813 protein-coding genes, 20 tRNA genes, 2 rRNA genes, 5 pseudogenes, 4 riboswitches and 2 other annotated features (2 of these 846 running past the window's edge) are annotated in these 884,480 nt (G+C 37.6%); of the genes and pseudogenes, 655 read left to right on the top strand and 185 right to left on the bottom strand.

Annotated elements, in window-relative coordinates:
- The 18 genes from ABC255_RS24555 to ABC255_RS24470 form a co-directional block, all read left to right on the top strand.
- Positions 1-461 (top strand): 23S ribosomal RNA (locus ABC255_RS24555); it begins 2,477 nt to the left of the window's first position.
- Between the two features lie 131 nt (positions 462-592).
- Positions 593-708: ribosomal RNA gene (gene rrf / locus ABC255_RS24550) — 5S ribosomal RNA — on the top strand.
- A gap of 17 nt (positions 709-725) precedes the next feature.
- Positions 726-800, top strand: a tRNA-Asn gene (locus ABC255_RS24545).
- 9 nt (positions 801-809) lie between these two features.
- Positions 810-901, top strand: a tRNA-Ser gene (locus ABC255_RS24540).
- A 20-nt stretch (positions 902-921) separates the two neighbouring features.
- Positions 922-996, top strand: a tRNA-Glu gene (locus ABC255_RS24535).
- Between the two features lie 33 nt (positions 997-1,029).
- Positions 1,030-1,105 (top strand) — tRNA-Val (locus tag ABC255_RS24530).
- A gap of 26 nt (positions 1,106-1,131) precedes the next feature.
- Positions 1,132-1,205 (top strand) — tRNA-Met (locus ABC255_RS24525).
- 2 nt (positions 1,206-1,207) lie between these two features.
- Positions 1,208-1,284, top strand: a tRNA-Asp gene (locus ABC255_RS24520).
- Positions 1,285-1,310: 26 nt separating this feature from the next.
- Positions 1,311-1,386: transfer RNA gene (locus ABC255_RS24515), tRNA-Phe, on the top strand.
- 25 nt (positions 1,387-1,411) lie between these two features.
- Positions 1,412-1,487, top strand: a tRNA-Thr gene (locus tag ABC255_RS24510).
- Positions 1,488-1,511: 24 nt separating this feature from the next.
- Positions 1,512-1,596 (top strand) — tRNA-Tyr (locus tag ABC255_RS24505).
- A gap of 36 nt (positions 1,597-1,632) precedes the next feature.
- Positions 1,633-1,706 (top strand) — tRNA-Trp (locus ABC255_RS24500).
- Between the two features lie 15 nt (positions 1,707-1,721).
- Positions 1,722-1,797: transfer RNA gene (locus ABC255_RS24495), tRNA-His, on the top strand.
- 30 nt (positions 1,798-1,827) lie between these two features.
- Positions 1,828-1,902, top strand: a tRNA-Gln gene (locus ABC255_RS24490).
- Positions 1,903-1,906: 4 nt separating this feature from the next.
- A tRNA-Gly gene (locus ABC255_RS24485) sits at positions 1,907-1,981 on the top strand.
- Between the two features lie 6 nt (positions 1,982-1,987).
- Positions 1,988-2,058 (top strand) — tRNA-Cys (locus ABC255_RS24480).
- A gap of 37 nt (positions 2,059-2,095) precedes the next feature.
- A tRNA-Leu gene (locus tag ABC255_RS24475) sits at positions 2,096-2,181 on the top strand.
- A 22-nt stretch (positions 2,182-2,203) separates the two neighbouring features.
- Positions 2,204-2,284: transfer RNA gene (locus ABC255_RS24470), tRNA-Leu, on the top strand.
- A 314-nt stretch (positions 2,285-2,598) separates the two neighbouring features.
- Here ABC255_RS24470 and ABC255_RS24465 read toward each other — a convergent pair.
- Both ABC255_RS24465 and ABC255_RS24460 read right to left on the bottom strand, forming a co-directional pair.
- Positions 2,599-3,933, bottom strand: a complete 1,335-nt coding sequence (locus ABC255_RS24465) for an MFS transporter (RefSeq protein ID WP_412997578.1) — start codon at positions 3,931-3,933, stop codon at positions 2,599-2,601.
- Positions 3,934-3,997: 64 nt separating this feature from the next.
- The gene (locus ABC255_RS24460; protein ID WP_412998625.1) at positions 3,998-5,008 is read right to left on the bottom strand and encodes a mannonate dehydratase; all 1,011 of its coding nucleotides are present in this window, start codon (positions 5,006-5,008) and stop codon (positions 3,998-4,000) included.
- Positions 5,009-5,201: 193 nt separating this feature from the next.
- Between ABC255_RS24460 and ABC255_RS24455 the strand changes: the two genes are divergently transcribed.
- Together ABC255_RS24455 and ABC255_RS24450 are read left to right on the top strand one after the other, a co-directional pair.
- Complete coding sequence (locus ABC255_RS24455) at positions 5,202-6,065, top strand: LysR family transcriptional regulator (RefSeq protein WP_412997576.1); 864 nt, start codon at positions 5,202-5,204, stop codon at positions 6,063-6,065.
- Between the two features lie 242 nt (positions 6,066-6,307).
- Positions 6,308-6,388: riboswitch (glycine riboswitch) on the top strand.
- Between the two features lie 149 nt (positions 6,389-6,537).
- Positions 6,538-7,902, top strand: a complete 1,365-nt coding sequence (locus ABC255_RS24450) for an amino acid permease (protein WP_412997575.1) — start codon at positions 6,538-6,540, stop codon at positions 7,900-7,902.
- Between the two features lie 114 nt (positions 7,903-8,016).
- On the opposite strand, the gene ABC255_RS24445 is transcribed toward ABC255_RS24450, so the two are convergent.
- Positions 8,017-8,406, bottom strand: a complete 390-nt coding sequence (locus ABC255_RS24445) for a DUF5661 family protein (protein ID WP_412997573.1) — start codon at positions 8,404-8,406, stop codon at positions 8,017-8,019.
- Positions 8,407-8,614: 208 nt separating this feature from the next.
- On the opposite strand from ABC255_RS24445, the gene ABC255_RS24440 reads away from it, so the two are divergent.
- The 4 genes from ABC255_RS24440 (at position 8,615) to ABC255_RS24425 (ending at position 12,765) form a co-directional block, all read left to right on the top strand.
- Positions 8,615-9,046, top strand: coding sequence for a MarR family winged helix-turn-helix transcriptional regulator (locus ABC255_RS24440; protein WP_412997571.1), 432 nt, complete (start codon positions 8,615-8,617; stop codon positions 9,044-9,046).
- Positions 9,027-10,229: an MFS transporter gene (locus ABC255_RS24435; RefSeq protein ID WP_412997569.1), complete on the top strand. Its 1,203-nt coding sequence runs from the start codon at positions 9,027-9,029 to the stop codon at positions 10,227-10,229. Before ABC255_RS24440 ends, ABC255_RS24435 begins: the two co-directional genes overlap by 20 nt.
- Before the next feature lie 176 nt (positions 10,230-10,405).
- Positions 10,406-12,475 carry a DUF4179 domain-containing protein gene (locus ABC255_RS24430; protein ID WP_412997567.1) on the top strand — a complete coding sequence of 690 codons (2,070 nt, stop codon included), beginning with the start codon at positions 10,406-10,408 and terminating at the stop codon, positions 12,473-12,475.
- 216 nt (positions 12,476-12,691) lie between these two features.
- Positions 12,692-12,765: transfer RNA gene (locus ABC255_RS24425), tRNA-Gly, on the top strand.
- Positions 12,766-12,843: 78 nt separating this feature from the next.
- Here the strand turns inward: ABC255_RS24425 and ABC255_RS24420 are convergent.
- Positions 12,844-13,515: a B3/B4 domain-containing protein gene (locus tag ABC255_RS24420; RefSeq protein WP_412997565.1), complete on the bottom strand. Its 672-nt coding sequence runs from the start codon at positions 13,513-13,515 to the stop codon at positions 12,844-12,846.
- 104 nt (positions 13,516-13,619) lie between these two features.
- On the opposite strand from ABC255_RS24420, the gene queG reads away from it, so the two are divergent.
- The 6 genes from queG to yhbH all read left to right on the top strand — a co-directional run bounded on the left by queG (position 13,620) and on the right by yhbH (position 20,933).
- A complete protein-coding gene (gene queG, locus ABC255_RS24415; protein ID WP_412997563.1) occupies positions 13,620-14,753 on the top strand; it encodes a tRNA epoxyqueuosine(34) reductase QueG in 1,134 nt (377 codons plus the stop codon).
- An 88-nt stretch (positions 14,754-14,841) separates the two neighbouring features.
- Entirely contained in the window at positions 14,842-15,708 is an 867-nt protein-coding gene (locus ABC255_RS24410; protein WP_412997561.1) for an amidase domain-containing protein, read from the top strand.
- Between the two features lie 66 nt (positions 15,709-15,774).
- Positions 15,775-16,248: a tRNA (uridine(34)/cytosine(34)/5-carboxymethylaminomethyluridine(34)-2'-O)-methyltransferase TrmL gene (trmL, locus tag ABC255_RS24405; RefSeq protein WP_335536047.1), complete on the top strand. Its 474-nt coding sequence runs from the start codon at positions 15,775-15,777 to the stop codon at positions 16,246-16,248.
- Positions 16,249-16,304: 56 nt separating this feature from the next.
- Positions 16,305-17,054 (top strand): oxygen-insensitive NADPH nitroreductase, encoded by a 750-nt coding sequence (gene nfsA / locus ABC255_RS24400; RefSeq protein ID WP_412997558.1) that lies wholly within the window; start codon positions 16,305-16,307, stop codon positions 17,052-17,054.
- A 391-nt stretch (positions 17,055-17,445) separates the two neighbouring features.
- A complete protein-coding gene (locus tag ABC255_RS24395) occupies positions 17,446-19,341 on the top strand; it encodes a PrkA family serine protein kinase (protein ID WP_335536045.1) in 1,896 nt (631 codons plus the stop codon).
- A gap of 425 nt (positions 19,342-19,766) precedes the next feature.
- Positions 19,767-20,933: a sporulation protein YhbH gene (yhbH, locus tag ABC255_RS24390; protein WP_412997556.1), complete on the top strand. Its 1,167-nt coding sequence runs from the start codon at positions 19,767-19,769 to the stop codon at positions 20,931-20,933.
- A 44-nt stretch (positions 20,934-20,977) separates the two neighbouring features.
- Here yhbH and ABC255_RS24385 read toward each other — a convergent pair whose 3' ends face one another.
- Together ABC255_RS24385 and ABC255_RS24380 are read right to left on the bottom strand one after the other, a co-directional pair.
- The gene (locus tag ABC255_RS24385; RefSeq protein WP_412997554.1) at positions 20,978-22,240 is read right to left on the bottom strand and encodes an ATP-binding protein; all 1,263 of its coding nucleotides are present in this window, start codon (positions 22,238-22,240) and stop codon (positions 20,978-20,980) included.
- Between the two features lie 156 nt (positions 22,241-22,396).
- Complete coding sequence (locus ABC255_RS24380) at positions 22,397-23,545, bottom strand: GGDEF domain-containing protein (protein ID WP_412997552.1); 1,149 nt, start codon at positions 23,543-23,545, stop codon at positions 22,397-22,399.
- A 150-nt stretch (positions 23,546-23,695) separates the two neighbouring features.
- Here ABC255_RS24380 and ABC255_RS24375 point away from each other — a divergent pair, with 150 nt between their 5' ends.
- Positions 23,696-24,697 (top strand): DoxX family membrane protein, encoded by a 1,002-nt coding sequence (locus ABC255_RS24375; RefSeq protein WP_412997550.1) that lies wholly within the window; start codon positions 23,696-23,698, stop codon positions 24,695-24,697.
- Positions 24,698-24,736: 39 nt separating this feature from the next.
- Here ABC255_RS24375 and ABC255_RS24370 read toward each other — a convergent pair whose 3' ends face one another.
- Positions 24,737-25,399 carry an FMN-dependent NADH-azoreductase gene (locus ABC255_RS24370; RefSeq protein WP_412997548.1) on the bottom strand — a complete coding sequence of 221 codons (663 nt, stop codon included), beginning with the start codon at positions 25,397-25,399 and terminating at the stop codon, positions 24,737-24,739.
- Between the two features lie 235 nt (positions 25,400-25,634).
- Between ABC255_RS24370 and ABC255_RS24365 the strand changes: the two genes are divergently transcribed.
- The gene (locus ABC255_RS24365) at positions 25,635-26,660 is read left to right on the top strand and encodes a diguanylate cyclase domain-containing protein (RefSeq protein ID WP_412997546.1); all 1,026 of its coding nucleotides are present in this window, start codon (positions 25,635-25,637) and stop codon (positions 26,658-26,660) included.
- 67 nt (positions 26,661-26,727) lie between these two features.
- Here the strand turns inward: ABC255_RS24365 and ABC255_RS24360 are convergent, their stop codons facing one another.
- Positions 26,728-27,738, bottom strand: coding sequence for a DUF1646 family protein (locus ABC255_RS24360; RefSeq protein ID WP_412997544.1), 1,011 nt, complete (start codon positions 27,736-27,738; stop codon positions 26,728-26,730).
- A gap of 178 nt (positions 27,739-27,916) precedes the next feature.
- Here ABC255_RS24360 and fabF (ABC255_RS24355) point away from each other — a divergent pair, with 178 nt between their 5' ends.
- Positions 27,917-29,158: a beta-ketoacyl-ACP synthase II gene (gene fabF / locus ABC255_RS24355; RefSeq protein ID WP_412997542.1), complete on the top strand. Its 1,242-nt coding sequence runs from the start codon at positions 27,917-27,919 to the stop codon at positions 29,156-29,158.
- A 208-nt stretch (positions 29,159-29,366) separates the two neighbouring features.
- Here the strand turns inward: fabF (ABC255_RS24355) and ABC255_RS24350 are convergent, their stop codons facing one another.
- Positions 29,367-30,488 carry a metallophosphoesterase gene (locus tag ABC255_RS24350; RefSeq protein ID WP_412997541.1) on the bottom strand — a complete coding sequence of 374 codons (1,122 nt, stop codon included), beginning with the start codon at positions 30,486-30,488 and terminating at the stop codon, positions 29,367-29,369.
- A 200-nt stretch (positions 30,489-30,688) separates the two neighbouring features.
- Between ABC255_RS24350 and ABC255_RS24345 the strand changes: the two genes are divergently transcribed.
- Positions 30,689-31,009, top strand: coding sequence for a hypothetical protein (locus tag ABC255_RS24345; RefSeq protein WP_412997539.1), 321 nt, complete (start codon positions 30,689-30,691; stop codon positions 31,007-31,009).
- Positions 31,010-31,457: 448 nt separating this feature from the next.
- The gene (locus tag ABC255_RS24340; RefSeq protein ID WP_412997538.1) at positions 31,458-31,799 is read left to right on the top strand and encodes a cupin domain-containing protein; all 342 of its coding nucleotides are present in this window, start codon (positions 31,458-31,460) and stop codon (positions 31,797-31,799) included.
- A 23-nt stretch (positions 31,800-31,822) separates the two neighbouring features.
- Here ABC255_RS24340 and ABC255_RS24335 read toward each other — a convergent pair whose 3' ends face one another.
- Positions 31,823-33,997 (bottom strand): MMPL family transporter, encoded by a 2,175-nt coding sequence (locus tag ABC255_RS24335; RefSeq protein ID WP_412997536.1) that lies wholly within the window; start codon positions 33,995-33,997, stop codon positions 31,823-31,825.
- Positions 33,998-34,265: 268 nt separating this feature from the next.
- Here ABC255_RS24335 and deoR point away from each other — a divergent pair, with 268 nt between their 5' ends.
- From deoR to proC, 8 genes are all read left to right on the top strand, one after another.
- Positions 34,266-35,210, top strand: a complete 945-nt coding sequence (deoR, locus tag ABC255_RS24330; RefSeq protein WP_412997535.1) for a DNA-binding transcriptional repressor DeoR — start codon at positions 34,266-34,268, stop codon at positions 35,208-35,210.
- Positions 35,211-35,340: 130 nt separating this feature from the next.
- Positions 35,341-36,015 (top strand): deoxyribose-phosphate aldolase, encoded by a 675-nt coding sequence (gene deoC / locus ABC255_RS24325; RefSeq protein WP_412997534.1) that lies wholly within the window; start codon positions 35,341-35,343, stop codon positions 36,013-36,015.
- 22 nt (positions 36,016-36,037) lie between these two features.
- Positions 36,038-36,205 carry a XapX domain-containing protein gene (locus ABC255_RS24320; protein WP_412997532.1) on the top strand — a complete coding sequence of 56 codons (168 nt, stop codon included), beginning with the start codon at positions 36,038-36,040 and terminating at the stop codon, positions 36,203-36,205.
- Between the two features lie 451 nt (positions 36,206-36,656).
- Positions 36,657-37,079 carry a response regulator transcription factor gene (locus ABC255_RS24315; RefSeq protein ID WP_412997530.1) on the top strand — a complete coding sequence of 141 codons (423 nt, stop codon included), beginning with the start codon at positions 36,657-36,659 and terminating at the stop codon, positions 37,077-37,079.
- Positions 37,076-38,107, top strand: coding sequence for a HEAT repeat domain-containing protein (locus tag ABC255_RS24310; protein ID WP_412997528.1), 1,032 nt, complete (start codon positions 37,076-37,078; stop codon positions 38,105-38,107). The genes ABC255_RS24315 and ABC255_RS24310 overlap by 4 nt, the downstream gene beginning before the upstream one ends.
- Before the next feature lie 3 nt (positions 38,108-38,110).
- Positions 38,111-39,523: a glycosyltransferase family 2 protein gene (locus ABC255_RS24305; RefSeq protein WP_412997527.1), complete on the top strand. Its 1,413-nt coding sequence runs from the start codon at positions 38,111-38,113 to the stop codon at positions 39,521-39,523.
- Positions 39,520-42,762 (top strand): hypothetical protein, encoded by a 3,243-nt coding sequence (locus ABC255_RS24300; RefSeq protein WP_412997525.1) that lies wholly within the window; start codon positions 39,520-39,522, stop codon positions 42,760-42,762. Before ABC255_RS24305 ends, ABC255_RS24300 begins: the two co-directional genes overlap by 4 nt.
- 16 nt (positions 42,763-42,778) lie before the next feature.
- On the top strand, positions 42,779-43,582 hold the full coding sequence (gene proC / locus ABC255_RS24295; protein ID WP_412997523.1) for a pyrroline-5-carboxylate reductase: 804 nt from the start codon (positions 42,779-42,781) through the stop codon (positions 43,580-43,582).
- Positions 43,583-43,633: 51 nt separating this feature from the next.
- Here the strand turns inward: proC and ABC255_RS24290 are convergent, their stop codons facing one another.
- From ABC255_RS24290 to ABC255_RS24280, 3 genes are all read right to left on the bottom strand, one after another.
- Positions 43,634-44,188 (bottom strand): YitT family protein, encoded by a 555-nt coding sequence (locus tag ABC255_RS24290; protein WP_412998624.1) that lies wholly within the window; start codon positions 44,186-44,188, stop codon positions 43,634-43,636.
- 148 nt (positions 44,189-44,336) lie between these two features.
- Complete coding sequence (locus tag ABC255_RS24285) at positions 44,337-45,329, bottom strand: inorganic phosphate transporter (protein WP_412997521.1); 993 nt, start codon at positions 45,327-45,329, stop codon at positions 44,337-44,339.
- Between the two features lie 11 nt (positions 45,330-45,340).
- Positions 45,341-45,955, bottom strand: a complete 615-nt coding sequence (locus ABC255_RS24280) for a DUF47 domain-containing protein (protein WP_412997519.1) — start codon at positions 45,953-45,955, stop codon at positions 45,341-45,343.
- 318 nt (positions 45,956-46,273) lie between these two features.
- Between ABC255_RS24280 and ABC255_RS24275 the strand changes: the two genes are divergently transcribed.
- Entirely contained in the window at positions 46,274-46,528 is a 255-nt protein-coding gene (locus tag ABC255_RS24275; RefSeq protein WP_335532661.1) for a GlsB/YeaQ/YmgE family stress response membrane protein, read from the top strand.
- Positions 46,529-46,572: 44 nt separating this feature from the next.
- Here the strand turns inward: ABC255_RS24275 and ABC255_RS24270 are convergent, their stop codons facing one another.
- Positions 46,573-47,490 carry an RluA family pseudouridine synthase gene (locus ABC255_RS24270; protein ID WP_412997517.1) on the bottom strand — a complete coding sequence of 306 codons (918 nt, stop codon included), beginning with the start codon at positions 47,488-47,490 and terminating at the stop codon, positions 46,573-46,575.
- Positions 47,491-47,625: 135 nt separating this feature from the next.
- On the opposite strand from ABC255_RS24270, the gene ABC255_RS24265 reads away from it, so the two are divergent.
- Both ABC255_RS24265 and ABC255_RS24260 read left to right on the top strand, forming a co-directional pair.
- A complete protein-coding gene (locus ABC255_RS24265; RefSeq protein WP_412997515.1) occupies positions 47,626-48,012 on the top strand; it encodes a YhcU family protein in 387 nt (128 codons plus the stop codon).
- Positions 48,013-48,172: 160 nt separating this feature from the next.
- On the top strand, positions 48,173-49,915 hold the full coding sequence (locus tag ABC255_RS24260) for a phospho-sugar mutase (protein ID WP_412997513.1): 1,743 nt from the start codon (positions 48,173-48,175) through the stop codon (positions 49,913-49,915).
- A gap of 154 nt (positions 49,916-50,069) precedes the next feature.
- Here the strand turns inward: ABC255_RS24260 and ABC255_RS24255 are convergent, their stop codons facing one another.
- A complete protein-coding gene (locus ABC255_RS24255) occupies positions 50,070-50,321 on the bottom strand; it encodes a YhdB family protein (protein ID WP_179598007.1) in 252 nt (83 codons plus the stop codon).
- 162 nt (positions 50,322-50,483) lie between these two features.
- On the opposite strand from ABC255_RS24255, the gene ABC255_RS24250 reads away from it, so the two are divergent.
- The 8 genes from ABC255_RS24250 to ABC255_RS24215 all read left to right on the top strand — a co-directional run bounded on the left by ABC255_RS24250 (position 50,484) and on the right by ABC255_RS24215 (position 59,876).
- The gene (locus tag ABC255_RS24250) at positions 50,484-51,479 is read left to right on the top strand and encodes a M14 family zinc carboxypeptidase (RefSeq protein WP_412997511.1); all 996 of its coding nucleotides are present in this window, start codon (positions 50,484-50,486) and stop codon (positions 51,477-51,479) included.
- Between the two features lie 80 nt (positions 51,480-51,559).
- On the top strand, positions 51,560-52,969 hold the full coding sequence (locus ABC255_RS24245) for a SpoVR family protein (RefSeq protein ID WP_412997509.1): 1,410 nt from the start codon (positions 51,560-51,562) through the stop codon (positions 52,967-52,969).
- A gap of 157 nt (positions 52,970-53,126) precedes the next feature.
- Positions 53,127-53,435, top strand: coding sequence for a TIGR04104 family putative zinc finger protein (locus ABC255_RS24240; protein ID WP_412998623.1), 309 nt, complete (start codon positions 53,127-53,129; stop codon positions 53,433-53,435).
- Between the two features lie 301 nt (positions 53,436-53,736).
- Positions 53,737-54,627, top strand: coding sequence for an oxamate carbamoyltransferase subunit AllH family protein (locus ABC255_RS24235; RefSeq protein ID WP_412997508.1), 891 nt, complete (start codon positions 53,737-53,739; stop codon positions 54,625-54,627).
- Positions 54,621-56,168, top strand: a complete 1,548-nt coding sequence (gene fdrA, locus ABC255_RS24230) for an acyl-CoA synthetase FdrA (RefSeq protein ID WP_412997506.1) — start codon at positions 54,621-54,623, stop codon at positions 56,166-56,168. Before ABC255_RS24235 ends, fdrA begins: the two co-directional genes overlap by 7 nt.
- A gap of 2 nt (positions 56,169-56,170) precedes the next feature.
- Positions 56,171-57,598: a YlbE family protein gene (locus ABC255_RS24225; RefSeq protein WP_412997504.1), complete on the top strand. Its 1,428-nt coding sequence runs from the start codon at positions 56,171-56,173 to the stop codon at positions 57,596-57,598.
- Positions 57,599-57,862: 264 nt separating this feature from the next.
- On the top strand, positions 57,863-59,407 hold the full coding sequence (locus ABC255_RS24220) for a xanthine permease (RefSeq protein ID WP_412997501.1): 1,545 nt from the start codon (positions 57,863-57,865) through the stop codon (positions 59,405-59,407).
- 19 nt (positions 59,408-59,426) lie between these two features.
- Positions 59,427-59,876 carry a nucleoside deaminase gene (locus tag ABC255_RS24215; protein WP_412997500.1) on the top strand — a complete coding sequence of 150 codons (450 nt, stop codon included), beginning with the start codon at positions 59,427-59,429 and terminating at the stop codon, positions 59,874-59,876.
- 49 nt (positions 59,877-59,925) lie between these two features.
- Here ABC255_RS24215 and ABC255_RS24210 read toward each other — a convergent pair whose 3' ends face one another.
- Positions 59,926-60,795 carry an alpha/beta hydrolase gene (locus ABC255_RS24210; RefSeq protein WP_412997498.1) on the bottom strand — a complete coding sequence of 290 codons (870 nt, stop codon included), beginning with the start codon at positions 60,793-60,795 and terminating at the stop codon, positions 59,926-59,928.
- A 407-nt stretch (positions 60,796-61,202) separates the two neighbouring features.
- Here ABC255_RS24210 and ABC255_RS24205 point away from each other — a divergent pair, with 407 nt between their 5' ends.
- From ABC255_RS24205 to ABC255_RS24180, 6 genes are all read left to right on the top strand, one after another.
- Positions 61,203-62,750 carry a xanthine permease gene (locus ABC255_RS24205; RefSeq protein ID WP_412997496.1) on the top strand — a complete coding sequence of 516 codons (1,548 nt, stop codon included), beginning with the start codon at positions 61,203-61,205 and terminating at the stop codon, positions 62,748-62,750.
- Positions 62,751-62,852: 102 nt separating this feature from the next.
- Complete coding sequence (locus ABC255_RS24200) at positions 62,853-64,034, top strand: ankyrin repeat domain-containing protein (protein WP_412997494.1); 1,182 nt, start codon at positions 62,853-62,855, stop codon at positions 64,032-64,034.
- The gene (gene arcC / locus ABC255_RS24195) at positions 64,031-65,008 is read left to right on the top strand and encodes a carbamate kinase (protein WP_412997493.1); all 978 of its coding nucleotides are present in this window, start codon (positions 64,031-64,033) and stop codon (positions 65,006-65,008) included. The genes ABC255_RS24200 and arcC overlap by 4 nt, the downstream gene beginning before the upstream one ends.
- Before the next feature lie 359 nt (positions 65,009-65,367).
- Positions 65,368-66,837 (top strand): amidohydrolase family protein, encoded by a 1,470-nt coding sequence (locus ABC255_RS24190; protein ID WP_412997492.1) that lies wholly within the window; start codon positions 65,368-65,370, stop codon positions 66,835-66,837.
- Between the two features lie 124 nt (positions 66,838-66,961).
- Positions 66,962-68,527, top strand: coding sequence for a glutathione ABC transporter substrate-binding protein (locus tag ABC255_RS24185; protein ID WP_412997491.1), 1,566 nt, complete (start codon positions 66,962-66,964; stop codon positions 68,525-68,527).
- Between the two features lie 73 nt (positions 68,528-68,600).
- The gene (locus tag ABC255_RS24180) at positions 68,601-69,824 is read left to right on the top strand and encodes an amidohydrolase (protein ID WP_412997489.1); all 1,224 of its coding nucleotides are present in this window, start codon (positions 68,601-68,603) and stop codon (positions 69,822-69,824) included.
- Positions 69,825-69,936: 112 nt separating this feature from the next.
- Here the strand turns inward: ABC255_RS24180 and ncs1 are convergent, their stop codons facing one another.
- The 8 genes from ncs1 to ABC255_RS24140 form a co-directional block, all read right to left on the bottom strand.
- On the bottom strand, positions 69,937-71,367 hold the full coding sequence (gene ncs1, locus ABC255_RS24175; RefSeq protein WP_412997487.1) for an NCS1 family nucleobase:cation symporter: 1,431 nt from the start codon (positions 71,365-71,367) through the stop codon (positions 69,937-69,939).
- 12 nt (positions 71,368-71,379) lie between these two features.
- Positions 71,380-72,693: a sodium:solute symporter family transporter gene (locus ABC255_RS24170; protein ID WP_412997485.1), complete on the bottom strand. Its 1,314-nt coding sequence runs from the start codon at positions 72,691-72,693 to the stop codon at positions 71,380-71,382.
- On the bottom strand, positions 72,690-73,382 hold the full coding sequence (locus ABC255_RS24165; protein WP_412997484.1) for a response regulator transcription factor: 693 nt from the start codon (positions 73,380-73,382) through the stop codon (positions 72,690-72,692). Before ABC255_RS24165 ends, ABC255_RS24170 begins: the two co-directional genes overlap by 4 nt.
- Before the next feature lie 18 nt (positions 73,383-73,400).
- A complete protein-coding gene (locus ABC255_RS24160) occupies positions 73,401-74,150 on the bottom strand; it encodes a sensor histidine kinase (RefSeq protein ID WP_412997482.1) in 750 nt (249 codons plus the stop codon).
- Positions 74,151-74,249: 99 nt separating this feature from the next.
- Positions 74,250-75,242: an ABC transporter ATP-binding protein gene (locus ABC255_RS24155; protein WP_412997480.1), complete on the bottom strand. Its 993-nt coding sequence runs from the start codon at positions 75,240-75,242 to the stop codon at positions 74,250-74,252.
- Positions 75,242-76,258: an ABC transporter ATP-binding protein gene (locus tag ABC255_RS24150; protein ID WP_412997478.1), complete on the bottom strand. Its 1,017-nt coding sequence runs from the start codon at positions 76,256-76,258 to the stop codon at positions 75,242-75,244. Before ABC255_RS24150 ends, ABC255_RS24155 begins: the two co-directional genes overlap by 1 nt.
- A gap of 16 nt (positions 76,259-76,274) precedes the next feature.
- Complete coding sequence (gene nikB, locus ABC255_RS24145; RefSeq protein ID WP_412997476.1) at positions 76,275-77,195, bottom strand: nickel ABC transporter permease; 921 nt, start codon at positions 77,193-77,195, stop codon at positions 76,275-76,277.
- A gap of 14 nt (positions 77,196-77,209) precedes the next feature.
- Positions 77,210-78,064: an ABC transporter permease gene (locus ABC255_RS24140; protein ID WP_412998622.1), complete on the bottom strand. Its 855-nt coding sequence runs from the start codon at positions 78,062-78,064 to the stop codon at positions 77,210-77,212.
- A 345-nt stretch (positions 78,065-78,409) separates the two neighbouring features.
- Here ABC255_RS24140 and ABC255_RS24135 point away from each other — a divergent pair, with 345 nt between their 5' ends.
- The 3 genes from ABC255_RS24135 to ABC255_RS24125 all read left to right on the top strand — a co-directional run bounded on the left by ABC255_RS24135 (position 78,410) and on the right by ABC255_RS24125 (position 82,531).
- Entirely contained in the window at positions 78,410-79,987 is a 1,578-nt protein-coding gene (locus tag ABC255_RS24135) for a glutathione ABC transporter substrate-binding protein (protein ID WP_412997474.1), read from the top strand.
- Positions 79,988-80,058: 71 nt separating this feature from the next.
- On the top strand, positions 80,059-81,297 hold the full coding sequence (locus ABC255_RS24130; protein WP_412997472.1) for an amidohydrolase family protein: 1,239 nt from the start codon (positions 80,059-80,061) through the stop codon (positions 81,295-81,297).
- A 13-nt stretch (positions 81,298-81,310) separates the two neighbouring features.
- Complete coding sequence (locus ABC255_RS24125; RefSeq protein ID WP_412997471.1) at positions 81,311-82,531, top strand: amidohydrolase; 1,221 nt, start codon at positions 81,311-81,313, stop codon at positions 82,529-82,531.
- A gap of 43 nt (positions 82,532-82,574) precedes the next feature.
- Here ABC255_RS24125 and ABC255_RS24120 read toward each other — a convergent pair whose 3' ends face one another.
- On the bottom strand, positions 82,575-84,284 hold the full coding sequence (locus ABC255_RS24120; RefSeq protein ID WP_412997469.1) for a PucR family transcriptional regulator: 1,710 nt from the start codon (positions 84,282-84,284) through the stop codon (positions 82,575-82,577).
- A 447-nt stretch (positions 84,285-84,731) separates the two neighbouring features.
- Between ABC255_RS24120 and ABC255_RS24115 the strand changes: the two genes are divergently transcribed.
- Positions 84,732-86,018 carry a purine/pyrimidine permease gene (locus ABC255_RS24115; RefSeq protein WP_412997468.1) on the top strand — a complete coding sequence of 429 codons (1,287 nt, stop codon included), beginning with the start codon at positions 84,732-84,734 and terminating at the stop codon, positions 86,016-86,018.
- Positions 86,019-86,089: 71 nt separating this feature from the next.
- Here ABC255_RS24115 and ABC255_RS24110 read toward each other — a convergent pair whose 3' ends face one another.
- The 3 genes from ABC255_RS24110 to ABC255_RS24100 form a co-directional block, all read right to left on the bottom strand.
- Complete coding sequence (locus tag ABC255_RS24110; RefSeq protein ID WP_412997466.1) at positions 86,090-87,346, bottom strand: DUF445 domain-containing protein; 1,257 nt, start codon at positions 87,344-87,346, stop codon at positions 86,090-86,092.
- Between the two features lie 89 nt (positions 87,347-87,435).
- A complete protein-coding gene (locus ABC255_RS24105) occupies positions 87,436-88,035 on the bottom strand; it encodes a DUF3939 domain-containing protein (protein WP_412997465.1) in 600 nt (199 codons plus the stop codon).
- A gap of 194 nt (positions 88,036-88,229) precedes the next feature.
- Complete coding sequence (locus ABC255_RS24100) at positions 88,230-88,526, bottom strand: HesB/YadR/YfhF family protein (protein WP_412997464.1); 297 nt, start codon at positions 88,524-88,526, stop codon at positions 88,230-88,232.
- 304 nt (positions 88,527-88,830) lie between these two features.
- Between ABC255_RS24100 and ABC255_RS24095 the strand changes: the two genes are divergently transcribed.
- On the top strand, positions 88,831-89,166 hold the full coding sequence (locus tag ABC255_RS24095; protein WP_412997462.1) for a hypothetical protein: 336 nt from the start codon (positions 88,831-88,833) through the stop codon (positions 89,164-89,166).
- A 73-nt stretch (positions 89,167-89,239) separates the two neighbouring features.
- Here ABC255_RS24095 and ABC255_RS24090 read toward each other — a convergent pair whose 3' ends face one another.
- The 4 genes from ABC255_RS24090 to ABC255_RS24075 all read right to left on the bottom strand — a co-directional run bounded on the left by ABC255_RS24090 (position 89,240) and on the right by ABC255_RS24075 (position 92,666).
- Entirely contained in the window at positions 89,240-89,419 is a 180-nt protein-coding gene (locus tag ABC255_RS24090) for a hypothetical protein (protein ID WP_412997461.1), read from the bottom strand.
- 112 nt (positions 89,420-89,531) lie between these two features.
- Entirely contained in the window at positions 89,532-90,881 is a 1,350-nt protein-coding gene (locus ABC255_RS24085; protein ID WP_412997459.1) for a hemolysin family protein, read from the bottom strand.
- Positions 90,882-90,942: 61 nt separating this feature from the next.
- Positions 90,943-91,344: a MerR family transcriptional regulator gene (locus ABC255_RS24080; protein ID WP_412998621.1), complete on the bottom strand. Its 402-nt coding sequence runs from the start codon at positions 91,342-91,344 to the stop codon at positions 90,943-90,945.
- Positions 91,345-91,532: 188 nt separating this feature from the next.
- Positions 91,533-92,666, bottom strand: a complete 1,134-nt coding sequence (locus ABC255_RS24075) for a histidine kinase N-terminal domain-containing protein (RefSeq protein ID WP_412997457.1) — start codon at positions 92,664-92,666, stop codon at positions 91,533-91,535.
- Between the two features lie 199 nt (positions 92,667-92,865).
- Positions 92,866-92,972: riboswitch (TPP riboswitch) on the top strand.
- A gap of 129 nt (positions 92,973-93,101) precedes the next feature.
- Here ABC255_RS24075 and thiT point away from each other — a divergent pair.
- The 12 genes from thiT to fumC all read left to right on the top strand — a co-directional run bounded on the left by thiT (position 93,102) and on the right by fumC (position 105,891).
- Complete coding sequence (gene thiT, locus ABC255_RS24070; RefSeq protein WP_412997455.1) at positions 93,102-93,677, top strand: energy-coupled thiamine transporter ThiT; 576 nt, start codon at positions 93,102-93,104, stop codon at positions 93,675-93,677.
- Positions 93,678-93,808: 131 nt separating this feature from the next.
- Positions 93,809-94,039 (top strand): FeoA family protein, encoded by a 231-nt coding sequence (locus ABC255_RS24065; protein WP_412997453.1) that lies wholly within the window; start codon positions 93,809-93,811, stop codon positions 94,037-94,039.
- The gene (feoB, locus tag ABC255_RS24060) at positions 94,040-96,046 is read left to right on the top strand and encodes a ferrous iron transport protein B (protein ID WP_412997451.1); all 2,007 of its coding nucleotides are present in this window, start codon (positions 94,040-94,042) and stop codon (positions 96,044-96,046) included.
- A gap of 18 nt (positions 96,047-96,064) precedes the next feature.
- Positions 96,065-96,220 carry a FeoB-associated Cys-rich membrane protein gene (locus ABC255_RS24055; RefSeq protein ID WP_335536181.1) on the top strand — a complete coding sequence of 52 codons (156 nt, stop codon included), beginning with the start codon at positions 96,065-96,067 and terminating at the stop codon, positions 96,218-96,220.
- 105 nt (positions 96,221-96,325) lie between these two features.
- On the top strand, positions 96,326-96,781 hold the full coding sequence (locus ABC255_RS24050) for a helix-turn-helix transcriptional regulator (RefSeq protein ID WP_335536182.1): 456 nt from the start codon (positions 96,326-96,328) through the stop codon (positions 96,779-96,781).
- Positions 96,782-96,907: 126 nt separating this feature from the next.
- A complete protein-coding gene (locus tag ABC255_RS24045) occupies positions 96,908-98,938 on the top strand; it encodes a transglycosylase domain-containing protein (protein WP_412997448.1) in 2,031 nt (676 codons plus the stop codon).
- A gap of 137 nt (positions 98,939-99,075) precedes the next feature.
- Positions 99,076-99,633, top strand: coding sequence for an RNA polymerase sigma factor SigY (gene sigY / locus ABC255_RS24040; RefSeq protein WP_412997446.1), 558 nt, complete (start codon positions 99,076-99,078; stop codon positions 99,631-99,633).
- Positions 99,587-99,937: a YxlC family protein gene (locus ABC255_RS24035; RefSeq protein ID WP_412997445.1), complete on the top strand. Its 351-nt coding sequence runs from the start codon at positions 99,587-99,589 to the stop codon at positions 99,935-99,937. Before sigY ends, ABC255_RS24035 begins: the two co-directional genes overlap by 47 nt.
- On the top strand, positions 99,930-100,130 hold the full coding sequence (locus ABC255_RS24030; RefSeq protein WP_335536187.1) for a sigma-Y antisigma factor component: 201 nt from the start codon (positions 99,930-99,932) through the stop codon (positions 100,128-100,130). The genes ABC255_RS24035 and ABC255_RS24030 overlap by 8 nt, the downstream gene beginning before the upstream one ends.
- A 318-nt stretch (positions 100,131-100,448) precedes the next feature.
- Positions 100,449-102,206 carry an ABC transporter ATP-binding protein gene (locus tag ABC255_RS24025; protein ID WP_412997443.1) on the top strand — a complete coding sequence of 586 codons (1,758 nt, stop codon included), beginning with the start codon at positions 100,449-100,451 and terminating at the stop codon, positions 102,204-102,206.
- Complete coding sequence (locus ABC255_RS24020; protein WP_412997441.1) at positions 102,203-104,218, top strand: ABC transporter ATP-binding protein; 2,016 nt, start codon at positions 102,203-102,205, stop codon at positions 104,216-104,218. Before ABC255_RS24025 ends, ABC255_RS24020 begins: the two co-directional genes overlap by 4 nt.
- Before the next feature lie 293 nt (positions 104,219-104,511).
- The gene (gene fumC / locus ABC255_RS24015) at positions 104,512-105,891 is read left to right on the top strand and encodes a class II fumarate hydratase (protein WP_412997439.1); all 1,380 of its coding nucleotides are present in this window, start codon (positions 104,512-104,514) and stop codon (positions 105,889-105,891) included.
- An 88-nt stretch (positions 105,892-105,979) separates the two neighbouring features.
- On the opposite strand, the gene ABC255_RS24010 is transcribed toward fumC, so the two are convergent.
- Positions 105,980-106,183, bottom strand: a complete 204-nt coding sequence (locus ABC255_RS24010) for an alpha/beta-type small acid-soluble spore protein (RefSeq protein WP_095248511.1) — start codon at positions 106,181-106,183, stop codon at positions 105,980-105,982.
- A 326-nt stretch (positions 106,184-106,509) separates the two neighbouring features.
- Here ABC255_RS24010 and ABC255_RS24005 point away from each other — a divergent pair, with 326 nt between their 5' ends.
- Positions 106,510-106,752 carry a hypothetical protein gene (locus ABC255_RS24005; RefSeq protein WP_412997437.1) on the top strand — a complete coding sequence of 81 codons (243 nt, stop codon included), beginning with the start codon at positions 106,510-106,512 and terminating at the stop codon, positions 106,750-106,752.
- Positions 106,753-106,797: 45 nt separating this feature from the next.
- Here ABC255_RS24005 and ABC255_RS24000 read toward each other — a convergent pair whose 3' ends face one another.
- The 8 genes from ABC255_RS24000 to ABC255_RS23965 all read right to left on the bottom strand — a co-directional run bounded on the left by ABC255_RS24000 (position 106,798) and on the right by ABC255_RS23965 (position 114,403).
- The gene (locus ABC255_RS24000) at positions 106,798-107,907 is read right to left on the bottom strand and encodes an ABC transporter ATP-binding protein (protein ID WP_412997435.1); all 1,110 of its coding nucleotides are present in this window, start codon (positions 107,905-107,907) and stop codon (positions 106,798-106,800) included.
- Between the two features lie 119 nt (positions 107,908-108,026).
- Positions 108,027-108,914: a PucR family transcriptional regulator gene (locus ABC255_RS23995; protein WP_412997433.1), complete on the bottom strand. Its 888-nt coding sequence runs from the start codon at positions 108,912-108,914 to the stop codon at positions 108,027-108,029.
- Between the two features lie 131 nt (positions 108,915-109,045).
- A complete protein-coding gene (locus ABC255_RS23990) occupies positions 109,046-109,249 on the bottom strand; it encodes a hypothetical protein (RefSeq protein ID WP_412997431.1) in 204 nt (67 codons plus the stop codon).
- 60 nt (positions 109,250-109,309) lie between these two features.
- Entirely contained in the window at positions 109,310-109,519 is a 210-nt protein-coding gene (locus ABC255_RS23985) for a YheE family protein (RefSeq protein WP_412997429.1), read from the bottom strand.
- A 75-nt stretch (positions 109,520-109,594) separates the two neighbouring features.
- Entirely contained in the window at positions 109,595-110,659 is a 1,065-nt protein-coding gene (locus ABC255_RS23980) for a YheC/YheD family endospore coat-associated protein (RefSeq protein WP_412997427.1), read from the bottom strand.
- Positions 110,650-112,020 carry a YheC/YheD family endospore coat-associated protein gene (locus tag ABC255_RS23975; protein ID WP_412997425.1) on the bottom strand — a complete coding sequence of 457 codons (1,371 nt, stop codon included), beginning with the start codon at positions 112,018-112,020 and terminating at the stop codon, positions 110,650-110,652. Before ABC255_RS23975 ends, ABC255_RS23980 begins: the two co-directional genes overlap by 10 nt.
- Positions 111,998-113,101: a YheC/YheD family endospore coat-associated protein gene (locus tag ABC255_RS23970; protein WP_412997423.1), complete on the bottom strand. Its 1,104-nt coding sequence runs from the start codon at positions 113,099-113,101 to the stop codon at positions 111,998-112,000. Before ABC255_RS23970 ends, ABC255_RS23975 begins: the two co-directional genes overlap by 23 nt.
- Complete coding sequence (locus ABC255_RS23965; RefSeq protein WP_412997422.1) at positions 113,102-114,403, bottom strand: YheC/YheD family endospore coat-associated protein; 1,302 nt, start codon at positions 114,401-114,403, stop codon at positions 113,102-113,104. It lies immediately after the preceding gene.
- Positions 114,404-114,638: 235 nt separating this feature from the next.
- On the opposite strand from ABC255_RS23965, the gene ABC255_RS23960 reads away from it, so the two are divergent.
- The 5 genes from ABC255_RS23960 (at position 114,639) to ABC255_RS23940 (ending at position 120,527) form a co-directional block, all read left to right on the top strand.
- A complete protein-coding gene (locus ABC255_RS23960) occupies positions 114,639-114,986 on the top strand; it encodes a YlbF/YmcA family competence regulator (RefSeq protein ID WP_335535823.1) in 348 nt (115 codons plus the stop codon).
- A gap of 127 nt (positions 114,987-115,113) precedes the next feature.
- On the top strand, positions 115,114-115,983 hold the full coding sequence (locus ABC255_RS23955; protein WP_335535824.1) for a Cof-type HAD-IIB family hydrolase: 870 nt from the start codon (positions 115,114-115,116) through the stop codon (positions 115,981-115,983).
- Between the two features lie 138 nt (positions 115,984-116,121).
- Positions 116,122-117,633, top strand: coding sequence for a coproporphyrinogen III oxidase (locus tag ABC255_RS23950; RefSeq protein WP_412997420.1), 1,512 nt, complete (start codon positions 116,122-116,124; stop codon positions 117,631-117,633).
- A gap of 331 nt (positions 117,634-117,964) precedes the next feature.
- Positions 117,965-119,581, top strand: a complete 1,617-nt coding sequence (locus tag ABC255_RS23945) for a long-chain fatty acid--CoA ligase (RefSeq protein WP_412997418.1) — start codon at positions 117,965-117,967, stop codon at positions 119,579-119,581.
- Positions 119,582-119,738: 157 nt separating this feature from the next.
- The gene (locus ABC255_RS23940; RefSeq protein ID WP_412997417.1) at positions 119,739-120,527 is read left to right on the top strand and encodes an enoyl-CoA hydratase; all 789 of its coding nucleotides are present in this window, start codon (positions 119,739-119,741) and stop codon (positions 120,525-120,527) included.
- A 48-nt stretch (positions 120,528-120,575) separates the two neighbouring features.
- On the opposite strand, the gene ABC255_RS23935 is transcribed toward ABC255_RS23940, so the two are convergent.
- Positions 120,576-120,761: a YhzD family protein gene (locus ABC255_RS23935; protein ID WP_412997415.1), complete on the bottom strand. Its 186-nt coding sequence runs from the start codon at positions 120,759-120,761 to the stop codon at positions 120,576-120,578.
- A gap of 116 nt (positions 120,762-120,877) precedes the next feature.
- On the opposite strand from ABC255_RS23935, the gene ABC255_RS23930 reads away from it, so the two are divergent.
- From ABC255_RS23930 to ABC255_RS23900, 7 genes are all read left to right on the top strand, one after another.
- Complete coding sequence (locus ABC255_RS23930; RefSeq protein ID WP_412997413.1) at positions 120,878-121,777, top strand: ABC transporter ATP-binding protein; 900 nt, start codon at positions 120,878-120,880, stop codon at positions 121,775-121,777.
- Positions 121,770-123,023: an ABC transporter permease gene (locus ABC255_RS23925; protein WP_335535830.1), complete on the top strand. Its 1,254-nt coding sequence runs from the start codon at positions 121,770-121,772 to the stop codon at positions 123,021-123,023. The genes ABC255_RS23930 and ABC255_RS23925 overlap by 8 nt, the downstream gene beginning before the upstream one ends.
- 271 nt (positions 123,024-123,294) lie before the next feature.
- Positions 123,295-124,512 carry a metallophosphoesterase family protein gene (locus ABC255_RS23920; RefSeq protein WP_412997412.1) on the top strand — a complete coding sequence of 406 codons (1,218 nt, stop codon included), beginning with the start codon at positions 123,295-123,297 and terminating at the stop codon, positions 124,510-124,512.
- 9 nt (positions 124,513-124,521) lie between these two features.
- Positions 124,522-125,193 (top strand): AAA family ATPase, encoded by a 672-nt coding sequence (locus tag ABC255_RS23915; protein WP_412997410.1) that lies wholly within the window; start codon positions 124,522-124,524, stop codon positions 125,191-125,193.
- The gene (locus ABC255_RS23910; protein ID WP_412997409.1) at positions 125,157-127,532 is read left to right on the top strand and encodes a hypothetical protein; all 2,376 of its coding nucleotides are present in this window, start codon (positions 125,157-125,159) and stop codon (positions 127,530-127,532) included. The genes ABC255_RS23915 and ABC255_RS23910 overlap by 37 nt, the downstream gene beginning before the upstream one ends.
- A 39-nt stretch (positions 127,533-127,571) precedes the next feature.
- Positions 127,572-128,516: a 3'-5' exoribonuclease YhaM gene (yhaM, locus tag ABC255_RS23905; protein WP_412997407.1), complete on the top strand. Its 945-nt coding sequence runs from the start codon at positions 127,572-127,574 to the stop codon at positions 128,514-128,516.
- Between the two features lie 111 nt (positions 128,517-128,627).
- Positions 128,628-128,816, top strand: coding sequence for a sporulation YhaL family protein (locus ABC255_RS23900; protein WP_412997405.1), 189 nt, complete (start codon positions 128,628-128,630; stop codon positions 128,814-128,816).
- A 47-nt stretch (positions 128,817-128,863) separates the two neighbouring features.
- Here ABC255_RS23900 and ABC255_RS23895 read toward each other — a convergent pair whose 3' ends face one another.
- Positions 128,864-129,727: a peptidylprolyl isomerase gene (locus tag ABC255_RS23895; RefSeq protein ID WP_412997403.1), complete on the bottom strand. Its 864-nt coding sequence runs from the start codon at positions 129,725-129,727 to the stop codon at positions 128,864-128,866.
- 331 nt (positions 129,728-130,058) lie between these two features.
- Here ABC255_RS23895 and ABC255_RS23890 point away from each other — a divergent pair, with 331 nt between their 5' ends.
- Both ABC255_RS23890 and ABC255_RS23885 read left to right on the top strand, forming a co-directional pair.
- Complete coding sequence (locus tag ABC255_RS23890; protein WP_179158254.1) at positions 130,059-130,148, top strand: YjcZ family sporulation protein; 90 nt, start codon at positions 130,059-130,061, stop codon at positions 130,146-130,148.
- A 59-nt stretch (positions 130,149-130,207) separates the two neighbouring features.
- Positions 130,208-130,297, top strand: a complete 90-nt coding sequence (locus tag ABC255_RS23885) for a YjcZ family sporulation protein (RefSeq protein ID WP_179158486.1) — start codon at positions 130,208-130,210, stop codon at positions 130,295-130,297.
- An 87-nt stretch (positions 130,298-130,384) separates the two neighbouring features.
- Here ABC255_RS23885 and ABC255_RS23880 read toward each other — a convergent pair whose 3' ends face one another.
- Positions 130,385-130,564 (bottom strand): hypothetical protein, encoded by a 180-nt coding sequence (locus tag ABC255_RS23880; RefSeq protein WP_335535844.1) that lies wholly within the window; start codon positions 130,562-130,564, stop codon positions 130,385-130,387.
- A 218-nt stretch (positions 130,565-130,782) separates the two neighbouring features.
- On the opposite strand from ABC255_RS23880, the gene ABC255_RS23875 reads away from it, so the two are divergent.
- Complete coding sequence (locus ABC255_RS23875; protein ID WP_412997401.1) at positions 130,783-131,121, top strand: DUF1878 family protein; 339 nt, start codon at positions 130,783-130,785, stop codon at positions 131,119-131,121.
- Here the strand turns inward: ABC255_RS23875 and ABC255_RS23870 are convergent.
- Positions 131,118-131,693 (bottom strand): HTH-type transcriptional regulator Hpr, encoded by a 576-nt coding sequence (locus ABC255_RS23870; protein ID WP_412997399.1) that lies wholly within the window; start codon positions 131,691-131,693, stop codon positions 131,118-131,120. The genes ABC255_RS23875 and ABC255_RS23870 overlap by 4 nt on opposite strands.
- A 277-nt stretch (positions 131,694-131,970) precedes the next feature.
- On the opposite strand from ABC255_RS23870, the gene yhzF reads away from it, so the two are divergent.
- Positions 131,971-132,159 carry a membrane protein YhzF gene (gene yhzF, locus ABC255_RS23865; RefSeq protein ID WP_412997397.1) on the top strand — a complete coding sequence of 63 codons (189 nt, stop codon included), beginning with the start codon at positions 131,971-131,973 and terminating at the stop codon, positions 132,157-132,159.
- Positions 132,160-132,217: 58 nt separating this feature from the next.
- On the opposite strand, the gene ABC255_RS23860 is transcribed toward yhzF, so the two are convergent.
- Positions 132,218-132,742: a tryptophan transporter gene (locus ABC255_RS23860; RefSeq protein ID WP_335535838.1), complete on the bottom strand. Its 525-nt coding sequence runs from the start codon at positions 132,740-132,742 to the stop codon at positions 132,218-132,220.
- A gap of 141 nt (positions 132,743-132,883) precedes the next feature.
- Positions 132,884-133,303 (bottom strand): HIT family protein, encoded by a 420-nt coding sequence (locus ABC255_RS23855; protein WP_335535839.1) that lies wholly within the window; start codon positions 133,301-133,303, stop codon positions 132,884-132,886.
- Between the two features lie 592 nt (positions 133,304-133,895).
- Here ABC255_RS23855 and ABC255_RS23850 point away from each other — a divergent pair.
- The 3 genes from ABC255_RS23850 to ABC255_RS23840 are packed head-to-tail and all read left to right on the top strand — an operon-like array spanning position 133,896 to position 136,612.
- Positions 133,896-134,636, top strand: a complete 741-nt coding sequence (locus ABC255_RS23850) for an ABC transporter ATP-binding protein (protein WP_412997394.1) — start codon at positions 133,896-133,898, stop codon at positions 134,634-134,636.
- Complete coding sequence (locus tag ABC255_RS23845; protein WP_412997392.1) at positions 134,629-135,840, top strand: ABC transporter permease; 1,212 nt, start codon at positions 134,629-134,631, stop codon at positions 135,838-135,840. The genes ABC255_RS23850 and ABC255_RS23845 overlap by 8 nt, the downstream gene beginning before the upstream one ends.
- 49 nt (positions 135,841-135,889) lie before the next feature.
- Positions 135,890-136,612, top strand: a complete 723-nt coding sequence (locus ABC255_RS23840) for an EcsC family protein (protein WP_412997391.1) — start codon at positions 135,890-135,892, stop codon at positions 136,610-136,612.
- A 23-nt stretch (positions 136,613-136,635) separates the two neighbouring features.
- Here ABC255_RS23840 and ABC255_RS23835 read toward each other — a convergent pair whose 3' ends face one another.
- Positions 136,636-137,811 (bottom strand): M20 family metallopeptidase, encoded by a 1,176-nt coding sequence (locus ABC255_RS23835; protein WP_412997390.1) that lies wholly within the window; start codon positions 137,809-137,811, stop codon positions 136,636-136,638.
- 125 nt (positions 137,812-137,936) lie between these two features.
- Here ABC255_RS23835 and ABC255_RS23830 point away from each other — a divergent pair, with 125 nt between their 5' ends.
- Positions 137,937-138,569, top strand: coding sequence for a phosphatase PAP2 family protein (locus ABC255_RS23830; protein WP_412997389.1), 633 nt, complete (start codon positions 137,937-137,939; stop codon positions 138,567-138,569).
- A gap of 28 nt (positions 138,570-138,597) precedes the next feature.
- Here the strand turns inward: ABC255_RS23830 and ABC255_RS23825 are convergent, their stop codons facing one another.
- Complete coding sequence (locus ABC255_RS23825) at positions 138,598-139,995, bottom strand: hypothetical protein (protein WP_412997387.1); 1,398 nt, start codon at positions 139,993-139,995, stop codon at positions 138,598-138,600.
- 285 nt (positions 139,996-140,280) lie between these two features.
- On the opposite strand from ABC255_RS23825, the gene hemE reads away from it, so the two are divergent.
- The 6 genes from hemE (at position 140,281) to ABC255_RS23795 (ending at position 146,195) form a co-directional block, all read left to right on the top strand.
- Positions 140,281-141,327, top strand: coding sequence for a uroporphyrinogen decarboxylase (hemE, locus tag ABC255_RS23820; protein ID WP_335532738.1), 1,047 nt, complete (start codon positions 140,281-140,283; stop codon positions 141,325-141,327).
- A gap of 180 nt (positions 141,328-141,507) precedes the next feature.
- On the top strand, positions 141,508-142,440 hold the full coding sequence (gene hemH / locus ABC255_RS23815; protein WP_412997385.1) for a ferrochelatase: 933 nt from the start codon (positions 141,508-141,510) through the stop codon (positions 142,438-142,440).
- A 34-nt stretch (positions 142,441-142,474) separates the two neighbouring features.
- Complete coding sequence (hemY, locus tag ABC255_RS23810) at positions 142,475-143,896, top strand: protoporphyrinogen oxidase (RefSeq protein ID WP_412997383.1); 1,422 nt, start codon at positions 142,475-142,477, stop codon at positions 143,894-143,896.
- A 53-nt stretch (positions 143,897-143,949) separates the two neighbouring features.
- On the top strand, positions 143,950-144,684 hold the full coding sequence (locus tag ABC255_RS23805) for an MBL fold metallo-hydrolase (RefSeq protein ID WP_412997381.1): 735 nt from the start codon (positions 143,950-143,952) through the stop codon (positions 144,682-144,684).
- A gap of 15 nt (positions 144,685-144,699) precedes the next feature.
- Entirely contained in the window at positions 144,700-145,686 is a 987-nt protein-coding gene (gene lplA, locus ABC255_RS23800) for a lipoate--protein ligase (RefSeq protein ID WP_412997379.1), read from the top strand.
- A gap of 128 nt (positions 145,687-145,814) precedes the next feature.
- Positions 145,815-146,195 carry a GNAT family N-acetyltransferase gene (locus ABC255_RS23795; protein WP_412997377.1) on the top strand — a complete coding sequence of 127 codons (381 nt, stop codon included), beginning with the start codon at positions 145,815-145,817 and terminating at the stop codon, positions 146,193-146,195.
- Between the two features lie 39 nt (positions 146,196-146,234).
- Here the strand turns inward: ABC255_RS23795 and ABC255_RS23790 are convergent, their stop codons facing one another.
- The gene (locus ABC255_RS23790) at positions 146,235-147,626 is read right to left on the bottom strand and encodes a C40 family peptidase (RefSeq protein ID WP_412997375.1); all 1,392 of its coding nucleotides are present in this window, start codon (positions 147,624-147,626) and stop codon (positions 146,235-146,237) included.
- Positions 147,627-147,750: 124 nt separating this feature from the next.
- The gene (locus ABC255_RS23785) at positions 147,751-149,127 is read right to left on the bottom strand and encodes a Mur ligase family protein (RefSeq protein WP_412997373.1); all 1,377 of its coding nucleotides are present in this window, start codon (positions 149,125-149,127) and stop codon (positions 147,751-147,753) included.
- 205 nt (positions 149,128-149,332) lie between these two features.
- Between ABC255_RS23785 and ABC255_RS23780 the strand changes: the two genes are divergently transcribed.
- Positions 149,333-150,553 carry an ATP-grasp domain-containing protein gene (locus ABC255_RS23780; protein ID WP_412997371.1) on the top strand — a complete coding sequence of 407 codons (1,221 nt, stop codon included), beginning with the start codon at positions 149,333-149,335 and terminating at the stop codon, positions 150,551-150,553.
- A gap of 65 nt (positions 150,554-150,618) precedes the next feature.
- Here ABC255_RS23780 and ABC255_RS23775 read toward each other — a convergent pair whose 3' ends face one another.
- Together ABC255_RS23775 and ABC255_RS23770 are read right to left on the bottom strand one after the other, a co-directional pair.
- Complete coding sequence (locus ABC255_RS23775; RefSeq protein WP_412997369.1) at positions 150,619-151,716, bottom strand: UDP-N-acetylmuramoyl-tripeptide--D-alanyl-D-alanine ligase; 1,098 nt, start codon at positions 151,714-151,716, stop codon at positions 150,619-150,621.
- A gap of 98 nt (positions 151,717-151,814) precedes the next feature.
- Positions 151,815-152,792, bottom strand: coding sequence for a YheC/YheD family endospore coat-associated protein (locus ABC255_RS23770; protein ID WP_412997368.1), 978 nt, complete (start codon positions 152,790-152,792; stop codon positions 151,815-151,817).
- A 196-nt stretch (positions 152,793-152,988) separates the two neighbouring features.
- Here ABC255_RS23770 and ABC255_RS23765 point away from each other — a divergent pair, with 196 nt between their 5' ends.
- The 4 genes from ABC255_RS23765 (at position 152,989) to ABC255_RS23750 (ending at position 157,176) form a co-directional block, all read left to right on the top strand.
- Positions 152,989-154,545, top strand: a complete 1,557-nt coding sequence (locus ABC255_RS23765) for a fatty acid--CoA ligase family protein (protein WP_412997366.1) — start codon at positions 152,989-152,991, stop codon at positions 154,543-154,545.
- A 243-nt stretch (positions 154,546-154,788) separates the two neighbouring features.
- The gene (locus tag ABC255_RS23760; protein ID WP_412997364.1) at positions 154,789-155,520 is read left to right on the top strand and encodes an AzlC family ABC transporter permease; all 732 of its coding nucleotides are present in this window, start codon (positions 154,789-154,791) and stop codon (positions 155,518-155,520) included.
- Positions 155,510-155,818 (top strand): AzlD domain-containing protein, encoded by a 309-nt coding sequence (locus tag ABC255_RS23755; protein ID WP_412997362.1) that lies wholly within the window; start codon positions 155,510-155,512, stop codon positions 155,816-155,818. Before ABC255_RS23760 ends, ABC255_RS23755 begins: the two co-directional genes overlap by 11 nt.
- Before the next feature lie 89 nt (positions 155,819-155,907).
- Positions 155,908-157,176, top strand: a complete 1,269-nt coding sequence (locus tag ABC255_RS23750) for a M48 family metallopeptidase (protein ID WP_412997360.1) — start codon at positions 155,908-155,910, stop codon at positions 157,174-157,176.
- Between the two features lie 53 nt (positions 157,177-157,229).
- Here ABC255_RS23750 and ABC255_RS23745 read toward each other — a convergent pair whose 3' ends face one another.
- Positions 157,230-157,463, bottom strand: coding sequence for an IDEAL domain-containing protein (locus ABC255_RS23745; protein WP_412997358.1), 234 nt, complete (start codon positions 157,461-157,463; stop codon positions 157,230-157,232).
- Between the two features lie 186 nt (positions 157,464-157,649).
- Here ABC255_RS23745 and ABC255_RS23740 point away from each other — a divergent pair, with 186 nt between their 5' ends.
- Complete coding sequence (locus ABC255_RS23740) at positions 157,650-158,222, top strand: competence protein ComK (RefSeq protein ID WP_412997356.1); 573 nt, start codon at positions 157,650-157,652, stop codon at positions 158,220-158,222.
- Between the two features lie 4 nt (positions 158,223-158,226).
- Here ABC255_RS23740 and ABC255_RS23735 read toward each other — a convergent pair whose 3' ends face one another.
- The gene (locus tag ABC255_RS23735) at positions 158,227-158,592 is read right to left on the bottom strand and encodes a YhjD family protein (RefSeq protein ID WP_412997354.1); all 366 of its coding nucleotides are present in this window, start codon (positions 158,590-158,592) and stop codon (positions 158,227-158,229) included.
- Between the two features lie 226 nt (positions 158,593-158,818).
- Between ABC255_RS23735 and ABC255_RS23730 the strand changes: the two genes are divergently transcribed.
- The 7 genes and pseudogenes from ABC255_RS23730 to addA all read left to right on the top strand — a co-directional run.
- Positions 158,819-159,766, top strand: a complete 948-nt coding sequence (locus ABC255_RS23730; protein ID WP_335535706.1) for an LCP family protein — start codon at positions 158,819-158,821, stop codon at positions 159,764-159,766.
- Between the two features lie 45 nt (positions 159,767-159,811).
- Positions 159,812-160,465 (top strand): TVP38/TMEM64 family protein, encoded by a 654-nt coding sequence (locus ABC255_RS23725; RefSeq protein WP_335535707.1) that lies wholly within the window; start codon positions 159,812-159,814, stop codon positions 160,463-160,465.
- A gap of 2 nt (positions 160,466-160,467) precedes the next feature.
- On the top strand, positions 160,468-161,022 hold the full coding sequence (lepB, locus tag ABC255_RS23720; protein WP_335535708.1) for a signal peptidase I: 555 nt from the start codon (positions 160,468-160,470) through the stop codon (positions 161,020-161,022).
- A 174-nt stretch (positions 161,023-161,196) separates the two neighbouring features.
- Positions 161,197-164,688, top strand: coding sequence for a helicase-exonuclease AddAB subunit AddB (gene addB / locus ABC255_RS23715; protein ID WP_412997352.1), 3,492 nt, complete (start codon positions 161,197-161,199; stop codon positions 164,686-164,688).
- A pseudogene (locus tag ABC255_RS23710) lies at positions 164,681-166,036 on the top strand (UvrD-helicase domain-containing protein); the annotation flags it as partial. The gene addB and the pseudogene ABC255_RS23710, both read left to right, overlap by 8 nt.
- 593 nt (positions 166,037-166,629) lie before the next feature.
- Positions 166,630-168,438 (top strand): group II intron reverse transcriptase/maturase, encoded by a 1,809-nt coding sequence (ltrA, locus tag ABC255_RS23705; RefSeq protein WP_412997351.1) that lies wholly within the window; start codon positions 166,630-166,632, stop codon positions 168,436-168,438.
- Positions 168,439-168,554: 116 nt separating this feature from the next.
- Positions 168,555-170,996, top strand: a pseudogene (gene addA / locus ABC255_RS23700) (helicase-exonuclease AddAB subunit AddA); the annotation flags it as partial.
- Between the two features lie 41 nt (positions 170,997-171,037).
- Here addA and ABC255_RS23695 read toward each other — a convergent pair.
- The 6 genes from ABC255_RS23695 to ABC255_RS23670 are packed head-to-tail and all read right to left on the bottom strand — an operon-like array spanning position 171,038 to position 172,974.
- Positions 171,038-171,256 (bottom strand): spore germination protein, encoded by a 219-nt coding sequence (locus ABC255_RS23695; protein ID WP_412997349.1) that lies wholly within the window; start codon positions 171,254-171,256, stop codon positions 171,038-171,040.
- A 54-nt stretch (positions 171,257-171,310) separates the two neighbouring features.
- A complete protein-coding gene (locus tag ABC255_RS23690) occupies positions 171,311-171,691 on the bottom strand; it encodes a spore germination protein GerPE (protein ID WP_412997347.1) in 381 nt (126 codons plus the stop codon).
- 13 nt (positions 171,692-171,704) lie between these two features.
- Positions 171,705-171,875, bottom strand: coding sequence for a spore gernimation protein GerPD (locus ABC255_RS23685; protein ID WP_335535713.1), 171 nt, complete (start codon positions 171,873-171,875; stop codon positions 171,705-171,707).
- Complete coding sequence (gene gerPC / locus ABC255_RS23680; protein WP_412997345.1) at positions 171,865-172,485, bottom strand: spore germination protein GerPC; 621 nt, start codon at positions 172,483-172,485, stop codon at positions 171,865-171,867. Before gerPC ends, ABC255_RS23685 begins: the two co-directional genes overlap by 11 nt.
- 9 nt (positions 172,486-172,494) lie before the next feature.
- A complete protein-coding gene (locus ABC255_RS23675) occupies positions 172,495-172,731 on the bottom strand; it encodes a spore germination protein GerPB (RefSeq protein WP_335535715.1) in 237 nt (78 codons plus the stop codon).
- Between the two features lie 18 nt (positions 172,732-172,749).
- A complete protein-coding gene (locus tag ABC255_RS23670; protein WP_412997343.1) occupies positions 172,750-172,974 on the bottom strand; it encodes a spore germination protein in 225 nt (74 codons plus the stop codon).
- Positions 172,975-173,203: 229 nt separating this feature from the next.
- Positions 173,204-173,290: riboswitch (cyclic di-GMP riboswitch) on the top strand.
- A 206-nt stretch (positions 173,291-173,496) separates the two neighbouring features.
- Between ABC255_RS23670 and ABC255_RS23665 the strand changes: the two genes are divergently transcribed.
- From ABC255_RS23665 to ABC255_RS23650, 4 genes are all read left to right on the top strand, one after another.
- The gene (locus ABC255_RS23665) at positions 173,497-174,105 is read left to right on the top strand and encodes an ATPase, T2SS/T4P/T4SS family (RefSeq protein ID WP_412997341.1); all 609 of its coding nucleotides are present in this window, start codon (positions 173,497-173,499) and stop codon (positions 174,103-174,105) included.
- Between the two features lie 85 nt (positions 174,106-174,190).
- Complete coding sequence (locus ABC255_RS23660) at positions 174,191-174,550, top strand: YisL family protein (protein WP_412997339.1); 360 nt, start codon at positions 174,191-174,193, stop codon at positions 174,548-174,550.
- 117 nt (positions 174,551-174,667) lie between these two features.
- Positions 174,668-174,940 (top strand): ubiquitin-like small modifier protein 1, encoded by a 273-nt coding sequence (locus ABC255_RS23655; protein ID WP_335532328.1) that lies wholly within the window; start codon positions 174,668-174,670, stop codon positions 174,938-174,940.
- 1 nt (position 174,941) lies between these two features.
- Positions 174,942-175,214, top strand: a complete 273-nt coding sequence (locus tag ABC255_RS23650) for a MoaD-like domain-containing protein (RefSeq protein WP_335532325.1) — start codon at positions 174,942-174,944, stop codon at positions 175,212-175,214.
- Positions 175,215-175,270: 56 nt separating this feature from the next.
- Here ABC255_RS23650 and ABC255_RS23645 read toward each other — a convergent pair whose 3' ends face one another.
- Positions 175,271-177,100 carry an aldehyde ferredoxin oxidoreductase family protein gene (locus ABC255_RS23645; protein WP_412997337.1) on the bottom strand — a complete coding sequence of 610 codons (1,830 nt, stop codon included), beginning with the start codon at positions 177,098-177,100 and terminating at the stop codon, positions 175,271-175,273.
- Between the two features lie 219 nt (positions 177,101-177,319).
- Here ABC255_RS23645 and ABC255_RS23640 point away from each other — a divergent pair, with 219 nt between their 5' ends.
- Complete coding sequence (locus tag ABC255_RS23640; protein ID WP_412997335.1) at positions 177,320-178,348, top strand: ThiF family adenylyltransferase; 1,029 nt, start codon at positions 177,320-177,322, stop codon at positions 178,346-178,348.
- A 54-nt stretch (positions 178,349-178,402) separates the two neighbouring features.
- Here the strand turns inward: ABC255_RS23640 and ABC255_RS23635 are convergent, their stop codons facing one another.
- A complete protein-coding gene (locus ABC255_RS23635) occupies positions 178,403-178,966 on the bottom strand; it encodes a DUF2777 domain-containing protein (RefSeq protein ID WP_335532319.1) in 564 nt (187 codons plus the stop codon).
- Between the two features lie 164 nt (positions 178,967-179,130).
- Between ABC255_RS23635 and asnB the strand changes: the two genes are divergently transcribed.
- Positions 179,131-180,981 carry an asparagine synthase (glutamine-hydrolyzing) gene (asnB, locus tag ABC255_RS23630; RefSeq protein WP_412997333.1) on the top strand — a complete coding sequence of 617 codons (1,851 nt, stop codon included), beginning with the start codon at positions 179,131-179,133 and terminating at the stop codon, positions 180,979-180,981.
- 62 nt (positions 180,982-181,043) lie between these two features.
- Complete coding sequence (locus ABC255_RS23625; protein WP_412997331.1) at positions 181,044-182,555, top strand: alpha-amylase family glycosyl hydrolase; 1,512 nt, start codon at positions 181,044-181,046, stop codon at positions 182,553-182,555.
- A gap of 54 nt (positions 182,556-182,609) precedes the next feature.
- Here the strand turns inward: ABC255_RS23625 and ABC255_RS23620 are convergent, their stop codons facing one another.
- Entirely contained in the window at positions 182,610-183,479 is an 870-nt protein-coding gene (locus tag ABC255_RS23620) for an SDR family oxidoreductase (protein ID WP_412997329.1), read from the bottom strand.
- Positions 183,480-183,596: 117 nt separating this feature from the next.
- Positions 183,597-184,088, bottom strand: a complete 492-nt coding sequence (locus tag ABC255_RS23615; RefSeq protein WP_335532311.1) for a YajQ family cyclic di-GMP-binding protein — start codon at positions 184,086-184,088, stop codon at positions 183,597-183,599.
- A gap of 145 nt (positions 184,089-184,233) precedes the next feature.
- Here ABC255_RS23615 and ABC255_RS23610 point away from each other — a divergent pair, with 145 nt between their 5' ends.
- Positions 184,234-185,097 carry a CvfB family protein gene (locus ABC255_RS23610; RefSeq protein WP_412997327.1) on the top strand — a complete coding sequence of 288 codons (864 nt, stop codon included), beginning with the start codon at positions 184,234-184,236 and terminating at the stop codon, positions 185,095-185,097.
- A 69-nt stretch (positions 185,098-185,166) separates the two neighbouring features.
- Positions 185,167-185,298: a DUF3941 domain-containing protein gene (locus ABC255_RS23605; RefSeq protein ID WP_081810752.1), complete on the top strand. Its 132-nt coding sequence runs from the start codon at positions 185,167-185,169 to the stop codon at positions 185,296-185,298.
- A gap of 176 nt (positions 185,299-185,474) precedes the next feature.
- Here ABC255_RS23605 and ABC255_RS23600 read toward each other — a convergent pair whose 3' ends face one another.
- Positions 185,475-186,332 (bottom strand): DegV family protein, encoded by an 858-nt coding sequence (locus ABC255_RS23600; RefSeq protein WP_412997325.1) that lies wholly within the window; start codon positions 186,330-186,332, stop codon positions 185,475-185,477.
- Positions 186,333-186,436: 104 nt separating this feature from the next.
- On the opposite strand from ABC255_RS23600, the gene ABC255_RS23595 reads away from it, so the two are divergent.
- Together ABC255_RS23595 and ABC255_RS23590 are read left to right on the top strand one after the other, a co-directional pair.
- Entirely contained in the window at positions 186,437-187,288 is an 852-nt protein-coding gene (locus ABC255_RS23595; protein WP_412997323.1) for a YitT family protein, read from the top strand.
- A 13-nt stretch (positions 187,289-187,301) separates the two neighbouring features.
- The gene (locus ABC255_RS23590) at positions 187,302-187,754 is read left to right on the top strand and encodes a BsuPI-related putative proteinase inhibitor (protein ID WP_412997321.1); all 453 of its coding nucleotides are present in this window, start codon (positions 187,302-187,304) and stop codon (positions 187,752-187,754) included.
- A gap of 42 nt (positions 187,755-187,796) precedes the next feature.
- On the opposite strand, the gene ABC255_RS23585 is transcribed toward ABC255_RS23590, so the two are convergent.
- From ABC255_RS23585 to ABC255_RS23575, 3 genes are all read right to left on the bottom strand, one after another.
- Positions 187,797-187,982, bottom strand: a complete 186-nt coding sequence (locus tag ABC255_RS23585) for a DUF3813 domain-containing protein (RefSeq protein ID WP_412997320.1) — start codon at positions 187,980-187,982, stop codon at positions 187,797-187,799.
- A 2-nt stretch (positions 187,983-187,984) separates the two neighbouring features.
- Positions 187,985-188,137: a hypothetical protein gene (locus ABC255_RS23580; RefSeq protein WP_179597737.1), complete on the bottom strand. Its 153-nt coding sequence runs from the start codon at positions 188,135-188,137 to the stop codon at positions 187,985-187,987.
- 114 nt (positions 188,138-188,251) lie between these two features.
- Complete coding sequence (locus ABC255_RS23575; protein ID WP_412997317.1) at positions 188,252-189,064, bottom strand: Cof-type HAD-IIB family hydrolase; 813 nt, start codon at positions 189,062-189,064, stop codon at positions 188,252-188,254.
- Positions 189,065-189,281: 217 nt separating this feature from the next.
- On the opposite strand from ABC255_RS23575, the gene ABC255_RS23570 reads away from it, so the two are divergent.
- From ABC255_RS23570 to ABC255_RS23560, 3 genes are all read left to right on the top strand, one after another.
- Positions 189,282-190,055 carry an alpha/beta fold hydrolase gene (locus ABC255_RS23570; protein WP_412997315.1) on the top strand — a complete coding sequence of 258 codons (774 nt, stop codon included), beginning with the start codon at positions 189,282-189,284 and terminating at the stop codon, positions 190,053-190,055.
- 18 nt (positions 190,056-190,073) lie between these two features.
- Entirely contained in the window at positions 190,074-190,382 is a 309-nt protein-coding gene (locus tag ABC255_RS23565) for a metal-sulfur cluster assembly factor (protein WP_412997313.1), read from the top strand.
- Between the two features lie 170 nt (positions 190,383-190,552).
- On the top strand, positions 190,553-191,677 hold the full coding sequence (locus ABC255_RS23560) for a TIGR04053 family radical SAM/SPASM domain-containing protein (protein ID WP_412997312.1): 1,125 nt from the start codon (positions 190,553-190,555) through the stop codon (positions 191,675-191,677).
- 63 nt (positions 191,678-191,740) lie between these two features.
- Here ABC255_RS23560 and ABC255_RS23555 read toward each other — a convergent pair whose 3' ends face one another.
- Positions 191,741-192,439 carry a Crp/Fnr family transcriptional regulator gene (locus ABC255_RS23555; RefSeq protein ID WP_412997310.1) on the bottom strand — a complete coding sequence of 233 codons (699 nt, stop codon included), beginning with the start codon at positions 192,437-192,439 and terminating at the stop codon, positions 191,741-191,743.
- A gap of 254 nt (positions 192,440-192,693) precedes the next feature.
- On the opposite strand from ABC255_RS23555, the gene moaA reads away from it, so the two are divergent.
- On the top strand, positions 192,694-193,710 hold the full coding sequence (gene moaA, locus ABC255_RS23550) for a GTP 3',8-cyclase MoaA (protein ID WP_412997308.1): 1,017 nt from the start codon (positions 192,694-192,696) through the stop codon (positions 193,708-193,710).
- A gap of 387 nt (positions 193,711-194,097) precedes the next feature.
- Here the strand turns inward: moaA and ric are convergent, their stop codons facing one another.
- Positions 194,098-194,796 carry an iron-sulfur cluster repair di-iron protein gene (gene ric, locus ABC255_RS23545; protein WP_412997306.1) on the bottom strand — a complete coding sequence of 233 codons (699 nt, stop codon included), beginning with the start codon at positions 194,794-194,796 and terminating at the stop codon, positions 194,098-194,100.
- 215 nt (positions 194,797-195,011) lie between these two features.
- Here ric and ABC255_RS23540 point away from each other — a divergent pair, with 215 nt between their 5' ends.
- Positions 195,012-196,277 carry a molybdopterin molybdotransferase MoeA gene (locus tag ABC255_RS23540; RefSeq protein WP_412997304.1) on the top strand — a complete coding sequence of 422 codons (1,266 nt, stop codon included), beginning with the start codon at positions 195,012-195,014 and terminating at the stop codon, positions 196,275-196,277.
- Complete coding sequence (gene mobB, locus ABC255_RS23535) at positions 196,265-196,813, top strand: molybdopterin-guanine dinucleotide biosynthesis protein B (RefSeq protein ID WP_412997302.1); 549 nt, start codon at positions 196,265-196,267, stop codon at positions 196,811-196,813. Before ABC255_RS23540 ends, mobB begins: the two co-directional genes overlap by 13 nt.
- Positions 196,814-196,945: 132 nt before the next feature.
- On the opposite strand, the gene ABC255_RS23530 is transcribed toward mobB, so the two are convergent.
- Complete coding sequence (locus tag ABC255_RS23530) at positions 196,946-197,638, bottom strand: Crp/Fnr family transcriptional regulator (protein WP_412997300.1); 693 nt, start codon at positions 197,636-197,638, stop codon at positions 196,946-196,948.
- A gap of 259 nt (positions 197,639-197,897) precedes the next feature.
- On the opposite strand from ABC255_RS23530, the gene ABC255_RS23525 reads away from it, so the two are divergent.
- Positions 197,898-198,077, top strand: a complete 180-nt coding sequence (locus tag ABC255_RS23525) for a YjzC family protein (protein WP_335532280.1) — start codon at positions 197,898-197,900, stop codon at positions 198,075-198,077.
- Positions 198,078-198,183: 106 nt separating this feature from the next.
- Positions 198,184-200,778 carry an ATP-dependent chaperone ClpB gene (clpB, locus tag ABC255_RS23520; RefSeq protein ID WP_412997298.1) on the top strand — a complete coding sequence of 865 codons (2,595 nt, stop codon included), beginning with the start codon at positions 198,184-198,186 and terminating at the stop codon, positions 200,776-200,778.
- 51 nt (positions 200,779-200,829) lie between these two features.
- On the opposite strand, the gene ABC255_RS23515 is transcribed toward clpB, so the two are convergent.
- Complete coding sequence (locus tag ABC255_RS23515) at positions 200,830-201,015, bottom strand: YjzD family protein (protein WP_412997296.1); 186 nt, start codon at positions 201,013-201,015, stop codon at positions 200,830-200,832.
- Positions 201,016-201,222: 207 nt separating this feature from the next.
- On the opposite strand from ABC255_RS23515, the gene ABC255_RS23510 reads away from it, so the two are divergent.
- Together ABC255_RS23510 and ABC255_RS23505 are read left to right on the top strand one after the other, a co-directional pair.
- Positions 201,223-201,945 carry a lipase family protein gene (locus ABC255_RS23510; protein ID WP_412997294.1) on the top strand — a complete coding sequence of 241 codons (723 nt, stop codon included), beginning with the start codon at positions 201,223-201,225 and terminating at the stop codon, positions 201,943-201,945.
- 83 nt (positions 201,946-202,028) lie between these two features.
- The gene (locus tag ABC255_RS23505; protein WP_412997292.1) at positions 202,029-202,847 is read left to right on the top strand and encodes a hypothetical protein; all 819 of its coding nucleotides are present in this window, start codon (positions 202,029-202,031) and stop codon (positions 202,845-202,847) included.
- 21 nt (positions 202,848-202,868) lie between these two features.
- Here ABC255_RS23505 and ABC255_RS23500 read toward each other — a convergent pair whose 3' ends face one another.
- Positions 202,869-203,096: a hypothetical protein gene (locus tag ABC255_RS23500; protein ID WP_412997290.1), complete on the bottom strand. Its 228-nt coding sequence runs from the start codon at positions 203,094-203,096 to the stop codon at positions 202,869-202,871.
- A 181-nt stretch (positions 203,097-203,277) separates the two neighbouring features.
- Here ABC255_RS23500 and ABC255_RS23495 point away from each other — a divergent pair, with 181 nt between their 5' ends.
- From ABC255_RS23495 to ABC255_RS23480, 4 genes are all read left to right on the top strand, one after another.
- Positions 203,278-204,210, top strand: a complete 933-nt coding sequence (locus ABC255_RS23495) for a beta-ketoacyl-ACP synthase III (RefSeq protein ID WP_335532270.1) — start codon at positions 203,278-203,280, stop codon at positions 204,208-204,210.
- Positions 204,211-204,259: 49 nt separating this feature from the next.
- A complete protein-coding gene (fabF, locus tag ABC255_RS23490) occupies positions 204,260-205,501 on the top strand; it encodes a beta-ketoacyl-ACP synthase II (protein WP_412997288.1) in 1,242 nt (413 codons plus the stop codon).
- Between the two features lie 114 nt (positions 205,502-205,615).
- On the top strand, positions 205,616-206,425 hold the full coding sequence (locus ABC255_RS23485) for a DUF2268 domain-containing putative Zn-dependent protease (RefSeq protein ID WP_412997286.1): 810 nt from the start codon (positions 205,616-205,618) through the stop codon (positions 206,423-206,425).
- Between the two features lie 108 nt (positions 206,426-206,533).
- Positions 206,534-207,280, top strand: coding sequence for a YjbA family protein (locus ABC255_RS23480; protein ID WP_335532263.1), 747 nt, complete (start codon positions 206,534-206,536; stop codon positions 207,278-207,280).
- Between the two features lie 302 nt (positions 207,281-207,582).
- Here ABC255_RS23480 and trpS read toward each other — a convergent pair whose 3' ends face one another.
- Complete coding sequence (trpS, locus tag ABC255_RS23475; protein WP_412997284.1) at positions 207,583-208,572, bottom strand: tryptophan--tRNA ligase; 990 nt, start codon at positions 208,570-208,572, stop codon at positions 207,583-207,585.
- Between the two features lie 55 nt (positions 208,573-208,627).
- Positions 208,628-208,873, bottom strand: a binding site (T-box leader).
- A 60-nt stretch (positions 208,874-208,933) separates the two neighbouring features.
- Positions 208,934-209,119, bottom strand: coding sequence for a hypothetical protein (locus ABC255_RS23470; RefSeq protein ID WP_412997282.1), 186 nt, complete (start codon positions 209,117-209,119; stop codon positions 208,934-208,936).
- Positions 209,120-209,540: 421 nt separating this feature from the next.
- Here ABC255_RS23470 and spxA point away from each other — a divergent pair, with 421 nt between their 5' ends.
- The 5 genes from spxA to pepF all read left to right on the top strand — a co-directional run bounded on the left by spxA (position 209,541) and on the right by pepF (position 215,736).
- Positions 209,541-209,936: a transcriptional regulator SpxA gene (spxA, locus tag ABC255_RS23465; protein ID WP_045519743.1), complete on the top strand. Its 396-nt coding sequence runs from the start codon at positions 209,541-209,543 to the stop codon at positions 209,934-209,936.
- 299 nt (positions 209,937-210,235) lie between these two features.
- Positions 210,236-210,907 (top strand): adaptor protein MecA, encoded by a 672-nt coding sequence (gene mecA / locus ABC255_RS23460; RefSeq protein ID WP_412997280.1) that lies wholly within the window; start codon positions 210,236-210,238, stop codon positions 210,905-210,907.
- 71 nt (positions 210,908-210,978) lie between these two features.
- Positions 210,979-212,490, top strand: a complete 1,512-nt coding sequence (gene cls / locus ABC255_RS23455; protein WP_412998620.1) for a cardiolipin synthase — start codon at positions 210,979-210,981, stop codon at positions 212,488-212,490.
- Positions 212,491-212,588: 98 nt separating this feature from the next.
- Entirely contained in the window at positions 212,589-213,785 is a 1,197-nt protein-coding gene (locus ABC255_RS23450) for a competence protein CoiA (RefSeq protein ID WP_412997278.1), read from the top strand.
- A 133-nt stretch (positions 213,786-213,918) separates the two neighbouring features.
- The gene (pepF, locus tag ABC255_RS23445; protein WP_412997276.1) at positions 213,919-215,736 is read left to right on the top strand and encodes an oligoendopeptidase F; all 1,818 of its coding nucleotides are present in this window, start codon (positions 213,919-213,921) and stop codon (positions 215,734-215,736) included.
- Between the two features lie 479 nt (positions 215,737-216,215).
- Here the strand turns inward: pepF and ABC255_RS23440 are convergent, their stop codons facing one another.
- From ABC255_RS23440 to ABC255_RS23430, 3 genes are all read right to left on the bottom strand, one after another.
- Positions 216,216-217,082 carry a ClpXP adapter SpxH family protein gene (locus ABC255_RS23440; RefSeq protein ID WP_412997274.1) on the bottom strand — a complete coding sequence of 289 codons (867 nt, stop codon included), beginning with the start codon at positions 217,080-217,082 and terminating at the stop codon, positions 216,216-216,218.
- Positions 217,079-217,486 carry a globin domain-containing protein gene (locus ABC255_RS23435; RefSeq protein ID WP_412997272.1) on the bottom strand — a complete coding sequence of 136 codons (408 nt, stop codon included), beginning with the start codon at positions 217,484-217,486 and terminating at the stop codon, positions 217,079-217,081. Before ABC255_RS23435 ends, ABC255_RS23440 begins: the two co-directional genes overlap by 4 nt.
- A gap of 71 nt (positions 217,487-217,557) precedes the next feature.
- A complete protein-coding gene (locus tag ABC255_RS23430; protein ID WP_412997270.1) occupies positions 217,558-218,130 on the bottom strand; it encodes a CYTH domain-containing protein in 573 nt (190 codons plus the stop codon).
- Between the two features lie 122 nt (positions 218,131-218,252).
- Here ABC255_RS23430 and ABC255_RS23425 point away from each other — a divergent pair, with 122 nt between their 5' ends.
- The 4 genes from ABC255_RS23425 to ABC255_RS23410 are packed head-to-tail and all read left to right on the top strand — an operon-like array spanning position 218,253 to position 221,046.
- Positions 218,253-218,612: a UPF0738 family protein gene (locus ABC255_RS23425; protein WP_412997269.1), complete on the top strand. Its 360-nt coding sequence runs from the start codon at positions 218,253-218,255 to the stop codon at positions 218,610-218,612.
- A 31-nt stretch (positions 218,613-218,643) separates the two neighbouring features.
- Entirely contained in the window at positions 218,644-219,282 is a 639-nt protein-coding gene (gene yjbM / locus ABC255_RS23420) for a GTP diphosphokinase (RefSeq protein WP_412997267.1), read from the top strand.
- A gap of 41 nt (positions 219,283-219,323) precedes the next feature.
- Positions 219,324-220,124 (top strand): NAD kinase, encoded by an 801-nt coding sequence (locus tag ABC255_RS23415; protein ID WP_179597683.1) that lies wholly within the window; start codon positions 219,324-219,326, stop codon positions 220,122-220,124.
- A 22-nt stretch (positions 220,125-220,146) separates the two neighbouring features.
- Positions 220,147-221,046 carry an RluA family pseudouridine synthase gene (locus tag ABC255_RS23410; protein ID WP_412997265.1) on the top strand — a complete coding sequence of 300 codons (900 nt, stop codon included), beginning with the start codon at positions 220,147-220,149 and terminating at the stop codon, positions 221,044-221,046.
- Positions 221,047-221,114: 68 nt separating this feature from the next.
- On the opposite strand, the gene prpE is transcribed toward ABC255_RS23410, so the two are convergent.
- The gene (prpE, locus tag ABC255_RS23405; RefSeq protein WP_412997263.1) at positions 221,115-221,861 is read right to left on the bottom strand and encodes a bis(5'-nucleosyl)-tetraphosphatase PrpE; all 747 of its coding nucleotides are present in this window, start codon (positions 221,859-221,861) and stop codon (positions 221,115-221,117) included.
- A gap of 76 nt (positions 221,862-221,937) precedes the next feature.
- Between prpE and ABC255_RS23400 the strand changes: the two genes are divergently transcribed.
- From ABC255_RS23400 to ABC255_RS23390, 3 genes are all read left to right on the top strand, one after another.
- Positions 221,938-223,785 carry a monovalent cation:proton antiporter family protein gene (locus ABC255_RS23400; protein ID WP_412997261.1) on the top strand — a complete coding sequence of 616 codons (1,848 nt, stop codon included), beginning with the start codon at positions 221,938-221,940 and terminating at the stop codon, positions 223,783-223,785.
- Positions 223,786-223,887: 102 nt separating this feature from the next.
- Positions 223,888-224,658 (top strand): enoyl-ACP reductase FabI, encoded by a 771-nt coding sequence (gene fabI / locus ABC255_RS23395; protein WP_412997259.1) that lies wholly within the window; start codon positions 223,888-223,890, stop codon positions 224,656-224,658.
- Between the two features lie 101 nt (positions 224,659-224,759).
- Positions 224,760-225,257 (top strand): CotO family spore coat protein, encoded by a 498-nt coding sequence (locus tag ABC255_RS23390; RefSeq protein WP_412997257.1) that lies wholly within the window; start codon positions 224,760-224,762, stop codon positions 225,255-225,257.
- Positions 225,258-225,308: 51 nt separating this feature from the next.
- Here ABC255_RS23390 and ABC255_RS23385 read toward each other — a convergent pair whose 3' ends face one another.
- Entirely contained in the window at positions 225,309-225,821 is a 513-nt protein-coding gene (locus ABC255_RS23385) for a CotY/CotZ family spore coat protein (protein WP_335533629.1), read from the bottom strand.
- Between the two features lie 128 nt (positions 225,822-225,949).
- On the opposite strand from ABC255_RS23385, the gene ABC255_RS23380 reads away from it, so the two are divergent.
- The 7 genes from ABC255_RS23380 to spoVIF all read left to right on the top strand — a co-directional run bounded on the left by ABC255_RS23380 (position 225,950) and on the right by spoVIF (position 229,592).
- Positions 225,950-226,300 carry a DUF1360 domain-containing protein gene (locus ABC255_RS23380; RefSeq protein WP_412997255.1) on the top strand — a complete coding sequence of 117 codons (351 nt, stop codon included), beginning with the start codon at positions 225,950-225,952 and terminating at the stop codon, positions 226,298-226,300.
- A 337-nt stretch (positions 226,301-226,637) separates the two neighbouring features.
- Positions 226,638-227,105: a YhcN/YlaJ family sporulation lipoprotein gene (locus ABC255_RS23375; protein WP_412997253.1), complete on the top strand. Its 468-nt coding sequence runs from the start codon at positions 226,638-226,640 to the stop codon at positions 227,103-227,105.
- A gap of 19 nt (positions 227,106-227,124) precedes the next feature.
- A complete protein-coding gene (gene spoVAC, locus ABC255_RS23370) occupies positions 227,125-227,601 on the top strand; it encodes a stage V sporulation protein AC (RefSeq protein ID WP_335533634.1) in 477 nt (158 codons plus the stop codon).
- Positions 227,602-228,627, top strand: a complete 1,026-nt coding sequence (gene spoVAD, locus ABC255_RS23365; protein ID WP_412997251.1) for a stage V sporulation protein AD — start codon at positions 227,602-227,604, stop codon at positions 228,625-228,627.
- A 5-nt stretch (positions 228,628-228,632) separates the two neighbouring features.
- Positions 228,633-228,989, top strand: coding sequence for a stage V sporulation protein AE (gene spoVAE, locus ABC255_RS23360; RefSeq protein WP_412997249.1), 357 nt, complete (start codon positions 228,633-228,635; stop codon positions 228,987-228,989).
- 95 nt (positions 228,990-229,084) lie between these two features.
- Positions 229,085-229,201 carry a YjcZ family sporulation protein gene (locus tag ABC255_RS23355; protein ID WP_082799360.1) on the top strand — a complete coding sequence of 39 codons (117 nt, stop codon included), beginning with the start codon at positions 229,085-229,087 and terminating at the stop codon, positions 229,199-229,201.
- Positions 229,202-229,337: 136 nt separating this feature from the next.
- Positions 229,338-229,592, top strand: coding sequence for a sporulation-specific transcription regulator SpoVIF (spoVIF, locus tag ABC255_RS23350; RefSeq protein ID WP_306072344.1), 255 nt, complete (start codon positions 229,338-229,340; stop codon positions 229,590-229,592).
- 40 nt (positions 229,593-229,632) lie between these two features.
- Here spoVIF and ABC255_RS23345 read toward each other — a convergent pair whose 3' ends face one another.
- The 5 genes from ABC255_RS23345 to ABC255_RS23325 all read right to left on the bottom strand — a co-directional run bounded on the left by ABC255_RS23345 (position 229,633) and on the right by ABC255_RS23325 (position 234,239).
- Positions 229,633-231,921 carry a UvrD-helicase domain-containing protein gene (locus ABC255_RS23345; RefSeq protein ID WP_412997247.1) on the bottom strand — a complete coding sequence of 763 codons (2,289 nt, stop codon included), beginning with the start codon at positions 231,919-231,921 and terminating at the stop codon, positions 229,633-229,635.
- A gap of 231 nt (positions 231,922-232,152) precedes the next feature.
- Positions 232,153-232,575, bottom strand: a complete 423-nt coding sequence (locus tag ABC255_RS23340; RefSeq protein ID WP_412997245.1) for a GNAT family N-acetyltransferase — start codon at positions 232,573-232,575, stop codon at positions 232,153-232,155.
- A gap of 6 nt (positions 232,576-232,581) precedes the next feature.
- The gene (locus tag ABC255_RS23335; RefSeq protein WP_412997243.1) at positions 232,582-233,094 is read right to left on the bottom strand and encodes a YjcG family protein; all 513 of its coding nucleotides are present in this window, start codon (positions 233,092-233,094) and stop codon (positions 232,582-232,584) included.
- Between the two features lie 102 nt (positions 233,095-233,196).
- Positions 233,197-233,919 (bottom strand): alpha/beta hydrolase, encoded by a 723-nt coding sequence (locus tag ABC255_RS23330; RefSeq protein WP_412997241.1) that lies wholly within the window; start codon positions 233,917-233,919, stop codon positions 233,197-233,199.
- A gap of 95 nt (positions 233,920-234,014) precedes the next feature.
- A complete protein-coding gene (locus ABC255_RS23325) occupies positions 234,015-234,239 on the bottom strand; it encodes a WYL domain-containing protein (protein ID WP_412997240.1) in 225 nt (74 codons plus the stop codon).
- 146 nt (positions 234,240-234,385) lie between these two features.
- Here ABC255_RS23325 and ABC255_RS23320 point away from each other — a divergent pair.
- Positions 234,386-234,457: transfer RNA gene (locus ABC255_RS23320), tRNA-Val, on the top strand.
- A gap of 50 nt (positions 234,458-234,507) precedes the next feature.
- On the opposite strand, the gene ABC255_RS23315 is transcribed toward ABC255_RS23320, so the two are convergent.
- On the bottom strand, positions 234,508-235,890 hold the full coding sequence (locus ABC255_RS23315; RefSeq protein ID WP_412997238.1) for a sensor histidine kinase: 1,383 nt from the start codon (positions 235,888-235,890) through the stop codon (positions 234,508-234,510).
- 177 nt (positions 235,891-236,067) lie between these two features.
- Here ABC255_RS23315 and ABC255_RS23310 point away from each other — a divergent pair, with 177 nt between their 5' ends.
- On the top strand, positions 236,068-236,220 hold the full coding sequence (locus tag ABC255_RS23310; protein ID WP_412997236.1) for a hypothetical protein: 153 nt from the start codon (positions 236,068-236,070) through the stop codon (positions 236,218-236,220).
- A 31-nt stretch (positions 236,221-236,251) separates the two neighbouring features.
- Here ABC255_RS23310 and ABC255_RS23305 read toward each other — a convergent pair whose 3' ends face one another.
- A complete protein-coding gene (locus ABC255_RS23305; RefSeq protein ID WP_412997234.1) occupies positions 236,252-236,944 on the bottom strand; it encodes a response regulator transcription factor in 693 nt (230 codons plus the stop codon).
- 230 nt (positions 236,945-237,174) lie between these two features.
- Here ABC255_RS23305 and ABC255_RS23300 point away from each other — a divergent pair, with 230 nt between their 5' ends.
- The gene (locus tag ABC255_RS23300; protein WP_412997232.1) at positions 237,175-237,762 is read left to right on the top strand and encodes a YdhK family protein; all 588 of its coding nucleotides are present in this window, start codon (positions 237,175-237,177) and stop codon (positions 237,760-237,762) included.
- A 170-nt stretch (positions 237,763-237,932) separates the two neighbouring features.
- On the opposite strand, the gene ABC255_RS23295 is transcribed toward ABC255_RS23300, so the two are convergent.
- The gene (locus ABC255_RS23295; protein ID WP_412997231.1) at positions 237,933-238,190 is read right to left on the bottom strand and encodes a hypothetical protein; all 258 of its coding nucleotides are present in this window, start codon (positions 238,188-238,190) and stop codon (positions 237,933-237,935) included.
- A gap of 258 nt (positions 238,191-238,448) precedes the next feature.
- Between ABC255_RS23295 and ABC255_RS23290 the strand changes: the two genes are divergently transcribed.
- The 3 genes from ABC255_RS23290 (at position 238,449) to ABC255_RS23280 (ending at position 240,870) form a co-directional block, all read left to right on the top strand.
- Positions 238,449-238,952 (top strand): prolipoprotein diacylglyceryl transferase, encoded by a 504-nt coding sequence (locus tag ABC255_RS23290; RefSeq protein WP_412997229.1) that lies wholly within the window; start codon positions 238,449-238,451, stop codon positions 238,950-238,952.
- The gene (locus ABC255_RS23285; RefSeq protein WP_412997228.1) at positions 238,952-240,316 is read left to right on the top strand and encodes a 4Fe-4S binding protein; all 1,365 of its coding nucleotides are present in this window, start codon (positions 238,952-238,954) and stop codon (positions 240,314-240,316) included. Before ABC255_RS23290 ends, ABC255_RS23285 begins: the two co-directional genes overlap by 1 nt.
- 206 nt (positions 240,317-240,522) lie before the next feature.
- On the top strand, positions 240,523-240,870 hold the full coding sequence (locus ABC255_RS23280; RefSeq protein ID WP_412997227.1) for a lmo0954 family membrane protein: 348 nt from the start codon (positions 240,523-240,525) through the stop codon (positions 240,868-240,870).
- A gap of 347 nt (positions 240,871-241,217) precedes the next feature.
- On the opposite strand, the gene ABC255_RS23275 is transcribed toward ABC255_RS23280, so the two are convergent.
- Positions 241,218-241,760: an NADPH-dependent FMN reductase gene (locus tag ABC255_RS23275; RefSeq protein WP_412997225.1), complete on the bottom strand. Its 543-nt coding sequence runs from the start codon at positions 241,758-241,760 to the stop codon at positions 241,218-241,220.
- Positions 241,761-241,954: 194 nt separating this feature from the next.
- Here ABC255_RS23275 and trpB point away from each other — a divergent pair, with 194 nt between their 5' ends.
- From trpB to ABC255_RS23240, 7 genes are all read left to right on the top strand, one after another.
- Positions 241,955-243,124, top strand: coding sequence for a tryptophan synthase subunit beta (trpB, locus tag ABC255_RS23270; protein WP_412997224.1), 1,170 nt, complete (start codon positions 241,955-241,957; stop codon positions 243,122-243,124).
- Positions 243,125-243,269: 145 nt separating this feature from the next.
- Entirely contained in the window at positions 243,270-244,952 is a 1,683-nt protein-coding gene (locus ABC255_RS23265) for an ABC1 kinase family protein (RefSeq protein ID WP_412997222.1), read from the top strand.
- A gap of 133 nt (positions 244,953-245,085) precedes the next feature.
- Complete coding sequence (locus ABC255_RS23260) at positions 245,086-245,700, top strand: YitT family protein (RefSeq protein WP_412997221.1); 615 nt, start codon at positions 245,086-245,088, stop codon at positions 245,698-245,700.
- A gap of 296 nt (positions 245,701-245,996) precedes the next feature.
- A complete protein-coding gene (locus ABC255_RS23255) occupies positions 245,997-246,437 on the top strand; it encodes a hypothetical protein (RefSeq protein WP_412997219.1) in 441 nt (146 codons plus the stop codon).
- Positions 246,438-246,456: 19 nt separating this feature from the next.
- Positions 246,457-247,059, top strand: a complete 603-nt coding sequence (locus ABC255_RS23250; RefSeq protein ID WP_412997218.1) for a hypothetical protein — start codon at positions 246,457-246,459, stop codon at positions 247,057-247,059.
- Between the two features lie 20 nt (positions 247,060-247,079).
- The gene (locus ABC255_RS23245; RefSeq protein ID WP_412997217.1) at positions 247,080-247,646 is read left to right on the top strand and encodes a polyhydroxyalkanoate biosynthesis repressor PhaR; all 567 of its coding nucleotides are present in this window, start codon (positions 247,080-247,082) and stop codon (positions 247,644-247,646) included.
- A gap of 20 nt (positions 247,647-247,666) precedes the next feature.
- Positions 247,667-248,740, top strand: a complete 1,074-nt coding sequence (locus tag ABC255_RS23240) for an alpha/beta fold hydrolase (protein WP_412997215.1) — start codon at positions 247,667-247,669, stop codon at positions 248,738-248,740.
- 66 nt (positions 248,741-248,806) lie between these two features.
- Here ABC255_RS23240 and ABC255_RS23235 read toward each other — a convergent pair whose 3' ends face one another.
- The 5 genes from ABC255_RS23235 to ABC255_RS23215 all read right to left on the bottom strand — a co-directional run bounded on the left by ABC255_RS23235 (position 248,807) and on the right by ABC255_RS23215 (position 253,345).
- A complete protein-coding gene (locus tag ABC255_RS23235; protein WP_412997213.1) occupies positions 248,807-249,601 on the bottom strand; it encodes an alpha/beta fold hydrolase in 795 nt (264 codons plus the stop codon).
- 187 nt (positions 249,602-249,788) lie between these two features.
- Positions 249,789-250,337 (bottom strand): PepSY domain-containing protein, encoded by a 549-nt coding sequence (locus ABC255_RS23230; RefSeq protein WP_412997212.1) that lies wholly within the window; start codon positions 250,335-250,337, stop codon positions 249,789-249,791.
- Between the two features lie 128 nt (positions 250,338-250,465).
- Positions 250,466-251,203 (bottom strand): PepSY domain-containing protein, encoded by a 738-nt coding sequence (locus ABC255_RS23225; RefSeq protein ID WP_412997211.1) that lies wholly within the window; start codon positions 251,201-251,203, stop codon positions 250,466-250,468.
- Positions 251,204-251,270: 67 nt separating this feature from the next.
- On the bottom strand, positions 251,271-252,635 hold the full coding sequence (locus ABC255_RS23220; RefSeq protein WP_412997210.1) for a sensor histidine kinase: 1,365 nt from the start codon (positions 252,633-252,635) through the stop codon (positions 251,271-251,273).
- Positions 252,632-253,345 (bottom strand): response regulator transcription factor, encoded by a 714-nt coding sequence (locus ABC255_RS23215; RefSeq protein ID WP_412997208.1) that lies wholly within the window; start codon positions 253,343-253,345, stop codon positions 252,632-252,634. Before ABC255_RS23215 ends, ABC255_RS23220 begins: the two co-directional genes overlap by 4 nt.
- A 175-nt stretch (positions 253,346-253,520) precedes the next feature.
- Between ABC255_RS23215 and ABC255_RS23210 the strand changes: the two genes are divergently transcribed.
- Together ABC255_RS23210 and ABC255_RS23205 are read left to right on the top strand one after the other, a co-directional pair.
- Positions 253,521-254,435, top strand: coding sequence for an ABC transporter ATP-binding protein (locus ABC255_RS23210; RefSeq protein ID WP_412997206.1), 915 nt, complete (start codon positions 253,521-253,523; stop codon positions 254,433-254,435).
- Positions 254,428-255,270 carry an ABC transporter permease subunit gene (locus ABC255_RS23205; RefSeq protein ID WP_412997204.1) on the top strand — a complete coding sequence of 281 codons (843 nt, stop codon included), beginning with the start codon at positions 254,428-254,430 and terminating at the stop codon, positions 255,268-255,270. Before ABC255_RS23210 ends, ABC255_RS23205 begins: the two co-directional genes overlap by 8 nt.
- 62 nt (positions 255,271-255,332) lie before the next feature.
- Here the strand turns inward: ABC255_RS23205 and ABC255_RS23200 are convergent, their stop codons facing one another.
- Genes ABC255_RS23200 through ABC255_RS23180 form a run of 5 tightly spaced genes read right to left on the bottom strand, consistent with a single transcriptional unit; the run spans position 255,333 to position 259,827 of the window.
- Positions 255,333-256,019: a response regulator transcription factor gene (locus ABC255_RS23200; protein WP_335530854.1), complete on the bottom strand. Its 687-nt coding sequence runs from the start codon at positions 256,017-256,019 to the stop codon at positions 255,333-255,335.
- A gap of 1 nt (position 256,020) precedes the next feature.
- A complete protein-coding gene (locus tag ABC255_RS23195) occupies positions 256,021-257,490 on the bottom strand; it encodes a sensor histidine kinase (RefSeq protein WP_412997202.1) in 1,470 nt (489 codons plus the stop codon).
- Between the two features lie 16 nt (positions 257,491-257,506).
- Positions 257,507-258,244, bottom strand: coding sequence for an ABC transporter permease subunit (locus ABC255_RS23190; RefSeq protein ID WP_412997200.1), 738 nt, complete (start codon positions 258,242-258,244; stop codon positions 257,507-257,509).
- Positions 258,241-258,945 carry an ABC transporter ATP-binding protein gene (locus ABC255_RS23185; protein ID WP_412997198.1) on the bottom strand — a complete coding sequence of 235 codons (705 nt, stop codon included), beginning with the start codon at positions 258,943-258,945 and terminating at the stop codon, positions 258,241-258,243. The genes ABC255_RS23190 and ABC255_RS23185 overlap by 4 nt, the downstream gene beginning before the upstream one ends.
- Before the next feature lie 36 nt (positions 258,946-258,981).
- Positions 258,982-259,827: a hypothetical protein gene (locus ABC255_RS23180; RefSeq protein WP_412997196.1), complete on the bottom strand. Its 846-nt coding sequence runs from the start codon at positions 259,825-259,827 to the stop codon at positions 258,982-258,984.
- Between the two features lie 369 nt (positions 259,828-260,196).
- Between ABC255_RS23180 and ABC255_RS23175 the strand changes: the two genes are divergently transcribed.
- Together ABC255_RS23175 and pabA are read left to right on the top strand one after the other, a co-directional pair.
- Positions 260,197-260,391 carry an IDEAL domain-containing protein gene (locus ABC255_RS23175; protein ID WP_412997194.1) on the top strand — a complete coding sequence of 65 codons (195 nt, stop codon included), beginning with the start codon at positions 260,197-260,199 and terminating at the stop codon, positions 260,389-260,391.
- 146 nt (positions 260,392-260,537) lie between these two features.
- Complete coding sequence (gene pabA / locus ABC255_RS23170) at positions 260,538-261,122, top strand: aminodeoxychorismate/anthranilate synthase component II (protein WP_412997192.1); 585 nt, start codon at positions 260,538-260,540, stop codon at positions 261,120-261,122.
- Between the two features lie 49 nt (positions 261,123-261,171).
- On the opposite strand, the gene ABC255_RS23165 is transcribed toward pabA, so the two are convergent.
- A complete protein-coding gene (locus ABC255_RS23165) occupies positions 261,172-261,753 on the bottom strand; it encodes a hypothetical protein (RefSeq protein WP_412997190.1) in 582 nt (193 codons plus the stop codon).
- A gap of 295 nt (positions 261,754-262,048) precedes the next feature.
- On the opposite strand from ABC255_RS23165, the gene ABC255_RS23160 reads away from it, so the two are divergent.
- Positions 262,049-262,651 (top strand): hypothetical protein, encoded by a 603-nt coding sequence (locus tag ABC255_RS23160; RefSeq protein WP_412997188.1) that lies wholly within the window; start codon positions 262,049-262,051, stop codon positions 262,649-262,651.
- Positions 262,652-262,672: 21 nt separating this feature from the next.
- On the opposite strand, the gene ABC255_RS23155 is transcribed toward ABC255_RS23160, so the two are convergent.
- The gene (locus tag ABC255_RS23155; protein ID WP_412997186.1) at positions 262,673-263,317 is read right to left on the bottom strand and encodes a YczE/YyaS/YitT family protein; all 645 of its coding nucleotides are present in this window, start codon (positions 263,315-263,317) and stop codon (positions 262,673-262,675) included.
- A 402-nt stretch (positions 263,318-263,719) separates the two neighbouring features.
- Between ABC255_RS23155 and ABC255_RS23150 the strand changes: the two genes are divergently transcribed.
- From ABC255_RS23150 to ABC255_RS23125, 6 genes are all read left to right on the top strand, one after another.
- A complete protein-coding gene (locus ABC255_RS23150) occupies positions 263,720-264,169 on the top strand; it encodes an SRPBCC family protein (protein WP_335530875.1) in 450 nt (149 codons plus the stop codon).
- 142 nt (positions 264,170-264,311) lie between these two features.
- Positions 264,312-267,074 (top strand): phosphoenolpyruvate carboxylase, encoded by a 2,763-nt coding sequence (ppc, locus tag ABC255_RS23145; protein WP_412997184.1) that lies wholly within the window; start codon positions 264,312-264,314, stop codon positions 267,072-267,074.
- Between the two features lie 191 nt (positions 267,075-267,265).
- Positions 267,266-269,866, top strand: coding sequence for a bifunctional acetaldehyde-CoA/alcohol dehydrogenase (gene adhE / locus ABC255_RS23140; RefSeq protein ID WP_412997182.1), 2,601 nt, complete (start codon positions 267,266-267,268; stop codon positions 269,864-269,866).
- 222 nt (positions 269,867-270,088) lie between these two features.
- Positions 270,089-271,720 (top strand): long-chain-fatty-acid--CoA ligase, encoded by a 1,632-nt coding sequence (locus ABC255_RS23135; RefSeq protein ID WP_412997180.1) that lies wholly within the window; start codon positions 270,089-270,091, stop codon positions 271,718-271,720.
- A gap of 127 nt (positions 271,721-271,847) precedes the next feature.
- Entirely contained in the window at positions 271,848-272,531 is a 684-nt protein-coding gene (locus ABC255_RS23130; RefSeq protein WP_412997178.1) for a hypothetical protein, read from the top strand.
- 19 nt (positions 272,532-272,550) lie between these two features.
- Entirely contained in the window at positions 272,551-273,135 is a 585-nt protein-coding gene (locus ABC255_RS23125) for a hypothetical protein (protein ID WP_412997176.1), read from the top strand.
- A gap of 53 nt (positions 273,136-273,188) precedes the next feature.
- Here ABC255_RS23125 and ABC255_RS23120 read toward each other — a convergent pair whose 3' ends face one another.
- The gene (locus ABC255_RS23120) at positions 273,189-273,971 is read right to left on the bottom strand and encodes an alpha/beta fold hydrolase (protein WP_412997174.1); all 783 of its coding nucleotides are present in this window, start codon (positions 273,969-273,971) and stop codon (positions 273,189-273,191) included.
- Between the two features lie 149 nt (positions 273,972-274,120).
- Here ABC255_RS23120 and phaQ point away from each other — a divergent pair, with 149 nt between their 5' ends.
- The 12 genes from phaQ to ABC255_RS23060 all read left to right on the top strand — a co-directional run bounded on the left by phaQ (position 274,121) and on the right by ABC255_RS23060 (position 284,312).
- Positions 274,121-274,561, top strand: a complete 441-nt coding sequence (gene phaQ, locus ABC255_RS23115) for a poly-beta-hydroxybutyrate-responsive repressor (RefSeq protein ID WP_335530929.1) — start codon at positions 274,121-274,123, stop codon at positions 274,559-274,561.
- On the top strand, positions 274,542-275,156 hold the full coding sequence (locus ABC255_RS23110; protein WP_412997172.1) for a hypothetical protein: 615 nt from the start codon (positions 274,542-274,544) through the stop codon (positions 275,154-275,156). Before phaQ ends, ABC255_RS23110 begins: the two co-directional genes overlap by 20 nt.
- 268 nt (positions 275,157-275,424) lie before the next feature.
- The gene (locus tag ABC255_RS23105; protein ID WP_412997170.1) at positions 275,425-276,591 is read left to right on the top strand and encodes a C40 family peptidase; all 1,167 of its coding nucleotides are present in this window, start codon (positions 275,425-275,427) and stop codon (positions 276,589-276,591) included.
- A 325-nt stretch (positions 276,592-276,916) separates the two neighbouring features.
- Positions 276,917-277,750 carry an undecaprenyl-diphosphate phosphatase gene (locus tag ABC255_RS23100; RefSeq protein WP_412997168.1) on the top strand — a complete coding sequence of 278 codons (834 nt, stop codon included), beginning with the start codon at positions 276,917-276,919 and terminating at the stop codon, positions 277,748-277,750.
- A 126-nt stretch (positions 277,751-277,876) separates the two neighbouring features.
- Positions 277,877-278,122, top strand: coding sequence for a hypothetical protein (locus ABC255_RS23095; protein ID WP_412997166.1), 246 nt, complete (start codon positions 277,877-277,879; stop codon positions 278,120-278,122).
- Positions 278,119-279,282 carry a GerAB/ArcD/ProY family transporter gene (locus tag ABC255_RS23090; protein WP_412997164.1) on the top strand — a complete coding sequence of 388 codons (1,164 nt, stop codon included), beginning with the start codon at positions 278,119-278,121 and terminating at the stop codon, positions 279,280-279,282. The genes ABC255_RS23095 and ABC255_RS23090 overlap by 4 nt, the downstream gene beginning before the upstream one ends.
- A complete protein-coding gene (locus ABC255_RS23085) occupies positions 279,230-280,846 on the top strand; it encodes a spore germination protein (RefSeq protein ID WP_412997162.1) in 1,617 nt (538 codons plus the stop codon). Before ABC255_RS23090 ends, ABC255_RS23085 begins: the two co-directional genes overlap by 53 nt.
- Positions 280,843-282,033 (top strand): Ger(x)C family spore germination protein, encoded by a 1,191-nt coding sequence (locus ABC255_RS23080; RefSeq protein WP_412997160.1) that lies wholly within the window; start codon positions 280,843-280,845, stop codon positions 282,031-282,033. Before ABC255_RS23085 ends, ABC255_RS23080 begins: the two co-directional genes overlap by 4 nt.
- A 230-nt stretch (positions 282,034-282,263) precedes the next feature.
- Entirely contained in the window at positions 282,264-283,484 is a 1,221-nt protein-coding gene (locus ABC255_RS23075; protein WP_412997158.1) for an ATP-grasp domain-containing protein, read from the top strand.
- 23 nt (positions 283,485-283,507) lie between these two features.
- Positions 283,508-283,930, top strand: a complete 423-nt coding sequence (locus ABC255_RS23070; protein ID WP_412997156.1) for a CotY/CotZ family spore coat protein — start codon at positions 283,508-283,510, stop codon at positions 283,928-283,930.
- Between the two features lie 126 nt (positions 283,931-284,056).
- Positions 284,057-284,149 carry a YjcZ family sporulation protein gene (locus ABC255_RS23065; protein ID WP_095252056.1) on the top strand — a complete coding sequence of 31 codons (93 nt, stop codon included), beginning with the start codon at positions 284,057-284,059 and terminating at the stop codon, positions 284,147-284,149.
- A 34-nt stretch (positions 284,150-284,183) separates the two neighbouring features.
- Entirely contained in the window at positions 284,184-284,312 is a 129-nt protein-coding gene (locus ABC255_RS23060; protein ID WP_412997154.1) for a YjcZ family sporulation protein, read from the top strand.
- A 30-nt stretch (positions 284,313-284,342) separates the two neighbouring features.
- Here ABC255_RS23060 and ABC255_RS23055 read toward each other — a convergent pair whose 3' ends face one another.
- Together ABC255_RS23055 and ABC255_RS23050 are read right to left on the bottom strand one after the other, a co-directional pair.
- Positions 284,343-284,750 carry a YkvA family protein gene (locus ABC255_RS23055; protein WP_412997152.1) on the bottom strand — a complete coding sequence of 136 codons (408 nt, stop codon included), beginning with the start codon at positions 284,748-284,750 and terminating at the stop codon, positions 284,343-284,345.
- An 84-nt stretch (positions 284,751-284,834) separates the two neighbouring features.
- Complete coding sequence (locus tag ABC255_RS23050; protein WP_412997150.1) at positions 284,835-286,547, bottom strand: AAA family ATPase; 1,713 nt, start codon at positions 286,545-286,547, stop codon at positions 284,835-284,837.
- Between the two features lie 185 nt (positions 286,548-286,732).
- Here ABC255_RS23050 and ABC255_RS23045 point away from each other — a divergent pair, with 185 nt between their 5' ends.
- The 5 genes from ABC255_RS23045 to ABC255_RS23025 all read left to right on the top strand — a co-directional run bounded on the left by ABC255_RS23045 (position 286,733) and on the right by ABC255_RS23025 (position 292,069).
- The gene (locus tag ABC255_RS23045) at positions 286,733-288,313 is read left to right on the top strand and encodes a peptide chain release factor 3 (RefSeq protein ID WP_412997148.1); all 1,581 of its coding nucleotides are present in this window, start codon (positions 286,733-286,735) and stop codon (positions 288,311-288,313) included.
- 133 nt (positions 288,314-288,446) lie between these two features.
- A complete protein-coding gene (locus ABC255_RS23040) occupies positions 288,447-289,544 on the top strand; it encodes an SDR family oxidoreductase (RefSeq protein ID WP_412997146.1) in 1,098 nt (365 codons plus the stop codon).
- 112 nt (positions 289,545-289,656) lie between these two features.
- Positions 289,657-290,130 (top strand): hypothetical protein, encoded by a 474-nt coding sequence (locus ABC255_RS23035; RefSeq protein WP_412997144.1) that lies wholly within the window; start codon positions 289,657-289,659, stop codon positions 290,128-290,130.
- Positions 290,131-290,285: 155 nt separating this feature from the next.
- The gene (sigI, locus tag ABC255_RS23030; RefSeq protein ID WP_412997142.1) at positions 290,286-291,032 is read left to right on the top strand and encodes an RNA polymerase sigma factor SigI; all 747 of its coding nucleotides are present in this window, start codon (positions 290,286-290,288) and stop codon (positions 291,030-291,032) included.
- A 14-nt stretch (positions 291,033-291,046) separates the two neighbouring features.
- Complete coding sequence (locus ABC255_RS23025; protein ID WP_412997140.1) at positions 291,047-292,069, top strand: anti-sigma factor domain-containing protein; 1,023 nt, start codon at positions 291,047-291,049, stop codon at positions 292,067-292,069.
- Positions 292,070-292,113: 44 nt separating this feature from the next.
- On the opposite strand, the gene ABC255_RS23020 is transcribed toward ABC255_RS23025, so the two are convergent.
- Positions 292,114-292,311, bottom strand: coding sequence for an alpha/beta-type small acid-soluble spore protein (locus tag ABC255_RS23020; RefSeq protein ID WP_090763659.1), 198 nt, complete (start codon positions 292,309-292,311; stop codon positions 292,114-292,116).
- A 117-nt stretch (positions 292,312-292,428) separates the two neighbouring features.
- Positions 292,429-292,779 carry a DUF3905 domain-containing protein gene (locus ABC255_RS23015; protein ID WP_412997137.1) on the bottom strand — a complete coding sequence of 117 codons (351 nt, stop codon included), beginning with the start codon at positions 292,777-292,779 and terminating at the stop codon, positions 292,429-292,431.
- Between the two features lie 128 nt (positions 292,780-292,907).
- Here ABC255_RS23015 and ABC255_RS23010 point away from each other — a divergent pair, with 128 nt between their 5' ends.
- Both ABC255_RS23010 and ABC255_RS23005 read left to right on the top strand, forming a co-directional pair.
- The gene (locus ABC255_RS23010) at positions 292,908-293,069 is read left to right on the top strand and encodes a hypothetical protein (protein WP_335530924.1); all 162 of its coding nucleotides are present in this window, start codon (positions 292,908-292,910) and stop codon (positions 293,067-293,069) included.
- A complete protein-coding gene (locus ABC255_RS23005) occupies positions 293,070-293,204 on the top strand; it encodes a hypothetical protein (protein ID WP_412997135.1) in 135 nt (44 codons plus the stop codon).
- Positions 293,205-293,229: 25 nt separating this feature from the next.
- Here the strand turns inward: ABC255_RS23005 and ABC255_RS23000 are convergent, their stop codons facing one another.
- The gene (locus tag ABC255_RS23000; protein WP_412997133.1) at positions 293,230-294,972 is read right to left on the bottom strand and encodes a B12-binding domain-containing radical SAM protein; all 1,743 of its coding nucleotides are present in this window, start codon (positions 294,970-294,972) and stop codon (positions 293,230-293,232) included.
- Positions 294,973-295,274: 302 nt separating this feature from the next.
- Here ABC255_RS23000 and ABC255_RS22995 point away from each other — a divergent pair, with 302 nt between their 5' ends.
- Together ABC255_RS22995 and ABC255_RS22990 are read left to right on the top strand one after the other, a co-directional pair.
- The gene (locus ABC255_RS22995; RefSeq protein WP_412997131.1) at positions 295,275-296,288 is read left to right on the top strand and encodes a 2-oxoacid:acceptor oxidoreductase family protein; all 1,014 of its coding nucleotides are present in this window, start codon (positions 295,275-295,277) and stop codon (positions 296,286-296,288) included.
- Positions 296,289-298,583, top strand: a complete 2,295-nt coding sequence (locus ABC255_RS22990) for a thiamine pyrophosphate-dependent enzyme (RefSeq protein WP_412997129.1) — start codon at positions 296,289-296,291, stop codon at positions 298,581-298,583.
- A gap of 74 nt (positions 298,584-298,657) precedes the next feature.
- On the opposite strand, the gene ABC255_RS22985 is transcribed toward ABC255_RS22990, so the two are convergent.
- Positions 298,658-299,440 (bottom strand): carbon-nitrogen family hydrolase, encoded by a 783-nt coding sequence (locus ABC255_RS22985; protein ID WP_412997127.1) that lies wholly within the window; start codon positions 299,438-299,440, stop codon positions 298,658-298,660.
- A 115-nt stretch (positions 299,441-299,555) separates the two neighbouring features.
- Here ABC255_RS22985 and ABC255_RS22980 point away from each other — a divergent pair, with 115 nt between their 5' ends.
- From ABC255_RS22980 to ABC255_RS22955, 6 genes are all read left to right on the top strand, one after another.
- Positions 299,556-300,734 (top strand): pyridoxal phosphate-dependent aminotransferase, encoded by a 1,179-nt coding sequence (locus ABC255_RS22980; protein ID WP_412997125.1) that lies wholly within the window; start codon positions 299,556-299,558, stop codon positions 300,732-300,734.
- Between the two features lie 77 nt (positions 300,735-300,811).
- A riboswitch (SAM riboswitch) is annotated at positions 300,812-300,919 on the top strand.
- A gap of 74 nt (positions 300,920-300,993) precedes the next feature.
- Positions 300,994-302,196: a 2,3-diketo-5-methylthiopentyl-1-phosphate enolase gene (gene mtnW, locus ABC255_RS22975; RefSeq protein ID WP_412997123.1), complete on the top strand. Its 1,203-nt coding sequence runs from the start codon at positions 300,994-300,996 to the stop codon at positions 302,194-302,196.
- Complete coding sequence (locus ABC255_RS22970; RefSeq protein WP_412998619.1) at positions 302,193-302,864, top strand: 2-hydroxy-3-keto-5-methylthiopentenyl-1-phosphate phosphatase; 672 nt, start codon at positions 302,193-302,195, stop codon at positions 302,862-302,864. Before mtnW ends, ABC255_RS22970 begins: the two co-directional genes overlap by 4 nt.
- On the top strand, positions 302,858-303,487 hold the full coding sequence (locus ABC255_RS22965; RefSeq protein WP_412997121.1) for a methylthioribulose 1-phosphate dehydratase: 630 nt from the start codon (positions 302,858-302,860) through the stop codon (positions 303,485-303,487). Before ABC255_RS22970 ends, ABC255_RS22965 begins: the two co-directional genes overlap by 7 nt.
- A 25-nt stretch (positions 303,488-303,512) precedes the next feature.
- On the top strand, positions 303,513-304,046 hold the full coding sequence (locus ABC255_RS22960) for a 1,2-dihydroxy-3-keto-5-methylthiopentene dioxygenase (protein ID WP_412997119.1): 534 nt from the start codon (positions 303,513-303,515) through the stop codon (positions 304,044-304,046).
- 265 nt (positions 304,047-304,311) lie between these two features.
- Complete coding sequence (locus tag ABC255_RS22955; protein WP_307303567.1) at positions 304,312-304,548, top strand: aspartyl-phosphate phosphatase Spo0E family protein; 237 nt, start codon at positions 304,312-304,314, stop codon at positions 304,546-304,548.
- 9 nt (positions 304,549-304,557) lie between these two features.
- Here ABC255_RS22955 and ABC255_RS22950 read toward each other — a convergent pair whose 3' ends face one another.
- Complete coding sequence (locus ABC255_RS22950) at positions 304,558-305,289, bottom strand: ZIP family metal transporter (protein ID WP_412997117.1); 732 nt, start codon at positions 305,287-305,289, stop codon at positions 304,558-304,560.
- A gap of 344 nt (positions 305,290-305,633) precedes the next feature.
- Between ABC255_RS22950 and ABC255_RS22945 the strand changes: the two genes are divergently transcribed.
- The 4 genes from ABC255_RS22945 to ABC255_RS22930 are packed head-to-tail and all read left to right on the top strand — an operon-like array spanning position 305,634 to position 309,097.
- Positions 305,634-306,461 (top strand): electron transfer flavoprotein subunit beta/FixA family protein, encoded by an 828-nt coding sequence (locus ABC255_RS22945; RefSeq protein WP_335533674.1) that lies wholly within the window; start codon positions 305,634-305,636, stop codon positions 306,459-306,461.
- A 32-nt stretch (positions 306,462-306,493) separates the two neighbouring features.
- Positions 306,494-307,534 (top strand): electron transfer flavoprotein subunit alpha/FixB family protein, encoded by a 1,041-nt coding sequence (locus tag ABC255_RS22940; RefSeq protein WP_412997115.1) that lies wholly within the window; start codon positions 306,494-306,496, stop codon positions 307,532-307,534.
- Positions 307,518-308,813 carry an FAD-dependent oxidoreductase gene (locus ABC255_RS22935; protein WP_335533669.1) on the top strand — a complete coding sequence of 432 codons (1,296 nt, stop codon included), beginning with the start codon at positions 307,518-307,520 and terminating at the stop codon, positions 308,811-308,813. The genes ABC255_RS22940 and ABC255_RS22935 overlap by 17 nt, the downstream gene beginning before the upstream one ends.
- The gene (locus ABC255_RS22930; RefSeq protein ID WP_063251520.1) at positions 308,813-309,097 is read left to right on the top strand and encodes a ferredoxin family protein; all 285 of its coding nucleotides are present in this window, start codon (positions 308,813-308,815) and stop codon (positions 309,095-309,097) included. Before ABC255_RS22935 ends, ABC255_RS22930 begins: the two co-directional genes overlap by 1 nt.
- A gap of 138 nt (positions 309,098-309,235) precedes the next feature.
- On the opposite strand, the gene ABC255_RS22925 is transcribed toward ABC255_RS22930, so the two are convergent.
- Together ABC255_RS22925 and ABC255_RS22920 are read right to left on the bottom strand one after the other, a co-directional pair.
- Positions 309,236-309,583, bottom strand: a complete 348-nt coding sequence (locus ABC255_RS22925; RefSeq protein ID WP_412997112.1) for a hypothetical protein — start codon at positions 309,581-309,583, stop codon at positions 309,236-309,238.
- Positions 309,584-309,725: 142 nt separating this feature from the next.
- The gene (locus ABC255_RS22920; RefSeq protein WP_412997110.1) at positions 309,726-310,964 is read right to left on the bottom strand and encodes an MFS transporter; all 1,239 of its coding nucleotides are present in this window, start codon (positions 310,962-310,964) and stop codon (positions 309,726-309,728) included.
- Positions 310,965-311,076: 112 nt separating this feature from the next.
- Here ABC255_RS22920 and ABC255_RS22915 point away from each other — a divergent pair, with 112 nt between their 5' ends.
- From ABC255_RS22915 to ABC255_RS22905, 3 genes are all read left to right on the top strand, one after another.
- Positions 311,077-312,102, top strand: a complete 1,026-nt coding sequence (locus ABC255_RS22915; RefSeq protein WP_412997108.1) for a phosphotransferase enzyme family protein — start codon at positions 311,077-311,079, stop codon at positions 312,100-312,102.
- A 118-nt stretch (positions 312,103-312,220) separates the two neighbouring features.
- Complete coding sequence (locus ABC255_RS22910) at positions 312,221-312,661, top strand: MarR family winged helix-turn-helix transcriptional regulator (RefSeq protein ID WP_335533658.1); 441 nt, start codon at positions 312,221-312,223, stop codon at positions 312,659-312,661.
- Between the two features lie 98 nt (positions 312,662-312,759).
- Positions 312,760-314,454 (top strand): M3 family oligoendopeptidase, encoded by a 1,695-nt coding sequence (locus ABC255_RS22905; protein ID WP_412997106.1) that lies wholly within the window; start codon positions 312,760-312,762, stop codon positions 314,452-314,454.
- A 42-nt stretch (positions 314,455-314,496) separates the two neighbouring features.
- Here ABC255_RS22905 and ABC255_RS22900 read toward each other — a convergent pair whose 3' ends face one another.
- A complete protein-coding gene (locus ABC255_RS22900) occupies positions 314,497-316,659 on the bottom strand; it encodes an ATP-dependent Clp protease ATP-binding subunit (RefSeq protein ID WP_412997104.1) in 2,163 nt (720 codons plus the stop codon).
- A gap of 205 nt (positions 316,660-316,864) precedes the next feature.
- On the opposite strand from ABC255_RS22900, the gene ABC255_RS22895 reads away from it, so the two are divergent.
- Entirely contained in the window at positions 316,865-317,914 is a 1,050-nt protein-coding gene (locus ABC255_RS22895; RefSeq protein ID WP_412997102.1) for a YkvI family membrane protein, read from the top strand.
- A gap of 45 nt (positions 317,915-317,959) precedes the next feature.
- Here ABC255_RS22895 and ABC255_RS22890 read toward each other — a convergent pair whose 3' ends face one another.
- The gene (locus tag ABC255_RS22890; protein ID WP_412997100.1) at positions 317,960-318,571 is read right to left on the bottom strand and encodes a CPBP family intramembrane glutamic endopeptidase; all 612 of its coding nucleotides are present in this window, start codon (positions 318,569-318,571) and stop codon (positions 317,960-317,962) included.
- Between the two features lie 151 nt (positions 318,572-318,722).
- On the opposite strand from ABC255_RS22890, the gene ABC255_RS22885 reads away from it, so the two are divergent.
- Positions 318,723-318,842 (top strand): DUF6254 family protein, encoded by a 120-nt coding sequence (locus ABC255_RS22885; protein WP_335535942.1) that lies wholly within the window; start codon positions 318,723-318,725, stop codon positions 318,840-318,842.
- 47 nt (positions 318,843-318,889) lie between these two features.
- Here ABC255_RS22885 and ABC255_RS22880 read toward each other — a convergent pair whose 3' ends face one another.
- Entirely contained in the window at positions 318,890-319,078 is a 189-nt protein-coding gene (locus tag ABC255_RS22880) for a YkvS family protein (RefSeq protein WP_063251529.1), read from the bottom strand.
- Between the two features lie 229 nt (positions 319,079-319,307).
- Between ABC255_RS22880 and ABC255_RS22875 the strand changes: the two genes are divergently transcribed.
- The 9 genes from ABC255_RS22875 to ABC255_RS22835 all read left to right on the top strand — a co-directional run bounded on the left by ABC255_RS22875 (position 319,308) and on the right by ABC255_RS22835 (position 327,837).
- On the top strand, positions 319,308-319,502 hold the full coding sequence (locus tag ABC255_RS22875) for a hypothetical protein (protein ID WP_412997097.1): 195 nt from the start codon (positions 319,308-319,310) through the stop codon (positions 319,500-319,502).
- A gap of 64 nt (positions 319,503-319,566) precedes the next feature.
- Positions 319,567-321,057 (top strand): glycerol kinase GlpK, encoded by a 1,491-nt coding sequence (glpK, locus tag ABC255_RS22870; protein ID WP_412997095.1) that lies wholly within the window; start codon positions 319,567-319,569, stop codon positions 321,055-321,057.
- A 53-nt stretch (positions 321,058-321,110) separates the two neighbouring features.
- Positions 321,111-322,763 (top strand): glycerol-3-phosphate dehydrogenase/oxidase, encoded by a 1,653-nt coding sequence (locus ABC255_RS22865; RefSeq protein WP_412997092.1) that lies wholly within the window; start codon positions 321,111-321,113, stop codon positions 322,761-322,763.
- A 354-nt stretch (positions 322,764-323,117) separates the two neighbouring features.
- On the top strand, positions 323,118-323,384 hold the full coding sequence (locus ABC255_RS22860; RefSeq protein ID WP_335534051.1) for a phosphocarrier protein HPr: 267 nt from the start codon (positions 323,118-323,120) through the stop codon (positions 323,382-323,384).
- Positions 323,384-325,096 carry a phosphoenolpyruvate--protein phosphotransferase gene (gene ptsP / locus ABC255_RS22855; protein ID WP_412997090.1) on the top strand — a complete coding sequence of 571 codons (1,713 nt, stop codon included), beginning with the start codon at positions 323,384-323,386 and terminating at the stop codon, positions 325,094-325,096. Before ABC255_RS22860 ends, ptsP begins: the two co-directional genes overlap by 1 nt.
- Before the next feature lie 113 nt (positions 325,097-325,209).
- Entirely contained in the window at positions 325,210-325,995 is a 786-nt protein-coding gene (locus tag ABC255_RS22850) for an SDR family oxidoreductase (RefSeq protein WP_412997088.1), read from the top strand.
- Positions 325,996-326,083: 88 nt separating this feature from the next.
- Positions 326,084-326,557 carry a hypothetical protein gene (locus tag ABC255_RS22845; protein WP_335534045.1) on the top strand — a complete coding sequence of 158 codons (474 nt, stop codon included), beginning with the start codon at positions 326,084-326,086 and terminating at the stop codon, positions 326,555-326,557.
- Between the two features lie 154 nt (positions 326,558-326,711).
- Complete coding sequence (locus tag ABC255_RS22840; protein ID WP_412997085.1) at positions 326,712-327,590, top strand: NAD(P)-dependent oxidoreductase; 879 nt, start codon at positions 326,712-326,714, stop codon at positions 327,588-327,590.
- 67 nt (positions 327,591-327,657) lie between these two features.
- Positions 327,658-327,837: a hypothetical protein gene (locus tag ABC255_RS22835; protein ID WP_215040604.1), complete on the top strand. Its 180-nt coding sequence runs from the start codon at positions 327,658-327,660 to the stop codon at positions 327,835-327,837.
- Between the two features lie 40 nt (positions 327,838-327,877).
- On the opposite strand, the gene ABC255_RS22830 is transcribed toward ABC255_RS22835, so the two are convergent.
- From ABC255_RS22830 to ABC255_RS22815, 4 genes are all read right to left on the bottom strand, one after another.
- A complete protein-coding gene (locus tag ABC255_RS22830) occupies positions 327,878-329,032 on the bottom strand; it encodes an aminotransferase A (RefSeq protein ID WP_412997083.1) in 1,155 nt (384 codons plus the stop codon).
- Positions 329,033-329,179: 147 nt separating this feature from the next.
- Positions 329,180-329,656 (bottom strand): YkyB family protein, encoded by a 477-nt coding sequence (locus ABC255_RS22825; protein WP_412997081.1) that lies wholly within the window; start codon positions 329,654-329,656, stop codon positions 329,180-329,182.
- Between the two features lie 128 nt (positions 329,657-329,784).
- A complete protein-coding gene (locus ABC255_RS22820; protein ID WP_412997079.1) occupies positions 329,785-330,663 on the bottom strand; it encodes a metallophosphoesterase in 879 nt (292 codons plus the stop codon).
- A gap of 232 nt (positions 330,664-330,895) precedes the next feature.
- Positions 330,896-331,684 (bottom strand): C39 family peptidase, encoded by a 789-nt coding sequence (locus ABC255_RS22815; RefSeq protein WP_412997077.1) that lies wholly within the window; start codon positions 331,682-331,684, stop codon positions 330,896-330,898.
- A 156-nt stretch (positions 331,685-331,840) separates the two neighbouring features.
- Here ABC255_RS22815 and ABC255_RS22810 point away from each other — a divergent pair, with 156 nt between their 5' ends.
- From ABC255_RS22810 to ABC255_RS22750, 13 genes are all read left to right on the top strand, one after another.
- Positions 331,841-333,052 carry an EAL domain-containing protein gene (locus tag ABC255_RS22810; protein ID WP_412997075.1) on the top strand — a complete coding sequence of 404 codons (1,212 nt, stop codon included), beginning with the start codon at positions 331,841-331,843 and terminating at the stop codon, positions 333,050-333,052.
- 68 nt (positions 333,053-333,120) lie between these two features.
- Positions 333,121-333,360 carry a hypothetical protein gene (locus ABC255_RS22805; protein WP_335534032.1) on the top strand — a complete coding sequence of 80 codons (240 nt, stop codon included), beginning with the start codon at positions 333,121-333,123 and terminating at the stop codon, positions 333,358-333,360.
- 182 nt (positions 333,361-333,542) lie between these two features.
- A complete protein-coding gene (locus tag ABC255_RS22800) occupies positions 333,543-334,037 on the top strand; it encodes a DUF3993 domain-containing protein (RefSeq protein WP_412997072.1) in 495 nt (164 codons plus the stop codon).
- Between the two features lie 181 nt (positions 334,038-334,218).
- Positions 334,219-334,455: a YkuJ family protein gene (locus ABC255_RS22795; protein WP_045515459.1), complete on the top strand. Its 237-nt coding sequence runs from the start codon at positions 334,219-334,221 to the stop codon at positions 334,453-334,455.
- Positions 334,456-334,567: 112 nt separating this feature from the next.
- Entirely contained in the window at positions 334,568-335,020 is a 453-nt protein-coding gene (gene cbpB, locus ABC255_RS22790) for a cyclic-di-AMP-binding protein CbpB (protein ID WP_335534028.1), read from the top strand.
- 54 nt (positions 335,021-335,074) lie between these two features.
- Positions 335,075-336,583, top strand: coding sequence for an MDR family MFS transporter (locus tag ABC255_RS22785; RefSeq protein ID WP_412997070.1), 1,509 nt, complete (start codon positions 335,075-335,077; stop codon positions 336,581-336,583).
- A 211-nt stretch (positions 336,584-336,794) separates the two neighbouring features.
- A complete protein-coding gene (gene ccpC, locus ABC255_RS22780; protein ID WP_412997069.1) occupies positions 336,795-337,679 on the top strand; it encodes a transcriptional regulator CcpC in 885 nt (294 codons plus the stop codon).
- A gap of 73 nt (positions 337,680-337,752) precedes the next feature.
- On the top strand, positions 337,753-338,463 hold the full coding sequence (gene dapD / locus ABC255_RS22775; RefSeq protein ID WP_335534021.1) for a 2,3,4,5-tetrahydropyridine-2,6-dicarboxylate N-acetyltransferase: 711 nt from the start codon (positions 337,753-337,755) through the stop codon (positions 338,461-338,463).
- Positions 338,464-338,525: 62 nt separating this feature from the next.
- Positions 338,526-339,644: an N-acetyldiaminopimelate deacetylase gene (locus ABC255_RS22770; RefSeq protein ID WP_412997067.1), complete on the top strand. Its 1,119-nt coding sequence runs from the start codon at positions 338,526-338,528 to the stop codon at positions 339,642-339,644.
- Positions 339,645-339,799: 155 nt separating this feature from the next.
- The gene (locus ABC255_RS22765; RefSeq protein WP_411252587.1) at positions 339,800-340,348 is read left to right on the top strand and encodes a peroxiredoxin; all 549 of its coding nucleotides are present in this window, start codon (positions 339,800-339,802) and stop codon (positions 340,346-340,348) included.
- 317 nt (positions 340,349-340,665) lie between these two features.
- On the top strand, positions 340,666-341,121 hold the full coding sequence (locus ABC255_RS22760; protein ID WP_412997064.1) for a TlpA family protein disulfide reductase: 456 nt from the start codon (positions 340,666-340,668) through the stop codon (positions 341,119-341,121).
- 110 nt (positions 341,122-341,231) lie between these two features.
- The gene (locus ABC255_RS22755) at positions 341,232-342,137 is read left to right on the top strand and encodes a DUF4349 domain-containing protein (RefSeq protein ID WP_412997062.1); all 906 of its coding nucleotides are present in this window, start codon (positions 341,232-341,234) and stop codon (positions 342,135-342,137) included.
- Between the two features lie 68 nt (positions 342,138-342,205).
- The gene (locus ABC255_RS22750; RefSeq protein WP_335534011.1) at positions 342,206-342,865 is read left to right on the top strand and encodes a potassium channel family protein; all 660 of its coding nucleotides are present in this window, start codon (positions 342,206-342,208) and stop codon (positions 342,863-342,865) included.
- A 108-nt stretch (positions 342,866-342,973) separates the two neighbouring features.
- Here the strand turns inward: ABC255_RS22750 and rnjA are convergent, their stop codons facing one another.
- From rnjA to def (ABC255_RS22735), 3 genes are all read right to left on the bottom strand, one after another.
- Positions 342,974-344,641, bottom strand: coding sequence for a ribonuclease J1 (rnjA, locus tag ABC255_RS22745; protein ID WP_412997060.1), 1,668 nt, complete (start codon positions 344,639-344,641; stop codon positions 342,974-342,976).
- A gap of 6 nt (positions 344,642-344,647) precedes the next feature.
- Entirely contained in the window at positions 344,648-344,857 is a 210-nt protein-coding gene (locus tag ABC255_RS22740; protein WP_412997058.1) for a DNA-dependent RNA polymerase subunit epsilon, read from the bottom strand.
- A gap of 497 nt (positions 344,858-345,354) precedes the next feature.
- Entirely contained in the window at positions 345,355-345,909 is a 555-nt protein-coding gene (gene def / locus ABC255_RS22735; RefSeq protein WP_412998618.1) for a peptide deformylase, read from the bottom strand.
- Positions 345,910-346,058: 149 nt separating this feature from the next.
- On the opposite strand from def (ABC255_RS22735), the gene ABC255_RS22730 reads away from it, so the two are divergent.
- The 6 genes from ABC255_RS22730 to ABC255_RS22705 all read left to right on the top strand — a co-directional run bounded on the left by ABC255_RS22730 (position 346,059) and on the right by ABC255_RS22705 (position 352,416).
- The gene (locus tag ABC255_RS22730; RefSeq protein WP_412997057.1) at positions 346,059-346,724 is read left to right on the top strand and encodes a YkyA family protein; all 666 of its coding nucleotides are present in this window, start codon (positions 346,059-346,061) and stop codon (positions 346,722-346,724) included.
- A gap of 340 nt (positions 346,725-347,064) precedes the next feature.
- On the top strand, positions 347,065-348,180 hold the full coding sequence (gene pdhA / locus ABC255_RS22725) for a pyruvate dehydrogenase (acetyl-transferring) E1 component subunit alpha (RefSeq protein WP_412997056.1): 1,116 nt from the start codon (positions 347,065-347,067) through the stop codon (positions 348,178-348,180).
- 3 nt (positions 348,181-348,183) lie between these two features.
- Entirely contained in the window at positions 348,184-349,161 is a 978-nt protein-coding gene (locus ABC255_RS22720; RefSeq protein WP_412997054.1) for an alpha-ketoacid dehydrogenase subunit beta, read from the top strand.
- 123 nt (positions 349,162-349,284) lie between these two features.
- Positions 349,285-350,613, top strand: a complete 1,329-nt coding sequence (locus ABC255_RS22715; protein ID WP_412998617.1) for a dihydrolipoamide acetyltransferase family protein — start codon at positions 349,285-349,287, stop codon at positions 350,611-350,613.
- 3 nt (positions 350,614-350,616) lie between these two features.
- Positions 350,617-352,032, top strand: a complete 1,416-nt coding sequence (gene lpdA, locus ABC255_RS22710) for a dihydrolipoyl dehydrogenase (RefSeq protein WP_412997052.1) — start codon at positions 350,617-350,619, stop codon at positions 352,030-352,032.
- A 159-nt stretch (positions 352,033-352,191) separates the two neighbouring features.
- Positions 352,192-352,416, top strand: a complete 225-nt coding sequence (locus ABC255_RS22705) for a hypothetical protein (protein ID WP_412997051.1) — start codon at positions 352,192-352,194, stop codon at positions 352,414-352,416.
- Between the two features lie 29 nt (positions 352,417-352,445).
- On the opposite strand, the gene ABC255_RS22700 is transcribed toward ABC255_RS22705, so the two are convergent.
- Positions 352,446-352,880: a DUF1885 family protein gene (locus ABC255_RS22700; protein ID WP_412997049.1), complete on the bottom strand. Its 435-nt coding sequence runs from the start codon at positions 352,878-352,880 to the stop codon at positions 352,446-352,448.
- Positions 352,881-353,031: 151 nt separating this feature from the next.
- Between ABC255_RS22700 and ABC255_RS22695 the strand changes: the two genes are divergently transcribed.
- On the top strand, positions 353,032-353,331 hold the full coding sequence (locus ABC255_RS22695; protein WP_335534791.1) for a DUF3055 domain-containing protein: 300 nt from the start codon (positions 353,032-353,034) through the stop codon (positions 353,329-353,331).
- A 164-nt stretch (positions 353,332-353,495) separates the two neighbouring features.
- The gene (locus tag ABC255_RS22690; protein WP_335457817.1) at positions 353,496-353,618 is read left to right on the top strand and encodes a GapA-binding peptide SR1P; all 123 of its coding nucleotides are present in this window, start codon (positions 353,496-353,498) and stop codon (positions 353,616-353,618) included.
- 45 nt (positions 353,619-353,663) lie between these two features.
- Here the strand turns inward: ABC255_RS22690 and ABC255_RS22685 are convergent, their stop codons facing one another.
- Positions 353,664-355,136 carry an aminotransferase class I/II-fold pyridoxal phosphate-dependent enzyme gene (locus ABC255_RS22685; RefSeq protein WP_412997048.1) on the bottom strand — a complete coding sequence of 491 codons (1,473 nt, stop codon included), beginning with the start codon at positions 355,134-355,136 and terminating at the stop codon, positions 353,664-353,666.
- Positions 355,137-355,339: 203 nt separating this feature from the next.
- On the opposite strand from ABC255_RS22685, the gene ABC255_RS22680 reads away from it, so the two are divergent.
- On the top strand, positions 355,340-356,299 hold the full coding sequence (locus ABC255_RS22680) for an NAD(P)H-dependent flavin oxidoreductase (RefSeq protein ID WP_412997046.1): 960 nt from the start codon (positions 355,340-355,342) through the stop codon (positions 356,297-356,299).
- Positions 356,300-356,343: 44 nt separating this feature from the next.
- The gene (locus ABC255_RS22675) at positions 356,344-356,616 is read left to right on the top strand and encodes a UPF0223 family protein (RefSeq protein ID WP_412997045.1); all 273 of its coding nucleotides are present in this window, start codon (positions 356,344-356,346) and stop codon (positions 356,614-356,616) included.
- Between the two features lie 35 nt (positions 356,617-356,651).
- Here the strand turns inward: ABC255_RS22675 and ABC255_RS22670 are convergent, their stop codons facing one another.
- Positions 356,652-357,284 carry a YktB family protein gene (locus ABC255_RS22670; RefSeq protein ID WP_412997043.1) on the bottom strand — a complete coding sequence of 211 codons (633 nt, stop codon included), beginning with the start codon at positions 357,282-357,284 and terminating at the stop codon, positions 356,652-356,654.
- A gap of 179 nt (positions 357,285-357,463) precedes the next feature.
- On the opposite strand from ABC255_RS22670, the gene ABC255_RS22665 reads away from it, so the two are divergent.
- Positions 357,464-357,658 (top strand): hypothetical protein, encoded by a 195-nt coding sequence (locus tag ABC255_RS22665; RefSeq protein WP_179597428.1) that lies wholly within the window; start codon positions 357,464-357,466, stop codon positions 357,656-357,658.
- A 204-nt stretch (positions 357,659-357,862) separates the two neighbouring features.
- Positions 357,863-358,660 (top strand): inositol monophosphatase family protein, encoded by a 798-nt coding sequence (locus tag ABC255_RS22660; RefSeq protein WP_412997041.1) that lies wholly within the window; start codon positions 357,863-357,865, stop codon positions 358,658-358,660.
- A 27-nt stretch (positions 358,661-358,687) separates the two neighbouring features.
- Here ABC255_RS22660 and ABC255_RS22655 read toward each other — a convergent pair whose 3' ends face one another.
- Entirely contained in the window at positions 358,688-358,873 is a 186-nt protein-coding gene (locus tag ABC255_RS22655; RefSeq protein WP_335534776.1) for a YlaF family protein, read from the bottom strand.
- A 175-nt stretch (positions 358,874-359,048) separates the two neighbouring features.
- On the opposite strand from ABC255_RS22655, the gene typA reads away from it, so the two are divergent.
- The 3 genes from typA to ABC255_RS22640 are packed head-to-tail and all read left to right on the top strand — an operon-like array spanning position 359,049 to position 361,536.
- Positions 359,049-360,887, top strand: a complete 1,839-nt coding sequence (gene typA, locus ABC255_RS22650) for a translational GTPase TypA (RefSeq protein ID WP_412997039.1) — start codon at positions 359,049-359,051, stop codon at positions 360,885-360,887.
- A gap of 23 nt (positions 360,888-360,910) precedes the next feature.
- Positions 360,911-361,228 (top strand): YlaH-like family protein, encoded by a 318-nt coding sequence (locus ABC255_RS22645; protein WP_412997037.1) that lies wholly within the window; start codon positions 360,911-360,913, stop codon positions 361,226-361,228.
- Positions 361,229-361,242: 14 nt separating this feature from the next.
- A complete protein-coding gene (locus tag ABC255_RS22640) occupies positions 361,243-361,536 on the top strand; it encodes a hypothetical protein (RefSeq protein WP_412997036.1) in 294 nt (97 codons plus the stop codon).
- A 101-nt stretch (positions 361,537-361,637) separates the two neighbouring features.
- Here ABC255_RS22640 and ABC255_RS22635 read toward each other — a convergent pair whose 3' ends face one another.
- Positions 361,638-361,838 carry a YlaI family protein gene (locus tag ABC255_RS22635; protein WP_081954315.1) on the bottom strand — a complete coding sequence of 67 codons (201 nt, stop codon included), beginning with the start codon at positions 361,836-361,838 and terminating at the stop codon, positions 361,638-361,640.
- Between the two features lie 172 nt (positions 361,839-362,010).
- Between ABC255_RS22635 and ABC255_RS22630 the strand changes: the two genes are divergently transcribed.
- The gene (locus ABC255_RS22630; RefSeq protein WP_412997034.1) at positions 362,011-362,466 is read left to right on the top strand and encodes a pyridoxamine 5'-phosphate oxidase family protein; all 456 of its coding nucleotides are present in this window, start codon (positions 362,011-362,013) and stop codon (positions 362,464-362,466) included.
- 18 nt (positions 362,467-362,484) lie between these two features.
- On the opposite strand, the gene ABC255_RS22625 is transcribed toward ABC255_RS22630, so the two are convergent.
- Positions 362,485-363,072 carry a YhcN/YlaJ family sporulation lipoprotein gene (locus ABC255_RS22625; protein WP_412997032.1) on the bottom strand — a complete coding sequence of 196 codons (588 nt, stop codon included), beginning with the start codon at positions 363,070-363,072 and terminating at the stop codon, positions 362,485-362,487.
- 199 nt (positions 363,073-363,271) lie between these two features.
- Here ABC255_RS22625 and ABC255_RS22620 point away from each other — a divergent pair, with 199 nt between their 5' ends.
- Complete coding sequence (locus ABC255_RS22620) at positions 363,272-364,600, top strand: PhoH family protein (RefSeq protein ID WP_335534764.1); 1,329 nt, start codon at positions 363,272-363,274, stop codon at positions 364,598-364,600.
- Positions 364,601-364,663: 63 nt separating this feature from the next.
- Here the strand turns inward: ABC255_RS22620 and ABC255_RS22615 are convergent, their stop codons facing one another.
- A complete protein-coding gene (locus ABC255_RS22615) occupies positions 364,664-365,161 on the bottom strand; it encodes a peptidyl-prolyl cis-trans isomerase (RefSeq protein ID WP_412997030.1) in 498 nt (165 codons plus the stop codon).
- 170 nt (positions 365,162-365,331) lie between these two features.
- On the opposite strand from ABC255_RS22615, the gene ABC255_RS22610 reads away from it, so the two are divergent.
- From ABC255_RS22610 to pyc, 3 genes are all read left to right on the top strand, one after another.
- Positions 365,332-365,613 (top strand): Fpa/YlaN family protein, encoded by a 282-nt coding sequence (locus tag ABC255_RS22610; RefSeq protein ID WP_063251657.1) that lies wholly within the window; start codon positions 365,332-365,334, stop codon positions 365,611-365,613.
- A 173-nt stretch (positions 365,614-365,786) separates the two neighbouring features.
- Positions 365,787-366,986, top strand: a complete 1,200-nt coding sequence (locus ABC255_RS22605; RefSeq protein WP_412997028.1) for an FtsW/RodA/SpoVE family cell cycle protein — start codon at positions 365,787-365,789, stop codon at positions 366,984-366,986.
- Positions 366,987-367,049: 63 nt separating this feature from the next.
- Complete coding sequence (gene pyc, locus ABC255_RS22600; RefSeq protein ID WP_412997027.1) at positions 367,050-370,490, top strand: pyruvate carboxylase; 3,441 nt, start codon at positions 367,050-367,052, stop codon at positions 370,488-370,490.
- A 49-nt stretch (positions 370,491-370,539) separates the two neighbouring features.
- Here pyc and ABC255_RS22595 read toward each other — a convergent pair whose 3' ends face one another.
- Complete coding sequence (locus tag ABC255_RS22595) at positions 370,540-371,445, bottom strand: COX15/CtaA family protein (protein WP_412997025.1); 906 nt, start codon at positions 371,443-371,445, stop codon at positions 370,540-370,542.
- A gap of 586 nt (positions 371,446-372,031) precedes the next feature.
- Here ABC255_RS22595 and cyoE point away from each other — a divergent pair.
- From cyoE to ABC255_RS22555, 8 genes are all read left to right on the top strand, one after another.
- On the top strand, positions 372,032-372,970 hold the full coding sequence (cyoE, locus tag ABC255_RS22590) for a heme o synthase (RefSeq protein WP_412997023.1): 939 nt from the start codon (positions 372,032-372,034) through the stop codon (positions 372,968-372,970).
- A gap of 185 nt (positions 372,971-373,155) precedes the next feature.
- The gene (gene coxB / locus ABC255_RS22585; RefSeq protein WP_412997022.1) at positions 373,156-374,214 is read left to right on the top strand and encodes a cytochrome c oxidase subunit II; all 1,059 of its coding nucleotides are present in this window, start codon (positions 373,156-373,158) and stop codon (positions 374,212-374,214) included.
- A 31-nt stretch (positions 374,215-374,245) separates the two neighbouring features.
- A complete protein-coding gene (gene ctaD / locus ABC255_RS22580) occupies positions 374,246-376,120 on the top strand; it encodes a cytochrome c oxidase subunit I (RefSeq protein ID WP_335534748.1) in 1,875 nt (624 codons plus the stop codon).
- Entirely contained in the window at positions 376,120-376,749 is a 630-nt protein-coding gene (locus ABC255_RS22575) for a cytochrome c oxidase subunit 3 (protein ID WP_412997020.1), read from the top strand. Before ctaD ends, ABC255_RS22575 begins: the two co-directional genes overlap by 1 nt.
- Before the next feature lie 4 nt (positions 376,750-376,753).
- Positions 376,754-377,089: a cytochrome c oxidase subunit IVB gene (gene ctaF, locus ABC255_RS22570; protein ID WP_335534744.1), complete on the top strand. Its 336-nt coding sequence runs from the start codon at positions 376,754-376,756 to the stop codon at positions 377,087-377,089.
- A gap of 126 nt (positions 377,090-377,215) precedes the next feature.
- A complete protein-coding gene (gene ctaG / locus ABC255_RS22565) occupies positions 377,216-378,121 on the top strand; it encodes a cytochrome c oxidase assembly factor CtaG (RefSeq protein WP_412997017.1) in 906 nt (301 codons plus the stop codon).
- A gap of 209 nt (positions 378,122-378,330) precedes the next feature.
- Positions 378,331-378,795 (top strand): DUF420 domain-containing protein, encoded by a 465-nt coding sequence (locus ABC255_RS22560; RefSeq protein WP_412997015.1) that lies wholly within the window; start codon positions 378,331-378,333, stop codon positions 378,793-378,795.
- Between the two features lie 84 nt (positions 378,796-378,879).
- Positions 378,880-380,052 carry a GNAT family N-acetyltransferase gene (locus tag ABC255_RS22555; protein WP_412997013.1) on the top strand — a complete coding sequence of 391 codons (1,173 nt, stop codon included), beginning with the start codon at positions 378,880-378,882 and terminating at the stop codon, positions 380,050-380,052.
- Positions 380,053-380,157: 105 nt separating this feature from the next.
- Here the strand turns inward: ABC255_RS22555 and ABC255_RS22550 are convergent, their stop codons facing one another.
- On the bottom strand, positions 380,158-380,517 hold the full coding sequence (locus tag ABC255_RS22550) for a YugN family protein (RefSeq protein ID WP_412997012.1): 360 nt from the start codon (positions 380,515-380,517) through the stop codon (positions 380,158-380,160).
- Positions 380,518-380,705: 188 nt separating this feature from the next.
- Between ABC255_RS22550 and ABC255_RS22545 the strand changes: the two genes are divergently transcribed.
- Together ABC255_RS22545 and ABC255_RS22540 are read left to right on the top strand one after the other, a co-directional pair.
- Positions 380,706-381,140 (top strand): CBS domain-containing protein, encoded by a 435-nt coding sequence (locus ABC255_RS22545; RefSeq protein WP_412997010.1) that lies wholly within the window; start codon positions 380,706-380,708, stop codon positions 381,138-381,140.
- A 186-nt stretch (positions 381,141-381,326) separates the two neighbouring features.
- The gene (locus ABC255_RS22540) at positions 381,327-382,361 is read left to right on the top strand and encodes a CAP domain-containing protein (protein ID WP_412997009.1); all 1,035 of its coding nucleotides are present in this window, start codon (positions 381,327-381,329) and stop codon (positions 382,359-382,361) included.
- A gap of 42 nt (positions 382,362-382,403) precedes the next feature.
- On the opposite strand, the gene ABC255_RS22535 is transcribed toward ABC255_RS22540, so the two are convergent.
- Positions 382,404-382,766 (bottom strand): hypothetical protein, encoded by a 363-nt coding sequence (locus ABC255_RS22535; protein ID WP_412997008.1) that lies wholly within the window; start codon positions 382,764-382,766, stop codon positions 382,404-382,406.
- A gap of 17 nt (positions 382,767-382,783) precedes the next feature.
- A complete protein-coding gene (locus ABC255_RS22530; RefSeq protein WP_412997006.1) occupies positions 382,784-383,272 on the bottom strand; it encodes a PaaI family thioesterase in 489 nt (162 codons plus the stop codon).
- 137 nt (positions 383,273-383,409) lie between these two features.
- Here ABC255_RS22530 and ABC255_RS22525 point away from each other — a divergent pair, with 137 nt between their 5' ends.
- The 5 genes from ABC255_RS22525 (at position 383,410) to ABC255_RS22505 (ending at position 385,812) form a co-directional block, all read left to right on the top strand.
- The gene (locus ABC255_RS22525; RefSeq protein ID WP_412997005.1) at positions 383,410-383,805 is read left to right on the top strand and encodes a YlbD family protein; all 396 of its coding nucleotides are present in this window, start codon (positions 383,410-383,412) and stop codon (positions 383,803-383,805) included.
- A gap of 18 nt (positions 383,806-383,823) precedes the next feature.
- Positions 383,824-384,063, top strand: coding sequence for a YlbE-like family protein (locus tag ABC255_RS22520; protein WP_335533378.1), 240 nt, complete (start codon positions 383,824-383,826; stop codon positions 384,061-384,063).
- Between the two features lie 100 nt (positions 384,064-384,163).
- Positions 384,164-384,550: a hypothetical protein gene (locus ABC255_RS22515; protein WP_412997003.1), complete on the top strand. Its 387-nt coding sequence runs from the start codon at positions 384,164-384,166 to the stop codon at positions 384,548-384,550.
- Between the two features lie 60 nt (positions 384,551-384,610).
- The gene (locus ABC255_RS22510) at positions 384,611-385,054 is read left to right on the top strand and encodes a YlbF/YmcA family competence regulator (protein ID WP_412997002.1); all 444 of its coding nucleotides are present in this window, start codon (positions 384,611-384,613) and stop codon (positions 385,052-385,054) included.
- A 482-nt stretch (positions 385,055-385,536) separates the two neighbouring features.
- Positions 385,537-385,812: a YlbG family protein gene (locus tag ABC255_RS22505; RefSeq protein ID WP_045515404.1), complete on the top strand. Its 276-nt coding sequence runs from the start codon at positions 385,537-385,539 to the stop codon at positions 385,810-385,812.
- Between the two features lie 38 nt (positions 385,813-385,850).
- On the opposite strand, the gene ABC255_RS22500 is transcribed toward ABC255_RS22505, so the two are convergent.
- Positions 385,851-386,240, bottom strand: a complete 390-nt coding sequence (locus ABC255_RS22500) for a DUF7147 family protein (RefSeq protein WP_335533383.1) — start codon at positions 386,238-386,240, stop codon at positions 385,851-385,853.
- Positions 386,241-386,606: 366 nt separating this feature from the next.
- Here ABC255_RS22500 and rsmD point away from each other — a divergent pair, with 366 nt between their 5' ends.
- A complete protein-coding gene (rsmD, locus tag ABC255_RS22495; RefSeq protein ID WP_412997000.1) occupies positions 386,607-387,167 on the top strand; it encodes a 16S rRNA (guanine(966)-N(2))-methyltransferase RsmD in 561 nt (186 codons plus the stop codon).
- Positions 387,168-387,180: 13 nt separating this feature from the next.
- Entirely contained in the window at positions 387,181-387,663 is a 483-nt protein-coding gene (gene coaD, locus ABC255_RS22490; protein ID WP_179597371.1) for a pantetheine-phosphate adenylyltransferase, read from the top strand.
- A gap of 37 nt (positions 387,664-387,700) precedes the next feature.
- Here coaD and ylbJ read toward each other — a convergent pair whose 3' ends face one another.
- Entirely contained in the window at positions 387,701-388,918 is a 1,218-nt protein-coding gene (gene ylbJ / locus ABC255_RS22485; protein WP_412996998.1) for a sporulation integral membrane protein YlbJ, read from the bottom strand.
- 215 nt (positions 388,919-389,133) lie between these two features.
- Between ylbJ and ABC255_RS22480 the strand changes: the two genes are divergently transcribed.
- Both ABC255_RS22480 and ABC255_RS22475 read left to right on the top strand, forming a co-directional pair.
- The gene (locus tag ABC255_RS22480) at positions 389,134-389,922 is read left to right on the top strand and encodes a patatin-like phospholipase family protein (RefSeq protein ID WP_412996996.1); all 789 of its coding nucleotides are present in this window, start codon (positions 389,134-389,136) and stop codon (positions 389,920-389,922) included.
- Positions 389,919-390,938 carry a SepM family pheromone-processing serine protease gene (locus tag ABC255_RS22475; protein ID WP_412996995.1) on the top strand — a complete coding sequence of 340 codons (1,020 nt, stop codon included), beginning with the start codon at positions 389,919-389,921 and terminating at the stop codon, positions 390,936-390,938. The genes ABC255_RS22480 and ABC255_RS22475 overlap by 4 nt, the downstream gene beginning before the upstream one ends.
- 29 nt (positions 390,939-390,967) lie before the next feature.
- Here ABC255_RS22475 and ABC255_RS22470 read toward each other — a convergent pair whose 3' ends face one another.
- Complete coding sequence (locus ABC255_RS22470; RefSeq protein WP_412996994.1) at positions 390,968-392,185, bottom strand: nucleotidyltransferase; 1,218 nt, start codon at positions 392,183-392,185, stop codon at positions 390,968-390,970.
- Positions 392,186-392,443: 258 nt separating this feature from the next.
- On the opposite strand from ABC255_RS22470, the gene ABC255_RS22465 reads away from it, so the two are divergent.
- From ABC255_RS22465 to ABC255_RS22450, 4 genes are all read left to right on the top strand, one after another.
- Positions 392,444-392,971: a YceD family protein gene (locus ABC255_RS22465; protein WP_335533395.1), complete on the top strand. Its 528-nt coding sequence runs from the start codon at positions 392,444-392,446 to the stop codon at positions 392,969-392,971.
- Between the two features lie 82 nt (positions 392,972-393,053).
- Positions 393,054-393,227, top strand: coding sequence for a 50S ribosomal protein L32 (rpmF, locus tag ABC255_RS22460; RefSeq protein WP_063251584.1), 174 nt, complete (start codon positions 393,054-393,056; stop codon positions 393,225-393,227).
- 105 nt (positions 393,228-393,332) lie between these two features.
- Positions 393,333-394,097, top strand: coding sequence for an enoyl-CoA hydratase/isomerase family protein (locus tag ABC255_RS22455; RefSeq protein WP_412996993.1), 765 nt, complete (start codon positions 393,333-393,335; stop codon positions 394,095-394,097).
- An 81-nt stretch (positions 394,098-394,178) separates the two neighbouring features.
- Complete coding sequence (locus tag ABC255_RS22450) at positions 394,179-394,802, top strand: RsfA family transcriptional regulator (protein ID WP_335533398.1); 624 nt, start codon at positions 394,179-394,181, stop codon at positions 394,800-394,802.
- Between the two features lie 30 nt (positions 394,803-394,832).
- Here the strand turns inward: ABC255_RS22450 and ABC255_RS22445 are convergent, their stop codons facing one another.
- Positions 394,833-395,309 (bottom strand): N-acetyltransferase, encoded by a 477-nt coding sequence (locus ABC255_RS22445; RefSeq protein WP_412996992.1) that lies wholly within the window; start codon positions 395,307-395,309, stop codon positions 394,833-394,835.
- Positions 395,310-395,477: 168 nt separating this feature from the next.
- Here ABC255_RS22445 and ABC255_RS22440 point away from each other — a divergent pair, with 168 nt between their 5' ends.
- The 45 genes from ABC255_RS22440 (at position 395,478) to pyrE (ending at position 442,079) form a co-directional block, all read left to right on the top strand.
- Complete coding sequence (locus ABC255_RS22440) at positions 395,478-396,383, top strand: 2-dehydropantoate 2-reductase (protein WP_412996990.1); 906 nt, start codon at positions 395,478-395,480, stop codon at positions 396,381-396,383.
- Positions 396,380-396,772, top strand: coding sequence for a DUF3397 domain-containing protein (locus ABC255_RS22435; protein ID WP_412996989.1), 393 nt, complete (start codon positions 396,380-396,382; stop codon positions 396,770-396,772). The genes ABC255_RS22440 and ABC255_RS22435 overlap by 4 nt, the downstream gene beginning before the upstream one ends.
- Positions 396,773-396,851: 79 nt before the next feature.
- Complete coding sequence (gene bshC / locus ABC255_RS22430; RefSeq protein ID WP_412996988.1) at positions 396,852-398,486, top strand: bacillithiol biosynthesis cysteine-adding enzyme BshC; 1,635 nt, start codon at positions 396,852-396,854, stop codon at positions 398,484-398,486.
- A 187-nt stretch (positions 398,487-398,673) separates the two neighbouring features.
- Entirely contained in the window at positions 398,674-399,105 is a 432-nt protein-coding gene (mraZ, locus tag ABC255_RS22425) for a division/cell wall cluster transcriptional repressor MraZ (RefSeq protein WP_335532880.1), read from the top strand.
- A gap of 60 nt (positions 399,106-399,165) precedes the next feature.
- Positions 399,166-400,098, top strand: a complete 933-nt coding sequence (gene rsmH, locus ABC255_RS22420) for a 16S rRNA (cytosine(1402)-N(4))-methyltransferase RsmH (RefSeq protein ID WP_412998616.1) — start codon at positions 399,166-399,168, stop codon at positions 400,096-400,098.
- Positions 400,099-400,134: 36 nt separating this feature from the next.
- Positions 400,135-400,494 (top strand): cell division protein FtsL, encoded by a 360-nt coding sequence (ftsL, locus tag ABC255_RS22415; RefSeq protein WP_335532879.1) that lies wholly within the window; start codon positions 400,135-400,137, stop codon positions 400,492-400,494.
- Positions 400,491-402,722 carry a penicillin-binding protein gene (locus ABC255_RS22410; RefSeq protein WP_412996987.1) on the top strand — a complete coding sequence of 744 codons (2,232 nt, stop codon included), beginning with the start codon at positions 400,491-400,493 and terminating at the stop codon, positions 402,720-402,722. The genes ftsL and ABC255_RS22410 overlap by 4 nt, the downstream gene beginning before the upstream one ends.
- A gap of 89 nt (positions 402,723-402,811) precedes the next feature.
- Complete coding sequence (locus ABC255_RS22405; RefSeq protein ID WP_412996986.1) at positions 402,812-404,731, top strand: stage V sporulation protein D; 1,920 nt, start codon at positions 402,812-402,814, stop codon at positions 404,729-404,731.
- 197 nt (positions 404,732-404,928) lie between these two features.
- Positions 404,929-406,389 (top strand): UDP-N-acetylmuramoyl-L-alanyl-D-glutamate--2,6-diaminopimelate ligase, encoded by a 1,461-nt coding sequence (locus tag ABC255_RS22400; protein WP_412996985.1) that lies wholly within the window; start codon positions 404,929-404,931, stop codon positions 406,387-406,389.
- Positions 406,390-406,391: 2 nt separating this feature from the next.
- On the top strand, positions 406,392-406,847 hold the full coding sequence (locus ABC255_RS22395) for a hypothetical protein (RefSeq protein ID WP_412996984.1): 456 nt from the start codon (positions 406,392-406,394) through the stop codon (positions 406,845-406,847).
- 1 nt (position 406,848) lies between these two features.
- Positions 406,849-407,823 (top strand): phospho-N-acetylmuramoyl-pentapeptide-transferase, encoded by a 975-nt coding sequence (gene mraY / locus ABC255_RS22390; RefSeq protein ID WP_412996983.1) that lies wholly within the window; start codon positions 406,849-406,851, stop codon positions 407,821-407,823.
- Complete coding sequence (gene murD, locus ABC255_RS22385) at positions 407,824-409,176, top strand: UDP-N-acetylmuramoyl-L-alanine--D-glutamate ligase (RefSeq protein ID WP_412996982.1); 1,353 nt, start codon at positions 407,824-407,826, stop codon at positions 409,174-409,176.
- Between the two features lie 92 nt (positions 409,177-409,268).
- On the top strand, positions 409,269-410,369 hold the full coding sequence (gene spoVE / locus ABC255_RS22380) for a stage V sporulation protein E (RefSeq protein WP_412996981.1): 1,101 nt from the start codon (positions 409,269-409,271) through the stop codon (positions 410,367-410,369).
- A gap of 154 nt (positions 410,370-410,523) precedes the next feature.
- Positions 410,524-411,627: an undecaprenyldiphospho-muramoylpentapeptide beta-N-acetylglucosaminyltransferase gene (gene murG, locus ABC255_RS22375; protein WP_412996980.1), complete on the top strand. Its 1,104-nt coding sequence runs from the start codon at positions 410,524-410,526 to the stop codon at positions 411,625-411,627.
- A 63-nt stretch (positions 411,628-411,690) separates the two neighbouring features.
- Positions 411,691-412,599: a UDP-N-acetylmuramate dehydrogenase gene (murB, locus tag ABC255_RS22370; protein WP_412996979.1), complete on the top strand. Its 909-nt coding sequence runs from the start codon at positions 411,691-411,693 to the stop codon at positions 412,597-412,599.
- A gap of 196 nt (positions 412,600-412,795) precedes the next feature.
- The gene (locus ABC255_RS22365; protein WP_412996978.1) at positions 412,796-413,596 is read left to right on the top strand and encodes a cell division protein FtsQ/DivIB; all 801 of its coding nucleotides are present in this window, start codon (positions 412,796-412,798) and stop codon (positions 413,594-413,596) included.
- The gene (locus tag ABC255_RS22360) at positions 413,535-414,284 is read left to right on the top strand and encodes a DUF881 domain-containing protein (protein ID WP_412996976.1); all 750 of its coding nucleotides are present in this window, start codon (positions 413,535-413,537) and stop codon (positions 414,282-414,284) included. The genes ABC255_RS22365 and ABC255_RS22360 overlap by 62 nt, the downstream gene beginning before the upstream one ends.
- A gap of 53 nt (positions 414,285-414,337) precedes the next feature.
- Positions 414,338-415,075, top strand: coding sequence for a DUF881 domain-containing protein (locus tag ABC255_RS22355; protein WP_412996974.1), 738 nt, complete (start codon positions 414,338-414,340; stop codon positions 415,073-415,075).
- A complete protein-coding gene (locus ABC255_RS22350) occupies positions 415,075-415,437 on the top strand; it encodes a small basic family protein (RefSeq protein ID WP_412996973.1) in 363 nt (120 codons plus the stop codon). Before ABC255_RS22355 ends, ABC255_RS22350 begins: the two co-directional genes overlap by 1 nt.
- A 126-nt stretch (positions 415,438-415,563) precedes the next feature.
- Positions 415,564-416,856: a cell division protein FtsA gene (gene ftsA / locus ABC255_RS22345; protein WP_335532857.1), complete on the top strand. Its 1,293-nt coding sequence runs from the start codon at positions 415,564-415,566 to the stop codon at positions 416,854-416,856.
- 42 nt (positions 416,857-416,898) lie between these two features.
- Complete coding sequence (gene ftsZ, locus ABC255_RS22340; protein ID WP_335532855.1) at positions 416,899-418,032, top strand: cell division protein FtsZ; 1,134 nt, start codon at positions 416,899-416,901, stop codon at positions 418,030-418,032.
- A 442-nt stretch (positions 418,033-418,474) separates the two neighbouring features.
- Positions 418,475-419,413 (top strand): sigma-E processing peptidase SpoIIGA, encoded by a 939-nt coding sequence (gene spoIIGA / locus ABC255_RS22335; RefSeq protein WP_412996971.1) that lies wholly within the window; start codon positions 418,475-418,477, stop codon positions 419,411-419,413.
- Positions 419,414-419,458: 45 nt separating this feature from the next.
- Positions 419,459-420,178, top strand: coding sequence for an RNA polymerase sporulation sigma factor SigE (gene sigE, locus ABC255_RS22330; RefSeq protein WP_063251599.1), 720 nt, complete (start codon positions 419,459-419,461; stop codon positions 420,176-420,178).
- Positions 420,179-420,339: 161 nt separating this feature from the next.
- On the top strand, positions 420,340-421,119 hold the full coding sequence (gene sigG / locus ABC255_RS22325; RefSeq protein ID WP_179597306.1) for an RNA polymerase sporulation sigma factor SigG: 780 nt from the start codon (positions 420,340-420,342) through the stop codon (positions 421,117-421,119).
- Between the two features lie 99 nt (positions 421,120-421,218).
- Complete coding sequence (locus tag ABC255_RS22320) at positions 421,219-421,488, top strand: YlmC/YmxH family sporulation protein (protein WP_335532848.1); 270 nt, start codon at positions 421,219-421,221, stop codon at positions 421,486-421,488.
- A gap of 72 nt (positions 421,489-421,560) precedes the next feature.
- A complete protein-coding gene (pgeF, locus tag ABC255_RS22315; protein ID WP_412996969.1) occupies positions 421,561-422,385 on the top strand; it encodes a peptidoglycan editing factor PgeF in 825 nt (274 codons plus the stop codon).
- A complete protein-coding gene (locus ABC255_RS22310) occupies positions 422,382-423,068 on the top strand; it encodes a YggS family pyridoxal phosphate-dependent enzyme (RefSeq protein WP_412996967.1) in 687 nt (228 codons plus the stop codon). The genes pgeF and ABC255_RS22310 overlap by 4 nt, the downstream gene beginning before the upstream one ends.
- A gap of 1 nt (position 423,069) precedes the next feature.
- Positions 423,070-423,504 carry a cell division protein SepF gene (locus ABC255_RS22305; RefSeq protein ID WP_412996966.1) on the top strand — a complete coding sequence of 145 codons (435 nt, stop codon included), beginning with the start codon at positions 423,070-423,072 and terminating at the stop codon, positions 423,502-423,504.
- Between the two features lie 6 nt (positions 423,505-423,510).
- A complete protein-coding gene (locus ABC255_RS22300) occupies positions 423,511-423,774 on the top strand; it encodes a YggT family protein (protein ID WP_412996965.1) in 264 nt (87 codons plus the stop codon).
- A 30-nt stretch (positions 423,775-423,804) separates the two neighbouring features.
- Positions 423,805-424,578 (top strand): YlmH family RNA-binding protein, encoded by a 774-nt coding sequence (locus tag ABC255_RS22295; protein ID WP_412996963.1) that lies wholly within the window; start codon positions 423,805-423,807, stop codon positions 424,576-424,578.
- Positions 424,579-424,670: 92 nt separating this feature from the next.
- Entirely contained in the window at positions 424,671-425,186 is a 516-nt protein-coding gene (locus ABC255_RS22290; RefSeq protein WP_179597292.1) for a DivIVA domain-containing protein, read from the top strand.
- Between the two features lie 50 nt (positions 425,187-425,236).
- Positions 425,237-425,477, top strand: a binding site (T-box leader).
- Between the two features lie 75 nt (positions 425,478-425,552).
- Positions 425,553-428,324, top strand: a complete 2,772-nt coding sequence (ileS, locus tag ABC255_RS22285) for an isoleucine--tRNA ligase (protein ID WP_412996961.1) — start codon at positions 425,553-425,555, stop codon at positions 428,322-428,324.
- A gap of 145 nt (positions 428,325-428,469) precedes the next feature.
- A complete protein-coding gene (locus ABC255_RS22280) occupies positions 428,470-428,766 on the top strand; it encodes a TraR/DksA C4-type zinc finger protein (protein WP_412996960.1) in 297 nt (98 codons plus the stop codon).
- A gap of 79 nt (positions 428,767-428,845) precedes the next feature.
- Positions 428,846-429,337, top strand: a complete 492-nt coding sequence (gene lspA / locus ABC255_RS22275; protein WP_335532833.1) for a signal peptidase II — start codon at positions 428,846-428,848, stop codon at positions 429,335-429,337.
- Complete coding sequence (locus tag ABC255_RS22270; protein WP_412996958.1) at positions 429,309-430,220, top strand: RluA family pseudouridine synthase; 912 nt, start codon at positions 429,309-429,311, stop codon at positions 430,218-430,220. Before lspA ends, ABC255_RS22270 begins: the two co-directional genes overlap by 29 nt.
- A 177-nt stretch (positions 430,221-430,397) precedes the next feature.
- Positions 430,398-430,940 carry a bifunctional pyr operon transcriptional regulator/uracil phosphoribosyltransferase PyrR gene (pyrR, locus tag ABC255_RS22265; RefSeq protein WP_335532829.1) on the top strand — a complete coding sequence of 181 codons (543 nt, stop codon included), beginning with the start codon at positions 430,398-430,400 and terminating at the stop codon, positions 430,938-430,940.
- A 159-nt stretch (positions 430,941-431,099) separates the two neighbouring features.
- Positions 431,100-432,410 carry a solute carrier family 23 protein gene (locus tag ABC255_RS22260; protein WP_412996956.1) on the top strand — a complete coding sequence of 437 codons (1,311 nt, stop codon included), beginning with the start codon at positions 431,100-431,102 and terminating at the stop codon, positions 432,408-432,410.
- Between the two features lie 162 nt (positions 432,411-432,572).
- Entirely contained in the window at positions 432,573-433,517 is a 945-nt protein-coding gene (locus ABC255_RS22255; protein ID WP_412996954.1) for an aspartate carbamoyltransferase catalytic subunit, read from the top strand.
- Positions 433,477-434,766, top strand: coding sequence for a dihydroorotase (locus tag ABC255_RS22250; protein WP_412996952.1), 1,290 nt, complete (start codon positions 433,477-433,479; stop codon positions 434,764-434,766). The genes ABC255_RS22255 and ABC255_RS22250 overlap by 41 nt, the downstream gene beginning before the upstream one ends.
- A complete protein-coding gene (locus ABC255_RS22245; protein ID WP_412996950.1) occupies positions 434,763-435,869 on the top strand; it encodes a carbamoyl phosphate synthase small subunit in 1,107 nt (368 codons plus the stop codon). Before ABC255_RS22250 ends, ABC255_RS22245 begins: the two co-directional genes overlap by 4 nt.
- Positions 435,848-439,054 (top strand): carbamoyl-phosphate synthase large subunit, encoded by a 3,207-nt coding sequence (gene carB / locus ABC255_RS22240; protein ID WP_412996948.1) that lies wholly within the window; start codon positions 435,848-435,850, stop codon positions 439,052-439,054. Before ABC255_RS22245 ends, carB begins: the two co-directional genes overlap by 22 nt.
- Positions 439,051-439,824, top strand: a complete 774-nt coding sequence (locus ABC255_RS22235; protein ID WP_335532818.1) for a dihydroorotate dehydrogenase electron transfer subunit — start codon at positions 439,051-439,053, stop codon at positions 439,822-439,824. The genes carB and ABC255_RS22235 overlap by 4 nt, the downstream gene beginning before the upstream one ends.
- Entirely contained in the window at positions 439,821-440,762 is a 942-nt protein-coding gene (locus tag ABC255_RS22230) for a dihydroorotate dehydrogenase (protein ID WP_412996946.1), read from the top strand. The genes ABC255_RS22235 and ABC255_RS22230 overlap by 4 nt, the downstream gene beginning before the upstream one ends.
- On the top strand, positions 440,734-441,450 hold the full coding sequence (gene pyrF, locus ABC255_RS22225; protein ID WP_412996944.1) for an orotidine-5'-phosphate decarboxylase: 717 nt from the start codon (positions 440,734-440,736) through the stop codon (positions 441,448-441,450). Before ABC255_RS22230 ends, pyrF begins: the two co-directional genes overlap by 29 nt.
- Positions 441,447-442,079, top strand: coding sequence for an orotate phosphoribosyltransferase (pyrE, locus tag ABC255_RS22220; protein ID WP_412996943.1), 633 nt, complete (start codon positions 441,447-441,449; stop codon positions 442,077-442,079). The genes pyrF and pyrE overlap by 4 nt, the downstream gene beginning before the upstream one ends.
- A gap of 32 nt (positions 442,080-442,111) precedes the next feature.
- Here the strand turns inward: pyrE and ABC255_RS22215 are convergent, their stop codons facing one another.
- Positions 442,112-443,821 carry an Rqc2 family fibronectin-binding protein gene (locus ABC255_RS22215; RefSeq protein ID WP_412996941.1) on the bottom strand — a complete coding sequence of 570 codons (1,710 nt, stop codon included), beginning with the start codon at positions 443,819-443,821 and terminating at the stop codon, positions 442,112-442,114.
- A gap of 191 nt (positions 443,822-444,012) precedes the next feature.
- Between ABC255_RS22215 and ABC255_RS22210 the strand changes: the two genes are divergently transcribed.
- The 17 genes from ABC255_RS22210 (at position 444,013) to spoVM (ending at position 461,863) form a co-directional block, all read left to right on the top strand.
- Positions 444,013-446,691 carry a calcium-translocating P-type ATPase, SERCA-type gene (locus tag ABC255_RS22210; protein WP_412996939.1) on the top strand — a complete coding sequence of 893 codons (2,679 nt, stop codon included), beginning with the start codon at positions 444,013-444,015 and terminating at the stop codon, positions 446,689-446,691.
- 119 nt (positions 446,692-446,810) lie between these two features.
- On the top strand, positions 446,811-447,686 hold the full coding sequence (locus ABC255_RS22205; RefSeq protein WP_412996937.1) for a YicC/YloC family endoribonuclease: 876 nt from the start codon (positions 446,811-446,813) through the stop codon (positions 447,684-447,686).
- Between the two features lie 59 nt (positions 447,687-447,745).
- Positions 447,746-448,009, top strand: a complete 264-nt coding sequence (gene remA / locus ABC255_RS22200; protein WP_095247706.1) for an extracellular matrix/biofilm regulator RemA — start codon at positions 447,746-447,748, stop codon at positions 448,007-448,009.
- 11 nt (positions 448,010-448,020) lie between these two features.
- Complete coding sequence (gene gmk, locus ABC255_RS22195) at positions 448,021-448,635, top strand: guanylate kinase (RefSeq protein ID WP_335532807.1); 615 nt, start codon at positions 448,021-448,023, stop codon at positions 448,633-448,635.
- Positions 448,636-448,881 (top strand): DNA-directed RNA polymerase subunit omega, encoded by a 246-nt coding sequence (rpoZ, locus tag ABC255_RS22190; RefSeq protein ID WP_335532805.1) that lies wholly within the window; start codon positions 448,636-448,638, stop codon positions 448,879-448,881.
- 134 nt (positions 448,882-449,015) lie between these two features.
- On the top strand, positions 449,016-450,239 hold the full coding sequence (gene coaBC, locus ABC255_RS22185) for a bifunctional phosphopantothenoylcysteine decarboxylase/phosphopantothenate--cysteine ligase CoaBC (protein WP_412996935.1): 1,224 nt from the start codon (positions 449,016-449,018) through the stop codon (positions 450,237-450,239).
- On the top strand, positions 450,226-452,637 hold the full coding sequence (priA, locus tag ABC255_RS22180; RefSeq protein ID WP_412996933.1) for a primosomal protein N': 2,412 nt from the start codon (positions 450,226-450,228) through the stop codon (positions 452,635-452,637). The genes coaBC and priA overlap by 14 nt, the downstream gene beginning before the upstream one ends.
- Before the next feature lie 198 nt (positions 452,638-452,835).
- A complete protein-coding gene (gene def, locus ABC255_RS22175) occupies positions 452,836-453,321 on the top strand; it encodes a peptide deformylase (protein ID WP_412996931.1) in 486 nt (161 codons plus the stop codon).
- Positions 453,318-454,262: a methionyl-tRNA formyltransferase gene (gene fmt / locus ABC255_RS22170; protein ID WP_412996929.1), complete on the top strand. Its 945-nt coding sequence runs from the start codon at positions 453,318-453,320 to the stop codon at positions 454,260-454,262. The genes def (ABC255_RS22175) and fmt overlap by 4 nt, the downstream gene beginning before the upstream one ends.
- Before the next feature lies 1 nt (position 454,263).
- A complete protein-coding gene (gene rsmB / locus ABC255_RS22165) occupies positions 454,264-455,613 on the top strand; it encodes a 16S rRNA (cytosine(967)-C(5))-methyltransferase RsmB (protein ID WP_412996927.1) in 1,350 nt (449 codons plus the stop codon).
- Positions 455,614-455,616: 3 nt separating this feature from the next.
- Positions 455,617-456,708, top strand: a complete 1,092-nt coding sequence (rlmN, locus tag ABC255_RS22160; protein ID WP_412996926.1) for a dual-specificity RNA methyltransferase RlmN — start codon at positions 455,617-455,619, stop codon at positions 456,706-456,708.
- Between the two features lie 5 nt (positions 456,709-456,713).
- Entirely contained in the window at positions 456,714-457,466 is a 753-nt protein-coding gene (locus tag ABC255_RS22155) for a Stp1/IreP family PP2C-type Ser/Thr phosphatase (protein WP_412996925.1), read from the top strand.
- The gene (gene pknB, locus ABC255_RS22150) at positions 457,466-459,433 is read left to right on the top strand and encodes a Stk1 family PASTA domain-containing Ser/Thr kinase (RefSeq protein WP_412996923.1); all 1,968 of its coding nucleotides are present in this window, start codon (positions 457,466-457,468) and stop codon (positions 459,431-459,433) included. Before ABC255_RS22155 ends, pknB begins: the two co-directional genes overlap by 1 nt.
- An 18-nt stretch (positions 459,434-459,451) precedes the next feature.
- Complete coding sequence (gene rsgA / locus ABC255_RS22145; protein WP_412996921.1) at positions 459,452-460,333, top strand: ribosome small subunit-dependent GTPase A; 882 nt, start codon at positions 459,452-459,454, stop codon at positions 460,331-460,333.
- A gap of 1 nt (position 460,334) precedes the next feature.
- Positions 460,335-460,979 carry a ribulose-phosphate 3-epimerase gene (rpe, locus tag ABC255_RS22140; protein WP_412996920.1) on the top strand — a complete coding sequence of 215 codons (645 nt, stop codon included), beginning with the start codon at positions 460,335-460,337 and terminating at the stop codon, positions 460,977-460,979.
- Between the two features lie 58 nt (positions 460,980-461,037).
- A complete protein-coding gene (locus tag ABC255_RS22135; protein WP_412996918.1) occupies positions 461,038-461,685 on the top strand; it encodes a thiamine diphosphokinase in 648 nt (215 codons plus the stop codon).
- A gap of 94 nt (positions 461,686-461,779) precedes the next feature.
- On the top strand, positions 461,780-461,863 hold the full coding sequence (gene spoVM / locus ABC255_RS22130; protein ID WP_035445740.1) for a stage V sporulation protein SpoVM: 84 nt from the start codon (positions 461,780-461,782) through the stop codon (positions 461,861-461,863).
- Positions 461,864-462,154: 291 nt separating this feature from the next.
- On the opposite strand, the gene rpmB is transcribed toward spoVM, so the two are convergent.
- A complete protein-coding gene (gene rpmB / locus ABC255_RS22125) occupies positions 462,155-462,343 on the bottom strand; it encodes a 50S ribosomal protein L28 (protein WP_289340368.1) in 189 nt (62 codons plus the stop codon).
- A 360-nt stretch (positions 462,344-462,703) separates the two neighbouring features.
- Here rpmB and ABC255_RS22120 point away from each other — a divergent pair, with 360 nt between their 5' ends.
- The 87 genes and pseudogenes from ABC255_RS22120 (at position 462,704) to ABC255_RS21690 (ending at position 556,467) form a co-directional block, all read left to right on the top strand.
- Complete coding sequence (locus ABC255_RS22120) at positions 462,704-463,066, top strand: Asp23/Gls24 family envelope stress response protein (protein WP_063251637.1); 363 nt, start codon at positions 462,704-462,706, stop codon at positions 463,064-463,066.
- A gap of 36 nt (positions 463,067-463,102) precedes the next feature.
- Positions 463,103-464,785, top strand: a complete 1,683-nt coding sequence (locus ABC255_RS22115) for a DAK2 domain-containing protein (RefSeq protein WP_412996915.1) — start codon at positions 463,103-463,105, stop codon at positions 464,783-464,785.
- A 95-nt stretch (positions 464,786-464,880) separates the two neighbouring features.
- A complete protein-coding gene (gene sdaAB / locus ABC255_RS22110; RefSeq protein ID WP_412996913.1) occupies positions 464,881-465,543 on the top strand; it encodes an L-serine ammonia-lyase, iron-sulfur-dependent subunit beta in 663 nt (220 codons plus the stop codon).
- A gap of 36 nt (positions 465,544-465,579) precedes the next feature.
- Entirely contained in the window at positions 465,580-466,458 is an 879-nt protein-coding gene (gene sdaAA / locus ABC255_RS22105) for an L-serine ammonia-lyase, iron-sulfur-dependent, subunit alpha (protein ID WP_412996912.1), read from the top strand.
- A gap of 1 nt (position 466,459) precedes the next feature.
- Positions 466,460-468,508 (top strand): ATP-dependent DNA helicase RecG, encoded by a 2,049-nt coding sequence (gene recG / locus ABC255_RS22100; RefSeq protein WP_412998615.1) that lies wholly within the window; start codon positions 466,460-466,462, stop codon positions 468,506-468,508.
- Positions 468,509-468,624: 116 nt separating this feature from the next.
- Entirely contained in the window at positions 468,625-469,209 is a 585-nt protein-coding gene (gene fapR, locus ABC255_RS22095) for a transcription factor FapR (protein ID WP_412996910.1), read from the top strand.
- Complete coding sequence (gene plsX / locus ABC255_RS22090) at positions 469,206-470,210, top strand: phosphate acyltransferase PlsX (protein ID WP_412996909.1); 1,005 nt, start codon at positions 469,206-469,208, stop codon at positions 470,208-470,210. The genes fapR and plsX overlap by 4 nt, the downstream gene beginning before the upstream one ends.
- A 14-nt stretch (positions 470,211-470,224) precedes the next feature.
- Entirely contained in the window at positions 470,225-471,172 is a 948-nt protein-coding gene (gene fabD, locus ABC255_RS22085) for an ACP S-malonyltransferase (protein WP_412996907.1), read from the top strand.
- Positions 471,169-471,912, top strand: a complete 744-nt coding sequence (gene fabG / locus ABC255_RS22080; protein ID WP_335532767.1) for a 3-oxoacyl-[acyl-carrier-protein] reductase — start codon at positions 471,169-471,171, stop codon at positions 471,910-471,912. Before fabD ends, fabG begins: the two co-directional genes overlap by 4 nt.
- Positions 471,913-471,982: 70 nt before the next feature.
- On the top strand, positions 471,983-472,216 hold the full coding sequence (gene acpP, locus ABC255_RS22075; RefSeq protein ID WP_179597216.1) for an acyl carrier protein: 234 nt from the start codon (positions 471,983-471,985) through the stop codon (positions 472,214-472,216).
- A gap of 164 nt (positions 472,217-472,380) precedes the next feature.
- The gene (gene rnc / locus ABC255_RS22070; RefSeq protein ID WP_335532764.1) at positions 472,381-473,121 is read left to right on the top strand and encodes a ribonuclease III; all 741 of its coding nucleotides are present in this window, start codon (positions 472,381-472,383) and stop codon (positions 473,119-473,121) included.
- Positions 473,122-473,169: 48 nt separating this feature from the next.
- A pseudogene (gene smc, locus ABC255_RS22065) lies at positions 473,170-476,735 on the top strand (chromosome segregation protein SMC).
- Between the two features lie 20 nt (positions 476,736-476,755).
- Positions 476,756-477,745 carry a signal recognition particle-docking protein FtsY gene (gene ftsY / locus ABC255_RS22060; protein ID WP_335532762.1) on the top strand — a complete coding sequence of 330 codons (990 nt, stop codon included), beginning with the start codon at positions 476,756-476,758 and terminating at the stop codon, positions 477,743-477,745.
- Between the two features lie 86 nt (positions 477,746-477,831).
- Positions 477,832-478,164 (top strand): putative DNA-binding protein, encoded by a 333-nt coding sequence (locus tag ABC255_RS22055; RefSeq protein ID WP_179597207.1) that lies wholly within the window; start codon positions 477,832-477,834, stop codon positions 478,162-478,164.
- Between the two features lie 12 nt (positions 478,165-478,176).
- Positions 478,177-479,529, top strand: a complete 1,353-nt coding sequence (ffh, locus tag ABC255_RS22050) for a signal recognition particle protein (RefSeq protein ID WP_335532760.1) — start codon at positions 478,177-478,179, stop codon at positions 479,527-479,529.
- 108 nt (positions 479,530-479,637) lie between these two features.
- On the top strand, positions 479,638-479,910 hold the full coding sequence (gene rpsP / locus ABC255_RS22045) for a 30S ribosomal protein S16 (protein ID WP_034675715.1): 273 nt from the start codon (positions 479,638-479,640) through the stop codon (positions 479,908-479,910).
- Between the two features lie 5 nt (positions 479,911-479,915).
- A complete protein-coding gene (locus tag ABC255_RS22040) occupies positions 479,916-480,146 on the top strand; it encodes a KH domain-containing protein (protein WP_412996903.1) in 231 nt (76 codons plus the stop codon).
- A gap of 86 nt (positions 480,147-480,232) precedes the next feature.
- Positions 480,233-480,619 (top strand): YlqD family protein, encoded by a 387-nt coding sequence (locus ABC255_RS22035; protein ID WP_412996901.1) that lies wholly within the window; start codon positions 480,233-480,235, stop codon positions 480,617-480,619.
- A 14-nt stretch (positions 480,620-480,633) separates the two neighbouring features.
- On the top strand, positions 480,634-481,152 hold the full coding sequence (rimM, locus tag ABC255_RS22030; RefSeq protein WP_412996899.1) for a ribosome maturation factor RimM: 519 nt from the start codon (positions 480,634-480,636) through the stop codon (positions 481,150-481,152).
- Positions 481,149-481,892, top strand: coding sequence for a tRNA (guanosine(37)-N1)-methyltransferase TrmD (trmD, locus tag ABC255_RS22025; protein WP_412996897.1), 744 nt, complete (start codon positions 481,149-481,151; stop codon positions 481,890-481,892). Before rimM ends, trmD begins: the two co-directional genes overlap by 4 nt.
- A gap of 147 nt (positions 481,893-482,039) precedes the next feature.
- Entirely contained in the window at positions 482,040-482,384 is a 345-nt protein-coding gene (rplS, locus tag ABC255_RS22020) for a 50S ribosomal protein L19 (RefSeq protein ID WP_034675704.1), read from the top strand.
- A gap of 173 nt (positions 482,385-482,557) precedes the next feature.
- Positions 482,558-483,109, top strand: a complete 552-nt coding sequence (gene lepB, locus ABC255_RS22015; RefSeq protein WP_412996895.1) for a signal peptidase I — start codon at positions 482,558-482,560, stop codon at positions 483,107-483,109.
- Positions 483,110-483,126: 17 nt separating this feature from the next.
- Positions 483,127-484,002 carry a ribosome biogenesis GTPase YlqF gene (gene ylqF / locus ABC255_RS22010; protein WP_335532748.1) on the top strand — a complete coding sequence of 292 codons (876 nt, stop codon included), beginning with the start codon at positions 483,127-483,129 and terminating at the stop codon, positions 484,000-484,002.
- 97 nt (positions 484,003-484,099) lie between these two features.
- On the top strand, positions 484,100-484,876 hold the full coding sequence (locus tag ABC255_RS22005) for a ribonuclease HII (RefSeq protein ID WP_412996893.1): 777 nt from the start codon (positions 484,100-484,102) through the stop codon (positions 484,874-484,876).
- Between the two features lie 220 nt (positions 484,877-485,096).
- Positions 485,097-486,257 (top strand): ADP-forming succinate--CoA ligase subunit beta, encoded by a 1,161-nt coding sequence (gene sucC, locus ABC255_RS22000; protein WP_412996891.1) that lies wholly within the window; start codon positions 485,097-485,099, stop codon positions 486,255-486,257.
- Positions 486,258-486,280: 23 nt separating this feature from the next.
- Entirely contained in the window at positions 486,281-487,183 is a 903-nt protein-coding gene (gene sucD / locus ABC255_RS21995) for a succinate--CoA ligase subunit alpha (RefSeq protein ID WP_412996890.1), read from the top strand.
- Between the two features lie 263 nt (positions 487,184-487,446).
- Positions 487,447-488,334 carry a DNA-processing protein DprA gene (dprA, locus tag ABC255_RS21990; protein ID WP_412996888.1) on the top strand — a complete coding sequence of 296 codons (888 nt, stop codon included), beginning with the start codon at positions 487,447-487,449 and terminating at the stop codon, positions 488,332-488,334.
- A 441-nt stretch (positions 488,335-488,775) separates the two neighbouring features.
- Positions 488,776-490,854: a type I DNA topoisomerase gene (gene topA, locus ABC255_RS21985; protein WP_412996886.1), complete on the top strand. Its 2,079-nt coding sequence runs from the start codon at positions 488,776-488,778 to the stop codon at positions 490,852-490,854.
- A 293-nt stretch (positions 490,855-491,147) separates the two neighbouring features.
- Entirely contained in the window at positions 491,148-492,455 is a 1,308-nt protein-coding gene (gene trmFO, locus ABC255_RS21980) for an FADH(2)-oxidizing methylenetetrahydrofolate--tRNA-(uracil(54)-C(5))-methyltransferase TrmFO (protein WP_412996884.1), read from the top strand.
- 346 nt (positions 492,456-492,801) lie between these two features.
- Positions 492,802-493,344 (top strand): ATP-dependent protease subunit HslV, encoded by a 543-nt coding sequence (hslV, locus tag ABC255_RS21975; protein WP_179597183.1) that lies wholly within the window; start codon positions 492,802-492,804, stop codon positions 493,342-493,344.
- Positions 493,345-493,360: 16 nt separating this feature from the next.
- A complete protein-coding gene (gene hslU, locus ABC255_RS21970) occupies positions 493,361-494,764 on the top strand; it encodes an ATP-dependent protease ATPase subunit HslU (protein WP_412996882.1) in 1,404 nt (467 codons plus the stop codon).
- A 55-nt stretch (positions 494,765-494,819) separates the two neighbouring features.
- Positions 494,820-495,599: a GTP-sensing pleiotropic transcriptional regulator CodY gene (gene codY / locus ABC255_RS21965; protein ID WP_335533581.1), complete on the top strand. Its 780-nt coding sequence runs from the start codon at positions 494,820-494,822 to the stop codon at positions 495,597-495,599.
- Between the two features lie 200 nt (positions 495,600-495,799).
- Positions 495,800-496,504: a 30S ribosomal protein S2 gene (gene rpsB, locus ABC255_RS21960; RefSeq protein WP_034677043.1), complete on the top strand. Its 705-nt coding sequence runs from the start codon at positions 495,800-495,802 to the stop codon at positions 496,502-496,504.
- Positions 496,505-496,629: 125 nt separating this feature from the next.
- Positions 496,630-497,511, top strand: coding sequence for a translation elongation factor Ts (gene tsf / locus ABC255_RS21955; RefSeq protein ID WP_412996879.1), 882 nt, complete (start codon positions 496,630-496,632; stop codon positions 497,509-497,511).
- Between the two features lie 104 nt (positions 497,512-497,615).
- Positions 497,616-498,341 carry a UMP kinase gene (gene pyrH / locus ABC255_RS21950; protein ID WP_335533579.1) on the top strand — a complete coding sequence of 242 codons (726 nt, stop codon included), beginning with the start codon at positions 497,616-497,618 and terminating at the stop codon, positions 498,339-498,341.
- A complete protein-coding gene (frr, locus tag ABC255_RS21945) occupies positions 498,341-498,898 on the top strand; it encodes a ribosome recycling factor (RefSeq protein ID WP_412996877.1) in 558 nt (185 codons plus the stop codon). The genes pyrH and frr overlap by 1 nt, the downstream gene beginning before the upstream one ends.
- 255 nt (positions 498,899-499,153) lie before the next feature.
- Complete coding sequence (gene uppS / locus ABC255_RS21940; protein ID WP_412996875.1) at positions 499,154-499,933, top strand: undecaprenyl pyrophosphate synthase; 780 nt, start codon at positions 499,154-499,156, stop codon at positions 499,931-499,933.
- Positions 499,934-499,973: 40 nt separating this feature from the next.
- Positions 499,974-500,762, top strand: coding sequence for a phosphatidate cytidylyltransferase (locus tag ABC255_RS21935; RefSeq protein ID WP_412996873.1), 789 nt, complete (start codon positions 499,974-499,976; stop codon positions 500,760-500,762).
- A 21-nt stretch (positions 500,763-500,783) separates the two neighbouring features.
- The gene (gene dxr, locus ABC255_RS21930; protein ID WP_412996871.1) at positions 500,784-501,926 is read left to right on the top strand and encodes a 1-deoxy-D-xylulose-5-phosphate reductoisomerase; all 1,143 of its coding nucleotides are present in this window, start codon (positions 500,784-500,786) and stop codon (positions 501,924-501,926) included.
- Between the two features lie 17 nt (positions 501,927-501,943).
- A complete protein-coding gene (gene rseP, locus ABC255_RS21925) occupies positions 501,944-503,203 on the top strand; it encodes an RIP metalloprotease RseP (RefSeq protein WP_412996869.1) in 1,260 nt (419 codons plus the stop codon).
- Positions 503,204-503,358: 155 nt separating this feature from the next.
- A complete protein-coding gene (locus tag ABC255_RS21920; RefSeq protein WP_412996867.1) occupies positions 503,359-507,681 on the top strand; it encodes a PolC-type DNA polymerase III in 4,323 nt (1,440 codons plus the stop codon).
- Between the two features lie 212 nt (positions 507,682-507,893).
- Positions 507,894-508,364 carry a ribosome maturation factor RimP gene (rimP, locus tag ABC255_RS21915; protein ID WP_335533569.1) on the top strand — a complete coding sequence of 157 codons (471 nt, stop codon included), beginning with the start codon at positions 507,894-507,896 and terminating at the stop codon, positions 508,362-508,364.
- 41 nt (positions 508,365-508,405) lie between these two features.
- Positions 508,406-509,527, top strand: coding sequence for a transcription termination factor NusA (nusA, locus tag ABC255_RS21910; RefSeq protein ID WP_335533567.1), 1,122 nt, complete (start codon positions 508,406-508,408; stop codon positions 509,525-509,527).
- An 18-nt stretch (positions 509,528-509,545) separates the two neighbouring features.
- Positions 509,546-509,830, top strand: a complete 285-nt coding sequence (rnpM, locus tag ABC255_RS21905) for an RNase P modulator RnpM (RefSeq protein WP_412996864.1) — start codon at positions 509,546-509,548, stop codon at positions 509,828-509,830.
- Positions 509,827-510,129 carry a YlxQ family RNA-binding protein gene (locus ABC255_RS21900; protein WP_335533564.1) on the top strand — a complete coding sequence of 101 codons (303 nt, stop codon included), beginning with the start codon at positions 509,827-509,829 and terminating at the stop codon, positions 510,127-510,129. The genes rnpM and ABC255_RS21900 overlap by 4 nt, the downstream gene beginning before the upstream one ends.
- Before the next feature lie 19 nt (positions 510,130-510,148).
- Entirely contained in the window at positions 510,149-512,422 is a 2,274-nt protein-coding gene (gene infB / locus ABC255_RS21895; RefSeq protein ID WP_412996862.1) for a translation initiation factor IF-2, read from the top strand.
- Positions 512,419-512,700 (top strand): DUF503 domain-containing protein, encoded by a 282-nt coding sequence (locus tag ABC255_RS21890; protein WP_335533560.1) that lies wholly within the window; start codon positions 512,419-512,421, stop codon positions 512,698-512,700. Before infB ends, ABC255_RS21890 begins: the two co-directional genes overlap by 4 nt.
- Positions 512,701-512,716: 16 nt before the next feature.
- Positions 512,717-513,088, top strand: coding sequence for a 30S ribosome-binding factor RbfA (rbfA, locus tag ABC255_RS21885; RefSeq protein WP_335533558.1), 372 nt, complete (start codon positions 512,717-512,719; stop codon positions 513,086-513,088).
- 58 nt (positions 513,089-513,146) lie between these two features.
- Positions 513,147-514,067: a tRNA pseudouridine(55) synthase TruB gene (gene truB, locus ABC255_RS21880; RefSeq protein ID WP_412996859.1), complete on the top strand. Its 921-nt coding sequence runs from the start codon at positions 513,147-513,149 to the stop codon at positions 514,065-514,067.
- Between the two features lie 31 nt (positions 514,068-514,098).
- A complete protein-coding gene (ribF, locus tag ABC255_RS21875; RefSeq protein WP_412996858.1) occupies positions 514,099-515,046 on the top strand; it encodes a bifunctional riboflavin kinase/FAD synthetase in 948 nt (315 codons plus the stop codon).
- 319 nt (positions 515,047-515,365) lie between these two features.
- Positions 515,366-515,635: a 30S ribosomal protein S15 gene (rpsO, locus tag ABC255_RS21870; protein WP_063254317.1), complete on the top strand. Its 270-nt coding sequence runs from the start codon at positions 515,366-515,368 to the stop codon at positions 515,633-515,635.
- A gap of 227 nt (positions 515,636-515,862) precedes the next feature.
- Complete coding sequence (gene pnp, locus ABC255_RS21865) at positions 515,863-517,989, top strand: polyribonucleotide nucleotidyltransferase (protein WP_412996855.1); 2,127 nt, start codon at positions 515,863-515,865, stop codon at positions 517,987-517,989.
- Positions 517,990-518,108: 119 nt separating this feature from the next.
- Entirely contained in the window at positions 518,109-519,056 is a 948-nt protein-coding gene (locus ABC255_RS21860) for a polysaccharide deacetylase family protein (protein ID WP_335536971.1), read from the top strand.
- A 70-nt stretch (positions 519,057-519,126) separates the two neighbouring features.
- On the top strand, positions 519,127-520,365 hold the full coding sequence (locus tag ABC255_RS21855; RefSeq protein WP_412996853.1) for a M16 family metallopeptidase: 1,239 nt from the start codon (positions 519,127-519,129) through the stop codon (positions 520,363-520,365).
- A 173-nt stretch (positions 520,366-520,538) separates the two neighbouring features.
- Complete coding sequence (locus ABC255_RS21850) at positions 520,539-520,784, top strand: YlmC/YmxH family sporulation protein (protein WP_335536974.1); 246 nt, start codon at positions 520,539-520,541, stop codon at positions 520,782-520,784.
- A 173-nt stretch (positions 520,785-520,957) separates the two neighbouring features.
- Complete coding sequence (gene dpaA, locus ABC255_RS21845) at positions 520,958-521,860, top strand: dipicolinic acid synthetase subunit A (protein WP_412996851.1); 903 nt, start codon at positions 520,958-520,960, stop codon at positions 521,858-521,860.
- A complete protein-coding gene (gene dpaB / locus ABC255_RS21840; RefSeq protein WP_412996849.1) occupies positions 521,857-522,456 on the top strand; it encodes a dipicolinate synthase subunit B in 600 nt (199 codons plus the stop codon). The genes dpaA and dpaB overlap by 4 nt, the downstream gene beginning before the upstream one ends.
- Positions 522,457-522,638: 182 nt before the next feature.
- Positions 522,639-523,697, top strand: coding sequence for an aspartate-semialdehyde dehydrogenase (gene asd, locus ABC255_RS21835; protein WP_412996848.1), 1,059 nt, complete (start codon positions 522,639-522,641; stop codon positions 523,695-523,697).
- Between the two features lie 33 nt (positions 523,698-523,730).
- A complete protein-coding gene (gene dapG, locus ABC255_RS21830; RefSeq protein ID WP_412996846.1) occupies positions 523,731-524,975 on the top strand; it encodes an aspartate kinase in 1,245 nt (414 codons plus the stop codon).
- Positions 524,976-525,059: 84 nt separating this feature from the next.
- On the top strand, positions 525,060-525,929 hold the full coding sequence (gene dapA / locus ABC255_RS21825) for a 4-hydroxy-tetrahydrodipicolinate synthase (RefSeq protein WP_412996844.1): 870 nt from the start codon (positions 525,060-525,062) through the stop codon (positions 525,927-525,929).
- A 235-nt stretch (positions 525,930-526,164) separates the two neighbouring features.
- Entirely contained in the window at positions 526,165-527,832 is a 1,668-nt protein-coding gene (locus ABC255_RS21820) for a ribonuclease J (RefSeq protein WP_412996842.1), read from the top strand.
- Positions 527,833-527,993: 161 nt separating this feature from the next.
- Positions 527,994-528,746 (top strand): ClpP family protease, encoded by a 753-nt coding sequence (locus ABC255_RS21815; RefSeq protein ID WP_335535623.1) that lies wholly within the window; start codon positions 527,994-527,996, stop codon positions 528,744-528,746.
- Positions 528,743-528,979 (top strand): YlzJ-like family protein, encoded by a 237-nt coding sequence (locus ABC255_RS21810; protein ID WP_412996840.1) that lies wholly within the window; start codon positions 528,743-528,745, stop codon positions 528,977-528,979. The genes ABC255_RS21815 and ABC255_RS21810 overlap by 4 nt, the downstream gene beginning before the upstream one ends.
- Positions 528,980-529,137: 158 nt before the next feature.
- Positions 529,138-531,480, top strand: a complete 2,343-nt coding sequence (locus ABC255_RS21805; protein ID WP_412996839.1) for an FtsK/SpoIIIE family DNA translocase — start codon at positions 529,138-529,140, stop codon at positions 531,478-531,480.
- A 249-nt stretch (positions 531,481-531,729) separates the two neighbouring features.
- Entirely contained in the window at positions 531,730-532,455 is a 726-nt protein-coding gene (locus tag ABC255_RS21800) for a GntR family transcriptional regulator (protein ID WP_412996837.1), read from the top strand.
- Positions 532,456-532,539: 84 nt separating this feature from the next.
- Complete coding sequence (locus ABC255_RS21795) at positions 532,540-533,640, top strand: BMP family lipoprotein (protein WP_335535615.1); 1,101 nt, start codon at positions 532,540-532,542, stop codon at positions 533,638-533,640.
- 186 nt (positions 533,641-533,826) lie between these two features.
- Positions 533,827-535,350 (top strand): ABC transporter ATP-binding protein, encoded by a 1,524-nt coding sequence (locus ABC255_RS21790; RefSeq protein ID WP_412996835.1) that lies wholly within the window; start codon positions 533,827-533,829, stop codon positions 535,348-535,350.
- The gene (locus tag ABC255_RS21785; RefSeq protein WP_335537285.1) at positions 535,347-536,423 is read left to right on the top strand and encodes an ABC transporter permease; all 1,077 of its coding nucleotides are present in this window, start codon (positions 535,347-535,349) and stop codon (positions 536,421-536,423) included. Before ABC255_RS21790 ends, ABC255_RS21785 begins: the two co-directional genes overlap by 4 nt.
- Position 536,424: 1 nt before the next feature.
- Entirely contained in the window at positions 536,425-537,375 is a 951-nt protein-coding gene (locus tag ABC255_RS21780) for an ABC transporter permease (protein ID WP_412996833.1), read from the top strand.
- Positions 537,376-537,763: 388 nt separating this feature from the next.
- A complete protein-coding gene (yfmF, locus tag ABC255_RS21775; RefSeq protein WP_412996831.1) occupies positions 537,764-539,044 on the top strand; it encodes an EF-P 5-aminopentanol modification-associated protein YfmF in 1,281 nt (426 codons plus the stop codon).
- On the top strand, positions 539,044-540,333 hold the full coding sequence (gene yfmH, locus ABC255_RS21770; RefSeq protein ID WP_335529660.1) for an EF-P 5-aminopentanol modification-associated protein YfmH: 1,290 nt from the start codon (positions 539,044-539,046) through the stop codon (positions 540,331-540,333). The genes yfmF and yfmH overlap by 1 nt, the downstream gene beginning before the upstream one ends.
- A gap of 74 nt (positions 540,334-540,407) precedes the next feature.
- A complete protein-coding gene (gene ymfI / locus ABC255_RS21765; RefSeq protein ID WP_412996829.1) occupies positions 540,408-541,130 on the top strand; it encodes an elongation factor P 5-aminopentanone reductase in 723 nt (240 codons plus the stop codon).
- Positions 541,131-541,210: 80 nt separating this feature from the next.
- Positions 541,211-541,468, top strand: a complete 258-nt coding sequence (locus ABC255_RS21760) for a DUF3243 domain-containing protein (protein WP_179602315.1) — start codon at positions 541,211-541,213, stop codon at positions 541,466-541,468.
- A 157-nt stretch (positions 541,469-541,625) separates the two neighbouring features.
- Positions 541,626-542,417, top strand: a complete 792-nt coding sequence (locus ABC255_RS21755; RefSeq protein WP_034676716.1) for a DUF3388 domain-containing protein — start codon at positions 541,626-541,628, stop codon at positions 542,415-542,417.
- Positions 542,418-542,438: 21 nt separating this feature from the next.
- Positions 542,439-543,344, top strand: a complete 906-nt coding sequence (locus ABC255_RS21750; protein WP_412996826.1) for a helix-turn-helix domain-containing protein — start codon at positions 542,439-542,441, stop codon at positions 543,342-543,344.
- Positions 543,345-543,395: 51 nt separating this feature from the next.
- A complete protein-coding gene (gene pgsA / locus ABC255_RS21745; RefSeq protein WP_412996825.1) occupies positions 543,396-543,974 on the top strand; it encodes a CDP-diacylglycerol--glycerol-3-phosphate 3-phosphatidyltransferase in 579 nt (192 codons plus the stop codon).
- Positions 543,975-543,992: 18 nt separating this feature from the next.
- Positions 543,993-545,246, top strand: a complete 1,254-nt coding sequence (locus ABC255_RS21740) for a competence/damage-inducible protein A (RefSeq protein WP_412996823.1) — start codon at positions 543,993-543,995, stop codon at positions 545,244-545,246.
- A 631-nt stretch (positions 545,247-545,877) separates the two neighbouring features.
- Positions 545,878-546,918: a recombinase RecA gene (gene recA / locus ABC255_RS21735; protein ID WP_335529646.1), complete on the top strand. Its 1,041-nt coding sequence runs from the start codon at positions 545,878-545,880 to the stop codon at positions 546,916-546,918.
- A 313-nt stretch (positions 546,919-547,231) separates the two neighbouring features.
- Positions 547,232-548,791 carry a ribonuclease Y gene (rny, locus tag ABC255_RS21730; RefSeq protein ID WP_412996821.1) on the top strand — a complete coding sequence of 520 codons (1,560 nt, stop codon included), beginning with the start codon at positions 547,232-547,234 and terminating at the stop codon, positions 548,789-548,791.
- Positions 548,792-548,900: 109 nt separating this feature from the next.
- On the top strand, positions 548,901-549,698 hold the full coding sequence (locus tag ABC255_RS21725; protein ID WP_335529641.1) for a TIGR00282 family metallophosphoesterase: 798 nt from the start codon (positions 548,901-548,903) through the stop codon (positions 549,696-549,698).
- A gap of 170 nt (positions 549,699-549,868) precedes the next feature.
- Positions 549,869-550,129 carry a stage V sporulation protein SpoVS gene (gene spoVS / locus ABC255_RS21720; RefSeq protein WP_003181955.1) on the top strand — a complete coding sequence of 87 codons (261 nt, stop codon included), beginning with the start codon at positions 549,869-549,871 and terminating at the stop codon, positions 550,127-550,129.
- Between the two features lie 467 nt (positions 550,130-550,596).
- The gene (locus tag ABC255_RS21715; protein WP_412996818.1) at positions 550,597-552,333 is read left to right on the top strand and encodes a 2-oxoacid:acceptor oxidoreductase subunit alpha; all 1,737 of its coding nucleotides are present in this window, start codon (positions 550,597-550,599) and stop codon (positions 552,331-552,333) included.
- A gap of 2 nt (positions 552,334-552,335) precedes the next feature.
- On the top strand, positions 552,336-553,202 hold the full coding sequence (locus tag ABC255_RS21710; RefSeq protein ID WP_412996816.1) for a 2-oxoacid:ferredoxin oxidoreductase subunit beta: 867 nt from the start codon (positions 552,336-552,338) through the stop codon (positions 553,200-553,202).
- A gap of 189 nt (positions 553,203-553,391) precedes the next feature.
- Complete coding sequence (gene miaB, locus ABC255_RS21705; protein WP_412996815.1) at positions 553,392-554,936, top strand: tRNA (N6-isopentenyl adenosine(37)-C2)-methylthiotransferase MiaB; 1,545 nt, start codon at positions 553,392-553,394, stop codon at positions 554,934-554,936.
- A 1-nt stretch (position 554,937) separates the two neighbouring features.
- Positions 554,938-555,387, top strand: a complete 450-nt coding sequence (locus ABC255_RS21700; RefSeq protein ID WP_335536794.1) for a YlbF/YmcA family competence regulator — start codon at positions 554,938-554,940, stop codon at positions 555,385-555,387.
- A gap of 217 nt (positions 555,388-555,604) precedes the next feature.
- Positions 555,605-556,150, top strand: a complete 546-nt coding sequence (locus ABC255_RS21695; RefSeq protein ID WP_412996813.1) for an outer spore coat protein CotE — start codon at positions 555,605-555,607, stop codon at positions 556,148-556,150.
- A gap of 116 nt (positions 556,151-556,266) precedes the next feature.
- Positions 556,267-556,467, top strand: a complete 201-nt coding sequence (locus ABC255_RS21690) for a hypothetical protein (protein WP_412996812.1) — start codon at positions 556,267-556,269, stop codon at positions 556,465-556,467.
- 22 nt (positions 556,468-556,489) lie between these two features.
- Here ABC255_RS21690 and ABC255_RS21685 read toward each other — a convergent pair whose 3' ends face one another.
- Positions 556,490-557,065 (bottom strand): GNAT family N-acetyltransferase, encoded by a 576-nt coding sequence (locus ABC255_RS21685; RefSeq protein WP_412996810.1) that lies wholly within the window; start codon positions 557,063-557,065, stop codon positions 556,490-556,492.
- 127 nt (positions 557,066-557,192) lie between these two features.
- Here ABC255_RS21685 and ABC255_RS21680 point away from each other — a divergent pair, with 127 nt between their 5' ends.
- Positions 557,193-557,843: a protein kinase family protein gene (locus tag ABC255_RS21680; RefSeq protein WP_412996809.1), complete on the top strand. Its 651-nt coding sequence runs from the start codon at positions 557,193-557,195 to the stop codon at positions 557,841-557,843.
- Between the two features lie 27 nt (positions 557,844-557,870).
- Here ABC255_RS21680 and serC read toward each other — a convergent pair whose 3' ends face one another.
- Entirely contained in the window at positions 557,871-558,968 is a 1,098-nt protein-coding gene (gene serC, locus ABC255_RS21675) for a 3-phosphoserine/phosphohydroxythreonine transaminase (protein ID WP_412996807.1), read from the bottom strand.
- Between the two features lie 506 nt (positions 558,969-559,474).
- Between serC and ABC255_RS21670 the strand changes: the two genes are divergently transcribed.
- The 26 genes from ABC255_RS21670 to ABC255_RS21545 all read left to right on the top strand — a co-directional run bounded on the left by ABC255_RS21670 (position 559,475) and on the right by ABC255_RS21545 (position 589,088).
- The gene (locus ABC255_RS21670) at positions 559,475-560,665 is read left to right on the top strand and encodes an MFS transporter (protein WP_412996805.1); all 1,191 of its coding nucleotides are present in this window, start codon (positions 559,475-559,477) and stop codon (positions 560,663-560,665) included.
- Between the two features lie 179 nt (positions 560,666-560,844).
- Positions 560,845-563,145: an arylsulfatase gene (locus ABC255_RS21665; protein WP_412996803.1), complete on the top strand. Its 2,301-nt coding sequence runs from the start codon at positions 560,845-560,847 to the stop codon at positions 563,143-563,145.
- An 86-nt stretch (positions 563,146-563,231) separates the two neighbouring features.
- A complete protein-coding gene (locus ABC255_RS21660) occupies positions 563,232-564,485 on the top strand; it encodes an anaerobic sulfatase maturase (RefSeq protein ID WP_412996801.1) in 1,254 nt (417 codons plus the stop codon).
- Positions 564,486-564,695: 210 nt separating this feature from the next.
- Positions 564,696-565,544 (top strand): alpha/beta fold hydrolase, encoded by an 849-nt coding sequence (locus ABC255_RS21655; RefSeq protein ID WP_412996799.1) that lies wholly within the window; start codon positions 564,696-564,698, stop codon positions 565,542-565,544.
- 145 nt (positions 565,545-565,689) lie between these two features.
- Positions 565,690-566,349, top strand: a complete 660-nt coding sequence (locus ABC255_RS21650) for a GntR family transcriptional regulator (protein ID WP_412996797.1) — start codon at positions 565,690-565,692, stop codon at positions 566,347-566,349.
- Between the two features lie 33 nt (positions 566,350-566,382).
- Positions 566,383-567,576 (top strand): acyl-CoA dehydrogenase family protein, encoded by a 1,194-nt coding sequence (locus ABC255_RS21645; protein WP_412996796.1) that lies wholly within the window; start codon positions 566,383-566,385, stop codon positions 567,574-567,576.
- Positions 567,577-567,642: 66 nt separating this feature from the next.
- Entirely contained in the window at positions 567,643-568,596 is a 954-nt protein-coding gene (locus ABC255_RS21640) for a VOC family protein (RefSeq protein ID WP_412996794.1), read from the top strand.
- 42 nt (positions 568,597-568,638) lie between these two features.
- A complete protein-coding gene (locus ABC255_RS21635; RefSeq protein ID WP_412996792.1) occupies positions 568,639-569,118 on the top strand; it encodes a flavin reductase family protein in 480 nt (159 codons plus the stop codon).
- A gap of 31 nt (positions 569,119-569,149) precedes the next feature.
- The gene (locus tag ABC255_RS21630; protein ID WP_412996790.1) at positions 569,150-569,926 is read left to right on the top strand and encodes a 2-keto-4-pentenoate hydratase; all 777 of its coding nucleotides are present in this window, start codon (positions 569,150-569,152) and stop codon (positions 569,924-569,926) included.
- A 116-nt stretch (positions 569,927-570,042) separates the two neighbouring features.
- On the top strand, positions 570,043-571,896 hold the full coding sequence (locus ABC255_RS21625; protein WP_412996788.1) for a V4R domain-containing protein: 1,854 nt from the start codon (positions 570,043-570,045) through the stop codon (positions 571,894-571,896).
- A 196-nt stretch (positions 571,897-572,092) separates the two neighbouring features.
- Positions 572,093-573,415, top strand: a complete 1,323-nt coding sequence (locus ABC255_RS21620; protein ID WP_412996786.1) for an MFS transporter — start codon at positions 572,093-572,095, stop codon at positions 573,413-573,415.
- A gap of 301 nt (positions 573,416-573,716) precedes the next feature.
- The gene (locus tag ABC255_RS21615; RefSeq protein ID WP_412996784.1) at positions 573,717-574,556 is read left to right on the top strand and encodes an alpha/beta fold hydrolase; all 840 of its coding nucleotides are present in this window, start codon (positions 573,717-573,719) and stop codon (positions 574,554-574,556) included.
- Positions 574,557-574,580: 24 nt separating this feature from the next.
- Complete coding sequence (locus tag ABC255_RS21610; RefSeq protein ID WP_412996783.1) at positions 574,581-575,534, top strand: VOC family protein; 954 nt, start codon at positions 574,581-574,583, stop codon at positions 575,532-575,534.
- Positions 575,535-575,610: 76 nt separating this feature from the next.
- Positions 575,611-577,110 carry an FAD-dependent tricarballylate dehydrogenase TcuA gene (gene tcuA / locus ABC255_RS21605; RefSeq protein ID WP_412996782.1) on the top strand — a complete coding sequence of 500 codons (1,500 nt, stop codon included), beginning with the start codon at positions 575,611-575,613 and terminating at the stop codon, positions 577,108-577,110.
- A gap of 189 nt (positions 577,111-577,299) precedes the next feature.
- Positions 577,300-578,496 (top strand): acyl-CoA dehydrogenase family protein, encoded by a 1,197-nt coding sequence (locus ABC255_RS21600; protein ID WP_412996780.1) that lies wholly within the window; start codon positions 577,300-577,302, stop codon positions 578,494-578,496.
- A gap of 50 nt (positions 578,497-578,546) precedes the next feature.
- Positions 578,547-579,383, top strand: coding sequence for an adenylyltransferase/cytidyltransferase family protein (locus ABC255_RS21595; RefSeq protein WP_412996779.1), 837 nt, complete (start codon positions 578,547-578,549; stop codon positions 579,381-579,383).
- Positions 579,380-580,252 (top strand): isocitrate lyase/PEP mutase family protein, encoded by an 873-nt coding sequence (locus tag ABC255_RS21590; protein ID WP_412996777.1) that lies wholly within the window; start codon positions 579,380-579,382, stop codon positions 580,250-580,252. The genes ABC255_RS21595 and ABC255_RS21590 overlap by 4 nt, the downstream gene beginning before the upstream one ends.
- Before the next feature lie 18 nt (positions 580,253-580,270).
- Complete coding sequence (locus ABC255_RS21585; protein ID WP_412996775.1) at positions 580,271-581,692, top strand: FAD-binding protein; 1,422 nt, start codon at positions 580,271-580,273, stop codon at positions 581,690-581,692.
- Between the two features lie 17 nt (positions 581,693-581,709).
- Positions 581,710-582,438: an SDR family NAD(P)-dependent oxidoreductase gene (locus ABC255_RS21580; RefSeq protein WP_335527646.1), complete on the top strand. Its 729-nt coding sequence runs from the start codon at positions 581,710-581,712 to the stop codon at positions 582,436-582,438.
- A gap of 31 nt (positions 582,439-582,469) precedes the next feature.
- Positions 582,470-582,916: a GlcG/HbpS family heme-binding protein gene (locus tag ABC255_RS21575; RefSeq protein ID WP_412996772.1), complete on the top strand. Its 447-nt coding sequence runs from the start codon at positions 582,470-582,472 to the stop codon at positions 582,914-582,916.
- A 6-nt stretch (positions 582,917-582,922) separates the two neighbouring features.
- The gene (locus ABC255_RS21570; protein ID WP_412996771.1) at positions 582,923-584,296 is read left to right on the top strand and encodes an FAD-dependent oxidoreductase; all 1,374 of its coding nucleotides are present in this window, start codon (positions 582,923-582,925) and stop codon (positions 584,294-584,296) included.
- Between the two features lie 85 nt (positions 584,297-584,381).
- Positions 584,382-585,233, top strand: coding sequence for an aspartate/glutamate racemase family protein (locus tag ABC255_RS21565; protein WP_412996770.1), 852 nt, complete (start codon positions 584,382-584,384; stop codon positions 585,231-585,233).
- A 288-nt stretch (positions 585,234-585,521) separates the two neighbouring features.
- Positions 585,522-586,316, top strand: coding sequence for an electron transfer flavoprotein subunit beta/FixA family protein (locus tag ABC255_RS21560; protein WP_412996769.1), 795 nt, complete (start codon positions 585,522-585,524; stop codon positions 586,314-586,316).
- 13 nt (positions 586,317-586,329) lie between these two features.
- On the top strand, positions 586,330-587,310 hold the full coding sequence (locus tag ABC255_RS21555; protein ID WP_412996767.1) for an electron transfer flavoprotein subunit alpha/FixB family protein: 981 nt from the start codon (positions 586,330-586,332) through the stop codon (positions 587,308-587,310).
- A gap of 82 nt (positions 587,311-587,392) precedes the next feature.
- Positions 587,393-588,181 carry an ABC transporter ATP-binding protein gene (locus ABC255_RS21550; protein ID WP_412996765.1) on the top strand — a complete coding sequence of 263 codons (789 nt, stop codon included), beginning with the start codon at positions 587,393-587,395 and terminating at the stop codon, positions 588,179-588,181.
- Between the two features lie 46 nt (positions 588,182-588,227).
- A complete protein-coding gene (locus tag ABC255_RS21545; protein ID WP_412996763.1) occupies positions 588,228-589,088 on the top strand; it encodes a fumarylacetoacetate hydrolase family protein in 861 nt (286 codons plus the stop codon).
- 167 nt (positions 589,089-589,255) lie between these two features.
- Here ABC255_RS21545 and ABC255_RS21540 read toward each other — a convergent pair whose 3' ends face one another.
- Complete coding sequence (locus ABC255_RS21540) at positions 589,256-589,642, bottom strand: DUF1398 family protein (RefSeq protein WP_412996762.1); 387 nt, start codon at positions 589,640-589,642, stop codon at positions 589,256-589,258.
- A gap of 323 nt (positions 589,643-589,965) precedes the next feature.
- The gene (locus ABC255_RS21535) at positions 589,966-592,545 is read right to left on the bottom strand and encodes a rhamnogalacturonan lyase (protein ID WP_412998614.1); all 2,580 of its coding nucleotides are present in this window, start codon (positions 592,543-592,545) and stop codon (positions 589,966-589,968) included.
- Positions 592,546-592,925: 380 nt separating this feature from the next.
- On the opposite strand from ABC255_RS21535, the gene bglB (ABC255_RS21530) reads away from it, so the two are divergent.
- From bglB (ABC255_RS21530) to ABC255_RS21450, 17 genes and pseudogenes are all read left to right on the top strand, one after another.
- Entirely contained in the window at positions 592,926-594,011 is a 1,086-nt protein-coding gene (bglB, locus tag ABC255_RS21530; protein ID WP_412996760.1) for a beta-galactosidase BglB, read from the top strand.
- A gap of 21 nt (positions 594,012-594,032) precedes the next feature.
- Positions 594,033-594,872 (top strand): sugar phosphate isomerase/epimerase family protein, encoded by an 840-nt coding sequence (locus ABC255_RS21525; protein WP_412996759.1) that lies wholly within the window; start codon positions 594,033-594,035, stop codon positions 594,870-594,872.
- A 34-nt stretch (positions 594,873-594,906) separates the two neighbouring features.
- On the top strand, positions 594,907-596,220 hold the full coding sequence (locus ABC255_RS21520) for a Gfo/Idh/MocA family protein (protein WP_412996757.1): 1,314 nt from the start codon (positions 594,907-594,909) through the stop codon (positions 596,218-596,220).
- Positions 596,221-596,406: 186 nt separating this feature from the next.
- On the top strand, positions 596,407-597,438 hold the full coding sequence (locus ABC255_RS21515; protein ID WP_412996755.1) for a glycoside hydrolase family 88/105 protein: 1,032 nt from the start codon (positions 596,407-596,409) through the stop codon (positions 597,436-597,438).
- Positions 597,439-597,505: 67 nt separating this feature from the next.
- On the top strand, positions 597,506-599,593 hold the full coding sequence (locus ABC255_RS21510) for a glycosyl hydrolase 115 family protein (protein ID WP_412996753.1): 2,088 nt from the start codon (positions 597,506-597,508) through the stop codon (positions 599,591-599,593).
- Positions 599,590-600,276, top strand: a complete 687-nt coding sequence (locus ABC255_RS21505) for a rhamnogalacturonan acetylesterase (RefSeq protein ID WP_412996751.1) — start codon at positions 599,590-599,592, stop codon at positions 600,274-600,276. The genes ABC255_RS21510 and ABC255_RS21505 overlap by 4 nt, the downstream gene beginning before the upstream one ends.
- 30 nt (positions 600,277-600,306) lie before the next feature.
- A pseudogene (locus tag ABC255_RS21500) lies at positions 600,307-602,297 on the top strand (beta-galactosidase).
- Between the two features lie 3 nt (positions 602,298-602,300).
- On the top strand, positions 602,301-602,615 hold the full coding sequence (rhaM, locus tag ABC255_RS21495) for an L-rhamnose mutarotase (protein ID WP_412996749.1): 315 nt from the start codon (positions 602,301-602,303) through the stop codon (positions 602,613-602,615).
- 223 nt (positions 602,616-602,838) lie between these two features.
- The gene (locus tag ABC255_RS21490) at positions 602,839-604,623 is read left to right on the top strand and encodes a sensor histidine kinase (RefSeq protein ID WP_412996747.1); all 1,785 of its coding nucleotides are present in this window, start codon (positions 602,839-602,841) and stop codon (positions 604,621-604,623) included.
- Positions 604,616-606,175 carry a response regulator gene (locus ABC255_RS21485; protein WP_412996745.1) on the top strand — a complete coding sequence of 520 codons (1,560 nt, stop codon included), beginning with the start codon at positions 604,616-604,618 and terminating at the stop codon, positions 606,173-606,175. Before ABC255_RS21490 ends, ABC255_RS21485 begins: the two co-directional genes overlap by 8 nt.
- A 23-nt stretch (positions 606,176-606,198) precedes the next feature.
- Positions 606,199-607,494: an ABC transporter substrate-binding protein gene (locus tag ABC255_RS21480; RefSeq protein ID WP_412996743.1), complete on the top strand. Its 1,296-nt coding sequence runs from the start codon at positions 606,199-606,201 to the stop codon at positions 607,492-607,494.
- A gap of 188 nt (positions 607,495-607,682) precedes the next feature.
- Positions 607,683-608,987: an ABC transporter substrate-binding protein gene (locus ABC255_RS21475; protein WP_412996742.1), complete on the top strand. Its 1,305-nt coding sequence runs from the start codon at positions 607,683-607,685 to the stop codon at positions 608,985-608,987.
- Between the two features lie 88 nt (positions 608,988-609,075).
- Positions 609,076-610,035 carry a carbohydrate ABC transporter permease gene (locus ABC255_RS21470; RefSeq protein WP_412996740.1) on the top strand — a complete coding sequence of 320 codons (960 nt, stop codon included), beginning with the start codon at positions 609,076-609,078 and terminating at the stop codon, positions 610,033-610,035.
- A 2-nt stretch (positions 610,036-610,037) separates the two neighbouring features.
- Positions 610,038-610,883 (top strand): carbohydrate ABC transporter permease, encoded by an 846-nt coding sequence (locus ABC255_RS21465; RefSeq protein ID WP_412996739.1) that lies wholly within the window; start codon positions 610,038-610,040, stop codon positions 610,881-610,883.
- Between the two features lie 112 nt (positions 610,884-610,995).
- Positions 610,996-611,634: a YesL family protein gene (locus ABC255_RS21460; RefSeq protein ID WP_412996738.1), complete on the top strand. Its 639-nt coding sequence runs from the start codon at positions 610,996-610,998 to the stop codon at positions 611,632-611,634.
- A gap of 622 nt (positions 611,635-612,256) precedes the next feature.
- Positions 612,257-612,973: a CAP domain-containing protein gene (locus tag ABC255_RS21455; RefSeq protein WP_412998613.1), complete on the top strand. Its 717-nt coding sequence runs from the start codon at positions 612,257-612,259 to the stop codon at positions 612,971-612,973.
- 190 nt (positions 612,974-613,163) lie between these two features.
- Positions 613,164-613,532: a hypothetical protein gene (locus ABC255_RS21450; RefSeq protein WP_412996736.1), complete on the top strand. Its 369-nt coding sequence runs from the start codon at positions 613,164-613,166 to the stop codon at positions 613,530-613,532.
- 50 nt (positions 613,533-613,582) lie between these two features.
- Here the strand turns inward: ABC255_RS21450 and ABC255_RS21445 are convergent, their stop codons facing one another.
- Positions 613,583-613,717, bottom strand: coding sequence for a hypothetical protein (locus ABC255_RS21445; protein ID WP_412996735.1), 135 nt, complete (start codon positions 613,715-613,717; stop codon positions 613,583-613,585).
- A gap of 946 nt (positions 613,718-614,663) precedes the next feature.
- On the opposite strand from ABC255_RS21445, the gene ABC255_RS21440 reads away from it, so the two are divergent.
- From ABC255_RS21440 to ABC255_RS21320, 25 genes are all read left to right on the top strand, one after another.
- Complete coding sequence (locus tag ABC255_RS21440; protein ID WP_412996733.1) at positions 614,664-616,277, top strand: extracellular solute-binding protein; 1,614 nt, start codon at positions 614,664-614,666, stop codon at positions 616,275-616,277.
- A 134-nt stretch (positions 616,278-616,411) separates the two neighbouring features.
- Positions 616,412-617,323, top strand: coding sequence for an ABC transporter permease (locus ABC255_RS21435; protein WP_412998612.1), 912 nt, complete (start codon positions 616,412-616,414; stop codon positions 617,321-617,323).
- A 102-nt stretch (positions 617,324-617,425) separates the two neighbouring features.
- Positions 617,426-618,289 (top strand): carbohydrate ABC transporter permease, encoded by an 864-nt coding sequence (locus tag ABC255_RS21430; RefSeq protein WP_412998611.1) that lies wholly within the window; start codon positions 617,426-617,428, stop codon positions 618,287-618,289.
- A 187-nt stretch (positions 618,290-618,476) separates the two neighbouring features.
- Entirely contained in the window at positions 618,477-620,756 is a 2,280-nt protein-coding gene (locus ABC255_RS21425; protein ID WP_412996731.1) for a beta-L-arabinofuranosidase domain-containing protein, read from the top strand.
- 18 nt (positions 620,757-620,774) lie between these two features.
- Positions 620,775-621,770: a LacI family DNA-binding transcriptional regulator gene (locus tag ABC255_RS21420; RefSeq protein WP_412996730.1), complete on the top strand. Its 996-nt coding sequence runs from the start codon at positions 620,775-620,777 to the stop codon at positions 621,768-621,770.
- Positions 621,771-621,917: 147 nt separating this feature from the next.
- Positions 621,918-622,532, top strand: a complete 615-nt coding sequence (locus tag ABC255_RS21415) for a YesL family protein (protein ID WP_412996728.1) — start codon at positions 621,918-621,920, stop codon at positions 622,530-622,532.
- A gap of 125 nt (positions 622,533-622,657) precedes the next feature.
- Complete coding sequence (locus tag ABC255_RS21410) at positions 622,658-624,631, top strand: glycoside hydrolase family 31 protein (RefSeq protein ID WP_412996726.1); 1,974 nt, start codon at positions 622,658-622,660, stop codon at positions 624,629-624,631.
- Positions 624,632-624,879: 248 nt separating this feature from the next.
- Positions 624,880-626,151: a family 43 glycosylhydrolase gene (locus tag ABC255_RS21405; RefSeq protein WP_412996724.1), complete on the top strand. Its 1,272-nt coding sequence runs from the start codon at positions 624,880-624,882 to the stop codon at positions 626,149-626,151.
- A 290-nt stretch (positions 626,152-626,441) separates the two neighbouring features.
- The gene (locus ABC255_RS21400; RefSeq protein WP_412996722.1) at positions 626,442-628,199 is read left to right on the top strand and encodes a cache domain-containing sensor histidine kinase; all 1,758 of its coding nucleotides are present in this window, start codon (positions 626,442-626,444) and stop codon (positions 628,197-628,199) included.
- Complete coding sequence (locus ABC255_RS21395) at positions 628,200-629,753, top strand: response regulator (RefSeq protein WP_412996720.1); 1,554 nt, start codon at positions 628,200-628,202, stop codon at positions 629,751-629,753.
- A gap of 318 nt (positions 629,754-630,071) precedes the next feature.
- Positions 630,072-631,601: an MFS transporter gene (locus ABC255_RS21390; protein WP_412996718.1), complete on the top strand. Its 1,530-nt coding sequence runs from the start codon at positions 630,072-630,074 to the stop codon at positions 631,599-631,601.
- 38 nt (positions 631,602-631,639) lie between these two features.
- The gene (locus ABC255_RS21385; RefSeq protein ID WP_412996716.1) at positions 631,640-634,048 is read left to right on the top strand and encodes a TIM-barrel domain-containing protein; all 2,409 of its coding nucleotides are present in this window, start codon (positions 631,640-631,642) and stop codon (positions 634,046-634,048) included.
- Positions 634,049-634,200: 152 nt separating this feature from the next.
- Positions 634,201-635,559, top strand: a complete 1,359-nt coding sequence (locus tag ABC255_RS21380) for an ABC transporter substrate-binding protein (protein ID WP_412996715.1) — start codon at positions 634,201-634,203, stop codon at positions 635,557-635,559.
- A 95-nt stretch (positions 635,560-635,654) separates the two neighbouring features.
- Positions 635,655-636,200, top strand: coding sequence for a glycerol-3-phosphate responsive antiterminator (locus ABC255_RS21375; protein WP_335535593.1), 546 nt, complete (start codon positions 635,655-635,657; stop codon positions 636,198-636,200).
- A gap of 193 nt (positions 636,201-636,393) precedes the next feature.
- Positions 636,394-637,884 (top strand): glycerol kinase GlpK, encoded by a 1,491-nt coding sequence (gene glpK / locus ABC255_RS21370; protein WP_412996712.1) that lies wholly within the window; start codon positions 636,394-636,396, stop codon positions 637,882-637,884.
- Between the two features lie 169 nt (positions 637,885-638,053).
- Positions 638,054-639,745 (top strand): glycerol-3-phosphate dehydrogenase/oxidase, encoded by a 1,692-nt coding sequence (locus tag ABC255_RS21365; protein WP_412996710.1) that lies wholly within the window; start codon positions 638,054-638,056, stop codon positions 639,743-639,745.
- Between the two features lie 75 nt (positions 639,746-639,820).
- Complete coding sequence (locus ABC255_RS21360) at positions 639,821-641,008, top strand: ROK family protein (protein WP_412996709.1); 1,188 nt, start codon at positions 639,821-639,823, stop codon at positions 641,006-641,008.
- Between the two features lie 237 nt (positions 641,009-641,245).
- The gene (locus ABC255_RS21355) at positions 641,246-643,756 is read left to right on the top strand and encodes a hypothetical protein (RefSeq protein ID WP_412996708.1); all 2,511 of its coding nucleotides are present in this window, start codon (positions 641,246-641,248) and stop codon (positions 643,754-643,756) included.
- Positions 643,735-644,844: a beta-galactosidase BglB gene (gene bglB / locus ABC255_RS21350; protein WP_412996706.1), complete on the top strand. Its 1,110-nt coding sequence runs from the start codon at positions 643,735-643,737 to the stop codon at positions 644,842-644,844. The genes ABC255_RS21355 and bglB (ABC255_RS21350) overlap by 22 nt, the downstream gene beginning before the upstream one ends.
- Before the next feature lie 329 nt (positions 644,845-645,173).
- Positions 645,174-646,412, top strand: coding sequence for an alpha/beta hydrolase (locus tag ABC255_RS21345; RefSeq protein WP_412996704.1), 1,239 nt, complete (start codon positions 645,174-645,176; stop codon positions 646,410-646,412).
- Between the two features lie 503 nt (positions 646,413-646,915).
- Positions 646,916-647,944 carry a TRAP transporter substrate-binding protein gene (locus ABC255_RS21340; RefSeq protein WP_412996702.1) on the top strand — a complete coding sequence of 343 codons (1,029 nt, stop codon included), beginning with the start codon at positions 646,916-646,918 and terminating at the stop codon, positions 647,942-647,944.
- Positions 647,945-648,084: 140 nt separating this feature from the next.
- Positions 648,085-648,564 carry a TRAP transporter small permease gene (locus ABC255_RS21335; RefSeq protein WP_412996700.1) on the top strand — a complete coding sequence of 160 codons (480 nt, stop codon included), beginning with the start codon at positions 648,085-648,087 and terminating at the stop codon, positions 648,562-648,564.
- A 21-nt stretch (positions 648,565-648,585) separates the two neighbouring features.
- Positions 648,586-649,887, top strand: a complete 1,302-nt coding sequence (locus ABC255_RS21330; RefSeq protein ID WP_412996698.1) for a TRAP transporter large permease — start codon at positions 648,586-648,588, stop codon at positions 649,885-649,887.
- Between the two features lie 211 nt (positions 649,888-650,098).
- Positions 650,099-651,127: a TRAP transporter substrate-binding protein gene (locus ABC255_RS21325; protein WP_412996696.1), complete on the top strand. Its 1,029-nt coding sequence runs from the start codon at positions 650,099-650,101 to the stop codon at positions 651,125-651,127.
- Between the two features lie 167 nt (positions 651,128-651,294).
- Positions 651,295-651,840: a helix-turn-helix domain-containing protein gene (locus ABC255_RS21320; protein WP_412996694.1), complete on the top strand. Its 546-nt coding sequence runs from the start codon at positions 651,295-651,297 to the stop codon at positions 651,838-651,840.
- A 151-nt stretch (positions 651,841-651,991) separates the two neighbouring features.
- Here ABC255_RS21320 and ABC255_RS21315 read toward each other — a convergent pair whose 3' ends face one another.
- The 4 genes from ABC255_RS21315 to ABC255_RS21300 form a co-directional block, all read right to left on the bottom strand.
- The gene (locus ABC255_RS21315; RefSeq protein WP_412996693.1) at positions 651,992-652,357 is read right to left on the bottom strand and encodes a winged helix-turn-helix transcriptional regulator; all 366 of its coding nucleotides are present in this window, start codon (positions 652,355-652,357) and stop codon (positions 651,992-651,994) included.
- 186 nt (positions 652,358-652,543) lie between these two features.
- Positions 652,544-653,101, bottom strand: coding sequence for a 6-phospho-3-hexuloisomerase (hxlB, locus tag ABC255_RS21310; RefSeq protein ID WP_412996691.1), 558 nt, complete (start codon positions 653,099-653,101; stop codon positions 652,544-652,546).
- Positions 653,102-653,109: 8 nt separating this feature from the next.
- On the bottom strand, positions 653,110-653,757 hold the full coding sequence (hxlA, locus tag ABC255_RS21305; RefSeq protein ID WP_412996689.1) for a 3-hexulose-6-phosphate synthase: 648 nt from the start codon (positions 653,755-653,757) through the stop codon (positions 653,110-653,112).
- Between the two features lie 227 nt (positions 653,758-653,984).
- Positions 653,985-654,803 carry a helix-turn-helix domain-containing protein gene (locus tag ABC255_RS21300; protein ID WP_412996687.1) on the bottom strand — a complete coding sequence of 273 codons (819 nt, stop codon included), beginning with the start codon at positions 654,801-654,803 and terminating at the stop codon, positions 653,985-653,987.
- A 272-nt stretch (positions 654,804-655,075) separates the two neighbouring features.
- On the opposite strand from ABC255_RS21300, the gene ABC255_RS21295 reads away from it, so the two are divergent.
- From ABC255_RS21295 to ABC255_RS21270, 6 genes are all read left to right on the top strand, one after another.
- The gene (locus ABC255_RS21295; RefSeq protein WP_412996685.1) at positions 655,076-657,034 is read left to right on the top strand and encodes a primary-amine oxidase; all 1,959 of its coding nucleotides are present in this window, start codon (positions 655,076-655,078) and stop codon (positions 657,032-657,034) included.
- A 61-nt stretch (positions 657,035-657,095) separates the two neighbouring features.
- Positions 657,096-657,671, top strand: a complete 576-nt coding sequence (locus ABC255_RS21290; RefSeq protein ID WP_412996684.1) for a hypothetical protein — start codon at positions 657,096-657,098, stop codon at positions 657,669-657,671.
- Between the two features lie 154 nt (positions 657,672-657,825).
- Positions 657,826-659,064: an ammonium transporter gene (locus tag ABC255_RS21285; RefSeq protein ID WP_412998610.1), complete on the top strand. Its 1,239-nt coding sequence runs from the start codon at positions 657,826-657,828 to the stop codon at positions 659,062-659,064.
- A 240-nt stretch (positions 659,065-659,304) separates the two neighbouring features.
- Positions 659,305-659,751 (top strand): MarR family winged helix-turn-helix transcriptional regulator, encoded by a 447-nt coding sequence (locus ABC255_RS21280; protein WP_412996683.1) that lies wholly within the window; start codon positions 659,305-659,307, stop codon positions 659,749-659,751.
- A gap of 74 nt (positions 659,752-659,825) precedes the next feature.
- On the top strand, positions 659,826-661,580 hold the full coding sequence (locus tag ABC255_RS21275) for an ABC transporter ATP-binding protein (RefSeq protein WP_412996681.1): 1,755 nt from the start codon (positions 659,826-659,828) through the stop codon (positions 661,578-661,580).
- A 25-nt stretch (positions 661,581-661,605) separates the two neighbouring features.
- On the top strand, positions 661,606-663,393 hold the full coding sequence (locus ABC255_RS21270; protein ID WP_412998609.1) for an ABC transporter ATP-binding protein: 1,788 nt from the start codon (positions 661,606-661,608) through the stop codon (positions 663,391-663,393).
- A gap of 340 nt (positions 663,394-663,733) precedes the next feature.
- Here the strand turns inward: ABC255_RS21270 and ABC255_RS21265 are convergent, their stop codons facing one another.
- The 3 genes from ABC255_RS21265 to ABC255_RS21255 are packed head-to-tail and all read right to left on the bottom strand — an operon-like array spanning position 663,734 to position 666,784.
- Positions 663,734-664,825 (bottom strand): Gfo/Idh/MocA family protein, encoded by a 1,092-nt coding sequence (locus tag ABC255_RS21265; RefSeq protein ID WP_412996679.1) that lies wholly within the window; start codon positions 664,823-664,825, stop codon positions 663,734-663,736.
- A 47-nt stretch (positions 664,826-664,872) separates the two neighbouring features.
- Positions 664,873-665,598: a ThuA domain-containing protein gene (locus ABC255_RS21260; RefSeq protein WP_412996677.1), complete on the bottom strand. Its 726-nt coding sequence runs from the start codon at positions 665,596-665,598 to the stop codon at positions 664,873-664,875.
- Between the two features lie 25 nt (positions 665,599-665,623).
- Entirely contained in the window at positions 665,624-666,784 is a 1,161-nt protein-coding gene (locus ABC255_RS21255; RefSeq protein ID WP_412996675.1) for a Gfo/Idh/MocA family protein, read from the bottom strand.
- 131 nt (positions 666,785-666,915) lie between these two features.
- Here ABC255_RS21255 and ABC255_RS21250 point away from each other — a divergent pair, with 131 nt between their 5' ends.
- The 8 genes from ABC255_RS21250 to ABC255_RS21215 all read left to right on the top strand — a co-directional run bounded on the left by ABC255_RS21250 (position 666,916) and on the right by ABC255_RS21215 (position 679,936).
- The gene (locus ABC255_RS21250; RefSeq protein ID WP_412996673.1) at positions 666,916-667,713 is read left to right on the top strand and encodes a helix-turn-helix transcriptional regulator; all 798 of its coding nucleotides are present in this window, start codon (positions 666,916-666,918) and stop codon (positions 667,711-667,713) included.
- 150 nt (positions 667,714-667,863) lie between these two features.
- Positions 667,864-668,901 (top strand): LacI family DNA-binding transcriptional regulator, encoded by a 1,038-nt coding sequence (locus ABC255_RS21245; protein ID WP_412996671.1) that lies wholly within the window; start codon positions 667,864-667,866, stop codon positions 668,899-668,901.
- Positions 668,902-669,083: 182 nt separating this feature from the next.
- Positions 669,084-672,230, top strand: a complete 3,147-nt coding sequence (lacZ, locus tag ABC255_RS21240) for a beta-galactosidase, LacZ type (protein ID WP_412996670.1) — start codon at positions 669,084-669,086, stop codon at positions 672,228-672,230.
- 660 nt (positions 672,231-672,890) lie between these two features.
- Positions 672,891-673,787, top strand: coding sequence for an ABC transporter permease (locus ABC255_RS21235; RefSeq protein WP_412998608.1), 897 nt, complete (start codon positions 672,891-672,893; stop codon positions 673,785-673,787).
- Positions 673,788-673,802: 15 nt separating this feature from the next.
- A complete protein-coding gene (locus tag ABC255_RS21230; RefSeq protein ID WP_412996668.1) occupies positions 673,803-674,705 on the top strand; it encodes a carbohydrate ABC transporter permease in 903 nt (300 codons plus the stop codon).
- A gap of 73 nt (positions 674,706-674,778) precedes the next feature.
- Entirely contained in the window at positions 674,779-676,359 is a 1,581-nt protein-coding gene (locus ABC255_RS21225; protein ID WP_412996666.1) for an extracellular solute-binding protein, read from the top strand.
- A gap of 127 nt (positions 676,360-676,486) precedes the next feature.
- Entirely contained in the window at positions 676,487-678,856 is a 2,370-nt protein-coding gene (locus ABC255_RS21220; protein WP_412996664.1) for a glycoside hydrolase family 2 TIM barrel-domain containing protein, read from the top strand.
- 87 nt (positions 678,857-678,943) lie between these two features.
- A complete protein-coding gene (locus ABC255_RS21215) occupies positions 678,944-679,936 on the top strand; it encodes a glycoside hydrolase family 43 protein (RefSeq protein ID WP_412996663.1) in 993 nt (330 codons plus the stop codon).
- A 95-nt stretch (positions 679,937-680,031) separates the two neighbouring features.
- On the opposite strand, the gene ABC255_RS21210 is transcribed toward ABC255_RS21215, so the two are convergent.
- The gene (locus ABC255_RS21210) at positions 680,032-680,751 is read right to left on the bottom strand and encodes a YesL family protein (RefSeq protein WP_412996661.1); all 720 of its coding nucleotides are present in this window, start codon (positions 680,749-680,751) and stop codon (positions 680,032-680,034) included.
- A 239-nt stretch (positions 680,752-680,990) separates the two neighbouring features.
- On the bottom strand, positions 680,991-682,295 hold the full coding sequence (melA, locus tag ABC255_RS21205; RefSeq protein WP_412996659.1) for an alpha-glucosidase/alpha-galactosidase: 1,305 nt from the start codon (positions 682,293-682,295) through the stop codon (positions 680,991-680,993).
- 206 nt (positions 682,296-682,501) lie between these two features.
- Between melA and ABC255_RS21200 the strand changes: the two genes are divergently transcribed.
- The 4 genes and pseudogenes from ABC255_RS21200 to ABC255_RS21185 form a co-directional block, all read left to right on the top strand.
- On the top strand, positions 682,502-683,380 hold the full coding sequence (locus tag ABC255_RS21200) for an AraC family transcriptional regulator (RefSeq protein ID WP_412996657.1): 879 nt from the start codon (positions 682,502-682,504) through the stop codon (positions 683,378-683,380).
- Positions 683,373-683,582: a hypothetical protein gene (locus tag ABC255_RS21195; RefSeq protein ID WP_412996655.1), complete on the top strand. Its 210-nt coding sequence runs from the start codon at positions 683,373-683,375 to the stop codon at positions 683,580-683,582. Before ABC255_RS21200 ends, ABC255_RS21195 begins: the two co-directional genes overlap by 8 nt.
- 595 nt (positions 683,583-684,177) lie before the next feature.
- Positions 684,178-684,711 carry a hypothetical protein gene (locus ABC255_RS21190; RefSeq protein WP_412996653.1) on the top strand — a complete coding sequence of 178 codons (534 nt, stop codon included), beginning with the start codon at positions 684,178-684,180 and terminating at the stop codon, positions 684,709-684,711.
- A 357-nt stretch (positions 684,712-685,068) separates the two neighbouring features.
- A pseudogene (locus tag ABC255_RS21185) lies at positions 685,069-685,175 on the top strand (oxidoreductase); the annotation flags it as partial.
- A gap of 83 nt (positions 685,176-685,258) precedes the next feature.
- Here ABC255_RS21185 and ABC255_RS21180 read toward each other — a convergent pair.
- Together ABC255_RS21180 and ABC255_RS21175 are read right to left on the bottom strand one after the other, a co-directional pair.
- Complete coding sequence (locus ABC255_RS21180) at positions 685,259-685,855, bottom strand: hypothetical protein (protein ID WP_412996651.1); 597 nt, start codon at positions 685,853-685,855, stop codon at positions 685,259-685,261.
- Positions 685,856-686,151: 296 nt separating this feature from the next.
- Positions 686,152-687,204, bottom strand: coding sequence for a LacI family DNA-binding transcriptional regulator (locus ABC255_RS21175; RefSeq protein WP_412996649.1), 1,053 nt, complete (start codon positions 687,202-687,204; stop codon positions 686,152-686,154).
- Positions 687,205-687,548: 344 nt separating this feature from the next.
- Here ABC255_RS21175 and ABC255_RS21170 point away from each other — a divergent pair, with 344 nt between their 5' ends.
- From ABC255_RS21170 to ABC255_RS21135, 8 genes are all read left to right on the top strand, one after another.
- Positions 687,549-688,985: an L-fucose/L-arabinose isomerase family protein gene (locus ABC255_RS21170; RefSeq protein ID WP_335534832.1), complete on the top strand. Its 1,437-nt coding sequence runs from the start codon at positions 687,549-687,551 to the stop codon at positions 688,983-688,985.
- 18 nt (positions 688,986-689,003) lie between these two features.
- Positions 689,004-689,834, top strand: coding sequence for a transketolase (locus ABC255_RS21165; RefSeq protein ID WP_412996647.1), 831 nt, complete (start codon positions 689,004-689,006; stop codon positions 689,832-689,834).
- Positions 689,831-690,799, top strand: a complete 969-nt coding sequence (locus ABC255_RS21160; protein ID WP_412996645.1) for a transketolase family protein — start codon at positions 689,831-689,833, stop codon at positions 690,797-690,799. Before ABC255_RS21165 ends, ABC255_RS21160 begins: the two co-directional genes overlap by 4 nt.
- 8 nt (positions 690,800-690,807) lie before the next feature.
- Positions 690,808-692,298, top strand: a complete 1,491-nt coding sequence (gene glpK, locus ABC255_RS21155; RefSeq protein ID WP_412996643.1) for a glycerol kinase GlpK — start codon at positions 690,808-690,810, stop codon at positions 692,296-692,298.
- A gap of 90 nt (positions 692,299-692,388) precedes the next feature.
- Entirely contained in the window at positions 692,389-693,873 is a 1,485-nt protein-coding gene (locus ABC255_RS21150) for a glycoside hydrolase family 140 protein (protein WP_412996641.1), read from the top strand.
- A gap of 269 nt (positions 693,874-694,142) precedes the next feature.
- Positions 694,143-696,074 carry a fructose-1,6-bisphosphatase gene (gene fbp / locus ABC255_RS21145; RefSeq protein WP_412996639.1) on the top strand — a complete coding sequence of 644 codons (1,932 nt, stop codon included), beginning with the start codon at positions 694,143-694,145 and terminating at the stop codon, positions 696,072-696,074.
- Positions 696,075-696,598: 524 nt separating this feature from the next.
- Entirely contained in the window at positions 696,599-697,558 is a 960-nt protein-coding gene (locus ABC255_RS21140) for a LacI family DNA-binding transcriptional regulator (protein WP_412996637.1), read from the top strand.
- Positions 697,559-697,606: 48 nt separating this feature from the next.
- On the top strand, positions 697,607-698,386 hold the full coding sequence (locus ABC255_RS21135) for a Cof-type HAD-IIB family hydrolase (RefSeq protein WP_412996635.1): 780 nt from the start codon (positions 697,607-697,609) through the stop codon (positions 698,384-698,386).
- Between the two features lie 97 nt (positions 698,387-698,483).
- On the opposite strand, the gene pdxR is transcribed toward ABC255_RS21135, so the two are convergent.
- The gene (gene pdxR / locus ABC255_RS21130; protein WP_412996633.1) at positions 698,484-699,881 is read right to left on the bottom strand and encodes a MocR-like pyridoxine biosynthesis transcription factor PdxR; all 1,398 of its coding nucleotides are present in this window, start codon (positions 699,879-699,881) and stop codon (positions 698,484-698,486) included.
- 149 nt (positions 699,882-700,030) lie between these two features.
- Here pdxR and ABC255_RS21125 point away from each other — a divergent pair, with 149 nt between their 5' ends.
- From ABC255_RS21125 to sda (ABC255_RS21030), 20 genes are all read left to right on the top strand, one after another.
- A complete protein-coding gene (locus tag ABC255_RS21125) occupies positions 700,031-700,558 on the top strand; it encodes an ECF transporter S component (protein ID WP_412998607.1) in 528 nt (175 codons plus the stop codon).
- A gap of 199 nt (positions 700,559-700,757) precedes the next feature.
- On the top strand, positions 700,758-702,485 hold the full coding sequence (locus ABC255_RS21120) for a sensor histidine kinase (RefSeq protein ID WP_412996631.1): 1,728 nt from the start codon (positions 700,758-700,760) through the stop codon (positions 702,483-702,485).
- An 18-nt stretch (positions 702,486-702,503) separates the two neighbouring features.
- Positions 702,504-704,123: a response regulator transcription factor gene (locus tag ABC255_RS21115; protein ID WP_335534856.1), complete on the top strand. Its 1,620-nt coding sequence runs from the start codon at positions 702,504-702,506 to the stop codon at positions 704,121-704,123.
- 133 nt (positions 704,124-704,256) lie between these two features.
- Positions 704,257-705,738, top strand: a complete 1,482-nt coding sequence (locus tag ABC255_RS21110; protein WP_412996629.1) for an ABC transporter substrate-binding protein — start codon at positions 704,257-704,259, stop codon at positions 705,736-705,738.
- 308 nt (positions 705,739-706,046) lie between these two features.
- Positions 706,047-706,952 carry an ABC transporter permease gene (locus ABC255_RS21105; RefSeq protein WP_335534865.1) on the top strand — a complete coding sequence of 302 codons (906 nt, stop codon included), beginning with the start codon at positions 706,047-706,049 and terminating at the stop codon, positions 706,950-706,952.
- 15 nt (positions 706,953-706,967) lie between these two features.
- Entirely contained in the window at positions 706,968-707,855 is an 888-nt protein-coding gene (locus ABC255_RS21100) for a carbohydrate ABC transporter permease (protein ID WP_412996627.1), read from the top strand.
- Between the two features lie 110 nt (positions 707,856-707,965).
- Positions 707,966-709,123: a serine hydrolase domain-containing protein gene (locus ABC255_RS21095; RefSeq protein ID WP_412996625.1), complete on the top strand. Its 1,158-nt coding sequence runs from the start codon at positions 707,966-707,968 to the stop codon at positions 709,121-709,123.
- 177 nt (positions 709,124-709,300) lie between these two features.
- Positions 709,301-709,936, top strand: a complete 636-nt coding sequence (locus tag ABC255_RS21090; RefSeq protein WP_412996624.1) for a YesL family protein — start codon at positions 709,301-709,303, stop codon at positions 709,934-709,936.
- A gap of 201 nt (positions 709,937-710,137) precedes the next feature.
- Positions 710,138-713,032 carry an alpha-L-rhamnosidase gene (locus tag ABC255_RS21085; RefSeq protein WP_412996622.1) on the top strand — a complete coding sequence of 965 codons (2,895 nt, stop codon included), beginning with the start codon at positions 710,138-710,140 and terminating at the stop codon, positions 713,030-713,032.
- 72 nt (positions 713,033-713,104) lie between these two features.
- Positions 713,105-713,983: a sugar phosphate isomerase/epimerase family protein gene (locus tag ABC255_RS21080; RefSeq protein ID WP_412996620.1), complete on the top strand. Its 879-nt coding sequence runs from the start codon at positions 713,105-713,107 to the stop codon at positions 713,981-713,983.
- Positions 713,984-714,001: 18 nt separating this feature from the next.
- Entirely contained in the window at positions 714,002-715,099 is a 1,098-nt protein-coding gene (locus ABC255_RS21075) for a Gfo/Idh/MocA family protein (protein ID WP_412996618.1), read from the top strand.
- Positions 715,100-715,132: 33 nt separating this feature from the next.
- A complete protein-coding gene (locus tag ABC255_RS21070; RefSeq protein ID WP_412996617.1) occupies positions 715,133-716,908 on the top strand; it encodes a DUF5605 domain-containing protein in 1,776 nt (591 codons plus the stop codon).
- Positions 716,909-717,357: 449 nt separating this feature from the next.
- A complete protein-coding gene (locus ABC255_RS21065; protein ID WP_412996615.1) occupies positions 717,358-718,896 on the top strand; it encodes a DUF5060 domain-containing protein in 1,539 nt (512 codons plus the stop codon).
- Between the two features lie 144 nt (positions 718,897-719,040).
- A complete protein-coding gene (locus ABC255_RS21060) occupies positions 719,041-719,946 on the top strand; it encodes an ROK family protein (RefSeq protein ID WP_412996614.1) in 906 nt (301 codons plus the stop codon).
- A gap of 324 nt (positions 719,947-720,270) precedes the next feature.
- Positions 720,271-722,496: a glycoside hydrolase family 3 protein gene (locus tag ABC255_RS21055; protein WP_412996612.1), complete on the top strand. Its 2,226-nt coding sequence runs from the start codon at positions 720,271-720,273 to the stop codon at positions 722,494-722,496.
- Between the two features lie 480 nt (positions 722,497-722,976).
- On the top strand, positions 722,977-724,350 hold the full coding sequence (locus tag ABC255_RS21050; RefSeq protein WP_412996610.1) for a prolyl oligopeptidase family serine peptidase: 1,374 nt from the start codon (positions 722,977-722,979) through the stop codon (positions 724,348-724,350).
- A gap of 207 nt (positions 724,351-724,557) precedes the next feature.
- Positions 724,558-726,189 carry a glycoside hydrolase family 140 protein gene (locus ABC255_RS21045; RefSeq protein ID WP_412996609.1) on the top strand — a complete coding sequence of 544 codons (1,632 nt, stop codon included), beginning with the start codon at positions 724,558-724,560 and terminating at the stop codon, positions 726,187-726,189.
- A gap of 86 nt (positions 726,190-726,275) precedes the next feature.
- Complete coding sequence (locus ABC255_RS21040) at positions 726,276-727,301, top strand: LacI family DNA-binding transcriptional regulator (RefSeq protein WP_412996607.1); 1,026 nt, start codon at positions 726,276-726,278, stop codon at positions 727,299-727,301.
- A gap of 789 nt (positions 727,302-728,090) precedes the next feature.
- Positions 728,091-728,354 (top strand): HPr family phosphocarrier protein, encoded by a 264-nt coding sequence (locus ABC255_RS21035; protein ID WP_412996605.1) that lies wholly within the window; start codon positions 728,091-728,093, stop codon positions 728,352-728,354.
- A 76-nt stretch (positions 728,355-728,430) separates the two neighbouring features.
- On the top strand, positions 728,431-728,559 hold the full coding sequence (sda, locus tag ABC255_RS21030) for a sporulation histidine kinase inhibitor Sda (protein ID WP_179157388.1): 129 nt from the start codon (positions 728,431-728,433) through the stop codon (positions 728,557-728,559).
- Positions 728,560-728,682: 123 nt separating this feature from the next.
- Here sda (ABC255_RS21030) and ABC255_RS21025 read toward each other — a convergent pair whose 3' ends face one another.
- Positions 728,683-730,356, bottom strand: coding sequence for an FAD-dependent oxidoreductase (locus ABC255_RS21025; RefSeq protein ID WP_412996603.1), 1,674 nt, complete (start codon positions 730,354-730,356; stop codon positions 728,683-728,685).
- A 209-nt stretch (positions 730,357-730,565) separates the two neighbouring features.
- Here ABC255_RS21025 and ABC255_RS21020 point away from each other — a divergent pair, with 209 nt between their 5' ends.
- The 8 genes from ABC255_RS21020 (at position 730,566) to ABC255_RS20985 (ending at position 739,101) form a co-directional block, all read left to right on the top strand.
- A complete protein-coding gene (locus ABC255_RS21020) occupies positions 730,566-731,108 on the top strand; it encodes a TetR family transcriptional regulator (protein ID WP_412996601.1) in 543 nt (180 codons plus the stop codon).
- A 245-nt stretch (positions 731,109-731,353) separates the two neighbouring features.
- Positions 731,354-732,112 carry an SDR family NAD(P)-dependent oxidoreductase gene (locus tag ABC255_RS21015; protein WP_412996599.1) on the top strand — a complete coding sequence of 253 codons (759 nt, stop codon included), beginning with the start codon at positions 731,354-731,356 and terminating at the stop codon, positions 732,110-732,112.
- Positions 732,113-732,309: 197 nt separating this feature from the next.
- Positions 732,310-733,569 (top strand): cytochrome P450 family protein, encoded by a 1,260-nt coding sequence (locus tag ABC255_RS21010; RefSeq protein ID WP_412996597.1) that lies wholly within the window; start codon positions 732,310-732,312, stop codon positions 733,567-733,569.
- 168 nt (positions 733,570-733,737) lie between these two features.
- Positions 733,738-734,496, top strand: coding sequence for an SDR family oxidoreductase (locus tag ABC255_RS21005; RefSeq protein ID WP_412996595.1), 759 nt, complete (start codon positions 733,738-733,740; stop codon positions 734,494-734,496).
- A gap of 60 nt (positions 734,497-734,556) precedes the next feature.
- Positions 734,557-735,219, top strand: coding sequence for an NAD(P)H-dependent oxidoreductase (locus ABC255_RS21000; protein ID WP_412998606.1), 663 nt, complete (start codon positions 734,557-734,559; stop codon positions 735,217-735,219).
- 327 nt (positions 735,220-735,546) lie between these two features.
- Positions 735,547-736,740 (top strand): sensor histidine kinase, encoded by a 1,194-nt coding sequence (locus ABC255_RS20995; RefSeq protein WP_412996593.1) that lies wholly within the window; start codon positions 735,547-735,549, stop codon positions 736,738-736,740.
- Positions 736,741-736,758: 18 nt separating this feature from the next.
- On the top strand, positions 736,759-737,409 hold the full coding sequence (locus ABC255_RS20990) for a response regulator (protein WP_412996591.1): 651 nt from the start codon (positions 736,759-736,761) through the stop codon (positions 737,407-737,409).
- Between the two features lie 252 nt (positions 737,410-737,661).
- Positions 737,662-739,101, top strand: coding sequence for a DHA2 family efflux MFS transporter permease subunit (locus ABC255_RS20985; RefSeq protein ID WP_412996589.1), 1,440 nt, complete (start codon positions 737,662-737,664; stop codon positions 739,099-739,101).
- Between the two features lie 115 nt (positions 739,102-739,216).
- Here ABC255_RS20985 and ABC255_RS20980 read toward each other — a convergent pair whose 3' ends face one another.
- Entirely contained in the window at positions 739,217-740,485 is a 1,269-nt protein-coding gene (locus ABC255_RS20980) for a helix-turn-helix transcriptional regulator (protein ID WP_412996587.1), read from the bottom strand.
- A gap of 252 nt (positions 740,486-740,737) precedes the next feature.
- On the opposite strand from ABC255_RS20980, the gene ABC255_RS20975 reads away from it, so the two are divergent.
- The 12 genes from ABC255_RS20975 to ABC255_RS20920 all read left to right on the top strand — a co-directional run bounded on the left by ABC255_RS20975 (position 740,738) and on the right by ABC255_RS20920 (position 756,931).
- On the top strand, positions 740,738-741,898 hold the full coding sequence (locus ABC255_RS20975; protein ID WP_412998605.1) for a Gfo/Idh/MocA family protein: 1,161 nt from the start codon (positions 740,738-740,740) through the stop codon (positions 741,896-741,898).
- A gap of 42 nt (positions 741,899-741,940) precedes the next feature.
- Entirely contained in the window at positions 741,941-742,804 is an 864-nt protein-coding gene (locus tag ABC255_RS20970) for a sugar phosphate isomerase/epimerase family protein (protein WP_412996586.1), read from the top strand.
- Between the two features lie 238 nt (positions 742,805-743,042).
- Positions 743,043-744,533: an MFS transporter gene (locus ABC255_RS20965; RefSeq protein WP_412996584.1), complete on the top strand. Its 1,491-nt coding sequence runs from the start codon at positions 743,043-743,045 to the stop codon at positions 744,531-744,533.
- A gap of 305 nt (positions 744,534-744,838) precedes the next feature.
- The gene (locus ABC255_RS20960) at positions 744,839-745,483 is read left to right on the top strand and encodes an SDR family oxidoreductase (RefSeq protein ID WP_412998604.1); all 645 of its coding nucleotides are present in this window, start codon (positions 744,839-744,841) and stop codon (positions 745,481-745,483) included.
- Positions 745,484-745,556: 73 nt separating this feature from the next.
- A complete protein-coding gene (locus ABC255_RS20955) occupies positions 745,557-747,815 on the top strand; it encodes a glycoside hydrolase family 2 protein (protein WP_412996582.1) in 2,259 nt (752 codons plus the stop codon).
- Between the two features lie 81 nt (positions 747,816-747,896).
- Positions 747,897-749,057, top strand: a complete 1,161-nt coding sequence (locus tag ABC255_RS20950; protein ID WP_412996580.1) for an ROK family transcriptional regulator — start codon at positions 747,897-747,899, stop codon at positions 749,055-749,057.
- A gap of 299 nt (positions 749,058-749,356) precedes the next feature.
- The gene (locus tag ABC255_RS20945) at positions 749,357-751,039 is read left to right on the top strand and encodes a sensor histidine kinase (RefSeq protein WP_412996578.1); all 1,683 of its coding nucleotides are present in this window, start codon (positions 749,357-749,359) and stop codon (positions 751,037-751,039) included.
- A 58-nt stretch (positions 751,040-751,097) separates the two neighbouring features.
- On the top strand, positions 751,098-752,696 hold the full coding sequence (locus ABC255_RS20940; RefSeq protein ID WP_412996576.1) for a response regulator transcription factor: 1,599 nt from the start codon (positions 751,098-751,100) through the stop codon (positions 752,694-752,696).
- 198 nt (positions 752,697-752,894) lie between these two features.
- The gene (locus ABC255_RS20935; RefSeq protein ID WP_412996574.1) at positions 752,895-753,860 is read left to right on the top strand and encodes an ABC transporter permease; all 966 of its coding nucleotides are present in this window, start codon (positions 752,895-752,897) and stop codon (positions 753,858-753,860) included.
- A 14-nt stretch (positions 753,861-753,874) separates the two neighbouring features.
- Positions 753,875-754,771: a carbohydrate ABC transporter permease gene (locus ABC255_RS20930; protein ID WP_412996572.1), complete on the top strand. Its 897-nt coding sequence runs from the start codon at positions 753,875-753,877 to the stop codon at positions 754,769-754,771.
- Positions 754,772-754,807: 36 nt separating this feature from the next.
- On the top strand, positions 754,808-756,304 hold the full coding sequence (locus ABC255_RS20925; protein ID WP_412996570.1) for an ABC transporter substrate-binding protein: 1,497 nt from the start codon (positions 754,808-754,810) through the stop codon (positions 756,302-756,304).
- Positions 756,305-756,325: 21 nt separating this feature from the next.
- The gene (locus tag ABC255_RS20920; protein ID WP_412996569.1) at positions 756,326-756,931 is read left to right on the top strand and encodes a YesL family protein; all 606 of its coding nucleotides are present in this window, start codon (positions 756,326-756,328) and stop codon (positions 756,929-756,931) included.
- A gap of 95 nt (positions 756,932-757,026) precedes the next feature.
- Here the strand turns inward: ABC255_RS20920 and ABC255_RS20915 are convergent, their stop codons facing one another.
- On the bottom strand, positions 757,027-758,268 hold the full coding sequence (locus ABC255_RS20915; protein ID WP_412996567.1) for a helix-turn-helix domain-containing protein: 1,242 nt from the start codon (positions 758,266-758,268) through the stop codon (positions 757,027-757,029).
- Between the two features lie 135 nt (positions 758,269-758,403).
- Here ABC255_RS20915 and ABC255_RS20910 point away from each other — a divergent pair, with 135 nt between their 5' ends.
- Entirely contained in the window at positions 758,404-760,494 is a 2,091-nt protein-coding gene (locus ABC255_RS20910; protein ID WP_412996565.1) for a hypothetical protein, read from the top strand.
- Positions 760,495-760,542: 48 nt separating this feature from the next.
- A complete protein-coding gene (locus tag ABC255_RS20905; protein ID WP_412996563.1) occupies positions 760,543-761,637 on the top strand; it encodes a mandelate racemase/muconate lactonizing enzyme family protein in 1,095 nt (364 codons plus the stop codon).
- Between the two features lie 70 nt (positions 761,638-761,707).
- Here the strand turns inward: ABC255_RS20905 and ABC255_RS20900 are convergent, their stop codons facing one another.
- Complete coding sequence (locus ABC255_RS20900; protein WP_412996562.1) at positions 761,708-762,595, bottom strand: LysR family transcriptional regulator; 888 nt, start codon at positions 762,593-762,595, stop codon at positions 761,708-761,710.
- A 131-nt stretch (positions 762,596-762,726) separates the two neighbouring features.
- On the opposite strand from ABC255_RS20900, the gene ABC255_RS20895 reads away from it, so the two are divergent.
- The 26 genes from ABC255_RS20895 (at position 762,727) to sda (ABC255_RS20770) (ending at position 796,484) form a co-directional block, all read left to right on the top strand.
- Entirely contained in the window at positions 762,727-763,224 is a 498-nt protein-coding gene (locus ABC255_RS20895) for a CidA/LrgA family protein (protein ID WP_412996560.1), read from the top strand.
- The gene (locus tag ABC255_RS20890) at positions 763,202-763,882 is read left to right on the top strand and encodes an LrgB family protein (RefSeq protein ID WP_412996559.1); all 681 of its coding nucleotides are present in this window, start codon (positions 763,202-763,204) and stop codon (positions 763,880-763,882) included. Before ABC255_RS20895 ends, ABC255_RS20890 begins: the two co-directional genes overlap by 23 nt.
- A gap of 61 nt (positions 763,883-763,943) precedes the next feature.
- A complete protein-coding gene (locus ABC255_RS20885; RefSeq protein ID WP_412996557.1) occupies positions 763,944-765,677 on the top strand; it encodes an ABC transporter ATP-binding protein in 1,734 nt (577 codons plus the stop codon).
- Positions 765,674-767,476: an ABC transporter ATP-binding protein gene (locus tag ABC255_RS20880; protein WP_412996555.1), complete on the top strand. Its 1,803-nt coding sequence runs from the start codon at positions 765,674-765,676 to the stop codon at positions 767,474-767,476. Before ABC255_RS20885 ends, ABC255_RS20880 begins: the two co-directional genes overlap by 4 nt.
- Before the next feature lie 237 nt (positions 767,477-767,713).
- Positions 767,714-769,024, top strand: a complete 1,311-nt coding sequence (locus ABC255_RS20875; RefSeq protein ID WP_412996553.1) for an FAD-binding oxidoreductase — start codon at positions 767,714-767,716, stop codon at positions 769,022-769,024.
- A gap of 2 nt (positions 769,025-769,026) precedes the next feature.
- Positions 769,027-770,379 carry a (Fe-S)-binding protein gene (locus ABC255_RS20870; RefSeq protein ID WP_412996551.1) on the top strand — a complete coding sequence of 451 codons (1,353 nt, stop codon included), beginning with the start codon at positions 769,027-769,029 and terminating at the stop codon, positions 770,377-770,379.
- Complete coding sequence (locus ABC255_RS20865; RefSeq protein WP_412996549.1) at positions 770,380-771,846, top strand: FAD-linked oxidase C-terminal domain-containing protein; 1,467 nt, start codon at positions 770,380-770,382, stop codon at positions 771,844-771,846.
- 63 nt (positions 771,847-771,909) lie between these two features.
- Entirely contained in the window at positions 771,910-774,099 is a 2,190-nt protein-coding gene (locus ABC255_RS20860) for a malate synthase G (protein ID WP_412996547.1), read from the top strand.
- 151 nt (positions 774,100-774,250) lie between these two features.
- Entirely contained in the window at positions 774,251-775,462 is a 1,212-nt protein-coding gene (locus ABC255_RS20855; RefSeq protein ID WP_412996545.1) for an NAD(P)-dependent malic enzyme, read from the top strand.
- 4 nt (positions 775,463-775,466) lie between these two features.
- The gene (locus ABC255_RS20850) at positions 775,467-776,249 is read left to right on the top strand and encodes a fumarylacetoacetate hydrolase family protein (protein ID WP_412996543.1); all 783 of its coding nucleotides are present in this window, start codon (positions 775,467-775,469) and stop codon (positions 776,247-776,249) included.
- Between the two features lie 288 nt (positions 776,250-776,537).
- The gene (locus tag ABC255_RS20845; protein WP_412996541.1) at positions 776,538-777,692 is read left to right on the top strand and encodes a CdaR family transcriptional regulator; all 1,155 of its coding nucleotides are present in this window, start codon (positions 776,538-776,540) and stop codon (positions 777,690-777,692) included.
- 146 nt (positions 777,693-777,838) lie between these two features.
- Positions 777,839-779,011 (top strand): glycerate kinase, encoded by a 1,173-nt coding sequence (locus tag ABC255_RS20840; RefSeq protein WP_412996540.1) that lies wholly within the window; start codon positions 777,839-777,841, stop codon positions 779,009-779,011.
- A gap of 125 nt (positions 779,012-779,136) precedes the next feature.
- Positions 779,137-780,135 carry a D-2-hydroxyacid dehydrogenase gene (locus tag ABC255_RS20835; RefSeq protein WP_412996538.1) on the top strand — a complete coding sequence of 333 codons (999 nt, stop codon included), beginning with the start codon at positions 779,137-779,139 and terminating at the stop codon, positions 780,133-780,135.
- Positions 780,136-780,173: 38 nt separating this feature from the next.
- Complete coding sequence (locus ABC255_RS20830; RefSeq protein ID WP_412996536.1) at positions 780,174-782,156, top strand: alpha-amylase family protein; 1,983 nt, start codon at positions 780,174-780,176, stop codon at positions 782,154-782,156.
- Positions 782,157-782,218: 62 nt separating this feature from the next.
- Complete coding sequence (locus ABC255_RS20825) at positions 782,219-783,775, top strand: MFS transporter (protein ID WP_412996534.1); 1,557 nt, start codon at positions 782,219-782,221, stop codon at positions 783,773-783,775.
- 114 nt (positions 783,776-783,889) lie between these two features.
- Positions 783,890-784,774: a 2-hydroxy-3-oxopropionate reductase gene (gene garR / locus ABC255_RS20820; protein WP_412996532.1), complete on the top strand. Its 885-nt coding sequence runs from the start codon at positions 783,890-783,892 to the stop codon at positions 784,772-784,774.
- Positions 784,775-785,030: 256 nt separating this feature from the next.
- Positions 785,031-785,159, top strand: coding sequence for a sporulation histidine kinase inhibitor Sda (gene sda, locus ABC255_RS20815; RefSeq protein WP_412996530.1), 129 nt, complete (start codon positions 785,031-785,033; stop codon positions 785,157-785,159).
- Positions 785,160-785,315: 156 nt separating this feature from the next.
- A complete protein-coding gene (locus ABC255_RS20810; protein ID WP_412996529.1) occupies positions 785,316-786,026 on the top strand; it encodes a LytR/AlgR family response regulator transcription factor in 711 nt (236 codons plus the stop codon).
- Complete coding sequence (locus ABC255_RS20805) at positions 786,023-787,330, top strand: ATP-binding protein (RefSeq protein ID WP_412996528.1); 1,308 nt, start codon at positions 786,023-786,025, stop codon at positions 787,328-787,330. Before ABC255_RS20810 ends, ABC255_RS20805 begins: the two co-directional genes overlap by 4 nt.
- Positions 787,331-787,591: 261 nt before the next feature.
- Entirely contained in the window at positions 787,592-790,339 is a 2,748-nt protein-coding gene (locus ABC255_RS20800; protein WP_412996526.1) for a beta-glucosidase, read from the top strand.
- Positions 790,340-790,442: 103 nt separating this feature from the next.
- A complete protein-coding gene (locus ABC255_RS20795; RefSeq protein ID WP_412996524.1) occupies positions 790,443-792,890 on the top strand; it encodes a beta-glucosidase in 2,448 nt (815 codons plus the stop codon).
- 6 nt (positions 792,891-792,896) lie between these two features.
- Entirely contained in the window at positions 792,897-793,523 is a 627-nt protein-coding gene (locus ABC255_RS20790) for a hypothetical protein (RefSeq protein WP_412996523.1), read from the top strand.
- Positions 793,524-793,700: 177 nt separating this feature from the next.
- On the top strand, positions 793,701-794,717 hold the full coding sequence (locus ABC255_RS20785) for a glycosyltransferase family 2 protein (RefSeq protein WP_412996522.1): 1,017 nt from the start codon (positions 793,701-793,703) through the stop codon (positions 794,715-794,717).
- A 122-nt stretch (positions 794,718-794,839) separates the two neighbouring features.
- Positions 794,840-795,955 (top strand): UDP-galactopyranose mutase, encoded by a 1,116-nt coding sequence (gene glf / locus ABC255_RS20780; RefSeq protein ID WP_412996520.1) that lies wholly within the window; start codon positions 794,840-794,842, stop codon positions 795,953-795,955.
- Positions 795,956-795,979: 24 nt separating this feature from the next.
- Positions 795,980-796,216: a hypothetical protein gene (locus ABC255_RS20775; RefSeq protein ID WP_412996518.1), complete on the top strand. Its 237-nt coding sequence runs from the start codon at positions 795,980-795,982 to the stop codon at positions 796,214-796,216.
- A gap of 130 nt (positions 796,217-796,346) precedes the next feature.
- Entirely contained in the window at positions 796,347-796,484 is a 138-nt protein-coding gene (sda, locus tag ABC255_RS20770) for a sporulation histidine kinase inhibitor Sda (protein WP_412996517.1), read from the top strand.
- 62 nt (positions 796,485-796,546) lie between these two features.
- Here the strand turns inward: sda (ABC255_RS20770) and ABC255_RS20765 are convergent.
- A tRNA-Arg gene (locus ABC255_RS20765) sits at positions 796,547-796,620 on the bottom strand.
- Positions 796,621-796,688: 68 nt separating this feature from the next.
- Positions 796,689-797,396 (bottom strand): YwaF family protein, encoded by a 708-nt coding sequence (locus ABC255_RS20760; protein WP_412996515.1) that lies wholly within the window; start codon positions 797,394-797,396, stop codon positions 796,689-796,691.
- 161 nt (positions 797,397-797,557) lie between these two features.
- Here ABC255_RS20760 and mutS point away from each other — a divergent pair, with 161 nt between their 5' ends.
- From mutS to ABC255_RS20745, 3 genes are all read left to right on the top strand, one after another.
- On the top strand, positions 797,558-800,152 hold the full coding sequence (mutS, locus tag ABC255_RS20755; protein WP_412996513.1) for a DNA mismatch repair protein MutS: 2,595 nt from the start codon (positions 797,558-797,560) through the stop codon (positions 800,150-800,152).
- Positions 800,153-800,164: 12 nt separating this feature from the next.
- Positions 800,165-802,051, top strand: a complete 1,887-nt coding sequence (mutL, locus tag ABC255_RS20750; RefSeq protein ID WP_412996512.1) for a DNA mismatch repair endonuclease MutL — start codon at positions 800,165-800,167, stop codon at positions 802,049-802,051.
- A 129-nt stretch (positions 802,052-802,180) separates the two neighbouring features.
- Positions 802,181-802,633 carry a hypothetical protein gene (locus tag ABC255_RS20745; RefSeq protein WP_412996510.1) on the top strand — a complete coding sequence of 151 codons (453 nt, stop codon included), beginning with the start codon at positions 802,181-802,183 and terminating at the stop codon, positions 802,631-802,633.
- 249 nt (positions 802,634-802,882) lie between these two features.
- Here the strand turns inward: ABC255_RS20745 and ABC255_RS20740 are convergent, their stop codons facing one another.
- Complete coding sequence (locus ABC255_RS20740; protein ID WP_412996508.1) at positions 802,883-803,170, bottom strand: hypothetical protein; 288 nt, start codon at positions 803,168-803,170, stop codon at positions 802,883-802,885.
- A 257-nt stretch (positions 803,171-803,427) separates the two neighbouring features.
- On the opposite strand from ABC255_RS20740, the gene ABC255_RS20735 reads away from it, so the two are divergent.
- Positions 803,428-803,976, top strand: coding sequence for a YsnF/AvaK domain-containing protein (locus tag ABC255_RS20735; RefSeq protein ID WP_412996506.1), 549 nt, complete (start codon positions 803,428-803,430; stop codon positions 803,974-803,976).
- A 70-nt stretch (positions 803,977-804,046) separates the two neighbouring features.
- On the top strand, positions 804,047-804,454 hold the full coding sequence (locus ABC255_RS20730; protein WP_412996504.1) for a YsnF/AvaK domain-containing protein: 408 nt from the start codon (positions 804,047-804,049) through the stop codon (positions 804,452-804,454).
- Between the two features lie 116 nt (positions 804,455-804,570).
- Here the strand turns inward: ABC255_RS20730 and mreBH are convergent, their stop codons facing one another.
- Positions 804,571-805,578: a rod-share determining protein MreBH gene (gene mreBH / locus ABC255_RS20725; protein WP_412996502.1), complete on the bottom strand. Its 1,008-nt coding sequence runs from the start codon at positions 805,576-805,578 to the stop codon at positions 804,571-804,573.
- Positions 805,579-805,894: 316 nt separating this feature from the next.
- Between mreBH and miaA the strand changes: the two genes are divergently transcribed.
- The 3 genes from miaA to spoVK all read left to right on the top strand — a co-directional run bounded on the left by miaA (position 805,895) and on the right by spoVK (position 808,180).
- Entirely contained in the window at positions 805,895-806,851 is a 957-nt protein-coding gene (miaA, locus tag ABC255_RS20720) for a tRNA (adenosine(37)-N6)-dimethylallyltransferase MiaA (RefSeq protein ID WP_412996500.1), read from the top strand.
- A gap of 26 nt (positions 806,852-806,877) precedes the next feature.
- Positions 806,878-807,108: an RNA chaperone Hfq gene (hfq, locus tag ABC255_RS20715; protein ID WP_034672853.1), complete on the top strand. Its 231-nt coding sequence runs from the start codon at positions 806,878-806,880 to the stop codon at positions 807,106-807,108.
- A 121-nt stretch (positions 807,109-807,229) separates the two neighbouring features.
- Positions 807,230-808,180, top strand: coding sequence for a stage V sporulation protein K (gene spoVK, locus ABC255_RS20710; protein ID WP_412996498.1), 951 nt, complete (start codon positions 807,230-807,232; stop codon positions 808,178-808,180).
- A 36-nt stretch (positions 808,181-808,216) separates the two neighbouring features.
- Here spoVK and ABC255_RS20705 read toward each other — a convergent pair whose 3' ends face one another.
- A complete protein-coding gene (locus ABC255_RS20705) occupies positions 808,217-808,822 on the bottom strand; it encodes a trimeric intracellular cation channel family protein (RefSeq protein WP_335528045.1) in 606 nt (201 codons plus the stop codon).
- A gap of 182 nt (positions 808,823-809,004) precedes the next feature.
- On the opposite strand from ABC255_RS20705, the gene hflX reads away from it, so the two are divergent.
- The 4 genes from hflX (at position 809,005) to glnA (ending at position 813,452) form a co-directional block, all read left to right on the top strand.
- Positions 809,005-810,273 carry a GTPase HflX gene (hflX, locus tag ABC255_RS20700; RefSeq protein WP_412996496.1) on the top strand — a complete coding sequence of 423 codons (1,269 nt, stop codon included), beginning with the start codon at positions 809,005-809,007 and terminating at the stop codon, positions 810,271-810,273.
- A gap of 4 nt (positions 810,274-810,277) precedes the next feature.
- Positions 810,278-811,549 (top strand): methionine gamma-lyase family protein, encoded by a 1,272-nt coding sequence (locus ABC255_RS20695; RefSeq protein ID WP_412996494.1) that lies wholly within the window; start codon positions 810,278-810,280, stop codon positions 811,547-811,549.
- Between the two features lie 144 nt (positions 811,550-811,693).
- Positions 811,694-812,095, top strand: coding sequence for a MerR family transcriptional regulator (locus tag ABC255_RS20690; RefSeq protein ID WP_335528039.1), 402 nt, complete (start codon positions 811,694-811,696; stop codon positions 812,093-812,095).
- A 22-nt stretch (positions 812,096-812,117) separates the two neighbouring features.
- Complete coding sequence (gene glnA, locus ABC255_RS20685; protein WP_412996492.1) at positions 812,118-813,452, top strand: type I glutamate--ammonia ligase; 1,335 nt, start codon at positions 812,118-812,120, stop codon at positions 813,450-813,452.
- Between the two features lie 50 nt (positions 813,453-813,502).
- On the opposite strand, the gene ABC255_RS20680 is transcribed toward glnA, so the two are convergent.
- Together ABC255_RS20680 and lexA are read right to left on the bottom strand one after the other, a co-directional pair.
- The gene (locus tag ABC255_RS20680; protein ID WP_412996490.1) at positions 813,503-813,796 is read right to left on the bottom strand and encodes a DUF4257 domain-containing protein; all 294 of its coding nucleotides are present in this window, start codon (positions 813,794-813,796) and stop codon (positions 813,503-813,505) included.
- 159 nt (positions 813,797-813,955) lie between these two features.
- A complete protein-coding gene (gene lexA, locus ABC255_RS20675; protein WP_412996488.1) occupies positions 813,956-814,579 on the bottom strand; it encodes a transcriptional repressor LexA in 624 nt (207 codons plus the stop codon).
- Positions 814,580-814,749: 170 nt separating this feature from the next.
- On the opposite strand from lexA, the gene yneA reads away from it, so the two are divergent.
- The 9 genes from yneA (at position 814,750) to ABC255_RS20630 (ending at position 823,737) form a co-directional block, all read left to right on the top strand.
- Positions 814,750-815,061, top strand: a complete 312-nt coding sequence (gene yneA, locus ABC255_RS20670; RefSeq protein WP_412996487.1) for a cell division suppressor protein YneA — start codon at positions 814,750-814,752, stop codon at positions 815,059-815,061.
- A gap of 9 nt (positions 815,062-815,070) precedes the next feature.
- The gene (locus ABC255_RS20665) at positions 815,071-815,727 is read left to right on the top strand and encodes a YneB family resolvase-like protein (RefSeq protein ID WP_412998603.1); all 657 of its coding nucleotides are present in this window, start codon (positions 815,071-815,073) and stop codon (positions 815,725-815,727) included.
- Positions 815,728-816,008: 281 nt separating this feature from the next.
- Positions 816,009-816,239, top strand: coding sequence for a DUF896 domain-containing protein (locus ABC255_RS20660; protein ID WP_335528029.1), 231 nt, complete (start codon positions 816,009-816,011; stop codon positions 816,237-816,239).
- A 182-nt stretch (positions 816,240-816,421) separates the two neighbouring features.
- Positions 816,422-818,428: a transketolase gene (gene tkt, locus ABC255_RS20655; protein WP_412996485.1), complete on the top strand. Its 2,007-nt coding sequence runs from the start codon at positions 816,422-816,424 to the stop codon at positions 818,426-818,428.
- Between the two features lie 234 nt (positions 818,429-818,662).
- On the top strand, positions 818,663-819,103 hold the full coding sequence (gene sirA, locus ABC255_RS20650) for a sporulation inhibitor of replication protein SirA (RefSeq protein ID WP_412996483.1): 441 nt from the start codon (positions 818,663-818,665) through the stop codon (positions 819,101-819,103).
- Positions 819,104-819,178: 75 nt separating this feature from the next.
- A complete protein-coding gene (locus ABC255_RS20645) occupies positions 819,179-819,400 on the top strand; it encodes a YneF family protein (protein ID WP_412996481.1) in 222 nt (73 codons plus the stop codon).
- Positions 819,401-819,552: 152 nt separating this feature from the next.
- The gene (locus ABC255_RS20640; RefSeq protein ID WP_412996479.1) at positions 819,553-820,023 is read left to right on the top strand and encodes a hypothetical protein; all 471 of its coding nucleotides are present in this window, start codon (positions 819,553-819,555) and stop codon (positions 820,021-820,023) included.
- A 167-nt stretch (positions 820,024-820,190) separates the two neighbouring features.
- Positions 820,191-821,942 carry an ABC transporter transmembrane domain-containing protein gene (locus ABC255_RS20635; RefSeq protein WP_412996477.1) on the top strand — a complete coding sequence of 584 codons (1,752 nt, stop codon included), beginning with the start codon at positions 820,191-820,193 and terminating at the stop codon, positions 821,940-821,942.
- Complete coding sequence (locus ABC255_RS20630) at positions 821,929-823,737, top strand: ABC transporter ATP-binding protein (protein WP_412996475.1); 1,809 nt, start codon at positions 821,929-821,931, stop codon at positions 823,735-823,737. The genes ABC255_RS20635 and ABC255_RS20630 overlap by 14 nt, the downstream gene beginning before the upstream one ends.
- A gap of 39 nt (positions 823,738-823,776) precedes the next feature.
- Here ABC255_RS20630 and ABC255_RS20625 read toward each other — a convergent pair whose 3' ends face one another.
- Positions 823,777-823,959 carry an aspartyl-phosphate phosphatase Spo0E family protein gene (locus ABC255_RS20625; RefSeq protein WP_179602100.1) on the bottom strand — a complete coding sequence of 61 codons (183 nt, stop codon included), beginning with the start codon at positions 823,957-823,959 and terminating at the stop codon, positions 823,777-823,779.
- A 279-nt stretch (positions 823,960-824,238) separates the two neighbouring features.
- On the opposite strand from ABC255_RS20625, the gene ABC255_RS20620 reads away from it, so the two are divergent.
- Both ABC255_RS20620 and ABC255_RS20615 read left to right on the top strand, forming a co-directional pair.
- Positions 824,239-824,946, top strand: coding sequence for a cytochrome c biogenesis CcdA family protein (locus ABC255_RS20620; RefSeq protein ID WP_335532342.1), 708 nt, complete (start codon positions 824,239-824,241; stop codon positions 824,944-824,946).
- Between the two features lie 49 nt (positions 824,947-824,995).
- On the top strand, positions 824,996-825,469 hold the full coding sequence (locus tag ABC255_RS20615; RefSeq protein ID WP_335532340.1) for a CcdC family protein: 474 nt from the start codon (positions 824,996-824,998) through the stop codon (positions 825,467-825,469).
- A 49-nt stretch (positions 825,470-825,518) separates the two neighbouring features.
- On the opposite strand, the gene ABC255_RS20610 is transcribed toward ABC255_RS20615, so the two are convergent.
- Entirely contained in the window at positions 825,519-826,001 is a 483-nt protein-coding gene (locus ABC255_RS20610; RefSeq protein ID WP_412996472.1) for a hypothetical protein, read from the bottom strand.
- A gap of 79 nt (positions 826,002-826,080) precedes the next feature.
- Positions 826,081-826,509, bottom strand: a complete 429-nt coding sequence (locus ABC255_RS20605) for a DUF2621 domain-containing protein (RefSeq protein ID WP_335532336.1) — start codon at positions 826,507-826,509, stop codon at positions 826,081-826,083.
- A 220-nt stretch (positions 826,510-826,729) separates the two neighbouring features.
- Here ABC255_RS20605 and ABC255_RS20600 point away from each other — a divergent pair.
- The 3 genes from ABC255_RS20600 (at position 826,730) to ABC255_RS20590 (ending at position 828,557) form a co-directional block, all read left to right on the top strand.
- A tRNA-Sec gene (locus ABC255_RS20600) sits at positions 826,730-826,826 on the top strand.
- Between the two features lie 125 nt (positions 826,827-826,951).
- On the top strand, positions 826,952-827,227 hold the full coding sequence (locus tag ABC255_RS20595) for a hypothetical protein (RefSeq protein WP_412996471.1): 276 nt from the start codon (positions 826,952-826,954) through the stop codon (positions 827,225-827,227).
- A 352-nt stretch (positions 827,228-827,579) separates the two neighbouring features.
- On the top strand, positions 827,580-828,557 hold the full coding sequence (locus ABC255_RS20590; protein ID WP_412996469.1) for an aldo/keto reductase: 978 nt from the start codon (positions 827,580-827,582) through the stop codon (positions 828,555-828,557).
- A gap of 109 nt (positions 828,558-828,666) precedes the next feature.
- Here ABC255_RS20590 and ABC255_RS20585 read toward each other — a convergent pair whose 3' ends face one another.
- Entirely contained in the window at positions 828,667-829,638 is a 972-nt protein-coding gene (locus tag ABC255_RS20585; protein WP_412996468.1) for a bile acid:sodium symporter family protein, read from the bottom strand.
- Between the two features lie 423 nt (positions 829,639-830,061).
- On the opposite strand from ABC255_RS20585, the gene ABC255_RS20580 reads away from it, so the two are divergent.
- The 3 genes from ABC255_RS20580 to ABC255_RS20570 all read left to right on the top strand — a co-directional run bounded on the left by ABC255_RS20580 (position 830,062) and on the right by ABC255_RS20570 (position 831,499).
- Entirely contained in the window at positions 830,062-830,349 is a 288-nt protein-coding gene (locus tag ABC255_RS20580; protein ID WP_412996466.1) for a hypothetical protein, read from the top strand.
- Positions 830,315-830,839: a HupE/UreJ family protein gene (locus ABC255_RS20575; protein ID WP_412996464.1), complete on the top strand. Its 525-nt coding sequence runs from the start codon at positions 830,315-830,317 to the stop codon at positions 830,837-830,839. The genes ABC255_RS20580 and ABC255_RS20575 overlap by 35 nt, the downstream gene beginning before the upstream one ends.
- Positions 830,840-831,298: 459 nt before the next feature.
- The gene (locus ABC255_RS20570) at positions 831,299-831,499 is read left to right on the top strand and encodes a hypothetical protein (RefSeq protein ID WP_412996462.1); all 201 of its coding nucleotides are present in this window, start codon (positions 831,299-831,301) and stop codon (positions 831,497-831,499) included.
- A 164-nt stretch (positions 831,500-831,663) separates the two neighbouring features.
- On the opposite strand, the gene ABC255_RS20565 is transcribed toward ABC255_RS20570, so the two are convergent.
- The gene (locus ABC255_RS20565) at positions 831,664-832,827 is read right to left on the bottom strand and encodes a serine hydrolase domain-containing protein (protein ID WP_412996460.1); all 1,164 of its coding nucleotides are present in this window, start codon (positions 832,825-832,827) and stop codon (positions 831,664-831,666) included.
- A 224-nt stretch (positions 832,828-833,051) separates the two neighbouring features.
- Here ABC255_RS20565 and ABC255_RS20560 point away from each other — a divergent pair, with 224 nt between their 5' ends.
- Complete coding sequence (locus ABC255_RS20560; protein WP_412996458.1) at positions 833,052-833,732, top strand: hypothetical protein; 681 nt, start codon at positions 833,052-833,054, stop codon at positions 833,730-833,732.
- Positions 833,733-833,800: 68 nt separating this feature from the next.
- Here the strand turns inward: ABC255_RS20560 and ABC255_RS20555 are convergent, their stop codons facing one another.
- Positions 833,801-834,670 (bottom strand): SDR family oxidoreductase, encoded by an 870-nt coding sequence (locus ABC255_RS20555; RefSeq protein ID WP_412996456.1) that lies wholly within the window; start codon positions 834,668-834,670, stop codon positions 833,801-833,803.
- Positions 834,671-835,175: 505 nt separating this feature from the next.
- Here ABC255_RS20555 and ABC255_RS20550 point away from each other — a divergent pair.
- Both ABC255_RS20550 and ABC255_RS20545 read left to right on the top strand, forming a co-directional pair.
- Positions 835,176-835,364: a hypothetical protein gene (locus ABC255_RS20550; RefSeq protein ID WP_335535575.1), complete on the top strand. Its 189-nt coding sequence runs from the start codon at positions 835,176-835,178 to the stop codon at positions 835,362-835,364.
- A 158-nt stretch (positions 835,365-835,522) separates the two neighbouring features.
- A complete protein-coding gene (locus ABC255_RS20545) occupies positions 835,523-836,296 on the top strand; it encodes an SDR family oxidoreductase (protein ID WP_412996454.1) in 774 nt (257 codons plus the stop codon).
- 217 nt (positions 836,297-836,513) lie between these two features.
- Here the strand turns inward: ABC255_RS20545 and ABC255_RS20540 are convergent, their stop codons facing one another.
- The 3 genes from ABC255_RS20540 to ABC255_RS20530 all read right to left on the bottom strand — a co-directional run bounded on the left by ABC255_RS20540 (position 836,514) and on the right by ABC255_RS20530 (position 838,876).
- The gene (locus ABC255_RS20540) at positions 836,514-837,170 is read right to left on the bottom strand and encodes a tetratricopeptide repeat protein (RefSeq protein WP_412996452.1); all 657 of its coding nucleotides are present in this window, start codon (positions 837,168-837,170) and stop codon (positions 836,514-836,516) included.
- A gap of 139 nt (positions 837,171-837,309) precedes the next feature.
- Positions 837,310-837,513, bottom strand: a complete 204-nt coding sequence (locus ABC255_RS20535; protein WP_412996450.1) for a hypothetical protein — start codon at positions 837,511-837,513, stop codon at positions 837,310-837,312.
- A 175-nt stretch (positions 837,514-837,688) separates the two neighbouring features.
- Positions 837,689-838,876, bottom strand: a complete 1,188-nt coding sequence (locus ABC255_RS20530) for an acetyl-CoA C-acetyltransferase (RefSeq protein ID WP_412996449.1) — start codon at positions 838,874-838,876, stop codon at positions 837,689-837,691.
- Between the two features lie 621 nt (positions 838,877-839,497).
- On the opposite strand from ABC255_RS20530, the gene ABC255_RS20525 reads away from it, so the two are divergent.
- The 6 genes from ABC255_RS20525 (at position 839,498) to ABC255_RS20500 (ending at position 846,238) form a co-directional block, all read left to right on the top strand.
- Entirely contained in the window at positions 839,498-839,680 is a 183-nt protein-coding gene (locus ABC255_RS20525; protein ID WP_412996447.1) for a Fur-regulated basic protein FbpA, read from the top strand.
- Between the two features lie 245 nt (positions 839,681-839,925).
- Complete coding sequence (gene katG / locus ABC255_RS20520) at positions 839,926-842,136, top strand: catalase/peroxidase HPI (protein ID WP_412996445.1); 2,211 nt, start codon at positions 839,926-839,928, stop codon at positions 842,134-842,136.
- 255 nt (positions 842,137-842,391) lie between these two features.
- Complete coding sequence (locus tag ABC255_RS20515; RefSeq protein ID WP_412996443.1) at positions 842,392-844,383, top strand: oxidoreductase; 1,992 nt, start codon at positions 842,392-842,394, stop codon at positions 844,381-844,383.
- Positions 844,384-844,694: 311 nt separating this feature from the next.
- The gene (locus ABC255_RS20510; protein WP_412996442.1) at positions 844,695-845,165 is read left to right on the top strand and encodes a hypothetical protein; all 471 of its coding nucleotides are present in this window, start codon (positions 844,695-844,697) and stop codon (positions 845,163-845,165) included.
- A complete protein-coding gene (locus tag ABC255_RS20505) occupies positions 845,166-845,663 on the top strand; it encodes a hypothetical protein (RefSeq protein ID WP_412996440.1) in 498 nt (165 codons plus the stop codon).
- Between the two features lie 89 nt (positions 845,664-845,752).
- Positions 845,753-846,238, top strand: a complete 486-nt coding sequence (locus tag ABC255_RS20500; protein ID WP_412996439.1) for a hypothetical protein — start codon at positions 845,753-845,755, stop codon at positions 846,236-846,238.
- Positions 846,239-846,342: 104 nt separating this feature from the next.
- On the opposite strand, the gene ABC255_RS20495 is transcribed toward ABC255_RS20500, so the two are convergent.
- On the bottom strand, positions 846,343-848,397 hold the full coding sequence (locus tag ABC255_RS20495) for an nSTAND1 domain-containing NTPase (protein WP_412996437.1): 2,055 nt from the start codon (positions 848,395-848,397) through the stop codon (positions 846,343-846,345).
- A 168-nt stretch (positions 848,398-848,565) separates the two neighbouring features.
- Between ABC255_RS20495 and ABC255_RS20490 the strand changes: the two genes are divergently transcribed.
- From ABC255_RS20490 to ABC255_RS20475, 4 genes are all read left to right on the top strand, one after another.
- Positions 848,566-848,961, top strand: a complete 396-nt coding sequence (locus ABC255_RS20490) for a hypothetical protein (RefSeq protein WP_412996435.1) — start codon at positions 848,566-848,568, stop codon at positions 848,959-848,961.
- A 169-nt stretch (positions 848,962-849,130) separates the two neighbouring features.
- Positions 849,131-850,105: a DMT family transporter gene (locus ABC255_RS20485; RefSeq protein WP_412996433.1), complete on the top strand. Its 975-nt coding sequence runs from the start codon at positions 849,131-849,133 to the stop codon at positions 850,103-850,105.
- 352 nt (positions 850,106-850,457) lie between these two features.
- Positions 850,458-851,900: a glycoside hydrolase family 1 protein gene (locus tag ABC255_RS20480; protein WP_412996431.1), complete on the top strand. Its 1,443-nt coding sequence runs from the start codon at positions 850,458-850,460 to the stop codon at positions 851,898-851,900.
- 137 nt (positions 851,901-852,037) lie between these two features.
- Complete coding sequence (locus ABC255_RS20475; RefSeq protein WP_412996429.1) at positions 852,038-852,376, top strand: hypothetical protein; 339 nt, start codon at positions 852,038-852,040, stop codon at positions 852,374-852,376.
- Between the two features lie 132 nt (positions 852,377-852,508).
- Here the strand turns inward: ABC255_RS20475 and ABC255_RS20470 are convergent, their stop codons facing one another.
- Both ABC255_RS20470 and ABC255_RS20465 read right to left on the bottom strand, forming a co-directional pair.
- The gene (locus tag ABC255_RS20470) at positions 852,509-853,816 is read right to left on the bottom strand and encodes a M14 family zinc carboxypeptidase (RefSeq protein ID WP_412996427.1); all 1,308 of its coding nucleotides are present in this window, start codon (positions 853,814-853,816) and stop codon (positions 852,509-852,511) included.
- A 230-nt stretch (positions 853,817-854,046) separates the two neighbouring features.
- Positions 854,047-855,876, bottom strand: coding sequence for a helix-turn-helix domain-containing protein (locus ABC255_RS20465; protein ID WP_412996425.1), 1,830 nt, complete (start codon positions 855,874-855,876; stop codon positions 854,047-854,049).
- Positions 855,877-856,128: 252 nt separating this feature from the next.
- On the opposite strand from ABC255_RS20465, the gene ABC255_RS20460 reads away from it, so the two are divergent.
- The 7 genes from ABC255_RS20460 (at position 856,129) to ABC255_RS20430 (ending at position 864,352) form a co-directional block, all read left to right on the top strand.
- Complete coding sequence (locus tag ABC255_RS20460; protein WP_412996423.1) at positions 856,129-857,268, top strand: acyl-CoA dehydrogenase; 1,140 nt, start codon at positions 856,129-856,131, stop codon at positions 857,266-857,268.
- A 32-nt stretch (positions 857,269-857,300) separates the two neighbouring features.
- The gene (locus tag ABC255_RS20455; RefSeq protein ID WP_412996421.1) at positions 857,301-859,271 is read left to right on the top strand and encodes an acetate--CoA ligase; all 1,971 of its coding nucleotides are present in this window, start codon (positions 857,301-857,303) and stop codon (positions 859,269-859,271) included.
- 170 nt (positions 859,272-859,441) lie between these two features.
- Positions 859,442-860,803, top strand: a complete 1,362-nt coding sequence (gene accC / locus ABC255_RS20450) for an acetyl-CoA carboxylase biotin carboxylase subunit (RefSeq protein ID WP_412996419.1) — start codon at positions 859,442-859,444, stop codon at positions 860,801-860,803.
- Positions 860,804-860,814: 11 nt separating this feature from the next.
- Positions 860,815-861,027: an acetyl-CoA carboxylase biotin carboxyl carrier protein subunit gene (locus ABC255_RS20445; protein ID WP_283864750.1), complete on the top strand. Its 213-nt coding sequence runs from the start codon at positions 860,815-860,817 to the stop codon at positions 861,025-861,027.
- Positions 861,028-861,057: 30 nt separating this feature from the next.
- Positions 861,058-861,984, top strand: a complete 927-nt coding sequence (locus ABC255_RS20440; RefSeq protein WP_412996417.1) for a hydroxymethylglutaryl-CoA lyase — start codon at positions 861,058-861,060, stop codon at positions 861,982-861,984.
- A 13-nt stretch (positions 861,985-861,997) separates the two neighbouring features.
- On the top strand, positions 861,998-862,780 hold the full coding sequence (locus ABC255_RS20435; RefSeq protein ID WP_412996416.1) for an enoyl-CoA hydratase: 783 nt from the start codon (positions 861,998-862,000) through the stop codon (positions 862,778-862,780).
- Between the two features lie 39 nt (positions 862,781-862,819).
- Positions 862,820-864,352: an acyl-CoA carboxylase subunit beta gene (locus ABC255_RS20430; RefSeq protein WP_412998602.1), complete on the top strand. Its 1,533-nt coding sequence runs from the start codon at positions 862,820-862,822 to the stop codon at positions 864,350-864,352.
- Between the two features lie 89 nt (positions 864,353-864,441).
- Here ABC255_RS20430 and ABC255_RS20425 read toward each other — a convergent pair whose 3' ends face one another.
- From ABC255_RS20425 to gltC, 4 genes are all read right to left on the bottom strand, one after another.
- The gene (locus tag ABC255_RS20425; RefSeq protein ID WP_412996414.1) at positions 864,442-864,645 is read right to left on the bottom strand and encodes a hypothetical protein; all 204 of its coding nucleotides are present in this window, start codon (positions 864,643-864,645) and stop codon (positions 864,442-864,444) included.
- Between the two features lie 63 nt (positions 864,646-864,708).
- A complete protein-coding gene (locus ABC255_RS20420; RefSeq protein ID WP_412996412.1) occupies positions 864,709-865,143 on the bottom strand; it encodes a glycine/sarcosine/betaine reductase selenoprotein B family protein in 435 nt (144 codons plus the stop codon).
- 36 nt (positions 865,144-865,179) lie between these two features.
- Positions 865,180-865,680 carry a redoxin domain-containing protein gene (locus ABC255_RS20415; protein WP_412996411.1) on the bottom strand — a complete coding sequence of 167 codons (501 nt, stop codon included), beginning with the start codon at positions 865,678-865,680 and terminating at the stop codon, positions 865,180-865,182.
- Between the two features lie 89 nt (positions 865,681-865,769).
- Complete coding sequence (gene gltC / locus ABC255_RS20410; protein WP_412996409.1) at positions 865,770-866,672, bottom strand: glutamate biosynthesis transcriptional regulator GltC; 903 nt, start codon at positions 866,670-866,672, stop codon at positions 865,770-865,772.
- A gap of 134 nt (positions 866,673-866,806) precedes the next feature.
- Between gltC and gltB the strand changes: the two genes are divergently transcribed.
- From gltB to ABC255_RS20395, 3 genes are all read left to right on the top strand, one after another.
- The gene (gltB, locus tag ABC255_RS20405; protein WP_412996407.1) at positions 866,807-871,354 is read left to right on the top strand and encodes a glutamate synthase large subunit; all 4,548 of its coding nucleotides are present in this window, start codon (positions 866,807-866,809) and stop codon (positions 871,352-871,354) included.
- 17 nt (positions 871,355-871,371) lie between these two features.
- Positions 871,372-872,838, top strand: coding sequence for a glutamate synthase small subunit (gene gltD, locus ABC255_RS20400; RefSeq protein WP_412996405.1), 1,467 nt, complete (start codon positions 871,372-871,374; stop codon positions 872,836-872,838).
- Between the two features lie 351 nt (positions 872,839-873,189).
- The gene (locus ABC255_RS20395) at positions 873,190-874,437 is read left to right on the top strand and encodes an endo-1,4-beta-xylanase (protein WP_412996403.1); all 1,248 of its coding nucleotides are present in this window, start codon (positions 873,190-873,192) and stop codon (positions 874,435-874,437) included.
- Positions 874,438-874,507: 70 nt separating this feature from the next.
- On the opposite strand, the gene ABC255_RS20390 is transcribed toward ABC255_RS20395, so the two are convergent.
- Positions 874,508-875,086 (bottom strand): M15 family metallopeptidase, encoded by a 579-nt coding sequence (locus ABC255_RS20390; RefSeq protein WP_412996401.1) that lies wholly within the window; start codon positions 875,084-875,086, stop codon positions 874,508-874,510.
- Positions 875,087-875,416: 330 nt separating this feature from the next.
- Between ABC255_RS20390 and ABC255_RS20385 the strand changes: the two genes are divergently transcribed.
- A complete protein-coding gene (locus ABC255_RS20385; RefSeq protein ID WP_412996399.1) occupies positions 875,417-876,232 on the top strand; it encodes a C39 family peptidase in 816 nt (271 codons plus the stop codon).
- Between the two features lie 134 nt (positions 876,233-876,366).
- Here ABC255_RS20385 and ABC255_RS20380 read toward each other — a convergent pair whose 3' ends face one another.
- Positions 876,367-877,566 (bottom strand): nitrate/nitrite transporter, encoded by a 1,200-nt coding sequence (locus ABC255_RS20380; protein WP_412996397.1) that lies wholly within the window; start codon positions 877,564-877,566, stop codon positions 876,367-876,369.
- A 425-nt stretch (positions 877,567-877,991) separates the two neighbouring features.
- Here ABC255_RS20380 and nirB point away from each other — a divergent pair, with 425 nt between their 5' ends.
- From nirB to ABC255_RS20360, 4 genes are all read left to right on the top strand, one after another.
- Positions 877,992-880,358: a nitrite reductase large subunit NirB gene (gene nirB / locus ABC255_RS20375; protein WP_412996395.1), complete on the top strand. Its 2,367-nt coding sequence runs from the start codon at positions 877,992-877,994 to the stop codon at positions 880,356-880,358.
- Positions 880,359-880,398: 40 nt separating this feature from the next.
- Positions 880,399-882,549, top strand: a complete 2,151-nt coding sequence (nasC, locus tag ABC255_RS20370) for an assimilatory nitrate reductase catalytic subunit NasC (protein WP_412996393.1) — start codon at positions 880,399-880,401, stop codon at positions 882,547-882,549.
- Between the two features lie 449 nt (positions 882,550-882,998).
- The gene (locus ABC255_RS20365; RefSeq protein WP_412996391.1) at positions 882,999-884,036 is read left to right on the top strand and encodes a LacI family DNA-binding transcriptional regulator; all 1,038 of its coding nucleotides are present in this window, start codon (positions 882,999-883,001) and stop codon (positions 884,034-884,036) included.
- An 83-nt stretch (positions 884,037-884,119) separates the two neighbouring features.
- Positions 884,120-884,480 carry the start of a carbohydrate ABC transporter permease gene (locus ABC255_RS20360; protein WP_412996389.1) on the top strand. Its footprint extends 599 nt past the window's final position, so 361 of the gene's 960 nt are visible here — the first part of the coding sequence; its start codon is at positions 884,120-884,122; its stop codon lies off the right edge, out of view.

Below are 884,480 nucleotides of genomic sequence, written 5' to 3'. Positions count from 1 at the left end.
CCCCGGGGATAACAGGCTTATCTCCCCCAAGAGTCCACATCGACGGGGAGGTTTGGCACCTCGATGTCGGCTCATCGCATCCTGGGGCTGTAGTCGGTCCCAAGGGTTGGGCTGTTCGCCCATTAAAGCGGTACGCGAGCTGGGTTCAGAACGTCGTGAGACAGTTCGGTCCCTATCCGTCGTGGGCGCAGGAAATTTGAGAGGAGCTGTCCTTAGTACGAGAGGACCGGGATGGACGCACCGCTGGTGTACCAGTTGTCTTGCCAAAGGCATCGCTGGGTAGCTATGTGCGGACGGGATAAGTGCTGAAAGCATCTAAGCATGAAGCCCCCCTCAAGATGAGATTTCCCATAGCGTCAAGCTAGTAAGAACCCTGAAAGATGATCAGGTTGATAGGTCAGAGGTGGAAGCGTGGTAACATGTGGAGCTGACTGATACTAATCGTTCGAGGACTTAACCAATTTTTTATGGTGAACTCGTTTTTACAACTTCTTCTGAAATTATCTAGTTTTGAGGGAATGAATTTTTTTCAAAAACCTCTTGAAAAATCTCAAAAAGACAGTATAATAAAGATTGTCTTTGAGAAAAGTAGTCTGGTAATAATGGCGAGAAGGTCACACCCGTTCCCATACCGAACACGGAAGTTAAGCTTCTCAGCGCCGATGGTAGTTGGGACTTTGTCCCTGTGAGAGTAGGACGTTGCCAGGCTGCAATTCTATTGTTATTCCGCAGTAGCTCAGTGGTAGAGCTATCGGCTGTTAACCGATCGGTCGTAGGTTCGAGTCCTACCTGCGGAGCCATTCTTTTATGGAGAGCTGTCCGAGTGGCCGAAGGAGCACGATTGGAAATCGTGTAGGCGGGTAACCCTGTCTCAAGGGTTCAAATCCCTTGCTCTCCGCCATAAAACATTAACTTTTTATTGGCCCCTTGGTCAAGTGGTTAAGACACCTCCCTTTCACGGAGGTAACACGGGTTCGAATCCCGTAGGGGTCACCATTACAAGGTTAACACAGTTTAGTTTTAAAATATGGAGGATTAGCTCAGCTGGGAGAGCATCTGCCTTACAAGCAGAGGGTCGGCGGTTCGATCCCGTCATCCTCCACCATGATTATTTCATTGAATTTTTATTGTCGCGGGGTGGAGCAGTCCGGTAGCTCGTCGGGCTCATAACCCGAAGGTCGCAGGTTCAAATCCTGTCCCCGCAATTGGTCTGGTAGTTCAGTTGGTTAGAATGCCTGCCTGTCACGCAGGAGGTCGCGGGTTCGAGTCCCGTCCAGACCGCCATTTTTATTAAAAAGGCGTAATATTGTGGCTCAGTAGCTCAGTCGGTAGAGCAAAGGACTGAAAATCCTTGTGTCGGCGGTTCGATTCCGTCCTGAGCCACCATTTTTATTCTATTGATTATTTGCTTGCCGGTTTAGCTCAATTGGTAGAGCAACTGACTTGTAATCAGTAGGTTGGGGGTTCAAGTCCTCTAGCCGGCACCATTAGGTTGAAACTTCATATTATGTGGAGGGGTAGCGAAGTGGCTAAACGCGGCGGACTGTAAATCCGCTCCCTCCGGGTTCGGCGGTTCGAATCCGTCCCCCTCCACCAATTTTACTTACAATAGTAAAAATAAATTTCCATTATAGGGGTATAGTTTAAAGGTAGAACGAAGGTCTCCAAAACCTTTGGTGTGGGTTCAATTCCTACTACCCCTGCCAATTAATTTTATTATGGCGATTGTGGCGAAGTGGTTAACGCACCTGATTGTGGTTCAGGCATTCGTGGGTTCGATTCCCATCAGTCGCCCCATATAACCATCATTAAAGAAAAATTTATCATTGGGCTATAGCCAAGCGGTAAGGCATCGCACTTTGACTGCGACATGCGTTGGTTCAAATCCAGCTAGCCCAGCCAATTCGCGGAAGTAGTTCAGTGGTAGAACACCACCTTGCCAAGGTGGGGGTCGCGGGTTCGAATCCCGTCTTCCGCTCCATCATATGGCGGCATAGCCAAGTGGTAAGGCAGAGGTCTGCAAAACCTTTACCACCGGTTCGAATCCGGTTGCCGCCTTCATTCTTTCTTAAGATTTAATAGCGCATATTATTGCGCCGGGGTGGCGGAACTGGCAGACGCACAGGACTTAAAATCCTGCGGTAGGTGACTACCGTACCGGTTCGATTCCGGTCCTCGGCATTATCTTTACAAATTTTATTTTGCCGGTGTGGCGGAATTGGCAGACGCGCACGACTCAAAATCGTGTTCCTCTGGAGTGTCGGTTCGACCCCGACCACCGGTATCTAAAAACACCCACAAATGTTGTTAAATCAGCATTTGTGGGTGTTTTTTTCTTCAGTAAAATAGTCATCTGGTTCCCTTTGAACCCGAAGAAACATGCAAGAGGGATCAGAAGTCCATCTGGTCTTAGGTAATTGAAATCGACCATTGAATGTTTAGCTGATATGTGTGGACGAAAACAAAAAAAAGTATGTCTTTCTGTGAATTGTTTTGGCTATTTAACAATCTCACAAGAAGAACATACTTTTTCATTTTTATTAAACTCTTTTTACTTATCGCAGAGTGATTTCATTTTTCTTTTGCTCTCCCGTTTTCCTAAACTGCCTGTTTTGTATTGGGCAGGCTTTCTTCGGGAAGTTCAATTCTCCTAGGTTTATTAACGATAAAGATATAGGATAGAGCTCCGACAAGAAGGATACTCGCCACAAAAACTAAAGCACCACTAAAGGACTGCGTCTTGCTTAAGATAATTCCAATGACAATAGGTGTAACAATTCCTGCTATATTTCCAATTGTATTAAATATTCCACCTGTTACTCCTAAAAGCTCTTTAGGTGCCATGTCTCCAACAAGAGTCCAAGTAAGTCCAGCTAGTCCTTTTGCGAAGAACGCAACTGACATTATAACAATAATTGCTACCGTAGACTGTGTATAGTTTGCTAACACAATGGTGCTTGAAAGAAGGAATCCTGTAATAATCGGAGTTTTACGAGCTACTGCTAAGGATTTTCCTTTTTTCAATAATGTGTCAGAAACGAAGCCGCCAATAATCCCTCCAACAAACGCAGCTAAAAATGGAATCGATGCGATAAAACCAACCTTAATTATAGACAAGCCTTTTTCTTGAACCAGATAGGTCGGGAACCAGGTTAGGAAAAACCAAACAATGGTATTTAATGCGTATTGTCCAATGTAAATTCCAATCATTTGTCTGTTTGTTAGTAATAATCGGATATGCGCCCATTTTACTTTTGTCTTCTTTTCTCCAGCATCTGCGAAGCCGCCGCCATCTTTAATATAGTTGATTTCTTGCTGGTTAACGCGTGGATGGTCGGATGGGTCACGGACTAGCTTAAACCAGAAGAAAGACAAAATCATTCCAATTCCACCGGCAAAATAGAAAATATAATTCCAGCCCATTTTCTGCAAAAGCCATGCTAATACTGGTGTAAAAAGAGCTAACCCGAAATATTGTGCTGAGTTATAAATCGCTACTGCTCTGCCTCGTTCATGCTGAGGGAACCACATCGTTGTCATTCTGCTATTTGCAGGAAACGAAGGTGCTTCCGCAATTCCGACGATAAATCTTAAGAGGAATAAGGTAAGAAAACTGCCGACAAATCCTTGAAAAAAGGTGAATAAAGACCAAACAAATAGACCAATACCATATACTTTACGTGCTCCAAACCGATCAAGCAGCCAGCCGCCTGGTATTTGAAAAAACGTATAGGCCCAGTTAAATGCAGAAAAGGCAAGACCTAGTTTTACAGCATCTAAATAGAGATCCTCTTTCATAATCGGTGCAGCAACACTTAAAGCCGAACGGTCAATATAATTAATGACTGTTGTAACAAATAATATGGCAAGAATTAAATAACGTGCATTACTTTTTCCCGCATAGGAATTGGTTGATTTTGCATTTCCACTCATTTATTGTTCCTCCTCTTATTGTTAAATAGATTATCAGAACCTCTTTGGATTTTTATGACTCCAATTAACCTTTGAATTCTACTAATGCAGCGAGGAGAGCTTTTATATATCCGATTGAATACACATAGCCAATATTGTTATAGTTCCATTGAATACAAGTGTTGGGCCAACTTGGGTTGTGTTCAATTTGAACCCCTTCAAGGATTGGAACATGGTCCGGATTCAAGCAGCCGTTATAGCCGACTTTATCTAGTTCAAGTAAAACCTTAAACATGTTCATATCACCGTCATCTAGAAGTGCTTCCTCAAAAGCCTTTGTGGTTGGCAGGCTTCCTCTGACATTACGGAAATGAACGAGAAAAATCTTATCTTTTCTGCCATAGTTGTTAATTTCATTTAATACAAGGGAACTTCCGCCTTCCTCTGCTCTTGTTCCAACACAGTAAATATAGCCGACATTCTTGCTTGGGAATGCATCTATGAGACGGTGATAGCCTAGACCTCCAAATAGAGTCTCAGGATGCGGTGCATCTGAAGGATGCATTCCTAGTAGTACATTACAGTCTTCAGCGACTGGAACCATTTCTGTATAAGCATCACAGAAACGCTGCCACACATGTTCATATTCCTCTACCGTCGGATGAGTAAAGGTTTCCTTTGTAAACCCTAGACTTTCTCCCCGAGCAATCATTCCACCTCTCTGAAAGGAACGGTATTTAGTTGTTAAATGCGGGAATACATCTCCTTCAAATCTTTGTCTAACAAGTGGCACTCTGGCTTCACCAAAAACTTTTATCGCATTTATTGAGTTTTCTAGTTCTTTCTCACTGCCGGGTTCATTATTCATAAATTTCATAGTCATATCAGGCAAAGTTACACGATTGATATCCATTCCATAAGAACGAATTCTTCTTCTTAACTTCAACAATTGGTCTAAATCGGGATAGCCTTGTTCTTTTACACCAGCAAAAGCAGAACCTTTTCCAAAGTCGATGCAGTCTACACCTAACTGACTTAATTGCCGTAAATCTCCATCTGTTAAATCTGTTGTATACGATGTGATTGATATTTTCATCACGGTTACATCATCCCTTCTATATGGAACTATTAAATGGTCAAAATATAGACACTAAAAAATATCTTTTAACTTCATAAAAAACCGGTTCGTTATAGTAAGATTGTAGTATGAATTCGGTTTCAACGAAAATACTCGTTTTTTATAGCAAAAGCATAAGGAATTTTATAGCAAAAAAGGGAGGGTGCTGTAAATGGACTTTCGAGATTTGGCAATTCTACAAGTTATCTATGAAGAAAAGAACATAAAAAAGGCAGCAGACCGATTGTTTATTTCGCAGCCTGCAATTACGTATCGGATTCATCAATTGGAAAAGGAACTTAATATAGACCTGCTTATAAGGGGGAATAAAGGAGTTCAATTCACTTTGCAGGGGGAATTTCTGGTTGAAAGTTCAAAAAATCTATTACATCAAAGAGACAATCTTATCGAACAGGTACAAAATATGGGGAACGAAGTCCAAGGTACGTTGCGACTTGGTGCTGCCAATAATTTTGCTATCTACATGCTGCCTCCTATTCTAGCTAGCTTTACTAAAGCATTTCCTAAGGTGAAAATTCAACTTAAAACTGGTTTAGGAAGAGAGATTATGAAGCTATTAGAGGATGGAGAAATTCATATTGGAATTGAAAGTGCAGGACATAAATGGGGAGAGCAAAAAGTGCTAATCGATCGAAATACTATTTGTTTGATTTCCAAAAATAAAATCTCCATGGAAGACCTTCCAAATCAAAACCTTATTTATATCGCTACTCCTGCTATTAAGAGGGTGTTTACTAGCTGGTGGCAAAAAAACTTCGCAACTGATCCATTGATTACAATGGAAACTGATTATGTAGAAACCTGTAAAAAGATGGTTATAAACGGTTTAGGGGTTGCCTTTGTTCCTTCTTTTTGTCTTGAGCCAAGTGACTCATTACATATAATTGATTTAGAGACAGTTGAAAATGAAGAATTTGTCCTTGAAAGTTGGATGAATTATCGAGAATCAACAAAGGATTTATCAGTGGTTAGAGAATTTATTAATTTCATAACAACTACTTCAGTTTATTCTTAGGTTTCAAACGTTTCTTACATATGGTAAGAGGCGTTTTGCTTTTTGAGATGTGTTTAATTATATTTTTCTAGATACCTTTAAAGAGGTCCATTGAGTGGCAAATATGAAATAAAAGAATGTAATATGGTTTTGTTGTTGACAAATTATTTAACTACTATTAAAATAATAAAATATTGAAAATATTATTTCAGTAAAAAATTTAATAATTAGCAGCTATGAATGCTATGGATCAAACTATAGCAGGAGCAGCTTCTGGAGAGACCGCAGTAATACCGCGGCGCCGAAGGGTTCACAATCTCAGGCAAAAGGACAGAAGAGTACTGAATATTTATTTGTCGTGCAGATAATCTTTAGCATGACAACTATTATTTGTTATTCTTAGACCTAAGAGATTGGAGAACTTCCAATCTCTTTTTTTATTGGGATAATTTATTGATCATCGTTTCACATTATTTTTAAGGAGGAAACAGGTATGGCACAGCAAGAATTAAAGAGGGATTTAAAAAATCGGCATGTTCAATTAATTGCAATTGGCGGTACTATTGGTACTGGATTATTCTTAGGTTCAGGTAAAGCAATTCAACTGGCAGGACCATCCATCATCCTTGCTTATTTAATCGTGGGTATTGCCGTCTTTTTTGTTATGAGGGCGCTGGGAGAACTTCTGCTGTCTAAAGCGGGTTATCAATCTTTTACAGACATTGCGGAAGATTATCTTGGACCTCGGGCAGCGTTTGTAACTGGCTGGACGTATTGGTTTTGTTGGATTATGGTTGCTATGGCTGATGTTATTGCAGTTGGAGTCTATGTACAGTATTGGTTTGATATTCCACAATGGGTACCTGCTATCATCAGTTTAATCATCTTATTAGGACTCAATCTATTAACGGTAAAGCTTTTTGGAGAATTGGAGTTTTGGTTTGCTTTAATAAAAGTAATTACGATTGTCGTATTAATTGGCATTGGGGTTATTTTGCTAGTCATGGGATTCAAGACCGATGCAGGAACGGTATCAGTGCAAAATCTTTGGGAACATGGTGGCCTGTTTCCAAACGGAATTTCAGGTTTCTTGCTTTCATTCCAAATGGTCGTGTTTGCATATGTCGGTGTTGAATTAGTGGGTGTATCCGCAGCGGAAACCTCAAATCCAGAAAAAAACATCCCATCAGCTATTAATAAAATTCCTGCAAGAATTCTTTTTTTCTACGTTGGTGCATTGATTATCCTATTATGTGTGAATCCATGGACAGAGCTAAATGCAGCGGAAAGTCCGTTTGTTAAAACGTTTAGTTTAGTCGGAATTCCAATAGCCGCAGGAATTATTAATTTTGTCGTATTAACTTCAGCCGCTTCTGCTTGTAACAGCGGTTTGTTTTCAACAAGCCGGATTCTTTTCAATTTAAGCAAAAATGATCAGGCGCCATCCAATTTTGCAAAACTGAATAAAAATTATGTACCAAGCAACGCATTATTGACATCCACGCTTGTGGTATCAGTCGGTGCACTTTTAAGTAAACTTATTCCGGCACAAGCTTTTGGAATAGTAACAACCATTAGTGCGATTTGTTTTATTTGGGTCTGGGGAGTCATTCTCCTTTGTCATATAAAATACAAGAAAACACAGCCGCAGTTACAGGCAAAATCAACATTTAAAGCACCATTCACACCATTTATTAATTATGCTGTCCTAACGTTGTTTGCAATAATTCTCATCATTATGATGGTTGCGGAAGAAACACGCCCTGCCTTATTGTTGACACCGCTATGGTTTGTACTGTTATTTATTTTGTATTCTAATAGAAGAAAAAAGGATAAAGATATCAAACTATCAGCATAGAAGCAAATATAAAAGAGCGCTTTTCACATTGAAAGGCGCTCTTTTGTTGGTAATCACTTATTTACACTAAAACTGAGTGACTCAAAGGTTTGTACATTTAAGTTACCCAATTAATTATTTTTTCCAATAGGCCTTTGCTTCTTCCTCAAGTACCTTTAATCTTTTGTAGTAATCAGGAAACTCATTAAGATGAGCCAATGCAATTTTTCCAGTAGCAATTGGATCATCTCCTGTGACATTAGTTTGGCTGGATATTTTTCCATGTTCAAGCTCTATATTTACTCCCATCCAAAACTCATCTAAATCAAACTTGCTTTTATTAAAATCAATTCCTAAAAGTAAAGCAATTGCTGCTGCTTCCTCTTTAGAGAAGGATTTAACCCTCGTTGCAGAACGATTATTTCTATACCGGTAGGGACTTCCATTGATTAGATATTGATATTGCATAGGATTGTAAGAACCGTGATAGAAGTGGTTCAAATATGGACGATAATAGTAGTACAAAGCACATCTCTCCTAAAAAGGTAGTTATCAACAATATACGTTAGGTACCAATTTATGAGCATGTCTTCTTGAGTAAATAGGATCTCATTATGATTCAGTCAAGTGCTGGATAAGCCATACCACTTGACTTTTCTTTATAAAAAACATATGGTTATCTTCGGTAACAGTTATCTATGGTAACTATTTTACGTGTGAGGGGGAGAGAGAATTGGAAGGTTTTTTTCAGCGTTATTTAAGTCTGTATAGACCACTTATAACTAGATTGAATGAACTAATGAGTACTTATGAGCTTTCTTATTCTTTATGGCAAGTAATTTTTTATATAAAAAACAATGGACCTTCGACACTTGTAGATATTGCAAATCAATATAATGTTGAAAAACCAACCGTTACCAGGAGGGTTCAACGTTTGGAAGGTCTACAAATTGTGAAGCAAATTCCTGGTATGGATAGGCGAGAAAAGGTCATTCAGTTAACAGAAGTAGGAGAAGAGGTTTACCAGGCATGTAGAAAAGAAATAACGGATTTAGAAAATAGGGTTATGGATGGTATCGCTAATGAAGAGCAAATGATTACGTTTCAAACTCTTCCTAAAATACAGGGAAATATTATGAAAGGCGATGGAAGAAAAAGTGAGTAAACCTAAATTATGGACAAAGGATTTTATCATTGTATCCAGCGTCAATTTTTTGTTAACGTTAGTCTTTTATTTATTAATCGTGATAATAGGTGTTTATGCGGTAGATGAATATCATGCTTCTGCAAGCCAGGCCGGGCTTGTTACCGGGATTTTCATAGTTGGAACACTAATTGGGCGTCTGTTTATTGGCCGCAGTATCGATTCAATTGGTCGTAAAAGAACGTTGTTTATTGGATTAATTCTTTATATTTTAACAACGTCTTTATATTTTATCCATTTGGGTATTACATTCCTGCTAATTACCCGGTTATTACATGGTATTACTCTGGGGATCGCAAGCACAGCAACAGGAACGATTGTGGCTCAGATTATCCCGAATAGAAGAAAAGGAGAAGGTATTGGCTATTACAGTATGAGTACGACATTGGCTACAGCAATCGGACCTTTCATTGGGCTATATATGAGCCAACATACAAGTACTCAATTAATTTTTGGTCTGTGCTTTGCTTTAGGAATCTTCAGTCTAATTACAGCTTTCTTTGTGTCTGTGCTACCACTAGAAACAGCAAACAAGCCATCAGAAATAAAAGGACTCAAACTCTCTCATTTTATTGAGCCAAAGGCAGTTCCGATTGCATTGATTACATTAGTTATAGCGTTCTGTTATTCAAGTGTTCTCTCTTTTATTAATTTCTATGCAATTGAAATTAACATGGTTCGTGCAGCAAGTTTCTTCTTTCTAGTGTATTCATTAGCAGTATTAGTTTCACGTCCATTCACAGGCCGTTTAATGGACGTCAAAGGGGCAAACTATGTGATGTATCCGGCCTTTGTTCTTTTTGCAGCAGGAATGCTGCTTTTAGGTTTCGCTCACAGCAGCACCTCTTTGTTAGTAGCGGGTATATTTATTGGACTAGGATTTGGTAATATGCAGTCATGCACACAGGCTATTGCTGTTAAGCTGACTCCCCCTCAACGTATGGGTCTTGCCACTTCTACTTTCTTCATATTTCTTGACGCAGGTCTGGGGTTCGGTCCTTATTTGCTTGGATTCGCTCTCCCATACTCAAGCTATAGTACTCTTTATATAATCCTAGGAGCTGTAGTGTTGATTTCTTCTGCTCTTTACTATTTACTGCATGGTAAGAAAGAGAGAGCTAGTACCAATGTTTTAGCTCGATAATAAATTAAGAAGGGACATCTCGTAATAAGAGATGTTCCTTCTTTATTTTAATGGAAAACGGTTTAGAAAAATTCAAGAAAGAGGAAATTTAAGTAAATTGTCGAATAAAGCATAGAGCGGCCTATTGAAGAGATAGAAAATGGTTTATTGAGTATGGTAAAGGGGGGAACACAACTATGATCCCAAAAATAGATTCAAATTTAACCACATCAATTATAGAAAAAGACATGGATTCCATCGTTGATTGGTTCGATGAGCATAGACAATCGTTCTATACGCTTGGTTGGTCCTATCTTAGGAATCAGCACCAAATGGAGGAGCTTTTTTATAATACTATTGTAAAAGTCCATAAAGAATGGCCGCGATTTAAAAGTAAAACATCATTTGAAACGTGGGTTACATCCATTTTCATACAAACCTGTCGAGAGCTTTCTAATGGGAGGAGTTTAAAAGTTCCAAAGGAAAGTGAACCGCAACAGGAGTTGTTTAACGCACTTGATCAATTGAAAGAGAACGAGAGAGAAGCGATGGTCCTTACATATATAAAAGGAATCTCTAAGGAGGAAGGTGCAAAACTACTCCAAGTTTCTGTGGAAAAGATGAAAGAGCTTTTGTTTTCGGGGATTCAGTCATTTCGCAAAGTAATGGGGGATAGAGCAACCTATAATGGCTGTAAGCAGTATCATGAGGGTTACATCGATTACCTAGAAAGAACTCTAGACCGACCAAGAAAGATTGATTTAGAGAAACATCTATATCATTGCGAAGAGTGTCAGGAGGATTTGGCGGCATTTCAGGAAGTCATGGTAACCTTGGTAAATCTTACTGAAAAGATGGAAGAATTACATGTGCCATCTGGTTTCATGGAGAAGGTGAAAGATAGGCTGGCAGAAAACGAGAAGCATAGACAACGGAAGAACAAGAAACGTATAAGAAAAGGTCTTGTTTTTGCAGGTGTATTCGCATTATTAATGAGTATAGAAGTTTTTACAAGGGTGTTTTCCAACCTCTACTATACATGGATAGAAGAAGACCAGGAATTGCGTACATTTCTTCAGAAGGACCTTGGTGAAAGTCTTTACCTTGAAGCGGAGAGCAATGGGGTGAAAATCAAGATTAAAAGTGCAATTGCGGATGATGTTCAGACACTTGTTTTTTATGAAATTGAAGATACAGAAGATAACAATCAATATGTGATGGACAATTTTGAAGGGGTTTTTGTGGAGAACCAAAATAAAATCATGAGTCCTGAAGGATATCTAGGCTACTATCCTCCCGACCTTGAATCGGATCTAAATACCAAAGAAAAGAACGTGTATCAAGGGAAGATTAGTCTGCTTCCACTCACAAAAGAAAACGGGACAATCAAACTGAAGATCACAAAGCTTCAAAAATTGATTCGTGATTCCTCTGCTCCCAATGGTATTAGGGCTTACGAGAACATGGAATATGAAACAGGGGAGTGGAACTTCGAAATTCCTGTAACAAAACAGCCTTCTGTTGATTATGATTTGGATGAAGAAATAGAAGTCGAGGGAATTCCGGTTCGATTTGATAAACTAACCATAGCTCCCACTGCAACAGTTCTGCATTATGCTATTAATAATGAACGGCCAGGGAAGCGAATTGACAATCTTAATTTTGACAATCTAGAAGTGAACAACAAAAAAATGAAAGCTGATATGTATGGCAGATCTTTTGTAGAAACACATCAAGTTGGAAATTGGTTTACTTTTCAAAGACACTTTGATCCTCTTTTTGGAGAAAAGCCAAAGGAGGTCAACATTCAGCTCGAATCTATTAATTTAACTTTTGGAGATCAAAAAACCATCGAACTGGATGGTTCTATAGGATATCCTCAAACCTTTGAATATGCAGGCAGTACTATCTCCATTGACAAGGTGGAAGTTGGACAGCGGACTAAAGTAGTCATAAGCGATTATGCAATTGAGAATCGTGCTTATGAGTCGTTTCAATACCAGGTTGTAACTGAAGATGAAAATGAAGTTAGTTTAATGGAGATGAATTCTGAAGGAGTACTCATTGATAAAAACGGGGTGAAATACGATATGAATGAATCTGTCCCATATGAAGAAATCGAGCAACCCCGTCATTTCATTACAGTTCAAAGCACGGAGTTACAAAGTAACACCGCAGGAGAAAAAATAACTCCTAAAAGGCTAGAGATTTATGGATATAATGCAACAAAGTATTTGGATGATGTTATAAAGATTTCTTTGGAATAACAATTAATGTATTTGTAATTTATCTAAGGAAAAATTTTATTATTGGTATTTATACTTTTACATTGGCATATCATTAAACAACAATGTCCAATCGGACGTTTTTGTTTAATGATTTTTTTCGACAAAAAACGCAAAATTCGCTTGACGATGGGGAAAAAACTTTGTATTATAATAAATGTGTTTAAATTCTTTAACTTTTGTTAATAATTATTTTGTGCGGGTGTAGTTTAATGGTAAAACCTCAGCCTTCCAAGCTGATGTCGTGAGTTCGATTCTCATCACCCGCTCCATACATATTACCAAACGCAGTGTATCGTTACTAGAGAACGATGCATTGCGTTTTTTTATTTTTTTGAAAAATAGACGCCTTATCGGCATCCAAGTATATAAAAGCTTGCATCGCCGCCATGAATTTGTGTAAACATCTTCATCAATGACTCTGTCAGTCTTTCAGCACTTTTCACTTCTGTAGAAGGCTGTAAATAGATGATCTGCAGTGCGTTTTTCGTTGTTTCTGTAACGGGAGCTCTGTTGGAATCTACAAAAGGACTGCCGAATGGTCCAAGCTGGTCGGATGAGACAATCAGGTTTTCTAATGAATTCATCCGTCCATTCAGTCCTAAATATTCGTCTCCTGCGTTACCGACCTCAATCGTAATAGGTCCCTTTAATTGATCGCCATCATAAATACCGATCGGCACTTGATATTGTAGCGAGAAAAAGTTATTGATATCAATTGCACTTTGAACCGTGGTAAGATAATTCTGTTTCTGGACTCTGCGGTATAGAGCTTCTGCTGAATGGCGATAACGATTAGGGTCTTTGCCAAATGTTTTAAAAATACTGCGCCATTCTTTAATTCCTGGCAACTCTGTTAGATTCTTATTTTCTAAATCAAAGTAAATTGATTCTTGAAAAAGCTGAAGTCTTCCTTTAACCATTTGTGGGGAATCGCCTACGGTAATTTCTTTGTATTCAATGACTCCAAGCTTAAAATTAGGAATCTTGCTAATAATTTCTGAGGAAAGCTGAATTTCCAATGATTCCACCTCCAAAATTTTATAAAAATAGTTTATCATAATGAGATGTGAACGAAAAATTAGCGGCTTACTATAGATATTTTAAAAGAAGGGAGGTAACTTGAATGAAAATTGATCAATTGAAGGAAGAAATCATTGCTTATAGTAAAACGATTGGCATTGATAAAATAGGTTTTACCACGGCTGACCCTTTCACTGAGTTGAAAAATAGACTGATTCGGCAGCAGGAACTTGGGTATCAATCAGGTTTTGAAGAGCCCGATATTGAAAAACGTGTGACACCAGCCTTATTACTTCCAGAACCACGTTCGATTATTTCTATAGCTTTGGCATATCCTTCGAAAATGAAAATTCGGGTTGAAGGGAAAAGAGGCGAGCGAAGAGGATTTTTTTCCCGTGCTTCATGGGGATTAGATTATCATCATATTTTGCGCGATCGGTTAAAAAAGCTGGAAGAGTTTATTTTAGCAAAAGTACCGGATGCTCGTCTTAAATCAATGGTCGATACAGGGGAACTATCTGACCGTGCAGTTGCCGTGAGGGCTGGGATTGGCTGGAGCGGTAAAAACTGTGGTGTCATAACGCCTGAGTTTGGCTCCTACGTATATCTGGGTGAAATGATTACCAGCATTCCTTTTGCTCCTGATTCACCGATGGAGGACCAATGCGGTTCCTGTACGGCATGTATCGAAGCCTGCCCGACGGGAGCGTTGGTACAGGGTGGACAAATTAATGCTCAGCGCTGTATAGCCTTTTTAACACAAACTAAATCCGTAATTCCTGAGGAATTTAGAGAAAGAATAGGCAACCGCGTGTATGGGTGTGATTCCTGCCAAACGTCCTGCCCAGTCAATAAAGGGAAGGATTTTCATTTTCATGAGGAAATGGAGGCAGACCCCGAGATAGCAAAGCCATTGTTGAGACCGTTGTTAAAAATGAGCAATCGTGAATTTAAGAACAAATTTGGATCAGTAGCAGGATCGTGGAGAGGCAAAAAGCCGATTCAGCGCAATGCAATCATCGCGCTTGCACATTTCAAGGACGAAAGTGCCATTCCGGATTTACTAGGTGTATTAGAAAATGAAACTAGTACTGTCCTAAAGGAAACCGCGGCATGGGCACTCTGGAAAATTGGCAGTCCGGAAGCGGGTAAGGCACTGGAAAAAGCAGCAGAACAAGAAGACGATTTAGAAGTGAAGAGTGAAATTGAAAAAAATCTACTAAAACTAAAGAACTAAATGAGCTATGGACATTCTGTCTTTGCTCATTTTTTTTGATTAAATTTCCCTTCTGTACATATGTATGAAAAAGAAGGGGGAGATGAAGGTGGATCAATCACTCCAAGAATTGTTTAATGACCGAGTTGAACAATTTGTTTCAAAGAGTAAGAGGCTATCTGGGAATTATGAAAAGGCCGAGCAGAAGCTAGAATCTCTAACGAAACGTTCCGCAGAAATCGTCAAGGTGAAAGCTCGAGGGAACATTATTAATCAATCCGTAGACGGGGACTTTCAAACCACGCTCTACCAGGTTCATTACCAATACCTGATTAGACAAAAAGGAACGCTATATCAGGAGGAAGAAGTAGAAGTACGAATGTGCAAGTTTTTTAAAAATGATTTGATTATGGATAAAGAACTGAATCCTTATGCAAAGCGGCCTGAGTTGGAAATCATGGCAGAGGATGAAAACGAGGAGCGGAATAGTTACCAGTATAATCGTTTAAAAGCTGTTCAATATGCAGAACGCTGGTGGAATAGCCACAATCCCGCCTATAAGGCGTTTGAAAACAACTGTACGAATTATATCTCTCAATGTCTTCACGCAGGCGGAGCGCCGATGAGAGGGTATCCGGGCAAAGGAACAGGATGGTGGTTCCGAAATAACAATTGGAGTTACAGCTGGACAGTGGCTCATTCATTACGGTTGTATTTGGGTAATTCGAAAAGTGGCTTAAGGGCGAGGGAAGTCAGCAGCCCTGACCAATTATTATTGGGGGATGTCATCTGCTATGATTTCGAGGGGGATGGCCGATTTAACCATAACACAATGGTAACAGGTAAGGATGCCTATGGAATGCCGCTTGTTAATGCAAATACGTATAACAGCCGTATGCGGTACTGGGCCTATGAAGATTCTTCGGCGTACACACCCAATATTAAATATAAATTTTTCACGATTGTGGGTGGTTGAGAAAATTTGTTTGGTTAGTCGATAATGGTATAATGGTAAAAGAGTTTTTTTTATGAGGTGAGATTCTTGGCAATACATGTAGTTCTATATCAGCCGCAAATACCTTCAAACACAGGAAACATCGCAAGAACCTGTGCTGGAACTGATACATCCTTACATTTGATTCGTCCATTAGGGTTTTCTACTGATGATAAAATGTTAAAAAGGGCAGGATTGGATTATTGGGAATTCGTAAACATTGTTTATTATGATTCTCTGGATGACTTTTATCAGAAGAATGAAGGCGCAGAGTTTTTTTATATCACGAAATTTGGTGAGAAGGCTTATAGTTCCTTTGACTATAGTAATCGTGATAAAGATTATTTTTTCATTTTTGGCCGTGAAACGACCGGGCTGCCGAAAGATGTGATAGAAAATAATAAGGATGTCAGCCTGAGGATCCCGATGAATGACAATATTCGTTCACTAAATTTATCGAACACCGCTGCGATTCTAATCTATGAAGCGTTGCGCCAGCAAGATTATGGTCATTTAAAATAAAACGTGAGAGGCCGAGCATAAGGCCTCTTTTTGCTAAATAGAAAGGAAGTATATCAATGAATGAAACCATTACTACTATATTAAATCATCGATCTATCCGTGATTTTAAGGACAAGCAGTTAAGTGATGAACAAATCAAAACAATTGTTACTAGTGCCCAAGCTGCCTCTACATCTAGTTTTATTCAGGCCTATTCGATAATTGGCATAAAGGATAAGGAAAAGAAGCGAAAACTTGCTGAGATAGCGGGTAACCAGGAATATGTGGCACAGAATGGTCATCTGTTTGTGTTTTGCGCCGATTTAAACCGCCATGAACGCATTGGAGAAAAGGAAGGGAAGGATATACTAGCTTCCATTGAAAGTACAGAGAAATTTATGGTGGCGCTAATCGATGCGGCGTTGGCAGCTCAAAATGCAGCAATTGCTGCGGAATCGATGGGGCTCGGTATTTGTTACATAGGTGGAATCCGCAATAATCTTGAGGCAGTGAAGGAATTATTAAAAACACCAGAGAGAGTCATTCCTCTTTTCGGTATGACAGTCGGTTATCCGGAACGCACTAATGACCAAAAACCAAGACTGCCGCTAGAGCATGTTTATCATGAAGAAGAGTATCAACAGGACAAAGAAATCTACTTAAGCCAGCTTCAACAATACGACCAAATCATCTCTACCTATTATGAACAGCGCACTGACGGTAAGAGAAAAGATCACTGGACAGAGCAAATGGCAAAAATGCTTGAAAAACAAACGCGGATGTATATGAAAGAATTTGTTCAAAAAAACAAGATGGATTTGAGATAAAAGCGTACAGCTTTTACAAAAACCAAATAGGTTTTTAAAAAAATAAGGGCTGCCAATTAGGCAGCCTATTTTGATGGAAAATATTATTTATTTGAACCTGGCTTATCATTATAACCTGCTGTAAAGATAGCTGCTAGAAAAGCCACCATAACTAAAACAATTAAAAAAGTTCCCATGCTTATGTAAAGCCTCCTTAATTTTAAGATATTTCTTTAATTAGACACATATACATTTATTATAGCCTATCTCGAAAAAATGAAAAGAGCAATATTCCAATCTTTTCTTAAAACAAAAAAGATAGGCATGAATACTTCAACGTTACGCATGTTCAAGTTCATTGGTGCATAGAGTATATTAATCGTCTCTGATAATTCTACAGGGGGAGGGCCTTATGGATATCCTAAAAAAAATTGAGATGTTTCGAGAAGAAGAAGAAAAGCTACGTTGGGAAGGGTCATTTGGAGATTATTTACTGTTGTTAAAAGAGAAGCCATGGGTAGCACAATCTGCACATTCACGAGTATATAATATGATCAAAGACGCTGGAATTGAGGAAGTGAAAGGTACTAAGAATTACAATTTCTTTGGTAATCAATTATTTGGCTTAGAGGAGTCACTTGAAAGATTAGTTGAGGAATACTTCCATCCTGCGGCTAAAAGGCTGGATGTAAGAAAGCGGATATTATTGCTTATGGGTCCAGTAAGCGGTGGTAAATCTACTCTTGTTACTATGCTAAAACGTGGTTTAGAGGCTTATTCTCATACGGATAGAGGCTCAGTATTCGCCATTAAAGGCTGCCCAATGCACGAAGATCCGCTTCATTTAATCCCGCACCATTTACGTCGTGATTTCTATGAAGAGTATGGTATTCGAATTGAAGGAAATCTTTCGCCATTAAATATGATGAGGCTAGAGCAAGAATATGGCGGCAGAATCGAAGATGTATTAGTAGAAAGAATCTTTTTCTCCGAGGATAAGCGAACTGGAATTGGAACGTTCAGCCCATCGGATCCGAAGTCGCAGGATATTGCCGATTTAACAGGTAGTATTGACTTTTCCACTATTGCCGAGTTTGGTTCAGAATCTGATCCACGTGCCTACCGCTTTGATGGTGAACTGAATAAAGCAAATCGCGGAATGATGGAGTTCCAAGAGATGTTGAAGTGCGATGAAAAATTCTTATGGCACCTGCTTTCGTTAACACAGGAAGGAAACTTTAAAGCAGGTAGGTTTGCACTAATTTCGGCTGATGAGCTGATTGTAGCGCACACGAACGAAACGGAATACCGCTCATTTATCTCGAACAAGAAGAATGAGGCCTTGCATTCCAGAATTATTGTTATGCCAATTCCGTATAATTTAAAAGTATCACAGGAAGAAAGAATCTATGAAAAGATGATTAGTGAAAGTGATGTTTCGGATGTGCACATTGCACCGCATACATTACGTGTAGCTGCGATGTTTACGATTCTAACTCGTCTAAAAGAACCTAAAAAAGGCGATATTGACTTAGTAAAGAAAATGCGTCTTTATGATGGAGAAAACGTTGAAGGCTTTAATGCAGTTGACGTAAGTGAACTAAAGAAAGAGTATCCAGATGAAGGAATGAGTGGGATTGATCCGCGTTATGTCATTAACCGAATCTCTTCTACTATTATCCGGAAAGAAGTACCTTCTATTAATGCTTTAGATGTATTACGTTCATTAAAAGACGGATTGGATCAACATCCTTCGATCACAGCTGAACTCCGTGAGCGCTATATGAATTATATTTCGGTTGCTCGTAAAGAGTATGATAATATTGCCAAAAATGAAGTTCAAAAAGCTTTCGTTTATTCCTATGAAGAGTCTGCTAAAACCTTAATGGACAATTATCTTGATAATGTTGAAGCGTATTGCAACAAAGCTAAACTTCGGGATCCGCTCACTGGTGAGGAAATCAATCCAGATGAAAAACTAATGCGTTCAATTGAAGAACAAATTGGTATTTCCGAGAATGCGAAAAAAGCATTTAGAGAAGAAATCTTGATAAGAATTTCTGCTTTTGCTAGGAAAGGTAAACGATTTGATTACAACTCACACGATAGACTTCGTGAAGCAATTCAAAAGAAGTTATTTGCTGACCTTAAAGATGTCGTGAAGATTACCACTTCATCCAAAACTCCTGATGAGCAGCAGTTAAAGAAAATAAACGATGTTGTTGCTAGATTAATTGATGAACACGGCTATAACTCAACATCCGCAAACGAACTCCTACGGTATGTTGGCAGCTTATTAAACCGTTAATTAAGATTTGCCAAGAAAAATAGCATGGACTGGCGGAAAGATCTGCCAGTCTGTTTTTTTCAATAATTGGTTGATTTTTTAAAAAATTTGACAAAGCAGTTATCTCATTGTTGATTTGCGTGGAAGGCACGAGACTCCTGCAGGAGGACGGGACAGGGGAGACCCCGCAGGCGCTTGCGCCGAGGAGGCTCCCCGAACCGCCTGCGGAAAGCGAAGTGCCTGGAGCGCAAATCTACTAACTAACAATGCTCGTCCATTTTTAAAAGCATAAGCCTAATTGTCAAAATAATTTGTAAATTATTTGCGGTTTCTGCATAGGATAAAGTAATCAACATTATATGCATTTTTACACTCGGGTTATTTTATGTCATTTGAAAGAAAATGTGACTCAGGGAAAATAAAATATTCATAAGGAGGGGTTTACATTGTCTGACAATAACCATCAATATGTGATTTCAAGAGAAGATTGGTCCCTCCACCGCAAAGGCCACGATGACCAGCAAAGGCATCAAGAAAAAGTCCAGGAGGCAATTCGAAACAATCTTCCTGACTTAATTACAGAAGAAAGCATCATTATGTCTAATGGACGCGATGTGGTGAAAATTCCAATTCGTTCTTTGGACGAATATAAAATCCGCTACAATTATGACAAAAACAAACACGTGGGCCAAGGTGAAGGTGAGAGCCAAGTAGGTGACGTTATTGCTCGTGACGGATCAAGTCAGCAAAAAGGTCCAGGAAAAGGGCAAGGCGCAGGAGATCAGGCCGGTGAAGATTACTTTGAAGCAGAAGTTTCGTTAATGGAATTAGAGGAAGCTTTATTTAAACAACTAGAGCTGCCAAACCTGAAAAGAAAAGAAGACCAGGAACATTTAGTGGAGAATATTGAATTCAATGATATTCGCAAAACAGGTCTAATGGGCAATATTGACAAGAAGCGTACAATGATGTCGGCATTTAAAAGAAATGCGATGACTGGGAAACCTGCATTTCATCCTATCTATAAGGAAGATTTGAAATTTAAGACTTGGAATGAAGTAATCAAACCGGATTCCAAGGCAGTCGTAATTGCCATGATGGATACGAGTGGATCGATGGGAATATGGGAAAAGTATATGGCTAGAAGTTTCTTCTTCTGGATGACTCGCTTCTTACGTACAAAATATGAAACCGTGGAAATTGAATTCATTGCACACCATACAGAAGCTAAGGTTGTGACGGAGGAGGACTTCTTCTCCAAGGGAGAAAGCGGCGGAACCATCTGTTCTTCTGCATACCGAAAAGCTTTAGAAATCATTGACGCAAAATATAATCCACGAAAGTTCAACATCTATCCATTCCACTTTTCTGATGGTGATAATCTAACATCTGATAATGCTCGCTGCGTTAAGCTGGTTGAAGAACTAATGAAAGTTTCAAACATGTTCGGATATGGTGAGGTAAATCAGTATAATCGTCATTCTACATTAATGTCCGCCTACAAAAATATTAAAGATGAGCAATTCCGCTATTATATTCTCAAACAAAAAGCGGATGTATTCCATGCAATGAAGAGCTTTTTCCAAAAAGAAGAAGACAAAATGTATGCCTAAAAAAATCGACAGGTACAATGCCTGTCGATATCTTCTTTATAAGTTTAATTTTCATTTTTCTTAATTGAGGTAATGGTAGGAAATTCAATATAGAATGTTGAGCCAGCGTCTAGTTCGCTTTCCACCCTGATAAGCCCATGCATAGCACGTACTATACTATAAACCACCATCATCCCAAGCCCAGTTCCGTTCTTACCTTTTGTGGAATAATAGGGTTCACCGAGTCGTTCAAGTTGTTCGGAAGTCATCCCTATTCCTGTATCTTTGATACAAATCGTAACATAATCTTGACTAAAATTAGTTTCAATAAATAGCTGACCTCCATTTGGCATTGCCTCTACAGCATTTTTGAGGATATTAATAAAGCATTGTCGGAAGCGTTGTCTATCACCTTTAATAAATCCAATTACTGAAAAATTAGTGATAATTTCCACGGAATTTTGGTTTGCCATCGGAGTGACGATGTTAATGATTTGCTTTAGTTCATTTTTGACATTAAGTTCTTCGATAGACGCTAAGGATGGCTTGGCAAATGTTAAATAATCTTGAATGACTCGTTCGGCAGAATGAAGTTCATCTTTTACAATCGAGAGATATTCTCTGCGTTTATGTCTTGGAAGATAGTCATCGTTAAGTAATTGGACAAACCCACTTGCAGCGGTCAGTGGATTTCGAATTTCATGAGAAATGGCTGCACCCATTTGTTCAACAGCCTTTAGTTTTTCTACTTTGATTAATTCAGACTTAAGTTCCACACTTTTTTTGATGTATTCAATCGAATAGGCAATAAGACCAATACCTAGCGGGGGAATCACAAAGTAGGCAAGTAAAACATCATACCAAGGGCTGCCTGTAGATCTAATTAATTCTCCTCCAGTGGTAAGAATTCCAAGTATAATCCCTAAACAAATAGCTACAGAGATTCGACGATTAGAAGATTGTTTCCAAAACCAAGGAGTTAGTCGGAAAAAAGTTATCGCAAGTGGAACATAGAGAAGGATGGTTGCCATCAAACCCGTGTCCAAGCCATAAAAACTTCTAATGATTATCATGGCGATAACAACAATAAGACCAATTCCGAGATATAACCCTCCGATGACAATTGGGATGATCCTTAAATCGTATCGAGCGTAGGGAACAGGATTATAGGAGAATTGAATACAGATCCATAAGACAAGGACAGAAATGATAATCATAATTGTTTTTGATAATGCGAATTTTCTGCTTCGATCCAGCCAAATTAAGCAAAAGAGGAGCAATATTATTAAAATGGAAAGATTTAAGAAAAGGTGTTTAGTAATTTCCATCTATTTTCACCGTCCCGAGGGCTTATAAGAAAAATTTTACATTTAACTTCATCCTTTTACAACTAAATTTACTAATTATTTTGAATAAACACATGTAAGGAGAAGGATAATGTAGAAATATGTATAAAACGGAAGGAAGAATCCTTCCGTTTATATTTATGGAGTTGAGATGGTATTTCTTCCTTTTGTTTTCGAGGTATACAAACAAGTATCCGCTAAATGGATTAAATCTTTTGGCTGCGTTTCCAAGCTAGGTATGATTGTGGCAATGCCAATACTGATAGTAACAATATCAGTAATTTCCGAACTACGATGGGCTATTTTAAGTGATTGAATCTTCTTTTGAATCAATTCAGCGATAGCGATGCCCTTATCCAACTTCGTTTTGGTGAAGATAATGGCAAATTCCTCACCACCATATCGACAAAATGTGCTATATGGGTTATTTGTAACAAGGTCTTTAATTGCAGAAGTAATAATTTGCAGGCATTGATCCCCAGCAAGGTGACCGTACGTATCGTTGTACTTCTTAAAGTAATCAATATCAAACATTAAAAGAGTTATTGGTGAATTTGTTGTCAGTAGGTTAGACCATTCCTTGTTAAGAACATCATCAAAGTGCCTTCTATTTCCAATGCCTGTTAGGCCATCTATATAAGAAAGTGTATTTAGAATCTCATTTGCCTTATTTAACTCCTGTTCACTTTCCTGTAATTTTATTAGGCTAATATTTAATTCTCTAACTGCTGCATTAGAGTTAGCAATGTAAATGGATAAGTGATAGGCGAAGAATCCACCGATTAAAGAAATAAGACAATGCATCAACAAAACATTTAAAAGCGTCCTGAAATTTTCAATATAAAGGGCAAAGACAATCGAAATAAAAAATAAACCGATCAGGTTCATATAAAAAGCTTTTAAGGTTGGAGGGATATTTAATTTGGAAAATCCACCACACACTATTCCTGTTAGGAATGCACTGATTGCAGCAACAAAGGCAGTTTCAGTAAAACCAAAAAGAAGTATTCTTCCTATAGCAATTAATCCAGAAGCAATGATTGCAGGTACCCATCCTCCTATAGCAGCTGCAATTATTGCAAGATGTCGCAGATCGGCAATGGTAGTGGGATTAATTTGAAAACTAAATAACATCAAGATATTTCCTAAAATACCATAACAGATACCCCAATAAAGCTTCGTCCTAAATGTAGAGGAATGGTGCAATGGTATGTCTTTAAAAATTTGACCCATTAATGTAAATGAAGCAATCAGTATGGTTACATTTGAAAAAAAGTCTTTTAACATTCATGTTCTCCTAATAATTTTCATCCATCAACTTATTATAGAAGAAAAATATCCTTCTGTGAATGAACGAATGTATATATTTCTTAGTATAGAATATTTGTGGTGTCCTCCGAAAACTATATAGATGAGTACGCTTTTTGGGAGGTTCTAATGAAAAGTAAATATAAGATCTTCATTTTGTTTGTTTTTGTTATCATTTGTGCACCTTTTTTTGTAGAAGCACATGTAAAGTGGTTTACAGAAGTTACACCAGAAAAAGAAGAAGTCGAACACATTTTATCGCCGATGTTTATGACAATTACGATATTAGTTGCCACGTTGCTGGCTGTATTGACGCAGCTATTGCCAGTGCTTGATAAAATCGCAATCACCCAGAAAATTGACAGGGTATTGGATAATTACCGTAAATCTTCTAGATACATTTTAAAATATGGTACGGCGATCGCCTTAATTATTCAGGTTTTGGCAGGTACCATTTTTGCACCCGAATTTGCTATCACTAACCAAATGATACGAATATTATTGTGGCTAACCATTATCCTGTTATTGATCCCTATGCATTATGCGACAAAAGCTGGTGCCCTTATCTTACTGGGCTTGTTTATTTACCAATTAACCCAGTCTGGTTTATTTCATATGCTTGACTATGGCTTTTATCTAGCAATTGTTGGTGTATTATTAGTGGGAAAAACGAAACTAGAAGATTGGGGATTTCCTTTTCTATACTTAGGGACAGGATTGTCACTATGCTGGGTGGCAGTTGAGAAATGGGTCTATCCTGCCATGAGTATGGATATTATTCATCAGCACGGTGTTCCAACTTTTGGTTTTCCTCCGGCTACATTTATAGTACTTGCAGCATTTATCGAATTTGTCGTTGGTTACTTGCTGATCGTAGGTATCCTTAACCGCCTTTTAGCTTTCGTGCTGACACTGATTTTTATTTCAACGACCATGCTGTTTGGTGTAACAGAAATTATCGGTCACCTAATGATTCATATCGTCTTAATTATCTTTATCATTGAGGGAGTATCGTTTTATGATCCGCCAATTAACATTCACAGAACAAAAATTTCTCAAATGGTATTTGTATTTTTGAATTTTGTCTTTACTTTGGCAACCTTCCTTCTGATTTATTATCGTTTTGCTTAGAGAAAAAGCTTCCTTTTTTTAAGGAAGCTTTTCTTCATGCTAGGAAAGTAAAACCGGCGAATTTATCATTTCTTTTGCTGCAATATTGGCTTCTTCTTTCGCCTTTTCAACAATTTCAGGGATTCTTTGAGGATAAAGGTCTAATGCCTCTGCTATGATAGAGTCCATTACTTCAATGCCAAGGAAGTTAAGAGCAATTCTTAAATAACGATCGCCGCATTCTAAATCCTTCATTGGTGTTCCTGTATAAAGACCACCACGGGTATTGATATGAATGGCTTTCTTACCAGTTAAAAGACCTTTCGGACCATTCGCTGTGTGTGCGAATGTTTTACCAGCAATAAACAGGTTATCTAAGTATGCTTTTAACACCGCTGGTGAGCTTAAATTCCAAATTGGAGAAACGAAAACATAGTAGTCATATGAAAGAAATTCATCCGCTAGGGCATGCATTTTTAGAATTTTCTCTCGCTCACCGTCGGTTAATTGATCTATTGTATAACCATATCCCGCTAATTTGCCTCTGGCAGACACTAATTCAGCATCCATATGAGCAATATCTAATGAGAATAAGTCGATTGTTTTTATTTCCGTTTCAGGCGATTCTTCTTTAATGGTATTGATAAATGCTTCACCGATTTTAAGACCTTTTGATTTTTCTAATCCTTTAGGATTCGCTGTAATATATAATAATTTTCTCACGTAAACACATCCAATCCTTTTAATAAACTCATTACTACTATTATAAAAAAAATAACGTTGCCCAATTTTGTAAAATAGGTGAAATTCTTGAACATTAGGTGAAGATTCATATTCGTTTGTAACCAGCTATTTTTTCATTAAATTGTTAGAAATCAATAGGAAAATTAAGCTCGATTGCAATATGATTAAATTAAAACTATTAGAAGATTTAAAAACTTAAAAGGCGGAATTATTCATGAATATAAATTCCCAAAATACAGATGAGAATGAAGTAGAGAAGTTACGAAGAAGAGTAAAAGACTTAGAGGAGAGAGAAGAAAAGCTAATAAAAAGCCTTCGCATGAATAAATCCCTGCATTCGAAGATTCTCGATGCGCTGCCAATAAATATTTTCCTAGAGGATCCTGAAGGTCGAACAATATTTGCAAATCAACAGGCTTGTAATGCACATGGTGTAGGAATGGAAAAACTTGTAGGGAAAACAGTATTTGACTTTTTTCCTAAAACGATAGCTGTAAGACAGCGTGAAATAGACTTAGAAGTATGGGAAAAGCGTATCATTCAAACCAACGAGGTAGCCACAGAATTTCAAGGTGAAAAAGTCCATATGCTTACAGGAAAAACTATTATCCATCTTGAAGAATCTAATCAAGACTATTTACTCGGCTTCGGATTGGATATCACCGATTTAAAAAATGCGGAGGAAAAGATTTCGCATATGGCTTACCATGATGCTTTAACAGGGTTGCCTAATCGCTGGTTTATAAAAACATGTCTAAAAAATTGTCTTTTTAGTCCAGATGAAAAACATATGATGAAGGGCGTTCTCCTGCTAGACTTAGACCATTTCAAAGTGATTAATGATAGTCTGGGTCATGAAGCGGGGGACCAGTTATTACAAGCTGTTGCTAACAGGTTAAGAGGAGTCATTCATACTGATAATGTTTTAGCTAGGTTTGGCGGGGATGAGTTTATAATCCTTATGCCTGAAGTTATTTCCGAGGATGAGCCATTCGAAGTAAGTAAAGAGATAGTAAAAGTGATGAAAGAACCATTTGCTATTTATGGACAAAAGTTTACGATTTCTCCAAGTATCGGCATCAGTTTACACCCTAATCATGGTGAAGATATGGAAGAATTAATTAAAAATGCAGATTTAGCCATGTACCATTCTAAAGAAAAGGGCAGGAACTGCTATTCCTTGTATACGCCATTAATGAGGGAAAAAGCCATTTTACGAATGAATATGCTGGTAAAATAAGAAAGAATCGCAACCACGTCAAGTGGAATCGATTCTTTCTTTACTTCTTTAAAAGTAAGTATACTTATTAAAAAACAAACAAAACAACGAAAAAAACTGCCATGGATATAAGACCAACTGGGACCCCAAAACTTGCCCATTCTCTACTTGTAATGTTTAATTTTCCTGCTGCAATAATATTAGGGATATTTCCAGGAATTAGCATACCACCACTAATAATAAGACCCATTAAAACAGCCTGGATGGTTGCTTGGTCCATTGCTGGACTAATTTCAGCTGCTGCGAGAGTAGCGTTATCTAAAATAGCTGAGATCATATTAATCCAATATAATAGCATTGGGTGAAGACCAAGAATATACTCATTAATTAGTGGCTCAAACCCATGTCCAAGAAAGGTTAGTCCCATAACAAATAAGTAAATTTTCGCGGATCGAATGAGTATATCTTTATAGCTTTCTACTTTTTGGTCAGCCGTTAATCCGTCAGTACTTTCTCGGGGGTTAACTAAAATCATTGTCAATATCCCAAAGATCACAACTGCTGAGATCACTTCTGGACCAATTAAGTTAAGTAAATAGAAAAAGTCTTCATTTACCTTACTAATAGTTATGGTTGCTAAGGGCTCACCAATGGGAGTGAGGGCGGCACCTAGCCCAATTGAAAAACATGCCAAAACAGTAAAGCGAATTTCAGATTTACGGTCAAGCGGAAGGACGTTAATGATAATAACTAGCACAATCGCTGCGATGATCGCCGTAATGATGCTGGAGGCTAGTCCTAAAATAATGACAGTTAATCCGAAGAAAATCCTGGGAGATAGAATTTTATTCATCCACAGGATAGATTTCTCCAATTGAGCCTGCCCCCATTTACAGATTAATCCTGCAATCAAGACAGCTAAAGTAATGGTAATGGGATCAATCAGGGCTTTTTTGATTAGATGGCTATTCATCATCCCGCTAATCAAAGCTGCGGCAATCCCCATTACAAATAAAAAGATTTCTAAATTGTGTTCCACCTTTTTGACCGAAAAAGGCAAAAATAAAACCAAAATTAAAATAACTACTAATCCAATCATACATACCAAATCCCTTATTTTTTTTGTCTTTATACGAAATCTATTATAAACTTTTCTTTAAATACTAGGATATTAATAAATTAAATTAATTTATGTATTTGTCCGGTCACTCTAAATTCGTTAAACTATAGAAAGAGTGTAGAATCATCCAAAAATCTATTTGGGAGTGAGCATTAATATGAATAGAAGAGTAGTGATTACAGGTGTTGGAGCAGTCACTCCTTTGGGAAATGATGCTCATACATCATGGGAACAAATTAAGAGTGGTGTTTCCGGTATTGGCCCTGCAACCCTTTTTGATGTAGAAAAGGTTGACGTCAAAATTGCAGCCGAAGTTAAAGGTTTTGCGCCGGAAGAGTTTATGGATAAAAAAGAATCCAGAAGGATGGGGCGCTATAGCCAGTTTGCTATTGCAGCAAGTCAAATGGCTGTTAAGGATGCAGGGATCAAAATTGGAGAGGGAATACAACCAGAACGGGTCGGTGTCTGGATTGGGTCAGGAATTGGCGGCTTGGCGGAATTCGAGGAACAACATCGGAAGTTTATTGAAAAAGGGCAAAGAAGGGTTAACCCGTTTACGATACCAATGTTTATTCCCGATATGGCGGCAGGACAAGTGAGCATTTCACTTGGTGCAAAAGGAATCAACAATTGCTCTGTTACAGCATGTGCTTCCGGTGCCAATTCCATTGGAGATGCATTCCGCGTGATCCAAAAGGGGGATGTGGATGTGATGATTGCTGGCGGAACGGAAGCAACCATAACGGGTATGACGGTCGCGGGATTTTCAAATATGACCGCACTGTCAAAAAATCCCGACCCGACCACAGCAAGCAGACCATTTGATAAGAATCGTGATGGATTTGTCATTGGGGAAGGCGCAGGTATCGTGGTTTTAGAAGAATTAGAACACGCATTAGCTCGAGGTGCTTCCATTTATGGAGAATTAGCAGGGTACGGAGCTACAGGTGATGCCCATCATATTACGACTCCAGCACCAGAAGGAGAAGGGGCAGGAAGAGCAATGAAATTAGCCTTAGCCGATGCTGGTATTACCCCTGAACAAGTCGACTATATCAATGCGCATGGCACGTCGACCTATTATAACGATTTGTATGAAACGTTAGCCATTAAAGATGTTTTCAAAGAACATGCCTATAAATTATCTGTCAGTTCTACGAAATCAATGACCGGTCACTTGTTGGGAGCAACCGGGGCAATAGAGGCGATTTTTTCTCTTTTTGCTATTAAGGATGGTATTATCCCGCCAACGATTAATTATCAAACACCTGATGAACAACTGGATTTAGATTATGTCCCGAACGTCGCAAAGATAAAGGATGTTCAAGTGGTTTTATCCAACTCATTAGGTTTTGGCGGTCATAATGCCACTTTAATTTTTAAAAAATTTACCGAATAGCAAACATTGTCACTATATGAGCTCTATAATGACCGAAATTTATAAAGAGTAGGAGCTAAGGTCACTATAAGGCCTCTATAATGACCGAAACCCCAAAATTGTAGAAGGTACGGTCACTATAGAAGCTCTATAGTGACCGAAATCCCAAAATTACAGAGGTTTCGGTCACTATAACGGGCTACAGGCTTAATTCCACCTGTAAAAACTGCTATATACCAAGTTTTTTTAAGAAATCAACTGTCTCCTGATGCTCACGTTTAATTAGCTTAAATAGCCTTTTATCAGGTTTTACAAGAGGATTCCCGTTTTCATCTGCAATCGATCTTGTAAACGATATACTTTTTACCACTTTCCATTTCCCATCTTTAACCTCAAGCTGAAGATCAATAATCCCAAGTCGGCTGCCGAAGGCCCCTGCCATCACCACCGGTTTTCTTTTAATTTTACCTTCAACGATGTTTGCCATAGGTATATCTTTAAAAGTGGGACCAGGAAATACGCTATGAGAGTGCCCAGCTAAGATCGCATCAATTTCTGGAATTTCACTAAGGTAATAGACAGCGTTTTCCGTTTCTGGGTGATAGGGTTCACTATCTATTCCCGTATGTGCGAGTGCAATTATAATATCAGCACCCTCAGACTTCATGATAGGTACAAATTCCTTTGCACTTTCAACAATTGGTCGTGCCAGCACTTTTCCCTCTAAATTTGCCTTGTCCCATCTCATAATTTGCGGAGGCATAAATCCAATAACACCAATCTTTAAATCATGCCCAATACCTTGCTTGTCAACAACACGTCTTTTTAAAATAACATAAGGTTTGAAGTATGGTTTATTCGTTTTTACACTATAAACATTAGCATTAACAACAGGCATTTTCACTCCCTTAAGAACACTGTTTAAAAACTTTAGACCATAATTAAATTCATGATTTCCAATTGTTATCGCATCATATTTTAAATAATTAAATGCACGGTAAACAGGATGTACTTTTCCTTTTTGAATCCCTCGAATTCTCACTAAGTACTCACCTAGTGGATTCCCTTTTAAATGGTCACCGTTATCAAACAATAAGGAATTGACTGCTTCGCTTCTAGCCTGATGTATAAGACTTGCTGTTTTTACAAGCCCGATAGTATTGTCGATTTTAGTTTGATAATAATCATAATTCATTAAAGCCGCATGGAGGTCAGTCGTCTCAAGTATTCGCAAATCAATTATTCCATTTTTGTTCACCGTCATGCTGTCTTCAGCAAACCTACTAGATGGCAATTGAGACCAGATGATTGTGCTAATGAAGAGTATAAGGAATAACTTTTTAAAATTCATAAATACCAGCCTCCTCTAAACTTCTAATTATGTGTTATTATTTGACAATTTGAAGCTGTTGATACATTGGTGGGAAATTCTCAAAAGTGACAGAAATTTGTCAAAAACATATGAATAAAAAGTGAAATAAAGGGGTTTCAAAAAATTTATTAAGGGAGATTACTTATAATAAAAGAGACAAAAGGTGGAGGTTTTGATAGATGAATATTACAACAATCATTGAACTTGAAAATATGGAAGTAGAGAAGATTGCCGGAGCAAAATTAGTGTTTGCAGAGGAACAGATTTCTGAAAATATTATTGAAACCTGTGTCGAGTGCTTTCAAGTAGAGGGATCGAACAAAACACTCTCGACAGAAGATGGAATGCAGCTAGTGTTTTCACAATTAAAGCAAGAAGGAATTATTCCTTCAAAGGTGGAGGACTTCTCATTTGAAATGCCATCATGCGGCCGACTAAAAACAAAAAATGAAGATGAGATAGAAGTTCCTCAAAAAGTTATCATTTCCTATATGTCATAAAGAAGTTCATTGAACTCGAGGAATAAGACAAACTTAATTAATCATATTATTAGGAAAAATAATATGGGTGTGATAAGTGAATATGAAAAAACATAATCAAGTTGTTTTCTACACTATAAAAGGATCAACCATTAAAAAATTTTTAATACTAGATTGTATTACTGGAACCGGTATTTTTTATGCATTAAAAATAGTTTCATCAAGCATTTTAGTTGGATTTTTTGGAAGCCTAGTTTGTACCGAAGGCATTAAAAAATTACATAACAAATAGACGCGTTAACCCTTAAGGGTTAACGTCTTTTTTGTTTTAACATAAATAACTTCACTTTCAAATAATTATACGGGTTTTTCATAAAACATTAGAAATAATAAACAGTGATACGCTTCACTTAATTGAAAATGATTTTCAGTTAAGATATAGGTAAGACATCACTAGGAGGAAAATAGGATGGAAAAAAATTCAGTTAAAGCCTACCAAGAATTCAGCGAAGAGCGATTCACAAAAAGAATCATATATAAAAAAGGTGAAACGACAGCATTTGTTTTGAACTTCTTACCTGGACAGCAGCTTCCCGTGCATAAGCACCCCGGAACAGAAGTATATCTCTATGTCGTAACCGGAAGTGGTACATTCATTATCGATGGCCAAGAAACTGTCGTATCTGAAGCAGATTTAGTACATGTAGGCAGTGAAGAAGAACTGGCCTTTCATAATACAGGTAATGAGCCTGTAAGCTTATATGTTACATTAAGTAAAGTACCTACCGAACAATACGCTAAAAATATATAAGATTGGAAAAACCAGCCTGAAAATTAGGCTGGCTTCTTTTTGTGTTTTGTTAACCCTTTATTTTTATATCCAAAGAACCACCAGTTCCAATCACCGAACAACTTCATCAAAGCCGGAACTAAGACCATCCTGACAATAGTGGCGTCAATAAGAATCGCAATGGCAATTCCGACACCTAACTGCTTGATCGGCATGACACCTGTAAAGGCAAAAGCTCCTGTAACAACGATCATGATGGCGGCTGCGGATGTAATAATTTTACTAGTGTACGTCAAGCCAGATATCGTCGCTTCCGTATTATCTCCTGTTTTTAAATAAAACTCCTGAATTCTCGAAATCAAAAACACTTCGTAATCCATTGAAAGACCAAATACGAGGGTGAAAACAAATACAGGTAAAATTAGTGCAATATCTGCAGGCTCGACACCTAAATGCCCCTGTTGAAAAATCCAGACGACAATTCCGAACGTACAGCTTAGACTTAAGATATTCATTAAAATCGCCTTTAGTGGAATTAAGATTGAGCGAAAAGCGCCCATAAGAATGATAAAGGTTGAGACAACAATTAATAATAATCCGTAAGGTGCCTTTTTAAATATCTCATCAAAGATTTCCTGCTCAAACTTTATCGCTCCTCCAAAATGTGCCGACAGTTCCAATTCCCTGCTAGACCAATCTCGAACCCACTCTCTAGCTTCCGCGGAATGATCATCTGAATTTAAATAAACTTCAATCAGCATTTTATTGTCTCTAATAAAATAATCAAGTATGGGCGCAGTCTGTTCTTTTTGTCCAAACTGAAGCAATTGAGATAACATTTCTTCATTCTGAATGCCAGTCGCAGAGAAAGGAGAATCTACCGCATCCACCAGTTTATCCTTCGAAAGCTCATCAAGTATGCTGTTTACTTTCTCAAGGTTACTTGTTTCTAAAACATTTCCTTTTGTTTCAAGCACCACAGATACTTTCTTTTCATTCCGTTTATCTTTCGGAATAAAATTCTCCTCGAAGGCTTCAAATGCTACCCTTGAAGGGTATTTTTCCGGGAGTGATTCGGTGCCAGGGATCGTCATCGTCATCTGTGCCACAGGTATTAGACCGGCTAGGAGTATCGCCAGTGCTGCCGCAGCCATAAGAACAGGGCGCTTCATTACAAACTTTGCAAATCTATGCCAAATGCTCGATTTATTATCGGCTAGCCGAAGGACACTGAATTTGTTGATTTTAGATCCAAGAACAGCTAGTAATGCCGGGAGAAAGGTTAAGGCACAGAAGGCAGAAATAAAAACCACTGCCATACCGCCAAGTGCAACATTTTGAAAAATATCAATTTGAATAAACCATAATGCCGATAAGCCAATAAAAACACAAAGACCAGAAAAGATAATAGAACGTCCAGCGGTTGCGACGCTAATCTTAATGGCTTCTTCAATGGATTTGGTATGTAATTCCTCTTTGTACCGGTTAATTAATAGTAGGGCAAAGTCAATACTTAAAGCGAGACCAATCATCGGGACGATATTCAAAATAAAGATTGTCAAATCTGTACCATAACTAAAAAAGAAAACGACCCCCATCGTGGTTAAAATCGATACAACTCCGATGACAATTGGAATGGAGGCAGCGATAAACCCTCCAAAGGCAAGGACCAATACAATCAATGCAATCGGCAATCCAATCATTTCAGCCTTGGCTAAATCCTCTTGGCTGGCGATATTAAGGTCTTGAACAATGATAGGTTCACCTGTCATCGTAACCTTTAATCCCTTTTTATTCTTTAGAATCTTGTTCAATTGGTGTATTTCATCACTTAATCCTTCTGCACTTTTATCAAAAGATAAAAGACCATAAGCATAATCTCCTTTTATCATTCCATCTCGATCATATGGAGTGGTGATACTTTTAGCACAATCGAATTTTTTTAGATCCTTAAAAGTGGTTTTGATGTATTGATTCCAATCATTGTCATTCACACTGCTTTCTCTTTGGAAAACAAGAATAATCGAAGATTTTGCCTGCCCAAAGTCTTTTTCAAGCAGTTTTCTTGTTTCATTATATTCGCCTTTATATTCAAAGCCATTTCCACTTAATACAGAGGGTAATTTTAAGGCGAAAACCCCTGAGATTCCGATTATCAGTATCCAAAGGGCGAGTACCCATTTGCGATAACGGTATATGATGCCTCCAAGTTTCTCCATTTAAAGACCTCCATTTTGGAAATAATTCCCTTACCTAGGGTAGCAGAACTCATCAAAAGTAGCGGAAGACTATTTCGTGGCAAATGAATTGGATAGATTAAATATGATAAGAATCATTCCCTCAATTTATAACGAAAATACAAAGATAGTAGAGGATTAAGTGTAAAATAATGTTCACCATATATTTTACAAATGTAAAAAAGTTTATGAATTTAACAGCATGTCTTGCTATAATAATAAAAAAAGTCAGGATTGAGGGTGATGAGCAGTGGACCATGAGAAACTAAGTAAAGTGATCGAAGCAGCAAAATTATATTATTTGTTGGATCATAATCAAAACGATATTGCTAAGATATTAGGTGTTTCACGCCCCACAGTGTCCCGTTTATTACAGCAGGCAAAAGAAAAGGGAATCGTCCAAATAAATATCATGGACCCAACTGAAGATGTTGAAAGTTTAACTGCTCAGTTAGAAAAAAAGTTCAATTTAAAAAGAGCTATCGTTGCGCCTATTCCACAATTCGAAAACCATATTATCAAAAATTATCTTGGTGAAAAAGCTGCATTATATCTTGATGAGATTGTAAAAGATCAGGACATTATTGGAGTCACGTGGGGGACGACGCTATACCACATTGCGGTGGAGCTAAGGCAGAAATTTGTCAAGGATGTCAAGGTTGTCCAGTTAAAAGGCGGTGTCAGTCACGCAGAAACCAATAATTACGCTTCAGAAATTTTGTATCTTTTTGGCAAAGCCTACAACACATCTCCTCTCAATCTTCCGTTGCCGGCAATTGTTGACCATATTGTTGTAAAGCAAGCAATGGAGGCAGACCGCCATATAAAAAAAATTCTTGAATTGGGTAAGAAGGCGAATATCGCGCTGTTTACCATCGGTTCAATCAAGACGGATTCGTTATTATTCCAAATGGGGTATTTTACTGAGAGTGACCAAAAAGCATTAAATGAAAAAGCAGTAGGGGATATTTGTTCACGTTTCTTTGATAGCAAGGGTGAAGTATGTGATGAAAGTCTAAATGAAAGAACATTAGGGGTAAAACTGGAGGACTTACGAAAAAAAGAATATTCCATTCTTGTTGCGGGCGGTCCAAATAAAATTGAGGGGATTTATGGGGCATTAAAGGGACATTATGCCAATGTTTTAATAACCGATCAATTCACAGCAAAATTTTTACTTGATAAAAACTCTTAGTTTTTAATTGTTTTTTTTTTTTTACATTTGTTCATTTGTGTATTTACAAATGTTCAATTTGTTTGATATAGTGTCATTGTAAATATAAACAAAGAATATATAGCTTGATAAAATAAGGAGGATGTACAATATGACTCAAAATGTTACTCGAATGATTGATCATACATTATTAAAAGCAAATGCGACCAAGGATGAAATCGTGAAATTAGTTGAAGAAGCAAAGAATTATTCTTTCGCTTCCGTATGTGTTAATCCAACTTGGGTAAAAATATCAGCAGATATGCTTAAAGATACCCCAGAAGTAAAAGTATGTACCGTAATTGGTTTTCCTTTAGGAGCATCTACACCTGAAACGAAAGCATTTGAAACAAGAAATGCGATTGAAAATGGCGCAGATGAAATCGATATGGTGATCAACATCGGCGCACTTAAGGATAAACAAGATGATTTAGTCGAAAGAGACATTAAAGCTGTTGTTGAGGCTGCGAAAGGTAAAGCACTAACAAAGGTTATTATTGAGACATGTCTTTTAACGAATGAAGAAAAAGTAAGAGCATGTGAACTTTCTGTTAAGGCCGGAGCAGATTTTGTAAAAACCTCCACTGGGTTCTCTACAGGCGGGGCTACAGTTGAAGATATCCGTTTAATGCGAGAAACAGTTGGACCTGAGATAGGTGTAAAAGCTTCTGGAGGCGTTCGCAGCCGTGAGGATGCACTAGCCATGATCGAAGCTGGGGCTACTCGTATCGGGGCGAGTTCCGGAGTGTCTATTAGTAAAGGTGAAATTTCTCAAAGCAATTATTAACCAACGATTTGAGGGATAGAAAATGAAAGAAGTAGTATTAGCTTTAATTGCTGGATTAATTGTTGGAATAATATTTAAATTTATGAGGCTGCCATTACCTGCTCCTCCTGTATTTTCCGCAGTCGTTGGCGTCTTTGGTGTATATTTTGGAGGCGTTCTTGCTAGTTGGATGGTTAAACTTTTCCAATAAATATAGATGGCTCCAAAGGATGTTAAATAATAATTAGAGGCGGGATGAGAATCCTGCTTTTTTTATTTGGCTGTGTTAAATTAGTCTGTTGATTTGCGCTCCAGGCGCTACGCTTTCCGCGGGCTCGCCCGTGAGCCTCCTCGGTCGTCCCGACCTGCGGGGTCTCACTCAGCTCGTGCATCTCGCAGGAGTCGAGCGCCTTCCGCTCCAATTAACGAGTTCTTAAAACAACAGTATTCTTTAACACACCCTTTTATTTATTAATAACATGATAATCGACAAAATTCTTCAATCTTCGTCATTTTCTGATTTAATATTATTGTGGCTAAGGTAAATAAAGATTAGAATCTATATATATATCTTTTCATGCTTTTTATGGAAGAGGGCATAATTTAAAAGAATAAAAAGCAGAATTTATAATTTTGGACAAGGAAGAAAGAGGAAGAAGAGAGTGGAAACTAGTAGGAAGCAAAACGAAAAGAAACTGTTTATTTCGATTATCGATAATGATGCGATGATTCAAACGATGCTCGTGAGAATTCTTAAGATGATGAATATTGATCAGTTTGAAATAGATATAAAAGCTTATGAAGATGGTATGCAGTTTTTTGAATCTAAACGCTTAGATGATGAAGGAGAACATTTTTTGATTCTTGATGGTATTATGCCAGTTATGGATGGTATCGAGATTTTGCAAAAAGTGAAAAGTGACTTGAGCAAACAGGTTTATGTCTTAATGCTTTCAGGCAGAAAAAGTCCAATTGAAATTAACAAGGCACTAAAATTAGGTGCTGATGATTATGTGACGAAACCATTTAGTATTAAGGAGCTCCAGACAAGAGTACAACAAATCATTCAAAGGATGAAGCAATGATCAATCAGGATATTTTGTTTCTTTCTATTTTAACTTTATCACTTATGTGCTTATTATTTTTATTATTGCTTTATTTAACAATTCGGAAGGCAAAAGAGATCAAAAAAAGAAGAGAAATTGAAAGCTATAAAAATAAAATTAGCACACAAATTTTTTCCATAATAGCTGAAGGGAAACGTTACAGGGGAATAGGCTGCGAAACAGCAGTAAAACAAAAGGCAATGGAAGAGCTGCTGAGCAGGTATGTGAAAATTCTAGAAGGTGAGGAAGAAAAAAATAGATTATCGGATCTGGCGTCACATTGCTTACAGGGATACTATCGGAAACGTCTCAAAAGTAAAAAATGGAGCCATCGTATGAATGCACTTTATCATATCGAGGACTTTCATATGATAAAACTAATAGACGATGTAGTTATTTTGAGTAAAAAGAAGAACCTTACACATCAAGAATTTATCCATGTTCTGAGAATCCTTGCAACATTTCAATATAATGGTTTAAAGGAAGTACTTCACTATCATGATTTATCTGAGTATGAGTATCGAAGTATTTTAATGAGATTGAATCATGATCTATTTGATCAGTTCGTTTTAAGCTTTCACAAAAGCACTCCCCCGCTGCAATATGCCATTCTGGATGTTATCTCATTGAAAAAAGCATTAGAATACCGGTTTTTTACCGAAAATATTTTTATGTCCTATAAAGGTGAAATAAGGTTGAGGGCTTTGAAGGCTCTAGCAGAAATAGGCTATGTAAGTAATATAGAGCCGTACTTCCAATTGCTATACTCTTCTAGCTGGCAAGAGAGGATGGTAGCCACAAAACTGATAGGTTCGATTAAAGAAGAAAAAGGAATTCCGAGATTAGTTGAGCTGCTGCATGATCAGATTTGGTGGGTGCGTCAGCAGGCTGGCCAATCAATTAGTCAGTTCCCAAATGGGAAGGTAATTTTGCAATCCGTTTTAGAAACATCCAAGGATACTTTTGCTAGAGATATGGCTTGGGATTGGCTGCATAAAGGAGTATAGAACATGCTAAATGTGCAATGGCTGGATATTGTATCTGTTTTCGCTTGGTTTATTGCTGTATACATGGTGATTGTTATTGTTTTCTATTCTGTTATTTTAATGATCTCGATGTTACAGCTCCGAAAAGAATATCAATTAGACCGAATACAGGCATATGAGGATTATATGGATGAATTTTACACAAGACCAGTCTCGATCATTGTACCTGCCTATAATGAGGAAGCAGGAATTATTCAAAGTGTCCGTTCACTATTGAGTGTAAATTATCCCACCTTTGAGATCATCGTTGTCAATGATGGGTCGACAGATCAGACATTGGAAAAAATGATTGATCAATACGAGATGAAAGAAATAAGTAAAGTAGTTCGTAAACAAATTAATACAAAACCGATTAAGACTATCTATCAATCCACTATCCTTTCTAATCTTTTTTTAGTTGATAAGGAGAATGGCGGGAAAGCAGATGCTTTGAATGTTGGCCTTAATTTTTCCCATTATCCCTATTTTTGCTCGCTAGATGGTGATTCTGTATTGGAGCCAGATGCCTTTCTTAAGGTAATGAAGCCCATTATTGATTCAAATGAAGAGGTAATTGCCTCTGGCGGGAGTGTGCGAATTGCAAACGGCTGTGAAATAAAGAATGGACATATCTTGAAAATAGGTCTCTCTAATAATCCTTTAGTCATCATGCAAATTATCGAATATCTTCGTGCATTCCTCATGGGGAGGATAGGATTCAGCAGACATAATCTGCTATTAATTATTTCTGGTGCTTTTGGTGTTTTTTCCAAGCATTGGACCATTGAGGCTGGCGGGTATAAAACAGATACCGTAGGCGAGGACATGGAGTTAGTTGTCAGGATTCACCGTTTGTTAAAAGAAAAGAAGGTAAACAAAAAGATTGTCTATGTTCCCGACCCAGTTTGTTGGACTGAAGTCCCTGAGGATATGACCATCTTAAGAAGACAAAGACGGCGCTGGCATCGTGGCCTTTTTGAAAGCTTATGGACACATCGCGGGCTAACCTTTAACCCTAAATATGGTTCGATTGGGATTATTTCATTCCCCTATTTTTGGGTTGTTGAGTTTTTGGGACCGATTATAGAGTTTCTTGGATACATTTTTATGGTACTCTGTCTGTTTTTAGGCGGTGTTTACATTGAATTTGCAATTATTTTATTTCTCCTATCATGCCTGTATGGGTCACTCTTTTCAATGGCAGCAGTGTTATTAGAAGAGTGGAGTTTAACGAAATACCCAAAAGTTACGGATATTGTAAAGCTCTTTCTATACTCATTAACTGAAACCATCTGGTATCGTCCTATGACGGTATTTTGGAGGTGTGAAGGGGTCTGGCAAATGCTAGTTGGGGATACAAGCTGGGGAGAAATGAAAAGAAAAGGTGTTTCAAAATGACAAGACAAACCTCCTTAATTGTTTATGCAATAATATTTCTCTTAATCCTATTAAGTCCTTTTTGGTCCTGGCTTTTACAGCCTTCAAAAGAATTAAATGTACTTATCTATGATAAAACCGTTCCTGATCAATCATATAGGGAACACAAAGGACTCGTTTGGATATTAAATAATGCTAAATATGTAAAGGAAGATCAAAAGCCGTATGAAATAAATGAGGATTATAAAGGATTTATTCCAAAAGATGGACAACAATATTCCATCACATCTTTACCAAATGATTTAAAAAATTATGATGTTTATTATTTAACGGATCAATATGGAGTGTACGAAGAAGACTTTATTGGTGAAAACGAGACCGGCGAGAGATCTTCCATCATTTACGGAGGCTTAGAATCATCGGATGTAGATCGAATTGAACAAGCTTTGCTCTCCTCTAAAGGGAAAACATTGATTGCAGAATTTAATACATTTGCCAGTCCGACTCCTGCTGACGTTCGTGATAAAATAGCAAATCTCTTAAATCTAGAGTGGACTGGCTGGATTGGCAGGTATTTTCCTGACCTAAACGACAAGGAAGTACCAGTATGGGTAAGAGAACAATACGAAGCAAATGGCGGAAAATGGAGTTATGAGGAAGAAGGCTTTGTTTTTGTAAGCAAAAATAATGAAATTGTAGTGGTAGATCAAAAGGATGTAACGCAAAGCGGCGCCTTATTTAATCTCACAAAACAGGGAGAGAACTTTTTTAATCGGGAACTACAAGGCGAATATCAATATTGGTTTGATATTAATACTGCTGGAAACAAAGATGAAGTACTAGCAGAATATCATCTGCCTATTACAGCAAAGAAGAAGGAAGAGTTGCTAGGCTTGGGAATACCCTCAAATTTTCCTGCAATCATTCATCATCAAAATGCGAGATATAATTCCTATTATTTCGCAGGGGATTATGCCGATGAAGCAGAGGTTCCAGCCATTTATCAAACAAAAGGACTAGACCTTTGGAAGCAGCGTTTTGGAACACAAGATTCCTTTTACTGGGAAGTTTATGTTCCTATGATGAAGGTTTTATTAGATAGCGGTGTAAACAAGACAATCAAACAAGAGCAAGTAGAAGTAGTTGAGGTTAACAAGATTAAGACCAACAGCACTACAGGAGATTCCTTTATACAAATTCAACAGAATGGTGAATGGAACGATTTCTTGATAAAAGGAGTCAATATGGGAATCGGAAAGCCTGGATATTTTCCAGGAGAAACAGCGATTACGAAGGAAGAATATTCTCGCTGGTTTAAAAAAATTGGTGAAATGAACGCGAATGCCATCAGAATATATACCCTGCATCCTCCACAGTTTTACGAAGCTTTCTATGAATATAATCTGGCTGCAGAAAAACCGTTGTTTCTATTTCATGGTTCTTGGGTAAATGAAGAAAAGCTGCTTCAAAATCAAGATGCATTCGCTGCCGAAAATGTCGAGGATGCTCAAACGGAAATTAAATATTTAATTGATATCATTCATGGGCAGGCGGAGCTGCCTGAACGGCCTGGACACGCTTCAGGTGTTTATAAATATGATATATCAAAATATGTGCTTGGGATTATCGTGGGCACAGAGTGGGACCCATATATGGTTAATAACACCAATCTTAAGCATAAAGATATGGAAGCATTTAATGGTAAATATTTTAAAACAACAGATGCCAGTCCATTTGAAATTTGGTTAGCTCAATTGATGGAATATGCAGCTGCCTATGAAACAACACAATACAATTGGCAGCATACGATGAGTTTTACTAACTGGGTAACCACCGACCTGTTAGAACATCCATCAGAGCCACTAGAAAATGAAGATTTAGTTTCAATCAATCCAAACCATATTCTAGACTCTGATCAATTTTATGCCGGATTATTTGCTTCCTATCATATTTATCCTTACTATCCTGATTTTTTAAATTACGAGGAAAAATATCTAAAGTATATGGATTCATCAGGTGAAAAGAATAATTACGCAGGATATTTAAATGAATTGATCGGTTCACATAATATGCCTGTACTAGTTGCCGAATTTGGGGTTCCATCTTCAAGGGGATTAACACACAAAAATGCCTTTGGAATGGATCAGGGTTTTCATTCAGAAAAAGAACAAGGGGAAATTAATCAAAAATTATTTAAATCTATTGTTTCGGAGGGGTATGCAGGAGGGGTCATTTTCTCATGGCAGGATGAGTGGTTTAAACGCACTTGGAATACGATGGATTTTGATAATCCGGACCGGAGACCCTACTGGAATAATCAGCAAACAAACGAACAGCATTTTGGTCTGCTGTCTTTTGAACCAGGAGATAAGGATTCAGCGATTTTAGTAGACGGAAACCGTATTGATTGGATAGAAACCAATAGTAAAAAAATTTATGAGTCGGAAGAAGAGAATGAAGTCATAAATGAGGTTAGAATTTCCTCTGATAGTGGATATCTGTACTTTCTTCTATCCTTAGCAAAGCCCGTCAACTTTGCAAATCAATCTCTCTATTTACTCCTAGATTCCCTTGGTGAACAGGGACAGAACAATATACCCTTATCAAAAGATACTCTGCTGCAAACGGATTTAGGTGTAGACTTCTTAATTAATCTTTCAGGAGAAGAAAATTCTCGTATCATGGTAGACAGTTATTATGATACCTACTACTATCAATATGCACATATGCTTAATATGGTAAAAAGAGAATCTTATGTAAGTCAAAAAAATAGTGGAGTATTTCATCCAATTCGGTTAGCACTTACTAAAGAGTTGACAATCCCGACAACAAAGACTGTAGTTCCGTTTGAGGGATATGAAACAGGTGTATTAAAGTTTGGAAATGGTAACCCCGAACATGAACAGTTTAACTCACTGACAGATGTAAGTATAAGCAATAATAAAAAAATCATCGAAATCAGAATCCCATGGCAGCTTGTAAATGTTAAGGATCCTAGTTTAAAAGAAGTGATAGGGGATATCTGGAAGGCTGGTTTATCAAAAAGTGAAACGATTGAAGGGATTCGGGTTGCAGCAGCTGCAACGGAACAGGGTAAAATTGTTCAAACGATTCCAAGACAAGCAAATAGCGTACTCCAGCAAAAAGATGTATTTCTATATTCATGGAATGAGTGGGAACAGCCTTTATTTTATGAAAGGCTAAAAAAATCATATGATATGATTAAGGATGCATATGGAAAAACAAAGCTAGAAAATTAAAAGAAGGTGCAGTTGTTTGAATAAAAAAATCGGCTTTATCGGTGCAGGAAAAATGGCTCAAGCGATGATAGAAGGAATCCTAAAATCAAAGATGATTCCAAAAGAAAATATTATCGCCAGCGCTAAAACAGAAGGCACCCTTGAAAAAATCGAATCAAACTACCAAATACGAACGACCCAAAATAATCAGGAAGTAGCAAGATTTGCAGATATTTTAATCCTTGCTGTAAAACCTGACCAGCATTCAAACGTCATTCAGGAGATAAGGAATGACATGCAACCTGACTCTATAATTATTACCATAGCAGCTGGAATTACATTGAATGATATTGAAAAGGAATTTGGTTTTAATGTTAAGGGTGTTAGGACAATGCCAAACACTCCTTCATTGGTCGGTGAAGGGATGACTGCTATTTGTTCGAATGAGAGGCTAAGCGAGGAAGAGGTAATGGAGGTGGAACGTCTCTTCCATACGTTTGGAAAAACAGAGAGGCTGGATGAAAGATTAATGGATACTGTCCCGGCGATAAGTGGTTCTTCTCCAGCTTATGTCTATATGATGATAGAAGCGATGGCTGATGGAGGAGTTAAACAGGGAATTCCTAGAGATAAAGCATATCGGCTTGCCGCGCAGGCAGTCCTTGGAGCAGCTAAAATGGTTCTAGAAACAGACAGACACCCAGGAGAACTAAAAGATAATGTTTGTACCCCAGGAGGGGCGACGATAGAAGCCGTAGCTGAACTGGAAAAGAGACAATTTCGCGGTTCCGTAATCGCTGCGATGGAAAGCTGTACAAGAAAGGCAAAGTCATTACATTAACATTTAAACAAAGAGCCTACGACATTTGCGTAGGTTCTTTTCTTTCGTGCATTAATTTGGTTCAGGTTTTCTAATTACTGTCAGAGAAGTCATTAAACCTACAAAAATAATGGTTACTAGCGAATAAAGGAATTTTTCTAAACCTACGACTTGAATCCCGCTAGTAATGACAAGGCCATCAATCAGAAATATAATAATCCCAATATTAACAGAAGTAAATTTAGTAATAATCTGGGCTAGTAAATCAGTTCCACCTGTGCTTGTATCATAACGGAGCATTAAACCAATACCGACTCCTACCAGAATACCTCCAATAATGGTACTAGGAAAAATTCCAATCTGGATTTTTCCATTGATAAATGAAAGTAAATCTATGCAAAAAGAAGAGATAATGAGGCCGTGGAGACTGTAGTAGAAGTATTGCCTTTCAAAAAACCATGCCAAGATATAGAGAGGAAGACTTAGTACAATCATAGTAAGGCCAGTAGGCCATCCGTAAAAATAATGAAAGATTAGCCCTAAACCAATCACCCCGCCATCTAGCAGATGATAAGGAACGAGAAACCCATTTACTCCGAGACTTAATAGTAAGCTGCCAATCAGCATCGCAATAATTTTTTGTTTCAATGAAAATCACCCCAAACAAACTTGTCCCTACATAAAAATATGAATATTAATTTCATTTAGAAGTGTTGAAAATAAAAAAAGAGCAATACAATTCGTCGTGAATGAATTGTATTGCTCTTTTTTTATTTTAAAAGAAAAGATTTAAGATGAAATAACAAATTGCTGCTATACCTGCTGAAATCGGAAGCGTAATAACCCAAGTGATTAGCATTCTTTTAGCCGTATCCCACTTAACTCCTTTTAATCGGTGTGAGGCACCAACCCCTAAGATACCGGAAGAAATAACGTGGGTGGTACTAACTGGAACATGAAACCAAGTAGCTCCGAATATTACTGCTGCGCCGGTCAAATCCGCAGCAACTCCGTTAATAGGACGAATTTTCATGATTTTTCCGCCGACGGTTTTAATGATTTTCCATCCTCCAACAGAAGTACCAAGTCCCATAGCAGTTGCACACGCAAATTGTACCCAGAATGGAACTTCTGCATTCGCACCTAGATAACCGTTTGCAATGAGAGCCATCGTGATGATCCCCATTGCCTTTTGTGCGTCATTCGTTCCATGTGAATAAGATTGTAGGGCTGCAGTGGCTATTTGCATATAACGAAAATTCCGATTGGTCTTTGCTAAATTTGCATTCTTAAACACCACTTTAAAAATACTGTAAACAATATAACCAACAGCAAACGCTAAGATTGGTGAAAGAATAAGGGCTTGAATAATTTTTAAGAATCCAGTGTAGTTAAGTGCACCAAAACCAGCTGATGCAAGTGCCGCACCGGCAATGGACCCAATGATTGCATGTGATGAACTGCTCGGAATTCCGTAATACCATGTTAATAAGTTCCAAAAGATGGCTGATAGTAATGCCGCAAGAATAACCACCGACCCATTTTCAAGTGTAAAAGGATCGACTATATCTTTAGATATGGATTTAGCGACACCCGTGAATGTCATTGCACCTACAAAGTTCATGATTGCAGCTAGAAGAATGGCCTGCCTCGGTCTTAGTGCCTTTGTAGAAACAGAGGTTGCAATTGAGTTAGCTGTGTCATGGAACCCGTTAATAAAGTCAAATGCAAGAGCACCAATGACAACTAAAATTATTAAAATTTCCATTTGTTAGCTCCTTATGCATTTTTCATGATGATGGTTTCAAATGTATTGGCAACGGATTGACAGCTGTCTGCAATATCCTCAAGATTTTCATAAATTTCCTTGTACTGAATAATTCTGATTGGATCTTTTTCAACTGTAAATAAATTCTTAATGGATTGACGCAGGATATTATCACATTTGGATTCATAATCTTTTATTTTGATTGCATGCTCTCTCATTTGAGGAAGTTTCTTATTCGCTAACAATTCCATCGCTTTATCAATTTCATGAACACTTGATTTTAACGCATCAACAAACTGGAGCATAAAATCATCTGCTTGGGTGATGGAATACATTTCAAACAATGCTGCTGTCGCTTCTAGGCCGTCTAGAACGTCATCCATGCTGTTTGCTAGATGAAGAATATCCTCACGTTCAATAGGTGTGATAAATGCATCATTTAATTGTTTGATCACCTCATGAACAAAGGTATCTCCCTTCGTTTCAATTTCTTTCATCTTTTCTGAGAAGATTTTCAAATCACTTATATTTTTTAATTTATAATCAGCAAAGTAATTTGCGCCTTCCTTTAAGTTAGAAGAAATATTACTTAGTAGTGCTGAAAATTTATCAACCTTTTTTGCCATTGTTGAATCCTCCTAAATAGTTTGTAAAAAGTTTTTACACTAACGGACAACATTTTACCGAAAATAGACAAAAAAATCATAAAAAGTTAACCTAATTTACAAAAACTTAACAAAAGAATTTTCCGAAAATTGTTCTAAGGACCAGTATTCATTATTTTTTTAATATCTCCAGAACAAAATAGTATTATGTATTGGCTTATGCTAGGTATCTATTTGCGCATGAAAATCAATAAAATGGGTACTTTAATTGTACACGGCAGCTAGTTTTGTTATAAAACCGTGTTATAAATTGAATAATCACAAAAAGGAGTGTTCAGAATGAGTTTCATATGGGCATTAATTGTCGGTGGAGTGATTGGCTGGTTAGCTGGTCTTATCGTAGGAAGAGATATTCCAGGTGGTATTATTGGTAATATAATTGCTGGGTTTGTTGGAGCATGGCTCGGTACTTTACTATTGGGAGATTGGGGACCCAACGTTGCCGATTTTGCAATTATCCCTGCAGTAATTGGTTCTGTTGCCTTGGTATTCCTATTATCACTCATTATGAGGGGCTTTAGAAAAGCAGACTAATAAAATGAGAAAGGCCTCCGATATAGGAGGCCTCTTAATTTGACTCATATATTATAAATATCAATCCCTTCGAAGATAGGAGGAGTATCAATAAATGGAGCATAACAAATAATGGTTTCACTAGTAATGGGGTGTTTGAATTCCAATTTTGCTGCGTGTAATGCCTGCCTCCTGAATAGCGGCTTCCCGCCGTATAATGTATCGCCTAATAAAGGATGTCCTAAGTGACTTAAATGAACACGTATTTGGTGTGTTCTCCCCGTTTCAAGCCAGCATTTGACATAGGAATGACCTTTTTCTTCTTTAATCACCTGATAATGTGTAGCGGCGGCTTGTCCAGAGGTTGAAACCCGTCTCCTCGTTGCGTGGTGCCTGTCACGTCCAATTGGCTCACTTATCTTCCCTTTCTTCTTTTTTATATGACCATCGACGATAGCGAGGTAGGTTCTCTTTATTTCATGTTTTTCAAGCATTCTGTCTAAGATAGCACCGGATACTGCGTGTTTTGCAAACAGGATAGCACCTGTCGTATCCTTGTCTAGACGATGTACTTGACGTATCGTCACGTTTTCTCCCTTTGACTGTACATAAAATTGTGCAGCATGTAACAGCGTGCTTTTATCACTTTCGTCATTTGGGTGTGTACTCATAAAAGGTGGTTTATTAATAACAATCACATGGTCGTCCTCGTATAGAACCTGTAAATCATAGAAGAAGTCCAGTGTGATTAGAGGTACCACTTCCTCAAACAGTTTCATTAGGACCTTATCTCCATTCTCTAATGGTTTAGTCCAATTGGCCTTATTTCCATTTACGAACACGGTATGTTCCATCCTTAATTGATGGGTAAGCTTTTTAGGCACTTCCCATTCCTCACGGAAAATCTCTTCAATAGTTTTCCCGGCCCAATTATTTGGTGTAATTATTTCCATCCAATTGCCTTTACGCGTTGTTTTTAGCATTTTTACTCCTCTAATCTTGAAATTTCTCCATTATAAAACGTGGTTATAATTACCACCGTAAATTCATCCTCATATATGCTATTCTTATGTATATATATTACGATAGATTATCGCTATCGCAAAGGTGGGTTACAAGTGAAAATTGTTTTTGCCTCGACACCGGGTCAGGAAGAAGAAATTTGTGAACTTGTGAGGTATATCTATTCAACTGTTTTTCCATTCTATTTTACGGATAAGGAAATAAGTGAGTTTGAACAATTAAAGATATTGCATACTCCAGATGACTTTAATACATTAAAGGATGCCTTTCAAGTAATGGCAAGCATGCAAACAGTGATATCAATACTAGAGTCTCCAACTCTCGATGATCAGTATGCAGCGTTATTTAATAAAAATGTAACTACTCTACAAGAGTTTGGTCTATTCTTTCCGTTTGAGTTTGAACAATTCGTTGAAGCAAAAAATATGAAAAACAGTGTATTTAGTATTTATACCAAAGCAGCTAATGAACTACTCATTTAATATCGAGAGAAAAGTGCCTCGCATTAGCGGAGGCATTTTTTTTATTTAATTTGCTAATTACCCTAGGAAATAACAGAGATTCAATATAAAATAAAAAACAGGTGTAAGTTTTATGGAAATTCAAACAATATGAAAATGATACAACAGGGAGGATTTAGTCATGGATTGGAAAGAAAATGCAAACAGATGGATGGAATACTCTGGTTTGAATGAAGAGTTAAAACAACAGCTTGAGATAATAAAGGAAGATGAAAAACAACTTGAGGAAGTTTTTTATAAAAATCTTGAGTTTGGTACTGGCGGAATGCGTGGAGAGATTGGAGTAGGTACCAATCGAATGAATCTATATACAGTTCGCAAGGCTTCTGCTGGATTAGCAGCATACATAGAAGAACAAGGACTTGAAGCAAAACAAAAAGGCGTAGTAATTGCCTATGATTCACGACATAAGTCTCCAGAGTTTTGTATGGAGGCTGCAAGAACACTTGCAACAAAAGGTATTAAAACCTACGTATTTGATGAATTAAGACCAACGCCAGAGTTATCATTTGCCTTAAGGTATCTAAACGCCTTTTCTGGAATTGTGATTACAGCTAGCCATAACCCGCCAGAATACAATGGCTACAAAGTGTATGGTTCTGATGGAGGCCAGCTGCCTCCAGATGCAGCGGACGAGGTAATTGCAAAGGTAAACGACATTGAAAATGAATTGTTAATAGAGGTAGATTCTGAGGAAAATCTTAGAGCCCTCGGGTTAATTAACACTATTGGAGCAGAAATTGACCAAGCTTATATTGAAAAATTAAAAACCATTTCTGAAAATCCTACAATTTCAAATGAAACTGATGTAAAAATTGTGTTTACACCACTACATGGCACAGCAAATAAACCAGTCCGCCAAGCATTGGCTGCGTTAGGCTATGCAAACGTAACGGTAGTGCAGGAACAGGAGCTGCCAGATCCTGAATTTTCAACGGTAAAAAGTCCAAATCCAGAGGAACATGCAGCATTTGAATTAGCCATTAGGGATGGTAAAAAAGTGGGTGCTGATCTGTTAATTGGAACAGACCCGGATGCAGACCGTTTAGGAATTGCTGTTCTTAACCCTGAAGGAGAGTATGTTGTATTAACTGGGAACCAAACAGGAGCACTATTATTAGATTACATCCTTTCACAAAAGCAAAGTAAAGGGAATCTTCCTTCTAATGGAGTCGTGCTAAAAACGATTGTGACATCAGAAATAGGCAGAAAAATTGCTCAAGACTACAAATTAGACACGATTGATGTTCTTACTGGCTTTAAATTTATTGCAGAAAAGATCAAGGAGTATGAGTTTACAGGCGAGCATACTTTCTTATTTGGATACGAAGAGAGCTATGGCTATTTAATCGGAGATTTTGCACGTGACAAGGATGCCGTTCAAGCAGCCCTTTTAGCAGTAGAAGTGTGCGCTTTTTATAAAAAACAGGGTATGTCACTTTATGAAGGATTAATGCAAGTATTTGAAAAGTACGGATACTATCAAGAAGGTCTTAGATCATTAACTTTAAAGGGTAAAGAAGGTGCGGAACAAATTCAGCGCATTTTAGCTTCTTTCCGATCTGAACCAATTAAGCAGCTTGGTAACTTAACCCTTTCTATGTCAGAAGATTATCTAACAGGGATTCGCAAAACATCCAACGGTGATGAGAAAATCGACTTGCCAAAATCGAATGTATTAAAATATACTTTCACAGACGGCTCATGGGTATGTTTAAGACCATCAGGTACTGAACCAAAAGTAAAATTTTATTTTGGGGTAAACAGTAATAGTTTAGAGGAAAGCAGAAGTAAGTTATCTCAAATTGAAAAGAACTTTATGGGACTGGTAGACGAAAAAGTCAAAACGGTAACGGAAAACTAAAAGCCTTCATAACAACTTAGAGTTTTATGGAAATGATGGAGTAAAGAGAAGATTATTACAAAGATAAACGGCTTCCCTAAAAGGGAGGCCGTTTTTTGGTGGAATTCTTTGGTCCGGTATGGTAAATATTTCTCAACAGTATCCACTTGTTATTTCAGGAAAGACTATACATCGGTAACTCATTATCAGGTTCAACCGTTTCGTTTGCATGGTCGATGTAACGAAGCAGTGAATATAATTTGTTTTCTATTACCGAATAGTCACGTTCAAAGTGATAGGCATGCAGGAATTGCTCTATCCGCTTTGATAAAAATTGGTCTTTTGTTCGTACCATGAGTATTAGCAAATTATCCCATTCAGATCGATGTGTATAATACAAGGCTCGATCATAATCCATTTTATTCATTTGTTTTGTCTCCTCCTTACTAGGAGTTGAGTTTATTTTATGACATTTTGCAAATAACTTTCACAGAAAATGTTGGACAAGCGGATATTACGCTGTTTTCAACTTTTACCTGTATAACAAATAAGGTATTGGTATTGGTTTTGTCTTTGATAAGGAGGTTGTATGAAGAGATTATTGTTTATTTTATTATTTTTATTCTTGCAGGATGAAATGGTTTCAATGGCAAAGGTGGTTAAGTCAACCCGACCTTATTCGTACGACATACTGAAACAAGATATTGCGAGTATTCATCATATGTATAATAAAATAGAAGTAAAAAGCATTGGAAAGACCCATTTTGGAAGAACGATCTATGGTATTAAACTTGGAGAAGGGAAGCGAAATATTGTTCTAATAGGGGCACATCATGGTCGTGAATGGATGACCACCATGCTTTTAATGAAGAAGCTTGAAGGGTACGCTAAAGCGTATCAAGATCAGACCAATTTTGGAAGCCTTTCAACCGATATTTTAAACGATGTTTCGATTTGGTTTATCCCTATGCTCAATCCAGATGGAGTTACGATTCAACAAAATTCGCTGGATAAATTCCCGCATGATCACCAAAAACATCTGTTAGCCATGAATGAAGGATTAGACAATTTTGAACGGTGGAAAGCAAACGGGCTGGGGGTCGATTTAAATAGGCAATATCCTTCTGGATGGAAAGCGATAAATCATCAACCTGATTCCCCTTCGTACCAATTTTATAAAGGCAAGAAACCTCTAGAAGCGATAGAAGTAAAGGTATTAACACAATTCATTCGTGAAATTAATCCTGAGATAGCAGTGGCTTACCATTCCTCTGGTGAAGAGGTTTTTTGGAATTACCATAATGGCAAACATCTTCATCGTGATAAACAGATTGCCAAAAAAGTGTCAAAATTGACCGGATATAAGCTTAGTAAGCCACCGAAACATGCCACAGGAGGAGGGTTTACTGATTGGTTTATCACCCACTATCATCGTCCAGCATTTACGATTGAAATTAGTCCGCTTGTTGGAGAGACATCCCCGCCGCTGTCACTCTTTGAGATCGAATGGGAAAGAAATAAATATGTGGGGCTCACCCTTGCAGAAGAAGTAAAGTACTTGAAAAAAGCCAAAATAAGCAGGTAGACTTGTTGTTTTTTACATCTTGTTTCATGATTCCCAGATTTTCTTCATACATTGTGGTAAGAGGAAAAGGGGGAATGGCGATGAATGGGGACGATCGCAAAGCACTTGAATATGCAATTAGTGAGATTACCGAAATTGCACGTGGCTTTGGCTTAGATTTTTATCCGATGCGATATGAAATATGCCCAGCAGAAATCATTTACACATTTGGTGCCTATGGAATGCCTACCAGATTTTCACACTGGAGTTTTGGAAAGCAGTTTCATAAGATGAAGCTTCATTATGATTTAGGTCTAAGTAAAATATATGAACTTGTTATCAATTCAAATCCTTGCTATGCCTTCTTATTAGATTCCAATTCGCTCATCCAAAATAAATTAATCGTTGCTCACGTACTTGCTCATTGTGATTTCTTTAAGAATAATGTCCGTTTCCAAAATACGAAGCGGGATATGGTTGAAAGCATGGCAGCAACAGCAGAGAGAATACGTCGTTATGAAATTCAACATGGTAAAAAGGAAGTTGAGACTTTCCTGGATGCTGTGCTGGCAATTGATGAACATATTGACCCCTCACTAATGAGACCTAAACTTGCTTGGTCACTTGAAGATGATTCTGAAGATGAGATCCAACAAACAGCCTCTCCATATGATGATTTATGGAAGTTAGATGATAAAGACAAAAAGCAGCCGGCTCAGCCTAGAAAAAAACAATTTCCGCCAAGACCTGAAAAGGATTTATTATTATTTATTGAAACTTATAGCAGAGAGTTAACAGATTGGCAGCGGGATATTTTAACGATGATGCGTGAAGAAATGCTTTATTTCTGGCCGCAGCTTGAAACGAAAATCATGAATGAAGGCTGGGCCTCCTATTGGCACCAACGAATTATCAGAGAGATGGATTTAACCAGCGGTGAAGCAATTGAGTTTGCAAAATTAAATGCAGGTGTCGTTCAGCCATCAAAAACAGGAATAAATCCGTACTACCTAGGCATAAAGATATTTGAGGATATTGAGGAGCGATATAATAACCCAACTGAGGATATGATAAGAAGAGGGGTTACGCCTGGTTCTGGCCGGGAAAAGATGTTTGAGGTCCGCGAAGTTGAATCAGATATATCGTTTTTACGTAATTATTTAAACAAAGACCTTGTGATGCGAGAAGATATGTATCTTTTTCAGAAACAGGGAAGGGATTATAAAATTGTTGATAAAGCTTGGGAACATGTACGTGACCAGTTGGTTAATATGCGTGTAAATGGAGGATTCCCCTACATTACTGTCAATGATGGTGACTATTTAAAGAATGGTGAACTTTATTTAAAGCATTGGTATGAAGATATAGAATTAGATGTGAAATATCTTGAAAAAGTATTACCGTATGTCCAGCAATTATGGGGAAGACCAGTTCACATTGAAACGATGATTGAAGATCGAAGAATGTTATTTTCATATGACGGAAAGGGCGTTCATCGAAAATATTTATAAAATGACAATGGTATCCCAAAAATTTTTGGGTACCTTTTTTTGTACACCAAACTTTAAGAAATTATAGCCATATTAGTTTTGTTTTGGTATATTTTTCTTGGCGAATAACGGTAAAGCACATGCTAAATTTCTTAATAGAGAGGTGTTATTATTGGGCATGCAAAGGTGTGAATCATGTCAGCGTCCATTTACCTGGAAAGAGATTCAAAAGACAATCCGCTGGAATTATAAACCACTGGTATGTGGGAAATGTGGAGAGAAACATCACATTACAATTCAGAGCAAGGTATTATTTTCACTTTCAATAGCAATATTATTATTTATTTTTAGTCTAGCAAATCTCGCATTTAATTTAAGAATAGCCGTAATGATCATTGTCTTTTTAACAGTTTTACTTAGCTTCCCTTATTTTGCAAAATATAAAAGGGATGAAAAAATCAAACAGAAAGGAAAAAAAGGTAAATAAAAACCTTTTTCTTTTTTGTACGTGTCCAGCAAGCAAAGTTGATTGAGAGAAGATGCAGTAGAATCCTGCATCTTCTTTTTTATATTTCATTCCTTTGACATAAATTAATCACAATCAATTGTACGATTTGCACAATTGAATGCATTGCTTTTTGGATTCGTTAAACGATGACGATGTTATGCACATTATCTAAAATAAACATATAAGCTATTTAGCTTATTAAACTTTCTTTCATAAAAGGAGGTTCGAGCCGTTAAAAACTTAAAGGCTTACTGATTCTGGACTTTTTGGGGTGTTATTCGTGATTCATGCAATATCTGGTGATTCAGATTTTATAAAGGAAATTAATAACTCATTATTCACTGGTTTTGTGCACAGTACATTCAATCGGACATTAAATATTAAATGTTTTGAAAATGGAGATTTATTTACCATTGCATGCAGAAAACTTGATAACGGTCCCAATACTTTAATCGTTAATGTTGATAATATGAAGTCCACGAAAATTGAAGTAAATGACCGGGTCCGTGTTGTAAAAAACCTCTTGTTTATTGGGGATAAGCTAACTATTGCAATAGATCAGGTCAATGAATGGGAAGGTGTGTTACCATCCTACCCATCTAATGAAGAAATCCTGAAACGAAATGTAAAGAAAATGAAGGAATATATTAACCTCCACGGTGTAGGCGGAGGAATGAAAAAAAAAATAATAACCGAAAATCCTTTTGAAGCAGAAGTTTCAAATATGCTCGAGAAACGAACTTATTTCCTTATGAATGAATTATTAGCGAATCGAATTTCATCTGCCCTGCCACATGCTGTTTCTCTTGTAGGTCTTGGGCAAGGGTTAACCCCTTCAGGGGATGATTTTTTAACTGGGTTATTTACTATTCTTAATATGAAAAACAGTTCTTTTTATCCTTACAAAAAATTAATTTGTGAAGATGTTTTAAAGCAAGCAAAAACCCTAACGAATGAAATTAGTTACATGACTTTAAAAAAAGCAGCCATTGGTAAAGTGAGAGAGTCTTTAATTGCATTACTTAACTCTTTATTAATTGAGGATGATGAAGACTTAATTCTCTCTTTAAATAAATTATTAAACATAGGTTCTTCATCTGGGACAGATATAGCTTTTGGCATTGTTTTCGGAATGGAGGCCACTATTAGAGCGGGAGGTAAAGTATGTTAGTACAAGCTTTGATTAAGCCAAACACATATTTCGATTCAGTATCTTTAATGTCGCTTTCCACTAAAGCGAATCAAATTGAGGAAGTAGAACAGGCCATTATAGCAATGGGTACTGAAATGAATAAAGAGGTAATGAAAAATGTCGGGTTAATGACACCTGAAGTAGAGACAGCGGGGGCAAGTGATTTAATTATTGTTGTAAAAGCAACAACTGACGAATTATGCGAAACCGCTTTCGAAAAAATAAATGAGTTATTTTCAAAAAAGAATTCGGGTAAAAAAGGAAAAAATGATATTAAATATTCAACTATTTCTTCTGCAGCAGGAAGTAACCCAGAAGCAAATTTAGCCATTATTGCCGTTAATGGTGCTTATGCAGCTAGAGAAGCGAAAAAGGCACTTGAAAATGATTTACATGTCATGATGTTTAGTGACAATGTAAGCATTGAAGATGAAATTGAATTAAAGAAATTAGCTCATGAAAAAGGATTATTGATGATGGGGCCTGACTGTGGAACAGCGATTATCGGCAATACAGCCCTTTGTTTCGCAAACGCAGTAAGAAAAGGGAATATTGGTATTGTTGGAGCATCAGGAACTGGCAGCCAAGAGGTAAGCGTCCGCATTCACGAATTTGGCTACGGTATCTCTCAATTGATTGGAACAGGCGGCAGAGATTTAAAAGAAGAAGTTGGCGGGATCATGATGCTTGACGGTATTCAAGCACTTGAAGACGATGAAGAGACAAAAGTCATTGTCGTTGTTTCTAAGCCACCTGCACCAAGTGTGGAAGAAAAAGTATTAGCGAAAATTAAAACATGTAAAAAACCAGTTGTCGTTTGGTTTATTGGCGGAAACGAAGAAAAAATTACTGAAGCTGGCGCACATTTTGCCAAAATGTCTAAAGAGGCTGCATTGAAAGCAGTGCTATTGGCGGGGGCAGATGAAAGCAAGTTAAATAAACGTGCATTAAACATTCCACTTATAGAAGAAGTTCGGACAAAGTTAACTCCTGAACAGAAATATATTCGTGGACTTTTCAGCGGCGGTACACTGGCGGATGAAGCGATGCATGCAGCAATGGAGAAATTCGATAATGTCTACAGCAATATTCAAAGAAATCCAGATTATCGTTTAAAAGACCGTTACACAAGCCAAGACCATACATTCATCGACTTTGGTGATGATGAATACACACAAGGAAAACCACACCCAATGATTGACCCGTCGACACGTCTTGAAAGATTTGTTAAGGAGGCAAAAGATCCATCGGTTGGTGTTATCGTGATGGATTTCGTGATAGGTTATGGAGCACATGAAGATCCAGTTGGGGCTTTCCTTCCTGCAATTATAGAAGCGAAGCAACAGGCAGAGCAAGAAGGAAGACATTTGGAGATAATTGGATATGTACTTGGTACAGAATTAGATCCACAAGATTATGAAGAGCAAATAAATAAATTATTAGCAGCAGATGTAACACATGCAAGCAGCATGCAAAATGCTGGATTATTGGCTAGAGAATTTGTTGTGAAGGGAGAATAGGCATGAGTAGAGTTAGCGATTTATTTAAAAGTAGACCACATGTTATTAACGTAGGAATTGAGTCCTTTAAAGATGATTTATTACAACAAAGCTCTGAAGTCATACATTTAGAATGGACACCGCCGGGCAGAGGAAACCCAGCATTAATTGTAGCACTAGACAAATTTGAAAATCCTGCAATCTTGGGAAAAATTGAAGAAGCTAACAAATTAGCAGTCGAAAGAATTATTAATTCCCAACCAGTGTTAATAGGATATGATCAAGCCATTAATTGCGTACCTGGTATGACTAAAACAACGATTCTCCACGCAGGACCTCCAATTACTTGGGATAAAATGAATGGTCCTATGAAAGGTGCGGTTACAGGAGCAATCGTATTTGAAGGGTTAGCAAAGGATGTTGAAGAGGCTGCTAAACTAGCGGCATCTGGCGAAATCACTTTTTCACCATGTCACGAACACAACTGTGTAGGATCTATGGCAGGTGTTACATCTGCGTCAATGTTCATGCATATAGTTGAAAACAAAACATATGGCAATATTGCTTATACGAACTTAAGTGAACAATTAGCAAAAATCCTTCGCATGGGAGCAAATGACCAAAGTGTTATTGATCGTTTAATTTGGATGCGTGATGTTTTTGGTCCTGTTTTACGTGATGCGATGAAATTAAATCCTAATGGAATTGACTTACGCTTAATGCTTGCACAAGCACTTCATATGGGAGACGAGTGTCATAACCGAAATGTTGCGGGTACAACTTTATTAATTCAAGCTTTAACTCCATATATTTTACAAACTGATTACACAATCGAACAGAAGAAAGAAGTATTTGATTTCGTTGCGAGCAGCGATTACTTCTCTGGTCCTACTTGGATGGCAATGGCGAAATGTGCCCTTGATTCTGCACATGGCATTGAAAACAGTACTGTAGTTACAACCATGGCACGGAACGGTGTTGAATTCGGTATCCGTGTGAGCGGAATGCCTGGAAACACATGGTTTACTGGTCCAGCACAAAAAGTTATTGGTCCAATGTTTGCAGGTTACAAGCCAGAGGACTCTGGACTTGATATTGGGGACAGCGCTATTACTGAAACTTATGGTTTCGGTGGATTTGCGATGGCAACAGCTCCAGCAATCGTTGCGTTAGTTGGTGGAACAGTAGAGGATGCTATTGCTTATTCAACTAGAATGAAGGAAATCACTACAACAGAAAATCCTAACATCACCATTCCATTACTTGATTTCATGGGACTTCCGACAGGAATTGACGTTCGTAAGGTTATCCAAACAGGTATCATGCCGGTTATTAATACCGCGATTGCTCATAAAGACGCTGGTATCGGAATGATAGGTGCAGGAATTACTTATCCTCCAGTTGAAGCCTTTGAAAAAGCAATTTTAGCATTAAGTGAAAGCATTCAATAATATTTAAACTTAAATTAAAAAGCCCAGTTTAACACGCTGGGCTTTTTTTATGCCGGTGGATTTTAAAAGATTAAATTTCAACTCTTATCTAGGACATATTTTAGGCAAAAATTATCGTTTAAACTGCCTAAATGAATACCTTTCTTTTTGGTTTAGTTAGCCAATGACCAACAAGGGATTTAAATATAAAATTCATTGTGTAACCGCTTACTGAAACGTATTACTTTATCCAACAAACTAATTCATATTTAGGGGTGAAATGAAATGGCTCAAAAAATCCAATTTTGGAAAAAAGGGGACTTTGCCGCTTCCTTCGGTTTATTTGTTAATGTTTTGACAGACTTTTTGGTTATGATTTCATTATTAATCGGAGTAGTTGGTATGCCAAAAGAGTTTGTTTTTAAACAAATTGTTCCTGGCTTTGGATTTGCTGTATTGATATCTGGCACTATATTTGCTTATTTTGCTTATAAATTGGCTAAGCAAACAGGTAGAAAGGATGTTACCGCATTACCGTCAGGGTCAAGTTCACCTGGTATTTTTCTTATCGTATTTGTGATTATGCTGCCTCTATATCAACAAACACAGGATGCTGCTTTCACCACCACTGTCGCAGTTATTTGGGGATTTATTGAGGCTGCCATATTATTTTTAGGAGCATTCCTGGGTGAAACGATTAGAAAGATTGTCCCAAGAACGGTATTGCTGGCAGCCTTGGCAGGTTTGGCATTTGTATTCTTGGGTATGAACCCAATGCTGCAATCCTTTGAAATGCCTATAGTGGCATTTGTAGCTTTAATCATCATCTTCATAAACTGGCTAAGTAAACATCCAATATTAAAGAAAATACCTACCGGTTTATTATTGATCGTAGTTGGTACGGCCATTGCTTGGATAGCTGGATATCAAAATCCTGCTGATGTTACGGAAGCTCTAAAATCATTCGGCTTTAATCCTCCAATGTTACATTTAAATGGGTTTGCCGACAGTTTTAACGCGGCTTTGCCATATTTATTAACTGCTGTACCTTTAGGGTTAGCAAACTACATTTTTAACTTGGAAAATGTAGAGGCTGCTGCTGTTAGCGGAGATGAATACAAAACTCGAGATGTTATGCTTGCAAACGGTTTTTCTACTTTAATAGGTGGCCTTTGTGGTAATCCATTCCCGGTAACCGTATATGTAGGACATGCGGGTTGGAAAGAAGTTGGAGCAGGTTTAGGCTATTCCATTGCTAGTTCTGTTGCGATATTCTTATTATCGATTTTCAGTCTTATGGGACTTTTGCTAGCTGTTGTACCAATTGCTGCTATCGTTCCGATGCTCGTGTTTATTGCGATTGTAACAGGGCATCAAGTTGTCAAAGAAAGTCCGAAATTTGAAGCTCCAGCAATCTTTGTATGTTTCTTTCCATGGGTTGCGAACTGGGCACTTGTTGCTGTTAATAATGCACTTTCAGCTGCTGGTATGTCTGTAGGGACAGCTGACAATCAAGTATCTTCACTAGCTCTGCATAATGCTGGACTTTTCTACGATGGCTTGGTTGCTCTAGGTAATGGTGCCCCTATTTCGAGTGTTCTTTGGGGGTGTATAGCTGTATTTACGATCCGTAACACGCCTATTGGAGGCATTATTGCTGCAGTACTAGCATCTGCTTTAACTTTTATTGGTGCAATTCATACAAGCACTATCGGACTTGCACAAGCAACTGCTATGCCTTTCGTTTGGGGATATCTGCTAATTGCTGCATTCTTAGCGTATAAACTCTATGTAAATAAGAAGGATAATATTGGTCCAGTTACAGAGTGAAAATAGGAGGAAATTTGATATGGATTATATGAAATTAGCTGCAGATGCAACACTTGTTGGAATGGCCAATAAAGTTGGGGGGCCATTCGGTGCAACAATCGTACGCGGTGATGAAATTATCGCTGTAGTAAGCAATACAATGATGAGAGATACTGACCCATCTGCTCATGCTGAAATGGTTGCTATTCGTGAAGCTTGTAAAAAGTTAGGAACAATGGATTTATCTGATTGTGTGATCTATGCAACTTGTGAACCTTGTCCAATGTGTGTCTCTGCCATTATTTGGACAGGAATTAAAGAAGTTCAATATTGTAACACGAGCGCAGATGCTGATAAATATGGCTTCTCTGATATGCATTTACGTAAGTATTTATCCGGTGAGGATAAAAGTGTGCTCAAAATGGTTAAAGTAGAGCAAAGAGAAGATTGTGATTATTTGTTTGAGTTTTTCCATAAATCTAATAAATAACAAAAATTAAATTAAAAAGCCCAGCTTAGATTTATAAGCTGGGCTTTTTTTAACTCATATGGGTTTTTAAAAACTCTATGACTTGTTGTAGTGCATTTTGTACAATCGGTTCATGGAAGTTTTTATCAAATACATGGTCACCATTTGGAATCGTAATAAGTCTTGCTTCAACCGATTGTTTAATAAGGGCAGCTCTCATAAATACTGACTGTTCGTATGGTACATCGGTATCCTTCGTTCCGTGTAATAATAAAGTTGGTGGAAATTCCTTTGTAACATTACGATTCGGGCAGAATGGATAAAGATCTTCTTTATTACTTTTAGGATTTACCCCTGAAATTTCTTCAATCCAAACTCCATTCTGTCTCGCATAAACATAAAATAAAAACCGTTCTTCAACCGATGCTTCAGTTACGATACAATCTGTGATCAGCTTATAAGCGAGTTCCTTTGAAACTGAGTCCTTTTGACAATAAAATTTACTGGGACTAGCAGCCCAACTCCCAACAAGATCCCCGTATCCATAAAAAGAAACAATTGCACGAGGTTTAAGAGTAAATGTTCCAGTAGAAAGAGCTAAAAAACCGCCGGCGGAACTTCCTACAACAGCAATTTTCCTCGGGTCTATTGAAAATTGTTTTGGTCCTTCTGATTGAATCCAATGGATAGCATCTTCGATATCCTTAAGAATTTCTGACAATTTTGTTGCAGGAGCAAGCCTATAGTCGATTGAAAATAGTGAGAATCCATTGTCGGTATAAAGATTGATCATTTCTTCACTTATTTCTTCTCTTGTTCCCCAAATTAAACCGCCGCCATGAATATAGATGACAACAGGGGCATTTTTTTTGAAAGTCCCATAAAAATCTGCCTTTATTGAGAAATTTCCATTTTTTTTATAAACAACCGTTTTTTTCACTTTCTTTTACACGTCCTATCTAAATTATTATTTCAGTTAATACTAAAAAAAGTAGTCAAATAATGCAATAAAAAGATTGTGCAACTTAAACAAATAATCCTACTGTTTTCAAGTATTTCTAATTCTCTAGTGAGGACATATTTTGTACAAAGATTATTGTATAACTTGCCTAAATGAATGTCTTTCTTTTTGGTATTGGTAGCCAATGACCAAGAATGGTATTCCAACTAAAATGTAAAGTGTAAGGGGTTACTAAATGTAATTATTTCTCTTCTAGACTTATAAAAATTCAGCAGAGAAAACAAGTTTCTCTGCTGCAAAGGAGGAAAATGAAGTAGAAGAGTATGAAATAATGTTAACAATTTTTTACATCCAACAAACTAATCTTAATTTAGAGGTGAAACATAATGGATCAATCAATTAAATTTTGGAAAAAAGGGGACTTGGCTGCTTACTTCGGCTTACTCGCTAATAACTTAACCAACCTCCTAACCATGATGTCGTTATTAATTTTTGTTGTCGGTATTCCGTCAGAAGTCGTTTATGGAAAAATTGCCCCAGCTTTTGGAATGGGGATATTTATCGCAAGTTGTGCTTATGGACTTTTTGCTTATCGACTAGCTAAAAAAACGGGCAGAACTGATGTAACAGCATTGCCCTCGGGACCAAGTGCGCCGTCTATATTTACGGTAACATTTTTAGTTATTTTACCAGTCTATACTCAAACGAAAGATTATGAATTTGCCATTGGAATTGCACTAGTATGGTGTTTCGTAGAAGCAATGATTCTGGTAGTGGGTTCACTATTAGGTGATACGATCAGAAGAATCATACCTAGAACAGTATTATTATCATGTTTATCTGGTCTTGGCCTTTTATTATTAGCGATGAACCCTATGTTACAAGCGTTTGAAGCACCGATGATCGCTTTTTCCGTATTAATCATTATCTTCATTAACTGGTTTGGTAAATCACCGGTCTTTGCAAAAATTCCAACAGGGTTTTTATTGCTTGCGGTGGGTACAGGGATTGCTTGGGCTTTAGGTGTGATGGAGCCTGGTGCAATTTCACAATCTTTATCATCTTTTGGATTCAATCCTCCATCGTTAAATATTGATGGTTTTATGCAAGGGTTACCACATGCACTTCCATATTTGGCTTCAGCTATACCACTTGGCCTTTCTAACTATGTATTTGACTTAGAGAATATTGAAAGTGCAAGTACAGCAGGAGATGAATATGAAACAAGACAAGTTATGTTAACAAATGGTCTTGCATCATGTCTTGGTGCTGCATTTGGTAATCCATATCCAGTAACTGTATATGTTGGACACCCAGGATGGAAATCAATGGGCGCAGGTATTGGTTATACAGTAGCAACGGGTATATCGATGTTAGTTCTTTCGCTTTTCGGTATAGGTGCATTTTTATTAGCAGTCATTCCTGTCTATGCCATCGCTCCTATCCTTGTTTATATCGGAGTTGTAACAGCAAACCAAGTTGTTCGTGAAACTCCGAAACTCGAAGTACCGGTTATCTTTATTGCATTATTCCCATGGATCGCAAACTGGGCTCTTACTCTTGCGAATAATGTACTTGGTGCAGCTGGAACTGCTGCTGGAACTGTTGGAATTGATAAGCTTGCCAGTAAAGGGGTTTATTATGAAGGATTGACTCATTTAGGAAATGGTGCACCGATTGCCAGTCTTTTATGGGGATGTATAGCGATATTTGCTATAAATGATAAACCGTTACGTGGCGCTGCCGCTGCAGCAGTAGCAGCCGTATTGTCAATCGTAGGATTTATTCACTCTCCGACAGTCGCATTTGCTAAGGGTGCTTCTGTAGAATTTTTCTTTGGCTACCTAATGATTGCAGGTATATTTGTTATCAAATATGTGATGGACCGAAGTAAGACCCAGCCAAAACCTGAAACTGGAAAAAATGCAGCATAATTAAATTGTTCGGAATTCACCTTCGATAGGTAAAGCTCTTCAGGCTCTCGAAGGTGAAATTTATTTATCAACATAGAATGGATAAAGGGGAGAATGTTTATAATGAATCAAAACTTGGAGCTGATTCTTGCAAGTGAACGTGGGGATCTAAACGCTGTTAAGCAATTATTAGAAGATGGGGCTGACGTCGATTTTAAAGACGCAGATGGCCGAACAGCTTTGATGGCTGCTACTCAAAAAAATCACCTTTCAGTCGTTAAATTCCTATTAAAAGCTGGCAGTGATGTTAATACAAGAGATATTACACAATTGACACCATTTATTTGTTCAGGTGCAAATGGTTTTCATGAAATTTTAAGCGAAATGCTTAACTATGGAGCAGATTTAAACAGTATAAACCGATTTGGCGGTACTGCATTATTGCCTTCCAGCGAAAAAGGCTATCTTAAAACCGTACAAAGATGTTTAGATGCTGGTATTCCTGTTAACCATGCCAACAATTTAGGGTGGAGCGGTCTATTAGAGGCAGTCATTTTAGGGAATGGTGGACGCTTATATTCTATGATAATTGAATTACTCGTTAAAGCTGGAGCAGATGTAAATATACCTGACAGGGATGGGAAGTCAGCTCTTCAGCATGCTAAAGATATGAAACAGGAAAAAGTAGTAAAGATTCTTACCAATGACTATGTTGAACAAAATGAAACTATTAATAGAGCAAAAGCTTTTTACTTGGATGATAAGTATGAAGAAGCGATTTCTGAAACGAATCAAGCACTCGAGAAGGATCCAAATAATTTAGATTTTTATTTCTACAAAGGCTATTCACTGCAAGAACTAATGCGTTATGATGAAGCACTCGAAGAATATAAAAAGGCGTTAGCGATTAATCCTAAAGATCTTGATTTTTATTTCTATACTGCTAATTGCTTAAGATTGATGAAGAAAACTGAAGAAGCGCTTGCTGAATACGATAAAGCATGTGAATTAGATCCTGCTGAAACCTTTTACCGTTATCATAAATCAAATTACCTTAGAGAATTAGGTCGGCATGAGGAAGCTGTAATTGAAATGGATAATCTATTAACGCTAAAACCTAATAGATATGATTTTTCATTCCATAAGGCAAACAGTTTGAGGTCACTTGGAAGGCATGAAGCAGCGATTGAGGCAATTGAAAATGCAATTAAAAACGACCCAACCAATCCTTTATATCAATTGCATAAGAACCAATCTCTTGAATTAATAAAAAAACAACTAGAATCACAGGGGGTTAACAAATGAGTAAATTAGTAATTGTTGCGATTGGCGGGAACTCCCTAGTACGGGACAATGGTCGCGATTCTGTTCAAGATCAATATGAAGCAGTACAAGAAACAGCAGTAAATATCGCAGATATGGTTCAAGAAGGTTACAATGTCGTTGTTACACATGGAAATGGACCACAAGTAGGCTTTGGACTTAGGAGGTCTGAAATTGCAAATGAGATTGCAGGTATGCCAGATATACCGCTTGTCAATTGTGTTGCAGATACACAGGGTGGTATTGGGTACCAAATTCAACAAGCATTAACAAACGAATTTACAAAAAGAGGAATAAATAAAAAAGTTGCAACGGTCATCACCCAAGTCGAAGTTGACATTAATGATCCGAATTTCCAAAATCCAACAAAACCAGTTGGTTCATTCTTTACTTTAGAACAAGCGGAGGAGATGAAAAAGGAACATCCAGAGTGGATTTTTGTAGAAGATTCCGGACGTGGTTACCGAAGAGTGGTTCCTTCACCTAAACCCATTGATATCGTTGAAAAAGAAGCGATAAAATCATTGGTAAATGCCGGTTACGTTGTGATTGCAGTTGGCGGCGGCGGCATTCCGGTTATAAAAACAAGAGATAATTCATATTTAGGTGTTGATGCGGTAATTGATAAAGATTTTGCTACCAGTCTTTTAGCGGAACAAGTCAATGCAGAGACATTAATCATTACAACTGGTGTTCCAAGAGTATGTATTAATTTTGGAAAGCCAAATCAACTCGCCCTAGAAAAAATTTCAGTAGAAGAGACAAAACAATATGTTCTTGAAAACCACTTTCCGGCAGGTAGTATGCTGCCAAAAATTGAGGCTAGCCTAAGCTTCTTGGAAAAGGGTGGAAAGAGAGTAGTGATTACCAACCCAGAAAGTTTAAAAGATGCCATTATCGAAAAACAAGGTACTCACATTGTCAAACAGATGAATACAACTCCTTGTAGACAATAATATAATAAATTGAAAGTCCGGCACTTATTAAAACAGTGCCGGACTTTGTTTTTAATATGAGTATTTACTTTTCTCTCTAAATTCCGTTGGCGATATTCCCTCTAATTTTCGAAATAATGTACTAAAATAGTTCATCATCAAGTAATAAAACATTCATTTTCATGTAGCCCCTCTGTAAAGATTCCCATGCAGCTCTATCATTTAATTTAAACAAAAGGATATTTGAAGTAAATGTAATGTAGGCAAGAAGTAGAAAAATTAAAAAAAAGAGTAATAATTCCGAAAATAATTACGGTTATCATTTTCTATAATTAAGTTATTAATCAGATATTACTAGATTGAAAGGAGACTAATAAAAAATGCTTACAAAGCTTAAGGGAAGATATGTAATTGGTTTTGATGGAGATGATCATGTGATTTTAAAAGATTCAGAGGTTGTATATGAAAACGATACAATTATTTATGTTGGAAAGAACTACCCTAAAGAAGTAGATAAAGTCATTGATGCTGGGAATGCGGTCATTAGTCCAGGATTTATCGATTTAAATGCACTGGGTGATATTGATCACGATATTCTTCATTTAGAAGCAAGCAGTGACAAACAGAAAAACCTGCTTTGGTCAGAGCGTTATGTTGAAAACGGACATCATGAAGTTATGACTGCTGAAGAAGAATCATTTAAATCACTTTATGCTTATTCTCAGTTGATTCTTCATGGGATAACAACTGCTATGCCGATTACATCCGTTTTTTATAAAAAGTGGGCGGAAACTTATGAGGAGCTAGCCGCAGCAGCCAATCACGCAGGAAGATTAGGATTAAGAATTTATTTGGGACCTAGTTATCAATCTGGGATCAGAGTCGTGGAACCGGATGGAACAATTAAGCTATATTGGGACGAAGAAGCAGGGAGGGCAGGACTTGAGCGGGCCATAGAGTTTGTTGAAGAATTTGATGGTTCCTATAATGGATTGGTTAAATGCATGCTTGCACCTGAACGGGTTGAGTGTCAAACAGAGGAAAGTTTGAAACAAACTAAATTTTATAGTGAGAAATTAGATGTTCCAATAAAACTTCATGCGGCGCAGGGAAGCTTTGAGTATCACACAATACTTGAGAAACACGGCATAACACCTATTCGATATTTGTATAATATTGGTTTTTTAGGACCAAAAACCGGAATCCCGCATGCTCATTTTATCGCCGGTTATAGTGAAACACTTAGGGGTGAGGGTGATGATCTAGCATTACTAGCAGAAACGAATACAACCGTAATACATTGTCCCTTAATTATTGGAAGACACGCTTCTGCGTTAGAATCATTTGCCAAATATAAAAGGTCAGGAATTAATTTAGCAATGGGGACAGATACGTTTCCTCCAGATATGTTTCAGAACATCCGCACGGGCAGCATGCTGTCACGATTAATCGAAAAAGATGTGAAAGACTCCACCTATGCAGATTTATATCGTGCGGCAACTCTTGGCGGAGCTAACTTCCTTGGAAGGGATGACCTTGGTAGGATTGCTGTTGGAGCGAAAGCCGATATTATTGCTATCGATTTAGACTGCTTCCATATCGGCGTGATTGATGATCCGATTCGTACGATAATCGTAAGTGGATCAGGAAGAGATGTTAAATTATCGATTATTAATGGCAGGCTGGTTATGAAAGATCGAAAAATCCCTGATCTGGATTTAGAAGAAATCAAATCCAAAGGTCAAAAATATTTTAACAAAATGAGAAAAGGATATTTAGAAAGAGATTATCAGCAGCTTCCTGAAAATGAACTGCTTCCTTCGTCGTTTAAAAACGTTGATTTCATCTAATTCCGAAAAGAAGTAAAGATATTGAAAAATAAAGTAAATAATTTCGAAACATAGTAGTCTGAATATTTTTTATAATTAGACAAGTGCACTTGCTTAATAAAACATATTCAGGGGGGTAGTGGGCATGAAAGAGAAATGGAGAATAGGAATATTTTTACTAGTCATGTTTATTGCAATCGTCATTACTGGCTGTTCTACACAAAAGGATGCAAGTACAAAGCAAAATAATAGTGAGACCGCTTCAAATGAAGGAGGTACATTAGTTATTGCTCGTTTGTCAGATGCTGAGAACCTAGATCATCATTTCATGTCGACGATCAACGCCGCAAGTGTTACCCATGGCAAGATTTATGAGGGGCTGGTTGGACGTGATAAAAATGCCGAAATTAAGCCTTTGCTTGCAGAAAACTGGAAACAGCTTGATGATTTAACATGGGAATTTAATCTTAAAAAAGATGTGAAGTTCCATGATGGAACGGTCTTTAATGCTGATACGGTAAAAGAGACATTTGACAGACTCCTAGATCCGAATGTTGGTTCACCAAGAGCGGTTGTATTTAAAATGGTAAAAGAAGTAAAGGTAGTGGATGAATTTACGGTTCAATTTATCTTATCCGAGCCTTTCTCACCATTACTATCTATTTTAGCCAGCCATGAAGGCGGTATTATTAGTCCAAAGGCAATTGATAAGTTCGGTAAAAAAAGTATCAATGAACCGAATGGAACAGGTCCATTTGTTTTTGAATCTTGGACTCCTGGTCAAGAAATTGTCTTTAAGAAGAACAAGGAATACTGGGGAACAAAGGCTAAAGTGGATAAAGTTGTATTCAAGGTAGTTCCGGAGGAAACAACAAGAATCTCCATGCTTGAAACTGGAGAAGCCCATATTGCTGAGCCGCTCTCTGTACCGATGATGTCTTCTGTAGGTGCTTCGTCAGCAGTTGAGGTATACCGAAGTGAAGGATTTGGTACAGAGTATATTGGCTTTAACGTTCAAAAAGAACCCTTTAATGATGTCCGTGTTCGTAAGGCGATCTCTCAAGCGGTTGAAATGGATTCGATTATAAAGGGTGTATACAATAATGTTGGTAAAAAGGCGAATTCATTATTAGGCTCAAAGGTCTTTGGCTACCATGCTGATATGAAAGCCTATGAATATAACCTTAATGAAGCAAAGAAATTACTTGCTGAAGCCGGCTATCCAGATGGATTCGAAACGACACTAAAAACAATGGATAGCAAAGAAAGAATCAATATGGCGGAGGTCCTTCAATCTCAGTTAAAAGGAATCGGTGTTAAAGTAAATATCCAAGTCTTAGAGTATGGAACGTTCGTTGAGCAGGCAAACAACGGGGATTCTGAGATATTTATCCTCAGTTGGAGAAACGCAACCGGTGATGCCGATTATAATCAATACAACCTTTTCCATACCAATTCTCACGGGGCATCTGGGAATACCTTCTTCTATAGTAATAAAGAGGTGGATAGCTTAATTGATGCTGCCCGTAAAGAAAAAGACCCAAATAAACGTATTGAACTATATGCACAGTCACAAGAATTAGAAATGGAAGATGCCGTATATATTCCAGTAAGGGTGATTGAAAATCTCGCTGCTGTAGCCAAAAATATCCAGGGCTTTGCAATCAGTCCATCTGGTTATTTAGAAATCAATGAAGTTTTAATCAAATAGGAAAACTGATTAGAGGGATATCCAAGTGGATCGCCCTTTTATCTTGTAACACTAATAGAAAGGATGTTTTAATATGAGTCGTACTTATTGGTTAACAAATGCCCGCTTAGAAACGGGATATATAAAAGAAAATGATAGAGTGGCAGGAACAAAAACAGAGCTATTTCACTTATTAATAGAGGATGGTAAAATCAAAAAAATAATCAAAGGATCAGTTCCTTTTGGAAATGAACTTCCTGTAGAGGATGCAAAGGGGCTACTCCTGCTTCCCTCATTTATTGAAAAGCATGTTCATCTAGATAAAACTTACATGGGTGGGGACTGGCGGGCTTGTATCCCCGCTTCAGGTGTTATTGAACGATGTGAAATCGAAAAAAATATTCTAGCAGCCATTCCTGCCAGCACACACCAACGTGCCGAGGCTTTGCTGGAAGTATTATTGTCTTATGGATCAACCCATGTAAGAACCCACGTGGATATCTATCCGGAAGCAGGATTGCGGAATTTGGAAGGTGTTGGGCTAGCATTAGAAACATATTCTAATAGGCTAAGTGCAGAGATTGTTGCATTTGCTCAGCATGGGTTACTGCGTCCTGATACTGTTCAACTAGTAAGAGAAGCAGTAAGAAACGGTGCAGGGATTGTAGGGGCGGTTGACCCGGCAACGGTGGATAATAATATCGAAGCATCATTAGTACAGTTGATGGATTTGGCTGTTGAAGGGAATGCGGATATCGACTTGCATTTACATGACCCTGGACACTTAGGAACTTTCACAATGAAACGACTTGCTTATTTAACTAAGCAAGCGGGGTGGGAAGGAAGGGTAGCAGTCAGTCATGCATTCGGATTGGGAGATGTCTCCAAAGAAGAAGCAATAGAAATGGCAGGGATTTTAAGAGAAGCTGGAATATCTATTGTAACCAGCCTTCCAATTGGACGGAATATACCACCCGTAAATCTTTTAAATGAATATGGAGTAGATGTAGCCGTAGGGAACGATAATATCTTTGATTCTTGGTGGCCTACAGGAAATGGTGATGTACTGGAGAGAGCTGGACGTCTGCTTGAACGATTCAGATGGACAGATGAGGTTTCACTTGGCCAAGCTTTAAAGTATATTACAGGTGGAAAAACTCTATTAGATAAGGATGGGAACCAGTTATGGCCAAAAGCAGGTGATGCTGCGAATATCGTCCTTGTTGAAGCAAGCTGTGCGGCTGAAGCAGTTGCTAGACGATCAAAACGTAAAGCTGTTATCTATAAAGGTAACGTAGTTTATGGTACTTTGCATTAAATACGTATTCATATAGCTTTAAAGATATTTCAATTAAATAACCAATAAATAATAGGAGAGGCTGGTTCTTATGGTTGGTATGTGACAATCATTTAGAATCAGCCTCTTCTCCCTATTCCTTTATTGCACTTAATTCAAATTGCTTATTAAAGTAATATAAAGCTAGATATAAAGGAATGGCTAGAAATATTCCTGTAAACCAAGAAATACTAGTTAACGGACCAAGTAGGGGTACAAAATTACCCATTAGGCTTATTATGCCTGCAAAGATGGTTGCTATCATAGCAGGAAGATTAATCCCGTTAGAATATCGATTGTTGTTACTAGAATATAATTCTTGTAAATTAATTTCTTTTTTACAAATTAGGAAATAATTCGTCAGTGTTACACCAATGACGGGACTTAACAATCCTCCTACAATATTTAAAAAGGCGAATATGCTTGTTGGGTTCTCCATTAGCTTCCAAGGCATAATAAGTATACCGAAAATGGTTGCAGCTAGAGCTCCTGTTTTAAAATTCAGTCTCCTCGGAAAAAGAGAAGCAAGTTGATAGCCAGCTGGTATGATATTTCCAACAATATTAACTGATAAAGTTGATAAGCAAATCGTTAACAGTGAAAGGGTAATCGCAAATCTACTATCAAATCGCTCTACCACTTCAAGTACATTCCAAATCGGAACACCAAAAGCAATCTCTGAACCCACAATGATTGAAATGCTGGCTACAGCAAATAATAAATACGTAATAAACAACCCAGAAATCTGGCCCATTGACTGATCTTTATTAGAACGAGAAAACCTAGTAATATCAGAAACACTTAGAATTTGTGCAACCCAGGTTGCCATAATTGCTGAAACACAACTTATGAAAACGAAAATACTATTTCCCTGTACTCCTCTTGAACTATGGTTTAGTATAGGTTCAATTCCACCTGCTAATTTAATGGACCAGATAGCCATTCCGCCAAAAACCACAAAAATTAATGGGGATACCATTTTTGTTAACTTCCCTAATCGATCGATACCGGCAAAAATGAATAAAACATTAATGATCCAAAAGAGTAGAAAGGAAAGGAGACTAGAAAGGGTTAATCCAAAAAAGTTGAAAATTCCGCCTAAAGATAAATAATCTGGCCAAAATTCCCCTATTAAGATACTAATGGCTAGACTGCCTGCGTAGGTTTGAAGACCAAACCACATAATCGCGGCAATAACGCCTCTTAGGACCCCCGGAAAGAGGGCACCCTTTTTTCCATAGCTTGCACGGAGCAAAATAGAGAATGGAATTCCATATTTGCTGCCAGCATGCCCATTTAATACCATCATGACTGATAGTAAAATGGAAGAAATGATAATGATAAAGAATACCTGCCAAATAGATAAGCCTAATGCAAAGAATCCCCCTATTGTTACATAGGAAGGCACGTTATGAACAGAGCCCATCCAGATGGTGAAAAATTGACCTATCTTCCATGTTCTAGCCTCAGATGGGGTGGGTAATAAATCTGGGCTATAATGGGCTTGATTTTCGATATGTCCCAAACAAACCGCCCCCTATAATACCTTACTATTATTTCTTGTAATTCTTTTATAGATTAAGACAAGTAAACAAAGAACGGTTGAAATCGTAAAGCTAAGCCATATTCCTTTAAAGTCTTCCGTTCTTGTTACAAAAATATAGCCTCCAATAGCTCCAATAAAGGATGAAAAGGGGACTATGAAAGGAAGAATACCTTTACTAAGGATGATATATAAAATTGGGCTAATAATCGCCGCATAAATATTCCCAGTGAAAAATAATAGCGTGAGCGGACTGGGAGTTAGTATACTTACGATGACAAGTAAACATACACATACTGCCCCTGAAAAAATATAAGTGTATTTCCATTTCTCATCATTTGTTAAAGTAAAAAACATTTCCATTATATTTTTTACAAAAAGGCTGGTTGTTGCGTGCAATTCTGCACTGAGGGCCGAAGCGATTGAACTAAAAATAAAGACAACAAATAGGACGATTAATATTGAAGATTGGATTCTATTGACTAATTCAGAGAACAAGGCATAAATATTTTCAAAGCTTCTGCCGAAAATTGTAATCATTAACAAGGAGGATAAAGCCAATGGGATGGTTGCCCAAATTAATCCTGTTAAGGTAAAGGTTATTTGAACCTTTTCTTTTTGAATGATAAACATTCTTTGCCATGAAGCACGGTCTATCAAAATTTGACCAAAAAAGACAAATATTGCTGTAAAAATAAACCAAAAGGCATCCGTATTCTTTATATATAATAAATAAGGATGATATAGCTTTATTCCGTCATAAACAGGATAAACTCCTTCTTGAATATAAAAGTAGACGGGGATAATAATGACTGCAGCAAAAATAAGGGTGACATTAACACCTGCAAGTTGGTGAAGGCGCTGCATGCCCCCGGCTCCTCCGATAAAAAAACAAAAAGTTAAAAAAAGCAATAACCCAATAAAATGAGGAATCGGAAAGATCATATGAATAAGAATTCCTGCGCCCATAGCTTGGACATATAAGGAATGAAAACTTGTAAGAATAAGAACTGTTATCATTAACCAATATCCGCTTGGTGTTAATTTTTGTCTTAAAACATCTCCAATGGTGTACTGACCAGGGTGATTCTCGTGGATTTTTTTTGCCAAAAAACCAAATAAAATAGAGGATAACGCCCCCACTAGTGAATATCCAATTCCACCGATAAGACCATATTTGATCAAGGTTTCCGGAGAGGATAGGATTGTATTTCCTGTTACCCATCGAGCCAATAAACTAACAACCCCAAAGCTTACTCCGAGTTTAATCGCACCACTGATATATAACTGATAATCATTCTTTTTCAATGGAATGTCTCCCTTAAGCGAAAGTCCCTTGGTGATTGTCCTGTCATTTTTCGGAAAATTTGGCTGAAATAATGCTGGCTGTTAAAACCGCATCTTTCAGAAACTGTACTAATACTTAAATCAGGATACTCAACGAGCATTCTTTGAGCTTCCTTTAAGCGAAACTCGTTTAAATACTCGGAAAAGCCCATTCCAACTTCCTCATGAAATTTTCTGCTTAAATATGCGGGATTAATATGAATTTTTGAAGCTAAATAATTTAACGTTAATTTTTCACTAAATTCGGCATGGATAATGTTTATTGCATTTACAATTTGCTCTGAGTAACGCCCTAATCTTTCATACTTGCTTAATACGCCCATTAATTCATCTTCAATAATTGGTTTGGTTATGTAATCAATGACCCCAAGTCTTATCGAAGTTTGTGCGTATTCAAAATTTTGAAAAGCAGTAACCATTATAATGTCAATCGTATAAGTTTGTGTTAATTCTTTAGCTAAATCTAATCCATTCTTACCAGGAATCTGAATATCTAGAAATGCAAGAAAGATGTCATGCTGCTTTACGATTTGGAGTGCTATGGAAGCATCTTGAGCTTTGAAAATCTTCCAGTTTGGAAATTTTTTTAGGATTAAATACTCGAGTTGCTCTAATTCTAGCGGTTCATCATCAACTAGCAGGATATTCATTCGTAATGTTCACCTTCCTTATATTTCAGATTTCAGTATAAATGGAAAAATAGCTAAAACACTTGTCCCATTGTCTGAGTAGATTAATTGTACAGATGTTTTACCTTCCGGAAATAATAACTCCAACCTTTTTGTAATGTTTTCTAAACCAAGTCCTCTTTCCGATGCCAGTTCCTCAGGTCCTTCAACCGTATTGTTCCATACTGTGATATGGATGTCTTTTTCCCGTTTTTCAATGGTTGTTTTTAAAAAGGCTTCACCAGCATATTTTTCAAAAGAATGTTTAAAAGCATTTTCTATAAAGGTTTGAATAATAAACGGGATGGTAATGGCTTGGTTTACATTTGGATCAGTTGAAAATTCATAATGAAGCCTGTCCCGAAAACGTATTTTTTGTATTTCTAAATAATAATTGACATAGGTTATTTCCTCATCGATGGTAATAAAAGTGTTAGTTGTTTGATACTTAAATTTAAGCAGCTTTGATAGAGTCTCAATCGCTCGAATTAGTTCTGTTTTTCGATCCAGTCTTGCTAAGCTTAGTATCGAATTTAATGTATTAAAAAAGAAATGAGGCTGAATTTCTTGATTCAATTGGTTGTAAAGGGCCGTTTGCAGCTCTCTTTCTAAAGCAATTTCCCGTGTTTTTTTTTCTAGGAGGTCAATTCGCTTTTCAAAAATAAATAAAAAAAGCAATGTAAATGCCCCTAATAAAGGTGCAAGAGCCGCAATCATAATATTTAGGGAGAAAGCTTCAACTGTTAACATAACCGAAATTCTCCTTTGGATGAAGAAAAAGGGAGGCTTTTGCTTCTCCCTTTTTTAATATAATATTTTACCTTATTTTCTTATTATTAGAAAATAACCTTACATGAATTTTTCTGCGTAATGACAGCTGACCATATGATTTGTATCCAATTCTCTTAAAGCTGGTTCTTCTGTTTTACATTTCTCTGTTACAAATGGACAGCGGGTATGGAATCGGCAGCCTTTTGGCGGATTAATAGGGGATGGGACGTCTCCTTTTAAGATGATCCGCTCCCGTTTTAATTCCGGATTTGGTACAGGAATCGATGATAGCAAAGCCCGTGTATATGGATGCAGTGGTGTATCAAATAAATCTTTTTTATTTGCAATCTCAACGACTTTCCCAAGGTACATAACCATGACCCGATCAGAAATATGTCTGACTACACTCAAATCGTGGGAGATAAATAAAAAGGTAAGGCCAAACTGCTTTTGAAGTTTCTTTAGTAGATTTAAAACTTGTGCCTGAACAGATACGTCCAAGGCCGAAACAGCTTCATCGCAGATTATTAGTTTGGGATTAACAGCAAGAGCTCTGGCAATCCCAATCCGTTGACGCTGACCGCCGCTAAATTCGTGAGGGTAACGGTCAAGTGCCTCTGGGGGAAGCCCGACATAGCCAAGTAGTTCAAGCATTCGATCCATTCTTTTTGATTTTTCAACTACTTCTTGGATGGCCATGGCTTCATTTAAAATTTGCTTAACGGTTTGCCTCGGGTTTAGAGAAGCAAAAGGATCCTGAAATATAACCTGTAAATCCCCTCTAAGCTTTCTCATTTCTTTCTTATTTAGTCCTAAAATGTTTGTCCCTGAATAATAAACCTTTCCATCAGTAGGTTCATCAAGTCTTAAAATCGCACGGCCTGTTGTGGATTTTCCGCAGCCAGATTCACCTACAATACTTAAAGTCTCTCCTTCGTATAGCTTGAAGGAGATGTCGTCAACCGCTTGTACATAGGCTTTAGGCTTAAAAAGGGAGTCTGTTTTAACAGGAAAATATTGCTTTAAATGTTCTACCTCTAATAATACTTTCTTATCTGCTACAGCCTGCATTATTTTACAGCCTCCTCTTTTGCATTTGCCGTCCATTGATCTGTATACATCCAGCAGCGCACCTTTACACCATCATTCTGTTCAATAAGCTCTGGCTGCAGTTGATGACAAATCGGCTGCTGATGAGGGCATCTTGAAGCAAAGCGACAGCCAGCAGGCATATTGTAGGGACTAGGGACACTGCCTTCAATCGTTTGTAATTCTTCCTGATCTTCATGAATTTTAGGCAGTGAATCTAGTAAACCTTGTGTGTATGGATGTCTTGGATTAGCAAAAATTTTTTCTGTTGGTGCATATTCAATAATATTACCTGCATACATGACGGCCACGGTATCACATGTTTCGGCAACTACACCTAAATCATGGGTAATCATAATAACCCCCATGCCTAGCTTATTTTGCAAGTCTTTAATCAACTCTAGGATTTGAGCTTGAATGGTTACATCCAATGCTGTTGTTGGTTCGTCTGCAATTAATACCTCAGGGGTACATGCAAGTGCCATCGCTATCATGACACGTTGACGCATTCCGCCGCTTAATTGGAAAGGCTCTTGTTTTGCCCTTTTTTCCGGTGAAGGGATACCAACAAGCTTTAACATTTCGACTGCCTTTTCCCACGCGGCTTTACGTCCCATTTTTTGGTGCATTCGTAACGCTTCAGCAATTTGTTCTCCAACTGGTAAAACAGGATTCAATGATGTCATCGGTTCTTGAAAAATCATCGAAATCTCATTTCCACGTACTTTTCTCATTTCATCTTCGGACATTGTAACCAAATCTTTTCCTTTAAACAGAACTTGTCCGCCCGCTATTTTCCCAGGAGGGGAGGGGATTAAACGCAGTATGGAAAGAGATGTTATACTTTTTCCACAGCCGGATTCACCGACAATTCCTAAGGTTTCTCCTTTATGCAAACTGAAATCGATGCCATCAACCGCCTTACTTACTCCGCGCTTTGTAAAGAAATGTGTTTTTAATCCTTTAACTTCTAAAATCGGTTTGTTATTCTCCGTCATTATCTTTCACCACCTGTTAATTTAATTCAATCCGTTTATTAAAGAATCGGTATAGTACATCGACAATCAAATTCACTACGACGAAAACGAGAGAGGCAACTAATACCCCGCCTTGAACCATTGGTAAATCCCGCATCCGAATCGAGTCGACAATCATTCTTCCTAGTCCATTAATAGCAAAGATTGATTCCACTAGAACAGTCCCGCCAAGTAAAGCGCCAAATTGTAATCCTACTACTGTAATGACTGGAATTAAAGCATTACGTAATCCGTGCTTATAAATAATCAAACTTTCACGGACCCCTTTAGCACGAGCTGTTCGAATATAATCCTGACGAATAACTTCGAGCATACTTGACCTTGTCATACGGGCTACAATGGCAGCCCCTCCCGCACCTAATGTCAAAGCAGGCAAGATAACATGAAGAATACTATCCCAACCCGCAACTGGGAGGATTTGAAGTTTTACTGAGAAGAAATACATTAACATTAATCCAAACCAAAAGCTCGGTAATGAAATACCTAATAATGCTACGATCATAACCGTTGTATCCTTTAGGGAATAAGGCTTAATCGCAGAAATAATTCCAGCGGCCATTCCTAAAACAATGGTTATAAGTATACTAAAAAAGGCAAGTTCAATTGTAATAGGCAATCTCACTAATATTTCATCTAAGACAGGCTGACTATTCTTAAGGGATACTCCAAAATCTCCACGAAAAACGCTCGTTAAGTAATCGAAATATTGTACCAATAATGGTCTATTTAAACCTAATTGCTCCCGTATGGCATTAATAGTTTCCTTTGAAGCTCCTTCGCCGGCAAGCAAAACTGCTGGATCACCAGGAACTAGCTGCATAATAAAGAATACGACAAAAGTTACCCCTATAATGACCGGAATCGTTTGCATTAACCGGCGTACTATAAACATCAACATCTAATATCCCTCCTCTATTTCTTCATTCTTGGATCAAAAGCATCACGTAATCCATCTCCAAAAATATTAAAACCTAATACTAATATAGAAATAGTCAGCCCTGGAAATATCGCAATATAAGGTGCAGAAAATAAGAAATCCCTGCCGCTGCTTAGCATCGTTCCCCACTCTGGAGATGGTGGCTGGGCACCAAGACCAAGGAACGATAAACCTGCTGCTGATAGAATGACGGTAGCTAGTCTTAGAGTTCCTTGTACAATAATAGGCGAAAGAATATTCGGTAAAATATGTTTAAAAATAATCGTTAAATCATTTGCTCCCAATGAACGGACGGCGTCAATATACTCCAGTCGTTTTACTTCTAAGGTTGATCCGCGGACAATCCTTGCGAATAATGGAATTGAGTACGCACCGACAGCTATGGTTACATTGATTAAACCAGGTCCAAGTGCACTAATGATGGCTAAAGCTAGTAAAATACCAGGGAATGCTAAGAGAATATCCATAATTCTCATAATGGTGGAATCGATCCATTTTCCATAATAGCCTGCTATAAGTCCCAAAATAATTCCAAAAAAGGCACCGAAAATTACAGCGGTAATTCCAATCCCCATCGAAAGTCTAGAACCATATAGGATACGGCTTAAGATGTCTCTCCCTTTATCATCTGTTCCCATCCAGTGATCTGGTGAGGGAGGTATTAATTTATTTTCTAAATTAATTTCGTATGGGTCATAAGGAGCGAGTAATGGTGCGAAGAGTGCGATAAAAACATAGAAAAGAATGATGATTGCACCGACCATTGCCGCTTTATTCATGGTTAATATAGCAATGAAATCTTTTAGTTTAGATTCTTTCGGTTGATTCATAGTTTGCGTAATTACAACTGGTGAATCTGTTTTTGCTTCAAGTGTCACGTAAAACCCTCCTTAAATTTTTTTATTTGAAAGAATGATGTTGATTCCAGCTGTCATAATCCTCCTTTCAGAAACCTATTATTTTTTTTGAGATATGTACAAAATTATCAAAATTAACAGGAAAGTAAATATTTTTTAAATTATTTGTCAAAATAGTTAAAATTATTGTAAATATTCTGTAAATATTCCAGCGAATCTTCTTCTATAATGCAGATAAGGATTTAAAAGGAAATGTGAAAATCATTCTTCCTTTTAAATTCAGAATCTTACAAAAAAACAACGAAGGAGAGACGAAAAATGGGGAGAAAAAAACGATTTATAAGAAATGCGATCCTATTAGTATTAATAGGATTAATGCTAGTGATTACTCAAGCATGTTCAACAAAATCAACTTCTTCTAGTGAAGGAGAAAGTAAAAAAGAAGGAGAAAAACAAGGCGGTACATTAACAGTTGTTCGACTTTCTGATGCAACCAAGCTAGATCCACATTTTATTACAGATATTCCATCAGCAAATATCATTTACCAAAAAGTTTATCAGGGACTTGTTGTACCGGATAAAGATTTTAAAATTCAACCGCTTTTAGCAAAAGAATGGACAGTAGTAAATGATACAACTTGGGAATTTAAATTAAGAGATGATGTAACATTTCATGATGGAGCACCATTTAACGCAGAGGCAGTTAAAGCAACTTTTGATCGTTTATTAGATCCAAATACAGGTTCACCGCAGCGTACGAAATTTGAAATGATTACAGAAGTAAAAGTAATAGATGATTACACAGTACAATTATTGCTTGCCTACCCTTATGCTCCACTTTTATCGATTTTGGCAAGTCAGGAAGGCAGCATCATCAGTCCCAAAGCTTTAGCTGAAAATCCTGAAAAACTGTCTGAGCACCCAGTTGGAACAGGACCATTTGTATTTGAAGCTTGGAAGAGTGGTCAAGAAATATCATTAACGAAAAATGAAAATTACTGGGGTAAAAAGCCAAATATTGATCGAGTAGTATTTAAAGTAGTACCTGAAGATGCAACTCGTCTTGCAATGATTGAAACGGGCGAAGCACATATCAACGACCAAGTACCTGTAACTGAAATTGAGCGAATCGAAGCTTCCGATACAATGGGTCTCTACCGTACAGAAGGACTAGCTGTCGAATATCTTGGATTTAACACAAAGAAAAAGCCATTTGATGATGTAAAGGTCCGTAAAGCAATCAGCCATGCGATTGAAAGAGAAGCTATTATTAAAGGTGTATATAATGATGTAGGAACACTCGCAAACGTAGCGATGAGCCCTAAAGTATTAGGATATAGCGACAAGGTTAAGCCTTATGATTATGATTTAAATGAAGCAAAGCAATTATTAAAAGAAGCCGGATACGAAAATGGTTTAGAAATTAAATTATTAACAAGTGATCGAAAAGAACGAATTAACATGGCAGAAGTAATCCAATCTCAATTAAAAGGAATCGGAGTAAATGTAGAAATCCAAGTAATGGAATATGGAGCTTTTATTGAAATGATCAATAATGGTGAACATGAAATGGTAATCAACGGTTGGGGAAATGCAACTGGTGACGGAGACTATAACCAGTATAATTTATTCCACACTGCGTCACAGGGGCCTGCAGGTAACCATTTCTACTACAGTAATCCAGAGGTAGATGAAAAAATTGAAGCGGCACGTCAAGAAACAGATGAAGCTAAACGTTTAAAGCTATATGAAGAAGTTATGCAAATTGAAATGGACGACGCCGTTTATATTCCAATTCGGAACTACGAGCATTTAGCGGCTCATAGTAAAAACGTCAGCGGTTTTTGGCTGAATGCTGCAAACTATCTCATGATTGATGATGTAGTAATTAAGTAAAGGTAACCAAGAGGAAAAGTACTTTTGTAAAAAAGTACTTTTCCTAATTTTTTTAAATAGGAGGAATAGGATTGACTACTTATTGGCTTACGAATGTCCGTTTAGAAAAAGGCTTCATAAAGGAAAATGAACGTATTTCTGGTACTGAGACAGAAATATGCCACTTAAAAATTGAAGATGAAAAGATTGCCGAGATTACAAATATTTTTCCAAATATTGAAGAGACACAGGTTGACGCTTGCAATCAACTCCTTCTTCCGTCGTTACGAGATATGCATATTCACATTGATAAAACGTACTACGGAGGACCATGGAAGGCTTGTACTCCACTCACAAAAGGCATATTTACCCGGTTAGAAGAGGAAAAAGAACTACTGCCGAAGTTGCTGCCAACCGCCCAAGAACGTGCTGAGAAAATGATTGAATTGTATTTGAAAAATGGTCATACCCATATTCGGACTCATTGTAATGTGGATCCTGTAATTGGCCTTAAAAATTTAGAGGCAACAGTGAACGCATTGAAAAAATACGAGGATGTTCTGACATATGAAATCGTTGCTTTTCCGCAACATGGATTGTTGAAGAGTGACTCTGTCCAATTGATTCGTGATGCAATGAAGAATGGGGCAACATTAGTTGGCGGCGTTGACCCAGCAACCGTAGACCGGAATATCGAAAAATCTTTATATACCATTTTTGATATTGCCGTTGAAAACAATAAAGGTGTCGATCTCCATTTACATGACCCCAACACTTTAGGAGCATTTACATTTGAACGAATGGCACAATATACGAAAGAAGCGGGTCTGAAAGGGAGGGCAACAATCAGCCATGCCAATGCACTAGGTGACTTACATGGGGAGGAGCTCTCAGATATTATTACAATATTAAAAGATCAAGAGATTGATATTACTACAACTGTCCCAGTAAATCGGCCTACAATTCCAATTCCAACTCTAGACAAGTTTGGAATTCAAGTTTCCGTGGGACATGACAGTATTACGGATCACTGGTCCCCATTTGGAACAGGGAATACGATCCAAAAGCTTGGCATTCTAGCGGAACGATTCCGATTGTCTGATGAATATTCTCTTTCAAAAACCTTAAAATTTGGAACTGGAGGAGTTACCCCGTTGAATGAGAAAGGCGAGCGTGTTTGGCCAAAGATTGGCGATGAAGCAACGATGATGCTTGTAAATGCAACCTGTTCTGCCGAAACAGTCGCGAGGAGGGCTTCTGTAGAATCGCTATATTTCAAAGGGAAAAAGGTTGAACGTAAGTTAGAAGAATCAAACCCGGTGCAGGTATAAAGGAGGAAATAGAATGACCACAGCATATTGGTTAAAAAACGTAAAATTAGAAACTGGCTACATACAGGATGAAAAAGGTGCCTACGAAACAAAAACAGAACTTTTTCACCTAAAAATTGAGGATGGAAGAATTATAGAAAAGCAGAGTAATAGCTTTGCTATTCAACCAAGTGAAAAAACGATCGATGGAAAAGAATTTTTAGCATTACCAACTTTTAAAGAAATGCACAATCATTTAGATAAAACTTATCTTTCGCTTGATTGGAAGGCACCTATACCTGCTAAAAACTTAGAAGAACGGCTGCGATTAGAAGCGATGGAGCTTGAGGCTTTAGCGCCAACAACAAAACAGCGTGCAAGTGCTATGATTGAATTGCTTCTTTCTCATGGTTCTACACACATTCGGTCACATGTAAATATTGATCCTTATATTGGTTTGAAAAATCTTGAGGGTGTTAAAGCGGCGCTTGAGGATTATTCTGATAAACTAACTTATGAAATCGTAGCTTTCCCGCAACATGGGTTATTAAAAGAAAATGTGATTCCGTTAATGAAAGAAGCGATGAGATCAGGAGCTAACCTTGTAGGAGGGCTAGACCCAGCAGGAATCGACTGCAACATTGAAAAATCCCTATATGAAGTGATGAATCTTGCGACAGAATTTGGTGCTGATATTGATATTCATTTACATGATAATGGACATGTCGGCTTGTATACGGTTGATAAATTTGTAGAGATGGTAGAAGAAGCAAAATGGCACCATCGGGCTGCAGTTAGTCATGCATTTTGTTTAGGAGAAGTACCACTACCACAACAGGAAGAAATTGCAGACAAATTGAGCAAAGCAGGTATGTCAATCATGTCTACGATACCTATTAATAGGACACTTCCGCCAATCGATTTGTTGGAACAAAAAGGAGTAAATGTTTACTTAGGCTGCGATGGTTTCTATGATTCCTGGGGACCATTTGGCACAGGTGATGTGTTGGAAAAGGTAACGCGCTACGGTGAACTTTTTCGAAAAAGTGATGAACGTTCATTAGCGCAGTCTTTAAAATGGGCAACAGGTGGTACAACATCTCTAAATAAGGATGGTGAAATTGCCTGGCCGCTTCAAGGTGATGAAGCAAGTCTTATTCTAGTCAATGCATCCTGTTCAGCAGAAGCAGTAGCAAGAACACCAAAGCGCGAGGCTGTTATGTTTAAAGGAAAAATATTTTCAGGACAATTGTAAATGAAAAGCCCCGTTGAATATGAATTAACGGGGCTTTGTTGCCTTATGAATCTGTACGAAGTTTCTTATTTAACAATCTAAAGATTTTTAATGCTAATTGGATTTGAAGAAGTTCTTCTGAATTCTTTAAATCAGTATTTAATATTTCTTTGATTTTCTCAATTCTATAAATGAGCGTGTTCCGATGCAAGAACATCGCTTTTGCTGTTTCACTGATATTAAGGTTATTCTGAAAATAATTTTCTAATGTAATAATGTAGCTTGTTCCATGTAACTGATCGTGTTCATAAACTTTTCCGAGCTGCTTCATAAAAAATTCTTCTAATTCCATGGTTTTAATATTGGAATCTAAAAAGTGATAGATAGAATGATCTTCAAAATGGGATACTCCGCCACTGTCTTCAAATTTTTGCATTAATCTTATCGATTCGTTTGCCTCCGAAAAGCTTTTATGTAGAGAACGAATCGTTTCGTATTGTCTGCCAATCCCGATTAAGAAGGTAGAATTGCCAATTTGCTTATTCAAAACACTATATAGGTTATTAGTGTATTGTTTTGCTTCATAAACAGAAACAGCTGGTCGGTTTTCATGCTGTCCAATTAAGATGATGATACGATTGTTTCGATAAAAGCAGGTAACTTCTCCGTCTGCTTTATTAGCAGAATCATAAATTAACTCTACACATTTTCTAGCTTTATTTTCCAAGCTTACCCTTCTAGCCACCATATCCTCATACTTTTCAAACTCCTCTGATTGTATATTAATCACAATACAGTAGTACATATAATTTGAATGAAGTCCGTGCAGTTCACTTAGCGTATGGATGGTTTCACTAGAGGTTATTTTACCAGTAAGTAAATCATCGAAAAAGTCCTGTCGAATTTTTAATTTCACTTCTTCTATTTCTTTGGCTTTTATTCTTTCAAGCGCAATGTTCGTCGATGCCTGTTCCAAAATGATGAAGTCAAATTCAGTTAGTTCACTTACTGTTTGCCATACAATGATATATCCATAAATATAGCTTGCTGCGGCAACAGGCAAGATTCTACAATTTATTTCCATACCGTCTAAATGATAAATTCGTTTAATAGTCTTTTTCATTTCACTAACATTTTTTGGAATTGAGTCGATGAATTCTTTTGGGAACGCAGGTCTATTTTTCACTAAATTAAGACAGTACGAAAGCGGAACTTTATTATGAATATGTTCTGTAAAGTCCACTAGCTTCCAATCTTCATTTACAAAAATAATAGGATTATTAATGGTCTCAGATAACATCGATAAAATTCTATCAATACCTCCGCCTTCAAGTGTAATCCTAAAAAATAAATTATGTATGTCTAGGGTTTTTCTATTTAATAAATCATATCTTCCCGAAGCTTTTTCATTAATAATCGAAATGACTCTTGATAATGTATATTCAAATGGTAACTCTATTAAAGGTAATCCAAGCTTGTTTGCTTGGTTAATCATGTTCTGTGGGAGTTTGTCAAAGTATCTTTTCATTTTGACGACTAATCCTGCACAGTTAATTTGAGCAAGTTCTTGAATGATTCGATTTTGTAATTCTTCATTGTCTTTAAATATATATCCTGTCGATAAAAGCAGTTCATTCGGTGAAAGCCAGTCGAATACTTCAGGATTTTCAATAATATTTACAATCGCGATCTCATTATTAATACCTTTTTCCCCAGCTACTATTTTTAATCCATCAATGGCTTTAATTTCAAAAAGGTCCTTTACGGTCAACAATCTTTACACATCCTAAATAATCATTTCATCCACTTTCATTGTACAACATGCTCAAATGAAATCAAGTCTTTATGGTTCAGGTAAACAATGACTTTGATAGGCATTAGAACAAAAATGTTCTTAGCAACAAGTATGGTTCAAAAAAGGATTTTCAGAGAATAATGGATTAAGAGAGAGTATTTTTGATCCTGATAGCTTATATTAAGCTGTCGTTTAAAGAAGAGTAAGATTGCCCTGAACAAGTATTTGTGACAATTTGAACACAATTGGTTGTGCACTATGCCTAAAAAAATAGGGTAAATTCGGGCAAGGTAACCAATAAAGTTTTAGACTCTTTCATAAGCTTAACAATAAATCATATTTTGTTATAATTGAGAATGTCCGTTGCTGTCACTTATTGGTACGGGACTTTGATATTCTTGAATTTGAAAGGTTACTAAATGAACAATGAATACAAAAAACAAATATTTAAGTGTGTTTCAATGGTTTGTCTACTTACTTGCTAATTCTATTGCGCTTCCAATTGTAATTGGAAATGTATTTCATCTATCTACAACAGAAATATCAGCCTTAATGCAACGAACGTTTTTTGTCGTAGGATTAAGCTCTTTTATTCAAGGGAAATTTGGCCATAGATATCCAATAGTAGATGGACCAGCTGGCTCTTGGGTTAGTATTTTTGTTATCTTTGCGAGCATTGGGACACAGCAAGGGTTGACATTGATGGAGACAATACGGACCCTTGAGGCGGGATTGATCATTGCTGGAGTAATATTATTACTGTTAGGGATAACTAAGTGGGTTCAACATTTATTGATTCTCTTTACACCAATTGTAACTGGCACGTTTCTGTTTATATTAGCTATTCAATTAAGTGGTGTCTTTTTAAAGGGAATGGTGAAAATGGATAGCAACACGGGCCACCTGGATGTAGTGAGCTTTCTCATAGCTATTTTTACTTTTTCTTTTATCATTGTACTTTCCTCTAAAGCTAAGGGATGGTTAAAAAACTATGCAATTCTATTAGGAATCATAGCAGGGTGGGTCGCATTCATAATTTTTGGAAAAGGTCATCCAAGCAATTCAATATTAACAACTGATATTATTAAGCTACCAGAAATTTTTCCATGGGGTTTCCCCGTAATAACTGGAAGTGTATTGGTTACAACGATTTTATTTACTTTTTTACTCATTTCTAATACATTTGCCGCGATTACCGCTGCAGAGGAAGCAATCCCAAAAAATAAAGGACAATTCCGTGTTAAGCTTTATCGGGGAACTTGGATAGGGGGAGTTTCTCATCTTTTTTCTGCTGTATTCTCAACAATTGGTGTGGTACCTTTACCAGCTACAGCTGGCTTTGTCAGATTAACTAAACAATATCAAATCATTCCTTTTCTGTTTGCATGTGGGATTATGGTAATCATTTCAGTGTTTCCGAGTATTGTTGGCTTATTGGCTTCCTTACCATTACCCGTAGCCAGTGCTGCTCTTCTGACCACACTAATCGAGATGCTTGGGATAGCCATTCGCTCACTGACAAAACAGCCATTAAATGACCGGAATAGTACAGTTATTGGGTTATCCTTACTAGTTGGAATTGGAGTTATGTTTTTACCAGATGAAACCTTTAGCGGTCTTCCATACATCATTCAAAACATAGGTAAAAATGGTTTATTAGTGGGTACATTACTAGCAATGATTGTTGAACAACTTTGGAAACCTAAAAAATAGCTGCAGAACACAAATGTTCTGTAGCTATTTTTAATTTTTTTGCTGTCTGACATCCATCTTTAATTAAACTTCTAAAAAATTAATTTTAAACCTACCAAAACGAGCCCGATTAAAAAGCCGCACACAGCACCATTTACACGAATCCATTGCAGGTCTTTTCCAACATTGTTTTCAATCATATGAATAAGAGTTTTATTATCCAATTTCTCTAAGTTTTCTTCCACGAGCTTTCCAACCTTCGAATGATTATTATCGACAAAAATGGAAATTTGCTGCTGAATCCAGGATTCAATGCCTTTTATTTTTTCTTCATCTGTTTTCAAATTTTCAAGTGCTTTTGATAAATGAGGAAGGAGATAATCCTCGTAAAAATTAGGTAATTCAATAAGAGCGATTGCTTTTTCTTTAAGTTGATCAATAAAATCAGTGATTTTATCCTCTAATTGCCATTGTGATAGCATTTGTTCTTTAATATTATTTATTTCCAAAGCTAGGTTTTCATCGGTTTTAATATCTTGTAGTTTTGTGCTGATATGAAAAAGCAATGTTTGTCTATTTTGATTAAATGGATCCCTAAAGCTTTGAACACCCTTTTGAATGAGACCTTGAATAATGTTTCCTAATTTCTCCTCATTGACAATATTCGTAAAGGATTTTAAAGCAAATTGCATAAAACCATCCGCTTTAATATTTTCCAGAGCGTCCACTGCCATTCTTCCAAGTTTTTCTTTTGTACTTTCTTTTTTGGACCATTCATCGATTTCTTTTAGGACAAAATCAAGCGCTTTTTCATCATACTTCCTCTTTAATAGTTGATCAATTACGACAGGAAGATACCTACTTACATCTAAATCTTTCAGCTTTACTTTCAATTCGCTTTCGATGATGGGTGCCAATTTTTTACTATCAACCGAATGAAGTAAATGCCGGATTAGCTTAATCGTAACATTTCTTACATGCTGCTCGGTGATGGCTTGCTCAGCAAACTTAAAGAGCTTTTCGGTAAAAGGAATGCTCGATACTTTCTTTCTAATACTTTCTTTCGTCAGCCAATCATTTTCAAGCATTGAAATAATAGCTGCAATAATTCTCTTACGGTTTTTTGGTAAAAGTGCCGTATGCGGTATAGGTATACCTAGAGGGTGGCGAAATAGCGCGGTAACCGCGAACCAATCTGCAAGACCTCCAACCAAGCCTGCTTCAAATCCTCCCTGAAGGATTGTTCCCCAAAGAGAATCCTGAAAAGGGAACGTTACAATAAAACCTGCTCCCATGACAGCTAGAGAAATCGTCGCTATATGCTTCGATTTATTCTTTTTCTTCGACATCTGTGTATCCCTCATTTTTACTAAAATATGGTTGTTTATTGATATTATCTCAATAACATCAAAAAAAGCAAAAAAAAACTCTTCCAACGTTACTGAGAAGAGTTTTCTACTTTCTTTTTTTTAGGTGCAATATGAGTTATGAGTCCATCCATTTCGGTAATATAGAACTGTATTTCAGGACTGGATTTCAAATAATTTTCTTGAATTAATTGGTAGTAGTTCACTCTTCGCTGTGGGTCAAATCGCAGCATAGGATATTCTTTTCGTTCCTTAACGTATAAATCTACTGCCTTTTGAATCATGTCCATTTCGGCAGGTATTTTCTTTTCGTTTTCCTCAAACAAATCATAGGTTTCTTTAGACATATAAAACTTTTTAGCAGGGACCCCGCCTAAAATATTTGCTAGCTGTTTAAAATCAATACTGTTATCATCTTGTACAATAATCGTTCTATAAACACCCTTTGGCAGATTATCTGAAAATTGCCTTACAGCTTTACGAACCTGGTCAATGGTTACATCAATGATTGGATAGTTTTGTGCTTCTTGCAGATTAATTTGTGAGTCATTTTTAAACTCAGTAGTTTTATTTACAGGTTTTTTATAATATTTTTGTATGATTACGTAACCTGTAAAACCTCCAATCCCAGTCCCGAGGAAAGTGAAAATAATTGTAAACCAATGTTCCATATTGTCCAATCCCTTCTACGTAGGTTAGGAGTCATCCTGCTCACACAATTTATTATATAGGCGCTTACATTATTCCAATACAGATCGCATATTATTCTAATTTTTAATAAATGTAATTTAAGTATACTAATAAAATAGGAAATAGGGCAGCCATTTATGATGGGTGCCCTGAGGAAATAAATATTAGAGAAGTGTTAGTTACTTGCAAATGTGTCTTTAAAACTTATTTGAATTTCTTTTATTTCATCGTTATAGGATAAATAAGTTTCAGTATCCTCGAAAAACCATACATCGTTTCCTTCTACATATAAGTTAATACCATTTATTTCTTTGGTAAAGCCGATATTTGATGGAGACTCTGCAGAAAACGCCAGGCTAAAGCCCTTATGTTTTTCACCGAAGCCATCATATTGCGGATACATTCTCACTGTATTGATCTCAAATTCATTCGTAAACCACTTTACAGCTTTTTCATCAATAGAAATTAACATCAAAAATGCACCAACCTTTTCAAAATGGTAAAAGCTATGATAGGACTGAAAACTGTTAATTTAAAAAGAAATGGTTATCATATCTTTTGTTACTAGATTAAGGCTATTTATTTGATTTGCATGTGATATTTTTCACAAGGAATTCAGTCTTAGAGCTTATTTTTAAAAATGTTCATATTTCCGCAATAAACTTCATGAAAAGTGGATACTAAAAAAACGTTTAGTATTGTTTTGGAATTTGTAACATATTCAGAGTGTTAAAGGTGTTAAAATGGATTTAACTACGAAAAGGGAGATTCTAACAATGGAGCAAAAACTTGATAAATTAACTGAGAACATATCTGATATTAAAACCCTAATAAATACGTTTAATAAAACGCTAGAAAACATCGAAAATAGACTCTCTCGATTGGAGCAAATGGATAGTATTGAGCACCGAGTTGAGGTGAATCAAATTGACTTATCAGATATAAAAGAGTCACTGCAACGCATTGAAGACGTGCAAGGCAATGTAGTAAAACAATTAGAAAAAACACACGGAAATGGCGAGGAAATTAAGCATATTAATCGCCGCCTTGATTCACACCTTATTAAATTAGCCAAAGCAGAGGAAGATATCATCATCTTAAAAAACAGATAAATAAAAAAAAGATCAGATATGATAAACTGATCTTTTTTCATGTGATGAACAAAAGCGGTGAAATCGCTTCCGATTATTTACCAAATAAAGCTTTAAGCGCCTTGTAGATAAATGCTAAAGAAAAGATAACCATTGCTAATGAGCCAACGATATCAAAAATCGGACCTAAAAAGCTTAAATATGATACCATTTCTACACTCATTAAAACAAATCCAGAAAGTATTGCCGCTAAAAATAAGAAAATTAATTCCATCCTAATCTCCCTCCCTTTAGTTATAGAATATGATTACAAGGCTAAAGGTGATTGGATTATCGAAGAAATATTACAATTATATTACAAAAAAACAGACCTTAGTGGTCTGTTTTTAAGAAAGTACTTCTGTTTGAGGCAAAGCTATCTTATTTGTAGTTGCTTCTTCCTTTGTAATCTTAGTTACCTCGATATATTTAATATGGTGATCCTCCATATCAAGTATTTTGAAAGTATAGGATTCGTGATGAATGGAGTCTCCTTCTTTGGCCTCATAATTCTCGGTTAATATCCAGCCGCCAATGGTGTCAATATCATCATCATCGATATCGACGCCCAACAAATCATTCACCTCTGTGACTAAAACCTTAGAATCTATAATATAATGGTTTTCCTTGATTTTACGGATCATCGGAATTTCATCCGAATCGAATTCATCGCGAATTTCCCCAACAATCTCTTCAAGGATATCTTCAACCGTAACCAGGCCAGAGGTACCGCCATATTCATCCATTAAGATAGCCATATGCATTCGATCCTTCTGCATTTTTACAAGCAAATCATGAATTGGTATGGTCTCGATGACTCTAATTATCGGACGAGTATAGTGTTCAAGTGTTTTCGTTGAAAGGGTTTCTTTACTGATTAAATCCGTCACCATTTCCTTAATATTAACTAGACCAATTATATGGTCTTTATCACCATCAATAATTGGATATCTCGTATATTTTTCCTCACGAATCACTTCCAGAAAAGTATCCAGGGTATCATCTTTAGATAAGGAGACAATTTCTGTCCTAGGAACCATAATTTCTTTGGCAATACGGTTATCAAATTCAAAAATTTTATTTACATACTTAAACTCAGATTGGTTAATTTCGCCACTTTTATAGCTTTCTGAGAGGATAATTCGAAGCTCTTCCTCGGTATGTGCCATTTCGCTTTCAGAGACCGGCTTGAGACCAAAAATACTCGTTATAATTCGTGCAGACCCATTTAATAACCATATAAACGGGTACATCACTTTATAAAAGAAGATTAGTGGCCGTGACATGACCAGAGTAATCAATTCAGCTTTCTGAATAGCCAATGTTTTAGGTGCCAGTTCTCCAACGACAACATGTAAAAAAGTAATGGTCGCGAATGCGATCCCGATTGATAATACATGGGAAACACCTTCAGGAATTTCTAGCCCATTGAAAAGGGGAGTGAGTAAATGCTCAATGGTGGATTCCCCAATCCAACCTAAAGCAAGAGCAGTAATTGTAATTCCTAACTGACAAGCTGAAAGATATTCATCTAAGTTTGAAATGACTTTTTTTGCTGGAATAGCACTCGAATTACCTTCCTCAATTAACTGGTCAATTCTTGAACTGCGAATTTTAACAATAGCAAACTCTGAAGTTACAAAAAAAGCAGTTAACGCAATTAAAATGGCTATTAAAACCAAGTTAAATATGTCCAAATAAGTTCCCTTAGCTCGTTATATACGAGTTAAGGAGTCACCTCCTAGTAATTTAAAAAAATTAACTCGTTACATTCAAAAGGGAATTCGACAACACTGATTTTAGCATCAATAAGTTCGATGTGAGTTTTTCTTTCTGAATGTCATCCAATTTTTCAACTATTGGAATTAAATCAAATAAATCATTCTGCAGCTGCTGTATTTGCTGTGCAACTGCATTTACATGTTTTTCCACTTCTGAATCACGAATTGTTTTGTCCTTCTTCATATCTAGTTTTCTTTTAATCTCGTCAAGAGGATAGTGCAAACTCTTACATTCTTCAATAAATTTTAAATCCTGTAAGGATTCATCAGAGTATATTCGGTAATTAGATTTGGATCGTTCTGCACTTAGTAAACCAATTGATGTGTAATAATCAATTGTGCGTTTAGAGACCATTGCAATTTCTGCTAATTCACCGATACGATAAACAGCCCCATCAAATCACCTCGGTAATCTAAATTTTAAAATAATTATAGTAAATTACAACTGTACAGTCAAACGTTCTGGTTTGTATAATTGGTTGGTATAAACATTTTATGAAAAAAGTCTTGTCCTTATGAATCGGAAAATTATAAATTTTCAGAAAAGAAAATAGAAAATAACGTCTCCTATAAAGGAGACGCAGCAAGGGGTAATTTAATTGTAAATACGGTTAGGTCAGGAGTTGAAAGGCAGGTTAATTCACCTTTATGTTTTTCAATAATTTCTTTGCAAACGAATAGGCCAAGACCAGTACCTAGTTTTTTTGTTGTGAAAAAAGGCTCAAAAATGGTCTTTCTCAATTCAGCAGGAATCATTGGTCCATTATTAGAAATAGATAAAACAACATGTGAATTATTTTCTATATTACATTTTATCTCAATCGTTGGGTTCGGTATTCTGTGATGGTTTAACACGTCAATGGCATTGAAAATAATATTAATGAAGACTTGTCTCATTTCATCTGCATATCCATAAAGGGTGATCTCATCGACGATGTCCTTTTTAATTTTCACCTTACCGTCTAAAATACTTGGGTAGAGGAAATTTAAAACTTCATCAATTAATTTATTCTGATTAAATTGTTCCTTTTCCTTTCCAATTAATTCTTTTTTAGACAAAAGAAGAAATTGTGAGATTCGGAAATTAAGTTGATCCAACTCACTTGAGATAATATCGAGATATTTCATTTCTGGGTAGTCTGCCTTAAGAAGCTGAATAAAACCTTGTATCGAAGTCAGTGGGTTTCTAAATTCATGGATAAAACTTGAAGTCATTTGCCCTAGAAGGGTTAAACGGTCTTGATGAGTGGAATCAATAAACATTGTTTTTTCTTCAATAATTTTGTTTTTAGCTTCTGTATAATGAGTTACAGCGTAATATAGAAATTTATCAAAGCAGAAATTTATCTTGTTAATGGATTCTTGAAGATCTGCCCATACTAGACCTGACTTACTTAAGTAACTATATAAAACAGACCTGCCAAGATTAACATTGTAAACAAAGTCGCCAATATTGATATTAGCTAATGCTCTTTCTTCGGAAATTTCTAACGCATACTTTTGAATAGTTTCTAGGAGTTCTTCTTCAGTCATCGTATGCATATTTAATACTATATTAAAAATGGCTATTCCATTAAGACTTATTTTTTCTTTATAGGGATCTCCTTTAGAGATAACAATGGAATTTTCCCATTCATGAAGTAATTCCCCTTTATTCTTATTAAAAAAAGCTATTAAATCCATATGTAATTCAGATAACATCACAGTTTCCTCCTAAGACAATGCCGAACTGATTAAATTAAATTCGTGATAATAGCCGGAAATCCCTTTAAATAAATATAGGTAAATTTTATCAATTTTTATCCGTAATTTGATTGTTTATCTAATTATAACATGAATGGAAGTTTATCCTTGTAAAAGTCCTATAAAAATAGTATATTCGTGTATGAACATAATTAAATATTTCCACAGGGGGAGCTGCTTTTGGTGGCTGAGAGTGAACGTTCGAGTTCTGACCCTATGAACCTGTTAGTTAACACTAGCGTAGGGATGTGGTTTGCCGAATATTAATGTAAAGCAATGCAGACAATCCTTATATGTCCTGCATTGCTTTTTTGTTTATATGGCGCCATATTAAATTTTCAGTATAAACTTTCGAACGTTCTCCAAAATACAAACAAATTAGGGGGAACATGTATGGAGAAAAAGCGTAATAACACATTATTCTTGGTTGAAGTTGCTGTATTTTCGGCACTAGCTTATTTACTGGATTTGGTTTCAGGATTGTTGTCATTGAAAATATGGCCGCAAGGAGGGTCCATTTCTATTGCGATGGTTCCCATTTTCATAATGTCATTTCGCTGGGGAGTAAAAGGTGGAATCTTGTCTGGATTTTTACTAGGATTACTTCAGTTTATCCTTGGTTTTTCACAAATTTATACACTTCTACAAGGAATTATTGATTATGCTATTGCCTTCTCAGTAGTTGGTTTAGCAGGTGTTTTTGCTTCACAACTGAAAGATTCTCTTTCCCATAACAATAGGAAAAAATGGGTCACATTTGTGTTATTGGGAACATTTTTAGGGAGTGCATTAAGATATCTTGCACATGTAATATCAGGAATTGTGTTCTTTGGTGAATACGCACCTGAGGGTCAGCCAGCAGCAGTGTATTCTCTTTTATACAATGGTACGTATATGCTCCCAAGCTTTATCGTGTGTGCGATTATTGTTATCCTTGTCATCACTGCAGCACCAAAAAAAATGATATAAGTTAAAAAATAGAAAAGTCTGTGACTTTTCTATTTTTTTTTCGAACTTTTGTCACAAAATCAGCCATTTTTCAATGGTAAAATAATGATATAAATAAAGATAATCATTCTCAATTAACCTATGTAAGGGTGATGGTGATGTTCGGTTCGTTTAAAGTAGGAGATAAAGGAAAAATCATAGATATATCCAAAGTTGGTCGAATGGTGCAAAGACGGTTGTTGGACCTGGGAATAACAGAAGGTTCTGAGGTTTGTATTAAATGCGTCATGCCATTTGGGGGGCCAGTCATGATCGAATCATGTGGACAATGCGTCGGTCTTCGTCGTAAAGAAGCTCGCTTAATAGAAGTGGAGAGAGTTTAAATGGAAATCGCACTTATTGGAAACCCGAATACTGGAAAAACTTCATTGTTTAATAATCTTACTGGTTCCTATGAGTATGTTGGAAACTGGAGTGGTGTTACAGTTGAAAAGAAGGTTGGAGTTTTCAAGAATAATCTAGGAAGATTAATTGATTTGCCAGGGGTTTATTCACTCAATCCATTATCAAGGGACGAAGGGGTAGTTACTACCTTTTTCTTAGAGGAACCTGTAGACAGGCTGCTTAATATTTTGGATGCCTCTCAATTAGAACGTAATTTGCATTTAACATTACAATTGCTTGAATATGAAAAACCTGCACTAATCGGTTTAAATATGGTGGATGTCGCGGCCAATCGAGGTATACATATTGATACCGAAAAGTTATCACAGATTTTAGGCGTACCTGTTGTTCCTGTCGTGGCGAGAAGTGGTAAAGGCTGCGACCGGTTAATAGAGGTTATTTCAACCAGTTCAAGTCATTCTAAGGTAAAAAAACATGTTTATTATGGAAAAGCAGTCGAAGACGCTATCACTAAAATAAGTATTGAGATGATCGGTAAAACCGATCATTCACCTAGATGGCTTGCTCTTCAATTATTTGAGGGGAATGAATACGTGAAAAAGTTCCTTTCTGACATAATAGAACCTGCGAAACTTGAATCATACCTTTCTCAATTGGAGTCCTTGTTAATTCAAGAAAATGTTTATGTAAAATCGCTGGCAAACTTTATTTACTTGAAGAGAAAAGAGGTTATTGAAAAGATACTTGAAACCTCTGTTCGGAAGGTAAGTACAGTTGTACCAATGTCAGAGAAGATTGATGCCATCGTCACGAATCGCTATTTAGGAATGCCGATCTTCTTAATTTGTATGTATTTGATGTTTATGTTGACCTTTGATTGGCTGGGAACTCCATTGTCAGATATTCTGGATGGAATCTTAACAGGACCTGTAACAACAGGTGCAGAAAAATTCCTTGGAGCTATTCATGCCTCAGATTTCATACATGCATTAATTATTGAAGGATTAATTGCCGGTGTCGGCGGAGTCCTTGTTTTTGTTCCACAGATATTTATTCTTTTCTTTTTTATATCGTTATTAGAGGATTCTGGTTATATGGCGAGGGTAGCTCTTGTTATGGACAGAATTATGGAGTATGTGGGGCTGAATGGCAAGGCGTTTATTCCGATGATGATTGGATTTGGCTGTAATGTACCCGGTATCATGGCTGCTAGAACGATTGAAACACCCCGTGAGCGACTAATGACTATCCTATTAACTCCGTTAATGTCATGCTCTGCGCGATTACCAGTATACGCGTTATTTGTTGGAGCATTTTTTGTGGCACATAAAGCTCTCGTTGTATTAAGTCTGTATGTTCTGGGTATCGTTGTAGCTTTGATATTAGCAAAAATATTTACTAAAACACTATTAAAATCAGAAACATCACTATTTGTCATTGAACTCCCGCCTTATCGTCTTCCTCAAGTTCAATCGCTTTGGAGAAGTACATGGGATAAGGGAAAGGGCTTTGTTCGAAAAGCGGGAACGTTTATTTTTGCAGGTTCGGTTTTCATATGGCTGTTATCATACGCTGGTCCGAATGGATTAAAAGTGGATATGGATGATAGCTTTTTAGCCGCGGTAGGTAACTTATTTTCGCCGATTCTTGAACCAATTGGGTTCGGTACTTGGCAGGCAGCCGCTTCGTTAATAACAGGATTTTTAGCGAAAGAAGCAATTATTTCTACCATGAATATTATTTACTATGTCCCAAATGATGCAAGCTTACAAGGTTTATTGAGCAATTATTACACGCCGCTGGCGGCATATAGCTTTATGGTTTTTATACTATTATATATTCCTTGTTTAGCAACTACTGCTACTATTTATAAAGAAACTGGCTCAAAGAAGTGGACTGCTTTTTCAATCCTTTATGCATTGTTTATTGCATATGTTTTATGCTTGGTCATTTATCAGGGCGGAAAACTGTTTGGATTAGTATAAGAAGAGGATGTGTTTTGTATGATAGCTAATATCGTTATTGGAGCTGCGATATTTGGTTACGCCACTTGGGCATTGGTGAAGTTTATAAATAAATCAAAAAAGGGGAAATGTGCAGCATGTGACCTTGAAAAGTCCTGCTCTAGTCAAAGTCAATGTGGTATTCCGCCAAAATAAAACAGTAAAACTGCTATTCATTTATTGATAGCAGTTTTTTTCTTTTCAATATGAGAGAACTTGTGTAAAATTACACTAATAGGTGTATTGAAGGAAGGGTTTAAATTGAATAGGGATGAAATTATTATGCTAGTTTCAGATAAACTGCGATTAATTCGTACAGAAGCAGGATATACCCAGGATAAAATGGCTGAGATCATTGGTGTTTCAAAGAAAACCTTGGTTCAAATTGAAAAAGGAAGAGTGCTGGCAGGCTGGTCTACGGTAGTCACCATTTGTGCTTTGTTTAGAGAAACAGAAACAGTACAATTTTTATTTGGTAATGAACCGCTAGAAGTCTTGGAAACCGTGGCACGCGAAGGAATAGACTATCGAAAAATGAAAACCTTTGGGGGAAAAATTTGGTGGCGTGTAGTCTCAAGGAAAAACGGATTTATCCTCCAGCAGAATATTCTAAGTAAGCATTTCCGGATATTGGATGACAAACACTATAGGGTATACAGCAGCTTTGATGAAAAACAATCCAAAATCCGCTTTAAAGAATTAACCAAGAACGAATAAAGAAAAGCATTCGATTGCAATTTCGAGTGCTTTTCTTTTTTTTTTACCAAAAAATTGGTTAATATTTCCCCTTTTTGGGAAAAAGAAAATGATGTCCTTCATTTCTTATTTCTTAAAGGAGGAATTATGAAAAAGGTAGTGAATAATTGGAAGCGATGGCATATGAACCAATTAATGGTTCTCTCGTTTTTTCTTTTAGTTTTGGGCTTTCTAGGTATCGTGTACATTTATTCAATGGATGCAGATATTTCTTCCCTGAAAAATGAACTTCCCCAGGCAACCGTATTTTATGATTTTAATGGTGAGGTTGCAAGTAAAGTATCTGCAAATAAAAATGAGGGTATTTCGATTAATCAGGTTCCTGATTCGATGAAAAATGCGGTAATTGCCATAGAGGACCGTAGATTCTATGAGCACCATGGTGTAGATTATATTGGGATTACAAGAGCACTTATTCGGGACATAAAAGCCCGTGGAATGGTAGAAGGCGGCAGTACAATTACTCAGCAATTAACAAAAAACACGTTACTAACCTCTCAGAAGACACTAAAAAGAAAGACAGATGAAGTGTTTTTAGCTATGGAAATCGAGAGACAATTTAGCAAGTCCGAAATCCTTCAAATGTACTTAAATCAGATATATTTTGGTGACGGTGCTTGGGGGATAAAGCATGCAGCAAGCAATTATTTTGCCAAAGAAGTTGAGGACCTTACTATTAGCGAATCAGCCTTACTGGCAGGTCTAATAAAAGCACCTTCTTCTCTAAACCCCTATCAGCATTTGGACAAAGCAACCCAGAGGAGAAATCTTGTACTGTTTCAAATGAAGAAACAAGACTATATTACAACACAGCAATATGAACAAGCGATAAATGAAAAAGTTATCTTAAATAATAGAGGCGGAGATCCATTTCGAGGGAAGTTTCCGCACTATGTTGATCAAGTTTTTGAAGAAGCCATCAATGTCTATCATTTATCACAGGATGAATTATTAACAGGCGGCTATCAAATATACACCGAACTAGATCCTGCCATGCAAAGTGCGATGGAAGAGACATATCAAAGAGATGATTTATTTCCGAGAGGGTCAGATTCTCTGGTACAAAGCGGAGGGATATTGCTTGACCCCAAAACAGGTGGAATCCGTGCACTTGTTGGCGGCCGAGGGGAGCATACCTTTAGAGGTTATAACCGCGCCACACAATTAAAGGCACAGCCCGGTTCTTCTATTAAACCTATTGCCGTATTTACACCGGCTCTCGAAGCGGGCTGGAAAATAACAGATATGTTAAAAGATGAACCAATGAACTTTGGAGAATATGAACCCAAAAATTATAATCATGAATATGCTGGTGAAGTGCCAATGTACGAAGCTGTGAAAGATTCAAAAAATGTTTCGGCAGTCTGGTTATTAAATGAAATAGGAATTGAAAAAGGATTAAATTCAACCAAACGCTTTGGTATACCATTACAAAAAGGTGATCGTAATCTATCACTAGCACTCGGCGGATTAGAACAAGGTGTATCTCCGCTTGTCATGGCTGAGGCATATTCTGTCTTCCCTAATAATGGAGTTAAAATTAAAGCTCATGTCATTAAAAAGATTGTGGATGCAGAGGGGAATATTGTTGCACAGTGGAAGGAAAAAAGGGAAAAAGTCACAAATAAATCCGTAACTGATCGCATTAACACCATGCTTCTTGGAGTTGTTGAGCATGGGTCTGGAAAAAGCGTACAAATTTCGGGAAGAGAAATTGCGGGAAAAACAGGTTCGACGCAAGTACCGATTGAAGGAGTCACTGGGGTCAAGGACCAATGGTTTGTTGGATACACACCACAACTAGTTGGCGCTGTGTGGGTGGGCTACGATAAAACGGATGAAAAACATTACTTGAAAACGACAAGCGGAGCAGGTGCAGCGATTGTATTTCGTGAAGTAATGAAACAAGCATTACAAGGTACACCTTCTAGTAAATTCGGCGTCCCTCACATTGATACTCTAATTGAAAAGAGGCAAGAGGAAGAGGCAGAACAGAACCGAAAATCACTTGAAGAGCACTTTAACGATGGTTCGAGAAAATGGGAAAAAAGGTGGAGGAAACAAAAAGAAAAGTGGGAAAAGCGATGGAAAAAAATTGGTCCAAATATGAATCCTTAAGAAGAAGGCACGAAGAAATTCGTGGCTTTTTTTGATACAATTTAAATTATTCGTGAACGAAATGATTACATTCACGTCTTATACATAAACAAAAAAAGAAAAAGAGGGTTCGATGGGGGAAAGTGAGGACAAGTGTGATGGATCCGTTAATAAAAAGTGCAAAAGAAGGGGATCATCTTGCATTTGCTTGTGTTTTTAAGGAAAATTATCCATTCCTTGTAAAGTATTTAATGAAAATTACAATGAATCCAGATATGGCAGAGGAACTAGCACAAGAAACAATGGCAAAATGCATTCAAAAAATTCATCTCTATAATGGTCAAAGTAAATTTTCGACTTGGCTGATTTCCATTGCCACTAACGCTTATATTGACCAATGTAGAAAGCAAAAGAGAGAAAACAAATGGATAGGACAAGAAGAAGTTTTTCGAAAGCTGAAATGGCATTTTGAAAGCCGGAATGAGGAATGGAACGATGCACTAGAGGCATTAGGTAAATTACCCGTAGACGTTCGGGTTCCCATTGTCCTGAAGCATTATTATGGATACTCATATGATGAGATTGGTACATGGATGAAAATTTCCTCTGGAACGGTGAAATCAAGAGTTCATAATGGAATCTTGGCAGTAAGAAGGGAGCTGAAACTAGGTGAAGAAACAGAAGGTCGTCATACTCGACAACGAACAACAAAATAATCATGACTTGGATGCTATTCACAAACTGCAGGATGGATTAAGCAAGATTGATCAATTCCCTGTCTATACACCTGATCTACAATGGTTTGAAAATATGGTAATAACCGAGAAGGAAAATAGCAGAAAAAAACTAAGGAAAGAATTATCCTTATTTCTCATGATTGCATTAATCATTTTAAGTGGAATCATTGTTTCTTTGTATCAAATGCCCATTGTTTTTCTCTTCATTCAAATTATTACTACGGTTTTTATTGTTTTCTACACAATTACTGGATTTCGTAAGAAGGTGAAAATTAATGAGTAATGAATTATCACCCACTTTGATCATTATTGTTGCAGCTATCCTTTTACTGCAAAGTATATTTCTATTTTTAGATGCCAGAAAACGCAATCATAACTATTGGTTATGGGGAATCGTCGGGCTAATTCAAGCTCCAATGCCAACACTTTTTTACCTTTTATTTGTTCGAAAGATTTTTAGAAAGAGGTCAAATTAATTAGAGTGGAAAATTCTGAAAAATAGGAATTGACATATAAATAAACTGGTGATAATCTAACAAAGGATGTAAAAAAAGGAAAAGGAGGGTTACAAAATGATTGTTTTACACAGAACTTTATCTGCAACTGAATATTCGAATGTAACCTGCTCCCTATTAACCTTTTTTTAGTGAGTCTATTTAATTTCATTGATAATGAGTCACAGGTTGCGTTCTTTTTGATACGTAACGTGTGTTTTTTTGTCTCTTTTTTTAGTTTCGAGGCATACTGCACTCTTTTGCGGTATGTCTTTTTCTTTTTTACAAGGGGGTATGGAGATGTTTTCAGTTTTAAAGAAATTGGGATGGTTTTTTAAAGAATATTGGAAGCGGTATGTAATTGCGATATCGTTATTAATTCTGGTTGGGATTTTTGACGTTGTGCCGCCTAAAATAATAGGGATGGCAATAGATGATATTCATCTTGGCGAAATGACTAATGGAAAAATCATTAAATATTTAGGCTATCTGATCTTGATCATGGTTGTTTCATATGGAATCACCTATGTTTGGATGTATAAATTATTCGGTGGAGCTTTTCTTGTTGAGAGGAAGATAAGATCCCGATTCATGAAACATTTGTTAAAGATGTCGCCAACCTTTTATGAAAAAAATCGAACGGGCGATCTAATGGCAAGAGCCACAAATGATTTAAAGGCAATTTCCATCACCGCAGGGTTTGGAATCTTGACCTTGGTGGATTCAAGTGTTTGGATGCTTACACTAATTATTACAATGGGGATTTTGATTAGCTGGAAATTAACCATTGCGGCGATTCTTCCATTGCCAATTATGGCATATATCATGCAAATTTATGGGAATAGAATCCATAAGCGTTTTATGGAAGCACAGGATGCTTTTGGGGAGTTAAACGATCGGGTATTAGAATCAGTTGCAGGTGTAAGGGTTATTCGTGCCTATGTTCAGGAGGAGGCAGATCGAGGAAGATTCCATCAACTAACAGAAGATGTCTTTCAAAAAAATATTAAAGTAGCAAGGATTGATTCCTTATTTGATCCAACCGTAAAAGTACTGGTTGGCATAAGCTATATGATTGGCCTTGGTTATGGAGCTTATTTAGTTTTTAATCAGGCAATTACCTTAGGTGACCTTGTTTCTTTTAATGTCTATTTAGGAATGTTAATCTGGCCGATGTTTGCAATAGGTGAATTAATTAATATTATGCAAAGAGGAAATGCGTCCCTGGACAGAGTAAATGAAACATTGTCCTATCAGGAAACCGTTGAAAATCCTTCAAAGCCAGTTACAGTTGAAAATGCGGAAAGAATTGATTTTAAAGAGGTTACGTTTCGCTATCCGTCTTCAAAAGAGGATAATTTGACGAATGTTTCAGTTCAATTGCTTCAAGGGCAGACATTAGGGATAGTTGGAAAAACAGGCAGCGGGAAAACCACACTGATTAAACAGTTATTACGGCAATATCCTCTTGGGACAGGTGAACTGTCTATCTCAGGTGTACCTCTCGAAGAGCAATCGTTAAATCAAGTTCGCCAATGGATTGGCTACGTGCCTCAAGATCATATTCTTTTTTCAAAAAGTGTTAAAGAGAATATTCTGTTTGGAAATTCTGAAGCAACAGAGGAAGAATTAGAAAAAGCCATTGATTTAGCTGCATTTCGAAAGGATTTAGAGATGCTCCCTGAAGGATTAGAAACGCTGGTCGGCGAAAAAGGTGTAGCATTGTCTGGCGGTCAAAAACAAAGAATATCGATTGCGCGGGCGTTAATAAAATATCCTGATATCTTGATACTAGACGATTCGTTGTCAGCCGTTGATGCCAAAACGGAAAAGAGAATTATTGATAATATTCGTGAGATTAGAAAAGACAAAACTACGATTATCACAACTCATCGAATGTCAGCTGTTGAGCATGCAGACCAAATCCTCGTTCTCGATGATGGGAAAATAATAGAAGCAGGAACTCATGAACAATTGCTTACTAATGATGGGTGGTATAAAGAACAATTTTTACGTCAACAAGTGGAAAATAATTTAGAAGAAGAGGTGACAGCATGAATACAGGCCGGCGATTAACGCAGTATGCATTAAACTATAAAAAAATCATTTTTGCAGCACTATTTATGCTGACCATTTCCGTTGTTACTGATTTAGCAGGTCCATTTATTGCGAAAAATATTATCGATCAGCATATTTTAGGTATTGAATCTGTTTGGTATGAAACTTCAAGTGGGAAAAACACAGCAGAATATAACGAGCAATTTTATAAAAAAGAAAAGAATTTCCCAAACGGTGAACAAAAGGGTAAAGAAATAAGAGTTCTGCAGGTTGGAGCAAGGTTTGTCATTGTTGAAGGAAATATTGAATTTGATGGTAAAAGAACCTTTAATGATGGAGTTTTAACGATTCAAAAGGGTTCGGAAAAGGCTGAATATGGCGCACAAGTCCTAACCACGAAAGAACTGATGGCATTTTACGAGTTGGAAATTCCGGGGATTATTACACTGCTGGTCATTTATTTTGTCTTATTAGTAATTTCAGCTATTTTCCAATATGGACAGCGCTTTTTACTTCAGAAGTCAGCAAATCGAATCATTCAAAAAATGCGGGAGGATGTATTTGGCCAGATCCAACGGCTTCCTATCCAATACTTTGATAACCTTCCAGCAGGAAAAGTGGTTGCGAGGATTACCAATGACACAGAGGCCATCCGCGAATTATATGTGACAGTGCTCGCGCAATTTTTTACAAGTGCGATTTATATTACTGGCATATATGCGGCACTTTTTATCTTGGATATTAAACTGGCAGCGATTTGCTTAATATTATTGCCAATCCTTTATGTATGGATGATAGTATATCGAAAGTTTGCTTCCAAATACAACCGTGTTATACGTTCACGAATTAGTGATATCAATGCAACCATTAATGAATCGATTGGCGGCATGAGCATCATTCAAGCATTTAGCAGAGAAAAGGAATCAGAAAAAGAATTCGAAAAACTGAATACTGAACATTTTACGTACCAAAATAAATTATTAAGTTTAAATTCTTTAACTTCTCATAATTTAGTGGGGGTTCTAAGAAATCTCGTTTTTGTTGCATTCATATGGTACTTTGGGGGTCAAGCGTTGAATCCTGCTTCGGTTATTTCTCTAGGAGTGCTGTATGCATTTGTCGATTACATTAATCGTCTTTTTCAGCCAATACAGGGGATTGTCAATCAATTAGCCAATTTGGAAACGGCCTTAGTGGCTGGTGAAAGAGTGTTTAAACTCATGGATGAACCTGGTGAGAATGTAAGTTCACAAAGAATAGATCGTTTTCATGGTAATGTTACATTCGATCATGTATCGTTTGGGTACAAAGATGGTGAGTATGTATTGAAAGATATACACTTTGAGGCGAAACAAGGGCAGACAATCGCGCTTGTAGGACACACTGGATCTGGCAAAAGCTCGATTATGAATTTGCTTTTCCGTTTCTACGATTGTCAAAAGGGTAAGATTCTTATTGATGGTCATGATATTGTCAGCATTCCACGGCAAACGATTCGTAATCATATGGGGATTGTTTTGCAGGATCCATATTTGTTTACGGGTACCATTGCGTCGAATGTGAGTCTTAGTGACCCTCAGGTAACAAGAGGAATGGTAGAAAAGGCGTTAAAGGATGTTGGAGCAGATAAAGTCTTTAAAAACCTGGAAAATGGTTATGATGAACCTGTAATTGAAAAAGGAAGTACTTTATCCAGCGGTCAGCGCCAGTTAATCTCCTTTGCTAGAGCCCTAGCCTTTAATCCAGCTATCTTAATCTTAGATGAAGCCACATCCAGTATAGATACTGAAACCGAAGCTGTTATTCAAGAAGCCATGGATGTCTTGAAAAAAGGTAGAACGACGTTTATTATTGCGCACAGGTTATCAACCATCCGGAATGCTGATCTAATACTTGTGTTGGATCGTGGAAAGATTGTCGAAAGTGGTTCACATGAAGAATTGATGGTACTAGGGGGAAAATACTATCAAATGTATGAACTCCAAAAAGGCAGTGCCGGACTTGTGGGCTAATGTTCATAAAATGTTCAAATCTATACTAGTAAAATGTAATTTTTATCACATGTAAAGTCCCCTAATTATGATAATTTATATATGTTTAAGCTCTTTCATAATTAAAAGGGGTGGAATGATATGACAGACTTTTCAATCGTAAATGTAATAGGCAGCTTCTTAATTCTTTCTTATTTTATTGGTTATATGGTCGTGAAACATTAAATGCAGACAATATGTCTGCATTTTTTTTTAGCAAAAGGGAATAAGGATAATGATATAGATACAAAAATGAAGTAGAGAGGCGGGGAACTATGGAAAAGTTTAGATTGGAAAAAGATACTCTTGGTGAGATTCCGGTCCCAATGGAAAAAAATTGGGGTGCACAAACACAACGTAGCTTCGAAAACTTTCAAATTGGCAGTGAAAAGATGCCACTAGAAGTGGTTTATGCTTTAACCTTTATAAAAAAAGCAGCAGCAGAGGTTAATCATTATTTAGGAAAGCTCACGAAGGAAAAAATGAAGGCTATTCTGACCGTTTGTGATCGAACACTTAAAGGGGAGTTTGATGAGCATTTTCCGCTTGTGGTCTGGCAGACTGGAAGTGGAACACAAACCAATATGAATGTGAATGAGGTTATAGCGAATCGAGCGAATGAATTATTAAGCAATCAAGGAAGTGAAGAGCGGGTACATCCAAATGATGATGTGAATATGTCTCAGAGCTCTAATGATACCTTTCCAGCAGCAATGCATGTTGCTGCCTACATAAAACTTACTGATAATTTAATTCCTGCTCTCAATGAATTGAAAAACACCCTTTTATCGAAGGAAAAAGCCTTTATGAATCTCGTTAAGATTGGCAGAACACATCTTCAGGACGCGACGCCAATAACGCTCGGTCAAGAAATAAGTGGTTGGAGGGCTATGCTTGAAAAGAATGAAAGGATGATAAAGGAATCAAGTAAATATGTCCTTGATCTTGCTATTGGTGGGACAGCTGTTGGCACTGGTATAAATGCTCATCCACAATTTGGTGAAAAGGTTGCAGAAAAACTCGCAGCCTATACAGGGTATCCATTTAAGACTTCACAAAATAAATTTCATGCACTAACGAGTCATGATGAAATTGTTTTTTTACATGGTGCTATAAAAGCTTTAGCAGCCGATTTAATGAAAATTGCCAACGATGTGAGGTGGCTCGCCAGTGGACCCAGAAGTGGAATTGGTGAGTTGCTGATTCCGGCAAATGAGCCGGGGAGTTCTATTATGCCTGGTAAAGTAAATCCAACTCAAAGTGAAATGTTAACGATGGTAGCATGCCAAATTTTTGGGAATGATGCGACGATTGGATTTGCCGCGAGCCAAGGAAACTTTGAATTAAACGTTTTTAAGCCAGTGATTATCTATAATTTAATTCAATCGCTTACACTATTAACAGATGGAATTCGTTCCTTTAATGAAAAATGTGCTATGGGAATAGAAGCCAACAATGAAGTTATTAAAAAACATGTGGAACGTTCCTTAATGCTGGTAACGGCATTAAATCCATATATTGGTTATGAAAAAGCGGCTGAAATTGCAAAATTAGCTTTTAAAGAAAATTGTACTTTAAAGGAAGCCGCCGAAAAAACAGGTTATGTCAACCCAGCACAATTTGATGAATGGATTAAGCCTGAAAATATGGTCTAGGATTACTATTCACCCAGATGAAAGCCCCCTCCAATCATGGAGGGGGCTAAAGCCATATTATTTAATTTTTACTGTGTTTGCTTAAAGATTAGCGTTGGAATCCGCCAAGTTGTTGCTCAGCCATTGCTACAAGACGCTTAGTGATTTCTCCTCCGACAGAACCGTTTGCACGAGAAGTAGTGTCAGCACCAAGATTTACACCAAATTCTGTTGCAATTTCATACTTCATTTGTTGAAGTGCTTGCTCCACTCCAGGTACTAAAAGTTGATTAGAGTTGTTGTTACTAGCCATAGTTGAATAACACTCCTCTTAATAATTTTGGGGTCAGTATGGAATTGAACCATTATGGTTAAGCTAACCATTGCCACCATGGCCTAACCCACATTGTAAGTAGTAAGATATTGGAGCAGTTGATGAAAAGAGATTTCCTTTTCACTTGGTAACCCATCGATGTAAGGTGGTTGCTTGCTTTGTTTGTTGTTGCTTGCTTTGTAATATTTATTATGATTAAAATCGGGCAGCTTATTCGATTATTTATCTGGTAATTTATTCCGGTACATAGTGCGGTAATTGTAACGCAAACTAACTTCATATTAAAAACTAAAGGGTGAATGGAAATGTCAATATGCCCAATATGTAATGGTTTACGTGAAATGTATTTAGTGTGTACCCATTGCGGGGAACAAATGATAGATAGCGGAAGACTAATTGATTTTTTTGATGATTACAGTCCGTATATGGAAATTGATTTAATGAAAATGGAGGACGGTTTTCCAGATACCAATTCAGGGCAAAAATGCCCGCATCTTTATACTTGTCCATCTTGTCATAACGACGATGTCATCTTTATTAAAGAATAGCAATACAAAAAAGGTCCCGCGATTTTGCGGGACCTTACTTTCGAATTATTCATTAGCCACGCGAATGCGGGACTCAGTTTCAGCGTCAAAGAAGTGACCTTTATTTAAATCAAATGCTAGTTCTAATGTATCTCCAGGGTGAATATCTGCTCTTGAATCAAGGCGGGCAACGAAGTCCTGGCCATCAATACTAGAGTATACCATTAATTCAGCACCAGTTAATTCTGCTACGTCTACATTTGTGGTAATTTTAGTACCAGCAGATGCTTCGATAAATACAGGCTCATCATGAATATCTTCTGGACGAACACCAAGGATAATTTCCTTACCAACATATCCTTGCTCACGAAGAACTTTCATCTTGCCTTCAGGAACTGCGATAGAAGTTTTGCCAGCTACAAACTTACCATCTTCAAGTCTACCATTGAAGAAGTTCATGGCAGGAGAACCGATAAATCCGCCAACGAATACGTTTTCAGGCTTTTCGTATACTTCTTTTGGTGTACCCACTTGCTGGATAAGTCCATCCTTCATAACTACCAGTCTAGAAGCCATTGTCATTGCTTCTGTTTGGTCATGTGTTACATAAATAGTTGTTGTATTTAAACGACGGTGAAGCTTAGCAATTTCAGCACGCATCGCTACACGAAGCTTTGCATCAAGGTTTGAAAGAGGCTCGTCCATTAAGAATACCTTTGCGTCACGAACAATCGCACGTCCTAATGCAACACGCTGACGCTGACCGCCTGATAATGCTTTAGGCTTTCTTTTTAAATAAGCTTCTAATCCAAGAATCTTTGCAGCTTCATTTACACGACGTTCAATTTCATCCTTTGGAAACTTACGAAGTTTAAGACCGAATGCCATATTATCATAAACTGTCATATGTGGATAGAGGGCATAGTTTTGGAATACCATTGCGATATCACGATCTTTAGGAGCTACATCGTTCACTCTTTTTCCGTCGATATAAAAGTCACCTTTTGAAATTTCTTCAAGACCAGCGACCATACGTAATGTTGTTGATTTACCGCAGCCAGACGGACCTACAAATACGATAAACTCCTTATCTTGGATATGTAGATTAAAGTCTGTAACCGCTGTTACTTTATTGTCATAAATTTTATAAATGTGATCTAATTTTAATTCAGCCATTGTGTAAAACCTCCCTGTTTTGATTAACTTAAGTGTACATGAAAAGGTTTTCAAAAAGTATGGACACAATGCACAAAGTTCCTAAAGTGAAATTTGTGCATTGTGTCCTATCCAAATTTCTATTTCCTTTGTTCAAAAAGCAGGCACGCTAGAAAGACGGTAAATGCTCCGTAAAAGTCTTTTAATTGTACTCCTGTTTTATCAATAAATTTATCAATCCGATACTGTAGTGTATTTCGATGGATATATAATTTTTTAGCCGTTAAACTGGCATTCAGATTATTTTCAAGGAAGACTTTGATTGTCGTATATAACTCAGGATCTTCCGTGAATACAGAGGAAAGCTCCATTTTAATTTTTTCTTTCATGTATTCCGGCAGATTGAATGCCACAAATGCTGGAAAGATTTTTTCAAAGGTAAGGATATTGGTACGTTCAAGATTTTCCTTAGCGAATTCAAAATACTCTTTTTCTTGTAAAAAGTGGGTACGTAAATGATTGGAGAACGGGTAAACTTTCCCGAAATAAAAGGATATTTTTACGTAAAAATCACTTTCTAACGTATCTGCCATGGAAGTTAATTCACTTTCGGTGAGGGACAATTGTCTTCTTTCTTCAATGACGATCCCATTATGGTCATCTTCCCAAATAATTTGTATTTCATCAGAAAAAAAGCCTTTGATTGCGGGCTCAATTTCTGTTGGGTCAACCCCAAGACCTTTAATATGGAACTGAATGAATCGAAAATTACTGTCGGTACTTAGTGAGGGCATTGACCCATTTAATAGTAGAAAATCATGCCATTTTCGCGATAGAGTGGTTAATGGCTTTGAAGGAATTTTCACTTGTTCATATAGAACCTGAAGAAGATTGAGCTCCTTTTCCGTTAAATCTGATTTCGGAATCGCAAGCCAGTTTTTTTGAGATACGTCAAAAAATATGTAAAAATGATCGGATGTATGTTTAGGTTGGTCAGAATATAATATCGAATCTTCGTATAAGGACATAAGTTTTTTAAACAAGGTCAACTTCTCCGTTTTAAATAAATTTTAGAAATAATGAATTAATTATATCATTAATTCTGCTTAAATTATAAAAGGCTGACTCGTTAAGTTGTCAACGTGTCAGCCTTTTACCTTTATTCATTTAAGTTAGATGGGGGTTCTTCTTCTGTGAGATTTCGTGCTTCTTCAATATTGGTGGTGTCGTGGCGCGAATGAACTGATCCACCTGATAATCCTTCATTAATGATTCTGTCAATATCTAAATAGACCTTGTCTTTACCTTCATACTGTAAATCTGTTTTTGCTTGCTGGTTTTTTCCTTCTTCCACAATTACCATTCCCTTTCTGTGTTTTCTAATAGTTTGCAAAAAAGGGCAATATTTCATTCAGGCTAGTCATTATTCGTAAACGTGGTACAGCATTAGCTCATGGATTTGGGTGGTTAATGTTTCAATATCATCCTGTTCAGGAGTATTCACTGTCCATTCAATTTTACCAGTTTGGTGATAGATACCTGAAAATCTTTGTTTTTTATAGTAAAAGGAAAAATTCCAGCCTGGAATATTCTTATTTTCAAATAAAGGCTTAAATTGAAAGTGTGTCAGCAATGGTAACATCTCCCTTAAAGACTAGTGATTACTACTAGCTTACGGGAAAAATTAAATACAATCCAGTGAAAGTTTTCAGTCTTTTTTGGGGGCGGTCAGCTGCAGGAACAGCTGGCATAGATGTTCGATTCTTCTTTCTTCTATATCTGTTTCATCAAAGCTCATCGGTTTTGAGTTCACCTCGTAAATATAGAACTGTCCAGATTGACTAATCCCCATATCAATCGAGAATTCACCGAAAAAGCCAAACGTTTCGGATAGTGACGCACCAATGTGTTCGACAACAGTATCAATAAAAAAATCGTATTCCTCGTTTTGTAATTGTTCATATGGCAAAAGCCTTCCGCCTGAAGGAATATGTGTAGTGATATCCTGCTTTTGGGATTGTCTGATTCCGATTCCCGTAACCTTATAATGATTTTTTTCGGCATGTGCAAGAATACGAAAATCAAATCGTTTTCCTTCATAAAGGATTGACTTTATTTCCTCTTGGGCCAAATAGTTTTTCTCCAAAAGTCTGCTTTCCCAATCTTCCCAAAAAAGATCAAATGTAACGAATTCTTCATTTTCGTTTAATCCTTTTACATGTACTTTACTTTCCGTATCTAGTTCAAGCTTATAAATCCCATTCCCTTTAGCTGACTGAGAAGGTTTTAAGTAAATGGTTTGGTATTGAGATAAAAAGGAAAAAAGCTTTTGTTTATGTTGCGCTGCTATAGTGGCCGGTAAAAATGTATGAAGAAAAGGATGGTTTTTAAAGAGGTGATAAAGCTCAGATTTATCAATAAAGCTTGGATTAAAAAAGGGAATGTTCCTTTCTTTCAAGCAAGCAAAGAACAAACTGCTTTTAAGTTCTTCTTCTGACCTTCGAAAAGGTATTCGATTATAAACGAGATCGGGAAATGGAGAGGTGATTCTTTCCCATCCATTCCTGTCTGGAATAAAGATATAGCCATCAATGGAGTCTTGATGAACTCCATCCAGCGTAAAGATAAAGCTTATTCCATTAAGTGAAATAAGCTTTTTTTGTAGTTCAATAAAAAGTGCGCCATTCCCAGCAATCGAGCCGTCTTTTTTTCGTGCAGTCAAAATACCGATAACGGGGGTTATACCTTTGCTCCACGGATTGGTCACTGCCATTTGATGACTTCCTCGGGATGCAGGATGGATTGTTCCGTCAAAAAAACGGCAAACGCCATTGATAACTTACAGGTAAGTTGATCGAAATTTTTTAGCTCCGGATGACTGAATATCGATCTCCCTGGCTTTGAATTTGCCTCAAATAACCAGACGTCACCACGTTTATCAATCCCTAAATCAAAACCAATCTCAGCAATTATGCCTTCCATGTTGTTTGTTATTGCTTTACTTAACAGGAGTGCAGCATTAACAAGCTTTTCAGTAAAAAGCTTACAGTCTTCCGGTTGGAAGATTTCCGCAAGTGTTTTGATTTCTCCGCCACTTCGGGCATGGGTAGTTACACTGCCAAGCCCAGCTATTTTTGCAGCCAATGCTGTGACATGCCAAATTCCCTCATCATCTTTGTTTGTGTGTATCCGAAAATCAATCGGTCGCTGTTCGTGCCGTAATAAGTGAATGCCTTGTTGAACAATCATTTTGTCTAAGTTACGGTTAGCGAAAACGGACTTAAACAATCCCTCAATGGACGAGAACTTCCGTAGACGATTCACACCCTCACGATCTTGATAACGACAGTAATATTGGTCATTGATTTTATCATATAGGATTTGATGTATACCCAATCCTAAGCTTCCATTAATTGGTTTTAAATAGATATGACCATATTTAGAAAGCATGTCTTCAATCATTGAAAAGGAAGTAAATGGGTGTGTTTCTGGGAGGTAAGCAGCGACAGATTGGTCTTGGTGTAATCTCTCATAAATGTCGAGCTTGCTGAAAAATCCGGGATTATACCATGGGATTAGATAGTCCGATTGCAAAGTTTCTTTCACTTTAGCCAGTTTTGGGCTTCTTTCACTTTTTCTATTCGGCAGCCGATCATAGATAACATGGGGAAAAGGCACCTCCATACTCTGCCAATTATGATCATGATAGAAATACCCACTAATTGTCCCTGTATCCCAATTAATATGCTGTTCTCCAAAAACAAATGGGATCGCCCCGACGTTTGTTTTTACCGATAATAATTTAGAGAAAAAGTTCGTTCTGTCACCTATCGGGCGGAGTGGGAATGGGGTGAAACCGGCTGTAAATATTCCAACAAGCGGTCCTAGATTGAGAACATGATGGTCAACAAATACATGCAATTTTATTGAAAAATCGGGAAAGAGTAATTGTTTTTTTACCTCATTGCTTATCATAATAGAATGGTTTTTCTTAGTATGAGGTCTACAGTCAACATCGAGCGCTTTTGAACCAAATGCTATTTTTTTAATAACCTTATCCTTCAAGAGCTCTTGAGGACAGTATACAACTAATTGGCTGGTATCAGCTATTTCAATGGTATAGCGTTTTCTCATAGTGGCTCTTCCTTTCTTTACTTGCTGATTGAATAAGGTATTTTCCATAAAGAAGGGGTGCAAGGAATAATGTATCTTTTAAGTCAGGCTCGGTACTTAAAACAATTTTTCTTCCTGGCTTTGAATTCACATCAAGAATCCAAATGGCCCCATTTTTCGCGACCCCGATATCAACTCCAATTTCAAATAATGGTGAAATTTCTCTTTCAAGGATATGGGGGAGATTGGTTGTAATAAAATTCAACTCCGAACAAATATATTCTTTGCCAGCTGGTGAAAAGTTGGAGGACCAGGTAGTAAAGTCCATCACTGATCCTCCGGCACTTAAGTTTGAAAGAATGCCTCCTGTATTTCCTATTCGAATTCCCTTTCCACGTTCTACCCAGACCCCTTGTTCATCTTTCTGAAGTAAAATTCTAATATCAAATGGCTTTGACGCAGTGTTAGATAACTCTAGGTAGGGCTGGATAAGATATGGCCGAAAGTTAATCAGGGGCTGCAGCCATTGAAACAGTTTTGTTTCATTTGGGAAAATTCTAGAGATAATTTTCTTATTCTTTTCGGTTTTGACATGAATGGTTTTATCGTTTTTCTTTAAATAATAGATCCCATAACCTTGTGATCCATTAATCGGTTTTATAATAATTTTTTTTTGTTTAGTTAAAGCAGATATTACTTCTGAGCATTCTTTAATAGACTTTGAATGGGGTAAGTAGGGTGCTAATCGAGAGTTGGATAATGTTTCATATAATTCTAGTTTATTAGGTAATCCAAAGCCTAAAAATGTAATGTCATCCCTGCTTTTTAACCAAGATACAATCGGAATACATTGCTTTGAATGTTCATCATCTCCGTAAAAACAGCGATCATAGATGAGGGATGGAATTGGAAATTCGTCATCAATCCAATTCTGTTCCACTGCACAAAAACGTCTCCCTTTGACTTGTTGGGTCAGTGGATTAATAGAAGATGGAAGAAAGTGATAACACTCCATGCCGCAGGAATGACTGCGTGCAGCTATTTCATGAATATACGATGCTTCACTTTCTAATTGTAAGGTCATAATACCAAAGGTTGTCATCTATGAATCCTCCATTTCTGAGGTTGTGTCTAATGCAAGATTTGTACAAAACTGAATAATCGCTTTTGCCGACGGTCTTATTTTCATTTGACCATCTTCAAAGTTTTTCGATGGCTTTGAATTCACTTCAATAATCCAGGGCTTTCCATCCTGGTCAATGCCAATGTCGATTCCGAGTTCTCCGGTGATCCCAGATGTCTTTCTTTCAATAATCAATGCTGTTTCGATGGCTAAATCTTTCATCTGAGCTATGACCCGTTTCGCTTCGCTTATGCTCATGTTCTCTTTTAGAGCGTTTATTGGGGACATAATTTCCCCGCCCCTGGCAATATTTGAAACAAACTCATTTTCTGCCGAAATCCGTGCCACCACTGAGGTTACATCCCAGTTGTTTTGATGGTTTTTATGACATAATACTCGATAATCCATTCCTCTAGATTGATAGGTAAGGAGGGAGATACCCTGTTGGATAATGCAGATTCGATTGCTCACCAAAGGTTTGAGAAGCCGATATGTCTTCTCAAAGGAAAGGATGGTTTGCTTGTTTTCTAACGATGATGTGATGGAAGATTCTAATGAAAAATGGTTTTCTTCTTTTTGAAGTTTAAAAATATTTCTGCCCTGACTTCCATGTACAGGTTTAATAAAAATGGTTTTATACTTTTCTATAAAAGCAGTTAGATTATCTTTTGTAAAAATATTTGTATCTGGTATATAAGAATGAAGATGGTTCTCATGGGCTAAGTGCTCATGAACCTCCCATTTTGAAAGAAAGCGATCATTAAAAATAGGAATACATAACTCCGCAAGAGTTTGGCGAAATAATTGATACTCCCTACCAAATTCCAACCTCCGGGAGTGGATTCGATTATAAATCACATCTGGCAAAGGAAGTCCTGCAGGCTTCCATATCCCATTGTCAAAATAATATCCTTGAACAGAAAAATCTGGGTAGGAAAATACATATAAAAATCCACCATTTTCTGTTATCCCATGATGAAGTTCTTCACAAAAATTATGAATTGAACCAAAATGGGGTTCATCATTTCCTTTATTTTTAAAATCTGTAACTAAACCAATGATTGGGCCCAAAAAAAGTAAATTAAGTTCTTTTTTATATATCACATGAAATTTATATAGCTGAACCGGTAAACAAAAAAGTTGAAATAGATTTTCAGGGAAATGAATTTCGTTAGGTGTCATCTCGACAGGTTGTATATTAACTTTCACCATTTTCTTTCCTATAGAAATCTTGATTTCGTGTTTTTCAAGCTTAAGTTGTTTATACAGTTGTGAGGACATATGAGCAAAAATGTCTGACCTGTTTCCTGATTCTATAGGAACAATTGTGATAGGGGGCATTGTCACTCCTCATTTATTGGCGAATATAGGTTAAAATAGGCATTCGTAGATATGGTATCGTATGTTATCGCCCAATGGTTGGTGATACTTAATTGCGAGCAGTTGAACATCCTCGCATTTACCAACATAGTTTGTTATAGTTATTAGGATTATTTTCTTAAGAGGAGTGGAATGAATGTCCGTTAATTTACACGATGCAGCTTATGCATTAGAAAAAGCAATTCGTCAAAGCGATGAATATAAACAATTACAGCAAATGTATCATGAGGTTAATGCAGACCCAACAGCAAAGAATATGTTTGATCAATTCCGTCAAATCCAAATGAATTTACAACAAAAACAAATGATGGGGCAGGAGATTTCAGAGCAGGAAGTCCAGCAGGCACAATCAACGGTAGCCGTTGTACAACAAAATGAAAAAATCGCCCGACTCATGCAGGCCGAACAGCGGATGAGCATGATTATTGGTGAGCTAAATCAACTAATTATGAAGCCTTTAGAGGAACTATACGGAAATCTATAATCGCGTAACAAAAAGCTTTCGGGTCTTCCGGAAGTTTTTTCTTTTCTATTGCACTTGTTCTATCTGTGGGTGAAAAATCATAAAAGTGTTATAAGGGTATCTTCACCAAGAACAGGGGGCTTACGTAATGATTTATCGTTTGCTTGCATTAAATATTGATGGAACTCTATTACAAAGTAACGGAAAAATTCATAAGTCTACAAAGGAAGCCATTGAGTATGTTCAGCAAAAAGGTATTTATGTAACTCTTATGACATCAAGAAGCTTTCCCTCAGCCAAGAAGGTTGCAAGGGCATTGAAAATAAAAAACCCGCTAATTACACATCAAGGTGCCGTTATTGCAAATATCCAGGATAAACAAAATCTCGTAGAAAGAATTAACGAGAATATAACCTATGATACCGTTCGTTTCCTAGAAGGTTTGCCGTGTCAAATCAGGCTGGTACATGAACAATTTTCTTTAGCCAATAGGTTGAAATTAAATAACAATTTATTAGCCAAAACCGTCTTTACTTCAGGGGATCCTGTTTTTTATTCTCAACAGTTTGTTTCGTCATTAAGTGAATACTTACATGATCAACCAGTCACCCCACCGAAAATTGAGGTATATTTTGAAGATGAGAGTGATCTTCAGGATGCAAAAAAGGCGATTGAAAAGATGTTTACCGAAATTGAAACCATTCAACTAGATCGGTTACGATTAGATATTGTCCCAGCAGGGGTTTCAAAATTAAAGGGTTTAGCTTTCCTTGGCAGCCACCTTGGTATCCAGCTCAAAGAAATGGTCGTCATTGGCGAAGGGTTGGATGATATCCCAGCGATTGAGGCGGCAGGGTTAGGAGTGGCCATGTGGAATGCTGAATTTGAAGTAAAAAGAGCAGCAGACTGGGTGACAAGATCGAAAAATGAGCACGGTGTCGCCTATATGGTTAAAGAACACTTCAGAAAACAACAGCCAATTGAGTTTTTAAGGAAAATGAATATCATTAAAAAGTAAAATTAGCAGACATCATCGTCCTATACGGTGATGTCTTTTACTTTTGTGAATGATTTCCACTGTATTGACCTTATTTTGGTGATTATGTACACTTAAGGAAGTTTACTTAAAGAAGTTTATTTTGAAAGAGTGATTCTAATGAGAATTTCGATTATCGGGTTAGAGGATGCAAGATTCGATCGTCAATTAACGCTTATCGCAAATTTGTTTTTTGAAGAAACAGAGATTGTGAAGGTTTTAGACGATGAGTCAGACTTAACTATAAAATTTATAATAAATGAAGATAACCACATTATGGTTTCGGCTGAATTACTTGATACAGAGGGTAAAACCTTTTCATCAGAGTACCAAAAAGAAGTACAGCCCTTTCAAACAGATAAAGAATATTTTAAGCAGGTAAAAAATGCTGTCGCCCATGTGTATTTGACAGTATTACAGAAATGGACAGGAGTTACCCAAAAGTGGGGTATTCTTACTGGGGTTAGACCGACTAAGCTTTTACATCGGAAAGTGCAGGCGGGCGTGCCTCAAGAAATTGCCCATCAGCAATTGAAGGAAGATTATCTGATTACAGATGAAAAGATTAAGCTAATGCAGCATATAGTAGACAGGCAGCTGGCGATTGTTCCTGATCTCTATGAACTGCAAAAAGAAGTTAGCATTTATATTGGGATTCCGTTTTGTCCAACAAAATGTGCCTACTGTACATTTCCTGCCTATGCAATAAATGGCAGACAAGGATCGGTTGATTCCTTCCTAGGTGGCCTGCACTATGAGATAAAGAAAGTTGGCGAATGGCTAAAGGAAAAAGGTGTAAGAATCACAACTGTTTACTATGGCGGAGGAACCCCAACGAGTATTACAGCTGAAGAAATGGATATGCTGTATGAAGAAATGTATGCTTCATTTCCAGATGTTGAAAATATACGTGAGATTACAGTCGAGGCAGGCCGTCCGGATACGATTACCCCTGAAAAATTAGAGGTATTAAAGAAATGGAAAATAGACAGGATTAGTATAAATCCTCAATCCTATACGCAAGAAACATTAAAGGCAATTGGGCGCCATCACACTGTTAAAGAAACCATTGATAAGTATCATTTAGCGAGAGAAATGGGCATGAACAATATAAACATGGACCTTATCATTGGCCTGCCTGGTGAGGGGATGGCAGAATTTACACATTCACTTGCTGAAACAGAAAAGCTGATGCCGGAATCATTAACAGTTCATACTTTATCGTTTAAACGTGCCTCTGAGATGACCAAGAACAAGGATAAGTATAAAGTGGCAGATCGAATTGAAGTGGAACAAATGATGAATCTAGCAACAGAGTGGACAGAAAATCATGGCTATGTTCCCTATTATCTCTATCGTCAGAAAAATATACTTGGCAATCTTGAGAATGTCGGCTATGCGTTCCCAAATCAAGAAAGTATATATAATATCATGATTATGGAGGAGCAGCAGACAATCATCGGGCTTGGCTGCGGCGCCGCAAGCAAATTCATTGACCCGCATGCGGGGAAAATTACTCAGTTTGCTAATCCGAAAGACCCTAAAACATATAATGAAAGCTTTGAAGCTTATACAGAAGAAAAAATAAAAATATTAAACGAACTTTTCTCTGAAAAAGGATCTCTTGCTTAAATAGGCAGGGGATTTTTTATGGGTGAATGGTGGCGGTGGCGGGGTCCCACTTGCCCGAAAAATGCGAAAGTCGGGATTTCGGTTAAATGGGGTTCTCCCACTTGCCCGAAAAAGCTATAAATCAAAAATTGGGGCAAGTGGAAAGCTCCCACTTGCCCCAAAAATACAAAAGTTAAAAATTAGGTCAAATAGCCCCTCTTAGGCTTACTTTTCATAAAAAAGATCGTTCTTTATAGAGGAAATGTAGTATATATGACGAATATTTTATAGGATCACATTCATAAGATACCACGAAATGGAAACGTTTTCATTAAATGGGGGGGATTTAGCAATGATGCAAACACCTTTAACAATGACACAGATGATTGAGAGAGCAGAAAAGTATTTTCCAAAGAAACAGATTGTTTCTAGAACATCAAGTGGCATTCACCGTTTTACGTATAAACAAATTGGTGAAAGAACGAGAAGACTCGCAGATAGTCTAACAAAACTAGGAGTAGAAAAAGGTGATAGGGTAGGAACACTGGCATGGAACCATCATCGACATCTAGAAGCATATTTTGCGATTCCATGTATTGGTGCTGTTCTTCACACTATTAATATCCGACTTTCTCCACAGCATATTTCCTATATTATTAACCATGCAGAAGATAGTGTCCTCTTAGTAGACCCAGATTTGATTCCATTACTCGAAAAATGTGCACATGAACTAACAAGCGTTAAGGCTTATGTAATTATGACAGATGACAAGGTCCTTCCTGAAACTAGCCTCTCACCAATCTATGATTATGAAACCTTATTAGCAGAAGCGAATCCTAAATTCCAATACCCAGAAGACATAGAAGAAAACGATCCTGCTGGTATGTGCTATACCTCTGCAACTACAGGTAATCCAAAAGGAGTTGTTTACTCTCACAGAGGAATTTTTCTTCATAGTATGGCTTTAGGGCTTGCAGATAGTGCGGCAATAAGTGAGAAAGACATAGCATTGCCTGTAGTCCCAATGTTCCATGCCAATGCATGGGGTATGCCATTTGCGGCGGTATGGTTTGGTACATCGTTAGTGCTGCCAGGACCATATTTTACGCCAAAACTTATAGCAGAGCTCATTGAAAATGAAAAAGTAACGATTACTGCAGGCGTCCCAACCATTTGGCTTGGGTTGTTAAAAGAACTCGATGAGGGCTCTTATGATCTTAGGAGTTTAAGAGGAGTACTTTGCGGTGGTTCAGCAGCTCCAAAAGGAATGATTAAGGCATTTGAACAACGACACAAAGTGCCGTTCTTACATGCATATGGTATGACTGAAACTAGTCCGCTGGTGGTTATTTCCACACTAAAAAGCTACCAAGAGAATTTAGAGTATGAGGAAAGACTGGAAATAAGAGCAAAGCAAGGGGTTTTAGTTCCTGGCCTAAGCATAAAAGTCGAGGGCAAGGATGGAGAAGTGGCTTGGGATGGTAAGGAAATGGGAGAGTTATGCATTAAGGGTCCGTGGATTGCCTCAGAATATTATAAGGATGAGAGAACACAAGATGCATTCCAAGATGGCTGGCTTCACACTGGAGATGTCGTAACGATTGACGAGGAAGGCTTTGTGAAAATTGTCGACCGGACAAAGGATTTAATTAAGAGCGGCGGTGAATGGATTTCCTCCGTTGATTTGGAAAATGCCTTGATGGCCCATGAAGCAGTGTTTGAAGCGGCAGTTGTTGCTGTACCGCATGAACAATGGCAGGAAAGACCGGTTGCTTGTGTTGTGTTAAAAGATTCATATAAAGATAAGGTGAAAAAGGAAGATTTAATTGAATTTTTAGAACCTCAGTTTGCTAAGTGGTGGCTCCCCGATGAAATCTTGTTCTTGGAGGAAATCCCGAAGACTTCGGTTGGGAAGTTTTTAAAGATGACATTAAGGGAGCAGGTACAAAAGGAAGTGTTAAAGAAGTAAGATAACAAGGACAAAGAGACCCCTCTTTGTCCTTGTTGTGCGGGTTAGTTTAATTGAATCATGATAGTAAAAATTCCATATATTATGAAAATTTATTTTTTATCGCTGCAATTCAAGCTATAATGGAAGTGACAAAAGATTACGGGAGGGGTTTGGGGTGACGATTAATTTTGTAACAGATAAGGTGAAGTTGTGGGTAAACGGGCGGGTTGCAACGGTGGAAATGAACAGACCGGAATCATTAAATTCACTCGATGTGGACATGATAAAGGGTCTAGTGAGCAAACTTAAAGAAATAGCTGAATCGGATGATATTGATGTTGTCGTTTTAACCGGGAATGGCAGGGCTTTTTCGGCAGGTGGAGACATTAAAACGATGCTTTCTAACTTGAATGAAAGTGAATTCTTCCCTGTGATGGATTGTATTAGTGAATTAATCATAACTCTTTATAGTATTCCCAAATTAACCATTAGCGCAGTAAATGGTGCTGCAGCAGGGCTTGGATTCAGTCTGGCGTTGGCTACTGACCACATCATAGCAGATAAAACGAGCAAACTAGCGATGAATTTTATTGGAATCGGATTAATACCAGATGGCGGTTCTCACTTCTTTTTAGAAAAGAGACTAGGAGAAATTAAGGCAAAACAGGTTATATGGGACGGAAAAATGATGAGTGCACAAGAGGCGTTGGAAATAGGATTGGTACAAGAAGTTACGGAAGATTTGCAAGAAACGTTAGATGCTAGAATATCCGATTGGCTGCAGCGTCCAGTTCAGGCCATGATTAAAACGAAAAAGATACTAGCAGATATGAATAGACCGCAGTTGATAAAAATTTTAGAACTAGAAAAACACGGTCAGCTAAACATGCGTAGAACACTTGATCACCAAGAAGGAATTCGGGCATTTATAGAAAAAAGACCAGCAAAATTTATCGGTAAATAAGTAAAAGAAAAAAGAAGCATTTGTTGCTTCTTTTTTTCTGTCTCAAGATTAGGAATGGAACAATAAAAGTTTCCCGCTTGGAGATGTAAAACGATGTGTTTTCTCTAGTAAATTCTTTTCTGCTAATAATTTTTCAGCTAATTCTTTTGCCTTAGCATCATGTTCAGCCTGAATGGTTTCATCTACTAATTTTTCCCCGTTTGCTTCAAAGGCTGTTAATTTGTAAGTCTTCATGCCGAAACCTCCTAAATACTATGATATTATAATATTTGCATAATTCTTGATATTTTGCAAAAGTGAAACTTTTCCAGAGGAATTTCGTATAATAATTTTTGAGAGGGGGATTTTGTATGGTTTTAAAACTTGAACATGTAACAAAGCGATTTGGCGATTTCACGGCAGTAAAGGATTTATCCATCATCATACCAGAAAAAGAAATGTTTGGCTTCTTAGGAGCAAACGGTGCAGGGAAGACCACTACATTTCGCATGATCTTAGGGCTGCTGGATTCTAGTGATGGAAGAATTACCTGGGACGGACAGCCAATCAATTATTCCACAAGTCATTTAGTCGGCTACCTTCCTGAAGAGAGAGGTTTATACCCCAAACTGAAGGTTAGCGACCAAATCGTGTATCTTGCAAGATTAAGAGGAATGCCAAAAAGTGAAGCCCTTTCTGAACTCAAAATTTGGCTCGACAGATTTAAAGTCCCTGAATATGAAAATAAAAAGGTAGAAGAGCTTTCAAAAGGAAACCAACAGAAAATTCAATTCATTGCGGCAGTTATACATAAACCTGAATTATTGATTCTTGATGAGCCATTCAGCGGTTTGGATCCTGTAAATGTTGAAATGCTTAAAGAGGCAGTTCTTTCGTTGAAGGAAAACGGTACAACGATTGTTTTTTCTAGCCATCAAATGCACCATGTAGAAGAGATGTGTGAGCACCTATGTATTATGCATAAAGGAACTCCGATTGTCCACGGTGCCTTGAAGGAAATAAAACGTGCATTTGGGAAAAAAAATCTTGTTATCCATGCTGATTTTCCATTAGATAGTCTGAAAGCTTATCCGGGTGTGGTTAAGACTAAGTCCACAACAGAGGGAATTCATCTTCAAATTGATGGGGAATATGTTGCTGAAAAAATCCTTAAAGATATCGTCAACAAAGGATTCATCAGAAAATTTGAACTTGAAGAACCTTCTTTAAATGATATTTTTATTGAAAAAGTAGGTGATACCTATGAATAAGTTTTGGATTATATTATTCCATACCTATTTAAATAAATTAAAAACAAAATCATTTTTGGTCACAACACTGTTGACAGTCGTTATCACTTTAGGGTTAACAAACATGAGTAGTATCATTGAAGTTTTCGATAAAGGCGGCGATAAAGAAAAGGTTGCTGTTTTAGATGAAACAGGACAGCTATATGAACCGCTTAAAGAACAAATAAGTACATTAAATAAAAACCTGCAGCTAAAAGAGTTTGATGGCACCGAAAAAGAGGCAGAAAAGGCAGTAGAAGAAGGCGAATATGTTGGAATTGTCGAGCTTCGTTATGATGCAGAGCAATTACCTGAAGCTACGTATAAAGCAATGAGTGTAGCTGATTCAGCAATATTTACTGATCTTCAGTCTGGGCTTCAGCAAATGAAAACCATGCTTGCAGCTTCAAAAATTAAACTGACACCAGAGCAGCTCCAGCAGCTTTATGAGCCAGTTTCTTTCGAGAAAATTGCTCTTGAAGAGAACGCGAAAACGGAAGAAGAACTGAATCAGGCTAGAGGACTTGTTTATGTTCTGCTGTTTGTCATCTATTTTGCTGTTATTATGTATGCCAGTATGATTGCAATGGAAGTGGCTACTGAAAAGTCTTCAAGAGTGATGGAAATCTTGATTTCCAGCGTATCACCGATAAAGCAGATGTTTGCAAAGATACTTGGGATAGGTCTGTTAAGTTTAACTCAGCTCACCGTACTTCTATCTGTTGGGTATTTCTCAATAAAACGGAATTTGTCTTCACTGGAAGGCGGATTTTTTGACTCATTTGGATTTGGAAACATATCGTTATCAACCATTTCCTATGCTGTTATTTTCTTTATCTTAGGTTATTTCCTCTATGCAACTCTTGCGGCGTTTTTAGGATCGCTGGTCAGCAGGATTGAGGATGTCCAACAAATGATTACGCCAATGACGTTACTTGTTGTAGCAGGATTTATGATTGCAATGTTTGGTCTTGGAAAGCCAGATTCACCATTTATCGTCATAACATCATATATACCATTCTTCACCCCAATGATTATGTTTTTACGGGTAGGAATGCTAAATATTCCAGTTTGGGAAGCTGCATTAGCGATTGCGATTCTGGTGGGAACAATCATCTTCTTAGCAGTATTTGGTGCACGTGTTTACCGCGGGGGAGTTTTAATGTATGGGAAATCGAACTCCTTTAAAGACATAAAAAAGGCATTGCAACTAACCAAAAAAGAATAAAATGTGAAGGGCTTTGTCAAATAAGGCAAAGCCCTTTTAATAATTTCTTCTAGAGTTGTCTAGCTGCAGCGCCTAGGGGCTCGGGTCATAAGCCAATCCGTCAAGAAGGTTAAAGAACAACCTTCTCGCCGGCTCGTCTTTTGCCTATCGCCCCTGGGAAAAATTGAACTTCATTTTTCCTTGGACAAGGCGCTTCCGCATTTCGTTAGAACGTGCATTCGCTTTTTGAAGATGATACAATGAAAGAAAACTCACTGAAAGGAGCTTTTTAATGAAACAGATATCATTTATACACGCTGCTGACCTCCATTTGGACAGTCCTATGGTTGGTTTAAAGCATTTACCTGCGAATATCCTTTCAAGAGTGAGAGAGAGTACATTCACTGCTTTACGAAAGCTTACGGCAGCAGCGATTGATCAAAACGTTGATTTTGTCATTTTAGCCGGGGATTTATATGATGGTGAGGATAGAAGCTTACGTGCACAATCTCGCTTCCGTAATGAAATGCAAAAGCTTTCAAAAAAGGATATTCCTGTTTATGTTATTCATGGAAACCATGATCATTTGAGTGGCTCTTGGGTACACCTTGATATGCCTTCGAACGTTCATTTTTTTGGCAGTGATGTCGAAACGAAGGTACTCCATACAAAACGTGATGAAACAGTTCATCTATATGGCTTTAGTTATTTACAAAGACATATTCTTGATAAAAGAATAGATGACTATCAAAAACAGGATTCTGCAGATTTTCATATCGGTATTCTCCATGGAAATGAAGGGGGCGGAACGGACCATGATAATTACGCTCCTTTTTCTATCAAGGATCTGCTGGAGAAAGAATTTGATTATTGGGCTTTAGGACATATCCATAAACGAACCATATTATCAGAAACACCGCCAATCATTTATCCAGGAAACCTCCAAGGTCGTAATAAGAAGGAAACGGGAGTAAAAGGATGTTATCACATTACGCTGAATGATTTAGAAGCCAAAAAGGAATTTATAGAAACTTCAGACGTGTTATGGGAAGAAGTTACTGTCGATGTTGCTTCGGCGCAAAGTTTTCAAGAAATTTTTCAACTATGTCAGCTAACCATCGAACGGTTGCGTAAAGCTGGACTTGGTACACTGCTTACCTTAAACCTAAAGAATGTTCAAATAGATGATTTCCAAGAGAAAAAAATACTAGATACAGAACTTCTCGAGCTGCTGTTAGACTATGAAAATGATGAGGAATCATTTGTTTGGGTGGTCAATTTAAACCTAGAGGATCACCAGCAGCTTGATAGAAACAAATTAATGAATGAAGCAGACTTTTATACAGAGCTGTTTGCCACCATCGATAACTTGGATAACCCTGAGGATGCCATTGCACCATTATATCAGCACCAATTGGGCAGAAAGTATTTGACAAGTTTAACAGAAGTCGAACAAAAAGAATTATTGGATAAAGCTGAGAAACTATTAATTGGGTTATTGTATCAATAGTGAAGGGAGATGATTGACCTGAAAATCCAGGAGATACATATATACGGCTTTGGTCAACTATCTAATATAGTCATTAACGACCTATCTGATTTTCAAGTGTTTTATGGTGAAAATGAAGCAGGAAAATCAACGATTATGGCATTTATTCATGGAATTTTATTTGGGTTCCCAACGAAACAATCTTCAGAACTTCGCTATGTACCAAAAAACGGCTCAAATTATGGCGGAAAGCTGAGAATATATTTTAAAGAGTTTGGTATTGCTACGATAGAAAGAATTAGAGGCAAGGCTTCTGGTGATGTTACCGTAACACTAGAGGACGGAACAACAGGTGATGAGGAACTGCTTAAGCAGCTGCTCGGAAATATGGACAAAGGGTTATTTCAAGCGATATTTTCCTTCAACCTGCATGGGCTGCAAAATATCAACCAAATGAAAGGAGATGAATTGGGCAAGTTTTTATTTTCTACAGGTACACTCGGAACAGAACGCCTAGCGAAAACAGAGGCAGAACTTCAGAAGGAATTAGAAGCTCGTTATAAACCCAGTGGGAAAAAGCCGGTGGTAAATGAAAAACTTAAAAGCCTTCATGAACTCAGTGGTGAACTAAAAAAGCAGCAGCCAAAATTCAAGGTTACGAGACCTTGGTCTCAGATAAAGAAAGAATTTGTAAGGAAATAGAAGACGTAAGCAATAAACTGCAGGGAGTAAAAAGTGAGGTAGAAAAGTTAAATGAATGGCAAAAAATCCACTCACTCGTCAAAGAAGAAAGATGGATACAAGCAGAAATCAAGTTACTTGGAGAATATCCATTCCCTGCAAGAGGGATTGAACGTATAGAAAAGATCAATCAGCTCATCTATCCATACAATGCTCAGATTTCAAGTTTACTGGAAAGAATCGCTCAATTAAAAAAAGAGATGGCTTCTATACAGCCCGAAAAGCAGTTACTCGCTGATGAATCCCAGATTCTTGCTGCGTTAGACCAAATTCCCATTTATGAGCAGTTGACCCTCGAAAAACAACAATGCGAAGTAAAATTAGCAGATTTAGAAGAAAGAATTTCAATCATAAATGAAAAACTACACTTACCTTTAAGGGAAGACGAAGTTCTAAAGATAAACACAAATATCTATATGAAAAATCAAGTAGAGCATGCCTCGAGGAATAAGCAAAAGCTTTTAGAAGTAAAACAGGACCTTGAGGAGAAATTTCGAGAAGAAAAGAACTCTCTTGAGGAGCTAGAAAGAAAAGTTAGCTTTGCAGAAACTCATATGATTCCAGCTCATGAAAGAGAGCGTCTTGAAAAGTTAGTCAGTGAAGAAAGTGAAAAAAGAAAAGTCGAATATGAATTAAAGGCAGTCCAAGACAAAATAGAGTATTTTCAACATTCTCGTGAACAGGATAAGGAAACATTTGCGGCGATAAAAAAACAAAAACAAAACCAATCCTTAGCCATTGGGGTATTATTGCTGGTTCTTTCACTCTATGGTTTGTATTCCAAGCAATGGATACTGTTAGTTATTGGTGTATTAGGGACCTTACTAATCGGTTTTTTTCTAAGTAATAACAATAGTCGTAAAAACGATACAAAAATTAATCAAGCTCTAAGTCAGTTGTTAGAAGATGAAAAAAGGTTCATTCAACTACTCGAGAGATATAAAAATAGTAATATCCCAGCCCTTCAAGAAAAATTGAAGCAGGATAATTACTGGAAAGAGCAGCAACAGCTATTAAAAATAAAGCTCGAACAGCAGCAAACACAATATGAAAAAGTGATCAGGAAATTTGAGGAGTGGGAGATTGAAGCAGCAGAAAATCAGGAAATGTTAGTGAAATTGAGCAGTGAACTACATATACCTGAATATATTGCACAATCTTTTTTCCTAGAGGCCTTCCAGCTAATTGAACAATATAAGCTAATATGCCGAGAGAAAAAAAATTTACTAGCAAGGTTGGAAAATATTAACCTTGAACAGGCTGCCATTACTGAAAGACTCACTTCTTACGCAAAGCACTATTTAGCAGACCAAAATAATGATTTTTCGAAAATTGGGTATTTATTGCGGAATAAACTTAGGGAAGAACATGGAAAGGTAATAAAAATTCAAGAAAAGCAAGGAAAGCTTGATGATTTTGATGCCGATCTTAATCAAATGAAACTAGAACAAGCACACCTAATCTCGGAAAAGAAGAAGCTCCTTGAAGAAGCAAATGTGGAGGAAGAAGAGGATTTTTATGAGCTTGGTAAAGAAGTCGAAACAAAGTTAAAGTTGATTGAAAGGCTTGAGGATATTAGGAAGCAGGTACAATACTCTTTTCTAAAAAAAGACGCGATGGAAAAATTGTTACAAATTCATAATGTAGAAGAACTATTAATTGTTTATCAAGATGAGATTGAAACGTTATCATCCAGACTAATGGAACTACAGGAAATGCTAGCAGCTGCAAACTACCAGATTCAAATTCTTGAAGAAGGAGGATCTTACTCTGAGTTACTCCACCACTATAAACAGCAAAAATTTGAGTTAGAAGAAGCAGCAAAAGAATGGTCAATTTTCTGTCTGGCTCAAAACATCCTATCAAAGACGGTTGAAAAGTATAAAAACGTTCATTTGCCTAGAATGCTGACAAAAGCAGAGGAATATCTTTCCTTTTTGACAGAGGAACAATATCAGCGTATACACCTGCAACAATCGGGAACTGGTTTTCTCATTGAAAGAAGAGATCATACTCTATTCGAGGCAAATGAATTAAGTCAAGCTACTACTGAGCAAGTATACGTTTCTATAAGATTGGCGCTTGCCACCACCCTTTACGAAAAGTATCGCTTTCCGATTATAATCGATGATAGTTTTGTGAATTTTGATGGTAACCGTACCAAAAAAGTACTGGAGCTATTAAACACGCTCCAAAATAATCAAATTTTATTTTTTACTTGTCACACACACTTGCTGCCATACTTTCACCCAGAAAATGTTATGTATCTTCATAAAGATAATGTCGAGGTAATTTCATAGAGAATGTTATACTTGTACTATTGGGAAGGAGAGAGACAGATGACTAAAGGAATACTAGATTATGATTTCGGAGTACAGGTTGATCTGTATTTACTTATTAAAAGTGCCACAAAAGGGATTGCCAGTAATGGAAAGCCATTCTTAACACTTATTCTTCAAGATCAAAGTGGTGAGATAGAAGCGAAACTCTGGGACGCTAATGAAGAGGATGAAAAGAATTACACCGCGCAAAATATTGTTAAAATTATTGGGGATACCCATAATTATCGTGGTAAAAGCCAGCTGAAAATCCGGCAGATTCGAAGAACAGGACCTAGTGACTCAGTAAAATTGGAAGACTTTTTAGAAACCGCACCATTAAGCCAAGAAGAGATGACTAGTAAGCTGACACAATATATTTTTGATATGAAAAATCCAAATATCCAAAGAATTACCCGCCATTTATTGAAAAAACATCAGAAGGCTTTTTTAGAATATCCTGCAGCTACGAAAAATCATCATGAGTTTGTGTCAGGACTTGTCTATCACGTTGTTAGTATGCTCGACCTAGCGAAATCAATTGCTACACTCTATCCTAGTCTTGATAAGGACTTGCTCTATGCTGGAGTGATATTACATGATATGGGGAAAGTAGTTGAATTATCAGGACCAATTTCCACTGTTTATACTGTGGAAGGAAATTTACTAGGTCATATTACCATTATGGTAAATGAAATTGGCAAAGCTGCTGAAGAACTTGGGATATCTGGTGAGGAAGTGTTAATCCTAAAGCACCTCGTACTAAGTCATCATGGGAAGGCTGAGTGGGGAAGTCCAAAGCCGCCATTAATTAAAGAAGCAGAAATTCTCCATTATATCGATAATCTTGACGCAAAAATGAACATGCTCGATCGTGCATTAGAAAGAGTGAAACCTGGAGAATTTACTGAACGTGTATTTGCCTTAGACAACCGTTCATTCTACAAACCTATATTTCATAAATAAAATAACCCATCAATTGGGTTATTTTTTTTGTACGCAGTATGAATAATTATCGGTAAATCGAATATGTTGTATAAAAAAGTGGACAACCACTAACGAAGGGAGCAATAATTAATGACTATTCCTATTTGGGTATATGCAGTCGTGGTTGGTATCGTAATAAGCGCCTTGATGGCAATCAAAACGGGCAGAGAAGAACGTATGTTAGAAATGGAGAATATTGAAAAAGAGGGAGAAATTTATTTAACTCGGCTTGAACAAGAAAAAGAACGCCGTGAAGGAGAAAGAGTTACTGCCGAATAGATACAAAAAAGAAGGGACTCCACCCGAGTTCCTTCTCTTTGGCTTTCTTATTGTGCTGCAGAAGCTGCAGGATCAAGTGCGCTTTCTAAGTCTTTATCACTTATTTTGACTTTTGCATCTTCAATTTCCTTTTGCATCACTTCGTTAATTTTTTCGTTTGTTAATTTTGAAGATTTTAAATCTTTTTCCATTTGATCTTTCATTTCTTCATAGGACTTCTTTTCCTTTTTGTCCGTTAATTGAATGATATGATAGCCAAATGAGCTCTTTACTGGGCCGCTGATTTCATCCTTTTTGAGGGCATATGCTGCAGCTTCAAAATCTGGATCCATTGCTCCAGCACCAAACCATCCTAAGTCACCGCCAGCTGCTTTAGCCGCTTCATCAGTAGAATAGGTATTGCTTACATCTTCAAACTTTTCGCCAGCGTCAAGCTTTTGCTTAACTTCTAATGCCGTTTTTTCATCCGCAACGAGAATATGACGAGCCTTGATTTCAGGCTTGTAGTTGTCGTAGTATTCCTTAACTTCTTTGTCTGTTACTTTTATAGACTTCATGGCAGCTTTTTCCTGCATCATACCAAGTTTCATCGTTTCTTTAAAATCCTCTTCATCTGCGTAACCGTATTGTGCCAGCGCAGCTTCAAAGTTGTCTCCCAGCTGCTCCTTTAATTCAGCAACCTTTGCATCTAACTCTTTGTCGGTTACTTCGTATTTCTCAGCTAGGACTTTTTCATAGACAAGCTGCTGTAAAGCTTGTGCTCCCACTTTTTCCTTCATTGCTTCATAAAGTTCATCCTTTGTAATATCTCCAGCACTGCTTTCTGCGACTGTAGAACCGCTACTTTGATTACACGCGCTTAAGGCAATAACCCCGCCAGCTAATGTAAGGGCTAACATCCATTTTTTCATGTTGTACCTCTCCTAAACAGTAAATTCTTGTGGGTTTTTGTCCACAAACTATACTATAACATAAATGACAACCACTGCAAAAAATTTCTGTGTATTTGTTTTCAGAATTTTGGGCATTTACCCATTGCGAACCCGAGAATTCGTACATACGATAACATGTAACAAAAAAGAGATCTATTCAAGTGCCCATCAACAAGATGTCATGTTTTCTATGGTTTAATCCCCAATAAGAAAAAGGTGGACTTTTTCCAAAGAAAATAAGGTAAGCGCCTAGACGAAATGAATACAGCTTGAATAGTATATCGTAGTAAATAATAAAGGAGGTATTACGATGAGTGGTGGACACGGATACGGAGCAGGATTTGCATTGATTGTAGTCCTATTCATTCTATTGATTATTGTTGGAGCATCTTGGTTTTAATAAAAAGGTAACACCTGATGCAGACAACAGCTTTACCATTTAAGAAAGGGGAGAATTGTGTGTCTGGAACTGGATTCCATGGTGGAGGATTTGCGTTAATCGTAGTCCTTTTCATCCTGTTAATAATTATTGGAGCTTCTTGGCTATAATCCGAAAACAAAACAAAATAAAAAGCGATGAGAAAATTCTCATCGCTTCTATTTTTTTGTAACATTAAAACATTACATAAAGTAAGCCTATGTATACAAAATTTCAACATAGGATGAAATTAATAATATCGTGACAAGTACATTTATTGTACGAAATACTTTATGCTGACGTTCTTCCGGTATATCTTTTTGTATACAAAGGGAATTGGTCATTTTGTTAATGTAGAATAAAATAAAAATGGCTAAAACAATAAAAGTGGAGATCATCATCGATTCCCTCCCTGATGTTCATTATATGTTAATACATTATCAAAAATTAACAAAAAAAGATAGTTAAAAGGAATGGTAGAAAAGTAGGAAATAAATTGAAATAAAAACGCTGAAAAGATTATTATCTGTTCTAATTCAAGAATAGGTTTACATTAGCTTGTAAACGGTAAATAATGAACGTAGGAATGTAAAGCAGTGACCGGAGGTCGAACTCAATGGATATATACGTTGAATTACAAGCCCGAATGAATCTTCTCGAATACCATCAAAAGTTACTTTTAAAGTTGCTGGGTACCCCCAATCTTGAATTCTATAGATTAGTGATAGAGAATGGGTTAACCGAACATGAAGTAGAGGCATTCAATTTGCTATGTGAGAATCTGAACATAAAAATGGAAGAACAAAAAGCGGAAGGGTTTATAAATTTTCATCCGCTTTTCAGTGAGTTTCTATATTCTTTACCGGAAAAACTTAACGCAAAGGAAGTTGTTCATGCTTGTTTAAAACAACAACTATTCGAACCCCTTTTTACAGAGTTTTCTAAATGTCTTTAAGAGAGTTCTTGTTCTGTTTTTTCTGACTTTTTAAGTTTTCCATCATTTTCGTTAAATTCTGTTTCAATATTATGAAAAGATCGTTCAAAGATTTCCATGAAATCTTCACCATAGATATTTCGAACAATCGCCATCATTTCAATAATATCAGGAAACTTCCCATATAAATCTCTTAATGGCAGGGCACCAACAAATGCAGCATTGCCACTGGGGTGATAGGATTCCATTAAACGAAGAAAGATCTCTTCACCTTTAGGGGTGAGCTGAATGTACGTATTTCGTTTATCATTTTCTTTTTTTGAAAATGTAAGCAAACCTCTTTCTTCTAACTTTTTTGAAAAATTGAACGCTGTTGATACATGCATTACACCAAATTTTGCTACATCCGAAATAGATGCTCCATTTAGATGGTATGCAATCCAAAGGATATGATGTTCATTAATATTTAAATCAAAAGGTTTTAACCATTGCTGCCAATCTTTCTCAATTGATTTCCACAGGGCTTTACTTAATTGTGCAATCCTCTGGCTAAATAGCATCGCTTCTTTCATTGAATACTGTTTCTCCGACATCCCCAATTTCACCTACTTTTTTATTTCTCTATTAACATTATGCCAATAAAATAAAAATTAATAAAGATGTAAATTCACAAAATTTTTAGAAATTACGTTTTTTTCTGCTTGATATTTATATTTTTTTACTTTTTGTACAAATCTGAAAAAATAATTCTTCTTTATTTTACGTTTTTTCTCTAAATAATGCCAACCTTTTGAATATTCTACATAGGAAAGGACAGTAAAACATATTAATGATAGTATCAACTCTTGCGTATTCTATAGGGGGTAGTATATGAAAGCTGTTACTTCGGTCCTTTTTTTGCTAAGTATTTTGCTATTCGCCGGTGCAATTTGGAATGCTCTAGCTTTAAAGAGGCCAGGATTTTATCCACCTAAACAAGTTTTAAAAAAACGAGCGGCAGCGTTAGCAGGCGTCGGCGTAATCATTTTGCTTGTTAGTGTTATTTTATCTAGCTTTTAATCATTAATTTGATGTTATAGAAAGAAAAGAACCTTTCTCCAGGTTCTTTTCCTTTGTGTTATTTTGAGATGACAATAGATGATGTCTTAGTTCTTTTTACTACTGAAAGAGCAACTGGATACAAAATAACCATAATAATTGTGTTCAGTGCAATTGCAGGTAAAACACCAGCAGCAAATAAAGCTGTGAAAGAACTTGGTAAGCCTACAATGTAATATGCTGATCCCAAAAAGACAGATCCTGAAACCAATGTCCCAATTGCAGTTAAGACGGCAACACTAATAATGGAGTTTCGGTAGTGCTTTAACGCCAAAAATAAACCAAAAAAGACTAACGCAGTTATGGGCTTATCAATGATATTTGGAAGTTGACCACCAGGAAAACCGGTTGTGAGTGCGGATAGTCCTCCGGTCACAATAGACAATAACATAACACTTTTAATTTCTGGAATAAGAATAATTCCCAGGAACATCATGGCAAGCATCATATCTGGTTTAATCGTAAGGAAGGCTGGCATTACCGTATGCAAAACTACCCCCATTCCCGCCAAAAGTGATAGGACTACTAGATTCTTTGTATTCATTTCTCATCTCTCCTCTGCTATACTTAGCTATTTGTTCATCCTGCAGTGCGCTCAGGTGCCTGCAGCGAAAAACTTGTTATCATTATATCACAGGAATATAAAAATAATAAAGATATAATTTTCAGATAATTTAATCCGTTGTTAGAAATGCTTATTAATATTCGCTGCCATCTCCTGTAGTGTCTCTTGAGTATAATCACTTGTATTGGTTTTCCAAACAGCGCCAAATCCGTCTCCTTTACCATAGCGTGGAATTAAATGAATATGGAAATGAAAAACGGTTTGCCCTGCATCTTCCCCATTATTATTAACTAGGTTTAGACCGAGCGGGCTAAATTCCTTTTTTAGTGCATTTGCAATTTCAGGTACAGATTCGAAAAGGTTTTTAGCATTTTCTGGAGTCAATTCATACAAATTTTCTTTATGTACTTTAGGAATGACCAATGTATGTCCTTTTGTTACTTGACTAATATCAAGAAAGGCTAAAATATGTTCATTTTCATACACCTTTGCTGCTGGGATATCCCCGTTAATAATTTTACAAAAGATACAATCACTCATTTACTGCACAACCCCTTTATTGGTTTTATACCCGTATTTTACCATATGTTTTAGCTATAAAAAAAGAAAGAGACAGGATCCGCATGGAATCCTGTCCTCTCGAAGGGGACTTGCTTCAATTTATACGTTCATTCAGGAATTACGTTTGATAAACACCTCATTTGACAATTTAGTGTTTTTTATAAACAGTAATTATTGTTCAAGCTGACCATCCCCTATGTTGTTTTTATATGTTTAACCAACTTATAAAAACGGATGATAATCTGCTGTAAACACCTCATTTATTTTTTTGATAAATAGCTGGTGTTATTTGAACTCTAAATGGTTACCAGGCAACTTGTGCAAAACAACCATCCCCTTATTTGAAACGATTAGAAGCTACATGTTTGAAAAGTTAAATGTCTTTGACAGACACCTCATTTCAAATTTTTGATGAATCACTTCATCGAGTAGGTGTTTCCCCTTCGAATATTATGATAACCCGTTTGACTGGAAATATACAAAAAAATATCAAAAAATTGAATTCCTATTTTTATGGTCTGTGATTTGGTAAAATGTAAGGTAATTATCAAGCTATGGAAGGATGGGGTATATGCCTTTATTATCGATTGAAAGCCTTACAGGTGGATATACAAGGAATCCAGTTCTAAAAGATGTAACGTTTGAAGTAAATGAAAAAGAATTGGTTGGATTAATCGGTCTAAATGGTGCCGGGAAAAGTACAAGTATTAAACACATCATCGGTTTAATGGAGCCTCATAGTGGAGCAGTGAAAATAAATGGACGTTCTATTACGGAAGATAAGGAAGCTTATCGTAAGATGTTCACCTTTGTTCCGGAAACACCAGTACTATATGAAGAACTCACCCTTGAAGAACATTTGCGATTAACGGCAATGGCATACGGCTTAGATGAATCTACATATAAAACCAGAATTGGTCAGTTATTAACTGAATTTCGAATGGAAAAAAGACTAAAATGGTTTCCGGCTCATTTTTCTAAAGGAATGAAACAAAAGGTAATGATTATGTGCGCTTTTTTGGTGCAGCCTTCCCTGTATATTGTTGATGAACCATTCGTTGGTCTTGACCCGCTTGGAATTCAATCATTGCTTGACTTAATGAAAAAGATGAAAGAAAACGGGGCAGGCATATTAATGTCGACCCATATTCTTGCCACAGCCGAAAAGTACTGTGACAGATTCGTTATTATCCATGAAGGAAAGGTTCGTGCAAAAGGTACTCTAACTGAATTGAGAGAACAATTCTCGATGCCTGGAGCTTCTTTAGATGATTTGTATATCCAATTAACGAAGGAAGAAAATTATGTTTGATGAGAAAAAGCTATGGAAAGATAGATCTGTCCATCGATTAAAAGAATTTGGTGTTTATCTGCGATATATCCTTAATGGCCACCTAGTCGTGGTCTTGCTGTTTTTAGTTGGAACGGCTGCTTTTTATTATCAAAATTGGATAAGCTCATTGTCTCAGGAGTTTCCTGCAGAGATGATTATTGCTGTTATTTTAGGGATATTTTTAACTCACAGCCCGGTATATACGTTTCTCCTTGAAGCAGATCAAGTGTTTTTAATTCCGCTTGAAACACGATTAAAAGTTTATTTTTTGCGATCTGGGTTGATTAGTTTAATTTTTCAAGGATACATTTTATTAATGATTTTAGCTATCTTGATGCCAATGTATGCACATGTGAGCGCAAACGGTTTTCAATCATTTTTTATTTTCCTAATCATCCTGTTGGCAATAAAAGCATGGAATATTTCCGTCAGCTGGAAGATTCACTACTATGTGCAGCCATCCGTTTATCGCTGGGACATGCTTGTTCGGTATTTCATAAATGTAATATTTACCTTTTTGTTATTTAACGACGCAAATGTTCTTTTCTTATTGATATTTGTATTTATTTTGGCTTTCTACTTTTACTCCTTTAATGTACGAACGAAGAAGATGGGATTAAAATGGGATCTGCTGATTGAGAAAGAAGAGAAACGGATGGCGTCCTTTTATCGGTTAGCTAACTTATTTACTGATGTACCGAAATTAAAAGATGCGGTAAAAAGAAGAAAATGGCTGGACTGGTTGATTAATCAGATTTCCTTCTCACAAGATAAAACCTATAATTATTTATTCGCAAGAACATTCTTGAGATCATCCGATTATTTAGGTCTATTTATTCGATTAACGGTAATAGGTGGACTTGCACTGTATTTTATTTCCTTTGGTGCAGGACAAATCGTGCTTTCTCTCTTATTTATCTATTTAACGGGATTCCAACTGCTGCCATTATGGAATCATCACCAAAATAAGCTTTGGATAGATTTATATCCAGTGAGCCAAGACCACAAAACAACTGCTTTTCATCTTCTTCTTATGAGGATTCTGAGCATTCAATCTTTTATATTTACAGTTATTATTTTGTTTAAAGGGGAGTGGATGTTTTCGTTAATAATCCTCCTATCTGGATTGCTGTTTAGTTTTTTATTTGTAAATGTTTATAGTAAGAAAAGACTAAAAGCATGAATGGATTGGAAACAACCCTAATATCTTGTTGCTAAAGGGGAGTGGGAGCATGAAAGAATATGAGCTGAAGGTATATGGTGAAGTGGTCGAATGGAAAAGAAAATTAACCAGGCGGTCAGGGATGATGAATCGAATATCCAAAAAAGCGCAAGGGAAAATAAATGAAATGATCCCGGAAAAGGTTCACGAGGTGATGACCGAAAGCATAAAGGGAATGGTCAAAACCACCTTATTTGGGTCACAGCTCACGACCAACGCAAACCAAGCCTCTGGGATGACGCTTGAAGAACGAGATGAATTAATGAGAAAAAAGACGGCAACCTTTCAAAAAACGGCCTTGGTTGAAGGAGCGGGGACAGGTGCTGGAGGAATCCTCCTAGGTCTTGCCGATTTTCCGTTACTGCTTTCCATTAAGATGAAGTTTCTATTTGAAGCGGCAGCAATATATGGTTTTAACACGAAGGAATTTGAAGAGCGGCTATTTATCCTTCATATCTTTCAGCTTGCGTTTTCAAGTGATGATATCCGTCGCGAAACATTAGCTGAAATTGAAAACTGGGATGCAAGGAAAGAAGAGCTCGTTGAAATGGATTGGCGTAAATTTCAACAGGAATATAGAGATTATATTGATCTTGTTAAGATGTTCCAGTTAGTGCCTGGAATTGGTGCATTTGTAGGCGCATATGCGAATAATAATCTTCTCAAACACTTGGGAGAAACAGCCATGAACGCATATAGGTTAAGAATCCTAACAAAAGCCCCTGAACTTTAAACGAGTTCAGGGGCTTGGTTTATTTACAACTGGTGGATTTTTATTGCGGCTGTCCCAAGCGTTTTTGCAGCTATTAGCATCGCGTTCTCATCAATATCAAACTTTGGATGGTGGTGAGGATAGCCTCTCGTTCCACCAGGAGGTTTTGCCCCTGTGAAAAAGAAGGTTCCTGGAACTTCCTTTAAGTAATAGGAAAAGTCTTCTCCCCCCATTTGTGGCTCAGATTCCTCAATCGTAATCACCTCATGAACTTCCCTAGCCGCAGAAATCAGATATTCTGTTTCTTTCGCATGGTTGACTACTGCTGGATAACCTCTCTCGTATAAAAACTTATAGGTGCTGCCAGACATGTGGCATGTACCCTGGATAATTCTTTCCATTTCTTCTTCAATGTATTGGCGGACATCATCATTAAAAGTACGGACTGTCCCAACAAGCTTTGCTTTATCTGCGATTACATTAAATGCATTTTCTGACATAAAGGAGCCCACTGTCACAACCGCAGACTCAACTGGATTCACTTTTCGGCTGACAATTTGCTGCAGATTTATAACTAACTGGGAAGCAGTGACAATGGTATCCTTGGTCTTATGCGGCTGTGCACCATGACCGCCCTTGCCCTGAATCTCAATTTCAAAACGATCAGCTGCCGCCATGATTGGACCGGTTCGATATTGGAGGGTACCGGTCGGTTCACTGGCCCATAAATGAGTTCCAAATATCACATCAACACCTTCTAAGCAGCCATCCTCAATCATGGTAATGGCTCCCCCTGGTGCGTATTCTTCAGCATGTTGATGAATAAAGACATAGTTTCCTTCAAGGTTAGCTTTCAATTCATTTAGTACCTTTGCAAGAACAAGAAGAGTGGCAGTGTGTCCATCATGACCACACGCATGCATCACACCTGGAACTAAGGATTTATAAGGTACATCTTTTTCATCATGAATTGGTAAAGCATCGAAGTCTGCCCTTAATGCGACCGTTTTCCCTGGCTTACTACCGTAAACTTTGGCTACAACACCATTTCCTCCAATATTTCCTTTTACTTCTACCCCGAGTTTTTTATAAAATTCCTTTATATATTGGGCGGTATTATATTCTTGAAAGGACAATTCTGGATGCTGGTGCATGAACCTGCGAATTGTTACCATATCTTCATAGTAATCTTCTAATTTTGAAAACAATTCCTTCAACATATGAAATCCTCCATATCCTATTTTCAAACTATTTTAACACTTTTACACTATTATGTAGATTTAAAAGTAAGTTTTCTTTATAATTTTATAGAGTTTAGTTAGAGAAAGGATCATAAAACATAATGGTGAATAAGAGGAACACGTCTATATACTTATCTTTAGGTTTTACTGTTGTAATAGCAATCTATATCTCTATTAAAGTAGCTACAAAACAAACATTTTGGCTGGATGAAAAACTAGCGGACTTATTTGCTTATGTACCAGATATATTTAACCCGTTTTTTCTTATATTAACGGAACTAGGGGATAAGAAGGGGATTGGCATTGTCGCCTTGATTGTTATAGGCTGGTTATTGCTTATTAAGAGAAATCTATTAGGCGCTGCAGCCATAGCTTTATGTGTTGCCTTAGGAAATGAAGTCAATAAACTTCTAAAGGAACTTATTGCACGTCCAAGACCAGAGCTTGACCATCTGGCACATGTGGATAGCTTAAGTTTTCCAAGCGGACATGCAATGGTAGGATTAATCTTCTATTATTTTATTGCCTATCTCGTGCTGGAGGATATGAAATCAGCGAAAGCGAGAAGAATGGTTATCATCCTAGCCGTACTGTTGCTGTTTTTAATTGGAGCAAGTCGAATCATTCTTCAAGTTCATTACCCTACAGATGTCATTGGAGGTTTTGCCTTTGGCTATATATGGGTGCTGGCTTCTATCTACATTTACAATTTCTTTAAAAAGAAACTGAAAAAGTAACCACAAAAAAGAGGCGGTGGCCTCTTTTTTATATTAGAAACATTGCCACGATCGTTGTAACAAAAAGACCAATAGCAACGGGAAGTAGATTTCGCCTTGCTAACTCAAAAGGGTCAACGTTACAAATAGCTGCTGCAGGGATTAACGCCCAAGGTACTAATGTTCCGCCGCCAACCCAGATGGCTGCAATTTGACCAAGTGCAACAAGAGTGGCTACTCCTTTACCAATGGCAGCTGCAAACAAGCCTGCGACTGACCCCGCAAGTGATATTCCCGAAAATCCGGAGCCATCCAGTCCCGTAATCGCTCCGACAGTGGTTAGTGTCACTGCTCCGACCACTTTACTCAATGGAACAATATTCGCTAACGCAATACCAAGGTCATTTACGATACCTTGCGAACCATTTGGTAAAAAGTCGCCGATTATCTTACCAAAACCTGCGTCACCTAAATAGAAGAATGCCGCTATTGGGATGACCGGACCAAAAACTCTAAAACCAAATGTGAACCCTTCAATTAAATAGCTTGTTGTTTTTTCAAGACCTTTGTTTTTATGGCTGACCATGGTTATTAGAAGGAGGATAATAATAGATGTTCCCCCAATCAAAGCGGTTGCGTCGCCGCCAGTCAGGTCAAGGATAAACATACCAGCAACGTCAATGACGAATAAAATCGGAACGAGAATGGCAAAGAATCGCTTTTGACCAATAGTAAGGAGATTTTTTTCGGAAGTTGTTTCTTCCGTTGATTCCGCAGGCACATATGGAGTTGGTTGCAGGACACCATTTTTCATATCTCTTCTTAGAAAATAGAAGGCGGCAATAGTAGTCACAACCCCCATAACTATTACTAATGGAATACTGGCACTGATGACATCACCGATTGGAATTCCAGCTGCATCTGATGTTAATTTCGGTGCAGCCTGAATCACATAATCCCCTGATAAGGCTATACCGTGCCCGAACAAATTCATTGCCATGGCAACACCCAAAGCTGGAAGACCTGCCCGTAAGGCGACAGGAAGTAGCACAGCTCCTAATAGTGCCACAGCTGGGGAAGGCCAGAAAAACCAGGAAATGACCATCATTAAGATACCAATTGTCCAATAGGCGAGTGCAGGGTTACGAATTAATTTTGTAAAAGGTGAAATCATTACATCGTTTATTCCGGTAGAAGTTAAGGTTTTGCTCATTGCTACAATAATGGAAATGACTAAGATAGTTGATAGCAACTCGGTTATCGCATAAATAAAACTGTTGAATATACTACTAACTGAACTGCTTAAAGAGCCCGTCGCAGTTATGGCAATAAGGAATATTCCAAGGATACAAATAAGGGTGGTATCTCTACGTTTGACCATAAATCCAATAATAAGAACAATAAAGACAACATATATCCAATGGAGAGCTGAAAGCTCGACAAGCATACTTGTGACCTCCTTTCATCATCATCAAAGGACAAAATATAGGTAGGTATCCGCCCTTTTGATGTAATACAGAATATGACTTTGTATAAAAGTGGTGAAAGGGATTTGAATAAAATAAATAAATTAAAAACGACTTTTTTTTGACACTTAGTACCGTAACCTATACACCAATAGGAATAATCGATATAGTGAAAACAGTGCTATGTACTCTATAAAGTTTTTAATTTTTGGCTACATATATTAAAATATAACGAGACATGTCTTTTGAAAGGTGGATTTATTTACATGACGAAGCAAATCAACGATACATTTTTAAAAGCAGCAAGAGGAGAAAAGACAGATCACGTGCCAGTCTGGTACATGCGTCAGGCAGGAAGGTCACAGCCAGAGTACAGAGAAATTAAAGAAAAATACTCATTGTTTGAAATTACTCACCAGCCTGAGTTATGTGCGTATGTAACCCGCCTTCCAGTAGAGCAGTACAATGTTGACGCAGCTATTCTCTATAAAGATATTATGACACCGCTGCCAGCGATTGGTATGCAGGTTGAAATAAAATCTGGGATTGGTCCTGTCATTGACAATCCAATCACATCATTAGCAGATGTTGAAAAACTTGGGGAAATTCATCCTGAAGAGGACGTACCTTACGTATTAGATACGATTAAATTATTAACTCAAGAACAATTGTCTGTACCTTTAATTGGGTTCTCTGGGGCTCCCTTTACGCTCGCAAGTTACATGATTGAAGGCGGACCTTCAAAAAACTATAATAAGACAAAAGCTTTTATGTACTCTGAGCCTAAGGCATGGTTTGCATTAATGGATAAACTTGCTGATATGATCATTACATATGTGAAATCACAAATTAAGGCGGGAGCAAAAGCCATTCAAATCTTTGATTCCTGGGTTGGAGCTTTGAATGTTGAGGACTATCGCTACTTTATTAAGCCAGTCATGACTAGAATTTTTACAGAACTTAAAGAAGAGAATGTTCCACTAATTATGTTTGGAGTAGGTGCGAGTCATCTTGCTCTAGAGTGGAATGACCTACCACTTGATGTCGTTGGATTGGACTGGCGTTTGCCGATCCAACAAGCAAGAGAGATGGGGATTCATAAAACCGTTCAGGGGAATCTTGACCCAGCAATCCTGTTATCACCTTGGGAAGTGATTGAAGAAAGAGCTAAAGCTATTTTAGACCAGGGAATGGCAGAGGGCGGCTATATCTTTAACCTTGGTCATGGTGTTTTCCCGTCGGTAAACCCAGCAACGTTAAAAAAATTAACCTCATTTGTCCATGAGTATTCTGCATCTAAACTTAGCAGATAAATACGGTCTTCGAGTGTTAATATTGGTAAGATAAGTGTTTTTTTGGCACAATATAATATGCATGAAAAAAGAGGGCCCTAAACAATTAGAGGCCCTCTAAATCCTGATATGAGCCATTTTTTTGGATAAATACTTATAACTTGGAAAACGGCAGCAAGACTTAAAAATGAGGTGCGGAAGATGACGAAAAAGAAAATGGGATTACTCGTAATGGCATACGGAACCCCATATCACTTAGATGACTTGGAACGTTACTATACACATATTCGGCATGGCAGAAAGCCTACTCCAGAAATGATTGATGAGTTAAGGAATCGCTATGAAGCAATTGGCGGTATATCACCATTAGCTAAAATTACAATCGACCAGGCAAAAAAACTTGAAGAACATTTAAATCAAGTTCAAGATGAAATAGAGTTCAAAATGTATCTGGGCTTAAAGCATATTGAACCTTTTATTGAGGATGCCGTTGAGGAAATGCATTCAGATGGAATTAAAGAGGCTGTAAGTATCGTTTTAGCGCCTCATTATTCAACTTTTAGTATTAAGTCCTATAATAACAGGGCAAAGGAAGAAGCAGATAAACTGGGAGGAATGACTATCACTTCCATTGATAGCTGGTATGATGAACCTAAATTCATTAATTACTGGGCAGATAAAATTAAAGAAATTTATGACCAAATGCCTCAAGAGGAAAAAAACGACGCTATGATGATTGTTTCAGCCCATAGCCTTCCGGAAAAAATTTTACAATTTGGTGATCCATATCCAAATCAGCTTCAGGAAACTGCTGATCTCATTGCAAAAAAGGCTGGAATTAGTAATTATGCAATTGGCTGGCAAAGTGCGGGGAACACACCAGATCCATGGTTAGGACCAGATGTTCAAGATTTGACTCGGGACTTAGCAAAAGAACATCCTTATAAAGCATTTGTTTATGCGCCGGTTGGGTTTGTGTGCGAACACTTAGAAGTCCTCTATGATAACGATTACGAGTGTAGGGTTGTTGCCGAGGAAGTAGGAGCGAGTTACTATCGTCCTGAAATGCCGAACGCACATGCTGATCTAATTGATGCAATGGCTACAGTTATTTTAGAAAAAATAGCCAACTGATAGAATTAAGATTAAAGAAAGAAGGGTGACATCCTTGACGGAAGAAAAAAGGAAGGTAGCCATTATTGGGGGCGGAATTGCGGGCCTTACTGCGGCATTCTACCTTCAAAAAATCATTAATGATAAAAAGCTGCCTCTTGAAATCAAACTGATCGAAGCATCACAACGTCTCGGAGGTAAAATGCAAACCGTTATAAGAGACGGTTTCACCATTGAAAGAGGTCCCGATTCCTTTTTAGCAAGAAAAGTGAGCATGATTAGACTGGCTAAGGAAGTAGGGATGGAGGAGCAACTCGTATCAAATTCGACAGGGACATCCTATGTTCTTGTAAAGGATAAGCTCTATTCGATGCCTGGGGGTTCCATTATGGGAATCCCTACTGAGATAGGACCATTTATTACGACAGGGTTGTTTTCAATACCAGGAAAACTAAGAGCAGCTGCGGATTTTGTTTTACCAAGATCTGAAGGAAATACAGACCAGTCCTTAGGTGTATTTTTTAGAAGAAGGCTGGGCGATGAGGTGGTTGAAAATTTAATTGAACCGTTATTATCGGGTATTTACGCTGGTGATATTGATCAAATGAGCCTAATGTCGACCTTCCCGCAATTCTATGAGGTTGAACAAAAATATCGAAGCCTGATATTAGGGATGAAAAAAAACACACCGTCAAAACCGAAAACACAACAACCGGCTGAGAAGAAAAATGGTGCGTTTTTAACCTTTAAGTCTGGCCTTCAGTCCTTTGCTGAAGCTATAGAAGCGAAACTAGAACCAAATTCTATATTAAAAGGGCACAGAGTCGATAAAATTACCAAGACAAATTCACAATATGAACTTAATCTAAATAACGGTGAAACCTTGATAGCTGATTGTATTGTTGCCGCAACACCGCATAAAATAACACAATCGATGTTCGCGGACTATCGCTTTTTTGACCCTTTCAAGTCTGTACCCTCAACATCTGTTGCAACCGTTGCACTGGCATTTCCTGAAGAAGCGATAAAAAAAGATATTGATGGAACGGGCTTTGTTGTCTCTAGAAATGGAGATTATTCTATAACTGCTTGTACATGGACACACAAAAAATGGGATCATTCTACTCCAAAAGGCAAGGTGCTGCTGCGCTGTTATGTAGGACGAGCAGGAGATGAAACCATCGTTGATCTTTCTGATGATCAAATTATACAGATTGTTCTTGATGATTTAAGCCGGACTATGGATATTGGCATGCAGCCTGAGTTTGCTGTTGTTTCGCGCTGGAAGGATTCAATGCCGCAATACACAGTGGGACATAAACAGCGTCTAGAGACGATTAGAAAGCATATTAAATCGGAATTGCCAGGTGTCTTTTTAGCCAGTGCCTCTTACGGCGGCGTAGGACTTCCTGATTGTATTGACCAAGGTGAAGAAGCTGTTAAAGGTGTATTAGAGTATCTAAATGTCACAGAATAAACTTGAAGCTGTTTTCTAAATAGCTTCTTTTTTTATAATAAGGGGGACTAGTTTTGAAATTGACAATTATCGGTTTTTGGGGTGGATACCCGAAAAAAAACGGGGCAAGTTCAGGATATTTACTGGAGCACGAGGGATTTAATCTGTTAATTGATTGTGGCAGCGGTGTTCTTGCGAAAATGCAAAATATCATTGAGCCAGAAGAGCTTGATGCAGTTTTAATTTCTCACTATCATCCAGACCACATTGCGGATATTGGGGTCCTGCAGCATGCACGTTTAATTCAGGGTTTTTTAGGAAAGAGTTTTCCGACATTACCCATCTATGGACATTCGTTAGATAATGCTGAGTTTGCGAAGCTAACTTACAAAGAAATCACGAAGGGAAATGAGTATTCACCTAATGATGTTCTGACTGTTGGACCCTTCCAGGTTTCCTTTTTAAAAACAGACCATCCAGTGACTTGTTATGCAATGAGGATAGAAGCGAACGGAAAATCAATTGTATACACAGCAGATAGTTCCTTTAAAGAAGAATTTATTGAGTTTAGTAAAGGTGCAGATATTTTATTATGTGAATGTAATTTTTATCAGCATCAAAACGGGAAATCAGCAGGTCATATGAATAGCGTTGATGCAGGGAAATTTGCTGCTAGTGCTGGAGTTAAACAGCTTATACTTACCCATCTGCCGCATTACGGAGATTTATCTAAGCTAATCAGTGAAGCCAGTACGGAATATACTGGTATAATAAAACTAGCAGAAGAATTTCAAACCATAACACTATAAGAGGGGGAAAAAAGGATGTTGTTTATCGATAATAAAGGCATTACGGATCCACGTATAAATCTAGCGATTGAAGAATATGCGTTAAAAAATCTTGATATTAATGAAACGTATTTATTATTTTACATAAATGAACCATCGATAATTATTGGAAAAAACCAGAATTCGGTCGAAGAAATTAACACGGAGTATGTTGAGAGTAATGGTATCCATGTTGTGCGCAGATTATCTGGCGGGGGAGCGGTCTATCATGACCTTGGCAACCTTAATTATAGCTTCATCACAAAAGATGACGGGGAAAGCTTTCACAATTTCCGTAAGTTTACAGAGCCAGTAATTGCTGCACTAGAGCAGATGGGGGTAAATGCAGAATTAAGCGGCAGGAATGATATTTTAGCTGAAGGCAGAAAAATATCCGGAAATGCCCAATTCTCAACAAGAGGTCGGATGTTCACCCATGGTACACTTCTTTTTAATTCGGAAATGGATCATATTGTCTCCGCATTAAGAGTAAAAAAAGATAAAATTGAATCCAAGGGAATCAAGTCTGTCCGCAGCAGGGTGGCGAATATTTCAGAGTTTTTGTCAGAGAAGTTGACCATAAAAGAGTTTCGTTCCGCTTTGCTGAAGTTTATTTTTCAAGAGAAAGAAATTACGGAATATGTGCTTACCAATGAGGATTGGGAGAAAATCCATCAACTCTCCAAGGAACGCTACCAAAATTGGGATTGGAACTACGGCAAATCGCCGAAATTTAACCTTCAGCATTCTCATCGTTTCCCAGTGGGGCAAATTGATGTCCGCTTAGAAGTAGATAAAGGAGTCATTGAGAACTGTAAAATCTATGGCGACTTTTTTGGTGTTGGCGATGTAAGTGATATTGAAAATAAACTAAAACATGTTCGCTACGAAAAGAGCAAGTTAGAAGCTTCACTTAAAGATGTCGACACAACCTTTTATTTTGGAAATGTATCTAAAGAAGAATTTATTAACCTCATTTATTAGAATTGCGTACGGTGAAATATTCACCGTGTGTTTTTTTAGGCTTTCTATCCGGTAGTTATACACAGACATGGCATAAATCCTTTTCATATAGTATGACAGGTACTAAATAACTGCCGGAGTTGAGGATTATGGAAATTACCATTTCTCAGATGACATTTAATGAAATATCTCCAATTGTGCCTTACGTACTTAGGGGGAATATGAGAGTTAGGAATACAGAAAACACCATTTGGTTTGGCGCAAGATATGGAGAAGAGATTGTTGGTATTGTGTCATGTGTTATGAAAGGAACATATGTTTATTACAATACAGATTTTGTAAGGAAAGAATTTAGGGGGAAAGGTATCTATATTCGTTTATTTGAAGAAAGGGACAAGTATGTTGCAACATTAAATATGAATCTTATCAAGGCAAAGTGTACACCTTTTTCTTTGAGACATTACTTGAAAAATGGCTTTGAAGAAACTGGAAAAAGAAAGAGTTTAACATACGTGGAAAAAAGAATATAACATATATCAAAAAGAGGAGCAAAATGCTCCTCTTTTGGTTTATAAGACGCGGCGTGCCGTTTTATAACTTTGCGTTGCCCAATCCGAATTCAAGTTTTCTTTTATGGTTCCTTTACCTTTAATTAGATGGATGAATTGATTATCACCCGCATAAATTCCAACGTTTGTAATCGATGCTCCGCCAAAGAAAATTAGATCACCTTTTTGAAGATTAGCTTTCTCAACAGGCTGTCCTAATGTGGCTTGGTAGCTGGCAAGAGTAGACTTTAAGTTAATACCATGCTGATTATAAACATACTTTGTAAAACCACCAGGCGTAAAGGTTAAAGTACTCTCATTATAATCGTAGCCAAAGTTTGCTTTTCCAATCAGGTTTGCAGCAGTAGTAACGATTGAATGAGCTTTAGTGGGCACTGCCGGTGCTGGTGCTGGTGCCGGTGTTGGTGCCGGTGCCGGTGCCGGTGTAGTTGTTACTGGTGTTTCAGTGATCACGCGTCTTGCAGTAATATAGTGCAAATTATTATAATAAGGCAGGAAAAGAATTCTCGTAACCGTTCCATAGGCAGTTGAGGCTAAAAGTAAGCGATGGTCGCCTCCGTAAATCCCTACTAAAGCTGGTGTCGTTGAACCTGTCGTACTATTAAAGAATACAAGGTCACCTTTTTTTAGATTTTCCTTGGAAACAGGAGTACCTAATTTCATTTGCTCAGTAATGTTTGTTGTACCTAAATTGATACCTGCTTGTTTAAAAATCTGATCAACTAATCCACCATTTGTGAATGTTGAAGTGGCTGCATTATTTGTTGTCGAATTAATTTTCACCTTATCTTTTAAAGCGAAATATCCTGCAACAACTTGATCACCTTTTGTAGCAGGGTTCGCTGATAATAGACTTGGAAGTACCCTTTTTGCTTTTACATAATTGTTTCGGTAATAAGAAGTGCTATCCAAATCAGAAATGGTAACATCTAATTCAGTGTTTGCCATGTGAATAATTTTATTATCGCCAATGTATATTCCTACATGATCGGTTGGATCAGTGTTTGTTGGATTAGCGTCAAAGAATACAAGGTCACCTTTTTGCAACTGATCTCTTGGAACTTCGTAGCCTTGTTCCATCATATATTCTTCAGTTTCAGTTGCTATATCAACACCATTTTGTCCAAACACGTAATTGATAAATGTTGCACATGCAAATTGATAAGGATATGTTGTTTTCTTAGGACCATACTCGGCTTTACCAATTAAATACTTTGCAGTTGAAATTATTTGGTCTGCTTTTGCATCAACTGCAGCCTGGTTGTTGTAAGGGTTAGGAACCGCTGTGGTTGCAGCAGCTGCATGTTTAGTAGTTATATTCAAAGTTGGAATACTCATTCCACTAAAAGTAATCATTAGTGCTGCTGTAGTGGTAATCAATTTCTTTTTCATAAATGTTTCTCCTCGCTTCCTGTTATGGTTGCTCCTTCGTAGTAACAACCCCATCTTAACATAGAATATGGAGGAGAAACCGAGGAAACTTCCTCCTGTGTTACCATGATTTAGGTGATAAAATTTATTTAAAAAAAGAGGCTAATTCAATCATAGACGAGTTATTTCCAAAACTTTTAATAAGTAAAGTTGAATTTTCATTTAAGATTTCACTTAACAGTGAATAGACCTGTTCGTATTCAAAAAATGAATATATATTGCATGTTAACCCAACGTCACGGGAATAATGAGCCATTTCTTTAGCTCGATTTCCGATTGTAATAATGGTATCAACCCCATACTTGTTTACAATTTCACCTGCTTCCTTATGAAGCTGAAGACTGTAATCTCCTAGTGCAGCCATATCAGTAAATAATGCGATTCTATGTTTTCCTCCAGCTGCATAATTTAAAACCTGCATCGCTGCTTCTAATGAAGTAGTATTAAAATTCCAAGTATCATCAATAATAGTAGCTCCATTATACCCCGTGGTTATCTCCAAATGTCTCCCAAGGTTCTTGAATGAGTGTAAACGTTTTGCTGCCTGTCTCATGTCTATGCCCATTTCATTGACAGCTGCTAATGCAGCCAATGCATTTGCCACCTGGTGTTCTCCATACCCTGGAACAAATACGGGTAAACTTTTCTTTTTTACTTTAAGAATAAAATTCATGCCGCCTTTACCGTATTGAATGTCTGTTGCATGGAAGTCAGCATGGTTCTTGATTCCAAAGTATATTACTTTTCCTTTAACGTCAGCTAAAGAGATTGTTTTCGTCTTTTCATCGTCTGCATTTAAAATTAAAACACCACTATCATCTAAGCATGAAGCCATTTCTGCTTTTGTTGCTACATATGCCTCAATGGTTTTGCAGGAATTTAAATGACAGGCTCCAATGTTTGTAATAATTCCAATTGTAGGTTTAAAGAATTTAGAAGCATAGCGAATGTCACCTGGCTTCCCTACAGCTGTTTCAATTACTGCAGCATCAGTATGCTCATCTATCCCAAGGAGGTAATGTAAATGTGCAAGCCTGGAGTTAGCACTGCTTTTAGTGGCTTGGACATTTTTCTGTTCTCTAAGGATGTGTGCAATCATTTCCTTTGTGGTTGTCTTGCCACATGTACCGGTTACGGCTACTACTGGAATCGTAAACAGTCCTCGATAATAATAAACAAAGTTCCAAAACGCACTCCTTACATGCTGTACCTTAACAACAGTTAATCCCTCTATTGCTTTAAGTACATCAAAATCTTGGTCAGTAACAATTGCACAAGGAAGTCTTGTTTTAATATATCTGAGGTCTAATTCAGATTTATTTCTTATAAAAATCAAAACGTTTCTCTTGTTTCTTCTAATTTTTTGATAATAAGGTATATAGTCAATCACAAAATCATCAGAGCCTTGAAGTAATTCACCATTAATGATTTGGCGGATTTCGTAAATAGATAAAGCTTTCATGAAGTCTAATTCACTTCCTATCCTAAAGTACGTTACCAGTTATTTTATGAATTTCTTAACAATGAGATTGTACATATGACTATGAATATGCAGTGTTTGCCCCGACTAAATTTCGCAAAATGTTGAAAAAGTCCATACAAAACTCTTATTCCTTCATAACATATAGGGCGTTCATCTTTGTCAGGGGAAAATAGGAGTGAGGAGAATGAGGACGATTATTTTTATCGGTTTAAATAAATCGGGGTCCAGCAGAGAGGCTGTAAAAGCTGCAAATGAATTAGGTTATTATACAGTTGTTTTTACCGATCAGGAAAAGCAAATCCAGCAAAGAAGTGAATATAAGGATGTTCATCAACTCACTTTAGTGGAACTTAGCAATATGGAGGAAATAAAACAACAAATATATTTATTACAGCAGCGGGGAAATGAAGTGGTTGTCATTACCAGCTTTGTGGATAAATACGTTCATACTGCATCGTTATTAGCTGACGAATTTTGTGAAAATTATGTATCAACGGAAGCCATTGCTATTATGGAAAATAAGGAAAAAACTAGAAATTTTTTCGCTGACCAATCATTTACACCCCGATTTAAAGTAATAACAAAGGATGATCATTTGCCTTTTGTTTTCACTTATAAGAAATTTAAGTTTCCAGTGGTAGTGAAGTGTGCTTCTTCAACTGGCTCAAAGGATGTCCTTTTTGCAACAAACAATGGAGAATTAAAAAAGAATGTAAGTAGGCTACGAGCTAAAAATGTAAATGAAACCATCATCATTGAAGAATATGTGGAGGGTGATCAATATTTAGTGGAAGTTCTTGTCACTAACGGGAATGTTCAAATTGGTGCGATTATCAAGCAAGAAATTACAAAAGGGAAACGATTTATTGTAACGGGTTACGGGGTGTTAGCCGAAGTACCGACAGATTTAGAAGAGAGTTTAATGACTGTCATTGAAACCATTGTATCTACATTAGCTTTAGAAAATGGTGCTTTTCATTTGGAACTAAGATTAACAGAGGACGGTTGGAAACTGATTGAAATTAATCCGAGAATATCGGGTGGAGCAATGAACAAAATGATTAAAGCCGCTTTTGGTTATAGCTTAGTTGAAGAAACGCTAAAAATGTTAATTGGAGAAACTCCATCTTTAGAAAAGACCACAAACCATTATGTTTTTACACAGTATGTAATCCTTGAACATAAAGGCATTTTAGAAAAGGTAACGGGTAAAGGAAGGGCAATGGCAACACCTGGTGTGGTGGAAGTGTACGTCAAGCCGAAGAGTGGAACGTATGTAACACCTCCGCTATCAATGGGCCATCGTTATGCGTATGTTATTGCCAAAGGAGATACCTTTCTTGAAGCACAAAGTATTGCGAAGCAGGCGGCGAATGAGCTTACCTTTCATCTCAGAATAGAGTGAAAAAAATCCCCATACTGGCTTATATGGGGATTTTTTTTATCGTTATTTTTCATGAAGTACTGTGTTTATTCTTTGGCACCAATAACGGAGTTAAGAAATTGAACGGTATTAAACATATTCATTATACTTGCTCCTTTTACAAGAATCGTATCATTTTCTTGCAATACATTTAGGAGGTATTCGTGCATAGCTTCTTCGTCCAAGAAATGTTTGAAATTTTCGGGAGGTAACCCTGCATTGATAGCCTCAAGTCCGATCCCTTTTGCATAACGACCATAGGTAATAACAATATCTATACCCTGTTTAACTAGATATTGACCTATTTTTTGATATTGCTCAACTCTTCTGTCTCCAAGCCCAATCATTCGACCTAATACAGCTATTTTTCTTGATGGGCTAATATTTTTTAGAACGTCAATTGCCGCTACAACCCCTTGAGGTGTTGAATGGACAGAATCATCAATCAAGGTTAACGATTGATTTAAATGATAGACGGTTAATCGACGTGGCGGCTTTTTAAAAAGTAAACCGGATTTTATTTCAGGTGGGGAGAAGCCTAAATAATCTGCGACGGCTATCGCATTTAGAGCATTATAAACATGGTGTTCTCCATAAATAGGAATAAAAAACGACCATTCTTTATTATGGAGCTTTACATTAAACTTCATTCCATTATTAGAATAGGAAATATTATAGGCACGATAATCAGCAGGTTGTTTAATTCCTACTGTGATAATTTTCCCCTTAAACTGATCAATTTCAAGTAATTTTGAGTTCTCATCGTCCTTGTTGATAAATAACATACCGTTTTTCTTTGTTCCATGGATTAATTCTGATTTGGCTTTGGCAATTCCTTTGATATCTCCATCAAAGTTACCTATATGCGCCATTCCAACATTTGTAATGACACTTATATTTGGCTGGATAATTCTGCAATGTTCTGTGATGACCCCAGGGAATCCCATTCCATACTCTAAAACAACCGCTTGATGACTGGTATTAATTAAATCGGCATGTATTTGTGTATGGTCTGTTCTATTCCAATAATCTTTTGATTCAAAAGTATTCCATCTTGTTTTTAGGATCGATGAAATAAACGATTTTGTCGTTGTTTTTCCAGCGCTGCCTGTTACAGCAATAATTGGCACCTTTCTTTTTTCCATATCTCTCTTTTTAAATTGCCGGATATCCTGTTTAACTTTATCGTGATTATTAGCCAAATAGATCGCATATTTAATGGTATTTCGAACAACATCAAGTTCTAAATAAAATGCTGGGGGCAGCTGGGACGCCAGTTTACTTCATAAATCCAAAGTTTTTGATTCTCATCTAGTCCAACATCAATTCCTATTTCATCAATGACCTCTGAAAATTCCAGCATTTGAAGTTGGTCAAGATGCCTTGCCAGTGCAAGTGTAAAGTATTCTAATGTTCTCTTAATATTGATTGCCTCTTCTTCACTGAATTCTTGGTTTAGAAACGGTACTAAATAATTGGTATACCCGCCATTATTGATATTGGTTACAATCGTACAGTCTGATGCGATTCTAGGATAAATGGTGGTAATGACCCATTTTCCCTCGCCATTTTTTTGTGCATGGAGGCGAAAGTCAAAAGCAAGACCGGATTTCGTTTTGCTAATAATATAAGGCTGAACAATATAAGTGTTTTCTTCAAGTAAAGTATAGAAGAACTCTTTCAGCTCATTTTTTGTATAGGTTTTATCCAGACTATCTTTATTAACAATAAATCCTTTGTCGCATGTCTTTATAAAATAAATACCTTGTCCTTTTCTTCCATCCATGGGTTTTACGACAACGTCCGTATATAAGTTGAGAAATTCAGTTAGGTCGTTCCATTCCTTAAGGACTTTAGCCGGTATTAAGTACTTAGAAAATTCCTTTCCTTTTATTAAACGTTCATTTATTACCCATTTATTCCCTAATGAAACGGTCGTAAACGGAATGGTTTCTTTTAGATGATTAATAATATCTTTTGAGACCTCGAGTTTCTCTGGGCTTCCCGTGTTATAAATAACATCTGGGAATGGTGTAATCTTTTCCTGCCAAGAGCCATTTTTATATTCATATCCTTCAATCGTTTGATTATCAAAATTTACACTCTTTGGCGTGAAATATATGAAATCTGCACCTTCTGCCATTGCGACAACAGCATAGGCATAGGACTTAATAACAGTATTAGGATCTTTTCTATGATGCAGCATGCCTATTAAGGTCATACAAATCCCCCTTCTTATTACATACTGATAAAATATGATTAGGAAGGGGATTTTGATATGGATATTTGCGGAAGTGGGGCATTGACTGATTCCTTAAAAATTTTGCTTGAATACTTAAATTTCTTTAAATATAATATATTTAGAAAATTTTTACGATTTAGTGAATGAGTATTCATTCACAAAAGGGAGGGAAATTATGAATTTATCATCTAGACTTCAGGAAACTGCTAAAAACGCAGCGGGCAAAACTGCCTATTTTTTTATGGGACAAGGTACTACCTATGCTGAATTGGATGGGGCGATTACAAGATTCGCTTCTGGACTTGAAAAGTTAGGAGTTAAACGTGGCGATCATGTTGCTTTGTTACTTGGGAATTCACCTCATTTTGTCATAGGCTTATACGGGGCAATGAGGTTGGGAGCCACCGTTATTCCAGTTAATCCAATTTATACAGCAGATGAAATTGGTTATATTTTAAATAACGGTGATGTAAAACTTGTTGTTGCGCTAGATATGGCGATCCCATTAGCTGAAAGAGTCCATGCCTTCTTGCCTAAGGTAGAGAAATTTGTATTCTGTGAAACTAGTGAAAATGGTATCTCTCAACATAATATTGAATCTCTTACACTTTACCCTAAAATGAAATCGTTTACAGAATTAGTGGCTTCGGGAGACCATACCTTTAAAGGACCAGAGCTGCACGATGATGACACTGCGATTATACTTTATACTTCGGGGACCACAGGGAAACCAAAAGGTGCGATGTTAACACACAAAAATTTATATAGCAATGCAAGTGATGTTGGCGATTATTTAAGGATGAATGATCAGGACAGCGTCATCACCACCCTGCCAATGTTCCATGTATTCTGTTTAACTGTGGCTTTAAATGCACCATTATTAAATGGAGCTACCTTGTTGATTGCACCAAAATTTAGTCCTAAGGATATTTTTGAATTAGCACAAGAGTATGAAGCAACCGTTTTTGCCGGGGTTCCAACGATGTATAATTTCTTATACCAATACCCTGAAGGCGACCCTGAAGATTTTAAATCTTTAAGATTGTGTATATCTGGCGGTGCTTCTTTACCAGTTGCCCTGCTTACTAATTTTGAAAAGAAATTCAATGTCCGTGTTTCTGAAGGATACGGTTTATCGGAGGCTTCACCGGTTACCTGCTTCAATCCACTAGACCGCCCGCGTAAGGCTGGTTCAATCGGGACCTCCATTCTTCATGTTGATAATAAAATTGTCAATGAACTTGGAGAGGAGCTTTCTGTTGGAGACGTAGGAGAATTAATTGTTGCTGGTCCGAATGTCATGAAAGGCTATTACAAAATGCCTGAAGAAACAGCTGCAGCCATACGTGATGGCTGGTTATATACAGGTGATTTAGCAAGGAAGGATGAAGATGGATATTTTTACATTGTCGATAGAAAGAAAGATTTGATTATTGTCGGTGGTTTTAATGTCTATCCTCGTGAGGTGGAAGAAGTGTTATATAACCATCCCGATATAATAGAAGCAGCAGTCCTTGGTGTACCAGATTCAAATTTAGGAGAAGCAGTAAAATGCTATGTTGTAAGCAAAAATCCAAATACGTCTGAAGAGCAATTACTTGAGTATTGTAGAGAACATTTAGCCAAGTATAAAGTTCCATCTTCCATTGAATTCTTGGAAGAACTCCCCAAGAATGCAACAGGAAAAATATTAAGAAGAGCATTAAAAACTCAAATTACTCAAACTATTTAATAACATGATGGATATAAGACAAAAACATGGCAGAACACTTGCCATGTTTTTTTATTTCATTATTTTCGAAAATTTGATAAAATTTACTTTTGATTCAAGGGAGAAAGAAGTCTAGCTTCAGGCGCCATCGGCTCGAGGCATAAGCCAATCCGTCAAGAAGGTTAAAGAGCAACCTTCATGCCGGCTCGTCTTATGCTTGCGCCGATAGGCAGGCGCCTTATGCTTTCTATAGGAGGGATAATGTTGTCTGATTTTGTAATAGGAAAAGAATCTACTGAATTTAAAAAGGGATTACAGGCAGGGATCAGCATCGGTATTGGTTATTTTCCGATTGCTTTGACATTTGGATTTCTTGCCAAAACATCAGGCCTTTCTATTTATGAATCAGTATTAATGAGCATGATTGTATTTGCAGGGGCGTCACAATATATCTCGTTAAGCCTGCTGGCCTATGGGACAGGGATAGTTGAAATTGTATTAACTACTTTTATTGTGAACATCCGCCATTTTTTAATGTCAACATCTTTGAATGAAAAGTGTGAGGATGACCATCTTGGCAATAAAATGCTTTATTCATTTGGAATTACCGATGAGACCTTCTCTGTTGTGGCGACGAGAGAAGGGACAGCGACTACTGGTTTTATGTTCGGAGTCAATTTATTGGCCTATTCAAGTTGGGTTATTTTTACCGGGATTGGCCATTTGATAGGTGCCAGTCTTCCACAAACATTACAAGAAAGTATGGTCGTGGCGCTATATGCAATGTTTATTGGACTTTTAGTTCCTTCTCTGAAAAAAAGTGTGAAGGTATTATTTCTAGCCTCCCTTGCGGCTATATTTAATACAATTTTTACTATTGGCGGCATTATGGCGCAAGGTTGGGCGATTGTTACCTCCACTATTTTATCGGCTGTTATGATTGAGCTGATTGAAGTGATAAAGGCAAGGCATTGGGGTGTAAAGCATGAAAAGTGAAATAGTATGGATGATTATTGGAATGGGTTTAGTTACATATATACCAAGAATGCTTCCGTTTGTTTTGTTTAAAGGTATGGAGCTGCCGCCATTTATCCAAGGTGTACTGAAAAATGTTCCATACGCAACCCTTGGAGCATTAATATTCCCTGCGATTATCTTTCTTCAAAAAGAAGATATGTGGTATGGAATTGCAGGTGCTGCTGCGGCATTTGGTGCGGCTTTCTTAGGGGCAAATGTAATTGTTGTTGTTCTCGGTTCCATCACAGTCCTTGCCCTATATTCCTATTTTCTCTAAGTCGGTTTAACCCGGCTTTTTTTAGTTCTAAAAATAAACTTTATATCTAAACTAAGTATAGAGAGGTTGTACAAGAAGGGGGACAAAACATGGTTAGAAAAATGGGAGTCTATGCAGTTTTGGCCTATGTAATATATGGGTTGTTTTTTTATTGGTATTTATTTCACTTTGCAGGCTCAGGCCTTCCCTTTGAATATCAAGGCACGAAAGCGGATCCCGCTACTTTTTTAAATGGCAGGGAATTAATGTTAAGTGAAGAATATTCAAAGATAAGAAATTTGTTGTTTTTCCTATCTACACCGTTTGAATGGCTTTTCTATTTTCTGATTTTATTATTTGGCTTTTCAAAAGCATTTAAATCATGGGCAGAAAGCTCGTCCCAGTATAAGCTGCTGCAAACGGCTATATACCTTATTTGGCTTTCATTTTTTGCCTTTTTGGCTACATTGCCTCTAAGCTATATCAGTTACACCTTGTCAAAAACCTATAACATTTCAACACAAACCTTCGCCTCTTGGATGAAGGAGGAGTTAATTGATTTTTGGATTAATTATGGGACTTTACTGATTATTGTGCCAGTCCTATACTGGCTTATGAAAAAAAGCGTTAAGCGCTGGTGGCTTTATGCTTGGATATTGTCTATACCTTTTACTTTGTTTATGATGTTTTTACAGCCAGTAATCATTGACCCCTTATACAATGATTTTTATCCTTTGAAAAATAAAGAATTGGAAACCAAAATATTAGCATTAGCAGATAAAGCCCAAATTCCCGCCGAACATGTTTTTGAAGTGAATATGTCCAAGGAGACAAATTCCTTAAATGCTTATGTATCAGGGATTGGCTCAAACGCAAGGATTGTACTATGGGATACCACTTTAAACAAATTATCAGATGATCAAATTTTATTTATCATGGCCCATGAAATTTGTCATTATGTTGAAAATCATATTTACATCGGAATCGCTTTATATTTATTGTTCTCGCTTTTTGGTTTGTATTTAACGTATCGAATCATGAATTGGGTGATTGCGCGATATGGAAAAGAATTGAAAATACCAGACGTAAAAGATATTCGTTCTTTGCCGCTCTTTTTTATGATCATATCAATGCTCCTGTTTGCGTCCAGTCCTATATCTAATCTGATTTCCCGTTATGAGGAAACGAGGGCTGACAGATATGCGATTAATATGACTCAGAATCCTGAAGCTGCTATAACATCTTTCCAGGAATTAACCCGCTCGGGATTAACCCAAGTTAACCCGCCTTTACTAGTAAAGATATTCCGTTATAGTCATCCTTCTATGCTTGAGCGTATATCAATGCTTGAAGAATTTGAAGTACAACAACGAAAATAAAAAATGGGAAAGGAGAATTTTTCTCCTTTCCCATTTTTATTTTAAATTAGTGTCTACGTTCCGAATCGTTTGTTTATCTCAACTAATTGTTTTGATAAAAGGTAAAAGTTTTGTTTATCGCGATGGTCAATCGCACAGTCAATTTTTTTCAGCAGTTTTTCTCTTTCGACATTTAATTGAATTTCTGATAGAAGCATATCAATGTATAAATCTTGGACAAAGTTCTCTTTCCCTTGACGTTTCATGGCACCAATTTTCATTAATTCCGTGTATGATTTCTCATTCATCAAAATCACCTCTGATGCTTTTTAATATTATATGGGTTTTTTTTAATAATATCAATAATATTTATAATTTTCAGTTTTATTTTTCTGTAATAACTTTGTGAATAAATTCGCAACAATTTAGAAAAATAAATAAACTATAAAACAAACATGATATGATGGATAAAATTGCTAATGGAGTTGAAAATATTGAAGCTAAAACAAATTGAAGAATATGAGGTAAATCCATTTACGATGTTCATCAAACCCATCGCGTATGGCAGTAAAATTTATTCGGAGATTTTCGAAGTAGAGGATGAATTTTTATCCCCCTTTAAACCGCTCGATATTATAAGAAATAGCTGTGAATATTATGGGAGTGATTATGAAGGTCGGAGGAATGGTACAAAACTGTTAGTTGGTTATGCCCATAAGATTCCAATTGCAATTGATCCTACAAACCGCATTTTTTTCTTCCCTACCACTTCACCAAGCCGTCAAGAATGTATTTGGATTTCCCATGAACATGTAAAAGATTACGAACGAGTGAATCCCCAAGAAACTTTAATCCTTTTTAATAATAATCAATCATTTAAATTCCCTGTTTCATGCAGCTCAATCATTTCTCAACTGGAGAGAACAGCTTACTTAAGAACGAAGTTAATGCAAAGAATTGAATACAATGAAAAAAAGTCTTTCTATTTATTACAACGGCCAAAGTCCATGGAGGCATCAGAAGATTCCTATCAATATGGTAAAAAGAAGATTAAGGATAAACATTAAAATCTTAATGGGACAGGTGCTGTTTAAGAAAATAAAACTCCAATAATTCTTGAACTTTGTTGCGTATTCTTGGATTAAAGTAATTATGAGCTTCTTCATACCCTTTATAAAAGAACATATACATAGTAAAGGCATCGTCCCGCTTTGTTTCTATTACTTTTAGGTTATTCTTCTTCATATATTGTTTTACTTCGGCTAATTCCTTTTGAATGCTTTTCATTGTTTCTTCAATTAGTTGTAAATAGGGTTTTTTTAATTTAAAAGGACTGTTTTCTACAACAGTTAAATCACGATTTAAGACAATTAAAACCATCGGCAAATAGATGGCTTTCTCCATTATATTACGATCCTCCTCTGGAATCCTGGTCATCCCATCATCGGCTCCTTTCCAAATTCACTATAGAACACCTGTTCTTATCATACAAAAGTCTGATGGAAAACGCAATGCTTTAAAGATTGCGGTTTTTTTTATTTGCAAAATTAGGTGCTTGTATGAGAAAGTTTTTGATAGAAGGATATTTTATCGGGGAAAATGAATTATATATAGACAGAAAAAATTTGTCCTAAAAATTTGATATAGATGGGTGAAGAAAGTCATGAGATACGAAAAACACAAAAAAAGGAAAAAAAGAAAATCGACCTCTATAGTATTGGTCCTGTTGGTGCTGTTTGGTGCCACTGCAGGTTACGCATATTATCAGTATAAACAAGGAGTTAATCAATCATTAGAGAAAATTAATAATGAGGAAAATAATGTTAACGAAGAAGTTTACGCTTTTGAAGGGAAAAAGGACCAATATGGAGCCACCAATATTCTTTTATTAGGGAGCGATGCCAGAGAGGGTGAGGAAGCATCGCGAGCCGATACGATTATGATTGCACATTATAATGAGGATAAGGGAACTTATAAACTAACGTCTATCATGAGAGATATTTATGTAAACATCCCTGGTGAAGGCAAGCATAAAATCAATTCTGCTTTTGCGCGCGGCGGTCCTGAACTAATGAGGAAAACAATAAAAGAAAACTTTGATATTGATTTACAGTATTATGCAATCGTTGATTTTGAAGGATTTGTGCAATTAATTGATGAAGCGTTTCCTAAAGGAGTAGAGATTAACGTCGAAAAGAAAATGTCAGCATACATAGAAGTTCCACTGGAACCAGGGCTGCAAAGGTTAAATGGGGAGCAGATGCTTAGCTTTGTACGATTTCGACATGATGCGATAGGTGATTTTGGCCGAGTTCAACGACAGCAGCAGGCACTTCAGGCGATAAGTGATCAGCTTTCAGGTATTCAGACGATTCCAAAACTCCCTAAACTAATAGGCGTGGTCACACCATATATCAACACAAACATGGATACCGGAGATATATTGTTCATGGCCAAGGACTTTTTTGCAAAAGATCGAGGAAATATTCAGACCTTTAGAATTCCTATTGAAAATGGATATGAAGACGCAAGTATAAAAGGGGAAGGTTCTGTTTTGGATTTAGATTTAGAGATGAATAGGGATGCTTTTCACCAATTTTTAACTCAATAATTTAAAGCTTTCAGCTCTCAATGTAATAAGGTAAGGAGCAATCATATGGACTTTGAAGCATTCAAGGCTTGGTTCACACTAGAAAATATAATGGACTTAATTCAAGAGTACCGGTCCTTTGGACCATTACCCGGTGTAGTGCTGCCCTTGATTGAAGCATTTTTACCGTTTCTGCCGTTGGTTATTTTTGTAATGGCTAATGCTAGTGCTTTTGGGCTGTGGCTGGGATTTTTATATTCTTGGCTGGGGTCTTGCCTGGGAGCACTGCTGCTTTTTTTGCTCATCAGGAAGTACGGACAAAAGAGAATTTTTTCTTTCCTATCAAAACACCCAAAGGTTCAAAAGCTGATGGACTGGGTGGATCGACATGGTTTTGGACCGCTCTTTTTGCTCCTTTGTTTCCCATTTACCCCATCTGTTGTTGTAAATGTTGTAGCCGCTTTTTCGAAGATCAGTATGTACCAATACATGCTTGCTGTCGCAATTGGCAAAATGGTGATGATTTTTACTATCAGTTTTGTCGGATATGATCTTCAATCATTGATTACTCGGCCTTACCGTACTGGCATAGTTTTTCTAGTTATTTTTATTCTTTGGTATGTTGGAAAAAGAATTGAAGTAAGATTGAATAAGCGCATGGAAAATGACCATAATGAGGAGATAAATAGGGGTAAAGAGCTGAAGAAAAGGAGGAGTTAAAAGTGAATATTGAATGGAAAAAAGAGGGGATAGAATGGATTAAAGCTTTTGCAATTGGAATTATTATTTTTGCTTTTATACGAACTTTTTTCTTTTCTAACTATGTTGTTGAAGGAGAATCGATGATGCCTACTCTCCAGGATGGGAACAAATTAGTAGTCAATAAGCTGGGCTACCAAATTAGTGATCTGAGCCGTTTTGATGTCATTGTTTTCCATGCAAATGAGAAAGAGGATTTCGTCAAGCGAGTGATTGGTCTTCCAGGCGATAAAATTGAATTTAAAGACGATGAATTATTTATCAATGGACAAAAGTATAAGGAACCGTTTTTGAATGTATATAAGCAAGAAATACCCGGTGTCAAACTGACAGGAGATTTTAGTTTGAAGGAAATCACAGGTGAAAATACTGTACCCGAAGGAAAGTTATTTGTACTAGGAGATAATCGCTTAGGCAGCTGGGACAGCAGGCATTTTGGTTTCATTTCTGTCAGCCAAGTCGTTGGAAAAGTCGACCTCCGGTACTGGCCGCTAAACGAAATGGATGTGCAATTTTAAGTGTGAATAGATTAAAAACCTGAGAGTACGATGAAAGTATCGTCTCTTTTTTTGTTTAAAAATTTCCAATACTGGTTTAAATCTGTATGAAGTGTTCCAAACGTTTGTGCTCATTTTGTGATAAAATGAGAGTATTAGTTTAAAGTAGGGTAATCGGAAAGGCGGGGAAGAAACATGTCTTTAAGAATGGCAACCGGAAGGTCGGGAAGCGGTAAAACACAAATGTGTATGAATGAAATACAAGACCGGCTGCTGGAAAATCCAGAGGGAGCACCGATTATTTATATTGTTCCAGAACAGATGACCTTTTCAACAGAATATCGTTTGGCGACCAATCCGAAACTTGGAGGAATGATTCGTGCGCAAGTTTACAGTTTCTCGCGGTTAGCTTGGAGGATTTTGCAGGAAACCGGCGGTATAAGCAGATATCATCTAAGCAGTGTTGGAATAAGCATGCTTATTAGGAAAATTATTGAAGATAAAAAAGACCAATTAAAATTGTTTCAGCGTGCAGCTGATAAAAACGGCTTTATTCAGCAAGTTGAACAGATGATTACTGAATTTAAGCGATATTGCATTACACCCGAAGAGCTTATACAAAAGACTGAAAAGAGTAACGGAAATAGTGAAAATACTTCTAGAGCCTTGATGGATAAATTAAGTGACTTAGAGATTATATACAGACATTTTGAGGATGAGGTCTTTGGAAAGTATATCGATTCCGAAGACTATTTTCGTTTGCTTTCAGAAAGGGTTTCTGCATCAACCTACTTAAAAGAGGCAGAAATTTATATAGATGGATTTTATAGCTTTACACCACAAGAATACTTGGTCATTAAAGAGTTAATGAGGCATTGTCAGAGAGTAACGATCACTATGACAACGGACAGAACTTCTTTTGAAACGCTGCCAGATGAATTGGATTTATTTCGATTATCTAGTGATGCTTGCTGCACTTTAAACGACATTGCCAAAGCAGAAGGAATTCAAATGGAGCCTCCTATCTATCTGTCACAGCAGCAGAAATGGAATCAGTTGTCTTTACAGCATTTAGAAAATCATTTCGATACTAGACCAGCGGTCCCTTATTATGGACAAACAGACATCCATATTGGTCAAGCAGCTAATCGCAGAGCGGAGATTGAGGGGATAGCGCGCGAAATTCTCCAGTTGGTTCGGACAAAGAATTATCGTTATAAAGACATCGCACTATTGATAAGAAATGGCAGTGATTATCATGAAATCGTGGAGCCCGTTTTCGCTGATTATCAAATTCCATTTTTTATTGACCAAAAGAGAACGATGCTGAATCACCCATTGATTGAATTAATTCGGTCAACATTGGAAGTAATTCAATCATTTTGGCGTTATGAGCCTGTTTTTAGGGTAATTAAAACGGAATTGATATACCCGCTTCAAGAAGATCCAGATCGAATGCGGGAAAAAATGGATAGGCTTGAAAACTATGTACTGGCTTATGGTATTAAAGGCAGTAAATGGACAAGAAAAGACCGCTGGACGTACCGTCGCTTCAAGGGCCTTGAAATGGAAGCAAATGTGCAAACTGATGCTGAAAAAGAAATAGAACAGCAATTGAATGAATTAAAGCTTATGGTAACAGCCCCCATACTACGATTATCAAGAAGGCTTAAAAAGGCAGATACAGGCAGGAAACTTTGTGAGGCAATCTATTTATATTTAGAAGAATTAGATATTCCTTCAAAACTAGAAAATTGGAAAATGGAAGCTGAAAAAAAAGGCAATCTTGTAAAAATGCGTGAGCATGATCAGGTCTGGAATGCGTGTATTGAACTCCTAGATCAATATGTGGAAATATTAGGGGATGAAGCTGTTCCCTTAAAGTCGTTTTCTGCTATCTTAGAAGCAGGATTTGAATCACTCTATTTTTCATTGATTCCCCCAGCTTTAGATCAGGTAATCATCGGGGATTTAGAAAAATCTCGACTGACAGACATAAAGGCAGCCTTTATTGTTGGTGTTAATGAGGGGATATTACCAGCTAAAATTGCGGATGATGGGATATTATCTGATGATGAGCGTGAAATGTTAATAGGCGCAGATTTAATAGTGGCGCCAAGCAGCAGAACACGCCTATTGGATGAGAATTTTATAGCTTATAAAGCCCTAACTACACCATCTGAATCTCTTTATGTAAGCTATCCGCTGGCCAATGATGAAGGAAAGGCTTTAATTGCGTCCTCATATATTAAGAGATTGAAAGATATGTATCCAAATGCAGAAGAACATTTTTATGGTACAGATGCTTCGGAGCTAACAGAAGGAGAACAGTTAAACTTTGTTACTAATTACAAAACAACTCTGTCCTACTTGACCTCACAGCTGCAGTTAAAAAAGCGGAATTATCCTATTTCCGATTTGTGGTGGGATGTGTATAACTTTTATATCAACGGAGAGTGGAAGGGGCGTGCTGAGAAAGTATTCTCCAGTCTCTTCTATACCAATCAGGTGGTACAGCTTTCAAAGGAAACAGCGGACGAATTGTATGGTGATACGATACAGGCGAGTGTTTCACGAATGGAATTATATAATGGCTGTGCATTTTCGCATTTTGCACAACACGGGCTAAAGCTTCGCGAGCGGCAAGTTTTCCGTTTGGAAGCTCCTGACATAGGAGAATTATTTCATGCTGCTTTAAAGCATATCTCTGACTTTGTAAATGAGCAAAGACTTAGCTGGGCTTCTCTTACAAGGAAACAATGTGAAGAACTGGCCAGGGAGGCAGTGAATGCTTTAGCTCCTAAGCTACAGAATGAAATTCTTTTAAGCTCAGAACGTCATCATTATATCAAACGGAAATTAGAACAAATAATTACCCGCGCCTCTCAAGTATTAAGCGAACATGCAAAAGTAAGTGGATTCTCACCAGTCGGTTTAGAATTGAGCTTTGGACGTAATGGAAAACTCCCGCCCTTAACATTTTCTTTAAAAAATGGAAAACGGATGGAATTAGCCGGCCGCATCGATAGGGTTGATCAAGCGAAGCAAAATGATAGTACTTACTTACGAGTGATTGATTATAAATCGAGTGAAAAGGATGTTAATCTTAACGAGGTATACTATGGACTGGCACTGCAAATGTTAACCTACTTAGATATCGTCATTACACATTCTGACGAACTGGTAGAAATGAAAGCAAGCCCTGCCGGAGTCCTTTATTTCCATGTCCATAACCCGATGATAAGCACTACTAAATTATTGACGATTGATGAAATCGAAAAGGAAATCATGAAAAAATTCAAGATGAACGGTTTAATGGTAGGTGACCAAGATGTCCTCAAGCTGATGGACCAAAGTCTTGAATCTGGTGACTCGCAGATTATTTCGGCAGGTATTAAAAAGGATGGCAATCTAACCAAGAAATCGAAAGTAGCGAGCCTAAATGAATTTGATGATTTAAGGAATTATGTTCGAAAGCTCTATCAGACTACTGGAGAGGCTATAGTGGACGGTCAAGTTGATATTGCCCCATATAAACTAAAAGACAAAACACCATGTACATTTTGTGCCTACAAATCAGTTTGTCAATTTGATGAATCGATTGAAAATCATTATCGAATTCTAACACCGCAGCCCAAGGAGACAATATTTGAGTTAATACGAAAGGAGGTTGGTGCAAATGAGTAGTTTTGTAATACCTCCTAAACCTGAGGGGGCAACCTGGACAGAAGATCAATGGAAAGCGATTATGGGGAAAAATAAAGATATCCTTGTTGCAGCAGCAGCAGGCTCTGGAAAAACTGCTGTGTTGGTCGAAAGGATTATCCAAAAAATTCTTTCTGAGATAGATCCTATTGATGTGGATGAGTTATTAGTTGTAACATTTACAAACGCGTCTGCAGCTGAGATGCGTCATCGAATCGGAGAAGCATTAGAAAAAGCAATCAATAAGGACCCAGGTTCAAGGCATTTACGAAAGCAGCTAAGCTTATTAAATAAAGCATCAATCTCAACATTGCATTCCTTTTGCATGGAGGTTATTCGTAAATACTATTACCTAATAGATGTAGACCCTGGATTTAGAATTGCTGATGAAACAGAGGCACAATTAATTCGAGATGAAGTAATGGACGAGCTGTTTGAAGAGGAGTATGGAAAAAAGGATAATGAGCCATTTTTTAGATTAGTAGACTCCTTTACTAGCGACCGAAGTGATAGTGCCTTAATGGATATTGTTCGGGATATTTATGATTTTGCACGGTCGAACCCTGTGCCTAGTCATTATTTACAGTCAATGATTGATATGTATGATGTTTCTGAGATATCAAAACTCGAAGAATTACCGTTTATTCAAGCTCTTGTTTTTGATATTGAACTCCAATTAGAAGGTGCGAAGGAAATGATAGAGCGAGGCTTAGAAGTGACGAAGCTTCCAGGTGGTCCGGCTCCAAGGGCAGAAAATTTTATTGATGATATAAATGTGATTAATACTCTTATCCAAGCGAACCGTGACTCGTGGTCAGCCCTTTATCATGCCATGCAGACATGGTCATTCACACGTGCAAAACCAGTAAAAGGAGATCACTTCGATAAAGAGTTAACGGAAAAAGCACAAAAGCTTCGCGATAAGGCTAAAAAGAAGATTCAAGATATTAAAGATGAACTTTTTCTAAGAAAGCCAGAAGGCTTCTTACGGGATATGGAAGAAATGCGCCCTCTCATTGAAACACTTGTCCAATTAGTCGCTGTTTTTTCTGAGCGCTTTGAGAAAGCAAAAAGAGAAAAAGGGCTTGTGGATTATGCGGATCTGGAACATTATTGCCTAGAAATTTTAACAGGGGAAATTACTGCTGCTGGGGAGTTTCTTCCATCGGAAGCAGCAGTATCCTACCGCCATCATTTCAATGAAGTATTTGTCGATGAGTACCAAGATGTCAATATGGTTCAGGAAACCATATTAAAACAGGTTGCAAAAGAAGAAGAAACGAATGGTAATCTGTTTATGGTTGGTGACGTCAAGCAGTCTATAGTGCGCCCATAAGGGTATTGTATATTTCACCAATTGGCGGTGAATAAACTACAGAAACGGTTTATATATCAGCCGACTTATCTTGGCGGGAAACCAAAGAGGGAGTGTAGCATGTCGGTTAAAGTCATAAGTTAACCTAAACGGAGAGGTTACGACTGAATGGCGAGATATAAAAGATTTGTATAAGGAAGAAGGCTAAACTGCTTGAAGAACAATCCGAGCGGGGCTATGCTAACCGTCTAGGAAACCGTTTGAAACCTAGAATCCATTCTGTTCAGCGTATTAGATACTTACGACTGAACATGGGGAAGTGTACTAGATTGATGCACAAACCTAGTTTCTGAAATAGTAAAGAATGGACGCGTCTCAAGATTGAGAATAAGGATGAGTGTTCCTTCCGACAACAAATCGCAGCCTATATACAATATACTAAATGGGGATTACCTAAGTTGGAACGCCAATTGGCTATGTACAAAGGTACTGAAAATCCAATATGGTAACGGAGCTCCCGTAGTAGTCCGAAATAGGGAAAGCCTATTACATGGCGAAGGGGAGCAGCTTACAACGTATAAACAATGAAGAAGGGAGCGAAATGCTCTATGCAAAGTTCAGATATTGTATTATACAATCTATCGAAGCAGGCAACTAAAGAAAATTATCAATATGACCGCTTATACCGAAATCTTTACAATGAAGATTTCTATCTAAAAGCTTATTCTAAGATATACAAAAATAAAGGCAGTGCAACAAAAGGAATCGATGATGAAACGGCTGATGGATTTGGTGAGGAAAAGATACAAGCAATCATTGCTTTATTAAAAGATGAGAGCTATCAACCGAAGCCAGTCCGTAGAATAAATATCCCAAAGAAAAACGGTAAGACAAGACCATTAGGAATCCCAACATTTACAGATCGAATAGTTCAAGAAGTTTGTCGCATGATTTTAGAAGCTATCTACGAGCCAACATTCTCACAACACTCACATGGGTTTCGGGAAAAAAGAAGTTGTCACACCGCTTTAATCGAAGTTAAAAATACGTTTTCGGGCGTGAACTGGTTCATAGAGGGGGATATTAAAGGATTCTTTGACAATATTAATCATCAAGCGCTTATCAACATTTTGAGAAAGCGAATTAACGATGAGAAATTCATTCGGCTTATGTGGAAATTCCTAAAAGCAGGTTTCGTAGAAAATTGGAGATTCGAAAACACCTATAGTGGAACACCACAAGGCGGGATCATTAGCCCTTTACTAGCGAATATCTATTTGAATGAATTTGATTCGTATATTGAAAAAGAAATGAAACCATCCTTTGATATCGGAACTCCTAAGAAACGTAAACGAAATACAGAATACCGAAAATATGATATGCGTAATCAACGATTAAAGAAGAAAATTAAGGAGACCACCGAAGAAATACTTCGCGAGACTCTAATTAAAGAGTACAAAGAGAACAAAAAGCTTCTTTTAACCTTATCCTATTATGAGCCTAGTAATGAAGGCTATAGGAGCATGAAATACGTGAGATATGCCGATGATTTTATTATCGGTGTCAATGGCAGTAAAGAAGATTGTGAGCAACTAAAAAAATGTGTAGGGAAATTTTTAGAAGACCATCTGCAGCTAGAAATGTCGGATGAAAAAACGCTTATTACACATAGTACCAATCCAGCCAGATTTTTGGGTTATGACATTTTAATTAGCCATGACCTAAGCGCAGCAAAAGATAAAAATGGTGTGGTCAAGCGAAAATATCGAGGCTATGTACAGCTGCGAATTCCAAATGGAACGATTGAAAAAATAATTATCAGTCGAAAAATGGTCAAGGATATAGATTCGAAGCAATGGGATATGCTTCACAGACCAGCATTAATTGGTCTATCAGATTTAGAAATCATCGAAACGTATAACGCTGAACTCCGTGGATTATATAATTTTTATTGTCTAGCGGAAAACGTCAATCAAAAAATGTGGCAATTACGATACGTCATGGAATACAGTTGTTTAAAAACACTTGCGAATAAATACAAATCCACAGTTGGTAAGATGAAAGTGAAATACAGGCAAGGTAAGGACTGGGGAGTAAAGTACGAAACAAAGCATGGTGAAAAAATAGCGTATTTCTATAAAGACGGATTCGATAAAAAAATAGAATGCTACAAATTTGACATTGATGAAAAACCTAACCTTTATGTATATCAAGGAAGAAACGACTTAGAAAAACGGTTGAGTGCAAAACAATGTGAACTATGTGGAGATAATCATCCTGACACGAAATTTGAGATTCATCATATCAACAAAGTGAAGAATCTTAAAGGAAAGAAATACTGGGAATGGGCGATGATTGCAAAACAACGGAAAACATTGGTTGTATGTAAAAAATGTCATATTGAAATTCATAAATAAAGATAGATATTTGTAAGTGGAGAGCCGTATACTCTGAGAGGAGTACGTACGGTTCGGGGGGGAGTTTCTAGAAACCTACTGCAGAGATGTAGCAAGGCGCTGGATTCTTACCCTACTATCGGTTTCGTTTAGCTGAGCCAAATTTATTTTTGGGAAAATATAATCGTTTCAGGCAGGACGGTAATGGTACAGGATTGCGCATTGATCTTGCGCGTAATTTTAGGAGCCGGAAAGAAGTACTTGAAGGGACAAACTATTTATTTAAGCAGATCATGGGTGTCAAGGTTGGAGAAATTGAATATGATGAAGCTGCTGAACTACGGCCAGGTGCACCATATCCTGAAGATGAACCATTTCCAATCGAGCTATTACTAATTAATCAAAATAATGATAGTAAAGAAGTATCTACAGAAGCTTCTGAATCAGAAACGGAGAATGTACCTTCTGAATTTGATGAGGTGGATCTAGAGAAATCCCAGCTCGAAGCTAGAGTGATGGCTTCTAAAATTAAACAATTAATCGCAAATGAAACCAAGGTCTATAATCCAAAAACAAATTCTTACCGTCCGATTATGTATCGAGATATGGTAATCCTGCTTCGTTCCATGACCTGGGCACCACAAATCATGGAGGAGTTTAAACAACAAGGCATTCCGATTTATGCGAACCTTTCCTCTGGTTATTTTGAAGCAACTGAAGTTGCCATCATGATGTCGTTGTTAAGGGTGATAGATAATCCATTTCAAGATATTCCATTGGCATCTGTTTTACGGTCGCCCATTGTCGGTCTGAACGAAGAGGAACTCGCACAAATACGCCTGCACAACAAGGGGACTTTCTGGGAGTCTGTGAAAAAGTTTTGTAAAAGCAGCCCGTCAGAAAAAACGGAACTTTTATATGAAAAAGTCCGCCGTTTTTATGACAATCTTGAACAATGGCGTTCCATGGCGCGCCAGGGGTCACTCTCCGAATTGATCTGGCAGCTTTACCGGGATACACAGTTTTATGACTTTGCAGGTGGTTTGCCTGGTGGTAAGCAGAGACAGGCAAATTTACGTGCTTTGTATGATCGGGCAAGGCAATATGAGCAAACCTCGTTCCGAGGGTTATTCCGCTTTCTACGGTTTGTAGAGAGAATGATTGAAAGAGGAGATGACCTGGGGGCTGCCAGGGCGCTTGGAGAGCAGGAAGATGTTGTGCGGATTATGACCATTCATAGCAGCAAAGGTCTCGAATTTCCTGTCGTTTTTATTGCAGGATTGTCGCGTAACTTTAATATGTCTGATATCCGTAAACCATATATGCTTGATAAAGAGTACGGCTTTGCGGCTAAATATGTAAATGTGGAAAAACGAATTTCCTATCCCTCTTTACCTCAAATTGCGTTTAAGCGCAGAAAGAAGATGGAAATGCTCGCAGAAGAAATGCGAGTCCTTTATGTGGCGCTGACACGAGCCAAGGAAAAGTTATATCTAACAGGAACGTTGAAAGATGCAGATAAAAAAATTGAACAGTGGACTGATGTTTCTACTAATACAAACTGGCTGCTTAAGGATTACGAACGGGCAGCAGCAGGCTGTTACCTGGATTGGGTTGGACCGGCGCTAGTTCGGCACCAGGACAGTATAGAACTAAGGAAAAATGAAATTCAGAATCCGCTCATCCCAGATGAGATTACCTGTCATGAATCTGCTTGGAAGATCACAATCATGCATGCTGAAGAAATTAAAAATCAGGAAGTAATGAAGAGTTTGGAGGAGGACACCTTTTTAGATAAGGTAGAGAATAAGGAAATAATACCCGTAACATCTCCTTATAAAGAGGAAATTGAGTCTCGTCTGACATGGGGGTATTCCTTTACCAACGCCTCGACCCATCGATCGAAGCAATCGGTATCCGAAATGAAGCGTCAACGTGAAATGTCCGATGAGCATAGTGGTACCGAATTGTTAAGCAGCTTTAAAAAATCCATTACTAAACGCCCTAAGTTTATGCAGGAAAAAGCTCTTAGTCCTGCTGAAAGAGGGACAGCCCTGCATATGGTTATGCAGCATGTTGATTTGACAAGACCTGTAACTACAGATTCTGTTAAGACACAAATAGAGTCTATGGTTCATAATGAACTGTTAACCGTCGAACAGGCGGAAGTCATTGATACAAAACTAATTGGGAAATTTTTCGAGTCAGATTTAGGCAAGCGGATCTTAAAGGCAAATGCCGTGAACCGTGAAATTCCATTTACGTTATCCCTGCCTGCATCTGAGGTCTATCCAACATGGAAGGACCAAGATGAATCTGTTTTTGTCCAGGGGATTATCGACTGTGTGTTTGAGGATGAAAATGGACTCGTCCTTATTGATTTTAAATCGGACGGGATAAATGATCGATACAAAGGTGGTTTTGAGGAGGCTAAACCAATACTTGAACAACGTTACCGGCTGCAAATCAATCTTTATACCAAAGCTTTGGAGAAAATTTGGAAGAGAAAAGTAAATGAAAGATATTTATTCTTCTTTGACGGAGCGCATATTTTAAAACTAAATGTAGAAAATGAATAAAAAAATAAACGACATAAACCCATATTGGTTTATGTCGTTTATTAATTATTCCCGCCTATTGGCTGGTCGAGTAAATTAACGTCTAGAACATTGGTACCACTTAATCCGCTGGCTGTAAAAATGATTCCCCCTGTATTAAAACCTCCAGAACCTGCATTAGTCTTTGAGGCACTTTTTGGAGAGATATAGACTGTATCCCCGAAATGAACAATACCACCAGATACATTCACAATCTGAACTGGACCAATTATTGCTGGCATATAAAAACATCCTTTGCATAATTTAATCTTTCATATCATATGCCTAAAATCTTATTATTGTTCATCCTCAGCATGCAGCAGCTGTCTGATATGCTTGACTCTAGCTTCCAGTGAGATGTTTTCACTGTTTCCTACGTGCAGGATGGCAGACGAAGACATTGCGAGGATAGAAATATTATTAACCTTAATAATTGGAAGGAGATTATGAGTGGATATTGTCATTTTCTCAGTAATTGGCAATAAAGGAATTGGTTCCGAAAACACTGAGTAGTTTAAAAAATTTCCTTCTTTTCCATAAAACACATCAGCTTCCCGCTGAACCGCTAAGGCACGTGAAAATCCATTAATAATACGGGAATCACCAAGCTGGATGGTGGAGGCAAAGGAAGCCGAGTTTACTTTAACGGTATTTACCACAGAAGTTCTTTCAAGCATATGTTAAGCCTGCCTAAAAAAGTGGCACAAATGGCCCGATGATGAGTGATTCAGCAGGTGTGTCGAAAGTTGATGCCAATTGAACACTTTGAGTGTCGCCAATCATTACGAGTGAAGAACTTGCAACGCCTAGAATTCTAATCGTATCTACACGAAGGTCCCGATTATATACTTCAAAATTCATTTTGTGTATTCATTCCTTTCACGTTATCCGGCAAATGATTAATAAATATTAAAATGCCTTTTCTGATCTCCTGTTTGAGTAATTCAATAATGATCTCCTCTGTACTTTGTCCGCCTTCACGATTATTTACTGCAGTATTTTGTACATGGTAATCAATCCTTGCTGGAAGCTGCTTCATTATATCTTGTTTGATAAAATCTAAATAGGAATCATCTAACTGAACATTTAATTGAGTTTGTGTGTCCTTAAATACTATTGGGAGTTCAGTTTCTAAATATTGGTATATAGATTCTTCTATTTTCATAGATCTCTGCATTTGTGCCTTAGGTTGGATGGGTGTATTTAAGGATTGATTTTGTACAGCAAAATCTTCAATATTTGCCAAATCTGATGGGTTAAGGCCAATGTTTAATGTTCCATCAAGAGTTTCAACCTTCAATTGATCAAATTTATATTCGATTTTATCAACCTGAATGGTAGGCTTATCCTTTAATTGCTTCAATTGTTCCTGTTGTTTTTGAATGGTCTGTTCCAGAGCAGCAATTCTGTTTTCTTGTATTTGTAGTGTCATTTGGACCCATTGAAGAAGTTGTGAATAATCCTGATACATACCATCACCTCACTGTGTTTCTTCTCCTCGCCCAACGCCCCCCAAAGGTACTGCAACACTAGATTGCCCATTTGTTGTTTGAGTGCCTCCTGCCTTCGGGGCTGGCTTTGAAAAACCTCCTGTATTATGCAAATATGAGGCAGGTTTAATGATTCCGGCACTGCCAATTTGCAGGACAGAAGAATTTGTAATACTGTTAATTTTAATAAAATTTATTTGAATAGATTGCTGAATATAAAAATTCATATAAAGATCACCCATTCCCTAGGCATTTAGGAAGATTCCTTGATCTACACCATCTGAATCGTTTGTGTTTGTATGACTTAAATTGTTATTATGAACCATTAAACTTTCACCCGTATTAAAGGACCCAGCACCGGAAAAAGTTTTTGCAGATGAAAATGGCATGATTTTATAGACATCTCCGATATGAAAAACGGAACTGCTGCCAAGTGAAATGACTTGTGCAACTCCTACAATCGCTGGCATCAACAACACCCTTTACCTTTTATTCTTCTAATATCGTATGTATGGGTTGGTGTAATGTGATTCATTCGCCTAAATAAAGTAAAGCTAATATTAGGTGGTTGGGAAAATTATAGAATTAGGTCATACTACCTATACTTTATTAAAAAATGGTATAATAGTAGGATATGAGATAAAGGCAAAAGGACTTATGATAGATTTAAGAGATCAGTCGGAAATGTAAAACACTGATTCTCGATAAAGGCAAAACTGGTGAAAATCAGTGACGCAAAGCTAAAGGGGCTAAGGTGCTTTCGCACTACGCCAGCCAGTTACCGAAAGAATAGGGTGTTTTTCGTAGATAACAGCATTGCTTACATAGGTCTTTCTATGTGCAATGTTGTACTTCATTTGTTAACCCCCCTTTCGGTAAAGGCGGGGTTATTTTTATTCTGTTTTATCGACCCCTGCCTAACCGTTTTATCTTCTTTATGTTTTGTGAGCAAATTGGTTTTCAAAAAAACAAAAACAAGGCGGGTGGAATGTATGGGGCTATTAAAACAAATCCAACAAAGTGATGGAATACAAGATGTAGATTACAAATTGTACAGATCAGCAAGGCTGGCTAAAAGAAGGAATTCATGGAAACCTTTAGATATGAAGGATTTAATACGTAACGGTACCATGTCAAAGGAAATGGCGCTATTCCTCTGTACATGTGTGAAAGCTAGATTAAATATTCTAGTAAGCGGAGGAACAGGGGCAGGTAAAACCACCCTGGTCAATGCACTTTCCACTTTCATTCCAAAAGAGGAAAGGAATCTTATTGGAGATGTTCGTGGTAATGATGTACGTGAAATACTTCGGAATGAAAATAAAGAACTAAATGGTTTTCTTGCGACAGGACATTCCAGCAGTCCAAGTAATATGATTGACCGGTTGGAAATCATTGCTTATCTTGAAGGGATAAATTTGCCTATCAAAGCGATTAGGGAAAAAATCGCTGGAACAATTGACATCATTGTCCACCTCTCACGTACAAATGATGGGGAAAGGAAAATTACGAAAATCACAGAGATACAGGGAATCGCAGAGGATCAGATTGTGCTAAGAGATATTTTTACGATAAATCCTCTTGAAGGTTCATATTATTAGTATCCCGCTTTTTTTTTAGGATTTTCGGAACGCCTATGGTATGATAGTGTTGCTATAAGCAATGCATACATAGGAGGAAAATGAAATGATTCATGGTCACGTTACAGCTTGGGTTTTAGCTCTAATTTTATTTATTGTCGCTATATTTTTACTGAAAAGCGGAAAAGAAAAGGGCGCTAAAATTGTTCGAATGATTTTACGTGTGCTTTACTTGTTAATTATTGCAACTGGTGTTGGACTAATTTTCATGCTTTCCAATATTGATTTGTTGTATATATTAAAAGCGGTAGTAGGGATATGGGTAATTGGTTTATTTGAAATGATCCTTAGTAAGGTTGCACAAAATAGAAAGACTTCTGTTTTATGGATACAATTTGTTATTGCCTTCTTACTTGTATTGTATTTAGGTTTTGATAAACTGCCAATGTCGATTTTTCACGTATAAGATAGAATGTTAGAAAGAGCTGCCCAAGTTTATCGGCAGCTCTTTTTTAGTTTAAAAATAGATGACAGGAATTGCAAATAGTTTTACTATTTAATTAAGGGGAGAGGAGTGATTGGGATGCTAGTAAGAGTGTTTGCTAATCTCCGGCAAATTTGCGGCGGAGTTGGGGTTGAGGTTAAGCCTGAAGGTCAACGGGTTATTGATGTACTTGAAAGAATGGTTGAAATGTTTCCTGACTTGAAGGATGAAATATTTACTCCTGAAAAGGAGCTGCTTCCATTTGTTCATGTTTTTATTAACGGAAGAAATATTATTCATTTGGATGGTCTTGAGACCATTGTTAAAGAAACCGATCAATTTGCACTATTTCCTCCTGTGGCGGGTGGCTAATATGCTGCAGCAGGAATTAGAGTTCCGTGGAATAAATCGAAAGCACCTAGGAATGTATTTTGAAGAGTTAGGCGGTAAACAAATTACAGATCAGTTTCCTTACATATATAAATCTGACGACTGGTATGGAGAAATAGTAGGGGAAGAGGAGCTTTCAATAACGTCTACTTTTAAAGTGAATCGTGTCTATATTCTTTTTTGTGCTAAAGATGACATGACCCTTAAAGAGCTAATCAAAAATTACCGGGTGAAAACAAGAAGGATAGGCGGATAGTTAATTTTCGAATCAAAAGGCTTCTGCAAAACATGCAGAAGCCTTTGCTTATTTCATTAGACTAATTGATTTTCCGGGTCAATAATTTCTAGCTCACGAAGCTTTGCTTCGGTAACTATTCCAGCCTGCCAACCGCGGACTTGGTAGTACTCTTTTAGCATGATATCCATACGGCTGACCTCACCAGCACTATTACCAGAAGCAGGTTCTTCAGTGAACCGTTTTGGCAGATAGTCATCTTCTTCTTTATCGAAACCAGCGAGGTTATTGTAATAACGCTCAAGATTATAGATTCTTTCTCCAGCCTTCATCACATCATCAGCAGTCATCGGAATACCCGTCATGGTGCTATATTGTTCAGCATAATGCTCGGCGTTTTCAGAGAAGGATGAAAACTTACAAATATTCATAGAATCAGAGAAAGCAAGCATATCTTGGAATACTTTTAATAACTCACCTTTTCCTTCTGGCTTAAGGCGGTCTGTAGGCTCTGGAATACCCGCAATTTCACTTGCAACCGTATAGCCGCGCAGGTGGCAGGCTCCGCGGTTACTAGTTGCATAACCGAGACCAATACCTTGAATGCCACGTGGGTCATATGCGGGAATGGATTGTCCCTTTACAGACATAGAAAGTTCTGGTGCCCCCCAAGAAGCAGTTGCTTTTGCAGGTCCTTCAGCAAGGATTCCGCCAAACCCTTCACGGAATGCAATTTTCTTAGTTAAATCAATCATAGAATCTGCATCGCCCCAGATAAGCTCTTCCGTAATCAAACCTTTTTCATAGGCTTCCATTGTTACGGAGAAGCAGTGACCTAGTTCAATGGTATCAATACCGTACTCATTACAGCGGTCAATCAGATAAGAGATGGCCTCAGCATCGCTTAATAAGCAGTTAGATCCAAGTGACCAAGCAGATTCAAACTCTATACTTTCGACTCTGGTTTTATATTTTCCATCCTTCACTTCAACTTCGATTTTGCAGCCTACAGGGCAGGCGTGACAAGTATTATTTTTAACAAGTAAATGCTCGTTGACATATTCACCACTGTGCTTTTCAGCCTCATCCCAATGAGTGAACTGGGAGTTCTTTGTTGGAAGGGCTCCAACCTCATTGATAATGTTAGTTAATACGTTTGTACCATAAACGGAAAGACCACCTTTATTTGGTGCCGTTAATCCGCCGTCAAGAATAGCCTTTACTGCCTTTTTGTTAGCCTCTTTGTACTCAGTTTCTAACTTAGGCTGCGGCATGTTTCCTTTTTGAGATGCTTTAATTACAACCGCTTTCAATTTTTTATAGCCTGCAACTGCAGCAGTTCCGCCGCGTCCAGCTGCACGGTCATGCTCGTTAATAAAGGAAGCAAACTTAACTGTGTTTTCACCAGCTTGACCAATGGTCATGACACTAAGGTCTTGTTCGCCATACCTTGCTTGCATTGTTTTAACGGTTTCTCTTGTTCCTTTGCCCCATAAATCAGATGCATCACGCAGTTCCGCTGTACCATCTTCGATATAAAGATAAACAGGCTTGTCACTTTTACCTGTAAGGATGATATTATCAACCCCCGCCCACTTTAAACGGGCTGCCGTCCATCCTCCCATATGCGAATCTGTAACAGTTCCTGTTAACGGAGACTTAGTCACAACACAAAGGCGTCCACTCATGGATGAACGTGATCCAGTTACAGGACCAGTCATAATACAAAGCATGTTTTCAGGAGATAACGGCTCTACTTCAGGTCCATTATCGAGTACATATTTAACGCCCAGACCGCGGCCACCAATGTACTTTTTTGCATCCTCTTCGTTAATAGGTCTGTAATTAATTGAACCAGCGGTTAAATCAACTACCACTTCTTTGTTTAAAAACCCACCTAAATTCAAATGCTTTCCCTCTCTTTCATTAATAAATTGAAACTAATCTCCCATTTATATTAAAAAATATTAATAGGATATTCTTCTCAAAATTAATAAATAAACCCATTTCTATTATACAATTAATTTTGTATATTTAATATTTAAACTTTTCTAAAATTCAATTAAAATTAACGTAGATTACGGGACTCGTTAAATGTACTACTAATCTAGGAAAGAGGATTACACATGACTGATTTAGGAAGATACTCAAGGCAGATTCTTTTTTCAGGAATAGGGGAAGAAGGACAGTCTAAATTGCTGCAAGGCAAAGTAGCTATTGTCGGTGTGGGTGCATTGGGAACGGTAAGTGCCAATCATTTGGTCCGATCTGGTGTGGGATACATAAGGTTAATTGATAGAGATGTAGTTGACCTTTCGAATCTGCAGAGACAATCACTTTTTAATGAGGAAGATGTAAATCAAAATCTCCCAAAGGCAGTTGCTGCACAAAAGAGACTGAATTCAATCAACTCCACGGTTACAATTGATGCCGTTATTTCAGATTTAAATCTTGATAATGCGGAGGAATTATTAGCTGGTGTTGATGTTATTATTGATGGTACTGATAATTTTATGACCCGGTACTTAATCAATGATGTTGGCGTTAAGTATGGAATCCCCTGGGTGCATGGAGCTGCAGTCAGCTCTAGAGGAATGTTTGCGGTCATTAAACCTGGAATAACCCCGTGTTATCGCTGTCTATTTCCACAAGTACCAGCTGGCAGGGGGGAAACCTGTGATACAATTGGTGTTCTGTCACCAATTACAGATATTATTGGGTCCTTTCAAGCAATGGAAGCAATTAAACTATTGGTAGGGGCCACGACGAATACCAACCTTGAACAAATAGACATTTGGGATACTTCCTTTTTTTCAATGGATACAAGTGAGGGGAAAAATCCAAAATGTCCTACATGTGTAAACCGTCAGTTTGACTTTCTGGATCGATTGTCCGCCGTTCAGGAAACCTATAATTCTCTATGTGGAAGAGATACCGTGCAAATATACTTTAGAGAAAAGCGGGAACGCGATTTACATAAGCTTGGTGAACAACTAAAACAAAATGGAAAAGTCATTGGAAACCAATTTTTACTTCGTTTTTCTCCCGATGAGGAAACATCCATCGTCGTATTTAAGGATGGTCGAGTACTAGTCCATGGTACAAATGATATCGTAAAAGCAAAATCCCTTTACTCAAAATATATAGGAAACTAAAAAACAGAAAAAAGGTGTGTTTTTTCTCTTATATGAAAAACACACCTTTTCAACTTAAGATATCATCTTTTCAATAACCAATCGTTTTCCTGTATTTAAGGTAAATTCAAAGCGGTCATTTACCTTTTCGAAATAACAAAAATGGTGCTGAACATTACAAATTTGCTCCTGGTTATCGAAGACAATAAAGTTTACCCCATCTCTTTGTTTATCATCGGATAAGAATGACAGGTGATTATAACAGTAGATACAATCGTATATAGAAAAATCTAAAGAATTTAATGTCGTGACAAATTGAAAAAAGGCGTCATCATTCATTCCCTCTAAAAGTCTTTCCAATGAGTAAATTAAATGCTTTCGGATTCTAACCTTGTCATGGTCACGAAGCATAATAATTTCATTTCCGCTTCGTATCTTCCCAGATTCGATTAAGATTCCTTTCCTCCAACGATTCACACGAAATATTTCAATCTCTTGCTGAAGATAGTCATCCAGCATCGCTGCTTCTTCCGTTTCCTCATCAAAAAAGATCCATTGATCACTGATTTGTTCAACTGCTCCTTCGTTATAGGCCCTCAGTTGAAAATCTAATAGTTTAATTCTTTGTTGTCGATTCATGTTTAACCTCCGTGCCTAATGCTTTCTTTTTCTTTGTAGACATCTTTGTGAGATTTTATAACTTGTTTATCTTTAATTTGGACAATTTACCAAATAAATTGGGCTGAATAGAATAAAAGCATGTTATGATATCCAGTCTCAGTTACTGGAGAGAGGAGAGTCTTATGTGCGGAGTTTCAGGATGGGTTGATTATACTAAAGACTTAAGAGCTGAAAAAGATACGATTGAAAAAATGACAAAGACACTGGCAAAAAGAGGACCAGATGAAACGAACCTCTGGGTTCAAACTCATGTCGGGTTTGGTCACAAGCGCCTAATTGTTGTAGATCCTGAAGGCGGAAGACAGCCAATGACAAAACAAAAGGAAGGTAAAGAGTACACCATTTGTTACAATGGTGAACTGTATAATACCGAAGATATCCGCAAAATTCTCCTTACTAAAGGATATTCTTTCAAAGGTCATTCTGATACAGAAGTTCTGTTAACTGCCTATATAGAATGGGCGGAAGAGTGCGTAAATTATTTAAATGGTATCTATGCCTTTGCAATCTGGGATCAAGAGAGAGAAAAATTGTTTATTGGCCGCGACCGAATGGGAGTTAAACCATTGTTTTATACGGAGTTAAATAACGGGATTGTATTTGCTTCGGAAATCAAGGCTATCCTTCGGAATCCAGGAATGAAAACAGAACTGGAACACGAAGGGCTTGCTGAAATTTTTGGTTTAGGACCTTCGAGGACTCCTGGCTCTGGGATTTTTAAAGGGATTAAGGAGTTAAGACCGGCACACGCCATGACTTTTTCAAAAAATGGTTTAAAGATTTGGCGCTATTGGAATGTAAAGAGTGATGTGCACAAAGATAATATAGAAGAAACTGCTGAGAAGGTACGCTATTTGGTAACAGATGCTGTAACAAGGCAGCTTGTATCGGATGTACCGCTTTCCACCTTCTTATCAGGCGGGCTTGATTCAAGTATTATTACAGCCATTGCTGCGCAAGGATTTAAGGACCAAGGAAAAGGTCAGCTCCATACCTATTCGATTGACTATGAAGGTAACGACCAATACTTCAAAGCAAATGAATTTCAGCCAAATGCGGATGAGAAATGGATTAACATTGTAACCAATGAGTTTAAAACAAAGCACCATTTTAAAACTATTTCTCAGCAGCAATTAGTGAAAGACTTAACAGAAGCGGTTCATGTTCGCGACTGTCCTGGTATGGCTGACATTGATTCTTCCTTACTTTGGTTTTGTAAGGAAATAAAAAATGACTTTGTTGTTAGTCTTTCCGGAGAGTGTGCTGATGAGATATTTGGAGGCTATCCATGGTTTCATCGCAAGGAAGATTTAGAGAGACCTAGTTTTCCTTGGATGCGTTCCGTAAATGAAAGAAATAATTTATTAAGGGCCGATTGGCAGCAAAGATTGAACTTAAAGGATTATGTGATAGAAAAGTACAATCAAGCAATCCAGGAAACACCTAGACTGGATGGAGAAAGCCCAGAGGAAGCAAAGCGAAGAGAGCTTTTCTATATTAATATGACACATTTTATGACAACGCTGCTTGACCGAAAAGATCGGATGAGTATGGGAGCCAGTCTTGAGGTCCGAGTCCCATTTGCAGACCACCGTCTTGTTGAGTATGTCTGGAATATCCCATGGGATATAAAAATGGTTCATGGCAGGGAAAAGGGGATTTTAAGAAAAGCGTTTGAAGGAATTCTTCCAGAAGAAGTACTTTATCGAAAGAAAAGTCCTTATCCAAAAACCCATAATCCAGAATATACTTTAGCTGTTCAACAACAACTGAGGGAGATATTAACGGATAGGTCCTCGGTGCTATACGAACTATTCAATCGTGATTTACTCAATCAACTGGTTGAATCTGGTGGTAATTCGTTTAAGGAGCCGTGGTTTGGCCAGTTGATGTCAGGACCGCAGCTATTAGCTTACTTTATACAGCTCGATATTTGGTTTAAAGATTACAATATTAATATAGTAAATGGATAGATGATAATAGTTGGATTCACACCTTTATTAGATTAAAATGAGTGTATGGAAGGGGATTGAACATGAAAAAAACCTTAATTACACTTATTTTAATCTGTTTTTTTGTCATAACTTCACTGCCAGCACATGCAGAAACGGAGAGAGAAGACCGAAAATGGCAGGATGAAACCATTTATTCTATCATGGTTGATCGTTTCCTTAATGGTAATACAAACAATGATCTGGAAGTTAATACACTAGATCCGCTAGCCTATAATGGCGGTGATTTTCAGGGAGTATTGGATAAGTTGGATTACCTAAAAGATATGGGTTTCACTGCCATCCGACTGACATCGATATTTGATAATACTGCGGGTGGATACCATGGTTATTGGGTGAATGACTTTTATAAACCTGACGAGCATTTTGGCTCAATGAAAACATTTAAAAAACTTGTACAAGAAGCACATAAACGAGATATGAAGGTGGTAATTGATTTTGTAACCAATAATGTCTCTGCAGAACACCCATGGGTGTTCGATTCATCCAAGCAAAATTGGTTCCACGAGAAGCAGGAAATTAGCAACTTGGTAGATCAAAATGAAATCGAAAATGGCTGGGTAAACGGTTTGCCTGACCTCAATCAGGACAACCCTGAGGTAAAGGATTACTTATTGGACGCTGCTAAATGGTGGATTGAAAAAACCGATATTGACGGTTATAGCCTTCCAGAAGTAAATCATGTACCGTTGTCCTTTTGGAGTGATTTCTCAAAAGAAGTAAAAGGCGTTAAGGAAAACTTTTTTCTGTTAGGGATAACCTCTACAAACAGTGCAGCAGACCTTGAAAAATATGAAGATGCTGGAATTGACAGCCTTACTAATTACCAACATAGTGAAGATTTAAGAAGTGTTTTCGCTGCAACTAATCAAACCTTTGGTCTTTTAAAAGAAAGTAAGGTACAACAACCAGAATTGCAGCCGCAATTTTTTGATAACGAAAATACAGCTAGATTTACACAAGATATTGTTACAAAAAAACATTTCCCAGGGGCACGCTGGAAAACAGCTTTAACGTATATTTATTCAACTCCGGGCATTCCAGTTGTCTTTTATGGAAGTGAAATTGCATTAAATGGGGGAGAAATTCCAGATAATCGTCAGCCAATGAATTTCCGGACTGAAAAGGAACTCATTGACTATATAACCAAGCTTGGTGAGTTGAGGAATCAACTTCCTTCGTTAACCCGCGGAAATATGGTAATGCTTTTTGAAAAAGATGGAATGGCAGTTTACAAACGAGTCTACCAAGATGAAACAGTGATTATCGCAATTAATAATACAAGTGAATCTCAAAACATTACCTTAAACAACGAGCAAATTGAAGGTGATAAGGAATTACGAGGATTGCTAAACGGAGATTTGGTGCGGAGCAATGATAATCAATACGATCTTATCATTGACCGTGATGAGTCAGAAATATATGTGTTAACAGAAAAAAGTGGCATCAATCTGCCCTTAGTCGGATCCCTAGTTGCGGTTTACATCTTGTTCATGATTTTCATAATAAAGATTAGGAAAAGAAGAAGGGATTAGATAAATAAACGCGATACCTCCATAAACGAAGTATCGCGTTTTCATGTTTAGGGGCTATCCATTAATTATTTCTCCGCCATTGACATGGAGGATTTGTCCGCTTACATAAGAAGAATCATTAGAAGCGAGGTATACATAGCTTGGACCAAGTTCAAATGGTTGACCCGCTCGGCCCATAGGTGTAGTAGAGCCAAAGCTTGCCACTTGGTCTTCATTAAAGGTTGAAGGAATAAGCGGCGTCCAAATGGGACCCGGTGCGACGCCATTTACCCTTATACCTTGAGGTGCCAGCGATTTTGCCAGAGAACGTGTAAAGGTCACTATGGCACCTTTTGTAGCAGAGTAATCTAATAATTGCTCATTGCCGGCATACGCAGTAACAGATGCTGTGTTGATAATTGTTGCACCTTGTTTCATGTGTGGCAGGACCATTTTAGACATATAAAAGTAAGAGAAAATATTTGTTCGAAACGTTTTTTCAAGCTGTGCTGATGTAATATCTAACAGACTTTTTTGTGGGTGCTGTTCTGCAGCATTGTTTACTAAAACATCAATCTTTCCGAATTGATCAACAGTTTTATTAACAGTATCCTTACAAAATTCTTCATTGCCTACGTCACCGGAAAAAAGAAGACATCTGCGTCCTTCTGCTTCAACGAGCCCTTTAGTTTCTTCTGCGTCTTGATGCTCGTCCAAATAAACAATGACTACATCAGCACCTTCTTTAGCAAAATAAATTGCAACAGATTTGCCAATGCCGCTATCCCCGCCGGTAATAATAGCTGTTTTTCCTGCTAATTTACCAGCACTTTTATAGTTTTGACCAACTGAAACCGGACGTGGATTCATTTCACTCTCGATACCAGGCTGGCGATTTTGATGCTGTGGTGGAAAAGTCTTTTTTTGTTGTTGGTTATTGGACATTCATTTTACCTCCAAGTTTATTTACCATGTTAGTTTGAGGAAAATGAACGAAAATATTAGAAAAGAGCCGTAAAAAAGGTGAAAGGAAATTTTTCCTTTCACCTTATAAATGCAATATTAACGATAGTTAATAAATTGAACATCGACACTAAGGTCAGCATCGCGAACCAGCGAAATAATTTTTTGTAAATCATCACGGTTTTTACCGCTAACTCTGACTTGATCGTCTTGAATTTGGCTTTTTACCTTTAGACCGCTATTTTTAATAATCGTGTTAATTTTCTTAGCATTTTCTTTATCGATGCCTTGAACAAGCTTTGCTCGTTGGCGAACAGTCCCGCCAGACGCTTTTTCCATTTTTCCATAATCGAGATTCTTAACAGGAACACCTCTTTTGATTAACCTGCCAAGCAAGACATCTTTTAGTTGGTCCATCTTAAATTCATCATCTGAAACTAGAACAAGCTCTTCTTTATCCAGGGTAACTTCGCTTTTGCTGCCCTTAAAATCATAACGGGTTTTGATTTCCTTCATTGTTGCGGTAATTGCATTTGTGACTTCAGTAAATTCTACTTTGGATACAATATCAAAAGATTCATCTTTGGCCATATTAATAATACCTCCAGTATATTTTTAATAAAGGTATTTAGTATTCAACGCACTGCTAAAGTTTCCCTTTATGGCTACATTATAGTAAAATATAGCAGTTCAAACAACCCTATGGAAAACGATAGGAAAGAAAAGGTGAGTTAACATGTCTCTACAAGAACTAATAGGTCAAACCGTTACCTTAACGGTAGCTCGAAAAGCAGAATTTGGCTATTTTTTAACTGATGGAAATGATGATGTTTTGTTGCATATAAATGAGGCGGACCGAGAATATGAAGTAGATGAATCCGTCGAGGTGTTTCTTTATGTAGATTCCGAAGGCAGAACATCAGCTTCTACAACCATACCTGAAGTAGCAATTGGCAAATATGCTTGGCTTAAAGTGGTAGATTCCAACCCTCATGTTGGGGTATTTTTAGATATTGGGATTAAAAAGGATTTATTATTAGGGATTGATGATCTTCCAGTACATAAGTCCGTTTGGCCTAAGGAAGGTGATATGGTTTATGTTACCTTAAGGGTAAATAACAATTACCTTTTATATGCAAAGCTTGCAACTGACCCGGTCATAGAATCGATTTCAACCAAAGCCACTAGAAAGGATTTTAACAAGAATATCCAGGGACATATCTACCGGACAGCGAAGGTAGGCAGCTGGATCTACACCATAGAGGGCTTTAAAGGATTCATACACGAGACCCAAAGACAAAAAGAGCCGCGTTTAGGACAAGTGGTGGAAGGGCGAATTATTGACGTCAAGGAAGATGGGACTGTAAATGTTTCTTTGCTTGCTAGAAAACAGGAATCACAGGACCTTGAAGCGGAACGGATTTTTGAGTATTTAATGAGTAGAAACGGAGCTATGCCTTTTAATGACAAAAGCATGCCTGAGGATATACAAGAACGTTTCCAGTTAAGTAAGGGTGCTTTTAAGCGGGCACTTGGTAAACTTATGAAAGAAGGCAGGGTTTATCAAGAAGGCAGCTGGACATATCTAAAGAAAGATTAACTTTTTTCTACATACTCTTTTTTAAAATGACAACAATAATGTTGAAAGCATTTTGAAGGGGGTATGATTATGCCGCATACATCAGATAATGATAAAAAAGCTCAAGATAATAATGCACTTAGACACGAAAAAAACATGATGCGTGAGAAGAATCGTCAAGCAGGTAAAAATCAGTATTCTAAGAAAACAGACCACAAATAAGAAAAGCGGAAGCGCCCGTTCAGCGGCGTATGGACTGGAGCTCTTTGACTGAGATAAAGGAAACACGGAGAGCGTAGCGAGCCGATGTTGACTTATCGTAGGGAAAAGGGCGAAGTCCACTAGCCGCTGGGTGCTGGAGCTAGCCATAAAAAAAAGCGGGACTTTCCCGCCTTTTTTTATGGCAATTTATTTAGAAAGAATATGGCAATTGTTCCTGGTCCGGTATGTGCGCCGACTGTTGAACCAATTGAGGTAATTAAGACTTCTTTGGGATGCAGTTCTTCCTCGATCAATGCTTTTACTTCTAACACAGTATCTTCGGTATCCGCATGACTAATCCCCACTACTTGGTTATCAAAGTTTTCACCGCGTTCATTCATCAGTTCAATAATACGTTTATAGACTTTCTTTTTTCCTCGTATTTTTTCAATTGGAACGAGTTTCCCATCCTCTACATTCAAAATAGGTTTAATGTTTAGTAATCCACCTAAAAAGGCTGAGGCTTTGGATACCCGACCGCCTTTAGCAAGATAGTCTAAGTCCTCAACAGTAAATAAATGCTCCATATGCTGACTTCGAAATAACACATCTTTAAGTATATCTTCCTTTGAGACGTTTTCTGCAGCAAGCCTTGCCGCTTCTTTTACGACTAGTCCAAAGCCAAGTGAGGCACACTTAGTATCAACGATGGTTAAATTAAAATTTGGATATTTTTCCTTCACTTGGTTAAAAATCATAACAGATGTCTGATATGTACCAGATAATTCAGAAGAGAACGCAATATATATTCCATCTTCATTATTTTCAGCCATTTTAGTAAAGACTTCCTCAAATAATAAAGGAGAAACTTGAGACGTTTTTGGAACATCACCTGCGCGTATGGCGTCATACACAGTTTTTGGATCAATTGTTTTAACATCCTCAAATTCTTGTCCGTTAACCTGAACCTTTAATGGAAATAATGTGACGTTATGTTCAGAATAAAATTCTTTTGGTAAATCGCATGCGCTGTCAGCTAGTATTTTTACCGGCATGAAGCTCACCTGCTTTCAAACTAATATAGTTAATTTCAGTTTATCGGTTTCACCCCAAAAATACAATTATCTGCTAAGAGATAGTACCCTAAAATTTGAAGGAGATGGTGCTTTTGTTATGGCAACAAACCAAAAAAATAATCATTGTTATGGTAGGTGCATTTCTAAATGCCCTCGCAATAAATTTATTTTTAATTCCGGCAAATGTTTATTCTAGCGGTTTTACTGGAGTAGCACAATTATTATCAAAAGTATTAAGTGAACAAACGCCATTAAATATTTCAATGGGATTCTTTTTGCTGTTGCTAAATATTCCAGTAGCGATCCTAGGTTGGTTGAAGGTAGGAAGGTCATTCACCATTTATAGTTTTTTAAGTGTGGCTTTATCATCACTTTTTTTAGAATTAATTCCAATTACACAAGTGTCAAAAGACATTCTCCTTAATTCAGTATTTGGGGGCGTAATATTAGCCGTGGGTGTCGGAATTACCCTGAAATGGGGGGCTTCAACAGGCGGAGTAGATATTATTGCGATGGTTTTATCGAGGATGAAGGATAAACCGATTGGCAGCTATATGTTTATTATGAATGCGGTGATTATCATTACCGCCGGATTTTTATATGGATGGGAAAAAGCTCTTTATACCATTGTATCTTTGTATGCTTCGACAAGGGTGGTAGACGCAATCCATACTAGGCATGCAAAGCTAACTGCGATGATTATTACTAAAAAAGCTGATGAACTTAAGAAGGCGATTCATTCACAGTTAGTTAGAGGAATTACAATGATTCCTGCAAAAGGTGCTTTTTCAAATGAATCTCGAGACATGCTAATGATTGTTATAACCCGTTATGAGTTGTATGATTTGGAACGAATCCTTGCAGAGGTTGATCCAAATGCATTTACAAATATAATCCAAACAACTGGAATTTATGGGTTTTTTAGGCGAGAATAGGAGGGAGTTAAAGGTGAGAATTGTTTTAAGTTTGATTTTGTTTCTTTTTCCCTTTAGTTTAAGAGGAGAGGCAAGTTTTGGTGAGCAATTTCAGTTTACAGTGTCTCCTAATTTAGGAAATGAGAGAGTGGAATTTGAACTTCGTATTAAGAATAATGAGGAAACTCCACTGTATTTTGAGTTTCCTACCTCACAATATTATGAGATTATTGTGAGTGACCAAACTGGGCAGGAAGTATATCGATATTCAAAAGGACGCTCCTTCTTACAGGCATTGCAAACCATTCGTATTGACCCTCATCAAACCTACCGTAAAGTGGAAAATTGGGATTACAAAGTAAATGGAGTAAGAGTTCCGGCTGGGCAATATACGGTTACTGCCACTCTTTTACCAAGAAAACTAAATGACAAACCGTTAAGCAACAAACAAACCATAGTCAGCAAAAAGAAATTTACTCTTCCGTAAAAGAAAAGCTGGCACGTATCTGTAACGTGCCAGCTTTTCCCATTATTTAAGTTGTTCAAGCTCATTTTGCATTTCTTGGAGCTGACTTTGTTCTGCGAAGGTTGAATTTGCATAGGCTGAACTCAATGCATTTTTTGCCTTCGAAATTACAGAATCGCGATCAGCAGGGCCGGCAGATTTTGCCATCTCAACAAATCTTCGTGCTTCTTGGAATAATTGGTTTCCCATCGTTATATTCCTCCAAGCGAGGATTCACGCACATTGGACATTTTCTGGGCTTCCGCTTCAGCGTAGGTCATGTGGTAAGGAATACGTTCATCATGCTTACTGACAGTATCCACTCCTTGCTGGACAAAGCGTTTTGATTTGTTTCGTTTACCCATTACAATCCCTCCAATTTGGTGAGCTTGGTGTGAAGCAGTGATTACTGCCTTACAAAAATAGTATGCTCATATCAGCGTATTTCATTTAGGTAAACAATGGTGAACCGCGATCCATTATTTCAGATTTAACAAGTCTGACAAATAAACCCCGACCCCGTCTTCCTCATTCGTCAAGGTTACTTCGTTTGCAATCGTTTTGACCTTATCAATCGCATTACCCATCGCAATACCGCGGCCTGCATATTCAAGCATTTCTAAATCATTATCTTCATCACCAAAAGCAATGATTCTTTCAGGTGGAATGTTGAAGTATTCTGAAGCCTTTTTTAATCCAACAGCCTTGCTTAAACCTATTTTGATAATTTCAATTACATGCCATGGTGCTGCCCAACTGCGATGATCTATCACCTCAGCGTGTAGGTCTGACAAATGTTGACGGATTTGCTTTAATTCATCTTCCTCCGTATGGATTAACAAACTAGTCGGGGAGTCTTTTAAATAATTTCGCAAATCACCCGTCGTTATATTTGGATTCCCCATACCGAATATATCTAACAATTTTTCGTCATGATAGTGGAAGTAAACATCATCAATAACTTCGGCAATAATATTGTGGAAGTTAAATGAACGGCATGCTTCTACAATATCTTTAGCTACTTTTAAATCCAGAGGATCATGATAAAATCCCCAGCTTGAATCGAGTGGGTGATGCATAAAGGCACCATTAAAATTCACAATGGGAGTGTCAAGCTTAAGTTCGTGGTAATAGGGTTCGCTCGAACGATAGGGTCTTCCTGTTGCAATCATTACCACGTGACCTTGTTCTCGAGCTTTACTTAAAACGCTTTTCGTTTTCTCGGAAATCGTTTTGTCATCTTTTAATAAGGTACCATCTAAGTCCAATGCAATTAAATGTTTTTCTGCCATATTGACTCCTTTTTGAATCGTTTTCTAAACAATAAGTCTAAGCTTTAGATAAATGTTTAATGAAATGATACACTACAATTATGGATTTTCTTTTTTGTTGGAAAGTCATACCATTATAACTACCATGTTAACAATTTTATACCGTACCTGTAAAAAAATTCACTTTATAATGTTTTGCTTTCAGATATAATTATTTTACCCAGGAGGATTTACCTACGTGATTATCGTTGAAAAAAGTTTGTTGAATAAAAATCCCTTCCTACATATTGTAAAGAAAAGCATACAACAAAAGAAACTTCCGCTTATTATTTTTACCCATGGTTTTACGAGTGCTAAGGAGAATAATCTTCACTATGCCTATTTATTAGCGGAAAAGGGATTTCGAGTGATCCTTCCAGAGGCGATCTACCATGGTGAAAGGGAGCAGGGTTTAACGGAAAAAGATTTATACAGTCATTTTTGGGAAATTGTCATCAAGACTATCCATGAATTAAACGATTATAAGGAATACTATGTAGAAGAAGGATTAGCAGCCCCGGAACAAATTGGACTTGCCGGAGTCTCTATGGGTGGTATTGTGACCTTGGGTGCTTTGACTAAATATAAATGGGTCAAAGCTGCAGTTAGCTTAATGGGGATGCCTGCATATGAAGAATATCTGCATTGGCAATTAGCACAAATGAAAAACCTTGGTGTTAACCTTGATTTTGCCGATGAGCAAATTGCAGAGCAAGTATCAGTCTTACGACAATATGATTTGAGTCCGCAGCCAAATATGCTTGAGGATAGACCATTGTTATTTTGGCATGGAAAAAAAGATCCTATTGTACCATATGAGTTAACATATCGTTTTTATCAATCAGTAAAGGAAAACTATATAAAAAAACCAGAAAATATTCACTTCATTACAGATGAGCATGCTGACCATAAGGTAAGCAGAGAAGGATTAAAAGCAACCGTTGAATGGTTTGAAAAACATTTACTGCAATAAATATAAGGAGTGGTTTCGATGAATGAAGAATTAAAAGAAAATATTATGGGTGCATTAGAGCTTGTTATAGACCCTGAGCTAGGTGTTGATATTGTTAATCTAGGTTTAGTTTATGACACGGAAATGGATGATGAAGGAAATGTAACGATTACCATGACATTAACATCAATGGGCTGCCCCCTTGCCGGAACCATTGTTGACCAGGTGAAAAGAGCATTAGCAGATATTCCTGAGGTAAAAGAGGTCGAGGTTAATATCGTGTTTAACCCGCCATGGAACAAGGAAATGATGTCACGTTATGCAAAAATCGCATTAGGAATTCGATAAGAAAAAAGAAAACAGCAGAGACTCTGCTGTTTTTATTTTGAATTCACAATGTAGACATATTATTTAAACAGAATGTGAGGTAGTTCACTTATCCGTAGTGGAATCCCCTATATAATAACAGGTAATAAGGCTGTTTGGTTTTGAAATGGCCGTTTTAGGAGGCGTTTCATATGGCTTTTGGCCGAGATTTTAATAAAGATCCATTTATCGTTATATGGGAACTCACACGAGCATGTCAGCTTGCCTGTTTACACTGTCGTGCAGAAGCTCAATTAAGAAGAGACCCACGTGAACTATCTTTTGAAGAAGGCAAGAACCTAATTGATCAAATATATGAAATGAACAATCCAATGCTGGTCTTTACTGGCGGAGACCCATTAATGAGACAAGATGTTTTTGATATAGCAAAATATGCAGTAGAAAAAGGCGTTAGAGTTTCCATGACTCCAAGTGCGACACCAAATGTTACAAAAGAGGCGATTGAAAAGGCGAAGGAAGTTGGGCTTTCCCGATGGGCATTTAGTATAGATGGACCAACGGCTGCTGTTCACGATCACTTCCGCGGGACTGCAGGTTCTTTTGATCTTACAATGGAGAGAATTAAATATTTGCACGAACTTGAAATTCCAATTCAGATAAATACAGTTATTTCTAGATACAACATCGAATACCTTAATGAAATGGCAAAAATGGTTGAGGATTTAGGATGCGTACTATGGAGTGTCTTTTTCCTTGTTCCAACAGGCCGAGGTCAAGAATCAGATATGATATCACCTGTGGAGCACGAGAAAGTGTTCAGATGGCTATATGACCTTAGTAAAGCTGTTTCCTTCGACATTAAGACTACAGCGGCACAGCATTATCGCCGTGTTGTTATTCAGCAAAAGATGCGTGAGGCAAAAGATCAAACAGATGAAATAAATTATTTAAGTGCCTTAACAGAACAAGGCTTAACAGGCTCAATCGACGGACTTGGACGAGCACCAAAAGGTGTTAATGATGGAAATGGCTTTGTTTTCATCTCACATATTGGAGATGTGTATCCAAGTGGATTATTACCAGTTAAAGCAGGAAATGTCCGTGAAACACCGCTAGCCGAAATTTACCGTGAATCACCAATATTCCAATCACTTAGAAATCCAGATCTTTATAAAGGGAAATGCGGGGTATGTGAATTCCGTCATGTATGCGGCGGCTCAAGATCTAGAGCCTATGCGATGACAGGTGATTATTTGGAAAGTGAACCATTCTGTGTTTATATTCCAAAGGCAATGCGTGAAAAACAAGTGCAATAAAGGCTTAAGAATAAAGCCTCATAAAAAAAGGGAAGCAATCGGATTTGATTGCTTCCCTTATCACTATTCAATATTGCAATATACGGCTGGGCAATTTTCACAGCCGATTTCATCCTTTAAATATTGCAAATTTAGAATGGAGATTTTTCCTTTTTTAATATTGATGATCTTATCTTTTTTTAATTCACTTAGGATTCGGTTCGTGCTTTCTCTCGAAGTCCCGCAAAAGTTTGCCAGTTCCTGGTTAGTTAATGGTAAATCGATTACTATTTCATTCTCTTTATGAATACCATAGCTATTAGACATTCGGATTAGAGTAGAGAAAAGTGCGCCTCGTTTGCCATTTAGAACAAGATCACGAAATTTTGTTTGTGTTTTCCGGAAATGGTCACTCATCCATTTCATAAACTCGAAAGCAAGCTTGCTATTTTGGAAAATCTCACTTTCAATCACATCTTTTTTGATGGCAACGATTTCTCCTTCCTCCAATACTTTAGCACTTAATAAATATCTCGGATTGTCGGTAAAGAGTGTTAATTCTCCACAAATATCATTTTCTCCACATATTCTTAAGGAAAGTTCACGTCCATCGGATGTAATTTTACTGATTTGTACTTTACCAGAAACAATAATATAAAGTTCTTCAGCAATCATTCCTTCTTGAAATAAGTAGGTGCCTCTTTCACTTTTAATTTTCCGATCAGCAAATTTAAGTAGTTCTTTTATTTCTAATGAATGAGTTGGTTTCACTTTAGTTAACATGTATCTCACCTCAAAGTCATATTTTGACTCATCTTCTAATTTTTCTAATTTTGTTAGTCTTATTTTAACTTACGTTTTGACCTTCGCGCTGAGTAAACAATGACAATATAGTGAAAACTCTTCTAATTACACGAAACAGATTAAAAAATTGTAAAAGAAATGTTATGATAGTGAATAAAGTAACAGTATTTTTTATTAATAGTTGGTACACTTGCATTATATTATTTGCTTTTAAAATAATGGAGTTGATATAAATGGAAAAGACCATTATTAAAGATAAATTCGATCGCCCGTTACGTGACTTAAGAATCTCCGTAATCGATCGTTGTAACTTCCGCTGTCAATATTGCATGCCTGCAGATCAATTTGGTGATGATTTTGAATTTTTGCCGAAAAGTGCGCTGCTGACATATGAGGAAATTGATAGAGTAGCAAAAGCTTTTGTAAGTGTCGGTGTGGAGAAAATCCGTCTAACTGGTGGGGAACCACTGCTGCGAAGAGACCTTCCGATTTTGGTGAAAAAGCTATCAGAAATTGATGGTTTAAAAGACATAGCACTGACGACAAACGGAGTCCTTCTTCCTAAACTGGCTGATAAATTAAAAGAGGCAGGGCTAAAAAGAGTAAACATAAGTCTCGATACGTTAAATGATGAGCTGTTCGGGACAATAAATGGACGTGGTGTCGGCACTAAGCCGGTGTTAGATGGGATTGAAGCGGCCAAGAATGCTGGTCTCAGAGTTAAAATCAATATGGTTGTTAAAAAAGGTCTGAATGATTCAGAAGTCATCCCAATGGCAGATTTTTGCTTAAAAAATGGATTAGAGCTCCGTTTTATTGAGTATATGGATGTAGGTTCATCTAATGGCTGGAAAATGGATGATGTGATTACAAAAAAACAAATTTACAACATGCTTAAAGAGCACTATCAATTAGAGTCTCTTGACCCGGCTTATTTTGGTGAGGTAGCAAAATTATATAATTATTCCAACACTGACGTAAATGTAGGCTTTATTTCCTCTGTCTCAGAATCTTTCTGCAGCAGCTGCACGCGCTCGCGACTTTCTGCAAATGGACAAATTTTCACCTGTTTGTTTAATGGAAATGGTCATGATATCCGAAACTTTATGAGAAACGGTGCTACAGATGAAGAGCTGCGAAACCGAATAACAGACATTTGGAATGGTCGAAATGACAGATATTCAGATGAAAGAACAGAAGAGACAGCGAAAAATCGCAAGAAAATTGAAATGTCCTATATCGGCGGCTAGACCTCTCTTACTATTTGAGAGGTTTTTTTAGTAGAAAGGCTGTGTTAAAGGATACTGTTGATTTAAGAACCTGTTGATTGGAGCGTAAGGCGCTTGACTCCTCGAAAATGCTATCGCATTTTCTTCGTGTGTGGGCAGATTCGAGGATGTAAATCAAAGTCCTGCGGGATGAACGAGCTGAGTGAGACCCCGCAGGTGCGAAGCTGTAAGGAGGCTCACGGGCGAGCCCGCGGAAAGCATAGCGCCTCGTGACAGGCAAAGACCGCCTGTCCCTGCGATGATTATTCCAAGAAGCATTCCTTTGTGAAGCGCAAATCAACAGCCTAGTTTAACACAGCTAATAGAAAAAGAGGCTGTGAAATATACAGCCTCTTTGACTTACCCTTATTAAAAATATCTAGGGAATAGGATATTATTTTCTAAATGCACATGCATAAAAGTTAATCCTTCAAGATCTTCTAGCCGCTTATATACTAAACGGTATGTTCCGCACGCGTCTAAAGGAAGAGTGTAATCAGAAGTTACGGACCGAATCTGTCTCAAGATTTCACCTGCATGATCATGTTCTTTTTCAAGCTCAACAATCATGTTAATCGCTTCTTCACGATTTTCTACTGTTCCATCAGCAAGTTGTTTAATTAACGGAAAGACAACGGCTTCCTCTTTAGCCATATGCTCCATTAGTTCTTTTTTGAATTCATAAAATAATTCATGAACCTTTAAAAGCTCTGGATGACTGTCACCGTGCACACGGGAAACCTTGGTAACATATGGGCTAAGCAGTGATAATTCTTCTTCAGAAGTACGGTGATAATGGTTGATAACATGATCAATAATCGTAGTTGAATCTGATTTCGTCCAAACTTCTAAATCTGTTTGGGCAGAATTATTTTTTTCAAATATTACTCTAAGTTCCTCCATTATTGCTTCTTCATTTATTCCATTTGCGGCAATGGCTTCGGATAGTGGAATATTGCCTCCACAACAAAAGTCGATTCTAAATTTCTTGAACACATCACTCGTTTTTGGCAGTTCATTTACGATATCTCTAACCAATGTATTTGTAGAAAAAGGGAAAGTAATCATAATTTCCTCCTAATGTTTTGTTCGTTTCTAGATTAAGAATAAGGCATTCCCCGAAAAAAATGGGTGACCTGAATCACACAATGGCTATGATTTTATAATTTTTTGTCTTATGTTGTGACGTTTGCTATATTTGTGACTATTCGTTAGGCTTATAATGATATATGAATAAACGATTCTTATTTAATTTGATATGTTTCCTGCAGGAGTTGATGGAGTTGTTAGAGAGAAGAAAACCGATCCCGATTGGGGATGCAGTTAAAAGAATAATGGAATACGAGTTAGATGGAAAAACTGAATATGTATCAATCGATGAAAGTTATGGCCGATTTTTATCAGAAGACTTAATGGCTACGAGCGATGTCCCTCATTTTGATCGAGCACCTTATGACGGTTTCGCGGTCCGGTCTATAGACACTAAGGAAGCTTCATTACAAAATCCAATAGAATTTAAAGTGGTTGACCATCTTGGCGCAGGAATGACGTCTTCTAAAATCATTAGAGAATACGAAGCAGTTCGTATTATGACAGGTGCGATGATGCCAGAGGGAACAGACGCAGTGGTCATGTTTGAAGTGGCAAAAGCGTATGAGAAAAATGGGATGCCTTATATGTCAATAAAAAGAAGCTTTAAAAAGGGTGACAATGTCTCCTATCGAGGCGAAGACGCCAAAAAGGGTGAAGTCCTGGTAAAAAAGGGTTCATTGATCAACCCAGGGATTCAAGCGATGCTGGCTACCTTTGGATATCACCAAGTTCCTGTTGCTAAAAAACCAATTATTGGATTGTTTGCTACTGGAACCGAATTGCTGGAAGTGGATGAAGAATTAGTACCTGGTAAAATTAGAAATAGTAATTCACATATGATTTCGGCACAAATACAGAGAACAGGAGCTATTGTACACTATTATGGTAAGCTTCCTGATGTTTTTGAAACATGTTTTACTGCAGTGAAAACTGCTTTAGATAAAGTAGATATACTCATTACAACGGGTGGCGTTTCTGTGGGTGATTTTGATTATTTGCCTGCTATTTATGAAAAGTTAGGTGCAGAGGTTTTATTTAATAAAGTTGCAATGAGACCTGGAAGTGTTACGACAGTTGCTGAACTCCAAGGGAAATTGTTATTTGGTTTATCTGGTAATCCATCGGCATGCTATGTTGGTTTTGAGTTGTTTACTAGGCCAATCATTCGTAAAATGCTGTTTTCCACAACACCACACCTGCGAAAGGAAAAAGCTATCCTCGAGGTTGATTTTCCAAAAGCTAACCCATTCACAAGATTTGTCCGCAGCGCTTTTTCGATAAAAGAAGGGAAATTATGTGCAACACCCAGCGGTTTGGACAAATCAAATATTATTATGAGTCTTTCTGGAGCAAATTCCCTGATGATTCTTCCTGGAGGAACAAGAAGCTTTAAAGCAGGTGATGAGGTTGATATTTTATTGCTTGAAGACCAAGCAGGAAGTGTATGGCCTTGGTAAAGCCAATAATTTATCAAATCGTAGGATACCAAAATAGCGGTAAAACCACTATCATTTTGAAAATTATTGAAATCCTAAAAAATGAAGGTATTAAAAGTGCTACAATCAAGCATCATGGACACGGAGGCCGACCAGATATTCTTTCCCAAAAGGACTCGGCTAAGCACATAAACGCAGGAGCAGTTGCTTCATTAGTTGAAGGAGATGGCAGAATATGCCTGCAAGCTGATGAAACTGCTTTAACACTTGAAGAACAAATTAGATTTGTGGAGTTTTTTCGCCCGGATATTATCTTAATTGAGGGTCATAAAATGAAATCTTATCCCAAATTACTCATACTCAGAGATGAAAACGATCTTTCCCTCATTTCAGATGTATCTAACATTAAGAACGTCATCGTTTGGCATAAAGATTTGACAAATGCGCTTAGGGAAAAGTTGGCGGTCCCAGTGTTTCATATAACGGAAGAAAAGTCCCTGATGAAGATATCAAAAGATTTGATAAAACTTGTTCATAATATTGATGAAAAAAGTTAATAAATTTGTCAAAAACGTTACTTTTATCACAGTCGAAGATACATATATGCGCTAAAATACAAATTGGGGATTATATGTTTGTTAATATAGGTTAGAGGTATTAAAAAAATCGGTCAAAAGTGACCGATTTTTTTAGTCTATTTTGCAGATTTCTGGAGAACAGTCCTCACAATCAATCTCATTTTTTAGATAATCTAGGTCATGAATCGTAATAGAGCCTTTATCAATGGAGATTATTCCTGCTTTTCTTAAATCACTTAACAGTCGGTTAACTACCTCACGTGATGTACCGCAGAAATTAGCTAGTTCTTGATTTGTTAACGGTAATTCAATGAGAATGCCTTGGTTTGTTTTTATACCGTAGCTATTAGTAATTCGAATGAGGGTAGAATATAATGCACCTTTTTTACCATGAAGAACCAAGTCTCGAAATCTGGTTTGGGTTTTTCGATACTGCTGGCTCATCCATTTCATGAATTCAAGTGACAGTTCATGGTTCTTTGCAAGCTTCTCCTCTAGCACATCCTTCATAATAACTGCTACTTCGCCGCTTTCAGCAACGCGGGCACTTAATAAATATCTAGGTGCAGGAGCAAATAGATCAAGTTCCCCAATAAAGTCTCCTTTTGAGCACATTCTTAGGGTTAGTTCCCGACCGTCTGGAATAATTTTGCTAATTTGAATGATTCCACTTTGGACAATATATAATTCATTTGCAGAAGAACCTTCCTGAAACAGAAAAGAGCCTTTTTCAATCTTCTTCATATGGTGAACCGTATCAAACAGTTGTGTTAATTTTACTTGTATTTCCTTTATTGACTGCATAAGAATAACCACCTTAAAGGGGCGAAATAAATCGCTAATTTGCTTTCCTAAATAAATGACAGTCAAGGTTTCATTTACTAGATAATACTATAATTATATTGTTAACAACGCTTATATATCAATAATTGTGGCATAAGTTCATACAATCGTCAAAATATATTCTCATCATTGAAAGGTTGTTTTATTTCATAATAATTCCTTTAATGTCTCAAGATTAAATGGAAATAATAAAATTGTAAAGGAAAAGGAGGGACAGAAAATGGGCCAAAGTCATCAGTTTAAATCTGGACAAAGAGCACCAAATAATGGTGTATATATAGAAATCGGTGATACAGAGTCAAATGTTAATAATCCAAAAAAGATAAAGCTAAAAGCCGGAGACAGGTTTCCTGAAACCTCAAATGACGAACGTGTTTGGACTTACCAGCGTAAACCTTAAATCATCGAAAAAGTCATCCCCTAGGATGGCTTTTATTTTATATTTCATTACATATTCGTATATAATATAATCAAATAGGTCAAATATGGTCAAAGGGGTGAAAGAGATGGATTTAAATCAAATGACAGAGCGGCTGCAAAAGGGTATTTTAGATGCTCAGTCTTTAGCAATAAAAAGCTTTCATCAAGAGGTAGATGAACCCCATTTATTCTTAATACTACTTCGTCAAGAGAACAGTTTATTAAAAGCAATCTTAGAGAAGGCAGAAATCCGAACAGAAAGCGTGGAAAGAGCATTGCAAACTGTCCTTGATAAAAAACCACAAGTGACAGGAAGTGGTGCTGAGAAAGGGAAGTTATACATTACATCCAAGCTTCAACGACTATTTGTTAGTGCCGATGATTTTGCCGCCAAGTTTACTGATGACTTTATTTCAATTGAACATATATTATTAGCTGCTTGCTATGCAAAAGAATCGGAAATGCAGAAAATAGTAAGTTCAAATGGAAAAACTCCGGAGTATATCTTAGCAGCAATAAAGGAAATAAGGGGGAACCAAAGAGTGACATCACAAAATCCAGAAGCTGTTTACGATGCGCTTAATAAATATGGAAGAGACCTTGTAGCCGAAGTGAAAGCAGGTAAACTAGATCCGGTTATCGGAAGGGATGCGGAAATCCGTCATGTCATAAGAATTCTTTCTAGAAAGACTAAAAATAATCCAGTATTAATTGGTGAACCGGGAGTAGGGAAAACGGCAATTGTGGAGGGGCTGGCCCAGCGGATTGTTAGGAAGGATGTTCCAGAGGGGTTAAAAGATAAAACGATTTTTTCGTTAGATATGAGTGCATTGATTGCAGGGGCGAAGTTCAGAGGTGAATTTGAAGAAAGATTAAAAGCGGTATTGAATGAAGTGAAAAAAAGTGAAGGGCGGATTCTGTTATTTATTGATGAACTTCACACGATTGTTGGGGCAGGAAAAACCGATGGGGCTATGGATGCTGGGAATATGTTAAAACCGATGCTCGCTCGTGGAGAGCTGCACTGTATTGGCGCTACAACCCTCGATGAACATCGTAAATATATTGAAAAGGATCCTGCACTTGAACGAAGATTTCAGCAGGTACTTGTTCAAGAGCCTAATGTTGAGGACACAATTTCCATATTGCGTGGTTTAAAGGAGAGATTTGAGGTTCACCATGGGGTAAAAATCCATGATCATGCTCTTGTGGCTGCAGCAACATTATCTGACCGGTATATCACTGATCGCTTCCTGCCAGACAAGGCAATCGATTTAGTGGATGAAGCATGTGCCCTTATTCGAACTGAAATTGATTCAATGCCAACAGAACTTGATGAAGTAACCCGCAGAGTAATGCAGTTGGAAATTGAAGAAGCTGCATTGAGAAAGGAACAGGATGAGGCGAGTAAAAAAAGGCTTGAATCTCTTTTAAAGGAGCTCGCTGAATTAAAAGACCAAGCAAACAGTATGAAAGCTCAGTGGCTTCATGAAAAACAAGGAATCCAAAAATTGCAGGAGAAAAGGGAACAACTTGAGAAACTTCGAAGAGAATTACAGCAGGCAGAAGATAAATATGATTTAAACCGAGCCGCAGAGCTTCGCCATGGTCAGATTCCATTGGCCGAAAAAGAATTAAAAGAGCTTGAATCACAAACAGCGAAAAATGAACGGTTACTTCGAGAGGAAGTTACAGGAGAAGAGATATCAAATATTGTCTCAAGGTGGACAGGTATTCCACTTTCTAAGCTGGTTGAAGGTGAAAGAGAGAAACTTCTGAGATTAGAAGCACTATTGCATGAACGAGTAATCGGGCAAAATGAAGCAGTACAATTAGTTGCTGATGCGGTATTAAGGGCACGTGCCGGGATCAAGGATCCAAACAGACCGATAGGGTCATTCCTATTTTTAGGACCAACAGGTGTAGGAAAGACAGAACTGGCTAAAGCACTTGCTGAGGCATTGTTTGATAGTGAAGAGCAAATGATTCGAATCGATATGTCGGAATATATGGAGAAACATGCCGTTTCAAGGTTAATTGGTGCACCGCCAGGCTATGTAGGCTATGAAGAAGGCGGGCAGCTAACAGAAGCAGTTAGAAGAAGACCGTATTCCGTTATCCTGATGGATGAAATTGAAAAAGCCCATCCAGAGGTTTTTAATATCCTCCTGCAGGCACTTGATGACGGCAGAATTACAGATTCACAAGGACGAATAGTGGATTTTAAAAATACAGTCATTATTATGACCTCCAATATTGGTTCTCATTTCTTATTGGAACGAAATGAAAATGAAATTGAAATCTCTGATACAACGAGGGATAAGGTTCTAGGACAACTAAGGAGTCATTTCCGACCAGAATTTTTAAATCGAATAGATGAAACCATCCTGTTTAAACCATTATCATTAACAGAAATAAAAGATATTGTAGTAAAAATGATGAAGGAACTTCAAAGCAGGCTGAAGGAACAAGATATTGAAGTAACTATTACGGACAGTGCGAAAGAGTTCATCGCAGTAAATGGCTTCGACCCAATTTATGGTGCAAGACCATTAAAAAGGTTTATCCAACGTAATATCGAGACAAAACTAGCTAGGGCGATTATCGCTGGAAATGTTCACGACCACTCTGTCATTAGCGTTTTAACTGATAATGGAGAATTAACCATTTCTGTTGAGTAACGAAACCAAAAAAGGTCATCCAGTTTAATGGATGACCTTTCTTCACATTATTTAGTGTTTTTCAACAGGATCATTAGGAAGTACTGCCGTTGCAATAACAATCAAAATGAAAACGCCCACAGAAACAATTGCACCAGACTGGAAGCTGAAAACTCCGCCTTCTGTCATCGAACTAACTACATATGAAAGCATTTGCACTAAAACAAACACCCAAAAAAAAGTCCAAAAGTATCGCACTATCTTTCACCTCTACCCTATTATCATCTCTAATAATATTACCATATGCTATTGAAATAATAAAAGCAAAAATTCAAAACACTAGTCCCACCTACTAAGATTAACAATAAAAACTGGTTTATGATTGTCCAATAGGCTATATCCCCTTTCATCTTATGTGAAATTACATACTATATTTTGAGGAAATATGTAAAAGGAGATTTAGCGATGGAGAACCGGAATTTTCAGATGGATACCCAGTGGAATATCATCCATTACCCTGAAAAGCCCACAGGTTTTGGAATTTTAATAATTGGAGATGAAAGGCACTTTGTTGATGAAAGCAAATGCTTTTGGACTCAGAATGAAGGTAAACTGTCCATTATCAACCAGTTAAAAGAATCAGGATATACTATTTTTTCCTCAAATTTGTATGGGCGAAACTGGGGAAGTGACCATGCTGTAGAGCTTGCGCAAAGGCTTTATCAGCAAGTAATAAGAAGTGAAATTCTTAATAGTAAAATTCATCTAATAGCTGAGGGCATGGGGGCTCTAGTGGCTGTTAGATTAATGGAGAAAATGCAGGGGCAATTAAGGTCAGTCGTATTATTAAATCCCATTCTTTCTCTAAAAAAACATATCGAACTTGAAAAAGAACACAAGTTTTTCTATAAAAAGCTAATGAGAGAAATAACAGCTGCCCATAAGATGGACCAAGTCACTCTTGAGCAAGAACTTCAAGGTATGGACGGTGAAATTAAATTAAACGTAGATATTCCAATTAAAATTATCCATGTAATGTCCAGTGGCAAATCTTATAATCAATCAAAACAGCTGCAAAAATTACTGGCTAATACGGATATTAGCCCAACATATATTGTTCCTGAAAAAAAGCAACAGCTTGGAAATATGATGAATAAGTTTTTCAATCAGTTTGAAAAGGTGCTATAACACCATCCTCCCTTAAGATAGAAATAATTTTTCTAGAAGCCGCATAGGATTCATTAATGAAGCTTAGGGAGGAAGGAATAGTAATGGACAAGGTCGTAATGGTTGGAGTATTTGACTTTGTGAATTTTCATGTATGCAAAGCATTACTTGATAAAGGGATTGAGGTCAGAGGAGTACAAATTGAATCAGAAGAAAATGAGGATATTGTCAGAGAGAAACGATTAGAGATTGGTCGAAATGCTAACTTTACTGAAGTTTCATTAGGGGAAATTACAAAATATAAAAACGAAAACGAGACGATTGTACTCTCTGTTTACGACCTTTATATGCGATATAAGGAAGAATACCTACTAAACGAAGATATGTTATTCAATTTAATAAGAAAGATCCAATGGGAACAAATTGTTATTTTAGTTCCAAGCCAATTGTTAAATGAGGTAATTGATTCAAAGCCTGAAGTAATTATTGAAGATTTCATAAAAAGGACCCATGTTCATAATAAAAATATTCATTTACTCTATTTACCAACAATATATGGACCCTGGCAGCCTGATACCTTTATGTTTCAATCCTCTATTTTAACGGAAATGAATAGAGGAAAACCATTTAGAGGACTACGGGAGGAGACTGGCGACGCCCTGTTTGTTCAGGATACTGCCCAATTAATAATAGAAATTATTGAAAACCAAGAGCCTGGAAGATACCTGATCCAAAGCGGGAAGAGCAATCAATGGGAGAAATGTGCAGCATTCCTTCAAATAAACGAACATGGATTGAACCGCAATTTACAAATAAGGGAAGAGGGTTTAACTAAAATAATCGTTAAAAGCACAGTTCCAATATCTGTTGGTTTGACTATGCAAATAGAACATGCGTATCGAATATATAGTGAAAAAAAGTAAAAAAGCTGCCATTTTGGCAGCTTATTTTTTCTTTAAAAAACCTTCTACAAAGGGATAAACCATTTGTAGTAATGGTTTTAGACTCTGGGAAGAATCCCTTAATTTGTTTATGTTGTCTAATATTGATTCAATATCAAGTGAGGATGGATTCGACGGAGTTTGATTATGATGTTTACTGCCTATACTCTCTCTTCTTTCTCCAAACATCATTCTTGTAAAGTGATCATCCTGATGTCTTTCTTTTCCCATCTTTCTGCTCCCTCCTTATAGTATGATTCTCCTTTAAATTATGAAGTTTATGAACAAATGGTATGGACATAAGCAGGGGATCCTTGATTTAAATGTTGCTTAATTATACTTTTATTTGATAAAATTAGTACCAAGTCATAATAATTGATAATAAATTTTATTTATATAAGGGGATGATTCCTTGAACGCTGGAATTGTTGGAATTGGAAGGTATTTGCCAGAAAAGATTGTTACTAATGCAGATTTAGAAAAAATAATGGATACATCAGATGAATGGATTCGTACACGCACTGGGATTGAAGAACGCCGTATTGCAGATGATAACACTAATACTTCTGATATGGGGTTTGAAGCGGCTCAAAAAGCGATCCAAAATGCAGGTATCACTCCTGAGGATATTGATTTAATCTTGGTTGCAACCGTAACGCCAGATCAGCCATTTCCTTCCGTGGCGTGCATGCTTCAAGAACGGTTAGGTGCTAAAAAAGCTGCTGCGATGGACGTTAGTGCAGCCTGTGCAGGTTTTATGTACGGTATTATTACCGGAAAGCAGTTTGTTGAATCAGGAGCTTATAAGCATGTTCTAGTAGTGGGGGTTGAAAAACTTTCAAGGATAACCGACTGGAATGACCGAAACACGGCAGTACTATTTGGAGACGGTGCTGGTGCTGTTATTGTTGGAGAGGTTTCTGAAGGTAGAGGAATTCTTTCGTTTGAACTTGGTGCAGATGGCACTGGTTCTAAGCATCTATATCAAGATGAGTATATTATCATGAATGGACGAGAAGTCTTTAAGTTTGCTGTGCGCCAGATGGGTGAAAGCTGTATTAACGTTCTCGAAAAAGCAGGGCTGACAAAAGAGGATGTAGATTTTCTTATCCCTCATCAAGCAAATATCCGTATTATGGAGGCTTCTAGACAAAGGCTCGAGCTTCCGGTAGAAAAAATGTCAAAGACTGTTCATAAATACGGGAATACTTCTGCTGCTTCTATTCCAATCTCTATTGTTGAGGAAATAGAGGCTGGAAGAATTAAAGACGATGACCTTATTGTTATGGTCGGTTTTGGCGGCGGTTTAACGTGGGGCGCTATTGCGATTAGATGGGGTAAATAAAGGGAATTAGTGAAATATACAATGAAGTGTATTAAAGGAGATGTCATATATGGATAAACGCAGGGTTGTGGTTACAGGTTTAGGAGCGGTTACCCCGCTTGGATTAGATGTGGAAACAACATGGAAAGGGATTATTGAAGGAAAGTCTGGGATTGGCCCTTTAACAAGAGTGAATGCAGAAGAGTATCCTGCAAAAGTTGCTGCACAGATTAATGACTTTAATCCTGAATCCATTATGGACCGAAAAGATGCAAGAAAAATGGACCGTTTTACTCAGTATGCGGTTGCAGCAGCTCTGATGGCTGTAGAAGATGCAAAACTAACCATTACTGACGAGATTGCCCATCGTGTCGGGGTGTGGATTGGTTCCGGTATAGGCGGAATGGAAACTTTTGAAGATCAATATGAAATCTTTCAAAAAAGAGGTTACAAGAGAGTGAGTCCATTCTTTGTACCAATGCTGATTCCCGATATGGCAACTGGTCAAGTCTCGATTAGACTAGGTGCAAAAGGTTTTAATTCTTGTACCGTAACGGCATGTGCAACAGGAACGAATTCAATTGGTGACGCCTTTAAAGTTATTCAGCGTGGCGATGCTGACGCTATGATTACAGGGGGAGCAGAAGCGCCGATTACAAAAATGTCGGTTGCTGGATTCTGTGCGAATACAGCTCTATCGACAAATCCAGATCCTGCGAGTGCGAGCAGACCATTTGATAAAAATCGTGATGGATTTGTTATTGGTGAAGGTGCTGGCATCATTGTTCTTGAAGAATTAGAACATGCATTAGCACGTGGTGCAAAAATATATGCTGAGATCGTTGGCTATGGTGCTACGGGAGACGCGTATCATATAACAGCACCAGCCCCTGGTGGTGAAGGTGGCGCGCGTGCGATGAAAATGGCTATTAACGACGCTGGACTAAATATAGAGGAAATCGATTATATTAATGCCCATGGAACGAGTACTGAGTATAACGATAAATTTGAGACGCTTGCAGTGAAAGAAGTTTTTGGGGTACATGCATACAATCTGGCAATCAGTTCAACAAAATCAATGACTGGCCATCTTCTTGGAGCAGCTGGTGGAGTTGAGGCAATCTTTACGGTACTTGCGATGAAAGACAGCATTCTCCCTCCAACCATTAATTATGTAACGGCAGACCCAGAATGTGATTTAGATTATGTACCAAACAAGGCACGTCAAAAAGAAATTAAAGCAGCAATGAGTAACTCTCTAGGCTTTGGAGGCCACAATGCAACAATCGTCTTCAAAAAATATGAAAAATAGGCAGCCTGACCAGGAAAATACCTGGTCAGCTTTTTTTATCTATAGGACAACCAACCCGAACCACTTTTCAACTCATTCATAATATGTAAAAAATGATATGGTTGGAGTGAGGAAATGGGCATCATTCGAACAGATAAGTGGCTGGAGGAGGAGTTTGACCGTCCAATAAAAATATGCGAAAAACTGCTCCCTGTTTTTAAGGGGCAAAGTGCTTCAAAAGTCTATAATCAATTAACTGATTTCGGGATGTACAGAGCCTCTCGGAGGACCGAGGAAATTTTGAATTGGATGAAGGAAAACATGGTTTGGGAAGAAGTGGAAGGTGTTTTTCATGAATATAAAAGGAAATGGGGAGGACCAGATATACCAATCTACCTGTTTCCAATTGGACAAAATAGAAGCCTTTTTTTTAGACAAGAAGATAAAATAAAGGGTGGGGTTTCCTATCCAGATAAAATGTTTTTGTTTCTTTCCGACAGAATAACTTCACAAGAGTTAGAGGCTCTATTTGTACATGAATACCACCACATTTGCAGGTTAAATAAACAAACTAAAAGATTTAGTGATTATACATTACTGGATTCAATTATTATTGAAGGGCTCGCAGAATACTCTGTTTTAGTTCATTGTGGGAGAAACTATTTAGCCGATTGGTGTACGATGTATTCAGGAGCAGAACTAGATGAATATTGGGAAAAATTTTTACAAGGAAACCTAGACGTAAAAAAGAGTGAACGGAAACATGATGACCTGTTGTATGGAGCAGGAAGGATCCCAAAATTACTTGGATACGCTGCGGGATTTAAAATTGTTGAAGATTATTATCGCCATAATCTTTATGCTACAAAACTATCCTTTACACTTCCTGCAAAGAAATATTTAATAACTGAACATACCAATACTAAAAAGGGCCGAAGAAAGTAGGCTTTTTTTTGTGAACTAAACAAAGAGTATTTGGTTCTTAAGGAATAAATTAACTTATGTCTGCCCATACTGATTGACAAACAGTTTCTTGAAGTGAGGGGTTGTACAATGTTGTATCTTCATGATGTTTGGGTAAATTGGTTTGAAGGTGAAGAAAACGGATATAATGTGTGCCACTTTCATGAATGGCGCAAAGATGACGGTGTAGAGCTGTTAGACCAAGCTCCTTTGTTAAAAGTAGAACCGATTCTCTTTCACTATATTGAGAACGATCTCTCAGAATTACCTCAACAGCTTCTAGATGATATTTTTCAAAAGGCATATTTAAGAAAAAACCACGAAAGAGTTCAACTTGAATACTGCTTTGTGGTTACAGATGGAGTTGGAATATTAGCAGTTGATACAATCGGATATTCAATACCCATTAGAAAGAGCAGACTCATACCGAGGCAAGAGCAGCTTGTCTACGAAATGATTGCCAATCATGATGCAAGAAAATATCATTTTCAACAGAATTCAGTGGATAAGGATTTTCATATTTTATCACCTGAGCCTGAATTAATGACAGGATTAACGCGAAAAGAGCGTCAGCTGAAACAGCTGTTATTTATGGCACTTGATCAATTACATACATCTAAGAACGAAGCGGAAGTGCGCTATTGGTTTACTGAATGGTGTCCAGAGCAATACTCGGCAATTCAGGAATTGAATTTTGAGAAAGCATGGGAGCAATTGTTTGAGGAGACGAGGTACGGTTGGTCTAAAAAGCATGAAACATTTTGTGAGAATTTAATAAAAGGACAGCCATTTTTTGAGAAATTATGGGAAATGGAGCACGGCCCGAAAGTAAACTAAAAAACAGGTCACGCAAAGTTAATAACTTTCGTGACCTGTTTTTTGTTTGTTTGCTGTGTGAAATTTGTCTGTTGATTTGCGCTCCACTAAGGAATGCTTCTTGGAATAATCATCGCAGAGACAGGCGGTCTTTGCCTGTCCCGAGGCACTTCGCTTTCCGCAGGCGTTGCGGCGAGCCTCCTCGGCGCAAGCGCCTGTGGGGTCTCCCCTGCTCCGTACTCCTGCAGGAGTCTTCGTGCCTTCCGCGCAAATCAACAGAGTGCACAAATTAATATTTTCCTTCACACAGCTTTGTCATTTTTTTATCTTCTCTTTCTGCCTAATCCCATTGCGTTTTCCATTTTCTTGAGGGTTTTGCTGGCAACTTGGTTTGCTTTTTCAGCGCCTTCATCCAAGATTCTGTCTAGTTCAGTTGATTCCATTAAGTTATTGTATTTTTCTTGTATTGGTTCAAATACATCGACGACTACTTGTGCGAGATCGCCTTTGAAATCACCATAGCCTTTTCCTTCGTACATTGCTTCTAGCTCAGCGATGGTTTTATTGCCAAGAATGGAATAAATGGAGAGCAAGTTAGAGATCCCTGGCTTGTTGATTTTATCAAATTTAACAATCCCCTCAGAATCTGTAACCGCACTTTTTATTTTCTTAACAATTTGTTTTGGATCATCTAAAGGTGTGATAAAAGCTTTATTATTTGGATCAGATTTGCTCATTTTCTTTGTAGGTTCCTGTAATGACATAATTCGAGCTCCCACCTCAGGAATACGAATATCTGGGATAGTTAAAACATCCCCATATTTATTATTGAATCTTTCCGCTAAATCACGCGTTAATTCCATGTGCTGCTTCTGATCTTCGCCAACAGGAACAAGATCTGTATTGTATAAAAGAATGTCTGCGGCCATTAATGGCGGGTAGGTTAATAAACTTGCGGAAACCGCGTCTTTACCAGCTGACTTATCCTTAAATTGAGTCATTCTTTCTAATTCACCTATATAAGAAATACATTGCATCATCCATCCTGCTTGGGCATGTGCCGGAACTTCCGACTGGATAAACAAGGTTGCTTTCTCTGGATCAATCCCAACAGCAAGGTAAAGTGCCGCTAGGCTGCGGATATTCTTTCGAAGCTCTAAACGATCTTGTGGGACCGTTATCGCATGTTGGTCCACGATGCAAAAGTAGCAATTATAATCATTTTGCAATTCAACAAATTGCATCATTGCTCCAATATAGTTCCCAAGTGTAATGGTACCACTTGGCTGAATGCCTGAAAAAATTGTTTTCATGACCGAAATCCTCCTAATTATATATAAATAAAAAAAACCATTCATCCCCAAAAACGATAGGGACGAATGGTTCGCGGTACCACCCTAAATTACTCAACACGAGTCACTCAACCCAGAACTACCCTAGAATGGATAGTCTGGAATCCTTTTAACGCAAGGTAAACGTCTTTTCCTACTATTCATTAGAAGTTCGGAAAAGAAGCTCAAAAGTCCATTCGGTATTTTTCCGTGTTTGTTCTCACCAGCCACAAACTCTCTGAATCGGTTAAAAATACGTACTACTCTTCGTCATCGCTAAAGTAAATAATTTATTTATTCCTATTATAAATAAATGTATATTGGGAATCAAGTCAACGAAGGATTACTTCTTCTTCCCGCCAACTCTTTTCCAGCGTGTTTGGAATCTTGCGCTTTGGTCAACAAATTCAGAGCGGTTTTTTCCTCCGAACACCTTTTCACCAAAACCATTTGTCACTACACCCATAAATGCAGTAATTCCAATAATAAAAATCGCAACCATCGATAAATCAGCTATGTACCCAGCCATGAAAATCCCTCCATATATTCAATTCAAAAGTTTATATAGAAACTGATTGTACTGTAATTCCCCTCATCTCTATATTTTAAAAGAACTTGGGTGTTATTGAAAGAGGTAAAGCAATAAAAGCATTAAAAGTTACACAAAAATGAAGACGTTTTCACCAAGCGAGGTTTAATTGAGAATATTTCCGGGTATTAAAAGGATGAAACTTTTTCGATAGTTATTCGTCTTATATAATGAAAAGAAAAAAATAGGCTAATAGTTTGACATTCAATAAATTTTGAAAAAGGGATACCTTTTTTAGAAACAGTGGTGTATAATTAATGATATAAATTACTTATTTATAATAATTTTAATCAAGAAACATAAATTTTGATAGATTTTACTATAGAATTGGATAGTAATTAAAAGAGGAGTGTGGAGACGAATGGTAACATTATACACTTCACCAAGTTGTACATCATGCCGGAAAGCAAAATCATGGTTAGAAGAACATGAAATTCCATATACTGAACGAAATATTTTCTCTGAGCCATTATCGATCGAAGAAATTAAAGAAATACTTCGTATGACTGAGGATGGTACAGATGAGATTATCTCTACAAGATCAAAGACTTTTCAAAAATTAGATGTTAATTTAGATACTATGCCGCTTCAGGATTTATTTGAATTAATTAAAGCAAATCCAGGTTTATTACGCCGCCCGATTATTATTGACGAAAAGCGTCTGCAGGTAGGATATAATGAGGACGAAATTCGACGGTTTCTACCGAGAAGAGTACGTACCTTCCAATTAAGAGAAGCACAGCGCATGGTAAATTAAACGAATAAGAGAAAGCCTTCAAACTGAAGGCTTTTTTTGCACCTCTTCTGGTTTGAGATTTCGGTGTCATTTTGTTACAATGTAAGGAATATCTAATTAATAGGCAAATTAATGGTTTTTGCAATTAGGAGTAAATTTATTTCCCAATTTAATACTTTTGTCATAAAATGAAAGTACAAGGATTATATTCTTTTTTGCATTACAATAATTGATCCTTTCTACTTGGGTAATTGCTAAAAAGCATTGTCTGCTGGGGGTATTTTGTCCCTTCAATAAGGAAAAGGAAGGGAGAGGTAACGATGGAAATCGAACGAATTAATGAGAATACAGTAAAGTTTTACATCTCTTATGGTGATATAGAAGAACGAGGCTTTGATCGCGAAGAAATTTGGTACAATCGGGAGCGAAGTGAAGAGCTTTTCTGGGAAATGATGGATGAAGTTCATCAAGAGGAAGAGTTTGTTGTCGAAGGTCCGCTGTGGATTCAAGTGCAGGCGTTAGAGAAAGGGTTAGAAATTCTTGTAACAAAAGCACAGGTATCAAAGGATGGACAAAAGTTTGAGCTGCCAATTCCAAATGATAAGTTAAAGGATCTGCCTGTTGATGGTAATATTGAAGATATCTTGGATCACCATTTTAATCCTGAACATCGCGATGATGATGATCTTTTACTTGAAGAAGAGTCTTTAGAGTTTTTAATTGCTTTCAAAGATTTTGAAGATGTTATTATGTTATCAAATCGGGGCGGACTTGATGATTTAATCACTGTGTTGTACAACTATGATAATAAATATTATTTATTTACTGAGTTTCCTGAAGATTTGTTTGAAGAGGACGAAATTGATGATATCCTAAGTATCCTGCTCGAATATGGTTATGAAACACAATTAACCATCCATCGAATTCAGGAATATGGTAAAAAGATAATTTCTGAGAATGTTTTTGCTGAAATAAGAAAGCATTTTAAATAAACGTACCGATTTCGATTATTGAAATCGGTATTTTTTACATAGGTTTATATTCTTTCCTGAGGGTGATGAGACTGAAAAACACAGTAAGGGTTGTTTTGTTTATATTGGTTCTATCCATACTTATGTTTTTCTTTAGGGGGTATTTACAGGGGGGAATATTTGGTTTTCTGAGCTTATTAATAACGTTATCTGTTATTTTTATTGGATTCGTTATCTTTTTAGAGAATCGACACCCGACACAAACGATAACCTGGTTGGTTGTATTAGGAAGTTTTCCACTAGTTGGTTTCTTTTTTTATTTACTCTTCGGAAGAAATTATCGAAAGGAGAAAATGTATCGGAAGAAATATTTTCTTGATAAACAAGCATTTTTGACAGTGGAAGGTGAAAATGACCCACGAAGTGAAGAAAAACTTGGATTAATGGCCGAGCACCAAGCAAGACTATTTACTTTGGCACAAAAATTGGGTAACAGTCCGATTTCCTTTGATACAGCTACAAAGGTGCTAACAAACGGGGAGGAAACTTTTCATCACATTCTTGAGCAATTGAATAAAGCCAGGCATCATATCCATATTGAATATTATATTGTCCGGGACGATAGGATTGGACAAGAAATTAAAGAGATTTTAATAAATAAGGCTGCACAAGGGGTTAAAGTCCGCTTTTTATATGACGCAGTAGGTTCTTGGAAATTATCCAAAAAGTATATTAATGACCTGAAAAACGCGGGAATAGAAACGGTATGTTTCGGCCCGGTTAAGCTGCCATTTTTAAATAATAAATTTAATTTCAGAAATCATCGAAAAATTATTGTCATTGATGGAATGATTGGGTTTGTAGGCGGGCTAAATATTGGAGATGAATACTTAGGAAGAAATGATACATATGGCTTTTGGCGCGACACTCACTTAATGTTACGAGGAGAAGCTGTAAGGTCGCTACAGTTAATATTTTTACAAGATTGGTATTACATGACTAACCACAGTTTTTTAACAGCCGAATATTTGTCACCGCAGATCGATGAAAAAAATCATGGAGGCGTTCAATTAATCGCCGGCGGTCCGGACAATGAATGGAGTGTTATTAAGAATATCTTTTTCTCGATGATTACGACGGCAAAGGAATCTGTTTGGATCGCCTCACCATACTTTATCCCTGATGAAGATATCTTTTCAGCAATAAAAGTAGCTGCTCTCAGCGGCATTGATGTAAGATTACTTGTTCCTAACCGCCCTGATAAAAGAATTGTCTTTCATGCCTCAAGATCCTATTTCCCTGAGCTTTTGGAAGCTGGGGTAAAGGTCTATGAATATGAACGCGGGTTTATGCATAGTAAAATCGTGATTGTCGACCATGAACTTGCTTCGATTGGAACCTCTAATATGGATATGCGTAGTTTTCATTTAAATTTTGAGGTTAATGCCTTTTTATTTCGAACCAAAAGTACTCAAAAACTAGTAGCGGAGTATATTAATGACCTAGAATATGCAAATCAGCTTGATTTAATCTCTTTTAGGAAAAGACATATTGGCTTACGGTTAATTGAGTCTACAGCAAGGTTACTATCACCGCTTCTTTAAGTTCACAAACTCGTCATATTGGCGGGTTTTTTTTTTATATAAAAAAGGATTTTTTATAAGAAAACACGAATGTAGAAATAAAAGGAGGTAGATAACAATTGCTGACAGCACAAACGAAATCAGGAACAATATTTAGCTTAGGCACGGAACATAAGAAGGAGACACTGCTGAGTATACGAGACAATGAGGAATTTTTTTGTCCAGCTTGTGGGGAGCGAGTCTCTCTTAAATTGGGGAATCAACGAATTTACCATTTTGCCCATCGAAGCGGCACGGTTTGCAGGGATTCCTATGAAGGTGAAACGTTTTATCATATGAAAGGAAAAGTTCAACTTTATCAGTGGCTCGAAAGACAAGGAATTCCTGTCGCATTAGAATATTATGATTCTATAATTAAACAACGCCCTGATATCGTATTCCAATACGATGGAAATAAATTTGCATTGGAGTACCAGTGTTCGCCGATTTCCGAAGAAATCTTTATCAAGCGAACTGCCGCCTATTACGAACACAATTATATTCCTCTCTGGATAATGAGCAGTAAACATTTGAAAGCAAAAAGGAGTAATGTCTTTTCTTTGTCGAACTTTGATTATTTCTTTTTCAGAAAAACAAAGGACAACCATTTGATACTTCCTACTTATTGCCCCGATGAAAAACAATTTAAAATCCTCAGTTCGGTTTATCCTTATTCCATAAAAAATGCAATCGCAAACATCACCCACCATTCTATCCACAAAACTGGAATTGAAGAAATTCTAGCGCCGAATATAATCAATCATTTTAGCTTTGCTAAATGGTCAAAGGAAATGGAGAAATTTAATTTGAACTGGTCACTCCATCCAAGTCCCGACCTAAATCGATTTCTTCGCGAAATCTATAGGCAGAACCTCAACTTATATTTACTTCCTCCAGAAATTGGTCTACCCGTAAATCATTCCCTATTCATTCAAACACCTTCAATTATCTGGCAAACCTATTTGTATATAGATGTTTTGCAGGATAAAATACCTAAAGACCTAATAGACTTAAGGGAAGTTGAAAGACATTACAATAAGAGAATAATCAAAAACGAGATTATCAACAGGAATGTGCCTCAACTTCCAAGTGAAAGATCCTTTAATGCGGTAAAGGAATATTTTCATCAGCTTGAGAGACTCGGAATACTCATGAAAAAAAGCGAAACTGGTTTTCAACTCCAAACTAAAATCTTCATCCCAAAATCTAATCGGGAAAAGGAAGAACGCAGGAATGAATTTTGTCAAAAAAATAAGTTCTTCCTCGCAAAAATATAAATGAAAAATAACTTTAGGGCATAATATAATGGGTAAAACAAAAATATTTAAAGGAAAAACAATAAAAAAAGGAGAATAATTAACAGGGTTAACATTTATCGTAATCCGAATATTTTTTGAATGGAGGATGTTTATGGCAAACGAAGCTGCGGTAAAGGCGTTGCCTTCAAGAAGTGAATTACCTGTTGAAGATACATGGAGATTGGAAGATATCTTTGCTAGCGATAAAGAATGGGAAACCGAATTTCAAGAAGTGAAAAGTCAAATATCAGGAATTAAAGAATTTGAAGGAAAACTTGGTGAGAGTGCCGATACTCTTTATAATGCTCTTCAATTTCAGGATAAGCTGCTTGAAAGAATTGGAAGGCTCTATACATACGCCCATATGCGTTATGACCAGGATACAACGAATTCCTTTTACCAGGGATTAGATGACAGGATGAAAAATCTATATTCACAAGCAGGCAGTCAACTAGCGTTTATTGTTCCTGAAATTCTTTCGCTAGAGGAAAGTAAGGTTAATGGATTTTTAAATGAAAAACCCGAATTAAAGCTTTATAAGCATGCGATTGAGGAAATAAATCTTCAGAGGCCACACGTTTTGTCTGGAGAGATGGAAGCCTTGTTAGCAGAAGCTGGTGAAGTAATGGATGCCTCCAGTAACACCTTCGGGATGTTAAATAATGCAGATTTAAAATTCCCTTCTGTGAAAGATGAAAATGGTGAAGAGGTTGAGATTACTCATGGCCGTTATATCCGTTTTCTCGAAAGCGCCGATCAAAGAGTTCGCCATGATGCCTTTAAAGCGGTTTACGACACGTATGGAAAGTTCCGCAATACCTTCGCCAGCACAATTAGCGGCAATGTAAAAAAGGATAATTTTAATGCAAGAATCAGAAAATATGATTCTGCTAGGCATGCAGCACTATCTGCCAATAATATTCCAGAAAGCGTTTATGATAATTTAGTAAATACGGTAAACGATCATTTACACTTATTGCACCGTTACGTGAAACTCCGTAAAAAAGTATTAGGAGTAGACGAACTGCATATGTACGATCTTTACACTCCTCTGGTCAAGGATGTAAAAATGGCAATCCCTTATAAACAAGCAGAAGAGCTGGTGATAAAAGGGCTGGCTCCATTAGGTGAGGAGTATTCACGAATCCTAAAAGAGGGTTTTGAGAACCGCTGGGTAGATGTACACGAGAATAAAGGAAAGCGAAGCGGGGCTTATTCTTCAGGAGCATATGGAACTAATCCTTATATTCTTATGAATTGGCAGGATAATGTGAATAACTTATTTACCTTGGCTCATGAATTTGGCCATTCCGTCCATAGCTATTATACAAGAAAAAATCAGCCTTACCCTTATGGAAACTATTCTATTTTTGTTGCGGAAGTTGCCTCAACGTGTAACGAAGCACTATTAAATGATTATTTATTAAAAACCATTGACGATGAACAAAAAAGAATCTATTTATTAAATCATTATTTAGAAGGCTTCAGAGGCACTGTATTCCGTCAAACGATGTTTGCTGAATATGAACATTTAATTCACCAAAAAGCTCAAAATAATGATGCCTTAACAGCGGATGCATTAACCAGTGAATATTATGCTCTGAATAAGAAGTATTTTGGTGAAGAGGATATCGTAATCGATGAGGAAATCGGCTTGGAATGGGCTAGAATTCCACATTTCTATTACAATTATTATGTTTATCAATATGCTACGGGCTTTAGTGCAGCAACCGCATTAAGCAAACAGATTCTAGAGGAAGGCGAACCAGCGGTTAAACGCTATATCGATTTCTTAAGCTCTGGAAGCTCTGATTACCCAATTGAAGTACTAAAAAAGGCCGGAGTAGACATGACAAGCGCCGACCCAGTCAAAAACGCATGTAAAGTGTTTGAAGAGAAATTAAATGAATTAGAACAGTTATTATCATAACAAGTTAAAGGGAGCGTATCGAATGGTACCCTCCCTTTTAAAATCCTTTAAATCTTTTCCTATCATTCAGGTAAAAAACAAACATAAAAATTCCAATAAAAAAAAGTGGAATACTAATAATCAAAGGAAAGACCTTCATTAACGCAAGAATATGGAGGGCAAATCCGAAAAAAATAAACAGAATCATGAGAATAACAGGTAAATTGATCATGAAAATTGCCACCTTATTTTTGGAGTTACTATAGTGTATTGTCCAAAATTAAAGAATATGATATTTGACAATTATGTGAAATAACGCACAATCGCATTGTCAACTGGTTCAAACACATGGTATATTTTATACGTGAAGTTAATCACAACAAACATATACCCCTTTGTTTGACCGTGAAAAATTTCTCCCATCCCCTTTGTTCGTATTAATAGAAAAAGACCTTGCAGTTATAGCTGCAAGGTCTTTTCGTATTTAGAGGAGAGATGTGCTAATCTTCAACATACCTCCAAAAAGTCCCATATTTAGCCGGTAGCTGTTCAACCTTTTGAAGTAATAACAATTTTTTCATTTCCCTTTCAACCTGAGAAATAGACATGTTATAAACGACTGCAATTTCCTTTGAGGCCACTAGTTTAAAATATTTCAAAAATGTCTCTAATGGCGGAGGAGGATTTTTTACTGGCTGTTCAGATAGCATTTCTTCAAGAATTTGCACATAAACTTCATACGGGTAAGAACCAGTTATTTTAATTCCCTCTTCTTCTGCATTCTCGTTAAAAAATACAAGGGTGGGAATTTCTTGTACCTCCATTTCAGTAGTGATTTTTAAGTCACACTGAAATGCTTTAGCCGAACTTTCAGAATGGAAATCAGAAATGAATTCCTCGACATCTAATCCTGCACTCTTTGCACAAGATTTTAATACATCAAAATGAGAGATGTTTTGTTTATCAATAAAGAGTTTTTCTTGTACCTTGCGAAGAAACCGTATACCCGCTCGTCTGCCTTGCAGTTCTGCTGCCTTTATTGCAACAGAAGCAATGTAAGGGGATGCTACAGGGTTTTCTAACCAAAGGCTCCCATCACAGGACATTCCTGATCTGCTAGCTGTCTTTTCCCATAATTCTGCAATTACTTCATAATTTTTCTTTTTGCTTACATTTAAATTTGCGATACGCCCACTTAAAACGTGTTTAATGGAAAAATAGCGGCCATATTCAATGTGTAACTTTTTTAAAATTGGCTCGAGTGCCCAGCACTCTGGGCATAAAGGATCGATGAACATATATATTTCAAGTGGCTTCTTGTCATAATTGTAGACTTGCTGCTTTGAAGTGAACCAAGGGTTACTCACGAATTTTCACCTGATATCTCACTGTCATCTGGCTTATTGATCATGTGTTGCGCAGTAAGATAGAGCCTAGAATAAAATTCATCCCTTATTGGACCCTCTAACCCAGTCTTGTCCATCGCTTGTTTCATGCAAGATAGCCATGCTTTTGCACGGATAGGAGTAATGGGAAAAGGTAAATGACGTGCACGCATCATCGGATGACCATGCTCGTCAGTATAAACGTGTGGTCCCCCCAAATATTGTGTTAAAAATTGCTTTTGTTTACGGGCAATTTCGGAAAATTCATTTGGAAAGATTGGTGCAAGATCAGGATGTTGTGCAACTAGACCATAAAAAGTATCCACTAGGCGGTGTAAGGTTTCTTCGCCAATGGCTTCATACGGAGTAGGCTTTTTCTCATTCATGTTGACAACTCCTTTAAATATGTTGGTATTATTATTTTATCAATGCATTTTTCATATCTCAAATAAACCGCTTATATTTTTTGCTGATAAAAACGAGCAATCTTATTTGGGGTTATCCGTGAGGGTATACGATTTTGTTCAATCAGCTCATTGAATGCAAGCTGACCACGTTGGAAATCCTCGACTTCGTATTCAACCTCGTAGTCTTCAGTATTTAGATAAAAGCTATGATCCAATACGAGGAGTCCTTCCTTGTAAGGAAATTCAGCTCTTTTGGTTGTGAGAGAACCGAAATATTCTAAATCGATAAACGATATATTTAAGTGTTCCAATCGCTCATGAATGATTCCCTTAGGAAGTATTCCATTTTTAATCGCAGCCAGGAACTCATCTTTAGATAAAGTTTGTGTGGTTTCTAACAGACCAATTGCAGCTGGCTGCTTTAATGTCATTTCATACTGATTATCTTTTTCCCTGATTCTTAAAGCAGAACCTAATTCCTTTAATGTAAATTCAGGTGTGTCAAAGTAATGATTTATCTGGCTTATGATTTGTTCATCCTTTACTTTAAATACCTTAAGAAGTTTTTCATACTCGACTTTTGTGAGTAGATTTTTAAATTCTATTTCAATTGTCTCTGACATCGTAAGTCCATCCCTTTCTTTTCACCCTTTTATTTTATCTTAGCATTTAGTCGAACTGCAATTCTTGGGAGAAATGGACAGATTATGCTAAAATAGTAGGGTAAATGTTGGAGGTAAAAATAATGAATAAAAGAATACTAATTAGCGCGGCGAACATATCAAATAATAAGTTACGATTACAAGCAAGCGAGCCGATTACCGGGTTAACCCAAACAGACCAAATTCTTGTTGATTCTAAGCAATTTTCTTTTGTTTATTTAATGGAGAATCAAGAGGGTTATACATATATCGTCATACCTGAACCCATTTGGCCATTATTAAAAGAGACAGTAACAAAACAAATTCCAGTATGGATTCACTATGATGAGGAAGAAGTGGAGTTAACTAGCTTTTATGAGGAATTAGTTGAAGTTATCAACAACATAAGAGGAAATAGTAATTATGGTGAAGAGATGGTCACAAAAGTAGAAGGGATATTTTAAAAATATTATAGTTTGTTATTGAGGTGGAATCATGAAGCATTGGGACCAATTCTTAGCTCCATATAAACAAGCAGTATCTGAGCTGAAAATAAAATTAAAGGGCATGAGAGGACAATTTGAGTTAGACTCCAGCCATTCACCGATTGAATTTGTCACCGGTCGAGTCAAGCCGATTGCAAGTATCCTTGATAAGGCAAATCAAAAAGGTATTCCACTAGATAAATTGGAAGAGGAACTGCAGGACATTGCTGGAATGCGTATCATGTGTCAATTCGTTGATGATATACATCATGTTGTCCACTTATTGAGGAGCAGAAATGACCTTGAAATTGTTGAGGAAAGGGATTATATTTCACATAAAAAAACGAGCGGATATCGTTCTTACCATGTGGTGATCCGTTATCCTGTACAAACGATCCATGGGGAAAAGAAAATACTTGCTGAAATTCAAATCAGGACATTGGCAATGAACTTCTGGGCGACAATAGAACACACTTTAAATTATAAATACAAAGGAATTTTCCCATCTGATATAAAAATGAGGCTGCAAAGTGCTGCAGAGGCAGCGTTTCGTCTTGATGAGGAAATGTCCTTAATTCGTGGTGAGATTCAAGAGGCACAAGCATTTTTCACAAGAAACAAGGAGTTCAAGCAAGAGGAGAAAAGCTGATAAAGGCATTGTAAGCATTTCAGTACAAGGAGAAAACATTTATGAAATTTGCGATTACATCCAAAGGAGATCAGAAATCGAATATCTTAATGCATAAAATGCGTACTTATTTACTCGATTTTGATCTTATATACGATGAGGATCAACCGGATATTGTCGTTTCGATTGGCGGAGACGGGACACTTTTATATGCTTTTCACCGATACAGCAGCCGCTTGGATAAAACTGCTTTTGTCGGAATACATACAGGTCATCTGGGCTTTTATGCAGACTGGACACCTGATGAAATCGAAAAACTTGTGATTGCCATTGCCAAAACTCCCTATCAGGTTGTTGAATATCCTTTAATTGAGGTCATCATTCGTTATCAGCATGCTGGAAAAGAATCTCGATATCTGGCGCTTAATGAATCAACCGTCAAAAGTGTCGAGGGAACGTTGGTTATGGATGTTGAAATTCGCGGACAGCACTTTGAACGCTTTCGGGGTGATGGACTATGTGTTTCAACGCCCTCCGGCAGTACGGCATATAATAAAGCGCTTGGCGGGGCGATTATCCATCCATCGATATCGGCATTGCAGGTTGCAGAGATGGCTTCGATTAATAACCGTGTCTTTCGAACAGTCGGCTCGCCGCTTATACTGCCGTCCCATCATACTTGTATGTTAAAACCAGTTAATCGTCTGGATTTTCAGGTAACTGTTGATCATCTTACATTACTTCATAAAGATGTAAAATCGATTCAATTTAGGGTACCTGATGAAAAAATTCGCTTTGCTCGTTTCCGGCCATTTCCTTTTTGGAAGAGGGTTCATGACTCCTTTATATCAGACTCGGACTAATCATCATGCTGGAGGACGCCACATGAAACCAAATTTTGAATTGCATTGGACTATTAATCAACATCATGCCGGTCAAATGATTAAGGAATTCCTAAAAGAAAAGGAAATCTCTCGGATTGCTCTAACGGATATAAAATTCAAAGGCGGTAAAATTCTTGTTAATAACATAGAAGTGAATGTCCGCTATGTCTTAAAAGCAGATGATATTGTTACCGTTATTTTTCCTCCTGAAAATCCAAGTGAAGGTGTTAGCGGAGAAAAAATTAAATTAGAAATCCTTTTTGAAGATCCATTTATCTTGGTTGTAAATAAACCAGCTGGGATGAGTACCATTCCATCCAGGGAGCATCCTAGAGGAAGCCTGGCAAATGCCTTGGTGGGATACTACGAAGAAATTGGTATCAGGGCCACCTCCCATATTGTTACTCGTTTAGACCGCGATACCTCAGGCATAGTTTTAATTGCAAAACATCGTCATGTACATCACTTATTAAGTAAGCAGCAACAAAACGGTTATGTTAAAAGAACGTATGAAGCATTTGCTGAGGGTATTTTAAAGCATGACATGGGCTCGATTGAAGAACACATTGGCAGGAAAACTGACAGTATAATAGAGAGAGAAGTCCGAAATGATGGACAATATGCATGTACCCATTACAATGTGCTAAAAAGGTATACTGAGTTCAGCCATGTTGAGCTGCAGCTTGAGACTGGCAGAACTCATCAAATTCGGGTTCATATGTCTTTTATTGGCCATCCGTTACTGGGAGATGATTTATATGGGGGACATCATTTCTTGATTTCGCGACAAGCCCTGCATTGTAAAAAAATTCATTTTTTACACCCTTTAAGTGGCATGGAAATGAACTTTTCTGCACCACTTCCTTTAGATATGAATGAAATAATTAAGGCTGCCCTTTAAAAGGTCAGCCTTTTGCATTTTTTGAAGATTTCCTAGGAAATTTGTCGATATCCTTAGGATTATTTTCCCTATTTTGATTCAAAGTCTTTAAACTTCTCTTTAATATATGGCATAGTAGAATCTACAGAAACGATTTCCATCTCAGGATATCGAAGCGCAGTTAACTTACCGCCAAAAACAGCTCCAGTATCAATATTATATGTATTATTGATTACTCTTGGTTCTTTGACCGGGGTATGTCCGTATACGATGATCGCTTTACCAGTGTAATGTTTCGCCCAATCTCTTCTAACTGGGGAGCCATCAGGATGTTTTTCACCAGTTATATCTCCATAGAGGACAAACGTCTTAACCATAGCATTTGTTTTGCCGATAAATTCTTCTTTTATTCCAGCGTGAGCGATAACTAACTTATTTTGATCTAATACTAAATGAAGCGGGGATTTTTCATATAGGTCGATAAATTTATTTCGAATCGATTGCTGTTCTTTTTTGGTTAATTTTTTAAATTCTGCTACAGTAGTTTCTAGTCCATGTGTTTCCTGGACCTTATTCCCAAGGAAGTAGCGGTAAAGCTTATTGCAATGGTTCCCTGGTGTATAGAATGCCTGTTTTCGTTCGATTACAAGCCTCCAGACTATTTCAGCAACCTTTAAGGAAGATGGTCCACGGTCTGTTAAATCTCCGACGAAGGCTAAAGTTCTGTTTTCTGGGTGTACTGGGATTCCTTCCTTCCATTGGTAACCGCATTTGCTTGTTAAAGCTTCAAATTCTGGTAAACACCCATGTATATCACCGATTATATCAATTTTCATTGAAATGATTCCCCCTTTTTATATATTTTTTGTTGATTTAATGATTTTTATAAAAAGAAACGAAGGAGGACGACTTATGGAACAGCATGCTTCTGTAATCTCTTTATTAGTTGTCGTGACAGTGGCATTTGTAACGCCAATTTTACTCCACAGGTTAAGGTTAAATTATATACCTGTTGTCGTTGCAGAAATAATCATGGGACTAGTGATTGGCAAAAGCGGTTTTAATGTAGTACACGAAGATATGTGGTTATCAACACTTTCTACACTGGGATTTATTTTTTTGATGTTCCTTAGTGGATTAGAGATTGATTTTACTGCATTTACAGGAAGTAAGAAACCCGTCATACTGCCTAGTGGTAAAAAAGAACCGAATACCTTCATGATTTCAGGAATCATTTTTGCAGGTATCTTTATCTTTTCACTAGGTTTATCCTATCTGTTTGTCATTGCCGGTTTTATTGAAAATGCCTTTTTAATGACACTCATCATATCAACGATTTCTTTAGGGGTCGTCGTTCCAACCTTAAAAGAAGCACACCTAATGAAGACAAATATCGGTCAAATTATTTTATTGGTCGCAGTTGTAGCCGATTTAGTGACCATGATTCTCTTGGCTATCTTTGTGTCCATCTATGATCCAGGACAGGGGAATACATGGCTGTTACTGATTTTGTTTGCAGCCGGAGTTGTCTTGTATTTTGTGGGAAGAGTGTTTAAAAATCGACCTTTACTAGAATCACTGTCAAAAGGGACCGTACAGATTGGGACTCGAGCTGTTTTTATGTTGATTATTGTTTTAGTTGGGCTTTCCGAAACGGTAGGAGCGGAAAATATTCTAGGAGCCTTCCTTGCGGGGGTATTAGTTTCTCTTCTTTCACCAAACCAAGAACTGATCCATAAGCTAGATTCCTTCGGTTATGGTTTCCTAATCCCAATCTTCTTTGTAATGGTTGGTGTGGAACTAGATGTTTGGTCACTTTTTGCAGATAAAAAGCTAATATTATTAATTCCATTATTATTATTAGGACTGTTACTTTCAAAGGTTGTCCCGGTTTATTTATTGAAAATTTGGTACGATACCAAGACTGTATTAGCGTCAGGTTTTTTACTTACATCTACCCTATCCTTAGTGATTGCTGCAGCTACCATTGGGGAACGTATGAAGGTAATTACTCCGGAGATGAGTGGAACACTGATTCTGGTTGCCGTTATAACCTCTATATTTACACCGATTGCTTTTAAAAAATTATTCCCAATTGAAGTGGGTGCATACTCAAAAGTAAGAATTGCCTTTTTAGGGGCAAACCAAGTAACACTTCCTGTTTCACGGGAATTGAAATCGGGTCTATACGAACCGATCTTATATCATACTAAAAATGAAAAATCCGATAAAATGGTTTCAAATTCTTTATTTGATATAGTCGAGATATTTGATTATTCGTTGGAAACAATAGAAAAAAATAAAATTTTTCAAAATGAAATCATTGTTCTTTCTACCGGACATGAACAGACAAACGCAGATTTAGCGATAAAAGCGAAGGAAATGGGTGTATCTAGGGTAATTGCGCGTATTGAAGGTCCCGAACTAGAGCAAAGCCTGAGGGAAATGGAGATTGAGGTTTTCTCATCCTTTATGTCAACCAAAACATTACTCCGGGCCTTAATTGAAACACCTAGTGTTATAAACATCTTAACAAATCAAGAAACCTCACTACATGAAATAAGAATGCAAAATGAACAGTTTGATGGTATGACATTAAGGAAGTTCCCGTTTACAGGAGATGTTATTTTTGTACGAATTTTCCGAGGGAAGGACTCCATAGTTCCTCATGGTGACACTGAGCTGCTCTTAAATGACCGTTTGATTGTTACTGGATCGAAGGAATATGTGGATGAATTGAAAAGGGAGCTCGAATTCTAAATGCTATAAATGCTTTACTTTTCATTTTTTAGTAAATAGTGTAATATTAGTACCAAGTACTAATAACTAATATAAAAGTTTAAGTAGGGGGACTATTTCTATATGAATCTTTCTTTAGCAGGAAAAACATATGTTGTAATGGGTGTTGCAAATAAACGTAGTATTGCATGGGGGATTGCTCGTTCGCTGCATAATGCAGGCGCACGTTTAGTTTTTACTTATGCAGGTGAAAGACTAGAAGGGAATGTCCGAGAATTAGCGGAATCATTAGAAGCCGAAGGGACCTTAGTACTTCCGTGTGATGTAACAAATGATGAAGAAGTGGCTAAATGCTTTACGGCAATTAAAGAAACAGTAGGAAACATACATGGAGTTGCGCACTGTATTGCTTTTGCTAACAAAGAAGAGCTAAAAGGCGAATACCTGAATACTACAAGAGAAGGTTTCTTATTAGCACACAATATCAGTTCTTATTCTTTAACTGCTGTGGCAAAAGAGGCAAGAGGGTTGATGGTTGAGGGCGGCAGTATCGTGACCTTAACATACCTTGGAGGAGAGCGTGCATTACCAAATTATAATGTCATGGGTGTGGCTAAAGCTTCCCTAGATGCCAGCGTTCGCTATCTTGCAGCAGATTTAGGGAAAGATGGCATTCGTGTTAATTCAATCTCAGCTGGTCCAATTCGTACGTTATCTGCAAAAGGGGTAGGCGACTTTAACGAAATTACAAAAGTAGTCGAAGAGAGAGCGCCATTACGGAGAGCAACAACAACAGAAGAAGTTGGTGATACGGCTTTATTCCTTTTCAGTGACCTTTCAAGAGGAATCACAGGAGAAAATATCCACGTTGATTCAGGATTCCATATTTTATAATTGTAATGCCCGTTAATAAATAGCGGGCATTTTTTTATGAACGGGTATAGGCAATTTGCATACATATAGAGTGTAGGGCTAGGTAAATGGAGGTGAATTGGATGGAGAAAAAGACAAAACGTGGACCGTTACTTTACGTCTCACAGACTTTTTTAGATACACCTGTAAAAAACATGCAAGAAATTTTTACAAACCGGCAAGAGGTCCAACTGCCGTTAGAAGAACCAAAGCTAGAGGAGGAAAGCAACAAGAAAGTCTTTGAGGTTTCACTGGCTAAGACTGATTTACCTAAAGAGTCTAAAGTTAAAGAAGTAAAGCAGGAGAAAAAAACTCAAAGTAATCAAGAAAAACAACGTGCATTTAACCGTGTAAAAGGCTTTAAGGAAATGGATCTTAAGGAGCGATTAGAATATCTGGATAATTTCCCTAAAGCATTACCACCTGTTCCATGCGTCTTTTATACCGAGGAAAAGAACTACCAAGGCTATTTAGTGGAATACAACGAACAAGATGTAACCATTCGATTTCCAAATCAAACAACTGAAACTATACCTTTAAAAAATTTAAAAGATGTCTTGATGATTGGAATAAAGCGATAAACAAAAAAAGCCAGCCGGGTTAATCGACTGGCTCATTTTATTTATCAAAAATTAGTCACAAAGACCAAGATCGACATCAGCAATACACTGTATTGCACAGAAACAATTTAAGTCAACTGTGATACAGTCATTGCTTGCTCTGAATCGATTAACCTGACAGACTCTTTCAAGGTTAATACAGCATCTGTCCCCGCCAGCAACGAGATTAACCGGCACAAATCCTCCGTTGTCACTGCGTCCTGGAATGAGAACACGAAGTGTTGCACAACAATTATCAAATACATCTTCCACTCGGAAGAAGATTGATACGCAAGCATTGGTTTCGCCGCTAAAGAACGCGTGGAATGGTGAGCCATCAGCGTTTTTTAATACAAAAACACGAGTATCAGCACGCTCTCTCCTTGCTGGTGACACTAATGAACCAAGCGGTTCCAAGAAACAACTTGGGCAATCTACGCACTCATCATCTAATACAGCATTATCTTGGATATCTTTTATTGCACGTACTACATCGCAGACGCAACCATTATTACTGCGAGAGTCACTATTTCTGCCACAACCCATTAATTACTCCTCCTTAATCCGTGATATTTATCTTACACTACTAACATATTTAAGCAGGACTAATTGGGTAACGGACAAACGCCTTTTTGATGAAAATTAGGCTAATTATACGGAAAAGGACGGTAGAAATGAACATTGATTTTTTAAGTTTTACTATTTTGGCATTGGCCTCATTTAGATTAACCAGGCTCATTGTATTTGATAAAATCACAGAGTTTCTCCGTGATCCGTTCTTTGATGAAATTGAAGAAGAAAATGAAGTCGGGACAATAGAGGTATATTACCTTCCAAAGGCAACGCCGATAAAAAAATTTATTGGGGAGCTGCTTAGCTGTTATTGGTGTACAGGAGTTTGGGTTTCAACGGCACTAGTCGTTGGATACCTGCTAATACCTGTTGTTTTCGTCCCGATTATCCTCATTTTTGCTGTGGCGGGTTTAGCAGCAATCCTAGAATCCATTGTTCAGCTTTGGATTTAATAAGCTAAAATAGTTGTCCGCCCGAGACAAGTTCTTGAGTTCTTTCATATCTTAACAGTAGGACTAAGTATGGGAGTGGTGGAAAGTGAATATAGAAAATAAGAAAACGCAAACAACAAGAAAATCTCAAACAAAAAAAACTACTAAGAAAAAAGGCTGTGGCTGCGGCAAAAAGTCTCAAAGATAATCGGTAAACTGCCAGTTTTTTAACGGCAGTTTTTTTTTGCCCATTATTAACAAATATAAAAGTTGTTCTAACCTTGTCATAATTTCCGGTTATCTCGAAAAAACTACTATGTAGTGATATTTCTAAATTTGGATAAGGGAAGGGAAAGAAATGGTCTACATAATTCGAGTGATTTTTATTGTATGCGTATCATTATTGGTCTCCTGCAGTCAGGGGCAAACTGAAAAGGAAAGCCAATTGGCTCTCATGAAAACGACCAATCCTAACCCGACTGTTACCGAAAATAACAACGACCAGGATAACGTTGAAAGAATTGAGCGGGAAGTGGAGAGTATTGATGAGATTTATGATGTGGCTGTAGTGAAGGGGAAAGAGGCAACACTTATTGTATATAAAGTGAAGCATATGCAGCGTTTTAGAATGAAGCAAATTGAAAAGGACTTAAACAAAAAGCTGGAAGAGAAATACCCAAACGAACAATTCACAGTTTCAAGTGACTATAAGATATTTTTAGAAGCCGTACGGCTTGTTGAAAGAAAGGATAATGGAAACCTTTCGGATAAGCAGGCTGAGAAACGGTTAAACGAAATCGTAAAAATGACATCAGATATGAAGTAAGAAAGGGGATGGACAGCAAATGGCAAGCAAGCAGAAAAAAATGACGCCTCAGCAGCAAAAGTATCAGCAGCTTCAACAAAAGCATGAATTGAAACGACCAGTCTTAAAAAATTGTATCAAAGCATTTTTTGTGGGCGGTTTAATTTGTGTTGTTGGTCAAGCTATAAGTTATTTTTATATTTACTACTTTGACTTCACTGAACAAAGTGTCGGGAATCCCACGGTTGCGACAATGGTATTTTTATCAATGCTGCTAACGGGATTTGGAGTTTATGATCGTCTAGGACAATTTGCCGGTGCAGGTAGTGCCGTTCCTGTAACTGGTTTTGGAAATGCTGTTATATCCGCCGCTATCGAGCACAGAACAGAAGGCTTCGTATTAGGAGTTGGAGGAAATATGTTTAAACTTGCTGGCTCGGTTATTCTATTCGGCGTTTTCTCAGCTTTTGTGGTTGCGCTAATAAAAACGCTACTTGGAATGTGGGGGGTTTTGTAATTGTTAAAAGGGCAACAATCTTGGGTCTTTCAAAACAGACCAATGATCTTGTCAACGGGTGTCTCCGGCGGCCCCTTTGAGGCAAATGGCAACTTAGCAGACGACTTTGATATTTTACACGAAGATTTATGGATGGGGATGGACTCTTACGAGAAAGCACAAAGAGTTTTATTGGAAGAGGCTATAACCACAACATTAAAGAAAGCAAAGATGGAAAAAGAGCAAATTGAATTTTTATTTGCAGGAGATTTGATCAACCAAATCACTCCATCTAGCTTTGCAGCGAGGACTGTACAAATCCCTTATTTCGGACTATTTGGTGCTTGCTCCACATCGATGGAAGGGTTGGCGTTAGCGTCTTTTGTGGTCAATTATCAAGGGGCACGTAACGTGTTAACAGGAGCCTCAAGCCATAATGCAGCAACTGAAAAACAATTCCGCTATCCAACTGAATATGGAGGACAGAAGCCGCCTACAGCACAATGGACAGTTACAGGTGCAGGGGTAGGGCTGGTAACTGAGAATATCCCTGGACAACAGCATCCCGTTACCACATCAGCAACAATTGGCAAAGTTATTGACATGGGATTGTCTGATCCTTTTAATATGGGCGGGGCTATGGCACCTGCAGCTGCCGATACCATAATGGCCCATTTTCGGGATTTAGAATTAGATCCATCCCACTACGATTTAATCATTACCGGTGACCTAGGGAGAATCGGGCATGACACCGCCTTTGAATTAATTAATAAAAGCGGGCTCAAATTAGAACGAAAACAATTTCAAGATTGTGGACTATTACTATATAAGGATGATCAGCCCGTGCAGGCTGGTGCGAGCGGTGCGGGATGTTCGGCAACAGTTTTATATGGTCATTTGATAAATCAGATGAAAAAGGGAGTATATAAGCGAATATTAGTGGTTGCAACGGGTGCATTGTTATCGCCGCTTAGTTTTCAGCAAAAAGAATCGATTCCTTGTATAGCACATGCAGTAAGCATTGAAATGAATGAAGTGGGAGGGTAATTCTTATGTTAGCAATGTTTTTTTGGGCATTTGTGGTTGGTGGAATTATTTGTGTAATCGGACAGCTTTTATTTGATGTTGCTAAGCTAACACCCGGTCATACCTTAAGCTTACTAGTGGTGGCAGGAGCCGTCTTAGATGGTTTTGGTCTGTATGAACCGCTTGTTGACTTTGCAGGTGCAGGAGCAACCATTCCAATCACGAGTTTTGGTAACTCTTTGGTGCACGGTGCCATGCAGGATGCTGAGAAGCATGGAATTATCGGGGTTTTGACTGGTATGTTCCAAGTTACCAGTTCAGGAATTTCAGCGGCGATTATTTTTGGATTTATCGGCGCATTAATCTTTAAACCAAAGGGTTAAAAAATTTCTAAGGTTGTCTGTAGAGTGGCGCCCAGTACACTTTTAAGGTATATCTCATATGTTATAAATGAGAATACAAAGTGAGGTGACACTCTATGTTCTGTGGATATGGCGGCTATGGCTACGGTGGTGGATATGGCGGCGGTTCAACTTTTGTTTTAATCGTCGTATTATTCATTCTTTTAATCATCGTTGGTGCAAGCTTTTATTAAAAAACTGCATAAACGTGCAGGCAAAGAAGAGGTTGGCCATAACAGTTGGCCAGCCTTTTCTTTTTTTTATTTTTTTCACGTTTTTACCCTTCCTTCATACACTATCAGTAGCCTATGAAGGAGCGTGATCTTTGCCATGGATAATGGTTTTTTTAAGAATGTTGAAAAGAAAACTGGCGTTAATATGAAAGATATTTTTGATTTAGCAAATTCCTTACAAAATGCAAACTTTAAAGATGAAAATACCGTTCGTAATGTGATCCGCCGTGTTTCACAAATTGCCAACAAACCGGTAGATAAGGCAACAGAAGATAAAATTGTCCAGTCCATTGTTAACGATGGAAAACAGCTTGATTTTAATACGATTTCAAAAATGATTAATAAGAAATAAGTCAAAAAGACCTCTTTCCTTATGGAAACAGGTCTTTTTGTTACTTTTTCTTTCTTTTCATTAAAGGTGATAAGAAACGCGAAGGGTTAGCTTTTTTGCCTCTGCGATTTTGGGGTACAGACATTAGAAGCTCTTGTTTTGCACGAGTCATAGCTACATAAAAAAGTCTTCTTTCTTCTTCAATTGCTGCAAAGTCACCATTTCTTAAGCCGTCCAAAGCGTAATCATGCGGAAGGCTGCCATCTACTGCTCCTATGATATATACATTTTTATATTCTAATCCCTTTGCACGGTGGATGGTACTTAGACTAATTGCATCGGCAAAATGTTTGCTTAAATTTTTGATTTCCTTGTTCATAGCCGTCATATGTTCGGCATGAGACAAGAAAGATTGAATACTCGTAAAGCTTTTGGCTGCAACCTTTAGATCTTTTAAATCATCAGAACCTTTATCTTGCTGATTCGATTCAGTGCCGCGTTTTTTTAAAAAATCAAGGTAACCCAGGTCTTTTTCAACCGTTTCAATTGACTTTAACGGAGACACGAATTTCAACGAGCGAATGAGTTGAACGGCTTTTTTTAATTTCTTTTCTTGAAAAGAGTGTTTTGTTTTTAAATGGGAAAGGGCTTCTAGATAGGTACAATCCTTCAGTATGCTTTCTGCCTTTAAATCCTTAAGCACGGTTTGACTCAAAAAAAGACTAGGTAAAATATTTGATAATGCCTGATGGTCATCTTCATCCAAGCTTATTTTTAGAAAAGAAAGTACGCTTCTAACAATGTGTCGTTCATAAAAAGCCTCTGAATCTAAATCAATTTTAAAAGGCAGGTTTGAACTGGCCAACCTTTCAAACACAGCACGAGAACCGGCATTTGTCCGATATAAAATGGCAAACTCAGATGGATTTGCTCCCCGTACAATTTTCTCTTGGATATCGGTTACAATCATCGTTGCTTCTTCTTCCTCATCAAAAGGGAAAAAGAGGAAGGGAGAGGTACTTGATTCAAATTGTGCCTTCATTTTCTTTACTCTTCTAACTTTATTCTTTGCAATCATCTCATTTGCCGCAGAGACAATTTCATGGGATGAGCGGTAGTTTTGCTCTAGTGTAACCAATTTTGCATAAGGAAAGTCTTTTTCAAACTCTAAAAGATAACTAGGATCACTGCCTCGGAAGGAATAGATGGCCTGATCGTCATCGCCAACAGCACAAACGTTTTTATGCTTGTCTGACAGCAACTTTATCAATTCATATTGAACCTTGTTGATATCTTGAAATTCATCAATCAGAAAATACTGAAAGCGATTTTGGTAAAGTTCAAGTAAAGACGGGGAACTGCTCAGCAACTGATAGCAGCCTATCAGCATATCGTCAAAATCAAATAGACCTTTTTGGGTTTTATATTCCTCATACTTTTTATAAAGGTAGGCAGCTTTTTCTTCCCAATCAGTAAGCGGCTTCACCTCATGAGGGAAAAGAAGTGAGTTCTTCCAGAAACCAATCTGCTGTAGTGCTAAATCATAAGCAAATTCCTTTTCAGATAAATCGATTTCCCTGCCTGCCTCTTTCAAAATCTTATCGCGCTGCCATTCTTTCTTCAACAGACGATCTGACGACCAATTGCTTCCTTCATGGTACATAAGAATACGGTAAAAAATACTGTGAAAGGTGCCTGTCACCAGGTTGTTTATTTGTTCCTTCTTAATCTGAGGATAGGAAAGTAATCGATTTTTCATTTCTCCAGCGGCTTTTGATGTAAAGGTGACGAGCATAATGGTGCGCGGATCAATTTTTTTTACATCCAACATGTAAGCAGTCCGTGCTGTAAGTACTCTTGTTTTGCCACTCCCCGCGCCAGCAAGGACTAATAATGATCCTTCTGTTTCCACGACAGCTGCCGCTTGACTTTTATCAAGAATAACTCCGTTTGCTGCCAGCTTTCTTAAATAGGAGTCATTTGCAAGATGGCTTACACCTTCAGTTTTTTTAAATGGAACGGAGCAATCTATCGTTTTGGCTGGACGGAATAAGCTTGTATTTCTTGTAGTTTCAATAATCGTTCTTCCTTGGGGGATTACGAAACCATTCCGTTCCACAATCACCGGTTCCAATTCTTCTGTAATTACTGGTTCTGGGCATTTATATTCCGGAGATTTTATGTGATAAAAATAGGGTTCCTCCTGAATGCCGAGAAATAACCGGACTTTTTCATGGCAAACAGGACATGATAACTCTCCATTTTTTCCATGCATATATAGTATTTGATATTGCTCTCTTGCTAATTGGTCAAGAACAATCCTTTGGTTTTGGTGCATAGCAATTTTCATTTTTTAGCCTCTTTTTTTTAAGCTCTTAAAGAGCTTGCAAACTTAATCTCAAGCGCAAAAATAGTTTATTTTACGTTAAAATCGGCTTTAGGATTTTAACAACAATCTTTACAAAATAGCCTATTTAAAATACGACAAACTCTATGATAACAAAACCAGTGGATATCGAAAAGTGCCCTTGTATTCAAGAAATGAAAAAAGCACCGCCGCTAAAAGGGCAAGTGCTTGGAATTAAATTTTTTTGATCATTGTCTTATGGGGGATTCCTGCGTCTAAAAATTCCTCTGAAACTACCTCATATCCAAGGTTAGCGTAGAATGGAATAGCATGTGTCTGTGCATTTAACTTTAACTTATGTAAAGCTTTTTTTAAAGCATAAGCTTCAATCTCTCTCATTATTGCTTTTCCAGCACCGGTGTTTCTAGCTTCTTTTAATACACAGATGCGTTCTACCTTACCGAAACCATCCACAACACGAAAGCGGCCAGCAGCGACCGGTGTGCCTTCCTGGTAAGATACGAAATGTACAGAATCCTCCTCAAACAGATCAATTTCTTCAACTTCAGGGACATTTTGTTCGTCGATAAAAACAGTTCTTCTGACAGAGAAAGCATCTTGTAGTTCTTTTTCATTTTCACAAACTTTTACATTCACAGTTGATTATTCCTTTCCTAGGCGAAATGTTTCATAAACCGTCCAAGAACCATTTTCTAATTGATATAGTAAATGGAAGCGGTCAATAGTCTCTTCATGGTCAAATCTTTTCATCCTTAATGAACCGTAAACATCTGAATGCTCATCATTCGATAGCTTTTGACCAATTGTAATATGTGGAACGAAAGCATATTCTAAATTTTGCTCACTAAACTCTTGATTTATTTCATGATGCAATTGGTTTAACTCTTTAGTTTGTTCTACTTTAAAATAAATCACATTATTTACTGGCTGGAAAGAGCTGATTTTTGTGGTTTTTAAGGTAAAGGCACTGTTATTACTTGCAATTTGCCGTAATTTATCTGCAAAATGGACTACTTCTTGTTCTGTTGCTTCAAAAGCATTCTTCAACGTTAAATGCGGAGTAATTAGTGAATAATGCGGGTCATAACGCTTACGATAGGAATTGGCTAAATCTTGTAGATTTTTTGATGGAAAAATAACAACCCCAAATTTCATATGTCTAACCTCCAGATTAGAAGAATTTTTTCTGTGATTAATGTGTGCAGTCATAGACCTTCTTGATATTATAGCAAATATTCAAAAAATATGAAATTACCTTTAAAACATCCTCTTGAGTGCTCTCTTTAAATCTGGCTGCCAATATGTCCATGTATGGTCGCCATCAAATTCATCGTAGAAGTATGTAAATGACTTGTCTGTAAAGATAGTTGAGAGTCTGCGATTTGGACTAAGGAAGTCACTTGTTTTACCATTAGTGGTTTGAACCTCTGTTTCTAGGTTTCCAACGATGTGATATATTTCTAAAAGTTCTGTTTCTGTGAAGCTGTTAACCATGTCCAATACCTTTTCATTTATGTAAGGTGATTGTAAAAGAACCTTTCCAAAACTGTGCGGGTATTGGAGAGCGATCATTAACGATACGGTTGCAGCTAGTGAGTCGCCAATTAGTGCTCTTGTAGAGCCCATTTGATAGGTTGGAAACTCTTTGTCAAGGTAAGGAACTAATTCATGTGCCAAGAAACGAATGTACTGTTGATGTTGATCACCATCGGGGTGGTATTTCCTGCGGCGATCACCTACATTTTTATAGGGTATCCCAACAATGATTAAATTTTCAATTTCTCGGTTAAAAAGATACTCATCTGCTAATCGGCCAATTTTGCCAAGTTGAAAATAATCGCGACCGTCTTGGGCAATTAACAGAGAGTACTTAAATAATGGTGAGAAATTTGCAGGTAAATAGATGAGAAGAAGAATATCTTCCCCCAGCTCATTGCTCTTAATGGTATGTTCTTTTATCGTGCCTTTTGGTATCTCCATACGACAATCCCCCAATGTTCGATAGATACAACTGAATTTTACCATAACTATGGTGGGAATGCTCAAGGCGAGAGGAGGATATTGCAGTGTTTGGATTAGTGTAGGAAGGTATTATTGGAGCGAGTATTTGGCATTAAGGATAATATATTTTCCCGTCGGAAGGTGCGAACCTGTTTACGGAGCAGACAATAAGCACGAATGTACTCATCATTGACTTCCTTCACAAGTAATTTACGCTGTGAAATCTGCTGGTCGCTAGACAAGTAAATCATCTCTAATGGAATATTTTCCTCTATAGAACGTAACAAAAGCCCATCCATAATGATCCCGCCTTTCTGATAACATATACTATAATTATATCCGAACATTCGTTCTTTATTCGAGGTATTCTGGAAAATGTGTTCTTTTTAAAAACTATTGACTTTTTTTTAGTTTTTACTATAATTATATTTGTAGCTTAATAAGAGATCTGATAGTTCAGCGGGAGAATACATCCTTGACAGGGATGGGGTCGGGGGTTCGAATCCCTCTCAGATCATAAAAAAAATCCTAACATCTAATTGGTGTTAGGATTTTTTTTATTTGCCACTATAATCTCTTTAAAATAATTGTGAAGCAAGTTCCTTCGCCAACCTGACTTTCAACGGTAATCTCTCCTCCATGGGCTTCGACTAGTTGCTTTACTATTGCGAGGCCAAGACCGAATCCGCCAGTGGCCCTTGATCTAGATTTATCTACTCTGTAAAGGCGGTCAAATATGTGTGGAAGGTCCTCAATTGGTATACCAACCCCTTGGTCCTTAATAGTTATCTGTATAATTCCATTGTCTTCAATTGCCTTTACAGTCGTGGTACTTGATTCTTTTGAGTATTTAAGACAATTATCTAACAGGTTTATTAGAACTTGTTCAAATCGAATTGGGTCTAAATAAACAAATATGTTGTCAGAACAATCTAATATCAATTGTATTCCTTTATTTTTAAAGGCAGGCAATACTCGCTCATAGATTGAATGAATATAGTTGCAGAAATTAACTTTTTCTTTATTTATAGAAAACGTATTCTGGTCCAATTTTGCCATATCAAATAATTCTTTTAGTAAGCTGCTTACACGTTGGGATTCTTCCTTAATTATTTCAAGATATTGGACTCTATCCTTTTCGTCAAGTTTCGGTCGTCTAGCTATATCTGCATATCCATTAATATAAGTCAATGGAGTACGAAGTTCGTGAGAAATACTTGCTAAAAATTCATTCCTTTCCTGTTTTAAGTAATTCAAGTCATTGGCAAGTGTTTGAATTGCTTCTGAAAGCTCCCCTAGTTCATCATTAGAGGGTTTTGGCAGAGTAACAGTAAAATCACCTTTGCTTAGTTTTTTGGTTGCCTCTTTCATGGTAATTAAAGGCTTTGTCAAAGCTTTAGATAAAAAGAAAATGAAAATAAGAACAGAGAATAAGATCAATAGTGACGCAACAATCATATGTTTATTTAATTGGGAAATGAGCTTTTGGACATCTGCGGTGTTCTTAAACATATATACATAACCGAATTCTTTACCGTTCTTAGTAAATGCTGTTACGGTGGATATATACTGTTCATTCTTCCAGTCAGACTGTATGATTTTTCCGCTTCTTGGAAGTTTAGAATTGGAAATAGGAATATTTAATATGTCATTAATGCTGTTATTAATCTTAATAGAGGTAAGGACTATCTCTCCCTTAGTATTTTTTACCACAACCTGGGTATCTGAGTGTAATCCTAACAATTTTATATGACTTAGAGTGTGGGAGTCAGAATTAATTTCTAATATATCCCGTTGACTATTTCCTGTTGCTTGAAGATGATCAAATTCCTGGTGAACCCGTGAATGGACTAAATTTCTATGTAAGTATGTCATAGAAACAATCTCTATTAACAATATACATACAGAGAACCATAATCCTAACTTTAAGGAAATTTTCAATGCAAACACCTCATAGTATTAATAAAATTATTTTATTAAAATAATGTGAAGAAAGTATGCAGATTGTCAAATTATTGTTTGAAAAATTGCTACAAAATCTTGTTATTTTCTGCACAATTCTTATATAAACTCAAAATTAATTAAATACCTATTCTTCACACTCTAGGAGATGTTAGGAGGAGTAATATGAATAATTTGCAGCTAATGAAGTTTAGACTTCGACAAATGGAGAAGGAAACAAATTCAACTTTAAAGGAAAAAAATACGATCGTTCTAGCAGTAGAGAAAATGGTCAGTGCCATTAAATATCTATTAAATATCAAAAATCGCTTCCAATAGGAAACGATTTTTTTATTTAAGATTAATACTTTTAATGTGTTACAGGGTCCTCAGTTACCCACTTATATCCAACACCCCAAACTGTAAAAAGATGGCTATCTATAGGAAATCCTGCATTTCGCAATTTCTCTCGTAGATTTCTAATATGGGAATCGATCGTTCGATCATCAATATGTGAGTTTAATCCCCAAATGGTTGATAATAGATGGTCTCGTGAAAATACTTTGTGAGGATTCTTTAAAAATAACCCAATTAATGCAAATTCTTTAGGTGTTACTTGAATAGACTGGCTTTGATATTTTAATTCAACAGAATCTTCTTTCCATTCTAAACCTTTAAAGACCAGTAGTTTTTCTTTTAAATCATTTGTTCTTCTTAATAATGCTTCAATACGTGCTAATAATTCATCTTCGTTGAAAGGCTTCGTGACATAATCATCTGCTCCAAATTTTAATCCTTTAATGACATCCATAGTCTCGCTTCGAGCAGTAAGCATAATAATCGGAACATTGGAAAATTCCCTTATTTTTTTGCAGGTTGTCCAGCCATCCATTTCGGGCATCATAACATCAAGAATCACTATATCAATTTTTTCCTCTTCTAATAAATTCAAGGCATCTTTACCCGATTCCAACTTTATACATTTAAAGCCATGGGGTTCTAAATAAAGACCTAAAAGGTTTAGCATTCGGGTTTCATCATCAACAAGTAAAATAGTTACCATAATTCCACCACCTAAAAAACTGTTTTTATCATAATAATAAAAGAAAAATATGAAGAATGTTTGCAGATTTTAAATTTATCGTTATTATTTTTGAATTGTCTTATTACAAAAAGGGTAAACAAAATGAGTAAAGTGACAATTCAACGGTGTTTTTCAAATTCCATAATTTCTGCATATTTTTATGCTAATCTATAAAAGGTTTAAATAAAGGGTAAAGGAGTAGATATTAGATGTTTAAAAAAAGTTTTAAAAAAGTAGTTTTCCTACTATTGGTAGCTCTTTTCTTAATATTAGGAGCATGTTCAAAAACTAATGATGAATCCGGAGAAAAAAAGGAAGGTACTGAATCCAACGAAAGCACACATGGTGCACACTCTAATATGAACCATTCAGGTTCAAGTGAAGTTCCTGAAGGATTGAAGGTATCTGAAAATCCAAAATATGAAGTAGGTACTAAGGCAATGATTGAATCAGATCACATGGAAGGGATGAAGGGGGCTGAAGCTACGATTGTGGGAGCCTATGACACAACTGTCTATACTATTTCTTACACTCCAACAGATGGTGCAGAAAAAGTGGAAAACCATAAATGGGTAATTCACGAGGAAATTAAAGATGCTGGCGACGAACCATTTAAACCTGGTTCAGAAGTTAAGATAAATGCTGAACATATGGAAGGGATGGATGGAGTAACAGCTGAAATTGATTCAGCAGAAGCAACAACCGTTTATATGGTTGATTTCACTACCACGGACGGAGAAAAAGTAACGAATCATAAATGGGTAACAGAAAGTGAATTATCACCAACTAAACAGTAATTGAAAAATTAAAGCTGTCGAGAAATCGGCAGCTTTATTGTGTATATAGTATTTTTCAAAATATTGTCACTCGAACTCCTAAGAAAAAGCAAAGTTATATAAGAAATGAATTCAAGAAAGGAAATATTAAGCCATTCATAACAACAATCTGAGAAGAATTAATTCACATGTTAAAAACGGTTCAACATCCTATCACTCTTCATTTCTTCTTGATGGTTTCCTTCCATCATCCCCCCATTAGTATGGCAAGCATTATACATTTCTTGTAGATCCTCTTTGGGTGAATCAGGATGCATTTTTTGCATAAAAGGTAGCATTTTTTCAAAACTATTCCCTTCTCCAGAGTCGTTCGTTCCTGCTGCCAATACAGCTGTTCCAGCTCCAAGGATTAAAGCGGAACATAAAATTCCTACTGCCCATTTTTTCATTTCTTACAACTCCTTTCTTTATTACTTTCATTTTAATTCAAAAATTTGCAGAAAAAATGCAAATATCATGTGGATTTTATGAAGTTTTGATTGTAAATATTTTTGTTTATTACAAAAGTATGAACAACTATGAAATAACGAAGTCATGCCATATTATCTCCATTAAAAATGCATAATAACTGCAAATTTACCCATTAAATTATAGTTGTAATCAAAAGAAATGTTTTATTCATAATTAACTTTTTGGAGGTGGAAAAATTGAAAAAGGGTTTTATATCTTTTTTCGTAGTAGCATTTATCTTTTCTTTTAATCTATCAGTATCTGCAGAAGAAGGACATGACGTTAAACAGTCACCAGAAAATTTTACAAATGAATCGGAGCATAGTGAAGAAGCAGATTCACATTCAGAAGAGGTGGATTCGCATTTAGAAGAGGCGGGGGCTCATGATAAAGAGGCTGAAGCTCACCCTGAAGAGGCAAATGTTCATTCAGAAGCTTCAGATGCTCATTCTGATGCTGCAAATGCTCATTCTGAAGCAGCGGATGCACACGGTGAGCAGGAAGACTCTCCCGATAAAGAAGCAAGTACCCATAATGAAGAGGAAGAAGCTCACGGAAAAACAGAAGCTGATGATCATCATGGTCCAGTAGTAGAAGCTCCGCCAAACTATAAAGTGCTAGGGTCATATGGAGCAGTGAATCTATCATTTATCTTAATAGGTATATGGAATAAATGGTTCAGAAGGAAGGGGAATAAATAATGGCAATGCCTGAGAAAAACGTAAAACCAGAAAAGGAACCTTTTGACCTCTTATCTATTCCATTGGTTAAGAAGTTTGTAAAAAGTAAATGGTATCCAGGAATCTTTCAATGGGTTGTCATCACCGTGTTTTCAATCATTGTTTTTGAGTTAGTAATGGGTACGGTGAACCCTAGTAAAAACTTTGGTACAACCATGACTTGGGTGTTATGGTGGCCAATAATACCCATTCTGTTTCTAGTGGCCGGCCGTTTCTGGTGTGCGATTTGTCCGTTCGGTAAGTTAAGTGATATCGTCCGTAAAACGATTGGCGCTAATCGCCCAATGCCTAAGTTTTTAAGAAAGTATGGAATTTGGCTAATTGATTTATTCTTTATTGCGATTACATACAGTGACCACGTATGGGGAATTGTAGAATCGCCGCGAGGATCAGGTTATTTACTTCTATTATTAGTTACAATGGTTGTTGCAACTTCTGTTTTTTATGAAAGAAGAACATTTTGTAAGACACTCTGTTTCCTTGGAGGTCTTGCTGGTAACTATGCCCGGTCTGGAGCAGTAAAAGTACAGGCAACACCTAATATATGTAAAACATGTAAAGTCCAATCATGCTATAAAGGAACTGAAAAAGTAGAAGGATGTCCAATGTTCCAATTCCCAAGAACAATGGAGTCAAGTGCAGAATGTAATATTTGTGCAAACTGCGTTAAGAACTGTCCGAATGATTCCATTAAGATTACAACCAGGATTCCTACTAAAGAATTGTGGGGCTTAAAGAATCCAAAGCTAGAGCATGCTTCCTTAGCTGCGGTTATTATGGGGATTGTGTTTGTACAGAACATTACGATGCTTGAACCATGGCAATCTATTTTAAATGCGATCGGCACTGTTACTAGAACGGATAGCTATGTTGTAAACTTTACAGTAGCTTTTATCATTGCAATGGCAATTCCTATTCTTCTATTGTTAGGTACTGCAAAGATTGCATCATTTTTTGGAATGGAAGGTACAGTGAAGAAGAACTTTACCCGTTTTGGTTATGCGATTATTCCTTTAGATTTAGCAGGTCATTTAGGTCATAATTTATTCCATATCTTTACTGAAGGAAAGGCTATCTGGTATAACTCTATTGGTTTATTTGGGGTAAAATCGAATCCTGCAAGCTTAAGCCTTGCATCCACTCCAACGGTACAAATGATTCAGTATAGCATTATTTTAGTAGGTTTAGTTGGTACAACGTATGTTGTGTACAGAATGGGCAAAAAGGAATCATTCAAAGCTATGCTGCCATATTATATCCTTATGTTTGCACTAGCGGTTGCGAATATTTATTTATTCTCACTTCCAATGAGTCACAGAGTTTAATAAGTAAGCATGAAACACATATGGATGTAAATGTATTTTTTAATTAAACTTGAATAACAACATTTTCCGTTTAAAAAGGGTCAGTCTCATTAGGAGCTGACCCTTTCTACGTCTCTAGCCCTACTTCAAAATCAAGCTCAGGCTCAATTATGTTAAACACTGTAAAAAGGTAAGATTATATCAAGAAGGCAAAGGAGGAAAACAAAATGAAAAAATTTGGATTAGTTTTAGCGGGAGGCATCTCAGCCATCATCTTACTTTCTACACTTGGTCCGATGGTGGGGTTACTGATTAGTCTTGCGATTTTATATTTCATCTACAAACAATTCTTAAAAGTAGAATCAACTGGATGGAAAATTGCGCTAGGTATTTTTGGGGTTATTTTCCTAATGGCTTCAATCTCTAATGCACCTGCCATTATCGGACTTGTGGCTGCTTACATTCTTTATCTTGTCTATAAAAACTGGAATTCCAGTAAACGAAGTGTCATTAAAGAAGAAGCAGATCCATTTGTAAATTTTGAAAAGCAATGGAATGAACTTAAAAATTATTAATCAAGGAGAGAAATAAACATGACAAATCTTTTTATGAGGATTAAGAATTAGCGGAGAGTTTCCGGTTAAATGCAGAATATAGCTAGTTTCGATGGAATTAAGGGGAGGTTTTCCGCCTATGCATAGCAAAATCTCCAATTTTCACGTTTTTTGTTTCAATAGGCGGAATCTCTCCGCCTATTGAAACCTTTTTCTATAATATTTATTTATTAAGCGGAATTTATCCGTCTATTTATAAGCTCAAGAAGGAGCTTAACCTTCCCCCAACCGATAGTGTGAAACCTTGATAAAGAATGCACCTGAAAACGGAACCCTTTATGTAAGGTATCCATGTGTTTTTGTATTTATTAGCTTTGTTTCTGAATCCAATTTATGTAGTTATCCATCACAGTATCAATGAACTGAATGGTTGGCTCATGAACCAGTCTTCCAGATTCGTCCAACTTTTCTTGTATTGCACCAATAAATACTTCATTTCCCGGAAGTGTTAGTGCAGATATTCCAGGAGAATTTAAAATCTGTCGTAAATGCATTTGCGCACGTACTGTTCCTAATACTCCAGGAGAACTGCCTACAATCATAACTGGTTTGTTCACCATGACTTTATCAACACGAGAAAACCAATCAATTGCATTTTTTAAAAAGGCTGGAATAGAGTGGTTATACTCAGGTGTAACAAACAGAACACCATCACTATCAGCTACCTTTTTCTTAATCTCCGTTACGATTTCCGGCGGTGTTAGCTCATCATCTTGATTATACATTGGAAGTTTTTCAATCGGAAGAATTTCAATTTCTGTTTTCGTTTGATAGCGATTTTGCATAAACACCGCTAATTTTTTGTTAAACGATTCCTTACGATTACTACCCACAAGTGCTACGATTTTCACGCAAATCTCTCCTTTCAATCTAAATTAATATTATCACTATGCTGAAAGTAAATCATTTGAAAAGGATTGACGCACCCAAAGAGTTTTATTTATATTACAGAAGACATTATTCGAATATTCTGTTATATTATTTTATAATAGTTAAAACCCAAATTATTAAGTCAAATAATAGTTTAAAAGGAGACGAGCTGAGGATGGAAAAGGTTAGTGTAGAAAGTAGAGGCTATTTTGGTGAGTTCGGTGGAAGTTTTGTTCCTGAAGAGTTGCAATTAGTAATGAACGAGTTGGAAACACAATTTCTAAAGTATAAAGATGACCCAGAATTTATTGAGGAGTTAAACTATTACCTCAAAGAGTATGTTGGACGTGAAAACCCGCTGACATATGCAGAAAATTTAACCAAACAAATGGGCGGAGCAAAAATCTATCTAAAACGAGAAGATTTAAACCATACTGGTGCTCACAAGATAAATAATGCAATCGGTCAAATATTATTGGCCAAAAGAATGGGTGCAAAACGAATTATTGCTGAAACGGGAGCAGGTCAGCATGGTGTAGCAACCGCTACTGCATGTGCAATGTTTGGTATAGAATGTATTATTTACATGGGAAAGCTCGATACCGAGCGTCAGGCGTTAAATGTTTTTAGGATGGAATTATTGGGGGCAAAGGTAATCCCGGTCGAGAAAGGGCAGGGCCGATTAAAGGATGCGGTCGATGAAGCCTTAGCAGACCTAGTTCAAAACTATCAGAATACCTTTTATTTATTAGGATCAGCAGTAGGTCCTCATCCATACCCGACCATGGTTAAATACTTCCAAGCTATTATAAGTGAAGAATCAAAGCGCCAAATTATAGAAAAAGAAGGTAAGCTGCCAACGGCAGTTATTGCCTGTGCAGGTGGCGGCAGTAATGCAATTGGTGCGTTTGCTCATTATATTGATGAAAAATATGTGCGTTTAATCGGCGTGGAGCCAGAAGAAGCACCGACTTTAACAAAAGGAACCCCAGCAGTCATTCATGGTTTTAAATGTTTGACGTTATTAGATGAAAATGGCAATCCCCAGCCTACCTATTCAATAGCAGCAGGATTGGATTATCCGGGTGTTGGACCAGAGCATAGCCATTTAAAAACAAGCGGAAGAGCTGAATACGTTACGGTTTCTGGGCAAGAAGCATTAGAGGCATTTTTGCAGCTAAGTAAAACGGAAGGGATTATCCCAGCATTAGAGAGTTCTCACGCAGTGGCATATGCTATAAAACTAGCAAAAGAACTACCTAAAGGTGATGTCCTGGTCGTAAATCTATCAGGTCGCGGTGACAAAGATGTAGAGCAAGTATACAATATGTTAAAAAAGGAATAGTTGTGACTAGACGTGTCGGATGACGATGCGTCTTTTTGTTATTTAAGCGAACATTTGTTGAATGAACTTGTAAATTCAAAGAAAAAATGAGAATCTTGATTCGAGGAAAATGTTATTAAAAATACTCCCAACAGGAGTGGAGCAGATGATTAAGAAAAAAATTCGTCATATTCAACGCTATCGTGATATTGTATATACTTTTACCAAGTATGGATTTGGTTTTGTAATGAAAGAATTGGGACTCCTAGATTTGTTAGCGGTACCGAAGAGAGTATTTGTCGAAGGAAATAAAACACTGAATACCAGAACAACAGGTGAAAGAATTAGAATGTTTCTCGAGGAACTAGGTCCAACTTTTGTTAAAATCGGCCAAATTGCCAGCACGAGACCGGATATTATACCTGCTGAAATCCTTCACGAGCTGGTCAAGCTTCAGGACCGTGTTTCTCTTTTTCCTTTTGATGAAGTTAAAAGAATACTCGAAGAAGAATTGGCCGATACCCTCGAAGATTCATTTGCAGAGTTTAGCGAAACTCCGTTAGCCGCTGCGTCCATTGGACAAGTTCATTCCGCTGTAATGCTTACTGGAGAACGTGTAGCTGTTAAGATTCAGCGACCTAATATTTTGAGTGTTATTGAAACGGATTTAGAAATCCTGCAGGATCTCGCAAGGTTAGCAGAAAGTAGAATAGACTGGGTTGAAAGGTATCAAATTAGAACGATTGTAGAAGAATTATCAAGATCACTTCGTGAAGAATTAGATTATGAAAATGAGGGCAGAAACGCCGAAAAGATTGCTAAACAATTCCATAATGATCCGAAAGTCCACATACCAAAGGTATATTGGGAATATACGACCAAAAAAATATTGACGATGGAATATATCGATGGAATTAAATTAAATGAAATTGAAAACCTGCACCTAGAAGGATACGATACGAAGGTAATAGGTGAAAAAGTGGTCAATGCCATTTTTCATCAAATATTAATTGATGGCTTTTTTCATGGAGATCCACATCCAGGCAATATCGTAGCACTGCCAGAGCAGGTTATTGCTTTTATGGATTTTGGTATGGTGGGGCGGGTTACTCCTGAAATGAGGGCGCATATTGCTTCCTTTGTCATTGCATTAATGCGAAAAAACACAACAGAAGTAGTGAAGGCAATAACAAGTATGGGGCTTGTACCTGATGATGTGAATGTAAAACAATTACATGCAGATGTAGATAAGCTTCGTGAAAAGTATATCGATGTTCCTTTTAGTCAGATGAGTGTTGGAACTGCTGTGAATGAGCTTTTCTCTGTTGCCTATCGCCATAATATTTTGATCCCAACCGACTTAACGATATTAGGAAAAACGTTGCTCACATTGGAAGGTACAGTCGAAAAGCTAAACCATGAAATTAGTATTTTAGCAGTTGCAGAACCATTTGGAAGACAACTGCTCATGGATCGCTTTAAGCCTAAAAATGTGGCTGAGTTTGCATGGTCAAACTTTACCGAATACGGAGATATCCTTCAAGAATTCCCAAAAACGATTAAAGATTTTACATCAGTTATGAAAAAAGGGAAGATGCAGATTGAAATAACGACACCGGAAATAGAGCCAGTCCTTAAAAGACTTAATAAGATTAGCAACAGGCTATCCTTTAGCATTGTACTGCTCTCCTTTAGTATTATATTGGTAGGTATTATTATCGGTGCTTCATTAACAGGTCAACAATCTCTCCTGTTACAAAGAATGCCAGTCATAGAAATCGGCTTTGGTATTGCCACGGCAATGTTTCTCTTACTTTTATATTCTATTTTTAAATCAGGAAGATTTTGAAATAGATCCTAATATAGACAAAATAATCATATTAAAAAGTTTCCTCTGCCTGACCGAATGGTCGGGCATGTTTCATGTTATGGGGAATATAATGAGTTATAACCTCCCAATTAAATGAACAAAGGGGCTTTACATGTATAAGGAGAGAGTTAAAAATTATGAAATAAACCAAAGAAGAGACTATTTATCAATGCCAAAAAGATTACTATTTATTTTTTGTGGTGCATTGCTTGTAGCTATAGCATTACAGTTATTTTTAATGAAGAATAATGTAATTGACGGTGGAATCGTTGGGATAAGCATTATTCTCTCCCATAGGACGAGCATTGAAGTTGGCTTCTTTCTCTTACTATTAAATACTCCATTTTTCTGTTTAGGCTATTCTTATCTTGGTAAAAGATTTATTTTATTAAGTCTATTTGCGATATTGATTCTATCATTTTGTACCCATCTTCTTGAACCATTTTCTTCTCTAACACAAAATCCCTTGATAGTGATTTTCTTTGGAGGAGGATTACTCGGTTTAGGTGTAGGGACCGTTATTCGCTTTGGGGGATCTTTAGATGGTACAGAAGTCTTAGCAATTTTATTAAGTGGACGGTCATCTTTCACAATTGGCCAAATTGTTATGTTCTTTAATTTTTTTATCTTCAGTAGCGCAATTTTTATATTTGGCTTAAAGGAAGCCGTGTTTTCTTTAGCAACTTTCTTCGTAGCCTATAAAACTATTGATTTTTCAATAAAATAATTTACAGATTTACCTAGCAGCCCATTTTAAATAGGGTTCTTTTTTTTGTTTAGTATTTTTTGATTCTTAACATTTTGTGAATGTTGATAACTATTCGTATTTTAATAAAATGAAATGTATTAAGATTTAATAAGGATATGTTTATGTTGTAATGATGGCGCTTTCATAGAAGAATGATGAAATTTGTCGAACAACGAAGGTTTACAAATGAAACATTTATTATAATAATTTGAATTATAGTAATACTCATATTTGATTAAATTAACATACTAACCGGTTAGATAAAGAGGGAGTTTATGGAATCAAAACAACAAGACCCTGTGAGTTTTTACAAAAACTTGGAAAAAGAGTGGAACAAACAAATCCATTCATCTACCAACTCCCTAACCTTTACAAAAGCTTTTGGAAAAGCAGTCGAAAATCACTTAGACCATGTAGTGATTCAACAAAAGATCATTAACAACTGGTTAACTGTATTGGATATTCCTAATAAAGACGATTTAGCTGAACTTGCCAAAAGAAAAGTAGATTGTGAGGATAAGCTGGACAATCTGGAAGAAACAACGTATATGCTAAACATTGGCATAAAAAATGGTCATTCACAGTTAAACAAACTTAATATAGCTTTACGTGAAATGCTTTGTTTTATTGAGAATGAAGTGAAGGATTTAAAGGCAATCAAAATAAAGTCGTTGAAGAATGAACTCGAAGAATTGAAGAGGTTATTTGACGACTAACCAAATGGAGGAGAAAACAATGGTTAATAGAAATGAAACAACAATTGAAAATCAAGAAAACAAGGAAAATCAGCTTTCAAGCTTTGAATTAATATGGAAAGCTGCTTATGAGGAAGTGGACGAATGGGCAGGGCGTTTAAACCGTAGTGATGAATTATTTTTAAATGCTACTAAAAAATTTGTTGAAAGTATTAAAAGAAATCAGGAAAATAGCCAAGCCATTACAGAGCAGTTTAAGAAAGAGCTTCTTGAATGGGAGAAATATGCTCGTGAAGAATTACTTATGACAACGACTACGGTACAACATTTCTTCCCAGTAAAATCTTATGAAGAGATCAATCAAGTTGTTGATGACATTCAAAATAAAACGACATCTTTATTTACCACACCAATTCGTGCTTTAACCACTGGACAAGCACTAGACAAGTATCTAGACAGTGTAGAACAATATCTCTCTTTTAGAAAGAGAAGTAGAGAGAAGTATATTGAAGGTGTAAAGAGTACAACAAATATTTTATATGAGAATCAAAAAATATTCGTGAATCTTTTTGAAAAACAAGTAAAGTCTACACTTTTACCATTTCAGCAATATATGAAGAATGCTTCGGAGTTAAAATCATAACTTTTCCTGAGGTGAACTAGATGTCAACTAAAAGGCAGTATGACCCATATGATTCATTCAAAAAGTATAGTGAAATTTGGGAAAAACAAATAAATGATTTTCTTTTTCTTTTGTCCAATAACAATGAATTTGTCAAAATGTCAAAAGTAGGGACTGACGTTCACTCCCGTTACCTTGAAGCTTTTAAAAAGAATCAAGAGGCAGTTGCAGGTGTACTCAATCTTCCAACTAAAAATGACTTGGCGAATGTTACTTCATTAACCATTCAAACGGAAGAAAAAATTGATTCCCTTGAAGAACAAATTTGGGATTTACAGGATTCATTGAAATCACAAAGCAAGGACATCGAAAGTGTTGTAGAGGTATCCAAGGAAATTATTAAACTAACTAAACAACTAAAAACAGAGTTAGTTAAAACGAAAAAGGAACTTGCAGATTCAAAGAATTTACAAAGTGAACTACAAGAGATTAAGATTGAGCTGAATAAATTAACTAATCTTAAAGAAGATATAGAGATACTTAAAGATCATATTAAAAATGATCATCAAAAAGAACCGGTCTTAACAGGTGCTGGGTCACCAAAATAATTAGCAAAGGGGGAAAAGTAGTGGCAGTAGATACACCTTTTAAGGATTTAATTCCACCGTTAGAGCTAGATTATGAAAAAGAAGTGAAACGCTGGAATCATCTTTTTCGAGTGCTTAATGAGCCTGAACCGAAAATTGGACATACTCCAAGGACTGAGGTTTGGAGAAAAAATAAATCCGTATTATGGCATTACCCAGCAAAACAAAAAAAATATGGAATCCCATTATTTTTTGTTTATTCCTTATTCAATAAACCATATATTCTTGATATTGCTCCGAAGGCAAGCGTTATTGAAGGGCTTACAAACCGTGGGTATGATGTGTATTTATTAGATTGGGGTACACCAGGTTATGAAGATAAAAATATTGGTCTGGATACTTACATCGAAAAGTATTTAAGAACCGCGGTTAAGCGTGCAATTCGTCATTCTAGTGCCGACGAGATCACAATTGTAGGTTATTGCTTAGGTGGTACTATTGCTTCTATTTATGCCTCCATTGCAGAAGAACCAATTAAAAACTTGATTGTTGCTACAGTACCTATAGATTTTACAGAATTTGCTGGTCCAGATAAGTGGATGGAGGGGTTTAGGAATGGTGATATAAATGTCGATCGCTTAATTGATGTTTATGGAAATCTTCCGTCAACCTATGTGGAAGCAATGTTTCGTGCAGTATCGGCTCCGATTTATTTTAGTAACTATACGACACTGTTGAATCGAGCCCATGATGCTAGATATGTAGATAAATGGCGCCGAATGAATAAATGGACGACTGATCAGGTCCCATTTGCAGGTGAGGCATTTAGACAATTAGCAAATAATCTTTTTAAGGAGAACAAGCTTGCTAAAGGAGAATTGATGATTGGCAAGAAACATGCAGATTTAAAAAATATCAAATCGAATCTGTTCGTTATTTCCTCATCTAATGATAATTTAGTGTTAGAACCACAAAGCCTGCCGATTATGGATTTAGTTTCTAGTGAGGATAAAACTTACAAGCTGGTTGAAGCCGGTCATGTTTCTTTAGCACTAACCGGATTGTTTGCGGTAGTGGTGGATGAATGGGCTTCCACTCGTTCAAATCCACTCTAAATTGTGGAATAAAGATTAGTACAAGATTATATAATGTTAGGGAGGGAAGGGAAGAGTTTCCTTCCCTTAACATGCTTTTTTATGTTTGTTTAAAAAGTTTCTCAGTACCTCATTAAATGCATTTTTAGCCTCGAGCTTTGCAATATGTCCTGTATTTCTAAAGATCACAAATTCGGAATGTCTAATTTGTTTGTGCATTAGTAATTGTATCCAAGCAGGGGTTACCGTATCATACTGACCACCAATGATTAAAGTTGGAACCTTTATCATTGGGAGCAGACATAGATTATTCACCTCAAGGCATGCCTTCATTGAAGGAAGATAATAGTCACGATTAGGTTGATAGAATTTATAGAAATTCTCAATGTTTTCATCAGTCCAGGAATAAAGGCAAACACGTGCAGCAATATTTTTTTGTTCCTCAAGGGAAATTGATTCTGATCTTAACTTACGGAATTTTAAAAAGAGCTGTCCGAATTGTTTTGGTGCAAAATGAAAGGTACTTACAAGCGCAAGGGACCGGCACATGTCTGGTGCTTGACGATAGATTTCTTGTGCAACCATTCCGCCCATTGATAATCCACAAATGTGGGCGCTTTCAATTCCAAGACCTTTTAATAAATTGATAATATCCAAGGCAAAGTTTATAATTGAAATTTTCTCGTCTGTAATATACTCTCCATGTCCACGTAAATCTGGGATAATCAGGTCATACTGTTGTGCAAAATCAAACTGATTGGACCAGCCTTCCTTGATTTCTCCAAGACCATGAATAAAAACCAGAGGTTCTCCAGCACCCATCCGTAAATAGGGAATTCCGAAAAAATTTTTTGAAAATTTTTCAGTTAATAACTTACCCAAATAAACTACCTCCTATGGTTGATAACAGTATTCTTTATATAGCCATAAATCGGATAGTGTAAACAGGGATAATGTTGTAATTAACATATTATATATACATTCTTTATTTATTATTACTAATAGGTGTAATTTACATATATATGGACAAAAAAGAACAATCGATTTAACGATTGTTCTCTACTTATAATTATCCATCAATCCCGCTGTCATCAGAGCCTCTGCCCTTGTCATCATCGCGGTTATCATCATCACCGTCATCATTTCGATCAACCCTGCTGTCATCATCAAACTCAACTCGTGTTATATTTCCTGTTTCAGCATCTACCCGAACGTCAGCTTCACCTTGATCCGACTGTATCTCAAATTTATATTCCAATCTGCCATGTTCCATTTCTTTTTCAACCTCAGTAACAGTTCCATTTACCTCATTGGTAGCAATTTTTGCTGCTTCTTCAACTGATATAGCCGATGTATTCGATTGAGATGTTGAAGAATTACTGCTGTCATCATCGGATTCTATCTTGTAAAATGTTTGACCGTGCTCTGTTTCTAGCTCAATTTCCTGACCTTCTTTGATTTCAGGCAAACTTTGGGTACCAAGATTAATTACTGATGATTTGTCATCTAGATGAGTGGAATCATCTGGACGAGTATCATTCTTTGAAGCCCCAACAGCAAAAGCTCCACCTAAAACGAGTAATGATGACACTACACCTATTAAAACTTTATTTTTCATTATTATTTCCTCCTTTTTTTTATTACCTTTCTACAATTTCAGTATATCCACCGAATATGAGAGTAAAAGGATAGAAACATTAGAATTTCATGAGAAAAGCTTGTTTATGAAAAATCGTTTCTTATGAACTAATCATCATCGTCATTTTTATCACTTTTATGATCATCCCAAGATACGATTACGTCACCTGTGATGGCATGTATCTGGACAGTTGCTTCACGGTCATCACTTGTTTCAATTTTGACAAAGTAAAAGGTTTGGTCACCCTGTGTATCCTGCCAAATATCATCTACCTCACCCTGGACCTGAGAAATAGCAATATTAACTGCCTCATTTTCAGTTAATGTTTTAGGTGGTTGATTGATTTCAGAAGACGATGTGGATAGGATAGCACCTGAAGCGGCGTCCACAATAATCGTTATTTGTTTGTCAGCGTCTTTCACAATCGCTTTATAGGAAGGTTTTTGATTTGTATCAACTTTCTCAAAAGAAACAAGCGATCCTTTTACTGCATTGAGTACAATTTGTTTTAGATCTTCTTCGGGGAGCTCTATATTAGAAGTAGCATCGGACGTTGGTGCTGTTGATTCCGTACTTTCATCAAAAGATAATATTTTTCCACTTTTCGCATCCAGCTTGATGACGTAAAGTTTATTCTGTTTTTGGAGTTCTATTTGATATCGCTGATCAGCTAGCTTTAGCAATGTCACCTCTCCTTGATAACGATCTTTAACAAGTTTCTCTGCTTCCTGTTCTGTTAACATGTCAGCAGATGGAGAAAGTTTACCAAATTGCGGGAAGCTAACAAAAACAATAACAATAATAATTGAGCACATGGTTACCCAAAACCAAGAAAATTTTTTCACTTATCTATCACCACCTTCGTACATTTATTTTCTTATATGAAAATGAGAAAGTGCTGAGAAATTACTATCATTTTTCAAAATTTTTACTCAGAATTGTTACGGTAGTACCAGCACCCAGTACACTATCTAAATGTATACGAACACCAATTGCATCGGCAATTTCCTTTGCAAGTGACAACCCAAGGCCAGAGCCGCCCTGTTTTCTGCTTCTTGCTTTATCTACCCGATAGAACCTGTCAAACACCTTTGGGACGTCGATTTCAGGAATACCAATTCCATGGTCTATGATTTTTATATAAACTTCATCATGGTCATTCCCAAGTTCTACCGAAATGGTTTCATCACTATATTTCCTTGCATTGTCCAGAAAAATAAACAGCAGCTGCTTGAGCTTTTTTTCATCAGTTTCAATGAATAGGGGAGTATCATTCTCCACCACAAATCTAATATCTCGATTATATGCATTTTTAAATCCTTTGATTGTTTGGGTTATTAGCTGTTTAATGTTTAACTGGTTAAGCTCAATATTCCATTGTTCATGGTGCCTGGCTAGCATTAACAGCTGTTCAGTCATTTCTTTCATACGAATTGCCTCTGAGTGAATGGCTTCTATTGATTCAGAGAATAACTTTGGCTCCTTTAAACCTCTTCTTTTTAAGAGACTCGCGTAACTTTCGATGATGGTTAAGGGGGTTTTAAGTTCATGTGAAGCATTGGACACAAATTGTTTCTGTTTATCAAAGTTGATCTCTAATAAATCAATCATATGGTTAAAGGTTTGGCCCATTTGAAAGAGTTCATCTTTTGAGTTTCCCTCAAGCTTAAGGCGCTTAAAAGCTCCGCTTTGCCTTATATCAGTCATTGTTCTGATCATGGATGTGACCGGCTTTGTAATTAGGTTACTAAGAATCCGGCTTGAAATTAATACAGGAATTAACGCAAGCAGTGTTACCATGATTAACACAAGGCGAAGGGTGGATAAATTATTCGTTGCAGTTTCCATACTCTTGGTTATCTGCAGATTGGCAATACTTCCGTCTTGCAATATGATTGGCATAGATTCAAAGCTATATAGCCGATCTTGATATTCTATCGTTTTACTGACTTCATTACTATAGAATACCGATTTCCTCTTACTTAAATCATGTGCTCCTGGGCTAGTAAATGGAGCGGAGTTATCATTGTTATCCTTCGTAACAATTTGAATCATCCCGTTTATAGGCACGTATGACCTTAAAAGGATACCTTCGGATATGGTTACTAGTGATTTTCCAATATTCTCGGATATATTTTGCATTTCATTATGTGCTGTGTTAAGTTCGCTGTCGAGGATTAACTTGCTGAATGAATAATAAACGGTAATATTGATAATCAGAAGTAATATCGCAAATAAAAATGCTGTATAAAGGTTAATCTTATTTCTCAGTTTCATTTGGAATCCTTCATCACATAACCAACACCACGAACCGTATGAATTAACGAGGGTAGATGTGGGAGGTCAATTTTTTTTCTAACATAACGAATATACACGTCAACAACATTTGTATCTCCGAAAAAATCATAACCCCATACACCCTCAAGTATTTGATCCCTGCTCAAGACCTGTCGTTTATTCACCATTAGATAGACTAGTAAGTCATATTCCCTTGGAGTCAAATCTATGGACTCTCCATTTCCTCGAATAACTTCTCTAGATTTTTGATTTATGGATAAGTCAGCAAATCGCAGTAGGTCTCCGTTTTCAATCTGAGGTTCTTGTTCTTCAGCACGTTTGATTCTTAATGCCGCACGAATTCTGGCTAGCAGCTCTTCAATTTGAAAGGGCTTTGTAATATAATCATTTGCACCCAGGTCAAGACCAGAAACTTTGTCTTCAACAGAGCTTTTTGCTGTTAAAAGGATGACAGGAGTATGGAGATCATTTTTTCTAATTCTCCGCAGAATTTCAATCCCGCTTAATCCTGGCAGCATGACATCCAGTAAAATTAAATCCCAATTACCAGTACGATAGGCTTCAAGAGCCTCAAGACCGTCGATTGCTTTCGTTACATCATATCCTTCATACTCCAGTTCAAGTTCCAATACTCGTGCAATCTTTTCTTCATCCTCAACTACCAGAATACTCCCTTTTTTTGTTGACATTTGAATTCTCCTCATTTCTATTTTCTACATTCTATTCGGCAACACAAATACAAAAACCTTTCGAACTATGGTCATTCTTATTAAAAAAGAATGTCATTCAATTTTTAAAATTTATATGAACGATTTCTCATCTTTAAACGTTATAAAGAAGGATGAAGTTTATGGGGGGAGAAATTTGACAAACATTATTGAGGTCGATAAAGTCAGTAAGCAATATAATCAACGTGAAATATTAAAGGATGTTTCTTTTAAAATAAAGACAGGAAGTATTAATGGACTGCTTGGTCCGAACGGGGCAGGGAAAACAACGATTATTCGTTTATTAAATGGAGTCATTGAAGCCAATACTGGTTCGATGAAGGTAATGAGTTTTGATCCAAGAAAACAAGGCGATGAAATTAGAAAAAGGGTTGGGATCGTTACAGAAAGTGCAAGTCTTTATCATGATATGTCGGCCTGGGATAATCTTGTCTTCTTTTCAAAAATATATGGTCATTCTGATGCGAAGCGAATTACACATTTACTTGAGCAGTTTGATATGCTTGGCTTTAAGGACCAATTAGTTGGCAGCTTCTCTACAGGAATGAAGAAAAGAATCGCACTAGCAAAAGCCTTATTGCATAATCCAAACCTTCTATTTCTAGATGAACCAACGAATGGATTAGATCCTGAAGGAATTAATGAGGTAATCCATTATTTACGTAAAGTGAATCAAGAAGAAGGAGTAACAATTTTAATTTGTTCTCATGTTTTACATCAGCTCGAAACTATCTGTGATTCCTATTTGTTTTTAATAGATGGCAGAATCGTAGATAACGGAACGATGACCGAATTAGAAGACAAATACGTAAAAGAAATTCTGTTATTAGTAGAAACAGGTCTTACGCCTCTTAATAGCCAAACCTATAAGGGGTATAGGTACAGTAGAAGAGGGTCAACTCAATTGGAATTTTCGCTGTCCACAAAAGATGAGATTACACCATTATTAGCCAATATTCTTAACGAAACATGGGTTCATAATTGTATGATAACCAACAGAAGTCTTGAGGCGATTTATTTTAATATTAGGGGGGGAAGAGGGCTTGAATAAACAGACGATTTTAACCATTGCACAGAAAGATACGAAAGCTACATTTTCATCCAAAAAGGTTTGGGTACCGATGATCATTGTGGCATTACTGATGTGTATTGTCGTTCCATCCTGTATGGCTTACTTCGGAATTCACTTTGATTTAGTAGGAACCTCTTCAAAAGAAATAGAAAAACCGTTAAATTCATTTATTGAAAATTTTCCTAATGAAGATATGAGAAATACTCTTATCGCTTTGCCAACTCTGGGGTATAAATTTGTTTATTTTTTCTTATCCTTTATGATGATTCCCTTTTTCTTGATGGTAGCCATTATAAACTCAATGGTTACTTCATCAAATAGTTTTGTAGGGGAGAAGGAAAGAAATACGTTAGAAACCTTATTGTTTGCACCTATTTCAATTAAAGACTTGTTCCTTGGTAAAGTATTAGCATCCTTAATTCCAACATTAGGTATTTCGTTTGCTGCATTTATTATTAGTTTTATTATTGTTAATGTAATCACGTATCCGCATTTTAAAGTAATCTTATATTTTAACTCTACCTGGATTATTTTAATGTTTTGGGTAATACCGATATTAGTCCTATTTAATATCATCCTAAATGTCTTAATTTCAGCCAAGGTCAAAACGTTCCAAGAAGCCCAGCAATTTGGCGGAATACTGGTGCTGCCAGTCGTTGGAATCATCATAAGCCAGGCTAGTGGAATGTTCTTTCTAAGCCCATTAACATTATTTCTAATAGGAGCTGTTTTACTAATAGGCAACCTATTTCTAATAAAACTAGTTACTAAATTCAGTAACCGAAACACACTATTCCAAAGCCAAATACACTAACCCACAAAAAGACAGTGTTCACCCGGGGTGGACACTGTCTTTTTGTGGTGCCTGTCACCAATTTAATGAAAACGATAGCCCGATCCCCATACGGTTTCAATGTATTCAGGGTTGGAGGGGTCGTTCTCGATTTTTTCCCTTATTTTACGGATATGGACGGTGACGGTTGAGACGTCCCCGTTGCTGTCATATCCCCAGATTCTTTCAAATAGATGGTCTTTGCTAAAGACCTGGTCTGGGTTTAACGCGAGAAAGGTGAGAACGTCGAATTCCTTTGTTGTTAAGGTGATTTCTTTGTTATTGACAAAGACACGGCGTGAGGAGCGGTCTATGAACAAACCACGAACGTAAATTCCTTGGGATTCTGTAGTTTGTTTCATTGATAATCTCTCATATCGGGATAAATGTGCCTTCACTCTAGCAACCATTTCATTGGGACTGAATGGCTTAACTAAATAATCATCGGCACCTAGCCCAAGACCTCTGATCTTATCGATTTCTTCCTTTTTTGCGGTCACCATTATGATTGGGATATCCTTCATGCTTCTTATTTTCTTGCAAATCTCAAAACCGTCAATGTTTGGCAGCATGACATCAAGCAGAATTAAATCATAATCCTGCGTTAGTGCCTTCTGAAGACCGATATCTCCTGTATGGACCATTTCTGTTTGAAACCCGTTGATCTCTAAGTAATCCTGTTCTAATTCCGCAATGCTTTTTTCATCTTCTATGATTAATATTTTTTTCATGTTAGTATCTCCTCAAGACACATGTATCGTGCGGCAAACAAATGGAAATTTTTGTTCCTACCGTTAAAATACTCTCCAATTTTATCACACCGTTATGTTCTTCAATAATCATTTTTGCGATGGAAAGTCCTAACCCACTGCCGCCGGTTAACTTATTTCTGGATTGCTCGGCCCGATAAAACTGGTTAAAGATAAAGGGAATGGACTCTTCTGGAATACCTGGTCCATTATCTGCAATCGAAATCTCTACATTTTCGTCAGTAGACTGCATGGTTATTATTAATTCCTTTTTAGCCTTATCCATGTACTTCAGGCTATTGTTAATAATATTGGCTAGAACTCGTTTGAACTTTTCTCGATCCGCTAAAACATGATAATGACCTTCAGGGGCAAATTGGAAATGCAAATCTACATTCTGTTTTCTAAGATCGAAGCTCAACTCCTCGAAATAATCCGTTAAATAATCTTTGATATCAATCCGTTCAAATTCAAAGGGGATTTTGCCTAAATCCAGCTTCGAGAATAAGAATAATTCATCAATTAAATGATCCATATCTACAGCCTTTGTATAGATGGTTTGGATATATCGGGTTCTCTTTTCCGGTGTATCTGCTACGCCATCACGGATGCCTTCAATATAGCCTTTAATCGAGGTAATCGGTGTTTTTAAATCATGAGAAATATGGGCAATTAATTCCTTTCGATTATCCTCATATTGTTTTTGAATCTCGTGTGACTCCTTTAATTGAATCCTCATTTCTTCAAACGCTTGTGTTAATTGACCAATCTCGTCATTCCTCACTGCTGTAATGGAATGCTCGAGGTCTCCAGTTTTTATAAAATGAGCGGCCTTTTTTAATTGACTAATTGGTTTGATAATACTTTTTGATACAAAATAGGTTAATAGCCCATTAGTAGCAATTAAAATTAATAAACATAAACCGAATAATATTGGGAAAAAGGTGCGAACAAACTGATTCCATGGGCTAGCGTCTCTCATTAAAAATAGTGAGACTTCACTGCCATCTTGTAAGTAGAAATCATGCTGCTTCATGGCGAAAGTCTGATCACCGATTTCTTCTAAGCTGCGAAAGCTTCTTTCTGTTCCAAATTTCGGCATTTCATCAATAAGGACTGTCTCAAGATCTTCTGTCCTGTAGAATACCTCGTCGTTTTTACGAACCATTAATCCAGAATCGATTTTACTAAGCTTACTATTCAGTGATTCCAAATACTCCTTACTCATCAATTCAACAGGATTAACAGCAGACTTTTCCTTTAGTTCGAGGAAAAATAATGTATCCTCTTGTTTTGTTTTGTGGTAATTGTGGCTTTCTGGTAAGAAATTAGCCATTTCACGGATATCGCCGAGAAATACAATCATTAAAAGAAAAGAGGTAATTATAAACAAAATAATTGGGACCGTGATCATCGCAATATTTGAAAGTATCAGCCGAAGTTTAATAGACATTAAAAACACCCTTCAGTTAGGCTTCTTTTCTATTAAACATATAATAGCCTATTGAAAAAAACAATGAGAAGGAAGAGCACAAATAGGTGACAGTTTGTATTATCCACCGAAATGACACATCGCTAAGCCACTGCATATACCAATCTAAATAGGCAGATGGCAGTAAGTATAAGGAACCGGGCAATACATATGGAACAAACATCATGATTAAGTATAGGACAATCATACAGGAAATGGCGAGTACACTAGAATGAACGAAGAGTGCTAACATAACTGCGAATACTGTTAGAACGATAATGGGAAACCAGGACACAATAAAGGCGCCCAGACTAGAAGGAATAGCAGCTATGTCGAAGGCTTTATCAAAAACAGCACTGCTAATCATCACAGCCAACCATTCCAATAAGAGTATAAATAAGCTTAAAACACTAATTGCGATTACTTTGGACAAGAAAAGTTCTATTCGACTGATTGGTCTTACTTGAAATAATGTTCCACGTTCACCTTCTCCAGTAAATAAATCTGTGGCAGCGATAAAGATAAATAAAGGTATTAAAATGGTAATAAATAAATCTAATAAGGTGAAATTTATATTTTCAGTAGGTAACGCCATCCAATCTGTCAAAAATAGATGATTTACGAGAAGCTTAGTCAGCACGGGAACGAGCATCGCAGAGAGCAGAAAAAGCTTGGTAACCTTTTTTGTCAGCAGCTTTTGTATTTCATTGAAGGTATTTGCTTGGATTGTGTTCATCTCACTGCCACCTCAACCTTTCTGACATAGACATCCTCTAATGACTCGTTACCTGCTTCAAAGAATGAGACTTCCCCATTGATGAGAAAACAAAAACGATTACATAATTTTTCTAGTTCTGATATATGGTGGCTGGAAATCACAAAGGTTACACCTGATTTTCTTGATATTTCCAAGATTGTTTTTCTTAACAAAAGCAAACCATCAATATCTAAGCCGTTCGTCGGTTCATCTAAAACGATCAAGCGTGGCTTGGAAATAAGTGCTGATGCAATCCCAAAACGCTGCTTCATCCCCATAGAAAAGGAGGATATTTTCTCGCCTTTATAAGGAGTTAGACCTGTTTGATGCAATACCATATCAATATCTGTATCGGTAATACCAGAGTACAAACGAGAGGTCATTTTTAGATTTTTATAGGGTGACATTTTTTCATAAGCAACAGCAGGTCCAATTAAGGCACCTACAGGACCTATCGCTTTCTTGTAATTACTTTGAAGGTCGACGCCAAATAACTCCACTTTTCCTCTATCTGGAGAAGTTAGACCGGTCAAGCATTTTAACAAGGTTGTTTTACCGGCTCCATTTGGACCAAGGATCCCTACTATTTCCCCTTGGTTAATGGTTAAATCAATATTTTGTATTCCTCTGCCATTTGAGAATTGTTTAGTCATTCCTGTAATAACCACTGCTATTTCCAAAATTGTCACCCTCTATTGTTTACTAGTTAAAGTCTACTATCTACCATGGTTGAATTCGACTACTTTATCAGCAGGGATTTCAACAGGAGTTACTGTAGTTTGATTGTAGTCAGTTGCATTTAAATTAATATTAAGTACTAATTCATGTCTGGTATCCTGTTTATCTTTGCCTGTTACGATTACCTTGACAGTTTGTTGTTCAATGTAATTTTCCTTATTCACTCGTGCAGTAAGTTTGACTTGCCTAATCGCAATTTCGTGATCCAATTCAGGGAGCTTCGCCTTAATGTGAAAGTCTGAGCTTTCAGTTTCATTATTGTCTTGAAGCATGACAGCATGTTTAATCATTAACGTACTTAGAGCATTTGCAGATAGAGGAATTTCTTTTCCAGTTAAATCAAGCTCAATTACGTGCTTGTCGTCTTTCTTTTCTGCGACTGTAATTTGTTGTTGAAGATTTTTTGTCATAACATCGATAAGATTTTCTACATCATCTTTTAATTCAGCTGTATTACTGTGATGTGGATTATTGGATGTATCCATTTTGTAAACCGTATCAAGTCCATCCTTCATCACATACCAATTTCCATCCTGCTTGTACATGTTCATATTGCTAACTTCGGATTCATTGGCCAAACGCGTAGAGATGGAGTTTAATTGATTGACTGAATCAGATTTAAAAATGGACTGGGATGTTAGTATAGACTTTTTGTTGTCCTCAATGTTAAGGTTAAAATCCAACGTCGCGCTTTCAGCCGTATGAGTTTTCTTTAAGGCTTCCTTGTAAAGGTCGTAACCAGATGTATTTGCTGAAATCGAATAGACACTGCCCAACATAAGCGTTCCACTTATCCCGATAACCGCCAAAAGCTTCTTATTCATAAACATTTCCTCCAATCATTATTTTGTTACATGCTCAGTGTAATCTCGAGTTATAAAAGCAATCTAAATAAACTATTAAATTTTTCTTAAATTAAGGCAGTTTTCTTTATTTTGGCACTCTGTTGATTGGAACGGAAGGCACGAAGACTCCTGCGGGAGGACGGGGCAGGGGAGACCCCGCAGGCGCAAAGCGTCGAGGAGGCTCCCCGAACCGCCCGCGGAAAGCGAAGTGCCTGGAGAGGAAATCAACAGACAAGTTAAATGCAGAAAAAGAGTAGGAAAAAATTTCTTTTGAAAATAACAAACAAAGTGTTTGAATTTTTAGATAATTAACAGTATAATTAAAAAAAGCTCAAGGAGTTGATTTCCATGGAAAAGAGATTATTAAATTCACCACAACAAACTGATGAGAATAACGATTCTGTAATTGCTGAGATGTTTTTAAACCACGCCTTGATTGAATTTAGAAGAGAAGTGCTCCGTAAGGAAATCGACTTCTCCCTAAAAGAAAGAAATAAAGAAACATTCCTCAAGTTATCTGAGGAATTAAAGAAAATCTCATAGCAAAAAGTTATCTAACAGACTTAATTCATATTGGAAGCCCTTTTCATAGTAGAAAGGGCTTCTTTTGTATTTGATATTCATGTATGATGAAAAAAACTGATACTTAAATGAAAATGTATGGTTAGAAGGGAAATAGGTGAGCAACAATGATTTTCATGGTCGATAATTATGATTCTTTTACCTTTAACTTAGTTCAATACCTAAGGGAGCTGGGGGAGGATTTAGTCGTGAAGAGGAACGACCAAACCAGCTTAGATGAGATTAAAAAGTTGGAACCTGACTTCTTAATGATTTCCCCTGGTCCAGGTAATCCTAGTGAGGCTGGAATAAGCCTTGAGGTTATAAAGACATTTTCAGGTGTTATTCCCATTTTAGGAGTTTGTCTTGGGCACCAATCTATTGCTCAAGCATACGAAGCTGATGTTGTTCCTGCTGCACAATTAATGCATGGAAAAACCTCAAACATATACCATGATGGAAAAACAATATTTAAAGGACTGCCAAATCCATTTCCGGCAACGAGGTATCACTCTTTGATCGTCAAAAGGGAGACGCTGCCACCTTGTTTTGAGATATCCGCGTGGACGGAGAATGGGGAAATTATGGCAATTCGGCATTCAGAACTTCCGCTTGAAGGTGTTCAGTTTCACCCTGAATCGATCTTAACCTCAGGTGGAAAAGAGATACTAAAAAACTTTGTTCATTACTATGGAAAAGTCGAAGCGATTTAAGCACAAAAGAGCAAAGCAAAAAAAGGCGCCATTGTTTTATGGCACCGGTCTATTTTTGTTTTTCACCTTTTTTATTGTTCATTAAATAAAATGTTATGGGCTGGTCTGAACCAGTCATTAAATTATAAACATAGGAAGAAGTAATCTTATATCCTTCATCAATTTTTTCTGCAAGATAGTTAGTCCGTTCAAAAAGAATGGAGCGAATATGATTTAATTGCCGAGAAATTTTCTCTGTCAATGCTTCTTGTTGGTCCAGCCGAGTTAATACCCCTGTTTGAAACTCTTCTTGTTTACTGATTTTTTCGGATAATTGTTTTTGCAGTTCCTCTTGTGTTTTCAATAAATGGATAATTAATTCTTCATATTCTGTATGCTTTTGGTGACTTGAGCTGATTTCATTTAATTGATTTGCTATTTTCCCCCAATTATTTGCTTGTATAACCTCTTGGTTAAGAAACTGGTGTTTCATTTCATTGATGGCATTAATTACTGAAACATTTGCTTTGTGCTGCTCGTCTATAACTTCTGAAAGATAATCCCTCCTCACCAGCTTTTGGTTTGGTTCAGGTATTTTCTTCTTGTTTTTATATACTGTAGGATGTTTGCCATTGTTAATATATAATCCCATTTATTGCACCCCTTATATCGAGAATGTATTATTCTATGCTTGAAATGTTAAAAATGGGTAAATTTTATAAAAAAAACAGGAAAAATGTGTTTCTATGAGGAATTTAATTTAGTAAATTATAATATAAGAGCATAAAGAGAGATCCGTTCCAGTGTAAGTCTTAAGTCTTAGTACAAAATAAATCTCGAGATTGTGTGAGCTTGTAAAGATACAGGTTAAAATAAAAGATAGATATTCATTAAGGGATATAATGAGAGAGGTCCCTTCCTATAGAAAATCGAAGGGGGAATATAGGATGAGGAAGATTTACGTACTTCTTACTGATACTGGGACGGTTTTAACTAAAATTATCAAACTATATACGAAGAAGCCGCATAATCATGCTTCCATTGCATTAGATGACCAATTATGGGATGTTTATAGTTTTGGAAGAAAAAGACCTCGAAATCCTTTCCTAGCTGGTTTTGTCAGAGAAAATATCCGTGGCGGCATATTTCGCAATGCTGATTGTGCTATTTATTGTTGTACAATCTCTGAAAAGCAGTACGATGTGATTTGTCGAAAAATTGAAGAAATTGAAAAAAATAAGGGAGATTATCGCTATAATCTTTTAGGCCTATTCGCGGTCATGTTCAATTTGGAGTTGGATCGAAAGAATGCATTTTTTTGTTCCCATTTTGTTGCCGCTCTTCTTGAGGAATCAGGGGTCAAAATCAATAAGCAAAAGCCGCTTTCACTTGTTACTCCAGATGACATAAAAGAATCCAATTCTTTAGAATTAGTCTATGAAGGAAAATTATCATCCTATTTTGAAGAGGCAAATGAACATGATATAAACGATCTATCCCATCAAAAGTTTTATCCCGATTTCAGTACTGATAGAGTAGAAGTTATCTAGTTAAAATTAGAGAAGACGTGTCTATAAATACACGTCTTCTCTAATTTGTTTATTCTTATTTTTAAATACTTCAAGTAAGCTATTAAAAAGGCCCATGGTCCTTTGGAATACTGGACTTTGGATAAATGTATAGAGGAACGTGGCGATAAATACAGGTCCTCCTAATATAAAACCAATGATTAAGACAAAACTTTCAACAAGAATACGTGATTGACTTACCGATAATTTCGTTTTATTTGATATTGAAAGCATAAAACCATCCCGCGGTCCGGCACCTAGACCTGCTGCAACATACATTCCCCCGCCAATACCAGCAATGACAATGGCACTAAATAGTATAAGATAATCTACCCAGGAATGAGTTGGTTCAGGTAAAAAATCTAACCAAAGAAAAAAGTCCATAATGGGTCCAATTAAAAGGGCATTTAGGAAAGTCCCAATTTTAATATACTTTCTTGCTGTAAAATAAGAGATGCTAACCAGTAATAACCCGCAGATTACTCCCCAAGTCCCAATAGTAAGTCCAAAATGTTGATATAAAGCCACATTTAAAACTTCCCAGGGATGTAAACCAACATGCTTAACCTTTACGGCTATCGCATTACCTAATCCAAAGAAGGTCAATCCTAATAAAAAAATTACATACTGAATCACTTTCACCTGCACGTCGTTACCTCCAATTAATAAACTGTCAATTATCCTAAATCTTAAAAGAAGTCGATTTGATAATCAATCCTTTTTAAAATATTTGAGCTGGGTGAATCTTATTGATAGATTTATTTTGCAAAAAAGTGCTACCTTGGATAACCTGTATACGGAGCTAGTGTTATCATTGCCAGCGGTGTTCTGTATACTATTGTCTTATTAGCAGAAAATAACTCTCTGCCTGTTCTAGATCATATTACGTTTCACATTTTAGGGGATTTTAGCAGCATCTGGATACAAGAATTCCTGATCGTTAAACATCAGTAATTTCATTCTTCTATTAAGACGATATAAATCATATAAATTATAAAAAGACCTTCAGCATTGAAGGTCTTTTACATTTAAATGAAAGAGGGATACCAAATGCCTAGCGAAAAACAACAAATAGAATTAGCTATCCCGATAAATGTGATTTGGGACTTCATCAGGGATGCAAATAATTGGGCACCCCTCGTGCCTGGTTATATACAGCATGAGCAAACTAATGACAGTATAATAACATGGGAATTTAAAAGTGACCTGGGTATAATGAAAAAAAAAGTATGCTTAGTTATTGATATTAAAGAGTGGAATGAACCAACCAGGGTAAGCTTTGAATTAAGGCGTACCAATGAAAAATATATTGGTGAGGGTTATTTTGAAGCATATGCAGTTAATCAGAATAAAACATTACTGACTGGATTTCTAGAAATTAATGCTAGTGGTGCATTAGGTTCATTGGCTAATTCACTTTTTAAAAATGCAATTCCAAAATCAACGGAAGAAGTGGCAGCAGCCATCTCCTCTAAACTGGAAGAATTTAAACAAAGGTAAAGGTGAAATCTGACAATCCGGATAAAGATTCGGATTGTTTTTTTTTAAATAATTAAAAAATTTTTTAACATGCAAGCAGAAATTATGTTATATTAATAAATAAAAAATTTAGTAAATTTACTAGTACAGGGAGGGTGAAAGGATGAGTACAGAATTAAAGGTGAATGACAGCAGTCTTCCGCTTCGCCGCGATGTAAAATTACTAGGTCAAATTCTTGGAGAGATCCTAGTCAGCCATGGCGGGACTGAACTATTTGATAAAGTGGAAAAAATCCGTCTGATGTGTAAAACACTTAGAACTCATTTTGATAACGAAATTTATTCCGAACTAAAGGAAGAAATTGCAAATCTCAACAAGCCGATGAGAAGACAGGTTATTCGTGCATTTTCAATGTATTTCCATTTAATAAATATCGCCGAACAAAATCACCGTATTCGAAGGAGACGACAATATCAGCTAGAAGATGATTCAGTCGTTCAGCCAGATTCTATTGAAAGTGCTATTCTTTCTTTAAAGGAGAACAATATCAATGAGGATATGATTCAAGAGGTATTGAACAAACTATCTCTTGAACTGGTCATTACTGCACATCCAACTGAGGCAGCAAAGCGTTCAATCTTAGAAATACAACAACGTATTGCTGTGGTCTTGAAGAAACTCGACCACCCTTTATTAACTAAAAGAGAGCGCAGCAAGCTTGAAGAGAGTTTGTTTAATGAAGTAACGATTCTATGGCAGACAGATGAACTTCGCCATAATAAGCCGTCAGTATTGGATGAGGTCCGGAACGGGCTGTATTATTTTGATCAGACTTTATTTGAAGTTCTTCCAGAAATCCATCGTGAAGTAGAGATTTGTCTAGAAAAGAACTATTCCGCGAAACAATGGGATGTTCCTAATTTTCTTAGATTTGGATCATGGATAGGCGGAGACCGGGATGGGAATCCAAATGTTACTCCGGAGATTACGTGGGAGACATTACATAAGCAGCGAAAGCTTGTTTTAAAGAAATACAAAAATGTCTTAGTTGATCTTATGAAACGTTATAGCCATTCCACTACCCGGGTAGAAGTCAGTGATGAATTAATCCAATCCTTAGAGGTGGAAGAAGACAAGTATCTGACCGATGATATGAAATGGCCTGTTGAAGGGGAAGTATACCGCCGTAAATTTGCTATTATTATCGAACGATTGAAACAAGTGGGTAAATCAGATTTAGGTTATCATTCTGCAGAAGAATTGTTAGAAGATTTATATATTGTGAAAAGAAGCTTAAATAACCATCATCCTGCAGCACATGAATTAAAAACAATCCAAAAGCTAATCCGTCAAGTACAACTCTTCGGTTTCCATTTAGCAACACTTGATATTCGTAATCATAGTGGTGAGCATGAGGCAGCTATGACTGAAATTTTACGAAAAGTGCAAATTTCGGATAATTATGCTCAGCTTTCAGAGGAAGAAAAGGTAAAAATACTAGAAAGCATCTTAATGGACCCACGGCCGCTTCTACTATTAAACGAAGATTATTCACCGGAAACACAGCAAATGATACAGGTGTTTCAGATGATTAGCAATGCCCATAAAGTATTTGGAAAACGTTCCATTTCTGTTTATCTTGTAAGTATGACAAAGTCGGCAAGTGACTTACTTGAAGTACTGGTTATGGCAAAAGAGGCTGGAATTTATAGACTCCATGCAGATGGAACGGTTGAAAGCCAATTAAATGTGGCACCGCTATTAGAAACAATTGATGATTTGACGGCAGGTCCTAAAATTATGGAAACTTTGTTCCAAATGCCTGTATATCGAAATCACTTAAAAGTAATGAATGACCAGCAGGAAATTATGCTTGGATATTCAGACGGCAGTAAAGATGGCGGTACGTTAACGGCTAACTGGAAGCTTTATAAAGCTCAGCTTGAAATTCATGAGATGGCAAACAAATACCACATTGGATTGAAGTTTTTCCATGGTCGTGGCGGTTCACTTGGTCGTGGAGGCGGTCCGTTAAACAAAAGTTTATTGTCTCAACCGGCTGAAACGATTGGTGATGGAGTAAAAATTACTGAGCAGGGTGAAGTCTTATCTTCCCGTTATTTGCTTGAAGACATTGCCTATCGGAGTTTAGAACAGGCAACTTCAACTCTTATGCTCGCAACAGCTCATGTATCAAAAGAGGCAGAGCCTGGTAATTTGCGGGATGAAGGTTGGGAGTCTTCTATTGAAGAGATTTCTAGTGCAGCACTTAAAAAATATCAATCACTTGTTTTTGGTGATTCAGACTTTCTTACCTACTTTAATGAAGCAACCCCATTAAGAGAACTAGGTGACTTAAACATCGGCTCAAGACCAATGAGCAGAAAAAATCGCGGTCGCTTCGAGGATTTAAGAGCAATTCCATGGGTTTTTGCTTGGACACAAAGCAGGCAGCTCCTTCCAGCTTGGTATGCGGCAGGAACTGGTTTAGAAAGTTATGCCTTAAAAAGTGATCAAAATTTACAACAATTACAGCAAATGTATGAAAAATGGCCATTCTTCCGGTCAACCATTGATAATCTTCAAATGGCTTTGATGAAAGCAGATATCACTACTGCTAAAGAATATTTATCATTAGTAGAAGACCAAAAAATTGCTGAACGAATTTTCTCAAATATCCTTGAAGAATATGAAAGAACGAAGGCAATTCTTCTCAAAATAACAGGGGATCGTGAATTACTTGATCATACCCCAAACATTAAAGATTCGGTCTATCGTCGAAATCCTTATGTTGATCCTTTAAACTTCTTACAAGTAGAATTAATTAAGGAATTAAGAAATCAGAACGAACCATCTGAAGAATTATTAACCGAGGTACTACTAACCATTAGTGGAATCTCAGCTGGTTTACGTAATACTGGTTGATCAGTAAAAACGCTTCTCTCCTTTTAAGGTGAGGAGCGTTTTTTATTGTATATGTGAAACTGTTTTTGAACATTCTGTGAAATTTTAAAAAATGAATGAATATTCATTCTTTTTTTAGCGTAATTCGACAAAATTTGCGTGTTTCAACATGATATATTTTAGCCAGAAAAGGTTAATTTGGAGGGATAAATATGGCAGTGGAAGAAAAAGTTGTACAAGAAAAACAAAATATAGTGGAGATGATCGATATTTTGGCTAAAAATGCCACCAAGGCGTTAGCTGAATTTCGCTGCTACAATCAGGAAATGGTGGACGAAATCGTTAAGCAAATTGCCTATACAGCACTCGATCATCACAAGGTCTTGGCAAAGCTAGCAGTGGAAGAAACAAGAAGAGGGGTTTATGAAGATAAAGTTTTCAAAAATATGTTTGCAACGGAGTTTATCTACAACAACATCCGAGAGCTAAAAACAGTGGGGGTCATTAGTGAAAACGAGCATGAAGGCATGGTAGAGATAGCCGAGCCAGTGGGAGTCATAGCTGGGGTTATACCTATTACGAATCCAACATCCACTGTTATCTTTAAATCATTGATATCGCTAAAAACAAGAAATCCAATTATCTTTGCCTTTCCTAAATATGCTCAAAGGTGCTGTGTCGAAACGGCAAAACTTCTAAGGGATGCAGCGGTAAAGGCTGGGGCACCTGAGAATTGTATACAATGGATTGACATTCCCTCTCATGAAGCCTTTCAGCTTTTAATGAAGCATCCAAAAATTTCTCTTATTTTAGCTACCGGGGGGCCAAATCTAGTAAAGGCAGCTTATAGCTCTGGAAAACCAGCACTAGGTGTTGGGGCGGGGAATGTTCCTTGTTATATTGAAAAGAGTGCGAATATTAAACGTGCGGTAAACGACATCATTCTATCTAAAACCTTCGACAACGGGATGATATGTGCCTCAGAGCAGGCACTTATTATTGATCATGAGATTTATGAAGAAGTAAAAAGGGAAATGATCGAAAATCAATGTTATTTCCTAAATAATGAAGAAAAACAATTAATTGAAAAGGCTGTGATAGACGAAAAAAGTGCTTCCTTAAATCCTATGATTGTCGGATTGCCTGCCCATTTGATTGCAAAAATGGCAGGTATCAATGTCCCGCTAAATACGAAAATATTAGTGGCTGAATTAAAAGGAGTCGGTCCGAAATTTCCACTATCCTGTGAAAAATTGAGCCCTATACTAGCCTGCTATAAAGTAAATAGTTTAGCCGAAGGTTTGCTTATTGCTGAAGAAACACTTGAGTATGGAGGGCTTGGACACTCCGCTGCCATTCATACAGCTGACCAGAATGTGGTTGATACCTTTGCCCTTCGCATGAAGGCTGGAAGAATTATGGTTAATACACCATCGACTCATGGTGCAATTGGTGATATCTATAACACATCTTTACCGTCCTTAACGATTGGGTGCGGAACATATGGAGGGAACTCAGTGTCTCAGAATGTAGGAGCAGCTAATTTAATAAATATTAAAAAGGTTGCAAAGAGGAGAAACATGACACAATGGTTTAAAGTTCCATCACAAGTTTTTTTTGAAAGGAACTCGGTTCAGGTGCTCGCTGGCATTCCCGGAATTTCAAAAGTGTTTATTGTAACAAGTGCAAGTCAAATGAAAAATGGCTCCATTGAAAAAGTGCTTTATCAATTAAATAAACATCCAAACAATATACAATATGAAGTTTTATATGATATTGAACCAGAGCCAGATATTGAAAGTGTCAAGAGTGGTGCAGATAGGATGCGGAAATTTCAGCCGGACTGTCTTATTGCACTCGGAGGCGGATCCGTAATGGATGCAGCAAAAGCAATGTGGCTATTCTATGAACATCCAGAAGCAGATTTTAATAGCTTAAAGCAAAAATTCTTTGATCCTAGTAAAAGAGTGGTTAAATTCCCTGCGCTTCGTGGCAAAGCAATCTTTGTTGCCATTCCGACCACATCTGGAACAGGTTCTGAAGTCACTTCCTTTTCAGTGATATCAGATAAAAAGTCAAATATTAAATTTCCGTTAGCTGACTTTCAATTAACACCAGATTTGGCAATTGTCGATCCACAGTTTGTCATGACCGTCCCTAAGCATGTTACCGCAGATACTGGGATGGATGTTTTAACTCATGCGATAGAATCGTATGTTTCAGTTTTGGCAAATGATTTTACCGATGGGTTAGCATTGAAAGCAATCCAGTTAGTTTTTGATTATTTACCAAGGGCTTACCGAGATGGTAATGATGAACTTGCCAGGGAAAAAATGCACAATGCCTCAACGATTGCAGGGATGGCTTTTGCTAATTCATTTTTAGGAATTAATCATAGCTTGGCACATGCACTAGGTGCTGAATTCAATATTGCACATGGTCGTGCCAATGCCCTAATGTTACCTCACGTCATTCGTTATAATGCAGCAAAGCCAAATAAATTCATGACATACCCTAAATATGAACACTTTATTGCTGATCAGCGCTATGCAGAGATTGCTAGAATGTTAGGACTGGATGCTAAAACAACTGAACTAGGTGTAGAGTGCTTAATACAAGCAATCACAAATCTAATGAAGGAATTAGATTTGCCAATGAGCATTCAAGAAACAGGGGTAGGTCAGAATGAATTTGAAAGAAAAATAAATATCCTAGCGGAACACGCCTTTGATGATCAAGATACAATTGCAAATCCAAAACAACCACTTGTAACGGAACTTGCGACTATCTATCGACAGGCCTATAAAGGTTAGGTGAGGTGTAGATTCGAAAATTCTGTGAACAAGAATGAAAATTTCGACAAAAATCTTCAATCTTCTTAATATATCTTACCTCTATCAAGCAAGTGATATTGTAAATAACAGTAAGAAATTTAAAAATGTGGAAATTTGTCGATTTGGCAACGTTTACAAAAAACTTTTTTAAAACAATAATTTAAGTGGATAAAGACTTGAGAGGAAATTGGGGGAGATTGTATGGTTTATTCACAAAAGCCATGGTTAAAGTTTTATGATCCAAGAATTAGTAAGGATGTTTCAGTAGACTATGATTCTTTATACGGTCTTTTGAAACAGGCAGCTATTATCCACGGTGACAAACCAGCGCTTACTTTCTATGCAAGATCTTGGAGTTACAAAGAAACCAGAGCAATTTCGGAATTTCTTGCTGCATCGCTATACCGGACCGGTTTCCAAAAGGGAGATAGACTGGGGATAATGTTGCCTAACTCCCCACATTATATTTTTAGCTTATTTGCCGTCTTCCGTTTGGGAGGTATTGCGGTTCAAGTCAATCCAATGTATGTAGAAAGGGAAATTGAATATGCCCTAAATGATTCTGAAGCAGGCTATATGGTAGTTTTCGAAGCATTCTATCAAAAGGTAAAAGAAGTCCAACCGAGAACCTCTTTAAAAAAAATCATCGTGGTGGGATTTGGCGGAAGTAAGATTAATCTTGCAGAAGGTGATATTTATTTCGATGATTTTCTTACACACGATAACGTAATCCCTGAAATCCCAATTAATATCGAAGAAGATGTAGCTATATTACAATATACAGGTGGAACAACAGGTGTTTCCAAAGGTGTTATGCTAACCCACCAGAACCTGCTGGCTAATATTATTCAAGTTTGTGATTTTACTTATAATGCAGTTGATGAGAAACCAGAAAATTTTAAGATTATCAGTGTTCTCCCAATGTTTCATGTCTATGGATTATCATGTAATGCACTTTCAGCTATCCGAATTGGGTGTAATCAATTAATTCTCCCCCGCTTTGATGTGAGTGAATTACTTGAGTTGATTAATCGGGAGAAGCCGTTCCAGTTTACTGCAGTACCTACCATGATATTTGCACTAAACAATCACCCGCAATTGGAAGATAGCTCAATTAAAGATATTTACTACCTAAGCAGTGGAGGAGCACCACTGCCAGTTGAACAGGTTAAAGCTTTTGAAAAACGTGTGGGCATAAGACTTGCAGATGGCTACGGACTTTCAGAAACAGCACCGTCGGCTATTTCGACACCACCATTTCTTCCACGTAAACTAGGTAGTGTGGGCATTCCTTTGCCAGGAACGGAAGCTAGAATTGTGAAGGAGACAGAAGAGGGTTATATAAATGTTCCGGTTGGCGAAGCAGGAGAATTAATTCTCCGAGGGCCTCAGGTTATGAAGGGCTACTGGAAGCGTCCGAGTGACACACAAATGGTCATAAGAGACGGATGGCTTTTTACTGGAGATATAGCCAAAATGGATGGGGATGGTTATTTCTATATATTAGACCGGAAAAAAGACATGATAATTGCAAGCGGATACAATGTTTACCCTCGCGAAATTGAAGAAATTATCTATCAGCATGAAGCGGTCGAAGAGGCAATTGTCGTTGGAAAACCAGATACCTATAGAGGAGAAACAGTGAAGGCTTTTGTAAAATTAAAAATTGGTGCCACCATTTCACCTGAGCAATTAATAGAATACTCAAGGCAATTTTTAGCCCCTTATAAAGTGCCAAAAGAGATTGAGATTCTGTCCGAACTCCCTAAATCATCTGTCGGAAAGCTGTTAAGGAGAATGCTGCGACAAGAAGATCAAAAGGTTTATTCTTGAGAAATCCGCTACTACTTAAACTTCATAGAACACACCCGAGAATCCTTCTAAGAACACATACGATATTTTCTAACTAATAAATTACCAGATTGAGAGTCTAAAAGATTAAAAAGGAGGAATCAATGAAATGACTGAAAAAAAAGAAGAATCACTAAAAACAACTAAAAAAAGGCGAGATACTGTGGAAAATATTTCAGGTGAAAAAGAAACCACAGAAGTGGAACTACCTGAAGCTACGGAATCCAAGGAACAAGAACAGTTTTCAAGCTTGGACATTCTTTGGAAGCACGCTTTTAGCGAGATAGACCAGTGGGCAAAGCATGCAGATTTTCGAGATGATGTGTTTTTAAAAGAAGCCATGTGTTTTGCTGAAAGTATTCAAAGAAATCAGGATAATATTAAATCTGTCAGGGAACAGTTCAATAAGGAATTTGTAAATTGGGAGAGAACAGCAAGAGAGGAATTTTTAATGTCCACCACAGTCCTTCTACATATCTTTCCGAAAAGATCGTATGAAGATATTAATGAGCAAATTGACCAAATCCAAAAAAGAACTGCTTCCATATTAAGCACACCATTGCAAATGGTTGTAAATAATCAGATGATGGATCAATACTTTGACATGATTGAAAAATATATTGCTGTTAGGAAGAAAGGAAGGAAGCAATATATAAAAACTTTAAAACAAGCTGTAAGCTTAATCTATGAGAGTCAAAAAGGGTTTGTTGGTCTTCTCACCGGTCAATTAAAATCGTTCATGTTTCCTTTAAATAAGTATATGGAAAAAGCGGAAGAGGTCACAAAATCATAACTCCTGAGGATGATGAAGAATGTCAAAAGATAAAATGTATGATCCATACGAAGGCTTTAAACAAATTAGTGAGATGTGGGCCGGCATAATGAATATCCCAACTAAAAAGGATGTCGCAAATGTTGCAAATTTATCGATTCAAGCAGGAGGAAAAATCGATATCCTAGAAGAACAGATTTGGAAATTACAGAACAGCCTTGGTGCATTAAATAAAGAAAACCTTGAATTATTTCAAGAAATGGTTCAGATGGTTAAACAAATTCAGGGTGAGTTCCAAAGAACTGTCCACGAAGTAACAGAAATGAAAAGAGTGAAGGATGATTTCCAGGAATTACGGAAAGACCTTGTCGATATAAAGATTATTCAAGTTAACCTTCGCAATGTAAGAGAAGAGCTTGAAGAAATAAAAGATTCACAGAAGAAAATAATAAAAATGAATAATCTTGATGAGCAGAAAACCATACACTCTGATTTACAGGAAGTTAAACTAGAATTAAATCAATTAGCAGAAATTAAAAATGAAATAACTTCCATAAAGGAGCTAGTGGTTAAAGATAGCCAAAAAGGAAAGACGAAAGAAAAGGATTTAGTTTCAACCGTTTAAGTGAATACATTTAATAAGTGGGAAGGACCCGCATCCTTCCCACTTATATAAAATCAAGCAGCAGCCTTATTCCGGTTTAAGAACTTTCTAAGCAGAAGATTAAACCGGTTTGTTGCTTCCAATTTAGCTAGATGGCCAGAATTTCTCATAATGATAAATTCTGAATGTGGTATGAGCTTGTGCATACAGTATTGAATCCATACTGGTAAAACGGAGTCATACTGACATCCAATGATAAGAGTTGGAACTGTAATCGTAGGTAACAAAGAAATATTATTAACTTGGAAACATGCTTTTAAGGATTTTAAAAAGATGTTCCGCTTCGGTTGGAAATAGCGTTTGAAATGATTTATATTTTCCTCTGACCAAGAATATAGGCTCATATGGGCAGCTGTTTCTTTCACAGCGTCATCTGTTGCTGCGATACCCAGTCTCACTTTCTTAAAATTGAGTAACGGCTTTCTGATTTTTTTAGGGAAAAAGTGGAATGTGCTAATCAACATGAGAGAACAAACAAGATGGGGGGCTTGACGATAAATTTCTTGGGCAACGGCTCCGCCCATTGACAAGCCTAATATGTGGGCGTTTTCAATTTTTAACTCATTTAATAAAGCGATAACATCTGAAGCGAAATTTGGAATTGATATCCCTTCCGTTTTGCTACATTCACCATGACCGCGTAAATCAGGAATAATTAATTCGTACTGATCAGCTAATTCAAATTGTGCCTGCCATCCTTCCTTCACTTCACCTAAACCATGGATAAGAACTAAGTGTTCACCATTGCCAAAATGTAAATAAGGCATCCCCAACTTACTAACTTTTGTTTGTTTCAAATTGACACCACCTTCAATTTTTTAATTACTTTATTACCAAGTTACAAAAATTGTAAACATTGTGATAAATCATATAATAACATGTATTTGTCAAGTTGACAAAATATTACTCATAGGTGTAAAATACATATAGGTGAGGTGATATAGAAATGGTAAATCAAGACAATCAGTCTGTCAATCCTTCAAAAAATTTTGTTCTGCCATTTATTCTATTGCTTCTTAGCAGGATGTCTCTTCACGGATATGAGCTAAGCCAGAAATTACAAGCATTTGGTTTTAAAACGATTGACCAGGGTAATCTCTACAGACTGTTAAGACAGCTCGAAAAGGAAGAACTAGTATCATCTGAGTGGGATACAAACGGCAGTGGTCCTGCCAAAAGAAGATATTCCATAACAAAAGCTGGTATTACATACTTAAAAGGCTATGCCAATCAACTAGAATCGTACCAATCGATGCTAGACCAATTCTTCAAAATGTATTCAAGTTTCCTTGAGCTCTATATTCCTTCATTTCAAAAGAGGGATCCGATAGAGAAAGAAAACAGCAGTAAAAAGAGGAGGAAGGACGATGGCACAGAAAAAGAGTGAAAATGTTCAAGAAGTTGAAGAAAAGATGATTCCTGCAGTAGAAGAACCTAAAAATGAAGGTTTATTTGTAGATACACTCTGGAATCAGTATGAGCAATCACTTGAGCGGGCTAGACAGCTGCGTGAAAACCGTGAGGATGCATATGTAAATGCACTAAGAGAAGTCATCAAGTTTAACAAACAATACAGAAACTCACTAGCTAATCTATTCGAGCAAACTAAAAAAACGAACAAAGAAGTTGTTTCCGGCTTCATGCAACAAATGAGTGCACGCAGGGAACAACTTATGAAAGACGAAGAAAGAATTGAAGCAGAAATGATGAATGAAAGGGAGGAGCTTAAGGAGCAGATTAAAGAGGTGTCTCATCAATTAGAAAACCTTGCTCTTACTCCAATCAAATCTGTTTTCCAAATCATTGACCAGTTAGAGGATAATTTTGAAAAGAGTACAGAAGCCAACATCGGTTATGGCCGTGAACGCCGTAATGCTTGGCAACAGGTTACAAATGAGTATGTTAAAATGGCTAGGAATACACATAATGAAATTGTTAATCGAGGAAAAAATAGCGTTAAAGAACTTCTAAAAGCAAGGTAAAGACTTACCTTAAAGAACAATTGCAGACCAATCCATTTGATTGGCCTGCTTTTTCATGTTAAGCAATGAACATTCTGAAACATAAATTTAACATTACTATTATTAAAATGACAACATTTCATGCTATACTTCTACTTGCAATAGAATAGGATAAAAGTGGGTAAAAAGGATTATTTTTGCTAAGTTAATAAACTGTTAAATTAATAAGTTACATAGAAAGAACCAATTACTATTGCTATTTGCGATGAAGGAAGCAGGGGAATGAAATTTGAAAATAAAGATTATGGCATTTTGTACAATAATCACGTTCGGAAGTCCAACTGTATTACTTCAAGTAGAAGCAGAAGAAAATAATAACCAGCAAATAATTGAGGAGCAGCGTTCAAAAATTCAATTAGAAATATTAAAAGGCAATGTTGAACTTAACCAAGTAAAAGAAGAAATTGCAAAAATTAATGAACAAATCAATCGAGTAGAGCAAGCAATAAATGATAATAATCAAATCATTCTCGAAACTGAGAACAGAATAAAGTCTTCACAATTAGAGATACAGAAACTAGAAGCAGAGATTGTAAAACTAAATGAAAAGGTAAGTAAGCGTAATGAAGTCTTAAAAAAACGCGCACTTACATTTCAAGAAAATGGAGGCAAGGTAAACTATCTTGATGTTTTACTTGGTTCCTCAAGTTTTAAGGACTTTGTAGATCGGATGGGTGCCGTTGCGTCATTTGTCGAGGCAGACCAAAATATTATTAACCAACATGAGGCTGATAAAGAGGAGATTAAAAAGAAGCAAACCCAAGTAAAAGATAAATTAATAGAGCTTCAGAGTATGAAAGTGGAATTAGAAGGAATGCAATCACAAATTTTAGAACAAAAGCAACACAATGAATTGTTAAGAACAGAGGCAAAGAAAAAAGAGCAAGTTACACTATCGGAACAGGCGGGGTTAATGCAACAGGATTCGGCACTTGCTGCTATGTATGATTTAACTAATTTTGATCCAAATGAAATTTTGAATGATTCATTGCTTTTAACGAATGAAACCGTTAAAAGTCTTATTTTTGATGGATTAAAGTATGTAGGGAATTCGGTTTATGTATTTGGCGGCGGTCGAAATGAATATGATATAGCAAATGGAAGATTTGATTGTTCAGCTTTTGTCAGTTGGGCATTTTCTCAGGTTGATATCAAAATAGGTGCCAGTACAGAAGTATTAAAAAATACAGGCACACCTGTTACTGTGGAAGAAATGCAGCCTGGAGACGTTGTTTTTTTTGATACCTATAAAAAAGATGGTCATGTCGGCATTTACCTAGGTGCTGGAAAATTCCTAGGATCACAAAGTTCAACAGGTGTGGCAATAGCTGATATGACAAATGGTTATTGGTTAGAGAAATTCAATGGGCGTGTCAATCGCATGATTTCACAATAGGGAAGCGAGGCTGGCATTAGCCTCGCTTTTATAATGTATAAAAAAACATTTGCTAAAGGTATTGGAAATTGAGTACAATTAATAGGTTATTCCATATCTAAAGGCTGTTTTCGTGAATATTTTTGTTAAAATCTTAAAGCCGATTTTAACGTGGAATAAGCTGTTTTGAGCTTTAGAAATAAGTTTGCAGGCTCTTTTCCCATAAATTTAGGTTATTCTCAATGAAAGTAATTCTAAACATTCGTATTTACTTTTAAATGAAACAACATTTGAGAATAGAGTCTATCTAAAACAGTAGAAGATAAAGTTAGGAGTAGTTAAGTAAATGGAGTTATTATTGATTATTAAAGCAATTATTTTAGGTTTAGTAGAGGGTCTAACTGAATTTGCTCCAGTATCTTCAACTGGGCATATGATCATCGTGGATGATATGTGGCTTCAATCAGAAGAGTTTTTAGGGAAATATGGAGCGAATACTTTTAAAGTAGTGATCCAGCTTGGTTCGATTTTAGCTGTTGTCGTGACATTCAAAGACCGGATTATTGACCTATTAGGAATGGGTCGAATAAAAAGTAAGCTATCCGGACAAGGTGGCAGTCGTTTAAAACTATCTCAAGTATTTGTTGGATTAATTCCGGCTGGAATTTTTGGGGTACTACTTGAAGACTATATAGATGAGTATTTATTTTCGACTGAGACTGTTTTAATAGGTTTAGTGATTGGTGCTGTTTTCATGATTATTGCAGATCGATTTGGTCCAAAAACACCGAAAATCCAAACCGTTGATCAGATTACGTATAAACAAGCACTAACGATTGGTCTCATTCAATGTTTATCATTGTGGCCAGGGTTCTCTCGTTCAGGTTCGACTATTTCAGGTGGAGTACTATTGGGATTGAGTCATAGAGCGGCTGCTGACTTTACATTTATTATGGCAGTACCTATTATGGCTGGAGCCAGCTTTCTTTCCTTACTTAAAAATTGGCAGTATATGACGCTGGACGCACTTCCATTTTTTATTGCCGGATTTATTAGTGCCTTTGTTTTTGCTTTAATTTCTATACGCTTTTTCTTAAAACTTATTGATAAAATAAAACTTGTACCCTTTGCTATCTATCGGATCCTGTTAGCGTTAATTATTTTTCTAGTTTACTTTTAATTTTATAAGGCAGCAATTAGCGTCTACCTGTTTATAAAAACCAACAACGACAAGTTGTTGGTTTTTTGTTGGATAAAAACGGATATTTTTTGGAAACATAAGGTAAAGACAGCGATGGGGTTCTATATGGTAACATTATCCTTTTTTTTACTGATAACATCATTAACAATACTTATTGCACTATTTGATATGAGCCTATTTGAATTCTCCTTTTTTGAAGCGATGATAAATATTTTATTTTCTGAAATTGCTATTGGCAGATATATAGCCTTGTTTGGCGCTGCCTTGGGTTTGATTGCAAGTGTAATGATTGATGTTCGGATCCATCGTACAAAAAAAGATAGCAACGATAATGAGAGGAAACAAGAATGAAAATGGAAAAGGAGAATATATCATTAAGCCAGCTGTTAACATTGTTAATCAATTTTTTACTCGGCAGTGCGATTGTTGTTGGAGTGGGTGGAAGCGCGAAAAATGATGCCTGGTTAGCAATATTACTTGGCGGATTAATAGGAATCGTTATTATTACATTAAATCATTTCTTTATATTACGCTTTCCCGACAAAAATATGTTTCAAGTGATTGAATTTTGTATAGGCAGAAAGATAACGATTGTTTTCACCTTCATGTACATTGTTTATTTTCTATACATATCATGCCGAGTCATTCGAGATTTTGGTGAATTAATGGCTACTGCCATTTTACCGAATACTCCCATTGAAATGATGTCCTTAACTTTTTGTCTTCTAATGGGATACATTATGTATTTGGGAATTGAAGTCCTAGCGAGAACATCTGAAATTTTCACACCCTATCTCTTTGGTTTTCTTTTATTGTTGGCAATCTTTTTATTTGCCAGTGGCAGCGTAGAGTTTGAGCAAGTGCAGCCTATCCTGGGCGAAGGAATTATGCCTGTCATTAAAACAGCCTTTACTGAATTAGTCTTTTTCCCATTTGGAGAAATAATTGCCTTTAGTGTCGTTTATACGAGTTTAACAAATAAAAAATATAGTCTTCGGGTTTCAATTTTGGGTGTCGGACTTGCCACATTCCTACTTTGCGTTTCATCCTTACTGATGATTGTTTCACTAGGTGTTGATTCCGTTTCCCGCTCTAACTTTCCCTTGTTAAGTACGGCAAGAGTAGTCTCTATCGGGAATTTTATTGAGAGAATTGATGCATTTGTTGTATTTATAATCATGTTAGGTGTCTTTATAAAGGGCTCCATGTTTTTTTATGCTGGTTTAAAAGGGTTGGAATATATTTTTAATCTTCCTTATCGGTACTTTGCCTTTCCTGTTTCAATGATCATTTCCTTATTTTCAATTTTAGTGTCCGTTGATTTTGCTGACCACATTCAAGAGGGCATTAAGTTGGTTCCTTATTACCTGCACTTTCCGTTCCAAGTTGTATTTCCTTTTATCCTATTCCTATTGGTGATGTGGAAACAATGGAAAGGCAAGTCGAAAGGAGAAGAGCATGGCTCAAAGAAAACCAATTCGCAGATTATTAAAGAAACCAATAAAACTTGAAGATAAATTAAAGAACACCGATAAACTGTCGGGACATATACAGGAACTAGAAAAGGAATCCGTCGAGTTTTCAATTGATGAACTGCATTCACAAGTGGCTAATGCCTTCGGAAATTCAGCAGACTTAAAGTTTATCGAAGGAAAAAGAAATGAGAGAAACATCATCGTCGTTTTTTTAGAGAGTATGGTCGATGCAACTAATCTAAAGGAAACAACATCAAAATTTTTCTCGTCTATCAGCCCAAAGCTTCAACCGTTGAACAATGTTGATGAATTATCTTCTTATTGTAAAGAAGTTTTTGGGGGGGCAAGCTTTAAAATTGTTAATACAAGGGATGAAACGATCAATGAAATTATTAATGGCAGTATAGTTATTTTTGTTGAGCGTATAGACAAAGCACTAGCCATAAACATGATGAATGGTGAAAAAAGGTCAGTATCAGAACCGACTTCCCAAACAGTAATAAGAGGTCCTAAGGATTCGTTTATTGAATCCATTTCGACGAATGTCAGCCTTATTAGAAGAAGAATTCGTAACAAGAATCTACACTTTGAACAATATACGATTGGAGAAGATACACAGACGAGTGTTTATTTAGGATTTATTAAAGGAATCGCTAATGAAGCAATCGTGCAAGAAGTTCGAAACAGGCTAGAAAAAATTAAGGTTAGTGCTATTTTTGAGAGTGGTAATATCGAAGAGTTAATTGCTGATAAAACATTCACCCTGTTTCCGTTAGCACTAAATACGGAACGTCCAGACAGCGTCGCAGCGAATTTAATTGAAGGAAAAATGGTCATTCTGATTGATGGAACACCATTTGCATTAATTGTTCCTGCTGTTTTTGTAAACTTTTTTGAAAGCCCAGAGGATTATTATCAGTCTTTCTTCTTAGGGAGCTTTTTAAGAATGATCCGGTATCTTTCTTTTATGATTGCACTCTTAACGCCTTCCTTATACGTAGGGGTATTAACCTATCATCATGAATTATTGCCGACTACTTTACTATTAAGTGTTATTGCCCAGCGTGAGGGGATTCCATTCCCAGCAGTGGTTGAGGTATTGGTTATGGAATTAACCTTTGAGATATTAAGAGAAGCCGGGGTTAGGATGCCAAGAGTTGTTGGTCAAATGGTTTCTATTGTTGGGGCTTTGGTAATTGGTCAAGCGGCAGCAGAGGCTGGGATTATTTCTAACATTATGATCATCATTGTTTCTATCACCGCTATTGCTAATTTTGTTTCACCAATCTATAGTTTTGCAACTGCATCTAGATTATTACGATTTTTATTAATCCTATTTGCTGCTATTTTAGGTTTATATGGTGTGTTAATTGTTCTTGTGGCGATGGTGGCACATTTAAGTTCATTACGTTCGTTTGGAGTTCCTTATTTAGCTCCAATAGCCCCTTTTATTATTGAAGATCAAAAGGATGTTTTTGTTAGATTTCCGTTTTGGACAATGAAAAAAAGGCCGAAATATTTACGAGCGGAATCAGGAAAAAAAGTATTTACAAGTTCTCCTCCTTCGCCCCCACCAATGAAAGGCGGGAATACTAGTTGAACTACAAAACCTTAGTCCAAGTTAGCGTTATGGTGCTAATTTTGAGTGGCTGCTGGGATCATCGAGAATTATCAGAAATAACGGTTGTCGTCGGCATGGCTGTGGATAAGGGCGATAATGGTAAATATACTTTAACCATTGAAGGAATAAACGCCAAAGAATTAAGTGATAAAACGTCCACTGGTTTTGCACCTTCTATTTTTTACGCATTAGAGGGAGATACATTAGCAGAATTATCTCAGAAGATGAATGTTGGAATATCAAAGAATTTAATATACTCCCATATGAAGGTCCTTGTCATTAGTGAGGAAGTACTTAGAGATGGTCTGATAGATTTTCTTGATTTCTTGGAAAGAAACCGTGAAATCAGGGACGACTTTAACCTTGTCACAACTAGGAATGTTAAAGCAGCAGACATATTAGGTGTCACATATCTTGTACAGAAGTCTTCATCTCTAAAACTGCATACGCAATTAAACTCATTAGTGGAAAGTTGGGGTGGTGATCCCAATATTCGCTTAAATGATTTTATCCAAGCTTATACCTCTGCTGGAAGAAGGGGAGTTATGGCTGCATTAACCATACAGGGTGACCCTGAAAAAGGGGGAAGTGTTGAGAATATGAAAAAAGTTAAACCAGACGCACTTGTGGTGGTGGATTCATTAGCAATATTTAAACATGATAAACTCGGTGCTTTTTTACCGCTTGAGGATAGCCGAAATTATTTATGGATTATAAATAAATTAGATAAAACGGTATTAACGGTAGCATGCAACAAAGATAAATTTCTTGGAGTTCGTATTTTTAATAACAAGACAAAATCAAAGGTAAGTCTAATAAAAGGGAGGGCTGTGATAAATCTTAGGGTAAATGGAGAGGGCTATCTAGACAGTACTCAGTGTAAGGAAGACCTAACTCAAATTAACACCTTTGTTAAGTATGGTAAGTTAACCGAGAAGGAAATCAAAAAAAATCTTGAAGCAACAATTAAAAAGCTTCAACAAGAATATAAGGCCGATATTTTTGGTTTTGGAGAAATGCTGTACCGTCAAGATTATAAAAATTTCAAACGTATTGAAAAGAATTGGGATGAATATTTCGAAGACGCTATTGTCAATGTGGATGTAAATGTCAAATTAAGAAGATCCGGTGTAAAGACTAAGAGTCTATTGTCTGAAAAAAAATAATGATAAAGCCATATTCTCGCAGGGATAAAACCCAAAGGATATGGTTTTTCTATTTTCTAAACACTTGTCCATTATTTTTTTTGAAGGCATTTGTCACACTTTAAATTTATTGGTCAAATAACTGTTCGTACATAATGAACATGCCTACACCAACTAACGGAAAAAGAATATTTTATTGTAACAGGAAAACTATCACAAAAAGGTGAGGTCATTTTTGGTGGGTGCAATAGATGAAATCAATTGTTTTCTTAGGTTCAAATAAAACAGGATCAAGCTACGAAGGAATTAAAGCAGCAAAAAGACTAGGTTACGAGACAATACTATTAACGAATCGCACCATTTTTGTTGAAGAAAGGGAGGATTATTACGAAATAGATGATGTGCGACTATTAAATATGTCAGATACAGATGAAATACTTTCGACGATAACTGACCTTTATGAAGAGGGGAAAAAGGTTGTTTGTTTTATTAGCTTTTTAGATGAATATGTTTATTTGGCGACCTTACTTACAAATACTCTTTGCAAAACACCTCTCACATATGAACCGTTGCAAATTATGACCGACAAAATTTTAACCAGAAGGTATTTAGCCGGAAAAAATTACACTCCGTTTTTTAAGGTTCTAAGCTCAACCGAATCGATCGAGGATGAGATAAATGAGTTAAAGGACCAATTTCCTCTAATTATCAAATCTCCTCAATCGAATGGTTCAAAAGATGTACTCCTGGTCGAAAATGTTTGGGAATGTAAAAAGGGTGTGAAACAACTTCACCGGAAAAACTCTGAAACTCCTATATTAGTGGAGGAATATTTAGAGGGACCACAATATTTGATCGAAGTCGTTGTCTATCATTCCACCATTACAGTTGCAGCAATTGTTGAGCAGGAAGTAACAAAGGGTGAACGGTTTATTATCACAGGTTATTCTGTTTGTCCTGAGCTGTATTTAGAACAACTGCCAGGGCTAAAAGAAACTGTAGTTTCTATTATAGAGGACTTTCAGTTAAGAAATGGTACTTGCCATTTAGAAATAAAATTAACCAATAAAGGCTGGAAATTAATTGAGATTAATCCGAGGATGGCTGGGGGGGCTATGAACCGAATGATTGAGGAAGCGTTTGGTTATAACCTCGCAGAGCAGACAATAAGATTGTACACAGGGTTAAAACCAGATTTAAGAAAAAAACAAAATAAGGCTATTTATACCCATTATTTAATCGTTGGTTCAGTTGGGAAATTACTTAAAGTATCGGGTTGTGATTTAGCCAAAGAACAAGTTGGTGTTTTAGAGGTGTACACAAAGGCAGAATATGGTCAACTTGTTACACCACCTCGCTCAATGGGACAACGATATGGGTATGTATTAGCTGGAGCTGAGTCAAAGGATCAAGCAAGAGAATGTGCCCTGAATGGCGCACAGCATATTCAATTTTACGTGCAACCTGTTTAGAAACTATGAAAGGAGGTTTGGTTATGGGGGAAGAACATGAGAATGGATGTGTATGTCGGGACCTGCAGCAACTTTTAGAAGAACAAAAAAAGTTATCCTTTGATGAATTTCGCTTTATAAGTGAAGATTTTGGATATGACACGATTCCATTTATACTTTCAACAGGAAAGTGTCAATTTGAGGCTTTTGGTTGGACAAATAACGGTGACTTTTTTACAACAAATGTTTTTAGATTAGAAGCTATAGATGTAAGGAGATGTTGCGCAACAATATCACTACTTGAGCCAGTAGATATAGATGGCTATCCAGTAGATTTATGCGATAATGTTTTTTCATTAAGAACAACTTCGAATTGTGTGGTTGTTGATCTCACCTGTTTTAAATCGTTACAGCCGCTGTCACCTAGATTAGTGGACCGGCTCCTTCCTATAGTGGAACCAAAATGATTGATAAGCCCAATTAGATTGGGCTTATTCTTTTTTTTGAAAAGTGGGTTATTTGGATTTGTATCTATCGCACATTTTTATCGGCATGAATAGGATATATGGAATTATAAAAAGGAGGTAATGTAAATGTCTGGTTCACATGGCGGGCTTGGCGCAGGCTTTGCTCTTATAGTTGTATTGTTCATTTTGTTAATTATTATCGGGGCTTCTTGGTGCTGAGAATACTATTAAATTAAAGAGGGGGGTAATAAATATGACTTATGGATATGGGTATGGTTGTGGTGGTTTTGGATACGGACGCTGTGGATATGGCGGCGGCTTTGCGTTAATCGTCGTTTTATTTATCCTATTAATTATTGTTGGTGCAGCTTGTTTTAGATAATAATAAAAAGTTAAAAGGAAACCCTCTTGACTATTCAAGAGGGTTTCCTTTTGTTGAATGTTTCCACTTTTTAAAATCATTGATTTCAACTGATAATTTTTTAAGCGTAAAACTTATGACGGCGGCATCATCAACTATCCCTAATCCGACGAGAAAGTCAGGGACCACGTCTAAAGGAGAAACGAAATATAGGATTGCACCAATAATGATTAAGATCGTAGTAGGTGCAACGTTTCGATATTCGCCTTTTGAATAGGCATGGACTAAATCAAAAAATAATTGCAGCTTTTCCCATGCATCTCCTAAAGTTCCTTTGTTATTTCTTGCCTTTGTGATTGCCTTCTTCAATAAGCCTTCGGTCTTTTTGGGATTATCGATATACCCTTTAGCACCTTCACGATGTTTTTTTGCTTCAAAATAAATTTGTGGGTCAACCATTTACATACACTTCCTTAAGTGGATATATAAATTAGTGTGCCTCAGGAACATTCATTTCATTTATGCGGAAAACATCATCACTTGTTACAGGGGGGGGCCCCAGACAATTTCTTCGACCTCAGAGCCTTCCAGTGTTTCTTTCTTTAATAAGTTATCAACTAATTGATGATACTGATGTTGATGGCTTTTTATTAGATTCTCTGCTTTTTCTATCCCATTTACAAACAGTTCTTGCATCTTATCTTCTTTGTCCTGTTTGTTAAATGTAAGGGTAAAACCTTCTTGAAGCATACCAGTATCAACCATTTGTTCGATAATTTGCTTTGCTTGCTGCACATCTCCACTGACGCCTATGCTATGTTCGCCAAGCAGGATTCTTTCGGCAACACCACCGGCTAATACCATGGCGACCCTATCTAGTAAATCACTTGTCGTTGATAAATGAAGCTCTTTTGGGATAGGTGCCACGTATCCCAGTGCCTCACCACGTGGGATAATGGTCGCTTTTCTTACAGAACCTGGCTTGGTTAAAGAAGCTACAATTGCATGCCCTGCTTCATGCATGGCCACGCGGCGCTTCGTGTCAAAATCCTGTAAAGAACGTGAAGTACTTCCTAATATTGTCCGGTCAAGAGCATAATCAAGATCACCTTTTGTTAATGAATCCTTCCTGTTACGTACGGCACGTCTGCTGGCTGATTCAAATAATGATTGCAGCTCTGCTCCTGAAAAGCCGGAGGTACTTTCCGCTAAATCATCTAAAGAAGCTAGAACTTCTTCACTAAGTGCTTTCCCTCTTATATGAATATCGATAATTTCTCGTCTTCCTTTTGTATCCGGAAGCGGAACATGGAAAGTGAAGTCAATTCTACCGGGTCTTAGGAATGCTTCATCAAGCATATCTTTTCTGTTTGTTGCGGCAATAAACAAAATTCCATCATTTGAATGCCCCCCATCTAGCTGGACAAGGAGTTCAGTCAAAGTTTTTTCTGCTTCTTCACCGCCATGGGCTTTTCTTCTGCCAGCTAGGGCATCTACTTCATCGATGAAGATTACAGCCGGACCTTTTTTTCTAGCACTCTGAAATAAAGAGCGGACCCTGCTGGCACCGACTCCAACGAATAACTCATTAAAAGCGGACCCGCTGGCAGAAAAGAAAGATGCGTTTAATTCACGGGCAATCGCCTGAGCTAATAATGTTTTTCCTGTGCCTGGCGGTCCGTATAAAAGAATACCTTTTGGTGGCTTAATCCCCATTTTAACCGCTCTTTCCGGTTCTTTCAGTGTAGAGAGTGTCTGAAGGATTTCTTCCTTCATTTCTTCCCCAATCCCACCAACATCGTCTAAACTAATGGTTGGAAGGGGACTAGCTTGAGAAACACTATTCTTCATTGAATTCGAAAGACCAAACCCACCTTTTGTTTTTTGAAGCACGTAAGCAGTTCCAACTAGGGCAAGGATTACACCTGCCATGATCCATTTTCCAAAACGGCTGCCATTAGAAAAGGAGTAATGAATATTATATTTCTCTACAAGTTTGTCAATCATTTGACTGTTCGGAGGAACTTGTGATTCGTATTTGAGACCGTCAATTTCCAGTAGTATGCTGCCGTCAGAGTGCTCGGTCAGTTCTACTTGTTTCCCATTTTGCTTTTGAATGGTTTCTTCAACTAAAGAGAAAGGAATTTCTACTTCATCATTTTTTGTTTGGATAATCCAAGTAATCCCTGCCATTAATATTAGTAACGCTGCAATGAGCGGAATAATCTTTGAAACTAGTTTTTTACTTTGATTCAATTATGGTCATCTCCTTAAACAGAGTCTTACTCTATTATAAAAGGAAAAAGACAAAAGGCTACGTGGGAATGGATGGAAATTAATTGCCAATTGGATTGTATTAAAGGATTGCAAATTTGACCTCAAAACTATAAGATTAAGGGTACGAGAAAAATTTTTGGATTGTCAAAAGAGAGGAATTAGAAATGAGTAACAATTTTAAAGAAGAGGTTTTATCGCGCAGAACTTTTGCGATTATTTCTCACCCGGATGCCGGGAAAACAACACTAACAGAAAAATTATTATTATTTGGCGGTGCGATTCGTGACGCAGGTACGGTAAAAGCTAAAAAAACTGGTAAGTTTGCGACGAGTGACTGGATGGAAATTGAAAAACAACGGGGAATCTCTGTTACGTCAAGTGTTATGCAATTTGATTATAATGATTTTCGTGTCAATATTTTGGACACTCCCGGACACCAGGACTTCAGTGAAGATACGTATCGGACCTTAATGGCTGTTGATAGTGCCGTTATGATCATCGATTCTGCTAAAGGGATTGAGGAACAAACATTAAAACTCTTCAAAGTATGCCGCATGCGCGGAATTCCAATCTTTACTTTTATTAATAAGCTTGATCGTCAAGGGAAAGCGCCATTAGAGCTTCTTGCTGAATTAGAAGAGGTCCTTGGAATTGAGTCTTATCCTATGAACTGGCCGATTGGGATGGGTAAAGAGTTTCTTGGAATTTACGATCGACATTACAATCGAATCGAACAATTTAGAGTAAATGAAGAAGATCGGTTCGTTTCATTAAATGGTGATGGAGAAATCGAAGGTGACCATCCTTTAAAGGCTTCTGGTTTGTATGACCAAACACTCGAAGAGATTATGCTGTTAAACGAAGCTGGTAATGATTTCTCTCCTGAAAAAGTTGCAGATGGAAAAATTACACCGGTTTTCTTTGGCTCTGCGTTGACAACTTTTGGGGTTCAAACCTTCTTAGAGACATATCTGCAATTTGCTCCAGCACCGATGGCGCGAAATTCGTCGATAGGAGAAATCAATCCACTTGCTGAACAGTTTTCAGGATTTATCTTTAAAATTCAGGCAAACATGAACCCGGCCCATCGTGATCGGATTGCTTTCGTCCGTATTTGTTCAGGGAAATTTGAACGAGGAATGACGGTAAATATACCTCGCTTAGGTAAACAAATTAAGCTTTCTCAATCTACTTCTTTTATGGCTGAGGAAAGAAATACGGTTGATGAGGCTGTCAGCGGGGACATTATTGGTCTTTATGATACTGGTACTTACCAAATTGGTGATACCATTACCGCAGGTAAAGACAATTTTCAATTTGAAAGACTGCCTCAATTTACACCGGAGCTTTTTGTTAGGGTCTCTGCAAAGAATGTAATGAAACAAAAATCATTTTATAAAGGAATCCAACAGCTGGTTCAGGAAGGTGCGATTCAACTCTATAAAACAGTCAAAACGGATGATTACCTATTGGGTGCTGTTGGACAACTGCAATTTGAGGTTTTTGAACATCGAATGAGAAATGAATACAATGCTGAGGTATTGATGGAACGTATTGGTTCTAAAATTGGCAGATGGATAGAGGGGGATGTTGTCGATGAAAACCTTTCGAGTTCTAGAAGTCTGCTTGTAAAGGATCGCTTTGGTCATTATGTCTTTTTATTTGAAAATGATTTTGCGCTTCGTTGGTTCCAAGAAAAAAATCCAGACGTGAAGCTATATAACCCAATGGATCAGGATGAGTAGGATTGACGGGATTATTCCCGTCATTTTTTCTGTGTTAAAAATACAGAAAATTCAATTAATAAATTGACTATTATTTTTGGAACAACATACAATTAGTACAAGATTCCACTTAACATTTTTGGGGAGGGATAGAATGGAAAATGGGTATTTTTTTACGGGATTTCCGGGTTTTATTTGTAACCAATTAATTAGAGAAGTTTTGAAAAAGAATGAATGGACTGGGATTGTTTATGTACTTGTTCTTCAAGGTATGATGGATAAAGCAAGGAAAGAACGACATTCTATTATTACAGAACTAGGTCTGCGGGACGACGCATTTATCCTAATAGAAGGTGACATCACGCAGCCATCACTAATGATCTCTGAAGAAACCCAAGAATTTCTAAACAAAAGGGTAACACATGTTTTTCATCTTGCAGCTATCTATGATTTGGCAGTACCCAGGGATATTGCTTTTAGAATTAATGTGAATGGCACCAATAATGTAAATAAGTGGGTACGTGGGATGACTCAATTAAAACGTTACGTCTATTTTAGTACGGCATATGTTGTGGGAAAACGTGAGGGAACCCTTTATGAGACTGAGCTTATTCGTCCTACTAGTTTTAAAAATCATTATGAAGAAACAAAATATGAGGCTGAAGTATTGGTTGAAAAACTAAAAGAAGAAGTCCCAATTACAATTATTCGTCCTGGAATTGTTAAAGGTCATTCACAAACAGGCGAAACGATTAAATTTGATGGACCATACTTTATGATGAATTTTCTGGAAAGATTAAAATTCCTTCCGCTGCTCCCGAAATTAGGAAAAGGAGAAGCGTATGTAAATTTGGTTCCAATTGACTATATCATTCAAGCTACAGCATTTCTCAGCTTTTTCGAAAATGGTGTCGGTAAGACCTATCACTTAACAGATCCTCGTCCCTATCGTGCTTCTGAAATTTACACCTTTATGATGGAGGAATTGCTAAACAAGAAACCAATTGGAACGCTCCCATTGTCAGTTGGCAAAGGGTTTCTTTCCATAAAGCCAATGAGAAAGTTTCTAGGGGTTGAAAAAGAAGCACTGGATTATTTTACTTGGATGGGTCATTTTGATTGTACTCAAGCAGTGAATGATTTAAAGGGATCAGGAATAATGTGTCCTGATTTTAAGGATGGTGTAAAAGCAATGACGGCATTTTACTTAGAACAAAAGGATAATCCAAACTATCAAATACCCATTTTATGAAATTCGACATGATGATACTATTCAAAAATATTTCTAATATACCTCGTTTATTCGGACGTTTACTGGTAAAACTAACTTGGAAGTGACTTACAGTAGAAGTGAGATAGAGAAAATGAAAAAAGTGAGTAAATTAGAAGCGGTTTTATGGAGTATAGCATTTCCAGGTTTCAGTCAGCTATTAAGTGGTCAGTACATCAAAGGTATTTTCTTTGTGATTCTAGAATTTATGATAAATGTGAACAGTCATTTTAATAGTGCGATTATGTACAGTTTCTTAGGTGAAATCAAAGAAGCTGAGTCAATCCTAAATTATCAGTGGCTAATGTTTTACCCTTGTGTTTATATGTTTGCGATGTGGGATGGTTATCGTTCAGCAATGCCAGCTAAGGAAAAATACTCTTATTTACCTTTTGTATTTTCCGCTTATTTTGTAACAGTAGGATTAATGATTTCACCAAAGGTGACAATTTTTAATGTTCATCCAGGTCCTGTGTTTTTACCTATGTCATTTGTAATCCCTGGGGTATTAATTGGTTATTTAATAAAAAGGATATTACAACTTCGCGAAAAGAGGCTTCAAATCTAACATAGATTTGGAGCCTTTTTAATGATATTTTCTTATATGCCCCCACAAAGGATGATTATTATTCGTATTTCTTTATTGGGAGTACCCTTGCCAGAACCTGCAAAATCCAATCTATAATACTTATGGTATAATTGGGTGAATAGAGAGGTGAGGCAATGCTAGGTTTATTGTTTTTAACCAAAAATAAAAAACGTACTTTAGAAGAGTCGGTAAGATTAATTCAACAAGGTGACCACTCTTTACTTAATGAAATTATAGAGGCTTATAAACCATTTATTGCAAAAAACGTGTCATCCGTATGTAAACGATATATATATGAAACCGACGATGAATTTAGTATTGGTCTTATTGCGTTTAATGAAGCAATTGAGAAATATTCAGCTGAGAAGGGCAGTTCCCTGCTTAGTTTTGCCGAAGTGATTATAAAACGAAGAGTCATTGATTATATTCGCAAACAAACGAAAAACCAACATGTTAGCATAGACTTAACTTATTCTTCATTTGAGGAAGAGTCAGCAGGCATGGTAATTGTAAACGAGCTATCACTCGAGGAATATAAGAAAAAGTCTGACGAGGAAATTAGGAAAGAAGAAATTATTCAATTTCAAACTTTATTAACTTCATTTGGTTTGAGCTTCAGCGATCTAATAGAGAATTCACCAAAGCATGCTGATGCAAGGGAGAACGCCATCAAAGTAGCAAAGCTATTAGTTGAAAATAGGGAATTAAGGGATTCATTATATGAGAAAAAGCGTCTTCCTATAAAACAGCTAGAAAAAATGGTGAATGTCAGCAGAAAGACGATTGAACGAAACCGGAAATATATTATCGCAATTGCACTAATATTATCAAGTGATTATGTTTATTTAAACGATTATCTAAAGGGGGTGCTAGAGACATGAGAAGGGGAGTTGTAATGGAAGTTAATGATCCTTATTTGACATTATTAACTTCTGACGGAGAGTTTTTGCGTGCCCGCAAAATGGATAGAATTTATTCTATAGGGGAAGAAATAGATTTTTTTCCTGTAACTGATTATCTCCAAAGCAAAAAGACAAAATCATTTAAAAACTTTTTTACTTTAAAAACAGTTTGGATGACGATGGCTATTCTGATGATATGTTTAGGGTCTATTATCCCGGGTTATCAAAGTAATAAAGCTTATGCTTATATGTCTATTGATGCTGGCACTAGTATGGAGTTGGGTCTAAATAAAGACATGCAGGTAGTTGAATTAAAAGGATTTAATAATGAGGCAGAAAAAATTATTTCCGAGCTGGATGGTTGGAAAAAGATGGACGCTTCTGAGTTAACTTCAATTATATTAACAGAGTTAAAAGAAGAGGGGCATATAACCCAAGCCGAGCCAGTTGTTATTTCAATGGTTAAAACGGATGAGCTCAAAGGGAATGGGACAGCGAAACTTCAGGAAAATATCGAGCAAATCAAACAAAAAGTGGATATAAATCTGCTAAAAGTATCTATGTATACAAGTACTGAGGAAGAAGTAGAAAAGGCCCAAGACTCAGGTATTCCGGTCGGGGTCTATCATAGAAATAAAAATAACGCTGCACAAAAAAAACAGACAAAAGAAAAAGATAAACAAACAAAAATGGAGATAGTGAAACCAACAGATAGTTCTCCATCTGAGTCTCCTTCAACTACAGCGCTGCCACCTGGTCAGCAAAACAAACTAGACAAAGTTAACAAAAATGCAAATAGTAATCAACAGGTGGACCAAAACCAAGATATCCAAACTAGTAATCCGATACCAACAGAGCAAGGAAATGGGGAGCAGACTCCACCTGGATTAAATAAAGATGGCACTGACAAAGGTAATGGAAATCAAGCTAATCTTGGAATGAACAACAAGCAAGAAAAACCGAAAACCAATAATCAAAATAAACCAGCCAAACAAGAGAAAAATAGCAAAAAATAAGTCCGGCAAAAATGCCGGACTTTTTCCATGTTTATTCAGTTGAGTTATTGTTGTTGACCAGCCATTTGAGCTTGTGCTTGTTTTACTAATCTTTTCGTAATTTCGCCACCAACAGAACCATTTGCACGGGACACTGTATCGGACCCTAAGTTAACACCAAATTCTTGGGCAATTTCATATTTAACTTGATCAAGGTATTGCTCTATTCCTGGAACTAATAATTTATTGCTGCTGTTAGCCATTTTTGTCAACTCCTTATAAGTCTATACAGAGATTTATTTCTCTGTAATGGTATTATGATTCAAATAATTATTTTAATAAGTGGTAATGTTTTGCGGATATGGAACGTTATAAACAAATTAATCAGTTCCTTTGCTGACATCGATTGTTGGGTGCATAAAGGGATAGGCTTTGGGTTTCTTTTTGCTTTCCAGAAGCTCCCGATTTTCTGCGGTATTCCAGCCGATATCATTTGTCGGGTGAACCCATTCATCCCCTGCCATAATTTCAGGGTCGGTATTTTCCGTCCAATTCTCCAATGGTGAATTGGGAGAGGAATAGTTGCTGTCGCCAATGACAACACCATGCTCATTGACAAATGGCGGCTGCATTTTGATTCCTGTATCTTCAAAACTAGGGGCATTTATTTGGTGCGGCATGGTTTCGTTAATCGTTAAATTTTCATCTATTTCTTTGTTTTCTTTGGTCATTTTCCTCACTCCTATTTTTCTTTATTTTTCGCTGGATGAACAAATTTATTTATGAAAAATAAGGAAGTGATTGAATTTCACCTTTTGTAAAAACTAATGGTGTAACACAAGAATGGGAGGATGAAAAAATGGCTAAACGTAAAGCAGAACATGATGCTGTAAATAAGTATTCAAAAACTCCGCATAAAAATGTTCAGGAAAGTGAATTTTCCGCAGAATACGCTGGTACAGAAGATGCAATTAGGGTTCAAAACCGCAATTCAAAGCAGGGTAAAAAAGGAAGAAGCTAAATGAAAGAGAAAAAAACGATGCAAATCACACGTGAAGAATTCAGCATTGAATTTGGTGACGTAAATGGAACAAAACTATATGAAATACTACAGGCGAGAAATGGCAATAAAAAACGTTCAAAGAAAGAAAAATAAGCCGGCTGAAACAGCCGGCTATTTTCTAAACCTTAAATGGAAAAATAATCGTTCCTTTGTTTGCTGGATCGAAATAAGCCAATAACAAAGTTGGCATTTTTACAATTTCTCCTGATGTTAAGTAAACGGACAGATCAAAAGACAAATCTTCAATCATGGTATGCTTATATAAATCTTTCTCATCAAGCGCTAAATCCAAATAAGTTTGCCCCAGATATGATGGATTCTCTACTATTAGCTTATATATTTCTGTTCGCGCCTGTTTATTAGAGCTTTGCTCCCACCACGGCTTCCGTGGTTTGTACTTATGATTAATTAAATAATCATATTTCATCAGACCAGCAATGATGTCAAGGTCACTTACGGATTTCCATTCTAAAAAAGAGAACAATCTTCGGAATAGATCTTCTAATTGATGTCCAATTCTCGACCATCCCTGCTCATCCCAGAAACTTCCAAACTCCTGGAAAAAGTCAAATGGTGAAGGAAACACCTTCGTTACTAAATACTCAACAGTATGATTCATTCGATGGTCATTCCAATATTTTTCTAAAACATCTTCCACCTGTTTAATTCTGAGAATATCATTAAATGGCAGGACGTTATTCCCCAAAATTTCATAAGGCGATTGATCCATATAAATATACTCATGGTCAGCGGCACGAAGTCTAAGTCCTGTCCCTCTTAACATTTTTAAAAAACCTAACTGCAGTTCTTCTGGGCGAAGTTCAAAAACATCATTAAACGTTTTCCGGAAAGAGGAATAATCTTCCTCTGGAAGCCCTGCGATTAAATCAAGATGCTGATCAATTTTACCGCCATCTTTCACCATCGTGACCGTTCGCGTCAGTTTGTCAAAATTTTGTTTCCTCATCACAAGCTCATTCGTATAATCGTTAGTTGATTGTACACCGATTTCAAACCGGAAAAGCCCTTTTGGTGCTTCATTATTTAAAAATTCAATAACCTCAGGTCTCATGATGTCTGCAGTAATCTCAAATTGAAATACAGTTCCCGGCAGATGTTCATCTATTAGGAAACGGAACATTTCCATCGCATAGCTTCTGCTTATGTTAAAAGTACGGTCAACAAACTTAATGGTCTTTGCCCCGTTCGCCATTAAATAACGAATATCATCCTTAATTTTCTCTCTGTCAAAATAGCGTACTCCGACTTCAATCGAAGAAAGACAAAATTGACAGTTAAATGGACACCCTCTGCTTGTCTCTATATAAGTGACACGCTTTCCTAAATGAGCTGCATCTTCAGGAAATCTGTATGGAGAAGGAAGTTCTTTTAGGTCGAGTTTGTTCATCTGAGGGGTAACTCTTACTTTTCCATCTTCACGGTAAGCGATTCCGTGGACGTTTTTATACTCCTCTACACCATTCATTTCAGTAAGTAACTGTTTAAATGAATGTTCTCCTTCGCCAATAATAATAAAGTCCACACTTGGAAGTTTTTCCATCCATTCTACTGTATCGTAAGTGACTTCAGGTCCGCCTAAGACAATTTGGATAGAAGGATCAATCTTTTTCAGCATATTGACCACTTTAATCGTTTCTTCAATATTCCAGATGTAACAGCTAAAGCCAATGATCTTTGGTTTTTGCTGATAGAGATCTGATACGATGTTCATGGCAGGATCTTTTATTGTATATTCCTTCAGCTGGATATTGAATTCCGGAGCTGCAAATGCCTTTAGGTAACGAATTGCTAAATTCGTATGTATATATTTAGCATTTAAGGTACTGCAAATAACGTTCATTATATAACCCCTTCAAAAAAATTAGAACAATAGTATATTATACCCCATTTTTAAAAAAAACGATAACCCAAGAAGCATGATATGGCTGTTGTACTACAGTGAATCAACTGTTATATAATTATTTTTACGGCTAAATCCATATAAATTAACGTTTTTTTAAGTTATTTAAAAGTGTTATAGAATTTTTTTTATGATGTTTGATTTTTGTCACAGCGTAAAAAAAACATATGTCCTACAATGAATGAGGGGAATTTATATTATATGTATTTTCAGTCTTTTTGAACAAGAAGGGGAGGGACATTATGTCTATATTACCGAAGAAAAATGAGCTTGGGTTCTTTGAGATTCGCCTTGAATCTATTGGGGGTCTTGGAGCAAACTTAGCTGGAAAAATGCTCGCTGAAGCAGGAGTACTAGGTCTGGGTTTGAATGGATCTAACTTTTCATCATATGGCTCCGAAAAGAAAGGGTCACCGGTTAAAAGCTTTATTCGTTATTGTGAACCAGAAGTTGAAATAAGAGATCACAGTCCCATTGAGCAGCCGCATATTGTCGCAGTTTTTCATGAAGCCCTTTATAAAACAGTGGATGTAGTCAGCGGATTGAATGCTGATGGTATTGCTCTTGTAAACACTGCAAGAGAGTTTGATGAAGTCAGAAGGGATTTAAAATTAGAATATGGAACGCTGGCCATAGTGGACGCCTTAACGATTGCTGTTGAGGAAAAAACGAAAGTGAACACTGCGATGCTGGGTGCGTTGTACCGTATTTGTGATTTTCTAGACCCGAATTCAATGAGAAATGTCATCCGAAAAACATTTGAAAAGAAATACCCACATTTAGTTGAACCAAATATTCGTACATTCGATCGCGGGTTTGATGAAGTTCAATTTAAAACATATGAAGTCCCTGAGAGTGCAGAGGGCAAAAGTTTTACACGTCCAATACCACAATTAGGGTATTTGACACAAGAACTTGGCGGAGTCATGACCGCACAGGCAAATAGTATTTTAAAAGATTTAAGCGGTTCACGGCAAGGATTCCTTCCAGAGTTACAAAAGGATAAATGTATCAATTGTGCTGCTTGTGATAATGTCTGTCCAGACTATTGCTTTGTTTGGGAAGCCGGTGAAGATAAAAAGGGCAGAAAGCAAATGTTCCTCAAGGGGATTGATTATCAATATTGTAAGGGCTGTCTAAAATGCGTAGAGGCGTGTCCAACTGACGCACTTGGAGATCTTCGTGAAATGATTGGATATGCAGAAGCTAATCGCGTAAAACAGAACTTTCCGTATTTAGCAGGGGGGATTTCGTAAATGGCAATGTTAGAGGATAAAATCACTAGTTTAGTTGTGGCTGAGCAGCTTTCAACCTTTGAATCAGGAAATGAAATGGCTGCAATGGCAGCAGCACAAATCAATTATCATATTATGGGTTATTTTCCAATAACACCTTCTACTGAAGTAGCGCAATTTTTAGACCAAATGAAAGCCCGCGGCGAGCATGATATTAAGTTAATCCCAGCAGATGGTGAACATGGTTCAGCTGGTATTTGCTATGGTGCTGCTGCTACTGGTGCCAGGGTTTTTAATGCAACAAGTGCGAATGGGCTTCTTTATATGATTGAACAGCTTCCTGTTCAAGCGGGAACTCGTTTTCCAATGGTAATGAACCTAGTAACGCGTGCAGTCAGTGGACCTCTTGATATAAGAGGTGATCATTCTGACCTCTACTTTGCACTAAATACAGGTTGGGTAATCTTAACAGCAAGAACACCACAGGCAGTTTATGATATGAATATTATGGCGCTTAAAATTGCAGAACACTCTAAAGTGCGCTTGCCTGTTATCGTAGCCTATGATGGATTCTTTACTTCCCATCAGAAGCGTCGAGTACAATACTTTAAAGATAGAAAAGTTGTTCAACAATTTGTAGGTGAGTGTCCAACCGATTATCATTTTGCTAGAGATCCGAAAAAACCAGTTACAATTGGTGCACATATGAATGGTGATGATCTACTCAATAACCATTTCCAACAATCTGAAGCTATTTATGCGGCTGGCGAGGTATTCAGAGAGGTTGCGACAGAATATGCCCGCATTTCTGGCCGTGAATATCCAGTATTAGATTTATATAAAATGGAAGATGCAGAAGTTGCATTATTCTTATTAAACTCTGCTGCTGAATCCGCAAAAGATGTTGTGGACCAATTACGTGCACAAGGAATTAAGGCAGGTGTGATCAGTCCAAATATCATTCGTCCATTCCCGGCTAAAGAAATCCGTGAAGCGCTTAAAAATGTAAAAGCATTATTAGTGGGTGAGCGAGCGGATTCATATGGCGCAAATGGACCGAATTTAACTCATGAAGTAAAATCGGCACTTCAAGAAGACCGAAATAACCAAACTATTGTTCTTAGCCGTGTTTTTGGTCTTGGTGGTAAGGATTTCTACGCAAGTGACGCTGAAAAATTCTTCGGTATGACAATGGAAGCGATGGAAAAAGGTTTTGCTGAAAAACCATTTGATTATTATGGACATGTACCAGGTAATCCGGAAAAAATTCTTAAACCTGTCATTACACCACAGCACGGTGATGTATATAAATCTGGTTTAATCGATGTGAAGATGGACGAAGAAACGAATAAACTAAAGGTGAAAATCCCGCCGCTTCGTGCATTAACTGGAAAGCCTAAGCGAATTGCTTCCGGTCACGGAGCATGTCCAGGGTGTGGTATTTTTGCAGGACTGGAACTATTCTTTAAAGGGATAGAAGGAGATATTGTCACATTATTCCAAACAGGTTGTGCCTATGTAACGACCACTTCTTACCCGCACAGTTCTCATAAACAAACGATGATCCATAACCTATTCCAAAATGGAGCCGCTACGTTATCTGGAACATTAGAAGCATTCCTTGAATTAAAACGCCGTGGTGAAATTGAAGTTTCTGATGATGCGACGTTTGTTATGATTACAGGTGATGGCGGTATGGACATTGGTATGGGTTCTGCTATTGGGACAGCCCTTCGTGGACATAATCTTATTATGCTTGAATATGATAATGAGGGCTATATGAATACAGGCTCGCAAATGTCTTATTCTACACCAATTGGTCATATGACAAGTACATCTGGTGTTGGTAAGGCGCAGAAGGGAAAAGGATTCCATCATAAGGATACCGCGCAAATAATGGCGGCAACCAATATTCCATATGTATTTACAGGTGCTGAGGCGTTCCCGCAAGACTTAATTAAAAAGGGTGCGAAGGCACAATGGTACGCACAAAATGTAGGAACTGTTTATGGGAAAATCCTTATTACTTGTCCGCTTAACTGGAAATCAGAAGACCGCTATGGTGCGACGATATTGGAGCAAGCCGTAAATTCTTGCTTCTTCCCACTGTATGAGGTCGAACAGGGTGTTACAAGCATTACTTACAACCCAGAAGATAAAAACAAACGAGTAGCTATTTCTGAATGGCTTAAATATATGGGTAAAACAAAACATCTACTAAAAGAAGAAAACAAATCAATTTTAGAAGAATTCGAGGCAGAAGTAGAAAAAAGATGGCAGCGCCTAAAAGCAAAGCACGAAAATCTATTCCTTTAAGTGAGAAAAGGTAAAGCGGAAAACTGCGCTTTACCTTTTTTTGCTTTTTCCTAAACTTGGAAGTGGTTTTTTGATTAGTACAAATCTGGTCGTCTATCTTCAAAAATTGGGATTTGTTTACGAATATCTTTTACTAGGTCTAACTCAATTACTGCAGACAATAGTTCCTCATTTGCTCCTGCTTCAGCAATTACTTCTCCCCAAGGGTCAATAAACATGGAGTGACCTGCGAACTTATTATTTGGATCTGATCCGGAGCGGTTGCAAGCAATGATGAAACATTGATTTTCAATCGCTCTTGCAATTAGCAGTGATCTCCAATGCGATAAACGGGGAGCAGGCCATTCTGCAACAACGAATAATGCTTCAACTCCTTTTGCCGTATGTGCACGAATCCATTCTGGGAAACGAATATCATAGCAAATTACTCCGCCAAAAGCCCGATCATCTAATTCGAATAACCCTTTCTCCTCACCTGCCTCGAGGTAAAGATGCTCATCCATCAATTTAAAAAGATGTAGTTTACTATATGATTGAACAAGCTTTCCTTTATTATTAATGATTAGGAGGGTATTTTTAACTCCTTGATCACCTCTATTTGCCACCGAACCTCCGACAAAGTGAACTTGATACTTTTTCGCAGCTTTCATTAAAAAGTCAATCGTTTTTTCTGCATTCTTGTCTGCTATGGTGTCGAGTCTTGTCAAATCATACCCAGTGGTCCATAACTCAGGTAAAACAATGATATCAGGATTTTCTTCCATTGCTGTTTCGATTAGGTTTTCTGCGTGTTGGTAGTTTTTAATTGGATCTCCAAAGGCAATATCCATTTGTAAACAAGTTATTTTAAATTTCACCCTACTTCACCTCATTTGAAATTTCCGAATTTTTTCTTTACAAGCTGTCTTAAAAGTTATATCATTTGTGACTAGAATTCAACTATAAAATGAATGAATTAAAGCAGGTGAAATGATGAAACAATTTCCAACCTCCCAAACTTTAAATAATCTCCCGAAACAGTTTTTTGCTTCATTAGTAAAAAAAGTAGGGAAATACATTGAAGCTGGCTATGATGTTATTAACTTAGGACAGGGTAATCCTGATCAAGCAACCCCACAACATATCGTAAAAAAAATGCAGGAAGCTGTTACCAACCCTGTGAACCATAAGTATTCTCCTTTTCAGGGTTATCGATATTTAAAACAGGCTGCAGCGGATTTTTACAAACGAGAATATGATGTAACCATTGATCCAGATAGTGAAGTGGCTATTTTGTTTGGGGGTAAGGCTGGATTAGTGGAGATTCCACAATGCCTATTAAATCCTGGTGATATAATGTTGGTACCCGATCCAGGATATCCTGATTATCTGTCTGGAGTGGCGCTGGCAAAAGCAGAAATGGTTATGATGCCGCTAAGGGAAACAAATAGTTTTCTGCCAGACTATAGTGAATTACCTTCTGAGGCGATTGAGAGAGCGAAATTAATGTTTCTTAATTATCCAAATAACCCAACCGGTGCTGCAGCAACTAAGGAGTTTTTTGAGGAAACGGTCCAACTAGCCAGCCAAAATGATATCTGTGTTGTCCACGATTTTGCCTATGGGGCAATTGGCTTTGGTGGAGAAAAGCCAGTGAGCTTTTTACAAATTGATGGGGCAAAAGAAGTTGGCATTGAAATCTATACTCTTTCGAAAACCTATAATATGGCAGGCTGGCGTGTTGGATTCGCTGTAGGCAATAGCAGTGTGATCTCTGCGATTGAGCTTTTACAAGACCATTTATATTGCAGTATATTTGGCGGTATTCAGGAGGCAGCAGCAGAAGCTTTAACCGGTCCGCAGGATTGTGTTCGAGAATTGAATCATCTCTATGAGCGTAGAAGAAATGTTTTGATAAATGGGCTACGTTCTCTTGGCTGGAATGTGACGGCGCCAAAGGGATCATTTTTTGCTTGGCTAAAGGTACCTGAAGGGTTTACTTCTACTGAATTTGCAGATATCCTCCTGGAACAAGCACATATTGCTGTGGCGCCTGGGATTGCATTTGGTGAATTGGGTGAAGGTTTTGTCCGGGTTGGTTTGCTCACAAGTGAGGAACGTTTAGGAGAAGCAGTGAGAAGAATTGGTGAGTTAGGAATTTTCGAAAAATAGATTGACAAAAAAATTGATTCTTGGGATAATGCAAAATATAGTTTATCAACATGCTAATAATAAATAATACGATCGTTTTCTTATCAAGAGCAGGCGGAGGGAAAAGCCCGATGAAGCCCGGCAACCGACTTAACACTAAGTTAGGCACGGTGCTAAATCTTGCAGCGCAGGCTGAAAGATGAGAAGATGTTAGTTTGCGATGCTAACCTCTTCTTTTTGGAAGAGGTTTTTTATGTTTCTCTAGAAAGGAAGAGCTAATTTGACTGAATTAATCGCTACATACCTAGTTCATGGTGAAAAAAATCTTGTGAAAAAAGCTGAGGAAATTGCTTTAGGTTTGACTGTCGGTTCATGGACGAACTTACCTGAACTAGAACAGAGTCAATTACGTAAACACAAGGGCAGGGTAGTTTCGACTGAAGGTTTGCAAGAAGATCAGTCGATAATCCGTATAGCCTATCCAACTATCAATTTTTCTAATGATATTCCTGCAATTCTGACCACTGTTTTTGGAAAACTTTCATTAGACGGAAAAATAAAATTAATTGATTTACAATTTGAGGATGAATTAAAAAGCAAATTCCCTGGTCCTAGATTTGGCATTGAAGGATTAAGAGAGAAGCTTGGTGTTTTTAATCGTCCGTTATTAATGAGCATTTTTAAAGGAGTTCTTGGGAAGGATATCCATTTCCTAACAGAGCAGCTAAAGCAGCAGGCTCTTGGCGGTGTTGATTTCGTAAAGGATGACGAAATTCTTTTTGAAAATGAGCTGACTCCGTTTGAAAAAAGAATAATAGAAGGTAAAAAGGTGTTACAAGAAGTATATGATGAAACCGGACATCGTACTTTGTATGCGGTAAATCTTACAGGCAGGACATCGCAGTTGAAGGACAAAGCTAGAAAAGCAAAAGAACTTGGTGCAGACTTGTTACTATTTAATGTTTTTGCCTATGGATTAGACGTTCTTCAAGAGTTGCGAGAGGATGACCAAAATTCTTTGCCATTAATGGCTCATCCTGCTGTAAGTGGGGCTTTAACATCATCTTCCCACTATGGTCTCTCTCATTCATTGTTATTAGGTAAGCTTCTCAGACTTGCTGGTGCTGATTTGTCATTATTCCCATCACCATATGGAACAGTGGCATTAGAGAAATCCTCGGCAATATCAATCGCAGAGGAATTAATCAAAACGGACACTATCAAGCGGTCGTTTCCTGTTCCTTCAGCGGGCATTCATCCTGGGTTGGTGCCACTGTTGATTCGGGATTTCGGAATTGAATCTGTCATTAACGCTGGAGGCGGCGTTCATGGCCATCCAAACGGTGCGCTCGGCGGCGGACTCGCATTCAGGCAAGCGATTGATGTGAAACTTCAGGGGAAGACCTTAGCAGAAGGTGCTGAGCAATATCCGGAGCTTAAGAGTGCATTGCAGTTATGGGGAAATGCAGAGGTGTCAGTATAATGAAGCCGGTCATCTACTGTGATTTTGACGGGACCATTACTGATAGTGATAACATCATTGCAATCATGAAGAAATTTGCACCACCTAATTGGGAGCTAATTAAAGACCAAATTTTAACACAAGAGATCTCTATTAGTGAGGGTGTAGGAAAATTATTTTCAGAACTTCCTAGCAGCCAAAAAGATGAAATTACCAAGTTTGCAATCGAAAACGCCAAAATCCGGGAAGGTTTTTCTGAATTTGTCGAGTTTGCTAGAGCAGAAAATATACCCTTTTATATTGTCAGCGGCGGGATTGATTTCTTTGTTTATCCGATTCTTGAAAAATACGGTCCATTTGAAGGGATTTATTGTAACCACAGTGATTTTTCAGGGGAAAACATAAGAATACTTTGGCCTTACATCTGTGATTCGTTGTGTGAAAATGAATGCGGATGCTGCAAACCTAGTATTATCCGAAGGTTAAACCAAGATGCAGATACCTTTACAATCGTAATTGGTGACTCCGTAACCGATTTAGAGGCAGCGAAACAAGCTGATTTCGTTTTGGCAAGAGATTTGCTAGAGAAAAAATGTTCTGAATGGGGTTTAAATTATAAAGGTTTTACTACCTTTTATGACTGCATAGAAGAAATTAAAAATCAGATTGAGGTGAGGACATCATGTTAAAGGAAAAATGGCAGGAGTTAGCAGACATAAAGGATGAACTGGCTGAGCGTGATTGGTTTATGGGAACAAGCGGCAACCTTGCAATAAAGGTAAGTGATCATCCACTGCAATTTCTGGTGACAGCCAGTGGTAAGGATAAACGCAAACGTACAGAAGAGGACTTTTTGTTAGTAGACGAATTTGGGCATGCAGTAGAAGAAACTCATTTAAAGCCTTCTGCAGAAACACTGCTTCACGTTGAAATTTATCGAAAAACTAATGCTGGCTGCAGTCTCCATGTTCACACCGTAGATAATAACGTGATTTCTGAGGTTTATGGCGGCCAGGGTGAGGTAACTTTTAAGGGGCAAGAGCTGATTAAGGCTTTCAACAAGTGGGAAGAGGACGCAGTACTGACGATTCCGATTATCGAAAACTATGCTCATATCCCAACACTCGCACAGGCTTTTTCTGAGCATATTAAAGAGGATTCAGGTGCTGTGTTAATCCGTAATCACGGAATCACTGTATGGGGAAGAAATGCATTTGAGGCAAAAAAAATCCTCGAGGCATCGGAGTTTTTATTTAAATATCAATTACGCTTACTAGAACATAAACCATACCAATTGTTTAAAGTTGTATAAAAATAGAGGGAGTGTTGATCTGATCATGGCATATATTACATTTCAAAATAGAGAAGAGAAAATTCAAAACCAAGAAGAAGTAGCAAGCTTTCTAGCTTCACAAGAAGTAATCTATGAAAATTGGGATATTTCAAAACTCCCAGATACGCTTGTTGAAAAGTATCTTTTAAGTGATGAAGAAAAGAATGAAATTCTATATGTTTTTTCAACAGAAATCTCAGACATATCTGCTAGAAGAGGATACAAAGCACAGGATATTATTTCTTTATCTGATAACACCCCAAACCTAGATGCCATGCTAACAAACTTCAAAAACGAGCATCACCATTCGGATGATGAAGTTCGTTTTATCGTAAGCGGTCATGGAGTGTTTGTTATCCAGGGAAAAGACGGAGAGTTTTTCGAAGTTCATCTTAACCCTGGAGATTTAATTTCAGTTCCAGAGAACACAAGACATTATTTTACACTAGAAGAAGATCGTAAAGTAGTTGCTATTCGTATTTTCGTTACTACTGAGGGCTGGGTGCCAATTTACGAAAAAGAAGGAATTCATCAATAATTTTTAAAAACTGGCTGCTATAAAGCCAGTTTTTTTATGTATTTTAGTAAATAAATTTACTAAATCATCACTGAAAATAGCATGAAAATTGTCGTAAAAACAAAGAATAGCATGTGAATTTTGTCGAAAGATGTAATAAAATGCTTGTTTTGTCTACTTTTGCGAAAGTATTTACTTTTGTCTAAAATCTTGTCATAATTCATCAAGTAATCAATTTTTTAGCAGTTTAGTGTAAAAGAGTAAGGAGTAGGTGGAGAGATTGGATATGGAAAGTTATAACCCTTCTGAGATGCTTAACGCAATAAAAGTTAAACGTGCAATGATGATAAATTGTGCAAATAAAAAAGGATTCACAAGTGAAGAAACGATAAAATACAGCCAAGAATTAGATGTTTTAATAAATGAGTATCAGAGAGCAGCTCAGCAATTTTCACGGCCAAACGAAGAAGTGAGATTTGCTTTTAATCAGATGGTTATGATTTGGCCGAAAGTGTTTGTATAAGAATCTCACTTAAAAAATGTCTATTAAAAAAACCATTACTAATAGACCAGTAATAAATGCATAAGTTGAAACTCTTTCATTGCCATCTCCGTGGCTTTCTGGGATTAACTCTTTATAAATAATAAACAACATCGCTCCAGCCGCAAAAGAAAGACCATAGGGGACAAGCCCTTGTACAAAGGAAGTTAAATAAAACCCGATAAAAGAGGTGACAATTTCAATTGCACCTGTTAGAGTTGCCAGTAAAAAGGCCTTGAATTTGCTTAATCTTTGATTGAGTAAGTACAGTGCAACAAGAAGGCCTTCTGGTGCATTCTGAAACCCAATCGCAAGTGCAATCAAATTCCCCGTATCCTCAGTTTGCGAAGCATAGCTGACACCGACCGACATACCTTCTGGAATATTGTGCAGAGTAATCGCTGCAATGATTAACAATGCCTTTTCATCAAATTGAATTCCATACTGATTATGTTCAAGGTCAATATGCGGAATTTTTTTTTCGAGAGTGGTTAATGCTAAAACCCCCAAGAATACTCCGATTGAAAGTGAAACAAAACCGCCCAGCTTCATAGCTTCAGGAATAAGCCCGATTGTTGAGGCCGCCATCATAATTCCAGCGCTAAAAGCCAAGAGTATATCCATCCAGCGGTGTGTAAGTGACTGATTGATAAAAAGAATGATTAGAGCACCTGCACCCGTTGATAAAGCAGAAAGAACACTTCCTACAAACACTTCCATCATACCAGCCTCAAACCTTTCATCTATTAAAAATAGTGCTAAATAAAATTTACTACATAATTAGACAGAAACTGTGATTTTTATCATTGTTTATATCTGAATATTACTTATAGTTAAATTAGTCCTATTATTTTTTACTATTCATTCACATCATGAAATCTTCTGCCTTTATACTTCTAGACTTTACCTCATACCTTAAATTTATCAATTTTAACAAAAGAATTCTATCATTGTTTGGTACTATGCTTGTGTTGCGATACATATATCGTAATATGGCATTTTTTATAACCAAGGAAGGCAAACGCTTTCAAAACAAACAAGCAAAAATGGGGGAGGGAAAGTACTACATGCACATTGTCGTATGTGTAAAACAAGTACCAGATACAAAAATCATTAAAATCAATCCTAAAACAAACACACTCGACCGACGAAGCGCACCAGCCATTCTAAATCCTTATGATGCTCATGCTGTACAAGAAGCTGTAAGCATTCGTGAAAAGACCGGTGGTACGATTTCAGTTTTGTCGATGGGACCACCGCAAGCAACCGCAATTATTAAAAAAAGTATTGAGATAGGTGCTGACCGGGGATATTTGATTACGGATCGTGCCTTTGCAGGGGCTGATACACTTGCAACCAGCTATGCCTTATTTAAAGCATTAGAAAAAATCAATAAGGAAATTCCAGTGGATATGATTATTTGCGGCAAGCATGCCATTGATGGAGATACTGGACAGGTAGGACCTGGTATTGCCAGAAGGTTGGATATTCCACCGGTAACCAATGTAATTGAAGTTGCTGAAGTCAATTTAGAAGAAAAAACTGTGTTAATCAAAAGAAAATTATCCAGCGGCTATGAATTAATTCAAGCAGAAATGCCATGCCTTCTGACTGTTGAAAAAGAAATAAACCAGATCGAATATTCTCCTATGCCAAATATGATTAAAGCTGCAAGATATGAACCAGTAATTTGGGCTGTTAGCGATCTTGAAAATGTTGACCGTGTACAGCTTGGACTAAAAGGTTCGCCAACAATTGTTGGGAAAATGTTTACTCCTCCACGTCCTGAAGGCGGGAAAAAAATTGAAGGCTCCCCTGATGATCAAGTTAAACAACTTATGGATATCTTGATGGAGCAAAAAGACGTTTTAACATTACAGTCATCTAAACAATAAAGATCATTCTTTTGAAGCGGGGAGGAGTTTACATGAATTTTGATGATTACCGTGGCGTTTGGGTATTCATTGAACAAAATGCCGGTAAAATTGAAGGAGTTTCACTCGAATTGCTTGGAGCAGGCAGAAAGCTGGCTGATAAATTACAAGTTCCATTGGCCGGTTTTTTACTTGGGAGTGGAATAAAACCATTGGCTAACCAAGTAATTGCATATGGTGCAGATGAAGTATACCTTGTTGACCATCCGGTTTTGAAAGATTATCGGACAGAATCCTACATGAAGGGTGTTATGCAGCTTGTACCAAAATACAAGCCAGAAATTATTCTTTACGGAGCAACACCAAATGGCAAAGATTTAGCCAGTGCTGTGGCAACTGATTTGGTTACAGGTCTGACTGCTGACACAACCATGCTCGATGTTGACGTAGATAACCGTTTGCTTGAAGCTAGTCGTCCTGCATTTGGCGGAAATATTATGGCAACGATTCTCTGTAAAAAGCATAGGCCGCAAATGGCGACTGTAAGACCTAAGGTAATGAAGGCTCTTCCTCCAGATACGGGAAGAACAGGTAAAATTATTGAGGAGAGCATCACACTCAGAGAAGAAGATATGCGCACAAAAGTACTGCAAATTGTGAATGACGTAACAAAAAAGGCAAATTTAGCTGATGCACATGTTATTGTCTGTGGTGGAAAAGGAATGGGGGATGTACAAAACTTCCAAATACTTTACGAACTAGCTGATACGATTGGAGCAACTGTTGGTGGTACAAGAGATGTGGTTGAAGCAGGATGGTTACCGCATGAGCTGCAGATTGGTCAGACTGGTGAAACCGTTACCCCAAAAATATATTTTGCGATTGCTCTATCCGGAGCTATCCAGCATGTAGTTGGTATGAAAAATTCAGATTTAATCATCGCTATCAATAAGGATCCAAATGCACCGATATTTGATGTAGCCACATACGGAATTGTAGGAGACGCAATGGAAATTGTCCCTAAATTAATACAACAATTTAAACAGCTACGAACTGAAAAAGGTGGTGAAATAAGCTATGCCAGAAAAATTTGATGTCATTGTTGTTGGGGCAGGACCAGCAGGAACTTCTTGTGCACTTGTATGTGCTCAAAAAGGATTAAACGTATTGCTTATAGAACGAGGAGAGTATCCTGGAAGTAAAAACGTAATGGGCGGTGTGTTGTATCGGAAGCAAATGGAAGAGTTAATTCCAGAGTTTTGGAAAGAAGCTCCACTTGAAAGACCAGTTATCGAGCAGCGTTTTTGGATGATGGATAAGGAGTCAGTCGTTCAATTTGGTTACAAAGGTCTCGAATGGGGAGTTGAGCCTTATAATAACTTTACCGTATTGCGGGCGCAATTTGACCAGTGGTTTGCAAAAAAGGCGGTTGAAGCAGGGGCATTGTTAATCAATGAAACGGTTGTAACAGAATGTATTGTTGAAAACGGTAAGGTTATTGGTGTGCGTACGGACCGTCCAAATGGAGAAGTCTATGCTGATGTTGTTGTCCTGGCAGATGGGGTTAATTCATTGCTCTCAAAGCAGTTAGGATTCCATAAGGAGTTTCGTCCAGATGAAGTTGCTTTAACCGTAATGGAAGTTATCAATTTACCAAAAGAAAAAATTAATGATCGATTTAACTTAGAAGATAATCAAGGCTGTACGATTGAAATTTTTGGTGATTCAACAAAAGGGAATCTTGGAACAGCATTTTTATATACGAATAAGGATAGTTTGAATATCGGGGTAGGTACCACTCTATCAAGTATGATCAAATCAAAAATGAAGCCTTATGATCTTTTAGACTATCTAAAAACACATCCAATGGTTAAGCCGATGCTGGCAGGCGGAGAATCAGCGGAGTATCTTGCCCACCTCATTCCAGAGGGAGGATATCGTTCAGTACCAAAGGTTGCAGGAAACGGTGTAGTGGTAGTTGGTGACGCTGCACAGCTTGTTAACGCAATTCATCGTGAAGGTTCGAACATGGCGATGCATTCTGGCTTACTGGCTGCAGAAACTGTAATTGAGGCGAAGCATCGCGGAGACTTCTCTCAGTCCAGTTTAAATCTTTACCGTCAGAAGCTTTATGATAGTTTTATAATTAAAGATTTAGAGAAATATAAAGATGCAACACACACATTTGAGAACAATCCACAATATTTTAAAGAATATGTTCCGATGATGAACAAGGCTATGAGTAAATTCTTCACAGTAGATGGAACACCAAAACGTGATAAGCAGAAAGAAATTATGAAGAGTGTAACGGCGGAAAGAGGAACGTTCAAGGTTATACAAGATATTTATCGAGCCTGGAAGGCGGTGAAATAATGTCAACTAAGAATATCGAAGAAAAACAGTACCTTCTTCGTTTTAAAGCTGATACGAAATCCCATCTAACTGTTATGGACAATGATATCTGTATGACAAAATGCCCAGATAAGATTTGCACCATTTTCTGTCCTGCGGAAGTGTACAAATGGGAAGGACTACGGATGCAGGTTGGTTATGAAGGCTGCCACGAATGTGGAAGCTGCAGGATAGGCTGCCCGTACCAAAATATTAAGTGGGAATATCCGAAAGGCGGACATGGTATAGTATTTCGACTGGCTTAAATTAACTACTAGGGTGTTGCTTGCGATTGCGAGCAGCACCAATTTATTTTTTTATGTAGTTTGATTTCACTATTTGTGGGTTCTTTCACAAGTTAGGGTAAAAAGAAGGTGAAGCAAAAGGGGAGTATTTTTTGTGGATTAACTTATTTTCTCTTGTAGGCTTAAGGTGGAGAGTTGATCTAATCTACTTGACGTAACCAATGAGCAGGCAAGTTCGTGCGCGCGGTCCATAGATTCCATAGTTGGAGAACAATAAAAAGGTTTCTTCCAATTAAAATCACCATCACAATCAGCTGGATAGATACTTACTTTCCATAGAAAGTATATATTTGATTGTGGGAGCTGCTCTCCTTCTACAGCAATAAGCCAATGAGTGGAAGGTGAATCAACTTCATAAGATTCGAATTCCTTTAGTGACAACAGGTCATTGAAACCGATTGGTATTAATGCCTTTTGATAAAAGTCATGATAATTAGGTGTTTTCATGATTATAGCCCTCCCTTTAATGTTCTAACTATATTATATGATAGTTTTTAAGATTTTTTGAGTACAAATGTTAAAATTTTTCGAAAACTTAAAAAACAAGAGGAATTACATAAAAATAAGGACGGGCCAAAGCCCATCCTTTCTATTGCTGTTGATTCCATTCTTGGACCATTTGATCACTTGGAAGGAGAAAAGCCAATAATCCAAGCAATGGCAGAAATCCAATCGAAGAAACCATGGCTGACATACTAAATAAATCTGCTAAAAACCCGAGTCCAACTGAACCGATTGCCCCCATACCAAAAGCGAGTCCCACTGTTAGACCAGACATTGTCCCGATTTTCCCAGGTACAAGCTCTTGTGCAAAAACCACTGTCACAGAAAAATTGGTCATTAAAATAAAACCTGTAAGAGTTAGAAAGATAAATGCAATAAAAGGTGGAACAAAAGGAATAAGTATAGAAAATGGTATAGTGAGTAACATTGAAACAGATATTAATTTTTTCTTACCGAATCGGTCAGCCAGCGGACCGCCAAAGAAAGTACCGAATGCACCGGCAATTAAAAAGGCAAAAAGGAAAATCTGTGATTCCTTAATCGTCAAGGAATATTCTTCAATGGCAAAGAAAGCGTAGAAATTTGTCATCCCCGAAATATACCATGACCTTGCAAATATTAGTAACAGAATTAAAAATAGTGAATGTTTAACCTTTTTTGATAGACCAGTATTTTTATCTGCCGTTGAATTTTTCTTTTTTAATAAAGGCAGATTTTCAACTAATCTCTTTTTATACCAATTAGCGATGTAGATTAATAACAATACTGCCAATGCTGCAACAAGTGAAAACCATGAAGCACCTTTTTGTCCTAGTGGAACAAGGATAAGCGCTGTAATTAGCGGAGCCAATGCCTGCCCTGTATTACCGCCAACTTGATAAATCGATTGTGCAAGCCCTCTTCTTCTCCCTGCAGCCATATAGGCTACCCTAGAGCCTTCTGGATGAAATACTGCAGACCCAAAGCCAATGAAAATTACCGACAAAACAATTAAGCCAAATGAAGGTGCAACCGCTAATCCAAGAACACCGCATAGAGTTAAGGTAAGCCCTATTGGTAAAGCGAAAGGCATTGGTTTTTTATCTGTCACGACACCAACTACTGGCTGCAGAACTGACGAAACCATATTTAAGGAAAAGGCAATGATACCAAGCTGGGTAAAGGATAAGCCCATAGATTTTTCTAGAATTGGAAACATCGCAGGAACAACAGCTTGTATGGCATCGTTGAGCAAATGGCAAAGCCCGATAATAAAAAGAATATTAAACATAGTCGTGTCTGAGGCTTTTGCTGTGTTGGCAGACACTGTAGCTGGTTGACTCATTATCCGCACCTCGTTTATGAAATTATCAATCTGTTAATACTCCTATCTTACAGAAATTCTATAGAAATGAGAAATGGAATGTTTCTAAGTTCGGAATATCTAAATATAATGAATGAGAAAACCATTTATGATAGAAGAAGGGGATCATATGGAGAAATCAGTTGAAATTTTGTTTACGGAAGATGTTCTTAATTATTTTCTTGAGTCCTTCGATTTGCAAACGGAGTTAAAAAAACTAGGGGATTTTGAGAATTATGTTTTTGAGGCTTATCGTGGGAACACCCTTGTTATTCTGAGAATCACACATAGTTCCCATCGAGATAAGGATCAAATACTTGCTGAATTGGTATGGATGAATTATTTACATAATCAAAATGTAAAATGCCCTGAAGCGTTCAAATCATCAAAAAATGAACTAATTGAGGCACTGCAAGCTAGTGATGGTTCGTTTTTTTATGCTAGTCTGTTTTCCAAAGTACCAGGCAACCCTGTGAAAATTAAATCACCCGAATTTAATGATCAGTTATTTCATGCGTGGGGCAAAGCGATAGGCCAAATGCATGCTGTCACGAAGGAGTACCAGCCAAGCAAAGAGATAAAGCTTCGCCCTTCATGGGAGGATGAGGAATTGCTTGATATTGAAACCTATGTGCCAAACGAGAAAGAGATTATTAAGAATACTAAACTGTTAATTAACGAATTGCAATCGCTCCTAATAACCAAGGATAATTTTGGGCTTATACACAGCGATATCCATTCAGGTAACTTTTTTTATGATGGTGAATGTGTTCATGTTTTTGACTTTGACGATTGTAGTTATCATTGGTTTGCTTCTGATATTGCAATCCCGCTTTACTATTCCGTACTATATGGATACCAAAGTGCTAGTGAAATGGAGCGCGAGCAGTTTGCAATCAATTTCCTATCACATTTTACCAAAGGGTATGAGGAGTACCACTCATTACCAAAAGACTGGAAACAACAGCTTCCATTATTTTTCATGCTAAGAGATATAACTCTTTACAGTGTTCTGCATAAAAAAATCTCACCAGAAGAAAGAAATGATGGAATAAATCAAATGATAGAGGGATTAAAATCAAGAATCATTAAGAAAGAACCGATTGTAAAACTAGGTTAAATTGACATAAAACCAAAAGTTTTTTATAATAATCTTGAAGTCGAGATAATAAGAAAAGCGGAAGCGCCTTGGCACTGCAGCTAGATAGCTCGAGATTTTATAAAAAGGATGATACTTTATGGAAAATGAATCTGTATCTCAATCATTAAAGCTATACATTGTGCTATCCAGAGCTTATAAAGCAATTAATGAGCATGTTAATAGAGTAATTCAAGCAAGTGGATTAAACCCAACGGAATTTGCCGTATTAGAGCTTTTATATCATAAAGGTGATCAGCCTATGCAGCAAATTGGCGGAAAAATCTTACTGGCAAGCGGAAGCATCACATATGTTGTAGATAAGTTAGAACAAAAAGGATTCTTAGTAAGAATCGCTTGTCCTAACGATAGAAGAGTAACTTTTGCACAAATTACAGAAAAAGGGAAAGAGTTTATTCAAGAAATTTTTCCCGAACACGCGCAGCAAATTCATTCACTAATGTCCAGTTTGACAGATTCCGAAAAACAAGAAGCGATTGAATTGTTGAAAAAACTTGGATTGCCAGCTGGAAAATTTTAATACGGCATTTGCCGTATTTTTTTTTGCTTGAAGGAATATTAATGAATAGTGTCGAAAAATAAATAGTTGGAAAAGTTTGATATAAAGGGGTTGTATCCATGAGATTTGAAGAGTATACATATACCCGTCCAAACCTTGACGAAGTAAAAGTAAGATTTGAGACGGCAATCGAAAAATTTACGAATGCTTCTTCTCTAGAAGAGCAAAGTTTGGCCATGAACGAAGTGAATGAAATTAGAAATGATATTGGGACAATGTTTAATCTTTGCTATATCCGTCATTCTGTTGACACGAATGATGAGTTTTATAAAGCAGAGCAGGATTATATGGATGAAGTTCAGCCTGAAATAGAAGGCCTGGTTACGAAATATTATCAGGCTCTTGTTAATTCTAAATACAGGAATGCTTTAGAGGCAAAATATGGTAAGCAATTATTTGCACTGGCTGAGGGGCAATTAAAGACTTTTAAACCAGAAATTGTACCATTACTTCAAAAAGAAAACCGTTTATCTACTGAGTATACAAAACTAATTGCTTCAGCAAAAATTAATTTTGAAGGGGAAGAAAGAACACTTGCACAATTGGAGCCTTTCACCCAATCAACAGACAGGGAAACGAGAAAGCTTGCCTCTGAAGCAAAGTTTGGTTTTTTAGCCCAGCATGAAAGCGACCTTGATCGGATCTATGATGATCTTGTTAAGGTAAGGACTGAAATTGCCCATACGTTAGGTTATAAAAACTTTGTAGAACTAGGCTACTATAGAATGATGAGAACAGATTATAATTCGGAAATGGTGGCAAACTTTCGTCAGCAGGTGAAGGACTTTATTGTTCCAATTGCTACGAAATTAAAAGCAAGACAACAGGACCGTATCGGTGTGGGACAGTTAAAATACTTCGACGAGGGCTTTAACTATAAAACAGGTAATGCCGTACCAAAAGGCACTCCTGAATGGATTATTGAAAACGGTCAACAGATGTATGAAGCACTATCTAAGGAAACAGGAGAGTTTTTCAAATTCATGCAGGATAACAACTTAATGGATCTTGTGGCCAAAAAAGGTAAAGCAGGCGGTGGGTATTGTACTTTTATCGAAAACTATAAAGCGCCGTTTATTTTTTCTAATTTCAATGGAACCTCAGGGGATATTGATGTATTAACACATGAAGCAGGCCATGCATTCCAGGTTTATTCTAGCAGGAATTTTGAAATTCCTGAATATTATTGGCCAACTTATGAGGCTTGTGAGATTCACTCCATGAGTATGGAATTTTTCACTTGGCCATGGATGGACCTTTTCTTTAAGGAAGATACCGATAAATATAAATTTTCCCACTTAAGTGACGCGTTATTATTTCTTCCATACGGAGTTTCCGTAGATGAATTCCAACATTGGGTTTATGAAAATTGGGAAGCAACCCCAGAGGAGCGTAAGCTGCAGTGGCGTGAAATTGAGAAAAAGTATTTGCCGCATAAAGATTATGATGGAAATGATTATTTAGAGAGCGGTGGTTTCTGGCAGCGACAAGGACATATCTTTAACTCGCCTTTCTATTATATCGATTACACGCTAGCACAGATTTGTGCCTTCCAATTCTGGAAACGTTCGAGAGAAAATCAAGAAGAAGCTTGGGCAGACTATGTAAATCTTTGCAAACTTGGTGGAAGCATGTCCTTTACAAAGCTCGTTAAAGAAGCTAACTTGATATCACCGTTTGAGGATGGCTGCGTAGAATCAGTTGTTGGGGAAATTGAAAACTGGTTAAATTCCGTTGAAGATAAAAAGTTATAATAAAGATTAAAAAAGCGAAGCCTCATGGCTTCGCTTTTGAAATTATTGAACGTTTACACTTTCTGAGGATGTTACCTTCAATTGTTCATCCTCTAAAATTGCCGATAATTTATTTGCCTCAGGCTGGTCTAAAATATAGTCTGCAATTTTATCTTCAATTTGTTCTTGAATGACTCTTCGAAGCGGGCGTGCACCAAATGCTGGATGGTAGCCAAGCTCCGCAAGCTTTTCTTTTGCTTCAAGTGTAATCGTAAATTCAATATTTTGCTCATTTAACGTTTCTTGTAAATCAAGTACCATTAAATCAACGATTTGCATGATATGTTCTTTTTCAAGTGAGTTAAATTCAATAATACTATCAAAACGGTTTAAAAACTCCGGCTTGAAAAAGCTGCCCAAAGAATCTAGGATAGAAGCTTCTTCGATTGCTTCATTTGTTCCAAAGCCAACATGAATGGTTTTGTGTCCCACACCAGCATTGCTTGTCATAATGATAACGGAATCCTTAAAGCTTACTGTTCTTCCTTGACTGTCTGTAAGACGCCCATCTTCGAGAATCTGTAAAAACATATGCTGAACATCTGGATGAGCTTTTTCAATCTCGTCTAATAAAATTATGCTGTATGGATTTCTTCTTACCTTCTCAGTCAGTTGTCCTGCTTCATCATGACCTACATAACCTGGAGGAGAACCAATTAATTTGGAAATACTGTGTTTTTCCATATACTCACTCATGTCGAGACGAATCATCGCTTCAGATGAACCAAATAATTCTTCAGCCAATGTTTTGGTAAGCTCGGTTTTACCCACGCCTGTTGGTCCGACAAAAAGGAAAGAGCCAATTGGACGATTCTTAGATTTTAAGCCGGCACGGCTTCTTCTAATCGCCTTTGAAACCTTCTCTACAGCTTTCTTCTGGCCGATAACTTTAGTATTTAAGTTTTCCTCAAGGTGTTTCAGTTTTTGCTGTTCATCCTCTTGTAATTTACCAACAGGAATACCGGTCTTTTGCTCAATAATTTCTTGAATATGTGAAAGCTCTACAATTGGTCTGCTGATTTCTGAAGTTTCATTTAACGATTTCTCAAGTAAAGCTTCTTCATCACGAAGTGAAGCAGCTAATTCATAGTTTTCTTTTTTGAGAGCTGAATCTTTTTGAACAGCTATTTCTTGTAAACGTTTCTCAAACTGATCCTGGCTTTGACCATCTGAAGTTAGATTTATTTTAGATCCTGCTTCATCAAGTAAGTCAATCGCCTTATCAGGTAAGAATCGATCCTGGATATAACGGTGTGATAATTGAACACATGCCTTTATTGCAGCGTCAGAATAAGTTACTTCATGGTAATCCTCGTATTTATGCTTAATCCCTTTTAAGATTTCAATTGCACCCTCTGGTGTCGGTTCAGCTACTTGAACCGGCTGGAATCGTCGTTCCAGAGCGGAATCTTTTTCTATTTGACGGTACTCTTTCAGTGTTGTTGCACCGACAAGTTGAAGTTCACCGCGTGCAAGAGCTGGTTTTAAAATGTTACCAGCATCCATTGAACCTTCTGCAGAACCTGCTCCTACAAGGAGATGAATCTCGTCAATGAAAAGAATTATATTCTTACGCTCCTGTAATTCTGCGATTAATTGCTTAATTCTTTCCTCAAACTGCCCACGAATACCAGTGTTCGCAACTAAAGAAGCAACATCTAGTAAATAAACTTCTTTATTTCTTAATTTGCCAGGTACCTTTCCGTCGACTATTTTCATTGCTAGACTTTCGGCGATAGCTGTTTTTCCGACACCTGGTTCACCAATTAACACCGGATTGTTTTTATTACGACGATTCAATATTTCAATGACCCTTTTAACTTCATCATCACGACCAATCACGGGGTCTATGAGACCTCCTTTAGCCATATGTGTTAAGTTTCGGGCAAATTGATCAATAAATCCTCCCTTTCCATTTTGACCATTTTGCGGAGTAGGTGTCTGACCATTTAAATGATGATTATTTTCAGAGCCATTCATATTGAAAAATAAATCATCAAATGAAAATCCAGGGAAGGAGTTCATTTTAGGACTCATTCCTGAATTAATAGCATTTTTATTTTTTGTATAACATTCATGACACAGCTTCATATTGCTGTGTTGTCCATTAATGTTTAAATTTAGTTGAACATTGGCTTGGTTTTCTTTACATAATTGACACAGCATAATATAAAACCTCCTATTAATTAAATCTAATATTTATTTGACTTTGACTATATTTGACCTTATGTGATTAGTATACTTTGACCTTTTTTGACTTTCAAGGGATTTGCCTATGGTAATTTTTTCTGCTAATAAATTAGGCTTGTATAAAAAAAGCTCGTCTTTGTTTGTCCTCTTGCTCATATATTGTATTTGAGGGGGAGATGAGGTGAAAAAGAATTGGTCGGCAGCATTTCAAATCGCCGCAGTGTATGTGGGTACAGTCGTGGGGGCGGGATTTGCTACAGGAAGAGAAATCGTTGAGTTTTTCTCTCGGTTTGGCTTCATTGGCTTTCTAGGTATTTTATTGAGCGGCTACCTCCTTATCGTGTTAGGATCAAAGTTAATGAGAATTGCTGCTCGAATTAACGCGGTTTCGTATCAAGAATTTAATGTACACTTGTTTGGGAAATGGGCAGGCAGGGGTATTAACATAATTATGCTTTTTATGCTACTTGGAGTAAGTGCGGTAATGCTTGCTGGTGCAGGAGCGGTGTTTGACGAGCAATTAGGCCTATCAAAGAATTTAGGGGTTTTTATAACGATATTTTTATCGTTTATTGTTATGATGATTGGTACAAAGGGGTTATTCGCAGTCAATTCGTTTGTTGTTCCCATTATGGTTTGTTTCAGTCTTATGTTAATGTCACTTTCTATTAAACAGTCCGATTTTGTCAATCACTTATTATTTGTACCACATACGGAGGATAGCTGGAAAAGTATATTAGCGCCCTTTTCTTATACAGCATTAAACCTTGCATTAGCACAAGCTGTGCTGGTTCCAATTGCAAATGAAATTAAAGATGATTGGACAATAAAGTGGGGAGGTATTTTAGGTGGTGCCGCTTTAACTCTCATCTTAATATCCAGCCACTTTACCTTGATTATGCTTCCAAATTTTGAGGTTTATGAGATACCTATGGCCATCATTATGAAGCAAATAGCGCCTTTTTTTTATTGGATATTTGTCCTTGTTATTTATGGTGAAATTTTCACATCAGTCATCGGAAACGTTTTTGGACTTGATCGTCAGTTAAAGCAGTTTGTTCAAGTTCCTACTTTCATTACGATATCAGCTATTTTCATCGTTTCTTATATGATTAGTCTTATTGACTATAGCAAGCTGTTGTCTAATCTTTATCCATTGTTTGGCTATATTAGCCTAATCTTTTTTATCCTCCTATGGAGAAAGCCTCTGAACGATAAAGTGAATAAATGATAAAAATAGGAAAAGCATTGTCGATAATTTTGACAGGTGCTTTTCCTATTTTAACGGCAAAATAATAAAAATCATGATGTCAAAGACAATATGAGAAACAATCACTAAAGGCATACTTTTCTTCCATAAATATAGCGCACCCCACATTAGACCAGAAAGAAATGCAGCAAGCATTAGGATGTACGTTCCTGAATAAATATGAACAGAAGCATAAAGCAGAGCAGCAATTAAAATACTCTTAAATGGTCCGAAATAGCGAAGTAGTCTTTTTTGTACAAATCCTCGCCAAAAAAGTTCTTCCCCAGGTGCGGCAACCAAAATTAGTGCAAGGTATTGCCAAAACAACGCAGGAGCAAACCAGCGGTAGAGTTTTTTTATACTGTTTTCAAAAGGTAAATTTAGCAGGTCAAATGCTTGTACCCCCAGCCAAAATAATAAATAAAGTAGTAATCCCGAGAGTGCACCAATGGAGATGTATTTGAAAAATGACGCTTCATCTTCGACAGCTTCTTGAAACATCGCATAGGTAATTAATATAAGTAGTGAACCAGTAAAAATGTACCAGAATATGGCTCGGTCATGAAAAGTGAAATACATAAGCGCATGAGCGATAATGAACCCAGAGATTAGCCGAAGATCTAAAAAGCTGTTCTTCATTTATCAATTACCTCCTTTCTAACAATAAAATTTATTTTAACAAAAAAAATTTATGAAAGGAAATGTTTACATCACACTTTTGGGCGAATCCTATAAATAAGAAGAAAGAAATTGCAAAAAATATGAAGGTGAAAGGAAAGGAGGAGTAACAATGAGCAAATCCCAAAGCCAACATGAGCGAGAATGGACGGTCCGCAAACAAGACCAAAATCCACACGGAAAAGTAAAATCAAAAGATGAGCTATTAAAAGAAGCTGGACGAGGTAAATAAAAAGTAAAAAGGCAGCCCATGGCTGCCTAATCTACAAAAATATCAATTTAATAAGCGCTTTCTTTTACTATCTTATAATTTTTATGGTTTACAACAGTCCGCTGATCCAATTCTAAGTCACGATAATTATCCATAAGTGTTAGGTCGACTATTACAGAGTTTTCATTGACCTTTTCTACAATACCTTTTAATCCGCCGCGGAATTCAATGACATTTCCTACTTCTGCTTTTTTCATTAGTCTCTCTCCTTTACCTGACAATCTATATATATTCATTTAAGTAACAGTTTGCACTAATTTGTATGTTTCGTAAAGGCTTTTTTTTGACAATTATGTTAATTTTTAATAAAAAATATGAAAAAATGCAATCGTTTACATTTATAGATTAAATTTTTATAGAATATCGTACAAATATTGACTACGATAATGGTCCTTACTATAAAATGGGAATAAAGGTGGTGCGTTTATGAACGAACAGTTTGTGCAAGAAATCTTGGGAAAATTAAAAAATGGTGAGCTATCCGAGTTCTATGTTAAGAAAGAGGAATTTATGGATTTTCGTCAAGTCCTTGTCAAGAGGGAGGACTTTAAGCATTTTCGTGGCATAGGTCAACGAGGTGGAGATGTACTATATCAATACCTGGAGGAGCCAAGAAGCTAATTAACAATAACTTAATCTAGTATTTTAAATAGTAATTAACCATATAGTGAATAGGGGGATTTTTTTGGAGACGTTTATTCTCTCTATAGACCAAGGAACAACAAGCTCGCGGGCTATTCTATTCAATAAGCAAGGGGAAATTGTTTTTGTTGCACAAAAAGAGTTCACTCAGCATTTCCCTAAACCTGGCTGGGTGGAGCATAATGCAAACGAAATTTGGGGCTCAGTCTTATCAGTTATTACCGAGCTATTGTCTGAATCGGGAATAAAACCAGAGCAGATTGCTGGAATAGGCATCGCGAATCAACGAGAAACTACGGTAATTTGGGATAAGGAGACAGGAGAGCCTATATATAATGCAATCGTATGGCAATCCAGGCAAACTAGTGATATTTGTGAGGAATTGAAAACAAAGGGGTATGATGATCTTTTTCGCTCAAAAACGGGATTATTAATAGACGCCTATTTTTCAGGGACAAAAGTGAAATGGATTTTGGATCATGTTGAGGGAGCGCGCGAAAAAGCAGTACAAGGTAAGCTTTTATTTGGAACTATTGATACATGGATTGTATGGAAACTTTCGGGAGGATGTGCACATGTAACGGATTACTCCAATGCCTCCAGGACATTAATGTTTAATATTTATGACCTAAAGTGGGATGATGAATTACTTAAGATATTGGATATTCCTAAATCTATGCTGCCTGATGTTATGCCCTCATCTGCAATTTATGCAAAGACAGTAGATTATCATTTTTTTGGAAGGGAAACACCCATCGCAGGGATAGCTGGTGATCAGCAAGCTGCACTTTTCGGGCAAAACTGTTTCGAAAAAGGGATGGCTAAGAATACCTACGGTACGGGTTGTTTTATGCTGATGAATACGGGTGATAAAGCAGTTCGGTCTAAAAATGGCTTACTGACGACCATAGCCTGGGGACTTAACGGAAAGGTTGAATATGGCCTTGAAGGAAGTATTTTTGTTGCGGGTTCTGCTATTCAGTGGCTCCGTGACGGATTGAGGATGTTTAAAGAGGCTAAAGATAGTGAGTCCTATGCAATTAAAGTGAATTCCACAGAGGGTGTTTATATTGTACCTGCATTTGTAGGTTTGGGGACGCCTTACTGGGATAGTGATGTAAGAGGAGCTGTTTTTGGTCTAACAAGAGGAACGACAAAGGAACATTTTGTTCGTGCCACACTTGAATCTTTAGCCTATCAAACCAAAGACGTGCTATCGGCTATGGAAGCCGATTCCTTAATAACTTTAAAAACGCTTCGTGTAGACGGTGGTGCAGTAAAAAATAATTTTTTAATGGAATTTCAAAGTGATATTTTAAATGTACCTGTAGAAAGACCGAAAGTTAGTGAAACCACTGCACTAGGAGCAGCATATCTTGCTGGATTGGCAGTAGGTTTCTGGGAAAGCCAAGAAGAAATTTCCAAGCAATGGGCAACAGATCAACAATTCAGTCCGAAAATGTCTGAGAATGAGCGAAGTAACTTATATAACGGATGGAAAAAGGCAGTAGAAGCTGCTATGGTCTTTAAATAAATTTGATAAATTATTTTTCAATTATCGTTTTTTCTCTATTTAGGAGGAAAGCTATGAAATTTTCTAACATAAATAGGAATGAAATAATTGAACACCTGAAAAAGCAGGAGTTTGACGTTTTAGTGATTGGTGGTGGGATTACTGGAGCAGGGATTGCACTAGATGCCACAACTAGAGGGATGAAAACAGCTCTTGTTGAAATGCAGGATTTTGCTGCTGGTACATCAAGCCGTTCAACCAAATTAATTCATGGTGGGCTTCGTTATTTAAAACAATTAGAAGTAAAAATGGTTGCTGAAGTGGGGAAGGAGCGCGCCATTGTTTATGAAAATGGTCCTCATGCGACAAAACCTGAATGGATGTTACTTCCGATTTATCAAGGAGGTACCTTTGGCAGGCTGAGTACTTCCATAGGCTTAAGAGTTTATGATTTTCTTGCAGATGTGAAAAAATCAGAGAGAAGGGTCATGCTTTCAAAAGAGCAGACTTTAGAGAAAGAGCCTTTATTAAAAAAAGAAGGATTAATTGGCAGTGGTTACTATGTCGAGTATCGTACGGATGATGCACGTTTGACGATAGAAGTTTTAAAGAAGGCAAATGAAAATGGCGCTGTTCCAATTAATTATACAAAGGTCATAAAGTTTGTTTATAAAAATAAAACCATAAACGGTGTAGTGGTAGGAGATGAAATAACAGGAACTCAATACGAGATTCGCGCGAAAAAAATTGTTAATGCTGCCGGGCCATGGGTGGAAGAATTGCGTGAACTCGATCATTCTAAGAATGTAAAAACGCTGCAACTGACAAAAGGTGTCCATATAGTTATTGACCAAGGACGATTTCCTTTAAAGCAGTCTATTTATTTTGATACCCCTGATGGAAGAATGATTTTTGCAATACCACGTGAACATAAAACATATGTCGGTACAACAGATACATTTTTTTATGGTGATAAACTTCATCCTTTCATAACAAAAAATGAAAGAGATTACTTAATCAATGCTATTCATTATATTTTTCCTGAAATGAATATTAAAAAAGATGACATTGAGTCAAGCTGGGCGGGTCTGCGTCCGCTTATTTTTGAGGAAGGCAAGAAAGCTTCTGAAATTTCAAGGAAGGATGAAATTTGGGAGTCACAATCTGGGCTGCTAACGATAGCAGGGGGAAAATTAACAGGATATCGAAAAATGGCCGAAGCAATTGTTAATTTGTTAGCAGTAAGTTTGTCCAAGCAAGAAAATACCAGTTACAAAGATTGTAAAACGAAAAAAATGCCTATTTCCGGTGGTGATGTAGGGGGAGCAGCAAATTTTCCTGACTTTATCTCACAAAAAGTTGAAATAGGAGCAGAATCTGGTCTCACTTCAATAGAATCTAGACAATTAGCTTCTATATATGGTTCAAATATTGATGAGGTTTTTCACTTATTCCTAGCAAATAGGTTAGATGCGATAACATATGGCATCCCTGATGTACTCTTTGCAAAGCTTGTTTATGCGATACATTGCGAAATGGCTGCCACACCAACAGATTTTTTTACTCGCAGGACAGGGGATGTCTTATTCAATATTAATTCTGTCCATTTGTTTAAAAAACCAGTTATTGATTATATGGCCAATAAATTTGTGTGGAATGAAACGGCTAAGCTAAAATATACAGAAGAACTAGAAATTGCATTAAAAATTGCTTCAGGTACTGACTAAAGATGGTAGAAAAATTTATTAAATAATCTAGTTGATAAGCTGCCTAATAGGTAAGCTTTTTTTGTTTTATAAACGGTTCATTTTGTGACTAATTTGTGAACTTTTTCAAAAAAACGTTTTGTCGATTTTTTAATGCGCTTACAAAAAGTGATAAATGTTGTCTGTAATGTTTGAACATGTTATCCTAGCAATTGTATGGAATTCTAATAATAAAATGAAGCTCGCAGTTTACATACTTCATTTCCTTTTGGAGAAAATATAACAATTAGCTCAGTTGTCTAATCTGACTAAAAGCTGTTAGATATGTAATAAGCCAGCATCATTTTACATTAATGAGAAGGAGTTTGATTTAACATGGCAGAAAAACAATTTAAAGTAATAGCAGATACAGGGATTCACGCAAGACCAGCAACATTACTTGTACAAACAGCAAGCAAATTTGATTCAGAAGTCAATTTAGAATATAAGGGTAAAAAAGTTAACTTAAAATCAATTATGGGTGTAATGTCTCTTGGAATTGGGCAAGGTGCAGATATTGCTATCAGTGCAGAAGGCAGTGACAGTGAAGAAGCTTTAAGAAGCCTTGATGAACTATTGAAAAAAGAAGGACTGGCTGAATAATGGCATTTTTACAAGGAATTGCTGCTTCAAATGGCATTGCAATTGCAAAAGCGTACCGATTAGTAGAACCAAATTTATCATTTGATAAAAAAACGATTGAAGATACTGCATCAGAGGTATCTCGTTTTCAGGCTGCAATAGAGAAATCTAAAGCAGAACTTGAGGCGATTCGAGATCGTGCCAATATTGAACTTGGTGCAGATAAAGCCGCTATTTTTGAAGCACATTTACTTGTTCTCACGGATCCAGAATTAAATGGACCGATTGAGGATAAGATTAAGTCAGAAAAAGTAAATGCTGAAGCTGCATTAAAAGAAACAGCTGACATGTTTGTTATGATGTTTGAACAAATGGACAATGAGTATATGAAGGAACGGGCTGCGGATATCCGGGATGTTACAAAGCGTGTTCTAGCACATTTACTTGGCGTACAATTAGTGAATCCAAGCATGATCGCTGAAGAAGTAATCATTGTTGCTGAGGATTTAACTCCATCGGATACCGCTCAATTAAACAGACAGTATGTATTAGGATTTACTACTGATATAGGCGGACGCACTTCGCATTCTGCAATTATGGCTCGTTCCATGGAGATTCCAGCGGTAGTAGGTACAAAAACGGCTACAGAAGAAATCAACAATGGTGACTTGGTCATTGTCGATGGTCTGAAAGGTGAAGTACATATTAACCCAACCCCAGAACTTGTGGCAGAATACCGCAATATCCATGAGCAATTTGAAGCTCAAAAGACAGAATGGGCAAAGCTTGTTAATGAGAAAACGGTATCAGCTGACGACCATCATGTTGAATTAGCAGCAAATATTGGTACTCCTAATGACTTAAAGGGTGTCCTTGCAAACGGTGGAGAAGGTGTAGGTCTTTACCGTACGGAATTCCTTTACATGGGCAGAGACCAGCTTCCTACGGAAGAAGAACAATTTGATGCTTATAAAGCAGTTTTAGAAGGTATGAAAGGGAAGCCAGTTGTTGTTCGTACTTTGGACATCGGCGGCGATAAAGAGCTTCCATATCTTCAGCTGCCAAAAGAACTTAACCCGTTTTTGGGATTCCGAGCTATCCGTTTATGTTTAGAGGAGCAGGATATTTTCCGTACCCAGCTTAGAGCGCTTCTACGTGCCAGCAGCTATGGAAACTTAAAAATTATGTTCCCAATGATTGCAACTCTAGATGAATTCCGTGAAGCAAAAGCTATTCTTGAAGATGAAAAACAAAAGCTTATTGCTGCAGGACAAACAGTTTCAGAAAGAATTGAACTGGGAATCATGGTTGAAATTCCATCGACTGCCGTTTTAGCAGATCAATTTGCTAAAGAGGTTGACTTCTTTAGTATTGGAACAAATGACTTAATCCAATATACAATGGCAGCAGACCGAATGAATCAACGTGTGTCCTACCTTTACCAGCCATATAGCCCATCTATTTTACGATTGGTTAAGATGGTTATCGATGCAGCACATGCAGAGGGTAAATGGGCAGGTATGTGCGGTGAAATGGCGGGAGACGAAACAGCCATACCACTTCTTCTTGGTCTCGGTTTAGACGAATTTTCAATGAGTGCAACCTCAATATTAAAGGCACGTTCACAAATTAAAAAGTTGAACAAATCCGAAATGGTGAGCCTTGCTAATCAAGTCTTAAATATGCAGACAACTGCTCAAGTAATTGATGCAGTTAACGCTGCTACTAAATAAAACTGATATTAAAGAGACAGAATGATTCTGTCTCTTTTTTTTGGACATGTTTTAGGAATTAGAGGAAATTTTTAGTATAATGGTGATAGACAGGATCAAGGAGGATGGATCGGATGGATTTGAATTTGAGCGGAAAAACAGCGCTTGTTTTGGCTTCAAGTCAGGGCTTAGGCTTTGCTATCGCAGAACGGCTAGTCAGAGAGGGAACGAATGTAATGATTTCTGGCCGAGATGAGGAAAAACTAAAAAGAAAAGCAGCTGAATTAGAATCTATTGGACTCGGCAATGTTGCTTTCCAAAAGACAGATATAACGGAAACTGGAGATATTAAGAGACTTGTTTCCAAAACCATTGAGGTATTTGGATATCTTCATATACTTATCAATAATGCAGGTGGACCACCAGCTGGGACTTTCGTGGACTTAACCGATGAAGATTGGCAGAACGCATTTGAACTAAATTTATTATCATATATTCGTGCCATACGTGAAGCATTGCCATACTTAAAAAAGCAAGGCGGTAAGGTTCTTAATATTGCATCGTCTTCAATAAAGGAACCCATACCAGGATTAATACTCTCCAATACCTTTCGAACAGGGATTGTAGGACTCTCCAAAACGTTAGCTTCCGAATTGGCTCCGCATAATATCTTAATTAATACGATCGCGCCCGGACGAATTGCTACAGACCGCGTGAGACACTTAGATCAATTTACAGCAGATAAACAGGGAGTGGACGTAGAAACCGTTGAGTTGACTATGAAAGCACAAATCCCTCTAAAAAGGTATGGAACACCTGAGGAATTTGCCAATGTAGCAGTATTTCTCCTTTCAGAAGCCAATACCTATATGACAGGAAGTTCCTTTTTAGTTGATGGGGGTATGATTAAATCTATTTAACTTTCTATACACTTCCAATAACCAACCTCGTTTAACGTTTATTACCAACAATATTTGGCTAAGGTAAAAACATAAAGGAGTGTTTATCATGCGGAGAAGTATAAAAATGGTTTTTGTCATAGTAAGTATGATTCTTTTAGGAACAGCACTTACTGGATGTGGATTACCTTTATCAAAGGAACTAATTGTCAATCGATACGCGGATGCCCTGCTAACAAAGAATAACGAACTCCAATTTCGGTTTAGAATTAATAATGAAATATTAGATAGACATGAATTATATAAAGTGAAAGTTACCATTCATGATGATCGCATGGCTTCGGCAATTGGTAAACGTGAAATTATATATGGTGAAGAACAAGTTCTAAATGGGGAATATTTAGAGGTAAAGGGTACAGGTGAAAAATATATTTTCATGGATCCGCTTCCGTTAAAAGATGACTTACACATTCATGAGCTTCAAACGATGATTGAAAAAAATCATGCCGTATCAATTGAGATATATAACAATCAAGAAGTATTTGGAAGGGTCTACTTAACAAATTTTTCGTCAGAGCTTTGAAAATATGTTTATCATTTTTTATCTGGGAGAAACTAAAAAGGTGCATAAATTTGGAGATTGAGCACGAGAACCGGAAAGTACTTAGTTCCGGTTTTTTTGTGTTATTAATTATATAATTGAGAAGTAAAAATCCATAATCGGAGGATTGATCATTTTGTTTACACCAGAAAATACTGTAATTGGTTTCATCGGAACAGGCGTCATGGGAAAAAGTATGGCCGGACATTTAATGGCAGCTGGCTATCAAGTATTTGTTTATTCAAGGACAAAGGAAAAGGCGGGGGATCTACTTGAACAAGGTGCTGAGTGGGGTGAAACACCACAAGAAGTAGCCTCAAAGGCAAATGTTATTTTTACCATGGTTGGCTATCCCTCAGACGTTGAAGAGATCTATTTAGGAGAAAATGGATTGGTACATCATGCTAAACCAGGCAGTTATCTTATTGATATGACAACCTCGGCTCCATCACTAGCAGTAAAAATATATAAAGCAGCAAAAGAAAGAGACATTCATTCAATTGATGCACCTGTATCTGGCGGGGATGTCGGGGCAAAGGAAGCAAAGCTCTCAATAATGGTTGGTGGCGAGGAAGAGGACGTTGAAGCAGTAAGACCACTCCTAAATCTAATGGGTACCAATATCATCTACCAGGGGAGAGCTGGTGCTGGTCAGCACACCAAAATGTGCAATCAAATTGCGATTGCCTCTAATATGATAGGTGTATGTGAAGCGATTGTATATGCTGAAAAAGCAGGATTAAACCCAGATTCCGTTTTAAAAAGTATTACGACCGGCGCTGCAGGAAGCTGGTCATTAACCAATCTTGCACCAAGAATGCTTAATGGGAATTTTGAACCAGGATTTTACATAAAACATTTTATTAAGGATATGAAAATTGCCTTAGATGAAGCAGAGAATATGGAAATGAAAGTTCCTGGATTAGCTTTAGCCAAAACGCTTTATGACCAGCTTGCTGAAATGGGCGAGGAAAATAGTGGAACACAGGCTCTTTATAAATATTGGAAGTCCTAACAGGATTGTATAAATAGCTCCTCATTTCAGAAACTATCATAGAAGCTGAAATAGGAGGAAACCTTTTATGGCAAAAAGAACAAAAAAGAATGACCCACAGCAAAAAAATAAAAAGGGATTTGATTCTGCAGTTTTAAATGAAGAATTTGCTCATGAGATGGGTTCAGCAGCAACAAATAAAATTCATAAAGATAAAGCTAAAAAAGAAAAAGCTTCTAAAAATAACGGGAAATACAAAGGTCAATAACGATAAAGAATTACCCTCACTTCAGCAGTGAGGGTAATTTTTACTTTTTCATACTTAAAAATGTTTCGATTCGGTTCAATCCGATTTCTAATGTTTCTAGAGAACAGGCGAAAGATAATCTAAAATAACCTTCACCGTATTCAGAGAATGCACTCCCAGGAACGACAGCTACTTTTGCTTGATGAACCATCGCTAGAGCAAAGTCAAAACTATTTAATTGAATGGAGTCAGGAATCTTAACAAAGAAATAAAATGCCCCATCTGGCTTGACTACATGGAGCCCCATAGCGGTAAAACGATTGTATACATATTCGCGTCTTATGCTATATTCCTTTTTCATTGGTATGGCATCATCTATTCCAGTTGTTAAAGCAGCTAAAGCGGCTTTTTGTGCAATTGAAGTCGCACATGAAACATTATATTGGTGCACCTTTAAGATGTGCTTCGTAATGTCTTTAGGTGCATATATGAATCCTATTCTCCACCCCGTCATGGAATGAGATTTTGATAATCCATTAATGACAATCGTTTTCTCCTTTAAAAACGAAGCAATAGAAATATGGGGTTGATCATAAGTCAACTCACTGTATATTTCGTCTGCAAGTACGAATATTTCTCTCTCTTTCAAGTAAACGGCAATTTCTTTTAACTCTGTCTCTGTGAGACTGACACCTGTAGGATTAGAGGGATAAGGCATGACAATACAGCGTGTCTTATCGGTTATATAAGGTTTAATCATTTCTAAGGTAAATCGAAAATTATTATCCCTAATATCGACATGAACGGGTACAGCCCCACACATCCGAATAATGGGTTCATATCCAGGATAAATTGGTCCAGGCAAAATCACTTCGGTACCTTCAGCTAGTATTGTTCTAAATGTGATATCTATGGCTTCACTTGCTCCTACCGTAACAATTACCTCTGAATCTGGCTCATAAGTTAGTCCGTATTTCTTTGCAACAAAATCGCAAGCAACCGTTCGTAATTCGCTGATACCCGCATTATGGGTATAGGAGGTGAAATTCTCCTCAATCGCTTTGATGCCAGCCTGTTTGACATGTTCTGGTGTTGGAAAATCTGGCTGACCAATGGTTAAAGAAATAACATCATCTATGTGTGATACCATATTATAAAATTTTCTGATACCTGAAACCTCTAATTCCTGAACTTTGGTATTAATTAAATGTTCCACCCTTGTTCATCCTTCCATTGCTATAATCAGTACCTTTGATTATAAACAGATTTATAGAAATATTCTACAATAATGGGCAAGTGGCGATTGAGGAAGACTATTCTTAACCATAAAAAAACGTAAAAAAGGCGGATGAGTCCGGCTTTTTTACGTATATCTTTCCCCTAACTTTTTGAAAATAGGTTTTTGATAAGGGCGGTTTTTTTGTGGGTTCGAAGGTGGCTGCTCCACTTCTTTAATTCCGGTATATGTCTGTAAAACCGATTTTGCTTGGCTCAGTGAAAGTGAGGTTTTTGGATTTCTTACACTTCCATCCAATTTACCCAAATGAGGCAGTTCAGCAAAGTCAGACTTGGTAGGAGGAATATGAAAAGTATAATGACCACATTCAACGAGGACGTCGGATTGTTGTTTACTATTACGTGGATTTTGTGAAAAATGAAGACCTATTTTTTTAGCTTTTCCTTCGTCTATTAATTTTTTTAAAGATTCATGCTTTAATCTGTATAAAAATTTGGGGTTTGGAGCTGTTTTCGCATGGCGATTAACTATAAAGAGAGCTTGTGAGAGGTTATCGATTGTTAGCCTTCCTTTTGTATGGAGGTGTTTTCTATCATCAGTCAAAGTGGGTACTCCTTTTATTTTTTATATTGTCTATCTTTATTATTATTAATTGTAAAATAGAAATACAAGAAAGTAAAAACATTATTGTAAAAATAAAAAATCCCTATCCAATTAATGGCAAGGACTTTTTAATCTGTTCCCGATGAGATGAGGGTAAATAAGGTTAATTCAGGTTTTGCCATAAAACGAAAGGGCAGGCGAGTGGTTCCAATTCCTCGATTCACATATAGTGATAAGGGATTGACCCCGCCAAGCGAATATAGACCCTCAGGGTAATTCTGTGCAAAAGGTGGGATTACGAGTGCGCCAACAAAAGGTATTTTAACTTGCCCTCCATGACTATGGCCGCTTAATTGCCAATGTATCCCATAATTCAAGGCTTCATCAGCAACATCTGGAGCATGCGATAAAAGAAGTTTAAATGATTCGTCAGGGACCCGTTTCATGGCTAATTCCAAATCGGGTTTTCCGAGCATACGATCATCTATACCTATAAGAGAAATAGAGCTTCCATCTTTTTGTTTGATAAGCAGAGATTCGTTTAGCATTACAGTAAAGTCAGATAATTCCATAAGGTTCCGATAGATTTCTGAACCATAGCCCCCATGATCATGGTTTCCGTAAATGCAATATTTACCGATAGTGGCATTTAATTGCTGTAAGATTGGAGCGATTTTATTGATCTCACCATATTTATTTGGCTCGTCCAATAAGTCCCCTGTGAAAAAAATTAAGTCGGGCTCCAGTTGATTAATTTTTTTTACTAATTTCTTAAATTGGTTTACATTATAATGAAAACCTAAATGTGTATCACTGAATTGGACTATTTTCGTGCCGTTAAAACTATTGGGAATTAAGGAATGCTTGATTTCGAGTTTATTGATTTCTAGTAGTGAAGGTTCAATTCGATTGGCATAGAAGTAACCGCCTGAACCAAGACCGAGAACTGTGAGAAATGTACCAAAGGTACCTTTTAGGAAAGTTCTTCTTTTCATTTTTTTTGGCATATATATTCTACCAGCCTATCTCCATTTTTTATCTGTTCATTAAAAGAGAGTCATTCGTATTTTCGTTAAAATTCATCCATTTTGCAAGTAATTTGATAATGAAAATTTTAAAATAAAAAAGTATATATTAGTTCATATTCTAAAATGGAGAAAAAATACATAAAAGCAGCCAACTTTTGGCTGCTTTACTAATTACTTGTCTAGCTCCAGCGTCTGGGTATTTTAAGCTTTTCTATTTATAGCTAATGGCCCTGCTCTGTAGCGCTTTCCAGGATTCAATAAATTGATTTTTTCCAACCCTGACTTGTTTTTTACCGGAAAGTGGATCATTCAAATATACATAATTTGTGTCATATCCTACAAGAACTACTGCATGAAGGTCAAGAGGTGTTTTTATCACTTGCTGCCCATGATTCCATGACTCCCAGCGATCAGGCAACCGATAATCACCTGTCGTCCAAACTACTACTGGATAACCAGCAGAAACATGCTCTATAACCCGTTCAAATGGCTGATTGGTTAAATTTATTGCTCTCCCTGGCAGCTTTTGGTTCACGAGTGCTTCCATGGGTTTATCAAAGACGGCATAACCAGCCTGCCTTCCTGTCATATCTCCAACAAAACCATCTGCAGGGTTGCCCCAATGTAATATATCGCCGTTTGCCGCTCTCTTAATAGGGTCTGGATCTTTCTGAATGGACCGATACAAATCCATTTTGTCTATATTGACACCCGCATGATTTAAAACCATTGCTAGGCTTGTTACTTCACACCCATATCTGAGTTCAGGATTTTGTTTTATTAATACAACGTCTAGCATCATTGAATCCTTTTTAGCTGGCTGATTGTTAACTTCTTTAAGAACAGTGTCGGGTTTTTCCGTGTTAGTAATGGATGTACTCGGTACTTGTTCATATATTTCCATGTAGCTTTGTTTCTTTGTTTGTTGTGAAACAGTGTCATCTGTATTGTTACATCCAAAAAGTGGAAGAATCGAGACCATTAAACAAAGTTTTTTCAAAAGGTATCCTCCAATCATAGGACTTGGTTTTATCATTCGATTGTTTCAGATCTACTATGATGGTATCCTTTTGGAAAAGAACAAGAGATGTAAGTTGAGCGTATTGTATAGTAAGGTATGGTATAATGAGGAAAATCTTTTCTGGAGGGTACTTGAATGGATGCATTGGATATCCTAACGGATCTTGAAAATGTCATTCCTTATTTTCAACCAATTTTCAGTGCCGATGAGCAGCGTGTTATAGCATATGAGGTTTTGGGTAGGTATCGATCTGAAGGTAACATCATTAGCTTGGGTCCATTTTTTCTTGATGACCAAATTCCTGATGAATATAAATATGAAGTTGATCTTCTGTTAGTTCAGAAAGCATTAGACCTAGCAATTGAGCTAGAAGATGATGTCAGTATCTATTTGAATCGTGACGCCGATTTACTCATGTATCGACATGGAGAGCCGTTTCTACAGGAACTGTTGGCTTTTGAAAAAAGAGGATTGAGTTTAAGGAGAATAGTCCTTGAAATTTCTGAAGGTAATTATAAGGGTGATTTTGCTCAATTGGATCATTTATTACAATACTATCGTACGTATGGTATTAAGGTTGCGATTGCCGGTATTGATAATGATACCAATTATTTTGAGCGGATTGGTAAATTAAATCCTGAAATTATAAAAATAAATCTACAGGCTTTAAAATCAAACGCAACTGCTTCAAGCTTTACTGATGTCCTATTTTCTCTGTCCTTATTAGCTAGAAAAATTGGTGCCACATTACTTTTTGAAAATATAGAAATGAGTTATCAGCTTCAGTTTGCATGGAAAAATGGGGGGAGATATTACCAAGGTTTTTATCTTCATTCACCTGCACCGGAGTTTATTGAGCGGGAATTATTGAGAGAGCGATTAAAAGGGAAATTTCATGAATTTATTGCCTATGAGAAGAGAAAGCTTGAGGCGATTTACTCAGCCGCTGCGTTTTTCCAAAATAAAGTCCAAGACATTTTAGTAAAGAATAAAAAAGCTAATTATGAGGAGTTATTTACTTCACTCGCAAAAGAAATGGATGGGATTGCATTCCGAATGTATGTATGTGATGAGGATGGTTTTCAAAAATCTTCTAATATCTTTAAAGGAGAAAACGGCTGGTTTACGCAAAAAGAATATATCCTGAAAAATTGGAGCTGGCGACCATATTTTTTAGAAAATATTATCAAAATGAGAAATGAAGGTAAAGGAATTCTCTCTGATTTATATAGTGATATCGAGTCAGGGGAAACGATTCGTACCTTCTCTATTCCTATAAATGGGAATGACTATTTATTTATTGATATTACGTATCAGTATTTATTTGATCATGACCAGTTGCTGTAACTCAGGTTGCATAGAATGATTCACCCAGTGGAACTTTAATTGTAACTTGATTAAAGGAGAAATCGCTCATGAATCTATTTGTTAATGCACTCTCCATCATTATTGTTGGTGTTCTTGCGGTTTCGCTTGTGTTTACATTCGTTGTAGCAAGAAAACAAAAGGCAGCTGAAGGAGACATCGATACGAATATTCCTAAGCCAGTACAAAAACATATTTACCTAAGCAATCCGATATTTTTATCATATGTTATATTTTTTGTCTTGGTTCTTTTTATCATCCTTTTTTGTGCAATTACTTTTCTACGATAGGGCCTCCTTTTGAGGGCCTATTTTTTATAAAGATTTTTCGTGGGATTATCTAGAAATAATCGAAAAATTTGCGGTTAAATGTCTTTTGATGCTGTATTTTTGCGTTTTTTTTATTCGTTTGGATGGAATATTTGTTGATAAAATGAATAATAACATAGGTTGTGAAAGATAGGGGGAAGGAAATGAAGAAAACGTTACTAATACTTCTCATAGTACTATTATTTATACCTTTGTCTCCAAACGCAAAAGATAGTTTAGGCAATAAAAATGATGTTTTAAGCTTCGTACGAGATGCTTTTCAGGCTCAAATCTCTCTTAGTGATCAAACCAGAACGAAACAAGAAATCAGTGATGTATTAAGCCCTTATTTTTCAGATGAATATCAAAAAATGTTCTGGGACGAGAATGTTTTTGAGGAAGAGGGTAAATTTGTTACATATGGATCAGATTTTGCATTTTATTATATTCCGTTTTTCAAATATTCAGAAGAAACAAAAGTAATCATTTCTCCAGAAAGTATTTATGTCCTGCAATTTTTCCCTTCCACCTCCAATGGTCCGGTAAGTTATAAAGACCATTACGAGGGAATTATGTTAAAGAAAATGGATGGCGGCTGGAAAGTAGCTGAATATTTATATGATAATATCCCTAAATCGATCATTGAAAGAGCATATTGAAAAAAAGTTCCCACATTTTTCATTTTTACTTGGACAAATGCTGTCTGTTATTTTATTCTTTTAATATTGGCATATTTGCTACCTGAGATTATTACTGGAAATAATCGATAAGGATAGAAATAGGCTAAAAGAGAAACATAACAGTAGAAAGTTTGCTTGTGTTTGAAAGGAGACGGAGCATATGTCACAGCTTCAAGGTATATTAACCCGGTTAAAAAACCTTCAAGAACAGTCTAATGGGGGTGAACCGGCACAACGCTATTTCGAGGTGAATGGCGAAAGAAAGTGTCAGGTAACATTTCATCCAAAAACAGAAACATTTGAATTGGAAATATATAATGAAAAGGAAAAGCCAAAGCGTTATCAATTTGATAATGTTGACATGATCACAATCGAAATTTTTGATTTAATCCAGTAGGAACCGGTTATCGGTTCCTATCTTTTTCTGTATTTTCATAAAAAAACCCAGTTCTCCGAAAACTATGGTAGAATATACATGTGGTAAAACAAACATTGAGGAGTTTTCGGCGATGATAAGTCTTCACAGTGGCGAATTTTTAGAGATAGATATTCGAAAATTAATGATTCCATCTGAGCGTGTTGCTCATGTGCAGGTTGGTAATAATCTAGAACATGCATTATTAGTATTAACCAAAAGTGGATATACTGCAATTCCTGTACTAGATCCTAATTATAAATTGCACGGTCTAATAAGTACCCCGATAATAATGGATTCCATCCTCGGTCTTGAAAGGATAGAATTTGAACAACTTGAAAAGAAAAAAGTCGAAGAAGTTATGAATGTATCTGTTCCGCGTGTAAAGGTTACTGCATCCATTAAAACCTGTCTTAGGCTCTTAGTAAATCATCCTTTTCTTTGTGTAGACACGGAGGATGGTTATTTTGAAGGCATATTGCCTAGAAGTACGGTGTTAACGCAATTAAATTTAGCTGTTAATAAAATGAATAAAAGTGATAAATAAGGCTCCCAGAAGGGGGCTGTATTATTTTCCTGAGAAAGAAAGTGAGGTGCGAAAATGAGTGCTCCGATTTCCCAGCCTAAAAGAGGGCAGACAAATAGACCACTTGTACTAGCAGCAGTCATGCTTGCGATGTTCATGGGAGCAATTGAGGCAACGATTGTTTCAACGGCTATGCCGGCAATAGTGGCTGACTTAGGTGGCTTTACTCTCTACAGTTGGGTTTTTTCAGCTTATCTATTAATGAATGCGGTAACAGTGCTGATTTATGGTAAATTATCAGATTTATTCGGTAGAAAACCTATACTTTTTATCGGGATCTCTATTTTTTTAATTGGGTCTATTCTTTGTGGTTTTGCCACATCGATGGAGTCATTAATTCTTTTCCGATTAATCCAAGGGTTTGGGGCAGGAGCTGTTACGCCTATTGCCACCACTATTGTGGGCGATATTTATTCAGCTGAAGAAAGAGCAAATGTCCAGGGGTACCTTGCAAGTGTGTGGGGAATATCTGCTGTTACGGGACCAGCAGTGGGTGGATTGCTCGTTCAGTATGTAAGCTGGAATTATGTATTTTGGATAAACATTCCACTAGGGATTCTCTCCTTGGTTGGCATAGGATTCTTTTTGCACGAAAATGTTGAGAAGAAAAAACATGAAATTGATTACATAGGTGCATTTTTATTAACCATTTCTATCTCATCATTAATGTTTTTACTTGTTGAGGGTGGCGCACGATGGTCCTGGGGCTCCTGGCAAATAATGAGTTTGGCAGTCCTATTTATTATCACTCTTGGTATCTTTGTCTATCATGAAGGTCGCGTCAAAGAACCTGTCATGCCATTTAACATTTGGAAGGAACGCTCTATTTTTGTGGCCAATGTAACAAGTTTAACGACAGGAATCATGTTAATTGGGATATCGAGTTTTCTTCCGACGTTTGTTCAGGGGGTAATGGAACAATCACCGATTGTCGCAGGATTTACATTAACAACTATGTCGATTGGCTGGCCGATAGCGTCTACATTTTCTGGGAAAATGTTAAATTCTATGGGATACCGTAAAACCTCCCTTATTGGCGGTGCAGCCTTAATCCTTGGCAGTGTAGTATTTGTCACCATGACTTCCTCTTCAGGACCTCTTTGGGCGGCAGTAGGTTCGTTTATTGTTGGTTTTGGTATGGGAGTAACGTCCACTGCTTTTATAGTTTCTATTCAAAGTACCGTAGGCTGGCAGCAAAGAGGTGTAGCAACTGCTGCTAACATGTTTATGAGGAATCTAGGTAACACAATAGGTGCAGCATTACTTGGAGGAATTCTTAATAATCGGCTTGCAAACTACCTAAGTACAAATGCTGGAAGCGCTAAGGAAAAACTAACAGTGGATTCGGCAAACTTATTATTAAAGGAAAATGAACGGGATAATTTACACGTAACAGTGAAAGAACTGCTTCAGGAGGGCCTAACTCAATCCTTACATTGGGTATATTATGTAGTACTTACCTTTGCTATTATAAGTTTAATCCTGATATCTTACATTCCAAAACAAAACCGTGGCTCTGCATAAAAATATGCAGGGTTTTTTTCGGATTAGCTGTTTGAACACTTAATGTTGATTTTGGCACTCTGTTGATTTGCGCGAAGTGCCAGGAGCGCAAATCAACAGACCCATTTAACACAGCCTTCTAAATAAAAAATTGCAGCTTAATAATGAAAAGTTTTAATTTTCTCTATATAATAAGAAGCGGATGTTTATTAAAATATAAAGGTGGATGGTTTTGTCCTCTATATCTGAGTTTCACTTATTATCTGTTTTAGCTCAAGAGATGAATATGCGTAAAGCTTCAGAGAGACTATTCGTGTCCCAGCCTGCGTTGTCACAACGTCTGCAAAGCATTGAAAAGGAGTGGGGAACGAGAATTTTTATCCGCTCACAAAAAGGACTGGCACTTACCCCAGCAGGTGAGCATGTCATTCAATTTGTAAACGAGGTACTTGATAAAGAAGAAAAGGTGCGCGAAACGATCCACTCCCTTCAATCTGGAGTATCTGGAACATTGAAAATAGCTGTAGCTTCAATCGTCGGTCAGAATTGGCTGCCGCCCGTTTTAAAAAAGTATAGTGATACTTATCCGCAAGCGAAAATTTCACTTATCACTGGGTGGAGCAGTGAAATTTTGAAAAGTTTATATGATGATCAAGTACATATTGGTATCATTCGAGGAATGCCAGATTGGAAAGGTGTGAAAATTAAACTTTTCAGCGATCCGCTTTTTTTGGTTGATCGAGATATTACCAGACCTGAACAATTATTGGAAACAGATAGACCTTTCATCCAATTTAAAAGTGATTCGAATTATTATCAAGAAATACAAGATTGGTGGATGCGCCAATTCAAGACCTCACCCAAAAGAACAATTGTCGTCGACCAAATTGAGACATGTAAGCAATTAACCTTTAATGGCTTAGGATATTCAATCTTACCAGGCATAACGTTGAACAATAGTGAAAAAGAAATTTATAAAATTCCGTTATTAGATGAAAATGGTGATGCTCTTCAACGTGATACATGGTTACTAGCGTATGAGTCTTCCTTTAAACTCAAACAAGTGCAAGCGTTCGTGGATCTCATTAAAGATCATAGCAGTCAAAGCAGTGAATAATTATGTTCATTTTTCTTGTTTTCAACACTTTATTTTGGTAAAGTAAATTTTAATTATATTTGGAGGTAGTAATATGAAAATGATGGATGCAAATGAAATTATTTCTTTTATTCAAAACAGCAAAAAGTCAACACCAGTAAAGGTTTATGTAAAAGGTGATTTAGAAGGTATTGATTTTGGAAGCAATTCAAAAACTTTTATTAATGGTAATACTGGTGTGGTTTTTGGTGAATGGTCTGACATTAACCCAGCTCTAGAATCAAACCAAGCAAAGATCGAAGATTATGTAGTTGAAAATGACCGCCGCAATTCAGCGATTCCATTATTAAATACAAAAAATATAAATGCTCGTATCGAACCTGGAGTGACGATTCGTGACCAGGTTGAAATTGGGGATAATGCAGTAATCATGATGGGTGCTGTTATTAATATTGGAGCAGTTATTGGCGAAAAAACCATGATCGACATGGGTGTGGTTCTTGGTGGAAGAGCTACAGTCGGAAAGAACTGTCATATTGGTGCTGGTACCGTTTTAGCAGGCGTAATTGAACCGCCTTCCGCACAGCCTGTCATCATCGAAGATGATGTACTAATTGGTGCAAATGCAGTGGTTTTAGAAGGAGTTAGAGTTGGACAAGGATCAGTGGTGGCTGCTGGTGCAGTAGTTACTAAGGATGTTCCTCCGTTTACAGTTGTAGCTGGAACTCCTGCTAAAAAAATTAAGGATATCGATGAAAAGACTAAATCTAAAACGGAGATTATGCAAGAACTTCGCCAGCTATAAACTTAAGACAATGTAAAGCGTGGATAATCTCCACGCTTTCTTTCTAGTAAAGGAGTAATAGAATGAACCCTTTTATAAAAATTCGACGTGATCTGCATTTAATTCCTGAATTAGGATTTCAAGAATATAAAACACAAGCTTATTTATTATCGTATATAGAAAAATTTTCACAAGAGAGAATATCAATTAAAAAATGGAAAACTGGACTTTTTGTTAAAGTTTACGGTCTAAATCCAAGAAAAACCATTGGTTATCGAGCCGATATTGATGGTTTGCCAATCGTTGAAGAAACAGGTTTAGAGTTCTCTTCAACCCATGTGGATCAAATGCACGCTTGCGGACATGATTTTCATATGAGTATTGCTCTAGGTGTGTTAACCCACTTTGTAGATAATCCCATTGAAGATAACATTTTATTTATTTTCCAACCTGCAGAAGAGGGACCAGGCGGTGCGGAACCAATGCTAAAATCCGAGATTATGCAGGAATGGAAGCCAGATATTATTTTTGCCTTACATATTGCACCAGAATATCCTGTTGGATCGATTGCCCTTAAAGAAGGGTTACTCTTTGCTAACACATCAGAGTTATTTATCGACCTAAAAGGGAAGGGAGGGCATGCAGCTTATCCACATTTAACAAATGATATGGTAATTGCTGCATGCTCGCTTGTCAGTCAGCTTCAAACAATCATTTCTCGCAATGTTAATCCATTAGATAGTGCAGTCATTACAATTGGCAAAATCACTAGTGGAACCGTTCAAAATATTATTGCTGAAAAGGCAAGACTCGAAGGGACGATTCGTACACTTTCAGATGAATCCATGGATAGGGTTAAGAAACGGATCGACGCAGTGGTAAAAGGGATAGAGACCAGTTTCGAATGTGAAGCTGTGATTGATTACGGCGCAATGTATCACCAGGTATACAATAATAAGGAAATTACGAGAGAGTTCATTCAACATATGAGGTCAAAAACCACTATTGATGTTATTGAATGCCAAGAGGCAATGACAGGCGAAGACTTCGGATACATGTTGAAGGAGATTCCGGGATTAATGTTTTGGCTCGGAGTGGATTCACCTTATGGACTGCACCATGCCAAATTAAATCCTAAGGAAGACGCAATAGAGGTGGCAATCAATATTCTCACCAGCTTTATCAGATTTAAAGGAAATTGATATAACTCAAATCTAAAAGCGTTTTATTTTATTCTAATGTATAATAATGTTAAACTGAAAATTAGAAAAGATTGTTACATATCGTCGTTTATTCTTTATGTAAACAGGGTAAACCAATTAAGGGACTATTTATTAACAAGTTGGAGGGATTAGACATGCCAGAACGTATGGTTGCAAAGCAAGCACCTAGATTTGAAATGGATGCAGTATTACCTAACAAGGAATTTGGAAAAGTAAGCCTTGAAGAGAACATGAAAAACGAAAAATGGACAGTGTTATTCTTCTATCCAATGGATTTTACATTTGTATGTCCAACAGAGATTACTGCTGTTTCAGACCGTTATGAAGAATTTGATGATTTAGATGCAGTTGTTATTGGTGCTTCTACTGATACAATACATACACACCTTGCTTGGATTAATACAGACCGCAAAAACAATGGTCTTGGTGAACTAAACTATCCATTAGCTGCAGACACTAATCACGTTGTTGCACGCGACTATGGCGTTTTGATTGAAGAAGAAGGAATTGCACTTCGCGGCTTATTTATCATCAGCCCTGAAGGTGAATTAATGTACTCAGTCGTTAACCACAATAATATCGGTCGTGATGTAGATGAAACATTACGAGTTCTTCAAGCATTACAAACTGGCGGTCTATGCCCAGCAAACTGGAAACCAGGACAAGCTACACTTAATGCTTAATTCTTACAACTAGGCTGTGTTAAAGAAGACTGTTGATTTTAGAACCTGTTGATTGGAGCGGAAGGCGCTTGACTCCTCGAAAATGCTATCGCATTTTCTTCGTGCGTGGGCAAATTCGAGGATGTAAATCAAAGTCCTGCGGGATGAACGAGCTGAGTGAGACCCCGCAGGTCGGAACGACCGAGGAGGCTCATGGGCGAGCCCGCGGAAAGCATAGCGCCTGGAGCGCAAATCAACAGCCAATTTAACACAGACTAATCTAAAAAAGATAGACCTAACCCATCCGAGTTAGGTCTTTTTTAAAAAGGGGATATATCATGAAACTACGTGAGCCAATGCCAGAATTAACTGGTGCCGTTGAATGGTTAAATGGAGAAGTTACAAGAGAGAATTTAGTGGGCGATAAACCAACACTTATTCATTTCTGGTCGGTCAGCTGTTACTTATGTAAAGAAGCTATGCCTCAAGTAAATCAATTCCGTGATCAATATAAAGATAAATTAAATGTGGTGGCAGTTCATATGCCTAGATCTGAAGAGGACTTAGACCTAGAGCAAATCAAGCAAGTGGCAGCAGAACATGGTATCAATCAGCCGATTTTTGTTGACAGTGAACATAAACTAACAGAAGCCTTTGAGAATCAATATGTCCCTGCCTATTACGTATTCGACAGTGAAGGCAAACTCCGGCACTTCCAAGCAGGTGGAAGCGGTATGAAAATGCTTGAAAAGCGAGTCAACCGAGTACTAGACGAATTAGAAAAAACCGAATAAACAATGACAGGACTGTTCGTTATTTTAGCGAGCAGCCTTTTTTTATTTTATGTAACCATCCCAATTTTTTAACGTCGGTATTTATAAATAAACAAAAGGGGGTTATCGAAATGAAAAAAGTGATTGGATTAATTGTTTTCCTTTCTCTGATTTTTTTTCTGGCAGCTTGTAGTGCAAACAGTAAAAGTGAAGAATCAAAGATGAGCAGTGATAGTAGTGCAGGGGTGGATTCGGGAAAATCTGCTATAGAAGAAAAGTCACAAGTATCATTTGATAACAATGCAAAACAAGAGAAAGCTGCTCAGACGGATATGGTAGTCCCTAACCAAATGGTTATTTATCAAGCCGATTTACAGCTTCGCGTAAAGAAATTTGAAGAAACCTTGCAAAACATAGAAGAACAAGTTAGTAAGTATGGCGGCTATATCTCTGAGTCCAATGTCTCTAAGGACGGTGTAGAACAAGTAAGCGGGCAAATTACTGTTCGCATCCCGCAAAAAAATTTCCAAGCCTTTTTGCATGATGCAGAGGGTCAAGCCGCTGAGGTGCTGCAGAGGAATTTAACTGGTACAGATGTTACCGAAGAGTATGTTGACCTTGACTCAAGACTTAAATCAAAAAGAGTTGTGGAAGAACGGTTAACATCATTTATGCAATCAGCACAAAAGACAGAAGATCTTTTAAAAATTTCTGCAGATCTCGCTGCAGTTCAAGAAGAAATTGAAACAATTCAAGGAAGGATAAAATATTTAGAAAATCAGACTTCATTATCTACCGTTCATATAGTACTTTATGAAAATAAAGTCATCGTCCCTAATCTAGAAGATGAAGATTTAAATACTTGGGATAAAACAAAAAAACAGTTTATGAAAAGCACCAACATGCTGTTAGCAGCCATTTCGGGTTTATTTGTTTTTATTGTAGGTAATATCCCTATAATAGTATTACTAGCGGTGGCATCTGTTTTCATTTACCTATATATCAAGAAGAGTAGGAAAAGAAATGGTAACGGCTAAATAAGTATATTCAACTAATTTGTATGCTAAAATGTAAATGATTAATTGATTTTGCTGGGGGAGTTATAGTGAGAAAAAATTTTGCAGTAATAGGACTAGGTCGTTTCGGTGGCAGCATTTGTCGTACTCTTTCAGATGAAGGGTTTGAGGTACTCGCAATTGATAAAAATGAAGAACGGGTTAATGCTTACGCTATGATAGCCTCTCATGCTGCTGTGGGAGATACCACGGATGAGGCAGTACTAAAAAGTCTTGGCATTCGAAATTTCGACCACGTGATAGTAGCGATTGGTGATGATATTCAATCTAGTATCTTAACTACTTTGATCTTAAAAGAGCTAGGGGTAAATCATATTACTGTTAAAGCACAAAATGATTATCATGAGAAAGTGCTTGTGAAGATAGGCGCTGATAAGGTTGTTCATCCCGAACGAGATATGGGAAGAAGAATCGCTAATAATATGGCGTCCAGCAGTGTGTTGGATTATCTAGAGTTATCGGATGAACATAGCATCGTTGAAATCGTAGCCAACAGTAAAATAAGCGGTCATACTATCATTGATTTAGACATTCGAAAAAAATATGGATTAAATATTGTAGCCATTAAACGAGGTATGGACATCATCGTATCTCCAAAGCCAAATGAAGATATCCGCGCAAACGATGTATTAATTGTTATAGGTACCGATGAAGATATCGATCGTTTTGAACGGAAGGTTATGCAATAAGAAAAGCGGAAGCGCCTTGACCAGGGGCTTATGACCCCGAGCCCCTAGGTGCTGCAGCTAGACAATAGGAAAAAAGGAAGCGCCCCTAACTTGGGCGCTTCCGCTTTTTTATACTTCCATAATGATTGGTAAAATCATTGGTCTGCGTTTTGTTTTTTCGTAAAGGAACGGTGCTAATGTATCCGTAATTTCATTTTTGATTTCTGACCATTGACTTGTTTTTCGTTCCATTACCTTATTTAAGTGCTTTGTAATCAGGTTTTGAGCGTCGTTAATTAAATCACCTGATTCTCTCATATAGACAAACCCTCTAGAAATTAAATCAGGACCGGATGCAATTTTGAAGTCCTTCATATTTATGCTTACTACGACAACGACCAATCCTTCTTCAGAAAGAATCCTTCTATCACGTAAGACAATATTTCCAATGTCACCAATCCCGCTGCCATCAATATAAACGGAGCCAGAAGGGATCTTCCCTGCTACTTGCGCACTGTTATCAGAAAGAGCCAATACTTCACCGTTGTCCATGATAAAACAATTATCTTCTTCAACACCACAGTCAACTGCTAATTTAGCATGCATTCTTTGCATTCTATATTCTCCGTGGATAGGCATAAAGAATTTTGGTTTAATCAAACGGAGCATTAGTTTTTGTTCCTCTTGTCCGCCATGTCCTGAAGTGTGGATGTTACTAAGTTTTCCGTGTATCACTTCGGCACCAGCTCGGAACAACATGTTAATCGTCCTGTTAACACTAATGGTGTTTCCAGGTATCGGTGAAGATGAGAATACAACAGTATCCCCTGGAATAATTTGAATCTGTCTATGCGTGCCATTAGCAATCCTAGATAAAGCAGCCATAGCTTCCCCTTGGCTTCCGGTACATAAAATCGTTACCTTGTCTGCAGGAAGTCTGTTGATTTGATTTGCTTCGATAAAGGTTTCCTTTGGTGCATTTATATAGCCAAGCTCTTGACCGATCGTAATAGCCGATTCCATACTGCGGCCAAAAACTGCAACTTTTCTACCGTTAGCAACTGCAGCTTCAACTACTTGCTGCAATCTGTAAATATTAGACGCAAAGGTAGCGAATATAACGCGGCCCGAAACCTTTCGGAAAATATCATCAATGCTCTCGCCAACAAGACGTTCAGACATCGTAAATTCTGGAATTTCACTATTAGTACTATCTGATAATAAACATAGTACGCCTTCTTTTCCGATTTCAGCCATTTTGGTTAAGTTAGCCGGTTCGCCTACTGGAGTGAAGTCGAATTTGAAGTCACCAGTATGGACGATCTGTCCTGGCGGAGTTTTTACAACGATTCCGTAAGAATCTGGGATGCTATGTGTGGTTCGGAAAAAAGAAACAGACGTCTTGCGGAACTTGATCACATCATCTTCTTGAATGACATTTAACTTTGCCGTCCGTAAAAGCCCATGTTCTTCAAGTTTATTTTTAATCAGTCCTAACGCAAGCTTTCCGCCATAAATGGGAATATTTACTTCACGTAACAAATAAGGAATACCGCCGATATGGTCCTCATGTCCGTGAGTAATAAATAATCCTTTAATTTTATCTTCATTTTTTACTAAATAGGTATAATCGGGAATAACATAATCAATTCCTAATAGCTCATCCTCTGGAAACTTGATTCCTGCATCAATCAGAATGATTTCATCCTGAAATTGTACTGCATATGTGTTTTTTCCGATTTCGCCCAAGCCGCCTAAAGCAAAAACAGCAGTTTGGTCATTTTTTACAAATTTCATAAATTATCAAATCTCCAATACATTATAATCTTCATTTTGTTTTTCATATTCTAAAAATGCTCCGCTTACTGCTTGTACAAGTTCAACATTGTATCCACGATCTGCAATTTTTTTTCGAACATCCCTAACAGATTCTCCTTCAACATAGAGAACCTTTGTTTTCTCTCTTACTGGAACTTCCTTGATGTTTTCTTGAAAATAAACTTTAAATACCATAATAAATCGCTCCTTAATCGATCATAACTTTTTTTATTATATAAAATAATTACATTTTTTTCATTTAAATTCACTTTTCACCTAAAAAGTAAACGCTTAGACCTATTAGAAAAAATATGTAAATAATACACTGATAATCAATTTACAATAAGGAAGGAGCCCTTCGCAAGTTTGAAGGGCTCGAAAAAAGTTGTAGTTAGGCAATTGATTTTTTTCGCAGTAAATCGTTCCACTGTTTTAAGAGCTTCTTTCTTAGCTTCTTTAACATAGTGGATCATCTCCTTACTTCCTATTTTAAACGATCCTTGTCCAATGTAAAGCAAGCCACGATAGATTATTGCAGTTTTTTTTTATTCAATCATTTTTATACTAATATTATATGGTATAAACAGGATTTCTTTCATGGATAAACATGGAAGAATTATGAAAGTTTATTACGTTGAGCACTCATATAGATAAAAAGATGCGCAAGGGCCCAGGAGCTCTTGCGCATCTTTTTATCTTTCAATAGCAATGGCACCTTCTAGTGGTTTGAAGGGATCTTGTTTATTAATATGATCGTAAAACATTATTCCATTTAAATGATCAATTTCATGTTGAAAACAAATCGCTGGAAGCCCCTTTAAACGGAGTTTAACCTCTTCGCCTTCAAGGGTAATTCCTTTTACTGTAATTCGAGCAAATCTTTCTACATAGCCTGGAATCTCCTCGTCTACAGAAAGACAGCCTTCTCCTGAAACCAAATAAGCCTTTTCGACAGAATGACTAACAATTTTGGGATTATACAATCCGTAGCTGTATAAGCTACCTTTATCATCATGAAGATGAACAGCAATCATCCGCTTTGAGATATTGATCTGCGGCGCAGCTAAACCAATGCCAGGTCGTAATCCATATTGGGAAGAAATTTCAGGGTTTTGGCTATTTTTCACATATTCTAAAAGACTTTCAAGTATTTCTTTCTCTTCGTCCGATGGCGGCATTGATACTTCAGTCGCTACTTTTCTTAATGTAGGGTGGCCGTCTCGAATGATATCATCCATCATTAACATGAATTCATTCACTCCTGTATAAATACTAAAGATATTAATATTCAATAGTCTATCAGACTATTCGAGAAAAGTTAATTGTTGCATGTGATATTGTCAAAAATAAGAAGTATAGATATAGTAAGAAATGTAATCATTAAGGGGGTTGCAAAGTGTCTACTGTCAGCTTTAATCGTATTATTTTTTCTATCTTAGCAATCAGTTTTGTATTAACTGGCTGTGTTAGCAAAGAAAAGACAACTGAAAGAATGTACCAAGCCTTAGAAAACATAGTGGAATCAGAAAAAGCATTTGAGGAGCAGCAAGATCCTCTAGTCGAGTTAGAAAAGCAAGAAAAGGAAATTTATAATCAGATAATGGCTCTAGGTATGAAGCAGCATGATGAGATTGTAAAGCTAGCTGATGAGGCACTTTCAATTATTGATAAGAGAAGAGAACACCTGCAAAAGGAAATCGACAGTATCAATGCTTCAAAAACAGAATTTAAGAATGCCGAAGAAATAAAGAATGAAATAGACAATTCTGAGCAAAAGAAAAAAGCCACTGAGCTATTAGAAATAATGAGTAATAGATATAAAGTACATAATAAGCTTGCAAAGGAATATTCAAGTGCATTAGATAATGATAAAGAATTATATCAGATGTTAAAAAATGAGAGTATCTCATACGAAAAACTGGAAGATCACGTTACCATTTTAAATACTATCTATCAAAAGGTATATGACGCTAATGAAGAATTTAATGAATTAACAGCACAATATAATAGGAAAAAGCTTGAATTTTATGAAGAAGCAGGACTTAAACTTGAAAACGAATAAAAAATCGACCGCCATGGTCGATTTTTTTGTTGATAAAGTAAGATATATTAATATAACAGAACCGAAGGGTGGGTGGTACAGAGGTTTTAGATTGATATTAAGTTAATAATATTTCCATGTTGTAAAATTATTAAAACATAGTATTTGACGAGTGAATTGAGTTGATGTAAACTCAATATGGAATTAATTATTGTACTATTAATTTATTGAAAAATTATAGTACAGAACAACAGAAAACGAAAGAAACTAATCGTGATGTTGTTAAAGGTTTTTGGGTAATCTAATATGAGTGAATTTATTTTTTTACATTATTGTAATGAGAGAAAGGAAGATGTGACGAATGGCATCTAAAACCCAAAATGCTCAGCTCGATGCTAAGAAAGTACTCGAAGCTGTAGAAAATCAGTTTACAACGCTTCAAATATTAAACGAAGAAGGCGAAATCGTAAATGAGGCAGCAATGCCCGAATTAAGCGATGAACAGCTTCAAGAATTAATGCGCCGTATGGTTTATACTCGTATCCTTGACCAGCGTTCGATTTCATTAAATCGTCAAGGACGTCTTGGCTTTTATGCACCAACTGCAGGGCAGGAAGCTTCTCAATTAGCTTCTCAATTCGCCTTGGAAAAAGAAGATTTTATATTACCAGGCTATCGTGATGTTCCACCAATCGTATGGCATGGTCTTCCATTATATCAAGCATTTTTATGGTCCAGAGGTCATTTAGCTGGTGGACAAATTCCTGATGGAGTGAATGTTGCGATTCCTCAGATTATTATTGGTGCGCAATATGTTCAAACTGCAGGAGTAGCTTTAGGGTTCAAAAAACGTGGAGTTAAAGCTGTTGCTCTTACATACACAGGTGATGGCGGAACATCTCAAGGTGATTTCTATGAAGGAATGAACTTTGCAGGTGCATACAACGCTCCAGCAATTTTTATTGCTCAAAATAACCGTTTTGCAATCTCAACTCCTGTTGAAAAACAAACTGCAGCGAAAACACTAGCTCAAAAGGCTGTTGCAGCAGGTATCGTTGGTATTCAAGTAGATGGTATGGATCCGTTAGCAGTCTATGCTGCTGTTCGTGACGCACGTGAGCGTGCAATTAACGGAGAAGGACCAACATTTATTGAAACATTAACATACCGATATGGTCCACATACAATGGCCGGTGATGATCCAACACGATACCGTACTGCTGAACTAGATAATGAATGGGAAAAGAAAGACCCATTAGTTCGTTTCCGTAAATTCCTTGAAAAGAAAGGCCTATGGAATGAGGAAAAAGAAAACGAAGTAATCGAGCAGGCGAAAGAAGAAATTAAAGACGCACTTAAACAAGCAGATGCTGCTCCTAAGCAAAAGGTAACGGACTTAATGAATATTACGTATACAGACATGCCTGACAGCTTAAAAGAGCAATATGAAATTTATTCAGCAAAGGAGTCGAAGTAAGTCATGGCTCAAATGACAATGATTCAAGCAATTACAGATGCAATGCGTGTGGAATTAAAAAATGATCCGAACGTATTGGTTTTTGGTGAAGATGTTGGTGTAAACGGCGGTGTTTTCCGTGCAACCGAAGGATTGCAAAATGAATTTGGCGAGGATCGTGTATTTGATACACCATTAGCTGAATCAGGTATCGGCGGTTTAGCTGTTGGTCTAGCATTACAAGGCTTCCGTCCAGTTCCAGAAATCCAATTTTTTGGTTTTGTATATGAAGTTATGGATTCAATTTCTGGACAGGCTGCTCGCCTTCGATTCCGTACTGGCGGAAAATTTAGTGCTCCAATCACTTTCCGTTCACCATTCGGAGGAGGCGTACATACACCAGATATGCACGCTGACAGCTTAGAAGGATTAATGGCACAACAGCCTGGAATAAAGGTTGTTATCCCATCAACACCTTATGATGCAAAAGGTCTTCTTATCTCAGCAATCCGTGATAATGATCCTGTTATTTTCCTTGAGCATATGAAATTATATCGTTCATTCCGTCAAGAAGTTCCTGAAGGGGAATATACCATTCCGCTAGGCAAAGCAGATGTAAAGCGTGAAGGTACGGATCTTTCTATTATTACTTATGGTGCAATGGTACATGAATCTCTAAAAGCTGCAGAAGAGCTAGAGAAGGAAGGATTCTCTGCAGAAGTAATCGATTTGCGTACTGTTAGCCCGATTGATATTGAAACGATTATTGCATCTGTTGAAAAAACAGGCCGTGCAATTGTAGTTCAAGAAGCTCAAAAGCAAGCTGGTGTCGCAGCAAATGTAGTAGCTGAAATTAACGATCGTGCGATTTTAAGCTTAGAAGCACCTGTACTTCGTGTAGCAGCACCAGACACGATTTACCCATTCCCGCAAGCAGAAGCAGCTTGGCTTCCAAACTATAAAGATGTAATTGAAACAGCGAAAAAAGTTTTAACATTCTAATATAAGTTGGGGAGTAGTATTACTGTTTCCCACTTATTTCTTAACATTGAACGGAAGAAATCTATGCAAAAATAGGAGGATGAATCCCAAGTGAGCGCAACCGCAACCACATTCCAATTTAAAATGCCTGACATTGGTGAAGGTATACATGAAGGCGAGATTGTTAAATGGTTCATAAAGCCAGGTGATAAAGTCCAGGAAGATGATGTACTTTGCGAAATACAAAATGATAAAGCAGTTGTAGAGATTCCTTCACCTGTTGAAGGTACTGTACTTGATGTTTTAGTAGCTGAAGGAACTGTTGCAACAGTTGGACAGGTGTTAGTTACATTTGATGCACCTGGTTACGAAAACCTTCAATTCAAAGGCGACGAACATGCTGAAGAAGCACCAAAACAAGAAGCGGCACCAGCGCCTGCTACTGCAGCTGCTCCTGAGGGACAAACAACACCACCGCCAGCTCCACCAGCATATGGTATCGGTGTTACAGAACCACAAGTAAATGTAGAAGTAGACCCTAACCGTAAAATCATTGCGATGCCATCAGTTCGTAAATATGCGCGTGATAAAGGTCTGGAAATCACACAAGTTCCTGGTTCTGGTAAAAACGGACGCATTGTTAAAGCTGATATTGACGCATTCTTAAGCGGCGGTGCGGCTGTTACAGCACCACAAGCGGCAGCAACTCAAGCACCAGCAGCTGCTCAGGCGGAGGAAGCACCAAAAGCTGCTCCAATCCCACAAGGAGAATATCCTGAAACACGTGAGAAGATGAGCGGAATCAGAAAAGCAATTGCAAAAGCAATGGTAAATTCTAAACATACTGCACCGCACGTAACTCTTATGGATGAAATCGACGTAACTAAACTTGTTGCACATCGTAAAAAATTCAAAGAAGTTGCAGCGGCTAAGGGTATCAAGTTAACATTCTTACCTTACATCGTAAAAGCATTAACAAGTGCTTTACGTGAATTCCCTGCTTTAAATACATCACTTGATGACGCAACAAGTGAAATTATCCATAAACATTACTATAATATTGGAATTGCGGCTGATACTGAAAAAGGTTTATTGGTACCAGTTGTAAAAGATGCTGATCGCAAATCAGTATTCTCAATTTCAAATGAAATCAATGAATTAGCTGGGAAAGCACGTGATGGAAAACTAGCTCCAAACGAAATGAAAGGTGCTTCATGTACCATTTCGAATATCGGATCTGCTGGCGGTCAATGGTTTACACCGGTCATTAACCATCCTGAAGTGGCTATCCTTGGTGTAGGCCGCATTGCTGAAAAACCTATCGTACGTGATGGTGAAATTGTGGCAGCTCCAGTATTAGCATTATCATTAAGCTTTGACCACAGAATGATTGATGGAGCAACAGCTCAAAATGCATTAAATCACATTAAGAGATTATTGAACGATCCAGAACTATTGTTAATGGAGGCGTAACAAATGGTAGTAGGAGATTTCCCAATTGATACCGATACTATAGTTATCGGAGCAGGCCCTGGCGGTTATGTTGCTGCTATTCGTGCAGCACAGTTAGGTCAAAAAGTGACAATCGTTGAAAAAGAATATATTGGCGGTGTTTGTTTAAACGTAGGTTGTATCCCGTCAAAAGCAGTAATTGCTGCTGGACACCGTTACGAAGTAGCGAAACACTCTGATACATTCGGAATTAAAGCTGAAAATGTAACAGTTAATTTTTCAAAGGTTCAAGAATTTAAAGCAGGAATCGTGAAAAAGTTAACTGGTGGTGTTGAGGGTTTATTAAAAGGAAATAAAGTTGATATTGTTCGTGGAGAAGCATACTTTGTGGATGGTAATTCATTACGTGTGATTGGCGAAAATTCGGCGCAAACATACAACTTCAAAAATGCGATTATTGCATCAGGTTCTCGTCCAATTGAACTGCCAACATTTAAATATTCAAAACGAATACTTAATTCAACAGGTGCTTTAAATTTACAAGAACTTCCTGAAAAAATCGTAGTCATCGGCGGCGGTGTAATCGGTATTGAACTTGGAGGTGCCTATGCGAATTTTGGCACACAAGTAACGATTCTTGAAGGTGCAGATGACATTTTGGGCCTTGGTGTATTTGAAAAGCAAATGGCGGCACTTGTTAAGAAAACCATGAAGAAAAAAGGTGCTGAATTCTTTACAAAGGCTATGGCCAAAGGTGTAGAAGAAACCGAAAATGGTGTTGTTGTAACGTTTGAAGTTAAAGGCGAAGAAAAGAAAGTTGAAGCAGATTACGTATTTGTTATGGTTGGACGTCGACCAAATACGGATGAAATGGGCCTTGACCAAATCGGAGTGAAGGTAACAGACCGTGGATTGATAGATATTGACAATCAGTGCCGTACAAGCGTTTCAAACATATATGCGATTGGTGATGTTGTGGCAGGCCCACAATTAGCTCACAAAGCTTCATATGAAGGAAAAATCGCTGCTGAGGCAATTGCTGGGCACAATGCTGTAATTGACTACTTAGGTATTCCTGCTGTTGTTTTCTCCGATCCTGAACTAGCTAGCGTAGGTTATACTGAAGAGCAAGCAAAACAAGAAGGAATCGATGCTACTTCAGCTAAATTCCCATTTGCAGCAAATGGTCGTGCTCTATCACTAGACAGTGGGGATGGCTTTGTTAAATTAGTTTCTCGTAAAGAAGACGGCGTCTTAATCGGTGCGCAAATTGCGGGTGCAAGTGCGTCGGATATGATTGCTGAGCTAGGGTTGGCACTTGAAGCAGGAATGACGGTCGAAGATTTAGCATTGACTATTCATGCTCATCCAACATTAGGTGAAATCACAATGGAAGCTGCTGAGGTTGCACTTGGTACTCCAATTCATGTTCTAAAATAGATCATAAGAAAGTCCTTTCCAGTAATGATTTGGAAAGGACTTTCATTTTTTTTATCGAAAAATAAATATATTTGCGTATCAATCATATATTTAAAACACTACCATCTAATATTTTAGAAATATCATGAGTGGTGATAAATGATGCGGATTTACGTTATTATGATAGTACAATTAATGATTTGGAGTGCATTTACGTTCATTGAGTGGCTGTCTAAGCATGATCAACTGCTATACAAGGTTATAATGTTCTTTGTTTTCTTTTACTTAGCTTTTGCACTTTGCAATCGAGTGACACAATCAACGGCAAAAACTCTTTTTATTACATCTCTTAGCCTCGTGATTTATTCTTCGATTCATTATACACTTGCACTAATAACACATTAAAAAACTCCCATAGATGGGAGTTGAGTGGCTTACTTTCTTGGATAATAATACATGATTCGTTCGTTAAAAAGGTGTAATTCTCCTTGTAATTTCTTTGCTAGGAATTTGCAAAATTCATTGGCTTTGCCTTTATCACCGAATGTTGACTGTTCTGGAAGAGTTACTTGTATGTATGTTTGAATTCTTTCCGTACCGTCTTCATCACGAACCATTTCTTTGTCGACACCAAATAAAATTGCGTTATAACGTTCATTCGTTGATTGTAAATAAAACCATTTTCCTTTGCCTTCACTTTTTTCTTTCACTTCGTAAGGGAATGCCGAGTCACCATATTCCCAATCTACTTGATTCCCTGTTTTACTCGTAATATTTTTATAATAAGATAAGAATTCTTTTACTTCCTCTACCGTAATTGTTTGTTGTGCAGATGAAGGCACTAGTTTAATAAATGCATTTTCAGCCATCATCATCCCCCCTAGTCCCATTGATATCTCTTTTATTCTAGCATTGTAAAAAGCTTGATGACAACATTTAGTCACATAAATGTCATTTGTTATTAGTAGAAAAGTAAATTATAATAATATTCTGAATACTAGTTAAAAAAGGAGGACTCATATGGAATTATTTGATAAGCTCTATGATGAGCACGAAAATGTAAAAGTAAGGTTTATAGGATTTACGACAGAACATACTCGTTATGATTTTGGGATTATTTACACCAACATGTTTTTTGGTAAACCTCTTGTTGTCTGCATGCAAACTGGCCGTTCCACTCTCCTCGATCCTAAAGAAATAGAAGATATCGAATACCTGCAAAATGCATTCCGAATACCAGATAAACAGCAAGCTGCAGATTTAGCTGAATTCTTCAGAGAAACACTCCCGCAAATCCCATTTGTTACCCAATATGAATAGTTGGACAGTAAAAGGTCTATTAAAGACCTTTTTTTGTGAAAAAATATTTAAATGTGACATACAATTTGGGCTTGAAAAATCCAATGTGTTATATTATTATTAAATTAACAACAATAAAACGTTTTCAATGTAGCACATTTCATAATGAAAAGGGGATTGAAAAGATGGGTACAATCGTTTGCCAAGCTTGCGACTCAACAATTGATCATTTTGAAGATGAAAAAGTAACAGTTCTCTATTCTAGATGTAATTGTTGCGATGATCACCATTCCGAAGAAGAACGATAAAAGTTTATTAAATAGAAACAGGATTCCAAGTGGAATCCTGTATTTTTATTTTATAGCCTTATATTCTTTAATTACCCGGATGGTTTTAATTTCTTCATCCTCTGGTCCTTGAACAGGCAAACCAGCTTCGAGGTTTTCACGAACATAGTGAAGGTTTTCTTTTGTAATAATTTCACCTGGGATGAAAATTGGAATTCCGGGTGGATAGACCATAATAAATTCAGCAATTATTCTTCCTTCTGATTCCACAAAAGGAATAACTTCCGTATCTGCATAAAAGGCATCTCTTGGAGTCAATGCAAGAACAGGAATATCAGGAAGCAGAACTTGGATAGGTTCGAACTTTTCATTAAGATGTTCTCGTTCCGCAGCGAGTTCTTTTAAAGCATTAACCAAAATGTCGGCTTCCACAGCGGTATCGCCAATTGTTATGATACAAAGGATGTTATAAAGGTCAGACATTTCTACTTCAATTTTATGTTTTTCCCTTAGCCACTTTTCGACCTCATAACCCGTTAATCCTAATTCTTTTACTGAGATAATTAATTTAGTTGGGTCATAATCAAAGGTTGCTTTGGAACCTAAGATTTCTTTCCCAACACAATGTAGATGGTTAATTTCATTAATTCTTTTTCTAATTGATTGTGCAAGATCAATCGTTTTATCAATTAACTCTTTTCCCTTAGTTGCTAATTGTTTTCTAGCAACGTCAAGGGAAGCAAGTAATAAATAGGAAGTTGAAGTCGTTGTTAGCATACTTAGTATAGCTTGAACGTGCTTGGCAGAAACAAGGCCCTCTTTAACGTTTAAAATAGAGCTTTGTGTCATGGACCCGCCAAGTTTATGGACGCTCGTTGCAGCCATATCAGCACCAGCCTGCATGGCAGATAGCGGCAAATCATCGTGAAAATGGATATGAACTCCATGTGCTTCATCAACTAGAACTGGAACATTATGAGAGTGAGCAATTTCGACTATTCTTTTTAAATCTGCTGAGATTCCAAAATACGTCGGGTTAATCACTAGGATAGCTTTTGCATCTGGATGCTGATTTAATGCCTTTTCTACTGATTCGGTCGTAATTCCATGAGATATACCTAAATCCTCATCGATTTCCGGGTGAATAAAAACAGGAATTGCACCGGAAAAGACTATAGCCGACATAATTGATTTATGAACATTCCTTGGGACAATAATCTTATCCTCAGGTCCACAAACCGCCATAATCATCGCAATGATCGCACCACTTGTTCCTTGAACAGAAAAGAAAGTTCTATCTGCGCCGAAGGCTTCTGCAGCCAAATCTTGTGCTTGTTTAATGATTCCTTTTGGCTGATGAAGGTCATCGAGAGGACCAATATTAATTAAGTCTATCGATAGTGCATTATCACCAATGAAATTTCTAAAATCTGGATCGATTCCAACCCCTTTTTTATGCCCGGGAATATGAAATTGAACTGGATTGTTTTTTGCATGTTCTAATAAACCGCTAAATAACGGTGTTTGGTTTTGAGACAATTTATTTCCACACCTCTTTATATACAAAATGCATTAATATCAATACAAAACAAATGAATTATAGCACTAATACTAGTGCTTGCATAGAAAATTGTGTCTTAAAATATACACTTTTTTATGTGTTACCTTAGTTTCTCAATAAAACAGGAAAATTAACCTTTAAAGGAGAAATAGGAAGGTAACATTATTAGGAGGGATTTCGGATGAATTGGCAAACGCGCGTGACGGAATTACTTAATATCAAATACCCTATAATACAGGGAGGGTTAGCTTATCTAGCCTATTCAGAACTAGCTGCAGCCGTTTCGAATGCAGGTGGACTTGGGCAAATTACAGCAATGTCTCTTGAGAGTCCTACTAAGCTTCGGGAGGAAATTAGAAAAGTTAAAAAGCTGACGAATAAACCATTCGGAGTTAATTACGCAATTGGTCAGCATAATCGACCTTTTGAAGAAATGCTTCAAGTGGCTATTGATGAAGATGTCCCTGTTGTATCCATGACGGGCGGCAATCCTGCACCGATATTCGAACAGTTAAAAGGAACATCGATAAAAAGATTGGTTCTTGTTGCGGCTAGAAGGCAGGCAGAAAAAGCTGAAGAATTAGGTGCAGATGCAGTAATGGTAGTGGGGCAGGAAGGCGGAGGCCATTTAGGCAGGGATGATATTGGTACGATGGTATTAATCCCTCAAGTAGTAGATGCAGTTTCTATCCCAGTAATAGCATCTGGCGGTATTGGCGATGGCAGGGGACTTATGGCAGCTCTTAGCTTGGGAGCAGAAGGAATTGAAATGGGGACACGTTTTATTGCCACCAAGGAATGCGTACATGCGAATGACATTTATAAGAAAAGGCTTATTGAAGGAACAGAAGCTAATACCGTTGTGATCAAACGAAGTCTTGGTGCGCCAGCACGTGCAATTTCAAATAATTGGACAAATAAAATACTCGAAATAGAGAAAGAATTTGGCAATTACGAACATTTGAAGAATTATATTAGCGGCCAAGCCAATAAACGATATATATATGATGGAGTAGAAGATGAAGGCTTTGCATGGGCAGGACAGGTAATGGGACTTATCAAAGATATACCAACCATTGCCGAACTATTTAATCGAATAATTACCGACGCAGAACAAATTCGTGAAAAATGGGCAAAATAGAGGTATTATACATATATGTAAATATAGTAAGCAGGTGAAACAACATGGAGTATCAATACCCGATAGATTATCATTGGACAACAGATGAAATTGTTGACGTAATAAATTTTTACGAAGCAATAGAAAGAGCTTATGAAAAAGGCATTGGACGTGATGAATTGATGGATATCTATCGTCGATTCAAGGAAATTGTCCCTGGTAAAGCAGAAGAAAAGACTCTTTGCGGTGAATTTGAGGATATTAGTGGCTATTCTTCCTATAGAACGATAAAAAAAGCCAAAAATGCCTCACCAGGCGAAAAAATTTCAATGAAATAAAAAAGAAAAACTCCGAACGAATGTTCAGGAGTTTTTTATTTAATATTAAGAGCAATCTTATATAATGGTGCAACTTTAGTAAAGACATATTCAACTTCCTTAAGGAACTCCTCAGCACTTAAATGTAGTAAGTTCTCACGTTTAATCTCATATCCGCATAAGATTTCTGCCTTTTTTATATTCTCCAGCCGTTCAAACATACCTCGTAAATCCTCTTTTTTTAATTGTCCATGTGGCACTGATTCAGGTTTCATATGGTCCAAAGACCAAACAAAGTCTTTAGGTATTTCTTTATAGATTTTATTTATTTTTTTTGTGAATCTTGCCGCAAATTCTTGTTTATTAGGTGCTTCATAGATAACAGCGAACCAAATAAATAAATGAGTATTCCACAGGCCAATTTGAAAATGAGGAAGCATTTTGTAACCGCGAGGATTATCTGCAAATGCCACCCATGTATCTTTAGGAGGATTTATCGTCCGTCTTGCGTGTTTGGCAACATGGACATGCATTTCATCGCCGGTCAATGTTGTTAAGGTTGGTGCAAAATAATGTCCTAGACTTTCTAATTTTGGGCGAATCCTTTCTTTTAAAGCTTCCATTCTTGCCTCTAATCCATCTATTTGAAAAACATCGAAATCTTCATTATTAAAACCTTTAAAGTCCATCTGTTAAACCTCCAAGTGATGACATTTGTCATTCATTGTAGCATACTGGCGAAAATTCTTGAAACTTAGTGCTTATATGGGTTAACGCACATATTTGTTGCAACCTTACATGCTGGCTCATATTATATTACTAAAAATAGTCTGAAAAATTAAATAACAATTGAAAGGAGAACGCTAAGATGAAACAATTGATGAATACTTCACTAAAAAAAGTTGGCGAGAAGGAAAGGTTGGCCTATTTACGATTAGAAATGGATTATGAGCTGGCCACATTGTTTGAAGCAATTGAAGAAAAAAATGAAAAAAAGATGAAGGAATGTAAACAGAAATTAGAAAAAATCCGCCAAGAGTTAGTAAAACTTAAAGCTCTTTGATAATTTGTTTTCAAAGGGGATACCATTTAGAATGAAAATAAAGAATTTCATATTGATATTATAAAACGAACTCTGGGTAGGAAAGTGGAGAGTTCGTTTATTGTTTTGCCATTAAAAATATAGGAGTAAAAAGTTGAAGGCATACATAAATTTAATTAAGCTTAGGATATGTACATATAAGGATTGAAAAAGTGGAGGGATAAAATGGACTGGCATTACGTTGATCTTCAGGCTAAGCAATGGGTAATGGAAGCTGGTGATAAAATTAGGGATTCTTTTACTGAAACGTTAAATATCCAAACCAAATCAAATCCTAATGATTTAGTGACCAATATAGATAAAGAAATTGAACAATTCTTTATTAATAAAATCAGAAAAACTTTCCCGAACCATAGAATTTTGGGTGAAGAAGGGTTTGGGGATGAAGTAAGTAAACTTGATGGTGTTGTATGGATTATCGACCCGATTGATGGAACAATGAATTTTATCCATCAACAGCGAAATTTCGCTATTTCTCTAGGTGTGTTTGAAAATGGCATAGGGAAAATTGGAATTATTTATGATGTAGCACACAATGAATTATATCATGCGATTACTGGTAAAGGTGCATTTATGAACAATACTGAGCTTCCTCCATTAAGTAAAGTGACAGTAAAAGAATCGATTATTGCTTTAAATGCAACCTGGGTGATGGAAAATCATCGTATTGACCATAACTTGCTTATACCGTTGGTTAAAGATGCAAGAGGAACGAGATCATACGGAACAGCTGCTCTTGAAATGGTGTTTGTCGCAACAGGGAGAGTGGATGCTTATATTTCAATGAGGTTATCACCTTGGGATGTTGCTGCTGGTTCAGTTATTATTGAGGAATTAGGCGGTGTTGTCTCCAATCTAAGAGGTAATAAGTTGGATTTCCTTTCAAGCGATTCATTGCTGGTGGCAAAACCTGGCTTACACCAAACCATCATTAATGATTATCTAAAAGAAGGAAAATGGTAAAACAAAGAAGCCCCAAAAGGCTTCTTTTTATAATTGACCATTATCACGTAATTTTGCTTTTGTTTTAAATCCGAACCCCATTACAAGAACGAGTGCAAGGATACTGCCAATTACCCCTAAGATACTTTCTTCCCCAATTGCCACGCCTATACCCATTATACTTACTGCTGCCAGTACTGCAAAAACAACAAAAATCCATTTAATTTGCTTCATTTTGCTAGTCCCCTTGTCATATAAAAAATAAAATTTTATTTGTGATAATTGATATAGCTATATTCTACATAAAATGCAGTTAGCTTTCCACCATAAATGTGGTATAATACTTTAGTTGTATATGGGAAACTATAAATAGCTTAAAATTTTTGAAATAGAAGTAGGAGTGAATTACTTGAAAATTAGAGAAGATATTCGCAATATAGCGATCATCGCACACGTTGACCACGGGAAAACGACTTTGGTTGACCAATTATTAAAGCAATCAGGAACATTTCGTACGAACGAGCACGTTGAAGAACGTGCAATGGATTCAAATGATCTTGAAAGGGAACGTGGAATAACGATTCTCGCTAAAAACACAGCGATTCAATATAAAGATACACGAATCAATATTTTGGATACTCCAGGACATGCAGATTTTGGCGGCGAAGTAGAACGTATCATGAAAATGGTTGATGGAGTATTACTTGTTGTTGACGCTTATGAAGGAACAATGCCACAAACACGCTTCGTACTAAAAAAGGCGTTAGAGCAAAATTTGACTCCAATCGTTGTCGTTAATAAAATTGACCGTGATTTTGCCCGCCCAGTAGAAGTAATTGATGAAGTTATTGATTTGTTTATTGAACTAGGTGCTAACGAAGATCAACTGGAGTTCCCAGTCATTTTTGCATCTGCAATAAATGGAACGGCAAGCACAGATCATGAAAAACAAGATGAAAACATGCAATGTTTGTATGATTCCATTGTTGAAAACATTCCAGCACCAATTGATAATCGTGATGAGCCATTACAATTCCAAGTTGCTCTGCTTGATTATAATGATTATGTTGGAAGAATTGGAATTGGCCGTGTTTTCCGCGGTACAATGCATGTTGGTCAACAGGTTTCATTAATGAAAATAGATGGTTCAGTTAAACAATTCCGTGTAAGTAAAATCTTTGGTTTCTTTGGTCTAAAACGTCAGGAAATTCAAGAAGCTGTAGCAGGAGATTTAATTGCTGTTTCCGGTATGGAAGATATCAATGTAGGTGAAACGGTTACTCCAGTGGAGCACCAAGAAGCATTACCTATTCTTAGAATTGATGAACCAACATTGCAAATGACTTTTGTTGTTAATAACAGTCCATTTGCCGGTAGAGAAGGTAAGTACCTAACTTCTAGAAAGATTGAAGAAAGACTACTCGCACAGTTGCAAACCGACGTAAGCTTACGTGTTGAAAATACAGATTCACCAGATGCATGGATCGTATCAGGGCGTGGTGAGCTTCACTTATCTATCTTAATCGAGAACATGCGCCGTGAAGGCTATGAGCTTCAAGTTTCTAAGCCGGAAGTAATTGTTAAAGAAATTGATGGTGTTCGCTGTGAGCCAATTGAACGAGTTCAAATTGATGTACCTGAAGAGCATACAGGTTCTATAATGGAATCAATTGGTGCTCGTAAAGGCGAAATGATTGATATGATTAATAATGGGTCTGGTCAAGTACGATTAATCTTTAATGTCCCAGCACGTGGACTAATTGGCTACACTACAGAATTCTTAACAATGACTCGTGGTTATGGAATAATAAATCACACATTTGACAGCTACCAGCCAATGGTTCAAGGTCAAGTTGGAGGAAGACGTCAAGGTGTGCTAGTATCAATGGAATCAGGAAAAGCTTCTACTTATGGTATTATGAATGTTGAGGACCGTGGAACAATTTTCGTTGAACCTGGTACTGAAATCTACGAAGGTATGATAGTTGGCGAGCACACACGTGAAAATGATATTACGGTTAATATCACAAAAGTGAAACAGGCAACAAATATTCGTTCTGCTAACAAGGATCAAACTTCCGTTATTAAGAAACCGAGAATAATGACACTTGAAGAGTCATTAGAATACCTAAACGAGGATGAATACTGTGAAGTTACACCGGAATCAATTCGTCTTCGTAAAAAAATTCTTGATAAAAACGAACGTGAAAGAATGGCTAAAAAGAAAAAAGTTGCAGAATTAAGCTAAAATCCTTCAGGGGAGGAATTCGTGTGAATGTAGCGGATCGACTTTCTTTTTTTCCAGCGCTCTATAATGTTACCGAAAATCCCAAAATGGGAATGTGGCTGCTGTACATTACGATAGTAGCCCTATCTATTTTGGTCTATAAGCTTGGCTTTGCCCAAAAGCTTCCACTAGGAAAATCGATTATGATTTATATCTTTTTAGCTGCAGGGTGTACGATTCTTACTGCATTAGGGATATTCCTGCCAATAGCAGAGGGTCTTGTGGTTGCTGCATTAATATTAATCATTTACAAAATTCGCTTGCATCAGTCGAAAAAAGCAGCAAAGTTTGAGGCAAAGTAACGGGGGATATTAACATGAGATCGGTACAGGATGCGCTTTATAATTGGCTTTCAATAAAGATTGTATGCGATGCTCGTCCTAAGGATACAGCAGCACGAGAAACGTTAGACCTTTTTGATGAGATTATTAAGGATGAACATCATTTAACAGACATTGAAGTAACAACGGATGAAGTGATGTATTATGTTTCCTTTATCCATGAAGGTGAACCGAAGAAGACTCGATTTCATCGTGACCTCATCGAAGTAATGCTTAACCAGATCAATCAAGAGCCAGATAAATATTGTAATTTTCCATTTGAAGAGTAAAAAAAATTCATGCCGGTTGCGGCATGAATTTTTTTTACTGTCCAGCTCCAGCGCCTAGGGGCTCGGGTCATAAGCCCCTGAGCAAGGAGCTTCCGCTTTTCTTACCAATCATCTTTCTCAGACTGTGCACGATAAAATCTGAAATTACCTGTATCAATTCTTGCTTTTGTTTTTTCCGAAATTCTACTGCTGCAGTCTTGACACATATATGTATGGATTGGTCGATTTCGAAGACGTTTTGCTATAAAGGATTCATCTTCTATCGATTCAATTTTGTCGCAGATCACGCACTTAACTCTCATAATGCACCTCAAGTTCTCTAGTCTCGCTTTGTTTTTACTATAGTATATCATGCAAATATGATGACTAGTAAATCAATCTGGTTAAGTTGCTGAAAAAAACAGATAATAGTACTATGAGAATGTCTGTTTTATTAAAGATACAAGTAAGGAATGAAATGAAGGGGTTGTAAAGATGCCAAATCAAGTGGAACCAAGACTCATTAAGCCTTTATATGATGAGTTGCAAAAAGAAAGGTTTGTAACATTAGCAACAGTGGATTATGAATCAGGTGGTCCCAATGTTAGTGCGATATCATGGATTTTAGCAAAAGATGAGGAAACAATCTATTTTGCTATAGATAATAAATCTAGAATTATCCAAAATATCACACATAATAAAAAAGTGGTGATCAATATAATTGCGAATGAATCTACATATTCCATACAAGGTGAAGCAGCATTGAAAGAAGAGCGGCTGCAGGACGTTCCTTTAAAGTTAGCGTTGATTGAAATAAGAATCCATGAGGTTAGAGATGTTATGTTCTATGGTTCAAAAATTGTCACAGAGCCACAGTATGATAAAACGTACGACAAAAATGCAGCAGCAAGGCTTGATAAGCAGGTAATGGAAGCGATGAAAAAAGCTTAGTCTCACGACTAAGCTTTATCATTTATAGTGCTTTGATTCTTCTTGCTGTTTATCCTCTAAGCTTTTCTTTTCATTTTCCTGCAGCTTTTTCTTCGGTTCCTCTGGAGCGTTTTTAGGATTAGGATCTATCATATCTCCAGGGATCTCAGGCATTAACCTGCCAGCAACGTCAGCGAGTTCTTCCATAATTCCTTGGATGGGTCGTCCTTTTTTAATATCTGCTGAAATTTCTTTCAGACGTTGATTGGTGTCTGCATCAGCGACTACGATAGCACGTGCACCATGAGGGTCTTCTTTTAGACTTTCAGCTACTGAATATTTTATTGTCCCCACTTGTGAACGCTCGATCTTCGAATTTACATCGATACCCACAATCGCATACCTGCCAATAACAACTGCAGTAGCATCATGTACATTTGGAATACTAGTGGCAAGTTCAACTAATCGTTTGGAAATTTCTTGACCGGTTTGCCTGTCTACTTCTTCGATATTGCTGTTCTTTACGTTAACTAATGATTGCTTCTCGTTATTCTGAGCATTGTTAGTATTATTGTTACAAGCAGCTAAAATCAATAATAAACAAGTAAACATCAATAACTTTTTCATTTAAATCTCCACCTCCACACAGAGTTGTATAAATGATTCATGATAGATACTCGAGTTTTGTTATACTCAACTTACATTTATTGTGCGGAAATCCTTCTATCTTTATTCGAACAAACATATATTTTACCAAAGTCCTATCTAGCATTCGGTTTGTTTGAACCATGAACAAGCCACAACTAGAAAAAGTGGAGGCGTCGCTTTGAGTAAAATATACGTGTTAGATACAAACGTCTTATTACAAGACCCGTATTCCATATTCTCATTCGAAGATAATGAAGTAGTCATTCCTGCAGTTGTCCTTGAAGAAGTGGACTCAAAGAAGAGATACATGGATGAAATTGGCAGGAATGCCCGACATGTATCAAGATTAATTGATGAATTGCGAGCAGCGGGGAAACTTCATGAAAAAATACCACTTGAAAATGGTGGAACCATTAGAATTGAACTTAATCATCGTGCCTTTCATGAATTACAGGAAATTTTTGTCGAAAAAACAAATGACAATCGAATTCTTGCGGTAGCAAAAAATTTATCAACGGAAGAACAACAGAAGGAAAATGGAAAGCCTGTGATCCTTGTAAGTAAAGATACATTAGTCAGGGTAAAGGCAGACGCTATCGGGTTAACTGCAGAGGATTTTTTAAGTGACAGGGTGGTCGAAATCGACCATATTTACACTGGCTTTTTAGAGATTTTTTTATCTGGAGAATTAATGGGGACTTTTTATGAAAAAGGGGAACTACCGTTATCAGAGATAGGTAAATATCCGTTTTATCCTAATCAATTCTTAATCATGAAAGATGCTCTAGGTGGATCTGCCTCAGCATTAGGAATGGTTGATAAAACAAAGCTAAAGGTAAAGAAACTCGCGATTAATCAGGAACATGTTTGGGGAATACATCCAAGAAATGTACAGCAAACGATGGCAATTGAGTTACTACTTCGAAAGGATATACCGTTAGTAACATTAATAGGTAAAGCAGGTACTGGTAAAACGCTTTTAGCTCTAGCATCAGGATTGATGCAAACTGAAGATTTTAGAGAGTTTAAAAAGCTATTAGTAGCTAGACCTATTGTACCGGTTGGCAAGGATATAGGGTATTTACCTGGAGAAAAGCAAGAAAAACTTAGACCTTGGATGCAGCCGATATTTGATAATCTAGAATACCTATTTAATACTAAGAAACCTGGCGAATTGGACGCCATCCTTGCTGGGATGGGGTCAATAGAGGTAGAGGCCTTAACCTATATAAGGGGAAGAAGTCTGCCAAAACAATTTATTATCATTGATGAAGCACAAAATTTGACCAAACATGAAGTAAAAACAATCTTAACACGTGTAGGTGAGGGGAGTAAAATTGTCTTAATGGGTGACCCAGAACAAATCGACCATCCCTATCTTGACGCCTACAATAATGGGTTAACCTATGTGGTCGAACGTTTTAAAGATCAAATTATATCTGGACATGTTAAATTATTAAAAGGAGAGCGATCTGGATTAGCAAGGCTGGCGGCAGATTTGCTGTAAACAGCAAGATGAATAATAAGAAAAAATGTACAAAACGGGTACCAAATTGGCACCCGTTGTTTATTATTTAATGAAAAATCCTCTGACATTCTTTATTGGATGTTTTTGGTTAGAACCATCTCCGAAGTAAACATGGACAGGTCCATCTTCTGAAAGAGGCTTTCCAACTTCTGAAAAACCAAGAATAAGCTCTTTTGCAAAATCAAGAGATACCTCATGTTCTGAGACGAGCGTTTTTATGATTAAAGTAGTAGCATTATCTTCTGGTTCCGCATTCTCTAAAAAAGGTTGAAATGGAATACCAAAACTTCCTGTTAATACTTTTTCTTTCTCATATTTCTTTTCAGTTTTTAAGGTTGGCGGGTAGACAGCACCTTCTATGATTTCACGGTCCCAATGCTTAGAAATTGATTTAGTATATTCTTCCAGTTCGTCAGTGTGATCAGAACTTGTAGAGAAGTAGGTAGTCAAATCAACCTTACGATCATCAAATATCCACACAGAGGGATCAAGTGTAATTGAATATTTAACTTTGCCGGTTAGTGCTATTATCTTTTCCATCTTTCATTCCTCCAGTTCATTCTATTAAAGTATACCGTTAAATAAAGTGAATGTCATATAAGTAATATGATTACAAAGGACTCAGGCAGTTATTGTTCTTGCATTTTTCAGTGGTAAAAGGTAAAATTTATAGATAAGTTGGGTTATCGCTCTGAATGGGGGGATCAATGTTGGCGTCTGAAATGATTGTGAATCATCAGGAAAAAGCCTATGCCTTGTTACAGGCAGACGCTGAAAAAATATTAAAGCTTATTAAAGTGCAAATGGAAAATCTCACGATGCCTCAATGCCCGCTTTATGAAGAGGTATTGGATACGCAAATGTTTGGTTTATCTAGAGAGATAGAATTTGCGGTTAGATTAGGCTTAATCGAAGTCAAGGATGGTAAAGCGATACTAGATAAATTAGAAAGAGAATTATCTGCGCTTCATGAAGCATCCATTAGAAAATAGCTAAAAAAACTCAAACAATGATGAAGTGTTGTTTGAGTTTTTTATTAACTACCGCTATATTCAGAATATTTCCATACAAAATATTGGAGTAATGTAACTTTTCCTCAACCCAATTGTTTCATTTTCTATTATAATAGCAATAACGACAATCTTAAAAATGAGGAAGTTATTAGATGTTTAAAAAAATATTGAAATCCTATGATTATTCATTAATCATCGCGATCATTCTTTTATCTTTATTTGGATTAGTGATGGTTTATAGTGCCAGCATGGCATCAGCCGTTCAACGATACCACGTTCCAAGTGATTATTTTTATCAAAAACAAAAGCTGTATTTAATCGTCTCTGGTTTGATCTTTATTTTTATTGCATTATTTCCCTATAAAATTATGAAAAGTACAAAGTTTTTACTCCCAATGGTGGGTTTATCTATCTTAGGTCTTTTAGGTCTATTTGTATTTGGACAAGTTAGAGGAAATGCTCAAAGTTGGTATGACTTTGGCTTTATTAGTATTCAGCCGGCAGAATTTGTAAAAATATCAATTATCATTTATTTGTCAGCCGTTTACGCGAAGAAGCAGGCATACATTAACAAATTTAATCATGGTGTATTACCGCCATTAGCTTACCTAGTAATCGTGCTTGGATTAATTGCCTTTCAACCAGACTTTGGGACAGCACTTATTATTGGACTTATTGCAGGAACAATTATTATCTCATCAGGAATGAATATCAAAACGATTACCAAATTAGTCATGCTTGGGATGATTCTCCTATCTCCTGTTATTTTAGTACTGCAGGATGAAATTTTTTCTGAAAAACGTTTGGAACGTTTTCAAGTTTTAAGTAATCCATTCGAAGATGAATTGGATTCCGGGTTCCATTTAGCAAACTCGTATATTGCAATTGGGTCAGGTGGGGTAAATGGTTTAGGTTTAGGAAAGAGTGTCCAGAAGTTAGGGTATTTACCAGAATCCCATACAGATTTTATAATGGCAGTCATTGCAGAAGAATTAGGTGTTTGGGGAGTCAGTTTCGTCATCCTTACTTTAGGCTATATTGTATTACGGGGAATCTACCTCGGCTTGAGGTGTAAGGATCCATTTGGCAGTTTATTAGCAATTGGAATATCGAGTATGATTGGAATTCAGTCATTTATCAATCTAGCAGGGGTTTCGGGAGTTATTCCTCTTACAGGTGTCACATTACCATTTGTAAGCTATGGCGGTTCTTCACTATTACAATTAGCAATAGCTGCTGGTATTCTAGTTAATGTTTCTATGTTTGTTAAATATGAAAATAAATATAAACAAAAACAACCAGAAAAAACAAGTAACCACCAAGAAGGAAATGTATATCAATTTCGAACATAGCGCGGGGAAAATACATCCCTGCGCTTTTATATAAAAAAAGAGAGAAAGAATGAGGTGCTTAGATTGACTAGACAAATCAACAAAGTGTTAGTCGCAAACAGGGGAGAAATTGCCATTCGTGTTTTTCGGGCTTGTACCGAATTAAATATCCAAACCGTTGCAATTTATTCCAGGGAAGACACAGGTGCGTACCATCGTTATAAAGCGGATGAGGCATATCTAGTTGGTGAAGGAAAGAAACCGATTGATGCCTATTTAGATATTGATGGGATCATTGAAATTGCAAAATTCAGCGGTGCAAACGCCATCCATCCAGGATATGGCTTTTTATCCGAAAACATTCATTTCGCAAGACGCTGTGAAGAAGAAGGAATCATTTTTATCGGTCCAACCTCCACTCACCTTGATATGTTCGGTGATAAAGTTAAGGCAAGAAAACAAGCAGAATTAGCAAATATACCGGTAATACCAGGCAGCGATGGCCCTGTAGAAACAATACAGGAAGTTCTGGATTTTACTGATAATCATGGTTTTCCGATTATTATTAAAGCAGCCCTAGGCGGGGGCGGACGTGGTATGCGTATTGTCAGAAATCGAGAGGAAATGCAAGAAGCATTTGATCGCGCTAGATCAGAAGCAAAAGCAGCTTTTGGCAGTGACGAGGTTTATTTGGAAAAATTAATTGAAAAACCAAAACATATAGAAGTTCAAATATTTGGAGATAAAAATGGTAACATCGTCCATTTGTATGACCGGGATTGTTCTGTGCAGCGACGTCATCAAAAGGTAGTGGAAGTAGCTCCAAGTGTATCAATTTCAGACTCATTACGAGAGAAAATTTGTACTGCCGCGGTTAAGCTAATGAAGAATGTAGCTTACTTAAATGCAGGAACAGTTGAATTTCTTGTTTCGGGTGAGGACTTTTATTTCATAGAAGTAAATCCAAGGATTCAGGTTGAACACACTGTAACTGAAATGGTAACGGGAATTGATATTGTACATACGCAAATCTTAGTGGCTGAAGGTCAAGAGTTACACAGCCCGATTGTCGGAATTCCTCCGCAGGAAGAGATTCGGATAAACGGTTTCGCTATCCAGTCGCGTGTTACAACAGAAGACCCGCTTAATAATTTTATGCCTGATACCGGAAAGATTATGGCTTATCGCTCTGGAGGGGGCTTTGGTGTTCGGCTTGATGCAGGAAATGGATATCAAGGTGCTGTCATCACACCATATTATGATTCTTTGCTTGTGAAGCTTTCTACATGGGCATTAACCTTCGAACAAGCAGCATCTAAAATGGTTCGGAATCTAAGGGAGTTTAGAATTCGCGGAATAAAAACCAATATTCCTTTTCTTGAGAATGTTGTAAGACATGAAAATTTTAGAAGGGGAGAATATGATACTTCATTTATCGATTCAACTCCGGAGTTATTCGTATTTCCTGCTAGTAAAGACCGTGGAACCAAAATGCTATCGTATATTGGAAACGTGACTGTGAATGGTTTCCCAGGAATTGAAAAAAAGAAAAGACCCGTTTTTTCAAAGCCGCGTATACCTAAATTAAAATATGATTTTCCTTACCAGAATGGGACGAAACAAATACTAGATCAAAATGGCGCTGAAGGTCTTGTTCAGTGGCTAAAGGAACAAAAAAATGTACTTTTAACGGACACTACCTTCCGAGATGCACATCAGTCGTTATTAGCAACCAGGGTGAGGTCAACAGACATTTTGCATATTGCTGAACCTACTGCAAAGTTATTACCTAACCTGTTTTCCTTTGAAATGTGGGGAGGAGCTACATTTGATGTAGCCTATCGCTTCTTAAAAGAAGATCCGTGGGAAAGATTACAGATGCTTCGTGAAAAAATTCCGAATGTTCTGTTCCAAATGTTAATCCGTGGTTCTAATGCCGTGGGATATAAAAATTATCCGGACAATCTAATCCGTGAATTTGTAAGAAAGTCTGCGGAGGAGGGCATTGATGTATTCAGAGTTTTTGACAGTTTAAACTGGGTGCCTGGAATGGAAATTGCGATAGAAGCTGTTCGAGATAGTGGAAAGCTCGCAGAAGCAGCAATTTGTTATACTGGTGATATTCTGGACGAAACAAGAGTGAAATATAATTTGAACTATTATAAAACACTTGCAAAAGAACTTGAGAACCAAGGGGCACATATATTAGGGATAAAGGATATGGCTGGTTTGCTAAAACCTGAAGCAGCCTATCGACTAATTTCTGAATTAAAAGAAACGATTGATATTCCGATTCATCTTCATACCCATGATACAAGCGGGAATGGTATCTACACATATGCACGTGCCATTGACGGCGGAGTAGATATCGTGGATACCGCATTAAGTACGATGGCAGGGCTAACTTCTCAGCCAAGTGCAAATTCACTTTATTATGCACTAGAAGGTAAGGATAGGAAACCGAATGTAAATATTGAGGCGCTGGAACAGCTTTCATATTATTGGGAGGATGTAAGGAAATATTATCACGATTTTGAAAGTGGTATGGTTGCACCACATTCTGAGGTGTACCAGCATGAGATGCCAGGTGGACAATATAGTAATCTTCAGCAGCAAGCAAAGGGTGTTGGGCTTGGCGAGCAGTGGGATGAAGTTAAACAAATGTACACTAAGGTCAATCACATGTTTGGGGATATCGTCAAGGTTACACCATCATCTAAGGTTGTCGGGGATATGGCACTCTTTATGGTTCAAAATAATCTATCAGAAGCTGATGTCCTTACTAAAGGGGAGTCGATTGATTTTCCAGATTCGGTAGTTGAAATGTTCCAGGGCTATCTCGGTCAACCGCATCAAGGATTCCCAGAAAGACTTCAAAACGTCATATTAAAGGGGAAAAAGCCTCTGGAGGTCCGTCCGGGCGAGTTACTTCCAGAGATTAATTTTACCGACTTAAAGGAAGAGTTAGGGAAGGAGTTAGGACGAAGCATTTCGGATATTGATTTGATTTCATATGCACTATATCCAAAGGTGTATAAAGAATATTTAAATACGGTTGAGCAATATGGCAATCTGTCTTTTCTAGATACCCCTACATTCCTTTATGGTCTAAGGCTAGGTGAAGAAATTGAAGTAGAAATTGAAACAGGTAAAACTCTTATTGTTAAACTTGTCTCAATTGGTCAGCCACAGGCAGACGGTACTCGAGTAGTTTATTTTGAACTTAATGGTCAACCGCGTGAGGTTAATATTAAAGATGAAAGTATTAAAGCCTCGGTATTGACGAGAGTAAAAGCAGATCCTAAAAATGAAACACATATCTCGGCTACAATGCCTGGTACTGTTGTTAAGGTATTAGTGGAAAAAGGGGAAAGAGTAGAACGAGGCGACCATCTCTTGATTACGGAAGCGATGAAAATGGAGACAACAGTCCAAGCTCCATTTTCAGGAGTAATAAAGGAAATTTATGTGAAAAATGAGGATGCTATTCATACCGGAGATTTGCTTCTCGAACTTGATAAATGATGAAATAAAAAAAAGTTGCCAAAATAAAATTTGGCAACTTTTTTAATATCTATTTTTTCTTTCGAGACCTCGAGAGTAATAAGAGAAAATAACTTAGTACACCAAATAAACAGGTAATAAATAGAGCGTGCATTAATGCGATGTAAAGATTTAACCGGGTAAAAATAATAGAAGCTCCTGATATTACTTGGAGGGATACTAACGTAAATGCACTGATCCAACCCCAATAGATGACTTTTTGCTGACGATACTTTTTGATTGCTAGGTAAGTTACATATGCTATCCAAATGAAAATACCAGCCGCCGCGGTGCGGTGACCCATTTGCACCCACTCATAAAGATTACTTGGCAACGCTGGGCTGTCATTAATACATAATGGCCAATCACGACAAACTAAACTCGATTTGGTATGACGTACTAATGCACCTGTATAAATAACAAAGTAGCTATAAATGGATATAGATATAATATGAAATCCCATTCTTTTATCGATAATGAGTTTATCAGCATCAAACTTTTTATCAATTTCAAAGATTAATAATGTAAGCAAAAATACAGCAGCAAAGGAAATAAGTGAGATACCAAAGTGCAGGGCGAGGATAAAATCAGACTGTTCCCAAATTACAGCAGCTGCACCAACCAATCCTTGTAACAATAAAAAGAAAAACGAAAGAAAAGATAGGAATTTGGTTTCCCTAATGTGCCCAATTACTTTCCAAGACCATATAGATAAAATCAATACCAAAAAACCAACTAAGCCAGAAACGAGTCTGTGAGCAAGTTCTATCACTAATTCGGGAGTTATATCACTTGGCACGAACTCACCATTACATAATGGCCAAGATCTCCCGCACCCCATACCAGACTCCGTTTTTGTTACCAGGGCTCCCCCAAGTAAAACCAATATCATTCCAATAGTAGTTGCCACAGCTAACCACTTTAAAGACCGTTGCAAAAAATCACCTTCTTAACTAAAAGTTTAATCGTTTCTATCAATATTTTGTAAATATAATGATTTGGAATAGGAAGTGATAAAAGTACTTATTTATCATAACGAAAACATAGGAAAAAGAACAGAATTAAAACTGAAATTTTTGCATAACTTTTAAATAAAATATCATTATGGATAACTTTGGGTTTTCACTATTGTTATAGTGAAAACTATTGCTAAATAGAGAAGTGTCTGTTAGTAATATAAAGTAGGTTAAATCGAACTTATATATAACAATCGTTAAAATTGCATTTGTTGTCTATAACACAAAGAATTTATTTAGATTTTGCTTAAATTAGAGTGTATTTTATTATCTAAAGATTCTAAAATATAGTATAATGGGTAGTAAATACAAGCGGACACAATTTAGACAAAAATTATTCAAAAAAAATTCACAAAAATTCACCAAAGTGTGATTTAATATACAGAGAAAGTGTTTCTTAAATAACAATATTATAAAATAATAATAGCTTATAAATAACAATTATAATTTGGTAAAGTTATCTATCGAGTTTATAATAATAATTAGAACATTTTAGGAGGGGGAAAAATGCCAAATTCAAAGGCATACGGTGAAGCAACGATTGAAAATGGCTCTACGGGCCTAAATTCACATTTGGTAAAGACCACAATGTGGAAAGATTTTATGGCACTTATAAAGATTGGAATTGTAAATTCAAATCTTATTACTACTTTTACTGGTATTTGGCTTGCACTGCATTTTAGCGGGCAAAGTTTCCTAAACAACTTAGATATAGTCTTATTTACCGTAATTGGTTCCTCCTTAATAATTGCCGGTTCATGCAGCATTAATAATTACATTGATCGTGATATAGACCCGTTAATGGAAAGAACAAAATCAAGACCAACGGTTACTGGGAAAATAGTTCCTTCAAAGGTACTTGGATTAGGTATCATCTTAATTGCTATAGGTACAATCTTTTTATTGTTTACTACTGTAACTGCAACAGTGATTGGGCTGCTTGGGGTTTTTAGTTATGTTGTCCTCTACTCCATGTGGTCTAAACGACAATTGGTATCAAATACCATTATTGGGAGTATATCTGGAGCTGTACCGCCATTAATCGGCTGGGCTGCAGTAGATGGAAATCTTGATATTATTGCATGGTCATTGTTTATTATTATGTTTATTTGGCAGCCTCCCCATTTTTATGCTCTTGCTATGAGAAGGGTAGAGGAATATCGCGCTGCTGGCATCCCGATGCTTCCAGTAGTGAAGGGTTTTAAAACGACTAAGAAACACATCCTAGTATGGGTAGCAGCATTACTGCCAACACCCTTATTACTTACTTCATTAGGAATCCCATTTCTAATTTTGGCAACTGTATTAAATATCGGTTGGCTTGTATTAGGGATTTATGGATATAAGATCAAAGATGATATTAAGTGGGCAAAACTAATGTTTGTGTACTCATTGCAATATTTAACGATTATTTTTGTTGCAATGGTCATTGTAACATTGATTTAGCCGGGATGTTCTTTCTTAATTAAGGGGAATATAAGTATTCCTATTGAATAAAAAAATATGGAGGCATTAATAACCTTTTTGCCTCCGTGTTTCTTTTAACATTAAGAAGGAATTATACTACATACATTTTTGATCACAGATAATCTTAAAGAAATCATTTAGCGAAAGAGGGGTATGATTTAGCTATGAAAAGGCTTGCAAAATGGCGCTTAATTTCGATATTTGCGATTCTTTCGCTTATCCTATCAGGATGTGGCGAACCGTTCCTATCGACATTAAGACCTGCTGGTGAAGTTGCAGACATTCAATATGATCTGATGAAACTAAGTACATTGATTATGGTTGGGGTTATTTTAGTTGTAATGGTAATCTTCTTTATCGTTTTGATTAAGTTCAGACGTAAAGATGAAAAGATACCAAAACAGGTAGAAGGAAGTCACAAACTAGAAATTATTTGGACAACTATACCTATTTTATTACTTTTACTTTTAGCAGTTCCAACGGTTTCTGCTACATTTAAATTAGCAGATGTATCACCAATGGATAAAAAAGATTCTGATGCACTTGTTATCAATGTACGTTCCAATTTATATTGGTGGGAATTTGAATATCCTGGTCAAGAAATTGTAACCAGTCAAGACTTGGTAGTTCCAACTGATGAAAAGGTATATTTTAATTTGATTTCTTCTGATGTTAAACACTCTTTCTGGGTTCCAGCGGTAGGTGGAAAGCTTGATACGAATACGGAAAATGTGAATAAGTTCTGGTTAGAGTTTGATAGTGCAAAGGCTAAAGAAGCTGGAGATTTATTCTACGGTAAGTGTGCTGAGCTTTGTGGACCATCACATGCTTTAATGGACTTTAAAGTTAAAACGATGGACCGAGATGACTTTGACAACTGGGTAGCAGATATGAAGGATGTAAAAGAACCTGCTAAAGCTGACACAGCACTTGCTCAAGAAGGTCAAGAAATTTTTAATAAAAGCTGTATTAGCTGTCATGCTGTTACACCAACAAATGCAACTCCTCCAGAAGCAAGGTTAGCGCCGAACTTATCCAACTTTGGAGAGCGCTCTCGTATTGCAGGTGTATTAGACCATAACGAGGAAGAATTAAAGAATTGGATACGAACTCCAGAAAAATATAAGCCAGGTAACTTAATGACTGATAAATATCCTCAATTAAGTGAAGACCAGCTTGACGCTTTAACTGAATATTTAATGGGATTAAAAGTCCAGGAATAATAGGGGAATTGGTAGAAAGGGAGGTAAAATTGTGAGTACCTATGCACAAAAAAAGGGATTTGGTGCCACTTTATGGGACTATCTAACAACTGTTGACCATAAAAAGATCGCCATCCTATATCTGATTGCAGGTGGATTCTTCTTTGTAGTAGGCGGACTTGAGGCAGTATTTATCCGCATCCAGCTTGCAGTACCAAATAATGATTTTGTAAGTGCCGGTTTATTTAATGAAATTATAACGATGCATGGAACAACGATGATATTCCTTGCAGCAATGCCGCTTGTTTTTGCTTTTATGAATGCCGTAATGCCATTACAAATTGGTGCCCGAGACGTGGCATTTCCATTCGTAAACGCCTTAGGATTTTGGTTATTCTTCTTTGGAGGAGTATTCTTAAACCTTTCATGGTTCTTTGACGGTGCACCTGATGCTGGTTGGACATCTTATGCATCCCTTGCAATGGCCTCCAAAGGTCATGGGGTTGATTTCTATGTATTGGGATTACAGATTTCAGGTATAGGTACCCTTATTGGTGGTATTAATTTCCTTGTAACCATTATTAATATGCGTGCACCAGGAATGACATATATGAGGATGCCATTATTTACTTGGTCGACTTTTGTTACTTCAGCACTTATTTTATTTGCATTCCCTCCATTAACTGTTGGTCTAGTCCTAATGATGTTTGACCGTATGTTTGGATCGAATTTCTTTGAAACAACAATGGGTGGTAACACGGTTATCTGGGAGCATTTATTCTGGATTTTCGGACACCCAGAAGTATATATTTTAGTACTGCCTGCATTTGGTATTTTCTCTGAAATCTTTGCAATGTTCTCAAGAAAGCGTCTATTCGGATACTCTTCAATGGTATTCGCAACAGTTTTAATCGGTTTCTTAGGATTCATGGTATGGGCTCACCATATGTTTACAACTGGACTTGGACCTGTAGCAAATGCTATTTTTGCTGTTGCAACAATGGCAATTGGTGTACCGACGGGTATTAAAATCTTTAACTGGTTATTAACGATGTGGGGCGGTAGTGTTAAATTTACAACTCCAATGCATTATGCAGTAGCCTTCATTCCTTCCTTTGTTGCCGGTGGGGTGACAGGTGTTATGCTTGCATCAGCAGCAGCAGACTATCAATACCATGATACGTATTTCGTAGTCGCTCACTTCCATTACGTTATCGTTGGTGGTGTAGTATTTGCGGTTCTCGCAGGTACACATTTATACTGGCCGAAAATGTTTGGAACAATGTTAAATGATACATTAGGAAAAATTACTTTCTGGTTATTCTTTATTGGTTTCCATATGACATTCTTTATCCAGCACTTCTTAGGTCTTTGGGGCATGCCGCGTCGTGTATTCACATACCTTCCTGGTCAAGGATTTGAAACATCTAACTTGATTAGTTCTCTTGGAGCAGTATTTATGTCATTAGGTGTACTCGTTCTTCTATACAATATCATTGCGACATCTGTTAAAAATGAAAGAGTTGGAAATGATCCTTGGGGAGATGGAAGAACACTTGAGTGGGCAATTCCTTCACCGCCTCCATTCTATAACTTTAAACAGCTTCCACTTGTACGTGGTTTAGATGCTTACTGGTTAGAGAAGATGGAAGGGAAAAAAGGTATGACTCCTGCTGAGCCGCTAGGTGACATTCACATGCCAAACGCCTCATTCTTACCATTTGTGATGGCTTTCGGATTATTCGTAGCAGCATTTGGTGCATTGTTCAATATGGATGATAAAGCATGGTCTGTACCAGTAATCATTATTGGTTTATTGATTACCTTTGGAGCGATGTTCTTACGTTCTGTGAAGGATGACCATGGTTTCCATATTCATAAAGAAGAATTAATGGAAGATGATAATGAGAAGGGGGTTAAGGCATAATGCACGCAGACGAAAAATTAACATATGAAACATGGCCTGCTGAGCCTGAAAAATCAACCCTTGAAGCAAAAAATAAATTTTTAGGCTTTTGGTTCTTCTTAGGTGGAGAGACTGTGCTATTTGCCTCTCTCTTTGCTACCTATCTTGCTTTAAAGGATAAAGTACCTGATACATCACATCATTTAGCCAAGGATATATTCGAACTGCCGCTTACATTTGTTGCTACAATGCTCCTATTAACAAGTTCATTAACAAGTGTTTATGCGATGTATCATATGAAAAACTTTAATGCTAAAAAAATGAATCTTTGGTTAATCCTAACGTTACTTTTGGGTGCTGCTTTCCTAGTATTAGAGATATATGAGTTTAATCATTATGTTCATGAGTATCATCATACGTTTACTAGTAGTGCGTTTGGTTCTGCATTTTACACATTAGTTGGTTTCCATGGAGGTCACGTTGCATTTGGTCTTTTATGGATCACTACATTAATTGTACGGAATGCAAAACGAGGCTTGGACCTTTACAATGCTCCTAAATTTTACGTAGCCAGCCTTTACTGGCATTTTATTGACGTAGTTTGGGTATTTATCTTTACTGTAGTATATTTAATGGGGATGGTGGGATAAACTGATGGCAAATTCACAATTAAATTCAGGTAACCCAAGAGTTGACATTGAATATCGCCGCAAGAAAAGTGCTGAAGAAATGAGACATCATGTGGTTTCCTTTGCATTGATGATTTTCTTAACATTAATAGCTTTTGCAGCAGTGGCAATTAAAGGGTTTTCGGCCTGGTTTATAGTGCCGTTTATTCTTCTATTGGCTGTAGTACAAGTAATTTTTCAGCTATATTATTTCATGCATATGAGCCATAAAGGTCATGAAGCACCATCATTGTTTCTTTATTCAGGATTGCTTGTTGGCTTAGTTACTGTGTTGGCTTTTTCAACAATTATTTGGTGGTAAATTTTTTGGAAAATCGGCTTATGCCGATTTTCTTTTTATAGGGAAATAATTTATTTCTTTGCTTCTTTAATTTGCTTGGGTTTATAATGAAACTAAGATTTAACTACTATTTAGAGGTGATATGCGGTGCTTACATTAGATATTTTTGGCTTTAAAGCACTTTGGAGCCCGTACTTCCTATTAACTTTACTAGCCGTTATAGCTGTATATTTTTTAATCACAGTGAAATTGCACAGCAAATTTAGTGATAGTGAACCATTGACTAAGAAACAAGCAGGGTTATTTTTACTCTCAATTTCATTGATTTATGCTATTAAAGGGACTCCGTTAGATTTAATGGCACATCTAATGTTTTACGTCCACATGATTCAAATGGCAGTATTAGTACTTGTTATACCGCCAATATTTATTTTTGGTATCCCGGTTTGGATTTGGAGAAAGCTCTTCAAAGTAAGACTATTTAATTCTTTGTTTGCGTTTTTTACAAAACCACTTATTGCATTAATCATTTTTAATGGATTATTTTCTTTTTATCATATACCAATGATCTTTGACCGTGTTATGCAAAACGGTTGGTTTCATGCTGGATATTCAATTCTCTTATTTATCGTTGCGATTTTCATGTGGTGGCCGTTAATAAACCCTGTTCCTGAGCATCAAAGATTAAGTGGATTAAAAAAGGTTGGTTATATCTTTGCGGACGGTATTTTAATTACTCCTGCCTGTGCCTTAATTATTTTTGCCCCAGGTTCAATTTATGCAACCTATTCTGATCCTGCAGTATGGGCTCAGGTGATGAGTCTTTGTGTTGGACCTGCAACATTTGCTGGCTTGGACATTAGTGGTCCAGAATTATTTAGTTCGATGTCATTAATACATGATCAACAGCTTGGTGGTGTACTTATGAAAATCATTCAGGAAATCGTCTATGGCGTTATCTTAGCCCATGTTTTCTTTGAATGGTACCGTAAGGATCAATCAGACAGTGAAAAAGAGCAACAGCAGACTTTAAAGCCCTCTGTTATCGAATAATCTCCCATATCACTGGGAGATTTTCTTTTTGTTAAGCTCTTTTCTTAAAGAAAAGAGCTTGTAAAATTATTTCAAAGACTAAAATAGATTATTTCACGTTAAAATCGGCTTTAGGATTTTAACGACAATTTTTACAAAGCAGCCCATTGAAAAATAGTGGTAACTAAACTAAAATTATTGTAGAAAATATAAAAAGTGAGGCTCATGCCATGAATTCCCTACCAATTTTACCTACGATTAGTACCAGCTTTATCGTTTTAAGTGCCATAACGGTTGCCATTGGCTGGTGGCAAATTAAACAAAGAAAAATAGAAGCACACAAGAAGACTATGTTTATTGCGGCAATATTTGCTCTTATTTTCTTTATCATTTATGCATCAAGGACAATTTTTATTGGAAATACGGCATTTGGCGGTCCGGACCATCTGAAAATTTACTACACTATCTTTTTAGTTTTCCATATCTTCTTAGCAACCACTGGTGCTATTTTGGGTATTGTAACACTCTATACTGGTTATAAAAATAACTTAACCAAACATAGGAAACTAGGTCCAATTACAAGTGTTATTTGGTTTTTTACAGCAATCACAGGTGTTGCAGTATACTTATTGCTATATGTCTTTTTTCACGGTGGAGAAACAACCTCTGTTATAAAAGCTATTCTTGGATTCTAAAGTGTCTTAATAGGCACTTTTTTTATTTTTATAAAGGGAATTTCTATTCATTAATAGAAATAATTTAAAGGGGGAGTGATGGGAATGGAAATTAAAGAACTTACTGAAAAAGATTATACCGAATCAATGAAGCTTTCAATGTATGCATTTCAATATAAAATACCTGAGGAAAGCATTGCTTCAAGGATAGAAATGTTAAAACGCCAAAGAGTAATAGGAGTTTGGGAGGATAATAATCTTGCAGCCAAGCTTCATATTATTCCGTTCGATATATATATGAATGACCAAAAGTGGAAAATGGGCGGAGTTGCGGGGGTAGCAACCTACCCTGAGTTTAGAAGAAATGGATATGTAAAAAAATTAATCATTGAAGCATTAGAAAGAATGTATAAAGAGGAGCAAATTGTTTCACTGTTACATCCCTTTGATATTGGGTTTTATCGGAAATTTGGGTGGGAAGTATTTACCGAGAACAAGCAGCTTTTTATTGAGAAAAAGGAGCTTAAATTTCTAGAAGGTCATCCTGGATCAATAAAACGGTTTCAAAATGAGAGTCATCACCCTGACGTTGAAACTGTTTATGCACAGTTTAGTAAAAATTATATGGGTATGCTTGTACGTGATGTAACCTGGTGGAAGAATAACATATACGATGATGGTCAGATTGCTGTATACTACGATAAAAGTGGTGAAGCGAAGGGTTATATCTTATACGAAGTAAAAGAACGAAAAATGGACGTTCAAGAGTTTACAGCGTTAAACAAAGAAGCAAGAATAGGATTATGGAATTTCATTTGCCAGCACGACTCTATGGTGGATAGCGTTAGTATTTTAACCTCTAATCATGAGTTATTACCTTTTATCCTACAGCAGCCAAAAGTAAAGACAGAGGTCACACCATACTTCATGGCGCGAATTGTCGACGCAGAGCAATGCCTGCAAAAATATCAATTTAATAATGGTACCGAAAAGGTTTTCATACACCTTGAGGATGAATATGCACCTTGGAACAATGGAAGTTATTTAATTGGTAATGGAGAAGTTAAGGTATTTAAAGAAAAGCAAGGTAGTAATTGTGTGCAGCCTCCACAAAGAGGGGTAAGGATGGATGTTAATTCATTAACAGCAATACTATTTGGCTACAAGCGGCCAGCTGAATTGTTTGAATTAGGGTACCTTAAAGGTCCAGAATCAGAAATTGCTGTTTTAGAAAGCCTTCTTCCACGTTACAAGCCATTTTTTTATGATTTCTTTTAAATATATGCTGTGTTAAATTTGGCTGTTGTTTTACGCTCCATGCGCTACGCTTTCCGCGGGCAAATATAAAAAATGACGCATGAAAGTGATCATGCGTCATTTTGCTTATAGAGCAAATTTTTCAACTTCGTTATTTACATCGTCAAGAATTTTCTTGCATTGGTTAACGAGTGATGTTGGGAAGTTTTCCCCATCACCATATTCTACTCCATGAGGATAATAATGTTTTCCTAACAATGGCGTCAATAACTGAATAACTGCCTTATTGGTATCAACATCCCCTTCAACCGCATAGCCGCGAACACGTAAATAAAATACGCCTTCTTTTAACTCGAACTTACGGTCATATGTAACACGCTCGTAATCCCACTGACCTTCACGGACTAAACCGTAATCAAGCATTACATCATCTAAACGGTTTAAATCAGCTTTTAACTTGTCTAAGCCAGTATTCTCGAATTTCATATCGTAGTCCCTCCTAGAAACATGCCTAACCCCTTTGTTATTTACATAGCAGGATAGCAAATTAATTCAATTTAATAATAGTTGAAAATGTTTAAACTTGCAATGAATACATCATCGAATAAATTATTGCCTTCTGGTAAACATAAGTAAATGTTAAGAATAATTTATCTTCAATTGGGGGCGAAGAATTGGAAAAGATTCGTGATATTATGACAGATCAAGTAGAGTGTTGTACCTTATTGGATAATGTTTTTGAAGTTGCCGTAAAAATGAAAGAATTAAATGTTGGAGCCATTCCTATTGTTGATAAGGATAAACTTGTGGGAATGATTACAGACCGTGACATCGTTATAAGAGGGGTTGCTGAAAAACATCCTGGTTCAACTAAAGTTGAGGACATCATGAGTGACAAACTAATAACAATCTCTGCTGATGCGTCAACGAAAGAAGCAGCAAACTTAATGGCAGAACATCAAATCCGCCGACTTCCTGTAGTAGAAGGAGACAAATTAGTTGGAATTGTTTCTTTAGGAGATTTCGCGATAAGAAAATTGACCGATGACCAAGCAAAAGAAGCACTAAGTGAAATATCAGAACAAAATTATAATGGAGTACAACATTAAGGAACGAAGAACAGATGCATCTATTGATGTATCTGTTTTTTTTACATAAATATTATTTTTCTGATAAGTGTAATATTCTCTATTACTAACAAAGATAATGGTGATATAATTAAAAAAGAAAAGTAATAGAGAGGGTGAATACATCTGCGTACTCTCTTCAGAATTCTCATCCTAGCGTCAATTTTCGTGACTATTGGTTTCTATGCAAGTGTAAATGAAAATGACGATAATGAAGCTTTAATAACTGATGATCAGACGTTAGAAATAAATGAATCATTATATCAAAATCAGGAAAACGGTGCCAAAGAGAAAACAACTGCTGAACGTCCAACAAGTGGTATGGGCTTACTTCTTGGTCAAGATCTTGCTTACTTAAAAGGTATATTAGGTGAACCGCAAAGAATAGATGAATCCTTGTATGGTTACCAATGGTATATATATAATATTGACTACTCACAATATGTACAGGTTGGGGTAGAAAATAATAAAGTAGTGACAGTATATGCAATAGGAGAGAGTGTGGATGTTTCTCCCTTTAAAATTGGACAGTCAATTGAGGAAATCTTTAATACACAGTCTATTGATACAAATATAGATATAGAATATAAGGGGAACTCATATCGTTTTGAATTGAATGATACAGATTTAAATCTTCGTCCATTAATTAAATTGGGTGATGTTTTCGTCCAATTATATATTGATAAATTTACTGGAAGTCTCTCCAGTGTCCGATTTTTGAATGATGAAACTTTAATTAAACAACGACCTTATGAATTAGGATATACAGGGGAATTAATTGAAGTAGCAGAGCCAACGGAAGATGTATGGCGATTGATTGAAGAAGGGACAGAGAAGGAAATACTTGATATAACCAATGTTATGCGACTAAGGCATAATGTAAAGTCGCTAGAATGGGATCAAGAAACCTCAGAAGTCGCCTATAGCCACAGTAAGGATATGTCAGATAGCAACGACTTTTCCCATACTTCTAAGAAATTTGGCAGTCTTTCCGATAGATTAGAGGCTGCAAACGTTGCGTATAAATCTGCTGGTGAAAATATTGCCGCTAATTACCCGGATGGACCTGCAGTAGCAGAAGGCTGGTTAAATAGTAAAGGGCACCGTGAGTCCTTATTAAACGATGAATTTACCCATCTAGGTGTTGGAGTCTATCAAAAATATTATACACAAAACTTTATCCGAAAAAATTATGAACAATAGCCAATAAAGGTAAAAAGGTGACAATTTGTCACCTTTTTATCTTTAATCTTTATTTACAATTTCATATTCATTAAAGTGGAAATGGTTTCCTTCCCAGGAGCCATATATTCGTATTACTTCGCCAATTGAAAAGGTGTCGAGTTCAATATTGTTTGTAAGAGGGATTATTTTTTTTGCTTTTATTAATTTCGTTTCTGTATGCAGTGTTAATTCATATACCAGTATATAGCGATGATAATAAAATCGTTGTTTCTCTCGGTTAATACTTCTAATTTCACCAGTTAGGGCAGCTTCTTTTTTTACTTCAGCTGCTGCCAGCCATTTACTATCATTTAATTTCATCTCTTTTCTAGTTATCCAATAGAAATAAAGACAAATTATCGGGACTACAACCGCGGTAACCATTTTGTACCTTCTTCCACCTATTTTTCAATGATAAAAAATGTTCCTGTTGCATGAGCTATTTTCTTACCATCTGTACGGAAAGCCTCTCCTGAAATCACAACTGTCTTGGTTCCATGATGGATGATTTCTGCTTTACAGCGGAGGGTATCTCCTAACCCAGGGGCGATGTAATGAATATTTAATTGATTCGTCACAGCTCCATACCCTTCTGGAAGGATGGCATTTATTGCTGTCCCCATGGCTGTATCAAGTATGGTAGCAGTGATTCCGCCGTGTACAATGCCTAATGAATTATTCCAAAGACTATTTAATGGTACTATGATTTCACACGTTTTCTTTTCGCTGTCTATTTTTCTCTCAAACTGAAGCAGTCCATCAATATACTGCATGTACTTTTTATCAATCGACTTTTCAAAACCCTCTAATAAGTGTGCAAGGGCACCTAAATCCTCTTCTGACCCTTTTTCAATACAAATGCCTAATAATTGCTGTAACCTGTCTTTCATCCGGAATCCCTCTCTCGTTTCTAGTTCTGAAGACATCTTACCACAAAAAAACAATTTTCACAGTAAGTGGATTTTCACCATTTTGGATTTAAAACATATCGTATAATAGGCATTGATTTGGGCAGGAGTGAAGATATATGCAAAAAAATTTACATCCTTCCGTGATAAAATTTAAAGAGTTTGTGAAAAATAACCCGGCTTTAATTATGGAAGTACGAAATGGAAATTCCACCTGGCAGGAATTATATGAGGATTGGTATCTGCTCGGAGAAGAGGATAATCGCTGGGAAACTATTGGAGTTAAACCAAGCCCTAATCCTGAAAAGGATGATGATAAAAAAACAGACTGGATTTCAACAATCCTAGGGACCGTGCAGAAAATGGATCCTAATCAAATTCAGCATTATATCAATAGCTTAAGTCAGGCGTTAGGGGCGATACAAGGGGTAATATCTCAATTTCAAGGCAGTCAGCCAAAGCAGGTCAACCAAAAAATCGAACACAAACATCCGTTTTCATTTCGTAAAGACTAATAGAAGGGAACATTTTTCATGAGAAGAGATGTACTTGAATATTTAAATCGTCAAAAAGACCTAAAGAAATTCATACGCGAACAGCCGCTTTGGTACCGAAAGCTTTCAAGGAATCCCTATGATTTGCAGACATTAGAAATTGCCTCGCTTCATTACTATAAAAAAACAATTCCTCACCAAGTGGAAAAATTCACAAATAATGTACAAATGGCATCGATGATGTTTTATATGCTGCAGTCAATGAAGGACCAGAGTTGAAGATAGACCACATGCAATGTGGTCTTTTTTAATGGAAAAACAGAGTTTAGAGTAAAAAAAATAAAGGAGGCGAACAATACAGTAAAAAGGAGTGATGATTTTGAAAAGGTACATAGAAATAACGCTTCTCTCTATATTTTTTGTAGGTATCCTTTCAGGGTTCCAGGAGTCAACTGTCTTAGCAAAGGTTAGTGAGTATTCAGAAAAAACTCCGTCATTACATGTTCAATCCAGAACCAAAGGTAATAATGTATTTGTAGAGTGTGTCTTATCTGGAATCAGTTTTCGGCAATCCGAGCAAAATGACCGAAAAGTAGGGAAGTTAGTAATTTGGCTGGATGGTAAAAGAACGAAAGAAGTAAACACAGCTGCCTTTATTATTAAGGGTCTACCCCCAGGGGAACATAGTGTTAAGCTTGAAGTTGTTGACTTAAAAAACGTACCGTACGGAGTCACGCAGGAATTCTTGGTAAATATCCCTAAGTGACAGTTTATTTCACTTTCTACATACATTCATGTTAAAATGTGAGTGGAGGTGTGGGCGTACATGCTTGCTACATCAGATAGAATAGAACTTTTAGAATATGCAGAGCAATTAGCACAAATGGTATTAGAATCGGATATTGTTGAACAATATCAAATTTGCCTATATAAAATGCAGAACAATAAGGAAACACAAGAAAAAATACGCCGATTTGTAAATCTTAAAGAGCTTTATGAAGAGGTACAGCGCTTTGGTAAATACCACCCAGACTACAAAAGGGTGATGAGCCAAATTCGCGAAAACAAACGGGATATGGATTTAGATCCACATGTTGCTGAGTTTAAATTAGCGGAAAATGACCTGCAAAGTCTGCTCGATGAAATTAGTATGTTCGTTGGCGGTGCTGTTTCCAAACACATAAAAGTGCCTTCTGGAAATCCATTTTTCGATACAGGTTCTCATGGTTCAGGCTGTGGCGGCGGAGGGAGCTGCAGTTGTTCCGCCTAAGGTAATCGGCTTAATTTACATTAAGCCGATTTTTCTATCTTTTTAACCGTGTACAATCGATACATAGGTTTCCGCAGCAGAACATTTTTTCTTGAGGTACATAAAACCGGTGACGATACACAAAAAGCACACCATCCTGTCGAACAAATATGGTTTCGCTGTGCAATCGGTTACTTTTTATTGCGGCTACAGAACATTTTTTTATGATCGCCTCAAGAGTTAGCTGAGATAATTCGGGGGCAATGCTGATGTATAAAAACGGAATTCCTGCTACTTTTCTCCAATAGGCACTCTTAACACCCTTATTTAGAGTGAGTTTTAGAATAAACAGTTGCCAAATAGGCTCTAAATCCATATGAATCACCATTATCCTTTGGTGTTTTCGTTTATTTTAGACATCGTCAGAAAAGTTTGAATTGAAAAAGAGTGTTTTACTATGCTAGACTTATTAAAATGATGGTTTATTGAAGGGGAAAACAAGTATGTTCGTACAAAGACAAGGATTGGTTATTTGGCTCTATTCCTTAAAGCAAGCTAAGATGTTAAGACGTTTTGGGAATGTTCATTACGTTTCAAAAAAATTAAAATATGTTGTACTTTATTGTAATCAAGATGAACTTGAAGTGATTATGGAAAAAATAAATTCCTTTTCATTTGTTAAGAAAGTAGAACCGTCATATAAACCTTTCTTAAAGATGGAATTTGAAAATGCAGCACCAGATAAAGCAAAAGAATATGATTATAAGATGGGTATATAATAAAAAAGCGGAAGTGCCGATAGGCGCTTCCGCTTTTGTCAATGGAGAGGCTTAATATAATGATTTAATCTTAAAATTGCGATTAGGTGCTGGTAGTATAGTTCTTTTTCATGGAAGATGGAAGAAGGTTTAACAGATAGTTGAATAATCTGCTTGCCAAGTTCCTCTGCAGTCTGTTGAAATAAATCATATCTTTTATTTGGTGTGAAGTTTGGATTCGGGATTCCCTCACGGCAGATATAAAGCGCTTGGAATTTACCAGGATCTGTGAGCTGTAACACGACTGCTAAAGAAGTCACCTGCTTTTCATTCTTTATAGTGTGGAATGCCATCATATGGAGAAGCCGGTGCTGATTGGACTTAGCTAGTTCAAGCAGCTCATATAAATCTGAATAACCCTCACCTAATTCAATAAAGCGTTGTATCACAGATAACTCTCCTTTGTTTAAGAATTCATTCCCATACTTTATCATATTTTTGGATATAATACTTCAACGAAAAGAAAAAAACCCTGCAGATATAAATCTGCAGGGTCCTTCTACATCCTCATAAAGGATAGAAGGCAAAGGGAGAGGAGAAACCGGAGGAAGAACTTATGGGGAAACGTAAGTCTTCTCCGCGGTTGGCAACAACATCCTCGAATTGATGTTGTTAGTTACATTATCTCCACATCTAACTAGCTTATACGTATTTAAAATAATTTTTCTGAAATAATCGAACAAGTTGGCTAGTTTATGCAATTATGTTAGGATATTCTTAAAAATAGAATACTGGGAAAATTGTGGTGATAACTATTGAGAGTTGTTTCAGGTATTTGTAAAGGAAGACCATTAAAAGCTGTTCCCGGAAATACAACGAGACCGACAACGGATAAAGTAAAAGAAGCTTTATTTAATATGATTGGACCCTATTTTGACGGTGGATCAGGTTTGGATCTTTTTGCTGGCAGCGGCGGGTTAGGGCTGGAAGCCTTAAGCAGAGGTTTAGATAAAGTTATTTTTGTCGATCGAGAGGCAAAAGCAATTCAAACGATTCATGAGAATATCCAAAACTGCAAGATGGAGGATAAGGCAGAAGTTTATCGGAATGACGCTGACAGAGCATTAAAAGCCCTAATAAAAAGGGAGATTCATTTTGATTACATATTTTTAGATCCGCCTTATAAAAAGCAGCAGCTGGTCAGTTTAGTAGAAAAAATATCAGAACATAGGCTAGTAACAAACGGCGGTTTCATTATCTGCGAACATAGTCATGATGTTGTACTGCCAGAGAGAGCAGGGGGATTTTCACGGTATAAGCAAGAGAAATATGGAATTATTGCGATTACAATTTATTCGCGATTTAGTGAGGAATAAGGAGGAGTCTTTTGTGGCTAGTATTGCCGTTTGTCCTGGGAGTTTCGATCCAATCACGTATGGACATTTAGATATCATCAGAAGAGGTGCAAAGGTATTTGATAAGGTCTATGTAAGTGTTATGAACAATTCATCAAAGAATCCGCTATTTAGTGTCGAGGAGCGGATAAAACTTATAAAAGAAGTGACAAAGGATCTTCCAAATGTGACGGTGGATGAACATTCTGGACTTCTAGTCGATTATGCGAAGTCAGTTAAGGCAAATGCTATCATTCGCGGCTTACGTGCCGTCTCAGATTTTGAATATGAAATGCAAATAACATCCATGAACAGAGTGCTCAATGACGAGATTGAAACCTTCTTTATCATGACCAACAGTCAATACTCATTCTTAAGCTCTAGTATTGTTAAAGAAGTATCAAAGTACAATGGAAATATTTCAGAGCTCGTACCACCAATTGTAGAAGAAGCATTAAACAAGAAATTTAATCGATGAAAGTAAAAAAGCCTTGCTGCCAAGGCTTTTTTTTATGCTAATAACTTTTACGTAATTGATTATATAGTAACAATACATATATCATCAGTGAAATAATCGTTATCAGTGGACCAGCTTCTGTTAATTTATGAAAAAAAATTTGCGGCCATGTACCTTCACCAAAAACGTTAACAGGGATCGCATTAGATGGTTCTTCTGTTTGATAAAACCGAACATAAATTGGTTTCCATAATAGTAAAGCAAAAAGACTCGCAAATAGCCCCTGGGCGATTCTTGCAAAAAAGAAGGGTTTAAATCGGATGTCAGTCTGTGCCAAAATACTTGCAACCTGGGCTTGAACACTAAACCCGCTAAATCCTAAGATAAAGCTCGTAACAATCGCTTGCTGAAGCAAAGTGGCGTCTCCAACGCGGCTTGTTAAGTCGCTCCCAAGCGTAATTTCAAATAAACCTGAAATAAATGGAATGCTGAGCATATCAGGGAGTGAAAGGGTGGAAAATAGAATATCAAAACCTCTTGCAAGCGCAGCCGTAATATGTAGATGAAACAGCAGCTTGTTGATTACTGAAAATAAAATAATGAATCCTCCAACCATTAACAAAGTTTGAATAGAAGAATTTACAGCGTCACCAAGAAGTTTGCCGATTGGCCGCTTGTCTTCCATTCTAGTTTGATGCAATGCAGAAAAGGCTGACATTAGAATAAATTTATTTTCCTTGTCCTTTTTCTTATCTGGGGTTTCATTCCCATAAAACCGCATCATTAGCCCAACACAAATATTCCCCAAATAATGGGCTAATGCTAAAATGACTCCTAATTGCGGGTTATGGAAAAAACCAACGGCTACAGCACCGAAGATAAATAATGGGTTAGAGGAATTAGTGAAGGAAGCAAGCCTTTCTGCTTCAATTTGTGACAGCTGACCTTCCTGACGGAGTCTTGCGGACAGCTTAGCCCCTGCAGGAAATCCAGAAGCCATTCCCATTGCCCAAACAAATCCTCCAACCCCTGGAACTCGGAAAAGGGGTCTCATGAGCGGCTCTAATAACACTCCAATAAACTTAACTACGCCGAAACCAATTAGCATTTCTGAAACGATAAAAAACGGCAGTAAAGATGGAAAAACTATTTCCCACCACATCGTAAGTCCACGGAGAGATGCTTCAAAAGATTCCTTCGGAAAAGCGATCATGGAACCAGCTAAAATAATCACAGCTATAGATAGAAAGATTGTTTTTAATTTTGAGTTAAACAATGAGTATCCTCCTTTCCGAGGGTTTTGTTATACTGTATAAATAAAAAATGTTAAAATAAGGATTACTAACTCTTTATAAATTCGGCCTTGTCCCCATATAACACAAATATACTCATAGAACGCTAATTTAGACCATAAGATTGAACGAGATTTCTCCTACCAAATTGTATAGCGTCATAAAGCTTTTACAGCTTATGAAAAGGGAGGGAACAGATATGGAGCGTCCTAAAGTAGGATTAGCGCTTGGTTCCGGCGGAGCACGGGGTTTTGCTCATTTAGGGGTTATTAAAGTCTTGAAGGATGCAGGAATTCCCATAGATTTAATTGCAGGAAGCAGTATGGGAGCACTTGTTGGCAGTTTCTATGGGGCAGGGATTGACCTGGATCGTTTATATAAATTATCAACTGCATTTAAACGGAAGTATTTTTTAGATTTTACCGTTCCAAAAATGGGGTTTATTGCCGGGAAACGAGTAAAGGAATTCATTAGAGTGTTTACCCATGGTAAAAATATCGAAGAATTATCTATCCCAATAGGAATCGTTGCAACCGATTTACTTACAGGTGAGAAAGTTGTATTTAAACAAGGACCTGTTGCTGAAGCTGTCAGAGCGAGTATAGCGATACCAGGAATTTTTGTACCTGAAAAATATAATGGGAGAATCTTAGTGGATGGCGGTGTGTCAGATAGGGTTCCAGTATCGGTGGTGAAAGAAATGGGAGCGGATATTGTAATTGCGGTTGACGTATCTAGAGTGAAGAGGAACGCTGAAATCACTTCTATATACGACGTAATTATGCAAAGTATAGATATCATGCAAACTGAAATTATTAGTTATCGTGAGATTGCTTCGGATATCATGATTCGACCGCCTGTTGAGGTATATAGCTCCCGTGCATTTACGAATATTGAAGAAATTATCGCGCTAGGAGAAGAAGAAGGTAAGAAACATTTAGATTTAATAAAAAAGGTTATAAAGGAATGGAAGGGGCAGGGCTTTTGAGAAGCAAAATATTTATAGGGTCTTCCATTGTTATTGCATTGATGATGATTGCAGGGATCTTTTTTTCATTACCTTATTATGTTTCGAAACCAGGTATAGCTAAAGAATTAGCACCCATTATACAAGTTGCAGATGGTACCGAGGGAAAGGGAAGCTTTATGCTGACAACAGTGAGGATGGGAAGAGCAAATATTTATTCTTATGTTGAAGCTAAACTCTTTGATTATGTTGAACTCTACCCAGTGGAAGCTATACTACACGAAACGGAAACACAAGATGAGTATAACGCGAGACAGCTGCATATGATGGCAGGTTCCAAGTTAAATGCCATTGAAGTGGCATATAAAAAAGCAGGATACCCTGTTGAATACCTATACAAAGGGGTATACGTTGTTCAGGTAGTCCCTGACATGCCCGCAAATGGAAAATTACTTTCTGGTGATCGAATCACTCAGGTAGATGGACAAGATTTTCCCTCCTCTGAAAGTTTTATCGAGTATGTGGGTAAAAAAAAGGCAGGCGATCAAGTAGAATTAACCATTACCAGGGAAGATAAAACAAAAACAGTCAAAGTAAGTGTTGAGCCGTTTAAGGATGATCCAAAGAAGATTGGCATCGGGATTTCTTTAGTTGATGATAAGGAAATTATCGTTAATCCTAAAGTTACGGTTAAGACTGATGAAATCGGTGGACCTTCTGCCGGATTAATGTTTTCTCTGGAAATCTATGATCAATTAATGGAGGAGGACTTTACGAAAGGGTACAAAATTGCTGGAACGGGAACAATCGACCCAGAAGGAAGTGTTGGACCAATTGGAGGAATTGATCAAAAAATAGTGGCTGCAGACAAGGCAGGAGCAGAGATTTTCTTTGCCCCGAATGAAAAAGGCAGCAAGGATTCCAATTACAAACTAGCAGTGAAGACAGCCCAGGAGATTGATTCAAAAATGGAGATTGTTCCGGTGGATGTTATAGATGACGCTATTAATTATTTGCAAAAGTTACCAATGAAATAAGAAAATGGTGCCTCCGTGGCACCATTTTCTTATTCTATATAAATAGGTGGTTGTTTATATTCCTGATGTAATAAGTGATCCCTAGTTTGGTTCCCAATCCCGAAGGAATAAACTCTTGAAGCCCTAATATCTAATAAGATTTCATTTTCCTTATATGCAGATAGTTTAGAAACGAGTGGTAGAGAAAATTGAGATTTATACTTATTCAAGTAATCTTTTCCATTCTTTGTCATTCCCAACAGCCGTAAATAAGAAGGTGTCTCTGACATGCTTTTCATATCAGTCTTTTTTGTATTGGTTAAGATATGAACACAAATTCTTTGAAGCCTTGTCCAAGTGTAGCGTTTCGTTTTTATCTTTTGCATAAATCCCTTGAAAGTAGTGGAATCTAGTGCCGCTGTTAATAAACGATGCTCGATTCCTTCTTCAACCTCATAAACTTCTCTTAATTCTTCAGGATTCATATGCAACAAGCGAAAGCGTAAATAGCCCCAGTAATTTTCCCATTCGTGGAATTGTCCGTATACAGCTAAGTATTCTTTCAAAAGGGTGCTCGTGGCATCTGGGACATATTGTTCAATCGAGCTATTTCCTTTTTTACCGGCAAACAATGCTTTCCTTATGCTTGTGGCACTAGCGATGGTCTCTGTGGCAAAATGCTCGTCATGGTAATCCGCATTTTTTCTTTTTACCGTGAGAGGAAGGATTGAATTTTTTTGCTGCATTATAGATTTCACATAATGAAAACCAAGAATATTATTCGGTTTATCTAAATTTAAAATATTTTCAGGGCTTGACAATGATTGAAAAGACAACGATAATGCTTTAGGGTAACTAACACCTGATTTTATATTCATTTTAATCTTTTCATCAAAATGCTCTTTATGTGTATCCAAATAATCAACCGTTTCGACGAAGGATGATATATCGCCGCTTTCGCTGCCAAAGCAAAGTGAATGGCAGCCAATCGCATCTAAAATGGAAACAGCACCATTTGCGAATGTTTCTGCCTTTTGTGTTGCAAAACGATAAGGGAGTTCTAGGACAATATCAACGCCATTTAGCAGAGCCATCTTTGTACGATACCATTTAGAAATAAGAGCAGGCTCACCACGTTGAAGGAAATTCCCACTCATAACGGCTATTGCTAAATCAGCTTGTGCTAAATCCTTTGCAGCCTGAAGATGATAGGCATGACCATTATGAAAAGGGTTATATTCGACAATTACACCAACAGCTTTCATCATTAAAGTTCTCCTTATTAGTTTGAAATCATCGTAATTATTATGGTAATCGTATTATAGCAAAAATTGCCATAATAAGATAATTGGCTACGATATTGAGCAGTTGGGACTGTAATTTGATTTAACTGGGTAAACTAATATGAAGAGGTTATTTTTAGAAAAATAGTAAAATGAAAAATCGCATTTTAGGTGTAAAGAAAAAACATTGACAAAAATTTAATCGAAGGCTATAATTACCTTTGTTGCCTTGGGGTGATTCAATTGAAATGGACATTAAGCCAATTACAAAAATATCGAAACAAGGATTTTCTGATTGATGATACGATTAGAGTTGATGAAATTATTGAAACGGATCCATCGATTCGTGAAGTATCTCCGATGCATATTACAGGTCGGGGTGACATTGATTCAACAAAAGTAACATTTCATTTGAAAATAGAAGGTTATTTAATCCTGCCTTGTTCTCGTACTTTAGTGGATGTAAAACTTCCGATTAATGTCGACACAACTGAAACTTTTCTCTTACAAGGTTCAGAATATGAAACTGAAGAGGAAGTATATCAAGTAAAAGGGGAAGTAATTGATTTAATGCCAGTCATTAGAGAAATCCTTTTACTAGAAGTTCCAATGCAGGTATTCTGTGAGGATGTTAATCATGAAGATGCTGCACCACAATCCGGTAAGGACTGGGAAGTTGTTCATGATCAAGATCAATCCAAGAAGATTGATCCAAGACTAGCAAGTCTTGCAAAGTTTTTTGACAAAAACAATTCTTCTTCCGAATCATAATCTAGAAAACAAGAAGCAAAGTGAAGAACCAGCATTCCTGGCCTTCATTACTTTCTTAATACTCTTTAAGGAGGTGGGAAGAATGGCTGTACCTTTTAGAAGGACTTCTAAAACTGTAAAAAGAAAACGTCGTACACATTTTAAATTAAACGTACCTGGTATGGTAAGCTGCCCAAACTGTGGTGAAATGAAACTTTCACACCGCGTATGTAAAGCTTGCGGAACATACAAGGGAAAAGACGTTGTTAACGACTAATTTCCGTTAGGATAAAAAGCACAAGGAGCAGTATGCCCTTGTGCTTTTGTCGTTTTCAAGTAATATTACATATTCACATCTATTCAGGGTAAGGGGGACACTTGGTTGTCGTTTTCCATTGAGAAACGTGAAAAGGGTTATTTATTATTTACAATCACTAGAAGCGAAAAAAGAAATGCCGTTAATTATGATGTCATGCAGGGGCTAACAGAGGCTATCTCTTTAATGAATGATCCAACTATTAAGGCGCTTGTCATTACCGGGGAAGGTGATCAGGCTTTTTGTTCAGGGGGAGATTTATCTGTTTTTCACCAACTCCAGACAAAGGAAGAAGCATATGGAATGCTTTCAAAAATGTCCCACATTCTTTATTCACTGGCGACACTAACAAAGCCAACGATTGCTCTATTAAATGGTACAGCCGTTGGTGGCGGGTGTGAGCTGGCTGCTGCTTGTGATTTTCGTTTAGCGAGAGAAGGAATAAGAGCTGGATTTGTACAAGGTAAACAAGCTATCACCACTGGTTGGGGCGGGGGAACGATATTATCAGAAAAACTACCAGCGGCACGCAGTATGATGCTTTTAATGGAAGCTGAAATCCAAACTGCTGAATATTTAAAAGAAGCGGGCTTTATCGATCAAGTTTATTCGAATAATTACATTAGTGCGTGCGAGACCTTTATGGAGAAGCTTTTAGCGGTTGATTTAAAGGTCTTAGAATCATATAAAATGATGTGGATTTTAAAATGGGAAGAAAACAAGCTGAGAGAAAGAATAGAAAAAGAAGTAAGAAATTGTAGTGTCCTATGGGAAAGTGAGTCACATCATGAGTATGTCCAAAATTTTATTAGTAAAAAAATGCAGAAATAAGTTTTAAGACAATCTGTTATCAGTCTATCTTTTCTAGTAGATGCATATGTATGAATAAAAACACTAGGAGGGATTTGACTTATGTCACCAACTCGCCAAGATGCATGGTCCCAAGATGAAGATTTATTGCTTGCTGAAGTTGTGTTAAGACATATTCGCGAAGGTGGGACACAGCTTCAAGCATTTGAGGAAGTTGGAAAACAGCTTTCTCGTACTTCTGCTGCATGCGGGTTTCGTTGGAACTCATTTGTTAGGAAGCAGTATAAATCAGGAATTGAACTGGCTAAAAAACAGAGGAAGGAATTAAAAAAACAAAGTATTCCGACGGATAAGGAGATAACAAAAGAGGTTGTAGCTGAAGAAACTCCATCCTCAGGTGAAGCTAGGAGTGAAGGTATAACATTTCAAGCAGTTGTTCACTTCCTAGAAAGTCTACAAAAGCAAGCAGCAGCTGCTTCAAGCATCGAAGAAGCAAAAGAAAAGTCCATCAAAAAAATTAAAGAACTTGAAAAGAAATCTTATTCGCTTGCAGCTGAAAATGAAAGATTAGCAAAAAATTTAAAAGCTATTGAAGAGGACTATCGCTCGTTAATTGAAATTATGGAAAGAGCTAGAAAAATGGTCGTCTTACAAGAAGAAGATCGACAGCAAAAAGTAAAATTCCAGATGGATAAAAACGGAAATCTTGAAAGAGTGGAAAAATAGTAAAAGCGGACATTATGTCCGCTTTTTGCGTTATTCATTATGCTGTGCTTCTACACCTTCAGGATACCATACGAGTGGATTCTCACCACGGTCACGCTCCATATCGTATTCAACATTTGTAAAGCTCATGTGCTCCCAAAAACTTCTTGATTGTACTCTTGGGTTTGTTTTAATTGGTAGGCCGAAGCTTTTAGCGAACTCTACAAGTTGTTTCCCATAGCCCTTACCTTGATAATCAGGTAATACCTCAAGTTTCCATAATTCTAGATAATTTTGTGAAGGATAGAAATACCTGTCAAACTTAGCGTCAATTTGATATAGACTCATTCGAGCTACTAGTTTGTCTCCAAAATAGATTCCATAAAAAGGAGAGTCGATATCATTATCAATCATATTTGCTTCTAAATCTTCAATCATGGAGAGTTCTTGAATGCCATATTCTTTAAATTTTTTAAATTCTTCTAATGTTTTAAAATTAATTTTTAATTTTTCAACTTTCAACACCATTTAAGCTCCCCCTAAGAAATGAATTAATATCATTATATAACAAAGATACAAAAAATTCTTTATATATCCCTTGGAAAGCGTTTTATTTCTTTTTAAGGACAATCATACACACTGGGCGCAGCATCTGATAAAATATAATATAAAAAAGACAATAAATGGGTGGGTATCGTGAAAATTGGCATTATTGGGGCTGGTTCTATTGGATTATTATTTGCAGCAAATTTAAGCAAGGCTTTTTCTGTCACGCTTTATACCAAAACAAGCGAACAGGCAGAAATGATTAATAAAAACGGTATATACCTGCAAGATGGCGCTACACACAGCAGAGTTAGTATCCATGCCCTTCCCGTTTCAAAATGGACTGGTTTAGAAGAATTAACTATCATAGCTGTAAAACAATACCAACTTCATTCTATTATTCATCAGATAACGAGTTTGGAGTGTATACCTCATAACCTATTATTTTTACAAAATGGCATGAGTCATTTGAAATTACTTAAAAATATTCCTGCGACTAATATTTTTGTTGGATCCATTGAGCATGGGGCCAGTAAAATTAATACATACAGTGTTTCTCACAATGGGAAAGGGGCTATTAATGTTGCTCCTTTTAAAGGTGGTATTGAAATAATAAAGGAGTTTGGTGAGCTTTGCGCAGCAATTGATTTCCCAATTACCTTGAAAGATGATTTTTATAATATGTTGATAAATAAATTAATTGCAAATGCAGTCATTAATCCTTTAACTGCCATCCTTCAAATCAAAAATGGTGAATTAATTACCAACACTTTTTATTTTGCTGCTGTGAAAAAACTATTTCTAGAAATCTCTTTTATTCTAAACCTAGAAGACCCTATTAAAAGATTTAGAGATGTCCTCCGAATTTGTAAAAAAACTGGCCATAACCGCTCATCTATGTTGAAAGACCTGGAGGAAGGAAGAAGGACCGAAATTGACGCAATACTAGGCTTTTTAATAGAGGAGGCTCAGGTTCAACGAAAAACCGCAACTAACATTGAAAGCTACTATTATTTAATTAAAGGGAAAGAAAAGGATCGGAGGGGAGTTAATTGAATTCATTTATCTCATCAATTATTACCATTTTCTTAACCGTACCTCTTCTCGGTTTTTTTATCATTTATGTATTGAATAAGCTGATAACAAAAAACACTCGAAGGTCATTTCATAAAGCGTTGGATTACTCAACGATTCTCTTTATAGTGGCTGTCCATTTTTTGTTAATAACCATTTGGGGTAAATCGTTTTTTGGTCTAATTTTGCTAATTTTACTTGTGATTGCAATGATATTTGTCGTAATACATTGGAAGATAAAAGGAGAAATTATATTTACTAAGGTTTTTAAAGGGTTTTGGCGATTTAATTTTCTTATCTTCTTTTTAGCCTATATATCCCTAACTGTATTTGGCATACTGCGAAGTGCATTAACTTTTACATTTTCTTAAGCAAAGATTTTTTTTATTAGGGTGGATAATGCTATACTCATATGGAATGAATATGGTTGATTAGAAAGGAAGTACTTAAATGGAGATTTTAAATCTCTCATTGTCAGCTACGAATCGATTTGCTTCTAATTATCTAGAACAATCCTCTGATATTCTGCCTTTTTTCCATTATCGGTTTAATGACTTTGCCGAAGATCAGAAGAGGTTAGACGAATTAAGCAATCGACACTTTCCTCGCGAAAAAGTAGCTGGTCACATAGAGAAATTTATGGAACGTTTTCCATCATCAGAAGCAGTGGAAAATTCACTTGCAAAACTAAAACAATTGAATAGTGTAGTGGTTATTGGCGGTCAACAAGCAGGTATCCTTACGGGACCTCTTTATTCGATACATAAGATCATCTCCATTATTAAATTAGCAGAGGAAAAAGAGAGGCAACTTGGTGTACCTGTCATTCCTGTATTCTGGATAGCTGGGGAAGACCATGATTTCCATGAAGTAAATCATGTGTTTATGACGGGTAACCATAGAGTAGACAAATGGTCATACCCTGAAAAGGTTAAACAGAAGAAAATGGTCTCAGATATCGCCCTTAACAAAGACGTTTGCAGACAATGGGTCATTAATGTAATTGAAAACTTCGGTGAGACCAATCATACCAAGGAGCTAATCAACTTTGCAGAAAAGGCATTGCGCAATTCCTCAACGTTTGTTGATTTCTTTGCTAACATTGTAATGGAGCTCTTTAAGGATTATGGCTTGTTAATTGTCGATTCAGGTAATCGCAATTTTCGTCTCTTGCAAACAGAGCAATTTGTTCAACAAATTGAGCAACACAGAGAAATTACCAATCATTTACTTGAACAGCAAAGTATTATAGGTAAAATGGAATATCCGATCACAATCGATTCAAATGAAAAAGCGGCAAACTTGTTTTATTACAATCCAAAATCAAATGAACGAATTTTGCTTGAATTTGATTCAGAAAGTAATACTTTTGTGGGGAAAAGTGGAGTTGTTTCCTTTACAAAGGAAGAACTAATCGAAATCGCCTATCAGGACCCAGCAAAACTTAGTAATAATGTGGTGACGCGGCCATTAATGCAAGAGTGGCTATTCCCAACACTGGCATTTATTGCTGGACCTGGAGAAATCTCTTATTGGGCTGAATTAAAGCTTGTTTTTGAGCATTTTAAAATAAAACTGCCTCCTATTGTTCCAAGGTTAAACATAACCTTGGTGGAGAGAGCGGTTGAAAGTGATATCCATGAGCTAAACTTAGAACTATTCCAGGTGTTGAGCAGGGGAACGGGAGAGGAAAAAGACCAATATCTAGAGTCAATTAAGGATATAGAAGTATCTGAGCTATTTTCCACCCTGAAATCCCAGCTATTAAAGCAGTATGAACTGATTGAGATGAAAACCGACCAACTTGATAGAAGTCTGCTGCCGCTTGTAAAGAAAAATGAAACCTATTTATTAAAACAGATTGGATTTATGGAGACGAAGCTGGAGGAATCTGTAAAATCAAAGTTCGATGTAATTATAAGTAAGTTTAATCGTATCGATTTATCATTACGGCCTGATGGATTTCCGCAAGAGCGAGTTTGGAACATTTTCTATTATTTAAATCTGTATGGAACAAGTTTTATTAAAGAAATAATGGAACTTGAGTTTGTATTTGATGGAAAGCACAAAGTAATAAAACTATAAAGAAACTTCACCCCAGGTGAAGTTTCTTTTTTTTTGAGGAACTTCACCGGGGTGAAGGTCTATTTTTTTTTATAGAAATTTACTGATAAAAAAGGATTTAAGGATATAAGAAAAGAATAATTAAAAAATAGGTGGAGGAAAGTGGGGGAATGTGGTACATTTTAAATAGAAAGTGGGGGTACCGGGTATGTTTATGGGTGAATACCATCATAGCATTGATAATAAGGGCCGGATGATTGTGCCTTCTAAATTCCGCGAAGAGCTTGGAGAAATGTTTATCATCACACGCGGTTTGGATCAATGTCTGTTTGGTTACCCATTATCAGAGTGGACGCTTATAGAAGAAAAACTTAAAGGCCTCCCCCTGACAAAAAAAGACGCCCGTGCATTTACCCGATTTTTCTTTTCCGGTGCAACAGAGAGTGAACTCGATAAACAAGGAAGAATAAATATTCCAGCACCATTACTTCAGTATGCAAAACTAGAAAAAGAATGTGTAGTTTTAGGAGTATCCAATCGAATTGAAATTTGGAGCAAACAAATTTGGGAAGACTATTTCTTAGAGTCTGAAGAATCTTTTGCCGAAATTGCAGAAAATATGATTGGTTTTGATATATAATGGACAAGTTATTCTATTATAACTCCGTTTTATATCGTTCGATTGGAAAAGGTGATAATGATGTTTGAACATACAACTGTGTTACTAGATGAAGCTGTTAATGGATTGAATATTAAACCAGACGGCATTTATGTTGATTGTACATTAGGTGGGGCTGGACACAGTTCCCTGATACTGTCAAAACTTACTGATAATGGGAAATTGTTTGCCTTCGATCAAGACGAAGTAGCTATTGCCAATGCAAAAGAGAAATTGTCCGTTTACGGTGAGCAGCTAACAATAATCAAGAGCAATTTCTTATACCTTAAGGAAGAGCTTGAACAGCTTGGGATTGAAAAAGTTGACGGGGTGCTATATGACCTTGGTGTTTCCTCTCCCCAATTAGACACTCCGGAAAGAGGTTTCAGTTATCATCACGACGCACCACTTGACATGAGAATGGACAATGATGCTGATATTTCAGCCTATGATGTTATTAACCATTGGTCTTACGAGGATTTAGTTAGAATCTTTTTTCGCTATGGAGAAGAGAAATTCTCTAAGCAAATTGCCCGAAAAATAGAGGCTAAAAGAGAAATTAAGCCAATTGAAACCACCTTTGAGTTGGTTGAACTTATTAAGGAAGGGATACCTGCCCCTGCACGAAGAAAGGGCGGACATCCAGCTAAGAGGATTTTTCAGGCTGTTAGAATTGCTGTTAATGATGAATTAGCCGTATTCGAAAAGTCGTTGCAAAAAGCAATTGATATCCTGAATCCAGAAGGAAGAATCAGTGTTATTACATTCCATTCTTTAGAAGACCGGATTTGTAAGGCTGCTCTGAAAAAGGCAAGTGAAATACCAGATTTACCGCATGGTCTACCTATAATTCCTGAAGAATTCAAACCAATTTTAAAACTGATTACCAGAAAACCTATTCTTCCTTCTGAAGAAGAATTAGAACATAATAATCGTGCCCGATCTGCAAAATTGCGTATAGCGGAAAAACTCTAAACAGAATTAATAAAATAACGATGTGGAGGGGAAAGAATGAGTAGTCTTGCCAGGAAATTTCAGCAACAACAGCAAGTAGAACGGACAGTACAGGAACAAAGTATTGTAAAAACAAAAAAGCACTGGCTTACACCTGGGGAGAAAATAATCGGAGTGGTATTTACAGGGTTGGTTTGTTTCGGTGCCGTCCATCTCATCTCGAATCAAGCGGAAATTTACCAGGTGAATAAGGAGATTCAGGAGGTCCAAACCTCTGTTAGTGAGCTTGAGAAGGTTAATAGTGATCTGCAGGTACAAGTAAGTGAGTTAAGTACTTACGAGCGGATTTTGGAAAAAGCAACACAAATGGGGCTAGTAAAAAACGAGAATAACGTCAAGGTTGTGCACGATAAATGAACAAGAAACAACCATATATGAATGTGGGGGCAGCCGGATTGTTTGGATTATTCGGTCTGCTCTTTTTTATATTACTTTTTAGATACTTTACCATTCAATTTACTGGAGAGGTCGGATCACAGCCACTTGCTGCAAAAGCTGAGCAAAAATACAGCAGAACGGGTAACTTGGAAGCAGCAAGAGGTGTGATTTATGATCGTAATGAGGTAGTCATTTCCGAGGATACAACTTCTTACACGTTAATTGCGGTTTTGGATAAAAAGATGACAACCAATCCAAAAAAACCTAATCATGTGACTGACCCAGAAAAAACAGCAAGGGAATTAGCTAATATTATTGATATGGAAGAGTCCGAGATTTATAGTATTTTAACCAAAGATCAGTTCCAAGTGGAATTTGGCAAAGCGGGTAGAGATATTTCCCACCAAACAAAAAAAGAAATTGAAGCCTTAAAGCTTCCAGGGATAACCTTTAAACGTGATTCGAAAAGGTTTTATCCAAATGGAATTTTTGCTTCGCACCTGATTGGGTATGCAGACAGAGTTGAAGAAGAGGATGGAACCTATAATTATGTTGGAATGATGGGGATTGAAAAGACTCTGAATGATGAACTGACAGGTAAGGACGGTAAAATTAATTACGAAAGTGATTTATGGGGATATTTGCTTCCAAATGGTGAACAGAAGGTTTCTCCTGCACAGAACGGAAATGATGTCTATTTAACCATCGACCAAAAGATTCAAACCTTTTTGGAAGACGCCATGAACAAAGTAGTAGAGGAATACAATCCCAAAAAAATCATTGCCATTGTAGCTGATCCCAAAACAGGCGATATCTTAGCCATGGGACAGAGGCCCTCTTTTCACCCTAAAACGAAGGAAGGTATAGATCAGAGCTGGCATAATGAAGCAATTGAAACTTCCTTTGAGCCTGGTTCAACGATGAAGATCTTTACGCTTTCTGCGGCAATTGAAGAAAAGAAATTTAACCCGAATGATCTGTTCCAGTCTGGGTCTTATCAAGTAACCTCAAAAGATAAGCCGATACATGATCATAAGAGATCTGGCTGGGGAACAATCACATATCTTGAAGGAGTTCAGCGCTCTTCGAATGTTGCCTTTGCAAAAATAGCAAATGAACTCTTAGGATTTGATAAGTTCAGAGAATATTTGACTAAATTTGGTTTTGATAATCCAACGGGGATTGACTTGCCTGCTGAAACGACAGGAAAAATCCAATATACTTGGCCAGTTGAAAAAGCAACGACCGCATATGGACAGGGGACTGCCATTACACCCATTCAGCAAATTCAAGCGATGACCGCGATTGCTAACAATGGGAAAATGATGAAGCCGCAAGTGATTGATAAAATTGTCAATCACGACACTGGTGAAGTAATCAAAGATGTGACACCTGAGGTTGTTTCCACACCTATTTCCGCTGAAACCGCCAAGGAGGTCCGTGATATTCTTGAAACGGTCGTTACAAATAAAGAAACAGGTACGGGGACTCGATATCAAATTGATGGCTATAGTGTTGCTGGGAAAACAGGAACAGCAAGTATTCCTGATCCAAAGGGCGGTTATTTAGATGGCCAAGAAGATTATATTTTTTCATTCTTAGGTATGGCACCAAAGGATGATCCGAAGTTAATTGTTTATGTCGCTGTCCAACAACCTGAAATCGAACACTATTCTATGGGGTCGATACCTGTATCAATGGTTTTTAATCCTGTTATGAAAAATAGTTTACAGTATTTAAATATTCAGCCTTCACAGCAAGAAAAAGCCTCAACTGCGAAACTAGCCGATTTAGTTGGTCAAAGTGTAACAAAATCAGTTAAACAACTTGAGGAATCAGGTCTACAAGTAGTTGTGTTAGGAAAAGGAGAAAAAGTCACGGGGCAGCTTCCTGCAGCAGATACGGACGTCCTTCCTGGTGAGAAAATAATTATTAAAACGGATGGGAAATTGGCGGCACCGGATATGACAGGATGGTCGCTAAGAGACGTAATGAAGGTCGCGAAGATTTCAGGTATGAAACTAAATTCTACAGGCGGCGGTTATGTGGTTAAGCAAAATATTAAAGAAGGTGCTGCCTTACGCAAGGAAGATTTTCTTATTGTGGATTTAAAAACGACAGAAGAAAAGCTAGAATTGGAAGCAAAAGAAGCTGAAAAAAGTACCAAAGAATCTGAGGAAGAATTAGAGAATCTCCCAAGGGATTAATAGTGATAGAACAGTAATAGTTAACGTTCTATTCAAAATAGTACAAGCATATAAATGAACGAGTAGGATAAAGGAGGCTCGTTCATTTTATGCGTGTTTCAAATGTAACTGTCCGTAAAAGGTTAATGATTGCAATGTTCGTAGGAATTCTAATCTTTTTAATCATTGATGTCCGACTTGGATATGTGCAGTTTGTTCTAGGTGATATGTTGACTGGTCAGGCAAAGGGTTCTTGGAGCAGAAATATTCCTTTTGAACCAGAGCGCGGCGAGATTATAGACCGTAATGGTGTGCCATTAGCAACAAATATTAGTGCTCCAACTGTATATGTGGTACCGAGACAGGTCAAGGACCCTGCAACCACTTCTGAAAAACTAGCAGCAGTATTAAATATTCCAAAAGAAAATACTTACCGGCAGATTACACAGGGCGAATCCATCGTCAGGATTAAAGAAGGAAGAAAGATTTCTCATGAAAAAGCAAAAGAGATCAGGGCCTTGGGTCTTGAAGGGGTATATATAGGAGAAGACTCAAAAAGGCATTATCCATTTGGAAGCTATCTTTCTCATGTTCTAGGATTTTCTGGGGTGGACAACCAAGGTTTAATGGGATTAGAGCTATACTACGATAAAGAGCTAAGTGGTGAAAGAGGCTCTGTTAAGTTTTATGCAAATGCTAAAGGTGAAAGAATGAATGACATGGCTGACGATTATGAGCAGCCAGTAGACGGACTTGATTTAAAGCTTACGATTGATACTAAAATTCAAACCATTATGGAGAGAGAACTGGATATTGCCGAGGCAACCTATAATCCCGATGGAATTATAGCGATTGCGATGGATCCAAATAACGGAAAGATTTTAGGGATGTCAAGTCGTCCTACTTTCGATCCAGCTAACTTTCAAAACGTTTCACAAGAGGTGTATAACAGGAACTTGCCTGTATGGTCAAGCTATGAGCCAGGTTCGACCTTTAAAATTATCACTCTTGCTGCTGCTTTAGAGGAAGGAAAAGTTGATTTAGAAAAGGAACATTTTCATGATTCGGGTTCTGTAGAAGTAGCTGGAGCAAGACTCAAATGCTGGAAAAGAGGCGGTCATGGAAGTCAATCCTTCCTTGAAGTCGTGCAAAATTCTTGTAACCCTGGTTTTGTAGAATTAGGTCAAAGATTAGGTAAAGATACTTTGTTTAAATATATAAAAGATTTTGGATTTGGACAAAAAACAGGGATAGATTTAGCGGGTGAAGGATCAGGGATTTTGTTTAATTTAAACCGAGTGGGTCCGGTTGAATTAGCGACCACTGCGTTTGGTCAAGGGGTATCGGTGACTCCAATCCAACAAGTTGCAGCTGTTGCTGCAGCGGTAAACGGCGGGACTCTTTATAAGCCGTACATTGCACAAGAGCTAATAGATCCTGTGACGAAGGAAGTGGTCATGAGAAATACTCCTGTTGCGAAAAGAAGAGTAATTTCTGAAGAGACATCCAAAGAAATCCGTCATGCACTTGAAACTGTAGTCGCTCAAGGTTCGGGGTTTAGGGCATTCGTTGATTCCTATCGGATTGGCGGTAAAACAGGAACTGCTCAAAAAGCTCAAAACGGAAGATATTTGGAGAATAACTTTATCGTTTCCTTTATGGGCTTTGCTCCTGCAGATGATCCTCAAATCGTTGTTTATGTTGCGGTTGATAATCCGAAAGGCGGACTTATTTTCGGTGGAACAGTAGCCGCTCCAATCGTTGGCAGTATTATGAAGGATGGTCTTATGGCAATGGGGGTAGAACCTCGAAAAGATCAAATTGAAAAGGAAATAAAATGGCCAGATAGACCATTGATTACCCTGCCTGACTTAACGGGTTTAACCAAGTTAGAAATCACAGAACAACTGTTAGATCTTAAAATTGACGCTAGTGGTGAAGGTGATGTTGTTGTAAGACAGTCTCCTGAAGCCGGTTCAAAAGTCAAAGAAGGTTCAACCATTAGACTATATTTTGATAAAGATGAATAAATGAATAGTTAAACGATTTGAGTCAGGCGGCCGGAATGATTTCCGCCGCCTGTTTCTTTGAAAAAATGATATAGGAAATAACAAGGATAAATAGCATTCTATTGTGTTTTGCTGTAAAATAAGGTGAATCTTTTATCAGGTGATTTTTTTTAGGTAAAAAGTGGTAATTTTCTAAAGGCAAGAGAGGATTTGAGAATATGAAACTACATGATTTACTTCAACATTTGCACCTTCTCGTTCCTTATCAAGGAACAAATCCAGAAATCACTTCAATTGAGAACGACAACCGAAAGGTGCAAAAGGGAAGCTTATTTATTTGTATTAAAGGATATACGGTCGACGGTCATGATTTTGCGGAATCAGCGGTGAAGGATGGTGCTGCCGCAGTACTTGCGGAGCGGGCACTTCCACTATCAGTACCGGTAATAATCGTTAATGATACAACTCGGGCAATGGCAGTACTTGCAGATGCTTTTTATCAGCATCCAACCAAAAAACTGCACTTAATCGGAATTACAGGGACAAACGGGAAGACAACCACAAGTCATTTAATTGAAAAAATATTTTCTGATGTAGATCGGAGCACCGGCTTAATCGGAACCATGTATACAAAAATTGGTGACCAGAAGTTTGAGACTAAAAATACAACTCCAGAAAGTCTTGTCCTCCAAAAAGGGTTCAAACAAATGCTTGATGCAGGTGTTGATACAGCGATTATGGAGGTTTCATCGCATGCATTACATATGGGGAGAGTCCATGGCTGTGACTACGATATAGCGGTATTTACAAACCTTACCCAAGATCATTTGGATTATCATAAGACAATGGAAGACTACATGCATGCTAAGAGTTTATTATTTTCCCAGCTGGGAAACACATTTGACGCTAGTAAACCGAAATTTGCAATCTTAAATGCAGATGATTCCGCTTCTGATTTGTACCGTAAATCAACAGCAGCTCATTGTTATACTTATGGAATTGATAATAATGCGGATTTCCATGCAAGAAATATTCATATGACTTCTGCGGGGACTTCCTTTGAAATAGTAATAAAAGAGAAGAGTTATTCCATTAACATACAATTAATCGGGAAGTTTAGTGTTTATAATGTTTTGGCTAGTATTGCAACTGCGTTTGTTTCAGGAATACCGATGGATAAAATTATCGAGTCCATCGAGAGTGTCCAAGGAGTAGACGGCAGATTTGAGTTAGTAAATGCAGGCCAAAACTTTACCGTAATCGTAGATTATGCTCATACGCCTGATAGTTTAGAAAATGTATTGAAAACGATAAAAAGTTTTGCTGACAAGGAGATTTTTGTAATAGTTGGCTGCGGTGGAGACAGGGATAAAACGAAGAGACCATTAATGGCAGAGATTGCCTGTAGATATGCCACAAATCCAATTTTTACCTCAGATAACCCAAGGAGCGAGGATCCTTTAACCATATTAAAAGATATGGAAAAAGGTGTCCTTGGTCAAAGTTACATCACAATTCCTGATAGAAAAGAAGCGATTTTAACGGCAATCAATCAAGCGTCTGCTGGTGATGTGATCTTAATTGCTGGTAAAGGTCACGAAACATACCAGATTATTGGCAGTATTGTTTATGATTTTGATGACCGAATGGTTGCTCGGGAGGCAATCGAGGGGAGATAGAAATGTATTTAGCATTTAATGATTTAGTAAAGTTATTCTCTGATATTAGGGGTATAAAAGAAGCGGATCATCTTTATATAACTGTAACGGACAATGCAAATGCGATGCAGACTAGAGGTTTATTCATACCGTTAAGTGAGGATTCGGGGGAACTTTTAGAGGCAATTGCCAACGGAGCAATTGCAGCCATTTGGGATAAGAAGAAACAGCTGCCCAAATACACCCCCAATCACTTTCCAATCTTTTTTACTGATAACCTAATTGAAACGGTTAGAGAACTTTTAAAATTTTACATTGAAAAAATAGACGGAGATAAAGCAGAGAAAATGAATATGACCAATTTCGTATTTTTGAATAAAAAACTTCTCAAAGAAAATAAAGAAACATATGATATAGCTGTAATGTTGGAAAAGATATCGAAGCTAGACTCAAATGATAATTTCGAAAGGAGGGGATAAAATGCTGGAGCAAGTTATTTTTTTCACAATATTAATGGGATTTCTGATTACAGTGCTGCTTTCTCCAATCTTTATTCCCTTCTTAAGAAGGTTGAAATTTGGACAAAGCATCCGGGAGGAAGGTCCCAAATCCCATCAAGCCAAAACTGGTACACCAACGATGGGCGGAGTTATGATTTTATTCTCTATTATTATTACCACTCTAGTAATGACAGGGAAATTTTCTGAACCAACCGTTAAAACTTACTTACTTATCCTTGTAACTTTTGGTTTTGGATTACTTGGATTTTTAGATGATTTTATCAAAGTGGCACTAAAGCGTAATTTAGGATTAACATCTAGACAAAAACTGTTAGGGCAAATTATCATTTCTGTTATTTTTTATCTTGTTTATAAACAAAATGGGTTCCCTACGGAAATCACCGTTCCAGGAAGTACTTATTCCATTGAACTTGGGTGGTTTTATGTTCTTTTCATCGTCTTTTGGCTGGTAGGTTTCTCAAATGCAGTCAATTTGACAGATGGATTGGACGGTTTAGTATCCGGTACAGCTGCCATTGCATTTGGTGCCTATGCTGTCTTAGCATGGAACCAATCACAGATGGAAGTGGCAATCTTTTCAGTTGCTGTAGCTGGGGCAGTCTTAGGTTTCCTTGTATTTAATGCCCATCCTGCTAAGGTGTTTATGGGTGATACCGGTTCGCTGGCACTTGGCGGTGCAATTGCGACAATTGCAATTCTAACCAAGTTAGAGTTATTGTTAGTCATAATCGGCGGTGTATTTGTCATTGAAACGTTATCGGTTATTTTACAGGTCATCTCTTTTAAAACGACTGGTAAAAGAATCTTTCGAATGAGTCCACTCCATCACCATTACGAGTTAATTGGCTGGTCTGAATGGAAGGTTGTTGTTACTTTTTGGAGTGTTGGTTTAATATTAGCGATACTAGGTATCTATATTGAGGTGTGGTTATAATTGAAGCAGATAAATGCGTATCTCCATAAAAAAATTCTTGTCCTTGGTTTAGCAAAAAGCGGGGTAACAGCAGCAGCGCTCTTACATAAGCTTGGTGCGTTTGTAACCGTAAATGATAAAAAGCCTTTATCAGAGAATCCGGAAGCGCGGGGGTTATTAGAACAAGGTATTAAAGTCATTTGTGGTGAACATCCTGTAGAACTTCTTGATGAGGGATTCGAACTAATTGTAAAAAATCCCGGTATTCCTTATCAAAACCCAATCATTGAAGGGGCGCTGGAGAAAGGGATTCCTGTATTAACAGAGGTTGAACTTGCTTACCGAATATCGGAAGCACCTTTCATCGGGATAACAGGAACAAATGGAAAAACAACCACGACAACGCTTATTTTTGAAATGTTGAACGAAGGTAAGAAGAGACCGTTAATTGCCGGAAATATTGGTACGGTAGCATCTGGTGTTGCAGAAGAAGCAACCGCAGAAAATAATATCGTGATTGAATTATCATCCTTTCAATTAATGGGTATAGAAACCTTTAAACCAAAGATAGCGATAATTACAAATCTTTATGACGCTCATTTGGATTATCATGGAACAAGAGCTGAATATATTAAAGCAAAAGCAAATATTACAAAAAATCAAACTGCAGAAGACTACTTTATTTTTAATGCAGATCAGCAGGAAGTGCGGGAAATCGCTGAACATTCCCAAGCTGCCGGCATTCCTTTTTCAACGAAGCTAGCTCTTAAAGAGGGGGCTTATATAAATGAGGGATGGATTTGTTTTAATGATGAAAAAGTTATGTTGGTTGATGATATTGCCCTGCCGGGAGTCCATAATTTAGAAAATATCTTGTCCGCAATGGCAGCGGCTAAGTTAACAGGTGTGAGTAATGAAGCCATTCAGGAAGTACTTAGAACGTTTACTGGTGTTAAGCACCGTCTTCAGTACGTTACAGAAATTGCTGAGAGAAAGTTTTATAACGACTCAAAAGCAACCAATATACTTGCTACTATACCTGCTTTACAAGCATTTAAAAATCCAATCATCTTGTTAGCTGGCGGTCTTGATCGTGGAAATGAATTTGATGAATTAATCCCATATTTGAAAAATGTGAAAGCATTAATTACTTTTGGGCAAACATCTTCTAAAATTGAGCGGGTCGGAGTAGAAGGAGGAATAAAACAAATTAACATTGTCGATAATGTTGAAAAGGCCGTGCCTGTTGCTTTTCAGTATTCAGAGCCAGGCGACGTTATTTTGTTATCTCCTGCATGTGCGAGCTGGGATCAATATAAAAGTTTTGAAGTCAGGGGAGACATTTTTATCGAAGCGGTGCATAAGCTTAAGTAAGGGCAGCTTGTCCAACGAAAAGCGGAAGCTCCTAGTACGCTTGTGCTGGACAACAATTGATGCCCTAAAACTTGCTACTCGAGGTGTTAGGTGTGCCGACAAAAAGAACAACTCCTGATTTTATATTATTAATTGTTACATTTACGCTATTAGCAGTAGGACTTATTATGGTTTATAGTGCGAGTGCAGTATGGGCGGAATATAAATTTGATGACTCCTTCTTCTTCGCGAAAAGACAAACGCTTTTTGCCGGAGTTGGGATTGCCGCCATGTTTTTTATTATGAATATTAATTATTGGACATGGAGAGAGTGGTCAAAGGTCATATTGATAACCTGCTTTGTGTTGCTCATACTTGTACTCATTCCGGGAGTTGGAAACGTTAGAAATGGTTCGCGAAGCTGGATTGGAGTCGGTGCTTTTTCCATCCAGCCTTCAGAGTTTATGAAGCTCGCAATGATTGCTTTTTTAGCTAAATTTCTCTCTGAAAGGCAGAAATTGATAACCTCTTTCAGGCAAGGGCTAGTTCCTTCGTTAGGTCTTGCTTTTGTAGCCTTTGCTCTTATTATGCTCCAGCCTGATTTAGGTACAGGAACTGTCATGATTGGAACATGTGTGGTTATGATCTTTATTGCAGGAGCTCGGGTAGGGCATTTTGCTTTATTGGGTTTAGTAGGTTTAGCAGGATTTGTTGGTTTAGTTGCTTCAGCGCCATATAGGATGAAAAGGATAACCTCATTCTTAGACCCTTGGCAGGACCCATTAGGCAGTGGATTCCAAATTATTCAATCGCTTTATGCGATTGGTCCTGGTGGACTATTTGGTCTAGGTCTAGGTGAAAGCAGGCAGAAGTTCTTTTACTTACCTGAACCGCAAACGGATTTTATTTTTGCGATTTTGTCTGAAGAATTAGGCTTTATTGGAGGATCCTTTATCATTCTTTTATTCGCTTTATTGTTATGGAGGGGAATACGGATTGCCCTCGGTGCACCTGATTTATATGGCAGCTTTTTGGCGGTTGGTATTATATCAATGGTCGCGATTCAAGTAATGATAAACATTGGTGTTGTCACTGGTTTAATGCCTGTTACCGGAATCACCTTGCCATTCTTAAGTTATGGCGGTTCTTCTCTAACATTGATGTTGATGGCGATAGGTGTTCTTTTGAATATTAGCCGTTATTCTCGATATTAACTTACCCTGTTTTTAGGCAGGGTTCTTTTTATTTCTTTCCTTTCTTACGTTACATTTAGATAACATTCTTTTTTCAATCCTTAACTTCTGTTAATTTTATAGTAAGATAGGATAAGAAATCAGCTTGAAGCATTTATTAATTTGGGGTGGACATATGAAAATAGTTGTAAGCGGCGGAGGGACTGGAGGACATATATATCCAGCTCTTGCTCTCATTAGGGAAATACAAAAAGAAAACAAAAATGCGCAAGTTTTATACATAGGGACAAAGAACGGATTGGAAAGTACAATTGTTCCTCGGGAAAAGATTCCTTTTAAGTCGATTCATATTACTGGATTCAAAAGAAAATTATCCTTAGATAATATCAAAACAGTCTTAAGATTTTTAAAAGGTGCCAGGGACAGTAAACAAATGTTAAAAGAATTCAAACCTGATATTGTTATTGGAACTGGTGGTTATGTTTGTGGGCCAGTTGTATATGCAGCCGCAAAATTAAAAATCCCAACAATTGTCCATGAGCAGAACAGTGTACCAGGGCTGACAAATAAATTTTTAAGCAGATACGTTAATAAGGTGGCAATTTGTTTCGAAGAGGCAAAAGAATACTTTCCAAAGGATAAAGTGGTGTTTACTGGAAATCCTCGAGCATCGGAAGTAATTGGTAATGATGGGATTAGAGGAAGATTATCGGTCGGATTGAGCACGACTATGCCGGCAGTACTCATTTTTGGAGGCAGCCGTGGTGCGAGACCGATAAATGATGCGGTTGTTAAGGCGCTTTCTGAATTTGGAGAAAAGCCTTATCAAGTACTATATGTTACGGGTGATGTTCATTTTAAAGATGTAGAAAACGAAGTAGAGCTTGTAGGGAATCCGAAAAATGTAGTAATTAAGCCTTTTATTCATAACATGCCAGAAGTTTTATCCGGTATTGATTTAGTAGTGTCAAGAGCTGGTGCAACAACACTTGCTGAGATCACTTCATTAGGAATTCCAAGTATTCTTGTCCCAAGTCCATATGTGACAAATAATCATCAAGAAAAAAATGCTCGATCACTGAGTGATCATGGTGCAGCAGAATTACTTCTCGAAAAAGACTTAAATAACAAAAGTCTAGTCCAGCAAATAGACAAAATTTTGTTGGATAATGAGTATTTAAAATCAATGCAAATAAAAGCAAAAAAATTAGGGGTACCTGACTCTGCGGAGAGATTATATAAACTTATGAAACAGCTAATACAAGAAAAACAAAAGTAGCCCAAACGGGATTTTAGCATAAACTAAAACTATACGTTTGTTTTGAAAGATAGGGTGATAGGAATGGACGGATTATTTACAGAAATTCAAGATTTAAATATTGGGAAAGTGAAAAGAAATGAACTGTTATCCCAACATACGACCATGAAAATTGGAGGTCCTGCTGACATTTTTATTGAGCCATCTTCTTTGGAAAATATCCAAAAAGTAATGACTTTTCTAAAGGAGCGGCAAATCCCATGGCGTGCAATTGGGAGAGGGTCTAATTTGCTCGTGTCTGATAAAGGGATTGAGGGAGTAGTCATTAAATTAGGTTCAGGTTTAGACCATCTAACCATAAATGATTCTACGATAACAGTAGGCGGTGGTCATTCTTTAGTAAGCTTATCTACCTTGATATCAAAAAAGGGATTATCAGGACTTGAATTTGCCAGTGGCATCCCAGGGTCTGTCGGTGGAGCAGTATATATGAATGCAGGAGCACATGGTTCTGATATTAGTAAGATTTTAACCAAGGCTCACGTATTGTTTGAAGACGGATCCATTGAATGGCTATCTAACGATGAAATGGAGTTCACTTACAGGACGTCCGTCCTTCAAAAGAAGCGTCCAGGTATCGTTTTAGAAGCAGAATTTCAACTGACAAAAGGTGATAGAACTGCGATTGTTTCACAGATGCAAAAAAACAAAGATTACCGCAAAGAAACTCAGCCATGGAATTTCCCATGTGCGGGAAGTATTTTCCGAAATCCACTGCCTAATTATGCTGGAAAACTTATTGAAGATGCTGGATTAAAAGGTTACCAAATTGGCGGTGCAAAAATATCAGAAATGCACGGAAACTTTATTGTAAATGCCGGTAATGCAACAGCTAAGGATGTTCTTGATTTAATTCAATATATAAAAGATACAATCCTAAATTCAAATGGAATTAAACTGGAAACAGAGGTAGAAATTATTGGGCGTGTGTAGAAAGAAATAGTCGTACCAATTACAAATTTTGTGATATAATTACCTATTATAAATATGGAAAAAAACTGAGAAAATGAATGACGGCATGATTTTTCGTGCCGTTGTTTTCGCTTTTTTAGGCTCTTAAAAAGCGGGTAGTATTTAATAGGTTTTCTTTTTATACATGCTAATCGTTATTCTTAATGGAGGGAAGTGTATGGATAAAGGTAAGATTGTTGCTCTTGAGGATCGAATTCCAAAGCTTAAAGAGCAAAGACGGCGTAAAGCAAACAGAAGACTTATTATTCTTCTATGTTTGTTCTTTACCATGATTGCCGTTGTCGCATATGTACAGTCACCATTGAGTCATGTAAAAAAGATTACGATTAAAGGAAATGAATTGCTGTCAACAAAAGAAATTATTGAAATAACTAAGATATCTAAAGATACAAATATTTGGAGTGTAAAGAAAGATACGATTGCGTTAACTCTCCAGGATATGAATGTTATTAAACAAGCAAAAGTGGCTATAAAGTGGCCAAATACTGTCTTGATCGAGATTGAAGAACGTAATAAAATTGCCTATTTAGAGACAGATGACGCCTATTTCCCTGTAATGGAAAACGGAAAAGTCCTTAAAGATAGGGAAGTGGCTGAAGTACCTGTTAATGCACCAATCCTTTATAAATTTAAAGAGGGTGCAATCCTTAAAGAAATGGTTACTGCACTTGATGAACTTCCAGTTGAGGTTTTGAATGCAATCTCTGAAATACACTATACTCCCAAAAAAACAGACCAGTATCATATATCTTTATTTATGAATGATGGCTTTGAAGTAAGTGCGACACTAAGAACCTTTTCAGAAAAAATGATACATTATCCTTCGATCATAAGCCAATTAGATCCGAGCATTAAGGGTATTATTGATTTAGAGGTAGGTTCCTATTTTAAAGCATATGAATTGGAAGCTGACGAATCGGAGGAACTGGAAATTGAAACTGATAAAGGTGAAGGGTAAGCACGTTGTTTTATCCCTGGTAAGCCTTGTTCTTGGGTTTATGATAGCATTTTCCTATCATTTTACCCAAAAAGAATTAAATAAAAATGAAACAAACTTAACAAGTGAACAATGGGAAAAAACGCTTAATCTTAGAAATCAACTTATTGAATTAGAGGAACTAAATCGTAAGTTACAAAAGGAATTAAACCAGAAGCAGGATAAAGTTCTGGAGAACGAAAAAGACCTTTCAAAAGAAGAGGAAGCCTATTCAACCCTTGCTGAAGACGCAGAAAAATACCGAATGTTCCTGGGTAAGGTTAAGGTTAAGGGACAAGGGGTAAGCGTTCAGCTATCAGATGGTGCGTACGATCCGCACGAAGAAAATATTAATAACTATTTAGTACATGAACACCATGTATTTAAAGTTATTAATGAGCTTTACATCTCAGGTGCAGCAGCCATTGCGATTAATGGTCAGAGATTAACCAGCCATTCCTATATTATTTGTAATGGACCTGTTATTACGGTTGATGGCATTCAACATCCAGCGCCATTTGTAATTACTGCAATTGGTGACCCTGAAGTATTGACTGCGTCATTAAACCTTACCGGTGGTGTGAAAGATCAACTCGTTAACGATAATATTGTATTTACTTTAGAAGAAAAAAATGAAATCATCCTAAATCCAATTTTAGGACAGTCATAAAGTAATTCAAATATGTCCACGTGAAGATCAAATATAAAGGTAAGGTGAAAAAAGTGGACAAGTTAAAAAAAAATTTTAGTTTTATTGCTATATCTGCTGTGATAGGTTTTATGATTGCTATCCAATTTCAAACAATAAAAAAACCTGTTGAACGTGATACACGTGATATATGGCAACTCCGTGAGGCTATACTCCAAGAGAAAGAATTGCAGTCTGAGTTACTCACTGAAATTCGTTCGATTGAAGAAAAATTACTTGCCTATGAATCAAAGCAAAAGCAGAGCAAGGAACAGGCATTACGAGATACCATCCAAGAATTGAAGAATGAGGCAGGAATGACTAAAGTAACAGCACCCGGGCTAATATTAAAAATTGAACCAATAATTGAGGAAATCCAAATTGGGATTGAGATTTCGAAGGCTGTGTCACCTGAACTTTTAAAAAGATTATTAAATGAATTGAATATGTATGACGCTAAATATATATCTGTTGATGGTCAGCGAATTATTAATACAACAGTCATCAGGGATATTAACAATGAAACAAAAATTGATGGTCACGCATTGTCAAGCTTACCACTTGAAATTAGAGTAGGTGTTGATAATGTTGAAACCGCTGAAAAATTATACAATCAAATGAAAGTATCGAAGGCTACGGAGGAATTCTTCATCGAAAACCTAAAATTGACTATTTCGGAGCCAAATCCAGGAATTACTATTCCTGCATATGATAATCCTATCAAGATTCGATATTTAGAGTCAATGAAGGCCAATGAAGGAGGAAATACATAATGTGGCTTCCGTTATTAGGATTAATAGTCGGAATCCTTCTTGGACTATTAACAGATATTAGGATTCCTGAAGAGTATTCTAATTATTTGTCTATTGCCATTTTGGCAGCTCTTGATACTTTATTCGGCGGTATAAGGGCGCACTTGCAAAATATTTATGATGAAAAAGTATTCGTTTCTGGATTCTTTTTTAATATTTTACTTGCTGCAAGTTTAGCTTTTCTAGGCGTTCATCTTGGTGTAGACTTGTATCTAGCAGCTGTTTTTGCCTTTGGTGTCCGCTTATTTCAAAATATTGCAGTAATTAGGCGAATATTATTGACAAAATGGTCAACAAACAAAGAAAAAGTAGAAAAAAATTGATTTTTTTAAAGGGAATTATTTAGTTGTGACGAATAATTTTATAAGATATAGGTATGTACTTTTATATTATATCTTATGAAAAATAATTGTTGTTCGACTGAAGGAATGCTAAGGAGGTGCCAAAGAATGAACAGCAATGAAATATATGTAAGTCTTGACATCGGTACATCCAGTGTAAAAGTAATCATTGGTGAAATTGTCAACGACTCGATAAATATAATTGGTGTAGGAAACGTAAAGTCTGAAGGCCTGCGTAAGGGATCTATCATTGACATCAATGATACCGTTCATTCTATTAAACGTGCTATTGAAGAAGCTGAAAGAATGATAGGAATGGAAATAAGACAAGTGATTGTTGGGATTTCTGGCAATCAGGTTGCTCTTGAACCTTGTCGTGGAATTGTAGGAGTTTCCAGTCAAAATCGGGAAATCACGGATGAAGATGTGAGACGTGTTATAGACGAGGCACAAGTTGTATCGATTTCTCAGGACAGAGAAATTATTGGAGTTATCCGTAAACAATTTATCCTTGATGGTAAGGATGAAATTAATAACCCATGTGGTATGATAGGTGTCCGTTTAGAAGTTGAAGGAACTCTTATTACAGGTTCCAATGCAATCATTACGAATACATTGCGATGTGTCGAGCGTTCCGGATTAGAAATTACCGATATTATCCTGCAGCCGCTTGCAGCTGGAGAGTATGCACTTTCTAAGGATGAGAAAAACCTGGGCGTTGCTTTAATCGACCTAGGCGGCGGTTCAACAACCATTGCGTACTTTGAAGAAGGATTCTTGGCAGCCACAAGTGTAATACCCGTAGGCGGAGATCTCATTACAAATGACCTTTCTAAGGTATTACACACTTCAACCGAGGATGCTGAAAAAATTAAAGTGAAATATGGACATGCCTTTTACGATGATGCCTCAGAAGATGAGTTCTTTAGTGTTCCAATCATCGGAAGCGATCAGCACCAACAATTTAATCAATTATATGTTTCTGAAATTATAGAAGCTCGAATGGAAGAAATTTTTGAATTGATTGCTCATGAACTGAAACGATTAGGTATCAATGATTTACCTGGAGGGTTTGTATTTACAGGTGGTACTGCAAATATGCAAGGCATATTAGAACTAGCTCAAACGATTTTCCAAAGTCCAGTTCGCAAAGCCGTTCCCAACTATATTGGAGTAAGAGAGCCTCAGTATACAACTGCGGTTGGTTTAATTAAATATGCTTACAAGAATGCTAGATTACCAGGTGGAACATTTGTCGCTTCAGCACCTGTTACTGAACCAATCGAGAAGAAAGTTCAAAAACAACAACAACAACAACAGCCAAAAGCAAAACCAGAAAAACATCCGGAAGATAAGATGTCATCAAAAGTAAAAAAATTCCTTGGTCTCTTTTTCGAATAGACAGATACGAAAAGGATTACCGACGAATTAGGAGGATTTGTCATGTTAGAGTTTGATACAAATTTAGATTCTCTTGCTACAATAAAAGTTATTGGGGTTGGCGGCGGAGGTAACAACGCAGTAAATCGAATGATCGAGCATGGTGTTCAAGGAGTAGAATTTATCGCTGTTAATACCGATGCACAAGCACTAAACCTTTCAAAAGCAGAAGTAAAAATGCAAATTGGCTCAAAGTTAACAAGAGGTCTTGGTGCAGGTGCTAATCCTGAAGTAGGTAAGAAAGCAGCCGAAGAAAGTAAAGAACAATTAGAAGATGCATTACGCGGTGCGGATATGGTGTTCGTAACTGCTGGTATGGGTGGCGGAACAGGTACAGGAGCTGCCCCTGTTATTGCACAAATTGCTCGTGATTTAGGTGCCTTAACTGTTGGGGTTGTAACTCGTCCATTTACATTTGAAGGTAAAAAGCGTTCTAACCAAGCTGCAGGTGGTATTGGTGCAATGAAAGAGGCAGTGGATACCTTGATTGTAATCCCGAATGACCGCCTTCTTGAAATCGTAGATAAAAGCACTCCTATGCTCGAAGCGTTCCGTGAAGCAGACAATGTACTTCGACAAGGGGTCCAAGGTATTTCAGACTTAATCGCAGTTCCTGGTCTTATTAACCTGGATTTTGCAGATGTGAAAACGATTATGTCAAACAAAGGTTCCGCCTTGATGGGAATCGGTATGGCAACCGGTGAAAATCGTGCAACTGAAGCTGCTAAAAAAGCGATAAGTTCTCCATTGTTAGAAACGTCTATTGATGGTGCACAAGGAGTTCTGATGAATATTACAGGCGGCAGTAACTTGAGTTTATATGAAGTTCAAGAAGCTGCTGATATTGTGGCAACAGCTTCAGACCAAGAAGTAAATATGATTTTTGGTTCTGTAATCAATGAGAACCACAAGGATGAAATTATTGTTACCGTTATTGCTACTGGCTTTAATGAAGAAGTCATTCAGCCTAAGGCGACTCGTCCAGCATTTGGACAAGCAAAGCCCCAACTAAGTGCTGTAAAGCGAGAACAAAAGCGTGAAGAAGCACCACAAGAACCAGTACGTCAAAACAATGCTCCTCAAGAGGAAACACTAGATATACCAACCTTCCTACGCAATAGAAACCGTAGAAGATAATAACAAAAAAGGCATGGTCCAATAGGGCCATGTTTTTTTGTGGGCTTTGTTAATGGGAAATATTGATTTTGTAACCCTGTTGATTTGTGCGGAAGGCGCGAGACTCCTGCAGGAGGCTCCCCGAACCGCCTGCGGAAAGCGAAGCGCCTCGTGACAGGCAAACACCGCCTGTCCCTGCGGTGAATACTCAAAGAAGCTTTCCTTAGTGGAGCACAAATCAACAGGCCCATTTACGAAGCCTTATGCAAAAATGAAATTAGACAAAATACGTTGTTTATAGTGAAAATTTCTGTTTTTTTGATTACAGAAAGTGACACACTTTAGCCCATAAAGTAGGTTATACTTTTTCCTAAACAGATTAATAGAAAAGATTGATAATACACCCTTATGTATAATCCATAAAGCAAATAAATGCTTTTGACATTAAAAGGGGGAAGGCTTGTTGTCGGTATATTTAGATGTTATTTGGGCCCTTAATCTGTTCTTTGATAGCCTACTCCTGTATCTATCGGCCATTTTTTTAAAAAGACAAATTCGAATATGGAGGATAATTGCAGGCGGTTTTATTGGTTCACTAATCATATTATTGTCGTTTACACCATTACATACCTATTCTAACCACCCAATTTCAAAGCTTTTATTTTCGGTGGTCATGGTTCTAATAGTGTTTGGATATAAACGATTATCCTTTTTTATTAAGGCATTAATGACACTTTATGTAACTACATTTCTCATTGGAGGAGCATTAATTGGAGCCCACTATTTTGTCCAATTTGATTCTGAGATGTCAACAAAAGTTATGATTGCAAGTGTTACTGGGTTTGGTGATCCAATTAGTTGGCTATTTGTTTTGCTAGGTTTTCCAGTTGCTTGGCACTTTTCCAAACGGAATATAGAGAGCATGGAAATGACCAAAATTCAATTTGATCAAATCGTAAATGTCACCTTAAAAATAAATACCGAATCTTTTACTTTTAAGGGTCTAGTCGACAGCGGGAATCAGCTTTATGATCCATTATCAAAACTTCCTGTTATGTTTGTTTCTATTAAGAATATGCTAGAAGGCATGGCCGAACCAATAATAAAAATGGCCGCAGATCCAGAATCTCTAATTCTAGGAGACCAAGAGTTTCCGCTTGATTGGCAAAATAGACTAAGGATTGTCCCATGCCGGGTGGTAGGACAAGAGCACCAGCTCATCGTTGCTGTAAAGCCTGACTCAATTATTATTGATAAAAAAGGAGAGAGTTACTTATGCGAAAAAGGTCTTGTTTCGTTTACTATGCAGCAATTATCTGCCGATGATGCCTTTCAATGCATTGTTCATCCCAAAATGCTCACCGGACCTAAGATGCATGATGATTCGGTGAAAGTAAGCTAATAATACTATACTCGTAAAAAACAGAATTTAGAAGGAGGAACTTGCGTGAAAAAATGGAGACTTCGCTTATCCTATTACTGGTATAAGATACTAATCAAATTAGGAATTAAAAGTGATGAAGTTTATTATATTGGCGGCAGCGAAGCTTTACCGCCTCCTTTAAGCAAGGATGAAGAAGAGCTGCTTTTAAATAAGCTTCCAGGTGGTGATAAGGCAGCCAGATCGATTTTAATTGAACGGAATCTGAGGCTTGTTGTCTATATCGCTAGGAAATTTGAAAATACCGGAATTAATATTGAGGATTTAATAAGTATTGGAACCATTGGATTAATTAAAGCTGTGAATACTTTTAATCCTGAGAAGAAAATTAAACTGGCTACATATGCTTCCAGATGTATTGAAAATGAAATTCTTATGTACTTGCGCAGAAACAATAAAATCAGATCTGAAGTTTCCTTTGATGAACCATTAAATATCGATTGGGATGGTAATGAATTATTATTATCCGATGTTTTAGGCACAGATGATGATATTATTACAAAGGATTTAGAAGCTAATGTAGATAGGAAATTATTAACAAAAGCGTTACACCAATTGTCGGATAGGGAAAAGCAAATTATGGAGCTGCGCTTCGGACTAACCAATGGAGAAGAAAAAACACAGAAGGATGTAGCCGATATGCTGGGGATTTCTCAATCATATATCTCGAGACTAGAAAAAAGAATCATTAAAAGATTACGTAAAGAATTTAATAAAATGGTCTAAAAAAAAGAAAATTTTTCTAACTGAAAGACCAGTAAAAATATAGTTTCTACCGCATTTTTCGACATTCCTCTGTCAATCCATCAAATGTACATGTGCATATTTTTCCTGCTCAAGGAGATACTGTTTTTTGTACAGCAACTCCTATGAGGAGGGAAAAGGGATTGACTCGAAATAAAGTTGAAATTTGTGGCGTAGATACATCAAAACTTCCTGTATTAAAAAATGAAGAAATGAGATTACTCTTCAAGCAAATGCAAGAGGGCGATATTACAGCACGAGAAAAACTCGTCAACGGAAATTTACGACTCGTTTTAAGTGTCATTCAGCGCTTTAACAACCGAGGCGAGTTTGTTGATGATCTGTTTCAGGTTGGCTGTATTGGGCTTATGAAATCGATTGATAACTTTGATTTAAGTCAAAACGTAAAGTTTTCCACTTATGCCGTACCAATGATTATTGGCGAAATACGCAGGTACCTGCGCGATAACAATCCTATTCGCGTTTCAAGGTCCTTAAGAGATATCGCTTATAAGGCATTACAAGTAAGGGAACGATTAATGAGTGAAACTTCACGGGAACCAACTGCTGAGGAGATTGCAAAAGTATTAGAAGTACCACATGAAGAAATAGTATTTGCGCTAGATGCTATCCAAGACCCTGTATCATTGTTTGAGCCAATTTATAACGATGGCGGGGACCCTATCTATGTGGTCGACCAATTAAGCGACGAACGAAGTAAAGATATTCATTGGATTGAAGAAATTGCCTTAAAAGAAGGTATGCGCCGCTTAAATGAGCGGGAAAAGTTAATTTTAAGAAAACGATTCTTCCAGGGTAAAACACAAATGGAAGTAGCAGATGAAATTGGGATTTCACAAGCGCAGGTTTCACGTTTAGAAAAAGCAGCCATTAAACAAATGAATAAAAATATTCAAAGTTAAGCTGTCCAATACGGGCGGCTTTTTTTTCTGTTATTTACAGATATATTGAAGAAACAAATCATATATTTTCATTAGGATAAAATGGCGGGAGTGAGAGATATGGTAAAAATATCAGAATTTCAGATTAAAGATGTAGTGAATGTGGCTGATGGCAAAAAGTTGGGGAATATTGGTGATATCGAAATTAATCTTAGCACAGGGAAAATTGAAGCAGTTATCGTTACCGGAAATGGCAAAGTTTTAGGTTTTTTTGGCAGGGAAGAAGATATCGTTATTCCGTGGAAAAACATTATTAAAATAGGTCAAGATGTAATACTGGTACGATTCAAAGCGATTGAAGAGAGACCAGCAGAAGAAATGGAAGTATAGATCTGTGCATGGTCTACGGTGACCATTTTAAGTATTCATGGTAAACTAGGATAAAAACAAATGAGGTTGAGTATGGAACCTTTTGCATATAATCATCAATCATATTTTTCAATTAAAAATTGGATGGAACAATACCCTGGGCTAGAAGCTGGAATAACAACAAAAAAAGGCGGCAGCAGTACGGGAGTTTATGAGAATTTCAATATGGGTTTTCATGTCGGGGATCAAACGGATACTGTTTGTTCTAACCGGAATCAGTTGGCTAACCTTATTCAATTTCCGTTGAAATCATGGGTAGGTGCTGAGCAGACCCATGATACCGTAATTAGAAAAATTACCAAGACTGACCGTGGTAAAGGTTCAGATTCTTATGACAGTGCATTTAAAGGGACCGATGGATTTTATACGAATGAAGAGGGGATTTTATTAACTCTTTGTTATGCGGATTGTGTCCCTCTTTTTTTTATTTCTCCTAACCACCGGATGATTGGTGCAGCACATGCGGGCTGGAAGGGAACAGTAAATGAGATTGCGCGGAAAATGATAGAGAAATGGGGAGAAGAAGGAATAGCTCCTAATGAAATTTTTGCTGTAATTGGTCCATCTATATGTGAAAAATGTTATATTGTTAATGATTATGTAATTAACTTTGTAGAAAATACTCTAGAAGATGTCGAAAAAAAACCATATAATACAATAAAAGAAGGTCAATTTACATTAGACTTGCGAGAACTAAATAAAATCGTTCTTCTTAAGGCCGGTGTCCCAGAAAAAAATATTCAAATGACTAAACTATGTTCAAGTTGTGACCAATCGAAATTTTTTTCTCATCGCCGTGACCAGGGTAAAACTGGAAGGATGTTAAGTTATATTGGATGGAAGGAGACCTCCGAATGAAGGTTGCAGAAAATCTCATACATATCAGTCAGCAAATAAGCAAAGCGTGCTATAAGGTAAATCGGACTCCTGATGAGGTGAAACTGATTGCTGTTACCAAATATGTCAGTATTGATAGAGCGAATGAAGCCTTGGAAGCTGGTATAATAAATCTAGGTGAAAACCGTGATGAGGGGCTTTTAAAAAAGTGGGAGGTTTTAGGGGACAAGCCCATCTGGCATTTTATCGGATCCCTGCAGACTCGCAAAGTTAAAAATATAATCGACAAGGTAGAATATATTCACTCTTTAGATCGAATTTCATTAGCAGAGGAAATTAATAAACGTGCAGTGAAAAAAATCAAATGCCTACTCCAAGTCAATGTTTCACAGGAAGAATCAAAGCATGGCTTATCTCCTGAGGATGTAGTCGATTTTATAAAAGACCTTCGGGCATATGAGAATATTAGCATTGAAGGTTTAATGACAATGGCCCCGCTGACGGACGATGAAGAACAGCTTCGAACCTGTTTTCGAAAGCTAAAAGAGCTTCGTGATCAAATCAGAGATTATAATTTTGATTATGCCCCTTGTACAGAGCTTTCTATGGGGATGTCAAATGATTTTGAAATCGCGATTGAAGAGGGAGCAACGATGATAAGAATCGGAACTGCACTTGTCGGTGTGGCTGGTGAGGAGGAATAAAATGACGATTAAATCGAAATTAAAAACATTTTTCTTTTTAGATGATGACTATGATGATAATAATCAGGTTGAAGATGAAAAGGTTGAACCCATAAAGCCACAAAAACAGTCTATAAAACCTCAAAATGTTGTTAGTTTGCAAAGTGTCCAAAAGGCTTCTAAAGTAATTCTAGTAGAACCCAGAGTATATGCAGAAGCCCAGGATATCACCGACCATTTAAAAAACCGCCGTGCAGTTGTTGTAAATCTTCAGCGTATTGACCATGAGGAAGGAAGACAAATCGTCGACTTTTTGAGTGGAGCTGTCTATGCATTAGGTGGAGATATTCAAAAAATAGGTTCCAGTATCTTTTTATGTACTCCTGACAATGTGGAGATTTCTGGAAATATTTCTGAATTAGTGAAGGAACAAGAATATCAAGATACAAGGTGGTAAAAAGAAATGGATATTATTTTTAACGTTTTGATCCAATTACTTGGAATATATAAATGGATGCTGATCATCTATATCCTTTTATCTTGGTTCCCAAATATGAGGGACTCTCAGATTGGAGCTATTCTTGGTAAATTATGTGAGCCATTTCTAGAACCTTTTAGAAAAATCATTCCACCTCTTGGCATGATGGATCTTTCTCCTTTAGCAGCTTTCCTTGTTCTATCTTTTGCCCCGAATGGCTTAATAGTTTTACAAAACTTAATTTCTTAATTTAACCTATCTAGTCTCAAGGAGTTAAACATGAATATTTATCAGCATTTTCGCTCGGAGGAACGGGAATTTATTGATCAAGTATTACATTGGAAAGATTATGTTGATTCCAGCTATACAGCAAAGCTGACCGATTTTCTTGATCCAAGAGAGCAGCATATTTTAAAGGTCTTAATAGGTGAGAATGGAAATATAAAGTACCAGCTTTTTGGCGGGATTGCAGCGAGTGAAAGAAAAAGAGCGTTAGTCATGCCGGATTACCTGATACCGGCTGAAGATGAATTTCAAATTAATCTCTTTGAAATCGACTATCCTATTAAATTTGTTACGATCGAACACCCCCAAGTTCTAGGTTCACTCATGTCCCTTGGATTAAAACGTGGGAAATTTGGCGACATATTAATGAAAGATGGACGAGTGCAGTTTTTCGCTTCTGCAGAAATCAGTGATTATATTAAAAATAATTTAGAATCGATTGGCAAAGCTTCTATTCGATTAAAAGAGCTGTCCCTGGATGAGGCCATAACGACTGACGATTTATGGGCGGAGCAGGTCACAACTGTTTCCTCCTTAAGGCTCGATACCATTATTTCTGGTATTCATAATATCTCTAGACAAAAATCACAGCTCTTTATCCAACAAGGGTTAGTAAAAGTAAACTGGACATCTAAAGAAAATGTCTCTTTTGAATGTGCAGAAGGTGATCTATTGTCAGTCAGAGGACACGGCAGAGTAAAAATTTTGTCCATTGAAGGAAGAACAAAAAAAGATAAATGGCGAATAGTTGTCGGAAAGCAAAAATAATTTTATTTTTTTGCAGGATTTTCGAAAACATTGTCGAATAATTGCTTTATACACTAGATACATACATAAGATAGATTCTTGGAGGTGGCATCATGCCGTTAACGCCGTTAGATATTCACAATAAAGAATTTAATAAAGGGTTTCGTGGTTACGATGAGGACGAGGTAAATGAATTTTTGGACCAAGTCATTAAGGATTATGAATTAGTCCTACGTGAAAAGAAAGAAATAGAAGAACGTTTAAATGAAATGAAGGACCGTCTGGGTCATTTTGTTAATATTGAAGAAACTTTAAACAAGTCAATTATTATTGCACAAGAAGCAGGAGAAGACGTAAAACGTAATGCTCAAAAGGAAGCCAAACTCATTATCAAGGAAGCAGAAAAGAATGCTGACCGTATTGTCAACGAGTCGCTTTCAAAAGCTAGAAAAATTGCTCTTGAGATCGAGGATTTGAAGAAGCAATCAAAAGTATTCCGTACACGATTTAAAATGTTGATTGAAGCTCAGTTAGATATGCTTAATACAGACGATTGGGATCATTTATTAGAATATGAAGTAGATGCAACAGAATTAAAAATCCACGAAGAAGAAGATTCCTTAGCTTGACGAACTGGTATTATTTCGCATATAATTTTTTAACAGGTAAATAAAGAATGGTAATGACAATGAGAGGGACAGTACAATTTCTTAAAAACTTTTGATAGCGAACCAGGGAGGGTGGAAGCCTGGGAAAAGTGAGAAATTGGAAGATCACCCTTGAGTCCCAAACTGAAACTCTTATAATTAGAGGAATAAGTTATGGCGGGTTATTCACGTTACGAATCTTAAAGAGGATAGTACACTTTTGTACTATTTATCAGGGTGGTACCGCGGGAATAAAACCTTCTCGTCCCTTTTATGGGATGAGAGGGTTTTTTTATTTGTCTATTGGCAATTCTGTTTATGATGAGTATGTACAGGAGGAATAAGAAAATGGAATATAAAGATACGTTATTAATGCCAAAAACTGAATTTCCTATGCGTGGCAATCTCCCACAAAGAGAACCTGAAATTCAGGCAAAATGGGAAGAAATGAATATTTACAAAAAGGTTCAGGAGCGTACTGCAGGACGTCCAATGTTTGTACTCCATGATGGACCTCCATATGCTAATGGCGATATTCATATGGGTCATGCCTTAAACAAAGTATTAAAAGACATGATTGTTCGCTTTAAATCAATGAATGGCTTTAATGCACCATATGTTCCAGGCTGGGATACACATGGTTTGCCAATCGAGCAGGCACTAACAAATAAGGGAGTAAAACGGAAAGAGATGACGGTAGCAGAATTCCGTCAGCTATGTACAAAATATGCCCTTGAACAAGTAAGCAATCAGCGTGAACAATTTAAACGAATCGGTGTACGTGGTGATTGGGAAAACCCTTATATCACACTAAAGCCGGAATACGAAGCTCAGCAGATTAAAGTCTTTGGAGAGATGGCAAAAAAGGGCTATATTTATAAAGGTCTTAAGCCTGTATATTGGTCCCCTTCAAGTGAATCAGCTCTTGCTGAAGCTGAAATTGAATATCAAGATAAAAAGTCACCTTCAATCTATGTAGGCTTTAAAGTAAAAGATGGAAAAGGTGTTCTTAATTCGGACGTCCAAATTGTCATCTGGACGACTACACCTTGGACGATTCCTGCAAATTTAGGTATTTCAGTTCATCCAGACCTAACCTATGTAGTTGTTGAAACGAATGGAAACAAATACTTAGTGGCGGAAGCACTTCTAGAAGCAGTAACAAAAGAAATAGGCTGGGAAGATGTGACTGTTGTTCAAAAGGTACAAGGAAATGAACTAGAGAATATCCTTTCAGCACATCCATTATATGATCGTGACTCCTTAGTAATGTTAGGTGAACATGTCACAACAGATGCTGGAACAGGATGCGTTCACACAGCTCCAGGACACGGGGAGGATGACTTCCATGTTGGTCAAAAGTATGGACTTGAAGTACTTTGCCCAGTAGATGATAAAGGTGTAATGACGAGTGAAGCACCAGGTTTCGAAGGATTATTTTACGATAGTGCGAATAAGCCAATTGCTCAAGCTTTAGAAGAAGCAGGGGCTCTTCTGAAGCTTTCGTTTATCACACACTCCTATCCCCATGATTGGAGAACTAAAAAGCCTGTAATCTTTAGAGCTACAGCACAATGGTTCGCATCGATAAAAGACTTCCGCGATGACTTGCTTGAAGCAGTTAAAGAAACAAAGTGGGTACCAGCATGGGGTGAAACACGATTATTTAATATGGTCCGTGACCGCGGCGACTGGTGTATTTCACGCCAACGTGTGTGGGGAGTTCCAATCCCAGTGTTTTATGCTGAAAATGGAGAAGAAATCATTACGGATGAAACAATTGAACATGTTTCAGGCTTGTTCCGTGAATTGGGTTCAAATATTTGGTTTGAGCGAGAAGCAAAAGACCTTCTGCCGGAAGGCTTTACACATCCAGGAAGCCCTAATGGATTGTTCACAAAAGAAACAGATATCATGGATGTATGGTTCGATTCAGGTTCATCTCACCAAGCTGTTCTCTTAGAAAGAGAAGACTTAGTACGTCCGGCGGATTTATATCTTGAAGGATCAGATCAATATCGCGGTTGGTTTAACTCTTCACTTTCAACTGCTGTTGCAGTAACAGGGAAAGCTCCTTATAAAGGTGTACTTAGCCATGGATTTGCCCTGGATGGTGAAGGTAGAAAAATGAGTAAATCATTAGGAAATGTTGTTGTTCCGGAGAAGGTAATGAAACAATTAGGAGCAGATATTCTAAGACTTTGGGTGGCTTCTGTTGATTATCAAGCAGATGTTCGTGTATCCGATGCTATTTTAAAGCAGGTTGCAGAGGTTTATCGGAAAATCCGTAACACCTTCCGTTTCTTGCTTGGTAACTTGTCCGACTTTAATCCTGCAAGTGATCGTGTTTCATATGAAAACCTTCGTGAAGTTGATCAATTTATGCTCGTAAAATTAAATAAGCTGATCAAATATTCTTTAAATGCTTATGAGAATTACGAGTTCGCGGGAATTTATCATGCAGTTAATAATTTCTGTACCCTTGATTTAAGTGCATTCTATCTTGATTTTGCTAAAGATGTTCTTTATATTGAGTCAGTTAACAACCCTGAGCGACGTGCGATTCAAACGGTTCTTTATGATTCTTTAGTTGCATTAACAAAGCTTGTTACACCGATTCTTCCTCATACAGCAGATGAAGTTTGGAAATTCATTCCTGCAGTTACAGAGGAAAGTGTTCAGTTAACAGATATGCCAGAATACAAGGAACTAGATAATGCAAAGGCATTAGAAGAAAAGTGGACTTCTTTCATGAAGCTGCGTGATGATGTCTTAAAAGCACTCGAAGAAGCTAGAAATCAAAAGGTTATTGGTAAATCATTAACTGCAAAGGTTTCTTTATATGTGAATGAAAATACGAAATCCTTACTAGACTCTATCCAAGAGAATGTGCAGCAATTATTTATCATCTCTGGTTTTGAAGTTGCAGGAAGCTATGATCAAGCACCTGAAAATGCAATTAAATTGGACACAGCTGCAATTGTTGTCACCAAAGCGGAAGGTGAAACCTGTGAACGATGCTGGGTTGTTACACCTGAAGTTGGTAAGGATACAGAGCACCCTACACTTTGTCCTCGTTGTGCAGAAGTCGTTAAAGGAAACTATACACATTTAGCCTAAAAGAAAATCCCCATGATTATTTCATGGGTTTTTTTCATTATTTAACCTTTTCCGTTAATTGTTGTTGTGGATGTCAAATGTTTTCCCGGGTCAGACCAATTTCTACGGAGATAATATAAGAAATGACTTAACGGAGGTTACAACTATGAATGCAATGCAGGAAGAGCTGTTTTGGGAACTCCGTAAAACACAATTAGAAATAGTTAGATCATTGAGAAATAAGCAGAAAAATGAATGGATTGTCACGGTGTTAGAGGATGAATTAGAGGATATTACAATTGCGATGCAAAAGTTAGAAGAAGGTAATTTTGGACATTGTGAAACTTCAGGGGAACCGATACCCGAATATCTTTTGAAAATAATGCCGACGATTAAAACCTCTAGGGATTCAGAGATTTTAGAGTATTTTTATCGGAAACCAATTAATTCCACGATTTTCTAGCGTTACATTGTCGTTTAGATGAAGATTATGCTAAAATGCTAAGGAGTAAAGTCAACGTGTGAGATGGGGGTATTCCTTAGTGGTTTATTATTTAATCGCAATTTTTATTATACTATTGGACCAAGTGACAAAATGGCTGATTGTCACAAAAATGTATCTTGGTGAAAGTATACCAATTATTGGAGACTTTTTGTATATTACTTCTCACCGAAATCGGGGGGCAGCATGGGGGATATTACAAGGACAAATGTGGTTCTTCTATGTGATTACCGCTATAGTAATAATTGCGATCATTTATTACATTCAAAAAGAAGCAAAAGGTAAGTGGCTGTTAGGTGTTTCCCTGGCATTTATGCTGGGAGGCGCAATCGGTAATTTTATCGACCGCTTACTTCGTAAAGAAGTTGTTGATTTTATTCATACGTATATTTTCAATTATAACTTCCCAGTTTTTAATATTGCGGATTCGGCTTTAGTCATTGGCGTGGTATTATTAATGATTCAAATGCTGCGTGATGAGCGTGAAACAAAGGAGAAATCATATGGAGAAAATGGTACACACCATTCTTGAACAACAAAAGGGAGACCGGATTGATAAAGTTATTTCAACTTTAGATGAAGAATGGTCAAGAACTCAGGTTCAGCAATGGATTAAAGAAGGAAACGTCCTGGTAAATGGACAAACAATTAAAACGAATTACAAATGCAGTATGAATGATGAAATCGAGATTACGATCCCAGATCCAGAATTACTTGATGTAATTCCGGAAGAAATGGATTTAGATATTTATTTTGAAGATAAAGATGTTTTAGTGGTTAATAAACCAAGCGGGATGGTGGTTCATCCAGCACCTGGACATTTAACAGGAACACTTGTTAATGGATTAATGGCTCATTGTAAGGATTTATCAGGAATAAATGGTGTTTTAAGACCCGGTATCGTTCATCGTATTGATAAAGACACTTCTGGTCTATTAATGGTGGCTAAAAATGACATGGCCCATGAAAAGCTTGTAAACCAATTAGTAGAAAAAACCGTTACTCGGAAGTATAGAGCCATCGTTCATGGAGTTATTCCGCACGATTTTGGAACGATCGATGCGCCGCTTGGAAGAGATACAAAAGATCGCCAAAGTATGACCGTGGTCGATAATGGGAAGCATGCTGTTACTCATTTCCATGTGATTGAGCGGTTTAAGGATTTTACGTTTGTGGAGTGCCAGCTGGAGACAGGCAGGACTCACCAAATTCGTGTTCATATGAAATACATTGGCTATCCGCTCGCAGGTGACCCAAAGTATGGTCCAAAGAAAACATTGGATATTAATGGACAAGCATTACATGCAGGAATCCTTGGATTTAACCACCCTAGAACCAACGAATACCTAGAATTCGAAGCGGCGCTGCCTAAAGAATTTGAAGAGTTAGTAGAGCAATTGCGAAATAATCGTTGACATATTTGTCGAATTAAAGTACGATAACAACAGTTGAATATGCCTTTAAATCAGTCCAGTGAGGCTGAGAAGGAACGGATATTTTGGTTGGGATACCTATGCCCTTACCTAAAACTCTTGTACCTCTCACCTCGAAAGCGTGAGAGGTTTTTTTATTATACCAGGCGGGTGAGATGAGTGAATCAAAAAGCAGTAGTATTAGACGCACAAGCAATTGGAAGAGCATTAACAAGAATTGCCCACCAAATCATTGAAAAGAATAAAGGGATTGAAAATTGTGTGCTTGTAGGTATCCGAACTAGGGGAATATTCATTGCAGAAAGACTTGCTGCAAAAATCGAAGAAATTGAAGGAAAACCGATACCTGTTGGTGAATTGGACATTACCCTTTACCGGGATGATTTAACCAAAAAAACAGATGATCAGGAACCTCTCGTGAAGGGGTCAGATATTCCAGTGGAATTGACAGATAAAAAAGTAATTCTCGTTGACGATGTTTTATATACAGGCAGAACCGTAAGAGCAGGACTCGATGCCGTCATGGATCTTGGTCGTCCCTCGTCGATACAACTGGCTGTGTTGGTTGACCGCGGTCACCGCGAGCTGCCGATTCGAGCAGATTATGTTGGAAAAAACATCCCAACTTCGAGCAGTGAAAAGGTAGTCGTTGAATTAGAGGATGTCGATAAGGTTGACCAAGTAAGTATCTTTGAAAACTAAATAGTAACCCTTTAATTGCAGTCCTGTGAGGCTGACAAAGGGGAGTATGCCATCATTAAAGCTGGCATTTCCATACCCTCTTTGTACACTCGTGGACAAAGAGGGTTTTTTATTAGAAAACACAGACATAATAATAGAAAGATTGTGGAGGAGAAGAAAATGAACAACAAACCCATCCTAGACGTAAATCAGAGACCAAATCCTGCGCAATGGCTTACTTTAAGCTTACAACATTTATTCGCAATGTTTGGAGCAACAATTCTTGTTCCATATCTTGTTGGATTAAGTCCAGCCATTGCATTAATATCAAGTGGTTTAGGAACACTCGCTTTCTTAATGATTACAAAATGGCAGGTGCCAGCATATCTTGGTTCCTCCTTTGCTTTTATTGCTCCTGTCATTGCTGCAAAAGCAACAGCCGGACCAGGTGGTGCCATGATCGGTTCCTTCATGGCAGGTCTTGTATACGGTATTGTCGCTTTAGTCATTAGTAAAGCAGGACATCGCTGGATTATGAATCTGCTGCCTCCGATTGTAGTAGGCCCAGTTATTATCGTTATTGGTTTAGCGCTCGCTGGTACTGCTGTTAATATGGCAATGAATAACCCAGCAGGAGAATATAGCTTGATTCATTTCTCCGCTGCTTTAGTAACGCTGGCAGTAACCATTATCTGTACCATTTACATGCGCGGGATATTGAGCATTATCCCAATCCTTGCAGGTATAGTTGTTGGATACCTTTACTCTTTTGCAATCGGAATTGTTGATTTTAAACCTGTATTGGAAGCAAGTTGGTTTGAAATGCCAGAATTTATTATCCCGTTCGTAACCTACGAAGTGAAAGTAACCTGGGATTTAGCCCTTCTAATGGTACCAGTCGCGATTGTAACACTTTCTGAACATATTGGTCACCAGCTTGTACTTAGTAAAGTAGTTGGTCGTGATTACATTAAAGAACCAGGTTTACACCGCTCAATTTTAGGAGATGGAACAGCAACCATCATTTCGGCATTGATTGGCGGACCACCAAAAACAACTTATGGTGAAAATATTGGTGTACTTGCAATAACTCGAGTATATAGTGTCTATGTCATTGCAGGTGCGGCAGTTCTCGCTACTATATTTGGATTTATCGGTAAAATAACTGCATTGATCAGTACCATCCCAACACCTGTTATGGGTGGAGTTTCCATCCTGCTATTTGGAATCATTGCTTCCTCAGGCTTAAGGATGCTCGTTGACAGTAATGTCGATTTTGGTAACAATCGTAACTTGGTGATATCATCGGTCATTCTTGTCATTGGAATTGGTGGAGCATTTATAAAAGTATCAGAATCCTTCCAAATACAAGGAATGGCATTAGCGGCAATTGCAGGTGTCCTTTTACACTTAATCCTTCCTGGTAAAGAACCAGTAAGTGAAGATATGTTTGAACAAACAGTAGAAAAAGATAAACCAAAAACTGCATAAGAATAATCAACCTTTTAAAAGTAGTCCAGAGAGTCTATAAGGGTGTAATACTGAGTGATTGTAATGTGTCAGCACATTCATGAACTTTGTAAGATTTATTGCACCCTGATCTATTTACGGTCAGGGTCTTTTTTTACTAAATTCTAGGGATGGGGGAATAGCATGTTAAATCACTTGCTAACCACGAATGAGCTTAAAGTTGAAGAGATATATCAAGTTTTAACAGAGGCACAGCAATTTGCTGATGGAATGAAGTGGAGCCCAGAAACACAAATGTTTTCTGCTAACTTATTTTTTGAGGCTAGTACAAGGACAAAATCGAGTTTTGAAGTGGCCCAGAGACGGTTAGGGCTAAAGGTCATTCCATTTGAAGTCCAAACTTCAAGTGTTCAAAAGGGAGAAACCCTGTACGATACCGTAAAAACACTTGAATCAATTGGCGTTAATACGGTTGTTATTCGCCATGGGCAAGACCGTTACTTTGATGAACTCGTTGAAAAAGTAAATATCCCAATCATTAATGGAGGCGATGGCTGTGGTCATCATCCTACCCAATCTCTCTTAGACCTCTTAACCATCTATCAGGAATACGGCACTTTTACCGGCTTGAAAATAGCCATCATCGGTGACATTAGACACAGCCGAGTAGCACGTTCAAATGCCGATACCTTGACCAGATTAGGAGCGGAGGTTATTTTCTCAGGACCTATCGAATGGTTTGACCATCATAGTCTAAGTGCTGCGAGATATAGACCTATTGATGAAGCAATAGTAGAGGCTGATGTAGTTATGCTCCTGCGCGTTCAACATGAGCGCCATCAAAAGAAGGGAAGCTACACAGCGGCGGATTACCATAAACAGTTTGGGCTTACACTAGAAAGAGAGAAGATGATGAAGCCTCACAGTATCATTATGCATCCAGCACCAGTAAATCGAAATGTTGAGATATCTGATAGCTTAGTAGAATGCAAACGGTCAAGAATCTTCAAGCAAATGGAAAATGGTGTATTTGTCAGAATGGCTGTTTTAAAGAGGTCACTAGAAAGTTTAAAAGGAGTGTATGGAAATGAAACTACTTATTCAGAACGCCAGTTACATAGCATTTAACGGTGAAAAGGAACTGGCCGATATTTTAATAGAAGATGGAAAAATTGTAAAGATTGATAAAAAGATAGATACAGCGGCAGATCGAAAAATTAATGCGGACGGAAAGCTGGTTTCTCCAGGATTTATCGATTTACACGTCCATCTCCGTGAGCCAGGAGGCGAGAAGAAAGAAACAATTGCAACTGGTACACGTGCAGCAGCTAGAGGTGGTTATACAACACTTGCGGCAATGCCGAATACCAGACCTGTTCCTGATTCAGTGGAACAAATGGAATGGATGCAAAACAGAATTCAAGAAACGGCAAGTGTCCGTGTTTTACCTTATGCTTCAATTACGGTCAGACAGCTTGGCAGGGATTTAACAGATTTTGAGGGGTTAAAAAATGCTGGAGCTTTTGCATTTACCGATGATGGTGTTGGCGTACAATCAGCAGATATGATGTTAAAGGCAATGCAAAAGGCTGCCGCAGCTAACATGGCTATTGTTGCCCATTGTGAAGAAGACACATTGATAAATAAAGGCTGTGTCCATGAGGGTTCTTTTTCTAGAAAGAATGGGTTAAACGGAATTCCATCTGTTTGTGAGTCTGTCCAGATTGCGAGGGATGTACTGCTAGCAGAAGCGGCAGATTGCCATTATCACGTTTGCCATGTCAGCACAAAAGAATCCGTACGTGTGATAAGGGATGCTAAAAGAGCAGGGATTAAAGTGACTGCGGAAGTCACGCCGCACCATTTATTATTAACACAAGATGATATCCCAGATAATCTTGACCCTAATTTTAAAATGAACCCGCCTCTTCGCGATCAAGCTGACCGAGAAGCGCTGCTTGAAGGATTATTAGACGGAACGATCGATTTTATTGCAACCGATCATGCACCACATACAAGCGAAGAAAAAAATGAGGGAATTGAGCTTGCTCCTTTTGGAATTGTCGGGTTAGAAACTGCGTTTCCACTTCTTTATACACATTTAGTGTTAAAGAACATTATGAGTCTTGAACAGTTAATTGGTTTTATGACAAGAAAACCTGCTGAAACATTCTCTCTTCCGTTCGGAACGATTGAAGCAGGAGCTCCTGCAGACATCGTATTATTGAATCTTGATGAAGAAAAAGAGATTGATCCACAAGAATTTCTCTCTAAAGGGAAAAACACTCCATTTACTGGCTGGAATTGTAAGGGCTGGCCAGAAATGACGATTTTTAATGGGCAAGTAGTTTGGGAAAAAGGAAGTGTAACAGTATGAAAGCACAGCTAATTTTAGAAGATGGAACGATTTTTATCGGCGATGGTTTTGGAAGTCATATGGATACAATCGGAGAAGTCGTCTTTAATACAGGAATGACAGGCTATCAAGAAATACTTTCAGACCCATCCTATTGTGGGCAAATTGTTATGCTGACGTACCCACTGATTGGAAACTATGGAATCAACCGAGACGATTTTGAAACCATTAACCCTGCGGTGAAAGGCTTTATTGTCAAGGAAGCTGCAGAATTCCCTTCCAATTGGAGAAGTGAATTTACGATGGATGAGTATTTTAAAATGAAAAATATCCCTGGAATCGCAGGTATTGATACACGTAAATTAACAAGAATTATTCGTCAATATGGAACATTAAAAGGAGCCATCTGCTCGATTGAAAGTGATCCAAGTGAAGTAATTAGTCAACTAAGACAGACAAAGCTGCCGATCGACCAAGTGAGAAGAGTCTCCACAAAAAATTCTTATCCAAGTCCAGGCAGAGGAAAAAGAATCGTGCTTGTTGATTTCGGCATGAAACATGGTATTTTACGAGAATTAAATAAACGTAATTGTGATGTCGTTGTGGTTCCATACCATACAACGGCGGATGAAATTCTGCAATTACGACCAGACGGAATTATGCTTTCCAACGGACCTGGGGATCCAAAGGATGTCCCAGAAGCGATTCATATGATTAAACAATTACTAGGCTTAGTACCGATTTTTGGAATATGCCTTGGACACCAATTATTTGCATTAGCATGTGATGCCAATACAGTAAAAATGAAATTCGGACATCGAGGGTCTAACCATCCTGTTAAAGATTTAACAACAGGGAAAATCGCGATTACAGCACAAAATCATGGTTTTACGGTTGAAGAAAAGTCATTACAGAATACTAGACTGGCAGTTACCCATATTGCCCTAAATGATGGAACAGTCGAAGGTTTAAAGCATTTAGATTATCCTGCCTTTACTGTTCAATACCACCCAGAAGCGTCACCAGGACCTGAAGACGCCAACCATTTATTCGATCAGTTTCTTGCGATGATTGAAGATCAAAAACAGGAGGTTTCCACAACATGCCAAAACGTACTGATATAAACTCCATTTTAGTGATTGGTTCAGGACCGATTGTCATCGGCCAGGCAGCAGAATTTGATTATGCAGGCACTCAGGCTTGTATTGCTCTTAAAGAAGAAGGTTATCGTGTTATTCTTGTAAACTCAAATCCGGCAACCATTATGACAGATACAGAGATTGCGGATGCCGTTTATATTGAACCATTAACGGAGGAATTTGTTAGCAGAATCATTCGTAAAGAACGCCCAGACGCCCTTTTAGCAACTCTTGGCGGTCAAACAGGTCTAAACCTAGCTGTTGAGTTATCAAAATCAGGAGTCTTAGAAGAGTGTGAAGTTGAGATCTTAGGAACAAAGTTATCAGCGATTAAACAAGCGGAGGACCGTGATTTATTCCGTACTCTAATGAATGAACTTAGTGAACCTGTTCCAGATAGTGAAATCATCCATGAATTAGCGGAAGCACATGCATTTGTTGAAAAAATCGGATTTCCTGTCATTGTTCGTCCTGCTTATACACTTGGCGGAACAGGCGGCGGAATCTGCCATAATTCTGAAGAGTTGGATGAAATCGTTACGAGCGGTTTAAAGCATAGTCCCGTAACCCAATGTTTACTTGAGAAAAGCATTGCCGGTTATAAAGAGATTGAATACGAAGTAATGCGCGATGGAAATGACAATGCCATTGTAGTATGTAATATGGAAAACATCGACCCTGTGGGCGTTCACACAGGGGACTCGATTGTCGTAGCGCCAAGCCAAACATTAAGTGACAGAGAATATCAGCTCTTAAGAAATGTTTCTCTGAAAATTATTCGTGCACTGGGAATAGAAGGCGGATGTAATGTTCAGCTGGCACTAGACCCTTATAGCTTTAATTACTATATCATTGAAGTAAATCCAAGGGTAAGCCGTTCTTCAGCACTTGCCTCAAAAGCAACAGGTTATCCGATTGCTAAACTTGCAGCAAAAATTGCAGTAGGCTTAACGCTAGATGAAATGCTTAATCCTGTAACAGGAAAAACATATGCAAGCTTTGAACCGGCCCTAGACTATATCGTTACAAAAATTCCGAGATGGCCATTTGATAAATTTGAATCAGGTAATCGTTCACTTGGAACGCAAATGAAAGCCACAGGCGAAGTAATGGCGATTGGAAGAACCTTTGAGGAGTCTTTATTAAAAGCAATCCGCTCGTTAGAAGCTGGTGTATACCATTTCGAATTAAATGGAGCAGAGGAAATCAATAATGAATTACTAGAAAAACGAATTTGCAAAGCTGGAGATGAGAGGCTCTTTTATATCGCTGAAGCACTTAAGCGGGGGATTACGGTAGAAACCATTCATCAATGGAGTCAGATAGACTTATTTTTCTTAAACAAGTTCCAAGGAATAATCGAATTAGAAACAAAGATTGCTTCGAATCAAATGGATATGGATATCCTTAAGGAAGCTAAACAAAAAGGCTTCTCTGATAAAACGATCGCGGAACTTTGGAATCAAAAGGAACAGGATATATATAACCTACGCAAAGATTTGGGTTTAATCCCAGTGTATAAAATGGTAGATACGTGTGCAGCTGAATTTGAGTCAGAAACACCTTACTACTATGGAACATATGAGGAAGAAAATGAATCGATTGTGACTGACAGACAAAGTGTCATTGTTCTTGGTTCTGGACCAATCCGTATCGGCCAAGGTATTGAGTTTGATTACGCTACTGTTCATTCTGTTCAAGCTATTAAAGAAGCTGGTTATGAAGCCATTATTATTAATAATAATCCAGAAACGGTTTCGACTGATTTCAGTATCTCGGATAAGCTTTACTTTGAACCATTAACGATTGAGGATGTAATGAGTATTATTGATTTGGAAAAACCACTAGGTGTAGTCGTACAATTTGGTGGGCAGACAGCGATTAATCTTGCTGCAAAGTTAGAAGAAAATGGAGTAAAAATTCTCGGAACAAGCCTAGAGGATTTGGATCGTGCAGAAAACAGAGATAAATTCGAGCAAGCTCTGGTCCAGCTCGATATTCCAATGCCGCTTGGAAAAACTGCATTATCCGTTTCTGAAGCAGTTGAAATTGCAAATGAAATTGGCTACCCAGTTCTTGTACGTCCTTCTTATGTACTTGGCGGCAGAGCGATGGAAATTGTCTATCGCCAAGAGGAATTGCTTCATTACATGGAAAATGCGGTTAAAATCAATCCTGAACATCCAGTTTTGATTGATCGCTACTTAACAGGAAAAGAAATCGAAGTGGACGCCATCTGTGACGGAGAAAATGTTTTAATACCTGGAATTATGGAGCATATTGAACGTGCAGGGGTCCATTCTGGGGATTCGATTGCAGTTTATCCGCCACAAACACTTTCAGATAGAATCAAACAGACGCTGATTGAATATACCGAGAAAATGGCGAAAGGTCTAAACATTGTTGGGCTGTTGAATATTCAGTATGTAATTTCTAAGGATCAAGTATATGTCCTTGAAGTCAATCCACGTTCAAGTCGTACTGTTCCATTCTTAAGCAAAATCACAAACGTTCCAATGGCTAAAATTGCAACTAAAGCAATCTTAGGAGTTTCAATTGTGCAACAAGACTACTCACCTGGGATCGTCCCTGAAAAGAGTGGAGTGTATGTAAAAGTTCCAGTTTTCTCCTTTGCAAAATTGAGAAGCGTTGATATCACGCTTGGACCGGAAATGAAATCGACGGGTGAAGTAATGGGAAAAGATAGTACACTTGAAAAAGCTCTTTATAAAGGCTTAGTTGCCTCAGGTATGAACATTCAAAAATTTGGTACGGTATTGTTTACTGTCGCGGACAAAGATAAACAAGAATCATTAAAGCTTGCTAAACGATTTGCTGCAAACGGCTACCGCTTAATGGCAACAGGTGGTACAGCCGCAGTTCTCGAGGCTGCTGGTCTGCCTGTTAAGATCATTGGAAAAATTGGCTCAGAAGGCAAAACACTGCTCGACGTGATTCATAATGGAGAGGCCCAGTTCATCGTCAACACACTTACTAAAGGAAAGCAGCCTGAACGTGATGGCTTTAGAATCCGACGTGAAGCAGTTGAAAATGGAGTTCCATGCCTAACTTCATTAGATACAGCAGACGCCATCCTTAAAGTAATTGAATCAATGAATTTTTCAGCAGAAGCCATGGCAGTAGAGGAAAAGGAGGTTGTTTTTGCTTGATAAAAAAGGAAATATGTAAAATCATCTCCCAAAAAGAAATTGCAAAAGATATTTTTCAACTAAGTGTTGAAGCAGATTTCGTGAATGAGATTAATGCACCTGGACAGTTCGTGCATATTCGGGTTGCAAAAGCACTAGATCCACTGTTGAGAAGACCGATTAGTATCTCTTCTGTTGATAAGCTTAACTCTCAATTTACGATGATTTATCGCAAAGAAGGAAAAGGGACTACACTGCTTGCTGAAAAAGGCCCGGGAATGTTGCTAGATATTCTCGGTCCCTTAGGCAATGGTTTTCCTGTCAATGAAGTGAAAGCAGGGGAAACTGCTTTACTTGTTGGCGGCGGGATTGGTGTTCCACCGTTATATGAACTTTCTAAGCAGTTGACCGCAAAAGGAGTAAAGGTGATCCATGTCCTTGGTTTCCAGACAGAATCTGCTGTATTTTATGAAAATGAGTTTTTAGAAAATGGAGACACTTATATTACAACAGTGGACGGTTCTTACGGGAAAAAAGGTTTTGTTACCGATATTATTAAAGAGTTAGATTTTGACTGTTTATATACTTGCGGCCCAACACCTATGCTGAAAGCAATTGAAAAGCAGTATTCTCATAAGAAAGTGTTTCTATCGTTAGAAGAAAGAATGGGCTGCGGGGTAGGAGCATGCTTTGCGTGTGTATGCAAAACAAGCAATGAGACAGAAGATGTATCCTATAAAAAAGTTTGCAGTGATGGCCCAGTTTTCCGTGCCGGGGAGGTATTAATATGAGCAGATTAAACATACAGTTACCTGGTTTAAACTTAAAAAACCCAATCATGCCAGCTTCCGGCTGCTTTGGATTTGGTAAAGAATATAGCCAATTCTATGACTTAAGTACACTTGGTGCTATTATGATTAAAGCCACGACGGTGGAACCTCGGTTCGGCAATCCTACCCCGAGAGTTGCAGAAACATCATCAGGAATGCTTAACGCAATCGGACTGCAAAATCCGGGTTTGGAAAAAGTATTAAGCAATGAACTTCCTTGGTTATCGCAATTTGATGTACCGATTATTGCCAACGTTGCCGGATCATTGGAAGAAGACTACATCGAGGTGGCAGAACACATTTCTAAAGCTTCTAATGTTCATGCATTAGAATTGAATATTTCCTGTCCGAATGTAAAAACAGGAGGAATCGCTTTTGGAACGATTCCAGAGGTAGCAAAGCAGTTAACTCGGAAAGTAAAAGAAGTTTCTGATGTACCGGTTTATGTCAAGCTTTCACCAAACGTAACCAATATAGTAGAAATGGCAAAAGCCGTAGAAGATGGTGGTGCAGATGGCTTAACGATGATCAACACGCTTGTAGGAATGAGGCTGGACTTAAAGACAGGTAAGCCAATCTTAGCCAATCGTACTGGCGGTCTATCGGGTCCCGCGATTAAACCGGTCGCACTACGGATGATTTATGAAGTGAGTCAGGCAGTAAATATCCCGATTATCGGGATGGGCGGTATCGAGTCTGCTGAGGATGTAATTGAATTCTTCTACGCTGGTGCCATTGCAGTTGCCGTTGGTACAGCAAATTTTGTGGACCCATTTGTTTGTCCAACCATTATTGAAGAACTACCGTCGCTGTTAGATACATTAGGCTATGAACACATCAGTGAATGCAGGGGAAGGAGCTGGAAGGAGCATGGACAACTCGCTTATCATCGCGCTTGATTTTGCCAATCGTAAAGAGGTAGAGCAATTCTTACAGCCATTTAATGGGAAGCAGCTGTTTGTAAAAGTTGGGATGGAACTATTTTATCAGGAAGGTCCTGAAATTGTTCATTATTTAAAAGGAAATGGACATCGTATTTTTCTAGATTTAAAGCTTCATGACATTCCCAATACCGTAAAGAGTGCAATGAAGGGTCTTGCAAGGTTAGAATGTGACCTTGTCAATGTACACGCTGCAGGCGGTAAAGAAATGATGCGTGCCGCTTTAGAAGGATTGGATGAAGGGACTGCAGCTGGCAGTAAGCGTCCAGCATGTATAGCTGTGACCCAGCTCACTAGTACATCTGAAGACCAAATGAATAAAGAACAGCTCATTTCTGTTCCGCTCGAAACATCCGTACTTCATTATGCCTCACTCGCAAAAGAGGCTGGTTTAGATGGAGTTGTTTGCTCAGCGTGGGAGGCGAAACCGATTCGTGAAAAATTGGGTGACAGTTTTTATACAGTTACTCCAGGTATACGAATGGAAGAAGATAATACGGGAGACCAAAAACGAATCGCCACTCCTGAATTTGCAAGGGACGCTGGTGTGTCGTCGATTGTCGTAGGTCGTTCGATCACACGATCAAAAGATCCAGTAAAAAGCTACGAAAAATGGGTAGATGCATGGAGGAGAGTTCAACTATGAAAAAATTAATTGCAGAAAAATTATTAACGATCAATGCGGTAGCTTTGAAACCTAACGAACCATTTACATGGACTTCAGGATTGCGCTCGCCAATCTATTGTGACAACCGCCTAACTCTTTCGTATCCGGAAGTAAGAAAAGCAATCGCACAAGGTCTGCAAGCTATAATTCTTGAGAAATACCCAGCTGCAGAAGTAATCGCTGGGACTGCAACAGCAGGGATTCCACATGCTGCGTGGGTTAGTGATTTATTAAACTTACCAATGTGTTACGTACGTTCGAAAGCAAAAGGTCATGGCAAAGGTAACCAAATTGAAGGCAAAGTAGAAAAAGGTCAGAAGGTTGTTGTCGTTGAAGATTTGATTTCTACAGGAGGCAGTGTCATAACAGCTGTTCAGGCACTTAGAGAAGCTGGCTGTGAAGTGCTTGGAGTAGTTTCCATTTTTACATATGGGCTTGAAAAGGGGAAGGAAGCATTCCAACAAGAAGAGATTCAAAGTGAATCACTAACGGATTTTGCAAACCTAGTTGAGGTGGCAATTGAAATGGGCTACATCAGCAAAAACGATCAAGAAAGTTTACTGTCATGGAGTGATGCCCCATCAGAATGGAGTAAGAGATTTGAATAAAACAATAGCCCCGGAAATCCGGGGCATATTTATTATTTCTTAAGTTTAAGAACCAATTCTTCTTCAGGAGTAACATATACTGTCTGTTGATTATCATAAATAACAAAGCCAGGCTTTGCACCGCTTGGTTTTTTAACATACCGCACCTTTGTATAATCTACTGGTACGGAACTGGAGTTTCGAGCTTTGCTAAAATAGGCAGCCAATTTTGCTGCTTCATGGACAGTTGCTTCGGATGGTTCTTTACTGCGGATGACCACATGGGAGCCAGGAATGTCTTTGGTATGAAGCCAGATCTCATCTCTTGCCGCAAGTTTGTTGGTCAAATAATCATTTTGCTTATTATTTTTACCAACGATCATTTCAGTGCCATCAGAAGAAAGGTAATGATCTAAAACAGGCTTAGCATTGGATATCTTTTTCGCATTTCGTTTTTGCCGGTCGCGGATATATCCCCCTTCTACCAATTCCTCACGAATTTCTTGAATGTCCTTAGGGGACGCTGAATGCACCTGTTGAAGTAAATTCTCAAAATAAAGAACTTCCTCCCGTGCTTTTTCGATTTGTTCGATAACAATGGAAACAGATTTTTTTGCTTTCTGGTATTTAGAAAAATACTTTTGAGCATTTTCTGATGGCGTCTTCCGGGGATCCAAGGCAATCGCCACTGTGCCGCCCATTTCATCGTAATAATCGATTACTTCGATTTCTTTCATCCCTTTTTTTGCAGCATAGAGATTTGCTGTTAACAATTCACCATATCGTTGGAGCTCGTCTGCTTTTTCAGCTTCTCTTAATGTGCTTTCTAACTTTTCAATTTTTTTCTCATTCTTTTCTTTTTCATTGATGATTAACCGCTCAATATCATTTCCTTGCTGCTTTACCCTGTCCCGTTCAGCTTTTCCAAAATAAAAACGGTCAAGCAACTCGCTTAAGGTGGAAAAGGTTTTTACTTCGCCTTTAATATGCTGTAGAGGAAAGAGGTAGAACACTTCCTTATTATCTGTTGACATGATAGAAGGCATAAGCTCTCCACTCTTGATTCTTTGTATCAACTGAAGGAACGCTGTCGGTAAGGTTTCTCGGTTGGCAATGCCGCTTTGGTAAATAACTTCTTTTGCGAATAACGGTGAGGTACCATCAAAATGCTCAACAATTTGCTTATCAAGCTTACCGCTGTTAAAATCAATTTTTCTCAATATATCGTCAGTACCAACCATAAAAGGGTTTTGTTTGTGTTGTTCTGGCGGGTAAATATATGTCTGCCCTGGCAATATCGCTCTGTGACTGTTTACCGCAAAAGACACGTGCTTAACGCTATCAAGTATGATATTCCTAGTTTTATCAACCAGTACAATATTACTGTGTCTTCCCATGATTTCGATAATTAACTGTTTGTAGCTGACATCACCGATTTCATTCCTGCCTTTTATTTCAAAAATAATCATCCGATCATTTTCTACTTGGTATACATCCTCTAATATATAGCCCTCAATATGCTTTCTTAGCAGCATACAGAACATTGGCGGTTCGCTGGGGTTTTCATATACTTCATTCGTTAGCTGTACACGTGCGTAGCTGGGGTGCGCTGAAAATAATAATTTTTGGTTCACTCCATTTGCACGGATTGTTAGAATGACTTCATTTTTATAGGGCTGATGTACTTTGTTAATTCTGCCGCCTTTTAGAGTGCGTGAGAGTTCATCAACCATTGCTTTTGTAAATAAACCATCAAATGACATGGAAAACATCCTTTACTTCAAACATATTTATTCCTTTAGTATAGCTTACTAGGTTAGAGTATGTCTCATTTTATCTTGTTCATGCAGTTATCATAACTCGTCTTAATTATCATAGCATTTTTTGGGACGAGGCTGAATAAGCTTTCTTTAGAGTATGTCTAACAATATTTAGGGGGAAGTGAGATGGTCGGATGAAATTCCATGAGATGGAGATAAATCAAGTAGAAAAGGTCTTAGATACCGACTTTTCTTCTGGGTTATCACCAGAAGCAGTAAAGAAACGAATTGCGGAGCATGGGCTAAATGAATTGCAGGAGGGGGAAAAGCAATCTGCTTTGCTCTTGTTTTTTAGTCAGTTTAAAGATTTTATGGTCTTAGTGCTGCTTGCAGCCACGCTTTTATCAGGATTACTTGGTGAATATATTGATGCAATTGCGATTATTGCAATTGTGATTATTAATGGTTTCCTTGGTTTTTTTCAAGAAAGACGAGCTGAGAGATCATTGCAGGCTCTAAAGGAATTATCTGCCCCACAGGTTTCTGTGTTACGGGAAGGTCAATGGGTGAAAATCCCTTCTAGAGAAATAGTTCCAGGAGATATTATTAAATTTTCAAGTGGAGACCGAATTGGCGCGGATGTAAGGATTATTGAATCCAGAAGTTTGGAAGTTGAAGAGTCAGCACTTACAGGAGAGTCAGTGCCGGTTTCGAAACATATAGATCGCTTAAAAACAGTTAACCCTGGGATTGGTGATATGGAAAACATCGCCTTCATGGGCACGATGATCACTAGGGGAAGTGGTGTAGGAGTCGTAATCGGAACAGGTATGAAAACTGCTATGGGACAAATTGCCGATTTACTCCAAAATGCCCAAACGCAGGAAACTCCCCTGCAGCGTCGCTTAGAGCAGTTGGGGAAAATTTTGATAACTGTTGCTTTATTGCTAACCGTTCTTGTAGTTGCGATTGGAGTCTTACAGGGACACGAACTTTATACGATGTTCTTAGCAGGTGTATCCCTTGCAGTAGCAGCAATTCCTGAGGGATTACCGGCAATTGTAACAGTTGCATTGTCTCTCGGAGTTCAAAAAATGATTAAGAAAAATGCGATAGTCAGAAAACTGCCGGCAGTAGAAACACTTGGCTGTGCGTCGGTTATTTGTTCTGATAAAACGGGAACCATGACACAAAACAAAATGACTGTTACCCATTTATGGAGCGGTGGTAACACTTGGACAGTCGACGGTGTGGGCTATCAGCCTCGTGGTGATTTTTATCGCGGTGATACTCTTGTACATCCAAAAGATGAAAAAGCCCTACAGCAAATGCTCATCTTTGGAATGATCTGCAATCATTCAGAATTAAAAATCAAAGATGAGGATTACATTCTTGACGGAGATCCGACAGAGGGTGCACTGCTTGTTAGTGCTATGAAAGCGGGACTGGATCGTACAAATTTATTAGATGAGTTTACTATCATAAAGGAATTTCCGTTTGACTCTGCAAGAAAAATGATGAGTATGCATGTTAAAGACAAGCAAGGCAGGAATTTTATTGTCACAAAAGGGGCACCCGATGTAATCATAGGTAAGAGCGAATCCATCCTTTGGGATGGTAAGACACAATATCTGGGACAAAGTGTCCAAAATCAAGTCCAGGAAGCAATCAATAACCTTGCTTCAAAAGCTCTAAGGACAATTGCGATTGCCTTTAAATCTATCCCTGCGAATACCGTTATCCTTAGCGAACAGGAAGCAGAAAATAAATTGACCTTTATTGGTGTCCAAGGAATGATTGACCCGCCTAGACCAGAAGTTAAAGACGCGGTGAAAGAGTGTAAGGAAGCAGGAATAAAGACAGTAATGATTACAGGCGATCATGTGATAACAGCTAAAGCGATTGCCGCACAGCTGGGAATTTTATCGAATAAAAGTATGGTTCTAGATGGAAATGCTTTATCAAACATGTCTGTTGAGGAACTAGAGGAAGTAGTAGATGATGTATCTGTATTTGCTCGTGTTTCACCAGAGCATAAATTGAAAATTGTTAAGGCTTTACAAAATAGAGGCCATATTGTAGCAATGACGGGTGATGGTGTAAATGACGCACCAGCCATTAAAGCTGCCGATATTGGTGTGGCTATGGGAATTACCGGAACAGACGTAGCGAAAGAAGCCTCTTCACTTGTACTTTTAGATGATAATTTTGCAACCATCAAGTCTGCAATTGAGGAAGGCAGAAATATCTATGAAAATATAAGAAAGTTTGTTCGATACTTACTGGCTTCAAATGTAGGAGAAATTTTGGTCATGTTGTTTGCCATGATCTTAGCACTGCCGCTGCCATTAGTTCCAATTCAAATTCTTTGGGTTAATTTAGTGACTGATGGACTGCCGGCAATGGCATTAGGATTGGACCGTCCTGAAGAGGATGTAATGAAGCGAAAACCGCGCAGTCCCAATGAAGGGGTATTTTCTCGAGGATTAGGATGGAAAGTAGTTTCAAGGGGTTTTCTGATTGGTATCGTTACCCTATTAGCCTTTATGATTGTCTATAAACAGAATCCTGAAAATCTGCAATATGCACAAACAATTGCATTCGCAACTCTAGTGTTAGCGCAGCTCATCCATGTATTTGATTGTAGAAGTGAAAAGTCCGTTTTATCTAGAAATCCATTTGGGAACCAATATCTTGTTTGGGCGGTTGTCTCTTCTCTTGCTTTGATGATTGCGGTTATCTACTACCCGCCATTCCAGCCAATATTCCACACCTTACCAATATTAGCAAAAGACTGGCTTTTGATTATCGGTCTATCATCGATACCAACTTTTTTACTAGCAGGAACATTTTTGTTAAGAAAAACAAAATAAAGTGTGTTATAATCCAAAAGGTAGTAGAGATGACTCTATTACCTTTTGTTAGTTCTAGCAAAAAAAACAATATACTTTTACATAGTAGGTTAACCGCTCAGAAGATTGGAGTGTCCTTGATGGTTATAAGTATGACGGGCTTTGGGAGAAGCAGAATTTCCTCTGCCTCTTTTTCTGTAAATGTGGAAGTAAAAACAGTCAACCATCGTTTTAGTGAAATAAATGTTCGGATGCCGAGGCAGCTGTTAAAGGTAGAAGATAAGATTAAGAAAAAATTGAATCAGCATATTAGGCGTGGCAGAGCTGAAGTCTATATAATGATAGAAGGGGAAGGTGCAGTTACTCGGAAAATACAGGTTGATTGGAAGCTGCTCGAAGAGTACTACCTGTTTATTAAAGAAGCACGTGATAAATTCAATATCGAAGGAAATGTTTTACTTCAGGATATATTGACACGTAACGAATTTTTACATATCGAAGAAAATGATGCTGGCAACGAAGAATTGGAAAATTTAGTACTAAGCGCAACAGAAGAAGCAGTTTTACTATGTAAGCAAATGCGAGTAACTGAAGGAGAAGAGCTAAAAAAGGATTTGCTCACTTCTTTATTACAATTAGACACAAATATTGATGATCTAAAAGAGTACGCCCCACTAGTTGCCTCCGCCTATAAAGAACGTTTAATGAAAAGAATTGAGGAATTAGTACAAGGTCAAATTGATGAAAGCCGTGTATTAACCGAAGTGGCGATCTTTGCTGATAAAATAGATATTAACGAGGAATTGACAAGGTTAAATAGCCACGTTCAGCAATTTAAACAAACATTAAACGAGATTGATCCTATTGGAAGAAAACTTGATTTTCTTGTGCAGGAGATGAATAGGGAAGCTAATACCATTGGGTCAAAAGCAAATGATTCAAATATTACTAAAAAGGTAGTTGAAATAAAAAGTTTGCTTGAGAAACTGAAAGAACAAGTTCAAAATATTGAATAAATGTGTTTAGAAATTGGTTGACTCGACCAAAATATATTATTGATGATTGGATGATAATCATGTCGATTAAATTGATTAATATTGGATTTGGAAATATCGTATCTGCCAATCGGATAATTTCAATTGTAAGCCCTGAATCTGCTCCGATAAAAAGGATTATCCAAGATGCACGTGATAGGGGTTCTTTGATTGATGCTACATATGGAAGACGTACACGTGCCGTAATTGTCATGGATAGTGATCATGTTATTTTATCAGCGGTACAGCCTGAAACGGTGGCCCATAGATTGGCAGACCGTGATGAAATTATAGATGAAGGGTAGGATTATAGAAAATGCAGGAAAAAGGATTACTTATCGTATTTTCTGGTCCCTCTGGTGTTGGAAAAGGTACCGTTAGAAAAGAAATATTTTCCCATCCGGACACGGCTTTTGAATACTCAATATCCGCAACAACCCGTGCGCCTCGCCCTGGTGAAGTCAATGGGGTGGATTATTTTTTTAAGTCACGTCAAGAATTCGAAGAATTAATTCAGCAAGGTAGACTTTTAGAGTATGCAGAATTCGTTGGCAATTATTATGGCACACCTGTAGATTATGTGCGTGAAACCTTAGATGCCGGGAAAGATGTTTTTTTAGAAATTGAAGTAAAAGGTGCGCGCCAAGTTAGAGAAAAATTTCCAGAAGGTTTATTTATATTCTTAATGCCTCCAAGTCTTTCCGAGTTAAAGAATCGGATTGTTACCAGAGGTACTGAAACAGAAGAGTTGATCAACAATCGGATGTTATCAGCGCGTGAAGAAATTGAAATGATGGAATTATACGATTATGTTGTAGAAAATGATCAGGTAGAACTGGCATGTGAACGGGTAAAAGCAATTGTTGTCGCGGAACATTGCCGCCGGGAACGTGTTGAACATCGATATAAAAAATTACTGGAGGTTGAATAAATGTTATATCCTTCGATTGACTCATTACTTAATAAAATTGACTCAAAATATTCACTAGTTTCTGTTGCAGCAAAACGTGCTCGTTCCATGCAGCAAACACGTGATGAAAGATTATCTAAATATGTTTCCTATAAACATGTAGGAAAAGCATTAGAGGAAATCTACAGCGGGGAGCTGACATATCGAATTCCAAAGAAATCAGAAACAGGTGCTATATACGGAAAAGATAGCAATATAGGCAAGTAATAAAGGAGAAGGTCTGACGGCAGGATGTCAGCCTTTTTTATTTTTTGTCGAAAAACGGTTGAAAAAGATGAAAAAATAAAGTGTTTCTAGCATAATAAAGAATAGATACTTGTGGAATAGAAGTGGGGGATACGATGATGTTGGATAAAAAGATTTTATTGTGTGTGTCAGGTGGAATTGCCGTATATAAAGCAGCAGCCTTAACAAGCAAACTTGTCCAAGCTGGTGCTAAGGTAAGAGTAATACTAAGTGACTCTGCTGCAAAATTTGTTTCCCCTTTAACTTTTCAAGCGTTATCTCGAAATGATGTGTATACCGATACCTTTGATGAAAAAAATCCCAATGTGATTGCACACATTGATTTAGCTGATTGGGCCGATTTAATACTTGTGGCTCCTGCAACAGCCAATACGATAGGTAAGCTGGCAAATGGCATAGCTGATAATATGATTACCACCACCTTACTTGCCGCAACTGCTCCAGTTTGGATTGCCCCGGCGATGAATGTACATATGTATGACCATCCAGCAGTGAAAAAGAACATTTCAAAATTGGCCACCTACGGTTACCACTTTATTGAACCAAGTGAGGGCTATTTAGCTTGTGGCTATGTGGGCAAGGGACGTTTAGAGGAACCCGAGAGGATTGTTGAATTAATCAAACAGCATTTTTTTAAAAATATCTCTTTGAAGCTAAAAGGGAAAACCGTATTAATTACTGCTGGCCCAACAAGGGAAAAGATTGACCCCGTCCGTTTTATTACAAACCATTCTACAGGAAAAATGGGATACGCTCTTGCCGAAGCTGCAAAGAAAGAGGGAGCGAAGGTATTATTAGTTTCAGGACCGGTCCATTTATCTCCTCCGGCTGGTGTGGATATAGTTAAGATTGAGAGTGCAGATGAGATGTATCATGCAGTCATGGATAACTTTGATCACGCGGATATTATTATAAAAACCGCCGCAGTCGCTGATTACACTCCTAAAATTTCCTATGAACATAAAATGAAAAAGCAGCCTGGGGACAAAGTGATTGAACTTGAAAGAACCAAAGATATTTTATTTGAGTTAGGAACAAAAAAAAGAAACCAGATACTAATTGGTTTCGCAGCAGAAACCGAAAATGTCGAAGAATACGCCGTCAAAAAATTAAAGGCCAAAAATGCAGATATGATTGTAGCAAATAATGTAAAGGCAGAAGGTGCTGGTTTTGGCAAGGATACAAACATCGTGACGCTTTTTAAGCGTGACGGAACCAAGATTGAGCTGCCTTTAATGTCAAAGCTTGAGGCTGCACATAAGATTATTGAGGAAATAGTTGTATTACCAAAGGATTTGGAACCTAATGAAAGTTGCTAGTGTTATTGTTGATGTGCCCGCTAAACAAACCGATAGAGCGTTTGATTATTTAATACCAGCACAATGGCTAGATACTATTCAGCCTGGTATGAGGGTAATTGTCCCCTTCGGTCCAAGGAAAATTCAAGGTTTTGTGACCGAGATAAAAGCAGATTCAGAATTTAAGAAACTTCGTGAAATTATCGAACCGATGGATTTAGAGCCTGTTTTAAATCAGGAATTACTTGATCTTGGTAATTGGCTTACAGAAAATACGTTGTGTTTTAAGATATATGCCTTCCAGGCAATGCTACCGGCTGCATTAAAGGCGAAGTACGAAAAGAAGGTAAAGCTTTCTGCAGGTATTAAATTAAATCAACTACCTATACAACTTCAAGAAGCGTTTAATAATGAAGAAGCTATTAATTGGGATGACGCCTTAAACAATGGTCTTGTTCCCATCCTTCAAAGAGAAGCTTCTAAAGGTCTGTTAGAAGTTATTTATGTAGTGAAAGAAAGACTAAAGAAAAAGAAATTAAAGTATATAATCCCGCTGCTTTCCTCAGGAGATCTAGAGGCAGCGTATAATAGCCTGCCTCAAAAAGCTGAAAAACAAAAAGAAGTTTTAAAGTACTTTGTTGAGCGTAGTGATCCGGTAGAGTTGAGGCAATTGTTATCTCTATTAAATATTTCCGCTTCAACAGTAAAAGCGCTCGTGGAAAAGGGATTTCTAACTGAACAAGACATGGAAGTTTATCGTGATCCTTATGAGAATCGGACCTTTACACGAACCGAGCCGCTGCCATTAACAGAGGACCAGCAGCGAGCGATGGTTCCAATTCTAGATAGTATTGAAAATAAACTCCATGAGGTTTTTTTACTTTATGGGGTAACTGGCAGCGGGAAAACCGAAATTTACTTACAAGCCATTCAGGATGTCATTGAAAAAGGCAGGGAAGCAATTGTGCTTGTACCCGAAATTGCTTTAACACCTCAAATGGTTAATCGCTTTAAGGGCCGCTTTGGGAATTTAGTAGCGGTATTGCACAGCGGACTATCTGCTGGTGAAAAATATGATGAATGGCGGAAGATTCAACGCAAAGAGGTAAAAGTGGTTGTAGGTGCAAGGTCAGCGATCTTTGCTCCTTTTGAGAACCTGGGCATTATTATTATTGATGAGGAACATGAAACAAGCTATAAGCAGGAAGAAATGCCACGTTATCATGCGCGCGATGTGGCCATTGAACGAGCCCAAAAAAATAACTGCCCAGTTGTGCTTGGGAGTGCAACTCCAGCACTTGAGTCTTTTGCAAGAGCACAAAAAGGAGTTTACACACTATTATCTCTGCCAAACCGAATGAATAAGAGAGCACTGCCAGCCGTGGAAATTATTGATATGCGTGAAGAACTTAGAGCCGGTAATCGCTCAATGTTCTCGAGAAAGTTGTTTGAATTACTAAAAGAGAGAATTGAAAGAAAAGAGCAGTCTGTACTATTTCTAAACAAACGCGGTCACTCATCATTTGTTATGTGCAGGGATTGCGGGTATGTGATGAATTGTCCTAATTGTGATATCTCCTTGACGTACCACAGGGTTAAGGATCAGATGAAATGCCATTATTGTGGATTTGAGAGCCAAGTACCCAGCCAGTGCCCTGAGTGTGCAAGTGATTACATCCGTTATTTTGGAACAGGAACACAAAAGGTTGAAGAAGAACTAGGGAAAATTCTTCCTGAAGCAAAGGTAATTCGTATGGATGTTGATACAACGGGTCAAAAGGGAGCCCATGAAAGGCTGTTAAAGGAATTCCATGAAGGAAAAGCTGATATTCTTTTAGGTACGCAAATGATTGCAAAAGGATTGGATTTTCCTAATATTACGCTTGTTGGCGTACTCTCTGCAGATACGATGCTCCATTTACCGGATTTCCGCTCTTCTGAAAAAACATTTCAGCTATTAACACAAGTTAGTGGCAGGGCAGGGCGCCATGAATTACCTGGGGAAGTCATTATCCAAACTTATACACCGGAGCACTATAGTGTCGAACTGGCCGGAACACAGGATTATGATCGCTTTTACCACAGGGAAATGATGATGAGAAAAGCTCATCATTACCCGCCCTTTTACTATTTGTCCTTAATTACGATAAGTCATGAAGAGTTAATGACTGTTGTTACTGCGACGGAAAAAATCGCTGCTTTTGTCAGGTCACGCCTATCCAATCATGCAGTCGTTCTAGGTCCTGCTGCGTCACCAATCCCGCGGATCAATAACCGCTACCGCTATCATTGCCTAATAAAATATAAGCGTGAACCGGAGCTAAATAAGACACTAAAAGCAATACTTGACCAATATCAAAACGACCCAAAAAGCGGGTTACTCGTTTCAATTGACGTAAACCCATTTATTTTAATGTAAGATACACAAATATCATTGAGATAAAAGGTTATGTTATAGTAATTTGGGTGAAAATGTATAGTAATAAATATAGATAAGGCTGTGTTAAAGTAGACTGTTGCATTTAGAACCTGTTGATTGTAGCGGAAATCAACAGCCTAGTCTAACACAGCCAAAGATAAAAAATCGGACAACTACGATTGGGATGGAGGAACACCGTTGGCTATACGAAAGATTGTTATGTACCCTGCTGAGGTACTTGAAAAAAAATGCAGGCCTGTTGTCAAGTTTGACAAAAAGCTTGCTAAATTGCTTGATGATATGTATGACACCATGATAGAACACGATGGCGTTGGACTTGCGGCACCACAAATTGGAATAGATGAACGAATTGCAATCGTTGATATTGATGATGAGTCAGGTACGATTGAGATGATTAATCCTCGTATCATCAATACATCAGGAGAGCAAACCGGTCCTGAAGGGTGTTTAAGCTTCCCAGATCTTTTTGGTGAGGTTACAAGGCCAAATTATGTGAAAATCGAGGCATTTGACCGCAAAGGAAGAAAATTCACACTTGAAGCGGAGGAATTTCTCGCAAGGGCGATACAACATGAAATTGATCATTTAGACGGGGTATTATTCACATCAAAGGTTAGCCGATATCTCGAAGAAGATGAGTTAAAAGGAGTAGAAAGTGAATGACGAGAATCGTTTTTATGGGGACCCCAGACTTCTCAGTACCCGTTCTGCGAAGTATTATAGATGACGGATATGAGGTTATAGGTGTTGTTACCCAGCCTGATCGGCCAGTTGGCAGGAAAAAAGTACTAACACCGCCACCTGTTAAAGTCGAAGCATTGAAACATGGAATCCCTGTTTATCAACCTGAAAAAATACGCCAAAAAGAGGAAATGGAAAAGATCATTTCTTTGAATCCCGATTTGATTATTACAGCCGCTTTTGGACAGATATTACCGAAAGAAATATTAGAAACACCAGCACATGGCTGTATTAACGTCCATGCCTCGCTTCTTCCGGAACTGCGCGGTGGAGCACCTATTCATTATGCCCTTATCCAGGGAAAACAGAAAACAGGAATCACCATTATGTATATGGTTGAAAAGCTGGACGCAGGTGACATTTTAACTCAAGTAGAAGTAGAGATTACTGAAGAAGATAATGTGGGCAGCCTTCATACAAAGCTAAGTAAGGCTGGGGCTGAACTTTTATCTGAAACTCTGCCCAATTTATTAAAAGGAAAATTAACGTCTATTCCTCAGGATAATGCGAAAGCAACGTTTGCATCTAATATTAAGCGCGAGCAAGAAAAAATTGATTGGTCCAAGACGGGTGAAGAGATTTATAATCATATTCGCGGCTTAAACCCCTGGCCAGTTGCTTTCACAACCCTGGATGGACAGACGTTAAAAATCTGGCGTTCAGAGAAGGTCACAGGTACAGAGAGTCAGGAGCCTGGGACTATTATAAATAACGACCCTGATGGCCTAACTGTAGCAACGGGTAATGAAACAGCTATTAAGATTAAAGAACTGCAGCCTTCTGGAAAAACGAAAATGACATGTGAAGAATTTTACAGAGGTGCAGGTTCGAAAATCTTAGTTGGCAGCAAACTAGGAGAATAAAATGACCAATAAAAAGAAAAATGTTCGTGAAGCAGCGGTGGAATTACTTGAGAACATTGAAAAAAATCAATCTTACAGTAACTTGCTGTTAAATAGTACCATTGAAAAAAACAAAATTCCCGCTATTGATATCGGTCTACTGACAGAGTTGACATATGGAACATTACAAAGAAAGATGGCGCTCGACTACTTTCTAAAGCCCTTTATAAAAAATAGCAAAAAGTTGGAGAATTGGGTACACCAGCTATTAAGGATAACCCTCTATCAAATGGTATACCTTGATAAAATTCCCGATAGAGCAGCCATATATGAAGCAGTTGAAATTGCTAAAAAGCGAGGTCATAAAGGGATTGCCGGAATGGTAAATGGCGTACTTAGAAGTATTCAACGTGAAGGACTTCCTTCGTTAGAAGGAGTTAGTGATCCCATTGTAAAGCTATCTATTGAAACTAGCCACCCAGAATGGCTGGTTAAGAGGTGGGTTGATCAATTTGGCTATGAAAGAACAAAAGAAATGTGTGAGGTCAACCTAACGGCGCCCCTGCAAACAGTGAGGGTAAACTTAACAAAAACGACAGTCCGTGAAGTGATTGAGGATCTTGATGAAGAAGGCTTCCTAGTTGAAAAAAGTCCCATTATTCCGGAAGCTATTAGGGCATTGAGAGGAAATTTGGCGCTTTCAAGGGCATTTAAAAAAGGCATGATTACCATACAGGACGAAAGTTCAATGCTGGCTGCCTATGCACTAGCTCCCAATGAAAACGAATTGATATTGGATGCCTGTGCCGCTCCTGGCGGGAAAACGACCCATATTGCCGAAACAATGAAACTAACTGGCGGAGTAATCTCACTTGATTTACATGAACATAAAGTAAAATTAATTAATGAAAATGCTAAACGTTTAGGTTTGGGCAATATAAGGACAATTGCAATGGATTCACGCAAGGCAGGAGAACAGTTTCAAGAGGAATATTTTGATAGAATCCTTCTCGATGCCCCGTGTTCAGGGCTGGGTGTAATGAGAAGGAAACCTGACATGAAATATACCAAAAAAGAACAAGATCTTTATCAATTAAGTACCATTCAACAAAATTTATTAAACTCCGTCTCACCTTTAGTGAAAAAAGGTGGAATTCTTGTCTACAGTACGTGTACAGTAGATAAGGAAGAAAATGAAGGTACAGTCTTAAAATTTTTACAAGAGCATCCTGAATTTGAGATAGATACTTCATTAAAAGGAAGAATGCCTGAGGCTATCCAACCCCTGGTAACAGATGGTTTTTTACAAATACTTCCCCAGGATATTGGCTCTGACGGATTCTTTATCGCATGCTTAAGAAAGAAGGTGTAACAGTTGGAACAACTAAATACAACTGAGAACAATACAACATTGGACATAAAAAAAACTTCTATTTATTCCCTGCAGCTTCATGAGCTCAAGGAATGGCTGACTAATAATGGTGAAAAGCCTTTCCGAGCAGAGCAAATTTATGACTGGCTATACAAAAAAAGAATTTCATCGTTTGAAGATATGAATAATTTATCAAAAGGTTTGCGTGACAAGCTTTCTGAGAATTTTCAAATTACTACATTAAAAACGGTTATAAAGCAATCTTCTTCTGACGGTACCATTAAATTTCTGTTTGAACTGCACGATGGATACTCAATTGAAACAGTCTTAATGCGCCATGATTATGGGAATTCTGTGTGTGTAACAACGCAGGTTGGCTGCCGGATTGGGTGTACATTCTGTGCTTCAACACTTGGTGGACTTAAGCGTCATTTAGAAGCTGGTGAAATTGTTGCGCAGGTTGTAACAGTGCAGCAAGCTCTTGACGAAACTGACGAGCGTGTCAGCTCTGTAGTTATTATGGGAATTGGTGAACCCTTTGACAATTATGATAATATGATGTCATTTCTAAAAATCATAAATCATGATAAAGGATTGACGATTGGTGCACGTCATATAACAGTTTCCACAAGCGGAATTGTACCGAAAATTTATCAATTTGCAGATGAAAATATGCAGATTAATTTTGCAATTTCACTTCATGCGCCTAACACTGAATTAAGGTCTCGGTTAATGCCTATTAACAGAGCATATAAACTAGATGACTTAATGAAATCTGTAAGGTATTATATCGATAAGACGGGGCGGAGAATTAGTTTTGAATACGGCCTTTTCGGCGGTGTTAATGATTCTGTTGAACATGCAGAAGAATTAGCATCTTTATTAAAAGGACTTAAATGCCATGTAAACCTAATACCTGTTAATTATGTTCCAGAGAGGGACTATGTACGCACCCCAAAGGATAAAATCTTTGCATTTGAAAAAACACTCAAAAATCGCGGTATTAATGTAACCATTCGCCGGGAGCAAGGTCACGACATTGACGCAGCATGTGGACAACTTCGTGCAAAGGAGCGAAAAGATGAGACGAGGTGACAGCGTTGAAAGCTGTGTATAAGACGGATGTAGGGAGAATTCGAAAGAATAACGAAGATAGTGTTGGTATATTCCTAAATCGAGACGGGCAGCGCCTTGCCATCGTAGCTGATGGTATGGGCGGTCACCGTGCTGGTGACGTTGCAAGCAACATGACATTAACCACTTTAAAAGAGATGTGGGAGGTATCCGAAGGGATTCAAACTGCAGATCAAGCGGAAGAATGGTTGAAATCAAAAATTATTCATGTGAACAGGGTTCTATTTGACCATGCAAACACCCATGATGAATGTGATGGAATGGGTACTACGATTGAAGCTGTTATTACTACAAATCTTTTTGCTACCGTTGCGCATGTTGGAGATAGCCGTTGTTATATACTTAATGAATCTGGATTCCAGCAATTGACTGAAGATCATACTCTGGTCAATGAATTAGTTCGGACTGGGCAAATATCAAAAGAGGACGCAGAACATCATCCTAGAAAAAATGTTATCATGCGGGCTCTTGGGACAGAACTGAATGTCTCTATAGATATTAAAACCATTACGTTTGAAGAAGGGGACATCCTTTTATTATGCTCTGACGGACTTTCAAACAAAGTAAGTGAAGCAGAACTGGCCGAAATTCTAAAGAACGAGGATGACTTAGAAAAAAAATCAAATTTACTAATTTCTACCGCAAATGAGCGTGGCGGCGAGGATAATATTTCACTAGCGATTGTAGAGTTTTCTGATACCGGCGAGGGTGATTTATAATGTTGATTGGAAAACGTTTAAGCGGCCGATATAAGGTGTTAGAAATGATTGGCGGCGGCGGAATGGCAAATGTCTATTTAGCCCACGACATGATTCTTGACCGTGATGTAGCCGTGAAAATGCTTCGCCTTGATTTTGCCAATGATGATGAATTTATTCGCAGGTTTCGTAGGGAAGCACAATCTGCGACAAGTTTAGCTCACCCGAGTATCGTAAGTATTTATGATGTTGGAGAAGAGGATGATCTTTATTTTATTGTAATGGAATATGTTGAAGGTCAAACACTTAAACAATACATACAACAGAATTCACCGTTACAAGTTGAAGAAACAATTGATATTATGAAACAATTGACATCTGCTATTTCTCATGCACATCAAAACCATATTATCCACAGAGATATCAAGCCGCAAAATATTCTTGTTGACCGTTTTGGAAATGTGAAAATAACTGATTTTGGCATTGCGATGGCTCTAAGTGCAACAAGTATTACTCAAACGAATTCTGTCTTGGGTTCGGTACACTATTTGTCACCTGAACAAGCGCGTGGAGGCATGGCAAATAGGAAATCGGATATTTATTCCCTTGGAATTGTCATGTTTGAATTATTAACCGGCAGACTTCCCTTTTCTGGTGAATCTGCAGTCTCGATTGCACTAAAACATTTGCAATCAGAAACTCCTTCCGTCAGAAGGTGGAATCCAAACGTTCCACAAAGTGTTGAAAATATCGTGTTAATGGCGACTGCCAAGGATTCCTTTCATCGGTATAACAGTGTAGATGAAATGGAGGATGATCTAAGAACAGCTCTCGACTCTGAAAGGCTGGATGAGGCAAAATTTGTTATTCCGATTGACGATGAAGCAACGAAAGCAATTCCCATCATAACGAATGACCGGCCCATGAAAAATCTTGATGAAACGTTAGTGCATAGTGATAAAAATTCAGACAATGTCAAGAAAGATACAGTAAAAAAAGCGAAAGACAACAAAAAACGTAAAAAATGGCCTATTATATTAATTTCAACCTTTTTATTGTTACTATTGCTGGGAATATTCACTATTACAGTCTTACCAGACTTATTATCCCCTAAAGATGTAAGGATACCTGATATCAGCGGGATGGAACTTGAAGAAGCAATTGCCAAATTGGAAGCGTCAGGTCTTAAGGCTGGCGAGGAAGAAGAAATACCTGATGATGAAATTGAAGAGGGGAGAGTCATCAAGACAAGTCCTGATGCGGAAAGTACCGTAAAAGAAAATACATCTGTCAAAATATTTGTAAGTACTGGTAAGGAAAAGATAGAACTAGAAGATTATGTTGACAGAAGCTTTGATGATGTAAGTCCTTTATTGGAGGATATAAACTTTAAAGATATTAATACTACTGAAGTTTTTGATGAAAGTGAGGCGGGTACAATTCTTAGCCAAGAGCCTGAAGCTGGTCAAGAAATAATACCTGATGAAACTATATTAATATTTGAAGTAAGTAAAGGTCCCGAACCAATTGTCTTAAGAGACTTAACACAATACAGTACAAAGGGTGCACAGGAATATTTAGATTCTGTTGGACTTACATTTGAAATTTCAGAAGAAAAGTATGATGATTTGATTCCTAAGGGCAGCATTATTTCGCAGTCACCTCTGCCTAATTCGGAAATGAAAATTGGAGACAAGGTTTCTGTTGTTATTTCAAAAGGCAAGGAAGAAAAACCGCCTAAAGATGTAACGAGAGATATCACAATTGAGTACAATCCTTTAGTACCAGGGCAAAAACAGAGAGTCCTTATTTATATTGAGGATATGACTTATAGTATGACCGAGCCTGCGGAAGACTTTGAAATTACTTCTACAACAAGGGTCCCAATCACATTGAAAATTCCATTCAATGGAAAAGGTGGATACAGAGTTCAACTTGATGATCGGGTTATTGCGCAAGAGACGTTGAATTATCAAGAATTAGAATAAACTTCAAGGAGTGTGGCTATGCCTGAAGGAAAAATTGTTAAAGCATTAAGTGGTTTTTATTACGTACTGCATGATGGAGTAATGATTCAATGCCGGGGTAGAGGGGTATTTCGAAAAAACAAGATTACACCACTTGTTGGTGATGAAGTCGTTTTTCAGGCTGAAAATGAACGTGATGGTTATATTATGGAAGTTAAGGAAAGAAAGAATGAACTGATTCGTCCGCCTATAGCAAATGTCGATCAGGCCATTCTCGTCTTTTCCGCTGTCGAACCTGAATTTAGTACCGTTTTATTAGACCGTTTTCTTGTCCTTGTTGAATATAATCATATTAAACCACTTATCTGTATCACAAAGATGGATTTAACAAGTGACAACGAAAAGCACGCCATTAATGAGTATGCTGATCATTACAGAAACATTGGTTATGAAGTATTATTGACTTCATCCGAAACAGAAGTTGGCATTGAAGGTTTAACTCCACATGTCGAAGATAAAATATCCGTTTTTGCTGGTCAATCAGGTGTCGGAAAATCTTCACTTTTAAATGTGTTACGACCCGATCTCGAACTAAAAACCAATGATATTTCCTCACATTTAGGCAGAGGAAAACACACCACCCGGCATGTTGAATTAATTAGGATTGGTAATGGTCTCATTGCAGATACACCTGGATTTAGTTCTTTAGAATTCACAGATATCGAAGCTGAGGAGTTAACATATTGCTTTCCGGAGATGGCACGAGAAGGCGAAAATTGTAAATTTCGAGCCTGTCTACATATTAGTGAGCCTAAATGTGCGGTAAAAGCAGCGGTTGAATCACAAACGATTACTCACTATCGCTATAAACATTATGTTGATTTCCTTCAAGAAATAAAAGAAAGAAAGCCGAGGTATTAAAATGCTGAAAATTGCACCTTCCATCCTTTCTGCGGACTTCGCCAAATTAGGTGAAGAAATACTTGCAGTTGAAAGGGCTGGGGCTGACTACATCCATGTAGATGTGATGGATGGTCATTTTGTTCCAAACATTACGATAGGACCCTTAATTGTGGAGGCAATTCGTCCTGTTACAAAGCTTCCGCTTGATGTACACCTAATGATTGATAATCCTGATCAATATATTGAAGCCTTTGCTAAAGCAGGAGCAGATTATATTACCGTTCATGTTGAAGCCTGCAGACATCTTCATCGGACGATTCATCATATTAAGTCATTTGGAATTAAAGCAGGAGTGGTGTTGAATCCAGCTACTCCTGTTAATACCATTCAGCATATTTTAAAAGATGTTGATATGGTGTTGTTAATGTCTGTTAATCCGGGGTTCGGCGGTCAAAAATTCATACCGGAAGTCCTGCTTAAAATTCGAAAAGTAAAGGAAATGGCAGACGCAATCGGAAAAGAAATTGAAATTGAAATAGATGGCGGAGTAAATTCTGAAACTGCAAAACTATGTGTAGAGGCAGGGGCTAATGTCCTTGTAGCTGGATCTGCTATTTATGATCAAGAAGACTACGCAGCAGCCATCTCGTTAATAAGAGGATAAGAGTACAAAGCCGGCTAAAATGCTGGCTTTTTGCGTACGGGAAAAAGGGGGTTATTGAATGAATATTAATATCTTAGCAGGAGGTCCGGAAGAATTTCTTCCTAATTTACATGAATATTCTAGTAAAAATGACATCTGGGTTGGAGTCGACAGAGGGGTATATACCCTAATCAATAAGAAGATTACACCAGAAATTGCTTTTGGAGACTTTGATTCTGTTTCCAAAGAAGAATTGATTGTCATTGAAAGTTTTGTAAACGAAATGAGAAGGTATAAGCCCGAAAAAAATGAAACTGATATGGAGCTCGCTTTGAATTGGGCTATAAAACAAATGCCTGTTTTAATTCGGATTTTTGGAGCCACTGGCGGTAGGTTAGATCATCTCTTAGCGAATGTACACTTATTGGTCAAACCGGTAGTGGAAGAAAACCATGTAAACATTATTCTAATTGATAACCAAAATATTTTATCATTAAAAGCACCTGGAAGTTATAAAATTGAAAAGAGGGCAGATAAAAAGTATATTTCTTTTGTTCCTCTAACCCTTGACGTAAAGGGAGTCACTCTTCGCGGATTTAAATATCCGTTAAAAAATCGTCATATTTCCATCGGCTCTACATTATGTATTAGTAATGAACTTATTAGTAATTATGGTACTTTTTCATTTTCGGAAGGCATATTATTAGTGATAAGAAGTAATGATTAATACGATTTTTAGAGGTACTGATTTCGTCCGTTTGAATAAAATAGTAAGGGCGTACGAAGGAAGTTAGATGTGTGAGATTGTGAGGAGGGACATAATGAAGTTTTATACAATTAAACTGCCAAAGTTTTTAGGTGGACTTGTCCGAGCGATGATTGGTGCATTTAAAAAGAATGAATAGAGAATGTATTTAAGCACCTATTCTATGGGTGCTTTTTTATTTTGGCTATGTTATAGAAAACTGTTGATTTTAGAACCTGTTGATTGGCGCGAAAGGGGCTCGACTCCTGCGGGATAAACGAGCTGAGTGAGACCCCGCAGGTGCGAAGCTGTAAGGAGGCTCACGGGCGAGCCCGCGGAAAGCGTAGCCCCTGTAGCGCAAATCAACAGTCCGGTTTAACACAGCCTTTATTTTATGTAATTATGGGGAAGATAGTAAGAAAGGGCACCCTTTAAAGGATGCCCTGACATATTATACGCGTTCTACTTTACCAGATCTTAACGCTCTTGTAGAAACCCAAACACGCTTAGGCTTTCCATCAACAAGAATACGTACTTTTTGTAGGTTAGCACCCCATGTACGCTTGTTAGCGTTCATAGCGTGAGAACGTGCGTTACCAGTTGTAGTTTTCTTTCCAGTTACAACACATTTACGTGGCATAATGATTCCCTCCTTAATACCCAAAGCTTTATACAGCATTTACGTTATTGTCTAAAGATACCTTAATAATTTATCACACAACAAGTGTGAATGCAATAGTGATTACGAAACCTTTCAAGAAAAATACCTTGACATGCAAAATTAGTATCTCTGGCAGCCAGTAAGTAAAAAGTATCGCTTTCAAATTTTTCTTGACTATAGTAAAATGTCTTTAGTCAAGGTAGTGTCCTAAATATTGTTGTTAAAATCTTAAAGCCGATTTTAACGCGGAAATATTTATTTTGCGCTTTAGAAATTAGTATGCAAGCTCTTTTTTAAAGAGCCTAGTCAAGGAGCAATTTCCAAAAGGGGGAACGATTCATGTCCATCGAATTAAAAACTAAGTTCGGACAAATTGATATTTCAAATGAAGTAATCGCAACCATCGCTGGAGGTGCCGCTATCGATTGTTATGGAATTGTCGGTATGGCATCAAAGAGCCAAATAAAAGACGGTCTTACAGAAATTTTAAGAAGAGAAAATTTTACTCGTGGAGTTATTGTTCGCCAAGAGAATGAAGAAGTACATATTGATATGTATATAATTGTCAGCTATGGAACAAAGATTTCCGAGGTTGCTCATAACGTGCAATCAAAGGTGAAATACACACTTGATAAGACCGTTGGACTTGCCGTTGACTCGGTAAATATTTACGTTCAGGGAGTTCGTGTGACGAACCCGTAAGTGGTGTAACGAACCGCAAGTAGAGGAGGAAAGTTTGTGTCTATTACAGCTTTAGATGGAAAACGTTTTGCAGAAATGGTGATTCAAGGTGCGAATCATCTAGGTGCCAATGCAAAAATGGTGGATGCATTAAACGTTTTTCCTGTGCCCGATGGTGATACTGGAACGAATATGAATTTATCAATGACCTCAGGGGCAAAGGAAGTTAAAAATAATGTTCAGGAACATATTGGTAAAGTAGGGGCGGCTCTATCCAAGGGTTTACTTATGGGTGCAAGAGGCAACTCCGGGGTTATCCTTTCCCAATTATTTCGTGGATTTTCAAAAGCAATTGAAACCAAAGCAGCCATCACTGGAAAAGAATTCGCAGCTGCGTTAGAATCTGGTGTCGAAACTGCCTATAAAGCGGTAATGAAGCCGGTAGAGGGAACAATTTTAACGGTTGCAAAGGATTCTGCTAAAAGAGGTGTGCAGGCTTCCCAAAAATCGAACGATATCATTGAGATTATGGATGAAGTTTTAAAAGAAGCGAAGGCATCGCTAAAGCGCACACCAGATCTGCTTCCGGTTCTTAAAGAAGTTGGAGTTGTCGATAGCGGTGGACAAGGGCTTGTATTTGTTTATGAAGGATTTCTTGCTGAACTGAAAGGCGAAAAGCTGCCGGATTCACCTGAAGCTTATCCTTCTATGGACGAAATGGTTAGTGCGGAACACCATAAAAGTGTTCAAGGTTATATAAATACAGAAGATATTGTATTTGGGTACTGTACAGAATTTATGGTGAAGTTTGAAGATGAGAAGCTAGCAAAGCATCCATTCGACGAACAGGTTTACCGGAATGATCTTAGTAAACTTGGTGATTCATTACTAGTTATTGCGGATGAAGAGGTTGTTAAGGTTCATATTCATTCTGAACAGCCTGGTGATTGCCTAAGTTACGGACAGAGGTACGGCAGCTTAATCAATATTAAAATTGAAAACATGAGACAGCAGCATTCCAATATTGTTGGAGAGACGCATACACCGTTAGTTGCAGGTACACCTCAAGTTCCTAAAGAACAGCAGGAGTATGGAATTGTTACTGTATCGATGGGGTCTGGGATAGCTGAATTATTTAAAAGTATCGGCGCACATGCGGTAATTGAAGGCGGTCAAACGATGAATCCGAGTACAGAGGATATTGTTAAAGCCGTTAAAGAAGTGAATGCGAAAAAGGTTTTTATTCTCCCGAATAATAAAAATATTATTATGGCTGCGCAGCAAGCGGCTGATGTATCTGATGAAGAAATTTATGTAATTCCGTCTAAAACAGTACCTCAAGGTCTATCTGCACTTTTAGCATTTAATCCAGCAGGAAGTGTAAAGGCAAATGAAGCTGCTATGACAGATGCTATGCAGCATGTTAAGACGGGTCAAATTACTTTTGCCGTTCGCGATACTCAAATCGACGGGTTAGAAATTGAAAAAGATGACTTCATGGGAATTGCAGAAGGCAAAATCGTTGTGAAGAACAAAGATAAAGGGAAAACTGCGGAAGATTTGCTTACTAAGATGGTGGATGAGGATTCGGAAATATTAACCATCATTTATGGTGAAGACGTAACTGAGGACGAGGTAAATGCACTTACAGCGTTTGTAGAAGAGAATTTCGAAGACGTAGAAGTTGAACTTCATAATGGAAAACAACCATTATATTCATTTATCTTTGCAATCGAATAAGTGATAAAATGAGAAGGGGAAACCCTTCTTTTTTCTGTGTTATAAATATAGGTGGATATCCAAAGAGAAACATTTGTCCTAGGGGGAGTAGACGGATGAAATATAGAAGCGTGTTTGACATAATAGGACCTGTTATGATTGGGCCATCGAGCTCTCATACTGCTGGCGCCGCTAGAATTGGCAGAGTTGCAAGAAGTTTATTTGGCAGGGAACCAAAATGGGCAAATATTTCTTTATACGGCTCGTTTGCTAAAACGTATAAAGGGCATGGTACGGATGTTGCGATTATCGGTGGTTTGTTAGATTTTGATACCGATGACGTAAGAATCATAAATGCAATTGATATAGCGAAAGAACGGGGTATTAAACTTCGGTTTATAGAAGAAGAGGCCGTTACGGATCATCCAAACACTGCTAGAGTAATCATTGGTGATGATAAAGGTGAATTAGAGCTAGTCGGAATCTCAATTGGCGGCGGCAAAATTGAAATAACTGAGTTAAATGGCTTTGAATTGAAATTATCCGGAAACCATCCAGCCATTTTAGTCGTTCATAATGATCGTTTTGGTGCTATTGCAAGTGTTTCGAATGTCTTGGCAAAATACGAAATTAATATTGGCCATATGGAAGTTTCAAGAAAAGAAAAAGGAAAGCTTGCTCTTATGACCATTGAAGTGGACCAAAATATAGATGAAAAAGTCCTTCAAGAACTTGAACAATTACCAAACATTCTGAAGGTAACAAAGATTGTGGATTAACTAAAAAAATATCCATAACAATAAGGGGGAAGGCAATTGTTTCGAAATGTTGCAGAGTTAGTTGAGCTTGCTATTAGTAAAAATAAAAAAATCTCAGAAATTATGATCGAGCAAGAAATGGACGTCACCGGACGTTCTCGGGAAGAAGTTCTTGCTTTTATGGACCGTAATTTAAAGGTCATGGAAGAAGCAGTTGAACGGGGTATAAAAGGAGTAAAATCGCATTCTGGTTTAACCGGCGGTGACGCTGTTCTATTACAAAAATATATTGAAAAAGGCAACTTCCTGTCAGGCAAAACTATCCTTGACGCTGTAAGCAAAGCGGTAGCAACAAATGAAGTCAATGCAGCAATGGGAACAATTTGTGCAACGCCGACTGCAGGTTCAGCTGGAGTTGTGCCTGGTACACTATTCGCAGTGAGAGAAAAACTAAATCCGACGAGAGAGGAAATGGTGGCATTTCTTTTTACAGCAGGTGCTTTTGGTTTCGTTGTTGCGAACAATGCGTCGATTTCAGGTGCTGCTGGGGGTTGCCAAGCGGAGGTTGGTTCTGCTTCCGGAATGGCTGCAGCAGCAATCGTTGAAATGGCAGGCGGTACTCCGGAGCAATGTGCGGAAGCAATGGCCATTACATTAAAAAATATGCTTGGTCTCGTTTGTGATCCTGTTGCAGGTCTTGTCGAAGTACCATGTGTAAAAAGAAATGCAATGGGTGCAGCCAATGCAATGGTAGCTGCAGATATGGCTTTAGCGGGGATAACCAGCAGAATACCATGTGATGAAGTCATTGATGCCATGTATAAAATAGGTCAATCAATGCCGACCGCATTAAAAGAAACAGCACAGGGAGGGTTGGCGGCAACTCCGACAGGTCGTGAACTCGAAGCTAAGATCTTCGGTATTCCGCGCGTGTAAAGTGAATCAATATCTAAAACAATCAGTTACAGTGTTAAAGGGAATTGGGGAAGAAACAGCTGAGAGTTTAGCAGAAATGAGAATATTTACAGTCCAAGATTTAATAGAATACTTTCCTTACCGTTATGAAGATTATCGACTTCGTGAACTCTCAGAGGTAAAGCATGATGAGAAGATTACAATAGAAGGGAAGGTTCATAGTGAGCCTTCTCTTACATATTATGGCCGGAAGAAATCTAAGCTGATGATTAGAATGTTCGTTGGCCAATATTTAATTAAGGTTGTGTTTTTTAATCAGCCTTATTTAAAGTCAAAAATCGTTATGAATGAAACCATTACGGTTACAGGTAAATGGGACGCCCATCGGCAAACGATTACTGCTAATGAAATGCAGGTAGGACAAAATGCAAAAACAACAGATTTTGAACCAGTATACTCACTAAAAGGGAAAATTAACACAAAGGGAATGCGCAAATTTATTTCGATTGCATTCCAACAATTTGGTCAATATATCGAGGAAAGTTTACCGCTAACTCTTGTCAAAAAGTATCGCTTGATAGACCGCAATAGTGCTCTAAAGGCGATGCATTTTCCAGTTAATCAGGAGGACGTAAAACAGGCTCGCCGCCGTTTAGTTTATGAGGAATTTCTATTATTCCAGTTAAAAATGCAGGCATTACGGAAATTTGAACGAGAGCATTCACCTGGAATTGAGCAAAACTATCAAGAAACGAAGGTAGAGAAATTTATTCAGTCATTGCCCTTTCCTTTGACCAATGCACAGAGTCGTGTTGTATCAGAAATTCTAAACGACCTAAAATCACCTTTAAGGATGAACCGCTTGCTGCAAGGAGATGTTGGTTCTGGGAAGACGGTGGTTGCCGCGATTGGATTATATGCAAGTGTTACGGCTGGCTACCAAGGGGCATTAATGGTACCGACAGAGATTCTAGCAGAACAGCATGCTGAGTCGCTTAATGGGTTATTAGAACCTTTTGGGCTTAGGTGTGAATTGCTAACAAGTTCTGTAAAAGGGAAAAGAAGAAGAGAAATCCTACAAAATGTAGCTGAGGGAACCGTAGATATATTAATAGGGACACATGCTCTTATACAGGACGAAGTAACCTTTAAAAGATTAGGGTTCGTCATAACCGATGAACAGCATCGATTTGGGGTCGAGCAACGGAGGGTGTTGCGGGAAAAAGGAGACAATCCTGATGTCCTGTTCATGACTGCAACACCGATACCAAGAACGCTTGCTATTACGGTTTTTGGTGAGATGGATGTTTCTATCATTGATGAAATGCCGGCTGGCAGAAAAGCGATCGAAACATACTGGGCAAAGCCGGAAATGTTGGGAAGAGTTCTTTCTTTTGTAGAAAAGGAATTGGTAAAGGGTCATCAAGCCTATGTGATTTGCCCATTGATTGAAGAATCAGACAAGCTGGATGTCCAAAATGCCATTGACGTTCATACTACTCTATCCCACCACTTTCAAAATCGCTATAAGGTTGGACTTATGCATGGGCGGTTAAGCTCAGAAGAAAAAGATACGATTATGAAGGCTTTTAGTACCAATGAGGTACAGGTGTTAGTTTCAACCACAGTAGTTGAAGTAGGTGTGAATGTTCCGAATGCTACGATGATGGTCATCTATGATGCAGAAAGATTTGGACTATCACAGCTCCATCAGCTTCGCGGCAGGGTTGGCAGAGGCAGTGACCAATCATACTGTATTCTTTTAGCTGATCCAAAGTCAGAAGTGGGTCAGGAAAGAATGCGAATAATGGCCGAAACAAATGACGGATTCGTTTTAAGTGAAAAGGACCTCGAATTGCGGGGACCTGGAGACTTCTTTGGAAAAAAACAAAGCGGGATTCCAGAATTTAAGCTTGCAGACATGGTCCATGATTACCGCACACTCGAAACCGCAAGAAATGACGCATCGTTAATGATTCAATCAAAAAACTTCTGGATCGCAAAAGAATACCAATACCTAAGAAACCAGCTAGAAGACACAGGTGTATTAGAAGGGGAAAAACTAGATTAATCTATAAAACCAACCTGGGGCAGACTGCTAGAATAAAAACTTATTCTTGCAATCTGCTTTTTCTAATTTTATACTACTATTAGTACCTAGTCATAATAGCTCGGACGGTGTATGATATGAGAAGAACAAAAAAAGAACGACAACAAATGCTAAAGGAAACCATTAAGGAAAATCCTTTTATAACCGATGAAGACCTCGCAGAAAAATTTCAAGTTAGTGTGCAAACGATTCGCCTTGATCGTCTAGAATTATCAATTCCTGAATTACGGGAAAGGATAAAGTATGTTGCCGAGAAAAGATTTGAAGATGAGGTCCGCTCTTTACCAATTGAAGAAGTGATCGGAGAAATAATCGATATCGAACTTGATCAGAGTGCGATTTCCATATTTGATGTAAGAGAAGAGCATGTTTTTATTAGAAATAAAATTGCGCGGGGGCACCATGTTTTCGCACAGGCAAACTCACTAGCAGTAGCGGTAATTAATGATGAATTGGCATTAACTGCAAAGGCAAACATTCAGTTTAAGCGTTCTGTTAAACAAGGTGAACGAGTGATTGCCAAAGCAAAAGTTTTAAAAATAGACGATGGCCTTGGCAGGACAATTGTTGAGGTAATGAGTTATGCCAATAACGAACTTGTATTTAAAGGCGAATTCGAAATGTACCGTTCAGAAAAATCATTAAAGGATGAGAAAAGATGAAAATAGCGATTGATGCAATGGGTGGCGACCATGCTCCTAAAGAAATCGTAATCGGTGCAATGAAAGCTGTAGAAGCATTTTCAGATATACATATAACCCTGGTCGGGGATGAAACCAAAATTAAAGAATACTTAACGAAGCAAGAGCGAATAAGCATTTTACATACATCCGAGGTGATCCTTGGTACTGACGAACCTGTGAGGGCAGTTCGACGAAAAAAAACTGCCTCGATGGTACTTGCTGCGCAGCAAGTTGCTGATGGACACGCAGACGCGTGTATATCAGCAGGAAATACAGGTGCATTAATGGCTGCTGGATTATTTGTTGTTGGCAGGATTGAGGGCATTGATCGTCCGGCACTTACACCAACTTTACCAACCATTGGCGGAGAGGGTTTCCTATTATTAGATGTTGGGGCAAATGTAGACGCAAGGCCTGAGCATTTGCTGCAATATGCGATAATGGGGTCTATTTATAGTGAAAAGGTAAGAGGGATAGCAAAGCCTCGAGTTGGTCTTCTCAATATCGGAACAGAAGAAAAGAAAGGGACTGACCTAACGAAACATGCCTTTGAACTTTTAAAAAATGCAAACGTTAATTTTGTAGGCAATGTAGAGGCCAGAGATTTGCTTGATGGCGTAGCGGATGTCGTGGTGACGGATGGATTTACTGGCAATATGGTGTTGAAAACAGTTGAGGGAACTGCGCTATCTATGTTTAAAATGCTAAAAACTACCCTAATGAGCAGCCTTAAAAGTAAACTTGCTGCAGCAGTATTAAAGCCTGAATTCAAGGTTTTAAAGAACACATTGGACTATTCAGAATATGGCGGTGCGGGCCTATTTGGCTTAAAGGCGCCTGTAATTAAAGCACATGGATCCTCTAACGGACAAGCTATCTTTAGTGCAATTCGTCAAACGAGGGATATGGTCGAAAAGAATGTAGTCGATCTTATTAAAAAGTCCATTGAAGATGAGAAGACATCTAAAATAGAAGTGTAAGAAGGGGTGCGGAAATGGGAAAGATTGCGTTTGTATTTCCAGGTCAGGGCTCACAAATAGTTGGTATGGGGCAACAGCTTGCACAGCTGTATCCTGAGGTCATGCAATATTTTAAAAAAGCCGATGAAAGACTTTCAGCTGAATTAAGTAAGCTTATCTTTGAGGGACCACAAGAAGAATTGACAAAAACAGTAAATACACAGCCAGCTTTATTAACAACGAGTTTGGCCATTCTAGAAAGATTTCAAAAAGCAGCAATTAAGCCTGATTATGTTGCTGGACATAGTCTTGGTGAATATACAGCCCTTGTAGCAGCTGGTGCATTAACCTTTGAAGATGGTGTCTATGCTGTAAGAAAAAGAGGGGAATTTATGGAGGGAGCTGTTCCGAATGGTGAAGGTACAATGGCAGCTATTTTAGGGCTTGACCGTGAACCTCTTTCTAAAGTAACAGCTGAAGTTAGTGACTCTGGATTCCCAGTTTCCTTAGCGAACTTGAATTGTCCAGGTCAAATTGTTATCTCAGGTTCTCGAAAAGGTGTTGAGCTTGCAAGTGCCAAAGCAAAAGAAGCTGGTGCAAAAAGAGCGATCCCTTTGGAGGTCAGCGGACCATTCCATTCTTCATTAATGAAACCTGCAGCAAGTGAACTGCGTCAGGTTTTAGATGGACTTGATATGAAAGATGCACGTATCCCTGTAATTGCTAATGTTTCAGCAAATCCAATGACTGCGGCAGAAGAAATTAAGGAAAATTTAATTGAACAACTTTATTCACCTGTTTTGTGGGAAGATTCTGTTGTGAAGATGATTGATTTAGGTGTTGATACATTTATTGAAATCGGTCCTGGGAAGGTACTTTCAGGCTTAATTAAAAAAATTAACCGTAGTGTTAAAACATATTCGATCTCGGACGAGGAAAGCTGTCAATCTGTTATCGAGGCATTGAAGGAGGAAAATCTATGACACTAGAAGGCAAAGTGGCACTAGTAACCGGTGCGTCAAGAGGGATAGGCAGAGAAATAGCCCTTGAGCTTGCGAGACAGGGAGCCAATGTCGCCGTGAATTATGCTGGCAGTGAAGGCAAAGCCAATGAAGTGGTAGATGAAATAAAAGCAATGGGTAAAGAAGCATTTGCGATTAAGTGTGACGTATCCAATAATGATGAAGTAGCAGAAATGGTGAAAGAAACAGTAGATCGATTTGGTAAATTGGATATACTTGTTAATAACGCAGGTATAACAAAAGACAATTTACTAATGAGAATGAAGGAAGAAGAATGGGATGATGTTATTAATATTAATCTCAAAGGTGTTTTTCTTTGTACCAAAGCTGTCACCCGCCAAATGATGAAACAGCGTGTCGGCCGTATTATCAATATTACCTCCGTTGTTGGAGTTAGTGGAAATCCAGGGCAGGCAAACTATGTTGCAGCAAAATCGGGTGTTATTGGTTTAACAAAGACGACAGCAAAAGAGCTTGCTTCTCGTAATATTACAGTAAATGCGATTGCACCAGGCTTTATTACAACCGATATGACAGATAAATTATCGGATGAGGTAAAAGGTGAGATGTTAAAACAAATTCCACTAGCCCGTTTAGGAGAGCCTAAAGATATTGCTAAGATGACAGCATTCTTGGCATCCGATGACGCTTCATACATTACAGGGCAGACTCTTCACATTAACGGTGGCATGGTGATGTAAATTTTTTATAAAAGTGTGTGTATTATTTTTTTGATATACTTTATAATAGCTTGAGGGGAGGTGAACTACAATGGCAGAGGTATTAGAGCGTGTAACAAAAATCATCGTTGACCGTTTAGGCGTAGATGAGTCACAAGTTAAACTTGAAGCTTCATTCAAAGATGATCTTGGTGCTGATTCCCTTGACGTAGTTGAACTAGTTATGGAATTAGAAGATGAATTTGATATGGAAATTTCTGACGATGATGCTGAGAAAATCGGCACAGTTGGTGATGCTGTGAATTACATAAATAGCAAGCAATAATTCGTTGGATTTCTTCAAAAGCTCCGTTTTCAAACGGGGCTTTCTTCTATATTATTAGACTTGGCAGTTTTAAAAAAATACTGCCAGGTTTCTTTGCGTTTTGATTTAATATTACTTAAACTATTGATAGGAATGTGTAAAAAATATGCAAGGTGGAGACTTTAATGCGCAGAAAAGGTAAGGAAAATGAAATGAACAATCGCGCAAAAGAAAATCAATTTAAGGATTTTCAGGACAAGATCGGTATTCATTTTGAAAATGAAAAACTATTAAAACAAGCTTTTACTCATTCATCCTATGTGAATGAGCATCGCCGAAAGCCTTATGAAGATAATGAAAGGCTTGAATTTTTAGGGGATGCCGTACTAGAACTAACGGTTTCGAAATTCCTTTTCCTAAAATATCCAATGATGAGTGAAGGAGAGCTGACAAAGCTTCGTGCTGCTATCGTGTGTGAGCCCTCACTTGTAACCTTGGCAAACGAACTTAGCTTTGGCAAGTTGATTTTGTTAGGTAAGGGTGAAGAAATGACAGGGGGCAGGGAGCGCCCCGCGCTTTTAGCGGATGTATTTGAAGCTTTCATTGGTGCGCTATACTTGGATAAAGGACTTGAGGTAGCAAACGAATTTCTAGATAAAGTGGTTTTCCCTAAAATTAATGAGGGTGCTTTTTCTCATGTGATGGATTTTAAGAGCCAGCTTCAAGAATTAATTCAAAGAGATGGGACGGGGTTAATCGAATATAAGGTATTGATTGAAAAAGGTCCTGCCCATAGCAAAGAATTTGTTTCAAGAGTCTCATTAAACGGTGAGGAATTAGGTATCGGTACTGGTAAATCAAAAAAAGAAGCTGAACAGCATGCCGCCCAAATGGCACTCGAGGTCTTAAAGGCTAAAACATCATAGGTAAACAACAGGAAAAGATTCCGGCCAAGATCTAGGGAGGAATAGGATATGTTTTTAAAACGGTTGGACATCATTGGCTTTAAATCTTTTGCAGATCGTATTGGGGTGGATTTTGTTCAAGGAGTCACTGCTGTAGTTGGTCCGAACGGAAGTGGGAAAAGTAATATAACAGATGCGATACGCTGGGTTTTAGGCGAGCAGTCTGCTAAATCACTTAGAGGCTCTAAAATGGAAGATATCATTTTTGCAGGAAGCGATTCAAGAAAGCCGTTAAATTATGCGGAAGTGACCTTAACGCTGGATAATCAGGACGAAGGATTAGCCATTGATTACAATGAAGTAAGTGTAACGAGACGGGTCACCCGTGCAGGAGATAGTGAATATTTAATAAATAAACAGCCCTGCAGACTTAAAGATATTGTTGATTTGTTTATGGACTCGGGTCTTGGCAGAGAAGCGTTCTCCATTATCAGCCAAGGTAAAGTTGAAGAAATTCTCAATAGTAAGGCAGAAGACCGAAGAACGATCTTTGAAGAAGCTGCTGGCGTTTTAAAATATAAAAATCGCAAGAAAAAAGCAGAAGCTAAATTAATAGAAACACAGGATAATTTAAATCGAGTGAATGACATTCTTCATGAACTCGAAGGACAAGTTGAACCGTTAAAGATTCAGGCTTCCATGGCAAAAGATTATTTAGAGAAAAAGGAAGAACTTGAAAAAATCGAAGTAGCCTTAACGGTTTACGACATCGAAGATTTACACCAAAAGTGGACTCGTCTTTCAACCCAGCTTGCAGAACATCAGCAGGAAGAGATAAAGTTTTCGGCACAGCTGCAGGTAAAGGAAGCAAAAATAGAAGAAACAAGGGACCACATTGCTGCACTAGATGAGTCGATTACTGATTTGCAAAATGTTCTCCTTCATGCAAGTGAAGAACTAGAAAAATTAGAAGGCAGGAAAGATGTTTTAAAGGAACGCAAGAAAAACGCCTTTCAAAATAGAGCACAGCTTGAAAAAAGTATTGCTGAACTGACAGATAAAATCTCACAATTAAAACGTAACAAAGAAATTCAAGCTGACCTAGTTGATAAACTGACTGAACAGGTAAATACCCTTCAAACTCAGTTAAAAGAGAAACAGGGGAAATTGGCGTTATTTACTGAAAATATTGAAGAAAAAATTGAAACTTTAAAAAGTGAATATATTGAACTTTTAAATGATCAGGCTGGTGCGAAAAATGAGATTAAGTATATCGATCAGCAGCTAGAACAGCAAGAAACAAAGAGCGCACGCCTAGACACTGAAAATGTTAAGTTCATTGAGGAAAGACAAAAAGTTCAAAATAAAATATTACAGGTTCAAACAGCCTTAGAAGAGGTACAAAAAAGTCTTTCCAATCACGTAACAAGTTATAGAGAGAAGCAGCGCAAGCTCGAGAATGCGCAAAATAACTATCAAAAGCAAGAAAAGACTTTATATCAGGCTTATCAAATTCTTCAACAGGCGAAATCAAGAAAAGAAATGCTCGAGGAAATGGAAGAGGACTACTCTGGTTTTTTCCAAGGCGTAAAAGAAGTTTTGAAAGCACGGGAAAAAAGCTGCATGGCATTGAAGGAGCTATCGCTGAGCTTGTAACGGTGCCGAAGGAGTATGAAACTGCACTTGAAACAGCGTTAGGCGGAGCCTTGCAGCACATAGTCGTGGATACAGAACAAAATGCCCGTATGGCCATTCAATTCTTGAAACAAAATTCATTCGGACGAGCAACCTTTTTACCTTTAAGTGTTATTAAAGGCAGAGTGTTGTCTTCCTCACAACTTACATCTATTCAAAACCATCCTTCATTGGTAGGGAGTGCAGTAGATCTAGTAAGCTTTGATCCCAAATACTCTGAAGTGATAAGCAACCTTCTAGGTAACGTTGTCATCACGAAAGATTTAAAGGGTGCGAACGAACTGGCTAAAATCCTCCAGTATCGTTGTCGAATGGTTACTTTAGATGGAGATATAGTCAATCCAGGCGGGTCAATGACAGGCGGGGCACAAAAGCAAAAGACAAGTTCTTTATTGACTAGAAAAGGCGAGCTTGAAGAGTTGAAAGAAAAACTTATTATTATGAGTGGAAAAGCTACAAGTTTAGAAAGTCATGTAAAAGTATTAAAAGAGGATGTTAAAACACATGAATTAGAGCTAGAAGCAATGCGGAAGTTTGGTGAAGAACAAAGACAACAGGAGCAAACATTAAAAGGTGATTTCCGTGAAGCTGAATTTGAAGCGAAGAATATTAATGACAGGTTGAAAATCTATGACCTTGAAAAAGGTCAATTGATGGAAGAACAGAAAACCATAACAAACCGAAAAGCTGAACTCAATGAAGCAATTACCAGCTTTAAAGAAAAGATAGCTTCGCTTGATACTCAAATTGCTAAACTTACTGAACAAAAAACGAATGACATCTCATCAAAAGAAACACTGACGAAGGATATAACGGATTTAAAAGTCGAGTTTGCGGCAAAGAATGAGCAATTTGTAAATACAAAAGAACGTTTTGCAATGATTGTCGAAGAATTAAATGAGAGTCAAGAGCGATTTACGCTTTATAAAGAGGATCTTATGCTGCTAACATCTGAAATGGAGGGGAGCACTTCCGGCGAAGAACAGTTAGAGATTGCTGCAAGACGCAAGCAGCAGGACAAGGAAGAAACCATTTCGCTTATTTCATCAAGAAGGCAGGAACGGCTCCAAATGCATGCTGCACTTGAAGATGCTGAAATTGAGGCAAAAGAAATAAAGAGACTTCATAAAGGAATGGTTGAAGTTTTAAAGGATGAAGAAGTAAAAATTAACCGCTTAGATGTGGAACTTGAAACAAAACTTGCACATCTTAGAGAGGAATATTTACTTACTTTTGAGGGTGCGAAAGAACAGTATCCACTAGGCTTGCCGGTAGAAGAAGCTAGGAAAAAAGTAAAGTTGATTAAGCTGGCAATCGATGAACTGGGCAGTGTTAATATTGGTGCAATTGAAGAATACGAGAGAGTATCGGAACGTTATGAATTTTTAAATGATCAAAAGAACGACCTCCAAGAGGCGAAGGATACACTCTATCAGGTTATTGACGAAATGGATATTGAAATGAAAAGACGTTTTGAGCAGACGTTTTATGGTATTCGTGAGCAATTTGAACCTGTGTTCCGTGCGTTATTTGGTGGTGGAAGGGCAGATTTAAAACTTACTAATCCAGAGGATTTGTTAAATACGGGTGTAGAAATCGTGGCACAGCCTCCAGGCAAAAAGCTGCAAAACCTTGGCTTATTATCAGGGGGAGAAAGAGCATTAACAGCGATAGCACTGCTATTTTCAATATTAAAAATTCGCCCTGTGCCGTTTTGTATCTTAGATGAGGTAGAAGCAGCATTAGATGAGGCAAATGTTTTTCGTTTTAGTCAATATTTAAAGCGATTTAGTTCTGAAACACAGTTTATCGTTATCACTCATAGAAAAGGTACGATGGAAGAAGCGGATGTTCTATACGGTGTAACTATGCAGGAATCAGGTGTCTCAAAGCTCGTTTCGGTCCGACTCGAGGATACAAAGGAGCTTGTTGAAACTTAAATCTAAGGAAGTGAAGAAGAATGAGTTTTTTTAAAAAATTAAAAGAGAAACTAACGAAACAAACGGAGACAGTAACGGAAAAATTTAAAGACGGTCTCTCGAAGACAAGAAATAATTTCTCTGGTAAGGTAAATGACCTTGTGGCTAGATACCGCAAAGTAGACGAAGATTTCTTCGAGGAATTAGAAGAAATCTTAATACAGGCAGATGTAGGCTTTGATACGGTTATGAAGCTAATCGAAGAGTTAAAAATGGAAGTCAAACGTCGAAATATTCAGGATCCACAGGAAGTTCAAAGTGTTATTTCCGAAAAGTTGGTCGATATTTATAATGCGGGTGAGGAACAATCTTCTAAGTTGAATATACAAGAAGATGGGCTTACTGTTATTTTATTTGTCGGTGTTAATGGCGTGGGGAAAACAACAACCATTGGGAAACTTGGTCATAAGTTTAAAAGTGAAGGGAAATCTGTTTTATTGGCAGCAGGTGACACTTTCCGTGCGGGGGCAATTGAGCAGTTAGAAGTTTGGGGAGAAAGAGTCGGTGTAGACGTGATTAAACAGGCAGAAGGCTCTGATCCAGCAGCTGTTATGTTTGATGCAATTAAGGCCGCTAAATCTCGGAAAGTAGACATATTGATTTGCGATACTGCCGGACGTTTACAAAATAAAGTTAACTTAATGAAAGAGCTTGAAAAGGTAAAACGGGTAATTGAGCGCGAGGTACCAGGTGCACCACATGAAGTACTTCTTGTACTAGATGCGACGACAGGCCAAAATGCACTTATTCAGGCTAAGACATTTAAAGAGGTAACAAATGTGAGCGGAATCGTCCTTTCTAAATTAGATGGTACGGCAAAAGGCGGTATTGTTTTGGCGATTCGAAATGAATTGAAAATCCCAGTAAAATACGTCGGACTTGGTGAAAAAATGGATGATCTTCAAGAATTTAACGCAGAGCAATATGTTTATGGTTTATTTGCGGACCAAGTGGATAATGCTGTAAATTGATGTAAAGATATTTTCTTGACAGACTAGCAATGACTGTGTAAACTACATTTGTAAAGGCTTTTCACTTAACAAGGGGAGGTATACGCATGCTTGAAAAAACAACGCGAATGAATTATCTTTATGATTTCTATTATTCGTTGTTAACACCAAAGCAGCAAAGCTATATGTCTCTCTATTATTTAGATGATTACTCACTTGGAGAAATCGCTGAAGAGTACGATGTAAGCCGTCAGGCTGTATATGATAATATCAAACGTACGGAAGCCATGCTTGAGGAGTATGAAGAAAAGCTATTATTATTTCAGAAATTTCAAGAGCGCAGCAAACTATTAAGGCATGTAAAAGAATTGCTAAATGAAGAACACCCATCAAAGCAGGCAATGCTGGAAGTGGTTGCCGAGCTAGAGAAATTAGATTAGGAGGCGGCATGAATGGCATTTGAAGGATTAGCCGACCGACTGCAGAATACGATCCAAAAAATCCGTGGAAAAGGCAAGGTAACGGAAGCGGATGTAAAAGAAATGATGCGTGAAGTCCGCCTTGCACTACTCGAGGCTGACGTTAATTTTAAGGTTGTTAAAGACTTTGTAAAAAAAGTCAGCGACCGTGCAGTAGGACAAGAAGTACTAAAAAGCCTAACCCCTGGTCAGCAGATCATTAAAATTGTTAATGAAGAACTGACAGAATTAATGGGCGGTGAGCAAAGCAAGATCGCTGCCTCTAATCGTCCTCCTACTGTGATTATGATGGTGGGATTACAGGGTGCTGGTAAAACGACAACCACTGGAAAGCTTGCAAACCTGCTTCGTAAAAAATATAACCGTAAGCCAATGCTTGTAGCAGCTGATATCTATCGTCCTGCTGCGATTAAGCAGCTTGAAACCCTTGGAAAACAGCTGGATATGCCTGTATTTTCCCTTGGTGATCAAGTAAGCCCAGTAGAAATTGCCAAGCAAGCGATTGCGAAAGCGAAAGAAGAACATAATGATTATGTCTTAATTGATACAGCAGGACGTTTACATGTCGATGAAAACCTAATGGGCGAGCTGAAGGATATTAAGGAGCTTGCAAAACCTGATGAAATCTTTCTTGTTGTTGATGCAATGACTGGTCAAGATGCAGTTAATGTGGCCCAAAGCTTTAATGAACAGCTTGGTTTGACTGGGGTTGTCTTAACAAAGCTTGACGGTGACACACGTGGTGGAGCTGCGCTGTCTATTCGTGCTGTAACACAAACACCGATTAAGTTTGTCGGTCTAGGCGAAAAAATGGACGCTATTGAACCTTTCCATCCTGAGCGGATGGCCTCTAGAATTCTTGGGATGGGTGACGTTCTTACGCTTATTGAGAAGGCCCAGGCAAATGTTGACGAGGAAAAGGCAAAAGAGCTTGAGCAGAAAATGCGGACAGCCTCCTTTACCCTCGATGACTTTTTAGAGCAGCTAGGGCAGGTTCGTAATTTAGGTCCACTAGATGAATTATTAAAAATGATGCCAGGTGCTAACAAAATCAAAGGTTTGAATAATATTCAAATTGAAGAGAAACAAATTTCGCATGTTGAAGCCATCATTCGCTCTATGACCATGGAAGAAAAGACTCATCCTGAAATCTTGAATTCAAACCGCAAAAGAAGGATTGCCAAAGGAAGCGGCAGAACTGTTCCAGAGGTTAATCGTTTATTAAAACAGTTTGAAGATATGAAGAAGATGATGAAGCAAATGACAGGAATGCAGCAAAAAGGCAAGAAAAAAGGCGGATTTAAGTTTCCGTTTAAGCCGTTTTAAAGCTGAAAAAATTGGCAATACTACTGTAAAGAAAAAACACTTTACAAATGAATTAATAATTGATAATATACTATCTTGTGTGAAACTATTCGGAGGTGCTTATTTAAAATGGCAGTAAAAATTCGTTTAAAGCGTATGGGAGCTAAAAAGACTCCTTTCTATCGTATCGTAGCAGCAGATTCTCGTTCTCCTCGTGACGGACGTTACATTGAAGTTATCGGAACTTACAATCCAGTAGCTCAACCAGCTGCAATCCAAATCAACGAAGAATTAGCTCTTAAATGGTTACAAGATGGTGCGAAACCATCTGATACAGTTCGTAACCTTTTCTCTAACCAAGGCATCATGGAAAAATTCCATAATGCTAAGTTAAGCAAGTAATTGCTATGAAGCAATTAATTGAAAGTATTGTAAAGCCACTTGTTGATTTTCCAGAAGATGTTCGCGTGAATATCAACGAAGAGGATCAGCGAATCACATATTACCTTACTGTCAATAAGACAGATATGGGAAAGGTGATTGGCAAACAAGGGCGTGTTGCAAAGGCCATTAGGACTGTTGTATACGCAGCAGGATCTTCACAACAAAAGAAAATTTTTCTAGAAATTGGTGAATAGCTTTTTGCATCTAGATGAAAGGGAGGAATCAGATTCCTCCCTTTTTTGCTATCATGAAAACAGAGGATGAAGGAGGAAGCAATTTTATGCAACTTATTCAAACTGTTATCGTAAAGCAAATCTTAACGGAGCAAAGCAAACAAAAGCTGCTTGAAAAATATTTTGCAGGCAAACTGCAAATGCAAAAAGAATATGAGCAGCTTCACTTTGAGTTAAAAAAATTAGAAAAGGCGAAGAAATATCAAGCAAGCGCGCTGAAAACTCATTTTGAAAAAGAACTGAAAAAACGTCATGATAAAGAAAAGCTGTATGAGTTTCAAATCGAACAACTACATATGCTACCATTAGGCAGTGAATTAAAAGAAAAAGAAGTGCAGGCACTTGTTGAAGTAAATGTTGGCGACAATTGGGAAGAAGTAACAGGGCATCGTACGATCATCATTAAAAACGGTATGATTGAGGAAATAAGATAGAGGTGACAAGCATTATGGAAAAATGGTTTAATGTTGGCAAAATCGTCAATACACACGGAATTAGAGGTGAGGTCAGGGTTATTTCTAAAACTGATTTCCCCGAGCAACGCTACAAAGTAGGGAATACATTGTATTTATTTATGCCAGGATCTACTAAGCCGATCGAATTAACGGTAAAAACCCATCGTACTCACAAAAACTTTAATCTTTTAACCTTTGAAGGGTTTGAAAATATCAACGAGGTTGAAAAGTTTAGAGATGGGATCCTAAAGGTTCCAGAAACGCAGCTAGGTAATCTTAAGAAAGATGAGTATTATTACCATGAGATTATTGGCTGCCTCGTTGCTACAACTAGCGGTGAGGAAATTGGTAAGGTTACCGAGATACTCTCCCCAGGGGCAAATGATGTATGGGTAATTAAATCTCCTGGTGGCAGGGAAATATTGATTCCTTATATTGAAGATGTTGTGAAAAAAGTGGATGTGAAGGAAAAGGTAATCTTAATTGAGCCGATGGAAGGGCTGCTTTCATGATGAAAATAGATGTACTTACATTATTTCCTGAGATGTTTTCAGGTGTATTAGGACATTCCATTCTACATAAAGCAGCTGAAAAATCAGCAGTTCAATACAATGTTGTCAATTTCCGGGACTACGCCGATAATAAACATCAGACTGTTGACGATTATCCCTATGGTGGTGGCGCAGGAATGGTATTAAAGGCACAGCCGCTATTCGACGCTGTTGCGGCATTAAAGGAACAAGCGGAAAGTGATCGGACAAGAGTGATCCTGCTTTGCCCTCAAGGAAAAACATATGACCAAAAAACAGCAGAGGAATTGGCGCAGGAAGAGCACCTGATATTTGTTTGCGGTCATTATGAGGGCTATGATGAAAGAATTCGTGAACATGTGGTAACAGATGAAATCTCAATAGGAGATTATGTCTTAACCGGCGGTGAGCTTGGAGCAATGGTAGTGATTGATAGCGTCGTCCGTCTTTTACCTGAAGTCTTAGGAAATCAAGAATCACATATGAAAGATTCATTTAGTACTGGCCTATTGGAGCATCCGCATTATACACGTCCTTCTGATTTTCGAGGCATGAAGGTTCCTGAGGTCCTGCTGCAAGGTAATCATAAATTAATTGAAGAGTGGAGAAACAAAGAAGCTTTAAGACGAACATTACTTAGAAGACCTGACTTATTAGAAAAAATAGAATTAACCAAGGACCAGGAAAATTGGCTGAATGAAATAAAAAAAGAATACGAGTAGTTATTGCATGGAGTTGTCTTTTGTGTTATGATACTTCTTGTGACTTGAGCTGATTAACGTATTCAGTATGGTCTTATAACGATGTTCCGCTGCAATGTAGAAGGATAGTAGATATGCATGAGCGTCTGTTGGAAGGAGTTGAAAACGATGCAAAAATTAATTGAAGAAATCACAAAAGAACAACTTCGTTCTGATCTACCTGCGTTCCGTCCTGGTGACACTGTACGTGTACACGTTAAAGTTGTCGAGGGTACTCGCGAGCGTATTCAGTTATTCGAAGGTGTAGTGATTAAGCGTCGTGGTGGTGGAATTAGCGAAACTTTCACAGTTCGTAAGGTTTCTTACGGAGTAGGCGTTGAGCGTACTTTCCCTGTACACACACCTAAAATTGCGAAGCTTGAAGTATTGCGCCGCGGTAAAGTTCGCCGTGCTAAGCTATACTACTTACGTAAGCTACGTGGTAAAAAAGCTCGTATTAAAGAAATTAGATAATAAAAGAAAGAGCTTGCTCTGCAAGCTCTTTTTTCGTACATACAGGATTATATCCCCATTAAGAAATAATATTAAAGTTTGATTAAAAAGTGCAGCCCCACGTGTTTAATAAATAATTTTTATGTAAAATAAGAAGATAGCAAACATTTTTTTGTGATTGGCGGGGAACAGACATGATAAAAAAGAAAAATGAACTTTGGGAATGGACGAAGGCACTTTTAATTGCTGTTGCACTGGCAGCTGTCATTCGTTACTTTCTTTTTGCACCTATTGTAGTAGACGGGCTATCCATGATGCCGACGCTGCAACATCAAGACCGTATGATAGTAAATAAGCTAAGCTATAATATAGGTGAACCAAAACGATTTGATATTATCGTCTTCCATGCGCCGGAACAGAAGGATTACATAAAAAGAGTAATTGGGCTTCCCGGCGATCGTATTGAATATAAAGATGATACATTATATGTTAATGGAAAAGCATATGAGGAACCTTACTTGGATGAATATAAGAAGAAAGTGGAAGGACCTCTAACCGATCCTTTTACACTTGAAGAAACACCTGTAGGTACTGAGACAGTCCCAGAGGGTGAATTGTTCGTAATGGGCGATAATCGTCGCTTCAGTAAAGATAGCAGACATATCGGTACAATCGCATTGGATAAAATAATTGGTAAAACAAGTATCGTTTACTGGCCAATAAAAGATGCGCACATCTTGAAATAACATAGGAGGTGACTGCTTTGACGATCCAATGGTTTCCAGGCCATATGGCAAAAGCTCGAAGAGAGGTCACGGAAAAATTAAAGCTAGTAGATATAATCTACGAATTAGTGGATGCAAGAATTCCTTATTCATCCCGCAATCCGATGATTGATGAAATTATTCAGCATAAACCGAGGCTGGTTCTCTTAAATAAAGCCGATCTTGCTGATAAAGCAATCACGAAAGAATGGATTGCCTACTTTGCAGCAAAAGGAATAAAAGCAATAGCCATTAATTCTCAAGCTGGAGAAGGTATGAAGGATATTGTAAAGGCATCCCATGAAATCTTAAAGGAAAAGTTTGATCGTCTAAGAGCAAAAGGTGTAGTAAACCCTAGAGCCATTCGTGCCATGATAGTTGGTATTCCTAATGCAGGAAAGTCAACATTAATTAATCGGCTTGCAAAGAAAAACATTGCAAAGACAGGAAATATGCCAGGAGTAACAAAAGCCCAACAGTGGATTAAAGTCGGTAAAGAGTTGGAATTGTTAGATACACCTGGAATACTCTGGCCAAAATTTGAAGACCAGGAGGTTGGAAAAAAATTGGCTGTTACTGGTGCAATCAAGGACACCCTTCTCAATTTGCAGGATCTGGTTGTCTTTTCAATTAAATTTTTAGAAGAACATTATCCAGAGAGATTGAAGGAACGATACCATCTTGAATCAGTCCCAGAAAACGTGGTCGAAATGTTTGACCAAATTGGAGAACTTAGAGGCTGTCTTGGATCCGGTGGGATTGTCGATTACGATAAAGTTTCAGAGCTAGTCATTAGAGAAATAAGGTCTGAAAAATTCGGACCGCTGACATTTGAAAGACCAAGCGATATTATCGATAAAGCTGAAAAAAAGTAAACATTAAAGAAACTCTCTCACATGGAGAGTTTTTTGTTTATTTTTGGTCATTGTATTTAATCCTAGTGCAAGGTATGATTTACAACGGGTGAAGAAAATGAAACTATCTACAATTGCAGAAATAGAACAACAGCTTAATAACATAAAGACTAAGAGTGATCCTTTTTTTAAAAGAATTCAGCAGGATGAGCGTAAAGGAGTTCAACAATTAATACATAGATGGCAAAAGAGGATGGAACAGGAAAGACAGCTTCATGAAAAGTTTAATGAAATGAAGGTTTACGAAAACAAATGGCAGGCGCAAGGATATAAATATATAGCAGGTGTGGATGAAGTTGGCAGGGGCCCGCTGGCAGGACCGGTAGTGGCAGCAGCAGTTATTTTGCCTGAGGATTTTTTCTTAGCAGGTATAGATGATTCAAAAAAGATTTCAGAAAAAAAGCGCAATGAATATGATGAGATCATCAGAAGAGAAGCGATTGCAGTTAGTGTTGCAATGATTGACGCTGATGAAATTGATAGAGTCAATATCTATGAGGCTACAAAAAAGGCGATGATTGCTGCGATTGCATCTTTAGACCCCAATCCTGAAGTTTTGCTGATTGATGCGATGAAGCTTGAAACACCTTTTGTAGTTGAATCTATCATTAAAGGAGATGCAAAGAGTGTGTCTATCGCTGCTGCTTCCATCGTAGCGAAAGTTGCAAGAGACCGCTTAATGGTTGAATTATCAACACAATTTCCTGAATATGGGCTTCAACAAAATATGGGGTATGGCACAAGGGAACATATACAAGCCATTCAGAGGCATGGCATTACACCTTACCATCGAAAGAGCTTTGCGCCAGTAAAAGATTGGGTGTTGGATAAATAACAAAACAAGCAAAACTAGCTTGTTTTGTTATTGTTAGAAAATAATAAGTTGTCATATTTTGGTTTGTATTTTTATGAAAACGCTTTAATTATAGGGTTTAACTATTCATAATATTATGAGGAATATAATTTTTTTGTGCATAACTGTGGACAAGGTTTCAGTCATTCTATAAAATGAAAACGGAGTCAATTTTTTGAAGAGTTTGATAGGAGGATGGGAAATGAATATCCATGAGTATCAGGGGAAAGAAATCCTCAGAAAATACGGGGTAAGTGTTCCTAATGGCAAAGTGGCATTCACGGTTGAAGAAGCTGTAGAAGCTGCAAAGGAATTAGGCACACAAGTTTGTGTAGTAAAGGCACAAATCCATGCTGGCGGTCGAGGTAAAGCCGGCGGAGTTAAAGTTGCTAAAAGCCTTGATGAAGTGCGTACATACGCTAGTGAAATCCTAGGAAAAACATTGGTTACACACCAAACTGGTCCTGAAGGAAAAGAAGTTAAGCGTCTTTTAATTGAAGAAGGCTGCGACATCAAAAAAGAATACTACGTTGGTCTTGTATTAGATCGTGCTACTTCAAGAGTTGTACTTATGGCTTCTGAAGAAGGCGGTACAGAAATTGAAGAAGTAGCTGAAAAAACTCCGGAGAAGATCTTCAAAGAAGAAATTGACCCGGTCGTTGGCTTAATGCCTTATCAGGCGCGTCGAATCGCATTCAATATTAACATTCCAAAAGAGCTTGTTAATCAAGCTGTTAAATTCATGATGGGCTTATACAGTGCTTACATCGAAAAGGATTGCTCGATTGCTGAAATCAACCCATTGGTGGTAACGGGTGATGGAAAAGTAATGGCGTTAGATGCAAAGTTAAACTTTGACTCAAATGCTTTATATCGTCAAAAAGACGTGCTTGCTTACCGTGATCTTGAGGAAGAAGATCCAAAGGAAATCGAAGCTTCTAAATATGATTTAAGCTATATATCTTTAGATGGAAATATTGGCTGTATGGTTAATGGTGCCGGACTTGCTATGGCAACAATGGATATTGTTAAGCATTATGGCGGAGACCCGGCGAACTTCCTTGATGTTGGGGGCGGTGCTACAGCCGAGAAGGTTACAGAAGCATTCAAAATTATCCTTTCTGATCCTAACGTAAAAGGTATTTTTGTAAATATTTTTGGCGGAATTATGAAATGTGATGTCATTGCTGAGGGTGTAGTCGAGGCTGCTAAGCAGGTTCAACTAAGCGTGCCTCTTGTTGTTAGACTTGAGGGAACCAACGTTGATTTAGGTAAGAAAATTCTTGCTGAGTCTGGTTTAGCCATCACTCCTGCAGAATCAATGGCTGACGGTGCACAAAAAATCGTTTCACTTGTGAAATAGGATCGAAAGAAAGGGGAATTAACGTGAGCGTTTTTATTAATAAAGATACGAAGGTAATTGTTCAAGGGATTACAGGTTCAACTGCCCTTTTTCATACAAAACAAATGTTAGAATACGGAACACAAATCGTTGGTGGAACCACTCCTGGTAAAGGCGGCATGGAAGTAGAGGGAGTCCCTGTATTTAATACAGTGAAAGAAGCTGTTACTGCTACAGGCGCTACTGCTTCTGTTATCTACGTTCCAGCACCGTTTGCAGCGGATGCGATTATTGAAGCTGTTGATGCAGAATTAGACTTAGCTATCTGTATTACGGAGCATATCCCAGTATTGGATATGGTAAAGGTAAAACGTTATATGGAAGGCAAGAAGACTCGCTTAGTTGGTCCGAACTGCCCAGGTGTTATTACAGCTGATGAATGTAAAATTGGTATCATGCCTGGTTACATTCATACAAAAGGTCATGTAGGGGTTGTTTCTCGTTCTGGAACACTAACATATGAAGCGGTTCACCAGTTAACACAAGCAGGAATTGGTCAAACTACTGCTGTTGGAATTGGTGGAGACCCTGTTAACGGTACAAACTTCATCGATGTTTTAAAAGCATTTAATGAAGATCCGGAAACATATGCTGTTATCATGATCGGTGAAATCGGCGGTACTGCTGAAGAAGAAGCAGCTGAATGGGTTAAAGCAAATATGACTAAACCAGTTGTTGGATTTATTGGTGGGCGTACTGCTCCTCCTGGAAAGCGCATGGGCCATGCTGGTGCGATTATTTCTGGTGGTAAAGGAACTGCTGATGAAAAAATCCGTGTTATGAATGAGTGCGGAATTAAAGTGGCGGATACACCATCAGTAATGGGTGAAACTTTAATTGAAGTATTAAAAGAACAAGGCATATACGATAAGTGTAAAACACACTAAAATAGTAGAAATAGTCCCTTATCACAGAGGGACTATTTCTTATTTATTCTTTGACTTTGTTAAAGTTAGAGGCTGATTGTTGCAATCTGTTGATTTGCGCGGAAGGCACGAAGACTCCTGCGGGAGGACGGGGTAGGGGAGACCCCACAGGCGCTTCAGCGCCGAGGAGGCTCCCCGCACCGCCCTAAGGTCCGCGAAGTGCCTGGAGCGCAAATCAACAGACAAATTTAATACAGCTTACTTTTTACTAATGGAGGTTTATAATGGATGATTTTAGAGTAAGACTTATAGCTTTGCTTCACCATTCGGGGATGTCCTGGAGTAAAGTTATGCAATTTATGAAAAAGGACCCATCTCTTCAATCGGCTATACATGATGAATCACAATTCTGCCAATATAGTTTATTCCCTTCTTCAACAAACTCCATCTCAAAAAGCATACCTTCCTTAACATCCATTCAATTTGAAAACATTTCCCAACAAATCGAACAATATGAAAAGAACGGCATTAAGGTTATTACGATATTTGATGAAAATTATCCCAGTTTGTTAAAAGAAATATATCAGCCGCCATGGGTATTATTTGTAAAAGGTGATCTATCTTTGCTTGAGATACAGCCGAAGCTCGCTGTGGTAGGTTCGCGGAAAGCAACTCAATATGGCAAGAATGCCATCCGTTTAATGTTCCCTCCATTGGTGGAAAAGGGAGTAGTTATTGTGAGTGGTTTAGCGAATGGTATCGATACACTTGCACATCAGTATGCAATGAAAAATGGAGGTAAAACGATTGCAGTTATTGCAGGAGGAGTGTATCATATCTATCCAAAGGAGAATGCTGAATTAGCAAAGGAAATGATGAAATCACAGCTGGTCATTTCCGAGTATCCCCCAGATACGAAACCATTGCGATGGCATTTCCCAGCACGTAATCGAATCATCAGCGGATTATCAAATGGCACATTTATAATAGAAGCAAAACGAAAAAGTGGATCCCTCATTACAGCTAATTATGCAGTAAATGAGGGGCGTGAGGTTTTTTCACTACCAGGAAGTATATTTAATCAAAACTCACTAGGTACAAATGACCTCATCAAGCAAGGCGCAAAGCTAGTTATGAGCAGCGAGGATATTTTAGAAGAACTTCGGTTATAACTTTAATGTCAAAAAATATATCAATGAATTTTTCGTTTTTTGAAGGTTTTTTCTGTATTCTTAGAGAATGATGGTAAAAAAGCTTGAAATTATTTCTAATATGTTATACATTTTCCAACAGATATTCGAAAAAAAGTATGTGTAAATAGGAATATTTTGGCGTATTATTATCATTAACTAGTTGTAAACGGTTTCGATGTCATTGACATCAATAGTTATTTGTTTAAAAATAAGAGGTATTCATGATGATACACTATCCACTTTTCTTAGGAATAATTATATAAAAGGATAAATTTAGGGATAAGGCATTTTTGTAAAGTATTTTCACAGGACCGAATTTAAAAATTTGGAATTTAGGAAATCTTCTCAAATTGTAAGCGGGTCTGGTCATTTTCAGATTGCTTTCACATTTCTAATATCCCCTTGAGGAGGATTATTTGCATGTCAGAGTTTCTTGTAATTGTAGAATCACCTGCAAAAGCGAAAACAATTGAACGCTATTTAGGAAATAAATATAAAGTAAAAGCATCTATGGGGCACGTACGTGATTTGCCTCGTAGCCAAATGGGAGTCTCCAAAGAAAACAACTTTGAACCCAAATACATTACCATCCGCGGTAAGGGACCAGTGTTAAAGGAATTAAAAACCGCGGCAAAAAAAGCAAAGAAAGTTTATCTCGCGGCTGACCCGGATCGCGAAGGGGAAGCAATTGCATGGCACTTAGCACATAGCTTGAATGTTGATATCCATTCAGACTGCCGGGTTGTATTTAATGAAATAACCAAGGAAGCAATCAAAGAATCTTTCAAACACCCGCGGCCAATCAATATGGATTTAGTTGATGCACAGCAAGCAAGACGGGTATTAGATCGTCTGGTTGGTTATAACATTAGCCCGCTTTTATGGAAAAAGGTCAAAAAAGGATTAAGTGCAGGACGCGTTCAATCGACTGCGGTCCGATTAATTATCGATCGAGAAAACGAAATTAAAGCATTCACTCCTGAAGAGTATTGGACGATTGAAGGAGAGTTAGTCAAGGGGAAAGATCATTTTAGTGCTCTTTATTTCTCCCTAGCTAACAAGGAAAAAACAGAACTAAAATCGGAACAGGATGTTGAAGAAATTCTAAAACAAATGGAAGGCGATAATTTCAAGGTGGTTTCGGTAACGAAAAAGGAGCGTAAACGAAATCCTTCTCCACCATTTATCACCTCTTCACTTCAGCAAGAAGCGGCTAGGAAACTTAATTTCCGTGCTAAGAAAACAATGATGCTGGCACAGCAGTTATACGAGGGAATTGAACTTGGCTCAGTTGGAACAGTTGGTCTTATCACCTATATGAGAACAGACTCAACCAGAATATCTGAAATTGCACAAAAAGAGGCAGCAGATTATATCCGTAATGAATATGGCGAGGAATACTTAAAAGAAGAACAAAGAAAAGAGAAAAAACAGACAAATGCACAAGACGCTCACGAGGCTATCCGCCCGACAAGCACCCTGCGTGATCCAAATAGTTTAAAGCAATTTTTATCTAGAGACCAATTGCGGTTATATAAATTAATTTGGGAGCGATTTTTAGCCAGTCAAATGGCACAAGCTGTTATGGATACAATGAGTGTTGATTTACAAAATGGAAATGTCCTATTCCGTGCTACTGGTTCAAAAATCAAGTTTCCCGGATTTATGAAGCTATATGTGGAAGGTTCAGATGATCAAGTTGAGGAGCGGGACAAAATGCTTCCAAATCTACAAGAAGGCGATGTTGTTTTTAAGAAAGACATTGAACCAAAACAACATTTTACACAGCCGCCTCCTAGATATACGGAAGCGCGTTTAGTGAGAACACTTGAAGAATTGGGCATAGGACGACCATCCACATATGCCCCAACCCTGGACACAATCCAAAAACGAGGGTATGTGGCACTTGATAATAAAAGGTTTGTCCCTACTGAGTTAGGTGAAATCGTGGATGAATTAATTCTAGAATTCTTTCCTGATATTATCAATGTTGATTTTACCGCCAAAATGGAGCAGGATTTAGACAATGTTGAGGATGGTAAAGTACGCTGGGTTGATATCATCGATGGTTTTTATCAGGAATTTGAAAAGCATCTTGTGATAGCTGAAAAAGAAATGCAGTCTGTAGAAATAAAAGATGAACCCGCCGGTGAGGATTGTGAGTTATGCAACAGCCCGATGGTGTTTAAAATGGGCAGATATGGTAAGTTCATGGCGTGCAGCAATTTCCCGGACTGCCGGAATACAAAAGCCATCGTAAAAGAAATTGGCGTTACCTGTCCTAAATGTAAAGAGGGAAATATCATTGAACGTAAAAGTAAGAAGAAAAGGATCTTTTACGGCTGTGACACGTTTCCAGCGTGTGAATTTATTTCATGGGATAAGCCTTTACCAAGAGCTTGTCCGAAATGTGAAGGTACGCTGGTAGAAAAGAAATTAAAAAAAGGTGTCCAAGTACAATGCACAGAATGTGATTACAAAGAAGAACCACAAAGCTAAGGGTGAGCAAAGCTCACTCTTTTCTATTTATTTCAATCCAGCTCCAGCGCCTAGGGGCTCGAGGTCATAAGCCAATCCGTCAAGAAGGTTAAAGAGCGCAACCTTCATGCCGGCTCGTCTTATGCCTGTCGCCCCTGTTCAAGGCGCTTCCGCTTTTTTGTTAAAACATAAAACTTTTTTGTTTTTGATTCGTATAGTACAATGCAAGATGGGCTAAAAAGAGGGAAAAGTAATTAAAGTAAAGATTGAAGCAAGATTCATGGCATCTGCTTTGAAATTCAGGAGGTAAACATATGAACGATGTAACAATAAATGTAATTGGTGCTGGTTTGGCAGGAAGCGAAGCTGCGTGGCAGATTGCTAAACGTGGTGTTAAGGTCCGCCTTTATGAAATGAGACCTGTGAAACAAACACCTGCACATCATACCGATAAGTTTGCAGAGTTGGTATGTAGTAATTCCTTAAGGGCAAATACCCTAACAAATGCAGTCGGTGTGTTAAAAGAGGAAATGCGATTGCTTGATTCTGTTATCATTGCTGCTGCGGATGCGTGCTCTGTCCCTGCAGGTGGTGCCTTGGCAGTAGACCGTCATGAGTTTGCGGCTAAAGTGACAGAAATGGTAAGAAATCATGAAAATGTAACAGTCATTAATGAAGAAGTGACGGAAATTCCTGAGGGAATAACGGTAATAGCAACGGGTCCATTAACAAGTCCTGAATTATCCACCCAACTAAAGGCTTTAACGGGCGAGGATTACCTTTATTTTTATGATGCTGCAGCACCAATTCTTGAAAAAGAAAGTATTAATTTGGATAAGGTTTACCTAAAATCACGATATGATAAAGGTGAAGCGGCATACTTAAACTGTCCAATGACGGAAGAAGAGTTTAACACCTTTTACGAAGCGCTGGTTGCAGCAGAAACCGTTCCATTAAAGGAATTTGAAAAGGAAATCTTCTTTGAAGGCTGTATGCCGATCGAGGTTATGGCACAAAGAGGAAAGAAAACGATGTTATTTGGTCCGCTAAAGCCAGTTGGTTTAGAAGATCCAAAAACAGGGAAAAGACCCTATGCGGTTGTACAACTGCGTCAAGATGATGCTGCAGGTACCCTTTATAATATTGTTGGTTTCCAAACGCATTTAAAATGGGGTCCGCAAAAAGAGGTAATTCAGTTAATTCCAGGACTTGAAAATGCAGAAATTGTTCGATACGGGGTTATGCACCGTAATACTTTTATTAATTCACCAAAGGTACTTAAAGCTTCGTATCAATTTAGGGAACGTGAAAATTTGTTCTTTGCAGGGCAGATGACAGGTGTGGAAGGATATGTTGAATCGGCTGCAAGTGGATTAGCTGCTGGAATAAATGCTGCTAGATTAGCTTTGGGGAATGAGCCTTTAGAGTTTCCTGTTGAAACGGCAATTGGGAGCATGGCAAGATATATTACTACAGCTAACGCAAAGAATTTCCAGCCAATGAATGCTAATTTTGGACTATTTCCAGAACTGCCTGAAAAAATTAAGGGAAAACAGGAACGAAATATGCAGCATGCTAACAGAGCGTTGGAAACAATTCAGAACTTTGTGAAAGTTTTGTAAAATTTATTGCAAGGGATTAAGAAGTGTGTTACGCTTTAGTAGCCTTTGTGAGGTTGACATATTAATAAATGTGACTGTTTTATTAACATTACCTAATAACCATTTACACTTGGTGCAAACTTAATCACAATATACAATTGGACAACCCCGATATGCTTAGCGTAATTACCTTTTGTTCATGGGTGAACAAGTGGATTGAATCGATACAATTGAAACGTATATGCCCATATATAAAAGGGAATAAATGAATAAAGTTTTCATACTATTCTAGTGTAATGCACATGTCTACTTAAGACAATCTCTTGTTACATAGGTCTGCTAGTAAAATGCAAGAGGAGGAGAAATGATGAACGAATTTCATGCCACAACGATATTTGCAGTCCATCATAATGGTCAATGTTCAATGTCTGGTGATGGTCAAGTCACATTTGGTAATGCAGTAGTGATGAAGCACACAGCAAAAAAGGTAAGAAAGATATTTAATGGAAGAGTATTAGCTGGTTTTGCCGGATCTGTAGCAGATGCTTTCACTCTATTTGAAATGTTTGAAGGCAAATTAGAAGAATATAATGGTAACCTCCAACGAGCTGCTGTTGAGCTTGCAAAACAGTGGAGAAGTGATAAGGTCCTAAGAAAGCTAGAAGCCATGTTAATTGTCATGAATAAAGAAGATTTACTCCTTGTATCAGGAACAGGTGAAGTAATTGAGCCTGATGATGGAATTCTAGCAATCGGTTCAGGTGGAAATTATGCGCTTGCAGCTGGACGTTCTCTAAAGAAATATGCAGGTGATCATCTTACTGCAAAAGAAATTGCAAAGGCTTCTTTAGAAATAGCTGCTGAAATTTGTGTATATACAAACCATAACATTATCGTGGAAGAGCTCTAACGGGAGGGAACCTACAATGGCTAAAACAGATAACCTAACACCGCGTCAAATTGTTGAAAGACTTGATCAATATATAATTGGTCAGAAGGACGCAAAAAAAGCAGTTGCGGTTGCGCTAAGAAATCGATATAGACGTGGTTTGTTAAATGAAAAACTCCGAGAAGAAATTATTCCTAAAAATATTTTAATGATCGGTCCAACGGGTGTTGGTAAAACAGAAATTGCTCGGAGAATTGCGAAGCTGGTTGGTGCGCCATTCGTTAAAGTGGAGGCTACTAAATTTACTGAAGTCGGCTATGTTGGACGTGATGTTGAATCTATGGTACGGGACCTCGTTGAAACATCTGTCCGATTGGTTAAAGAGGACAGAATGTTAGCTGTGAAGGAACGTGCTGAGGAAAACGCAAATGCCAGGCTGGTTGATTTACTAGTTCCATCTGCAAAAAAAGCGCAAAATTATAAAAACCCGCTTGAAATGTTATTTGGCGGCGGTAATACAGCTCCTGAGCAGGATACCCATCAAGAAGATTACTCAGTAACCGAAAAACGTAAAATTGTTAGGGAGAAACTTGCGCTCGGTCAGTTAGAGGAAGAAATCGTGACAGTAGAAGTCGAAGAACAAACACCATCTATGTTTGATATGCTTCAGGGTTCTGGGATGGAACAAATGGGTATGAATATGCAAGACGCACTTAGCAACTTTATGCCTAAGAAACGTAAGAAAAGGAAATTAACAGTTCGCGAGGCGAGGAAAGTATTAACGAATGAAGAAGCTGCAAGATTAATTGATATGGATGAGGTTACTACAGAAGCTGTTTATCGTGCTGAACAAACAGGTATCATCTTTATCGATGAAATTGATAAAATTGCAAGCAGAAATTCAGGCGGTTCTTCTGCAGACGTGTCGCGCGAAGGTGTGCAGCGGGATATTTTACCAATTGTTGAAGGTTCAACAATTGTTACGAAATATGGCTCCATCAGAACGGATTATATTCTTTTTATTGCAGCTGGTGCTTTTCATATGTCAAAACCATCTGATTTAATCCCAGAGTTACAGGGACGGTTACCAATTCGGGTTGAATTAACGAAATTAACTGTTGACGATTTCTTCAGAATTTTAATTGAACCTGATAATGCATTAATTAAACAATATCAAGCATTATTAGAAACAGAAGGTATACAAATTGAATTTTCTGACGATGCTATTCGTAGAATAGCTGAAGTTGCTTTTGAAGTGAATCAAAATACAGATAATATTGGGGCTAGAAGACTTCACACGATTCTAGAAAAACTACTAGAAGACTTGTCGTTTGAGGCACCTGATATTTTAATGGAGAAGATTACGATTACTCCACAATATGTAGATGATAAGCTTGGAGCGATATCTAAAAACAAAGATTTAAGCCAATTTATCTTATAATGATAGAACAATAAAACTTAATAATGGTTCTGAGTTAATTAGGAGGAAGAAACAGATGGATTTACTTACAAAAACTAGAAAAATTAATGTGTTACTACAAAAAGCAGCAGGAAAACCAGTAAACTTTAAAGAGATGTCTGAAACACTAAGTGAAGTCATTGAAGCAAATATTTTCGTTGTCAGCCGTCGTGGGAAGCTTTTAGGCTTTGCTATTAATCAGCAAATTGAGAATGAACGTATGAAGAAAATGTTGGAAGATAGACAATTTCCAGAGGAATATACAAATGGTCTATTTAGCATTCAAGAAACATCATCAAACCTTGATGTGGATAGTGCATATACTGCATTCCCAGTTGAAAACAGGGAACTATTCCGCGAAGGCTTAACGACAATTGTTCCAATTATTGGCGGCGGGGAACGCCTTGGCACATTAATTCTTGCAAGATTGCAAGAAAAGTTCCACGATGATGACCTTATCCTTGCTGAGTATGGAGCAACAGTTGTCGGAATGGAAATTTTACGTGAGAAGTCAGAAGAAATCGAAGAAGAAGCAAGGAGCAAGGCAGTTGTTCAAATGGCCATCAGTTCACTATCTTATAGCGAGCTTGAAGCAATCGAACATATCTTTGAAGAGTTAAATGGCCACGAAGGCTTACTTGTTGCTTCAAAGATTGCAGACCGTGTTGGTATTACACGTTCCGTTATTGTTAACGCTCTAAGAAAGCTAGAAAGTGCTGGTGTAATCGAATCTCGTTCCCTTGGTATGAAGGGTACTTACATCAAAGTTCTTAATGATAAATTCCTTGTTGAATTAGATAAATTAAGATCCAACTAATATAGTTATAAATAAATCTCCAGATAATCTGGAGATTTATTTTTTTCTAAAGTAAAACTTGATTGTTATCTTCACATATGCTATATTATTTAACGGTGTTATTACACACGCTTGTTGATTTAACAGCCGGTGCTGTAAATACAGTTGCTGTTCAAATATGAGACAAGCGGAGGAAAACGAAACCATAGGAGGAAAATAACATGTCAGTAATTTCAATGAAGCAATTGCTTGAAGCTGGTGTACACTTCGGACACCAAACTCGCCGTTGGAACCCTAAAATGAAGAAATATATCTTCACAGAGCGTAACGGTATCTATATCATCGACCTACAAAAAACAGTTAAGAAAGTTGAAGAAGCTTATAACTGGGTAAAAGATCTTGCTGCTAATGGCGGAACGATCCTTTTTGTTGGTACTAAGAAACAAGCTCAAGATTCTGTTAAAGAAGAAGCAGCTCGTTCAGGTATGTACTTTGTTAACCAACGTTGGTTGGGTGGTACTTTAACTAACTTTGAAACAATCCAAAAGCGTATTGGTCGCTTAAAAGATATCGAAAGAATGTCAGAAGACGGTACTTTCGAAGTATTACCTAAAAAAGAAGTTGTTCAACTTAAGAAAGAACAAGAACGCCTTGAGAAATTCTTAGGCGGAATCAAAGATATGAAGCAGCTTCCTGATGCACTATTCATCATCGACCCTCGTAAAGAGCGTATCGCAGTAGCAGAAGCTAAAAAGTTAAACATTCCTATCGTAGGTATTGTTGATACTAACTGTGATCCAGATGAAATCGATGTTGTAATTCCAGCTAACGATGATGCAATCCGTGCTGTTAAACTATTAACTGGTAAAATGGCGGATGCTATCTTAGAAGCTAAACAAGGTGAAGAAGTAGCACAAGAAGCGTAAGATATCGATCTATTTCAAAAGGTGATAAGAGGGAGACCCTTTATCACCTTTTTTTAAGAAATGTTTATCTTAACCTGGAATGGCTAAGATAGTAGTATAGTACATAGTTTAAGGAGGAATTTATAATGGCAGTTACTGCTCAAATGGTAAAAGAACTACGCGAAAAAACAGGCGCAGGCATGATGGATTGTAAAAAGGCGTTAACAGAAACTAATGGTGATATGGAAAAAGCTATTGACTTCTTACGTGAAAAAGGAATTGCTTCAGCTGCGAAAAAAGGTGACCGTATTGCTGCAGAAGGCTTAACATATGTTGTTGCTGAAGGAAACAATGCAGTTATTTTAGAAGTAAACTCTGAAACAGATTTCGTTGCGAAGAACGAAGCATTCCAAAATCTTGTAAAAGAACTAGCTGCACACTTGCTTGCTAACAAGCCGGCAACTGTTGAAGAAGCTTCTGCTCAAACTATTAATGGAGTGACTGTTGCAGACTATATCAATGCTGCTATCGCTAAAATTGGTGAAAAATTATCACTTCGCCGCTTTACAGTAGCATCAAAAACTGATAATGATGCATTTGGTGCATACCTTCACATGGGTGGACGTATTAGTGTATTGACAGTACTTGAAGGTACAACTGATGCAGATGCAGCGAAAGATATTTCAATGCACATTGCTGCTCTAAGACCTTTATATGTTTCTCGTGACCAGGTTTCTCAAGAAGAAGTTGAACGTGAGCGTCAAGTGTTAACTACACAAGCACTTAACGAAGGAAAACCAGAAAAAATCGTAGAAAAAATGGTAGAAGGCCGTCTTGGAAAATATTTCGAAGATGTATGCTTACTTGACCAGACTTTTGTTAAAAACCCTGACCAAAAAGTTCGTCAGTTTGTTGAATCAAAAGGTGCCACTGTTCGTGAATTCGTACGTTACGAAGTAGGCGAAGGTATTGAAAAGCGTGAAGACAACTTCGCTGAAGAAGTTATGAACCAAGTTAATAAAAAGTAATTGGTTGTAAGCATGTTACACAAAATATGTTTTGAATAGGGAACACGTTGTGTTCCCTATTTTTAAAGTTTTTTTATAATAATATACATAATAAGGAGGTTCATATGAGCGGTCCTAAGTACAAACGTGTCGTTCTAAAACTAAGCGGGGAAGCACTTGCTGGAGAATCAAGCTTCGGTATTAAACCTTCCGTTATTAAATCAATCGCTGGACAAGTAAAGGAAATTGCAGAACTTGGTGTTGAGGTGGCAGTTGTTGTTGGCGGTGGTAATATATGGCGTGGTAAAATAGGTAGTGAAATGGGAATGGACAGAGCAACTGCTGATTATATGGGTATGTTAGCCACAGTTATGAATTCGCTAGCGCTGCAGGACAGTTTAGAGCACCTTGGTATTGAATCTCGCGTTCAAACCTCAATTGAAATGCGTCAAGTTGCAGAACCATATATTAGACGTCGTGCAATGAGACATTTAGAAAAAAAGCGAGTAGTTATTTTTGCTGCTGGTACAGGAAATCCTTATTTCTCCACAGATACAACTGCTGCACTCCGAGCGGCTGAAATTGATGCTGAAGTAATATTAATGGCAAAAAACAATGTTGATGGTGTCTATTCAGCTGATCCGCGTTTGGACCCTAATGCAACAAAATATGATGACCTCACTTTCTTAGATGTAATTAAAGAAGGCTTGGCTGTTATGGATTCAACTGCATCATCATTATGTATGGATAATGATATTCCACTTATTGTTTTTTCTATTATGGAACAGGGTAATATTAAACGTGCTGTTATGGGTGAAAAAATTGGAACAATTGTTAGGGGGAAATTTTAATGCCAAAACAAGTGGTTTCAGCTACGAAGGATAGAATGCTTAAAGCAATACAAGCATATACTCGTGAGCTTGCTAGTATACGTGCAGGGAGAGCAAGTGCTTCTTTATTAGATAGGATTACAATTGATTATTATGGAGCACCTACACCTGTGAATCAAATGGCTGGAATTTCTACACCAGAAGCGCGACTACTTGTCATCCAGCCTTATGACAAAACTATTCTAGGTGATATTGAAAAGGCAATTCTTAAATCTGACTTGGGGTTAAATCCTTCAAATGATGGTCAGGTCATCAGACTTGCCATTCCTCAATTGACAGAAGAACGCCGTAAAGAGCTAGTGAAATTAGTAAAGAAAGAATCTGAAGAGGCGAAAGTTGCTATCCGTAATATCCGTCGTGACGGTAACGACGACTTGAAGAAGTTGGAGAAAAACGGTGAAATAACAGAAGATCAACTTCGTGGTTATTCAGATGATATTCAAAAGCTTACTGACGAACATATAAGTAAGATTGATCAAATAACAAAAGACAAAGAAAAAGAAATCTTGGAAGTTTAATTATTTTGAAGAACCCTCTTTTCAGGGGGTTTTTTCACTATTTTTATCTAAAAAATAACTTAAAACAGATTGTAGAACTTCATTCTTATTTCTTGTCCTAATACATAAATTAATTAGAAGAAGATATATTTTTACTTTTTTGGTATGATAAAAGCATGCGAAAATCAGCATTCTTCATATATATATCAACACAGGCTCTGTGGGCATGATCTATTATCGGAGGAAATGATTATCTTAATTTGGAGGAGCAATGTTATGTTTAATAAAATAAGGCTTTGGAAGAATCAAAATAATAACTCTTCCACACTCCGAGAAAATATAGAAAAGGTTAGACAATTGCCGGTACCGGAACATGTAGCGATTATTATGGATGGCAATGGGCGTTGGGCTAAGAAGAGAGCTTTGCCACGGATTGCTGGACATCATGAAGGTATGAAGGTTGTGCGAAAAATAACGAAGTTAGCAAATAATCTTGGAATAAAAACACTTACGTTATACGCTTTTTCAACAGAAAATTGGAAGCGGCCAAAAAATGAAGTAGACTATTTAATGAAGCTTCCAGAGGAATTTTTAGGAACCTTTCTGCCAGAATTAATTGAAGAAAATGTTCAAGTGGCGATGATGGGTTATAAAGATCAACTTCCGGTACATACATTACATGCAATTGAAAAAGCAATTGAGGATACAAAGGGCAATGATGGTCTAGTATTAAATTTTGCGCTTAACTATGGAAGCAGATCCGAAATTATTGATGCGACCAAAAAAGTCTTAAATGATTATAAAAGTGGAATACTGAAAGAGAGCGAGTTAAACGAAGAGGTATTCTCTTCATATCTAATGACTTCCAACCACAAAGACCCCGATTTATTGATCCGGACTAGTGGAGAAATACGCCTAAGTAATTTTATGTTATGGCAATTAGCCTATTCGGAGTTTTGGTTTACGGATGTATTATGGCCGGATTTTAGAGAAAAACATCTAATTGAAGCTATTGAAGTATTTCAGAATCGTCAACGTCGATTTGGCGGTATTTAAGAACTCTCTCTCAAGTCCTATAAAGGTGTTGAAATTTTAGATGAAGCAAAGAATCATTACAGGAGTAGTAGCAGCTGCTTTATTCCTTCCTATTGTTTTTTACGGTGGACTACCTTTTGTATTATTAACATACTTCCTCGCAACAGTGGGTTTGTATGAATTATTAAAAATGAAAAAACTTAGTATTTTTTCTGTTCATGGACTGCTGACACTTTTATTTCTCTGGGTAATTCTCTATCCTGAGCAGTATAGTGATATAGTAAATACTTTTTATTATACAAAAACAGAACTTGGCATTGCTTTTATCCTCTTGTTATTGGCTTATACGGTGATAACAAAAAATCGTTTTACTTTTGAGGATGTGGGTTTTTCAATTTTATCCGCCATTTATGTAGGGATTGGTTTTTATTTCTTTATTGAAACGCGTGATGCGGGGTTAGTTTATATTTTTTACTCTTTATTTATGATTTGGGCAACGGATTCAGGTGCTTATTTTGTAGGGAAAGCTACAGGCAAAACCAAGCTTTGGCCTGAAATTAGTCCAAACAAAACCGTAGAAGGATCTGTTGGTGGTGTCGTTTGTGCACTAATTGTCGCTGTCCTATTTTCCTTATTGACGGATATCAACGCAAACTTAGTGGCATTACTGGCAATCACCGCTGTCCTTTCAATCTTTGGACAAATTGGGGATTTAGTCCAATCTGCTTTTAAACGCCACTTTGGTGTAAAAGATTCAGGAAATATACTGCCAGGACATGGTGGAATCCTTGATCGTTTTGACAGTCTTTTATTCATTCTGCCATTATTACACTTTTTTCACTTATGGTAGAATTCAGGAGTTGAATTAAGTTTGAAAAAGATTAGTATTTTGGGGGCTACTGGCTCGATTGGGACCCAAACATTAGATATTCTGCGTGAACACCCTACTGAATTTAAATTAGTGGCGATCTCTGTTGGGAGAAATCTAGAATTAGCAAGAAAAATGATTACTGAATTTCAACCAGAGCTTGTTTCTGTACAAGAGTACCATGATTGTAATACATTGAAATTAGAATTCCCTAAAACTAAATTTTCCTTTGGTGATGAGGGACTTGTAGAAGTAGCTGTTTATCCTTCAGCTGAAATCCTTGTTAATGCTGTTATCGGAAGTGTTGGCTTAAATCCAACCCTACAAGCAATTGAAAGTGGAAAAACCATCGCGATTGCAAATAAGGAGACATTGGTAACAGCTGGGCATCTTGTCATGGAAGCTGCAGAACGGAATGGTGTAGCATTACTTCCAGTAGATAGTGAACATTCGGCAATTTTTCAATGCCTGCAGGGTGAAAAAGAAAAGAACATAGAAAGATTGATTTTGACTGCTTCCGGTGGAAGTTTTCGGGATCGTACACGGAACGACCTTGAAGGTGTTACCGTCAAAGAAGCGTTAAATCATCCCAATTGGTCAATGGGAGCAAAAATAACGATAGATTCAGCTACGATGATGAATAAAGGGCTTGAAGTGATTGAAGCACATTGGCTATACAATATGCCGTATGAAAAGATTGATGTCCTATTACACAAAGAAAGCATTATTCATTCGATGGTAGAATTTCATGACAGCAGCATCATAGCGCAGCTAGGAACACCAGACATGCGTGTACCTATTCAATATGCACTTTCTTATCCTGACCGTTTACCACTATCTACTTCACAACGATTAAATTTAGCGCAAATAGGTACCTTGCATTTTCAAGAAATGGATGTAAGTCGTTTTCGTTGTATGCAATTTGCTTATGAAGCTGGAAAAAAGGGCGGAACACTTCCCACCGTTTTGAATGCAGCAAATGAAGTTGCAGTAGCTGCTTTTTTAGATGAGAAGATAACTTTCTTACAAATTGAGGACATGATCGAGAAGGCATTAAGCAAGCATGACTTAATCTTAAATCCTGACTTATCCATTATTCATGAGGTGGACAAAGAAACAAGACAATATGTATATTCACTTCTATAAAAAAGGTGGTTTTTAGTTTGACTACAGTTATTGCCTTTATTGTTATCTTTGGAGCTCTAGTCTTCTTCCATGAATTAGGACATTTGATTTTTGCAAAACGTGCAGGCATTTTATGCCGCGAATTTGCAATTGGATTTGGTCCTAAGGTTTTCTCCCATAAAAAAGAGGAAACAACGTATACCATTAGGTTACTGCCAATAGGTGGTTTTGTCCGCATGGCAGGTGAAGATCCAGAACTCGTTGAAATAAAACCAGGCTACAGAATTGGGCTTTTATTTGACAAAGATAATACGGTAAATAAAATCATTTTGAACAATAAAGAAAAGTATCCTGATTGTCGAATTGTTGAAGTGGAATATGCAGATATTGAACATAAGCTATTCATCAAGGGCTATCCAGAGGATGAAGAAGAAAGCTTGCAAACTTTCTCTGTAAGTCCCACTGCTGTTACGATTGAAAATGGGATAGAAACACAATTAGCTCCATATGATCGTCAATTTGCTTCTAAGACTTTGCCACAGAGAACAATGGCTATTTTTGCAGGACCGATGATGAATTTTGTCCTTGCTTTCTTTTTGTTCATTATCATTGCGTTCTTACAAGGTGTTCCAACAAACGAACCTAAATTAGGTGAAATTACGCCTGATGGTGCTGCAAATGCTGCAGGTCTTATGCAAGGAGATATTGTCAACAGTATTAATGGCGCTGAAATTTCAAGCTGGTCTGATGTTGTTGAAATTATCAGACAAAATCCGAATGAGGAACTCGATTTTTCAATTTCTCGTGATGGTAAAGATCAAGAAATTTCCGTTACACCAAAAGAACAAACCGTTGAGGGTGAAAAAATTGGCCTCATAGGTGTATATAGTCCAATCGAAAAATCACCATTAAAAGCGATTACTGCTGGTTTTACTGAGACATATTTTTGGACAAAACAGATATTTGTCATGCTGGGTCAGTTAGTTACAGGTCAATTCTCCATCGACATGCTTTCAGGTCCGGTTGGAATATATGCCTCAACAGATACAGTGGTTCAATCAGGTATTTACTACGTCATGAAGTGGGCGGCTATTTTGAGCATTAACCTAGGGATTATGAATCTCTTGCCGATTCCTGCCCTTGACGGCGGAAGGCTGATGTTTTTTGCTGTAGAAGCTGTAAGAGGAAAGCCAATTGATCGTCACAAGGAAGGCATGGTCCATTTTATTGGGTTTGCACTTCTTATGCTCCTTATGCTTGTTGTTACCTGGAATGATATCCAGAGATTTTTCTTATAAAATTTTAAAAAAAGGTTCCTAGTGAACCTTTTTTTATTTACTAATTTGGTTATATTTTTCTGTCGAAATTAGCCGATTGATTATGTTTCATATGATATAATTACTTTTTGATAAAAGATTATTAGGTAGACTTTATATAGATGGGAGAGGGAATGATGAGCGAACATGCCTCTGGCAAAAAAGAGCGATTCTTACTCTTGCTCCAGCAACTAGAATTAATCGAAGACGCTGTTGTAGCACAATTTCAAAATGCACAAATTGAGAGATTTATTGTTGAAAAAAAGGCAAGAAAATGGCATTTTCAGTTTTTATTAGAAAAAATTCTTCCTTATAGTTTGTATCTTCGTTTTACTACTCAACTAGAAAGAAAATTCTCAAATATAGCAAATATAACCTATGATTTAAAAGTAGAAGATCAAAGCTTTCAACCAGAATTACTCTTAGAGTATTGGAATCATAGTATTCAACAAATTGATGGTATCTCTCCGCCGCTGCTAAAATTACTGAATGAACAAGTGCCGGCTGTTAGTGGTAATAAGCTGACGATTTCAGTGCGCAATGAAATGGAAGGTATGACCTTAAAAAGGAAATATGGTACTTTGATTACTGGCTTATATCAATCGTTTGGATTTCCGGGTCTAACGATTGAAACGGACATCCAAAGTACAGAAAAAAATGATGAATATCAACAATTCTTGTTAGCAAAACAGAAAGAAGACCAAGAACGCGGACTCATGGCTTTAGCTGATTTACAAAAGAAAGAAGCGGAGAAGGATTCAGGCGCGGGTGTTCCTGAGGGGCCAATATCCATTGGACTTACAATTAAAGATGATTCAGATCTCCGTAACATGATTGATATTGTGGATGAAGAGAGAAGAGTCACGGTCGAAGGGTTTATTTTTGATGCGGAGACAAGAGAATTAAGAAGTGGCCGTACACTATTAACCTTTAAAATTACTGACTACACAAGCTCTCTTATGGTTAAAATGTTTTCGCGGGATAAAGAAGACGCAGCTCTGTACCAACTGGTTAAAAAAGGTATGTGGGTTAGAGTAAGAGGAAGCATTCAAAATGACACCTTTGTACGTGATCTAGTTATGATTGGAAATGATATAAACGAAATAAAACCAGAGGGGCGTAAAGATACTGCTCCGGAAGATCAGAAACGTGTTGAGCTCCATCTTCATACACCTATGAGTTCAATGGATGCTGTCACTCCTGTAGGGACACTAATTGCTCAAGCTAAGAAGTGGGGGCATAAGGCGATTGCGGTTACTGATCATGCTGTTGCCCAGTCCTTTCCTGAGGCATATGGTGCAGGAAAGAAAAACGATATTAAAATCCTTTATGGTGTAGAAGTAAATCTTGTCGATGATGGTGTACCGATTGCCTATAATGATGCCCATCGTTTAATTGCCGAAGATACATTTGTGGTATTTGACGTTGAAACGACTGGTTTGTCAGCCGTGTATGATACGATTATTGAACTTGCGGCAGTTAAAATTAGAGATGGGGAAATCATCGACCGATTTGAATCATTCGCAAATCCACATCATCGATTATCAGCTACAACCATCAATCTAACAGGGATTACTGATGATATGGTACAAAACGCTCCTGAAGTTGGAGAAGTAATCCAAAGGTTTTATGATTGGGTAGGGGACGCTGTTCTTGTAGCCCACAATGCCTCATTCGATATGGGATTCCTTAATGTTGGCTATAAAAATATTGGTCTTGAAAAAGCAAAGAATCCAGTTATTGATACGCTTGAATTAGGTAGATTCCTATATCCAGAAATGAAAAATCATCGTTTAAATACACTGACCAAAAAATTTGATATCGAATTAACTCAGCACCATAGAGCTATTTATGATGCAGAAGCGACCGGATATCTGCTCTTAAAAATGCTGAAGGACGCGTTAGAAAAAGGCATTGAGTACCATGACCAATTTAACGACAATATGGGAAAAGGAAATGCCTACCAACGTGCACGTCCTTATCATTGTACGCTCCTTGCGCAAACGGAAGTTGGATTAAAGAACTTATTTAAACTCGTATCGATTTCACATATTGAATATTTTTATCGAGTTCCAAGATTGCCGCGGTCGGTACTACAAAAGTACAGAGAAGGCATTCTTGTTGGTTCCGGCTGTAATAAAGGTGAAGTCTTTGAGGGGATGATGCAAAAATCTGCTGATGAAGTGGAAGCTTTTGCACAATTTTATGATTACCTTGAGGTTATGCCGAAGGAAGTAAATGCTCCATTGCTTGAAATGGAACTAGTTCGTGATGAAAAGGCGCTTGAAGATATTATTGGTAATATTGTAAAGCTCGGCGATAAATTAGGGATTCCGGTCGTTGCAACTGGTAATGTACATTATTTAAATGAGAACGATAAGATTTACCGGAAAATATTAGTTAATTCACAAGGTGGAGCAAACCCGCTGAATCGTCACAAATTGCCAGATGTTCAATTCAGGACAACAAATGAAATGCTTGCTGCATTTTCATTCCTTGGAGGAGAGAAAGCAAAAGAAATAGTTATTACGAATACGAACAAGATAGCTGATATGATTGACGTTATTAAGCCGATTAAAGACGACTTATACACACCAAAAATTGAAGGCGCCGATGAAGAAATGCGAGAAATGAGTTACTCTATGGCAAAGAAGATTTACGGAGAACCTCTCCCTGAAATCGTGGAAGCTCGTCTTGAAAAAGAATTGAAGAGTATCATCGGCCATGGTTTTGCGGTAATTTACTTAATTTCACACAAGCTTGTAAAAAAATCATTAGACGACGGATACCTTGTTGGTTCGCGTGGTTCAGTAGGTTCTTCCTTGGTTGCTACAATGACAGAAATTACCGAGGTAAACCCATTACCTCCGCATTACGTCTGTCCGACATGCAAGCATTCAGAATTCTTCAATGATGGTTCTGTAGGTTCAGGCTTTGATTTACCCGATAAGGATTGCCCGCAATGTGGAGATAAATACCGAAAAGACGGACATGACATTCCTTTTGAAACCTTCCTTGGCTTTAAAGGGGACAAGGTTCCCGATATCGATTTGAATTTCTCTGGTGAGTATCAGCCTCGTGCTCATAACTACACGAAGGTTCTTTTTGGAGAGGACAATGTCTTTCGTGCGGGTACGATTGGTACAGTAGCAGATAAAACAGCGTTCGGTTATGTAAAGGCATATCAGCAAGACAATAACTTACAATTACGCGGAGCAGAAGTAGAGCGGCTTGCTTCTGGGTGTACCGGTGTAAAAAGAACAACTGGTCAGCATCCAGGTGGTATCATCGTTATTCCTGATTATATGGATGTCTATGACTTTTCACCAATACAGTTTCCTGCGGATGATCGAAATTCAGAATGGAAGACAACCCATTTTGATTTCCATTCCATTCACGATAATGTCTTAAAGCTCGATATACTTGGGCACGACGATCCGACCGTAATAAGAATGCTGCAAGACCTAAGTGGAATGGATCCAAAAACAATTCCAACTGATGATCCAGAGGTAATGAAGATATTTAGTGGAACCGAATCATTAGGTGTAACCGAACAGCAAATTATGTGTAAAACAGGAACACTTGGGATCCCTGAATTCGGTACTCGTTTCGTCCGCCAAATGCTAGAAGATACAAAACCAACGACTTTCTCTGAACTTGTCCAAATTTCCGGTCTGTCACATGGAACAGATGTATGGCTGGGAAATGCACAAGAATTAATTCATAATCGGACCTGTAATCTGAGTGAAGTTATTGGTTGTCGTGATGATATCATGGTCTACCTGATTTATCAGGGACTAGAACCATCATTTGCTTTTAAAATCATGGAGTCGGTCCGTAAAGGGAAAGGCCTCTCAGAAGAAATGGAAGCAGAAATGCGTCGTAATGAAGTACCTGAGTGGTATATTGATTCTTGTAAAAAGATTAAATATATGTTCCCTAAAGCACACGCAGCCGCATATGTTTTGATGGCAGTCAGAATTGCCTATTTCAAGGTTCACCTTCCGCTCTTATACTATGCAGCCTATTTTACGGTTCGTGCAGAAGACTTTGATATTGAAGCAATGTCACGCGGTTCTGAATCGATCCGTGCGAAAATCGAAGAAATTAATGCAAAGGGTCTTGAGGCGTCAAACAAAGAGAAAAACTTGTTGACAGTACTTGAGCTTGCTCTAGAAATGACGGAAAGGGGCTTTTCTTTCCAAAACTATGATTTATATAAATCCGACGCCTCTGAGTTTATTATTGAAGGGAACTCATTAATCCCTCCATTTAATTCAATACCAGGACTCGGAACCAATGCAGCTTATAATATAGTAAAAGCAAGACAAGATGGAGAGTTCCTTTCTAAAGAAGATTTACAGCAACGTGGTAAAGTGTCAAAAACTATACTAGAATATTTAGATAAGCAAGGATGCTTAGGTTCCTTACCAGATCAAAACCAGCTTTCCCTATTCTAAATAGTAAAAAGCTTGATACAATGCGTTTCGGTTTGCATATAAAATTTGGTTATGGTATAGTTTTATTGGAAATACTAAGAAATACTCTCGTGTTAAAGAGTGGGGAAACCCGCTCTTTCGTTTTTGTATTGGATAATTTTACAGAGTTATTGATAAAACTTTCCGTGAAATACGTATAATATGGGTGAAAATGTCGGTAAAGGAGGTTAAACATGAGCAAAGTAACGGAAGTAGTAGAAGAGCTAACGCAGCCAATTTTGCAAGAATTAGAATTAGAATTGGTGGAAATTGAGTTTGTCAAAGAAGGGAAAAACTGGTTTCTTCGCGTATATATTGATAAAGAAAACGGTGTTGATATTGAGGACTGTGGTATTGTCAGTGAACGGCTTAGTGAAAAACTCGATGAGCTTGACCCGATAACCCAAAATTATTTTCTTGAGGTATCTTCTCCTGGTGCAGAAAGACCGCTGAAAAAGGCGAAGGACTTCGAAAAGTCAATTGGTAAAAATGTGTTCATTAAAACATACGAGCCCATTGACGGTGAAAAAGGATTTGAAGGAAAGCTACTTGATTATGATGGGCAGACAGTAAAAGTTGAAATTAAAATCAAAACCCGTAAAAAAATCATCGAGATTCCTTTTGAAAAAGTGGCTAGTGCAAGGCTAGCAGTTATTTTTTCATAATAAAAGATAAATATATATGAAAGATAGGGGGATATGATCAAATGAGCAGCGAATTATTAGATGCTCTTACAATACTAGAAAGAGAAAAGGGCATTTCTAGAGATGTATTAATCGACGCGATTGAAGCCGCACTTATCTCGGCTTATCGCCGCAATTTCAATCAAGCCCAAAATGTTCGGATTGACCTAAATCTTGCCACAGGCTCCATGCGTGTTTTTGCCAGAAAAGAAGTGGTAGATGAAGTATTTGACCCTCGTCTTGAAATATCTATAGCGGATGCCAGGAACATTAACCCTAACTATTCAGTTGAAGATGTAGTGGAAATGGAAGTTACCCCTAAGGACTTCGGAAGAATTGCAGCACAAACAGCGAAACAGGTTGTTACACAAAGAGTTAGGGAAGCTGAAAGAGGTATTATTTATTCCGAGTTTATTGATCGTGAAGAAGATATCATGACCGGAATTGTTCAAAGACTTGATTCAAAGTTTATTTATGTCAGTCTTGGAAAGATTGAGGCTCTTCTCCCTGTTAATGAACAAATGCCAAATGAGCGCTATAAGCCACATGATCGAATAAAGGTTTTTATTACGAAGGTTGAGAAGACAACAAAAGGTCCACAAATTTTCGTATCTCGTACCCATCCTGGATTACTTAAAAGATTGTTCGAGATTGAAGTTCCAGAAATATATGATGGTACTGTAGAGATAAAATCAGTTGCTCGTGAAGCAGGCGACCGTTCAAAAATTTCTGTTCATTCGGATAACAATGAAGTTGACCCGGTTGGATCTTGCGTAGGTCCAAAGGGTACCAGGGTTCAGGCCGTTGTAAATGAATTAAAAGGTGAAAAAATCGATATTGTTAAATGGTCCGACAATCCTGTCATCTTTGTTGCAAATTCTTTAAGCCCATCTAAAGTATTAGATGTTATGGTGAATGAATCTGAAAAAGCAACCACAGTAGTTGTACCAGATTATCAGCTTTCACTGGCGATTGGAAAGCGCGGACAGAATGCCCGCTTAGCTGCAAAGTTAACAGGTTGGAAAATAGATATCAAATCAGAAACAGAAGCACGTGAACTAGGAATCTATCCACGTGAAGAGATGATACGACTTTTTGATGATCAAGTAGATGTAGACTTTAATGATGAAGAAGAAAAGGAATAAGAAGTGAGGTGAATGATCGTGAACAATCGTAAAAAAGTTCCTATGCGGAAGTGTGTCGCAACCGGTGAAATGAAGCCGAAAAAAGAACTCGTTCGCATCGTTCGCTCAAAAGAAGGGGATGTATCTATCGACTTGACAGGGAAAAAGTCGGGCAGAGGTGCATACCTTTCAAAGGACAAGGAAGCGGTCCTATTAGCCAAGAAAAAAAACATCCTATCTAATCATTTAGAAGTTTCGATAAGTGAAAATTTATACGAAGAACTTTTGGAATTGATAGAAAAGGATAACAGGCAGTCCATATGAATATAAATCCATGGATGTCGTTACTTGGCTTAGCAAATCGAGCACGGAAAATCATATCGGGCGAGGAGCTTTCTGTTAAGGAGATTCGAAGCGGAAAAGCAAAGCTCGTTTTATTATCGGCAGATGCATCTGCAAATACGACAAAGAAAATTACAGATAAATGTAAGTCATACGAAGTTCCATATAAACTAGTGGAAGATCGCCACCTTCTGGGCCAAGCGATTGGCAAGGAAGCCCGCGTTGTTGTAGCTGTACTGGATGATGGATTTGCAAAGAAATTGATGACGTTGCTCGATTAATTTTAGCGGGGGTGAAAATATGAGTAAAATACGTGTTTATGAGTATGCAAAAAAACACAATATCTCAAGTAAAGATGTAATAAATAAATTAAAAGAAATGAACATAGAGGTTTCAAATCATATGGCAACAATAGAGGATGCCGCGGTTGTAAAGCTTGACGCAACCTATAACAAAAATGATAGTAGTCCACAACAAAAGCAAGCTAGACCGCAACAGCAAAATCGCCAGAATCAGAAACCACAGCAGCAGGGAGCTAAACCACAAGTGCAAAGTAAAACAAGCCCAAAAGCTTTTGAGGACGACGACGCAAAAACTACAACTCCTAGCAAGGTAAAAGTGGTATCACCACCAAAAGCGGTTGACAGTAAAAAGCACAGTCAACAATTCCAATCTAAGGAAAATAAAGTTTTCAGCGCCGGAAAAGGGAATAAAAAACCTTTTAATAATAATAATCAAAATCGCAATAATAATAACAACCGGAAAAAGAATCATACACCGGTTCAACAAACACAGCCTCAGGTTAAGAAAGTAAAAGAACTTCCAGCTAAAATTACTTTCAGTGAATCTTTGACTGTAGGCGAACTTGCTAAAAAAATCTACCGCGAACCTTCCGAAATTATCAAGAAGCTCTTTTTACTAGGAGTTATGGCAACAATTAATCAGGTTCTAGATAAAGACGCGATTGAATTAATTGCCAGTGAATATGGGGTTGAGGTCGAGGAAGAAATTAAAATCGATACAACAGATCTCGAAGTTTATTTTACTGAAGACGCACCTGAAGAGCTTGTAGAAAGACCTTCAGTTGTTACAATTATGGGTCACGTTGACCATGGTAAAACGACTTTGCTTGATTCCATTCGCCACACAAAAGTAACAGAAGGCGAAGCGGGGGGAATTACCCAGCATATTGGTGCTTACCAAGTTGTTGAAAATGGTAAGAAGATTACATTCCTTGATACACCGGGACATGCTGCTTTTACAACTATGCGTGCACGTGGTGCGAAAATTACTGATATCACGATCCTTGTAGTAGCTGCTGATGACGGAGTTATGCCGCAAACCGTTGAGGCGATTAACCATGCAAAGGCTGCAGAAGTTCCAATTATTGTTGCAGTTAATAAAATGGATAAAGAGGCTGCCAACGCAGATCGAGTTATGCAGGAACTTACCGAGCATGGATTGGTTTCTGAAGCATGGGGCGGAGATACAATCTTTGTTCCACTATCCGCGAAAACAGGAGAAGGAATCGATAATCTCTTGGAAATGATTCTCCTTGTTAGTGAAGTGGAAGAATGGAAAGCAAACCCTAACCGCAAAGCAGTTGGAACAGTAATTGAAGCACAATTAGATAAAGGCCGTGGATCTGTAGCTACCTTGCTCGTACAGAATGGTACACTGAAAATAGGTGACCCAATTGTTGTAGGAAACACATATGGCCGTGTTCGTGCAATGGTAAATGACCTAGGACGCCGTGTGAAAGAAGCCGGACCATCTACACCCGTTGAAATTACAGGTTTAAGTGATGTTCCACAAGCTGGTGACCGTTTCGTTGTATTTGACGATGAGAAAACAGCACGACAAGTTGGTGAAGCACGGGCACAGCAAGCAGTGGTAGCGCAGCGTGGTGAAAAATCCATCGTCAGCCTAGATAATTTATTTGAACAGTTAAAGCAGGGTGAGATGAAGGATTTAAATATCATCCTCAAAGCTGACGTTCAAGGTTCTGCTGAAGCCGTGGCAGCTTCTTTGCAAAAAATTGACGTTGAAGGTGTAAATATCCGAATTATTCATAGTGGTGCTGGCGCCATCAATGAATCGGATATTACCTTAGCCTCTGCTTCTAATGCGATTGTCATAGGTTTTAACGTACGTCCTGATGTCAATGCGAAGCGCGCAGCTGAACAAGAAAAGGTCGACGTTCGACTTCACAGTATTATTTACAAGGTTATAGAAGAAATCGAAGCTGCAATGAAGGGTATGCTTGACCCTGAATTCAAAGAAAAAGTAATTGGTCAAGCGGAAATTCGTCAAACCTTTAAAGTTTCAAAGGTTGGAACAATTGCAGGTTCTTATGTGACAGACGGGAAAATTACTCGTGATAGCGGAATTCGTTTAATTCGTAATGGTGTTGTTATCTTTGAAGGAAATATTGATGCATTAAAACGTTTTAAAGATGATGCCAAAGAGGTTTCACAAGGTTATGAATGTGGTATTACCATTAAAAACTTCAATGATGTAAAAGAAGGAGATATTATTGAAGCTTACGTAATGGAAGAAATTGAACGTAAATGATTGTAGGTTTAGCCGTATGTGAATGTATCATCTACGATGCTCATTCTTTAAAAGAGAAACGTGCTGTCCTGCAGCGAATTCTTACCAGGTTAAAACAAAAATTTAATGTATCAGTTTCAGAAGTTGGCTATCAGGATGTATGGCAAAGGACGAAAATAGCCTTTGTGTCGGTAACATCCAATCGGGTAATGACTGAACTGGAACTGCAAAATGCACTTAAATTAATTGATTCTTTTCCTGAGATTGAAAGAACGATCACCGATATAGAATGGCTTTAAGTTAAGAGGTGAAATGATGAGCCACAGAGCAAATCGTGTTGGAGAACAAATGAAGAAAGAACTAAGTGACATCATCGGCCGGAAAATTAAAGATCCTCGGATCGGCTTTGTAACGGTTACAGATGTTCAAGTAACAGGAGATCTTCAACAAGCAAAAGTTTATATTTCTGTTTTAGGCGATGAAGAGCAAAAGGAAAATACTCTTAAAGGCCTTGCAAAGGCAAAAGGATTTATCCGAACTGAAATTGGACATCGGATCCGCTTACGCAAAACACCAGAGATCCTTTTTGAATGGGATGAATCAATGGCTTACGGAAATCGTATTAATTCTCTCATTCATCAATTGCATCATGAAGAAAGCAGCATGGAAAAAAATGAAGAAGAATAAACGGATAGACAATTGTCTATCCTTTTTTTTCGATACAAAATAGAATGGAGTGATGGCGATGGAGGGAATTTTACCTTTATATAAACCTGCTGGGCTGACGTCGCATGATTGTGTGTTTAGATTGAGGAAAATATTAAAAACGAAAAAAGTCGGTCATACTGGTACACTAGATCCTGACGTAACCGGAGTTCTTCCTATTTGTATTGGACGTGCCACAAAAGTAGCAGAATACATAACGGACGCAGGAAAAAGTTATGAGGGCGAAGTAACCCTTGGCTATTCCACAACAACCGAAGATGCCTCTGGAGAAAAAGTAGAGGAAAAGGAAATTGAAGGTACCATTTGCAAGAAAGAAATCCTTCAGGTTCTTAGTTCGTTAACAGGGGAAATAGAACAAACACCTCCGATGTTTTCCGCTGTAAAAGTAGGAGGTACTCGTCTATATGAATATGCCCGCAAAGGGATTGAAGTTGAACGCCCAACTAGAAAGGTCACCATTTATTCGATAGAGCTACTTGATGATCGAGAAGAGTTTTCAGGAGAAACCATTTCATTTCGGTTTAGAGTTAGCTGCAGTAAAGGTACTTATATCAGGACATTAGCTGTTATGATTGGCGAAAGTCTCGGTTACCCTGCACATATGTCAAATTTAATCAGAGTCCAATCAGCTGCGTTTACTCTTAATGATTGTTTGACGTTTGAGCAAATAGAAAAGTTAATGGAGATGGGGACTATTTCTTCTTGTTTACGGCCTTTAGAAATGGCACTGTCTCATTTGCCGAAATACATAATAAATGATAAAGTAGCAGAGAAAGTGAAAAATGGCGCACTATTACCAATACCAGAGCATTTAAAAAATAGTAACGGACCTATTAGCGCTGAAACGGAAGAAGGCAAAGCACTTGCCATTTATTCGGTACACCCGAACAAACCTGGGCTGTTAAAACCGGTTAAAGTTTTGCGTAATGATCAAGGTTAAAAAGGTTACGGTCAAGAAAAGGTGAGTTTCATTGGAAGTAATAAAGCTAGAATTCCCATTAAATATAGATAAAACGGAAATACCTCCAATATCAATGGCACTTGGTTATTTTGACGGTGTTCATCTTGGTCATCAAAAGGTAATTCTTGAAGCTAAAAAACAAGCTGATCAAAAAGGACTCCGGTCTGCAGTTATGACCTTTGATCCTCATCCATCGGTTGTTTTAGGCAAAAGTCAAAAGCATGTTCAATATATAACACCACTAGCCGAAAAAATTAATTTAATTGAGGAACTAGGCATCGATTATCTATTTATCGTCCATTTTACTATAGAATTTGCAAACCTTCTTCCCCAAGAATTTATCGACCAGTATGTTATTGATTTAAATGTAAAACATGTCGTGGCAGGATTTGATTTCTCTTATGGCCGTATGGGAAAAGGAACTATGGAGATTTTGCCCTTCCATTCAAGAGAAAAATTTACGTTCACCATTGTTGAAAAGTTCACTAGCGGGGATGAAAAAGTAAGTTCAACTCGAATCCGTCAATATATAAAAAACGGAAGATTCACTGAACTGCCTGAATTACTCGGAAGATTCTATACCACAGCCGGCATAGTTGTACATGGGGATAAAAGAGGCAGGACAATTGGATTCCCTACTGCAAATGTCGATACAAATGATGAATATATATTACCTCCAACCGGAGTCTACGCGGTAAAGATTAAAATAGATGAAAACTGGTACAAAGGTGTATGCAACGTTGGCTATAAACCAACATTCAATAAAGACGCTTTAAAGATCTCAGTAGAAGTCAATATCTTCAACTTTGAGAATAACATATACGACTCTCAAGTAACCATTGAATGGCACCAATACCTAAGAAAAGAACAAAAATTCTCCGGAATCCAAGAACTAATAGCACAAATCGAAAAAGACAAACAGAATGCAATTGAATACTTTAATAAAAGTCTTAAATAAAGCAGAGAATTGATTTTGGCACTCTGTTGATTTGCGCGGAAGGCACGAAGACTCCTGCGGGAGGACGGGGCTGGGGAGACCCCGCAGGCGCTAAAGCGCTGAGGAGGCTCCCCGAACCGCCCGCGGAAAGCGAAGTGCCTGGAGCTCAAATCAACAGACAAATTATATTCAGCTTAATAAAGTTTCTATCGATAGAACTTGCATTTTGTCGTAAAACGTTGTATTCTTATTAACGTATTAAAAATAACCTTTGCTTGGCAAGTCGAGTCACCGACGCTTGCTCAGTAACAGGGGATAGTAAATTTAGGAGGTGAATAGGATGGCAATCACACAAGAACGTAAAAACGAACTTATCGCTGAGTATAAAACTCATGATAATGACACTGGATCTGCAGAGGTTCAAATCGCTGTCCTTACTGAATCAATCAACAATTTGAATGAGCACTTACGTACTCATAAGAAGGACCACCACTCACGTCGCGGTCTGTTGAAAATGGTTGGTAAGCGTCGTAATCTTTTAACGTACCTACGTAATAAAGATGTTCAACGTTACCGTGAATTAATCAATAAGCTAGGACTTCGTCGATAATCAAAAGAAGCGGGATTTTTCCCGCTTTTTTGTTAGGTTTAAAAAAGATAGCACCTAGTGCAAGATAAATATATTATATACATATTTTAAGTCGCAAAAATTTGAGCATACTATAAGTATATTTGTATTGATAACATAAGCTTTATAAGCTTTTTTATATTAGATGATTAGAGCGATATTATTTCGCATTATCCTCTAAAGTGATTTAGATAGAGAGGGGTAACAAAATGGAACAAACGAAACACGAATATTCCATGGATTGGGCTGGACGTAAATTAACCGTTGAAATTGGACAACTAGCCAAACAAGCAAATGGAGCAGTAATGGTCCGTTATGGAGATACTGCAGTTTTAAGTACTGCTACAGCTTCAAAAGAACCAAAAAACTTAGACTTTTTTCCATTAACATGTAACTATGAAGAGCGATTATATGCGGTTGGTAAAATTCCTGGAGGATTTATTAAACGTGAAGGTCGTCCTAGTGAAAAAGCTATTTTGGCGAGTCGATTAATTGACCGTCCAATTCGTCCACTCTTTGCAGAAGGTTTCCGTAATGATGTGCAAGTAATCAGCATTGTAATGAGTGTGGATCAAGATTGCTCATCAGAAATGGCAGCAATGTTTGGATCATCTTTAGCACTTTGTACATCTGACATTCCTTTCGAGGGACCGATTGCCGGTGTAATCGTTGGCAGAGTCGATGGAGCATTTGTAATTAACCCAACAGTAGAACAAGCCGAAAAAAGCGATATTCATTTAACTGTTGCCGGTACGAAAGATGCCATAAACATGGTTGAAGCTGGTGCAGATGAAGTTTCTGAGGAAGTCATGCTTGAGGCTATTATGTATGGACATGAAGAAATTAAACGCCTCATTGAATTCCAAGAAAAAATTATGGCTGAAGCTGGCAAGGAAAAAAGAGAAATTATTCTTTATGAACTTGATAAAGATTTAGAAGCTGAAGTTAGAGAAATGTGTGAAACCGACATGGTAACCGCTATTCAAGTGCAGGAAAAGCATGCACGTGAGGATGCCATTAAAGAAGTAAAGAATCGTGTAATCGCTAAGTTCGAGGAGAATGAGGCAACAGACGATGATATGAAACAGGTAAAACAAATTTTAGATAAAATCGTTAAAGGTGAAGTTCGTCGTTTAATAACCGTTGAAAAGGTGCGTCCAGACGGTCGGAAAATCGATGAAATTCGTCCATTATCTTCACAGGTAGGTATTTTACCAAGAACACATGGATCAGGGTTGTTTACTCGTGGACAAACTCAAGCATTAAGTATCTGTACATTAGGAGCAATGGGTGATGTGCAAATTCTAGATGGTTTGGGAATTGAGGAAGAAAAGCGTTTTATGCATCATTACAATTTCCCTCAATTTAGTGTTGGGGAAACTGGACCAATCCGTGGACCAGGCCGTCGTGAGATCGGACATGGTGCTCTTGGTGAGCGAGCATTAGAACCAATTGTACCTTCTGAAAAGGATTTCCCATATACAATTCGCCTTGTTTCTGAAGTCCTTGAATCTAATGGTTCTACCTCTCAAGCAAGTATTTGTGCAAGTACACTTGCGATGATGGACGCTGGTGTTCCGATTAAAGCCCCAGTTGCTGGGATTGCGATGGGACTAGTAAAATCTGGTGAACATTACACAGTATTATCTGATATCCAAGGAATGGAAGACCACCTGGGTGATATGGATTTCAAAGTGGCAGGAACTGCTAAAGGTGTAACTGCACTTCAGATGGATATAAAAATTAAGGGACTTTCTCGTGAAATCCTAGAAGAAGCTCTTCAACAGGCAAAGAAGGGTAGAATGCATATTCTTGATTCTATGCTTGCAACAATTACTGAACCAAGAACCGAGCTTTCAAAATTTGCACCAAAAATCTTAACAATGAAAATTAACCCAGATAAAATTCGTGATGTAATTGGACCAAGCGGTAAGCAAATCAATAAGATCATTGAAGAAACTGGTGTTAAAATTGATATCGAACAAGATGGAACTGTATTTATTGCTTCAACTGACCAAGCAATGAATCAAAAGGCAAAGAAAATTATTGAAGACATCGTACGCGAAGTTGAAGTTGGCCAAATGTACCTTGGTAAGGTTAAACGAATTGAAAAATTCGGTGCTTTTGTTGAGATCTTTGCTGGAAAAGATGGACTTGTCCATATTTCTGAATTGGCCGAGGAACGAGTTGGGAAGGTCGAAGACGTGATTGCTATCGGTGATGAAATTTTAGTAAAGGTTACTGAAATCGATAAACAAGGACGTGTTAACCTTTCACGTAAGGCCATTTTAAAGGAACAACGTGAGAAGGCTGAGAAAGCAGCAGAAAAACAATAAAACTGCTTCACTAGGTTTAAATAGAAGGTCAGGGGGAACCCTGACTTTTTCTATGTAAGTTGTATCATGTTCTAACTTGTCCCCCAGATTCATATATTCTGTATGAAGGGGGAAGGTAAATGAAGAAGTTTGTTTTGATCGCTTGCATATTGTTTGTAGCGTGGTTTTCTGTTAACAATCCTCTTGTAGATACATATGTAGCATCACTTAAAGGAAACGTGGTTACTGTAGGAAAACAAGAAAATCCGCTATATCAAAGTATTATAAAAAATGCTTCTACATATAATATACCGCCTTCAGATGCTAAAATTGATGAAGTGTGGAAAGCAATGCCAGGCTATAATGGGTTAACTGTCGATATTGAAGCTTCATATAAAAATATGAAGAAAAGTGGAATTTTCGATGAAAAAAAATTAGTATATAAACAAACAACACCAACGGTACACCTTAAGGATTTACCTCCATCTCCTATTTATCGCGGGCATCCTGACAAACCAATGGTAAGCTTTATTATTAATGTAGCATGGGGAAACGAATATTTACCTGAAATGCTTGCGGCACTAAAAAAACACCAAGTAAAAGCAAGCTTTTTCCTCGAGGGAAGATGGGTAAAAAATAATCCTGACTTGGCAAAGATGATTGTGAGTGCAGGTCATGAAGTTGGAAATCATTCCTATACACATCCTGACATGAAAAGAATTACTGCTGTACAAACAAGGGATCAATTGTTAAAAACAAACGAAGTAATTGAAGCAGCTACAGGTAATAAAAGCATTTGGTTTGCACCCCCCAGCGGCAGTTACCGAGATGAAACAGTTAAGATAGCAGCTGAATTAAAAATGAAGACCGTTATGTGGACGGTAGATACGATAGATTGGCAAAAACCTACACCAGACCAACTAATCAATCGTGTTATTTCTAAGATTGATAAGGGCTCAATGGTCCTTATGCATCCAACAGAATCTACAGCAAAATCATTAGATCGCTTAATCACACTCATTGAAGAAAAAAGTTTAAAAATAGGGACTGTTAGCGATTTAATGAGCGAAGAAAGAATTATGAAATAAATTAACCAAAGAATCCAGATAATAATTGATAAAGCTCAAGTTTCCGCTTTCTATAGATAGGAGGATTTTGATGATTAACAGATATTCTTGCAAAAATGGAGTAAGAATTGTATTAGAAAATATTCCAACAGTGAGATCTGTAGCAATTGGAGTATGGATTGGCACTGGCTCAAGAAATGAAAATCCCCAAACGAATGGAATTTCACACTTTTTAGAGCATATGTTCTTTAAAGGTACCACAACAAGATCTGCGAAAGAAATTGCTGAATCCTTTGATAGCATTGGAGGACAAGTAAATGCCTTTACCTCAAAGGAGTACACATGTTACTATGCTAAAGTTCTGGATACACATGCGCAATTCGCTTTAGATGTTTTAGCTGATATGTTCTTCAATTCAACCTTTGTTGAAGAAGAACTAAATAAAGAAAGAAATGTAGTTCTAGAAGAAATTAAGATGTATGATGATACTCCAGATGATATTGTCCATGATTTACTTAGCAGGGCTATTTATGGCGACCATCCTCTAGGTTACCCTATATTAGGTACAGAAGAAACTCTAAATACGTTCACTGGAGATACGCTTAAAGACTATATCCACAATCACTACACACCAGAAAATGTGGTAATTTCAATTGCTGGAAATATCACTGATAGTTTTATTAAGGAAGTGGAAAAGTATTTTGGATCGTATGAGGGCGGGAAAAGTGCCATCACTGAAAACATTCCTACGTTCCATTCCAATCGTTTATCACGCAAGAAGGAAACAGAACAAGCACACCTATGTATTGGTTTCGAAGGCTTAAAGATCGGTCATGAAGATGTCTACAGCTTAATTATTTTAAATAACATCCTAGGCGGCAGTATGAGCAGCAGGCTGTTCCAAGAAGTTCGTGAACAGCGAGGGTTAGCGTATTCTGTTTTCTCTTATCATTCTGCTTACCAGGATAATGGCGTCGTAACCGTCTATGGAGGAACTGGTGCAAAGCAGTTGGATGTACTATATGAGACCATTCAAGAAACACTAGAAAAATTAAAACAAGATGGTATTACTGAAAAAGAATTAATTAATAGTAAAGAACAGTTAAAAGGAAGTTTAATGTTAAGTTTAGAGAGTACAAATAGCAGGATGAGCCGAAACGGGAAAAATGAGCTATTATTGAAGCGTCATCGTTCACTCGATGAGATTATTGAGCAAATTGACCAAGTAACCAAGCAAAGTGTAGATGGAATGTCTTCATCTGTATTTACAAACAACTACTCTGTTTCCTTGATCAGTCCAGACGGTCAATTACCTAAGGGATTAAAATAAAAGAAAAAACAGTTCACCCAGAACTGTTTTTTTCTTTTAGTGTCTAGTTCCAGCCCCTAGGAAAAATTGAACTGCATTTTTCTCCGGACAAGGCGCTTCCACTTTTCTTAGTCTAAATTAGGACTTACATTGATAAACATATAGTAAAGATGTTTTGAGAGGAGTTTATTCACATGAGGTTAAGTGAATTAAGCGGTAAAGAAATTGTGGACGTCAAAAAGGCAGAGCGTTTGGGAGTTCTTGGTCAAACAGATCTTGAAATCAATGAAAATACTGGTCAAATTCAAGCATTGCTGATTCCATCCTCATTAAAATGGTTTGGCTTTAGAAAACAAGGTGGAGAAATTAGAGTTCCTTGGCAGCATATAAAAAAGATAGGCTCTGATATGATCATTATTGATGTACATGAAGAAAAGTAATAGAAAAAATGCAAATAGCCTCAAAGCCCAAGCAAAGTAAATTTTGCTTGGGCTTTTTTTTTATCTGTGAATGGAAAACTCACAGATTGATTCATTCTTACATAAGATGTTGAAGTGATAAGAGTAAAAAGACTTACTGCTAGGATTTTTTTGAAAAGAAGGTGAATGATTTCATGCTGACAGGGATGCAGATAGCAGTGATCGGTGGAGATGCAAGACAGCTGGAGATTATCCGGAAGTTAACCGAGTTAGATGCCAGATTATCATTAATTGGTTTCGAGCAGCTTGACCACGCGTTCACAGGCGCTGTGAAGGAAAAGTTGGATGAAGTCGATTTTTCAAATATGGATGCCATAATCTTACCGGTACCCGGTACAAATCTAGAAGGTCACGTGGAAACCATCTTTTCTAATGAAAAGGTAATTTTGACAGCTGAACTGCTTATGAAAACACCTGATCATTGTACCGTTTACTCCGGAATTAGTAATGCTTATTTAAACGGGATTACCAAAGAGGCAAAGCGTCAACTTGTGCAGCTTTTTGAGAGGGATGATGTAGCTATTTACAATTCTATTCCGACAGTTGAAGGAACCATCATGATGGCCATCCAGCATACCGACTTCACGATTCATGGCTCAAATATTACAGTTTTAGGTTTAGGAAGAGTTGGGATGAGTGTTGCTAGAACCTTCGCTGCCCTTGGTGCAAGAGTAAAGGTTGGTGCAAGGAAGAGTGAACATCTTGCGAGAATTACAGAGATGGGTTTAACTCCTTTTCAATTAAGTGGGATAGAAAAAGAGGTTAAAGATACAGATATCTTAATAAATACGATACCGTTATTGGTTGTAACGGCTTCTGTTATTTCCAAATTGCCTGCCCATACTCTGATTATTGATCTAGCCTCAAAGCCTGGTGGAACTGATTTTAGATATGCAGAAAAAAGAGGTATAAAAGCACTTCTTGCACCAGGATTACCTGGTATTGTCGCGCCAAAAACAGCTGGTCAAATACTAGCTAATGTTCTGGCCCAATTGCTTCAAGATGATTTAGGTAAGCGAAAGGGGATAATAAAATGAGTTTAAAAGGGAAAAAAATAGGCTTTGGGTTAACGGGGTCTCACTGCACGTATGACGCCGTATTCCCAGAAATCGAAAAGTTAGTTCAAGCTGGTGCTGAAGTTTTGCCAGTTGTGACGTTTACAGTGCAAAAAACCGAAACTCGTTTTGGAAAAGGCGAGGACTGGATTCAGAGGATCGAGGATCTAACAGGAAACAGAGCGATAGATTCAATCGTAAAAGCCGAGCCATTAGGTCCGAAAATTCCTTTAGATTGTATGGTTATTGCCCCACTGACAGGTGTATCAATGAGCAAATTCGCAAATGCGATGAATGATAGCCCAGTTTTAATGGCTGCAAAAGCGACGTTGAGAAATTTAAAACCAGTCGTCCTTGGAATATCAACCAATGATGCTTTAGGACTAAATGGGGTTAACTTAATGCGGTTAATGGCAACAAAAAATATCTATTTTATCCCATATGGTCAAGACGATCCAATCAAGAAGCCAAATTCTATGGTAGCAAGGATGCCTATGTTAATGGAAACAGTAGAAGCAGCCATTGAAGGCCGTCAAATTCAACCTGTATTAGTCGAAAGATATAAGGACATAGACTAATTCACACTCCTTTCATCAAATATGGTTATTTCTTTCAAGGAATATGTTAATATATTTATAATTCAATCATCAGTGAGACCAGCATCTCACTGATGAGAATTTATAATAATCTTTTCTGATTCTTTTCCATGAACAGAAATGACCAATAATAATAGATGAAAGATTGAAAGGGGTACTAGAAAATGAATCAAAGTAATGGTTATCATGTTGCCGTAGTAGGGGCAACAGGAGCGGTGGGTCAGCAAATGATCCAAACGTTAGTGAAAGAAAATTTCCCAATTAGACAACTAACTCTATTATCTTCCTCACGTTCAGCAGGTAAGAAAGTGACGGTTGATGGTGTTCTTCATACGGTTCAGGAAGCTAAACCAGAAAGCTTTGCTGGTGTCGATATCGCTTTGTTCTCGGCTGGAGGCAATATATCAAAAGAGCTTGCTCCTGAAGCAGTAAAACACGGAGCTATTGTAGTAGACAATACTAGTGCTTTTAGAATGGACCAAGATATTCCGTTAGTTGTGCCTGAGGTAAATGAAAATGATCTGCACGAGCATAATGGAATTATCGCTAACCCAAATTGTTCTACTATTCAAATGGTAGTAGCGTTGGAACCAATTAGGCAAAAATTCGGACTTAAAAAAGTTATTGTTTCAACCTATCAGGCAGTTTCTGGTGCAGGAGCAGTTGCAATTGAAGAATTACAGAATCAGACAAAAGCTATTATTAATGGTGAAACAGTAGAACCAAAGATTTTACCTGTAAAAGGTGATAAGAACCACTATCAAATCGCCTTTAATGCGATACCACAAATTGATAAGTTCCAAGAAAACGGCTATACCTATGAAGAAATGAAAATGATTAACGAAACAAAGAAAATTATGCACCTGCCAGAACTGCATGTTGCAGCGACTTGCGTACGTTTACCTGTAGCAGTGGGTCACTCGGAATCTGTTTATTTTGAAATCGAAACAGATGGCGTAAGTGCGAATGAAATTAAAGAGTTATTAAAGACAGCTCCAGGCGTGGTGTTACAAGATGACCCAGAAAATCAAGTATATCCAATGCCTGCGAATTGTGTAGGAAGTAATGACGTGTTTGTAGGTCGAATTCGTAATGACCTTAACGAAGTTCGTGGTTTCCATATGTGGGTTGTTTCTGATAATTTACTCAAAGGTGCTGCCTGGAATTCAGTTCAAATTGCTGAGAGCTTGATAAAGCTGGGTTTAATCAAAGAAAAAAAATAAAGTTTTGATTATAAAGGCAGGTTTAAAGGTTATATGAAAATCATAGTACAAAAATTTGGCGGGACATCTGTCAAGGATGAAGAAAGCAGGCAACATGCAAAGAGACATATTAATAATGCGTTAGCCGAGGGATATAAGGTGGTAGTTGTAGTATCTGCAATGGGAAGAAAAGGTGATCCCTATGCAACGGATACACTTCTCTCTTTAATTGGGAGTAATGAAAATAAAATTAGCAAACGTGAGCAAGATCTTCTTGTATCATGTGGTGAGATTATTTCAAGCATCGTTTTTGCCAATATGCTGCAAGAAAATGGCATTAATGCGATTGCTTTGACTGGAGCTCAGGCAGGCTTCCGGACCAATAGCGATCATTCACAGGCAAAGATTGTTGAAATGAAATGTGACCGATTGCTGCGAGACTTAGAACACCATGATGTAGTTGTGGTTGCTGGTTTTCAAGGTGCTGCAAAGAACGGTGACATTACAACAATTGGACGAGGTGGCAGTGATACTTCGGCTGCAGCATTAGGAGCGGCTCTTAATGCAGAATGGATTGATATTTTTACGGACGTAGAAGGTATCATGACAGCAGACCCAAGAATAGCGGATAATGCGAGGCGCCTTTCTGTTGTCACATATACAGAGCTATGCAACATGGCCTATCAAGGTGCGAAGGTTATTCACCCAAGAGCTGTAGAAATAGCGATGCAGGCAAAGGTTCCAATTCGAATCCGCTCCACCTATTCAAATGATTTAGGAACATTAGTAACATCCATCTCAAAAGAGTCTCGAGGCAGTGATATTAAAGAGAGAACTGTTACGGGAATAGCACATGTTTCAAATGTGACTCAAATCAAAGTATTTGCTAAAAAAGATCAGTACTACTTACAAGCCGAAGTTTTTAAAGCAATGGCAAATGAAAAAATTAGTGTAGACTTCATAAACATTTCACCGAATGCTGTAGTATATACAGTAACGGAGGAAATGACGGACAGAGCAATTAGGGTCTTAAAGGAAATAGGACATGACCCTGTTGTAGAACGTCATTGTGCAAAGGTTTCTGTCGTTGGAGCAGGTATTGCGGGTGTTCCGGGTGTTACTTCAAGAATCGTTACAGCTCTTTCTGAGAATGGAATTCGCATTTTACAATCTGCTGATAGTCACACTACGATTTGGGTACTAGTGAAACAAGACGACTTGGCTAAATCAGTTAATGCATTACATGACGCCTTTCATCTAGAAGAAGAAACCCTGGATATAAAGCTTACGGATATCTAATGTATTAGACGACAAAAGTGCTGTCTGGATTTCCATTAATGCCATTGTCGCAACGGGATTTTCGTAATTGAAAGGAGTAGTAATATGGTTCATTTTGGTCGGGTTTCGACAGCCATGGTCACACCTTTTGATAAAAAAGGTCATATCGATTTTTCTAAAACCACTCAATTGGTAAATTATCTAATAGATAATGGGACAGAGTCTCTTGTGGTTGCAGGAACAACTGGTGAATCTCCAACCTTGTCGAAAGAAGAAAAGCTGGCATTATTTGATCATGTTGTAAAGGTAGTTGCAAAAAGAATACCTGTAATTGCTGGCACAGGCAGTAATAATACCTACGCTTCAGTGGAACTGACTAGAAGAGCAGAGCAGCTTGGCGTGGATGGTATCATGTTAGTAGCACCCTATTATAATAAACCGAATCAAGAAGGTTTGTATCAGCACTTTAAAACAATTGCCGAAGCCACTGCTTTGCCAGTAATGGTTTATAATATTCCATCAAGGGCATCCGTAAATATACATCATGAAACGATTATAAGGCTGTCAAAAATACCGAATATTGTAGCTGTTAAGGAAGCAAGCGGCGATTTAAATGCGATGACACATATTATTGCTAATACGGATCATGACTTCGATCTGTATAGTGGTGATGACGCGATAGCTTTACCGACTCTTTCCATTGGCGGGGCAGGGGTGGTTTCTGTAGCCTCACATGTGATCGGGAACGAAATGCAAGAGATGGTGAAGTTTTTCTTAAATGGGGATCATAAAGAAGCGGCAAAACTACACCAAAAACTTCTCCCAATTATGCAGGGACTTTTTGCTGCTCCTAGTCCTGCACCAGTTAAAACAGCACTTCAAATAAAAGGGCTTGATGTTGGTTCAGTAAGGCTGCCGCTTGTACCATTAACGGAACAAGAACGAGCTGCTTTAAGTAAATTATTGTTATCATAATATTAATGCCAATCGAATATTTATTCGATTGGCATTTGCATTTTTATACCGAAAAATGTGGAAACCGTATAACTAAATATCCTCAGATGGTAAAAACGACTAAATTTGGTTGTAAAGGTTTTCAACTATCAAGTATAATAATCATAACTGATTTCGATCGGGCAATTTTGAAATGTCGAAGACCTCTAGTGAAAGAGTGCTTGAGCTAGACAATCAACATAGGAGGAAACGGAAATTGATAAATAGAAAAAATAGTTCCATTAAGATTATTACGCTTGGTGGTATTGGAGAAATCGGAAAAAATATGTATCTTGTTGAGGTGGACAAGGACATCTTTATTATTGATGCCGGGCTAATGTTCCCCGAGGATGAAATGCTTGGCATTGACATCGTTATTCCAGACATCACTTATTTAACAGAAAACAAAGAAAGGGTTAAGGCTGTATTCTTAACACACGGTCATGAAGATCATATCGGTGCTCTTTCCTATCTTCTCCGCCAAATAGACGTACCTGTATATGGAACTAAACTTACCTTAGCTCTTGCAAACGCTAAGCTAAAAGAGCAGGAATATAGCGGAAAGACTAATTTTATTGAAATAACATCGGATTCTATTATCAATATGGATTCCGCGGAAGTAAGCTTCTTCCGAACAAATCACAGTATTCCCGACTCAGTCGGTATATGTGTCCAAACATCAGAGGGCAGTATCGTTTATACCGGTGATTTTAAATTTGATCAGGCCGCGACAAAGCTTTATAAACCTGATATAGGCAAAATGGCCGCCATTGGAGAAAAGGGTGTATTGTGTTTACTCTCCGACAGTACAAATGCAGAGAAACCTGGATACACTACATCGGAGGCAATCGTCGAACGAGAATTATCTACAGCTTTCTATAATACTCATGGAAGAATTATTGCAGCTTGCTTTGCGTCCGACATAAACAGGATTCAGCATATCTTTGACGCTGCAAGGGATAACGGTCGTAAAGTAGCGGTTGTGGGAAAAAGCCTTGAAAGAATTTATCATATCGCACTAGATTTAGGCTACTTAGAGGTAGAAGAAGATCTTATTATCCCAGTAAATGAAATAAACAACTACGAAGATAGAGAGATAGTTGTTTTAATGACAGGCAGTCAGGGTGAGCCGATTGAGGCCCTTCAAAAAATGGCTAAACAATCTGCAAAACATGTAAATATCCAGCCAGGAGATACAGTATTAATAGCTGCTTCACCACTTAGAGGCAGTGAATTATTAACATCTAGAACAGTGGACATGCTTTTTAGAGCGGGAGCCAATGTTATCTCAGGAAAAAGGACCATACATGTCTCTAGTCACGGCAGTCAAGAAGAACTTAAATTTATGATTAACCTAATGAAACCACAGTTTTTTATCCCAGTGCATGGGGAATATCGTATGTTAAAGGCCCATAGGAAACTAGCGTTAGATTGTGGAATAAGCGATGAGGATATTATTATTCCAGACCGTGGCGATATAGTTGAATTTAAGGATGGAAAGTTAAATATAGGTGGTAAGGTACCGTCCGGAAATGTTTTAATTGACGGAATTGGTGTTGGTGATGTTGGTAATATCGTATTGCGAGATCGAAGACTACTATCTCAAGATGGTATATTAATTGTTGTCGTTACATTAACGCGCCAGGATAAGAAAATAGCTGCTGGACCTGAAATTATCTCACGTGGTTTTGTCTATGTTCGCGAATCCGAAAAGTTAATGGATGAATCAACAAAATTAGTTCGTGACATCGTCCTAAAGAACATTTCAAAGGAATCCTTTGAATGGTCAAGTTTGAAGCAGGACATAAGAGATGGATTAAACCGATACTTATTTGAAAAAACAAAAAGAAGACCGATGATACTTCCTATTATTATGGAAGTTTAATTAGAAAGAAGGCATTGGATAATCCAATGTCTTTTCTTTATTGTCAGACCTGTTGATTGGAGAGAAAATCAACAGACAAGTTGAAATGATTCCTCGTATCTAAGAATGAAATTGTTTCATAGGTTAATACTAACGTTATCATGCGTGAAGGGAGACTTATGATGACTAAAGATTTACAAAAAAGCGTATCAGGCAATCAAGAAGGGCAGGAACCTCAAAAAGAGGATAAGCCCTCTTCTTTAATGGAAAAAATTCAACAGCTTGGGCAAACGAATGTACCACAGCTATCCTCAGATTCAAGAATTCATTGTTTAACGATTATCGGACAAATTGAGGGTCATTTAGCACTGCCTCCACAAAATAAAACTACAAAGTATGAACATTTGATTCCTCAATTAGTAGCGATTGAACAAAATCCAAAAATAGAAGGAGTACTTATTATATTAAATACAGTTGGAGGAGATGTAGAAGCAGGACTAGCCATCTCTGAAATGCTGGCTACACTCTCAAAACCAACTGTTTCGATTGTCTTAGGCGGCGGCCATTCCATTGGAGTACCAATAGCAGTCTCATGTGATCACAGTTTTATTGCTGAAACAGCAACGATGACCATCCATCCTATCCGGTTAACAGGTCTAGTAATTGGAGTTCCTGCAACATTTGAATATTTAGATAAGATGCAGGATAGAGTGGTTAATTTTGTGACGAAGCACTCGAATATCACCGAAGAGAAATTTAAAGACTTAATGTTTGCTAAGGGTAATCTGACTCGCGACATAGGTACAAATGTAGTTGGTCCAGATGCTGTGGAATATGGATTGATTGATGAGGTTGGCGGACTAGGTCAAGCGATGAAAAAGCTAAACGAATTAATAGATCAAAGTAAAGCATCTACCGAGGGGCTGGTTCAATGATTCTTTATACCACGATGCCGCAGGAATTTATATATCCTCCTAAAACAGAAGCCTTTACAAAACAGCAAACTGTAACCTATCAAGGTGTATCGCTAATTGTCGAACAAATGGATTTGCAAAACGTCCAGGTAGTTCGCATATTAAGCAGTGACCCACAGCATTACTTAGACGAGCGTATATGTCCTGGTGCTAAAATTTCTTGTGCCAGCATTGAAGGAATGTCCGCAAACTAGCTGGTTATTATGGTATAATTAGGATAAGAAGCTTAAGCAGCCATTCAGGCTGCTTTCTTCTTTTGGGGTTAATTATATCCCTATTGTATTTATACCAATGTTTGATAATGCGATAGGATGATAATGATAGTATTACACTTATATAGACAGGTGATTAGATGGCTAAGAAAAAAAGAAGATCAAAAAAGAGAGATAATCAATTAAAACAAACCGTTCAATTTGAACTTTCCGCGCTTGTCTTATTAGCACTGGCTATTATATCGATAGCAAAATTGGGAGCTGTTGGTGAGGCAGCAGTACTATTTTTCCGTTTCTGGATGGGTGAATGGTATATGCTCAGCCTGATTGGTCTGGTGATACTTAGTGTATATCTGATGTGGAAACGGACTATACCGTTTGTCTTTCATATTAAATTAGTTGGCATATATTTAATTGTTTCCTCCATTCTCCTTTTAAGTCATGTTACGCTTTTTCATTTACTGACAAACGATGGGAACTTTAAAAACCCAAGTGTTATTAGTAACACGTGGGAAATTTTCATGATGGAAGTCAAAGGAGAAACGAGCACAATTGACCTTGGCGGAGGAATGATTGGTGCTGTTCTTTTTGCAATGTTTCATTATCTTTTTGCTGAAACTGGTACCAAGATTATTGCTTTTATCTTTATATTAATTGGATTTATTTTACTTACAGGAAAATCATTCGGTGAATTTGTTGCAAAAATAGGTAATACTCTGATTGAATTTTCCAAGGGACAATGGAGTGCCTTTCAATTGGATATGGAAGAATGGAAGCAGAAAAAACAAGAAAAACGCGAAGAAAGAAGGATACAACAGCAGCGTGAACGGGAAAACCGTACGGCTTCTGTTCAGCCTGAAATCATTACCCCCCTGCAACAAACACAGGATGAAGTGGTTACACCTGAGCCCCTGATCTCAAGTTTTGCAGATCGTGCTTATTCAGACGAGGAATCACAAAAAACTAAGCGAAGAAAAGAGGATCCTAAAAACAAGGGGAATGACCAGATAATAGAAGAAGATTCCACTCCTCCGATTACCTTCACGGAAGTTGAGAATATAGCCTATGAGTTACCACCTTTGAGACTCCTTAAACTTCCGAAGAAGACAGATCAGAGCGGGGAATACGAATTAATCCATGCTAATGCAGCCAAGCTGGAACGAACTTTTCAGAGCTTTGGGGTAAAAGCGCGGGTAACCCAAGTCCATCTTGGACCAGCTGTTACAAAATATGAAGTGCACCCTGATGTAGGCGTTAAGGTTAGTAAAATTGTTAGTTTAAGTGATGACCTGGCCTTAGCACTTGCTGCTAAAGATATTCGAATTGAAGCACCTATTCCAGGCAAGTCCGCAATTGGAATTGAAGTACCTAATTCTGAAGTGGCAGTAGTGTCCTTAAGAGAGGTACTAGAAGCAACACAGAATAATAAACCTGATGCAAAGCTATTGATTGGACTTGGCAGAGATATTACTGGCGAAGCAGTACTTGCCGAATTAAATAAAATGCCCCATCTGCTTGTGGCCGGTTCAACCGGAAGTGGGAAGAGTGTTTGTATTAATGGTATTATCACAAGCATTTTAATGAGAGCTAAGCCTCATGAAGTAAAATTAATGATGATTGACCCAAAAATGGTTGAGTTAAATGTCTATAATGGTGTACCCCATTTATTAGCACCTGTGGTAACAGAACCTAAAAAAGCATCGCAGGCTTTGAAAAAGGTTGTAAGTGAAATGGAGAGACGATATGACCTTTTCTCTCATACAGGAACTCGTAATATTGAAGGCTATAATGACCACGTTAAAAGGCATAATATTGAGGAAAATGACAAGCAGCCACTTTTGCCATATATCGTTGTGATTGTGGACGAGCTAGCTGACCTAATGATGGTAGCTTCTTCAGATGTAGAGGACTCGATTACTAGATTGGCACAAATGGCCCGTGCAGCTGGTATCCACTTAATAATAGCAACCCAGCGTCCATCTGTTGATGTCATAACTGGGGTTATTAAGGCAAATATTCCCTCAAGAATTGCCTTTGCTGTCTCGAGTGCTACCGATTCTAGGACGATCTTGGATATGGGCGGTGCAGAAAAACTCCTAGGTAGAGGGGATATGTTATTTCTGCCTGTTGGAGCTTCAAAACCTGTTCGTGTACAAGGAGCATTTTTATCGGATAATGAAGTGGAAGATACCGTTAATTTTGTAATTGGACAGCAAAAAGCACAATATCAAGAAGAGATGATACCAGATGATACACCAGAGGCAGTTGGCGAAGTGGACGATGATTTATATGCTGACGCTGTTGATTTAGTTATTGAAATGCAAACTGCCTCAGTGTCAATGCTGCAACGCCGTTTTCGAATTGGATACACAAGAGCTGCACGGTTAATTGATGAAATGGAAGCTCGTGGTATAGTAGGGGCATATGAAGGCAGTAAACCTAGAACGGTTTTACAATCCAAACCAAACGAAGAAGTGAATTAAAAAAAAAGAGCCAACCGGCTCTTTTTTTTTACATATTAATCCTATCGATTGTAGACAACTATAAATTATAGCAGATTTAAGAGTAAAAAGGCCTATAAGTTTTGACATCTTTCGACAATTTTGCTTTTTTCGACAAAAGTTAGAAATTCTATTTCCATATGGTTAAAAAAATGGTATATTATTTTCGATTAGTAGGAATGATTATACATCAGATGTCTGATGTCTTAGGAAAGAGTTGGAGGTACCTGCATGTCTATTAAGCTAGATAACCGACATTTATATCTACAAGTGATCGATCGGTTAAAGCAAGATATTGAACTAGGAGTTTACAAAGAAAAAGAAAAATTACCTTCTGAATTCGATCTTGCCAAACAACTGGGTGTAAGTAGAGCAACGCTTCGAGAAGCACTTCGGATACTTGAAGAGGAAAATGTTATCGTTCGCCGCCACGGTGTCGGTACATTTGTTAACTCAAAACCTCTGTTTACCTCAGGGATTGAACAACTTAATAGTGTCACGGACATGATCTTTCAAGCAGGGATGAAACCAGGCACCATTTTCTTAAGTTCATTAACTGTTGGAGCTACTGAAGAGGATATTCGTCGTTTCTCATGTTCTACAAATGAGGGAATTGTGGTAATGGAGCGGGTCAGAACTGCAAATGGGGAACCTGTTGTTTATTGTATCGACAAGGTACCTGAAAAAATTTTGCCAGAGACATTTTCCCATGGAGAGGAATCAATTTTCTCCATTTTGGAAGAGGAGGCAAACCGAAAAATTACATACGCAGTTGCTCAAATTGAACCAATAGGTTATCATGAAAAAATTTCCCCAATATTAGAATGTGAACCAGAAACTGCATTGCTTGTCTTAAAGCAAATGCATTTCGATGAAATGGATGAACCAGTCCTTTTCTCGGTAAACTACTTTAAAGCAGATAAATTTAGTTTTCAAGTTTTGCGAAAAAGATTTTAATTTTTTGTTGATTTTGAAAACGGAATCAAACTGCTTTCTGAAAGTTCCTACTAAATCAAACAAAAATATAGGGGGTCAATTGCTTTGACGAAACGTAAATTTGGCTTAGCTATGTCAATGGTTTTAGCTGCAGGCACAATGTTAGCAGCGTGTGGTGGCGGAGATGACAAGAGTACTGGTGATGATAAGGGTAAAGATGCTGAAAAAATCGGGATGGTTACCGATGCTGGTACAATTGATGACAAATCATTTAACCAAGGAACTTGGGAAGGAATTAAAAAGGCTGAGGAAGAACTTGGAATTCAGTCAAAATACCTTAAACCTGCTGGTACAACCGAGGCAGAATACCTAAAAGAAATGGGTAACTTGTATGACGCGGGTTATAAATTTATTGTAACACCTGGTTTCAAATTTGAAACTGCCGTATTCAAAGCCCAAGATAAATATAAAGATGCAAAATTCGTCATCCTTGATGGTAACCCACATTCTGGTGACAATAAACCAGTCGTTAAAGAGAACTCTGTAGCCGTTTTCTTTGCTGAGCATGAGTCTGGCTTCCTAGCTGGTGTCGCTGCTGCACTTGAATTAAAAGAAGGTGAAGCTGGTTTCATCGGTGGTATGGAAATTCCTGCTGTTCAAAAGTTTAACTGGGGCTTCCAGCAAGGTGTTAAATATGCAAATGATAACCTAGGAACAACCCTAACATTGAAAGCCGAAAACGTAGTTTACCAAGGTTCATTTGATAACGTTGCAGCAGGTCAACAAATTGCTGCACAAATGTATGACCGTGGTGTAGATGTAATCTTTACTGCTGCTGGTGGTGTTGGTGTAGGCGCAATCAACGAAGCAAAAACACGTGGAAAAGCAGGCGAAAAAGTTTGGATCGTTGGTGTTGACTCTGACCAATACGAAGATGGCAAGTATGACGGAGATAAATCAATTATCCTGACTTCAGCTATGAAAAAATTAGACAATGTTACATTTGACCTCATTAAGCGTGAGTTAGATGGAGATTTCCCTGGCGGCGAAACGTTAGTATTCGATGCTAAAAACGATGGTGTTGGCTTACCAGCAGAAAATCCTAACTTAAGCGAAGATACAATAACTAAAGCTAAGGAAGTATTTGAAAAAATTAAGTCTGGCGAAATCAAAGTTGCTTCTGAACAAGGAAGCTTATTCAAGTAAAAAATCATAAAGAGACGGTTTTTTTCCGTCTCTTTTATGTCCTTTATGTATGATTGATCTATCAAGTATGCATATTACAAGAGTAATCATACTATAACTGTTTCAATATCTTTCAGTATTCGATGTTGTAATAGGGGACTCCCTATTTTCAAAGAATTTGAGTCTAAATAAAAGGTGAGTGCTACTATGAGTTATGTGGTTGAAATGCTGAATATTAGGAAGGAATTCCCTGGTATTGTAGCAAATGATAACATTACCCTAACATTAAAAAAAGGCGAAATACATGCCTTGCTAGGCGAAAACGGTGCCGGTAAATCAACACTAATGGGTGTATTATTTGGTATGTATCAACCTGAAAAAGGGATCATTAAAATACGGGAAAAGGAAGTAAAAATTAATAATCCTAACGTAGCCAATCAACTTGGTATTGGAATGGTCCATCAGCATTTTAAATTAGTAGAAAATTTTACAGTAACTGAAAATATTATCCTAGGCAGTGAACCTTTAAAAGGTATGGTTCTTGATATTGATAAGGCTGCTAAAAGAATTGCGGAATTATCAAAGCATTACGGCTTAAACGTTGACCCACATTCAAAAATTGAAGATATCTCAGTAGGAATGCAGCAGAGAGTAGAAATCATGAAAATGCTCTACCGTGAAGCCGAAGTTCTTATTTTTGATGAACCAACAGCAGTTTTAACTCCACATGAAATTGAAGAGTTAATGAAAATTATGCGTAATCTTATTAATGAAGGCAAATCGATTATCATTATTACACATAAGTTAAAAGAAATTAAAGCGGTTGCAGACCGTTGTACTGTTATTCGACGTGGTAAAGGAATCGGAACAGTTAACGTAAAAGAAACAAGCACAGCACAAATGGCAGAAATGATGGTTGGTCGCGAAGTTAACTTTAAAGTGGATAAGAAAGCTAGTACACCTGGTGAGGTTGTACTTCAAATAGATTCTCTTTCTGTAAAAAATAACAGAAAAGTATTGGGGCTGAAAAATTTCTCTGTTGAAGTCAAACGAGGAGAAATAGTCGGTATCGCTGGTGTCGAAGGAAATGGACAATCAGAAATCGTTGAAGCAATTACTGGACTTAGAAAAGTTGAATCAGGGAAAATCGTATTAAAAGGTAAAGAAATTACAAATATTCCAATTCGTCAAAGAATTGAAAGTGGAATTGGCCATATCCCTGAAGATAGGCATAGACGGGGACTTGTTCTTGATTATACACTAGAAAATAACATGGTTTTAGAAGTTTATAATAAACCTCCGTTTGCAAAGGCTGGATTACTAAATGGCTCTGCAATAAAGAAGTATGCTAAAAGTATTTTAGAAAACTTTGACGTTCGATCAGGTGAAGGCGGAGCTTCTATTGCAAGGACTCTTTCTGGAGGTAATCAGCAAAAGGCAATTATCGGGCGTGAAATGGAATTAGATCCTGATTTACTCATTGCCGTACAACCTACACGAGGATTGGATGTAGGATCGATTGAATATATTCACAAAAGATTAATCGAGCATCGTGATAAGGGAAAGGCTGTTCTTCTTGTATCATTAGAGCTTGATGAAGTACTACAGCTTTCAGACCGTATTGCCATCGTTAATAATGGAGAGTTGATTGGAACTGTTAATGCTTCTGAAACGAATGAAAATGAGGTAGGACTGATGATGGCAGGAGTGAGTAAGGAGGGAAGCATGTGAGAAACACCATTGTATCATTAATTTCAATTATTTTAGGACTAATCGCTGGTGGCCTGCTAATGCTATTTATAGGTGCAAGCCCGATTGAAGGTTATACGTATTTATTCCAAGGTGCATTAAAAAATATATCACGTATTGGTGATACGCTTGCAACTGCAACACCGCTTATTTTTACTGGACTTGCTGTTGCTTTTGCCTTCCGTACCGGTCTATTTAATATCGGCGCCGCAGGTCAGATGTTAATTGGCGGTCTTTGCGCTACTGCAGTGGGATTATCATTCGATCTTTCAAGACCCATCTTAATTCTCGCAATGATAGTAGCCGGAATTGTAGGCGGGGCATTATGGGCATTTATTCCAGGTTATTTTAAAGCTAGATTCAATGTACATGAGGTAGTATCAACCATCATGATGAACTGGATTGCTTATTGGACAGTTTATTATACTGTTCCTGCGTATTTTAAAGGTGGAACCGAAACAGAATCAAAACTAATCTCAGAAGCGGCTTCATTAAAAACGCCTTTGTTGTCTGACATGTTCCAAGGATCGTATATAAACATGGGAATTTTTTTAGCGATAATTGCTGTAATTGTTATTGCATTTATTATTAATAAAACAACTTTAGGATTTGAATTAAAAGCTGTTGGATTCAATCGACATGCTGCAGAATATGCAGGTATGAAAGTTAATCGCAATATTATCTTATCTATGTTAATTTCAGGTGCTCTTGCAGGTCTGGGAGGGGTAGCATTATACACAGGTAATGCTTCCAGTATCCAAATAGGTATTTTACCGTCACAGGGCTATGATGGAATTGCCGTTGCATTACTTGGAGCAAACTCACCGGTTGGAGTATTCTTTGCAGCACTCCTTTTTGGAATTCTTTATTCAGGAACAGGCTTTATGAATGCAATGATTGAGATTCCACCAGAACTTGCAAATACAATTATTGCGATTATTATTTACTTTGCTGCTACCAGCGTTCTGATTCACCGTTTATTAAATAAATTCCGTAAGACTCGTTCAAATGCAAATGATGTAAATGGACCTGTTGGCAAGAAGGGAGAAGCATAAGATGTGGGCCATAATTGAACAAATATTCCCTTACGCAATTGTTTTTACCATTCCTCTTCTTATTACAGCATTAGGTGGTCTTTTTAGTGAAAGAAGCGGTATTGTAAATATCGGCTTGGAAGGTTTAATGATTTCAGGAGCATTTGCAAGTGCAATAACTGTTAACTTTCTGCAAGATAGTATGACTGGATCCACGGTATTATGGATTGGGTTATTAGTTGCGGTGATAGTAGGGATTTTGTTTTCCTTATTACATGCATTTGCCAGCATCAACTTAAGTGCAGACCAAGTAATCAGTGGTACAGCCATTAACATGATTGCAATGGCTTTAACAGTATTCTTGGCCAGAAATATAACAGGCAGTGGTAATATTCGTATTACCAGCGGTTTTACACCATTTGATGTACCGATTTTATCCCAAATCCCAATTATTGGGGATTTATTATTTACAAAAACGTATGCGACAACTTGGTTTATATTAATCGTACTACTTGTAAGTGCGTTTATACTAAATAAAACAAAATTTGGCTTGCGTTTAAAGTCTTGTGGTGAATTTCCACAGGCTGCTCAAGCAGCAGGGATTAATGTAGTAAGAATCCGATATATCGGTGTCATGATTTCTGGGGCCTTATCAGGATTAGGTGGAGCTATCATTATCTTAACATACGCAGGCGAATTTACTGGTTCCGTATCAGGTCTAGGATTCTTAGCACTTGCTTCCTTAATTTTTGGACAATGGAGACCGCTTGGAATCTTAGGAGCAACATTATTCTTCGGATTTGCGAGCACTATCGCTAACGTATCTCAGGTTATTCCAGAATTGGCTGTTATACCGCCAATCATTCTGAAAATTTTTCCATACGTAGTAACATTAATTGCTTTAGTAATCTTCTCTAAATCTTCACAAGCACCTAAAGCAGCGGGAGAACCATTCGATCCAGGAAAAAGATAATAGTAAGGTAAACAGGGCTGACATTTGTCAGCCTTTTTTATATGGCTGTGTTAATGGATACTCATGATTTAAGAACCTGTTGATTGGAGCGGAAGGCGCTCGACTCCTGCGGGATAAACGAGCTGAGTGAGACCCCGCAGGAGCGAAGCTGCGAGGAGGCTCACGGGCGAGCCCGCGGAAAGCGTAGCGCCTGGAGCGCAAATCAACAGCCTAATTTAACACAGCCTTTGTTTTATATAATTTGTTAGTGGTTAAAGTTTGTAAAAAACAAGCCTGGCAAATTATAGTAAGAATAAGTGATAAAAACAATGGAAAAGATGTAAAATAACACGATGAATGTTTACATATATAATAAGAAGGATTTTGAAAATCTGAAGGAGGTAAGAGAATGGATTCAACTGCCGAAAAAATCACCAATATGCAGGGCTACAAACTCCATATCATTGAAACAGATAAATACAAAACGAATACATTTGTATGGAAAATGAAAGCACCTTTAACAAAGGAAGATGTAACGAAAAGAGCACTGCTTCCTCAGGTCCTACAAAGCAGCACCGCGAAGTATCCGACAACGACTGCATTACGTTCTTACTTAGATGAATTATACGGCGCTACGCTATTTATTGATTTAGCGAAAAAAGGTGAATATCATATTATTAGTTTTACGCTTGAGATTGCAAATGAGAAATTCTTAAGTGATCCTGCACCATTACTGAAAAAAGGTTTTGAACTTCTTTCGGAGGTTTTGACTAAGCCGAATATTTCTGGTAGTGCATTTGATCAAGAGACTGTGACCAAAGAAAAGAGAACATTAAAGCAGCGAATTCAATCAGTTTATGATGATAAAATGCGTTATTCCAATGTACGCCTGTTGCAAGAAATGTGTAAAGATGAACCCTACGCTCTGCAAGTTAATGGTGAAGCGGGAGATGTGGATGTAATCACGCCTGAAAATTTATACGATTATTTTAAGAAGGCATTTGCCGAAGATGAAATGGATCTTTATATCATTGGTGACGTAAAGGAAGATGAGGTAAAAAACCTTGCAGAAAGTCTATTGAAATTTGAAAATCGCACACCTCAAAAATTAATTTCCACAGAGGTACAAAAAAAGGAGCAGGTAAATGAAATAAAGGAAGAACAGGATGTAAAGCAAGGAAAGTTAAATATCGGTTACCGTACAAATATTGTCTATGGCGACTCCGATTATTTCGCACTTCAATTATTCAATGGTATTTTTGGCGGTTTTTCGCATTCGAAATTGTTTATCAATGTCCGTGAAAAAGCAAGCCTGGCTTATTATGTATCCAGCAGACTTGAGAGCCATAAGGGGCTTATGATGGTCATGTCAGGGATAGATTTGAAGAACTATGACCAGGCAGTTGGAATCATTCGCGATCAGTTAGAAGCAATGCAAAAAGGCGATTTTACTGATCAAGAATTAATCCAAACAAAAGCAGTGATTCGAAATCAAATTCTTGAAACCATTGATACCTCCCGAGGATTAATAGAAATTCTTTATCATAATGTTGTGGCTGCCAAGGATATTAAACTTGAGCAGTGGATTAATGATATGGAAAAGACGACAAAGGAAGAAATTGTTGCTGTGGCAAGTAAAATTAAACTAGATACCATCTACTTCTTAACAGGAACGGAGGCGGTAAAATAATGGAGAAAATTAATTTTGACCAGCTCCAAGAAGAACTTTACCATGAAAAGTTATCCAATGGTTTAAATGTCTATATCTTGCCAAAAAAAGGATTTAATAAAACCTTCGCTACCTTTACGACAAAATATGGTTCCGTTGATAATAATTTTGTTCCATTGGGAAAAGAAGAATATGTAAAGGTTCCGGATGGTATTGCCCATTTTCTTGAACATAAGCTTTTTGAAAAGGAAGACGGAGATGTTTTTCAACAATTTAGCAAACAGGGTGCATCTGCAAATGCCTTTACCTCTTTCACCCGGACAGCATATTTGTTTTCTAGTACCTCGGATGTAGAGAAAAACCTGGAAACGTTAGTTGATTTCGTTCAGGATCCATACTTTTCGGAAAAAACGGTTGAAAAGGAAAAAGGGATTATCGGTCAGGAGATTACCATGTATGATGATAATCCTGATTGGCGTCTCTATTTTGGGCTGATTCAAAATTTATATCAAAACCATCCTGTAAAAATTGATATTGCCGGTACCATTGAATCGATTTCCCATATTACAAAAGATCTACTTTATGAGTGCTACAATACCTTCTATCATCCAAGCAATATGTTATTGTTTATTGTTGGACCAGTCGATCCAAATAAATTTATGGATCAAGTTAGAGAAAACCAAGCGAAAAAGGATTACAAAGAGATGCCAGAGATTCAACGTAAATTTGAAGATGAGCCGCTTCAGACAGCAGAAAAAAAACAAGTATTGGAAATGAATGTGCAAACCTCTAAATGTTTAATTGGGATGAAAGCATTGCATGTTGATCAAACGGGTCCAGAGTTATTAAAGAATGAATTAACCATGAATGTACTTTTGGATTTGTTGTTTGGTAAAAGCTCGGAGAATTATAATCAACTTTATAATGATGGTCTTATTGATGAAACCTTCTCTTATGATTATACACAGGAACAAGGTTTCGGGTTTGCGATGGTTGGCGGAGATACAGAAAATCCCGATAAGCTTGCTGATGAACTCAAAAACATGTTATTTCAAGCTAAGAATGGAACAACATTTACAGAGGAGCAATTAGATAGAGCTAAAAAGAAAAAAATAGGGGCATTTTTACGTGCTGTGAACTCACCGGAATACATCGCTAATCAGTTCACAAGATATGCCTTTAATGATATGAATTTATTCGATGTTGTGCCTACATTAGAGAAAATAACGATGAATGATATTAAAACCATGGCATCAGAAGTTATTTCAGAAGAACGTTTCTCAGTCTGCCAAGTAACACCTAAGAAATAACAGAAGCGCCGCTAGCCGGCGCTTTTCTTTTCGATTAAAATGAGGAGTAATTAGAAATAGAAAGAGTGAAGCATGTGGAAAAATTCGTATTAATTACTGGAGCAAGCGGCGGGATAGGACGAGCAGTGGCTTTAAAACTAGCCTCTCTTGGCTATAATTTGTATCTACACTTTAATCAAAATGAAGCATCATTAAGGGATCTACTACATCAACTTGAACCTTTTGGCGGTGAATATAATCCTATTCAGGCTAATCTAGAGGAGGCCGAAGGATATAAAAAAATTTGTTCGCAAATTTTTTCCCTCGATGCCATCGTACATTGCAGCGGTAATACGCATTATGGCCTCCTTGTTGATGTAAAACAGGAAGATATTGAATCTTTAATGAGGGTTCATGTGATGAATCCTATAATGATAACGAAGGAACTGCTGCCAAAACTAATTAAGAAACGTTCAGGAAATATAATCCTAATTTCCTCCATCTGGGGTCAAACCGGTGCGGCATGTGAAGTTATTTATTCCACGGCAAAGGGGGCACAGATTTCATTTGTAAAGGCATTAAGTAAAGAAGTTGCATTAAATGGGGTGCGGGTAAATGCAATTGCTCCTGGAGCGATTGAGACTCCAATGATGAGCCAGTTCTCTGAGGAGGATAAGCAACTTCTTCAATACGAAATTCCCATGGGCAGGTTAGGTGTTCCTGAGGAAATCGCGAATGGTGTTAAATTTTTACTATCAAATGAATCTTCCTATATTACGGGACAAGTTCTTTCAATAAATGGCGGATGGTATACATGAATTATACATAATTTTTTAATGAATAAATTCCTCCCTATCATTGCAAAATAACAATGTACAACTAAAAAGGAGGGTTTAATATGTCTGTTTTAGATAACTGGAAGCAATGGGAAGATTTTCTTGCTGACCGCCTTCACCAAGCACAAAATGAGGGAATGAGCGAGGGTGCAATAAGTGCGCTTGCATTACAGATTGGTGATTACCTTTCAGAGCAGGTAGAACCAAAAAACGAGCAAGAAAGAATTCTCGCAGATCTTTGGTCTGTTGCCGATAAAGAAGAGCAGCAAGCCATTGCAAACATAATGGTTAAATTAGTTCAAAATAATGGCAGTCGTTAAGAGAGAGGGTAACCTCTCTTTTTTTTTGCTATTTACGAGTCATACATACTTAATTATTGTTTAAGCTTGTTTTTGCTTTCATCTTCTATCAAAATCATATATTATATTGGATAGATGAGGAAATGAAAAAATTGTCGTAACGGCTAAGGAGGTTTTTATGGAGAAAAAAGAGTGGTATTTAGAATATGAGATTCAAAAAAACCGTCCTGGTTTATTGGGCGACATTTCTTCCCTGCTCGGAATGCTGTCAATTAATATTGTAACCATTAATGGTGTAGATGAAGGTCGACGCGGTTTATTGATCTTAGCAAAAGATGATAACCAAATTAAACGGTTAGAGTCAATTTTAAATACAATGGACACAATAAAAGTAATAAAGATTAGAGAACCAAAACTACGTGACCGCCTGGCTGTCCGCCATGGCCGATACATACAACGTGATGCGGATGATAAAAAGACATTCCGGTTTGTTCGGAGTGAACTTGGTGTATTGGTTGATTTTATGGCAGAGTTATTTAAGCAGGAAGGACACAAACTGATAGGTATTCGTGGAATGCCGAGGGTAGGTAAAACTGAGTCTGTTGTAGCAGCGAGCGTATGTGCCAATAAGCGATGGTTATTCGTATCTTCCACTCTTCTAAAACAGACGATACGGAACCAGCTGATCCAAGATGAATACAACGAAAATAATTTGTTTATTCTTGATGGAATTGTTTCAACCAAGCGTGCTAGTGAACGACATTGGCAGTTAGTACGTGAGATAATGCGTTTACCGGCTGTTAAAGTGGTCGAACACCCTGATATTTTTGTTCAAAATTCTGAGTATACGCTTGATGATTTTGATTATATTATCGAGCTCCGAAACGACGCAGACGAAGAAATTACGTATGATATTGTTGACCAAAATAACTTATTCTCTGGCTCTGATTTTGGAGATTTTGGATTTTAATTAATTGGAAGGTGTTAATAAGTGACTGAATTAGGTAATCGACTAAAAGAAGAGCGATTAGCCAAAGGATTAAGCTTAGAGGATTTACAGTCAATCACAAAAATTCAAAAGCGGTATTTGATAGGGATTGAAGAGGGCAATTATTCTAGTATGCCAGGAAATTTTTATGTTCGTGCTTTTGTAAAGCAATACGCTGAAGCGCTGCAGCTTAATCCAGAAGAAATATTTGAGACTTATAAAAACGAAATCCCAACAACTCACAATGAGGATTTACCTGAGAAATTATCTCGGGTAAAAACGCGAAAGACTGTAACAGAAGGATCCTCGAAAATCTTTGATATCATTCCAAAGGTCTTAATTGGGGTCTTTATTATTGGCGCTGCGGGGTTACTGTATTTTTTCTTTGTTAATAACGTTGGAGACAAGGCCAATGACCAGATTAATGAGGAAAATGAGCCTGTAAAATTTGTGCGCTCTGAAAATCTGGACAAAGCAGACGAGACAGAAAAAGAAGACACAAAAGAAAATGAAGACGAAGAAAAGAATGATGAACAAAAGACTGTTGAAGAGAACCCGGTTGTAGAAACTCCTAAACAAGAATTAACAGCTGTTCAAAACAGTGGAAAGAACTCTACCTATGACTTGAAAAATGCTGAAAAATTTGTTGTAAAGCTGGTTTCAACAGGGCAAACATGGGTAAATGTTAAAAATAGCAGTGGTCAATCCAAGTTCCAGGGGTTATTATCAACCACTGGTACACAAAGTACAGAAGTAGATTTAACGGGCGATTCCAAAGCCGTTATTGTTGTTGGTAGGGCGGTCGATACAGAGATTTACGTAAATGACCAAAAGCTAGAGTATGCTATAGCACCTACTGATGTGGTTCAACAGAACGTAACGATTCAATTTGTTCCGAAGAACGAATAGTCATCCAGTGATGACTATTTTTCGTTCTTACTATTACTTGGAGGCAAAACAATGAATGTACCAAATCAAATAACGATATCAAGGATTCTTTTGATTCCTATTTTCTTGATAATTATGCTTTTTCCCTTTGATTGGGGAAACATGCATTTACTGGGAGCTGATCTTCCGGTAACGCATTTTGTTGGAGCATTAATCTTTATTTTTGCTTCTTCGACTGATTGGGTGGATGGCTACTATGCCCGAAAATATAATCTTGTTACAAATATGGGGAAGTTTCTTGACCCGCTTGCCGATAAATTACTTGTCTCTGCAGCCCTAGTTGTTCTTGTTGATCTTGGATATGCTGCCTCTTGGATTGTTATTGTAATCATAAGCAGAGAATTTGCTGTTACAGGACTTCGTCTCTTGCTCGTAGAGGGTGGAGAAGTGGTAGCGGCAAATAACCTTGGAAAAATTAAAACCTGGGCACAAATAATCGCGATTTCAGCTCTTTTATTACATAATATTATTTTTGAGATGATTGGATTTCCATTTGATGATGTAGCTTTATGGGTTGCATTAATTTTTACAATCTGGTCTGGATGGGATTATTTTTCGAAAAATATGCATGTTTTTAAAAATTCTAAATAGAACTTGGGGTATCGGATAATGAATGCAGAAATTATTGCTGTTGGTTCTGAATTACTGCTGGGTCAAATCGTTAATAGTAATGCACGATTTATTTCACAACAACTCGCAGGAATAGGTATCAATGTATTTTTTCATACGGTGGTTGGTGATAATCCTGATCGATTAAAGTCTGTAATAGAAATAGCGGAAAAACGTTCAAATTTGATCATCTTTACGGGCGGTTTAGGACCGACGAAGGATGACTTAACGAAGGAAACAATTGCCCGGCATTTAGGGAAAAATCTAGTAATGGATCAAGAAGCATTAGAATCTATTGAACTTTATTTTAAGAAGGCCAATAGGGTAATGACGGAAAATAATAAGAAGCAAGCACTTGTATTAGAGGATTCTACTATCCTTCCAAATCATCATGGGATGGCACCAGGTATGATAGTTGAGAATGGTAATTGCGTATATATGCTTTTGCCAGGGCCGCCGAAAGAAATGGAGCCAATGTTTTTACACTTTGGTACTGCGGCTTTGTCCAAACAAGTAAAAACGGACGAGAAAATAGTTTCTAGAGTTTTAAGGTTCTTTGGAATTGGCGAGGCAGCGCTAGAAACGGAAATCATGGATTTAATAGATCAACAAACAAATCCAACGATTGCCCCGCTTGCTGCAGACGGAGAATGCACGTTAAGGCTTACTGCGAAGCACCATGACTTGCAAACGGCAGAGGTAATGCTTGATGAAGTAGAAGGTAATATTAGAGCTCGTGTAGGGCAGTTTTTATATGGGTATGACAATACTTCGTTAGTGGCTGAACTTATGAAAGCTTTAAAAGAAAAAAAATTAACGATCTCAGCTGCAGAGAGCTTAACAGGCGGATTGTTCCAGCAGGAACTAACGAGTGTTCCTGGTGTTAGTTCAGTCCTAAAGGGCGGAGTTGTTTGTTATACAAATGAGGTTAAGGAGAAAGTCTTAGGAGTTAAAAAGGAAACCATTGATAAGCATGGCGTTGTAAGTCATGAGTGTGCGAAAGAGCTGGCTGAAAATGTTGCGGCATTAGTATCTGCTGATATTGGGATTAGTTTCACTGGTGTTGCTGGTCCTGATGAGCTTGAGGGTAAACCTGTAGGAACAGTTTACATTGGGATATCGATTAGAGGTAAGCAAACAGTCGTTGAAAAGCTGAAACTTGGTGGTTCAAGGGAAGCAAACCGGAGCCGTTCGGTAAAATATGGCTGCTATTATTTAATAAAGCATTTGGAGGAATCACAGAAAGCTAACTAGGCTCTCTGTGATTTTTTTTGATTAGGTATAGTGACTGTAACTCCTACTATTATGGGTTTTCGGTCACTATAGAGCTGTTATAGCGACCATAGCTTCTACTATTTTGTGTTTTCGGTCATTATAGAGCTGTTATAGCGACCATAGCTCCTACTATTTTGTGTTTTCGGTCACTATAGAGCTGTTATAGTGACCGTAACTCTAACTATTTTGACTTTTGGGTCAATATAAAATGTGCAAAAAGGTTTATAGCGACCATCAAAAAGAAAAAAGCTAAAATACGCTGAGGGATTGCAGATGAATTGGAAATTCCATATAAAATCAATCGACCTAATTTGTTTTTCAACACTATTAATCACAGAAAAGCTATCTAATCACTCTGAGTATTTTTAGCTTAAAGGAAGTAGTCTGAAACAAGGAGAAAAAGTAAAAAATAATGAAAAATTTAATTGAAAAGATATAAATGGCTGGGGGATTTACCTATTTTTACATGACTTTTTGTTTCAAAAAAGTCGAATGAATGTTCGACTTTTTGCTGTACAAATGTCCAAAAAGAGGTTATATTATTAATAGGATTTAAATCATAGATTTTGGCTATTAACTTTTTGGTTTATATATAAGGGAGGAACTTGTAGTGAGTGATCGTAAAGCGGCCTTAGAAATGGCGCTAAAACAAATAGAAAAGCAATTTGGTAAAGGTTCCATCATGAAAATGGGAGAGAAGACAGACACAAGGATTTTAACAAGTCCAAGTGGCTCATTAGCCGTTGATTCAGCACTTGGTGTTGGTGGATATCCTAGAGGAAGAATTATCGAAATTTACGGACCTGAAAGCTCAGGTAAAACAACCGTTGCCTTACATGCTATTGCAGAAGTACAAGCTGCTGGCGGACAAGCCGCGTTTATTGACGCTGAGCATGCCCTGGATCCAGCATATGCACAAAAACTAGGAGTAAACATCGATGAGTTATTGTTATCTCAGCCTGATACTGGGGAACAAGCGCTAGAGATCGCAGAGGCACTTGTACGAAGTGGTGCAATTGATATTCTAGTAGTCGACTCGGTTGCAGCACTAGTTCCAAAGGCAGAAATTGAAGGAGAAATGGGAGATTCTCACATGGGTCTTCAAGCTCGTTTGATGTCTCAAGCACTCCGTAAACTTTCTGGTGTCATTAACAAATCAAAGACAATTGCAATCTTTATCAACCAGGTTCGTGAGAAAATTGGAGTTATGTTTGGGAACCCTGAAACAACTCCAGGTGGCCGTGCGTTGAAATTCTACTCTACAATCCGTGTTGAAGTACGTCGTGGAGAAGCTATCAAACAAGGCACTGACGTCGTTGGTAACAAAACGAAAATTAAGATTGTTAAAAATAAAGTTGCTCCTCCATTCCGTACAGCTGAAGTGGATATTATGTATGGTGAAGGAATTTCTAAAGAGGGCGAAATCATTGATATTGGCTCTGAATTAGATATCGTTCAAAAGAGCGGTTCTTGGTATTCTTACAATGAGGAAAGAATCGGTCAAGGTCGTGAAAATGCGAAGACTTTCTTAAGAGAAAATCCAAGTGTTCGTCTTGAAATTCAGCAAAAGATTCGTGAGCACTTCGGATTAGACGGGGAAAAAATAGTCACTGAAGCCGATGACGATGAACAAATCGAATTAATAGACTAACAAAAAGAGCAAAGCCTGTTTAGGTTTTGCTCTTTTTAATGAACTGGATATTTATCAGTGTTTGTGTATAATTATACACAAAATAGCGATTTGTATATTGTTAAAACATGAGCAAAGTCTAAATATTTCAAAAAGCTGTCAGGAGTTACCCTTGACAATAAATATACACACATTTACAATTAACATGTATATTTTACATTTTTGTTAATATTACAATGAAAAGCTTGGTGCTTGCTGTATGTTGAACCAAACCAATGTACATGCCGACACTTAAAAAGTGTAACAAAAGTTTATAGCAAGAGGAGGTGTAACGATGGAACCTATTACTATCATCTCCATTTTGCTTGGCATTATCGTCGGTGCCGTTGTTGGCTATTTTGTTCGTAAATCCATTGCTGAGGCAAAAATAGCAGGTGCAAAGAATGCTGCAGAGCAGATTCTTGAAGATGCAAAGCGTGACGCTGATTCATTGAAAAAAGAAGCCTTGCTAGAAGCAAAGGATGAAATTCACAAACTTCGTACTGAAGCCGAACGTGAGGTTCGTGAACGAAGAAATGAACTGCAAAAACAAGAAAACCGTTTACTGCAAAGAGAAGAGAATTTAGATCGAAAGGATGAATCGTTAAATAAACGAGAAATTCTATTAGAAAAGAAGGATGATTCTCTAAACCAAAGACAACAGCATATTGAACAGATGGAAAGCAAAGTGGACGAGTTGGTACGAACACAACAAACAGAACTCGAACGAATTTCGAGCTTAACGCGTGAGGAAGCTAAGGCAATTATTATTGACAAGTTGGAGCAGGAACTAACCTACGAGACAGCGATAATGATCAAGGATAGTGAAAACCGCGTGAAAGAGGAAGCTGACAAGAAAGCGAAGGAAATCCTTTCGCTAGCAATCCAGCGTTGCGCTGCTGACCATGTTGCGGAAACGACTGTATCTGTGGTCAACCTTCCGAATGATGAAATGAAAGGTCGTATTATTGGCCGTGAAGGAAGAAATATCCGTACATTAGAAACGCTAACAGGAATTGATTTGATTATCGATGATACTCCAGAAGCTGTTATTCTTTCAGGATTTGACCCGATTCGACGAGAAACAGCACGATTGGCGCTTGAAAAGTTAGTCCAGGACGGACGTATCCATCCTGCTCGTATTGAGGAAATGGTCGAAAAATCTCGTCGTGAAGTGGATGAGTACATCCGTGAAGTGGGTGAACAGACGACCTTTGAAGTCGGAGTTCATGGATTACATCCGGATCTTATTAAGATCTTAGGACGCTTAAAGTTCCGTACAAGTTACGGACAAAATGTCTTAAAACACTCAATGGAGGTTGCACAGCTTTCGGGCTTACTTGCAGCTGAACTTGGTGAGGATGAAACACTTGCAAGACGTGCAGGTCTATTACATGATATCGGAAAAGCAATTGACCATGAAGTGGAAGGAAGCCATGTTGAAATCGGGGTTGAACTTGCAACTAAATACAAGGAACACCCAGTGGTAATCAACAGTATTGCTTCACACCATGGTGATACGGAACCAACATCAACCATTGCTGTTCTAGTTGCTGCTGCTGACGCTTTGTCGGCTGCGAGACCTGGAGCACGCAGTGAGACTCTAGAAAACTATATCCGCCGTTTAGAAAAGCTGGAGGAAATTTCTGAGTCTTATGAAGGTGTTGAAAAATCCTTTGCAATCCAAGCTGGCCGAGAGGTCCGGATTATTGTTAGACCAGATGCAGTTGATGATCTTGCTGCACATCGTTTGGCTCGGGATATTCGGAAACGAATAGAAGAAGAGCTTGATTACCCTGGACATATTAAAGTGACAGTCATCCGTGAAACACGGGCTGTAGAATACGCAAAATAAAGCGGTGCGAAAGCACTGCTTTGTTTTTTTGAGGGTTGGATTTGCGGTTAAATAAAATAAAAGTGTGATACAATTTATAATAAATAAATGCATCACGAAAGGATTACAAATGAACTTATTATTTATTGGAGATGTTGTAGGATCACCGGGTCGAGATATGGTAAAAGAGTATGTGCCAAAAATCAAGGAAAAATATCGACCAAATTTTACTATTATTAATGGTGAAAATGCAGCAGGCGGCAGAGGTATTACAGAAAAAATCTATCGAGAATTTTTAGGTTCTGGAGCGCAGGCTGTAACCCTTGGAAATCATTCGTGGGACAACAAGGAGATTTTTGAATTTATCGAATCAGCAAAGAATATGGTACGTCCAGCAAACTTTCCAGAAGGGACTCCCGGAAAAGGGCTAGCATTTTTTAAGGTGAATGACATCGAAGTAGCTGTCATCAATTTGCAGGGGCGAACCTTTATGCCTCCGTTAGATTGTCCTTTTAAAAAAGCGGATGAATTAATCGAAATTGCTCAAGAGCGTACACCCTTTATCTTTGTGGACTTTCATGCAGAAGCGACAAGTGAAAAACTAGCAATGGGCTGGTATTTAGACGGGAAGGTTTCTGCGGTCGTAGGTACACATACACATGTGCAAACAGCAGATAGCCGCATCCTCCCAAACGGAACGGGCTACTTAACTGATGTGGGGATGACAGGTCCATATGATGGAATTCTTGGTATGGAACGGGAAGCAGTCATCACCAAATTCATCACAAGCCTTCCAGTTAGATTTGAAGTTCCTAAAACGGGAAGAACCCAGCTAAGTGGAGTCTACCTGGAACTTGATAGAAAAACTGGCAAGTGCAAAAAAATGGAAAGAATTTTAATAAATGAAGATAATCCTTGGTATTCTTAACCTTCCATTTACGGAAGGTTATTTCTTTTTATGATAATTAAGCACTTTTTTTGTCCAAGCCGGAATATGTCTTTTACAGAATGAATATAGTAGCAGTGGAATCTTATATACCTGATTTGCTCATGAAACTGCTCATGCCAGGATCGGGATTATACAAGGGGGAGCTAGGAATGGAAATATTAAAAGTTTCAGCAAAATCTAATCCTAATTCTGTAGCTGGTGCACTTGCTGGAGTTCTGCGTGAAAGAGGTGCAGCAGAAATACAGGCGATTGGTGCAGGTGCATTGAATCAAGCTGTTAAGGCAGTAGCGATTGCAAGAGGATTTGTAGCACCTAGCGGAGTTGATTTGATTTGCATCCCTGCGTTCACTGATATTCAGATTGATGGTGAAGAACGCACGGCTATAAAGCTTATTGTTGAACCCAGATGAAAGAGATAGAATCAATGAAGTGAAACATGATGAATAGAACAAACTTTTACCTGCTTAAATTTTAAGCAGGTATTTTTATATACAAATCATTATAATAATGTTATTCTAGTATAAATGAAAACGTTTTCTGTGATAACGTATTAAAGTAATATATTTTATAAGATTTAGTTATAAATCGCATAACAACAACGTTTTATAACAATTCTATAGAGAGTTATGCAGATTTACTAAATGTCAATTTTTAAAATATAAAAAAATATTCATATTTTAGACAATATTTCGTCTTAAAGGGTTGCAATTTTTGGTTTGGAGGTCTAGAATTGTAAGCGTTTAGTACATCTTCTAGTTTCAATTGATTTTGTCTTTAAAGCTTTAAAAGGCTAAATTCTAGTGAATCACTCGGAATTGTGCTATACTATTAGATAGTAATAAAATATATTTTTTACATATCCAAAGGGGTGTAAGTCATGATCAATCAACTTTCGTGGAAAGTTGGCGGACAACAAGGGGAAGGTATTGAAAGTACTGGGGAAATATTTGCTATTGCATTGAATCGCCTCGGTTATTACTTGTATGGTTATCGTCACTTTTCATCTCGTATTAAAGGCGGTCATACAAACAACAAAATCAGAGTAAGTACAAAAGAAGTTCGTTCGATCTCGGATGATCTTGATGTTCTTGTTGCTTTTGACCAAGAAACTATCGATTTAAACTACAAAGAGTTACACAGCAAAGGTGTAATACTTGCGGATGCAAAATTCACGCCGAAGAATCCAGAAGATACACAAGCATCATTGTATGCGGTTCCATTTACAGAAATTGCTACTGAATTAGGAACTTCCCTAATGAAAAACATGGTAGCCATTGGTGCTACTTCAGCTGTCTTGAATCTTGATATTCATGTTTTTGAAGAAGTAGTTCAAGAGATTTTTGGTAAAAAAGGTGCTCAAGTAGTTGCGAAAAACATGGATGCTATTAAAGCTGGATATGATTATATGAAAAAACAGCTTGTAAATGGCGTTGAAATAATGGAACTTGAAAAAGCTGACGGCAAGAAGCGCATGTTTATGATTGGAAATGACGCAATTGCATTAGGAGCTGTAGCAGCTGGCTGCCGTTTTATGGCTGCTTACCCTATTACACCAGCTTCTGAAATAATGGAATATTTAATTAAAAAGCTTCCTGCACTTGGTGGTTCGGTTATTCAAACAGAGGATGAAATTGCTGCATGTACAATGGCAATTGGTGCCAACTATGCTGGTGTTCGTACAATTACTGCATCTGCTGGTCCGGGATTATCATTAAAAATGGAAGCGATCGGTCTATCTGGTATTACAGAAACTCCACTTGTTATTGTTGATACCCAACGTGGAGGTCCATCTACAGGGTTACCAACAAAGCAGGAGCAGTCAGATTTAATGGCGATGATCTATGGAACACATGGAGAAATCCCTAAAATCGTAATGGCTCCAAGTACTGTAGAAGAAGCATTCTATGATACTGCTGAAGCATTTAACCTTGCTGAAGAATATCAATGTCCAGTTATTATCCTTACCGATCTTCAACTATCTTTAGGTAAGCAGACTGTTGAACCATTAAGTATGGATAAAGTTGAAATCAGACGTGGTAAGCTGGTAACAGATGAAATTCCTGAAAATGAAAACAAAGGATATTTCAAACGTTATGAAGTGACTGCTGATGGAGTTTCACCACGTGTTATCCCTGGTATGAAAAATGGTATCCACCATGTAACAGGTGTTGAACATGATGAAACTGGTAAACCTTCTGAATCAGCAGTAAACAGAATTGCCCAAATGGACAAGCGATTCCGTAAAATAGAAAATCTTCGTTTCAACACACCAGTGTATAAAAATGTTAAACACGAAGATGCTGACGTATTATTTGTTGGATTTAATTCAACTCGTGGTGTAATTGAAGAAGCAATGGTTCGTTTAGAAAACGATGGCTTAAAAGTAAACCATGCACAAATTCGTTTGATTCACCCTTTCCCAACTGACGAAGTATTACAACTTGTTCGTTCAGCAAAGAAAGTAGTAGTTGTTGAGAACAACGCTACTGGACAATTGGCAAACATTATGAAAATGAATGTTGGTCATGCTGAAAAGATTATTAAACATTTAAAATATGACGGTAATCCGTTCCTACCACACGAAGTATATACAAAATGTAAGGAGTTGTTCTAAACATGGCCACTTTTAAAGACTTTAGAAATAATGTAAAACCGAACTGGTGCCCTGGCTGTGGCGACTTCTCTGTACAAGCGGCAATGCAACGTGCAGCAGCGAATGTAGGTCTTGAGCCTGAAAACTTAGCTGTTATTTCTGGTATTGGATGTTCTGGTCGTATCTCAGGGTACATTAATTCATATGGCTTCCATGGAATTCATGGTCGCTCATTACCAATCGCACAAGGTGTAAAAATGGCAAACCGTGATTTAACAGTTATCGCTTCTGGTGGTGACGGAGACGGTTTTGCAATTGGTATGGGTCATACAATCCATGCAATTCGAAGAAATATTGATATTACTTACGTTGTAATGGATAACCAAATCTATGGCTTAACAAAGGGACAAACGTCTCCACGTTCCGCCGCTGGATTTAAAACAAAATCAACTCCGATGGGTTCTGTTGAACAAGCTATTTCTCCGATGGAGATGGCCCTAACTGCTGGAGCAACGTTTGTTGCACAAAGTTTTTCAACGGATTTAAAGGATTTGACTGCTTTAATTGAAGCTGGTATTAGGCATAAAGGGTTCTCTTTAATTAACGTATACAGCCCATGTGTAACATATAATAAAGTAAACACATACGACTGGTTTAAAGAAAATCTAACGAAATTAAGCGATATTGAAGGTTATGATCCTTCAAACCGTGAAGAAGCTATGCAGACATTGATGAAGCATAATGGTTTAGTTACTGGTTTAATTTATCAAAACACAGAACGTAAATCTTATCAGGAATTAATCAATGGTTTCTCTGAAACTCCTTTATCACAGGCTGATTTAAATCTTGATCAAGGGTATTTTGATAAATTAGTTGGCGAATTTATGTAATAGCAATTTGAAACGTCCCGTAGTGTCTACTACGGGATTTTCTATTGTTTTCAGGCCTATTAACCTTTATACTATAATAATGTGCAGAAGTATGTTAGGTACGCTCTAACACTATGTACAGGTAAAAATTTACTTTATTAATATTAATAGACACATCAGCTAAAATGACTGAAAGGAGATCTAATACGAATGAATGAAAAACAACGTTTAGAATCTAAACAAATTGAAGCTGCTAATTCTTCGGACAAAAAATCCGCCAAGGATTACAGTAAGTACTTTGAACAGGTTATTACTGCTCCATCTTTAAAAGATGCGAAAAAACGTGGTAAAGAAGAAGTGAAATACCATAACGATTTCTCCATTTCTGAAGAATTTCGCGGTATGGGAGAAGGCAGGAAGTTTTATATCCGTACCTACGGCTGCCAGATGAACGAACACGATACAGAAGTTATGGCTGGTATCTTTTTGGCTTTAGGCTATGAGCCAACAGACAATACAGAGGATGCAAACGTTATCCTGTTAAATACGTGTGCAATTCGTGAGAATGCTGAAAATAAAGTATTCGGTGAACTAGGACATTTAAAGCATTTGAAGTTAGAAAAACCAGATTTACTAATAGGTGTTTGTGGATGTATGTCACAGGAAGAATCAGTTGTTAATAAGATTCTAAAAACCTATAATCAAGTTGACATGATTTTTGGTACACATAACATTCACCGTTTGCCAAATATTTTACATGAAGCCTACATGTCTAAAGAAATGGTCGTTGAAGTTTGGTCTAAAGAAGGTGACGTCATCGAAAACCTTCCAAAAGTACGACGTGGAAATATTAAGGCATGGGTTAACATAATGTACGGCTGTGACAAATTCTGTACGTACTGTATTGTCCCTTTTACTCGTGGGAAGGAACGAAGCCGTCGCCCTGAGGAAATTATCCAGGAAGTACGTCAATTAGCAGCACAAGGATACCAAGAGGTCACTCTTTTAGGTCAAAACGTAAATGCGTATGGAAAAGATTTAGCGGATAGTAACTATGGACTTGGCGAGCTGATGAATGAGCTGCGGAAAATTGATATCCCACGGATTCGTTTTACTACAAGCCATCCCCGCGACTTTGATGATCGTCTAATTGAAGTTCTCTCCCAAGGTGGTAACCTAATGGATCATATCCATTTACCAGTTCAATCTGGTTCAACAGACGTATTGAAAATCATGGCTCGTAAATATACAAGGGAACAATATTTAGAACTTGTAAGAAAAATCAAAGCGGCCATTCCAAACGTTGCTTTGACCACCGATATTATCGTTGGCTACCCTAACGAAACGGACGAACAGTTTGAAGAAACAATGTCGCTCTATCGTGAGGTGGGTTATGAATTGGCTTATACTTTTATTTACTCTCCACGTGAAGGTACGCCTGCGGCTAAAATGGAGGATAACGTTCCACTGGAAGTAAAAAAAGCACGCTTGCAGCGTTTGAACGCCCTTGTAAACGAGCTTTCTTTAGAAGCAATGAAAAAACATGAAGGTCAAATCTTAGATGTTCTTGTTGAAGGGGAAAGCAAGAACAATCCAGATGTCCTAGCAGGTTACACATCTAGGAACAAGCTTGTGAATTTTGCTGCACCTAAAACAGCCATTGGTAAAATAGTAAAGGTGAGAATTACTGAAGCTAGAACATGGTCATTAAACGGAGAAATGGTGGAAGAACTAGAACCAGTAGAGGTGAAATAAAGTGGCGAAATATACAAAAGACGATATCATTGCTCGTGCACAAGAATTAGCACGGATGATAGGAGAAACTGAGGAAGTTGATTTCTTTAAACGTGCAGAAGCACAGATTCACGTAAACCCGAAGGTTAGTACGTTAATTTCAGATATTAAGGGTTTGCAAAAGCAAGCCGTTAATTTACAGCATTACGGTAAGCCAGAAGCATTGAAAAAAGTAGAAGATAAAATTGCTACGATTGAACAGGAACTAGATGATATTCCAGTTGTTCAAGAGTTTAAGCAGTCCCAATTAGAAGTAAATGAATTGCTTCAGTTAATTGCTACTACAATCTCTAATAAGGTAACAGACGTCATTATTGAGTCAACTGGCGGAGATGTCTTAAAAGGTGAAACAGGTGCAAGTATTCATAATGGCGGGTCTTGCGGAAATCACGATCACGACCATGAACATTAAAAAGGTAACCAGGCTTTTATTAGCCTGGTTTTTTTATGCGCATTTTTAGAAAGGTCATTTCAACTTAAAGTACTTGCCTAATTGGAACCTACATTAGACTTCCGCATAAAATGAACTATGACTAAACTTTTATCCAGTATTCGCAGAAATATATCGCACACTAGTCTAAAAAATTGCATAGGATGAATTGAAAATGAATGAGGAGGGTTCGCGCGAAATGGGAGAATACAGAGAGATAATTACGAAGGCCGTAGTAGCGAAAGGGCGTAAATTCACCCAGTCCAATCATACGATTAGCCCGGCACATAGTCCAACAAGCATTCTTGGATGTTGGATTATCAACCATAAATACAACGCGAAAAAAGTCGGCAAAACTGTAGAAATACACGGATCGTATGACATCAACGTATGGTATTCCTTTAATGATAATACCAGAACAGAAGTAGTAACAGAAAAAGTTCAGTATACGGATGTTATTAAGTTACGTTACCGTGACCATGATTGCTTGGATGACAATGAGATTTGTGCTCGTGTCTTGCAGCAGCCAAATTGTTGTGAAGCCGTTATCTCCCCAAATGGCAATCGAATCATTGTCCATGTTGAAAGGGAATTCCTCGTGGAAGTGATTGGCGAAACGAAAGTATGCGTAGCCATCAATCCAAAGGGATGCCATGAAGACGACGATGATTGGGGAATGGAAGTTGACGACGAAGAATTTGAGGAATTAAATCCAGATTTCTTACTCGGCGTCGAAGAAGAATAAACACACTAGGAAGTCTCTACTTCCTAGTTTTTTCTTTTTTATTATCTTATAATAAAAGAAAGTATGTATGATAAAAAAGAAAAATCAGCATTATATTTTTAGGAGGTGTCACAGACATGGAGCCTAGACAACCTGGAAATAACAAACTGCCTGATTTCGACCAATTAAACGACAGAATCATTGTGGAGCAGCCATCAGGACCACACTTGATTATTAAGACAAATCTCGACCCGCAGGACTCTACTGAGAATAACCCCTATTATCAGGGAAAAGAAACCAATAATCCAAAAGCATTTAAAGATTACTTTGAAGAATAAAAGCCAGGATTTCCTGGCTTTTTTATTTAACTATAAAGCCTAAAGATTCAGCTGTAAGCATTTCCCATTCACGCTTTAGTAAAGAAAACATACTAGTGGTATGATATGAATTGTTTTGAAACAAATAATCACGCAATACCCCTTCTTTCCTAAAACCTAACTTTTCAAGAAGATTACTAGAAGCCTCGTTTTCAAGGTAAACAACAGCTCCTATGCGGTTTAATTCCAACTCTAAATAACTATACCGCAAAACCTCATTTATAGCTTCAGAAGTGTAGCCTTTACGCCAGTAGGAGGGATGAATTTCATAGCCAATCTCAGCTTTTTTATTTTTAAGCTGTAATCCATTTAGACCTAATGTACCAATAAATTTGTTATTTTTCTTAAGGACTATTCCCCAGCGCATGGAACGTTTTTCATAAAAATTTTTCTGAAAAATGTCAATTAACTTTTTTGCTTCTTCGATAGAGGTGAAAGTATCCGTCCCGTAATATCTGGTTACCTCCTCTAATGATAAAATTTCAAATAAGCTCTCAGCGTGAATAGGTGTAATTTCAATTAGTTTTAGTTTTTTAGTTTCTAAAGTTGGAAATAACACAGCAACACCTCATTTATATAGGAATAAACTTTTTTTAAAAGTAAAGAATATTTTATCTATTCTAAGTGTATATGAGATGTATACTAAAAGGAAAGAGTTATTATCTAGTTTGTTTTGAGGTGTACAAATGAAAATTGAGAAATATACAAAATTGATTGGAAATGAATTATTGCCCAATATCCAATTATCAACGGAAGGTCCATTTGATCCAATTATTGTAAAAAATTTTTCGAATACTTGGAAAACAATTGGAAGTGGAAATTATGCAGGTGTCTTTTTACATCAATCAAATCCTAAATGGGTTGTGAAGGTGTATGGAAGAGAACCTGAGGAGTTAAAAAAGGAAGTCGAAGTATATAAAAAACTTGGTAATCATCAATCCTTTTCCTCCTTAATTGATTATGGGGATAATTATTTGATTCTTAAAAGGATAGATGGAATTAATCTGTTCGATGCTGTTGTAAAAGGCGTCCCGATACCGGAGTCTGTCGTTAACGATGTCGATGAGGGGATGGCATATGCTCGGGAAAAAGGCTTAAACCCATTCGATGTACATGGGAAAAATGTCGTAATGAGTAATGGAAGAGGGTATATCGTCGATGTTTCTGATTTTTATAAGCAGGGTAAATGCCGGAAGTGGGATGATTTAAAGAGAGCTTATTATAAAATATACCTTCCGATTATTTACAAATATCGACTGCGGGTTCCTTTTTTTATTGTAAACAGTGTTAGAAAAGGGTACCGTTTTTATCGAAAAATAAAAAAGGGAAATAAATGATAATATTTCCCTTTTAAATCTATTTGGTTATTGATTTACATTTTGAAATTGAACCATAAATTCACTGAAAGCTTTACATGTTTCATACGGGACAGCGTTGTAGGTAGATGCACGGCAGCCTCCAACAGAACGGTGACCATTTACACCGATAAATCCTTTAATCTTTGCTTCAGCTAAGAATTTCTTCTCTAATTCTTCATCCTTCACTCGGAAAGTAATATTCATAAGTGAGCGGCTTTCGACTTCAGCATGACCAATATAGAATCCGTTGCTTTGATCGATTGCGTCATAAATGAGTTTTGCTTTTTCCTCGTTTCGTTTGGTTAGTTCATTAATTCCGCCTGTTTCTTTAATCCAGTTCAAAACTTCGCCAAGCATATAAATACCGAATGTAGGTGGTGTATTATACAAAGAGTTGTTTTTTGAATGTGTGCTATACTTTAGCATAGTCGGAATGTTAGGATTCGCCTTTTCAAGCAGATCCTTGCGAATGATAGCTACTGTAACACCAGAAGGACCAAGATTCTTTTGAGCGCCGGCATAAATTAATGAAAATTTGCTTACATCAATGGGCTTGGATAAAATATCACTGGACATATCGGCAATCAATGGTACATCACCTGTATCTGGGAAGTCCTTCCATTGTGTCCCATAGATGGTATTATTTGATGTGAGATGAATATAAGCATCTGTCGGGTTGTATTTCAACTCGTCAAATTGAGGGACACCGCGATATTGTCCTTCCTTCGTAGAGGCAACTTGGTAAGCATCCCCAAATAATTTTGCTTCAGAATATGCTTTTTCAGACCATGACCCGGACATGATATATCCTGCTTTTTCTCCAGGTTTCAAAAAGTTCATTGGAACCATTGAAAATTGAAGACTTCCTCCCCCTTGCAGAAAAAGGACCTCGTAATTTTCCGGAATAGATAACAATTCTTTTAGAAGTGCAATGGCATTGTTATGTACTTCTTCATAGGCAGCACTACGGTGGCTAAGCTCCATGACTGACATACCCGTACCACGAAAATCAATTAGTTCCTTTTGAGCTTTTTCAAGAACAGCTAACGGAAGGGCAGATGGACCTGCATTAAAGTTATAGGCACGCTGGACAAGTGTATTCATTTTTTCACTCCCATTTTTCATTTATTAGAATATAACATATTTTCTTGCATTTTAAATCAACTAATTCTAAGTGAAGACGTTTACATTCAAAAAAATTTATAATATATATATTTTCAGCCGCTGTTCCCTTGTGAAAAATATAAATAGAGTTCAGATTTTCACAAAGAAATTAAGTAAAAAACAGTAGAAATTCAGTGTTTTTTTTATTTTATATAAGAAATTGTGTAACTAATTGTTCGGAAAATAAAAAGTATTATGAATATATTGACAAGTATTTTGTGCGACTGTAGAATTACAGTTAGCAAAAGGAAGTGCTTTTTTTTACGATTTTTACCGGTAAAATCGTGGAAAATAGAAATGTAAAATTTTAGTGTTTCTAAAACCTGAGATTTTAAGCTTTTGTTGCTTGCTGGCCACGAGCAGAAGAAATAATATTCTTTGAATTAAATGAAAACGTTTACAAAGTTCAGTTTTCATAATGCAAAACAAATACAAGGGGGATAAAAATGGCAAAAAATATTAGTAGAAACATGCTTAAATTTTTAGTCGTCATTCTAGCTTTTCAAGATGTTGCAGCTGGAGTAGCAGGATCGATTATGGCCGACATTATTAAGGCATTTCCAGACTATGATCCCACCATTGTCATGTTGGTAGCTACTTTCCCGGGTCTCATACAAATTGTACCTGCGTTATTTTATGGAAAACTAACCAAAGTGTTTAAAAAGAAAACATTGTTATTTATCGGGTTGACTTTATTTATTGTCGGTGGGACACTGCCAACATTTATTGATAATCTGCCATTGATTATTGCAATGAGAGGACTTTTAGGACTCGGTGTAGGTATTACAATGCCGTTATCTATTGATGTCATTACGGATTTCTTTGACGGCAGGGAAAGAGATTTCTTAATAGGCTTTGGAACCTCCACGATTGCATGTATTGGAGCAATCTTCTTCCAATTAGGCGGAGGAATTTTAGCAGATTCCTTTGGCTGGCAATATGGATTCCTTACTTACCTTTTCCCAATATGGATACTCGCTTTGACTATTGTTTATCTTCCTGAACCTGAGAAGAAAGAGGTTTCAGAAGCGACTGGCTCAAAGGCTAAGGTCAAGCTTCCTAAGGCAATTTATTGGGTTTGCTTAGGTCAGGTATTTTATTCTGCATTAATTTTTGGTTATGTAACAAACATTTCAGTTGTTATTCAAGGTGATCAATTAGGTAATGCAACGGAGGCAGGTTTGGCAATCTCTATTTTTACTTTTGGGACACTGCTAGCTGGGTTTGTTTTCGGAAAGGTAAAACATTCACTTCCAAACTTCTACCTTCCAGTCGGAGTTTTTGTAACGGGGTTAGGGATGGTCATTTGTTACTTTTCCCCCAATTTAGCAATGATTTTTATCGGCAGTGTCATCGGCGGAGCTGGGATGGGAATTGGACTTCCTGGAGTATTTACCAAAGTTTCAGAACTTACTCCTGTCGGTGCTCCTCCTCAAGTAGGGTTAGTCGTAGTAGGCCAAGGATTGGGTGGTATCATTGGACCATTTGGTTTTCAAGCTATCCAAAATATTTTTAATCAAGATATTGGCCGTTTCCCATTAGCCATCAGTTCTGTTGGATTAATTCTTTTAGCACTAATTTGGGCGGTAACAGTTATGAGACCCAAAAAGGATTTAGAGGTTACCTTAAATTCATAAAGCTCCTTTAAAATTGAAGACACCTCATTCTTTTAAGTAGTGAATAACGGAATTCACCACAAAATAGATTGGGGTGTCTCCTATTTTAGGGAAGATTGAAACAACAAACGGGTCGATATTTGTAAAACATATAGTTTTAGATAGCCGTACTATGGCTGGTGAATAGAGGGGGAAATACGTTGGATAATCGATTAAAAGTATTAAAAGTATTAAATAAACCACCATTTCAGAAGTTAACCGTATTTGCTTCTGCCTTAGCATTATTATCAGGAAGTTCCTATAAAAACTTTATGGAGCAGGAAGTAAAAGCGGAATCTAACAAGACAAAGGTAACAAATGAAAATGGGAAGCAAAAAGCGGGAGAAGACTCCCCGAAACCCAATATCGTGTATATTGTTTTGGATGATTCAGGGTTTTCCGACCTTGGAAGTTATGGTTCTGAAATCCAAACACCAAATCTTGATTGGTTAGCGGAGAATGGGTTGCGCTACAACAATTCTCATGTTACTCCAGTTTGTTCACCAACCCGTGCGGCATTGCTAACGGGACGTAATCCTCATGATATTGGGATGTCAACTGTGGCCAATTTTGATATGGGTCCAGAATATCCGAATAAACGAGGACGAATCTATCCAGAGGCTGGCACGATAGCCGAGGTACTTAAGGAAGAAGGCTACAATAGCTATACATTAGGAAAATGGCACTTAGCTCCGTCACATCAGGTAACTCCAGCAGGTCCATATGAAAATTGGCCGCTTGGTAAAGGCTTCGATCGTTTCTACGGGATACTTGAAGACTCCAGCGATCAATATAGGCCAGAGCTTGTCCAAGATAATAGTTTTATTGAGATCCCGGAAAAGGAGAACTATCATTTCTCAGAGGATATCATAGACAAAGCTAATCAATATGTTACCGATCATGCTTCTGTGAACCCAGAAAAGCCTTTCTTCTTGAATTTAGCGTTTGGCGCCCAGCATCAGCCTGTTCAGGTGCCGGAGGAATACATTAAAAAATACGAAGGTGTATATGATGAAGGCTGGGATAAAATCCGAGAACAAAGGTTTAAGAAGCAAAAAGAACTAGGAATTATTCCAGAAGATGCAGTGCTTACGCCGCTTAACCCAGGTGTGAAACCATGGGATCAACTTACGGAAGTCGAGAAAGAAACGTTCACACGTTTCCAGGAAACATATGCCGGATTTTTAACGCATACAGATGAACAAATTGGACGATTTATTAATCATCTGCGTTCAGTGGGAGAATTGGATAATACGATGATTGTCTTTTTATCTGATAATGGGGCAAGTGCAATGGGAAAGGCCACAGGTTCGATAAATCATACTATGGCCTACAACGATATGCCGGAAACACTCGACTATGTAGTAGAGAATATTGATAATTTTGGAACTGATAAAGCAAAAGTCGAATTCCCAGCTGCCTGGGCCCAAGTAAGTAACACTCCTTTTAAATTATATAAATCAACGATGTATGAAGCTGGAATTAAAACACCGCTGATCGTATATTACCCAAAAGGCATTAAGGAAAAAGGGGAAATCCGAGATCAGTATGTTCACGTAAGTGATATCACGCCAACTGTCTATGATATAGCTGGAATAGAATTGCCGCAAGAAATCAAGGGAGTCAAACAAATACCGCTTCAAGGTGAGAGTTTTGCTGAAACATTTGATAATGCAGAAGCTCCTGGTAAGAGAACTCAATATTTCGAAAACAATGGGCAGCGTGCTATCTACCATGACGGCTGGAAAGCAATCGCCCGTCATACAAAAGGACAATCGTACGAAAATGACGTATGGGAACTTTATCATTTAGCTAAAGACCCTACTGAATCAAACAACCTTGCAGCTAAAGAGCCAAAAAGGTTAAAAGAACTTCAAAGATTATGGGAAAAAGAGGCAAAGAAATATGATGTTATTCCGATGACTGACATTATGGGAGACGGGTTCTTATTTATGCCTAGTGATTCTAATCGTAACCGCAACACCTTTACCTTCTATCCCGGCATGTCACTGCTGCCAGAAGGTGCTGCGCCATTTATCATAAACCGTCCATATTCGATTACGGTTCCAATTATTAGGGAAAGTTCTTCCGATGAAGGGGTACTAGTGGCGTTAGGTAATTATGAGAGCGGTTATACACTTTATATTAAAGATAACAAACTAGTTTATGAGTATAACATAGGGACAAAAGTCTATCGGATTGAATCAGAGGCACCTGAGGGCCAATCCACTATTAGATATGAGTTTAATCCCACCGAACTTCATAAAGGAACAGGCAGTCTTTATATTAACGGGAAGAAAACAGGGGAAGTAACAATAGATCAAACTCATAAATTTAAAATAAGCTTTGAAGGATTGGATATTGGAAGAGATACACATTACCCTGTGAGTACTGCATACGAAAATGAAGGTGATTTTAAGTTTTCGGGTGAACTAGAAAAAGTAGTTTACGAACTAAAATAAAAAAATAACTGTCAGAAAAAAGTAAAAAAGCCAGTAACAATTCACTGCGTTACTGGCTTTTATTTTAAGAAATGAGGGAAGAAAAAATGAAAAAAACACCAACAAAAGGCTTTCATATTCTAGCAAAACCTTCAGGACCTATTTGCAATCTAGATTGCCATTACTGTTTTTATACAGAAAAAGAGGCCTTCTTTACAGGGAAAAGTAAGTTCCGAATGTCCGAAGAGATTATTGAGGAGTTTATTAGCCAATACATAAAATCTCAAGATGTTGATGAAATACCGTTTGTATGGCAGGGTGGAGAACCAACATTAATGGGCCTTGAATTTTACAAGCGCGTAATTGAACTACAAAAGAAATATGGGACAGGAAAACGAATCACCAATTCGCTCCAAACAAACGGAACACTGTTAACAGAAGAATGGTGCAAGTTTTTGGCCGATCATAACTTTCTTGTAGGCTTGAGTCTTGATGGACCTGAATCCATTCATGACCGCTATAGAGTTGACCGTGGTGGAAAACCGACTTTTCATAAAGTGCTAAATGCACTTCATTTATTAAAAAAATATAATGTTTCTTTTAATGTACTGGTATGTGTAACAAAGAATTCTTCTATGTATCCCTTAGAAATTTATAACTTTTTTAAGAAAGAGGGAGTAGAGTTCGTACAGTTTATTCCTATAGTGGAAAGATTGCCGGATACCGAAGCGATAAAACTTGGCCTTCGGCATGCCACACCACCTTCTGTAAAACAGGAAGAAGCCCAGAAAGCTGTCTCTACCTGGACAGTAGATTCCGAAGAATATGGGGATTTTCTAATTGCTATTTTCGATGAGTGGGTAAGAAAAGATGTTGGTAAAATCCATGTAATGAACTTTGAACACGCTCTTACTTCATGGTTAGGACTTCCTGCAACAACATGTTTTTTTGCCGAAACGTGTGGGAGGGCAGGTATAGTTGAACACAATGGCGATGTTTATTCATGTGATCACTTTATGTACCCTGAATACAAGCTGGGGAATATCTTTGATGACACGTTTAGTGAGATGATAGATTCAAATAAGCAGCGGGCGTTTGGGGAAAATAAAAAATCCTCTCTGCCGAAGTACTGTCAAAGCTGTGAGGTTCGTTTTGCCTGCAACGGAGAATGCCCAAAACAACGCTTCCTATTAACTCCTGATGGTGAACCGGGGTTGAACTATTTGTGTGCAGGCTATAAAAAATACTTCCATCATATTCACAAATATATGAAAGTAATGGTTCAACTAATTGAAAATGGTTTGCCGGCCGCTGAAGTGATGGAAGTTATTAAAAGACCTCTAATTGTGAAAAGAAGATAAGTTTACAATAGTACAATTAAAACTGTAGATAAATTCGAATTAAATAAATTTTTAGAATTAATTGACAGATTGAATTATAGTAGGTAAAATTATAGTTAGTTAATGGAAGCGCTTTTTTAATGGTTTTATACTACATACGTAATATTTAACACAAGAACTAAAATTTTAGTTGTAAGGATCAATTAATTTGCAAAGTGAGGGAAATGAATTATGGCTGAAGTAATTAAACGGAAGATCCAAACCGGAAACTATCAAACATTTATTAATGAAGCTGGAGATAATAAGTCAGCTGAAACGATTATTTTTCTACACGGAAGCGGGCCGGGGGCAAGCGGAGAGTCAAATTGGAGAGAAATTCTACCTCGTTTCCAGGATAATTTCCACGTAGTGGCGCCAGATATCTATGGCTTTGGAAATACAGATCATCCTGAAGAGTATCCTCGAAATGGAGCAGAATGGATGCAGATTCGGGTAAATCAAGTCCTTTCCTTAATGGACGCTTTAGAGGTTGATAAAGCCCATTTGGTTGGAAATTCCTTAGGCGGTGTTATTGCACTTCACCTTCTTATGTACGCTCCAGAAAAGTTTGACCGTGTAGTTTTAATGGGAGCAGGAGGCGGCTTGAAAGAACCTACCCCAGAACTTGCAAAATTAGCAAACTTCCATAAAGATCCAAACCCAATTGCATTTAAAAATTTATTAAGCTGGTTCTTATACGATAAGAATTTTCTAGAAGATAAGCTGGAGAAAATTGTCGCAGAACGTTTAGAGTTGTTCTTAAGACCGGATGTACGCCGATCTTATGAAGAAAATTTCACAAAATCACATCTTTCTGACATGCTTGTTCCTCCTTCAGCACTTAAACAAATGGAAAATGAAATGTTACTCATTCACGGGCACCAAGACCGATTTGTACCGCTTGAAAGCAGCCTTTACGTTATGGATTACTTGCCAAATGCACAGCTTCATATCTTCAAAAGATGCGGGCACTGGGCTCAAGTAGAGCAAAAGGAAAGATTTATCAAATTAACATCGGATTTTTTCAACGGTGAAATATAGAAATAATAGTAGATTTTTTAAGTTCAAACGAATACACCGTTGATACCTCCTTCCTATAAGCTCAGTATGAAAGTGATAGACTCTTAGAGTAATTACTAATATTATAGGGGTAACGACAACAAATGAGAATTGAAGGTGTATTGAGATGAAAATAGATCAGGCTTATCGCTATATTAAAAGACAAATTATTGATGGAGTCTGGGTACCTGATACAGCGATTAATGTTAATGAAGTTTCTGAGCATTTAAATATCAGTCGAACACCCATACACAAGGCAATGACAAAACTTTCAGAGGAAGGATTTTTGTCAATCATTCCCCAAGTAGGTGTCTTTGTTAAAAGACCTGAGATGGAAGAAGTCATGGAGCGATTATTGGTCTGTGCAACCTTGGATGCATTAATGACGGAGCATGCGATAAAAAATTTAAATGATCAAGAACTATCGCAAATGTATACTATCTTGACTAAAATGGATAATCTAGTAATCTCTGAAGAAGAGTACGCTTACCTCAACATTGAGTTTCACACGATAATTTATAAAGCTGCTAAGTTATCCTATACTTTCAGTCTTGCCAATCAGTTATGGGATTACTTGAACTATGTTGGTAATCCAGCAATGTTATTTTCACCGGATCGAAGAAAGCAATCGCAGGCGGAGCATTGGATGATTTACTATAGCTTAAAAGAGAGAGACTCTAAACTAGCGAAAAAGCTAATGGAAAGACATTTAACTCGTATTGCAGAAAGCGTCAGCGAGAAATATCAGAATATGGGTATCGCACAGGAAGTGGTAAACGAAATATAAATGGTATGTAACCATATTACGGGAGGTTTACTTATGAACCAAAGCGTGTTGGAAACGAAAAATGTATTAGTGGATAGAGCAAGGGCTCTTATACCTAAACTGCGTGAGTTTAGCCAAGATATTGATAAAAATAGTAGAATTCCAGATGAGATTGTGGATGATTTGAAAAATGAGGGACTGTTAAAGGTTCTCAGGCCGCATATGTTTGGCGGTTATCAGACAAATATGAGAGCGTTTACAGAAGTTGTAACAGAGATTTCCCGTGGTAACGGTTCAGCCGGTTGGTTCGTTTGCTTAAGCAACATTCGTGATTATATGATTTCTTACACATTCGGAGAAAAGGCCTTAAATGAAATTTATTCGACAGGTAAAGATGTAGTTTTAGCAGGTAACTTTAAACCTATTAAGTGTAATATCAAAAAGGTCGAAGGCGGATATTTTGTAGAAGAAGCCCAGTGGCCATTTGTTTCAGGAAGTCCACATGCCGATTGGTGCTACTTTGGATTCCCATTAGCGGATGAAAATGGCGGAATGGAAATGGCCATAATGGTGGTGCCGCGTGAGGAAATAGAAATTCTTGACGACTGGAATGTTATGGGATTAAAGGGTTCCGGCAGCAATAGCTGTAGAATTCAAAATATTTTTGTTCCAGAACACCGTGTATCATTGGATCGCTTAGCAAGCAAAGGTCATTACCTGATTGATCCGCTTAAAGACGTTTCATTATATAGATCCTCTTTTGTCCCATCTCTAACATTATCGATTGTTGGTCCGGCATTGGGGCTTGCACAGGCAGCCATGGACCTCTATATGGAAAGACTTCCGAAAGCTGGAATTGGAAACACCTTTTATCATAAACAAAATGAAGCACCAATAACACATCATCAGGTTGCCCAAGCACAATTGAAAATTGATACTGCTGAAATGTTTTTATACCGTGCTGTGGATAAAATTGATCGCTATGCTGAACTTGGAGAAGTAATGGATAGTGCTGAAATAGTAAAAGTGAAGGCGGATTTCGGCTATGTCAATCAATTATGTAAGGAAGCTATTGATCTTCTAGTTGCTGGAGCCGGGTCCATGTTTACCTACCATAATAATCCTTTACAATTAGTTTATCGTGACTTTTTCGCCATGCACATACATGGTTTCATTACACCATCAAGTTTAATCGAAACATATGGAAGAGTCCTTTGCGGCCAAGAACCAAATACTTACTTTGTCTAACTTGAAATGAAAAGGCTTTCTGTTTTCTGAAGATTCGAATATAAAAATTTATTGGAGGAAAAAAACATGAGTTTACCAGAAATTGCAAAGTTAGGACATGTAGCTTTAGTTTCATCAGATCTTGAAAAATCACTTTGGTTCTTTAAGGAACTGATTGGTTTAGAAGAAACAGAAGAGGTAAATGGTACGCATTATTTACGCGCATGGGGAGATTTTGAACATCACACATTATCAATAACTGCTGGTGAAAAGTCATATGTTGATCATATTGCATGGCGAACAAAACGTCCGGAAGATGTAGAACAATTTGCACATTTGCTTGAAGAAGCCGGTACGGAAGTAAGCTGGGTTGAAGCAGGAGTAGAAGCTGGGCAAGGAAGAGCCATTCGTTTTCAATTGCCAAGTGAACACCGTTTTGAAATTTACTATGACATGGAAAAAACATTAGCAGAGCCTTCCAAGCGTTCTGTGTTAAAGAATCAGACCTATAAAGCTTGGGCAAAAGGATGTTCTCCGCGAAGAATTGACCATGTTAACATTCTAACATCATTAAAGGCAAATGTGATTTCAGATTATTTAATGGAAAAGTTAGGTTTTAAAATGAGAGAATGCGTTAAGGCTCCGGATGAATCATTAATTGGCGCATGGCTAAGCGTAACTCCTTTGGTTCATGATATCGCCGTAAGCCATGATCCATTCTCACCATCTACACACCAGATTCACCACTTGTCTTATTGGCTGGATAATGCACAAGATTTGCTGCGTGCAGCGGACATCTTAACAGAACATGGACTCAAGTTTAAAGGTCCAGGTAAGCATGGTATTTCACAAGCAATGTATATATACGTGGTCGATCCAGGAAGTGGAGTACGCGTAGAATTGTTCACAAATGGCTATTTGATTTTTGAACCAGACTGGGAGCCAATTGTGTGGACGTTAGACGAGATGGATGTAGGATTTACCTTCTGGGGTGATCAAACAGACACGTTACCAGAAAACAATCCGACCATTGAAGCTTAAGAGTATAGCAGATTAACTTTATAGAAGAGAGAGGTTAGTAAAATGGATGATCGTCAATTTCGGACCGCGATGGGGAAATTTGCAACAGGTGTAACTGTAATTGCTACTGATGTGGATGGAGATGTGCATGGCATGACAGCAAATGCCTTCATGTCTGTGTCACTTGACCCAAAACTAGTAGTAATCTCAATTGGTGAAAAGGCAAGAATTCTTGAGAAAATTAAACAAAGCCAAACGTTTTCAGTTAATATTTTAGCTGCTGACCAACAGGAACTTTCGATGATTTTTGCGGGTCAGTTGAAGGAACACCGCGAAGTGGAATTTGATCGACTAGATGGAAAGCCCGTACTAAAGGGCGCAGTTGCACAAATTGCCTGTGAAGTATCTGCAGTACATCTTGAAGGCGATCACACGCTATTCATTGGAAGAGTAACAGATATTCATTTAGAAGACGCTGAACCACTAATTTTTTATAGTGGAAAGTACCGGGCTTTAGCTGAAGAAAAAGCTGTAACGGTATGATTAACACTAAAATGTAAAGGGGGACAGTTGTATGGATATTCAAAGAGCGGCAACTGCTTTAATGGCAGCAGAAAATGAGAAAAAACCGATTGCCCCATTCACATCCTCTACAGAAGAAATTTCAGTTGAGGATGCTTACAACATCCAGCTTTTCCAAATTCATCAAAAGATAGCAAAAGGTGCTGTGGTCGTCGGAAAAAAGATTGGGCTGACGAGTAAAGCAATGCAGGAAATGCTGAATGTTTCCGAACCTGATTATGGACATCTTCTAGATGACATGATGTATGGAGAGGGAGAGACAATTAGTCTTCATAAGTTTATTCAGCCGAGGATTGAATTTGAGATTGCGTTTGTTTTGAATAAGGATTTAAAAGGTCCTGGTGTGACCATGAATGATGTGATCGAAGCTACGGATTATGTTGTTCCAGCCCTTGAAATTATTGATAGCCGAATAAAAGACTGGCAGATCAAATTTGAAGATACAGTTGCAGACAATGGTTCATCCGCTGGTGCAATTATTGGAAGAACAACTGCAAAAATAGATGATTTAGATTTAGCCGCGGTAAAAATGACTGTAACTAGAAATGGTGAGTTTTTGGACTCAGCAGCTGGTTCAGCCGTGATGGGGCACCCAGCAGAAGCGGTGGCTTGGTTAGCCAATGCACTTGGAAGCTACGGAATTTCTCTCTATGCCGGGGAAGTTATTCTATCGGGAGCCCTATCAAAAGCCATACCAATTGAAGATGGGGATACCTTCACAGCTGAATTTGAGCATATAGGGGCAGTAACCGCTAGCTTCAATAAATAAAAATACGTTATAAACATTAAGACTCCTTGTATGAAAAATGTAAGGAGTCTTTATTTTAAGCTTTGGCATTTTTGTAGAATCAAAATCCTTAATCTTTAGAGGGAAAAGGTGAGTTTATGAAGGGTAACTCAGGCAATCTACTGGAACCAAACTACATAGAAGAAGGAAATAAAAAAATTCTAACTACTACAGGAGCCTTTGGTTTATTACGTAAGGGCATAATCGAGAATTTAGGATCAAATCGGGCCAAAGGGTTTTTGCTTCGTTATGGCTGGAGTTTGGGTGTCAGTAATGCGGAAGAAGCCATGTTAACAAGTACCTCGATAGACTATCTTATTAATCAAGCCGCCGTGCTCCATTTAAGTACAGGTCATATAGGAGATGTCCAGTCTGAAAGATTTATTGAATGGGTTGATTCGGAAAATATAAAAACAATCAGCGGCAAAGGGAAGTGGATGAATTCCTTTGAAGCACAGGAGCATCTTAAACATCATGGAAAATCAGATATGCCTGTATGCCATATTTTAACGGGTTATGCTAGCGGCTATATGTCTACGATTTGTAAAAAGAGTTTGATTGTTAAGGAAATTAGTTGTGTAGCCAAAGGTGACCCTGAATGCTGTTTCGAGATGAAGCTCCAGGAAGATTGGGGGCTGGAGATTCAGGAAGAACTAAAATTCTATCACGAAATCAATATTATTGAAGAATTAGAATATACCTACGAGCAATTGTTAGAACAGCGAAATTATATCGATAAGGTTTCCAAATTCCATAAAAAATTAACCGAAAGTATATCAAACGGCAGCAATTTGCAAGATATTGCGGATTCCACATTTGGATTATTAAAAATACCGATTTCAATCGAGGATTTAAGCTTCCAAAAAATTGTTTACGCAGGAATGGAAGAAGACGAATATAGCACTTTGAGTAAAGAACTGAAAGAGAGCTTAATTAGAAAAAATAGAAAAAATAATAAACCACTTCCGCTATTTAAAGAAACAACAAGACTAAAAACAGAAAACCAAGAACGGCTCATCACACCCATTATTGTACAAAAAAAAGTGATTGGATATTGTACATTTCTTTATTTAAAAGAAACAGAAAACAGTTCTGAAAATAATATTATGTTTATCGAGCGGGTAGCGAATGCAGCTTCTTTATACCTTTTAAATGAAAAGACAAGTTTTGAAGCGCTTGAAAAAATGAAAGGATATTTTTTGGAACAAATTTTAAAAGGACAGTACTCTTCTAGAGAAGAAATTATCAATCGCGGGCGTTATATGGGGGTGGACCTTGAAACTCCGTTTTATATTGCCGCAATCGACTATAAAGAGAATGGCAAGACAGCAAAAGACAGCAATGACTATGAACAAATTTTAGAATCAATGGCTAAGTACCTAGACATTCAGGGATATAAAGCACTCATCGGTCAATATGAAGGTAAAATTATTATGCTGATACCTGAGTTGTCTAACATACTTCCTAATATGGAAAGAGTTTTAAAACATATTGAAACGACTCATTCATTTTACAACTATAAAATTGGAATTAGTGATAAAGCTGAGGAAATTGAACATGTTTTGGAGCATTTGGATGAATCCTTAATCAGCCTGAGGATGTCAACGGAGAAGAAAATTATCCATTTTAAAGATTTAGGAATTGTGGGTATTTTAATAAATTCAAAAAATGTCAGCGGGATCAAGAAAATTGCGAAACAAGAATTAGGACCGCTTTATAAATTGGGAGAAGGCAAACAAAAGGAATTATTGAAAACACTTTATGTTTTTTTATCAAATGGCGGCAAACTGCAACAAACCATGGATGATTTGTCATTATCAATGAGTGGTCTCATGTATCGAATTAACAAGATTGAAAATCTAATCAATAAAGATCTACGAGATTCATCACAAAGCTATCAGTTACTATTGATTTTAGATTCACTGTTAGCTTTGGGTGAACTAGAAATATAAAAATAGTGAGTTAAGTAACCCAAGCGTTTATGTTATATTACTCCTTTTTAGATGAAGTATCAAAATACCAATATAAACTAGTTGAAAATAGTAGAAAATCCAATGAATTTTACTCTAGTTTATATATTTAGAATTTTCTAACATTAATAAATGTAAGGGTTTTCTTTTTTGATACAAGAATCTGGGAGGGATATTGTTGAATCAAGCTACAGCTATTAATACCGTTGAAAGAAGTACTTTAAAGAAAACAATGAGAAGAATACTGCCGTTTATTTTAATTCTGTATGTCATTGCTTTTTTGGATCGGGTGAATATGGGATATGCAGCTTTAGAGATGAATGCAGATTTAGCATTGACGGCTGAAGCGTTTGGATTATTGTCTGGTTTATTTTTTATCAGTTATTTCCTTTTTGAAGTCCCAAGTAACCTGATTTTACACAAAGTGGGTGCACGTCTTTGGATTGCCCGTATTATGATTTCTTGGGGTATTGTGGTCGTATTAACGGGGTTTATCCAATCTGCGGCTCACTTATATATTTTACGCTTTTTATTGGGTGCTGCAGAAGCAGGGTTTGTCCCAGGAATCATTCTTTACTTAACGTATTGGTTTAGAGCCCGTGAAAGAGGCAAGGCAACAGCTCTCTTTTTTGTTGCCTTGCCATTAAGTGCATTAATTGGTGCGCCTCTTTCTACCTGGATCATGGATACTGTGTCTTGGGGAGGATTAGCGGGCTGGCGGTGGATGTTTATTTTAGAGGGCATACCTGCAGTCCTATTAGGTATTGTGGTTTTATTTTACTTGACTGACCGTCCTGTTAACGCTATATGGTTAACAGAAATAGAAAAAAATTGGCTTGAAGATGAGCTTGTTAAAGAAAGAAAACTAAGTGCAAAATTAAATAAATCATCACATCTTGGTATGTTAATGGAATCGAAAGTATGGAAATTAGCTTTATTTAATATTGCTGGATTTGTTGCGGTGAATGCACTATCTTATTGGATGCCTACGATTATTAAATCACTTTCATCTTCTGAAACAACTAATTTGCAAATTGGATGGCTGGCAATGATTCCTTCTATTATCGCGATTCCATCCATTCTTTTTACAGGTTGGAATGCAGATAGAACGGGCAGGCATAAATTGCATTTAGGTGCATGTGTGTCAATTGCCATGATTGGGTTCATTGGATGTGCATCCGTTTCAAGTGTGCCGATGATGGTTTTAATGCTATCAGTTACTTCCGCCGGGCTATATGGGATATCCGGAACATTCTATGCCTATATCACTTTCTTCTTTTCGGAATCAACGGCACCTGCTGGGATTGCTTTAGTAAGCACATTATCTTCACTAGGTGGTTTCTTAGGGCCAATGTTAATGGGCATTTTCGATTTTAAACAGGCGATGTTTATCATTGCTGGATGCCTACTTGTCAGTTTAATTACTCTATTTACCCTAAGGTTCGTTAAGAATGACCAGAAAGACCTAGCCGATACAGGAGCAGTAGAGATCCCGAATTGATTTAAACGAAGTTATAAATCGAATCTCCATAATATTTGAGCCCGCTTTGGGCTTTTTTTATGGAAAAAAGACACTCAAATAGCTGAAATGTTTAGTTGATTTGTCAATAATCCAATAAAAATCTACTAAAAAAAGTCTAATAATCAAATACTTTTTATTCTAGAAATAGACGATTAAATTTTCTAAAATTTCAGTTATAGATAAACTTTACTATGAATAATGTCAAATTTAAAAATGTAAGGGGTTCCAACCGTGTGGGGATTTTCTAAAAAACTTTATTTCTTCAAGGAGGAATTGTAAATTGACTAACATAACTCAACAATCAATTAAAACTGCTAACTATGAAACATATCTAAATCGTGCAGGTGAAGGCAATTCAGAAGTGATTTTATTTTTACATGGCTCCGGACCAGGTGTTACATCGTTTGCGAACTGGCGTTATGCTTTGAAAGACTGTTCTGAGACGTATGACTGTCTTGCTCCAGATCTTTTAGGTTTTGGCAACAGCAGTCATCCGGAAACCTTGCCTAAGAATAGGCAAGAGTGGATGGATTTATGGGTAACTCAACTTATGGAGCTTCTAGATGATTTGGGTGTTCAAAAGGCCCATTTAGTAGGGAATTCGTTGGGATGTTCCATTGCACTTGAGCTTTTATTAGAACATCCTGAACGATTTGACCGGGTGGTGTTAATGGGGCCAGGAGGAACACCTAATACCAAAGTAAGTCCAGAGTTAGCCCGTGCGAAAGGATTTTATGACAATCCGTCACCAAAGAAATTGCGTCAAATTATGAGCTGGTTTGTATATGATGCAGAGGAAATGGCGCCAATAATCGATGCAATCACAGATTACCGATATGAAACAGCTATGAAGCCAGAAGTCCGTATCTCAAATGATTCCATATTCGCAACAGCAGCTGTACCAGTCCCAACAACAGCATTAAGAAGAATTGAGAATCCTGTTCTACTTGTACATGGGCGGGATGACATGGTTTGCTCCGTAGAATCTAGCTATTACTTACTCTCACATTTGCCGAACTCCCAGCTGCATGTATACGGTAAATGCGGCCATTGGACGCAAATTGAAAAGCAGGAAAGCTTTAATTACTTAATTCAGAACTATTTTGCAGATAGAATCTAAAAAAATCAAAAGGAGGAAAAAAAGATGACTTTACCTGAAATTGCGAAGTTAGGGCATGTGGCAATCGTTACTCCCGACTTAGAAAAATCACTATGGTTTTTCCGTGATGTAATCGGCTTAGAAGTAACGGAGGAAGTAAACGGTACGTATTATTTACGGGCATGGGGAGATTTTGAACACCACTCCCTTTCTTTAACTGCAGGAAATAGAGGATACGTAGATCATATCGGCTGGAGAACGAAACGTCCGGAAGATGTAGAAGGTTTTGCACAGTTGCTTGAGAAGGCTGGAACAGAAGTAAAGTGGATTGAAGCAGGAGAAGAGACTGGTCAAGGACGGGCGATTCGCTTTAAACTGCCAAGTCAGCATTCCTTTGAGATCTATTATGATGTAGAAAAACCTCAAGCAGACGAAAAAAGACGTTCCGTCTTGAAAAATCAAACCTACAAGGCATGGGCCCGTGGCTGTTCACCAAGAAGATTTGACCATGTAAATATCGCCACATCCATGGATGTCCAAGAAATCCTTGACTACTTAGGAGCTCAATTAGGCTTTAAGCTTCGTGAATATGTTAGGTATAACAATGAAACAACCATGGCCGGCTGGATGAGTGTGACACCTCTCGTTCACGACATAGCCGTTATATCAAGGCCACAGGCACCAACGCCAAACCAGCTCCACCACATTTCATATTGGCTGGATAACGCTCAGGATGTCTTACGGGCAGCAGATATTTTAGCTGAAGAAGGAATTAAGTTTATTGGTCCAGGAAAACACGGCGTTTCTCAAGCTTTATACTTATATGTACTTGACCCAGGAAGTGGCTGCCGCGTTGAATTGTTTAGTAATTCCTATTTAATTTTTGAACCTGATTGGGAGCCTGTTGAATGGACGGAGGAAGATCATTCTATCGCTAACACCTATTGGGGTGAATCCGTCAGCGATAAAGAAAAGAACAAACCTACAATAGAGGCTTAAATTAGAAGGCTGACTCAAAAGTACTTGAGTCAGCTTTTTTCAAAGACATTTTCTTAAAAAAGTGAGGCAGATAGTTATGAGTGAAATCAAAATTTATGAAACAGATGTCGTTATAGTGGGTGCAGGTAATGCTGCTATGTGTGCAGCCATCTCAGCAAGGGAAAACGGAGCAAATGTCCTGGTCCTTGAAAAAGCACCAGAAGCTGAAAAAGGCGGAAACAGCACCTATACACATGGGTCCATCCGGTTTGCTTATGATGGTGTCGAAGATTTAAAGGAAATCATGCCTGACCTATCACCAGAAGATATTGAGTCTTCAGATTTTGGGGTCTACTCTGAGGAAGAATTCTATGAAGATATGTGCCGTGTCACCAATTACCGGACTGACCCGGAACTAGCTTCAATTTTAACAGGAAAAAGTTTTGAAACGATGAAATGGCTCACTTCCCACAAGGTACGCTGGGTACCTATATATGGTCGTCAAGCCTTTAAGGTAGACGGTAAATTTAAGTTCTGGGGGGGAATGATTGTTGAATCGGTAGGTGGTGGACCTGGATTAGTGGAAGCCCTGCATAAAGAAGCATCTTCTTTAGGTGTTCAAATTCTATTCAATGCCATGGCGACTGAGCTGATCCATGATGACGAAGGCGCGCATGGAGTGATTTTTAAGCACAATGGCAAAACAACAAAGGTACATGCCAAAGCCGTGATCTTGGCCTCTGGAGGCTTTCACGCAAATCCTGAAATGCGGACACGGTATTTAGGACCCAAATGGGACTTGGCCCATGCAAGAGGGAGCCGTTTTAACACTGGAGAAGGTATACAAATGGCATTAAATATTGGTGCCCTTGCCACTGGAAATTGGTCAGGCTGTCATTCTGTCGGCGGCGACAGGTATCTTCCCGAATTTACAGAAGGATTTCAGAAGCTTAGCTATCCTTTTGGAATTATGGTAAACGCAGAAGGAAAGCGCTTTGTGGACGAAGGGGCGGATTTCCGAAATTACACCTATGCAAAATATGGAAGGTTAATCCTTGAACAGCCAGGACAATTTGCATGGCAAATTTTTGATCAAAAGGTATCTCGTCTATTACGAGAAGAATACAAGGGCAGGCAAGTAACAAAAGTAAAAGCAAATACACTAGAGGAATTAGCGGAAAAACTTGAAGGTGTGGACTCTGCAGGTTTTTTACAAACAGTTATAGAATACAATGCGTCTATTCGGAAGGATATCCCATTTAATCCAAATATCAAGGACGGCAGATGTACAGAAGGATTAGCGGTGCGCAAATCAAATTGGTCAAACACATTGGAGGACGGTCCGTTTGAAGCCTATTCCGTTACTTGCGGTATTACCTTTACCTTTGGAGGCTTGAAAATTAACCCCGCGACAGAAGTACAAGATGTACTATCCAAGTCTATCCCAGGATTGTATGCGGCAGGTGAATTAGTTGGAGGATTATTCTACTTTAATTACCCAGGTGGAGCAGGTTTAATGGCTGGGTCTGTGTTTGGAAAAATTGCAGGTGAGAAGGCAGCACAATTTATTAAAGCCAAGGAAATCATCAATTCGTAAAAATTCTGTACAATTTACTAGTCTTGTGGACAAAACCTTAAAATAATAACTCAAAAACTAATAAAAATTATCTAAAAATGTTTGAAAGTTGAAAGTTTTTTACCCTTTAAAATGATTTTGTAATTTTCTAAAATTTAGCTAAGAACTTAAACGAATAAGCTGAAATAAAGTTGAAAAGGAGATTTTACCATGACAAAGGTTACCTATAGTGACACGTATCTTGTAGATAAAGCTAAATCCCTCGTTCCTAAGCTAAAAGAAAGAGCTAAGGAAACAGAAGAAATTCGCAGAATACCTGAAGCAACGATGAATGATTTAAAAGAAGCAGGTCTTTTTAAGTTACTTCGCCCAAGAATTTATGGTGGCTATCAAACTAGCATGAGAACTTACTCTGATTGTATTGTAGAAATCTCTCGCGGCTGTGCTTCGACAGGCTGGATCCTTTCGCTTTGTGCAATTCGGGAACTTATGGTAGCCGAATCATTTACAGAAAAAACGCACCAAGAAATCTTTGGAGAGAATGAAGATAATGTCCTTTTTGCAGGTGTATACGAACCTAGAAAATGTATTGCCCGAAAAGTGGACGGTGGATATTTAATTGAAGAAGGGTTCTGGATGTTCTGCTCGGGTTCGCTTCATGCGACTTGGGGATACTTCGGTATGGTAATCAGGGATGATGAAGGAAACCTTGTGGATCAAGCCTTAATGACAGTGCCATTTGAAGAAGTTGAAATTATGGATGACTGGCATGTTATGGGCTTGAAGGGTACAGGGAGTAACAGTGTAAAAATGACAAACGTATTTATCCCAGAACACCGAGTCGTTTCTTTTGCAGAAGTCCTAAATGGACAATTTAAATCAGATCATTTACGCGATATCCCGCTCTACAATACGGCACTTTTTCCAGCGTTATCCCTTTCATTAGCATTACCAGGCTTAGGATTGGTAAAGGCAGCGTTAGAATTTTTCCAGCAAGTACTGCCTAATCGAAAAGCTGCCCATATTGGTGTAGAAAATTTAATTGATTCACCGACTCTCCATGCATTACTTTCGGATGCTGCTTTGAAAATTGATACCGCTTCCATGCATTATTACCGTGTGGCGGATGAGCTAGATGCATGGGCTGCCAGCGGTAAATTCATGGATAAGCCAGCACGAGTTAAGGCATTAGCAGATATCGGTTATGCCAATCAAGTAAGTAAGGAAGCACTCGATATTTTAATTCTAGCCAGCGGTTCTGGTTACGTATATGAAGGTCACCCGCTGCAAAGAATTTTCCGTGATTTTTGGACGCTCTACTCACACAGAACGATTTCACCGTTAATCACCAAAGAAAATTATGGCCGCGTTTTAGCAGGCTTAGAATCAAATGCACTAAGATACTAGGATACTCCTAATCAATCAAAAAAATCTTAATCAAGAAGAAAGGAGACTGTATGGAAACGATTTATATTAACCATGATAATTTGGCAGATTGGCAGGGAAAAGCAAATGCATGTGTAATGGCCCTTGGTTTTTTCGATGGACTCCATTACGGACATCGAGAAGTAATTAAAACGGCATTACGGGTAGCGAAAGAAAAAGGTGTGCAGCTTGCTGTTATGAGTTTCTTTCCACATCCAAAGTCTGTCTTGTCCAATGGGGAAAAACAAGTTGATTATTTAATCCCCCTTTCTGTTAAGGAAAAAATTCTTCGGGGGCTTGGTGTTGATACGTTTTATATTGTTGAATTCACCAGGGAATTTGCCGCTCTTTCACCTGAACAATATGTTAAAGATTATCTGGTCAATCTTGGGGTTATCCATGCAGTCGCCGGTTTTGATTTTACTTATGGTTCTAGGGGAATCGGAAATTTAGAGCGTTTGATGAATGATTCCAGGGGAATCATCGATGTGACAAAAGTGGAAAAAGTAGCATGCCGCGGCGAGAAAATAAGCTCTACCAGCATCCGTGAAAGATTAGCTGCAGGCAATGTAGAGGAACTGCCGGATTTTCTTGGCTGCTGCTATGAAGTAGAAGGAATGTGGGATGGTCAAACATTCAAGCTGAATCCATACTATACACTTCCTGCCCCCGGAAAGTATGCGGTAAGCATTAATATCGGAAATTTATCAATGCTTACAGAAGTGAATGTAGTAGAAAAATCTCTTAAACCTGTTACAGAACTGCCGCTATATATGTTTGGGAGGCTATCGATTGTTTGGCATCAGCGTATCTCTGAGGAGGCTCCCTCTTCTCGTCCTAATTTAAAAGTTGGAGGATTAACTCTATGAGTAAATGTAAAGATTTTCAAAGTATTCTTGGTGAACCAGGTTCCTTTATCCTTCCTGGTGCCTATGATGCGATGTCAGCAAAATTAATAGAAGAAACAGGATTTAAGGCGATTTACGCAACAGGAGCTGGAATATCTAATGCACAGCTGGGCTGGGCTGATGTAGGACTCACTTCCCTAAAGGAAGTAGTTGATATTGTTGCAAGAATGGCCGACGTTACCAATATTCCAATCGTTGTAGATGGGGATACCGGGTTCGGAAATGCGATCAATGTAATTCGGACTGTAAAAGAGTTTGAACGTGCAGGTGTCGCTGCCATTCAAATGGAGGACCAGGTCTCACCAAAGAAATGCGGTCATTTTAACGGAAAAGAAGTCATTTCTAAGGAAGAAATGGTAGGAAAAATTAAGGCTGCTTTAGATGCTAGAAAAGATGAAAATCTCGCAATTATGGCACGCACAGATGCAATAGCCGTTAATGGTGTTGAAGACGCGATAGACAGGGCATTTGCCTATTACGAAGCGGGTGCAGATATTATTTTTGTCGAAGCACCAAATACAATTGAAGAATTACGGCAAATTACCAGTTCACTAAAAGGAATCCCACAGGTTATTAACTTAGTAGAAGGCGGCAAAACTCCGCTAATTTCCTTAAAAGAAGCAGAAGAAATCGGTTTTAAAATTATGCTTTGTGCCAATACAGCGCTTCGCTCGGCCATTAAAGGAATCACTGAATCTTTAATAATTCTAAAAGAAGAGGGCTCACAGGAAAACCTTTTACCTTTAATTTGTACTTGGGAGGAAAGGCAATCTCTTTTCAAACTGGGTCAAATCAAAGAATGGGAAAAAAAGTATTTATACAATAATTAGTAATAGGAGGTTACGAAAATGGAGAGAGAATTGGATTATGACATTGTAGTAATTGGCTGCGGCGTGGCAGGAACAGCTGCTGCTTTGTCCGCTGCGGAAAGTGCCAAGCAGGCAGGAAGGAATTTACGAATCGCGATATTAGAACGCACGGATTACGATCATCGCGGCGGAAATTCAAGGTGGACGGCCTCTTACATGCGAATGAAGAATATTGATGAAATCGCAGATAACTTTGTAGAAGATATGATGGCGTTCTCAGATGACTTCTCTGATAGGGAGTACATAGAAACTCTCGCAGAAAACTCAGGTAGCACACTGCGCTGGGTAGAGGAGAAGGGTGTAGAATTCGACTACCTGCCGACGATGTTTTTAACTTCTTCAAAACCGCGGTTACTTCCAGTTGGCGGCGGCCGGGCAATCATCGATACATTATCACGCCGTGCCGGAGGCCTTGGTGTTGAGATTATTTATGAGGCAACAGCATGGAAATTACTTCTTGATGATGAAGGTGCGATAAATGGACTTATGGTTCGGGTTAAGGGTGGAAGTTCTCTTCAGCTGAAAGTAGGCGCCGTTGTTCTTGCAGCTGGCGGATTCCAGGGAAATCAGGAGATGATGGCGCAGTATGTCGGAAGAGACGCGCATAAGATCCGACCCGTTGCTGAAGGCGGTCTTTACAACAAAGGAGAAGGAATCCGAATGGCGATGGCTATTGGTGCAAAAGGAGCCGGTCAGTTCGACGCCTTTCATGCAGAACCAGTGGACCCTAGAAGTAAGCGGGAAGAAGCAGCAGTAATGACGTACCCTTATGCAATTTTGGTTGATAAAAATGGCAACCGTTTTGTTGATGAAGGTATTTCCACAGTAGACGAACAATATGAAGCGGTAGCCCGCAAAATATTCTACGATCTCCCTGACCATATCGCCTATATGATCAGTGACCAAAAAATGTACGATATTCCGAATTATGAAAGAGCGATTGAAACGGATAAACCGGCGATTGAGGCAGGTACACTAGAGGAATTAGCAGAGAAAATTGGCGTGCCTGCAGATCAATTGACTGGAACGGTAGAAGCCTTTAACACTGCTGTACAGCCAGGAGAATTTCTCTGGGATAAGAAGGACGGAAAACAGGCTGTTGGGATTACACCGCCGAAATCTAACTGGGCGATTACGATTGATAAGGCACCATACATTGCCTATCCAATTGTCTGCTCCAATGTTTTCACCAACGGTGGCTTAGCGTCCGACACACATGGCCGAGTCTTATCACAAGATGATGATGTAATTCCTGGATTATATGTCGCTGGTGAAACTGCTGGACTTTATTATGGAAAATATCCTGGGGGCACATCCGTGCTTCGTGGCCTTGTATTTGGCCGACGTGCTGGTGAGCATGCAGCTTCTTACGTAAGTGATTTTAAAAAACTTGGGGTGTAAAGAAGGGGTGATGAACTTTGGATTTAAAAAATAAAGTAGCATTTGTAACTGGCGGTGGCAGAGGGATTGGCCGGGAAACATGTATCCTCCTAGCAAAGCAGGGGGCAAAAGTAGCTGTATTTTCTCGTAGTCTAACAGAAATTACAGAAACAGCTGCTTATATTAGGGAAGAGCTAGCTGGCGAAGCAATTGCTCTGGCTGGTGATGTACGCTCTGAGGAAGATGTGAAGAAAGCGGTTCAGGAAACGGTAGAAAAGCTTGGAAGTATTGATATTTTAATCAATAATGCCGGTGTCATGCTGTTAAAGCCATTCGATGAAACGACAGTTGAAGAGTGGGACTTTGTCCAAGAAATCAATACGCGCGGTGTATTTTTATGTGCGAATGCAGTAGTACCTCAAATGAAAGAGAAAAGAAATGGTGTCATTATCAATGTATCATCCATTTGGGGAACAAAAGGCGGTCCGGACAGAAGTGCCTATATTACCTCTAAATGGGCCGTAATTGGATTTTCCAAAGCGCTAGGAGAAGAGTTAAAACCATTTAATGTTAGAGTAAATGCGGTCTGCCCAGGTCCAGTTGACACAAAGATGATGGAAGATATTGCACCAGATGCGAATAAAGATAATTGGCTGCACCCAATAGACATGGCAACTGTAATTGTTGATTTGTGCCTGCCAAAAATGAAGGCAGTATCAGCGGCAGTGATAGAAGCATTTGGTAATGGAAGACCAGTGAATTTATAAAAAAATATGTTGAGTGAAAAGGGGAAAGAAAATGGAAAACATTAAAACAGCTATTGAATCAAAAAATATTAGTCTAGCATTAGCCAATAAAATGCTAGAAGCAGCCTTAGCAAAGGGTCAAGAGTTAGGTATTCCGTTTAGTATTGCGATTGTCGACAAACCAGGTAATTTAAAAGCATTTAATGCGATGGATGGTGCGCCAGTACTAAGCCTTGAAATCGCTCAAAATAAGGCATTCTCTGCTGCCGCTTATAACCGCGCAACACATGAATGGTATGACAGATTAAAGGACGATCCTCCATTACTGCATGGTATTGTACACACGCCTAGATTAGTCATTTTTGGCGGGGGATATCCAATCAAAATCAATAACGAACTAATTGGTGGAATTGGAGTAAGCGGCGGTCATTATTCACACGACATGCAGGTATGCGAAGCAGCCTTAGAAGTGTTAAAAGCCTTTGAAACTGAGGAGTGATAAGGAATGGAAAGCTATGATTTAATCATTCTAGGCGGCGGGCTTGCGGGCATGTGTGCTGCGGTTGAGGCTGGGGAGCGGGGGATAGATGTCCTGCTCCTGGAAAAGCAGGATGAACTTGGCGGCAGTACAGTCCTCAGTTCAGGTTATATGGCATTTGCAGGAACAGATATGCAGGAAAAAGCCGGAATTATCGATTCTACTGATTCGCTGTTAGCTGATATGACGGAGGTTGGCGGCGGGGTAAATGATCCAACACTTGTTGCTGAATATGGCAAGCATCAGCTCGAGACCTATCAATGGCTGGTTAACCATGATATCGAATTTAGATCGTTGGAGGCGGTAAGCGGTCATAGTGTTCCACGCGGACATATTATTGACCCTCATCAGGCAATCCAGTCACTATACAAAAGAGTGAAGCAGTTAGCTAACGTGACGGTTTATTTTAACGCTCATGCAAAAAGACTGCTAAAAAATAGTGGCCGGATTGATACGGTTTTATATGAAAGTAATGGGGAAGAAAGAAAGGCAGTTGCTTCAAAAGGAGTATTAATTGCCACTGGCGGTTTTGCTAAAAGCGAGGAACTGCTGAGCCAGTTTGCTCCACAATTAAAGGGTGCTTTAAGAATTGGCGGTGCAGGCAATCAAGGTGATGGGATTCGGATGGCCTGGGAGCATGGTGCATGGGTGAAGGACCTTCCTTATTTGAATGGAACATACGGATTTCATCCAAGTGCAGCAGGGAAGTTAAAGTCGCAGGGATTGGCATTTTATAAAGGTGCAATTATGGTAAACCAGGTTGGGAAGCGGTTTGTGAATGAATCTATTTCTTATAAACTATTAGGAAAAGCGGCATTCGGTCAACCTGAGCAGATCAGTTATCAAGTATGGGATCAAACCGTAATGGATAAAGGGGTATTAGATGATCCCCTCTATGATTTTGACTTGTTAAAGAAGCGCAGACTTTTGTACAAAGCTGACACTTTAGAAGAATTGGCAGACTGTATTGACGTACCTGTAGAGGTCCTCGAAGATACCATCTCTAGATATAATCAAGGCATTCAAAATGGGGAAGATCCTGATTTTGGCAGGAAGACGCTGACACATAACTACGGAAAACCAACAGCTATTGAAACAGCTCCATTCTATGCATTTGAATCAACGGTTGCAATGCTTGCCACTTATGCAGGTATATCTGTAAATGCAAAGGCTCAGGTTGTGAATCCATACGGAGGGCCTATTCTAGGATTGTATGCAGCGGGAGAGGTAACCGGTGGATTCCACGGAGCAGGATACATGACGGGAAGTTCGTTAGGGAAGGCCGCAGTTTTTGGAAGATTAGCAGTTTGGGAAGCGTTGGCAGAGAACGCAGTGGTTTGATTTCTTATGTTTGGACGGAACGCTGATATTAAATCAGAACTCAAATTTATTTATATACAAATCTATCGAAAAGGAGGTCTTTAATATGAAAATCTGGCATCAAAGCCTTACCACTATTGAACGGGTACCGCATTATCGCGATGCAATCATCAAACACGTCAGCAGAATTGCCCGCCCGGATGTGGAGATTGTTTTACATGGTATGTCGGAAGAAACATATCCTTCCCATTACCCAGGGATCTTTATTACCCATTCCTACCTGCAAAACCTCCATCGGGAACAGTTCGTACGGGCTGCGCTAACAGCGGAAAAAGCTGGATACGATGCCATGTTCATCGCGACCATTCCGGATGTTGGGCTTTTGGAGGCACGTACACTGGTAGATATTCCTATAGTGGGGTATGGCCAAGCTTCCTTCCACATGGCCTCCATGCTCGGTGACCGAATTGGAGTGGTAAATTTCTTGGCTCCATTAGCGGACCAGCTCCGACAAAATGCTGATAAGTACGGTTTAGGAGGTAAGCTTGGACCAATCGTTCAGACAGATGTGGGCTTTGACGATATTATGGCTGGCTTCAATGACCCCGAACCGATTATTGAATCCTTCAAAAAAGCAGCCCAGTCAGCTATTGCAGATGGAGCCGATGTCATTATCCCTGGAGAGGGTCCGATGAATGTCTTTTTAGCCACCCATGGAATATCTAGAATTGGTGATGTACCGGTGGTTGACTCCTTTGCAGCAGGAATCAAGATGTGCGAGTCACTTGTAGATTTGCGCAAAAATTCTAGTGTTTATATGACCCGACGCGGCTTTTATAACGCTAAGCCTCCTGCTGAGGCGGTGGAAAGACTGAGAGAAATGTACGGACTAATTCCATCTCCCAATCCTAAAGACGACGATGGTTTATCGGTTAAGGGAGCAGGAGTTAAGAGCTAATGGTGCCCTACCGACGGAAAAATACTTGCTGAAGGGATTCATAAGGAGGTCTTTGGTGCCCTTCGGACGGGAAAAGCTTGCTGAAGGAATCAAAAGAGGTCTTTGGTGCCCTACCGACGGGAAAAGCTTGCTGAAGGGAATCAAAAGAGGTCTTTGGTGCCCTTCGGACGGGAAAAAGCTTGCTGAAGGGAATCAAACGAGGTCTTTGAGGCCCTTAACAAAAGAAAAAGCCCGCTAAAGGGAATCAAAAGAATTATACAAAGTTAACAATCGTGAGGTGAACTAAATATGCACATCGTTGTCTGCCTTAAACAGGTTTTAGATCCGGAAATTACACCGAAATATTTTAAAATAGACCCTGACACAAATCGTCCTGAAAATAGTGACACAGATTTGGTACTCGACTCGTTTGCCGAAAATGCACTTGAACTAGCTGTTCAGCTTCGTGACAAGGTTCCAGGAGCGACTGTTACCGCACTTTGTTTAGGAGATGAGGAATCGGAGGAAGTACTGCGCAGAGCACTTGCCTTTACAGCCAACGCAGCAGTAAGGGTGTGGGATGAAGAATGGGAGAATCTAGACGGTCAGGCTGTTGGCCATATTCTAGCACAAACCATTAAATCATTAGGTGGTGCAAAACTTGTGCTTACTGGTTACCAAGCTAGTGATATTGAGGAAGGTCTCGTTGGACCGGTTATGGCTGAAGAACTAGGTATTCCTTGCGTGACACTTGTTTCAGACCTTGAAGTGGAAGAAAATCGTGCAAAGGCTACTGTTGAAGTGGGAGGTGGATATGCTGTTGTTAGTGTTCCAACTCCGGCTGTATTTACCATCATCAGCTCTGAAACAAACGTACCAAGACTTCCAAAGGTCAAGGATATTAGACTTGCGAGAAGTAAACCTATTACGCTTTTAGAATCAGAAGATCTTAATCTTGATACTGAGCGCTGTCAACCAGGTGTTAAGCTAGAGCGGGCATACGTCCTGAATCGGGAGGTTGCTTGTGAGGTCCTGCCTGGTGAGGATGGTGCAGAACTTGCTGGCGAATTAGCTGACAGGCTCTTGGCTCTCAAGATTTTATAGGGGGATTTCAACTATGTCTAGAATTCTTGTCTTTGCAAATCAACAGGGGGATAGCTTGAGTTCAGGTGCCAAGGAAGCTCTTGCCTTTGGAAACCGCTTGGCTAGTTCCACAGGAGGTGAAGTTTGCTCTGTTACTCTTGGACCTTTCGCTGAGGCTGGCGCAAAGGAAGCAATTGCCAGTGGGGCGAGTATCGCATACACCATTTCTAATCCACTATTAGCTGAATATGATGTTGAACTGTTTGTTAATAGTATCCATACTATTTTTCAACAGTCTGGAGCCGATATCCTTATCCTCTCCTTCGACAAGATTGGTAAGGATTTAGTGGGAAGACTAGCAACACGTATTGGTGGTTCTGCAATTACGGAAGTAGTTGATTACACTGCAAATAGTGACAAATTAAGCTGGATTCGTCCCATTTACGGAGATAAGGCGTTCGGGGAATACTCCACTACTCGTCAGAAGGTTGTAGTTGGTATTCGTCAAAAGAGCCAGGATGTGAATGTGCCGGATGAGACAAATAAAGGTGAGATTATTGAAGTCGATTATGCACTTTCAGAAGAGATGATCGTTACAAAGCTGGTTGTGAAAATTCAAGCTGCATTATCGGATATTCGTCTGGAGGATGCCCGAATCATCATTTCGGGCGGCCGTGGACTAGGTGGACCAGAAGGCTTTACTGAATTACAGGTTCTTGCAAATTTACTCGGAGGTACAATCGGTGCTTCGCGAGCGGCATGTGATGCCGGGTGGGTCCCTTCAAACCTCCAGGTAGGTCAGACAGGTGCCGTCGTTGCACCGGATCTTTATATTGCAGTTGGAATATCTGGTGCCAGTCAGCATCTTGCTGGAATCACAAACGCCAAGACAGTAGTCGCGATTAATCCAGATCCCGAAGCTCCTATCTTTAAACGAGCCAATATTGGTGTCGTTGCTGACTACAAAAATGTTATTCAAGGACTAACAGAAAAACTAAAAAAGGTACTTGTTTAAGCATTTTCACCATGAAATAATAAAGACATCCTCAATTGGAACATGTTGGGGATTTTCTTTTTTAAAGGTGGGATAAAGGAATATGGTGGTAAAGCTTGAAGATGTTCACTTATATCGAGAAGGCAAAGCGATTGTAGAAAATGTTAATTGGCAAATTGATAAAGGGGACCATTGGGTACTATTTGGCTTAAATGGCTCTGGGAAAACGGCGATATTAAATTTGTTAAATGCTTACTATTTCCCGACAAAAGGAAAAGTTACCGTACTTGGAATGGAATTTGGAAAGACCTACCTTGGAGAAAAATTACGAAAGCAGATCGGTTTTGTTTCTAATTCCCTGCAAGAAAAATTTTATCCAAGTGATACTCCTTTTGAAGTTGTGTTAAGTGGTGCATTTGCATCAATCGGTCTTTATGAAACTCCAACAGAAGAAATGAGGATAAAAGCAGCAAATATAATGGAACAGTTGGGAACAATCAGCTATGCAAACCGAAGGTATGGGACCCTTTCCCAAGGGGAAAAACAACGTGTCCTGATTGCTCGTGCGTTGATGGCAGATCCTAAGTTATTAATTTTAGATGAGCCAACGAACGGGTTGGATTTTATCGCACGAGAGTTGTTATTAGAATCCATTGAAAAAATTGCTAAAGAACCGTTGGCTCCAACGATTATTTATGTGACTCATCATGTGGAAGAAATAGTACCTGTTTTCAATAAAACCTTATTACTAAAAAAGGGACAGGTGTTTGCTGCCGGCAAGACAAGTGAAATGATTTCAAATGAACAGCTTACCCAATTTTTCGAACTTCCTGTTCAGGTTAATTGGGATAATAATCGACCGTCTGTATCAAGATTACAAATGCAGGTTTAGCATAAACATATAAATAATATATAAAGTTAATGGGATGGTGAGTGGCATGAAGGTACTTTCTTACTATGAAAATAAAAGTGTAAAACTAGGTATTAAAACAGAAGATGGAATTATTGATGTCCAAGCTGCTTCGGAGAAAACAGGAATTACCGCACCAAAAACCGCTTTAGAGGTTATTCAAGGCGGGGATGAAGCATTACAAGCGTTAACGAAAATAATTGCAAATTCCGGTCAGAGATTAAATGAAGATTCTATTCAATATGCTCCAGCAATACCTAATGCCGGAAAGGTGTTATGTGTTGGTGCTAATTACCGTAAACATGCAATAGAGTCTGGTCTTGCAATCCCTGAAGAACCTATTTATTTTGCTAAATACGCCAACAGTCTTTCTGGTCACGGTGAGGAAATATCGGTACCAAAAATGGCTGAACAAGTAGATTACGAAGTCGAATTAGTAGCAGTAATTGGAAAATCAGCAAAAAATGTTTCAGTCGAAAGAGCTTTAGATTATGTTTTTGGATATGCAGTTGGAAATGATCTTTCTGTCCGTGAGCTTCAATTCCGCAGTCATCAATGGCTCTATGGAAAAGCGATTGACGGATTTGCTCCACTTGGACCTTATATCGTAACGGCAGATGAGGTACCTAATCCACAAAACTTGAACTTAAAGTGCTGGGTGAATGGGGAATTGCGCCAAAATTCAAACACTGAGGATATGATTTTCTCTACTGCTAAGCTAATAAGTGATTTGTCCCAAATTATGACCCTGCAGCCAGGTGACGTTATTTATACGGGTACACCAGAGGGAGTTATCATGGGAATGGAAGAAAAAAATTGGTTAAAACCAGGTGATGAGATTATTTGTGAGATTGATAGCCTAGGAAGCTTATTGAATAAATTGAAGTAAAAAGACTAGCTTAAGAAAAGAAGTATAGAAAGCAAGAAGAAAAATTCGTACCTCATCAAGATAATTTTTACAGAACCGTTCTCGAAAAAATAAAAGAACATATTTAATTTGAATAAGGGGCGTTAATCTAAAATGATTAACGCTTTTAATGTACTCTCCGCGAGGAATTATGATAGTAGCAGCGGTTCTTCTATTTGGTCACCATCGATACCAACATAAGTAGCCTTCTTTTCAATAATATCTACGTTATAGGTTGTAACACCTGCGGCAGCGAGCTCTCTTAGAAAGTCTAAAAAGGGAAGTGCAATGCTGGCGATTGCTTGTAATGCCTGGTTTCTATTAAAATCATATGAAATGACGAATTGAACTTGAGGATCGGTTTTTACCTCTGAGTGCTCCCCCTTGTAAGTGGCTTGGCCTGTAGCAACATTGATATCGTATCGAATCACCCCGATTTGAGATAATTCCTCCAAAAATTCACCGAAGCTTGTTTTTCCGGTGCTTCTTCTTTCAATAATTTTATGTAACTCTTTTTCCGTTAGATTATCATTCATGTTGGTTCCTCCGTATAAAGTTTCTTCATCATTTTAACCGAAAAGCGAACTCTTATGCCTAAGCTAGTAATTTCTAAGGACATGAGGGTTGTGAAAATATAATAGAAAAAGAATCCTGCCCACGTGGTGGGTTTTTAAGGGAAAGGGGTAACGATACTCGCAGAATCGTACCCTCACGGTGAAGTTTTAAGAGGATAGGGTAACGATACTTGAAATATCGTGACCATGCTGCGATATTTTAAAAGAAAAAGGTAACGATACTCGCTTCCAATTTTATAAAAAAGGCCCAAAAGAAATAGAATTCTTTCGGGCTGAAGGATATTTTACCTATTTAGATTATTCATTCTTTCCCACATACCAATTAATAATTCAGCCTTATGTGATAGATTTAATCTAGCGTTTTCAGAAATGTTAGCAGAGTTTCTACTATGGTTAAGTTCAGATTTGTATTTTTCAATAAATATCAATGCCTGATTCACAGAACCTTTTTCCAAATGATGTTCTGCTTGTCTGAGTGAATTTTCTAATTTTGAAACTAACGGTCCTGTCAATTCTCCATTTGCTTGATATTCAGACATTGCTCCTTCTAATACTGACAACACACCAGGTGTTGAAAAGCTTGGAACAGGGACATTTGCCCAATTCGTATCCGAGCCAAAGTAGAAGCTTGTATAAGATGGCTGATTATAAGTTGTACTTTGTCTTGCTACTTCGGCACGATATTGAGCGTCGTGCATTAACGTATACAATTTGTGGTTTGTAACCTCAGTACTTGTGTAAATACGAATGGCTGAACTATCCGCAGTTCTTACTAAAAGTTCTTCTCTCCAGTCTCCAAAAATATCTGCAACTAAGCTTGGGTTGCCCTTTGTACCATTATTCGTTCTAGTATCTGTAGCCGTAAGAACTCTGCCTTTCTGCCAATCATCAATAGTTGTCGTAACATTTCCCGCACCATTCACAATTTGTGTGGTCATATCTGCAGACCATTTAATATTCATATTTGTACCAGGGGCTGATCCAGAAATCTTTTCACCATTTGCGCTCCACAGCCCAACTGCCCATGTTTCTAATCCTGGATGTGATGGATCAACATCTCCAACCATTCCACGTCCTGTATCTTTACCTGTATAGCCTCCATAAATAATTTCACCTGTTTTGGCATCCCGTAAGGAATAGCCATACGGAGCCCATGAAGCACCTTCATGGACCATAAAGATTTCCATTCCTGGCCTGTTTGGATCGATATCCGTTACATGCATGGCATCACCATGCCCAAGTCTAGCTGTGGTTCCAGGAGCAGCGCTTTGTTCAGGCATTGTATCCATTGAACTGTATAATAGTGAGCCGTCATCATCAAGGGTCGCACTGCCGTAGATGATTTCTTGTTTGCCGTCGTCATCAACATCTGCAGCACTCAGGGAGTGTGCACCTTGTGTGGTAAGAGTGCCATATTCCGGATCAGTTCCGTCTTTGCCATGAGGACCATCATTAAATGGATTGGTCATTGGCGTCCAGCCGCTGTCAACCGCCCAATTTTCTTTTAATTCTTTCCCATCCCAGCTATATGTAACGAGATTGGATCTTGTATAATAGCCGCGTGCAAAGACGGCGTATGGTTTATCACCATCAAGGTAGGCGACATTTGCAAGGAAACGGTCAACACGGTTGCCTGGCTCAATTCTAGCCATTGCATAGTCACCCCACATAAGACCATCGTCATGCCGTCCTGGTTTGTAATCAATGGTATCCATTTCTTCGCCTGTTTCACCATTAAAAACAGTCAAATATTCTGGCCCTTCTAAAATAAAGCCCTCAAACTCTCTTAATTTGTTGTTTCCACTTCTTTTAGGCGCGTAAACATCCATAAAGTAATCGGCTAAGCTTACAGCATCTTCTTTAGATAAAGGATAGGAATATTGTTTTTCGATCCCAAATGCTTCCTCAAGGGTACTTGGCCAGTTTCCTTTGACTACTTCGTCATGCTCATTCCAACCCATAAACATTTTCACAACATGATTATAATAATCTTCCCGGCTCATTCGGTAATCATCTTCATTACTATATCCAGCGTCGATGTCTTTTTGGGACATAGTAATATATTTTTCAGAGGTGATATTTCCAGCTTTATCAAATTTAACCACCTTTGTACCAGGAGCGGTTTTGAACATAATTTCCGATTTTCCATCACCATCAAAATCATAAACTAAGAATTGGGTATAGTGAGCTCCTGAGCGGATATTAACACCTAGGTCAATTCGATATAATAAAGTTCCATCAAATTTGTAGCAGTCAATATACGTGTTTCCTGTGTAGCCTTTTTGTGAAACGTCCTTGGAGTTGGAAGGATCCCACTTTACAAAATACTCATATTGCCCGTCTCCATCAACATCTCCAACACTCATATCATTTGCCGAATAGGTATAGCTCTCACCCGCAGGAGTTACTCCATCTGCTGGTTTTTGCAGCTTTAAATCAACATATGATTGCTTCCAAGGTGAAATGGAAGAACTTTGATCAAGCTCCTTCCCATTTAAGACAGAGCGAATATAATAGCTAGAATCAGAGTTTCCATCTTGATCGACAAAGTTGGTGCTGTCTTCAACAGTTGCAATTTTTTCTCCATCACGATAGACATTGAAGTTTACGCCAGTTAATCCAGTTTCAGAGTAACCTGTCACTTCATTTGCTAATAATCTCCAGCTTAGGAATACACCCTGAGATGTTGGAGCGGCAAATAAACCTCTGTCAAGATACTCTAATTGGATTCCTGGGAGATTACTAGTAACATTGTTTTTATGAAATTCACCAGCAGATACACCCGAAACACCTGTTAAGAGCAAGGGCAAAGCGATTGCAGTAGAAAGGAATTTCTTAGTATATTTTTTCTTCAAATCTGATATCCTCCTTCGTATTTTGCTTGGTCATTTTAAAAGAATGAACACGCTTACACAAATTTTATTTTAAATATTCCAAACAATAAATTTAATTATCAGTTCTCTTTAATAAAAAAACAGTGCTATCTCATATCTGAAATGGCTGATTATGCCAAATTACACAGCTTAAATGTCCTATTTCTCTGCTATTTGGATGATGAAACAAAAAAATGCCGGTTTTAATAATATTCCTTAGGTTTTTGCAAATCACTGTTTTTTATTAAATTAAAACTGAATTTTAAATTAAATATGAAAATTAGTTGAAATATAATGAAACAGTATATACTAGGAATCTTTATAAAAATTACGCTTATCCATTTTCATTACATTAGAGGAGGAAATTATAGATGCATAGACAAGAAATTGAACAGAAAATTGAGCTCCTAATTGATAACTTGATAAACCTAAATGATCCAGATGGGAAATATGCGATTCCCCTGGCTGATGGAAGAAAGATAGATAATAAGAGTTTCAACTATTGGGAATGGACAGCAGGTGTAGGCCTTTATGGAATGATGAAATATTATAAATTAACGAAAAAAGAAGAAGTATTAAACATTATTGTAAAGTGGTTTGATGACCAATTTAAAGAACCTCCTGTTGAAAAAAATGTTAACACGATGGTACAAATGTTAACGCTTGCATATTTGTATGAAGAAACTGGTAATCCAACATATCTTCCATATTTAGAAACATGGGGTGACTGGCTGTACCACGATATGCCAAGAACCAAAGATGGCGGAATTCAGCATGTTGTGTTTGGGAATGAAAATCCCCAGCAACTATGGGATGACACTTTAATGATGAGTGTTTTGCCATTAACGAAAATTGGTTTATTGCTAAATAAGCCGGAGTACATTGAAGAGGCAAAAAAACAATTCTTAATACATATCAAGTATCTATTTGATAAGAAAACAGGATTATGGTTCCATGGTTGGACGTTTGAAGGAAATCATAATTTTGCTGAAGCACTATGGGGGCGTGGAAATTCATGGGTAACCATTGCAATTCCTGAATTCCTCGATTTAGTAGAATTAAATGAAAAAGATCCAGTCCGCCAGATTTTAATCGATACACTAGAAAGACAATTAGAAGCACTTGAAACCTGTCAAAATGAAAACGGTTTATGGCATACCCTGCTGCTCGATCCAACTTCATATGTTGAGGCATCCTGCACAGCTGGTTTTGCGTTTGGGACATTAAGATCTGTCCGGAAACGCTATGTTGGAAAGAAATACAATGATATGGGATTAAAAGCAATCAAGGCTGTGATTGAAAACATTGATGGGTCTGGTGAATTGCAGCATGTTTCAGCTGGAACGGCGATGGGAGAAACGCAAGAGTTTTACAACCAAATTCCTGTTACAGCCATGCCTTACGGACAATCAATGGCGATTCTATCATTAGTAGAATACTTGCATCACAGAATTTAAATAATCATAGGTGGGATGAAAATGGTAAACATCGGAATAAGGGCACATGATATTGAAAACCTGCCATTAGAAGAGTTAGTACAAGAAATTGCTGGCAAAGGAATAACATCTGTTCAATTGGCTCTAAGTAAATCCTTAGAGGGTGTGAATACGGAACTAGGAAGTTTGAGCCCAGGCTTAGCGCGTTATGTTGCAAGTGCATTCTCAAAACACAATGTACAAATTGCTGTATTAGGCTGCTACTTTAATATGATCCATCCTGATTTGGTTGAGAGAAAAAAAGGGATTGAGCGTTTTAAAGAGCATATCCGCTTTGCCAGAGATTTTGGCTGCAGTATCGTTGCCACAGAAACAGGTAATGTAAATGCGGAGATTTTCTATACCGAAGAGAACTTTAAAGAAGAACCTTTTTTAGAAGTGGTTGAAAGTGTGCGTGAACTCGTTAAGGAAGCTGAAAAGTTTGGCGTTATTGTTGGGGTGGAGGCAGGAGTAAACCATCCTGTTTATTCGCCGAAAGTAATGAAGAGACTATTAGATTCAATTGATTCTAATAATCTACAAGTGATTCTCGACCCTGTAAATCTATTAACGATTGATACGTACCAAAATCAAGAAGAAATCTTCCAAGAAGCAATGGAGTTATTCGGGGACAGAGTTGTAATCCTGCATGCAAAAGATTTTGTTTTAGAAGATAACCAGCTCGTACCTACAGCAGTCGGAAAAGGACTTTTAAATTTCGATTATATATTGAACGTGTTAAAAAAGAAAAAACCATATATGAATATCTTACTTGAAGAAACGAAGGAACCATTTATTAGTGAAAGTGTTGCTTTGTTAAAGGATAAGTATCAACAGGCTTAATCTTTAAATTAGATTGAAGGATAGGAGTGAGACCATGAATAAAATTGTCGTTTGTGGATTAAGTAATCGAGCATTAGGAATGTTTATTAATTCTATTCTTAATCAATTTGGCTCTAATAACCAAATTGTCGGAGTACTAGACAGTGACCCAAGAAGAATTGAAATGTGTAAGGATACTTTCGCAGAATTAAAAACGGTTCCCTCTTATCAACCCGATCAATTCCAACAAATGATAGAAGAGACAACTCCTGACACAGTGATTGTAACTAGCAGGGATGATACACATATTAACTATATTTTACAAGGCTTAGAGAACGACTTGACTGTTATCACCGAAAAACCAATGGTGACAAAAGCAGAGGATGCAAGAAGAGTTGTAGAAGCAGAAAAGAATAGCAGGGGAAAAGTAATCGTTGCTTTTAACTACCGCTATAATCCGTTCCATCGAAAAATAAAAGAACTGATTCTAGAAGGAAAGATTGGTAGAGTCACTTCTGTTGATCTAAATTGGTATATTGATACCTATCATGGAGCCAGTTACTTTAAGAGATGGAATCGTAATCGGAATTTTTCAGGCGGCTTATCGATTCATAAATCAACACACCATTTTGACCTAGTCAATTGGTGGCTTGATCAAAATCCTGAAGAAGTATTTGCCTATGGAGCCTTAAATTACTTCGGTAAAGACGGAGAATTTAATCCAAGTCCAACCGACAACCGCTATTGCAGTACATGCGATGAGAAACTTTCGTGTGAATACTATATGCGGTGGTCAAACCGCCGAAATAATTTAGCTGTAAAAGATGACCATATAAAAGCTGACAGCATAGAAAAGTCGGCTCAAAACTATACCCATTATCGTCCCGACTCCTGTATTTTTGATCATGAAATTGAAATCGAAGATACGTATGTAGCTACTGTTAAGTATGATAAAGGTGCTTTTTTAAGTTATTCCGTAAATTTCTCGCTTCCGTATGAAGGTTATCGTTTAGCCATTAACGGAACGAAAGGAAGAATTGAAACAACTGAATTTCACGAACCAAGCCGAATTCCTTTTTCTGTTCCAGAACAAACAATTGAGCTCTTTCCGTTATTTGGCGGGGCAAAAGAGACCATTGAAGTTCTCCAAACGGGAGGGGGACACGGCGGTGGAGACCCTGTATTGTTAGAGGATCTCTTTATGGGTGTAGATCAGACTCGCTCGTACTCCATTTTAGCGGGCGCAGAAGCAGGAGCATACTCCATTGCAGTCGGTGAGGGTGTATGGCGTTCCGTGAAAGAAAATAAGCCGATGAAGATTAAAGATTTATTGAAAAGTAATCTAGATTTTTCAAAGGCTGTGTTATAGAGCTTTTGTTTCCCGTTGAAGCAGGAAAATCGAGATAGAGGGAATCAAAAAAGTGTTTTGGTTCCCGTTGAAGCAGGAAAATCGAGATAGAGGGAATCAAAGAAGTGTTTTGGCTCCCGTTGAAGCAGGAAAATCAAGATAGAGGGAATCAAACTAGTCTTTTGGTTCCTATTAAGGAGGATAAACATGCCGCAATTAGTACTTGAGGAAACCAAGATTTCACAGGCAATTGATCGTGTTGTTGAAAGAACCTTTAACATGGATTTCAGCTGGGATTGGCCAGGTGGAGTCGCATTTTTTGGTGTAGCTGAAGCCTATGAAGCGACCGGTGAAGAGAAATATCTACAAGCCATTAAGGCTTGGGTCGATTCAGAATTAGAAGATGGGCTCCCTAGGTTAACGGTAAATGCTTCTTCCATCGGGCACGTACTTTTAACACTATACAAAGCGACAAATGAAGAAAAGTATATAGACACTGCTGTAAAAATGGCAGATTATCTGCTTCATGACGCCGAGCGCTTTGCTGATGGTGTCCTGCAGCATACGGTAAACGGAGATAAATATCAATTCCCCGAACAGGCATGGGTCGATACGATGTTTATGGCAGGATATTTTCTGTTAAGAATTGGTCATCTCCTAAATCGCGAGGATTATTTTAACTTTGGATTAAAACAATATCATGGTCATGAAAATTTTCTTCAGGATGATATCACCAATCTTTATTATCACGGCTGGGATAATATTGCACAAAATCATATGTCGTCAATTTTTTGGGCAAGAGGAAACAGCTGGGCTGCGTATACCATGGCACGGGCACTTGAACTTATTGAGGTTCAGCACCCTTCCTTTATGATTATTCAAGGTTCCTTACGTGATCAATTAAGTGCATTAGTACGTTTACAATCAGAGACAGGACTATGGCATACAATCCTAGACGACCCTGATTCTTATCTTGAAACCTCAGGTTCAGCTGGGATTGCCGCTGCACTGTTAACGAGAGGGAAATTATATAACAAATATATCCAAAGATCTGTAGAAGGAATCCTTTCTCAAATAAGAGAAGACGGTTCGGTTACAGGAGCATCAGCAGGAACAGCGGTCATGTTTGACGTCGACGGTTACAGAGAAGTTCCTTATAAACGAGTACAAGGATGGGGACAAGGGCTTGTCTTAGCCTTCTTATCACTGCTTTTAAAAAGAGAAAATAAGAACTTGTAAATAAAATAACCTGTGGAATGCGGCAAACTTCCACAGGTTATTTTTACTAAGGTAAAGGAGGGGGAGAATGAAGTCTTCCTATGTCGTTATTGATGGTAATTCCATTATTTCCATACCAGAAAATATATCAACTCCGGTCAAGTATGCAGTGGATATGATTGCGAGAGATCATACCAAGGTATTCGGAAAACCGCCAGTACTTGTATCATCTTTTTCAGAAAAAGCTGATTTGGTTATTAGATATGCAGCATCGGACAAAGAATGTCCAGCAAGACCAGAAGCGTATAGCTATCGTTTTACAGAAAATAACGGAAAATGGTCTTTCCATATTATCGGTTTTGATGATTTAGGAATCATTTACGGATTGCTAGAATACAGCCGCCAATATTTAGAGGTAGACCCCTTTTGGTTTTGGGGTGACATACCTGTTAATCAAAAGACAAACATACATATACCAACAAATGATTTCGATTCACTAGAAAAGGCCGTAAAGTACCGTGGCTGGTTTGTTAATGATGAGGTTTGTCTGATTGGGTGGAAGGAAGAATACCCGCCAACGAAAGAAATATGGTTACCAGTATTCGAAGCGTTATTAAGATGCGGCGGAAACATGGTCATTCCTGGCACCGATCTTCCGAAGTACGGGGTCCATGCAGATTTAGCAGCTGAGATGGGATTATGGGTGACCCATCATCATGCTGAACCATTAGGTGCCGAAATGTTTTTAAGGGCTTTTCCTGGTAAAACACCAAGCTACAAGGAACATCCGGACTTATTTGAGTCCTTATGGGAAGAAGCGATAGAGAAACAAAAGAATCAGAAAATAGTGTGGGTCCTTTCGTTTCGCGGGCAGGGAGATGCGCCATTTTGGCATTATGATCCCCAATTTGATACACCGGAAAAAAGAGGTGCCATGATTTCCAAGGTTGTCCACAGACAATATGAAATGATTAGAAAATCAGTAGATAGTCCTGTCTGTTCCATGGCTTTATATGGAGAAATTTCCGAACTATATAAAGCAGGACATATTAAGGTACCTGACGATGTAATAAAGATATGGGCGGATAACGGATATGGCAAGATGGTGTCCAGAAGACAAGGAAATGAAAACTATCGGATTCCTTCTCTCCCAACTGCTGATGATAGAGGGGAACATGGAATTTATTATCATATTACCTTTCATGACCTCCAGGCTTCTAATCATTTAACAATGTTTCCATCCCAGCCGGAGTTGATAACAGAAGAACTGGAAAAAGCATTTGATGCAGGTGCATTATCATACTTGCTGCTAAATAGCGGAAATATCCGGATGCATATTTACCCGCTAGATATTGTCAGTCAATTATGGAATAACGGTTCAATCAATGTAGAAGAACACTTACTGGCATTTACTGGGCGTCTATATAAAACGAATACAAAAGAAATTGCCCAGCTCTATAGAAGCTATTTTGAAAAAACGATTTCCTATGGTCCAAATACAGATGACAAAGCTGGAGATGAATTTTATCACCACCCTGCAAGGAAGATTTTGGGCCATTGGCTGCAGGGGAAAACAGGTATTCCGCTGGAAAAATTATATTGGGCGACCGGTGATATTCCTTTCACAGATCAAGTGAAATGGTTTTTGGAAAAATGTCAGAATGGTTTAACTGGATGGGAACAATTACTACAGCAGTGCAGGGATCTTTCTTTACAGCTGCCAGAAGAAGACCGACAGCGTTTCGCTGATCAGCTTTTGCTGCAGGCGGAATTACATGCCTCTGGATGTAGAGGATTTATTTCCCTTTGTAATGCCTTTAATTCTTTTACCCAAAACGATTATCCACTTGCCTTTGTCCATGCATCGAGATCAATCGATTATTACAAGGAATCTAAACAAGCTTTAAAACATTCAGAACAAGGGAAGTGGGAACATTTTTATCGGGGAGATTGGTTAACAAATATAGACAGTACCATTTATTCGCTGGAAGCATTGCGTAAGTTTCTAAGGATGCAGGGAGACTGTCCTGATTTCTTCCTTTGGTACAAAGAATACCTCATGCCGGAAACAGAAAAATACATTTATTTGGAGAATACTCATCGAAATCCGTTGTCAGATGATGAATTAGCAAAAAGGCTTGCAGAAAAATTCTTCGAAAAGGAGGGAAAAAGGTGAAAAGTAATGAAAGTAAACCTATCCATATTTTTTTAGCAGGAGATTCAACGGTGGCGAGCTGTCCCCGGAATGAGGCACCGATGGCAGGCTGGGGACAATTGTTCCAATCTTTTTTCAAAGAGGAAGTGAAAGTTCTTAATTTTGCCAAGGGTGGAGCAAGTACCAATACCTTTATTGAAATCGGGTACTTAGATATCATTCTTGAGTTCATTCAGCCCAACGATTACCTATTTATTCAATTTGGACATAACGACCAAAAATCATTCGGTACGCAAGCCTTTACAACCTATCAGTCATATTTGACTAAATATGTTAATGGGGCACGGGAGAAAAGGGCTACCCCAATCTTAGTTACTTCTGTACATCGGAGAAATTTTAATGAACAGGGGAAATTAGTCAATACTCTTGGAGATTATCCAGTATCGATGATACAGCTGGCAGAAGAACTAGATGTCCAGCTTATCAATCTATGGGAAAAAACAGAAAAGCTTTATCAAACCTTGGGGGTCGAGGGATCAAGGCAATTGTTCACGCAATTCGCGGCAAATGAACATCCAAATTACCCTGACGGTATTGAGGATAATACTCACTTCTCAGAACACGGTGCAAATGAAGTTGGGAAGTTAGTAATTGAAGGCATTAAAGAACTTCAGCTCCCAATAGTATCTTATATAAAAAGATAGATTGATAGTCTAACGAACGAGGTGATAAATATGGGTAATAAATTATATCATGGAGCGGCCTATTATCCGGAGCTTTGGGATGAAAAGGTGATGGAAGAAGATATTCTTCTAATGAAGCAGGCTGGCATTAATGTGGTTAGAATGGGAGAATTTGCTTGGCACACGATGGAGCCAGAAGAAGGTAAGTTTGATCTTAGTTTTTTTGTTAACACCATCGAAAAGCTTTATGAAAATGGGATTGAAACTGTCATGTGTACACCAACGCCAACCCCTCCAATCTGGTTTACTGATGGACATCCAGAGCGTATGTATGTCGATCGTGATGGAAAGGTAATGGGACATGGTTCTAGGCAGCATGCTTGTACGAACAATAACTATTTTAGAGAAAGAGCCGCGCTAATTACTGAGCATCTAGCCAAAGCAGTTGGCAGTTTGCCAGGAGTAATCGGCTGGCAGATAGATAATGAGTTCAAGTGTCATGTAAGTGAATGTATGTGTAATACCTGTAAAGAACAATGGCACCAGTGGTTGAAGAATCGTTATGAAACGGTAGAAAACTTAAATGATGCTTGGGGGACGAAGATTTGGAGTGAATATTATCATCGCTTTGAACAGGTACCGCAGCGGGACCGGCACCGTTTTTACACAACTCATCGTTAAGTACGATGTACCAAATTTTTTCAATGGAGAAAATCGCTGATTTTTCCGATGAACAGGCAGAAATCATTAGAAAGTATTCGACAGCACCTATTACGCATAACAGTTCTGTTTTCTTTAGTGTAGACAATGAACGACTGTACAAAAACTTAGACTTTGCTTCATTTGACACCTATGCAACCATTGATTACATCGAAAATTATTTAATTAACAATGATTTATGGAGAAACTTCAAAAAAGGAAGAAATTACTGGGTAATGGAGACAAGTCCATCCTATGCAGCGTCATTAGAAAGCTATGCAAATCCACATCCAAATGGATATTTAAAAGTAGAAGCGGCAGCTGCATACGCATTAGGTGCAGAAGCATTTTGTTATTGGTTATGGAGACAGCAGCGTGCCGGCTGTGAACAGCCTCATGGCTCGGTGATAAGTTCATGGGGAAAACCTACAGTTGGTTATGCGAATGTGTTAGAAGTAGAAGAGACGAGAAAGGAAATCGAAGAAACGATCACATCTACTATACCATCTCAAGCTGAATTGGCGATTACCTATTCCGATCGTGGAAAGGCATTTTTAAAAACCGAACCTCATCGGGAGTTAAATCACCGAACATTAATTACTGATTTTTATAAGCGGATAGTAGAAATGGGAATTCACCGTGATGTTATACCAGAAGGAGCAAGCTTAGACGGGTATAAACTACTGTTTACACCGTTTATTCACTATTTATCTTCAGATTATATTGCGTCTGCGAAACAGTTTGTGGAAAATGGCGGAATTTGGATTGCCGGACCATTAACGGGCGGCAGGACTGAAAATCATACGATTCATACGGATAGAGCATTAGGGGAGCTAGAGAACCTTGCTGGTGTTGAGGTGTTATATACCTACCCGATGGATGGTACAGGAACGATTGGGCGTGCTTTTGATATTTCTGCGCCATTAGGATTATGGAGCTCCGTATTTGAAGCGGATTCCAGTAGTGAGGTTGGAATTATCGAAGAGGGTCTTTCTAAAGGAAAAGCCTTTATCACTGAGCATAGGCTCGGAGCAGGAAAAATCGTTATGCTGGGGTCGTTGCCAGTGGGAGACGCGGGAGACCTACTGCTGCAGAAACTAGTCGACCACTATTCACAAGAAGCAAGTTTGACAATGAGAACCGATGTATCTAAGGGTACCATTGTTGCTCCTAGACAAGGTGATGGCTACACCGTCTGGTTTATTATCAACATGGACGGGAATGGCGGCTCAGTCACCATCCCACTAACAGGTTTAGATATAAAGACCAATAAAGTAATAGAACCAGGTAAACTAGAACTAGGCAGATTTGAATTTAAAATGATTAAATTTAAGGAGTTGTAAAAAATGATTCGTAAAGCATCAATTATGAAATTGTTTCCCGGCTATCAGGAGGAATATAAAAAACGTCATGACGAGCTATGGCCGGAAATGGAAACAGAACTAAAGAACCATGGCGCACATCATTATTCTATTTTTTTAGACGAAAATACCAATAACCTTTTTGCGTATGTTGAGGTTGAGAGCGAAGAAAAGTGGAATAAAATGGCCGAAACAGAGATTTGTCAAAAATGGTGGGCTTATATGAAGGATATTATGGAAACAAACCCAGATAACAGCCCAGTTTCAACCGAATTAAAGCAAGTGTTTTATTTAGATTAATAGGTTACTTAAATAGATTTTAGACCACCAAATTCGTTGGTGGTCTTTTTGCAGTTAGATTAATCATAAACAAATAGCACTATGAAAAACATAAAGTAAATGTTAAAATCTAATTAATTTTACAAAAGTTTTAGTAAAAAAAACTTTTTTTACTACCCACGAATGACTGCGCTTACACCTAGGCGATCAGTATCTTACTATAAAAAATGGAGAAATAACCTAAATGAAAAAGATACTTGATAGATTAAAGATGAATTACAATAGTTTACAAATTAAATATAAACTTTTTCTACTAGTATCCTGGATAATGGTTATATCGTTTTCTTTTACTTTTTTTGGATTACAGTACGCTTTTCATATTTACGATGAGCAGATTTATAGTAAGTCTTCACAGGTTTTAAGTACATCCTCTAATAGTATCGAGAGTGAATTGAAAAACTTAGAGGAACTGTCCTATAATATTTTGACAGATTCCCAAATCCAGCAGTACTTATCATCAATCAGTGAAGACAGTACCGAGTATGACAAATTCCGTATGCGTACGAACATGTTGGACAGGCTTACAAGCTATGCAAACAAGGAAGAATATATCCAATCTATTAATTTAGTAGATGTAAATGGAGAAGAATATGTAGTCGGACCAAAGACAGTAAAACTTACTCCCTCGCAAAAAGCAGATATTACCAAAATGGCCATACAGGCTAATGGCAGTAATGTTTGGTTAAACCCGGAGAAGAATGATTTTTTATTTTCAACAGCACGAGAAATAAGACAGTTTCGCAACTTAAGCTTTGACAATCTTGGTACGATCGTTATCTATATCAATATGGATAAACTTGTTGCAAATATTTTAGAAGGCTCAAGAAAAATGGATGGTGAATTCTTAATTGTTAGAGATAGTAATATTATCTTTCCAAAAGAAACAAATTCATTATTTAAAGAAGCAGCAATATCTTTAGATACTGAAAAAGTAGATTCAGGTTATCAAATAAAAAAAATCGATAAAAAGAATTATTTCACTGTTCACATTAAATCCAACTACTTTAATTGGGGTTACTTAAACGTGATTCCTTTTAATCAAATATTTGAGAATATAAATAAGGTAAAAACATTTTTGGTTATTATATTTATACTTATGTTTGTTGTTGTAACGATATTTGGAATTCGATTTGCCAGGAACATTACGAGTCCCTTGGAGAATCTTGTAGCTGGCATGCAATATGTAAAAGTGGGAGATTTTAAGGAAGCAAGCAGGAATGCACTTAAAACGCCTATTATGCAGGATGATGAGGTTGGTAAACTTCAGCAAAATTTTCAGACAATGATCAAACAAATTGATGAACTCATTAATGAAAATTACTCTAAACAGCTGACAATTAAAGAGACAGAGTTTAAGGCGCTGCAGGCTCAAATTAATCCTCATTTTTTATACAATACATTAGAATCCATTAACTGGTTAGCAAAAGGCAATGGGCAGACACAAATATCTAGAATGGTAGAAGCACTTGGTTTTTTACTGCGTAATTCAATCAGCTTAAAACAACCACTGATCACGATTGAAGAAGAGCTTAATGTTGTGGGTAATTATGTGATAATTCAGAAATATAGATTTGAAGAAAGATTAGATTTTCGCATGGAGGTAGATTCAGATATAGGTGGGTTTTATATTCCGAAGCTCACGTTACAGCCTCTTGTAGAAAATGCCATTCACTATGCATTAGAGCCGAAGATTGATCCTTGTAAAATTAGTGTTTATTCAATAGTAGAAAAAGAAAGTATTAAACTGATTGTCGAAGATGATGGGCCTGGAATGGAGCCAGCCTTTATAGAAAAGTTAAAAAGAGGAGAAGTAAAAACCAGAGGACAAGGGGTAGGCTTGTCGAATATTAATGACAGAATTAAATTGGCCTACGGGGAGAAATATGGAGTAGAGATTGAAAGCGAGCCTAATAAAGGAACGAAAGTAATCATTGTTTTACCTTTCGATAAGGGGGAGTACCATGTATAAGGTATTGCTAGTTGATGATGAACGAATTATAACGGAGGGGATGTCAAAGGTAATCAATTGGGAGTCGATTGGGACAAATTTAATTGGGACCGCAAGAAATGGGATTGAGGCGTTTAGTATCATTGAACAGCAACAGCCTGACATCGTGATTAGTGATATCAAAATGCCTGGTATGAATGGTCTCGAGCTAGTTGCAAAGGTTAATAGTGTATTTCCTGAGATTCGATTTATTTTATTATCCGGCTTCAGTGAATTTGATTTCGCCAAACAGGCGATGCAATACGGGGTGAAGCATTATCTGTTAAAACCCTGTAATGAGAATTCAATTATGGATGCTATAACAGAGATTTGTGAGGATTTACACCAAAAGCAAATTCGTGAACAATTTATTCAAAATATGAAAGGAACACTAGACAGTGTTCTGCCCTATGCCAAAGAACAGCTGATGAAAGAATTTATAACCAATCATTATGAAAATAAAGATCTAGAGTACTATCAAAAACTGTTTAATATAGATTTACATACACCGAACGTTAGGCTGGTATTATTTCAACTAGAAGGGAATTTTGAATTTGAGCATATGTTCGCCATCAAAAATATAGCTGAACATATTTTTGATTCCTATATTCTTAGTTGTATGGTTGGGGAAACTATATTATTCCTAATGGAGGATTATTGCAGCTATTCTATACTACTCTCTCAAATCGAAAAAATTAAAAAAACATTCTTTCAATATTACCAAATAGATTCTACGGTTGCTATCAGTGATTCAGGGAAAATAAGTACAGCAAATAAACTATATAATGAAGCACTGGACTGTCTAGCTTATCGATTTTATTTAGGAGAAGGCGGTGTCATTACAAAAAAAGACATTGCCTATCAAAACCAAACAGAGGAATTAGAGTTCTATTATGATGACCAAACCTTCTGCCGATTGGTGAAATCCGGATCCTGGTGTGATGTTAATGCAGAAGTAGAGACATTTTTTAATCAGTTAATAGAGCTAAGACTTGATATAAATATCACCAAGTCCTATGTGATCCAATTATTTAATGCGATGATTCGTTTATGCGAACCTAAAGAGATGAATATGTATTTAACCAAATTAAATTTACTTTTAGAAATCGACACGATAAAAAATTTGAAAGCGTTTTTTGAAAACGTTGCCCAAGAAATTACCCTGACATTTTTTAATCAAAATAATAATAAACATTCAACGATTATTAAGAAGGTAATCGAGACGATTGACAAGTATATTGAAAATGAAAATTTATCCTTGCATTGGGTTGCAAACGAGATGTTATATATGAATGCCGATTATCTAGGGAAACTATTTAAAAAAGAAACAGGGGAAAAGTTTTCAAATTATATTACGAGATTAAGAATTGAATTAGCTATAGGAATGATTGAGAAGGAAAATGATGTAAAGGTATTCGAGATTGCCGAAAAAATTGGTTATGGTGAAAACCCTCAATATTTTAGTCAGGTATTCAAAAAACATACAGGTTTTACTCCATCAGAATACAAAAGAGAATCTTTACAAGGTCTGTAAAAAGAGTAAAAGGGGAAAAAAATATGAAAAAACTATTGTTTTCTACTTTATCCCTAGTAATGGTATTTTTTGCTGGTGGGTGTGGAGATTCCGACTTAGTAGATTCTGCAGGGAGTAAAGGTGCGGAGCAAATAACCATAAAAATAGCCTGGTGGGGAGAAAAACCTCGGCATGACTATACCTTGGAAGTAATAGAATTGTTTGAGGAGAAATATCCAACTATTAAAGTCGAGCCAATATATTCAAATTGGGATGATTATTGGAAACGATTAGCCCCAATGGCAGCGGGTAATCAACTTCCTGACATTATCCAAATGGATTTGCTTTATCTTAAAACATATACTAAAAATTCCTTGCTTGAAGATTTAACCCCCTATATTAATCAAGAGGTAATTCAGACAGAATCAATCAGTGAGGGAATTCTATCAGGTGGGAGAATTGATGAAAACTTGTATGGTTTTCCTTTAGGATTAAATGCTCCAGCCATCATCGTTGACCCCAATTTACTTTCTTCAGGTGGAGATAGTAAGCCAAATGCGAATTGGACATGGAACAATTTTGAGGAAATAGCCTTACAAGTCCAAAAAGACAAAGGTATTTATGGTACAAACGGGATGAAGTCACCGGATGTGTTCTTCTCGTATTACTTACGTACAAAAGGCATGAATTTATATAATAAAACAGGAACTGGATTAGGGTATGATGATGATCAATTGTTTATTGATTATTTCAACATGCAAATAAGACTTCTAGATGAAGGTGCTTTCCCAAGAGCGGATGTTACTGAACAGATAAAAGGAATCGAAGATGAGTTGTTAGTAAAGCAACAGTCTGCGATGCAATGGGTATATTCAAACCAATATATCGGCTTTTTGCAAGCATCAAACCGGCAGCTTGAGCTTCTTCCTCCTCCAGGGCCAGGACAAGAAGTGGGGCTTTCTGTAAAACCTAGTATGCTTTTTTCAATGTCAAAAAGTTCAAAGCATAAAGAGGCGGCTGCTCAATTTATAAATTTCTTTATAAATGATATTGAAGCGAATAAAGTCATTAAAGGTGAAAGAGGAGTTCCCATTTCCACGAAAGTTGTGGAGAAATTAGAAATAGATTTATCTCCTACTCAGAAAAAGGTATTCGATTACGTAAATGAAGTAAAAAATACAAACAAAAAAGTTGATAAAGCAGACCCTCTTGGCAGTAATGAGGTTGTGAAACTATTACAAGATGTTTCTGAACAAATATTGTTTAAAAAAATTACACCAACTGAGGGAGCACAACGATTTAGAACGGAAGCAAATAAAATTCTCTTAAACAATAACTAACCTAAATACTAAAAGAAAGCTCTCTTGGAACAAGTACGCAGCTGCTTGTTTCAAGGGAGCTTTTTTAAATGTCTGATTTTTAAACAAACAAAGCGGAAATTTAGATTCAGACAATTTTGATTTCATTGCATAATTAAGAATGTAAACACTTACATGAAAGTGTGAAAAATAGAAGGGGGAAATAAAGAATGAAGAAACTTTTAGTGCTATTGTTTTCATTTGTTTTAGTTTTTACATTAGCAGCATGTAACAGCAGCAGTTCAACGAGCAGTGAAGAAACAAAACCTAAAGAAGACAAAAAAGATGAACCAGTAACTCTTCGTATCGCTTGGTGGGGATCTCAGCCACGACATGATTACACACTTAAAATTATCGAAATGTATCAAGAAAAATATCCAAATGTAAAAATAGAAGCAGAATATGCAGCTTGGGATGACTATTGGAAAAAGCTAGCTCCACAAGCAGCGGCAAATGAGCTTCCTGATATTATCCAAATGGATTTATCTTACTTCTCTCAATATGCTCAAAATGATCAAATTGCCGACTTATCTAAATATGTTGGTAAAGAAATCAACACCAAAGATATTTCTGACAATGTCATGGATGGCGGAAAAGTTGGCGATAAGCTTTACGGAATTAACACAGGTGTAAACGTTGTTGGTTTCCATTATGATCCAGCGTTGCTTAAAAAGGCTGGTGTAGATTCTATTGATGAAAATTGGACTTGGGATGACTATAAAGAAATTGCAACGAAAGCAAAAGATGCCGGCCTATTTATCGATACAGGTATGAAAGCAGATGTATTCTTTAACTACTACTTAAGAACACAAGGCAAGTCACTTTATAGCAAAGATGGTACAACTCTTGGATATAAAGATGACAAGATGTTCGAAGAATTCTTTAACATGACTGCAGGTTTAGTAAAAGACAAAGCAGTTCCAACTCCTGATTATTTAGCACAACTTAAAGGTCTAGAAGATAGCCCACTAGTTACAAATAGCGGAATTGGTGTATACCAATGGTCTAACCAGTTCGTAGGACTACAGCAAGTTGCAAATCGTGAACTAGCGATTGCACCAATGCCAGGTCCTGACAGCGACAAAGGTTTATATTTAAAACCGGCTATGTTCTGGTCTGTAGGAAATAACTCAGAAAATAAAGAAGAAGCAGCAAAGTTTATTGATTTCATGATCAATGATATTGAAGCAAACAAATTAAACCTTGGTGATCGTGGTGTTCCAGGCTCTTCAGTAGTAAAAGATGCATTAAAGCCGTTGCTTTCACCAGCACAAGTTCAAGTATTCGACTATGTTGATTGGGCAGAAGGAAATAGCTCAGCATTTGATGGTCCAGACCCAGTTGGTGCCGGACAAGTAATTGAAACTCTTGACAGTTTATCTGAACAAATGGCTTATGGAAATTTAAGTGTGAAAGATGCTGCAAAACAATTTAGACAGCAAGCCGAAAGTGTTTTATCACAAAACAAAAAATAATTTCCACTTCGATAGCTGATCACCTGTATCGATCAGCTATCGTCCTTTCATCTTAGGTGAAGAGTCCAGAGCATAAGGAGTTGAAAAAATGAGTACTCGTGTAATAAAGGAAAATGTAAATGCAGATATAACGATACGCCCTATTAGCAAGAAATCACGTATTTTGAAGGAAAACCTGACAGGGTATGCGTTTATCAGTCCGTTTATAATTGGATTCCTTGCTTTTACATTAATTCCTATAATAGCCTCTCTGTATTTATCATTTACAAACTATAATCTATTTGCAGCACCAAAATGGGTGGGCTTTGATAACTACGTGAAAATGTTCACAGCCGATCCCCGGTACTGGCAATCACTAAAAGTTACACTCATTTATGTGTTAGGTGGAGTTCCTTTAAGACTTACGTTCGCATTATTAATTGCCTTGATGTTAAATACCGCTTCAAGAGCAGTTGGCGTATACCGGACATTGTTTTACTTACCTTCTCTAATCGGGGGCAGTGTTGCCGTAGCGATTATGTGGCGTAATGTTTTTGGCGATGTAGGGATTGTTAATATCCTTCTTGATTTCTTTGGACTAACAGCAGTCAGATGGTTTGGTAACCCTACTGCAGCATTATGGATGCTCATCTTCTTGTCAGTATGGCAATTTGGATCTTCGATGCTGATCTTCTTGGCGGGATTAAAAGGTATTCCAAAAAGTTACTATGAAGCAGCGAGTGTTGACGGAGCAAATGGAATACAGCAATTCTTCAAAATCACTCTTCCAATGCTAAGCCCTGTTATTTTATTCAATACTGTAATGCAAACGATTGCTGCATTTATGACATTCGTACCAGCATTTATTATCTCAAAAGGTACTGGCGGTCCATTAGACGGAACCCTATTATATTCACTATACCTATTCTTACAAGGTTTTGAGTTCTTTAATATGGGATATGCTTCCGCAATGGCATGGATCATGCTTATTATCGTCGGATTCTTAACAGTGATTATCTTTACTACATCCAAATACTGGGTTCATTATGAATCGGAAGGAGGCAAATAACAATGGCATTGAAGTTAAAAACACCAAGATGGTGGATCTATCACATACTAGTGGGCGGCTTTGCGCTTATAATGCTTTATCCTGTTATTTGGCTCGTGATGAGTTCTTTTAAACCTAGTGATACTATTTTTATTACGGCTAAATCTCTTATTCCAGACACCTTTATATGGACTAACTTTATTGAAGGTTGGAAAGGTATTGGCGGAAATACATTTGGACATTTCATTAAAAATACAGCAATCCTGGTAGTGATCACCTTGATTGGACAGGTAATCTCCTCTGCAGTAATTGCTTTCGGTTTTGCACGGTTAGAGTTTAAAGGAAAAGCATTTTGGTTTGGAATCATGATGGTTACATTAATGCTTCCACATGATGTGGTAATGGTACCGCAATATATTATTTTCTCAAAACTTGGATGGCTTAACTCCATCAAGCCCCTTGCGATACCAGCTTATTTCGGACATCCGTTCTTTATCTTCATGTTAGTGCAATTTATTCGGACGATTCCAAGAGAATTGGATGAAGCGGCAATAATCGATGGATGTGGCACTTTCAAGATTTTCTCGAAGATTATTATGCCATTAATTAAACCATCTTTAGCTACTGTTGCGATTTTCTCATTCTATTGGACTTGGGAATCCTTATTAGGACCAGTTTTATACTTAAATAGCCCAACTAAGTATACAGTTTCAATGGCTTTAAATATGTTCCTAAGTAATGAAACAGTATCTAACTGGGGTGCCATGTTTGCAATGTCGGTTGTTAGTTTAATTCCTGTATTCATTATCTTCTTCCTTTTCCAACGTCATGTTGTAGAAGGTATCAGTACGAGCGGTTTAAAGGGTTAACATGGTAACGAAAAGAACAAAATTTAAACTTTGCCACTTCTCACCTTAAATAGAAGTGGCAAAGAAACATAATCTTAAAATTTAGTGGACAAAGGTGTAAGGAGGATTAAAAATGGACACTTCTGGTTTCTTAGGCAGTTTTAATAAATTGTTTGAATGGATTTCAAGACTAGCATTCTTAAATTTACTATGGATTTCTTTTTCGCTTCTGGGTTTAATCATCTTTGGATTTTTTCCTGCAACGGTAGCCATGTTTGCTGTCGTTCGGAAATGGATGCTAGGAAATGATGAAATGTCTATTTTTAAGACTTTTTGGACTTCGTATAAGCGAGAATTTATAAAGAGTAATATTCTTGGAGTGATTATCACAGCACTTGGATTGATTTTATACATTGACTATCACTTCATCATAAATTCACCAAGTGGTTTTGTTTCGAACCTATATGTTCCATTTTTTATCATTACGTTCATCTTTATTTCGATGTTATTTTATATCATTCCCATTTTTGTCCATTATGATATGAAGATAAGTCAGGTGATTAAAAGCTCTTTTTTTGTGATGATTATGAATCCACTTTCAACCTTTTATATGTTGATTGGCAGCTTTGGTATACTTTTTGTACTATCCTATGTGCCGCCGATTTGTTTATTGTATAGCGGAAACTTATTAGCACTATTTATTATGAAACCTGCGACTAATGCCTTTGAAAAAATTAACCAAAAATCACAGCTTTTAATTCAAGGACAGTAAATAATCATCAGGTTCTCATCATTTGGGACCCGATTTTTATAATTTGCCCTCAAAAACACAAAAAAAACCGTTTGGTTTAATTACCAATCGGTTTTTTTTATGTAAAAATACACGATTATTTCCATCAATATTTTTTGAAAAATAATCAAAAATAAGAAGGCAAAAAAAATAATTTTGCAAGGGGGTAATCAGTTTGATAAAAAAGCCTTTAGGCTTATTACTTACAGGGGTGTTAACATTCGGTTTAGCTGCATGTAATAACAATAATAATGACGCAGCAGACGAAGTGCGTACAAGCAGGGCTAATCGAGACAATACGTATTTAAATGTTGGGAATAACAGAGATGACGGTATTGACCATAATGGTCCTCTTACCGAGGATTACACCAATAACGATAATAATGATCCAGATTGGGATCGGAATACGAATAATCGAAACAATAACGACGATTATATAACCAATGTAAATAATGATCGTAATCGTACGAACAATCGTTACAACCGTACGACTGATCGAGGCATCAACACCAATAATGTACATTACAATCCTTTAAGTCGTAATAATGACCGGGATTTCATCAATGTAAGGAACAATAATAACACCAACAAAAATAACAATAATATGAACGACGCATTGAATATCTCTGCTGATCGAACAACTTTGGATAGTAAAAATTACCCTCATACAAAAGCGATATTAATTCAACACGCTCAGTATAGGTATATTCCGTTCGGATCAGTCCAATGGTTCCAATTTGGAGGCCAACAAGGTAGGACTCCAACTCAACAACAGGGACCAACAACAGAAGTACCAAACCAACAACAAGGTCCTGCAGTACCAGCGCCAGTAGCGCCTACAGCACCAGCACCAGCACCAGCTGCGCCAGCGCCTGCAGCACCGACACCAGCACCAGCTGCTCCGGCACCGAAACCTGCAGCACCGGCACCAGCAACTGGTGACGTCAGTGCCTATGTTAAACAAGTTATTGATTTAACCAATGCACAACGCAGTAAAAACGGTCTGCCGGCTTTAAAACACGATACTCAACTAAGTGGAGTGGCACAGAAGAAATCAGTAGACATGGCTCAAAACAATTATTTTTCACATACAAGTCCGACATATGGTTCACCATTTGACATGATGAGGGACTTCGGCGTGACGTATAAATCTGCTGGAGAAAATATCGCCCAAGGACAACGTACACCTCAGGAAGTCGTAAATGCATGGATGAACAGCGAAGGGCATAGAAAGAACATTTTAAGCGCTAACTTTACTCATATTGGAGTAGGTTACGAAAAGTCTGGTAACCACTGGACACAAATGTTTATTGGCAAATAATCTAGACATAAGAAAGGAATCCGCTGTGGATTCCTTTCTTATCTGTCATGAGTCAATTTAGGGTTTACACTTATCATTATTTGGAATTTAGCTAGGAGAATGAGATGGGTGCAAAACGCGGATTATAATAGAGGGTTGATTTCAAGCCCACTTGTCTCAAAAAAAGTCCTAACAATGGGGGGATTTACGAATGCAAACAAGCCAACATTCAATCACTCATATCCAACAATGCCGTCAGCTAGCACAACAGTTAATTCAACAAACACAAATGGCAAACCAGCAATACCAACAGATGCTTCAAAATGAGCAGCATAATGCACAAGTGCTTGAGCAGATGGTACAAAAAGAACGTTTGGCTGTTCAAACAATTCAACAAAGCCTCCAGGGACATGAATTAGCAATTCAGAGATGTCAGGAAGTTATTGCTCAATGTAATCAGCTGGAAAGGGAACTGTCAGGACAGACAGCTTCAGTTGGGTTTCAACATCAAACGTTTGTAAATCCAGCCTTCCAAACACAGCCAATGCAGAGCTTTCAAAATCAGACATTTCGTCAATAGTTAAACAGAAAAAGCACGCTCATTGGGCGTGCTTTTTCAAATATATGTCCTTACTTATTTTTTCCCTTGCTCTCGCCCTTGTTCTCTTGCCCATAACGCATATGGCCAGAATCACCTTCACCTTTTTCATTAGACTTTTTCCCGCCTAAACTTGCATTCGGATAGCTCTTTGTATTCTCATCCATCATTATCACCTCCAATATATTATTTTGTTCCATTTATAAAAAATTATGTTTTCAGGTGAATTGGGATGTAACTGTTCCCTGAGCAGTTTTATTGGGATTCAATCCAAGTTTCTAACTTGTACGTATGACAATATTAATATCCATCCTACCAAATAAATCTCAGGTTGACTATGAGATTAAAATTGTTCAAAAGTATAATATCATAAATCTTATTTTGGCTTCTGCTATTATGCAGAGACTTTATATTTTTAATAATCTACCAATGTAAGGGGTTCTAATTTTTGAATTTTACAAAAAGTAGTTGACTGTATAAATATAAAGCGCTATCATTAAAATAACTTCTAGAGAACTACTGAAAGATTACATTATAATTTTCCCCTTTTTTACATAACACACCTAAGAAAATCATCAAGAACCTATTTTTGTAGAAACCTAGCTTCACAAGAAATTCTTTAATTCCCATTATATTAAAACGTATTTTTTTGTCACAACTTGTACGTACCATAATTCCGTACTTTTCTATGTACTACAGAAAATTCTAGCTTTTTTTGTATTTCGTGTACGCACACAAAATATATAAAAAAATGTGTGCGTACACGATTATAGTAGATGAGCTTAATAGTGTACGTACAAATAAAATTGGAGTTTTAGTAAGCATTTCGTGTGCGTACACAAAGTGTATTCATGTATTTTGGTATTTTCGTGTGCGTACACAATTCAATAACCTTACTTTATATTTTTTCGTGTACGTACAAATGCTTTAAATGTAGGAATAAAATGTATGCTGTTATACCCAGATTAAACCTCTGCACATGATTCCTCCGGGTTTTGGAAAAGAGGGTCTTACAATGAAGTCGATACAATGGAAGTAGTAGTTTTATGCAAAGCCATAGGTATTGCATATGAACTATTTCAATAAAAATCAATTCATAATGGGGGAAATCAGATGAAAAAGGTTTTAAATGGATTTCTTGCACTTTCTTTATCTGCTACAGTTCTGGCAGCGTGTTCAAATGAAAAAGTAGACAAAGAAGAAGCTGCTACTACAAAAGATGGGAAGGGGCAAATAACAGCCCTAATTACAAAACATCCATTAACACAAGATCTTAAGAAAATGGAATGGCTGAAAAAGGTAGAAGAAGAAGCAGGGGTTAAAATCAAGTGGGAAGAGGTATCAGCAGACTGGGATCAAAAAAAGGGTGCTATGCTTGCCAGCGGCGATGTTCCTGACTTAATTATTGGGCCTAATGCTATTACAGACGCTGATTTTGTACAGTACCAAGGGTTATTTGAAGATTTATCCGATGACATGGATAAACTTCCAAATGTACAAGCGATGTTTGATGCAAAACCTGAAACTGAAGGTATTGCGACACAATTAGATGGAAACATTTATGGGCTGCCTAAATACCAAAGATTTTGGCCAGGAACTGCAACCAGACAATTCATCAATCATCAATGGTTAGAAAATCTTGGGTTAGAAGTTCCGACAAACTGGGACGAATTATATGTAGTTTTGAAGGCGTTTAAAGATGAAGACGCTAATGGTAACGGCGACAAAAATGATGAAATTCCAATGGACTTTTCTCCAGTTGGAACAGGAGGATTTGGTTTCTTCCAACCGACTGTTCTTTTAGGAAGCATGGGTATTACTTTAGCAGAAGGCAGCGGCCAGGGCTATTTTGTTGAAGATGGAAAAGTAAAAAACTTCTTTACGGATGACCGTTACAAAGAATTCATTGAATTCTTGTCTAAGGCATATAAAGAAGGATTAATTAGCAAAGAAGTTTTTACTCAAGATTACACCAAATTCCAATCCGTAGCACGTGGTACTGGAGATGTGGCAAAAGTTGGTTATACCTACGGCTGGGAATTAACAGACAGATTTGGAATCACGTTAGCTCCACAGTATTCACCAATGGCTCCGTTAAAGAAATCAGCTGACTCAACTGAAAAATTATCTTGGGCATATGATTATAACTCCTTAAACTATGGTGCTAACATGATTACACTGTCCTCCCAATCAAAAAATAAAGAGGCAGCCTTAAAATTCATCAATGAATTATATGATCCAGAAGTGAGTATGCAAGTGTTATTTGGTTCATTAGGAACCAATATAGCTGAAAATGGCGACGGTAGCTACAAAATATTACCACCAACAGATCAGAAAATGGATCCAGGTACATGGAAATGGACTTCTACTTGGGCTGATAACGGTCCAATGTATATTGCTGATGACTTAAAGCTTGAGCTTGGTTCAGATATGCAATCAGTTGGGCAGCAAACTGAACCGCTAAATGCTGTTTTAGATGCTGTGGATGAGAAAAAAGATCTTTACCCTGGTATGTTTATTAAATACAGCAAAGAGGACAATTCAAAATTATCCTTAAATAATACAAACCTAATGAGTTTGGCAATGCCGAAATTTTCGCAGTGGATAACAAAAGGCGGAATTGAGAAAGATTGGGATGCCTATGTGAAAAATGCAGAGAAAACCGGCTTACCTGAAAACATTAAGATTATGCAAAAGTATTATGATGAATACATGAGCAAAAATTAATAGAATACTAATTTGGAAGATGCTATACCGTCCTTAGCGGTATAGCATCTTCGTAAAAAAGGAGGTATATATTTGTGGCTTTAAATAACCCTCTAGCTAAAAAAGTGAATACGAATATTTCTAATGTGCCATTAATGAAAAAACCAACTATATTAAACACTTTTATTCGAGATTATCAATTGTGGATTATGATTTTACCTGCGATTCTAGTTATCATTATCTTTAATTACATACCTATGTATGGGGTTCAATTAGCCTTTCGGGAATATGATTTTACTAAAGGGTTTACCGGTGGAGAATGGGTAGGATTACACTACTTTAAAGAATTCATTAACAATTATATGTTTGCTGATTTAATGAAAAATACGGTGGTTATAAGTTTAGCCACGATTATATTAGGATTCCCGGCGCCGATTATTTTAGCCTTAATAATTAATCAGGTGGTATGGAAAAAATGGAAGAAAATGATCCAGACAACAGTATATCTGCCTCATTTTATCTCAATGGTTGTAATGGTAGGGTTGTTAAATGTCTTATTATCACCTGAAACAGGAATTGTTGGACATATTATGAAGAGCATAGGTTTAGGAGATATAAACTTATTAGCTTCGGAGAATACATTCGTACCTGTATATGTTCTTTCTGATATTTGGCAGCATGCCGGATGGAATAGCATTATTTATCTAGCAGCACTTGCGAGTGTAGACCCGCAATTATATGATTCTGCCAAAATTGATGGAGCAAATAGATGGCAAATTATTAAAAATGTAGATTTACCAGCAATTGTACCAACGATGATTATTCTATTTATCTTAAGTATGGGGAATATCTTAAATACTGGCTTCGAAAAAATATTCTTAATGCAAAACCCGTTGAATCTTCCAGTTTCTGAGGTTATTGCAACTTATGTATATAAAATAGGTATTATCTCGAACCAGTTTAGTTATTCAGCAGCCATTGGCTTATTTAACACAATGATCAATTTCATATTCTTAATTGCTATGAATTATATCGCAAAGAAAACTTCAAATATTAGTTTATGGTAATTGGACAACGCCAAACATTATTTATGGTTTGGATGACACACTGCCATACTAGGAGGGAAGGTCATGGACCTTTTTAATAAAAAAGGTAAAACTACTTCTGATATGATATTCGATATCTTGATTTTTGTATTTTCTGTCTTCGTTTTTTTAATCGTTGCCTATCCTCTATACTTTGTCGTTATCGCATCGGTTAGTGACTCAACACTAGTTTCAACTGGTCAAGTGACTTTATATCCGAAAGGATTCAGTCTATTTGGATACACAGAGATTTTTAAAGATACAAGGATTTGGGTGGGGTACAAAAATACGATTATTTACACCGTTTTGGGTACCGTTCTTAACTTATTGTTAACATTACCAGCAGCCTATGTATTATCAAGACATGAATTTAAAGCAAGACGGATCTTAATGTTTGTTTTCGTTGTCACCATGTTTTTTAATGGTGGATTAATTCCTACGTATCTATTAATGAAAGAATTAAACTTAACAAACAATATGTGGGTATTTATCATTCCATTCTCAGTCAATGTATTTAACTTAATTATTGTTCGAACGTTCTTTGAAAGTTCCATACCGAAGGAATTGTTTGAAGCTGCCCAAATGGATGGTTGTTCACATTTTCAATTTTTTGGAAAAGTAGTTTTGCCATTATCAAAAGCAGTCATTTCGGTTGTTGGCCTTTACTATTTAGTTGGTCACTGGAATGATTTCTTCACAGGTTTAATTTACATTCGAGACTATAGTTTGCAGCCTCTGCAAATTGTGTTAAGAGATATTCTTCTATCTAACCAAGTGTTTGCAGACGGAGCAGGTTCCGGTGGTGCTTCAGGCGGATATGCACAAAGATATGCAGACCAAATTAAATACGGTGTTATCATCGTTTCAACCCTGCCGATATTAATTGTATATCCATTTATTCAAAAGTACTTTGAAAAAGGTGTAATGATTGGATCTGTAAAAGGGTGATTCTTATTCTAGCAAGTGATGCAGAATTAATAATGCATATCCTAGAGGATAATTGAATTAAAACCGAAAGATACTACACAAATAAATAGCTATCGATCTAGTCGATAGCTATTTAAACTTATATACTGAAAGTAACCCTAATAACTTACATATTGATTATTTTTTAATAGAAGGAGCGTTCACAAAAATGACAAACGTAAGACTGATAGATGGAATATTTAAAGAATCACAAGATAAGGGAAAGGAATTTTTAATCACCCTGGATGTTGACAGGCTGATCGCACCATGCTATGAAGCTGTTTCACAATCACCTAAAAAACCTCGTTATGGAGGCTGGGAATCTACAGGAATCGCCGGACATTCCATCGGACATTGGCTTTCAGCAGCAGCGACGATGTATGCTGTCACAGACGATACAGTACTGCTTCAGAAACTTGAATATGCAGTGGATGAACTTGCCCATGTCCAAAGCTTAGATCCTGAGGGGTATGTAAGTGGTTTCCCAAGAACATGCTTTGATAAAGTGTTTACTGGAGATTTTGAGGTTGAGAATTTTGGTCTTGCAGGCGGCTGGGTGCCTTGGTATAGTATCCACAAAATTTATGCAGGGCTTATTGATGTTTTTACGATAACAGGCAATCAAAAAGCTCTTGAGGTTGTAACAAAACTTGCTGATTGGGCAAAAAAGGGAACAGACAACCTTACGGATGAGCAGTTTCAAAGGATGTTAATTTGTGAGCATGGAGGTATGAATGAAGCATTCGCTGATTTATACACCATTACAGATAATCAGGATTATTTGGAGCTTGCGATTCGTTTTTGTCATAATGCAATCCTCGATCCTCTAGCAAAAGGTATGGATGAGCTCGAAGGAAAGCATGCCAATACTCAAATACCAAAGGTTATTGGGGCTGCTAAACTATTTGAAATTACGGGAAATGAAGATTACAAAAATATGGCAGTTTTCTTCTGGAATGAAGTGACAAAAAACCGTACCTACATAATTGGCGGTAATAGTATCGGAGAACATTTTGGACCAATAAATAAAGAAACACTAGGAATTACCACGAATGAAACGTGCAATACCTACAACATGCTTAAGCTCACTGAGTTCTTATACAAATGGTCTCACCAAGCTGAATATTTTGATTATTATGAACGAGCTCTTTATAATCATATTCTTGCATCACAGGATCCGGATTCTGGAATGAAAGCTTATTTTGTTTCAACAGAGCCAGGACATTTTAAAATATATTGTTCGCATGACGATTCTTTCTGGTGCTGTACAGGAACAGGAATGGAAAATCCAGCAAGATACACAAGGAATATTTATTATCGGGAAAATGACCAATTATATGTAAATCTATATATTGCATCGGAATTAGTGATGGATGATAAGAAAGTGAAAATCAAACAAGTTACCGACTTCCCAAGATCCAGTAAGGTAAAAATTTTAGTCGAAGAGTCAGAAGCAGAATTTTTAAAGATTCATATTCGTATACCACATTGGGTATCAGGAGAAGTAGTGGCTGTTATAAATGGAAAAGAAACGTATGCAGATTCTAAAGAAGGATATCTGGCTATAGCTAGAAACTGGAATTCAGGAGACACAATCGAATTTGAACTACCGATGTCCCTTCATTCATATACTGCAAAAGATAATCCAACCAAAGTAGGAATTATGTATGGACCAGTTGTATTGGCAGGTGCTTTAGGGCGACAAAACTTCCCGGAAAGCGATATTTTAGATGATCATCTAAAATTGAATAATCATCCTTTAATTGATGTTCCTACGCTTGTAGCCGATAAAGACAATCTAGAACAATGGATTAAACCTGTAGGTGGATCGCAATTGACTTTCGAGACATTAGGAGTAGGGCAGCCTGGAAATGTAAAGGTAACCCTGATTCCGTTTTATGAGCTGCATCATCAGCGTTACACACTTTACTGGAATTTAATGGACCAAAAAGCATATGAGACGTTCGTGGATCAAGAAAAAGAAGATCTCGAAAAGATGAGAGCGGTAACAGTAGATGTTGTTCAACCAGGGGAACAGCAGCCGGAAATCGAGCATGGTATAAAATCCAAAAATTCAACTACTGGATACTTTAATGTGGTTCAAAAGCCGTGGCGTGATAGTCGTGGCGAAGGATATTTTAGTTACGAGATGGCAGTAGAACGAGATAAACAATTGTACCTATTGGTTACGTATTATGGCCGTGATAATACTCTTTACCTTGATGGAAATAAGTGGGAACGTGATTTTGATATTCTAATTGATGGGTATGTCATCGCACATCAACAGTTGAATGGTAAATTATCAGATTCTCTAATTGATGTATGTTATGAAATTCCAACATCACTGACGAATAAAAAGGAAAAAGTTGAAGTTAAATTTTCTTCTATGGAAGGAAAGGCAGCTGGGGGAGTTTATGGAGTAAGAATCATCAATTCTCCTATTGTGTAAGGGGGTATTGGTAAAGTTATGGGAGTAACAATTAAAGATATCGCTGATTATTGCGGGGTATCTGCCGGCACAGTAGACAGGGCATTAAATAATCGACCTGGAATTAAGGAAAAGACCAAGAAGGTCGTTTTAGAAGCAGCAACAAAGTTAAGTTATCGTCCTGATTTTACAGCCAGAGGCTTGGCAAAAGGGAAGACGATGACACTAGGGATTGTATTATTTGATTTAAATAATCGATCTTTTGCACAATTATTAAATGCAGTTGAATTAAAGGCAAGAGAAAATGGCTACTTTACCTATGTTGCTCTAACTGACAAAAATCCAGATAATGAAAAACAGTGTATTGAATATTTAGCAAGTCATAAGGTAGATGGGATTATTCTTTTTACTGTCAATCATGGAGAAGCTTTCGAAGAGTATTTACGAGGCTTCTCCATCCCGATTATTACAATTTTTAATTATATTTCTGATAACTGGGAATATGTTGGAATTCAAGAAAGAGCAGCAATGAGAGATGCAGTTGGTCACATTATTAAAAAAGGGTATAAGAAATTTATTTATATTTGTCCTCCATTAAAGCATTCAGGAAAAGTAAATATTTATACACAAGAAGAAAGGTTACAAGGCTTCATGGAAGGTTTGTCATTAGAAGGGATCGAAGAGAAACCTTTAATCATAATAAATAGTCAGTACTTAACTGAGTTAGAAAAAATAACCTTTTCTAAAGAAAATAAATTAGCTATCATCTGTTCTTGTGATCTATATGCACTAGAAGTAATGAACTTTCTGAAGGAAAAGAGAATCAATATCCCTGACGATGTTGGGCTCATGGGCTTTGATAATATTGATGTTTTAAAGTATGTGACACCAAAATTAACCACTGTTGAATATCCGGTAGAAAGGATAGGGACAATCGCTGTTGAAAGTTTAATTCTGAAAATAGAAAAGGGAAACTTTCTAACAAAATCATGCAAATCTCTTGATTATAAAATTATCGAAGGGGAATCGATTTAATTTTAGTAATGGGGATTATCTAAAATTAATCATATAGCTATTTGCAGCAGCTTAGTTTTCAGACTTGAGTATCTAAAGATAATAAATACCATTATTCTGAAACTATGTGAGGCGTGTATATAACTTTTCAGAAATGGGTGGTTTTAGATGAATTTTTTAGATAGTAGATTATATGCGATAGTTGATAGATTTTCTAATCTCTTAATACTAAATATTTTCTGGATTGTTTTATGCATACCTATTGTAACGATTGCACCTGCTACATCTGCTATGTATAGCGTGGTAAGGCAGTGGAGATTGCATCAGGAAACCAGTGTGATAAGAAGCTATTTTCGATATTTTAAAGAAAATTTTAAAACTAGTTTTATAGTCGGCATCATCTGGATGATGTTAGCGGTACTACTATATTTTAATTACTTTTATTTAAACCAGGATGGAACAGGAGTTAGGTATGTTATCATGATTCCTTTGTTTTTAACTAGTTTATTGTTTTTAACTGTTTCTACCTTTATATTTCCTGTAATCGCTCATTATAATATCAATTGGAAGGAAGTCCTTAAAAATTCCTTAATTGCAACCATTGCCAATTTTCCAACCGCAGTGTTAATTCTTATCATCCTGGCCGTGTTTGGCTTTATATTATATTCCTTTCCTGCTTCTTTCTTAATTATTTTTAGTTGTGCTGCATATATTAACTTCTTGTTATGTAACCGGAGATTTCAAAGAATGGAAGTAGTAAGTGGCAGAGTATCGGGAAGATGAATAATCAATTTTATAGGGGTGGATGTTACTCTAGGTCAAAGCGATATCCGATGCTTCTAATTCCCAGGAGCAGACGTAAGAGTAGGTGAAAAGAAGATTGTATCTATATGGAGGAGAATAGTACCATGTTTAAAATCGAAGGAAATCGCCTTATTAGGGAGTTTGATTCGGAGAAACTATGGATTGAACCTTGGGGAGAAGATGCCCTGCGTGTCCGTTCATCATACACGACAATAGAAGATACTGATTGGGCACTATTGCCTGCAAGGGAAATAAAAGCAGATATTACCGTTAACGAGAGAGACGCAATAATTGTTAATGGGAAAATAAGAGCGGAAATTAAGCGGAATGGACAAATGACTTTTTATAATCAGAAAGGTGAAGTTTTATTAAGAGAAACAGAAAACACCTATCAACTAAAGTACGGAGGCAGAGAGTTAATCCCTCATCCTGGAAGCAGTGACTATCGCCTGACACTGCGTCTAGAGTCTGATCCAAAGGAAAAACTTTTTGGGATGGGTCAGTACCAGCAGTCTTTCCTTAACCTGAAGGGATGTATGTTGGAACTAACTCACCGAAATAGCCAGTCCAGTGTTCCTTTCGTTATGTCTAGCTTAGGGTATGGATTTCTCTGGCATAATCCTGCAGTTGGGCGAGTGAACTTTAATCTTAATGTAACTGAATGGTCAGCACCTTCCACCAAGCAACTAGATTACTGGATAACAGCAGGAGATACTCCTGCAGAGATCGAAGAATCTTATGCGTCTGTAACGGGTACTGTCCCGATGATGCCTGACTTTGGTATGGGTTTTTGGCAGTGTAAATTAAGATATCAAACTCAAGAAGAGTTGTTAGAGGTTGCAAGGGAGTATAAAAGAAGAAAGCTTCCGATTTCTGTTATTGTCATAGATTTCTTCCATTGGACAAACCAAGGCGATTGGAAATTTGATCCGGAGTATTGGCCTGATCCTGAAGGTATGGTTCAAGAATTAAAAGAAATGGGCATCGAACTTATGATATCAGTTTGGCCAACTGTTCAGACTGAGAGTGAAAATTATCAGGAAATGATTGAAAAAGGTTATCTGGTCAGGTCGGATAGAGGGGTTCGTACCCAATTTCAGTTCTTGGGTCAAAATGCTATATTCGATGCTACTAACCCTGAAGCAAGGGAATACTTATGGAAAAAAATCAAGGAAAATTATTATGACAAAGGTATTAAAGTGTTCTGGTTAGATGAAGCAGAACCGGAATTTGCTGTTTACGATCATGATATTTATCGCTATCACCTTGGCTCCAGTTTACAGGTAGGAAATATATATCCAAGCAAATATAGTCAGACATTTTACGAAGGGATGGCTGCGGATGGCCAAACGAATATTATCAACCTGGTCCGAGCTGCATGGGCTGGTAGTCAGCGTTATGGTGCTCTAGCTTGGTCTGGTGATATTCATTCAAGTTTTGAGGTATTAGGCATTCAAGTACGCGCTGGACTAAATATGGCCATAGCAGGAATTCCTTGGTGGACAACTGATATTGGAGGCTTTCACGGTGGTAATCCGGAGGAACCTTCGTTTCGAGAATGTATAATTCGATGGTTCCAGTATGGTGTATTTTGTCCAGTATTCCGACTCCATGGCGACAGATCGCCTGCACAAAAGCCTATAGGAACCACTGGTGGTGGCCAATGTCATAGCGGAGCGGCGAATGAGGTTTGGAGTTATGGAGAAGAGGCTTATGAAATATTTAAGGAGTTTCTACATTTACGTGAGAGACTCCGTCCTTATATAACTGGACTTATGAAGGAAGCTCATGAGAAAGGCACGCCTCCAATGAGGCCGCTATTTTATGACTTTTCAGATGACCCCATTGCTTGGGATGTGGAGGATCAATACATGTTTGGTCCAGATATCCTAGTAGCTCCTGTTTTGAATGAAGGGGAGAGAAGCCGCCATTTATATTTACCGAAGGGGGCAGTCTGGAAGAATCCTTATTCTGGAGAAATTTATGAAGGGGGAAAACAGATAACCATAGAGGCCCCATTAGAACGAATTCCGTTGTTCCTGAAGAATGGCGTAGATCTTCCAATTGTTTCTTCGTAGAATATTTAAACGGGGATGTCTGCTTTGTAAAAAATAAAAAGAATATCATTTGAGCCCTGCTTTCATTAAGTTAGGGCTTATATTTTTTTACCTTTAGGAGCAGGACTGGAATTGTACTGCTATTTAATCGAAAAAGACTGAATTTTGAATTTAATCTAAATTATGGTTTTAATATAATCAAATCAAGTATTTTCACTTGAAATATCATATTAAGAATGAAGTCGCTTCATAAGAAGATGGAGGTAATGATGGAGAAATCTTATATACACAACGGAGTTCCTTGGTTTGATCAAAATGGAGAAACGGTAAATGCACTTGGTGTTTGTTTGTTAAAAGAAGGTGAGAAGTATTACCTTTTTGGCGAATATAAAACAGATGATGTGAATAAGTACATAGGCTTCTCATGCTATTCATCTGAGAATCTTGCAGAGTGGTATTTTGAGGGTCTGGCATTGCAGCAGCAAGATGAGGGACTCTTGGGAACTAATAGAATTGGTGAACGACCTAAAGTGATAAAAAACCACAAAACAGGCAAGTTTGTAATGCTGATGCACACAGATGATTTAAAATACATGGATCCTTGTATAGGTTTGGCTACCTGTGACAGTATTGATGGAACGTTTGAATTTCAAGGACCGTTGCTATTTAATGGTGAGCCAATCAGAAGATGGGACATGGGAACTTTTGTTGATGAGGATGGCACTGCATATCTATTAATTCACGAAGGGGATATTTATCGATTAAGTGATGATTATCTAACTGCTGTTGAGAAAGTAGCTGAAAATATTGCTCCTGGCGGTGAGTCGCCAGCCATGTTTCGCCAAGATGAAAACTACTTTATTATGTTTTCAAATAAAACCAGCTGGGAAAGAAATGATAACTATTATTTGGTAGCAAAAGATTTACATGGACCATGGGTAAATCAAGGATTGTTCTGTCCAGAAGGAAGCTTAACCTATAATTCTCAGTGCTCGTTTGTCTTTTCATTAGAAGTGAAAGGTAAAAACGTTCCTATCTATATGGGAGATCGCTGGTCCTTTCCACAACAAGCTTCAAGTGCCACTCAAGTATGGTTACCAATTACTGTAGTGGGAGAAACATGCTTAATACCAGAGTATTGGCCAGTTTGGGATAGTGAAACTATTTCTAAAGTATCCATTGAAGGTATTGAAGAACCGCTAGAGTTTCAATCAAATAAGAGTGGTGAATCGGTGAGCTATACATTTAATGGCTCACAAGTTATCGTGTTTGGTACCAGTGATTGTCATAGTGGATATGCAGACTTCCTGATTTATGATGAATTGGGTGAACTGCACCATACTGCAGTGGTTGATTTTTATAGCTTAGTACCCGATTCCAATAGTAGATATGTATCACCAAAGTTCTCAACAGGAAATTATATGCTCAAAGTGATTGTAACAGGAACGAATGGTGTCTGGTATAAAAAAGATGGCACTAAATTTGGAAGTGATGATTTCTATGTGACGTTACAACGTGTGCAAGTATGTAATGAAGTTTAACTTGCCATTGTGTCCAGTCCGTTGGATGATCTCTAAACCAAAAACATTAAAGAGGCTGGGGGGCTAGGACATTACTAGTTTCAATAATAAAAAACGTGAAATCGCAACAGTGATTTCACGTTTTTTATTTTGGAGCTATGGGGTCGTCTCACTTAACAATGTTTAGTGAAAAGCAATGAGAACCGTCCCCACTGTTTCCTGTTTCCCAAGAGCATAAAGGATGTTATATTAAGATAAATAAAATGGTAATTAAAGATAGTAGTTTAAAAAAGGGGAATGGTGCAGGAAATATGAAGTTTAAACGTTTCTTAAGATTTCGACATCTGAAAAACCAATTGTTATTACAGAATGCGTTAAGTATCAGTCTAATAATTGGATTGACTGCAATTACTACCTATTCGATTGCTATAAAAATCCAGGTTAAAGAGGCAATTAGATATAATACTGTTATGGTCGTGCAAATTAGTAAAAGTATAGATAATATGGTGGAATCCTTTAATCGTGTGATGGATGGTGTAACTTTCAATAATGATGTACAAAATACCTTGCCAGCTGCATACGAAAATAGCAAAGAAAAAAATTTCTTAAATAAACACTTATTGTCCAAAATAACAGATGAAACGATCATGTTCGATGAAGTTGATCTTGTCTATCTATATGACACGGAAGGATTAAGAGTTAATTTAAGAAGAAGTGTTAATAACAATAACTATGATTTTTTAAATAAATTACGACCCGAAATCTATGATTCACATGGAAAAGTCACTTGGAGCGTTGAGAAGTCTGTCATTACTGCTAACCGGATGATTTACGATATTCACGCTTATAACATGAAAGTCATTGGTTATCTAACAATGTCTATGGATAAATCATATTTAACAGAGAGGATTCAGAAATTTGATCCGACAGAAGAAAGACATATCATTATACTGGATAAAGAGAATAATGTGGTTATGTCTAATTCAAATGATAAGGAATTAAGTGCCGTTACATCATGGCTTTCAAATTCAACTAAACAATTAGCTAATTCTGATACAACAATAGAAATCCCTGGTTCCGGGAAAATGATCGTAAACAATTATCAATCTGAATTAACAGGATGGAAAATCATTTCGTTAATAAGTTTGAATGAGATTTCAGAAGGACCCGCACTTATTGGTAAGACAGTCTTTTTAATTGGGATAGTAGCGATTATTATTGGCATCATTATTATTTGGATTAGCACGAATTATATTGTCAGACCCTTAAACAAATTAAGTTTGGTGATGGATGAAGTTGAAAAAGATAACTTTAATATTCAGCTTCAAATCGACCGTTCGGATGAGCTTGGAAGAGTGGGCGAAAGCTTTAATAGAATGATGAATAAAATTAACAACTTGATATCGGATATTTATCAGAAAGATATAAATGAAAAAGACGCGCAGCTAAGAGCACTGCGGGCTCAGATAAATCCCCATTTCCTTTATAATACTCTGGACACGATCAATTGGATGGCACAATTTGGGGAGTCAGCTGAGGTTAGTAAAATGACAACCTCTCTAAGCAGACTCTTGAAAAAGAGTATCACTAATAATGGAGAGTTCATTAGACTTGAAGAAGAGATAAAATATATTGATGATTATATGACGATCCAAAAAATAAGGTTTCAAGACAGAATCCATTATTCCGTTCATGTCGAACCAGCGGCTAAAAATTGTTTAGTGCCAAAACTGATTCTTCAGCCAATCGTTGAGAATGCAATGATTCATGGAATTGAAAAGAAAATAGGAAATGGATTTATAATGATCAATGGGAAAATAAAAAATAACAAATTACACATCGAAGTTTTAGACAATGGAGTAGGAATGGATGAAGATAAGGTTGTCACTCTTTCTGAAGGAAGATATGTAAATCTTGATGAGAATAAGGGAACGGGAAATGGGATTTTAAATGTTCAGAACCGTATTCGGTTATTATTTGGTGATGATAATGGTATAAAGATAGAAAGCAATAGTAACGTCGGGACCTTATTTGAGCTGATTTTACCTATACAAAGGGAGGGCGACTAAATGATAAAGGTACTTATTATTGACGATGAACCATTAATAAGCAAGGGATTATCGGAAAAAATTAATTGGCAGGGTCTGGGTTGCGAAATTTGTGGAATTGCTTCAAATGGTGAAGAAGGTAAAAAATTAATAAATGAACTTAATCCAGATATCGTAGTGTCGGATATTGTTATGCCAGGTCATACTGGACTAGAATTGGCTGAGTATGTTCATGAAAATCATAAGGATATCATAATGATTCTTTTATCAGGATATGATGAGTTTACATTTGCCAAAGAAGCTATTAAATATGGAGTTTATGATTATTTACTTAAACCAACAGTCGTAGACGAAGTAATGACTGTAATAAAAAAAGCAGTAAATACGATTGAACAAAAAAGAGATAAAGATAAAAACTATGAATATTTGGAGAATGCTCTTCAGGAAAGTATTCCTATTATAGAACAATCATTATTATATGAGATGACAGTCAAGGGGACAGTACCGACTCAAAATTTAAAACAAAGCATCGATCTTACGCCTGGAAAAGGTGCAGTGATAACAATAGAAATGGAAAATGAAACACAAAATAATCTATCCTTTGATTCTGTTACAAAATCAATTAAGGACTTATTACGAGCAAAAAATATGGATGTTAGATTTGTAATTCATGATCAACAACTTCTGGTATTACCTTCATTATCACTATTGATGCCAGATAAACTGGTAGAGCCACGCTTAAAAGATATTGCTGAAAATGTTTTGAGTTATTTTCCTTTTGAGGATCGCATCCATGTATCAATTGGTATGGGAGGAATTTTTACTTCTATTGATACGTTACACTCCTCGTACTTACAGTCTATCAAAGCATTAACACAAAGTTATTTTGTTGGAAAAGGGAAAATTCATATTTATTCTGACAATAGAAACCAAGACGATAACAATAATTTCTCAGCAAAATTGACGAGCTTTATTGAAATGTTTGAAGAATGGGACCTTGAGAGGATTCTGTTTGAAATTGAGACACTTTTCAAGGAGCTAAAATACACATTTGATAGACAGTTAGTATTAAATCTTTGCTTAGAGTTATTAATTAAATTAGGGTTGATCGTTGCAAAGTGGGACAAAGATTTTTCGATGACCGTTGGATACGAACAACTTGAACGGTGTAAAACCTTTAACCAGCTGCTTGATTTTATGAAGCAAACATGTGTGAAAGTAAAGAAACATCTTTACGAAACAATGAATAAGAATAATATAAGTGTAGTTGAGCAGGCAAAACGAATGATAGAACAACATTATGCGAATCCAGATTTAAGTGCACAGTTTATTGCAGAACGACTGGAAGTAAGTGTTAGTTATTTAAGCAGGTCCTTTAAAAAAGATACCGGAGAAAATCTTAGTAATTTCTTAACGGAAAAACGGATTCAAGTTGCACAAAAGCTCTTAACGACGACTGATTTAAAAGCGAACGAAGTTTCCATAATGGTAGGATTTCTTGACGCGAGATATTTTGGTCAAGTTTTTAAGAAAATTATGAGAACTACGCCTTCTGAATATAAAAAATACCGGTAGTCAATAGTTCAACAGTCAAGATTTCAACTGTTCTCCCTCATGGCCGTATCACATGAAAAATTCATGTAATGCGGCTTTTTTATATTCGGTAGTCAATATTTTCAACAACTACTTCAAAAATTTCAACCTTTTTCACATATGATAGTCAGGTAAAATTAAATTCAAGAAAGCACTTTCAAGCACTTTTGTAAGGGATTGCATTCAGAGGAGGGTATACAAAAAGATACATTATCTTATAGCTATATCTCTCCAATAGACGTTTGGGTAATAACAGGGGGAAAAGCAGGTAAATTTTAATAGGAGAAAGAAGGGGATTATATGACAAATACGAAGAAAAAGATTACGATTCCTAGAGCCGTTGGTTATGGGTTAACGGACATCATGGGTGGCGGTGCTTTCACCGTTATTGCAGCTTGGCTAATGTATTACTATACAACATTTGTGGGTTTAACTCCTGTTGAGGGTGCCTCCATTATTGCTATTGCTCGTGTGGTGGATGCTGTAGTGAGCTTATCTATCGGCAGTATCACAGATAACTTCTATAAATTCAAATTGGGTAGAAAGTTTGGCAGACGCCGTTTCTTTCTATTAATTGGTTCACCGTTAATGGCAACATATGTGTTGCTCTGGTTTACAGGAATGAATTATTGGTACTATCTAGTAAGCTATTTGTTATTTGAAATCGTTATGGCTTTAGTATTAATTCCATGGGAAACGCTTCCTTCCGAAATGACAAAGGATTTTAATGAAAGAACGAAATTATCCACAGCAAGAATGTTCATGTCTGGTACAGGTGTATTTTTAGCCACATTTGTTCCTGCACGTTTAATCGCTTACTTTGGTGAAGATAATGCGTATGCTTATTTTATCAATGCTGTATTTTTTGCGATACTTTTTGCGATTTGTATCTTTATCTCTTATAAAGTAACATGGGAAAACAAGCTTACACCTGAGGAAGAAAGCGAATTCATCGCACAATCCAGAAAATCTAAAAGTTTTAGTGAAACACTTAGTACGATTGGCTCTGTTTTAAAGGAATATGGAACTACTTTAAAAATAAAAAGCTTTCGTAAACATTTAGCGATCTATTTATTATCGTTTACTGCTAAGGACGTATTTAATGCTGTTTTTGTTTATTTCTGTGTATTTGCTCTAAGCATTTCATCATCACTGGCCGCAGACTTGTTATCACTTAGTATCATTGGGGTACCTATTATGCTGGTAGCTGGATTCTTAATGATAAAAGTAGGCCCTGGTAATCTGTACAAAATCTCCTATTCTGTAATGCTAATCTGCTTGGGAGCGTTTTATACTGTCTATTTAACTAAGCCTGACTCAATGGTCGTCATGCTGTTTGTGATTGCAGCTTTTTATCAAGTTGGCAGAGCAATTTTAGACTTTACACCGTGGAATGTATTCCCTTTCATTCCGGATATTGATGAGATTGTAACGAGACAAAGACGAGAAGGATTATTTGCAGCAGTTATGACATTCGCCAGAAAAACGTCTGTTGCATTGGCTACTATGGTTGTGGGACTTGTACTACAATGGGGCGGTTTTGTAGCGGGAGAAAAAACACAGACTATAGAGGCAGTTCATACCATCGTCTATACTATGGTCATTGGTGCTTCAGTGCTTCTTGTTGCAGCATTACTAGTTGTGTTCTCCTTTAAATTAAATAAACAAACTCATAAAATATTAGTCGATGAAATTGATAGATTAAAAAATAATGGTTCAAAACTTAAAGTGGATCCAAAAACAAAAGAGGTTGTTGAAAATCTTACTGGATATAAGTATGAGGATATCTGGAAGGATAATAATGATGGAAGTAAAGTGAAATCTGCTTAAGTGAAGTCACTCAATAGAAAGAGTAAGGTGAAAAAACTATGTCAATCCGTGAAAAATATTTGTTCGAGTTTATCAATGAAGAAAATAATTGTTTATCTTTTAAATTAAATCATAGTGAGTTTATTGCTAGGGTATTAGTTTTAGAAAATGATATTGTACGTGTTCTAATGACAAAGGGCGATAAGCTATCGCTGCCGCAAACATGGTTAGTCGCACCGGGGATGGATGATGTCCCTATGGAAGGTAGAGACCGTTTGGATGTTAGTCCATTTAGTCTGCCACACTATGTTTCGTACGAAAAAGAAGAAGTATTTTATATTGAAACATCATCATTAAAAGTTGAAATTAATTTAAATGGATTCATTATACATTGGTACCATAAAGATTCAGAAACATCAGATTATATTCATCTTATGAATGATCGGAAAACTCAAGCATATAATTTTGATGGTTCACTAGGGGAAGGTATATTTCATTATATCGAGAGAACGAAGGAAGAAAGCTATTACGGTTTAGGTGAAAAGGCAGGAGAAACCGACCGCTATGGTAAGCGCTATCGTATGATGAATGTTGATCCAATGGGTTACGATGCCCAATATACCGACCCATTGTACAAACATATCCCGTTTTATATAACCCGAAATGATAAGACAAATATTACATTTGGAATTTTTTACGATAATATGTCAAAAGCAGTATTTGATATGGGAAATGAAATGGATAATTATCATGGCTGGTATCGCTATTTCCAATCAGATGCGGGAGATTTAGATTACTATATCATAGCTGGCCCCGAAGTGAAGGATGTTGTAAAAAGATACACTTGGTTAACAGGGAAAACGATTTTCCAGCCAAAATGGAGCCTGGGTTATTCGGGATCTACTATGACGTATACAGATTTACCGAAATCCCAGGAAAGATTAAATGAATTCCTGCAATTATGTGAAGAACATGATATTATTTGTGATTCGTTTCAATTATCATCAGGCTATACATCCATTGGGGATAAACGTTATGTATTTAACTGGAATAGAGATAAGTTCCCAGATCCTAAAGGGTTCTCAGAAGGATATCATGAAAAGAATGTGCATCTTTGTGCGAACATTAAGCCTTGCTTGTTAAAAGACCATCCATTATTCAAGGAATTAGAAGATAAAGGGATGTTTATTAAATCACTGGATGGCGAGACGCCTGAAATGGCACAATTTTGGGATGAAGTTGGAGCCTACCTCGATTTTACAAATAAAGATACTTACGAGTGGTGGAAAAAGCAGGTAACCGAAGCATTACTGGAATATGGTATTGATTCTACATGGAATGATAACAATGAGTTCGAAATTTGGACGAAAAACATACGAAGCAATGGGTTTGGACAAGAGGTGAATTTTGAACTTTTACGTGCATTACAGCCATTGTTAATGATGAAGGCTTCCTATGAGGCACAAAAGGAATTTTCACCTGAGGTAAGACCTTATTTAATTTCTCGTTCCGGTAGTCCGGGAATGCAGCGATATGTTCAAACATGGACAGGTGATAATTATACGAGCTGGAAAACTGTAAAATATAATATTAAAATGGCCATTGGTTTAAGCTTATCAGGTATATATAATATCGGTCATGATATTGGCGGATTTTCCGGTCCTGCTCCGTCACCGGAATTATTTGTCCGCTGGGTGCAAAATGGAATTTTCTATCCTAGGTTTACGATACATTCATGGAACGACGACCAAACGGTCAATGTTCCTTGGATGTATGAAGAATCAACGGATGCTATTAGAGATTTAATTAAGTTTAGACACAGATTAACTCCATATTTGTATACTTTGTTATACAATGCTCACGATCAGTATGAGCCAATCATTAAACCAACTTTCTACGAGTTTGGGCATGATAAAAAGACATTTGAAGAATGTGATGATTTTATGTTAGGTGATTCCATTCTAGTGACATCTGTGGTAGAAGAAGGAGCAAATGAGCGAACAGTGTACTTACCAGAGTACGTTGGCGGGTGGTACGATTACCATACATCAACCTGGTATGAAGGTGGACAAACTGTAACCATACCTGCACCATTAACGTATGCACCCTTCCTTGTAAAAGCAGGCAGTATCATTCCAGTGAATGATGCAGACTGTTCATTTTTAACAAAGACCAACGATGAACGGGGATTTGAGTTATTCCCTCACCAACAATCAGGTACATCAGCTTATGTATTATATGAGGATGACGGAATCTCTTCAAATTATCAAGAAAATCATACTAAACTTCATGTTCACATGAAAACAACAAGTGATCGATTAGAACTGTCTATAGAACAAGAAGGAGTTTTCGAGTTGTCATATAAGCAAATTAAATTCCATTTGCCAAAAGGTGAAATACGTGAGCTAGTGGTGAACGGACAGCCTTTACAACAAACAGATGATGGAAGTTTTGTTTATCAGCTATAAAAAATAAAGGATATTACCCTTATATATACCCTATAGTACAGATATACATATTAAGTCTAACTATAGGGTGTTTTTTTGTATAATGATTAGTGTGATATTAAGTGTTTCACATCACGAATGAGTTATCATCAAAGAAAGGGAAGTATTATCCCATGAAAAAAACATTGAGTACGATTACTATCTTTTTTATAACATCGATTTTTGTACTTTTACTATCAGCCTGTGCAAACAACAAGAGTCCAAAAGATACAATCGGATCAGATAATGAAAAGAAGGTAACCTTGGATTTCCTCTGGTTTAGTGACGGTGTAGAGGGAAAGGTAATGAAAGAGATTATCAAGGATTATCAAGCAAAACATCAAAATGTTGAAATTAAATTAATAGAAGTGGCTTATCAAGATTTAGATACAAAATTAAAAAGAATGATAGCAGGCGGGGAACCTCCGGCATTAGCGCGAATAACAGATACGGGGAATTATGCTGATTTTGCATTAGATCTTACACCATATGTTGGAGGAGAGGAAGAATTTACCTCTCAATTCCTGCCAGCAATTAAACCTTATTATGTGAAGGATAATAAAATTATTGCAACACCTATGGATGTTACGGCAACATGTATTATTTATAACAAAACATTGTTTGTTAAAGCAGGGGTGCAAGTTCCACAAAATCCTGATGAAATATGGACCTGGGATGAATTTGTCGGAGCTATTGAAAAAGTAAAAGAAAAGGGCGGAGCAGAATACGGGCTGTTAGTCGATTTTACACCTAGAAGATATTCCACTTTAGTTTATCAATTTGGCGGAAGCCTCATGACAGAAGATGGTTCTGCACCAGCAATCAATAATGCAAAAGGAGTAGAAGCATTAAATTATTTTATCAAACTTCATAAAGACGGGATTATTCCTGAATCTGTTTGGTTAGGAGTAGAAGATCCAATTAATCTTTTCCGCTCAGGACAAGCTGCTGCTCACTTTGCTGGAAACTGGATGTTAAGCAACTATAGTGATATTGAAAACTTTGAGTGGGGGGTAACATATCTTCCTAAAAAAGAAATACGTTCTTCTGTACCAGGAGGAAAATATATCATGGGCTTCAAAAATACAGAGACGGAAGACGAAACAGCTGATTTTATTAAATATTTATCATCAAAGGAAGTTAACGCTAAATTTAATCAAGAGTCTCTGTTGTTAAGTTCAAGATTAGATAACAGTGACTTAAACTACGAGTTTGGTAAAGAGATGTTTAAAATATTTTCAAATGAGCTAGAAAATACGCCCGTTATTGCAGCCGAAGATTGGCGAAATCAAGAGGTCATCTCCCAAGTTTCCACTGTTATGAGAGACTCTATCGTAAGAGCTCTAAATGGGGAAGTAACGTCACAAGATGCAATGAATGCAGTGGCAGAAAAAATTATAGAAGCGATTGAAGGAAGTAAACCTAAACATTTTGATCAGATAGATGAGATGCCAGATGACCTTGAATCATCAAACCATTCAGCCACTTATTAAAGGTGTCTTGAGGCATAGACCCAGTTTCCATTTTAAAGCGTTTAATAAACTATGAACTATAACTATTAATAACAGTGATGGAGAGGGTAAATGTTATGAATCAGAAAATCATCCCTGCATCTTCTAATATGAAGGAATTCGAATCCTTTTTGAAAAGTCCTTACGAGATTGGTGTATTTTTAGATATGCATATCGCTCAGTTAAAACATATTAGTAGGATGGCTAAGGAAAAAGGAAAGAAAATGATTTATCATGTGGACTTAATCCACGGCATTAAAAATGATGATTATGCTACAGAGTATATTTGTCAAGAATTCAAGCCATACGGCTTAATTTCAACTAAATCTAGTGTGATTCAAAAAGCAAAGCAAAAAGGTGTAATTGCTGTACAAAGAATTTTCTTGATTGATAGTCATGCTCTTGAAAAAAGCATTAAATTAATAGCAAAAACCCAACCTGATTACATTGAAGTCCTGCCTGGAGCAATGCCAAAGATTATTGCGGAAGTTAAGGAGATTGTAGGAACACCTATTTTGGCAGGAGGGCTAATTCGAAATTCTGAAGATGTAGATGCAGCACTAATGGCAGGGGCTACAGCCATCACCACTTCAAAACAAGAGTTATGGGTGGATTTTTTTTAATTAATTAACAACATAATCATATTAAATAAGGTGTTGACACTATTTTCGTAGAATCTTATAATATCCACAACAAGTTAACATTTTGTGACGGAGTAGGAGATTCACGCAGAAACCCATTTTGTGGTTATTTCTGATGAGTGAGTCTCTTTTTTTTATATCTTTTTAAGATAATATTTTTTGGAGGAAATGACTAGTGGAAAAATATATATTATCTCTAGACCAGGGTACAACAAGTTCCCGTGCCATTCTCTTTAATAAAAATGGACAAATTGTTCATTCAGCCCAAAAGGAATTCAAGCAATACTTTCCAAAGCCAGGTTGGGTCGAACACAATCCAAATGAAATTTGGGGTTCTATTCTTTCGGTTGTTGCAGAAGTATTATCAGAATCCGAAATTAAACCTGAACAAATTGCAGGTATAGGGATTACAAACCAACGCGAAACAGCTGTAGTTTGGGACAAAGAAACAGGCCATCCAGTTTATAATGCAATTGTCTGGCAATCAAGACAAACAAGTGAGATTTGTGAAGAGTTGAAAGAAAAAGGTTATAATTCCTTATTTCGTAACAAAACTGGACTGTTGATTGACCCTTACTTCTCAGGGACAAAGGTAAAATGGATCCTTGATCATGTGGAGGGGGCACGGGAAAAAGCGAATCAAGGAAAATTATTATTTGGGACGATTGATACTTGGCTGGTTTGGAAACTATCGGGTGGCCGTGCGCATGTAACGGATTATTCTAACGCTTCCCGAACCTTAATGTTTAATATCTATGAATTAACGTGGGATGACGAATTATTAGATATATTAGAGGTGCCTAAATCCATGCTGCCAGAGGTTAGACCATCATCTGAAATTTATGGAAAAACGGTTGATTATCACTTTTTTGGAAACGAAATTCCAATTGCGGGGGTTGCAGGTGACCAGCAGGCTGCATTGTTCGGACAGGCATGTTTTGAAGAAGGAATGGCCAAAAATACTTATGGAACCGGTTGCTTTATGTTGAAAAATACAGGTGAAAAAGCTGTGCGCTCAGAGCATGGGTTATTAACCACTATAGCTTGGGGGATGAATGGAAAAGTAGAATACGCACTGGAGGGAAGTATTTTTGTGGCAGGTTCTGCCATTCAGTGGCTTCGTGATGGGTTAAGAATGTTTAATGACGCAAAGGATAGTGAAAGATATGCAGCAAAAGTCGATTCAAACGATGGCGTCTATGTGGTTCCAGCATTTGTTGGCTTAGGGACTCCTTATTGGGATAGCGATGTCCGGGGTGCCGTTTTTGGATTAACCCGTGGTACAACAAAGGAGCATTTCATTCGGGCTACGCTAGAATCTCTTGCATACCAAACAAAAGATGTATTATCTGCAATGGAAGCTGATTCTGGAATTGAACTAAAAACTCTCCGTGTTGATGGCGGGGCGGTGAAAAATAATTTCCTAATGGACTTCCAAAGTAATATATTGGATGTTCCAGTAGAAAGACCAGTTGTAAATGAAACTACCGCATTAGGAGCAGCATATTTAGCAGGACTTGCCGTTGGATTCTGGGAAAGCCAACAAGAAATTGCAAAGCAATGGTCAGTTGACCGAACATTTTTACCAAAAATGTCTGATGAAAATCGAAATAGATTATACGACGGTTGGAAAAAGGCAGTCAATGCAACAATGGCTTTTAAATAATTGTTTTCAATTTACTTATATAATGCTATACTGAAACCAAAGTTAATAACTGGCAGGAGAATTAGGAGAGACCACAAAAACATTATCGTTATTGATAATGTCTTTTGTGGTCTCTTTTTATTTCATCTGAAAAATAATTCTAGTAAACAAGCAGGAGGAGTAGTACATTATGAAATTTTCAAACCTAAATCGAACTGATTTTGTTAACAAATTTAAAACAGAAGTTTTTGATGTATTAGTTATAGGCGGAGGAATTACCGGAGCTGGTATTGCCCTTGACGCACAAACCCGAGGTATGAATACGGCTCTAGTTGAAATGCAGGACTTCGCTGCTGGGACCTCAAGCAGATCGACTAAATTAGTTCACGGCGGGCTTAGATACCTAAAACAATTTGAAGTTAAAATGGTGGCAGAGGTTGGAAAGGAAAGGGCGATTGTCTACGAAAATGGCCCGCATGTAACAACCCCAGAATGGATGTTATTACCTCTTCATAAGGGTGGTACATTTGGTAAATTTAGCACATCCATTGGACTTCGTGTATACGACTTCTTAGCGGGTGTTAAAAAGTCGGAACGGAGAAAAATGCTAACCTCACAGTCTACTTTAGAAAAAGAGCCGCTTATAAAAAAATCTGGCTTAAAGGGTGGCGGTTATTATGTTGAATATCGTACAGATGATGCAAGGCTGACCATTGAGGTTATGAAAGCAGCGGTGGAAAAAGGGGCAATTGCTTGTAATTATACAAAAGTATCAAAGCTTCTTTATGAAAATGGTAAGGTAATTGGTGCTTTGGTCGAAGATCAATTAACGGGAGAAAGGTATGAAATTCATGCCAAAAAGATAGTTAATGCTGCCGGACCATGGGTGGATCAAATTCGTGAAATGGATCAATCCAAAAAAGGGAAAGTCCTGCAGCTTTCAAAAGGTGTTCACATAGTAATTGACCAATCCACTTTTCCTTTGAAACAAGCAGTCTATTTTGACACACCAGACGGCCGGATGGTGTTTGCGATCCCTCGTGACGGAAAGGTCTATGTCGGAACAACAGATACTTTCTATAATGAAGATGCCGTAAACCCTAATATGACAGAAAGTGATCGTAGTTATATTTTAAATGCGATTGATTATATGTTCCCTGAAGTTAAAATAAGTGAAAAAGATGTTGAATCAAGCTGGGCAGGTGTACGACCGCTTATTTACGAAGAAGGGAAGAATGCATCAGAAATTTCTAGAAAAGATGAGATCTGGGAGTCTAATTCGGGATTAATCACTATCGCCGGAGGTAAATTAACAGGCTATCGTAAAATGGCTGAGATGGTGGTTAATTTATTGGCATCAAAATTAAAAACTGAAGTGGGGAGCAGCTTTAAAAACTGCCAAACGAAGTATCTCCCAATATCTGGTGGAGATGTTGGAGGTTCAAAACAATTTCCTTCCTTTATTAATGAAACTGTTAAAAAAGGGATAAAAATGGGTCTTACCAAAGATGAGGCTGAAACATTAGTAAAAATATATGGCTCCAATAGTAACACTGTGTTTGAATTGTTGAAAAATAATACATCTGACGCAAAAAAATATCAGCTGCCTACAGTGTTATTTGCAAAGTTACTTTATAGCGTTGAACATGAAATGATTGCCACACCTATAGATTTCTTAAACCGCCGTACAGGTGCCATTTTATTTGATATACAAACCGTAAAAGAATGGAAGAAGCAAGTAATTGCTTATTTAGCTGATCGGTTAAATTGGTCTGGTCAAGAGAAAAACAAATATTCATCTTCTGTAGAAGAGGCGTTAAAAGCCTGTATCGTTCCTGTGGATCAACCAAACTCTTACCCAAAGGCAGTAAATGGTAATTAAATTCGAAGGTAATAGGAAATATATAACTTAGTATTATACTAGATAAATTTTTAAAAGGTTAGTAGGGTGAACTTCATGGAATTAGGTGTTGGTTCTTATCTTAAGAAGATAAATAAGAGTTTGATTTTAAGTAAAATAATAAAGCATGCCCCAATCTCTAGGTCAGACTTAGCAAATATAACAAAATTAACGAAGGCAACCATTTCTGCACAGGTAGCAGACCTTTTAGAGGAAGAGTTAATTATCGAATTCCAGACAGAGTATAATAGTGTTGGCAGAAAGCCGGTAATGATTTCACTTAGTTCGAATGCCGGGTATGCACTCGGAATTGATCTTGATTACCGGGATATTAAATTTACTATATCTGACTTAATGGGGAACCAAGTTTATTCTGATAAAGTAGAGTTAAAGAATTCAAACTATGATGAAATTCTTCATATTTTAATCCGCCAAATTCGTGTATACCAAGAAAAATATTCTCACAGTCGATTTGGTATTATTGGTGTTGTCGTTGGAATACATGGAACAGTGACGAATGAAGAATGCATATCTTTTGTTCCACATCATAGGTGGTATAACAAGGATTTAAAGGCTGATATAGAGAAAAATGTAAATATAGTAGTTAATATTGAAAATAATGCAAATTTATGTTCATTTGCAGAAAAAATATATAAATTCCATCAAAGCAAGAACTTAATAAGTATTAGTATGTATTCCGGAATTGGTATAGGGTTTTTAATCAACGGAGAACTGGTAAAAGGGTATCATGGTTACGCAGGGGAAATGGGTCACATGATTATTAATCCTAATGGAAAACCTTGTAATTGTGGCAATTTTGGTTGTTGGGAATTATATGCTTCTGAAGTAAGCTTCATTAATGCATTATCTGAGAAATTAAATAAGCCAAAATTGACGTACGAGGATATCGGAAATCTTGTTATTGAGAGAAACCCAGCAGTTATGGATCAATTTGATGAATTTATAAAGAACGTATCTATCGGACTTAACAATATTATTAATATCCTAAATCCTGAAACACTGGTATTAAATAGTGAGTTATTAAAATTGTTTCCTGAAGCAATGAGTTTAATCCAATCAAACTTAAAAGCTTCAATTAGTAATTATAAAGAAATTTTCATTTCAGATTTTGGTACAAACGCGTGTGTAATGGGTGCATGTGCCCTGGCTATTAAGAACTTTTTAGAAATACCGGAATTAAGTTTATCAGTTGAGCAGGATGAGTTTTATAATCAAGTAATTTAAAAAAGAGATAATAATGTGATATTTATACTATCTAAATAGAATAATTAAAGATGAGAAGCCGTTAACAAGATTTTTCTTGCGCGGCTTTTTGAACTATTAGAATTATCTGTTAGTCAAAATTTTCAACAAATACCTCAAAAATTTCAACCTTTCAACCTTTTGTTGTACAGGTAAAATAGGAATCAAGAAACACCTGCACCTCTTTTGTGTAAGGGGTTTCATCGAAGGAGGGAGTATATGAATCAGATACATTATCCATTGACTAATAAGCATTCGGTAAACCGTTGGCTGGTAACAGGTACTTTTGAAGAGCAAAAATCATTTAAGCCAATAACGATGGATTTTACTGGTGATTTGAATCGCTGGCTGACAGAAGGATTTGCTATCTTTGAAAATCCAAACCGAAAAGTATTCATTGACGCGGAAAAAAAGGAAAAAAAAGAAAAGATAGATCTAACGGATGTGTACCCGGGAAAATCCATAACATATGGCTCCACTACAAATGAATGGAATTCCTATTTCCCTTGGAACAATAAAAAGATTGAAAAATCTGGATTTTGGCAGAAGCCTACTCTTCTAAAAACATGGGCTGTAACAAATATTCGTTCAACTAAACTGCAAAAGGCATCATTTAAAATGTTTACTTGCGGCAATGTTGTCCTTTGGATAAATGGTGAAAAAGTATTGCAATTTTCTCCATATACGAGAAACGAAGAGAAGAGTATTCAATTTGAGGTCATGCTTAAAGAAGGAAATAATGAATTTTTAGTTTTATTTGAGGATCTTGCCGAGAGAGATGCACTTTATTATTTTCAATTAGATTACATTGGTCATGATGAGCTTGAAATGGTACTTCCAATAGGAGATGCTAAACCAAATGATATACATTTGCTGGAAGAGGCTTTAAAAAATGCATATTTTCCGAGTGATGTGGTCAAGAGTGGAGACATAAACCTTATTTTTGAAAACCCTTTAATGCAGGCACTCAATTTGGAATGCAATCTTAAAACTGTTTGGTGGGGAGAAAAAAGAGAATTCATTAGAAGTGTTTCGCCAGGTAGTAGAGGCGTAGTGCTTGGAAAAGCAGAAGACATCGGAATGGCTAATGCTCTGTTGAGGCTTTCCATACGCTATCATTCTGTGGTTATTCAGAAAGATATATTTATTCAGGTATATCCGGAAAGTTTAGTACCGGCAACTGTTCCTGAAAGTATTTTGGAAAGAAAGCAGCAAGCACTTTCACTTATTGCTGATTATGGAAATAACAATATGCATAGAGCTTATGCATTAGCCAAAACAGGCAGGCAATTGGAATTAGTTGAATCCATTGTCCGGGATACTCTTCATATTATTAATGAAAGATTTGATTGCAGTGATTTTTATTATAATCAACTCTTCCGTTTTTGGATTGATTTTCGTGACTCTCAATTATTTGACGATTCATTTTGGGAGGAATGCAAACAGGCAATTCTAAATTATCGTTACTGGTTTGATGAGCCTGGCGATGATGTCATGTGGTATTTTAGTGAAAATCATGCATTGCTTTTCCACACATGCGAGTATTTAGCAGGACAGTTATTTCCAAATGAACGATTTATGAATGCAAATGTACTTGGGGAGGTACATGTCGAAAAAGCAAAATCAAGACTGGTACATTGGTTTGAAAAATATAATAGAGAACTCTTGGCAGAGTGGAATTCAAGTTACTATATACCAATCAATCTGATGGGATTCTTGGCGATATATGATTTGGTAAATGACGTGGAATTGAAAAATCTGGCCAAGAATGCATTGGATGATACATTTAGATTAATGGCTATCAATAGCTATAATGGATATTTATCTTGTTCGCAAGGACGCATTTACGAGAAGGACCTTAAAGGTAATTATAATAATGCGACAACATCATTGCTTTGGATTGCGTACGGCAAAGGAAATCTAAATAATTCTACATATGCCGCAGTATCCTTATGCGTGTCTGATTATCAACCGCCAAATTATAAAGCATACTTAACTCTCGATCCTGAAGAGTCTATAATCTTTAAAAATCATCAAGGACCAGAGAATTTTGTAGATCTTTACACTTTTAAGAACAGTTACGGATTATTATCAAGTGCAGTTGAGTACAGACCGGGTAATAGAGGCTACTCAGAGCACGTTATCCATTCTATTGTCAGCCCAGAAGCGGTTATATGGATTAACCATCCCGGAGAAGAAGCGGAACTGGGTACTGGCCGCCCAAGTTTTTGGGCAGGGAATGGGATACTTCCAAAAGTTGACCAATATCATGATATTGCTATTGTTCATTACAATATTGATCCTATAAATGACATTGCATATACTCATGCTTATTTCCCGATAGCAGCTTTTGAACAAACAGAAATTACAAATAATTGGATTTTTGGTAAAAAAGGAGATTCCTATGTTGCCCTTTATGCAAAAAATGGGATCGAACAGCAGACCAAGGGTCAGAACCGAAACCGAGAGTTCATTTCAAGAGGAAGAGAAAATACCTGGATCATTCGCAATAGCAATGTTCAGCAATTTACCGACTTTAGCCAATTTAAAGAAAGCGTTTTAAAAACTGAAATAATTAAAAATCCAGAAGGATTCATATTTAATGATCCTATTCACGGAGTTGTTCAAAGCTCTTGTCAGGGACCATTTATGGTAGATGGGGAAATTCAATTCAATAGGGATCAGAAAATAGAAGGAGTTATCGAAAAATGGTCATTAATTCGGAATTAATTAAATCAAAAGTTCATCTTGTAACAAAAGCGATGAAATCATTAAAAAGTGAAGATGATTTTGTTGAAGAATTCCCAATTGGTTTGATTGACATCAATTTATGGGAATGGCCGCAGGGTGTTGGGATATATGGTCTTTATAAATACTATCAATTAACGAAAGACAAAGATACATTTGACTTTTTATTAAATTGGTATAATCACAGATTGCAAGAAGGCCTGCCCGAAAAAAATGTCAATACGATGTCGCCAATGCTCACTTTAATGTATTTGGCTGAAGAAACAAACAATCCAAAATACATCGAGGTATGTGAAGAATGGAGCACCTGGATTATGGAGGAGATGATCCGTACAGGAGACGGCGCACTGCAGCACATGATAACTGGCGATCCAAATGATGGACAAATTTTAATCGATACACTGTTTATGACAGTGCTGTTTCTAGCAAAAGCAGGCAGTTATTTCGATCGGCCTGAGTATATTGAAGAATCGAAAAAGCAGTTTTTGATTCATATTAAATATTTATTTGACAAAGAAACCGGTCTGTTCTATCACGGCTGGGATTTTAACGAAAACCATAACTATGGTGCTGTCCATTGGGGAAGAGGAAATGGCTGGTATACCTGTGGATTATTGGAGTATTTTGAAATGGTAGAGTTAGAAAAAGGTATCAAGGAATATTTGCTAGATACATGGTTTAGTCAAGTGAAGGCATTAGCTAAATTTCAGGCAGAAAGCGGCTTATGGCATACCGTTTTGGATGATCCAAATTCATATGAGGAAACCTCTGCCACTGCTGCTTTTGGTTTTGGAATCATTAAAGGAGTCAGAAAAGGTTATCTTGATCAGGAATACCTTCAGATAGGGTTAAAAGCTTTGGAAGCCCAATTAAAGGAAATCGATGAAAATGGAATTGTCCAAAAGGTATCATACGGAACTCCTGTAGGGAACGATGCTGAATTTTATAAAAATATTCCCATTAGTCCGATGACCTATGGTCAAGCATTAGCCATTTTACTTTTGATCGAAGCTATGGAATTTTCAAATAGCGAGAGTAAAGCTAATAACCAAGAAGAATTGGTTAAGTAAATTTTTTCCGAGAATAGTTTAAACAACCTCATCAATTAAATAAGCCCTATTGTATAGACAAAGATAGTAAGTCTAACTATAGGGTTTTTTTGTATTAATAAAGAAAACGTTCAGATCACTGAGTTTGGCTGCGGAACTCCGTGGTGATGAACTGTTTATAACACCTCTTTATTGTGAAAATTAACCTCTTTATTCTGCATTTCAAATAATTTTGAAAAATTATATAATCAAGTCACACCTTGATATAACTTAATAATCCTAACTAATTTTGAATAAGAGAAAGGAGTAAGGTAATGAAAAGAGTTTTAATTTTAGGAATCATGGTTTTCTTGTTATGCTCGGGTTTTAGCAACAATAAGTCTGTCTTTGCCTCAGACTCATCTGGTGGTGATTACGCTGGTTATAAACCTGGTGTAACTGTGGAGGCGAATGCTGCTTCTCCGACCGGCTATTATGCAACGTTTATTTATGAGGATGAGACTAAAGCAGCAACAAAGGTTGAACTCTATAGCGACACATTCCTTCATTTCACAATCGAAGATGGATTTACTCGCCCGTATAAACCGGAGGAGTATAAAGCGGGTATGTTCCCTGCTGGCGGTAATGCTGATACTACATATTATGTATCGATGGAAAAGCTGGGCAAAAATTTGTGGGGAGTCAGAGTTCCTCTTTCTAGCGGGGCGTTTGTCTACAATTTCCGAATTACTAATCCGGATGGTACTACAACCGCAAGACTGGATGACCCTAACAATCCGACGCTAATGAATACTGCGACAGGAATTGATAGCTTGTCAAGCATGGTCTATGTTCCGTATAATTCGAAAACAATGGGAACGGGAGAGTGGGCGGATCGCTCGGTAGAACTTCCCCGCAAAAATAAGAATGGCAAAGTAGAAACCGTAGCCTATACCGGAGCTGCCGGTGATACACGCGGGCTTGCTGTTTACCTGCCACACGGATACAATGAAAACCGCAACAAACCATACAAGGTGCTTTACCTGTCCCATGGCAATTCTGGCGATAAGTATGGCAATGAACTGCGCTGGATGAACGAGGGTGCAGTGGCTAATATTATGGATAATCTGATTGCAGATGGAACGGCTGAGCCATTTGTTGTAGTCACCATGAATAATCAAGATTTTGGATGGGACTACAAAAAAATAGAAGAAGACCAGTTTAAATATATTATGCCTTATATTGAATCTCACTATAATGTATCTGATAACCCTGAGGGTCGCGCTTACGCTGGTTTGTCGATGGGTGGAATAACCACCAGCCGTATGTATTATCACCATGCTGATGAGTTTGCTTATTTTGGTATTTGGAGTGCAGCTGCTACTGGAGATGAACTGAATAATATCGACACTTACAGCAATTTGGACAAACCTTCCGTTATGATGGGTGCTGGTACTTGGGATTTTGGGCTTAAACCTGTACAAGATTTAAGCAAGGCACTGGATGATAGGAATATCGGCCACTCTTATCTTGAGATTCCTGCTGCGCATGACTGGGAAGTTTGGCAGTTGTTTTATGCTGAATTTGTAGAGAATCACTTGTGGAAGTGATCTAGATAAAGGGAAGACTGATAAAGTATGAAGCATTGAGCAAATATATTAAATGCAGCCCCACAAGTTCATCTTGTGGGGCTTTTTAATAGTTTTCAATTATTAGGCTCAAATTCACTTTCTGTAGTTTTGAGTCTATAAGGGGAAGTTATGAAAAAAACGGATTGACATCGTTTTCAAAACCTATTATTATAGTAATTAAGTTAATAATATGTGACGGAGAAATGGAGACTCACACGGATTGCCTGATATTTTATTCAGGTCCTTCTGTTGTGGGTCTCTTTTTTTTCGTCATAATCTTAAAGGTTTACAGATTTGAAAAGGGGAAAAAGATGTCACTCTTCATTTGAAATGAATTAAGACGAAAATTTTACATCACGTTTAATGCAGGAGTATATGGGGGGTAAATGATTATAGCATAGTATAAACAAGCAAATAACTACGAATTAAATTTTCTGAGATTTAAGAAAAGTAAATAATTTAGATAATGGGGGTCAATTGTAATGAGAAAATTGTTATCTTTTGTTACAACTGGTATTTTAGCAGCTGGACTTTTGGCTGGATGCGGCAATGCAGGAAACAATACAGCTGATGCAGGCGGAAAGGCAACAGAAGTAAAGGAGAAAACTTTTAAGCTTGCCCATAACATGAGTGAAGACCATCCGGTTCACATAGCCCTTGCTGATTTCGCCGAGAAGGTGGAAGAAAAGTCTGATGGGCAAATGAAAGTCCAAATTTTTGCAAATGGTGTTCTTGGAGCAGAAAAAGAAGTATTAGAGCAGCTGCAAGGTGGAGCTGTAGATATGACGAAAGTGAGCGCCGCTGCTTTGGAGAGCTTTGCTCCTGAATATGCAGTTTTCAGCCTCCCATATTTATTTGTCAGCAAGGATCATTTTTATAAATCTATGGAATCGGAAGCGGTTCAAAAGCTTTACCTGGCAAACAAGGATAAAAAATTTGTAGGTTTAACCTACTATGATTCTGGAGCGAGAAGCTTCTATACAAAAGATAAGGCGATCAACAAGCCAGAAGATTTAAAAGGATTAAAGATTCGTGTTCAGGATTCACCGACAGCAATCGATATGGTGAAATTACTAGGCGGTAATGCAACACCGATGGCGTATGGAGAGGTGTATACGGCACTGCAAGCGGGAGTTATTGATGGTGCGGAAAGTAATGAAACCGCATTAACAACTGGAAAGCATGGAGAAGTTGCGAAAGAATTTTCAATCAATGAACATACCATGATCCCAGATATTCTAGTTATGAGTTCTACTACATGGGATAGCTTATCTGAAGAACAGCAGAAAATCCTAACGGAAGCAGCGGGGTCTTCTACAGAATACCAAAAGGAACTATGGAATAAAGCAATCGAAGAGGCAAAAACAGAAGCAGAGTCCAAGATGGGCGTGAAATTCAACGAAGTTGATAAAGAGCCATTTATTGAAAAGGTAAAGCCGATGCATGAGGAATATAGCAAGAAAAATCCTAAAATCAAAGAAATCATGGATGCGATTGAAGCTTTAAAATAAAAAGGAGAAAGGTCAAGCTAACGATTTGCTAGTCTAAATGATAGCGGAGGAAACCATGGCTTGCCCTTTCTATTTAAATGAGAGTAACAAAGTTACCATTGTAAAAGAAAGACACCGATTTAATAGAAGGAGTTAAGGTTATGAAAACAATACGAAGTTTCCTGAATAAGTTGATTATGTTTGTAGGGGGCGTATTCACCATAATCATGGTTATCGGTGCAATTTGGCAGGTATTTAGCCGATATGTATTAGGTGATCCGAGCACGATTACAGAAGAGTTGCTTCGTTTCGGACTCATATGGACCACGATGTTGGGTGCAAGTTATGCTTTCGGTACAAACGAGCATTTGGCGATAACCGGTTTATTGGATAAATTAAAAGGTAAAAATCAAAAAACCCTTAGAATGGTTAATGATTTGTTCATTATTGGATTTGCTGGTGCAGTCATGATTAAAGGCGGTTTAAACATTGTATCTACGACTATGACACAATTGACACCGATTCTGCAAATTCCAATGGGAGTGATCTATTCCATCGTACCGATTTCCGGAACGATTATTATCATTTATCAACTATTAAATATGCCCGATTGGTTGAAAAAGAAAGAAGAAATTTTATAGAGATGAAAAGAGGAATTTTTCATGGGTGCGATTGAAACAGGTTTAGTGATGGTCATAAGTTTTATTATATTAATGGTAATGGGAGTTCCGATTTCTGTAGCGACTGGGATAGCATCCTTTATTGCCGCGATCATGATTGTACCGTTTGACGTTGCTATTTTTACAGCAGCTCAAAAACTAGTAACTGGAATAGATAGTTTTTCCCTATTGGCTGTTATCTTTTTTATTTTATCGGGGATTATTATGAACAACGGGGGTATCGCATTGCGTCTCATCAACCTTGCAAAGTTGATGGGCGGCAGACTTCCTGGATCACTAGCTCATACGAATGTGGTAGGGAACATGCTGTTTGGGTCAATTTCAGGTTCCGCAGTAGCGGCAGCAGCTGCTATCGGTGGTACGATGGCTCCTCTTCAAGAAAAGGAAGGGTATAACAAAGCATATTCTGCCGCTGTAAATATTGCATCTTCCCCTGCAGGTCTATTGATTCCTCCGAGCGGAGCATTAATTATTTACTCGATGGTCAGTGGAGGAACTTCCATTGCCGCGTTATTTTTAGCAGGCTATGTACCGGGAATCCTAATGGGGCTAACAGTAATGGCTATAGCCTACTATATTGCTAAAAAAGAGAATTATCCAGTAGCAAAAAGACCGAGCTTTTCAGAGGCTACAAAAATCATTCTTGAGGCTATTCCAAGCTTATTGCTCATAGTGATTGTTATCGGGGGAATTGTAGCTGGAGTCTTTACTGCAACGGAAGGTTCTGCCATCGCTGTATTATATTCCGTCATTCTTTCTATCATTTATAAAACGTTAAAGTGGTCACAAGTGCCTAAGATTTTAGGTGAAACAGTTGTTATGACAGGAATTGTACTATTCCTTGTCGGAGCTTCATCGATCATGTCCTGGGTAATGGCGTTTAGCGGCATACCAGCTGCGATCAGTCAGGCTGTGTTATCCATTTCAGATAACCCTATCATTATTCTATTAATTATGAATGTCGTATTGCTATTAGTCGGCACAGTAATGGATATTACACCAGCGATCCTTATTTTCACCCCTATCTTTTTGCCAATTGTCACTCACATAGGTATGGATCCTGTACATTTTGGAATTATTTTGGTCTTTAATCTTTGTATTGGTATCGTAAGTCCGCCATCCGGAAGCAGCTTGTTTGTCGGATGTAGTGTCGGAGGAGTCAGCATTGAGGCTGTAACAAAACCGTTATTGATTTTCATGGCGGGTCTAATTGTTACCTTGCTGCTAGTAACGTATATTCCAGCTATTACTTTGTTTGTTCCCAAACTATTTGGAGCAATGTAGTTAGAATGGCACAAACTATTATTTAGTTGACATCGCTTTCAAAAACTATTAACATAGTATTTAAGTTAATAATATGTGACGGAGAAATGGAGACTCACGCGGTTGGCCTGTTTTTATAAAGGTCCTTCTGTTGTGGTCTCTTTTTTTCGTCAGAATTAAAATTCTGATACTTAGGAATAATTAAAAAATGAAAAAATGGGGGTCGATTGTAATGAGAAAATGGTTATCTTTTGTTTCAACTGGGATTTTAGCAGCTGGACTTTTGGCTGGATGTGGCAATGCAGGAAGTAATGCAGCTGACGCAGGAGGGAAGGAAACAGCGGTAGAGGAGAAAACTTTTAAGCTTGCCCATAACATGAGTGAAGACCATCCTGTTCACATAGCCCTTGAGGATTTCTCCAAGAAGGTGGAAGAAAAGTCGGATGGAAAAATGAAAGTTCAAATTTTTGCAAATGGTGTTCTTGGAGCAGAAAAGGAAGTATTAGAGCAGCTGCAAGGTGGAGCTGTAGATATGACGAAAGTGAGCGCTGCAGCTTTGGAGAGCTTTGCTCCTGAATATGCTGTTTTCAGCCTTCCATATTTATTTGTCAGCAAGGATCATTTTTATAAATCGATGGAATCGGAAGCGGTTCAAAAGCTTTACCTGGCAAACAAGGATAAAAAATTTGTAGGTTTGACCTACTATGATTCTGGAGCGAGAAGCTTCTATACAAAAGATAAGGCGATCAACAAGCCAGAAGATTTAAAAGGGTTAAAGATTCGTGTTCAGGATTCACCGACAGCAATAGACATGGTGAAATTACTAGGCGGGAACGCAACACCGATGGCGTATGGAGAGGTTTATACGGCACTGCAAGCGGGAGTTATTGATGGTGCGGAAAGTAATGAAACCGCATTAACAACTGGAAAGCACGGAGAAGTTGCAAAAGAGTTTTCGATCAATGAACATACCATGATTCCAGATATTCTCGTTATGAGTGCTACTACATGGGACAGCTTATCTGAAGAACAACAGAAAATCCTAACGGAAGCAGCGGGGTCCTCTACAGAATACCAAAAAGAACTATGGAATAAAGCAATCGAAGAGGCAAAAACGGAAGCGGAGTCCAAGATGGGCGTGAAATTTAACGAAGTCGATAAAGCGCCGTTTATCGAAAAGGTAAAGCCTATGCATGAGGAATATAGCAAGAAAAATCCTAAAATCAAAGAAATCATGGATGCGATTGAAGCTCTAAAATAAAAGGGAGAAGGTCAAGCTCCGCCATGCAAGTCAAAATGATAAGCGGCGGAAACATCGCTTGGCCTTTTCTATTTGAATGAGAGTGATAGGCTTGCCCTCTGGAAAAGAACGATAGCAAATATTTAATGGATAAATCAAAAGGGCGTATTTAGTTAGGAGGGGAATACATGAATCAGATTAATTATCTGTTAAATAACAATCCAATTAATGATAAAGTATCTGCAATGGAAAATTCTAAGCTCCATTATTATCATTCTGGTGCACTTTTAGTTGTTTTTCAAACGGATAATCTAGATTCTATTAAAACAGATTTAATTAACATTTCAAATAATCTAGGCAAAGTATACCAAATCAACAATGCCAAACAATATAGTATGGTAATAAATCAAATATTTGAAGAGATTGATAAACACATAAGTAATCCTGATCTAACATTAAAGTGGCTGGCTCAAGAAAAAATTTTTATGAATAAGGACTATTTAGGTAAGCAATTTAAAAAAGAAACAGGGCAAACCTTTACTGAATACTTGATGCAATATCGTATGAATAGGGCTATGGAGCTCATCACACAAACTAACAAATTACAAATCTCTGATGTAGCAGAAAAAATAGGCTTTAAAAATAACCCTGCTTATTTTAGCAGGGCATTTAAGAAATTTACTGGATTAACACCATTAACTTATCAAAAAAAAATAAGAAAGTGGAAATGCTAAAGATAAAGTATTTAACAATCGTGTTCAGTATGATAATTTATACAATAATCAATGACCAGTGTTTTATGCAAGTTAATTAAAAAATAAAACACTGGTAGGAAGTAATTGGTATATTGTGGTTGTGGTGTTTTAAATAAATATAAATATAGATTTACTGTGCTCCATTGATGTATTTTACCTCATTATGATGGTTTACTTCCTTGTAGTTCTTTCCCCATTCATACATCGCTTCTAGTATCGGCATTAAACTTTCCCCTTGTAACGTCAGTGAATACTCTACTTTTGGAGGGACAACTGGGTACACTTCGCGATGAATAATATAATCCTCTTCTAGCTCTCTCAATTGATTTACAAGCATTCGTTGTGTAATATCTGGAATTAACCTTCTGAGTTCGCCAAAACGTTGGGTTCCTTGTTTTCCTAGGTACCATAAAATTAACATTTTCCATTTCCCGCCGATTATTGAAAGAGTAAGTTCTTTTTCACAATTAAATGTTTTTCCTCGTAGATGACTCATGTTTTTTCCCTCCTATTGTTTGTTCTATCATAAACTTTATATAGTAAACTTTCATTTTTCAAGTTTACTTATGTATATTAAAAAAAGATTGTAAAAAAACAACATTGCAGAAAAAAACAAAGACCACAAATTCTTTTAAGAGAGTGAATTTATGGTCTTTAGAGCATATTCTATTTATGGATTATTTTATTCCAGATTTGCATGCTTACCATACATTTTATTTGAGTCCAGACCTTTTTTTTCCATAAATCTTAAAATCAGAGCATCGTAAAACAACAACATCGTTTGCTCAAAAAGAGATCCCATTGGTTGAATTGTTTGGTAATCCCCAGTTGATTGATCTTTTGGAGCGCCCGGTAGCTTAACAACAATATCAGCCAGTTTTCCGATTGTAGAATCAGGAGAAATCGTTATGGCGGCAACGGTTCCACCAATGTTTTTAGCTTTTTCAGCAAAGGCAACCAAGGTTTTGGTTTCTCCTGAACCGGATCCAAGGATTAATAGATCACCTGGTTCTAAGTTTGCTGTTACAGTTTCACCAACGATATAAGCATCAATCCCCATATGCATCATTCGCATAACAAAAGATTTGCCCATAAAACCAGATCGGCCAGCTCCTGCAACAAAGATTTTGTTTGATTCCAGAATTTTATTTACTAATTCCTCAGCCTCTTCATCTGAGATTAGTTCAATTGTGCGGCTTAATTCTTGAACCACTACATCTAAATATTGAGTCGTTATCATGGTTCCAATTATCCTACTTGAACGACAGTTTGTTTAATCAATTCTTGCATTTTCGCTGCCGTTGATTTTTTATCTTCTTTACTAGTAATACCTCCGCCTACAATCACTAGGTCTGGTTGTTGTTTAATGACTTCTGGTAGTGTTTCTAATTTAATTCCACCTGCAACAGCTGTTTTTGCATTCTTAACAACACTTTTAATGGTGGCAAGATCTTCAAATGAGTTTTTTCCAACCGCTTGTAGATCGTAACCTGTATGAACACAAATATAATCAACGCCAAGTTCATCTAGTTCTTTCGCACGGGCTGCAATATCTTTTACGGAGATCATATCTGCAAGAATTTGTTTACCTTGTTTCTTAGCTTCTTCTACTGCTCCTTTAATCGATTCATCTTCAGCCGCAGCAAGAATGGTAATGATGTCAGCACCAGCTGCAGAGGCTTGGCTCACTTCATATCCAGCTGCATCCATGATTTTAAGGTCAGCCAACACCGTTAATTGAGGAAATGCGTTTTTTACTTCCTTTACCGCTTTAAGACCTTCATTAATGACCACTGGTGTGCCAATTTCAACAACATCCACATAATCCTTAACTTCGTTAACCAATTCAATTGCACCCGGAATATCAACAAGATCTAAAGCTAATTGTAATTTCATAATAAAAGTCTCTCCTTTTTCTTTTCAATTTGTAAAGCTTAGATTCATTGTAATTCTCAGAAACTTTTAAAAAAAGTACGCACTTTAAAATCAGATAGTGTATAAAAGTATACTATGGGACTCTATCGCTATAACCTTATAATAAAAAGTAGCCTGAAAAGCCATCCGTTTAGAATCAGAAGGAGACTAAAGCAGATGGCTTTTGTTTATTTTATTCAAATAGGGTTTCATACTATCGTAAATATTTTTTTATATTGTTTTGGAGTTAATTGTATGAACTTTTTAAAACCTTTTATGAAGTGAGCCTGATCATAGTAACCATTTTCATAGATAATATCTAGTAAATCTTCTCCTTTGCTTTCTAAAAACGTATCTAACGTATTTTGGAAGCGAACGATTTGACAAAATTGCTTAGGAGAAAAGCCAATATAGGATTCAAACTTCCTGCGTATATGCTGTTCAGAATAACCTATTAAATTTGATAAGTCCTGGACATTCACAGTTCCCCGTGACGAATAAATCTGATCAATGGCATATCGGACCATTTTTTGATCCTTTCCTATTATCAACTGTTTTTCTTGTAAATAATCTCCAAATAATTCTATTCTCTCGCTAAATGAGTTCCCAGAAATAATTAACTCAACCAATGGCTCCACCTCATTCATGACCTCAAATAACGGGATTTGCTGAGCAAGAAGGAGGTTCATTGATTCGGTAAATTTGAAAATACTTTGTTCGGGGAAAAATCGAACGCCAAAGTAGTGGCAATCCTTTCGAAATTCGGGCTGTTTTTTTCGATATAAAGGACTGGTCCATAAATATGCAGATGGAGCTGCAGGATCACAGCAGAATAAAAAGTCAAAACATCCATCAGGAATAAGTGATAGAAACGTAGAGGTTTCTGGCTTTGTAGTAAATTGATAGAACAAGGCAATATCCTTGTTATACCAAGCACCCGCAGGTTTAAGTTCTTGATAGAAAAGTGTATTTTGTTTGATCTCTGGTTGAGAAGGAAAATAGAATTGGTTTTCTAATAATGTACTCATGTGAAGTACTCCTTTCATTAATTAACGCAGAAGGTGAAGACGATTAGATGAAACAGGATTAATTGATTAGTTAGAATTCATAACAAAATAATAATAATATTTTCATGTTTATTACAGTTTTATGTAAGGACTTCTAACATACAAAATGAAAAAACGTAACACAGGTTCGATTTTTACAATAAATTCGACAAATAACTAGGTATTCTAAATGTGTAGTTAAGAACAACCCGAAAAAATCAAATCATATTTATCAAATAATGGGAGGTAAACGTATGAAAGCATCCGAAATGAAAGTAAATCAAGCTACACATCCTTTAGAGCCATTAACATCAGAGGAAATCACAAAAGCGGTGGCGATTCTTAGAAGCGAAATGAACCTAACTGAATCTGCTCGGTTTGCCCAGGTGGTATTAAATGAACCTGAAAAAGAATTGGTTCTAAATTTTAAAAAGGGAGAATCGTTTGAAAGAGAAGTTTTTATTATTCTATTAGAACCAGAAACGAATGAAACGTTTGAAGCGATTGTTTCTCTTTCAAAAGAACAAGTGGTTTCCTATGAATTTATTCCAGATGTTCGCCCAGGTTTTATCCTTGATGAATTTGATGCAGTCGAAGAATTAGTGAAAAATGACCCAGATTATCAAGCTGCCCTTTTAAAACGCGGCATCACCGATCCAAGTTTAGTGATGGTTGATCCATGGTCATCGGGTTACTTTGGTATCCCAGAAGATGAAGGGAAACGACTTGTTCGTGCGTTAGCTTGGGTAAGGCCAGCTGAAGGAGAAAATGGATATGCTTATCCGATTACAGGTCTAATTCCGGTTGTTGATGTAAATAAAATGGAAATTATCCGTATTGAGGACTATGGAGTGAAACCAATTCCGCCAACAGATGCTGCTTATACTCCGGAAGAAGCAAATAGTTACCCGATTGATATTCGCCAAGATGTAAAACCATTGGATATCATTCAACCTGAAGGCCCTAGCTTCGAAATTGATGGTCATTCTATTAAGTGGCAAAAATGGAATATTCGTTTTGGATTTACGCCAAGAGAAGGGCTTGTTCTTCACACTGTAGGATATGAGGATAAAGGAAAGGTTCGTCCAATTCTTTACCGTGCTGCATTATCTGAAATGGTGGTACCTTACAGTGATATAAACCCAGCACATAACTGGCAAAATGCGTTCGATGCAGGGGAATACGGAATTGGTCAGCTTGCCAATTCTTTGGAGTTAGGTTGTGACTGTGTAGGGTATATTAAATACTTTGATGCAGTGATGTCAAATAGTAAAGGCGAACCATTTACAGTGAAAAATGCGGTTTGTCTTCATGAAGAAGATTATGGGGTCGCATGGAAACATACAGATTGGAGGACAAACCGTGTAGAAGTAAGACGTTCTCGTCGTCTAGTTATTTCTTTCTTTGCAACAGTTGCAAACTATGATTATGGATTCTTCTGGTCTTTCTATCCAGATGGAACAATCGAGTGTGAAGTGAAATTAACTGGTATTTTAAACGTGGGTGCATTAGATGAAGGGGAAGTTCCTAAATATGGAACAGAGGTTGCACCACGAGTGAACGCTCCATATCACCAGCATTTCTTTAACTTCCGAATCGATCCTATCCTTGATGGGGTGAAAAACTCTTTGGTTGAATCTTACACAGTTGCAGAAAAGGCAGGACCAGAAAATCCAAATAACAATGCCTTCTATACGATTGCAAAAGCCTTTAAAACAGAATCAGAATCAGTAAGTAATATTGATTTGGCTACCCAAAAAACATGGAAAATTGTCAATCCGAATTCGAAAAACTTCGTTGGCCAACCAGTCGGATATAAAATTGTTACTGGTGAAAACTGTCTTCCGTTCGCTACTGATGAGGCTAGTGTCATTAAACGTGCAGGATTTATCAAAAATCATCTCCATGTTACAAAATATGATCGTGACCAAATATATGCCTCTGGAAAATATCCGAACCAATCAAAAGGGGGAGATAGCTTAGAGCATTATGTAAAAGCTGACCGCAATATTGAAAATGAAGATATTGTTGTATGGTACACAATGGGGCATCACCATATTACTAGACCAGAGGACTGGCCGGTAATGCCAACTGCGTATCAAAGCTTCCAATTGAAACCAGTAGGATTCTTTGATCGTAATCCAGCCCTAGACCTGCCACGGCCAAAAGCAAAAACATCTTGCAGTATGACAAAAGGTGATTCTTGCCATTAATAAGTAAAAAAACGGGAGTTGGTTTTTCACCAGCTCCCGAATTATAAATGGAGGTGAAGGTATGTTAGTTTTTATTAGTTCAGCATTAATTGTTGGTTACACTATTTTCTTTAGTATACACATTGCTTCAAAAAAACAATGTGTTAGTCCAGCAACAGGAAAGTGTATTTCTATGGGAGTAGGAATGGTAAGCAGTACAATGATTGGTCTCATCCTTGCTCTAGTAATGCCAGGAGAACTAGCGTATTCTACGGTATTATCCATTTTGGTTAGCGCTGTTTCTGCCTGCTTCATTGGTAAACATTTCGGAGTTTCTGGGATTATTGAAGCATTATCTGCCAGCTTTATGGGAGCCATGATGGGGGCGATGCTTGGAGATATGACCCCGGAAAACCGTCAAACTTTTATCATTGTTTCAATGGATATCATCTATTTACTATCTATCATATCTTTAATGTTTATGGTAAATAAAGAGGCTGTAAAACAAAATGTAATGACAAAAATCAAAATAACTCCGCTTTTGCTTTCATTGGTTCTATCCATTTCTGTAATAGGTATTGCTGTAACAATGGAGACACATACTCATGTTCCGGTTGATATGCCGGAGATGAATATGAATCATCAACACCAGCATTAAACTAAAAACAAATTAACTCTAAGGAGGTATTGGTATGTTGCGTAAAAAACAGAGTATGGTCTTATTCACATTTCTTGCCTTTCTTTTCATTGTTCCAATCAATGCGTTTGCAGCCACAACAGCACCAGTAGTTGATTCAGGGGATACAACCTGGATGTTAATTGCAACGGCGATCGTTATATTCATGCATGTTCCAGGATTAGCTCTTTTTTATGGAGGATTAGTGAGTGATCGAAACGTGGTTTCGACAATGATGCATAGTTTTGTAAGCTTATTAATTGTGACACTCGTATGGGTATTTTGGGGTTACACCTTAAGTTTTGGACCTGATAAAGGCGGCCTGATTGGCGGGCTCGATTATTTAGGATTTAATGGGGTTGGAGGAGAAGCGGCATTTGGTTCATACAGCATTCCGCATTATACCTTTGCCATCTTCCAATGTGCCTTCGCCGCTATTACCGTTGCAATCATTTCTGGGGGAATTGCAGGTCGTATTTCTTTCCCAGCTTGGATTCTCTTTACCTTTTTGTGGATGACCTTTATTTATTCTCCAATGGCTCACTGGGTTTGGGGAGGCGGTTGGTTAGCTCAACTTGGTGAACTTGACTTTGCAGGTGGTACAGTTGTTCATATTCTATCTGGGGTTAGTGCACTTACCGCAGCCATAATTATAGGACCTAGGTATGAACATTTAAAGAAAAAACATACTCCACATAATGTGGTTCTATTCTTAATCGGTGCTTCAACACTATGGTTTGGATGGTTTGGCTTCAATGCAGGTAGTGCTTTAGGTGCAAATGACGTAACAGCTCTTGCATTTGCCAATACCCAGGTTGCTGCAGCTGCTGGTGGTTTATGTTGGCTATTAATAGAATGGAAAGTTCGCAAACGGCCAACTTTAGTCGGGGCAGCTACAGGAGCAATCGCAGGTCTAGTAGGAATCACTCCTGCCGCAGGGTTTGTAACGGTTCCCTCAGCTATCATTATTGGCTTGCTTTCAGCACCGGTCAGTTATTATGGAATCAACTTTATTAAAGAAAAATTCAAATACGATGATACATTAGATGCATTCGGTGTTCATGGTCTTGCAGGAATCTGGGGGTCGATTGCAACAGGAATCTTTGCAACCACAAGTGTAAATCCTGCAGGTAATGATGGGTTGCTATATGGTAATCCTGAAATGGTTATACACCAATTTGTGGGTGTAGCTACAGCGATTATTCTTGGTGTTGTCGGAACCTTCGTCATCTTAAAAGTAGTGAAACTATTTGTTCCTTTACGGGTAACGCAAGAAGAAGAATTAATGGGCCTAGACATTAGTCTTCATGAAGAGAGGGCTTATAGTTCAACGTTTCAACCTTTAGAAATACCTAGTGATTCAAATGTTTCTTAAATAGTCTTGAACTGAAAAATAAGAATCTGTATAGGAAATAAGGTTTTCCTTTTAAAACAAGCACTAGTTATTAGCTGCTTGTTTTTTTTCATTCATCATGGGATATTGACGGGTGAGATAGACTTTAACTAATCCATTTCACTTTTATTTATTTAAAAAAGGAGTATCAAATTCTTGACAATATGCTCCAAATTGAATTATTATCTAATAGTATTAGATATTTTTCGGAAGGGGTTTGTTATGGATTTCAAAGCGTTGGCGGAAGAACTGTTTCATATTATGACTAGAACAGCTAAACTGCCATTTCAGAAGAAAGTTGATGATCTTTCTCATGGAGAGAGAAGAATTTTAGGGTTTCTTACTTTTGGAAGTAACGGGGTTCCATCAGGTGATCTAAGTGAAAAGTTGGATCTTACCACCCCTCGTGTTGCATCTGCCCTCAACAGTTTAGCCAAAAAAGGATTTATTGAACGAAACAAGGATGAGAATGACAAACGGATGGTTATTGTTACGATAACTGAATCTGGTAAAAGTTTTATGATGGAAGAATACAATAAACTGATTTCAATGATGCAGCAAACACTTCAAAAACTTGGTGAAAAAGATGCTCAGGAATTAATTCGAATTATTAAACGGATAAAGGATATTACCAATGAAATGAATGATCAAGAATGCAGGCATGAATAGTGGGTCTGTCTATTTTTTTAAAAAGTATCTAACACTATTAGGTTTAATGTAAATGGTTCACAGGAGGGATATACATGCTGAAAATTTTTAAATACTTACAGAAAAAAGAATACCTATTAATACTGTGCAGTTTGGTATTCATTGTGACACAGGTTTACCTAGATTTGAAGCTTCCAGATTATATGCATGAAATCACCATGCTGGTACAGACAGAAGGAAGTAAGATGAGCGATGTTCTCCTCCAAGGAGGATATATGCTTTTGTGTGCGGTTGGCAGTGTGATTGCTTCTATTATTGTTGGCTTTTTTGCAGCCAAAGTCGCAGCTGGGTTTTCTGTTCGTCTTAGGGCTATGGTATTCGAGAAGACGATGTCTTTTTCAATCGAAGAGATCAATGGCTTCTCAACGGCAAGCCTGATTACCCGTTCAACGAACGATATCACTCAGATCCAACTGTTAATCTCTATGGGACTTCAAGTAATCGTAAAGGCCCCGATTTTAGCTGTTTGGGCTGTCATGAAAATGATGGGAAAGAGCTGGCAATGGACAGCTGCTACTGGATTTGCCGTTTTATTCCTAATTTTGATGCTATGTATACTAATTTTCATTGCAATGCCCAAATTCAAAATTATTCAAGGTTTAACCGATAACTTGAATCGTGTAACAAGAGAAAACTTAACTGGCATTCGGGTTGTGCATGCTTATAATGCTGGCGGTTATCAGGAAAAGAAATTTGAAGAAGCTAACAAAAATCTTACCAATACAAATCTTTTCACCAGCAGAGCAATGGCTATTATGATGCCAACGATGGGAATTATCATGTCAGGTATGAGTCTAGCAATCTATTGGATTGGTGCAGTGTTAATTAACTCTGCTGCACTTCCGGACCGTTTATCCTTGTTTTCAGACATGGTTGTTTTCTCATCTTATGCCATGCAGGTTATTATGGCTTTTATGATGCTTTCATTTGTATTTATCATGCTTCCTCGTGCTTCCGTTTCTGCAAAACGAATTCTAGAGGTACTAGATACCGAAGCTAAGATCATTGATGGAAACGTGACAGTAGGAGAGAAAGGTCTTTCAGGGGAAATTGAATTCCGAAATGTAAGCTTTAAATATCCTGACGCAGCCGAATATATCCTCCGAAATGTTAGTTTCAAGGCTAGTAAAGGTGAAACGGTAGCATTTATTGGTTCAACAGGCAGTGGTAAGAGTACACTACTTAACCTTATTCCTCGCTATTTTGATGCAACAGAAGGGGAAGTGTTAATCGATGGTGTTAATGTTAAAAGCTATACCCAGGAATCTTTACGCAAAAAGCTCGGATATGTATCTCAAAAAGCCATTTTGTTTAGTGGTACAGTTACTACAAATGTAGCATATGGGGACAGTGGATCGAATGAAACAGCAGTTAAGAAGGCAGTAGATATTGCACAAGGAACTGAATTTGTCGAGAAGATGGAGAACCAGTATAATGCCTCGATTTCTCAAGGAGGTACCAATGTTTCTGGGGGACAGAAACAAAGATTGTCGATCGCAAGGGCAGTTCACAGAAAGCCAGAAATCTATATTTTCGATGATTCATTTTCAGCGCTTGATTATAAGACAGATCGAGTATTACGGTCAAAACTCAAAAAAGAAACAAAAGATGCCACCACGTTAATAGTGGGACAGCGTATCGGTACCATTAAGGATGCGGACCGGATTGTAGTACTGGATGACGGTGAAGTAGTGGGCATTGGTACACATGATGAGTTAATGCAAAATTGCAGTGTTTATCAGGAAATTGCTTATTCTCAGTTATCAAAGGAGGAGCTTGAAATTGGGTAAGAAAAATCAGAAAAGTGGCGCTGATATGAAATCTCCCCATGGAAAAGGGGGGCGTGGAGAAAAACCTAAAGATTTTAAGAATACGATGAAGCAACTAATCTCCTATTGCAGGGTATATTTACCAGCTATTATTATTGCATTGATCCTTGCAATGGCAGGCTCTGTTTTCAATATTATTGGACCGGATATTCTCAGTGATATTACAGATTTGATTACAGAAGGAATGATGACTAGCATAGATCTTGATGCAGTTGTCAGTATCGCAAGCCTTCTTGCATTCCTTTATGGATTAGGATTTTTGTTTAACTATGTTCAAGGATTCATCATGGCTACGGTCACGCAGCGTGTTTCAAAGAACCTGCGGACAGACCTATCAACCAAAATCAATCGTTTACCTTTAAAATATTTTGACTCTACAAGTACTGGAGACGTTCTAAGCCGCGTAACGAATGATGTTGATATGATTGGACAAACGATGAACCAGAGCTTAAGTACACTTGTTTCAGCTATAACTATGTTTGTTGGATCACTCATCATGATGTTCTATACCAATTGGATCATGGCCATTTCTGCAATACTTTCTACTATAGTAGGGTTTGGACTAATGACATTCATTATCTCTAAATCACAAAGATACTTTGCTCAGCAGCAAAAAGAGCTAGGTAAACTAAATGGTCATATTGAAGAAATTTATTCTGGACACAACGTTGTGAAGGTTTATAACGGTGAGAAAGAAGCACGGGAGACCTTCCATGAGATTAATACAAGACTATATACGAGCGCATGGAAATCTCAATTCATGTCAGGACTTATGATGCCGTTAATGATGTTTGTTGGTAATTTTGGATTTGTGGTTGTATGTATTGTTGGGGCAGTACTCGCCGTGAATAATATAATTTCATTTGGTGTAATCGTTGCATTTATGCTTTATATCCGCTTATTTACGCAGCCTCTTACACAGCTTGCTCAAGCAGCCACTAACCTCCAGTCAACAGCGGCTGCCAGTGAACGTGTTTTTGAATTTCTTGCTGAGGAAGAGCTTGCTAATGAAAATGATAAAAGAGAAAAGCTTGAAGCGGCCATCGGTGATGTCGAGTTTAAGAATGTTCGCTTTGGCTATAGTGAAGATAAAATGGTTATCAATAACTTTTCGGCAACTGCTAAAGCAGGAGAAAAAGTGGCGATTGTCGGGCCAACAGGTGCTGGTAAAACAACATTGGTCAACCTGCTAATGCGTTTCTATGAAGTAAATGGTGGAGAAATAATGATTGACGGTGTTCCGATTAATAACCTCACGCGGGATAACATTCATGATCTTTTCAGTATGGTTCTGCAAGACACGTGGCTGTTCGAAGGAACCATTCGTGAAAATATTGTCTATTCGAGACATGGCGTAAGTGATGAAGAAGTAGTGGCGGCATGTAAATCAGTGGGTCTGCACCACTTCATTAAAACCCTGCCAATGGGATATGATACGTTACTCGATGATAAAGCAAATCTTTCAGCTGGACAAAAACAGCTTATTACCATTGCACGGGCGATGGTAGATAAAAAACCATTACTGATTTTAGATGAGGCGACAAGTTCGATTGATACCCGAACTGAAGTATTGATTCAACAGGCGATGGATAAATTGACTGTTGGAAAAACATCTTTCGTCATTGCCCACAGGCTTTCTACAATTAAAAATGCAGACTTAATCCTTGTTATGAAGGATGGAGACATTATCGAAAGTGGAAATCACGAAGAATTACTTTCGAAAAATGGTTTTTATGCTGAGCTTTATAATAGTCAGTTTGAAGTAGCTTCGTAATTTAAAGCTTCAATAATTTCTAAGCGGACCTGTTAGCTCATTAAATAACACCACAGAATCATTCTGCATATATTGTTCCCTTGAACCATGATAACGGAGTTTGAGGGAACGATTCTTGAAGAATCGGCCCCTTAAACAACGAAAACGAGGGTTCGAGGGAACAATACTCGTAAAATCGTTCCTAGGAACTGCGAAAACATAGTGTAAGAGGAACAATACTAGGAACATTAACATACCAACCTGTTCAATAGTATAAGTTTTTCATAGTAAAAAGGGCTCTCCAAGAATGGGGGAGCCCTATTATATCGTTTAAGGAAGTATTTCTATTATATCGAATTTCCTAAGCCTGCAATTCCAAAGTCACTGATTCAGGACGCTCACAGGTACTTTCCATTATATAATGTTTGCCACTATCCGAGGAATCATGGAAGCCATGCATCGCTTCTAATACGTGGTACGCTAATTCGCTGTTTGCTCGATATGTCCCGCCTTCGAGGATTGCCTTCGCCATATCAGCAACGCCAAGCCCTCTATTGTTTTGGGAATATCCAAATGTAAGAGGTACCTCTTTAAATTCTTTTTCGTCACGTTTCCTTATTTTTACTGGACCACCGAACGTATTAGGGTCAGGAACAAGTAGCGTTCCTTCACTGCCATAAATCTCAATAGGGGGCAGCGATGTACCGCCAAAGGCATCAAAGCTTGTGGTAATACTTCCAATGACCCCCGATGCAAAATCAATTACACCTGAGATATGTGTAGGGGTTGATACTTCAATTTTAGTACCTGCCTTTGGTGTGCTCAGCACCGTTCTTTCAGGATAACTGATACGAGTGGAACCAGAAATTCGTTTGATCGGTCCTAATAGAGCTACTAAGGCTGTTAAGTAATAAGGTCCCATATCAAACATCGGACCACCGCCAATATCATAATAAAATGCAGGGTCTGGATGCCAATGTTCGTGCCCGCGGCAAATCATGAATGCAGACGCACCAATCGGTGTACCAATTTCACCTTGTTCAATTAAATGGATTGCAGTTTGAATACCAGCACCCAAGAAGGTGTCAGGTGCACTGCCAACGAGAAGATTATGCTTCTTAGCTGTTTCTAAAATCTGTTTTCCTTCCTCGCGAGTCACAGCCAGTGGCTTTTCTGTATAAACATGCTTGCCTGCTTCAAGTGCCTGGATGCAGACCGAGGCATGTGCTTTAGGAATGGTTAGATTAATGACGAGTTCAATCGCTGGGTCAGACAGAAGCTCTTCCACGGAACAAGCCCTAGGGACACCATACTTTTCAGCTTGTAATTGTGCTCGCTGTACATCTAAGTCCGCACAAGCAATTAGCTCAAGGTGAGGGAACTTCTGACAGTTTTCCATATAAATAGAACTAATATTTCCACAACCAATGATACCGATTTTAAGTTTTTTCATAAGAACCTCCAGTTTCTTTTTTGTGATTAGCTTGCCTTCCTCTTTTCTTACTGACTATCTCCCATGCCAGTGTAGGTCCGTACATTTCCATAAATAGACGCTACATCATGTTTTCTTCCTTCAGAGGCCCACAAAAATCCACGGCGCATAATGAGTGAAACTTCCGGCATGGCAATGATATTAGCTTGATGGCCTAATGAACTATAAAACACATTTCCCAGACCCCAGCGTTTGGTCCATACTACAGGCATATCAACTGCTTTATTCGCTGCATGTGGGCCGTCAACAACCGGGAAGCGAGTGGTAGCTAATACTTCAACAGCTGGATCGTAGTGAAGGTAATATTGCTCACTAGTAACTTTAAAATCGGATAGACCTTCTAATAGTGGACTTGAGGTATGTTTGATGTTTACCGTGTATTCCACACCATCATTTCCAGGATGGGCGACCCAATTACCACCCGTCATAAATTGCCAGTCCACATTATTACGGAATGAGTCACACATTCCTCCATGGCACCCAGCTAACCCAACACCTGCTGCAACTGCTTCAGAGATATTTAAGACATACTTTCTTTCGATTTCACCCATCGTCCAGTGGGGTAAGATTAAATCCAAGGATTTTAACTTTTCCTTGTCTGCATAAGAGTCAAGTGAATGGGATACCTCTACTTGGAAGTTTTCTTCCTCAAGGATTCCTTTGAAAATTTCTGCTACCTGCTCAGGCTGATGGCCATCCCATCCACCCCAAACAATCAATGCACTTTTTTTCATGGTAAAAGCACTCCTTTATATTTTTTTAAACTTCAGAAATTCGGATCCATTGGCGTTTTTCAATCGATAAATCAACTGCTTCTAACACTTCCTGACACTTTACGCCATCACGGAAGTTTGGAACTGGCTGTCGCTTTTCTCGGAATGACTCCATAAGTTCAACAATTTCATGAATAAACGTATGCTCATAACCAATTGTATGACCCGGCGGCCACCAGTTTTCCGCATAAGCGTGCGAAGGGTCCGTTGCTAAAACGCGGCGGAAGCCTTGAACATCTTCTCGGTCCTCTACGAAATAAACTTGTAGTTCATTCATCCGTTCAAAATCAAAGATAACACTGCCCTTACTCCCATTAATCTCAAATGAATTTGTACAGCGGTGTCCAGCTGCAAAGCGAGTAGCTTCAAAGCTTCCTAGAGCGCCGTTAGCAAATCGAGCTAAAAATAGGGTAGCGTCATCCACTGTCACTGCGCCCTTTTCATTACTATCATTGCCTTTTGCTGATAAGCCCGTCATCTGAGAAGGAATTGGCCGTTCTTTAATAAACGTTTGGTTCATACCAATTACCTCGGTAATATCGCCAATTAGGTAGTGAGATAGATCGATTAAATGAGCCCCGAGGTCTCCATGAGAGCCGGAACCTGCAATTTCTTTCTGAAGTCTCCAGACACGCGGGAAGTTTGGATCCACGAGCCAATCCTGTAAAAAACAGGCACGGAAATGATAGATATTGCCGAGCCTTCCTTCGTCAATTAGCTTTTTTGCCAGCATAACAGCAGGGGCAAAACGATAATTAAATCCAACCATATGTTTGACTCCAGCAGCCTCAACGACATTAAGCATTTCTCTAGAGTCCTCCAATGTAAGCGCTAACGGTTTTTCGCAAAAGACATGTTTGCCTGCTTGTGCAGCAGCAATGGTTATTTCTTTATGTACATCACTAGGTGCATTAATATCGATTAAATCGATGTCATCTCTTACTAAGAGGCTTTTCCAGTCGGTGGTATATTCCTCCCAGCCAAATTGCTTGGCTGCAACTGTCACACCATTTAGGTCACGACCGCAAATAACCTTCATCTCAGGATGAACGGTATTTGGGAAAAAGAGTGGAAGATCCCGGTAAGCATGACTGTGTGCTTTTCCCATAAATTTGTAACCGACCATTCCAATTTTAATTTTTTCCATATCGTATCTCCTTTTGTGTGTCATTAAGAAAACTCTAATATCCATAAATCTATCATTTACAGGTTTGACACAACAAGTAAAAACTTATATAATCCTAGACAAAATTTACTCTCTACTGGGGATGTTCTAGTATGTTAATATATCAAGCACACCATTTTGATTACATATCAAACTATCATACATTGGATCTGAATTTTCCAAGCCATCTCCATCGTGGTTTTGAATTATTATTCCTTGTTGATGGAGAAATGGAAGTCATTATTAGTCAAAAAAGTCACCAGTTGAAAACCGGACAATTCTTACTCATATTGCCGTATGAAATTCACTCATTTATGACAAAATCACATTCTCGAGCCAACATTTGTATTTTTTCTCCAGACTATGTTCCGACATTTCAAAAGATGATAGAAAATAGTTCACTTGAAAATCCAGTTTTCAACCTATCATTGGAAGCGAATGCACTAATCTCTAGGGCAATATTCAAAGATAACCCAAATCTGCTAGAACAAAAAGCTAGTCTCTATTTATTATTATCAGAGCTAATGGGGCAAACCAGATTAATTAAAGGTGAAAAAGAAGATCCTGAGCTGCTCCATAAGTTGTTAACCTTCATTCAGGACCATTTTACAGAAACTATTTCTTTAAAAAGTATCGCTGGTACGTTAGGTTACAGTTATAACTATTTATCAAAGTATTTTAACACTCATATTAATATGTCTTTTGTGGATTTTTTAAATGAAACCAGAGTAAACTATGCTAGTTATCTATTAATCTATACAGAGAAAAATATTACTGAAATTGCTTTCCTATGTGGTTATGAAAGCATACGGTCCTTTAATCGCAACTTTGTAAAGATAAAATTATGTACTCCAAAAGAATACAGAGAAAAGGAGCCTCAGTCGTTTATTGATCTGTATCCTATCAATTAAATTACTTGATCCTAGATTCGACAAATTTCCGGTAAATACAACTAAAACAATATGTATTGACTAAAGAATACTAAAGCAGTACAATTAAATGAAATCGGTTTCATTAAACCTTCTTGGATGCAATGAAATCATTAGCGGTGGTGGATAGTTATGAAAAAGGAAAATATAACAATATATGACATTGCTAAAGAAGCTAATGTATCTCCAGCTACAGTTTCAAGAGTCTTAACCGGAAATGCAAAGGTGCGTCCACAGACAATGCGGAAAATAGTTGATGTGATTGAAAAATATAATTTTAGACCTAATAGCTTAGCAAGAAGCTTATTACATAAGCAATCGAAAACCATTGGATTTATCTTACCAGACATAAATCATCCATTTTTTTCAACATTGGTTCAAAAAAGTGAAGCATATGCATTGGAATTAGGATATACAACATTTTTGTGCAATACGATGAACAACTCAAAAAATGAATCGAAATACTTGCAAAGTTTAGTAGAAAAACAGGTGGATGGAATTATCTATCTTGGCGGTAGAATTAATGACACTGATACCGATCAGGAATATGCTGAAGAAATGAAGAAAGTAATGGAAAGAGTTCCTGTTGTTTTTGTTAATGGTCAAATGTCGGGGGTAGATGCCCATATTGTTAGAACTGATGAAGAATCAGGGGTTGAAATGCTGGTTGAACTTTTAGTGAATCTAAATCATAAAAAGATTGGATTTCTTGGCGGACTAGATGGTGTAAGTTCAACGGATGTAAAAAAGAATGCTTTTGTTAATGTGATGGAAAATAAAGGACTAAGTGTCAATAAAGGTTGGGTTTTGGATGCCGGATTTAGTATTGAATCTGGTGAAGAAGTTGCTGCACAATTCCTGTCTTTAAAAGAGAGGCCAACTGCGGTTATCTGTGCCAATGATTTAGTAGCGATTGGGGTAATAAAGGTCCTTACCAAATTTGGGTTAAAGGTTCCAGATGATGTTTCAGTTGTTGGGTTTGATGACATTTATTTAGCAAAGCATTTCCCTCCAGGAATTACGACTGTAAGCCAGAATTATGATCAATTGGGTCAAACTGCTATTAATGTACTAGTAGATTTAATTAATGAGAAAGAAGCAAAGAAAGAAACGGTAATTCCAACATCACTCATATTAAGAGATTCATGTAAATTATTTTCAGAAAAATGAAATAAAATATTGCGCGTTACCAAATCTTGATGTAGGATAATTATGAAATGGGTTTCGTTTTTTAGGAATATAAAGTTATAGTAATCAATTTTACTATAATAGATAATTATATTCCTTTGCTTTTTGATAGTTTTGAAACCGGTTTCATTATTTGATTAAGTTTATGAAAGTGAGGTAGTTTTATGTTCAAACTGATGAATAAATATAAATATTCTCCACCTAAAAATGGATATCCTGAGTGGAACAACAACCCCGAGATTTTTCAGTTAAATCGATTGGATGCTCATGCAACATTAATGCCTTACAGGACAGTAGACGAGGCATTAAAAGGGGAGCGAACTTCATCTGAATTTTATCAGTCGTTAAATGGAAAATGGAAATTCGCATTTTATGAGAATCCCCAAAAAAGGAATCAAGACTTTTTTAAGGGGGATTATGATGCTAGTGAGTGGGATGAAATAAAGGTTCCGTCACACTGGCAGTTACAAGGATATGATTATCCTCAATATACAAATGTTAGATATCCTTGGGAAGGTAAAGAAGATATAAAGCCGCCTTTTGCCCCAACAAACTACAATCCTGTTGGACAGTATATTAGGAGTTTTACGATTCCAGAGGATTGGAAAGGCCAACCGATTTATATTAACTTTCAAGGGGTAGAATCAGCTTTTTATGTGTGGGTGAATGGAGAAATTGTCGGATATAGTGAGGATACCTTTACACCTGCAGAGTTTGATTTAACACCATACTTAATTGATGGCGAAAACAAGATAGCGGTAGAGGTATATCGTTGGTGTGATGCGAGCTGGTTAGAGGACCAGGATTTTTGGAGGATGAGTGGAATCTTTCGGGATGTCTATCTATATTCGACTCCAGAAATTCATATAAATGATTTTTTTGTGACCACGGAGTTGGATCAGGAATATAAGGATGCTAAATTAAAAATCGAAGCAAAAATCAAAAATGTGTTTGAGGAGACAGTAATTGGCTATACCGTTGAAGCGATGCTTTATGACCATGAAAATAACCCTGTATTAGAGGACTCACTTCAAATAAAGGTGGACCTGGAAAATCAATCCTTCATTTCAATCTATGCTTCAACCAATATAAGTAATCCTTTTAAATGGAGTGCAGAAAGTCCATACCTATATACATTAGTTTTGATTTTGAAAGATGAAAGCGGAATCATTAAAGAAACGGAAAGCTGTAAGGTGGGATTCCGAACATTTGAAATAAAAGATGGTCTCATGAAAATCAACGGCAGACGAATTGTCTTCAAAGGTGTAAATCGTCACGAGTTTGCATGTGATAAAGGGAGAGCAGTTGATTACGATGATATGATTAATGATATTAAATTAATGAAGCAGCATAATATCAATGCCGTCCGTACCTCTCATTATCCGAATAATCCGTTGTGGTACGAATTATGTGATCAATATGGTTTGTATGTCATTGATGAAACAAATCTTGAAACCCACGGGACATGGAAGTATGGGCAGAAAGATGAAGGCGATGCGGTGCCAGGCAGCAAGGTTGAATGGCGGGAAAACGTCCTTGATCGTTGTAACTCAATGTTTCAGCGAGATAAAAACCATCCTTCGATTATAATTTGGTCGCTTGGAAATGAATCGTTTGGCGGGGATAATTTTATAAAAATGCATGATTTTTTAAAGGAGAATGATCCTACAAGAATTGTTCATTATGAAGGGATTTTCCACTACCGTAAATCAGAAGCAGCTTCGGATATTGAAAGTACAATGTATGTAAGTCCTGAAGGTGTAAAGAGATATGCCGAATATGCTAAGTACACGGATAATCCGAAACCGTACATTTTATGTGAATATAGTCATGCAATGGGGAATTCTTGTGGAAACCTTTACAAGTATACAGATTTATTTGAAAAGTATCCTATTATTCAGGGAGGATTTATTTGGGACTGGAAGGATCAAGCTTTGGAAACAACGACCAATGATGGTGTACCATACTTAGCCTATGGCGGTGACTTTGGAGAAACACCTCATGATGGGAATTTTTCAGGAAATGGTTTGATTTTTGCAGATGGTACAATATCACCAAAGATTATTGAGGTGAAAAAGTGCTATCAGAATGTCCGTTTTACAGCAGCTAATCTCCAAGAGGGGCTTGTTGATGTAGTAAATAACTATCTGTTTACAGACCTTCAAAAGTACGAACTCGTTTGGCAGCTCGCAGAAAATGGTTTGTTAATTCAAGAAGGTACCTCAGAAATAAAGGTAGAGCCATGCTCTACAAAAACGATTAAACTAGCCTACTCTATTCCTGAAGTATGTAAACATTCTGATGAATACATTTTAACTGTCAGCCTGCACTTGAAAAATAGCACAATTTGGGCAGATAAAGGTCATGAAGTTGCTTTTGAACAATTTGTGGTTCCAACAGTTAAAGCAATATCAGAAAGTATGCCTGTCAATCTGCCACAATCAAAAGTAATTCAAGAAGACAATTATGTAACAATTAGTGGTGACAGTTTTAAAGTTATTTTTAATAAAGACAATGGAACCCTAGATTCCTATAGTTATAATGGCATCCCTCTACTTGAGAATGAGGTAGGTCTAAATTTTTGGCGTGCGATGACAGATAATGACCGTGGGAATAAATTGCATGAACGCAGCTCAGTATGGAGAGAAGCTGGAAAGAATAAAGTTCTTACATCGTTTTTAGTAGATGCAAAGAGTACTTCGGCTACTGTAGTTACAACTGAATTCTCTTTACCGACAACCATGTCATCATGCAAGATTGTTTACACCATTATGGGTGATGGAGAAATAACAGTAGACTATCAGCTAGAACCAGGGGACGATCTTTCTGAGATACCAGAGGTTGGAATGATGACAACATTAGATGGCAGTTTTGATACCATCACTTGGTATGGAAAAGGCCCATATGAAAATTATTGGGATAAAGAGAAAGGCGCGAAAATTGGAATATATACTGGTAAAGTAAAAGATCAATATGTACCATACTTAAGACCACAGGAATGCGGAAATAAAACAAGCGTAAGATGGGCATTGGTAACCAATCAACAAGGGGCGGGATTAAAGATTTCTGGAAGCCCTACAGTTGAGGTGAATGCATTACCATACACTCCATTAGAGCTTGAAGAACATGATCACGGACATAAATTACCACCTACCGATAAGACGGTAGTAAGGATTAATTATAAACAAATGGGCGTAGGCGGAGATGACAGCTGGGGTCAAAAAACACATCCTGAATTCACCCTCTATGCAAATCGATGCTACTCTTATTCTTTTAAAATTAAGGGGATCGCTACTATAAAGGAGTTATAGTACTTTCTCAATGTGTTCATTATGACCCATGAGTCAAGAATTTTATTTGCCACTAGAAAAGAACTACTGTAATAAAGTTGGTGTGTTCCCTTGGATTGTTTATTATTTTTTCAAGGGAACATGTTAGAATGTCCTGAAACCCGTTTCTTAAATGCAGAAGAAATATCAAAAGTCTTTTGAAGATGTAATTGGAAGTGGATTTCAGAACAATGAGAAAATTCGATATATAGTATTTACTTTTATTAGTAACCTGAATATAATAAAAATATAGTAACCGCTTACAAAATAGGTATCTAAAGAATTACTAATGAAATAAAAAAGAAACTGCACTTTTTTATTTGGATTAATGAAACCCATTTCATTTGTCCTACTCAGAAAGTATCAGGCTATGGAAAGTGTGAGTTTTGTTGAAATAATTTTGAAACCCATTTCAATTATCTTTCTTTATAGGAAAATCTTTCATTGTTTAAGAGAGTTTTTTTTACATAGATAGATTAGTAATCTATTAGATCACTTTGGTATTACATTTTGTTAAAGCTGGTTGCTGCTCTCGTATCATAATCGTGTTGTTTAGGGGGGATTTATTTGAAAACCGTTACGGTGCAATCACACCAGACACCTATTGTTGAAACAAAAACGAAAGATACTGTATTTACAAGAATGTGGAAAAACCGAACCCTTCTTATTATGTGTTTGCCTGCCATTATTTTCTTCGCTGTTTTTGCTTACCTGCCAATGCCGGGATTATATCTTGCATTTGTAAACTTTGATTATTCACTTGGAATCTTTAAGAGCGCGTTCGTTGGCTTTGATAATTTTCGCTTTTTGGTTATGACGGGTGATTTATGGAAGTTAACGTTTAATACGATTGCTTATAATATTGCTTTCATCATTTTAGGTAATATCCTCCAAATAGCTGTAGCCATCATGCTTAACGAACTAAGAAATAAATGGTTCAAAAAGATATCCCAAACACTTATGTTTCTACCTCATTTTATCTCTGCCGTTTTAGTTGGACTTTTAGCCTATAACATACTTAGTTACGATTATGGCATACTTAATTCATTTTTAAAAATGGTTGGATTGGATCCAGTAGAGACTTATTCGAATCCTGCGATTTGGCCTTATATTATTGTCATTACGTTCCTATGGCAATCAACAGGATATGGATCGATTGTCTATTTCGCTGCAATCATGGGTCTTGACAAGTCTATTTTAGAAGCAGCAGAGATCGATGGAGCTAACGCTTTCCAGCGTATTCGATATATTATCCTTCCTTATCTTAAGCCAACCTTTATCATCCTGTTATTGTTCTCTCTAGGTGGAGTATTAAAAGGGAATTTCGGTTTATTTTATAACCTTGTTGGTGCGAATAATACCATGCTCTATCCGACGACAGATATTATTGAAACCTACGTGTTCCGAACATTGATGACGAATTTTAACTTCTCATTGGGAAGTGCGGTAAGTTTATATCAATCTATTTTGGGCCTCTTTATTGTCCTTACAGCCAACTGGATTGTGAAAAAGGTTTCACCAGAAAACTCTTTGTTTTAAAGGAGGAACGTTTGTATGGAAACAACAGCTAGACGTAATATAGATTTCTCTACAGTAATGGTTCGTATTATTGGGTATGGTTTTATTGGTTTTTTTGCTCTATGTTGTCTCTTACCTTTCGTTTTGATCCTGTCATCTTCCTTAACATCTGAGAGGGTTATTATGGAAAGCGGTTTCTCGTTATGGCCGAAGGAATTTTCTACTTTTGCCTATGAAATTGTTTTTAAGAATCCAAGACTTGTGATTGGATCCTATATGGTAACGATGATCATTACGGTTGTCGGAACTGCAGTAGGTTTATTTATTGTAGCCATGACAGGTTATGCCTTACAGCGCCAAGATTTCTTGTATCGAAATAAAATATCATTTTATATCTACTTTACCACTCTATTTTCAGGTGGACTTGTCCCGTTTTATCTCTTAATAACGCAGTATCTGCATCTTAAAGATAATTACCTGGCAGTACTGTTGCCTGGATTGCTGAGTCCTTTTCTCATCATTATGATGAAGGCTTTTGTAAAGTCGATTCCTCATGAGATTACGGAATCTGCGAAGATGGATGGTGCAGGTGATTTCACGATTTTCTTAAGAATTATTCTCCCAATGACTACCCCTGCCTTAGCGACAATCGGACTTTTTATTGCCCTGGGGTATTGGAATGAATGGTATAATTCAATGCTTTTCCTTTCACCGAATATGGAATATAGACCGTTACAGTTGTTTCTTTATAACGTGATCACTAGTGCTGATTTCATTAGAAATTCGGCTGCATCCGCCAATGTAACGCCGCAAGACATACCATTGGAAAGTATGAAAATGGCAACAGCCATTGTCGCTACTGGACCGGTTATTCTATTTTATCCGTTTGTACAGAAGTACTTTATTCAAGGTATTACAGTTGGTGCGGTAAAAGGGTAATTGAATATGATTAAGGAATCTTCCTTATTTCATAGAGAGTAACAATTAAAAAAGTTAAAAGGGAGGCAATAAAATGGTGAAGATAAAAAGAATCTTGGTATTATTTTTGGTTATGTTGTTGACTTTTAGTCTTGTGGCCTGTAGTGGCTCAAGTCAAACGGGTTCAAAAAACTCTGAATCTGGTACAAAGACAAACGCAAATGGTGAAGTTGATACTTCTAAAGAGGTAACCATTACCATGATGGTGTTGGGAGATAAACCGACCAACGGACAATTAGAAAAAGTGATGGAACAAGTAAATACAAAATTAAAAGAAAAAGCAAATGCAAAACTTCAGTTGAAATGGATCGAATGGGCTGATTATATGACTAAGTATAATTTGACTCTAGCTTCTGGAGAACCTGTTGATTTAATTATCACAGCTACTGACTGGTTGGATGCTTGGGGAAATGCACAAAAAGGTGCATTCATGGATATTACCGACCTGCTGCCTAAATATGCACCAAAGACATTTGAAGAAGTTTCCAAAGAAAGTTGGGAAGAAACAAAATATGATGGCAAAATTGTTATGATCCCTGAGAATTCTTATACTCAATGGGTTAACCATGGGTTTTTCTATCGCACAGATTGGGCAAAAGAATTTGGAATCACTGAACCTATTAAAGATTTTGAAACACTCGGTCAATACTTTCAAGGTATTAAAGATAATAAAAAGGGTGTAATTCCTTGGGATACACCAGGAACAAACGTTACAACTGCATGGGGTTATACAACTTCTTATTCCGATGCGATTGAACTTCCAATCACAACAGGTGTATTCCCAATTTATTGGGCAGATTCCTATGAAGATAAGTATACAGTTATGAGTCCTGTGTTCGAAGATGTGTTTGTTGACTATGCAAAGATGATGAAGGATTGGGCAGATAATGGCTACTGGCGTTCTGACGTGTTGAACTATAAAGGTGACACACGTGCTTTATTCCAAGCTGGAAAAACAGGTGCTGACCAGCACCACACAGAAACATTCTCAGGCTTACGTCCACAAATGGACGTGAAACAACCAGGTTCAGAAATCGATATGTTTGCTTGGTCGGATACACGTGACAACTTAGTTTCAATGTCGATTACTCACGGTGCTACAGCGGTGGGTGCTCACAGCAAAAACCCTGAACGTGCCCTTATGGTATATGATCTGATTCGTAACGATGAGGAGATTTACAAACTATTTAACTATGGTATTGAGGGAGTACAATACGAGATTGTTGACGGAAAACGTGCTCGTCCTGAAGGTTATGATGAAACAAAAGATGCATTCTCTGCTAACTTCTGGGGTGGTCGTGTAGACAAATTCGAAATCCCAAGTGCTGACAAATGGGAAGGAATGACTGAGATTTATGCGCAGTACGATACCATTAAAAAGCCTTACCCATATGGCCAATTTGTATTTGATAGTACTCCAGTAGAAGCTGAGCTTTCTGCCCTATCACAAGTGACTGCACAATTGGTACCAGCGATTGCATTTGGTAAAGCTGGAGATCCAGAAAAAGCTGTCAAAGATTTCCGTAAGAGATTAGAAGCAGCAGGGTATGAAAAGGTTCAAAAAGAAATCCAAAAACAAATGGATGAATATAAAAAGCTTGTAGAAGGTAACTAGTTAGAGAATAAATTACAAGAAAAGAGGGCTATCATATATTCTTGATAGCCCTTTATCTATCAGTCTGCCATTTCTAAGAAATTAGGATAATATTCTATCACTAATAGATAAGGGGTGTAAGTTGAATATGGTAAATGTAATAGCGAAAGAATGGGAATTGTCAGTTAAGAGCAGAAAGTTTAACTTTGATTGGAAATTCTTAAAAGGTGATAATCCTGATGCATTTAAAATTCAGTTTGAAGATTCAGATTGGCGTATAGTAGACCTGCCACATGATTTTAGTATTGAAGGTCCCTTTAAGAAGGAATATGCAAGTTCAACAGGATATTTGCCAGGAGGAATTGGTTGGTATCGGAAGGAATTTATTGTACCTGACAGCATAAAGGGAAAGAAAGTGTTTATTCAATTCGATGGCATTTATAAAAATAGTGAAGTGTGGATAAATGAACAATTTCTTGGTAAAAGACCTTATGGATACAGCTCATTTCAGTATGACTTAACCCCATACTTAAACTTCGAAACACAAGAAAATGTGATTGCTGTCAAAGTAGATCACACCGATTTTGCTGATTCTCGCTGGTATACAGGGTCTGGCATTTATCGAAATGTTTTCATCAATTTGACAGATCACTTGTACATTAAGCCTTATGGTATTTTTGTCACAACTCCAAAGATTACACCATCAGAAGCAGAAATCCACATTCAATCAAGTTTGAAAAATGAATATAATAACGAAGCTACTTTCCAAATTGAACATCAAATTAGAGATGCTTCAGGCAAGAAAATAATAGACTGTTCATCTGTCGAAATCATTCCAGCAAATGGTGAACAAGACTTTTCTCATTCTCTTTTCCTAGAACAGCCAAATCTCTGGTCACCGGAAAATCCGAATTTATACAGTGTTGAAACGAAGGTGATAAAAGATGGGGAAGTCATAGATAGTGAGAGTACCCCACTTGGTGTTCGATCTTTTCATTTCGATGTGAACTCTGGATTTTATCTTAATGGAAAGAATATTAAGATGAAGGGTGTCTGTATCCACCATGAGGCAGGCTGTCTTGGAGCGGCTGTTCCTGAAAAGGTCTGGTATAGACGTTTGCAACTATTAAAAGAAGCTGGTGTAAATGCGATTCGAATGAGCCATAATCCTCCTGCACCAGAGTTACTAGATATGTGTGATTCTTACGGGTTTTTAGTCCAAGATGAAGCATTCGATGAATGGGAACATCCTAAGAACAAATGGGTAGAGGGTTGGAATAAAGGCGAGCCGTCACTAGATGGATATGCCTCCGACTTTACTGAATGGGCAGAGATAGATTTGAGGGATATGGTATTAAGAGACCGGAACCATCCATCGATTGTTTTTTGGAGTATCGGGAACGAAATTGATTATCCAAATGATCCATATTCACATCCAGTACTAGGAGACCGTTACAAACCTGACAAACCGGATGCAAAGGAAATGGGTGATATTTCGAAAAAGCTGGCAAAGGTTGTAAAGCAATTTGATCCGACCCGACCTGTTACAGCAGCACTGGCAAGTGTCATTATGTCAAATGAAACTGAATTTACAGATTCCCTTGACGTGGTTGGCTATAACTATCAAGAGTTCCTTTATTCTGAAGACCATAAAAAATACCCTAATAGAGTGATTTATGGAAGTGAAAACGGAAGGCATCACGATGCATGGCTGGCAGTGGCAAATAATGACTTTATATCAGGACAATTTATTTGGACAGGGATTGACTATTTGGGAGAAGCTCGGGGATGGCCGATTCGTCATGCTACTCCTGGATTACTGGATCTTGCTGGATTTAAAAAACCATTGTTCCATTTCAAGCAAAGTGAATGGTCCGATAAAGACATGGTCCATATCGGCTTGACTCCCATTAAAGAAGAGAATCCTGATCAAGTTAACTGGGACCATCAGGTTATTTGCCACTGGGATGGGGATAAAGGAGAAAACGTAAGGGTCGCTTGCTGTACAAATTGTCCTGAAGTGGATTTAATTCTAAATGGTGAATCTGTTGGGGTCAAAAAACGTGAAGACTTCCCAGCTGGAACCATATATTGGGACATTCCATATTCCAAGGGTACGTTAAAGGCGGTAGGTATAAGAAACGGAAACATTTCTTGTACACATGAATTAAAGACAGCCGATAAACCTGCGAAGTTACAGTTGCACTCGGATACAATCACTCTTAAAGCAGACAAAGAAGATGTGGCACATATAGAAGTGAATATCCTTGATCAAGACAATAATCTTGTTTACAGTGCAGAAAATGAAATCCATTGTAGCATCGAAGGACCTGGTGAAATTATTGGGATTGAATGTAGTAACCCAGTAAGCCATCAAGATTATAAAGCAAACTACCGTAAAGCATTCCATGGGAAATTATTAATCTATGTGCAAGCGAATGATCAAGTAGGGACGATTACTTTAAAGACTACTTCTGAGGATTTGGAAAGTTGTGCTGTAGTTATCGAGGTTAAATAAAAGCTTTAGGGACTCCGGGTACTGACGATTTGAGTTGATAGCCGGAGGTGTTATTTCGTTAAAAATAATAAGGCAGGAGATGAATGTATGCCGTATAATAGCGCGTCTGATACTTTGAATCCCAAAAAGGGGCACCGACTTAAAGATATTCCTGCACACGACCCTTATGTTTTAGTGCATAAAGAAACGAATACTTATTATATGTATACAACAGGAATTCCACAATTAACAGATTTAGAGAGAAATGGAGTTCTGGTGTATAAGAGTAAAGATTTAATAGATTGGGAAGGTCCGTATGTTGTTTTCGAGATTCCTGATGGAACCTGGGCACATCAACAGCATGGGACATGGGCTCCAGAGGTTCACCATTATCATGGCAAATATTATCTGTTCGTTACGTTACATAATCAAGATAGCATTCTAGCAGAACCGCCGGAGGTTTGGAAAACCACACATCTTCGTGGTACAAGTATCGCGGTATCAGACTCGCCAGAAGGTCCGTTTGAATTGATAAAAAAAGATGGTCCAGTGCCACCTCGAGACTTCATGACATTAGATGGAACCTTGTATGTGGATGAGGATGGAAAGCCATGGATGGTCTATTGCCATGAGTGGATTCAAGTTATTGATGGTACGTTTGAAGCAATCCCATTGAAGAGCGATTTATCCGAAGCAGATGGTGAACCACTACACCTTTTTAAAGCCTCTGATGCACCATGGCTTAATGCTGAAATAAAGCCTAGTGTGAAGCCTTTAAATTATGTATCAGATGGGTGTCAATTATATCGAACAAAAGGTGGTCACCTTGTTATGCTCTGGTCGAGCTATAGCAATGGAAGCTATGTCCAAACAATTGCTAGATCTAAGTCTGGTAAGCTAGCGGGGCCGTGGGAACAATTGGAACCATTAGTTGCTGGTGATAGTGGACACGGCATGCTTTTTAAAACATTTGAAGGTGCTTGGATGCTTATTCTTCATCATCCATTCAGTACACCTGAATCTCGAGCAAAGATTTATGAAGTAGAGGAAATTGTGGATAGTTTTAAGGTTGTTAGACCTAGAGTTGATCTACATAGTTAAATGAATAAATAGAATAGCATTCAAAAAGTCCTCTAAGTTTTGGAGAGGACTTTTTATTAATCTGCTCGTTTTCAACAATCTAGTGACTATTTACCTCAAGTTGCCGATTGTCCATCAATAGTATTTTCCTCTGAAGTATTTTGTTGGATTTGAACAATATTAGTAAATACCTTATTGTATGCAGCGAATGCAAGAAAAGATATTGCCGCGCCGGTGAAGAATGGCAGCAAAAATGTTAATTTCGTAAAACTAACATATAAGATGACAATACTAGATATTGCAAGCCCAATCGAGTAAAGTGGGTTAGCAATCGATAGAATGAATACATTTTTTAATCCTTGTCCGAATTTCGTATCTATATGCACTGTATGGGCAAAAAAGAAAAGCGTAATAAGTAACAACCAAACCATGAGGAATAAAAATAAATAACTAACTAAGTGAATGCGGGTTTGGAAATAATAATAGTCAACGACAACTATGGTCCAAAGAACTGAAAAAATCACTCCACCCACAAGACTCCTCTTATAATTTTCCTTATAGTATTTCCAAAAGAATCGAAAAATTGGCACTTCTTCTTTCATAACCCATTTTCTAACAATACCAAACATAGCAGTAGTTGCAGGGAAAAAAATAAATGGTACCAGCACAGCAATAGTCATGATCAGAAAGCTTATTTCCCACATCTCTTTAACTGTAAATAAAGATAGTGTAAGGTACGCTATGGGGAAGTTAAACAAAATCCATAATAGATTTATACCAGCAATCTTTGCAGTCCACTCAAAAACGGGATTAAAACGTCCAAATATAGTATACATTTTTCCAACTCCAGACCAATTATGTTGAAAGATAATAGAAAGATAGATAGTTAGAGGAAATACCTATGTAAGCACCTTCATTATACCATATACTGATGAAGATAAATTATTTGTTGTGTCAGTTAGATAGTAAAAAAGATATGCCTATAATGAAGGCACATCTTTTTTACATACTTTCATATAAAATAATAAAATTCTACATGTGTAATACTTTTTTGTTATATGGACGAAATTGTCTTTCAATCTTCGAATTTAGGAATCCAGTTACCGTGTGCTTCAATTAAATCATCGCACATCGCAATGATATCGTCCATTGATAATTCAGCGGCCGTATGAGGGTCCAGCATTGCTGCCTGATAGATATGTTCTCTTTTTTTCGTTACCGCCGCTTCAATTGTTAAAAGCTGTGTATTGATATTTGTACGGTTAAGGGCTGCTAGCTGTTCTGGAAGATCTCCTACATAGCATGGAGTGATTCCGCTGCGGTCAGCAACGCATGATACTTCAACTACAGCTTTTTCTGGTAAATTACTAATTAAGCGACCCGTATTTAGAATGTTACCACCAAATTTAAATGGAACATTCGTCTCAATTGCCTCAATAATACGGGAACCATATTCGTGAGAACGGGTATGGGTAAGCTGTGCATTGTTGACCATCTCGTCGCGCATTTTGTCCCAGCGTTCAATTTGCTCTACACAACGACGCGGATACTCATCCAGAGGGATATTGAATTTCTCGATTAAATGCGGATAATTTCGTTTAATGAAATACGGATGGTACTCAGCATTATGCTCAGATGATTCCGTAACGTAGTATCCGAATTTTTCCATTAATTCGAAGCGGACCATATCATGATGTTTTGTTTGTTGTTTTTCTTTCGCACGGCGTTTAATTTCCGGATATAAATCTTTTCCGTCGCGTTTGATTTCAAGAAGCCATGCCATATGGTTGATACCTGCGATTTTTTCTTCCACTCCTTCATGTTCCATTCCTAAGGATTTGAACAGGTGCTCGGTACAAATTTGTACGCTATGGCATAATCCAACTGTTTTTACATTTGTATAGCGAAGCATGGCCCCTACTAATGTTGCCATTGGATTAGTGTAATTTAAAAAAAGGGCATCCGGACAAACTTCTTCAATATCCTTGGCGAAATCCAACATAACCGGAATGGTGCGAAGCGAACGAAAAATACCACCAATCCCGATTGTGTCAGCAATTGTTTGACGAAGTCCATATTTTTTAGGAATTTCAAAATCTATAACGGTGCTTGGTTTGTAGCCGCCAACTTGGATCGCATTAATAATGTATTTTGCTCCTCGCAATGCTTCTTTACGATCTGTATACGCTTTCACTACTATGTTTGCCTGTAGGCTTTGTTTTAAATTGTTTAACATATTTTCCGAGTCTTTTAAGCGTTGCTCATCAATATCAAATAATGCGAACTCGAAACCAGCTAATGCCGGAACATGTAGGCAGTCACCAAGAACATTTTTTGCAAAAACTGTACTTCCTGCTCCAATAAATGTGATTTTTGACATAAATTTACCTCCTGTAAAGTGAAAGTGGGACTGCCTATTGAACTTCTAATAGGATAAAAAATTGTTTTAAGCACAACCTAACGTCCCATATTCATCTTTGTTTTTTTGTTGTTATAATAATAGTAAGTTGTTTATATAAGAACCTCAATGGTAAGTTAGTGTGATTGGAGGGTAATATATTGTCTTTGGATTATAGGGGGAAACATGTGAAGGATTATGGAACGTATGGTTTTCGTTTTCAAGATATGCTCCCTAACGATGTGGCAAACATTTTCTCGCTTGGCCGAGAAGAGAAAATGCCAGGTGCAGATTATGATTGGGATGGGTTAAAGCGGAAGGATGTCGGCACATATGTCTTTCAATACACTCTGTCAGGATCGGGAAAGCTTGATATAGCGGATAAAAGTTATTCAGTGGAGGCAGGGGAAGCATTCATTGTCGAGATTCCTAGCGATCATCGCTATTACTTTCCAAAGGATAGCGATGGATGGGAGTTTATGTTTATTACATTAGTGGGTCGAGAAGCAGCCGATTGCTGGCGGTTTATGAAAGAACAGAACGGCCCTGTTTTGAAGGTGCCTCCGGATTCAAAGCTAATCCAGCTAATGCTGAAAATCTATCAAGACACATATGATCAAAAAATTACCGATACATATTACGCTTCTGCTAAAGCTTATGAGTTTATTATGGAGTGTTACCGTTTCATCAGGAATATTGAAAAAGCAACGAACGGTTTCCCTCTACAGATTACTAAAGCGTTATCCTTTATCCAAACACATTATCATGATCCGATTACACTCGACGAAATAGCGGCCGTATCCGGTTTCTCGAGATATTATTTTATTAAGCAGTTTCAACATCAACTAAATATGACACCTGTTCAATACCTTACCAAAATCAGGATTCAAAAAGCGGCGGAGCTTCTTCGTTCAACAAGCTACTCTATTACAGACATTGCAGCCCAGCTAGGGTATGCAAATGCCAACTATTTCAACAAAGTATTCCGCAAGGCGGTTGGTGTATCCGCCGGGACGTTTCGTAATAGTAAAGACGTCGTTGGAATTGATCATTTGATTATTGATTAAGCTGTGGAAGCTATTACTTATACAGATGGTAAAAGAATTTCATCTAACGTATTGGTGTCCACAGGAAATCCTGCGTATTGTGCCTAATAAGAAGGAGCTTGACGCTGACGGTCAGACATTAGTACATGCAGTTATAGAGGTAATCGATGAGTTTGGTAGATTGGTGCCGACTGCTGAGCTGAAGACTTATGCACGTGTTTAAGGGGCAGCAACTCTAGCGGTATTTGGTTCTGGTAAAACCGCAAAACAACTGGTGGTATAAGAATTCATAGGCAGAGAATTTCCGGCTAACTACCCTTAATAAGACAAAATCCAAAGTTTTGAATAAGATAACCGGAAAAACTTACCTTATTATTAACGATATATGGGTATTTTCCAAATTAGCCGGAATCCTTCCGTTTATTTTTCAAACACAGTGAAATCAACATTCAGATATATGATATTCAAAAATATCAACTCCCTATTGAAGGTTAAATCTAAAATGATTTTACATGTTATAATAAGAATTGGGTCTTATCAAATATCTACATTTTCCTTCCAACATTCTGCAATGATTTATATTCTTTTCAACCCAACCGTTTTCACAATTCATAAGGGAGGTGCTTTGCTAAAAAAGTGATATTAATAATGAAATAATGGCACTAAACAGGAAATTGAGATTCAATTCCTCTTAAAAATTGTCCCCTGAGACTACTCATATTTTTTTAACTTCTACATTGATATAAATGATAAGTACCCGCCATAAAATAGGAAGCATTATTAAAAAAATTATTATTTATTCATGGGTGGTGGACGAAATGGAAAAACAAATATTAGATTTGTTAGTAAAAATGGATGATAGACAGCATAAAATGGAGGATAGACTTGAATCTATCGATAAGAGACAGCAAAAAATGGAGGATAGTCTTGGATCCATAGGTGTCAGACAGCAAAAGATGGAGGATAGTCTTGGATCCATAGGTGTCAGACAGCAAAAGATGGAGGATAGTCTTGGATCCATAGGTGTCAGACAGCAAAAAATGGAGGATAGTCTTGGATCCATAGGTGTCAGACAGCAAAAAATGGAGGATAGTCTTGGATCCGTAGGTGTCAGACAGCAAAAGATGGAGGATAGTCTCGGATCCATTGGTGTCAGACAGCAAAAGATGGAGGAAAAACTTGATTCAGTGTATGAAACCGTAAAGAGGATAGAATCTTCTCAGACCGAAGATGTAATTAGTCTGTTGAAACTACAGAAAAAGACAGTCGATTTCGAAGTAGACTACGTTAACAACAAATTAACTGAGATGGATAAAAGAATTTTTAACCTTGAAAAAAGAGTTGAAAATTAGTTTTTTAAAATAAGTACTCGACATTTTGGTGATAATTTTCAGTAGAATCATTTAATTGCTCATAAAGAAATCGTCCCTTTTTAAAATGTTGTGTAGTAACTTCATTTTACTAAAAAGACGATTTTTTTTTGCTATTTTTCTTATCAATTTTACTCATGATATTCTTTCGGGAGATTCCTTTGCTGTTTGATCTTTATTCTTCATTTGTTCCAACTGAAAAAACATCCACAGTATTAAACCTGCCATTTTTTATAGAATCCTATCCATTAATATCCCTAATTCATTCGCTATGACCTTGGGAGGAGAGGGCATCGCATCTTTTATCCATGATTCAAAATTCCTACATAAGCATTTGCAGGTATTTCTCCTGATCGAGTTGCAAATGTTGTGGCATTCGCGATTGATCAGCCAGAAGATACGAACATTAAAAGTTTTCAATTGGACCAACAAGTCAACCTTGGTAATAGGTTCAATGTCCGAATAGTAAATCATATAAATAAAGCCCGAAAGTTTTAGCTTTCGGGCTTAACATCATTGATTAATTTGATTAAATTCTACCTTCAAGTATTTGCTTTCGATAGTGTACAGCTGTAAGTAATTTATAGCCTCTAAGTTTCGGAATCATGTTATCAAGTAGTCCGATGGCCACTTCCTTTTCGCCATAGTAAACAGCTTTGTCGACTTCCAGTATGTTTAAAAAGAAAATGTCCGATATTTTCCTTTTATTCTTGTTGAATGCTTCCTCGTCGCCTTCATTGATCGCGATATCGGCCAAAGCGTACCACTTGGACTTATGTCCTGCCATTTGTGCAAGCAGTTCTTTGGCTTGCCTGTATTGTTTCCGCTCCATTAAAAGCATCAATTCAGTGCCTTGTTTTTGCTTTTTAGAACGGATTTTCCCCATTACTTGCTCCGCCGCCGAAAGGTCTCCTTGAAGAAAATAGTAAAGGAATTGCATATAGGGTGCTTTGGACTTTTTTAGGTAAGCCAATATCTTTTCGGCATCTTTTCCAAATAAAATCGGATTTCGTAACAAAATCAAGACAATAAAAACAATCACCACGACATACATGATCCAGATTGGTAACTGGAAAAATCCCATCAAAAAAGCAATCAGCACGACAACTAGCAAAAACCAAATCATAAAATCCTCCGACAACATTTTTATTCCTTATTTTACCACGTTTTTCCCCAGTGATTTAAATAATTGTATAAAATGATAGGAGATATCGTGAGAAATAAAGTACAGGTCTCAATCTGAAATTAGGCATATATGGAGGACAAGGTCTACAATTATTTGATAACAGTGATTATTTTGCTCTTTCGTTAAAACCCACGGGAAATTTAATATTCCGTGGGTTTTTTATGTGCTTTTGTTTTCTTACTAAAGCAATCAGTATAGTCACATCAGTTTCTGTCTCATGCATTCAAATTTTGATTTTAACCTACCAAATCGGTCTCTTTGTATACTGCACATGAATTCCTTTCAATCAATTCTGTATCAACAAACGTTTTGGTTTTATCTACTTCAATGTTTTCAATCTGTTTAATGAGTTTTTCAACGGCAATTAATGCAATTTTGTCCTTCTTTACATTAATGGTTGTTAATTCAGGAGTTATTACTTGTGATTCAAAAATATTATCAAAACCGATAACAGAAATGTCTTCCGGGACTTTAACACCTAATTCCGTGAGCGACTTAATTACGCTAATTGCCATATAATCAGCTTCACAAAATATTGCAGTCGGGAGTGTGTTAAGACGATTTTTGATTTTATCCTTAAAAGCATCCTGGGATGAAATCACTGTTGGCGATACTGAAAAGTCATCACAATCGGCAATCTTTAATCCATTTTCAGTAAGTGCTTGTAAAAAGCCTTTTTTTCTCATGTCAAAATTATACATTCTTGTATTTGAACCTACATAACCAATTTGATGGTGTCCCAATTCAATTAAATATTGTCCTGCCTGGTACGCACCATATAGGTTGTTCATCACCACAAAGTTGACATTTAATGTTTCAAAACAAGTATCCAGGACCACTAGATTTGGCTGTATACCTGCCACTACATCAATTTGCTCCGGCGATAAATTAGTACCCAGCAGTAATATACCTGCAGACTTTTGTTCTTGTTCAAGCCTGGCTATTTCCTCATTAAGGCTTTCGATATTGATAGATGAAACCAAAAGAGAATAACCACTTGAGCCAATATGTTTATCAAGGTTATGAATTAACTCCATGAAAAAAGGAAGCGATTCATATTGCTCTGTTACAATTCCTTCATTGGTACAGGCAACGAATCTCAATAATTTAGTGGTAGGCTGAACATATTGTTCTGCTTTAATTATAGGACGTGGAATGTATCCATGTTCTTGCGCGATTCGTAAAACTTTTTCTCTAGTTTTTTGACTTACTCCATTTTTTCCATTCAAGGCCAAAGAGACAGCTGACTTTGAAACATTTGCCAATTTAGCAATATCATCTATTTTCATATAAAAAACACCCACCCATGTGATAAAAAAATATTCATTCGTTCTATAAACAAATTTTATTTGATTATAACATAAAGAAAGTTTGTTTAGTTAATTTTTAGTTTTGTTTAGTTGTATTTAATAAATTTGCAGACATATTCTTTACTGTTGAATTGGGGTTTTTAAGTGCTTAATAGTAAAAACAAGTAAATAACTAAAAAAATATTCACTAAATCTATAAAAATAACTAAAAATATTTATAAATTTAATTGACTGATAATTTTATTGTTGATATTATTAACTAAACAAATTTATAAAAACTAAATATATTTAGTTTTTGGGTTATCACTTAGGAGGCATACGTAATGGAAAAGTTTAAGCTTGGATTTGCACCCACTCGAAGATTTGTATTTAGTAAAGAAGATGCATTAAAGTTTAAAAATTTAATCAGAGAAAAAATAGAAAGCTTTGGATTGGAAATGGAAATTGTTGATTTGGAAGGAATCAATGAAGAAGGGTTGCTGCATGAACGTTTAGAAGAACCAGCGATAATAAAGCGCTTTAAGGAAGCAGATGTGGATGCTTTATTTTTCCCACACTGCAACTTTGGTACAGAAGATATCGTCGCCCGTGTAGCCAAAGCGGTTGGCAAACCAGTTCTCCTTTGGGGGCCAAGAGACGAAGCTCCTCTGGAAGATGGGATGCGACTTCGCGATACACAATGTGGAATTTTTGCAACTGGAAAAGTTCTAAGAAGATTTAATGTCAAGTTTACATATATCACGAATTGTACGGTTGACAGTCCTGTTTTTGAACGCGGATTTAAAAATTTCATTGCAGCAGCCAATGTGGTCAAGCAATTTAATAATCTAAGAATCTTACAAATTTCCACCAGACCATCTGACTTTTGGTCAGTGATCTGCAATGAAGGAGAATTATTAGAGACTTTTGGAATTCAAATTCATCCAATCACGCTTGATGAATTGAAAAAGGTAACATTAAAAATAGAAAAAACGGATACCCCTGAATTAGATGAAGCAATTGGATATATCAAGGAAAAACTCGATTGGAGTGGGGTTACTGATCAGGATGTTCGACGTATTGCTTCATTAAAAGTAGCGATGAAACAACTGGCTACAGATACAAGAAGTACTGCGATTGCCATACAATGCTGGTCAACCTTACAAGACATTATTGGCATCATGCCATGTTTGGCCAATGCGATTTTGACAGACGAACAGATTCCAGTAACGTGTGAAACCGATATCCATGGTGCGATTACCTCGATTATGGTTCAAGCAGCTACGTTAAATACGAAACCAACGTTCTTTGCAGATATTACTGTACGACACCCTGAAAATCCAAATGGCGAGTTGTTATTCCACTGTGGTAACTTCCCTGTTTCGTTAAGTGTCGAAGAAAAACCAAAGTTAAACAAGCACTTCTTATTTGAAGATCATGCTCCAGGAACACATGAAGGAGAAATTAAGGGTGGAGCCATGACACTTGCACGTTTTGATGGAGACCATGGTGAATATTCAATCTTCCTTGGAAAAGCAAAAGGGATTCAAGGTCCGTTCACTAGAGGTTCATATGTTTGGGTTGAAGTAAACGATTGGCCGTTATGGGAAGAAAAGCTGGTAAAAGGCCCGTACATTCATCATTCAGTAGGTGTCCATGCTGATGTTATTCCGGCTATATTTGAGGCATGTGAATACATTCCTGGTTTGAAGCCTGATCCAGTAGATCCTACTGAAAGTGAAATTAGAGCATGGCTTCGCGGTAGCGACCTTAATAAATAATGTTGGGGGGAAAATAGGATGTACCAGATAGAGTTTCTAAAAAGAAAAGCAACCGAAATTCGTAAAGATCTTCTAACCATGATTTATGAAGCGGGAACGGGTCATACAGGCGGTTCCCTATCCAATACAGATATCTTAACCGTTCTTTACTATCACATTATGAGAGTGGATCCAAACAATCCAAAATGGGAAGACCGTGACCGTTATGTACAGAGTAAAGGACATGCGGTGGAGTCATACTGGGCGATTTTAGCAGATAAGGGTTTCTTTCCAAAAGAAGAATTAAAAACGTTCTCTCAATTTAATACAAGATTAATCGGTCACCCGAACAATAAAGTACCAGGTGTTGAAATGAATACAGGTGCGTTAGGACATGGTTTGCCAATTTCAGTCGGTATGGCCATGGCTGCCAAAATGGATGGGAAACCGTATCGGGTCTATACGTTAATGGGTGACGGTGAGCAGGCAGAAGGGTCCGTTTGGGAAGGGGCTATGGCCGCTTCACATTACAAGCTTGATAATTTAGTTGCCATTATTGATAGAAACGGATTGCAAATCACTGGAAGTACGGAAGATGTTATGAGTCTCGAACCGTTTGGAGCTAAATGGAGAGCGTTTGGATGGGAAGTTATTGAGGTAGATGGAAATGATATCGAACAATTGGTACATGTCTTGGAAAATACACCAAAAGTTAGTGGGAAACCAACTCTCATCGTGGCAAATACCGTCAAAGGTAAAGGAATTTCATTTGCTGAAAATGTAGCTAAATGGCATCATCATGTACCAAGTAAAGAAGAATATCAATTAGCAATGGAAGAGCTCTCAAAGCAACTGGAGGTGCTACAATGACTAATGCGGTGCTAAAAAGTGCAAAAGGAAATAAGATCGCCAATCGTCAAGCAATCAGTGAGGTTTTACTAGATTTAGCTAAAGAAAATAAAGATATTTTAGTAGTAACCAGTGATTCAAGGGGATCGGCCTCTCTTGTGGAGTTTGGCAAGCAATTACCGAGTCAAATCGTCGAGGTGGGAATTGCCGAACAAAATCTTGTCGGGATTGCTTCGGGCTTGGCTGCGTCTGGTAAAAAACCATTTGTGGCATCACCAGCTTGTTTTTTAAGCATGAGAAGTATTGAACAAATTAAGGTAGATGTGGCGTACTCCAATACCAATGTAAAGCTAATCGGGATAAGCGGCGGTGTTAGTTACGGTGCATTAGGTATGTCACACCATTCATTGCAGGATCTTGCTGTGACACGTGCCATTCCAGGTTTGGATGTCATGATGCCGGCAGACCGCCATGAGGCGAAAAAAATGATTGAGGCATTGGTAAAATATGATAGACCAGTATATCTACGTATTGGCCGTAATCCAGTAGAAGATTCCTATGCATCAGAAAACTATGAGTTTCACATTGGTAAAGCTGTCACCATGAAAGAGGGTACAGATATTACTATTATAGCATCAGGTGAGACAGTTAGAATTGCCTTGGATTCCGCAGTAGCTCTTCAACAGGAAGGTATCGATTGCCGGGTTATTAATATGCATACGATAAAACCGTTGGACAAAGAATCTATCCTAAAAGCAGCAGAGGAAACAGGAAGAATTATCACAATAGAGGAGCATAGCATTTATGGCGGCTTAGGTTCGGCGGTAGCTGAAGTTGTGTCACAAAGTCACCCGGTTCCTGTGAAGATTCTTGGTTTACCGGACGAACCAGCAATTGCAGGAAAAACCGCCGAAGTATTTGAATATTACGGATTGAGTGTAGACAATGTCAAGAAGATTGCCATTCAAATGGTCAGAGGTCTATGAGGTAGCCTATGAAAAAAGAGAAATATATCCTCTCAATCGATCAAAGCACGTCTGGAACAAAGGTATTGCTTGTTACTTCGAAAGGGCAAATCATTCATAAATGTTCGATGAGCCATATGCAATACTATCCGAAAACAGGATGGGTGGAACATGATCCTGTTGAAATCTATGAAAATGTTAAAACCCTCTTGAAGGAGATAGTTCAAACAACTGCCGTTCCAGAAGATGAATTGGCTGTATTAGCGATTACGAATCAAAGAGAAACGGTAGTTGTTTGGGATAGCGAAACAGGAAATCCCGTTTATAATGCAATTGTATGGCAATGTCGGAGAACGTCTGATATTTGTGAAGAGCTTAAAAAACAAGGCTATGAAACGATGATTCAATCCAAAACCGGATTAAAGGCAGATCCCTATTTTTCCGCATCTAAGGTAAAATGGATTATGGATCATGTCACTGGCGCCAAAGAGAGAGCCAAACAAGGAAAACTCTTATTAGGTACGATTGATAGCTGGCTTATATGGAAATTAACAAGCGGGAAGGTTCATGCAACAGACTATTCCAATGCAAGCAGGACACTTCTATTTAATATCCATACGCTTCAGTGGGATGCTGAGTTATTAGAGTTATTTGATATTCCTAAAGAAATACTTCCTAGCGTTAGAGATTCAAATGCCATCTATGGTGTGACAGAAGATCCAACCCTTCCATTTAGCAAACTTCCTATCTCTGGTGTAATTGGGGATTCACAAGGTGCATTATTTGGGCAGAAATGTTTTGAACCAGGGATGGCAAAGGCAACATATGGAACTGGCACTTCTGTGTTGATGCAAACTGGGGAAATGGTAGAGGGCACCAATGGGTTGGTCACTTCCATTGTATGGGGATTAAGTGGGAAGGTAAGCTATGCCTTGGAAGGAATTATTAATAGTACCGGTGATACAATTAAATGGTTGAAGGACCAAATGGAATTAATTGATGACATTGACGAGGCTGAGCTTTTAGCAAGTTCCATTTCGGATAATGAGGGGGTCTACCTCGTTCCTGCTTTTGTTGGATTGGGAGCGCCTTATTGGAAACCCTATTCACGTGCTGCAATAATGGGAATGAGCCGAAGTACAGGAAAACGGCACATTGTCCGAGCTGCACTGGAAAGTATTGCTTACCAGGTTAAAGATGTAATCGAACTCATGCAATCAGAATCAAATATTCACATCAAGAGTGTTAGAGTGGATGGAGGGGCAACAAGTAACCGCTTCCTAATGCAATATCAAGCAGACATGTTGGATATAGATGTTATCGCTTCTAAAGTAGAAGAACTATCATCAATGGGATCTATTTATTTAGCTGGTCTTGGGGTCGGAATATGGAAAACGACAGATGAGATATACAATCTTAATCAAGAAAATGAATTGTACCAGCCTTTGATAACAAATGATGAAAGAGACAGGTATTATCATGGATGGAGGCAATCAGTAAATAGTGTTTTGTTATGTTAAACGCTGGGCTGTTTTTTGTGTAATTTAACCAACTAATCACTAAAGTAATTATATCTGAAATAATTTAATTTTTTCTAAGGAGCATGAAAGATGGAAAGGCTGAAAATCTCAGAGAATAGAAGATATTTTACACATCAGGATGGCACGCCATTTGTCTGGTTGGCAGATACTGATTGGACAATTGCACATAGATTAAAATGGGACGATGCAGAGTACTTAATGCAAAAAAGAAAATCACAAGGGTTTACAGTACTTCAGATTGTTGCACTAGATCCGGAGCAAGATAGGGAAATGAGAAATCCTGCTGGAGAAAAGGCTTTAATAAATGATGATTTGAACACTCCTAATGAAAAATATTTTCAATATTTAGATTGGATCATCGACAAAGCAGCAGAATATGGATTTTACGTACTATTACTGCCAGTATGGGGAGAACTTATTGTTGGTCATAATTGGATGGGGGAATTTTCAGAGAAAATTGTTACGAAAGAAAATGCCTACCAATATGGAAAATGGATCGGTAACCGCTATAAAGATAGAACCAGTATTATTTGGTGTCTAGGTGGAGACAGGCAGCCAATTCACCTAGGGGTGGATTACAAGGATGTATGGCGGAATATGGCTGAAGGAATAGCAAAAGGGGTTCTACAAAAGGATATTAAACATAACGAAAAAGATCCTGATTGGCAAAAGCTTTTAATGACTTATCATGCATGCCATGAAGCGGAGACCGGGGAATGTTCAACCATGTCATATTGGAGTGATGAGGAAGCCTGGATATCGTTTATCATGATTCAATCCGGACATGGGTTAACGCCGAAAAACTATGTACTAGTTAAAAATGATTATAATCGAAAAAATCCAATGCCTGTTTTTGACGGAGAACCTGCTTATGAGCAAATGCCAACAACTTGGCCGATTGGTTCTGATTTCCATGGAGGTTGGATGGTGAGGAAACGTGCCTATTGGAGTTTGTTTGCAGGGTCCTTTGGTCATACATATGGGCATCCATCCGTGTGTTGGATGATTTCAGAAAAGGAAAGAGACAACTTCAGAGGATATTCTTGGTTTGAAGCTTTAGACCAACCTGGCGCATGGCAGATGAAAATCCTGCGTGATTTTTTGGAATCTAGAGATTTAAGTCAGTGTATTCCGGCACAGGATTTACTAATTGAACAGAATGATAAGTTGGTAGATATTACTGATGAACACATTCAGGCATGTATCGAAAAGGATGGGAAATTCGCATGCTTATACTTCCCTTCAGGTGGAGAAGAAACTTTCGATTTAAGTAGATTGAAAATAGAAGAGTTACAAATTTGGTGGTTTAATCCCAGAGATGGACAATGTTATACACAAGAGAATGTTATTACAGATAAAGCAATTAGTTTAGAAACAATAATACGAGATGGAGAGTTAAGTGTATTAAAATTAATAACACCAACTCGTGGAAATGAGCAGGATTGGGTATGTGTGATAGAAAATAGAAATAATCACTCAACAATTCCTGGCGAAGCAAAAATTTACGGAGAACTGCCTGTACCTGCTGAAATCAAGAAAACCTTTATGTGGTGATATAAATAAAACCGAATCTTGGAGACTTAAATCATTGTTAAACTCGGTCCTTTTTTTGTACTGGGAAACTTGACTTAGATAACTAGTAAGCCCGACAGATTAGTCTGTCGGGTTATTTTTATAGGAGATAATGTCTTTCACTATATTGTTTTGAGGTTTTAACATTTTGGCTAGGTATCGACATGATTAATTTCTTCCATTAATATAAAAATATATATCAATCTATTAAATATAAAATAACTGTTATTTTTGAAAGGGGATACATAATTTTGAACTCGAAATATCTAGATTTACTTCTCCAAAAATATGATAGTGAAGAAAAAGTGGTAACCGAAATCATTAATCTGGAAGCCATTCTTAATCTACCAAAGGGCACAGAACATTTTGTCAGTGATTTGCATGGCGAGTATCAAGCATTTCAACATGTGCTAAGAAATGGTTCAGGGAATGTAAAAAAGAGAATCAGAGACTTGTTTCAAGACGTTATATTTGAAAAAGAAATAAATGATTTTGCCACATTAGTGTATTATCCAGAAGAGAAATTAAAATTAATAAAAAGTCATTTTGGCAATGAACAAGAATTAAACCAATGGTATATCGTAATCATCGAGAGGATGATAAGGTTGATTTCTCATGCTTCCTCCAAATATACACGTTCGAAATTACGAAAAGCATTGCCGAGTCAGTTTGTGTTTGTTATAGAAGAGCTGTTATACAAAACCAATCAATCTGAAAATAAGGAGCAGTATTATAAAGAAATTGTCGAGCAGATTATCTCCTTGGGTCAGGCTGATAAACTCATAACAGGGCTTGCGTATACTACTCAGAGACTCGTTGTCGATCATCTTCATGTAGTGGGGGATATATATGATCGTGGACCAGAACCTGATAAAATCATGGAAACGCTAATTAACTATCATTCCGTTGATATTCAGTGGGGAAACCATGATGTACTATGGATAGGTGCTTTTGCTGGTTCAATGGTTTGTCTTGCTAATATCATTCGTATCTGCGCAAGATATGACAATTTGGATATTATTGAAGATGTATATGGAATCAATCTTAGACCTTTGCTGAATCTTGCAGAGAAATACTATCAGGACAATGCGGCTTTCAGACCTAAAGTACATTCGGATCAGGAACTATCTGATCATGAAACATTACAAATAACGAAAATCCATCAAGCCATTGCGATGATTCAGTTCAAACTCGAAATGCCTATTATAAAGCGACGCCCGTATTTTAATATGTCAGAAAGGCTTTTACTCGAGAAAATTGATTATGATAAGAACGAAATAACCATTTATGGGAAAACCTACCCTTTAGAAAATACTTGTTTTGCAACGGTAGATCCTGAGCAGCCTGATCAATTATTAGAAGAAGAAAAGCAGGTTATGGAAAAATTATTATTTTCAGTCCAGCATTCAGAAAAGCTGGCCAGACATATGAACTTCCTGGTGAAGAAAGGGAGTCTTTATTTAAAATATAACGGGAATTTATTAATACATGGCTGTATTCCTTTAGATGAAAAAGGGAATATGGAAAAAATGGTTATCGAAAATAAAACCTATTCAGGTCGTGAATTACTTGATGTTTTTGAAAGGTATTTACGGCATGCATTTGCACACCCTGAAGTGACAGATGATCTTGCCATGGATATGGTCTGGTATTTATGGACAGGAGAATATTCATCACTGTTTGGAAAAAGAGAAATGACCACTTTTGAGAGGTACTTTATTAAGGACAAGGCAACTCACAAAGAAAGAAAGAACCCATACTACTATTTACGGGAAAATGAAGAAATTTGCCGCAAAATCCTAACAGAATTTGATCTGAATCCTGACCAGGGTCATATTATCAATGGGCATACACCCGTTAAAGAAATTGAGGGAGAAGATCCAATTAAAGCAAATGGTAAGATGATCGTGATCGATGGAGGTTTCTCCAAAGCATATCAATCAACAACAGGAATAGCAGGATATACGTTACTATATAATTCCTTTGGTATGCAGCTGGTCGCCCATAAGCATTTTAATTCAAAAGAAGATGTTTTGCTTAACGGGACAGACGTTTTATCAATTAAAAGAGTGGTAGATGAAGAGTTAAAGAGAAAAAAGGTTAGAGAAACAAATGTGGGAGAGAAATTATTACAAGAAATCTCCAATTTAAATAGTTTGAGAGAATATCGGTATATGAATTAACATCAATAGTAGATCATGGAGTTCCTACTCGAAAAAGTGAATCAATGCTGGCATATCTCAAAATATGGAAAAAAGCCCGAAGAAAACTCTTCGGGCTTTATATTTTATTACTCAACTATTCATTATTAGATTCAACAGAGCATTTAAAAGAAATAAAAATACCTACTGAGTTAAAACAATTATGGAATTTGACATGGAACGCGTTTCATAATTTACACTCATAACAATTACAGAAAGTGAGGAGATTATTGAATGTTTGAATTAATTTTACTTTGCTTATTAATCTATATTGCAGCTTTCTATTGCCTAAAGTCATCTCAGCAAGTGATAAAAGTAGAACCAATCCAATCTTTTGATGATTATTTCATCGATTCAATTGAAAAAAAAACCAATTAATAAAATAAAGAAATAAATGGTGACACAAAATAAAGTAATGACCTTGTAGTTTTAATGCAAAATATTTGTAATAAAATAACGGGTATGATACAACCAAAACAACATTATCGAGATAATTAGGTGAGAACATGGCAAATATAAAAGATCTGGCCAAAATGGCTGGTGTATCCAAAACCACTGTTTCCCGTGTATTAAATAATCACCCATATGTTAGTGAAGAAAAAAAGAATGCTGTTTTAGAGGCTATTCAATCGACCAATTATCAAAAAAACATAAATGCTGTTCATCTAAGTAAGGGAAAAACACAGTTGATAGGGGTGATTCTACCATTCTCTGATCATCCATATTTTGCTCAGTTATTAAAGGGAATAGCAAAACAAGCATTTAACCATAACTATAAGTTGGTTTTATTTCAAACAGACTATATGGAAAGCAGGGAAAGAGAAGCTTTACAAATGTTGAAACAAAAACAGATTGATTCACTAATTATTTGTTCGAGATCCTGTAATTTATCTGTTATTGAAGAGCATTTACAATTTGGACAGATTGTATTATGTGAAAGTAATAAAGGGAAGAAGTTGTCATCCACTTATGTTAACCACTATAAAATCTTTTTTCGTGCTTTAGAATATTTGTACAAAAAAGGTCATAGAAAAATCGGTTATTGTATATTTAGAAAAACAGGAACAAATAGCAGTTATCGGGAGAAAGCATATAGGGATTTTATTACGAAATATAATTTGCTTTTCCAGCCCAATTACATTATCGATGAGTGCCTCTATTTCGAAGACGGTGAAAAAGTTATTAAACAATTAAAAGAAATGGATACACCTCCATCTGCATTGTTGGTGACGAACGATCAAGTTGCATCTGGTATTGTTACCTTTTGTCAATCCCAGAATATATCTATTCCAGATGAACTTGCAATCATTGGATTCGATAATCAACCAATCGCTAAAATGATGAATATTACTACAATAGATATCCCTCTTGAAGAGATGGGAAAAAACCTTTTCCTTCAAGCAGTAAATAGTGATATCTTAAATAAGGAAATATCGGTAAAACTAATTGAAAGAGGAACCGCTTAAGCGTATTCGTCTTACTAATAAAATACACATTGAAAGTTGGATGCAAGAATGAATTATAGAAGTATTATATTCTTTGATATTGATGGAACTTTGCTGACGCATGACAAAGAATTGCCTCAATCAACCAAGGAATCTATTTTTAAATTAAAGGAACTTGGACATGAAATAGCCATTGCAACCGGACGAGCCCCTTTTATGTTCAAGGATTTGCGAAAAGAATTGGATATTAACACCTTTGTTAGTTACAATGGGCAATACGTCGTGTTAAGGGGTGAAGTTTTATATACGAATCCACTAAAGATTTCGTCTCTTGAAAAATTAACAGCGGCAGCTCTTCAAAACAATCATCCTGTTGTTTTTATGGACCATGAAGATATGAAAGCGAATGTTCCAGAACATGCTTACATTAAGGAAAGTATTGATACCTTAAAAATTAACGTATTTCCTACCCATGATCCGCATTATTACAAAGGGCGGGAGCTGTTTCAAACACTCCTCTTTTGTCCAGAGGGAGAAGAGAAACAATATGAACAGGTTTATTCCGATTTTGATTTTGTGAGATGGCATCCTGTTTCAGTGGATATACTCCCAAGTGGTGGATCAAAAGCGAAAGGCATTGAAAAAATAGTCGAAGCACTAGATATTCCGAAGGAACGACAATACGCCTTTGGAGATGGACTAAATGATATCCAAATGCTTTCAATTATAACCAATAGTGTGGCAATGGGAAATGCAGAAGAAAGTGTAAAGGCAGTTGCAAAATATGTTACAAAATCAGTGGAGGACAATGGGATTCTTCATGGACTACAAATGGTAGGTCTATTATAAGATATACCCGTAAAAAATACCGGAGACCACTCCGGTATTTTTTAAATGGCCATTAGTAATCGAATATGAAAAAAATAATTATAATCAATGTCCTAAATTATTTTACTATTCCCCAGCATTGCATTAATTGGTGAATCCCTTCTTCAATTTTCTCTAATGGGATGCCGCCAAACCCTAACAGAAATGTTGGATACTTATATTCTATTTGCTTTAACAGGTAATCAGTTACAGGGTAAATGGCGATAGAGCTTTCTGCCGCGATTTTTTTTAACCTATCTTCACTTATTGACAGAGGAAGGGAAATTAAAATGTGCATCCCGGCCTGGTCTCCAGTGATGATGACTTCAGGATAATACGTTTTAAAGATATGGGTCAGTTTATCAAGTTTTTTACGGTAAATTTTCCGCATACGGTTTAAGTGTTTTGAAAAATAACCGTCTCTCATGAAGTTGGCTACTATATGTTGGTCGAATCTCGGGACAGTAGCTGAATAATAACTGAATGTTTCCTTATATTTTTTTAGCAATGTGGAAGGCAAAACAAAATAAGCCACTCGTAATGACGGCATTAATGACTTGGTAAATGTACTCAGATAAATGACCTTATTGTTTTGGTCCATCCCTTGCAATGCGGGAATAGGTTTTCCGGTGTAACGGAATTCACTGTCATAATCGTCTTCAATGATGAAGCGATTCTCGAGCTTTGCTGCCCAATGCAATAGCTGTGTTCTTCTTGTTGCGGAAAGGACCGCACCGGTCGGAAATTGATGGGAAGGCGTAATGTAAACCACATTCGCATTTGTTTTTTCAAGTTCTTCCACAATCAATCCATCTTCATCAACCGCAATCGGAATCGCTTTATTTTGCAGTTGATTTCTTGGTATTGCCGAATAGCCGGGATTCTCGAGGGCGAATTTTGAATCATTTTCAAGCAACCTTAAAATCATCGGAAGGAGCTGCTCCGTTCCCGAACCAATCACAATTTGCTCCGGTTTACACACAATCCCCCGTGATTGATAAAGGTATTTTGCTATTTCAGTCCGTAACGTGTATTCCCCTTGAGGTGCTCCAATCTGTAATAACTTCTTTGATGGACGATCATATAAATCTTTTGCATATCTTCTCCACTGTGAAAAAGGAAAGGAATCTGTATCGATTTTTCCCGGGTGAAAGTCAAATCGGAACGTTTTTTCTTCTGCGTCCTCTACCGGCAACTCTGCCTGTTCTGTCTCGATATAAGGTAATTCATCAATAGCCTCTACAAAAAAACCAATCCGCGGTACTGACACAATAAAGCCCTCTGCAATCAGCTGGGCATAGGCAACTTCAATGGTTGTTTGGCTGATATTTAAAAAATCGGCCAACTTTTTCTTGGAGGGCAGTTTCGTACCAACTTCAATTTGGTTGCTCATAATGGCCGTTTTGATACCAAGATAAAGCTGTTCATACAAGGGTTTTGTTATGTTTTTATTCAATTCAAACATAAGCATATCCATTCGTGCCCTCTCCTCTCTGACCATGTTGATTTTTAAAATCTGACACTTTTTATATTGTCAGATTTTATTATACTAGTAATCATTAAAGAAGAGGAGATTCTTTTTTATTAATTTGAAGACTAACACTTGAAATGACGAGGGGGATTTACATGTTCTCAAAAGAACAAAACAAAACGAGAATTCTGGTTCTCAATGCACTATTTATTACTTTAACCTTTCTGGCCACAATGTTTATCAACATCAGGCTTCCGCTGATGGGAAACGGGGGCCTAATCCATTTGGGCAACGTGCCGCTTTTGATTGCCGCGTTTGTTTTTGGCAAAAAAACAGGTGCGATAGCAGGCGCCTTCGGAATGGCTCTGTTTGATATTGTTTCGGGATGGACATTATGGGCTCCGTTTACGTTTGTGATCGTTGGTGCAATGGGCTATGTAGCGGGACTTATCGCTGAAAATATGCCCGGAAAAAAGGTATTCGTTTATGTACTGGCAGTTGCTGCTGCCCTGATTATTAAAGTTATCGGCTACTATTTTACAGAAGTTGTCCTTTTTGGAAACTGGATCCAGCCGTTCGGTTCCATCCCAGGTAACATCATGCAGATCGTCATCGCAGGCATCATTGTCGTGCCACTTGCAAATGGGTTTAAGCAAAGGATGGGCAGCACTAATTCAATATAGCCTTGAAGAGGCTGGGACAAAGCCCAACTCTAAGATGAAAAAGCCGTTGTAGAATTATAAGACGAAACGAAAAAAGGTGTAATCTCAAAAGGGATTTCACCTTTTTTTTGGAGTTTGAAAAATTTTCAAAATTATATAAAAATATAATGTATAATAAAATTACTATTCTTACAGAGTCAATCGCAGAGGATGAAAAATGTTGAAAACAAATAAACCTATCTATCATTCATTACTGTTTAAACTCTTTTTAAGTGTGTTTCTAATCATTGGACCTTTAATCATTGTCCATATAGTAAATAATTATTATGCAGTTGAGGTGATCAGAAATCAGGTTGCACAATCCAATAAAAATATGCTTAATGTTTATATGAATCAAATTGACCAAAGTCTAGATGGTGTGGAGAATTACATCTATCAAATTACAAATACCAATACAGATTTATATTATCTGGAATTTAATGAAACGCTTGAGAAAAACGATTATGAATTAGCAAAGTTGAGATTATTTCAATCGATTAACAATCAAGCTTATTTTTACCCATCTATAGATTCGATCTTTATTTATTCATCTGCATATGATGACTTTCTAAATACACAAAAATTTGCAGATAATTACATAGAAAGACTTGCTGCTGCTGAGGAAATTAAGAGACTCCTGAAGGAAAATCCGGAACAGATTTCAGCAGGTCGTTGGAACATCTGGAAAGGTGACAAAGAAAATTATTTACTTAACTTTATAAAAGTCGAAGACGTATACGTTGGTGCTTGGGTAAATATGGACAAGCTCATTTTACCATTTAAATATATTGACTTTGGAGATACGGGGAGAGCGTTGTTGGCCACCTCGGACAATCAGCCGTTAACAAATAAGGAATTTGTTGAGGAGGAGAAAATAGACCTTTCTTTTAAAGGAAATAATTATGCCATTTTAGGTGAAAACGAACGCTTTGTGGTGATGAAGGAAAAGTCGACAAAAGCTGATTTTTATCTCTTAGCTTTAATCCCTGAAAGTGAAATACTGGAGAGACTGCCATTCTTAGAACGTATATCATCCGTTATTACTGTAGTGGCCGTATTATTCTTATTCCTATTCATCTTCATCATGAGAAAAGTTTTTTTACAGCCAATTAATCAAATTGTTGCTGCAATGAAAAAGTTGAGACGAGGGGACTTAGATATTCGACTACCACAGAAACGTAATTCTACAGAGTTTGAGGTGGTAAATGAAACCTTTAACCATATGATTTCAGAAATAAAAGATTTAAAAATAAATGTTTATGAGGAAAAATTAAATCTTCAAAGAGCGGAACTGAAGCATCTTCAGTTACAAATTAACCCACATTTCTTTCTGAATTCGTTAAATATTATTTATAATCTTGCCCAAGTGAGGGAATTTAGCCTTATTCAAGAGATGTCTAAGTGTCTCGCAAATTATTTTCGGTTTATGTTTCGAAGCAACTCGTATTTTGTGAGATTAGAGGAGGAACTCAACCATACTGAAAATTATTTAAGGATTCAAGAATTGAGGTTTCCTGAAACATTCTCTTATCATGTTGACTCACCAGAAGAGTTGCGGGAATGTAAAATACCTCCACTAGTAATTCAAACCATAGCTGAGAACTCGATTAAGCATGCCTTTAACTTAGATGAGCAGTTAGAGATTCATATTTTAGTAAAGCAGGATACAGAAAATCCAGGCTATATCGAAATAACAATTCAGGATACAGGTGAAGGGTTTCCGGAAGATGTTTTATTGAGTCTACAAAAGGAAGTACCTCTTTCTGCACAAGAAGGAGAACGAATTGGGATTTGGAATGTAAAACAAAGATTAGCATTGTTATATCATGAAAAAACGCAGATTCAATTTTTTAATCAACAAGGAAAAGGTGCAACCGTCAAGATTCAACTTCCCATAGATAAAATTTAACCAAAAGGGGTCATGGTTATGAAACAATATCGAGTTTTAATTGTTGATGACGAAGTTCATTCTATTAGGGGAGTTCAAGCTGGAGTCAATTGGGAGAAGCTAAATATCTCAACTGTATATACAGCCCATAATTTAAGAAAAGCACAGGAAGTATTTCAAAGTAACAAGATCGATCTTTTGTTATGTGATATTGAAATGCCCAGAGGGTCGGGTCTTGAACTGTTAAAGTGGGTAAGGGATCATTCCCCATTTACAGAAGCTGTTTTTTTAACTTGTCATTCCGATTTCAAGTTTGCTCAACAAGCATTACAGCTACAAAGCTTTGATTATCTATTAAAACCAGTTGATTACCAAGAATTAGAAGAGGTTATCCAAAAGGCATTAGGGAAAATTCAAAATGATCGAGAATCAAGGTTGGTTGAGGAATCGTATCAACAATTAAAAACCTCTCACCATAATGTCATTAAAGAGAAATTTTGGAGAGATTTGATTCAACAGGTATTTCCTGCAACGAAAGAGAGTATTGAGAAACAAATGAAATATTGTAATATCTCTTATCCAGCGCACACTTCTTTCTTACCCATACTCATTCATGTTCAACATTGGAATGAGGAATTGACAAATGAGGAAGAAAAAATAATGAATTATGCACTTCAAAAAGCAGTGGATGAAGAAATATTAAGTATTGAAAATGAAGGTTATATGCTGTCTCTTGAAACTGGCAGAGTAGTAGTTATTTTGCCTTCGGGAAGTACGATAAACAAAAATGAACAATTGAACATCTGTAATCAGTTCATTTCTCACTTTTCTCACTATTTCCAATGTGAACTTTGCTGTTATATAGGAAATCAAGTGAAAATCTATGAAGTATTAGGTATGGTTAATAAGCTGCAGGAAATGGATAAAAATAATGTGACTATATGTAATCAGACATTACTAGTTAGTAGTGAAAGAAGAGAGGCGCCAAGTATCCCGTCAATTCCTGGTGATGAATGGATGCATTTAATGAAGTGTGGTTCGAAGGATAAACTTTCGACTTCATTAAATGATTATTTTATTAACTGGAAAGAATCAAATAATCATATAACAGCCCAATCGCTTCATCTATTTTATCAAGATTTTCTCCAAGGAATTTTCTATGTTTTACAAGTAAAGGAAATTCAGGCAAATCAAGTATTTTCACAAAACCTGCTAACTGAAAAACCAGAAAATGTTCTAAAATCGCTAAATTCCCTCCATAAATGGGTAATGTATGTAACCGAGATTGCGATGAATCAGCTTCACCCTCAACATGAAAAAGAATCAGTCGTGGAAATAGTGAAGCGGTTTATTAAAGACAATATTGGAGAAATGAGATTGTCAAGAGATGAAATCGCTAACTATGTTTATTTAAATCCAGATTATTTAACTAGAATGTTTAAAAAACAAACAGGATTTTCCATTTCCGATTACTTACAGCAACAACGAATTGAATATGCTAAAAAACTATTAATCGAAACCGATATGCCTGTTAGTGAAATTGCATTGTCAGCGGGATACTCCAATTTTTCCTATTTTTCTACTATTTTCAAAAAAATGACCCAACTAAATCCAATGGAATACCGTAAAACGACACCATTATTAGAAAAGTCGGAATAGTGAAAATGGAAAGTCGTTTTATTGGTAAGTGACTTTTTTGGGAAACCCTTATACTAAAAATAGATACTTGATAACGCTTTCAAATAGTGTTGTAGAGTATGGGACATAAAATAAAAGGGGGAAAGTGCAAAACATGAGAAATGGAAAATTATTTGCTAAATTCTTAATGATCCTCATGGCAGTTGTAGTTGTAATGGCTGGTTGTTCTTCAAAGGAAAGCAGTTCTGAAGAGAAGGGTTCAGAATCAAAAGACGGTTCTTATGAAGTAACAATGGCGTATATGAGTTTTACAAATCTTGACGAACTTCAGTTGGTTCAAGATGAAATAAATAAAATTGCCAAAGAAAAAATCAACGCAACTGTTAAACTTATGCCAATTAGTGCAGGTGCTTGGCAGCAGCAATCACAATTATTGTTAACGGGTAATGAAAAAGTAGATCTCATACTGTCATCATCGTTTTATGGCTATAACACAAATGCCGTGAAAGGCCAATATCTTGCTCTTGATGATTTACTAAAATCAAATGGTAAAGGCATTATAGAAGCAGTGCCAGACTATATCTTGGAAGGAAACAAAGTAGGCGGAAAAATCTACGGTATTCCTAGTATGAGAGACTATGCTTCTTATTATGGGTTTATTATGAGAAAGGATATTGTGGACAAGTATAATATCGATCTTTCTAAAATCAAAACCGTTGCTGACTTAGAAGAAGTATTTAAAATCGTTAAAGAAAATGAACCAACATTAACTCCAATTACGAACACTACTATTGGAATCGTAACTGATTTAGTATGGGGAAAATATGATGTATTAGGTGAAAGTCTTGGCGTTATGAAAATGGATGGCGACAAAGTCATCAATATGTTTGATGATCCAACCTATGTTGAAGCAGCAGAATTAACTAGAAAGTGGTATGAAAATGGTTATATCATAAAAGATTCTGCCACATCTACTGAAGCTTCTGTAAATATTGTTAAGGCTGGTAAGGGATTTGGTTATTTCAACCATATGAAGCCAGGCTATGAAGTGCAAGAATCAGTTATTGCTGGTCATGAAATGGTAGCAGTAAAGTTATCTGATGCATATTCCTATACAGATGCTTCTACTGGATTTAACATGTCCATTTCTAGAAATACACAAAATCCAGAAAAAACAATGGAATTCCTAAATTTACTCTATTCAGATGCAGATGTTATGAATTTACTTGCTAATGGACTTGAAGGGAAGCATTACACACTAAAGGATGGTATTATTTCTACCCCAGAGGGTGTTACAGAATCTAAATACGTGTTCAATCAGTGGATGATTGGAAACAACTTCTTAACATATCCTTGGGAAGGAAACTCTCCGGATTATTGGGATATAATGAAGGAGCATAATGATTCTGCTAAACTTTCACCGGCATTTGGATTTACTTTCAATCCTGATACAGTTAAAACTGAAATTGCGGCAGCTACAAACGTTTTGAATGAGTTCAAAAGAGGTATTGAATCTGGTACGCTTGATCCAGAAAAGAGCCTGCCTAACTTTAATAAGAAATTGAAGGATGCAGGTTTAGACAAAATTATCGCTGAAAAACAAAAGCAATATGATGAGTGGAAGAAAAATAAATAAAAACTAGAAAAAGAGAACTAGCTAATTTATACCTAGTTCTCTTTTTTTATAGCCTAATCACATATGTAAGCTAAAAACGTAACAAAAACAAGTCTGGCAAATTGTCGGAAAAGTCGGATAAACAAAAAAGGAAGTCGTAATTCGACTAGTAGCACCCTATGAACTGGTTTATCATTGGGTTATAACCAATAAAATGTAAGCGAAAACATTTTATTAGAACAGGGGGATGAGTGATGTCACAAGAAGTTACAGTAAAAACATTGGAGACAAAAGTCCAAGTAGTACCAGCGACAAAAGTAAAAAGTAGAATGATTAGATTTAAACGGTATTTACCCCTTTTTATCATGATGGTACCTGGGGTCATTTATCTATTAATCAACAACTATTTACCGATGGCGGGACTTGCCATTGCTTTCAAAGATGTCAACTACGCAGTAGGGATCTTTGCTAGTGAATGGATAGGGTTAAAGAACTTTGAATATTTATTTAGCACCAGGGATGCATATGTTATTACTAGAAATACGATTCTTTATAATGGTGCATTTATTATCATCAATACAATTTTAGCAATCGTAGTAGCGATTATGTTAAATGAAATCAAAAATAAACTAGCCAAAAGTTTTTATCAGAGTGTCATTTTACTTCCGTTCTTAATCTCAATGGTCATTGTAAGTTATTTGGGTTTTGCTTTCCTAAGTGTTGATGTAGGTTTTTTCAACAAGACACTATTACCATTTCTTGGTCTTGATGAAATTTCATGGTATTCCGAATCTAAATATTGGCCATATATCTTAACCTTTATCCATATGTGGAAGGGCGTAGGTTTCCTCTGTGTTATCTACTTAGCAGCTATAATTGGAATTGATCTAGAATACTATGAAGCGGCTACACTAGATGGAGCATCTAAACTTCAACAAATTTGGTACATCACAATCCCATCCATAATGCCGGTAATTGTGATGATGACATTACTAGCAATCGGACGGATCTTCTATTCAGATTTTGGGTTGTTCTTCCAAGTACCAATGAACTCTGGCGCCATTTATGATACAACGAACGTTATTGATACGTACGTTTACCGTGGATTAATCCAACTTGGTGATATTGGAATGTCTGCAGCAGCAGGGTTATATCAATCAATCGTGGGCTTTATTCTTGTCCTATTATCGAATTATCTTGTACGTAGAAAAAATAAAGATAATGCATTATTTTAATGGAGGTGGAATGAGATGTATAAATCTGATCGTATAACACAATATGTTTCACATGTCTTCTTAGCAATACTTGCTGCCGGCTCCATCATTCCGTTCATCATTTTAGTGGCATCTTCACTTTCGGAAGAGGCATCTATATTGAAAGATGGTTATGCTTTTTGGCCAAAGGAATTTAGTTTAGCAGCATACGAGTATTTATTTAATAATTCAGCAAGTATTGTAAGAGCATACGGAATTACCGTATTTGTTACAGTGCTAGGGACCGTTTCAAGTTTAGCAATAACATCTTTGTTAGCCTATGCACTTTCTCGCCGGGATTTACCATACAGAAACGTTTTCGCTTTCTTTGTATTCTTTACACTATTATTCAACGGAGGACTAGTTCCAACTTATCTCGTATATACTCAAATCTTTGATGTGAAAAATACCATTTGGGCATTAATCGTACCTGGGTTATTAATGAATGGATTTAATGTTTTATTAATGCGGACATTTTTTATTACATCCATTCCCGAGCCAGTAATTGAATCGGCCAGGATGGATGGTGCAGGAGAGTTTAGAACATTCTTCTCAATCATTCTGCCACTTTCACTACCAATTTTAGCAACGATTGGACTGCTTCAAACGATTGGTTATTGGAATGATTGGTTTAATGGATTGATCTATATCACCGAACCATCGTTATTCAGTATCCAAAACATGTTAAATCGAATGTTACAAGACATTCAATTCTTAGCAACTAGTAATCTTGGATCAAACACTAGTACAGCAGCTGCACAAATTCCAACGACGGGAGTCCGAATGGCCATTGCAGTAATTGGGGTACTACCAATTTTAATTGCTTACCCATTCTTCCAAAAATACCTAGTAAAAGGAATTGCACTAGGTTCTGTAAAAGGATAATCCTTTCGTAAAAGTCATTTACAAAATAAATAGCCTTAATTTCATTTGAGGCTATTTATTTTTAACAATTGAAAAAAGGAAAGTTAAATTTTTGGCAGGAGGTTATATTTATGGAAGCAATACATTATTTACGCCCATTATTAAGAAGCTTTGTGGAAAAAGGTCCAGCGGGCTGTTCATGTTCTGTTACTCGAAAGGGTGAAACCATTTTTGAAGATTATGTTGGATTTGCAGATTTAGATACAGAAAAAACGATTTCTTCTGATACCATTTTCCGGATATATTCAATGACAAAGGTAGTTACCTGTGTAGCCGCTTTAAAACTTTATGAACGGGGACTCTATTTACTAACCGATCCGTTAGAGGATTATTTGCCTGAATTTAGTAATCCACAAGTACATGTGACAGGTGTAAACGGAGAACTTACCATAACTCCTGCTACAAGATCCATCACGATTAAAGATTTATTCATGATGACGTCTGGTCTAACTTATGGCTGGGGAGAAACTGAAACCGAACGTCAAGTGAAACTAGCAACCGAGTCATTGGCGAGGAGTAAACAACTTGGTGAAAAAACGGATATCCGCTCACTTACTAAAGCACTAGCTGCAATTCCGCTTGCATTCGATCCAGGTACACAATGGCAGTATGGATTAAGTCATGATGTGTTAGGAGCATTAATCGAAGTATTATCTGGAAAGAGCTTAGGGCAATTCTTTAAGGATGAAATTTTTGAACCCCTTGCAATGAATGATACTTTTTTCAACATTCCAGAAGAGAAACAACATCGTCTTGCAAGCCTTTATATACGGGACGAAAACGGAAGTTTAACGAAAAACACTGAGATGGATGAGCATATTTCTACTTATGAAAGCGGTGGTGGTGGGCTGTATTCAACACTAAGTGATTACAGTCGTTTTGCGCACATGTTAGCAAATGGTGGCGAATTAGATGAAGCTCGAATTATTGGCAGAAAGACGATTGAATTGATGGCAACAAATCACCTTCAACCGGAACATTTTCAGAATTATAACTGGCCAAGACTTGCAGGTTATGGCTATGGGTTGGGAGTACAAGTGATGATGGATCGTCCAGCAGGGGGAAGCAACAGTCCCATTGGTGAATTTGGCTGGAATGGGTTAGCCGGGACTTGGGTGACAATTGATACCAAGGAAAAACTATCCGCAGTGTACATGCAGCAAATGCTTCCAAACTTCGAGGAATACCACCAACCACGGTTACGTTCCGTTATCTATGGATCGATTTAAATTGGTTGAGTAGTAACAGGTTTAACAAACAGGAGATTAGTAGTCTAATAGTTCCAGTTCGTGTTCTCTATCGTTAATACCTGAAACTTTTAAATTTTCATACAATTAATAAAGCTATCGTTATATAATTAGTCTATCAGTTGAGAGTGGAACAGAGTATAAAGGGGGCCAAAACTGATGGAAGGTTTTATGAGAGGAATTTATAGTATTTCCGAATGGGTCATGAGACTTATGTATGTTAATATACTTTGGATTTTATTTACTCTCCTTGGATTAATTGTTTTTGGCTTTTTTCCGGCAACAACTGCGATGTTTACTGTTATACGTAAATGGGTAATAAAGCAGCACGAGATTCCTGTATTTAAAACCTTTTGGTTAACCTACAAAAGTGAATTTTTAAAAAGCAATTTATTAGGAATGATTATAGTGTGTATAGGTTTTTTTATGTACTCTAATCTAAAGATTATTGATGCGACAACAGTACCATCCCTAAAATTACTATATATTCCTAACTTAATAGTCATTCTCATATTTCTGCTGACACTTTTATACATTTTTCCAGTTTTTGTTCATTTTGATGTAGGAGTTAAAGGGATCATCAAAAATGCCTTTTTGTTAATGACCCTTAATCCAATCGCAACATTTAGTATGTCTATCTTATCTGGATTTATCTTATTCATTTGCTATCAATTTCCTGGATTAATACCATTCTTTAGCGGCAGTTTAATCGGATTTTTACTAATGTTTATTAGTAATTATGTATTTGTTAAAATGGACAAAAAAGCAAATGGGATAGAGGAAACCAAAGCGTAAAAGGTTTTGACCAAGCTAGGATTTATTTTCTAGCTCTTTTTTTATGGGCATTTTCTGAAAAGTCGGATAAACAAAAGTAGGTAGTCGTATTTCGAATAGTTTCAGAAATGTAATTCGCGTAATATAAAGTTAGGGCTCGCTTGATGATCATATTGGTGCTAAAAAGCTTTTTATGTAAGCGTTATATTTAGGAGGTTTGATATGAGAATTACTAAATTAAGAACAAATCAAATTAAGAATCCTTTGGGTTTTGAGTTCGATCGATTAAGTCTTTCATGGGTAACAGAGTCTGAAAATACTCTGTCTGTTTTTCAAACGGGCGCACAGGTAGAAATTTCCTTAGATGAATATTTTGAACATATTGTTTTTAATAGCGGAAAAACAGAAGATGTTGATAGTTTAGCCTATACACCTGATATTGAATTGAAACCACGATCCAGATATTTTTGGCGTGTAACGGTATGGGGAAATAGTGGAGATCAGGCGACTAGTGAAGTCGCTTGGTTTGAAACTGCAAAAATGGATGAGCCATGGAAAGGCCAATGGATTACAGCTAACTTAGATAAGGAAACCCATCCGTTAATTAGAAAATCTTTCAATTTGCCTACTACTATTGTTTCTGCAAGAGCCTACATAAGCGGAGTGGGATTATATGAACTGGAAATCAATGGAAAAAGAGTGAGTGAAGAATATTTTGCTCCTGGTTATAACGCCTATGACTTCTGGTTACAGTATCAAACCTATGATGTAACTCATTTGTTAACGAGTGGGGAAAATGCTGTTGGAATTATGCTAGGCAATGGATGGTATAAAGGCCGTTTTGGTTTTGATGGCGGGTACCACGAATTGTACGGAAGTGAATTTGCATTTATTGCAGAAATCATTGTCACCTTGGCGGATGGAAGAGAGGTAATCATTGCCTCTGATCAAGAGTGGAAGAGTGCTCCAGCACCAATTACATTTAGCGGTATTTATGATGGCGAGGTTTATGACGCTAATCTAGAGTATAAAAATTGGACATTGGCGGATTTTGATGACAGCAAATGGACAAGTGTAAGTGTCACAAAAGTAAATACAGAACAATTTCAAGCACGGTTTAGTCTTCCAGTTAAAATAATGGAAGAGAGGAAACCCATTGAGATTATTCATACACCAGCCGGTGAAACTGTTTTAGATTTGGGACAGGTAATGACTGGCTGGGTACGGTTCAGAACCATTGCACCAAAAGGAACCAAACATCAGCTTGAGTACGGTGAAATTCTACAGAATGATTGTTTTTATCGAGATAACCTCCGTACAGCAAAGGCAGAATACATATACATTTCAGACGGAAGTGAAAGAGAAGTCCAACCTCACTTTACCTTTTATGGCTTTCGCTATGTAAAACTGACTGGTTTTGAGGGAGAAATTAACATTAACGACTTTACGGGATGTGTTCTATATAGCGAGATTGAAGAAATAGGGAATGTTGAAACTTCAAACCCGTTGGTAAATCAATTATTCCGTAACGCCAAATGGGGGCAAAAAGGGAACTTCTTGGAAGTCCCAACTGATTGCCCGCAGCGTGATGAACGGATGGGATGGACAGGAGATGCTCAGGTATTTGCCCCTACTGCCTGTTTTAATATGTATTCACCAGCTTTTTTTAAAAAGTATATGTTTGATTTACGAGAAGAACAAACGAGATTAGGCGGATCAGTTCCTTTTACTGTACCGGTTGTAAAACCAAAAGATGGTAATCAATTTATTGGTGGGCACGGTTCTGCGGCATGGGGAGATGCTGCTACGGTAATCCCATGGACGTTATATCTGCATTATGGTGACAAAGAATTACTCCGTCAACAGTTCGATACGATGAAGGACTGGGTGGATTACATTAAGAAAATGGATGATGAATCAGGCGGAAAGAGATTGTGGAAAGTAGGTTTCCATTTTGGTGATTGGCTGGCTCAGGATGGGCCAGATCCACAAAGTCCAATGGGTGGAACAGATTCCTATTATATTGCATCTGCTTATTATTGTTATTCTGCACAGCTTGTTGCGAAGGCAGCAGCTGTTCTTGGTGAAGTCCAAACATCTGAAGAATATACCAACCTTGCAAATGAGATTAAAGAAGCCCTGAAGAATGAATACTTCACTCCAAACGGCAGGAGTGCGATTAACACCCAAACCGCGATGATTGTTGCTCTTTATATGAATCTGATCCCGGAAAGTTTCCGACCACGAGTAATTGAAGATTTAAAGAATAAGCTTCGTGAAGATAATATGCATCTGAAAACAGGTTTTGTTGGAACACCATATTTCTGTAGCGTTTTATCAGAGAATGGAGCCAATGATGCAGCCTACACCTTATTGTTGAATGATGACTTCCCAAGTTGGTTATATGCCGTTAAATTGGGTGCAACTACGATATGGGAAAGATGGAATTCTGTTCTTCCGGACGGTAGGATTAGTGGAACAGACATGAATTCGCTTAATCATTATGCGTATGGATCAATTGCAGAATGGATGTATCAGTATATGTGCGGCATTAATCCTGTAGAGGATGGGCCCGGATTTAGAAAAATCAAGTTGAGCCCAAAGCCATACGGAAAGCTGGAGCATGCTAAGGCTTCACTTAACTCCGCCTCCGGATATATTGAAAGTGGCTGGGAGATTAAAGAGGATGGAGCTTTATCATTTAAATTTATTGTTCCGTTTAATACTTCAGCACATGTAATACTACCTGATGCAGCCTATGAAGATATAAAAGTAAATGGTGTAAACCTCATAGACAGCGTGATTGCGGCTCAACAAAATGGAAAGAATGTACATTTTGAACTTGTTGCAGGTAGATACGTGTTCGAATATATGCCGACAAAAAGCTATATCCTGACCTTTAGTACAAAGAATAGTCTTAAAGAGCTTCTGGAAAATGATGTAACGAGGGAGATTTTTGAAGAAGAGCTCCCAGAAATAGCTAGTAATGGTTTGGTAAAGGCAAGGTTTTTAGAGAAATCGCTAAGGGAATTAACTGAAGTACCTTTATTTAAAGCCTTGGCTCCTAATGAAAAATTAGATGAATTAGATGAAAAATTAGTTCTAGTTCGCCAGTAATGTAAACGGAGCGTGCTACTATTTCCCCTGCGGAATAGTAGCACGAAAACTAAAAGCAAAGGGGTTAAGACGATGACGATGAACATTGGATTAAATTTATTCTCAGTTTTCCAGGAATTAAATGAAGACTACTTCGGAACGTTAGAAAAAGTAGCTGAAATGGGCTATAAAAATGTTGAGTTAATCTCCGCCAATTTTTCGACTGGACAACGTTTTACCGATTCTTTTTCTCTACCTGTCATAAAGAAAAAGTTCGATGAGCTAGGATTAAATGCATTTGCGGCACACGAAGGTGTGGCTCCAGGTAAAGCGATAATCGATGGAAACTGGGATAAAATTATTGAAGAAAATGCCGCATTAGGCTGTCAATCGATTGTTTTTCCGATGGCCTTTATCTCTGGATTGGATGATACCTTGCAAACGGCAGAACACCTAAATGTAGTCGGAAAAAAGTGTAAAGAAGCTGGATTAGATTTTTATTATCATAACCATGCACATGAGTTTAAGAGATTAGGAGATTCGACTTTATTCGATCTGTTAGTAGAAAACACAGAACCAGAACTAGTGAAATTTGAGCTCGACCTTGTTTGGGTTATGAGAGGTGGACATGATCCACTTACGGTGCTTGAAAAACTAGGGAATCGCTGTGACATGATACATCAAAAAGATTTAGGTATACATGTTGATCCCGTTAACATATTTGCTGCTTTAAGCGAAGTCGAAAATGAAGATACGATGAAACTGTATAGAGAAATAGTGAAACCCAATGATTTTGTCAACCTAGGTACAGGTATCGTGAATTTTGAAAGCACTTACAAGAAGCTGAATGAACGAGGAATCGTCTCCTATGCAATTGTTGAAAATGAAGGACAGCAAGGAAATAAGTTTACTAGTATTGCCAGTGATTTGATAGTGATGGAGAAATACGTCCAGGGACTAATAAAAAATTAAGGAATAGGGGTGTTTTGAGTGGCAGAAAAGTTAAAAATTGGAATTATAGGTTGTGGAGGTATAGCCAATCAAAAGCATATGCCTTCGCTGACAAAGCTTAGTAATTTTGCAGAAATGACAGCTTTTTGTGATGTAGTGGAAGAACGTGCAGTGAATGCGGCACAACAATTTGGCACTGAAGATGCTAAAGTGTATACCGATTATAAGGAATTATTGCAAGATGAGTCGATTGATTTGGTACATGTTCTAACTCCTAATCTACAACATTCCTTTATTACAGTGGATGCTTTGGAGGCTGGCAAACACGTTATGTGCGAAAAGCCAATGGCAATTAATTCTAAGGAAGCACAAGAGATGATCAATGCCGCCAAACGAACTGGTAAGAAACTTACGATTGGATATCAAAATCGATTCCGTGATGATTCTGAAGTATTGTATAAAGCCTCAAGGGCAGGAGAGTTCGGGGATGTTTATTTTGCCAAAGCCCATGCGGTTAGAAGACGTGCTGTTCCAACATGGGGTGTATTTCTTGATGCAGAACAGCAGGGAGGCGGGCCATTAATTGACATTGGCACACATGCACTTGATCTAACCCTTTGGTGTATGGACAATTACAAACCACAATCTGTAACAGGTTCCGTCTTCTATAAGCTAGCGGATAAACATGAAGGAAACTTGTTCGGTCCATGGGATCCAGAAAAGTATAACGTAGAAGATTCAGCGTTTGGATTTATTAAAATGCAAAATGGAGCTACGATTATCCTTGAATGTTCGTGGGCCTTAAATACCACGGATATCCGAGAAGCGATGACCACCTTGTGCGGTACAGAGGGTGGTGCGGAAATGAAAGCAAACCCTGGTTCGCCTACAAGTGAATTAGTCTTCAACAGTGCGAAATATGGCAAATTAGTTGAAACAAAACCGGCAACCGGTGGAGGAATAGCATATTTTGATGCTGGTGCGGAAGAACCTGAGGTAAAAGAGGCAAGACAGTGGCTGGAATGTATTATCAACGATACAGAACCACTAGTGAAACCAGAGCAAGCCTTAGTCGTGACTCAAATTTTGGAAGCGATTTATGCATCTGCGAAAACAGGAAAAACAATAGAATTTTAATCTAACCAATGACTATAAAAAGGAGAAACTGCGATGTTTTTTACCGAACATACTAAAATTGGCTATATTTTGGCAAGTCCAAAAGGCAGAGAGATTCTATTAAAGCATGCGCCAGAACTACTAGATTCACCTTACATTTTTTTTATAAAGATGAAAGGTTTATCCGATTTTGTTACAGCTAATCAATCCATAAACCGATCAGAGGATTGGTTAAGAACAGTAATGAGTGAACTGTCTGGAGTAGAATATGAAATTGATACCAATACAGAAATACTTCCTCTATCCAACTATGAATCAGATCGTATTCCTGTAGGTTGTGCTGAGATTGTCGCAGCAGAATCCGTTGGCAAATGGGACGTATTTGAAATTGAATTACACGGACCCAGCCATGGGAATCCGTTTGTTGATGTTGCCATCAATTCCCAATTCTCTTGTGATGGATACAGTGTTGACATAAACGGTTTCTATGATGGCAATGGGACCTATAAGATTCGGTTTATGCCTGAAAAGGAAGGGCAATGGTCGTACCGGACAAATAGTAATGCACGATCTTTGGATGGAATCGAAGGTCAGTTTACTTGTGATCCAGCAAATGATACGAATAACGGACCAGTTAGGGTTTCGGATACTTTTCATTTTAGCTATAGCGATGGAACTCGATATATTCCGGTTGGAACAACCTGTTATGCATGGACCCATCAACCGATAGAGCTCGAGGAGCAAACACTAGCTACCCTTTCTAATGGACCTTTTAATAAGCTGCGGATGTGTATTTTTCCAAAGGCTTATTTATATAACGAAAACGAGCCCATACAATATCCCTTTGCAGGTTCATTGGAAGAAGGGTGGGACTATACTAGATTTAACCCAATATTCTTTCAGCATCTTGATCAACGAATTACAGAACTAAAAAAGTTAGGCATAGAAGCTGATTTGATTCTGTTCCATGCATATGATCGTTGGGGCTTTTCAGAAATGGGCAAGTCTGCGGATGATCGCTATTTAAAATACGTAAGTGCTAGGTTATCAGCTTTTTCAAATGTGTGGTGGTCCCTTGCTAACGAATACGACATCATGTGGTCGAAGGAAGAGGAGGATTGGGAGCGTTTTGCGAGTATCGTAACCAATCATGATCCGTATAACCACCTTATCTCGATTCATAACTGCTTTAATTTCTATGATTATACTAAACCTTGGGTTACACATTGCAGTGTCCAAAGGGTTGATGTCTATCGAACATCAGAAAATACGGATGAGTGGCGAAAACAATGGGGTAAGCCAGTTGTGATTGATGAATGTGGTTATGAGGGGAACATCAATATGGGCTGGGGAAACATTCCTGGTGAGGAAATGGTTCGTAGATTTTGGGAAGGTGCGATCCGAGGTGGATACGTTGGCCATGGTGAAACGTATATGCATCCAGAAGATATTCTTTGGTGGTCAAAAGGCGGGGAACTTCACGGTACAAGTCCCTCAAGAATAAGTTTCCTTCGTAACGTTGTTGAACAATCACCAAATGGGATACTAAATCCGATCGTATCAGAATGGGATGCTCCAGCTGCGGGTATTGTTGATAAATTTTACTTATATTATTATGGCTTCAACCAGCCGAGTTATCGTGAATTTACCACGTCACCGGGGATTCAGTATAAAGTTGACGTCATTGACACATGGAATATGACGATTGAGGAGCAGGAAGGAACGTATGAAGGGAACTTCAGAATCGAATTACCCGCCCGCCAATATATGGCCATTCGTTTAAAGGCTGTGGCTTTGAAGGCTTTGTCGTATCAGACTGGGGTGCAGTGAATGAGCGGGGGGACCGCTCGCGGAAAGCGAAGTGCCTGGAGAGGAAATCAACAGACCAGTTTAAAAATTAGTCAAATTCATGTTCAAAACGAAGTGATGGCTGAACAAAAATTCTTTAATGTTTTCGTTACTTTTTTTCGATCAACTAAGGAAGAATAAATATTATTAAAGGTCCGGGCTATTTCCTGGTCTTTTTTTATAAGGAAAATAGGGATGTAAGTTGTGTTATATACTAACTTACAAGCTGTTTCAATCACTTTTTGTGTCAGATTCATTACTATATTTCCTTCTATTAAAAAAATGAAAATAACTAGTTTCCCATAAATATTACCATAAATCATATCACAAACTAATTATACAGTAAGTAAAACGCTTACCAAAATAAAAAAAGTATAGTTAATTATTCACATGTAACAAAGAAAAATAGATTAGTAAGGGAGTATGATCACATGCAGATTGAATCTCAAAATGTCGAACGCTGGAACCGAGTAGAAATTTCCCTTGACGGGCCGCAAATAGGAAATCCATTTTTAGAAGTCTCATTAAAAGCTGAATTTACATTTAAAGAACGAGAGATTTCTGTGAGAGGATTCTACGATGGGAATGGAGTATACAAAATTCGGTTTATGCCAGATGAGCCAGGTCAATGGTCGTTTAAGACGAGGAGCAATCAAATTGAACTAGATAATTTGAAAGGGAATTTTAACTGTATAGATGCTAGTGGCATAAATCACGGTCCGGTTAAAGTTTCGAATAGTACCCATTTCGCCTATGCGGATGGGAATCCATTTTATCCTTTTGGAACAACTAGTTACGTTTGGAATCATCAAACTGAAGAGTTGCAAAAGGAAACGATTTTATCATTAAATGAAAGCCCATTCAATAAAATTCGAATGTGTGTATTTCCAAAATACTATGAATATAACACAGCAGAACCTGCTCTTTATCCTTATGTTGGTGAACAGAAAAGGTTATATTCGGGTACATTTGATTTCACTGATTGGATGGTCAAAGAAAGCGATTTCAATTTTGTAAGATTTAATCCCCAGTTCTTCCAAAAGTTAGAACAGCAGATTGATACATTGCAGACACTAGGGATTGAAGTTGATTTGATATTGTTCCATCCATACGATCATTGGGGATTTGCTTCAATGGGGAAAGAAAATGATTTGCGATATTTAAAATATATTATTGCAAGGCTGGGTTCTTTCCGTAATATCTGGTGGTCAATGGCGAATGAGTATGACTTGATGGATTTAGCTCAACAGAAAAAGAAGGATGAATGGGATGATTTAATTCAATGTGTCGAGGATGAAGATTCCTATCAACATCCGATCTCGATACATAATTGGCATAATCCACCCATTCATGCGATGGATAATAGCCATTGGTATGATCATAAAAAAGAAAACATCAGCCATGTAAGTATTCAGCACGATAATTTGTTCTTTGTTCCAAAGTGGCATGAAACCTACAAAAAACCGATAATGATTGATGAATGCCGGTATGAAGGCAATTTAAATAACGGCTGGGGTAACATGAGTGCGAAAAAAATGGTTCAACAGTTTTGGGAAGGTGTCTGCCGCGGAGCTTATGTGACACATGGTGAAACGTACTTAAATGAAAACAATATTGTTTGGTGGTCTCACGGTGGAAAATTAATTGGTGAAAGTCCAGAGAGAATTGGTTTCTTACGGAAAATTATTGAAGAAGGTGAGCCGAAAAGATTAACGCCACTGGGGGCCGAGAGTTCTCATTGGGAAGTGGCTGCTGGTATTTCGAATGATTCTTTTGTACTGGTATACTTTGGTGACAGTCAGCCCACTTTTAAGGTGCTTGAGTTTCTACCAGAAGGTGTAGAATTCCATGGTGAACTTATTGATACCTGGAACATGACCATTATCCCACTAGAGAAAGCGATTACGAACAAAACTGTAATAGAATTACCCGGTCAACCTTATATTGCATTAAAACTTCTTAAAAACTAACAACTAATTAAAACGTTTTTACTATCTAGGGAGGGAAAACATATCTGAAGGGTACACTCTCGAAATAAAACCATGGAACTTATTAATTATAGAATCATAGTTGTCAAAAGTTACCTTAAATCAAAGACAGGAGGAGAAGTAATTATGTATCTGGTAATCGACATAGGGGGGACCTTCGCTAAATATGCACTGATGGATGCAGCAGGAAATATAAATGCTAAAGGAAAACGACCAACTTCAAGAACGAATTTAATAGAATTCGAATATGTGATTGATTCTATTATTGATGATCATGATTTAACCACAATAAATGGGATTGCCATCAGTTGTCCTGGGACGATTGATGTGGATACAGGCATGATTTATTATGGCGGATCGTTTCCTTTTTTACATGAAATGAATTTAGTAAATCGGCTTGAGGAAAAGTACGGAAAAGATGTATTTATTGAAAATGATGGCAAATGTGCTGCATTAGCAGAACTTTGGCTCGGAAGTGTGAAGGATGCCAGAGATTCCGTTGTTTTGGTACTTGGTACCGGAATTGGAGGAGGCATTATCATAGATAAAAAACTGCACCGTGGCGTTCATCTTTCTGCAGGTGAAGTTAGCTATGTGATGAATCAAATCGATCCATTAACTAAAAAAGCACAATTTTTTGGCTTAGAGTGTTCTGCTGTGGAAATGGTCCGGAGGATTGCTGAGATCAAGAAACTTGAAGATCAAACAGATGGTGAAAGAGTCTTTGAATATATTAAGCAAAACGATGAGGAAGCAAATGCAATTTTTAATGCATATTGTATTACCTTAGCAACACAAATATTGAATCTACAATATATCTTGGATCCGGAAGTTTTTGCGATTGGCGGTGGGATTAGTGTGCAGCCAATTTTGCTAGAGCGAATTCATTGGGCGATTGAGGAAGTAAAAAAGACCAATCCAATACATATCGCGAATCCAAGGATTGTTGCCTGCCAGTACCAAAATGATGCTAACCTATATGGGGCACTTTATCATTTTTTTGTTAGTAAAGAAAAACTAATTATGAGGTAATTTCATAATCCTATTCCAAGAATTGAACGAAAAGTCCCTATCCTTTATCGGATAGGGACCTTTTATTCTTTTTTGGAGATTTTTCTCAGGTCTTTGTTTCAGAAGTTAAATTTCTCACTACTAAGTCTGTATCAATCATTTCAGTATGAATAGTTGGATTTATCTAAAAAGTCAGATAAACAAAAATACGTAGTCGTTTTTCGAATAGATAAATAAAATAAAGTGCTTTATGATAAAGTTGGGAATTAAACATGATTAGATTCTTCTTAAAGTATATTCATGATACTTTAAAAATATGAATTGTAATGAAGGAGCGGAACATTAATGACGATTAAATACGTAAAAAATAAAAATGGTCCAACTTTAGCATATTCAACAACATCAGGAGTAACCATTATTGAGGAAGACGGGCTATTTTTTAAAGATTTGGATAAAGACGGAGAACTAAGTAAATATGAAGATTGGCGCTTAAGTCCTAAAGAACGTGCAAAAGATTTAGCTTCTAAAATGACGATTGAACAGATTGCTGGTTTGATGTTATACAGTGCCCATCAATCTGTCCCTGCGGCTGACCGCGGTTTTTTTGCTAGTACATTTGGCGGGAAAACATTTTCTGACAGTGGAGCGAAACCATGGGAACTGTCTGACCAACAGATTGAGTTTTTAACAAAGGATCATTTACGTCATGTATTAATTACAAGTGTACAAAGCCCTGAAGTAGCGGCCAAGTGGAATAATGAAGTACAAGCTCTTGTGGAAGGTGTAGGGCTTGGGATACCAGCCAACAATAGTTCTGACCCGCGCCATTCTTCTGATTCTAGCAAGGAATTTAATGAAGGTGCCGGCGGCCATATTTCTATGTGGCCTGAAACCCTCGGTCTTGCTGCTACATTTAATCCGAGTTTAGTACGTCAATTTGGTGAAATCGCTTCCAAGGAATACAGAGCTTTAGGGGTGACTACTGCCCTTTCGCCACAGATTGATATTGCAACAGATCCCCGCTGGTTCCGTTTCAACGGTACATTCGGTGAAGATTCCCAATTATCTGCGGACATGGCACGTGCTTATGTTGATGGATTTCAAGAATCTGAAGCAGATAAGGAAATTGTGGATGGCTGGGGCTATGAAAGTGTCAATGCTATGGTGAAGCATTGGCCAGGCGGCGGTTCTGGAGAATCTGGCAGAGATGCGCATTATGGGGCAGGCATGTACGCAGTTTATCCCGGAAATAACTTTGATGAACACTTGATTCCGTTTACAGAGGGAGCCTTTAAATTGGATGGGAAAACAGGGATGGCATCTGCAGTTATGCCATACTATACCATTTCTGTCGATCAGGATCCCAAAAATGGAGAAAATGTAGGAAACTCATATAATGAGTACCTCATTCAAGACCTTCTTCGAAATAAGTATGGTTACGATGGAGTTGTTTGTACGGATTGGAACATTACCCATAATTTCTCGGGGAAAATGGATTTATTTATTGATGGTAAACCATGGGGTGTAGAAAATCTCACTATAGAAGAACGGCATTATAAACTCTTAATGGCCGGAGTAGATCAATTTGGCGGAAATAATGAAAGGGCTCCTATCCTAGCTGCCTATCAAATGGGTGTGGAAGAACATGGGGAAGAGTTTATGAGGACTCGAATGGAGCAATCTGCAGTTCGTTTGCTCATGAACATCTTCCGTATGGGACTGTTTGAAAATCCATATTTAGACATAGAAGAAACTATCTCAACGGTAGGTAATTCGGAGTTTATGGAAACAGGATATCATGTTCAACTGCAATCAGTTGTCATGCTGAAAAACAAGAATCAAATTTTGCCACTTACAAAGCAAAAAACGGTCTATGTTCCGAAACGGTACTACCCTTCTAAGAAAGATTGGTTTGGAAATAGTATTCCAGATCGGACCGACTACCCTGTCAATATCGAATTAGTCAAAAAATACTTTAATGTAACAGATAATCCAATAGAAGCAGATGCTGCACTTGTCTTTATCTCAGGACCATATTCTGGTATTGGTTTTAGTTATGAGGATGTAGAAGCAGGCGGGAATGGATTTTTGCCAATAAGTCTTCAGTACCGTCCATATACAGCGGAATTAGCAAGAGAAAAAAGCCTAGCAGGAGATCGTTCATATAAAGGGAAAATCGTAAAGACTCATAATGAATGTGATTTGGATCTCATATTGGAAACCAAAAAAGCCATGAACGGAAAACCAGTCATCGTATCGATGCTTCTTTCGAATCCAACCGTGGTGAATGAATTTGAAAAGGAAGTCGATGGAATCCTTGTGAATTTTGGAGTGCAAGACCAAGCTGTTTTAGATCTTATAAGCGGTAAAGCAGAGCCATCCGCTCTCCTTCCATTTCAAATGCCGGCAAATATGGGAAGTGTTGAAACACAATTTGAAGATGTGGCACATGATATGGAATGCCATGTTGATTCTGAAGGTCATGTCTATGATTTTACATTCGGACTTAATTGGAATGGTGTTATAGAAGATGATCGCGTAAAAAAATATGAAAGATTAGTAGTAAAATAACCATATTGAATACTAGCTTTTGCTAATGAAGTAGATAATCCAAGGGTGTGTTCTCATAACTGCAGCGGAAGCAAACGGCCGAGTACTGTCAGTAGTGGGTATGTAGCTCATCTTCGTGATCAATGTAATACCTCCTCCAATCTTTATATTTTCAGTATGAAACATTGTTAGGTAAAAATCAATAGAATTATAACAAAACAAAAACCAAAAATATAAAAATGTTAGGTATATATTCACTATCACCAACCTAATGAATTTAATATAATCAAATTATCATAGATTGAAGGAGGTAGCAGAAAAATAGCCGATGGATGTATGACGCAATCATGAAAACAGGTAATGATTCTCTTTAAATTTATCTGGGAATACGATAGGTTATTTTGGGATTAAAAGCGTTTTCATTAGTCCACCTAAACAAAAATAGTACAAAAGTCATACTGGGGTGGAGGTAAAAACAATGGATTGCCTGATCTAATCACCATGATTAACAGAAGTACAGAAATGGTTGGATTTATAGAGGAGGTAGTAGAATTGGCAGGTAAAATGAAAAGATTATTGTTTTTAGTGTTTGTAATGGCTGTTACGTTTTCTTTCGGCTTAAGTGTTTCTGCAAAGGAGAAAGAAGGAGCGTACAGAACAGTCATTGAAGTTCAGGATTTTGGTCCAGTCATTACAAAGGTAATAGTTGAATTAGGCCAACCAGTTCCTCAAGGCGCAGTGATAGAGGATACTTTTAATGTTCATGTTGAAAAGACAGACCCAAGGGTAGCTGAGGGTGGTTGGGGAGCTCATGTTGAAGGGAACCGTACCGTAACGAATGCTTATGTTTCTGACAAAGATGGCAACGCAATTGATCAAGGCAGAGGAAAATACGCTGTCTTAGAAATGGAAATTGGTCCTAATGATTTATTAGGTTCAACTGTAAATTATGACTTTGCTTCAGGTCATAATGATTGGGTGGATTACGACTATACCATTACTCAAGTAAAAGATATCGTAGCACATTCAGGAAAAGGTGGAACGATTTCCGATTTAGTAATTGAAACTTTCGCAGGGGAAACTAGAGTCCTGGTGGATGATTTCACTACTGGTGATGCTACATATGGTGATATCACATTGTCTTATGCGGATTTCAAACCAGCAAAAGATAAGGGGAAAAACCCACTAATTATATGGTTACATGGTGGTGGGGAAGGTGGAAGTGATCCAACGATTGCAATCGGTGCGAACAAAGCTGTTGCTTTTGCTTCCGATGAAGCCCAAGAAATCTATGGTGGTGCTTATGTATTAGCCCCACAAGCGCCAACTTATTGGATGCAAAGTGAAAATAGTTTTGCTGACGGAACTTCTATTTATAGTAATGCGCTAATTTCTCTGATTAAAGACTATGTAGCGAATAACCCGGATATTGATCCTAATAAAATCTATATCGGTGGTGCTTCAAATGGTGGGTATATGACCATGTTATTGATCCGAGATAATCCCGGATATTTTGCAGCTGCATTTCCAGTGTGCGAAGGCTTATTCCATACACGTGTAACCGATGAGGATATTGTAAATATGATTCAAACTCCTATTTGGTTTGTTCATTCCAAAAATGATAGTGTATTAAATCCTAACTTCACCTCTATTCCAGCATACAATCGTATGATTGCTGCAGGTGCAAATAATGTTTACTTATCATTATTTGAGGATGTACGCGATACATCAGGATTATATACAAATGCTGATGGACAACCACATCAATATGATGGTCACTGGTCTTGGATCTATGTATTTAATAATGGACCATCCCAAATCATCGACGGTGTAGATACAACGATTATGGAATGGATGGCTGCACAGAAAAATTAATCCTTAAAGTGTAGGAATAAAAAAACTGCACCCCGTTTATTGGACACTCAACAAACGGGGTGCGTTTTTTTTATTGATTTAGGTAAAAAAATAGAATTATAGAATAACAAAAACAAAAAACATTAAAAATGTTAGGTTGATATTAGTTGATATTAACCTAACGATTTTAGTATAATCGAATTATACTAGATTGGAGGAGATAGCACGATGAATACCAATGAATTTATGACACAAACATGGAAACAGGTAATTCTTCCTTTTGAAATTGATTGCGAATATGTAAATCCGTTTTTGGATGTTTTGATTGAAGGAGTTTTTACAGGTCCGTCCGGGCAAAAAATTGTCCGGGAGGCATACTGGGATGGAGGTAAAAGTTACAAAATTGCGTTTGCGCCTACTGAAGTGGGTCAGTGGAAATGGATGTTGAAAGCACCGGAAGAAACAGGACTAAATGAAAAAACAGGACAGGTAACTTGCTTGAAATATGAAGGTGATCTTCCCATTTACAAACACGGTTTTCTTAGGGTGGATGCATCAAGAAGATTCTTGACGTATCAGGATGGAACAGCTTTTTTCTGGTTGGGAGATACACACTGGGCATTTGCATATGGAGAGAATTGGGAAGAATCCAACCATCCACAGATGGATAGTATGTTCAGAGGAATGGTGGATCGTCGAGTAAATCAAGGCTTTACTGTTTATCAGACAAATCTGCGCAGTGACCCGGGCAGTTGGGGTGGTGCAGAAAAGTATTGGGTGAAAGGCAAGATAGGTTCACTGCCAAATGTTCAGTTTTATCAGGAAGAATTGGATAGGAGAATGGAGTATCTTGCAGAGAATGGTCTTGTAAATGCTCTGGGATTTGCCTGGTTTATGTCGATTCAGAATAACATCACAACATACAAAAATATGGCACGATATATGGTGGCACGTTATGGTGCATTGCCGATGGTCTGGACCCTCGCTGGAGAGGTTGCTGGATATTTTGGTGAACCATCGAGATCTGAATTTATCAATGGTTGGCGGGAAGTTGCCAAATATATTGAGGAAATTGACGGATACGGACAGCTGCAGACAGCACATTATACAAATGAGCGTCCTTTTGCAGACTATTATTATGATGAAGAATGGTTTGACTTTACTCTGAATCAGGCGGGACATGGGGATTTTAATGTGACTGCACAGGATTTTTATGAGTATCGGAACGCTCATCCGGACAAACCTTTTATAGAAGGGGAGAGTCTGTATGAATTCTGTTCCACATTAGAAGAAAATGGCAGTAGATTATGTACTGCAGATATGGTGCGCAAAGTGGCATATACAGCTATGCAGCTTGGCAGCTGCGGCTATACCTATGGAGCTCAGGGAATCTGGGATAATGTGTGGGACAAACCGGAAAAACCTGACCCGTTCAATACATTCAATCGGTTTGGTATTACCTGGTATGAAGCGGTCGATGGAGAGGGTGCAATGCAGATGGGGTATATGCGTCAGTTTTATGAAAAAGAGAGTTTTGAGGAATTGGAACCGGTTGCAGTGTCTGCAACCAGTCCCTTTGGAAATAGTGAAGAAGGAAAAGTGGATATGTTTTCTCCACTGGCAACAGCAAATTCAGATAGAAGTCATATCATCATTTACTATAATGAGCATACCAGAGGTGGATGTGGTATCTCTGATTTGAAACAGAAAGAATATTCTGCTTCATGGTTTGACCCGAGAACGGGAGAATATACATCTGCTGTGACATCTTTTATTCCAAGTGAGGGAAAATGGGAAGCACCTGCGAGGGAACAAGGTGGAGACTGGCTTTTGGTAATCAAATTGAATTCTGAAAACTAACATGTTAAGATAAATTACACTATATTTTTGGAAAATGTTTGTTTCTAAAAATAGACTTGTAGAATGAAATTCTGGGGATGAAAATCATGGCAGGCATATCAATGAGAGAACTAGCAGAGTCTTTAGGCGTAAGTGTGGCTTCCGTATCTGTAGCGTTACGTGGGAAATCTGGAATTTCGGAGGAGACAAGGGTACGTATTCTCGAGGAAGCGAAAAAAAGAGGATATGATATGACAAAACTGAGCGTATCTGAATCAAAGGGAATCATTGAAATTATAGATTACACCTATTATAACCATAAAGCTGGTGCAACTAAAGAAATGTTTACTTATTATACCCAGTTTATCAATACAGCCACAGCTGCTATAGAAGAATATGGTTATCAGATATCGGGTCCCTATAATCCGAAAGAGCCAGGTTTTCTGTCCAGACCCAATGCCTCCGGAGCGATCCTGCTTGGGGCAGCGATTTCGAAAGAGGAACTTGAATTGTATCGGAAAGGCAAAAAACCTTTCGTTGTTTCGGGAAATTCTATGAATAGGATGGCCGTAAATACCGTATCCCATGATAATTATTATGGAATCGCGGTGGCACTTGATCATCTGATTTCTTTGGGCCATGAAAAAGTAGGCTATATATGTTCTGTAGGCGGAAACATTGGTACAGAAAGATATCATGCTTTTTTATCAGAAATGGCAATAAAGCAGTTGGTACCGGCAAATTACCTGGATCTTAGGAAAGAAGAAGCTGACAGCATGTTGAATGTAATAAATGACTGGCTAGATCAGAATAAACTGGAAGCGACTGCTATAATTTGTGATAATGATTTTATCGCAGCTTCTATGATGCGGGCATTACGGGACCATGAAATGGTCCCAGGCAAAGATGTTTCGGTGATTGGATTTGACGATCAGCCATTTTCTGCTTTGTTAGAACCGCCTCTAACCACTGTTCGTACGTATGAGGCTGAACTTGGGGCTGTATCAGTAGAACAACTGGTTTATTGTCTAGAACACCCAGGTTGTAAATTTAGGCATGTATATGTTGGGACAGAACTTGTGACAAGAGTAAGCACTTGCTCTGTCAACCATAAAAATAAAGTGGATGTATAAGGATTGAAAAAACTTTTAATGTCAAGTGTGTTAAGGTTTCTTATCATGTTCAATAATTTATGTATCAAAGTCATAAGGGGAAAAGTGGACAAAACAAGTAGGGTTCAGCTCATGTATCAATAAATGATATATGGGCTTTTTAGATGTAAGAATTTACTTCCAAATAGGAGTTTTCCTTTATCCATATTTATAAATTTTTTCGTCCTGTAATAACAAATTTTACTGTCATAAAATAAAAACAAACTACCTAGTTTTATATTCGATTTCGGAATTGCTGCTTACATATCTTCAACAAAAATAAAAAGCCTTGATTTATCAAGGCTTTTTGACGTCCCGAAGAGGATTCGAACCTCCGACCTACAGTTTAGGAAAAGTATGAAAATGGTTAGGATAGTAACAGAATTCTTTTCAAAACGCTTATTTATCAATCTTTTTAGTTAATAAATATCAATCCTGTACAATTACAATAAATATGGTTTTACTGGGTTTTTCGGCAAATTTTCGGCAAAATATCGCGTTTAGTAAATCTAAAATATTTATCCATAATTCAACGATTAACTAAAATCCCTGATTTTTGCGAAGAGCCGAAATCAGGCGTTTTTATGTAAGTCAGCTGTATTCTCCTATAAATAAATTATTAAAGTACAAATTTTCTAACGATATTACCATACTCTGTTTCAGCTAGAAATTATAATAAATTTCAAATCAAAGAAATTGGTTTGTTAAGGGAATTAAAAATAATAAAAGTAAAATAAAACTCTCTAGAAAATAAGGGGGGAAATGAAATAAATGATAAGGAAAAAGATTGAGGTACAACTAAACAATGGACTTCAGGCTCAAGCAGCCAGTGAGTTTGTGAGAAAAGCTTCTTCATTTAATAGTGACATACACATTTTAAAAGAAGGAAGATTGATTGGTGGTAAAAGTATTATGGGTGTTATGTGCTTGGCAATTAGAAAGGGAGAAGAAATCACACTTATAGCAGACGGAATGGATCAAAACAAAGCTGTGGCTGTCTTGGAAACATACCTTTTAAGTGGGAAAAAGAAATAGTCAATTTAATATATTAATATTAAAAATTTTTATTCATTATTTCATAGGTATTGAAGGTAAGTGGAGTGAAACAATTATGCATAAGCTTAGCACAGAACAATTGCTTGAAGTATATAAAGAAGCGATTAACTTAAATGTGAGCAAAGACTTTATTTTATTATTATCTGAAGAAATAAATAAGCGATTAATCACTGAATCTATTTAATAACTAAAACTAAAGCCGATAGCACGGTGATTAACTCGTATGGGTCCCCAACATTGATTCTAAACCACCCAGATAAAAAAATTTCCAGGTGGTTTGTTTTTCTATATGAAACAAAAAGGTCAGCTATACTATTCTTACTGATGAATCTACTAGTCTAAGCATATTCTCCTTTATATGATTAGCAGATATATAGCCAAATACTGTTGTTGGTCCTAATGTAGAACCTGGACCAGGGTAAACGCGACCCATTACTGAAGCTGAGCAATTGCCTGTAGCATATAATCCTTCTATCGGAATATTATTGCGCAGCGCTTGGCCATACTCATTTGCTACAATTCCGCCTTTCGTTCCTAAATCTCCGGGGAAGATTTTACAAGCATAAAATGGCGCTTTCTCGATTGCTCCTAAATTTGGGTTTTTGTAAGTAGGGTCCCCATAATAATTATCATAAGCTGAGTTACCACGTCCAAAATCTTCGTCTTTGCCTTTCTCAACGAATTTATTAAAGCGTGTGATGGTGGCTTTTAATCCTTCATAATCAATTTGACATTTTTCTGCAAGTTCTCTAATAGATTCAGCTTTAATTAAGAAACCGCTTTCAATAGCCTCTTTAGGTGTTCTTCTCGGCAGCATATCACCGAATAAGTATTTATTACGATTTCGACTTTCCATTATAAGCCATGAATGAATTGCCTTGCCGTTTTTTTCTTGACGTTCAAGAATAGCATGGCCAGCATCTGTATAAGACTGTGATTCATTGAAGTAACGCTCACCTGTTTGATCCACAATGATACAGTGTGGCATAGAGCGTTCATAAACTAAAAATTTTCGTGAACCGCTTACGTCCAAAGTTGTTGGTCCCCACCAAGCATCATCTAATAAAGCAGTATCAATATTATGTTTTTGAGCAATTAATAACATATCTCCAGTATTATCTGGACTTGCAGCAGTCCAATCGGTTCCAACATTATGATATTTTTTACGGAGATATGGGTTTCGTTCGAACCCGCCGCCAGCTAAGATAACAGCTTTACTTTTCAAGAAAAATGGTTTGCCTTCATTTTCTACTTCTACACCAATGATTTTATTATTTTCAATAACTAAATCGGTTAATGGTGTTAAGAGTTTAATAGCTACGTTATGATCAAGTGCAATTTTTAATAAGCGCCCAACTAGGCCAGATCCAATTGATATAGCATGATGGCCTTTCACTTTATGTTTAAAGCCATTGATAAACATTCCGACTACGGTATTAAAATCTTTCGCATTTGTAAAAGCTTTCGGTAGGGAGGCTACCTTGCCAGAGTATAAGGGTAATGGAGCTTCAATTTCTCCCTTCCTTAACGTTTTTTCATAGTCACCTAATAATCTGGCATCAAAAATTTCACCTTCAATAGAACGACCAATTTTACCTCCTGGTTTTTCTGGATAATAGTCAGGGTATAAACTGCCTGGAACCCATCTCATCCCTAAATCCTCTAAAAATTTCACCATTCGATGTCCATTTTTAACATAAGCTACTTTTCGTTCGTATGTTGAGGCTGGTCCTGTATCCTCAATTACTTCTTGCATATAAGTGAGCGCTTCTTCCTCACTATCTTGTAAACCTGCTTTCTTAGAAACATGATTATTTGGAATCCATAATCCTCCTCCAGATAGTGCTGAAGATCCACCCCATTCGCTCCCTTTTTCAACAATAACGGTATTTAAGCCTTGATAAGCTGCTGTGATTGCTGCTACGAGCCCACCGGCGCCACTACCAACAACTACAACATCGTATTCTTCATGCCAATTCATAAAATCCCTCCTAGTAATTACATACATTAAAGAAAATTTTATATAAAATAATCTAAATCCCAATTTGGTTTCAACCACTGCTCTTTATTTTTCTGTATTTTTTGATAATATTGAAAATAACTATAAATAAAGCATATACTTGACCCTACTGTGTTTTCAAACGACAATTTGGTTGAAAATGTCCATTTTTCGAAAGGGGGAGATAGTTGATGAATGATCCTATAGGGGATGAAGTTTACACTCGTTGGGTAATCAAGGAGGCTTTTACTGAGTTACTAGGAGTTTCCTCTTTTGAGAAGATTACCGTTCATTCGATTGTTCGGAAAGCCGGTATAAGTCGTTCAACCTTTTACTTACATTTTCAAGATAAATATGACTTGCTAAATCAAATGACAGAACAAATTATCGAAGAACTTCTAGAATTATATGGGAAATTTGAAGATGATGAAATGTTATTAAATATGAACCTTGCATATAACAAAGGAAAGCCGTGTCAAAATGCTGTCGAAATCTGTGAACACATAAAAACAAATAAACAGTTTTACTGTAATCGATTTAAAGATATAAACTTTGTAAATAGCCTTACTGATAAATTATTTTCCCGTCTAAGGTTAATTTATAAAGATGAATCACACGGTATATTTGCTGCATATGGTACTGTTGGTTGTATCAGCCGTTGGCTTGCTGAAGGGTTAAAAGGATCTTCAGATGAAATAGCATTGCGAATGGCAAGTGTAGCTTTACCACGATAAGTGTAATAGATAATAACCATATTAGGTCAAACTAAAACTTTCTAGATTCCGTTAATCCAATAGGGAGAGCGGAATTTAGTGGTTTTTTTTTGCAAGGATTGAAAGATTAAGTTGTAAAATCTGCCCAATCGTACATCTTTACATGCCCGAATGTACGATTTTTTTTATTTTCAAGTTTAATAAAATAAAAGTGGTAAATAAAGTGCTATCAATATTGCGCTTACTAGAATTGGAGGAATTGAATCATGGGACGCTTAGAAAACAAAGTTGCCATTATTACAGGTGCGGCAAGTGGAATGGGATTAGCTGCTGCAAAATTATTTGCCAGTGAGGGAGCAAAGGTAGTTGCAACTGATATTGCCATTACACAACTAACAGAAGCAGTTTCTAATTTTGAGGGAGACATTCTTGCTCTCGAATTGGATGTTTCTTCTGAGGAACAATGGGGTAGTGTCAGTGAACGCGCAAAAAAGGAATTTGGCAAGGTTGATATTTTAATAAACAATGCTGGTGTATCCGTTCATAAGGGTTTATTAGAAGAAGATTTAGAAGGATGGAATAAGGCAATTGCATTGAATCTAACTTCCGTATGGTTAGGGATGAAAACCGTTATCCCTGATATGCAATTGAATGGTAAAGGTTCGATTGTTAACTGTGTTTCATTAGCAGCTTTAGTTGGAGGTGCCGACAGTGGTGCCGCTGCATACAGCGCTGCTAAGGGAGGCGTTCGCTCCCTTACAAAACATGCAGCCATAAACTTTGCTAAAGATCATATTCGTGTAAATTCCGTCTATCCAGGTGCAATCTTAACAGGTGCTGCAAGGAAATATGGTGTTACGTCCCAAGAGCAACTTGGTCAAGCATTTACCGACATTATTCCCCTGCCACCACACGCAGGGGAGGAGAATGATATAGCATATGCATACTTATACTTAGCTTCTGATGAATCAAAGTTTGTTACAGGAGAAGAGTTAGTGGTTGATGGTGGCTGGAGTTCCCATTAATCGAAGAATAGTTTCTTTTACCTGTAGAAAACTCTATTAGTACAGTTCAAAAGTCCTTAAAAAAGGGCAGATATATGTTGCCCTTTTGGACGTTATGTAAGGGGTTTATTACTGATAGATTATAAGAAACAGTTATATTTTTTCCAAAAACATGCAAATCCTCTATCTAGGCAAATTTGAGAAAGGAAGGTTTATTCATGAAACATGTAGAACAAAATGTACCTCAACATGCAATATTAGGAGTTCTGAGTGGCAAAAGCGGAGAAAACCCATTTCCACTATTCGCTCAAATGAGGGAAATGGGGTCAGTTATTCCCATTCCATTTCCGCTAGGCGGATCGGATAATCAAGCATGGATCGTCACACATATAGAAGAGGCAATGAAGGTACTTAAAGATAACGCCCACTTTTGTGTAGACCCTAAGACCATCGATAGAAGTAATGACACTAAACATTCTCTAACAGGAAGCAAAGAACAATCTCACTCCAATTTGTTTCTTGCTAATTCCTTAAACGCGATTGATGAACCCGATCATCGACGGTTACGAACGTTAGTATCTAAAGCTTTCACGCCAAGATTTATGGAAAGCTTGCGCCCCCGTGTACAAAAAATAGCAAATGAATTGCTTGATCGGGTCCAAGACAAAAGAGAAATGGACCTTGTAAAGGACTATGCCAACCCTTTACCAATCAATGTTATATCTGACATGATCGGAGTACCTAAATCTGACCATTCAAAAATTCATGTATGGTCAGAAGGGATTGCTAACGGTCTTGGTTTGGGAAGACTGGACCAAGAGGTTACTGAAAGTCTTCAAGCCTTCGGAGACTATATTAAACAGCTTATAGCAAACAAGCGTGAGAATCCTTCTGAAGATTTAATCAGTCAATTAATCTCAATTGAAGAGGAGGGAGATCGACTCAATGAATCTGAATTGATTTCATTAGTACAGCTATTAATCTTTGCCGGACATGAGACAACCTCAACCTTGATTTCCACTGGAACCCTAATGTTGTTGGATCACCCGGAACAATTGGAGAAGCTTAAGGCTGATCACAGATTAATCCCATCTGCTGTAGAAGAATTGTTGCGTTTTAATGGTCCTTCCACAATCGCTGGACCGCGTTATGCTATAGAGGATATCGAACTTGGCGGGCAACAGATCAAAAAAGGGGATATACTTCTTCCGTTATTAAAGTCAGCCAATCGAGATGAACATCAATTTACAAATTCAGAAGAGCTAGATGTTACGCGCAAAATTAAACGTCATCTTGCCTTTGGTCAGGGCATTCATATGTGTTTGGGTGCACCACTCGCCCGAGTGGAAGCGGATATTGCGTTTACCACACTTCTAAAGCGCATGCCAAATCTTCGCCTTAGTATTCCTCGGGAGGATGTCACCTGGCAATTTAAGCTAGCCGCTCAAGGCTTGGCCACTCTTCCTGTGTCATTTTAAGCCGAAATCCTATTGGTGAAATAATTTTAAACAATTAACATTTCTTAAACATTTATTAAGCAATTCTCAAACATTTTACCAGTATCATAGACACATCAAATGAGGAAAAAATCATTTGATAATAAATTTGTGAAAACTTATCAATATTTATATGGGAGGATTGCTTTTATGAAACTTAAAAATAAGATTGCTATTGTAACGGGTGCAGGTTCTGGAATGGGGAAAGCAATTGCCATTGTTTATGCTCAGGAAGGTGCTAAAGTTGTGGTTTCAGATATTAATGAAGCCTCAGCATATGAAACAGTAGAAGAAATAAAGTCAGGTGGTGGAGAAGCTATTGCCATTCTGGCCAACGTAGCTAAAGAGGAAGATATTCAAAATCTGATTGACAGAACGGTTGACACATACGGGACCTTAGATATCTTAGTTAATAATGCAGGGATCATGGATAATTTTGAACCTGCCGGCGACATTGTAGATGAACCTTGGGAAAAAATATTTGCTGTGAATACTACAAGCGTGATGCGTGCAACAAGGAAAGCTCTACCTATCTTCTTGGAAAAACAACAGGGCGTTATTATAAACGTGGCTTCGAATGGTGGAATGCAAGGTGCCAGGGCAGGGGCAGCTTATACAGCTTCAAAACATGCAGTTGTTGGTTTCACCAAAAACACGGGTTTCATGTACGCGCAAAAAGGAGTCCGCTGTAATGCCATCGCTCCAGGAAGCGTAGAGACAAATATTGTATCTAGCATGACAAGAATCAATGAATTTGGCATGGGAAGAGTACGTCCAGGATTGGGGATTAATCCACGTTTAGGGAAGCCAGAGGAAATTGCAAAAGTAGCATTATTCCTTGCCACGGATGATTCAAGCTTTGTTAACGGTACTGTCATTGCAGCTGATGGGGGCTGGACTGCCTATTAGCATATATACGATTTGAACTTCGATTTGCCCTGAGGGAGATTACTATTTATTATGTCTAATATAATGAAGAAAAAACAAGAAATTTTGGATGCATTCAATTTCAGACATGCAACAAAGGAATATGATGAAAGTAAGAAGATTTCTAAGGAGGATTTTAATTTCATTTTGGAGACTGGAAGGCTGTCTCCGAGTTCATTTGGTTTTGAACCTTGGAAATTTTTGATTGTGCAAAGCCCTGAGTTTAGAGAAAGATTAATGAAAATAGCTCCAGGAGCAAAAGATAAACTTAGAGGAGCAAGTCATTTTATCATTATTCTTACTAGAGTTGATATTCGATATGATTCGGAATACATCATCCATCATATGAAAACTGTTCAAAAAATGCCTGATCAGTTTGTAGAAATGTTAGTTCAAGGGCTAAAACAGTTCCAAGAAACCAATTGGAAACTATCTGAAAATGACCGTGCATTATTTGATTGGTCATCAAAACAAACCTATATTGCATTAGCAAATATGATGACAGCAGCTGCACAAATTGGTATTGACTCTACACCAATCGAAGGTTTCAACTTTGATGAAGTTCGTGCATTTCTTGAACGTGAGGGTTTATTGGATAAAGGGCATTTTGAACCATCAGTAATGGTAGCCTTTGGTTATCGTAAAGAGGAACCTAAAAGACCTAAAACAAGGAAAAATTTAAACGAAATTGTTCAATGGGTGTAATTAAACCTAAAAATAAAAAAACCGAAACTATGAAGTAACAATTCAGGGTTTTGGTTTTTTTATTTACGTAGAATGGATTTTTTTACAAAGTTTTTTAATACTGTTAATTTAAACATTTATGTACCGTTAATTTTAAAAAAGAAGAGTTCTTATTAATGTGTGAAAGCTGACTTGGACATTTATAAAGTCGGCTTTTTCCTATTAAATGTCGGGTTAATAGTTTCAATTATTGGGTCATTAGATTAAGATTATGGTACTAAAGGGCATGCCCCATAGGGCATGTTATATGTCTAAAAGTAAATTATAATGAAGAAAGGCGGTGATTCAATGAATAAATGGAATAAGAATATGGACTCTATTTACAATATTTCTGATGGATTATTAGTATCTAAAATTGCGGTTGTTGTTTGGATATTTTTAATTTATATAGGGACAGTGGTACTTCAGTATTTAGAAAAACCACTTTTTATCCAGAGTATCGTTTTTACCATTGCTATCTTAATTTATATATTATTCTACTGGTACTCTCGTTTATTGACAGATAAAAGAAAGTGGGTTTACTTGCTCGCACAAGGCAGCCTATTATTTATATCATCTTTTCTTGTTCCACATGGATCTCCTATTATTATGGCAGGTCTGCTTCCACTTTTGGTATCTCAAAGTATTGCTATTTTTGAAAACAGTTTAAAAGTAATCATTGTATTTATTGGAGCTTATGCCTTATATTGTATAGCGATCTGGCTAAATTATGGGTTAAAAGAATTGCCAGTATTCATCCTTCTTTTCTTCTTTAATGTTACGATCGTTAATTTCTATACTGTCATTTACAATAGACAGGTTAACGCTAGGCTAAGGATGAAATATTATCTGCAAGAACTGGAAACAGCCCATCGAAAAGTTGAAGATCTGACACTTTCAAACGAAAGACAAAGGATGGCAAGAGATTTACATGATACTTTAGCACAAGGCCTGGCAGGTTTAATTATGCAGTTAGAGGCAGTTGATGCACATCTGCATCGTGGAAATACGAACCGTTCTCATGAAATCATACAACAATCTATGATACGAGCTAGGGAAACATTGAAAAATGCTAGGACAGCAATTGATGATTTGAGATCAGATTCTATTGAAGAAACAGATTTTTATCGTGAAGTATTAAAAATGATAACAGATTTTAAAGAAACTGCTCTGATCGAGGTAAACGATCATATCGAACCAATTAAACAATTATCTGCTTTAACAATGGAGCATAGTTTATATATCATTAGTGAGTGTTTAGCAAACGTTGCAAAACATTCACAAGCACAGATGGTTAACATAACCATAAAAAAGGTAAACAAATATTTAGTAATAGAATTAATCGATAATGGAATTGGATTTAAAATCAATTCCATTGGCAAACATTCGGGAAAATACGGCTTACTCGGTTTAAAAGAACGAGTTCGGTTAATAGGAGGAAGGATAGAAATGAATAGTAATCCTGGCAAGGGAACAAAAATTTCTATCACAGTCCCTATTTAAAAGGAAGGAGCCCATAAAGTGCAAAAGAATAAAGTGTTAATTGTTGATGACCATTTGGTTGTTCGTGAGGGACTAAAATTAATCTTGGAAACAAATGAAAGATTTGAAATAATAGGAGAGGCTGAAAATGGGGAAGTAGCACTAAAGTTCCTTGAAACTAAAAAGCCGGATGTGATATTACTGGATTTAAATATGCCCACTATGAACGGATTGGAGACAATAAAAGCCTTAAATGACCGAGAAATCTCGATTCCTATTATTATTTTAACAACCTATAATGAAGATGAATTAATGATTAAGGGGTTGGAGCTAGGGGCAAAAGGGTACTTATTAAAGGATACGGGCCGGGAAGATCTATTTCGGACGATTGAATCTGCAATCAGAGGAGAAACTTTACTACAACCAGAGATCATGGCCAAACTACTTGGTGCTAAAGAGAAGAAATCTAAGGTTTTAACTCCCTTTGAAGCCACTAAACTAACTGAAAAGGAACTGTTTATTTTACAAGCAACAGCCAAAGGTTATCGAAATAAAGATATAGCATTTGATATGGGAATTGCTGAACGGACGGTTAAGGCACATTTAACTAATATTTACAATAAACTAGGTGTCAACACTAGAACAGAAGCCGTTGCGGTAGCACTAGAAAGTGGAATGATACATCTATAATTAAGAAATGCCCGAGTAAAGAAATATTTCTCGGGCATTTTTTATGTTTTGGAGTAAGCCTGAAATTGGTATATTTCAGATACCTTTTTTCTCTAAAATACTAAAATAAAAACTAAAATACAATAATTGATCATGATGAAATGCTATTCTATTCGAAAAGTATAAAAAGTATTGAAGTGAAAACCCGGACTTTACGTATTATCTACACATCTATTACGAAAAGTCCTATAAATGTAGAGAGAAGGTTATGTTATGGATTATAGACAAGGTAAAGTCCTTGCGAACGAAATTAATAAAAAGCCTCTTATGCTGGTCTTAATTTCAGGTGCTTTTGTGGCGGTTTTAAATCAAACTATATTAACTACGGCATTACCTGATATTATGAAAGATTTAAACCTGGATGCCAGTGTAGCTCAGTGGTTACAGTCTATTTTCTTACTGGTAAATGGCATTATGATACCGATCACTGCTTTTTTAATTGAACGATTTACTACAAGAGGATTGTTTTTAACGGCGATGGGACTGTTAGCCATAGGGACTTTGATTGGTTCTGTTTCACCAAATTTCGCTTTCTTACTGCTTGGAAGGATTCTTCAAGCTGCAGGTGCAGGTATTATTATGCCGTTAATGCAAACAATTGTATTTCTAGTTTTTCCTCTTGAAAAACGTGGAACAGCAATGGGTCTGTTTGGATTGGTTATAGCTTTTGCTCCAGCGATAGGTCCAACTTTATCAGGTTGGCTCGTAGATCATTTTGATTGGAGAAGTTTATTTTATATCCTTTTGCCGTTTATTTTGAGTAATTTAATAGTTGCCTTTTTTATTTTGAAAAATGTAACAATACAAAAGTTCTCTAAAATTGATATTTTGTCTATTGTATATTCTACACTTGGTTTTGGCGGGATATTGTATGCTTTCAGCACGGCTGGCGGAAGTGGATGGAGCAGTGTACAAGTTATTGTATCAATGCTGGTTGGCGCTGCTTGTCTAGCATTGTTCATTGTACGCCAGGTAAAAATAGATCACCCTATCTTACGTTTTAGTGTATTTAATTATAGGGTGTTCACTGTCACTACAATTCTTGGAATGATCGTTTTTTTGTCACTAATTGGCGGATCCGTTATACTGCCGATATATATGCAAAATATGTTGAAGTTTACGGCATTTGAATCTGGATTAATTCTGTTACCAGGTGCAATTGTTATGGGGATTATGAGCCCTGTCACAGGAAGGCTTTTTGATAAATTTGGTGCAAGATGGCTATCCATTATAGGTTTAATCATATTGGTCATAACAACATTTATGCTAAGTAATTTAACCCAGAACACAACGTTTATTTACTTAGCAGTGGTTAATGCAATAAGAATGTTTGCTGTTTCGATGGTATTAATGCCGGTAACAACAGCTGGATTAAATGAACTGCCACCCGAATTAATAGCGCATGGTACAGCAATGAATAATACAATGCGACAAGTAGCCGGAGCAGTAGGAACAGCCGTACTTGTCACTGTCATGACAAATTATTCAGTGCCTGCAGCAGGTGTTAGTGGGTTAATACGTGGTGTAAATGTATCGTTTGTTTTTGCAGGCATTATCGCTTCAATCGGTCTGTTACTATCTTTTTTAATAAAAGCCAAACAGCCTAAAGTAGAATCCTTCAAAGTTACCAGTTTGGCGAACGAGAACAAATAAAATTATATCTCTTTTACAAAAGTAGCAGGTTAGTAACGCTTATATTATATGCGGTAATAACCTGCTTTTTTGGTCATAGTAGTATTTTGCGTTAAGATCAATTCACACTGGATCTTCATTTATCTATTAGATGGTGTCTTTCTCTATATTGCATAGGAGTGATTTCACATATTTTTTTGAAAACTCTTGTAAAATAACTTTGATCGTTAAATTGTAATAATGCAGCTATTTCTGATATTGAGGTTTTACTGTAAATGAGCAATTTTTTTGCTTCGTCAATTCTAGTTTTCTGAATATAATCACTGACAGAAATGCCAGTCTCACGTTTAAATAATATAGACAAGTACTTTGGGCTCAGGTCGACCTTTTCGGCTATATCATCATGGTTTATCTTTTGATAAATATTCTTATAAATATAGTCTTTACAGAAAATGATTGTTTTGGAATAGTTTTCATCCTTTATTTGTTTTACATTCTTGGTAAATGTAGTAAGAACTTCTCTTGCTACTCCCTTAACTTCATCTAATCTTTGCATATCCTCTAGATTTTGAATAAAACTATCATGTAAACAAAAAGCTAATTCTTCATTTAGGCCCCCTTCAATAGCTGCCCGTGAGACTAAAGTTATGAGAGAAATAATATGGTTTTTGAGTGAGCGAATATAGCTTGATTTTGATAAAATACTTACAACCTCTTCTTCTTTCCTTAGGGAAGCGACCTTTTTTAAGTCCTCTACCCTTCCTTCTCTTACGATTTGTAAGATTTTCTTTTCAAATAAACCGTCACGCCGAATTACATTCGATTTCAAATTTTCAGAAACGTCAAAGTGCACTTTTTCGATTAACTTGCTAGTATTTGTAGATACGGAACTCTCATTAACAGATTGTGGAGAAATTAGTTCGTTATTAAATAAGTGATGGACAAAAATACTTACACTTTTTAGTTTCTCAGATTCTATAATTGGCAAAGTTTTGTAATACTTCATTACACTTTCACGTTTAAAAAATGCATGGGTATCATTGATTATGACATCAATCTTATCTTCAGATAATGGATAAGAAAGAATGGGTCCAATTATTACAGTTCCTTCGAAAACTTCATCATTCACCACACTAATTAAGATGTATTTATCAAAATACGATGATTTCCTAATAACAGGAAAATGGAAATCCTTACCGAAATGATAATCCAAATGTTTAAAGAAGTGCTCTTTTTCGTTAGATAATAAAGGATTCAAAGCTTGATGATTTGGATCTTCATATTTTACATTTCCGTTTGGGTCAATAAAGAAAATCGGTAAATTTAAAATATCTACAATAAGTTTACATTTACTTCTAATATTTTCGGTGTTAGCGATCAATGTATCATCCCCAATAAAAGACATAATTCCCTATTAAATTAGAATTTTAATAAATTTCTAAAACTTTATTCTTATATTAAAAAAAAAAGTACTAGAATGCAATAAAGGTTTATAGAATTCATTTATTCTATATTTGAAAGTGCTTCCAACTTAAACTTACAGAGTCGAAAGGAAATTATTGGGGGTGGCGATAAGAGAGTACAAGTCTATATAAGTGGAAGCATTATTAAGCGTTGGCAGAGTTTTTAGAAACGATTGAAAGTGAGGAAAGGCAGCATGGCAAATGTAAGATTAGGAGTTATCGGGTTAGGCGTACAAGGCGGAGCGTATTCTGGGTTCTTAACAGAAGGAAAAGTTAAGAATATGGTGCTGGGAGCTATTTGTGATAACGATCCTGCGAAAAAACAGCTGGCAGAGGAAAAGTATCCTGACGTTCCTTTTTATGACAACTATATTGAAATGCTTGAAAGCGGTGAAGTAGATGCAATCGTGACATGTGTTCCGCATTATCTGCATCCTGAAATGGGCATAGAAGCAATAAAAAGAAATATTCATGCATTGGTGGAAAAGCCGGCTGGTGTTTATACAAAACAAGTTAAAGAATTAAATGATTTTGCAGCAGCCAAACCTGAAGTAAAGTTTGGCATTATGTTCAACCAACGGACTAATCCACTTTATCAAAAAGTAAAAGAAATTATAGACAATGGTGAAATTGGTACGATCCGTCGTACGAATTGGATGATTACGACTTGGTGGAGATCACAGGGTTACTACGATCAAAGTGAATGGAGGGCAACCTGGGGCGGGGAAGGCGGCGGTGTGCTTGTAAACCAAGCACCACACCAAATTGACTTATTACAGTGGATTTGCGGAATGCCGAAAAAAGTATATTCGCATGTAAAATTTGGTTACCAAAGGGATATTGTAGTTGAAGACGAAGTAACCGCAGTTCTTGACTATGGTAACGGTGCAACTGGGGTATTTATCACATGCACACATGACGTAATCGGAACAGACCGCTTTGAAATTTTAGGAGACAAAGGGAAAATTGTCGTTTACGGCAGTAAGAAAGTTAGTATCAAACGCTTAGTAAAACCAGAGAATGAAATGAGTTTAACCATGGATATACGGGATGTGATGAGAAGTGTCATGGGCGGTAATCCAAGTGAAATATACTCTGAAGAAGTAATAGAGTTTAACAGCGTATGGGGCGCTCAGCATATTTCCGTCATGGAAAACTTTGCAGCGGCGATTCTAGAAGATACCCCTTTATTAGCTCCTGGCAGCGATGGTATTAACGGTGTAGCATTAGCCAATGCGATACATCTATCAAGCTGGCTGGGTAAAGAAGTAGAATTACCTTTTGATGAAGAATTATTCTTAACCGAACTAAATAAAAGAATTGCTGAAGAAAATAAATACCCTGTAAAACAATAATTAAATTCATTCAAAACGCACTTAGGGGTGGAGGAATAGGAAATGAAAAAGGGCAAAATTGGCGTACAAATGATGATGCTAAAAAGCAAAGTAGATGAACTTGGTGTTTATGAAACCATGAGAAAATTACATGAGCTGGGTTTTGGAGCTGTAGAGGTTTCACAAATTCCCATGAGTGCTGAAAATGTTGCTGAGCTTAAAAGGGCAAGTCTGGACTTTGATATAAAAATAGCCGCGCTAACTGCCGGGGTTGATCCAGTATATCCAGGTGCTCCAGGTGAAACATTAACCACTGATTTTGAAAAGATTGTAAACGACTGTAAGACATTAAACTGCCATTTTTTACGAATTGGTATGGTACCGTTTTCGGCTATTGGCCGCAAAGATAAAATTATAGAATTTGTCAAAAAGGCGGAATCAGTAGCAGAAAAATTAGCAGAGCATGGAATTGACCTTTATTATCATAATCATCATGTCGAATTCCAAAAATATGATGGTGAATACTTATTAGATATTATTAAGAATAATACCTCGAAAATTGGTTTTGAAATAGATGTTCACTGGGTTCATCGTGGAGGTTTAGACCCAGTGGAGGTAATCAATAAATTCGAAGGTCGGGTAGCATTGATTCACTTAAAGGACTACCGTATTGGGCAGTTTGATTACAGAGTGTTAGAGGGGGGGTTCGACCGAAGTAAATTCAATCAAGCATTCCATGGTGTCATTGAATTCGCCGAGCTTGGTGAGGGAAGCCTTAACCTTAAAGGTATTATTGAAGCCGGCCTTGCCAGCGGCTCACAGTACTTCCTAATCGAGCAGGATGATGTCTATGGCAGAGATCCGTTTGATTGCTTAAAAACATCAGCAGATTATTTAAGAAAACTTGGATATGCAGAATGGTTCTAAAATAATCTATAGTTACTTAGTTTACTAATCTAATTTATTAAATGTCTTGGTTATTATATATTTTTTTTAAGATTATAAGCTGTTTTGGATTAGGGATAACCCAATAAAAAAATTTGAGAAGACTAATAGTGATTAATAGAACATAGGGGTGGACAAGTTTTTGAGGGGATTACTTCTATGTCAATATTCATAGTATTCTGTTAAATAGAAACGTTTTATTTTTAAGGGGGCTAATATTATGTCAAATGTTACATTAAACAGTGGACAAACATACAACACAGCAAAATTGTGGCAAATTGCCTTATTTACTTTAAATAACAGCTCTACAAATCTTCATATGCTTATTTTAACCTTTGTTACGTATTACGCAACAGGGATTGCTGGACTTGCTGTTATGGTTGTTAGTTCACTATTAATGGCAGCACGGTTATTCGACGGCGTCATCGATCCCGCGATCGGTTATATTATTGATAAAACGGAAGGGAAATTTGGAAAATATTCACCGTTGATTGTAATAGGAAACATTATTTCGGCAGGCAGTATTCTTGTGATTTACAGTGTCACTCATAATCTGCCAGAATCCATGCAGTTTCTATTCTTTACAGCTATGTTAATTATCAACAAAATTGGTTATTCACTACAAACTAGTGTTACGAAGGCAGCCCAAACGGTCTTAACCAATAATCCAAAACAGAGGCCGTTGTATGCGATTTTTGATGGAATCTTTAATGCTGTATTTTTTGTTGGTGGTCATCTTTACGTTTCAGCTTATCTAGTTAAAAAACATGGTGGCTTTACTCTTTCTGTATTTACAGAATTAAGCTTTTATGGACTTATTCTTTCTGGAATATTAGCGGTATTGGCAATCATAGGTATTTGGTCAAAAGATAAAAAAGAATATTATGGTTTGGGAGAAGAAGGGACAAAAACCACTTTACGTGAATATTGGGGCGTAGTTAAAGGAAATAGACCGCTGCAAATGCTTTCACTTTCCGCAGCTTTTGATAAATTAGGATTAACTATTGCTAGCTATTCTGTCGTCGGTGTTATGTTGTACGGTATTTTATTAGGAGATTATGCTTTAAGCGGTAAAATAGGTCTTATAACGTTAGTACCTGGAATATTAATTACCTTTGCAGCAGTCGGAATTGCTAAAAAGTACGGTTTAAAGAAATCATATATCCTGTCAGCATGGGTAGGGGTGCTTTCCTTCTTGGGATTAATTGCTCTATTCTTGTTAATTGATGATCCATCATCTATTTCACTATCGAATATTGGAGCAACAACTATCTTATTCCTAGTTTTAATGGCATTAGCAACCGGTTTTTCAAGGATTCCAACAACACTGGTTATTCCAATGATTGCGGATGTTTCTGATTATGAAACAAATAAATCAGGACGATATGTACCAGGTATGATGGGCACGATTTTCTCGTTTATTGATCAGCTTGTTTCATCGTTAGCTCCAACAATTGTCGGTGTCATCGTTGGTATCATAGGCTACAAAGAAAAATTCCCTGAAGTTGGCGAAGCGTTAACTACACCATTGTACGTTGTAACATTATTACTAGCATTCGGTTTACCGGCTGTTTGTTTATTGGTATCCATTACTACAATGAAGTTTTATAAGCTGAATGCAGAGAAAATGGAAGATATTCAAAAGGGAATTGCTGAAATAAAAGCAAGTGCAAAAAAAGAAAATATAGATATATATGAAAACCTGAATTAAAACCAGGCAGGACTAAAAAACCGATTAAGGACAATAAATAAACAGTGCTCCTCAATCGGTTTTTCATTGACTTAAAAGATAAAATTTCAAATGGTAAATTCATAGATACTATTACAATGTTAATAAAAAAAGTACTAAACTACAATATTTGATGGTGTTTAAGAATTAACATAAAAGCTAGGTTAAGTAAATGGGAGGGATTTTATGGGGAAATTTGATGGCAAGGTAGTTTTAATTACTGGTGGTGCAAGAGGTATGGGGCAGCTCACGCTCGAGCATTTGTTCAAGCAGGAGCAAGAGTTGCTATATCCGATATTTTAGTAGAAGAAGGAGAAAAATTAGCTGCGGAACTTGGTGAACAAGTGAAGTTTTATCATCATGATGTAACCAATCAGGCAGAATGGGAAGCGGTCGTAGATGATATTGAAAATACATTTGGCCCAATCCATGTTTTAGTGAACAACGCCGGTATTGTTTTAATGAAATCTATACTAGATATGTCGGAGGAAGAATATCGTAAAGTCATTGATATAAACCAGGTTTCCGTATTTCTAGGAATGAAAACTGTGTTACCATCCATGCTTAAAACAAAAGACGGATCCATTATCAATATTTCTTCTTTAGCTGGTTTCCGAGGCTCAAGTCGCGGTTCAGCAGCTTATTCAGCTTCTAAGTTTGCGCTTCGAGGAATGACAAAAGCAGTAGCTTTAGAAATGGCTGGCGAAGGTATTAGAGTAAATACGGTTCATCCTGGTCTTATTTTAACTCCGATGACGGTACAGAAAGGTGCAGAACAGATTATCGAGCACCTTTCCAAAGAAATTCCAATGCAACGGGCAGCACAACCGGAAGAAGTAACAAAGCTTGTTATGTTCTTAGCCTCTTCAGACTCCAGCTACTCAACGGGGTCAGAATATATCTTGGATGGAGGACAATTAGCGGAACTGTAAATATGTAAAAGCAATAACAGAAGTAATACACTATGATAATCGATTAGTAATGAAGGATTTAGGAGGAGTTACGATGAGGAAAACAATACTTATTAATGAAAATTGGAAATTTGTAAAGGAAAATGTTGGAGCTGCGGAAGTATTTACAGCACCAGGTGATAAAGTTAATATTCCTCACACATGGAATGCCATTGATGGACAAGATGGAGGCAATGATTATTACAGGGGCACCTGCTGGTATGGGAAGACTTTTTCTAAACCAGAATACGATAATGGTGATCAGGTATATTTGGAATTTAGAGGTGCAAACTCTACAGCAGAGGTTTGGGTGAATAATCATAAATTATGTACACATGATGGGGGTTATTCTACTTTTAGAATAAACATAACAGACACCTTGCAAGAAGAAAATGAGCTGGTAGTTTCTGTTGATAATGGACCTAATGACAGGGTATACCCGCAGATGGCTGATTTCACATTTTATGGTGGGATATATAGGGATGTATACATGGTAATCGTGCCTAACAGCCATTTTGATATGGATTATTTTGGAGGGAATGGATTTCAAATAACTTCTGAGATAAATGAGAAAACTGCGGTTGTATCTTTAACATCATATATTTCAGGGGAAGCTGAAGCTGTTCGTTATACAATCTCTGGTGTGGGAAATGTAGAAGTACCTGTGATAAATGGAATTGCTTCTGGTAGTTTGATCGTTTCAGAAGTTCACTTATGGGATGGAGTGGAGGATCCATATTTATATCAAGCAAAAGCAGAACTTATCAAAAATGGTCACGTAATTGATGAGGTTGATAGCCGTTTTGGCTGCAGAACTTTTTCGTTTGACAAGGATAAAGGATTCTTCTTAAATGGCAGGCCTTATCCTCTTAGGGGTGTATCTCGTCACCAAGATAGAATCGGTGTTGGAAACGCCATTACGAAAGAAATGATGCAAGAGGATATGGAACTGATAAAGGAAATAGGTGCAAATACTATACGTCTCGCACATTATCAACATGACCAGTACTTTTATGACTTATGTGACGAATATGGAATGATCGTTTGGGCAGAAATACCTTACATTACTGAACACATGCCAAATGGAAGAGAGAATACAATTAGTCAAATGAAAGAATTAATCGTACAGAATTTTAATCATCCGTCTATTATCTGCTGGGGATTATCGAATGAGATTTCCGTTACAGGTGTAACTGATGATCTAATGGAGAATCATAAGATATTAAATGATTTGGCACATAAAATGGACCATACTAGACCAACCACTATGGCTCATGCTTTTATGCTTGAAATTGATGAACCTTTGGTATTTTTACCTGATGTTATGTCCTACAATCTTTATTATGGATGGTACTTAGGGGACGTGACTGATAATGATGTATTTTTTGATGACTTCCATAAAAAATATCCAGATAAAATTATTGGTTTAGCTGAGTACGGCGCAGATGCTAATCCTAGATTACAATCGGCAATGCCTGAGAAAGGAGATTATACGGAACAATACCAGTGTGTATATCATGAGCATTTGATAAAAATGAGTGCAGAACGTCCTTATCTTTGGTCGACTCATGTATGGAATATGTTTGACTTTGCAGCAGACGGCCGAGATGAGGGCGGCAAGAACGGAATAAACCAAAAGGGACTTGTTACTTTTGATAGAAAATATAAGAAGGATGCTTTCTTTCTCTATAAAGCAAATTGGAGTAAAGAACCCTTTGTACATTTATGTGGAAGGAATTATATAGAACGTCATGAAGAAGAAACGGAAGTTAAGGTCTATTCAAATTATGACACTGTTGAACTATATAATAACGGAGAATTTGTAGAAAAGCAAAGTGGTGATAAAGTATTTACATTCAAAGTGAAACTACAGGGTAACCATAAGATTGAAGTAAAAGCAGGTAATTGTTCAGATGAGATTACCATATGTAAAGTAACAGAACCAAATAAGGCTTATCAGTTAGAGGGAAGAGAAGTTATTAATTGGTTTGATGAGCCAGACATGAATTGTCCAGAAGGCTATTATTCTATTAAAGATGTCATGGCAGATATACGGAAATCCCCTGAAGCAGCCAAAATTTTAGATGATATGATACTCTATGTAAAGTCAAAGCGTGGAGACGTCGCAAAAAAAGTAAAACAATCCAAATCCATGGCAAAGGCTATGAATGCCATGACGGTTGAAGCTCTTATTAAGCAAGCAGGTGGATCTATTCCGAAGTCTATGGTTGTTGAAGTCAACAAATCTTTAAATCGAGTCAAGAAAGTAAATGATATCGTTGTTGAGCAAAAAGAAGAAAACTATTCAATTTAATATATTTTCCTTTTTCTTAACTGTTTAAATTATTGACTATGGTTTCTAGATAGATATCCATTAGAATAGAAGGTAATTTTTATGGAAATTGCTGTTCCAGCTCATATGAAGAAAATCAATAAAAGCGTAATCTTAGCTAATATTATAAAACATGGAATGATTTCGAGGGTAGATTTAGCTGCTATAACCAAGTTAACGAAGGCCACTATATCAACGCAGGTATCACATTTAATTGAGGAAGGTTTACTTATTGAGACCCGTCAGGAGTATTACCATGTTGGGAGAAAGCCAATCATGCTTTCTCTCAATTACCATGCTGGTTATGCAATAGGGATTGATTTGGACTATCGGGATATTACATTTACTGTTTCTGATTTAATAGGAAAACCAGTTCATTCCGATAAAGTAGAGTTAGGAAACTCGAACTATGATGAGGTACTTCAAATCTTAATAAGCCAAATTAATAAATATAAGGAAACATTTTCTCAAAGTCGTTATGGAATTGTCGGTGTCGTTATTGGAATTCATGGAACTGTAAAGATTGATGAAACTATAGGTTTTGTTCCACAGCATAAATGGCATAACATGGACCTAAAGGGAGACCTTGAGCAGCATTTAGATTTGGCAGTATCTATTGAAAATAATGCAAATTTATGCGCATTTGCAGAAAAAGTATTTAGTTGCCAGACTAGTGAGAATTTAATTAGTATTAATATGTATTCTGGAATAGGTCTAGGTGTCTTAGTGAATGGGGAATTGGTAAAAGGGTATCTTGGATACACAGGAGAAATTGGTCACATGATTATCAATCCTGCTGGCAAAGCTTGTAATTGTGGTAATTCTGGTTGTTGGGAGCTTTATGCTTCTGAAGGCAGCTTCTTTAAACGATTAATGAAAAAACTTGATCAATCAAAATTGGACTATAGGGATGTCAAAAATTTTATTAAGGCTAGAGATCCAGTAGTCATGCATGAAATCGATGAGTTTATTAAGTATATCGTAGTCGGATTAAATAATATCATTAATTTGCTAAACCCTGAGACGGTGGTATTAAATAGCGAACTATTGAAACTTTTTCCTGAAGCAGAAAGTAAAATTAAATTGAAACTAACCTCCTCGATTAGTAGTTATAAAGAGATATTATTATCAAAACTTGGAACAAATGCATGTGTCAAGGGTGCCTGTGCACTAGCTATAAAGAAATTTTTAGAAATCCCAGAGTTAAGCTTACCTGTTGCTTAAAATATAGGTTACTCTTCTGCAGCTAAACGATTTTTGGTTTATAGTACAAAAGCAACAACCATATAAAGAATCAAACTTATACTGCCTATTATCTGTTAATCCAAAAGGAAAAGCGGTAATAGGCATTATTTTTACTTTTTAAGAATAAATAGTGCCCCTTTTACACAACCAAAGGGGAAAAGGTACAATTAAATATGATAATTTTAGCGATTTGGAAATAATAAAGTGCCACTATAGTATTCAGAATATTCATTTTATTGTGAGCCTTGTATACACGGGTTACTATTACGGAGGGACAAATGGAAAATAAAAAATATCGGCAATTATACAATTCCATTTCTTTTAAAATTGTTTTTTATATCATTATTGTTCTTACTCCTCTTATTTCAGTGCTTATATATTACAACTATCAAACTCATGAATCTCTTTTAAAGCAAGTAGAAGATACCCACAGAAATATGTTGGACTCATATATGCTCCAGCTGGATTCGCAGTTGAAAAACTCAATGACTTATTCACTAGATATGGCCCTATTTCATGTCGATCCAAAGATTTTAGTGGCTAACAGCGACGAAACCGATATTGCATTCGCCAAACACAGGATTTTTATGAACCAAACAAACAGATTGCTTTCAAACAACTTAATAGATGCATTTTTTTTATATGTGAAAGGTGGAGATTATTACATAATTGCGTCACAAAATAGTGTTTCGGAAAGTGAGTTATCAGCATTAAAAGGTTATGTGATTACCCGTTCGAAATTGGGTAGTTCGACTGCCTCATCCCCAAAATCAAACTGGATTACTACCAGAATAGATAAAAATAATGGTTTGATAAATATGTCTTACGGTAATGGAGATATCATTGCTGGATCGTATACAAATACAGATAAATTGATAAGTAAATATAATAGAAAGAATTTAACTAAGACAAAATTAATATTTATTTCATCAGATTCTTTTAATAATGTAATAGCAAATCAACAAAAGGATCATGTACTAATAACTAGCCAGTCCTCCGTTGCAAACGTTTTATTGGGAGAGACTCTATCAAAGGCAGAAATAGAAAAAACATTACCCATAGTACAAAGATATATTTTACTAGTTTCTATTATTTTCGCTTTGATGCTGCCTGTATTAATATTACTGATGAATATGACGGTAGTTAACCCTTTAAGGAAGTTGACCAGATCAATGGCTAGAGTACGAAAAGGAGATCTTACACACAGAATGAAACTCCAAAAAAGTTCCAATGAGCTAGAGATGGTCAATGCTACCTTTAATGAAATGATGGATACAGTACAAAACCTAAAAATCAGTATATATGAGGAACAGATTAAAGTACAAAAATCGCAGCTGCGAAATCTCCAATCGCAGTTAAATCCTCACTTTTTGATTAACTCTTTAAATATGGTAAATAATCTGATTCAAACTGGAGACCTAAATACTGCCAAAAAGCTAATTCTAAATTCGGTAGACTTCTTCAGATTTAGGACAAAAATTGATAATGATTTTGTCCCTCTTATTGAGGAGATTAATCATATATCTGATTACCTTGAAATACAAAAAGTACGTTATAAAAATAAGTTCACCTATACTTTAGAAGTAAATCGACTAATAGAGGATATGTTGATTCCTCCAATGCTCATTCAGAACTTTGTAGAAAACTCCATTAAATATGCCATTGAAATGACTAGGGTGATTCATATTTCTATCAGAGTGGAATATTTTGAGGTCGAATATTACCCTTTTGCAAAAATAACTATCACTGATAACGGTATTGGATACCCAGCTAAGCTGCTTGAGCAGTTAAATTCCGGAATGAAAATAACAGATTCTCTCGGGGACCATATTGGTATTTCCAATTGTGTGCAGCGCATCAAAATCTTATATGATGGAAAGGGCAGTTGGAAATTTTATAATGATGGCGGAGCCATATCCGAGCTAACTTTGCCTGCATTGTTTGATAGTATGGATACTTAATAGGTTATAAAAACTGATATCAATCTATGAAAAATAATAGAAGAAAGGGTGTTTCGGAATGAATATTCTTTTAGTAGATGATGAAATCAGTGCCATTGAGGCAGTAAAAAAAGGAATAAATTGGGATCTGTTAGCCATTTCTTGCGTTTTTACTGCTGCAAGTATGAAACAGGCAATGGAGGAATTAAACAAGAATGATATAGATATTGTGCTCAGTGATATTGAAATGCCAAGGGGGACGGGGCTTGAGCTATTACAGTGGATCAAGGAAAACAAGCCTGGGGTGGAGTGTATTTTTATGACCTGTCATGCGGATTTTAGATATGCTCAGATGGCCATCCAATTGGGGAGCTTGGATTATCTTTTGAAACCGCTTAACTATGAAAAGGTAGTTCAAACTGTCACTAAGGCGATAGAGAAAGTAAGATACGAGAAAAATTTACGAAAAAACAGTGGAGCTTGGGTTGAAAATAAGAAAATAGTTCTAAAACAATTTTGGAAGGATTTCTTTGTTGGAGATATTTCTCCGGATAAGGAGAGCCTTTTAAAATATATACAAGCTAAAGAAATTGGAATCGATATAGAAAAAACATTTATTCCGGTATTAGTATGTATAAAAAAATATCCTGAGGATTCGGGAAGGAATGAAAAAAGATTATTGGAATTCTCCATAAAAAATATTTCGGAAGAACTCTTTGAAATAGGGGGGACCAATAAAGAAGTGATGGAGTTTACAGAAAACTCTATTTTAATCATGTTCAACATCAATAAAACCAAATATTGCAGAGACCTCACAGAGGAAATCAAGGCAGGATGTGAGGAATTGATTAGAGTCATAAGAAATTATTTTAAGATGACCATCAGCTGTTATATAGGGAATCAAGACAATATCATATCAATTCCTAATCAAATCGAGAAAATGCAGTTGATAGATTTTAACAATGTAGCTTTCCATAAGGATATATATCTTTTACGTACGTTCAGACACTATCATATTGAGTACAGTAACTCGAATTTTACAAAATGGAGTGAGTTCATTCAGAAAAATGAATTTGTAACATTATTAAATGAAATTAAGGCGATACTAACTGCAGAGGAAAATTTGAGGAAAATAGATCGAAAATTCTTACAGAATTTTTATAAGGATTTTTACTTTGTACTGATGTCATTCGCAGCAAAGCATAATGTTTTTTTAAGTGAATTGTTTGGTGATAACACCTCCAATAAGATATTCCAAAATGCATTCATTTCTTTAGATGATTTATTGAAGTGGGTAGAGTACACAATCAATATAATAAAGGATTACGTAGAAGAAAATGAGAATATAGACAATCCAGTTAATAAAACTAAAAAATATATTGAAAGTCATATATCGGAAGAAACATCGATGGATGATTTAGCCAAGAAGGTTCACTTAAATCCAGATTATCTCACGAGAATTTTTAAAAAAGAAACAGGTGTTTCTATTAGCAGATATATCATTAATCGTAGAATGGATATAGCGAAAAGACTGTTAATAGAAACGGACAAAACGATTGGAGAAATTGCTTTGGAAGTGGGTTATTATAATTATTCCAGCTTTAACAGGATTTTCACCAAGATTGTTGATATGTCGCCGCAACAATTTAAAAAATTATATAAAAAGGAATTGGTATAGCAGATGAATGTCTTTTTCATCTGTTTTTCTTTTATTTAATAGCCAGAAGATCAATTCCATACCATGCCAAAATGAAAATAGTAAAAGTCGGAAATGTAAATCAAACAAGTCGGATAAAGTATAATGGTTACTGATTTGAAAGCGCTATAATTAATTTAAGAATTCAGAAAATAGCAAAAAAAGCAGGGAGGTATATATTTGTATACAGCAGAAACAAAACAACAAATTAAAATAACCAAAATTGTAACAAAGCAGAAAAAAGTTAAGTATAAGCAATTTATTCCGTTGTATTTAATGGCTGTTCCGGCATTGATTTATTTATTCGTAAATAACTATATGCCGTTATATGGGATGAAATTAGCCTTCACGGAACTGGATTACTCAAAAGGGGTATTCAATGGGGATTTTGTAGGTCTGGATAATTTTAAATTTTTATTTTCAACTAGTGATGCTTGGATCATGATTAGGAATACAGTCCTTTATAATTTACTGTTCATTGTTTCTGGCATCGGTTTCGGTTTAACCGTTGCATTATTATTCAACGAAATTTTAAATAAAACTGCCAGAAAAATTTATCAGTCCGCGACTTTAATACCCTATGTCATTTCAATGGTAATCGTCAGTTATTTAGGCTTTGCGTTTCTCAGTAATGAAACCGGCTTTATTAACAACTCCATTTTAAAACCATTGGGAATCGATGCGATATCTTGGTATCAGGAGCCCAAATATTGGCCTATCATATTGCTGTTTATACATACCTGGCATGGGATTGGCTATTCGCTATTGATGTATACCGCTCGTATCGTGTCTATTCCTCGTGAGTACTACGAAGCTGCAGAAATTGATGGTGCGACAAAATGGCAGCAAATAAAATACATTACTTTGCCTTCACTTAAGACCGTAATTTTATTGCTGACAATGTTAATGGTAGGCAGAATGTTTAATTCAGACTTTGGACTATTCTATCAAATTCCAATGAATTCTGGTGCATTATATAATGTAACAACCACAATAGACACATATTCTTTTAGAGCATTGATGAAGCTTGGTGATATCACTATGGCATCAGCTACAGGGGTTTTCCAATCATTAGTAGGATTTATACTCTTAATCTCAGCGAATGCTGTTGTTCGAAAATTCAGCAAGGATGATAAATTATTTTAAGGAGGTGGGGATCAGTGAAACTCGGCAGGTATAAAAAGTGGGAATTAAGTGGACATATCCTATTCATTATAATGGCTTTTCTTGCCATTATCCCCTTCGTCCTACTGATCATTTCATCTTTTTCAGCTGAACAGTCTGTTGTAAGAAATGGATATAGTTTTTTTCCAGAAAAATTATCTTTGGCAGCCTATCAATATATCTTTGATCAATGGGAAATGATAGGGAGCGGGTACCTGGTAACAATCATAGTGACTTGTGTTGGCACATTCTTTGGGACCACGATGGCTGCATTGATTGGATGGACTCTAAGCAGGAAACATTTGCCTGGTAGAAGTATGTTACTTTTCATTGTGACTTTTACCATGATGTTTCATGGCGGTCTGACAGCACAATATATAATCTATACTCAGATATTTCATCTAAAAAACACAATTTTGGGGTTACTCATACCAAACCTGATGTTAAATGGATACTTTATCATGACTTTCCGAAATTATTTTGAGAATTCGATACCTGGTACATTGCTTGAAGCAGCAAAAATTGATGGAGCGAGCGAAGTAAAGACATTTTTCAAAATCGTCCTTCCTATATCTGGACCCATCATCATTACAATAGGTCTGCCGCTTGCACTTATGTATTGGAATGATTGGACGAATGGTTTATATTACCTAAGCCATGACAGTAAATTACAAAGTATCCAAACTATTTTGAACAATATCAATGAAAATATTAAATTCCTGCAAAGTAATGATTTAGGAAATGCGGCATCAGCACTAAGTACCGCAGAATTACCATCAACAACAATTAGAATGGCAATGGCAGTAGTAGGTATTTTACCCATCATTTTGGTTTTTCCATTCCTTCAAAAATGGTTAGTTAGAGGTATGACAGAAGGGGCAGTTAAAGAATAAGGTGTTTCCTAAAATTAATATAAAAGGGGGATTTTTATGAGGAACAAGATTTTAAGTCTATTGTTATCGGTTATTTTAATGGTTGCACTTGCTGGATGTAGTGGTGACAAAGAGACAAATACTTCTTCCAAGGGAGATGGTATCAATTTTGATGAGGAACCATTTACACTTACTGTGGCGTATGCTGTAAATGGTGATACTCCTGGTGATTTAGCAAAGGTTCAGGAAAAAGTGAATGAAATTACATTAAAGAAGATCAATGCTAAAGTCGAGTTTAAGCCTGTAGCCGTCTCGGCTATGGCAAATACCTATACTTTGGCAGCTTCAAGCGGTGAAAAGCTAGACTTGATTATGATGCTTCCAGGGTCAAGATATATAACACAATATGCTAGTACTAACATGATTAGACCGCTTGATGAAATTGTTGATCAATATGGTAAAGATATTCAAACTAGTTTAGGAGATATTCTAGAGGTAACAAAGGTAAATGGAAAACTGTATGGTATCCCTGGGAAAAGAAGTTATGTTCAGGCTAAGGGATTCTGGCTGCATGATGGTCTCGTAAAAAAGCATAATATTGATGTCTCTCAAATTAAATCAGTAGATGATTTAGATCCGATTTTAGAAAAGATTCATGCTTCCGAACCAGATGTACAAACCTTTTTCCCTACAGGGGTATCTTATTATTTATTAAACTTTGATAACCTTGGTGACGGCTTTGGGGTGTTAAGAGATGCAGGGACAAAGGATTTAAAAGTTGTTAATATGCTTGAAACGGAGGAATATATTAATACTGTTAAAAAAGTTAGAGAATGGTATCAAAAAGGCTATATTTCTAAGGACTTTGCGACAACACAGACTACTCCAACGGAGATGATGGATGCTAACAAGCTTTTTGCTGCTCCAAACTCTACTGATTTTGCTAACGCGCAACTTGGAAATAAAGTACCTAAACAGTATGCCACCATTCATGCACCAGTTGACATAACGACTAATAGGCAAACCTATATTTGGTCAGTTCCTGCTATTGCTAAAAGACCAGAAAAGTCGATACAATTTTTAAATCTTACTTTTGAAGATCAGGAACTCGCAACACTACTCAAGTTTGGAATTGAAGGCGAACACTTTACAAAAAATAGTGATGGTTCTATCGACACTTCCAAGAGCAATTCGAAAACTTTCTTACAGTATTGGCCAATCTGGGGAGATGGCGAGAAGTATCCGATAGAGATGAGAGAGTTAGTTGGACTTGGCGGAGATATAGAGAAATATAATAGTGCTTTCGAAGAATGGAAAAAGAATACTAAAACTTCAAAGGCATTTGGGTTTATGTTTGATCCCCAGCCAGTTAAGACTGAAATAGCTTCATGTACAGCAGTAATGGAACAGTACCAAAAGTTACTCGAGGGCGGTGCCTTGGACCCGGACAAATATCTTAAAATTATTAATGATGAATTGTACGCAGCCGGCCTGCAAAAAATTATTGATGAAAAGCAGAAACAATTAGATGCTTGGGCAAAAACACAGAAATAAGAAATAAAAGAGGATAATAATATGGCAGGTTTATTCGATATTGACAATCGTTTCTTCAGATTTGCAACAAAAGTAATGAATTTATTTCTATTAAATATACTCTGGATTATTTTCAGTTTACCCATCGTAACTGTGGGTGCAGCCACTTCTGCATTATATTATGTATCTTTAAAGATGGTAAGAAATGAAGAGGGATACATTATCAATAGTTTTTGGCTTGCGTTTAAGCAAAATTTAAAACAAAGTATAATAATAGAATTTGTTCTTTTAATAGTGGGTATTATTCTGATTGGGGACATTAAATACTTTCTGCAAATGGACAATGCTTGGGGCTATATATTTACTGCATTTTTCTCAATTGCATTAACAATTTATGTTTTCATGTTGATATTTACATTCCCAATATTGGCGAAGTATAGTAACACCATTTATGGAACGCTGAAGAATGCGGTAATTATGTCGTTAACCCACTTGCCAGCCAGCATTGCCATTGCAGTATTATTGATGATCATGTTATATGGATTTTATGTATCTGTACCCTTAATGATTATATTCTCTACGATAGGTGTAGCAATATATGCATATTTTGGTTCCATTTTATTCAGAAATATTTTTGAAAAGTATTAAGAGCAAGCTTCTATTTATTTAGGAGTAATTCAAAATCTATATAGTTCATATATCATTGCTCCTGCAGAAAATAACCCTACAGGATAACTGTAGGGTTATTTTTTTTCTAAAAGATGATGTCTTTCCCTGTATTGCTTTGGAGTTATCCCGACAACTTTTTTAAATACCCTAGTCATATAACTTTGGTCATTAAAATTTAGTAGTGAACAGATTTCAGATATAGGAGTTTTACTATAGGCAAGTAACTTTTTTACCTCTTCAATTTTGGTTTGTTGAATATATTCGCTAACTGTAATGCCAACTTCTTTTTTAAACAAGGCTGACAAATATTTGGGGCTTAGGTCAACCTTTTGGGAAATTTGATTATGGTTAATATTCTCATAAATATGTTTGTAAATATAATCTTTGCAAGCAGTTATTGTTTTGGAATAACGTTCATCTTTTACTTGTTTTACTTTACTTGCAAATGTATATAAAACGTCTCTCGCCAAGTGTTTAACTCCATCAATCCTATTTACTTCCTCGACTTGTTGGATAAAGCGATCATGTAAGGAAAAAGCAATTTCATCATGTAATCCGCCCTCAATGGAAGCCCTAGAAACTAAAGTGATGAGGGTAATCACATGGTTTTTAATGGATCGAAGATAACTAGACTTGGATAAAATACTAGCTTCTTCTTCATTAAAAGAAGAAAGCTCTTTTATATCCTCGACTCTTCCTTCTTTTATAATAGTTAAGATTTTCTTTTCAAAAAGTCGATCATGAAAGACATGAGATTGTAGATTATGAGAACCAACTATGTTCATTTGTTCATTTTTTGGGGTTATTTCAATTAGTTTGGAATTCTCATTCATTACGAAATTAACTGAAAGTAATTGTTTATTAATCAAATGATAGATGAATACACTCATATTTATTAGCTTTTCAGATGTTATTATCGCTATTGATTTGTAATAATGAAATACTTCTTCACGATAAAAAAAAGCACGGGAGTCGTTAACAATGCCATTTATTTTTTCTTCAGATAATGGTACCGCAAGTGTAGGTCCAATGATCAAAGTTCCTTCAAAAGCCTGATTATTAAATGCACTAATCAAAATATATTTCTCGGAAAATACGGATCTCCTTATAACTGGGAATTGGTACTTTACACTCGAGCGAAAGTTTAACGGGTTGAAAAATTTTTCCTTTTGGTTTTCGTATAATGGATTTAGCGATTGATTCCTTAAGTTTTCATAGATTACTTTCCCTTTTGAATTGATAAAGAAAACAGGTATATCAAATGTTTCAGCAACGAGATTACACATATCATTTATACTTTCGAAGTAAGTGCTCATATATGATCCCCCTGGGTAAATACGATTCTATTTTTTAATTAATAATACTAAGAAAGATACTAAAATACCATATAAATTCACAGAATATTTTAATATCGAAGAGTTAAATGGAGTGAAAGAGAGGAATGGTGTGGAATGATAACACTTACATATCCGGTAGAATCGTCAAAGGTAAAATTTGCAATCGATAAATTAAAAGCAATAATGACAGAAATGGGTGAAATGTGGAACGTTAGCACCAAAAAAGATCCACACACACACAATATTATTATTTTGACGAACAGTGAAGGGAAACAAAGTTTTGGATTGAATGTTGATCTATCTGTAGGCTCAGAAGGTTTTCAAATCCAACGGGCAGTTCATCAGGGAAATACTACTATATTTATTTTGGCTTCCGAAGAGTCTGGTGCAATGTACGGAATTTTGGAGCTCTGTGAGCAGCTTCAGACTCACGGTGACCTTACCAGCGTAAACGAATGTATCATTAATCCAAAATTTTCGTTCCGCGCATTGAAATTTAACCTTCCTTGGTCATCCTACAGGCAAAATGATAGTTTTGAAGTACAAAAAGAAACTGTCCGTGATCTTGAGTTTTGGAAATCGTTTTTGGATATGATGGCTGAAAATCGTTATAACGTACTAACCCTATGGAGTATGCATCCATTTCCATATATGATAAAACCCAAAAGTTTTCCTAAAGCTACTCCGTTTACCGATGAAGAAATGGGGGAATGGAAGCATTTTTGGACTGCCTTATTTCGAATGGCAAAAGATCGTGGCATTGAAACATATTTAGTAAATTGGAACATTTTCGTCTCTGAATCATTCCGAGAACACTACGACCAGAATGCCATTAGTGATGAAAAGTTTTACCATCTTGGTGAGTCTTATTCTACTGAGCAAATCAAACAATACAATCGTGAATGTGTGACACAGTTGATTGATGAGTATCCGGATCTTACTGGATTGGGCACTTCTTTAGGTGAAAGAATGGGCGACATGTCACCAGAAGAGCGTCAGTTATGGGTGGAGGATGTTTATTATCAAGGAATGAAGGACGCCAGCAGACCTGTTAAGTACATTTATCGTGCGCCATTTACCATTGATACATCTCTTACAAGAAATGTTATGGAGAAGATTGATTTTTTACCTGAACCAGTCTGGCTGGAACTAAAGTTTAATTGGTCTCATGCCTATTCAACTCCAAAGTTACGAATAACGCATGGGGGACGAAGCGATGGGTTAAAGGGATATTGGAATCCAGATCCGAAAAATTACAAAGTAACATGGATGGCTCGTAATGAGGATTTCTTTACATTACGTTGGGCTCAGCCAGATTTTATAAGGGAACATATTAAGGAAAACGGTCATGATTATGTAGGAGGATATTTTATCGGATCTGAGTGCTTTATTCCGGCTTATGATTATTCTCACTACAGGGATAGTGATCATTTCCAATGGACATACGCGTTCGAAAAACATTGGCTGTACTACATGTTATGGGGGAGATTATTATTCGACCCTTCAACACCTGATGAGGTGTTTGCAAATGCACTGGGCCGCCGATACGGTAAATCCAATGGACATCCGTTACTTCATGCATATTCGTCTGTTAGTAAAATGCCATTGGCACTTGCATCCTCTTATTTAATCTTATGGGATTTTACTTTATATGCGGAAGGTTTTCTTTCTACAGATACTTCAGGATATAACTCGGGGAAAGCGTTTATATCGCTTGAAGATTTATTAAATACGAGACCAATTGAATCAACGTATCTTTCAATTCGTGATTATGTTGATCGTAAGATGAATCAAGATTCGACTGAAGGATTTGTAACACCCATTCAATTAGCAGATTTATTAGAGAAAGATTCAAAGCACGGCCTTGAGTTGATTGCATCGATAAATAATGATTTACCACTTTTATGCTGCGAAAAGGCTGATATCAAAGCTTGGGCATTATTAGGATTATATTTTGCAGATAAACTTCGTGCTGGGGTCTGTTACCAAACTTTCCTTAAGACAGGAGATGAGTCTGAACGGCAAAAAGCATTACAATGGTTAGAATCACCTCACGCTATTAAGCACTGGGACGATCTTATTGAGGTGACCTCATCTCATTATGTGGAGCAGCCATTGATGCACCTTGGCGATACGCCATTCTCCTGGAAGCGTTTCCGTCCACAGGTTTTAGAAGATATTGACTTTGTCCTTGGGCGTAAATAGAAGGAAGCGGTTTTTGTTCGTTTTAATGGAAAAGGGAGTGTATATCAAATGAAAATTAAGAGCATAGAAACGTTTTCTACAGGTTATGTGACGATTGTTCGTGTGAGAAGTACAGACGGTTATGAAGGTTTTGGTCAAACGGCCCCCTATCATGCGAATATTTCCGCACTGATTGTGCATCAACAACTTTCCCGACATGTATTGGGAAAAGAAATTGATACCATTGACCAGCTTGTAGAAGAAATCATGAGAGCAGAACATAAATATTATGGTTCTTATCTATGCAGGGCATTAAGTGGTCTTGAGACGGCACTGTGGGATTTAAAGGGAAAACAATTCGGTAAAAGTGTCTGCGAATTGCTCGGAGGCGAACACCGTCCGATAGAAGTGTACGGTTCTAGCATGAGAAGAAATATAAGTCCAGAAGATGAAAGTGAACGATTGAAGAAAATGCAACAAGAATATGGCTTTCGAGCATTTAAATTTAGAATCGGCAATAACTTTGGCAATGACGTAGATGTATATCCAGGCAGAACAGAACAGATCATACCAACGGTACGGAAGGCATTGGGGGAGGAAACGTTGTTGTATGCAGATGCTAACAGTGCATTTACACCTACACGCGCTATTGAGGTAGGTAGATTGTTAGAACAGTATGGTTTGGTACACTATGAGGAACCATGTCCATTTCCTAATTTAGAATGGACTAAACAAGTAACTGAAGAGTTGGATATTGCAGTAGCTGGTGGAGAACAAGATACAGATTTGGTACAGTTTCAAAGAATGATTAACATGAATGCTGTTGATATCGTACAACCAGATATATGCTATATCGGTGGACTAAGCAGGGCACTTAAAGTCGCTAACATGGCAGAGGAGGCTGGTATGATTTGTACGCCCCATTCTGCCAATCTGTCCATGATTTCTGTTTTTACAATGCATCTTGCAGCTGCCATTCCAAATGCTGGTCAGTTCATGGAATACTCAATTGAAAATCGTCCATGGGAGGAAGAATTGTTTACTACTAGTTTTAATGTAAGTGATGGGAAAGTGAAAATCCCCGATGGACCAGGATGGGGTGTGCAGATAAGACCAGAATGGCTTGAAAAAGCAACATATCAAATCAGTGAAAACTATAGGTAATGCAAAAATGGAAGCGAGGACAAATGCTTGTCCTTGCTTCCATTTTTGTAAGGATACGGTTGTAAAATAGTTACTTTGCTTTAATAAAATCTTCTGATAAGGAAATTAATTCACGAACAGCATAAGGTAAATATTTATCTTTCCTCCATACTAAGCCAAGTTCTAGACTAAGAGTGGAGTTCATTAAATCAAGTACAGTGATGTTTGGATTATGAATAGAATGAGCAATTCTACTAGGTAAAAGAGTAACACCTAATTTAGCTTCCACCATCTCCACTATAAAATCCTTTTGGGAACTGTTACATACTACTTTTGGGTGATAGCCTTTACTCAAGCATTCCTCTATAATGCGGTCGTAAAGAGAAAAGTCTTGTTGATATAAGATGAAATGCTCATTTATCAAATCCGATAGTTCCACTTCTGTATTGCTTGCTAATCGGTTTTGCTTATGAACTACCAGCTTTAATGGGTCATGAGTAACCTTCATAAACTCAAATTTTCCATTGTTGACCGGTAAATTGCAAATTAGCCCAATATCTAACGACCCATCTTCTATACCTTCTTTTATTTTTTTTGATCCAACTTCAGTCAAAATGATTTCAATATAGGGGTACAGCTCCTTGTATTTACTGATCAATTTAGAAAAAAAGGCTGGCCCTACTATTGGCGGGATACCAATCTTAATCTCACCCTTTTTTAATTCAAGAATATCAGTCAGTTCCGTAGTTAGATTCTGAAAAGCCTCAAGTACATGCTTGGCGTTAACTAACACTGCTTTTCCAGCATCGGTTAATTCTAATTGTTTAGACCTGTAAAATAAGGGGACACTTAGTTCTGACTCAATTTGCTTTATAGCTTTACTGAGGGAAGGTTGAGACACATGTAAAGTAGAAGCAGCCTTGGTAAAGCTCAAATGTTTAGCAACTTCTGAAAAATAAGCTAAATGCCTTATATCCATAAAAACACCCTTTCGGAGATGATAGTTTGTTAGGGTTATAGCTAAAATGAATAATTGTAATGCGAAATATGTATTTTTCGAATCTATATATGCATTATATAATAGAAAATAAGAAAGATGTTAGTAAGTAGTTGAAAAAGAAATCACTTTTCGAAACGTTCAGAACAAAGTTTAACAAACTAACAAAAGAAAACTGGTTCTTAATCTACACATTACTTCATTATAGAAGGAAGGTTCATGACGTGAAAAATGCTGTTCTCTTTTTGTTACAATTGTTTATTCTAATTTTCATTTATATTGGATCAAATTACATAGCAAAATTAACAAACCTGCCCCTTCCTGGTAATGTTCTGGGGATGATTCTGTTATTCGTAAGCTTAACGATGCGAATCGTAAAGTTAAACTATATTGAAAAGGCTGCAGAGTATCTAATTAGACACCTGGCATTATTTTTTATTCCATATGCAGTAGGTTTAATGACTTATGGTGACTTAATTAAAACTAGTGGTTGGCAATTACTTCTTATGGTTGTTGGAAGCACGGTTATAGGTTTAGTTGTAACTTCTGGAATCACACAATACTTGTCTTCAAAGGAGATTCAAAAACATGGCAGGTCTAACTCTATTTAATATCAGCTTAACGATACTCATTTACATTGGTGCGAGAGGATTATATAGGAATATCACCAGCCCTTTTACCACTCCAGTATTGTTAGCAACGATTATTGTCATAATCGTTCTAAGGGCAGCGGATATTACCTATGTGGAATATACACCTGCTAAAGAATCGTTGACTTACTTGCTGGGTCCTGCTACGGTTGCGCTTGCCGTTCCTATGTACAAAAATCGACTCGTCATTAAGGAAAAAGGGTTACAGGTTTTATCGGGTTTAATGTTGGGGTGTTTTGCTACCATAGCTTCTGCAATCTGGATTTCAAAACTACTAAACTTTTCCGAAATCATACAGAGAACTTCTGCGGTTAAGGCAGTTACGACCCCAGTCGCTATAGAAATTGTCACTATTATTGGCGGAGATCCCTCATTAGCGGCTGTCCTTGTTATTACTGCAGGAATCTTTGGAGCTGCCTTTGGCTCACTGTTATTAACATTATTTAAGATTCACGATCCTATCTCACGAGGTCTGGGAATTGGAACTGTGTCACATGGTATCGGAACAAGCCAAGCTGCAGCAGAGGGAACATTACAAGGAGCTGTATCCAGTGTTGCAATCGGTGCTGCTGCAATCCTCACCTCTATTATACTTCCAATAATCTACAATCTCCTTTAATGGATAGGGGATGTATAGCTTACTTGTGTATCAAGTAATATAGAAATGAGCGTGTATTACTATGTTTACGATGTTAAAGTATATTAAACCATACAAATGGTTGATCGCATCCATCATTACATTAACATTAGCGAGTACCTTATTTGAGTTATATATTCCGACACTAATGGCTAATGTGATTGACATTGGGATTGCAGATTCAAATTTACCTTATATCATCCAGAGTGGTGTGTGGATGCTTGTCCTTAGTATGTTAACAATTTCTGTTACGATAGTAAGTATTTATTTATCCTCCAAAGTTGCTGCAGGCTTTGGTCGAGATTTACGTCGTGCATTGTTTGTCAAAGTAGAAAATTTTCCAATAGAGACTCTAGAAAGGTTTGGCCCCGCAACCCTTATTACTAGAACCACAAATGATAGTAAGCAAGTACAAGATGTTGTAAGTATGATTTTAGGGACCGCTACTCGAGCGCCACTAATGCTCATTGGCGGGATCATTCTAGCAATTAACAGAGAACCTAAACTAAGTTTAATTTTCCTCGCTGCTTTACCGATATTAATCTTTCTAATTGTTGGTGTTATGAAAAAAGCCATACCGCTATTTGAGGTTCTGCAAAAGAAGACAGATCGATTGAATTTAGTCATAAGAGAAAGTCTAACTGGTATACGTGTTACTCGAGCCTTTAATCAGGTAAATTATGAAAAACAGCGGTTCAACATTGCTAATGAGGACTTTCGTGATACGGGGATTAAGGTCAATAAGACAATGGCTTTATTATTCCCCTTTATGCAATTAATCATTAACTTTACTAATATTGCAATTGTTTGGTTTGGTGCCATTAGAATTAATGAAGGAACGATGATGGTTGGTAATATGATGGCATTTTTACAGTATGCATTAATGATATTTATGGCATTTATTATGTTATCGATTGCATTTATGAAGTTACCGCGTGCATTAGCATCTGTAAAACGAATAAGTGAAGTTTTAGAAGTGGTCGAAACCGTAAAGGGTCCAATAGAAACCAGGGAATCAGGCAGGAATAAAAGTCAAAGTGGCTTTATACAATTAAAAAATGTTACCTATCGTTATGAGGGTGCAGAGAGAGCTGCCGTTGAAAACATATCTTTTGAAGTTTGCCAAGGTCAAACCACTGCCATTATTGGAGGTACAGGTTCAGGTAAAACCACAATAATTCAACTTATTCTACGTTTTTTTGATCCCGTGGAGGGAGAAATCTTAGTCAATGGCATCAATGTTCGTAGTATATCAGAGAGTGTATTAAGAGAAAAAATAGGCTATGTTCCTCAAAAAGCAATTTTATTCAGTGGCACAATCGTAGAAAATCTGCGCCTCAGTAATAACGATGTTACAGAAGAGGAAATCTTGGAAGCGCTGACGATTGCTCAAGCAATTGACTTTGTCAATTTGAAAGAAAAAGGGATTCATAGCGTACTTCATCAAGCAGGATCCAATTTATCAGGTGGACAAAAGCAACGGCTATCGATTGCACGTGCGCTTGTTCGAAAACCAGAAATTTATATTTTTGACGATAGTTTTTCTGCTTTGGATTATAAAACAGATGCTAAATTAAGAAGAAGTTTGAAGGAAAAACTAGACGCAACCATAATAATGGTGGGTCAGCGGATCAGTTCGATAATGGATGCAGATCAAATTATTGTATTGGACCAGGGGAAAATGGTTGGTCACGGAACACATGAATACCTATTAAGGAACAATACAGTATATCAAGAAATTGTGGCATCCCAACAAATAGAGGAGGGCGTTTCATGAAAAGCAATAATGAGATTACTGTTTTCTCTCCTCGTCGAAAAAGTTTCGAAACACCAAGAGACCTAAAAAAAACATTAGTACGTTTAGCCATTTATTTAAAACCGGAGCGCAAAAACTTATTCTTTGTTTGTATTTTTACTGCTTTATCCACGGCATTTAATGTGTCTAGTCCTGCTATTTTAGGAAATGCCACTACTTCTATTTTCAAAAGTGTAACATCTGATACCGCCGTTCATTTTAGTTATCTAGGTTTGATTATTATCATATTAATCTTTCTCTATGTATTTTCCTCGTTATGTTCGTTTTTGCAGTCTTACTTAATGGCAGGAGTTGCTCAACGGGCTGTGGCCGCACTACGTAAAAAAGTTAACGAAAAATTCACGAAATTACCAATTAAATACTTTGATCAGCATTCAAAAGGTGACTTAATAAGCAGAGCCGTGAATGATATCGATAATATCAACAATTCTTTTCAGCAGGCTTTAACCCAATTTATTGGCTCAGTTATAACTGTCACAGGGATGATTGTGATGATGCTTGTAATAAGTCCCTTAATGACCATTGTTATCGCTGTTACAGTTCCAATAAGCGTATTAATCATAAGATGTATCTTCTCACGTTCTCAACCCTTATTTAAACAGCAGCAAGCAGTCCTTGGAAAAGTGAATGGTTATGTTGAAGAAATGTTCACAGGTCATCATGTGGTAAAGGCATACGGTTACGAGGAAAAATCAGTTGAACGATTTGATGAAATGAATAAAACATTATATAAGGTTAGTCAAAAAGCACAATTTATTTCAGGAATTATGAACCCTTTAATGAACTTCGTTGGAAATATAGGTTTTGTGTTTGTCAGTATTATCGGAGGTGTTTTCGTTCTTAACGGCAGTATGTTAATTGGTAATGTGCAAGCATTTCTTCAATATTCAAAACAAATCACCGGACCTATGATGCAAGTAGCAGGTATTGCTAACTTAATCCAAAACGCATTAGCTTCTGCAGAACGTGTTTTTGACCTGCTAGATGAAGAAGAAGAACAAAAAGAAAAGGAGGCAGAAATAGATCTGGATCAAATGAAGGGGCAAGTAACGTTTGATCATGTTAGTTTCGGTTATGAAAAGGATTCCCTTTTGATGGAAGATATCAATTTACAAATTGAGGAAGGACATACAGTTGCAATTGTAGGTCCAACTGGAGCTGGGAAAACAACCTTAATCAATTTGCTCATGCGTTTTTATGAGATTAATAATGGAAAGATTTTCATTGATCATATAGATAGTAAACATTTATCCCAAGAACAAGTAAGAAGTTTATTTGCCATGGTCCTTCAAGACATTTGGTTATTTAGCGGAACGATTCGCGAAAATATTGCTTATGGTAAAAAAAATGCGACTGATGAGGAAATCATAGCTGCCGCTCAGTCCGCTTATGCCGATGACTTTATTCGAAAGCTGCCTGAAGGTTACAATACCATGTTATATCAAGATGCTTCCAATATATCTCATGGACAAAAGCAACTTTTAACTATCGCTAGATCGATAATATCAGATCCAAAAATATTAATATTAGATGAAGCAACCAGCAGCGTGGATTCACGAACGGAACTAAAAATTCAAAAAGCGATGAACAATTTAATGAAAAACCGAACCAGTTTCATAATAGCACACCGCTTATCAACAATTAAAGATGCCGATTTGATATTAGTCATGCACCAAGGGGATATTATTGAAAAAGGGACTCATCAGCAGCTAATGAAGGAAAACGGTTTTTATGCAGACTTATATAATAGTCAGTTTTAAACAGTTACAGCAAATAATAGATGGAATTACTAGAACTATTAAACATTTAAAGATTTTTGATAATTCACAAAAAATATTACCAAAATACAATCATTACATATTGATAGATATTATATTTGTTTCAAGGCCAATAAATGTGTATTGAATCGAAACGGGTATATGGGTCAGTAAAAAATATATTTTTTACACAAAAACAGAAACGCTGTTGCTTATTACGCAACAATGGAGGTGTTCGTATTGATCACTACAGAACTGATCACGGAATTACAAGTAATTTTATCATCTGAGCAAGTTATCGAAGGGGAGAAAAATAACCCTCTTGGAAATAGCGGTTTGGTGAAGGTGTATCCGCAATCAGAGGAAGAAATTTCAGCGATTCTGAAATACGCCAATGAAAACGGTAAAAAAGTATTCATTGAAGGAAATGGAACTAAAAGAGGGTTCGGCGGTTTGACGGAATCAGCAGATATTCTACTTTCATTATCCAACTATAAAGGCATTGTCGAATATGGTGTCGGTGACATGACGTTAACTGTTAAGGCAGGAACCAATTTTAAAGAATTGCAGGAGTATTTGGCAAAGTTTAATCAAAAAATTTCACTTGACCCATTCTCCCCGGAGTCAGCAACGATAGGGGGAATTATTGCTTCCAACGAAAGCGGTCCTAAGCGGTTGGGCTATGGCTCTTCAAGAGACGTTGTAATTGGCCTGAGAATTGTATACCCCGATGGAAAAATCATCCGGTCAGGCGGAAGAGTGGTGAAAAATGTAGCAGGTTATGACATGAACAAATTATTTATCGGTTCGATGGGTACCTTGGGGGTTATATCGGAAGTAACCGTAAAGCTCCGTCCGCTCTCCAAAAATGAAAGTTTGATTTTATTATTTTTCCCACAAGGAAATATGGAAGAAATCCGGACATATGCCACAAAGCTGCTTGATTCTACGATGGAACCTGTGACACTTGAACTCCTTAGTCCAGCACTAGCAGGAAAATTAACTGGCCATAGCTGTTATACGATAGCGATTGGACTCGAGGATGTACAAACATCCGTACGCTATCAAGAGAACTTTATTCAAAGCACTCAGCCAGATCATACTGATTTAAAAATACTTGACGCAAACGAAGCTCAATCGTTTTGGAACCACTTTTATTTCGTTTCTTTCATTTCCTCTAGAGAATTTACCCAGACTTCTTTGAAAATTGGTGTTAAAAACATGGATGTAATCCACGTATTAAAAGAAAGTCAGCTACTTATCGATTCTCACAACCTAGATGTTGAAGCGCATGGTGGATTAGGCCATGGTTTATGTCAAGTAAATCTAAAAGGCGCAAAGGAGGATATCATTTCAGCTATTCAGCGACTGAGAGAATTGTCCACAAAACTTGGCGGGTACACCGTTATTAAACATCTGCCTTTTTCCTTAAGACAAGAAGTAGATACTTGGGGTAACAAACCATCACATTTCTTCCTTTTCAATGGAATTAAATCTAAGGTTGACCCAAATAAAGTTCTCAATCCAAAACGTTTTGTGGGAGGGATATAGTGATGAGCACGAAAGAAGCAGATCTAAAAAAAGATCCGGCATGTACCACCGGCTTAAGTAATTTTCTCTCGAAGGATCATCCAGATGAAAACAAATGGGCAGATTGTGTTCATTGCGGTATGTGTTTGGAATCATGTCCTACATACGAGATTACCGGTCAGGAGCAGCATTCCCCGCGCGGACGCGTTCATTTGATTAAGTCGGTAGCAGAAGGAAGACTTACTGTGAATGAACAATTTATGGACCCTGTTTTCGCTTGTCTTGATTGCCGGGCTTGTACAACGGCCTGTCCGGCAGATGTGGAAGTTGGCGGCCTGATTGAAGAAGCCCGGGGACAAATTCGTCAAGCTATGCCGTTAACAGGACTGAAAGGTACCGTTAGCAAAATGTTCTTGCAAGGTCTCTTCCCTCATCAAAACCGGCTCAATGCACTGGGAAGCCTTCTAAAATTCTATCAAAAAAGCGGCATGCAAAAGGTCGTACGAAAGTCTAAGCTGATTAATATCATGCCGCAGCATCTTGTAGATATGGAAGCCATCATGCCGGAAGTAAAAGAACCGGTGCGCAAAAAGTATAAGGATGTTAAAGTCATTAAGTCAAGGGGAGAAACAAAGAGAGATGTCGCATTCTTAACAGGTTGTGTCATGGATGTGATGTTCAGTGATATTAATGAGGCAACTATTAATGTATTAACCCGTAATGGAAATGACGTGAAGATTCCGAAGAATCAAACTTGCTGCGGAGCGCTGCATGTCCATGCCGGGGACCGCGACATGGGAAGGAAGCTTGCAAAACAGAATATTGAGGCATTTAAAGATACTGACAAGGTAATCGTCAATGCGGCTGGCTGTGGATGTGCCCTTAGAGAATATCCGGAATTATTCCATGATGACCCCGAGTGGCATCAAAAAGCGGAAGAGTTTTCTGCAAAGGTAGAGGATATTTCAAAATACCTGTATGAAACTGGTTACGAAATACCAAAAGCGGAATTAAAAACACGAATTACCTATCATGATGCCTGCCATTTGGCACACGGACAGGGGATACGAAAGGAACCGCGCGATTTGCTGCTTAACATACCTGGTGTGGAAATGGTTCATATGCCGAATTCGGACCGTTGCTGCGGCAGTGCAGGAATTTACAATATTACCAACCCGGAAATGGCCTCTGCTGTACTTGAAAACAAAATGCAAAATGTTCCAGAGGATGTTGAGATGATTTCAATGGGGAACCCGGGATGTATGCTTCAGATGGCAATGGGCGTACAAAAGCATGGAAGAAATCAAAAAATCGTCCATACCGTACAACTGTTGGATTGGGCTTATCAAAAAGAGGACGGCAAGGGGGAACAATAAATGCCAGTCAAGGGAATCAAGTCAAACGATCAGCATATTAGGAATCTGGCAAACATCGTAGGGGATGCCCGTTCGATCATCTACCATAAGGAAGATCTTATCGCCTATGATTGCGATGGATTTACACTGCATAAGCATTTGCCAAAAGCCGTTGTTTTCCCAAAAAACACAGAGGAAGTCTCTGCCTTGGTTAAATATTGCACCCATCATCAATTGCCATTCCTCGCCCGAGGAGCAGGAACAGGCTTAAGTGGCGGGGCAATCCCTTTAAATGGAGAGGTAGTCATTAGCCTAGTCCGAATGAAGAAGCTATTAAGTGTCGACTTTGAGAATCGACGTGCTATTGTAGAGCCGGGGTTCGTTAATTTAAAACTGACGAATTCCATTTCTGATAAGGGATACTACTACGCACCAGATCCATCCAGCCAGTACTGTTGTACCATTGGTGGAAATGTTGCTGAAAATGCGGGAGGGGCCCACTGCTTAAAATATGGCGTGACAACAAACCACATCCTTGGGCTGGAGGTTGTTCTGCCAAATGGCGAGATTATTGAAATTGGAGCAAACGGCATTCTTGATGAACCAGGCTATGATTTGCTAGGACTATTGACAGGTTCTGAGGGGACCTTGGGAATCGTCACGAAAATAACGGTTCGTATATTGAAAAACCCGGAATCGAAGAAAACGGTGTTAGCATATTTCGATAAGGTGGAAGACGGCTCTCAGGCTGTTTCCGATATTATTTCAGCAGGGATTTTGCCTGCCGCGTTGGAAATGATGGATAAAACGGCCATTGAAGGGGTAGAAGCAGCAGCATTCCCGGTGGGACATCCAAAGAATATCGAAGCAGTGCTCCTAATTGAAGTGGATGGGATTGAAGCGGGCCTTGATGAGCAAATCAATCAAATAGTAGAAGTTTGCCTAAAAAGAAATGTCCGAGAGGTAAGAGCTGCAAAGGATGAGGCAGAGCGCGGCAGATGGTGGGCAAACCGGAAAACTGGTTTCGGTGCGATGGGAGCTATTTCTCCAGATTATTTAGTCCAGGATGGTGTAATTCCTCGGAGCAAGCTTCCTGAAGTGTTGAAAAGGATTAATCAAATCAGCGAAGAAACAGGCCTGCGAATCGCAAACATTTTTCATGCAGGTGATGGAAACCTTCACCCGTTAGTGCTTTTCGATGCCAGAAAACCTGGACAAAGTGAAAAGGCTCTGATAGCGGGCAGTGCATGTCTGCAGGTATGTGCGGATGTAGGCGGAACGATTACCGGCGAGCATGGTGTTGGGATTGAGAAAAGAGAGGAAATGCGCTTTGTCTTCACAGATGAAGAAATTAGCGCCCAAACCGATATCCGCGATGTGTTCAATCCCGGAAACCTATTAAATGCCGGAAAACTATTTCCGACACCAGGACGCTGCGTGGAGATCAAGAGGGAATTAAAAGATAAAGAATCTGCGGCTGCATTCTAAACTAGTTTTTTTCATACTAGTCTCGAACACTGCTATTAATCACATTTAAGGAGGAAATATCACATGACCACTTATGTAAAAAAAGGAAAACTTCAGGTAGCTCAGGAACTCTATGAATTTATTAATTCAAAAGCCCTTCCAGGAACCTTAATTACTGCCGATCAGTTTTGGTCCAGCTTTGAATCATTAATAATCGATTTAACACCAAAAAATAAGGAGCTGCTTGCCTTTCGCGATGATTATCAAAATAAATTGAACACCTGGTATCTCGAAAACAAAGAAAACTTTGACTTTGAAACGTATCAGTCATTTTTAAAAGAAATTGGCTATCTTGAACCAGAAGTAGAAGATTTTGAGATTACAACCGCCAATGTGGATGACGAAATTACCATGCAAGCAGGCCCGCAGTTAGTTGTACCAGTAAATAATGCCCGTTACGCTATTAATGCAGCAAATGCCCGGTGGGGAAGCCTTTATGACGCCCTATACGGAACCGATGCTATCAGCGAAAAAGATGGAGCAGCACGTGAAGGAGGCTACAACCCTGTTCGCGGTGCAAAGGTCATCGAGTTTGCGAGAAACTTCCTTGACAAAGCAGCAGCATTAAAAGAGGCCGCGCATAAGGATGCTGTGTCCTATTCGATAAAAGAAGGGCGGTTAATTGTATCACTAAGCAATGGTAACACAACTGCATTGGTTGATGAAACAAAGCTTGTAGGATATCAGGGAACTCAGGAAGAACCATCGGCCATCCTATTAAAAAATAATGGACTTCACTTTGAAATCCAAATAGACCGAAATCATCGCATTGGCAGAACAGATAATGCAGGTGTAAAGGATGTTATCCTTGAATCTGCCATTACAACCATCATGGATTGTGAAGACTCTGTAGCAGCAGTAGATGCTGAAGACAAAGTACGGGTTTATGAAAACTGGTTAGGCCTAATGAAGGGAACGCTCTCAGCCAATTTTGAAAAGGGTAATAAAACGATAAAACGGACCTTAAATTCAGACCGCCGCTATTTAACACCAGATGGAAAGGAAATCTCTTTAAAAGGTCGATCCTTGCTATTTGTCCGTAATGTTGGACATTTGATGACAAATAGTGCCATTCTCGATCCTAACGGCGAAGAAATTCAAGAAGGAATCTTGGACGCAGTTGTTACAAGTCTTATTGCCAAACATACACTTTTAGGTAATGGTCCATTCCAAAACACCGAGAAAGGTTCAGTATATATCGTAAAACCAAAAATGCATGGTTCTGAAGAGGTTGCTTTTGCAAATCAGCTTTTTGACTCTGTAGAGGATTTGCTAGGACTTGAACGCAATACACTTAAAATCGGTGTCATGGATGAAGAACGCAGAACCACTTTAAATTTAAAGGCATGCATTAAACAAGTAAAAGATCGGATTGTTTTTATTAACACGGGATTCCTTGACAGAACAGGCGATGAAATTCATTCCTCTATGGAGGCCGGTCCAATGATTCGTAAAAATGAAATGAAATCCTCCAAATGGCTCCATGGCTATGAACAATCCAATGTAATAACAGGACTCTCAAGCGGTTTTAAGGGCCGTGCTCAGATTGGTAAAGGCATGTGGGCCATGCCGGATCTTATGGCGGAAATGCTAAAGCAAAAATTGGCTCACGTCCAAACCGGAGCCAATACTGCTTGGGTGCCTTCTCCTACGGCTGCGACACTTCACGCATTACACTATCATGAAGTCAATGTAAGAGAAGTTCAAAATGAAAAACTACACCAGACTGGTGAATTCCGAGAAGACATCCTTCAATTCCCGATAGCTCAAGATCCTTCATGGACACCTGAAGAAATTCAGGAAGAGCTTGATAATAACTGCCAAACGCTATTGGGATATGTTGTCCGCTGGGTAGACCAGGGAGTCGGCTGTTCTAAAGTGTTGGATATCAATAATACGGGACTAATGGAAGACCGCGCGACATTACGGATTTCCAGCCAGCATTTGGCAAACTGGCTTCACCACGGTATTTGTACTAATGAGCAAATTCTTGAGACATTACAGCGCATGGCAAAAGTGGTAGATGAGCAAAATGCAGGAGATCCATTATATCGAAATATGGCACCGAACTATGGTGATTCGATTGCATTTCAGGCCGCTTGTGACTTGATTTTTGAAGGTTATGACCAGCCTAATGGATATACCGAGCCTATTCTTCACCGTAGACGTATTGAAGCAAAGGCAAAGTTTGCTTATAAAACAATAATGTCTTAGTGGGGCTGGTCCGGGCCATTCTAGTAATGAGTATGCCCTGGAAACAATATCATCCCTATTTGTTGAAATAAGAGACTGCACCGAGCCTGAGAACCACCGGTTTCAACACTATTCTAGTAAATTGGAAAATATAAATGGAGGTTTTGAGGCAATGAGAAACTTAAGAGAAACTTCTCTCGATCTTCACAAGCAGTCACAGGGGAAAATAAATGTCAATGTTAAGGTGCCAGTAGAAAATGCCTATGATTTAAGTTTGGCTTATTCACCGGGGGTAGCAGAGCCTTGTAAAGAAATCTATGAGAATCCTGACAAAGTTTATGATTATACGATGAAAGGAAATCTTGTTGCGGTTGTGTCGGATGGTTCAGCCGTATTGGGTCTCGGGAACATTGGTCCAGGGGCTGCGATGCCTGTAATGGAAGGTAAAGCCGCCTTATTTAAGGCCTTCGCCGATGTCGACGCATTTCCAATCTGCTTGGACACAAATGATGTGGAGCAAATAATTCAGGCAGTAAAAATGCTGGAACCGACTTTTGGCGGAATTAACTTGGAAGACATTGCAGCACCTAATTGTTTTCTCATTGAAGAAAGACTAAAAAAAGAAATGAATATCCCGGTTTTCCATGATGATCAGCACGGGACAGCAATCGTCACGGCAGCGGGACTGATTAACGCGCTGAAGGTTGTTAGCAAACGCCTCGGAGATACGAGAATAGTAGTCAATGGTGCTGGTGCGGCAGGAATCGCAATTACAAACTTACTTTTAAGTATGGGTGTATGCGATATTATCTTGTGTGATACAAAGGGTGCAATCTATAAGGGCCGCTATGAAGGAATGAATTCGATCAAAGATGGTATTGCCAAAGTGTCAAATAAAGGCTGTATTCAAGGGGATTTATCGGAAGTGTTGAAAGGAGCAGACGTATTCATCGGTGTATCTGCTGCCGGAGCCGTGACACAGGAGATGGTTAGGTCCATGAATAGGGATGCAATTATTTTTGCGATGGCAAACCCAATCCCGGAAATTATGCCGGAAGAAGCATTGGAAGCCGGAGCCCTAGTGGTGGGAACCGGGCGCTCCGATTTACCGAACCAGGTGAATAATGTGCTGGCATTCCCGGGTATTTTTAAGGGTGCACTGATGGTTCATGCATCTGAAATAAATGAAGAAATGAAGGTGGCTGCGGTTTATGCGATTGCAAATTTAATCACTTTGGAAGAACTTACCCCCGAATATGTGATTCCTCATCCTTTTGATAAAAGAGTCTCAGAAGCAGTAACCACTGCTGTTGCAGAAGCCGCCATCATAACGGGAGTAGCACGTAAGAAAATGGACCAAGAAAAACTAATTGAGAGGAATTAGTAAAATGAAATTTATTAGATATACACATGGTTCAGCTGTTTACACAGGTATATTGAAGGATAATGCCATCCAAGAAATTAATGGAGATATCTTTGGCGATTGGCAATATACCGGTAAAACATTGGCTGTCGCTGACGTGACACTAAGAGCTCCTTTAGTGCCCAATCAAATCATTGGTATTGGCGCTAACTATGTTTCCAAGATTGAAGACCTGCCTTCCGAGCTTCCAAAAATTCCGGTTTTCTTCTTTAAGCCTGCCTCATCTGTTATTGGGCCTGAAGAAGAGATCCTGATTCCGGAGGGGATCGACAAAGTAAAGTTCGAATCTGAGTTAGCCATTGTAATTGGCAAAGAAGCAAAAAATGTACCCGAGTCAGAAGTATTGGATTATGTTTTCGGATACACAGTTGCAAACGACGTGACAGCACCTCAATTTTTCCATCAGGACGGGCATTGGACAATTGGTAAATCTTTTGATACCTTCACACCACTCGGACCTGTGATTGAAACAGAACTTGATCCTTTCACAGTAAATGTCGAAGCTAAATTGAATGGTGTGGAGAAGCAAAATAGTGGAACGGAGTTAATGATTTTTCCGATCCGCACAATGGTGTCCTATCTGACAAAAGTCATGACCCTTAAACCTGGAGATGTAATTCTGACAGGCAGTCCATTGGGGGCAGAGTTTGTAGGTGCCGGGGATATCATAGAATGTCAAATCAAAGAGATTGGAACATTACGTAATTCCTTCGTATTGGAAAAAGAACATGTAAATTCATTTTCATAACCTGTTTTTGATAGAAGAATAAGCTGAAAAATAAACATTTGGCTGGTATGTACAATATATCAGCCAACTGTTTTTTTTTTGAAAGATCAAAAAATATTATTTTTGTCCTAAAAACGGTACCAAATTACAATACCTGCTACTTAGATTGTTCTATCATAAAAAATAAAAATTATAGCAGCTGCAATAAAGAGAGGGATATAGTTTCAATTGGTCATTGAGGTGCAATATGAAAGCGTTTACTAAGAGGAATTTGTTATTAGTTTGAATACTGTGAAAGGAGGTTTCCTATTGATTATTACTTCAGATTTAGCCTATCCAATCATAGATAAATTAAAAAAGTTAGTAGATTATAATATTAATATTATGAACGAGAATGGGATTATTGTTGCAAGTAGAGATAGAGAAAGGCTGCATCAGATCCATCATGGTGCAGTTGAGGTTATAAAATCAAAAAGGGAAATTGTTATTTACCCGGAAAATGCAGACCAGTACCAAGGAGCTAAATCAGGTGTTAATCTGCCTGTAGAGTATCGAGACACAGTCATTGGTGTCATTGGTATTACTGGTCATCCAGATGATGTCTGGAAATTTGGACAAATACTAAAGGTGACAGTCGAAGTGATGATTGGTCAGATGGAATTAAATAACCAATTACAATATCAGAATAAAATAGTAGAAAATTGGGTCAAGAATTTCGTTCATCCAACACAAGTAGACATGGAAAAATTAACATCTGATGCGATTCACTATTTAAATATTGATTTTGAGCAAGAGGTAACCATCTTTCTAGTAAAGTATGAGGATTTAAAAGCTGTTAGTACCGATTTCGAAGTCAATATGAGTTATCAACAAATAAGAGATGATCGAATGAAAAAAATAAGAGCTGCCATTTCGAATATCGTTTTTTCTGCATTTATAGAGGGGAGCTGTTGTTTAATTGCAGTTCATTCAATGAAACGAAATAGTTATCTATCTGTCGCTAGATTCATAAAAGATCTATTTCCCGCCATAAAAACACAAATGAAAATTGGAGTTGGAAATGGTTATACGGGTATTACGGGATATAGAAAATCATATCTAGAAGCAAATAATAGTTTACAGTTATTAAATAGGTTTCCATTGAAAGAAAATGTCGCTCATATTTCAGAATGGGGGATTAAAAATTTAATTAACCATGTGTCAACTGACATATTAATGAGCTTCCATGACCAATATTTGGAGGATGGTGTGAAACTCACTAATGAGCAAAAACACACGTTAAAGCAATTAATAGATACGAATTTAAATATGAAAATTACCGCTGAAAAATTACACATTCATCGAAACACGCTAATATATAGACTGGATGCAATTGCAAAGCAAACAGGATTAGATCCAAAAAGTTTTCAAGATTTAATGATCCTTCACTTTTTAATGACAATAGATCAGCTAGTTGATAAATAGCTTAACAGCTGGAAAAAATTATGAATGTGCAATTGCCCAATCTTTTTCGATATTATTCCACATTTTTTTGGTTAATTTGCCGATGTTTCTAGAACATAAATATAGTTTAATAAGAGTGTACAAAAAATTCAGAAAAAGGTGGGAATATGAAAATAGTGGTTGCTCCTGACTCATTTAAAGGGAGTTTGAGAGCTTTGCAGGTAGGAAAGATTATTCAAGAAGCACTTGTAAACGAAATTCCGGATGTACAGGTAGAAATGAATCCAATGGCTGATGGAGGTGAGGGGACCCTTGAGACGTTAGTATATGCGACTAAAGGAAAACGCTTGTCAATTGTATCTTCAAATCCGCTAAAGGAACAGGCCACTACTGAATATGGTGTCTTGGGAGATGGAAAAACAGTTGTCATTGAAATTGCTGCGATTGCAGGGTTGACAATGGTTCCGCTTGATAAGCGGGATCCGTTGTATACGTCCACATATGGCATTGGTGAAGTGATTCTGAAAGTAGCAAAGGATGGATACCGTGAATTTATTGTTTGCCTAGGAGGAAGTTCCACCAATGATGGCGGTCTAGGTATGCTTCAGGCACTAGGTGTAAAATTTTTAGATGCAAATAATAAAGAGGTGCCTCCTTTTGGCAAATCTATTTACAAAGTGAAAAAGGTTAATTTCACAACCTTAGATCCTATTATTCATGATTGCCGTTTTACAATCGCAAGTGACGTTGATAGTCCTTTATGTGGTAAAAACGGTGCTACATATATATTCGGACCACAAAAAGGTGTCAGGGAGGAGCATTTGGAAGAGTATGATCAAGCAATGCACCGATATGCAAGTTTAATAGAAAATCATCTTGGGATAAATGCTCAAAAACATCCGGGTGCTGGTGCCGCCGGAGGACTTGGATTTGCTTTTCTATTATTGAACGCAAAGATTGAATCTGGTTCTAGAATCATTGCAGATGCCACAAACTTGAAAAATAAGATGAAGGATGCCGATTTTGCTATAACAGGTGAAGGGCAAAGTGACCACCAAACATTATTCGGAAAAGTGCCTTCTTTCGTAGCAAAACTCGCAAAAGAGGAAAAAATAAAGACGATCCTTCTCTCTGGGAGCCTTGGAAAAGGGTACGAAGGTTTGTATGATCATTTCATGAGCTGTCATTCTATTGCAACTGGTCCAATTACATTAGAAGAATGTATGAATAATGCCGAAGTTCTTTTAGCGAATGAGGCCAGAAACATTGCTCGATTTCTAAAAGAGATAAGTGAAGAACGAGCGCGACAAAGATTTCAACAGACACGAATGCACTGCTGATCAGATTCCAGAATCGGTTTCGAGTCCTCTTATTCTGAAAATCATTTGATATTAAATCGTTCAACTTCAATGCTATCAAGTCTCACATTATTGATAGGACAGAAAAATAAGGAGGAAATTTTTCTATGCCAGAAATACATTCTGTACTTGTAACAACGTATCTGACACCCGAAAATCAGGAAAAGCTTCGCAATGCACTTCAACCTGCTGAGGTGGTGTTTTGCAAACCAAATGATACAGAGATTATAGCTGATACCATTCAGAAAGTGGATGTTGCGATCTTAAATAGTGATGTGGATGATTTAATTCTCACTGGGCAAAAGTTGCGCTGGATCCACTGCTGTCGAGCAGGTTTAGACAAGTCTGCCAGACCGGAAATTTTTGAACGGGGAATTATTCTTACAAGTTCATCAGGGCGTTCTGCCCCTGCTCTTGCGGAACATGCTTTGATGTTCATGCTTACATTGACCTACGAGCTTCCGCTGCTCATGAAAGCTAAGCAAGAGCACCGGTGGGCTGCAACCCGAGAGTACTCCTACAAAACCGGTATGTATGGTAAAACAATCGGGGTTCTTGGTCTGGGAAAGACAGGATTAGAGGTGGCAAGACTAGCAAAAATGTTTGACATGAAGGTACTTGGATGGAGACGCTCTACTGAAGTGCCTGAAAATGTAGACGTGGTTTATTCCTCTGAACGGCAGGACAGCCTTCAGTCACTTTTTGAAGCCGCTGATTATGTGGTATTGTGCGCGGAACTTAACGATGATACTTGGCACATTCTTGGTAAGCAAAAGTTTGATTGGATGAAGCCGTCAGCATTTGTAATTAACATGGGCCGAGGGGAGCTTATCGATGAACCAGTGATGATTGAGGCTCTCCAGAGTGGAAGAATTGCCGGTGCCGGCCTCGATACCTTTGAAGTGGAGCCTCTCCCTAAGGAAAGTCCTCTTTGGGATTTGGAGAATGTTATTATTACTCCACATATTACGCCGCGTCTGCCAGACAGGGAAGAGCGCGCATTGGAATACGTTTTTCAAAATATCGAAGCTTACCGTAAAGGCTGCGGTTTCGTCAACCGTCTCTCACAAAGGAGTATTTACACAAAGGACAAAGTCAAGGGCTGATACCCACTATAACTTGAAAAATGATTAGGAGGATGAAGATGAAACATTGGTGGAATGGATATCCTTGGAGGATGATCCAGACAAATTTTAGAGAGACTGATATGGAAGATATTAACGCTGTCAGTTATGCGAAGGAGCTGAAAGAATTCGGTGCGACTGTGGTATTGCTTAATGCTGCCGGAATCATCGCCAGCTATGATTCGGAGCTGCCATTTCATCCAAGAAGTGAATATCTGAATGGTGATAACCTTAACAAGATTATAGAAGAGTGTCATAAGGAGGGAATCCGGGTAATCGCTAGAACGGATTTCTCCAAAATTCGTTACTCAGTCTATGAACAGCATCCAGATTGGGCTTATCGAACGAGAGAGGGAAAAATCGTCAACTACAACGGAGATGTACACACCTGCCCCAACGGTGATTATCAGCAGAAATATATGTTCGATATTCTAAAAGAAGTGCTCACCACACATCCCTTTGACGGGGTGTTCTGCAATATGAGTGGATTTCTTGTAGTGGATTATAGCCGTACCTATCATGGACCTTGCCATTGTGAGAACTGCCAGCGCAAGTTTAAAGAGCAATACGGCCTAGAACTTCCAGAAAAGGACGATCCGCAAGACCCTGTGTATAAAAAATATATGCTATTCAAAACGAATTGTGAGAAAGAGCATAAAGAGCGTCTGCACCATTTGTTGAAGGGGATTAGTCCTGAAATCGCTGTCAACGGATTGGATTATATCCGATGTGAGTCCAATACTGATATAGGAAGACCCCAATGGCAGTATAGCGCTTCGTCAAATTCTAGGTTGATTAGCGGTCCGTCACGTACCCGTCCTACCGATAATGCCAGTGTTGATTTTATGGGTTTCCGGTACCGGCATGTTTCCGTATCGCCCGCATTAATGGAACTTCGCCAGTGGCAAAACTTGGCAAATGCTGGCAGTCTTAGTTTGTATATCATGGGCAGACTTGATAACCATCCAGACACTTCAAGCTATGAAGCTACCAAAAAGGTATTTCAGTTCCACAAAGAACATGAAAAGCTTTTTAGCAGTCTTGAATCGATGGCGAAGGTTGTTGTCATGAGAAAGGCAATGTGGCAGAACGATCCTGAAGTATATGGATGGATCCGGGCACTTACAGAAAGTCATATCCCCTTTGATGAGCTGCGGCTTATGGAGTTGACAGACCTGGATCAGCTTAATGGTAAAGAGATTGTAGTACTCGGGGATATGAAGTTCCTCTCGGACCAGCAGGCTCAGATACTTGATAATTTTGCTGCAAATGGCGGGACGGTCATTGCTACAGGAGAAACGGGTCTATATGATGACCAATTTAGAGTGCGCAGCGGTATGGCGTTAAATTGTCTTGGTATTGAAAAGGTCAAAGAGATCCAAAATGGACTAATGTCTTCGATATTTGAAATCCCGGAGGCAGAAAAAGAGCTGTTCCCACGCTGCAAGCAAACGCCATTTATTGCACCTGGACCAAATTTGGTAAGTGTTCAACCGAAAGATACCGTACAGAAATATTTACAGTTGATACCAGAACATCCCTTTGGGCCACCAGAGCGTTGTTATTTTAATGAGGTTACGCAAGAGCCGGGAATTCTAGTATCGAAGTATCACAAGGGACGTGGGGTCTACATTCCTTGGCAGATCGGTTCCTTCTATCGTCAGGAGGGCTACCAGAATACGCTGAACATGATGCAGGATATATTGTTTTCTTTATGTGGAATAGAGGAGCTAGCTCCGGGACTTACTCCTATGGTAGAAGTCAATATTTGTAGAAATGAGAAAAAACAAATTATTCAGCTTGTCAATAATTCAGGATGTTTTGCGAATAGCTATTTTAGCCCGGTACCTATTCAAAATATTACTCTATGTCTAAAAGTCCAAAAGGAAAGCGCTTTAATTGAAACATTACGAGGCGGGCACGTTGAATATCGATATAGAGATGGATATTTAACCATCAATTTGGATGTGCTGAATGAATATGAAGCTATCGTTCTCTCATAAATGCTTGTAAAGAGAAAACGAATGTCAAGGTAGAAATTTTTTTGTTCGTATCCCAATGCCCAGTGTTTTTAATAGTAGTTATTATCATTAGTAAAATAATGCAGCAATGTCCAACAGAAACCATTTTTATGAAAAATTTAGGGGGAATTGTCATGGGGGAGAATTCTACGATTCAATACAATCGTGCAAAAACCTGGCAGATTTTGCTGTGGCCTGGAAACACAAGTATTAACAGTCTTATGGGCATATTGGTGATGTTTAGCAGCTATATTGCAGTGGGAGGGTACGGTCTTGCAGTTGCAACGGCAGGTTTAATTGCCTCCTATTCCAGAATCTTTGATGGTGTTACTGATCCATTAATAGCAGTAATCACTGATCGTATGGATACAAAATTCGGGAAAATCCGAATTATAATGTTGACAGGTTTTATCATCCAAATTCTATCAGTATTAACTTTGTTTGTATGGGGAATCGGTCAGGGACTCGTATTTTATACCATTATGACTTTGATTTATTATATTGGTTCTACGCTGAGTGGCATTGCAACCAATACAGGTAATACAGTTTTAACAAACGATCCCGAGCAGCGTCCAAAGATTTACCGATGGTCACTGACATATACAACAATACTTGCTTCTCTTTTAAGCTTTTATAACTCAACAATTCTGTTTCCAAAATATGGGGGGATTACTACTGAGCTCCTGCAGGAACTTTGTATTACTTTTGTAGTAGTATCTCTTGTTTTACAAATTATAGCTTTTCTTGCAATCAGTGAAAAAGATAAACCGGAAAATTTCCCCAAAAAAGCCAGTGGCAAACGTATCAATTATAAAGATGCGTGGTCGTTACTTAGAAATAACCGGGCGCTGCAGGTTTTAATTATTTCCGGATCCAGTGATAAACTTGCACAGCAGGCTGCTGGACAGGCTGTTATTTCCACTATCATTTTTGGTATTATCATTGGACACTATGAATTTTACGGTATGTTCAAATTGATGGACGTGATACCGACTTTGTTGGTTCTATTCTACGTGACCCATATGGCTGGTAAAAACGGTACAAAAAAGTCCCTGATTAAATGGACAATCATCTCTATGTTTACTGCTGTTGCTATGATTATTTTCATGATGACTATCGATCCGAAACAAATTAGTGTTGCAACTGTTCCAACAGTTATATTCGTCATCCTATATGTTGCTTTCCATGCAACTATGATAGCAACTGCCGCGTGTACACAAGCTTTGAAACCGGATATTACCGACTATGAGTTTTACAAGACCGGAAACTATATGCCTGGAACAGTAGCTGCAGTCTATGCATTTTTAGATAAAGCGATCTCATCTTTTGCAACAACCATCGTTGCCGTCACCATCGCGGCAATTGGTTATGTCAAAGTACAGCCACAGCCTGGAGATCCTTCTACTCCAGCAGTCTTTTGGGTAGGGATGTTCTTGTGGATGGGGTTACCGATTATTGGATATATTATCTCCCTTATTGCGCTGAAGTGGTATCCGTTAGACAAAGAGATGATGGAAGAGGTGCAACGTAATAACCAAGATTACAGGCAAGGTCCAACTCTGAAATTAGGTTCAAATACCAGTAAAGAGATTAGTGGATAACTGTTAAGTTCTTTATAGAATAAACATATGCAATCCTTGTGTATGACTTCCATTTTCGGACATGATTCCAAAATGAAACAGGATAAAATTTTATGTATGATGGAGGGAATAAAAATGAAAATTGGGTTGATTGGTTTAGGGATTATGGGTAAACCTATGGCGAAGAATATCCTTCGAGGTGGATATACGGATTTAATGGTAAGTGATTTGAGTGAAGCCTCAGTGGAGGAATTAATAGAATTTGGCGCCAAAGCAGGTACTAATGCAGACATTGGTTCTTCCTGTGACATCGTTATTACAATGCTTCCAAACTCACCTCATGTAAAAGCAGTTATGCTTGGAGAAAACGGCGTTGCCAATTATATGAAAGCTGGACAGGTCTATATTGATATGAGTTCAATAAATCCTGTGGCTAGCAAGGAGATTGCAGCTGAACTCTCCAAAAAAGGCGTAGAGATGCTGGATGCACCTGTTTCTGGGGGAGAACCAAAAGCCATCGACGGTACATTGAGTATTATGGTGGGAGGTAAACAGGGAATATTTGATAAATGTAAAGGCTTATTAGAGACAATGGGCACATCCGTAGTTCGCTGCGGTGAGATCGGTGCTGGGAATACGACTAAATTAGCGAATCAGATTATTGTAGCATGTAATATCCAGGCGCTTGCTGAGGCACTAACAATGGCTCAGAAAGCAGGGGTTGACCCACAGTTGGTGTTTGAAGCCATCAAAGGAGGATTGGCTGGCTCCACAGTAATGAATGCCAAGGCACCAATGATGATTGCCGGCAATGACGAACCAGGTTTTAAAATTGACCTGCATATCAAAGACTTGAACAATGCCTTGGATTGCGCCCATGCTGTGGGAGCAGTTGTACCTATGACCGCAGGAGTACAGGAGATATTGCAATACTTGCACCACAGCGGCCATGGTCATAATGATCATTCCGCTATTGCCAAATATTATGAGAACCTGACTGGAATCCTTATCGGCCGATAATATCTTCCTACGGATTTCATATAGATATATTGTCTTACTTCACATTAGTAAACTGAATAATTTACGTAAGCTGACTTGTTTCATTAAAGAGTCAGCTTATTTCTATTTAAAAGAATAAAAAATACAATTTTTCTGACGATATTACAATATTCCGATTGTGCTAGTATCTATAATAAATAATACATCAGAGGAAAATGAAAGTAGCAATTTTTTTATTATTTGATAAACTATTGCAGATAAATGGAGTGAAACATAGATGAATAAACTCAGTACTGAAGAATTGTTAGATATATATAAGAAAGCAATTAAGTCCGATGTATGTAATGATTTCATCATATTGTTATCGGAAGAAATCAATAAGCGATTAAATAACAATTATAGATAGGAAACTTATCGATTTGATCATTGAAACTATGTTATATTTGTTTAAAATTATTTAAACTTTCATAACTCATTAATTAACCCGAGATAAACCTAATAGGTCAAATATATGAACATGCGTGGTTGATTTGATAGTGTTTGCCACTTAGGGAGGTACATCATGATACGTATAGCAATAGTCGAGGACGAAATTAATTATCAAGAACAGTTGATAGAATTTCTTCGAAGGTTTGAAAAAGATAGAGGGGAAACTTTTGAAATTAAGACATATTCGGATGGTGATGAAATCGTTGAAAATTATAAAGCGCAGTTCGATATCATACTAATGGACGTTCAAATGTGCTTTATGGACGGAATGTCTGCAGCTGAAGAAATTAGAAAATCGGATTCCGAAGTAGTGATAATTTTTATAACGAATGCTGCACAGTATGCGATTAAGGGATATGCTGTCGATGCATTGGACTATGTATTAAAGCCGATCTCTTATTTTCAGTTTTCAGAGCGTTTGAATCGGGCAGTTGATCGAATGAAGAAGAGAGAAACCTATTTTCTTACTATAAATGTAAAAGGCGGGGTTAAACGCCTGCAAATATCTGATATCTACTATGTGGAAAGTCAGGGACATAAACTCATTTTCTTCACAAAAGAAGGAGAGGTACTTGCAGCAGGAACCATGAAGGAATTGGAGAAAGAATTATCAAGTTTTCATTTTTTTCGTGTGCATAAAGGTTATTTGATAAATTTGGAACATGTTGAAGGAATGAAAGAGAGCTGTGCGGTAGTTAAGGGGGAAGAACTTCTTGTGAGCCGTACGAAAAGGAAAGGGTTCATGGAAGCTTTAGCTGATTATTGGGGTGAGGTGATTAAATGAGTGAAGCCCTTCCAGATATCCCTAGGCTTTATACAGCATTGGCTGAGTGGATGGCTTGCCTCATTTACATCTCAGTATTAAAAAAGCTGCTAACTGGATGGAGGCTTTCAGCTTTTTCAGCAGTTATTCTGATAGGACAAGCTGTGTTTTTGGTGTTGACTAAAGATTTACCTATAGTTTTTTGGATTCCAAGTATGGTTGTGGCAATTGGAATGATGTTTTTGTTTATCTATAGGAGCTGCGACATTACTGCTTTAGAGGCTGGATATTTTAGTGCAAGGGCATTTGTTGCAGCTGAGTTAGTCGCTTCATTGGAATGGCAGGTGCATTTCTTTTTTTTGAATGGGATTAACAGTCATTGGTTATGGGCAGTGTTGATTCTCATTGTCGTTTACGGGGTTTCGTTTTTATTGATTTGGTTATTAGAAAAACGCCAAATACCGGATGGCGGGAAATTAAATATTCGACCTCGTGAATTATGGTCAACGGTTGTGATAGGAGCAGCCGTTTTTGGTATCAGCAATTTAAGTTTTGTGACGGCAAGAACGCCTTTTAGCGGGAAATATGCTCAAGATATCTTCAATATTCGGACCTTGGTGGATTTAGGCGGGTTTACAATGTTATATGCCTATCATATTCAATTAAAAGAATTGAGGGTAAGACATGAACTTAAGGCTGTGGAAAATATCCTTCAAAATCAATATTCGCAATATCAACAATCTAAAGAAAGTATTGAAATAATTAACTTTAAGTACCACGATTTAAAGAATCAAATTATCGCTTTAAGAGCAGAAGAGGACTCAAAAAAGAGAAACGAGTTTCTAACAGAGATGGAAAATGAAATTAAAACTTACGAAGCCCAGCATAAGACGGGAAACCATGTGTTGGATACATTACTGACAAGCAAGAACATGTATTGTTTAAAAAAAGGCATTACGTTAACCTGTGTAGCAGATGGAACTTTGCTCAATGGGATTGATGTTATCGACATTTGTACAATTTTTGGTAATGCTCTAGATAATGCGATTGAATATGAGCAAAAGATTCAAGAGGAAGAAAAAAGATTAATTCATGTTTCCGTATTTTCTCAAAAAGGTTTCATCATGATCCGATTTGAAAATTACTTTGAGGGAGAGCTTAAGCTTGACGGGGACCTACCGGCAACAACAAAAGAAAATCCGCATTATCATGGTTATGGGTTAAAGAGTATCCGATATGCTGTTCAGAAGTATGGCGGGGTGGTTAATTTGGATCAGAAGGATAACTGGTTTGAACTAAAGATCCTAATTCCCAAACCGGTCTAGTGTGTGGTAGATGACGAAAATAGTAAGGCTTGGATTATGTGCAAAATACATAACCAAGCCTTTTTTTATTGATAATGTGCAATATATGTGCAGTTCATGCAAAAATTCCTACAGTTTAGGAAAGGGCTCTAAAAGAAAGAAATAAATGTGTTAATATTTCGTTGTAAAGCGGTTTAGAGGAGTTAAATGGTTTATGTAAGCGTAGACAACGATATCCGTTTTCTTGATGAAAAAACAAGATTTAGAGAGGGGAACAATGTAATGCAACAAACTGAAAAGACCAAGATGAGCAAGAAGAAAAGGAATATACTCATCTCTTTAAGTACCTTTGTGGTTTTACTTGCTGGAGTGCTAGTTTATGGATTTGTTATCACTTCATCAGGTTACTGGCTGCTGGCTAAATTCAAGCCAGATACACAAGAACAAAAACTTTCGTACTCCACAGCTGTAGAGTCAATTGAGAAGATTACAGATGAAGGTTTTGTATTAATGCAAAACAACGACAGCTTCCTGCCAATTGCAACTTCTAAAGAAGAAAAAGCAAAGATTAATGTTTTTGGGACAAGATCTGTCGTTACATTATTTAACTCAGGCGGTTCAACAGCAACCAATGTGGCAAATGCAGTAAAACTTGAAGATGCCCTTCAAGGCCCTGATGGGAATTTTGAGTTAAACCAAGATTTATTATACCTTCATTATAATTTTTATAAAAAGGGCAGCATTTCCATTGATAAAACGTCTGCACCTGAAAACAAAAGTGATTCTGAAATTTTAGGAACCGCTGAAAACCTTATACTCCCTGAAGTACCTAAGAAAGCGTATGAAGATACTAATTTATATAACGATGGAAAAACTGTTATCGAACACGCAAAAGAGTTCTCGGATACAGCGATGGTTGTAATTGGTCGTGGCGGCGGGGAAATGACAGAATTAGGACCTAATGACCTCGGGCTTTCAGCAGAAGAAAAAGATATGGTTGACGTTGTAAGTTCAAACTTTAAGAATGTTGTTTTAATCATTAACTCAACTAATGCTTTGGAACTAGACTTTTTAGACGAATACCCTTCGATTAAAAGTGTTGTATGGATTGGATTCCCTGGAGAATCCGGTACAAAATCTTTAGCAAGAATTTTAAACGGGAAGGTAAATCCTTCGGGACATTTAGTAGATACATGGGTTTCGAATGTAATGAGTATGCCTGCAGCAAATAACTATATGAAACTTGAAGAAAATGGGGACTGGGCAGAAGGCAAGAATCATTACACAAATGCACCTCAAGCAAAAAATCCTCTAACACAGAAAACTGAGGATATAGGGTTCTTTACTCAGTTACATGAAGGAATTTATGTAGGTTATAAATATTATGAAACACGTCATATGACAGATGAGAATTACAATTATGATGAAGAAGTTGTATTTCCATTCGGTCATGGTCTAAGTTACACTTCATTCGAAAAGGAAATTGTAGATATGAAGGTAGACGATAATAAGGTGACTGTCCGTGTAGCGGTCAAGAATACAGGAGATGTACCTGGTAAGGATTCGATTCAAATTTATTATAATCCTCCGTATACGGGTGCAATTGAAAAATCAACAGTGAACCTTGTAGAATTCAAAAAGACAAACGAAATTAAGCCAGGTGAGACAGAAATATATCCTCTTAAATTTAACCTAGAGGACATGGCATCGTACGATTATAAAGAAAACAAGGCGTATGTACTTGAGGCCGGTGAATATGAAATCATGCTAATGGAAGATGCTCATACAAAACTTGACTCAGAAAAATACTCTTTAGACAGCAATATCGTTTATAACTCTGAAAACGGCGGTAGATCCACAGATTCTCAAGTCGCAACTAACCAGTTTGAAGATGCTCTTCATATTGATGATTATTTAACGAGAGAATGGAATCAAGATAGTCGTGCCTTTACTGGACCTCAGGATTCAGATTTCGTTGCTTCACAGGAAATTCTTGATGCAATAAAGTACCAAGTACCTACTGACAAAGAATTGGGACTTACTTCTGGTGATTTACCAAAGTATGGACAAGAATTAGATAAAACGATAAAGCTTTCTGATATGGTAGACGTGGATTACAATGATCCAAAATGGGACGAATTTGTTTCGCAATTAACACTTGAAGAAATGTCTAACATCAGTGGTACTGGTGCTTACCAACTACTTGAAATTGAAAGACTTGGAGTTCCAAAAACATTACAGCCTGATGGTTCGATGGCCATTGCTTCCAATACCTATTCCGGCCCTATTATGGGAGTAGAGGGTGTTGGTGTTACTTATCCAGCACCAAGTGTTACTGCTTCTACGTGGAATTCTGATGCAGGTTATCTCATGGGAATAAGTGTCGGAACAGAAGCACAAGCATTTGGATATAACGGCTGGTATTCTCCTGCAATGAATATTCATCGTACACCATTTAACGGAAGAAACTTTGAATACTATAGTGAAGATGGTGTTCTTTCAGGTAAGATTGCCGCTCAAGTGGTAAAGGGAGCAAATGAAAAGGGTGTAATCACTTATATCAAACACTTTGCTTTAAATGAACGTGAAACTGGTGTTCGCTCGACACTCTTTACTTGGTCCAATGAACAGGCAATTCGAGAAATCTATTTAAAGCCATTTGAAATTGCTGTTAAAGAAGGCGGAAGTCTTGGTGTGATGTCTTCGTTTAACTACATTGGTTTACATTGGGCAGGCGGCCATGAAGGTCTGCTGAATCAAGTTCTAAGAAATGAATGGGGCTTTAAAGGTTTAGTACTAACTGATGCTCACATGTATGAACATATGAATCCTATGCAAATGCTTTATGAAGGTGGAGATGTTTCTCTAGACGTTATGGCAATTTGGAAGGGTGGAGCAAACAACAGCAAAATATGGCTGGAAGCAGCTAAAGATCCATCTACTCAAATTAACACAATTAAAAACCTACAAAGAGCGAGTAAGAATACACTTTATGCAGTTTCTCGTTCTTGGAAAATGCAAAACAAGTAATGAAGTAGTTGAGTCTCATCGTGTGAAAATCAACATGGATAGAAAATAAAATTCGGCGGTTCTTTTTCCAGGGACCGCCGAATGTATAAATGAGGTTTTTAAAATGAAATATAAAGAATTAATCGCAAAAATGACTCTTGAGGAGAAAGCATCCTTAATGTCAGGAAAAGATTTCTGGCAAACCCAGGATATAAAACGGCTAGGAATAAACAGTATGTTTCTAGCTGATGGTCCTCATGGAATCAGAAAACAAGCCGCAGCTGCAGATCATCTCGGACTGAATGCAAGTATCCCTGCAACCTGTTTTCCTACAGCAGCGACAGTAGCGAATAGCTGGAATGTAGAGCTTGGAGAAAAAATGGGTGAGTACCTAGGTGAAGAGGCTGTTGCACAAGGGGTGAACGTTCTTTTAGGGCCAGGGATTAATATGAAGAGAAATCCTTTAGCTGGAAGAAACTTTGAGTATTTTAGTGAAGATCCATACCTAGCAGGCAAACTGGCTGCAGGGATGATTAGAGGAATTCAATCACATGGAATTTCTGCCTGTGTGAAGCACTTTGCTGTTAATAATCAGGAAGAGCGCAGAATGGCGATTGATACAATTGTCGATGAACGAACGCTTAGAGAAATCTATTTAACTGCATTTGAAATTGCAATAGACGAAGGTAAGACCAAAACAGTTATGTCTGCTTATAATATGCTGAACGGCGCCTATACCAATGAAAATACTCATCTAATGAGAGAAATCCTCCGGAATGAATGGAAGTACGAGGGTGTTGTCGTGACAGATTGGGGCGGAAGCAATGATCGGGTAGCCGGATTAATTGCTGGCAATGAGCTAGAGATGCCGACAACGGCAGGTGAAACAAATGAGGAGATCATTCAAGCGATTAAAACGGGAAAGATAAAAGAAGAAGTACTAGATGAAAATGTTGATCGGTTGCTTGACCTCATTTTTACAACAGAGGAAGCTTTGCTGGAACCACATAAAGAGATTGATAAAGAAAAACATCATCGAATGGCACAAACGGTTGCAGAAGAGTCCATCGTTCTATTGAAGAACGAAGATAAAATATTGCCCATTCAAAAAGGAAAAAAAGTCGCGATTGTCGGAGAATTTGCAAAAGAAGCACGCTATCAGGGCGCAGGTTCATCGATTGTAAATCCTACGAAATTAGATAGTACGTTAGAGTGTGTCAAGGAATGCGGATTTGAGACCATTGGATTTGAAGCAGGATTTGACCGCTATGGGAAGAAAAGTCAGAAAAGTATAGATGTTGCATGTGCACTTGCAAAAAGAGCAGATGTTGTTCTTATCTATATAGGATTGGATGAAGTAACGGAAGCTGAGGGATTGGACAGACAAACGATGCAGATTTCGGAAAACCAAATTGAGTTACTGAACGCTTTATACCAAGTTAATAAAAATATTGTGGCCATTCTATCTGCTGGGGCAGCAGTTGAAATGCCATGGATTAATAAGGTAAAAGGGCTAGTGCATGGATATTTAAGTGGGCAAGCCGGGGCAAAAGCGATCCTACGGGTATTATCAGGTGATGTGAATCCATCAGGAAAACTAGCAGAATCGTATCCAATTCGCTACGAGGATACACCTTCTTACTATCAATTCCCAGGGAAAGAGGTTAGTGTCGAATACCGTGAAGGACCTTACATTGGCTACCGTTATTACGATACAGCAAATGTAGATGTTTTATTCCCGTTTGGGTATGGACTCAGTTATACAAAATTTGAATACTCCGATATCCAAGTTGCCAAGGATGCTGTCACATTTAAATTGACCAATACGGGCGGAATGGCTGGGAGTGAAATTGCACAGCTATACGTTGGCTGTAAGTCTACAAATATTTTTAGACCAAAAAAGGAGTTAAAAGGATTTACGAAAGTATTCTTAAATCCAGGTGCTTCAAAAACAGTCTCCATCCCTTTTGATAATAAAACATTCCGTTACTTTAATGTGAAAACAAATAGTTGGGAAATTGAATCTGCTGATTATGAAATCTTGATTGGTTCTTCAAGTACAGATATCAGATTGGTAGATGTGATTGCTATGGAAGGTACAGAAGCACCACTTCCATACGTTAAAGCGAAACTGCCATCTTATTACTCTGGGAAAGCAAACAATGTCAGTTTAGAAGAATTTGAAAACTTGCTTGGAAGCAAGGTGCCAGAATCAAAATGGGATCGAACAAAACCGCTGGGCTACAATGATACGATTGCCCAGTGTCAGTATGCAAAGGGTGGAGCTGCTAGATTTGCATTTAAACTAATCCATTTCTCTCATTGGTTCCTTAGAAAAATCGGAAAGAGAAGTACTGCCAACCTTATAATGATGTCCATCTATCATATGCCGTTCCGTGGTGTTTCAAGAATGACAGGCGGTGTAATCAATATGCCGATGTTGGATGGCATCTTGATGATGGTAAATGGTCAGTTTTTGAAAGGTTTGCGACACGTACTAAAGGAAAGAAGGAAAAAGATGGAGGGAGAAAAGTCAAAAACAACCATGGTACAGGCAGCAAAGGAGATGTAAACTAGGATGAGTAACGGTAAGGTAGAAACAAATAAAACAGGGGCTGGAATGGCAGGTATCTGGAATAGATATAAGGATAAGCATCCTAATACAGCTCAATTCTTAGTGTTCTTTTTGCTAAGTAATGGGATCACGACATTACAACTTGTATTAATGCCAGTATTTAAGAGCATATTCGCTCAAACCCCGTTAGTTAGTACGAGTTTTCAAGTTTTACAATTTGGACAAAATTTTGATGGCAGTGACTATTATGTATTTGATTATGCTGTGGGTACTCTTGCGTCCGGAGGCGGAGGTGGGCTTGCCTATTTCCTTGCTGTTCAAATTACCATTGCGATCGCTCAGATCATTAACTTTTTCGCCCAAAGAAGCATCACATTTAAATCAAACAGCAACATTTGGAATGCGGCTTTTTGGTACTTAGTTGCGTATATTGGGATCACAATTGGTGCAGCTGCGGCTCAAGGATTCTACAAGGCCCCAATTTATAATTTATTCATGAATACATGGGGAATGGGCTCAGTCGGTGAGACAACGGCGGATGTGATTACGATGGTCATCAATAGTGCGATTTCCTTCTGGGTATTCTTCCCAATATTTAAAATCATTTTCAAACAGGAGACTCAAAAATAGTTCCTTACTTGCTTCATTTGTTAGTTAAGTAACGGCTGACAAATGAAGAAGCAACTAAGGAGTTATAGTAGAGTTATAACATAAATAGCACCATTTTAGTTCTTGGTGTTTTTCTAGAACTTATAAATATTTTTACAACAAGAGCTAAACTTCAGGAATCAGGAAGGTGGGAAGACTATGAAATTATTATCGATTGTCGTTCCTTGTTATAATTCACAGGAATATATGAGATATAGCATTGAGTCCCTTTTACCTGGTGGAGAATGTGTTGAGATACTGATCGTAAATGATGGCTCGGTTGATCAAACAGCAGAAATTGCCAATGAGTATGCTAGAAAGTATCCAACCATCATAAAAGCGATTCATCAGGAAAATGGCGGACATGGTGAAGCGGTCAATGCAGGGATCCGAAATGCCACAGGAACTTATTTTAAAGTTGTAGATAGTGATGATTGGGTAGATACACGAGCGTATCTCAAAATTTTAAATGCTTTAGAGAAATTTGTTGCGGAAGAACAGTCAGTGGATATGTTCATAAGTAATTTTGTCTATGAAAAAGAAGGCGCAAAGTATAAAAAAGTGATGAAATATGAAAATGTTCTTCTAGAAGGAGAAATTTTCACTTGGGATGATATCAAGCGTTTCCGTAAAGGACAGTATCTATTAATGCACTCTGTGATTTATAGAACACAGATTTTGAGAGAATGTGGACTTGAACTTCCCAAGCATACCTTTTATGTAGACAATCTATATGTATATCAACCATTAGCGCACGTAAAAAAGATTTTCTATCTCAACGTGGACTTTTATCGATATTTTATAGGCAGAGAAGACCAATCGGTTAACGAAAGGGTCATGATTAAAAGAATAGACCAACAGATTAAAGTGAACAAGCTCATGATTGAGCAAGTTGATGTGAACGATATTTATCATCCAAAGCTTCGTGAATATATGCTTCATCATCTTGAAATTGTTACGGTGGTTTCCGCAATCTTGCTAATTCGTTCAGGCACGAAGGAAAATTTGATAAAGAAAAAAGAGTTATGGAAATATATTAAGGATAGAGATCATGAATTGTATCATGAAATTAGATATGGCATGATGGGTCATTTAATGAATCTACCCGGTCGAGCAGGACGCAGTATTTCCGTAGGTGCATATAAAATATCACAAAAAGTGGTAGGCTTTAACTAATAGGAATTATAGAAAACAGTTTCAGCATCGCCCTGAAGCTGTTTTCTGTAATTATGATGGTTAAGTTATGTGGGAGCAGGAAGAAACCGTTCCACAGAAAAATTTTTAGGAGTTGGATCACAATGAATAGCAGAAAATATGATTTTCTAATCGTTGGGGCAGGTCTTTATGGTGCGGTTTTTGCACATATGGCAAAAAAAGCCGGAAAAACCTGCCTGATTATTGATAAACGGAGCCACATTGCCGGAAATATTTATACAGAAACAAACGAAGATATACAAGTACATAAATATGGGGCACATATTTTTCACACCACCAATAAAGAGGTATGGGAATTCGTAAACCAGTTCGCTGAATTCAATCGATATACCAATAGTCCAATTGCCAACTATCATGGTGAAATCTATAATTTACCTTTTAATATGAATACGTTTAACAAAATATGGGGCGTTACCACTCCAGATGAAGCAAAGGAGAAAATTGAGCAGCAGCGTAGGGAAAGATATGTTGAAAACCCGCAAAATCTTGAAGATCAGGCTATTAACCTCGTGGGCAGCGATATCTATGAGAAACTCATTCGCGGTTATACAGAAAAGCAATGGGGACGTCCATGTACAGAGATACCGGCGTTTATTATCCGCAGATTACCGGTTCGATTTACGTATGACAATAATTATTTTAACGATCCTTATCAGGGAATCCCAATAGACGGTTATACCACAATGGTTGAACGAATGATAGAAGGCATTGAAGTGAAGCTGGATAGTGACTATTTAAAAGACAAAAGTTATTGGGATAGTCTTGCAGATAGGGTCGTGTACACTGGTCCCGTTGATGCATATTTCAACTATCAGTTTGGTGTATTGGAATACAGAAGTTTACAGTTTGAATCTGAGGTTATGGATACAAATAACTTCCAAGGCAATGCTGTGGTCAATTATACGGATCGCGAGACACCCTATACACGAATCATAGAACATAAACATTTTAATTTCGGCACGCAGCCCAAAACAATCGTCACACGTGAATACAGCGTGGAGTGGAAACTAGGCGATGAGCCGTATTACCCAATTAATGATGACAAAAACAGTGCGCAGTATAAAAAGTACAAAACACTGACTGAACAAGAAAGTAACGTTATTTTCGGAGGACGCCTAGGGGAATACAAATATTATAATATGGACCAGGTTGTTGAAGTTGCTTTACGTAAGGCAGAAGAGGTTTTAGGTATTAAGTAGTTCTTTTGTGTTTTTAATAGATAAATGAAGAGGTCGATTAGAATCATTGCAGGTGACAAGATGAAGTCAAATGAAGAAATCCTTATAGATTTGAAAAATGAATTAGTACGAATTGGGTCTACTAGACAAAGGGATTACGATCTTTCTAAGAAGAAAAATAAAATTTATAGTACCACCATTTGCCGAAGATTAAAATTAAGTTGGCCGGAATTGGTTAAACAGGCGGGCTTACAGAATCTACATCTAAACAAAGATGGGTAAACATGTGAAAAGTAAGAAAGTCTCAGCTGAACGTTTATAGGTTGGCTGTGTGTCAGATGCAGGGAAATTCCCATTTAAAGCGTTCTTTTTATAATAAAATGTATTAAAGGTAAGTGGAGTGAAAAAATTTATGCATAAACTGAGTATGAAACAATTACTAGAGATATACAACGAAGCAATAAACTCCAATGTAAGCAGTGATTTCATAATATTATTATCCGAAGAAATCAATAGGCGTATAATTAATGAATCTTTTATGGAAAACTGAGATTGATTAAAATATTAAATAAGAGCAAAATTAAAAAGCCTTTAAAAATCAAGGCTTTTTGACGTCCCGAAGAGGATTCGAACCTCCGACCTACAGTTTAGGAAACTGTTGCTCTATCCTGCTGAGCTATCGGGACACTTTTATTGGGAACGTTACTTATTATAAATAGTTAATCTGAAAAGGTCAATAAGTAAATACCCAAAACTAACCAAGTCTTTTTTTTCGGAAAATTAACCAAACGATGAGACTAAGGGAAATTAATAGAAACTCCATAGATAAGATGTACCAAGGATACGGACCTAAAAGATCCAATAGACTGGGACTTTTTGGTTTATGGCTCAAAAACATATAGTTACCTTCCACTGCTTTATTGATGAGCATAATAATAGGCATTAAAACATTCAAAAAGACGAACAATTTTACAACCGACCAAATGGTTGGTCGATAACCTACAACCCAAGTGAAATAAAAGACAACCCAAATGTCCATTAAATGGGTATAGAAAAAATGAAAAAAGCGAAAATGAGGAAAGTCAAAATTTAATAATGGTGTAAAAATTGCTTGAGAAGCTCCCAATAAGGCTGTAAATAACAATATATCATAAATGATTTTTTTCCTCGTTAACAATAACAGCACGGATAAATCCAGGCTGATACTGCACAATTCTAATGGAATGGCATGACTGACATCCCACGTGCCGTTGACCGTCATCCAAATATGGTACGTTACTTCTATTAATAGTAGAGATAACCCTGCCGCTACCTCTGCCTTTCTCCAGTTTTTTCCCCTAAGAGTATCTCGATTGATATAAATTAAAACAGAACCAAGAAAAAGTAGGGCTATAATCACAAAATGGCTGATTGAAAACATTTCAAAATCAAATTCCTTATAACTGCCTCCAAACCATCCCATGAGGATCACCCTTTTCGATTTAGTACTATAAATTATATGCAAGTCACTAGTAACCACGAACATTATCGTTAAAAGAAATTTCTACCTAATCTAAGTTTACCTGATATATGATATAATAGTTTGTCGAAGATACTCGAAATAATTAATATGTGGGGGTCATTATGGCTGGTTATACGCCGATGATACAGCAATACTTAACCGTTAAGGCAGATTATCAAGATGCCTTTTTATTTTTTCGCTTAGGCGATTTTTATGAAATGTTCTTTGATGATGCGATTCGCGCATCGCAAGAATTAGAGATTACCTTAACAAGCCGCGAAGGTGGCAGTGAGGACCGAATTCCGATGTGCGGAGTTCCCTATCATTCTGCCCCTAACTATATTGAGCAACTTATTTCAAAAGGCTACAAAGTGGCTATATGTGAGCAAATGGAAGACGCAAAATTAACAAAGGGCATGGTTAGACGGGAAGTTGTTCAGCTCATTACACCTGGTACGGTAATGGAAGGAAAGTCTTTATCGGATAAAGAAAATAACTACATTGCCTCGATTTCTTATTTTGATGATCAAACCTATGGTTTTGCTTATACTGACCTTTCAACAGGTGAAAGCAAAGTAACTCAGCTGTCAGCTAATTTTGATGATGTATTAAATGAACTTGCTGTTTTAAGTACAAAAGAAGTGGTAGTGGCAAGTGATTTTGACGCTGAATTGCAACGGAAAATGCGCGAACGTGATGTCCTAGCCATTTCATTCGAAGATGATAGTTCAATAGAGATGAATTTTTCTAATCTCTTGGATAATCTCAATCAAGATAAGCTAAAACAAAGTGCTGCAAGATTATTTCACTATTTGTACCGCTCTCAAAAGCGAAGTCTTGACCACCTGCAGCCCGTGACTACTTATCAAATTCACCAATATATGAAAATAGATTACTATTCGAAACGAAATCTTGAATTGACCGAAACGATTCGCTCAAAAGGGAAGAAAGGCTCCTTACTGTGGCTGTTAGATGAAACGATGACAGCAATGGGCGGCCGAATGCTGAAAACGTGGATCGATCGTCCATTACTTTCCCGTGAAGACATTGAGCACCGTCAAACGATCGTAGAAGTATTGATGAACAAGTATTTCGAACGCCAGGAACTTCGTGAAAAGTTAACCGAAGTTTATGATTTGGAGCGTCTTGCAGGACGGGTGGCATTTGGGAATGTGAATGCTCGCGATCTCGTTCAATTAAAGCGTTCATTAATGCAGATTCCTTTTTTAAAACAAATTCTTCATGGCATGGAGCATGAAGTTGTAAAACAGATTGCAGATTCACTTGATCCTTGTGAAGAAGTGACAGATTTATTAGAACTGGCAATTGTCGATAATCCTCCTCTCTCACTTAAGGAAGGGAATATCATTCGTGATGAGTACAATGATCAGTTGGATCAATACCGTTATGCCAGCCGAAACGGGAAAACCTGGATTGCTCAGCTTGAACGTGAAGAGCGTGAAAAGACGGGGATAAAATCTCTAAAGGTAGGTTTTAACAGAGTATTTGGTTATTATATTGAAGTTACACGTGCAAACCTTCATCTGTTAACAGAAGGACAGTATGAACGCAAACAAACCTTAACCAATGCAGAACGCTTTATCACCCCGGATTTGAAAGAAAAAGAAGCGTTAATTTTAGAAGCGGAAGAAAAATGCGGGGAGCTTGAATATGAACTGTTTACGGAAATCCGAGAGATTGTCAAAGAACATATTCCACGCCTGCAGGCTGCTGCAAAGGCAGTAAGTGAACTCGATGTGCTCCAATGCTTTGCAGAAGTTAGTGAAAACCGCCGCTATGTAAAACCGCAGTTTTCAACAGAAGGTAAAGTTGTTATAAAAGAAGGTAGACATCCAGTTGTGGAAAAAGTATTGAATGCACAAGAGTATGTAGCGAACGATTGCTTTATGGACACTGATCGGGAAGTCCTTCTCATCACGGGCCCAAATATGAGTGGTAAAAGTACGTACATGCGTCAAATTGCCTTAACGGCCATTTTAGCGCAGATTGGCTGTTATGTACCGGCAGATGAAGCGGAGCTGCCTATTTTTGACCAGGTATTTACGAGAATTGGAGCAGCAGACGATTTGATCTCCGGCCAGAGTACGTTCATGGTCGAAATGCTTGAAGCGAGAAATGCCTTGACCAATGCTACACAAAACAGCTTAATTTTATTTGATGAAATTGGACGAGGAACTTCTACTTATGATGGGATGGCACTAGCACAAGCGATCATTGAATACATCCACAAACATATTGGTGCGAAAACACTGTTTTCAACCCATTACCATGAGTTGACCGCCTTAGATCATCAGTTAGAGAAATTAAAGAACATCCATGTGAGTGCAATTGAACACAATGGAAAGCTTGTCTTTCTTCATAAAATAAAAGAAGGACCGACGGATAAGAGTTATGGAATACACGTTGCTCAACTAGCGGAGCTTCCGAAGGAATTAATCCATCGTGCCAATGAAATTTTATCAGCACTTGAAAAACCAGATGTACCACCAGTTGCTGTTAAAAATGCAGTTAAGAAACCTGAGGAGCAGCCAGCACAGCTGTCATTCTTTGATGAACCGAAAGAGCCGAAGAAACAAGAGCTTTCTTCAAAAGAAAAGAAAGTTCTTGATAATATGAAAGAAATTGATTTACTAGATATAACACCGCTACAGGCGATTAATTTATTGTACGAGCTTCAGAAAAAGTTAAAAAGCTAGGGGGTGACACGTATGGGTAAGATTATCCAGCTAGATGATGCACTATCCAATAAGATTGCAGCAGGTGAAGTAGTCGAGCGTCCTGCTTCAGTTGTCAAAGAATTAGTAGAGAATGCCATTGACGCTGGCAGTACGGTCATTGAAATTGAAGTAGAAGAGGCGGGACTGGCGAAAATCCGCATTACGGACAATGGGAATGGCATTGAAGAAGAAGACGTATTACTTGCCTTCCAACGTCATGCAACTAGTAAAATCAAGAATGAAAATGACTTATTCCGTATCAGGACGCTGGGGTTCCGTGGAGAAGCCTTGCCGAGTATCGCTTCTGTTTCACGGCTTGAAATGAAAACCTCAACCGGTGATGGTGCAGGAAATCGAGTGGTGATTGAAGGTGGCAAGGTTGAAGTCTATGAGAAAGCTTCGAGCAGACGCGGAACGGATATTACCATCACCGATTTGTTTTTTAACACACCAGCACGATTGAAATATATGAAGACCATTCATACGGAGCTTGGGAATATTACGGATGTGGTGAACCGACTTGCACTTTCCCATCCGGAGGTCGCATTCCGCTTAATTCATAACGATCGAAAGCTGCTGCAAACGAACGGAAATGGTGATGTTCGCCAAGTGCTTACGTCCATTTATGGAATGGCTATCGCCAAACAGCTTGTACCAATCTCAGGGGAATCACTTGATTACAAGTTAAGTGGATATGCGTCGATGCCTGAGGTAACGAGGGCGTCTAGAAACTATATTTCTACGATGATTAATGGCCGTTTTATTAAAAATTATGCCTTAGCAAAAGCGATTCAGGAAGGGTACCATACGTTACTTCCAATAGGGAGATTTCCGATTGTTCTCCTCAATATTGATATGGATCCATTGTTGGTGGATGTCAATGTACACCCATCTAAAATGGAGGTTCGTATCAGTAAAGAAGCAGAACTAAATGAATTGGTTACGGGTATCATTAAAAATGCGTTTAAATCAAAGATATTGATTCCAACAGCGTATACCCAAGAAAAACGCGAGGTTCCTAAATCTGAGCAGACTACTTTAATTCTTGATGAAAGAACCAATCCAACACCAGAGAGAAAAGAAATAAAATGGGAACTGCCTGTAGCTTCAAGCATAATTCAAGAAAAAGGAACAACTCTAGAGGTAAAAGCGGAACCATGGATTCCTAAGCAAGAAGTAGATATGGAAGAAGAGGAAACCTTCGGTAATAATTGGGAACACGCCTCTTCAGAATTGGATTCGATCGAACCAGAGCAAGAGATGGAACCGATTATCGAAGTCGACCAACCTGAAAGTCGAATCCCAAGATTATATCCGATTGGGCAAATGCACGGAACGTATATCTTTGCTCAAAATGAAAATGGTTTATATATTATCGACCAGCATGCGGCGCAGGAACGTCTCAAGTACGAGTATTTCCGTGAGAAGGTGGGGCAAGTTCATGCCGAGCTCCAGGAATTGCTTGTTCCAATTACGCTGGATTATTCTACAGATGAATATCTAAAAATAAATGAAAACCGTATGGAATTGGAGAAAGTCGGGGTTTTCCTTGAGGAATTTGGTTTGAACAGCTATATCGTGCGTTCCCATCCACAATGGTTCCCAAAAGGAGAAGAAAAGCAGCTTATCGAAGAGATGATTGAGCAGCTTCTTTCAATGAAAAAGGTTGATATTAAGAAGCTTCGCGAAGAAGCGGCGATTATGATGAGCTGTAAAGCTTCCATAAAAGCGAATCGTCATTTACGTAATGATGAAATCCAGGCGTTACTCGATGACTTACGAAAAGCTTCAGACCCGTTCACCTGTCCGCATGGCAGGCCGATTATTGTTCATTATTCATCGTATGAGATGGAGAAAATGTTTAAACGGGTGATGTAAATATGGTTGGAGTGTTTTCTTTTTAAAAAGAAAGCACTCTCTTTTTATAAAATATTCAGAATAAGACTTATAATTGTTTGTTGTATAGTGTAAAATTACACTATAAGGGAGATAAAAGGAGGTGGCCGAATGATTGTATTTGGCATCTTAAGTACTTTTTTACCTATTGTTATCATTATTTTTGTAATCGTTTATGCTGTGAAAAACAAAGAAATGGGGGGAGAGGCAGTGATACGTCATCTTTATACGTATTTAGTTTTGTTTGCAACACTTATGATGGTGATCGGCGGGGGGATTTCAATTTTTATGGCCGCGGCCGACCTAGTAAGCCCGCCAGGCTATTATCAAAACTTTGAAGATTTCAAGCAGGTTTACCATGACGGGAAAGTTCCAACAGAAGGAAGTCAAAAGTTATCCGATGATGAGATTCGAGAGAGATATGATCAAATGGTAAAAGATGAAAAGAACCGGGCAAGAGAAAATGCAAAAAACCAACTAATTAAAAGCTTAGGCTTTATCGTCATTCCGCTGCCGATTTTCTTATATTTCAATAATATGAGAAAACGCCAAAGTGAAAGTTAAGCTCAAAAATATAATAAAAATGACGATCAAATGTAAAGAAGTTGATCGTCATTTTTTATCAAGAACGTTCAAATTTAATTACCTTTTCTTCGAGGTTCAACCATATAGAATTGATACAAGTAATTAAAAATTGCGACTATCAAACTTAGAAGGAAAAGTTGCTTGCGGCTCATTCTTACCATTTTATATACGCGTAGTTTTTCTGCTAAGGTGGTTAATGGGTAAGCAAATAAGTAATCGGCAATGATATTAGTCAAAAGATAGACCCAGAATCTTTTTATAGGTTAATTTAAAAATCCAAAAGTTTAGAACGCTAAAAGGTCCAAATACAAATGATACATCTGTTGCTAAATTCGGGAAAATGGGATTTTTAACCTTCCACCATTTAAAGGCACGAGATAACTCACTTATTAAGGTAATAATCAAGTCACTAAAAATAATAGTAGGCAGATACCGATTAAATGAAGATTTACCGAGCTTTATTACAGATAACCATGGCATAATGAGCAACAAATACATTTTCCATTTTTCATTCATTGTAAAACCCCCTGATTTAAATCCATTGTTGCTTAGAAATACGAATGTTTTATTATCTAATTATCAGTATTTTTAGCTGTAATAACCTCTATTATCCATTTCCTTATTACTGCGCCTTAATTTACTTTTGCAATATCCAACTAACATGGTCTTTTTCTATTTCACTGCAGCTGGAAGTTTATACATAAGAATAAAAAACCCTTTTGGGTAGATTATATAAAGGCATTACATTAATCAATTTATGAGGGGGAATTTTTATGGGTAACATTTTTGATTTGTTTGGTGATGACAATTCACAAATTACAAATAATCAAGATAGCCAAAATAATTCAGGAAAGCAAGCAAACAATACTAGCTCGAGTACCCAGGGAAGCAATACTAGCTCAAGTACTCAAGATAATCAAACTAACGGCTCCCTAGAGCTTCATAAGGAAGAGTTAGACATTACAAAAAATAAAGTCGATGCAGGTGAAGTTGTCCTTTCAAAAGAGATTGTAGAAGAACAAAAAACAGTGGAAGTTCCTGTTATGCACGAGGAAGTTGTTATAAAGAGGACGCCATTGAACGAACGTAGCAATGCATCCATAAATTCTGATGAGACCATCCATATTCCTGTCAGCCAGGAACAGGTTCAGGTAAACAAGTACACAGTAACAACTGAGGAAGTCTCTGCTTCCAAACGCCAAGTTGAGGAAACGCAGCAAGTTCAGGAAACTCTCAGACGTGAAGAGGCCAATGTGAATACAACAGGAAGTGTTGATTTTGTTTCCGATACAACAGGTTTTGAAGATATAAATAACAGCTAAAAATAAAAACACCTTTTCATCTTCCATAATGAAAAGGTGTTTTCAATCTTTTCCTTGGAGGAGGATTAAGGTGTCTGAGCAGCCAAGAAATGACCACTATAATGATAAAGTAACACTCAAATTACATAAGGAAGAGTTGCAGATAAGCAAAAAGTGGATAGAGACAGCAAACGTTAAGGTTTATAAGAAAAGTTATACTGAAGAGAAGCAAATTTTGGTTCCTGTTCGCCGTGAGGAGTTAATCATTGAGAAAGAGATAGTAAATTCAGAAGGAGAAACGAATAAAAATATTGAAACGATTTGTATTCCTATAAGGGAAGATCGTATTGAAGTTACTTTACATCCAACGCTCCTTGAGGATGTAGAAATATACAAGAACCAATATGAAGAACTAAAAGACGTTATCGAAACTCTCAAGGAAGAAAAAATTCATATCGAAACTATAGGGGATATAAGGTTAACAGGTAATATTGAATGATTATTAAATGCGACCACTTTATTTTTAGAGGATAAATAAATGAGGTAAATAAACTGGCTCTAAAGTGAACTGAGCCAGTTTAATTTATACATTACCTTGTCATTGCTCTTTATACTTTACTTTACTGCAGCTGGCAATTTATGCATGTATTTAAGGGCTTTTCCTGTTCCGATTGCAACGGATTCTAATGGCTCTGGAGCGAGTTGAACAGGAACGAAGATCTCTTTACTTAGCCATTCTTCCATTCCCTTCATCAATGCCCCACCACCAGTAAGGATTACACCACGATCGACGATGTCGCCGCTTAGTTCAGCTGGGCAGTCTTCAAGTGTAGCCCGAATCGCTTCTAATATATGAGATAACGATTCTTTCAAAGCATTGCGAATTTCATAGGATGATAATGTCACCGTTTTTGGTAACCCTGTTACAAGATCACGGCCGCGTACTTCCATGAAAAGCTCTTCGTGATCAACCAATGCATAGCCGATTTCCATTTTAACATTTTCTGCTGTTCGCTCACCGATCAAAACGTTATATTCTTTTCGGACATGTTGAATGATTTCTTCATCAAGACGGTCTCCGCCAATTTTAATCGAATGGCAGGATACCACACCGCCGAAAGATATAATCGCTACCTCTGTATTACCACCGCCAATATCGACAACCACATTGGCTACCGGCTCATCCACAGGCATACCCGCACCAATCGCAGCTGCTACTGGTTCTTCAATTAACTGGATTTTTTTTGCGCCGGCATTTCTAACAGCGTCATGAATCGCTCTTCTTTCGACACTTGTTGAGCCAGAAGGTGTACAAATCACAACATTTGGCTTACGAATGGCAAAGCCAACGGATTTAGAAGCTTTACGCATGATATGCTTCAGCAGCTCTGTGGTAAGGTCATAATCGGCAATGACGCCTTCTTTTAATGGGCGGATCGCAATAATTTTCTCTGGCGTTTTTCCAATCATTTCTTTTGCTTCTGTACCAAAAGCAACAACTTTTTTCGTTTCTGTATCAATCGCAACCACCGAGGGTTCATTTACAGCGATTCCTTTATTTTTACTATAAACTAATATATTAGCTGTTCCTAAATCGATTCCAATTTCAAAGTTTGATAACATTCCAATTCACCTAATTTCCTATTTTTCGACAACTTGTCGTTCTGACTAGCCATCTTTCTACAAAATAAGCTACGATTAAGACTACCATGAAGTTGGGGGTAAAACTCAGTTTGTAAATGAATCGTTATAGGAATGTAAAGATGTAAAAGAAATATATTTATTGAGACGAAAATGGAATAAATAAAATCCACTGTAACAATATGCATAGAAAGGATAATTTTTGATTATACTAATTTGATGTTCAACTGCTTTTAAAGTTTGTGTTAGGATGTAAGTGTGACATTACGGAAATTATGAAAAGGGCAGTGTGAAAATTTTGGATTCAAAACAGAAATTATTAGTCATTATTGGTCCGACAGCAGTTGGTAAAACAAAGTTAAGCATTGAACTGGCTAAACGGTATAATGGCGAGATTATCAGCGGCGATTCCATGCAGATTTACCGCGGTATGGATATCGGAACTGCGAAAATAAAACATGAGGAAATGGAAGGAATCCCTCACCATTTGATTGATATTAAAGAGTCGGATGAGAGTTTTTCTGTTGCCGAATTCCAGCAGCTTGTTCGAAGAAAAATATCAGAAATCACCTCAAAAGGTAAGCTTCCTATCATCGTTGGCGGAACTGGACTCTATATTCAAGCCGTCATCTATGATTATCAGTTTTCTGAGGCTCCTGCGGATGAAGAGTTTCGCCTGCAGCTTGAAGAGAGGGCAAAGGAAATTGGTAATGTTGCTCTCCATCAGGAGTTAACGAAGGTAGATCCTGAGAGTGCAAGCCAAATTCATCCGAATAATGTCAGAAGGGTGATTAGGGCACTTGAAATTTTTCATTGTACTGGTAAGATTATGAGTGACTATCAAAATAATCAGCAGCCTGATCTTCTTTATGAAACTGCACTAATCGGTTTAACTATGGAAAGAGAGAAGCTATATGAACGGATTAATATGCGTGTCGAAATGATGATATCTGAAGGTCTGCTTGATGAAGTCAGCAACTTACACAAGCAGGGGCTCAGAGATTGTCAATCCATTCAGGCTATAGGCTATAAGGAAATCTATGATTATTTGGATGGGAAGGTTAGTTTAGATCTTGCTGTTGAAAATTTAAAACAAAATTCTAGACGATATGCAAAAAGACAGCTAACCTGGTTTCGCAACAAAATGGAAGTAAAATGGTTTGACATGACAGATGTCGTAATTTTGTCAAAAAAAATAACCGAAATTACACAATACGTTGAAGGAAAGCTACAAGTAAAATCGAATACATATTAGTAGAGATAAAAGAGGAGGATATACAAATGAAAACCACCATTAACATTCAGGACCAATTTTTAAACCAGTGCCGTAAGGATAATACCCATGTAACGGTATTCTTATTAAACGGATTCCAATTACGAGGCCAAATTAAAGGCTTTGATAATTTTACTGTACTTTTTGAATCGGAAGGTAAGCAGCAACTGGTTTACAAGCATGCCATTTCAACCTTTGCGCCGCAAAGAAATGTTCAGCTTGACTTGGATGCACAATAATTAATATTTCTATCCGAGCCCATTAATTTAATGGGCTTTTTTTATTTTTATAATGATTTCCATCAAGACTGAATACACATAAATGAAGGAGTGTTGCTCTGCAGAATGAGAGGTGAAGGCTTTGGATCAACCGATTCGCATGAAAAGCAATGGACAAATAACAGTATCCCTCAACTCGCAAAAAAGAAAGTCCTTGACGAAAGAGCTGCCTGTTCCTCAAGTTGTTCCAAAGGTTATTCCCCCGGAACACTCGGCGTTAAAGGAAATTGAAGACGAGCTCGGGGCATTAGTGGGTATGGAAGAAATGAAACGAATGATAAAGGAAATTTACGCTTGGATTTTTGTAAATAAGAAACGTGAAGAACTGGGACTGAAGGCTAGAAAACAAGCTCTTCATATGATGTTTAAAGGAAATCCGGGAACAGGCAAAACAACGGTTGCGCGATTGATTGGTAAGCTCTTTTTAAAAATGAATGTTTTGTCTAAGGGACATTTAATTGAGGCAGAACGTGCAGACCTCGTGGGGGAATATATTGGACATACCGCACAGAAAACAAGAGATTTAGTGAAAAAAGCGCAGGGGGGAATCCTGTTCATTGATGAGGCCTATTCATTAGGACGCGGCGGGGAGAAGGATTTCGGAAAAGAGGCCATTGATACACTTGTGAAGCATATGGAGGATAAACAGCATGAATTTATTCTTATTTTAGCAGGATATTCTAGAGAGATGGATTATTTCTTAACACTAAACCCTGGGCTCCATTCCCGCTTTCCACTTGTCATTGACTTTCCGAATTACACGATTGAGCAATTGATGGAAATTGCCAGTCGCATGCTCGATGAGCGAGAATATTCGTTAAGTCATGAGGCGGAAAAAAAGCTAAAGGACCATTTAATTTGGGTCAAAGCGGTACTCAGTCCAAATAGCTTTTCAAATGGCCGATATGTTCGAAACATTATTGAAAAGTCAATTCGCGCTCAGGCGATGCGGCTGTTACTGCAAAATAGCTTTGATAAGCATGAATTAATGACACTTAGAAGTAATGATTTAATCTTTGAGGAAGATTCATAGGCACAAAAAAAATCGGCGGAAAATGTCCGTCGATTTTTAATGTGCACCTAGTCTTCTAGATGGCAGTTTCCAATCAAATGTATAGGAAAGGACCCTTAAGGCTGTTATCAGTACAAATAAAGTGTATAACTCCCCTGGACTTGAGGCGATTTTTAATCCTATGATGAGACCTGCAAGAATCGCCCATACTGCGTATATTTCCGCTCTTAATACAATTGGCTTCCTTCCTGCAAGTAAATCACGAATAATCCCTCCGCCAATTCCCGTTAAGACTGCGGCAACGATAACAGCACTTATCGGATGATCCATATTGGCTGCGTATATTGCACCTTGAATGGCGAAAGCAGATAAGCCAATGGCATCGAAAAAGTTACCCCATTTCTGCCAATGACGCAGCAGATTATTTGGAAACAGGTACACCGCTGTAATTGATAATAAAGCAATTTGAAAAAATAACCCTTGTTCCCATAGTGCGGAAACGGGGACACCAATTAATAGATTTCGAATGGCTCCGCCACCGAAAGCTGTCACAATGCCTAAAATATATACCCCTAAAATATCATATTCTTCTTCCATTGCTATAATTGCTCCACTCACAGCAAAAGCAATGGTTCCGATGATACTTAACACATCCCATGTCATTTTGTTCGATTTCCCCTCGATGTAAAATTCTTATATTCTTTAAAATTTTCAATAAACAATATGATTTTAACACGAAGGTAAAAATAATCAATATAAATATTAAAAAATCCGCTAGAAATTAGGGTATTGCCCTTATTTTTGGTATGATGAGAAAAGAAAATTTACGAAAATGAGGTGTTGGTATGGAACAAGAAGTTAGCTTGGAAAAAGCAATCTTAGTTGGCTGCCAAACGCAAAGCTTGGACGATAGTCGTTTCGCATACTCAATGGAGGAGCTTGCTTCCTTAACAGAAACCGCTAAAGGTGAAGTTCTAATGACTGTTTCTCAGAAACGAGAGCGTATACACCCTGCGTTATATATAGGTAAAGGGAAAGTGGAAGAACTAAAAGCACTTGTCGATGAAGTAGAGGCTGACTTGGTCATTTTTAACGATGAATTATCACCAAGCCAAAAGCGAAATCTTGCTTCTGAATTAAATGCCCGAATTATTGATCGGACGCAGCTTATATTAGATATATTTGCGCAAAGGGCACGATCAAAAGAAGGTAAACTGCAGGTGGAGTTAGCTCAGCTTCAATACCTATTGCCGCGTCTTGCCGGGCAGGGGACAGCTTTATCTAGACTAGGTGCGGGTATTGGAACAAGGGGACCAGGAGAAACCAAGCTGGAATCCGACCGCCGTCATATCCGCCGGAGAATCGATGATATTAAGAGTCAGCTCTCCGTTATTGTGCAGCACCGAGATCGTTACCGTGAAAGAAGAAAGAAAAACAAAACGTTCCAAATCGCGATTGTTGGCTATACGAATGCAGGTAAATCCACACTTTTTAACCGACTTTCTGAAGCCGATTCGTATGAAGAAAATCAATTATTTGCCACCTTGGATCCAATGACACGTAAGCTGGTTTTACCGAGTGGATATCAGACCTTAATTACAGATACCGTTGGTTTCATTCAAGATCTGCCAACAGCGTTGATTGCTGCTTTTCGTTCGACGCTTGAAGAGGTGAAGGAAGCAGACCTACTTTTGCATGTAGTGGATATGGCTAATGCGGATTATTTCCAGCATGAAAAAACAGTCAATAAGCTGCTTGAAGACTTAGAAGTGAAAGACATTCCACAAATTACTGTCTATAATAAGAGGGATATTAAACATCCTGACTTTGTACCAACAACGAACACGCCTCTAATTTTCATAAGTGCCTATGATAAAGAGGACCGAAATGAACTAAAAAGAAAGATTGAAAAAGTCACGATTGAAATGATGGATCAATATCAAGTTAGTGTACCTTCAACCGAAGGGAAACTGCTTGCGCAATTAAAAAATGAGACGATTGTTAGAGAACTTGTCTTTGATGAAGATAAAGAACTTTATCAATGTCGCGGGTTTGCGCTTCCTGATCACCAAATTTCCGGACAATTAGAGAAATATAAAACTAGAATGGAGTAACAGCATGTTTCAACAGTTAAAAAATGGGGAAAAGCTTCAACGTATCGTAGGTAGTGTAGAACAACAAATTGCAGGAATACATAAAGCAATCGATGAAAGAATTGAATCCAATCAATTTCGAGTTTTGAGAAGTTACCAAAAGCATCGTGTTAGTGATTCACACTTTATCCCTACTACAGGTTACGGGTATGATGATATCGGAAGAGATACATTGGAACTTATTTATGCAGATGTTTTTGGTGCTGAGGCGGGCCTAGTCCGTCCCCAGATTATCTCAGGAACACATGCAATTTCAATTTCACTATTTGGGATTCTGCGTCCAGGAGATGAACTTCTTTATATTACTGGTAAGCCGTACGATACCCTTGAAGAAATTGTTGGCATCCGTGGAAATGGTGTCGGTTCCTTAAAGGAGTTTGGGATTTCTTATGATAGTGTTTCACTAACTGAAGAGGGAGCCATCGATTGGGATGTAGTTGCATCTAAAATCAAAGGTAATACGAAAATGATTGGAATCCAGCGTTCAAAGGGATATGCAACCCGCCCGTCCTTTACGGTCGCGGAAATCAACGAAATGATTTCCTTTGTAAAAGAGATCAAGGAAGATGTAGTGGTATTTGTAGATAACTGTTACGGGGAATTCGTTGAAGAACTAGAGCCCTGTCATGTTGGTGCTGATTTAATGGCGGGCTCATTGATAAAGAACCCGGGTGGAGGAATTGCGAAAACAGGCGGTTATATTGTGGGTAAAAAACAATATGTTGAAGCCTGTTCGTATCGAATGACCTCACCTGGCATCGGTGCTGAAGCTGGAGCATCGCTCTACAGCCTGCAGGAGATGTATCAAGGTTTCTTTTTAGCACCGCATGTTGTCGGGCAGGCATTAAAAGGAGCAGTATTTACTGCCGCACTATTAGAGAAATTAGGTATGAATTCATCACCTAAATGGGATGCAAATCGAACGGACTTAATTCAAGCTGTTCAATTTGATGATAAAGATAAAATGATTGCCTTTTGCCAGGCGATACAATTTGCTTCACCCATCAATTCTCATGTTACTGCTTACCCAGCATATATGCCGGGTTACGAGGATGATGTGATTATGGCAGCTGGAACATTTATTCAAGGGGCGAGTATAGAACTGACTGCTGATGGTCCTATTAGACCGCCGTATGTCGCTTATGTACAAGGTGGATTAACGTATTCGCATGTTAAGATGGCCGTTTGTATCGCTGTCGATTCTTTAATTGAAAAAAATTTGATTGAATTAAACTAAGAAGAAATACAAAGGATAACGAAAGAAGTTGTCCTTTGTTTTTTATGAAAAAACAATGTTAGAAAATCTAACATATGATTGACATCTTTTCTAACACGAAATATAATAGCATTATAAATCAGCAGAAGGAGAGGAGAAATTTAAGTGAGTGGAAAAGAAATACGCCGCTCAATGCCACTATTCCCAATTGGAACGGTTATGCAGCTAACAGAATTAACTGCTAGGCAAATCCGTTACTATGAAGAGCACGAATTGATTTCTCCAGCTAGAACAGATGGGAATAGAAGACTCTTTAGCTTAGTTGATATTGATAGACTATTAGAAATTAAGGATCTCATTGATCAAGGAATTAATATGGCTGGTGTTAAACAGCTGTTATTGGTCAAAGAGCAACAGTCAAATGTTATCCAGCAGCAGGCTGAAAAAGCCAAGCAGGAATTAACAGACGATCAGTTAAGAAATCTACTACGTCAAGAGTTACAGCAAGCTGGTAGATTTAATCGTTCGTCACTAAGGCAAGGGGATATGTCACGATTTTTCCATTAATTAAATTTTGGAGGTAATAATGATGGCAAAGTTTACTAGAGAAGATATTAAGCGGTTGGCAGCAGAGGAAAATGTTAAATTTATTCGTTTACAATTCACTGACATTCTAGGAACAATTAAAAACGTTGAGATTCCTGTTAGTCAGTTAGAAAAAGCTCTTGATAATAAAATGATGTTTGACGGTTCTTCTATCGAAGGTTTCGTACGAATTGAAGAATCTGATATGTATCTATATCCAGATTTAAATACATGGGTAGTGTTCCCGTGGACAGCTGAAAAAGGGAAAGTTGCTCGTTTAATCTGTGATATCTACACTGCAGAAGGAAACCCATTTGATGGAGATCCTCGTAACAACTTAAGAAGAGTATTAAAGGAAATGGAAGAGTTAGGTTTCACTAATTTTAACTTGGGACCTGAACCAGAATTCTTCTTATTTAAATTAGACCAAAAAGGTGAGCCAACACTAGAATTGAACGACCAAGGCGGCTACTTCGATTTCGCTCCAACAGATTTAGGAGAAAACTGCCGACGTGATATCGTACTAGAACTAGAAGAAATGGGCTTTGAAATTGAAGCTTCTCACCACGAAGTAGCACCAGGACAACACGAAATCGATTTTAAATATGCGGATGCGTTAACAGCTTGTGACCAAATCCAAACATTTAAATTAGTAGTAAAAACAATTGCTCGTAAACATGGTTTACATGCAACGTTCATGCCAAAGCCATTATACGGAGTAAATGGATCCGGAATGCACATGAATCTTTCATTATTTAAAGATGGCGTTAATTCATTCTACGAGCCAACTGGTGATTTAGAAATGAGTGATACTGCTCGTCAATTCATCGCTGGTATCTTAAAGCACGCACCAAGCTTTACAGCGGTAACAAACCCAACTGTTAACTCTTATAAGCGTCTAGTACCAGGTTACGAAGCACCTTGTTATGTTGCTTGGTCTGCTAGAAACCGTTCGCCGTTAATTCGTATCCCGGCTTCTCGCGGCTTAAGCACTCGTGTAGAAGTAAGAAGCGTTGACCCGGCTGCTAACCCATACCTGGCGATGGCTGTTCTATTAAAAGCTGGTTTGGACGGAATTAAGAACAAATTAACTCCTCCAGCTCCAGTTGACCGTAACATCTATGTTATGAGCAAAGAAGAAAGAATCGAAGAAGGAATCATTGATCTTCCAGCAACTTTAGCTCAAGCATTAGATCAATTAAAGACTGATGAAGTAATCGTAGCTGGATTAGGAGAGCACATCTTCGAACACTTTATCGAAGCAAAAGAAATCGAGTGGGATATGTTCAGAACCGTCGTTCACCCTTGGGAACGCGAACAATACATGAGCATGTACTAAAATTAAGTAACCCAGTATTGACTGAAGTCTTTACTGGGTTATTTTTGCGTTCATGATTCTTTTTTTTCTTTATTTTCATTTAGTTCCTTAAATCTAGTGAGTATGATATCACCACTAATCCCGGCAAGGGCCGATAAAAAAATGGTTTCTACCATGGAATTTGGAGTTGTGTACATCAGGATGAGGAGAGCTGCTACAGCACCAAGAAGCATTTCTTCTAAAAAACCTAAATAAATGAACCTTTTTGTTTTCCGAGGCATAATAATCTTTCCGTGCTTTCTGACATGCCCAACAATCCCAACTATAGCACCAATAACCATTGAGAAAATAATGTCATTCAACACTTTTTCCACTCTCCTTAAGCCTAGTTTTTGACCTAAGGTTAAATCATGGTGTAATACTATTATACAAATAGTGGAAACTAGTTAGAATGAGTAAATATACACATTTTTGTATAATGTCCAGATAAAAAGAGCAGATCTGCTAAATCTGCTCTTTTGGCTCTAATGAATATGTCGATAAACCCCAATTACTTTTCCAAGGATTGAAACGTTTCTTAAGATAATAGGATCCATGGTTGAGTTCTCAGGCTGCAAGCGAATGTAATCTTTTTCTTTAAAAAATCTTTTACAGGTCGCTTCATCTTCCTCTGTCATCGCAACGACGATATCTCCATTGTTCGCAGTTGGCTGCTGTCTTACGATTACGTAATCTCCATCGAGAATTCCTGCTTCTATCATACTCTCACCCATGATTTCTAGCATAAATACTTGCTCATCTGCAGGTGCTAGACTCTCGGGGAGTGGAAAAAACTCTTCAACGTTTTCGATAGCGGTAATAGGAAGGCCTGCAGTTACTTTACCCACAATCGGTACATTGACAACATTATTTCTTGGGATATTAACAGTTTCATCCACATCTAGTATTTCGATCGCTCTCGGTTTAGTAGGATCTCGTCTAATGAGTCCTTTGCTTTCCAATCGTGCTAAATGACCGTGGACGGTAGAACTAGAAGCAAGTCCTACTGCTTCACCAATCTCCCGAACGGATGGCGGATAACCCTTTTTCTTTACTTCCCCTTTAATAAATTCAAGGATATCCTGCTGGCGCTTAGATATTTTTGTCATTATAGATACACCTCGCCCTATGTAATATTTACCTTTATTATAGCATGTTCGTATATTTTATACAAACATAAGTTCGAATTGTTATTGACAACAAACAAATGTTCGGATTATAATAAAAACATAAAAATCGAACATATATTCTGGATAGGGGTTATAGTATGAAAAAAATTATGGACAAATACTCTTATGCTATTTTATTAATTATTTTGAGCTGCGTAGTAGCTTTTATTTTATCATTACGTTTTAACGCGGATGTAGAAGAAACGTTTTTAACGATCACTGTGTCGGAAGGGGATTCTCTTTGGAAAATCTCTAATCAATATTCCAACCAACATTCTTACTCGAATGATGAATTTGTCAGTTGGGTTAAGCACCATAACAAAATCGATGGAGATAAAATTTATCCTGGGGAAGAAATCATAATTCCTGTAAACTATGAAGTTGGGACTGTGACTGAATATGCTAGTGCTGCTGGGGAATAAAGTCATATGGTGAATGCAATTATTTACTGCCGTGTAAGTACAAACAAAGAAACCCAGGAAACATCTTTAAAGCGTCAGGAAGAGGAGCTCACACAGCTTGCTAGTCAATATCATTTTCATGTGGCCACCATTATTAGGGAACAGGCAAGTGGTTATGAACTAGAAAGAGACGGAATTCTGGAGTTATTAGATCTTTTGAAAGGTAAAGATATACAAGCCGTGTTAATTCAGGATGAAACAAGACTCGGAAGAGGGAATGCAAAGATCGCCCTCTTGCATTGTATCTTAAAAGAAGATGTGAAACTTTATAGTATTTCTCATAATGGTGAATTGCAGTTATCTGAAAGTGATTCAATGGTATTGAAAATCGTTGGTATGGTTGAAGAATATCAGCGTAAGTTACATAATATTAAAATTAAACGTGGAATGAAACGAGCCGTAGCTAACGGATATAAGCCTGAGAAAAATCTAAAAAATATCGAATCAAGTTCTGGGCGGGAGAAAATAGAAGTACCAGTAGAAGAAATAGTCAGACTTAGACAAAATAAATTAACTTTTTCAGAGATAGCTGCTACTTTAAGGGGATTTGGGTATAATATTTCAAAAGCAACCGTCCACAGACGCTATCAGGAATTTCAAGAATCTATTGAATCAGAAGAAGAGTAGACCATTTGCCTTGTCAGATGGTCTACTTTTTAGTAAAATCAGTTTTTAAGTGCGGCTGTGGTAACAATAATTGTGCTTTTAATCACTCAGTTGATTGGAGCGGAAGGCACGAAGACTCCTGCGGGAGGAGGCTCCCCGGACCGCCCGCGGAAAGCGAAGTGCCTCGGGACAGGCAGAAACCGCCTGTCTCTGCGGTGATTATTCCAAGAAGCATTCCTTAGTGGAGCGGAAATCAACGGCCTTGGATACCACGGCCTAAGTTAATGAAAGGAGGGTCCAAAATGCTCTCAAAAGAAAAAATGGCAAGAATTAATGAACTTGCGAGAAAAGCTAAAGCAACGGGATTAACAGAAGCAGAAGCGAAGGAACAAACAAAATTAAGAAGCGAGTATCTGACCACTTTCCGCAGTTCTATGCTGGATACATTAACAAATACAAAAATCATGGATCCTGAGGGAAATGACGTAACGCCGGAAAAAATAAAACAAAGAAAAAAATATAATCTTCATTAAATCCTAAAGGAAAACATTTAGTTTTCCTTTTTTACATATTGCGCGACAACCTGTGTCAAAATATAATATAGTGAAATAATTTGTTTAGTAGTCAAATTAATTGTTGAATTATTGTGTTTAGAGCTATAATATAAAGGTTGTTATTATTTTTTTATCCTAGAGAATCAGGAGTGATGGAAATAATGTTTGATACTATTGATGCTTTATCAGTAACTTCTATACGTACCCTTTCAATTGATATGATTGAAAAAGCAAATTCAGGACATCCTGGAATGCCAATGGGTGCGGCACCAATGACTTACACTTTATGGACTCGTTTCATGAATCACAACCCAAAAAATCCAGAATGGTTTAACCGTGATCGTTTTGTATTATCAGCAGGACATGGATCTGCTTTGTTATACAGCATGCTTCATTTATCTGGTTATAATCTAGCAATCGATGACTTGAAGCAATTCCGTCAATGGGGAAGTAAAACTCCAGGACATCCTGAGTACCGTCATACTGAAGGAGTAGAAGCGACTACTGGTCCACTTGGACAAGGTATTGCTATGGCTGTCGGTATGGCAATGGCTGAGCGCCATACAGCAAGCGTCTACAATAAGGACAACTATGAACTTGTAAACCATTTTACATATAGTGTTTGTGGTGATGGAGATCTAATGGAAGGTGTATCTGCAGAAGCTGCTTCGCTTGCTGGACACTTAAAATTAGGTCGTTTAGTGGTATTATACGATTCAAATGATATTTCACTTGATGGCGATTTAAATAAATCCTTCTCAGAAAGTGTTAAGGAACGTTTCTCATCATACGGTTGGCAATACCTTCGTGTGGAAGATGGAAATAATCTAGAAGAAATCGCTAAGGCACTTGAAGAAGCTCGTAACGATCTTGACCGTCCGACAATGATTGAAGTTAGAACAGTTATCGGATATGGCTCACCTAATCGTGCAGGAACTTCTGGCGTTCATGGTTCTCCACTTGGATCAGATGAGTTAAAGCTTACAAAAGAAGCTTATAAATGGACTTTTGAAGAAGATTTCCATGTTCCACAGGAAGTATATGATAATTTCCAAAACCTTATCGTTGAAAACGGTAAAAAGAAAGAAAAAGAATGGAATGACCTTTTTGCACAATACAAAAAGGAATATCCTGAATTAGCAGATCAATTAGAAAAAGTTCTTAAAAATGAATTACCTGAAGGCTGGGATAAAGATATTCCTGTTTACAGCGAAGGTAAAGCTCTAGCTAGCCGTGCGTCATCTGGTGAAGCACTAAACGGTATCGCGAAAAACTTACCAATCTTTATCGGCGGATCTGCTGACCTTGCTGGTTCAAATAAAACGATGATCAAAGGTACAGGAGATTATGCGCCAGGCAACTACGATGCCAGAAATATTTGGTTCGGTGTTCGTGAATTTGCAATGGGTGCTGCAATGAACGGAATCGCTCTACATGGCGGAGTGAAGATTTTTGGCGGAACATTCTTTGTATTCTCTGACTACCTGCGTCCAGCTATCCGCTTAGCTGCGATAATGGGCTTACCTGTAACATACGTATTCACTCATGACAGTATTGCTGTTGGTGAAGATGGACCTACTCATGAGCCTGTAGAACAGCTTGCAGCACTACGTGCAATGCCAGGTCTTTCTATTATTCGTCCAGCTGATGGTAATGAGACAGCAGCGGCATGGAAGTTAGCAGTTGAATCAACAAACAAACCTACTGCTTTAGTGTTAACACGTCAAGATCTACCAACACTAAAAGGAACAGATCAAAACGCATACGAAGGCGTTTCAAAAGGTGCATATGTGGTAGCTCCTTCTGAAAGAGAGACTCCAGATGCTTTATTACTAGCAACTGGTTCTGAAGTAAGTTTAGCAGTTGAAGCTCAGGCTGCTTTAGCTGGTGAAGGTATTCATGTTTCTGTTGTAAGCATGCCATCATGGGATCGCTTTGAACAGCAATCACAAGAATACAAAAACTCCGTTCTTCCTAAGAACGTGAAAAAGCGTCTTGGAATTGAAGTTGGATCTTCATTCGGCTGGCACAAATACACAGGTGATGAAGGTGACGTCCTTGCAATCGATACATTTGGGGCTTCTGCACCTGGAGAAAAAATTATGGAAGAATACGGCTTCAGCGTTAGCAATGTAGTTGCACGCGTGAAAGCACTTCTTCAAAAATAAAATGATAAGATCAAAGGGAACGGCAATAAGCTGTTCTCTTTTTTTGGGTTTATGAGGAGATTTTGAATTTTGAATAGCTGTATAAAATTCCAATTATTAGTATGATATAATAAAAATTGTAAGAATTTTTTGATTTCGACAATAATAGTGATATTTTTTGCCGGTAAAAGACAAATGTTTTGACAGCGCTTATTTATAATTGATAGAAAGGTTATCAACGAAGGAGAGATCGTGGTGAGACATTATCAGCTTTATTTAATAGAAGATGAATTTGCCGCCCATTACTTCGGAAGAGAGCGTATGTTTTTTAAGCTTTTTCAGGAACATGACAGAGCAGAAGGTGAATTGAAATTTATCACGAATAAACAAATAACGTATATAACAAAATCGATAGAAGTTTTAAAAATCCATAATTTAATTCAGAAACAACTTGGAAAAAAGAGAGGGTTTCGAGCTGAACATGGTACATACTCAATTGAGTTAAGTGGAAAACTAAGTACAGCGAAATTAAGGGTCTACCAGGACTTAATTACTATCGAGGCAACGGGCAGCTATGAAGCAGAAACGATTTTCTTTGAAGTGCTGAGAAAATGTGAATCTTCCTTTATGGCATTAGACCTTGATCATCAGAGATTTGGATGGTTAAAGCCTATTAAAGAGAGAAAATATGTCTAATTCTTAAAGAGAATATTGTATATTCCCGTTTTATTTAGTACACTGTATGGTAGACAACATGAAGGAGGAAGTTTAATGGGTACAGGTCTATGGATTCTAGTTGTTATACTAGCATTAGTAGCTGGTGTAGCTCTAGGATTTTTCATTGCTCGCAGATACATGATGAGCTATTTAAAGAAAAATCCACCAATCAATGAGCAAATGCTGAAAATGATGATGATGCAAATGGGTATGAAGCCTTCTCAAAAGAAGATCAACCAAATGATGTCAGCTATGAACAAACAACAAGGCAAATAATAGATGAAACCAAAACCATTTTATCTTTGGATAAAGTGGTTTTTTCATTTATTTAGAATATTATTATTTCAATAAAATATATTGAAATGTTGGATAAATAGGTACATAATAGTTACGCTAAGAACAACTACATATAAAAAGGAGCATTTTTTATGAAAAAAGTTATATCACTTATTCTAATTTTACTTCTAGCTTTAACTGCGTGCGGGACGCAAGAAAAAGAAGAGACAGCTACTCCTGAAAAAAATAAAACAGAAGAAGGTACAAATGCTGCTAAAGAAGAAAAGGCAAATACAAGAGAGTTAACAGCTGAAGACGAGCAGTTCAGCAAATTAATAGTAGAAAAAAACTATGATGAAGTAGTCAAACAAACAGTTTCTTTAAAGACTGAATCGCAAAAAGACTTCTATTACATTGTCTCAGCATTTATTAAAAACAATGAAAATCAAACAACGACATATGATCCGGCTGATTTGACTGCAATGAAAACTGATTACCAGGTAATCATTAATTATATAAACAGAGTGAAGTTTGTACCTGATGAAATCAAAGCTGAAGTTGAAGGATTAAAAACATCTGCAGAAGAAAAAGTAGCAGAAGCGGATAAACAATTAACAGAATAATCATGTACTAGCACTCATTACGATGAGTGCTTTTTTCATAAATGGAAATAAGTGTCTAAATCTTTATTATTTTACTAATATTTGATAAAATATACCTTCGGGAGAGGTGAAATGATTTTTTTAAAATAATAAAAGGATAAGGTCAATTATTTTTCGGGGGAACAATTATGAGAGTATTTTTAGATCTGGGCTGGTTTTTTAAGCAAGAGAAAAAAGCATATCTATCAGGAACATTTATATTGCTGTTTGTAGCGCTGCTACAACTCGTCCCGCCCAAGGTAATCGGCGTGATAGCCGACCATATTAATGAAGGTACGTTGACCAAAGGCTTGCTTCTTGAATGGATGCTCATATTAGTAGCTGCAGGGATAGGTATGTATGTCTTGAGGTATTTTTGGCGAATAATGATTTTCGGTTCAGCGGTTAAACTCAGCAAACAGTTACGAAATCGCTTATATCAGCACTTTACGAATATGTCACCATCGTTTTATCAGAAACGAAGGATTGGTGATTTAATGGCACATGCGACGAACGACCTACAGGCTATTCAACAAACAGCCGGTGCCGGAGTTCTAACGTTAGTGGATTCTCTATCTACAGGTGGATTCGTTATCCTGGCCATGGCATTTACGATCAGCTGGAAATTAACGTTGATTTGCTTAATACCGATGCCTTTTATGGCAGTGCTTACAAGTTGGTTTGGTACGATGCTTCACCGTACTTTTCACAAGGCACAAGAAGCCTTCTCTGACTTAAATGATAAAACACAGGAAAGTATTTCAGGGATCAAGGTTATTAAAACGTTTGGGCAAGAAAAAGCAGACATTGAGGATTTCCGGAAGCAATCCGAAGATGTTGTCCAAAAAAACATCGTGGTCGCTAAAATTGATTCTTTATATGATCCAACGATTTCAATCATTGTGGGTATTTCTTTTTTCTTAGCGATTACTTATGGTTCCAAATATGTGTTGGCAGGAGAATTATCGATTGGTGAGTTAATTGCCTTTACGACCTATTTAGGACTTTTAATCTGGCCGATGCTTGCCTTCGGCTGGTTGTTTAACATCGTTGAACGCGGTCGTGCTTCGTATGATCGTGTAACCGCTTTACTTCTTGAAAAGTCAGACATTACTGATAAAAATGACGCTTTAGAGGTAGTGCCTAGCGGCGGTATTCAATATAACATTGAGAAGTTCACCTTCCATGGTGAAAAGGAACCAATGTTGAAGAACATCTCCTTCACTCTTAATCGAGGAGAAACACTCGGAATTGTCGGGAAAACAGGTGCTGGTAAAACAACGTTGTTAAAACTTCTGATTCGTGAATTCGAAGACTATGAAGGGGAAATTATCTTTGGAGGTCATGCCCTTCAAGAATACAAGCTGGAAAAACTGCGTGAAGCCATTGGTTATGTTCCTCAGGACCATTTTCTATTCTCTGCAAGTGTAGCTGAAAATATTGCCTTTACGAACCCTCGTGTAGCTAAAGAAGAAATATACAGCGCAGCAAAGCTGGCCAATATTCATGATGATATTCTTCAATTTACGGACGGCTATCAAACCGTTGTTGGTGAAAGAGGAGTTTCACTATCAGGCGGCCAAAAACAAAGAATTTCGATTGCTCGGGCTCTGCTAATGAACCCAGAAGTACTGGTACTGGATGATTCACTATCAGCCGTCGATGCAAAAACGGAAGAAGCGATTCTATCCTCTTTAAGGAAAAATCGTGAGGGGAAAACAACGATCATTACGTCTCATCGTTTAAGTGCCATCCAACATGCAAATCTAATTCTAGTTTTAGATAATGGCGGGGTCATTGAAAGAGGAACCCATGAAGAGCTTATGGCAAGCGGTGGCTGGTATAAGGAAATGTATTTACGTCAGCAGCTAGAGGAGTTGGTTGAGCATGGAGGACATTAAAATAGATGAAACAGCACAGCTGACTGAAAAAGAACAAAAAAGGGTATTGTATCGTCTTCTATCCTACACAAAACCGCATAAAAAGGAATTAATTCTAGCATTCAGTCTTCTAGTGTTAACGACTTTAGGAGAGTTAGCATCACCAATTCTCGTTAAAATCTTTATTGATGATTACTTAACACCAGGAAATTTAGTATTTCAACCACTGGTGATCCTAGGAGCGAGCTATCTTGGAATTCAAATTGTAAAATCCCTATTGTTGTTTTTCCAATTAGTGAAGTTTCAGGAGATTGCTTTAAAGATTATCCAACAGCTGCGGGTTGATATCTTTTCAAAGGTGCAGTCACTTGGTCTGAAATATTTTGATCAAACACCGGCGGGAAGTATCGTTTCTAGGATTACGAACGATACCGAAGCGATTAAAGATATGTTTGTTACCGTACTTTCGACCTTTATCCAGAGCGGATTTTTACTAACTGGTATTTTCATTACCATGTTTATTTTGGATGTGAAATTAGCACTGTTCTGTCTGATTTTTATTCCTTTAATTCTACTGGTCATGAGTTTGTACCGTAAATTTAGTTCTCGTTTTTATTTGGATATGCGCGAAAGACTGAGCCAATTAAATGCAAAGCTAAGTGAATCTCTACAGGGAATGAGTATTATTCAAGTATTCCGTCAGGAAAAGAGACTTCGCAAAGAGTTCGAAGACATCAATGAAAAGCACTATAGCTCCGGTATGAAAAATATTAAAATTGACGGATTATTGCTTCGGCCAGCGGTTGATTTGATTTTTATTTTAGGACTCATTATTGTTTTAAATTATTTCGGTATCACATCATTGGATAGTCCAGTTGAAATCGGTGTGTTATATGCATTTGTCAATTACCTGGAGCGTTTCTTCGAGCCAGTTAATAATATGATGATGAGACTATCGTTGTATCAGCAAGCGATTGTGGCTGGGGCACGTGTTTTTAGAATCTTGGATAAGCAAGAATTGGCACCGGCACAAAGTGAAAAAAGTGCTCTATCGATTGGAGAGGGAAGAATTGAGTTTAAGGATTTAACCTTTTCTTACGATGGACAGCGAGATGTGTTGAAAAATATAACCTTTACAGCTCATCCTGGGGAAACCGTAGCACTCGTGGGACATACGGGAAGTGGGAAAAGCTCGATCATAAATCTATTAATGAGATTTTATGAATATGAGAAGGGTGATATATTAATTGATGGGAAATCAATTCGAGATTTTTCAAAGGATGAATTACGAGATAAAATGGGGCTTGTACTCCAAGATCCGTTTTTATTTTATGGAACCGTAAGAGACAATATTACGCTTCATAATCATCATTTAGCAGATGAGCAAGTGGAGGAAGCTGCTAAATTTGTTCAGGCACATACGTTTATCGAAAAGCTGGAAGATACCTATAATCATAAAGTGGTGGAAAGAGGATCTACTTTTTCAAGTGGACAGCGTCAATTAATTGCCTTTGCTAGGACGATTGCAGCGAATCCAAAGATACTTGTCCTTGATGAAGCAACCGCTAATATTGATACTGAAACAGAGGAAGCCATTCAAACTGCTCTTGCCAAAATGAGGGAAGGGCGGACGACGATCGCGATTGCCCACCGGTTATCGACAATTCAGGACGCTAACTTAATTCTCGTTTTGCACCAAGGAGAAATTGTGGAAAGAGGAACACATCAAGAGCTGTTAGCCCATGGCGGGCTATACCATAAAATGTTCCTATTACAAAATGGAGCCGTCGAACGGTTAGAGGATGTTGCGCAGTAGATAAGATAAGAAAAAATCCTGGCAATGTGCAAGGATTTTTTATGAGAGACTCGCCACTCGGCGGGTTTTCTTTATATACTTTCGATTATATTCATTTAAAAGGTGGTCTAATTCCTGGCTATAGCGAATAGCAATGGAGGAAGTCAAGCCGTTTGTAACCGCGACTTGTATTAATTCAGCACGCTTATTTTCTATTAGTTCAATAAGTTCTTGTTTAATCATAGCCGTGGTCCTTTCCGGAGAAACTCCAAAAATAGAAAACAAAACATTGATAGTTATCTTCTACCAATGTTTTACTAGTATAACCTAAGATGGGAATAAATACAAAGATATTTGTAAAAAATTATCCAACTATTTTAGGTATATAATAGATTTTTTGTATGTTTTTTGAAGTAGATTTTAATAATTTGCTAGCGACACAAAATATTCATGTTAACCATTATCATTTAGGGGGAAGTTTTGTTAAAATGAAGGAGTATCGACTATAGTGGGAGTGTTAATATGACTGACGTAAATATATTTTTGGCCATGGGTGCAGGTTTTTTAAGTTTTATCTCACCATGCTGTTTACCGCTATACCCTGCATTTCTATCGTATATCACGGGAATGTCTGTAGGGGAGTTAAAAACTGAAAATGCAATGCTTCAAAAGCGGAGTCTTCTACATACAATCTTTTTCCTTATTGGGTTTTCGGCTATTTTCATTGCAATTGGTTTTGGAACTTCCTTTGTTGGCCGCTTTTTCCTTGAATATAAGGATTTAATTCGTCAGCTTGGCGGTATCTTTATTGTTCTATTTGGATTAATCATAGTCGGTGTCTTTAAACCAGAATTCTTAATGAAGGATCGTCGCTTAGAATTTAAAAACAGACCCTCAGGATTTATTGGTTCCGTGTTAATCGGTATGGCTTTCGCTGCCGGCTGGACACCTTGTACAGGACCCATTCTGACTTCTGTTATCCTGCTTGCAGCATCAAATCCTGGTTCAGGTGTTTTATACATGGTCGCCTACTCACTCGGATTTGCTATTCCATTTTTAATATTATCCTTCTTTGTCGGCAGAATGAAATGGATTCGTAAAAATAGCGGTAAGATTGTGAAAATCGGCGGGTATATAATGATTGTGATGGGAATTGTGCTTTTCTTTGACTGGATGACAAAAATTATCATCATTTTTTCAGGTATGTTTGGTGGATTTACAGGTTTCTAATACATGAAAATAATTTAGCTTTATTATAAGAAAATAGGGGATGGAACCTATGAACTTCGTTGTTGTTTCTTCAATAGGAGCGGTATTTATGGGGATATTTGCTTTATTTGTCCGTATGAAAGCCGCAAAGAAGCCTACAAATGCGTTGAAAATTATCCTGCCTCCTGTGTTTATGTCGAGCGGGGCATTAATGTATGTTGTACCACAATTTCGGTTGACTGGTATGGAAATCCTAGAAGTGGTTATTCTGGGAATGCTTTTTTCAATTTTGTTAATTAAAACATCAAAATTTGAAATCCGGGAAAATGAAATCTTTCTGAAAAGATCGAAGGCGTTTATTTACATTTTAGTAGGATTATTAGTAGTAAGGATTGGCTTGAAAACGATCTTAAGTGCCACAATTGATTATGGAGAACTAAGCGGTATGTTCTTCCTGCTTGCATTTAGTATGATTGTTCCATGGCGGGTTGCGATGTATCTCGATTACAAAAAGTTATATCGACAGCTCCATGGTCAACACTAACATTGCTATAAAAAAAACGCTCAGGGCATAAAAAGCTCTGAGCGTTTCTTTAATACCGATATCTTTTAACTTTATCAAATAAATACTGTACTACATATAAGATATAGGCTTTATAGTGTAAGTAGATAAAAAACTGTACATGATTTAATCGACCCAGACTGATAATCTTAAGCTTTTTAAGAACATCTATGATAATGAAAGCAAAGGCACCATCAGCAATTAAATTTAATAGCACAAACTTCTTAAAGTTTCCTTCCGAAATTTTAAGGAGCCACATCGAAAGAGGTGCATAAGGCCCTACACTAAAAGGTAGTTCATCCCTAATAAATGATTTCTTCTTATCGTAAAACTTCCACCAATTCCGCTTGTGTCCATACAAATGATTAATGATTTCAAAAATAACAATAAAAATCCCTGAAAATGAATAACGTTTAAAATCACGCTTTCCTATAAACAATAATGACAGCCACGGTATCACTATTAACAATAGATTAAATATCTTATGCCTCTTTGTCGCCCTGCGTTTTGCCATTGTTTCACCTCAACCTATTATTTGACTCTTTTTTAAAGTATCCAAAATCATGAAAAAAAACCGCCAAAAATTGGACGGTTTAGAACAAATGCTCATATGGAGCTACATCAATTCTATTTTCAAAAAGCTTTTTACGTAAAAATTTATGATCTCTTTTTGGTGTGGCTTGAATGTACCCACGGATGACAAGTTCTTCTGTAATTTTAGGTACTTTCTCATTAAGAGCAAGTTCGCCAATCTTTCCTGCTATTTTGTGCCTAGCAACATCACGGAATAATTCAGGGACCGGGCTGACCAAGTCCTCGAGAAGAGCTTTCTCTTCATCGCCCCAAAGATGTCGAGATTCATTCACATAATATTCTTCCCAGTCCATAACCGATTTGCCATCTTCCTTCGGCATTTTCTTAAGGAACTTTCGAAACATAAAAAATCCGCCAATCGCCATAGCACCGGCAAAGGCAAAGATCCATATTAAAATAAACCAAAGAAACCAACCTGTTAGCTGCATTGTTTTCACCTACACGATACTATTTTCATCTACTTATTATAGTCTGTTATATGGTGAAAAGACAAGTTATCACCTTTATGGTAAAGGATAAATCGGGCTTTAAAAGGAGGGGGAAAGTTGTCGGAAAAATGACAAAATCCCCAATTCTATTGATTATTACTATATTCCATTGTATTATGATTACAAATGGTAGTTATCATCTTTTTTCAATAATAATTGTGGGGCTGAATGGGGTACTGGTGTCCTCCTCAGTCTTCAAAACTGCTTGAGACCTGCGTGCCAGGTCTGGTGGGTTCGATTCCCACACAGTCCCGCCAAAATAACTCTTAAGTAATCGCTCAATCACTTAATTAATTATTAAGTCTAGTGGGCTTTTTTCACGTACAAAAAATTGCGAGCTTTTTTAATTAAAAATCACTTATTAGATGAAGGAGCAAGAAAGATGAAGTTTCCTAAAAACATTATATTAGATTCTGTTGCTGAACGTAAAAACCACCCAGATTACGGACTAGAATTTGTTCAGGAACTTGGAAACGATGACGCTGGTTTTTCTGAGATGGTAGTAATTATTTTTAAATTCAAAGGAAAATATTATAGTGTTGATATCCAACATGTAAATGGAGAAAATAATTACGATCATTGGGACGATGAAGTTGATTGTCCGGAGGTAATTCAAAAACAAGCTATTCAATATTATTGGGAAGAAGTTAAAGCTTAATTAATATTTTGTATAATAATTAAAATTATGGTTTATAGTAATCTATTAAATATAATAAATTTGCCTCCTAAAGTAGAGTAGCTGTTACTGATGGGGGTGTGAATTAATTCGTCTTGAAAGACTCCATTTTTCAGTAATGGAGTCTTTTCTTTTGTATAGGAGCCATAATTGGCTTTCAAATTACAAGAAAACACTATAAAGCGAGAAAACCTGAATAACCAAACTTCACGGGACATTAAGAATCTAGAAAAACAATTATATTCAAAATTGTTGAAATCAGAAATTAATTGTAATATTAAGTGATAGAAATATATAAATATTCAGATAAAAACAGAATGATTAGGAGGCACTTATGAGACGTATAAAAATAACAGGCACAGATTTAGAAAGTTCATTTCTTTCGCTGGGAGGAGTTGCTTTGGGAAGTAAGTTGAATGAGGAAGACTCCTTTAAATTAATGGATACATATTTTGAAAAAGGGGGCAATATGATTGATACAGCACAGGTTTATGCTAACTGGCTCCCAATCGAATCTAGCATAAGTGAGAAAACAATTGGAAAATGGATGAAAGTAAGGGGTAACCGTCATAAAATGATAGTTACAACTAAAGGTGCCCATCCACTTCTTGAGACAATGCACCTTCCTAGAATGACCCCTGGAGAAATTGTTAAAGACCTGGACAATAGCCTGAGGAGGCTTCAAGTAGATACCATTGACTTGTATTGGCTGCATCGTGATGATGAAAATAAGAATGTCGGGGAAATATTAAGCATATTAAACGACCAAGTGAAAGCGGGAAAGATACGTTATTTTGGCTGCTCCAATTGGAAAACAGAACGTATTATGGAAGCCCAGAAATATGCTCTGAAACATGGTTTACAAGGATTCTCAGGAAACCAAATGATGTGGAGTCTTGCCACAGTTAATAGAGAAAAATTAGCTGATCCTACTTTAGTTCCAATGGATAAGGAAATGAAGCAGATACATGTCACAAACGGTTTAACTGCAATCCCATACTCCTCTCAGGCACAAGGGATATTTTCGAAATTGGACTCAGCGAACTTAATATTTAGTGAAAATCAAATAAGCCCTATGTATTACTCCTTGGAAAACCAAAATAGGTTAAAAAGAGTACAACAGCTAGCTAAAGAACATTCACTCACCATTACCCAAGTAGTGTTGGGCTATCTATTATCGCAACCATTTTCGACAATCCCGATTGTCGGTTGCTATACGGTTGGGCAATTGAATAATTGCTTACTTGCGGAAAATATCCAATTCTCAGAAGAACAAATTGAATACTTGGAGCAAGGTACTACATTGCAATAAATTTTGGAAGTAGAAATTAAGGAGACGCGGGGTACACCCCATTTCAAAAATCTCAAAAAAACCACACCTTCATGTGTTGTTAATTTCCCAACAATGAAGGTGTGGTTTTCTAGTTTGTTAATTGTGAGTTTTTTGAATCCGCATTGAGTTCCGTTTTGTTACTCATCCGATTAAATATGGTCGCTAATATTGGACCAGATATATTATGCCAAACACTGAAAATAGCACTTGGTACAGCAGATAATGGTGAGAAATGAGCTGAAGCAATAGCAGCACCTAAGCCGGAGTTTTGCATTCCAACTTCAATTGCAACTGCTTTTTTCTTCGATAAATCCATCTTGAATAACTTTCCAAAGAAATAGCCCAATAGATAGCCAAGGACATTATGGATGATAACAACAGCAAAAATGATTAACCCCGTTTTCGCAATATTTTGTTGATTAACAGATACTACTGCGGCTACAATCGCAACAATTCCTATAATGGATACAAGCGGAAGGACCTTTACGCTTGCCTGTGCTTGACGATTAAATACTTTCTTAATGATTAGCCCTAGAACGATAGGTATAATCACAATTTTTACAATGGAAACAAATAGGCTACCTGGATCTACAGGAATCCATTCGCTTGCAAGTAATAAAATAAGTGCTGGTGTTACCACAGGTGCTAGTATTGTTGTCACTGAGGTAATGGTTACACTTAGAGGAACATCACCTTTCGCCAAGAAAGTCATAACATTAGATGAAGTACCGCCCGGACAGCAACCTACTAAAATGACTCCTACAGCAATTTCAGGTGGTAATTGTAATCCTTTTGCAAGTAAAAAAGCAAGACCAGGCATGATTAAAAATTGACCAATAACTCCGATTGCTACATCCTTTGGGCGTCTGAAAACTTCTTTAAAATCTCCTGCAGACAATGTTAGTCCCATTCCAAACATAATGATCCCTAATAGGAGGGAAATATGTGGTGCTATCCACGTAAATGATGATGGCCAAAAAAACGATAAGGCTGCAAATAATAGCACCCAAACGGCAAAGGTACTGCCGGCGACTTGACTTACTTTCTCTAAAACTTTCATTTTTTACACCTCTGACTTAGAATTTTTGTAATGAAAAGTATTATAGAATACTTTTTGAATAAAAACAATAGTTAGAATATTAAAATAGCAAAAAAACTAGAAATTATTATAGTAAATATTTGGATTGATAGAACGAATTAAGAGGAAATTTCTCGATAAAGACGATGGCAGTTTGAAAAAATTCTTCAATATGCTAAATTCAAGTAAGCTGTCAAGAAGTTAGCTTTTTTATTTTTGGATATAGTAAAAATTATCTGATTTTGCATGTTTTTTAATTTGCGAAGACAAAAATAGTCCTTTTATAGTGATTTTTGTCATTTACATGAAACCGCTCAACAAGAGTCAATCGACAACAAAGTCATCCAAGAATATATCAATTCTCGTATAGAACTATATGCAGATAGTGAACAGGTTGAAGGGACTGTGAAAAAGACCGACATTGAGACGATTAATGAACGCCCATTTGCAGTAATTGACCTAGCATATAATATTGAGCATAAACCAGAGAAACTAATTGTAGAGTATAATATGTTCCTGGATGATTCGGACCCAAGTCATGCAAACTATGCAACTGTTAAACTGAATGGAAAACAACAAGAACAAGTCCTTTCATACGAATCAAGAGAAATTGGAGATTGGAGAAATAAGTTTCCTTTCAAATGTAAAACAGTTTTTAGTGCTAGGATTAATACATATTTTTACTGGTTATGATCATATTCTATTTGTCATTAGTTTGCTTTTTGGGGCAAAAACGATTCGCCATATTCTTGGCTTAGTCACTGGATTTACCATTGCCCATAGTATCACATTGGCTCTTGCAACTTTGGACATTGTTACGCTACCAAGCAGGTTTGTAGAATCCGCGATTGCATTAAGTATTATTTACGTTGCACTTATGAATATTTTTAATAAAGACTCAAATCATCAGCCGTGGCTTGCCTTTGGTTTTGGACTAATCCATGGGTTTGGTTTTGCAGGAATCTTATCTGAAATGAGATTAGACACAAACCATATGGCTGCGTCCCTCTTGTCATTTAATATAGGGATTGAAATTGGACAATTATTAATCGTTTCAGTGGTATTCCCACTTATTCTATGGATTAAAAAGTTAACCTTAAAACCAATTCTATGGGTTATACCTGGTACATCAGTAGCCATTTTATGCTTTGGACTTGTATGGTTTATTCAACGAGCTTTTTGATTCTGATCATTCACAAGTATTAGGACAATGAAAATATTATTGTTTTAAGATCAGAAGAAAACTCAAGGTGTGCTTCTGTTTTTTTTAGGTGCTGCAGAAAAATCCGGCTATTCTTATAGTAAGGGAAATTGGAAATATTATAAAATTGATAGGGAGCTCTTATAATTTATAAATATATAAACCCCATTTCATTTGAAATGGGGTTTGGCGCTGGATGTGGCGGTTATGGATACGGTTTATTTTATGGCGATAGATCAATAATAGTTTGTAAGTTTTTCATAAGATATAATGTAAAAAAGGAGAAAATGATTACGGTAAATCGATAAAATTTGCTGTTTGAGGTTCCGTCTGGTTTTAATTATTGAGGCGAGGATACATTTTACAAAAAATTTACAAGGATTTTATTAATGTTTGGCAAATTCTATACGTAAGTAATATAAACAGGGGAGGAAGTGGAGCATGAGATATCAACGAACGTTTTTTATGATTAATGATTTGGTCATCGAAGTCAAGAAACCTGAAATAACGTTAAAAAAAATCGAAGTAAGCAAAATAAAAATTGAAAATGAAGAATATAGAATGCTCCGAAAAAAATTCGATGAAGATTTATTCCATATAGAGAAAAAGCCTGATGGATGGTACATAACAGAAAAAGAGTAAGCACTTACGAGTTTTAGTTATAGCGGAAACTTGCATAAACAAAAGCAATCGACTCAGCGTTGTTCTGATCGATTGCTTTTTGAGTAAATGTAGAAATACAAAAGATACAAATTAATTTAGATTATATTGTCATCTCTAAATAATTCAGCACTTTATGCGTGTTCTTATAGCGAACTATAAATAACCGAGCGAAGCCGTGGCTGATGATAGGCCTCAAAGTTAGGCATCATTTGCTGCATATACACAGCAGAAAGCTTTTCTTTTGGGTCAATCAATACCCACGTGCCCGCTAAACCACACCATCCGAATTCTCCAATTGAACTGTTACTGCCACCTAAAGGAGGATCGATCATGACTCTGACTCCCAATCCATAGCCATATCCCTTCAGATAGTCCCAATTATAGTACTGCAACACCTCTGGCTTTAGATGATTGGTAGACATTAGTTCAATCGTCTTTCTTCCTAAAATTTTGGCACCGTTAAGCTCTCCGCCGTTTGCCAACATGTGGGCAAATCGACTATAGTCGCCTAACGTAGACAGCAACCCTCCGCCACCACTTTCAAACTTGGCTTCAGGCTGATAATTCACATCCATTAATGAATTTTTGGTTAACTCCCCATTTTCGCTGCGATTGTAAAGGCTGCAGAGACGCTCTTTTTTCTCCTCGGGAATCTTGAAAAATGTGTCCTTCATTTCTAAAGGATCAAAAATTTCATCTTTTAAAAATTGTCCAAAGGATTTACCCGACAGGACTTCTATCAATGCTCCCAAGACGTCATGGCTAAAACCATATTGCCATTGTGTCCCTGGTTCAAAGGCAAGTGGAATCGTGCTGAGCATTTGGGAGAGTGCTCTAACATCTAAATTCTCAGAACCGTTTTCGTTATTAAAATTATTGAGCGCCAGTTTAACCTGACGTTCGGTTTCATTTCCTTCCCCTCCATAGGTTAATCCAGAGGTCATCATGAAGAGATCTTTGATCCTGATTGATTTTGAAGAGGGTAAAATCGATAAATCGCCGTTTTTATTTTTATGGTAAACTTTTGGTTCTTTGAATTCTGGAAGATACTCTTCAAGAGGATCATTTAGCAAAAACAATCCCCGTTCATATAAAATAAGGGCAGCAACACACGTTACCAATTTGGTGTTTGAATAGATTCTATAAATCGTATCCGGTAAAATTGGTGTTTCCGTTTCAAGGTCTGCATATCCAATGTAATCTTCAAATACTGTTTTCCCTTGATAGGTAACGGAACAGGCACATCCAGCGGGACCTTTTTCAACAAAACTTTTTAATAACGGATGTAGTTTTTCAAAAGATTTCAAACAGTTTCCCCTCCTTATGAAGCATCGACTTGCAGAAAAGTAGATGATAGTTTCATTTAACCATTTATTTCTATTTGTCACAAGATTCAATTATCTATTTCTATAACAAGGTAAAATTAAACTTTAACAGAGAATTTTAATAGAACATAGTAAGGAATTCCCTTATTTTGTTCTTGTTTTTTATGATATTGTTTATAGATATTCAGAAAAAGTTGGTGTAAAGATTGAGTAAAAAGAAACAAAAACGTAAATCAAGGAAGAAAGAAACGGGTACGTTCAGTGCGGTACTAATGCTATTTGGCTGTTTTTTCGTCGTACTGTTTTTAGGCTGGTATATGATGGTGGGGCATTTAGATGGAGCAACTTTTCAAGGGGTCGTGGAGCTTCCCTTAAAGGAGAGCTATGCGAACCCAGTATCTGGATTGGCATTTATACTCTGGGTCATTGGAATTCCGAGTATCATTGTTTTTCTCATATTAATGGCAATGGACAAAAGCGAATTTATTATATCCTGTTTTTATAGTGTTCCCATTTTTTTATTGAGTTTGGGCTTTACGATTCATTATATGGTTTTGTTAGTCAAATTTGGTGCTGAATCTTTATGGTGGGTTTATGTTGTTGCAGCAGTCCTCGGTTTTCTACTAGCTAATCTCTTAGTCTATTTGGGTAAAGGTAAATTACATACTGTTTTTTGGGGACTGGGTGCTCTGTTAATAGTCCTTAGCTGGATCCTATTAGTCATGGCGAATTCTGCAGATGGTAATTATATTATTATTTATAAGGATAATTTAAGGGGAAGTTTCTCGATTAAGACGATTGTAGGAACCTTTCAATCTATGGGAATTATGATTTTCCTGTTCATGTATGGGTATTTGTTGAAGATACGATTTGGCGGGGAAGAGTAAAACAATCTGGGGGCGGTTCTCACGGGTTTCATAGTAGTATGAGCAACAAGAACCGTCCCCACGGCTACCTACCCATTAACGACTTGCCCGCCATTAATGTGCAGGATTTGTCCAGAAACATAGGATGAATCATAATGTGAAGCTAGGTAGACAAATGCAGGAGCAACTTCCTCCGGCTGTCCGGGGCGCTTCATCGGTGTACCCTGTCCAAATTCACTTACTTCTTCCGCGGTAAAAGTAGAAGGAATGAGTGGTGTCCAAATAGGTCCTGGTGCGATTCCATTTACCCTGATTCCTTTCTCGGCCAGCTGAAGGGCAAGAGATCTTGTAAAGGAAGTAATGGCACCTTTTGTAGAAGAATAATCAAGCAGCTTAGGATGCCCTTTATAAGCAGTGATGGATGTTGTATTAATAATGGCACTTCCTTCCTTAAGGTGAGGTAACGCCGATTTTGTTAAATGGAACATAGAAAAAACATTTGTCCGGAATGTCTTTTCCAGCTGTTCTGTACCGATTTCCATTATGCTTTCCTGTGGGTGCTGCTCACCCGCATTGTTCACAAGGATATCAAGGCCGCCAAGTTCATCTACAGTTTGCTGTACAGCTTCTCTACAGAAGGATTCATCACCGATATCTCCAGCAATTAATAGGCATCTTCCACCTTGCTCCTCAACCAGCTGTTTCGTTTCTTCCGCATCGTTGCTTTCATTTAAATAAATAATCGCAACATTTGCTCCTTCCTTCGCGAAAGCTATTGCTACTGAACGTCCAATTCCACTGTCTCCTCCGGTAATTATTGCATTCTTTCCTTGCAGCTTATTGCTTCCTTTATAGTTCGGATTTTCGGTTTCTGGAAGCGGTCTCATATTCTTCTCAATTCCTGGCTGCTGGTTTTGTTCTTGTGCAGGTAATTTGCTTGGGTACTGTTCATTGTTCATTTAATATAACCTCCTATAAATTTGGGATGTTAATTCAGTACCCTTTAGATAAAGAGATTAAACTATTATTATTTCTATACTCCTTATTGAGTTATCTTCCAATCTTATAAAAACTGAAAAAAATGTAGAAATTTCAATTAAAATGGAAAACGAAAAATGTTAAAGAGTTCGAGGGAACGGGAATGATAAAAATCAAATACAGCTCAGATGAATATTGTTGCAATATAAGTTGTTTATAAAACCGAACAATACTCTAATGGGGGAATGGAAAATGAAAATCTTTAAACCGGAATGGCTTTCGTTAAGCAAAGAAATAAAACTTAAGTTAATTCGTTTAGCGATATTGGAAAACCAGAACAGATACTTTTCAAAGACATAAGCAAAATTAAAATTGTGACACTTTCACACGCAGTACTATGTAATGTATGGCGGTGTTGATTAAGCCGACATAAAAGAGATGATTTCATCATATTTATCAGCAATAAGAGGTTAAAGAGGTGAAATCATGTTAGGTAAGGTTGTCAGAAGATTCATCTTGTTTCTGATTGGAAGTTCGATCTTTGCTTCCTTAATCGGGTATGCCCTGTTTAAGGCTGGCCTCATATCATTTCAAGGTAATCCTCAACCCCAAAGAGCACTGAATATAAAAGATCGTAATCGAAATAGAAGAGTTGGTAGAATTCGAGTTACTTAATTTAGGAATTACCTGCGAAAACCAATGGCTGCCATTTTTTTGTTTTATTATAAAAATGCTCACAACTATCAATAATTATTTTTTACATGCGTTAAGTCTCCAGTGAAAAAGACTTATAATGAAGATAATCGATTTTTTTCACGGGAATGGAGTTGTCAATGACAATGAAGCATGTTGTGATAACGGGGAGTACAAGAGGCATTGGTTACGGACTCGCCAGGGAGTTTTTACTAACAGGATGCAGAGTAACAATAAGTGGACAGTCGCAGAAGAGTGTTGATCGTGCATTGCAAAGTTTAAGAGAAATGTACCCTGACAATGTGGTTGGGTATGCTGCAACTGCCGATAAACGGGATGATTTGGAGGAATTGTGGAATTACGCTGAAAAAAATTTTGGTCCTATTGATATTTGGATTAATAATGCAGGAATCGATCAAGAAAGGAAATACTTTTGGGAACTGGACGAAAAATCGTACGATAAAATTATTACCACCAATCTTAAGGGTGTTATGAATGGCTGCCATGTAGCCATTCATCATATGTTAAAACAAGGTTTTGGCCAAATCTTTAATATGGAGGGTTTTGGCAGCAACGGTATGATGCGCGAAAAGATGACTTTATATGGAACATCAAAATGTGCTCTGAGCTATTTTACCCGCTCTTTGGCAATAGAGGCAAATAAGACAAATATAAAAGTAGGCACGCTAAGTCCCGGAATGGTTGCGACTGATTTTTTAAGGAAATCGCTGGATGATCAAAACAGAAAAATCTTTAACATCTTAGGTGACAAGGTCGAACCAGTAACAAAATTCCTTGCCGCAGAAGTACTTAATAATCAAGAAAACGATGCAAAAATACAATGGCTGACCAAACCAAAAGTAATGTGGCGATTTGCCAGTTCAATGTTTAGAAAGCGGGATATATTTAATTAATAGATGATCCTGGTAAATATGTGGTAATAGAAAGACTGTATTAGGGTGAGGTGTAAGATTGTGTTAAAAGTCGAGCGACATAGTTTATGTTTTTCATTCGTCCTCTTACGCTAATTTTACACTGGCGTAAGAGGATTTTAATTTATTGAAAAAATTCAACAAGTCAGAAACGCCAACCGAATTAACGTTTACTATTTTGTTGTTCCTAGAAAAAATATTACTTGTATGTACTAATATTATAATTAATTGCTTCCATATACCCCTTATTCGCCGATTGGATCATTAATTCATAGGCCTCTTCAAACCTATGTTGACTTTCAAGTAATAATGAGAGATGGAACATTGAAGGGGAATAACCCCGGTTGACGGCAACCCTGTAGTAGCTTTCGGCTTTTTTATGATCTAATGAAATTTCACAGTATCCGAAATGATAAAGCTTACCTAATATATCTAATGCTTTCTTTTCATTTTGATTTGCAGCAATATTTAGGGAGAGAAGAGCTTGATTCAAATCCATAGCAACCCCAATACCTTTAAGATACATAAGCCCTTGGTAATAGAGAGCAGTAGCATGTCCCTGTGCTGCAGCGACAGAAAAATAATTGAAAGCCTTAATGTAGTCCTTTGAGATTCCTAACTGTTCACTTCCATAATAGCAATGGTGTCCCATTTCAAACTCCGCTCTAGGAAATCCTTTACCTAAAGAAAGGATGAAAAACTCTAATGCTTCCAAGAAGCGTTCAGCTTTAAAGAATCTTTTATATTCATTAAACAGAAACTGAGGATTATCTTTCAAATCAATTTCCTTATTAACATGACAACTATTAATATCTAGCATTCTATTTACATTATATTCTGATTCACTAACTTTCAAGTTTTCCCCTCCTATACATTATATTATTGATGGGTAAATGAACATCCCTTGTATTTTCTAGTCATGAATATACAAGGGAAGCCTAGATCTTTTATAAATGCTGAATTAGTCAATTTACCTATTCTTCACAAAGGAATAGTTAGATAAGGACTTTTTCTCTTTTTTCACGTTGAATTTCTTTTTCTGCAAGCTCCCACCAGCGATTTGAATTGGGTAATGGTAAATCTCTAACGGAAGGACTTGATGTCATATCGTTTCCTAATTTACTCCTATCCAACGATTGTTCATTTTCTTCATAAGTAGAACAAATTCGGTAAATATCGTAAAAATCAGCGAATGACATTCTAAGGACCTCCTTTCTAAAAATTAAGGGATAGCGATATTCGATACTCCCTTTAGCTTTATTATAAGACTAATGATTCATAATGAACGGAGTAAAAGTGAACTAATTTTGAATTTTACAACAATTCAGAAAGTATTGTCCTTCGGCCATCATCTAGTATTTTTCACTAGGCAATTTAAGCATTTTCAATGATCGTAGCTACACCTTGACCTCCGCCGACACATAACGTCGCTAAACCAAAGCGGTTTTCTCTTTTTTTCATTTCATGAATTAATGACACCAATATCCTTGCGCCGCTAGCACCAATAGGGTGACCTAATGCAATTGCTCCACCATTTACATTTAGCTTTTCTTTATTAAAATGAAGTTCTCTGTCTACTGCGATTGATTGGGCAGCGAATGCTTCATTTGCTTCAATTAAATCAATTTCTTCTAATGATAAAGAAGCTGTTTGTAAAGCTTTTTTTACTGCTGGGACGGGACCAATTCCCATAATACTTGGGTCAACCCCAGCTACAGCATTTGCTTTAATAACTACCAAAGGTTTAAGTTGTAATTCATCTGCTTTTTCACGGCTCATCACAACAAAAGCTGCAGCACCATCGTTAATACCTGAAGCATTTCCAGCGGTAACAGTCCCATTCTTATTAAATGAAGGACGAAGTTTTCCTAGACTTTCTGAAGTCGTTCCAAATCTAGGGAACTCGTCCTGGCTGAATATTGATACTTGTCCTTTTCGACCAGGTACTTCAACAGGGACAATTTCATCACTAAATCGTTGTGATTCAATCGCTGCTTGAGCCTTTTGTTGACTCCATGCCGCAAATTCGTCCTGCTCGATTCGGTTGATTTCATATTTTTCTGTAAGATTTTCGGCTGTTATTCCCATGTGATAGTCATTCTCGGCACACCATAACCCGTCCTGAATCATGCTGTCTAGAATCTTTTGATCTCCCATCTTAAATCCATTACGACCGCCTTTTAATAAATATGGCGCTTGACTCATATTTTCCATTCCGCCAGCAACCACAATTTCAGCCTCTCCCGATAGAATAGCCTGTGTTGCCAAGTGAACTGCTCTCAAGCCTGATCCACAAACCATATTAATTGTTATTGCAGGTGTTTCTTGAGGTAAACCAGCAGCAAGTGAAGCTTGTCTTGCGGGATTTTGGCCAGAACCTGCTTGTAAAACATTTCCCATAATAACCTGATCAACATTATTATTTGTTATCCCAGCTCTAAGAATGGCCTCTTTTATTACTGTCGCCCCAAGCTCCTTTGCAGAAACATTTTGTAGACTTCCTAAAAAACTTCCAATTGCTGTCCTAACAGCACTTACAATCACAACTTCGTTTTTAGTCATTTGAATCTCTCCTATAGTGAATTTATTATCCTATGTACGATTTCTACCATATGATACTACATATGGTGGGAAGTGAAATCATAAGTTCTTCGACAAATTTAGATTCTTACTGAATGTATGTGGAGTTCGAAAGACCGATTGAAGAGCTTGTTTATGGTGAATTAGAAGGTGGGTTGGATAGGAGGTGAAAACTGCAACAACTTAAAAAAGGAATGAAATGATAGGTTGATCTCCGAATCAAAACTAAGGAAAATTTAATCCGTTTTGATTAAAAGGAAAGTGTTGAATGTTAGCAGTTATTGTAGAAAAAAATTTGGACAAGATTTCTATTTGAGTTATTTAGCTCATGTTACTATTGTAAAAAATTAGGGGGAATTTGTATTGAACAGTTTGTTAATATAGTAATAAAATTTTTGTTTTTTAAAAGAGAAAAAACATCGAACATCTTGTTTACAACAAAAAAGCCTTAATCACATATTTTACGTGGTAATTTTTTAAATTCCGCTAATTCATACTTTACAGGTAGGAATTGTAGGCTTATAATAAGGTTAATCAAATAAACGAAATTAAAAGTTGTTGTATTTAAGGGAAAGACTTTATAAAAATTAAGGAGTGTACCTGATGAGAAATAATGATGAAAAAAAACGCCAAAAACTTATCAATAAATTAATTTTTTTAAACGTATATACCAAAGAAGATCAACAGCTTTATAAATTGCCACTATCGAAATTACAAAACGAGTTTAAAAGATATAAATTACAAAACCATCCTCATGGTGAGTTTGGGTCTATTCAGTGGGTATAAAATGAATATGGTTAAGTGTCATAAAGACTGCAATGGTGTTCTCACCTGCAGTCTTTTTTGTTAACTATAAAGATATTTAAAGCTCTCCTAAATGTTACAATTTTGTGATTATGTTGGTTATTTTTTCAATTTTTAGTAATAGCTTAGTAGAATATAAATATAATAGTTATTATCAGCCAGTTTAATTTTCTACCATTAGAAGAATAATTATTCGCTACATAGTTTACAAAGAGAGGGGAAAAAGCATGGACGTTAAAAACAATGCTAACACAGAAGGGTGCCCGTTTCATCAGGGAGGCGCTACTAGTAAAAAGTCTAGCGGTACGTCAAATCGAGACTGGTGGCCAAACCAGTTAAACTTGAATATTCTTCATCAGCATGACAGAAAAACTAACCCTATGGGGGAGGACTTTGTTTATACAGAAGAGTTTAAAAAACTAGATTACTATGCTCTTAAGCAGGATCTTCAAGAGCTAATGACAACCAGTCAAGATTGGTGGCCGGCTGACTATGGGCATTATGGTCCATTTTTTATCCGCATGTCGTGGCACGCCGCAGGTACTTATCGTATAACTGATGGCCGAGGCGGCGGCGGAACGGGTGCACAGCGTTTTGCTCCACTTAATAGCTGGCCAGACAACGGCAACCTCGATAAAGCTCGCAGGCTCCTATGGCCGATTAAGCAAAAATATGGCAACAAGATTTCTTGGGCGGACTTGCTCCTCTTGACAGGTAATGTTGCGATTGAGTCCATGGGAGGAAAGACTTTTGGGTTTGGCGGCGGACGTGAAGACATCTGGCATCCAGAAGAAGACATCTACTGGGGTACTGAAACAGATTGGCTGGGTGATAAGCGTTACACAGGAGATCGTGAGCTAGAAAATCCACTTGCTGCCGTTCAGATGGGTCTAATTTATGTTAACCCAGAAGGACCAAATGGTAACCCAGATCCTGTTGCGAGTGCTCGTGACATACGTGAAACCTTTGCACGGATGGGAATGAACGATGAAGAAACTGTGGCATTAATAGCCGGCGGTCATACTTTTGGTAAGGCACACGGTGCAGGAGACGCTGCTCTCGTTGGTCCAGAACCAGAAGCTGCACCAATTGAAGCAATGGGTCTAGGCTGGTTAAGCACACACGGCAGCGGTAAAGGTCATGATACCATCACCAGCGGTATTGAAGGTGCTTGGACTGCTAATCCAACACAGTGGGACAATGGTTACTTTGATTTATTGTTTGGATATCAGTGGTGGCTTACAAAGAGTCCTGCAGGGGCATTTCAGTGGCTTGCTGTAAATCCTGATGAGAAGGATCTTGCCCCGGATGCAGAAGATCCATCTGTAAAAGTTCCAACTATGATGACCACTGCAGATATGGCATTACGTTATGATCCTGAATATGAAAAGATATCTCGTCGTTTCCATCAGAATCCGGAAGAATTTGCCGATGTATTTGCACGTGCATGGTTCAAACTTCTTCACCGTGACATGGGTCCTAAAGCAAGATATCTAGGCCCAGAGGTTCCTAAAGAAGATCTTATCTGGCAAGATCCTGTACCAGCAGTTGATTATGAATTATCAGATGTGGAAGTATCAGAGATTAAAGCAAAGATCCTTAACTCAGGACTTACAGTTGGTGAGTTAGTAACAACTGCCTGGGCTTCCGCCAGTACCTTCCGTGGCTCAGATATGCGTGGCGGCGCTAATGGTGCCCGCATCCGTCTTGCTCCACAGAAGGATTGGGAAGTGAATCAACCGGAGCTACTAGCAAAAGTGCTTCATGTACTCGAAGACATACAAAGTAAATTAAATAAGCAAGTTAGCCTTGCTGATTTAATTGTACTAGGTGGCAGTGCTGCGGTTGAAAAGGCTGCACGTGATGCAGGCTTTGATGTAACCGTTCCTTTTGCCCCTGGACGCGGTGATGCCACGGAAGAGCAAACGGATATAGACTGCTTTGCAGTACTAGAGCCTGTCGCTGATGGTTTCCGCAATTATCAGAAAGCCCAGTATCGTGTTAGTCCTGAGGAGCTGCTAGTGGACAAGGCACAACTTCTAAAGCTTACTGCACCAGAAATGACAGTACTTATTGGCGGTATGCGTGTTCTAGGTACGAACCATGGCGGCACAGAACACGGTGTATTCACAAATCGCGTAGGAACACTCACTAACGACTTCTTTGTTAATTTGCTTGATATGGGAGTTGAGTGGAAGCCTGTGGAGGAAAACGTATATGTTGGTCGTGATCGTAAAACTGGTAAAGTAGTGCGGACAGCAACTAGAGTCGACCTCGTGTTCGGGTCAAACTCTGTTCTCCGTTCCCTAGCAGAAGTTTATGCTCAAGAGGATAACAAAGAGAAGTTTGTACGTGACTTTATTGCAGCATGGGTCAAGGTAATGAATGCAGATCGCTTTGACCTTAAGTTGAACAAAGCTCAAATCTTAAGCTTTTAAACTAATAAAACCTAAGACTTCTCAGAAATAAATATGTGCCTGGTCACTACCCGTAATTGTTGATTGTCCTCGACAAGATAGGGGTTGTATCAGGCACTTTTATTTTTCGAAAATAATACATACTATTGTCACTAAACTAACAAATAAAGGTACGAAAGTTTCAGTTAATTACCTTTAAAATAAGAAATGGATAAATATTTCAGTTATATTTGTGAAATTATTCACAATAACTTTGAAAAGGGAGGTTTTAACAAAATGCAATACCCAAGTATATTCAAACAAGGTAAAATAGGCAATCTTACATTGAAAAACAGAATAGTTATGCCGCCAATGGGAACGAATCTAGCAGGTCCCCAAGGGGAAGTTTCTGATGAGCTAATTGCTTATTATGAAGAAAGGGCAAAGGGGGGTACTGGGTTAATTATTGTTGAATTTACCTGTATTGATTATGAATATGGGAAAGGATTTATTAGGCAAGTAAGGCTGGACGATGATCGCTTCATCCCAGGTATACACGCACTCGCCAATGCGGTACATAAATATGGGGCGAAGGTTTTTGTGCAAATCCATCATGCAGGCAGACAGTCAAACTCTTCGTTAATTAATGGTAAACAAGTCGTTGCACCTAGTAACGTGGCATGTGCTGCAGTAGGTGAAGAACCCCGGGAATTAACAACAGCAGAAGTAAAAGATCTAGTAAATAAATTTGTTCAGAGTGCCATAAGATGTAAGCAGGCTGGCATAGATGGCGTTGAAGTCCACGGAGCCCATGGTTATTTAATTAACCAGTTCCTAAGTCCCCAGGCAAACTTCCGTACGGATGACTATGGAGGAAGTTTTGAGAATCGAATGAGATTCATCGAGGAAATTATTGTTGGTATAAGGGAAAAGTGTGGTAAAGATTACCCTGTAACGGTTCGTCTCAGTGTGGATGAATTTGTTGAAGGAGGAATAGATTTAGAGTTAGGTAAGGAGATTAGCAAATACTTAGAAAAATTAGGAGTAGATGGACTGCATATTAGTTGTGGAACCTATGACTCTATGGACAGAATAATTGAATCCCCGTTATTTGAACAAGGCTGGAGAGTCTACCTGGCAGAGGAGATAAAAAAAGAAGTAACTATTCCAGTCATCACTGTTGGGTCTATTCGTGAACCCCAATTCGTAGAAAACATTTTATCGGAGCGCAGAGCAGATTTTGTGGCGATAGGAAGGGGATTAATCGCCGACCCTGAGTGGGTAAACAAAACAATAGAAGGACGCGAAGCTGAAATTAGAAAATGTATAAACTGCCTCCATTGTATCCATTCAACTATGGGTAACTCACACGTTCTTTGTTCCATCAATGCTAGAGCAGGACGTGAATTAGAGTTTAAGGAACTTCAAAACCTGCCATCTGATGAAGACCGACACGTTGTCATCGTTGGCGGCGGTCCAGGCGGTATGGAAGCGGCACGAAATCTAGCACTAAAAGGATATGATGTTACTCTTTTTGAAAAGGGTAATAAGCTTGGTGGTCAATTGCACCTTGTCACGGATCCAATTTATCGAAAGAAAATGACGTGGCACATACACTATCTTGAGCATGAAATGACACGTTTAAATATTGATGTTCGTATGAATACGGAAGCTACCGTCGAAGGGATTACGTCATTAAATCCGTATGCTGTTTTATTGGCAACAGGCGGAAGACCAAGGCTTCCACTGGTAGAGGGCAATAATTTAAATCATGTGTATACCTATGAAGATGTAAAATTACAGGATAAAGTATTTGCTAATAGTAAAATTACGGTTGTAGGAAGTGGTATGATTTGTCATGGAACGACTCGTCGCCTTGCTGAAGCTGGTAATGATGTCACCTATGTAGAAATACCAACAAAAGCAAGCAAAAGAATTGGACCTGAAACGAGATTAAGACTACTTGAGAAGCTTAAGCAGGTAAATGTGAACATTGTTACGGACCACAAATTGGGAGGAATACTACCGAACAGCGTTATTGTGGAGGACTTAGTTTCTGGGAAACAATCAGAAATTAAGTCAGAGTATGTCATTGTTGCTATGGGTGTTGAGGCATATAACCCATTAGAGGGAACATTAAGTGGACAGGTAGCAAATGTGTTTGTATTAGGAGATGCAGCAGGCTATAGTTCACTTGGTGACGCTACCAGAGACGGCTTTGAAAAGGCCTATTTCCTTGAATCCATTGTTACACACTGCAGGGAAGAAGAAGTTACACAAACGCTATGAATTAAAAAGTATAATTAAAATCATTGGTCTACTTTTTCCTGAAAGTAGACCTTTCTATATCTAGTTGATGGTTTTTTTGAAGATGGGATACTTGATTACATTTTTATAAATATGACATTATTTATTCGTCATGAGTTCAGTACTGTTCTGGATTCTTGCCTTTTTTACGATTAGGAAATTTTTATATTTTCCTAAACCACCCCTTACTTTCTCCACTACAAAACAAATATTCAATTAGCCTTACTATGTATAAATCCTTTATTTTTTCAAAACCTAAATAGGGTACTTATTAAAATAGAGGTGAAGGTAAGATGGCATTATCAATAATTGTCTATTTAGCTTGGTTAGGTATTGCGATATTTTATGCTATGAAGAAACCATTTTCAAAGTTAGAGATTTCGGCCATCGTTTTTTTCATATTTATTATTGATGTAAACCGGAGTTGGATCACAAATGAGGAACTAAGATATATTACCTATTCTCATGTTCCACTAAATTATATAGCATATATTATTCATCGTACCTTTATTACTCCATTGTTTATAGCTATTGGCATGAGTAGTATACCTAGAAACTCGACAGTGCTAAAGAAAATTACAGCGATCCTAATTTCTTCCTTTGTACTAGTTTTAATTAATATGGTTATGCTCAGTTTTGATATTGTCTATTTCCATCAATGGAATTTGATTTATGATTATCTATATTATGTCTTATTACACCTGTTAGGATATTTCATTCTATATCGTTACAACTCATTCGTTTTAAAAGGAGCTAAAAATTAGATGATTTGGATCGACAACTTTAGTCTAAATGAGATATCACTCATCATTATGAATGTAATTGGCTATTCGTTCATGAAGTTCTTACCGAAAAAACTAAGTAGGGAAGTAACTTTTATCAGTGTACTTGCAGGTTTATCAACAGGTATGTTGTTTGATTTTACAATAGGTGGAGGTCTCCTTGATTTTTACAAGCAGAATGATAGTAATCACTATGAATTATTTGACCTGTTCTATTATTCATTATTTGCACCATTTGGTTATTTTTTTATGTATTTTTATCATGTGTTACGGATTAATAAAATAACATTTATCTTTTATATTACTGCTTGGTCCATTATTGGTATAACAGTACAGTGGATATTTACACTTCTACATATCCTTACTTATCAAAATAACTATCAATTATCGTATTCTTTCCCTATATTCTTACTGACTCAAACATTGACAGGAATTTTTTACGTTTTCATTACTAGTAATGATAGTAGAAAACTGATTTAAGAATATAGTTTGTCAAGATTGTACTAATATTTTCCTTCTTCAAGGCAAGAATTTAAAGGTTTAAATAGCAATCTTAAAGGAGACAAACCATGGAAAAGTTTTTACAAAACTTAGATTTGTCATCAAAAGGTTTATGGTTTCCAATTACATTGGGTCTTATCTTATTGATTTACATATTATTTATGCCAAAACGATTAAGTTGGAGAGAAATTTATTTTGTCTTTTTTACAACTGGCTATGTAGCGATAACCATAGATGTGTTCCTGATGTTAAATTACTTGGATGTATTTGATTTAGGTCGTGATCCACAACAAGAAGGAATAGGTGATTTTATATGTTACGGTATCATTCCCTCAAGTTACGCAGTAATTTTTCTAAACTATTTTAAACAGGAAAAGAAATGGATATATGTTACCATCTTTACGATCTTGGCTACCTTATCTGAATGGCTGCTTGTTCAAGTTGAATATATGCAGTTAAAAGGATGGCATACCTGGTGGTCAATTCCTGTTTTTATAGTCGTTTTTGGGTTTTGGTTACCTAAGCAATTAAGTTTATTACGAAAAGAGTCATAATTAATACAATAGTGAAGGTTTCTATATTAACTATAGGGACATGTTTGTGAAAAAAATGCAGGTATGTTTCCAACCTGCATTTTCTTTATAGTTAAAGGTGTTGATTATAAATTTTTTTGAGCTAAATCCTGGAATAGTCTCTCTAGGGCTTTATTCAAATATCGATAGTAGGTTGATAAGGATAGATTTGTTTTCTTTGCCACCAGTTCATGGGGACGAATTCCCTGGATAAAAGCATATTTTAATATTCTCCCTAAAGTCGCTTCCATTTCCTCACCACCGATTAGTAAGTTGATCACATCTACTATATCTTTTTGAATAAACTTTCCTATTGTTTCAGTAGATAGATCAAACGTAATTCTATGTGGAAATAAACGAGTATAGGTCTCGGATAATCCAGAATTCCCCGGTATTTTTGAAAATTCCTTCATTAGTATTTTAAGTTCGTTTACATCTCCGGTTGACTTAGGCTGGTTCAACGTCTCGTCTAATGAATTTTTTGATAGAACTCTATCTAGTTTTGAAAGATAGTCTTCCTGTGTAAGGTCTAGAATAAATCCACGGAATTCCGTTCCTGATTGGGTTTTGCCATAAGACCAAGGAGCAGAATCAAATCCACATAACTCTAAAACAGGAAACCACTCTTTTAAACATGTAAAATCTAAGAGCCATTTTGATAATGAAAAATGATTGATAAGAGTACTAATAACATATGTTTGTGTTTTAGCTGCAAGCTCTGGCTCAAGACCAACAAAACATATTAAATACGAATTAGGAGCTGGTTTCCAACCCTTCAAAAAGGGGTGAAGGACCTGGTCTGTTTCTAACACTTTTAGCATCTTGTCATGCAATGGAATCTTTCCAAAGAAAGCAACTAATTCATTTTCCTGCCAGATAGTGATAAAAGAAGATGGATCAACTTCCCAAATTGGGCGAATTAAACGTACCATAAGAATGTCTTCGGAAGCTTCGGGTAATACGAAGTGGTGATAGCGGATGTACAAAGATTCAATTACCGGAAGATCGCATTCGTGACATCCCCGCACTTCGACGTTGTCTAAATGACCGGTGAAACAAATATTCCGGACGAGAGGATTTTCATGTAAGCTCATTTTATCTAATTGTAGTTTCTGCCTTAGAAGCGGATTAGACCTTTCTTCCAATCGTATCTGTTTTAGGGCTTTTAATCTCATTTGTTCATAGGTTTGTGGTTTCCGGAGCATCATGTCTTCAAGTGCCCATGATCGTATCGCATCGTGAAGCATCCAGCCATCTTCTTTTAAAATAATGAAAGGCATTTTAATGAGTCTTCTAAACGATTCATAATCTATTTCTTCTTCTAGTAATGATGAAAGTCTTTCTTCATTAAATCGCCAAAATACTGACGCTGCCTCGAGTAATCGTCTAACTGAAGCATCTAGTCCATCGAACAGCTCTTCTATTAATACTGAAATAAGCTGATTCTGTTCTATGCGAGCGAGTGGTTTATATTGATTTCCCTTCAACATCATTTCAGCAACAAGGGTCATGGCAAGAGGAATACCTCGAGAAAACTGGAATAACTGTGATTTTGTTTCGTTGCTTGCTAGGCCGCGTTTTCGAGCGTATTGGTCGACATCGGTTGGCGTCAAAGAGGTCAGTGGCACGGAATGAAGGAAACTTGCCCAACCGGAACGCAGCCATCCACCTGTGAGCGGGTGCCTTCCAGCAGTGATAATTCGAACTGTGTCTTCGAACTGCCCTAGCCATTGAGGGAGCCATTTCTCAACGGTGTGCCAATTTTCAAAAGTATCAAGTAAAAGAACAACATGTCCGCCTTTTTGAGCCGACCTATGTATTATTCTGTTCACAATCTCCTCTTGATTTTGTTCATGCAGGTCCCATTCGCCGGCACTTTTAAGCTGATTGGCCAATTGAACGAATACATCTTCTTTAGCCCTTATCGTTTTACTTCCATCTAAAAAATAAACTTCGCCTACCTCTAATTCAGCCATGAATTGCTGGAGAAGTGTTGATTTTCCAATGCCGCTTTGTCCATTAATATGCAGCCACTGACATTCTGAATTGCCAGTAGTATGTTTGTGTAAAATTTCTAGTTCCTTGGCACGTCCTACAAAAAAGTTTCGTTCTGCACCTTTAAGCTTTGTCTGTATCTGCATCGAATCACCCCTTACTAATACATAATATTCTATATTTTAACTTTCATTTCCTTTTTTGAGAGTGGAATGATATTGCATGTGAGAGTGTTTTTTGATTATATTTGATTCAAATAAAATCCAAAGAGCTTATACTGGTAATGGAACGATATTAATAGGCAGGTGTCAGATATGAACATGGTGCTTACAAATCAAATAAAACATGCCCTAGAAGGCATATTTCCCAGCTACATTATCACTGTTACAAAAGATGGATATCCAACAAATACTTCTTTATCCCAGGTTTGCTATGTAGATGAACGACATATTGCTTTACCAGTTCAGACGTTTAGTAAAGCCGGCAAACATCTCCAAGAGGTTCCCGATATGTTTGCTGAAGTGGTCGACCCTGTCACGTTAAGGAATTGGAATCTCGAATTAAAATATTTGAGCACTGTAGAACAAGGTCCTATATTTGAAGAAATGGCTATAAAGTTGGAAAAGTTATTTTCTTTAGTAGGAATGGAGGATCTTTTTCACTTAAAGGGTGCGGAAATTTATGAAGTGGTAGCTGTGAGTGAACAGTAGGGGAATAGATTTCTTATTGGTGACTACATAAGGTAGATTGAGTTTAGACGAGAGACCACTAGGTCTTTTTTTGTGTCTATAAAATTAAATATAATTGATTGTAATAAATAACAATATACGATATATTGTTTTAAGAAAATTACAACAAATGGGGCAAGAGGTGAATTTAGTGAAATCAATCGTAATTGGGATTTGTGCAGCTTTCTTTTTTGCTTTTACATTTGTTCTAAATGCATCCATGGAGTTATCTGGAGGCAGTTGGATTTGGAGTGCCTCGCTCCGATACATCTTTATGGTCCCATTTCTTTTGAGTATTGTCATCATGAGGAAAAATCTACGGCCGCTATTAACAGAAATGAGAGAAAACCCAGGACAGTGGCTTCTATGGAGCTTTGTCGGCTTTGGGTTATTCTATGCTCCGTTATGTTTTGCCTCTGCATACTCACCAGGCTGGCTTATCGCTGGTACATGGCAGATAACGATTATTTCGGGCGCACTGCTGGCTCCGTTATTTTTTGTAACAATCCATACAAAGAATGGGCCGTTACAGAAAAGAGGGAAAATACCCTTTAGAGGTCTAGTCATGTCAATGATCATTCTACTAGGGATTGTCCTTATGCAGATGGAACATGCAAAGCAACTTTCATTTGAAAATGTATTATTGGGAGTTGTCCCAATTCTAATCGCCTCATTTGCCTATCCTTTAGGAAATCGCAAAATGATGGACGTATGTGAAGGACGGTTAGATGCTTATCAACGCGTGTTAGGAATGACATTAGCAAGTCTTCCATTCTGGCTTTTACTTTCCTACTATGGGTTGTTTACCGTAGGATTGCCAAGCGGAGGGCAAAGTCTTCAATCCTTATTGGTGGCACTATCCTCAGGTGTGATTGCTACTGTCCTATTTTTTATGGCCACAGATATGGTGAGAGGTAATATGCAAAAGTTAGCTGCAGTTGAAGCAACGCAATCAATGGAAGTTGTGTTTGCATTAGTTGGGGAATTGCTCTTTCTATCGATACCGCTTCCTACCCCATTATCATGGGTTGGTATATTTGTTGTAATCTTAGGTATGATTTTGCATAGCTATGTTTCAAATAGAAAAGTGGAACATTATTTAAATCAGTCAGTGAACATAAACTAAATAAAGTGAGAGCATAGGGTTCCGTTTTAGGTGCTTTCTAATTAAAAGACATAAGAATTGACGTATGAATTGGCATACGTCTTTTTCTTTATGTTGAGGGATCAGGTTAATCACCCGAGCTGATAAATAGACGGAGAGATTCCGCTTAATAAGTGAATATTATCAAAAAAAGCTCGAAAAAGGGTGTTGCTTATATGAGTGAATTTATTTGAGTATTTTACAAAGGTATCATAAATAAGGAAAAACAGAGCAAGTTAAAAAGTGGGTGATGGTTGTTTATGCAAACCTCCCAATAAAAGCATTGAATGTTATCTATTTTTAACTACAGTAACCCGATTGGAGGTTTAATGGATTGAATTCTACACAAAAGGTATTTCCTGAAGGTTTTTTATGGGGCGGTGCAACAGCAGCGAATCAAATTGAAGGTGGCTTTAATGAAGGAAACAAGGGCTTAAATATTGCCGATGTACTTCCGGGGGGAAAAGAGCGCCTGAAAATTTTAATGTCTGCTGGATTTAATTTTGAAATCAATCACGAGAAATACATATATCCCAATCATGAAGCGATTGATTTTTACCATCGTTACAAAGAAGATATTGCTCTGTTTGCAGAAATGGGCTTTAAAGTATTTCGGATGTCAATTGCTTGGACAAGGATTTTCCCAAATGGTGATGAGCTTGAACCAAATGAAGAAGGTTTGGCTTTTTACGATCAGGTTTTTGATGAATTATTAAAGTATGGGATTGAACCTGTAGTAACGATTTCTCACTATGAAATGCCACTGCACCTAGTAAAAGAATTTGGGGGCTGGAGAAATCGTCAGGTTGTTACCTTCTTTGAGAAATATGCCAATGTCATTCTTAAGCGTTATAAAGATAAAGTGAAATATTGGATGACCTTCAATGAAATTAACGGTGCCTTGAAGATGCCAATTATGAGTATGGGCTTTTCTCCACAAAATGAGGAGAAACGTTACCAGGAGACATTCCAGGCTTTCCATCATCAATTTGTTGCCAGTGCTATCGCAGTAAAAGCCTGTAAGGAGATCATTCCTGGTTCAAAAATTGGCTGTATGATTCTTTTTGCACCTGTGTATTCTTACGATTGCAGTCCTGAAAACATTATGTATGCCTTAAAAGAAGAGGAACTCTTTAATTATTTCTGCGCCGATGTCCATGTACGTGGGGAGTATCCAGCCTTCATTAAGCGCTTTTTTAAGGAGAAAAATATCGAATTAGAGATTCAAGATGGTGATTTGGACGTAATAAAAGAAGGTACAGTAGATTATATAGGGTTAAGTTATTACATGTCTCGTACGGATAAAAAAGAAAAGTCTGAAGAGGAAAAAGCCCAAGGAAATATTGTTGGCGGTGTGAAAAACCCATTCTTAAAGGCAAGTGATTGGGGCTGGGAGATTGATCCGATTGGTTTACGTATCAGCTTAAACAAGCTTTATGGAAGATACCAAGTCCCTCTATTTGTCGTTGAAAATGGCTTAGGGGCGTATGACCAAATGGAGGATGACGGTTCTATAAATGATGACTACCGTATCGATTACCTCCGCGAACATGTGCGTGCCATGGGAGAGGCCATAGAAGATGGAGTGGAGCTGATGGGTTATACAGCCTGGGGTTGTATAGACTTAGTCAGTATGTCGACTGGTGAAATGTCCAAGCGCTATGGATTTATTTACGTTGACAAGAACGATGACGGAAGTGGAACACTCGAGAGAACAAGGAAAGAATCGTTTCATTGGTATAAAAAAGTGATTGAAAGTAATGGAGAAATCATATAAGCATACATTGTTTTTTTATTGGGCAAAACCGTTTACTCAGGGACGGTTTTGCCTTTTTCTCCGGTTTCACTTGAATGTTCTTAATTGAGAACTTATAATTATTATGAATTGTTAATAAATGGAGGTGAAATGTACACATGAAACGGCAGGAAGTTATTATTTATGCACAGACATATGATTTCAAGAATGATGAAGGTCATTTAGTTCCAGCTGGAGAAATTCATATTCTTAGTAAAAAGCAAGCTCTTTCTAACGAAAAAGGGGTTTCCAACGGTCACAGAATCGCTCAAGTAGAAGTACCATTTGAAGTGGCTCAAAGAATTATTGGACAAGTACCAGCTGTCTGTGAGATCGAATATGAAATTACAGTAGTAAATAAAGCGCTTGTACTTCTCCCGAGTAATGTTCAAGTCATTAAAGAGATTGAAAGTTTAAATATATTAGAGGAAACCGATCCTATTAGCGCATTTGGATGAAAAAGTTAATTAAAGGTTAGTAAGGGAACAAAGCATATCAGAGCAATGTGCTTTGTTTTTTTTGAGTCTACAATAGAAAAGACTGACTCCAAATTGGGTCAGTCTCAATGTATGTTCTTCTATAAGAATCGATTAATCCCTTGTCGTAGGATCTTCAATTCTGTTCGTTGATTCTGGAATGGCGTCATAAATCGCTGTATCCACATCATGAATCGATCCGTCGGCAAGCCCTTTAAATACTTCAAATAATGGTACTTTTACGGTTTCTTTCAGCATACCTGCCTGTTTTTGCCCAAGTGTCTGACTTTGTCCTTTAATTTCAATCAGCATGATGGCTGCATCATTTAAAGCAAACGCTCCAAGTGCAGTACCTGGAAGGTTAACATCAGGATATTTTTGAATGGCACCATAATGTGAGTTACCTCTCTGAAGAGCAAGATTGGCCAGCGCATTAACTTGTTTGCCAAGCTTTAATACCTCTTCATCAACTTCATATTGTTTACCTGAGAATGGATCGGTGTATGGATCTGCTACAACTGCGGCCACTTGGACTGGAACGGATCTGTTGTCCTCATCAGAAAGTGTATTAAATCCACGGTGGTGAACATCAACGTAAACATCAGGTTTAAATTCTTTAAATACACTTGTAACCGTTCTAGCTTCAGCTGTTACATAAAAGCCGCCATAATTGCTATTATTGGTTGCATTACTATTTAAAAAGGCTGCAACTTTACTTTTATCTTCATCTTCTACTCTAAAATCTAAATTCGGATTGTAGTCTCGGTTTTGATCATAACCAGGGATTCCATAAACCACACGGCCATCATTTGCCTGACCTCTTTCACTGCCATCTGCGTTATAGTACCAAGGCGCCACAGTACCTGCAGGCAGAGCTATATTTTCTGGAAGCCAGGTTTGGTGTGTATAACGGGTAGGGTACCATTTTCCTTCAAATGTATTATCTGATCCTTCTGGATTAATCCTAGGCATAATCCAAATGGAAACTTTATCTAGTATTTCATCGATTTCCTGTCCGCCGCTTGATAGTTTTTGAATAATATCAATGGCAGCTTCTGTTCCAATTTGTTCGTTACCATGAATTTGTGTCGTAATTAATATTCTTTTTTTGTTTGGATTGGCATCACCGAATTTGACAACATACAATGGATCTCCCTGTTCAGCTTCGGTTTTATATCCATCTAATGAATGGTTAGAATATCCGACAACTTCTAATTTCATTTTCCCCTTAGAGGATGCCTCTAGTTTCTGTAGTGTTTTTGTTAGTTCCTCATTAGACATGTAGCTTGATAAAGAGATATTCTGTTCTCCCTCAATATAAGGTCCGTTTGGATTTGATTGAGGTCCAGCAAAGGCAGTAGTTGAAAGTGTCATTGTTAATGCCATGGCGGCTGGAATAACAGCCTTTGAAAACTTTTTCATAGATATTCCCCCCAGTATGTAATAGCTGCCATTTGTTTCGAGTATAGAAATAAATGGTAGTTATTAAGTATATTACCAGAGGATAGCGTCTTTATTAACTGAAAAATCACCATATTTGGAAAAATGAACCAATAGAACTTATCTATCATTTCTTTTCAGATAATAGTACCTAATGTCTTCTGCTAAACAGATAGGCTTTTTTTCCTGTTTCCAGGTAGTTGCTTTTCTTTTTAGCCTTTGGTTGGCTGTAAGGGATCTTTACCTTTTATAAACTGATAAATATTTATCGCTAATTGAATATTAAATAGGGATTGACTATCATTCAGGTTTGTTACAAGAATTTCTTCAATTCGCTTTAAACGATAGCTTAAGGTATTCGTGTGAATATGCAGAGAGTCGGCCGTTTTCTTAATGTTTTGATTTTGGTCTAAGTAAACAATCAGCGTGCTTAACAATTCACCTTTTCTAGATTGTTCGTATTGAATAAGAGCCCCTAATACTTCTTGGATAAAATCGATTAATTCCTCCTTTGAATTCTGTAAAATAAACCTCTGTACGCCAAGATCTGTATAACTAATGACTCTATCATCAAATGAGTAGTTTTTGAGGAATTTTATGCACTTTGTCGCTTCTACAAATGACTCATGGATGAGAGTAAGACCTTGTTTCATTCTTCCTATACCTATGGAAACTTCTATGTCACTGTATTTATGATTAATCTCCAGCTGTAACTTTTTTGCGAGTTCCTTAATTTCAGCCACAATATTGGATGATGAAACTCTCGAATCCAAGGAAAGTAGAGCAACGATTTGATTTTTATCTTTTACTGCCGTTACTTGAAAGTTCCTCCCAGGCAATGTCCTATTGGTCATATGGAGTAAATTTCTGATAACGGGATCACTGGTCACATTGTGCTCGTTTACCTTATCTTTTGCATTAATAATAATCGCCACGTAATTCCAGTTAGGATCGAAATTTAAGTTTTTTGCTTTCTGAATCAGTACCTCATCAATTTGTCCAGAAAATAGCTTGGTCACGAATTCTCCTCTTAAACGCTGCTGTGTTTCAAAAACGGCTTGCTCTTTTACAAGTTCAAGTGAAATGACCGTACAAGCATGTTCAAGAGCGGCAATATCCACTTTACTCATTTTTTGCTTTGAAAGGATGATTAGCCCGCCTAGAGACTTTTGTTTCGATCCAAGTGGCAATACAACTAATTGATACGGATCATCAATTAAGGTAATTTCGGAAACGGTATGTGAGTTTTCTAGTGTTAGGATAATATGTTTTGCATACGCTTTCATAAATTCTGTCATTTCAATAGAAAATGAGGAATGGCAGGCGGAAGCCCTAAGCTCTCCTATTTCATCAAAGAGGAACAAATGCTGTCCAATTGTTTTATGTATATAATTCATTATCGATTGAATTCCTTCTCCATTTACAACAAGATTTGCTAAGTTCCGATGTATTTCAATAGAATGGGAAAGCTTGCGAACCATTATTTCCTTTTCGTTGTAAAGACTAGATTTTTCCAAGGCAATTGCTGCCTGATGGCAAATCGCTTCCAATAGATTAATATCCTCTTGCTTAAACTGTAAAGATTGTTCAAATGAGTCCAATGTAATGACCCCGATACATTTTCCATTTTGTAAAATAGGGGAAGAAATCACAGATGTAAAATGAAAATTACTCGGAATCGACCGATCCAATAAATCTCTATTGTATGGAGTTAATGTAGACAGTGCTTGTTTAACTTCTCCTTCATCCCAAAAAATAAGACATTTTTTTGCTGCAAAAGTCATCCCCGTCATGGATTCACCGCTAACAAGTTTAATTTGCCTAAAAATATGTGGATAAAATAATCCTTGCGCGGATTGTGCGATTAGTCGATTCTGGATTTTGTCAAAAATCCATATAGAGCCACCCCCAGCAGCTTCAACAACAGATATCGTTTCACTCATGATGGATTCAAAAATCGTATTGATATCCAATTTGGAATTTATAACGTTGGACACATGTATTAAGGACTTTAGCTGCCGATGAGTTAATGTATCTTGCATCGTTCATCACCACCCTCTATCAAATTTATTTTACATTTCGGTCCTTTTTATGTATTTGTGTAAAAGTCACAAATTTATCACAACTATATTCATGAAAATGTACATAGCATAATAGTGCTAATCGTTATATTCTGATTATAAGAAAATTAAGACAGTAATGAAAGGGGGTCTGTGCGCAGAATAGTGAGTTTACTAGTTTGTTTTATTATTTTTTGTTAAAAACAATCAGAGTTTGAAAGGAGTTGTAAATCAATGAATTTTGATTTAACGAAAGAACAAGAGATGATCCGTGATTTAATTCGAGACTTCGCAGATGCAGAGGTTGCTCCCGGGGCAGATGAACGTGATCGAACAGGTGATTTTCCTAAGGAGATTTTTTCGAAATTATCTGAGTTAGGTATCATGGGTCTTCCTTTTCCTGAACAATATGGGGGTGGTGAAGCAGACACAATCAGCTTTGCAATTGTCGTTGAAGAACTAAGTCGTGTTTGTGCTTCAACAGGAATTACATATTCGGCACATATTTCATTAGGAGGGGCGCCACTTAATTTATTTGGTACTCATGAGCAGAAAGAAAAATACTTAACACCCATTTGTACCGGTGAATCCTTCGGGGCATTTGGTCTGACTGAACCAAATGCAGGCTCCGATGCAGGGGGAACCCAAACAACAGCAGTTCTTGATGGAGATGAGTGGGTCATTAATGGCTCTAAATGTTTCATCACCAATGCAAGCTACGCGAAGCACCTGGCAGTAACAGCGGTAACAGACCGCTCAAAAGGAATCAATGGTATCAGCGCATTTATTGTTCCTACTGACTCTCCGGGATTCACTGTGATTGACAACTACGAAAAAATGGGTCTGCATTCCTCCAATACGACAGAACTTATCATGGACAATATAAGAGTTCCGAAAGAAAATCTGCTAGGCACAATTGGAAACGGTTACAAACAATTCTTAGCTACCCTTGATGGTGGAAGAATTGGAATTGGTGCCATGGCGGTGGGTATTGCTCAAGGCGCATATGAAAAATCTCTCCAATATGCAAAAGAAAGAAAACAGTTCGGAAAAAGTTTATCTAACTTCCAGGCAATCCAATTTAAGTTGGCTGACATGGCAATGAATATCGAATTAGCACGGAATATGGTTTACAAAGCAGCTTGGTTAAAGGATCAAGGTCGAGTATTTAAGAAGGAAGCGGCATTCGCGAAATTATTTGCTTCGGAAATATGTATGCGTGCATGTGACCAAGCGGTTCAAATTCATGGCGGATATGGATATATGAAGGAATATCAAGTTGAGCGATTCTTCCGTGATGCAAAACTCTTGGAAATTGGTGAAGGAACATCTGAAGTTCAACGAATGGTCATTGCTAAACAAATTGGATGTTAATCAATAAATACAATTGTTAAAGGAGCCATGAAATGGATATCAGTGGAATATTACAAGTCGTTTCAAATAGTAAACTCATTTATCCAGCAGAAGAAAAAGTGCGTTCAACCTCCATTGGAAGCACCGAAGCTTTTCAACAACTACTTAAACAATCTCAAGAAGATCCTGCGTCATTCTGGGATCGTACAGCACGCGAACTGGTTTGGTATGAACCATGGAATGAAACTATTAGTGGAGAACTTCCTGACTTCCGCTTCTTTACCGGTGGCATTAGTAACCCGAGTATAAATTTACTTGACCATCATATCAAAAATGGTGCAGGAAACCGAACTGCACTGATTTGGGAGGGTGAAAACGGGGACAGCAAATTTTACACCTATAATATGCTTCTAGCAGAAGTAAATCGATTTGCGAATGTTCTTAAATCATTCGGTGTAAAAAAAGGCGATTGTGTCGCTATTTTTCTTCCAAATCTGGCAGAAGCCATTATTTCCGTTTTAGCTTGTTTTCGAATTGGTGCTATATACAATACGATTTTCTCAGGTTATTCCGAAAAATCATTGACTGACAGACTGATTAATTTTGAGCCTAAGGTACTGGTCACTGCAGACGCAACAAAGCGTCGGGGTAACTTGATTCCTTTGAAAGAAAAAGTCGATCATGTTGTACCATCTATCCCGTCAATCGAAGCTGTCATTGTGGTAAACAGATTAGGTACTGATGTTCAAATGAAAGAAGGCCGGGATTACTGGTGGCATGAGCAAACAAAAGCAGCAAGCATTGTTTGTGAACCTGAGAGATTAGAAGCGAATGAGAGCGGTATTGTATTTTATACAAGTGGTACCACCGGTAAACCAAAAGGTGTCGTGCATTCCGGCATGGCTTTTGTCATTCAGAACTACATATATGCCAAGTATCATATGGATCATCATCCTGACGATGTTTTCTGGTGTACCGCGGATATTGGTTGGTTAACGATGCATATTTGGGGAATTACGGGTGCCTTAGCAAATGGTGTAACCACCGTTGTCTATGAAGGTTCCGTTGATTATCCAACAAAGGACCGTTTTTATCAAATCATTGAGAAATACAGGGTGAATAAACTGTTTACTGCTCCAACTGCTTTAAGAATGTTAAAAAGTATGGGAGAAAAGGCAGTAGAGAAATTTGATTTATCTTGTCTCGATGTAATTTCCCTTGTTGGAGAACCTTTTGATCCGGAGACCTGGTACTGGACATATGATGTGTTAGGAAAGAAAAAAGTATATATCAATAATACGTGGGGGCAAACCGAAACAGCGGGGTCACCTATTGCTGGAGCTGCTTGGCTGACGCCAATGAAACCTGGTGCCGCGGGTACTGCCTTTTTAGGTGCTGTTATGGATGTCGTAGATGAAGAAGGCAATCCAGTACAATCTGGAAGGCTGGGAAATCTCGTTATTCGAAAACCATTTCCGATGCTATGCCGGACACTTTGGAAAGAACCTGAGCGCTATTACGCCTCGTATTTTAGCCAAGTTGATGGCTGTTATTATGCCAGTGACCTGGCATTAATCGATGATGACGGATATTTATGGGTAGTTGGCCGTTCGGATGATGCGTTTAATGTAGCTGGACATCGTTTAAGTACCATGGAGATGGAAAGCGCGGTGCTAGAAACTGAGGGTGTATCTGAAACTGCCATCATTGGAATCCCTGATGAAATAAAAGGAGAAGTTCCGCTCGTGTTCGTCCGACTCGTTGATGGCTATAAAGAAACAGAAGAATTAAAGCAACAAATAAATGCTCACATCATTCAACAAATTGGTAAGATTGCAGCGCCTAAATCAATTATTTTTACAGATATGCTGCCCAAAACAGTCAGCGGAAAAATCATGCGCCGTTTATTAAAAGAAATTGTTGTTTCAGGTAAAGTTCAAGGCGACATTACAGGACTAGAAGATCCAGCTACCGTTGCACAAATACAAAGAATAGTTGCTGAAAAGGCATCCGTGAAAAGGTAATAGGCAGGGCTAGTCATTTGTCAGGAACATGCTTGGCAAATGACTGGTTCCATTTACAAGATTAGGAGTTTCATTTTGTTAAAAAAATAAATCATTAAATTTTTACATATCTTTGTAATAAAGCTTACGCGTATTGATATTGAAAGAAGCGCTAGAAAGGGTGGAAAGGCATGTTCAAAAAGGTGTTAATTGCTAATCGCGGCGAAATTGCTGTTCGTGTAATCCGTACATGCAAAGCCTTAGGTATTACAACGATTGGAGTATACTCAGAAGCTGATGCGGACGCTCCACATGTAAAAATAGCGGATGAGGCCTATTTAATCGGGGGTTCCCAGGTAGCAGAAAGCTATTTAAATATTAATAAGATACTAGAGGTCGCAAAGCTTTCAGGAGCTGAGGCAATCCACCCTGGATATGGCCTGCTTTCTGAGAATGCTGAATTTGCCCGCCGTTGTGAAGATGCTGGTCTTATATTCATCGGACCTTCTCCAACTGTTATTTCGAAAATGGGGAGTAAGATTGAATCACGCAAAGTGATGGAGGAAGCAGGTGTTCCTGTTGTACCAGGGATTACCTACCCACTATCGGATGCAGAGGAAGCGGTAGAAGTGGCCGACTCCATCGGTTATCCGGTTATGCTGAAAGCCTCCGCTGGGGGCGGAGGAATTGGAATGCAGGTGGTCCAAAACGGCGATGAAATTCGAAAAGCCTTTACCGGGAACCAAAAGCGGGCTACTGATTTCTTTGGTGATGGATCGATGTATATTGAAAAATTTGTTGCAAATCCAAGACATATTGAGATTCAAATTTTAGCTGACGGTTTTGGAAATACCGTTTACCTATGGGAACGTGAGTGTTCTATTCAGCGTCGCCATCAAAAAGTTGTAGAGGAAGCTCCATCATCGTTTATAACCGAAGATACCCGGACCAAGATGGGCGAGGCTGCTGTCAAAGCGGCAAAATCTATTGGGTATAAAAATGCAGGAACCATCGAGTTCTTAGTAGATGAAGAGCAAAACTTCTACTTTCTAGAAATGAATACTCGCTTGCAAGTGGAGCACCCGGTTACAGAAGAAATTACAGGATTAGACTTAGTCGAACAACAATTGCAAGTTGCCGCAGGTCAACCTTTGAATTTTTCCCAGGAAGAGGTAAAACGTGAGGGTCATGCTATTGAGGTTAGAATCTATGCAGAAGACCCCAAAACATTTTTCCCTTCACCTGGAAAAATAACCAAATTAGAGCTGCCTAACGGACCGGGAGTTCGACATGAATTAGCCATTCACGGTCAATCCGTTGTCACCCCTTTTTATGATCCAATGATTGCAAAGCTTGTAGTCAAAGGCAGTAATCGTGAAGAGGCAATCAATCGCCTGCAAGCTGCATTGGCTGATTATCATATTGAAGGAATTAAAACAAACATTCCTATGCTGCGAGAAGTTGTTGCTCATTCGGCGTTCCATACAGGTGATACGACAACAGACTTTGTCAGTAAGTACTTAAAAACAAATAAAACCAACAAGGTTAAATAGGAGGAATAATCATGAGTGAAATCATTGCAAGTATGGCAGGAAGTGTTTGGAAGGTATTAGTTCAAGTTGGAGATCAAGTAGAGGAGGGTCAGGATGTTGTAATTTTAGAATCGATGAAAATGGAAATCCCAATTGCCGCTGAATTTGATGGAACGGTCAAAGAAGTAAAAGTGGCAGAAGGCGAATTTGTAAATGAAGGCGACGTCATAGTAGTAGTCGAATAATCCTTGGTAAGGTGGAATGGAGATGGAGCGATGAAGTGGCCGGATAGGGTAACGATTAAAGAAGTTGGTCCTCGTGATGGATTACAAAATGAAAAGACCTTTATTTCAACAGAAGATAAAATTGTTTGGATTAATCAATTATCAGAAAGTGGACTAAAACATATTGAAATTACCTCCTTTGTTAATCCAAAATGGATTCCTGCACTTTCTGATGCCGTAGCTGTTGCAACTGGCATTACCAAAGTGCCTGGTGTGACCTATACAGCACTCGTTCCAAACCTTCAAGGCTTGGAACGGGCTTTTCAAGCAAACATAGATGAAGTTGCTGTATTTATGTCAGCAAGTGAAACTCATAATCTTAAAAACATTAATAAGAGTATTGATCAAACTCTCCCTGTTTTAAGAGATTTGGTCAGAGATTCCCTCACAGCTGGAAAATCAACCAGAGGGTATGTTTCCACTGTTTTTGGCTGTCCGTATGAAGGACATGTGGATATTGAAGCGGTCATAAAAGTATCTGAAGCATTATTTGAAATGGGGATTGAAGAGCTGTCCCTCGGGGATACAATTGGTGTCGCAAATCCAAAGCAAGTTCAAGAAGTTTTGGAAGTCTTATTGAAAAGATTTCCTGCAGATAAATTAGCCATGCATTTTCATGATACAAGGGGAACAGCTTTGGCCAATATCTTAGTATCGTTAGAAATGGGTATTACCATTTTTGATTCATCCCTTGGGGGCTTAGGGGGATGTCCATATGCGCCTGGGGCAGCTGGAAACGTAGCAACAGACGACTTACTCTATATGCTTAATGGGATGGGTATTCACACTGGAGTCGATCAGCATAAGTTACTTCATGCTTCGCAATTTATTCAGGAAAAGATAGGCAGAACTTTACCTAGTAAAAGTTTCCAAGCAGCCAGCTCCGGGCTTGGTGGAACGCTTGGGAGTACCGTGTGAGAAGGGTGAGATCATGAGTAAAACAATATTAGTTAACAAGCTGGATAATGGAATTGTGATGATCACGTTAAATAGGCCGGAAGCTGCCAATGCTTTATCAATAGAAATGTTAGAGGGTCTCTCGGACGCCCTTCTAACATGTAAATATGATCGGTCAGTACGCTGTATCGTTATTACAGGGGCAGGGGAGAAGGCCTTTTGTGCAGGGGCTGATTTAAAAGAACGAGCTGGAATGGATCCAATTCAGGTGAGGAAGACGGTTTCTCTAATCCGCGATAATATCAACTCTGTAGAATCACTACCCCAACCGGTTATAGCAGCTGTGAACGGTGTTGCTTTTGGCGGAGGTACTGAACTAGCGCTCGCTTGTGATATCCGCATTGCCTCTGAAACTGCGAAGCTTGGTCTTACAGAAACATCACTGGGAATTATTCCAGGTGCAGGCGGAACACAGCGTTTACCAAGATTAGTAGGAAAGGGACGTGCCAAAGAGCTAATATTCACCGCTAGACGAATTGAAGCAAAAGAAGCGCTTGAGATTGGATTAGTAGAGTATACGGTCCCTTTTACAAGTTTAATTGATAAAGCGTTAGAAATTGCCGGACAAATTGTTCGGAATGGCCCGATTGCACTCGCACAAGCGAAGTTCGCGATCGATAAAGGCTATGATGTTGACCTAAACACAGGTCTTGCGATTGAGCAAAATGCCTATGAAATAACGATTCCTACAAAAGATCGTTTAGAAGGATTACAGGCATTTAAAGAAAAACGTACTCCAAATTACATTGGAGAATGAGAAACTTACATGAATCGAGGAGGAAAAATGACCGTGGATATGAAACCTCTCCAACAAACTTTAAATGATAGAGTCGAACAAATTAAAAAGGGTGGACCTCCAAAATATCATGAGAAAAACCAAGAACAGGGAAAGCTGTTCGTCCGTGATCGTTTATCATTATTATTTGACTCTGACCTTGAGCTAGAGGATGGTCTATTTGCAAACTGTATGGCGGGGGATCTTCCTGCAGACGGTGTTGTGACAGGGATGGGCAAGATTAATGGCCAGCAGGTTTGTGTGATGGCCAACGATTCAACCATCAAAGCTGGTTCATGGGGAGCAAGGACGGTTGAAAAAATCATTCGAATCCAAGAAACAGCTGAAAAGCTGCGAGTGCCATTATTATACTTGGTAGATTCAGCTGGAGCGCGGATAACGGATCAGGTGGAAATGTTCCCGGGACGTCGTGGTGCAGGAAGAATTTTTTACAATCAAGTAAAGCTTTCTGGGAAAATTCCTCAGATTTGTATTCTGTTTGGACCATCTGCTGCTGGCGGAGCTTACATTCCAGCTTTTTGTGACATTGTTATTATGGTTGATAAAAATGCATCCATGTACTTGGGTTCACCAAGGATGGCTGAAATGGTTATTGGTGAACATGTAACCTTAGAGGAAATGGGCGGCGCTCGCATGCACTGTTCTGTTTCAGGATGTGGTGATGTTCTGGCGAAAAATGAAGAGGAAGCCATTTCCAGGGCTAGAGAGTATCTTTCTTATTTTCCAGCTAATTTTTCAGAGAAACCGCCAGTTCGTGAGGCAGTGGCACCTAAAGAATTGAAGAAACCATTAGAAGAGTTGATTCCAGTAAATCAGAATTCTCCTTTTAATATGCTTGATTTAATCAATGGGATTATTGATGAAGGTTCTTTCTTTGAAATTAAGAAACTTTTTGCTGGTGAACTGATAACAGGACTAGCACGTATGGATGGAAAACCTGTTGGAATAATCGCCAATCAACCGCGTGTTAAAGGCGGAGTATTATTCCACGATTCAGCCGATAAGGCAGCGAAATTCATTAATCTTTGTGATGCCTTCCATATTCCACTTTTGTTTTTAGTTGATGTGCCTGGATTTATGATTGGTACAAAGGTAGAACGTGCCGGAATCATTCGCCATGGTGCGAAAATGATCTCGGCAATGTCTGAAGCAAGTGTTCCAAAAATCTCAGTTATCGTCCGTAAAGCATATGGCGCTGGCCTTTATGCAATGGCTGGCCCGGCATTTGAACCGGATGCATGTCTTGCATTACCTTCAGCATCCATTGCGGTTATGGGGCCAGAAGCGGCTGTTAATGCCGTTTATGCGAATAAAATTGCTGCGCTGCCAGAAGAGGAGCGTGCTGCATTTATTGAACAAAAACGCGAGGAATATAAAGAGGATATTGATATCTATAATTTGGCTTCCGAAATGGTGATTGACGGTATCATACCAGCAAATTCATTACGGAAAGAATTAGTCAATCGTTTTGAGGCTTATTCGTCAAAATATCTCATTTTCTCAGAACGAAAACATCCGGTATATCCGGTTTGAATAAACAGTTAAACAGTGGGAAACAGTGGGGACAGTTCTCCTGGCTTAAAAAGCCAGGAGAACCGTCCCTTTTGTTCCCTTGGTTTCCATTAATAAGATGGAAAATGTACATCATGTATATTTCCTGGCTCTTGTCTTTCATTAAGTTCCGCCAGTGCTGCCATTAATACTTTCATTTGTGTTGTTTTATCATGAGGCTTTCCTAAGGAGTGTCCGAATTCGAACCCCACTGGATGGATAGCCCGCGGTGGCCTCATTAAACTGGATTGCTCTACATCCAACGTAATTAACACTGTAGGTATTCCCTGTGATTCAATGCCGCGCTGCACTGTAACTACAGTGCGATGACAGAGTGGTCAGCCGGCAGTTAAAAGGACTGCGTCCGCTTTGGAGCGAACCACTTCTTTTACCAGCGCAGGGATTGTTTCCTTATTTATTATATTTAACCGCATGGAATAACCCATCATGGTCATATGTTTCTCAGCTACTCCTCCAAGGTCTCCATCCTCAACCATCTCCCGCAGGCGATCGATAGGAAAAACGCAGTTAATATCCTCTTTCGGCGCATCCGTATTATAATGCTCCTTTGGGGCTGCGTGGGTTACCGTTAAATTCTTGGAATCAACATCTCCTGGAATGATACGAAAGGTTGTATCTCCTACTGAAGGGTCCGTGTTAAATGCCTCCTGATCCTTCAGATGAACACCAGAAGTAGAAACAATCATGATAGTCATTTCATGCAATGGTTTGGTGCTAGGTGTATATGGGATAGCTTTTCTTGAGAGTTCCATACACAATCTCCTTATATTCTACTAACAATATTCGATTTAAAGTTTTCGCAAAACATCAAACAACTCTTCATTATCAGGCTGCTTATCAAGTGGATGAACATCAATCCATTGAACGATTCCTTCTTTATCAATGATAAAGAGGGCACGTTCTGCGGCTCCATATGCCGGTTCGCTTTTGTTTTTGCGAAGAACGCCATAATTCTCCGAAACTTCTCCATGCGGATAGAAATCAGAACAAAGCGGATAAGAAATTCCGCCAATTGATTTTGCCCATGCATCGTGGCTGTGAACGCTGTCGACTGAAATACCCAGGACCTGGGTATCAAAATCTTCAAAACGAGGAAGATCATCCTCGTATGAAGGCATTTGCGCGCCTCAAACTGGGGTCCAATCTAGAGGATAAAAACAAAGAAATACATTTTTTGATCCGCGGAATTCACTCAACGTTACTCTGCGGCCGCCGTGGGCTTCCACCGTGAAATCCGGTGCCGGATCACCAACTTTTAGGGTGCTTGTTTCAGTTGCTCCTTGTGGCATGTAGTTATCTCCTTTCTTGTTTAAAAATTCACGAACACTGTTTATTATTCCCAAAAGAGCCCAAGGAGAGTCATTTTTTCAAAACTTATCTATTTGTACTGGTCCAATCGGTTGAAAAATTGGATTAGGAATTGATAGAAATTCTTTTCGGAAGGTCCAATGTCCCTATGCTTCGGGATAATTACCCCAACGGTACGCATGGCCTTAGGTGTTTCAATCGGTACTTTGACTGTGAACCTAGGAACAGAGTCATAGAAAGTACTTTCAGGTAATAGGCTAACGCCGATTCCTGCAGAAACAAGACCTTTTAACGCATCCATATCCTCCCCTTCAGACACAATGTTCGGTTCAAACCCAGCCTCATGACAGGCATCTATCGCAATTTTTCGAAGGACATATCCATCAGGAAATAAGACGAATGAATCTGTCCGCAAGTCACCTAAATTCAAACTTCGTTTATCAGCCAAGGGGTGACGCTCAGGAATCAATGCCACGATATTTTCCATAAATAAAATCTTTGCATCGAGATCGGGTTCCTTCATGGGAACAGGGCCGAGAAAGGCCAAATCAATTTCACCTTTTTTTACCGCATCAATTAAGTAGGCATAGGAGCCATGCCGCAAATGGAAATTAACATTTGGAGCCACTTCCTTATAAGCCGAGATAAGATTTGGAAGCCAATAGATGGAAAGACTTGAAGGATATCCAATATGAAGCGTTCCTCCTAGTGGATTGAGATATTCTTCTACTTTTTCCTTTCCTTCATCTAATGTTTTTAAAGCACTAATTGCAAATTTAAGGAAAACTTTTCCAATTGGTGTAATCTTAATGTTCCTGCCGACTCTTTCTAATAACTTAACCCCTAGCTCCTCTTCTAGTTTGGTAATTTGATAGCTAACGGCCGATTGTGCCACGTTAAGATTATCAGCTGCCTCTGTAACATGCTGCCGTTCCGCCACTTCGATTAAATAACGTAATTGACGAAGCTCCATTGTTATTCCTCCTTTCATTTATATAAGAATTAGATTGATTTGATATAAATTATATATTGTTTATATAAATTAGAAAACCTAAAATAGTGGATATGAATATTTCGACAAATTTAACCTACAGGGAGAGATTAGATATGACGTATCATCAACTACCAAAAGCACAAGGTCTCTACCGTCCAGAATTTGAACATGATGCTTGTGGAATCGGCTTATATGCTCACATAAAAGGAAATGCCACACATGATATTGTGGCAAAAGGACTAAAAATGCTTTGTCAATTAGATCATCGCGGCGGACAGGGAAGTGACCCGCTTACAGGCGATGGCGCGGGACTTATGGTACAAATACCGGACCAATTTTTCCGCCAAGAATGTTCAGGAATCAACTTACCGGAAAAAGGAAAATACGGTGTGGGGATGCTGTTTTTTTCTAAGGATGATCGTGAACGGGAAGAAATTGAAAACTATATCAATAAAATGGTCGAACAAGAGGGGCAAACGGTTCTTGGCTGGAGAACTGTGCCGGTCAATGCTGAACCAATAGGGGTAACGGCACAGGAAAGCTGTCCTGTGATTCGCCAGTTGTTTGTTGGTGAGAATGAAAATAGTACGGATACTTTAGCGTTAGAACGAAAATTGTACGTAATTAGGAAACAAGCGGAAAAATGGGCAAAGGATTCTGAATATCGGTTTTATTTTGCTAGTTTTTCTAGCAGGACGATTGTATACAAAGGTCTGTTAACGCCAGAGCAAGTAGATCAGTTCTATTTGGATCTGCAGAATGAGAATTTTGTCTCTGCGTTTGCTTTAGTGCATTCGCGCTTTAGTACAAATACATTTCCGAGCTGGGAAAGGGCACATCCAAACCGTTATTTAATTCACAACGGCGAGATTAATACACTTCAGGGAAATATTCACTGGATGAAGGCGCGGGAAAGTCAATTTGTTTCAGAGGCGTTTGGAACTGATTTGGAAAAAGTTCTGCCAATCCTTGATACAGATGGAAGTGATTCATCGATTTTAGACAATGCGCTTGAATTTTTAGTGCTCGCCGGCCGAAAGCCAGCACATGCAGCGATGATGCTTGTCCCAGAGCCATGGTCTGAAAATCCTCATATCACAGAGGAAAAAAGAGCTTTTTATGAATTTCACAGTACTTTAATGGAGCCTTGGGATGGACCGTCCGCTATTTCTTTCACTGACGGCAAACAAATTGGTGCTATTTTGGATCGGAATGGACTACGTCCGGCACGTTATTACGTTACAGAAGATGATTACATTATTTTTTCATCAGAGGTTGGAGTCATCGATGTAGAGCCGGAAAAGGTATTGTACAAAGAGCGTCTTCGCCCAGGGAAAATGCTATTGATTGATTTAGAAGAAGGACGAATTATTTCCGATGAGGAAATTAAATCACAGTTGGCGAGTCAACAGCCCTATCAGCAATGGTTAAATGATCAGCTTGTTCGCTTGGAAGAGAGTGTAGAGGCTGAGGGAGAGAGTCGGGCTGATATACTGACCCTTCAAAAAGCCTTTGGATATACGTATGAAGATATTCAAAAATACATCCTTCCAGCTGTTACTGAAGGCAAGGATCCTTTAGGGGCAATGGGGAATGATATGCCGCTTGCTGTTTTATCAGACCGTCCTCAAACTTTGTTTAACTACTTTAAGCAATTATTTGCCCAAGTAACCAATCCGCCAGTTGACTCGATTCGTGAAGCAATTGTTACTTCTACCATTTCCTATTTAGGTGCAGAAGGTAATTTACTTCACCCATCGGCAGAAAATAGTCGTCGGATTCAGTTGGAAACACCAGTTCTGACCAACAGCTGGCTTGAAGATTTAAAGACGAACGATTCATTTAAAAGCAACGTAATCGACATTCTGTTCGCAAATGATTTAGAGAATAGCCTTAAGGAAATTTGCCGTCAAGCAGATCAAGCAATTGCAGACGGAGCAAGCTTAATTATCCTGTCTGATCGAAATATCAATGAAAAAGAGGTAGCGATACCATCGTTATTGGCAGTGAGCACCCTTCATCAACACTTGATTCGTGAAGGATTAAGAACGAAGGCGAGTATCCTTATTGAAACAGGGGAAGTGAGAGAAGTTCACCATTTTGCGGTATTGCTCGGATATGGTGTTGATGCGATTAACCCTTATCTTGCGTTCGCTACCTATCAGCAGGCTATCGCGGAAGGAACTTTACCATTCACCTATCAAGAAGCGGTGAAGAAGTATATCTATGCCATGACTGAGGGCGTTGTGAAGGTCATGTCAAAAATGGGGATTTCAACCGTACAAAGCTACCGTGGTGCACAAATTTTTGAAGCTGTTGGGATCAGCTCTGAGGTTATCGATACCTACTTCACTGGAACAGTTTCCCAGCTTGGTGGGATTGGTTTAGACACTATCGCCCAGGAAGCGAAGCTCCGTCACGCGGAGGCTTATGCTGGATCAACCGAAAAGACCTTAGAATCAGGAAGTAATTTTCAATGGAGACATGATGGGGAACACCATGCCTTTAATCCTGGAACTATTCATACATTGCAATGGGCTTGTCGTAATGGTGATTATGAATTGTTTAAAAAATACTCAACGCAGGCAAATGATGAAAGACTTGGCTTCTTACGTAACCTATTCTCCTTTAATGGAATACAACAAGCTGTGCCGATTGAAGAAGTAGAGTCAGTAGATTCAATTGTCCGCCGCTTTAAGACTGGTGCAATGTCGTTTGGATCCATTAGTAAGGAAGCACATGAAACATTAGCGATTGCCATGAACCGTTTAGGTGGAAAAAGCAACTCAGGTGAAGGCGGAGAAGATTCAAGCCGCTTCGTAATCGATGAAAATGGTGACAACAGAGGAAGTGCGATCAAGCAGGTTGCTTCTGGACGTTTTGGAGTAAAGAGTCATTATCTTGTTAATGCCGAAGAGCTGCAAATTAAAATGGCACAAGGAGCAAAACCTGGAGAAGGCGGACAATTGATGGGTACAAAAGTTTATCCGTGGGTTGCCGACGTCCGAGGTGCAACACCGGGAGTCAGCTTAATTTCACCGCCGCCGCACCATGATATTTACTCCATCGAAGATTTGGCACAGCTGATTCATGATTTGAAAAATGCCAACCGTGATGCCCGTATCAGCGTTAAGCTTGTTTCAAAAGGCGGGGTTGGAACGATTGCTGCTGGTGTGGCAAAAGCAGTAGCAGATGTGATTGTCATCAGCGGCTACGATGGCGGAACGGGTGCATCGCCGAAAACAAGCATTCAGCACGCTGGATTGCCTTGGGAACTGGGATTAGCAGAGGCACACCAAACGCTTATGCTGAATGGTTTACGTGATCGGGTTGTGCTTGAAACAGACGGTAAATTAATGACAGGTAAAGATGTTGTGATGGCAGCCTTGTTTGGAGCGGAGGAATTTGGCTTTGCAACCGCACCACTTGTTGTCCTTGGCTGTGTGATGATGCGTGTTTGTCATTTGGATACATGCCCAGTTGGGATTGCCACTCAAAACCCTGAGCTTCGCAGAAAGTTCACGGGTGAAGCAGATTATATCGTTAACTTTATGCGTTTCATTGCACAGGAAGTGCGTGAACTTATGGCTGAGCTTGGTTTCAGAAGTGTTGAGGAAATGGTCGGCCGCGCTGATGTATTATCCCTAAGTGAGCGGGCAAAGGCTCATTGGAAGGCACAGCATTTGGATTTAACATCGTTACTTTATAAACCTGAAGGACACCGGACCTTCAAAACTCCACAAAATCATAGAATTAACGAATCACTTGATATTAAACACATTCTTCCGGCTGTTCAACCAGCTTTAGAGCTGGGAACACCTGTAGATCTAAGCTTCCCAATTTCAAACATCAACCGCGTGGCGGGAACCATCGTCGGAAGTGAAATTTCCAAACGCTACGGTGAAGATGGACTTCCAGAGGATACCATTACCTTACGATTTACCGGTTCTGCCGGACAAAGCTTTGGTGCCTTTGTACCAAAAGGAATGACTCTTGAACTTACTGGGGACGCGAATGATTATGTTGGTAAAGGTCTATCTGGCGGAAAGATTATTGTCAGAGCAGAAGAGCATATGAAAATCGCCTCTGGAGAAAACGTTATTGCTGGGAATGTCGCCTTTATCGGTGCAACTAGTGGTGAAGCTTATATTAATGGTCGTGCAGGCGAACGTTTTGCTGTTCGTAACAGCGGAGTAAATGTTGTTGTTGAAGGAATAGGTGACCATGGCTGTGAGTATATGACTGGCGGACGTGTTGTTATTTTGGGTGATGTTGGTAAAAATTTTGCAGCTGGAATGTCCGGCGGAATTGCCTATGTTTTAGTGGAAGACAAGGATGCATTTAAGCATTTGTGTAATCAAGAATTAATTGAATTTGAATCGGTATCAACTGCTGCCGACCAAGGTGAGCTAAAACAGTTGATCGAAAACCATTTGCGTTACACACAAAGTGTAAAGGCTAGCTGTGTTCTAGAAGACTGGGAAAAGTGTGTTAGAAAATTTGTCAAAGTCATTCCAAAGGATTATAAACGGATGATTCATTTGATTGAAGAGCAAAAATTAGCCGGATTATCTGAAGAAGAAGCAGTAATGAGCGCCTTTTTAGCGAACTCCTCTGCAAAACCAAATTCATCTAAACAGCAGGAAGCTGCAAATCGCTAAGAAAGGGGAGAGGAACAATGGGGAAACCAACTGGATTTATGGAATATTCCCGCGAAAAAGTGGGAGAAAGAAATCCGCTAACACGCCAAAACGATTGGAAAGAGTATACAGTTCCTTTTTCTGATGAAAAGTTACGTACACAGGGGGCGCGGTGCATGGATTGCTCCATCCCCTTCTGTCATACCGGTATGGAGATACAAGGAGCAACATCAGGCTGTCCGATTCACAACCTAATCCCAGAGTGGAATGATCTAGTCTATCGCGGTCGTTGGAAAGAAGCGCTTGATCGGCTGTTGAAGACAAATAATTTTCCTGAGTTTACAGGAAGGGTTTGTCCGGCTCCATGTGAAGGTTCATGTACATTGGCGATTTCCGACCCAGCGGTTACAATCAAGAATATTGAACAAGCCATCATTGATAAAGGCTTTGAAAACGGATGGATTACACCAAGGATTCCAAGGTCACGGACTGGTAAGAAAGTGGCGATTATCGGTTCCGGTCCTGCCGGTTTGGCAGCAGCTGATCAGCTTAATCAAGCTGGCCACTCCGTAACGGTTTATGAGCGTGCCGACCGTCCAGGTGGATTGCTGATGTATGGAATTCCGAACATGAAGCTTGAAAAAGAAGTAGTAGAACGCCGGGTTCGTTTATTGACACAGGAAGGTATAGACTTTGTTACGAAAACAGAAGTGGGTAAAGATATCACAGCTGCAGAACTACAAGCACAGTTCGATGCGGTCATCCTTTGTACAGGTGCTCAAAGGCAGCGGGACTTAGTGATTGAAGGTCGTGAAGCTAAGGGAATTCACTTTGCGATGGATTATTTAACTCTAGCGACAAAAAGTCTATTAGACTCGAACTTTGAGGATGGACAATTTATCGATGTAGAGGATAAAGACGTCATCGTTATCGGCGGCGGAGACACAGGTGCCGACTGTGTGGCAACAGCGCTTCGTCAAAAAGCCAAGAGTGTCGTGCAGTTCGGCAAGCATCCACAATTACCTGGTCAACGTACATCAGCTAATTTATGGCCAGCTTATCCTAACGTCTTTACTATGGATTATGCATATAAAGAAGCAGAAGCAAAATTTGGCGATGATCCACGTCAATACTCGATTCAAACAAAGAAAATCGTTGCCGATGAGAATGGGAATCTTAAAGAACTTCACACCATCCAAATGGAGAAGCTAAAGGATGAAGAAGGTCGTTATTATTTTAAAGAAATCCCAGGCACTGAAAAAGTATGGCCAGCTCAATTCGTATTTATTGCAATCGGCTTTGAAGGTACGGAACAGCCTCTATTAAGCCAATTCGGTGTAAAGGCAGTCAACCAAAGGGTTTCTGCTAAATACGGTGAGTTCAAAACCAACGTAGAAGGAATCTTCGCTGCAGGCGACGCAAGAAGAGGTCAAAGCCTCATCGTTTGGGCAATCAACGAAGGCCGGGAAGTTGCACGGGAAGTAGAAAAATACTTGATGGCATAGTCGACAGGGGCTTTCCGTCTAATTTTGCAATAAAGATCGATTTTTAATTTGCGGTCAATAAGGGTCGCTGCATTAACCACTATACCCTCAATGTTCTTCGAATGGTCTATGATAAGGGGGAAAAGTTGCAGGCATCATTTTCATTAAATGATGCCTGTTTTGTGTTTTATCCTTTATTTACTTCTCATCTAACATCTATTTTATTGAAAGTATCACCTTTAGTAATGAAAGTAAAACCTTTACTTTGTCGGGTATTTAAACAAAGTAATTTTAGGTAGAATGAATTCAGAATAGGTAGAAAATTCTTGAATAAGAAACTATTAAAAAATTTATTAAAAAGGAGAATAAAACATGATAAAAGTTTTACGTAAACCTATCCTTTCTGGATTAGCTTTAGCCTTATTATTACCTATAGGATCGACAGTTAGTGCCGAAACAAATATTTCAAATAAACCAGGCATTAGCGGGTTAACAGCACCACAATTGGACCAACGATATAAAGATTCTTTCACCATAGGTGCAGCGGTTGAGCCATATCAATTATTAGATGCAAAAGACTCACAAATGTTAAAGCGCCATTTTAATAGCATTGTAGCAGAAAATGTCATGAAGCCTAGCAGTTTACAGCCAGTAGAAGGGCAGTTTAACTGGGAACCGGCAGATAAACTTGTTAATTTTGCGAAAGAAAATGGAATAGACATGCGCGGCCATACCCTTGTCTGGCATAGCCAAGTACCAGATTGGTTCTTCAAAGATGCAAATGGAAATTCAATGGTTGTTTGGCAAAATGGGAAGCAAGTCGTTGCAGATCCGTCAAATCTTGAGGCTAACAAAAGGCTTTTATTAAGCCGTTTAGAAACACATGTTAAAACAGTCGTTTCTCGTTATAAAGATGATATTAAATCTTGGGACGTTGTCAATGAAGTAATCGACGAATGGGGTGGACATCCTGAAGGTTTACGTCAATCTCCATGGTTCCTAATTACCGGAATGGACTATATTAAAGTTGCTTTTGAGACAGCAAGACAATATGCGGCTCCAGACGCTAAGCTTTATATCAATGATTACAATACAGAAGTAACACCAAAAAGAACGTTCTTATACAACCTAGTAAAAAGTTTAAAAGAGCAAGGCGTTCCAATTGATGGTGTTGGGCATCAGTCTCACATTCAGATCGGCTGGCCATCTGAAAAAGAAATTGAAGACACAATTAACATGTTTGCTGAACTGGGGTTAGACAACCAAATTACTGAGCTTGATGTCAGCATGTATGGCTGGCCAGTAAGGGCGTATCCTACCTATGATTCTATTCCAGCACAGAAATTTATAGATCAAGCAGACCGTTATGATCGTTTATTTAAATTATATGAGAAATTAGGCGATAAAATCAGTAATGTGACATTCTGGGGAATTGCCGATAACCATACATGGTTAAATGACCGAGCAGATGTATACTATGATGCAGCTGGAAACGTTGTAACATTGGCAAATGCACCATATGCTAAAATGGAAGCTGGAGCAGGTAAAGATGCACCATTTGTATTCGATCCAGAATATAATGTAAAACCAGCCTATTGGGCGATTATCGACCACAAATAACACGAAAACAAACGGGGACGGTTCTCCATGCCAAAAAGGCAGGGAAAGCGGTCCCCGTAGTCCTTTGTCTTTATTTGCTTTCCGCCACATTAGATGATTCGTCCGGTCTTTGCCCATTCTGCAAATCGGCAATTGTCAGTCCAAAATCCATTTGAAAATGTGGATAATCTTTAAAATCTTTCCAATCTCCGCCCCACTCAAATCCCAATGACTTTGCGATTTTAACTACCTCGGACCAATCGGACTTTCCATTTTCATTACGATCATATTGACGATCCCAAATGACATCCCCTGAAGGAGTTTCAAGTGCAAAATCAATCGCAAGCCCATAATTATGATAGGATTCTCCACCTTTTGCATTCGTTACAATATTTCCCTCTACTGTTCTTCCTTGTTCATAAATGCTATTCTGCTCCTCTATACTGCGGAAACCGTCAGTAATCAAAACCACAATTCCTATTTTTGCTGCTTGTTGGACTAATTGGTCGCTTCGTTCCTTTACTATTGGATGGAGTTCGGCTGGTAAAGGTACAACTTTCTCTTGTTCGATGCCTGTTGCTTTAGACGGTGTGGTTTCGTTGTCTTTTAATATATATATAGTACTAATCCCTAGAACAATTAGAAAAAGTAACCATTTAATCCTTTTCATGGTGCATCTTCCTTTCGTGTTTAGAAGACTACTAAACTCTTTTTAAGCCGAGCTTTCGTCCACCTTCTATTTATCTATCAATCCCTATCATTGTTCAATATAAACCTTAAACAATTCTTAAATAGTATCTGTTCCATAATAAACAACCATGGTCTTCTAGTAAAGGTTATCTATTAATTTTATTATAGACCCCTTGAGTAGAGTTTTTAAATTAACATCTTGTATTTTTATGTTTAAGAAAACTTTAAGGATGTTCCTTCATAATAAGGCTATTCAATCATTCATGCACATAAACGCTTGAAAAAAATAGAGTTAGGGAGGATTAAACCGTTGAAATTAAAAGTACTAATCCTAATACTTGCAATGGGAATACTCATAGGAGTTAATTATGCGGAAGCACAAAAATCAGATTCTGCGCCTACTACTGAAATTAGTAATGAAATAGAAGAAACAAACGTAGAAGAACAGACTACGATACCTGATACGAATTCGGATGTATTATCCACTGATAATACAGTTCCGAGTACTGACCAGGCTCAAATTGTGAGTCAGGTTCAGGATGGCAAAATAGTTGATGTACCCCATATCCAGCAGATGCCTGAATTACCACGCGGCTGTGAAGTTACTAGTCTAGCGATGCTCCTTCAATATGCAGGTGTTTCTGTAGACAAAATGACGCTGGCAAGTGAAATAACCACTATTCCTTTCCGTGATTCAAATGGATTAAGAGGTAATCCAAACGATGGATTTGTAGGGGATATTTATTCATTTGATAATCCAGGATATGGCGTTTACCATGCCCCAATCGCAGCTTTAGCGAAAAACTATTTACCAGGTAAAATAATAGATTTAACAGGTGGTAGTATTGAATCTGTTTATAATATGATAGACAATGGATCTCCTGTTTGGGTCATTACAAATTCAAGATTTTCTCAGCTGCCGGAAAGTGAATTTACCAAATGGCAAACATCCTCGGGGGAAATTCAAATTACCTATAGGGAGCACAGTGTATTAGTAGTTGGGTATGACGAAAATAATGTATATATAAATGATCCATTAGCAGACGAAGCATATAAAGCCGTTTCAAGAGATAGTTTTGAAGATTCATGGATTCAAATGGGAAAACAAGCTGTTAGTTATCAATAATATTGATAAGAAAGCAGCGGAGTGGCATCGCGGGTTCGTTGCTTGGTTTGTAATACTTTGGTAATAACAAAAAAGGCATGAGTTGGTTTGATTCCAACTCATGCCTTTTAGATTGATAAAAATGAACTTCCTTATTAAATGGATGCACGATTTGACTCCAGATTTTTCCTCCAGGATATTTGTGCCATGACTAAAACGATAAGAGCACATAAACCAACCGCAGCTAAAATGTAAAATCCGGTTGCATACGTTCCTGTCATTTGTTTAAGTGACCCCAGTATGTTAGGAACAAAGAATCCTCCCACACCACCGGCAGCTCCGACAATACCTGTTATCACACCAATTTCTTCTTGGAATCGCTGAGGAACCAATTGGAATACCGCCCCATTACCCATTCCGAGACAAAGCATTCCTATAAACAATACTGTAATAGCAAACGGCAGGGCAGGAAGCAAGCTAATGCTGAACATGGTGATTCCAACCCCAATGAATAAGAAAGTTAACAACCGTACCCCGCCGATTTTATCTGCGATGTATCCGCCGACTGGTCGGAAAAAACTTCCCGCTGCGACACACAAGGTAACGAAATCGCCAGCACGTACCTTAGTTAACTCATATTGGTCTACAAAAAAGATACTTAAAAAACTTGATAGTCCGACAAAACCGCCAAAGGTAACGCTATAAAGCAGACAGAAATATAAGGTATCTTTTTGTTTAAAAACCTGAAAGTATTCTTTCATCGGTTTTGCTTTCGGCTGTGATGGGGCATCTTTGGCCATTACTATATATAAAACCATAACAATGAGAAGGGGAATAAGAGCAAGACCCATTACATTATGCCAGCCAATATTTTCAGCCAATCGTGGACCGAATAAAGTAGCCAATAGCGTACCGCTATTCCCCGCACCTGCAATACCCATAGCTAATCCCTGTAAATGCGGCGGGTACCACCGGCTCGCCATTGGAATGGCCGCTGCAAAGCTTGCACCTGCAACTCCAAGAAGAATCCCAATCAGGAAAAGTTCAGTAAGTGTTTGACCGTATAACCATGCCCATAGTAGTGGAAGCATTGTCACGGTCATTCCGCTGATAGCTGTTTTTTTAGGACCAATTCGATCCGTTAAGAAGCCGAGAATCAGTCGAAAAAAAGAACCGCTTAAGATAGGAACTGCAACTATTAAGCCTCTCTCAGAAGGAGAAAGATTGAAATCGCTCGTGATATAAACCCCTAATGCCCCCAACATAACCCAAATCATAAAACTGATATCAAAGTATAAAAATGAAGCAACTAATGATGGTGCATGACCCGCCTTTTTTAAATCTGCTAATTTCATCTTATCTACTCCTCTCTAGTAATCTTTGTTTTTGATCAGGAGTTACCACCCGATATTTTTTGTTCCTTTTGAAAATAAGACTTTAGCTAGTAAGATCACGAATGAAATCAATCCAATATTATTTTTCATTTTTGTATGCCTCCTAATTTTTATAGTTTTAAGAATAGTCTGATACCGGCGTTTTGTCTCAATTGCTGTGAAGAAACCTAACACATGTATTTTTTTCTCCCATGGAAAATCTATATAATTACAAGGTTTATCGCTTATTCAAAAAATAAAATTTTCATAAGAATCCATTCTTCATTTTGCTGTGAGAAAACTAGTATGTAAGGAAATATAACGTGTTTCATTTTTTTAATTTGACTTTATGTGATAATTGATGGCATTAAGTTTAATGTCAGATGAAATGACAGCTGGAGGTTAATATGGGTAAAAAAAGGCTGGTGTTAGTTGGTAATGGAATGGCAGGTGTACGCTGTATAGAGGAAATCTTAAAACTGGATCCTTTAGGTTTTGAGATTACTATTTTTGGAAGTGAACCCCACGTAAATTATAACCGTATTCTTTTATCCTCCATTTTACAGGGCGGCACTTCTTTTGGAGATATCACGCTGCATGATCGTGAATGGTATGAGCGTCATCATATAAATTTGTATACGGGAGAAACAGTAATTGAAATTGATAAGAATAAACAATTCATAAGAACGGATCAACACCGAATCGTTTCTTATGATCAACTGATTATCGCTACTGGCTCTGTTCCGTTTTCCCTTCCGATCCCAGGTGCAGATAAACAGGGAGTGGTTACATTCAGAACAATTGAAGATTGTCAGAGAATGTTAGAGAGCTCTCAGAAGAATAAAAGCGCAGTGGTGATTGGTGGAGGGGTGTTGGGATTAGAAGCAGCAAAGGGTCTGCTTAATCTTGGGATGAACGTGTCTGTGGTTCATATTGGCAGTTATTTAATGGAAAGGCAGTTAGATGAAACTGCTGCAAGAATGCTTCAAAAAGAACTGGAAAGTCAAGGAATGAATTTTCTATTAGAAAAAGAGACGAAGGAAATCATTGGAGGTTTTAGTGCAAAAGGTGTCACTTTTAATGATGGAACAGAAGTGGAAGCAAATTTAATTGTGATGGCTGCAGGTGTCAGGCCGAATGTTCAACTTGCCAAAAATACTGGAATTGAAACAAACCGTGCCATTCTAGTAAATGATTATATGGAGACGAGTGTTCCGAACATTTACGCTGTGGGAGAATGTGTCGAGCATCGGGGAATGGTATATGGCTTGGTACAGCCTCTTTATGAACAAGGTAAAGCATTAGCAAAGCGAATTTGTGGTATTGATGGTCAAGGGTACGAAGGAAGTGTACTCTCCACCCAGCTGAAAATTTCAGGTATAGACCTGTTTTCAGTAGGAGTCATTCATGATAAGGATTCTTCAAACCAATCTATAAAGATTTATGATGAAGTTGAGAGAGTTTATAAAAAAGTAGTTTTTCAGGATCAAAGAATTATCGGCGCTGTGTTGTTTGGTGATACAAAAGAACGAACCAATCTGCAAGATATGATTCTTAAACATCAGGATGTGTCCGATTTAGAAAAGGTTTCATTATTTCCACAGAACAAGGACGATGATTTTTCTATTGCTTCCATTCCCGCCAGTAAGATTATTTGTAATTGTAATAATGTAACGAAAGGGACTATTCAGGAAACTATCCAAAGAGAAGGGTTAACTTCTGTTGAAGAAATCAAAAAATGTACGAAAGCTTCAAGCTCCTGCGGAGGATGTAAACCACTAGTGGCAGACCTGTTGTCATATATACAGAATCATGAAGGTGAAGAAGTCTTAGAAGAAAGGTCATGTCTGTGTTCTTGTACAACATTAAATGATGATGAAGTTGTTCAGGAGGTGCAGAGGCAAGGATTAACAACTATACAGGAAGTCATGGAAGTCTTAGATTGGAAAAATAGCGATGGCTGTTCGATTTGCCGTCCAGCCATTAACTATTATTTGGGAATGATCAATCCAGAATATGATAGTAAGCAACAAGCTCTTTTTATCAACGAAAAAATGAATGCAGTAATTCAATCCGATGGGAACTATACTCTTATTCCACAAATGTATGGCGGTATCACAAATCCAGAGCAATTAAGAAAAATTGCACAAACAGCTGAAAAATATCATATAAACGATGTCGCAATCACGAGTGACCAAAGAATTCATTTACTTGGTGTTAAAAAAGAAGATTTGCCCGCTGTATGGGCAGAATTGAACATGCCCTTAAGTTCACCGCTAGCTAATGGTGTCCAGAACATAAAAACATGTATTGGAGAACATATTTGTTCATGTGATAAAAAACCATCGATTGAGCTTGCAGTAATCCTCGAAAAGCAATTAGAATTTCTCACTACCCCTTATCGAATCAAAATGGGCATATCCTCTTGCTTGCATAATGGTGCAGGTTCGACCACAAAAGATGTTGGCGTCATTGGGGTTGACCGGGGCTGGGAAATTTATATCGGCGGAAGCAGCGGGCGGCATGTTCGCTCAGGTGAGTTATTAAGTGTTGCGGCAACAACTGAGGAAGCGATGGAGTTAATTAGCGGTTTTGTTCAATATTATCGTGAGACCGCTAATTATCTGGAGCGAACATGGCAATGGGTTGAAAGAGTCGGATTGGTTCATGTAAGGGAAGTATTATTTGATGAGGAACTTCGCCAGCAGCTGCTTGAGCATTTGGAAGAGGAGATTGCTTTGCGAAAGAATTTAGTAGAGAAAAGCCTCTATTAATAAATTCAACATAATACTTGCCAAAAAGGGGGAGTGAAGTTTGACTGAATTGTTATTGAAGTATTTCCGCTCAAAGCAGCAGGAAGTAAAGTCAGAAAAAAGATATGATACACAATGTCCATTTTGCAGTATGCAATGTAAAATGCAGCTGCTAGAACAATCCATTGTTACCAGGAAAAAATATGTAACGATTGGAAAAAATAATCCTACTTCTGAGGGCCGATTGTGTATGAAGGGGATGAATGCCCATCAACATAGCTTTCATAACGAACGGTTGAAATATCCATTGCTTAAAAGAAATGGAGAATTTGTCCGAGTTAGCTGGGAAGAGGCATTAGAACATATCAAAAATAACTTTACAAGAATTCAAGGTGAAGATGGGCTGAATGCCTTATCTGTTTATGGGAGTGCGTCCATCACAAATGAAGAAGCTTATTTACTTGGGAAATTTGCTCGGGTAGCCTTGAAAACGAGATATATCGATTATAATGGTCGGTTATGCATGTCAGCAGCGGCTTCTGCAGCCTCTCAAACGTTTGGGGTCGATAGAGGATTTACAAATAGTCTGCAGGAAATACCATCTACTCGATGTATTATTCTTGCGGGGACGAATATTGCCGAATGTCAGCCCACAATCATGCCCTATTTTGAGAAAGCAAAGGAAAATGGTGCTTATATTATTGCAATTGATCCGCGCGAAACAGCAACAACGAAAATGGCGGACTTGCATCTAAAAGTCAAACCAGGAACAGATGCCGCATTAGCTAACGGATTATTAAAGGTGATAATTGATGAAAATTATATCGACCATGCATTTATTAATGAACGGATTAAAGGTTTTGAGGAAGTGCGACAACATTTATTCTCTACGGATTTACAAGAAATTGAGGAAATAACAGGTGTTCCTAAAGAGCAAATTCAAAAAGCAGCCCGCAAGTTTGGAAAAGAAGAAACCGGAATGATATTCACTGCAAGAGGGGTGGAACAGCATACGGACGGATCTATAGCCGTTCGTAATTTCCTGAATATTCTTCTTTCAACGGGTAAAATTGGCAAGCAGAACTGTGGTTTTGGAGCAATTACAGGACAGGGAAATGGGCAGGGTGCAAGAGAACACGGACAAAAAGCAGACCAACTGCCTGGATATCGGTCGATCGAAAATGAAGAACACCGCGCTTACATTTCGAGCGTTTGGGGCGTGAAAAAGGACGAAATACCTAGAAAAGGTGTTTCGGCATTTGAAATGATGGAAAAAATCAATGATGGTGAGATTACTGGCATGTTTTTAATGTGCTCGAACCCGGTTGTTTCCAATCCAAATGCACAATTTGTAAAAAAAGCATTACAAAAATTGAAATTTTTAGTAGCGGTAGATCTGTTTGTTTCAGAGACTGCGAAATTAGCAGATGTCATTTTACCAGCTTCCTCCTATTTAGAGGATGAGGGAACGATGACGAATGTGGAAGGAAGGGTGACTTTAAGGGAAGCAAGTTATCCTTGTCCTGGGGAAGTGAAACATGATTGGCAAATTATATGCGAGGTAGCTCGCGTACTTGGAAAAGGAGAATACTTTAACTTTTCGTCTGCAGAAGAAATCTTTAATGAATTACGTGTGGCGAGCCGTGGAGGAAAAGCGGATTATTATGGCATCACCTATGATCGTCTGCGGAAGGAAGAAGGGATCCTTTGGCCATGCCCTGACCCAGAGCATAAAGGGACAACTCGATTGTTTGAAAATTCGTTTTCCCACCCTGATGGCAGAGCAGAGATGGTGGCAGTTCCAAACCGTCCAGACCCAGCTAAGGAACAGATAAGTGAGGAGTTTCCTCTTTATTTAACAACGGGAAGAGTGATGGCGCACTATCTAACAGGCGTACAAACGAGAAAAAGTCCGGCATTGGCAGCTAGAAATGTAGAATCCTTTGTAGAAATTCACCCGTTAACCGCTAAAAAATACGGGATTGAAGATTGTTCCTTAGTGAGGATAGAGTCCAAAAGAGGAAGTATTGTTGTCAGGAGTATATGGTCAGAAACCATACGTCAGGATACAGTATTTGTTCCTTTTCATTGGGCCGACTCGCAAAATGTAAATCTATTAGTTTCAAAAGACCTCGATCCTGTATGCAAAATGCCAGGATTTAAATTAAGTGCAGTAAAAGTAAAAAGTGTAATGGATTTATACTCTCATTAAACAGGAAAAATAATATCATATCGAATCAATTTACGGCTACTTTATGATTATAAGGTAGTCGCTTTTATTCTTCAGGTTTATTTATAAAAGTTGAATTTAAATTCACTAAATCAAAAAAGATAGTTTAAATGTAATAATTTATGGTTGTTAAATGAATTCAGATAATTTATAATATTGAGTAAATAGGAGTAAGTACTTAAGAAAAAGATTAATCGTTTCATCAAAGTAAAGGCTAATTAAATTGAGTGTTGTTAAAAACATTTAGCTAGAGTCCCATTTATTCAAATTTAAATGTTTGTAAAAATTAGATTAACCGAAATGTTTTATGGGTTAACATAAAATAGTAAAGAAACTTAGTTATAATTTCTTAAATCATCAGATATTAATAAGTACATGGTATTAGTTTATAAGATTAATCGTTTTACCTAACAAAAAAGGTGATGATCGAAATGGTAAATATTAAAGATATAGCAGATAAAGCAAATGTTTCAATTGCTACTGTATCAAATGTTATTAATAATAGAGGGCGTGTTGGTGAAGAAACACGTAAAAAGATTCTTAAAATTATTGATGAAGTAAACTACCAACCTAACGTGATTGCTAAAAGTCTTAAATTAAATAAGACAAATGATATTGGCGTTATTGTAGAGGATATTTCTGTTTTCAATGCACCAGAGATAATCAATGGAATACATGCAGCTGCAGAGGAAAAAGGGTTATCCATTCTATTAACAAACATGGGTCTATTCAAAAAGAATGGGAACCAATATCCTGAAATAAGCAAATGTGAAGAACTCGCATTACCATTGTTTAATCAGTTAATTTCAAACCAGGTAGAGGGGATTATTTACATCGGAATTCATTCAAGAGATATAACTGGTTTAATTCCTGATTCAAAGATACCTATTGTTTATACGTACTGTTATACCAAAAATGAAAATGATTATAGCGTTAACTATGATGATGAAGGTGCTTCCTATCAAATAACAAAATACCTAATAAATAAGGGCCATACCCAAATTGGATTGATTAGTGGACTTATTAACTCAGTTTCGTCATATGCCCGTTTTCAAGGATACCAAAAGGCGTTAAGCGAGCATATGTTAATGTTTAACCCTCAATTTGTAAAAACCGGAGATTGGCAATATGAATCGGGGTATCGGATGACACAGGATTTATTAAACCAAGAAAACATACCTACAGCCATAATTGCCATGAATGATTTAATGGCTGCCGGCGCCATTCAAGCCATTAAAGATAATCGACATCAAATAACAAATGATATTTCCGTCGTCGGTTTTGATAACAGGGAATTGAGTAGTTATATTTCACCTAGATTAACAACAATGTCGCTGCCGTTGGAGGAAATGGGTAAAAAAGCAATGGAAATTCTGGATCAAATTAGAAATAAATACCCAGTTAATCAAAAAAAATATAGATTGGATTGTCAACTAGTAGAACGAGATTCTGTGTATTCCCTTGAATAAACGAATCTCGTTTGTTCTGAATAAGTATGTAAGCGAATTCATCAAATCTACTATTATTCTAATTTTAGAGGAGGGATTTAAAATTGAAAAATGCACCAAACCCTGATTTAGTCAACATGTCCAAGATTCCAAACGTACATACAAAACGGTCAAAAGGTGGTTCTGGAATTAGAAGTAAATATTTACCCTACTTATTACTACTTCCTGTTTTTACAATGATTATTGTTGTGGTTTTCATCCCATTGTTGACAACGATTGTTTATAGCTTTCAATCCTATCGTTTAACCAATCGGGAGGAACAAGCAACCTTTATTGGATTGGATAACTATTTCACGTTATTTCAAGATGATCGATTCATATCTTCACTTGTAACTAGTTTAATTTATATTGCTGGAAGTGTAGTGGGAATGTTGATTCTTGCCCTGATAACGGCACAAATAGCTA

It is taken from the genome of Neobacillus canaveralius (assembly GCF_047237705.1).
Classification (GTDB): Bacteria; Bacillota; Bacilli; order Bacillales; family Cytobacillaceae; genus Neobacillus; species Neobacillus niacini_K.
This window is presented reverse-complemented; position numbering and strand designations above follow the sequence as displayed.

Coding starts and splice junctions, on each gene's coding strand:
- ABC255_RS21090 (WP_412996624.1), top strand. CDS start 709,301: ATGGAAGGTTTTATGAGAGGAATTTATAGTATTTCCGAATGGGTCATG.
- ABC255_RS21190 (WP_412996653.1), top strand. CDS start 684,178: ATGGAAAAACAAATATTAGATTTGTTAGTAAAAATGGATGATAGACAG.
- ABC255_RS20775 (WP_412996518.1), top strand. CDS start 795,980: ATGAAGAGGTCGATTAGAATCATTGCAGGTGACAAGATGAAGTCAAAT.
- ABC255_RS23685 (WP_335535713.1), bottom strand. CDS start 171,875: ATGAATTTTGAAGTATATAATCGGGACCTTCGTGTAGATACGATTAGA.
- ABC255_RS24000 (WP_412997435.1), bottom strand. CDS start 107,907: ATGGCTGAATTAAAATTAGATCACATTTATAAAATTTATGACAATAAA.
- ABC255_RS22700 (WP_412997049.1), bottom strand. CDS start 352,880: ATGGCTGAAAATGCATTTATTAAACTAGTGCCTTCATCTGCACAACAA.
- ABC255_RS21660 (WP_412996801.1), top strand. CDS start 563,232: ATGAAAAAAACACCAACAAAAGGCTTTCATATTCTAGCAAAACCTTCA.
- ABC255_RS21135 (WP_412996635.1), top strand. CDS start 697,607: ATGAATTATAGAAGTATTATATTCTTTGATATTGATGGAACTTTGCTG.
- ABC255_RS22995 (WP_412997131.1), top strand. CDS start 295,275: ATGTCTATATTACCGAAGAAAAATGAGCTTGGGTTCTTTGAGATTCGC.
- ABC255_RS22640 (WP_412997036.1), top strand. CDS start 361,243: ATGAGATCGGTACAGGATGCGCTTTATAATTGGCTTTCAATAAAGATT.
- ABC255_RS23640 (WP_412997335.1), top strand. CDS start 177,320: ATGACTGATTTAGGAAGATACTCAAGGCAGATTCTTTTTTCAGGAATA.
- ABC255_RS21935 (WP_412996873.1), top strand. CDS start 499,974: ATGAAGCAAAGAATCATTACAGGAGTAGTAGCAGCTGCTTTATTCCTT.
- ctaF (WP_335534744.1), top strand. CDS start 376,754: ATGGCAAATTCACAATTAAATTCAGGTAACCCAAGAGTTGACATTGAA.
- ABC255_RS21100 (WP_412996627.1), top strand. CDS start 706,968: ATGTATAAATCTGATCGTATAACACAATATGTTTCACATGTCTTCTTA.
- ABC255_RS20535 (WP_412996450.1), bottom strand. CDS start 837,513: ATGTCATTCGCTGATTTTTACGATATTTACCGAATTTGTTCTACTTAT.
- ABC255_RS22740 (WP_412997058.1), bottom strand. CDS start 344,857: ATGGTATTTAAAGTTTATTTTCAAGAAAACATCAAGGAAGTTCCAGTA.
- ABC255_RS21385 (WP_412996716.1), top strand. CDS start 631,640: ATGTCAATCCGTGAAAAATATTTGTTCGAGTTTATCAATGAAGAAAAT.
- ABC255_RS22250 (WP_412996952.1), top strand. CDS start 433,477: ATGAAACTACTTATTCAGAACGCCAGTTACATAGCATTTAACGGTGAA.
- ABC255_RS22675 (WP_412997045.1), top strand. CDS start 356,344: ATGGAGTATCAATACCCGATAGATTATCATTGGACAACAGATGAAATT.
- ABC255_RS22980 (WP_412997125.1), top strand. CDS start 299,556: ATGAAACAATTTCCAACCTCCCAAACTTTAAATAATCTCCCGAAACAG.
- ABC255_RS23180 (WP_412997196.1), bottom strand. CDS start 259,827: ATGAATAAGAAGCTTTTGGCGGTTATCGGGATAAGTGGAACGCTTATG.
- lplA (WP_412997379.1), top strand. CDS start 144,700: ATGTTGTTTATCGATAATAAAGGCATTACGGATCCACGTATAAATCTA.
- arcC (WP_412997493.1), top strand. CDS start 64,031: ATGAGTAAATTAGTAATTGTTGCGATTGGCGGGAACTCCCTAGTACGG.
- yhaM (WP_412997407.1), top strand. CDS start 127,572: ATGACTAAAGGAATACTAGATTATGATTTCGGAGTACAGGTTGATCTG.
- ABC255_RS21325 (WP_412996696.1), top strand. CDS start 650,099: ATGAGAAAATGGTTATCTTTTGTTTCAACTGGGATTTTAGCAGCTGGA.
- ABC255_RS23975 (WP_412997425.1), bottom strand. CDS start 112,020: ATGAGAAAACGCTATACCATTGAAATAGCTGATACCAGCCAATTAGTT.
- ABC255_RS22290 (WP_179597292.1), top strand. CDS start 424,671: ATGCCGTTAACGCCGTTAGATATTCACAATAAAGAATTTAATAAAGGG.
- ffh (WP_335532760.1), top strand. CDS start 478,177: ATGGCATTTGAAGGATTAGCCGACCGACTGCAGAATACGATCCAAAAA.
- ABC255_RS20585 (WP_412996468.1), bottom strand. CDS start 829,638: ATGAAAGTTTTAGAGAAAGTAAGTCAAGTCGCCGGCAGTACCTTTGCC.
- hemE (WP_335532738.1), top strand. CDS start 140,281: ATGACGAAGCAAATCAACGATACATTTTTAAAAGCAGCAAGAGGAGAA.
- ABC255_RS21645 (WP_412996796.1), top strand. CDS start 566,383: ATGAACCAAAGCGTGTTGGAAACGAAAAATGTATTAGTGGATAGAGCA.
- ABC255_RS22405 (WP_412996986.1), top strand. CDS start 402,812: ATGCGTGTTTCAAATGTAACTGTCCGTAAAAGGTTAATGATTGCAATG.
- ABC255_RS23745 (WP_412997358.1), bottom strand. CDS start 157,463: ATGAATGAGAAATCATACACGGAATTAATGAAAATTGGTGCCATGAAA.
- ABC255_RS20695 (WP_412996494.1), top strand. CDS start 810,278: ATGTTTCAACAGTTAAAAAATGGGGAAAAGCTTCAACGTATCGTAGGT.
- ABC255_RS20905 (WP_412996563.1), top strand. CDS start 760,543: ATGAAAATTAAGAGCATAGAAACGTTTTCTACAGGTTATGTGACGATT.
- ABC255_RS23890 (WP_179158254.1), top strand. CDS start 130,059: ATGAGTGGTGGACACGGATACGGAGCAGGATTTGCATTGATTGTAGTC.
- ABC255_RS20955 (WP_412996582.1), top strand. CDS start 745,557: ATGAGGAAAACAATACTTATTAATGAAAATTGGAAATTTGTAAAGGAA.
- ABC255_RS23305 (WP_412997234.1), bottom strand. CDS start 236,944: ATGGTAACTATTTTACTTGTTGATGATGAAACCCGAATGCTAAACCTT.
- rimP (WP_335533569.1), top strand. CDS start 507,894: ATGAGCAAAGTAACGGAAGTAGTAGAAGAGCTAACGCAGCCAATTTTG.
- sdaAB (WP_412996913.1), top strand. CDS start 464,881: ATGAAATATAGAAGCGTGTTTGACATAATAGGACCTGTTATGATTGGG.
- ABC255_RS20610 (WP_412996472.1), bottom strand. CDS start 826,001: ATGGCAAAACGCAGGGCGACAAAGAGGCATAAGATATTTAATCTATTG.
- moaA (WP_412997308.1), top strand. CDS start 192,694: ATGGAAAAGACCATTATTAAAGATAAATTCGATCGCCCGTTACGTGAC.
- ABC255_RS22875 (WP_412997097.1), top strand. CDS start 319,308: ATGAACGAACAGTTTGTGCAAGAAATCTTGGGAAAATTAAAAAATGGT.
- ABC255_RS23165 (WP_412997190.1), bottom strand. CDS start 261,753: ATGGGATTATATATTAACAATGGCAAACATCCTACAGTATATAAAAAC.
- mecA (WP_412997280.1), top strand. CDS start 210,236: ATGGAAATCGAACGAATTAATGAGAATACAGTAAAGTTTTACATCTCT.
- fmt (WP_412996929.1), top strand. CDS start 453,318: ATGACGAGAATCGTTTTTATGGGGACCCCAGACTTCTCAGTACCCGTT.
- ABC255_RS20840 (WP_412996540.1), top strand. CDS start 777,839: ATGAAAATAGTGGTTGCTCCTGACTCATTTAAAGGGAGTTTGAGAGCT.
- ABC255_RS22795 (WP_045515459.1), top strand. CDS start 334,219: ATGTCACAGCTTCAAGGTATATTAACCCGGTTAAAAAACCTTCAAGAA.
- ABC255_RS24205 (WP_412997496.1), top strand. CDS start 61,203: ATGGATCAATCAATTAAATTTTGGAAAAAAGGGGACTTGGCTGCTTAC.
- ABC255_RS23260 (WP_412997221.1), top strand. CDS start 245,086: ATGTATAAGGAGAGAGTTAAAAATTATGAAATAAACCAAAGAAGAGAC.
- sda (WP_412996530.1), top strand. CDS start 785,031: ATGAATAAACTCAGTACTGAAGAATTGTTAGATATATATAAGAAAGCA.
- rimM (WP_412996899.1), top strand. CDS start 480,634: ATGGAAAAATGGTTTAATGTTGGCAAAATCGTCAATACACACGGAATT.
- gltC (WP_412996409.1), bottom strand. CDS start 866,672: ATGGAGCTTCGTCAATTACGTTATTTAATCGAAGTGGCGGAACGGCAG.
- ABC255_RS20595 (WP_412996471.1), top strand. CDS start 826,952: ATGAAGTTTCCTAAAAACATTATATTAGATTCTGTTGCTGAACGTAAA.
- ABC255_RS23415 (WP_179597683.1), top strand. CDS start 219,324: ATGAAATTTGCGATTACATCCAAAGGAGATCAGAAATCGAATATCTTA.
- ABC255_RS23000 (WP_412997133.1), bottom strand. CDS start 294,972: ATGAACGTTATTTGCAGTACCTTAAATGCTAAATATATACATACGAAT.
- miaB (WP_412996815.1), top strand. CDS start 553,392: ATGAATGAAAAACAACGTTTAGAATCTAAACAAATTGAAGCTGCTAAT.
- ABC255_RS22690 (WP_335457817.1), top strand. CDS start 353,496: ATGGGTACAATCGTTTGCCAAGCTTGCGACTCAACAATTGATCATTTT.
- ABC255_RS22295 (WP_412996963.1), top strand. CDS start 423,805: ATGAATATTTATCAGCATTTTCGCTCGGAGGAACGGGAATTTATTGAT.
- ABC255_RS23250 (WP_412997218.1), top strand. CDS start 246,457: ATGGTTAATAGAAATGAAACAACAATTGAAAATCAAGAAAACAAGGAA.
- melA (WP_412996659.1), bottom strand. CDS start 682,295: ATGTCAAAAATCACATTTATTGGAGCAGGAAGTACAGTTTTTGCAAAA.
- ABC255_RS22820 (WP_412997079.1), bottom strand. CDS start 330,663: ATGCCAAAAAAAATGAAAAGAAGAACTTTCCTAAAAGGTACCTTTGGT.
- ABC255_RS20915 (WP_412996567.1), bottom strand. CDS start 758,268: ATGAGCACTTACTTCGAAAGTATAAATGATATGTGTAATCTCGTTGCT.
- ABC255_RS23150 (WP_335530875.1), top strand. CDS start 263,720: ATGCCTAGCGAAAAACAACAAATAGAATTAGCTATCCCGATAAATGTG.
- ABC255_RS24305 (WP_412997527.1), top strand. CDS start 38,111: ATGCTAAATGTGCAATGGCTGGATATTGTATCTGTTTTCGCTTGGTTT.
- rbfA (WP_335533558.1), top strand. CDS start 512,717: ATGAGCCACAGAGCAAATCGTGTTGGAGAACAAATGAAGAAAGAACTA.
- ABC255_RS22695 (WP_335534791.1), top strand. CDS start 353,032: ATGGAATTATTTGATAAGCTCTATGATGAGCACGAAAATGTAAAAGTA.
- ABC255_RS24090 (WP_412997461.1), bottom strand. CDS start 89,419: ATGGAATTAATTTTCTTATTTTTAGCGGCAATACTTTCTGGATTTGTT.
- ABC255_RS21810 (WP_412996840.1), top strand. CDS start 528,743: ATGATTCTTTATACCACGATGCCGCAGGAATTTATATATCCTCCTAAA.
- ABC255_RS23625 (WP_412997331.1), top strand. CDS start 181,044: ATGAAAAAAACCTTAATTACACTTATTTTAATCTGTTTTTTTGTCATA.
- ABC255_RS22635 (WP_081954315.1), bottom strand. CDS start 361,838: ATGAGAGTTAAGTGCGTGATCTGCGACAAAATTGAATCGATAGAAGAT.
- rpmF (WP_063251584.1), top strand. CDS start 393,054: ATGGCTGTACCTTTTAGAAGGACTTCTAAAACTGTAAAAAGAAAACGT.
- ABC255_RS24190 (WP_412997492.1), top strand. CDS start 65,368: ATGCTTACAAAGCTTAAGGGAAGATATGTAATTGGTTTTGATGGAGAT.
- ABC255_RS23410 (WP_412997265.1), top strand. CDS start 220,147: ATGAAACCAAATTTTGAATTGCATTGGACTATTAATCAACATCATGCC.
- ABC255_RS21225 (WP_412996666.1), top strand. CDS start 674,779: ATGGTGAAGATAAAAAGAATCTTGGTATTATTTTTGGTTATGTTGTTG.
- ABC255_RS24245 (WP_412997509.1), top strand. CDS start 51,560: ATGAATGGGGACGATCGCAAAGCACTTGAATATGCAATTAGTGAGATT.
- mraY (WP_412996983.1), top strand. CDS start 406,849: ATGCTGGAGCAAGTTATTTTTTTCACAATATTAATGGGATTTCTGATT.
- ABC255_RS22965 (WP_412997121.1), top strand. CDS start 302,858: ATGTTAAAGGAAAAATGGCAGGAGTTAGCAGACATAAAGGATGAACTG.
- ABC255_RS22755 (WP_412997062.1), top strand. CDS start 341,232: ATGAAAAAAGTGATTGGATTAATTGTTTTCCTTTCTCTGATTTTTTTT.
- ABC255_RS21095 (WP_412996625.1), top strand. CDS start 707,966: ATGGAAGCAATACATTATTTACGCCCATTATTAAGAAGCTTTGTGGAA.
- ABC255_RS21050 (WP_412996610.1), top strand. CDS start 722,977: ATGATTAACAGAAGTACAGAAATGGTTGGATTTATAGAGGAGGTAGTA.
- lepB (WP_412996895.1), top strand. CDS start 482,558: ATGATAAAAAAGAAAAATGAACTTTGGGAATGGACGAAGGCACTTTTA.
- ABC255_RS24255 (WP_179598007.1), bottom strand. CDS start 50,321: ATGAATAAAATGGATTATGATCGAGCCTTGTATTATACACATCGATCT.
- ABC255_RS23530 (WP_412997300.1), bottom strand. CDS start 197,638: ATGCAGTCAATAAAGGAAATACAAGTAAAATTAACACAACTGTTTGAT.
- ABC255_RS21400 (WP_412996722.1), top strand. CDS start 626,442: ATGAAGTTTAAACGTTTCTTAAGATTTCGACATCTGAAAAACCAATTG.
- ABC255_RS21070 (WP_412996617.1), top strand. CDS start 715,133: ATGTTTTTTACCGAACATACTAAAATTGGCTATATTTTGGCAAGTCCA.
- ABC255_RS20860 (WP_412996547.1), top strand. CDS start 771,910: ATGACCACTTATGTAAAAAAAGGAAAACTTCAGGTAGCTCAGGAACTC.
- feoB (WP_412997451.1), top strand. CDS start 94,040: ATGGAAATCGCACTTATTGGAAACCCGAATACTGGAAAAACTTCATTG.
- coxB (WP_412997022.1), top strand. CDS start 373,156: ATGAAAAGGCTTGCAAAATGGCGCTTAATTTCGATATTTGCGATTCTT.
- ABC255_RS20380 (WP_412996397.1), bottom strand. CDS start 877,566: ATGAAATTAGCAGATTTAAAAAAGGCGGGTCATGCACCATCATTAGTT.
- ABC255_RS23575 (WP_412997317.1), bottom strand. CDS start 189,064: ATGGCAGAAAAACATTTAATTGCATTGGACTTAGATGGTACCTTATTA.
- trmFO (WP_412996884.1), top strand. CDS start 491,148: ATGAACGATGTAACAATAAATGTAATTGGTGCTGGTTTGGCAGGAAGC.
- ABC255_RS24105 (WP_412997465.1), bottom strand. CDS start 88,035: ATGGAACATTGGTTTACAATTATTTTCACTTTCCTCGGGACTGGGATT.
- pdhA (WP_412997056.1), top strand. CDS start 347,065: ATGGCATCTAAAACCCAAAATGCTCAGCTCGATGCTAAGAAAGTACTC.
- ABC255_RS21715 (WP_412996818.1), top strand. CDS start 550,597: ATGATCAATCAACTTTCGTGGAAAGTTGGCGGACAACAAGGGGAAGGT.
- ABC255_RS24350 (WP_412997541.1), bottom strand. CDS start 30,488: ATGAATTTTAAAAAGTTATTCCTTATACTCTTCATTAGCACAATCATC.
- ABC255_RS24185 (WP_412997491.1), top strand. CDS start 66,962: ATGAAAGAGAAATGGAGAATAGGAATATTTTTACTAGTCATGTTTATT.
- nfsA (WP_412997558.1), top strand. CDS start 16,305: ATGAATGAAACCATTACTACTATATTAAATCATCGATCTATCCGTGAT.
- ABC255_RS24010 (WP_095248511.1), bottom strand. CDS start 106,183: ATGGCTAGTAACAACAACTCTAATCAACTTTTAGTACCTGGAGTGGAG.
- ABC255_RS20985 (WP_412996589.1), top strand. CDS start 737,662: ATGGATTATAGACAAGGTAAAGTCCTTGCGAACGAAATTAATAAAAAG.
- ABC255_RS21585 (WP_412996775.1), top strand. CDS start 580,271: ATGGAGAGAGAATTGGATTATGACATTGTAGTAATTGGCTGCGGCGTG.
- ABC255_RS20460 (WP_412996423.1), top strand. CDS start 856,129: ATGAATTTTGATTTAACGAAAGAACAAGAGATGATCCGTGATTTAATT.
- ABC255_RS20640 (WP_412996479.1), top strand. CDS start 819,553: ATGAAAAAAGTTATATCACTTATTCTAATTTTACTTCTAGCTTTAACT.
- rpsO (WP_063254317.1), top strand. CDS start 515,366: ATGGCAATCACACAAGAACGTAAAAACGAACTTATCGCTGAGTATAAA.
- ABC255_RS23675 (WP_335535715.1), bottom strand. CDS start 172,731: ATGAATTTTTATATTCAGCAATCTATTCAAATAAATTTTATTAAAATT.
- ABC255_RS21150 (WP_412996641.1), top strand. CDS start 692,389: ATGGAAAGGCTGAAAATCTCAGAGAATAGAAGATATTTTACACATCAG.
- ABC255_RS23355 (WP_082799360.1), top strand. CDS start 229,085: ATGTTCTGTGGATATGGCGGCTATGGCTACGGTGGTGGATATGGCGGC.
- ABC255_RS23300 (WP_412997232.1), top strand. CDS start 237,175: ATGTTTAAAAAAAGTTTTAAAAAAGTAGTTTTCCTACTATTGGTAGCT.
- ABC255_RS23895 (WP_412997403.1), bottom strand. CDS start 129,727: ATGAAAAAATGGATGTTAGCCCTTACATTAGCTGGCGGGGTTATTGCC.
- ABC255_RS21255 (WP_412996675.1), bottom strand. CDS start 666,784: ATGGAAAAAATTAAAATTGGAATGGTCGGTTACAAATTTATGGGAAAA.
- ABC255_RS22365 (WP_412996978.1), top strand. CDS start 412,796: ATGGATAAAGGTAAGATTGTTGCTCTTGAGGATCGAATTCCAAAGCTT.
- pyrE (WP_412996943.1), top strand. CDS start 441,447: ATGAAAAAATTAATTGCAGAAAAATTATTAACGATCAATGCGGTAGCT.
- ABC255_RS21590 (WP_412996777.1), top strand. CDS start 579,380: ATGAGTAAATGTAAAGATTTTCAAAGTATTCTTGGTGAACCAGGTTCC.
- ABC255_RS23670 (WP_412997343.1), bottom strand. CDS start 172,974: ATGCCAGCGATTGTAGGAGTTGCACAAGTCATTTCACTTGGCAGCAGT.
- ABC255_RS21025 (WP_412996603.1), bottom strand. CDS start 730,356: ATGAATTGGCATGAAGAATACGATGTTGTAGTTGTTGGTAGTGGCGCC.
- ABC255_RS20555 (WP_412996456.1), bottom strand. CDS start 834,670: ATGAACAATGAACAGTACCCAAGCAAATTACCTGCACAAGAACAAAAC.
- ABC255_RS21285 (WP_412998610.1), top strand. CDS start 657,826: ATGTTAATTGCAACGGCGATCGTTATATTCATGCATGTTCCAGGATTA.
- rpoZ (WP_335532805.1), top strand. CDS start 448,636: ATGTTATATCCTTCGATTGACTCATTACTTAATAAAATTGACTCAAAA.
- ABC255_RS23175 (WP_412997194.1), top strand. CDS start 260,197: ATGGAAAAGAGATTATTAAATTCACCACAACAAACTGATGAGAATAAC.
- dpaB (WP_412996849.1), top strand. CDS start 521,857: ATGAGTTTAAAAGGGAAAAAAATAGGCTTTGGGTTAACGGGGTCTCAC.
- ABC255_RS21215 (WP_412996663.1), top strand. CDS start 678,944: ATGCCGTATAATAGCGCGTCTGATACTTTGAATCCCAAAAAGGGGCAC.
- ABC255_RS23860 (WP_335535838.1), bottom strand. CDS start 132,742: ATGAATACAAAGAATCTAGTAGTCCTATCACTTTTGGCGGGAATGGGG.
- ABC255_RS24095 (WP_412997462.1), top strand. CDS start 88,831: ATGGAGCAAAAACTTGATAAATTAACTGAGAACATATCTGATATTAAA.
- ABC255_RS23400 (WP_412997261.1), top strand. CDS start 221,938: ATGGAACAGCATGCTTCTGTAATCTCTTTATTAGTTGTCGTGACAGTG.
- ABC255_RS24460 (WP_412998625.1), bottom strand. CDS start 5,008: ATGAAAATATCAATCACATCGTATACAACAGATTTAACAGATGGAGAT.
- pknB (WP_412996923.1), top strand. CDS start 457,466: ATGTTGATTGGAAAACGTTTAAGCGGCCGATATAAGGTGTTAGAAATG.
- ABC255_RS22530 (WP_412997006.1), bottom strand. CDS start 383,272: ATGAAAGACAGGTTACAGCAATTATTAGGCATTTGTATTGAAAAAGGG.
- ABC255_RS22670 (WP_412997043.1), bottom strand. CDS start 357,284: ATGGACTTTAAAGGTTTTAATAATGAAGATTTCGATGTTTTTCAAATA.
- ABC255_RS23780 (WP_412997371.1), top strand. CDS start 149,333: ATGAGGACGATTATTTTTATCGGTTTAAATAAATCGGGGTCCAGCAGA.
- ABC255_RS21490 (WP_412996747.1), top strand. CDS start 602,839: ATGAAAAAGATACTTGATAGATTAAAGATGAATTACAATAGTTTACAA.
- spoVIF (WP_306072344.1), top strand. CDS start 229,338: ATGGATAATGGTTTTTTTAAGAATGTTGAAAAGAAAACTGGCGTTAAT.
- ABC255_RS21020 (WP_412996601.1), top strand. CDS start 730,566: ATGAATGATCCTATAGGGGATGAAGTTTACACTCGTTGGGTAATCAAG.
- ABC255_RS23585 (WP_412997320.1), bottom strand. CDS start 187,982: ATGGGAAACCAATTATTCCAAGAAGCACGAAGATTTGTTGAGATGGCA.
- ABC255_RS21655 (WP_412996799.1), top strand. CDS start 564,696: ATGGCTGAAGTAATTAAACGGAAGATCCAAACCGGAAACTATCAAACA.
- dapD (WP_335534021.1), top strand. CDS start 337,753: ATGAAAATGATGGATGCAAATGAAATTATTTCTTTTATTCAAAACAGC.
- ABC255_RS20645 (WP_412996481.1), top strand. CDS start 819,179: ATGGGTACAGGTCTATGGATTCTAGTTGTTATACTAGCATTAGTAGCT.
- clpB (WP_412997298.1), top strand. CDS start 198,184: ATGGATTTAAATCAAATGACAGAGCGGCTGCAAAAGGGTATTTTAGAT.
- rplS (WP_034675704.1), top strand. CDS start 482,040: ATGCAAAAATTAATTGAAGAAATCACAAAAGAACAACTTCGTTCTGAT.
- ftsZ (WP_335532855.1), top strand. CDS start 416,899: ATGTTAGAGTTTGATACAAATTTAGATTCTCTTGCTACAATAAAAGTT.
- ABC255_RS22305 (WP_412996966.1), top strand. CDS start 423,070: ATGACGATTAAATCGAAATTAAAAACATTTTTCTTTTTAGATGATGAC.
- ABC255_RS22915 (WP_412997108.1), top strand. CDS start 311,077: ATGAGAAAACCATTTATGATAGAAGAAGGGGATCATATGGAGAAATCA.
- ABC255_RS23600 (WP_412997325.1), bottom strand. CDS start 186,332: ATGCCGGTAAAAATACTAGCTGACAGCGCATGCGATTTACCAAAAGAA.
- ABC255_RS21725 (WP_335529641.1), top strand. CDS start 548,901: ATGAACTTATTATTTATTGGAGATGTTGTAGGATCACCGGGTCGAGAT.
- hfq (WP_034672853.1), top strand. CDS start 806,878: ATGAAAACCACCATTAACATTCAGGACCAATTTTTAAACCAGTGCCGT.
- ABC255_RS20965 (WP_412996584.1), top strand. CDS start 743,043: ATGTCAAATGTTACATTAAACAGTGGACAAACATACAACACAGCAAAA.
- ABC255_RS21520 (WP_412996757.1), top strand. CDS start 594,907: ATGAATAAAATTGTCGTTTGTGGATTAAGTAATCGAGCATTAGGAATG.
- plsX (WP_412996909.1), top strand. CDS start 469,206: ATGAAAATAGCGATTGATGCAATGGGTGGCGACCATGCTCCTAAAGAA.
- ABC255_RS20515 (WP_412996443.1), top strand. CDS start 842,392: ATGCAATACCCAAGTATATTCAAACAAGGTAAAATAGGCAATCTTACA.
- ABC255_RS22535 (WP_412997008.1), bottom strand. CDS start 382,766: ATGGTTACCGCGGTTGTAGTCCCGATAATTTGTCTTTATTTCTATTGG.
- ABC255_RS24430 (WP_412997567.1), top strand. CDS start 10,406: ATGATCCCAAAAATAGATTCAAATTTAACCACATCAATTATAGAAAAA.
- codY (WP_335533581.1), top strand. CDS start 494,820: ATGGATTTACTTACAAAAACTAGAAAAATTAATGTGTTACTACAAAAA.
- ABC255_RS23775 (WP_412997369.1), bottom strand. CDS start 151,716: ATGGAAAAAAGAAAGGTGCCAATTATTGCTGTAACAGGCAGCGCTGGA.
- ABC255_RS23730 (WP_335535706.1), top strand. CDS start 158,819: ATGAGATACGAAAAACACAAAAAAAGGAAAAAAAGAAAATCGACCTCT.
- mobB (WP_412997302.1), top strand. CDS start 196,265: ATGGCCTTGGTAAAGCCAATAATTTATCAAATCGTAGGATACCAAAAT.
- sucC (WP_412996891.1), top strand. CDS start 485,097: ATGAATATCCATGAGTATCAGGGGAAAGAAATCCTCAGAAAATACGGG.
- bglB (WP_412996706.1), top strand. CDS start 643,735: ATGGTCATTAATTCGGAATTAATTAAATCAAAAGTTCATCTTGTAACA.
- ABC255_RS23655 (WP_335532328.1), top strand. CDS start 174,668: ATGCTAGTAAGAGTGTTTGCTAATCTCCGGCAAATTTGCGGCGGAGTT.
- nikB (WP_412997476.1), bottom strand. CDS start 77,195: ATGTTGATGTTTATAGTACGCCGGTTAATGCAAACGATTCCGGTCATT.
- ABC255_RS21235 (WP_412998608.1), top strand. CDS start 672,891: ATGTGGAAAAACCGAACCCTTCTTATTATGTGTTTGCCTGCCATTATT.
- ABC255_RS20365 (WP_412996391.1), top strand. CDS start 882,999: ATGGTAAATATTAAAGATATAGCAGATAAAGCAAATGTTTCAATTGCT.
- ftsA (WP_335532857.1), top strand. CDS start 415,564: ATGAACAGCAATGAAATATATGTAAGTCTTGACATCGGTACATCCAGT.
- ABC255_RS22920 (WP_412997110.1), bottom strand. CDS start 310,964: ATGAGTCAACCAGCTACAGTGTCTGCCAACACAGCAAAAGCCTCAGAC.
- fabI (WP_412997259.1), top strand. CDS start 223,888: ATGAATCTTTCTTTAGCAGGAAAAACATATGTTGTAATGGGTGTTGCA.
- ABC255_RS20500 (WP_412996439.1), top strand. CDS start 845,753: ATGGAAAAGTTTTTACAAAACTTAGATTTGTCATCAAAAGGTTTATGG.
- ABC255_RS24140 (WP_412998622.1), bottom strand. CDS start 78,064: ATGAATCAACCGAAAGAATCTAAACTAAAAGATTTCATTGCTATATTA.
- ABC255_RS21250 (WP_412996673.1), top strand. CDS start 666,916: ATGTTAATATATCAAGCACACCATTTTGATTACATATCAAACTATCAT.
- ABC255_RS20590 (WP_412996469.1), top strand. CDS start 827,580: ATGAGACGTATAAAAATAACAGGCACAGATTTAGAAAGTTCATTTCTT.
- ABC255_RS23785 (WP_412997373.1), bottom strand. CDS start 149,127: ATGAAAGCTTTATCTATTTACGAAATCCGCCAAATCATTAATGGTGAA.
- carB (WP_412996948.1), top strand. CDS start 435,848: ATGCCAAAACGTACTGATATAAACTCCATTTTAGTGATTGGTTCAGGA.
- thiT (WP_412997455.1), top strand. CDS start 93,102: ATGGAGAAAAAGCGTAATAACACATTATTCTTGGTTGAAGTTGCTGTA.
- ABC255_RS21005 (WP_412996595.1), top strand. CDS start 733,738: ATGAAACTTAAAAATAAGATTGCTATTGTAACGGGTGCAGGTTCTGGA.
- cbpB (WP_335534028.1), top strand. CDS start 334,568: ATGATAAGTCTTCACAGTGGCGAATTTTTAGAGATAGATATTCGAAAA.
- ABC255_RS23325 (WP_412997240.1), bottom strand. CDS start 234,239: ATGGATGGGCTTTTGTTACGTTCTATAGAGGAAAATATTCCATTAGAG.
- ABC255_RS23920 (WP_412997412.1), top strand. CDS start 123,295: ATGAAACAGATATCATTTATACACGCTGCTGACCTCCATTTGGACAGT.
- ABC255_RS23005 (WP_412997135.1), top strand. CDS start 293,070: ATGAAAGAGAAAAAAACGATGCAAATCACACGTGAAGAATTCAGCATT.
- hflX (WP_412996496.1), top strand. CDS start 809,005: ATGGAACAAGAAGTTAGCTTGGAAAAAGCAATCTTAGTTGGCTGCCAA.
- ABC255_RS23160 (WP_412997188.1), top strand. CDS start 262,049: ATGAGGAAGATTTACGTACTTCTTACTGATACTGGGACGGTTTTAACT.
- ABC255_RS24025 (WP_412997443.1), top strand. CDS start 100,449: ATGTTTTCAGTTTTAAAGAAATTGGGATGGTTTTTTAAAGAATATTGG.
- ABC255_RS24260 (WP_412997513.1), top strand. CDS start 48,173: ATGGATTGGAAAGAAAATGCAAACAGATGGATGGAATACTCTGGTTTG.
- nusA (WP_335533567.1), top strand. CDS start 508,406: ATGAGCAGCGAATTATTAGATGCTCTTACAATACTAGAAAGAGAAAAG.
- ABC255_RS24380 (WP_412997552.1), bottom strand. CDS start 23,545: ATGTTAAAAGACTTTTTTTCAAATGTAACCATACTGATTGCTTCATTT.
- bshC (WP_412996988.1), top strand. CDS start 396,852: ATGGAGATTTTAAATCTCTCATTGTCAGCTACGAATCGATTTGCTTCT.
- ABC255_RS23040 (WP_412997146.1), top strand. CDS start 288,447: ATGGAAAATGGGTATTTTTTTACGGGATTTCCGGGTTTTATTTGTAAC.
- ric (WP_412997306.1), bottom strand. CDS start 194,796: ATGATTACTTTCCCTTTTTCTACAAATACATTGGTTAGAGATATCGTA.
- coaBC (WP_412996935.1), top strand. CDS start 449,016: ATGATGTTGGATAAAAAGATTTTATTGTGTGTGTCAGGTGGAATTGCC.
- ABC255_RS20505 (WP_412996440.1), top strand. CDS start 845,166: ATGATTTGGATCGACAACTTTAGTCTAAATGAGATATCACTCATCATT.
- yfmF (WP_412996831.1), top strand. CDS start 537,764: ATGGATTCAACTGCCGAAAAAATCACCAATATGCAGGGCTACAAACTC.
- ABC255_RS21555 (WP_412996767.1), top strand. CDS start 586,330: ATGTCTAGAATTCTTGTCTTTGCAAATCAACAGGGGGATAGCTTGAGT.
- ABC255_RS20975 (WP_412998605.1), top strand. CDS start 740,738: ATGGCAAATGTAAGATTAGGAGTTATCGGGTTAGGCGTACAAGGCGGA.
- ABC255_RS20800 (WP_412996526.1), top strand. CDS start 787,592: ATGCAACAAACTGAAAAGACCAAGATGAGCAAGAAGAAAAGGAATATA.
- ABC255_RS21040 (WP_412996607.1), top strand. CDS start 726,276: ATGGCAGGCATATCAATGAGAGAACTAGCAGAGTCTTTAGGCGTAAGT.
- ABC255_RS22900 (WP_412997104.1), bottom strand. CDS start 316,659: ATGCTGTGTCAATTATGTAAAGAAAACCAAGCCAATGTTCAACTAAAT.
- frr (WP_412996877.1), top strand. CDS start 498,341: ATGCCAAAACAAGTGGTTTCAGCTACGAAGGATAGAATGCTTAAAGCA.
- ABC255_RS21405 (WP_412996724.1), top strand. CDS start 624,880: ATGGAGAAATCTTATATACACAACGGAGTTCCTTGGTTTGATCAAAAT.
- tcuA (WP_412996782.1), top strand. CDS start 575,611: ATGAGTGAAATCAAAATTTATGAAACAGATGTCGTTATAGTGGGTGCA.
- ABC255_RS22655 (WP_335534776.1), bottom strand. CDS start 358,873: ATGAAGCAAATTAAATGGATTTTTGTTGTTTTTGCAGTACTGGCAGCA.
- ABC255_RS20900 (WP_412996562.1), bottom strand. CDS start 762,595: ATGGATATAAGGCATTTAGCTTATTTTTCAGAAGTTGCTAAACATTTG.
- ptsP (WP_412997090.1), top strand. CDS start 323,384: ATGGCATTTTTACAAGGAATTGCTGCTTCAAATGGCATTGCAATTGCA.
- dapA (WP_412996844.1), top strand. CDS start 525,060: ATGGTTCATTTTGGTCGGGTTTCGACAGCCATGGTCACACCTTTTGAT.
- ltrA (WP_412997351.1), top strand. CDS start 166,630: ATGCAAAGTTCAGATATTGTATTATACAATCTATCGAAGCAGGCAACT.
- ABC255_RS24065 (WP_412997453.1), top strand. CDS start 93,809: ATGGTGATGTTCGGTTCGTTTAAAGTAGGAGATAAAGGAAAAATCATA.
- ABC255_RS23380 (WP_412997255.1), top strand. CDS start 225,950: ATGAACATTGATTTTTTAAGTTTTACTATTTTGGCATTGGCCTCATTT.
- ABC255_RS24375 (WP_412997550.1), top strand. CDS start 23,696: ATGAAAAGTAAATATAAGATCTTCATTTTGTTTGTTTTTGTTATCATT.
- ABC255_RS23900 (WP_412997405.1), top strand. CDS start 128,628: ATGACTATTCCTATTTGGGTATATGCAGTCGTGGTTGGTATCGTAATA.
- ABC255_RS20530 (WP_412996449.1), bottom strand. CDS start 838,876: ATGACTAAAAACGAAGTTGTGATTGTAAGTGCTGTTAGGACAGCAATT.
- dapG (WP_412996846.1), top strand. CDS start 523,731: ATGAAAATCATAGTACAAAAATTTGGCGGGACATCTGTCAAGGATGAA.
- ABC255_RS22800 (WP_412997072.1), top strand. CDS start 333,543: ATGAAGAAAACGTTACTAATACTTCTCATAGTACTATTATTTATACCT.
- ABC255_RS23845 (WP_412997392.1), top strand. CDS start 134,629: ATGTTTGATGAGAAAAAGCTATGGAAAGATAGATCTGTCCATCGATTA.
- ABC255_RS23425 (WP_412997269.1), top strand. CDS start 218,253: ATGAATAAAAGAATACTAATTAGCGCGGCGAACATATCAAATAATAAG.
- ABC255_RS23055 (WP_412997152.1), bottom strand. CDS start 284,750: ATGGTTGACCCACAAATTTATTTTGAAGCAAAAAAACATCGTGAAGGT.
- gmk (WP_335532807.1), top strand. CDS start 448,021: ATGCAGGAAAAAGGATTACTTATCGTATTTTCTGGTCCCTCTGGTGTT.
- ABC255_RS21430 (WP_412998611.1), top strand. CDS start 617,426: ATGATATTCGATATCTTGATTTTTGTATTTTCTGTCTTCGTTTTTTTA.
- ABC255_RS24250 (WP_412997511.1), top strand. CDS start 50,484: ATGAAGAGATTATTGTTTATTTTATTATTTTTATTCTTGCAGGATGAA.
- ABC255_RS23485 (WP_412997286.1), top strand. CDS start 205,616: ATGGGCATCATTCGAACAGATAAGTGGCTGGAGGAGGAGTTTGACCGT.
- ABC255_RS21630 (WP_412996790.1), top strand. CDS start 569,150: ATGGATATTCAAAGAGCGGCAACTGCTTTAATGGCAGCAGAAAATGAG.
- ABC255_RS21330 (WP_412996698.1), top strand. CDS start 648,586: ATGGGTGCGATTGAAACAGGTTTAGTGATGGTCATAAGTTTTATTATA.
- ABC255_RS22720 (WP_412997054.1), top strand. CDS start 348,184: ATGGCTCAAATGACAATGATTCAAGCAATTACAGATGCAATGCGTGTG.
- ABC255_RS23945 (WP_412997418.1), top strand. CDS start 117,965: ATGATGCAAACACCTTTAACAATGACACAGATGATTGAGAGAGCAGAA.
- ABC255_RS21115 (WP_335534856.1), top strand. CDS start 702,504: ATGAAACAATATCGAGTTTTAATTGTTGATGACGAAGTTCATTCTATT.
- ABC255_RS21625 (WP_412996788.1), top strand. CDS start 570,043: ATGAAGGGTAACTCAGGCAATCTACTGGAACCAAACTACATAGAAGAA.
- queG (WP_412997563.1), top strand. CDS start 13,620: ATGAAAATTGATCAATTGAAGGAAGAAATCATTGCTTATAGTAAAACG.
- ABC255_RS20445 (WP_283864750.1), top strand. CDS start 860,815: ATGAGTGAAATCATTGCAAGTATGGCAGGAAGTGTTTGGAAGGTATTA.
- ABC255_RS24220 (WP_412997501.1), top strand. CDS start 57,863: ATGGCTCAAAAAATCCAATTTTGGAAAAAAGGGGACTTTGCCGCTTCC.
- ABC255_RS21355 (WP_412996708.1), top strand. CDS start 641,246: ATGAATCAGATACATTATCCATTGACTAATAAGCATTCGGTAAACCGT.
- ABC255_RS23285 (WP_412997228.1), top strand. CDS start 238,952: ATGGCAATGCCTGAGAAAAACGTAAAACCAGAAAAGGAACCTTTTGAC.
- ABC255_RS20835 (WP_412996538.1), top strand. CDS start 779,137: ATGCCAGAAATACATTCTGTACTTGTAACAACGTATCTGACACCCGAA.
- ABC255_RS22955 (WP_307303567.1), top strand. CDS start 304,312: ATGGAAAGTTATAACCCTTCTGAGATGCTTAACGCAATAAAAGTTAAA.
- ABC255_RS23195 (WP_412997202.1), bottom strand. CDS start 257,490: ATGTCTATTAAACTTCGGCTGATACTTTCAAATATTGCGATGATCACG.
- ABC255_RS22525 (WP_412997005.1), top strand. CDS start 383,410: ATGCAAAAAAATTTACATCCTTCCGTGATAAAATTTAAAGAGTTTGTG.
- ABC255_RS23990 (WP_412997431.1), bottom strand. CDS start 109,249: ATGGTAATTGTGGAAGAAGGAAAAAACCAGCAAGCAAAAACAGATTTA.
- ABC255_RS21160 (WP_412996645.1), top strand. CDS start 689,831: ATGACTAATGCGGTGCTAAAAAGTGCAAAAGGAAATAAGATCGCCAAT.
- ABC255_RS21290 (WP_412996684.1), top strand. CDS start 657,096: ATGTTAGTTTTTATTAGTTCAGCATTAATTGTTGGTTACACTATTTTC.
- ABC255_RS23510 (WP_412997294.1), top strand. CDS start 201,223: ATGGAGAACCGGAATTTTCAGATGGATACCCAGTGGAATATCATCCAT.
- ABC255_RS20390 (WP_412996401.1), bottom strand. CDS start 875,086: ATGAAAAGGATTAAATGGTTACTTTTTCTAATTGTTCTAGGGATTAGT.
- ABC255_RS21270 (WP_412998609.1), top strand. CDS start 661,606: ATGAAATCTCCCCATGGAAAAGGGGGGCGTGGAGAAAAACCTAAAGAT.
- ABC255_RS21265 (WP_412996679.1), bottom strand. CDS start 664,825: ATGAAAAAACTTAAAATCGGTATCATTGGTTGTGGAAATATTAGTTCT.
- spoVAE (WP_412997249.1), top strand. CDS start 228,633: ATGTTAGCAATGTTTTTTTGGGCATTTGTGGTTGGTGGAATTATTTGT.
- ABC255_RS24465 (WP_412997578.1), bottom strand. CDS start 3,933: ATGAGTGGAAATGCAAAATCAACCAATTCCTATGCGGGAAAAAGTAAT.
- ABC255_RS22845 (WP_335534045.1), top strand. CDS start 326,084: ATGCGGAGAAGTATAAAAATGGTTTTTGTCATAGTAAGTATGATTCTT.
- ABC255_RS20475 (WP_412996429.1), top strand. CDS start 852,038: ATGAAACGGCAGGAAGTTATTATTTATGCACAGACATATGATTTCAAG.
- topA (WP_412996886.1), top strand. CDS start 488,776: ATGTCAGAGTTTCTTGTAATTGTAGAATCACCTGCAAAAGCGAAAACA.
- ABC255_RS23665 (WP_412997341.1), top strand. CDS start 173,497: ATGGGGCTATTAAAACAAATCCAACAAAGTGATGGAATACAAGATGTA.
- deoC (WP_412997534.1), top strand. CDS start 35,341: ATGACTCAAAATGTTACTCGAATGATTGATCATACATTATTAAAAGCA.
- ABC255_RS22245 (WP_412996950.1), top strand. CDS start 434,763: ATGAAAGCACAGCTAATTTTAGAAGATGGAACGATTTTTATCGGCGAT.
- ABC255_RS23375 (WP_412997253.1), top strand. CDS start 226,638: ATGGTCTACATAATTCGAGTGATTTTTATTGTATGCGTATCATTATTG.
- rpsP (WP_034675715.1), top strand. CDS start 479,638: ATGGCAGTAAAAATTCGTTTAAAGCGTATGGGAGCTAAAAAGACTCCT.
- ABC255_RS23220 (WP_412997210.1), bottom strand. CDS start 252,635: ATGAAACTGAGAAATAAGATTAACCTTTATACAGCATTTTTATTTGCG.
- ABC255_RS23835 (WP_412997390.1), bottom strand. CDS start 137,811: ATGTTGAAGGAATTGTTTTCAAAATTAGAAGATTACTATGAAGATATG.
- pnp (WP_412996855.1), top strand. CDS start 515,863: ATGGAACAAACGAAACACGAATATTCCATGGATTGGGCTGGACGTAAA.
- ABC255_RS22880 (WP_063251529.1), bottom strand. CDS start 319,078: ATGAAAAAAGCAGAAGTAGGAAATGTCATTGAATTCCGCGGCGGATTA.
- ABC255_RS22605 (WP_412997028.1), top strand. CDS start 365,787: ATGTTTAAAAAAATATTGAAATCCTATGATTATTCATTAATCATCGCG.
- ABC255_RS22890 (WP_412997100.1), bottom strand. CDS start 318,571: ATGAAGAACAGCTTTTTAGATCTTCGGCTAATCTCTGGGTTCATTATC.
- ABC255_RS23200 (WP_335530854.1), bottom strand. CDS start 256,019: ATGAAAAAAATATTAATCATAGAAGATGAAAAAAGCATTGCGGAATTA.
- ABC255_RS23650 (WP_335532325.1), top strand. CDS start 174,942: ATGCTGCAGCAGGAATTAGAGTTCCGTGGAATAAATCGAAAGCACCTA.
- ABC255_RS22770 (WP_412997067.1), top strand. CDS start 338,526: ATGAACCCTTTTATAAAAATTCGACGTGATCTGCATTTAATTCCTGAA.
- rsmB (WP_412996927.1), top strand. CDS start 454,264: ATGACCAATAAAAAGAAAAATGTTCGTGAAGCAGCGGTGGAATTACTT.
- ABC255_RS21565 (WP_412996770.1), top strand. CDS start 584,382: ATGAAAATCTGGCATCAAAGCCTTACCACTATTGAACGGGTACCGCAT.
- rpe (WP_412996920.1), top strand. CDS start 460,335: ATGCTGAAAATTGCACCTTCCATCCTTTCTGCGGACTTCGCCAAATTA.
- ABC255_RS20745 (WP_412996510.1), top strand. CDS start 802,181: ATGATTGTATTTGGCATCTTAAGTACTTTTTTACCTATTGTTATCATT.
- gltB (WP_412996407.1), top strand. CDS start 866,807: ATGACGTATCATCAACTACCAAAAGCACAAGGTCTCTACCGTCCAGAA.
- ABC255_RS21790 (WP_412996835.1), top strand. CDS start 533,827: ATGAGTTATGTGGTTGAAATGCTGAATATTAGGAAGGAATTCCCTGGT.
- ABC255_RS23010 (WP_335530924.1), top strand. CDS start 292,908: ATGGCTAAACGTAAAGCAGAACATGATGCTGTAAATAAGTATTCAAAA.
- ABC255_RS21365 (WP_412996710.1), top strand. CDS start 638,054: ATGAAATTTTCAAACCTAAATCGAACTGATTTTGTTAACAAATTTAAA.
- glpK (WP_412996643.1), top strand. CDS start 690,808: ATGAAAAAAGAGAAATATATCCTCTCAATCGATCAAAGCACGTCTGGA.
- ABC255_RS21890 (WP_335533560.1), top strand. CDS start 512,419: ATGATTGTAGGTTTAGCCGTATGTGAATGTATCATCTACGATGCTCAT.
- ABC255_RS22505 (WP_045515404.1), top strand. CDS start 385,537: ATGTTCGTACAAAGACAAGGATTGGTTATTTGGCTCTATTCCTTAAAG.
- yfmH (WP_335529660.1), top strand. CDS start 539,044: ATGGAGAAAATTAATTTTGACCAGCTCCAAGAAGAACTTTACCATGAA.
- tsf (WP_412996879.1), top strand. CDS start 496,630: ATGGCAGTTACTGCTCAAATGGTAAAAGAACTACGCGAAAAAACAGGC.
- ABC255_RS23230 (WP_412997212.1), bottom strand. CDS start 250,337: ATGAAAAATAAAGTTTTAATAGGTGTAGTGTCATCATTACTCGTTTTA.
- infB (WP_412996862.1), top strand. CDS start 510,149: ATGAGTAAAATACGTGTTTATGAGTATGCAAAAAAACACAATATCTCA.
- ABC255_RS23565 (WP_412997313.1), top strand. CDS start 190,074: ATGAATGAAGAATTAAAAGAAAATATTATGGGTGCATTAGAGCTTGTT.
- ABC255_RS24045 (WP_412997448.1), top strand. CDS start 96,908: ATGAAAAAGGTAGTGAATAATTGGAAGCGATGGCATATGAACCAATTA.
- ABC255_RS23825 (WP_412997387.1), bottom strand. CDS start 139,995: ATGCTTGTCGAGCTTTCAGCTCTCCATTGGATATATGTTGTCTTTATT.
- ABC255_RS21395 (WP_412996720.1), top strand. CDS start 628,200: ATGATAAAGGTACTTATTATTGACGATGAACCATTAATAAGCAAGGGA.
- ABC255_RS23605 (WP_081810752.1), top strand. CDS start 185,167: ATGCCGCATACATCAGATAATGATAAAAAAGCTCAAGATAATAATGCA.
- ABC255_RS23280 (WP_412997227.1), top strand. CDS start 240,523: ATGAAAAAATTTGGATTAGTTTTAGCGGGAGGCATCTCAGCCATCATC.
- ABC255_RS21340 (WP_412996702.1), top strand. CDS start 646,916: ATGAGAAAATTGTTATCTTTTGTTACAACTGGTATTTTAGCAGCTGGA.
- murG (WP_412996980.1), top strand. CDS start 410,524: ATGAAAATAGTTGTAAGCGGCGGAGGGACTGGAGGACATATATATCCA.
- ABC255_RS24005 (WP_412997437.1), top strand. CDS start 106,510: ATGTCAATATGCCCAATATGTAATGGTTTACGTGAAATGTATTTAGTG.
- ABC255_RS23620 (WP_412997329.1), bottom strand. CDS start 183,479: ATGTCCAATAACCAACAACAAAAAAAGACTTTTCCACCACAGCATCAA.
- ABC255_RS22120 (WP_063251637.1), top strand. CDS start 462,704: ATGTCCATCGAATTAAAAACTAAGTTCGGACAAATTGATATTTCAAAT.
- ABC255_RS20615 (WP_335532340.1), top strand. CDS start 824,996: ATGAACTTCGTTGTTGTTTCTTCAATAGGAGCGGTATTTATGGGGATA.
- ABC255_RS21175 (WP_412996649.1), bottom strand. CDS start 687,204: ATGAAAATAGATGATATTGCTAAATTGGCAAATGTTTCAAAGTCAGCT.
- ABC255_RS23725 (WP_335535707.1), top strand. CDS start 159,812: ATGGACTTTGAAGCATTCAAGGCTTGGTTCACACTAGAAAATATAATG.
- ABC255_RS24455 (WP_412997576.1), top strand. CDS start 5,202: ATGGACTTTCGAGATTTGGCAATTCTACAAGTTATCTATGAAGAAAAG.
- ABC255_RS24055 (WP_335536181.1), top strand. CDS start 96,065: ATGATAGCTAATATCGTTATTGGAGCTGCGATATTTGGTTACGCCACT.
- ABC255_RS21380 (WP_412996715.1), top strand. CDS start 634,201: ATGAAAAAAACATTGAGTACGATTACTATCTTTTTTATAACATCGATT.
- ABC255_RS22940 (WP_412997115.1), top strand. CDS start 306,494: ATGAATTTTGATGATTACCGTGGCGTTTGGGTATTCATTGAACAAAAT.
- ABC255_RS20395 (WP_412996403.1), top strand. CDS start 873,190: ATGATAAAAGTTTTACGTAAACCTATCCTTTCTGGATTAGCTTTAGCC.
- ABC255_RS21540 (WP_412996762.1), bottom strand. CDS start 589,642: ATGAATGATAATCTAACGGAAAAAGAGTTACATAAAATTATTGAAAGA.
- addB (WP_412997352.1), top strand. CDS start 161,197: ATGTCTTTAAGAATGGCAACCGGAAGGTCGGGAAGCGGTAAAACACAA.
- ABC255_RS21085 (WP_412996622.1), top strand. CDS start 710,138: ATGAGAATTACTAAATTAAGAACAAATCAAATTAAGAATCCTTTGGGT.
- spxA (WP_045519743.1), top strand. CDS start 209,541: ATGGTAACATTATACACTTCACCAAGTTGTACATCATGCCGGAAAGCA.
- ABC255_RS23555 (WP_412997310.1), bottom strand. CDS start 192,439: ATGTTAACTAAAGTGAAACCAACTCATTCATTAGAAATAAAAGAACTA.
- ABC255_RS21635 (WP_412996792.1), top strand. CDS start 568,639: ATGGATGATCGTCAATTTCGGACCGCGATGGGGAAATTTGCAACAGGT.
- trpS (WP_412997284.1), bottom strand. CDS start 208,572: ATGAAAACAATTTTTTCAGGCATTCAGCCAAGTGGTACCATTACACTT.
- ABC255_RS24200 (WP_412997494.1), top strand. CDS start 62,853: ATGAATCAAAACTTGGAGCTGATTCTTGCAAGTGAACGTGGGGATCTA.
- ABC255_RS21545 (WP_412996763.1), top strand. CDS start 588,228: ATGAAGGTACTTTCTTACTATGAAAATAAAAGTGTAAAACTAGGTATT.
- ABC255_RS21065 (WP_412996615.1), top strand. CDS start 717,358: ATGCAGATTGAATCTCAAAATGTCGAACGCTGGAACCGAGTAGAAATT.
- ABC255_RS22925 (WP_412997112.1), bottom strand. CDS start 309,583: ATGAAAACACCTAATTATCATGACTTTTATCAAAAGGCATTAATACCA.
- ABC255_RS21900 (WP_335533564.1), top strand. CDS start 509,827: ATGAATATAAATCCATGGATGTCGTTACTTGGCTTAGCAAATCGAGCA.
- ABC255_RS23955 (WP_335535824.1), top strand. CDS start 115,114: ATGATTTATCGTTTGCTTGCATTAAATATTGATGGAACTCTATTACAA.
- def (WP_412998618.1), bottom strand. CDS start 345,909: ATGTTAATGATGGATGATATCATTCGAGACGGCCACCCTACATTAAGA.
- ABC255_RS22950 (WP_412997117.1), bottom strand. CDS start 305,289: ATGATGGAAGTGTTTGTAGGAAGTGTTCTTTCTGCTTTATCAACGGGT.
- ABC255_RS22860 (WP_335534051.1), top strand. CDS start 323,118: ATGGCAGAAAAACAATTTAAAGTAATAGCAGATACAGGGATTCACGCA.
- ABC255_RS21125 (WP_412998607.1), top strand. CDS start 700,031: ATGTTCTCAAAAGAACAAAACAAAACGAGAATTCTGGTTCTCAATGCA.
- ABC255_RS21760 (WP_179602315.1), top strand. CDS start 541,211: ATGTCTGTTTTAGATAACTGGAAGCAATGGGAAGATTTTCTTGCTGAC.
- ABC255_RS21470 (WP_412996740.1), top strand. CDS start 609,076: ATGAGTACTCGTGTAATAAAGGAAAATGTAAATGCAGATATAACGATA.
- ABC255_RS24320 (WP_412997532.1), top strand. CDS start 36,038: ATGAAAGAAGTAGTATTAGCTTTAATTGCTGGATTAATTGTTGGAATA.
- ABC255_RS20970 (WP_412996586.1), top strand. CDS start 741,941: ATGAAAAAGGGCAAAATTGGCGTACAAATGATGATGCTAAAAAGCAAA.
- adhE (WP_412997182.1), top strand. CDS start 267,266: ATGGCAGTGGAAGAAAAAGTTGTACAAGAAAAACAAAATATAGTGGAG.
- ABC255_RS23135 (WP_412997180.1), top strand. CDS start 270,089: ATGGTTTATTCACAAAAGCCATGGTTAAAGTTTTATGATCCAAGAATT.
- ABC255_RS21510 (WP_412996753.1), top strand. CDS start 597,506: ATGAAGTCTTCCTATGTCGTTATTGATGGTAATTCCATTATTTCCATA.
- lexA (WP_412996488.1), bottom strand. CDS start 814,579: ATGACAAAAATATCTAAGCGCCAGCAGGATATCCTTGAATTTATTAAA.
- ABC255_RS23695 (WP_412997349.1), bottom strand. CDS start 171,256: ATGCCAGCAATAATTGGTCCAGTTCAGATTGTGAATGTATCTGGTGGT.
- ABC255_RS20760 (WP_412996515.1), bottom strand. CDS start 797,396: ATGGGATGGTTTGGAGGCAGTTATAAGGAATTTGATTTTGAAATGTTT.
- pyrF (WP_412996944.1), top strand. CDS start 440,734: ATGGACAACTCGCTTATCATCGCGCTTGATTTTGCCAATCGTAAAGAG.
- ABC255_RS22205 (WP_412996937.1), top strand. CDS start 446,811: ATGGTTATAAGTATGACGGGCTTTGGGAGAAGCAGAATTTCCTCTGCC.
- mutS (WP_412996513.1), top strand. CDS start 797,558: ATGGCTGGTTATACGCCGATGATACAGCAATACTTAACCGTTAAGGCA.
- ABC255_RS23215 (WP_412997208.1), bottom strand. CDS start 253,345: ATGTCAACAAAAAAAGGGAGTATTCTGGTAGTTGAGGATGAAGAAAAG.
- ABC255_RS24135 (WP_412997474.1), top strand. CDS start 78,410: ATGGGGAGAAAAAAACGATTTATAAGAAATGCGATCCTATTAGTATTA.
- ABC255_RS24215 (WP_412997500.1), top strand. CDS start 59,427: ATGGATTATATGAAATTAGCTGCAGATGCAACACTTGTTGGAATGGCC.
- ABC255_RS22350 (WP_412996973.1), top strand. CDS start 415,075: ATGTGGCTTCCGTTATTAGGATTAATAGTCGGAATCCTTCTTGGACTA.
- ABC255_RS24115 (WP_412997468.1), top strand. CDS start 84,732: ATGAATACAAAAAACAAATATTTAAGTGTGTTTCAATGGTTTGTCTAC.
- ABC255_RS24110 (WP_412997466.1), bottom strand. CDS start 87,346: ATGTCGAAGAAAAAGAATAAATCGAAGCATATAGCGACGATTTCTCTA.
- ABC255_RS21165 (WP_412996647.1), top strand. CDS start 689,004: ATGTACCAGATAGAGTTTCTAAAAAGAAAAGCAACCGAAATTCGTAAA.
- ABC255_RS20830 (WP_412996536.1), top strand. CDS start 780,174: ATGAAACATTGGTGGAATGGATATCCTTGGAGGATGATCCAGACAAAT.
- ABC255_RS22935 (WP_335533669.1), top strand. CDS start 307,518: ATGCCAGAAAAATTTGATGTCATTGTTGTTGGGGCAGGACCAGCAGGA.
- ABC255_RS20435 (WP_412996416.1), top strand. CDS start 861,998: ATGAGTAAAACAATATTAGTTAACAAGCTGGATAATGGAATTGTGATG.
- ABC255_RS24155 (WP_412997480.1), bottom strand. CDS start 75,242: ATGCAGGCTGTAGCAGATAAGAAAGTATTATTAGAGGTAGAACATTTA.
- ABC255_RS24030 (WP_335536187.1), top strand. CDS start 99,930: ATGAGTAATGAATTATCACCCACTTTGATCATTATTGTTGCAGCTATC.
- fabG (WP_335532767.1), top strand. CDS start 471,169: ATGACACTAGAAGGCAAAGTGGCACTAGTAACCGGTGCGTCAAGAGGG.
- ABC255_RS23505 (WP_412997292.1), top strand. CDS start 202,029: ATGGACAAGGTCGTAATGGTTGGAGTATTTGACTTTGTGAATTTTCAT.
- ftsL (WP_335532879.1), top strand. CDS start 400,135: ATGAGTAGTCTTGCCAGGAAATTTCAGCAACAACAGCAAGTAGAACGG.
- asd (WP_412996848.1), top strand. CDS start 522,639: ATGAATCAAAGTAATGGTTATCATGTTGCCGTAGTAGGGGCAACAGGA.
- gerPC (WP_412997345.1), bottom strand. CDS start 172,485: ATGTATCAGGATTATTCACAACTTCTTCAATGGGTCCAAATGACACTA.
- ABC255_RS21450 (WP_412996736.1), top strand. CDS start 613,164: ATGCAAACAAGCCAACATTCAATCACTCATATCCAACAATGCCGTCAG.
- ABC255_RS21300 (WP_412996687.1), bottom strand. CDS start 654,803: ATGAGTACATTATTAGAAAACCAATTCTATTTTCCTTCTCAACCAGAG.
- ABC255_RS20420 (WP_412996412.1), bottom strand. CDS start 865,143: ATGGAACTCTCAAGAAAAGCTATCCCATATACACCTAGCACCAAACCA.
- ABC255_RS23335 (WP_412997243.1), bottom strand. CDS start 233,094: ATGAAATTTGGGGTTGTTATTTTTCCATCAAAAAATCTACAAGATTTA.
- ABC255_RS21010 (WP_412996597.1), top strand. CDS start 732,310: ATGAAACATGTAGAACAAAATGTACCTCAACATGCAATATTAGGAGTT.
- ABC255_RS24360 (WP_412997544.1), bottom strand. CDS start 27,738: ATGATTGGATTAGTAGTTATTTTAATTTTGGTTTTATTTTTGCCTTTT.
- ABC255_RS24075 (WP_412997457.1), bottom strand. CDS start 92,666: ATGTTATCTGAATTACATATGGATTTAATAGCTTTTTTTAATAAGAAT.
- ABC255_RS21755 (WP_034676716.1), top strand. CDS start 541,626: ATGGAGAAAAAAGAGTGGTATTTAGAATATGAGATTCAAAAAAACCGT.
- ABC255_RS21815 (WP_335535623.1), top strand. CDS start 527,994: ATGACTAAAGATTTACAAAAAAGCGTATCAGGCAATCAAGAAGGGCAG.
- ABC255_RS23020 (WP_090763659.1), bottom strand. CDS start 292,311: ATGGCTAACAGCAGCAATAAATTATTAGTTCCAGGAATAGAGCAATAC.
- ABC255_RS20790 (WP_412996523.1), top strand. CDS start 792,897: ATGAGTAACGGTAAGGTAGAAACAAATAAAACAGGGGCTGGAATGGCA.
- ABC255_RS22575 (WP_412997020.1), top strand. CDS start 376,120: ATGCACGCAGACGAAAAATTAACATATGAAACATGGCCTGCTGAGCCT.
- ABC255_RS21180 (WP_412996651.1), bottom strand. CDS start 685,855: ATGATTTGGTTTTTGCTAGTTGTCGTGCTGATTGCTTTTTTGATGGGA.
- pgeF (WP_412996969.1), top strand. CDS start 421,561: ATGGAACCTTTTGCATATAATCATCAATCATATTTTTCAATTAAAAAT.
- ABC255_RS23330 (WP_412997241.1), bottom strand. CDS start 233,919: ATGGAGATACCAAAAGGCACGATAAAAGAACATACCATTAAGAGCAAT.
- ABC255_RS23580 (WP_179597737.1), bottom strand. CDS start 188,137: ATGGGTAAACGAAACAAATCAAAACGCTTTGTCCAGCAAGGAGTGGAT.
- ABC255_RS20885 (WP_412996557.1), top strand. CDS start 763,944: ATGTTTACGATGTTAAAGTATATTAAACCATACAAATGGTTGATCGCA.
- ABC255_RS22320 (WP_335532848.1), top strand. CDS start 421,219: ATGGTAAAAATATCAGAATTTCAGATTAAAGATGTAGTGAATGTGGCT.
- ABC255_RS22445 (WP_412996992.1), bottom strand. CDS start 395,309: ATGGTGTTGAAAGTTGAAAAATTAAAAATTAATTTTAAAACATTAGAA.
- rpmB (WP_289340368.1), bottom strand. CDS start 462,343: ATGCCACGTAAATGTGTTGTAACTGGAAAGAAAACTACAACTGGTAAC.
- ABC255_RS20920 (WP_412996569.1), top strand. CDS start 756,326: ATGGCAGGTTTATTCGATATTGACAATCGTTTCTTCAGATTTGCAACA.
- pabA (WP_412997192.1), top strand. CDS start 260,538: ATGATTTTCATGGTCGATAATTATGATTCTTTTACCTTTAACTTAGTT.
- ABC255_RS21105 (WP_335534865.1), top strand. CDS start 706,047: ATGATTAGATTTAAACGGTATTTACCCCTTTTTATCATGATGGTACCT.
- trpB (WP_412997224.1), top strand. CDS start 241,955: ATGGAAAAGGTTAGTGTAGAAAGTAGAGGCTATTTTGGTGAGTTCGGT.
- ABC255_RS21110 (WP_412996629.1), top strand. CDS start 704,257: ATGAGAAATGGAAAATTATTTGCTAAATTCTTAATGATCCTCATGGCA.
- ABC255_RS21475 (WP_412996742.1), top strand. CDS start 607,683: ATGAAGAAACTTTTAGTGCTATTGTTTTCATTTGTTTTAGTTTTTACA.
- spoVM (WP_035445740.1), top strand. CDS start 461,780: ATGAAGTTTTATACAATTAAACTGCCAAAGTTTTTAGGTGGACTTGTC.
- ABC255_RS23755 (WP_412997362.1), top strand. CDS start 155,510: ATGAAAAGTGAAATAGTATGGATGATTATTGGAATGGGTTTAGTTACA.
- ABC255_RS22560 (WP_412997015.1), top strand. CDS start 378,331: ATGAATTCCCTACCAATTTTACCTACGATTAGTACCAGCTTTATCGTT.
- glf (WP_412996520.1), top strand. CDS start 794,840: ATGAATAGCAGAAAATATGATTTTCTAATCGTTGGGGCAGGTCTTTAT.
- ABC255_RS20740 (WP_412996508.1), bottom strand. CDS start 803,170: ATGAATGAAAAATGGAAAATGTATTTGTTGCTCATTATGCCATGGTTA.
- ABC255_RS20550 (WP_335535575.1), top strand. CDS start 835,176: ATGTTAGGTAAGGTTGTCAGAAGATTCATCTTGTTTCTGATTGGAAGT.
- ABC255_RS23615 (WP_335532311.1), bottom strand. CDS start 184,088: ATGGCCAAAGATGAATCTTTTGATATTGTATCCAAAGTAGAATTTACT.
- ABC255_RS22785 (WP_412997070.1), top strand. CDS start 335,075: ATGAGTGCTCCGATTTCCCAGCCTAAAAGAGGGCAGACAAATAGACCA.
- sda (WP_412996517.1), top strand. CDS start 796,347: ATGCATAAACTGAGTATGAAACAATTACTAGAGATATACAACGAAGCA.
- ABC255_RS22255 (WP_412996954.1), top strand. CDS start 432,573: ATGTTAAATCACTTGCTAACCACGAATGAGCTTAAAGTTGAAGAGATA.
- ABC255_RS20945 (WP_412996578.1), top strand. CDS start 749,357: ATGGAAAATAAAAAATATCGGCAATTATACAATTCCATTTCTTTTAAA.
- ABC255_RS21140 (WP_412996637.1), top strand. CDS start 696,599: ATGGCAAATATAAAAGATCTGGCCAAAATGGCTGGTGTATCCAAAACC.
- rnjA (WP_412997060.1), bottom strand. CDS start 344,641: ATGAAATTTGTAAAAAATGACCAAACTGCTGTTTTTGCTTTAGGCGGC.
- ABC255_RS23130 (WP_412997178.1), top strand. CDS start 271,848: ATGACTGAAAAAAAAGAAGAATCACTAAAAACAACTAAAAAAAGGCGA.
- cyoE (WP_412997023.1), top strand. CDS start 372,032: ATGCCAAATTCAAAGGCATACGGTGAAGCAACGATTGAAAATGGCTCT.
- ABC255_RS21515 (WP_412996755.1), top strand. CDS start 596,407: ATGCCGCAATTAGTACTTGAGGAAACCAAGATTTCACAGGCAATTGAT.
- ABC255_RS22705 (WP_412997051.1), top strand. CDS start 352,192: ATGATAGTACAATTAATGATTTGGAGTGCATTTACGTTCATTGAGTGG.
- ABC255_RS21595 (WP_412996779.1), top strand. CDS start 578,547: ATGGAAACGATTTATATTAACCATGATAATTTGGCAGATTGGCAGGGA.
- ABC255_RS22665 (WP_179597428.1), top strand. CDS start 357,464: ATGAAACAATTGATGAATACTTCACTAAAAAAAGTTGGCGAGAAGGAA.
- ABC255_RS20545 (WP_412996454.1), top strand. CDS start 835,523: ATGACAATGAAGCATGTTGTGATAACGGGGAGTACAAGAGGCATTGGT.
- accC (WP_412996419.1), top strand. CDS start 859,442: ATGTTCAAAAAGGTGTTAATTGCTAATCGCGGCGAAATTGCTGTTCGT.
- ABC255_RS23095 (WP_412997166.1), top strand. CDS start 277,877: ATGGTAACATTATCCTTTTTTTTACTGATAACATCATTAACAATACTT.
- ABC255_RS22910 (WP_335533658.1), top strand. CDS start 312,221: ATGGAAAATGAATCTGTATCTCAATCATTAAAGCTATACATTGTGCTA.
- ABC255_RS20635 (WP_412996477.1), top strand. CDS start 820,191: ATGAGAGTATTTTTAGATCTGGGCTGGTTTTTTAAGCAAGAGAAAAAA.
- fdrA (WP_412997506.1), top strand. CDS start 54,621: ATGTTAGTACAAGCTTTGATTAAGCCAAACACATATTTCGATTCAGTA.
- ABC255_RS23770 (WP_412997368.1), bottom strand. CDS start 152,792: ATGACCTTAATAGGCATGCTGCATCATAGAAAAGATCCTAATACTGTT.
- ABC255_RS20455 (WP_412996421.1), top strand. CDS start 857,301: ATGGATATCAGTGGAATATTACAAGTCGTTTCAAATAGTAAACTCATT.
- ABC255_RS21320 (WP_412996694.1), top strand. CDS start 651,295: ATGAATCAGATTAATTATCTGTTAAATAACAATCCAATTAATGATAAA.
- ABC255_RS24300 (WP_412997525.1), top strand. CDS start 39,520: ATGACAAGACAAACCTCCTTAATTGTTTATGCAATAATATTTCTCTTA.
- ABC255_RS22005 (WP_412996893.1), top strand. CDS start 484,100: ATGAAACTATCTACAATTGCAGAAATAGAACAACAGCTTAATAACATA.
- ABC255_RS23765 (WP_412997366.1), top strand. CDS start 152,989: ATGAATTTATCATCTAGACTTCAGGAAACTGCTAAAAACGCAGCGGGC.
- ABC255_RS21710 (WP_412996816.1), top strand. CDS start 552,336: ATGGCCACTTTTAAAGACTTTAGAAATAATGTAAAACCGAACTGGTGC.
- ABC255_RS20865 (WP_412996549.1), top strand. CDS start 770,380: ATGCCAGTCAAGGGAATCAAGTCAAACGATCAGCATATTAGGAATCTG.
- ABC255_RS22395 (WP_412996984.1), top strand. CDS start 406,392: ATGTATTTAGCATTTAATGATTTAGTAAAGTTATTCTCTGATATTAGG.
- ABC255_RS23735 (WP_412997354.1), bottom strand. CDS start 158,592: ATGACCAGGATTCCAGAGGAGGATCGTAATATAATGGAGAAAGCCATC.
- ppc (WP_412997184.1), top strand. CDS start 264,312: ATGAGTACAGAATTAAAGGTGAATGACAGCAGTCTTCCGCTTCGCCGC.
- dprA (WP_412996888.1), top strand. CDS start 487,447: ATGGATGATTTTAGAGTAAGACTTATAGCTTTGCTTCACCATTCGGGG.
- ABC255_RS23635 (WP_335532319.1), bottom strand. CDS start 178,966: ATGAATCGACAACAAAGAATTAAACTATTAGATTTTCAACTGAGGGCC.
- ABC255_RS21460 (WP_412996738.1), top strand. CDS start 610,996: ATGGACACTTCTGGTTTCTTAGGCAGTTTTAATAAATTGTTTGAATGG.
- ABC255_RS21455 (WP_412998613.1), top strand. CDS start 612,257: ATGAACGACGCATTGAATATCTCTGCTGATCGAACAACTTTGGATAGT.
- ABC255_RS21480 (WP_412996743.1), top strand. CDS start 606,199: ATGAAAAAACTATTGTTTTCTACTTTATCCCTAGTAATGGTATTTTTT.
- ABC255_RS22885 (WP_335535942.1), top strand. CDS start 318,723: ATGAGCAAATCCCAAAGCCAACATGAGCGAGAATGGACGGTCCGCAAA.
- ABC255_RS23930 (WP_412997413.1), top strand. CDS start 120,878: ATGGTTTTAAAACTTGAACATGTAACAAAGCGATTTGGCGATTTCACG.
- ABC255_RS23430 (WP_412997270.1), bottom strand. CDS start 218,130: ATGTCAGAGACAATTGAAATAGAATTTAAAAATCTACTCACAAAAGTC.
- ABC255_RS20890 (WP_412996559.1), top strand. CDS start 763,202: ATGGCAGGTCTAACTCTATTTAATATCAGCTTAACGATACTCATTTAC.
- ABC255_RS23560 (WP_412997312.1), top strand. CDS start 190,553: ATGGCTTTTGGCCGAGATTTTAATAAAGATCCATTTATCGTTATATGG.
- ABC255_RS22520 (WP_335533378.1), top strand. CDS start 383,824: ATGAGAAGAGATGTACTTGAATATTTAAATCGTCAAAAAGACCTAAAG.
- ABC255_RS22310 (WP_412996967.1), top strand. CDS start 422,382: ATGAAGGTTGCAGAAAATCTCATACATATCAGTCAGCAAATAAGCAAA.
- ABC255_RS23265 (WP_412997222.1), top strand. CDS start 243,270: ATGATTAAGAAAAAAATTCGTCATATTCAACGCTATCGTGATATTGTA.
- ABC255_RS23035 (WP_412997144.1), top strand. CDS start 289,657: ATGAAAAAAGTGAGTAAATTAGAAGCGGTTTTATGGAGTATAGCATTT.
- ABC255_RS23995 (WP_412997433.1), bottom strand. CDS start 108,914: ATGTCCTTATACGAAGATTCGATATTATATTCTGACCAACCTAAACAT.
- ABC255_RS20810 (WP_412996529.1), top strand. CDS start 785,316: ATGATACGTATAGCAATAGTCGAGGACGAAATTAATTATCAAGAACAG.
- ABC255_RS24125 (WP_412997471.1), top strand. CDS start 81,311: ATGACCACAGCATATTGGTTAAAAAACGTAAAATTAGAAACTGGCTAC.
- ABC255_RS20525 (WP_412996447.1), top strand. CDS start 839,498: ATGAGAAATAATGATGAAAAAAAACGCCAAAAACTTATCAATAAATTA.
- ABC255_RS21415 (WP_412996728.1), top strand. CDS start 621,918: ATGAATTTTTTAGATAGTAGATTATATGCGATAGTTGATAGATTTTCT.
- ABC255_RS20570 (WP_412996462.1), top strand. CDS start 831,299: ATGAGATATCAACGAACGTTTTTTATGATTAATGATTTGGTCATCGAA.
- ftsY (WP_335532762.1), top strand. CDS start 476,756: ATGAGTTTTTTTAAAAAATTAAAAGAGAAACTAACGAAACAAACGGAG.
- ABC255_RS23060 (WP_412997154.1), top strand. CDS start 284,184: ATGACTTATGGATATGGGTATGGTTGTGGTGGTTTTGGATACGGACGC.
- ABC255_RS21170 (WP_335534832.1), top strand. CDS start 687,549: ATGGAAAAGTTTAAGCTTGGATTTGCACCCACTCGAAGATTTGTATTT.
- ABC255_RS21295 (WP_412996685.1), top strand. CDS start 655,076: ATGAAAGCATCCGAAATGAAAGTAAATCAAGCTACACATCCTTTAGAG.
- ABC255_RS22040 (WP_412996903.1), top strand. CDS start 479,916: ATGAAGCAATTAATTGAAAGTATTGTAAAGCCACTTGTTGATTTTCCA.
- ABC255_RS21260 (WP_412996677.1), bottom strand. CDS start 665,598: ATGAAAAAAAGTGCATTGATTGTTTGGGGTGGATGGGATGGCCATCAG.
- ABC255_RS20605 (WP_335532336.1), bottom strand. CDS start 826,509: ATGCAGCTAACAGGTTGGTTTCTTTGGTTTATTTTAATATGGATCTTT.
- ABC255_RS22035 (WP_412996901.1), top strand. CDS start 480,233: ATGCAACTTATTCAAACTGTTATCGTAAAGCAAATCTTAACGGAGCAA.
- ABC255_RS21485 (WP_412996745.1), top strand. CDS start 604,616: ATGTATAAGGTATTGCTAGTTGATGATGAACGAATTATAACGGAGGGG.
- ABC255_RS20950 (WP_412996580.1), top strand. CDS start 747,897: ATGGAAATTGCTGTTCCAGCTCATATGAAGAAAATCAATAAAAGCGTA.
- ABC255_RS20620 (WP_335532342.1), top strand. CDS start 824,239: ATGACTGACGTAAATATATTTTTGGCCATGGGTGCAGGTTTTTTAAGT.
- ABC255_RS20495 (WP_412996437.1), bottom strand. CDS start 848,397: ATGCAGATACAGACAAAGCTTAAAGGTGCAGAACGAAACTTTTTTGTA.
- ABC255_RS21650 (WP_412996797.1), top strand. CDS start 565,690: ATGAAAATAGATCAGGCTTATCGCTATATTAAAAGACAAATTATTGAT.
- ABC255_RS23790 (WP_412997375.1), bottom strand. CDS start 147,626: ATGAAAAAGAAATTGATTACCACTACAGCAGCACTAATGATTACTTTT.
- ABC255_RS20850 (WP_412996543.1), top strand. CDS start 775,467: ATGAAATTTATTAGATATACACATGGTTCAGCTGTTTACACAGGTATA.
- fapR (WP_412996910.1), top strand. CDS start 468,625: ATGAGAAGAACAAAAAAAGAACGACAACAAATGCTAAAGGAAACCATT.
- ABC255_RS23345 (WP_412997247.1), bottom strand. CDS start 231,921: ATGAAAATTGCTATGCACCAAAACCAAAGGATTGTTCTTGACCAATTA.
- phaQ (WP_335530929.1), top strand. CDS start 274,121: ATGGTAAATCAAGACAATCAGTCTGTCAATCCTTCAAAAAATTTTGTT.
- ABC255_RS22765 (WP_411252587.1), top strand. CDS start 339,800: ATGCCAGAACGTATGGTTGCAAAGCAAGCACCTAGATTTGAAATGGAT.
- hslU (WP_412996882.1), top strand. CDS start 493,361: ATGGCTAAAACAGATAACCTAACACCGCGTCAAATTGTTGAAAGACTT.
- ABC255_RS21525 (WP_412996759.1), top strand. CDS start 594,033: ATGGTAAACATCGGAATAAGGGCACATGATATTGAAAACCTGCCATTA.
- rsgA (WP_412996921.1), top strand. CDS start 459,452: ATGCCTGAAGGAAAAATTGTTAAAGCATTAAGTGGTTTTTATTACGTA.
- ABC255_RS24395 (WP_335536045.1), top strand. CDS start 17,446: ATGGATATCCTAAAAAAAATTGAGATGTTTCGAGAAGAAGAAGAAAAG.
- ABC255_RS21800 (WP_412996837.1), top strand. CDS start 531,730: ATGTCTATTAAGCTAGATAACCGACATTTATATCTACAAGTGATCGAT.
- ABC255_RS20980 (WP_412996587.1), bottom strand. CDS start 740,485: ATGTCTTTTATTGGGGATGATACATTGATCGCTAACACCGAAAATATT.
- ABC255_RS23295 (WP_412997231.1), bottom strand. CDS start 238,190: ATGAAAAAATGGGCAGTAGGAATTTTATGTTCCGCTTTAATCCTTGGA.
- ABC255_RS23070 (WP_412997156.1), top strand. CDS start 283,508: ATGGGGGAAGAACATGAGAATGGATGTGTATGTCGGGACCTGCAGCAA.
- ABC255_RS21680 (WP_412996809.1), top strand. CDS start 557,193: ATGAAAATTGAGAAATATACAAAATTGATTGGAAATGAATTATTGCCC.
- truB (WP_412996859.1), top strand. CDS start 513,147: ATGGAGGGAATTTTACCTTTATATAAACCTGCTGGGCTGACGTCGCAT.
- sda (WP_179157388.1), top strand. CDS start 728,431: ATGCATAAGCTTAGCACAGAACAATTGCTTGAAGTATATAAAGAAGCG.
- ABC255_RS23500 (WP_412997290.1), bottom strand. CDS start 203,096: ATGGGAAAAGAAAGACATCAGGATGATCACTTTACAAGAATGATGTTT.
- ABC255_RS22945 (WP_335533674.1), top strand. CDS start 305,634: ATGCACATTGTCGTATGTGTAAAACAAGTACCAGATACAAAAATCATT.
- ABC255_RS23915 (WP_412997410.1), top strand. CDS start 124,522: ATGATTGACCTGAAAATCCAGGAGATACATATATACGGCTTTGGTCAA.
- ABC255_RS23950 (WP_412997420.1), top strand. CDS start 116,122: ATGAGAATTTCGATTATCGGGTTAGAGGATGCAAGATTCGATCGTCAA.
- ABC255_RS23025 (WP_412997140.1), top strand. CDS start 291,047: ATGGAAGTTAATGATCCTTATTTGACATTATTAACTTCTGACGGAGAG.
- priA (WP_412996933.1), top strand. CDS start 450,226: ATGAAAGTTGCTAGTGTTATTGTTGATGTGCCCGCTAAACAAACCGAT.
- ABC255_RS22300 (WP_412996965.1), top strand. CDS start 423,511: ATGGATATTATTTTTAACGTTTTGATCCAATTACTTGGAATATATAAA.
- yjbM (WP_412997267.1), top strand. CDS start 218,644: ATGAAGCATTGGGACCAATTCTTAGCTCCATATAAACAAGCAGTATCT.
- ABC255_RS22630 (WP_412997034.1), top strand. CDS start 362,011: ATGCCAAATCAAGTGGAACCAAGACTCATTAAGCCTTTATATGATGAG.
- ABC255_RS24180 (WP_412997489.1), top strand. CDS start 68,601: ATGAGTCGTACTTATTGGTTAACAAATGCCCGCTTAGAAACGGGATAT.
- mraZ (WP_335532880.1), top strand. CDS start 398,674: ATGTTTATGGGTGAATACCATCATAGCATTGATAATAAGGGCCGGATG.
- ABC255_RS20870 (WP_412996551.1), top strand. CDS start 769,027: ATGAGCACGAAAGAAGCAGATCTAAAAAAAGATCCGGCATGTACCACC.
- ABC255_RS23255 (WP_412997219.1), top strand. CDS start 245,997: ATGGAATCAAAACAACAAGACCCTGTGAGTTTTTACAAAAACTTGGAA.
- ABC255_RS23925 (WP_335535830.1), top strand. CDS start 121,770: ATGAATAAGTTTTGGATTATATTATTCCATACCTATTTAAATAAATTA.
- fabF (WP_412997288.1), top strand. CDS start 204,260: ATGGATAAACGCAGGGTTGTGGTTACAGGTTTAGGAGCGGTTACCCCG.
- remA (WP_095247706.1), top strand. CDS start 447,746: ATGTCGATTAAATTGATTAATATTGGATTTGGAAATATCGTATCTGCC.
- ABC255_RS21440 (WP_412996733.1), top strand. CDS start 614,664: ATGAAAAAGGTTTTAAATGGATTTCTTGCACTTTCTTTATCTGCTACA.
- ABC255_RS20940 (WP_412996576.1), top strand. CDS start 751,098: ATGAATATTCTTTTAGTAGATGATGAAATCAGTGCCATTGAGGCAGTA.
- ABC255_RS23435 (WP_412997272.1), bottom strand. CDS start 217,486: ATGAATGAGAAAAAGCCTACTCCGTATGAAGCCATTGGCGAAGAAACC.
- ABC255_RS23075 (WP_412997158.1), top strand. CDS start 282,264: ATGAAATCAATTGTTTTCTTAGGTTCAAATAAAACAGGATCAAGCTAC.
- ABC255_RS20880 (WP_412996555.1), top strand. CDS start 765,674: ATGAAAAGCAATAATGAGATTACTGTTTTCTCTCCTCGTCGAAAAAGT.
- fabD (WP_412996907.1), top strand. CDS start 470,225: ATGGGAAAGATTGCGTTTGTATTTCCAGGTCAGGGCTCACAAATAGTT.
- ABC255_RS21780 (WP_412996833.1), top strand. CDS start 536,425: ATGTGGGCCATAATTGAACAAATATTCCCTTACGCAATTGTTTTTACC.
- ABC255_RS20785 (WP_412996522.1), top strand. CDS start 793,701: ATGAAATTATTATCGATTGTCGTTCCTTGTTATAATTCACAGGAATAT.
- spoVAC (WP_335533634.1), top strand. CDS start 227,125: ATGGCAAGCAAGCAGAAAAAAATGACGCCTCAGCAGCAAAAGTATCAG.
- ABC255_RS24100 (WP_412997464.1), bottom strand. CDS start 88,526: ATGTTAATTTCTATTGATGAAAAAGCTGTAAAGTGGTTTACGAATGAA.
- ABC255_RS20855 (WP_412996545.1), top strand. CDS start 774,251: ATGAGAAACTTAAGAGAAACTTCTCTCGATCTTCACAAGCAGTCACAG.
- ABC255_RS23960 (WP_335535823.1), top strand. CDS start 114,639: ATGTCCGTTAATTTACACGATGCAGCTTATGCATTAGAAAAAGCAATT.
- gltD (WP_412996405.1), top strand. CDS start 871,372: ATGGGGAAACCAACTGGATTTATGGAATATTCCCGCGAAAAAGTGGGA.
- ABC255_RS23610 (WP_412997327.1), top strand. CDS start 184,234: ATGTCTCTACAAGAACTAATAGGTCAAACCGTTACCTTAACGGTAGCT.
- hslV (WP_179597183.1), top strand. CDS start 492,802: ATGAACGAATTTCATGCCACAACGATATTTGCAGTCCATCATAATGGT.
- mutL (WP_412996512.1), top strand. CDS start 800,165: ATGGGTAAGATTATCCAGCTAGATGATGCACTATCCAATAAGATTGCA.
- ABC255_RS23525 (WP_335532280.1), top strand. CDS start 197,898: ATGGGCCAAAGTCATCAGTTTAAATCTGGACAAAGAGCACCAAATAAT.
- ileS (WP_412996961.1), top strand. CDS start 425,553: ATGGAATATAAAGATACGTTATTAATGCCAAAAACTGAATTTCCTATG.
- ABC255_RS23980 (WP_412997427.1), bottom strand. CDS start 110,659: ATGGCAGTGACCAATCCGTGGAGCAAAGGTATAACCCCCGTTATCGGT.
- ABC255_RS21855 (WP_412996853.1), top strand. CDS start 519,127: ATGATTAACAGATATTCTTGCAAAAATGGAGTAAGAATTGTATTAGAA.
- ABC255_RS20465 (WP_412996425.1), bottom strand. CDS start 855,876: ATGCAAGATACATTAACTCATCGGCAGCTAAAGTCCTTAATACATGTG.
- ABC255_RS21640 (WP_412996794.1), top strand. CDS start 567,643: ATGAGTTTACCAGAAATTGCAAAGTTAGGACATGTAGCTTTAGTTTCA.
- ABC255_RS21390 (WP_412996718.1), top strand. CDS start 630,072: ATGACAAATACGAAGAAAAAGATTACGATTCCTAGAGCCGTTGGTTAT.
- ABC255_RS23870 (WP_412997399.1), bottom strand. CDS start 131,693: ATGTCGGAGAAACAGTATTCAATGAAAGAAGCGATGCTATTTAGCCAG.
- murB (WP_412996979.1), top strand. CDS start 411,691: ATGGACGGATTATTTACAGAAATTCAAGATTTAAATATTGGGAAAGTG.
- ABC255_RS21210 (WP_412996661.1), bottom strand. CDS start 680,751: ATGTATACTATATTTGGACGTTTTAATCCCGTTTTTGAGTGGACTGCA.
- ABC255_RS24160 (WP_412997482.1), bottom strand. CDS start 74,150: ATGTTAACAGTTGAAGCTTTCTCCCTAAATATTATGATTGCGGCTCTT.
- ABC255_RS24270 (WP_412997517.1), bottom strand. CDS start 47,490: ATGCTAAAAACAACGCGTAAAGGCAATTGGATGGAAATAATTACACCA.
- pdxR (WP_412996633.1), bottom strand. CDS start 699,881: ATGGATATGCTTATGTTTGAATTGAATAAAAACATAACAAAACCCTTG.
- hemH (WP_412997385.1), top strand. CDS start 141,508: ATGACGAAAAAGAAAATGGGATTACTCGTAATGGCATACGGAACCCCA.
- ABC255_RS21275 (WP_412996681.1), top strand. CDS start 659,826: ATGCTGAAAATTTTTAAATACTTACAGAAAAAAGAATACCTATTAATA.
- ABC255_RS20625 (WP_179602100.1), bottom strand. CDS start 823,959: ATGATTAAACAAGAACTTATTGAACTAATAGAAAATAAGCGTGCTGAA.
- ABC255_RS22615 (WP_412997030.1), bottom strand. CDS start 365,161: ATGGAAAAGATAATAGCACTAACCGGCAAAGTTAAATATTCAATTACA.
- ABC255_RS21860 (WP_335536971.1), top strand. CDS start 518,109: ATGAAGAAGTTTGTTTTGATCGCTTGCATATTGTTTGTAGCGTGGTTT.
- ABC255_RS24450 (WP_412997575.1), top strand. CDS start 6,538: ATGGCACAGCAAGAATTAAAGAGGGATTTAAAAAATCGGCATGTTCAA.
- rsmH (WP_412998616.1), top strand. CDS start 399,166: ATGTTTGAACATACAACTGTGTTACTAGATGAAGCTGTTAATGGATTG.
- ABC255_RS21375 (WP_335535593.1), top strand. CDS start 635,655: ATGAATCAGAAAATCATCCCTGCATCTTCTAATATGAAGGAATTCGAA.
- ABC255_RS22625 (WP_412997032.1), bottom strand. CDS start 363,072: ATGAAAAAGTTATTGATGTTTACTTGTTTATTATTGATTTTAGCTGCT.
- ABC255_RS20470 (WP_412996427.1), bottom strand. CDS start 853,816: ATGAAAAAGTTTTCAAAGGCTGTTATTCCAGCCGCCATGGCATTAACA.
- ABC255_RS23390 (WP_412997257.1), top strand. CDS start 224,760: ATGGAGAAAAAGACAAAACGTGGACCGTTACTTTACGTCTCACAGACT.
- ABC255_RS22260 (WP_412996956.1), top strand. CDS start 431,100: ATGAACAACAAACCCATCCTAGACGTAAATCAGAGACCAAATCCTGCG.
- ABC255_RS23110 (WP_412997172.1), top strand. CDS start 274,542: ATGGCACAGAAAAAGAGTGAAAATGTTCAAGAAGTTGAAGAAAAGATG.
- glnA (WP_412996492.1), top strand. CDS start 812,118: ATGGCAAAGTTTACTAGAGAAGATATTAAGCGGTTGGCAGCAGAGGAA.
- ABC255_RS22990 (WP_412997129.1), top strand. CDS start 296,289: ATGGCAATGTTAGAGGATAAAATCACTAGTTTAGTTGTGGCTGAGCAG.
- ABC255_RS20440 (WP_412996417.1), top strand. CDS start 861,058: ATGAAGTGGCCGGATAGGGTAACGATTAAAGAAGTTGGTCCTCGTGAT.
- ABC255_RS24240 (WP_412998623.1), top strand. CDS start 53,127: ATGCAAAGGTGTGAATCATGTCAGCGTCCATTTACCTGGAAAGAGATT.
- ABC255_RS21695 (WP_412996813.1), top strand. CDS start 555,605: ATGGGAGAATACAGAGAGATAATTACGAAGGCCGTAGTAGCGAAAGGG.
- ABC255_RS22660 (WP_412997041.1), top strand. CDS start 357,863: ATGGACTGGCATTACGTTGATCTTCAGGCTAAGCAATGGGTAATGGAA.
- ABC255_RS21080 (WP_412996620.1), top strand. CDS start 713,105: ATGACGATGAACATTGGATTAAATTTATTCTCAGTTTTCCAGGAATTA.
- ABC255_RS21015 (WP_412996599.1), top strand. CDS start 731,354: ATGGGACGCTTAGAAAACAAAGTTGCCATTATTACAGGTGCGGCAAGT.
- ABC255_RS22230 (WP_412996946.1), top strand. CDS start 439,821: ATGAGCAGATTAAACATACAGTTACCTGGTTTAAACTTAAAAAACCCA.
- ABC255_RS22550 (WP_412997012.1), bottom strand. CDS start 380,517: ATGAAATTCGAGAATACTGGCTTAGACAAGTTAAAAGCTGATTTAAAC.
- hxlB (WP_412996691.1), bottom strand. CDS start 653,101: ATGATAACGACTCAATATTTAGATGTAGTGGTTCAAGAATTAAGCCGC.
- ABC255_RS21850 (WP_335536974.1), top strand. CDS start 520,539: ATGAGGTTAAGTGAATTAAGCGGTAAAGAAATTGTGGACGTCAAAAAG.
- ABC255_RS23015 (WP_412997137.1), bottom strand. CDS start 292,779: ATGACCAAAGAAAACAAAGAAATAGATGAAAATTTAACGATTAACGAA.
- rnc (WP_335532764.1), top strand. CDS start 472,381: ATGCGCAGAAAAGGTAAGGAAAATGAAATGAACAATCGCGCAAAAGAA.
- ABC255_RS22450 (WP_335533398.1), top strand. CDS start 394,179: ATGTCACCAACTCGCCAAGATGCATGGTCCCAAGATGAAGATTTATTG.
- ABC255_RS21575 (WP_412996772.1), top strand. CDS start 582,470: ATGGAAAACATTAAAACAGCTATTGAATCAAAAAATATTAGTCTAGCA.
- rhaM (WP_412996749.1), top strand. CDS start 602,301: ATGATTCGTAAAGCATCAATTATGAAATTGTTTCCCGGCTATCAGGAG.
- ABC255_RS21220 (WP_412996664.1), top strand. CDS start 676,487: ATGGTAAATGTAATAGCGAAAGAATGGGAATTGTCAGTTAAGAGCAGA.
- yneA (WP_412996487.1), top strand. CDS start 814,750: ATGGACAAATACTCTTATGCTATTTTATTAATTATTTTGAGCTGCGTA.
- ABC255_RS23850 (WP_412997394.1), top strand. CDS start 133,896: ATGCCTTTATTATCGATTGAAAGCCTTACAGGTGGATATACAAGGAAT.
- ABC255_RS23595 (WP_412997323.1), top strand. CDS start 186,437: ATGGTGCTTTTGTTATGGCAACAAACCAAAAAAATAATCATTGTTATG.
- ABC255_RS21670 (WP_412996805.1), top strand. CDS start 559,475: ATGGCAAAAAATATTAGTAGAAACATGCTTAAATTTTTAGTCGTCATT.
- ABC255_RS23045 (WP_412997148.1), top strand. CDS start 286,733: ATGAGTAACAATTTTAAAGAAGAGGTTTTATCGCGCAGAACTTTTGCG.
- ABC255_RS21315 (WP_412996693.1), bottom strand. CDS start 652,357: ATGAGTCATCTACGAGGAAAAACATTTAATTGTGAAAAAGAACTTACT.
- fumC (WP_412997439.1), top strand. CDS start 104,512: ATGGAAAAGTTTAGATTGGAAAAAGATACTCTTGGTGAGATTCCGGTC.
- ABC255_RS23840 (WP_412997391.1), top strand. CDS start 135,890: ATGAAAGAATATGAGCTGAAGGTATATGGTGAAGTGGTCGAATGGAAA.
- ABC255_RS23795 (WP_412997377.1), top strand. CDS start 145,815: ATGGAAATTACCATTTCTCAGATGACATTTAATGAAATATCTCCAATT.
- ABC255_RS22905 (WP_412997106.1), top strand. CDS start 312,760: ATGAGATTTGAAGAGTATACATATACCCGTCCAAACCTTGACGAAGTA.
- trmD (WP_412996897.1), top strand. CDS start 481,149: ATGATGAAAATAGATGTACTTACATTATTTCCTGAGATGTTTTCAGGT.
- ABC255_RS24290 (WP_412998624.1), bottom strand. CDS start 44,188: ATGCTGATTGGCAGCTTACTATTAAGTCTCGGAGTAAATGGGTTTCTC.
- ABC255_RS23125 (WP_412997176.1), top strand. CDS start 272,551: ATGTCAAAAGATAAAATGTATGATCCATACGAAGGCTTTAAACAAATT.
- ABC255_RS24280 (WP_412997519.1), bottom strand. CDS start 45,955: ATGGCAAAAAAGGTTGATAAATTTTCAGCACTACTAAGTAATATTTCT.
- yhzF (WP_412997397.1), top strand. CDS start 131,971: ATGAAAGCTGTTACTTCGGTCCTTTTTTTGCTAAGTATTTTGCTATTC.
- ABC255_RS21560 (WP_412996769.1), top strand. CDS start 585,522: ATGCACATCGTTGTCTGCCTTAAACAGGTTTTAGATCCGGAAATTACA.
- ABC255_RS21435 (WP_412998612.1), top strand. CDS start 616,412: ATGAAAAAACCAACTATATTAAACACTTTTATTCGAGATTATCAATTG.
- garR (WP_412996532.1), top strand. CDS start 783,890: ATGAAAATTGGGTTGATTGGTTTAGGGATTATGGGTAAACCTATGGCG.
- ABC255_RS21740 (WP_412996823.1), top strand. CDS start 543,993: ATGAATGCAGAAATTATTGCTGTTGGTTCTGAATTACTGCTGGGTCAA.
- ABC255_RS23470 (WP_412997282.1), bottom strand. CDS start 209,119: ATGGCTGGGTACATAGCTGATTTATCGATGGTTGCGATTTTTATTATT.
- fabF (WP_412997542.1), top strand. CDS start 27,917: ATGAATAGAAGAGTAGTGATTACAGGTGTTGGAGCAGTCACTCCTTTG.
- ABC255_RS22270 (WP_412996958.1), top strand. CDS start 429,309: ATGGAGAAAATGGTACACACCATTCTTGAACAACAAAAGGGAGACCGG.
- ABC255_RS21420 (WP_412996730.1), top strand. CDS start 620,775: ATGGGAGTAACAATTAAAGATATCGCTGATTATTGCGGGGTATCTGCC.
- ABC255_RS24435 (WP_412997569.1), top strand. CDS start 9,027: ATGGAAGAAAAAGTGAGTAAACCTAAATTATGGACAAAGGATTTTATC.
- ABC255_RS21610 (WP_412996783.1), top strand. CDS start 574,581: ATGACTTTACCTGAAATTGCGAAGTTAGGGCATGTGGCAATCGTTACT.
- acpP (WP_179597216.1), top strand. CDS start 471,983: ATGGCAGAGGTATTAGAGCGTGTAACAAAAATCATCGTTGACCGTTTA.
- pepF (WP_412997276.1), top strand. CDS start 213,919: ATGGCAAACGAAGCTGCGGTAAAGGCGTTGCCTTCAAGAAGTGAATTA.
- ABC255_RS24345 (WP_412997539.1), top strand. CDS start 30,689: ATGAATATTACAACAATCATTGAACTTGAAAATATGGAAGTAGAGAAG.
- ABC255_RS21360 (WP_412996709.1), top strand. CDS start 639,821: ATGGAATTAGGTGTTGGTTCTTATCTTAAGAAGATAAATAAGAGTTTG.
- ABC255_RS23245 (WP_412997217.1), top strand. CDS start 247,080: ATGTCAACTAAAAGGCAGTATGACCCATATGATTCATTCAAAAAGTAT.
- ABC255_RS21920 (WP_412996867.1), top strand. CDS start 503,359: ATGAGCGAACATGCCTCTGGCAAAAAAGAGCGATTCTTACTCTTGCTC.
- ABC255_RS23690 (WP_412997347.1), bottom strand. CDS start 171,691: ATGCTTGAAAGAACTTCTGTGGTAAATACCGTTAAAGTAAACTCGGCT.
- ABC255_RS21035 (WP_412996605.1), top strand. CDS start 728,091: ATGATAAGGAAAAAGATTGAGGTACAACTAAACAATGGACTTCAGGCT.
- ABC255_RS21600 (WP_412996780.1), top strand. CDS start 577,300: ATGACAAAGGTTACCTATAGTGACACGTATCTTGTAGATAAAGCTAAA.
- ABC255_RS20910 (WP_412996565.1), top strand. CDS start 758,404: ATGATAACACTTACATATCCGGTAGAATCGTCAAAGGTAAAATTTGCA.
- rny (WP_412996821.1), top strand. CDS start 547,232: ATGGAACCTATTACTATCATCTCCATTTTGCTTGGCATTATCGTCGGT.
- ABC255_RS23855 (WP_335535839.1), bottom strand. CDS start 133,303: ATGAGTGATTGTATCTTTTGTAAAATTATTAACGGGGATATCCCAGCA.
- ABC255_RS21690 (WP_412996812.1), top strand. CDS start 556,267: ATGGAGCCTAGACAACCTGGAAATAACAAACTGCCTGATTTCGACCAA.
- mreBH (WP_412996502.1), bottom strand. CDS start 805,578: ATGTTATCAAACTTTGAAATTGGAATCGATTTAGGAACAGCTAATATA.
- sigI (WP_412997142.1), top strand. CDS start 290,286: ATGCTAGGTTTATTGTTTTTAACCAAAAATAAAAAACGTACTTTAGAA.
- ABC255_RS23100 (WP_412997168.1), top strand. CDS start 276,917: ATGGAGTTATTATTGATTATTAAAGCAATTATTTTAGGTTTAGTAGAG.
- ABC255_RS21805 (WP_412996839.1), top strand. CDS start 529,138: ATGGCTAAGAAAAAAAGAAGATCAAAAAAGAGAGATAATCAATTAAAA.
- ABC255_RS22865 (WP_412997092.1), top strand. CDS start 321,111: ATGAAATTTTCTAACATAAATAGGAATGAAATAATTGAACACCTGAAA.
- ABC255_RS24150 (WP_412997478.1), bottom strand. CDS start 76,258: ATGACGGAGAATAACAAACCGATTTTAGAAGTTAAAGGATTAAAAACA.
- lacZ (WP_412996670.1), top strand. CDS start 669,084: ATGTTCAAACTGATGAATAAATATAAATATTCTCCACCTAAAAATGGA.
- ABC255_RS22055 (WP_179597207.1), top strand. CDS start 477,832: ATGCTTGAAAAAACAACGCGAATGAATTATCTTTATGATTTCTATTAT.
- ABC255_RS24225 (WP_412997504.1), top strand. CDS start 56,171: ATGAGTAGAGTTAGCGATTTATTTAAAAGTAGACCACATGTTATTAAC.
- tkt (WP_412996485.1), top strand. CDS start 816,422: ATGTTTGATACTATTGATGCTTTATCAGTAACTTCTATACGTACCCTT.
- ABC255_RS22960 (WP_412997119.1), top strand. CDS start 303,513: ATGGCATATATTACATTTCAAAATAGAGAAGAGAAAATTCAAAACCAA.
- ABC255_RS23090 (WP_412997164.1), top strand. CDS start 278,119: ATGAAAATGGAAAAGGAGAATATATCATTAAGCCAGCTGTTAACATTG.
- ABC255_RS23190 (WP_412997200.1), bottom strand. CDS start 258,244: ATGAACACAATCCAAGCAAATACCTTCAATGAAATACAAAAGCTGCTG.
- ABC255_RS22850 (WP_412997088.1), top strand. CDS start 325,210: ATGGATTTGAATTTGAGCGGAAAAACAGCGCTTGTTTTGGCTTCAAGT.
- ABC255_RS21425 (WP_412996731.1), top strand. CDS start 618,477: ATGACAAACGTAAGACTGATAGATGGAATATTTAAAGAATCACAAGAT.
- ABC255_RS22510 (WP_412997002.1), top strand. CDS start 384,611: ATGCTTGCTACATCAGATAGAATAGAACTTTTAGAATATGCAGAGCAA.
- ABC255_RS23970 (WP_412997423.1), bottom strand. CDS start 113,101: ATGACAACCTTTGGTATTATGACCTTACAATTAGAAAGTGAAGCATCG.
- ABC255_RS21465 (WP_412996739.1), top strand. CDS start 610,038: ATGGCATTGAAGTTAAAAACACCAAGATGGTGGATCTATCACATACTA.
- ABC255_RS20735 (WP_412996506.1), top strand. CDS start 803,428: ATGGGTAACATTTTTGATTTGTTTGGTGATGACAATTCACAAATTACA.
- ABC255_RS20660 (WP_335528029.1), top strand. CDS start 816,009: ATGCTCTCAAAAGAAAAAATGGCAAGAATTAATGAACTTGCGAGAAAA.
- ABC255_RS21055 (WP_412996612.1), top strand. CDS start 720,271: ATGACGATTAAATACGTAAAAAATAAAAATGGTCCAACTTTAGCATAT.
- prpE (WP_412997263.1), bottom strand. CDS start 221,861: ATGAAAATTGATATAATCGGTGATATACATGGGTGTTTACCAGAATTT.
- ABC255_RS21245 (WP_412996671.1), top strand. CDS start 667,864: ATGAAAAAGGAAAATATAACAATATATGACATTGCTAAAGAAGCTAAT.
- asnB (WP_412997333.1), top strand. CDS start 179,131: ATGTGCGGAGTTTCAGGATGGGTTGATTATACTAAAGACTTAAGAGCT.
- ABC255_RS23935 (WP_412997415.1), bottom strand. CDS start 120,761: ATGAAGACTTACAAATTAACAGCCTTTGAAGCAAACGGGGAAAAATTA.
- ABC255_RS20705 (WP_335528045.1), bottom strand. CDS start 808,822: ATGACATGGGATGTGTTAAGTATCATCGGAACCATTGCTTTTGCTGTG.
- ABC255_RS21550 (WP_412996765.1), top strand. CDS start 587,393: ATGGTGGTAAAGCTTGAAGATGTTCACTTATATCGAGAAGGCAAAGCG.
- pgsA (WP_412996825.1), top strand. CDS start 543,396: ATGAATGTACCAAATCAAATAACGATATCAAGGATTCTTTTGATTCCT.
- rpsB (WP_034677043.1), top strand. CDS start 495,800: ATGTCAGTAATTTCAATGAAGCAATTGCTTGAAGCTGGTGTACACTTC.
- ABC255_RS21230 (WP_412996668.1), top strand. CDS start 673,803: ATGGAAACAACAGCTAGACGTAATATAGATTTCTCTACAGTAATGGTT.
- ABC255_RS22360 (WP_412996976.1), top strand. CDS start 413,535: ATGAATTGGAAGCTGACGAATCGGAGGAACTGGAAATTGAAACTGATA.
- ABC255_RS23750 (WP_412997360.1), top strand. CDS start 155,908: ATGGTTAGAAAAATGGGAGTCTATGCAGTTTTGGCCTATGTAATATAT.
- ABC255_RS21060 (WP_412996614.1), top strand. CDS start 719,041: ATGTATCTGGTAATCGACATAGGGGGGACCTTCGCTAAATATGCACTG.
- ABC255_RS20490 (WP_412996435.1), top strand. CDS start 848,566: ATGAACATGGTGCTTACAAATCAAATAAAACATGCCCTAGAAGGCATA.
- lpdA (WP_412997052.1), top strand. CDS start 350,617: ATGGTAGTAGGAGATTTCCCAATTGATACCGATACTATAGTTATCGGA.
- ABC255_RS21445 (WP_412996735.1), bottom strand. CDS start 613,717: ATGGATGAGAATACAAAGAGCTATCCGAATGCAAGTTTAGGCGGGAAA.
- bglB (WP_412996760.1), top strand. CDS start 592,926: ATGCATAGACAAGAAATTGAACAGAAAATTGAGCTCCTAATTGATAAC.
- ABC255_RS22930 (WP_063251520.1), top strand. CDS start 308,813: ATGTCAACTAAGAATATCGAAGAAAAACAGTACCTTCTTCGTTTTAAA.
- ABC255_RS24340 (WP_412997538.1), top strand. CDS start 31,458: ATGGAAAAAAATTCAGTTAAAGCCTACCAAGAATTCAGCGAAGAGCGA.
- ABC255_RS23085 (WP_412997162.1), top strand. CDS start 279,230: ATGGCTCAAAGAAAACCAATTCGCAGATTATTAAAGAAACCAATAAAA.
- pyrH (WP_335533579.1), top strand. CDS start 497,616: ATGAGCGGTCCTAAGTACAAACGTGTCGTTCTAAAACTAAGCGGGGAA.
- ABC255_RS21280 (WP_412996683.1), top strand. CDS start 659,305: ATGGATTTCAAAGCGTTGGCGGAAGAACTGTTTCATATTATGACTAGA.
- ABC255_RS23310 (WP_412997236.1), top strand. CDS start 236,068: ATGAATAATTTGCAGCTAATGAAGTTTAGACTTCGACAAATGGAGAAG.
- ABC255_RS20430 (WP_412998602.1), top strand. CDS start 862,820: ATGAAACCTCTCCAACAAACTTTAAATGATAGAGTCGAACAAATTAAA.
- ABC255_RS23480 (WP_335532263.1), top strand. CDS start 206,534: ATGTTGTATCTTCATGATGTTTGGGTAAATTGGTTTGAAGGTGAAGAA.
- ABC255_RS21335 (WP_412996700.1), top strand. CDS start 648,085: ATGAAAACAATACGAAGTTTCCTGAATAAGTTGATTATGTTTGTAGGG.
- ABC255_RS24020 (WP_412997441.1), top strand. CDS start 102,203: ATGAATACAGGCCGGCGATTAACGCAGTATGCATTAAACTATAAAAAA.
- ABC255_RS22715 (WP_412998617.1), top strand. CDS start 349,285: ATGCCTGACATTGGTGAAGGTATACATGAAGGCGAGATTGTTAAATGG.
- ABC255_RS22805 (WP_335534032.1), top strand. CDS start 333,121: ATGAATCTATTTGTTAATGCACTCTCCATCATTATTGTTGGTGTTCTT.
- ABC255_RS20795 (WP_412996524.1), top strand. CDS start 790,443: ATGAAATATAAAGAATTAATCGCAAAAATGACTCTTGAGGAGAAAGCA.
- ABC255_RS20925 (WP_412996570.1), top strand. CDS start 754,808: ATGAGGAACAAGATTTTAAGTCTATTGTTATCGGTTATTTTAATGGTT.
- ABC255_RS22760 (WP_412997064.1), top strand. CDS start 340,666: ATGAAACTACGTGAGCCAATGCCAGAATTAACTGGTGCCGTTGAATGG.
- ABC255_RS22135 (WP_412996918.1), top strand. CDS start 461,038: ATGAATATTAATATCTTAGCAGGAGGTCCGGAAGAATTTCTTCCTAAT.
- ABC255_RS22470 (WP_412996994.1), bottom strand. CDS start 392,185: ATGATGAAAGCTGTTGGTGTAATTGTCGAATATAACCCTTTTCATAAT.
- ABC255_RS23065 (WP_095252056.1), top strand. CDS start 284,057: ATGTCTGGTTCACATGGCGGGCTTGGCGCAGGCTTTGCTCTTATAGTT.
- ABC255_RS23660 (WP_412997339.1), top strand. CDS start 174,191: ATGATTCATGGTCACGTTACAGCTTGGGTTTTAGCTCTAATTTTATTT.
- ABC255_RS20805 (WP_412996528.1), top strand. CDS start 786,023: ATGAGTGAAGCCCTTCCAGATATCCCTAGGCTTTATACAGCATTGGCT.
- ABC255_RS21045 (WP_412996609.1), top strand. CDS start 724,558: ATGAATACCAATGAATTTATGACACAAACATGGAAACAGGTAATTCTT.
- ABC255_RS20510 (WP_412996442.1), top strand. CDS start 844,695: ATGGCATTATCAATAATTGTCTATTTAGCTTGGTTAGGTATTGCGATA.
- ABC255_RS23880 (WP_335535844.1), bottom strand. CDS start 130,564: ATGATCTCCACTTTTATTGTTTTAGCCATTTTTATTTTATTCTACATT.
- ABC255_RS22480 (WP_412996996.1), top strand. CDS start 389,134: ATGGAGCGTCCTAAAGTAGGATTAGCGCTTGGTTCCGGCGGAGCACGG.
- ABC255_RS22410 (WP_412996987.1), top strand. CDS start 400,491: ATGAACAAGAAACAACCATATATGAATGTGGGGGCAGCCGGATTGTTT.
- ABC255_RS20995 (WP_412996593.1), top strand. CDS start 735,547: ATGAATAAATGGAATAAGAATATGGACTCTATTTACAATATTTCTGAT.
- ABC255_RS22835 (WP_215040604.1), top strand. CDS start 327,658: ATGGCAAAAAGAACAAAAAAGAATGACCCACAGCAAAAAAATAAAAAG.
- ABC255_RS24310 (WP_412997528.1), top strand. CDS start 37,076: ATGATCAATCAGGATATTTTGTTTCTTTCTATTTTAACTTTATCACTT.
- ABC255_RS22400 (WP_412996985.1), top strand. CDS start 404,929: ATGAAACTACATGATTTACTTCAACATTTGCACCTTCTCGTTCCTTAT.
- uppS (WP_412996875.1), top strand. CDS start 499,154: ATGTTTAATAAAATAAGGCTTTGGAAGAATCAAAATAATAACTCTTCC.
- dpaA (WP_412996851.1), top strand. CDS start 520,958: ATGCTGACAGGGATGCAGATAGCAGTGATCGGTGGAGATGCAAGACAG.
- ABC255_RS24285 (WP_412997521.1), bottom strand. CDS start 45,329: ATGGAAATTTTAATAATTTTAGTTGTCATTGGTGCTCTTGCATTTGAC.
- ABC255_RS22280 (WP_412996960.1), top strand. CDS start 428,470: ATGAATGCAATGCAGGAAGAGCTGTTTTGGGAACTCCGTAAAACACAA.
- ABC255_RS21410 (WP_412996726.1), top strand. CDS start 622,658: ATGTTTAAAATCGAAGGAAATCGCCTTATTAGGGAGTTTGATTCGGAG.
- katG (WP_412996445.1), top strand. CDS start 839,926: ATGGACGTTAAAAACAATGCTAACACAGAAGGGTGCCCGTTTCATCAG.
- hxlA (WP_412996689.1), bottom strand. CDS start 653,757: ATGAAATTACAATTAGCTTTAGATCTTGTTGATATTCCGGGTGCAATT.
- ABC255_RS22555 (WP_412997013.1), top strand. CDS start 378,880: ATGGAAATTAAAGAACTTACTGAAAAAGATTATACCGAATCAATGAAG.
- ABC255_RS22680 (WP_412997046.1), top strand. CDS start 355,340: ATGAATTGGCAAACGCGCGTGACGGAATTACTTAATATCAAATACCCT.
- ABC255_RS21570 (WP_412996771.1), top strand. CDS start 582,923: ATGGAAAGCTATGATTTAATCATTCTAGGCGGCGGGCTTGCGGGCATG.
- ABC255_RS22210 (WP_412996939.1), top strand. CDS start 444,013: ATGAAATTCCATGAGATGGAGATAAATCAAGTAGAAAAGGTCTTAGAT.
- ABC255_RS24365 (WP_412997546.1), top strand. CDS start 25,635: ATGAATATAAATTCCCAAAATACAGATGAGAATGAAGTAGAGAAGTTA.
- ABC255_RS24385 (WP_412997554.1), bottom strand. CDS start 22,240: ATGGAAATTACTAAACACCTTTTCTTAAATCTTTCCATTTTAATAATA.
- nirB (WP_412996395.1), top strand. CDS start 877,992: ATGGGTAAAAAAAGGCTGGTGTTAGTTGGTAATGGAATGGCAGGTGTA.
- serC (WP_412996807.1), bottom strand. CDS start 558,968: ATGAATACACTTGTCCAGCGTGCCTATAACTTTAATGCAGGTCCATCT.
- ABC255_RS22215 (WP_412996941.1), bottom strand. CDS start 443,821: ATGTCATTTGATGGTTTATTTACAAAAGCAATGGTTGATGAACTCTCA.
- ABC255_RS24275 (WP_335532661.1), top strand. CDS start 46,274: ATGAGTTTCATATGGGCATTAATTGTCGGTGGAGTGATTGGCTGGTTA.
- ABC255_RS23965 (WP_412997422.1), bottom strand. CDS start 114,403: ATGTCCTCACAACTGTATAAACAACTTAAGCTTGAAAAACACGAAATC.
- ABC255_RS23385 (WP_335533629.1), bottom strand. CDS start 225,821: ATGGGTTGTGGCAGAAATAGTGACTCTCGCAGTAATAATGGTTGCGTC.
- sigY (WP_412997446.1), top strand. CDS start 99,076: ATGGATCCGTTAATAAAAAGTGCAAAAGAAGGGGATCATCTTGCATTT.
- ABC255_RS22810 (WP_412997075.1), top strand. CDS start 331,841: ATGGATGCATTGGATATCCTAACGGATCTTGAAAATGTCATTCCTTAT.
- ABC255_RS24335 (WP_412997536.1), bottom strand. CDS start 33,997: ATGGAGAAACTTGGAGGCATCATATACCGTTATCGCAAATGGGTACTC.
- spoVS (WP_003181955.1), top strand. CDS start 549,869: ATGGAAATATTAAAAGTTTCAGCAAAATCTAATCCTAATTCTGTAGCT.
- ABC255_RS23875 (WP_412997401.1), top strand. CDS start 130,783: ATGGATATATACGTTGAATTACAAGCCCGAATGAATCTTCTCGAATAC.
- ABC255_RS20630 (WP_412996475.1), top strand. CDS start 821,929: ATGGAGGACATTAAAATAGATGAAACAGCACAGCTGACTGAAAAAGAA.
- ABC255_RS24165 (WP_412997484.1), bottom strand. CDS start 73,382: ATGAATATCCTGCTAGTTGATGATGAACCGCTAGAATTAGAGCAACTC.